The sequence below is a fragment of the Methylovirgula ligni genome (assembly GCF_004135935.1).
Classification (GTDB): Bacteria; Pseudomonadota; Alphaproteobacteria; order Rhizobiales; family Beijerinckiaceae; genus Methylovirgula; species Methylovirgula ligni.
The window spans coordinates 2,000,554-2,914,102 of the sequence record NZ_CP025086.1 but is presented as its reverse complement, the minus strand read 5'-3'; the positions used below and the strand labels follow the sequence as shown (position 1 = coordinate 2,914,102).

At 61.9% G+C, this 913,549-nt stretch carries 881 protein-coding genes, 13 tRNA genes, 9 pseudogenes and 2 riboswitches (1 of these 905 cut by a window edge); of the genes and pseudogenes, 343 read left to right on the top strand and 560 right to left on the bottom strand.

Annotation, left to right across the window (positions count from 1 at the left end):
• Positions 1-91 precede the first annotated feature (91 nt).
• Entirely contained in the window at positions 92-799 is a 708-nt protein-coding gene (locus tag CWB41_RS14060; RefSeq protein ID WP_245411358.1) for an SOS response-associated peptidase, read from the top strand.
• 193 nt (positions 800-992) lie between these two features.
• Positions 993-1,229: a hypothetical protein gene (locus tag CWB41_RS14055; RefSeq protein ID WP_115837730.1), complete on the top strand. Its 237-nt coding sequence runs from the start codon at positions 993-995 to the stop codon at positions 1,227-1,229.
• A 6-nt stretch (positions 1,230-1,235) separates the two neighbouring features.
• On the opposite strand, the gene CWB41_RS14050 is transcribed toward CWB41_RS14055, so the two are convergent.
• Positions 1,236-1,496 carry a hypothetical protein gene (locus tag CWB41_RS14050; protein WP_115837732.1) on the bottom strand — a complete coding sequence of 87 codons (261 nt, stop codon included), beginning with the start codon at positions 1,494-1,496 and terminating at the stop codon, positions 1,236-1,238.
• 153 nt (positions 1,497-1,649) lie between these two features.
• Here CWB41_RS14050 and CWB41_RS14045 point away from each other — a divergent pair, with 153 nt between their 5' ends.
• Positions 1,650-2,021, top strand: a complete 372-nt coding sequence (locus tag CWB41_RS14045; RefSeq protein WP_129396508.1) for a hypothetical protein — start codon at positions 1,650-1,652, stop codon at positions 2,019-2,021.
• The gene (locus CWB41_RS14040; protein ID WP_115837736.1) at positions 2,008-2,211 is read left to right on the top strand and encodes a hypothetical protein; all 204 of its coding nucleotides are present in this window, start codon (positions 2,008-2,010) and stop codon (positions 2,209-2,211) included. Before CWB41_RS14045 ends, CWB41_RS14040 begins: the two co-directional genes overlap by 14 nt.
• 84 nt (positions 2,212-2,295) lie before the next feature.
• Here the strand turns inward: CWB41_RS14040 and CWB41_RS14035 are convergent, their stop codons facing one another.
• From CWB41_RS14035 to CWB41_RS16420, 42 genes are all read right to left on the bottom strand, one after another.
• The gene (locus tag CWB41_RS14035; protein WP_115837738.1) at positions 2,296-2,817 is read right to left on the bottom strand and encodes an aspartyl protease family protein; all 522 of its coding nucleotides are present in this window, start codon (positions 2,815-2,817) and stop codon (positions 2,296-2,298) included.
• Complete coding sequence (locus CWB41_RS14030; protein WP_115837740.1) at positions 2,818-3,078, bottom strand: hypothetical protein; 261 nt, start codon at positions 3,076-3,078, stop codon at positions 2,818-2,820. It abuts the gene before it with no gap.
• A gap of 309 nt (positions 3,079-3,387) precedes the next feature.
• Positions 3,388-3,999 carry a hypothetical protein gene (locus CWB41_RS14025; RefSeq protein WP_115837741.1) on the bottom strand — a complete coding sequence of 204 codons (612 nt, stop codon included), beginning with the start codon at positions 3,997-3,999 and terminating at the stop codon, positions 3,388-3,390.
• Between the two features lie 11 nt (positions 4,000-4,010).
• Entirely contained in the window at positions 4,011-4,196 is a 186-nt protein-coding gene (locus CWB41_RS14020; RefSeq protein ID WP_115837743.1) for a hypothetical protein, read from the bottom strand.
• A gap of 9 nt (positions 4,197-4,205) precedes the next feature.
• Positions 4,206-4,517, bottom strand: coding sequence for a hypothetical protein (locus tag CWB41_RS14015; protein ID WP_115837745.1), 312 nt, complete (start codon positions 4,515-4,517; stop codon positions 4,206-4,208).
• Positions 4,517-4,921 (bottom strand): hypothetical protein, encoded by a 405-nt coding sequence (locus tag CWB41_RS14010; protein WP_115837747.1) that lies wholly within the window; start codon positions 4,919-4,921, stop codon positions 4,517-4,519. The genes CWB41_RS14015 and CWB41_RS14010 overlap by 1 nt, the downstream gene beginning before the upstream one ends.
• 71 nt (positions 4,922-4,992) lie before the next feature.
• Entirely contained in the window at positions 4,993-5,721 is a 729-nt protein-coding gene (locus CWB41_RS16425) for an Acb2/Tad1 domain-containing protein (protein WP_245411359.1), read from the bottom strand.
• 115 nt (positions 5,722-5,836) lie between these two features.
• Entirely contained in the window at positions 5,837-6,130 is a 294-nt protein-coding gene (locus CWB41_RS14000; protein ID WP_115837749.1) for a hypothetical protein, read from the bottom strand.
• Complete coding sequence (locus tag CWB41_RS13995; RefSeq protein ID WP_115837948.1) at positions 6,127-6,678, bottom strand: lysozyme family protein; 552 nt, start codon at positions 6,676-6,678, stop codon at positions 6,127-6,129. The genes CWB41_RS14000 and CWB41_RS13995 overlap by 4 nt, the downstream gene beginning before the upstream one ends.
• Positions 6,678-7,514: a transglycosylase SLT domain-containing protein gene (locus CWB41_RS13990; RefSeq protein WP_115837751.1), complete on the bottom strand. Its 837-nt coding sequence runs from the start codon at positions 7,512-7,514 to the stop codon at positions 6,678-6,680. Before CWB41_RS13990 ends, CWB41_RS13995 begins: the two co-directional genes overlap by 1 nt.
• A 66-nt stretch (positions 7,515-7,580) precedes the next feature.
• Positions 7,581-8,057, bottom strand: a complete 477-nt coding sequence (locus tag CWB41_RS13985) for a hyaluronate lyase N-terminal domain-containing protein (RefSeq protein ID WP_115837753.1) — start codon at positions 8,055-8,057, stop codon at positions 7,581-7,583.
• 11 nt (positions 8,058-8,068) lie between these two features.
• Entirely contained in the window at positions 8,069-9,583 is a 1,515-nt protein-coding gene (locus tag CWB41_RS13980) for a hypothetical protein (protein ID WP_115837755.1), read from the bottom strand.
• Between the two features lie 3 nt (positions 9,584-9,586).
• A complete protein-coding gene (locus tag CWB41_RS13975; RefSeq protein WP_115837757.1) occupies positions 9,587-11,263 on the bottom strand; it encodes a hypothetical protein in 1,677 nt (558 codons plus the stop codon).
• A 12-nt stretch (positions 11,264-11,275) separates the two neighbouring features.
• Complete coding sequence (locus CWB41_RS13970) at positions 11,276-11,899, bottom strand: hypothetical protein (protein WP_129396507.1); 624 nt, start codon at positions 11,897-11,899, stop codon at positions 11,276-11,278.
• A 117-nt stretch (positions 11,900-12,016) separates the two neighbouring features.
• A complete protein-coding gene (locus tag CWB41_RS13965; protein ID WP_115837759.1) occupies positions 12,017-13,147 on the bottom strand; it encodes a hypothetical protein in 1,131 nt (376 codons plus the stop codon).
• Positions 13,148-13,193: 46 nt separating this feature from the next.
• The gene (locus CWB41_RS13960) at positions 13,194-13,880 is read right to left on the bottom strand and encodes a hypothetical protein (protein ID WP_115837761.1); all 687 of its coding nucleotides are present in this window, start codon (positions 13,878-13,880) and stop codon (positions 13,194-13,196) included.
• 41 nt (positions 13,881-13,921) lie between these two features.
• The gene (locus tag CWB41_RS13955) at positions 13,922-14,353 is read right to left on the bottom strand and encodes a hypothetical protein (RefSeq protein WP_115837763.1); all 432 of its coding nucleotides are present in this window, start codon (positions 14,351-14,353) and stop codon (positions 13,922-13,924) included.
• Between the two features lie 11 nt (positions 14,354-14,364).
• Positions 14,365-16,956, bottom strand: a complete 2,592-nt coding sequence (locus tag CWB41_RS13950) for a phage tail protein (RefSeq protein ID WP_115837765.1) — start codon at positions 16,954-16,956, stop codon at positions 14,365-14,367.
• A gap of 1 nt (position 16,957) precedes the next feature.
• A complete protein-coding gene (locus CWB41_RS13945) occupies positions 16,958-17,401 on the bottom strand; it encodes a C40 family peptidase (protein WP_115837767.1) in 444 nt (147 codons plus the stop codon).
• 2 nt (positions 17,402-17,403) lie between these two features.
• The gene (locus CWB41_RS13940) at positions 17,404-18,294 is read right to left on the bottom strand and encodes a DUF2163 domain-containing protein (RefSeq protein WP_115837769.1); all 891 of its coding nucleotides are present in this window, start codon (positions 18,292-18,294) and stop codon (positions 17,404-17,406) included.
• Complete coding sequence (locus CWB41_RS13935; RefSeq protein ID WP_115837771.1) at positions 18,291-18,905, bottom strand: DUF2460 domain-containing protein; 615 nt, start codon at positions 18,903-18,905, stop codon at positions 18,291-18,293. Before CWB41_RS13935 ends, CWB41_RS13940 begins: the two co-directional genes overlap by 4 nt.
• Positions 18,906-18,922: 17 nt before the next feature.
• Positions 18,923-21,427 carry a hypothetical protein gene (locus tag CWB41_RS13930; protein WP_129396506.1) on the bottom strand — a complete coding sequence of 835 codons (2,505 nt, stop codon included), beginning with the start codon at positions 21,425-21,427 and terminating at the stop codon, positions 18,923-18,925.
• Positions 21,428-21,681: 254 nt separating this feature from the next.
• Positions 21,682-22,068: a hypothetical protein gene (locus tag CWB41_RS13925; protein WP_115837777.1), complete on the bottom strand. Its 387-nt coding sequence runs from the start codon at positions 22,066-22,068 to the stop codon at positions 21,682-21,684.
• Positions 22,068-22,829, bottom strand: a complete 762-nt coding sequence (locus CWB41_RS13920) for a hypothetical protein (protein ID WP_129396505.1) — start codon at positions 22,827-22,829, stop codon at positions 22,068-22,070. The genes CWB41_RS13925 and CWB41_RS13920 overlap by 1 nt, the downstream gene beginning before the upstream one ends.
• Positions 22,830-22,853: 24 nt before the next feature.
• On the bottom strand, positions 22,854-23,300 hold the full coding sequence (locus tag CWB41_RS13915) for a hypothetical protein (RefSeq protein ID WP_115837781.1): 447 nt from the start codon (positions 23,298-23,300) through the stop codon (positions 22,854-22,856).
• On the bottom strand, positions 23,300-23,785 hold the full coding sequence (locus tag CWB41_RS13910) for a hypothetical protein (RefSeq protein WP_115837783.1): 486 nt from the start codon (positions 23,783-23,785) through the stop codon (positions 23,300-23,302). Before CWB41_RS13910 ends, CWB41_RS13915 begins: the two co-directional genes overlap by 1 nt.
• Positions 23,782-24,177: a hypothetical protein gene (locus CWB41_RS13905; protein ID WP_115837785.1), complete on the bottom strand. Its 396-nt coding sequence runs from the start codon at positions 24,175-24,177 to the stop codon at positions 23,782-23,784. The genes CWB41_RS13910 and CWB41_RS13905 overlap by 4 nt, the downstream gene beginning before the upstream one ends.
• Positions 24,174-24,593, bottom strand: coding sequence for a hypothetical protein (locus CWB41_RS13900; RefSeq protein ID WP_115837787.1), 420 nt, complete (start codon positions 24,591-24,593; stop codon positions 24,174-24,176). Before CWB41_RS13900 ends, CWB41_RS13905 begins: the two co-directional genes overlap by 4 nt.
• 9 nt (positions 24,594-24,602) lie before the next feature.
• Positions 24,603-25,643, bottom strand: coding sequence for a hypothetical protein (locus tag CWB41_RS13895; protein ID WP_115837789.1), 1,041 nt, complete (start codon positions 25,641-25,643; stop codon positions 24,603-24,605).
• Positions 25,644-25,649: 6 nt separating this feature from the next.
• Positions 25,650-26,681, bottom strand: coding sequence for a phage major capsid protein (locus CWB41_RS13890; protein ID WP_115837791.1), 1,032 nt, complete (start codon positions 26,679-26,681; stop codon positions 25,650-25,652).
• Positions 26,682-26,714: 33 nt separating this feature from the next.
• A complete protein-coding gene (locus CWB41_RS13885) occupies positions 26,715-27,203 on the bottom strand; it encodes a hypothetical protein (protein ID WP_115837793.1) in 489 nt (162 codons plus the stop codon).
• Between the two features lie 109 nt (positions 27,204-27,312).
• Complete coding sequence (locus CWB41_RS13880; RefSeq protein WP_115837795.1) at positions 27,313-28,752, bottom strand: phage major capsid protein; 1,440 nt, start codon at positions 28,750-28,752, stop codon at positions 27,313-27,315.
• A 90-nt stretch (positions 28,753-28,842) separates the two neighbouring features.
• Positions 28,843-30,408 (bottom strand): HK97 family phage prohead protease, encoded by a 1,566-nt coding sequence (locus CWB41_RS13875; RefSeq protein ID WP_115837797.1) that lies wholly within the window; start codon positions 30,406-30,408, stop codon positions 28,843-28,845.
• Positions 30,408-31,679, bottom strand: a complete 1,272-nt coding sequence (locus CWB41_RS13870; RefSeq protein WP_115837799.1) for a phage portal protein — start codon at positions 31,677-31,679, stop codon at positions 30,408-30,410. The genes CWB41_RS13875 and CWB41_RS13870 overlap by 1 nt, the downstream gene beginning before the upstream one ends.
• Before the next feature lie 6 nt (positions 31,680-31,685).
• Positions 31,686-31,913: a hypothetical protein gene (locus CWB41_RS13865; RefSeq protein ID WP_115837801.1), complete on the bottom strand. Its 228-nt coding sequence runs from the start codon at positions 31,911-31,913 to the stop codon at positions 31,686-31,688.
• A gap of 7 nt (positions 31,914-31,920) precedes the next feature.
• Complete coding sequence (locus CWB41_RS13860) at positions 31,921-33,621, bottom strand: terminase large subunit (RefSeq protein WP_115837803.1); 1,701 nt, start codon at positions 33,619-33,621, stop codon at positions 31,921-31,923.
• Positions 33,618-34,184 (bottom strand): helix-turn-helix domain-containing protein, encoded by a 567-nt coding sequence (locus CWB41_RS13855; RefSeq protein ID WP_129396504.1) that lies wholly within the window; start codon positions 34,182-34,184, stop codon positions 33,618-33,620. Before CWB41_RS13855 ends, CWB41_RS13860 begins: the two co-directional genes overlap by 4 nt.
• Positions 34,185-34,310: 126 nt before the next feature.
• Positions 34,311-34,640, bottom strand: coding sequence for an HNH endonuclease (locus tag CWB41_RS13850; RefSeq protein WP_115837807.1), 330 nt, complete (start codon positions 34,638-34,640; stop codon positions 34,311-34,313).
• Between the two features lie 124 nt (positions 34,641-34,764).
• Positions 34,765-35,427 carry a transcription termination/antitermination protein NusG gene (gene nusG / locus CWB41_RS13845; protein WP_115837809.1) on the bottom strand — a complete coding sequence of 221 codons (663 nt, stop codon included), beginning with the start codon at positions 35,425-35,427 and terminating at the stop codon, positions 34,765-34,767.
• Between the two features lie 29 nt (positions 35,428-35,456).
• A complete protein-coding gene (locus CWB41_RS13840) occupies positions 35,457-36,506 on the bottom strand; it encodes a helix-turn-helix domain-containing protein (protein WP_115837811.1) in 1,050 nt (349 codons plus the stop codon).
• The gene (locus tag CWB41_RS13835) at positions 36,503-36,802 is read right to left on the bottom strand and encodes a hypothetical protein (RefSeq protein WP_129396502.1); all 300 of its coding nucleotides are present in this window, start codon (positions 36,800-36,802) and stop codon (positions 36,503-36,505) included. The genes CWB41_RS13840 and CWB41_RS13835 overlap by 4 nt, the downstream gene beginning before the upstream one ends.
• Complete coding sequence (locus tag CWB41_RS16420; protein ID WP_245411360.1) at positions 36,799-37,119, bottom strand: hypothetical protein; 321 nt, start codon at positions 37,117-37,119, stop codon at positions 36,799-36,801. Before CWB41_RS16420 ends, CWB41_RS13835 begins: the two co-directional genes overlap by 4 nt.
• A gap of 115 nt (positions 37,120-37,234) precedes the next feature.
• On the opposite strand from CWB41_RS16420, the gene CWB41_RS16415 reads away from it, so the two are divergent.
• Positions 37,235-37,375, top strand: coding sequence for a hypothetical protein (locus tag CWB41_RS16415; protein WP_245411361.1), 141 nt, complete (start codon positions 37,235-37,237; stop codon positions 37,373-37,375).
• Here CWB41_RS16415 and CWB41_RS16585 read toward each other — a convergent pair.
• The 10 genes and pseudogenes from CWB41_RS16585 to CWB41_RS16230 all read right to left on the bottom strand — a co-directional run.
• Positions 37,316-37,750, bottom strand: a pseudogene (locus CWB41_RS16585) (AAA family ATPase); the annotation flags it as partial. The gene CWB41_RS16415 and the pseudogene CWB41_RS16585 overlap by 60 nt on opposite strands.
• Positions 37,751-37,753: 3 nt before the next feature.
• Positions 37,754-38,416, bottom strand: a complete 663-nt coding sequence (locus tag CWB41_RS13825; RefSeq protein WP_115837950.1) for a DUF2312 domain-containing protein — start codon at positions 38,414-38,416, stop codon at positions 37,754-37,756.
• Positions 38,417-38,529: 113 nt separating this feature from the next.
• Positions 38,530-38,850, bottom strand: coding sequence for a hypothetical protein (locus tag CWB41_RS13820; protein ID WP_115837817.1), 321 nt, complete (start codon positions 38,848-38,850; stop codon positions 38,530-38,532).
• Positions 38,847-39,203 carry a hypothetical protein gene (locus CWB41_RS13815; protein WP_115837819.1) on the bottom strand — a complete coding sequence of 119 codons (357 nt, stop codon included), beginning with the start codon at positions 39,201-39,203 and terminating at the stop codon, positions 38,847-38,849. Before CWB41_RS13815 ends, CWB41_RS13820 begins: the two co-directional genes overlap by 4 nt.
• Before the next feature lie 10 nt (positions 39,204-39,213).
• Positions 39,214-39,870 (bottom strand): DUF7146 domain-containing protein, encoded by a 657-nt coding sequence (locus tag CWB41_RS13810; RefSeq protein WP_115837821.1) that lies wholly within the window; start codon positions 39,868-39,870, stop codon positions 39,214-39,216.
• Complete coding sequence (locus tag CWB41_RS13805; RefSeq protein WP_129396501.1) at positions 39,867-40,904, bottom strand: mTERF domain-containing protein; 1,038 nt, start codon at positions 40,902-40,904, stop codon at positions 39,867-39,869. The genes CWB41_RS13810 and CWB41_RS13805 overlap by 4 nt, the downstream gene beginning before the upstream one ends.
• Positions 40,901-41,242: a hypothetical protein gene (locus CWB41_RS13800; protein WP_115837825.1), complete on the bottom strand. Its 342-nt coding sequence runs from the start codon at positions 41,240-41,242 to the stop codon at positions 40,901-40,903. Before CWB41_RS13800 ends, CWB41_RS13805 begins: the two co-directional genes overlap by 4 nt.
• Positions 41,239-42,447, bottom strand: coding sequence for an MT-A70 family methyltransferase (locus CWB41_RS13795; RefSeq protein WP_115837827.1), 1,209 nt, complete (start codon positions 42,445-42,447; stop codon positions 41,239-41,241). The genes CWB41_RS13800 and CWB41_RS13795 overlap by 4 nt, the downstream gene beginning before the upstream one ends.
• Entirely contained in the window at positions 42,444-43,298 is an 855-nt protein-coding gene (locus tag CWB41_RS13790; RefSeq protein WP_165204374.1) for a ParB N-terminal domain-containing protein, read from the bottom strand. Before CWB41_RS13790 ends, CWB41_RS13795 begins: the two co-directional genes overlap by 4 nt.
• On the bottom strand, positions 43,291-43,776 hold the full coding sequence (locus CWB41_RS16230; RefSeq protein ID WP_165204371.1) for a hypothetical protein: 486 nt from the start codon (positions 43,774-43,776) through the stop codon (positions 43,291-43,293). The genes CWB41_RS13790 and CWB41_RS16230 overlap by 8 nt, the downstream gene beginning before the upstream one ends.
• A 293-nt stretch (positions 43,777-44,069) precedes the next feature.
• On the opposite strand from CWB41_RS16230, the gene CWB41_RS13785 reads away from it, so the two are divergent.
• Positions 44,070-44,321: a hypothetical protein gene (locus CWB41_RS13785; protein ID WP_115837831.1), complete on the top strand. Its 252-nt coding sequence runs from the start codon at positions 44,070-44,072 to the stop codon at positions 44,319-44,321.
• 9 nt (positions 44,322-44,330) lie between these two features.
• Here the strand turns inward: CWB41_RS13785 and CWB41_RS13780 are convergent, their stop codons facing one another.
• Entirely contained in the window at positions 44,331-44,711 is a 381-nt protein-coding gene (locus CWB41_RS13780; protein ID WP_115837833.1) for a helix-turn-helix domain-containing protein, read from the bottom strand.
• Between the two features lie 258 nt (positions 44,712-44,969).
• Positions 44,970-45,221 (bottom strand): transcriptional regulator, encoded by a 252-nt coding sequence (locus tag CWB41_RS13775; RefSeq protein ID WP_115837835.1) that lies wholly within the window; start codon positions 45,219-45,221, stop codon positions 44,970-44,972.
• 95 nt (positions 45,222-45,316) lie between these two features.
• Here CWB41_RS13775 and CWB41_RS13770 point away from each other — a divergent pair, with 95 nt between their 5' ends.
• Positions 45,317-45,661: a helix-turn-helix domain-containing protein gene (locus CWB41_RS13770; RefSeq protein ID WP_115837837.1), complete on the top strand. Its 345-nt coding sequence runs from the start codon at positions 45,317-45,319 to the stop codon at positions 45,659-45,661.
• A gap of 20 nt (positions 45,662-45,681) precedes the next feature.
• Here the strand turns inward: CWB41_RS13770 and CWB41_RS13765 are convergent, their stop codons facing one another.
• Positions 45,682-46,146 carry a hypothetical protein gene (locus tag CWB41_RS13765; protein WP_115837839.1) on the bottom strand — a complete coding sequence of 155 codons (465 nt, stop codon included), beginning with the start codon at positions 46,144-46,146 and terminating at the stop codon, positions 45,682-45,684.
• A gap of 252 nt (positions 46,147-46,398) precedes the next feature.
• On the opposite strand from CWB41_RS13765, the gene CWB41_RS13760 reads away from it, so the two are divergent.
• The 13 genes from CWB41_RS13760 (at position 46,399) to CWB41_RS13700 (ending at position 54,255) form a co-directional block, all read left to right on the top strand.
• Positions 46,399-46,596 carry a hypothetical protein gene (locus CWB41_RS13760; RefSeq protein WP_115837841.1) on the top strand — a complete coding sequence of 66 codons (198 nt, stop codon included), beginning with the start codon at positions 46,399-46,401 and terminating at the stop codon, positions 46,594-46,596.
• Positions 46,587-46,772, top strand: a complete 186-nt coding sequence (locus tag CWB41_RS13755) for a hypothetical protein (RefSeq protein ID WP_115837843.1) — start codon at positions 46,587-46,589, stop codon at positions 46,770-46,772. Before CWB41_RS13760 ends, CWB41_RS13755 begins: the two co-directional genes overlap by 10 nt.
• Positions 46,769-47,080, top strand: a complete 312-nt coding sequence (locus CWB41_RS13750; protein ID WP_115837845.1) for a hypothetical protein — start codon at positions 46,769-46,771, stop codon at positions 47,078-47,080. Before CWB41_RS13755 ends, CWB41_RS13750 begins: the two co-directional genes overlap by 4 nt.
• Positions 47,081-47,131: 51 nt before the next feature.
• Positions 47,132-49,057, top strand: a complete 1,926-nt coding sequence (locus CWB41_RS13745) for a ParB/RepB/Spo0J family partition protein (RefSeq protein ID WP_115837847.1) — start codon at positions 47,132-47,134, stop codon at positions 49,055-49,057.
• Positions 49,058-49,552: 495 nt separating this feature from the next.
• Complete coding sequence (locus CWB41_RS13740; protein WP_165204368.1) at positions 49,553-49,921, top strand: HNH endonuclease; 369 nt, start codon at positions 49,553-49,555, stop codon at positions 49,919-49,921.
• A complete protein-coding gene (locus tag CWB41_RS13735) occupies positions 49,914-51,080 on the top strand; it encodes a DUF5131 family protein (RefSeq protein WP_115837851.1) in 1,167 nt (388 codons plus the stop codon). Before CWB41_RS13740 ends, CWB41_RS13735 begins: the two co-directional genes overlap by 8 nt.
• Positions 51,073-51,363: a hypothetical protein gene (locus CWB41_RS13730; RefSeq protein WP_115837853.1), complete on the top strand. Its 291-nt coding sequence runs from the start codon at positions 51,073-51,075 to the stop codon at positions 51,361-51,363. The genes CWB41_RS13735 and CWB41_RS13730 overlap by 8 nt, the downstream gene beginning before the upstream one ends.
• On the top strand, positions 51,360-51,590 hold the full coding sequence (locus CWB41_RS13725; RefSeq protein ID WP_115837855.1) for a hypothetical protein: 231 nt from the start codon (positions 51,360-51,362) through the stop codon (positions 51,588-51,590). Before CWB41_RS13730 ends, CWB41_RS13725 begins: the two co-directional genes overlap by 4 nt.
• Before the next feature lie 7 nt (positions 51,591-51,597).
• Positions 51,598-51,834, top strand: a complete 237-nt coding sequence (locus CWB41_RS13720; protein WP_115837857.1) for a hypothetical protein — start codon at positions 51,598-51,600, stop codon at positions 51,832-51,834.
• Positions 51,835-52,054: 220 nt separating this feature from the next.
• A complete protein-coding gene (locus CWB41_RS13715) occupies positions 52,055-52,366 on the top strand; it encodes a DUF4326 domain-containing protein (RefSeq protein WP_115837859.1) in 312 nt (103 codons plus the stop codon).
• The gene (locus tag CWB41_RS13710) at positions 52,363-52,794 is read left to right on the top strand and encodes a hypothetical protein (protein ID WP_181902991.1); all 432 of its coding nucleotides are present in this window, start codon (positions 52,363-52,365) and stop codon (positions 52,792-52,794) included. The genes CWB41_RS13715 and CWB41_RS13710 overlap by 4 nt, the downstream gene beginning before the upstream one ends.
• A complete protein-coding gene (locus tag CWB41_RS13705; RefSeq protein WP_115837860.1) occupies positions 52,769-53,797 on the top strand; it encodes a site-specific integrase in 1,029 nt (342 codons plus the stop codon). Before CWB41_RS13710 ends, CWB41_RS13705 begins: the two co-directional genes overlap by 26 nt.
• Complete coding sequence (locus CWB41_RS13700; protein WP_115837862.1) at positions 53,797-54,255, top strand: hypothetical protein; 459 nt, start codon at positions 53,797-53,799, stop codon at positions 54,253-54,255. Before CWB41_RS13705 ends, CWB41_RS13700 begins: the two co-directional genes overlap by 1 nt.
• A gap of 64 nt (positions 54,256-54,319) precedes the next feature.
• On the opposite strand, the gene CWB41_RS13695 is transcribed toward CWB41_RS13700, so the two are convergent.
• The 4 genes from CWB41_RS13695 to CWB41_RS13680 form a co-directional block, all read right to left on the bottom strand.
• A tRNA-Pro gene (locus CWB41_RS13695) sits at positions 54,320-54,396 on the bottom strand.
• 88 nt (positions 54,397-54,484) lie between these two features.
• Positions 54,485-54,898 carry a DUF192 domain-containing protein gene (locus tag CWB41_RS13690; protein ID WP_245411362.1) on the bottom strand — a complete coding sequence of 138 codons (414 nt, stop codon included), beginning with the start codon at positions 54,896-54,898 and terminating at the stop codon, positions 54,485-54,487.
• Positions 54,899-55,008: 110 nt separating this feature from the next.
• A complete protein-coding gene (locus CWB41_RS13685) occupies positions 55,009-55,566 on the bottom strand; it encodes a cold-shock protein (RefSeq protein ID WP_115837952.1) in 558 nt (185 codons plus the stop codon).
• A 326-nt stretch (positions 55,567-55,892) separates the two neighbouring features.
• Positions 55,893-55,968 (bottom strand) — tRNA-Asn (locus tag CWB41_RS13680).
• Between the two features lie 151 nt (positions 55,969-56,119).
• Here CWB41_RS13680 and CWB41_RS13675 point away from each other — a divergent pair.
• A tRNA-Cys gene (locus CWB41_RS13675) sits at positions 56,120-56,193 on the top strand.
• A 72-nt stretch (positions 56,194-56,265) separates the two neighbouring features.
• Here the strand turns inward: CWB41_RS13675 and CWB41_RS13670 are convergent.
• Complete coding sequence (locus CWB41_RS13670) at positions 56,266-57,057, bottom strand: SDR family NAD(P)-dependent oxidoreductase (protein ID WP_115837866.1); 792 nt, start codon at positions 57,055-57,057, stop codon at positions 56,266-56,268.
• A 104-nt stretch (positions 57,058-57,161) separates the two neighbouring features.
• Here CWB41_RS13670 and CWB41_RS13665 point away from each other — a divergent pair, with 104 nt between their 5' ends.
• The 5 genes from CWB41_RS13665 to glnA all read left to right on the top strand — a co-directional run bounded on the left by CWB41_RS13665 (position 57,162) and on the right by glnA (position 61,888).
• Entirely contained in the window at positions 57,162-58,193 is a 1,032-nt protein-coding gene (locus tag CWB41_RS13665) for a cysteine synthase A (protein ID WP_115837868.1), read from the top strand.
• A 16-nt stretch (positions 58,194-58,209) separates the two neighbouring features.
• Complete coding sequence (sseA, locus tag CWB41_RS13660; protein ID WP_115837870.1) at positions 58,210-59,049, top strand: 3-mercaptopyruvate sulfurtransferase; 840 nt, start codon at positions 58,210-58,212, stop codon at positions 59,047-59,049.
• Between the two features lie 430 nt (positions 59,050-59,479).
• Positions 59,480-59,866, top strand: coding sequence for a hypothetical protein (locus CWB41_RS13655; protein ID WP_115837872.1), 387 nt, complete (start codon positions 59,480-59,482; stop codon positions 59,864-59,866).
• 208 nt (positions 59,867-60,074) lie between these two features.
• Positions 60,075-60,413 (top strand): P-II family nitrogen regulator, encoded by a 339-nt coding sequence (locus CWB41_RS13650; protein ID WP_115837874.1) that lies wholly within the window; start codon positions 60,075-60,077, stop codon positions 60,411-60,413.
• A gap of 65 nt (positions 60,414-60,478) precedes the next feature.
• Positions 60,479-61,888: a type I glutamate--ammonia ligase gene (gene glnA / locus CWB41_RS13645; protein ID WP_115837876.1), complete on the top strand. Its 1,410-nt coding sequence runs from the start codon at positions 60,479-60,481 to the stop codon at positions 61,886-61,888.
• Between the two features lie 190 nt (positions 61,889-62,078).
• Here the strand turns inward: glnA and CWB41_RS13640 are convergent, their stop codons facing one another.
• A complete protein-coding gene (locus tag CWB41_RS13640) occupies positions 62,079-62,843 on the bottom strand; it encodes a class I SAM-dependent methyltransferase (protein ID WP_245411363.1) in 765 nt (254 codons plus the stop codon).
• 272 nt (positions 62,844-63,115) lie between these two features.
• On the opposite strand from CWB41_RS13640, the gene CWB41_RS13635 reads away from it, so the two are divergent.
• The 6 genes from CWB41_RS13635 to CWB41_RS13610 all read left to right on the top strand — a co-directional run bounded on the left by CWB41_RS13635 (position 63,116) and on the right by CWB41_RS13610 (position 68,259).
• Positions 63,116-63,349, top strand: a complete 234-nt coding sequence (locus tag CWB41_RS13635) for a hypothetical protein (protein ID WP_129396499.1) — start codon at positions 63,116-63,118, stop codon at positions 63,347-63,349.
• 93 nt (positions 63,350-63,442) lie between these two features.
• Positions 63,443-64,282 carry a class I SAM-dependent methyltransferase gene (locus CWB41_RS13630; RefSeq protein WP_115837882.1) on the top strand — a complete coding sequence of 280 codons (840 nt, stop codon included), beginning with the start codon at positions 63,443-63,445 and terminating at the stop codon, positions 64,280-64,282.
• Positions 64,283-64,312: 30 nt separating this feature from the next.
• The gene (locus tag CWB41_RS13625) at positions 64,313-65,197 is read left to right on the top strand and encodes a phosphotransferase family protein (protein WP_115837884.1); all 885 of its coding nucleotides are present in this window, start codon (positions 64,313-64,315) and stop codon (positions 65,195-65,197) included.
• 137 nt (positions 65,198-65,334) lie between these two features.
• The gene (gene parE, locus CWB41_RS13620; RefSeq protein ID WP_115837886.1) at positions 65,335-67,365 is read left to right on the top strand and encodes a DNA topoisomerase IV subunit B; all 2,031 of its coding nucleotides are present in this window, start codon (positions 65,335-65,337) and stop codon (positions 67,363-67,365) included.
• Positions 67,366-67,461: 96 nt separating this feature from the next.
• On the top strand, positions 67,462-67,749 hold the full coding sequence (locus tag CWB41_RS13615; RefSeq protein ID WP_115837888.1) for a hypothetical protein: 288 nt from the start codon (positions 67,462-67,464) through the stop codon (positions 67,747-67,749).
• Between the two features lie 102 nt (positions 67,750-67,851).
• Positions 67,852-68,259: a GFA family protein gene (locus CWB41_RS13610; RefSeq protein WP_115837890.1), complete on the top strand. Its 408-nt coding sequence runs from the start codon at positions 67,852-67,854 to the stop codon at positions 68,257-68,259.
• 26 nt (positions 68,260-68,285) lie between these two features.
• On the opposite strand, the gene CWB41_RS13605 is transcribed toward CWB41_RS13610, so the two are convergent.
• The gene (locus CWB41_RS13605) at positions 68,286-71,702 is read right to left on the bottom strand and encodes a trifunctional glycoside hydrolase family 18/polysaccharide deacetylase/glycosyltransferase family 2 protein (RefSeq protein ID WP_115837892.1); all 3,417 of its coding nucleotides are present in this window, start codon (positions 71,700-71,702) and stop codon (positions 68,286-68,288) included.
• Positions 71,703-71,952: 250 nt separating this feature from the next.
• Here CWB41_RS13605 and CWB41_RS13600 point away from each other — a divergent pair, with 250 nt between their 5' ends.
• The 5 genes from CWB41_RS13600 (at position 71,953) to CWB41_RS13580 (ending at position 76,199) form a co-directional block, all read left to right on the top strand.
• The gene (locus CWB41_RS13600; RefSeq protein WP_165204365.1) at positions 71,953-72,753 is read left to right on the top strand and encodes a DsbA family protein; all 801 of its coding nucleotides are present in this window, start codon (positions 71,953-71,955) and stop codon (positions 72,751-72,753) included.
• Positions 72,754-72,879: 126 nt separating this feature from the next.
• Complete coding sequence (gene aroQ / locus CWB41_RS13595) at positions 72,880-73,326, top strand: type II 3-dehydroquinate dehydratase (protein ID WP_115837954.1); 447 nt, start codon at positions 72,880-72,882, stop codon at positions 73,324-73,326.
• Positions 73,327-73,329: 3 nt separating this feature from the next.
• Complete coding sequence (gene accB / locus CWB41_RS13590) at positions 73,330-73,821, top strand: acetyl-CoA carboxylase biotin carboxyl carrier protein (RefSeq protein WP_115837897.1); 492 nt, start codon at positions 73,330-73,332, stop codon at positions 73,819-73,821.
• Positions 73,822-73,840: 19 nt separating this feature from the next.
• Positions 73,841-75,193 (top strand): acetyl-CoA carboxylase biotin carboxylase subunit, encoded by a 1,353-nt coding sequence (accC, locus tag CWB41_RS13585; RefSeq protein WP_115837899.1) that lies wholly within the window; start codon positions 73,841-73,843, stop codon positions 75,191-75,193.
• Between the two features lie 25 nt (positions 75,194-75,218).
• The gene (locus CWB41_RS13580) at positions 75,219-76,199 is read left to right on the top strand and encodes a 2-hydroxyacid dehydrogenase (protein WP_115837901.1); all 981 of its coding nucleotides are present in this window, start codon (positions 75,219-75,221) and stop codon (positions 76,197-76,199) included.
• A gap of 35 nt (positions 76,200-76,234) precedes the next feature.
• Here the strand turns inward: CWB41_RS13580 and CWB41_RS13575 are convergent, their stop codons facing one another.
• From CWB41_RS13575 to CWB41_RS13565, 3 genes are read right to left on the bottom strand one after another with little or no spacing between them, the layout of a single operon-like run.
• The gene (locus CWB41_RS13575) at positions 76,235-79,396 is read right to left on the bottom strand and encodes an efflux RND transporter permease subunit (RefSeq protein WP_115837903.1); all 3,162 of its coding nucleotides are present in this window, start codon (positions 79,394-79,396) and stop codon (positions 76,235-76,237) included.
• Positions 79,396-80,439, bottom strand: coding sequence for an efflux RND transporter periplasmic adaptor subunit (locus CWB41_RS13570; protein ID WP_115837905.1), 1,044 nt, complete (start codon positions 80,437-80,439; stop codon positions 79,396-79,398). Before CWB41_RS13570 ends, CWB41_RS13575 begins: the two co-directional genes overlap by 1 nt.
• On the bottom strand, positions 80,436-81,857 hold the full coding sequence (locus CWB41_RS13565; protein WP_165204362.1) for a TolC family protein: 1,422 nt from the start codon (positions 81,855-81,857) through the stop codon (positions 80,436-80,438). The genes CWB41_RS13570 and CWB41_RS13565 overlap by 4 nt, the downstream gene beginning before the upstream one ends.
• Positions 81,858-82,122: 265 nt before the next feature.
• Here CWB41_RS13565 and aat point away from each other — a divergent pair, with 265 nt between their 5' ends.
• Positions 82,123-82,806 (top strand): leucyl/phenylalanyl-tRNA--protein transferase, encoded by a 684-nt coding sequence (gene aat / locus CWB41_RS13560; RefSeq protein ID WP_115837909.1) that lies wholly within the window; start codon positions 82,123-82,125, stop codon positions 82,804-82,806.
• Between the two features lie 17 nt (positions 82,807-82,823).
• Here aat and CWB41_RS13555 read toward each other — a convergent pair whose 3' ends face one another.
• The 3 genes from CWB41_RS13555 to CWB41_RS13545 form a co-directional block, all read right to left on the bottom strand.
• A complete protein-coding gene (locus CWB41_RS13555; RefSeq protein WP_115837911.1) occupies positions 82,824-83,498 on the bottom strand; it encodes a DUF2155 domain-containing protein in 675 nt (224 codons plus the stop codon).
• A gap of 101 nt (positions 83,499-83,599) precedes the next feature.
• Positions 83,600-84,022: a nucleoside-diphosphate kinase gene (gene ndk / locus CWB41_RS13550; RefSeq protein WP_115837913.1), complete on the bottom strand. Its 423-nt coding sequence runs from the start codon at positions 84,020-84,022 to the stop codon at positions 83,600-83,602.
• Between the two features lie 69 nt (positions 84,023-84,091).
• Positions 84,092-84,700, bottom strand: coding sequence for a Pr6Pr family membrane protein (locus CWB41_RS13545; protein ID WP_115837956.1), 609 nt, complete (start codon positions 84,698-84,700; stop codon positions 84,092-84,094).
• 191 nt (positions 84,701-84,891) lie between these two features.
• Between CWB41_RS13545 and CWB41_RS13540 the strand changes: the two genes are divergently transcribed.
• Positions 84,892-84,967, top strand: a tRNA-Phe gene (locus CWB41_RS13540).
• 45 nt (positions 84,968-85,012) lie between these two features.
• Entirely contained in the window at positions 85,013-85,834 is an 822-nt protein-coding gene (locus CWB41_RS13535; RefSeq protein WP_165204359.1) for a VOC family protein, read from the top strand.
• A gap of 10 nt (positions 85,835-85,844) precedes the next feature.
• Here the strand turns inward: CWB41_RS13535 and CWB41_RS13530 are convergent, their stop codons facing one another.
• The 3 genes from CWB41_RS13530 to CWB41_RS13520 form a co-directional block, all read right to left on the bottom strand.
• Entirely contained in the window at positions 85,845-87,281 is a 1,437-nt protein-coding gene (locus CWB41_RS13530; protein WP_245411365.1) for a SagB/ThcOx family dehydrogenase, read from the bottom strand.
• 35 nt (positions 87,282-87,316) lie between these two features.
• The gene (locus tag CWB41_RS13525) at positions 87,317-89,575 is read right to left on the bottom strand and encodes a TOMM precursor leader peptide-binding protein (RefSeq protein WP_115837917.1); all 2,259 of its coding nucleotides are present in this window, start codon (positions 89,573-89,575) and stop codon (positions 87,317-87,319) included.
• A 1,044-nt stretch (positions 89,576-90,619) separates the two neighbouring features.
• A complete protein-coding gene (locus CWB41_RS13520) occupies positions 90,620-90,823 on the bottom strand; it encodes a hypothetical protein (protein WP_129396498.1) in 204 nt (67 codons plus the stop codon).
• Positions 90,824-91,145: 322 nt separating this feature from the next.
• Here CWB41_RS13520 and CWB41_RS13515 point away from each other — a divergent pair, with 322 nt between their 5' ends.
• Positions 91,146-91,619 (top strand): invasion associated locus B family protein, encoded by a 474-nt coding sequence (locus CWB41_RS13515; RefSeq protein WP_165204356.1) that lies wholly within the window; start codon positions 91,146-91,148, stop codon positions 91,617-91,619.
• 137 nt (positions 91,620-91,756) lie between these two features.
• Positions 91,757-91,979: riboswitch (cobalamin riboswitch) on the top strand.
• A 177-nt stretch (positions 91,980-92,156) separates the two neighbouring features.
• Positions 92,157-93,209 carry an aromatic ring-hydroxylating oxygenase subunit alpha gene (locus CWB41_RS13510; protein ID WP_115837925.1) on the top strand — a complete coding sequence of 351 codons (1,053 nt, stop codon included), beginning with the start codon at positions 92,157-92,159 and terminating at the stop codon, positions 93,207-93,209.
• A 46-nt stretch (positions 93,210-93,255) separates the two neighbouring features.
• Here the strand turns inward: CWB41_RS13510 and CWB41_RS13505 are convergent, their stop codons facing one another.
• The 3 genes from CWB41_RS13505 to CWB41_RS16225 all read right to left on the bottom strand — a co-directional run bounded on the left by CWB41_RS13505 (position 93,256) and on the right by CWB41_RS16225 (position 97,134).
• A complete protein-coding gene (locus CWB41_RS13505) occupies positions 93,256-93,501 on the bottom strand; it encodes a hypothetical protein (protein WP_115837927.1) in 246 nt (81 codons plus the stop codon).
• Between the two features lie 229 nt (positions 93,502-93,730).
• Positions 93,731-96,181, bottom strand: a complete 2,451-nt coding sequence (locus CWB41_RS13500) for a TonB-dependent receptor (RefSeq protein WP_115837929.1) — start codon at positions 96,179-96,181, stop codon at positions 93,731-93,733.
• A gap of 398 nt (positions 96,182-96,579) precedes the next feature.
• Positions 96,580-97,134: a hypothetical protein gene (locus tag CWB41_RS16225; RefSeq protein ID WP_165203871.1), complete on the bottom strand. Its 555-nt coding sequence runs from the start codon at positions 97,132-97,134 to the stop codon at positions 96,580-96,582.
• A 299-nt stretch (positions 97,135-97,433) separates the two neighbouring features.
• Between CWB41_RS16225 and CWB41_RS13490 the strand changes: the two genes are divergently transcribed.
• Positions 97,434-97,625, top strand: a complete 192-nt coding sequence (locus CWB41_RS13490) for a hypothetical protein (protein WP_115837931.1) — start codon at positions 97,434-97,436, stop codon at positions 97,623-97,625.
• A 1-nt stretch (position 97,626) separates the two neighbouring features.
• Here CWB41_RS13490 and CWB41_RS13485 read toward each other — a convergent pair whose 3' ends face one another.
• Entirely contained in the window at positions 97,627-97,932 is a 306-nt protein-coding gene (locus tag CWB41_RS13485; protein ID WP_115837933.1) for a hypothetical protein, read from the bottom strand.
• 108 nt (positions 97,933-98,040) lie between these two features.
• Positions 98,041-98,763, bottom strand: a complete 723-nt coding sequence (locus CWB41_RS13480; protein ID WP_342633320.1) for a metallophosphoesterase family protein — start codon at positions 98,761-98,763, stop codon at positions 98,041-98,043.
• A gap of 367 nt (positions 98,764-99,130) precedes the next feature.
• Between CWB41_RS13480 and CWB41_RS13475 the strand changes: the two genes are divergently transcribed.
• Together CWB41_RS13475 and CWB41_RS13470 are read left to right on the top strand one after the other, a co-directional pair.
• Positions 99,131-100,705 (top strand): 2-isopropylmalate synthase, encoded by a 1,575-nt coding sequence (locus tag CWB41_RS13475; protein WP_115837937.1) that lies wholly within the window; start codon positions 99,131-99,133, stop codon positions 100,703-100,705.
• Between the two features lie 131 nt (positions 100,706-100,836).
• A tRNA-Lys gene (locus CWB41_RS13470) sits at positions 100,837-100,912 on the top strand.
• Positions 100,913-101,403: 491 nt separating this feature from the next.
• Here the strand turns inward: CWB41_RS13470 and msuE are convergent.
• The 12 genes from msuE to CWB41_RS13410 form a co-directional block, all read right to left on the bottom strand.
• Complete coding sequence (msuE, locus tag CWB41_RS13465) at positions 101,404-101,970, bottom strand: FMN reductase (RefSeq protein WP_115837939.1); 567 nt, start codon at positions 101,968-101,970, stop codon at positions 101,404-101,406.
• A gap of 69 nt (positions 101,971-102,039) precedes the next feature.
• Positions 102,040-102,780, bottom strand: coding sequence for a MotA/TolQ/ExbB proton channel family protein (locus CWB41_RS13460; RefSeq protein ID WP_129396450.1), 741 nt, complete (start codon positions 102,778-102,780; stop codon positions 102,040-102,042).
• A gap of 62 nt (positions 102,781-102,842) precedes the next feature.
• Positions 102,843-103,865 carry an ABC transporter substrate-binding protein gene (locus CWB41_RS13455; protein WP_115837430.1) on the bottom strand — a complete coding sequence of 341 codons (1,023 nt, stop codon included), beginning with the start codon at positions 103,863-103,865 and terminating at the stop codon, positions 102,843-102,845.
• Positions 103,852-105,333 (bottom strand): FAD/NAD(P)-binding protein, encoded by a 1,482-nt coding sequence (locus CWB41_RS13450; protein ID WP_165204353.1) that lies wholly within the window; start codon positions 105,331-105,333, stop codon positions 103,852-103,854. Before CWB41_RS13450 ends, CWB41_RS13455 begins: the two co-directional genes overlap by 14 nt.
• A gap of 18 nt (positions 105,334-105,351) precedes the next feature.
• Complete coding sequence (locus CWB41_RS13445; RefSeq protein WP_115837432.1) at positions 105,352-106,353, bottom strand: ABC transporter permease; 1,002 nt, start codon at positions 106,351-106,353, stop codon at positions 105,352-105,354.
• Positions 106,350-107,948 carry an ABC transporter substrate-binding protein gene (locus CWB41_RS13440; RefSeq protein WP_115837433.1) on the bottom strand — a complete coding sequence of 533 codons (1,599 nt, stop codon included), beginning with the start codon at positions 107,946-107,948 and terminating at the stop codon, positions 106,350-106,352. Before CWB41_RS13440 ends, CWB41_RS13445 begins: the two co-directional genes overlap by 4 nt.
• 2 nt (positions 107,949-107,950) lie before the next feature.
• Positions 107,951-109,312 carry an LLM class flavin-dependent oxidoreductase gene (locus CWB41_RS13435; RefSeq protein WP_115837604.1) on the bottom strand — a complete coding sequence of 454 codons (1,362 nt, stop codon included), beginning with the start codon at positions 109,310-109,312 and terminating at the stop codon, positions 107,951-107,953.
• A 10-nt stretch (positions 109,313-109,322) separates the two neighbouring features.
• Positions 109,323-110,690 (bottom strand): LLM class flavin-dependent oxidoreductase, encoded by a 1,368-nt coding sequence (locus tag CWB41_RS13430; RefSeq protein ID WP_115837434.1) that lies wholly within the window; start codon positions 110,688-110,690, stop codon positions 109,323-109,325.
• A 9-nt stretch (positions 110,691-110,699) separates the two neighbouring features.
• A complete protein-coding gene (locus CWB41_RS13425) occupies positions 110,700-111,668 on the bottom strand; it encodes an oligopeptide/dipeptide ABC transporter ATP-binding protein (protein WP_115837435.1) in 969 nt (322 codons plus the stop codon).
• Positions 111,649-112,653 carry an ABC transporter ATP-binding protein gene (locus CWB41_RS13420; RefSeq protein WP_115837436.1) on the bottom strand — a complete coding sequence of 335 codons (1,005 nt, stop codon included), beginning with the start codon at positions 112,651-112,653 and terminating at the stop codon, positions 111,649-111,651. Before CWB41_RS13420 ends, CWB41_RS13425 begins: the two co-directional genes overlap by 20 nt.
• Positions 112,653-113,516: an ABC transporter permease gene (locus CWB41_RS13415; RefSeq protein WP_115837437.1), complete on the bottom strand. Its 864-nt coding sequence runs from the start codon at positions 113,514-113,516 to the stop codon at positions 112,653-112,655. Before CWB41_RS13415 ends, CWB41_RS13420 begins: the two co-directional genes overlap by 1 nt.
• Positions 113,517-113,529: 13 nt before the next feature.
• Positions 113,530-115,839 (bottom strand): TonB-dependent receptor, encoded by a 2,310-nt coding sequence (locus CWB41_RS13410; RefSeq protein WP_115837438.1) that lies wholly within the window; start codon positions 115,837-115,839, stop codon positions 113,530-113,532.
• A gap of 170 nt (positions 115,840-116,009) precedes the next feature.
• Between CWB41_RS13410 and CWB41_RS13405 the strand changes: the two genes are divergently transcribed.
• Together CWB41_RS13405 and CWB41_RS13400 are read left to right on the top strand one after the other, a co-directional pair.
• Positions 116,010-117,014, top strand: coding sequence for a LysR substrate-binding domain-containing protein (locus CWB41_RS13405; RefSeq protein ID WP_115837439.1), 1,005 nt, complete (start codon positions 116,010-116,012; stop codon positions 117,012-117,014).
• A 733-nt stretch (positions 117,015-117,747) separates the two neighbouring features.
• The gene (locus tag CWB41_RS13400; RefSeq protein ID WP_165204350.1) at positions 117,748-118,554 is read left to right on the top strand and encodes a lytic transglycosylase domain-containing protein; all 807 of its coding nucleotides are present in this window, start codon (positions 117,748-117,750) and stop codon (positions 118,552-118,554) included.
• 115 nt (positions 118,555-118,669) lie between these two features.
• On the opposite strand, the gene CWB41_RS13395 is transcribed toward CWB41_RS13400, so the two are convergent.
• Complete coding sequence (locus CWB41_RS13395) at positions 118,670-119,710, bottom strand: linear amide C-N hydrolase (RefSeq protein ID WP_115837442.1); 1,041 nt, start codon at positions 119,708-119,710, stop codon at positions 118,670-118,672.
• Between the two features lie 388 nt (positions 119,711-120,098).
• Here CWB41_RS13395 and CWB41_RS13390 point away from each other — a divergent pair, with 388 nt between their 5' ends.
• Positions 120,099-120,290 (top strand): hypothetical protein, encoded by a 192-nt coding sequence (locus tag CWB41_RS13390; RefSeq protein WP_425373903.1) that lies wholly within the window; start codon positions 120,099-120,101, stop codon positions 120,288-120,290.
• A 659-nt stretch (positions 120,291-120,949) separates the two neighbouring features.
• On the opposite strand, the gene CWB41_RS13385 is transcribed toward CWB41_RS13390, so the two are convergent.
• Positions 120,950-121,612: a hypothetical protein gene (locus CWB41_RS13385; protein WP_129396497.1), complete on the bottom strand. Its 663-nt coding sequence runs from the start codon at positions 121,610-121,612 to the stop codon at positions 120,950-120,952.
• A gap of 500 nt (positions 121,613-122,112) precedes the next feature.
• Complete coding sequence (locus tag CWB41_RS16220) at positions 122,113-122,355, bottom strand: hypothetical protein (RefSeq protein ID WP_165203866.1); 243 nt, start codon at positions 122,353-122,355, stop codon at positions 122,113-122,115.
• 116 nt (positions 122,356-122,471) lie between these two features.
• Between CWB41_RS16220 and CWB41_RS13380 the strand changes: the two genes are divergently transcribed.
• A complete protein-coding gene (locus tag CWB41_RS13380) occupies positions 122,472-122,816 on the top strand; it encodes a hypothetical protein (RefSeq protein WP_115837447.1) in 345 nt (114 codons plus the stop codon).
• 270 nt (positions 122,817-123,086) lie between these two features.
• Positions 123,087-124,214, top strand: a complete 1,128-nt coding sequence (locus CWB41_RS13375) for a sensor histidine kinase (RefSeq protein ID WP_115837448.1) — start codon at positions 123,087-123,089, stop codon at positions 124,212-124,214.
• On the opposite strand, the gene CWB41_RS13370 is transcribed toward CWB41_RS13375, so the two are convergent.
• The gene (locus CWB41_RS13370; protein WP_245411338.1) at positions 124,144-124,533 is read right to left on the bottom strand and encodes a response regulator; all 390 of its coding nucleotides are present in this window, start codon (positions 124,531-124,533) and stop codon (positions 124,144-124,146) included. The genes CWB41_RS13375 and CWB41_RS13370 overlap by 71 nt on opposite strands.
• Before the next feature lie 311 nt (positions 124,534-124,844).
• Here CWB41_RS13370 and CWB41_RS13365 point away from each other — a divergent pair, with 311 nt between their 5' ends.
• Both CWB41_RS13365 and CWB41_RS13355 read left to right on the top strand, forming a co-directional pair.
• Positions 124,845-127,037 (top strand): amylo-alpha-1,6-glucosidase, encoded by a 2,193-nt coding sequence (locus CWB41_RS13365; protein WP_115837449.1) that lies wholly within the window; start codon positions 124,845-124,847, stop codon positions 127,035-127,037.
• Between the two features lie 392 nt (positions 127,038-127,429).
• A complete protein-coding gene (locus tag CWB41_RS13355) occupies positions 127,430-127,600 on the top strand; it encodes a DUF3309 family protein (protein WP_115837451.1) in 171 nt (56 codons plus the stop codon).
• Between the two features lie 49 nt (positions 127,601-127,649).
• Here CWB41_RS13355 and CWB41_RS13350 read toward each other — a convergent pair whose 3' ends face one another.
• Positions 127,650-128,768, bottom strand: coding sequence for an AI-2E family transporter (locus CWB41_RS13350; protein ID WP_115837608.1), 1,119 nt, complete (start codon positions 128,766-128,768; stop codon positions 127,650-127,652).
• A 152-nt stretch (positions 128,769-128,920) separates the two neighbouring features.
• On the bottom strand, positions 128,921-131,215 hold the full coding sequence (locus CWB41_RS13345; RefSeq protein ID WP_245441095.1) for an HAD-IC family P-type ATPase: 2,295 nt from the start codon (positions 131,213-131,215) through the stop codon (positions 128,921-128,923).
• Here CWB41_RS13345 and CWB41_RS16410 point away from each other — a divergent pair.
• From CWB41_RS16410 to CWB41_RS13315, 7 genes are all read left to right on the top strand, one after another.
• Positions 131,144-131,509, top strand: coding sequence for a hypothetical protein (locus tag CWB41_RS16410; protein ID WP_245411354.1), 366 nt, complete (start codon positions 131,144-131,146; stop codon positions 131,507-131,509). The two genes, CWB41_RS13345 and CWB41_RS16410, sit on opposite strands and share 72 nt — an antisense overlap.
• Positions 131,506-132,387, top strand: coding sequence for a transglutaminase family protein (locus CWB41_RS13335; RefSeq protein WP_115837453.1), 882 nt, complete (start codon positions 131,506-131,508; stop codon positions 132,385-132,387). Before CWB41_RS16410 ends, CWB41_RS13335 begins: the two co-directional genes overlap by 4 nt.
• Positions 132,388-132,654: 267 nt before the next feature.
• On the top strand, positions 132,655-132,906 hold the full coding sequence (locus CWB41_RS13330; protein WP_115837454.1) for a hypothetical protein: 252 nt from the start codon (positions 132,655-132,657) through the stop codon (positions 132,904-132,906).
• A 77-nt stretch (positions 132,907-132,983) separates the two neighbouring features.
• Positions 132,984-133,118 (top strand): hypothetical protein, encoded by a 135-nt coding sequence (locus CWB41_RS16485; protein ID WP_281024157.1) that lies wholly within the window; start codon positions 132,984-132,986, stop codon positions 133,116-133,118.
• Between the two features lie 203 nt (positions 133,119-133,321).
• Positions 133,322-133,555 (top strand): hypothetical protein, encoded by a 234-nt coding sequence (locus tag CWB41_RS13325; RefSeq protein ID WP_115837455.1) that lies wholly within the window; start codon positions 133,322-133,324, stop codon positions 133,553-133,555.
• Positions 133,556-134,305: 750 nt separating this feature from the next.
• Positions 134,306-135,139 (top strand): hypothetical protein, encoded by an 834-nt coding sequence (locus CWB41_RS13320; protein ID WP_245411339.1) that lies wholly within the window; start codon positions 134,306-134,308, stop codon positions 135,137-135,139.
• A 534-nt stretch (positions 135,140-135,673) separates the two neighbouring features.
• Positions 135,674-140,629 (top strand): beta strand repeat-containing protein, encoded by a 4,956-nt coding sequence (locus tag CWB41_RS13315; protein ID WP_129396495.1) that lies wholly within the window; start codon positions 135,674-135,676, stop codon positions 140,627-140,629.
• A 71-nt stretch (positions 140,630-140,700) separates the two neighbouring features.
• Here the strand turns inward: CWB41_RS13315 and CWB41_RS13310 are convergent, their stop codons facing one another.
• Positions 140,701-141,423, bottom strand: a complete 723-nt coding sequence (locus CWB41_RS13310) for a dienelactone hydrolase family protein (RefSeq protein WP_245441052.1) — start codon at positions 141,421-141,423, stop codon at positions 140,701-140,703.
• Positions 141,424-141,657: 234 nt separating this feature from the next.
• Complete coding sequence (locus CWB41_RS13305) at positions 141,658-142,446, bottom strand: SphA family protein (protein WP_342633315.1); 789 nt, start codon at positions 142,444-142,446, stop codon at positions 141,658-141,660.
• Between CWB41_RS13305 and CWB41_RS16520 the strand changes: the two genes are divergently transcribed.
• On the top strand, positions 142,429-142,716 hold the full coding sequence (locus CWB41_RS16520) for a hypothetical protein (protein WP_342633316.1): 288 nt from the start codon (positions 142,429-142,431) through the stop codon (positions 142,714-142,716). The two genes, CWB41_RS13305 and CWB41_RS16520, sit on opposite strands and share 18 nt — an antisense overlap.
• A 231-nt stretch (positions 142,717-142,947) precedes the next feature.
• On the opposite strand, the gene der is transcribed toward CWB41_RS16520, so the two are convergent.
• Positions 142,948-144,348, bottom strand: coding sequence for a ribosome biogenesis GTPase Der (gene der, locus CWB41_RS13300; protein ID WP_115837460.1), 1,401 nt, complete (start codon positions 144,346-144,348; stop codon positions 142,948-142,950).
• Positions 144,349-144,350: 2 nt separating this feature from the next.
• A complete protein-coding gene (locus CWB41_RS13295; protein WP_115837461.1) occupies positions 144,351-145,010 on the bottom strand; it encodes a tetratricopeptide repeat protein in 660 nt (219 codons plus the stop codon).
• 142 nt (positions 145,011-145,152) lie between these two features.
• On the opposite strand from CWB41_RS13295, the gene CWB41_RS13290 reads away from it, so the two are divergent.
• A complete protein-coding gene (locus tag CWB41_RS13290) occupies positions 145,153-145,953 on the top strand; it encodes a DUF72 domain-containing protein (protein ID WP_115837462.1) in 801 nt (266 codons plus the stop codon).
• Between the two features lie 50 nt (positions 145,954-146,003).
• A complete protein-coding gene (gene ada / locus CWB41_RS13285; protein WP_115837463.1) occupies positions 146,004-147,065 on the top strand; it encodes a bifunctional DNA-binding transcriptional regulator/O6-methylguanine-DNA methyltransferase Ada in 1,062 nt (353 codons plus the stop codon).
• 18 nt (positions 147,066-147,083) lie between these two features.
• Here ada and cynS read toward each other — a convergent pair whose 3' ends face one another.
• From cynS to CWB41_RS13270, 3 genes are all read right to left on the bottom strand, one after another.
• Complete coding sequence (cynS, locus tag CWB41_RS13280) at positions 147,084-147,566, bottom strand: cyanase (RefSeq protein WP_115837464.1); 483 nt, start codon at positions 147,564-147,566, stop codon at positions 147,084-147,086.
• Positions 147,563-148,174 carry a TetR/AcrR family transcriptional regulator gene (locus tag CWB41_RS13275; RefSeq protein WP_115837465.1) on the bottom strand — a complete coding sequence of 204 codons (612 nt, stop codon included), beginning with the start codon at positions 148,172-148,174 and terminating at the stop codon, positions 147,563-147,565. Before CWB41_RS13275 ends, cynS begins: the two co-directional genes overlap by 4 nt.
• Before the next feature lie 67 nt (positions 148,175-148,241).
• Positions 148,242-148,991, bottom strand: a complete 750-nt coding sequence (locus CWB41_RS13270) for an SDR family NAD(P)-dependent oxidoreductase (RefSeq protein ID WP_115837466.1) — start codon at positions 148,989-148,991, stop codon at positions 148,242-148,244.
• A 95-nt stretch (positions 148,992-149,086) separates the two neighbouring features.
• Here CWB41_RS13270 and CWB41_RS13265 point away from each other — a divergent pair, with 95 nt between their 5' ends.
• Positions 149,087-150,001 (top strand): LysR family transcriptional regulator, encoded by a 915-nt coding sequence (locus CWB41_RS13265; protein WP_115837467.1) that lies wholly within the window; start codon positions 149,087-149,089, stop codon positions 149,999-150,001.
• Positions 150,002-150,022: 21 nt separating this feature from the next.
• On the opposite strand, the gene CWB41_RS13260 is transcribed toward CWB41_RS13265, so the two are convergent.
• Positions 150,023-150,223, bottom strand: coding sequence for a hypothetical protein (locus CWB41_RS13260; protein WP_115837468.1), 201 nt, complete (start codon positions 150,221-150,223; stop codon positions 150,023-150,025).
• Between the two features lie 94 nt (positions 150,224-150,317).
• Here CWB41_RS13260 and CWB41_RS13255 point away from each other — a divergent pair, with 94 nt between their 5' ends.
• Positions 150,318-151,307, top strand: coding sequence for a helix-turn-helix transcriptional regulator (locus tag CWB41_RS13255; RefSeq protein ID WP_115837613.1), 990 nt, complete (start codon positions 150,318-150,320; stop codon positions 151,305-151,307).
• Here the strand turns inward: CWB41_RS13255 and CWB41_RS13250 are convergent.
• Both CWB41_RS13250 and CWB41_RS13245 read right to left on the bottom strand, forming a co-directional pair.
• Positions 151,302-151,796 (bottom strand): DUF302 domain-containing protein, encoded by a 495-nt coding sequence (locus CWB41_RS13250; RefSeq protein ID WP_115837469.1) that lies wholly within the window; start codon positions 151,794-151,796, stop codon positions 151,302-151,304. The genes CWB41_RS13255 and CWB41_RS13250 overlap by 6 nt on opposite strands.
• A gap of 62 nt (positions 151,797-151,858) precedes the next feature.
• A complete protein-coding gene (locus CWB41_RS13245; RefSeq protein WP_115837470.1) occupies positions 151,859-152,215 on the bottom strand; it encodes an ArsC family reductase in 357 nt (118 codons plus the stop codon).
• A gap of 62 nt (positions 152,216-152,277) precedes the next feature.
• On the opposite strand from CWB41_RS13245, the gene CWB41_RS13240 reads away from it, so the two are divergent.
• Positions 152,278-152,652, top strand: coding sequence for a DUF427 domain-containing protein (locus CWB41_RS13240; RefSeq protein WP_115837471.1), 375 nt, complete (start codon positions 152,278-152,280; stop codon positions 152,650-152,652).
• A gap of 12 nt (positions 152,653-152,664) precedes the next feature.
• Here CWB41_RS13240 and CWB41_RS13235 read toward each other — a convergent pair whose 3' ends face one another.
• Complete coding sequence (locus CWB41_RS13235) at positions 152,665-154,263, bottom strand: oleate hydratase (RefSeq protein ID WP_115837615.1); 1,599 nt, start codon at positions 154,261-154,263, stop codon at positions 152,665-152,667.
• A gap of 195 nt (positions 154,264-154,458) precedes the next feature.
• Here CWB41_RS13235 and CWB41_RS13230 point away from each other — a divergent pair, with 195 nt between their 5' ends.
• Positions 154,459-156,084 (top strand): FAD-dependent oxidoreductase, encoded by a 1,626-nt coding sequence (locus CWB41_RS13230; RefSeq protein ID WP_115837472.1) that lies wholly within the window; start codon positions 154,459-154,461, stop codon positions 156,082-156,084.
• A gap of 9 nt (positions 156,085-156,093) precedes the next feature.
• On the opposite strand, the gene CWB41_RS13225 is transcribed toward CWB41_RS13230, so the two are convergent.
• Positions 156,094-157,137, bottom strand: a complete 1,044-nt coding sequence (locus tag CWB41_RS13225; RefSeq protein WP_165204347.1) for an NAD-dependent epimerase/dehydratase family protein — start codon at positions 157,135-157,137, stop codon at positions 156,094-156,096.
• A 121-nt stretch (positions 157,138-157,258) separates the two neighbouring features.
• Positions 157,259-158,170, bottom strand: coding sequence for a LysR family transcriptional regulator (locus CWB41_RS13220; RefSeq protein WP_115837474.1), 912 nt, complete (start codon positions 158,168-158,170; stop codon positions 157,259-157,261).
• Positions 158,171-158,313: 143 nt separating this feature from the next.
• Here CWB41_RS13220 and CWB41_RS13215 point away from each other — a divergent pair, with 143 nt between their 5' ends.
• Together CWB41_RS13215 and CWB41_RS13210 are read left to right on the top strand one after the other, a co-directional pair.
• Positions 158,314-159,060, top strand: a complete 747-nt coding sequence (locus tag CWB41_RS13215; RefSeq protein ID WP_115837475.1) for an SDR family NAD(P)-dependent oxidoreductase — start codon at positions 158,314-158,316, stop codon at positions 159,058-159,060.
• Positions 159,061-159,094: 34 nt separating this feature from the next.
• Entirely contained in the window at positions 159,095-159,838 is a 744-nt protein-coding gene (locus CWB41_RS13210) for an SDR family NAD(P)-dependent oxidoreductase (protein WP_115837476.1), read from the top strand.
• A 21-nt stretch (positions 159,839-159,859) separates the two neighbouring features.
• On the opposite strand, the gene CWB41_RS13205 is transcribed toward CWB41_RS13210, so the two are convergent.
• A complete protein-coding gene (locus tag CWB41_RS13205) occupies positions 159,860-160,900 on the bottom strand; it encodes an SDR family oxidoreductase (protein WP_115837477.1) in 1,041 nt (346 codons plus the stop codon).
• Between the two features lie 73 nt (positions 160,901-160,973).
• Here CWB41_RS13205 and CWB41_RS13200 point away from each other — a divergent pair, with 73 nt between their 5' ends.
• Positions 160,974-161,351 (top strand): MerR family transcriptional regulator, encoded by a 378-nt coding sequence (locus CWB41_RS13200; RefSeq protein ID WP_115837478.1) that lies wholly within the window; start codon positions 160,974-160,976, stop codon positions 161,349-161,351.
• An 18-nt stretch (positions 161,352-161,369) separates the two neighbouring features.
• On the opposite strand, the gene CWB41_RS13195 is transcribed toward CWB41_RS13200, so the two are convergent.
• The 4 genes from CWB41_RS13195 to CWB41_RS13180 all read right to left on the bottom strand — a co-directional run bounded on the left by CWB41_RS13195 (position 161,370) and on the right by CWB41_RS13180 (position 166,599).
• Positions 161,370-162,761, bottom strand: a complete 1,392-nt coding sequence (locus CWB41_RS13195) for an NAD-dependent succinate-semialdehyde dehydrogenase (RefSeq protein WP_115837617.1) — start codon at positions 162,759-162,761, stop codon at positions 161,370-161,372.
• Positions 162,762-162,964: 203 nt separating this feature from the next.
• Complete coding sequence (locus CWB41_RS13190; RefSeq protein WP_115837479.1) at positions 162,965-163,735, bottom strand: alpha/beta fold hydrolase; 771 nt, start codon at positions 163,733-163,735, stop codon at positions 162,965-162,967.
• 117 nt (positions 163,736-163,852) lie between these two features.
• Entirely contained in the window at positions 163,853-164,761 is a 909-nt protein-coding gene (locus CWB41_RS13185; RefSeq protein ID WP_115837480.1) for an AEC family transporter, read from the bottom strand.
• A 26-nt stretch (positions 164,762-164,787) separates the two neighbouring features.
• Entirely contained in the window at positions 164,788-166,599 is a 1,812-nt protein-coding gene (locus CWB41_RS13180) for an alpha-keto acid decarboxylase family protein (RefSeq protein ID WP_245411351.1), read from the bottom strand.
• Between the two features lie 168 nt (positions 166,600-166,767).
• On the opposite strand from CWB41_RS13180, the gene CWB41_RS13175 reads away from it, so the two are divergent.
• Positions 166,768-167,469, top strand: coding sequence for a glutathione S-transferase (locus CWB41_RS13175; protein WP_115837481.1), 702 nt, complete (start codon positions 166,768-166,770; stop codon positions 167,467-167,469).
• A 19-nt stretch (positions 167,470-167,488) separates the two neighbouring features.
• Entirely contained in the window at positions 167,489-168,292 is an 804-nt protein-coding gene (locus tag CWB41_RS13170; RefSeq protein WP_115837482.1) for a lytic murein transglycosylase, read from the top strand.
• A gap of 369 nt (positions 168,293-168,661) precedes the next feature.
• Here the strand turns inward: CWB41_RS13170 and dgt are convergent, their stop codons facing one another.
• Both dgt and guaA read right to left on the bottom strand, forming a co-directional pair.
• Positions 168,662-170,035, bottom strand: coding sequence for a dGTP triphosphohydrolase (dgt, locus tag CWB41_RS13165; RefSeq protein ID WP_115837483.1), 1,374 nt, complete (start codon positions 170,033-170,035; stop codon positions 168,662-168,664).
• Positions 170,036-170,367: 332 nt separating this feature from the next.
• A complete protein-coding gene (gene guaA / locus CWB41_RS13160; RefSeq protein WP_115837484.1) occupies positions 170,368-171,963 on the bottom strand; it encodes a glutamine-hydrolyzing GMP synthase in 1,596 nt (531 codons plus the stop codon).
• A 170-nt stretch (positions 171,964-172,133) separates the two neighbouring features.
• Between guaA and CWB41_RS13155 the strand changes: the two genes are divergently transcribed.
• On the top strand, positions 172,134-172,328 hold the full coding sequence (locus tag CWB41_RS13155; RefSeq protein ID WP_115837485.1) for a hypothetical protein: 195 nt from the start codon (positions 172,134-172,136) through the stop codon (positions 172,326-172,328).
• Here the strand turns inward: CWB41_RS13155 and CWB41_RS13150 are convergent.
• Entirely contained in the window at positions 172,303-173,595 is a 1,293-nt protein-coding gene (locus tag CWB41_RS13150) for an RsmB/NOP family class I SAM-dependent RNA methyltransferase (protein WP_115837486.1), read from the bottom strand. The genes CWB41_RS13155 and CWB41_RS13150 overlap by 26 nt on opposite strands.
• The gene (gene guaB / locus CWB41_RS13145; protein WP_115837487.1) at positions 173,592-175,082 is read right to left on the bottom strand and encodes an IMP dehydrogenase; all 1,491 of its coding nucleotides are present in this window, start codon (positions 175,080-175,082) and stop codon (positions 173,592-173,594) included. The genes CWB41_RS13150 and guaB overlap by 4 nt, the downstream gene beginning before the upstream one ends.
• A gap of 297 nt (positions 175,083-175,379) precedes the next feature.
• On the opposite strand from guaB, the gene CWB41_RS13140 reads away from it, so the two are divergent.
• A complete protein-coding gene (locus CWB41_RS13140; RefSeq protein ID WP_245411341.1) occupies positions 175,380-176,795 on the top strand; it encodes an MFS transporter in 1,416 nt (471 codons plus the stop codon).
• On the opposite strand, the gene CWB41_RS13135 is transcribed toward CWB41_RS13140, so the two are convergent.
• The 5 genes from CWB41_RS13135 to CWB41_RS13115 form a co-directional block, all read right to left on the bottom strand.
• Complete coding sequence (locus CWB41_RS13135; RefSeq protein WP_181902987.1) at positions 176,792-177,586, bottom strand: hypothetical protein; 795 nt, start codon at positions 177,584-177,586, stop codon at positions 176,792-176,794. The genes CWB41_RS13140 and CWB41_RS13135 overlap by 4 nt on opposite strands.
• Positions 177,583-178,152: a hypothetical protein gene (locus CWB41_RS13130; RefSeq protein ID WP_129396494.1), complete on the bottom strand. Its 570-nt coding sequence runs from the start codon at positions 178,150-178,152 to the stop codon at positions 177,583-177,585. The genes CWB41_RS13135 and CWB41_RS13130 overlap by 4 nt, the downstream gene beginning before the upstream one ends.
• Positions 178,153-178,373: 221 nt before the next feature.
• On the bottom strand, positions 178,374-179,072 hold the full coding sequence (locus CWB41_RS13125; RefSeq protein WP_115837490.1) for an RlmE family RNA methyltransferase: 699 nt from the start codon (positions 179,070-179,072) through the stop codon (positions 178,374-178,376).
• Positions 179,069-180,088 (bottom strand): Ppx/GppA phosphatase family protein, encoded by a 1,020-nt coding sequence (locus tag CWB41_RS13120; protein WP_245411353.1) that lies wholly within the window; start codon positions 180,086-180,088, stop codon positions 179,069-179,071. The genes CWB41_RS13125 and CWB41_RS13120 overlap by 4 nt, the downstream gene beginning before the upstream one ends.
• Before the next feature lie 307 nt (positions 180,089-180,395).
• Complete coding sequence (locus CWB41_RS13115) at positions 180,396-182,051, bottom strand: caspase family protein (RefSeq protein WP_115837491.1); 1,656 nt, start codon at positions 182,049-182,051, stop codon at positions 180,396-180,398.
• 185 nt (positions 182,052-182,236) lie between these two features.
• Here CWB41_RS13115 and CWB41_RS13110 point away from each other — a divergent pair, with 185 nt between their 5' ends.
• The gene (locus tag CWB41_RS13110) at positions 182,237-183,970 is read left to right on the top strand and encodes an ABC transporter permease (RefSeq protein WP_115837492.1); all 1,734 of its coding nucleotides are present in this window, start codon (positions 182,237-182,239) and stop codon (positions 183,968-183,970) included.
• Positions 183,971-183,977: 7 nt separating this feature from the next.
• Positions 183,978-185,291 carry an ABC transporter ATP-binding protein gene (locus CWB41_RS13105; protein WP_115837493.1) on the top strand — a complete coding sequence of 438 codons (1,314 nt, stop codon included), beginning with the start codon at positions 183,978-183,980 and terminating at the stop codon, positions 185,289-185,291.
• Positions 185,292-185,294: 3 nt separating this feature from the next.
• Here CWB41_RS13105 and mgtE read toward each other — a convergent pair whose 3' ends face one another.
• Positions 185,295-186,713 carry a magnesium transporter gene (mgtE, locus tag CWB41_RS13100; protein WP_115837494.1) on the bottom strand — a complete coding sequence of 473 codons (1,419 nt, stop codon included), beginning with the start codon at positions 186,711-186,713 and terminating at the stop codon, positions 185,295-185,297.
• Between the two features lie 184 nt (positions 186,714-186,897).
• Between mgtE and CWB41_RS13095 the strand changes: the two genes are divergently transcribed.
• A complete protein-coding gene (locus CWB41_RS13095; protein ID WP_115837495.1) occupies positions 186,898-187,833 on the top strand; it encodes a polysaccharide deacetylase family protein in 936 nt (311 codons plus the stop codon).
• 137 nt (positions 187,834-187,970) lie between these two features.
• Complete coding sequence (locus tag CWB41_RS13090; RefSeq protein ID WP_115837496.1) at positions 187,971-188,267, top strand: hypothetical protein; 297 nt, start codon at positions 187,971-187,973, stop codon at positions 188,265-188,267.
• A 70-nt stretch (positions 188,268-188,337) separates the two neighbouring features.
• On the opposite strand, the gene CWB41_RS13085 is transcribed toward CWB41_RS13090, so the two are convergent.
• Positions 188,338-188,422: transfer RNA gene (locus tag CWB41_RS13085), tRNA-Leu, on the bottom strand.
• A gap of 87 nt (positions 188,423-188,509) precedes the next feature.
• Between CWB41_RS13085 and CWB41_RS13080 the strand changes: the two genes are divergently transcribed.
• Both CWB41_RS13080 and lipB read left to right on the top strand, forming a co-directional pair.
• A complete protein-coding gene (locus CWB41_RS13080; RefSeq protein WP_115837497.1) occupies positions 188,510-189,151 on the top strand; it encodes a glutathione S-transferase family protein in 642 nt (213 codons plus the stop codon).
• Positions 189,139-189,858 carry a lipoyl(octanoyl) transferase LipB gene (lipB, locus tag CWB41_RS13075; RefSeq protein WP_425373467.1) on the top strand — a complete coding sequence of 240 codons (720 nt, stop codon included), beginning with the start codon at positions 189,139-189,141 and terminating at the stop codon, positions 189,856-189,858. The genes CWB41_RS13080 and lipB overlap by 13 nt, the downstream gene beginning before the upstream one ends.
• Before the next feature lies 1 nt (position 189,859).
• Here the strand turns inward: lipB and CWB41_RS13070 are convergent, their stop codons facing one another.
• Complete coding sequence (locus CWB41_RS13070; RefSeq protein ID WP_115837498.1) at positions 189,860-190,483, bottom strand: FMN-dependent NADH-azoreductase; 624 nt, start codon at positions 190,481-190,483, stop codon at positions 189,860-189,862.
• 90 nt (positions 190,484-190,573) lie between these two features.
• Between CWB41_RS13070 and CWB41_RS13065 the strand changes: the two genes are divergently transcribed.
• Positions 190,574-190,957, top strand: coding sequence for a winged helix-turn-helix transcriptional regulator (locus CWB41_RS13065; protein ID WP_115837499.1), 384 nt, complete (start codon positions 190,574-190,576; stop codon positions 190,955-190,957).
• Between the two features lie 2 nt (positions 190,958-190,959).
• Here CWB41_RS13065 and CWB41_RS13060 read toward each other — a convergent pair whose 3' ends face one another.
• The 3 genes from CWB41_RS13060 to mntR form a co-directional block, all read right to left on the bottom strand.
• On the bottom strand, positions 190,960-191,262 hold the full coding sequence (locus tag CWB41_RS13060; protein ID WP_115837500.1) for an acylphosphatase: 303 nt from the start codon (positions 191,260-191,262) through the stop codon (positions 190,960-190,962).
• Positions 191,263-191,596: 334 nt separating this feature from the next.
• Complete coding sequence (locus CWB41_RS13055) at positions 191,597-192,544, bottom strand: tetratricopeptide repeat protein (protein WP_245411342.1); 948 nt, start codon at positions 192,542-192,544, stop codon at positions 191,597-191,599.
• Between the two features lie 354 nt (positions 192,545-192,898).
• Positions 192,899-193,384, bottom strand: coding sequence for a manganese-binding transcriptional regulator MntR (gene mntR, locus CWB41_RS13050; protein ID WP_115837501.1), 486 nt, complete (start codon positions 193,382-193,384; stop codon positions 192,899-192,901).
• Positions 193,385-193,950: 566 nt separating this feature from the next.
• On the opposite strand from mntR, the gene CWB41_RS13045 reads away from it, so the two are divergent.
• Positions 193,951-194,292 (top strand): PilZ domain-containing protein, encoded by a 342-nt coding sequence (locus tag CWB41_RS13045; protein ID WP_245411343.1) that lies wholly within the window; start codon positions 193,951-193,953, stop codon positions 194,290-194,292.
• A 40-nt stretch (positions 194,293-194,332) separates the two neighbouring features.
• On the opposite strand, the gene CWB41_RS13040 is transcribed toward CWB41_RS13045, so the two are convergent.
• From CWB41_RS13040 to CWB41_RS13025, 4 genes are all read right to left on the bottom strand, one after another.
• On the bottom strand, positions 194,333-195,016 hold the full coding sequence (locus CWB41_RS13040) for an ABC transporter ATP-binding protein (RefSeq protein ID WP_115837503.1): 684 nt from the start codon (positions 195,014-195,016) through the stop codon (positions 194,333-194,335).
• 1 nt (position 195,017) lies between these two features.
• A complete protein-coding gene (locus CWB41_RS13035) occupies positions 195,018-196,274 on the bottom strand; it encodes a lipoprotein-releasing ABC transporter permease subunit (protein ID WP_115837504.1) in 1,257 nt (418 codons plus the stop codon).
• A 19-nt stretch (positions 196,275-196,293) separates the two neighbouring features.
• Positions 196,294-197,613, bottom strand: a complete 1,320-nt coding sequence (proS, locus tag CWB41_RS13030) for a proline--tRNA ligase (RefSeq protein WP_115837505.1) — start codon at positions 197,611-197,613, stop codon at positions 196,294-196,296.
• 113 nt (positions 197,614-197,726) lie between these two features.
• Positions 197,727-198,623, bottom strand: a complete 897-nt coding sequence (locus CWB41_RS13025) for a LysR substrate-binding domain-containing protein (RefSeq protein ID WP_115837506.1) — start codon at positions 198,621-198,623, stop codon at positions 197,727-197,729.
• Between the two features lie 131 nt (positions 198,624-198,754).
• Between CWB41_RS13025 and CWB41_RS13020 the strand changes: the two genes are divergently transcribed.
• Positions 198,755-199,177, top strand: coding sequence for a hypothetical protein (locus tag CWB41_RS13020; RefSeq protein ID WP_115837507.1), 423 nt, complete (start codon positions 198,755-198,757; stop codon positions 199,175-199,177).
• Positions 199,178-199,249: 72 nt separating this feature from the next.
• Here the strand turns inward: CWB41_RS13020 and CWB41_RS13015 are convergent, their stop codons facing one another.
• Complete coding sequence (locus tag CWB41_RS13015) at positions 199,250-201,340, bottom strand: TonB-dependent receptor plug domain-containing protein (protein WP_115837508.1); 2,091 nt, start codon at positions 201,338-201,340, stop codon at positions 199,250-199,252.
• 353 nt (positions 201,341-201,693) lie between these two features.
• On the opposite strand from CWB41_RS13015, the gene CWB41_RS13010 reads away from it, so the two are divergent.
• Together CWB41_RS13010 and CWB41_RS13005 are read left to right on the top strand one after the other, a co-directional pair.
• Positions 201,694-202,113 (top strand): homogentisate 1,2-dioxygenase, encoded by a 420-nt coding sequence (locus CWB41_RS13010; RefSeq protein ID WP_129396493.1) that lies wholly within the window; start codon positions 201,694-201,696, stop codon positions 202,111-202,113.
• Entirely contained in the window at positions 202,110-203,120 is a 1,011-nt protein-coding gene (locus CWB41_RS13005) for a cytochrome-c peroxidase (RefSeq protein ID WP_245411344.1), read from the top strand. The genes CWB41_RS13010 and CWB41_RS13005 overlap by 4 nt, the downstream gene beginning before the upstream one ends.
• A 131-nt stretch (positions 203,121-203,251) precedes the next feature.
• Here CWB41_RS13005 and glmS read toward each other — a convergent pair whose 3' ends face one another.
• On the bottom strand, positions 203,252-205,087 hold the full coding sequence (glmS, locus tag CWB41_RS13000; protein ID WP_115837510.1) for a glutamine--fructose-6-phosphate transaminase (isomerizing): 1,836 nt from the start codon (positions 205,085-205,087) through the stop codon (positions 203,252-203,254).
• 124 nt (positions 205,088-205,211) lie between these two features.
• On the opposite strand from glmS, the gene CWB41_RS12995 reads away from it, so the two are divergent.
• A complete protein-coding gene (locus CWB41_RS12995; RefSeq protein ID WP_165204341.1) occupies positions 205,212-206,420 on the top strand; it encodes a glycosyltransferase family 87 protein in 1,209 nt (402 codons plus the stop codon).
• Positions 206,421-206,423: 3 nt separating this feature from the next.
• Here CWB41_RS12995 and glmU read toward each other — a convergent pair whose 3' ends face one another.
• Positions 206,424-207,779: a bifunctional UDP-N-acetylglucosamine diphosphorylase/glucosamine-1-phosphate N-acetyltransferase GlmU gene (gene glmU, locus CWB41_RS12990; RefSeq protein ID WP_115837512.1), complete on the bottom strand. Its 1,356-nt coding sequence runs from the start codon at positions 207,777-207,779 to the stop codon at positions 206,424-206,426.
• 316 nt (positions 207,780-208,095) lie between these two features.
• Here glmU and CWB41_RS12985 point away from each other — a divergent pair, with 316 nt between their 5' ends.
• Positions 208,096-208,929, top strand: a complete 834-nt coding sequence (locus CWB41_RS12985) for an FTR1 family iron permease (protein WP_115837513.1) — start codon at positions 208,096-208,098, stop codon at positions 208,927-208,929.
• 268 nt (positions 208,930-209,197) lie between these two features.
• Positions 209,198-210,763, top strand: coding sequence for a DEAD/DEAH box helicase (locus CWB41_RS12980; RefSeq protein ID WP_115837514.1), 1,566 nt, complete (start codon positions 209,198-209,200; stop codon positions 210,761-210,763).
• A gap of 102 nt (positions 210,764-210,865) precedes the next feature.
• Here CWB41_RS12980 and CWB41_RS12975 read toward each other — a convergent pair whose 3' ends face one another.
• The 7 genes from CWB41_RS12975 to CWB41_RS12945 are packed head-to-tail and all read right to left on the bottom strand — an operon-like array spanning position 210,866 to position 217,781.
• The gene (locus CWB41_RS12975; protein WP_181902988.1) at positions 210,866-211,243 is read right to left on the bottom strand and encodes a HesB/IscA family protein; all 378 of its coding nucleotides are present in this window, start codon (positions 211,241-211,243) and stop codon (positions 210,866-210,868) included.
• Positions 211,244-211,294: 51 nt separating this feature from the next.
• Positions 211,295-211,711 carry a DUF59 domain-containing protein gene (locus CWB41_RS12970; RefSeq protein WP_115837515.1) on the bottom strand — a complete coding sequence of 139 codons (417 nt, stop codon included), beginning with the start codon at positions 211,709-211,711 and terminating at the stop codon, positions 211,295-211,297.
• Positions 211,712-211,715: 4 nt separating this feature from the next.
• Entirely contained in the window at positions 211,716-212,954 is a 1,239-nt protein-coding gene (locus CWB41_RS12965; protein ID WP_115837516.1) for a cysteine desulfurase, read from the bottom strand.
• Positions 212,951-214,279, bottom strand: coding sequence for a SufB/SufD family protein (locus CWB41_RS12960; protein WP_115837517.1), 1,329 nt, complete (start codon positions 214,277-214,279; stop codon positions 212,951-212,953). Before CWB41_RS12960 ends, CWB41_RS12965 begins: the two co-directional genes overlap by 4 nt.
• Before the next feature lie 3 nt (positions 214,280-214,282).
• Positions 214,283-215,035 carry a Fe-S cluster assembly ATPase SufC gene (gene sufC, locus CWB41_RS12955; protein ID WP_115837518.1) on the bottom strand — a complete coding sequence of 251 codons (753 nt, stop codon included), beginning with the start codon at positions 215,033-215,035 and terminating at the stop codon, positions 214,283-214,285.
• A gap of 32 nt (positions 215,036-215,067) precedes the next feature.
• Positions 215,068-216,552: a Fe-S cluster assembly protein SufB gene (gene sufB, locus CWB41_RS12950; RefSeq protein WP_115837519.1), complete on the bottom strand. Its 1,485-nt coding sequence runs from the start codon at positions 216,550-216,552 to the stop codon at positions 215,068-215,070.
• 53 nt (positions 216,553-216,605) lie between these two features.
• Positions 216,606-217,781 (bottom strand): cysteine desulfurase family protein, encoded by a 1,176-nt coding sequence (locus tag CWB41_RS12945; protein WP_115837520.1) that lies wholly within the window; start codon positions 217,779-217,781, stop codon positions 216,606-216,608.
• Between the two features lie 275 nt (positions 217,782-218,056).
• Between CWB41_RS12945 and CWB41_RS12940 the strand changes: the two genes are divergently transcribed.
• A complete protein-coding gene (locus CWB41_RS12940; RefSeq protein WP_115837521.1) occupies positions 218,057-218,749 on the top strand; it encodes an alpha/beta hydrolase in 693 nt (230 codons plus the stop codon).
• Here CWB41_RS12940 and CWB41_RS12935 read toward each other — a convergent pair.
• Positions 218,746-219,747 (bottom strand): sensor histidine kinase, encoded by a 1,002-nt coding sequence (locus tag CWB41_RS12935; protein ID WP_165204338.1) that lies wholly within the window; start codon positions 219,745-219,747, stop codon positions 218,746-218,748. The genes CWB41_RS12940 and CWB41_RS12935 overlap by 4 nt on opposite strands.
• Positions 219,748-219,952: 205 nt before the next feature.
• Between CWB41_RS12935 and CWB41_RS12930 the strand changes: the two genes are divergently transcribed.
• Positions 219,953-220,651: a Crp/Fnr family transcriptional regulator gene (locus tag CWB41_RS12930; protein WP_165204336.1), complete on the top strand. Its 699-nt coding sequence runs from the start codon at positions 219,953-219,955 to the stop codon at positions 220,649-220,651.
• Between the two features lie 15 nt (positions 220,652-220,666).
• Here the strand turns inward: CWB41_RS12930 and CWB41_RS12925 are convergent, their stop codons facing one another.
• The gene (locus CWB41_RS12925; RefSeq protein WP_115837524.1) at positions 220,667-221,233 is read right to left on the bottom strand and encodes a carboxymuconolactone decarboxylase family protein; all 567 of its coding nucleotides are present in this window, start codon (positions 221,231-221,233) and stop codon (positions 220,667-220,669) included.
• Positions 221,234-221,323: 90 nt separating this feature from the next.
• A complete protein-coding gene (locus CWB41_RS12920) occupies positions 221,324-222,433 on the bottom strand; it encodes an anhydro-N-acetylmuramic acid kinase (RefSeq protein WP_342633317.1) in 1,110 nt (369 codons plus the stop codon).
• A 174-nt stretch (positions 222,434-222,607) separates the two neighbouring features.
• On the opposite strand from CWB41_RS12920, the gene CWB41_RS12915 reads away from it, so the two are divergent.
• Complete coding sequence (locus CWB41_RS12915) at positions 222,608-223,246, top strand: ParA family protein (protein ID WP_115837526.1); 639 nt, start codon at positions 222,608-222,610, stop codon at positions 223,244-223,246.
• On the opposite strand, the gene CWB41_RS12910 is transcribed toward CWB41_RS12915, so the two are convergent.
• Together CWB41_RS12910 and CWB41_RS12905 are read right to left on the bottom strand one after the other, a co-directional pair.
• The gene (locus CWB41_RS12910) at positions 223,243-223,995 is read right to left on the bottom strand and encodes a hypothetical protein (protein WP_115837527.1); all 753 of its coding nucleotides are present in this window, start codon (positions 223,993-223,995) and stop codon (positions 223,243-223,245) included. The genes CWB41_RS12915 and CWB41_RS12910 overlap by 4 nt on opposite strands.
• 145 nt (positions 223,996-224,140) lie before the next feature.
• Entirely contained in the window at positions 224,141-224,962 is an 822-nt protein-coding gene (locus CWB41_RS12905; protein WP_165204333.1) for an indole-3-glycerol phosphate synthase TrpC, read from the bottom strand.
• A 353-nt stretch (positions 224,963-225,315) separates the two neighbouring features.
• Between CWB41_RS12905 and tyrS the strand changes: the two genes are divergently transcribed.
• Positions 225,316-226,578, top strand: coding sequence for a tyrosine--tRNA ligase (tyrS, locus tag CWB41_RS12900; RefSeq protein WP_115837529.1), 1,263 nt, complete (start codon positions 225,316-225,318; stop codon positions 226,576-226,578).
• A 42-nt stretch (positions 226,579-226,620) separates the two neighbouring features.
• On the opposite strand, the gene CWB41_RS12895 is transcribed toward tyrS, so the two are convergent.
• Positions 226,621-230,250 carry a YhdP family protein gene (locus tag CWB41_RS12895; protein WP_115837530.1) on the bottom strand — a complete coding sequence of 1,210 codons (3,630 nt, stop codon included), beginning with the start codon at positions 230,248-230,250 and terminating at the stop codon, positions 226,621-226,623.
• 143 nt (positions 230,251-230,393) lie between these two features.
• Between CWB41_RS12895 and bcp the strand changes: the two genes are divergently transcribed.
• The 3 genes from bcp (at position 230,394) to CWB41_RS16480 (ending at position 233,198) form a co-directional block, all read left to right on the top strand.
• Positions 230,394-230,867 (top strand): thioredoxin-dependent thiol peroxidase, encoded by a 474-nt coding sequence (gene bcp / locus CWB41_RS12890; protein WP_115837531.1) that lies wholly within the window; start codon positions 230,394-230,396, stop codon positions 230,865-230,867.
• An 81-nt stretch (positions 230,868-230,948) separates the two neighbouring features.
• Entirely contained in the window at positions 230,949-232,325 is a 1,377-nt protein-coding gene (locus CWB41_RS12885; protein WP_115837532.1) for a peptidoglycan DD-metalloendopeptidase family protein, read from the top strand.
• Between the two features lie 750 nt (positions 232,326-233,075).
• Positions 233,076-233,198 (top strand): hypothetical protein, encoded by a 123-nt coding sequence (locus CWB41_RS16480; protein WP_281024159.1) that lies wholly within the window; start codon positions 233,076-233,078, stop codon positions 233,196-233,198.
• Here the strand turns inward: CWB41_RS16480 and dprA are convergent.
• The 8 genes from dprA to CWB41_RS12845 all read right to left on the bottom strand — a co-directional run bounded on the left by dprA (position 233,190) and on the right by CWB41_RS12845 (position 243,102).
• Positions 233,190-234,419, bottom strand: coding sequence for a DNA-processing protein DprA (gene dprA, locus CWB41_RS12880; protein ID WP_115837534.1), 1,230 nt, complete (start codon positions 234,417-234,419; stop codon positions 233,190-233,192). The two genes, CWB41_RS16480 and dprA, sit on opposite strands and share 9 nt — an antisense overlap.
• Positions 234,416-235,018 carry a glycerol-3-phosphate 1-O-acyltransferase PlsY gene (plsY, locus tag CWB41_RS12875; RefSeq protein WP_115837535.1) on the bottom strand — a complete coding sequence of 201 codons (603 nt, stop codon included), beginning with the start codon at positions 235,016-235,018 and terminating at the stop codon, positions 234,416-234,418. The genes dprA and plsY overlap by 4 nt, the downstream gene beginning before the upstream one ends.
• A gap of 76 nt (positions 235,019-235,094) precedes the next feature.
• The gene (gene dnaE / locus CWB41_RS12870) at positions 235,095-238,625 is read right to left on the bottom strand and encodes a DNA polymerase III subunit alpha (protein ID WP_115837536.1); all 3,531 of its coding nucleotides are present in this window, start codon (positions 238,623-238,625) and stop codon (positions 235,095-235,097) included.
• A gap of 133 nt (positions 238,626-238,758) precedes the next feature.
• Positions 238,759-238,968: a hypothetical protein gene (locus tag CWB41_RS12865; protein ID WP_129396492.1), complete on the bottom strand. Its 210-nt coding sequence runs from the start codon at positions 238,966-238,968 to the stop codon at positions 238,759-238,761.
• A 168-nt stretch (positions 238,969-239,136) separates the two neighbouring features.
• Positions 239,137-239,874 (bottom strand): amino acid ABC transporter ATP-binding protein, encoded by a 738-nt coding sequence (locus CWB41_RS12860; RefSeq protein WP_115837537.1) that lies wholly within the window; start codon positions 239,872-239,874, stop codon positions 239,137-239,139.
• A 73-nt stretch (positions 239,875-239,947) separates the two neighbouring features.
• Complete coding sequence (locus CWB41_RS12855) at positions 239,948-241,078, bottom strand: amino acid ABC transporter permease (protein WP_115837538.1); 1,131 nt, start codon at positions 241,076-241,078, stop codon at positions 239,948-239,950.
• Entirely contained in the window at positions 241,075-242,067 is a 993-nt protein-coding gene (locus CWB41_RS12850) for an amino acid ABC transporter permease (RefSeq protein WP_245411346.1), read from the bottom strand. Before CWB41_RS12850 ends, CWB41_RS12855 begins: the two co-directional genes overlap by 4 nt.
• Positions 242,068-242,073: 6 nt before the next feature.
• The gene (locus CWB41_RS12845; protein WP_115837539.1) at positions 242,074-243,102 is read right to left on the bottom strand and encodes an amino acid ABC transporter substrate-binding protein; all 1,029 of its coding nucleotides are present in this window, start codon (positions 243,100-243,102) and stop codon (positions 242,074-242,076) included.
• A 207-nt stretch (positions 243,103-243,309) separates the two neighbouring features.
• On the opposite strand from CWB41_RS12845, the gene metC reads away from it, so the two are divergent.
• The 3 genes from metC to CWB41_RS12830 all read left to right on the top strand — a co-directional run bounded on the left by metC (position 243,310) and on the right by CWB41_RS12830 (position 245,765).
• Positions 243,310-244,491, top strand: coding sequence for a cystathionine beta-lyase (metC, locus tag CWB41_RS12840; RefSeq protein WP_115837634.1), 1,182 nt, complete (start codon positions 243,310-243,312; stop codon positions 244,489-244,491).
• A gap of 104 nt (positions 244,492-244,595) precedes the next feature.
• Positions 244,596-245,480: a hypothetical protein gene (locus CWB41_RS12835; RefSeq protein WP_115837540.1), complete on the top strand. Its 885-nt coding sequence runs from the start codon at positions 244,596-244,598 to the stop codon at positions 245,478-245,480.
• 66 nt (positions 245,481-245,546) lie between these two features.
• Entirely contained in the window at positions 245,547-245,765 is a 219-nt protein-coding gene (locus tag CWB41_RS12830; RefSeq protein WP_115837541.1) for a hypothetical protein, read from the top strand.
• Between the two features lie 77 nt (positions 245,766-245,842).
• Here CWB41_RS12830 and CWB41_RS12825 read toward each other — a convergent pair whose 3' ends face one another.
• Positions 245,843-246,655, bottom strand: a complete 813-nt coding sequence (locus CWB41_RS12825; protein ID WP_115837542.1) for an SDR family NAD(P)-dependent oxidoreductase — start codon at positions 246,653-246,655, stop codon at positions 245,843-245,845.
• 119 nt (positions 246,656-246,774) lie between these two features.
• On the opposite strand from CWB41_RS12825, the gene CWB41_RS12820 reads away from it, so the two are divergent.
• On the top strand, positions 246,775-247,752 hold the full coding sequence (locus CWB41_RS12820; RefSeq protein ID WP_115837543.1) for a GlxA family transcriptional regulator: 978 nt from the start codon (positions 246,775-246,777) through the stop codon (positions 247,750-247,752).
• A 25-nt stretch (positions 247,753-247,777) separates the two neighbouring features.
• On the opposite strand, the gene CWB41_RS12815 is transcribed toward CWB41_RS12820, so the two are convergent.
• Positions 247,778-248,236 carry a DNA polymerase III subunit chi gene (locus tag CWB41_RS12815; RefSeq protein WP_115837544.1) on the bottom strand — a complete coding sequence of 153 codons (459 nt, stop codon included), beginning with the start codon at positions 248,234-248,236 and terminating at the stop codon, positions 247,778-247,780.
• A 26-nt stretch (positions 248,237-248,262) separates the two neighbouring features.
• A complete protein-coding gene (locus CWB41_RS12810; RefSeq protein WP_115837545.1) occupies positions 248,263-249,855 on the bottom strand; it encodes a leucyl aminopeptidase in 1,593 nt (530 codons plus the stop codon).
• A 603-nt stretch (positions 249,856-250,458) separates the two neighbouring features.
• Here CWB41_RS12810 and lptG point away from each other — a divergent pair.
• The 5 genes from lptG (at position 250,459) to rsmA (ending at position 257,067) form a co-directional block, all read left to right on the top strand.
• A complete protein-coding gene (lptG, locus tag CWB41_RS12805; protein ID WP_181902989.1) occupies positions 250,459-251,550 on the top strand; it encodes an LPS export ABC transporter permease LptG in 1,092 nt (363 codons plus the stop codon).
• Between the two features lie 65 nt (positions 251,551-251,615).
• Positions 251,616-254,165 carry an LPS-assembly protein LptD gene (locus tag CWB41_RS12800; protein WP_165204330.1) on the top strand — a complete coding sequence of 850 codons (2,550 nt, stop codon included), beginning with the start codon at positions 251,616-251,618 and terminating at the stop codon, positions 254,163-254,165.
• A gap of 75 nt (positions 254,166-254,240) precedes the next feature.
• Entirely contained in the window at positions 254,241-255,188 is a 948-nt protein-coding gene (locus tag CWB41_RS12795) for a SurA N-terminal domain-containing protein (RefSeq protein ID WP_115837547.1), read from the top strand.
• Positions 255,188-256,204, top strand: a complete 1,017-nt coding sequence (pdxA, locus tag CWB41_RS12790) for a 4-hydroxythreonine-4-phosphate dehydrogenase PdxA (RefSeq protein ID WP_115837548.1) — start codon at positions 255,188-255,190, stop codon at positions 256,202-256,204. The genes CWB41_RS12795 and pdxA overlap by 1 nt, the downstream gene beginning before the upstream one ends.
• Entirely contained in the window at positions 256,201-257,067 is an 867-nt protein-coding gene (gene rsmA, locus CWB41_RS12785) for a 16S rRNA (adenine(1518)-N(6)/adenine(1519)-N(6))-dimethyltransferase RsmA (RefSeq protein ID WP_115837549.1), read from the top strand. The genes pdxA and rsmA overlap by 4 nt, the downstream gene beginning before the upstream one ends.
• Here the strand turns inward: rsmA and gmk are convergent.
• The 7 genes from gmk to fabD all read right to left on the bottom strand — a co-directional run bounded on the left by gmk (position 257,054) and on the right by fabD (position 264,231).
• Complete coding sequence (gene gmk, locus CWB41_RS12780; RefSeq protein WP_115837638.1) at positions 257,054-257,665, bottom strand: guanylate kinase; 612 nt, start codon at positions 257,663-257,665, stop codon at positions 257,054-257,056. The genes rsmA and gmk overlap by 14 nt on opposite strands.
• 65 nt (positions 257,666-257,730) lie before the next feature.
• Positions 257,731-258,615 (bottom strand): YicC/YloC family endoribonuclease, encoded by an 885-nt coding sequence (locus CWB41_RS12775; protein ID WP_115837550.1) that lies wholly within the window; start codon positions 258,613-258,615, stop codon positions 257,731-257,733.
• A gap of 21 nt (positions 258,616-258,636) precedes the next feature.
• On the bottom strand, positions 258,637-260,403 hold the full coding sequence (mltG, locus tag CWB41_RS12770) for an endolytic transglycosylase MltG (protein WP_245411347.1): 1,767 nt from the start codon (positions 260,401-260,403) through the stop codon (positions 258,637-258,639).
• A gap of 169 nt (positions 260,404-260,572) precedes the next feature.
• Positions 260,573-261,841 carry a beta-ketoacyl-ACP synthase II gene (fabF, locus tag CWB41_RS12765; RefSeq protein WP_115837551.1) on the bottom strand — a complete coding sequence of 423 codons (1,269 nt, stop codon included), beginning with the start codon at positions 261,839-261,841 and terminating at the stop codon, positions 260,573-260,575.
• Between the two features lie 171 nt (positions 261,842-262,012).
• Entirely contained in the window at positions 262,013-262,255 is a 243-nt protein-coding gene (locus tag CWB41_RS12760; protein WP_115837552.1) for an acyl carrier protein, read from the bottom strand.
• A gap of 269 nt (positions 262,256-262,524) precedes the next feature.
• Positions 262,525-263,262, bottom strand: coding sequence for a 3-oxoacyl-[acyl-carrier-protein] reductase (gene fabG, locus CWB41_RS12755; protein ID WP_115837553.1), 738 nt, complete (start codon positions 263,260-263,262; stop codon positions 262,525-262,527).
• Between the two features lie 9 nt (positions 263,263-263,271).
• Positions 263,272-264,231 (bottom strand): ACP S-malonyltransferase, encoded by a 960-nt coding sequence (gene fabD / locus CWB41_RS12750; RefSeq protein ID WP_115837642.1) that lies wholly within the window; start codon positions 264,229-264,231, stop codon positions 263,272-263,274.
• A 168-nt stretch (positions 264,232-264,399) separates the two neighbouring features.
• Here fabD and CWB41_RS12745 point away from each other — a divergent pair, with 168 nt between their 5' ends.
• Both CWB41_RS12745 and CWB41_RS12740 read left to right on the top strand, forming a co-directional pair.
• Positions 264,400-264,813: a hypothetical protein gene (locus tag CWB41_RS12745; protein WP_115837644.1), complete on the top strand. Its 414-nt coding sequence runs from the start codon at positions 264,400-264,402 to the stop codon at positions 264,811-264,813.
• A 132-nt stretch (positions 264,814-264,945) separates the two neighbouring features.
• Positions 264,946-265,170, top strand: coding sequence for a PsiF family protein (locus tag CWB41_RS12740; protein ID WP_115837645.1), 225 nt, complete (start codon positions 264,946-264,948; stop codon positions 265,168-265,170).
• Between the two features lie 38 nt (positions 265,171-265,208).
• On the opposite strand, the gene CWB41_RS12735 is transcribed toward CWB41_RS12740, so the two are convergent.
• Positions 265,209-265,496 (bottom strand): hypothetical protein, encoded by a 288-nt coding sequence (locus CWB41_RS12735; protein ID WP_115837554.1) that lies wholly within the window; start codon positions 265,494-265,496, stop codon positions 265,209-265,211.
• A 330-nt stretch (positions 265,497-265,826) separates the two neighbouring features.
• Here CWB41_RS12735 and rpsF point away from each other — a divergent pair, with 330 nt between their 5' ends.
• The 9 genes from rpsF to CWB41_RS12690 all read left to right on the top strand — a co-directional run bounded on the left by rpsF (position 265,827) and on the right by CWB41_RS12690 (position 274,692).
• Entirely contained in the window at positions 265,827-266,261 is a 435-nt protein-coding gene (gene rpsF, locus CWB41_RS12730) for a 30S ribosomal protein S6 (RefSeq protein WP_115837647.1), read from the top strand.
• Positions 266,261-266,509: a 30S ribosomal protein S18 gene (gene rpsR, locus CWB41_RS12725; protein WP_115837555.1), complete on the top strand. Its 249-nt coding sequence runs from the start codon at positions 266,261-266,263 to the stop codon at positions 266,507-266,509. Before rpsF ends, rpsR begins: the two co-directional genes overlap by 1 nt.
• 128 nt (positions 266,510-266,637) lie before the next feature.
• Entirely contained in the window at positions 266,638-267,699 is a 1,062-nt protein-coding gene (locus CWB41_RS12720) for a DUF2232 domain-containing protein (RefSeq protein ID WP_115837556.1), read from the top strand.
• A 12-nt stretch (positions 267,700-267,711) separates the two neighbouring features.
• The gene (gene rplI / locus CWB41_RS12715) at positions 267,712-268,275 is read left to right on the top strand and encodes a 50S ribosomal protein L9 (protein WP_115837557.1); all 564 of its coding nucleotides are present in this window, start codon (positions 267,712-267,714) and stop codon (positions 268,273-268,275) included.
• Between the two features lie 243 nt (positions 268,276-268,518).
• Positions 268,519-270,012, top strand: a complete 1,494-nt coding sequence (locus CWB41_RS12710; RefSeq protein WP_115837558.1) for a replicative DNA helicase — start codon at positions 268,519-268,521, stop codon at positions 270,010-270,012.
• Between the two features lie 38 nt (positions 270,013-270,050).
• Entirely contained in the window at positions 270,051-271,451 is a 1,401-nt protein-coding gene (gene radA, locus CWB41_RS12705; protein ID WP_115837649.1) for a DNA repair protein RadA, read from the top strand.
• 55 nt (positions 271,452-271,506) lie between these two features.
• Complete coding sequence (locus CWB41_RS12700; RefSeq protein ID WP_115837559.1) at positions 271,507-272,187, top strand: CvpA family protein; 681 nt, start codon at positions 271,507-271,509, stop codon at positions 272,185-272,187.
• Positions 272,188-272,400: 213 nt separating this feature from the next.
• Positions 272,401-273,900 carry an amidophosphoribosyltransferase gene (gene purF / locus CWB41_RS12695; RefSeq protein ID WP_115837560.1) on the top strand — a complete coding sequence of 500 codons (1,500 nt, stop codon included), beginning with the start codon at positions 272,401-272,403 and terminating at the stop codon, positions 273,898-273,900.
• 21 nt (positions 273,901-273,921) lie between these two features.
• Positions 273,922-274,692, top strand: coding sequence for an SDR family NAD(P)-dependent oxidoreductase (locus tag CWB41_RS12690; protein WP_115837561.1), 771 nt, complete (start codon positions 273,922-273,924; stop codon positions 274,690-274,692).
• A gap of 1 nt (position 274,693) precedes the next feature.
• On the opposite strand, the gene CWB41_RS12685 is transcribed toward CWB41_RS12690, so the two are convergent.
• On the bottom strand, positions 274,694-275,065 hold the full coding sequence (locus CWB41_RS12685) for a hypothetical protein (RefSeq protein ID WP_115837562.1): 372 nt from the start codon (positions 275,063-275,065) through the stop codon (positions 274,694-274,696).
• Positions 275,066-275,326: 261 nt separating this feature from the next.
• On the opposite strand from CWB41_RS12685, the gene CWB41_RS12680 reads away from it, so the two are divergent.
• Positions 275,327-277,240 (top strand): PHA/PHB synthase family protein, encoded by a 1,914-nt coding sequence (locus CWB41_RS12680; RefSeq protein ID WP_245411348.1) that lies wholly within the window; start codon positions 275,327-275,329, stop codon positions 277,238-277,240.
• A 39-nt stretch (positions 277,241-277,279) separates the two neighbouring features.
• Here CWB41_RS12680 and CWB41_RS12675 read toward each other — a convergent pair whose 3' ends face one another.
• The gene (locus CWB41_RS12675) at positions 277,280-278,104 is read right to left on the bottom strand and encodes an alpha/beta fold hydrolase (RefSeq protein WP_115837651.1); all 825 of its coding nucleotides are present in this window, start codon (positions 278,102-278,104) and stop codon (positions 277,280-277,282) included.
• A gap of 191 nt (positions 278,105-278,295) precedes the next feature.
• Between CWB41_RS12675 and CWB41_RS12670 the strand changes: the two genes are divergently transcribed.
• Positions 278,296-279,153, top strand: coding sequence for a fumarylacetoacetate hydrolase family protein (locus CWB41_RS12670; protein ID WP_115837564.1), 858 nt, complete (start codon positions 278,296-278,298; stop codon positions 279,151-279,153).
• Positions 279,154-279,181: 28 nt separating this feature from the next.
• On the opposite strand, the gene CWB41_RS12665 is transcribed toward CWB41_RS12670, so the two are convergent.
• Positions 279,182-279,757: a YbhB/YbcL family Raf kinase inhibitor-like protein gene (locus CWB41_RS12665; RefSeq protein ID WP_115837565.1), complete on the bottom strand. Its 576-nt coding sequence runs from the start codon at positions 279,755-279,757 to the stop codon at positions 279,182-279,184.
• On the bottom strand, positions 279,741-280,859 hold the full coding sequence (locus tag CWB41_RS12660; RefSeq protein ID WP_115837566.1) for an AbrB family transcriptional regulator: 1,119 nt from the start codon (positions 280,857-280,859) through the stop codon (positions 279,741-279,743). The genes CWB41_RS12665 and CWB41_RS12660 overlap by 17 nt, the downstream gene beginning before the upstream one ends.
• 127 nt (positions 280,860-280,986) lie before the next feature.
• Here CWB41_RS12660 and CWB41_RS12655 point away from each other — a divergent pair, with 127 nt between their 5' ends.
• On the top strand, positions 280,987-281,310 hold the full coding sequence (locus CWB41_RS12655) for an ArsR/SmtB family transcription factor (RefSeq protein WP_115837567.1): 324 nt from the start codon (positions 280,987-280,989) through the stop codon (positions 281,308-281,310).
• Positions 281,307-281,705, top strand: coding sequence for an SRPBCC family protein (locus CWB41_RS12650; protein WP_115837568.1), 399 nt, complete (start codon positions 281,307-281,309; stop codon positions 281,703-281,705). Before CWB41_RS12655 ends, CWB41_RS12650 begins: the two co-directional genes overlap by 4 nt.
• Before the next feature lie 30 nt (positions 281,706-281,735).
• On the opposite strand, the gene argC is transcribed toward CWB41_RS12650, so the two are convergent.
• The 3 genes from argC to rplM form a co-directional block, all read right to left on the bottom strand.
• Positions 281,736-282,656 carry an N-acetyl-gamma-glutamyl-phosphate reductase gene (argC, locus tag CWB41_RS12645; protein ID WP_115837569.1) on the bottom strand — a complete coding sequence of 307 codons (921 nt, stop codon included), beginning with the start codon at positions 282,654-282,656 and terminating at the stop codon, positions 281,736-281,738.
• An 87-nt stretch (positions 282,657-282,743) separates the two neighbouring features.
• Positions 282,744-283,223 carry a 30S ribosomal protein S9 gene (gene rpsI, locus CWB41_RS12640; RefSeq protein ID WP_115837570.1) on the bottom strand — a complete coding sequence of 160 codons (480 nt, stop codon included), beginning with the start codon at positions 283,221-283,223 and terminating at the stop codon, positions 282,744-282,746.
• 2 nt (positions 283,224-283,225) lie between these two features.
• Positions 283,226-283,696 (bottom strand): 50S ribosomal protein L13, encoded by a 471-nt coding sequence (gene rplM / locus CWB41_RS12635; RefSeq protein ID WP_115837571.1) that lies wholly within the window; start codon positions 283,694-283,696, stop codon positions 283,226-283,228.
• 119 nt (positions 283,697-283,815) lie between these two features.
• Between rplM and CWB41_RS12630 the strand changes: the two genes are divergently transcribed.
• The gene (locus tag CWB41_RS12630; RefSeq protein ID WP_115837572.1) at positions 283,816-284,259 is read left to right on the top strand and encodes a CoA-binding protein; all 444 of its coding nucleotides are present in this window, start codon (positions 283,816-283,818) and stop codon (positions 284,257-284,259) included.
• Here the strand turns inward: CWB41_RS12630 and CWB41_RS12625 are convergent.
• Positions 284,256-285,335: a COX15/CtaA family protein gene (locus CWB41_RS12625; protein ID WP_115837573.1), complete on the bottom strand. Its 1,080-nt coding sequence runs from the start codon at positions 285,333-285,335 to the stop codon at positions 284,256-284,258. The genes CWB41_RS12630 and CWB41_RS12625 overlap by 4 nt on opposite strands.
• A 30-nt stretch (positions 285,336-285,365) precedes the next feature.
• On the opposite strand from CWB41_RS12625, the gene CWB41_RS12620 reads away from it, so the two are divergent.
• Positions 285,366-285,569 (top strand): DUF2842 domain-containing protein, encoded by a 204-nt coding sequence (locus tag CWB41_RS12620; RefSeq protein WP_115837653.1) that lies wholly within the window; start codon positions 285,366-285,368, stop codon positions 285,567-285,569.
• Here the strand turns inward: CWB41_RS12620 and CWB41_RS12615 are convergent.
• Complete coding sequence (locus CWB41_RS12615) at positions 285,566-286,609, bottom strand: polysaccharide deacetylase family protein (protein ID WP_181902990.1); 1,044 nt, start codon at positions 286,607-286,609, stop codon at positions 285,566-285,568. The two genes, CWB41_RS12620 and CWB41_RS12615, sit on opposite strands and share 4 nt — an antisense overlap.
• Positions 286,610-286,706: 97 nt before the next feature.
• On the opposite strand from CWB41_RS12615, the gene CWB41_RS12610 reads away from it, so the two are divergent.
• The 3 genes from CWB41_RS12610 to CWB41_RS16215 all read left to right on the top strand — a co-directional run bounded on the left by CWB41_RS12610 (position 286,707) and on the right by CWB41_RS16215 (position 289,056).
• The gene (locus CWB41_RS12610; protein ID WP_165204327.1) at positions 286,707-287,978 is read left to right on the top strand and encodes a GNAT family N-acetyltransferase; all 1,272 of its coding nucleotides are present in this window, start codon (positions 286,707-286,709) and stop codon (positions 287,976-287,978) included.
• A 152-nt stretch (positions 287,979-288,130) separates the two neighbouring features.
• Positions 288,131-288,379, top strand: coding sequence for a hypothetical protein (locus tag CWB41_RS12605; RefSeq protein WP_115837576.1), 249 nt, complete (start codon positions 288,131-288,133; stop codon positions 288,377-288,379).
• 119 nt (positions 288,380-288,498) lie between these two features.
• A complete protein-coding gene (locus tag CWB41_RS16215; RefSeq protein WP_165204325.1) occupies positions 288,499-289,056 on the top strand; it encodes a hypothetical protein in 558 nt (185 codons plus the stop codon).
• A 62-nt stretch (positions 289,057-289,118) separates the two neighbouring features.
• Here the strand turns inward: CWB41_RS16215 and CWB41_RS12595 are convergent, their stop codons facing one another.
• Positions 289,119-290,090: a quinone oxidoreductase family protein gene (locus tag CWB41_RS12595; RefSeq protein ID WP_115837577.1), complete on the bottom strand. Its 972-nt coding sequence runs from the start codon at positions 290,088-290,090 to the stop codon at positions 289,119-289,121.
• 200 nt (positions 290,091-290,290) lie between these two features.
• Here CWB41_RS12595 and CWB41_RS12590 point away from each other — a divergent pair, with 200 nt between their 5' ends.
• Positions 290,291-290,914, top strand: a complete 624-nt coding sequence (locus CWB41_RS12590) for a transglutaminase-like cysteine peptidase (RefSeq protein WP_115837578.1) — start codon at positions 290,291-290,293, stop codon at positions 290,912-290,914.
• Between the two features lie 33 nt (positions 290,915-290,947).
• Here the strand turns inward: CWB41_RS12590 and fabZ are convergent, their stop codons facing one another.
• The 9 genes from fabZ to pyrH all read right to left on the bottom strand — a co-directional run bounded on the left by fabZ (position 290,948) and on the right by pyrH (position 301,363).
• Entirely contained in the window at positions 290,948-291,424 is a 477-nt protein-coding gene (gene fabZ / locus CWB41_RS12585) for a 3-hydroxyacyl-ACP dehydratase FabZ (protein ID WP_115837579.1), read from the bottom strand.
• A complete protein-coding gene (lpxD, locus tag CWB41_RS12580; protein WP_115837580.1) occupies positions 291,417-292,490 on the bottom strand; it encodes a UDP-3-O-(3-hydroxymyristoyl)glucosamine N-acyltransferase in 1,074 nt (357 codons plus the stop codon). Before lpxD ends, fabZ begins: the two co-directional genes overlap by 8 nt.
• A 213-nt stretch (positions 292,491-292,703) precedes the next feature.
• Positions 292,704-295,166, bottom strand: coding sequence for an outer membrane protein assembly factor BamA (gene bamA / locus CWB41_RS12575; protein WP_115837581.1), 2,463 nt, complete (start codon positions 295,164-295,166; stop codon positions 292,704-292,706).
• Positions 295,167-295,602: 436 nt separating this feature from the next.
• Positions 295,603-296,730: an RIP metalloprotease RseP gene (gene rseP, locus CWB41_RS12570; protein ID WP_115837582.1), complete on the bottom strand. Its 1,128-nt coding sequence runs from the start codon at positions 296,728-296,730 to the stop codon at positions 295,603-295,605.
• A gap of 85 nt (positions 296,731-296,815) precedes the next feature.
• The gene (dxr, locus tag CWB41_RS12565; protein WP_115837584.1) at positions 296,816-298,063 is read right to left on the bottom strand and encodes a 1-deoxy-D-xylulose-5-phosphate reductoisomerase; all 1,248 of its coding nucleotides are present in this window, start codon (positions 298,061-298,063) and stop codon (positions 296,816-296,818) included.
• Positions 298,064-298,068: 5 nt separating this feature from the next.
• On the bottom strand, positions 298,069-298,944 hold the full coding sequence (locus CWB41_RS12560) for a phosphatidate cytidylyltransferase (protein WP_115837586.1): 876 nt from the start codon (positions 298,942-298,944) through the stop codon (positions 298,069-298,071).
• Entirely contained in the window at positions 298,941-299,756 is an 816-nt protein-coding gene (locus tag CWB41_RS12555) for an isoprenyl transferase (protein ID WP_115837655.1), read from the bottom strand. The genes CWB41_RS12560 and CWB41_RS12555 overlap by 4 nt, the downstream gene beginning before the upstream one ends.
• Positions 299,757-299,880: 124 nt before the next feature.
• A complete protein-coding gene (gene frr / locus CWB41_RS12550; protein WP_115837588.1) occupies positions 299,881-300,441 on the bottom strand; it encodes a ribosome recycling factor in 561 nt (186 codons plus the stop codon).
• Between the two features lie 199 nt (positions 300,442-300,640).
• Positions 300,641-301,363, bottom strand: coding sequence for a UMP kinase (pyrH, locus tag CWB41_RS12545; RefSeq protein WP_115837590.1), 723 nt, complete (start codon positions 301,361-301,363; stop codon positions 300,641-300,643).
• Between the two features lie 215 nt (positions 301,364-301,578).
• Between pyrH and CWB41_RS12540 the strand changes: the two genes are divergently transcribed.
• Both CWB41_RS12540 and CWB41_RS12535 read left to right on the top strand, forming a co-directional pair.
• Positions 301,579-302,220 (top strand): response regulator, encoded by a 642-nt coding sequence (locus CWB41_RS12540; protein WP_115837657.1) that lies wholly within the window; start codon positions 301,579-301,581, stop codon positions 302,218-302,220.
• A 90-nt stretch (positions 302,221-302,310) separates the two neighbouring features.
• On the top strand, positions 302,311-302,961 hold the full coding sequence (locus CWB41_RS12535) for a metallophosphoesterase family protein (protein ID WP_342633319.1): 651 nt from the start codon (positions 302,311-302,313) through the stop codon (positions 302,959-302,961).
• 23 nt (positions 302,962-302,984) lie between these two features.
• Here CWB41_RS12535 and tsf read toward each other — a convergent pair whose 3' ends face one another.
• The 3 genes from tsf to katG all read right to left on the bottom strand — a co-directional run bounded on the left by tsf (position 302,985) and on the right by katG (position 307,559).
• Entirely contained in the window at positions 302,985-303,914 is a 930-nt protein-coding gene (tsf, locus tag CWB41_RS12530) for a translation elongation factor Ts (RefSeq protein WP_115837592.1), read from the bottom strand.
• 116 nt (positions 303,915-304,030) lie between these two features.
• Complete coding sequence (locus CWB41_RS12525; RefSeq protein WP_115837594.1) at positions 304,031-305,050, bottom strand: 30S ribosomal protein S2; 1,020 nt, start codon at positions 305,048-305,050, stop codon at positions 304,031-304,033.
• Positions 305,051-305,372: 322 nt separating this feature from the next.
• Complete coding sequence (gene katG / locus CWB41_RS12520; protein WP_115837596.1) at positions 305,373-307,559, bottom strand: catalase/peroxidase HPI; 2,187 nt, start codon at positions 307,557-307,559, stop codon at positions 305,373-305,375.
• Between the two features lie 141 nt (positions 307,560-307,700).
• On the opposite strand from katG, the gene CWB41_RS12515 reads away from it, so the two are divergent.
• The 3 genes from CWB41_RS12515 to CWB41_RS12505 all read left to right on the top strand — a co-directional run bounded on the left by CWB41_RS12515 (position 307,701) and on the right by CWB41_RS12505 (position 310,224).
• Positions 307,701-308,636 (top strand): LysR substrate-binding domain-containing protein, encoded by a 936-nt coding sequence (locus CWB41_RS12515; protein WP_115837598.1) that lies wholly within the window; start codon positions 307,701-307,703, stop codon positions 308,634-308,636.
• A gap of 79 nt (positions 308,637-308,715) precedes the next feature.
• Positions 308,716-309,156, top strand: a complete 441-nt coding sequence (locus tag CWB41_RS12510; protein ID WP_115837600.1) for a DUF2214 family protein — start codon at positions 308,716-308,718, stop codon at positions 309,154-309,156.
• Between the two features lie 75 nt (positions 309,157-309,231).
• Entirely contained in the window at positions 309,232-310,224 is a 993-nt protein-coding gene (locus CWB41_RS12505; RefSeq protein WP_115837602.1) for an aldo/keto reductase, read from the top strand.
• A gap of 19 nt (positions 310,225-310,243) precedes the next feature.
• Here the strand turns inward: CWB41_RS12505 and CWB41_RS12500 are convergent, their stop codons facing one another.
• The 6 genes from CWB41_RS12500 to CWB41_RS12475 form a co-directional block, all read right to left on the bottom strand.
• The gene (locus CWB41_RS12500; protein WP_129396491.1) at positions 310,244-311,578 is read right to left on the bottom strand and encodes an FMN-binding glutamate synthase family protein; all 1,335 of its coding nucleotides are present in this window, start codon (positions 311,576-311,578) and stop codon (positions 310,244-310,246) included.
• A complete protein-coding gene (locus CWB41_RS12495) occupies positions 311,578-312,330 on the bottom strand; it encodes a GltB/FmdC/FwdC-like GXGXG domain-containing protein (protein ID WP_115837960.1) in 753 nt (250 codons plus the stop codon). Before CWB41_RS12495 ends, CWB41_RS12500 begins: the two co-directional genes overlap by 1 nt.
• Entirely contained in the window at positions 312,327-313,217 is an 891-nt protein-coding gene (locus CWB41_RS12490; protein ID WP_115837962.1) for a class II glutamine amidotransferase, read from the bottom strand. The genes CWB41_RS12495 and CWB41_RS12490 overlap by 4 nt, the downstream gene beginning before the upstream one ends.
• 221 nt (positions 313,218-313,438) lie before the next feature.
• Positions 313,439-314,758: a dihydroorotase gene (locus tag CWB41_RS12485; protein WP_115836417.1), complete on the bottom strand. Its 1,320-nt coding sequence runs from the start codon at positions 314,756-314,758 to the stop codon at positions 313,439-313,441.
• Positions 314,759-314,764: 6 nt separating this feature from the next.
• Positions 314,765-315,715 carry an aspartate carbamoyltransferase catalytic subunit gene (locus CWB41_RS12480; protein WP_115836418.1) on the bottom strand — a complete coding sequence of 317 codons (951 nt, stop codon included), beginning with the start codon at positions 315,713-315,715 and terminating at the stop codon, positions 314,765-314,767.
• A gap of 10 nt (positions 315,716-315,725) precedes the next feature.
• The gene (locus tag CWB41_RS12475) at positions 315,726-316,853 is read right to left on the bottom strand and encodes an acyltransferase family protein (protein WP_115836419.1); all 1,128 of its coding nucleotides are present in this window, start codon (positions 316,851-316,853) and stop codon (positions 315,726-315,728) included.
• A gap of 204 nt (positions 316,854-317,057) precedes the next feature.
• Here CWB41_RS12475 and topA point away from each other — a divergent pair, with 204 nt between their 5' ends.
• The 6 genes from topA to rpmG all read left to right on the top strand — a co-directional run bounded on the left by topA (position 317,058) and on the right by rpmG (position 324,858).
• Complete coding sequence (gene topA / locus CWB41_RS12470; protein WP_115836420.1) at positions 317,058-319,892, top strand: type I DNA topoisomerase; 2,835 nt, start codon at positions 317,058-317,060, stop codon at positions 319,890-319,892.
• Positions 319,889-322,240 carry a ribonuclease R gene (gene rnr, locus CWB41_RS12465; RefSeq protein WP_425373456.1) on the top strand — a complete coding sequence of 784 codons (2,352 nt, stop codon included), beginning with the start codon at positions 319,889-319,891 and terminating at the stop codon, positions 322,238-322,240. Before topA ends, rnr begins: the two co-directional genes overlap by 4 nt.
• Positions 322,241-322,263: 23 nt before the next feature.
• Positions 322,264-322,743 (top strand): DUF983 domain-containing protein, encoded by a 480-nt coding sequence (locus tag CWB41_RS12460; protein WP_115836421.1) that lies wholly within the window; start codon positions 322,264-322,266, stop codon positions 322,741-322,743.
• On the top strand, positions 322,688-323,440 hold the full coding sequence (locus CWB41_RS16405; RefSeq protein WP_245411254.1) for an NUDIX hydrolase: 753 nt from the start codon (positions 322,688-322,690) through the stop codon (positions 323,438-323,440). Before CWB41_RS12460 ends, CWB41_RS16405 begins: the two co-directional genes overlap by 56 nt.
• Positions 323,437-324,582 (top strand): MFS transporter, encoded by a 1,146-nt coding sequence (locus tag CWB41_RS12455; protein ID WP_245411255.1) that lies wholly within the window; start codon positions 323,437-323,439, stop codon positions 324,580-324,582. The genes CWB41_RS16405 and CWB41_RS12455 overlap by 4 nt, the downstream gene beginning before the upstream one ends.
• Positions 324,583-324,690: 108 nt before the next feature.
• Entirely contained in the window at positions 324,691-324,858 is a 168-nt protein-coding gene (gene rpmG, locus CWB41_RS12450) for a 50S ribosomal protein L33 (RefSeq protein WP_115836423.1), read from the top strand.
• 405 nt (positions 324,859-325,263) lie between these two features.
• Here rpmG and CWB41_RS12445 read toward each other — a convergent pair whose 3' ends face one another.
• The 3 genes from CWB41_RS12445 to CWB41_RS12435 form a co-directional block, all read right to left on the bottom strand.
• Positions 325,264-326,634: a PleD family two-component system response regulator gene (locus CWB41_RS12445; RefSeq protein ID WP_115836424.1), complete on the bottom strand. Its 1,371-nt coding sequence runs from the start codon at positions 326,632-326,634 to the stop codon at positions 325,264-325,266.
• 32 nt (positions 326,635-326,666) lie between these two features.
• The gene (locus tag CWB41_RS12440; RefSeq protein ID WP_115836425.1) at positions 326,667-327,035 is read right to left on the bottom strand and encodes a response regulator; all 369 of its coding nucleotides are present in this window, start codon (positions 327,033-327,035) and stop codon (positions 326,667-326,669) included.
• Positions 327,036-327,241: 206 nt separating this feature from the next.
• Entirely contained in the window at positions 327,242-328,096 is an 855-nt protein-coding gene (locus CWB41_RS12435; RefSeq protein WP_245411256.1) for a cell envelope integrity EipB family protein, read from the bottom strand.
• Positions 328,097-328,321: 225 nt separating this feature from the next.
• On the opposite strand from CWB41_RS12435, the gene CWB41_RS12430 reads away from it, so the two are divergent.
• Positions 328,322-328,795 carry a RidA family protein gene (locus tag CWB41_RS12430; protein ID WP_115836427.1) on the top strand — a complete coding sequence of 158 codons (474 nt, stop codon included), beginning with the start codon at positions 328,322-328,324 and terminating at the stop codon, positions 328,793-328,795.
• Positions 328,796-328,888: 93 nt separating this feature from the next.
• Positions 328,889-329,179, top strand: a complete 291-nt coding sequence (locus CWB41_RS12425; RefSeq protein WP_129396490.1) for a hypothetical protein — start codon at positions 328,889-328,891, stop codon at positions 329,177-329,179.
• Here the strand turns inward: CWB41_RS12425 and CWB41_RS12420 are convergent.
• On the bottom strand, positions 329,173-330,012 hold the full coding sequence (locus tag CWB41_RS12420) for a sterol desaturase family protein (protein WP_115836429.1): 840 nt from the start codon (positions 330,010-330,012) through the stop codon (positions 329,173-329,175). The two genes, CWB41_RS12425 and CWB41_RS12420, sit on opposite strands and share 7 nt — an antisense overlap.
• A 289-nt stretch (positions 330,013-330,301) precedes the next feature.
• On the opposite strand from CWB41_RS12420, the gene CWB41_RS12415 reads away from it, so the two are divergent.
• Positions 330,302-330,997, top strand: a complete 696-nt coding sequence (locus CWB41_RS12415; RefSeq protein ID WP_115836430.1) for an orotate phosphoribosyltransferase — start codon at positions 330,302-330,304, stop codon at positions 330,995-330,997.
• 140 nt (positions 330,998-331,137) lie between these two features.
• Positions 331,138-331,782: a hypothetical protein gene (locus CWB41_RS12410; RefSeq protein ID WP_115836431.1), complete on the top strand. Its 645-nt coding sequence runs from the start codon at positions 331,138-331,140 to the stop codon at positions 331,780-331,782.
• An 18-nt stretch (positions 331,783-331,800) separates the two neighbouring features.
• On the opposite strand, the gene CWB41_RS12405 is transcribed toward CWB41_RS12410, so the two are convergent.
• Entirely contained in the window at positions 331,801-332,433 is a 633-nt protein-coding gene (locus tag CWB41_RS12405) for a CGNR zinc finger domain-containing protein (protein ID WP_115836432.1), read from the bottom strand.
• A 98-nt stretch (positions 332,434-332,531) separates the two neighbouring features.
• Here CWB41_RS12405 and CWB41_RS12400 point away from each other — a divergent pair, with 98 nt between their 5' ends.
• The 3 genes from CWB41_RS12400 (at position 332,532) to CWB41_RS12390 (ending at position 334,285) form a co-directional block, all read left to right on the top strand.
• Positions 332,532-333,398 (top strand): alpha/beta fold hydrolase, encoded by an 867-nt coding sequence (locus tag CWB41_RS12400; protein WP_115836433.1) that lies wholly within the window; start codon positions 332,532-332,534, stop codon positions 333,396-333,398.
• Positions 333,399-333,474: 76 nt separating this feature from the next.
• Positions 333,475-333,804 carry a hypothetical protein gene (locus CWB41_RS12395; RefSeq protein ID WP_115836434.1) on the top strand — a complete coding sequence of 110 codons (330 nt, stop codon included), beginning with the start codon at positions 333,475-333,477 and terminating at the stop codon, positions 333,802-333,804.
• Positions 333,805-333,898: 94 nt separating this feature from the next.
• Positions 333,899-334,285: a hypothetical protein gene (locus CWB41_RS12390; RefSeq protein WP_129396489.1), complete on the top strand. Its 387-nt coding sequence runs from the start codon at positions 333,899-333,901 to the stop codon at positions 334,283-334,285.
• A gap of 294 nt (positions 334,286-334,579) precedes the next feature.
• Here CWB41_RS12390 and CWB41_RS12385 read toward each other — a convergent pair whose 3' ends face one another.
• Positions 334,580-334,879, bottom strand: a complete 300-nt coding sequence (locus tag CWB41_RS12385) for a hypothetical protein (RefSeq protein ID WP_115836436.1) — start codon at positions 334,877-334,879, stop codon at positions 334,580-334,582.
• Between the two features lie 550 nt (positions 334,880-335,429).
• Here CWB41_RS12385 and CWB41_RS12380 point away from each other — a divergent pair.
• Positions 335,430-336,731, top strand: coding sequence for a tyrosine-type recombinase/integrase (locus CWB41_RS12380; RefSeq protein WP_115836437.1), 1,302 nt, complete (start codon positions 335,430-335,432; stop codon positions 336,729-336,731).
• 253 nt (positions 336,732-336,984) lie between these two features.
• On the opposite strand, the gene CWB41_RS12375 is transcribed toward CWB41_RS12380, so the two are convergent.
• Together CWB41_RS12375 and CWB41_RS12370 are read right to left on the bottom strand one after the other, a co-directional pair.
• Positions 336,985-337,638, bottom strand: a complete 654-nt coding sequence (locus tag CWB41_RS12375) for a response regulator transcription factor (RefSeq protein WP_115836438.1) — start codon at positions 337,636-337,638, stop codon at positions 336,985-336,987.
• Positions 337,639-337,669: 31 nt separating this feature from the next.
• The gene (locus CWB41_RS12370) at positions 337,670-339,049 is read right to left on the bottom strand and encodes an ATP-binding protein (RefSeq protein ID WP_115836439.1); all 1,380 of its coding nucleotides are present in this window, start codon (positions 339,047-339,049) and stop codon (positions 337,670-337,672) included.
• 373 nt (positions 339,050-339,422) lie between these two features.
• Here CWB41_RS12370 and CWB41_RS12365 point away from each other — a divergent pair, with 373 nt between their 5' ends.
• Positions 339,423-339,992 (top strand): SRPBCC family protein, encoded by a 570-nt coding sequence (locus CWB41_RS12365; RefSeq protein ID WP_115836440.1) that lies wholly within the window; start codon positions 339,423-339,425, stop codon positions 339,990-339,992.
• Positions 339,989-340,942, top strand: coding sequence for a YncE family protein (locus CWB41_RS12360; RefSeq protein WP_115836441.1), 954 nt, complete (start codon positions 339,989-339,991; stop codon positions 340,940-340,942). Before CWB41_RS12365 ends, CWB41_RS12360 begins: the two co-directional genes overlap by 4 nt.
• A 39-nt stretch (positions 340,943-340,981) precedes the next feature.
• On the opposite strand, the gene CWB41_RS12355 is transcribed toward CWB41_RS12360, so the two are convergent.
• From CWB41_RS12355 to CWB41_RS12300, 12 genes are all read right to left on the bottom strand, one after another.
• Positions 340,982-341,437 carry a toxin-antitoxin system YwqK family antitoxin gene (locus CWB41_RS12355; RefSeq protein ID WP_115836442.1) on the bottom strand — a complete coding sequence of 152 codons (456 nt, stop codon included), beginning with the start codon at positions 341,435-341,437 and terminating at the stop codon, positions 340,982-340,984.
• 159 nt (positions 341,438-341,596) lie between these two features.
• Entirely contained in the window at positions 341,597-342,076 is a 480-nt protein-coding gene (locus CWB41_RS12350; protein WP_245411258.1) for a c-type cytochrome, read from the bottom strand.
• A 9-nt stretch (positions 342,077-342,085) separates the two neighbouring features.
• On the bottom strand, positions 342,086-343,090 hold the full coding sequence (locus tag CWB41_RS12345; RefSeq protein ID WP_245411259.1) for a VWA domain-containing protein: 1,005 nt from the start codon (positions 343,088-343,090) through the stop codon (positions 342,086-342,088).
• On the bottom strand, positions 343,087-343,698 hold the full coding sequence (locus CWB41_RS12340; protein ID WP_115836445.1) for an MxaK protein: 612 nt from the start codon (positions 343,696-343,698) through the stop codon (positions 343,087-343,089). The genes CWB41_RS12345 and CWB41_RS12340 overlap by 4 nt, the downstream gene beginning before the upstream one ends.
• Entirely contained in the window at positions 343,695-344,729 is a 1,035-nt protein-coding gene (locus tag CWB41_RS12335) for a vWA domain-containing protein (protein WP_115836446.1), read from the bottom strand. Before CWB41_RS12335 ends, CWB41_RS12340 begins: the two co-directional genes overlap by 4 nt.
• The gene (locus tag CWB41_RS12330; protein ID WP_115836447.1) at positions 344,726-345,640 is read right to left on the bottom strand and encodes a nonribosomal peptide synthetase MxaA; all 915 of its coding nucleotides are present in this window, start codon (positions 345,638-345,640) and stop codon (positions 344,726-344,728) included. The genes CWB41_RS12335 and CWB41_RS12330 overlap by 4 nt, the downstream gene beginning before the upstream one ends.
• A 7-nt stretch (positions 345,641-345,647) precedes the next feature.
• Positions 345,648-346,496 carry a DUF58 domain-containing protein gene (locus CWB41_RS12325; RefSeq protein ID WP_115837067.1) on the bottom strand — a complete coding sequence of 283 codons (849 nt, stop codon included), beginning with the start codon at positions 346,494-346,496 and terminating at the stop codon, positions 345,648-345,650.
• On the bottom strand, positions 346,493-347,530 hold the full coding sequence (locus CWB41_RS12320; RefSeq protein WP_115837066.1) for an AAA family ATPase: 1,038 nt from the start codon (positions 347,528-347,530) through the stop codon (positions 346,493-346,495). The genes CWB41_RS12325 and CWB41_RS12320 overlap by 4 nt, the downstream gene beginning before the upstream one ends.
• Before the next feature lie 119 nt (positions 347,531-347,649).
• Entirely contained in the window at positions 347,650-347,967 is a 318-nt protein-coding gene (locus CWB41_RS12315) for a methanol dehydrogenase (protein ID WP_115836448.1), read from the bottom strand.
• Positions 347,968-348,033: 66 nt separating this feature from the next.
• Entirely contained in the window at positions 348,034-348,687 is a 654-nt protein-coding gene (gene moxG / locus CWB41_RS12310; RefSeq protein ID WP_115836449.1) for a cytochrome c(L), periplasmic, read from the bottom strand.
• A 64-nt stretch (positions 348,688-348,751) separates the two neighbouring features.
• Positions 348,752-349,588, bottom strand: a complete 837-nt coding sequence (gene moxJ, locus CWB41_RS12305; RefSeq protein ID WP_425373459.1) for a methanol oxidation system protein MoxJ — start codon at positions 349,586-349,588, stop codon at positions 348,752-348,754.
• 167 nt (positions 349,589-349,755) lie between these two features.
• Positions 349,756-351,666, bottom strand: a complete 1,911-nt coding sequence (locus CWB41_RS12300; protein WP_115836451.1) for a methanol/ethanol family PQQ-dependent dehydrogenase — start codon at positions 351,664-351,666, stop codon at positions 349,756-349,758.
• A 452-nt stretch (positions 351,667-352,118) separates the two neighbouring features.
• Here CWB41_RS12300 and CWB41_RS12295 point away from each other — a divergent pair, with 452 nt between their 5' ends.
• The 7 genes from CWB41_RS12295 (at position 352,119) to CWB41_RS12265 (ending at position 360,264) form a co-directional block, all read left to right on the top strand.
• Positions 352,119-352,490, top strand: coding sequence for a hypothetical protein (locus tag CWB41_RS12295; RefSeq protein WP_129396488.1), 372 nt, complete (start codon positions 352,119-352,121; stop codon positions 352,488-352,490).
• Between the two features lie 349 nt (positions 352,491-352,839).
• A complete protein-coding gene (locus CWB41_RS12290) occupies positions 352,840-353,421 on the top strand; it encodes a hypothetical protein (RefSeq protein ID WP_129396487.1) in 582 nt (193 codons plus the stop codon).
• Positions 353,422-353,504: 83 nt separating this feature from the next.
• Positions 353,505-353,948 (top strand): hypothetical protein, encoded by a 444-nt coding sequence (locus CWB41_RS12285; RefSeq protein WP_115836454.1) that lies wholly within the window; start codon positions 353,505-353,507, stop codon positions 353,946-353,948.
• On the top strand, positions 353,924-355,471 hold the full coding sequence (locus CWB41_RS12280; protein WP_129396486.1) for a hypothetical protein: 1,548 nt from the start codon (positions 353,924-353,926) through the stop codon (positions 355,469-355,471). Before CWB41_RS12285 ends, CWB41_RS12280 begins: the two co-directional genes overlap by 25 nt.
• A gap of 638 nt (positions 355,472-356,109) precedes the next feature.
• Positions 356,110-357,045, top strand: a complete 936-nt coding sequence (locus CWB41_RS12275) for a hypothetical protein (protein WP_129396485.1) — start codon at positions 356,110-356,112, stop codon at positions 357,043-357,045.
• Between the two features lie 374 nt (positions 357,046-357,419).
• On the top strand, positions 357,420-358,361 hold the full coding sequence (locus CWB41_RS12270; RefSeq protein WP_115836459.1) for a hypothetical protein: 942 nt from the start codon (positions 357,420-357,422) through the stop codon (positions 358,359-358,361).
• Between the two features lie 151 nt (positions 358,362-358,512).
• Entirely contained in the window at positions 358,513-360,264 is a 1,752-nt protein-coding gene (locus tag CWB41_RS12265) for a DUF927 domain-containing protein (RefSeq protein ID WP_115836460.1), read from the top strand.
• A 379-nt stretch (positions 360,265-360,643) separates the two neighbouring features.
• Here CWB41_RS12265 and CWB41_RS12260 read toward each other — a convergent pair whose 3' ends face one another.
• From CWB41_RS12260 to CWB41_RS12250, 3 genes are read right to left on the bottom strand one after another with little or no spacing between them, the layout of a single operon-like run.
• Positions 360,644-361,681 (bottom strand): CBASS cGAMP-activated phospholipase, encoded by a 1,038-nt coding sequence (locus CWB41_RS12260; RefSeq protein ID WP_115836461.1) that lies wholly within the window; start codon positions 361,679-361,681, stop codon positions 360,644-360,646.
• Positions 361,671-362,171: a type II CBASS E2 protein gene (locus CWB41_RS12255; protein WP_115836462.1), complete on the bottom strand. Its 501-nt coding sequence runs from the start codon at positions 362,169-362,171 to the stop codon at positions 361,671-361,673. The genes CWB41_RS12260 and CWB41_RS12255 overlap by 11 nt, the downstream gene beginning before the upstream one ends.
• The gene (locus CWB41_RS12250) at positions 362,161-363,450 is read right to left on the bottom strand and encodes a nucleotidyltransferase domain-containing protein (RefSeq protein WP_115836463.1); all 1,290 of its coding nucleotides are present in this window, start codon (positions 363,448-363,450) and stop codon (positions 362,161-362,163) included. The genes CWB41_RS12255 and CWB41_RS12250 overlap by 11 nt, the downstream gene beginning before the upstream one ends.
• A gap of 143 nt (positions 363,451-363,593) precedes the next feature.
• Here CWB41_RS12250 and CWB41_RS12245 point away from each other — a divergent pair, with 143 nt between their 5' ends.
• Positions 363,594-363,950: a helix-turn-helix domain-containing protein gene (locus CWB41_RS12245; RefSeq protein ID WP_115836464.1), complete on the top strand. Its 357-nt coding sequence runs from the start codon at positions 363,594-363,596 to the stop codon at positions 363,948-363,950.
• Complete coding sequence (locus CWB41_RS12240) at positions 363,947-364,825, top strand: ImmA/IrrE family metallo-endopeptidase (protein ID WP_115836465.1); 879 nt, start codon at positions 363,947-363,949, stop codon at positions 364,823-364,825. Before CWB41_RS12245 ends, CWB41_RS12240 begins: the two co-directional genes overlap by 4 nt.
• 439 nt (positions 364,826-365,264) lie before the next feature.
• Here CWB41_RS12240 and CWB41_RS12235 read toward each other — a convergent pair whose 3' ends face one another.
• On the bottom strand, positions 365,265-366,146 hold the full coding sequence (locus CWB41_RS12235) for a GGDEF domain-containing protein (protein WP_129396484.1): 882 nt from the start codon (positions 366,144-366,146) through the stop codon (positions 365,265-365,267).
• 574 nt (positions 366,147-366,720) lie between these two features.
• Between CWB41_RS12235 and CWB41_RS16580 the strand changes: the two are divergent.
• From CWB41_RS16580 to CWB41_RS12220, 3 genes and pseudogenes are all read left to right on the top strand, one after another.
• Positions 366,721-366,852: pseudogene (locus tag CWB41_RS16580) on the top strand (DUF3363 domain-containing protein); the annotation flags it as partial.
• A pseudogene (locus tag CWB41_RS12225) lies at positions 366,849-368,878 on the top strand (conjugal transfer protein TraG). The pseudogenes CWB41_RS16580 and CWB41_RS12225, both read left to right, overlap by 4 nt.
• Positions 368,879-368,885: 7 nt before the next feature.
• The gene (locus tag CWB41_RS12220) at positions 368,886-369,320 is read left to right on the top strand and encodes a CopG family transcriptional regulator (protein WP_115836467.1); all 435 of its coding nucleotides are present in this window, start codon (positions 368,886-368,888) and stop codon (positions 369,318-369,320) included.
• Positions 369,321-369,473: 153 nt separating this feature from the next.
• On the opposite strand, the gene CWB41_RS12215 is transcribed toward CWB41_RS12220, so the two are convergent.
• From CWB41_RS12215 to CWB41_RS12200, 4 genes are all read right to left on the bottom strand, one after another.
• On the bottom strand, positions 369,474-370,937 hold the full coding sequence (locus CWB41_RS12215) for a DUF1254 domain-containing protein (protein ID WP_207206611.1): 1,464 nt from the start codon (positions 370,935-370,937) through the stop codon (positions 369,474-369,476).
• A 50-nt stretch (positions 370,938-370,987) separates the two neighbouring features.
• On the bottom strand, positions 370,988-372,520 hold the full coding sequence (locus tag CWB41_RS12210; protein ID WP_115836468.1) for a DUF1254 domain-containing protein: 1,533 nt from the start codon (positions 372,518-372,520) through the stop codon (positions 370,988-370,990).
• A 32-nt stretch (positions 372,521-372,552) separates the two neighbouring features.
• Positions 372,553-373,980, bottom strand: coding sequence for a DUF1254 domain-containing protein (locus tag CWB41_RS12205; protein ID WP_115836469.1), 1,428 nt, complete (start codon positions 373,978-373,980; stop codon positions 372,553-372,555).
• Between the two features lie 468 nt (positions 373,981-374,448).
• Positions 374,449-374,793, bottom strand: coding sequence for a hypothetical protein (locus CWB41_RS12200; RefSeq protein WP_129396483.1), 345 nt, complete (start codon positions 374,791-374,793; stop codon positions 374,449-374,451).
• 353 nt (positions 374,794-375,146) lie between these two features.
• On the opposite strand from CWB41_RS12200, the gene CWB41_RS12195 reads away from it, so the two are divergent.
• From CWB41_RS12195 to CWB41_RS12185, 3 genes are all read left to right on the top strand, one after another.
• Positions 375,147-376,292 (top strand): SphA family protein, encoded by a 1,146-nt coding sequence (locus tag CWB41_RS12195; protein ID WP_245411261.1) that lies wholly within the window; start codon positions 375,147-375,149, stop codon positions 376,290-376,292.
• Positions 376,293-376,331: 39 nt separating this feature from the next.
• A complete protein-coding gene (locus CWB41_RS12190) occupies positions 376,332-377,114 on the top strand; it encodes a hypothetical protein (RefSeq protein WP_115836473.1) in 783 nt (260 codons plus the stop codon).
• A 133-nt stretch (positions 377,115-377,247) separates the two neighbouring features.
• Positions 377,248-378,012, top strand: coding sequence for a transporter (locus tag CWB41_RS12185; protein WP_129396482.1), 765 nt, complete (start codon positions 377,248-377,250; stop codon positions 378,010-378,012).
• 238 nt (positions 378,013-378,250) lie between these two features.
• Here CWB41_RS12185 and CWB41_RS12180 read toward each other — a convergent pair whose 3' ends face one another.
• The 5 genes from CWB41_RS12180 to CWB41_RS12160 all read right to left on the bottom strand — a co-directional run bounded on the left by CWB41_RS12180 (position 378,251) and on the right by CWB41_RS12160 (position 382,398).
• Positions 378,251-379,045: a metal ABC transporter permease gene (locus tag CWB41_RS12180; RefSeq protein ID WP_115836475.1), complete on the bottom strand. Its 795-nt coding sequence runs from the start codon at positions 379,043-379,045 to the stop codon at positions 378,251-378,253.
• Between the two features lie 9 nt (positions 379,046-379,054).
• Complete coding sequence (locus tag CWB41_RS12175; protein ID WP_115837069.1) at positions 379,055-379,960, bottom strand: metal ABC transporter permease; 906 nt, start codon at positions 379,958-379,960, stop codon at positions 379,055-379,057.
• A 5-nt stretch (positions 379,961-379,965) separates the two neighbouring features.
• Positions 379,966-380,799, bottom strand: coding sequence for a metal ABC transporter ATP-binding protein (locus tag CWB41_RS12170; protein ID WP_207206609.1), 834 nt, complete (start codon positions 380,797-380,799; stop codon positions 379,966-379,968).
• The gene (locus tag CWB41_RS12165; protein WP_207206608.1) at positions 380,796-381,710 is read right to left on the bottom strand and encodes a metal ABC transporter solute-binding protein, Zn/Mn family; all 915 of its coding nucleotides are present in this window, start codon (positions 381,708-381,710) and stop codon (positions 380,796-380,798) included. The genes CWB41_RS12170 and CWB41_RS12165 overlap by 4 nt, the downstream gene beginning before the upstream one ends.
• A gap of 271 nt (positions 381,711-381,981) precedes the next feature.
• On the bottom strand, positions 381,982-382,398 hold the full coding sequence (locus CWB41_RS12160; protein ID WP_115836477.1) for a MerR family transcriptional regulator: 417 nt from the start codon (positions 382,396-382,398) through the stop codon (positions 381,982-381,984).
• A 65-nt stretch (positions 382,399-382,463) separates the two neighbouring features.
• Here CWB41_RS12160 and CWB41_RS12155 point away from each other — a divergent pair, with 65 nt between their 5' ends.
• The gene (locus tag CWB41_RS12155; protein ID WP_115836478.1) at positions 382,464-383,099 is read left to right on the top strand and encodes a cation efflux transmembrane domain-containing protein; all 636 of its coding nucleotides are present in this window, start codon (positions 382,464-382,466) and stop codon (positions 383,097-383,099) included.
• A 37-nt stretch (positions 383,100-383,136) separates the two neighbouring features.
• Complete coding sequence (locus CWB41_RS12150; protein ID WP_129396481.1) at positions 383,137-383,994, top strand: tetratricopeptide repeat protein; 858 nt, start codon at positions 383,137-383,139, stop codon at positions 383,992-383,994.
• A gap of 197 nt (positions 383,995-384,191) precedes the next feature.
• Here CWB41_RS12150 and CWB41_RS12145 read toward each other — a convergent pair whose 3' ends face one another.
• From CWB41_RS12145 to CWB41_RS16210, 3 genes are read right to left on the bottom strand one after another with little or no spacing between them, the layout of a single operon-like run.
• Complete coding sequence (locus tag CWB41_RS12145; RefSeq protein ID WP_115836480.1) at positions 384,192-384,977, bottom strand: J domain-containing protein; 786 nt, start codon at positions 384,975-384,977, stop codon at positions 384,192-384,194.
• Between the two features lie 11 nt (positions 384,978-384,988).
• Entirely contained in the window at positions 384,989-385,258 is a 270-nt protein-coding gene (locus tag CWB41_RS12140; RefSeq protein WP_115836481.1) for a hypothetical protein, read from the bottom strand.
• Between the two features lie 2 nt (positions 385,259-385,260).
• Complete coding sequence (locus tag CWB41_RS16210) at positions 385,261-385,416, bottom strand: hypothetical protein (protein ID WP_165204321.1); 156 nt, start codon at positions 385,414-385,416, stop codon at positions 385,261-385,263.
• 381 nt (positions 385,417-385,797) lie between these two features.
• Here CWB41_RS16210 and CWB41_RS12135 point away from each other — a divergent pair, with 381 nt between their 5' ends.
• The 4 genes from CWB41_RS12135 to CWB41_RS12120 all read left to right on the top strand — a co-directional run bounded on the left by CWB41_RS12135 (position 385,798) and on the right by CWB41_RS12120 (position 388,152).
• The gene (locus CWB41_RS12135; protein ID WP_115836482.1) at positions 385,798-386,175 is read left to right on the top strand and encodes a helix-turn-helix domain-containing protein; all 378 of its coding nucleotides are present in this window, start codon (positions 385,798-385,800) and stop codon (positions 386,173-386,175) included.
• Positions 386,176-386,426: 251 nt separating this feature from the next.
• Positions 386,427-387,068: a hypothetical protein gene (locus tag CWB41_RS12130; RefSeq protein ID WP_129396480.1), complete on the top strand. Its 642-nt coding sequence runs from the start codon at positions 386,427-386,429 to the stop codon at positions 387,066-387,068.
• 73 nt (positions 387,069-387,141) lie between these two features.
• Complete coding sequence (locus tag CWB41_RS12125; RefSeq protein WP_115836484.1) at positions 387,142-387,489, top strand: DUF3768 domain-containing protein; 348 nt, start codon at positions 387,142-387,144, stop codon at positions 387,487-387,489.
• A gap of 87 nt (positions 387,490-387,576) precedes the next feature.
• Positions 387,577-388,152, top strand: coding sequence for a tyrosine-type recombinase/integrase (locus tag CWB41_RS12120; RefSeq protein ID WP_115836485.1), 576 nt, complete (start codon positions 387,577-387,579; stop codon positions 388,150-388,152).
• Positions 388,153-388,985: 833 nt separating this feature from the next.
• Here the strand turns inward: CWB41_RS12120 and CWB41_RS12115 are convergent.
• Complete coding sequence (locus tag CWB41_RS12115; RefSeq protein WP_245411262.1) at positions 388,986-390,086, bottom strand: HlyD family type I secretion periplasmic adaptor subunit; 1,101 nt, start codon at positions 390,084-390,086, stop codon at positions 388,986-388,988.
• Between the two features lie 112 nt (positions 390,087-390,198).
• Positions 390,199-390,584, bottom strand: a pseudogene (locus CWB41_RS16395) (ATP-binding cassette domain-containing protein); the annotation flags it as partial.
• A 284-nt stretch (positions 390,585-390,868) separates the two neighbouring features.
• Between CWB41_RS16395 and CWB41_RS12105 the strand changes: the two are divergent.
• The 12 genes from CWB41_RS12105 (at position 390,869) to CWB41_RS16205 (ending at position 401,506) form a co-directional block, all read left to right on the top strand.
• Positions 390,869-391,711 (top strand): cytochrome c oxidase assembly protein, encoded by an 843-nt coding sequence (locus CWB41_RS12105; RefSeq protein WP_115836489.1) that lies wholly within the window; start codon positions 390,869-390,871, stop codon positions 391,709-391,711.
• Positions 391,708-392,664, top strand: a complete 957-nt coding sequence (coxB, locus tag CWB41_RS12100) for a cytochrome c oxidase subunit II (protein ID WP_115836490.1) — start codon at positions 391,708-391,710, stop codon at positions 392,662-392,664. The genes CWB41_RS12105 and coxB (CWB41_RS12100) overlap by 4 nt, the downstream gene beginning before the upstream one ends.
• 9 nt (positions 392,665-392,673) lie before the next feature.
• Positions 392,674-394,629, top strand: coding sequence for a cytochrome c oxidase subunit I (gene ctaD / locus CWB41_RS12095; protein WP_115836491.1), 1,956 nt, complete (start codon positions 392,674-392,676; stop codon positions 394,627-394,629).
• On the top strand, positions 394,626-395,225 hold the full coding sequence (locus CWB41_RS12090) for a cytochrome c oxidase subunit 3 (RefSeq protein WP_115836492.1): 600 nt from the start codon (positions 394,626-394,628) through the stop codon (positions 395,223-395,225). Before ctaD (CWB41_RS12095) ends, CWB41_RS12090 begins: the two co-directional genes overlap by 4 nt.
• An 83-nt stretch (positions 395,226-395,308) precedes the next feature.
• Complete coding sequence (locus CWB41_RS12085) at positions 395,309-395,674, top strand: hypothetical protein (RefSeq protein ID WP_129396479.1); 366 nt, start codon at positions 395,309-395,311, stop codon at positions 395,672-395,674.
• Positions 395,671-396,036 (top strand): c-type cytochrome, encoded by a 366-nt coding sequence (locus tag CWB41_RS12080; protein ID WP_115836494.1) that lies wholly within the window; start codon positions 395,671-395,673, stop codon positions 396,034-396,036. The genes CWB41_RS12085 and CWB41_RS12080 overlap by 4 nt, the downstream gene beginning before the upstream one ends.
• Entirely contained in the window at positions 395,993-397,867 is a 1,875-nt protein-coding gene (locus CWB41_RS12075) for a methanol/ethanol family PQQ-dependent dehydrogenase (protein WP_115836495.1), read from the top strand. Before CWB41_RS12080 ends, CWB41_RS12075 begins: the two co-directional genes overlap by 44 nt.
• Positions 397,842-398,402 (top strand): c-type cytochrome, encoded by a 561-nt coding sequence (locus tag CWB41_RS12070; protein WP_115836496.1) that lies wholly within the window; start codon positions 397,842-397,844, stop codon positions 398,400-398,402. The genes CWB41_RS12075 and CWB41_RS12070 overlap by 26 nt, the downstream gene beginning before the upstream one ends.
• A 23-nt stretch (positions 398,403-398,425) precedes the next feature.
• Positions 398,426-399,238, top strand: a complete 813-nt coding sequence (locus CWB41_RS12065; protein ID WP_245411263.1) for a substrate-binding domain-containing protein — start codon at positions 398,426-398,428, stop codon at positions 399,236-399,238.
• Positions 399,239-399,477: 239 nt separating this feature from the next.
• Positions 399,478-400,389: an SDR family oxidoreductase gene (locus tag CWB41_RS12060; protein ID WP_115836498.1), complete on the top strand. Its 912-nt coding sequence runs from the start codon at positions 399,478-399,480 to the stop codon at positions 400,387-400,389.
• Positions 400,390-400,537: 148 nt separating this feature from the next.
• Positions 400,538-401,080, top strand: coding sequence for a DUF4142 domain-containing protein (locus CWB41_RS12055; RefSeq protein ID WP_115836499.1), 543 nt, complete (start codon positions 400,538-400,540; stop codon positions 401,078-401,080).
• A 264-nt stretch (positions 401,081-401,344) separates the two neighbouring features.
• Complete coding sequence (locus CWB41_RS16205) at positions 401,345-401,506, top strand: hypothetical protein (protein ID WP_165204314.1); 162 nt, start codon at positions 401,345-401,347, stop codon at positions 401,504-401,506.
• 35 nt (positions 401,507-401,541) lie between these two features.
• On the opposite strand, the gene CWB41_RS12050 is transcribed toward CWB41_RS16205, so the two are convergent.
• Entirely contained in the window at positions 401,542-402,336 is a 795-nt protein-coding gene (locus CWB41_RS12050) for a bestrophin-like domain (RefSeq protein WP_115836500.1), read from the bottom strand.
• Positions 402,337-402,484: 148 nt separating this feature from the next.
• Complete coding sequence (locus CWB41_RS12045) at positions 402,485-402,925, bottom strand: hypothetical protein (RefSeq protein WP_129396478.1); 441 nt, start codon at positions 402,923-402,925, stop codon at positions 402,485-402,487.
• A 655-nt stretch (positions 402,926-403,580) separates the two neighbouring features.
• Between CWB41_RS12045 and CWB41_RS12040 the strand changes: the two genes are divergently transcribed.
• Both CWB41_RS12040 and CWB41_RS12035 read left to right on the top strand, forming a co-directional pair.
• The gene (locus CWB41_RS12040; protein ID WP_165204311.1) at positions 403,581-405,122 is read left to right on the top strand and encodes a tetratricopeptide repeat protein; all 1,542 of its coding nucleotides are present in this window, start codon (positions 403,581-403,583) and stop codon (positions 405,120-405,122) included.
• A 273-nt stretch (positions 405,123-405,395) separates the two neighbouring features.
• Complete coding sequence (locus CWB41_RS12035; RefSeq protein WP_115836503.1) at positions 405,396-406,046, top strand: hypothetical protein; 651 nt, start codon at positions 405,396-405,398, stop codon at positions 406,044-406,046.
• A 42-nt stretch (positions 406,047-406,088) separates the two neighbouring features.
• Here CWB41_RS12035 and CWB41_RS12030 read toward each other — a convergent pair whose 3' ends face one another.
• The gene (locus CWB41_RS12030; RefSeq protein WP_129396477.1) at positions 406,089-406,292 is read right to left on the bottom strand and encodes a hypothetical protein; all 204 of its coding nucleotides are present in this window, start codon (positions 406,290-406,292) and stop codon (positions 406,089-406,091) included.
• Positions 406,293-406,379: 87 nt separating this feature from the next.
• On the opposite strand from CWB41_RS12030, the gene CWB41_RS12025 reads away from it, so the two are divergent.
• A complete protein-coding gene (locus CWB41_RS12025; RefSeq protein ID WP_115836504.1) occupies positions 406,380-406,646 on the top strand; it encodes a hypothetical protein in 267 nt (88 codons plus the stop codon).
• Between the two features lie 274 nt (positions 406,647-406,920).
• Here the strand turns inward: CWB41_RS12025 and CWB41_RS12020 are convergent, their stop codons facing one another.
• The 4 genes from CWB41_RS12020 to CWB41_RS12005 form a co-directional block, all read right to left on the bottom strand.
• The gene (locus CWB41_RS12020; protein WP_129396476.1) at positions 406,921-407,148 is read right to left on the bottom strand and encodes a hypothetical protein; all 228 of its coding nucleotides are present in this window, start codon (positions 407,146-407,148) and stop codon (positions 406,921-406,923) included.
• A gap of 1,776 nt (positions 407,149-408,924) precedes the next feature.
• A tRNA-Lys gene (locus CWB41_RS12015) sits at positions 408,925-409,000 on the bottom strand.
• Positions 409,001-409,073: 73 nt separating this feature from the next.
• A complete protein-coding gene (locus CWB41_RS12010) occupies positions 409,074-409,319 on the bottom strand; it encodes a DUF1467 family protein (RefSeq protein WP_115836506.1) in 246 nt (81 codons plus the stop codon).
• Positions 409,320-409,396: 77 nt separating this feature from the next.
• Entirely contained in the window at positions 409,397-409,795 is a 399-nt protein-coding gene (locus tag CWB41_RS12005; RefSeq protein ID WP_115836507.1) for a gamma-butyrobetaine hydroxylase family protein, read from the bottom strand.
• 59 nt (positions 409,796-409,854) lie between these two features.
• Between CWB41_RS12005 and moaA the strand changes: the two genes are divergently transcribed.
• Entirely contained in the window at positions 409,855-410,913 is a 1,059-nt protein-coding gene (gene moaA, locus CWB41_RS12000) for a GTP 3',8-cyclase MoaA (protein ID WP_115836508.1), read from the top strand.
• 3 nt (positions 410,914-410,916) lie between these two features.
• Here the strand turns inward: moaA and CWB41_RS11995 are convergent, their stop codons facing one another.
• The 3 genes from CWB41_RS11995 to CWB41_RS11985 all read right to left on the bottom strand — a co-directional run bounded on the left by CWB41_RS11995 (position 410,917) and on the right by CWB41_RS11985 (position 413,917).
• Complete coding sequence (locus tag CWB41_RS11995) at positions 410,917-411,594, bottom strand: FkbM family methyltransferase (protein ID WP_165204306.1); 678 nt, start codon at positions 411,592-411,594, stop codon at positions 410,917-410,919.
• A 137-nt stretch (positions 411,595-411,731) separates the two neighbouring features.
• Positions 411,732-412,832 carry an Mrp/NBP35 family ATP-binding protein gene (locus CWB41_RS11990; RefSeq protein ID WP_115836510.1) on the bottom strand — a complete coding sequence of 367 codons (1,101 nt, stop codon included), beginning with the start codon at positions 412,830-412,832 and terminating at the stop codon, positions 411,732-411,734.
• Positions 412,833-412,903: 71 nt separating this feature from the next.
• On the bottom strand, positions 412,904-413,917 hold the full coding sequence (locus tag CWB41_RS11985) for an ABC transporter substrate-binding protein (RefSeq protein ID WP_115836511.1): 1,014 nt from the start codon (positions 413,915-413,917) through the stop codon (positions 412,904-412,906).
• Between the two features lie 123 nt (positions 413,918-414,040).
• Here CWB41_RS11985 and CWB41_RS11980 point away from each other — a divergent pair, with 123 nt between their 5' ends.
• The 3 genes from CWB41_RS11980 to CWB41_RS11970 are packed head-to-tail and all read left to right on the top strand — an operon-like array spanning position 414,041 to position 417,914.
• A complete protein-coding gene (locus tag CWB41_RS11980; protein ID WP_245411264.1) occupies positions 414,041-416,392 on the top strand; it encodes a DUF3604 domain-containing protein in 2,352 nt (783 codons plus the stop codon).
• Positions 416,389-417,147 carry an ABC transporter permease gene (locus CWB41_RS11975; RefSeq protein ID WP_165204303.1) on the top strand — a complete coding sequence of 253 codons (759 nt, stop codon included), beginning with the start codon at positions 416,389-416,391 and terminating at the stop codon, positions 417,145-417,147. The genes CWB41_RS11980 and CWB41_RS11975 overlap by 4 nt, the downstream gene beginning before the upstream one ends.
• Complete coding sequence (locus tag CWB41_RS11970) at positions 417,144-417,914, top strand: ABC transporter ATP-binding protein (RefSeq protein WP_115836513.1); 771 nt, start codon at positions 417,144-417,146, stop codon at positions 417,912-417,914. Before CWB41_RS11975 ends, CWB41_RS11970 begins: the two co-directional genes overlap by 4 nt.
• Before the next feature lie 3 nt (positions 417,915-417,917).
• Here CWB41_RS11970 and CWB41_RS11965 read toward each other — a convergent pair whose 3' ends face one another.
• From CWB41_RS11965 to CWB41_RS11950, 4 genes are all read right to left on the bottom strand, one after another.
• On the bottom strand, positions 417,918-420,737 hold the full coding sequence (locus CWB41_RS11965) for a valine--tRNA ligase (protein ID WP_115836514.1): 2,820 nt from the start codon (positions 420,735-420,737) through the stop codon (positions 417,918-417,920).
• A gap of 202 nt (positions 420,738-420,939) precedes the next feature.
• Positions 420,940-421,125, bottom strand: a complete 186-nt coding sequence (locus CWB41_RS16575; protein WP_425373910.1) for a PopZ family protein — start codon at positions 421,123-421,125, stop codon at positions 420,940-420,942.
• A 726-nt stretch (positions 421,126-421,851) separates the two neighbouring features.
• The gene (locus tag CWB41_RS11955) at positions 421,852-423,288 is read right to left on the bottom strand and encodes a TolC family outer membrane protein (RefSeq protein ID WP_425373902.1); all 1,437 of its coding nucleotides are present in this window, start codon (positions 423,286-423,288) and stop codon (positions 421,852-421,854) included.
• 248 nt (positions 423,289-423,536) lie between these two features.
• Positions 423,537-424,247, bottom strand: a complete 711-nt coding sequence (locus tag CWB41_RS11950; protein WP_115836515.1) for a protein-L-isoaspartate O-methyltransferase family protein — start codon at positions 424,245-424,247, stop codon at positions 423,537-423,539.
• Between the two features lie 197 nt (positions 424,248-424,444).
• Between CWB41_RS11950 and CWB41_RS11945 the strand changes: the two genes are divergently transcribed.
• Complete coding sequence (locus CWB41_RS11945; RefSeq protein ID WP_115836516.1) at positions 424,445-425,017, top strand: DUF4337 family protein; 573 nt, start codon at positions 424,445-424,447, stop codon at positions 425,015-425,017.
• Positions 425,018-425,035: 18 nt separating this feature from the next.
• Here the strand turns inward: CWB41_RS11945 and CWB41_RS11940 are convergent, their stop codons facing one another.
• Positions 425,036-425,659, bottom strand: a complete 624-nt coding sequence (locus CWB41_RS11940; protein ID WP_115836517.1) for a transglutaminase-like cysteine peptidase — start codon at positions 425,657-425,659, stop codon at positions 425,036-425,038.
• A gap of 280 nt (positions 425,660-425,939) precedes the next feature.
• Here CWB41_RS11940 and CWB41_RS11935 point away from each other — a divergent pair, with 280 nt between their 5' ends.
• Positions 425,940-426,803: an EcsC family protein gene (locus CWB41_RS11935; protein ID WP_115836518.1), complete on the top strand. Its 864-nt coding sequence runs from the start codon at positions 425,940-425,942 to the stop codon at positions 426,801-426,803.
• Positions 426,804-426,813: 10 nt separating this feature from the next.
• On the opposite strand, the gene CWB41_RS11930 is transcribed toward CWB41_RS11935, so the two are convergent.
• From CWB41_RS11930 to CWB41_RS11895, 8 genes are all read right to left on the bottom strand, one after another.
• Entirely contained in the window at positions 426,814-427,716 is a 903-nt protein-coding gene (locus tag CWB41_RS11930; RefSeq protein WP_115836519.1) for an ROK family protein, read from the bottom strand.
• 142 nt (positions 427,717-427,858) lie between these two features.
• Positions 427,859-428,704 (bottom strand): pantoate--beta-alanine ligase, encoded by an 846-nt coding sequence (gene panC / locus CWB41_RS11925; protein ID WP_115836520.1) that lies wholly within the window; start codon positions 428,702-428,704, stop codon positions 427,859-427,861.
• 14 nt (positions 428,705-428,718) lie between these two features.
• Positions 428,719-429,192: a gamma-glutamylcyclotransferase family protein gene (locus tag CWB41_RS11920; RefSeq protein ID WP_115836521.1), complete on the bottom strand. Its 474-nt coding sequence runs from the start codon at positions 429,190-429,192 to the stop codon at positions 428,719-428,721.
• A gap of 55 nt (positions 429,193-429,247) precedes the next feature.
• Entirely contained in the window at positions 429,248-431,398 is a 2,151-nt protein-coding gene (locus CWB41_RS11915) for a TonB-dependent receptor (RefSeq protein ID WP_245411266.1), read from the bottom strand.
• Positions 431,399-431,553: 155 nt separating this feature from the next.
• Positions 431,554-432,117, bottom strand: coding sequence for an invasion associated locus B family protein (locus tag CWB41_RS11910; protein WP_165204300.1), 564 nt, complete (start codon positions 432,115-432,117; stop codon positions 431,554-431,556).
• Between the two features lie 94 nt (positions 432,118-432,211).
• On the bottom strand, positions 432,212-432,922 hold the full coding sequence (locus CWB41_RS11905) for a P-loop NTPase family protein (RefSeq protein ID WP_115836524.1): 711 nt from the start codon (positions 432,920-432,922) through the stop codon (positions 432,212-432,214).
• 1 nt (position 432,923) lies between these two features.
• Positions 432,924-434,066, bottom strand: coding sequence for an AI-2E family transporter (locus tag CWB41_RS11900; protein WP_115836525.1), 1,143 nt, complete (start codon positions 434,064-434,066; stop codon positions 432,924-432,926).
• Positions 434,067-434,106: 40 nt separating this feature from the next.
• Positions 434,107-434,649 (bottom strand): CDP-alcohol phosphatidyltransferase family protein, encoded by a 543-nt coding sequence (locus CWB41_RS11895; RefSeq protein ID WP_115836526.1) that lies wholly within the window; start codon positions 434,647-434,649, stop codon positions 434,107-434,109.
• 199 nt (positions 434,650-434,848) lie between these two features.
• Here CWB41_RS11895 and purM point away from each other — a divergent pair, with 199 nt between their 5' ends.
• Positions 434,849-435,934 carry a phosphoribosylformylglycinamidine cyclo-ligase gene (purM, locus tag CWB41_RS11890; protein WP_115836527.1) on the top strand — a complete coding sequence of 362 codons (1,086 nt, stop codon included), beginning with the start codon at positions 434,849-434,851 and terminating at the stop codon, positions 435,932-435,934.
• Positions 435,931-436,584, top strand: a complete 654-nt coding sequence (gene purN / locus CWB41_RS11885) for a phosphoribosylglycinamide formyltransferase (protein WP_115836528.1) — start codon at positions 435,931-435,933, stop codon at positions 436,582-436,584. Before purM ends, purN begins: the two co-directional genes overlap by 4 nt.
• 32 nt (positions 436,585-436,616) lie before the next feature.
• On the opposite strand, the gene CWB41_RS11880 is transcribed toward purN, so the two are convergent.
• The gene (locus CWB41_RS11880; protein WP_115836529.1) at positions 436,617-437,018 is read right to left on the bottom strand and encodes an NADH:ubiquinone oxidoreductase subunit NDUFA12; all 402 of its coding nucleotides are present in this window, start codon (positions 437,016-437,018) and stop codon (positions 436,617-436,619) included.
• 426 nt (positions 437,019-437,444) lie between these two features.
• Here CWB41_RS11880 and CWB41_RS11875 point away from each other — a divergent pair, with 426 nt between their 5' ends.
• Together CWB41_RS11875 and CWB41_RS11870 are read left to right on the top strand one after the other, a co-directional pair.
• Positions 437,445-441,095: a vitamin B12-dependent ribonucleotide reductase gene (locus CWB41_RS11875; RefSeq protein WP_115836530.1), complete on the top strand. Its 3,651-nt coding sequence runs from the start codon at positions 437,445-437,447 to the stop codon at positions 441,093-441,095.
• A gap of 72 nt (positions 441,096-441,167) precedes the next feature.
• Positions 441,168-441,926 carry an ImmA/IrrE family metallo-endopeptidase gene (locus CWB41_RS11870; protein WP_115836531.1) on the top strand — a complete coding sequence of 253 codons (759 nt, stop codon included), beginning with the start codon at positions 441,168-441,170 and terminating at the stop codon, positions 441,924-441,926.
• 244 nt (positions 441,927-442,170) lie between these two features.
• Here CWB41_RS11870 and CWB41_RS11865 read toward each other — a convergent pair whose 3' ends face one another.
• Entirely contained in the window at positions 442,171-443,808 is a 1,638-nt protein-coding gene (locus tag CWB41_RS11865) for an isocitrate lyase (protein ID WP_115837074.1), read from the bottom strand.
• Positions 443,809-443,951: 143 nt separating this feature from the next.
• Here CWB41_RS11865 and CWB41_RS11860 point away from each other — a divergent pair, with 143 nt between their 5' ends.
• Entirely contained in the window at positions 443,952-445,391 is a 1,440-nt protein-coding gene (locus CWB41_RS11860; protein ID WP_115836532.1) for a helix-turn-helix domain-containing protein, read from the top strand.
• Between the two features lie 117 nt (positions 445,392-445,508).
• On the opposite strand, the gene CWB41_RS11855 is transcribed toward CWB41_RS11860, so the two are convergent.
• Positions 445,509-446,504, bottom strand: coding sequence for a phenylacetaldoxime dehydratase family protein (locus CWB41_RS11855; protein WP_245441050.1), 996 nt, complete (start codon positions 446,502-446,504; stop codon positions 445,509-445,511).
• 227 nt (positions 446,505-446,731) lie between these two features.
• Between CWB41_RS11855 and CWB41_RS11850 the strand changes: the two genes are divergently transcribed.
• The 9 genes from CWB41_RS11850 to CWB41_RS11810 all read left to right on the top strand — a co-directional run bounded on the left by CWB41_RS11850 (position 446,732) and on the right by CWB41_RS11810 (position 456,596).
• On the top strand, positions 446,732-448,420 hold the full coding sequence (locus tag CWB41_RS11850; protein WP_207206606.1) for a bifunctional protein-serine/threonine kinase/phosphatase: 1,689 nt from the start codon (positions 446,732-446,734) through the stop codon (positions 448,418-448,420).
• A 133-nt stretch (positions 448,421-448,553) separates the two neighbouring features.
• Positions 448,554-448,859 carry an EthD family reductase gene (locus CWB41_RS11845; protein ID WP_115836534.1) on the top strand — a complete coding sequence of 102 codons (306 nt, stop codon included), beginning with the start codon at positions 448,554-448,556 and terminating at the stop codon, positions 448,857-448,859.
• A gap of 250 nt (positions 448,860-449,109) precedes the next feature.
• Positions 449,110-450,150 (top strand): DNA polymerase IV, encoded by a 1,041-nt coding sequence (gene dinB / locus CWB41_RS11840; RefSeq protein ID WP_245411309.1) that lies wholly within the window; start codon positions 449,110-449,112, stop codon positions 450,148-450,150.
• 736 nt (positions 450,151-450,886) lie between these two features.
• Positions 450,887-451,585, top strand: a complete 699-nt coding sequence (locus tag CWB41_RS11835) for a Crp/Fnr family transcriptional regulator (protein WP_165204297.1) — start codon at positions 450,887-450,889, stop codon at positions 451,583-451,585.
• A gap of 22 nt (positions 451,586-451,607) precedes the next feature.
• Complete coding sequence (locus CWB41_RS11830; RefSeq protein WP_207206605.1) at positions 451,608-452,729, top strand: ABC transporter substrate-binding protein; 1,122 nt, start codon at positions 451,608-451,610, stop codon at positions 452,727-452,729.
• Between the two features lie 10 nt (positions 452,730-452,739).
• Positions 452,740-454,011 (top strand): ABC transporter permease subunit, encoded by a 1,272-nt coding sequence (locus tag CWB41_RS11825; RefSeq protein WP_115836538.1) that lies wholly within the window; start codon positions 452,740-452,742, stop codon positions 454,009-454,011.
• On the top strand, positions 454,008-454,853 hold the full coding sequence (locus CWB41_RS11820; protein ID WP_115836539.1) for an ABC transporter ATP-binding protein: 846 nt from the start codon (positions 454,008-454,010) through the stop codon (positions 454,851-454,853). Before CWB41_RS11825 ends, CWB41_RS11820 begins: the two co-directional genes overlap by 4 nt.
• On the top strand, positions 454,853-455,737 hold the full coding sequence (locus tag CWB41_RS11815; RefSeq protein ID WP_115836540.1) for an ABC transporter permease: 885 nt from the start codon (positions 454,853-454,855) through the stop codon (positions 455,735-455,737). Before CWB41_RS11820 ends, CWB41_RS11815 begins: the two co-directional genes overlap by 1 nt.
• 1 nt (position 455,738) lies before the next feature.
• Positions 455,739-456,596, top strand: a complete 858-nt coding sequence (locus CWB41_RS11810; protein WP_115836541.1) for an ABC transporter ATP-binding protein — start codon at positions 455,739-455,741, stop codon at positions 456,594-456,596.
• On the opposite strand, the gene CWB41_RS11805 is transcribed toward CWB41_RS11810, so the two are convergent.
• The 4 genes from CWB41_RS11805 to CWB41_RS11790 form a co-directional block, all read right to left on the bottom strand.
• Entirely contained in the window at positions 456,593-457,552 is a 960-nt protein-coding gene (locus tag CWB41_RS11805; RefSeq protein ID WP_115836542.1) for a HEAT repeat domain-containing protein, read from the bottom strand. The two genes, CWB41_RS11810 and CWB41_RS11805, sit on opposite strands and share 4 nt — an antisense overlap.
• A gap of 5 nt (positions 457,553-457,557) precedes the next feature.
• Positions 457,558-457,791, bottom strand: a complete 234-nt coding sequence (locus CWB41_RS11800; RefSeq protein WP_115836543.1) for a 4Fe-4S dicluster domain-containing protein — start codon at positions 457,789-457,791, stop codon at positions 457,558-457,560.
• A gap of 9 nt (positions 457,792-457,800) precedes the next feature.
• Entirely contained in the window at positions 457,801-459,534 is a 1,734-nt protein-coding gene (locus CWB41_RS11795; protein ID WP_115836544.1) for a fumarate reductase/succinate dehydrogenase flavoprotein subunit, read from the bottom strand.
• Between the two features lie 69 nt (positions 459,535-459,603).
• Positions 459,604-460,995: an FAD/NAD(P)-binding protein gene (locus tag CWB41_RS11790; protein WP_115836545.1), complete on the bottom strand. Its 1,392-nt coding sequence runs from the start codon at positions 460,993-460,995 to the stop codon at positions 459,604-459,606.
• 123 nt (positions 460,996-461,118) lie between these two features.
• On the opposite strand from CWB41_RS11790, the gene ssuD reads away from it, so the two are divergent.
• The gene (gene ssuD / locus CWB41_RS11785; RefSeq protein ID WP_115836546.1) at positions 461,119-462,312 is read left to right on the top strand and encodes an FMNH2-dependent alkanesulfonate monooxygenase; all 1,194 of its coding nucleotides are present in this window, start codon (positions 461,119-461,121) and stop codon (positions 462,310-462,312) included.
• Positions 462,313-462,348: 36 nt separating this feature from the next.
• Here the strand turns inward: ssuD and CWB41_RS11780 are convergent, their stop codons facing one another.
• The 7 genes from CWB41_RS11780 to CWB41_RS11750 all read right to left on the bottom strand — a co-directional run bounded on the left by CWB41_RS11780 (position 462,349) and on the right by CWB41_RS11750 (position 468,288).
• Positions 462,349-462,630, bottom strand: a complete 282-nt coding sequence (locus CWB41_RS11780) for a hypothetical protein (protein WP_115836547.1) — start codon at positions 462,628-462,630, stop codon at positions 462,349-462,351.
• A gap of 1 nt (position 462,631) precedes the next feature.
• Positions 462,632-463,318: a hypothetical protein gene (locus CWB41_RS11775; RefSeq protein ID WP_115836548.1), complete on the bottom strand. Its 687-nt coding sequence runs from the start codon at positions 463,316-463,318 to the stop codon at positions 462,632-462,634.
• Between the two features lie 88 nt (positions 463,319-463,406).
• Positions 463,407-464,801, bottom strand: coding sequence for an APC family permease (locus tag CWB41_RS11770; protein WP_115836549.1), 1,395 nt, complete (start codon positions 464,799-464,801; stop codon positions 463,407-463,409).
• 3 nt (positions 464,802-464,804) lie between these two features.
• Entirely contained in the window at positions 464,805-464,984 is a 180-nt protein-coding gene (locus CWB41_RS11765) for a hypothetical protein (protein ID WP_115836550.1), read from the bottom strand.
• 34 nt (positions 464,985-465,018) lie between these two features.
• The gene (locus CWB41_RS11760; RefSeq protein ID WP_115836551.1) at positions 465,019-465,438 is read right to left on the bottom strand and encodes a hypothetical protein; all 420 of its coding nucleotides are present in this window, start codon (positions 465,436-465,438) and stop codon (positions 465,019-465,021) included.
• Positions 465,439-465,459: 21 nt separating this feature from the next.
• Positions 465,460-465,783, bottom strand: coding sequence for a hypothetical protein (locus CWB41_RS11755; RefSeq protein WP_129396475.1), 324 nt, complete (start codon positions 465,781-465,783; stop codon positions 465,460-465,462).
• Positions 465,784-466,155: 372 nt separating this feature from the next.
• Positions 466,156-468,288, bottom strand: a complete 2,133-nt coding sequence (locus CWB41_RS11750) for a GumC family protein (RefSeq protein ID WP_129396474.1) — start codon at positions 468,286-468,288, stop codon at positions 466,156-466,158.
• 207 nt (positions 468,289-468,495) lie between these two features.
• On the opposite strand from CWB41_RS11750, the gene CWB41_RS11745 reads away from it, so the two are divergent.
• The 9 genes from CWB41_RS11745 (at position 468,496) to CWB41_RS11705 (ending at position 477,777) form a co-directional block, all read left to right on the top strand.
• The gene (locus CWB41_RS11745) at positions 468,496-469,056 is read left to right on the top strand and encodes a polysaccharide biosynthesis/export family protein (protein ID WP_115836554.1); all 561 of its coding nucleotides are present in this window, start codon (positions 468,496-468,498) and stop codon (positions 469,054-469,056) included.
• A gap of 46 nt (positions 469,057-469,102) precedes the next feature.
• Positions 469,103-470,269, top strand: a complete 1,167-nt coding sequence (locus tag CWB41_RS11740) for a glycosyltransferase family 4 protein (RefSeq protein ID WP_245441049.1) — start codon at positions 469,103-469,105, stop codon at positions 470,267-470,269.
• 12 nt (positions 470,270-470,281) lie between these two features.
• A complete protein-coding gene (locus tag CWB41_RS11735) occupies positions 470,282-471,826 on the top strand; it encodes an undecaprenyl-phosphate glucose phosphotransferase (protein WP_115836556.1) in 1,545 nt (514 codons plus the stop codon).
• Positions 471,816-472,991 (top strand): hypothetical protein, encoded by a 1,176-nt coding sequence (locus tag CWB41_RS11730; protein ID WP_115836557.1) that lies wholly within the window; start codon positions 471,816-471,818, stop codon positions 472,989-472,991. The genes CWB41_RS11735 and CWB41_RS11730 overlap by 11 nt, the downstream gene beginning before the upstream one ends.
• A 4-nt stretch (positions 472,992-472,995) precedes the next feature.
• On the top strand, positions 472,996-474,294 hold the full coding sequence (locus CWB41_RS11725) for an O-antigen ligase family protein (RefSeq protein WP_115836558.1): 1,299 nt from the start codon (positions 472,996-472,998) through the stop codon (positions 474,292-474,294).
• Positions 474,295-474,400: 106 nt separating this feature from the next.
• Positions 474,401-474,781: a DUF423 domain-containing protein gene (locus CWB41_RS11720; RefSeq protein ID WP_115836559.1), complete on the top strand. Its 381-nt coding sequence runs from the start codon at positions 474,401-474,403 to the stop codon at positions 474,779-474,781.
• A gap of 16 nt (positions 474,782-474,797) precedes the next feature.
• On the top strand, positions 474,798-476,027 hold the full coding sequence (locus tag CWB41_RS11715; RefSeq protein WP_115836560.1) for a glycosyltransferase family 4 protein: 1,230 nt from the start codon (positions 474,798-474,800) through the stop codon (positions 476,025-476,027).
• A 58-nt stretch (positions 476,028-476,085) separates the two neighbouring features.
• The gene (locus CWB41_RS11710) at positions 476,086-477,339 is read left to right on the top strand and encodes a glycosyltransferase family 4 protein (protein ID WP_115836561.1); all 1,254 of its coding nucleotides are present in this window, start codon (positions 476,086-476,088) and stop codon (positions 477,337-477,339) included.
• Positions 477,340-477,375: 36 nt separating this feature from the next.
• Entirely contained in the window at positions 477,376-477,777 is a 402-nt protein-coding gene (locus CWB41_RS11705; RefSeq protein ID WP_245411268.1) for a response regulator, read from the top strand.
• A 14-nt stretch (positions 477,778-477,791) separates the two neighbouring features.
• Here the strand turns inward: CWB41_RS11705 and CWB41_RS11700 are convergent, their stop codons facing one another.
• Together CWB41_RS11700 and CWB41_RS11695 are read right to left on the bottom strand one after the other, a co-directional pair.
• Positions 477,792-478,637 (bottom strand): FecR family protein, encoded by an 846-nt coding sequence (locus CWB41_RS11700; RefSeq protein WP_115836562.1) that lies wholly within the window; start codon positions 478,635-478,637, stop codon positions 477,792-477,794.
• An 18-nt stretch (positions 478,638-478,655) separates the two neighbouring features.
• The gene (locus CWB41_RS11695; protein WP_115836563.1) at positions 478,656-480,032 is read right to left on the bottom strand and encodes a tetratricopeptide repeat protein; all 1,377 of its coding nucleotides are present in this window, start codon (positions 480,030-480,032) and stop codon (positions 478,656-478,658) included.
• A gap of 370 nt (positions 480,033-480,402) precedes the next feature.
• On the opposite strand from CWB41_RS11695, the gene CWB41_RS11690 reads away from it, so the two are divergent.
• Entirely contained in the window at positions 480,403-482,286 is a 1,884-nt protein-coding gene (locus CWB41_RS11690) for an AsmA family protein (RefSeq protein ID WP_115836564.1), read from the top strand.
• A 6-nt stretch (positions 482,287-482,292) separates the two neighbouring features.
• On the opposite strand, the gene CWB41_RS11685 is transcribed toward CWB41_RS11690, so the two are convergent.
• Genes CWB41_RS11685 through CWB41_RS11675 form a run of 3 tightly spaced genes read right to left on the bottom strand, consistent with a single transcriptional unit; the run spans position 482,293 to position 484,043 of the window.
• Positions 482,293-482,982 carry a Crp/Fnr family transcriptional regulator gene (locus CWB41_RS11685; RefSeq protein ID WP_115836565.1) on the bottom strand — a complete coding sequence of 230 codons (690 nt, stop codon included), beginning with the start codon at positions 482,980-482,982 and terminating at the stop codon, positions 482,293-482,295.
• 45 nt (positions 482,983-483,027) lie between these two features.
• Entirely contained in the window at positions 483,028-483,195 is a 168-nt protein-coding gene (locus CWB41_RS16390) for a hypothetical protein (RefSeq protein WP_425373901.1), read from the bottom strand.
• 41 nt (positions 483,196-483,236) lie between these two features.
• A complete protein-coding gene (locus CWB41_RS11675; RefSeq protein WP_245411269.1) occupies positions 483,237-484,043 on the bottom strand; it encodes an aldose epimerase family protein in 807 nt (268 codons plus the stop codon).
• A gap of 233 nt (positions 484,044-484,276) precedes the next feature.
• Here CWB41_RS11675 and CWB41_RS11670 point away from each other — a divergent pair, with 233 nt between their 5' ends.
• The 4 genes from CWB41_RS11670 to CWB41_RS11655 all read left to right on the top strand — a co-directional run bounded on the left by CWB41_RS11670 (position 484,277) and on the right by CWB41_RS11655 (position 488,752).
• On the top strand, positions 484,277-484,654 hold the full coding sequence (locus CWB41_RS11670) for a DUF2147 domain-containing protein (RefSeq protein ID WP_115836568.1): 378 nt from the start codon (positions 484,277-484,279) through the stop codon (positions 484,652-484,654).
• Positions 484,655-484,778: 124 nt separating this feature from the next.
• Complete coding sequence (locus tag CWB41_RS11665) at positions 484,779-487,139, top strand: ATP-binding protein (protein ID WP_245411270.1); 2,361 nt, start codon at positions 484,779-484,781, stop codon at positions 487,137-487,139.
• Entirely contained in the window at positions 487,136-487,501 is a 366-nt protein-coding gene (locus CWB41_RS11660) for a response regulator (RefSeq protein WP_115836569.1), read from the top strand. Before CWB41_RS11665 ends, CWB41_RS11660 begins: the two co-directional genes overlap by 4 nt.
• A gap of 102 nt (positions 487,502-487,603) precedes the next feature.
• Positions 487,604-488,752, top strand: a complete 1,149-nt coding sequence (locus CWB41_RS11655; protein ID WP_115836570.1) for an adenylate/guanylate cyclase domain-containing protein — start codon at positions 487,604-487,606, stop codon at positions 488,750-488,752.
• On the opposite strand, the gene CWB41_RS11650 is transcribed toward CWB41_RS11655, so the two are convergent.
• Together CWB41_RS11650 and CWB41_RS11645 are read right to left on the bottom strand one after the other, a co-directional pair.
• Entirely contained in the window at positions 488,749-489,729 is a 981-nt protein-coding gene (locus CWB41_RS11650; protein WP_115836571.1) for a phosphotransferase family protein, read from the bottom strand. The two genes, CWB41_RS11655 and CWB41_RS11650, sit on opposite strands and share 4 nt — an antisense overlap.
• 22 nt (positions 489,730-489,751) lie before the next feature.
• Positions 489,752-492,865: an efflux RND transporter permease subunit gene (locus CWB41_RS11645; RefSeq protein ID WP_245441048.1), complete on the bottom strand. Its 3,114-nt coding sequence runs from the start codon at positions 492,863-492,865 to the stop codon at positions 489,752-489,754.
• 401 nt (positions 492,866-493,266) lie between these two features.
• On the opposite strand from CWB41_RS11645, the gene CWB41_RS11640 reads away from it, so the two are divergent.
• The gene (locus tag CWB41_RS11640; protein WP_115836572.1) at positions 493,267-494,922 is read left to right on the top strand and encodes a B12-binding domain-containing radical SAM protein; all 1,656 of its coding nucleotides are present in this window, start codon (positions 493,267-493,269) and stop codon (positions 494,920-494,922) included.
• On the opposite strand, the gene scpB is transcribed toward CWB41_RS11640, so the two are convergent.
• The 6 genes from scpB to CWB41_RS11610 all read right to left on the bottom strand — a co-directional run bounded on the left by scpB (position 494,923) and on the right by CWB41_RS11610 (position 502,347).
• Positions 494,923-495,741 carry an SMC-Scp complex subunit ScpB gene (scpB, locus tag CWB41_RS11635; protein WP_115836573.1) on the bottom strand — a complete coding sequence of 273 codons (819 nt, stop codon included), beginning with the start codon at positions 495,739-495,741 and terminating at the stop codon, positions 494,923-494,925.
• Positions 495,742-495,785: 44 nt separating this feature from the next.
• The gene (locus CWB41_RS11630; protein WP_115836574.1) at positions 495,786-496,598 is read right to left on the bottom strand and encodes a segregation and condensation protein A; all 813 of its coding nucleotides are present in this window, start codon (positions 496,596-496,598) and stop codon (positions 495,786-495,788) included.
• 72 nt (positions 496,599-496,670) lie between these two features.
• The gene (gene nagZ, locus CWB41_RS11625; RefSeq protein ID WP_115836575.1) at positions 496,671-497,678 is read right to left on the bottom strand and encodes a beta-N-acetylhexosaminidase; all 1,008 of its coding nucleotides are present in this window, start codon (positions 497,676-497,678) and stop codon (positions 496,671-496,673) included.
• Between the two features lie 24 nt (positions 497,679-497,702).
• Positions 497,703-499,211, bottom strand: a complete 1,509-nt coding sequence (locus CWB41_RS11620; protein WP_115836576.1) for an SPOR domain-containing protein — start codon at positions 499,209-499,211, stop codon at positions 497,703-497,705.
• A gap of 138 nt (positions 499,212-499,349) precedes the next feature.
• Positions 499,350-501,116 (bottom strand): arginine--tRNA ligase, encoded by a 1,767-nt coding sequence (gene argS, locus CWB41_RS11615; protein WP_115836577.1) that lies wholly within the window; start codon positions 501,114-501,116, stop codon positions 499,350-499,352.
• A 28-nt stretch (positions 501,117-501,144) separates the two neighbouring features.
• A complete protein-coding gene (locus tag CWB41_RS11610; protein ID WP_115837080.1) occupies positions 501,145-502,347 on the bottom strand; it encodes a deoxyguanosinetriphosphate triphosphohydrolase in 1,203 nt (400 codons plus the stop codon).
• A gap of 178 nt (positions 502,348-502,525) precedes the next feature.
• Between CWB41_RS11610 and CWB41_RS11605 the strand changes: the two genes are divergently transcribed.
• Entirely contained in the window at positions 502,526-502,873 is a 348-nt protein-coding gene (locus tag CWB41_RS11605) for a HesB/IscA family protein (RefSeq protein ID WP_115836578.1), read from the top strand.
• A 59-nt stretch (positions 502,874-502,932) separates the two neighbouring features.
• Entirely contained in the window at positions 502,933-503,820 is an 888-nt protein-coding gene (locus CWB41_RS11600; protein ID WP_115836579.1) for a PfkB family carbohydrate kinase, read from the top strand.
• Here CWB41_RS11600 and CWB41_RS11595 read toward each other — a convergent pair.
• Positions 503,817-504,755 (bottom strand): glycine--tRNA ligase subunit alpha, encoded by a 939-nt coding sequence (locus CWB41_RS11595; protein WP_115837081.1) that lies wholly within the window; start codon positions 504,753-504,755, stop codon positions 503,817-503,819. The two genes, CWB41_RS11600 and CWB41_RS11595, sit on opposite strands and share 4 nt — an antisense overlap.
• Positions 504,756-504,975: 220 nt before the next feature.
• Between CWB41_RS11595 and CWB41_RS11590 the strand changes: the two genes are divergently transcribed.
• Positions 504,976-505,203 carry a hypothetical protein gene (locus tag CWB41_RS11590; protein WP_129396472.1) on the top strand — a complete coding sequence of 76 codons (228 nt, stop codon included), beginning with the start codon at positions 504,976-504,978 and terminating at the stop codon, positions 505,201-505,203.
• A 7-nt stretch (positions 505,204-505,210) separates the two neighbouring features.
• Here CWB41_RS11590 and CWB41_RS11585 read toward each other — a convergent pair whose 3' ends face one another.
• Both CWB41_RS11585 and CWB41_RS11580 read right to left on the bottom strand, forming a co-directional pair.
• Entirely contained in the window at positions 505,211-505,969 is a 759-nt protein-coding gene (locus CWB41_RS11585; RefSeq protein ID WP_115836581.1) for a tRNA1(Val) (adenine(37)-N6)-methyltransferase, read from the bottom strand.
• On the bottom strand, positions 505,962-506,186 hold the full coding sequence (locus CWB41_RS11580; protein ID WP_115836582.1) for a putative signal transducing protein: 225 nt from the start codon (positions 506,184-506,186) through the stop codon (positions 505,962-505,964). Before CWB41_RS11580 ends, CWB41_RS11585 begins: the two co-directional genes overlap by 8 nt.
• Before the next feature lie 180 nt (positions 506,187-506,366).
• Between CWB41_RS11580 and CWB41_RS11575 the strand changes: the two genes are divergently transcribed.
• On the top strand, positions 506,367-507,380 hold the full coding sequence (locus CWB41_RS11575) for a polyprenyl synthetase family protein (RefSeq protein ID WP_245411271.1): 1,014 nt from the start codon (positions 506,367-506,369) through the stop codon (positions 507,378-507,380).
• Between the two features lie 134 nt (positions 507,381-507,514).
• On the opposite strand, the gene CWB41_RS11570 is transcribed toward CWB41_RS11575, so the two are convergent.
• The 5 genes from CWB41_RS11570 to CWB41_RS11550 all read right to left on the bottom strand — a co-directional run bounded on the left by CWB41_RS11570 (position 507,515) and on the right by CWB41_RS11550 (position 515,383).
• A complete protein-coding gene (locus CWB41_RS11570; protein WP_115836583.1) occupies positions 507,515-508,390 on the bottom strand; it encodes a 4-(cytidine 5'-diphospho)-2-C-methyl-D-erythritol kinase in 876 nt (291 codons plus the stop codon).
• Between the two features lie 131 nt (positions 508,391-508,521).
• Complete coding sequence (locus CWB41_RS11565) at positions 508,522-510,315, bottom strand: tetratricopeptide repeat protein (protein ID WP_245411272.1); 1,794 nt, start codon at positions 510,313-510,315, stop codon at positions 508,522-508,524.
• Between the two features lie 298 nt (positions 510,316-510,613).
• Positions 510,614-511,822 carry a cell wall hydrolase gene (locus tag CWB41_RS11560; RefSeq protein ID WP_115836585.1) on the bottom strand — a complete coding sequence of 403 codons (1,209 nt, stop codon included), beginning with the start codon at positions 511,820-511,822 and terminating at the stop codon, positions 510,614-510,616.
• A 142-nt stretch (positions 511,823-511,964) separates the two neighbouring features.
• Positions 511,965-514,646, bottom strand: coding sequence for a pyruvate, phosphate dikinase (gene ppdK, locus CWB41_RS11555; RefSeq protein ID WP_115837083.1), 2,682 nt, complete (start codon positions 514,644-514,646; stop codon positions 511,965-511,967).
• A gap of 131 nt (positions 514,647-514,777) precedes the next feature.
• Positions 514,778-515,383 carry an HdeD family acid-resistance protein gene (locus CWB41_RS11550; protein WP_115836586.1) on the bottom strand — a complete coding sequence of 202 codons (606 nt, stop codon included), beginning with the start codon at positions 515,381-515,383 and terminating at the stop codon, positions 514,778-514,780.
• Positions 515,384-515,696: 313 nt separating this feature from the next.
• Between CWB41_RS11550 and dxs the strand changes: the two genes are divergently transcribed.
• Positions 515,697-517,628, top strand: a complete 1,932-nt coding sequence (gene dxs, locus CWB41_RS11545) for a 1-deoxy-D-xylulose-5-phosphate synthase (RefSeq protein WP_115836587.1) — start codon at positions 515,697-515,699, stop codon at positions 517,626-517,628.
• A 107-nt stretch (positions 517,629-517,735) separates the two neighbouring features.
• On the top strand, positions 517,736-518,707 hold the full coding sequence (locus CWB41_RS11540; RefSeq protein WP_115836588.1) for a hypothetical protein: 972 nt from the start codon (positions 517,736-517,738) through the stop codon (positions 518,705-518,707).
• Between the two features lie 33 nt (positions 518,708-518,740).
• On the opposite strand, the gene CWB41_RS11535 is transcribed toward CWB41_RS11540, so the two are convergent.
• Together CWB41_RS11535 and CWB41_RS11530 are read right to left on the bottom strand one after the other, a co-directional pair.
• Positions 518,741-519,067: a putative quinol monooxygenase gene (locus CWB41_RS11535; protein WP_115836589.1), complete on the bottom strand. Its 327-nt coding sequence runs from the start codon at positions 519,065-519,067 to the stop codon at positions 518,741-518,743.
• Between the two features lie 93 nt (positions 519,068-519,160).
• Positions 519,161-519,610 (bottom strand): MarR family winged helix-turn-helix transcriptional regulator, encoded by a 450-nt coding sequence (locus tag CWB41_RS11530; RefSeq protein ID WP_115836590.1) that lies wholly within the window; start codon positions 519,608-519,610, stop codon positions 519,161-519,163.
• Between the two features lie 329 nt (positions 519,611-519,939).
• On the opposite strand from CWB41_RS11530, the gene CWB41_RS11525 reads away from it, so the two are divergent.
• From CWB41_RS11525 to CWB41_RS11505, 5 genes are all read left to right on the top strand, one after another.
• A complete protein-coding gene (locus tag CWB41_RS11525; protein WP_115836591.1) occupies positions 519,940-520,494 on the top strand; it encodes a permease in 555 nt (184 codons plus the stop codon).
• Positions 520,495-520,523: 29 nt separating this feature from the next.
• Positions 520,524-521,876, top strand: a complete 1,353-nt coding sequence (locus tag CWB41_RS11520; protein ID WP_115836592.1) for an SCP2 sterol-binding domain-containing protein — start codon at positions 520,524-520,526, stop codon at positions 521,874-521,876.
• Positions 521,877-521,915: 39 nt separating this feature from the next.
• Positions 521,916-522,644, top strand: a complete 729-nt coding sequence (locus CWB41_RS11515) for a TlyA family RNA methyltransferase (protein WP_115836593.1) — start codon at positions 521,916-521,918, stop codon at positions 522,642-522,644.
• On the top strand, positions 522,644-523,921 hold the full coding sequence (locus CWB41_RS11510; RefSeq protein ID WP_115836594.1) for a class I SAM-dependent RNA methyltransferase: 1,278 nt from the start codon (positions 522,644-522,646) through the stop codon (positions 523,919-523,921). The genes CWB41_RS11515 and CWB41_RS11510 overlap by 1 nt, the downstream gene beginning before the upstream one ends.
• A 114-nt stretch (positions 523,922-524,035) precedes the next feature.
• Entirely contained in the window at positions 524,036-525,469 is a 1,434-nt protein-coding gene (locus CWB41_RS11505; RefSeq protein ID WP_115836595.1) for an FAD-binding oxidoreductase, read from the top strand.
• Here the strand turns inward: CWB41_RS11505 and CWB41_RS11500 are convergent.
• On the bottom strand, positions 525,466-526,398 hold the full coding sequence (locus CWB41_RS11500; RefSeq protein ID WP_115836596.1) for an L-threonylcarbamoyladenylate synthase: 933 nt from the start codon (positions 526,396-526,398) through the stop codon (positions 525,466-525,468). The two genes, CWB41_RS11505 and CWB41_RS11500, sit on opposite strands and share 4 nt — an antisense overlap.
• Positions 526,399-526,480: 82 nt before the next feature.
• Positions 526,481-527,038, bottom strand: a complete 558-nt coding sequence (locus CWB41_RS11495) for a hypothetical protein (protein ID WP_245411273.1) — start codon at positions 527,036-527,038, stop codon at positions 526,481-526,483.
• Between the two features lie 182 nt (positions 527,039-527,220).
• Here CWB41_RS11495 and CWB41_RS11490 point away from each other — a divergent pair, with 182 nt between their 5' ends.
• Positions 527,221-528,120 (top strand): YihY/virulence factor BrkB family protein, encoded by a 900-nt coding sequence (locus CWB41_RS11490; RefSeq protein WP_115836597.1) that lies wholly within the window; start codon positions 527,221-527,223, stop codon positions 528,118-528,120.
• A 173-nt stretch (positions 528,121-528,293) separates the two neighbouring features.
• A tRNA-Thr gene (locus CWB41_RS11485) sits at positions 528,294-528,368 on the top strand.
• Positions 528,369-528,546: 178 nt separating this feature from the next.
• On the opposite strand, the gene CWB41_RS11480 is transcribed toward CWB41_RS11485, so the two are convergent.
• The 10 genes from CWB41_RS11480 to CWB41_RS11435 form a co-directional block, all read right to left on the bottom strand.
• Positions 528,547-528,747 carry a hypothetical protein gene (locus CWB41_RS11480; protein WP_115836598.1) on the bottom strand — a complete coding sequence of 67 codons (201 nt, stop codon included), beginning with the start codon at positions 528,745-528,747 and terminating at the stop codon, positions 528,547-528,549.
• 125 nt (positions 528,748-528,872) lie between these two features.
• A complete protein-coding gene (locus CWB41_RS11475; RefSeq protein WP_115836599.1) occupies positions 528,873-529,085 on the bottom strand; it encodes a cold-shock protein in 213 nt (70 codons plus the stop codon).
• Between the two features lie 227 nt (positions 529,086-529,312).
• Complete coding sequence (locus tag CWB41_RS11470) at positions 529,313-529,594, bottom strand: hypothetical protein (protein WP_115836600.1); 282 nt, start codon at positions 529,592-529,594, stop codon at positions 529,313-529,315.
• Positions 529,595-529,829: 235 nt separating this feature from the next.
• Positions 529,830-530,558 (bottom strand): ABC transporter ATP-binding protein, encoded by a 729-nt coding sequence (locus tag CWB41_RS11465; RefSeq protein WP_115837085.1) that lies wholly within the window; start codon positions 530,556-530,558, stop codon positions 529,830-529,832.
• The gene (locus CWB41_RS11460) at positions 530,555-531,430 is read right to left on the bottom strand and encodes an ABC transporter permease (protein WP_245441047.1); all 876 of its coding nucleotides are present in this window, start codon (positions 531,428-531,430) and stop codon (positions 530,555-530,557) included. Before CWB41_RS11460 ends, CWB41_RS11465 begins: the two co-directional genes overlap by 4 nt.
• Before the next feature lie 120 nt (positions 531,431-531,550).
• The gene (locus CWB41_RS11455; protein ID WP_245441038.1) at positions 531,551-532,867 is read right to left on the bottom strand and encodes an LLM class flavin-dependent oxidoreductase; all 1,317 of its coding nucleotides are present in this window, start codon (positions 532,865-532,867) and stop codon (positions 531,551-531,553) included.
• A gap of 98 nt (positions 532,868-532,965) precedes the next feature.
• The gene (locus tag CWB41_RS11450; protein ID WP_165204294.1) at positions 532,966-535,374 is read right to left on the bottom strand and encodes a TonB-dependent receptor; all 2,409 of its coding nucleotides are present in this window, start codon (positions 535,372-535,374) and stop codon (positions 532,966-532,968) included.
• A gap of 654 nt (positions 535,375-536,028) precedes the next feature.
• Positions 536,029-536,934, bottom strand: a complete 906-nt coding sequence (locus CWB41_RS11445) for an aliphatic sulfonate ABC transporter substrate-binding protein (protein ID WP_245441034.1) — start codon at positions 536,932-536,934, stop codon at positions 536,029-536,031.
• 87 nt (positions 536,935-537,021) lie between these two features.
• Positions 537,022-539,400, bottom strand: a complete 2,379-nt coding sequence (locus CWB41_RS11440) for an arylsulfatase (protein WP_115836605.1) — start codon at positions 539,398-539,400, stop codon at positions 537,022-537,024.
• A 109-nt stretch (positions 539,401-539,509) separates the two neighbouring features.
• Positions 539,510-540,898 carry a DUF1254 domain-containing protein gene (locus CWB41_RS11435; protein WP_115836606.1) on the bottom strand — a complete coding sequence of 463 codons (1,389 nt, stop codon included), beginning with the start codon at positions 540,896-540,898 and terminating at the stop codon, positions 539,510-539,512.
• Between the two features lie 184 nt (positions 540,899-541,082).
• Here CWB41_RS11435 and CWB41_RS11430 point away from each other — a divergent pair, with 184 nt between their 5' ends.
• Positions 541,083-543,224: a tetratricopeptide repeat protein gene (locus CWB41_RS11430; protein ID WP_165204291.1), complete on the top strand. Its 2,142-nt coding sequence runs from the start codon at positions 541,083-541,085 to the stop codon at positions 543,222-543,224.
• Positions 543,225-543,308: 84 nt separating this feature from the next.
• Here CWB41_RS11430 and CWB41_RS11425 read toward each other — a convergent pair whose 3' ends face one another.
• Complete coding sequence (locus CWB41_RS11425) at positions 543,309-544,244, bottom strand: TauD/TfdA dioxygenase family protein (RefSeq protein WP_115836608.1); 936 nt, start codon at positions 544,242-544,244, stop codon at positions 543,309-543,311.
• A gap of 346 nt (positions 544,245-544,590) precedes the next feature.
• On the opposite strand from CWB41_RS11425, the gene CWB41_RS11420 reads away from it, so the two are divergent.
• The 3 genes from CWB41_RS11420 (at position 544,591) to CWB41_RS11410 (ending at position 545,718) form a co-directional block, all read left to right on the top strand.
• Positions 544,591-544,779 (top strand): hypothetical protein, encoded by a 189-nt coding sequence (locus CWB41_RS11420; RefSeq protein ID WP_129396470.1) that lies wholly within the window; start codon positions 544,591-544,593, stop codon positions 544,777-544,779.
• A 100-nt stretch (positions 544,780-544,879) separates the two neighbouring features.
• Positions 544,880-545,125: a hypothetical protein gene (locus tag CWB41_RS11415; RefSeq protein ID WP_115836609.1), complete on the top strand. Its 246-nt coding sequence runs from the start codon at positions 544,880-544,882 to the stop codon at positions 545,123-545,125.
• Between the two features lie 41 nt (positions 545,126-545,166).
• Positions 545,167-545,718, top strand: coding sequence for a hypothetical protein (locus CWB41_RS11410; RefSeq protein WP_115836610.1), 552 nt, complete (start codon positions 545,167-545,169; stop codon positions 545,716-545,718).
• A gap of 13 nt (positions 545,719-545,731) precedes the next feature.
• Here the strand turns inward: CWB41_RS11410 and CWB41_RS11405 are convergent, their stop codons facing one another.
• Positions 545,732-546,172, bottom strand: coding sequence for a hypothetical protein (locus CWB41_RS11405; protein ID WP_115836611.1), 441 nt, complete (start codon positions 546,170-546,172; stop codon positions 545,732-545,734).
• Between the two features lie 143 nt (positions 546,173-546,315).
• Between CWB41_RS11405 and CWB41_RS11400 the strand changes: the two are divergent.
• Positions 546,316-546,875: pseudogene (locus CWB41_RS11400) on the top strand (transposase).
• 44 nt (positions 546,876-546,919) lie between these two features.
• Here the strand turns inward: CWB41_RS11400 and CWB41_RS11395 are convergent.
• Both CWB41_RS11395 and CWB41_RS11390 read right to left on the bottom strand, forming a co-directional pair.
• A complete protein-coding gene (locus CWB41_RS11395) occupies positions 546,920-547,852 on the bottom strand; it encodes an LAPAL motif-containing putative phage structural protein (RefSeq protein ID WP_115836612.1) in 933 nt (310 codons plus the stop codon).
• Positions 547,852-548,613 carry a TIGR02594 family protein gene (locus tag CWB41_RS11390; protein ID WP_115836613.1) on the bottom strand — a complete coding sequence of 254 codons (762 nt, stop codon included), beginning with the start codon at positions 548,611-548,613 and terminating at the stop codon, positions 547,852-547,854. The genes CWB41_RS11395 and CWB41_RS11390 overlap by 1 nt, the downstream gene beginning before the upstream one ends.
• 177 nt (positions 548,614-548,790) lie before the next feature.
• Here CWB41_RS11390 and lexA point away from each other — a divergent pair, with 177 nt between their 5' ends.
• Entirely contained in the window at positions 548,791-549,501 is a 711-nt protein-coding gene (gene lexA, locus CWB41_RS11385; RefSeq protein ID WP_115837086.1) for a transcriptional repressor LexA, read from the top strand.
• A 124-nt stretch (positions 549,502-549,625) separates the two neighbouring features.
• Here the strand turns inward: lexA and CWB41_RS11380 are convergent, their stop codons facing one another.
• On the bottom strand, positions 549,626-551,875 hold the full coding sequence (locus tag CWB41_RS11380; RefSeq protein WP_115836614.1) for a ComEC/Rec2 family competence protein: 2,250 nt from the start codon (positions 551,873-551,875) through the stop codon (positions 549,626-549,628).
• Positions 551,876-552,057: 182 nt separating this feature from the next.
• On the opposite strand from CWB41_RS11380, the gene gltX reads away from it, so the two are divergent.
• The 11 genes from gltX to CWB41_RS11325 all read left to right on the top strand — a co-directional run bounded on the left by gltX (position 552,058) and on the right by CWB41_RS11325 (position 566,407).
• Positions 552,058-553,476, top strand: a complete 1,419-nt coding sequence (gltX, locus tag CWB41_RS11375) for a glutamate--tRNA ligase (protein WP_115836615.1) — start codon at positions 552,058-552,060, stop codon at positions 553,474-553,476.
• 160 nt (positions 553,477-553,636) lie between these two features.
• The gene (gltA, locus tag CWB41_RS11370; RefSeq protein ID WP_115836616.1) at positions 553,637-554,950 is read left to right on the top strand and encodes a citrate synthase; all 1,314 of its coding nucleotides are present in this window, start codon (positions 553,637-553,639) and stop codon (positions 554,948-554,950) included.
• 8 nt (positions 554,951-554,958) lie between these two features.
• Entirely contained in the window at positions 554,959-556,191 is a 1,233-nt protein-coding gene (locus CWB41_RS11365) for an FAD-dependent monooxygenase (RefSeq protein WP_165204288.1), read from the top strand.
• An 86-nt stretch (positions 556,192-556,277) separates the two neighbouring features.
• Positions 556,278-557,054, top strand: a complete 777-nt coding sequence (xth, locus tag CWB41_RS11360) for an exodeoxyribonuclease III (RefSeq protein WP_115836618.1) — start codon at positions 556,278-556,280, stop codon at positions 557,052-557,054.
• Complete coding sequence (locus tag CWB41_RS11355; protein ID WP_115836619.1) at positions 557,048-559,264, top strand: CHASE2 domain-containing protein; 2,217 nt, start codon at positions 557,048-557,050, stop codon at positions 559,262-559,264. Before xth ends, CWB41_RS11355 begins: the two co-directional genes overlap by 7 nt.
• 90 nt (positions 559,265-559,354) lie before the next feature.
• A complete protein-coding gene (locus tag CWB41_RS11350) occupies positions 559,355-560,248 on the top strand; it encodes a LysR family transcriptional regulator (protein WP_115836620.1) in 894 nt (297 codons plus the stop codon).
• Positions 560,249-560,419: 171 nt separating this feature from the next.
• Positions 560,420-560,890 carry a formate dehydrogenase subunit gamma gene (locus tag CWB41_RS11345; protein ID WP_115836621.1) on the top strand — a complete coding sequence of 157 codons (471 nt, stop codon included), beginning with the start codon at positions 560,420-560,422 and terminating at the stop codon, positions 560,888-560,890.
• Complete coding sequence (locus tag CWB41_RS11340) at positions 560,887-562,437, top strand: formate dehydrogenase beta subunit (RefSeq protein WP_115836622.1); 1,551 nt, start codon at positions 560,887-560,889, stop codon at positions 562,435-562,437. Before CWB41_RS11345 ends, CWB41_RS11340 begins: the two co-directional genes overlap by 4 nt.
• Before the next feature lie 10 nt (positions 562,438-562,447).
• A complete protein-coding gene (fdhF, locus tag CWB41_RS11335) occupies positions 562,448-565,294 on the top strand; it encodes a formate dehydrogenase subunit alpha (protein ID WP_115836623.1) in 2,847 nt (948 codons plus the stop codon).
• Positions 565,291-566,148 (top strand): formate dehydrogenase accessory sulfurtransferase FdhD, encoded by an 858-nt coding sequence (fdhD, locus tag CWB41_RS11330; RefSeq protein WP_115836624.1) that lies wholly within the window; start codon positions 565,291-565,293, stop codon positions 566,146-566,148. Before fdhF ends, fdhD begins: the two co-directional genes overlap by 4 nt.
• Positions 566,138-566,407: a formate dehydrogenase subunit delta gene (locus CWB41_RS11325; protein WP_115836625.1), complete on the top strand. Its 270-nt coding sequence runs from the start codon at positions 566,138-566,140 to the stop codon at positions 566,405-566,407. Before fdhD ends, CWB41_RS11325 begins: the two co-directional genes overlap by 11 nt.
• Positions 566,408-566,418: 11 nt before the next feature.
• Here the strand turns inward: CWB41_RS11325 and CWB41_RS11320 are convergent, their stop codons facing one another.
• Complete coding sequence (locus tag CWB41_RS11320) at positions 566,419-567,303, bottom strand: helix-turn-helix domain-containing protein (protein ID WP_115836626.1); 885 nt, start codon at positions 567,301-567,303, stop codon at positions 566,419-566,421.
• A 337-nt stretch (positions 567,304-567,640) separates the two neighbouring features.
• Here CWB41_RS11320 and CWB41_RS11315 point away from each other — a divergent pair, with 337 nt between their 5' ends.
• Together CWB41_RS11315 and CWB41_RS11310 are read left to right on the top strand one after the other, a co-directional pair.
• Positions 567,641-570,811: an efflux RND transporter permease subunit gene (locus CWB41_RS11315; RefSeq protein WP_115836627.1), complete on the top strand. Its 3,171-nt coding sequence runs from the start codon at positions 567,641-567,643 to the stop codon at positions 570,809-570,811.
• A 67-nt stretch (positions 570,812-570,878) separates the two neighbouring features.
• Complete coding sequence (locus CWB41_RS11310) at positions 570,879-572,138, top strand: efflux RND transporter periplasmic adaptor subunit (RefSeq protein ID WP_115836628.1); 1,260 nt, start codon at positions 570,879-570,881, stop codon at positions 572,136-572,138.
• 108 nt (positions 572,139-572,246) lie between these two features.
• Here CWB41_RS11310 and CWB41_RS11305 read toward each other — a convergent pair whose 3' ends face one another.
• A complete protein-coding gene (locus CWB41_RS11305; RefSeq protein ID WP_115836629.1) occupies positions 572,247-575,582 on the bottom strand; it encodes a transglutaminase family protein in 3,336 nt (1,111 codons plus the stop codon).
• A gap of 285 nt (positions 575,583-575,867) precedes the next feature.
• Between CWB41_RS11305 and CWB41_RS11300 the strand changes: the two genes are divergently transcribed.
• The 4 genes from CWB41_RS11300 to CWB41_RS11285 are packed head-to-tail and all read left to right on the top strand — an operon-like array spanning position 575,868 to position 579,533.
• On the top strand, positions 575,868-576,359 hold the full coding sequence (locus tag CWB41_RS11300) for a MarR family winged helix-turn-helix transcriptional regulator (RefSeq protein WP_245411276.1): 492 nt from the start codon (positions 575,868-575,870) through the stop codon (positions 576,357-576,359).
• Complete coding sequence (locus tag CWB41_RS11295) at positions 576,356-578,407, top strand: FUSC family protein (protein WP_115836631.1); 2,052 nt, start codon at positions 576,356-576,358, stop codon at positions 578,405-578,407. Before CWB41_RS11300 ends, CWB41_RS11295 begins: the two co-directional genes overlap by 4 nt.
• On the top strand, positions 578,404-578,613 hold the full coding sequence (locus CWB41_RS11290; RefSeq protein ID WP_115836632.1) for a DUF1656 domain-containing protein: 210 nt from the start codon (positions 578,404-578,406) through the stop codon (positions 578,611-578,613). Before CWB41_RS11295 ends, CWB41_RS11290 begins: the two co-directional genes overlap by 4 nt.
• Positions 578,610-579,533: an efflux RND transporter periplasmic adaptor subunit gene (locus CWB41_RS11285; RefSeq protein WP_115836633.1), complete on the top strand. Its 924-nt coding sequence runs from the start codon at positions 578,610-578,612 to the stop codon at positions 579,531-579,533. Before CWB41_RS11290 ends, CWB41_RS11285 begins: the two co-directional genes overlap by 4 nt.
• On the opposite strand, the gene CWB41_RS11280 is transcribed toward CWB41_RS11285, so the two are convergent.
• Positions 579,534-580,712, bottom strand: coding sequence for a lytic murein transglycosylase (locus CWB41_RS11280; RefSeq protein ID WP_245411277.1), 1,179 nt, complete (start codon positions 580,710-580,712; stop codon positions 579,534-579,536).
• A gap of 340 nt (positions 580,713-581,052) precedes the next feature.
• Between CWB41_RS11280 and CWB41_RS11275 the strand changes: the two genes are divergently transcribed.
• Entirely contained in the window at positions 581,053-582,132 is a 1,080-nt protein-coding gene (locus CWB41_RS11275; protein ID WP_245411278.1) for a helix-turn-helix domain-containing protein, read from the top strand.
• 53 nt (positions 582,133-582,185) lie between these two features.
• Here the strand turns inward: CWB41_RS11275 and CWB41_RS11270 are convergent, their stop codons facing one another.
• Together CWB41_RS11270 and CWB41_RS11265 are read right to left on the bottom strand one after the other, a co-directional pair.
• Positions 582,186-583,322 (bottom strand): aminomethyl transferase family protein, encoded by a 1,137-nt coding sequence (locus tag CWB41_RS11270; protein WP_115836636.1) that lies wholly within the window; start codon positions 583,320-583,322, stop codon positions 582,186-582,188.
• A 28-nt stretch (positions 583,323-583,350) separates the two neighbouring features.
• Positions 583,351-585,069, bottom strand: a complete 1,719-nt coding sequence (locus CWB41_RS11265; protein WP_115837087.1) for a trimethylamine N-oxide permease — start codon at positions 585,067-585,069, stop codon at positions 583,351-583,353.
• Between the two features lie 244 nt (positions 585,070-585,313).
• On the opposite strand from CWB41_RS11265, the gene CWB41_RS11260 reads away from it, so the two are divergent.
• Genes CWB41_RS11260 through CWB41_RS11250 form a run of 3 tightly spaced genes read left to right on the top strand, consistent with a single transcriptional unit; the run spans position 585,314 to position 587,949 of the window.
• Positions 585,314-585,898: a dimethylamine monooxygenase subunit DmmA family protein gene (locus tag CWB41_RS11260; protein ID WP_129396469.1), complete on the top strand. Its 585-nt coding sequence runs from the start codon at positions 585,314-585,316 to the stop codon at positions 585,896-585,898.
• Positions 585,895-586,848, top strand: coding sequence for a PDR/VanB family oxidoreductase (locus tag CWB41_RS11255; protein WP_115836638.1), 954 nt, complete (start codon positions 585,895-585,897; stop codon positions 586,846-586,848). Before CWB41_RS11260 ends, CWB41_RS11255 begins: the two co-directional genes overlap by 4 nt.
• A gap of 45 nt (positions 586,849-586,893) precedes the next feature.
• The gene (locus CWB41_RS11250; protein WP_115837088.1) at positions 586,894-587,949 is read left to right on the top strand and encodes a heme-dependent oxidative N-demethylase family protein; all 1,056 of its coding nucleotides are present in this window, start codon (positions 586,894-586,896) and stop codon (positions 587,947-587,949) included.
• Here CWB41_RS11250 and CWB41_RS11245 read toward each other — a convergent pair.
• From CWB41_RS11245 to CWB41_RS16515, 7 genes and pseudogenes are all read right to left on the bottom strand, one after another.
• Entirely contained in the window at positions 587,934-588,170 is a 237-nt protein-coding gene (locus tag CWB41_RS11245; protein WP_115836639.1) for a hypothetical protein, read from the bottom strand. The genes CWB41_RS11250 and CWB41_RS11245 overlap by 16 nt on opposite strands.
• A 214-nt stretch (positions 588,171-588,384) precedes the next feature.
• Complete coding sequence (locus tag CWB41_RS11240; protein ID WP_115836640.1) at positions 588,385-588,588, bottom strand: hypothetical protein; 204 nt, start codon at positions 588,586-588,588, stop codon at positions 588,385-588,387.
• A gap of 153 nt (positions 588,589-588,741) precedes the next feature.
• The gene (locus CWB41_RS11235) at positions 588,742-590,091 is read right to left on the bottom strand and encodes a glycosyltransferase family 2 protein (RefSeq protein WP_165204285.1); all 1,350 of its coding nucleotides are present in this window, start codon (positions 590,089-590,091) and stop codon (positions 588,742-588,744) included.
• A 218-nt stretch (positions 590,092-590,309) separates the two neighbouring features.
• Positions 590,310-590,708, bottom strand: coding sequence for a hypothetical protein (locus tag CWB41_RS11230; RefSeq protein ID WP_115836642.1), 399 nt, complete (start codon positions 590,706-590,708; stop codon positions 590,310-590,312).
• A gap of 164 nt (positions 590,709-590,872) precedes the next feature.
• A complete protein-coding gene (locus CWB41_RS11225) occupies positions 590,873-591,271 on the bottom strand; it encodes an Ohr family peroxiredoxin (protein WP_115836643.1) in 399 nt (132 codons plus the stop codon).
• Positions 591,272-591,378: 107 nt separating this feature from the next.
• Positions 591,379-591,498 (bottom strand): annotated as a pseudogene (locus CWB41_RS16385) (rhodanese-like domain-containing protein); the annotation flags it as partial.
• 64 nt (positions 591,499-591,562) lie between these two features.
• Positions 591,563-591,928 carry a lysozyme inhibitor LprI family protein gene (locus CWB41_RS16515; protein WP_342633723.1) on the bottom strand — a complete coding sequence of 122 codons (366 nt, stop codon included), beginning with the start codon at positions 591,926-591,928 and terminating at the stop codon, positions 591,563-591,565.
• Between the two features lie 227 nt (positions 591,929-592,155).
• Between CWB41_RS16515 and CWB41_RS11210 the strand changes: the two genes are divergently transcribed.
• Both CWB41_RS11210 and CWB41_RS11205 read left to right on the top strand, forming a co-directional pair.
• Positions 592,156-592,566: a cupin domain-containing protein gene (locus CWB41_RS11210; protein WP_245411279.1), complete on the top strand. Its 411-nt coding sequence runs from the start codon at positions 592,156-592,158 to the stop codon at positions 592,564-592,566.
• Between the two features lie 245 nt (positions 592,567-592,811).
• Positions 592,812-594,251, top strand: a complete 1,440-nt coding sequence (locus tag CWB41_RS11205) for a DUF1254 domain-containing protein (RefSeq protein ID WP_115837089.1) — start codon at positions 592,812-592,814, stop codon at positions 594,249-594,251.
• 184 nt (positions 594,252-594,435) lie between these two features.
• Here CWB41_RS11205 and CWB41_RS11200 read toward each other — a convergent pair.
• Positions 594,436-594,511: transfer RNA gene (locus tag CWB41_RS11200), tRNA-Glu, on the bottom strand.
• A 79-nt stretch (positions 594,512-594,590) separates the two neighbouring features.
• Positions 594,591-596,366: a single-stranded-DNA-specific exonuclease RecJ gene (gene recJ, locus CWB41_RS11195; protein ID WP_245411310.1), complete on the bottom strand. Its 1,776-nt coding sequence runs from the start codon at positions 596,364-596,366 to the stop codon at positions 594,591-594,593.
• 193 nt (positions 596,367-596,559) lie between these two features.
• Between recJ and CWB41_RS16200 the strand changes: the two genes are divergently transcribed.
• The 5 genes from CWB41_RS16200 (at position 596,560) to CWB41_RS11165 (ending at position 601,983) form a co-directional block, all read left to right on the top strand.
• Positions 596,560-596,802 carry a hypothetical protein gene (locus tag CWB41_RS16200; protein ID WP_165204282.1) on the top strand — a complete coding sequence of 81 codons (243 nt, stop codon included), beginning with the start codon at positions 596,560-596,562 and terminating at the stop codon, positions 596,800-596,802.
• Between the two features lie 548 nt (positions 596,803-597,350).
• Complete coding sequence (gene murA, locus CWB41_RS11180; protein ID WP_115836648.1) at positions 597,351-598,646, top strand: UDP-N-acetylglucosamine 1-carboxyvinyltransferase; 1,296 nt, start codon at positions 597,351-597,353, stop codon at positions 598,644-598,646.
• Positions 598,647-598,728: 82 nt separating this feature from the next.
• Positions 598,729-599,184 carry a DUF2948 family protein gene (locus tag CWB41_RS11175; RefSeq protein ID WP_115836649.1) on the top strand — a complete coding sequence of 152 codons (456 nt, stop codon included), beginning with the start codon at positions 598,729-598,731 and terminating at the stop codon, positions 599,182-599,184.
• A gap of 71 nt (positions 599,185-599,255) precedes the next feature.
• On the top strand, positions 599,256-601,130 hold the full coding sequence (locus CWB41_RS11170) for an aminopeptidase P family protein (protein ID WP_115836650.1): 1,875 nt from the start codon (positions 599,256-599,258) through the stop codon (positions 601,128-601,130).
• Entirely contained in the window at positions 601,117-601,983 is an 867-nt protein-coding gene (locus CWB41_RS11165; protein WP_115836651.1) for a class I SAM-dependent methyltransferase, read from the top strand. The genes CWB41_RS11170 and CWB41_RS11165 overlap by 14 nt, the downstream gene beginning before the upstream one ends.
• Before the next feature lie 2 nt (positions 601,984-601,985).
• Here the strand turns inward: CWB41_RS11165 and ligA are convergent, their stop codons facing one another.
• The 10 genes from ligA to modA form a co-directional block, all read right to left on the bottom strand.
• On the bottom strand, positions 601,986-604,073 hold the full coding sequence (ligA, locus tag CWB41_RS11160) for an NAD-dependent DNA ligase LigA (RefSeq protein WP_115836652.1): 2,088 nt from the start codon (positions 604,071-604,073) through the stop codon (positions 601,986-601,988).
• A 97-nt stretch (positions 604,074-604,170) separates the two neighbouring features.
• Positions 604,171-605,070, bottom strand: coding sequence for an outer membrane protein (locus CWB41_RS11155; protein ID WP_115836653.1), 900 nt, complete (start codon positions 605,068-605,070; stop codon positions 604,171-604,173).
• Between the two features lie 183 nt (positions 605,071-605,253).
• Positions 605,254-606,072, bottom strand: coding sequence for an outer membrane protein (locus CWB41_RS11150; protein WP_165204279.1), 819 nt, complete (start codon positions 606,070-606,072; stop codon positions 605,254-605,256).
• A 123-nt stretch (positions 606,073-606,195) separates the two neighbouring features.
• Positions 606,196-607,866: a DNA repair protein RecN gene (recN, locus tag CWB41_RS11145; RefSeq protein WP_115836655.1), complete on the bottom strand. Its 1,671-nt coding sequence runs from the start codon at positions 607,864-607,866 to the stop codon at positions 606,196-606,198.
• A 160-nt stretch (positions 607,867-608,026) separates the two neighbouring features.
• Complete coding sequence (locus tag CWB41_RS11140) at positions 608,027-608,941, bottom strand: outer membrane protein assembly factor BamD (protein WP_115836656.1); 915 nt, start codon at positions 608,939-608,941, stop codon at positions 608,027-608,029.
• 317 nt (positions 608,942-609,258) lie between these two features.
• Complete coding sequence (gene ftsZ / locus CWB41_RS11135; protein WP_115836657.1) at positions 609,259-610,962, bottom strand: cell division protein FtsZ; 1,704 nt, start codon at positions 610,960-610,962, stop codon at positions 609,259-609,261.
• 105 nt (positions 610,963-611,067) lie between these two features.
• Entirely contained in the window at positions 611,068-612,378 is a 1,311-nt protein-coding gene (gene ftsA, locus CWB41_RS11130) for a cell division protein FtsA (protein ID WP_115836658.1), read from the bottom strand.
• Positions 612,375-613,355, bottom strand: coding sequence for a cell division protein FtsQ/DivIB (locus CWB41_RS11125; RefSeq protein ID WP_115836659.1), 981 nt, complete (start codon positions 613,353-613,355; stop codon positions 612,375-612,377). The genes ftsA and CWB41_RS11125 overlap by 4 nt, the downstream gene beginning before the upstream one ends.
• Positions 613,322-614,245, bottom strand: a complete 924-nt coding sequence (locus CWB41_RS11120; RefSeq protein WP_115836660.1) for a D-alanine--D-alanine ligase — start codon at positions 614,243-614,245, stop codon at positions 613,322-613,324. The genes CWB41_RS11125 and CWB41_RS11120 overlap by 34 nt, the downstream gene beginning before the upstream one ends.
• Before the next feature lie 96 nt (positions 614,246-614,341).
• Entirely contained in the window at positions 614,342-615,142 is an 801-nt protein-coding gene (gene modA, locus CWB41_RS11115) for a molybdate ABC transporter substrate-binding protein (RefSeq protein WP_115836661.1), read from the bottom strand.
• Between the two features lie 165 nt (positions 615,143-615,307).
• On the opposite strand from modA, the gene CWB41_RS11110 reads away from it, so the two are divergent.
• On the top strand, positions 615,308-615,739 hold the full coding sequence (locus CWB41_RS11110; RefSeq protein WP_115836662.1) for a hypothetical protein: 432 nt from the start codon (positions 615,308-615,310) through the stop codon (positions 615,737-615,739).
• Between the two features lie 9 nt (positions 615,740-615,748).
• On the opposite strand, the gene CWB41_RS11105 is transcribed toward CWB41_RS11110, so the two are convergent.
• The 41 genes from CWB41_RS11105 to motA all read right to left on the bottom strand — a co-directional run bounded on the left by CWB41_RS11105 (position 615,749) and on the right by motA (position 649,590).
• The gene (locus tag CWB41_RS11105) at positions 615,749-616,324 is read right to left on the bottom strand and encodes a hypothetical protein (RefSeq protein ID WP_115836663.1); all 576 of its coding nucleotides are present in this window, start codon (positions 616,322-616,324) and stop codon (positions 615,749-615,751) included.
• Positions 616,325-616,356: 32 nt separating this feature from the next.
• Complete coding sequence (locus CWB41_RS11100; protein WP_115836664.1) at positions 616,357-616,782, bottom strand: hypothetical protein; 426 nt, start codon at positions 616,780-616,782, stop codon at positions 616,357-616,359.
• Positions 616,783-616,839: 57 nt separating this feature from the next.
• Complete coding sequence (locus CWB41_RS11095; protein ID WP_115836665.1) at positions 616,840-617,292, bottom strand: hypothetical protein; 453 nt, start codon at positions 617,290-617,292, stop codon at positions 616,840-616,842.
• Positions 617,289-617,720: a hypothetical protein gene (locus CWB41_RS11090; RefSeq protein ID WP_115836666.1), complete on the bottom strand. Its 432-nt coding sequence runs from the start codon at positions 617,718-617,720 to the stop codon at positions 617,289-617,291. Before CWB41_RS11090 ends, CWB41_RS11095 begins: the two co-directional genes overlap by 4 nt.
• Positions 617,721-617,732: 12 nt before the next feature.
• On the bottom strand, positions 617,733-618,233 hold the full coding sequence (locus tag CWB41_RS11085; protein WP_115836667.1) for a rod-binding protein: 501 nt from the start codon (positions 618,231-618,233) through the stop codon (positions 617,733-617,735).
• Between the two features lie 59 nt (positions 618,234-618,292).
• A complete protein-coding gene (locus CWB41_RS11080; protein ID WP_115836668.1) occupies positions 618,293-618,691 on the bottom strand; it encodes a hypothetical protein in 399 nt (132 codons plus the stop codon).
• A 1-nt stretch (position 618,692) separates the two neighbouring features.
• Positions 618,693-619,421, bottom strand: coding sequence for a flagellar biosynthetic protein FliR (fliR, locus tag CWB41_RS11075; RefSeq protein ID WP_245411280.1), 729 nt, complete (start codon positions 619,419-619,421; stop codon positions 618,693-618,695).
• A 23-nt stretch (positions 619,422-619,444) separates the two neighbouring features.
• Complete coding sequence (gene flhA, locus CWB41_RS11070; RefSeq protein WP_245441032.1) at positions 619,445-621,511, bottom strand: flagellar biosynthesis protein FlhA; 2,067 nt, start codon at positions 621,509-621,511, stop codon at positions 619,445-619,447.
• 52 nt (positions 621,512-621,563) lie between these two features.
• On the bottom strand, positions 621,564-621,830 hold the full coding sequence (gene fliQ, locus CWB41_RS11065; protein WP_115836671.1) for a flagellar biosynthesis protein FliQ: 267 nt from the start codon (positions 621,828-621,830) through the stop codon (positions 621,564-621,566).
• Positions 621,831-621,832: 2 nt separating this feature from the next.
• On the bottom strand, positions 621,833-622,312 hold the full coding sequence (gene flgD, locus CWB41_RS11060; RefSeq protein WP_115836672.1) for a flagellar hook assembly protein FlgD: 480 nt from the start codon (positions 622,310-622,312) through the stop codon (positions 621,833-621,835).
• A gap of 11 nt (positions 622,313-622,323) precedes the next feature.
• Positions 622,324-622,734 (bottom strand): flagellar biosynthesis repressor FlbT, encoded by a 411-nt coding sequence (gene flbT, locus CWB41_RS11055; RefSeq protein ID WP_115836673.1) that lies wholly within the window; start codon positions 622,732-622,734, stop codon positions 622,324-622,326.
• Between the two features lie 9 nt (positions 622,735-622,743).
• Entirely contained in the window at positions 622,744-623,091 is a 348-nt protein-coding gene (flaF, locus tag CWB41_RS11050) for a flagellar biosynthesis regulator FlaF (RefSeq protein WP_115836674.1), read from the bottom strand.
• Positions 623,092-623,121: 30 nt separating this feature from the next.
• Positions 623,122-624,165 (bottom strand): flagellar hook-associated family protein, encoded by a 1,044-nt coding sequence (locus tag CWB41_RS11045; protein ID WP_115836675.1) that lies wholly within the window; start codon positions 624,163-624,165, stop codon positions 623,122-623,124.
• Complete coding sequence (gene flgK / locus CWB41_RS11040) at positions 624,162-625,628, bottom strand: flagellar hook-associated protein FlgK (protein WP_115836676.1); 1,467 nt, start codon at positions 625,626-625,628, stop codon at positions 624,162-624,164. The genes CWB41_RS11045 and flgK overlap by 4 nt, the downstream gene beginning before the upstream one ends.
• 33 nt (positions 625,629-625,661) lie before the next feature.
• Entirely contained in the window at positions 625,662-626,915 is a 1,254-nt protein-coding gene (locus CWB41_RS11035; RefSeq protein ID WP_115836677.1) for a flagellar hook protein FlgE, read from the bottom strand.
• A gap of 211 nt (positions 626,916-627,126) precedes the next feature.
• Positions 627,127-627,801 (bottom strand): response regulator transcription factor, encoded by a 675-nt coding sequence (locus CWB41_RS11030; RefSeq protein ID WP_115836678.1) that lies wholly within the window; start codon positions 627,799-627,801, stop codon positions 627,127-627,129.
• 182 nt (positions 627,802-627,983) lie between these two features.
• The gene (locus CWB41_RS11025) at positions 627,984-628,550 is read right to left on the bottom strand and encodes a transglycosylase SLT domain-containing protein (RefSeq protein ID WP_245411311.1); all 567 of its coding nucleotides are present in this window, start codon (positions 628,548-628,550) and stop codon (positions 627,984-627,986) included.
• Positions 628,495-630,117, bottom strand: a complete 1,623-nt coding sequence (locus CWB41_RS11020; RefSeq protein ID WP_165204276.1) for a flagellar hook-length control protein FliK — start codon at positions 630,115-630,117, stop codon at positions 628,495-628,497. Before CWB41_RS11020 ends, CWB41_RS11025 begins: the two co-directional genes overlap by 56 nt.
• On the bottom strand, positions 630,114-631,295 hold the full coding sequence (locus CWB41_RS16195) for a chemotaxis protein MotC (RefSeq protein WP_165204273.1): 1,182 nt from the start codon (positions 631,293-631,295) through the stop codon (positions 630,114-630,116). Before CWB41_RS16195 ends, CWB41_RS11020 begins: the two co-directional genes overlap by 4 nt.
• On the bottom strand, positions 631,292-632,512 hold the full coding sequence (locus CWB41_RS11015; RefSeq protein ID WP_245411281.1) for a flagellar motor protein MotB: 1,221 nt from the start codon (positions 632,510-632,512) through the stop codon (positions 631,292-631,294). Before CWB41_RS11015 ends, CWB41_RS16195 begins: the two co-directional genes overlap by 4 nt.
• A 5-nt stretch (positions 632,513-632,517) precedes the next feature.
• Positions 632,518-633,144: a FliH/SctL family protein gene (locus CWB41_RS11010; protein WP_115836681.1), complete on the bottom strand. Its 627-nt coding sequence runs from the start codon at positions 633,142-633,144 to the stop codon at positions 632,518-632,520.
• Positions 633,144-634,796 carry a flagellar basal-body MS-ring/collar protein FliF gene (gene fliF / locus CWB41_RS11005; protein ID WP_115836682.1) on the bottom strand — a complete coding sequence of 551 codons (1,653 nt, stop codon included), beginning with the start codon at positions 634,794-634,796 and terminating at the stop codon, positions 633,144-633,146. Before fliF ends, CWB41_RS11010 begins: the two co-directional genes overlap by 1 nt.
• Before the next feature lie 125 nt (positions 634,797-634,921).
• A complete protein-coding gene (locus CWB41_RS11000) occupies positions 634,922-635,803 on the bottom strand; it encodes a flagellin N-terminal helical domain-containing protein (RefSeq protein ID WP_245411282.1) in 882 nt (293 codons plus the stop codon).
• Between the two features lie 197 nt (positions 635,804-636,000).
• Positions 636,001-636,804, bottom strand: coding sequence for a glycosyltransferase family protein (locus CWB41_RS10995; RefSeq protein ID WP_115836684.1), 804 nt, complete (start codon positions 636,802-636,804; stop codon positions 636,001-636,003).
• Positions 636,788-638,491 carry a hypothetical protein gene (locus CWB41_RS10990; protein WP_115836685.1) on the bottom strand — a complete coding sequence of 568 codons (1,704 nt, stop codon included), beginning with the start codon at positions 638,489-638,491 and terminating at the stop codon, positions 636,788-636,790. Before CWB41_RS10990 ends, CWB41_RS10995 begins: the two co-directional genes overlap by 17 nt.
• 31 nt (positions 638,492-638,522) lie before the next feature.
• The gene (fliP, locus tag CWB41_RS10985) at positions 638,523-639,269 is read right to left on the bottom strand and encodes a flagellar type III secretion system pore protein FliP (protein ID WP_425373457.1); all 747 of its coding nucleotides are present in this window, start codon (positions 639,267-639,269) and stop codon (positions 638,523-638,525) included.
• Positions 639,266-639,757: a flagellar basal body-associated FliL family protein gene (locus tag CWB41_RS10980; RefSeq protein ID WP_115836686.1), complete on the bottom strand. Its 492-nt coding sequence runs from the start codon at positions 639,755-639,757 to the stop codon at positions 639,266-639,268. Before CWB41_RS10980 ends, fliP begins: the two co-directional genes overlap by 4 nt.
• A gap of 23 nt (positions 639,758-639,780) precedes the next feature.
• Positions 639,781-640,482: a flagellar basal body L-ring protein FlgH gene (flgH, locus tag CWB41_RS10975; protein WP_115836687.1), complete on the bottom strand. Its 702-nt coding sequence runs from the start codon at positions 640,480-640,482 to the stop codon at positions 639,781-639,783.
• Positions 640,482-641,096: a MotE family protein gene (locus tag CWB41_RS10970; RefSeq protein WP_115837091.1), complete on the bottom strand. Its 615-nt coding sequence runs from the start codon at positions 641,094-641,096 to the stop codon at positions 640,482-640,484. The genes flgH and CWB41_RS10970 overlap by 1 nt, the downstream gene beginning before the upstream one ends.
• A 76-nt stretch (positions 641,097-641,172) precedes the next feature.
• Positions 641,173-642,270, bottom strand: a complete 1,098-nt coding sequence (flgI, locus tag CWB41_RS10965) for a flagellar basal body P-ring protein FlgI (protein ID WP_115836688.1) — start codon at positions 642,268-642,270, stop codon at positions 641,173-641,175.
• Positions 642,270-642,755, bottom strand: a complete 486-nt coding sequence (gene flgA / locus CWB41_RS10960) for a flagellar basal body P-ring formation chaperone FlgA (protein WP_115836689.1) — start codon at positions 642,753-642,755, stop codon at positions 642,270-642,272. Before flgA ends, flgI begins: the two co-directional genes overlap by 1 nt.
• Positions 642,756-642,758: 3 nt before the next feature.
• Entirely contained in the window at positions 642,759-643,553 is a 795-nt protein-coding gene (flgG, locus tag CWB41_RS10955) for a flagellar basal-body rod protein FlgG (protein WP_115836690.1), read from the bottom strand.
• Between the two features lie 10 nt (positions 643,554-643,563).
• Complete coding sequence (fliE, locus tag CWB41_RS10950; RefSeq protein ID WP_115836691.1) at positions 643,564-643,890, bottom strand: flagellar hook-basal body complex protein FliE; 327 nt, start codon at positions 643,888-643,890, stop codon at positions 643,564-643,566.
• Positions 643,890-644,309: a flagellar basal body rod protein FlgC gene (gene flgC, locus CWB41_RS10945; RefSeq protein ID WP_115837092.1), complete on the bottom strand. Its 420-nt coding sequence runs from the start codon at positions 644,307-644,309 to the stop codon at positions 643,890-643,892. Before flgC ends, fliE begins: the two co-directional genes overlap by 1 nt.
• Positions 644,309-644,689, bottom strand: coding sequence for a flagellar basal body rod protein FlgB (gene flgB / locus CWB41_RS10940; protein WP_115836692.1), 381 nt, complete (start codon positions 644,687-644,689; stop codon positions 644,309-644,311). Before flgB ends, flgC begins: the two co-directional genes overlap by 1 nt.
• 72 nt (positions 644,690-644,761) lie before the next feature.
• A complete protein-coding gene (locus CWB41_RS10935; RefSeq protein WP_245411283.1) occupies positions 644,762-645,133 on the bottom strand; it encodes a hypothetical protein in 372 nt (123 codons plus the stop codon).
• A gap of 73 nt (positions 645,134-645,206) precedes the next feature.
• Positions 645,207-646,289 carry an EscU/YscU/HrcU family type III secretion system export apparatus switch protein gene (locus CWB41_RS10930; RefSeq protein WP_115836694.1) on the bottom strand — a complete coding sequence of 361 codons (1,083 nt, stop codon included), beginning with the start codon at positions 646,287-646,289 and terminating at the stop codon, positions 645,207-645,209.
• Positions 646,290-646,306: 17 nt separating this feature from the next.
• Positions 646,307-647,338: a flagellar motor switch protein FliG gene (locus CWB41_RS10925; protein ID WP_115836695.1), complete on the bottom strand. Its 1,032-nt coding sequence runs from the start codon at positions 647,336-647,338 to the stop codon at positions 646,307-646,309.
• A 3-nt stretch (positions 647,339-647,341) separates the two neighbouring features.
• On the bottom strand, positions 647,342-647,689 hold the full coding sequence (gene fliN / locus CWB41_RS10920) for a flagellar motor switch protein FliN (protein WP_115836696.1): 348 nt from the start codon (positions 647,687-647,689) through the stop codon (positions 647,342-647,344).
• Positions 647,690-647,767: 78 nt separating this feature from the next.
• Positions 647,768-648,718 (bottom strand): flagellar motor switch protein FliM, encoded by a 951-nt coding sequence (locus CWB41_RS10915; RefSeq protein WP_245411284.1) that lies wholly within the window; start codon positions 648,716-648,718, stop codon positions 647,768-647,770.
• Positions 648,715-649,590 carry a flagellar motor stator protein MotA gene (motA, locus tag CWB41_RS10910; RefSeq protein WP_115837094.1) on the bottom strand — a complete coding sequence of 292 codons (876 nt, stop codon included), beginning with the start codon at positions 649,588-649,590 and terminating at the stop codon, positions 648,715-648,717. The genes CWB41_RS10915 and motA overlap by 4 nt, the downstream gene beginning before the upstream one ends.
• Before the next feature lie 165 nt (positions 649,591-649,755).
• On the opposite strand from motA, the gene CWB41_RS10905 reads away from it, so the two are divergent.
• The 3 genes from CWB41_RS10905 to fliI are packed head-to-tail and all read left to right on the top strand — an operon-like array spanning position 649,756 to position 652,612.
• On the top strand, positions 649,756-650,535 hold the full coding sequence (locus CWB41_RS10905; protein WP_115836697.1) for a DUF1217 domain-containing protein: 780 nt from the start codon (positions 649,756-649,758) through the stop codon (positions 650,533-650,535).
• Between the two features lie 3 nt (positions 650,536-650,538).
• On the top strand, positions 650,539-651,264 hold the full coding sequence (flgF, locus tag CWB41_RS10900) for a flagellar basal-body rod protein FlgF (RefSeq protein WP_115836698.1): 726 nt from the start codon (positions 650,539-650,541) through the stop codon (positions 651,262-651,264).
• 22 nt (positions 651,265-651,286) lie between these two features.
• A complete protein-coding gene (gene fliI, locus CWB41_RS10895) occupies positions 651,287-652,612 on the top strand; it encodes a flagellar protein export ATPase FliI (protein WP_115836699.1) in 1,326 nt (441 codons plus the stop codon).
• 18 nt (positions 652,613-652,630) lie between these two features.
• Here the strand turns inward: fliI and CWB41_RS10890 are convergent, their stop codons facing one another.
• Genes CWB41_RS10890 through CWB41_RS10880 form a run of 3 tightly spaced genes read right to left on the bottom strand, consistent with a single transcriptional unit; the run spans position 652,631 to position 657,356 of the window.
• Entirely contained in the window at positions 652,631-655,423 is a 2,793-nt protein-coding gene (locus CWB41_RS10890; RefSeq protein ID WP_115836700.1) for a DUF4159 domain-containing protein, read from the bottom strand.
• Positions 655,423-656,352 (bottom strand): DUF58 domain-containing protein, encoded by a 930-nt coding sequence (locus tag CWB41_RS10885; protein ID WP_115836701.1) that lies wholly within the window; start codon positions 656,350-656,352, stop codon positions 655,423-655,425. The genes CWB41_RS10890 and CWB41_RS10885 overlap by 1 nt, the downstream gene beginning before the upstream one ends.
• A gap of 2 nt (positions 656,353-656,354) precedes the next feature.
• Positions 656,355-657,356 carry an AAA family ATPase gene (locus tag CWB41_RS10880; protein ID WP_115836702.1) on the bottom strand — a complete coding sequence of 334 codons (1,002 nt, stop codon included), beginning with the start codon at positions 657,354-657,356 and terminating at the stop codon, positions 656,355-656,357.
• A 208-nt stretch (positions 657,357-657,564) separates the two neighbouring features.
• Between CWB41_RS10880 and CWB41_RS10875 the strand changes: the two genes are divergently transcribed.
• Positions 657,565-658,041: a PH domain-containing protein gene (locus CWB41_RS10875; protein ID WP_165204270.1), complete on the top strand. Its 477-nt coding sequence runs from the start codon at positions 657,565-657,567 to the stop codon at positions 658,039-658,041.
• 28 nt (positions 658,042-658,069) lie between these two features.
• Here the strand turns inward: CWB41_RS10875 and CWB41_RS10870 are convergent, their stop codons facing one another.
• From CWB41_RS10870 to recA, 4 genes are all read right to left on the bottom strand, one after another.
• Positions 658,070-658,609 (bottom strand): phasin family protein, encoded by a 540-nt coding sequence (locus CWB41_RS10870; protein ID WP_115836704.1) that lies wholly within the window; start codon positions 658,607-658,609, stop codon positions 658,070-658,072.
• 100 nt (positions 658,610-658,709) lie between these two features.
• Positions 658,710-658,871 (bottom strand): DUF1328 family protein, encoded by a 162-nt coding sequence (locus CWB41_RS10865; RefSeq protein WP_115837095.1) that lies wholly within the window; start codon positions 658,869-658,871, stop codon positions 658,710-658,712.
• A gap of 89 nt (positions 658,872-658,960) precedes the next feature.
• A complete protein-coding gene (gene alaS, locus CWB41_RS10860) occupies positions 658,961-661,639 on the bottom strand; it encodes an alanine--tRNA ligase (protein WP_115837096.1) in 2,679 nt (892 codons plus the stop codon).
• Positions 661,640-661,761: 122 nt separating this feature from the next.
• The gene (gene recA, locus CWB41_RS10855; RefSeq protein ID WP_115836705.1) at positions 661,762-662,835 is read right to left on the bottom strand and encodes a recombinase RecA; all 1,074 of its coding nucleotides are present in this window, start codon (positions 662,833-662,835) and stop codon (positions 661,762-661,764) included.
• 245 nt (positions 662,836-663,080) lie between these two features.
• Here recA and CWB41_RS10850 point away from each other — a divergent pair, with 245 nt between their 5' ends.
• From CWB41_RS10850 to CWB41_RS10840, 3 genes are all read left to right on the top strand, one after another.
• Positions 663,081-663,677, top strand: a complete 597-nt coding sequence (locus CWB41_RS10850; RefSeq protein WP_181902966.1) for a hypothetical protein — start codon at positions 663,081-663,083, stop codon at positions 663,675-663,677.
• A gap of 94 nt (positions 663,678-663,771) precedes the next feature.
• The gene (locus CWB41_RS10845; RefSeq protein ID WP_115836706.1) at positions 663,772-664,698 is read left to right on the top strand and encodes an ABC transporter ATP-binding protein; all 927 of its coding nucleotides are present in this window, start codon (positions 663,772-663,774) and stop codon (positions 664,696-664,698) included.
• Positions 664,695-665,456 (top strand): ABC transporter permease, encoded by a 762-nt coding sequence (locus CWB41_RS10840; RefSeq protein ID WP_115836707.1) that lies wholly within the window; start codon positions 664,695-664,697, stop codon positions 665,454-665,456. The genes CWB41_RS10845 and CWB41_RS10840 overlap by 4 nt, the downstream gene beginning before the upstream one ends.
• 24 nt (positions 665,457-665,480) lie before the next feature.
• Here CWB41_RS10840 and CWB41_RS10835 read toward each other — a convergent pair whose 3' ends face one another.
• The 6 genes from CWB41_RS10835 to cckA all read right to left on the bottom strand — a co-directional run bounded on the left by CWB41_RS10835 (position 665,481) and on the right by cckA (position 671,030).
• Positions 665,481-666,110 (bottom strand): flagellar basal body-associated protein FliL, encoded by a 630-nt coding sequence (locus tag CWB41_RS10835; protein WP_245411285.1) that lies wholly within the window; start codon positions 666,108-666,110, stop codon positions 665,481-665,483.
• A 15-nt stretch (positions 666,111-666,125) separates the two neighbouring features.
• Positions 666,126-666,488: a VOC family protein gene (locus CWB41_RS10830; protein WP_115836708.1), complete on the bottom strand. Its 363-nt coding sequence runs from the start codon at positions 666,486-666,488 to the stop codon at positions 666,126-666,128.
• A gap of 31 nt (positions 666,489-666,519) precedes the next feature.
• On the bottom strand, positions 666,520-666,870 hold the full coding sequence (locus CWB41_RS10825; protein WP_425373900.1) for a DUF1398 family protein: 351 nt from the start codon (positions 666,868-666,870) through the stop codon (positions 666,520-666,522).
• Positions 666,871-666,964: 94 nt separating this feature from the next.
• Positions 666,965-667,420 carry a MarR family winged helix-turn-helix transcriptional regulator gene (locus CWB41_RS10820; protein WP_115836710.1) on the bottom strand — a complete coding sequence of 152 codons (456 nt, stop codon included), beginning with the start codon at positions 667,418-667,420 and terminating at the stop codon, positions 666,965-666,967.
• A gap of 558 nt (positions 667,421-667,978) precedes the next feature.
• Positions 667,979-668,515: a hypothetical protein gene (locus tag CWB41_RS10810; protein ID WP_129396466.1), complete on the bottom strand. Its 537-nt coding sequence runs from the start codon at positions 668,513-668,515 to the stop codon at positions 667,979-667,981.
• A gap of 7 nt (positions 668,516-668,522) precedes the next feature.
• Positions 668,523-671,030, bottom strand: coding sequence for a cell cycle histidine kinase CckA (cckA, locus tag CWB41_RS10805; protein ID WP_245411286.1), 2,508 nt, complete (start codon positions 671,028-671,030; stop codon positions 668,523-668,525).
• Between the two features lie 413 nt (positions 671,031-671,443).
• Here cckA and CWB41_RS10800 point away from each other — a divergent pair, with 413 nt between their 5' ends.
• Complete coding sequence (locus tag CWB41_RS10800; RefSeq protein ID WP_115836713.1) at positions 671,444-672,427, top strand: flagellar biosynthetic protein FliO; 984 nt, start codon at positions 671,444-671,446, stop codon at positions 672,425-672,427.
• Between the two features lie 84 nt (positions 672,428-672,511).
• Here CWB41_RS10800 and CWB41_RS10795 read toward each other — a convergent pair whose 3' ends face one another.
• From CWB41_RS10795 to yajC, 8 genes are all read right to left on the bottom strand, one after another.
• Positions 672,512-673,234, bottom strand: a complete 723-nt coding sequence (locus tag CWB41_RS10795) for a hypothetical protein (RefSeq protein ID WP_129396465.1) — start codon at positions 673,232-673,234, stop codon at positions 672,512-672,514.
• A 71-nt stretch (positions 673,235-673,305) separates the two neighbouring features.
• Positions 673,306-673,851 (bottom strand): signal peptidase II, encoded by a 546-nt coding sequence (gene lspA, locus CWB41_RS10790; protein WP_115836715.1) that lies wholly within the window; start codon positions 673,849-673,851, stop codon positions 673,306-673,308.
• Positions 673,848-676,895 carry an isoleucine--tRNA ligase gene (gene ileS / locus CWB41_RS10785; RefSeq protein ID WP_115836716.1) on the bottom strand — a complete coding sequence of 1,016 codons (3,048 nt, stop codon included), beginning with the start codon at positions 676,893-676,895 and terminating at the stop codon, positions 673,848-673,850. Before ileS ends, lspA begins: the two co-directional genes overlap by 4 nt.
• 165 nt (positions 676,896-677,060) lie before the next feature.
• Entirely contained in the window at positions 677,061-677,876 is an 816-nt protein-coding gene (locus tag CWB41_RS10780) for a phytoene/squalene synthase family protein (protein WP_115836717.1), read from the bottom strand.
• A gap of 12 nt (positions 677,877-677,888) precedes the next feature.
• Entirely contained in the window at positions 677,889-678,275 is a 387-nt protein-coding gene (locus CWB41_RS10775; protein ID WP_115836718.1) for an Mth938-like domain-containing protein, read from the bottom strand.
• A gap of 97 nt (positions 678,276-678,372) precedes the next feature.
• The gene (gene secF, locus CWB41_RS10770; RefSeq protein ID WP_115836719.1) at positions 678,373-679,341 is read right to left on the bottom strand and encodes a protein translocase subunit SecF; all 969 of its coding nucleotides are present in this window, start codon (positions 679,339-679,341) and stop codon (positions 678,373-678,375) included.
• 9 nt (positions 679,342-679,350) lie between these two features.
• Positions 679,351-680,946: a protein translocase subunit SecD gene (secD, locus tag CWB41_RS10765; RefSeq protein WP_115836720.1), complete on the bottom strand. Its 1,596-nt coding sequence runs from the start codon at positions 680,944-680,946 to the stop codon at positions 679,351-679,353.
• Positions 680,947-680,988: 42 nt separating this feature from the next.
• A complete protein-coding gene (yajC, locus tag CWB41_RS10760) occupies positions 680,989-681,330 on the bottom strand; it encodes a preprotein translocase subunit YajC (RefSeq protein ID WP_115837098.1) in 342 nt (113 codons plus the stop codon).
• Positions 681,331-681,482: 152 nt separating this feature from the next.
• Between yajC and CWB41_RS10755 the strand changes: the two genes are divergently transcribed.
• Positions 681,483-682,385: an ATP-binding protein gene (locus CWB41_RS10755; protein ID WP_115836721.1), complete on the top strand. Its 903-nt coding sequence runs from the start codon at positions 681,483-681,485 to the stop codon at positions 682,383-682,385.
• A 51-nt stretch (positions 682,386-682,436) separates the two neighbouring features.
• On the opposite strand, the gene CWB41_RS10750 is transcribed toward CWB41_RS10755, so the two are convergent.
• Positions 682,437-683,876 (bottom strand): APC family permease, encoded by a 1,440-nt coding sequence (locus CWB41_RS10750; RefSeq protein WP_115836722.1) that lies wholly within the window; start codon positions 683,874-683,876, stop codon positions 682,437-682,439.
• Between the two features lie 423 nt (positions 683,877-684,299).
• Between CWB41_RS10750 and pdxR the strand changes: the two genes are divergently transcribed.
• Entirely contained in the window at positions 684,300-685,757 is a 1,458-nt protein-coding gene (gene pdxR / locus CWB41_RS10745) for a MocR-like pyridoxine biosynthesis transcription factor PdxR (RefSeq protein ID WP_115836723.1), read from the top strand.
• Between the two features lie 24 nt (positions 685,758-685,781).
• Here pdxR and CWB41_RS10740 read toward each other — a convergent pair whose 3' ends face one another.
• Complete coding sequence (locus tag CWB41_RS10740) at positions 685,782-686,180, bottom strand: hypothetical protein (RefSeq protein ID WP_115836724.1); 399 nt, start codon at positions 686,178-686,180, stop codon at positions 685,782-685,784.
• A 170-nt stretch (positions 686,181-686,350) separates the two neighbouring features.
• On the opposite strand from CWB41_RS10740, the gene CWB41_RS10735 reads away from it, so the two are divergent.
• A complete protein-coding gene (locus tag CWB41_RS10735) occupies positions 686,351-687,448 on the top strand; it encodes a calcium:cation antiporter (protein ID WP_115837099.1) in 1,098 nt (365 codons plus the stop codon).
• A gap of 22 nt (positions 687,449-687,470) precedes the next feature.
• On the opposite strand, the gene CWB41_RS10730 is transcribed toward CWB41_RS10735, so the two are convergent.
• The gene (locus CWB41_RS10730; protein WP_115836725.1) at positions 687,471-688,247 is read right to left on the bottom strand and encodes a COG4705 family protein; all 777 of its coding nucleotides are present in this window, start codon (positions 688,245-688,247) and stop codon (positions 687,471-687,473) included.
• On the bottom strand, positions 688,244-689,251 hold the full coding sequence (gene dusA / locus CWB41_RS10725; RefSeq protein WP_115836726.1) for a tRNA dihydrouridine(20/20a) synthase DusA: 1,008 nt from the start codon (positions 689,249-689,251) through the stop codon (positions 688,244-688,246). The genes CWB41_RS10730 and dusA overlap by 4 nt, the downstream gene beginning before the upstream one ends.
• Before the next feature lie 371 nt (positions 689,252-689,622).
• Between dusA and CWB41_RS10720 the strand changes: the two genes are divergently transcribed.
• The 3 genes from CWB41_RS10720 to CWB41_RS10710 all read left to right on the top strand — a co-directional run bounded on the left by CWB41_RS10720 (position 689,623) and on the right by CWB41_RS10710 (position 692,334).
• Positions 689,623-690,609 carry a D-2-hydroxyacid dehydrogenase family protein gene (locus CWB41_RS10720; protein WP_115836727.1) on the top strand — a complete coding sequence of 329 codons (987 nt, stop codon included), beginning with the start codon at positions 689,623-689,625 and terminating at the stop codon, positions 690,607-690,609.
• A 404-nt stretch (positions 690,610-691,013) separates the two neighbouring features.
• Complete coding sequence (locus CWB41_RS10715) at positions 691,014-691,622, top strand: PAS domain-containing protein (RefSeq protein ID WP_115836728.1); 609 nt, start codon at positions 691,014-691,016, stop codon at positions 691,620-691,622.
• A 106-nt stretch (positions 691,623-691,728) separates the two neighbouring features.
• Entirely contained in the window at positions 691,729-692,334 is a 606-nt protein-coding gene (locus CWB41_RS10710) for a PilZ domain-containing protein (RefSeq protein ID WP_115836729.1), read from the top strand.
• On the opposite strand, the gene CWB41_RS10705 is transcribed toward CWB41_RS10710, so the two are convergent.
• From CWB41_RS10705 to CWB41_RS10690, 4 genes are all read right to left on the bottom strand, one after another.
• Complete coding sequence (locus CWB41_RS10705; protein ID WP_115836730.1) at positions 692,324-692,872, bottom strand: gamma carbonic anhydrase family protein; 549 nt, start codon at positions 692,870-692,872, stop codon at positions 692,324-692,326. The two genes, CWB41_RS10710 and CWB41_RS10705, sit on opposite strands and share 11 nt — an antisense overlap.
• 40 nt (positions 692,873-692,912) lie before the next feature.
• Positions 692,913-693,308, bottom strand: coding sequence for a DUF3126 family protein (locus CWB41_RS10700; protein ID WP_115836731.1), 396 nt, complete (start codon positions 693,306-693,308; stop codon positions 692,913-692,915).
• An 89-nt stretch (positions 693,309-693,397) separates the two neighbouring features.
• Positions 693,398-694,219 carry a serine O-acetyltransferase gene (cysE, locus tag CWB41_RS10695; RefSeq protein ID WP_115836732.1) on the bottom strand — a complete coding sequence of 274 codons (822 nt, stop codon included), beginning with the start codon at positions 694,217-694,219 and terminating at the stop codon, positions 693,398-693,400.
• 132 nt (positions 694,220-694,351) lie between these two features.
• The gene (locus CWB41_RS10690) at positions 694,352-695,119 is read right to left on the bottom strand and encodes an alpha/beta fold hydrolase (RefSeq protein ID WP_115836733.1); all 768 of its coding nucleotides are present in this window, start codon (positions 695,117-695,119) and stop codon (positions 694,352-694,354) included.
• Positions 695,120-695,285: 166 nt separating this feature from the next.
• On the opposite strand from CWB41_RS10690, the gene CWB41_RS10685 reads away from it, so the two are divergent.
• The 4 genes from CWB41_RS10685 (at position 695,286) to CWB41_RS10670 (ending at position 698,472) form a co-directional block, all read left to right on the top strand.
• Complete coding sequence (locus CWB41_RS10685) at positions 695,286-695,540, top strand: zinc-finger domain-containing protein (RefSeq protein ID WP_115836734.1); 255 nt, start codon at positions 695,286-695,288, stop codon at positions 695,538-695,540.
• A 5-nt stretch (positions 695,541-695,545) separates the two neighbouring features.
• Positions 695,546-696,790, top strand: coding sequence for an FAD-dependent monooxygenase (locus tag CWB41_RS10680; RefSeq protein ID WP_245411288.1), 1,245 nt, complete (start codon positions 695,546-695,548; stop codon positions 696,788-696,790).
• A gap of 111 nt (positions 696,791-696,901) precedes the next feature.
• Positions 696,902-697,831, top strand: a complete 930-nt coding sequence (locus tag CWB41_RS10675; RefSeq protein ID WP_115836736.1) for a division plane positioning ATPase MipZ — start codon at positions 696,902-696,904, stop codon at positions 697,829-697,831.
• 152 nt (positions 697,832-697,983) lie between these two features.
• Positions 697,984-698,472 (top strand): copper chaperone PCu(A)C, encoded by a 489-nt coding sequence (locus tag CWB41_RS10670; protein ID WP_165204263.1) that lies wholly within the window; start codon positions 697,984-697,986, stop codon positions 698,470-698,472.
• Between the two features lie 17 nt (positions 698,473-698,489).
• Here CWB41_RS10670 and CWB41_RS10665 read toward each other — a convergent pair.
• From CWB41_RS10665 to CWB41_RS10555, 23 genes are all read right to left on the bottom strand, one after another.
• Positions 698,490-698,578: transfer RNA gene (locus CWB41_RS10665), tRNA-Leu, on the bottom strand.
• Positions 698,579-698,617: 39 nt separating this feature from the next.
• Entirely contained in the window at positions 698,618-699,112 is a 495-nt protein-coding gene (gpt, locus tag CWB41_RS10660; protein ID WP_115836738.1) for a xanthine phosphoribosyltransferase, read from the bottom strand.
• Positions 699,109-699,879 carry a competence/damage-inducible protein A gene (locus CWB41_RS10655; protein WP_115837100.1) on the bottom strand — a complete coding sequence of 257 codons (771 nt, stop codon included), beginning with the start codon at positions 699,877-699,879 and terminating at the stop codon, positions 699,109-699,111. Before CWB41_RS10655 ends, gpt begins: the two co-directional genes overlap by 4 nt.
• A gap of 43 nt (positions 699,880-699,922) precedes the next feature.
• Positions 699,923-701,002, bottom strand: a complete 1,080-nt coding sequence (modC, locus tag CWB41_RS10650; protein WP_115836739.1) for a molybdenum ABC transporter ATP-binding protein — start codon at positions 701,000-701,002, stop codon at positions 699,923-699,925.
• Positions 700,999-701,697, bottom strand: coding sequence for a molybdate ABC transporter permease subunit (gene modB / locus CWB41_RS10645; protein WP_115836740.1), 699 nt, complete (start codon positions 701,695-701,697; stop codon positions 700,999-701,001). Before modB ends, modC begins: the two co-directional genes overlap by 4 nt.
• A gap of 80 nt (positions 701,698-701,777) precedes the next feature.
• Positions 701,778-702,539, bottom strand: a complete 762-nt coding sequence (locus tag CWB41_RS10640) for a sulfite exporter TauE/SafE family protein (RefSeq protein WP_115836741.1) — start codon at positions 702,537-702,539, stop codon at positions 701,778-701,780.
• 111 nt (positions 702,540-702,650) lie between these two features.
• The gene (gene murB, locus CWB41_RS10635; protein WP_115836742.1) at positions 702,651-703,577 is read right to left on the bottom strand and encodes a UDP-N-acetylmuramate dehydrogenase; all 927 of its coding nucleotides are present in this window, start codon (positions 703,575-703,577) and stop codon (positions 702,651-702,653) included.
• Complete coding sequence (murC, locus tag CWB41_RS10630; protein ID WP_115836743.1) at positions 703,574-704,983, bottom strand: UDP-N-acetylmuramate--L-alanine ligase; 1,410 nt, start codon at positions 704,981-704,983, stop codon at positions 703,574-703,576. The genes murB and murC overlap by 4 nt, the downstream gene beginning before the upstream one ends.
• Positions 704,980-706,086 (bottom strand): undecaprenyldiphospho-muramoylpentapeptide beta-N-acetylglucosaminyltransferase, encoded by a 1,107-nt coding sequence (murG, locus tag CWB41_RS10625; RefSeq protein ID WP_115836744.1) that lies wholly within the window; start codon positions 706,084-706,086, stop codon positions 704,980-704,982. Before murG ends, murC begins: the two co-directional genes overlap by 4 nt.
• Entirely contained in the window at positions 706,083-707,222 is a 1,140-nt protein-coding gene (locus tag CWB41_RS10620) for an FtsW/RodA/SpoVE family cell cycle protein (RefSeq protein WP_115836745.1), read from the bottom strand. The genes murG and CWB41_RS10620 overlap by 4 nt, the downstream gene beginning before the upstream one ends.
• A gap of 12 nt (positions 707,223-707,234) precedes the next feature.
• Positions 707,235-708,629 carry a UDP-N-acetylmuramoyl-L-alanine--D-glutamate ligase gene (gene murD, locus CWB41_RS10615; protein ID WP_115836746.1) on the bottom strand — a complete coding sequence of 465 codons (1,395 nt, stop codon included), beginning with the start codon at positions 708,627-708,629 and terminating at the stop codon, positions 707,235-707,237.
• Positions 708,629-709,708: a phospho-N-acetylmuramoyl-pentapeptide-transferase gene (gene mraY / locus CWB41_RS10610; RefSeq protein ID WP_115836747.1), complete on the bottom strand. Its 1,080-nt coding sequence runs from the start codon at positions 709,706-709,708 to the stop codon at positions 708,629-708,631. The genes murD and mraY overlap by 1 nt, the downstream gene beginning before the upstream one ends.
• Positions 709,709-709,717: 9 nt before the next feature.
• Entirely contained in the window at positions 709,718-711,115 is a 1,398-nt protein-coding gene (locus CWB41_RS10605) for a UDP-N-acetylmuramoylalanyl-D-glutamyl-2,6-diaminopimelate--D-alanyl-D-alanine ligase (protein ID WP_115837101.1), read from the bottom strand.
• Positions 711,116-711,186: 71 nt separating this feature from the next.
• Positions 711,187-712,644 carry a UDP-N-acetylmuramoyl-L-alanyl-D-glutamate--2,6-diaminopimelate ligase gene (locus CWB41_RS10600; protein ID WP_115836748.1) on the bottom strand — a complete coding sequence of 486 codons (1,458 nt, stop codon included), beginning with the start codon at positions 712,642-712,644 and terminating at the stop codon, positions 711,187-711,189.
• Positions 712,644-714,374: a peptidoglycan D,D-transpeptidase FtsI family protein gene (locus CWB41_RS10595; RefSeq protein WP_115836749.1), complete on the bottom strand. Its 1,731-nt coding sequence runs from the start codon at positions 714,372-714,374 to the stop codon at positions 712,644-712,646. The genes CWB41_RS10600 and CWB41_RS10595 overlap by 1 nt, the downstream gene beginning before the upstream one ends.
• 61 nt (positions 714,375-714,435) lie before the next feature.
• On the bottom strand, positions 714,436-714,840 hold the full coding sequence (ftsL, locus tag CWB41_RS10590; protein ID WP_115836750.1) for a cell division protein FtsL: 405 nt from the start codon (positions 714,838-714,840) through the stop codon (positions 714,436-714,438).
• Positions 714,837-715,880 carry a 16S rRNA (cytosine(1402)-N(4))-methyltransferase RsmH gene (gene rsmH, locus CWB41_RS10585; RefSeq protein WP_115836751.1) on the bottom strand — a complete coding sequence of 348 codons (1,044 nt, stop codon included), beginning with the start codon at positions 715,878-715,880 and terminating at the stop codon, positions 714,837-714,839. Before rsmH ends, ftsL begins: the two co-directional genes overlap by 4 nt.
• Complete coding sequence (locus tag CWB41_RS10580; protein ID WP_115836752.1) at positions 715,877-716,365, bottom strand: division/cell wall cluster transcriptional repressor MraZ; 489 nt, start codon at positions 716,363-716,365, stop codon at positions 715,877-715,879. Before CWB41_RS10580 ends, rsmH begins: the two co-directional genes overlap by 4 nt.
• 316 nt (positions 716,366-716,681) lie before the next feature.
• Positions 716,682-717,278, bottom strand: a complete 597-nt coding sequence (locus tag CWB41_RS10575) for a hypothetical protein (protein ID WP_115836753.1) — start codon at positions 717,276-717,278, stop codon at positions 716,682-716,684.
• 19 nt (positions 717,279-717,297) lie between these two features.
• Positions 717,298-718,626, bottom strand: a complete 1,329-nt coding sequence (glcF, locus tag CWB41_RS10570) for a glycolate oxidase subunit GlcF (protein WP_115836754.1) — start codon at positions 718,624-718,626, stop codon at positions 717,298-717,300.
• Positions 718,627-718,628: 2 nt separating this feature from the next.
• On the bottom strand, positions 718,629-719,831 hold the full coding sequence (glcE, locus tag CWB41_RS10565; protein WP_115836755.1) for a glycolate oxidase subunit GlcE: 1,203 nt from the start codon (positions 719,829-719,831) through the stop codon (positions 718,629-718,631).
• Positions 719,832-719,989: 158 nt separating this feature from the next.
• Entirely contained in the window at positions 719,990-721,426 is a 1,437-nt protein-coding gene (locus CWB41_RS10560; RefSeq protein ID WP_115836756.1) for an FAD-linked oxidase C-terminal domain-containing protein, read from the bottom strand.
• A 60-nt stretch (positions 721,427-721,486) separates the two neighbouring features.
• On the bottom strand, positions 721,487-721,951 hold the full coding sequence (locus CWB41_RS10555; RefSeq protein WP_115836757.1) for a CYTH domain-containing protein: 465 nt from the start codon (positions 721,949-721,951) through the stop codon (positions 721,487-721,489).
• Between the two features lie 48 nt (positions 721,952-721,999).
• Between CWB41_RS10555 and CWB41_RS10550 the strand changes: the two genes are divergently transcribed.
• The 3 genes from CWB41_RS10550 to CWB41_RS10540 are packed head-to-tail and all read left to right on the top strand — an operon-like array spanning position 722,000 to position 724,853.
• Positions 722,000-722,767 carry a (Fe-S)-binding protein gene (locus tag CWB41_RS10550; protein WP_115836758.1) on the top strand — a complete coding sequence of 256 codons (768 nt, stop codon included), beginning with the start codon at positions 722,000-722,002 and terminating at the stop codon, positions 722,765-722,767.
• Complete coding sequence (locus CWB41_RS10545) at positions 722,764-724,185, top strand: LutB/LldF family L-lactate oxidation iron-sulfur protein (protein WP_115836759.1); 1,422 nt, start codon at positions 722,764-722,766, stop codon at positions 724,183-724,185. Before CWB41_RS10550 ends, CWB41_RS10545 begins: the two co-directional genes overlap by 4 nt.
• Entirely contained in the window at positions 724,182-724,853 is a 672-nt protein-coding gene (locus tag CWB41_RS10540) for a LutC/YkgG family protein (protein WP_115836760.1), read from the top strand. The genes CWB41_RS10545 and CWB41_RS10540 overlap by 4 nt, the downstream gene beginning before the upstream one ends.
• Before the next feature lie 15 nt (positions 724,854-724,868).
• On the opposite strand, the gene CWB41_RS10535 is transcribed toward CWB41_RS10540, so the two are convergent.
• Positions 724,869-725,384 (bottom strand): cytochrome b, encoded by a 516-nt coding sequence (locus CWB41_RS10535; protein WP_115836761.1) that lies wholly within the window; start codon positions 725,382-725,384, stop codon positions 724,869-724,871.
• Positions 725,385-725,559: 175 nt separating this feature from the next.
• Entirely contained in the window at positions 725,560-728,199 is a 2,640-nt protein-coding gene (locus tag CWB41_RS10530; protein WP_115836762.1) for a sensor histidine kinase, read from the bottom strand.
• A gap of 258 nt (positions 728,200-728,457) precedes the next feature.
• Between CWB41_RS10530 and CWB41_RS10525 the strand changes: the two genes are divergently transcribed.
• From CWB41_RS10525 to CWB41_RS10515, 3 genes are all read left to right on the top strand, one after another.
• Positions 728,458-728,534 (top strand) — tRNA-His (locus CWB41_RS10525).
• Between the two features lie 15 nt (positions 728,535-728,549).
• The gene (locus CWB41_RS10520; RefSeq protein ID WP_115836763.1) at positions 728,550-729,761 is read left to right on the top strand and encodes an MFS transporter; all 1,212 of its coding nucleotides are present in this window, start codon (positions 728,550-728,552) and stop codon (positions 729,759-729,761) included.
• A 114-nt stretch (positions 729,762-729,875) separates the two neighbouring features.
• Positions 729,876-730,301 (top strand): hypothetical protein, encoded by a 426-nt coding sequence (locus CWB41_RS10515; RefSeq protein ID WP_115836764.1) that lies wholly within the window; start codon positions 729,876-729,878, stop codon positions 730,299-730,301.
• Positions 730,302-730,357: 56 nt separating this feature from the next.
• On the opposite strand, the gene oxlT is transcribed toward CWB41_RS10515, so the two are convergent.
• Entirely contained in the window at positions 730,358-731,650 is a 1,293-nt protein-coding gene (oxlT, locus tag CWB41_RS10510) for an oxalate/formate MFS antiporter (RefSeq protein WP_115837102.1), read from the bottom strand.
• Positions 731,651-731,953: 303 nt separating this feature from the next.
• Here oxlT and CWB41_RS10505 point away from each other — a divergent pair, with 303 nt between their 5' ends.
• Positions 731,954-732,955: a 2-dehydropantoate 2-reductase gene (locus CWB41_RS10505; RefSeq protein ID WP_115836765.1), complete on the top strand. Its 1,002-nt coding sequence runs from the start codon at positions 731,954-731,956 to the stop codon at positions 732,953-732,955.
• Between the two features lie 26 nt (positions 732,956-732,981).
• Complete coding sequence (locus tag CWB41_RS10500; protein WP_115836766.1) at positions 732,982-734,499, top strand: acyl--CoA ligase; 1,518 nt, start codon at positions 732,982-732,984, stop codon at positions 734,497-734,499.
• Between the two features lie 63 nt (positions 734,500-734,562).
• Here CWB41_RS10500 and CWB41_RS10495 read toward each other — a convergent pair whose 3' ends face one another.
• The 6 genes from CWB41_RS10495 to CWB41_RS10470 form a co-directional block, all read right to left on the bottom strand.
• Entirely contained in the window at positions 734,563-734,832 is a 270-nt protein-coding gene (locus CWB41_RS10495; RefSeq protein ID WP_129396464.1) for a hypothetical protein, read from the bottom strand.
• 103 nt (positions 734,833-734,935) lie between these two features.
• Entirely contained in the window at positions 734,936-735,091 is a 156-nt protein-coding gene (locus CWB41_RS10490; RefSeq protein ID WP_115837103.1) for a DUF3309 family protein, read from the bottom strand.
• 186 nt (positions 735,092-735,277) lie between these two features.
• Complete coding sequence (locus tag CWB41_RS10485; RefSeq protein ID WP_165204260.1) at positions 735,278-735,796, bottom strand: hypothetical protein; 519 nt, start codon at positions 735,794-735,796, stop codon at positions 735,278-735,280.
• A gap of 282 nt (positions 735,797-736,078) precedes the next feature.
• Positions 736,079-737,011, bottom strand: coding sequence for a hypothetical protein (locus CWB41_RS10480; RefSeq protein WP_115836769.1), 933 nt, complete (start codon positions 737,009-737,011; stop codon positions 736,079-736,081).
• A gap of 31 nt (positions 737,012-737,042) precedes the next feature.
• Positions 737,043-738,857: an aspartate--tRNA ligase gene (aspS, locus tag CWB41_RS10475; RefSeq protein ID WP_115836770.1), complete on the bottom strand. Its 1,815-nt coding sequence runs from the start codon at positions 738,855-738,857 to the stop codon at positions 737,043-737,045.
• Between the two features lie 45 nt (positions 738,858-738,902).
• On the bottom strand, positions 738,903-739,472 hold the full coding sequence (locus CWB41_RS10470; protein ID WP_165204256.1) for an invasion associated locus B family protein: 570 nt from the start codon (positions 739,470-739,472) through the stop codon (positions 738,903-738,905).
• Positions 739,473-739,584: 112 nt separating this feature from the next.
• Between CWB41_RS10470 and rnd the strand changes: the two genes are divergently transcribed.
• Positions 739,585-740,763 carry a ribonuclease D gene (rnd, locus tag CWB41_RS10465; RefSeq protein ID WP_115836772.1) on the top strand — a complete coding sequence of 393 codons (1,179 nt, stop codon included), beginning with the start codon at positions 739,585-739,587 and terminating at the stop codon, positions 740,761-740,763.
• Positions 740,764-740,769: 6 nt separating this feature from the next.
• Here rnd and ppx read toward each other — a convergent pair whose 3' ends face one another.
• The 6 genes from ppx to CWB41_RS10435 all read right to left on the bottom strand — a co-directional run bounded on the left by ppx (position 740,770) and on the right by CWB41_RS10435 (position 746,541).
• A complete protein-coding gene (gene ppx / locus CWB41_RS10460; protein ID WP_115836773.1) occupies positions 740,770-742,323 on the bottom strand; it encodes an exopolyphosphatase in 1,554 nt (517 codons plus the stop codon).
• Positions 742,324-742,331: 8 nt separating this feature from the next.
• Positions 742,332-744,491 carry an RNA degradosome polyphosphate kinase gene (locus CWB41_RS10455; protein ID WP_115836774.1) on the bottom strand — a complete coding sequence of 720 codons (2,160 nt, stop codon included), beginning with the start codon at positions 744,489-744,491 and terminating at the stop codon, positions 742,332-742,334.
• Positions 744,492-744,787: 296 nt separating this feature from the next.
• The gene (locus tag CWB41_RS10450; RefSeq protein ID WP_115836775.1) at positions 744,788-745,009 is read right to left on the bottom strand and encodes a hypothetical protein; all 222 of its coding nucleotides are present in this window, start codon (positions 745,007-745,009) and stop codon (positions 744,788-744,790) included.
• A gap of 24 nt (positions 745,010-745,033) precedes the next feature.
• On the bottom strand, positions 745,034-745,633 hold the full coding sequence (locus CWB41_RS10445) for a nitroreductase family protein (RefSeq protein WP_115837104.1): 600 nt from the start codon (positions 745,631-745,633) through the stop codon (positions 745,034-745,036).
• Between the two features lie 124 nt (positions 745,634-745,757).
• Positions 745,758-746,099, bottom strand: coding sequence for a membrane protein insertion efficiency factor YidD (gene yidD / locus CWB41_RS10440; RefSeq protein WP_115836776.1), 342 nt, complete (start codon positions 746,097-746,099; stop codon positions 745,758-745,760).
• Entirely contained in the window at positions 746,089-746,541 is a 453-nt protein-coding gene (locus CWB41_RS10435) for an iron-sulfur cluster assembly scaffold protein (protein WP_115836777.1), read from the bottom strand. Before CWB41_RS10435 ends, yidD begins: the two co-directional genes overlap by 11 nt.
• Positions 746,542-746,744: 203 nt before the next feature.
• Between CWB41_RS10435 and folE the strand changes: the two genes are divergently transcribed.
• Both folE and hisI read left to right on the top strand, forming a co-directional pair.
• A complete protein-coding gene (folE, locus tag CWB41_RS10430; RefSeq protein WP_115836778.1) occupies positions 746,745-747,380 on the top strand; it encodes a GTP cyclohydrolase I FolE in 636 nt (211 codons plus the stop codon).
• A 10-nt stretch (positions 747,381-747,390) separates the two neighbouring features.
• Positions 747,391-747,816, top strand: coding sequence for a phosphoribosyl-AMP cyclohydrolase (hisI, locus tag CWB41_RS10425; RefSeq protein ID WP_115836779.1), 426 nt, complete (start codon positions 747,391-747,393; stop codon positions 747,814-747,816).
• Positions 747,817-747,835: 19 nt separating this feature from the next.
• Here hisI and CWB41_RS10420 read toward each other — a convergent pair whose 3' ends face one another.
• The 5 genes from CWB41_RS10420 to CWB41_RS10400 all read right to left on the bottom strand — a co-directional run bounded on the left by CWB41_RS10420 (position 747,836) and on the right by CWB41_RS10400 (position 754,705).
• Positions 747,836-748,267, bottom strand: a complete 432-nt coding sequence (locus CWB41_RS10420) for a CBS domain-containing protein (RefSeq protein ID WP_115837105.1) — start codon at positions 748,265-748,267, stop codon at positions 747,836-747,838.
• A 211-nt stretch (positions 748,268-748,478) separates the two neighbouring features.
• A complete protein-coding gene (locus CWB41_RS10415; protein ID WP_245411289.1) occupies positions 748,479-749,306 on the bottom strand; it encodes a rhomboid family intramembrane serine protease in 828 nt (275 codons plus the stop codon).
• Positions 749,307-749,340: 34 nt separating this feature from the next.
• Positions 749,341-750,472, bottom strand: a protein-coding gene (prfB, locus tag CWB41_RS10410) for a peptide chain release factor 2 (RefSeq protein WP_115836781.1) whose coding sequence is annotated in 2 segments (ribosomal slippage) — positions 749,341-750,402 and positions 750,404-750,472 — 1,131 coding nt in all. Because the reading frame shifts where the segments join, the coding sequence is not laid out codon by codon here.
• A gap of 236 nt (positions 750,473-750,708) precedes the next feature.
• Positions 750,709-753,117 (bottom strand): penicillin-binding protein 1A, encoded by a 2,409-nt coding sequence (locus CWB41_RS10405; RefSeq protein WP_115836782.1) that lies wholly within the window; start codon positions 753,115-753,117, stop codon positions 750,709-750,711.
• A gap of 205 nt (positions 753,118-753,322) precedes the next feature.
• On the bottom strand, positions 753,323-754,705 hold the full coding sequence (locus tag CWB41_RS10400; protein WP_115836783.1) for an N-acetylmuramoyl-L-alanine amidase: 1,383 nt from the start codon (positions 754,703-754,705) through the stop codon (positions 753,323-753,325).
• 639 nt (positions 754,706-755,344) lie between these two features.
• On the opposite strand from CWB41_RS10400, the gene CWB41_RS10395 reads away from it, so the two are divergent.
• On the top strand, positions 755,345-758,143 hold the full coding sequence (locus CWB41_RS10395) for an Rne/Rng family ribonuclease (protein ID WP_115836784.1): 2,799 nt from the start codon (positions 755,345-755,347) through the stop codon (positions 758,141-758,143).
• A gap of 97 nt (positions 758,144-758,240) precedes the next feature.
• On the opposite strand, the gene CWB41_RS10390 is transcribed toward CWB41_RS10395, so the two are convergent.
• From CWB41_RS10390 to thrS, 3 genes are all read right to left on the bottom strand, one after another.
• Complete coding sequence (locus CWB41_RS10390) at positions 758,241-758,978, bottom strand: DODA-type extradiol aromatic ring-opening family dioxygenase (protein ID WP_245441029.1); 738 nt, start codon at positions 758,976-758,978, stop codon at positions 758,241-758,243.
• A 123-nt stretch (positions 758,979-759,101) separates the two neighbouring features.
• Positions 759,102-759,860, bottom strand: a complete 759-nt coding sequence (locus CWB41_RS10385) for a glycoside hydrolase family 25 protein (protein WP_245411290.1) — start codon at positions 759,858-759,860, stop codon at positions 759,102-759,104.
• 212 nt (positions 759,861-760,072) lie between these two features.
• Positions 760,073-762,010, bottom strand: coding sequence for a threonine--tRNA ligase (gene thrS, locus CWB41_RS10380; RefSeq protein ID WP_115836786.1), 1,938 nt, complete (start codon positions 762,008-762,010; stop codon positions 760,073-760,075).
• A gap of 225 nt (positions 762,011-762,235) precedes the next feature.
• Here thrS and CWB41_RS10375 point away from each other — a divergent pair, with 225 nt between their 5' ends.
• Positions 762,236-762,430, top strand: coding sequence for a hypothetical protein (locus CWB41_RS10375; RefSeq protein WP_115836787.1), 195 nt, complete (start codon positions 762,236-762,238; stop codon positions 762,428-762,430).
• A gap of 20 nt (positions 762,431-762,450) precedes the next feature.
• Here CWB41_RS10375 and CWB41_RS10370 read toward each other — a convergent pair whose 3' ends face one another.
• From CWB41_RS10370 to CWB41_RS10325, 10 genes are all read right to left on the bottom strand, one after another.
• Complete coding sequence (locus tag CWB41_RS10370; RefSeq protein WP_115836788.1) at positions 762,451-763,587, bottom strand: DegT/DnrJ/EryC1/StrS family aminotransferase; 1,137 nt, start codon at positions 763,585-763,587, stop codon at positions 762,451-762,453.
• Positions 763,584-764,240, bottom strand: a complete 657-nt coding sequence (locus CWB41_RS10365; RefSeq protein WP_115836789.1) for an acetyltransferase — start codon at positions 764,238-764,240, stop codon at positions 763,584-763,586. The genes CWB41_RS10370 and CWB41_RS10365 overlap by 4 nt, the downstream gene beginning before the upstream one ends.
• Positions 764,237-765,133, bottom strand: coding sequence for a glycosyltransferase (locus tag CWB41_RS10360; RefSeq protein ID WP_115836790.1), 897 nt, complete (start codon positions 765,131-765,133; stop codon positions 764,237-764,239). Before CWB41_RS10360 ends, CWB41_RS10365 begins: the two co-directional genes overlap by 4 nt.
• Positions 765,134-765,428: 295 nt before the next feature.
• A tRNA-Pro gene (locus CWB41_RS10355) sits at positions 765,429-765,506 on the bottom strand.
• A 107-nt stretch (positions 765,507-765,613) separates the two neighbouring features.
• A complete protein-coding gene (locus CWB41_RS10350; protein ID WP_115836791.1) occupies positions 765,614-766,162 on the bottom strand; it encodes a MerR family transcriptional regulator in 549 nt (182 codons plus the stop codon).
• A 201-nt stretch (positions 766,163-766,363) separates the two neighbouring features.
• Complete coding sequence (locus CWB41_RS10345) at positions 766,364-766,756, bottom strand: integration host factor subunit alpha (RefSeq protein WP_115836792.1); 393 nt, start codon at positions 766,754-766,756, stop codon at positions 766,364-766,366.
• A gap of 310 nt (positions 766,757-767,066) precedes the next feature.
• Positions 767,067-768,059, bottom strand: a complete 993-nt coding sequence (locus CWB41_RS10340; RefSeq protein WP_115836793.1) for a beta-ketoacyl-ACP synthase III — start codon at positions 768,057-768,059, stop codon at positions 767,067-767,069.
• Between the two features lie 213 nt (positions 768,060-768,272).
• On the bottom strand, positions 768,273-769,343 hold the full coding sequence (plsX, locus tag CWB41_RS10335) for a phosphate acyltransferase PlsX (protein WP_115836794.1): 1,071 nt from the start codon (positions 769,341-769,343) through the stop codon (positions 768,273-768,275).
• An 82-nt stretch (positions 769,344-769,425) separates the two neighbouring features.
• Entirely contained in the window at positions 769,426-769,983 is a 558-nt protein-coding gene (locus CWB41_RS10330; protein ID WP_115836795.1) for a YceD family protein, read from the bottom strand.
• A 115-nt stretch (positions 769,984-770,098) separates the two neighbouring features.
• A complete protein-coding gene (locus CWB41_RS10325) occupies positions 770,099-770,629 on the bottom strand; it encodes a ubiquinol-cytochrome C chaperone family protein (protein WP_115836796.1) in 531 nt (176 codons plus the stop codon).
• Positions 770,630-770,862: 233 nt separating this feature from the next.
• Here CWB41_RS10325 and CWB41_RS10320 point away from each other — a divergent pair, with 233 nt between their 5' ends.
• Positions 770,863-771,363, top strand: coding sequence for an outer membrane protein assembly factor BamE (locus CWB41_RS10320; RefSeq protein ID WP_115836797.1), 501 nt, complete (start codon positions 770,863-770,865; stop codon positions 771,361-771,363).
• An 86-nt stretch (positions 771,364-771,449) separates the two neighbouring features.
• On the opposite strand, the gene CWB41_RS10315 is transcribed toward CWB41_RS10320, so the two are convergent.
• From CWB41_RS10315 to CWB41_RS10245, 15 genes are all read right to left on the bottom strand, one after another.
• Positions 771,450-773,582 (bottom strand): sodium-translocating pyrophosphatase, encoded by a 2,133-nt coding sequence (locus CWB41_RS10315; RefSeq protein ID WP_115836798.1) that lies wholly within the window; start codon positions 773,580-773,582, stop codon positions 771,450-771,452.
• A gap of 221 nt (positions 773,583-773,803) precedes the next feature.
• Positions 773,804-774,787: a thiamine-phosphate kinase gene (gene thiL, locus CWB41_RS10310; RefSeq protein WP_115836799.1), complete on the bottom strand. Its 984-nt coding sequence runs from the start codon at positions 774,785-774,787 to the stop codon at positions 773,804-773,806.
• A gap of 332 nt (positions 774,788-775,119) precedes the next feature.
• Positions 775,120-776,361: a hypothetical protein gene (locus CWB41_RS10305; RefSeq protein ID WP_129396462.1), complete on the bottom strand. Its 1,242-nt coding sequence runs from the start codon at positions 776,359-776,361 to the stop codon at positions 775,120-775,122.
• Positions 776,362-776,460: 99 nt separating this feature from the next.
• On the bottom strand, positions 776,461-777,000 hold the full coding sequence (locus tag CWB41_RS10300) for a hypothetical protein (protein WP_115836801.1): 540 nt from the start codon (positions 776,998-777,000) through the stop codon (positions 776,461-776,463).
• 188 nt (positions 777,001-777,188) lie between these two features.
• Complete coding sequence (gene nusB / locus CWB41_RS10295; protein ID WP_115836802.1) at positions 777,189-777,653, bottom strand: transcription antitermination factor NusB; 465 nt, start codon at positions 777,651-777,653, stop codon at positions 777,189-777,191.
• On the bottom strand, positions 777,653-778,144 hold the full coding sequence (ribH, locus tag CWB41_RS10290; RefSeq protein WP_115836803.1) for a 6,7-dimethyl-8-ribityllumazine synthase: 492 nt from the start codon (positions 778,142-778,144) through the stop codon (positions 777,653-777,655). The genes nusB and ribH overlap by 1 nt, the downstream gene beginning before the upstream one ends.
• 8 nt (positions 778,145-778,152) lie before the next feature.
• Positions 778,153-778,674: a DinB family protein gene (locus tag CWB41_RS10285; RefSeq protein WP_115836804.1), complete on the bottom strand. Its 522-nt coding sequence runs from the start codon at positions 778,672-778,674 to the stop codon at positions 778,153-778,155.
• A 10-nt stretch (positions 778,675-778,684) separates the two neighbouring features.
• Positions 778,685-779,287 (bottom strand): riboflavin synthase, encoded by a 603-nt coding sequence (locus tag CWB41_RS10280; RefSeq protein ID WP_115836805.1) that lies wholly within the window; start codon positions 779,285-779,287, stop codon positions 778,685-778,687.
• Entirely contained in the window at positions 779,288-780,391 is a 1,104-nt protein-coding gene (ribD, locus tag CWB41_RS10275; protein ID WP_115837107.1) for a bifunctional diaminohydroxyphosphoribosylaminopyrimidine deaminase/5-amino-6-(5-phosphoribosylamino)uracil reductase RibD, read from the bottom strand.
• A 25-nt stretch (positions 780,392-780,416) separates the two neighbouring features.
• Complete coding sequence (gene nrdR, locus CWB41_RS10270; RefSeq protein ID WP_115836806.1) at positions 780,417-780,917, bottom strand: transcriptional regulator NrdR; 501 nt, start codon at positions 780,915-780,917, stop codon at positions 780,417-780,419.
• Positions 780,918-780,973: 56 nt separating this feature from the next.
• Positions 780,974-782,275, bottom strand: coding sequence for a serine hydroxymethyltransferase (gene glyA / locus CWB41_RS10265; protein ID WP_115836807.1), 1,302 nt, complete (start codon positions 782,273-782,275; stop codon positions 780,974-780,976).
• Positions 782,276-782,442: 167 nt separating this feature from the next.
• Positions 782,443-783,810 (bottom strand): L,D-transpeptidase family protein, encoded by a 1,368-nt coding sequence (locus CWB41_RS10260; RefSeq protein WP_245411291.1) that lies wholly within the window; start codon positions 783,808-783,810, stop codon positions 782,443-782,445.
• Between the two features lie 386 nt (positions 783,811-784,196).
• Entirely contained in the window at positions 784,197-784,709 is a 513-nt protein-coding gene (ldtR, locus tag CWB41_RS10255) for a transcriptional regulator LdtR (RefSeq protein WP_115836809.1), read from the bottom strand.
• 455 nt (positions 784,710-785,164) lie between these two features.
• Positions 785,165-785,629, bottom strand: a complete 465-nt coding sequence (locus CWB41_RS10250) for a DUF6163 family protein (RefSeq protein ID WP_115836810.1) — start codon at positions 785,627-785,629, stop codon at positions 785,165-785,167.
• Complete coding sequence (locus CWB41_RS10245; protein WP_245411292.1) at positions 785,626-786,687, bottom strand: enoyl-CoA hydratase/isomerase family protein; 1,062 nt, start codon at positions 786,685-786,687, stop codon at positions 785,626-785,628. Before CWB41_RS10245 ends, CWB41_RS10250 begins: the two co-directional genes overlap by 4 nt.
• A gap of 150 nt (positions 786,688-786,837) precedes the next feature.
• On the opposite strand from CWB41_RS10245, the gene hemB reads away from it, so the two are divergent.
• Positions 786,838-787,875, top strand: a complete 1,038-nt coding sequence (gene hemB / locus CWB41_RS10240) for a porphobilinogen synthase (RefSeq protein ID WP_115836812.1) — start codon at positions 786,838-786,840, stop codon at positions 787,873-787,875.
• A gap of 1 nt (position 787,876) precedes the next feature.
• On the opposite strand, the gene CWB41_RS10235 is transcribed toward hemB, so the two are convergent.
• Positions 787,877-788,503 (bottom strand): M15 family metallopeptidase, encoded by a 627-nt coding sequence (locus tag CWB41_RS10235; RefSeq protein WP_115836813.1) that lies wholly within the window; start codon positions 788,501-788,503, stop codon positions 787,877-787,879.
• Between the two features lie 115 nt (positions 788,504-788,618).
• Between CWB41_RS10235 and CWB41_RS10230 the strand changes: the two genes are divergently transcribed.
• Together CWB41_RS10230 and CWB41_RS10225 are read left to right on the top strand one after the other, a co-directional pair.
• Positions 788,619-789,086 carry an RDD family protein gene (locus CWB41_RS10230; protein WP_115837108.1) on the top strand — a complete coding sequence of 156 codons (468 nt, stop codon included), beginning with the start codon at positions 788,619-788,621 and terminating at the stop codon, positions 789,084-789,086.
• Between the two features lie 102 nt (positions 789,087-789,188).
• Positions 789,189-789,917, top strand: a complete 729-nt coding sequence (locus CWB41_RS10225) for an arginyltransferase (RefSeq protein ID WP_115836814.1) — start codon at positions 789,189-789,191, stop codon at positions 789,915-789,917.
• On the opposite strand, the gene CWB41_RS10220 is transcribed toward CWB41_RS10225, so the two are convergent.
• Positions 789,914-791,401 (bottom strand): methyltransferase domain-containing protein, encoded by a 1,488-nt coding sequence (locus CWB41_RS10220; protein ID WP_115836815.1) that lies wholly within the window; start codon positions 791,399-791,401, stop codon positions 789,914-789,916. The two genes, CWB41_RS10225 and CWB41_RS10220, sit on opposite strands and share 4 nt — an antisense overlap.
• An 80-nt stretch (positions 791,402-791,481) precedes the next feature.
• Positions 791,482-793,725, bottom strand: a complete 2,244-nt coding sequence (parC, locus tag CWB41_RS10215; protein ID WP_115836816.1) for a DNA topoisomerase IV subunit A — start codon at positions 793,723-793,725, stop codon at positions 791,482-791,484.
• Positions 793,726-793,997: 272 nt separating this feature from the next.
• On the opposite strand from parC, the gene CWB41_RS10210 reads away from it, so the two are divergent.
• The 3 genes and pseudogenes from CWB41_RS10210 to CWB41_RS10205 all read left to right on the top strand — a co-directional run bounded on the left by CWB41_RS10210 (position 793,998) and on the right by CWB41_RS10205 (position 795,496).
• The gene (locus tag CWB41_RS10210; protein ID WP_129396461.1) at positions 793,998-794,198 is read left to right on the top strand and encodes a hypothetical protein; all 201 of its coding nucleotides are present in this window, start codon (positions 793,998-794,000) and stop codon (positions 794,196-794,198) included.
• A 107-nt stretch (positions 794,199-794,305) separates the two neighbouring features.
• Positions 794,306-794,599 (top strand): annotated as a pseudogene (locus tag CWB41_RS16570) (glycosyltransferase family 2 protein); the annotation flags it as partial.
• Between the two features lie 66 nt (positions 794,600-794,665).
• A complete protein-coding gene (locus tag CWB41_RS10205; protein ID WP_245441026.1) occupies positions 794,666-795,496 on the top strand; it encodes a hypothetical protein in 831 nt (276 codons plus the stop codon).
• On the opposite strand, the gene recO is transcribed toward CWB41_RS10205, so the two are convergent.
• From recO to CWB41_RS10190, 3 genes are read right to left on the bottom strand one after another with little or no spacing between them, the layout of a single operon-like run.
• Entirely contained in the window at positions 795,493-796,245 is a 753-nt protein-coding gene (gene recO / locus CWB41_RS10200; RefSeq protein WP_115836819.1) for a DNA repair protein RecO, read from the bottom strand. The two genes, CWB41_RS10205 and recO, sit on opposite strands and share 4 nt — an antisense overlap.
• A 22-nt stretch (positions 796,246-796,267) precedes the next feature.
• A complete protein-coding gene (locus CWB41_RS10195) occupies positions 796,268-796,966 on the bottom strand; it encodes a response regulator transcription factor (protein ID WP_115836820.1) in 699 nt (232 codons plus the stop codon).
• The gene (locus CWB41_RS10190; RefSeq protein WP_115836821.1) at positions 796,954-798,522 is read right to left on the bottom strand and encodes a sensor histidine kinase; all 1,569 of its coding nucleotides are present in this window, start codon (positions 798,520-798,522) and stop codon (positions 796,954-796,956) included. The genes CWB41_RS10195 and CWB41_RS10190 overlap by 13 nt, the downstream gene beginning before the upstream one ends.
• A 210-nt stretch (positions 798,523-798,732) precedes the next feature.
• Between CWB41_RS10190 and pqqA the strand changes: the two genes are divergently transcribed.
• Positions 798,733-798,810: a pyrroloquinoline quinone precursor peptide PqqA gene (gene pqqA, locus CWB41_RS16565; RefSeq protein WP_115837109.1), complete on the top strand. Its 78-nt coding sequence runs from the start codon at positions 798,733-798,735 to the stop codon at positions 798,808-798,810.
• A gap of 89 nt (positions 798,811-798,899) precedes the next feature.
• On the opposite strand, the gene era is transcribed toward pqqA, so the two are convergent.
• From era to rpoZ, 7 genes are all read right to left on the bottom strand, one after another.
• Positions 798,900-799,814 (bottom strand): GTPase Era, encoded by a 915-nt coding sequence (gene era / locus CWB41_RS10180; protein ID WP_115836822.1) that lies wholly within the window; start codon positions 799,812-799,814, stop codon positions 798,900-798,902.
• On the bottom strand, positions 799,801-800,502 hold the full coding sequence (gene rnc, locus CWB41_RS10175; RefSeq protein WP_425373458.1) for a ribonuclease III: 702 nt from the start codon (positions 800,500-800,502) through the stop codon (positions 799,801-799,803). The genes era and rnc overlap by 14 nt, the downstream gene beginning before the upstream one ends.
• On the bottom strand, positions 800,499-801,287 hold the full coding sequence (lepB, locus tag CWB41_RS10170) for a signal peptidase I (protein WP_181902968.1): 789 nt from the start codon (positions 801,285-801,287) through the stop codon (positions 800,499-800,501). Before lepB ends, rnc begins: the two co-directional genes overlap by 4 nt.
• A gap of 151 nt (positions 801,288-801,438) precedes the next feature.
• A complete protein-coding gene (gene acpS, locus CWB41_RS10165) occupies positions 801,439-801,861 on the bottom strand; it encodes a holo-ACP synthase (protein WP_115836824.1) in 423 nt (140 codons plus the stop codon).
• Positions 801,858-802,619, bottom strand: coding sequence for a pyridoxine 5'-phosphate synthase (locus CWB41_RS10160; protein ID WP_115836825.1), 762 nt, complete (start codon positions 802,617-802,619; stop codon positions 801,858-801,860). The genes acpS and CWB41_RS10160 overlap by 4 nt, the downstream gene beginning before the upstream one ends.
• Positions 802,616-804,829, bottom strand: a complete 2,214-nt coding sequence (locus CWB41_RS10155) for a RelA/SpoT family protein (protein WP_115836826.1) — start codon at positions 804,827-804,829, stop codon at positions 802,616-802,618. Before CWB41_RS10155 ends, CWB41_RS10160 begins: the two co-directional genes overlap by 4 nt.
• Positions 804,830-804,990: 161 nt before the next feature.
• Positions 804,991-805,386: a DNA-directed RNA polymerase subunit omega gene (gene rpoZ / locus CWB41_RS10150; protein WP_115836827.1), complete on the bottom strand. Its 396-nt coding sequence runs from the start codon at positions 805,384-805,386 to the stop codon at positions 804,991-804,993.
• Positions 805,387-805,717: 331 nt separating this feature from the next.
• Here rpoZ and CWB41_RS10145 point away from each other — a divergent pair, with 331 nt between their 5' ends.
• Positions 805,718-806,335, top strand: coding sequence for a LabA-like NYN domain-containing protein (locus CWB41_RS10145; RefSeq protein ID WP_115836828.1), 618 nt, complete (start codon positions 805,718-805,720; stop codon positions 806,333-806,335).
• A gap of 12 nt (positions 806,336-806,347) precedes the next feature.
• Positions 806,348-807,046, top strand: a complete 699-nt coding sequence (locus CWB41_RS10140) for a uracil-DNA glycosylase (protein WP_115836829.1) — start codon at positions 806,348-806,350, stop codon at positions 807,044-807,046.
• Positions 807,047-807,061: 15 nt separating this feature from the next.
• On the opposite strand, the gene CWB41_RS10135 is transcribed toward CWB41_RS10140, so the two are convergent.
• From CWB41_RS10135 to dapA, 3 genes are all read right to left on the bottom strand, one after another.
• The gene (locus tag CWB41_RS10135; protein WP_115836830.1) at positions 807,062-807,451 is read right to left on the bottom strand and encodes a VOC family protein; all 390 of its coding nucleotides are present in this window, start codon (positions 807,449-807,451) and stop codon (positions 807,062-807,064) included.
• Between the two features lie 104 nt (positions 807,452-807,555).
• On the bottom strand, positions 807,556-808,032 hold the full coding sequence (gene smpB, locus CWB41_RS10130; protein ID WP_115836831.1) for an SsrA-binding protein SmpB: 477 nt from the start codon (positions 808,030-808,032) through the stop codon (positions 807,556-807,558).
• A gap of 12 nt (positions 808,033-808,044) precedes the next feature.
• A complete protein-coding gene (dapA, locus tag CWB41_RS10125) occupies positions 808,045-808,938 on the bottom strand; it encodes a 4-hydroxy-tetrahydrodipicolinate synthase (protein ID WP_115836832.1) in 894 nt (297 codons plus the stop codon).
• 297 nt (positions 808,939-809,235) lie between these two features.
• On the opposite strand from dapA, the gene CWB41_RS10120 reads away from it, so the two are divergent.
• The 3 genes from CWB41_RS10120 (at position 809,236) to CWB41_RS10110 (ending at position 812,628) form a co-directional block, all read left to right on the top strand.
• On the top strand, positions 809,236-811,467 hold the full coding sequence (locus tag CWB41_RS10120) for a lytic transglycosylase domain-containing protein (protein WP_165204248.1): 2,232 nt from the start codon (positions 809,236-809,238) through the stop codon (positions 811,465-811,467).
• 96 nt (positions 811,468-811,563) lie between these two features.
• Positions 811,564-812,457, top strand: a complete 894-nt coding sequence (locus tag CWB41_RS10115) for an alpha/beta fold hydrolase (RefSeq protein ID WP_115836834.1) — start codon at positions 811,564-811,566, stop codon at positions 812,455-812,457.
• 77 nt (positions 812,458-812,534) lie between these two features.
• Positions 812,535-812,628: transfer RNA gene (locus tag CWB41_RS10110), tRNA-Ser, on the top strand.
• A gap of 173 nt (positions 812,629-812,801) precedes the next feature.
• On the opposite strand, the gene CWB41_RS10105 is transcribed toward CWB41_RS10110, so the two are convergent.
• The 6 genes from CWB41_RS10105 to CWB41_RS10080 all read right to left on the bottom strand — a co-directional run bounded on the left by CWB41_RS10105 (position 812,802) and on the right by CWB41_RS10080 (position 818,818).
• Positions 812,802-813,773 (bottom strand): PDR/VanB family oxidoreductase, encoded by a 972-nt coding sequence (locus tag CWB41_RS10105; RefSeq protein ID WP_245411293.1) that lies wholly within the window; start codon positions 813,771-813,773, stop codon positions 812,802-812,804.
• Positions 813,774-813,851: 78 nt separating this feature from the next.
• Positions 813,852-815,123, bottom strand: coding sequence for a Rieske 2Fe-2S domain-containing protein (locus tag CWB41_RS10100; protein ID WP_115836835.1), 1,272 nt, complete (start codon positions 815,121-815,123; stop codon positions 813,852-813,854).
• Positions 815,124-815,258: 135 nt separating this feature from the next.
• Positions 815,259-816,059: an ABC transporter ATP-binding protein gene (locus CWB41_RS10095; RefSeq protein WP_207206604.1), complete on the bottom strand. Its 801-nt coding sequence runs from the start codon at positions 816,057-816,059 to the stop codon at positions 815,259-815,261.
• Positions 816,049-816,891: an ABC transporter permease gene (locus CWB41_RS10090; RefSeq protein WP_207206603.1), complete on the bottom strand. Its 843-nt coding sequence runs from the start codon at positions 816,889-816,891 to the stop codon at positions 816,049-816,051. Before CWB41_RS10090 ends, CWB41_RS10095 begins: the two co-directional genes overlap by 11 nt.
• Positions 816,888-817,679 carry an ABC transporter permease gene (locus tag CWB41_RS10085; RefSeq protein WP_181902969.1) on the bottom strand — a complete coding sequence of 264 codons (792 nt, stop codon included), beginning with the start codon at positions 817,677-817,679 and terminating at the stop codon, positions 816,888-816,890. Before CWB41_RS10085 ends, CWB41_RS10090 begins: the two co-directional genes overlap by 4 nt.
• Positions 817,680-817,825: 146 nt before the next feature.
• Positions 817,826-818,818, bottom strand: coding sequence for an ABC transporter substrate-binding protein (locus CWB41_RS10080; RefSeq protein WP_115836837.1), 993 nt, complete (start codon positions 818,816-818,818; stop codon positions 817,826-817,828).
• Between the two features lie 1,165 nt (positions 818,819-819,983).
• Here CWB41_RS10080 and CWB41_RS10075 point away from each other — a divergent pair.
• The gene (locus tag CWB41_RS10075) at positions 819,984-820,703 is read left to right on the top strand and encodes a GntR family transcriptional regulator (RefSeq protein ID WP_165204245.1); all 720 of its coding nucleotides are present in this window, start codon (positions 819,984-819,986) and stop codon (positions 820,701-820,703) included.
• A 79-nt stretch (positions 820,704-820,782) separates the two neighbouring features.
• Here CWB41_RS10075 and CWB41_RS10070 read toward each other — a convergent pair whose 3' ends face one another.
• The 11 genes from CWB41_RS10070 to CWB41_RS10020 form a co-directional block, all read right to left on the bottom strand.
• Positions 820,783-822,270, bottom strand: coding sequence for an NAD-dependent succinate-semialdehyde dehydrogenase (locus tag CWB41_RS10070; protein WP_115836839.1), 1,488 nt, complete (start codon positions 822,268-822,270; stop codon positions 820,783-820,785).
• 491 nt (positions 822,271-822,761) lie between these two features.
• The gene (locus CWB41_RS10065; protein ID WP_165204242.1) at positions 822,762-824,273 is read right to left on the bottom strand and encodes a carbohydrate porin; all 1,512 of its coding nucleotides are present in this window, start codon (positions 824,271-824,273) and stop codon (positions 822,762-822,764) included.
• Between the two features lie 311 nt (positions 824,274-824,584).
• Positions 824,585-825,385 carry a GntR family transcriptional regulator gene (locus CWB41_RS10060; RefSeq protein WP_129396460.1) on the bottom strand — a complete coding sequence of 267 codons (801 nt, stop codon included), beginning with the start codon at positions 825,383-825,385 and terminating at the stop codon, positions 824,585-824,587.
• A gap of 210 nt (positions 825,386-825,595) precedes the next feature.
• Positions 825,596-826,450 carry an ABC transporter permease gene (locus CWB41_RS10055; RefSeq protein ID WP_115836842.1) on the bottom strand — a complete coding sequence of 285 codons (855 nt, stop codon included), beginning with the start codon at positions 826,448-826,450 and terminating at the stop codon, positions 825,596-825,598.
• A 20-nt stretch (positions 826,451-826,470) separates the two neighbouring features.
• Complete coding sequence (locus CWB41_RS10050) at positions 826,471-827,268, bottom strand: ABC transporter ATP-binding protein (RefSeq protein ID WP_115836843.1); 798 nt, start codon at positions 827,266-827,268, stop codon at positions 826,471-826,473.
• A gap of 3 nt (positions 827,269-827,271) precedes the next feature.
• On the bottom strand, positions 827,272-828,207 hold the full coding sequence (locus tag CWB41_RS10045) for an ABC transporter substrate-binding protein (RefSeq protein ID WP_165204238.1): 936 nt from the start codon (positions 828,205-828,207) through the stop codon (positions 827,272-827,274).
• Between the two features lie 137 nt (positions 828,208-828,344).
• A complete protein-coding gene (locus CWB41_RS10040; RefSeq protein WP_115836845.1) occupies positions 828,345-829,343 on the bottom strand; it encodes a substrate-binding domain-containing protein in 999 nt (332 codons plus the stop codon).
• 68 nt (positions 829,344-829,411) lie between these two features.
• Complete coding sequence (locus CWB41_RS10035; protein WP_115836846.1) at positions 829,412-829,870, bottom strand: YbhB/YbcL family Raf kinase inhibitor-like protein; 459 nt, start codon at positions 829,868-829,870, stop codon at positions 829,412-829,414.
• Between the two features lie 40 nt (positions 829,871-829,910).
• Positions 829,911-830,504 (bottom strand): amino acid synthesis family protein, encoded by a 594-nt coding sequence (locus CWB41_RS10030; protein WP_115836847.1) that lies wholly within the window; start codon positions 830,502-830,504, stop codon positions 829,911-829,913.
• A 51-nt stretch (positions 830,505-830,555) separates the two neighbouring features.
• The gene (locus tag CWB41_RS10025) at positions 830,556-831,683 is read right to left on the bottom strand and encodes an FAD-dependent oxidoreductase (protein WP_165204235.1); all 1,128 of its coding nucleotides are present in this window, start codon (positions 831,681-831,683) and stop codon (positions 830,556-830,558) included.
• A 59-nt stretch (positions 831,684-831,742) separates the two neighbouring features.
• Positions 831,743-832,555, bottom strand: coding sequence for an alpha/beta fold hydrolase (locus CWB41_RS10020; protein WP_115836848.1), 813 nt, complete (start codon positions 832,553-832,555; stop codon positions 831,743-831,745).
• Between the two features lie 682 nt (positions 832,556-833,237).
• Here CWB41_RS10020 and CWB41_RS10015 point away from each other — a divergent pair.
• Together CWB41_RS10015 and CWB41_RS10010 are read left to right on the top strand one after the other, a co-directional pair.
• A complete protein-coding gene (locus CWB41_RS10015) occupies positions 833,238-834,917 on the top strand; it encodes an arylsulfatase (protein ID WP_115836850.1) in 1,680 nt (559 codons plus the stop codon).
• Positions 834,918-835,143: 226 nt separating this feature from the next.
• The gene (locus CWB41_RS10010; protein ID WP_115836851.1) at positions 835,144-835,539 is read left to right on the top strand and encodes a (R)-mandelonitrile lyase; all 396 of its coding nucleotides are present in this window, start codon (positions 835,144-835,146) and stop codon (positions 835,537-835,539) included.
• A gap of 68 nt (positions 835,540-835,607) precedes the next feature.
• Here the strand turns inward: CWB41_RS10010 and CWB41_RS10005 are convergent, their stop codons facing one another.
• The 3 genes from CWB41_RS10005 to CWB41_RS09995 form a co-directional block, all read right to left on the bottom strand.
• Positions 835,608-836,624 carry a DUF1254 domain-containing protein gene (locus CWB41_RS10005; RefSeq protein WP_115836852.1) on the bottom strand — a complete coding sequence of 339 codons (1,017 nt, stop codon included), beginning with the start codon at positions 836,622-836,624 and terminating at the stop codon, positions 835,608-835,610.
• A 357-nt stretch (positions 836,625-836,981) separates the two neighbouring features.
• Complete coding sequence (locus CWB41_RS10000; protein ID WP_245441024.1) at positions 836,982-838,838, bottom strand: PQQ-dependent dehydrogenase, methanol/ethanol family; 1,857 nt, start codon at positions 838,836-838,838, stop codon at positions 836,982-836,984.
• A 337-nt stretch (positions 838,839-839,175) separates the two neighbouring features.
• Positions 839,176-840,213, bottom strand: coding sequence for a zinc-dependent alcohol dehydrogenase family protein (locus tag CWB41_RS09995; protein WP_115836854.1), 1,038 nt, complete (start codon positions 840,211-840,213; stop codon positions 839,176-839,178).
• A 222-nt stretch (positions 840,214-840,435) separates the two neighbouring features.
• On the opposite strand from CWB41_RS09995, the gene CWB41_RS09990 reads away from it, so the two are divergent.
• The 4 genes from CWB41_RS09990 to CWB41_RS09975 all read left to right on the top strand — a co-directional run bounded on the left by CWB41_RS09990 (position 840,436) and on the right by CWB41_RS09975 (position 843,075).
• On the top strand, positions 840,436-841,104 hold the full coding sequence (locus CWB41_RS09990; RefSeq protein WP_115836855.1) for a phosphoribosyltransferase: 669 nt from the start codon (positions 840,436-840,438) through the stop codon (positions 841,102-841,104).
• Positions 841,105-841,142: 38 nt separating this feature from the next.
• A complete protein-coding gene (locus CWB41_RS09985) occupies positions 841,143-841,697 on the top strand; it encodes an HPF/RaiA family ribosome-associated protein (RefSeq protein ID WP_115836856.1) in 555 nt (184 codons plus the stop codon).
• Positions 841,698-841,742: 45 nt separating this feature from the next.
• On the top strand, positions 841,743-842,156 hold the full coding sequence (locus CWB41_RS09980; protein WP_115836857.1) for a DUF3775 domain-containing protein: 414 nt from the start codon (positions 841,743-841,745) through the stop codon (positions 842,154-842,156).
• Positions 842,157-842,238: 82 nt separating this feature from the next.
• On the top strand, positions 842,239-843,075 hold the full coding sequence (locus CWB41_RS09975; RefSeq protein WP_115836858.1) for a universal stress protein: 837 nt from the start codon (positions 842,239-842,241) through the stop codon (positions 843,073-843,075).
• A gap of 15 nt (positions 843,076-843,090) precedes the next feature.
• Here the strand turns inward: CWB41_RS09975 and CWB41_RS09970 are convergent, their stop codons facing one another.
• Positions 843,091-843,573, bottom strand: a complete 483-nt coding sequence (locus tag CWB41_RS09970) for a flavodoxin family protein (protein ID WP_115836859.1) — start codon at positions 843,571-843,573, stop codon at positions 843,091-843,093.
• Positions 843,574-843,794: 221 nt separating this feature from the next.
• Between CWB41_RS09970 and CWB41_RS09965 the strand changes: the two genes are divergently transcribed.
• Positions 843,795-844,883: a pyridoxal phosphate-dependent aminotransferase gene (locus CWB41_RS09965; protein ID WP_115836860.1), complete on the top strand. Its 1,089-nt coding sequence runs from the start codon at positions 843,795-843,797 to the stop codon at positions 844,881-844,883.
• A gap of 5 nt (positions 844,884-844,888) precedes the next feature.
• Here the strand turns inward: CWB41_RS09965 and CWB41_RS09960 are convergent, their stop codons facing one another.
• The 4 genes from CWB41_RS09960 to CWB41_RS16475 all read right to left on the bottom strand — a co-directional run bounded on the left by CWB41_RS09960 (position 844,889) and on the right by CWB41_RS16475 (position 851,120).
• The gene (locus tag CWB41_RS09960; protein ID WP_115836861.1) at positions 844,889-846,388 is read right to left on the bottom strand and encodes an efflux transporter outer membrane subunit; all 1,500 of its coding nucleotides are present in this window, start codon (positions 846,386-846,388) and stop codon (positions 844,889-844,891) included.
• Positions 846,388-847,608: an efflux RND transporter periplasmic adaptor subunit gene (locus CWB41_RS09955; protein WP_115836862.1), complete on the bottom strand. Its 1,221-nt coding sequence runs from the start codon at positions 847,606-847,608 to the stop codon at positions 846,388-846,390. Before CWB41_RS09955 ends, CWB41_RS09960 begins: the two co-directional genes overlap by 1 nt.
• Positions 847,608-850,805 (bottom strand): efflux RND transporter permease subunit, encoded by a 3,198-nt coding sequence (locus CWB41_RS09950; RefSeq protein WP_115836863.1) that lies wholly within the window; start codon positions 850,803-850,805, stop codon positions 847,608-847,610. Before CWB41_RS09950 ends, CWB41_RS09955 begins: the two co-directional genes overlap by 1 nt.
• Positions 850,806-850,997: 192 nt before the next feature.
• Positions 850,998-851,120 (bottom strand): hypothetical protein, encoded by a 123-nt coding sequence (locus CWB41_RS16475; protein ID WP_281024151.1) that lies wholly within the window; start codon positions 851,118-851,120, stop codon positions 850,998-851,000.
• 182 nt (positions 851,121-851,302) lie between these two features.
• On the opposite strand from CWB41_RS16475, the gene CWB41_RS09945 reads away from it, so the two are divergent.
• Complete coding sequence (locus CWB41_RS09945; RefSeq protein WP_115836864.1) at positions 851,303-851,725, top strand: hypothetical protein; 423 nt, start codon at positions 851,303-851,305, stop codon at positions 851,723-851,725.
• A gap of 197 nt (positions 851,726-851,922) precedes the next feature.
• Here CWB41_RS09945 and CWB41_RS16190 read toward each other — a convergent pair whose 3' ends face one another.
• The 6 genes from CWB41_RS16190 to CWB41_RS09915 form a co-directional block, all read right to left on the bottom strand.
• A complete protein-coding gene (locus CWB41_RS16190; RefSeq protein WP_165204232.1) occupies positions 851,923-852,198 on the bottom strand; it encodes a histone-like protein 2 in 276 nt (91 codons plus the stop codon).
• 640 nt (positions 852,199-852,838) lie between these two features.
• Positions 852,839-854,326: an Asp-tRNA(Asn)/Glu-tRNA(Gln) amidotransferase subunit GatB gene (gene gatB, locus CWB41_RS09935; protein WP_115836867.1), complete on the bottom strand. Its 1,488-nt coding sequence runs from the start codon at positions 854,324-854,326 to the stop codon at positions 852,839-852,841.
• A 33-nt stretch (positions 854,327-854,359) separates the two neighbouring features.
• Positions 854,360-854,878 (bottom strand): lysozyme inhibitor LprI family protein, encoded by a 519-nt coding sequence (locus CWB41_RS09930; RefSeq protein WP_165204229.1) that lies wholly within the window; start codon positions 854,876-854,878, stop codon positions 854,360-854,362.
• A 2-nt stretch (positions 854,879-854,880) separates the two neighbouring features.
• Positions 854,881-856,362, bottom strand: a complete 1,482-nt coding sequence (gene gatA / locus CWB41_RS09925; RefSeq protein ID WP_115836869.1) for an Asp-tRNA(Asn)/Glu-tRNA(Gln) amidotransferase subunit GatA — start codon at positions 856,360-856,362, stop codon at positions 854,881-854,883.
• A 38-nt stretch (positions 856,363-856,400) separates the two neighbouring features.
• Positions 856,401-856,688, bottom strand: a complete 288-nt coding sequence (gatC, locus tag CWB41_RS09920) for an Asp-tRNA(Asn)/Glu-tRNA(Gln) amidotransferase subunit GatC (protein WP_115836870.1) — start codon at positions 856,686-856,688, stop codon at positions 856,401-856,403.
• A gap of 74 nt (positions 856,689-856,762) precedes the next feature.
• Positions 856,763-857,458 carry a metal-dependent hydrolase gene (locus tag CWB41_RS09915; protein WP_115836871.1) on the bottom strand — a complete coding sequence of 232 codons (696 nt, stop codon included), beginning with the start codon at positions 857,456-857,458 and terminating at the stop codon, positions 856,763-856,765.
• Positions 857,459-857,572: 114 nt separating this feature from the next.
• Here CWB41_RS09915 and ruvX point away from each other — a divergent pair, with 114 nt between their 5' ends.
• The gene (gene ruvX, locus CWB41_RS09910) at positions 857,573-858,052 is read left to right on the top strand and encodes a Holliday junction resolvase RuvX (RefSeq protein WP_115836872.1); all 480 of its coding nucleotides are present in this window, start codon (positions 857,573-857,575) and stop codon (positions 858,050-858,052) included.
• An 8-nt stretch (positions 858,053-858,060) separates the two neighbouring features.
• Here ruvX and CWB41_RS09905 read toward each other — a convergent pair whose 3' ends face one another.
• A complete protein-coding gene (locus CWB41_RS09905) occupies positions 858,061-859,434 on the bottom strand; it encodes a sensor histidine kinase (RefSeq protein WP_115836873.1) in 1,374 nt (457 codons plus the stop codon).
• 231 nt (positions 859,435-859,665) lie between these two features.
• Here CWB41_RS09905 and CWB41_RS09900 point away from each other — a divergent pair, with 231 nt between their 5' ends.
• Complete coding sequence (locus CWB41_RS09900) at positions 859,666-860,283, top strand: response regulator transcription factor (RefSeq protein ID WP_115837115.1); 618 nt, start codon at positions 859,666-859,668, stop codon at positions 860,281-860,283.
• A 47-nt stretch (positions 860,284-860,330) separates the two neighbouring features.
• Here CWB41_RS09900 and CWB41_RS09895 read toward each other — a convergent pair whose 3' ends face one another.
• The 3 genes from CWB41_RS09895 to CWB41_RS09885 form a co-directional block, all read right to left on the bottom strand.
• Positions 860,331-861,284, bottom strand: coding sequence for a D-2-hydroxyacid dehydrogenase (locus CWB41_RS09895; protein ID WP_115836874.1), 954 nt, complete (start codon positions 861,282-861,284; stop codon positions 860,331-860,333).
• 98 nt (positions 861,285-861,382) lie between these two features.
• A complete protein-coding gene (locus CWB41_RS09890; protein ID WP_165204225.1) occupies positions 861,383-862,057 on the bottom strand; it encodes an extensin-like domain-containing protein in 675 nt (224 codons plus the stop codon).
• A gap of 90 nt (positions 862,058-862,147) precedes the next feature.
• On the bottom strand, positions 862,148-862,633 hold the full coding sequence (locus CWB41_RS09885; protein ID WP_115836876.1) for a peroxiredoxin: 486 nt from the start codon (positions 862,631-862,633) through the stop codon (positions 862,148-862,150).
• A gap of 221 nt (positions 862,634-862,854) precedes the next feature.
• Between CWB41_RS09885 and CWB41_RS16560 the strand changes: the two are divergent.
• Together CWB41_RS16560 and CWB41_RS16555 are read left to right on the top strand one after the other, a co-directional pair.
• Positions 862,855-863,097 (top strand): annotated as a pseudogene (locus CWB41_RS16560) (con-10 family general stress protein); the annotation flags it as partial.
• 27 nt (positions 863,098-863,124) lie between these two features.
• A pseudogene (locus CWB41_RS16555) lies at positions 863,125-863,178 on the top strand (hypothetical protein); the annotation flags it as partial.
• A 52-nt stretch (positions 863,179-863,230) separates the two neighbouring features.
• Here the strand turns inward: CWB41_RS16555 and CWB41_RS09875 are convergent.
• Genes CWB41_RS09875 through CWB41_RS09865 form a run of 3 tightly spaced genes read right to left on the bottom strand, consistent with a single transcriptional unit; the run spans position 863,231 to position 865,641 of the window.
• Positions 863,231-863,857, bottom strand: a complete 627-nt coding sequence (locus tag CWB41_RS09875; protein ID WP_115836878.1) for a UdgX family uracil-DNA binding protein — start codon at positions 863,855-863,857, stop codon at positions 863,231-863,233.
• Complete coding sequence (locus tag CWB41_RS09870; RefSeq protein WP_115836879.1) at positions 863,854-864,753, bottom strand: DUF72 domain-containing protein; 900 nt, start codon at positions 864,751-864,753, stop codon at positions 863,854-863,856. The genes CWB41_RS09875 and CWB41_RS09870 overlap by 4 nt, the downstream gene beginning before the upstream one ends.
• A 51-nt stretch (positions 864,754-864,804) precedes the next feature.
• On the bottom strand, positions 864,805-865,641 hold the full coding sequence (locus CWB41_RS09865; protein ID WP_165204222.1) for a protein-disulfide reductase DsbD domain-containing protein: 837 nt from the start codon (positions 865,639-865,641) through the stop codon (positions 864,805-864,807).
• A gap of 234 nt (positions 865,642-865,875) precedes the next feature.
• Here CWB41_RS09865 and CWB41_RS09860 point away from each other — a divergent pair, with 234 nt between their 5' ends.
• Positions 865,876-866,484, top strand: coding sequence for a YqgE/AlgH family protein (locus tag CWB41_RS09860; protein ID WP_115837116.1), 609 nt, complete (start codon positions 865,876-865,878; stop codon positions 866,482-866,484).
• 23 nt (positions 866,485-866,507) lie between these two features.
• On the opposite strand, the gene CWB41_RS09855 is transcribed toward CWB41_RS09860, so the two are convergent.
• The 12 genes from CWB41_RS09855 to coxB (CWB41_RS09805) all read right to left on the bottom strand — a co-directional run bounded on the left by CWB41_RS09855 (position 866,508) and on the right by coxB (CWB41_RS09805) (position 879,399).
• Positions 866,508-869,408: an EAL domain-containing protein gene (locus CWB41_RS09855; RefSeq protein ID WP_115836881.1), complete on the bottom strand. Its 2,901-nt coding sequence runs from the start codon at positions 869,406-869,408 to the stop codon at positions 866,508-866,510.
• Between the two features lie 10 nt (positions 869,409-869,418).
• Complete coding sequence (locus CWB41_RS09850; protein ID WP_115836882.1) at positions 869,419-870,033, bottom strand: GNAT family N-acetyltransferase; 615 nt, start codon at positions 870,031-870,033, stop codon at positions 869,419-869,421.
• A 14-nt stretch (positions 870,034-870,047) separates the two neighbouring features.
• Complete coding sequence (locus tag CWB41_RS09845; protein ID WP_115836883.1) at positions 870,048-871,310, bottom strand: M16 family metallopeptidase; 1,263 nt, start codon at positions 871,308-871,310, stop codon at positions 870,048-870,050.
• The gene (gene thrC, locus CWB41_RS09840) at positions 871,307-872,734 is read right to left on the bottom strand and encodes a threonine synthase (RefSeq protein WP_115836884.1); all 1,428 of its coding nucleotides are present in this window, start codon (positions 872,732-872,734) and stop codon (positions 871,307-871,309) included. Before thrC ends, CWB41_RS09845 begins: the two co-directional genes overlap by 4 nt.
• A gap of 104 nt (positions 872,735-872,838) precedes the next feature.
• A complete protein-coding gene (locus CWB41_RS09835; RefSeq protein ID WP_115836885.1) occupies positions 872,839-873,612 on the bottom strand; it encodes an SURF1 family protein in 774 nt (257 codons plus the stop codon).
• Entirely contained in the window at positions 873,605-874,015 is a 411-nt protein-coding gene (locus CWB41_RS09830; protein ID WP_115837117.1) for a DUF983 domain-containing protein, read from the bottom strand. The genes CWB41_RS09835 and CWB41_RS09830 overlap by 8 nt, the downstream gene beginning before the upstream one ends.
• 53 nt (positions 874,016-874,068) lie before the next feature.
• Complete coding sequence (locus CWB41_RS09825) at positions 874,069-874,932, bottom strand: cytochrome c oxidase subunit 3 (protein WP_115836886.1); 864 nt, start codon at positions 874,930-874,932, stop codon at positions 874,069-874,071.
• Positions 874,933-875,017: 85 nt separating this feature from the next.
• Positions 875,018-875,632 carry a cytochrome c oxidase assembly protein gene (locus CWB41_RS09820; protein ID WP_115836887.1) on the bottom strand — a complete coding sequence of 205 codons (615 nt, stop codon included), beginning with the start codon at positions 875,630-875,632 and terminating at the stop codon, positions 875,018-875,020.
• Between the two features lie 9 nt (positions 875,633-875,641).
• Positions 875,642-875,812: a hypothetical protein gene (locus CWB41_RS16185; RefSeq protein ID WP_165204219.1), complete on the bottom strand. Its 171-nt coding sequence runs from the start codon at positions 875,810-875,812 to the stop codon at positions 875,642-875,644.
• Positions 875,809-876,750 (bottom strand): heme o synthase, encoded by a 942-nt coding sequence (locus CWB41_RS09815; protein ID WP_115836888.1) that lies wholly within the window; start codon positions 876,748-876,750, stop codon positions 875,809-875,811. The genes CWB41_RS16185 and CWB41_RS09815 overlap by 4 nt, the downstream gene beginning before the upstream one ends.
• A 55-nt stretch (positions 876,751-876,805) precedes the next feature.
• Complete coding sequence (gene ctaD / locus CWB41_RS09810) at positions 876,806-878,470, bottom strand: cytochrome c oxidase subunit I (protein WP_115836889.1); 1,665 nt, start codon at positions 878,468-878,470, stop codon at positions 876,806-876,808.
• Positions 878,471-878,523: 53 nt separating this feature from the next.
• Positions 878,524-879,399: a cytochrome c oxidase subunit II gene (gene coxB / locus CWB41_RS09805; RefSeq protein ID WP_115836890.1), complete on the bottom strand. Its 876-nt coding sequence runs from the start codon at positions 879,397-879,399 to the stop codon at positions 878,524-878,526.
• Positions 879,400-879,827: 428 nt separating this feature from the next.
• On the opposite strand from coxB (CWB41_RS09805), the gene CWB41_RS09800 reads away from it, so the two are divergent.
• From CWB41_RS09800 to CWB41_RS09785, 4 genes are all read left to right on the top strand, one after another.
• Entirely contained in the window at positions 879,828-880,358 is a 531-nt protein-coding gene (locus CWB41_RS09800; protein WP_115836891.1) for an invasion associated locus B family protein, read from the top strand.
• Between the two features lie 88 nt (positions 880,359-880,446).
• A complete protein-coding gene (locus tag CWB41_RS09795; protein WP_115836892.1) occupies positions 880,447-881,121 on the top strand; it encodes a hypothetical protein in 675 nt (224 codons plus the stop codon).
• Between the two features lie 7 nt (positions 881,122-881,128).
• Positions 881,129-882,112 carry an N-acetyl-D-Glu racemase DgcA gene (dgcA, locus tag CWB41_RS09790; RefSeq protein ID WP_115836893.1) on the top strand — a complete coding sequence of 328 codons (984 nt, stop codon included), beginning with the start codon at positions 881,129-881,131 and terminating at the stop codon, positions 882,110-882,112.
• A 52-nt stretch (positions 882,113-882,164) separates the two neighbouring features.
• Positions 882,165-883,037: an ion transporter gene (locus CWB41_RS09785; RefSeq protein WP_165204216.1), complete on the top strand. Its 873-nt coding sequence runs from the start codon at positions 882,165-882,167 to the stop codon at positions 883,035-883,037.
• 141 nt (positions 883,038-883,178) lie between these two features.
• Here CWB41_RS09785 and CWB41_RS09780 read toward each other — a convergent pair whose 3' ends face one another.
• From CWB41_RS09780 to CWB41_RS09770, 3 genes are all read right to left on the bottom strand, one after another.
• Positions 883,179-883,796, bottom strand: coding sequence for a helix-turn-helix domain-containing protein (locus CWB41_RS09780; protein WP_115837118.1), 618 nt, complete (start codon positions 883,794-883,796; stop codon positions 883,179-883,181).
• An 81-nt stretch (positions 883,797-883,877) separates the two neighbouring features.
• On the bottom strand, positions 883,878-884,063 hold the full coding sequence (locus tag CWB41_RS09775; protein ID WP_115836895.1) for a hypothetical protein: 186 nt from the start codon (positions 884,061-884,063) through the stop codon (positions 883,878-883,880).
• Positions 884,064-884,144: 81 nt separating this feature from the next.
• Positions 884,145-884,735 carry a hypothetical protein gene (locus CWB41_RS09770; RefSeq protein ID WP_115836896.1) on the bottom strand — a complete coding sequence of 197 codons (591 nt, stop codon included), beginning with the start codon at positions 884,733-884,735 and terminating at the stop codon, positions 884,145-884,147.
• Between the two features lie 136 nt (positions 884,736-884,871).
• On the opposite strand from CWB41_RS09770, the gene CWB41_RS09765 reads away from it, so the two are divergent.
• Positions 884,872-885,888, top strand: a complete 1,017-nt coding sequence (locus CWB41_RS09765) for a S1C family serine protease (RefSeq protein ID WP_115836897.1) — start codon at positions 884,872-884,874, stop codon at positions 885,886-885,888.
• A gap of 47 nt (positions 885,889-885,935) precedes the next feature.
• Here CWB41_RS09765 and CWB41_RS09760 read toward each other — a convergent pair whose 3' ends face one another.
• On the bottom strand, positions 885,936-886,298 hold the full coding sequence (locus CWB41_RS09760) for a rhodanese-like domain-containing protein (protein ID WP_115836898.1): 363 nt from the start codon (positions 886,296-886,298) through the stop codon (positions 885,936-885,938).
• Positions 886,299-886,576: 278 nt separating this feature from the next.
• Here CWB41_RS09760 and CWB41_RS09755 point away from each other — a divergent pair, with 278 nt between their 5' ends.
• Both CWB41_RS09755 and CWB41_RS09750 read left to right on the top strand, forming a co-directional pair.
• Positions 886,577-887,488, top strand: a complete 912-nt coding sequence (locus tag CWB41_RS09755) for a PhzF family phenazine biosynthesis protein (protein WP_342633310.1) — start codon at positions 886,577-886,579, stop codon at positions 887,486-887,488.
• The gene (locus tag CWB41_RS09750) at positions 887,485-888,198 is read left to right on the top strand and encodes an NUDIX hydrolase (RefSeq protein ID WP_115836900.1); all 714 of its coding nucleotides are present in this window, start codon (positions 887,485-887,487) and stop codon (positions 888,196-888,198) included. Before CWB41_RS09755 ends, CWB41_RS09750 begins: the two co-directional genes overlap by 4 nt.
• 17 nt (positions 888,199-888,215) lie before the next feature.
• On the opposite strand, the gene CWB41_RS09745 is transcribed toward CWB41_RS09750, so the two are convergent.
• On the bottom strand, positions 888,216-888,488 hold the full coding sequence (locus tag CWB41_RS09745) for a hypothetical protein (RefSeq protein ID WP_129396458.1): 273 nt from the start codon (positions 888,486-888,488) through the stop codon (positions 888,216-888,218).
• A 151-nt stretch (positions 888,489-888,639) separates the two neighbouring features.
• Positions 888,640-888,702: riboswitch (Fluoride riboswitch) on the top strand.
• Between the two features lie 119 nt (positions 888,703-888,821).
• On the opposite strand from CWB41_RS09745, the gene crcB reads away from it, so the two are divergent.
• From crcB to CWB41_RS09730, 3 genes are all read left to right on the top strand, one after another.
• Positions 888,822-889,196, top strand: a complete 375-nt coding sequence (crcB, locus tag CWB41_RS09740) for a fluoride efflux transporter CrcB (protein ID WP_115836902.1) — start codon at positions 888,822-888,824, stop codon at positions 889,194-889,196.
• Between the two features lie 10 nt (positions 889,197-889,206).
• On the top strand, positions 889,207-889,521 hold the full coding sequence (locus CWB41_RS09735; RefSeq protein WP_115836903.1) for a DUF190 domain-containing protein: 315 nt from the start codon (positions 889,207-889,209) through the stop codon (positions 889,519-889,521).
• A 74-nt stretch (positions 889,522-889,595) separates the two neighbouring features.
• The gene (locus CWB41_RS09730; RefSeq protein WP_115836904.1) at positions 889,596-889,868 is read left to right on the top strand and encodes a helix-turn-helix domain-containing protein; all 273 of its coding nucleotides are present in this window, start codon (positions 889,596-889,598) and stop codon (positions 889,866-889,868) included.
• Between the two features lie 78 nt (positions 889,869-889,946).
• Here the strand turns inward: CWB41_RS09730 and CWB41_RS09725 are convergent, their stop codons facing one another.
• Entirely contained in the window at positions 889,947-890,330 is a 384-nt protein-coding gene (locus tag CWB41_RS09725) for a DUF302 domain-containing protein (protein WP_245441022.1), read from the bottom strand.
• 23 nt (positions 890,331-890,353) lie between these two features.
• Positions 890,354-891,268 (bottom strand): LysR family transcriptional regulator, encoded by a 915-nt coding sequence (locus tag CWB41_RS09720; RefSeq protein ID WP_115836905.1) that lies wholly within the window; start codon positions 891,266-891,268, stop codon positions 890,354-890,356.
• 107 nt (positions 891,269-891,375) lie between these two features.
• Between CWB41_RS09720 and CWB41_RS09715 the strand changes: the two genes are divergently transcribed.
• The 4 genes from CWB41_RS09715 to CWB41_RS09700 all read left to right on the top strand — a co-directional run bounded on the left by CWB41_RS09715 (position 891,376) and on the right by CWB41_RS09700 (position 894,026).
• On the top strand, positions 891,376-892,074 hold the full coding sequence (locus CWB41_RS09715) for a pirin family protein (RefSeq protein WP_115836906.1): 699 nt from the start codon (positions 891,376-891,378) through the stop codon (positions 892,072-892,074).
• A 68-nt stretch (positions 892,075-892,142) separates the two neighbouring features.
• On the top strand, positions 892,143-892,742 hold the full coding sequence (gene wrbA / locus CWB41_RS09710) for an NAD(P)H:quinone oxidoreductase (RefSeq protein WP_115836907.1): 600 nt from the start codon (positions 892,143-892,145) through the stop codon (positions 892,740-892,742).
• Between the two features lie 102 nt (positions 892,743-892,844).
• Positions 892,845-893,267 (top strand): hypothetical protein, encoded by a 423-nt coding sequence (locus CWB41_RS09705; protein WP_129396457.1) that lies wholly within the window; start codon positions 892,845-892,847, stop codon positions 893,265-893,267.
• Between the two features lie 165 nt (positions 893,268-893,432).
• Positions 893,433-894,026, top strand: a complete 594-nt coding sequence (locus CWB41_RS09700) for a phosphatase PAP2 family protein (RefSeq protein WP_115836909.1) — start codon at positions 893,433-893,435, stop codon at positions 894,024-894,026.
• Between the two features lies 1 nt (position 894,027).
• Here the strand turns inward: CWB41_RS09700 and CWB41_RS09695 are convergent, their stop codons facing one another.
• The 6 genes from CWB41_RS09695 to CWB41_RS09670 all read right to left on the bottom strand — a co-directional run bounded on the left by CWB41_RS09695 (position 894,028) and on the right by CWB41_RS09670 (position 899,670).
• A complete protein-coding gene (locus CWB41_RS09695) occupies positions 894,028-895,410 on the bottom strand; it encodes an AtzE family amidohydrolase (RefSeq protein WP_115836910.1) in 1,383 nt (460 codons plus the stop codon).
• Between the two features lie 8 nt (positions 895,411-895,418).
• On the bottom strand, positions 895,419-895,601 hold the full coding sequence (locus CWB41_RS09690; protein ID WP_115836911.1) for a DUF4089 domain-containing protein: 183 nt from the start codon (positions 895,599-895,601) through the stop codon (positions 895,419-895,421).
• Positions 895,602-895,633: 32 nt separating this feature from the next.
• Entirely contained in the window at positions 895,634-896,431 is a 798-nt protein-coding gene (locus tag CWB41_RS09685; RefSeq protein WP_129396456.1) for a histidine phosphatase family protein, read from the bottom strand.
• 54 nt (positions 896,432-896,485) lie between these two features.
• On the bottom strand, positions 896,486-897,700 hold the full coding sequence (locus CWB41_RS09680) for a site-specific DNA-methyltransferase (protein ID WP_115836913.1): 1,215 nt from the start codon (positions 897,698-897,700) through the stop codon (positions 896,486-896,488).
• A 128-nt stretch (positions 897,701-897,828) separates the two neighbouring features.
• Positions 897,829-898,458, bottom strand: coding sequence for a ribonuclease HII (locus CWB41_RS09675; protein ID WP_115836914.1), 630 nt, complete (start codon positions 898,456-898,458; stop codon positions 897,829-897,831).
• 150 nt (positions 898,459-898,608) lie between these two features.
• Complete coding sequence (locus tag CWB41_RS09670) at positions 898,609-899,670, bottom strand: PA0069 family radical SAM protein (RefSeq protein ID WP_115836915.1); 1,062 nt, start codon at positions 899,668-899,670, stop codon at positions 898,609-898,611.
• Positions 899,671-899,962: 292 nt separating this feature from the next.
• Here CWB41_RS09670 and CWB41_RS09665 point away from each other — a divergent pair, with 292 nt between their 5' ends.
• The gene (locus tag CWB41_RS09665) at positions 899,963-900,496 is read left to right on the top strand and encodes a hypothetical protein (RefSeq protein WP_115836916.1); all 534 of its coding nucleotides are present in this window, start codon (positions 899,963-899,965) and stop codon (positions 900,494-900,496) included.
• A 151-nt stretch (positions 900,497-900,647) separates the two neighbouring features.
• On the opposite strand, the gene ypfJ is transcribed toward CWB41_RS09665, so the two are convergent.
• The 4 genes from ypfJ to CWB41_RS09645 form a co-directional block, all read right to left on the bottom strand.
• A complete protein-coding gene (ypfJ, locus tag CWB41_RS09660) occupies positions 900,648-901,574 on the bottom strand; it encodes a KPN_02809 family neutral zinc metallopeptidase (protein WP_115836917.1) in 927 nt (308 codons plus the stop codon).
• Between the two features lie 91 nt (positions 901,575-901,665).
• Positions 901,666-903,093, bottom strand: a complete 1,428-nt coding sequence (locus CWB41_RS09655; RefSeq protein WP_115836918.1) for a glycosyltransferase family 4 protein — start codon at positions 903,091-903,093, stop codon at positions 901,666-901,668.
• A gap of 98 nt (positions 903,094-903,191) precedes the next feature.
• The gene (locus CWB41_RS09650) at positions 903,192-904,010 is read right to left on the bottom strand and encodes a uracil-DNA glycosylase (RefSeq protein ID WP_115836919.1); all 819 of its coding nucleotides are present in this window, start codon (positions 904,008-904,010) and stop codon (positions 903,192-903,194) included.
• Entirely contained in the window at positions 904,003-904,665 is a 663-nt protein-coding gene (locus CWB41_RS09645; RefSeq protein WP_165204211.1) for a TetR/AcrR family transcriptional regulator, read from the bottom strand. Before CWB41_RS09645 ends, CWB41_RS09650 begins: the two co-directional genes overlap by 8 nt.
• 167 nt (positions 904,666-904,832) lie before the next feature.
• On the opposite strand from CWB41_RS09645, the gene CWB41_RS09640 reads away from it, so the two are divergent.
• From CWB41_RS09640 to CWB41_RS09630, 3 genes are all read left to right on the top strand, one after another.
• Positions 904,833-905,984, top strand: a complete 1,152-nt coding sequence (locus tag CWB41_RS09640) for an HlyD family secretion protein (RefSeq protein WP_115836921.1) — start codon at positions 904,833-904,835, stop codon at positions 905,982-905,984.
• On the top strand, positions 905,981-907,651 hold the full coding sequence (locus tag CWB41_RS09635; protein ID WP_115836922.1) for a DHA2 family efflux MFS transporter permease subunit: 1,671 nt from the start codon (positions 905,981-905,983) through the stop codon (positions 907,649-907,651). The genes CWB41_RS09640 and CWB41_RS09635 overlap by 4 nt, the downstream gene beginning before the upstream one ends.
• Before the next feature lie 111 nt (positions 907,652-907,762).
• Entirely contained in the window at positions 907,763-909,259 is a 1,497-nt protein-coding gene (locus CWB41_RS09630; RefSeq protein WP_115836923.1) for an efflux transporter outer membrane subunit, read from the top strand.
• On the opposite strand, the gene CWB41_RS09625 is transcribed toward CWB41_RS09630, so the two are convergent.
• Together CWB41_RS09625 and mutY are read right to left on the bottom strand one after the other, a co-directional pair.
• Positions 909,260-909,505 carry an Imm74 family immunity protein gene (locus CWB41_RS09625; protein ID WP_245411295.1) on the bottom strand — a complete coding sequence of 82 codons (246 nt, stop codon included), beginning with the start codon at positions 909,503-909,505 and terminating at the stop codon, positions 909,260-909,262. It lies immediately after the preceding gene.
• 40 nt (positions 909,506-909,545) lie between these two features.
• Positions 909,546-910,634, bottom strand: coding sequence for an A/G-specific adenine glycosylase (mutY, locus tag CWB41_RS09620; protein ID WP_115836925.1), 1,089 nt, complete (start codon positions 910,632-910,634; stop codon positions 909,546-909,548).
• Between the two features lie 58 nt (positions 910,635-910,692).
• On the opposite strand from mutY, the gene recG reads away from it, so the two are divergent.
• Both recG and CWB41_RS09610 read left to right on the top strand, forming a co-directional pair.
• The gene (recG, locus tag CWB41_RS09615) at positions 910,693-912,789 is read left to right on the top strand and encodes an ATP-dependent DNA helicase RecG (protein WP_115837120.1); all 2,097 of its coding nucleotides are present in this window, start codon (positions 910,693-910,695) and stop codon (positions 912,787-912,789) included.
• A 77-nt stretch (positions 912,790-912,866) separates the two neighbouring features.
• Positions 912,867-913,549 carry the 5' portion of a serine hydrolase domain-containing protein gene (locus CWB41_RS09610; RefSeq protein WP_115836926.1) on the top strand. 619 nt of this gene lie beyond the right edge of the window, so the window shows 683 of its 1,302 coding nt (coding positions 1-683); its start codon is at positions 912,867-912,869; its stop codon lies beyond the right edge, outside the window.

Here is a 913,549-nt window from a genome sequence, read left to right as displayed (position 1 = left end):
GGATTCGAAACTACCTCAAGGTGTTGATTTTGCTGGAGGTCGTTCTGATGAAGCGCCTAGCCCGGTCCGCATCTCTTTGAATAAACGAGCAGTGGCGCTAAGACAACTGCCCATGTGCGGCCGCTTCACCCAGCATTATACTTGGGCACAGATCCACGAATTCTTGAGCGTCACCGGCGCGCCGCAGAACCTGCGGCCGCGCTACAATATCGCGCCGACGACGCGGGTCGATATGGTGCGCCATGACGCCGAGGGGCGCCGTGAGCTGGTGCGCGGCGTGCGCTGGGGCCTAGTGCCAGCCTGGTGGGAAAAGCCCCTCAAAGACGTCCCGGCGACCTTCAACGCCCGCGTCGAGACGGTCGCGACCAAGCCGATGTTCCGGGACGCCTATCGCAAGCGTCGATGCGTCGTGCCGGCATCGGGCTTTTACGAATGGACGGGCCAGAAAGGCGATAAACAGCCGCACATCTTCGTCGACTCGGACGGCCGGCCGGTCCTCGCCCTCGCCGGCCTATGGGATCGCTGGGGCGACCCGGAGAGCGGCGAAGAGCTGCTGTCCTGCACCATCATCGTCACTGGCGCGACGGAATGGATGACGCCCTATCACGATCGGATGCCAGTACTTTTGCAGCAGGCCGAGATCGATCGCTGGCTGGCGGGCGATATGGCGGCCGAGGAGCTTCACCCGGCTGCGGAATCGGCGCTGCGCGAATGGCCGATCGACCGGCGCATCAACCGAACGGGTGCAGGCGACGACGATCCGACGCTGCTGGAGCCGCTTGAGGCGGACTTGCTTTAATCAAGCATTATGGGTCAGTTTGAGTTTATGCGCAATTTCGTAAGTCGTTGAACAATTTGCCCGCGATGCACATTTCGGCTGAAAACTTAAAGCCCTCTGTCAAGCATCCGATTCAGTTTAACGGCTGGCGTTAAGTCGCCAATTCGAAAGATTTTTAATCGCTTTTCCTCTTAGCGAAGGTTCAATTTTCGGGGTGCCTTGGTCCGATCCTCTCTCTGCCCCGATCACCCTCCACGACGGCCGTGTCCTCAAGACGCTGAATGACGCGGCGCAGCTCTTCCTCCGTCTCAGCGAGACGATCCAGCGCCACGACTGGAATCAATATGCGGCCGAGCTGCTGATCGATGCCGCGAAGTCCGGGAAGGCCGGCGATATCCGCGCGGCCACTATGCAGGTGCAGCGCGCGCTCGGCCGCGAAGGGATGCTGTAGCGGCCGCTAGAACTCTTGCACCGAGGAGATGACCATCGCGCCGCTTTTCTCGCCCGCATCGAGAAGCTGCAGCTCCGCGTCCGGGTAGCCCTCGATCGTCGTCCAGTCGACGATGAAAAGCAGCGGCTCATCGGGCCGCTCGCGCTGCACAGCTTCGATCAGCCGTTGCAGGCTTTCACAATCGAAGGGCTCATCGAAATCGGGAGCAACCTCGGCAAGCCAGTGGCCGTCCGAATAGGCGACGTCGATCTTGCGCGGTTCGGGCATATCGTAACCTCCAGCGGAGCGGTCGGCCGGGCGCGCACCGCGGGGGAATATTATTAGGGCGCCCGCCGCGATAAGCGATCGACCGAGCCCGCGCCGTTGACTCCCCAAACCGCATGTGAACAAAATAAGAACATGCGGACCTATAAGAAGCCCATGTGGCCCGAAGCAGAAGAGATTTATGCGCTGGCGCAGCGGTTCCAGCACGCCGGCGGGACGCGGATTCTGGTGTCCGAAGCGACCGCCGCGCTCGTCGCCCATGCGCTGCGCCGTTTCGCCGACGAGAAGAGCAAGCCGGCCGAGTTCGAATACGGCCTTTTCCGCGTCGAGGTGATCGGACCCTATCCGGTCGACAAAATTCAGGTCGTCACGCGCGACAGGCAGATCGGCGACGCCGCTTTCGACATCCTCGTCAGCAAAAATCCGGGTGCGAAAGTGTCTCTTTTACACAGCAGCAGCGTGCTCCGGTCAAACGAATCGCCGACGATCACTACAGCCCAGCCAGGAAAGACCGATGGCGCAACCTGACGAACAGCCCCTCCCCGTCCCTGACCCGGCCCTGGCGGCCGCCGTCGATGCGACGATCGCCGAGCATGGCGGCGATGCGCGCGCGGCCGTCGCCACGCTCCTCGAGGCCGTCGCGGATCTCGAGGCGGCAAAGGAGAGCGCGCTCGGCCTGGTCTCGAAGGGCTTTGCGCGCGGCCGACTGCCCGGCTGATGCGCAAAGAAAAAGCCCCGCCTGGCGCGAGGCCAGACGGGGCGATATCAAATGGCGCCCGACGGGGCCGCGTCCGAAACGTATTTAAACGGCCAAGTGCGCCGCTCCGGTTCTTCCGTCGTAAATAAGAATCATCGTTGAGAGCTGGGCCCTCCCGATGAGAGTCTGATGAGGCTGGCCGCCCGCCTTCAGTTTTGCCCCGGTAAACCGGCCGTACCGTAATTGACCAAGGGTGGGGATGCGGATATGGCCGAGATAAACATTCAGCGTGTGTTCGCCGCCGACGCCGGAGCATTTGGCTTGATCAATCAGAGGAAGATTTAACTCTTGAGCTAAGTCTTCGTCGATGCAGCTGTCGCCGGCGCCAGTGTCTACCAGCGCTTCGACGAGCTTGAACGTCGGATGAGTGTCGGGCGCCGCTGCAAGCACGCGCGCCGCCTCCGCCACTTGGCTAGGATCTGGCTGGAACAATCCAGGCTCGAACCCCACCTCCACCATGATCGTGGGACCCTTCATCTGCAACACCTGGGCGCCGCTTTGAAAGATCGTCCGACCGCCGGCAATGGACGGCACAAACCCTGGAAATCCACACTCGGCGATCGGCATTCAAGCTGGCTCGATCGCGCGAAACATCACGGATGCGGGAAGCTTGGTGGTGCCACCGCCAACTTGACGAATAAGATATGGCCCGCGCCCGTACTTCTGGATCGCGGCCTTGGCAGCGTTGTCAAAGGTGTCCCAAGCGCCGAGCAATTCGTCGTCCTTTATGACAACGAACTTGCCCATATGATTTTGTTCGAGGTTTGGCTTTAGCCGCTCAAACGACTGGAGTTCAGCCGAAAGCGGGCCTTCACGTTTGTCGGTCATGACCCTCTCCCGCTCTTCTGCAGGGACTATAGAACTGGCCAGCCGCATCTTCGTTGCACACCACGCTTTCCAGAGGCTTACGCCATATGCTTAACAACGCATAAGGCGTCATGAAGCGTCCGGGATGAACGGCGCCTGAACCAGGTGGCCCCGCGCCTATTCCGCCCGCTCCGCCCGTCCTCTGGGATCCTTTCGCCAAGTTGTGGCTGGCGACGGTTGTAACAGTCAAGGGGAAAAAGAGCCCAGGAAGCGATTCTGACGTCCTTCCGCTGCTGGAACCACTGTCTCCGCCATCAATGGATGTCAAACTCATTTCCCCGGCGTCGCCACGCGATCGCGCAGCGAGTCGAGCTGGCCATAGAGGCCCTTGATCTGATCGGACACCGAGGCGCGATAATCGTGCTCGTCGTCCCGGTCGACGGCACGGTCGCGCAGCTTGTCGACCTGGTCGTCGAGCCGGTCGAGGCGCTTTTCGCCGTAGCCGACGATCTCCGCCAGCGTGTCCCGCGTGACATAGGCGCGATCGATCTCGCGCTCCAGCATATCGACGCGGTCGAGATCCCGGTTGATCGGCGCGAGCGCCAGGCCGCCGACCGCGATGATGGCCGTGAGCACCATGCCGCCGACAATGCCGATGACGCCCCAGTCCGTGCGCTGCGAGCGCGCCGCGGCCTTCAGTTGCTCGTCAATTTTCTTGCCGAGCGCATCGGCGACATTGGTGAGGGCGTTCGAGAGATTGCCGATCTGCGACGACATATCCTGACGCACGCTGATAATCTGCTCGCGTGTCTCGACGGCGAGTTCCTTGACCGCTTTCTCGGTCCGTTCATTCGTCTTTTCCGCGCCATCAAGACGCGCAAGGATCGCGGGGTAGCTAAGCGTCGTGGACGCGCGCGCGCCCTTCGTCGTGGCTGCGGTCAATTCCCAACCCCCTATTTCTTCTTCGAAGGCACCAGAGCGAACAGCGCGACGACGATCGCGAGGATGATGAAGATCTCCGGGCCGGTGAGGTCCGGATAGATCAGGCCGGCATCGCCGACGCCGGAATCGTGCGGCCATGCGGTTTGCTGTTGCGCATGGCCGGCCGGAATGCCGGCGAAGGCGAGCTCAGCTACCATCGACGTCTATCAGTTCGTCGGCGGCGCCGTCGCCGCGGTGGCGGTTCCAGTGGTGGCCGCCGCAGCCTCGAAAGCGGCATCGATTTGCGCTTCATAGGCCTGCAGTTGCGTGACCTGTGCCTCGGTGACCGCCGAATTCTGCTGCAGCAACGTGATGATGTTCTGCAGCGGTGTCAGCAGGCTCGCGAAGCCAGATACGATCGTCGGAACGAGCGTCTCAAGCTCCGTGATGACGGCCGTGACCGCAGACGAGTTACCGTCGATCGACGGCAAGAGCACATTCAGAAGGGTGAGAATCGTGGTGATCAGAGCTTCGGCCATTAGTTTGAACCTCCAACTGCGGCCTGGATCGCCGGCGTGACAGCGCTCAAGGTCTGGAAAAGAGAAATCGGGACGACAGTGTCGCCCGACACGATGTCCGCCTCGATCTGCTTGCGAGCCGCAATTCCGGCGGTGAGATCCTTCACGACCGTCGCTGAAACGGTCGCGTCGCGATGAACCGAGCCGGTGAGCGGAAGCTCCAAATACGTCGTGCCAGCGACTTCCGCCGCATCGAAGGCATTCACAGCGACGAGCGCCGCCTTCGCCGAGACAACATCGCCGGTAGCGACGCCGAAGAATTCGGAAACGCCCGTCCCGAACTCTTGCAATGTGACGCAGCCACCGAGCGTGGCTGCGCAGAACAGCGCAAGCGCAATCGCGCCCGCGCGAAACAGGTTTCTCATGTCTACAGTCCTTTCAGATGAAGCCGCTTAGTCGCCCGCGGCGGAGGAAATTGCTGTGACGGCAGAGGCGCTTACTTTGCCACCGCCTTCGGAGGGTCTGCCGACGTCGCAGTTGCAGCGCCTCCCAAAAGAGCCTTCTGCAAATCGCCGATGACCCAGAGGACGAATTCCTGCGCCGCCGCCTGATTCAATCCCAGATTTGTCGCCACCGGACCGAGATCATCGATCACCGCCTCGGCAAGCGCGGCGACCGTCGTATTGCTGGCGGTGAATTTCGCAGTGGCGATCTGTGGCTCTATGCCAGCCCACCAGCTTCCCACGATCTTTTGCGCCGAGCGAATGACCGTCGAATATTGATCGGTCGTCAGGCTGAAATGCAGCTTTGCCAGATAGGCGCTCAGGATCTGAAACAGCAGTCGCAGCAGCGCACCAACCAAGGTGACAAGCACAGCCCCAATGATCGGCCCAAGATAGGTGAGGAGCGGCGTGAGCGAAATTGACGCGGGAGCAGCCGCATTAGCGGCGTGAGCGCCCGAAACGCCAACGGCAATCAGCACAAAGCCGACGATCAGCACCGCCGTAATGTGTTTGACGCCCCACATCACCGCTTCCTCGATCTTGGTCTTGGCAAGCGAAAGTTCCCGGCTGTTGCCGAGTCCCGTCAGAAGCTCGAAAAACTCGAGCCCCTTGTCTTTGATGGCCGCCATATTGGCTTTCTCGGCCTCACTCAAAACGCGGTACTGATGGCGCATCGTGTTGTTGACGGTGCGCTCATCCGACGTGCTATCGACGGATGCCATCTTGGCTCATCCTTCTTGAAGTGCCGCGGAGCCGCCGCGGCGCGGGATCAGAAACCGACTGAGTACCGATAGACGGCCGCGACGAAGAAAATCGCGACGAGCACGAGCAGGAATTTCATTGCGCGCAGGCGCGTGCGACGCGGGCGATCGCGAGATGCAGACGCCGAAAGCGAATGGCCGCAGGCGGCAACGGATCATCGGCCACGGTGCGCGGCCGCGCGGCGTCATACTCATCCGCGAGCCGCACCAGATCGAGCTTCGCAACGGTGCAGGCGTCGGCCGCCGGATCGCCGCTGATCGGCGCCCATTCTGGGCAGACCGTTGTCGCCACGACTTGCGAGCCACAGGCCAGCGCCGGCGCTGCGGCACCGATCAACACGGCAGCGGCGAGCGCGCGCGACGCGCTCATAGCGCCTTTACCAGCGCTGTGTTGAAGTCGATGCCATAGCCAGCGATGAGTTCCGCGCGATCCTCGCCATTGATGATCCGGCGAGCCCCAACCCAATCGTCGATAACGGGGCTGAAAAAGTCGGACAGACGTTTGCCGGTGAACCAGCCATTGATCATGCCTAGGATCATGATCGGGGCGGCGATCTCAGGGATGAGTGCGGCGTCCGGCTGGTTCAAGAGGCTGACTGTGATGCCGACATTTGCGAGTTCAGCTTGCGCCTTGGCGTAATTGGCTGACCAGGTGAGCTGCACATAGCCGCGGCCGTAATAGACTTCCCCGTAGGGCTTGCCCCTGCCCTCGCCGATCTCCCGAACCGGCTGCATGGTGAAGGCGGTTTCATGAAACACGGTCGCCAGCATGTAGGCTTTCCAGCGCCGATCCTTGATCAGTGCCTGGAACTTGTCGAAGGCCGCGAGAATGGCATTGAGGCCGTCGACTTGACTTTGCGACAGGGCTCCGCGAAACGGCTGCACGCGGACAGCATCGAAGAATGCGGCTTCGTTCATCACGCCCTCCAATGCCAGCGTCGCGCGTGCCAGCCGTGCGGCCGCCAATCGGCCTGCAGGACCAGCGCTTCGAAATCGGGAATGGCTTCAAGCTTCCGGGCGCGGGCGAGCACCTGGCGGCCGTAGCGGGTGCAGCCGCCGCGGCGGTCCACATAGCCTTCGCTGCCGTTGTAGAGAGAGATCGCTCGGCAAGTGACGCCACCTTCGGCATCGAGAAGATGCTTCATCTCGGTAAGACCGGCGACCGCGCCATAATCGCAGTCAAAGAGCTTACGAGGATCAAACCCGTCTTTGCGCGCGGTGCCGGGCTCGACCTGCAACACGCCGCGGCCATCAGGCGGCCCGTGCGCATGGCAATTGCCGCCTGATTCCTGCACCGTGAGCGACATGGCGAGCGGCAGCGGCACGCCGATGTCACGGGCCCGCCGCGCAACGATAACGTAGCCCGCAGATGCAAAGCGGGCTGCGCCCTCGATGGCGCGAACCGCAGGCCGGATCACTTCGTGATCGAAGACAAGGGCGGCCGGCGCCGGTGCCCTGAAAAGCGAACCGGCCAGAAAGCTGAAAGGATCGCGAACCGGCTCAACCGCGCCTGTTTTGACGTCGATGGCGATGGCAGCCCGGTGACGATGATGCGCCACGCCGGCATGGCGATGGTGATGGTGACGCGCATGATGGTGACGCGCATGATGGTGATGCCAATGATGATGCCAATGGTGGTGGCGGCTGGCCGCATGGGCGTGCGGGGCGAGGATGAGAAGCGTGACGAGGGCCAACAGCGCCGCCATGACATAGGCGCGCGCCGTCGCGCCGTGGCGAGACGGTTCAAAGATCATTATTTGCTCAGGGTTGCGGCCGTCGCACTCGACCTGGGAAACCGCGCGAGCGCGGTTAGATGCCTGTCAGTTCAGCGTGCCGCCGCGCCAGATCCCGGTCGCGGGCGAGAAATAAATACCGATCTTTCCCGCTGCAAGCGCAACGCCGGTTGCCGCCGCCGCGCCGTTGATCGTGTCCGATCCGGTCCCGTAGACCTGTGCAGAATTTGTGCCGTCATTGATAACTATTTGCACTACGTTCGTCGGCCCGCTCGGGGCGAGCTTTACGCTATCGTTTGCCGCCGCGACCGTCGTAATGCGATTGATCGTCGCGACAAGTTCAACGGCGCTTGCCTGACCGCCGCCGGAATGAGCCGTGATGTTTGTGGCGGTGCTGTTCAGTACAACCTCGATCAACTTCGCCGCAGGGAAGCCGCCGGTCGTAGAGCCATCTTGCACAACGGCGCGATTGTTCGTCGTATCGACGACGACTTCGCCTTGCGCCCCGAGAAAGGCGAGGATTTCCGCGTTTGTGCCGCGACGGAGCTGAAGCTGTTCGGCCAAGACATTCCCCGTTAGTATTCGTTCGCGACGCCTGTGATGCCGGAAAGCGAGAAGCCGGTGCCGGAACCGTTGTAAGCAATGTCAAACCAATATGCGGTGCCGACCGTCATGTTGATGTCGCACACAAGAGACATCGAGCCGTTGTACGACGGCCCCGCAACAGCAAGGCCGCATATGGTTCCGTTGGTGCTGCTAATAGCGGTCCCCGCAGACGGCGCGCCGCCCGTCCCGGTATAGATTGCCACGCTCGTAAGACCGCCGGACGAAAATCCAACTGAGAACGCAAAGGTTATTTGGACATTGCCGGTGCGCAGCGGGGTTATCGCGCCAAGAGTTCCCGCGGCGCGGTTTCCTGTATTGCTCGGATTCGCGCTGCTCTTTGTGACTTGCACGAAAGCGCCCGCGCCGCTGGATGTACCCCAAAATGGGCAGCCGCCGGACGATCCTTCCTGCAAGCTGGCGACGTTGCCGGTCGTGTTAGAGCCAATTTTAATCCACGCGGTGCCATTCCAGCACGCCCCAAGATCGCCATTGCTGGACGGCGACACGCCGATCATGCCGCCGTTGCCGTTGAGCGGTTGCGCGAGCGCGCTGGAAACGCCGGTGCCGAGAGAAAGCGACGTGCCGCCAATGCCGAGCAGATCGAATTGCGTTCCGTCATACCAAACATCGACGGGAACGCCGCCAGCCGGAATATCGTTCGCCGCGAGCGCGACAAGCCCGCTGCTGCTGGCTTTCTTGATGGCGATGGCGCTGCCGCCGGGCGGCGTCAGAGTCACCGCTCCCGTGTTGGCCGCGCTGGAAAGAAATGTGATTCGCACGCCGGGCGAAAGCGCGAAGCCGGACGGCACAGTCGCCGACAAGGTGATCGCGTTCGCCGTTCCGCCGCCAATGCCGCCATAATAGACGCGCGGAACGGCCGCGTTCGTAATGTCCATCAAGCGCCAAGCCGAGCCGGTGTATTCGGCCCAAGCCGTAGTGCCGTTATCGGCCGTGATGCTCTTGCCGGTCGGTGTGACGATCGCGGAGGCATTGTATGTGATCGGCGTCGCGGAGCCGAAAATCAGCCGCTTCCATTGGCCGGTCTGGCAACTCGATCCGAAGGACGTGATCGTCGTCGTGCCGGTGATCGAGATCGTGTCTTGCGGGATCGAGCACAGATCGGTCGTCGCTCCAGCGGTCAGCGAGCCGAGGCCGCCGCCTTCAATCGGCAGCCAGAGGTGATTGGTCTTGTCGAGGCCGCCGATCGATAGGAAATTCGTCGCGTCGAAAATCTGCAGCAGCGGGATACTTGTTCCCGTGTTCTCCCAAAACTCGCCTTCAACGGGCGCTCCGGAGCAATCCACATTCGGCGGCGTCGCACCGCGCGAGTTGTTGATCCGATCCGCGAGCGCAGCGTTGATGTTCAATTGCTCTGTCAAGCCGCCGAAGGTGCTGGTCGTTGGCAAGCATCCAACCGAAGCGGCAGCCGCCGGGAGCGCAAGCGCGAAGAGCAAGGCGCTCGCAATAAACAGGCGCTTGATCATCTATCAGAACCCCGAAGCGATGACGGTGACGCCGGTCCGCGCGACCGCAGATCCGCCGTTAAAGAAAGTGAGCGTGACGCCGGAGAGCGACAGCCCGGTATATTGATAGGTATCGCCCGGCTGCTGGCTCCAGACCGGCGGATAGAGCGTCGGGAGAGCCGAGCCGTTCAGGCCCGAGTTGAAGGCCGCCGGCTGACTCACGCCGTCCGGCGCGAAATCAATGGTCAGACCGCCGGTGCCGACGGACAGGTTCTGATAATGATCGACGCGATCCTCGACCGAGCATTGCGCCTTGGCGGCCGTCAGATTGCCTTCGATCTGCGTGTTCGGAGCCTCGAACCACCAGCGCCATTTTGCGGCGCGGCCGGGATAGGTGCCCGGCACATATTTCTGCCAGGCCGCATCCCAGACGATGTTGCCGCTTCCGTCATCATGGCCGATCAGCACTTCCGCCCAGGATTGAATGGCCGCGCTGGCCGCGTAGCCGAGGAAATCGCTGATGCCGAGAAAATCCGACGTCCCGAGAAAATCACCCGAGGCCGGTGAGCCGCTTGCCAGCCAGGTCAGCCCGAGCGCCAGAACGCCCTCATAACCAAGGTCGATGATGTCCGGGCTTTGATAGCTGCCGATGACCGGGGCATTGCCGGCCAGCGCGGCGGCGATTTGCAGCGCGATCGGCGTGCTTGGACCGGAGACGGCGGTGAGCGCGAGGAGCCCGACCGCGACGGTCGCTGCGGTTCCGGCGACGCCAAGCGCTGCGATCGCGCCGATGGAACCGACGCCACTGGTTGCAAGGACGCCGGCGGTGGCGAGCAGCACCTCGGCGACCAGCGGCCCTACGGCCGCCGTGGCCACAACGCTGTCAAGTGGCAACCCGAGAGAGAAGAGCCCCGCCGCCGTCGTGCCGGCGACGCCGAGCAGCGTGACGTTGCTGCTTGATGTGAGGGTGACGGCGGCAGCCGCCGTGATACCGGGCACGCCGGACAGGGCAACCGCAATATTCGTGGCCAGCAATCCGGCGGCGCTTGTGGCGGCGACGCCGATGAGAGTGCCGTTCTGGGCGACAGCGACGTCTCCCGCCGCAGCGGCGGCCGCTGCCCCGGCAAGAACCGATCCGAGGCTAATCGCCAGCGGTGCGACGGCAGCGGCGCCAGCGGCGCCCGCAAGAGCGGCAGCGGCTTGTGGCGTGATCGCGCCGGCTGTGCTTGTCGACGGTGCCGCGCCGAGACCGATCTGCTGGCTGAGCGTGATGCCGAGCGTGCCGATGACGCCGGTCGTCGGGACGCCAGTGAGCGCGAAGACGGCGCCGGAGGTCGCCGCCAGAAGACCCGCAATACCGTTTGCGGCGCCGCCGGCGAGAGCAAGACCCAGGGACGGCACGGGCGCGCCGGCCGTGCCCGTTGCTGCGACGCCGGTCAGCGCCGCCGATTCCGCCGGACTGAAAGCCCCTGCCCCGCTGGTCGCGGGCGCGGCGGGAAGCGGCACATCCACGCCGACGAAAATTCCCGCGGTCCCCGCGACTGATGTCGCCGGGACGCCGATGATGAGGACGCTTGCCGAGACGCCTATGGACGCCGCTGCTGTCGTGCCGGCAACGCCGGGCAGCGAGTAGTCAATCGGATTGCCGGCGATCCCGAGCGTGCCGAGCGGCTGTGAGCCAAGCGGTGCATCACCAAGCATCGGAAACTTCCTTTAGAACGACACTGCGGCGAGTGCTGCGCGACTAGCAGTAAGAGCGGCAGTTGTCGTGCCAATCGCGTTGCTTGTGGTTGTCGGACTGACATGCCCCGCAATCCATCCGTCATTAGTTGCACCGGTATAATTTCCCGTTGAGTCGACCGTAAAGCCGGACGCGGTGGCCGAGTAGGTTCCGCTCGAAACCGTCGAGCCGCCCATAACTACCGCCACACCGCCAGAATTTCCGGTTAGAGTAAAGGACAGCGTTGCTGAATTCGTAGCACTTTGGCTAGAGATTTTCGTGATGCTACTTCTTTGCATCGTCCAAACGACGATTGTTGAGCGCGAAATAGTTCCGGCGTAAGTAACGACGATGTTTGCCGTTGTTCCGGTCGCGAGTGCTATGGCGGCAATTCCCGAAACCTCCGTTTGCGTGCTGCCGCCGAGCGCTTGAACGATCAAGGTTGCGGACGAACCGCCGACCGTGACCGTATTGATGTTGTGCTCGTTCGTGCTTCCGTAGCCGCCCTCGATGCCGATCAAGACAATGCGATTGGAATAAGCGTGGCCTAAGTTCACGCCGCTAAAAGTGAACGTTCCGCCAGCAGTCGTGCTTGTTGTCGCGCCGATATAGGCCAAGCCTATAGTTTGTGGATACATGCGCCCGCTGGAAGGCCATCCAGCTAGCGAAAATGAACAACAAGCGAGCAGGAGTAAGGCCGCGCCTAAACAGCGTGATCGAAGCCAATAAAACATTTAATTGATGCTCCATTGTGAGCCGGTATAAGTCACCGCTGCGGATTGACCATTGGTGCTCATAACAAAAGTTGCCGCTCCGTCGATGTTGCCGCTGGCAGGAGTAATGGTGATATTATTCGTACCGGCAGCGACAGAGCAGTCCTTGATTAGATACGTGTCGCCAGTGGACGGGCTTGCGGGCAGATTTTCCGTTGCCGCAGCCGACGCATTGTCGGCACATACCAAATAATCAGCCGTAGTGATCGTGTCGCTTGTCGAAGACGCGGTACGCACCTTGACGTTAAGCTGCGCGAAGCTGTTTTTGCCGCTATAGGTCTTATTCCCGGAAATAGTTTGCGTGCCAGAGAGCGTTGCGACGTTCGCGGCAGCGACGCCAGAATCCGCCTGAGATTTGTTAGCGCCAGCGGATTCGATAAGATTGCCCGCCCCCGCCGCGTTGGAGGCCATTGTCGCAAGGTTCGCGGTCGCAATTGCGGAATCTTGAACCGTCTTGTTCGCGCCAGCCGACGAAAGGACATTGCCAGAGGCGGCGGCATTGCTCGCCATAGTTGGCACATTAGTCGCGAGGATCGACGCAGCGGCAAGCGTCTTGTTCGCGCCGTTGGACGTAATGAGATCGCCGGTAGCGCCAGCATTAGAAGCCATCGTAGGCACGTTGCCGATGGCTATGCCTGTATCTTTGACGCTGCCAGAGCCAGCGCCTTCGACAATGTTTCCGTTTGTCAGCGATCCGCTTAGAGCCGCATAGCCACTCTCGATGGACGCGATATCGGACAACAACGCATTAATGTCTTCCGCGCCAATCGTAATGCCAACGGTCGCCGTCGCGGTCAGAGTTACGGCTGTGCCGGGACCGCTCGACCCATAATACGGATTGCGCGTGATCGTATGCGCGGACGAGTTATAGGTGCCGTAGCCAAATTCCCAAATGCCGCCGGTCGGATCATAGGCGTAATAGGCGTAGGTTGCGCCGTTGGTCATCCCGGCGTTCGTGTCGCTTTGATAGCCGGTGGTCGCCGAGCCGAGCGTGATCGTGCCGGTGCCCGGCGTGCCGGAGACCGTCATCCGCACAACATCGGCGAAGGCTGTCGCTTGCGCATGCGCTACAGCCGGGGCGAGCAGCAGCAAGGCGATGCAAAATGCCCTTAAGTGCTTCCGCATTGTGGCAGACCTATCAGGCGATGCGCAGGATGGCGGAGGACGAATTGTTCGTCGGCATCAGCAGCGTGAAGGTGCCCGCCGTGACGGACTGATTGCCGCCGAAGTCATGCACGGAGATCGAACGGCCGGCGATGCCGCCCAGGCGCTTGGCGGTGTTATAGATGAGCGCGGCCGAGGCCGTGAACGTCGCCGAGGTCCACGACGGATTAACCGAGAAGCTCGTCGTCGCCGTGGTCGAAGACAAGGCGGGCGCGATATTGGTCAGCGCGAAGCCGCCGGATGTATAGCCGGTGCCGGATGCCGAAACCTCGTCGGTGCCGACATTCGCCGTTCCCGGCGTGCCGCTGCCCGGCGTGCCGACGTTCGTTTGCGTATGGTCGAACGTATGCGCGGGCGAGCCGTTGATAAGCAAGATGCTGAACGGATCGCCGCCGAAGCTCGCGGCCGTCACGGTGCCTGTGTGCGCCTTGGAGAGCGTCACCTGCGTTGACGAGTCGATGGAAGCGATGACGGCGCCAGAGGCGACATTCGTCCCCGAAACAGCCATGCCGACGACCAGCGCGGCCGTGCTGGCGAGCGAAGTCAGCGTGAACTGTGTGCTCGTGCCTGAGCATGAAACAGCGGATTGGGAGGCTTCAAAACTATGCGCGCCGGCGAGAAACTCCACCTTGGCGCTATCGCACATGCCGGTCGTTGCCATGGTGGCACGCTCCTATGATTGAGACTTTCGGGGAAAAGGGATCAGGCCGCCGGCGCAGGATTGCGGTCGCGATGCCAGGAGCGCTCGATATGAATCGAGGTCGCGAAATGGCTGGCCAGCACCTCGCGGACATGCCGCTTGACCGTGTCGCTGGCGAAATGCGCCTCGAACGGCGTGCCGCGGGCGAGCGTCGCGATTGCCTCGACCTTCGTGTCGAGATCGTGGCCTTCAGGGTCGATCGCAGTTTCCAGCCGGGCAGCCGGATCGTCCTTCAGCGCGTCGCGCTCGGCCGTCTGCACCGCCGCATGATGGTCCTCTAGCAGATCGATGATCTTGAGTTCAAGCTTGCGGCCCTCGAGCGCCTCGACGCCCTTGGCCTCGGCACCGATCTGGATGATCTGCGCGGCCGAGGCGGCAGCCCATTTCTCCGCGCTGTGCGGGCCGCCATTGGTGATGAGCAAACCGACTTGCATGGGTTTTCCTTTCAGACGAGCGTTCCAAGATCGAGCGGCACGACGATGACATCGGTCAGGCCGCCGAAATCATCGATGAGCGAGAGCGTCGTGTCGGCAACGGAGCCAAAATCGACATTGCAGACCGGATTGAGCTGCAGGATTTCGTCAGGCGACGTCCCGGCAATGCTGCAGTTCTGCAGTAGGCCGCCCCAGTTTCCGGTCTGCTCATCGAAGACATCGAGCTCGTTGGTGACGAGCATGTTGGCGGCGAGCGTGATGCCGGACGAGATCGGGCTTTTGACCGTCAGTCCCGGAACCGGCACGATGTACGATTGCACCCAATAGGTATCGGGCGAGATCAGCGTCACCGGCGGATGCGCCACATCTACCAATTGCTGTGCGGTCTGCGCGGACGGCCCGCGCAGGACGTAATATTTCACCTGCCCGCGCGGGTCGGAGACTTCATCGAAGGTGAGATCGCAGAATTGCGCTTTGAAGTTGAGCCGGAGATTTTGCGGCGTGGCGAGAGGGCCGCCGAGCGCGGACCCCTGGACGATGTAGGGATAGGCGCCGCAGTCGGAGAGATCTGGGACGCCGCCGCCGAGCACATTGAACGGCTGAAACTTGAAGTAGACCGTCTGCCCGATCTGCGATGGCTGGAACGGGTATTTGAAGATATTTCCGTCGAGGAGCGCGAACGGAGTTCCTGTGGCATGGACGACAGGAGACGAGCCGAAAAGTCCGCGGTTCAGAGGCTGCAGCGCATAGATGTCGGCGCTGGTCAGCGTCGCATTCTGATAGGCGATGATCTCGCCGCCGACATAGCAGGCGGAATTGCCGGACGACATATCCGAGGCGCTGGCCGGGTTGATTGCGCCGCCCATGTCCGACAGATCGACGGAAAGCGTGTTGACGTTGTCGATGCCCGTAGCAGCCGCGGCCAGCCGCGCTGTCGTGACGCCCTGTGTCGCAGCGCCAAAGACGGTTTCGGCTTGGGTATAGGTCTGGCCATCCGTCGAGACCCAGACATTGTAACCGCCGAATGTCAGCGGATCATTGCCCGAGACGGCGCAGTAAACCTGCAACGGCGACTGCGCCCCGGCAAGCTGATACGGCGGCTCGAAAATGATCGGCGCGTTCAGCGCGCTGGCAGGGACATTGCTACCGAAGGTCGAGCTGGACTTGGTCTGCACCGGATAGGCCACGGAGGTGGCCGTTCCGCCCGGGAATTCCTCCGCCGTGATCGCAAGGAGGCCATCGTCGTCTTCGTCGATCTCGGCGATACGAACCGGAAAATTGACGAGGCCGATCGCCACATCGGTGATCAGCACCACATCCATGGGCTCGAGCAGGCAAAAGCCCCAATCGAGCGTGAACTTGTAGGTGTTGCGGATATAGAGCTGGCGTTGGAGGATCAGCTGCCCGACGGTTTGCCCGACCGTCTCATCGCAGATCTCATGCGCCGTAACCGTATCGCCGACGCGCAGGCCATAGGTCTCGATGAAATATTCGTCGAAGACCGGGATTGGTGTGGCGTCGTAATAATTCGTACGCTGATAGATCTCGATGAAGGTGTAATTGCCGAGCTCATAGGGATCGGTGCGCAAAACCTGCACCGGATCGTCGCTGACCTGCTTCGCGCCGCCACCGGAATTTGAACTGGCATCGCCGACCACGAAATCGTCATCGTTGAGCGAATAGACCGGCTCGATGTTCGGGTTGAACGTCCGTGTGCCGATCTGCGTCTTCGCGGCAACATTGAACGAATATTGGTTCGTGTCGCTCTGATAAGGGAAGGTGACATCGCCACCTGAATAAAGCGCGCCGGTGATCGACGTGTCGCCATACGGAATGAATTTCAACTGATCGCCAGACCAGATGACCTCGCAGTTCGTCAGCTGCAGCAGACGCGTCAGAATCGAGGATGCCGATTCCTGGTCGATCAGAACCGGCGACAGGCAGATGCCCGCCGCGAAGCAATAGGTCTGCAGCGAGGCGTCGCCGTCGCTGCCGAACAGCGTCGAGGAGTCGATGCTGGCCAAGGGAAAACCAACCCCGTATTGAGGGTTGGTCAGAAAATCATTGAAGATGAAGGCCGGATCGGCATCCTGCCCGTTTGCGCCAGTCGACCAAGACGAGAAAATGACCTCGAAGGATATAGCGGGTGGCTCGGCCGCAGTTCCCATGTTCATGTCTGGATGCGCGACATAAGCAAGGCCGGGATAGTTTAATATCTGGTCTGGATGATGCGCCGCCAAATATGACCATGGTTCCTGATTCAGCTCTCCGTCGAACAGAACGCTATTAGGGAATGCGCCGGACAGGTGGACATGGACGGTCTGATTTTTCCAGACCGCGCGCAGGTCCTGTATCGGTCCCTCGCACATGCCGCAAATGACCGCGCACGTATAGCCCGTCGTGCCGCCGCTGGTCGCGCCACCCTTACCGCCGCCACTTGCCTGATAGGTTCCTAAATCTCCGCACCACGCAAAATTCGGCGCCACCTTCATGATGCCCCATCCGATCGTGATGGGGACGGCGCTGCTCGAGGACTGAACCTGCAGCCCGGAATAGATCGTCGGCTGCGCGCCCTGGTTGGCATTGGCTCTGAGGAACGACATCTCAAGCCCAATATGAGAAGAATTTCACCGCGCGCTCCGGATTCGCCAGCGCCTTGTTACGCGACAGGCGCTCCTCGAGGACGCAGCGCGCCGGCCAGAACGCGTGCAGCAGGGTCAGAGGATCCGCGACGGTCACGAGGCCGCCATGGCTGTAGCAACGGCCATAGCGGAAGACCACAACATCGCCGGGCTGGGGCGCCTGAACCTCGCGCATATGCGTGTCGACGAAGCCGAGATAGCGTTCCTCACTGCGGTGCAGATGCCAGTCCGGCGGATAGGGCCGAGGATCGAACGGCGCACATAGTCCCGTGTCGACAAAGATCCGCACGAGCAGCATCCCGCAATCGACGCCGACGCCGCGGATGTCGGCGCAGTTGCGATAGGGCGTCGCGATCCATTTGCGCGCCTCAGCAACGACACGAGCACGCTCCTCTTTTTCCGGCATAATCACACCGAGAAGGTTGGCGGCGGCACGTAGGGGAAGCCGAGGAAGTTCGCGAGATTGTTGAACCGACTCTGGCAGGTCGTCTTGGTTCGGTCGCAGCCGAAGCTGGCCGCGAACGTATCGCCGGGCGCCGGCGACGCCGGCAGCGGATAGATCGGGACAAACCCGGGCGCGGCACCGCCCGCCACGGACTTGATCGTGGCGCTGATGCCGTTGAGGACGCCGCTTGTGAAGATCAGCGTGCCTTGCGCATAATTGGCGGTTGCGCCCGACCAGGGAATAAACCGCTGCGTCGGGCCGCCGCCGACCGTCCCGGCGCTCGTAAAATCCGCCTTGCTCAGGCCGCAACCGAAGCCGTATAGCGCCCACATGCAGCCCGGCGCATAGATCTTGCGCGGCATGTTGATGTCGAGCAGGACGAGGTCCGAATGAACCGTGATGTCCGCCGTGGTGCGGCCGACGCCGTCCACGGTCGCGACGCGGCCATGGAAGAGCACCACGCTGTCGATCGGCGCCGCCCTATCGGCCTCCGACCAGGAATTGCAGAAGGCGCGCTCGCGCCGGACCGTCGCGCCATCGAGCACGCCCGCCGCGATCGCCGCGAGGATAGGTACGCCACCGATCGTCTCGCCCGACGGCAACGCGATGATTGTGATCTTCTGCTCGTCCGCCTCGGTGCCGCGCTTGCAATTGTATTTGAGGCCGTCGATACGCACCGAATTAGCGAGGAAGACATTGGCGCCGAGCGTGATGGGCAGATCGAAATTCGTGTAGTAGAGCGCCGTCCCGTCGAGCAGCGTGACCGTGTAGCAATCGGCCATGTAGAGCTGCGCGTCGGTGCCGCGCAAGCTGTTGAGATAGGCCGGAAGCGTGCCATTCGCCGTCGATCTCATGGCTTCACGCTCCTGAATTTCAAACTGTCAACCGACCAGAGGCCCGACATGAAATTCTCGAAATCTTCCTGATCGTCGATGAAGCGACAGATGAAGCCGTAAGTGAAGCTGGCTTCGATAAGCTGCCCGGTCGTCGGCGGTGATGTGAAGCTGAGAGTATTTGGCGCAACCAGGCTGTAGGCCGATGGGCTGACCGAGACGCCATTCAGGAAGACGGCGCTGATCGCGCCGCACCAGCTGATGATCTCGCTCGTGCCGCCGAGCGTCCGCACCAGGGTGAAATCTGTCGTCGAACCATCGCCCTGCCCGACCGGCTGGCTTTCGACGCTGTTGTCGGTCGGGTCGGTATAGATGAAGGTTCCGAACTGGCCCTGCACCGCGAGATAGAGACCCATCAGGGCCTGAAGCGAATTGGCCTGGAGGCCATTGTCGGCGCCGGCGGAATCGAGCCCCGAATAGGTCAGCTCGAACTCATATAGCGCCTGAGCATAGAGCGCGGCGCGCACCTCGCGCCCCGAGACATGCGCCGCCACGCGGGTCGAAAATGTCGGCCGTTTGTGGACCGACCAGGTCTGCCCCGGGAGCGCGGGAAATGACGGAGGTGTGGTCATCGATCCTCACGGCGGCGTCACGTCGCCTTGGGGCGCCAGCGCGACGACGCCATATGCCTGGACAGCTGCTTCGCGACCTCTCCGCGATTGGCGCGGAAATCGGACATGAAATCGTTGCTGTTCTTCACGTTCGGCAAATGAACGTGCAAGGCGTTATGGTTGGTGTCACCGCCGCCCGTCATGCCTGCCCTTGTCTTCCCGGCGCTCGAGGCCAGACTTTGCATCCACGGCGTCTGCGCGGCCGGCACGATCATCTCGCCCTGGTGCACCATGGCGAGCTGGTCCATCGGAACGGACCAGGAGCCGATATCGAATGAGCCGATACCGGCTGCGGCCACTGATCCGGCGGATGCTGTCGCGGGCCCGACGGCAGCTGGCCCCATGAAAGGCGCCAGAAATGCGAAGACGCCGCCGTACACGGCCGCCGCATCCGCCTTGAGCTGCGTGAGGACGCCGGCGAGCGCCGATGTGGTCGCGGAAGCCGCGGACGCCGCCTGTGACGCGCCCTTGGCGACATCGCTCGCTTCCTGCGCGGTCGTCACACGGCCTATGCCGGCCAGCTGCATCAATTCCGTTTCAGTCGCCTGAAGGCCCCAATTGATGAAGAATTTGGCGAGATCGACGGTGAGCTGCGTAATGACATTCTTGAAGGCTTGCGACCAGGTCGTCGTTCCGCGGATGAGACCGGAGATCTGCGAGTCGAACGCGCTGTTGATCTCGTTAAACGCCTGTCGCCATTGCTGAACGGTTTGCTCAGCCGACTTGATCTGCGCATCTTGGACGGCCTTTGCGTTCTCCTCCTGAAACTTGGCGGCTTGCAGTTGGATTTCACGCAGCTTCTGCTGGTTACCTTGCGCAAGAGCCTCCTCTCGCGAGTAGACCTCTCCGACATCCTGCTGCTCGTCCTGCAGCGCGTCGAGTACGGCCTGCAGTCCCTGCTGCGCCGAAAGCTGCTTGGTTTTGACCTGCTCTTGGATCAAGCCGTCCTGCAGCGTGTAGGCAGACTTATAGGCGTCGACCTCCTGATTAAGCGATGTCAGCTGAGCCTCGAGCGCCTGGTCGGCATCCTTGTTGCCGCCGATCTGCATCTGCGGCACCGCGGGCAGTCCAGTGAAGAGCTCGCGCATTTTCTGCGCGTTCAGGGCCGCGCCCCCGGCGGCATCCCCGACCGACTTCAGCGCCGTCGCGGCGCGCGTCGCCGTTTCCGGGACGGCGCCCATTTCCGTACGCAGCCGTTGCGTGGCGGTCGCCATCGCCGCCGATTCCGGCGTGGTGGTCCACATTGTCTCGACCGATTTGAAGCCGTTTTCGACAATCGCTTTTTGATCCGAGGCGAATTGCTCCAGATCTGTCTTCATGCTGCTCAAGCCAGCCTTGGCATCGACCGGAATTTCTGTCCAGTTCCTCTGCCAAGCATCGCGTATCACAGCGCCCGCAGTGCCGACGGCATCGACGACCTCGCGCACAGCAAGTTCGACGAGCGACAGCGTGCTCGTGAAAATGCTGCCGAGCCCGATAAAGCCGGTCGCGACGGTCTTTCCAGCGTCCGCCAGGAGCTGCATCTCTGCGCGTGACGCCTGGCTATGGGCGGAAGCCTGATCAAGATCGCCGCGGAAGTCGACAAAGGCGTTAATGGCACCGTTGATGGAAGGCGCCAGAGCGGAGAACATGGAAATGGAGAGACCCTGAGCCGCCGCCTGCACCCGGTGGAAATTCTCCTCGACTTGCATGAACGCCGCGGCCTGATCATTGCTCAGGCTGGCGCCGAGCCGCTGAACCTCCGCCGTGAGCTCCTCGAAGCCCTCGCGGCCGCGATCGAGGAAGGGCAACATTTCGGCGCCGGAACGGCCCAGGAGCGCCATGGCCGCCGCAGTCTTCGTCGGGCCGTCGGCGAAGCCCGAGAACGCGTCCGCGAGCTTCAGGACTTGCTGGTCGACTGAAAGGCCGGAGAATTCGCGCGCGTTCAGCCCGAGGACGCGCAGCCCCTGAGCCACGCGGTTCGTGCTGTTCTGCGCGCCGGCAAGCCCGAGCTGGAACCGTTGAAGATCATTTTCGAGGCTTTGAAAATCCGTGCCGGTGAGCGCCGCCTCGGCCGACAATTGGCTCGCCTGCGCCGCGGAGATGCCGAGCTGGTGGCCGGCCTTTTCCGCCGCCTCGCCCGCCTCCGCCATTCCGGCGACCCATTCCTTGACGGCGTCGATGGAGAAGGCGATCCCCATCGCGGCTGCAATCTCGGGCAGCATTTCCGCGATCGAGCTGAAGGCTTGTTCGCCGCCCTGCCCGGCTTCACGGATCTTGTCGCGGAACTCACTGGCATGCGCCTGGGCGTCGGCCAGCTCGGCGCCGACCGCGCGCATTTTTTGGCCGAGATCGGAATCGGCGCTTGCGCCGGTCCGCTGCATCTCGGCGGCAAGCTTTCGCAGTTCCGACGAGTAGGAGCTGACCTGCGCTTTGGCTTCGGCCAATGCGGCCTCGAGGCCGCTGATATCGCCGCCAAACGCATAGTAGACGTCATCGGCCATGACATACTCCGGCGGTCAGCACCAATTCAGGAAGCGCTCCGGCTTCTTGAACCAGTCGGCGTGCTCCTCGGCGGCGATCGTATAATTGGTATCGAGTTCAATACTCGGCGCGTTATAGCCAACGAAGGCGGCGAGCAGCCTGTCTATCGGCGGGCATTGAATCCAGCGTTCACCACGCAGCCGCGTCAGAAAGCGAAGGGGGGTCTCGAGGACTTCCTTGCGGGTCCATCCCGTGGAGGCGCAAATATCGACGATCAGTGCATCCCAGTCGACGCGGGCGCGTTTGGGAGCTCCCCCGCCGGTGCCTCGGCCTCCGCCTTTTTGCGCGCGACGTCGAAACCGGCCTGCTCCATGATGATCCACCAGGCGTTCATTGCATCGCGCGGCGGAATCGGGCGACCGAAGAATTCTTCGCGCGTCAGGCTGGGCGTACCGGCTGAGACGCCGAGGAAGACCACGTCATAGAAGACGTCGAGATCTTTGCGGGTCATCGTGCGAAGATCATAATTCTCGATCTTCAGCATGAGCAGCTCGATCTCGATCGCGTGCTCGGTGGTAAGCTCGGGCACCGGGAACTCCCGTTTGCCGAGTTTGACGCGCGGCGACCGCGCCAGTTGAGCGTCCTTAAGAGCGTTGGACATCAGCTGTCATCTCCAAATGACCAGGTGGCGATCGTGCCGGTGCCGTCGTCCATGGCACCGATATCGAAGGACGGAATCGCCCAATCGTTTTGCTTCAGCGCCATTGAGAGTTTGGTGCTGCTGCACTTATTGGCCACGACCGTGTTAAAAAGGCCCGTGTCCGGATCGCGGCCACGGACGATAACGCTGAAGGTCGGCGTCGTGCCTTGCTCCTCATTGGTGATGGCGATCTTTTGGCCTGTGCTCGACGTCGTATAGAGGTAAGTGATTGCGACGGCCGCAGACGCGTCTGCGGCAGCGAAGGTATAAACGCCGGTCCCGACATTGACGGTATATTCGCCGGCGGTCGGGCTGCTCGCGACGGGGGTGAGCGCCTGGCCAACATTCGCGCCCGCCGCATAGATGACGCCCTGGTCTGCGTCGAACGTGCCGGACCCCGGCGGTGTCGCCGTAACCGTGTAGGTGGTTTCCGCCGGGACGCTATGTGCCTCTGACGCCTGCAGCGCCAATTGGCCTGCCACCGGACTGATACCAAAGTAGAGCTCGCCAAACAGTTTTGCCGATATCTTTGCGACCTCGGCCGAAAAAGTGAATTTCGCCGTTCCGCGCGCGCCGAAAATTCGGTGCTGATTGGTGCCGTAGAGATCCTTTTCGGTAAAGGAATGGTCGATTTTCACACCCTGAAGGAGGCCGAATTCGACCGGCGTGCCATCGCTGGCCTTCGCATACATGCGGCCAGCGCCAAACGGAGGTAGAGACATGTCTGCGTTCTCCTGTAATTGCCGCTATGGCAGCATGAGGATGATCGGAAGGATTGCGATCGCCTGTCCGGTGAAATCACCGGGCGCTTCCTGGACCTTGCCTTCGGAATAGACGGCATCCACGATGCCGCCGAGCGTCTCTTGGCCAAGGCCGTAAGGCTGCGGCTTTAAAGCCGCATCGATCGCATCCAGGGCGTTGTTGATCGGCGTCTCGGGCAACGAATTCTGGTCGTTGGGATCGATGACGTTGTAGAGGATGGCATAGACAGTCAGGCGCCGCGTGGGCGGCAGGTTGACCGACTTGCGCTCATAATCCTGACCCGCCTGAGCGAGGACAAGGGCGGGGGTGTTTTTCACGTTCCAATAATTGCCGGGGCGCTTGCGGCGCGTCACTTCCTTGAAGCCGGTCAGCTTTTGAAGCTTTTCCAGGAGGGCTTCATAGATTTCTTCGCGCGCGCCTGTCGCGGCCATCAGGTTTCGCTCACAGCATCACCCACCGCGTCGCGGAGGGCATCGGCGATTTGTGCGGCATGTTCCTCGAAGGCCGGCGCGAGCGCCGGATAGGCCGGAATTGTCGCGCCGGGAGAATGCACGGCCCTGGCATAGACGCGGCCGGCATCGCCTTCGAAGGCGAGGACTGTTGCGGACTTCGGCAGGATATCGTGCGCCGGTGTTTGCGCGCCGTCTTCGAGAAGATGCACCAAGGGCGAGCCGGATCGCAGATAGCCGATGACGCTTCCGCTCTTTTCCGACATGCCCCCATGGATGCTTTCCAGATAAGCGCCGGGATTAAGGCCCTGCGTATGGATATGCGCGAGCGCCAGCGCCTGCGCGTCGCTGACCAGCGGTCCGATAAGGGCGGCGACCGCCGCGGCAAGCGAACCCGCCACGGCCGGCGACACCTTCTCGAGGCGCACGAAGATGCGTGAATCATCTATTTCGAGAGTCGGGATCATGGCGCCCCGGTCGCAGCGATATCGATCGCGCCGGCCATGGCGCGAAGCTGGGCATCGGCGGAATCGACGGTCAGAAGCGCATCGCTTCCGGAGACATAGATCTGATCGCTCTTGACGACGGGAAGCGGAAAGCGTTTGGCCTTGAGATCCGCGGCCATCACGATGATCTGCCGCTTGCCCTGGGTGATGCCGCCAATGACCGATGGCCCGAGCCCGTCACGCTGCCCTGCACCGCCGTCATCGGTATAGTCTCGGACGATCGCGGTCACGTCAGCAGAAAATGAGACGGTATTTGGCGCGGCGCCGCTAACGCGTTTGAACGTGACGGAGACACCGGCTTTCTCGATCGCCCGGCGATATGCAGCCTCGGCGGAAGGATTGACGCCAGTCACCGCGCGACGCCGGTGAGATTGAGGAGGGTCGAACCCATGTATTCTCCGACAACGACGACTTTAGCTCGCACGCGATCGCCGAGGATGCCGTTGACGATATCGCCCGCGGTCAAAGTGCCATCGGTCGGGGTGATTGCGGCATTCAGCGCAGCGGTATCGAGGTTGACCGCCAGTGTGCCGGGCGTGGTCGTGAATTGAAGTGCCCAGATATCGATCGGGGTCTGGCCCTGGTCGAGCGATGTCTGAAAATAGACCGTGACGCTTGTGCCGCCGGACCCAGGCTTGAAGGACGCCTGCAACGAGAGCGACTTGAGGCCGTCGAGATCCGAAACCCAGTCGCTAACATACGTCCCCGCCTCCGCAACCGCGAGGGCGCTGCCACCAAATGGAATCTGGAAGGCACCGGGATTGTTCATGGCGACCCCTCAGGCGATGACTGGCACGCGATAGCGATCAAGCCTATCGGCAACGAAAGAAGGCATGTCAGCGGGGCCGCCCGGGCCCGTCCCAAGCCAATAATCCGCCTGGTATATGCCCTCGACATTTTCAGACTTCACTCCGGGGTCGCGCTTGCGGGCGAACCACCTGAACTTCACAAGCTCGACGGTCGCCATACGAACCGGATGCGGCACTTCATCAAATCCGCCGCGATATTGGATAATGAGCGGCCAGCTGGACCAAGACCGCGCGTGGCGCGAAAGCGGATGAAGCCGAATGATCTGGCCTTCTTCCGCATTGACGGTGAAATCGACGCCTTCCGCAAGCGGACGGGCGCTAATGGTTCCGTCGGGCGCCTTGATGCCCTCCTCGACCACCAGCACATAATCGGGGAGCGCATGGCCTGGCACAAGCTCAGCCGCCGGCAGCGTTAAATCCTGCCCGATCGAGATTGGCGACGCATTCTGGAGCGTGCCTTTATTCGGGCTCGTACCGATGTAACAATTCCAGCCGATCGCCCTATCGCCAACATCTTGCACCGGGGACGCGACCTGAAGCAGCTGGCCTGGCCCCACAGCAAGTCCACTCTCGAGCGAAGCCGCCGTCTCACCCGTCGACGTCACATAGGAAATGCGCACGAAGAAGACTGTCGCGACGGGCGCGCTTCCCGCGACGGCCGAGAGCGACGGGCGGCGCGGTGGCGCTATGCCAGCGTGCGAAGTGCCGCAGGCGATCGGCCAACGCGCGAGCTGTAGGGGCAGAAGATCAGCTTCAAATTTGCGCGGAACCGAATCACGAAACGGCCAGAAATGGTCTTGATAGTATTGCGCCCGGAAGATGCGGTTGCAAAATGTCTCCACCGTCTCGGATTCGTTCGTGATCTGTTTTTGGAGCCAACGATCCGCGCGGCGATCGCCAAGGTCGAGTTCTTCGCGAACCTCCTCCAAAGAGCAAAGATCGCGAGACTTCCCGCCGGCGAACTCCGGCGTTGCTGCGCTCAGCACGGTCGTGACGACGTTGGGCGTCATTCGGGCTTATGACCGTGCCGCGAGGGCAACGAAAGGCGATCGCGCGGAACCATCGCTTCCGGTGATCTGCGCGGAGACCAGCGGCCGCGCATCGACGCGCCACGTGATGCGAAACACCGTCTGGTCACTAATGAAGAGCACGTCGGCGCTCATCGCCCAGTCGATCGGCTTTGACGCAACCGCGTACCAGGCCGGGTCGATCAGAAGGATATCGCCGGGCGTGCCGACGATCGGCAAAGCGTCAGTCTCGATCGCGGGTCGCCCTTTGATGCGGGGAACGTCGTCGGGATTGGTACTGCCGGAAAACGGGTAAATGCCCAAGGTTGTGGCGCCATCGGCTTGAGCCGCGGCAGTCTCACTGACGGCCCAAATGGCGCGCTTGCGCGATGCGGCTGGCAATGCCGTCCACATTGCTTCGAGATTGGCGCCCACGATGGTGCCCGCGGATTGCCCGGACTGCTTGGCTACGCTCACAAGCGCCGGCGAATTCAAAATTCCGAGCGGCTTTCCGGCGCCCGTGCCAGCAGCGGAAAGCGAGTACTGCTCGAGCTTATACCGCAGCTCGTCGGAAAACGCGCGCTGAAGAAAATTGCCGAGGTTCTCAGCATCCGCCAGCAGTTCATCGGTGACGACAGCAAAGCCGATAATCTTGTTTGCGGAGAATTCTGTCTGCTTGAGCCGCGGCAGCGATTCAACCTGGGTGTCACCTTCATCCTCGAAATCAGCCACGACGCCGCCCCAGCGATAGCCGTTGGCACGGCTCGTCTCATCGGCGCCCGGCACCTTCGTGGAATTGGCGCCGTCAGGTATGTTCCATTTGAAGAAATACGGGAGGACCGAATTCCGGTCCTCATAGATGGTTCCGAGGATAAAGTCGGCCGCTGCCGTGGGCACAAGAAAGCCGCCGGCGGTGGCGACCGTCTCACCCGCCCCTGTCGGTGCGCGGTTCAAAATCGCGTCGACGCCGAGGCCCTGCTCCGCCCGCAGGAGAGCCAAAGCCCACTCGCCCAACTGCCGGGCGACGGATTTTTCTGTCATGAGACGGGCCTCCGCCGCGCCGGCGCGGGATTATTAGTTGAAGGTCGAGGGCTGAGAAGCGCCCAGCGCTTGGATATTCGCGAGATAGACGAGCTCGGCGCGCGTGATGTTCGCAGCGTTCGAAGCGCCGGTTTCCACGGCAATCGTCTTGAAGCCATTGGCGATATCCAACGCCGCCTCGGGCAGAAGCTCGAAGATGATCAGCTTGTCCTTCAAAGTGGCATCTGTTGTGAAGCTCGCCGCGGGCGTCTGAGCAACGAAGGCGTCCGACGTAGACGTATCGTCAACGAGCCAGATCGGCGAAGCGTTGATCGCCTTTGATCCGGTATCGGACGTATCCTTTGCCTGCAGCGGCGTGATTGTGACCGTCGCCGCGTTGCCCTGGTTGACCTCGACGATGAGATAGGCTTTGACCGCATTGCTCAGATCGGCATAGCGGCTGGTGCGGCCGGCAGCATCGGTGGCAGCCGGCAAAAGGACGGACGGCGGCAGTTGCGCCGGAAGCGAGAATTGGACGCCCATTGGGCTACTCCTCTGGTGAAGTGTGAGATTCCGGCTCGAAAATTGGCCTTACATAAAAAGGGCCGGAGAATCTTCTCCGGCCCTTTCTACTTTGTCAGAGCGCGATCGCCTACGAACGCGTCGCGAGGGCCACAAACGGCGATTTCGTGTTTGTGCCCTTGAAAGGCGTCAGATCCTTCGTCCACATCGGCTTGCCGTCGACGCGATACGTTATGCGGAACACCATTTCGTCGGTCAGGAAGGCGACGTGCATCGACGTCGCGGCCTGGACGCCGCCCTTATCGACGAGCGTGTATTGCGACAGATCGGCCAGGACGATGTCTCCGACGGTGCCCACCGTGGAGCAATATTCAACCGGAATCACCGGGCGCCCATAGAGAGCCGCATAGGGCGCCGCGCTCATGCCGCCCGGTGGCATATAGACCAACGTACCGCCGACGCCGCCCGTGGCCGCGGTGCCTTGCGTCGAGACCGGCTGATTGAGATTGAGGAGTTGAGGTTCGACATCCTGATTGATGAACCAGACCGCGTTTTTGCGAGACCGATTCCACATCCGCGACCACATCTTGTCGATATTGGCCTTGATGACTGTCGCCGCGGTCTGGCTGCTCTCTTCTGCGACAGTAATCAGCGAGGGGTGATTCAGAATGCCCCACGGCATGCCCGATCCAGTACCTTCGAAGATACTGTCTTCGGTCATGAACATCACTTCTTCCGAGAACGCCTGCGAGGCGATCGAATTGAGCGCGTTCTGGTCCTGCAGAAGCTCGTCCGTGGTATACATCAGCGAGAAAAGCTTGTGCAGGTTGAAGTCGATCATGCGGAACTTCGGGCGCGAAGCGGTCGCTTGCGTGCCCTCACCGAGCCAATAGGACCGAACACCGCCCCAGCGGCTGCCGGTCGTGCGAGCCGTTTCGTCGACGCCGGGGATCTTGATGCCGTTGAACTTCTCGCCGATCGGCAGTTTGTTGACGCGGCTCAAGAGCTCGCCCATGTCGTGCGCAAGCATGAAGATCGCCTGCGCGAAATCGACCTGCACCAGGAAGCCGCCGCCCGTGGGATCGACTTCGCCGGCGCCGGTTGGCGCACGCTGCAGGCGGGGGTCGGTATTGGTCTTGTTGACCGCATAATTGTAAGTCGCGATCAATTGCTCGCCGAGGCTACGGAAATGCTTCGATGGATCAATGGAAGTCATTCCTAGGTTGCGGCGGGCGGTCGCAAGCGCACGGTCAAATTTTCTGCTCCAGGCCACACCTTCAGAGGAATGGGCCTGCAAGGGATTCGCGAAGCCGCGATATCCGGCGCGCGACCAGGCGATATCTTCGATATCCTGGGCGGGGACGACAGGCGCGCCGGCCTCCGTAGCTACCGCCGGGCGGGCCGTCGCCGCGGCGCGGTCCAGTGCCTTCTGAGCGCGGTCGATCTCGCCTTCAAGACGATCGGCCTCAGCTTCCGTTTCGGCATAGACCTTCTTGTCGGCAATGACCTCGGGCGTATTCAATTTGTCGACCGCGCGCTGATACGCCTCGCGGAGCTCAAGCAGTGTCATGATGACAACTCCTGGGTTAATTGCGCGTGAGCGCGGTGGTCCACGGCTTGCGCCGAGGCGTTCAGAAAATCAGTGAGATAAAGTTGCCAGTCAGGCCGTCAGAAGCTTCTGCTTTTTCTGGCGAGCCCTGGCTTTGCGGGCGCGCTCATCGACGGCAGAATCGTCATCGGCGTCCGGCTGTTGGTCGCTAGGATCGGCCGTTTTGCGAGCGTCAATGTAACTACGGATCATGCACCGCGTCTGTTCCGCATGATCACACGCGGCTTCCATCGAATCCGACACTGCTTCGCGCGCATCGGCGTCCGAAAGATCGGCGCCGCTGTAGGCGTCCGTCGCGGCGCGGACGAGGCGGCGAGACCGACGTGCGTGATCGTGAATGTCCTCGAGCTCCTGGCCATCGGCTTTGGAAAGGCGACGTCCGGCGCGGTCGCTGAGCTTCGTTATGCGCTTCATCTGCGCGCGCAGTCCTCGGGCCACCGCGTGCTCGACGGTCGCACCATCCTCGTCGTCAATCTCGATCGGTCCAAAGGAAGCGATCAGTTCGCCTACCTCTTCCTCCGTCATCTCGGTCAGCGTCGTGCCAAGCGCGTTGATGACGGCCATCAAATTCGCGGGCCCTGTGCTGTTCACATCGTTTTCGGCGGCCTCTTCCTGGTCGATCCAACTCTTGATCCAGCCGACAGTCGCGAGGATCTCGCAGAGCCACGCGACCTCGTAGAGCCCGCGCTTCGTGATGATGATCTTTGCATCACGATCTCCGGCATCGGAATATTTCGACTTGTAATCGTCGATCACTTCCTGCGCCGACGTCTTGACGTCATCGGGGACGTTGGTTCCGGAGAGGCGCTGGGCCGCCGCGCTGAGGCCGGACTTCACTGCGGTCATGCGGCCATCGACCATCTTGGCGAACGGGAGCTTGTAGGATTCTTTCTTCTTCGGGTTTGCCGAATCGTAGGCGAGAAACGCCTTGCGGGCTTTCGTGGTGTCCGGATCGTCGCCATCAAATCCGCAAGCGGCAAAGACGCTGTCAGCAGCAGCCGGTCCATCCCAATCCGAGGCCTCGTCGATGGGAAGGTTGCGCGACGCGCCGCACTTCCATTCTGCGTCCGTGCTATCCCGACGAATCGTCCGCGCCATCGTAATCACTCCCGTAAGATCGATGCCGCGCGCCCGCGCTGCGGCCAGAGCCGAGGAATCCGCCGGCAGCGGCACCGCGGAAATTTCCCAAAGCTTCACGCGTGTGAAATCGAGGGCACCGGCGGCACGGTTCGGGCCGTTTGCATAGTCCCATTCGATTGGCTCGAAAGAGACGCTTGCGCCACGCTGAAAGCCACCGCGATAGAGTTGGTAGATTGTCTCCGCGAAATCGTGTTCAGCGAATTGAACGCTGCCGCGCAGGGTGCCATCTTTGTCAGCGACGAGCGTCGTCACCTTGCCGATCGCTGGCTGATTGGCGTCATGAGCCCAGAGGAAGACCGGGTTGGTGCGGAACATCGCCAATCCGTCATATCCCCGGCTTTGCCAGGCGCCCGGCAGAATGCGGTGCATGTCGGATGCGACGTTTGACGTCGAGAAAACGAAATCGATCGTCCGGTCGTCGGCCTGCTCCTCAAGCTGAGCTTCGGACAGCGCGAGCCTTTGGAGGATCTTCGGCATCAGTCTTCGTCCCCTCCGACATCATCCTCCGAGGGTCGCCCTGCGCCCTCGGGTGCCGTGCCGCCGACGTCGCTGCCGGCATAGGCGATATTGGTCGGCTTCCAGAGCTTGTCGCCATCCGGCATAGGATTCTTGCCGTCGTCGATTCGCGCCTCGTTCGGAGTCCCGAAGCCGCCAGCGATCATCTTCTGGTAGTTCTGATATCGCGTGGCCTGGTCGGCACGGGTCAGGATCGAATAATCCCAATCGAGGAACATACCCATGCCGGAAATGTTAAACGCAAGGTCGGCCTTGTCGCTGAAGCGCTGCGTGTGGCCGGTCAACGTGAAATTGAGATATTCGGCGGCCTGCTGATCGACAACACCGGCCGCGCTGCGACCTTGGACGATGCCAATCATGTGCGGCGGGATTCTGAAGAGCAGCGCGATGTCTTGCCGCTGATAGTTGCGGCCGTTGATGAAGTCCATGTCGGCAGCCGACATACCGAGCTTATTGAACTTGAGCCCCTGTTCCAGGACTGCGACTTTGCCGGAATTGCTCATGCCCGAATGCAGCGTGCGCCAATCTTTGGCAATGCGTTCCGCAGTACCGGGACCCAAACGCGCATTGGTCGTCAGAATGCCGCCAGGATTGCTATCCGCCTGCATCCAGCGGGATTGCTGCTGCTCCTGCGCTATCGCGAGTCCGACCGCATCCTTGTGCAAAACGATCCGAGAAGAGCCAAGAAGTCCGTTGATGGAAAGCCCGCGGAGATGGAAAACGTCTTCTGCGGGAATCAAGAACGGCTGATCGCGCAACTCGGCCATTTCATGGAGGCCAAGCGGTGTAACGCGGTAAAAGAGCTCGCCGCTCGGTGCTTCCCAGATCGCGACACGATCCGAATTTACTGGAATGAGCTTGTAAGGACGGCCGCCTTTCGTTCGGCAGATGACGGCATAAGCGTTCTCCCGCAGGAGAAGCTGGACCATCATCATCTGGCGAAATTCGAAGCCCGATTGCCAGTCATTCGGCTTACGGAGTAGATCGACGAGCCAATGCTTGGTTACGAGATTGCGGCCGCCGTCGTCGCGCGGCTGGAAAAGCAAGGGTTTAAGCTTGGCGACGTCCTCCGAGAGCATCATCACGCAAGCGTAAAATGTCGTCGCCGAGAGCGCGTTGGTCTGGTTGATAGCCACTCCTGTCGCCGAATGCGACGTGAATTGCGAGCCGGCCCAGAGCTGCTCGTCCTCGCTCCAGTCAACCTGGCGATGAAACTTGCGCAAGAAGCCCATGCATCGTCACTCGCCTGTCTCTGGAGGCGTTTGGCGCCCGGGGAAAGGCGCAACGCCGAAGATCGCCACGCTGATCAAGACGACCCCTGGAACGATCAGAGCCGCTGGACGATAGACTTGCCATAGGCCGCCCGCGAGGATGCCAAGGCCCGTGAGGAGCATAAGTTCGCGGCTTGTATCGTCGAGCCACCGAAACAGACGGCGCAGGCGTGACGGCTTCGAGGAATCGCGCATGGCACAATCAGAAAATGTAAAGGCCGTGATCGGCCGAATAGGCTGACACGGGCTGGGGATTGGCACGCAGCACGCCGGCGGCGTTGAAGAGCGCCATGAGCGGATCAATCTTGGCGGTGCCCGAGGCCTGCTTCGTCACGATGTATCCGTTCTGTGTCACTTGGATTTTGGCGTTGCCGGCGCACCAGGTCATGAGTGGCTGGGCCGCGTGAATCAGTTCGCCATCGGCGAGCTTCGTCTCGACGTCCTTGACAGGGCCAGCCAGCGAGTAACCCTGACGCACACCGAAGATGCGCTCATCACCCTCGATGCCGCGTTCCGCGAGAGCCTTTACAACTCCCGAGGCGCCGGCTGGATCGAAGCCGATGAGGCCGATAAGCCCAGCAGCGTCGATCTGTGCGATCAGATCCGCGCATTCGTCGTAAGCGGTCTTCATCTGTGTGACGAAGGTTAGATCGCCGTCTTTCTCGAAGTCCTCGAGCTGCGAGACGATCGACTTGCGCCGTTCCTTGACGATCTCGTGCGCCCAGGCGTGAGCCCATGAAAGCCAGCGTCCGGTGCCTTTTTCGATGCCGATGCAATTCAGCCCGAGCAAGTCGTCGAGGCCACCGCCATCGACGCCGGGAACGATGAGTTCGCAGTGGGCGATGAGAGTTTCGAGCGAGATGCTGGGATCTTCGTTGAGGTCCCAATATTCGACGCCAGGCCACGAGTCGGACGCCTGCTTCGAGCCGATCTGGATATTCAGATGCTGCGAGGCCCAGCGTGCGACTTCCTGCTTGCCGGCGAATTCCGCTTCGCGCAACCCGCTGGCGAGATCCTCGATCTGCACCGATCGCCGAAGGTTAGGCAGCACACAATGCCAGATCGATTGATCCAGCCAGCGGCTATCGTCTTCCTGAATCGCGGTCGGGAACTCGTAAAGAAACGGCAGCAAATCGCCCTTGATCCGGCCGTCGCGGATGGCGCGGGCGCGGGAGAGCTCGGTTTTGAACACGCCCACGGGGGGCTCATCGCTCTGCGAGGTGATGTAAAGGCAGAAGCTCTCCAGGATCGGTAACATGCCGCCGATGAGCTGGCCTATCACGCGCGCCGCGTTCGGATCTCGCGCGATTAGATGCAGCTCATCGATGAGGATGCCCGCCGGGATAATTCCGTTCGTGACGTTCAAATCGAACGCCCGGATTTTCCAGACTGCGTCCATGAGCAGATCGTCGATCTGCTTGAGATGGTCGCGGGGACGAAACCTTTTCTGCAGGTAACCTTCAGGATCGCTATCAATCATGCCGACCGCCTGCTCATAGGCGATCTCAGCGAGGAGCTTGGTCGGCGCCACATTGATGAAGTCAGCTCGCGGGCGCTTATTCATCAGCAGCCCGGTGAGCATCAAGGCCGCGGAGTTCGTGGTCTTGGATTGCTTCTTCGGAACGAGGCCCAACGCCTTCTTGACGCGGCGGCGGCCGTTTCTGTCGAGGGAGCCAAAGAACGCTCTGATGAAGTCGCGGAACCAATCGCCGCCGACTTCGCCCAGGCTCGGGTTTCCGGTGACGTCCGGAAGGCAAAACTTATTGTAAATCCCGACAGCGCGATCGGCCTCGATCTTATCCAGCGGCAAGCTCGGCAGCAGCGAGCGGCCTTGCTGGAGACGCTCCCACCAGTCGGGACAAGCGAACGACCATTCATCCTCGATCGGCGCCGGAACGTTCAATTCGGTCGTTCCGCCGGAGTAAGAAGGTCATGCCAGCTCGTGCCCTGCGCGCCGGTCGCGGCCTCTGCGATCGCCTGCTCCTTCTTGCCAGGCGTCATCGGCTTGCGCACCGTCGAGGATTGGATCGGCTGCGGCGACGTGTCGACCTTGCGCAGGAATTCTTTGATCGCCGCGGAGTTCGGTGCCGCGTTGGTGCCGACGCCTTTTTGATAGAGCGCGATGACCGCATCTTGACGGCGCAGATCATAGCCGTTGGATATTTCATCCGCGCAATAGAGCTGCAGTGTATCGACCGAAATTCCAAAGCGCCGGGCGATGGAATCCTGTTTGAATCCCGCACAAATGAGGATCGTCACGGTCTCGCGGTCTGCGACGGTTGGTTCCCAGCGCGGACGCCCTTCGGGTCGCTCGCATGACTTCAACTCATTTGGGAAGTAACGCTGCAAAGTTGACTTCGCTATATTTAGCGACTCTGCGATCTTTACTTGAGAAACACCCTCAAGCACCAAGCGTTTGATGACGTCCCGCTGAACGTCCGTCGGCTCAAACTTCTTGAAACGCATGGGACTTGTCCTGAAACTCCAGAAATGCCGGAAAACGGACTCACATCAACAACTTAGCAAGAAAAAAAATCCGCGCGTGCGGTGGATGCCGGTTGCCGTGGGCGAGCCCTGGCAAACGTAAACCCCCTACCCCTTCGGAGCAAAGAGGCGTTCCCACTCTTCAGAGTTGCGACGCGCGCCGCTCGGCAGTTCTTTGAAGCGGTTGTCGTGGTCCCGGCAGAGCGAGGCGAGGTTCGCCATGTCGTCAGTGCCGCCCTTGCGACGGCTGCAGATGTGTTCGCAGACGATGGCGCGCTGCCGGCATCCGGGGACGACGCAAGTCCAGTGATCGCGATCGAAGACAGCTTTTCGCAGTGCCTTCCAGTTTGTCGTCAGGTAATGCGGATCGGCGCGCTTCGCTGGCGTGCGCGCGATCGACGTGTCGGCCGTCTTGATGAGTGGTCGAGCAAGTTTCATGAGAGCGGCGCGAGGCACAAGCCTACTTTGGTGACGATCGCTTGTCGCGTCGTCTGGGTTGCGGGTCGCGATGTCGCGGAAGCGCCGCAGTGGCCGTCACGAACGTCTAGCTGATTCGGCTCCATCACGACAACGGCTCCAAAGCATCGAGCGGCATATCGGTTTGGTTTTCCCGCCCAAAGATGGACATCAGCACTTTCACATGATCGCGCTTCGGCGCCATCACGATCTGCGCCTGATGACCTTGAAATGGTCCTTCGATGACTTTCACCCATTCGCCGACACGAAAGCGCTCGAAGGCAGCCGCCGGCGTGCCCGGCCTCACACGTTTCACCCAGCCGGTTCTATAATCCATAACGAAGCAACGCAGCTCCACCGCTAACATGAGATCGCCAACGATGGTCTCTGGAATAGCGACGGGCACACCAGCGATCCGCACCGTCTCTAGGACGCCTTTACAGCCCTCAATCTCGGCAAAGCTCTGACCCGTCACGCCGACGAAGACGTAATTGCGGTAGAGCGGCACATGGCGCTCTACCTCCTTTTTACGTAGCCGTCGCTTGAATATCCATGTCGGGATGAAGACCTCGCAGCCGATGCGCCGCAGATATTCCTCGGCCAATCGTTCCGCCTGCGGCACACTGTAGATCAGATGCCACGATATTGGCGCCCGTTCGGCGGCAATGATTTCGCGACGGCGCACTTCTGCCAGTGTGGCGCGCTCATAGAGCGCGTAAATGTCAGCGTGCTCGGCGCGATCAATCTGCTTCACCGGCTCTGGTTTCATCTCGTCTTTCCGCCTCAAAGCTGCTGCAGCTAGAATTCGACGCCTTCGTATTCGCGGGCGTCGCTGGGCCCGGCGCGCGCGTTCGGCGGAAAGGCTGTCGGCTTCCAAAGGCCGACGGATTTCGATCCGTCAGGCAGACGCCGCGGAAAAAAGAACAACGGGCGCCCGGTCGCGGCGCGGTGATGCGCGGACCAGGCGTCGCCTTCGAGCGTGCCTGCGACGATCCACACCTGCCCCGACGGTTCGGCGCTGGTTGTTCGCGTCCCGAAGCCTTCCCAGGCGCGATCTCGCAGAAAGGCGCGCGCAGAGCCTCGACCACGGTTCTTGCGCTGGCGAAAAGCGAGAAAGTTTCCAATTCCCCGGATGGCCAGCGATCTGTCCGTCGCCGCGAGCTTGCAGAACGCCCGCCGTGCCGGTTCGCGAGGCTCACCTTCGGTCCAGGGCCACGTTCGCTCGAATTCTTCGAACTCTGGCGCTGGCTCGCTTTCGTCATGGAGGGGGGATTTAGGGGGGTTAGACTCTATAATCGATTCATCTGTGCCCTTGCAGCAGTGCGAGGGCTGCCCTTGCAGGTTGGTAGGGCTAATTGGCGCAGCTTCGTCATTTAGCCCTTGCAGGTTGGTAGGGCTAAATGTTCCGGCTTCGTCGTTTTGCCCTTGCAGATTGCCAAGGCTAACCTCGTCGTCGATATCGCCGTCACCCGTCTCCTCGCCTGACGCGTCTATGTCTTTCGGCCAGCGCAAATTGAGTTCTTTGGCGCGACGGTCGAGATCGGCCTGGGTGACGTCCGGCTGCAGGCGGATTTCGTCGTTGATGCGCCGCCCGCGGCGGTTCGCGTTCACCTTGCCGTTTTCGTCGACATAGCGGGCAATCCGATTGATGATGCCGAGCGCCTCGAGTTCGTGCAGACGACGGCGCGCGCTCGCTTCGGATTGGTCCGTGTCTCTTGCTAAGGTCGCGTTTTTGGCAAAGACACGCATCTCGTCATCGGCATAATTCGCACAGGCCTGCAGGATGGCCTTCCGCGAAACACCGCCCACATAGAGCGCGCCGAACAGGTTTTGTGCTTGGTAGCTCAAAGGCCGCACCCGAGCTCTTGCGCTGCCGCTAGCCCGGCGCGCGTGCAGCGATAGCCAGATCCCGCCGGCTCACCGTCTCGCGTCCACAAGCCCTTGCCGTATTCAGCCAAGCCCCTGCGCGCGAGGAAGCGCACTGTCCGTCGCACGGCGATGCGCGGCATGTCAGCCTCCGCCGCAATTGTTGCGAACGAGACGAAACCGAACTCATCGTCATAGAACCGCGCCAAAGCGCCCAGACATTTGAGCACGGGCCTGCTGAGCTTCGGCGGCGCAGTGACCTTGGTCGCGCTATTCACTTCTTTCCCCGTTTTCCGGCCAGAGACACGACCCGCGCCGCTGGCGCCGCATCAGCATGGTCTTCACAGTTAGCAACCTCCGCGCTCTGGCTCAGCGGCCAGGGCAATTGCGAGACCGCGTGATCGTTGCCGCCGAGGCTCCAAAGCCGCGGCTTGCCGGCGTCGGTATGGGGCTGAATTGTCGTGATCAGCCGGTCGACGACGGCTTCGCGGCGCATGTCGAGATTGAGCTTGGGCCCAATGACGATCTGGCGTTTTAGCCCCTCGCAGAATTTCCGGATCAGCGCCGGCGACGCCGTTTCCGTCGCCTCGGCCAAAGCGGTCAGAACGCGCGCGCCGACGACGAACGGCGCGAGATAGCGCGCGAAAATTCGTTCGCGCTCTTTTTGCCCGGGCAGTTCGAGAGTGATCTGGATATCGAAGCGGCGCCAGATGGCCTGGTCGATTATGTTTCGCGAAATTCGTCGCCGCGATCAGATAGCCTTTATGCTGCTCCAGGCGCTGCAGCAGCGTATTCACCTCTTCATTGCGGCCGTCGTCACTCGCCTGCTCGGCCTGGCGCCTTTGGCGTGACAGCGCGTCGAATTCGTCGAGAAAGAGCAGGATCGGATTATCCGGATCGGCGGCCAAACTAAACAGCTTGCCGATATTCTCGCCCGTGTCGCCAACCCATTTCGAGATGACGAGTTCCGGCCGCACCGCGAGCATCGGCAGCCCGAGCCGAGCGGCGAGATGATGCGCCAGTGTCGTCTTGCCGACGCCGGGCGGTCCGTCGAAAATCGCCCGCAGCCGTGGCCCAATTCCGACGGCCGAGAGTTCCTCTTGCGCCCAGATCTCGGTCAGCCATTCCGTCAGCGCGCCGCGCACGCGCGGCCCGAGAATCAGCTCCTGGGCTTCGTCAGGCTCGAACACCTCGCCGAATTGCGTCAGATCGTTGCTGCGCGCCATCAATCACCAGGCCCCATGCCGTCGTTGCCCGATTGCTTGCGCCATCCCAGATCCCAGCGCGGCCGCCGCGGATCGCCGAACGGGAACCGGATTCCTGATGATCGGCACATCCGCACGCGCGGCGTCGCGGCCAAGCTCCTCGGCTGCATCGGGGTCGCAATCGGGCACGTCGGCTGGCGGCTTCGCCGGCTTGGTTTTTGAAGTATTGCCCCCCCCGTCGCGCTTCGGCTTTTCGACTTCGGCGACGAGCACCTCGCCATCTTCGCCGCGCGTCAACCGCAGCGGCTTGCCGCCGGCCTCGATGACGATCGCGCCCGCCGATGGCACGAATTTCTTCAATGCCTCGACCACCTGCTCCTTTGCCGTCACGTCGACATCCATGAGATCGACGGTGCGGAACAGCGGCAATTCCTTTTGCATGCCGAGCGCGGACAGATAGAGGTCAGCGAGCGCCTTTGCCTCTTCGACCTCGGACGGCTTCTTGCTGCGCACCTTGACGACATAGCCGATGGTGCGTGTGTCGAAGCCGGCGGCGCGCGCTTCGGCCATCACGAGCTTTTCGTCTTCCGAGAGTTCTTTCTTCTCGGCACGGATGGATTCGATCCGTTCGATATAGCCGCGCAGTTCCTCGCCGGCGACGCCGTTGCGGCGATGCGATTCAGACATTTTATTGTCTCCAAAGTTCGCGATATCACCGCGCCACATCATGCTTAGCGCGGCCTTCATGACCTCAAATCCAATCTCGATGGAAACGCCGCTCAAGGTGTGATGGCGGGTGACTACAGCAGGCCGCCGCTGCCGTCAGCGATGACATTGGCTTCGCCCGCTTCCCATTCGCGCGCTGGCGCATGCTCCCAATGGCAGAACTTTCGATGCACATACCCAAGGTCAGGATCTGTTCGAATGTTGAGGACGACGTAGGGCGGTGCTGATTCATTTGGCCGCGCCTCGGGGAGGGAATTCCCTTCGAGCAGAAGCTCCGCTACCTGTTCAAACGGGTCGAATCTAATCCACGTTATCCTCACACCGGGCTCGAGCCCGAGAGCCTGCGCCAACACCTCGGGAGGAACCTTCAGAATTCCTCTGTTCTCATCGCTCATTCGCCCAATCCTCCGCCTTGCAGCCCGAAATCGGCCGCAACTTTCTTCGCCTCGCTGGCGACGAGATCGAGCGCCGCGCCGATGATCGTGGTCGGCTTGCCGTCGTCCTCGCGCGTTATCGACTTCGCCATCTCTTCGATGGAGTCGCCGTGCTGCAGGCAGCGCGAGGCGAGAATGGCGCCGTCTCGCGCGCAGGCCTCGATGTCGGACGCCGAGCGCGTCGACGAAATGAAGATCTCCGCGACGCGGCCGCGCGGCCAGGTGATGCCGAATTGAACATCCCAGGGCCGGCCGCCGAAGATCAGGCGACGCAACAGTCCGGGTCGGCGCGTTGGCAGTTTTTCGCGCGTCATGCCGATGCCCTCACAGCGCCAATCCCTCCAGCTCGTCGACAACCTTGATCCGCACCTCGAAGCCGCGGTCGCGCAAAGCCTCGGCCGCTTCGACGCGCTGCTTTAGTTTGAGCGGCGTTTCGTCGTGCAGCGAAAAGGCGAGGAAGATGCGCTTCGGCTTGAGTTCCTCAATCGCCAGCGCCTGGGCGATATTGTCCATCCGCAGTCCAGCGACGACATTGCGCGGCACGCCGGCGAAGGCGGCGCGGCAGCCGGTTTCGATCGAGCGCGCGATCCATAATTCCTCGCTGCTCTGGAAATCGGTCGAAATCCGAACCGTCGCGCCACCGAGCGGCGTGCCGAGCAGCAGCTTCGGCTCCTTGACGCGGGCGAGATCGCCGTCGGGCGTCAGGAACGTCGCCTCGATCGCATTGGCCTCGCCACAATGCGCATGCGCGATCAGCGCCGGGAAATAGCTGCCGCCACAGGCCCAATTCTGGATGAAGTCGACGGCATAGAGATCGCCATGTGCGAGATCGATCGCGCCGGCGCAATCGAGCTTTTGCAGATAGCGCGCTGCGGGCGTTGCGCCCGTTACATCCGCAAGCTGTGTCGCGCGGCGCAGGATGTCCTTGATCCGCATGCGCGCACGCGTGGATGGCGGGAGGCCGTGGAGCGTCTGGTTCATAAGCCGATCCTTTGTGCCGTCCGCAGGTTCTTTCTGAGCGCGAGAACGTCTCGCCAGCAGCATGGCGATTGCGCCGCAAGTGCTTCCAGAAGCGAGCGTGGTAGACCGGTCAGCCGCGCGAGCTGGGCGTCGGAACGGTCCTCAAGCCCGGCCACGATCCGGCAACAAAGCGCCAGCCGTTCCCGGGAATAGCCGAGGATCACCGGCGAGCTGGTGATCATCTTCACCGGGTCGGTAAAGCCGGCCGCGCGCAGGTCGGAAATCTTGCCGCGGATGTTGTCGATCGCGTAGCCGAGGATCGCCGGCGAGCTGGTGATCATCTTCACCGGGTCGGTAAAGCCGGCCGCGCGCAGGTCGGAAATCTTGCCGCGGATGTTGTCGATCGACAGGCCGAGGATCGCCGGCGAGCTGGTGATCATCTTCACCGGGTCGGTAAAGCCGGCCGCGCGCAGGTCGGAAATCTTGCCGCGGATGTTGTCGATCGCGTAGCCGAGGATCGCCGGCAAGCTGGTGATCATCTTCACCGGGTCGGTAAAGCCGGCCGCGCGCAGGTCGGAAATCTTGCCGCGGATGTTGTCGATCGCGTAGCCGAGGATCGCCGGCAAGCTGGTGATCATCTTCACCGGGTCGGTAAAGCCGGCCGCGCGCAGGTCGGAAATCTTGCCGCGGATGTTGTCGATCGCGTAGCCGAGGATCGCCGGCGAGCTGGTGATCATCTTCACCGGGTCGGTAAAGCCGGCCGCGCGCAGGTCGGAAATCTTGCCGCGGATGTTGTCGATCGCGTAGCCGAGGATCGCCGGCGAGCTGGTGATCATCTTCACCGGGTCGGTAAAGCCGGCCGCGCGCAGGTCGGAAATCCTCGCGTCGATCTTCTCCGGCGTGGGCAGATCGATTGCCTCGAAGACCTTGTCCGCATCCTCTCGCGAAAATCCGAGAGCGCGCAAATGCGAAAGCCGCCGTTCCGCCTCATCGGCGGTGAAGACGATTGATCTGTGTGAAGGCGCGCGAGGAAGCGCGACGTGAACGAGGCTCATGTCTCGCCCCGTTCGCGGGCTGCCGCTCGATCAAACCGCTCGATCTCAGCGATGATAAGTGCGCCGGCCTTGACGAGATTGCGACGTCGATCCTTCGGCTTCCACCAATGATGTGCCCAAGGCCAAAGCATCTCGATCGTCTTTTTGATGACGGCACGAAGACCAGGCGCGTGGACGAGAAGATTTTCCATAATGTAGCAGGCGGCCGCCCCGGCTATCTCTCCACCCTCGTGACGGTCATCGTGCTCTGGCGTCCAGCCCTTGACCTCGACTTGACGGCGACGCTCCTGGACGATGTCGAGTTCCGCCTGTGTAAGCTGTTTTGCAAAGTCAATCATGCCGCTTGCTCCGCTTCATTGCCCCAGGCCACCCAGCCGGGCCGCGCTTTGCCGCGGCAGTTGAGCTCTGCCTTCGGTAGGTTCGGGAAATAGGCTTCGATCAGCTCGTGGAAGCCGTCCGGCTTCGCGGAATGCGCACCGACCGAGGCATGGATCAGCGAGTCCCATTGCGTACCTGGCGCCGGCGCCGGCGGACGGCCCTTGATGCCGATCAGGAGATGCTCGTGCCGGTTGCGATTCCAGTAACCGGTGCCGACCCGATCCTTGGCCCAAACGAAATTCGAGCGATAATCGAAACCCCAGGCGCCCATGACGACGAAGGCCTGCGGCAGCATGGGCGCGGTCGCCCAGAGGAACAGCACGCAATCGTCGGCGGCGATCGCAGCGACATCGCGCGAAGCGATGACCTCGGTGCAGGACGTCGGATAATGATTGTCGGCGGCGCGATCCATGCCGGTCGCGCGCGACCAGGGCTCAAAGCGCCATTCCGGATCCGCAAGGATGACACCGAATTTCTGCTGCGGCAGGTCGCGCTGTTTCGCCGCCAAGGCAACTTCGCGATCATCGCGCGTTTCGCGCTTGATCGCCGTCCGCACCACATTGGCTTTTCCGGCTTCGGCAGCAGCAGCTATTTCGGTCTGCTTCTCCGCGCCGAGCTTGGCCGCCTTGGCGGCTTCGGACACGGCGATCTTTCCGGTCTCAACCGCGTGCTGAAGTTCTGGCGTGCCTTTGTCTCGCACCACGGCCGCGGATCGAACCGATCGCTCAGATATGTTGAGAAGCTGCGCGGCATCCCGTTGCTTAACCGGCAAATTTGCCTGTTTTTCTGAACCCGGCCTGCCCTGCGTCAAGTTCGCGATTTTGGCCGCCACGAAAGCCCGCTGGCTTTCGTTCAGATGACGCCGCGCCAGATTCTTGGAAATAACAAAGGCGAGCGCGTCGCCATCTCGGTCGGGCAGATAGCGTGAAAAATGCTGGGTAAAGGGCGCGCTGCCACGTGCCGGAATTTCGGCGGCGATGAGGTCCGCAGCTACGGCCGCGCGAAAGCGATTGCGGCCGTCGAGGATCAGTCCCTCGTGAACGACGATATGCTCGCGCAGACCATTGGCGCGCACGTCGGCGACAAGAGCTTCAAAATCCGCGCCTTCGATCAGCGGAAACAAATTCGCGAGCGGGTGGAAGAGCGAGAACGGCGGATCCGTCATGCCGTCACCTCGTCCACGCCTTCGAGCGCAATGAAAATGGCCGCTTCCGCCAATGCGCGCCCGCTCAGCGCCGGATTCTCCGCACGGGCGGCGCGGATATCGGCTTCGCGCTCGGCGAGATCGATCTTGCCCAGGCGCGCCGAGATCAGCGCGCGATCGTGCCACTCGGGATGTTCGGCGAGCACGGCGACGGTGGCCTCGATCCATTGCGCCGTGAGGAAGCTGCGCTTTGCCCTGGTGCGCGTCGACCGCAAAGCGAAGAGCGCCAGCCCCGCGATCTTTTCGTTATACCGCCGGACCGCGCGGACAATGGCGTTGAGCGCGCAGGTCTGCGCCGGCTCCATCGCCAGGGTCGAGAGATTGTGCCAGACGAGTGAAACGCCCTCGGCGGTCGCGATCCTATCCAAAGCGGCAGCCTCCGGATGACCGGCGGCGCGACGCGCCTTCCAGAGGTTTTGCGTCCGGATGGCGATGACCTGGCCGTTGATGGCGGCGAAGCAGTCCGCCTGCTCTTCCGGCGCGGCGGCGATCACATAACAGGGCACCGAGCGGATATTGCACAGGGCCGCTGCATGGGCTCGATGCTGCCCGTCCACTATCGCGTAAAGCCCCCCCCCAATGTCGGCGACGATCACCGGCGCGAATTTGCGCCAGTCGAACGTCTCCGCGATCAGCGCGATCTGCGCCCGGCCCTGCTTGTCGATCGGACGCTGGTAGGTTTCGTCGACGCGCAGCAGCACGATGTCGATCCAGACGCACTCCGGCTTTAGCCCGAAGCTCTTCGCCGGGCGAACGTCCCGCGCGTCGATGCGCGTGATGGTGCGAAGTTTCGGGCCGGAAGTCTCAGACACGCCGCGCCTCCGGGTCGAGGCAGCGCAGATAGGGAAGCGTGATCGTGATGCCGCCGCGACGTCGCCGCGTGACGCGAAGCCCGGCGACGAGATCGGACGGCGTCTTTGCCGAGGCTTCGGGCGCTGCCGCGACGTCGAAGCCGCGATGGCGTGCGAGATATTTCGCGTGGCTGACCCAGGAACTGTCCTTGCCGAGCCGCCGCATGATCTCGTTATGCGGCGTTTTGTCGGCGACGAGCGTCGCGACGAGCTGCACGAGTTCGTCCGTGAAGGTTGATGCCGCGCCGCGGCCGCCGGCACGCGGGAAAACGGCAAATCCCATGTTCCTGGCTTCGTCGAGGCGCCTGTCGAGCCAGCCGACGGAATAGCCGTATCGCTCGGCGATCGCCTGCTTGGTGTTGTTCGGGTCGGCCCACAGCCGCGCGATCTCTTCGAGTGTTTCGCGGTCCGTCGCCGCGGCTGGCTTAGGAAAAGGCACGCAAATCTCCGTGGCGCGAAACGCGCAGAAAAGGGCCCGTCGCCGGAGCGACGGGCGAGTTCAAGGGGAGGTGCCCGCGGCCAAACGCCGGCCGCAGACGGGACGAAGACGCTACACGCTACGAACTGCGGCGCCGGGCGATAACCGGGTCACGAGGGCAACCCGGGAGCGGCACACCCGGCGCCGCACACGTCTCACCGAAGCCAGAGGCCCTGAACCCGGTGCAGACGTAATCAGAAGATGACGGCCTCACGCTCGGCGTGCTTTCATGCCGACAGCTGAGGGAGGCGGTCATGGAGTGGGAAACGAACGAAGGGGGCGATATCATTCTGGCCCCCGTGCAGAGTTTTCACGTCGTTCCGGCGCTCGGAATGTCCGTGCTGGTAAAAATCGGGTATCTACCTGATCCGGCTTTATCCGATAGATTGGCAGGAACTCACCAGTTTGCCCTGACTCCGCAGATTGCCAGGCAACTGGCAGCGGATCTCCTGCGAGGCGTCGAAGCTGCTGAGCAGCCGCCTCCAGCCGCAACGCCAAGAAATTAAGGATAGCGCTCACCGAGCGCCCCCTTCCCGGCTCTCAGACCGGATCAAGGCGAGTTCCTGCCGCGCTTCGCCCACCAGAAGTGCAGCCTTGCGCGCGTGGTTTTGACGAAGACGCAGACGGCGCTGATGAGCCGTGGCCATTTCATGTTGAAGGGTCCTGATGCCTTGCGCGGCCGAGACCTCAAGCGCAGCGCAGAGACGATCATAAATGTCGGCGGTGATCGTCTTCGGCGGCCGATGGCGGAGCGCGTAAAAGATGCGTGCCGCAATTCCGAAGCGAGCCGCGAGGTTGCGCCGCGCCTGCGCGAGACTACCGGCGAGCCTGGCTTCGCGCTCTTCGAGCGCTGCGGCCATCTCCCGGGCATCATCGACATAGGTGGCGGCGGACATCGGTTGTAGCTCCGATTGCGAAGCGGTTTGACAGACCATGCCAATTCCCTCGTGCTCATCTGATTGAGACGCGGGAATGAGGGAGTCGGTCATTACGGGGACGCAAACGGTAAGCAGGACAACGAAAGCTACGAGACCAGGCATTTTCCGCCCTTGCCGCAGATGGAAGCTGCGGCGCGGCGTGGAGAGACAAGCATTTGGACGCACACGATCTGGATAAAACTTAGGATCAACAGAGGAGCACTGCTCCTCCGCCTCTTACGTCGCAGGCTCTTCTGAGAGAGCACCACAATAAGGAGCGGCACCTTCCAACTCAGAGGGCGGGTAAAGATCGGGACGAATTTTCGACCGATGAATTCCGGTCGCCCTCTCAACTTCAAGAACGCGTTCCGCAGGAACGCGCCGCTCAATCCATCGACTCACGATAGATCGATCGACATTAAGGGCCTCTGCCAGCTTTGCTTTCTGGCCGCGGCCGCGCAACAGATCGTGGAAGGTTGCATCCTGCATAGATTAGATAGTTGCACAACTCGCAACCATTAGCAAGCCTCTGCCCTGAAAATTGCAGCGAAGACAACTTGCGGCAGCGCAAATAAGATTGGTTCATGGGACCAGCCGCATCGATTCATCGTTTCAAACAACCCAGCCGGCCACATTTCATAAAGGAGTGGGCTTCGAAGAAGGGCTTTGAGACTCCGACTGCACTGGCGAAAGTAATCGGCGCAGACAAAAGCACCGTATCCCGCTGGTTTAAGGGAGAGAGTTCGCCAGCGGAGGATATGCAGGAACGCCTAGCGGTTCTTTTCGATTGCGATAGAGAATCGCTTTTTCGACACCCGGACGAAGCGTGGCTCGTTAATTTTTTTGCCGGCAGAGATCAAGAAGAGATAGACCGAATGAAAGCCATGCTCGAGGCGGCCTTCCCGCTGAAAAAGACGGTCCGGGGATAGAGGCCGCTTTGTCGAGCGCCTCATTTGAGCTGACAAATAGAGAGCGCTTTAGCTATCGCGCCTGACGCGCCCTCAAGGGAGAGGACGATCGGGCCGCTTCCATCGTCAAAAACCAATCTCGTCCGCGCGGCCTCAACGCGTTTGGCAAGCTTCGTGGCCTCGTCACCCTTTAGACCAACACCCCCACTTTTCAAGTTTTGCCACGTCATCGCTTCCGGCGGCGAGCTGTCAACACGCAGTCGGACGGATCTCGCTGGTTCAAACTGAAGATCAAATTTGGAGGAAGTTAACAGCCACGCAGCTTTATGGGGCGCGGGGCAGCCAAATATCGCGCTGACCCCCGCATCACCTTCCGTCATTGCCAAAGCTTCCGGCGCATCGGTCATTGGGTCGGAGTCCGAATGGAGCATCCAGGCCGTATTGTCGGCGCGCGCCGCAGTGGCGGCCAAGGTGGCTCCGATCAGCAACATCGCCCTAAGCTTCATTTTTGCGTTTCCAGCGGATGCATCCCGAGGCTACACCTCTGCAATACACATAGGTGTGACATCGCCTCCGGCGGAAGACAAGGTGCGACAAGTCGCCACCGCGATGTTGCAAGTTGCGCACTATGCGCTTGCATGAAGTTGCGAGTTGTGCAACTATCTCTCATGGTTAACGCTCGCCCTTCCGCCTTTCCAGCCTGCCGCGCGCGGCCGGCACATTCCAACCGTTCCTCATCTTTTTGCACGGGTTTCCGCATGATCAGGCAGCCTTTCGAGGCCGCCACGGGCGGCTTACCTAATACCAACGCTGGTGATCGCGCCTCCGTGGCGACGCAAGAGCTTGACACAGCCTTCGCCGCCTTCCGCGAGACGCTTGCCGAATTCGACGCGGCACTTGCGAATCTCGAGGTCTACCTCAACCGGCCGTTTCCGGAGGCGCCACCGTGCCTCTGATCTCGCTCATGCTGGGCGGTTCGATCCTTTTCGCGCTCGGCGTGCTCGTCGGCCTTCGCTTCGGCCTCGCCGTCGCGGCGACGCGGCCCTCCACCTTTGAAGACATCCTTTACCGCTATCGTCCGCGCCCCGATGGGCATACGCGCGATTTACGTTTTTCCGGGAGGCATAGATGACACCTGAACAAGCCCGCGAATTCCGCCGCCTCCACGAAAGGGCGGCCGACGCGATCTCCGAAACTCTGGCCGCGCTCGCCGTTGAAGCTCGGCGCCTCGGCGTGCCGCCAGCGACGCTTGCCACCCTCATCACATCGCACGGCTTTCATATCGCCAGCGCGGCGATCGAGAGCTTCATCGAGTCGAATGGCCACACGGCGACGCCGGAGCATTTCACCCGGCTCGCCAAGCTCTATTCCGAAAAAGGCGTCTCCGAGAGCGTCGAATGCGTCATCGCTTCGCACGTGGCAGCTCCCTCTCGGCATTAAGCGTATCTGCGTCCGCGTTGCCCTGCGTCGATCGTTCAGCACGGCTCCATCATGCTCCAGGTTCTGAGTGACAAGATTCCGCTGGCGAAGATCGCCGGCCTGTCGCGATTCAATCCGCGCCATCATCACCCGAAGGCCGGCATCGCCGAGCTTTCGTCGTCCCTGCATGAGATCGGCCTGATCGACGAGCTCGGCGTGCATGAGGAGAACGGCAAATTTCACGTCCTCTCCGGTGGGCGCCGGTTCAAGGCGCTGAAGCTGCTCGCCAAGGAGGGCAAAGCCTGGGGCGGCGACAGCAGCGACGTCCGCGTCAATATCTTTGCTGGCAGCGACGCCGAATTGAGCGCCCTGGCGCTGACGGCGAACCTGTTCCGCGAGCAGATGCATCCGGTCGAGGAATACGAGGCCTTCGTCGCCCTGGGCGAATCTATGGATGTCGCGGCGATCGCCCGCGCCTTCGTCCGATCGGAGCACGAGGTCCGCAAGAGTCTCGCGCTCGGGCGTCTCGCGCCGGAGATCCGCGCCGCGTGGAAGAGCGGCAAGCTCGATGCCGATACGGCACGCGCCTTTGCCGTGAGCGAGAGCCCGGAGCAGCAGGCGGCCGTCTACGCCGAATTGTCGAAGGCTGGAAAGCATCATCTCACGCCCTACGAGATCAAGCGCAGGCTGCGCGTCGATACGCTGAAGCCGACGTACGGCGAGGCCGTGTTCGTTGGCGAGGCGGCCTATCGCGCCGCCGGCGGCCGCATTGGCGAGGATCTCTTCGAGGAGCAGGTCGTCTGGCGCGACGCGGCGATCTGCCGGCAGTTAGCGGAGGAGAAATTGCGCGCCGAGGCCGAAGCCATCAAAGCCGCCGACGGCTGGGGATTCTATACGATCGATTGCGACGCCGACGACGATGATAACCTCGTCTGCGATTGGCAATTTGAGCCCGACTATATCGACGGCGAAGAGGAGCGCGCCGAAGCTATCGTGCAAAAGGAGGGCCCAGCCCTCCACAAGCTGATTGCCGATCCGAAAACGGCCGCCGCGGACCGCACAGTGGCTGTTGCCAAGCGCTCGGCACTCGTCGCGGAATATTTGGCGATCGTGCGCCGCGCTGCGGCGCGCGCGGTGCCGCAGGTCGAGCGTGGCAAATGGGGCTTTTCGATCGGCGTGGGTTTCGACGGCGATATTGATCTGACCTTCGGCTATCGCAAGCGCGCGGCGAAGGACGGGCCGGACGCTGAAGACGAGGACGGCGAATTCGCCGATGAACCGGAATCACCGCGCGCCTCCTCCCCGCGTGGTCGCAAGGAGGCGGCGGCAGCCCAAAGCACGGCGGACCCTGCCGCCGCCTCCGAAAGCGATGACAAGCCCTCCGCGGGCGTGCGCGCGATCCTCGATCGCACCATCAATCTCGCCTTCGCCAATGCGATCGTCTCGCGTCCCGATCTTGCTCTGGCCGTCGCCGTCATCGCGTCAGGGCATTTCACCAGCCGCGTGTTCGGCGTCACGATCCAGAAGCAATTGCACGATGAGGCCTTCGATCGCGAGCATCCGCTGACCCAGGCTTTGGTGCGCCTCGGCGCCGACAAGGCCCTCGCGCTGGTCAACGAAGCGCCGCTTGCGGATCTGACCAGCGCCTTCTGCCACGCGATTGCGCGAAGCGTTCGCGCCGGAACCAATCCCTTTTCGGCGATCGCCGATTTCGCCGGCACTATCATCGCCCGCGGCAGCGATCTTCGGGGCCAGTTCCTGACCGCCTTCGACTATGACGGCTATTTCGCCGCCGCGACGAAAGATGCGGCCGTCCGCACGATCGAATCTCTCGACGGGCCGGCCGCCGGCGCCGAGGTAAAAAAGCTGAAGAAAGACTCGGCCGCCGCCCGAGCCGCGACCTTGGCAAAGGCGCGCGCCTGGCTGCCGCATCCACTCAGCGATTGGGCCGCCGCGCAGCCCGTGCTGGATGTGCCGGAGCAGGAGGCCGCAGAGTGATGACGCCCGGGTCGATTGACGAAGCACTGCTTCACGGCTTCCGCTCATGCCTGCAGAGTTACGCCCGGCTGCTGAAAGATCGTGGGCCCCTCACTTCGTTGTCAGAGGGCGAACTTGTCGCCGTCGATCTATTGACGCGCGTGCAGGATCTAGAGTGTCGACGCGATGAATTGCTTGAGGAGGGCAGCAAGCTGCTTGAACGCGCTCGGCGCGCAGAGGCTTCAGCAAGCCGCGTCGAATCAGACTCTGTGAAGCCAGGATGGGTACACGTCTCACAGGTCCGCGAAGGCACGCTTCTGATCGCTGATGGTGAATTCTCACCTTTGCCGGAAGGAACAGTGCGGATCGTCCTCAAGCGAGGCTCCGGATGGTATGTGGCCGGCCTCCAAGGGGGCACGCGGCACTATCTGAGAGATCAAACGGACGTCGATGGACTTATCGTCGGCTTTCGCTTAGCGCCTCTAGGATCGAACCCAACGGATGCTGGGGACGCCAATGGATAGGCGCTGCAATTTCTCCCTCAGCACCATCAAGCGGCGGCTCGAATATTGTGGCTGGCGCTGTGAAGGAAAGCTACCGGATGGACGTCGCTGTCCCACGATCGTCACCAAGGGACGGTTCCGCTGCGATCATGTCATCCCCGATCGCCTGGGCGGCAAGCCGACCTTCGAGAATGCGCAGATCCTTTGCCTGCAATGCGACGGGGTGAAGACACCGCGCGATCTGGCGCAGATCGGCAAAGCCCGGCGCCAGGAGGTTGCTGACTATCGCGTCAAGCCGCGGTCGTCTCGGCCACTCCCCTGCGGGAAACGCTCACCCTTCAAAAAGAAAATCGACGGCCGCGTGGTGATGCGCCATGGCTGATCGCTCCAAGATCGAATGGACAGACGCGAGCTGGAATCCGGTGCGGGCGGCGTGGCGCGTCCTCGGCCAGAAGACGCAAGGCGCGGGCGGCGATCGGCCGATCGGCTGGCATTGCGAGCATGTCTCGGAAGGCTGCCGCAACTGCTATGCAGAGGGATTTAATCTGCGTCTCGGAACGCGGCTTGATTACAAACCCGGCAATCGAGACGTCATCGATATCTTCCTCGACGAAAAGCTGCTGTTGCAACCCCTGCGCTGGAAGCGCCCGCGCAAGATCTTCGTCGGCTCGATGACGGATCTCTTCGCCGATTTCGTCAGCGACGACATGCTCGACAAGATTTTCGCCGTCGTCGCGCTCAGCCCGCAGCACACGTTCCAGTTTCTGACGAAGCGTCCGGCGCGGATGCGGGAGTATCTCACGCGGGGTCAATGTGGATTCTATGAATTTTATGCGGGCGATGCGTGCAATCGCGTCGGCGATCTTGTCGAGAAGATGCGCCGAAGCGGGCTAGGCATGCCACCGAACGGCGTGGGGCCGGTTGGCCATCTTCAGCCAGGCGCGCGTTGGTGGCCCCCCTCCAACGTCTGGCTTGGCGTGAGCTGCGAAGATCAGGCGACGACGCTCGAGAGGTGCGAGCAGTTGAAAGCGACGCCGGCAGCAGTTCGCTTCGTGTCGTGCGAGCCGCTCTTGGAAGACATCGGCGAGGCGCTCAACGAATTTATGGGCACATGCACCATCCGCATCCCAAAGAACGTCTCGCCAATTCGGCCGTTTGATCCAGATACGACCACGATCGGTGGTGCAGTCTCGGGTCTTGGTGGCATGATCGTCGACAATAACGATCGCGCGATCGATTGGGTCATCGTGAGCGGCGAGAGCGGGCCCCACGCCCGACCAATGCACGCGGACTGGGCTCGATCAATCCGTAACCTTTGCGCCTGTGTCGGCGTTCCCTTCTTCTTCAAGCAGTGGGGTGAATGGGCTCCGGATTCGATGTGCGGCGAGCACGTCAGGTTCTCGGCCCGCAATCCAGGTCCAGAGCTTCACGGTTGGCCTTACGATGAGGCTACAGATACCTGGCGCATCGGCAAGCGCCGCGCCGGGCGCCTTCTCGACGGCATCGAGCACAACGCATTTCCGGAGGTGGCAAATGGGTGAGCAGAAGCGGCGACATGAACGTCTGGGCGACGCGCCGATCGAGGAGAAATACCAGCGGCAGATGGCGGCGATCGCGCAGACGCTGGACGAATTCCTGAACCGCTCCGCCAAGGGCGCCGATAGGAAGACGGGCTTTGTGCTCCTGGTCTACCCCTTCGACGGTCCCGAAGGCGCGCGTTGCAACTTCATTTCCAACGGCGCCGATCGACGTGATCTCTGCACCCTCTTCCGCGAGATGATCGCGCGCTTCGAAGGGCAGCCGGAAATGAAAGGCAGGGCATGAAACTCACGCTCGAACCGACCGACCGCTTCCAGAGGATCGATGGCGCATACTGCCGCATTTGGACCGAGGCGACCGACACTGGCGTTCCCGTTCACGCCTATATCCGCTGCGTCTCGCCGCAGACGCATGACGCGGAGGCGAACGCGCTCTTCGATCGGGAGCTGCGGTCGCTGCCGGTCCCGCGCTGCGAAGCCGTGACTTACGATCTCCGTTTTCTTGTCGATTGAGGCACCCGTGAAGCTCAGCGAACTCATTGCAAGTGTCGGCGACGATAAAGTCGAGATGCAAAACCTCGACGAGGTTATGATCTCGGCCGACTACAGCATGCGCCGCGGCAGCCATATCACCTTCGGCACGCCGCGCCTGGTCGGCCTCGACGGCAACACCGACAAACTCGGCCTCGTGGTTTGGCTTGATCGCGACGCCGTCAAGGCCGCGATCGCCGCCGAAAAGAAAGGCGGTCAGCGGTGACCTTAGAAGACGCCTGCCGCTCAATTCTCGGCCGCGCCGCCGCCGCCGCAATCATAAGCGACCAAGGCCTCAATTGGGCGGCCGTCGCAGCGATGGCCGCGGCAAGAAATTCGCACGATCCCGGGGCGCTCAGGAGGCTCGACGAACACCTAGCCGAGTGCCGTAGGGCCAACGCCACAGCCTTCGCAGTGGGCAGCACTAAGCGAAAGGGCGTTGCATTATGACCGTCTACGTCGACGATGCGCGCAATCCCTTCGGCCGCTATCTGATGTGCCACATGCATGTCGGGCGAACGGAAGCGGTCACCTTTCACGCTGACCATTTTTGCAATGATCCACACTTCGTATGGCGCTCGCTGCGGGATCAGATTGGCGAGCTTCGCGGTCGCAACCTCGCCTGCTGGTGCCGTCTCTGCCCGCGCCACGCGGCCACCGGCAAGCCGCTCGACGAGCCCTGCCCCGATTGCGTCCCCTGCCATACCGACGTCCTCGGCGCCCGCGCCAACGGCTTCGTCTGTGAGGCCATCGGATGAGCAGAGCCGCCCTGCGCGAAGCGCCTGACGCGCTTTATCTCACCGACGATGAATTGTGGCAGCGGATCTCGCCGCACTTGACGCGCGTGGCCTTTACAAAGCTTGTGCTTGAGCTTGAGACGCGAGGTTTTCCGCGGAAAGATGCGCTCTTTGGCGGCCGGTATTACCCGGCGGTGCGCGCCTGGCTGGACCGGCGCGCCGGCATCGGCAAGGATATCCCTGCGGTTGTGGACGGCCAGGAGACGTGGGGCGATGGTGAAAAAGAGCAGATTCCCGGGGCTCATTCGCCGGCGGCGCGCGGGCTGGACGGCGCTTTATTGGAGCGCGGCGAACGTATCGACCAAGGCCGCGAAATATCCCGAGCCCTTGATCCCTTTACCACCCGACGCAACCGAGGCCGAGTTGCTGGATCTCTGCGCGACCTATAACGCGCGGCTGGCCACGTGGCTCGATGCCGGCGATCGGCCGCGCGTCTTCTATGACGGCACCATCGGCAGCCTTTGCGATCTCTTCGAGGCGCATTCCGAAAGCCCGATCCACGAGGTCAAGGGCAACACGGCCGAATCCTACATTGACAGTCTGAAGGTCATCCGCGCCACGGTGGCCAGGCGCGCCGTGCGGGCGCTGGTTCCCGTCGACGTCAAGGGCTGGTATCGCAGGTGGCGCATGCCGGCCAAGCCCGGCAGTAAACCGCGCATTAAGCGGGCGCATGATGCTGTTGCCGCCGTTCGTATGGTTCTGCGTTTCGGAGCCTCGCTCGGATATAAGGACTGCGGCGAGCTCGCTGAAGGTCTGAAAGCGATTCGTTTTGAGCGCGCTCCGCCGCGCGAATCGGAGATGACCTTCGAACAGGCCAAGGCTTTCGTAGAGACGGCTCTCGCCCGTGGCGACAAGCGCGGCCTCTACATGGCGATCGGCACCGCCGCACAGTTCGAGACCATGCTGCGTCAAAAAGACGTGATCGGCGAATGGGGCGCGGACGAAGCCGGCCGCGAGATTTGGGATGGCCGGTTCACCTGGGAAAATATCCCAGGCGGCATTCTACGGCTTAAGACCTCGAAACGGAGCAAAAAAGGCGAATTCGACCTCACCACCTATGAGTTGCTCTGGCCGCTGATGCAGATGGTCCCGCAGGCCGAGCGCGTCGGCGCGATCGTCAAGGGCGAGCATGATCTGCCGATCCGCGAGCGCAGCTATCGCACCTGGTTCCGCGCGATCGCCCGCGACGCGGGTATTCCAGACGAGGTCTGGAACATGGATTCGCGCGCCGGCGCCGTCACTGAGGCGCTGGAATCGGGCGCCGACGAGACGGATGTTTCCAGGGCGGCAACCCATTCAGGTGTCGTCATCACCCGGCGCTATGATCGGCAGATGCGCACGGCCGTTGCCAACGTCGCCGAGGCGCGCAAGCGCGGGCGGGGCGAAAACTGATGTTCCGCTGGATTACCTACCGTCTTAAGCTGGCGAAAGAACTGCGCGACCTGGCGCGCGTCGAGCGGAGCTATGAGAAGGACAGGAAAGCTCTGCTGGGTGCGCCAAACGCGGCGGTCGAAACGGCAAAGCTTAGCACCCAATACGATGTAGATTTTGATCTTTCCCACGAAACCATCGCGCTTTTACAGACGCGATATTTTCGCGCAGTCGCTGCCGAGCGCCGGATTCCCCTCCCAGGTCGTGAGGGCCGCTTTTGGCAAGAATCTAAGCTTGTACCGGATGACATCCTGACGGCGGAGGGCCTGGGGGTAATGCAGCAGGCCGTCTGGCGACATCGAACGGAATGGCTCGACAGCTGGGCGCCCGGCGCCTCGGTCGCGTTCGCCGGCTTGGCGCTTGTGCTCTCTTTTGTTTCGTTGCTGGTGTCGATTTTCCACCACGGAAGCTGTCAGTGAACAGCATCAGAACGAAACATCAGAACGACATCAGAACGGGTGCTATTAAAATCAACACGTTAGGTGGTCGGGGCAGCAGGATTCGAACCTGCGACCTGAAGTACCCAAAACTTCCGCGCTACCAGGCTGCGCCATACCCCGAAGAGCCCTGCCCCACCCTTAGCCAGCTAACATGACGACCGGAGCCGGACAAGGCGGCGATCTTGGCGATCGATCCTGGCGATCAATCCTAGGGGCTGAAAATCGGGTCGCGGACGATGTCCCCGACCTTGACGCCGATCCGCGCCGCCGCGCCGCCCTGCAGTTCGAGCACAGCGTCGGTCGGCACCGGAATCGTCAATATCTTTTCCGACATCGGCTGCGCGTTGGCGATGATGCCCACCACTTTGCCGGTCTTGTCCATGAACAGCATGTCGAGGGGGATGTAGGTGTTCTTCATCCACATCATGATCGTCTGTTCGCGCCGAAAGTCGAACAACATGCCGTAATCGGCCGGGATCGACTTGCGAAACATCAGGCCCTTTTCGAGATCGGCCTGCGAGCGCATCACGTCGACATCGAATTGATGCGCGCCGCCGGCGGTGACGACGGTGAGCTTGCCGTGTTCCGCCTCGGCGAACCCCGGCGCGGGCGCCAGAGCCATCAGCGCAGCTAAGACTGCAGCGCGCGAAAGCCAGCGGTGAAAAGCGAAGCGAGGCATCATAGGGGCGGTCCGGATGCACGGCCAGAACTGGCCGTGCCTCTCTTGCCGGATCAGTGCGAGGAAGGCAAGGCCGCTTCGAGCGGCCTGACCTCGGCTGCCATCAGGCCCTTTGGGCCGTCGCCGAAACGCACCAGCAGGCTGTCGCCGGGCTTCAACTCGGCAATGCCATAGCGGCGCAAGGTCTCCATATGGATGAAGATGTCTTCCGTCCCGTCGCCGCGGGAGACGAAGCCGAAGCCGCGCACCCGGTTGAACCATTTGACGACGCAGATTTCGTAGCCGCTGGTGGGCGCCACCTGCACATGCGTACGCATTTGCAATTGCGCGGGATGCACGGCGGTCGATTCATCCATCGACACCACGCGCAGCACCTGAAGGCCCTTGGTCCGTGTCGCCGCCTCGCAAACGATGCGGGTGCCTTCATGCGCGGTCTGAAATCCGTCGCGCCGTAGCGTCGTCACGTGCAGAAGCACATCTGGCATGCCGTTGTCGGGAACGATGAAGCCGTAGCCTTTCGAAGCGTCGAACCATTTAATCCGGCCGGCTATTTCGACGAGGCCGAGAGAGGCAGTGCCGGAATCGTCGGCGCCCTCAACTTCGCTGTGAATGCCCGCACGCGCCGATTGAAAATCGCTGCTGCCCAACGGACCAGCTCCCCACACCCGTAAGCCGTTCGCGGCTCAACCACGAAACGCAATCACTACGAATCAATCTCTTCTTTCTGAAGGATAGCATCGAGCGGGTACGGCAAAAGCCGGAAATTGGGCGAGCCTGTGGATGACTGTCATGACAACGTGCGCTGGCGCACGAGTACGTGCCGGGGGATGTAAATTGGCAACGATTTTGGATGAGGCGGCAAAGTCCAACGAAAAGAAGGGGTATTCCCTGCGCCACGCCTGATGCGCGGCGTGGAATGGACTGTCTGCCGAAAGGCTGGCTCCCTGAGCAGGACTCGAACCTGCGACCGATCGATTAACAGTCGATTGCTCTACCAGCTGAGCTATCAGGGATCAGGGAGCCGCGCATATAACAAGCTCGGCGGTGCTTTGCAAAGCTGGAATGAGCCTTGGCGGCTTATCTTTTTGCACCGGGCCGTGAGTTGCCGCGGCGCCCGCGCCTTGCTATAGCGGCGGCCGCAGGCGGGGAAACCCTTGCTGCGAGGGCCTCGTGGCGGAGTGGTTACGCAGAGGACTGCAAATCCTTCAATCCCGGTTCGATTCCGGGCGAGGCCTCCATTTTCTCATCGCTGGCTGCGCTTTCCGCGCAGGCGCGAGCGGGATCTGCCAAAACGCTGCTTTCCGAAGCGCCTAGCGCAGCTTCGCGCGGTTCAGCGCCCGTTCCATGAACGGGAATTTCAGCGCATAGGGCAGCGCGCGGATGAATTTCGACAAAGCGGCGAGCTGCCAGGGAAAGGCGATCTCGAATCCGCCGCGCGCGAGGCCGTCGCAGATGAGCTGCGCTGCCGCCTCGGGTTCGATCTTGTAGGGTTGCGCGAAGTCCTGTTCGTCGTCGGTCATCGCCGTGCGGACGAAGCCATGATTGACCACTTGAATATTGAGACCCTTCGGCCCGTAGGCGAGGCGCAGCGCTTCCGCCATGTAGATCAGCGCGGCCTTTGACGAACCATAGATGGCCGAGCCCGGTAGGCCATTATAACCGGCAAGCGAGGCGTTGATCGCGATCTGCCCGCGCCCGCGTTGGGACATCGCCGCCAGCAAGGGTTCGAGGCAATTGGCGACACCGTCGATATTGACGCCATAGGTCTTGGCGAGAAGCGCGACGGTAAAGCCATCCCGCTCTGCATGCAGCGAAAGGCCGGCGTTGAGGAAGGCGAGCGCGATCGGGCCGTGCTCACTCTCGATCCTGGCGATCAATGCCGCCACGTCCGCGGCCTGAGTCACGTCGGCGGGATAGGCAAAAATCTGCTCCGGCCGAGTCGCAGCGAGATGATTTAATTCTTCGGCGCGGCGGGCCGTCACCGCCACTTTGAATCCGCGCCGCGCGAGTTCAAGCGCGGTCGCGCGGCCGATGCCGGCGCTGGCGCCGGTGACGAAAGCCAGGCCATCGCCCGGTCTCGCCCGGTATATGGTGTTGCTCATTCTTCTCTCGATTTAAGCAAGGACTGTCGCTCGCCTAACACGCGGCTCGACAGGCCGCACCCTCCCCTTTTATATAGCCCACGAATTTTGTCAGGAATGGAAACATGCCGGTCCGAAAGAATGTCATCGATGCCATCGGGTATACGCCGCTGATCCGCTTGCAGCATGCCTCGAAGGCGACGGGCTGCGAGATCTACGGCAAGGCTGAATTCCTGAATCCGGGCGGCTCGATCAAGGACCGCGCGGCCTTGGCGATCGTCCGCGACGCCGAGGCGCGCGGAGTCTTGAAGCCGGGCGGCATCATCGTCGAGGGCACTGCCGGCAATACTGGCATCGGCCTCGCGCTGGTCGCGGACGCGCTCGGCTATCGGACGGTGATCGTCATTCCCGAGACGCAGAGCCAGGAAAAAAAGGATATGCTGCGCCTGCAGGGTGCCCAGCTCCTCGAAGTTCCGGCGGTGCCTTACTCCGATCCCAATAATTACGTGAAGCTCTCCGGCCGGCTCGCCGGGAAGCTCGCGCGTGAGCACATTCAAGGCGCGATCTGGGCCAATCAATTCGATAATGTCGCCAACCGGCAGGGCCATATCGACACCACCGGGCCGGAGATCTGGGCCGACACCGAGGGTAAGGTCGACGGCTTCGTCGCCTCGGTCGGCACCGGCGGCACGCTCGCAGGCGTGGCGCTCGCACTGAAGGCGAAAAATCCGAAGATCAAGATCGCGCTCGCCGATCCGCTGGGTGCCTCGCTCTATGAATATTACACCAACGGCGTCCTCAAGGCGGAAGGCTCGTCGATTACCGAGGGCATCGGTCAGGGCCGTATCACCGCCAATCTCGAAGACGCGCCGATCGACATCGCTTATCGGGTCACCGACGAAGAGGCCCTGCCCGTCCTCTTCGATCTCGCCGCGCATGAAGGATTGCTGCTCGGTGGTTCGTCGGGCATCAATGTCGTCGGTACGCTGCGCCTCGCGAAAGAGCTCGGGCCCGGCCATACGATCGTGACCATTCTCGCCGATTCCGGCGCGCGCTATCTCTCCAAGCTCTACAATCCGGGCTTTTTGCGCACGAAGAATCTGCCAGTGCCGCCCTGGCTCGAACAGCCGGTGACGATCAAGCCGCCTTACGTATAAAGGACCACCCAGCGTTATGACCGGCTCTCTTTTCGTTTCGACGCAATGGCTCGCGGACAATCTCGGCGCGCCCGATTTGGCGATCATCGACGGCACGTTTCATGTGCCCGGTGAAGGCCGCAATGCGCACGAGGAGTATGTCGCCAGCCACATTCCCGGCGCTGTCTTCTTCGATATCGACAAGATTGCCGATCACAGCACCGACCTGCCGCATATGCTGCCCTCGCCGGAGGAATTCGCGACAGCCGCCGGTGCGCTCGGCCTCAGCGAGACGACGCGGATCGTCGTGTATGATGCGACCGACTTCCAGGGCGGCGCGCGGGTCTGGTGGACGCTGCGCCTCTTTGGCGCCAAGAACGTGAAGCTTCTTGCCGGCGGCCTAGCGCGCTGGAAAGCCGAGGGCCGGCCGCTTGAAAGTGGCGAGGTGAAACGCGCACCGCAAACTTTCGTCGCTGCATTCGACAAGACGGGCGTCGCTTCGCTCGAAGACGTGCGCAAGGCGGCCCGTGACGGCGCGCCGCAGATTGTCGATGCGCGCGCGGCAACGCGCTTTCGTGGCGAAGCGCCGGAGCCCCGGCCCGGCGTGCGCAGCGGCCATATTCCGGGCAGCTTCAGCCTGCCCTGGCGCGAAATTGTGGAAAACGGTGAAATCAAATCGCCGCAAGCCGTGTCCGCGGCGTTTGCCAAGGCCGGAATCGATCTCGGCCGCCCCGTGCTTACGACATGCGGATCGGGTGTCACCGCCGCGATCCTTCTGCTCGGCCTTGAGACGGTCGGCAAGGATAATGTCGTGCTCTACGACGGCTCGTGGAGCGAATGGGGCGCGCGTCCCGACACGCCGGTCGAAAAGGGCTGATGCCTATGCCGCCGCGAGCCTTGCGACCGCCTTTTTCTCTACAACCGCAAATTGGAAAAATTTGATTCCGGCACGCTTCCGGCCCCTGCCGCATATTGACAATCGTGCTGCGCAAATTCGTGAGCGAGTCGCAAAGAGCTTGACGTGTCTCGCAACCGCGCTACCATATCCCTACTTGAGCGATTCACTTGAAACCATTGATGGTTTTCGATGTTTCGCGATTGGGAACGCGCGGCGGTCGCCGGGCGTTGTTTCGGTCCTTCGAGCGGCGCAACGCCGCGTGATCTCCTGAGGAACCGAACCGGTTTAGCCGTCCCCCCACTCCCTGCTTGGGGAGTTTTCGATAGCACATTCCAACGAAATTCTCGCCGTCGCATGCGGCCGGCTTCGCTTGGAAAGACCAACCTTCGAGAGCTCAGGAGTGATAAACATGTGTGACTATTCGCTTGAAATGTATGCCTCCCGGCCTGCCCGGGAAGGCGAGAGATATGTCACGACGCGTTTCCCGTCCGGCAGCGTTGGCCTCGCTGGGCCGGGCGATTGCACGACGGCGGTTTGCGTTCAATATGACACGCATCTGCGGCTCGAGAATATTTCGAGCGATCTGCAGACGCGCTTGGGCATCAAGGCGGAGGAAGATGTCGTCTTCGCGCGCCTTGAACATGGCGCTTATCGCGACGGCATACGTTTCGCGAACGGCAAGGAAATCTCGTTGCAACTGCTCGGCTCCGGCGTCGGTGCGTCACTGACGGTGCTCGAAAAGCCGGTCCCGGTGCCAGCGCCGGTCCGTACGGACGTGCTGGAACACATCGACTAACGAGGTTGCGATATAGGCTGATGAAACCGGCAGGATATTCCTGCCGGTTTTTCTTTGTGCCGGGCCCTCTCGCCGGCTCGGCCGCGGCCCGTAGGGACCGGCCTGCCCTAGACGTTTTTTACATGGCGGCACGGCTTTTCCGGTGGTAATGAGGCCGAAGCGTATCCGGCGGGGTGGATTTTCCCAGTTCGCAGACCAACAGGCGTCAATGAAAAAAATCGAAGCGATCATAAAGCCGTTCAAACTGGACGATGTGAAAGAGGCGCTGCACGCTGCGGGCGTTTCCGGCATCACGGTTACTGAAGCCAAGGGCTTCGGCCGGCAGAAGGGTCATACCGAGCTCTACCGCGGCGCTGAATATTTCGTCGATTTTCTGCCCAAGGTGAAAGTCGAAGTGGTGCTGCCGGACCCCATCGTCGAGCAGGCTGTCGAGGCGATCCGCAAGGCGGCGCTGACCGGGCGCATCGGCGACGGCAAGATTTTCGTCTCCAATATCGAGAGTGCGGTCCGCATCCGCACCGGCGAAAAGGGGCTGGACGCGATCTGATCGCATCGGCTCCATCTCGAAATCTGATTCCTCGTGTTTATCTGCGCATCTTGTGAGGGCGTGACATGACCACAGCCAATGACGTGCTGAAGTTAATCAAGGACAGGGACATCAAATACGTGGATTTCCGTTTCACGGATCCGCGCGGCAAGTGGCAGCATGTGACGTTTGATATTTCCCTCATCGGGCCTGAGACCTTTACGGAAGGCCAGATGTTCGATGGCTCCTCGATTGCCGGCTGGAAAGCGATCAACGAGTCGGACATGAACCTGCTGCCGGACCCGAATTCGGCGGCGGTCGATCCCTTCTTCGCCGCCCCGACCTTATCGATCGTCTGCGACGTTCTGGAGCCGACGACGGGCCAGCCCTATAACCGCGATCCGCGCGGCATTGCCAAGAAGGCGGAAGCCTATCTCGGCGCGAGCGGCGTTGGCGATACCGTCTATTTCGGACCGGAGGCGGAATTCTTCGTTTTCGACGACGTGCGCTATTCGGTTGATCCCTACAAGACCGGCTTCGAACTCGATTCGATCGAGTTCCCGACGAATTCGGACACGCCCTATGAGGGCGGCAACCTCGGCCACCGCGTCCGCACCAAGGGCGGCTATTTCCCGGTACCGCCGCAGGACTCGGCGCAGGACATGCGCAGCGAGATGCTGTCGGCGATGGCCGCGATGGGCGCCAAGGTCGAGAAGCATCACCACGAAGTCGCCTCGGCGCAGCATGAGCTGGGCCTCAAGTTCGGCCCGCTGACGCAGATGGCCGACCACCTGCAAATCTATAAGTACTGTATTCATCAGGTCGCGCAGAGCTACGGCAAGACCGCGACCTTCATGCCCAAGCCCATCTACGGCGACAACGGCTCGGGCATGCATGTGCATCAATCGATCTGGAAGGGCGGCAAGCCGCTGTTCGCCGGCAACAAATATTCCGATCTGTCGGAGGATTGCCTCTATTACATCGGCGGCATCATCCGCCATGCGCGGGCCTTGAACGCCTTCACCAATCCGTCGACGAATTCCTACAAGCGTCTGGTGCCGGGCTTCGAGGCGCCGGTTCTGCTCGCCTATTCGGCGCGTAACCGCTCGGCCTCGTGCCGCATTCCCTATACGTCGAATCCGAAGGCCAAGCGTGTCGAGACGCGGTTCCCTGACCCGACCGCAAACCCCTATCTCGCTTTCTCGGCCTTGCTGCTGGCGGGTCTCGACGGCATCGCCAACAAGATCGATCCGGGCCCGGCGATGGACAAGGATCTCTATGATCTGCCGCCGCGGGAATTGAAGAAAATCCCGACGGTGTGCGGCAGCCTGCGCGAAGCTCTGCAGAACCTCGACAAGGATCGCACCTTCCTCAAGGCCGGCGGCGTCTTCGATGACGATTTCATCGATTCCTATATCGAGCTGAAGACGGCCGAAGTGCAGCGTTTCGAGATGACGCCCCACCCTGTTGAGTTTGAAATGTACTATTCGCTCTAGATCGCGATGCCTTGAGGTTGAAACAACCTCAAGGCACGAAACGCGATCGACTCTAATAGTTTAGAGCGGGCCTCATGCGAAAAACCTGCATCCACTTTTTCGCATCCCGCTCTTGAGCCCGGAAAATCGGTTGCAAAACAAAAGGCGCTTCGCAGGAAGCGCCTTTTTTGTGCTCTCGCCAATCGCGGCGCTATTTTCTCACGATCACATAAGCGAAGCTTGACACGGCGCGCCAATCGCGCGCCTGCGCCAAGCGGGTGAAGGCCGCGTCGACCTGCTTCAGGATCGGAAATTTCCAAAAATAGCTATAGCCCCAGAACGGCAAGATGGTGATATCCGAAAAGCCTGCGGTCCGGAGCATCGGCGTGAGCTTCGCTTCATCGCTGAAACAATGATCGTAATAAGCGGGAAACTTTGGATTGTCGCCATCAGGCACGCGATCGGGATCGATGAATTCGAGCAGCGGACGCGACAGATTTTCCGGGATCATGCGGTTGAGCGCGAAGGGCGGCGCATAGAGCGTCGGAAAGAAGCTGAGGGCCATGCCACCCGGCGCCAGCACCGCATGGATATTGCGCCACATCCGGGCGACGTCCGAAACATGCTCCATCACCATGCGGCAATAGACGAGATCGTAACGCTCTTTGCCGAGAATCTCCGGCGCATCGGCAGCGGCGATATCGCATTGAACCTTGGCGTAGCCAGATGGCGCGAGCGCGAGTTCCTTCGCTGAAATGTCGTTGAGCGTCACGTCAAAGCCCAATGCTTCGACCTCGTCCGGCATGAACAGCGGATCGCGCCCTCCGCCGATTTCAAGATGGCGCTTCAGCCCGTATTCGCGCGTCAATGCGATGATCGTCGGCTTGTAATTGTCCCAGGCCCAGTTCCAATCCGCCGGATAGCCGAGATCGGCGATAAGGCAGCGAATGTCCCGTTGTGCGTTGATCTCAGCCATCGGCATGTCCCTGCTCGTCCTTCGCGGTGACGGCAATGTGTCGTCGGCAATTTAATCCAAATCGCGCGTTTATCTGCGATTACGACGGGAAAATTTGTCGGAAGGTTAAGATTTGTCTGTCCGGCGGATCAAGTCGCAGCAATTGCGCTTTCCAATCGAGCGCACGTTTTTCGTGAATACGACAGACCACCAACGGTAATGGTATTGGCATTTACTGTGAGACGAGCACAGGCATCAACGGCGGACACAACGCCAGCGGCGACAATGTGAATATGAATGCCAATCTCGTTTTGAATTCGCCGGTCGGTATTGGTTACAACACGGCGGCAGGTGCCGGCCAATGCGTCATCTCCGGCAACCAGGGCGCAACGTCCGGCGCGATCATTTCGGTCACATGGAATGACACCACCGGGAGTGTCGCTGTCACGCCCGGGGCGACCGATTACGGCAATCAATATGACGCGCAGGAAGGCGTTGCCTTCGTCGGTAACAATCGGTCCTATTAGGCTTCGGCTAACGTCTTTGCGTGAAACTCATGTCGCAGCGCTTCCCCAGGAGCGCTGCGAGCACATCAATCCCTTAACCATGGCGCGTCGCCCATGTCGAAAATTGGCACTCGCGTTCTTCCGCAGAATCTTCTCAACAAGGTCAAACAGGCGCGCCCTGTTTACACTGTGGCGCGGCGAGTCCGCTTTGCTATTGGTGAACGGCTTGGGGCGCGGCCGGTCGCGGGCCTCACCGGCCGCGTCCACTACAACGATTTCATGCTGGCGTCGGCCGATCCGCAAACGGTCGCGAGCTATCGTGACGGCGCCAACAGGTTCGTTGACGTTCTTCAGCGCTCCGTTGTCGAAGCCGGCCGCACATGGGACTCGCTTGAGGCGGTGCTCGAAGTCGGCTGCGGCTATGGCCGTATTATCCGGGAACTCGTGAAGCGCCTGCCCGCGTCCCGCATCTCAGTTTCGGATGTAATCGACGGCGGAGCGCGTTTCACGGCGGCGGAATTCGGAGTTCACAAACTTCTGCCCATCGAACTGGCCGGCCGCCAGTTGAGCGGTCGCTTCGATCTCATCTATTTGCTTTCGGTCTATACACATCTGCCCCGCGAACTGGTCGAGGCAAACCTGCGCGGCGTCGCCGAGGCGCTGAAACCCGGCGGCATCGCTGTTGTGACCATTCACGGACAAGCCTCGGCCGAAACAGCCGAGCGCTACGATCAATATTGGCTCGACAAGGCGCGCGTGCTTCAGGCGTTGGCGCGCGATGGCTATTATTACGAGCGTTATCCTTATTATTATGACGAATATGGGCTAACTTGGTTCACCGAGGCGGCTTTCGCTAAGCTCGCCGCCGAAGCTGCGCCCCAACTCGTCCGGATCGCCTATCACCCCGCGGACCTTGACGCGCATCAGGATGTAGTCGTTTTCCGTAAGATCTGAAAAAATGCGGTACGATTGGGTACCGCTCCTATGACCAAATCAAAGCTCGAAAAACTCCGTGCCGCGATCCTGCGCGCCTTTCCCCACCTCGTGACGGGCACATTCAAGCTCATTACGGACGGTTGGGATTCGGCCGCCGTCGATGTCGATGGCAAGCTGATCTTCAAGTTTCCGCGCAGCAAGGCCGCGCGCAAGGCGCTGCGCCGCGAGGCCGCGATTCTTGCGATCGCACGCCCTGCCCTTTCGCTCGCCGTCCCGGATTTGCAGCTTCACAAGGGTCCGCCGCTCTTTTCGAGCCATTTGAAGCTCAAAGGCCGGCAGATCGAGGCGGAGGATTACGCCAGGCTGCCGGAGGCCGCGCGTCAGCGCCTTGGCGAAGACCTCGCCCGTTTTTATGCCGAGTTGCACGGTCTCGACCCGGTTCTCATGAAAGCCGCCGGCGCCGAGCCTGTCTCGGATTGGCATGAGGCAGAGACTATCCGCGAGAATGCCCTGCCGCTTCTGTCCCACAAGCTTCGACGCGTTGCGCGACATGTCATCGAGGCGCACGAAAGGCTCCCGCCCGATCCCCATGGCCTGATCTTCGGCTTCTTCGATGGCCACGGCTGGAACATGGCTTTTGATCGCAAGAGGGAACGGCTGAGAGGCGTCTATGATTTTGCCGATTCCGGCTTCGGCCCCCTGCATGAGGATTTCACCTATTCGAACGCCATTTCGTCGGACCTCACTAGCAAGATCGTTTCGGCCTATGAAAAGCTGACCGGCCGGACGCTCGACCGCCGGCGGATCGACATCCTGACTGGCTATCACCATCTTTCAGAACTGGCTGATTTTGCTGAAGACATCGGCCGGGCGAAGGATATGCGGCGCAATTTCAAAGCCTGGGCAAAGGAACATGCTGATTTTTCAGCATAAATCGTCGCGCATTTTAGATGCGAAACTCCTCAAGATTGCCCCAAACTTGGCCTTTGCCTGGACGGGTAAAAGGCCCGCCCTGCCCGCCTTTGCGGTAAACTCGCGGGCGAATCACCGAATGAAAGCATGAGACTCTGATGGCCCATAACGGCGACTTGTTCGGCGCGACACCCCGCAAGCAGACTTCCGGTAAGCCGGCGGCTTCGCGCACCGGCGGCACGCCCGGCGAGGCCGGCTACACCGCTGCCTCAATCGAGGTTCTCGAAGGGCTGGAGCCCGTCCGCCGCCGGCCGGGCATGTACATCGGCGGCACGGACGAGGCGGCGCTCCACCACCTCTTCGCCGAGGTGCTGGACAATTCGATGGATGAGGCGGTCGCGGGCCACGCGACCTTCATCGACGTGACGGTTGAGGCGGACGGCACTCTCGCGGTTGCGGACAACGGCCGCGGCATCCCCGTCGATCCGCATCCGAAATTCCCGAAGAAGTCGGCGCTCGAAGTCATCATGACGACGCTGCACGCGGGCGGTAAATTCGATTCCGGCGCCTATCAGACCTCCGGCGGCCTGCACGGCGTCGGCGTTTCGGTCGTCAATGCCTTATCCGAGCGGCTGGAAGTCGAGGTCGCGCGCGGCCAGATGCTCTATCGTCAGGTCTTTGAGCGCGGCGCGCCCAAGGGCAAGCTCGAACAGCTCGGCAAGATCGCCAACCGGCGCGGCACGAAAGTGCGCTTCAAGCCGGATGAGCAGATTTTCGGCAAGGGCGCGAAGTTCAAACCAGCGCGGCTCTTCCGCATGGCACGGGCGAAAGCCTATCTCTTCGGCGGCGTCGAAATCCGCTGGCATTGCGCACCGCAATTGCTTGATGCCGCGAGCGATATCCCGGCCGAGGCGGTGTTTCACTTTCCCGGCGGTCTCAAGGACTATCTCGCGCAGGACATCAAGGACAAGGAAACCGTCGCCGACCTGGCCTTCACCGGCAGGGTTGAAAAGCCCGGCGGCCACGGTTCGCTCGAATGGGCGGTCACCTGGCTCACCGAGGATGACGGCTTCATCCATTCCTATTGCAACACGATCCCGACCCCCGACGGCGGCACGCATGAGGCGGGCCTGCGCAGCGCGCTTCTGCGCGGCCTGAAGGACCATGCCGAGCGCATCGGCCAAGCCAAGCGCGCGGCGGTGCTGACCGGCGAGGATGTGATGGTCTCCTGTGCCGCGCTCATCTCGGTCTTTCTGCGTGAGCCGGAGTTTCAGGGCCAGAACAAGGGCCGGCTGATGACGGCGGAGGCGACCCGCATCGTCGATGCGACGCTGCGCGACGCCTTCGACCATTGGCTGGCCGCGTCGCCGTCGGTGGCGACGAAGCTGCTCGACTTCACCATCGAGCGCGCCGAGGAGCGGCTGCGCCGCCGCGCCGAGCGCGATGTCGCCCGCAAGAGCGCCGGGCGCAAACTGCGGCTCCCGGGAAAGCTCGCAGATTGCTCGAACAATGCCACGCAAGGCTCTGAACTCTTTATCGTTGAGGGCGATTCGGCGGGGGGATCGGCGAAGCAGGCGCGCGACCGCATCAATCAGGCCATCCTCCCCCTGCGCGGCAAGATTCTCAACGTCGCCAGCGCGACAAAGGACAAGCTCACCGCCAATCAGCAATTGAGCGATCTGGTGCAGGCGCTCGGCTGCGGAACCGGCGCGCACTACCGCGAAGACGAGCTGCGCTACGACAAGATCATCATCATGACCGACGCCGACGTGGACGGCGCCCATATCGCCTCGCTGCTCATCACCTTCTTCTACCGGCAGACGCCCAAACTGATCGAGGAAGGTCATCTGTTCCTCAGCGTGCCGCCGCTCTATCGGCTGACGCAGGGCACGACCCATGTCTATGCCCGCGACGACGCCCACCGCGACGAACTCGTCAAGAACGTGCTGACCGGCAGGGCCAAGATCGAAGTCAGCCGCTTCAAGGGCCTCGGCGAAATGCCGGCGGCGCAGTTGAAGGAAACGACGATGGATCCGAAGAGCCGCACGCTGCTGCGCGTCATCATCATGCCGGACGATCAGGAAGAGACAGCGGATTCGGTCGAACGGCTGATGGGCAACAAGCCCGAGGCGCGCTTCGCCTTTATCCAGGAACGGGCCGCCTTCGCCACCGATCTCGTCGTCGTCTGAGCGCTACGAAACTTGGCCTTTTACCTCATTCGTCAACCTTCTCTTAACTCCGCCCCCGCATTTTGAAGAGGCGGCGGATAGAAGGTTTTCGAGGCCATGAATTTGCGTTTCTTCTTGCGCGACGAGCGCGCGTCCAGCTTTGAAAGCATGGCTTTGGCTTTGTCGGTGATCGCGGTTCTCTCGGTCGCCGCGGCTGATTTTCTGCACTATGCCGCGCGCAAGGACGGCGAATTGGCGCAGATTCTGACGGCCGGCCATAACGAAATGGCTCGTGTCCTGGGCACGGACGAGCCTTTGCGCGGCGGCATCGATTATACCGCGACCGGAAGCATCGGCGCGCTGCGCAATCCGCCCGCGCTCAATCCCTGCACCGATCAGAAATAACCCGTTCCTAGCGCCGTGAATCCCATAATCGGGATTGACGGAGATTGGAGGGAAACCGACCGGCCGCTATCAGGCGGACGGGGCTCCTGATATGACATTGGGATGCTGAAACTCTTCTGTCTCTGCGGCCAGGTCCGCATCCAAGTCCCAAAGCGACCGGATTTCATCAACGAGTGCAACTGCACCTTCTGCAGCAAGTCGGGCGCTCGCTGGGCCTATTTTCATCCCTCGGAAGTCGCCATTGAAGGAACGACGAAGGGATATAGTCGGGAAGACAAGGACGACCCGGCCGCAGAAATCCAGTTCTGTGCAAATTGTGGTTCAACGACGCACTTTATTCTGACCGCAAGCGCCATATCGAAGTTCGGGAACGTCCAAATGGGCGTTAATATGCGTCTGGCGGACGATAAGGATCTCGCCGGAATAGAATTGCGCTATCCTGACGGACGAGCTTGGCCCGGCAAGGGCGGCTTCGGCTACGTGCAGGAGGCTCGTATCATTGGCCAATGAGTGATCTATGGCCTGATTAACGCGCCCTACTCCGCCGGCATGGAGACGGTCGCCTTGCGGTCGAGCTTGTTCCAGCCGACGAGCGGTCCCAGCAGCGCGGTGATGACCGATTTCACTACGACATAATAGAGGATCTGCCGGTAGCCGATCCGCTGCAGGCCGAGCCACAGCATCAGCCGCCAGTTCTCCTTGCCCTCGATGACGAAGGCCAGCGCGACGGCCAGGAAGTCCGTCGCCATGAAGATCCCGAAATAGACAAGCGTGATGAGCAGATTGTCGGGATTGAACTGATTGCGATGCTGCAGATAGTCGAGCCCCGTGTGCAGTATCTGCCAGACGAGCATGAAATCGACGAGCGGCGCCATCACCGTCAGCAGAACCTGGAACAGCCACACCTGCGGCATGGCAATGAGGCCGAGCGTGCCGAAGCGCGGACGGAAGGTCACGTCGCGGTGCTTCCACAGGCATTGCAGCGTGCCATAGGCCCAACGGAAGCGCTGGCGGATCAAGCCCTGGAACGTGTCCGGTGCCTCGGTCCAGGCGACGGCCTCGCTGTCGAAGACGACGCTATAACCCGCCTTCTGCACGGAGATCGTCAAATCCTGATCTTCGGCGAGCGTATTGGTCGGGAAGCGCCCGAGCTTCTCCAGCGCCTCGCGCCGCCAGGCGCCGACCGCGCCGGGCACGACCGTCATGCAGCCCAGAGTGACGAGCGCGCGGCGCTCCAGATTCTGCGCGCTGATATATTCGAGCGCCTGCCACTTGGTGATCGTGTTGATGCGGTTGCCGACCTTGGCGTTGCCGGCGACCGCGCCGACGGCCGGATCGACGAACCAGCGGGTCAGGTTCGCGATCGTATCCTTCTCGAACAAGGTGTCGGCGTCGAGCGCGACGATGATCGAGCCCCTGGCCTGCGCGAGGCCCTGGTTGATCGCATTGGCCTTGCCGCCGTTGGGAACCGTCAGGAGCTTGACCGCCGGGTTATGGCCGAAGTCGCGCTGAACGATTGCAGATGTCCCATCGGTCGAGCCGTCGTCGATGATGATCACTTCAAGACCAGGATAGGTGCTGCTCAGAATGCGTTCGACCGATTGGGCGATGACCGCAGCTTCGTTATGCGCCGGGATGATGACGCTGACCTGAGGCAGCGCGCCTTCAAAGAACGGCTTGGGCCGCCGTGCCTCGCGGATGCGATGAATAAGGCCAAGACCGGAGAGAAACAGCACGCGCGCAAAGCCGAGCCAGATCGCGCCGATGAACATGCCCTGCAGCAGATGCTGCGACCAGCCGAGCGTATAAAACACCGAGCGGTTGATCAGCGGCTCGAACATGCCTGGCGGCAGCGCCGGCATCGCCTGTTCGCGCGTCAGCCCGGCGAGTTGGGAGGCCGTGACAAACTGAAAGCCGCGCGCCCGCAAGGCGTCGATCAGTTCCGGCAGAGCCTTGATGGTTTCGCTCCGGTCGCCGCCGGCATCATGCAGCAGGATGACATTACCGACATTGTCCGGATCGGGATCGGAGACCTGCTTCAGGATGCGGTCGACGATCGTCTGCGCCGGCGGCCGCAGCCAATCGTCCGGATCGATACGCAAGCCGACGCTGACGAAGCCCATGCTTTGCGCAAGTGCAACTGGTACGAGCTCGTCCATCGTCGTCGGGTCGGAATCGCCCATGAAGGGCGCCCGGAACAGCCGCATCGAATGGCCGGTGATCGCCTCGAACAGCCGCCGCGTGGCATTGATCTCGAGCTTGGCCATGCTGAGCGGCAGTTCAATGACGTTCGGATGCGTGAACGTGTGGTTGCCGACGTCGTGGCCTTCCTCGTATTCGCGCTCGACAATATCCGGCGAGGCACCGGCATTTTCACCGATGATGAAAAAGGTGGCTTCGACGTGCTTTGCCTTCAGGATGTCGAGAATCTGCGGCGTCCAGGTGGGGTCTGGCCCGTCGTCGAAGGTCAGCGCAATTTTTTTTGGCTGGGAACCGAAGCGCTGGATGACGAACGAGGACGGCAGAGTTTCATAGTTCTCATCGACGATGTCGCCCGTCTCGGGGTCCAACTCGTAGACACGCTGGCCGCTCGAGGGCTGTGCCGCAACGTGCAGGATTTCGCCTTGATTCTGGAAATAGACTTCCTGGGTGGCGGGAATTGCTTTCAACGCCTCGGGAGCGGCCGAATCGTAAGGCCGGCCGAGCACCGTCCAGATGGAAGGATCTTCCGCGCCCAGGCGCCACACCGCATAGCCCGCGGGCCGGTAGATGTCGGCGGCGTGAACCTCGTTGAAAGCGGAGACGGCGTCGAGGAACCAGACGTTATGCGCCTGCCCCGCATTGTCCTTGTAAGTGAAATGCGGGTTCTCGGCGTCGGCGTCGAAATCGATGCTGCTCGCCTGCATCCGCGCGATTCGCGCCACGTCCGGGAAGGTCACATCCTCGGCCTGCACGCCGGGCTTGCTCCAATCATAGCCGTAATTGCCGATCGCCACGATCGTATGATCGGGATCGAGATCCTTCATCCGCTGGTCGAGCAGTTTCTCGTACCAGCCCTGGCTGGCGACAGGACCGGGAGTGCCTGTTTCCCAATGCTCGTCGTAGGCCATCAGGATCAGGTAATCGGTGATTTTCGAATAGGCGGCATAGTCCCAGGAATCGTCGTCGAACGGCACCGAAAGCAAAATCTTCCAGCCGCGCGGTTTGAAGGCGGCGGACATTTCCTTGAGAAAAGTCTGCAGGTCGGCCTGGGCGCTGTCCGGCATTTCTTCGAAGTCGACCGTCAGCCCCTGGCACTGGTTGAAGTCGAGAAAGTCGATAATCTCCTTCAGCCGCGCGGCGCGTTTGACCGGATCGGCGAGCCATTTGGCCAAGCCGACGCTATCCCACTTCCCGTCGACGGAATTCTGCAGCAGCGGAAAGATCGGCTTGTCCGGGTCCTGGTCGCGAATCGCTTCGAGGCCGCGATGATCGAGATCGTTACGGATGCCGATATCGTCGCCCTTCACGCTGAGCCATGTCGGGATGACCCAGTCGAGGTGCGGCAAATCCTTCTCGAGCGCCGAGAAGGAGGTCTGGTCCCAATTGGCGTAAAAGCCGATCGAAAGGCTGCGCCCCGGCACCGGCCCCGAGGCCTCCTGCGGCCGCGATTGGGTCTGACCCTTGAGGTAGTTGAGTCGCGCCACGTCGCGCTCTTTGCCGCGCAATTCGGCGGCGACGCGGGTGGCGGACTTCTGCAGCGAATGGCGGCTGACGGTTGCGGCCACCGGCGGCCGGAACAGGGTCTCCGCCGAGCCTTCGAGACTGGTGCTGAGCGGCGCATTATTTGCGAAAAGCAAAACGACAAATGCAACGCCGATCACCAAGACTGTCGTCAGGGCGATGCGAAGTGACCAGGACAGGCGCACCGCGCGCTTGCCGGTAGGATCGAAAAAGACTGGTTTGGACCGCATGATAACACAGGGTAAAATTCGCTGCTTCAGGCGTGGGCGAATCTCAATGAACGCAGGCTGAATATGGAACGCTTCTCACCTAATACCGCATCTCCAATTCGTAAGTGTGATACGCAAGGCACAGTGGGCGATTGAAAGCCGCGCCGCCTTGGGCGATAAGCGATGAAAATAATCTCTCAGGTCATTTCGAGGCTTGATCCGCCGCAAGATCGGCGCAGGTCCTGAGACCGAATTCGCAAGGAGAATGAAAATGCTTGGTTTTCTCGCATTGGGACGAGGCTTGGCGGGCAGCCTGGCCGCTTGCCTGGCGATCGCGATGGCGGCCGCCCTCGCCGGCGGCGCCCCGGTCAACGCCGCGGAATTCTCCGACGCGCAAAAGGGCGAGATCGAATCGATCGTGAAAGCCTACATCCTAAAGAATCCGGAGATCGTTCAACAGGCTTTCGAGGAACTTACGAATCGCGAAAAAGCGTCCGAGGCCGCGGCGCGCGCCAAAAGCCTGAGCGATGTGCAGGGACCGCTCTACAGTTCGCCGAACGAAGCCATCGTCGGCAATCCCCAGGGCAAAATCACGCTGGTAGAATTTTTTGATTATAACTGCGGCTATTGCAAAAAAATGTTGCCGGACCTTGCCCGCCTCATAAAAGAAAATCCTGATCTGCGCGTCATCCTGCGTGATTTCCCGGTTCTCTCGGATGCCTCCATCGATGCGGCGACGATCGCCGCGAGCGTGCGCGACCAGTTCAAGGGCGAAAAGTTCTGGGAATATCACCAGCGGCTTTTGGGCCTGCACGGTCTCGTCGGCAAGGAGCAGGCGGTCGATCTGGCGCAGGAAATGGGTGCTGACATGCCCCGGCTCGCCCGCGACGCGCAGGCGCCGTCGGCCAAGGCCGGCCTCGAGGAATCGTTCAAATTCGGCCGCCTGCTGCAGATCCAGGGTACGCCGTCCTATGTCGTCGGCGATGCGGTCGTGGATGGCGCGGTCGGATTCGAGGATCTCCAGGGCAAGGTCAACAATGTCCGCAAGTGCGGCAAGACGGTTTGTTCCTGACCTGTTCGCCTCATATAAAATTCCCCGGGTAAGCCGGCCACCGGCGGGCTTGCGTGGGCTTCCTTTGCCGCGGGAAGCCGGTTAAGGAAGCTCGAAACGCAAGCCCCTCACATCAAAAGCCGGATGATCAAGGCCGTTCACGTCCTCAATGGACCCAATCTCAATCTGTTGGGCACGCGCGAGCCGGAAGTCTACGGCCGCGAGACGCTCGCCGATATCGAGACGCGCCTCGTCGCGGCGGCGGGCAAGTTCAATGTGCGCGTCACCTTCCGCCAGTCGAATCAGGAAGGCGATCTCGTCACCTGGATTCAGGAGGCGGGCCGCGCCGGGGAGCCGGTCATTCTCAACGCCGGCGCCTACAGCCACACCTCCATTGCCATTCTCGATGCCATCAAGGGGTCGAACGCCCATGTCATCGAGGTGCATCTGTCGAATATCCACGCCCGTGAACAGTTCCGCCATCATTCCCGCCTGTCGGCGGCGGCGCGCGGCGTGATTGTCGGATTTGGTTCGAGGTCTTACGACCTGGCGCTGCAAGCCCTTTTATTCGCCCCTGTGACTGGCGAGAGTTAACGAATGACAGAGAAAAAACCGGCGCCGCCAGCCGCGCCCACCCCCATCGATCCGCATCTCGTCGAGACGCTGGGCGAAATCGCCAACCGGCTCGATCTCAGCGAGATCGAGGTCGCGCAGGGCGAACTGAAGATCAAGGTCAAGCGCCAGAGCGCCAATGCGGTGACGCCGGCCAGCGTCGCGATTCCGCCCCTGCCCGTCCAGCAGCAGGCCGCCGCGGCCGCGCCGGCGAATGAGGGCGTGCGGCAGGCGCTCGTTGCGGCGAGTGCCGTCAAATCGCCGATGGTCGGCACCGCCTATCTGCGCCCTTCGCCAGAAACGCCGCCTTTCGTCACGATCGGCGCGCATGTGAAGGTCGGCGACAAGCTGCTCCTCATCGAGGCGATGAAGACCTTCAACGAGATCGTCGCGCCGCAGGCTGGCATCGTGACGTCGATCCTGGTCGAAGATGGCCAGCCCGTCGAGTTCGGCCAGCCCCTCATCGTCGTCGAGTGAGGGCTGCAGATGAGCGCGCATGTTTGACAAGATTCTGATTGCTAATCGCGGCGAGATCGCGCTGCGCATTCTCCGCGCGGCGAAGGAACTCGGCATCGCCACTGTCGCGGTTCATTCGACTGCGGATTCCGAGGCGATGCACGTCAAGCTCGCGGACGAATCCGTCTGCATCGGGCCGCCGCAGGCGCGCGAATCCTATCTGAATATCCCGGCCCTGCTCTCGGCTTGCGAGATCACCGGCGCCGAGGCGGTGCATCCGGGCTACGGCTTTCTCGCCGAGAACGCGCGCTTTGCCGAGATCCTCGCCGAGCATCAAATCGAATTCATCGGTCCGAGCGCCGAGCACATCCGGCTGATGGGCGACAAGATCGAAGCCAAGCGCACCGCCAGGAAGCTCGGCATCCCCTGCGTGCCCGGGTCCGATGGCGCTGTCGATGCCGACGAGGCGCTGCGGATCGCCAAGGAGATCGGCTATCCCGTCATCGTCAAGGCTTCGGCCGGCGGCGGCGGCCGGGGCATGAAGGTAGCACGCTCGGCGGAGGAACTTGCTGCCGCGCTCGGCATGGCGCGCAGCGAGGCCAAGGCCGCCTTCGGCGACGATGCCGTCTATCTTGAAAAATTTCTCGACAATCCGCGCCATATCGAAGTGCAGGTGCTCGGCGACGGCCAGGGCCACGCGATCCATCTCGGCGAGCGCGATTGCTCGTTGCAGCGCCGCCATCAGAAAGTGTTCGAGGAAAGCCCCTCGCCCGCGCTCAATCTGGCGCAGCGCCTTGAGATCGGCGAGGTCTGCGCCAATGCCATGCGCGAGATGAACTACAAGAGCGCCGGCACCATCGAGTTTCTCTACGACGACGGCAAATTCTATTTCATCGAGATGAATACCCGCATCCAGGTCGAGCATCCGGTGACCGAGATGGTGACCGGCCTCGATCTCGTCAATGAGCAGATCAAAATCGCCGCCGGGTCGGCGCTCGGCATTTTGCAGAGCGATGTCGTGCTCTCGGGCCATGCGATCGAATGCCGGATCAATGCCGAAGATCCGAAGACCTTTCGGCCCTCGCCCGGCAAGATCGCCTATTATCATCCGCCGGGCGGCCTTGGCGTGCGCGTCGATTCAGCCGCTTATGCCGGCTATACGATTCCGCCCTATTACGATTCGCTCATCGGCAAACTGATCGTGCACGGCCGCACTCGCGACGAGGCGCTGTTGCGGCTGCGGCGTGCGCTGGACGAGTTCATCGTCGATGGGATCGAGACGACGATTCCCCTATTCCGCGATCTTGTGCGCAATCCCGATATCCAGAATGGTGTCTACGACATCCACTGGCTCGAACATTATCTTGAGAAGGGCGCCAAGGACGGGGCATGATCCGGGAATTCCTCGGGGGCAGAAGATGATTTCCGGCCATGTCCTGCTGCTCAGTGAGCCCTCCACGCTGCAGTTGTTCGAGGAGATCGAAGCCGCCTTGAAGCTGCGCGTCGCGGGGGTGACACATTTTCGGCACGCCAGCGATCTCGACGTCAAAAGCGAGCCGTGGCGATCGTCCGATGTGTTCCTGACCTACGGCGGTTTTCCCTGCACGCGCGATCTGCTGGCTTCGTCCCCGCGGCTGCGTGCGATCGCCTGTCCCTGGACGGGAACGGAAGGCTTCGACGAAGCGGCGGCGACACAGCTCGGCATTGTTGTGGCGAACGGACACGCGGAGGAGAACACGTTCAGCGTGGCCGAGGCGACAGTCCTTTTCATGCTCGCCGCTCTCTACGATCTGCACGGGGCCGAGAAGGTCCTGCGCGAAAATCGCCGGCGGCCGCAGCTTCCGATCGCCCATATGTTGTACGGAAAAAGAATCGGCCTCGTCGGCTTCGGCGGCATCGGCAGCCGCGTTGCGCATCTGCTGGCGCCCTGGGGTGGCGAGATCGTCGCCTATGATCGCGCCGCGATCACTGACCCGCATGTCCAGGCCGTCGATCTTGCGACGCTGCTTTCGACGAGCGACGTTATCTCGCTGCATGTTGGGCTGAGCCATGAGACTTATCACCTGCTCAACCACGAAAACCTGAAGCTGGTGAAGCGCGGGGCGATCCTCGTCAACACCGCGCGCGGCGGCGTTATCGACGAGACGGCGCTCTACGAGGCCGCGCGGGATGGCCGCTTCGCCAGGATCGCTTTGGATGTCTTCGACAAGGAGCCGCTGTCGCCGACAAGCCCGCTGCGTGATTTGCCGAACGCCATCCTGACGCCGCACATGATCGCGCAGACGGTGGAGGCGCGCGCCGCTTTCATCCCTCTCGCGGTCGAGAACGTCACGCGGCTGCTTGAAGGCGAGCTGCCGGAGGCGGAATATTTCCGCAATCCTGAAGTCGCCGCGCGCTAGCTGGCGAAATGGGGTAACCGGAGCGGCACCTGAGATTACGGGGCTGTGGGCGCTGGCTCGGTCCGAGCTGGTGCATCCGCCAATTCATCCGTCGGCGTGCCGACGAAGCGGCCGTAGCGCAGCGACAGCGGCGGCAGGATGAAAAGGTTGAGCGCCGTCGAGGTGAAAAGGCCGCCGAGGATGACGAGCGCCATCGGCCCTTCGATTTCGCGGCCCGGCGTGTTCATGCCGATCGCCAGAGGCAGAAGTCCGAGTCCCGTCACCAGCGACGTCATCAGCACGGCGGCAAGCCGGTCGCCGGCGCCGCGGATCGCGGTCTCCTTGTCCCAGGTCTGCGCATCGACCGAGACCAGATGCTCGTAATGCGAGATCATCATCATCGAATTGCGCAGCGTAATGCCGAACAGGGTGACGAAGCCGACCAGCGAGCCGAGCGAAAGCACCGCGCCCGAGAAAAACACCGCCACTACGCCGCCGACGAGCGCGAACGGCAGGTTCGCCAGGGTGACGAGCAGATTTCGCCAGTTGCGGGTGACGATTGACAGAAGCAGGACGATGCCGATGCCAGCGAAGGCCGATTTAAGCGTCAAATCCTGCTGTGCCTGGGCTTGACCCTCCGCCGCGCCGGTGAAGACGACATAAGTATCCGGCGGCAGTTTGATCTTGGCGGCAAGCATGGCGCGGGCATCGTTCACGAACGACGCCGGGTCACGGCCCTGCACATCCAGAGTTATGGATTGCAGACGCCGGGCGTCATGATGCTCGATCAGATAGAGGCCCGAAGTCGGCACGATGTCCGCCACTTGCGAAAGCCGCACGTAAGTTCCATCCGGCGCGCGGAGCGGCAGATTGCCAATGCCCATGACATCGCCTTCGCGCTGCTCGGCAAGCCGTACGACAACATCGAAGACGCGGTCGGCCTCATAAGTCTGGCCGACGAGATCGCCCTGATAGGCGGTCCGCACAACATCGAGAACATTCGCCGGCGGGATGCCGAAGCGGCGGAGATCTTCCGAACGCAGCCGGATCGAGACCTGCGGCAGGCCGAGCGGCGCTTCCATTTCAACTGAAGCCGCACCGGGCACTGTGCGCAGCACGGCGGCGACACGCTCGGCCGTGTCGTTGATGATGCCGAGATCGCTGCCGTAGACATTTACCGCCACTGGCGTCGAATAGCCGGAAAACGTCTCGTTGACGCGCTCGGTCAAGAAGGTATTGGCGGAGATGTTGACGCCGGGGAAGTCGAGCAGAGGGGCCAGCAAGGCCTCTTTGGCGTTCATTGCCGCTTTTCCGGAGATCGGGTTGAGCTCGACCTCGAATTCGCTCTGGTGCGTGCCGTGCGTGTCGCCAGCGGCCGCCTGCTCGACGCGGCCGACGCGCTGCGCGACGGTCTTCACGATCGGCAGTTTCATCATCGCCTCGGCGATCCGCGCGCCCATGCGCAAACCCTCCGCCGTGGACGTGCCGGGCATCGAGGTCATGTGAACGATGAAATGGCCTTCCTGCAGATCAGGCAGGAAAGTCTCGCCGAAGAGCGGCAGCAGAGCGATGCCGCCAGCTGTCAGCAAGGCTGCGATGAGGATTGCGAACCGCGGCGCGCCGACGATGAGACGCAACACGCTTTCGTAACGCCCCCGAGTCCATTTGACGACCGGCGGCACATGCGCTTTGGCGTGGCGCGGCAGGAACAGCAGCGAGAGCGCCGGCGTCACGGTGAGCGCCACGATCAGCGAGGCGAGAACCGCGTAGATATAGGTGAGACCCAGCGGCGCGAAGAGACGCCCGGCAACGCCTGAAAGCGTGACGACCGGCAGGAAGACGAGCAGCACCGCGAAGGTCGCATAGACGACGGCGCTGCGCACCTCAAAGGTCGCTTCGAGCACCACCCGCGCGGCAGGCCGTGGCTTTGGCAGAAGCTGGTTCTCGCGTAGTCGCCGGGTGATGTTCTCGATGCCGATCACCGCATCGTCAACGACCTCGCCGAGCGCGATGGCGAGCCCGCCGAGCGTCATCGTATTGAGCGTGATGCCCGATTGCTGCAGCACGATGATCGCAGCGAGCAGCGAGATCGGAATCGCAGAACAGCAGATCGCCGCTGCGCGCAGATCGAACAGGAACAGGATCAGCACGACGACCACAAGCACACCGCCGACGAGCAGCGAGGAGCGCAGATTGTTGGTCGCGGCGGTGATGAAGTTCGCCGGCCGGAACAAGCCGCCGTGGAGCGTCACGCCCTGCGCCTTGAGACTTGGGTCCAGATCCGCGAGCGCCGCCTCGATCGCTTTCGTTACTTCGAGCGTGTTGGCGCCGTATTGTTCATCGATATTCATCACGACGCCGGGCTGGCCCATGATGGCGGCAGCGCCAATCGAAGGTTCCGGCGCCTCGATGACGTCGGCGACATCACCCAGCGCGACGCGACCGCCGTTGGGCGTGAGGACGGTCGTGCGGGCGATATCGTCCGCCGTGAGCCGCTGCGTATCGGTCTGCAAGGTAATGCGCTGGTTCGGCGTGGTGATGAAGCCGGCGCCGCCGACGCCGGTCGCGCGCCGCGCCGCCGCCAGCACATCGTCCAAGCCGAGGCCGTAGCGGATCAGCCGATCGGGATGAACGAGGATTTGCGTCGATTTTTCCTCGCCGCCAAATACTTCTGCGCCGGCCACGCCCGGCACCGACAGCAAGCTCGGCCGGATCGTCCATTTGGCGATCGTGCGCAGCTTCATCAGCGATTGCTTATCGGAGGTGATGCCGATGACAAGGATCGTCGCGCCTGACGACGTCAACGGGATCATGGTCGGTGCCTGGACGCCGACCGGCAATTGGCTGGCAAGCGTCGCGAGCCGCTCAGCGACCTGCTGGCGGTCGCGATAGAGGTCGGTGTTGAGTGCGAAATAGACCTTGATGTCCGAGAGGCCCTGGATCGAGCTGGATTCCGTCCGTTGCAGATTGGCGATGCCGTCGATTGCAGTCTCGATTGGCCGCGTCACCAGCGTCTCGACCTGTTCGGCAGCAAAGCCTGGTGCCTCGGTCTGGATATCAACCTGCGGCGGAGCGAATTCTGGAAAAGCGTCGTAGCTCGCGTGGTCGAGGACGTAGATGCCATAGGCGACGAGCAGGCAGGCAAGCACGACGATGATGCCGCGAAAGCGCAGCGCAAAGCGAATGATCGAGGCCTGCAAGCCGGCAATATGCATCATCAATCCTCGACCGGCACCGAGGCGCGGAATTCCTCCGACAGCAGCATTTGTGTGCCGCGGATAACGACCCGCGCGTCGGGCGCGAGGCCGCTGACGACATAGCCATTGCGCGGCGCGGCGCGGGTAGGATCGATCTGCTTGCGGATGAAGATCGTCGGCTGCGTGCGGATATAGATCCAGGGCTTGCCCTCAAGCCAGACGACGGCCGAATCCGGGACGATCGAGCCTGCCTGCTCCGGTTTCACTGCAAGCGCGACATCGAGCGTCAGACCGGGCAACAGGTTTTGCGCGGGTGTCCGGTAGAGATAGCTCATGCCTTGCAGCTTCGGATCTACGGCGGTCGCAAGCGAGACGTACGTGAGCCGCACATCGGCCGGTCCGTAGAGCGCGCTGGCGATGGCCGGCGGCGTCGTGATGATGGTGCCCGGGGGCAAGGTGACGCGCACGAGAAACGCGTGTCGTTCAATCAGGTCCGCAATGGCGCTGTCGCCGCGCGCCAGTGCCGTTGCGATCGCCCCGCCCCAGGTCTGACGCACATTGATGACGACCGCGGCGGCATGGGTCTGTGCGGCGGTAAGCGTGTTGGTGTCGACGTCGTAAGTACTCTTGGCGCTCTGCAATTGCGCGGTCGAGATGTTCTGCTGATCCTTGTGCAATATCTGCGCCCGCTGGTAGGCGCCCTCAGAGGCGGCAAGTCGCGCCTTGGCGACATCGACCTGCGCCTCGGCGTCGCGATATTGATTGTTGAGATCGGCAAGCCCGGCGGGATCGAGCACCGTCGCGAAGCCATGAATATCGATCTGCGGCGGTGCCGGTTCGAGCCTGGCGGCGATGATCCCGGCATTCTCCTGTTCTTCGCTGGTCAGGGTGAGCGTCGGCACGCCGTTGCGGATCGTCAATCGGACGGGCGGATTGGGATTGTCGTCGTTGCCGCTGTCGTCGTCGGCGTGTGTCGGAACGAGGTAGAACGCGCCGAGGATACCGCCCACGGCGAAGGCCAGCAGCACGATGGCAAGGAAACGAAAGCGTTTGGCGGCGCTCATGAGGCAGATCTCGGTTGCGGCGGCAGCGGCGCCTGTGGCAACGCCAGCAAAATTTCCGGCCCGTAAAGCGGACGCTCCAGCGCATCTTCGAGCGAGCCCAAAGCCTCGCGCTGTTGCAGCAACGCATCGAAATTCGCGAGCGCGGTGACCGCCGCTTCCATCTGGGTCGAGACCAAGGTCGGCCGGTCCGCCTGCCCCGCGGCGAAGGACTTTTCCATCGCCTCGGCGCGGTGCCGCTCATCGGCCTGCAAGGCATTGGCGCTGGCCAGAGTCTGGGTCGATTTGCGGTAGGCGACTGTCGCCTGGTCGATCTCGCCGATCACCTGTGCCTGCAGGCCAATGAAGCTCGCCGCGGCTTCCTGCCGCCTGGCGACGGCTTCCGCGATAGCACCCTGGTTCTGGTTGAAGATCGGCAGCGTCGAGAGGACGTTGAGCTGATATTGATTGACGCCGTACTGGTAGCTGTAGCCGGGGCTGAGCGCCAAATCCGGATATTGGCCGGCGACAGCCAAGTTGAGCGTTGCTTCGCTCGCGGCATAGGCGGCAAGGCTCGCCTGAATATCGGGGCGCCGCGTCAGGGCCTCGCGCCGCCAGAGGTCGGAATCAGCACGCGCGCCAAGCCCTGGCGGATAATCGAAAACGCCCGTCACGAGGCCGATGCCGTCCAGGGTATGATCCGGGACGCCGATGGCGATCGCGAGCCGCACGTGCGCTTCGGCGACGGCGAGGTCGAGATCGTGCTGCGCCAGAATGATCTGCGCGCGGTTGACACGCTCGCGCGAGACGTCGAGCGAGGAAACTTCGCCGGCGGCCTGACGGTGTTCCAGGAGTTCGACAAGCTGGTTTTGCAGCGCCAGACGCTGCCGGGTCAGCGCCATGCGTCTTTCCGCCGCCCAGAGAGCGAGAAGCGCCGCCCGCACGCGGCTGCGGACCTGCCAGGCTGCCGTGGCGAGATCCCAGCGCGCCGCCTGTTCCAGCCGTTCCGCTTCGGCCGTGCGGGCCTCTTTGCGGCCGAACGTGTCGATCACGAGGTCGATCGCCGGGCCGATGGTGAGCGGGGCCGCCCCTGCCGGAATTCCACCCGGAACGACGCTCTGGCCGACGATATTCGTGAGGTTCAAGACAGGATTGGGCGTCTGTTTGGCGGTGATAACCGCCGCCCGGGCGGCGGCCAGCTTGGCCTCTGCCAGAGCAATATCCGGGTGATAATAGAGTGCCGCCGCCGTCAGGCTGGCCAGATCCCAACGGATCGGCGCATCATCGGGCGCGTCCGGTCGTGTTGCCGCGAGCACGAATTGGCGCAGGCGCGGATCGCTCAAGCTGCGGCTTTCGAGCGCCGCGGCGCTGACCGCGGGCGAAAGCGGCACCGGCTGATCGCGCACGCAGCTACTGGCAAGAATGCCGGCCAGTATAGCCATCGATAGCCTGCGCACGCATATCATCCCGGTTCCCTGCCGCGCGGGCCGCCTTTGCCGGCGATGGAGCGTGGCTGCTGCGGATTGTTATAGTCTGACGGGATTCCGGGAAATATTCTATGGTGCTTGGCCAAAATTTTCCCGACGATTGTGCTAAATATGAAACGGTCGTCCGCTGCCGGTGGATGACGCGATCCCGGATTGTGGTTTCCGTGGATGGCGCCGGCATCGGCTTGACGCCACTGCGCCCGAAAACGCATCCTGAACCATGACCCGGCCGCGTCATGATTTCGAAATCACGCCCGACATTTTGCTGCGGGCCTATTCGATCGGCCTTTTCCCCATGGCCGAAAGCGCCGAGGACCAGAACCTGTTCTGGATCGATCCCGAGGCGCGTGGGGTTTTTCCGCTCGATGGCTTGATCATCTCCCGGAAACTGGCGCGGATCGTCCGCTCGGACCGGTTCGAGATCAGGATCGATCATGATTTCGAGGCGGTGATCGATGCCTGCGCCCAAGTCGGCGCGGGGCGCGAGAAAACCTGGATCAATTACCGCATCAAGAAGCTCTACGCCCAGCTTTTCGATCTCGGCCGGGTTCATACGGTCGAGGCCTGGCGTGACGGGGTTCTCGTTGGCGGACTCTATGGCGTCGCGCTGGGCGCCGCCTTTTTCGGCGAGAGCATGTTCCACCGTGAGACGGATGCCTCGAAAGTCGCTTTGATCCACCTTGCCGGGCGGCTCGTCGCGGGCGGCTTCAAACTTCTCGACACGCAGTTCGTGACGCCGCATCTGCAATCGCTCGGCGCGATCGAGGTTTCCAAGGAAGGCTATCGGCTCATGCTGGCCGAGGCCGTCGCGGAGAAAGCCGAGTTCCTCGTCTGGCCGAAGGAAAGAGCGGTGTCCGGGAGCACGGTTTTGGAATCGCTTGCCACGGCGGCCGAGCGCCAGTAGCCGGAAACCTGAAGCCGCTATCGATCGGGGTTTGAATTGTCCGGCGGGGGCGGCTGATCGCTATCGCCGTCGTCGCCATTGTCAGGCGGTGGCTGGAAGCCGGGCGGCGGCCCGACTTCGACCGGGCCGTTGTCCTGTGCCGGAGCAGCGTCAGGGTGGCGGGCGTGGTGTGTCTTCGCTGTCTTGTCGGACGCCGGCGGCGGCGCTGGTGCAGGATTCCCCGGGCCGGCGGGCGCGCCAGCCTCCGGCTCTTCCGGCTCCGGTGTCGACTGCGTCGCGGAGGGCGATGGGATCAACTGCTCGGTGCCTTTACAATTGGTCAGCCAGATATCGTAGACGGGCTGATCGAGCGCGTTGAGGCCGGGGCTCGCCGCAAACATCCAGCCGGAGAAAATACGCTTTGTCGTCTTATCGGCGTCGACCTGATCGACCTGAACGAACGTATCGGTTTGCGGTGCCTCGGTCGGCGGCCGCGTGTAGCAGACACGATCGGTGATCAGCAGCGAGCCGAATTGCACCGTCTCGTTCATGGCAACTTCGAAGGAAATGATCCGGCCGGTGATCTTGTCGAGACCGGAAAAGACGGCGATCGAATGCTTGATCTTGTCCGCCTCCGCCGCGCCTGTGGCAGCGGAAGAGAAAGCGATCGCCAAGACGGTAAGAATAAGGGCGCGCGGAACTGTTCTTTGCATAAGAATCGGTATCCGCGGCGCGGTCAGGCTTCGGAAGAAACGCAGGCCATCACGAAACTCCGGCTGGAATAGGGCCGTCGCAGCGGCCTGCCGGTTGCACGTCAGCCGACGATCTCGTTGCCGGAGAAGAATTGCGCAATCTCGATGGCCGCATTCTCAGGCGAGTCCGACCCATGCGCGGAATTTTCGCCGACGGACAGTGCGAACTGCTTACGCACCGTCCCTTCGGCCGCTTTCGAGGGGTCGGTCGCGCCGAGCACTTCACGGTATTTCTTGATCGCGTCCTCGCCCTCGAGGACTTGCACGACGATGGGCCCGGCGATCATCGATTCAACCAGCTCGCCGAAGAACGGGCGCGCCTTGTGGACCGCATAGAAAGTCTCGGCCTGTGCGCGGCTCAAGAGCACGCGTTTCTGCGCGACGATGCGCAAGCCGGCTGCCTCGATCAAGGCGTTGACGGCGCCGGTCAGATTGCGCCGGGTTGCGTCGGGTTTCAGGATGGAAAACGTGCGTTCAATCGCCATTGTTTTTGCATATCTCGAGGTTCACGCCGCGCGCTTATAGCGGCGCCTGCGGCCGGCGGCAAGCTTGCCTCAGCGCCGTTTCTGCCCGCTCAGCAGCCGGTCCAGAAGGAAAAGCGCATAGCCTCCGACCACAAAGCCAAGGCCGATCGCGCCGGCATTGGCCAGCGTGCGATGCAGGCCGATCCTGGCGATATTGAGAAAAGGATAGGGATAGCGCCCCTCGGCTTCGCCGCGGGCGAGAGCATAGGCCAGATAGACGAGCGGAAACGCGGCGAAGACGAAGGGATCGGTTGGCCGCAAAGCCCCTTTCGGGACGTGTACGAGCCAGAACAGCGACACCAAAACCGGCATGACCATATGCATGATGATATTCGCGGCGCGAGCCAGACCGTGAGGATGATCGCTGGCGCGGAGCAGCAGCGCATAGACGATTCCGACGAGCAGAATGGCGAGCGTGAGACCGGCAAGGAGCCGCGAACGGTCCCAGTCGTCGCGTCCAAGCGCGATGCCGGTGAAGACCACCGCGACGGCAAAATTGGTGAGGATCGTAAAATAATCCGCCAGTTGCCAAAGAGCGGTCGCAGCGGAGCCGACATGCGAAGATGTCGCGCAAAATTGCAGCGTGAGACCGGCCCAGGCGGCAGCCGCGACCAGTGCTGCGGCCAAACGTGGTGCCACGCCGCCGATCCTCATGCCGAAAGCCTCCAATGATTCGATCGGCAGGATCGCCCAAGCGGCAAGCTCTCACCAGATGATGTTTTGAAGCGCTTAGGAAAACTCCGCGCACTTATGCCCTGCCCCGCACGGATGCTGGACAAGGCAACCGCCGCTTCCTATAAAGCGCCCCTCCGGTGCCTATGCGCCGGCCTGCCCAGGTAGCTCAGTTGGTAGAGCATGCGACTGAAAATCGCAGTGTCGGTGGTTCGATTCCGCCCCTGGGCACCATTAAAATCAATAACTTAGAAATCTTTGCAGGCCCAATGGATGGCCATGGCCAAACCTCGTAGCAACCGATTTGTCTGGTACGAGTTGCTGACGACGGACGTGAAAGCCGCGAAGGGATTCTACACCCATGTCGTGGGCTGGGGAGTCCGCGATCTCGCGATGCCAGGTTCGGCCTATAGCCTTTTCACCGCCGCAGACACTCCGGTCATCGGGCTGATGAATATGCCCGAGGGCGCGCGGCGTGCGGGGGCGGTGCCGCACTGGATGGGATATGTCGGTGTCCCCGATCTGGACTCCGCTGTTGGCCGGGTCACAGAGCTTGGCGGCGCCATCCGTGTCCCGCCAGTGGACATCCCCAACATCAGCCGTTTCTCGATCATCGCCGATCCGCAAAAAGCGACGCTTGCTTTGGTCAAGGGAATGAAACCCGGCGAGGCTCCGGCTGTCGAACTCGGGACGCCGGGGCATGTCGGCTGGCACGAGTTGTTTGCCGCAGACTGGCAGAAAGCCTTCGCTTTTTACAGCAAGCTGTTCGGCTGGCAGAAAACCCGTGCCGACGCCGGTCCGACAGGCACATATCAGCAGTTCTCCGTCGACGGCGAGACGATCGGTGCAATGTCCGCCAAGCCTGAGACGTTGCCGCTTCCCTTCTGGCTTTATTATTTCAACGTTGGAGACGTCGAGGCGGCATCGAAGCGCGTTGAAGACGGCGGCGGTGAAATTCTCTATGGCCCGATCGCCGTACCCGGCGGCGCCTGGATCGTTCACTGCAAAGACCCGCAAGGCGTACTTTTCGGACTGCTGGACCGGCGCAGCCGCAAAGTGATCGAAACTTTTGTTTCGAGCCGGAAGCGCGGAGCAAAATAACCGCCGAGCGTCAGCCGGACGCTCTGGATCTCGCGATGCGGCCGATCGCAAATTGGCCGACCGGACCTTCAGCGCAGAAGTCGATGCCCGTCATCTTCGCGAACAAATCGATATTGACGATGCCGATGGCGCAGCCGCCGAGGCCCATGTCGGTCGCCGCCAGATAGAATGTCTGCGTCAGGACGCCCACGTCCTTCAATATGAGCGCGTAGGCGATGGAACTGTACTTCCAGGAAATCCGACCGAAGCGCGCAGCGATCGTGATCAGGATTTGCGGCGAGGCGGATGTGCCCATTGCCGATTTGGCTTCCGCCAGCAGCATTTCGAGGTCGTGTGACGAAGCGCCGATCGGGACCAGAGCGTTCGCGCCCGCGTCGTAATGATAGAAGCCGCGGGCAAGCCCCTCGCACGCGTTGACGGCCAGATAAAGTTCGAGTTCATAGCTCGCGCCCGCCGATGGATATGGCCTGACAGTGACGCCGCCATCATCGAAGTCAGGTTTGCTCTTTAAGCTCGATATGACGCGAGCGGTCTTTTCAAGAAACCGCGAAAGCTCGGAGAGCGTGATCGGCTGCGAGTCGTCGAAGCTGCGCGTCGAATGACGTTTATCCAGGAGCTGCGCGAACGACGAGATGGCTTCCGGAACCTCTGCCGAGAACTTGCGCAAATCGATCTTCTTTCCGGGCCAGCGAGGTCGCACCGCCGGAAGCGGAGAAACCGCGCCGACATGCGGATAAACCGAGCCCATCGGGTTGGTGTGCCGCCCTGCGGTGCTGCGCGTATGGAAGAGAAGATCGTGGAACTCCCAGAGGACAAGGTCGTGGTCGCTATCCGCCTTGCGAAGATCATTTTCACTGGCGCCGTCGATCTTGAGGACTATTTCGCAGTCCACCAGCAACGCGAGAAAGGCGAGTCCCGGAAAAGTATCCATTTGCCGGAGCTGCTTGACCCGCTGTGGAGTGGCGAGCGTGGCGATGAGGGACGCCAGCCCTGGATCAAGGATTTTGAACAAGGCGCCGGCGCGCGGCGATTCCAGCACCATCTCGGTGCCGCGCCGTCGCATATACGCGAAGCGCGACAGGACAAGCGTGTCGGCGTTTTGGAGCTGTGGGATTTGCGGCCGATAATCGCGAAGCAGAGGTTCGATGACGATCAAGTCGCCGCCGGTTTGCGGGTTTTCGAGCCGGTACTCCAACAAACCAAGCCCTGCCAGACGGCTGGCTAAGAGATCAATCTCCTTGTTCGCCTTGCGCCCCTCTGACGCGAGCGCGCCGAGCGGCACTCCGGTGCGCAGTTTTTGCAGCCAATTCGCCGCGCCGGCTCCGAACACACCGACGCCAAGAGAGTAATTCTCGAATCGCGCGACGATTTCACCGTTCGCATAGGCATCGATCGCCGCGCGATCGGTCAACCGGGCGAAGACGCCTGCCGGTGCGGCCCGACGCACCCTCTTGGATTCGGGAGCGCGCAAGTGAAGGACTCTCAGGTATATGGATGAAGCGGATTGAGCGCGTCTTCCGCGAGTGGCCGCTTGGCCCATCCGAGCTTTACCGGAACATCGTAGAGCCGGCCGGGCGCGAAACGGCGATAGAAATGTCGCAATCCCGGAACGACGACCCGAACGACCGGAGTCTCGATGTCAGGCCGCGTCTGGTCGAGAACGAGGAAATCGAGACCCTGACGCTCGGCGATGCTCACGCACGCCCTCACTTGCTCGTCGGTGTCGAGAAAGCCGAACTTGATATCGAGATCGGGTTGCAGCAGCGGCGCGTCGCTCGGCGACAGATAGGAATGGTCTTCGATACGCAACGGCGTAATCCCGTCGTGGCTCATTTTTTCAAGGGGCCTGCCGCGCATCACCCCGATCGAGAGGAATTGGTTCAGCTCGGTGAGCGTCCGCAATAGAGCGATCCGCGCATCGAAGTGAGAGCCGGAACCGAACTCGATATTTTCCCGGCCATCCTGCATCCATTGCGTCACCGCGACAAAGCTCGGAATGCCGAGATCGCTGGTGATGTCGAGCACCGAAAGGCGGTGTCCGGCGCTCGCCAGGCGCATGCGGAACTCCCGCACGAAAGGATCATCAAAATGGGAAATGTCGACGCCAGGACGCTGCTGGCGATTGTACCACCAGATTGCATAAGCGTCCCGTTCGACGAGTTCGAGAAAGCCTTGCACGATCGCTTCTTCGCGCGTGTTGCCCGCCGCGCAACCGTTGGAATCCGCCAGAAACGCAACCGAGCCCTGATAGAAAAAATAGAGCATGCTGGTCGGCAAATATTTGAAACGTTTGTCGCGCAGCGACCAGACCGGCGACCATTCGATTTTCGCCGATGGATCGAAAAGCACCGGGCTTAACGCCACGTCCCCCGCGTTGACCGCCGGACCCGTGCCGCGCTGGTATTGCAGGTCGCTGTACAGCAGCACCTCATTCGGAGGTATGGCCTCGCCGGGCGCAAAATCCGTGAATCTCTTTGCCGCTCGGATTTCGTCGCCCTGAAAAATCCCGGAATAGCGTTCGATCGCTTCCATAAGCGCGCTCGCCTCGCCTTGCTCGGCGGTGCTGCCTTTGCCGAAGCTGCAGCCGTTCAATCCCCCTCTCAGCTCATAAATCGACTTCGCGGGCGCCGAGAAATTATGCCGCGCGATAAAATTGGTGCTGAGCGGCAAATCCCCTTCGATGCGCTCGAGGCGCGACACGACGCCGGTTAGGGGACTCACATGTTTGCGGAAACGCGCGACCGTGTCGCGCGGCGAGACGGTTCTAAAGCCGCCGCTTGTCATGACCGGCCGCGCGCCCGTCCCCAGAGAGACCGGCGCCGCCGCTCGCCGCGGATCGCGCGCCTTCCGCCGTCCGCAGGCCGGACATTGCGGGCGGCGCGCCACGTGATGCCTGACGACGGTCGAACCGAGGAGATCGAGGCTGATGACATTGTTGTTCAGGTCGGTACGAAAATCGCTGGCAAATGCCTTGGCGATTTCGAGCGCGGCGAGCTCTATGGCGCTCTGGCCAACCGTATGCCGGGCGAGCGGCGAAACCGCGAGGCACCGCGCTTCGCCGCGCTCGAGCATGGCCTTGACCTCCCGGTTTCGGATCATCCGATCGGCAAGACATCTCCAGCATGCGCCATCGCCGGGGGTGAACACCGGGCCAACCAGAGGAAAGATTCCGGACGGCTGCGCCAGCACCCAAGGCGTGCCGTCCGCCAAATGCTCTTGGTTCAATTTGAGCAGGCGCGTATCGAAATAATCGTTTACGAGCGTGACGGTAATGTCGGGTGAGCGCTTGACGACGCGCGCGCTGAGCGCGCCCAACGCGGTCTCGAGTTCCGGTCCGCCCTCGACGTCGAGCGCCTGTATCCGCACACGACGCTTCTGAAGATTTTTCTTCGCGGCTTCCGGCTGTATGCCCAGGCTTGCCCAATAGGCGGCGGCAATGTCGTGCGAAGAATTCGTCGCGGTGATTACATAACCGCGTTCAACAAGCCTCTCCAGGGCTTCTCGAATTTGGGGTGCTGCAAAATCACGCTCCAGCTTGCGAATGAGACCCCGAACGCTTAACCCGCCCTCCGTTATCGCGGCGGCGAGTGCGCAATAGAGTTCACCATAGAGAAGGAACTTCCGGTCCTCCGAATAGAGGCACACCGTGTCGGCGGCCACCAGATAGACGGAGAAATGCGGCGCGAATTGCAGAACCGCGGTGTCGCGCAGGGCAAGACTGTTTGGGTTACCGCCGGTCATGGATCAGTATGCGCACCCCAGCCGAAACTCGCAATGCCGCGGCAAGCAGAGATTTTTCCATTGTCAGGCTGTCGGGGGTCTTTGCGCAAGTCGCGCTTGTTCGGTGCTGTCTGAAGCAGCAAGCGACCTTATCCCCTTAATCGGAACGCGGCCGCTTGAAGTCGGCCGCGTCCGATCCTTGTGCAGACCGCTAGCAGGTCGGCCAGCAACCACCCCACGACAGGCAGCAACCGCCGCCGCCGGCGCAGCCACAGCCGCCGATGCCGCAACCACAGCCGCCGCAGCCTCTCCAGCCACCGCAACCGCCGTGTCCGCATCCACCGCAGCCGCCATGTCCACAGCCGCCGTGCCCGCATCCACCGTGGCCACAGCCGCCGTGTCCACAGCCGCCGTGTCCGCAGCCACCATGTCCACCGCCGCCATGTCCGCAGCCGCAGCCACCGCGGGCAAGCTGGATGCCCAACTGGGGTGTTTCGGGGCTTTCCGGGTTGAAGACGTGGAAGGTCGCCAGACTGACGTCGGAGATCTCCTCATCGTAGAAAGTCGGCGGGTTAAAGGCTCCCACAAATTGCGCGGGTAGCGCGGCTGCCGATCCGCCAGCCGTTGCGGTCAAAGACACGCCGGCGATTCCCAGCACGGACGCGGTCTTGTTCGATCGTTTCGTCTTGGAAATGTGCTTCGTTTGCGGCATAGCGACGGCCTTTTCGCTTCGCGTCGCACAATAAGCGACGGGCACAACCTTGTAGCAGCTTTTGTTCGCTTTTGATAGCCGTGAGAAAAAAATTGCCTAATTTTGAGGGTGCCACGGGATCAATCGACTTCGTCAAAAGACGGCAATGATCTTGGGCATCCCGTCCGGCGCGAGGACGTCACTCTGATTGGCGTCCCAGCGCCGCGACTGTGAGCGGAAAACGAAAGCCCCTTCCCTCCTCGGCCGACCGCACACGTTTCGAAGGTCAGACAAAACTTCCCGATCGCAAGGGACAATCTTGGCTCTTTAGATATTTTTTCTCATTACGAGAGCACGTTTTCTAAAGGTTAGTTTCAGATCGAAGCGCACGCCTTTGGCAGCGGTCCCGGCGGCTTCAATTTTGCGCCGCCGCCGACACTCTGCGAATAGAGCGCCACGCTGTTGTCGCCGTTGATGACGATCGAGCCGGAATTCGTGACGTTGACCGTGCCGCCCGAGCCTGTCGCGCCGTTCTGGCCGCCCGCCCGCCGGTACGCAACCCTTACTGCGCGGCTCAAATCGCCCGCCACACGGCTCGGTCATTTCAACTTGCCGCCACGTGACAAGGCGAGCAGCAAAGGCCGGGTGTTCTTCTTTCGATCTTCCGTTACGTAATGTTTCTCGCGGGGTGTATACAAATGACCATAGTCGAAATAAGAGCAGGCGGATGTAATGATAATGTCATAATTGATTTGCTGATAAAGATATTGGTCTGATCCGGAGGCTTTGTTTATGAGACAAGTGCAGAATTTGATTTTGGGAATTTTATTCCTCGCGTTGCTCGGGCCGGCCTCCGCCCAGACTGCCTTGCATCCAAGACATCATGTAAAGGCGCCCAGAGTGGCGGCCGGGCCCGAGTCGGCCTCGGCAGGAGATGCCGCCGCGGCAAAGCCCGGCACAGCCGGGACCGCCAATTGGGCGACCCGTTGTTCGAGCGCGACGCGCGGGGCGCCGCTCGATTGCTCCATCGAGCAATCCGCGGTGTTGACGAAGACCGGGCAGCTCATCGTGCTCGTCAGCATTCGTATTCCCGCCCAGCCGCGCTCGCCGGTCATTCTCGTTCAAATTCCGCTCGGCGTGTTTCTTCCCGGCGGCGTGCGGTTGCAGGTGGACAACGGCAGTGTCGAGACGTTTGCCCTGCAGACGTGCGAACAGCGTGGCTGTTTCGCCGGCGGCGCCATTTCGGCCGATCTTCTGCGGGCGCTGATCAACGGGCACAATCTAAAGGTCTCGTTCCAGGATCTGCAGCGGCAGGCGCTGAACATTTCGCTGCCGCTCGGCGATTTCGGCCCGGCCTACGAGAAGATCAAATAGCCGGCCGATTCGATTCCATCTCCTCTGCGCAGGCGCCGGCTATCGCCCTACTCCAGCGCAGCGCGCCGGCGTTCCGATATCCGAGGTAAGGCACCCGTGCCGGACCACCGATAAGCTTGACTCATCAATCCAATCACCCATATTCGAAGCGTCGTGGTCTTCGGCGAATTTATTCGCGCGAAGCTAAGAGGGAAGCCGGTGCACGATCGGACGGGAATCGTTCGAGAGCCAAGCCGGCGCTGCCCCCGCAACTGTGAGTGGCGAGCAAAGTCCATCGGTGTCACTGGGATATGATCCTGGGAAGACGGACTCAAGCAGCGACCCGCGAGTCAGGAGACCTGCCGCGACAAGATATCGTCCACGGGCGGGGTGTCCCAGTGGCGCGCTCGACTTCGGCGGCACGCCGCGAAGTTCCAGCCGCGTCGCTTGTTCATCGTCGCCCGTATTTGAGGGTGACGCGATGCTTCCAGGTTCCCAATTTCGGTTTTTGCAGAGTTTTGCCGAGCGCCCCGCTTTATATCAAGCCGGGGAACGCTGATGCTTGAACGCACAGATGCGGCAGCGCCGACGTCCAGCGTCGATCTTCGTAAGGTTGGTGCACATCCCGATCATTGGTATCCGCTTGCGTGGTCGCGCGAGGTTAAGGTCGAGCGGCCTTTCGCCGCGAGTTTTGCGGGGGAACCGATTGTACTCGTCCGTCCCAAAAGCGGGGCGGTTTTCGCGCTGGAAGACCGCTGCGCGCATCGGCAAGTGCCGTTATCGAAAGGCGTCGTGAATGGAGACTCCGTGCGATGCTGTTATCATGGCTGGAGTTACGACGCGTCCGGCCGCTGCGTCGACGTTCCTTATCTCGGCAAAGGCAAGCTGCCGAATGGCGTCAAGGCTTATCCGTGCCACGAGGTCGATGGCCTGATATTCGTGTGGCCCGGATCAAAGCCTCCGGTGGCACCTCCGAAGGCGATCGGTGCGGCGGGCGATAAATCCTACAAGACGCGCCTCTTCGGCAAGATTGTCGCCTGCCATTACACGTTCATGCATGAAAACCTGATGGACATGAATCATCAGTTCTTGCATCGCCGCACGACGGGCAAGGTTTTTCCCCGCTATCTCGACCGGCGTCTGGGCGACGATTGGATGGAGGTTGATTACGCCTTCATGCGTCCCGATCAAAAACCACCGCTCGGTGAGGCGGTCATCGTCGGGAGCCTGCGCGGAGAGTCCAAATCCTCTCAGGACTTGATGACCATCCGCACCAGCTATCCGCATCAGTCTCTCAAATTCTGGATCGCCGACGGAAGCCCGGCGCTTGATGTCTGGCTCGGCTACACGCCCGTCGATAAAGCGCAGCGGCAAAATCGAACCTTTATCGTCCTCTCGGTGCGCCGACCGAAAATATCAAAGCTGCTCGATGTGGTCTGGCCGGTGCTGGCCTGGTTCACCAACCGCGTCTTCGCCGAGGATTGTTCGATCGTCGAGATGGAACAGGTCGCTCATGACGACCAGGGCGCCGATTGGAATCAGGAAGTGTTTCCGCCCATCCAGGATCTGCGGAAATTGCTTGCCGAGAATGGCGACTTGGAATGTTATTGATCGGGTCGGTTCTCGCGGAGCCTATTCGTGTTGCCGGGTGGGCGCCTTAGGGCGCCGCCTCTTCGCTCAAAAAGCGAGCGATGTCGCGCGCAACATCCGCCTGCATACGAGCGCGCTCTGATGCGCCCTCGCTCGGCTTGTCATCGCCGTCCGGGTCAAGCGCGGCTTTATCCAGACTGATGGCGGCCTGATCGCGAAGCGCGGCATAGGCCAGTACGCGCTCGATGCAACGCTGACGCTCAGTTGAAATGGCTTTTTCGATCGCGGACCCCGGCGCGGATATATCGGTCATCCTCGTGCCCTCCTTTGCCAGCGCGTCACTCTCGCGATGGTGCGCTCGAATAGTGCGCTCTCAGCGGCTGGAGCCATCTATCCGGCCTGGATAACTCCAAGGAAGGCTATTGCGCCTTTTCGCCCAATCTGTGTCCGCGACAGGACCGGTTGCGAAGCTTTTTCATGCAAGCAGCGCAAAGAAAAACCGGCGAAAAATCCGCCGGTTTTGAAGTTGGAGGGAGAGGAGTTCAATATTTGGCCGTCACCAGCGGCGGGGCCGGCGGCGGCGCATCGTCCAGCGTCGCCTTGACGCCGACGAAGGCTTCGAAGGGCGGTGCGAGCGTGACCGCACGCGGATTGTCCGAGCAGAACAGACCCGTGGTGCATTCGCCGGTTAGCTGGTTCGTCGTCGAGTCGGTCTCGTAGAGCGTGCCGTAGGTCGCACCGCGATAGTTGAGCGCGTTGTTGATCAGACCGTAGAGCTGGATGTTTTTGGTGATCTGATAGGACGTGCGCAGGTTGAGCGTGGCGAAGCCCGAGAGCGGTCCCAGCGCATTGTTCTCGTCGCCAAAATAATACTGGCTTGAGCGATAGACGAGGCTGGCGCCAATTTTCCAGCCCTGCAGAACTTCGTAATCTCCGCCGATCTTGAACTTGTGGTTCGGGATGCCCGGCAGATTGTCACCGGGCTCGACCTGGATATCGCCGAAGTTCGGTGAATCCGGATCTTGGACGGAAGATGGATTGTTGGGCGACGAAAGGAGGATCGCCGACTGGAACGTCGCCTTGATGTAGGAATAGCTGGCGTAAGCGTCCCATCTGTCGGTGGTATAGGTAGCGCCGATATCGACACCCTCGCGCAGCGTATTGCCCGCGTTGGTGTAGTAGCCGAATCCGGTGACTTCGCTCGGTACGCTGTAGATGTCGTTCGAGTTGACGGTGTGATAGCCGCTGATGCTCCAGTCGAGGCGGCCGGGCGCCGCCGCCCAGGCGATCTGATTGCTGCCCTTGAAGCCGGCTTCGAACGTCCGGGCGACGATCTGCTTCAGCGGCGGATCGGCGACGAGGAAATTGTCGATCATGCACGGTGCATCGGGGCTCGAGCAGCCGAGTTCGAGCGGCGTCGGTGCGCGGTTGGCTTCCGAATAGCTGCCGTAGACGGAGATCTCGGGCGTGATCAGATAGCTCAGGCCGACGACCGGATTGATGCGGTTGAAATTGTGCGAGCCGTTGAGATCAGGGTTCTGCCCGGTCTGGTCGGCGAGTGTGATCTGCGCGTCGTTGAAGCGCGCGCCGACATGCAGGCCCAATCTGTCGGTGATGTCGAAATTGTCGAGCACATAGACGCCGAGATAGGTGTTCTGCGTCCGGACATCGCTAGGCGAGACATCGTACCCGGGCTCGTTGATATATTCGCTGCTCCACGGAACGGCGAAATTCGCCGGCAAGGTGGACAATGTGCTGCTGCCGGTGAAATGCGTCCAGCCGTTGTCGATGCTGACGCCGCCGGTGATGGTGTTGTTGTGGCCGAAAATCTTGTCGGTATCGGTCAATTGCGCCGTCGCGCCGGTGCTCAGCGTGCGTGTCCAGTTGCTGTCGATCTCACCCAAGGGTGTGCCGGGATCCGCCGTCCCGCCAAGCGGATCGCGCAGACCGGCAATCGGCGTCGGCGTATCATCATTGCTGTTACACACATCCACGTTGCCGCAGGAGAAGAAGTCGCTGATGTTGCCGTCGTGGTGCGCTTGGGCATAGCTGCGGAAATAGGCGTTGCCGTTGAACGTCAATGTCGGGGTGATGTGCGATTCGTCCGTCAGCGTGACCATCTCGGCGGTCGTGTCGGTCGTCTGCGGCGTGGTGAAAACGGCCCACGGATTTTCGCTGGCGAGTTCCGCCGGTGTCGTGCCGGCGACACCGAGGCCGTCCGCGCCACCCGTCATGGTCAAATGAACTTCATTGCCTTCGGCCCGGTAGCCGATGTCGCCATAGGCGCGCTCGGCGTCCGATTGGCCGAAATAGCGATAGCCGTTGGTGCGAATGCCGTCGATGTCGACGTAATAGGCCCAATTGCCCTTGTTGACGCCGTATTGCGCCGAGCCCTGGGCAGTGAAATCGCTGCCGCCTTGGAGATCGACTTCCGTACCCTGCCAGTTGAAACCGTTCTTCATTTGAATGACCACCGCGCCCGCGAGCGCGTTAAGGCCGAAGACCGGATTGCCGGTGACGATCTGCGCCTGACTGATGGCGGATGGCGGGATCAGATCCCAGTTGACGACATCGCCGTAGGATTCGTTGATGCGCACGCCGTTCATATAGACGGCAAGGCCCTCGGGTGTGCCGGGCACCGGTGTCGCCGTCTCACCGCGGAAGTCGACCGATTGCGCCAGCGGACTGCCGATTGAATCGGTGACGGACACGCCCGGGGTGCGGATCGCCAAAGCATCCTGGAGCGTTTGCTGGTTGAGCTGGCCGATTTGCTGGCCGCTCAGCGTCTGGGTTTCGCTTGGCACGTCCAATGTGCTGGTGTCGCCGCCGAGCGGCGTTGTGGCGACAACATCGACCTCCGGTAACTCGCCGCCTGCCTGAGTGGCGGCGCCTGACGTTGTCGCGCTTTGTGCGAAGGATGGTACAGGCAGCGCAAAAAGCGCAGCAGAGGCCAATGCCGTGGTTAGATAGAAGCTTGCCCGACTCGACAGCATTTTTCCCCCCTGGAAAGCAGTGTTCGAGAAATACGTTTATTCCAAAACCGTATGGGAGAGCTTCTTTCCGCACTAGTGCAAACCAGCAACAGCGACGGCTAACCCGTTATAATTGCTGTAGAAACTTTTCCGCTAGCGATGGGAGCTTATGCCAGTACGGCTGGGGAAATTTTCCCGATGGCATCGGCGGACGGAGATGCAAAATCTGGAAAAAAGCCAGCAATTACGCGAGCCTATCAAAAATCGTCGCGAGGCTCAGAAGCTCATTTAACGCCGGGATTCGGCGCACTTTTCCCGCGTATCGTCTAGACGAAAGGTGACAATAATGGACGCTGAAGGCCCCGAAGGGCGCTCCAGCTCTATTCCCGGCGCACAGACGATGCCGACGGCGAATCACCTCAGGGGCAAACGTCCCAGAAGCCCTGGGTCCGCGATGGGTCGGTATAATACCAGCAATAGCCGTCGCCGGGCGGCGAGCCGGCCCAGGACGCCGCAGCCGCCGCACCGACGAAGCCGAGGGCCGCGCCTGCTGCGATCGCGCCGCCGACGCCCCAATAGGCACCGACCGGCCGATACCAGCCGCCACTCCAGTGATAGCCGCCGCCATGCCAGCCACCGGCTCCGTGCCAGGTTCTCCCATGATAACCGCCGCCATGATGGCCACCGCCGCCGGGACGTCCCCCACCTGGACGCCCGCCAGGCCGGCCGCCGCCATGATGGCCGCCTCCTGGGCGCCCTCCGCCGGGCCGACCACCGTGATGGCCACCGCCGGGACGACCGCCGCCATGCCAGCCGCCTCCGCCACGATGCCCACCGCCGCCTCTATGGCCGCCTCCGTGGAAGCCTCGTCCGCCACCGCCGCCCCGGCCGCCGCGCGCCTGCGACATGTCGGGGGCGATCATCATCACCGCCGCAAATAAACTAAGGGCAACAGCGAAGACATTCGGCTTCATCTTTACCTCCCTCTGGGCATCGAAGATCGACGTTCGGCATCGTTCGATTCAAACCATACTGCGTTTCAGAGCAATATCCACGGGCTCTTGAGCTTATCGTTTACGTCGGTCGTTCGGGCGCGGCTGGGGGCGCCTTGACGGTGGCGACAATAATCGCCGAAAAGCCTGGGCGCCCGCTCGATCGCCGCCCGGCGATCGCGGCACGACTTTGAGACGATCAAATAGCTGGCAGGTTTGATTCCATCGCGCCGCAAAGCGCGCTAGCCTCCGGCCGACAAACCGGGATTTAAGGAGTTGCAATGCCTAACGCCGCCGCCCTCGCCGCGCTCGAAAAAGAGATCGCCGACGTTCGCGAAAACATCCGCGACCTGACCGAGCAGGCCGCCGCCTATTCCGGTGCGGAAGACGATGCCCTCTCCGCCGATCGTATCGCCGAGCAGGAGGCCCTGCTCGCCCGGCTGCAAAAAGAACGCGACGCGCTGGCGCGCTGAATTACGCCTTGCCGGCGACCTTCAGCCAGCGCAGATCGGTCGGCGGCCATGCGGCCGCCGCGATTGCCGTCTGCAACGCCTCGACGTCGTTGTCCGCGCGCGGCTCCCAGCCGCAGGGGCATGTGTCGGCATGGCGATGGACGGTTGCCACCTCTTTGTAAATCGCCCCGACAGCCATGGCGGCAAGACCGAGGACCGTCATGGGCCTCAGCCGCGTCGTCTGCATGATATTGCAGAAGGCGCAAAGCACCGCTTGACGCATTTTCTCACGCGCCGTTTCTTCTTCGCTCTTGCCGTCGTCCCGCATTGGTGTGCTCCGTCGCCGCATATGTACTGCGAGCGAGCGTAGAGGCCTCGGGATATATCCGCAAGCATATGATTTTATTTGATAAATGGAATAATTCGAAACTAAGTTTCAAGCCGCGCGCAGGGCCGCCGTGGCGGTATCGATGAGGCGCAGATCGTTGCCTTCGATGACAAGCGCCGTGAGCTTGCCGGTGGCATAGGCCGCCGTATCGATGCCGATGCGGTTGCGGCGGCGTTCCACATCGCGGACGGGCGTGTGGCCATGCACGATAACCTTGCCGAAATCGCCGTCGTGACGCAGGAAGTCCTGACGAATCCAGAGCAGATCCTTTTCCGACTGGCGATCGAGATCGATGCCCGGCCGCACGCCGGCATGGGCGAAAAAGAAATCGCCGCAGGAAAATGATAACTTGAGCCCGCGGAAGAATTCGAGATGCTCGGCAGGTAAGGCCGCCGCGAAGGCGCGGCCGAGATCGCTGAGCTTGCTGCCCGCGCCATCGGCCGAGGTGAGGCCATAGGACGCCAAGGTCTCGACCCCGTGCATCAGCAGCCAATCGCCTATGGACGTGGGCTCATCCAGCGCCTGAAGCAGCAAGGCATCGTGATTGCCTTTCAGCGCCACGAGTTCGCGGCATTTCGCCCGCGCGAGAATGGCGTCGATCACCGCGCGGGAGGCCGGCCCGCGATCGACATAGTCGCCGAGCATGACATGCAACGCGCGTGGCGTAGGCCGGCGGGCAAGATCGGCGTCGATCAGGCCGAACAGCCGTTCCAGCAGGTCGGCACGGCCATGCACGTCGCCGATCGCATAGATGCGCAGCCCGTCAGGCAAGCGCGGCTGGCGCTGGTGAGATCGGAGCTTGGAACCTGAGCGCATCGGCAAAGCCTCCCTGATCCCTGCCGCCATAATAGTGCGATTTTAGGTGATTCGAGGGTCGGTTGCTTCCCCCTTTTCGGCCAGCTTGCCTCTCTTCGGCGCTTGCATTACATAGGAAAGACCATTCGTTTTTCGCGAGGCTCGCGTGCGTCTGTGCGCCGATCATCAGCAGCTTGAGGGCTTGGCAGCTTTGCCGGCTTCGCTGTCGCTCGGCCTGCTTCTGCTTACCAGCCCCTGAGCGCCGGCCGGGCCTTGCCCGGGCACTCAGGGGAGCGTCGCACCAATCAAGCAGCCAGTTCCAATTTCAGATTCGAGCACTCCAATGAACGATTCCGTGCAAGCCAACGGCGCCAAGCCGGCCGATAAAGACCGCGTTTTGATCTTCGACACCACGTTGCGCGACGGCGAGCAATGCCCCGGCGCGACCATGACCTTCGAGGCCAAACTCGAAGTCGCACATCTGCTCGACACGATGGGCGTCGATATTATCGAAGCGGGCTTCCCCATCGCCTCGGAGGGTGATTTCGAGGCCGTTTCCGAAATCGCCAAGCGCACCAAGCGGGCGCGCGTCGCGGGGCTTGCCCGCGCCATCGAGCGCGATATTGCCCGCGCCGGCGAGGCGGTGCGCCATGCCGTGCTGCCCCGCATCCATACGTTCGTTTCAACCTCGCCGATCCATCTCGAACACCAGATGAACAAGAGCGCCGAGGACGTGCTCGAAATCATCGCCCGGACGGTGACGCAGGCCCGCAACCTTGTCGACGATGTCGAATGGTCGGCGATGGACGCGACGCGCACGCCGATCGACTATCTCTGCCGCTGCGTCGAGGCGGCGATCAAGGCTGGCGCCACGACGATCAACCTGCCCGATACGGTGGGCTATGCCATTCCGAGCGAATATGCCGCCATGTTCGCGACGGTGCGCGACCGCGTGCCGAACGCCGACAAGGCCATTTTCTCGGTCCATTGCCACGACGATCTCGGCCTCGCCGTCGCCAACACTTTGGCGGGCATCGGCGCAGGCGCGCGGCAGGTCGAATGCACGATCAACGGGCTCGGCGAGCGCGCCGGTAATGCCGCGCTGGAAGAAGTCGTAATGGCTCTGAAGACGCGCGCCGACAAGCTGCCCTATTACAGCAACGTCGATTCGACGATGCTCACCCGCGCCTCGAAGCTCGTCTCGGCCGTCAGCTCGTTTCCGGTGCAATACAACAAGGCGATCATCGGCCGCAACGCCTTCGCGCATGAGAGCGGCATCCATCAGGATGGCATTTTGAAGAATGCCCAGACCTACGAGATCATGACGCCGGAGAGCGTCGGCGTCAGCAAGAGCTCGCTCGTCATGGGCAAGCATTCGGGCCGCCACGCCTTCCGCGAGAAGCTGCGCGAATTGGGCTACGAGCTCGGCGAGAACGCGCTGCAGGATGCCTTCACCCGCTTCAAGAATCTCGCCGACCGCAAGAAGACGGTCTACGACGAGGATCTGATCGCGCTGGTCGATGACGAACTGGTCAGCGCGCATGAGCGGATCAAGCTGGTCTCGCTCGCCGTGATGGCCGGCACGGGCGGCCCGCAATCGGCGGCGCTGACGCTCGATGTCGAGGGCACGCAGAAGACCTTCCAGGCGACAGGCAACGGGCCGGTCGATGCGATCTTCAACGCCATCCGCGCGCTGGTGCCGCACGAGGCCGTGCTGGAGCTCTATCAGGTCCATGCCGTCACGCAGGGCACCGATGCGCAGGCGGAAGTCACGGTCAAACTGGCCGAGGGCGGCCGCTCCGTGACCGCGCGCGGCGCCGATCCGGACACGCTCGTCGCCTCGGCGCGGGCCTATATCGCGGCGCTCAACAAGCTCGCCGCGCTGCACCGGCGCAGCCAGGAGAGCAAGGCGGGCTGATCCCTGCCCGCCTCCGTCAAACGGATTTTTCCCCAAGCGCCGCGAATGGCTTGCGCGGCGCGCAATGTTCGCTTACATGCTGCCGGCGCGCCGCGTTCCGGCAGCGCAGGTGGTTCGCCTCACGAACGTGAGGGCGCATAGCTCAGTTGGTAGAGCAGCTGACTCTTAATCAGCGGGTCCAAGGTTCGAGCCCTTGTGCGCCCACCATTTAAATCAAAGGCTTAGCCGAAATATTTAAGGTGTGTTAGACACTTTTGTTCGGGCTTTGGTTCCAAGCGAGTTGAGCTTGTCGAGCGCCTCGCGCGTTTTCGAAGAGATGCCGGCGGTCAAGGAGTAATGGACGGCCAATGTCAGCGTTTGGGGCGCGTTGACCAATAGGTAAGTCCGCCAAGTCAGCGAATCTCGGAGAGGTCACAATACGTCTTGACGAGCCTGCCAAGCGTACCGGCAATGCTTCTTTTCAGCCACCCGCCCGTTCGAGCCTGCTAATTCCGTGAAGAACTCTCCGGTCCCATGGTCGCGTAGCGGAATGGGGATAGAGCGAACCTCTCTCATCTCCCCGCTGTACGACGAGTTTGCCGGAAACCTATTACGCATCGTATCGCAGCCGTCAGGTTGCCTGCCAAAGCGTTTCATTATTTCGAGTAACAATAGCGGGCACGCAGAGAAGGATTGCTCGAAAGCGATCAACCGGTATTCTAGAAAGTATGAGCCAACTCGTCAGCGGTCTGACTTTTTCGTGCGCCTAACGAAGCGGCAAATTGCGATGCGGCCTGACGGATGCGCTCTTGCAGAACCGGCTCGACAGCCACGCCATCGACGAAGTCACCGTCATTGGCATAGACCGCGGTCGGAATCGTCAGCGCCGAAAAGAACCCGAAGAGCGGACGCAATTGGTGCTCGACAACCAGCGCATGCCGCAGCCCGCCGCCTGTCGCCGCCAACAGAACCGGCTTATCGGCGAGAGCCAGCGGGTCGACAAAATCGATGAGATGTTTGAACAGGCCCGGATAGGAGCCCTTATAAACTGGGACCGAAACGATGAGCGCCTCGGCGCTCTCTATCGCCTCGACGATTTCCTGCGCCCCTGAAGGCAAATTGGCGCGGGCGAATGCACCCACGCCCTGCCCCGCATCAACGAGGTCGAAAGTTTGCGCGTCGAGCGCAATCTGCGCCGCGGCCGCTTCGAGCACGGATTGCGCAAGCGATCTCGATTTGGACGGGCGATGGGTATTCCCACTGAAGACGACAACTTTGGCCGGCACCGCTGACACTCCCGATATGCTAAACAGTTTCACGTGTGGCAAGGCGCGGCTTCGAAGTCGCTATCGTGTTTACGCAGCGCGAAGGCCATTGCGATCTCCCTTTCGTGAAAGCTGGCGCGACAGTTCGACTTCGAGCACGCCGATAAACGTGTGCAGCTTCTTGCCGTAGGCGCCGATGTCGGTGGTGATGCGGTTGTAGAAAATGACCGCCGGGATCGCCGCCGCAAGGCCCAGCGCCGTGGCGAACAAAGCCTCGGCGATGCCCGGCGCGACCACCGCCAGGCTGGTGTTGTTCGAATTGGCGATGCCCTGGAACGAATTCATGATGCCCCACACCGTGCCGAACAGGCCGACGAAGGGCGCCACCGCGCCGATCGTCGCAAGATTGGGCAGGCGTTTTTGCAGATGCTCGAGCGCGGCGCCGCTGGCAAGCTGCGCCACCCGATGCACCCGGTCCTGCAGATTGTCCGACTGCGCCTCGGTGTGGACGATGTCGGCGGAGCGGTTGTTCTCCTCGACCACCGCCTGATAGACGGAGACGAACGGATCGCTCGCCGGCGCATCGGCGAAGCCTTCCGCGATCGTCGCCACCGGCAGACCTGACTTGACGCTGGCGATGAGCTTGCCCGCGCGCCGGTTCAGCACCGCCAGACGCAGCAGCTTGTCGATGATGATCGTCCAGCCCCAGGCCGAGGCGAGCAGCAGCAGGATGATGACGCTTTTGACGATCGGATCGGCATGCAGAAACAGATCGACCGGCGAAAGACTGGCCGCGACAGTGGCGCTCGCCGCGCTGACGGGATCGGACATTACGGGTTCTTCCTCTTAGGGGACTAATGAAAATCAAATTCGCCTTTGTCTTCGTCCAGCAACTATCCCGCACGTGCTAATGCCTGTTGAAGCGGTTCCCGATCGATCCACGCATCGATATCGATATCGAACGGGATAAATCCGTTTTCCAACAGAAACGTTTGACGCCGCTTCAGGTCAGCCACGAGATTCTCTTCGAGCGACAAATCGAGAGATTGGCTGCGGGACTCTGCAGCCTCATCATACCAATACTCCGCTGTACCCATTTCGGCGGCGAAAATACGTTTAGCCTCTTCGGGATTGGCGTTACCCCATCGCGCCGCGCGAACGATCCGCTCAACATAACGCACAACAATATCCGGACGGCTCCGTAGCAGCGGCGTACTCACAACCAACGTCAGTGGCTCGCTGAAGTGCCGGCCGATGACTTCCGCCGCCGAAAATTGCTCGCGCAACGCAATTCCGTTCGCCCCGTGGGCCACGATCGCGTCGACCTCCCCCCGCAGCAAGGCCAGCAGTTCCGGTGTGTGCAATCGGTTAAGACGTGGCGTATTCTTTGAGTGATCGGGATCTCCCACGTAGCTGGTCGCAACCGGGACATCGACAAGTTCAACGTCCGTCCGTCGAAGGCCGCCTTCTGCGAGCAACCCGTCAACGCTTTCGAGCGTCGAGGCTCGCCAATAATCGATCTTGTTCAAAGCCCAATTGGCGACACCGATGCGCCTTCCGCGCAAATCGTCCAATTTTCGTATGCCGGAGCCAGGGAGCGCGATGATCGAGCGGTAACTTTGCAAGGCCTGCAAGCCGATTAGCGAGATGTCCTGCCCCTGAGATCGGGCATAAAGCGCCGGGATGCTGCCCCCCTGGCGGAAAGAATTGGCGAGACTATGCGTGAAATGCGACTCGCGTACATTCTTATCACTGGCACCGCGAATGGAGCGAACGGCGATGCCGTCCGGGCGGAACTCGTCTTCAAACCATCCATGTCTAATGGCCAGCCCGGAAGCCGTCGGAACAGAGCACCGCGTAAACCAAATCTCTTCGACTCGGATCTTGGGGAATGTAGCTACATCAGCGGTCGTCATAAATCGCCTCCATATGACTAGGGGTAGCAGAACGCGTCACTTCCAACAGCGGCAACAGCCGGTCAGCGAGCACGGTCGATTGTTCTCGCAACGCGGAACTCGCGCTCGACTCGTAAAATGCGCTTCCGTTCAGCGGATGTCCGATCGCCGAGAAGGATTTTGATAGAGTCCCGTCCGCAGCTATGATTGCACCATTCTCGTCGGCATCGATTCCAGAATTCAGGGGCCCTGGGCGCACCAATCCACGCCGCAGCAGATTTTGCACGAGCCTGTCGTCGATACGTGACCAGTCATATTCGAACCCGATGCAGCGAATAACCCTGTCGGTCTGGTGATAAATGGCTGACGTCGCACCGCGCGGCCTGAGATGGATGCCCAGACGCTCTCCGCAGATATCGATCCGCGCCACCCGCCCCGCGATCGACGTAAGGCGGCCTTCACGTACTGCGCGTTCGACCAACGCTATCGCAGATGGCGGCGCCGAATGACCTAAGGTACGACTCTGAAGATGACGCAAGAAGCGCCGTTTTTCCGCAAGCGACGCCGTTCGCCACAGCGCCCCGATATGCGGACGGATGGACGCAGCCACGGCCTGCCAATTGAAGCCAGCGGCAGTCGCCGAAGCTATTTCCGTCCGAAGCAATTTTAGGAGAGAAAGTGCTGTTGTCGGTGGTTCACGATCGGCTAGGAAGTCGTGCCAGGGTTCGCCCGTATAGGCGGGGTTTGGCATAAGCCCCAATCTCGAGACCACTGTATAACTGCCGCGATATCCACGCCGCTCCAGCGATGCGACGCAGTCGATCATCGTCAAGTGACTGCCAATGATCGCGACATCGTGTGCCTTCAGTAAGGACTCGAAAATCCCCTCCTTCCAGGGATTGGATAGATAGCGTGAGTCGTCTTCTAAGGCAGTTGCGACCTCCATGCCGCCGGATGATGTGAACACGCCATTGGCCAGAATGACGTGATCCGCTTTCAGCCATTCCCCGTCAGCAAGTCCGACAGCCAGCCCATCACCATCCTTCTTAATATCGACGGCCGCCTGCTGGATATGTTTGAACACCACATCGGTGTGAGCGCCACGAACCGCCGCCTTTAATTCCGACTGGATATAGCTTCCGAAAAGCCAGCGCGGCGAGAATGCCTCGACGAAATTTCCGTCTTCAGGACCGGGCCATCCCTCCGCTATCGCGTTGTTACTAAGCCAGCGCGGAAAATGATCTGGCTCTCCTGGCCGAATGATATGACGTCGCGCGGGGGCGTTCAGCCGATGTTCGAGGTCGCGTGTTGAATAAGCTACGCCGCGTCCAGGCTCCTCATGTGGATCAATTAAAAATATTTGAAGTGGAAATGCCGTGCGCCAAAGCAGCTTGAGCGCTGCACTCACGCCGGATAATCCGCCTCCCACGATGACAACGCTGGATGAGCGCTTTTGACCCGGTTTTGATTCTGTTTTGTCGCGCAACATAGCCATCTCTTCGTTTAGTCAATATTCGATGCGTGGATCGATCCACGCGTGAACGAGGTCCACGACGATGTTCGCGATAACGGCAAACATGGCTGACAGCACCAGTATGGCGAGCAGAACCGTGAAGTCGCGCTTCATGACCGCTTCAAACGCAAGACGTCCCAGGCCCGGCCAATTGAAAACCGTTTCCACGGTGACAGCACCGCCGAGCATTGCGCCAATGTGATTGCCGGCCACGGCCGTGATTGGCAGCAGCGCATTTCTGAGCATGTGCTTCCAGACGACCGTGCGGCTGTGCAAGCCTTTGGCGACGGCAGTCTTTATATAATCTTGGTGCCGTACCTCGAGCATCGAGGCGCGCACCAGTCGACCGTAAATCGCGGTATAGAAAAGCGATAGAGTCGCGGCCGGCAGAACGAGGTGACGAAGGCGATCGCCTATTAAGGCGGCGCCAGAAAGATCAATCCCCAGAGTCTGAGCGTCGCCGAGTGGAAGCCAGCCCAACCGCACGACGAAGATCTCAATCAAAGTCAACCCGACACAGAATGCGGGTACTGAGTACAGAAACAGAAGTGCCAATGAGATGAGCTTATCTGTGATCCCACCCCGCGAATAGGCAGAGGCCACTCCGGCAAGAATGCCCGTGCTTAGTGCGATGACGAACGAGGTAACCGCCAGCAGAACAGTGGCAGGCAGGCGCTGTGCTATCAGGTTCGCGACCGGCGTGTTGTAAATATACGAGTAGCCGAAATTGAACCGCGCAAGATTCACGATATAATTAAGAAGCTGCCGCCCGGTGCTTTGATCAAGTCCCAGATCATGGCGCCATTTTGCGATTTCCGTCGTGTCCGTCGTACCCATCTGTGACGCCATGACATCAACGGCATCGCCATGAAGAGATTTAAGAAGCACGAAGCTGACAATGATGACTCCAGCCAATGTCGGAATCGCGCGGGTTAGAACCCGTACGAGGAAACGCAATGGGGGAGAGAGATCGCGATGGAACTCCGCAACCGTCATGTCGCCCTCGGATCGATATAGACATCTGCAAAATTGCCGGCCAAACCCTCCACTGTGACGGTGTGATTGCGGACCTTACGGTGATAGATCGTATAATTCGTCAGAGACAGAAGATTGATGTGAGGAAGGTCTTGACTAACGATGAGCTGGAACTCGCGGTATTGCGCGACGCGCTTATTGATATCGATTTCGGTTGACGCGGCCTCCAAAAGTTCATCGACGCGCGGATTGGTGTAATGGGCGCCGTTGGAGAACGGTATTCCAGGTCGGAACATTTTTGACCAGAATAATTTCTGCACGCCGACGGTCGGATCGTAGTCATTGGCGACGGTAATATGCGCAAAATCAAAATCGCGCTCCGTATAGATTCGTCGGACGTAGGCTCCGAAGTCCTGCGAGCGGATCGAGACCTCGATACCGACCCTGGAGAGCGACGCGCGAATATATTGCGCGAGTTGCCGGTATTCGTCGCCATAGGGGAGATAATCGAAAGCGAGTCGAAAGCGAATTCCGTCCCCGCCTCGCGGCAGACCCGCACTGTCAAGTAAGGCATTAGCCCGCATGAGATCATAAGGGTGTGCAGGGACGTCGACGTGGAAAGGCTTCAAGTCCGGCACGATCGGACTATTCGAAACAACACCGCGCCCGTACCAGATAATGTTCAACATCCTCGGAACGTCTATCGCATGGGCGATCGCCTGACGTACGGCGAGGATATTGAACGGGTGCCGGTCGAGATTGAATAACAGTTGGGTCAGGAAACCGAGCCACGCGTACCCGCGCGCATCCGAGCGTAACTCCGGCAATTGCAAAACCCGATCGAATTCGTTTGGCGGTACGGGATTGCCGCCCCCAATATCGACATCGCCGGTTTCGAAGGCGGCAACCCGCGCACTACCGTCGCCAATAAACTTGATGATGAGGCGGTCGATGTAAGGTTTCGGATGATCCCAATAATCCGGATTGCGGATCAGCGTGACATGGCTTCCACGCTCCCAATCAAGAAATTTGAATGGGCCAGTACCGATCGGCGCGTTGTTGACCGGATTCGTCCTGGGATCCGTACCCTCGTAAAGATGCCTTGGAAAGATCGGCGAGAATTCGGCACGCAGCGCGCCAAGGAGAGCCGGCGCGGGCGCAGATAATCTTATGATCGCCGTAAGCTCATCCGGCGTATCGACCCCCACCACGTTGACCAACGTCGCCGAACCGTAAGGATGCACCTTTCTTAGTGACGATATAGAGTAAGCAACATCGCTCGACGTCAGCGGCTTACCGTCGTGCCAGCGCAGGTTTGGTCTCAGCTTGAATTCGTAGGTCTTGCGATCGTCACTGATCCTCCAGCTTGTGGCGAGCTGCGGCTTGGGGTTTCCCGCGAGATCAAACGCAATCAAACCTTCAAGAATTTTCGGACTGATTAACCTGCTCGGACCCGAGAATGCGACGGCGCTGAGCGCGATTGGTTCACTCGGAATGACCATTTTGAGAACGCCGCCGGAGATTGGCGTTGGCAATGCAACTTGGGGCCACAACAGGCCAGATGCGCCGGCGGCTGCGCCACCAAATCCAAACGTACGACGCGTGATTTCGGCCATTCTCAGGCGCCCTGTGATGCGGAGATATGCGTCGAATCCGCATAACGCGACTCCGGGCGCTCCAGCCCAAGGTTCTCTCGCAGCGTCCGGCCCTCGTATTCGCGCCGGAGAATTCCACGCCGCTGCAACTCCGGCACGACAAGGTCGACAAAGTCGTTCAGGCCCCCGTCGAGCCACGGCGGCATGAAGTTGAAGCCGTCGAAAGCATAACTCTCGAACCATTCCTGAATGTAGTCGGCGACTCTCTCCACCGAACCGATGGCGAATCCGTGGCCGCGCGAGGTGACCATTTTGCTATAAAGATCGCGAATCGTCAGATTCTCTCGACGTGCCATCGCGGCGATCAAAGCTTGCCGTGCTTTTCCGCCATTCGTCGGCGGTAACACATCGGGCAATGGCCCATCGACCGAATATCCGGATAGATCGATATCAAGCATACTCGAAAGCATGCGCGCGCCGACCTCAGGCGGTGTCAACGACTGCAATAGACCGAGCTTGTCTGCAGCCTGCTGCTCTGTCCTGCCGACGATGATGGATAGGCCCGGCAGGATCTTAAGCTGGTCTGGAGACCGACCGAATTTGGTCATTCGACCTTTGACGTCAGCGTAGAAGTCTTGCGCCTCGCCAATTTCGTTTTGCGCCGTAAATATAACCTCCGCCGTCCGCGCCGCGAGTTCCTTACCGGGCTCGGATGACCCCGCCTGCACGATCACCGGCCTGCCTTGAGGTGGGCGGGCAATATTGAGCGGACCACGCACGGAAAAGTGCTGGCCTCTATGATCCAAGACGTGGACCTTCTCCGGTTCATAATAGCGGCCTGATACTTTGTCGCGGACAAAGGCATCATCATCCCAGCTATCCCAAAGCCCGAACACAACGTCCACGAATTCTTCAGCCCTTTGATAGCGGTCAGCGTGGGCGAAGTGCGCATTCCGATTAAAGTTCTGTGCCTCCGCGCCGTTTACGGTAGTCACCAAATTCCAACCCGCACGGCCACTGCTGATATGGTCGAGCGAGGCAAATTTCCGCGCCACATGAAATGGCTCGTTGTAGCTCGTCGTTGCCGTCCCAACGAGGCCTATATGTGTCGTCGCGGCCGACAACGCCGACAGCAACGTCAATGGCTCCAGATAAGCGGCCCAGGTCATCTTGCTACGGACGGGATCGCTGGCTGCATCTGCCGCGAGGAAATCCGCGAGAAAGAGCAGGTCAAACTTACCCCGCTCGGCCTTTTGGACCAGCCTCGCGCAGTCGGCGAAGCTGATATCCGTATTCGCATTCGCGTCGGGGTGACGCCAACCGCCTGAGTGATGACCACCGTTTAGAAAGAGACCGAGTTTGAGTTGATCAGGGCGCGCGCCCATGGCTTTCTCCCTACGCCTGCGCGCGCGCATCCGCGCGCACCTTATTGACATTCGCAGGACGCGCGAGCCCGAGATGATCACGCAACGTGCTGCCTTGATATTCGGTGCGGAACAATCCGCGCCGTTGGAGCTCGGGCACGACGAGATCAACAAAATCCTCTAGGCCGCCCGGCAGGTAAGGTGGCATGAGATTGAAGCCGTCCGCCGCTTCGCCCTTGAAGCGCTCTTCAAGCTCATCGGCGATGCGCTCGGGCGTTCCGATGAGAACATGATGTCCACGAGCGCCCGCGATCGCGAGTATGGTCTGCCAAATCGTCAAGTGCTCGCGTTCGGCCAACGCATCGATGAGCTCCGGGCGTGCCTGCTGGACATTGTTGCCGCCAAAGCGTGGTAATGGCGCATCCAATGGATAGGCACTGAGATCGATGCCCGTGGTGCGCGATAACATAGCGACGCCAACCTTGGGGTCGACCAGTTCTTGCAAATGCCCATACTTATCGTCAGCCTCCTCCTGCGTGCGGCCGACGACGGTGAACACACCCGGCATGATTTTCAGCTCGTCTGGCGCGCGGCCATATTTGCTCATGCGATCTTTGAGTGAGCGATAAAAGGCTTGGCCTTCCTTGAGCGTCCGCTGCGCGGTGAAAACGACTTCCGCCGTACGCGCAGCCAAATCCTTACCCGCGTCAGACGAGCCTGCCTGAACTATGACCGGGTGACCTTGCGGTGGCCGCGAGAGATTGAGAGGGCCCTTAACATTGAAATGCGCGCCGCGGTGATTGATCTCGAAGACCTTGTCTTCGTCGAAATAGATTCCCTCCGCTTTATCGGCAACGAAGGCGTCATCGTCCCACGAGTCCCAAAGCCCAACGACGACGTCGACGAATTCGTTGGCCCGGACATAGCGCTCCGCATGCCCCAGGTGCTCCTCGCGGTTGAAATTATTTGCCTCCGCCAGGGAGGTCGATGTCACGACATTCCAGCCAGCACGCCCATCGCTGATATGATCGAGCGAAGCGAATTTGCGCGCCACATGGTAAGGCTCGTTGTATGTGGTTGACGCTGTCCCCACGAGACCTACGTGCGTTGTCGCTGTCGAGAGCGCCGAAAGAAGCGTCAACGGCTCGAAATGAACGAGATGGCCGAGGCGTTGAAGTATCTCGCGCTTCACTCCCTCCGGTCTCTCGCGTACACACACGCTATCTCCGAGAAACACCATGTCGAATTTCCCACGCTCCGCCGTCCGCGCGAGATGCCGATAGTGCGTGAATGATATTTCCGAGCCGGAAGTAACGAGAGGCGAACGCCACGATGCCAAATGATGGCCGACCCCGCGCAGAAACACGCCAAGATGCAACTGACTTTCATGCGAACTCATATGTTCCTCCTATTCCGCCGCTTCTCTGATGAGAGCGGCGGGCGTTTCGACGGATGCTGCGTGATGACAGGCGACGCTATGGTTCACGCCGATTGAGATCAGCTCTGGTTCAGCGCGGTGGCATAGCTCGCTCGCCAGCGGGCAGCGCTGACGAAAGCGACAGCCAGCATCGCTGATAGCTTCAACGGACGGGTCAGAGACGGATAGCGCGGCCTGGGCGCGCCCCTGCCCAGGCACGAAAGCGAACAATGTGCGCGTATACGGATGGCGAGCACCGGAACGAAATTCCGCCTGACGTAGAATTTCGACGATCCGGCCACGGTACATGACGGCAACGCGATCGGACAAATAATTTATGGCACGAAGATCATGCGATATGAAGAGATACGCCAACCCATAGGTACGTTGCAGATCGGTTAGCAAGTTCAGAATTTGCGCCTGGATTGGAATATCGAGAGAAGAGATCGGCTCATCGCAAATGATGAGATCAGGTCTTAAGAGAATTGCACGCGCAATGCCAACACGTTGCCTTTGTCCCCCCGAAAGCGCATGCGGATGACGGTAGAGAACATCTGCCGGCAACCTCACCTGATCGAGAACTTCAGCGATGCGCGTGCGACGTACTGCACGCTGGACACCGCGAACCGCCAAGGGAGTTTCGAGCGCACTCAAAATCGTCTGACGCGGATTGAGTGCCGAACCCGTATCTTGGAAGACCATCTGCATGCGCGCGGCAATATCTCGCGTAAACCGCTTTGAATGCGTAACATCGGTGCCTTGAAAGCGAATTGTGCCGCTAGATGCGGGAATAAGGCCTAAGGCGGTCTTGGCCAGCGTCGATTTCCCGCAACCTGACTCACCGACAAGTCCCAAGGTCTCGCCGGACTCGATCGAAAAGGTAACGCGGTCAAGAATGCGGACTCTCCTCCGCGCCGCCACCCGCTCTACCCCAACGTCTTCAAACGACAACAGCGGCATCGGGCTCACTCTTCTGGAACTGTTGTGGTTCGAAGCAAGCGAACAGATGCTGCTTAACTCCGACTGAAACGAGACGCGGGCGGTGCGTGAGACATTCACTTTCGACTGACTCGCACCGTTTGGCGAAGCGGCACCCGCGAGTTGACCCTGTCGAAGTGTCAATGCCGGAAATTTCGGGAAGACGGCCATTTCGGTAATTAGCATACGCGTCAAGCGATGGAACGGCCCCGAGCAGACGCCGCGTATAGGGGTGGCGCGCCGAGGAGAACAGCACTTGCACGGGCGCGCTTTCGATGATTACTCCGGCGTACATGACCATCACGCGATCTGCCCAATCCGAGACGATACTCAAATCGTGCGTGATCAACAGGACGCTCATGGAAAGCTCGCGCCGCAACCTATCAAGCAGTTGCAGAATCTGCGTCTGTGTCGTGACATCCAGAGCCGTTGTCGGCTCATCGGCAATCAGCAAATACGGCCCGCAAGCCAGCGCCATCGCGATCATGACGCGTTGACGCATTCCACCCGAAAACTGATGCGGGAAATCGTCAATGCGCCGGTGCGCCTGCGGAATCGCGACGAGGTCGAGCAACTCGATCGCGCGCCGGCGCGCTGCCGTTTGTGACAGTTTGAGATGACGGCGTAGCGTCTCGATGATTTGTTCTCCGACGCTCCACACTGGATTAAGCGATGCCAGCGGATCCTGGAATATGATCGAGATGCGTTTCCCGCGTATCTCGTTAAGCTCTGCCTCGGGTACGGCGAGAAGATTACGCCCTTCGAACATAACTTCCCCGGATACTGCGGTCCTTTCGTGCGGGAGCAAGCGAAGCAGCGCCAGGGCTACGGTTGATTTTCCGCAGCCCGATTCACCGACGAGCGCCACCATCTCATTTGCGTGGATGGAGAAGTCGACGCCGCCGATTACCTCGCGTGTACCGAAGCCCACGGTCAGCCCGCGAATGTCTATGAGCTCTCCGTTCATTACCGCGATCTCGGATTGAGTGCGCGATTTAAGCCGTCGCCGATCAGATTAAAGCCAATAACCGTAAAGGCGATGGCGGAGGCCGGAATGGCGACCAGATACCAATCTGAGCGCAGATAATCGCGTCCTTCGCCGATCATGCTTCCCCAACTCACGACGTTCGGGTCGCCCATGCCGAGAAAGGAAAGTCCTGATTCGGTTAAAATCGCGCCCGCAACCATAATTGATACATTGGCGCTAATCGGCGCGATGGCATTCGGCAATATTTCAACAAACACAATTCGTGATGAGCTGTAGCCCAGTGTTCGTGCCGCCAGCACAAAATCTCGCTCGCGCAGCGTGCGAAATTCAGCCCTGGCTATGCGCGCAACGGAGACCCAAGATGTCGTGGCGATGGCGAAGATAATGACGGATATGGACGGGCTGAAGATACCGACAAGAGCCAAGACGAAAAGGAATGACGGAATCGTCTGGAACAGTTCCGTTATCCGGCTGAGAAATTGATCAAGGTATCCGCCGAAATACCCCCCGGCCCCGCCGCCGACGATACCGATCAAAAGTCCGATCGTGGTTGCACCAATCCCGACCAGTAGAGAAGCGCTGGCACCATGCACAACTTCAGCCGCAAGATCACGACCCAGATCATCAGTGCCGAAGATGTAGCGAGCGCTTTCGCCCGGACGCATAAGTGCCGGGGCGACCATATTCAGCGGGTCGCCGGGATATAGAACCGGCGCCAGAATGACCGCGGTGAGCAAGACCGCGAGAATTCCGGCTCCGGCCACGAGCGAGCCGTTCCTGCCAATGCTGCGAAGCAAGGCAGGTTTGGCGGATTTTGTGCCGGCTGCGATAACATCGCTCATGCGTATCTAACTCTCAGAATACATATCTTACGCTGCCGACGACCAGGCGAGGTTCGTTGTAGAACACACCGTAGTAGAGAAGCGTCCCGGTCTTTGGCTGCACCGTGTAGGCGAGCCACTGCGGATAGCGATCATCGAGGATGTTTTCGGCGTCGACCCGGAAGATCCAACGTTTGTCAGGCGTCGTGTAGCTCACAAAGCCGTTGAACGTAGTCTGGTCCGGAATTCGATTGACCGTATTGTTCAATGCGTCGTTGTAAGTGAAAGACTTGTACTGAGCGTTTCCACCGATGAGATATTGGCCCGGGGCGTTAACCGGAATCGCGTATGTTGCGCCCAGATAGCCCTGCCAGGTCGGGGAGTTCGGCAAACGCGCGCCATTGAAAGGCGTGGTATTCAGGACAAGACCATTCGCATAAGTGGTCTGCGCTGCGACACCGTCGAAATGGTTGAGTCTGGCGTCAAGATAGGTGCCGCTGAGGCTGACGTTAAGATTTGGAACGATGTTAACGGATGACTCAAGTTCAATTCCCTTCGAGCGGCCAGTACCCGCGTTGAACCGGTGACTGATGAGCGTAACCGGGTCCGTGGTTGTCAGTTGCACGCCGCTAACGTCATCGTAGAAGGCATCACCGTTCAGCGTTACCCTCTCGCTCAAAAACGAGCTGCGGAAGCCGACCTCATAGTTGGTGACAACCTCGGGACCGAAGGCAAGGCTGTCCTGAAGCTGCGACGAGCCGGTCGGCGAATAGCCGCGATAGTCGAACCCGCCATCCTTCTCCCCCTTCGAGAAGGTCGCGTAAGTCGCCAGATCTGGAGTCCACTGGTAGTCCACATTCACTTTCGGCGTGAACCGCGTCCAGGCCTGAGAGCCATTGTCTATCCAGTTGAGCGTTGTCCCTCCCGGGACCGAGCCGATCGTGTAATCCTGATAGGCGTAGAGCAGCTCCTGGTCCGGAATATAGCCCGTCACCTTGTAAGCGGAGGTCGGGCCTAGCGAATAGTTCTGCATGTTGGAATATTGATAATTGTAATTCCAACGTCCGCCGAAAGTCAGAGACAGCTTGTCTGTCGCCTTAAACGTCCCCTGCCCGAAGAACGCGAACTCTTTGTCTTCCTGATTGGCGAGGGTATAAACCGGCAGGAAGGTCGAGAGATTTGGATTCGGATTGAGCGTTGACGAACCGTTGTTCGTACCTTGGCGAATCCAGTCTTCGTTCGACGCCCAATTCCCGATAGAGAAGTTGAAACGTTGGAAGTCGCCCGCCAAGCGCGTCTCCTGGCTGACGAAAACATCGCTGTACCCGAGCAGGCCGATACCCTGTGCATAAGGATCGCCGGTATTGTCGAACGCCGCGTAGTCGTCGAAGGATCGATAGGCAGTGATCGACTTCAATTTCAACTGATCGGTGAACGCATAGGTCCCAACCGTCGACACCCCAAGTTCGTGATATTTGTTCCAAGGATCGATATTGCTGAAGGCGATGTTGGGATTCGTTGAACGGGACAGGTCACCCCATAATACCGCATCGCCATCGTCCAATGTGGCGTCAAACGTCGTCGTGATATCGAGCTTTTCCGTCGGCGTGAAACGCAACTTCGCGCGGAAATCCGTTGTATCCAGATTGTTTCCGTGATGGCCGTTCGTCACGTCGTAGGTATATCCGTCGCGCTGGTGGTGCTCGATGGCAAGACTTCCGTAGACCTCGTCCTTGATGATTGGACCACTGACGATTGCGGCAGATCTCACTTCATTGTAGCTGCCATAGCCGACGAGTGCCGTTTCGGTCAGTGTATCTGTCGGCTGTTTAGTATGGACGTTTATGGTTCCGGCTTCAGCGCTGTGACCATAGGCAAAGCCTTGCGGCCCGCGCGCGATGTCGATCGTATCGATATCGAGAAGGTCTAGATTCGCTCCCAACGTGCGCGGCAGATAGACGTCGTCCAAATAAAGAGCGACCGATGGGTGACCCTGCTGATCGAGTTCGCCCATGCCGCGCATAAAAATTGTGACGTGCGAAGGTGTGATGCCGGTCTGGGGCATGAACACACCGGGGGTGACTGAGATAATGTCGTTGAGCTTAGTGGCGCCCAGGGCATCCAACGTCTTGGACGTCAGCCTGGTGACCGTCGTTGATTTATCTGGGGGCGGCTGCTGAGTCGTTGTCGCCACGACAACCACGTCTCCCACATCTCCACCGTTAACGGCTTGAGCCAAAGCTGAGCCGACGTCGCCGGCATCTCCCACCGCGGCGATAGATGTAATCAACGTTAAGCCTCTAATACTAAAATGAAATATCGACTTTTGCCCAAGCTCGGCCATTCCAACCCCCGCCCATACTTAGCTTGACAAAAGTCTTAGTCCACTATTTTTATAGATTTAAGGGATTTTTCGGACTTAGCTTATTCGCAGGGGGCATTTGTGATGGCGATGACGCTCCGAACCCTCGTTCTCAGTGACGAAAGCGGCGCCTCAGCGTCTTGGAGAAAGGTATGAACTTGCAGCAGTTGCGCTCTGTTTTGGCGGCGCATCGGCATCGTCTAAATTTAACGAAAGCCGCATCTGATATTTTCGCTTCGCAATCCAGCGTGAGTAAGCAAATCCGCGAACTTGAGACGGAGCTCGGCTTCGATATTTTTATTCGCAAGGGGAAGCGTTTAATCAGTCTGACGGAATCGGGCGAACAGGTCATTTCGCTCATCGAGCAGGCCGTGCTCGCGACGGACAACGTCAAACGCTTTGCCGATCAATACAGCAGCGACGATGGCGGACGTCTCGTCGTGGCGATGGCGAACAATTTGGCGCTTCATTTTCTGCCGCCGATTCTCCAGAGATTCAACCGCCTTTATCCGCGGGTAACGATCGACTTGCTGAACACCGATTCACGCCAACATTTTCAATCGGTCATGGACGGCGCCGCCGACATCGCACTGGGTTCAGGAGAAATCGAAACGTCTTCGGAGATGATCACCTTTCCAGCTTTCACCTGGCGCTATGTTGCAATCGTTCCGCAGAATCACGAGTTGGCGAACGCTGAAGCATTGTACTTTGGGGACATCGCGCAATACCCCATCATCACTTACGATCCTCGTATGGAGGGAGGGCGGCAGGCCCGAGACGCGTTTTTGTCTGCAGGCCTGCAGCCTAATATCCGAATTACCGCGTCAGATGCCGCCATTATAAAAGAATATGTGAAACTGGGCTTGGGCGTCGGGATCGTTTCCGAAATCGCGATCAACGAAAGCGATCGCCAAACATTAACAGTGCTGCCGACGCAACAATCGTTCGGAATCCGCTTGGCGAAGATTGCCATCCGGCGGAACAAATTACTCCAATCCTTCGCCTACCGCTTCATCGAAGCCTTGGCGCCTCATTTGCCTCAAGAGAGGATCGATCGCGCACTTCGCCAAGGCGATATCTACACGCCGTCCGAAATTCCGTCTTGGCCAATTTGGACACAGGGCTTGAACGGCACGTTCGACGTTATAGACCGCTGACTATATTAGTCGGATGCATGTTTGAACGATGTGCAAGTAGGCGAGACGAGCAAAATTCTCGGCGGGGCGGGAATACCGATCGAATGGTGGCCGATAGTGTAGATGACGAAAAGTGCACTAAACCAATCCGCAAGCACCGCAATTTGCGTGCCCAAGGGGAATCGCGCCCCCGTTTTTGGCGTGAAAGATTCAAAAACAAGAATCCCGGACGGCACCCGATTGCTCCTCGCTCGCCCCTTCGATTGTTAGACAAAGCGTTGCGATCAGCTTGATCTTTCATCGGATGTTAGACACATTCAGCGGCGGTAAAAATATTGTTTTTTTTTAGATGTAACTTCAGACTCTTAATCAGCGGGTTCAAGGTTCGAGCCCTTGTGCGCCCACCATCCAAATCAATCGGTTAGCGGTAAAGCGGCTGGAACACCGCATGAACATGCGACCATCTCAAAGCGTCGGAGCGTCGGATGTCCGACTTTCGTTCTTTTGGGCCTCGGAATCAGCGGCCTGTGAATCCGAAGCCGCGAATTTAAGTAGCGTCCCATCGGCGGGATCGAGCCGTTTCATTCCCTCGTCGCGACATATGATGAGCGGCGGCGCATCGCGGAAAGCAAAAGTCACACAATCGCCGCCTGCGCCGGGGAACGCCGGGATATAAACCTCGCTGGCCTTTCGGCTTCTCATCAAAGGAGATCGTTGGAGGGATAATCTGACCGCAATCGTCCGCGCGATTTTTTTGACTTTGGCGTTCGCGCTTGCTGGGCGCGCGTACGCTGCTGCGGGCGACTTCTGCCCTGTCATAGAGCAGGAGGCTCGAAAGAACGGTTTGCCAGTCGGATTTTTTATCCATCTGATCTGGAAAGAAAGTCGTTTTGACTCCGATGCGATCAGCCCGGCCGGCGCGCAAGGGGTCGCTCAGTTTATGCCGGGCACGGCCTCTTCGCGTGGATTACTGAATCCATTTGAGCCGACCGAGGCGCTGCGCGAGTCGGCGAGCTATCTTCATGAGCTGCTGCAAAGCTTTGGCAACCTGGGGCTCGCCGCTGCCGCTTACAACGCCGGGCCGGGCCGCTTGGCGCGTTGGCTGAGGGGACAAGATGAATTGCCTTCAGAAACCGTCGACTATGTTCTGGCCGTCACAGGTCATACCCTTACAGAATGGATGACGAAACCAATTCCGAATTTGTCCGACGATCGCTCTTGCGGCGATGTGGTCGCAAATCTGAAGATGAACACTCGGCCAGCGTCGGCGTCATTTGAATCACCGCTGGAAAATCCGGAGTGGAAGCCTTGGGGCATTCAATTGGCCGGCAACTGGCATCTGGGTCTTTTGCTCGCAAGCTTCGAGCGAATTCGGCGTCATTATCCGTCGGTCATCGGAGAGACCAAGCCCTACATTTTTCGCACCCATCTGCCCGGAGTGCGGGTGGCGAGTTTTGCGGTACGTATCGTGACGGATTCGCGCCAGGAGGCGAACCGATTTTGCGCTCGACTGGAAGCTGTTGGCGGCGCTTGCGCAGTGCTCCGCAATCCGCGCCCGTAGTCAGTCCTTTCGACGTGTCCGTCGCGCTAGATTAGTCGATTCAGTCCATGCGTGAGTCGGCATTGCGTGACTGGCCGATAGATCGGCGGATATTGAGTCGGGCCTTCTCTGAAGTCTAGTGGGCCAAAAACTTGAAGGGCTCCGCCCGGACAAACTTATTCGACACCTCGCCCCAAAGAATTGGGTCGCCTTTAAGATCGAGCTTGGAAGGCGCTGCGCCAGCCGCGAGATTCAGCTTCGCAAGGTCCACCCAAAAGATCGTTGGACTATAGGACGATTCGAAATAATAGCGCCTGGCACCGGTGTCCGAGACAGTCCGCCAGATCGTTGCAGCGATGTTGGGTTTGTTGGGGTCTGATAGCCCGAGCGGAACCGAGATAGCGCGGATCAACGAGAAGGCCGTTGCCACCGCAAGCCGCGGGTCTTTTTCCTTCGGAGCCGCGTTCAAGCTCCAATTCATGCGGACGAACCGATCGGCGGAGCTGATCGTGCCGGGCTGGAAGTTTAGACCGTTGATGCCCTTCCAATAGGCGTCGATTGCGAGTTGCTGATCAAAGGTCGGCGAGTTCGTCATCACCGTGTACTTGTGGTTATGGTGGATGATGAGCTTGCCGCCAAGATATTCAAAAATTGCACTGTCGCCGGATGCATCTGCGAGAGAAAGGTGACCACCAGCCTTCCTGCCATTGGGCAGATCGGGGGCCACAACAGCGAATGGATCCTTGCTCAGCGCGTCAACGGCTTCTGCCACCGTGGAATAATTGTCGAGCACATATTGAGTCCAGGCGCCAACGGAGATCAGAGGCTTTCCCGAAGCCTTCGCATCGCCATAGTCGGCCTCGACGAGATAGAGCGCATTTGCCACCAGGCCCGCCTCGTTCATTCCATCGACCGTGGCGATATTATAAAACGAGGCGATTACCGAGCCGTATTTCGCCGTCCATTTGATAGAGCCGGTACCCGCACCGCCATCGCGGCTGAGACCTCTGGGGAACGCCCAAAGATCGGTGCCCGGATTTTCAGCCCAATCCATCGACCGTCCGACGATATAATTGTGCGTGCCGGTTTCATAAATGAACCGGGTGCATGCTTGTGCTTGAATACTGATCAGAGCGATCGCGGTGGACATAGCCAAGCCGATAAAGCGCGTTTTCATCAAAAGTCTTTCTCTCCGAGCGAGTATTCGTTTTGGTGTAGAGTATTTCAACACGCGGAAGAATATGTGACGCCTCGCACAGACAGCGGCGTAAATTAGGGTCGCCGCACACCGACCTCTATGATTATACTTAATGCGCAGAATCATGCATCTCGGCCACCTGTGCAGTTGCGGCTCAATAGCACCCGTCGATTTGACGATCGCCTTTTTGGCGGCGCCGTGAATATGAATATCGGCGCGGATACTGCCCTGCGGCGCAGCAGGCCGGCCGCCTGAGGTCGCCGAGTCTGCGCCTTCGCGCTTTGCCCGCGCGACGACGCCGGAACTTTACGGCAGCGCGGCAATTGGTGTTCGCTAATCCTCCAGTCCAGTGAGACAGATGTCTTCCGTGAAACCCGTATCCGCTATTGAGCGGGCTTTTGAGATAGCTCGTTCTGGCCGGGCTCGCGATATCGCACAAATCAGAAAAATACTCGCCGGTGAGGGGCTCGATCAAATCCAAATCTATGGAAAATCGCTGTCTCGGCAATTAGCAGAGCTTATCCGTCAGTCCGGCGCGCTTGAAAAGCCGAAGACATGACGAGGAGAACACCACGGTGAACTTATGTTTGCGGTAAAATGGGTAACCCATCGGCGCGAAACCCAGCCGGTGGAGATGGAAAACATCGCCCTGGAAGACCTCGATATGGTGGTTTCGTCGTGCTTGGAGAGGCTGCCCGCTCTTAAACGGAAACATCCCCTGACTCCCCCAGATGGCTTTCTCATATTCGACGGCGCCGGCAATGAGGTGCGGCGTTGGTTTGAATCGACGCGGCCTCATGTCCGTGGGGCCTAAAAGTCTCTAACGCTCCGCTGACCCCGCTGCCTTACGCCATGCTAGCCACAAATTTGCAATCGACATGAACGTCCGTCCAGAGACGGCGGTTCGATGCTCTTGCATCGTCGCGCTCGATCGCATCGCCGCGCACAAAAACGCCCCGCTGGCAGATCAGCCAAACGGGGCGCTATCGCGGTCGACGAAGGGGGGCCAAGCGTCGGCCGCATAGGTCCAATGTCTCGGTGCGCTGATTGTTCCGCGCCTAAGCCCAGTCCAGCATCACGAGCCACTGATGCAACCGCGCCTCGATAGCACCCGTCGATTTCACTACGGCTTTGTGAGCGTTGCCGTGAACACGAATGTCAGCGCGAATGTGCCCCTGCGTCGCCATAGACTGTTGCCGGCGGCGCTGACAGAAGCCGTCAATATCCACCGGCGCCGAGAGGACGAGGAGTCCCCGGGGCGGTAGGATCTCTGGAAGGATCGAACGCATCATGTAGGTGAACGTGCTTGCGCGACGCTTGAATTCGCGACGCTAAAACTAAGTGCGACGCCGAGATTTGCTGTTGAATGCTCGAAAGCTGTTCGTCGACTTTTTCAATTCGGGTCGTAAATTCAGACTCCAGTTTGTCTACCCGACCGATAAGATCGTTGATGGTGGCGCCTGATGTGGTCGGCGCTGAATCCGGATGATCCTGGCTGGCTTGGCCTATGCCCTGCGCCCCGCCGACGGTACTGGCTTTAAGAGCATGGATTTCTTCGGCCATTTGTCGAATCGCGCTCGCGACCTCGTCATGCGTTGGGCCTTCCTGCGCTTGAGGGCCTTGGCTGGAGCTCATGAAATCAATTGGCAAATGGCCGTGAGAGTAATAAGCGCCGGCCGCCCAAGCCAATGCGCATAGCAATGCGACTGTCGAGATACCCGCGCCATATCGCCAAAGCCGCCTCGCCTTCCGCGTTGAACCTCTCTCAGTATCTTTCGGCGGTGCAGACCCGAAGATGGCATCACCCGGCTGTACTTTCAGGTCCAAAGCAGTCGACTCCGGCGGCGGAGGCGTATTGGCATCAGATACAACTTCAAGCATGGGCGTGTGCTCAAAAGAGAACCAAAGTATCCGGCAAAGAGGACGAGGATCACATACAGGGACGAAAGGGCAATGTTGGAGCCGAAATGTGGCATTGTGCGGCCGGTGGCGGCGTTCGAATGGAACATCTTCGCGGGTCCAGCGTTAGCCCTGCGGAGGCAGAGATGAATACCAAGACAGCCACGACCTTCGCCGTAACCGCATTGTCCGCCGCCAGGCGTGCGCCCTCCAGCGGCTTCGCAGTCAGACCCAATCCGGGCGTTGTCAGCGTCGACTATCGCCGTTCGCGGCCGGCTAAAAGGCGCCCCGCGGTGGTTGCCGTTGATAAAGCGGCAGCTGACTCCGCGACTGTAAACTGATCGGTTGGAAACAGAAAAAGCCCGCGATTGCCGGGCTTTTTGTCAGCTTGGTCGCTCGTTCCGAACTCAGCCTCGATCCACGGCAATTTCTTGCCGTGGCCAAGAGCCTTTTTCTGAGCGATTAGATTGCGACCGTTTATCTCAAAGCCAAGGTTCTCTGCGCACAGAAAAGCACCAGACGCCGTAGCGCCTGATGCCTGATCTTTTGCGCTTCCAAATATTATTTGTGGCCACCACCGCCATGACCGCCGCCGCCATGTCCACCACCGCCATGTCCGCCGCCTCCATGACCACCGCCACCGACATGTCCACCACCGCCGCCGGGACGACCGCCATGCATTCCGCCGCCATGCGCCCCATGCCCACCGCCATGATGTCCGCCACCGCTGCGGCTCCATCCATGGAAGCCCGCGCCACCTCCGAAGCCTAATCCGCGACGGCCCGCATAACCGCACCAATACCAGCCCGGACCACTCCAAGCGGAATCATACCAACAATAATTGTGGCCGCCGAAGATAAACTGCGCCAGCTCGATATTCTGTTCAGGCGCAGCGACGCGGCTGAAGGAATTCGATCCGAGAATTGGCGCCGCCATTGCTGAGCCTGCAAAAAGTCCCGCAACCAAAATAGAAGTGTTTGCAGCTTTCAGAATATTTTTCATCTACGTTCTCCTGCTCGCGATTTTAGAAACGATCGGTGACGGGCGCGAGTTTCTGTTCCTCGGCGATGCGTTTCTAATCATTTCAATTGAAAGAGGCCGCCTGCGCTGGCGGCCTCTTTGCTCCCGACGGACTTTGAGGGAGGTGTCGAGAGACCGTGACGAAGCGTCCGTGCCGGGGCACTGAGATGCACGTTCGCGGCGGCTCACTCTGCTGCGCAAACAGTCCGGAGACTGTTCGGAATTGAACACTTTCGGAAAATTACCTTCGGTATTCCGCAAAAGCCAATCTGACCATTCCGTTTTGAAGGTAGCCATGGATTTCGCGCGAGGCCACCATTTGCAGATCATGGAACCTTCGCTGTAGCTGCCCATTGACGAGGAGTGGGACTGCCCACTCGGATCGAGGCGCAAGTATCGTCGCGACGAACATTGCGACACGCTGCGAGAGGTCCTTATGCGCGATAGTCAGCCTTTTATCGAAAACAGTGATGCTCGAACACTTGCGCAGGCGATCGTCGACACCGTCCGTGAGCCTCTTCTCGTACTCGACAAGGACCTTCGCGTACTCGCTGCCAGCCGCTCCTTCTACCGGACGTTCAAGGTTGCTTCGGGCAACACACAGGGTCAACTCGTTTACGAGCTGGGAGACGGGCAATGGGATATTCCCGAACTCAGATTATTGCTTGAAAGGATCGTTCCAGAGCACGGCGTGATGGACGACTACGAAGTTGAACGTCACTTTCCCGAGCTTGGACAGCGTACGATGCTGTTGAATGCCCGCAAGGTGTTCTACGAAGGCAATTCCCATACGACCCTTCTGTTGGGCATCGAAGATGTGACCGCGCGACGCGCCTTGGAGCGCGAAAGAGAGGAACTGCTGCGGAAGCAGCAGGCGCTCTTGCAAGAGAAGGATATGCTGCTCGAAGAATTGGAGCACCGGGTCGGCAATAGCTTGCAAATTATCGCCGCCATCATTCTGATGAAGTCGCGAATGGTGACCTCGGAGGAAACCAGACTTCAACTGCAGGACGCCCACAAACGCGTTTTGTCGGTGGCTGCGGTTCAAAAGCACCTCCATGCCACCGGGGCCACGGGCCCGGTTGAAATGGCGCCCTACCTGACCCAACTTTGCGACAGCCTCAAAACATCGATGATCGGTGATTACCGCCCGGCGACGCTGAAGGTGATCAGCGACGCAGGCACCGTGACCTCACGCGAGGCCGTAAGTCTCGGCTTGATCGTTACCGAACTCATTCTGAATGCACTCAAGCACGCCTTCACCGACGACAGAACTAATCGGCAAATAACGGTTGGATTCGCCATCGCTGGGACGAATTGGAAGCTCTCGGTCGCGGACAACGGGGTCGGCGCGCCGGTTGGTGTTTTTGCACAGCCAAAATCCGGCCTGGGCACCACCATCGTCAACGCGCTCGCCCAACAGCTCGAAGCCCGGGTTGACGTTGTGAGCGGCCGCGAGGGAACCTCAGTACTGGTTACCCACGCCACATTTGCTAAAATGCCAGATGAAGCGTCCCAGGAGCGGGGCCTCTCCAGCCCGACGTCAATTCCCGGGCATGCCTGACGATCGCGGCGGGGCTGTATGGCTTCTGCTCAAATCGATAGCCGGCGGGTAGCTTTTCATTCTGCGGCACCTGCTTTCCGGAAGCGATCATGATGCCGATCTGCGGCCAGCGGTCTCGCACCTGTCGGGCCAGCGCGAAACCGTTGATCGTTCCCGGCGTGTTTACGTCAGTGAAGAGTAACTGGACGTCGGAATCCGCCGCGAGCAATTCGAGCGCTTCGTCACTGTTCGCAGCTTCGATCATGCGGAACCCGGCATCTTCGAGCATGCCAACTGCCGCGAAGCGAACCAAAGCCTCGTCTTCGACGACAAGAATCACGGGAACAAGTCTCTTGAATGTCATGCTCGGCAACATTCTCTGCTGGGATAACGTTCCACGATCCAAAAGGCTTTGATAGATTAAGGGAGTGCTGTTGCTCGCTGGCCAGCCCCCGCTTTAGCCAGACAAAAAGCGCCCCACCCGCGAGGCGGCAGAACGAGGCGGCCGCGAGAAATAAGCTTTTCTACAATCGGGCGAACTATGCCATTAAACCCCGGGCCATCAAATGTCCGTCTTCGCCTTAACATTATCGCGAAACCACCGATCCACTTTCGGCCACAGACAACTCCCATAAAGGGGAGAGATCAATCATGGAACGGGTTTTCGCCAGCGAGGACGATATCGGGACTTCATTCGAGCCCATCTCCGATTACTATATCGAACCGAAGACGTCACTCGTTGAGTCCTCTCTGCGGGTGCTCAAGCACAATGATATATTCGCTGTGCTCGACAGCTACGGCGATATCGGCGTCGGTCCCGAAGGCCCGGAAGGGCTATTTTTGCGGGATACAAGGCATCTGTCCAAGTTCGATCTGAGATTTGAAGGCAGGCGACCGCTTTTTCTCGGATCTGCCGTCGAAGCCGATAACGCCTCGCTATCCGCGGATTCGACCAATCCAGACATCCACCTCGGCGCCGGTATTTTCATCCCACGCGACGCGATCGCGATGGAGCGAACCAAGCTCCTTTTCGAAGCGGGATGTTATGAGCGCGTCGGCTTTTTTAATTACGATCATCAAAAAAGAAGATTTCGCATTGCGATCCACTTTGACGCGGATTTTCGTGACTTGTTCGAAGTGCGTGGAATGCACCGGAAGGCAAGAGGAACGCGCGCCGCTTGCGTCGTTGGCCATGAGCGCGTCGAACTTCGATATGAGGGTTTGGACAAGATAAACCGCTATACGATTCTCGATTTCTCCCCTGCTCCGCAATACCTCGACACCAAGAAAGCAGAATTCGATTTCGCTCTGCAGCCCGGCGAGAAATGCTCAATTCTTGTGAGCGTCGCCTGCGGGAACGGCGAGGCGTCAGAACCCCTGCGTTTTCTGACGGCCTATCGTGGCGCAAGACGCAGTCTGAAGGCACTTACGCGCAACATCGCCACCGTGGAGAGTTCGAACGTTGTCTTCAACGAGATTGCGTGTCGTGCGACATCCGACGTCTATACGCTTGTCAGCCAGACCGAAGCCGGCCTGTATCCATATGCCGGGATTCCGTGGTTCAGCACGATTTTTGGCCGCGACGGCATTATCACGGCGATGATGATGCTTTGGATCGATCCGATGATCGCCAAAGGTGTGCTTCTCTATCTTGCAGGCACGCAGGCCCGACATGTCGATCTCGAAGCCGGAGCCGAGCCTGGCAAAATTCTGCATGAGGTCCGTCACGGTGAAATGGCGAATCTCAAGGAAGTGCCGTTCGGTCGTTGCTACACGACGGTCGACGCCACCCCGCTTTTTGTCATGCTGGCAGGGCTTTATTTCGAGCGAACCGGCGACAGGACGACCATCGAGACGATCTGGCCGAACATCGAGGCGGCCCTTCTATGGTGCGACACGTCCGGCGATAAGGACAAGGATGGTTTCGTCGAATATTTCCGAGAGAGCGAGGCCGGCCTGGTTAACCAAGGTTGGAAAGACAGCGACGATTCCATCTTTCATGCGGATGGATCGAAGGCGCAGGGCCCGATCGCGCTCTGCGAGGTGCAAGGCTATGTTTATGCCGCCAAGCGTGCAGCTTCCACTTTGGCAAGAACGCTCGGCCGCGCAGCCCTGGCGGAAAATCTGGACGCACAGTCCGAAACGTTGCGGCAGCGGTTCCATGACGCCTTCTGGTGTGAAGAAATCGGCACCTATGCCCTGGCTTTGGACGGCGCCAAGAGACAGTGCCGTGTACGATCATCCAACGCCGGCCACGCGCTCTTTACGGGCATCGCCGATCTCGCCTACGCAGCCCGGGTTGCCGATAGTCTAACCAGCCCGGAGGCCTTCAGCGGCTGGGGCATCCGCACGATTTTCCAAGGCGAGAGTCGCTACAATCCGATTTCTTATCACAATGGTTCGATCTGGCCGCACGACAATGCCCTCATAGCGGCCGGCTTCGACCGCTACGGCCTGAAGGCGCAAGCCGCCAAGGTCTTTTCCGCCATGTTCGATGCCGCAAGCAATCAGGATTTACGGCGCCTGCCCGAGCTTTTCTGCGGCTTTGGACGCAGACCCCGACGCGGCCCGACGGATTATCCGGTCGCCTGCGCACCGCAAGCTTGGGCCTCGGCAGCCCCCTTCACGATGCTGTCAGCTTGTATCGGATTGAGCCTGCGGCACGACAGCAATGAAATTCACTTCACGGATCCGCGGCTGCCTGACTTTCTCGATGACTTGACGATACGCAACTTACAGCTCGGTGAGACGCGCGCGGATATCCGCTTGTGCCGGGATGGTGCTGATGTGACCGTCAGCGTGTTGTCTCGCAACGGCCCTGCCCGCATCGTTCAGGTCAAATGAACGTCAGGCTGCGGGCATTTTGAGGTCGAGGTGACCACTCTCTGATAATCTTTACTGGTGCAGGCATCGACCTCGCATAAAGAAATATTCCCCTTATCGCGCCAGAATTCTTCACATGTGAACGGCGGGCTCATCGCGACGCCCGGCCGCCTGCTCGATTTCTCCGAGCGCGGCAAGCTGCTCCTGACCAGCATCAAGATCCTCGCCTGCAGCGCCGAGACTTGCACGGCTTCGGCAGCTCTATCTTTTGGGAACCAGCCGCTGTCCGGGAACGAAGCTCTCTCTTGGCCGTTACCGATATGTACTTTTAGTAATCTTATTATGTGCGCGGGTTTCGGCGACGCAAAGTTCGCTGCGGCGACCGCGAGACGAAATAAAGAGAGGCGCATGCAATGGGAACGATTCTGATTATCGTAGTGCTTATCCTGATCTTCGGTGGCGGCGGCGGATACTACGGCTACAACCGCTATGGCGGAAGAGGCTTGGGCGGCATCCTCGGTCTCATCATCGTCGTGCTCATTGTTCTGTGGATCGTTGGTGCGTTCCACGGCGGAAGCGTGTAACCCAGGCTCGGTCGGCTTTCTTCCAAAAGTGCGCGGCGCGGCCCCGGTTTTAGGTCGCGTCGCCTTCCAGGAAATGGCCGATGGAATTGAGCGGCCTGATTTCGTCGCAGATGATTTTCGTGATCGCGAGCATTGGAACCGACAGAATGGCGCCCGGAACGCCCCACATCCAAAACCAGAAAATCAGGGAAATGACGACGAGAACCGGGTTGAGTGTGAACCGGCGCGCCAGAAGCAACGGCGTTATCGTCTCGCCTTCGAGGATGTGAATCGCGAAATAGAGTCCGGCGGGCAAGAGTGCCTGCCATAAAGTTGGAATCGCCAACAGACCCGCGAAAAGAAACAGCGCGATCCCAACGATCGGGCCTATGATCGGCACGAAGTTGAGGAGGAATGCAACTACACCCCAGAGAACGGGATCGCCTACGCCGCATCCCCACATGACGACCGCCGTTGCCACGCCCACCAGGGCGTTCATAAAGGTGATCGTCAGAAGATATGCGGAGATATTGCCTTCCACCTGCTGCGAAATATCCACGACCTGCCGCTTATCCTTGAAGCGGGGCATGATTTCGACGAGACGTCGCAAAAACATGTCGCCGGAAATAAGCAAAAAAAACAGGACGAGAATTGTCTCGAACAAGCCGCTGGCGAAATGCTGGGTTCCTCGGAATAAGGTCTCAGTCAGTCCGAGGTTTGATCCACCACCGGCGGCCGGCTGTCCCATATTATCCGCCTTAGCGAGCAGCCGGTGCATTTTCTCGATCGGCTCGCTCACAAAGCGCAGTCTTTCCTCGATACGAGGAAGCGAGTCCGGCAGGCGCTCCCCCCAACTTTTAGCCGCGCTCGACACCGCGGTGCCGATACCGGCGATAATGGCAAACACCGCGAGGATGAGAAAGAGCGCGGCCAGCGACCGAGGAATATGCAGGCGTCCGAGAAATCTCATTCCAGGCTGAAGCAGGAGCTTTAGCATGACCGCGAGGACGACCGGGAGAATGACCTCGGCAGCGATATAAGCCGCGGTGAGTGCCGAAAACAGAACCAGTATCGCCAGGAACACCGTATTCAGATCGGACGGCAGAAGAACGTCGTCACGAGTCGGACCGGGCAATTCCTTGGCCACGGTTTCTGTCGTTTGGATTGTCACTTCGGTCAAAGACGTCATCACCATCCGCCGTGAAACCGACGAAAGCGGATGAAAACCGCCGGGTTCGCCTCGAGAAACTAGATAAGCCCAAGATTGGTTCCCGATCTTTGGTGATGGTACTGGCCTCCGTCGAACGATCGGACTCTTCCCTTCCGTTGCGAACCGCGATCTCAGGCAATCCCAAGGCGACGGAAGACCGGGACTTTCACCAGATCCAAGGCGACAGCAAAGACAATGGCAGCGGCAAGAACACCAATTACTGTCAGGGCCGGCAACGCGACCATCGCGATTCCTCCGATGGCCAAAGTCGCGGCGATCAAGAGGTCGGAAACGGAGGAAAGGATCAGCCAGATGCTCGGGCGCGAGGACCACAGATGTCGGCGCTCGCGGTTGGTATAAGTCGTCGCCTGGTTACCGAACACGATGACGACAAAAGCCAGCGTTTGCAGCCCTTCGATACCGAGCTTCATCCGGTAGGCTCCGAAGGCCAGGACGGATACACAAAAAACCAGTTCGCCCAGTCCCATGATGACCCCGGCGATAGTGAGGTTGCCGATGCACCACGCATTTGGGGCGGACGACGGCCGCACATTATCGGCCGTCAGCGACATGCCGAGAAAGTCGCCGGTGATCATGATGATGACCATCAACAGGGGCGTGAGGATCGCATGGCCGGTCATCATCAGGCCGATCACCAGGAAGGGCGCCTGAAAGCTCTTCTTGGTGATAGAGTTCAACGTATAACTAAGGATGCGCTGGAAGGTCAGGCGCCCTTCCCTGACCGCGGCGACGATCCCGGAAAGACCGGGCTGGGTCAGCACCATGCCGGCGGCGGATTTGGCGACGTCTGTTGCCGTTGAGACGGCGATCCCCATCTGCGCCTGACGCAGCGCCGGCGCGTCATTGGCGCCATCGCCGCACATCCCGATCGTATGGCCGCCTTTCTGGAACGCCTTGACCAGCTTATACTTATCCTCCGGTAGCACACCCGCGTAGACGGCAAATTGCTCCGGGCGGACACTGTCGGGGATGGCCCCGGGTGGACAGACGGCGCCATCGAGTCCCACCGCCTTCGCTACTATGGCGGCGGTTGCCGGCGCGTCACCCGTAACCATGACGGTGCGAACACCCAAATTGCGCAATTCGGTGATGAGCGCCGCCGAGTCTGCTCGTGGCGGGTCACTCAGAGCGATCAGCCCCGTGAGCTTCATCGCGCTCCGTGGTCCGGCAGCCACCGCCAGCACCCTGAAGCCCTTATCTTCGAGCTCCTTCGCCGCCGCTGCCGCGGGCGCCGATGGCGGCGCCAGACCGGTGACGGCGGCAAACGCCCCCTTCACGATTCGTAGCTGACCTCCGGTCGCATCGGTTGCGGTCGCCTCGGACGTTTTCGTCGCCGGGTCGAACGGTGTGAAGGTGATGAGAGTCGGTGCGGCGGAAACCACTTTGCCCCTAGCGGCGGCGCGGATCGCTTCGTCGACCGGATCCTGGCCGCCGTCCGAACTGGCGAGCGCCGCCAAAGTCAGGACATGCGCCTCATCGAAATCAGGCATTGCGCGAACACTGGCGACCGCCAGCGCATTCTGGGTCAGCGTACCTGTCTTGTCGGCGCACAACACAGTCATCGTGGCCGCCTCATCCACTGCGGAAAGGCGGGTCGGGAGGACGTTGAGCTTTGCCAACGCCCGCGCGCCGATCGCCGAAGCGAGGGTGAAGGTCGCCGGCAGCGCCACCGGGATCGATGCGAGGACTGCCGTCAGCACGAGGGGAATGATCTCGGCGATCGGCATCTTGAGGGACCACGCATAGGCCACCAGGATCAAGATGACGATGCCGTTGAACGCCGCGAGGTTGCGCACGACGCGCAGGACTGTTTTCTGCTGAGAGCTGACCACGTGGGCAGTCTGGACAAGTTCCGCGGTGCGGCCGAATTTGGTGTGAGCGCCGGTCGCGATGACCTCCGCCTCCGCCTCGCCACGCCGGACAAGTGCCCCTGCATAGGTCTCAACGCCCGCTGCGGCTTCGACAGGAACCGATTCTCCGGTGAGCATGGATTGGTCGAGGAGGATTTCCCCGCCGGTAAGCTTCACATCCGCTGCGACCACGCCGCCGAGTGAAAGCTTGACCAGATCGCCGGGCACCAGCTCGGTGGCGGACACGGTCTTCCACGCGCCGTCGCGGCGGACGGACGCGTTCAGCGCCAGCCGTGACTTCAGTGCGGCGAGAGTCGCCTGGGCGCGGCTCTCCTGGAACAGTCCGAGCGCGGCATTGAAAACCAGAAGAAGGGCGATGATCGCGGCCTCGACATATTTGCCGAGCGCCAATTCAAGAACGATCGCCGCCTCAAGCATCCACGGGACCGGCGCCCAGAATTTCTCGATCGCCATGCGCAATGGATGCAGGCTCGTATCCGGCATCGCATTCGGGCCGAATTTCTGCAATCGGCGGCGCGCTTCGTCGCTCGTCAAGCCGCCGTTGACGTTAGGTGGAGCGCTTTCGTCGGCCAACCCCTTTGTCATGGTCCAGCCTCTCCTTTATTCGGCGCGGCGGCATCTTCCACTTTCAGACCGGGCGCTGATATGGAGAAACGCATCATTGCCGCCATCATCCGGCGTGCTAAAATTATAATCTCTATCGTCGTCAAACCTTTTCACGCTCCCCATAATCAAGGAGCAGCACGGCTGCTGATCCTCGGCAATCATCCGACCGTCAATCGACTTTATTGGGTAGTGTATACCCGGCTCTCATTGGAGCTTCTTTGATTACGCTCAGAATTCGTCATAAAACCACTTATCGCTATTGGCGGCAGGTAAGCCTCGGCCCGCACCGATTGATGCTCCGTCCACGCGAAAGCCGTGATCTGCGCCTGATTTCGAGCGATATTGTAATGACACCTGCTGCCAAGATGACGTGGGCGCAGGATGTCTTCGGCAATGTCGTCGCCTCTGCGAGCTTTCAAACCATGACCGACACGCTCGTGATCGAGAGCGTTGCGGACCTAGAACTCGATACGATCGCTTGGCCCGTCTTTGATATTGCCGCCTCGGCCATTTCCTACCCCTTCCGCTATTCCGACAGCGATTGGGTCGACCTCGGCGCCTTGGCGATCCAGCAATATGCCGATCCGACAGGCCGATTGCAGAAATGGACGCAGGCATTCGTCCGCAGCAATCCAACCGATACGCTTTCGCTGCTGAAGGATCTCAATGCCAATATCTCATCGTGGATCTCCTATCAGAGCCGTGACGATGAAGGCACCCAGACGCCTCTGCAGACTCTGGACAGGGGATGGGGTTCCTGCCGTGACTTCGCGATTCTTTTTGCCGAGGCCACGCGCAGTCTCGGCTTCGGTGCGCGGATCGTCTCAGGTTATCTCTACAATCCGGATCAGTATATGAAGGGGTCGAGCGATCTGGGCTCGACCCATGCCTGGGTGGAAGTCTACGTGCCGGGTGCTGGCTGGATTACTTTCGATCCGACGAACCGCGGTGTTGGCGGCTTCAATCTGATCCCCGTTGCTGTCGCGCGCGACATTCGTCAAGCCGTGCCCGTGGCCGGCAGTTTTGTCGGAATGACCGACGCCTTTCGGGATATGTCGGTGGAAGTCAGCGTGACATCCCAGACGAGTGCCGGAGCGTAGAGTCTGACCCCCTCCCCGTTTTCACCGCGTGCGCGGCGACGTCCCCTTGGCACCGCGCAAGCACGCCACCAGCTATCAGTGAAAACTTCTTCTCATCTTTAGCTAAACCACGAACATGTGTATCTGTTGTGTAAAATACTAGACGCGATGGGACTTTTATTTTCACGTGAAGATTAAAAGAGCAGATAAAAGTTCGCGTGCATAGCAATCGTCGTGGTATGAGGTGTCATCCGCGATGGCGGAGCAGAATCATGGCCAGGAAAAATAATGAAATTGAATCTCATCGGCGTTGTCGGATTGATCGGCCTTTTGTCTCTGTCTGTCGGGGCGCGAGCTCAGGGCTTGGTCGGAGGCGCTGAGGAAGGCGCGCATAGAGGCAACCGCGCCGCGGGTCCTGTGGGGGCTGTCGTTGGCGGCGCGATCGGCGCAGGGGTCGGCACCGTGAATGGGGCGCTGGGGCTCGGGTATCACCATCATCGTTGCTATTGGCGGCACGGCTACCGCCATTGCCGTTACTGACGGGCGATGTGCCGCATCGGAACTTGGCCTCGGCATTAGCGTTCACAACAGCGAAGTCTGACCCCAGGGGAAACCGCATGTTCGAAGTCATCTCGGCTAATTCCATCATCGTCTGGTTTGTATGGGGATTCTTCATGGCTTTGGGTTGGGCCCTCGGCACCTGGGTGATGACCTGGATTCTCGGCTATGTCCCCCTTTCACGGCGACGCTGAATGCGACCGCGACACGCGAGAGGTCAATGTCGAAGTTCAATGACTATGATGACCTTCTCCGAAGGCCGCAAAGCGCGTGCCTTGAACCGCGGATCAATTCGAACTGACTAAGGCCGGAACTGGCAACGCGGCAACGTCGTGCGTCGTCACACATCGCTATCCCTGAATTGAGGGGAGACCGCAAAACCGAGGAATAACTCAATATGTCTAGAGAACACGTCCAAGTTTGGAAGCGGCCGGCGACGGCGCGTTACGTCGTGTCGATCGATAATCAAGCAAAGAAAAGCTTCGATACGCGCGAAATTGCTGATCAGGAAGCGCGGAAAATCGCAGAGGGATTCCCAAAAGTCGTGGTTAAGGTCATTGATACGGAACCCGACGCGAGAACTTCCGAGGATCCGGAAATTGCGGATAACACTGGCATAGATCAAGCTTGATAGGTGTCCAAGCGATGATCGACTAGCGCGAGCCGTCGGCTATCGCCTTGTCGATTATGCCTTCGTTGTGTCGGATAAAATCATCCCGCGTCATGGCCGATGCATGCCATAAGGCTTGCAAGTCTTTGTCCCGATCAAGCCACTGGTCTCGCGTTTGATGGTCGATCTTATGGCGTCGGGCGTCCTGGGATCCGTGTGAGGCTTTGTCATGGTCTTTGGACATGGCGTGTCTCTCTCTCGGTTTGGCACCTAGCGAAGAATCGCTACGCACGGCACTTGCCAACTAACGGGAAGTTTCGGATCGACGCGTCGTACCTATCAGAGGCAGCGGGTAATTTCGAGGTAAAACGATCCCCTCGCCAAAAACTACCGGCTTAAGCGGGGGCCGATTGCGGACTGGCGGCTTCCAGGTTCTCAGGCCGTCCGGCCGCAGTTCAGGTCTGCCGATGTGGCTTTCGACCGATCCAGTGACCGCCCCCGCCTCTGTCGAATCGTCAGGGAGGCGAGAGAAGGCAGCGTCAAGGTCGAGCCGGAGATGACGAGAATGGAGCCATCGCCGTATCGGCGTCCGCCTCCGTGGATATGGACGGATCAATACCTGCGCAGTATGGATGGGGGTCTGCCGGGGCACTCGCATTTCGCCGCGTCGCCTAGGCAGGCGATGAAGACGTTCGTTCAATGACGCCGCGCCGGGGGTGGCCTTTCGATTTGCCGCCGCTCGCCAAAGTGTCAATATCGAGAGACCTGATCATGACCAACAAGCGGGCCTCAGACGTTACCAGGGATTGGCAAGCAACGCAGGATCAGAAGTCCTCCGCGACGCGCCTCCGCCTTTTCGCCGTGCTCTGCTGGATCGTTGCCATTGGCGGCGAGATCGCCGCGATCTACTTGTTCTACCAGCACAAGTTCGACCATGGGAACATGCCGCTGCTGATCGGCCTTCTGGTCGGGATCGCGGTCTTCGCAATCGCCGGCAACTTGCTGTGGAAGGCGGCCAACAAGCACGATCCGGCCAGCACGTCCGATCCGGCCAGGTTCTTCTTCCAAAACCAGCTCGGCGCGATCATCACGCTGATCGCCTTCCTGCCGCTGCTTTTCCTGATCTTGAACGACAAGAACATGGATCCGCAGACCAAGAAGGTCGCCGGGGGCGTTGGCGTTGTGCTGGCCGTGCTCGCGACGCTGATCGGGGTCAGCTATCACCCCCCGTCGGTCGAGCAGTACACCCAGGACATGAACGCCTGCGCGACCCAGATTAAGACGGGGCAGCCGACCACAGCCTGTTCGCCTGATGTCGCCGCCCAGGCGAAGGACATCGCTACGGACTCCGCCACGGTGGCCGCGGCGACGAAGGACACGGCACACCCCGCCGGTCAGGACGTCGTCTACTGGATCGCGCCGGAGGATGGCGCCAAGAAGTCCAAGACGCCGCATGTTTTCCACCTCTGCGCGGGCGTCAGTCCGCTGAAAGACAAGCCCGTGAACAGCGGCTCCGTGACCGAGGCCTACGCACAGAACGCCATCCGCATCACGAAGCAGATCGGGATGGAACAGAAGCAGTGCGGGTTCACGGTTTCGCAATAAACCTGCCCGCGTTCTAACGCGCCATTATCGGTGACGCGGCCGCGGAGATCCTGCGCCATGTCTCGTGCGATCTCGACCGCGGCGCGCCGGTGGCGGCACAGAACCGGCACGTCGTCGGCATTCGGCGCAAGGCGGAGTGAGTAATCCGGATATCGAAGCCGGCCGGGGAGCAATTCGCATTCCCTGGCTCCATGATCAGGCGGTCCACTCACTCTCGCCTTGGCTCGCCCCGCACCACAACCCACAGTTGTGTTATTAGCGCAACAGGAGTGGGAATTCCGACACGCCTGGTTTCCCAGCCAAAAACACTTTTTGGCGCTGAGCGGCCTTCGGATGTCTCCGGCAACATCTTGACTGATTTGATATAATTCTTGCGATGGCGAGCGCGGAAGCGCCCGTTAAGTGCGATTTTTGTGGCCGCAGACAGATGCAACTGCTGAGTTTACGAATCTAAAATTTCTCCTATAGGCTGTGCTTAGAACCGCATTTTTAGATCTCATTGCATCACGAAATACAACTTATGGGGGAAGTACGATGATTGCTCGTCAGGCTCCAAAGGCCGCTATTGATTCAGGCGCGCTGACGCCGCGTAACATCCGCCGCCGCGCCGCCCTGCTCGCCAGCACGACGCTGACCAGCGCGATCTTGGCCGCCGCGGCATTACTCCCGAGCGAGGCGCTGGCAGCGACGAATTGCGGCACTGCCATTCCAGCTGGTGCACCTGCCAATTACACAGTTGCCTGCGGCCAGGGACCTTTCAACTCTGGCATCACTTACAACACCAACACCGCTACTAGCAGCGTGATATTCGTCTTTACGAATACACAATCCACCGGAACCGGAGGCGCCCCGGGCGCCAACCTCACAAGCAGCAGCGCAAATCATTCTATTCAAGCCCAGATCAATCAACTGACAGGCGGACCCGCGCCGAGCATCACCGGCGCGGCGGGCGCGGACGGCTTCTCCATCTCGACCAGCGGCGCCACTTCGCCGATTATCTACGACCAGAATGCCGGCACCGTCAGCGGCGGCGGCTCATCCGCATTAAGTGGTGGGGCGAACGGCGTACAGCTTTCGACCACCGGTGCAAACTCGCCTGTCATCTTCGATCTCAACGGCGGCACGATCAACGGCGGGGGGCCAACCTCGTTGATTATCCTCCCCACGAATTCCGACGGCGTCCTGATCACGACGACGAAGGCGGGCTCGGACATTAATTTCGACACGGCGACAGGTACGACCATCTCGGCGGCCAACGGCAATGGCGCCGAGCTTCACGCCGGCGCGGGGTCGAGCATCGGTTCCGATCCGACCAACAATACGATCGACGGGTCCATCACCAGCACGCAGACTCTCTTGGGCGCTGGCGTTGGCACCGGCTGGCTCGGCACCGCGACAGGTACTGGTAACGTAACGGAGAACATCGGCTCAACCGGCGACGTCAGCGGCTCGGGCGCGGGCCTCGTCGGTACCACCCAGAATGGCAATGTCACCTTCGATGTTTCCGGTCAGGTCAATCAGACCGGCGCGACCGGCGGCACTGCCGACAGCTTCGCGCTTCTTCCGGTAGGCATCAGCGGCGTCGCATCCGGCAACGGCAATGTCAGCATCACAACCGAAACCAGCAGCAGCGTGTCCGAAGTCGGCGCCCAATCGATCACCGGCATCCTTGGCGCCGGCATCCTCGGCGTCGCCGAGGGCACCGGCACGGCCGCTGTCACCGCTGATGGCAGTGTTACGGCGGCCGGCGTCGGAGTCGCCGCCATCAATACCGGCACAGGCGCCGCGACCACTACGATCGGCGGCAACGTCACCATCACCGGCGCTTCGGGCAGCGTAACGGCCTTCGTTCTTCCCTTGACCGTCGGCGGCTACGCCCTTTCGACAAGCAGCGCGGCGACGACCGATGTCTATGGCGGGAATATCGGCAGCGCCGTCGCCGGAACGTCGCCGGACCTTGGGGCCGCAGCGGTCGTTCTGGGCGGCACTTCAGATGCGACGGTCAATATCGGAGATGGCACTCACTCGGCTTCCACAATCTACGCCAATGAAGTCGGCGTCGTTGCCTTCAATTCCGGCACCGGCAATGCCATCATCAACAACACGCTGGACCCCAACAACGGCCAGAACACGATCAACTCTGGCGGCCTCGGATTCGCCAGTGTCGCGCTCGACGGCGGCAACGCCACCGTTAACGGCGGCAACATCAACTCCAATCTCAATGGCGCCGGCGGGTTTGGGAGCAGCGGCGCGATCGCCCTGGCGCTCGGCAGCACCGGCGACGCGACCGTCAATCTGCAGGGCAATGTCTACACGGACAACACCACGGCCGGCACCGCCGGGACGTTCGGCGGCCTCGCGGTTTCGGAAGGCGGCAACGCGACGGTGACGTCCACAGCTGGCACGACCATCGATCCGGCCATCGGCCTGGCGGCGGTTGTCCTCAGCGGCAACGGGCTGGCATCGGTGCCGAATAACGCGACCGTCGATAGCACGGTTATCGGCCTTCTTGGCGTCAACACCGGCACCGGCTCCGTGCTCATCACCAACAGCACCACCGGCGATGTCGAGGCTTCGACGGGCGCGGGCGTGATCGCATTCAAGCTCGGGGAAAATACCGCTCCGGTCGCCGGATACACAGATCCGATCACCGGAAACGCAGACTACTCCGTCGTCGTCGACAATACCGGCATCGTGAACGCTCCCGCCGGTCCCGGCGTCGGCGTCATCGCCTTCGACCCGAGCGCGACGGCCGTCAACAATGTTCTCGTCAGTAATGACGGCAGCGCCGGCAGCGGCACGGGCAGCATCACCGGCGAAGGCGACAATCCGCTCGACGCCGCCATCGGGGTCGCGGCCGATGGCAATGTCGTGATCGTCAACGATCACCGCGCGACGGTCACCAACACCACCGGCGACGCGGGTCAGGCGATCATCGCGCTTGCCGGAGACAGCGTCTCTGTCACCAACGACCGCCGGTCGTCGATCACCGGCAATGTGGATGTTGGCAGCCTGACTGGCAATGCGACGCTGACCAACGATCGCGGCTCCAACTGGACCTTCGACGGTACCAGTATCGTCGGCGCCGCCGATGAGGCGACGATTACCAACTCGCGTGGTGCGACGATCGACGAGGAAGGCACCAGCGCGCTGGTCGCACTCGGCGGCGACGGCGCGACGATCACCAACGAAACCGGTGCGCGTATCAACGGCGATGGGACGGTCAACGCCCTCGCGGCGGTCGCGCTCAGCGGCGACGCGACGATCACCAATGAGACGGGGGCCCGTATCGATCTGACGGGTGCCAATGCGCTCGCGGCGGTCGCGCTCGATGGCGATGCGACGATCAACAACGAGACGCGCGGCCGGATCGACCTGATCGGGCTCAATGCCAACGTCGTCTTCGCCAGTGGCGATGCGGCGATCAATAACTTCGACGGCGCCCGCTTCAGGCTTAACGGAGCGAACGCCAGCTTCGTGGTCGGCGGCACGAGCGCGACGATCAACAACTACAACGGCGCGCACTTCAGCCTCAACGGGCTCAACGCCAATGTCATCGTGGCGGATACTGGCAATGCCGAGATCAACAATTACAATGGAGCCCGTTTCAGCCTCAACGGCCTCACCGGCGATCTTCTGCTCGCCGAGGATGGAGCCACCGAGATCAACAATTACAACGGCGCGCACCTGAACCTGGCCGGTGTCAGCGGCAGCCTGGTCGCCGGCAGCACGGACGCCATTATCGACAACTACAATGGCGCGCACCTCAACCTCCTCGGCGGTAATGCCATCGAAGTGGCGGCAGGAAGCGGCGATGCGACGGTCGACAATTACAATGGCGGCCGGATCAACATGATCGGCCTGAATTCGATCACGCTCAGCGCGCCGAACGGTGTCGAAGAGTTCGATAACGAGGCCAATAGTACCATCTTCAACGATGGCTTCGGGACGATTGCGGGCGCCGACAACCTGCAGTTCTACAACAGCGGCCTGATCACCCAGGTCGACGGCCATGTCGGCGATCTGCTCGTCATCGATCCGGCGACCTATACGGCATCCGGCGACAGCACCTATGCCGCCGACGCCCAGCTCGGCGGCCCCGGCTCGACGGCCGACCTGCTCTATATTGACGGCGCGGCTTCAGGCCAGACGACGATCGAGGTGAACGATGTCGGCACCGGCCCCGGCGCCTACAACCAGCAAGGCATCGCGCTGGTGCAGGTGACGAGCGCCGATGGCACGTCGGTGCCCGATAATTGGGTGCTGGACGGCAACGGCACCATCGGCAGCACGCCGGTCATCAACAAAGGCCTGTTCGCCTATTATCTCGCGACCGACCCGACCGGCACGTCCGCAGTCGACCCGACGACGGCATCAATCGTCGGCGCGACGGCGGGCCCGGACGAGCGCGTCGCGCTGTATAGCGTGCCGGGCTATGTCGGCCAGGAACTCCCGGTCGCCATCACCGCGGCGCAGGACCTCTGGCAGGAATCGGCGCTGCTGTGGGAAGACCGGCAGAGTGAGATCCGCGACTGGGTGGCGGCGGGCGGCAACGTGCCGAGCGCCGGGGCCGATCTGCCGACCCGCAAGGGCCCGCCCCCGGCCTATGTGCCGCCGGCGCCGAGCTTCAATGTCTGGGCCAAGGGCATTGGAAGCTGGACCAACAGCTCCGATCAACACACGATTTATCCGGTCGGCGGTCCGCTCACCTACGACCTCAGCTACCACCAGAGTTCCTATGGCGTGATCGGTGGCCTCGACTACGGGCGCGACAATATCTTCGCACCGGGCGATGCGCTGATCTTCGGCCCGCTGGGCGGCTATCTCGAGTCGCATTTGAACTTCAATCATAGCGGCGACTCATTCGTCTATAAGGGCGGCACGGTCGGTGGTTCGGTGACCTATCTGCGCGGCGGGTTCTTCGTCGACGGTTTGGCCAAAGCCGACCTGCTCAACCTGCAGATCAACTCGTCGCTCGGCGGATTGAACAGCGCCTACTCCGGCCCGTCGATCGGCCTCGACACAGTCGGCGGTATCGGTGAGTTCGGTTACCGCTTCGGCTTCGGCCCGGGCTTCTTCGAGCCGATTGGCACGCTGACCTATTCGCAGACCCATATCGACACGCTCAACGCGCTGAGCCAATGGGGTGCGAACGTCAACTTCGGCAATGGCGAAGACTTCCGCGGCGCGGCCGGCGGCCGTCTGGGTGTGACGCTGCCGGGTGTCTTCGGCGGCCACGTGGTCGAAGCCTGGGTCCTCGGCCGGGTGTGGGACGAGTTCCTGAACAACGGCAACGTCGTCGATCTGTTGAACGAAGGCCCCGACGCCTACGTCTTCGACAACATCGGCCATGTCTATGGCGAGGCGAAGGGCGGTATCACGCTCGTCTCCATCGGCCGCGGCTGGTCGGGCTTCGTCGATGGTGGGGTGAAGTTCAACAATCAGTGGAACACGATCACGGCCAAGGGTGGCGTCAACTACCAGTTCTAAGCGCCCGGGATGAAAAACGTGAAGGACTGGCCTGAGGCCAGTCCTTTGCTTTTTTGGAGGCACGCCTCTTCTTACGGGGTGCGCGCAAGAAAGCTTTCGACTTGCGTGCTCCATGCAGCGGCACTCTCCGGATATTCGACAAAGAAATGTCCCTCATCGCGCTGCGGAGGCAGCAGGTCATATTCGGCCTTACCACCTGCCGCGCGCCAGGCATCGGCCATCTGCCGCGAGAGCGCCGGGCTGAAATAACTGTCGTTACCGGCATAAAGCCACAGGCTCGGCACGCGCGCGCTGGCGCCGAAATGCGCCGCAGCCGCGACCAGCTTCTCCGACGCGCAGTTGACACCCGGGCGATTGCCGGCATGGCCGCCACGGCCACCAGAGAAATTGACGATCGCGCGCACGCCCGGCGGATTCTCGCTGGCGAGCGCCAGGGCTCCCCAACCTCCGGCGGATTGGCCGACGATGACCGCCCCCTCCTTCCGCACGAAAGACTGCGCCCACATATAGCTCAGCGCCGCATCGAGCGCCTCCGCCGTCGCCAGGCCCGATTCGATATAGACCGGATTGACGCAGCCGAACTGATCCTCGCGATAAGGCCCGCCGGTTGGCGCTTGGCCGGGGCGCACGGGTAGGACAACGGCATAGCCGTGCCGCACGAACCATAAAGCGAGCTGCCGGTATTTCGGCGCTGGATCGTCGTTCCGCGCGGCCGCATCCTGCGACGATGCATGGGCGATGACAGCAAGCGGGAATGGCCCGGCGCCATCGGGCCTCCAAAGCGTCGCCGCCATTGTCACGCCGGCGGCAGGATCGGGAATGAGCCAACGCTGCTCATGCGCTGGCCCTTGGGGGGCGCCTTGCGCGCCGGGCTTCGGCTCGGGCCATGACGGATCGAGGGCGGGTGACGCGCAGCCAGCGGCGAGGAAACAGACGGCAAATATAACGCAGCGGCAGGTATCAGGCCGGAGAGATCCCATGCACAAGTTGTAGCTCTCCGGCAGGCTCGCGTCAGCCAATTCACGAGCCTAATCCTTCGTCGCCTGTCTTGGCGGTGCGGGCGTGAGCGCGAAGGTCAGCCAGACATTGGCGCCCGAGGGGCGGTTCTCCGCACCGAATTCCCCATACGCTTTGAGGTTCACGTAGCCCAGCAAGCTTTCCGAGACCGGAAAACTGTATCCGATTTGCGGCCCGGCGCTGAAGACCTGCGACTGGAAACAGCCGACGCGATCGCCGGAACCGCCGTCGCAGCCGATTTCGCGATAGACATAGCCGACGACGCCGACCAGCAATTGCTTGGTAAGGAACTGCGAGGCGGCCCAATCGAGATGGAAATCGACGCCATTTTGATATTGCGTATAGCGATTCAGGAAATTGTAGGTGAAGCCCGCGACCGCGGAAAACTCGTGTCCGGTTTCGGGGTTCAAATAAGTATAGCCGGCACCGGAATCGATCGCTCCGTGGCCGGTCCCGAGATTCGCCAGATCGCGGGAATTATAGGTTCCGACAGGAATGTCGCCTGTCGCATAGGTCATGAAATTGTTGACGCCCTGGTTCCAGCGTATCGCCGCCTGCGGATATAAATCGCCAAATCCCACGGTCGATTGGTTCAAGCTCACGGACCGCGAAAACGGCAACGAACCGATGGGCGGCGGCAATGTCACGACGCCATCCACGCGTCCGTTCAAGGACGTGTCGTTGTAGCCGGGAAATGCCAACAAGCCGACTGATGCCAGACCGCCAAAGATGGGCGTGCCAAAGGTATATGTCGCGTTGATCAGGCCGAGGTCGACGGTCGCGTGAACATTGGCGCTCACATTGCCTTTAAAGCTTACCGGGACGTCGCCGATGCTGAATTCTCGCGCCCGAGCGACGGAAGCGCCGGCCGACAGCGTATCGAAGTAATTGATCGTCGCGAGCGAAAATCCGGGCTGCTGCGGCACGGCAGCAAGGCTACCAAAAAGGCCAGGAAGCCAAAAGCTTATGCCGTTTTCGTCGGCATGCGCGACATTCGGGGCAATGGCGCTGACGAGCAGCGCTGCGATCGTGAATTTACGGTGCGCTCTTCTTTCGCGCGCTGGAAATAACTTCGCCTGGATAGCCTGATGATTCCCGATCATTGGCACCCCCGGTTATTTTTATTTATTGCTCAAAATGGCTGGATCGAAACGCTCCGCGAACTCATTCCCGACACGACAGGCTAGCACCAAATCGGAATCGCAAGGACTGACGGCGGCAACGATTCCTCCAATGTGTCACCGGGGACACAAAGCGACCGTAACACTCCAGATATCAGGAGTGTGCGCAAGGCGCCGAAGCTATTTCCGGCGTTTGCCGTCGTAAGGGTTTTCGTTGGTGCGGGTCGAGAGCCGGATCGGCACGCCCTTAAGATCGAAGGTCTCGCGGATGCCATTCGTGAGGAAGCGCTTGTAGCTCTCCGGCAGGCTCGCGAGCTGATTGCCAAAGATGATGAAGTAAGGCGGCCGGGCGCGCTGCTGGGTAATGTAGCGGATCTTAATGCGCCGGCCGGAGACCGCCGGTGGCGGGTTGGCCTCAAGCGCGGCAGCAAGCCAGCGGTTGAGCCGGCCGGTCGAAACGCGCTTGTTCCAGGTCACATGCACGGCGAAGACCGCCGCCATCAGCGCATCGATCCCCTCGCCCGTCGCGCCCGAGACCGGCACGACCGCGGTGCCTTTCAATTGCGGCAGCAGCCGCGAGGCCTCCTCACGCAATTCCTTCAGGCGTCCAGCGCGATCCTGCACCAGATCCCATTTGCTGACGCCGATGACCAGCGCGCGGCCCTCGCGGGCGATAAGGTCCGCGAGCGTCAAATCTTGCTTTTCGAGTGGCGCGGCGGCGTCGATCAGCAACACGACGACTTCGGCGAATTTGGCAGCGCGCAAGGCGTCGGCACCCGCGAGCTTCTCCAGTTTCTCATCGACGCGCGCGCGCTTGCGCAGCCCGGCGGTGTCGAACATCTTCAGCTTGCGGTTGCGCCATTCGAGATCGACGCCGATGGAATCGCGTGTGATCCCCGCCTCCGGGCCGGTGAGCAGGCGTTCCTCGCCCAATATGCGATTGAGCAGAGTCGATTTGCCGGCGTTTGGTCGGCCGATAATGGCAACGCGCAGCGGCTTTGTCGGATCAAGTTCGGAGCCGTCTTCTTCGTCGTCGAGCGCCAGCGTGACGGCGGTTTCTTCTGCTTCTTCCTCAACTAGCTCCGTTGCTTCCGGCAAAGCTTCGCGCAGGGCTGAATAGAGATCGCTCAGGCCATCGCCATGTTCCGCGGATAGTCCGACCGGGTCGCCGAAACCGAGATCGAAGGCCTCCTGCGCGCCGGCGGTCCCTGCCCGGCCTTCCGCCTTGTTGGCGATGAGGATCAGCGGCTTGTCGGCGCGGCGCAGCAGGCTGGCAAAGGCGCGGTCGTCGGGCATGATTCCGGCGCGGGCGTCGATCATGAAGAATATGGCGTCGGCCTCGGCGATGGCGGCCTCGGTCTGTGCCCGCATCCGCCCCGCGAGCGTCGCCGGCGCGCCGGTTTCGAGTCCAGCGGTGTCGATGATCGTGAAGGTGAGATCGCCGAGATGCGCCGTCCCGGCGCGGCGGTCGCGCGTCACGCCCGGCAGATCATCGACCAAGGCGAGCTTCTTGCCGACAAGCCGGTTGAACAGGGTCGATTTGCCGACGTTCGGCCGGCCGACGATGGCGATTTTGAACATCGCTATTTGGCCGGCACAGCGCCCGCTTGGACGATGGTGAGAAAGGCATCGGCGCGGGCGCGTAAGGCTGCCGGCGAGGCGGGATCGGCGGCGGCCTGTTCAAACCAATGCGCCGCACCATTGAAATCGCCGTCCCGCGTATCGGCAAGAGCGATCAACTCGCGGAAGGCATTGCGATAAGGCGAATCCGGTCCCGCATAGGCAGCGTAGTGCTGCGCGAATTGCTTGGGCGTCTCAAGGTCGACATTGAGATAGGCGCCGCGCAGACGGGCCACATCCTGATAAGCGGGGTCGATTGCCGGATCGGCGGCGATCCGCTCGTAGGCTGCGGCGGCCGCCTTCGGGTCCTTGGCGGATTGCGCATCCGCCGCCGCGAGGCGGGCCAGTGTCGCATAGCCCTTGGGGGCATCGTTCGCGACGGCGCTGAAGGCCGCCGCGGCCTCGGCATTCTTGTCTGCCTTGGCGAGATCGAGCGCGGCCTGATAACGCGCGCCAGCAGCTTCCGCAGCCGAGAGCTGGAAATGATCGTAGATCCGCCAGCCGGCCGTCCCGGCAACGATCAGCACGGCGGCTCCGATGATCCAGTTCTGGTATTGTTTCCAGATCTGGACGAGCTGGTCGCGGCGGACGTCTTCATTAACTTCGCGGAAAAAATCAGCCATTTATCGTCTCTTGTAGGCTTGCGGCCCCGTGAGCTAGCACGGCTTCGCCCGAAAGGCGACCCTCGCCGGACTTTGGCGCGGCGAAGCCCCTGCCCTATCTTCTACAGGGCGCGCGGCATCCCGCGAAACGCACGGAGGCGACATGGCCGGAAAATCCCGCATTTTCATCGGCGTCGGCGGCTGGACCTATGAGCCCTGGCGCGGCGGCTTTTACCCCGCCGGCCTGCCGCAGAAGCGCGAACTGGAATATATGAGCCGGGCGCTGACTTCGATCGAAATCAACGGCACTTATTACGGCTCACAGAAGCCGGAGAGCTTCCGCAAATGGTACGAAGAAACGCCGCCGGATTTCGTTTTTTCGCTGAAGGGGCCGCGTTTCACCACCAATCGCCGCGTCCTGGCCGAGGCCGGGGAGTCGATCGCGCGGTTCTTCGCCAGCGGCGTCGCCGAACTCAAAGAGAAGCTCGGCCCGATCAACTGGCAATTCATGGCGACGAAGAAATTCGACGCTGCGGACTTCGGCAAATTTCTCGCCTTACTACCGAAGGAGATCGGCGGCCGCCACATTCGCCATGCCGTCGAAGTGCGGCATGAGAGCTTCCGCACGCCGGACTTCGTGGCGCTGGCACGGGAGCATGACGTCGCCATCGTCGTCGCCGGCGACTCGGAATTTCCCCAGATCGCCGATGTCACTGCGGATTTCGTCTATCTGCGGATCATGGGGACGCAGGAAAAGCCGAAGGCCGGATATGCGGCCAAGGCCCTCGATGCCTGGGCCGAGCGTGCCCGGCTTTTCGCGGCCGGCGGCATCCCCAAGGATTTGGAGACGCTCGCGCCGCTGCCGGCGAAAGCGCCGCGCGATGTCTTTCTCTATGTCATCAGCGGCTTCAAGGAGAACAATCCGCGCGCGGCGCAGGCGCTGATCGAGCGGATCGGAGTTTGAAAGCAAGAGCCGGAGCGCGCTTCTGCGCGTCGCCGTGGTAAGTTGTGAATATGGACACGATCACACAAACTCTTTCATCCAACGATCCGCGCTGGGCCGCCGTTGTTGCGCGCGACAACGCGCACGATGGAAGCTTCGTCTTCGCAGTGACGACCACCGGCATCTATTGCCGCCCCTCATGCCCCGCGCGGCGGCCGCTGGCGCAAAATGTGCGCTTCTTCGCGAGCTGTGCCGAGGCCGAAAAAGCGGGCTTTCGCGCCTGCCTGCGCTGCCGCCCGCGCGACGTCTCGCCCGGCGCACGGCAGAACGAGATGATCGCCGCGGCCTGCCGCACGCTGGAGGCCGACACACCGCCTCCGCTCGAAGCTCTTGCTGCGAAGGCGGGCCTTAGCCGCTTTCACTTCCATCGTCTTTTCAAGGCCGTCACGGGTGTCACGCCTATGGCCTATGCGAAAGAGCGGCGCGCCGCCCGGTTGCGACAGGAACTCGCTGGCGCTTCAAGCGTGACAGACGCCATCTATGCCGCCGGCTTCGGCTCGAATTCGCGCTTCTATGAAAGGTCCGACACCATGCTCGGTATGAAACCGGCGGCGTTCCGCGACGGCGGCAACGCGGCCGATATCGTCTATGCGATCGGCGCTTGTTCTCTGGGTCTCGTTCTCGTCGCGCGCAGTGAGAAAGGCATTTGCGCGATCATGCTCGGCGACGATGCGTCAGTCCTTGCGCAAGAGATCAAGACGCGATTTTCCAAGGCGCGGTCGATCGAGGCCAATGCCGAACTTTCCGATGTGCTGGCAAAGGTCGTCGCACTTGTCGAAGCGCCCGCGCGTGATTTCGATTTGCCGCTTGATATTCGCGGCACACTCTTTCAGCAGAAGGTCTGGGCGGCGCTGCGAGCTATTCCGCCCGGCGAGACCGCGACTTATACCGAGATCGCCCGGCGCATTGGCGCGCCGAGCGCGACGCGCGCCGTTGCAGGGGCCTGCGCCGCCAACAAGATCGCGGTCGCAATCCCATGCCATCGCGTCTTACGCAGCGACGGCAACCTCTCCGGCTATCGCTGGGGTCCGGCCCGCAAGCGTGCCCTGCTCGACAAGGAGCGCAAGAGCTGATTACGCGGCGATGCGAAACTATTCTTCCTTGTAGCCTAGCGCCTGGTTGTTGCCGGTCGCGCCGTAATATTTGTAGGGCAGGAACTTGCCGGACATCGTGAACTTGACGCGGTCGCCCTTCGGGTCGGGCAGCCGCTCGATCTCAAGATCGAAATCGATCGCCGACATAATGCCGTCGCCGAACTCCTCCTCAATCAGCGCTTTCCATGCCGGGCCGTTGACCATGACGAGCTCATAGAAGCGATAGATCAAGGGATCGGTTGGCGGCATGGGCGTTCCGCGCAACGGCACTTCGTTGAGCAGGCGCTTTTCGCTTTCGCTGAGGCCGAAGAGCGCCGCCGCCTTTTCGCATTGCGGCTTCGTCAGTTTCATCTGACCGAGCAGCGCGCCGACAATCAGTACGTCGGACATGCCGCCGATCTCGCCGATAATATATTTCCAGTTCCAGCCTTTCTCGCGCTTGATATCGAGGATTTTCTCGGTGAGATCGCTGCGTTTCATGAGGCGCCTTTCTTACGGGTACGTGACGAGTTGCGCTTGGGAACAGAAAGATCGGGGACAGAAAGATCACGCGCGAGTCGTGTCAAGGCGCGGGCGAAGACCTTCTCGTCATTCAAGGCCCGAGCCAAGACCAGCGCGCCCTGGATGCCGAGGACGGCAGCCTCCGCCTCAGCCGCGGCCTTATCCGGTACGACTCCGGCGCTCCGCAGCGCACCGGCTAAGGCAGAAACCCAACGGGCGAAATAGACGCGGATGGCGGCCGCGAATTTGTCGCGCGTCGCGTCGAGCGCGAAGGCGCCGACAAGGCAGATGCGGCGGCCGGAGCGAAAGTAAGTGCCGACCTCCTCCCACATTTTGGCGATCGCCGCGCGCGGCTCGCCGCTTTCGAGCGGCGCATAGACATTGCGCACAAACCAATCATCGACCTCGGCGAGGATCGCCGCCGCCATCTCCTCTTTGCCGCCGGGAAAGAAGTGATAGAGGCTGCCCTTGCCGAGGCCGGTGCGTTCGGTGATGCGGCTGAGCGTTGCGCCCTCATAGCCAAGCTCGCGGAAAACCTCCGCAAGCAACGGCACCACATCCGCCCTTTCGAAAACCGTTCGCGTCATCGCCCGACTGCGCTTCTGTACCGATTGGTATGTACCAGCCTGCAACTATCCGCGCAATCGGACGGGATCAGCGCAGGCCGCCGGAGGCCGTGATAATGTCGCCGGTGATCCAGCCCGATTGCTCAGAGGCCAGGAAGACTGCGACCTTGGCGATGTCGTCCGGTGTAGCGACGCGGCCGAGCGGCGTCTGCGAAAGGGCATAGGCTTCAAAGCCCTTCGAGACGTCGCCCATCGCCTCGAAACCTTCCGTCACCGTCACGCCGGGCGCGATCGCATTGACCCGGATCTTCTTCGGACCGAGTTCGGCGGCGAGAACGCGGGTGATCGAGTCGATGGCGGCCTTGGTCGCGGAATAGACGACGGAGGTGGGAATGGCGTTCCTGCCGGCAACCGAGGTGATGTTGATGACGCTGCCGCCATCCGCGCCGAAGTGCTTCACCGCCGCCTGCGTGGCGAGGATGATGCCGAGAACGTTGATATCGAACTCGCGATGAAATTCCTCTTCGGTCACATCTTCCAGCGGCGCGAAACGAAATACGCCGGCATTATTGACCAGAATATCGAGCCGGCCGAAGCTGGCGAGCGTTGCATCGACAAGCTTCTTGACGTCAGCCTTTTTCGCGACATCGCCGTGGACGGCGATGGCCTTGCCGCCCTTGGCTGTTATCTCGGCGACGACCTTGTCCGCGCCTTCGCGGCTCGAAGCATAATTCACCGCGACCGCCGCCCCCGCAGCCGCAAGATGTTTGGCAATGCCCGCGCCGATGCCCTTCGAGGCGCCCGTGACGATCGCGACTTTGCCCGTGAGTTCGCTCATTTACCCCATCTCCTGTTTCTAAGGTGGGTTGAACGTGGCTATTCGCTAGAACGGGGGTAGCGCGGCGCGATAACTAGGATATATTTGTTTTTCAAATGAGTGATCGACTTTTCGCCCTACGCCTTTTCACCCGCGTCGCGCGGAGCGGCAGCTTTTCCCGCGCCGGGCGGGAGTTCCAACTGTCGCAACCCTCCGCCTCGCGCATCGTCGCCAATCTCGAACGCGAGGTCGGCGCTGCGCTTTTCATTCGCACCACGCGCGCCGTGACATTGACGGAAGCGGGCGGCGAATATTTGGCGCGGATCGAGCCCCTCCTCGCGGAGCTGGAAGAGGCGGACCATGCGGCCCGCGGCACCGGCGAAATTCGTGGCGTTTTGCGCGTCGGTCTCTCATCGAGCTTCGCGGTTCGCGAGGTGATTCCGCGTCTGCTGGCCTTTCTGGCCTGCCATAAGGCTTTGCGCATCGATCTCCTGATGAACGATCAGCGTCAGGATTTGCTCGGCGAGGGCGTGGATGTGGCGCTGCGCTTCGGCCCGCTTCCCGACACCAGCGCGACCGCGCGGAAGATCGGCGTGGTTGAACGCCTGCTCGCCGCCTCGCCCGCCTATCTCGAAAAGGCGGGTGCGCCGAAGCTGCCCGCCGATCTTGCCGATCATGCGATCATCCTTGGGCCCGCCGGGCTCGATCCCAGTGCCTGGACGTTTCGCCGCGACAATCATGTCATCACCGCCCGCGTCGAAGGCCGGCTGACGATCTCCGCCAACGAGGGCGCGATCGCCGCCGCTGTCGCCGGGCTTGGCATCGTCTCGACCGGCCGCTGGGGTTGCCTTGCGGAGATGAGAAGCGGTGCTCTCGTGCAAGTCCTGCCCGACTGGCAGATGGAGAAGGCGGAAGTTCATGCCGTCTTCCCCGCCGGCCGCGCCGCGAAGCCTGCGGCGCGCGCCTTCGCCGATTATCTTGGCCGTGAGATGGGCAAGTATCCCGCCGCAGACACGGCCTGCAGCATGTAGAGCCGTGACGGCTCGTCCCGGCTAGTGTGCCGTCAGCGAGAGGTTGCGGATCGACAGCCCAAATCGTTCTGCCGTCGCTTTTGCCTCCATGATGGCGATATCGATGGAAGTTTTCAGTCTCATTTCCCTGATTTCGGCCGCCACGGCGCGTGCATCCTCCAGCGAATAAAGAACATCGATAATCTTGTCGTTACTCCCGATTTCATTCTGTCTCTGGTCCATTGCCCCTCACATTACTCAACACGTAGGTCATCGCCCAGATGACCGGCAGGACGGAACTTGCTAGGCTGCTACGTCAAAATCGGACGTGATGAAAATGCGATACGACAAGACGCGGCAAATTCTCGAACTCGCCCGCGCGCTCGCGGGCAGCGCCGAAGGTCTGACTCTCGACGAGATGTGCGAGGTCAGCGGTCTCGAGCGCCGGACGGTCGAACGCATGCGCGATACGATCCGCGACGTCTTTCCGCAGATGGAAGAAATTCCCGATCATCCGAAGAAGCGCTTCCGGATTCCGCATGGGCTGGACGGGTTCTTCCAGGACCCGACGACCGGCGAATTGAGCGATCTTGGCATCGCCGTCGCGGAACTGCGCGAGAGCGGCGCTACGGCGCGCGCGGAATCCCTGGCCTCGCTCGGGCACAAAGTCCGCGCCGCCATGCGCCGCGGGCGGCGGCGCATCACCGAAACCGATGTCGAAGCCCTGCTCCGCGCCGAACGCATCGCGGTTCAGGCGGGGCCGAGGCCTGCCGAAGATCCGGCGCTGCTTGAAATCTTGCGCAAGGCGCTGCTTGAGATGAAGATGCTGCGCTTCGTCTACAAGGGCGGTTCAAAACGCCGGATCGCGCGGGAGATCGTGCCTTACGGAATTATCTTTGGCCGGATGAACTATCTCATCGGCGCGGAAGCCGGAACGACGAAGCCGAAAAGCTGGCGCCTCGATCGTATCGAGGACCTCGAATGTCTCGAAAAGGGGGCGCCGCCGCCGGATGATTTCGACCTGGCGAAGTTCGCCAATACGCCGTTCGGCTTTTTTGAAGGCGAACCGGAAAATGTCGTGCTGCGTATTCTGCCGGACGGCATGGACGAATTTAAAAATTATCGCTTCCATTCGAGCCAGACCGTTGAGCCTTTACCCGACGGCGGCGCGCTCGTCCGCTTCCGCGCCAGCGGCATGTTGGAACTTGCTTGGCATCTCTTTTCGTGGGGCGACAAAATCGAAATCATCGAACCGACGACGCTTCGTGATACTCTCATGGACGAACTCAAGCAGACGCTCGCGCATCACAAGTCGCACGCCTCATAATTTCGTTACGTGCTGCACCAGCGCCGCAAGCTTCGTATCGAGCTTTTCCGCGGCGGCCGTAACCCCGGCATTGTGCAACTGGCTCATGAGCGAGGACGGCAGATCGTAGCCGAGCCGCACCTCTCCCGCTTTCGTCTCGTAGATGATGAGCCGAACGGGCACGTTGAGCCCGGCGCGGATATCATGCCTGAGCATCGTCTCCGCAATCAGCGGGTTGCCGAGGATGTAGAGCCGGCATTTCGCGTGAATTCCATAAAGACCGAGCCAGCCGCCGTGATCGAAGAGCTGAAAGCGCATGAACCCGGAGGTGCTTTCATAGGCGTGAATGCGCTTCGCAAAATCCTTCGCATCGACGGACGCGCTCGCCTCCTTTGCAAAGGTGGCGCCATCAAGGTAGCCCGTCGCCGCCTCGAATCTTTCAATTGTCGCGGCAAAAGGATGCGCGGAAATGGAGTCTACGTGCTGGGTGGTGAAGCTTTCGCTGGTCATGATGCGCCTCGCGGTTCTTGAAGCGCATTATATGTGCATATACGTCTAAATCATGAACCCGTTCAGCTTTTGGCGATCCCTGCCCCTTCATAAATCTCGGGCTGGAAGCCGATCAGTATCTTGCCGCCGAATTCGAGCACGGGACGTTTGATCGATGAAGGATGCGCGAGCATCAACGTGATCGCCTTTTGCGCATCAAGCCCCGTCTTGTCGGCGTCGGGCAATTTGCGGAACGTCGTACCGGCCCGGTTGAGCACCGTTTCCCAGCCTGCCGTCTTGATCCATTTTTCGAGATGCGCGCGATCGATGCCCGCACTCTTGTAATCATGGAAGACATAGGCGATGCCGTGCGCGTCCAGCCACGCACGCGCCTTCTTCATTGTGTCGCAGTTCTTGATACCGTAGATCGTGATGCTCATCTTTCGTCCATTCGCCTCGCAGCGGGACAATCCTACCCGCCAATCGACCCGGAAGTGAAGCCATGACGAAACCGTTCCTTACCCCCGGCCCCGATCACCCGATCACGATCGTCAAGCATCCGCGTCGCGTTGTGGTCTCGTTCGGCGGCGAGATCATTGCGGACACGCGCGAAGCCTTGAGCCTGAAGGAGGCATCCTATCCCGTCGTGTTTTACGTTCCGCGTAAAGATACCAAAATGACCTTGCTGCATCGGACTGAGCACACGAGCCATTGCCCCTATAAGGGCGAGGCTGCTTATTTCACGATCGCCGCCGGCGATCGCCGGTCGACAAATGCCGTCTGGACCTACGAGCGTCCGCACGCCGCTGTGGCCGAGATCGCCGGCTATCTCGCCTTTTATGCCGACAGGGTGGATGAAATCGAAGAGCGCGCCTAGGTCGGTCGGGAGCTATTGAAACGCCGCTTCCAGCGCCTTGAGGCCGACCTTCGGGTCCATCAAGCCATGATAAATTGGCGGGATTGCCTTGTCGACGCCGAACAGATGATAGGCCGCGTGCATGGCGCAATGGACGGAATATTCCACCGTGAAAACCGTATCCTCCGGCAGTTCCACGAATTGCCCGAGGAAGGCAAAATTCGCGCTGCCCGTCGGGAGCACCAGCGGCCGGTCCTCCGGAACGCGCCGGCTGAACAGCGCGGAGGCATAGGGCATCATCACGCTCGTCACATCGCTCGAGGCAAGGACCGCATCGCGTATATCATCGAAGCCGAGCTGGCCAAGCAGTTCGGTCAGGATCTCCTTGCCCGTCGCTTTCGCCATGGGCTTTTTGACGTAATCGCCGACCTCGTCGATGAAAAGACCGTACCCCCAGAGCGTGTACGTGTCCGCCGGCATAACGGGAAAATGCGGCTGATGCGGCACGACAATCGACATCAGCCAGCCGGAATCGACGAAGGTCATCAACCCGCCGGTGCCGGGCTCATTACCCGAATAGGCGATGATCCGCTTCAGCAGCAGATCGCCGTGCATGGTGAGCGTGAAGGACTCCCATTTGTTCTCGTCGATATTGCCGTCGAATGTGTTGGGACGGCCGAAATCCTTCGCCTTCTTTGCAAGCGTCTCCCACAAAGCCCAGCCGCCGTCGCGGCGGTCGCGGGTCAGTTCGGGCACTGTGTCATTGCCGCCATAAGTCGCATCGGCGGTGATCGAGCCGAGGGTCAGCATCGCAACATCGCCCGGCGCAAGCTCGATCGTCGCGGGGCCGGATTTATCGGAGATATAGAGCCGCGTCAGCAGGCGCCGCGACGGATCGGCCTCGTCGAAATCGGCATCAACGACCCTGACGCCGAAACGGACATCGACGCCCCTGTCGAGCAGCCATTTCTCTATCGGCCGGACGATGGAGTCATATTGATTGTACTTCGTGCGGCGCACGCCGGAGAGGGTATGGATGCGCGAGGATTCCTGGATGAAGCGCAGGAAATAGCGTTTCAGCTCGATAGCGCTGTGCCAGTTCTGGAAGGCGAACGTCGTTCGCCACATCTGCCAGAAATTGGTCTCGAAGAAATGATCGGAGAACAGATCGTCGATCCGCCGCGCGCCGAGGACATGCTCGGGCGTTGCGAGGATACGCAACAATTCCAGCCTGTCCTGCGTATTGAAGCCATAGACGCTGGCATCGATAATCTTGTGGTCGCGGCCGATCAGCCGCGCTTTCGAATAGGGCTTGATCCTGGTGTTGAAGTCGCGGATCTCCTGCCGCACGCTGACGTTTGCGTCTTCGAGGGACGGAATGGTTTCGAGCAGGTTCCATAGCGTTTGATAGGCTTCATCCTCCAGCATCCGGCCGCCGCGCGTGACATAGCCCTTCTGCGCCGGGGAGGGCGCGCCGTCGAGAGCGCCACCGGGGATGTGAAGTTCCTCGAGGATGTGGATATTGGGGCCAGGAACGCCTGCGTCGCGGATCAGGAACACGGCCGCAGCCATGGAGGCGATCCCACCGCCCACCAGCCAGACCTTGCTGGCCTTGGGGTCTCGTTCAGGCATGAAGCTTTTCCCTTTATTGAAATTGAGCGCGATCCATTCGGTTTGCTGATATCGACGCCCTGCCCGGCGCGCCTTGCGCTGTGTCAAACTTTACAACGTCCATTTAAGCGCTCTTTAAAAAGACATTGATTAAATTGACCGCCCGAGGCCCAAAGCGCGATCCTCGCGTGCAGCACACTGAGGCGGACTTTCCCGATGGCCGACACGCCCGGATTTGACGAGAAGAACTACGATGTCTGCATCGTCGGCGCCGGGCCTGTCGGCATTACGGCGGCGCTCGAATGTGCCGGACGCGGCCTGACTGTTGCACTCATCGACGCTGGTGACGATTCATCCGATCCGCCGGCAAGCGAGGCCTCTGCAGCCGAAATCGTCGAGCCCCACCGGCATGTTCCAATGGACATTGCTGTTCGTCGCGGATTTGGCGGGACGTCCTGGCTCTGGGGCGGTCGCTGCGTGCCCTTTGACGACATCGATTTCGAAAAGCGCGATTACATTCCCGACTCCGGCTGGCCTCTTACCCACGCGGACGTTTCGGGCTGGTATACGAGCGCCGCCGATTATCTCGACTGTGGCGCTCCAGACCTGCGCGAAAGCACCGCCGCAAGTTCCGAGCGGCGCGAATATTTTGCCCGGCAGCCCAAACGCGGCCTGGATCTGCGCGACCGCGTCGAAGCCCACCCGCTGATTGATCTCATCCTCAAGGCGCCCGTCACGGAGATCGAGATCGGGGCGGATGGCGCCGTCGTCGCGCTTCTTCTCGACGCCGATGATGCGCAGCGGCTGCGCGCGCGGTCTTATGTGCTCGCCTGCGGTGGTCTGGAGACGACGCGCCTGCTGCTCGCGACGCAACGCCGCCAGCCAAAGCTCTTTGGTGGCCCAGAGGGCGCGCTTGGACGTTATTATGCCGGACATTTCGAAGGCACGATCGCCGATGTGCTTTTCAACGATCCGGCGACGATCAAGACGTTCGACTATACTCTCGCAGATACGGGCGCCTATATGCGCCGGGTCTTGACCATTCCCGCGCCCGATCAGCGCGCCCTAAAAGTCCAGAACATCGTCTTCTGGCCCGACAACAAACCCTATCACGATCCAGCTCACCGCAGCGGCATCAAATCATTCATTTTCCTAATGGCGAGCGCGCCATTTCTCGGACCGCGGTTAATGTCCGAAGGTATCCGTCTCGGCATCGTCGGCACCGGCCCGCGGCATTATCTCGGGCATGCCCTCAATCTCCTGCGGCGCCCGCACCGCGCGGCGTTGGACATTATCGAGGTCGCACGCGATCGCTATTCATCCAAGCCGCGCCGGCCCGGCTGGCTGCCCGCAACATCCGATAACCGCTATGTGCTGCATTTCCGCAGCGAGCAACGGCCGAACCGCGACAGCACAGTCCGCCTCACAGAGGCCGAGGATGCCTATGGGATGCCGCGGCTTCGCGTCGATCTGCGCTACACCGAAGCCGACGCGCTTTCCGCACTTCGCGCGCACGAGAAGCTTGATGAATATCTCCGTGCAACGGGCATCGGCCGCGTCGAATATCAGTTCCCAAAGGAGGAACGGATCGCGCGCATATTGGGGCAGGCGAGCGACGGCTATCATCAGACCGGAACGACCCGCATGGGGCGCGACCCGGCAAAAAGCGTCGTCGGGCCGGACTGCGCGGTGCATGATGTGCGCAATCTCTATGTCGCATCCTGCAGCGTGTTTCCGACGAGCGGCCACGCCAACCCGACGCTTCTCGCAACCACCCTCGCCGCACGGCTTGCGGAACATCTCGCGCATATTCGCGCGAAGGCGGTTATCGCGGCTTCCTAGATTTCGATTTCATATCAGCTTTTCGTCACACGCCCATTGCGCCGTAAGGGCCATGCCGCGCTCCAGATCGAATGCCGGCGCGTAACCGAGTCTCTGCCGCGCCTTGTCGATCCGCGCGGCGGTCCTCGCCGCATAAAGCGCGCGCGTTCCGGGATCGGGAAGATAAAGCCCACCGCCCTCTGCCGGGCTCCTGCCCGCGAGCAGACGTTCGAGCCCGCGACGATAGCGCTGAAGCGCGGGGATGGTGCCATAACGCCTGCGCCATTCGCGATCGAATTCTGCATCGTCGAGCGCGACAACGGCCTCCTGCTCCCGTGCCATCTGTGCATAGGCGCCGTAGAAATCGCCCCATGTGACCGGCGTGGCATAGGAAACGAGGAACGCCTGACCGATCGCGGCCTCATGCTCGGACGCGAGCAAGGCGGCGCTTACCACATCGTCGACGAACACGGCGTTGCAGAGCCCCTGCCCAGAAGCCGGCAGACCGACGCGAGAGGATTTCACCTGATCGAGCAGGCGCGTCGTCCAGGCTTCGCCGCGCGGGCCGTAAACGATCGTTGGCTGCAAGATCGCGACGGGCAAGCTCTGCGCCCTGTACATCTCAAGCAGCATTTGATCGATGTGATGCTTGATCTCGGCGTATATGTCGTTCGGTCTTGCTGGTGCTTGCTCGTCGAGATCGCCGTCAGGCTGCGGCCCATAAGCCGCGATGCTGCTGAAATGGACGAAACGGCGCACCTTGTTCCGCACAGCCACCTGCGCGAGAGCGCGTGTTCCCTCGACATTGGAACGCCACTGCTCCTCGCGCCGGCCGCCGAACTGATAGGCGACGTGGAAAACAAGATCACAATCCTCGCTTGCGCGGACGAGCGACTCGGGGCTTTTAAGATCGGCCTGAACGATATCGGTGTACGATGGTGCCCAGCGGATTCGTTCCGGGGCGCCCGAAGTTGCGATCCGAACCCCGATGCCGCGCTGGAGCAGCGCCTCGACCAGACGCCGGCCGATAAAGCCGCTGCCGCCCGTCACCAGTGCCCGCTGTCCCGTTGACATGGTTCTCACCCTCATCTCGATCCGGCGGCCGCGGACGATAAAGGCGCCGGCTTAGCGCTTTATGAAACGGCGGCGGATAAACAGGTAAACGGCAGCCTCGCCATATCGTCTTCTGTCGCGCCTATTTCGCGCCGCGCAATTTCTTCGACACCCGCGCAACGAGATCGTCGCTGTGTGACAAAAAGAGCTTGAGAACCGGCGACCTGTTGGCCTTGTGATAGCCGATCACGAGGTCAATGGTCGGCGGCGTGCCCGCGAGCGGCCGGGCGGTCACCGACCAGGGCAGGAAATTCTGCGCATAGGCCGGCAGCAGCGTGATGCCGCGTGTCGAGGCGACGAGCGACATTGCCATGCCGAGATTATCGATCTCATGCGCTGCCTCAACCTCGACTCCCGCGTGTTTGAAATAGTCCGCGATGACGGCTTGCAGGACCGGCGCCGTCTTCGACATGCCCAGAAACGTCTCTTTCGCGATGTCCTCGACGGCGATTGCCTTGCGCGCGGCGAGCTTGTGGTCGCTCGGCAGCGCAACGATGAGCGGCTCGGTCGTGACGACCTTATAGACAAGGTCGGGCATGTTAGGCTCCGGCCGCAGGAAGGCGAGGTCGAGCTTGCCGCGCATCAGCGCATCGGCGAGCAGTGGCGAATATTGGCTCGACACGGTGACGTCGATGTTCGGGAGTTCGTCGCGCAGAATGTGCATGGCCTCGGAAAGCCAATCCATCTCCTGTCCGGTGAGGAAGCCGAGCGCGAAGCTCGCCTTGGCGGGCTCTGCAGCCCGCCGCGCCGCCGCCGCCGCCGCTTCGACCTGCGCCAGCGCCAGCCGCGCATGGTCGAGGAAGGCACGCCCTGCGGGCGTCAGCTCGATGCCTTTGGCGCTGCGGATCATGAGCTGCGCGCCGACCTCGTATTCGAGGTCGCGCATCTGCCGGCTGAGCGAAGGCTGCGCCGTATGCAGGCGCTTCTCCGCCGCCGTCGTCAGGCTTCCCTCCTCGGCCACAGCGATGAAGAATTTCAGATGGCGCAATTCCATTGTCATACCTCTGAGGCATGACGTGCATCTTATAAAGTCTTTTTCCGGCGCGCCATCCGAGAGTATCTAACTCATAGGCAAGCGCCATCGCGCCGGAGGCCATGCCCGGCCAGTAGGCCGGGTCGAATTAAAGGAAGGAAGCCATGAGCACGCTTTCCGGCAAGACCGCCCTCGTCACCGGCGCCTCACGCGGCATCGGCCGCGCCAGCGCGCTAGCGCTGGCTGGGGCCGGCGCGCAAGTCCTCGTCCACTATGGCCGCGCGGCGAATGAAGCCGAGGCCGTCGTCAGCGAAATCCGCAAGGCCGGTGGCCGCGCCGAGGCTCTCGCGGCCGATCTCGCCGCGCCGGACGCGCCGCATAAGCTCGCCAGGGATGTACGCGCCATCGTCGGCGAAAGACTCGATATCCTCGTCGCCAACGCCGGCATATCGAAAGCCGCGAAGATCGAGGATACGACACTCGAGGATTTTGACCGACTCTTTGCTGTCAATGTTCGCGCGCCCTTCTTTCTCGTACAGCAATTGCTGCCCATCCTCGGCCAGGGTGGCAGCGTGATCTTTGTGTCCTCGGTGGTGGCGCGTGCCGTTGTCGGCCAGCTTTACGCATACGCCGCGACCAAGGGCGCGATCGATACATTGGTCAAATATTTCGCCGCGGCGCTCGGCGAGCGCGGCATCCGCATCAACGCCGTCGCGCCTGGCGTTGTCGATACGGATATGTCGAATTTCACCAAGACCGAGGCCGGCCGCAATGCCGCGCTTGGCATGCAGGCGCTGAAGCGTATTGCCGGGCCGAACGATATTGCCGGCGTGGTGGCCTTCCTCGCCTCCGACGAGGCCCGCTGGATCACCGGCGACACGATAAGGGTGGATGGCGGATCGAAACTATGAACAGGTATCAACCAATCGAAACGGGAGATATGCAATGACGAAGAAGCTCGAAGGCAAGGTTGCGCTGGTGACCGGCGGCTCCCGCGGGATCGGCGCCGCGATCGCCAAGCATCTGGCCGCTGATGGCGCGAAGGTCGCCATCACTTACACAAAAGGTGCCGATGCAGCGGCGTCCGTCGTCGCTGAGATCGAGCGCGCCGGCGGAAAAGCGCTCGCCGTTCAGGCGGACGCGGTCGATCCCGCCGCGGTCAAAGCCGCCGTCGAAAAGACTGTCGCAACCTTCGGAGGGCTCGATGTACTGGTGAACAACGCCGGCACGGCGATTCCGAACAAGTTCGAGGACGCCACGCTTGAAGAACTCGACCGCGTCGTCGACCTCAACATCCGCGGCCTCTTCTTCGCGACCCATGCCGCGCTCAAACACCTGAATAAAAATGGCCGGATCATCAACATCGGCTCCTGCGTCGGCGAGCGCAATCTGACTCCCGGACTAGCGGCTTATGCGGCCACGAAGGGCGCCGTCAAAATGTTCACCCAGAGCCTCGCCCGGGAAGTGGGCGACCGCGCCATCACGGTCAATAACGTTCAGCCGGGCCCGATCGATACGGATTTGAATCCTGCCTCGGGGGATTGGGCGACTCCGCAAAAGGCCATTACCGCGCTCAATCGTTACGGCACCGTGGATGAAGTCGCGGCGCTCGTGGCCTTCGTCGCGAGCCCCGAGGCGGCCTACATCACCGGCGCTAATCTCACCGTCGATGGCGGCACCAACGCGTAAGGCGGCCGCGACAAGAAGTCGTCATCCGGCCGCCTTCGGTTTCACGACGCCGAGCCGCAGCAAAGCCTCGCCGGTCGCAGCGATGGCCTCTTCGTTCGAGCGCGGCGACCAGCCGAGCACATTGCGGGCTTTCGCATTTGAAGCACGGCGCAGGATGCCGAGCTGCGGTGCGATCTGACGCAGCATTGGGACGAAAGGCGCGAGCAGCCTGACGATCCAATTCGGGATCTCGCGTCTCGGCGCCGCCGCGGCGGCGGGGCCAAATTTCTCGCGCAGCACGCGCGCCACATCGATCATCCACATCGGCTCGCCCGCCACGGCGATGAAACGCTCGCCCTTCGCCTTGGGATCGGTCATCGCGCGCAAATGCAGATCGGCAACATCGCGCACGTCGACGAGGCCGAAGCCCATGTGCGGCGCGAAGCGCATATGGCCATCGAGCATCATGCGGATAATCCGCACCGAACTCTTCGCGCCCGGCCCGAGCACGGGTCCGAAGACGGCAACGGGATTGACGACGCTCAATTCCGGCGCGCCGCCCTCGTTCTGGATAAAATCCCAGGCCGCGCGTTCGGCGATTGTCTTGGATTTTGGGTAAGCCCCGACTTCGGGGCTTTCGAGATTTGTCCAGTCGGCCTCGGTGAACGGCTTCGCCCGGTTGCCGTGGCCATAGCCAACCGCCGCGAAGGACGAGGTCAGCACGACGCGCTTCACGCCCGCATCGCGCGCGGCCCTGAGCACGCGGAGCGTGCCGTCCCGCGCGGGTCGGATCAGCTCATCCTCATTCTCCGGCCCCTCAAACGGCAGGGGTGACGCGACATGCTGGACATAATCGCAGCCCTGCGCCGCTGCATCCCAGCCAGCGTCGCCATTGAGATCGGCTTCGACAAAGGAAAGGCCGTGCTCGGGATCGGCGCCGCCGGCGCGGACATTGGCTTTCACTTCGTCGGCGCGCGAGAGATTGCGCAAGCTCGCGCGCACCTCATGGCCGGCCTGTAGAAGCACGACGATCACATGACCTGCAATGAAGCCCGATCCGCCCGTCACCAAAACCTTGCTCACGATCCGCGCTCCGTTTGCTTCTTCACATCCGATGCTGGTATCCTAAACCTTCAACCTTGATTGAAGGTCAATCATGAAGATCGGCGAAATCGCGCAGCGCGCGGGCGTGAGCACTTCGCGGCTGCGTTTCTACGAAGCAAAAGGCCTTCTACGCGCGAGCCGAAGCGCCAACGGCTATCGTTCCTACGAAGCCAAAACCGTGAAAATCGTCGGGATCATCGAACGGGCGCAGCATCTCGGCTTCTCGCTCAGGGAAATCGCCGCCTTGCTGGCCATGCCGCCCGAGCAGCGAAAGCGGCCGGAGGCTTTCATTCCGTATGTTGAGGCGAAGCTGCGCGAGATCGACGCGCATCTCCGCGAGGTGCAAAAGCGCCGGCGCGAGCTGCGGAATCTTCTGGAGCAGCTCGTCGCCGAGAGCAAAAGTGGAAAAACCCTGAAACGCTACCGATGAACCTTGATAAGCCGGGAGTCAGAACGGCGCGTCGATATCGACCACGTCGATCAGCTTGTGGTTGACGAACTCCTTGATGCCGAGGCCGAGCAATTCGCGCCCATAACCGGAGTGGCGGATGCCGCCAAAGGGCAAGTCGGCCTTCACCATCGTCGGATGATTGACGAAGACCATGCCAGTCGAGATTCTCTTGGCGACTTTCGCGCCATGTCTCGGGTTGGACGTGAACACCGAACCGCCCAACCCGAAAGGGGAATCGTTGGCGATCCGCACGGCGTCATCCTCGTCCTCGGCACGGAACAGCATCGACACCGGACCGAAAAATTCCCAGTAGCGCGCCGGATTATCCGCGGCGACATTTGTCAAAATGGTCGGCTGCACGAAGGCGCCGCGATTGGGAACTTTGGGGCCGACTTCCGTCGCCGTCGCGCCTTGCGCCACCGCCTGGCGAATCTTGTCCTTCAGTTCGTCGGCGGCGCTCTGTGAGGACAAGGGCGCCAACGTCGTCGCGGGGTCGAAGGGATCGCCCGCGCGCAAACCCGCGACGCCGGCCGTATAAAGATCATGGAACTGATCGTAGATGCTTTTGTCGATAATCATTCGTTTGGACGACACGCAGACCTGTCCGCCATTCCAGTGCCGGCCGAAGACCGCCCATTTGACTGTCTTTTCCAGTTCGGCGTCGGCGAGCACGACGAAAGCATCGGCGCCGCCAAGCTCCAGTGTCGATTTCTTCATCGCCTGCCCGGCCGCCGCGGCGATCATGGCGCCCGCGCCCTCCGAGCCCGTGAGCGCAACGCCGCGGACAAGCGGATGGTTGAGAATAAGCTCGATCTGCGAATGCGCGGCATAAAGGTTGATGAAAGCGCCATCCGGCAGGCCCGCTTCGCGCATGAGCTTTTCACACGCGGCTGCGCTTTGCGGGACGATCCCGGCATGTTTGAGCAAGATCGTATTGCCGGCGGAGAGTTGCGGGGCGATGATGCGCGCGACCTGATAATACGGAAAATTCCACGGCTCGACCGCCAGCAGAACGCCGAGCGGATCGTGGACGAGGACGGCCTCCCCTTCGGCAAGATTGGCGACAGGCAGTTTTTCCGGCGCGAGCAAGACGCGCGCATTCAAGGCATAATATTCGAAGATTTCCGCCGAGAGTTCGACTTCGGCTTTGGCCTCGGAAATCAGCTTGCCCATTTCGAGCGTCAGAAGCTTGGCGTAAGCGTCACTATTTTTACGCATGAGATCCGCGGCCTTTTGCATGATCTTCGCGCGCTCGACGAAGGATGTCTTTCTCCAGGCGAGGAACGCCGCATGTGCCTTCTCGATGGCCTGGATCACTTCCGCGTCGGTGGCATCGGGAAATGTCTTCGCCACCTCGCCGGTGTAGGGATTGGTGCTCGCATAGGCCATCATTCATCTCCATCGCGGAACTAAGGTGAGATTGGCCGTGCTGATCCCGTTCGCGACCGCGCGCCAATTCGTTTCTACAAGGCACAAAGATTTCCGCGCCGCTTTAATCTGCATCAAAGTGCGCCTGTCGATCCCGGCGGGAAAAGCGCAATTCCAGTCAGCGCAGAAAACCGCTCGCGATATCTTGATGCATTCGCCGCTGTCTAGCCGCGCTGCCCCGCCGCCTCGAGGATGAGATTCGTGATCTCATCGGGGTGCGAGATCAGCGACAGATGGCTCGACTTCACTTCGATCGTCCTGGCACCCATGCGTTTGGCCATGAAACGCTCGAGATCGGGGTTGATCGTCCGGTCTTCCGTTGAAACGGCATAGAAGCTCGGCTTCGAGCGCCAGGCCGCATGTGTGGTCCTGCCGGCGAGCAGCGCCTTATGAAACGGCTCTTGCACCGCATAGAGAACCTTGGCCTTGGCTTCCGGCAGGTCGCCGGCGAAATCGCGCAGGAACGCAGCTTCGCTGAGCCGCCCCTCGTCGCCGTCGAAGATAATGCCGGCCGACGCTGGCGGGGTCGGAAATTTCTTGGCCAGCGCCGTATAATCCTCGCCCGCGTCCGGCGCGCGCGCCGCCACATAGACCAGCGCCGAGACATTGGGATGCACGCCAGCGTCGGTGACGATCATCCCGGAAAAGGAATGCCCAACCAGAACCGTCGGGCCATCCTGCCGCGCGAGTACGCGCTGCGCTGAGGCCACTGCTTCAGGCAGTGTCGTCAGCGGGTTTTGCACGGCCGTGGCATTGAGCCCCGCGGCTTGGAGGCGCGCGATCACCTCGGACCAGCATGACCCGTCGGCGAATAGCCCGTGCACGAGAACCACGTTGCGCGCCTTGGGCGGAGCCGCAGCCATGCCGCGGGTGGACGTCAGCGAAGCCGCGGTTATCGCCGCAAGACCGGCCGAAAAACGACGCCTGTTCAACATGGTGTGCTCCTTATCGAACCCTGAAGGGGTTCGCCGGCAACACCGAGGGCGACATAGCCCCGAATGTGGTGCGCACTCTACCCTAGTGTGCGGTCTTCCGCCTAATCACAGTCAGTATCACCACGACGCGATGAACGACCACCAGCCCCAGGCTGTCAGCATCGACAGCGGAACGCCGACGCCGATGAGCAATGCGACGAGATCAGGTTCGAGATCGTGATCCATGGCGATGATACTCGCCCCGAGCATGGGCGGCATCGCCATTTCCAGAATCGCGACCTTGGATTCGGGATCGCCGACGTGGCCGAGGCCGACATACATGAGAAAAATCGCCAGAGGCGCGACGAACAGCCGGCAGACGAGCCCGACACCGAGCGGCAGAAGGAGGTGGCCCGCAAGGCGGTCGAAACGCAACGCGAAGCCGACCGCCGCGAGCGCGAGCGGCGTCAGCGTATCGGCGAGAGCATCGATGGTCTGGCTCAGCCATTCGGGCCGCCCGAGATGATTGGTCGCGAACGCGATCAGGATCGCGATGAAAGGCGGAAAAGTCGCAATCCGTTTCACGATCGTACGCAAATGGAGATGGCCCGCATCCGCAATGGTCGCGATGGCGAGGCCCAGAGTAGACAGGGCGAGATAGGAACCGAACAAATCGATGACAATGCCGAGGCCGAGCCATTGGCTGCCGGCAAAAGCGGTAATCATCGGCAGGCCGACAAAGGAAGTGTTGCCCCAGCCCGCGACCAGCAACAGCGCGCCGGTCCGATGCCGCGACCATCCGAGAGCCCGGCAAAGCGGAACGAGGATCAGGATCGCAAGGATCACGCCGATCCACGGTGTCGCCGCCGCGAGCCACCAGGCGGGCTGCAGTGTAAGGTCATGTACGCTGCGCAAGGCGGCGGCCGGCAGGGCGACATTGATCACCCAGCCGCCCATGACCTTTGACGCCGTGTCCGGCAGCCGCTTCGTCCAGCGCAGCACGAGGCCGATCACCAGACAGATGCATATCAAGAGAACCTGCTGCAACTTCGCCCCCCGGTCGCCGCGCGCTGTTAACGCGCCACCCGTTCCGCCAGCTTTGCCGTCAGACGCGAGAGGGCGGCCGAATGGTCGTTGCGGTCGAGCATGACCTGGATGAGCGTATAGCCTTGCGTGTTGGCCCTCGCCTGCTCCAAAGCGGCGGCCATCTCGCGCTCGGTCGTCACTTTGATGCCCAGTCCGCTGGCAAGCACCTCCGGTATGCGCGCAAAATTCCAGCGATGGACGTCGTTGAAGGCGCCGTCGAGCATCGGCCGCTCGGTGCCATAGCCATCGTTGTCGAGAACGATGACGATCGGGTTCATGCCGTAGCGGGCAATCGTCGAAAGCTCCATGCCGGTCATCTGAAAAGCGCCGTCGCCGACAAGGACCAGCGGCCGCAGATGCGGCGCAGCGGCGGCCACGCCGATGGCGGCAGGCACCGCGAAGCCAAGCGAACAATAATAGGCGGGCGCAAGAAAATGCGCGCCGTCGTGAATGTAAAGATCTCCCGCCCCGAACAAAGCGTCACCCGGATCGGCAATCACGATCATGTCGTCGGCGAGGAAAGCGTTGATCTGGTGAAACAGCGCCGCGACCGTCATCTCCCGATCGCTTGCGGCGAATGGGCCGGGGTGCCCGGGATGCACGAACGCCGGAAGAGCGCGCTTCGTCCACGGCCGCTCGGCAAGGCCGCGGATGAAATCATCCATATACACACCATCGTAGCTGCGAAAACCCACAGTCACCCGGTCCCTGCCCGCGTAGATGGATGCGCTGCGATCAATGTGCGCCGTATAGATGCCGAGATTGATATCGGTCAGCATGGCGCCGAGGAGAATGACGCAGTCGCTCTGCTCGATAATGTCGCGCGCGCTGTCGGAGCCCATGGCGCCTTCGTAGACGCCGACATAGGCGGGATCGGATTCCGGGAACACCGACTTTCCGCCGATAGTTGACGCCACGGGAATCCCCGTCGCATGCGCGAACTTGACCAGCGCCTCTTGCAGGCGAAAGCGGTGAATCTCCAATCCCGCCAGAATGACGGGCCGCGCCGCCGCCGCGATCTTCTCCGCCGCTTCAGTCAAAGCAAAGCCGAGCACGTCGGCATCGCTGGCTTCGGCTGGCAGCGCGTGCCCGCGCCCCGGCAGCAAGGTGGCGGAAACCATGTCGCGCGGAAGCTCGATATAGACAGGGCGGCTGTGCCGGCGGGCGAGTTCAAGCGCCCGGTCGATCTCGTCCGCCGCGCTGCCCGGATCATCGAGGATCGCTGTGGCGACCGTGATCTCTTCGAAGATCTTCTGCTGGCTGTCGAAATTTCTCACCTTGTGGTGGATGAGCCCGTTGCGCGCCCGCTCGCCGAGGCCCGGCGCCCCGCTGATCACGACCACCGGCGAGCGCTCCGCGAACGCCTGCGCGACAGCATTGACGATCTTGAGACCGCCCACCGCATAGGTGATGCAAACGACACCAAGGCTGTGCAGACGCGCATAGGCATCAGCGGCGAATCCGGCGCCCTGCTCGTCGCAGGTGTTCACGACCTTCAGCGGGCTGTCCTCCAGTTTCTTGAACAGCGCGAGGACGAAATCACCGGGCACACCGAAGATGTGGCCAATTCCCTCGTCTCCGAGGCGCCGAATCAGATAGTCGCCGATGGTCTCCCCGGCGCTGGCGGCGGGGGTCGAACTGGTCGTGCAGGTGGTCCTTGTCGATGGGAGTGACGGGCCGTGAGAAAAGGATGGGTTGGGACGGGCGTGGAAGCCGGCGATTTCGCGCCGGATACAGATATAACCGGGCGCCAGCTTCTTCGGAACAGCGTTCCGCAGCGGCGCGGCGATCCCGGCCACGACATTCAACCAGAACCAGCGTACTCAATCGCGGATTTCGTGCCGCTCGGCGCCAGGGAAGATCGTCGGGATCATCGAACCGGCACAACGCCCTGGCTATTCGCTGAAAGAAATTGACGCTCGGGAGCGTCATTGGCAAATATCGCTCGCATGACCTAGAGTTCTCAGATGACCGATTACGAACTCTACTACTGGTCCGTGCCGTTCCGCGGTCAGTTCGTACGCGCCGTCCTGGCCTATGCCGGAAAAACCTGGACCGAGGGCGGCGACGCCGCAATCTCAAGGTTAATGGACGAGCCGGTGAGGCACATGCCGGTCCCTTTCATGGGACCGCCGCTGCTGATCGATAAAAAGGCGGACTTCGCCATCGCTCAAATGCCGGCCATTATCCTTTATCTGGGCGAGACGCTGGAGCTCTTGCCCGCCACCCCGGCCCTGCGCGCGCTAACCATGAAGATCGTCAACGACGCCAACGACGTGATCGACGAGATCACACTGGATGGCGGCCGCCAGATGTGGACGGAAAAACGCTGGCAGGATTTCGTCCCCCGCCTGAAGAAGTGGATGTCGTTTTGGGAAGAGACCGGCCGCCGGCACGGTCTGAAGGCCGCATCCGGCTTCCTGCTCGGCGGCAAGACGCCGGGTATCGCCGACGTCGTGACAGCTACTCTCTGGTCGACTATGACCGACCGTTTCCACAAGATCGAGGCGATTCTTGGAGAAACCGCGCCCATGACGGCGGCGTTGACACAGCGGGTTGCCGATCTGCCGCCGCTGGCTGAACTGGCCGCCAAGGCGCGGCGAGATTATGGTGACACCTATTGCGGTGGCCAGATCGAGGCTTCGCTGCGCAAGGTGCTCGGCGCTTGAGCGTCAAAAGGGAGGTTCAATGATTCACTGCGGCCGGCTCACGACAGCCTTGATTGCGGCCTTCGCCGCTCTTCCCTTGATGGTCCGCGCGGCGGACGCGGCCCAGTGCGGGACGGGCCCCGGCGGCTTCGAGGCGTGGAAGAGCGCCTTCGCCGACGAGGCCAAAGCGAAAGGCATTGGCGGCGCTGGCATCAGCGCCCTGATGGAGACGCATTACAACTACCCGACCATCGCCGCCGACCGTGGCCTCAAAAGCTTTCGTCTGTCGCTCCCGGCCTTCATGGCCAAGCGCGGCGCCTCGATCATCGCGTCGCGCGGCCGCAGGATGAAGCAAGCGCACGCCGAGCTTTTCGACTCGATCGAGCAGCGCTATGGCGTCCCGGCCGGGCCGCTGATCGCCATCTGGGGCATGGAATCGGGCTTCGGCACTCAGCACGGCAATCAGCAATCGCTCTCGGCCATCGCGACGCTCGCCTATGATTGCCGGCGGCCGGACTTTTTCACCGATCAGCTTTATGCGGCGCTGAAACTGGTGGATGACGGACGCCTGTCGGCCGAGACGCGCGGCTCTATGCATGGCGAAATCGGCCAGACGCAATTTTTGCCGAAGACGGTGCTGGAATATGGCGTCGGCGATCTCGACACCGCCGAAGGGGCCCTGGCCTCCACGGCAAATTATCTCAAGGCGCATGGCTGGCAGCGCGGCGCCGGGTACCAACCGGGCGAGCCCAATTTCGCGGCGATCCAGGCCTGGAACGCGGCGACGGTCTATGAACAGACAATCGCGATTGTCGGCAAAGAGATCGACGGCGGGGATGATTGAGGCGCCGCTTGTTTTGAGGAGCGCCTAGCCAAATCGGGGCTGCTCGATTTGGCCATCAAAAATGCCGATGTCGGCAACAGCCGAGATCGGGAGAACTTCATCGAGACAGCCGCGCTGGCCGCCAGCCACGCGAATCTATTTATATAACGATCCAGCCAAGCCTAGAACGCAGCGACCGCCTATGAAGAGACGGTTGTGATAGTCGACGAGCGGAGCAAAGGTGAGGGACGACGGCCGAGAGCTTACAGCTCATTACGCAAAGTACCAGAAGGCAACCTGAGAACGGCAGGCCAGCCAATGATGGTATTTAGCAAACCTTATCTTCAACACCCAAACGCCACTAATGTTGGCAACGGCTCGGCTTCTGCGTTATCGCTTTCCAAGCATATCGGCGACCTTGACTGCATATCTATCGGTCATCCCGGAAACGAAATCAGTCAACGAATGTAGAGCATTATACGAATTAGACATGGACTCGGTTGGAAATCTTAGCGCCCTTACAACCTGCTCATGATAAGGGCTCAGCTTGCTTGATTCCCAGCCAACGGAACTAAATTCGTCTACCAGAGGTAAGAGTCCGTCTAGGGCGCGATAGACAACATTGCGACCATAAATCTCTAATTCCGTTTTTCGCGCAGCTTTAAAAATTCGGTTCTTCGCAATTTTCTTTATTTCTTCGAATTCCTTCGCCTTGGTCGACGCCTCCACCAAAGAAATCGGGAAATTTCCGGCCATAATAGCGGTGTAATTGTCTTTGAACGCTTCCACACACGAGGAGATCGCTCCTCGAATAGCCAACGCCCTGTATCTCGATACGATTTGTGCCTCGCCCTGATCAGGATAAGCCTTGTTGGACTTTCCTACGAGTGTTTCAAGTAAACTTATGACCCGATCGAAAACAACGTCCCCGGCCGTATAAGCGTCTTCGAGATCCATAATATTGTAACAGATATCATCGGCGGCCTCCATGAGAAAAGCCAAAGGATGCCGTCGCCACCAATAGCCTACAAGCTCACCGTAGAGGCCCTTTACTTCATTCTTTGGAAGTCCAAGTTCATTGCCGATTTGCTCGAAGGTTGAAACGTCATTCTGGAAGAAGCCATATTTTTTGAGACCGATATATTGGGTACCGTTGACAATACCTTCATCGCCCACCTTCTTTCTGATGAAAGCGGAGACAGGATATTTGGTGAAAGCTCCAAGGGACCCAAAGGCCAAACGCAAGCCTCCTTCATCCCTATACATTTCGGTTCGCGTCAGTATCCGAAAGCCTTGGGCGTTCCCTTCGAAAGACTCAAATTCGTGCCGTTGCTCATTAGAAATATCCTGTAGGATGCCCGTGGGGTGCGTAAATTTCTCGCGGAACCAAGACGCAATGGCCTCCTCGCCGGAATGCCCGAACGGAGGATTTCCAATGTCGTGAGCCATGCTGGCTGTTTGAACAAGGCCTGCTAAGACTTCGACTTGTTCGCTCGAAATTTCGCCGCGTTCATCTACCAACCACGCTCCCACTTCGATCCCAAGAGAACGCCCGACGGTGGCAACTTCAATGCTGTGAATCAGGCGATGATGGATATGGTCGTTGTCATAAAGAGGGTGTACTTGGGTTTTGTTCGCTAGCCTACGAAATGGCGGTGAAAATAGGATTCTATCTATATCCTGCATGTAAATTGGGCGATGCTTTTGCTGAACGTAGCTGGGATCATTTAATCGCTCGAGTTTTAGAAGCTTTTCCCATTCCATCCGAAACCCACCTGTCCTTGGACACATTTCTGTTATTCGAGCCGCCGAGCATAGTTCAGAGGCAGCCATCAAAAACGTTCGGCCCTAAACTCTGCTCAATCTGCTCACAAATCTCAATGCTGCACGTCTGCGCTACGCAGCCTATTTTTGCACTAATAAATCAATAGCACCGTGCCAGCCGTTTCCGCGCTATCTTGAAGAGTAATAGGAGATCATTTGATGACGAGCGCACTTAGCTTCCGAGCTAGTGGCTAAGGTGAGAAAGCGACGGAAAAATAAGATGACACGACGATGAAAATCGTCACTGAATATCCTATAGCCGCCTATGCTCCTCACTCCCACTCGATCGTGCCCGGCGGCTTTGACGTAACGTCATAGACCACCCGGTTGATGCCGCGCACTTCGTTGATGATGCGCGTCGCGGCGCGGCCGAGGAAATTCATGTCGAAGTGGAAAAAGTCCGCCGTCATGCCGTCGGTCGAGGTGACGGCGCGTAGCGCGCAGACGAAATCGTAGGTGCGGCCGTCGCCCATGACGCCGACGCTCTTCACCGGCAGCAACACCGCGAAGGCCTGCCAGATCTTGTCATAGAGTCCGGCCTTGCGGATTTCATCGAGATAGATCGCGTCGGCCTTGCGCAATATGGCGAGCTTTTCCGCCGTCACGCCGCCCGGCAGGCGGATGGCGAGGCCCGGCCCCGGGAAGGGATGGCGGCCGACGAAAATCTCCGGCAGGCCGAGTTCGCGGCCGAGCGCGCGCACTTCGTCCTTGAAGAGTTCGCGCAACGGCTCGACGAGCTTCATCTTCATCCGCGCCGGCAGGCCGCCGACATTGTGATGCGACTTGATGGTGACGCTCGGCCCGCCCTGGAAGGAGACGCTTTCGATGACGTCGGGATAGAGCGTGCCCTGCGCCAGAAATTCCGGCGCGCCGCGGCCGTCCGCGGCGATCTTCTTCGCTTCCGCGTCGAAGACATCGATGAACAGCTTGCCGATGATCTTGCGCTTCTCTTCCGGCTCCTGCACGCCGTCGAGCGCTTTCAGGAACGTCTCGCTCGCGTCGACGTGGACGAGCGGAATGTTGTAATGGCCGCGAAACAGCGAGACGACCTGTTCCGCCTCGCCCTGCCGCAACATACCGTGATCGACGAAGACGCAGGTGAGCCGGTCGCCGATCGCCTCGTGGATCAAGAGCGCCGCGACGGACGAGTCGACGCCGCCCGAGAGCGCGCACAACACGCGGCCCTGCCCGACCTGCGCGCGGATCGCCTTCACCGCCTCGGCGCGGAAGGCGTGCATCGTCCAATCGCTTTTGAGCCCGGCGATCTTGTGGACGAAATTGGAGATGAGCTGCGGCCCCTCGGGCGTATGGTGGACCTCGGGATGGAATTGCAGGCCGTAGAAGCGCCGCGCCTCGTCGGCGATGACGCAGACCGGCGCATTGGGCGAATGGCCGATGCTCTGGAAGCCCGGCGGCAGTTTCGTCACGCGATCGCCGTGGCTCATCCAGACGGTATGACGGCCCTGCTCCCAGACTCCGTCGAAGAGCGGCGATTCCGCGATCGCTTCGACCTCGGCGCGGCCATATTCGCCGTCATGGCCGCCCTGCACCTCGCCGCCGAGCTGCGCCGCCAGCAATTGCTCCCCGTAGCAGATGCCGAGGATCGGCACGCCGGCCTCGAAGATCGATTGCGGGGCGCGGGGCGAGCCTTCCTCCAGCACCGAGGCCGGCCCGCCGGAGAAGATCACCGCCTTGGGTTTCAGCGCGGCGAAGGCTGCTTCCGCCTTCTGATAGGGTGCGATCTCGCAATAGACGCCGGCCTCACGGACGCGGCGGGCGATCAATTGCGTCACCTGCGAGCCGAAATCGACGATCAGCACCTTGTCGTGGTGGGCGGCAATGTCGTGGTGGAGGGGGTCTTCGGCCATAAGCTCCTGCCGGCAAAAATTCGACTTAAGAGATCGCGCCCGGCGGCGCAAGAAGAGCAAAACTTACCTCAAAGCTTTCCAGAGCATTTGAGCAAACGGGTTGAAGGGCGGGCAAGCCTTCCCGGCTAGTCTCGAAGCTACGAAGTGCATAAGCGTAGCAAGAGGCCAAGATGGAACGTCATGTCCCGGTCTATACCCCTGGGCGAAAAAACCCGGTCGCGGTCCGGCTCGCCGATGTTCCGAGCCTGTTTTCGGAAGGCCCGGAACCGGAGCAGCTGACGCGGCATGAGCCTTTCTGGCGCTTCAGCGCCGAAATGCTGCTGCGGCGGTTCTTCCAAATCAGGCGCGGCGCAGCCCGGCAATAAAGAACCCGTCCGTCCCGCTCGTCAGCGGCGACAGCCGTAGGCCCGTGCCGTGCGGCCCGGCGAAGCGCGCCAGCTCCGGCAGTCCAGCAGCCGCGAGCAGCGCCTCCGCGCCAATGGCGGAAAAATCCGTATAGCGGGCGAGGAAGGCCGCGATCCGCTCCTCATTCTCCGCCGGCAGCAGCGAGCAGGTGATGTAGATGAGCCGCCCGCCCGGCTTCACATAAAGCGCCGCGCTCTCCAGAACCTCGTCCTGCTCTTTCAGCCGCTGTTCCAGCGCGCCGGGGCGGATGCGCCATTTGGCGTCCGGGTTGCGCCGCCAGGTGCCGGTCCCGGTGCAAGGTGCATCGACCAGAACGAGATCGCAATGACCTTCGAGATCGGCGAGGACGTTTTGGCCGCGGCGCGGGTTACGGACCTGGACATTGCGCGTAGTCGCGCGCTCCAGCCGCGCATACAGCGGTCCGAGCCGCCGCGCTTCACGATCCGTGGCGTAGATCTGACCGCGATTGTCCATCGCCGCCGCCAGCGCCAGCGTCTTGCCGCCGCCGCCGGCGCAGAGATCGAGCACCTGTTCGCCCGGTACGGGGGCGGCAAGGAGCGCGGCAAGCTGCGAGCCTTCGTCCTGAATTTCGACGAGACCCTTGAGATAGGCCGGCTCGCCCGCCAGCGAGGCGCTGCGCCCGTCCTCGCTCAGCGGCACGCGCAAGCCGAGTGGCGAGAGCGGCGTCGGTTCGGCGCCGAGATGCGCCAGCGCCTTCTGCGCCTTCTCCCGCGTCGCTTTCAGCGTATTGACGCGCAGATCGAGCGGCGCGCGGGCGGCAAGCGCCCGGCCCTCCGCGACCGCGCTTTCGCCGAACGCCGCCGCGAAAGCAGGCGCCAGCCATTCGGGATAATCGCCGCGCACAGGGTCCGGTGCGTCGTCGAGCGCGCCCTCGGTGAGCCGCGCGCGCTCGACTTCGGACAAGGGCGGCGGCGCATGACCCTCGCCCGTGCAGAGCGCGCCGATTTCGTCGGCGGACAGGCCGCGCATCTCACGCAAACTCCCGAGCACGATCGCGCGTGGTGTTTCCTCGCCGACGATCCACGCGGCCGAGGCGCGGCAGCGCAAGGCGTCGAAAACCAGCGTCGCCAGCGCGGCGCGATCCTTCGACCCGGCGAAACGGTGCGCGAGGCCCCAATCCTTCAGCGCATCCGCCGCCGGGCGGTGGCGCGTTTCGATATCGGCGAGGATTTCGATCGCCGCGGCGATCCTTGCACCTGGGGTCATACGCCCGTCGGATAGTTCGGGCTTTCGCGCGTGATCGTCACGTCATGGACGTGGCTTTCGCGCAGACCCGCGGCGGAGATTTTGACGAAAGTCGCGCGCTTCTGGAAATCCGGGATGCTCCCCGCCCCGACATAGCCCATCGCCGCGCGCAGACCGCCTGCCAATTGATGCAGGATGGCGGCGGCCGGGCCGCGATAAGGCACCTGACCCTCGATGCCCTCCGGCACCAGCTTCAGGGAATCCTTGATGTCCTGCTGGAAATAACGGTCGGCCGAGCCGCGCGCCATCGCGCCGACGGAGCCCATGCCGCGATAGGATTTGAACGAGCGGCCTTGCAGCAGATAGACCTCGCCGGGGCTCTCGTCGGTGCCGGCGAGCAGCGAACCGATCATCACGCATTCGGCGCCCGCGGCGATCGCCTTGGCGAGATCGCCGGAATATTTGATGCCGCCGTCGCCGATGATGGGAATGTCGCGCGCCCGCGCGACTTCGACGGAATCGAGGATGGCGGTGAGTTGCGGCACGCCGACGCCGGCGACAACGCGGGTCGTGCAGATCGAGCCGGGGCCGATGCCGATCTTCACCGCGTCGGCGCCCGCGTCGATGAGCGCCTTGGTCCCGTCGGCGGTCGCAACATTGCCGGCGATGATCGCCACCTTGTTGGAGACACGCTTGATCCGGGTCACCTGGTCGAGCACGGATTGCGAATGACCGTGCGCGGTATCGACGACGATGGCGTCCGCGCCCGCGTCGATCAGAGCGAGCGCGCGATCATAGCCCTTGTCGCCCACCGTCGAGGCCGCTGCGACGCGCAGACGGCCTTCCGCATCCTTGCTGGCATCAGGATGCTGCGTCGCCTTCTCCATGTCCTTGACGGTCAGGAGGCCGACGCAGCGGCCGTCCTCATCAACAACGACAAGCTTTTCCAGCCGGTGCTGGTGCAGCAGGCGGCGCGCCTCGTCTTGGCTGACGCCCTCGCGGACAGTGACGACCTCCTTGGTCATCAGTTCAGCGATCGGCTGGTTCGGATTGTCGGCGAAGCGCACGTCGCGGTTGGTGAGAATGCCGCGGAGCCGCGCCGGCTTGCCGGGCGGACCATGTTCGACCACCGGAATGCCGGAAATGCCGTGCTGGCGCATCAGCGCGAGCGCGTCGGCCAGCGTCGCGTCCGGGACGATGGTGATCGGGTTGACCACCATGCCGCTCTCATAGCGCTTGACCTTGCGGACCTCTTCGGCCTGCGCGTCAGGCTCCATATTGCGGTGGATGACGCCGATGCCGCCCGCCTGAGCGAGCGCGATGGCGAGCCGCGCCTCGGTGACCGTATCCATGGCGGCGGAGATGATCGGAAGGCTGAGCGTGATCTCGCGGGTGAGCCGCGTCCGGAGATCGGCGCTGCTCGGCAGGACTTCGGAATGCCCCGGCAGAAGCAGGACGTCGTCGAACGTCAGGGCTTCCTTGATTGGTGCGCGTTCCGATGCCGCCATAGCCAACTCCTTGCCGCGCCGCTTGGCGCCAAGATGAAAAAAGAGCCGCGACTCGGTTGAGCGATGCGCGGCGGACCAAAGTTGGCAGCGGCTCTTAGCACGCCCGCGCCGCTGCGCAAATAAAAGTCGTGCTCGCCTGCCCGGCGCGGCGGGATCAGCCCCTGAGATGGGGTCAAGATGTGGAAAACCCAAGTCTTCGCCAAGCCTTCGCGCGTCGCGCTCTGCCCGGCCCGGGCTATTAAAACGGCCCGGCAGCGTTTAGATGACACACCCCGCTGCTCGATCGGAAGAAGCCCCTTGCCGCGCTACGGCCTCACCGCCCTTATCGTCGCTTGCGCCCTGTTCATGGAAAGCCTTGACGGCACGGTGATTTCGACCTCCCTGCCGGCGATCGCGGCTGATCTGCACCGCGACCCCATCTCGCTCAAGCTGGCGCTGACCGCCTATCTGCTGTCGCTCGCCATCTTCATTCCCGCCAGCGGCTGGGCGGCGGACAAGTTCGGCGCGCGGACGATCTTCCGCTCGGCCATCATCGTCTTCACACTCGGCTCGATCCTTTGCGGCTTTTCCAGCACGCTATGGGAGTTCGTCGGCGCGCGGGTCATCCAGGGGATCGGCGGCGCGATGATGGTGCCCGTCGGCCGCCTCGTCCTGCTGCGCACCGTGCCGAAGGCCGAGGTCATCAATGCGCTCTCCTATCTGACCATCCCCGCCCTGCTCGGCCCACTTTTCGGCCCGCTCGTCGGCGGCTTCATCACCACCTATTTCCACTGGCGCTGGATCTTCTTCGTCAACGTGCCGATCGGAATTCTCGGTGTCGGCCTTGTCAGCCGCTTTATCCAGAACGTGCATGGCGAAGCCTGGCCGCTCGACGTGCGCGGCTTTCTGCTCTCCGGCGCCGGGCTGGGGCTCCTCATCTTCGGCATGACGCTCGCCGGGCACGGGATCGTCAGCGGGAGCATCGTGCTTGTCCTCGTCATCACCGGCGTGGTGTTTCTTGGCCTCTATTACCTCCATGCGCGCACCGCGAAATTCCCGATCCTCGATCTGAAACTGCTCAAGGTGCAGACCTTTCGCGCCGCCGTGACCGGCGGCTCGCTGTTCCGCGTCGGCGTCGGCGCGACACCGCTGCTGCTGCCGTTGATGCTGCAAGTCGGCTTCGGACTGAATTCGTTTCAATCCGGCAGCATCACCTTCATCACTTCGCTCGGCGCCATGGCGATGAAGGCCACGGCTGCGCCGATCTTGCGCACCTTCGGCTTCCGCCATGTGCTGCTTTTCAATTCGGTGCTGAGCTCGACGATTCTCGGCTGTTACGGCTTCTTCACGCCGACGACGCCACATCTCCTGATGATGGGGCTTCTGCTCTGCGGCGGATTTTTCCGCTCGCTCGAATTCACCAGCGTCAATGCCATCACCTACGCCGACATCGATCAGGCGATGCTGAGCCGGGCGACGAGCTTTTCCTCTGTCGCGCAGCAATTGTCGCTGAGCCTTGGCATCACCATCGGCGCGCTTCTTCTGGAATCGTCACAGGCGATCCATGGCACGGCGCAGATCACGCGGGCGGATTTCCCCTGGGCGTTCCTCGGTGTCGCAGTGATCTCGGTGAGTTCAGTGCTGGTGTTCAGGACCTTGCCGGCAAACGCCGGAATTCATCTCTCCGGCGGGGCGCGCAAGAAAGCCGCGGAGGCGGAACAGACGGAGGGCTAGGCTCCCCCGCTATCGATAAAAGCACTGATCGACGAGACTTGGGTCTTGAGAAGAATCTTGGTTTCAACTCGTCTGATGCCGAGCGGCGAGATTCGAACTATTTTTGCTTTTTCGTCATATTCAATGAGGCGATCGGCGTGCGCGCGGCGAAGTACATCGCGGCGGTAGACCGACGGGTTTGAGTGCTCCAGGCTGGCAATCAATTCGGCTTCACTGAGCGGCTGCGCCGAACCAAATAAGAGGACGAGCGTTTTTTCGAGCATCGACAGACTATTGTCTAACACACGGCGAACACTTCCCGCGTCCCAGATTAGCGAGACTTCTCGTTCCGATAACGCCTCTACCATCGCGCTGGCTTGGGCCAGCGTGACGCCGTAGAAGATACGCACAAGCTCTGCCACAACCCACTTGGCCATGTGCAGCACGCAGACAGCGTCCATGTGGTTGGGATCAACGTCGCTACCGACGTGGCCGACGTTGCGGTTGTTACGGATTTCATAGAGCGCGATAAGCATTCGCGGCAACTGTATGCGGATGGAGCGGCCAAAGGATGCCGGCTCTTTTTCCATCTTCAAGCATGCGTCGTAAAAGTTCGGTGGCTTATACGATTTGGTTGGGAATCTGCCGTCGATATGGCCGCGTAGAATGCAATAGGCAACTTCGCAGAGCTTGCCACCGTTGAGTTCGGCTGGCTCCCATCTACCTTCGCGGAAGTTGCGCTCGATCTCGCGAAATTTCTCAAATAGCTCGTCCTCGAGCGTCTGGGGGACAGCTCCAAGAAAGCGGTTCACTTTGCCTTTGCCTTGGGCGGCAGATCGTGCTCGACAAGATTCTCGCCCATGGATGTCAGCTTGATATCCTGGCTGTCGGCAGTATCGAGCCATCCAGCGGTACCTGCCTGCTGCAAGGTGTTCTTTAGGTCGGCCGGAACCGGCCAATTAAGATGCTTAAAGAACGTGAAAACGGCTTGCGTGGTTACCTTCTCCATCTCAATGGTGTCGCGAAGATAGTACGCCGCGACGACGCACTTCTGCATAACGTTGGTCGGCGATTTCTCGGAGGCAAATTGCGATGCGGACGTTTTGCCCGCCGGGCTTAGGTTCAGGGTCTTATCCATCGAAATAATAGTCTTCGCCTTCTTCGACGCCTTAACTTTCGTCGTATTGGGCGACGTATTTGCAGGTGGGTACGCGGCCGGTGGCGGGGGTTGCGCCGGAGTCGGTTGAGGCGTCGTTGTATTGATCTGCGCCGGAACGCCGTATTTTAATTGCGCCCAAGCTAGGACGCGGGCGCGCTCATCCGCGTCGAGCGCGCCTAGCGCGTTGTCGACCGCCTCGATGGCTTTCACCTCGCTCATTCGGACTCCCTCAAAGAAGCTCTCAAGCTCTAACATAGGCAATCTTTGGACAGCTTCAAGATCGTCTTAAAGAGCTTCTGTGGGAAAATCAAAGATTCTAGAAACTAGAACAAGATAATGTTCTTCAATGAAGGACTAGCAATCCGCCGAGGGTATGAAAGGCAAGCTCCCATCCTTTACTGCCCTGGGGGCAAGCAAGCCTATGGATTGGTGATCAAAAACTATTCGGGGCGCCCGCGAAAGCCCATCGCCAGCAGATAGAGCTCGGAGGAATCCGCCCGGCTCGCCTTCGGCTTGACGTGCCTGATCTCGGCGAACTGGCGCTTGAGCATCGCGAGCAGATTGGTTTCAGTTCCGCCCTGCAGAACCTTGGCGAGGAAAATGCCGCCGGGCGCCAGCACCTGCACGGCGAAGTCGGCGGCGAGTTCGACGAGATCGATGATGCGCAATTGATCGGTCTTCTTGTGGCCGGTCGCATTAGCCGCCATGTCCGAGAGCACGACATCGGCCGGGCCGCCGAGCCATTCGGTCAGGATCTGCGGCGCTTCCGGCGCGAGGAAGTCGAGCTGGCGGAAATCGACACCGGGGATCGTCGCGACCGGCAGAAGATCGATGCCGAAGACCTTTCCCGCGCCTTCTGTCGCACCGACCTTCGCGGCGGCGACCTGCGACCAGCCGCCGGGCGCGGCTCCGAGATCGATGACCTTCTGGCCGCGCTTGAGGATGTGATAGCGCGTGTCGATTTCGAGGAGCTTATAGGCGGCGCGGGAGCGATAGCCATCGCGCTTGGCCTGCGCGACATAAGGATCGTTGAGCTGGCGCTCGAGCCAAAGCGTCGAGGCGAGCGTGCGCTTGCGCGCGGTCTTCACCCGCGTCTTCAGCGCCCGATTGGTGTTGGGCGTCGACTTTTTTTCGGTCATCTACGCGCCCGCTCGGCGTCCATCAATTGCAGGAGAATGCCTTCCCGTAGTCCCCGGTCGGCAATCCGCACCCGCTTGGCTGGGAAGGCGCGGCGGATCGCCTCAAGAATGGCGCAGCCCGCGAGCACGAGGTCGGCCCGCTCAATGCCGATGCAGCCATTGGCAACGCGCGCGTCATAGGGCATCCGCCGCAGCCGCGCGACCGTCGCATCGATTTCCGCCTCCGACATCCATAGACCATCGACGCGGCGGCGATCGTACCGCGCGAGGTTGAGGAAAATGCCGCCGATCGTCGTGACCGTTCCCGACGTGCCGAGCAGATGAAAATTCTCGCAGCGCTGGTATTGCTGCGCTTGGGTGATGAAACCGCCGAGTTCGGCCGCGACATACGCCACCATGGCCTCGAATGTCGCCTCGGAGACTTCGACGCCGCCGAAGCGTTCGGCCAGCGACACCACGCCGATCTTGAGTGACACCCAGAAACGGATGCGTTCATGCCCGAAATCCGCATCGCGCGCGGGGCGGCCGAGCCAAATGACCTCGGACGAGCCGCCGCCGATGTCGAAGAGGATCACCGATTCCGCCGCGGGATCGGCGAGGCTGGCGCAACCGGTCGCCGCGAGATGCGCCTCCGTCTGGCGATCGACGATTTCAAGTTCGAGACCGAGCGTGTCGCGCACGCGGGCGACGAATTCCGCTCCGTTCTCGGCACCCCGGCAGGCCTCGGTCGCAATCAGGCGGGCGTGGCTGACGTTCCGCGCGCGCATCTTCGTCCGGCAGATTTCAAGCGCCTCAAGCGTGCGCCGGATCGCCGATTCCGCCAGCCGCCCGGTTTGCGACAGACCTTCGCCGAGGCGCACGATGCGGGAAAAGGAATCGACGATCTTGAAGCCGGGGACGTCGGTACCGCGATAGGCCGGCCGGGCAACGAGCAGGCGGCAATTGTTGGTGCCGAGATCAAGCGCCGCGAAAGTCGGCCCCGCCGCCCCGCCGTCTTCGAGTCTCGGCTGCGGCATCTCCGCCGGGTCGAGAACGGCGGCATTGGAAATGCCGTCCATCTCGGCTTGGGGCGCCAAACCCGCTGTATCTTGAAAATCGTTCAGGCTCGGCATTTCGCCCCAGACTCGAAATTCGCGCGGCGCGGCTCCGGTCGCTGCCGGTCGCGCGAGTGGCGCCGCGCCCGAGTCCGGCTCTCGAGGCTCTGTCGAACCGAGAGCCGAAACGCCCTCTCCTCAAGCGGTTAGCGCCATTCGGCTAATACCATAAGCAAAGCGCATGGGGCGGTCCACCGTCAATCGTCGGAATGGCAAAGATTACGCCGTCTCAGCGACGGTGCTTCTTCTTGTGCGGCTTCGCCTTGGGGTGCTGCGCATGCTTGGCAGGCTTCGACTTGCCGTGTTTCGCCCGCTTGGCGTCGGTCTTGCCCTTGCTCTTGCCGTGCCTGGGCTGTGAGGCCTCAGCGACCTCCGGCCGCTTGGGCGGCAGCGGCACTGCGGCTGGCGCGGCCTCGCTTGACGCGGATTCGGCCGGTTCGGGCGGCGCAACGGCCACCGGTGCGGGTCCCGGCGGCGTGCCGATTGCCGCTTCCGGCGCCGGCGGGGCCGGCGGCAGGGTCTGGACCGCCGCCGCCACCGCGGGCGGCACTTTGGCGAGCGCCGCCGGAAGGTTAGGTTTCGAAAACGGCAGCCCGAGCGCCGCGGGGACCGGCAGAAGGCCCGCTGCCGCCGGCGCTGGCGGCAAAAGATGTTCAAACGTCACCGGCCGCTCGGGCAGCAGACCGTCAGCGGATGGCGGCGGCGGAAAGGCCGGATCTTCAAAGCTCAGGACCGGGCGGTCGAGAATTTCGAGCTCGGTTTCGTTCGGCCCCGGTAGGCCCTTGAAGTCGTAAGGATCGAAGCGCGGCGGCGGGGCCAGCGGCGCGGCGAGCGCGGCAAGCACGCGGCGCGTATCGGGAAAATGCGGGCCGCGCGGATAACGCCGCATATAGGTCCAGATCGCCTGCGGCGTCCCGGCATCGAGTGCGGCGCTCCAGGTCAGCGCCTCGCGCCGCGCGGCAAGCAAGGTGCGCACCCGCAACGTCAGCGGCTCGTTCGGGAACGTGGCGCAAAAATCCGCATAAGCGTCGAGCGTATCGCGCGCAATCGTGGCAAGATAGACTTGCGCGACGGGCGCACCGCTCTGCGGAACGCTGTCGCTCTCTAGCGGCAGCACCGACGCATTCTTGTCGCGCGTGAACAAAGCGAAAGGCGTGGCGACCGCGCCGGTATTCCACGGCACGATGATCCCGTCGCTGAGGCCATTGGCGCGCAGCCGCACCGCGGTAAAGGCCTGCGGGATGGGAAAGCCCTGGCGCAGCATTTCCACCAGCGAGAGCGCATAAAGGCCATAGGGGCCGGGCTCGTCCGGGGACACCGCCCCCGGCGCCTCGTTGAAAGCATAAACCGTATTCGCCGGGGCATCCTTGATGCCGAAGCCGCTGGCGAAGGGCGCCCCTTCCGTCGCGAAATGCAAGGTTCGCGCGCCATCGAATACAAAGATGCGCGCCTTTGCCGGGAGGGCCGTCAGCCGGTCGAAATAGTCCGCGAGCCGCAGCGTGGCGACCGGGACGTCCGCCTCGCGTTCCACCCGCGCGTCGATGGGCACGAAATAATTCTGCCCGGCAAACTGCAAGCCGCGGCCGGAAAGGTAGACAAAGACAATGGCGTTGGGACCGGCCGCCTCTGTCCTTATGACGAAGTCATGGAGCGCCTTGCGCAGATCGGCGCCGTCGAGATCGGCGCCCTCGGTCACGGCGAAGCCGGCCTCCTTGAGGGTCGCGGCGACGAGGCCGGCATCGTTCAGCGGAGTCGCCAGCGGCGCGACTTTGTAATTCGCCTCGCCAATGACAAGCGCCAGCCGCGCTTCGGGCGCCTCGGCCGCTGCCAGGCGAGGCAGCAGTGCGGCGAGCAGCACGCAGAGAACGGCGCCGAATCTATGCATCCGGAGAACCCCGAACAGAACCCGTGAATAGCCTATCCTTTTATGGCTGAAGCGAGGCCAGCCTTGCCGCCTCGCCCGTTCCACTATGGGCGGCTTCAAAGTCGCGTGCGTCACTTGAATGTCATCGGGCTTGATGACAAGACAGCAGCAGTCGCCCTCAGTCCAAATCTCCAGCGCAATTTCCCATGTCGCGATTTGTCGCCCTCGCCACGCGCAGCCGCAGCGCGTTGCCCAACCTGTTCGACCTGATCGCTTTCGCGCTGATTTTCGGCGCGTTGGTTGCGATCGTCCATGGCTCGCACGGCATGACCCTGCCGCTGCAGGCGCCGCAAGCGACCGCCATATCGCTCGATTACAGCAACCTGCCTTATTATGCCCTGCGCACGACGCTGCGGATGTTCGCGGCGATGTTTGCCTCGCTCGTCTTCACTTTCACCTATGCGACCTGGGCGGCCAAGAGCCGGCGGGCGGAGCGCTTTCTGGTTCCCTTGCTCGATGTGCTGCAATCGGTGCCGATTCTCGGCTTCCTGTCGTTCACGGTGACCTTCTTCCTCGGCCTTTTCCCCGGCTCGATGCTGGGCGCCGAATGCGCCGCGATCTTCGCGATCTTCACCAGCCAGGCCTGGAACATGGCCTTTTCGTTCTACCAGTCGCTGCGGACCGTGCCGAAGGAATTGAACGAGGTCGCCGACAGCTTCCGGCTCTCGCCGTGGCAGAAGTTCTGGCAGCTCGAAACACCCTATGCCATGCCCGGACTCATCTGGAACACGATGGTCTCGATGTCCGGTGGCTGGTTCTTCGTCGTCGCGTCGGAGGCGATCTCGGTCGGCAATACGACGGTCAACCTGCCCGGCGTCGGCTCCTATCTCGCGCGGGCGATCAGCGAGAAGCGTATCGACGCCGTCGTTGCCGCGATCATCACCATGCTCGCGGTCATCATCGCCTATGACCAATTGCTGTTCCGCCCGCTTGTCACGTTCGGTTCGCGCTTCCGGTTTGAGCTGTCCGCCTCGCAGGAGGAAGAGCGCTCCTGGGTCGTCCTGCTTTTCCGCCGCACGAAATGGCTTCGGGCGCTGACCCGCCTGCCGGCGCATGCCTTCGGCGCCATGGCGCTCTGGCGGCTCGATCTACCGATTCGGGGCAAACTGAGCCCCGCGGGAGCGGCGTGGAAGGAGCGGATCCTCGATCTCGTTTCGATCGTCATTGGCCTGGCGGCCGGAATCTATACGCTCTGGCTGTTCAGCCATTTTATCATGACCAGCCTGAAACTCGCCGATATCGAGCAGGCATTGTGGCTCACCTTCCTGACCATGCTGCGCGTTCTGGCGCTGATCCTGCTCGCCTCGCTCGTCTGGGTACCGGTCGGCATTCTCGTCGGTCTCAACACCCGCCTTGCCGAGCGCGTGCAGCCTTTGACCCAATTCCTTGCCGCGTTCCCGGCCAACGTGCTGTTTCCGATCGTGGTCGTGGTGATCGTGCGCTATTCGCTCAACCCGGACATCTGGCTGAGCTTCCTCATCATTTTCGGCACGCAATGGTACATTCTGTTCAATGTCGTCGGTGGCGCGAGCACGTTTCCCAACGATCTGCGCGAGGCAGCGGCGACCTTCCACGTCCGCGGCTGGGACTGGTGGACCAAAGTGATGCTCCCCGCCGTCTTCCCCTATTATGTCACCGGCGCCTTGACCGCCTCGGGAGGGTCATGGAACGCCGCCATCGTCGCGGAATATGTCAAATGGGGTAACGTGACGGTGTCCGCGCATGGCATCGGCGCGTATATTGCCAAGGCGACCGAGGCCGGTGATTACCCGCGTATTGTTCTCGGCGTTGCCACGATGTCGATCTTTGTCATCGTTCTGAACCGCTTTTTCTGGCGGCCACTGTCGCGCTTCGCCGAGCGCCGGCTCCAGCTTTCGTGAGGCTCTGATGCTCGACGCAAGACTCAAGCCCATTCTCGAGGTCAAGAACGTTAGCCAGAGCTACCGCACAGGGGCCGGCGAGGCCGGCGCGCAAGTGCTCGACAATGTCTCGCTGACGCTGACCGAGGGAGAGATCGTTGGCTTGCTCGGCCGCTCCGGCTCGGGCAAGTCCTCGCTTCTGCGCATCATCTCCGGGCTGACGCGGCCGACCGACGGCGAAGTGCTTTTCCGGCAGGAGCCGGTGACCGGACCGTATGATTCGATCTCCATGGTCTTCCAGAGCGCCGCGCTGTTTCCCTGGTTGTCGGTGCTCGCCAATGTGGAACTTGGCCTGCGCGCCAAGAAAGTGCCCGAGGCGGAAGCGCGCCCACGGGCGCTGAAGGCGATCGACGTCATCGGCCTCGACGGCTTTGAATCCGCTTTCCCGAAGGAGCTTTCGGGCGGCATGCGCCAGCGTGTCGGCTTCGCCCGCGCGCTCGTGGTCGATCCGACGATCCTTTTGATGGACGAGCCCTTCTCGGCGCTCGACGTGCTCACGGCGGAAACGCTGCGCACCGACCTGCTCGATCTCTGGGTCGAAGGCCGCGTGCCGATCAAGTCGATCCTGATGGTGACGCACAACATCGAGGAGGCGGTGCTGATGTGCAATCGCATCCTCGTTCTCTCATCGAACCCCGGCCGCATCGCCGAGGAAATCCACGTCACGCTCCCCTATCCGCGCAATCGCCTGGCACCGGAATTCCGCCAATTGGTCGACCGCATTTATGCGCTCATGACGCGCCGTGCCGCCGCGCCGGCGCCCGGCCGCGAAGGCGCGTTCCCCGGCCTCGGCCTCGGCATGTCGCTGCCGGAAGTCTCGACCAATACGATGGCGGGCCTCATGGAGACTCTGGCGGGGGCGCCCTATCACGGCCACGCCGACCTGCCGCCGCTCGCCGACAGCTTGCAAATGGCGATCGACGATCTGTTCCCCGTCGGCGAAACCCTGCAGCTTCTGCGCTTCGCCGAATTCGCCGAAGGCGACATCAAGCTGACGCCGGCCGGCATGCGCTTCGCCGAAATGGATGTCGACGCGCGCAAGAAACTCTTCGGCGATCATCTCGTCGCCTACGTACCACTGGCGACGCGGATCAAGACCGTGCTCGACGAGCGCCCGACGCACTCGGCGCGCGAAACGCGCTTCCTCGAAGAACTTGAGGATTATATGTCGGAGGAATATGCCGAGCGGACCTTGAAGAGCGTCATCACCTGGGGCCGCTATGGCGAGGTCTTCGCCTATGACGAAAGCTCGGAGACGTTCTCGCTCGAAAATCCGACTTAGGCTTTATCTCAGCCCGAACCACAGCGTCGCGAAGGTCAAAAACGAGCCATAGCCGACGCAATCGGTGACCGTCGTGACGAAGGCGCCGGAGGAGACGGCCGGGTCGATCCTCAATCTGTGCAAGGCCAGCGGAATCAAAATCCCGCCCAGCGCGCCGGCGAGGAGGTTCGTCACCATCGCGAAAGCGATAACGATGCCGAGGCCCGGCAAGCCGAACCAGAACAGCGCGCCCACGCCCGTGATAATTCCAAATATAGCGCCGTTCAAGCCGCCGACGAAAACCTCGCGGCCGATGACGCGCCAGGTGTTGAGCTTTGTAAGCTGCCGCGTCGCCAAGGCGCGCACGACGACGGTCATGGTCTGTGTCGCCGCATTGCCGCCCTGGCTCGCGACGATCGGTGCAAGAACCGCGAGCGCCACCATCTTCTGCAATTGATTCTGGAAGATGCCGAGGACCGACGAAGCGATGAAAGCGGTGATGAGATTGACGAAGAGCCAGAGGAAGCGGCTTTTTGCCGTCCACCAGATCGAGTCCGAGAGTTCCTCGCTGGGCGAGACGCCACCGAGCGCCTTGATCTCCTCGTCCGCCTCCTCGCGGATAACATCGACGACATCGTCGATGGTGACGACGCCGACGAGCCGCTCGGCTCTATCGACAACCGGCGCCGAAATCAGATTGTAGCGCTGGAACAGCCGCGCGACATCCTCGCGGTCTTCATCGACATCAATGCGTCGCCGGTCCGTGTCGAGAATGTTGCCGAGTTCCGCCTGAGCGTTGACGCGCAGCAATTGGTCGAGAAACACAGTGCCGAGCAGCCGGTGCGCCGGATCGACGACGAAAATCTCGAAGAAGGATTCGGGCAGATCCTCCTCCGGCGCGTCGCGCAGAAAATCAATCATCTGCCCGGCGGTCCAGAACGGCGGCGCCGTCACCAGCGTCGTCTGCATCAGGCGGCCGGCGGAATTCTCCGGATATTCGAGACTGCGCTGGAGCGCGACGCGCTCGATAGCCGGCATCGCCTCGAGGATTTCGCTTTGTTCTTTCCTGTTGAAATCCTCGAGCAGTACGAGCGCGTCGTCGGGCTCGAGTTCCGACATGCCCTCGGCGACCGTCCGGGTCTGCAATTCCTCAAAAATCTGGTCGCGGATGTTGGAATCGACTTCCGTGAGCGCGGCGAAGTCGAAGTCGCGGCCCATGAGTTCGATGAGCTTCGGGCGCGAGTCGCTGGGCAGATTCTCGATGAGCGTCGCAAGATCGGCCTCGTGCAACTCGCCCGCCAGACGCCGCACTTCGTCCGGGTCTTCGGCCGCAACCGCATCGGCGACATCGGCAACGAATTCCGGCCGGATCACGCCCTCTTCGCCGTCTTCCGGCGCGAGTTCGGCGACATCACCCTGAGACTCGGGGTCGAAATGGGTCATTTGCTAATCCTGACTCACGCTAGAGCGGGATGCGAAAAAGCGATGCCGGCGTCTTATGTAAGTTTCGTTTTAAGTCTTCAGAATCGGCCACGTTCCTGATTTTGGACCAGTTCGGTGCAAAATCATCGTGATCTTGACGGCTTGCCGGTTCATAAGGAGGCCGTTTCAGGAAGGCAAACCCTCAATGCTGCAAATTCTGGCGCGGCGATTTGGCGCCGGCGCCCTGCTTTTTATGTTTCTCACCGGTGCCTGCACCGCAGCGCCGGCCTGCGGCCCGGACAAGCTCGGCACCGAGCGCACGCTCACACTGTCGACGGCCGGCGGTTTCGCGATCGGATTGCAGACTTATCCGCAGACGCTGGCGCTCGCGGATCACGAAGTGGTGCTGACCTTCGACGATGGCCCCTGGCCGGCGACAACGCCGAAGGTGCTCGATGCGCTGGCGCAAGAATGCGTCAAGGCGACATTCTTCCTTATCGGCCGCAATGCCGAGGCGCATCCCGCGCTGGCGCGGCGCGAAGTGGCCGAGGGCCATTCGATCGGCAACCACACCTTCTCGCATCCGGCGCGGACGCTGCGGCTGATGACCAATGCCGCCGCACGCGTGGATATTCTGCGTGGCTTTACCGCCGACGAGACGGCGGCCTACGGCCATTCCAATGGCCAGATCACCTTTTTCCGCTTCCCCGGCTTTGCCGATACCCCGGCGCTCGTCTCCTGGCTCGAGAGCCGCAATGTCGGAGTCTTCGGCTCGGACCTTTGGGCATCGGACTGGCTGCTGCTGACGCCGCAAGCCGAACTCGATCTCGTTCTCAAGCGGCTCGATCGCGCCCGGCGCGGCATTCTGCTGCTGCACGATAGCCGCGTCTCGACGGCGGAGATGCTGCCGCAGCTTCTGCGTGCCCTCAAACAGCGCGGCTACAAGATCGTCCATATCGCGCCCGGTCCGGACAGGCCGCCGCTGCGCCCGGCACCTCCCGGCTGGAAATCCGAGACAGAGGAAATCCTGGCCAAGATCATTCCGCGGCTCGCCGGCCATAAGGCCCCGGCAAACAAAGGACAAAATCTTCCACAGACTTTACCTGAGCCGCAAATGGCGCGGGGCAAGTCAGCTTTCTGAGCGAGCTTTCTGTGTGCAGAACACGGCCCGGTAGCGTAATGGCTTGACCGCAACTGATATGCTTACTCAAATCGGCTAAACTACAGCGCGCGGCCGTCAAAGCTTGATCGCGGCGGCTCGCCAATAGGGAGATTCAGATGTCCGCCATCGGTCTTGTCGTAGAGCTCGTTGCTGGCGCGTTAGGCGGTAACGGCATAGCGTCCACCGTCAAAAACCTCGATCTCGGAACGCTGGGCAATTCGCTTGTCGGCGCCATAGGCGGCGCCGCAGGGACTTCATTCCTCAGTATCGTTATTCCGGCGCTGGAAAACGTCGGCCATGTCGATATCGCCGCGCTCGCCGGACAAGCAGTCGGCGGCGGCGTTTTCGGCGCGGTGCTGACCGCCATTGTCGCAGCGATTCGCAACGTCAGCGCCGGCAAGCCGGCATTATAGGCGGGTCACCTGCCGCGCGCCGAGACGGGGCACGGCAGGTGCGCCTTGAGAACGAAGCACAAAAAGGGCTTGGTGCGGCCAAGAGGACTCGAACCTCCACTGGTCTCCCAACTAGCACCTCAAGCTAGCGCGTCTACCAATTCCGCCATGGCCGCGAAGGTCGTGTCGTCTAACAAAAACCCCCTGCCCTGACAAGGCTCGGGGCCCACGATATGCGCCTCTTTGCCGAAAGAGCCCGGACAATGCGGCTTTACGATTATCCCGTCGCCCCGAATTGCCGCCGCGTCCGCATTTTTCTGGCGGAAAAAGGGATTTCCGTTCCAAGTCAGACAATCGATCTCACCGCGCAGGAGCAGCTCTCCCCCGGCTATCGCGCGGTCAATCCACGCTGCACCGTCCCGGCGCTCCAACTCGATAACGGCACGCTGATCACCGAAGTCCTGGCCATCTGGCGCTATTTCGAGGAGGCCGAACCGCAGCGGCCGCTGCTTGGGCGCGACCCGCAGGGCAAGGCGCTGGTGACGATGTGGGAACGGCGAATGGAGCTTGACGGCTTCCTTCCCGGCATGGAGGCGGTGGGGAATTTCCTCCGGGGTTTGCGGTCGCGGGCGCTCACCGGTCCGCGCGACTACGAACAGATCCCGGCGCTCGTCGAGCGCGGCAAATTGCGGCTCGCCGATTTTTTCTTCGATCTCGACGAGCACCTGTCGCGCTCGCTCTTTGTGGCCGGCGCCGAATTCACCGCCGCCGACATCACTGGCTTCGTGACGCTTGATTTTATCGCCGGGCGGCTCAAATTGCCGGTCATGGACAATCATATCCATTTGCGCCGCTGGTTCGAGAGTGTCGCGGCGCGGCCGAGCGTTCAATTGTGCGCAGCCTGATCCAGCGTGAGCAAATCGCCCGCGCCTTGCACGCGCAGGACGCCGCGCCGGTCGAATGGCGCAGGCTCGACGGACTGACGCCCTACGCCGAAGCGCTGGACCTGATGGAGACTCGCGTCGCCGCGATCGCGGCAGGCGCGGCGGCCGAAGAAGTGCTGCTTCTCGAACATCCAGCGCTCTATACCGCCGGCACATCCGCGGCGGAGTTCGACGCAGGGGCCTTGCGCTTCCCGCTGCACCAGACGGGCCGCGGCGGGCAGATCACCTATCATGGACCCAGCCAAAGGGTCGGCTATGTCATGCTCGATTTGAGCCGGCGCGGGCAGGATGTCCGGGCCTTTGTCGCCGCGCTGGAGGATTGGATCATCGCCACGCTCGCGCAATTTGGCGTGCGTGGCGAGCGCCGCGAAGATCGCGTCGGCGTCTGGGTCGCCCGGCCGGACAAGCCAAGCGGCCCGGACGGCGAACCAGCCGAAGACAAGATCGCCGCCATCGGCATCAGGGTGCGGCGCTGGGTGTCCTTCCACGGCATTTCGCTCAACGTCGCGCCGGACCTGTCGCATTATGCCGGCATCACGCCCTGCGGCATCGCCGCCCCGCATCTCGGCCTCACCAGCCTTGCCGATCTCGGCGGCACGGCGAGCCTGGTGGAGGTCGATCGCGCCCTCCGCCAGACGTTCGAGTCGATCTTCGGCCGAACCGTCTGAGCTAGGCGGCGTTCAGTCCCGCGGTCTGCTGCAAGGCTTTATCGAGCGCGGTCTGGCGCGCGTCCGGCCCGAGCTGCACGCCTTCGGCAATGATGACTTCCGGGTTGGGGATACCGACAAAGGCGAAGACCGAGCGCAGGTAGGTCTCGACATGCTCGAAGGAGGCCGTCGGCTGGCCGGGGCCATAAAAATTGCCGCGCGTAACGGCGATGATGACGCGCTTGCCGGCCGCAAGGCCCTTCAAGCCCTCTGCGCCGTAGGAGAAGGTCTTGCCCGGCACGAGAATGCGGTCGATCCAGGCCTTCAACTGGCTGGGGATGGAAAAATTATACATGGGCGCGCCGATGACGACGATATCGGCGCCGAGAAACTCGTCGAGGATCGCATCGCTCGCGGCGCGGCCTGCGGCAAATTCCGGAGCGTCGCCCGCCGCCGCAGAAATCGGATGGGCCGAGGGGAAATTCGCCGGAGTCACATGCGCGGGCGCCGCCGCAGCAAGGTCGTGATGGATCACCCGAAGGCCTGGATTGGCCTCGCGCAGCTTTTCCACGATGGCGGTTGTGAGCGTCCGGCTCACCGAATTCGGCCCGGTAATGCTGGAATCGATTTGCAGCAGAGTCGTCATAGGTCCACCTTGGTATTGGTTTGTAACCTAGACTAATTACGGCACTGCTGTTAGAAGCCGCAAGAAGGCACATTTTTGGGCGCGACGAACATGGACGTAACTATCGACAAGCCGCGGGTCGAACATGCCGACTGCCGCAAGGTGAGCCAGGTTCTCGCCCGTGTCGGCGACAAGTGGAGCGTGCTTATCGTCATGCAGCTCGCCGAAGGTGAGCTGCGCTTCAGCGAGATCAAGCGGCGCGTCAACGGCATTTCGCAGCGGATGTTGACCTTGACCCTGCGCGGACTCGAGCGCGACGGCTTGGTAACGCGGACGATCTACCCCACCGTTCCGCCGCGCGTCGATTATGCCTTGAGCGAGCTTGGCCATTCGCTCTGCCGTCCGGTGATGGCGCTCGGGCAATGGGCGCTTGCGCATGTCGATCAGATCGATACGGCGCGCGAGCGTTTCGATCGCGCCAGCGCGGCCCGCTAGGATCACAGGCTCGGCAAAAGGACGAAGCCGCGGAGCGGCAATTCAGCCAGCACGGCGGCATCTGGTTCGTACAAGGCAAGATGGGCGACACGCGCGCCCGCCGGGCCGCTGCGGCAAGCCCCGACGAGCGCATCGACGGCTTCGATCGTTCCAGCGAAAAGCGCCTCGACATCGCCATTGATCCGATTGCGCACGAAGCCGTTCACGCCGTGGCGCTCCGCCGTGCGCTGCACGAAGACGCGAAAGCCGACGCCCTGCACCGCGCCGCTGATCCATACAGCAACGATCTTTTCCTTATCCGCCATAGCCGATCCGTCGCGCTTCAAAACGAAACAAAAAACTTAATCCTGATGGCCGCGCGCGCCAGTCTTGCGCCATCAATTTACGGAAAATAGTGGCCGGTATCGCCGCGGACGCAAGATCTCGCCGGGAACAAAGCGCTAATCGCGCCCGATCAGTGATTCGTCACTGCTCCGTTCGTGCTTTCGTCGGGAAGTTAACGGCACACCGACGCCGCGCATCGTAACGTCGTCACGCCGCGATAATCAGAACGACAATCGACGCGGCAATCCTGCCAGGATTGCCACGTCTCACGCGCTTCGATGATCGGTGAAGAAATGCGATGCCGCGACGCGGCGCTCAGTGCCGCTTCTTAAAATCGGACAGATAAAGCGCGGCGATCTGCTTGTCGGTGTCGCTCGCGGCGGCATTCGCCTTTTGGTAAAGATCGGCGATCCACTGATTCTTCTTGTCCTGCCCGGACGATTGCTGGGCGAGCGACAGCCACATCAGGCCGAGACCGCGCTGGCGCGCGACGCCCTCGCGTCCGGTGAATAGCAATTGCCCGAGCAGCGCCTGGGCCTCGGCATGGTTCTTCTCGGCCGCAAGATGCAGCCAGCGCGCCGCCTGCCCCGCGTCCTTGTTGACGCCAACGCCGTCGAGATACATGCGGGCGAGATCATATTGCGCATCGGCATTGCCGAAATTCGTCGCGGCATACTGGAACATCTCAAGCGCGCGCATCGGATCGGCGGCAACCTTGCTGTTCGCTATGCCTGTGAGGCTATAAGCACCGACCGCGACGAAGGCGCTGGACACAACCGCTTCTTCACGCGCGCTGGAATTATCCTCGTCGTAATTGTCGACGATCTGCTCGAAGTAATCGTAGGCCTTTTCGTCGTCCTGGGGAACGCCGTCGCCATCGGCATACATTTTGGCCAGTTTCCAGCGCGCGAGCGACTCGCCGCCCGCCGCCGCGTATTTCAACGCCTGAAGGCCCGAGCGGGAATCGCCGCTCCTGAAATCCTCCAGCCCGGCGCGTAGCGCGGCTTCGGGATTCTTGAAAATCTGCAGCGGGGTCTTGTCGGCGTTTTCGGCCGATTGCGGTGTGCCGTCGAAGGCAATCGTGGGGCCCGGCGCAAGCATTGTGGCGGCCAGCAACGCTGCCGCGCCGATAAGGGCGAGGCGAGGCTGAACTATCTGCATAGCGCCGAATCTCGCCTGCCACCAGGCGGCGTCACGGCGCTCCGCCCCTTCCGTCACATGGCGGCTGGGAAAGTTCTGCTTATCGACGACGCGCGCTTGCAACTCTCATGACCCCGCTTGGTTCGAAAAGTGAGCGACAGCCCCAATGAGGGACACCCAATGCCACGCGGGGGGCGCGGGCGATGACTCCTGATGACGAACTCCGCCTACAACTGTTTCTGCAAATGAGACTGTTGTAGGTGAGGCTCGACACCACTTCGCTTCCTTCGAGTGATTTCAGACTAGCCGTTGGTTTATGGCTGAAAAGCGGCCTTCTTCTTCGGTGCATCGCATCTGTAGAAGATGCTCCCGAGCTGTTGCCCTAATGTCACGACCCTTGAAACGCACTTAAGGGCCTACGTGCAAATGCACGGGCCCCCCGCAATTCAAGACTTATGGTAACTGAACTTCGGCCGATTATTCCGGCTTGCTCCGTCGGCCGCCGGCTCCGCTGCGTTCCAGAAACCGGGCGAAAGCAGCGAGCGCAACATCCGACACATGGTGTTCAATGCCCTCGGCATCAAGCTCCGCGCAGTGCTGTGGCACACCAATCGCGACCAGGAGGTCAACCACGAGCCGGTGCCGGGCCCGCACTTTGGCGGCCAGCGCCGCGCCCTCCGGCGTCAGGAAGACGCCGCGATAGAGTTTGGACGTGGCGAAGCCTTCGCGCTTCAGCCGGGCGATGCTCTTGATGGCCGTGGCGTGCGAGACACCCAGCCGGCGGGCGATGTCGGTCGGCCGGGCTTCGCCTTCGGACTTCAGCAGGTCGTCGATCAATTCGACATAGTCCTCGAGCACGGCCGTCGCCTGAGCCGAGCGCGCCTTGCCAAAGCGCTCGGCCTGATCCGCTTCCGAAGGCAGACCAGCCTGGTCTTGCGGTGCATTAACGGTCTTCGCAGCCATCTCGTCCCTTTTGCGTTGGCCAGACGCGCGCAAGACTGCCTCGTTCGGGCGCGAACATCAATCCAAGTTCGATTTAAAGCTGATTGAGTATTCTGTTGCCGAGGCTACAGTGGCGACCGAGCGCCTGCCCGGCTGGCGCGTCACGGTATCGATCCGTTTCAGCGAGCAGATTAATTCGGCGCGGTATCCGCATGGCATAATTTCGGGAGCGTCGGCGACTGGAACTGGTCCAGCTTGCCGCAAGACGTGCAGCCGCTCGTGGCGAGCGAAAACGCCAGAATTCCGAGCAAACCGATTACACGAAAAAGCACGTTAAATACCCCCGAAGTATCGCAACGTTAGCATAGGCCGGCACCCTTTGCACCTGCGCGAGGCTCTTCAAATCCCCTTGAGGTTACGTGCGTTTCTCCGGCTAAGTTGAGCAAGTATTAACCCAAGACAACTACACTAATTGCAGATTTGATGAGATGCGCGGCAGTGCTAGGAGGCCTCGTATGCAGCACGAGCTGAGATCGACGGAGCGCATACGAAGTTTTCTGCGCGCGCAGATAACATACAACAATCGTATGACCACCATTGATTGTATCATCAAGAATTATTCGGTGGGCGGCGCCAGAATTGCGTTGAGCGACACGCTGGCCGTGCCGTCCGAATTCGATGTGTTCGTTCCGGCCAAGCAGCGCAGCCATCATGCGCGATTGGTGTGGCGGGATAAGGATTCGATCGGCGTCAGCTTTATCGACGCGGCGCAGCAGTCCGCCGAAAAGCCTATTGCATCCCACGCCGGCGCCGAAGCCGCCGCGCGTCTGCGCGACCTTGAAGCCCAGAATGTCGAACTCAAACGGCGCGTTCAGGAACTGAGCAAACGCCTGGAAGACCTCGGTCAGGACCCCACGATCGCGGCCTGAACCCCGTCGGGCACGCAAGCCGGAATACCCGCCTCAACGCTTAGCCCGTCTCCCGTACATTTCCTTCATCAAGGGTCACCCGCCGAGTCATCCGTGCGGCGAGCGCTTGGCTATGCGTTGCAACCAATGTTGCAAGGCCCGTCGCCTCGACCAGCGTTTCCAGCGCCGAGAAGACATGATCGGCGGTATGGGGGTCGAGATTTCCCGTCGGTTCATCGGCGAGCAGAATACCCGGAGCATTGGCGACGGCACGGGCGATGGCGACGCGCTGCTGCTCGCCGCCGGAAAGCTCGGCCGGTCGGTGCTTCGCCCGCGCGGCGAGGCCGAGATAGTCAAGCAATTCGAGCGCCCGCGCCCGAGCCCGCTGGCGCGAAAGCCCGGCGATCATCTGCGGCAGCATGACATTCTCGACCGCCGTGAATTCCGGCAGCAGATGATGGAACTGATAGACGAAGCCGACCGTATTGCGCCGGAGCGCCGTGCGGGCGTCGTCCGAGAGCTGCGACGTCGCCACGCCATTGATGAAGACTTCGCCGCCATCGGGCCGCTCAAGCAGGCCGGCGACATGCAGAAGCGTCGATTTACCGGCGCCCGACGGCGCTACCAACGCCACCGACTGGCCGGGGAACAGGGTGAATTCGGCGTCGTTCAGCACGGCGAGCGCCGCGCCTCCCTGCTTGTAGACGCGCGTGATGCCCTGAAGCTGAAGGACGGGTTCGCTCATGTCACTCGTAGCGCAAGGCTTCGACGGGATCGAGCTTGGCCGCCCGCCAGGACGGATAGAGCGTCGCCAGGATCGACAGAGCAAGCGTCATGATAACGACGGTCGCGACATCGCGCGGATCGACCACCGAGGGGAGCCGCGAAAGGAAGTAAAGCTCCGCCGGAAACAGATTGGCGTGCAGCATCTGGTTGAGAAATTGCCGGATCGTCTCGACATTTTCCGCGATCAGCAGCCCAAGCAGAAAGCCTGCGAGAGTCCCGGCGATGCCGATCGAGGCCCCGGTGATCAGGAAGATGCGCATGACGGCGCCGCGCGTCGCGCCCATCGTGCGCAGGATCGCGACATCGTGGCTCTTGTCCTTCACCAGCATGATCAGGCCGGAGATGATGTTGAGCGCGGCGACCAGCACGATCAGGGTCAGGATGATGAACATGACGTTGCGCTCGACATTGAGCGCATCGAAGAAGGTCTTATTGCGCTCGCGCCAATCGGTCATGATGATCGGCCGCGTTATGATCTGCTCGATCTTTCCGCGCACGGCGTCGATATTTTCCGGATCGTGCAGAAAGAGTTCGACGACGCTCGCCTGCTTGTCGAGATTGAAAAAGGCCTGCGCTTCCGGCAGCGGCATATAGACGAAAATGCCGTCGAATTCGGCCATGCCGATCTCGAAGATCGCCACGACCTTGTAAGCCTTGACGCGTGGCGCGACGCCAAACGGCGTTTGGGCGCCATTGGCGGTCATGACCTTGATCTTGTCGCCGACGCGCAGATTGAGATTTTCGGCGAGACGCTGGCCGATGGCGACGCCGCCCGCCGTATCGAACCCGTCGAGCGTCCCGGCGCGGACATTGTTGGCAATGCCCGGCAGGCGCCGGATGTCGGTCTCCTGGATGCCGCGGACGAGAACGCCGCTGCCGTTCTGGGCGAAGTTCGACGACGCGAAGGCGGAGCCTTCGACCATCGGGATGGCGAGATCGACGCCCTGCACTTTCTCGACCTGCTTGGCCACGGTGTTGTAATCGGTGAGCGGCGTATCCGCCGCTTGCAGGAAAATATGGCCGTTGATGCCGACGATCTTGTTGAGCAGGTCTTTATGAAAGCCGTTCATGACCGACATCACGACGATCAGCGTCGCAACGCCCAGCATGATGCCGAAGAAGGAAAAGCCGGCGATCACCGAGACAAAGCCGCTGGAGCGCCGCGCCCTCAGATAGCGCGTCGCGATCGTCCATTCGAACGGCGCGAATATGGCCATCGCTCACCTCCCGAACGGCTTAGCCGGCGAAACGGTTGACGACCGCATCGAGGGAAATGTTCTCGCGGGCACCGGTGCTGCGGGTCTTCACTTCGACTTGTCCTTCGGCAAGGCCTTTCGGCCCGATGATGATCTGATACGGCAGGCCGATCAGGTCGAGGCGCGCGAATTTAGCCCCCGGCCGCTCGTCCATATCGTCATAAAGAACGTCAATCCCGGCTTTTTGGAGGGCGCCGTAGAGTTTCTCGGACGCCGCGTCGGTCGCGGCGTCGCCGACCTTGAGATTGGCGATCCCGATTCGGAACGGCGCGACGGCCTCCGGCCAGATGATGCCGGCCTCGTCGTGCCCCGCCTCAATCAGCGCGCCGGCGAGGCGCGAGACGCCGACGCCATAGGAGCCGCCGAGGACAGGCCGCTCGACGCCGTCGGGCCCGGTGACGACCGCCTTCATGGGCTTGGAATATTTATCGCCGAAATAGAACACCTGGCCGACTTCGATTCCGCGCTTGTGGAGCTGCTTCTCAGGCGGCGTCTCCTTGGCGAAGCGGGCGGCATCGTGGACATCGTCCGTTGCCGCGTAAAGCGTGGTCCATTGCGCGATGATCGACGACAGGTCCGAGTCGTAGTCGACATCGGCCGGCGGGATCGGCAGGTCGAGCACATCGGAATTGATGTAGACGCCGGATTCGCCGGTATCGGCGAGGATGATGAATTCGTGGCTCTGGTCGCCGCCGATCGGCCCGGTCTCGGCCCGCATCGGAATCGCCTTCAATCCCATGCGGGCGAAGATGCGCAGATAGGCGACGAACATGCGCTGATAGGAGCGCCGCGCCGCCGCCTCGTCGATATCGAAGGAATAGGCATCCTTCATCAGGAATTCACGGCCGCGCATGACGCCAAAACGTGGCCGCTGCTCGTCACGGAACTTCCACTGGATATGGTAGAGGTTCTTCGGCAGGTCGCGATAAGAGCGGACCGAGGCACGGAATATCTCCGTGATCATGTCCTCGTTGGTCGGGCCGTAGAGCAATTCGCGCTCGTGCCGATCCTTGATGCGCAACATCTCTGGACCATAGGCATCGTAACGCCCGGTCTCGCGCCAGAGATCTGCGAGTTGCAGCGTCGGCATCAGCAGTTCGATCGCCCCCGCCCGGTCCATCTCCTCGCGGACGATCTGCGTGATCTTCTGCAGCACGCGGAAGCCGAGCGGCAGCCAGGCGTAGATGCCTGCGGCTTCCTGCCGGATCATGCCGGCACGCAGCATCAGCCGGTGCGAGACGATCTCGGCCTCTTTGGGATTTTCGCGGAGAATAGGCAGGAAATAACGGGAAAGACGCATAAAGGCGGCACATGTGAGCTAGAGAAACTGATGCGCCGCAATAGCTTGCGACGGCGGCCGAAACAATCGCAAAGGGCTGCAAAAGGCAACTTTGCCGGCCGGGCGCGCCTGGCTCAGGAGTGAATGAGGCGCCCAGCCTGTTTTTCCGGTGCCTTGCGCAGCGCCGCCGAGAGCTGGAAGAAGCTGGCGATCATCTCGGCCAGATGATCGACCGCGACACTGCGGGTCTGGCTCCGGCGCAGCACGAATTCAAAGTCCGGCAAGGCCGGAAGCACCTCGGCGCTGCCCAGCGGACGCAGCGTCTCCGGCAGGCTGCTTTCCGGAAAGATGGTGATCGCCAGACCGGCGTCGAGCGCGGCGAGAATGCCAGCGATGCCGGAGCTTTGCGCCACAATCGTCCACGGCCGCCCGGCGCGGTCAAGCTGCTCCAGAACGACCTGGCGCCACCGGCAATTCGCCGGATAGAGGGCAAGCGGCGCTGGCTGGTCGGGGCCGAGGCGCATCGCCCGGCCTGCCGCCCAGATGCGCCGCTCACGCGAAAGCGCGATGCCGTCGCCCTCGCCGATCTCCCGGCTGAGGATCGCAAGGTCGAGGTCACCGGCTTCGAGCATGGCCGCAATGTCGGGGCCGATGCCCAATTCGATCTGCAGGCGCAGAGCCGGATTTTGCGCGGAAAACTGCCGGATCAGGACCGAAAGCTGGTTGAGATCGAAATATTCCGGCGCGCCGATGCGGATAAGCCCGTCGCCCTTGCCGCCGAGACGCCGCTCGGCCTCCTTGTTCAGGGCGAGAATGCGCCGCGCATAGGAGAGCAGAACCTCGCCCTGCTCCGTCGCCCCAACGCCTTCCGCGCCGCGCCGCAGCAGGCGCGCGCCGATCTGCTCTTCGAGCCGCTTGATATGGAGGCTGACCGCGGATTGCGTGAGGTTCACCATCCGCGCGGCCTTGGTGAAGCTGCCGGTATCGCAGACAGCGGCGAAGGTCCGCAGAAGGATCGTATCGTACAGCATCGGTTCTCGCCATTAATACGGCTCATGGCGTGGATAAGACATCTCAATGCCCGTTCCGCGTGGCGGGAGCTTACAATCCCCCGCATGGGCGCGCCATCTCGAACGCGCTTGCGACAAGGGAGGCCCTTTGGATGACGAAAACTGGCGCGCGGTTCTTCGCCTTGCTGGCTCTGTTGATGATCGCGCTCGTCGCGGCGCGCGCGCAGGACGTCAAGCCCGCGGCGACGCCGGAGGACCCCGAGGCAGATTCCGCGGCCGCGATGAAATTCACCGTGCATGAGTCCAGGAAAGGCGGCGATTGGGACATGTGGGACATCGGCCGGCCGCATCCGATGCAGGGCAAGGGCGAATTCGGCGACAATGACGCCATTGGCGTCGCCGCGGGCAAGCGCATCCCGACCGATTGCTCGCTTTACTGGAACGATCCCGACACGCACAAAATCCTCTGCTTCTCGTCGCAAGCCTCGCTGGTCTATTTCCTCGATGCGCCGCAAGCGAACGCCGCGCGCGCGGCAAAACGCTGGCGCGAGATGCAGAAGAAGCCGGCGAGCTGATTTGGAATTCGCCGAGCGCAGCGGAGAAATAGCGTGGCTCTACCGACCCACGCTATATCTCGGTCGCTGCCGTCAGAAGACCAGCCGGCCCTTGAGGAAGAATGTCCGTCCCGCCTCGGGATAGCCATCGGAGAGAGCGTAGTTCTGATCGAGCAGGTTCTTGACGCCGGCTTGCAAGGTGAAATGATTATCGAACTGATAGCTGCCTATGAAGTTTACGAGATGATAGGCGCCGGTCTGATAATAATAATAGGTTGGACCAGTTTCGTTTTCCGTCCAGCGGCTATCGGCGATTTGGACACTGGGAGTCAAATTGAGATTGTGCAATGGCGACCAGGTCACATACAGGAATCCCTCAGCGAAAGGGACGCCCGTAGGCTCGTAGGTCGGGAGCGTCGCGCCAGTTCCCTGCGGATCGTCGACATGGCGGCGGATGAAGGATACATTCCCGCCGATAGAAAGATCGTCACGCAGTTGATAGGAGCCCGAGGCTTCGGCACCAACAAAATAACCGGTCCCGACATTCTGATTCTGAACTAAACTGGGGCTGAGCTCGACCCCTTCGATAAGATTTTGGACGTCGCTGTAGAAAACAGCGGCGCTGACATCACCTGTGCTGCCGAACTTCCTGCTCCAGGTAATCTGATAATTGGTTGCGCGCTCAGGCTGAAGAGTGGGATTTGGAAGCGCATTGCCGAATTCTGCGCTATAGAGTTCCCACATCGTCGGAAATCTCTCTCGTGACGAGATATTTGCGGACAATGTGTCACTATCCGAGTAGCGCCAGATCAAAGCCCCCTGGCCGTCCGGTGCACCAAGCTTGTTCGTCGCATAATAGGCGATATTGCCGGGAGCCGTAGAGCTGTAATATTGCGCCTCGGGCGTGTCTCGCCAGTTGTAGGCCGTCCCCAGAACGAAATCCAACTGCCTGTTTATGTGCACCGTATTTTCGAGCGCAACCGTATAAGTGTCCGTAAGGTCAACGGTCTGCGGTTGGACTCCGGTAGTGGGTGCCCATTCATACGCTTGATGATCATCGCGGCGATACTGAAGCGTTCCCTTGAGCGTGTCGAACTTACCGAAATTGGTGCCGGCTTCGACACTGCCGCCGATGCCGTAATCGTGGTAAAAGCTTTGGAAAGCTCCTTTGAACGTTTGCAGGTCAAACAGACCGTCAGGATTGTAAGCATACAGCGCATTGTCGAACCGGCTGTAATAAAGGCGTGTCTTCACATAAGAAGAATCACCGATCGCGGTATTGGACAGAAAATAGATATTTTGAACGTTCCAATAAGGCCAAGTCCAGTTTTTCTGAGAAGTCACCGGGAGATCGGTCTGGAACGGCGCGTCTTTTTGGCCGACTTGTTTGACGAAGTTGATTGAATACTCATCTGTCGCATTCGGCGTGAATCCGAAATGGGCGCTCCCGCTGGCGTTGAGCGTTTCAGAATGGTCGCGAAGGCCCGGACCTTGGGAATCTGTCGGCGTGAAGGACTCGGACAGCGGGAAACCATTGAGCTGAACCAAATTGGCGCTTCCCGACAGATACCAATTCGGTTGTCGGGTCCCGAGATATAGATTCGTAGAAGCACCGAGAAACTGGCCGTCGCCGAATTCCGTCCCCTCTCGTATTTCGCCCTCGATCGCCTTTTGCGGTTTGCGGCTGACGAGATTGATCGCACCACCAATGGCACCCGGGCCGTCGAGGACCGAGACGTAGCCCTTGGCGATCTGAACCTCGGAAATATCAGCGGTAAGAAATTGTGCGAAATCGAGATTATCATCATAGGGCAGATAGATGCGCACGCCATCGATTGAAAGCGGCACCTGATAACGGTTGAAACCGCGGACAAACAGCACCGACTCGTTACGCGCATTTCCCGAGCTCGATTGGACAACGCTCGGGGCGAGCGTTGCCGCTTGATCGAGCGTATTAAGATCGAATTCGTACATCTGCTGATTGGTGATCGTCGTGGCGCCGAGGGCGGCTCCATTGTCGGTGGTCTGATTTTGGGAATCGTTCGGCGCCGTGACGTCGATCTCGCCGAGATTGAAAACCGCCGGATCCTGGGCCCGTGCCACCGTCGTTGCCAGCGCCAGGGCAATGCCGGCACCGATGCCGTTGCGGCCGAAGCGCAAAATACGCGTATTTATATTGCTCATGATTTAGTACCCCCGTACCCATTCAGTCGTTTGCCGGAGTGAACTCGTTGGCGGCGTGGAGAGCCCGATCAACGCGCCGTTCATCACCCAAAGCTATATATTTTTGTATATTGCACGAAGAAATCCATTAATGTTAAGCTATAACTCTGTCAATACAGCTTGGCCCTTCAATCCCCGGCAATGCCGGGGTTGCTTTAGGACCGTGAGCGCGCTTTGAGGAAAGTTGAATGAAGCAACGGGAAATGCTTGCAAGATGCGCTGTGCTTTCGTTTGTGCTCGCGCTGCCGTGTCCTGCCGCGTTGGCGCAGGAGATGCCCGGCTCCCAGAAACCATGCGCCGCCCTGGATACGTCTTTGCCGCAAGCCTTAAGCGGTTGGACGTCGAAGACGCCGCTGCAAAGCGCGACCAAGGAGGCAGATTCGGCAGCAGCTACGCTCAAATCCGGTCAGGCAGTCCAGGCAACGCTGCATCACACGCGTGAGGTCGCTTACGTCGTCGAGCCTGACAAGCCGGGAGGCTCAGTGGCTTATGGCGGAATTCTGGCGGTGCAGATCAGCAAAGCTGGCACGTATCAATTCAGTCTCGGCTCCGGCGCCTGGATTGATGTCGTCTCGGGGGCAAGCAAGATCGCTTCGACAGCTCACGGCCACGGGCCAGAGTGTTCCAGCATCCGCAAGGCCGTCGCCTTTCCGCTCAAGCCGGGCCACTACATCGTACAGATCTCGGCCAATGCGGCGCCGACGCTCGATATCATGATCTCGCCCAAACTGTGATCGCGCGGCTGACTTTGATAATCGCCTTTGTCTGGGTGGCCTGGCGTGGCGTGCCTGCAGCGGCTTACGACTGGCATTTGCCGGCCGGCGTAACGCCGCCGAAGGTGCCGGCGGACAATCCTATGTCGGCTGCCAAGGTCGCGCTCGGCCGAAGGCTATTCTACGATGCCGATTTGTCGCTCGATGGAACAACAGCCTGCGCCACTTGCCATGAGCAAGGTCGGGGTTTCACGGATGGCAATGCCACCCACCCCGGCATCGGCGACGTACAGGGACTGCGCAATGTGATGGGTCTCGCCAATGTCGCTTATTTCGATCCGCTGACATGGGCCGATTCCACCCGCCACCGCTTGGAGCAACAAGCCGTCATGCCTTTGACCAACACCCATCCGGTGGAGATGGGTATGCATGGCAAAATGACGGTGCTGGTCGGGCGACTGCAATCCGACACCTGCTACCGGCAAATGTTCGCCGCGGCCTTTCCGAAAGACGCGATCACGGTAGCGAACACGGTCAAGGCCATCGCCAGCTTCGAACGCACAATGCTTTCCTTCGATTCGCCCTTTGACCGTTACCAGCGCGGCGATGCCAACGCGATTACACCCTTCGCAAAAGCCGGCATGGTTAGCTTCTTCGGCAAGGCCGGTTGCGCAGCCTGTCACTCCGGTGTCAATTTCACCGACCTCGATTATCACAACATCGGGACAGGCAATCCCCACGACGAAGGTCTAGAGACCGTAACAGGCCGCACTATGGATAAGAATCGCTTCCGCACGCCGAGCCTGCGCAACGTAGCGATCACCGCACCCTATCTGCACAATGGTTCGGCCAAGACTCTGGAAGCGGCGATCCGCGCGCATGTTGGCGGCGACTCGAACATGGCGCAGATCATACCACGTGGCGATGTTGCCGAGCTAATTGCCTTCCTCGAAACGATAACCGATCGGACATTCGTCACGAATCCCTCCTTGTCCTTGCCGCAAACGGCCTGCGGCAAGCCATTCTGATAGGGCCGGGCTCGCTGCGCTTGCGCTTGGCCGCGGAACCAGCTTTCCGTCTCAGTTTACATCTACGAAGATATCAGGCGTCATACCGGCAGAACGCGGCTTTAACGCAGGCAGCACTCGTGTTCGAGCTCCTATTCCACCGTCACGCTCTTGGCGAGATTGCGCGGCTGGTCGGCGTCTTTGCCCATGAAGACAGCCGTGTGATAGGCGAGCAATTGCACCGGCACGGCGTAGACGAGCGCGGAAAAGTCCGGCGCCATCTTCGGCAAAGCGATCACCTCCGCCGGCACGCCAAGCTCATGTGCAGCTTCGGGCTCGGAGATGAGAATGATCCGCCCGTTGCGCGCCGCGACCTCCTGCACGTTCGATAGCGTTTTCTCGAACACGTGGTCGCGCGGCGCGAGGACGATGACGGGCAGATCGGAATCGACCAGCGCAATCGGCCCGTGCTTCAACTCGCCGGCGGCATAGCCCTCGGCATGGATGTAGGAGATTTCCTTCAGCTTCAGCGCGCCTTCGAGCGCCAGCGGATAGGAGGTGCCGCGGCCAAGATAGAGCACGTCGCGCGCCTTGCTGAGATCGCGCGCCAGGAGTTCGACCTGCGGCTCGCGCTTCAGCGCCTCGGCAATGAGGCCGGGTACGGCGGTGAGTTCGGCGACGAGCCGCGCTTCCTCCTTCGCGTCGATCGTGCCGCGCGCCTTGGCGAAGGCGAGCGCCAGACAGGCGAGCAGCGCCAATTGGCAGGTAAAGGCCTTGGTCGAGGCGACGCCGATCTCCGGCCCCGCCAAAGTGAGCGCCGCGACATCGCTCTCGCGCGCCATCGTCGAGGTCGGGACGTTGACGATCGAGAGGATTTTCTGCCCTTGCGCCTTGGCGTAGCGCAGGCTCGCGAGCGTATCGGCCGTCTCGCCCGATTGCGAGATGAGCAGCATCAGCCCGCCCTTCTCCATCGGCGGTTCGCGATAGCGGAATTCCGAGGCGACTTCGATCTCGACCGGCAATCTCGCGATGCGCTCGAACCAATAGGACGCGACGAGCCCGGCCATAAAGGCCGTACCGCAGGCCGAGATCGTCAGCCGCGGCAGCGTCGCCGCATCGACCGGCAATTCGAATGGCAGCGACACGGTGCCTGTGGACAGATCGAGGAAATGCGACAGGGTGCGGCCGACGACCTCGGGCTGCTCATGGATTTCCTTGGCCATGAAGTGCCGGTAATTGCCCTTGTCGAAAAGGAAGGCCGAAACCGGCGCGCTGACCCGCTTACGCTCGACCGGCAGATTGGCGGCATCGAAAATTTTGGCGCCCTGGCGCGTCAGGACGGCATAATCGCCCTCTTCGAGATAGGCGAGCTGATCGGTCAGCGGCGCGAGCGCGATAGCGTCCGAGCCGAGATAGATCTCGCCGTCGCGCGCCCCGATGCCGAAGCCGATGGCGAGCGGTGCGCCGGCCCGCGCGCCGATCAAGAGATCGTCCTCACCCTCGAAGAGAAAGGCGAGCGCGAAGGCGCCTTTCAGCTTCGGCAGGCTTTCGGCCACCGCCTCGAGCGGCGAAAGGCCCTGGGCCAAAGCCTCGCCGACAAGATGCGCGACGACCTCGGTATCCGTCTCTGACTCGAAGGCATGGCCTCTGGCCTTCAACTCCTCACGCAAGGCGCGGAAATTCTCGATGATGCCGTTATGGACGACAGCGACTTTGCCGTTGCGATGCGGATGGGCGTTCTCGGCCGTCGGCTTGCCATGCGTCGCCCAGCGCGTGTGGCCGACGCCGGAATGGCCGTAAAGCGGCTCGGCGGCGAGCAGCGCTTCGAGATTCTTCAGCTTGCCCGCGGCGCGTCGGCGCACGAGCTTGCCGCCCTCCAGCGTAGCGATCCCGGCGGAATCATAACCGCGATATTCAAGCCGGCCCAAGGCTTCAACGAGCAGTCCCGCGACCGGGCCATTTCCAAGAATACCAACGATTCCGCACATTTGATCTTCCCTTTTGCCGTCACTCGGCACTGGGGACTTATGAGCCCCGGGCCTCGTTAGCAAATCAGAGAGCAATAGGCTCCATAAAGTGAACGCTTGCCCAATGCGTCCGCCGGGGAGCCGAATGACCCTTCTCGCCAAAGGCCAATTGGCCCGGACCGGGCCGCCGCTGAGCCGCGGCCTGCCGCTTGTGGCGCTGCGGACGCTCGCCGGCATCTATGCAGCTTTGGCGCTCGGCCTTTGTCTTGTGCCTGCCGCTGGCGGAATGCGCAATGGCGCCGGATCGGTCGTGGGGAATGATTTCCTAACATTCTACGCCGCCTCGATCCTCGTCCACGCAGGCGACGCTATCGCGGTTTTCGATCAGCCGCGCTTTTTTGCGCTTCAGGATTCCATTTCCGGGCTTGCCCAGCACTTTCCCTGGGCCTATCCGCCGACTTTTCTGCTCTTCGTGGCGCCTTTGTCGCGCCTGCCCTATCTAATCGCGCTGACGGCCTGGGTCGGCGCGGGCGCGCTCGGCTTGGGGCTCCTTGTCCGGCGTCTCTCCGGGCTCGCTTTGCCTCTCGTCCTGATCGCGCCGCCGCTCATCCAGAACGCGGCGGACGGACAGAACGGCGCCTTGACCGCGGCGCTGATCGCCGGCGGCCTTCTGGCGCTCGCCGATCGCCGCGCGTGGCTCGCAGGATTTCTCTTCGGCCTGCTGATCTACAAGCCGCAAGTCTTCATCCTGGCGCCGGTCTGCCTGCTGGCCGCGCGGGAGTATCGCGCGCTGCTGGTGCTTGCCGCGACAAGCGCCGCGCTTGTCCTGCTCAGCTTCGCCTGTTTCGGCGCCGACATCTGGTGGAAATTCCTGGCGCATCTGCCGGACCACGCGGCCATGATCCTCGGCAATCCGGTACAGAGCAATCGCGTGCCGACCGTCTTCGCCGCCGTCTACAAGCTGACGCTGAGCCACCGCGCAGCGGAAATCGCCCAGGCGATGGCGACGCTCGGCGCTTTCGCGCTGGTCTTCTGGGTCTGGCGGCGCGCGCAGGGTCTTTTCGCCCGCGCGCTCGCCTTCTGCATCGCGATGCCTTTGGCGACGCCGATCATGCTCGAATATGATCTCGCGATCTGGGCGCTGCCGATGGCGATGCTGGCCGCGCATCTCTGGCGTCAGGGCGGCGACTGGCGGGACTGGGCGGCGCTTCTGCCGCTCGCTTTTCTGCCGTCCCTCATCTGGATCACGGCGAGTGGGGGCTTCGATCCCTGGGCCTTCGTGATTCTCGCGTTCGTGCCCTATGTGATCTTCGCCACGCGCCGCGCGGACGGGACGCTGCCGCAGGCCGCCTGAGCGCTATTTCTTCTGCTTGTCGCGGAATGCCTTCGCCCAGCCGGGCTTTTGAACCTGGTGGCTGCGGGCGAGCGCCAGCGCGTCCGGTTCGACAGTCTCGGTGATGACGGAGCCGGTCCCGATATAGGCGCCATCGCCGATCTTCACCGGCGCGACAAGCGCCGAATTGACGCCGACGAAGACGCCGTCCCCGATCTCGGTGCGGAATTTGGCGAAGCCGTCGTAATTGCAGGTGATGACGCCGGCGCCGACATTCGTCTTCGCGCCGATCGATGCGTCGCCGATATAGGCGAGGTGATTGGCCTTGACGCCCGCGGCGAGCACTGAAGCCTTCACCTCGACGAAATTGCCGATGTGCACATCCTCCGCGAGCACCGTGCCGGGCCGCAGCCGCGCAAACGGCCCGATAATGCAGCGCGGGCCGATCTCCGCCCCCGTGAGATGGGAAAAAGAACGAATCGTCACACCGTCGCCAACTTTCACGCCCGGTCCGAAAAACACATCCGGCTCGATGAGCACGTCGCGACCGAAGGTCGTGTCGTAGGAAAGCTGCACACGGCTCGGATCGACGAAGGTAACGCCCCCGCGCATCGCATAGGCCTTGAGCCGATCCTGCAAGACCGCCTCCGCCACGGCGAGCTGCTGACGATCGTTGATGCCGAGCACTTCTTCCTCCGGCGCATCGATCGCGACGGCGCTCAGGCCGTCACGGCGTGCCGCAGCGACAATATCGGTCAGGTAAAATTCGCCCTGCGCATTGGCGGCGCCGATCGATTCAAGCAGTGGCAACGCCGTCGCGCCGGAGATCGCCATCAGACCGGCATTGCAGAAGAGGATCTCGCCCTCGTCATTGCGCAGATCGCGGTCCTCGCGGATCGCGATCAGCGTATCGCCCTCCTGAATCAGCCGGCCATAGCCGCGCGGATCGCTGGCGAGAAAGCCGAGCGCCGCGACGGCGCGGCCCGGCGCGGAAAGCCCCGTGCGCAGCCGTGCAAAGGTTTCCGGCTGCACCAGCGGCGTATCGCCAAAGGCGACGAGGATATCGTCATAGCCCTCGGCAATCGCCGCTTTGGCCGCGAGCACGGCGTGGGCGGTGCCGAGCGCTGGCGATTGCACGAAGACATCGATATCGGGCGCGATACTCTTGGCTTCTTTGACCACGTCATCGTGGCTCGGGCCGACGACGAGCGCCACACGCTCCGCCCCCGCCGCACCCACCGACGCCAGCACATGCGCGAGCAGCGAGCGGCCCGCGAGTTCGTGCAGAACCTTCGGCCGATCCGAGCGCATGCGCTTGCTTTGGCCAGCCGCGAGGACGATCGCGAGACAGGTTCGTTTTTGCGCGTCTTTAGAAGTCATCTTTTATTTATCCAAGCCCGTCAGGCGGCCATCCCGACTCGGCGGAAATCATTCCACACCCCGCGCTCAGCGCTATACACGAGAGTTTGTCGCCCTTCCAAATCAGGGCGGTGACCGGACCCAACTGCAGATTTCTCGCTTCGGCCAAATAAATCCCAGGCGAATTCACGCTCGTTTTTGAAGCATTCTAAATGCAGGCGCCGATCCTTGCAGTCATGTGCCGCGCTCATATAGTAGAGCGCAAAGCAAGGCTGGCTCAAAAGCCTGCGTTTCTCCCTTCTCGGGCGACCCCTGAAATCGCTGAAAGTGGATCATCGTGATCGCGGCCCTCATCATTGTCTTTCGTGAAGTTGTCGAAGCCGGCCTTGTCGTGGGTGTTGTCCTCGCCGTCACGCAGACCGTGCCGCACCGGTTGCGCTATGTCCTGGGCGGTGTCGCGGCGGGCGTTCTCGGGGCCAGCATTGTCGCGCTATTCACCGGCCTGATCGCCGAGGCTCTCGCCGGCACGGGCCAGGAAGTCCTGAACGCCTCCGTGCTCTCGCTGGCCGTCGTCATGCTCACCTGGCACAATGTCTGGATGGCGCGGCACGGCCGCGAAATGACGCAGGAACTCAGCTCCTTCGGGCGGGAGGTGAGCAGCGGTTCGAAGTCGCTGTTTGCGCTCGCCATCGTCGTCGCCGTCGCAGTGCTGCGCGAAGGCTCGGAAATCGTGCTGTTTCTCTATGGCGTGCTGGCCAACGGCGGCACGACAGTGGCCAATATTTTCATCGGCGGCGTGCTCGGGCTTCTGGGCGGCGTGGCCGTCGCCTATCTCACCTTCCGCGGCCTCATCACCATCCCGATGCGCTATCTCTTCCGCGTGACGACGGCGCTCATCTCCTTCATCGCGGCAGGCATGGCGGCCCAGGCGGTCGGCTTCCTCGATCAGGGCGACATCGTTACCGTGCTCGACCGCACGGTCTGGGACACGTCCTGGCTGCTCGCCGACGATTCCTGGGTCGGCCGCATTGCCCACACCCTGCTCGGCTATACCGACCAGCCGACGCAATTGCAGCTCATCGTTTATGTGGCGGTTCTGGCGACGATCTTCGTCCTGATGCGGATTTTCTCGCCCCGGCAGCAGCCGGCGGCGCGATTGGCAACGAATTAATCATTTTATTCCAGAGATTTGCGCCTCATGCACCGGCGTGAGCTTGTAATCCGTTTGCATCCTGCCGATATCAGCGTTAAAGAGCGGTTCGGACCGGCAGATTCGCCCAAAACTGGGGCGTGTCCGATTTCCCTTAAGGCGCCAAGTTTGCCGCTCGGTCCATTCCGGGTACCGGAAGCGCCTTTGAGCTTTAGCGCGCAATGTCCGTGTCGTAATTCGCAAAGTCGCGATCCGCAGCCGGACCGCATGCGCTGTTTTCAGGACGAATATGACTTTTAGAGAACTTGGTCTCAGCGAGAAGGTTCTACAGGCGGTAGAAGCTTCCGGTTACACCACACCTACTCCCATTCAAGCCCAGGCCATCCCCGAAGTCCTCGCCGGGCGCGACGTGCTCGGGATTGCCCAGACCGGCACCGGCAAGACCGCAGCCTTCACGCTGCCGATGCTCTCGCGCCTCGAACAAGGCCGCGCCCGCGCGCGAATGCCGCGCACCCTCATCCTTGAGCCGACGCGGGAATTGGCAGCCCAGGTCGAGGAAAGCTTTGGCCGCTACGGCATCAATCACAAACTCAACGTCGCTCTCCTGATCGGCGGCGTCTCCTTCGGCGATCAGGAAACCAAGATCATGCGCGGCGCCGACGTGCTGATTGCGACGCCCGGCCGCCTGCTCGATTTCGCCGAGCGCGGCAAGCTGCTCCTGACCGGCATCGAGATCCTAGTGATCGACGAAGCCGACCGGATGCTCGACATGGGTTTCATTCCCGACATCGAACGCATTTGCAAGCTTGTCCCCTTCACTCGGCAGACGCTCTTCTTCTCGGCGACAATGCCGACCGAAATCGTTCGCCTCACCGAGGCTTTCCTCCACAATCCCGTCCGTATCGAAGTCGCCCCGGCTGCCTCTACCTCCGCGACCATCGCCCAGGTGCTCGTCGCCTCCCCGTCCGGCCCGGCCAAGCGCGAGACTTTGCGCCACCTCATCCGCTCGGTCGATAATTTCAAGAACGCCATCATCTTCTGCAATCGCAAGCGCGATGTGGCGATCCTGCACAAATCGCTGCAGAAGCATGGCTTCCGCGCCGGCGCGCTGCATGGCGACATGGACCAGCGCTCGCGCATGGCCTCGCTCGACGCGTTCAAGAACGGCGAAGTCGATCTCATCGTCTGCTCGGATGTCGCGGCGCGCGGCCTCGATATTCCCGATGTCAGCCATGTCTTCAATTTCGACGTGCCCGTCCATGCCGAGGATTATGTCCATCGCATCGGCCGCACCGGCCGCGCCGGCAAACTGGGCACGGCGATCTCGATCGTCACCCGCGCTGACCAGAAGCATCTTGCAGAAATCGAGAAGCTGATCGGCCGCGTTGTCGAATGGCAGCAAGGCGCGACGCTCGACACGCTCACGCAGGACGACGAGGAGGAAGCCTCCCCGCGCCAGCGCGGCGGCCGCCGGACCAGCGGCGAGCGCACCCGTGCCCCGCGCGAACACAGCGCGCGCGAGCCGCGCGAACAGAGCAAACGGACGCGCGAGGCTCCTCACGACGCCCCAAAGAGCAATGGCCCTGCGGCCGCCAAAGCACACGACCCAAGGCCACAAGAGGCAAGGTCACAAGAGCCGAGACAACACGAGCCACGGCAACACGCCCCTAGGGCGCCAGAGCAAAAAGTGCCGGATCACAGGGAGCGCAGCCATCAACGCCCCGATCGCGCCAGATCGCGCGACAATGGCCATGACGATCAACCCGTCGTCGGCATGGGAGATCATGTCCCGAGCTTTTTGCTGCGCCCGGTGAAGCTGAAGCCGAGTGTCGTGGAAGAGGCGGAGGAAGCCTAAAACTCACGGCGGTGGACGTGTTCTCCGCCGCGCGACGTCAAGTTCTTTTCATCGCATCGGATTGATCCGAAAACCGCTTCGCGTACTTTTCGGTCCGATGCTTTAGCCGCGTGCTTCCGCGATCTGGGCTTCGCTGGCTGGCGTGATGGCGACGGATTCGCCGCAACCGCAGGCCCCCGTCTGATTCGGGTTGTTGAAGGTGAACCCCGAGCCGAGCTTGTCCGTACGGAAATCCATCTCGGTGCCGAGAAGGAACATCAGCGCCTTCGGATCGACGATGACCTTCACGTCCTTGTCCTCGACAACCTCATCGTAAGGGCCGATCGCCTCGGCATAATCCAGCGTATAGGACATGCCGGCGCAGCCGCCGTTCTTGACCCCGACGCGCAGCCCGGCGATGGCGCGGTCGGCCATCAGCGTGCGAACGCGATCGGCTGCCGCCTGCGTCAAAGTCATGATCGGGAACTTGGCTTTCGCCATCATCTATCTCCTCGCGTGACCCTTATATAGGTACGCCGGCGTTCGTTCACATCAATAAAAGTCGAGCGCGATCCGCGCCTCGGTCGACATCCGGCTTTGATCCCACGGCGGATCGAAGACCATGTTGACCTCGACCGCCGACACGCCGCCCACGGTGCCGACCGCGTTCTCGACCGATTGGACGATATCCCCGGCGACCGGGCAGCCTGGCGCCGTCAGCGTCATGTCGATCAGCACTTTACGGCTGTCGTCGATGACGACGCAATAGATCAGCCCAAGCTCGTAAATGTCGCAGGGGATTTCCGGATCGAAGACGGTCTTCAGCGCCGCAATCGCCTCCTCGGTCAGCCGCGCGCGTTCGTCCGGCGTGACGCCGGGCGCAAAGAACCATTGCGGCGAATTGGGCGATGCCGGTTCGACGGCCGGTGCGGCCCCGCCCGCTGGTGTCTGCGCCGTCTCGGTGATCATGTCCTCAGCCAAAGAGACCCTCCGCCCGCTGCAAAGCCTCGATGAGCTTATCGACTTCCTCGAACGTATTGTACATCGCGAACGAGGCACGGCATGTCGAGGTCACGCCGAACCGCGCCAGCAACGGCTGGGTGCAATGCGTACCGGCGCGGACTGCCACGCCTTCGCGATCAATGATCGTCGCCACATCGTGGGGGTGTGCGCCCTTGAGATTGAAGGCGAGAATCGCGCCCTTGCCCTTGGCGCGGCCGAAGATGTGCACCGAATTGAGCTGCGACATGCGTTCATGCGCATATTGGCCGAGCGCCGTCTCATGCGCATGGATCTTCGCCCGGCCGACCTCGCGCATATAATCGAGCGCGGCGCCGAGGCCCACGGCCTGGACGATCGGCGGCGTGCCGGCCTCGAAGCGATGCGGCGGATCGTTATAGGTCACGTGGTCCTTCGTGACTTCGTTGATCATCTCGCCGCCACCAAGGAATGGCGGCAGTTTCTCCAGCCATTCCGCCTTGCCATAAAGCGCGCCGACGCCGGTCGGCCCGTAAAGCTTGTGGCCGGTGATCGCGTAGAAATCGACATCGAGGTCTTGCACATCGACATCGAGATGCACGGCGCCCTGCGCCCCATCGACCAGCACCGGGATGCCGCGGGCGTGGGCGATCTTCACGATCTCCTTGATCGGCGTAACCGTGCCGAGGACGTTCGAGAGATGCGTGATGGCGACGATCTTGGTCTTGTCCGTCAGCGCGGCTTCGAAGGCTTCGAGCGAGAAATTGCCCTCGTCATCGACATCCACCCATTTCAGCACCGCGCCTTTGCGCTCGCGCAGGAAATGCCAGGGCACGATATTGGCGTGATGCTCCATGATCGAGAGGACGATCTCATCGCCCTCGTTGATGAAGCGCTGGCCGAACGAGGATGCGACGAGATTGATCGCTTCCGTCGCCGATTTGGTGAAGATGATTTCGTCGATACTGCCGGCGTTGAGAAACCCTCGCACGCTTTCGCGCGCGGCTTCATAGGCTTCGGTCGCGGCATTGGCGAGATAATGCAGCCCACGGTGGACGTTCGAATATTCGTTATAGGTCGCGTGGACCATGCGATCGACGACCTGCCGCGGCTTCTGCGCCGAAGCAGCATTGTCGAGATAAACCAGCGTCTTGCCATAGGGCTTCAACCCCAGGATCGGAAAATCCTGCCGGATCTTGGCCACATCGAGCGGCGCGGCGACATGCTCATTCATGCCTTCGCCCTCCCTGCGAGCCAGGCCGCGATCTCGGCGCGGTAGGCGGCGACGAGCGCGTCATCGCCGATCGCGTCGGCAGGCTCGGCTGCGAAAGCTTCGAGCAACAAGGCTTCCGCCTCCTTCGCCGGCAGGCCGCGCGCCTGGAGATAGAAGAGCTGATCGGCATCGAGGCCGCCGACGGTCGCGCCGTGACCGCAGGCCACGTCATCCGCGAAGATTTCCAACTCCGGCCGGCTGTTCATGGTCGCGTCGTCGTTGAGCACCAGAGCCTTGGCGAGCATCCGCCCATCGGTCTTCTGGGCGAGGCGATCGACGACGATCTTGCCCTGAAAGATACCCGTCGCCTCATCATCGAGGATATAGCGAAAATTCTGGCGGCCCTCGCAGCCCGTCGCCGCATGGCGCACGAAGAGCGTCGTGTCCGCATGTTCGCGCCCGCGCAGCAGGGACACGCCGCGCAGCGCGGCCTTCGCGTCGGCCCCGGCGAAGAGCTTGTAGATTTGCCGGCGCACCAGTCCCGCGCCGGTGATCAGCGCGAAACTGTCGAACTTCGCCTTCGCCCCGAGCTTCACCAGGAAGGTTTCGAGCCGCAGGCTGCCCGGTTCCGTCCCGGTGAGCGAGAGCGTATGCGCCACATCGGCGCCATCGCCGACGTCGAGGATCAGCACATTATTGGTCTGGCCCGTGCGGCCGCCCTGCCCCAGGCTCAATTCGTTGAAGCGGAATGTGGCACCCGCGCCGACGCGCACCAGCGAGCGCGAGAAACGCGCCGCCGGCTCCGACGCCACGGTCGCATAGACGATATGGAGCGGCGCTTCGAGCTTGGCGCCCGGCGCCACATCGATGACGAGGCCATCCTGCATCAAAGCCGCATTGAGCGAGATGATCGCATCGTCGGCTTCCGCCCAGACAGCGCCGAGGGCCTCAGTCAGTGCCGGTTCGCCCTTGGCGAGGGCGGCGGCAAGCGACGTCACCGTCACGCCCGCAGGCACCGGGCTGGACAGTTCCGGCGCGAAGACACCATCGACGAGGACAAGCCGCGGCGACGGCAAGCGCGCCGCCTCCGTGGCGAGCTTTGCAATGTCCCGCGCATTGGGCACCGGCGCGAGCGGCAGCGCCTGGCGCATCAGATTGCGCAGATCGGTATAGTGCCAGGCTTCGAGGCGGCGGTTCGGCAGGCCGGCACGGGCGAAAGCCTCGAAGGCGTGGGCGCGCTGTTCGGCCACCGCGGTATTGCCCGGCAGAGTCGCTTTGGCGGCTCTGAATGTCTCCGCCAGCGCGTTTTCCGCCGCTGTTGCCGTGGGAATGATCTGAATGCTCATGGCCTATGCCACTTCCGCTTCGACGTAATCCTTGTAGCCGCGCTTTTCGAGTTCATGCGCCAGCTCCCTGCCGCCGCTGCGCACGATCCGGCCGCCCGCCATCACATGCACTTTGTCCGGCACGATATATTCGAGCAGGCGCTGATAATGCGTGATGACGAGGAAGCTGCGATCCTTCGTGCGCAAGGCGTTGACGCCATCGGCGACGACCCGCAACGCATCGATATCGAGGCCGGAATCCGTCTCGTCGAGAATGGCGAAGCGCGGTTCCAGAAAGGCCAATTGGAAAATATCCATGCGCTTCTTCTCGCCGCCCGAGAAGCCGACATTGACCGCGCGCTTCAGGAGATCGGGCTTGATGTCGAGCTTGGCTGCCGCCTTGTTCACGCGCTTCACGAAATCCGGGATCGAAAGCTCCGGTTCGCCCCGCTGCCGGCGGATGGCGTTGAGCGTCGCTTTCAGAAAGGTCATCGTCGTGACGCCCGGAATCTCGACCGGATATTGAAAGGCGAGGAACACGCCCTTGGCGGCGCGCTCGTCCGGCGACAATTCGAGAATGTTCTCGCCATCGAGCAGCACTTCGCCCGACGTGACCTCATAGTCCGGCTTGCCGGCGATAACGTAGGAGAGCGTCGATTTGCCGGAGCCGTTCGGCCCCATGATCGCCGCGACCTCGCCGTCCGCGACCTGGAGGTTGAAGTCCTTCAGGATTTCGCGGTCGCCGATCGACACGCTCAGGTTCTTGACTTCCAACATGGCTTTAATCCTTGTGGGCGAAGGCGCGGGCGTCAGCCAACGCTGCCTTCGAGCGAAACGGCGATCAGCTTCTGCGCCTCGACGGCGAATTCCATCGGCAATTGCTGCAACACGTCGCGGACGAAGCCGTTGACGATGAGCGCCGTCGCCTCCTCCGCATTGAGCCCGCGCTGCATACAATAGAAGAGCTGATCCTCTGAAATTTTCGAGGTTGTCGCCTCATGCTCGAATTGCGTCGAGCGGTTATGCGCCTCGATATAGGGCACGGTATGCGCGCCGCAGTCGTTGCCGATGAGCAGCGAGTCGCAATTGGTGAAATTGCGCGCGCCCGTCGCCTTGCGATGCGCGGAGATCTGACCGCGATAGGTGTTCTGCGAATGGCCGGCGGCAATGCCCTTCGAGATCACCCGGCTCGTCGTGTTCTTACCGAGGTGGATCATCTTGGTGCCGGAATCGACCTGCTGATGGCCATTCGAAATCGCGATCGAATAGAATTCGCCGCGCGAATTGTCGCCGCGCAGGATGCAGGACGGATATTTCCAGGTGATGGCCGAGCCGGTCTCGACCTGCGTCCAGGAGATTTTCGAGCGCGCGCCGCGGCAATCGCCGCGCTTGGTGACGAAATTATAGACGCCGCCCTTGCCTTCGGAATCGCCCGGATACCAGTTCTGCACCGTCGAATATTTGATCTCGGCGTCTTCGAGCGCGATCAGCTCGACGACCGCGGCATGGAGCTGGTTCTCGTCGCGCTTCGGCGCCGTGCAGCCTTCGAGATAGGAGACGTAGGCGCCCTTGTCGGCGATGATCAAAGTGCGTTCGAACTGGCCGGTATTCTTCTCGTTGATGCGGAAATAGGTCGAAAGCTCCATCGGGCAGCGCACGCCCGGCGGCACATAAACGAACGAGCCGTCCGAGAACACGGCGCTGTTCAGCGTCGCGAAGAAATTGTCGGTGGGCGGCACAACCGAGCCAAGATATTTGCGCACGAGTTCGGGATGGTTCTTCACCGCCTCTGAGATGGCGCAGAAGATGACGCCGGCCTTGGCAAGCTCTTCCTTGAAGGTCGTGACCACCGAGACGGAATCGAACACCGCATCGACGGCGATGCGGCCGCTTGTTTCGCCCGCGCCTTCGACGCCGGCGAGGATCGCCCGCTCGTTCAACGGGATGCCGAGCTTCTCGTAGACCTTCAGAAGTTCCGGATCGACCTCGTCAAGCGACTTCGGCCCCGCAGCCGTCTTCGGCGCAGCGTAATAATAGAGATCCTGATAATTGATCGGGCCGTAGGAAACGCGCGCCCAGCGCGGTTCCGTCATCGTCAGCCAACGGCGATAGGCTTCAAGCCGCCATTCGGTCAGCCATTCCGGCTCGTTCTTCTTCGCCGAAATAAAACGGACGATATCTTCGTTGAGACCCTTGGGCGCCTTGTCCGACTCGATATCGGTCGAGAACCCGTACTTGTATTCGCTCACGTCGATCGCTTTGACGCGATCGATCGTTTCCTGCACCGCAGCCATTCTTCTCTCCTCACCTCGGCGGTTTCAAGGACCGCTGGTTCAGACTTCAATTCCTACGCGGCGGGCTTCACCCGCTTTGCCTTGAGCGTCTCGACCGCCCTGACGAAGGCGATCCGAAACCGCTCCACATCGTCCTCCTCGCTATTCCAGCCGAGGCTGACCCGGATCGCGCCTTCCGCTAATGCAGGCGGCACGCCCATCGCCTCGAGAACATGCGAGCGCTTGACCTTGCCCGAAGAGCAGGCGGACCCTGACGAGACCGCGACGCCTTCGAGATCGAGCGCCATCAACAAAACCTCCGCCCCCACACCCGGCACGGCGAAATTCGCCGTATTGGGCAAACGTGGCGCTCCCGCGCCAAAAATCACGGCCTCCGGCGCGAGGGCCTTAACCGCCCGCTCCAGCCGGTCACGCAGACCGGCGAGCCGGGCCATTTCGGCCACCCCCGCCTGAGCCAAAGCCTCGGCCGCGGCCGCAAAGCCCACGATCGCGGCGACATTCTGGGTTCCGGCGCGGAGCCCACGCTCCTGACCTCCCCCTCGAATTAGACCATTTAAAATATGATGGCGACTCTTTGCAAAACAAAGGGCCCCCGTCCCCTGTGGACCACCTATTTTATGGGCCGAAAGCACCAGAACATCCGCGTCCAGGGCGGAAAAGTCACTGGGTGCCTTGCCCGCCGCCTGGACACCGTCGCAAACCAAGGCTCCGCCGGCGGCGTGAACCCGGGCCGCGGCCGCGGCAACCGGCTGGATGACGCCCGTCTCGTTATTGGCCGCCTGGAGCGCCAGCAGCACCCGGCGCCCCGCGTGGCGGGCCAGAGCCGCGTCGAGAGCGGCGAGGTCGAGGACGCCGTCTGCCGTCAGCGGCAGTTTCTCCACGGCGGTCGCGGGGAATCTATGCCCTGCGAGAACGCAGGCGTGTTCCCCGGCCGCGACCAAAAGCATCTCGAACGGGGCTTTGTTACCGTCAAGCTCAAGTTCTGGCGTGAGAGCGAGGTTCAGTGCCTCGGTCGCGCCCGAGGTGAAATAAACATTCTTGGGCTGGGTTTTGACGAAGCCAGCCAAAGCCTCGCGCGCCGATTCGAGCCGCGCCCGCGCCGCCCGGCCTTCATGATGCACGGACGAGGCATTGCCCTCCTGCGTCAAGGCTACAAGCATGGCCTCGCGCGCCACGGGCCGCAGCGGCGTCGTCGCATTATGATCGAGATAGGCGCGCGAACGCTGCACTGATCACCCTTCCCTGGCGCAAGGCGAAATGAAAAAGCCCTTCGCCGTGCCAAAATAATTGCAATTCGGATGGCCGGGCGTGTAGAGGAAGACCCCTGATTTGCCGGCATGCCGTTTGGACTGGCGCTATAACGCGCCGAAACGGTTAGAACAATTCTAACGCCAGATTATGTGGGCCAGTGGCCTATGCGTCAAGCAAACCCGCGGGATAGCAGGCCTGCGGCGCGGCATACCGCGGCTAGTGCGGAGCACACCGCAAGCTTTTAGGAGATCGAATGCCCGAGGTCATTTTCAACGGTCCAGCCGGTCGTCTCGAGGGGCGCTTCCACCCCTCGGCGCAGCGTGGGGCGCCGATCGCCATCATCCTGCATCCGCACCCGCAGTTCGGCGGGACGATGAACAACCAAATTGTCTACAATCTCTATTATGCTTTCGCCGAGCGCGGCTTTTCGGTGCTGCGCTTCAATTTCCGCGGTGTCGGTCGCAGTCAGGGCGCGTTCGACCACGGCCAGGGCGAACTCTCGGATGCGGCGGCCGCGCTCGATTGGGCGCAGGCAATCAACCCCGAAGCGCGCGCCTGCTGGATCGCCGGCGTCTCCTTCGGCTCCTGGATCGGCATGCAGCTTCTGATGCGCCGGCCGGAGGTCGAGGGCTTCATTTCGGTCGCGCCGCCGGCCAACCGCTTCGACTTCTCTTTCCTCGCGCCCTGCCCGTCCTCGGGCCTCTTCGTCCACGGCGATCAGGACCGCGTCGCGCCGCTGAAGGAGGTCACCGGATTGATCGAGAAGCTGAAGACGCAGAAGGGCATCGCGATCGAGCACGCGGTCATTCCCGGCGCCAACCATTTCTTCGAAAATTGCGTCGAGCCGCTCATCGAAGAAGTCGGCATTTATCTCGACCGCCGCCTCGGCAATCCGCCGAAGCTGCCGACGCCGACGCGCGCGGAACCCGCCGAGCGGACAAGCTAGGCGTCGAAACGCACGCTCAGCGTCGTGCCCAATGACGACGGCAAAGTTTCAAGTTTGCCGCCGATCTGAACCGCCATCGCCTGCATGATGAGAAAGCCGCTTGTGGCCGGGTCCGCGAGGTCGATGTGCTGCGGCAAGCCGCAACCGTCGTCTTGAACGATCAAGCGGCAAGAAGTCGGGGTGATGCGCTTGAGCGCGACGGAAATCGTTCCGACGTGCTTGTCAGGAAATGCGTGTTTCAACGCATTGCCGATGGCTTCGCCAATCAGCACGGACAAGGCCATCAGCTTTTCCGGGTCCTTGATATCGACATCGTCCGAAACGACGCTGACGATTTCGTGCGAAGCGGCGGCCGATTGAAAATCCGCGCAGAGCAATTGCAGATAGTCCTTGATCTCTAGTCCTTCCACGACCCGCTCGTTCAGCCGGCGGCTGATCCGGCTCATATCGACGACTCTCTGCCGGGCGTCATCGAGGACGCGAACCGCGCCGGGGTCCCATCGCAGCTTCATTTTCTCCAATGTCAGCAAGCTCGCCACGGCCTGCATGTTGCTGGTCATGCGATGCTGGAGCGCGCGCAACTTCCCATCGAGCGAATTGAGCTCTGCCGCCGCCTCGACGTGCTGCCGCCGCATCTCGGCGAACCTCGTCCGGAGCGCGCTGATTATGAATACATATCCAGCTATTACAGTAGCATAAACAATATAAGGCAGGATCAGCGTCCATCCCTGCACGCCGACGTGGGGCCCGGGCCATGCAAAATGGAAAACACCGAGCGCCGACAGGACAGCTGCCAAAGCGCCGGGGCCCGCGCCGCCATAGAGCGTCGCCAGGCCGATGGCGGGCACATAGAACAAAAGCGGGAAAGGGAACGTCGCAGCAGTCAAAGTGTTCTGCAACACGGCTGCCAGCGCCGTAGCAGCCAAGGCGAAGAGATAGCTACGGGCGCCGTGCGCGTCCGTCCGCTCGATACGATCCATAAAATCGAAAATGCGCATCGCACCTCCAGCCGTGCGGTGCGTAGACCCTTCTGGCGTGCGGGTCATTTAACTTTGACATAAGCGAGTCGCCGGGAGGAAGGCTTGCTTGTGATTGATCTCACGGCCTCTTATGAGGCGCAGATTTTTCACAGCATTTATCGGATCTGATTTTATGGCGAGCACAGCAAGTCAGAACATCGCCACGCCTTGTGCGAAGTGTCCCTTGCGCGAGCTTCCCGTCTTTGGCGGGCGGCTTATCGATGTAAACGTCATTCAGGCTTTTAAAATCGGTGAGCTGACCGTCGCGCCGGGTGGAACCATATTGCTTGAGCAAGCCCGTGCGAGCCACCTGTTTACAGTTTTGTCCGGCTGGGCGTTCCGTTATAAGACCCTCGAGGATGGCCGTCGCCAGATCATAAACTATGCGTTGCCTGGCGATTTTCTCGGCTTGCAATCTTCCATGTCGGAAACCTTGGGACATGGCATCGAGGCGCTAACCGATTCCGTGCTCTGCGTTTTCCCACGCGACAAGCTTTGGACGTTCTTCGCGAGCGACACGCAACTCGCCTATGACGTCACTTGGCTCGCGGCGAACCAGGAGCGCAGTCTGGACGAGCAAATCCTCTCACTCGGGCGCAGAACCGCGATCGAGCGCATTGCCTATCTGCTTTGGTATCTTTTCGACAAGGCGCGCGGACTGGGGATGACGAAGCGCAACCAGCTCGATATGCCCATGCGACAAAGCCATCTCGCCGATACGCTCGGACTCTCCCTCGTCCACACCAACAAGACCTTGCAAAGACTGCGCAAGGAACGATCGATCGAGCTCGATGACCGGACCTTGAGGATCATCAATGAAGATGCCTTGAAGAAATTGGCGCGCGTAGACGATGTCGAAAACGCCACGCGCCCGCTCATCTAGGGTCTGTCTGGCCGCCTACACTTCCGGCACCGGAATGTCGAACGTGTTGAGCGTGATCGACACGAGCGCATACAGCCCAACGAGATAGGAAAGCTCCGCCGCGCCATGCGGCGTGAAGAGTTGCACCGCACTCCGGTAGGTCAGCTCCGGCAAGGTGCCGCCGCTGATGAGGGCGCTGGCGAAATCATAGGCGACGGCCTCTTCGCGAGTCAGATCGACAGGCCGCTGACCGGCAACGATCGTTGAAATCTTTTCATCCGAGAGACCGCGCAACTCGCTGACCAACACATGCGCATAAAGCTCATAGGCCGATTTGAAATGCGCGCCGGTGACGAGAATGGCGACCTCGCGCACATTGCGCGGCAACGCAGGCTTGTCGGCGAGTGCACGGACGAGATGCCAGCTCGCTTCCCCGAACTTCGGCTCGGTGAGCCACGCCGTCCAGGGCCCGATCAGCGCACCGTCGCTGCGGATGGCGGTGAAACCCTTAAAATTCGTCTCAATCCCTTCCTTCATGTCGTTATAGAGCACGCGCTGCTCGGGGCTGAGTTCAGCAGGCGGAATGGGCGTCAGGCGGGGCATGGCAGCTCCTTGCGGCTCGCAGCGGAATTGGATCGCCGGCACCCTAGCCCGCAATCCGCATGCTAGTGTGACGATGGTTCCGCGCGTAGGTCAATTCGCGCCAGCGATCAAACCGCCCGGCATAGGCTCCGCGACTCCTGTCGTTGTCGGGAACGTGATCGGCAGATTCTTCAGCCGCCGCACGGCGAGATAAGCGAAGGCTTGCGCCTCCAGCGCGTCACCCGACCAACCGAGAGCCTCGGCCACCACCAGCCCGCAAGGCAGGAGCTGCATCAATTGCCAACGCAACGTCAGATTATGCGCGCCACCGCCGACAAGTACGACGAGCTTGGGCTGCTTCGGCAGGTGGTCGAGCGCGCGGACAATGCTGTGCGCGGTGAAGGCGGTGAGCGTCGCGACGGCATCTTCGAGCGGCAGAGCGGCGACGGCGGCGCTTGAAAATGCATTGCGGTCGAGCGATTTCGGCGGCGGCAGTGCGAAAAAAGGATGCGCCAGCAGTTCGGCGAGCGCGACGGGATTGACCTTGCCGGCTGCGGCGGTCAACCCGCCGCCGTCCATCTTCTCGCCGGCGCGCGAAAACATCGTGTCGTCGATCAGCGCATTGCCCGGCCCGGTATCGAAGGCGACCGGCGCGCCGCCATCGACATAGGTGAGATTGGCGACGCCGCCGATATTGACGACGACGATCGGCTCCGCGAATCCGGCCGCCTCGACCAGTGCGCGGTGATAGATGGGCACGAGCGGCGCGCCCTGCCCGCCTGCCGCCACATCGGCAGCGCGAAAATCATAAGCGACAGGCCGGCCGACCGACCGCGCGAGTTGGACGCCGTCGCCGATCTGCACCGTGAAACGCTCGGCCGGGCGATGAATCACGGTCTGGCCGTGAAAGCCGACGATATCGACGGAAGCCGGATCGATCATTTCCGCGATCAGAAAGTCGCGCACGGCCTCGGCATGGCGGGTTGTGACGCGGCGCTCCGCTTCGGCGAGGACGCCCGGACGCGCCATGCGCGCAGCAGGGTCGGCTGGCAGGTCTTGCGCTGCGGCCAAGGCAGCGCGCAGAAGCGCGCGGTCCTCGTCGTCGTAAGCGAAAGACCGCGCCGGTCCCTGCGTGACGTCCGCAGCGCCATCTGTCTCGATGATGGCGACATCGATACCGTCGAGAGATGTTCCGCTCATCAAGCCAAGCGCGCGCGTCACCGATATTCCCTCCAGAGCAGCGCCTATTATGACAATCCACCGTAAAAAAAGCGATTGCGCGATCAGCCCTCTGGAAAAAACTTGCGCCCGCCTGGCGATGTCCCCTTGTATTTCAGTGCGGCAAGTGACCGCTGGGTTCGGCTCTTACAGAGCAAAGGGTGTGAGGCGCTTGGCATGAAGAAAGAACTCAGCCTCGTTGCCTTCGTCGGGCAGAAGGGCGGCGTCGGCAAAAGCAGCCTCGCGCGCCTTCTCGCCGTCGCGGCGGCGCGCGCGGGCCACAAGGTTCTGCTCGCCGATTTCGACCTTGAGCAATTGACTTGCGTCGAATGGAATGCCGCGCGTCTGCGCCGCAATATTGAGCCCGAAATCGATACGCGCGCGTTCAAAAGCCTGAAAAAGCTGCGCAAGACCGAAGAGAATTTCGATCTCATCGTCGCCGATACACGCGGCCTCGCCGACGATCTGACGAAAGAGGTCGCGGAGGAAAGCTCCGTCGTCTTTCTGCCGACCGGCACGTCGGAGGACGATCTGCGCCCCACCCTCGCCCTTGCCCGCCGCCTCGCCCGTCAGGGCGCCGAGGGCAAGATTGCCCTGATCCTGTCGAAGACCGGCCGCTCCGAACGCCAGATCGCGCAGGCGCAGCAGAAGATCGAGACGGAGGGCTTCCCGCTCCTGCCCGCCGCCTGGGGCCTGCGCGATGGCCTGCAATCCGAATTCGACCACGGCGGCACCGGGCTCGAAGCCGCGAACCATTACCTACGCGAGATTGCCGAGAGCGCCAGCGGCGCCATGCTCAAACGGGTGTTCGGCTAGTTCCGCCGTGCCAGCGAGCGCAGGAAGCCTTCGTACTCCTCGGTCAATTCCATATCGACCGCCGGGGCGAGCCGAAGCAGCGCATTGGCGATGAAGGGCTGGTCGTTGCGGGCATCTTCCAGCACGTCGCGCAGAACGGGCACGCTATCCTCGATATGCGCGAGGAAGGCGACGCCTTTCTCCAAAGTCTCGTTCCAGCGCTCGCGCGTCCATTTCGCGAGCGGATACATGATCTCGTGATTGAAGTTGGACTTGCGCGCCTTTTCGAAGAAACGCAGGCCGTTGCTCCAGTTTTCCTTGGCGCGCAAAGGCGGCGGCGGAATGTCACCGAGAAGCATTTTCTTGCCCGCCTGACCGACGAAATCCTCAAGCGTCACCGGCGCGTCGATCTGGCCGCGGAAATACCAAAGCGCCGACGCGCCGGGAAAATCCTTGCCCATGCTTTCAAGCAGCGCCGCCTCGACCTTGTCGATCGCCGGCTTGTCACCCTTGAGCGCCGCCGTCATGCAGAAGGCAAAGAGGGCATCATTGCCGATCTCATGCACATTGCCCTTGCGCAGGTCTTCGGGCGTCAGCTTCGGCGTCAGTCCATCAGCCGGCACTTGCGCCTCGCCAAGCCGCTGCGCCGAGATGAAATTGGTAATCTCCAGCCAGCCCACGATGTTGGCGATGAAAGAATCGGGATCGACATAGACGATCGCCAGATTGAGCGGTTCCTTGCGTTTCCTCAGTTCCGCCATATCCGTCATCGGCCCGACGCGCTCCTTTGTAACCTTTCGCGCAAAACATGACGCATCTCCGACACAGCAAAGTGTCTGAGAAGGTTCACGCTTCGATCATCGCAAGGTCAGCAATATGGGTGCCAGCCCTCAGATCGCGATAAGGCGCGGAGGATCAGTCCTCCAATGTCTCAACGCCAAGCGCGCGTTCGAGCACGCCGGCGGGATCGCGGTTCTTCATCAATCTGATGCCCATGAGCACGGCCTTGGCGCCGGCCGCGCCCATAGCGGCGATATCCTCGGCTGTGCCGAGATCGCCTTCCGCGACCGCGAGTGCCTTACCTGCCGAGATCTTCGGTAGCAATTCCGCGCAGGTGCCGGGCTTGAGTTCAAAGGTGTGAATGTCGCGGTTCGTCACGGCGATGAGTTTGGCGCCCGCGGCAAGGGCACGATCGAGTTCGTCCACTGTATGGACCTCGACGAAGGCATCGAGCGCCACCGCCGTCGCGCGTTGAATGAATTCCGGCAATTCGTCACCGAGCAGCGCAACGGAGAGAGTGATCGCGTCGGCGCCGACGTGACGCGCCTCAAGCACCTGATAAAGATCGATCACGATGTCGCGCGCCAGGATCGGAATATGCACAGCCTGACTGACGGTCGCCAGATCGGCGATGGACCCGGCAAAGGCTTTTCTCTCGATCGCGACGGAAAGGCATACCGCACCGACAGCTTCGAAATCCTCACCGAAATCGCGGTAATTGACCGGCCGGCGGAAATTCGTTTCGAAAGGCGACGCTCCCTTGATCTCGGCGATGACGCCGGGCTCGCCCTTCGCAACGAAATGCGCCGCCAAGACACTGGCAAAGCCGCGCGTGATCGGCATTTCGCCGATCTTGCCTTGCAACTGGCCGATGGAGCGCTTGGCTTTCGCCTTTTTCAGGTCTTCGAGACGTTGCGCGACGAAGGGCTGCAGCAGGCTCCCTTCAGGAAGATTCATGTTCGCGCTCCGGATTCTGACGCTGTCTGGACGGCATTCTTTTTGCTGAACCGAATGTGCAGAATCCGGGCCAGGAGCGGCCATGTTTACCCGCGTGTGCAAAGCCGACACCGTTGCCGAGGGCGGGATGCGGCTCGTCATCGCCGACAAGCATCTCAGGAAAGCGCGCTCGCCGAATATCCGCTGTGGGTCGAAGAAGGGATTGTCTATATCGATACGCTCGGCATCACACCGCTTTTCGCGCCGCCTTAGGCCGCCCCCGCTGGCAGGAACATGGTTAGGGCGCGCCTGCTCTTGACGCGGCGCCGCCGGGGGTTAGTTTCGCGGCGCATTTCCCAATCGCGCAGGTGCCCGTGTCCGAAGCCTTCCGCCCCACGTCCGATTTTCTTCGCGTGCTCTCAACGCGGGGCTTCCTGCACCAGTGCTCGGACCTTGCGGGGCTCGACGCGAAGGCGAAGAGCGGCGATCTTGTCGCCTATATCGGCTTCGATTGCACAGCGTCCTCGCTGCATGTGGGCTCGCTCGTCCAGATCATGATGCTGCGCTGGTTGCAGAAGACCGGCGGCAAGCCGATCGCATTGATGGGCGGCGGCACGACGCGCGTCGGCGACCCCTCGGGCAAGGACGAGAGCCGCAAACTGCTGACGGACGAGACCATCGAGGCCAATAAAGCCGGGATCAAACAGGTCTTCTCAAAATTCCTGACCTTCGGCGCGGCCAAACACGACGCGATCATGGCCGACAATGCCGATTGGTTGCTCGGGCTCAACTACATCGACTTTTTGCGCGACATCGGCCGGCATTTCTCGGTCAACCGCATGCTGGCGATGGATTCGGTCAAGCTGCGGCTCGATCGCGAGCACGAGCTCTCTTTCCTCGAATTCAATTACATGTGCCTGCAGGCTTATGATTTCGTCGAGCTCAGCCGGCGTCATGGCGTCACGCTGCAGATGGGCGGCTCCGATCAATGGGGCAATATCATCACCGGCATCGACCTTGGCCGCCGGCTCGGCACGCCGCAGCTTTATGCGTTGACGTCGCCGCTGCTCGCGACCGCCTCCGGCGCCAAGATGGGTAAGACGGCGCAGGGCGCGGTCTGGCTCGATGCCGACATGCTCTCCGTCTATGACTATTGGCAATATTGGCGCAATTGCGAGGATGGCGACATCGCGCGCTTCCTGAAGCTTTTCACCGAACTGCCGCTGGACGAAATTGACCGGCTCGCCGCGCTGCGCGACGCCGAGATCAACGAGGCCAAGAAGATCCTCGCGACGGAAGCAACGGCTATGGTGCATGGCCGCACCGCAGCCGAGCAAGCGGCCGAGACGGCGCGGCAGGCCTTTGAAGAAGGTATTGCCGCGGCGAGCCTGCCGAGCGTCGGCATCGCACGGCCAGAGCTTGAGGCCGGCCTTGGCGTTCTCTCGGCTTTCGTCAAAGCGGGACTGGTCGGTTCGACCGGCGAAGCGCGGCGGCAAATCAAGGGCGGCGGCCTGAAGGTCAACGATGCGACGGTGGCGGATGAGCGCGCGAATCTTGGATTGGACGACCTGATCGACGGCGCGATAAAACTCTCGCTGGGCAAGAAGAAGCACGTGCTGCTGAAGCCGGTGAATTAAGTCCCCTCTCCCATGAGCGAACGCGGAATGGGAGATTGGATTCTACTGTCTCCCGTCCGCGCCCGGTGGCGGAGGCGCCTCAGATTCGCTGTCGGGATTGGTCAGATCGATCGAGCCGAAGATTTTGCGCAGGATGCCGGGCGCGATTGAGAAAGGGTTGATGTTCAGCGTCGGTTGCCGCGGCGAACCCACGATATGATAATTGATGGCGAAGAGTCCTTCGTTCGAACCTCCGGCGAGCAAGCCGAAAAACGGAATTTTCGTGAAGAAATTGTTCACGTCATAGGCCGGGACGAATGTGCCCTGAAGATCAACGCGGCTTGCTGCGAAATCGAGCCAGCCATTGGCGGTGACGCCGATTTGCGAGCCGTAAATCACGCCGTCGCTGATATCGAGGCGGCCCTCGGCGCGCTGAAAGTTCACCTGCAATTTGCGGAAGGAAACAGCGTCCGGGTCGAAGGCCGGCTCGCCGGTCCGGGTGTTGCGCGGCACGCCTTCGGAGACGAGGCGGCGCAAGGCCGGCTCGTCCGCAAGAACGAAGTTTTTGACGATCAGCGAGCCTGCCATCGCGTCGTGGCCGAGACGCATCTCGACATTCAAAACCCCGCCCTTCATGTGTTTATAGAGATCGATAAAGGCCAGCAGGCCGCCGGCGTTGTCGGTCGTCAGGTCGAGCTGGGGTGCCGGTGAATCGGCGTGATCGAGATGGCCGACGATCGTCGATTGACGGCCCATGCGGGCGGTGAGCGCGAACTGTTTCAGCGTGTCACTATTTTTGACGAGATGCAGGTCGACATTGCTCATCGCGACCTTGTTGAAGCCGACGAGGCTTTCCGCCTTCATCGCGACATCGATGTTGAGATCCGTCGTCGTCTTTGCGAGCAGCCGCGCGGCCTGTTTGCCTTTCGCCGCGTGAGATGGGGCTTCGTCGGCCCCTTTGTCTTCGGCGTGAGTCAGCGTCAGGGTTTTCAGAAACGGCCGCCCATCGAAGGAGACGGCGTGGATGACGACCTTGACCGTGTCCGCAGCTTTGCTGAGATCCACTCTCGCATCATCACCCGGCGAGAGTTTGACCTGCGTCAGATGCGCGGAAAACTGCGAAGGATCGTCGGGCGTGCCAATCTTGACCGATCCCTTAATCGATGCGCCGCCCGCATCGACGACGAGCTGATCGAGTGTCGTCGTGTGATCGTCGTTGGCGGATAATTCGAAGCTGGCTTTTCCAGGCCGGCCGGCGGGCTTGACGATGCCGAGGCCGTCGATTTCGGCGCGAGCCAGATCGAGATCGATCTGCGCTTTAACGGGGCCGGGCGCGCCGAGCGGCGCGGTAATGCGCATGCCGATGGGGCCGGAAAGGCCGGGCAGCACGGCTAGGCCCTGCTTGGCGCGGGCGGCGTCGTCCATCTCCATGGAGACGACTGCCTTGCCGTAGGGCGCGCCGACCGGCCGGGTGACATCGATGTCGGCGAGGCCGCCAAGGCAATGGCCTTTGCCCCAGGCGTGCAGACCGTCGTTATTGACGCTCACCCTGAGCGTGGCGTCGGTGAGGTCCTGGTTGCCGAGCAGCTTCTGGGCCGAGAATTGCGTCGTTGTGGAATCGACGCTGAGCTTGAAGTCTCTCTTCGGATCGGCGCCGGGACCGAGCCGCAGGAGAATGCCAAGCTGTCCGTCGATCTGGCCGCTGATCTGGGTAGTATCGACCGGCAGCGAGACGAAGGGCTTCAAGGCGTCGAGGTTAAGCAGCGCCCCGACGGCGCGAATATCGCCTGTCACACGGGCGGAAAACTCCGCCGGGGTTGGCCTTATCTCGGCGTGGTCGATGTGGAACCCGCCCTCGGACAAGGTCAGCACACCGACGGAACCGACCTGCATATGCCCGCTCGTCGCGGTGAAGGTCGAGGTGCGGCCGGTGATATGGCCGGAGCCTTCGACGCCGTCGAGCGGCGGCACGCCCTTGAGGAAGGTGAGCGAGCCGTTGGAGACGGCGAAGTCGATCGCGAGGGCCGGATTCGGTGGCGGATATTGATGATGCATGTGATCGATCATCGCCGCGTCGAAATTCATCCGCAGCGTGCCGTGCGTGATGATCCCGCCTTTGACATGCTCCAGGAACCACATGCGAATGTCGGCTGCCATGAAGGCGGGCCAGAGCCGCATCACGATTTTCGCCGGTGTCGGCGAAAGCGAAGCACCCATGCTCATATGCGGCCCGTTCTTCCAATCGACCGCGCCCGCCATGGCGAAACCGTTGTTGGGTCCGCTGAAGGCCAGACGATCGATATGGAACGTCTTGTTGTCGAGGGCGAGACGGCCCTGGAAATCGATATGGTCGAAGAAGATCTGGTCTTCGCCCGGCCGCTCTGCACCATAGACGCCGCGCTTCGAATTGGTGAGGCCGATCAGCCAGTCATCGCCCTCGCGCACTGGCGGCGTGATAGCGCCGTGCAGGGTGAGGTCGGTTCCCCCGGTCCGAACCTGCGCATTGTCGACGACCATCTGGCGGGCCGCACCGTCCCAGTGAAAGGCGGTATCGATTGAATCGATCAGCCGCGGTTCATCGTTGGGATCGTCGAAACGCAAATAGCCGGGATCGAAATGCAGGCTGCCGCTGGCGTCGGTCAGTTGATTCTTCGGATCGATCGCGACGGTCAGGTGGCTCGACACCGGCATATCGAAATCCGCGCCAATATTGCGGGCGCCGCTGACAAGTGAAATCTCGTCGATGGAGATATTCTTGAAATTGAAATCGAGCCGTCTTGCCGCGCCGGGCTTGCCAGCGGCGCGCGCGGAAACCGACCAGGGACCATTCGGGCCCTGCGCCGAAAGATCGAGATTGGTGCCTCCTCCGGTCTTGGCGAGCGAAAGCTGGAGGCCCTCGTAGAGCTTCGTTTCGTTGTTGAGTTCGTCTTCGATGACGAAGCGGCCCTGCGAAATCGCGACGCGATCGATTTTCGCCAGTGGACCCGTCGGCCGCGTCGCAATGTCGATCAAGAGCCGCAGCGCGGCGGCGATGCGCTTCATCGCCAGCGAGCGCGGCCGCGCCGCGCCGGCAAGCGGCGGCAGTTCGGGCGCCACTGGTGCCGAGGCGCCTGGCGTCGCCATCGCCGCCGTCAGCGAGCTGACGAGCAGGCTTTGCTGCTTGCCATTGCCCGCCGAGACGGCCAGCGAGCCATCCGGCCGCAAGGCGAGGCGTACCTCTACGCCGAAGATTTCGAGCCGGGTCGGCACCACCTTGCCATAGATGAGCGAAATGAGATCGACGGAGATCTCGGCATGCGGCGCCGAAAGGATCGTCGCGCCTTCACGGTTTTCAAGGATCAGATTGTCGATCGCGAGCGTCGGGCCGAGCCCATGCGTCGTGACCGACAAGCCGCCGAGTTTGAACGCATAATCGGGGGCGACCTTCTCGTTGAGCGCCTGCGTGATGCGCGGCCCGAGGCCCGCCAGGGCGATCGGGCCCTTGGCCAGATAAAGCCCCAGAAGGGTGGCGGCAATCACGCTGATCAGGACGAGGCTGCCGCGCGAACCGACAAGCCGGCGCGTCAGCCAGATGAGAAGCGTGAATTGCGGTCGCAGGGGGCTGCGCAGTACAGCGGGAGCATGCATTTCGCGCCGGACGAGGGCATCCCTGGTCTCGCGCACGCCGCCAATATCGTCGCTGTGATCGACCAAACCGGAAGTGGCCCTTCGGCAACAGACTGAACTGGAAAGCCGATTCGTACCCGAATATAGGTGGCTTGTCGAAACTCCACGCGCTCGACTGGCCCCGGCTCGCGTAAGCGTTTGCCGTTTAATGAGACGAAAGGAAGGCGGAAATGAGCGGCAGCCCTGGCCCCGGCGACAAGGCCCCGGATTTTAAACTTCCGGACGATTCCGGCACCGTCCGAACGCTCAAATCCTTCGCCGGAAAAAAGCTCGTGCTTTATTTCTATCCGAAGGACAATACGACCGGCTGCACCCGCGAGGCCATCGATTTCAGCGGGCTCAAAAGCGGCTTCGCCAAAGCCGGGGCTACGGTCGTCGGCGTGTCTCCGGACTCGGTCGCGAGCCACGCCAAATTCAAGACCAAGCACGCACTCGATCTTGAACTGATCTCCGATGAATCGAGAGCCATGCTGGAAGCCTACGGCGTCTGGGCGGAGAAGAGTCTCTACGGGCGCAAATACATGGGCGTCGAGCGCACAACCTTTCTGATCGCGGCCGATGGAAAAATCGCCCAGGTCTGGCGCAAGGTGAAAGTACCGGACCACGCAGCGGCCGTGCTCGCGGCGGCGCAGACCCTCGCCTGAGACCAGATATCTTTAAGGAATATTAACCTTAACACAGTCCTATCAGGAGTGTTTTTCCCTCGAAATTGGTTGGGTCTGGTGATGCACGCCCGTCACGCTCAAGCTGGCCATAAGCCTCACCACCGTCTCCTTCTGACATTTGCCTATCGCGCCCATGCCCGCACATTGACGATCCCGCGCTTTGCCGCCTTTGTCGTGTTTCTGCTGATCCCGGTTGCCGCGGTGATTTATCTTGCAGCGACCTGCTATCTGATTTTCCACGACGACGTGCTGGCGGGGCTGATGCAGCATCAGGCCGACATGCAATACGCCTATGAAGACCGCATCGCGGCACTGAAGCGCGACGTCGAGAACATCAATCAGCGATCCGCAAGCGACGCCGCCGATTTCGCCGAGCGCCTGCGCGACTTCTCGCGGCGCCAGGATCAGGTTGAGAGCCGCACCGCTCTGCTGGCCACTTTCGCCGCCGAAGCGAAGCAAATGCACTTTCCCGCCGACGCGGACACGCCTGGTGCGGTCGATCCTGCTCCGACGGCGGCCATTTCGCCCTCCTCCGCGCCACCCGCCACGGCGGCCGGCTTTGCCGCGCCGGACCCGCCGCTTGATGGCAAGCCGCACCCGGCGGGCTTCGACCTGAGGCTCCAGGATGGCGCCCATCCGGCAACTTTGCCCTTCAGCACCAGCGACGCGGCCCCGGCCGACGAGAATGCGACGCAATCACCCAACAGCCTCGCGCATGATCTTGCTGCCCGCTACCAGCGCACGGAGGCGACCGATCTCGCCCTCCTCGCGACGCTTGAGCGTCCGGCCGACCGGCTGAAACGCCGCGTCCACGATACGCTCGCCGCTGTCGGACTCTCCGCCAGCCGCTTCCATGTCGGCGATCACGCGCCATACGGCAATACTGCGGGCGGCGTGGGCGGACCTTTCGTGCCGCTGCCGGTTCTCTCCGACGGCTCCGCTTTTGCGGGCGCCGCAGCGCATCTGCAAAACGCTCTTGCGACGGCGCAAGATCTTGAAGCCGTTCTGCCGCATATTCCGTTGAAAGCACCACTGCCCGGCGAGCTTGAGGTGACTTCACCCTTCGGCCCGCGCATCGATCCCTTCTTCGGCCGCCCGGCTTTGCACACGGGCGTCGATCTGCATGGCGCCTATGGCGATTCGGTTCGCGCCACCGCGCCGGGGCGCGTCAGCTTCGCAGGCTCCATGGGCGGCTACGGCAATCTTGTCGAGATCGACAACGGCAACGGTCTGGCGACGCGCTATGCGCATCTCTCCAGCATCGACGTCACGGTGGGAGAAAGCGTCGCGGCTGGCAGCGTTGTCGGTCATATCGGCGATACCGGCCGCGCCACAGGCCCGCATCTGCATTATGAAGTACGAATCGATGGCGAGCCCGTCGATCCCGAGCGATTCCTGCACGCAGGGCAAACCCTCGCCGCCAACCTCGCGCTTTGAGCGGTGCACATTTCCGGCGCGCCTGAATGCCGGCGCTTGCAGCTCATCGCAACGCTTTGAAAAATCACAGATCATCGCCGCAACGCGGCAATGATTTCGGCGGAACTCCTTTTGTTGCTGGCAATTGTCCCGCGCATCCAACAGAAGGAGATGTGCTATGAAATTCCTTGTGCTTGCAGCAGCTCTCTCGCTTGCATCGCCTGGCTTGTGTTTGGCGCAGACCAGCATGCCGAGCACCAATCCAGACGCGCATTCCAAGCCTTCCACCTCACCGCAACAGCCGGTCGGCTCGAACATGACTGAACAGGGACAGGCAAAGCCCTGCTCCGACCAGGCGAGCGGCACGAGCGATCGCACCGGCGGTAGCGGCCACACTTCGACTGCATCCGGGGGCGCCGACAGCAACCCTAGCGGGAAAGTCGGCTCTGGTAGCTGCTAAAACCGCTATCGCATAAAGAAATATATTTTCCCTTGCCGGGCTCTTTGCCCGGCAAGTACTTATTTGCCCGAACAGTCCCTAAGTATTTATCCTTATGTAAAATAAGGACGTTGACACGCTTAGTCATTATGTACAACTAATGCGTGTATACAGAGCTTACTCAGCTTCCCGGAGCCAATATGTGTAGCGACAGGCCTTCGCGGTTGCGCAGACCCGTGCCGAAAGTGCGTCAAAAGAAAACAGAGGGTTCTTCAGTTTCCGGCCAGCATTCACCCGAAACCGTTGCGGGCGTCGCTGACTACATTGCTAACATGTCCGCGGAGCTTGCGACCCTCGCCGGCGGCGCGGACCTCGAGACCTTGTCCTATCTCCTGAACCTGGCGCGGCTCGAAGCCGAATCGCATGTGCCCAAGCTCAACGAACCGTCAAACTGAGCCCGTCAGACTGACCAGATCGCCGCCGCTGCGGACGAGTTTTCCTGACAATTCCAGTTCAAGAAGAATCGCACGTGTTTCGCCCGTCGATAGATTTGCGCTGCGCGCGAGTTCGTCGACCGAGACCGGCGATGGGCCGAGCAAAGTAACGAGTCGCGCCTGTGGCGACTGTCCGCCGGCTGTATCAGTCGCGTCGCCTTCCGGCGGCGAATCAAGCGACTGGGCGCCCTCGCCCTGAGCGCGCGGCATGGCCACACCCTCCAGCAGATCAAGTTCATCCCATAAAAGCGCGTCGAACGGTCCGCCGCTCACGCCTTCTGACAAACCAGGGGTTGGCACCTCAACAATTTGCCGCGCCAGCCCCTCAATCACGTCCACGACCGATGTGCAGAGCGTTGCTCCGTCGCGAATCAATTGATTTGTGCCTTCGGCGCGCGGATCGAGCGGCGACCCCGGAACGGCGAAGACCTCGCGCCCCTGCTCGCTGGCGAATCGCGCGGTGATGAGCGAACCGGAGCGGTGCGCCGCCTCGACAATCACGACTCCATCCGCAAGCCCCGAAATGATGCGGTTGCGGCGCGGGAAATCGCGGCCGCGCGCCTCCCAGCCGAACGGCATTTCGCTGATCGCCGCGCCATGCTCCAGCAGCGATTCAAGCAGCGGCGCGTGTTCGGCCGGATAGATTTTATCGAGGCCGCCGGCCAGAACCGCGATCGAGCCGTTCGCGCAACTCGTCCTGTGCGCGCGCTGATCGATGCCGCGGGCGAGACCAGAGACGATGACAAAGCCAGCCTCGGCCAGCCCGCGCACCAGTCGCTCGGTGAAGGCGAGCCCCGCCGCCGAGGCATTGCGCGAACCGACGACCGCGACCGCCGGACGCTGAAACGCCGGCAGATGGCCGCGCAGGGCGACGAGGGGCGGCGCCGCGTCGATCCTGAAGAGGCGTGCAGGATAATCGGCTTCGCCGAAAGCCGCGAAGGTCGTGCCATAGCGGGCGGCGGCGTCAAATTCGCGCGCGATATCCTCGACTTTTGCAATCTTCACCGCGCGGCCACGCGGCATCAGCCGGGGTAGCGCCTCCAGCGCCCCGCGCGCGCCGCCATAGCGATGGACGAGCGCATGAAAAGTGCGCGGGCCGATGTTCTCGCTCCGCCAGAGCCGCAGCCAATCGAAACGCTGCGCGTCAGAAAGTTTGACACTCCCCGCCGCGCCGCCGCTCATGCCTCTTCCGCCGCCGCCTTCGCGCCGATCTTCGATTCCGTCCCGGCAAGCAGCCGCGCGATATTGGCGCGATGCAGCCACCACACCAGCGCGGTCAGCAGGCCATAGAGAATGGCAATGTCGCGACGCCCGTCAACGACCAGCGCGAGCGGCGTCGCCGCGCTCGCGACCAGCGCAGCGGCCGAGGAATAGCGTGTCACCGCCGCCACCGCGAGCCAGACAACGACAAAGACCAGCGCCACGTGCCAATCGAGCCCGAAGAGACAGCCGAGAAAAACCGCGACCCCCTTGCCGCCGCGAAAGCCAAGCCAGACCGGAAAAACGTGGCCGAGAAAGGCCCCCGCCGCAGCGAAGAGCGGCGGCACGCCGGGCGCGAGCGCTGCGACGATCAGTACCGCCGCGAGGCCCTTGAGCGCGTCAAGGAGCAGCGTCGCCGCCGCGAGATCCTTGCGACCCGTACGCAACACATTGGTCGCGCCGATATTGCCGGAGCCGATGCTGCGCAGATCGGCCGTGCCGGCAAAACGCGTCAACACGAGGCCAAAGGGAATTGACCCGCACAAATATCCGAAGACAAGCGCCAACAAAGAATTCAGCACGGCCGCGCCCCCAAAAACGGCGCCAAACTAGCCGGACGATGATGTCGCGGCAACCGGCGCGGCGACAATCGCAGGCTCACACATATTCGACGTTGAGGATGCCCGGAATCGTCTTCAGCGACGAGGCGACATTGGCGTTGGCGGGATATCTGCCAGGCAATTTCACCTCGACTTCGCCGCCGCCCGTCATCAGGACGAGCGAAACCTCGCCATCGCCCCGCCCGGCGAGGCCGCGGACGATCGAGGGCAGCGGCGCGGGATCACGGAGGAAGACACGCAGCCCCTTTTGCCGGCGGCTCGCCGCCTGATCGAGCGGCTCAACGGAGATGATGCGCGCGCGCACATCCTCGCCTTCGACACTTGCCTGCAACGCGACGAGAACCGCCGCACCTTTCTCCAAAAACTCGCGGTATTGATTGAGCCCTTCCTGAAACAGGATAGCTTCATATTGGCCGGATTGATCCGACAATTGCACGATGCCCATCTTGCTGCCGGAACGGGTGCGCCGCTCCTGCCGGTCGAGAACGACGGCGGCGAGACGATCGGCGGAAGCCCCCTGCTTCACCGCCCGGGCAAAATCGCTCCAGCGCCGCACGCGCAGCCGTTGAAGCACGGCGCCGTAAGCATCGAGCGGATGGCCGGAGAGGAAGAAGCCGACGGATTCGAACTCGTGCTGCAGCCGCTCCGCCAACGACCAGCTCTCAACCTTGACGCCGGCGAGCGGGTTGACGCGCTCGGCATCAAAAAGCCCGGATTGGCCGGCGCAACGCTCGTCCTCGCGCCGATGCGCCAAAGCCAGGATCGCCTCGATCGCGCCGGCGGCGCGCGCCCGATCGGCCTCGAGCGCGTCGAAGGCGCCCGCCGCGGCGAGACATTCCAGCATGCGCTTGTTGACATCGCGGGCCGAAATCCGCTCGGCGAAATCGCCAAGATCGGCAAACGGGCGCCCGCCCCGCGCCGCGACCAGCGCAGCGGACTGGCCTTCGCCGACACCCTTGATCGCCGAGAGCGCATAAACGACGGACAAGTCGCCATCGGCATTGGCGGCGACTTCGAAATCGGCGCCGGAGCGGTTGACCGACGGCGGCTCGATCTTGACTCCGAGGCGGCGCGCCTCGTTGGCGAATTCCGATAATTTATCGGTGGCGCCTTTGTCGAGCGTCATCGACGCGGCGAGGAATTCGACGGGATAATTGGCCTTCAAATAGGCGGTCTGATAGGTCAACAGCGCATAAGGCGCCGAATGCGATTTGTTGAATCCATATTCGGCGAATTTCGCGCAGGCATCGAAGATCTTGTCCGCTTCCGCCTTTGAAAGACCGCGCTCAACCGCCCCGGAGACGAAGCGGCCGCGCTGCGCATCCATCTCGGCCTTGATCTTCTTACCCATCGCACGGCGCAGAATGTCGGCCTGCCCGAGGCTATAGCCGGCGAGGTCGCGGGCGATCTGCTGCACCTGCTCCTGATAGGTGATAACGCCGAATGTTTCCTTCAGGATCGGCTCAAGCCCGGGGTGCAGATATTCCACCGGTTCGTCACCCAGCTTGCGGGCGCAATAGACCGGAATATTCGCCATCGGCCCGGGCCGGTAGAGCGCGACAAGCGCGATCAAATCCTCGAAACGGTCGGCGCGCATATCGACAAGCGCCTTGCGCATGCCCGCGCTTTCCACCTGGAACACGCCGACCACCTCGCCGCGCCCCATCATCTCGTAGGTCTTGCGGTCGTCGAGCGGAATTTCGGCGAGATCGACGACAATGCCGCGCTGCGCCAGGAGCCGCACCGTCTTGTCGAGCACCGTCAGCGTCTTCAGGCCGAGGAAGTCGAATTTGACGAGCCCCGCGGGCTCGACCCATTTCATGTTGAACTGGGTCGCCGGCATATCCGACTTCGGATCGCGATAGAGCGGCACAAGCTCTTCGAGCGGCCGGTCGCCGATGACGATACCCGCCGCATGGGTCGAGGCATTGGAATAAAGCCCTTCGAGCGTCTCGGCGATTTTCAACATGCGCGCGACGCGCGGCTCGGCCTCCGCCGCCTCGCGCAGCCGCGGCTCGGATTCGATCGCCTGTTTCAGCGAGACCGGCGCTGCCGGATTTTGCGGCACCAGCTTGGCGAGCTTGTCGACCTGGCCGAGCGGCATTTCGAGGACGCGGCCCACGTTGCGCATGACGCCGCGCGCGAGAAAAGAGCCGAAGGTGATGATCTGCGCGACGCGATCCGCGCCGTAACGCTCGCGCACATAACGAATAACCTCGTCGCGACGGTCCTGACAGAAGTCGATGTCGAAGTCCGGCATCGATACGCGCTCGGGATTGAGGAAGCGCTCGAACAGAAGGCCGAACCGTAGCGGATCGAGATCGGTGATCGTCAACGCATAAGCCACGAGCGAACCCGCGCCGGAACCGCGTCCCGGCCCGACCGGAATGCCGTTGCGTTTGGCGTATTTGATAAAATCCGCGACGATGAGGAAATAACCGGGGAATTTCATCTTGACGATAACGTCGAGCTCGAAGGCGAGCCGCGCGCTATAGTCCGCTTCGGCGAGGCCCGGCGCCAAACCGCGCTTGGCAAGCCGGGCGGCAAGCCCCGCCTCCGCCTGACGCACGAGTTCGGCCGCCTCGGCCGCCTCATCATCCCCCGTGGCGCGGGAAAAGCGCGGCAGGATCGGTTTGCGGGTCAACGGGCGATAGGCGCAACGCAAGGCCGCTTCGACGCTATTGGCCAGGGCCTCTGGCAGATCGGCGAAAATCTCGCGCATCTCTGCCCGCGTCTTGAAACGATGTTCGGGGGTGAGCTGCCGGCGTGTCTGATCGCCAACGACAGTTCCGTCGGCGATACACAGCAAAGCATCATGCGCTTCATAATCTTCAGCGCTGGCGAAGAAGGGCTCGTTGCTGGCGATCAGCGGCAGCGAATGGCGGTAAGCGAGATCGATCAGATGCGGCTCGACGTCCCGCTCTTGCGTCAGACCGTGCCGCTGCAGCTCGACATAGAGAGTGCCGCCAAAACAGCCTTGCAGGAATTCGAGCCGCCGCGCCGCAACCTCCGGCCGCGCCAGCGCAAAACAACGGTCGAGCGGACCCTTCGGGCCGCCGGTAAGCGCAATGAGGCCGCTGCTCCGCGCCGCGAGCCGGGCAAGATGCAGATGCGGCGGGTCTCCGGGCTCCGGGTCGAGCCAGGCGCAGGAGGCCAGATGCATGAGGTTGCGATAGCCCTCATCGTCCTTCGCCAGAAGAACGACCGTGGCCCGGCCGGCCTCCGTCTCAGCCCCGCGCGGCGCAAGCTGTCCGCCATCGCCAAAATCGAGCGTGAGTGCCGCGCCGATGATCGGCTGGATGCCTTCCTTGGCGAGCTTTTCGGAAAATTCCAGCGCGCCGAAAAGATTGTTGCTGTCGGTGATCGCCAGCGCCGGCATCGCGTCGGCCATCGCCAGCTTCACCAGCCTGCCGATCGAAAGCGCGCCCTCACGCAAGGAAAACGAGCTATGGACATGGAGATGGACAAAACCGACCGCCGCCGTCACGGCGACGCCGGGCCCGGCAAGTGCGGGATCGAACCCGCCCAGGCTAGCGCCAGCACCATTTTCGGCAATCGGAAGGTCCATTACGCGCCCCGCAGCGACATGATCGGCGCGACGTTCTCGCGCGCCCACAACTTATCATCCGGGGGACGGCTCGCGCGGCGGATCGCAACCTCTCAACAGAATTCCGAACCCCGGGGAATCCGGCCGAAAAGTTTCACGCCAGGCCGCTGCCACGGGCGACGATGGCAATAAGGGCGAGAAAACAACTCAACGATGCCAGCTCCGCCGCATCTTCCAGAAAGGATAGCATCCCGCACCTCCCAAACACATGTAATGTTCTTTCTTTATTCCGTATTTGTTCCTTCGTCAAGTGATCAAAAAAACCTTCAGTCCCGCCTGATACGCAATATTGCTGCGAGATCATCGGCTTGTGCGCCTAACGAGACTCTGTTCCTGTTCTATCCCCTTGTTAATTATGGGGAAATCATGAAAACTTTAAGGAACTTTTCACAAAGTGTCATTTCTTATGGGCATAGGTTCAGGTCCGCCGTCCGGTCGAACGGCCCCGCAAGCCAGCCCGTTCCTATCATCGTCAGCGCAAGATCTGGCTCAGGAATAGCTTCGTGCGCGCATGTTGCGGCGCACTGAAAAACGCTTCCGGCGCGTTGATTTCGACGATTTCGCCCCCGGCCATAAAGATCACCCGGTCGGCCACCTGGCGCGCAAAGCCCATTTCGTGCGTCACGCAGAGCATGGTCATCTTTTCCTCGACCGTGAGCGCCATGATGAGGTCGAGTACGTCTTTCACCGCCTCGGGATCGAGCGCCGATGTCGGCTCGTCGAACAGCATGATCCTGGGGCTCATGCAGAGCGCGCGGGCGATAGCGACGCGCTGCTGCTCCCCGCCCGAGAGCTGCGCCGGATATTTGTCGGCGTGATCGGCAATTTTCACGCGCGTCAGATAATGCCGGGCGAGATCTTCCGCGGCGCGCCGGTCCATCTTGCGCACCTCGATCGGCGCCAGCGTGCAATTCTGCAATACAGTGAGATGACCGAAGAGATTGAAGTGCTGGAAGACCATGCCGACATCGCGCCGCACGGCGGCGATTGAGGCGGGTGTCAGTTCAATCCCGTCGACGGCGAGCCTGCCCTCCTGGAAGCCTTCGAGTCCATTAACGCAGCGGATCAGCGTCGATTTTCCCGAGCCTGAGGGCCCGCAGATGACGATGCGCTCGCCCTGCGCGACCGTCAGATTGATGTCGCGCAAGGCATGAAAGCGGCCATACCATTTGTTGAGATGCTCGATCTCGACGGCGGGCGTCTGGGTCATCCTGTCTCTCAACCTGCCTAGAGCGGGATGCGAAAAAGTGTTTAGCGGTTTTTCGCACAAATCCCGCTCTAATTTATTGGAATCGATCGCGGCCGTAGCCCGCCGCGAGCCGCCGCTCAAGTCCTTGCGCATAGCGCGACAGGCTGAAGCAGCAGACGAAATAGACGAGCGCCGCGAAAGCATAGGCCGTCGGCGTGATCGTCGGGCCGGACCAATTGGGATCGAGCCGCGCCGAATCTACGGTCCGCAGAAAATCGAAAATGCCGACGGTGGCGACGAGCGTCGTGTCCTTGAAGAGGCCGATGAAAGTATTGGTGATCGCCGGGATCGTCAGCCGCAGCACCTGCGGCAGGATGACGAGACGCTGGATCGCCCAGAATCGCAAGCCGAGCGCCTGCCCGGCCTCGTTCTGTCCTCTGGCGATAGCCTGAAGGCCGCCGCGCACGACTTCCGCCATATAGGCCGACGCAAAGAGCGCGACGCCGACGAGCGGCCGCACCAGCCTGTCGGGCTCGACGCCCTCGGGCAGGAACAAAGGCAGCATCGTATTGGCCATGAACAGCACCGCGATCATCGGTACGCCGCGCATGAATTCGATGAAGGCAACCGAGGTCAGCCGCACGGCCAGGGGGCCGAAGCGCCGCCCGAACGCGAGCAGAATCCCGAGCGGCAGCGAGACGACGATGCCGACGGCGGAGACGATCAAGGTGACGAGCATCCCGCCCCAGAGATCGCTGGCAACGCGCGGCAGGCCGAGTGCCGGCCAGCCGTAGAGCAGTACGAAGGCGAGGACGGGATAGACGAGAAAGGCGAGCCACAGGCCGAGTCGCCGCGCCGGCGCACGCGGCGCCAACAGCCAAACGATTAAAAGCCCGCCAACGGCGAAGACAAGATCGACCCGCCAGCGCTGATCGAGCGGATAGGAGCCATAGACGAAATAAGGCAGCTTCTCGGCGATGAACGGCCAGCACGCGCCATCCGTGGCGCGGCAAGTGACGGCATCGCCATGCCAGACGGCGCCGAAGATAAAATAGCGCAGGAGATCGGGCACCGCCCATATGACGAGCACCAAAGCGCCGAACGTGAGTGCGAGCGATTTCGGCGAACCGAGGAGATTGCGCGACAATGCCGCCACGCGCCCATCGGCCTGCTTCGGCGGCGGCAGTTGGGGCGCGGGCGCGGCGCGGACGAAAGCCTGTGTCAATGCACGGCTCCCGCAATCCGGCGGTTGAAGAGATTCATCGCCAGCGAGCCGAGCAGCGAAACGAAGAGGTAGACGGCCATGGTCACGGTGATGACGGGCACAGCCGCACCGGTCTGATTGAGGACCGTCCCAGCGAAGACCTGCACGAGGTCCGGATAGCCGATGAACACGGCCAGCGACGAATTCTTGAAGAGATTCAGATATTGGCTCGTCAGCGGGGGCACGATGAGCCGCAGGGCTTGCGGCACGATGACGAATTTGCGCGCTTGTACGGCGTTGAGACCGAGCGCGGCGGCGGCCTCGCCCTGCCCTTTCGGCACGCCGGCGATGCCGGCACGGACGATCTCAGCGATGAAGGTCGCGGTATAAAGAACGAGCGAGAGCGTCAGCGCGACGAATTCCGGTGAGAGCTTCATGCCGCCGATGAAATTGAAGCCGTGAAACACCGGCAGCGAAAGGCCCAGCGGCGACAACGTCGGCGCCGGCATGAACAGGCCGCGATCGTTGAGAAAAATATGGCCGGGAAAGGCCAGTGACGCGCGCGGTGCCGGCAAGGCTTTCAGCACGCCATTGTACCAGAACAGGATCTGCAGCAGCAGCGGCACATTGCGGAACGCTTCGATATAGAAGCCTGCAAATTTTGCGATGACGAGATTGGTCGAGAGGCGCGCCGCGCCGATCGCGAAGCCGAGAAGGCTCGCAAAAACAACGCCGACCGCACTGACGACGAGCGTGTTGATGAGCCCGACGAAAAACGCGCGCCCATAGGTCGAGGTGAAGGAATAGGCGATCAGATGCGGATCGATGTCGAATCCGGCGCGCTCGTTCCAGAAGCCGAAATCGGTCGGGATATGATGCTCGCGCATATGCGCGAGCGCGAGCGTGGCGGCTTCATAGACGAGGAAGCCAAGGCCAAGGACGAAAGCGATTTGTACGAGCGCACTATGCGCCGCGTTGCCGCGCCGGAACGCGCCGCTCAGCGTCGCCACTGCGGGTCAGCGCACCGGCGGCGCATATTGGATGCCGCCGTGTGTCCACAGCGCATTGATGCCGCGCTTTATGCCAAGTTTGGAATCGACGCCGAGGTTGCGGTCGAAGCTCTCGCCGTAATTGCCGACCGCCTTGATGAAGCGATAGGCCCAATCCTTCGTCAGCCCCAGCGATTGACCGAAATCGCCCTCGACACCGAGCAGGCGCCGCGCGGTCGGATCATCGGAATTTATCTTTTCGTCGACGTTCTTCGAGGTGATGCCCGCCTCTTCGGCGTCGAACATGGCGAAGCCCACCCATTTGACGATATTGAACCATTGGTCATCGCCCTGGCGTACCGCCGGGCTGAACGGTTCCTTCGAGATGATCTCGGGCAGGATGATATTCTGGCTGGGATTGGCGAGTTTCAGCCGCTCGATGTAGAGCGCCGAAGAATCGGTGGTAAAGGCATCGCAGCGGCCCGTGTCGTAGGCTTTCAGCGCCTCATCGGACGTAGCGAAGGCGACCGATTCATACTGCATCTGATGCGAATGGAAGAAATCGGCGAGATTCAATTCGCTGGTCGTGCCCTGCTGCACACAGATCGATGCGCCGGACAGCTCGAGCGCCGAGGATATGTTCAGCCTGTTGTGAATCATGAAGCCCTGGCCGTCGTAATAGTTGATGCCAGTAAACAGCAGGCCCTGCCCCGCCTCGCGCGAAACCGTCCAGGTCGTGTTATGCGCGAGCACATCGACCTCGCCCGATTGCAGGGCAGTGAAGCGATCCTTGGCCGTCAACGGAATGAATTTCACTTTGTTTGGATCATCAAAGATCGCCGAGGCGATGGCGCGGCAGAAATCGACGTCCAGCCCGGTCCAATTGCCGTTGGAATCGGGCAGACCGAAACCGGCGAGGCCCGGATTGGAACCGCAATTGAGATAACCGCGCTGCTTGACCTGGTCGAGCGTACCGGCCGAAGCCGCCCCGGCTGCAAAGACGGCGGCAAGGCCGAGCGAAAGGAGAAAGGCCAGTCTAAGCAATGCGGTTTTCATTTCGTCTCTCGGCTGAAGCGCAACGTGGCGCCGCGACGGGCGCGACTATCAGAACTTTATCGCACCGCGGTCAAGCGCCGCGACAAATTGCCAAAAGCCCAAAATTGCAGCGAATCTGCGATTTGCCGTAAAGCCTCGGGCATAATGGCGACGATTCAGCGCCGCGGACGGAAATTCCGTCCCGGTCCGCGCATCCAGGACAGGACGATGACGAAATCGGACGAGAGCAGGCCTTTGAAGGACCGCACCAAACTGGTGCATGCGGGCCGCCACCCGTTCGAGCAGCATGGTTTCATCAATACGCCGGTCTATCGCGGCTCGACCGTGCTTTACCGCTCCTATGCCGATCTCGTCGCCCGCAATGCCAAATATACTTACGGCACGCACGGCACGCCGACGACCGACGCGCTGGAAACGGCGTGGACCGAGATCACCGGCGCCGCTGGCACTGTGCTCGCCCCCTCGGGCCTTTCCGCCGTCGCGCTCGCGCTGCTCACTGTGGTGAAAGCAGGCGATCACATCCTCGTCAGCGATTCCGTCTATCAGCCGACGCGCAGTTTCTGCGAGCGATTCCTAACCCGGATCGGCGTCGAAACGACCTTCTACGATCCCTGGCTGGGCGAAGACATCGCGTCTCTCATCCGGCCCAATACCAGCGTCATTTTTCTTGAAACGCCCGGCTCGCAGACATTCGAGATTCAGGACGTGCCGGCGATCGTCGCGGTCGCCGCCGCGAAGGGACTCTGCACCATTCTCGATAATACCTGGGCGACACCGCTGTTCTTCCAGGCGCATGGCTTCGGCGTCGATCTCGTCGTCGAGGCGGGCACCAAATATCTTTCCGGCCACGCCGATCTCCTGCTCGGGCTCGTCTCGGCCAATGCGCGCTGGTTCCCGCGTCTGCATGCGACTTTCGATCTCTTCGCCAATTGCCCCGGTCCCGAAGATGTCTTCCTCGCCTTGCGCGGGCTGCGCAGCCTTGAGTTGCGCCTGCGCGAGGCGGAGCGACAGGGTTTGGCCCTCGCCACTTGGCTCGTCGAACGGCCGGAGGTCGCCCGCGTCCTGCATCCGGCTTTGCCCGATTGCCCCGGACATGCGATCTGGAAGCGCGATTTCCGCGGCTCATCGGGGCTGTTTTCGGCGTTCCTCAAACCTACGTCGCAAAAAGCGCTCGCCGCCTTTCTCGACGGGTTGAAGCTCTTCGGCATGGGCTATTCCTGGGGCGGCTATGAGAGCCTCGTCATTCCCTTCGACTGCAGCTCCTACCGGTCGGCGACCAAATTCGCGCCTGAGGGGCCGGCGCTGCGCTTTTCCATCGGCCTCGAAGATCCCGACGACCTCAAGGCCGATCTCGCGGCCGGTTTTGAGCGGCTCAAGGCGGCAGGCTGACGAAACTGCGCGCCGCGCCCTAGTCAGCGTCATGCGATCATGCTCTAAATCAAAGCCTTAGTAGACGACACCGGCGTGTGCTGCCGGGCTGGAGTAACCCTGAATTGTCCGACGCGTATCACGGCGAAGAAGGTCCAGTTCTCGCGCGCGGGCCCGCTGGCCAGGACGTTCTGCGTCTGGCGCTTCTAAGCTTTGCGGCGGTGATCGCTGTCGCGCTGGCGGTCGCGTTTTTCCTCGATGCCGGACGCCAGGCAGCGGAAACGCAGAGCGCCGAGGCGCCGAACGTCACCGCGCCCGAGCCGCCCGCTGCCGAGCCTCTCGCTCTCGCCCGCGGGACCATCGAAAAAGAGATCGCCCACGACGCGCCGGATTACGCCGTCTTTTTCGCCCGGCTCCAATCGGCGCTGCCGAGCCAGTACGACGCGATCCTCGACGATTTCGCCAAGGAATCGCTCGACGGCAAGGATGTGCGGAACGTCGATTCCCTGCTCTCGCAGGCCGTGCGCGAAGTGCGTGTCTCGAACGGCATTCTCGCCGCCAAGGCCGACGGGCCGGCGCTCGCCCGCATTTTCGATGTCCAGCTCGCGATGATGCAGGCGCTGGCAGCGACCGACGCCAAGCTCTGCGTCGATTTCCTTTACGGCGGCGCAAGCGAAGCCTTCTTCACTTTCTCCGCCACGCACCGTCCGCTTGTCGCGGACATGGCCATCGCCGGTCTCGATGCGATCGTCAGCGGCCGCACCAACGGCATCCAGCGCGACCCGCCGGGCGACGCCGACTTCAGCCAGCTTTCGAGCGCGATGAAGGCTCAGGGCGTGAACGATGCCGAAGTCGCCGCAATCCTCGACGGCAAGCAGCCCAATCCGCCGATCCCCGACGCGCGCATGTGCGCCGTTGGCCAGATCTATCTCAAGACGCTCGCAAGCCTGCCGGAGCAAGCACGGCTACGTATCTACGCGCTGGCCGTGTCGCTGATGGCAAGGTCGTAAATTCGCCTACTGCGCCGCCCTGGTTTCATGGTATCAAACGCGGGCACACGTCATGGGGAGTGACCGATGCCAAACGTCTATATCGAGCCTCGCCCGAAGGGCCACCGCGAAGGAAGCCCGATCGAGGATTACGTGATCGAAGATCACGCCGGCCATGCGCTGCATAAGACCAAGACGCAGCACGAAGCGATCGAATGGGCGAAGGCCCAAGGCCATCACCCGCTCGTCGCGCGCGTCCGCCACGAGAACGATAAGAAAACGCCGGGTCATTGGCGCTCCGCGTAGCGATCATGATCGGCGGGGAACGCGAGAGGGCCGCGCTGCGTCCCCCTCGTTGATGCCCGTTGGATCGGTCACGCGGATCAGGCGGCGCTGACGCGATGTGTTTCCACCTCGTAGCGCGGTGCGGGTTTGGCGTTGCCAAACTGTGTTGAAAGTTCGCGGCGGCCCGCTTCCCACCGTGTCCACGCGTCGCCGTCGTAAAGCCCCGGAATGGTGACCAATTCTCCGGCATCGAGTCCAGCGAGCGCTGCATCGACGCAATCTTCCGCGGACATGGTGATCGACGCCGCCTTCTGCGCCGCATAGCCGGCAACGTCCCAGAACTCGGTCGCCGTCGAACCAGGCAGGACGGTCTGTATCCGAATCCCCTTATCCGCCAAGTCCTTTTGCAACGAGTGACCGAAGCTGAGGACATAGGATTTCGACGCGCTATAGACGCCGTTCAACATCTCGACCGCGATACCGACGATAGAGGCGATGTTGATGATCGTGCCGCTGCCGCGCGCCACGAAGGCCGGCGCCACAGCGTAGGTAAGACGTGTCAGCGCGGTGACGTTGAGCTCGATCATCGCCTCCATGTCATCGACATCCGCCTGGAGAATCGACGTAACGGCCCCAAAGCCCGCGTTGTTGACGAGCACACTGATGCTCGGATCGTCCCGCAGCACCGCCTCGACTTTCGCGAGGCCGGCCTTATCGGCGAGATCGGCCGGAAAGACTTTGACCGCGCGGCCAGTCTCCGCCCGCAGCCTGTTTGCGACGGCGTTCAGCCGCTCCGCGTTGCGGGCCACCAAAATCAAGTCATACCCGCGCTTGGCAAGCCGGTCCGCATAGACGGCACCGATGCCCGAAGACGCGCCTGTAACGAGGGCCGTGCCCTTGGCATTGCTCATGGGTTCTATTCCTTTCCGTAATCGCTCAGATTCTGAGCCGCGGGCGGAAAGACAATAGGGTTGCGCGCCGAAGTCTCAAATGTCATATATACGGCTATTTAGGACATAAGGTGTAAGTCATGCGGGACGTCGCATTCCTGGTTTATCCCGGCTATTCGGTGATGGCGCTGGCCGTCGTGACGGTCTTCGAAATTGCCAATCTGCTGGCGGAAGAGCCTGCCTATGAGCTTCATTTTATTTCGGAAACCGGCGGCGCGGTCAAAACCTCTTCTGGCGTGAAACTCGATAGCGAAGCTTTCAGCGATGCCAGGTTCGATACGCTGATCATTGGCGGCGCGACGATCCCCGAGGCGCCGACGCCAGGGTTGATCGCCTTCGTCAAAGCCTCCCCCCAACGTTACAGACGTATCGCTGCGACGTGCACGGGCGCGTTCGTGCTCGCCGAGGCTGGTCTGCTCGATGGCCGCCGCGTCACCACCCACTGGCTTCATGCCCGCGAATTGCAGAAGAAATTTCTCAAGGTGAAAGTCGACGAGGACCGGATTTTCATCAATGACGGCCCGATCTGGACGTCAGCGGGGATGACCGCCGGGATCGACCTCGGCCTCGCATTGATCGAAAGCGATCTCGGGCCGGAAATTGCGAAGTCGGTCGCGCGCAAGCTTGTCATCTACCATCGGCGCGCCGGCGGCCAATCGCAATTCTCCACGCTCCTTGAACTGGAACCCAAATCCGACCGGATTCAGACCGCCCTCGCCTACGCCCGCGAACATCTTCATAAGCCGCTGACCGTGCCCGAGCTTGCTGAGGTGGCGCATCTTAGCCCGCGGCAATTCAGCCGTGCTTTTCATGCCGAGACTGGCCAGTCGCCCGCCAAAGCGATCGAGAACATGCGAACGGAAGCTGCGCGCGCGCTCATGGAGCATACCCGCCATCCGATCGACGTCGTTGCGCGTCAGACCGGGTTTAGCGACCGGGATCATATGCGCCGCGCTTTTTTGCGAGCCTTCGGGCAGCCGCCTCAGACCCTTCGGCGCAACGCCCGCCTTGAAGCCATCGATTGGCAGCTTGAGGTGGGTTCGGACGCAGCGGCGTGAAAGCGGCAAGCGCGAGAAGGGATTTTTATCCCCTCTTCTCCCACCCGCCGCGCTCGTTCTGCTGCCAATAGGTGAGCGGAAAGCCGCTCGACTTCAGCGCTTTCCACTGCGAACGCGCACCGTCGAGCTGGTCGGGATCGTTGCCGTCGAACAGCAGGATTGCGCGCTCATAGGCGGCATCGGCGGCGAGATTTCCGGCGACATCGGCGCCGTCGACGAAGAGCCGCAGCCGCGCCGCGTTGGGATTTTCGCCGCCGCAGGTCAGATAGACCGGCTGCATCTCCGCATCGCCATCGCGGGCGCGTCCGTGCGCGAGAAAGCTGGCATCGGCGTAGGTCCAGAGAACCTCGTCAAGCGCGTCGAGACGTTCCTCGCTCGCGGCCTGGACGACGGCGCGCCAGCCTTGTGCAAGCGCGCGCTCGAGCAGCGCCGGCAAGGCGCGCTCAAGCGGCTGACTTTGCAGATGATAGAACCAGATCTCCATGCGGCCTCGCCGGTCAGGGCGGGGACTTACCCTTCATAATGATCGCTGACGAGCCGCTCCAGAAGCCGCACGCCGAATCCCGAGCCCCAGCTCTGGTTGATATCGTTCGCCGGCGCATTCATGCCGGTGCCGGCAATGTCGAGATGCGCCCAGGGCGTGCCATTGACGAAGCGCTGGATGAATTGCGCCGCGGTGATCGAACCGCCGTGGCGTCCGCCCGTGTTCTTCATATCGGCGAATTTGGAATCGATGAGCTTGTCATAGCTCGGCCCGAGCGGCAGCCGCCAGAGCTTCTCGTTCGTCTCCTTGCCGGCCTCGGTCAACCGCTCGCTCAGCGTATCGTCGTTGGAGAACAGGCCCGCATATTCCTGGCCGAGCGCGACCATCACCGCGCCGGTCAGCGTTGCGAGATCGACCATGAACTGCGGCTTGTACTTGTCCTGCACGTACCAGAGCACATCGGCCAGCACGAGGCGGCCTTCGGCATCGGTATTGATGACCTCGATCGTCTGGCCGGAGAGCGATTTGACGATGTCGCCCGGCCGCTGCGCATTGGAGCCTGGCATGTTCTCGACAATGCCGATGGCGCCGATCGCATCGACTTTGGCTTTACGCGCGGCGAGCGCATGGATGAGCCCGACGACACACGCGGCGCCCGCCATATCGCCCTTCATGTCTTCCATGCCGGCGGCGCCCTTGATCGAAATACCGCCGGTATCGAAGGTCACGCCCTTGCCGATGAAGGCGACTGGCTTCGACTTGTCTTTGCCCTTGTCGCCGCGCCAACGCATGATGACGACGCGGCTTTCGCGCGCCGACCCCTGGCCGACGCCGAGGAGCGCCCCCATGCCGATCTTGGCCAGCGCCGCCTTGTCGAGAATCTCGACCTCGACGCCGAGCTTTTCGAGTTCCTTGGCGCGATTGGCGAATTCTTCCGGATAGAGGATGTTGGCCGGCTCGTTGACGAGGCTGCGGGCGAGGATGACGCCCTCGGCCACCGCCTCGCGGCCTTTGGCGGCGCGCTTGGCCGCGGCGGGATCTTCCACAGCGACAGAAATCGCCGCGGCCTCGCCCGCGTCATCATCCTTTTTCTTCGTCTTGTAGAGATCGAACTTGTAGCTGCGCAGCGTGATGCCTTCGGCGAATTCCGCCGCCGCGGCAGCCGCATCCTTGGGATTGTGCGGCAAGTCGAAAACAACGGTCACTGCCGAAGCGTGGCCAGCCTTGCTGGCGACGATTCCGCCGAGGCTCAGAAAATCCTGTGGCCGCTTGCCCTTGCCGTGATCCTTCCCATGATCCTTGCCCTTGGCGGATTTTTCGCTCTCGTCGCCGCCAACGCCGATGACGAGCAGGCGCTCGGCCGTGAGCCCGGCCGGGGCGAGAATGTCGAGCGTCGAAGACGTTTTGCCCTTGAACTTGGCGGCTCCGGCTGCCTTTTTGACGAGCGCGACGCCATCCTCGCCGATCAGGCCGCGCGTTGCCTTGCCCAGGTTCAAATCTTCGCCAGCGAAGATGATGAGCGTCGATACTTGCTTGACTTTGCCGCTGGCCTTCGCCGGGGGCGTGGCAACCGACAGGGACGCGAGCGGAACGAAATCAACTTTTGCGGCGTGGGGCATCTGGCTCTCTTCTCGTTGCATGGCCTCGAAAACGCGGGACGATTCGAGAGACCGTGCTGCAAAACAGAAACTTAGGGCTCGCCCGGCGTCCGCTGACGGAGGGCGACGGGTGCGGACGCCAAGCCCTAGCACTGCTCGGCATTTCCTCGCCAGTTTTTTCGCCAGAGTCGCCGGCGCCCCGGCGGCCGTGGCCCCGGCGCAACGGGGTTTGCGCATCGCAACGCAATTGCCCTCAAAATGCCCCGAGCAGCTTGCACCAATGGCATCGACTATGTAGCCAAAGAGAGTGAGTTTTCACGGGTCTATCCGCGATTCCGGCGGCCGGACAGGCCGGGCGTCGCGGGAAGCGACCCGGCCGCTGATAGGGAGACGATGCGCGAAGATCTGGGCCCTTTTGGGCGGCCCGTCTGATGTTAGCCATTCTCGCAGTTCCGAACCTGCTTTGGTGGCCGGTCGGCCTATTCTCCACGGAAGCGCCCGCGTTATGTCGTTCGTTGCCAGTTTGACCCGCTCAGCCGACCTGACCGCTGCGCCTGAAGGCGCGGTGCCTCGGGCTGGGGTGGTTTTGGCCGCAGGCGGCGCCGCAAACAAGCGGGCGGCGCTATGAACATCCTCGGAACGACCCTCGGCCGCTACCTGACCTGGCGCTTCCTCAAGACGATCGCGGCGGTCTTCGCCGCCATCGTCGGCACCGTGTACGTCTTCGACCTCGTTGAATTGCTGCGCCGCTCCAACGGCATGGAGGGGGCCAGTCCCGGCTATATCGCCTATCTGGCGCTCCTGCGGACGCCGACTGTGGCGGAGCAGATCCTGCCGTTCTGCGTCCTGTTCGGCACGATGGCGGCCTTCATCGACCTGACCCGCAAGCTGGAGCTGATCGTCGCCCGCTCCGCCGGCATATCGGTCTGGCAATTCCTGCTGCCGCCCGTCGCCATCGCCCTGACGGTCGGCATCCTGTCGGTCACGGCGTTCAACCCGCTCTCGGCGGCGATGAAGCAGCGCGCCGACGTGATCGAGGCGAAGCTTTTCGGCCGAGCCGGCAGCGCGCTTGGCGACGGCAGCCTGTGGATCCGCGAGAGCGGCATCGACGGCGAAGCCATTCTGCGCGCCGAAAGCGCGCTCGATGCCGGCACCCACCTCAAATCGGTTATCGCCTATGTCTACGAGCCGGACGGCAAGTTCGAGGAGCGGATACAGGCGGCCAGCGCGACGTTGCTGCAAGGTGTGTGGAAGCTGCAGGATGCCGAGGTCAGCGCGCCCGGCGAGGACCCGCACAAGGTCGGCATCTACCTGCTGGCGACGGATATTTCTTCGAGCGACCTGTCCGAGAGCTTTCTGACTCCGGATTCCGTCCCGTTCTGGGCGTTGCGGCGGATGCGCGACGAGGCCGCCGTGGCAGGGCTCGATCCGAACGGTCTCGACCTTCAATTCCAGACACTTCTGGCGCGGCCGCTGATGCTCGTGGCGATGGTTTTGATCGCCGCAGCCTTTTCATTAAGATTTTTCCGATTTGGTGGCATCGGCAGGATGGTCGGAGGTGGCATCGCCGCAGGCTTCGTGCTTTATCTCCTGACCAAGATGGTGTCCGATTTCGGCGAAGCCGGCATTTTGAGCGCGTCCGTTGCGGCATGGTCACCGGCGGTGGTCGGCAGCATGCTCGGAGGCCTGGCTCTCCTCAACCAGGAGGATGGTTAATGGGGCGGCGTATTTGCCCCACTGACTTTGGCCCGGGCCGGTCCCCGCTTCGGCCGGCGCTGCGCATGCGCGGCGTCGTGCTCGCGCTTTGCGCGCTATTCCTGTTCGGCTTCGTTCCGGCTAGGCCCGCCCTGGCGCAGACCAGCGGCGGCGCGACGCAGGCCGCCACGCAGCCCGATAAAATGTTCGTCGAGGCCGACCAACTTGTCTACGACAGGGACAAGAACACGGTTTCCGCCGTCGGCAACGCCCGGATCTATTATCAGGGCCGCACGCTTCAGGCTGACCGGGTCATCTACAACCGCAATACCGGTCGCGTCTTTGCCGAGGGCCACGCCAAGCTGATCAACAAGGACGGCAACATCGTCTATGGCGACAGCTTCGACATGACGAAGGATTTCCGCGAGGGTTTTGTCGAAAGCCTGCGCTCGACCTCGACGGAAAAGACCTATTTCAGCGCCCCGCACGCCGAGATCACGCAGGGCGCGATCTCGGTTTACGACAAAGGCACCTATACCGCCTGCGCGACCTGCGCCGACAATCCGACGAAGCCGCCGTTGTGGCGGGTGCGCGCCAAGCGCATCGTCCACAACAACGACGAGCACATGATCTATTACACCGACGCCTGGCTGGAGTTCCTGGGCGTCCCGGTTGCCTATGTGCCGGTCTTCTCCTCGCCGGACCCAACCGTGAAGCGCAAATCGGGCATCCTGTCGCCACAGACGATCAGCAGTTCGATCCTCGGTTTCGGCGTGCAGGTGCCGGTCTTCTGGGCCATCGCGCCGAACTATGATCTGACCTGGACGCCGACCTATTTTGTGAACGAAGGCTTCTACAACGATTTCGAATGGCGCCACCGCCTCGCCAGCGGCAGTTACTTCATTCGCGCCAACGGCATCTTTCAGACCAATCCGAACCTGTTTCCGGAATCGCCCTGGGGCGCGGCAGGCCATTCGTTCCGCGGTTCGCTCGAGACCCGCGGCGAGTTCCTGATCGACAAGTATTGGAAATACGGCTGGAACATCACCGCGCTCAGCGACAAATGGTATTTCTGGGATTACGCCTTCGCCAACCAGTCGAGCGCCTCGCAGTACTATACGGAAACGGTGTCCGACGCCTACCTGACCGGTCAGGGCAATGACAGCTATTTCGATCTGCGCGGCTTTCACTTCGAGGGGCTGACCTCGCGCGACATCCAGCAAACGCAGCCCAACGCGCTGGTGCTCGACTACAACCATCTTTTCGGGCTTGATCCGAAAAAGACCGCCGGCATCGGCGGCGAGGTCGTGGCCGATTTCAATCTCACCTCGGTCTCCCAGCAAATCGCGAGCTATTCGCCCGTCGCCGGAGAGGGGTTTGACCCGGCGACGCAATTGTTCGATCCGGCGGTCGGGCTCTATGAAGCCTGCACGCTGAACAATATGCCCCATTATGTCCCGGGCACGAAGGCAGGCGACTGCCTCCTGCGCGGCATCGGCGGCACGCAGACGCGCACCACGGCCGACCTTTCCTGGCAGCGCAAATTCGTCGATCCGATCGGCGAAGTCTGGACGCCGTTCGTCTTCGCGCGCCTCAATGGCGAATGGCTCGACCTCAATACGAACGACAATTATGAGGTCAGCAATCCGGGCAATGGCGCGAACTATACGTATTTCAACAGCGACCAGACGAATTTCGTCGGCCAGGTCAGCGGCGTCCAGGGTTATGTCATGCCCGGCGCCGGCCTCGAATATCGCTATCCGATCTTCGTCAATACGAGCTTCGGCTCCGCCGTGGTCGAGCCGATCGGGCAGATCATCGTCCGGCCGAACAATCTGGTCGGATCGAATTCGCTTGTGAACATGGACTCCCAGAGTCTCGTGTTCGATGAAACCAATCTGTTCGCCTGGAACAAATATTCCGGTTACGACCAGTTCGAGACCGGCACACGCGCCAATTACGGCGGCCAGGCGACGTTCAATTTGAAGAACGGCGGCTATGTCAATTTCATCGCCGGCCAGTCTTACCAGGTCGCCGGCACGAACGGCTTCGATCAGCCAAGCGCGGTCAACAACGGTCTCGCCTCAGGGCTCGAGACGCGCGCCTCGGACTATGTCGGCGCTCTGACCGTCGCGCCGCTTCCGTTCATGGATTTCACCGCCAAGGGGCTCTTCAATACCCAGACCTTCCAGCCCGACCGGCTCGATATCGCCTCGGACTTCAACCTCGGCGCGTGGACGGGCGGCGTCGACTTCGCCAATTACGCCGTTCAGCCGGTCCTCGGCTATTACGTGCCGCGCGAGGGGCTGAGCCTCAATTCACGCTATCAGATCACGCCGCACTATTTCGTCCAGGGCAATATCACCTTCGACATGAGCCGGCAGTATTATCCCCCTTCGTTGACGGGCAACAACAATGTCGGGCCCTGGGCCGTGGCCTCCGAAGGCATCGGCGCCGGCTACCACGACGAATGTACCTCCCTGCTCGTCAACTACAGCTCGGTCTATCAAGACATCGGCACCGGAACGATCGTCCATAACCAGACCTTCCTGGTCCAGTTGCAATTGCGCTCGCTTGGCGATGCGCGCTACAGCCAGACCTCCTACGCCAATGGTGCCCAGTCGCTCGACAGATAATTGCCGTTTTGCATTGCTCTAGATACGATTCGTGGAATTTTCGACGGGGATCGAAGAATTGGGAGAAAGGCCCCGATGTTGGGTTGCTTCAGCTTGAACAAACATGGACTGAACGTATCGCTCACCGCAGCCGCCGCTTTTTGGCTGCTTGTCGCGGGAACGTTTCTCTTCGCGCCGCAGCGCGCGCATGCGCAGGAAATCATCGCAACGGTCAATGGCGCGCCGATCACCAGTTGGGATGTCGCGGAACGCGAGAAGCTGCTGCGCGTAATGCACAAGCCCGCAACTTACGACGACGCTCTCAACAGCATGATCGACGATGCGCTCAAGCTTGGAGAGACCTCGAAATTCAAGATCTCGGTCTCGGATTCCGAAATCGGCCAGCAGATCGCCGTGGAAGCCAATCAACTCGGAACCTCGGCCGCAGCGCTGCTGGGCGCAACGCAGCGGGCCGGCATTTCGGAACAGCATATCAAGGATCATTTCAGCGCCGACTTCGAGTTCAACCTGCTTGTGCAGGCCTATAACAAGGGCGTCGACGCGAGCGAGGGCGCCATCCGCGCCGAACTCGCCAAGGACGGCGGCAAATCCGCGGCCGGGATCGATTACAAGCTGCGGCAGGTCATCTTCACCCTGCATGGCGGCAATATCTTCGCCGAGACGCAAGCCCGCGTCAAAGCCGCCGAACAATTGCGCACGCGCTTTACCAACTGCGCCGACGGCGTGCCACTGGCACGCGGGATGGACGATGTCGCGGTGAAGGACGAAATGACGCGCAATTCGCTCCAAATCGGCGATGCGCTCAAACAATTGCTGGACAAGACCCCGACCGGACATCTCACGCCGCCCGAACGCACCGCCGAAGGCATCGAGATGATCGCCGTCTGCAGCAAGGGCATATCGACCGACGACACCGCCGTGCGCAAGGCGATTTCCGAACGGCTGCTGGGCGCGCAAATGCGCGCGGACGCCGACCGCCGGCTTGCCGAACTGCGCTCCTACGCCGTCATCGTCAAGCACTGATGTCGGCGCCGCGCGGCCTTGTGGCGCTGACGCGCGGCGATCCGTCCGGCATCGGCCCGGAACTGGCGCTGAAGGCCTGGGCGGCCTTGCACGCGGACGCCACGGCGCCCGCCTTTTTCATCATCGCTGAGGCCGATCATCTCGCGGACGTTGCGCGGCGCTTCGGCTTGAATGTCCCCGTCGAGGTGGCAGACCCCGCCGAGGCGCTGGCGCTTTTTCCACGCGCCCTGCCTGTTATCGGGCTGCGGGGCAAAGTCGCAGGAGCCCTCGGCGCGCCCGATACCGCCGATGCCGCGGCGACCGTCGCATCGATCGAAATGGCAGTCGAGCTGGTCCACAGCGGCGCGGCCGACGCGCTCGTCACCAATCCCATCGCCAAGGAAGTCTTGCAGCGGGCGGGCTTCGCCCACCCCGGCCACACCGAATTCCTCGGCGAATTGGCGGCGCGCTTCTATGGCCAAAAGGCGCGGCCGGTGATGCTGCTCTGGTCGCCGACGCTGGCAGTCGTGCCGGCGACGATCCATGTGCCGCTGGCGCAAGTCCCGCGCCTCATCACCCGCGAACTGCTGATCGCGACCGGCGAAATCGTCAATGCCGATTTCAAGCGCCGCTTCGGCCTCGCGGCGCCGCGGATCGTCTTCAGCGGGCTCAATCCGCACGCGGGCGAAGCCGGGCATATGGGACGCGAGGAAATCGAGATCATCGCTCCGGCGGTCGCGGCGCTGCGCGAGGCCGGCATCGACGCGCGCGGCCCCTACCCGGCCGACACCTTGTTCCATGCCTCCGCGCGCGAAAAATACGATGTCGCGATCTGCATGTACCACGATCAGGCGCTGATCCCGATCAAGACGCTCGCCTTCGACAGTGCGGTCAATGTGACGCTCGGCCTGCCGTTCGTGCGCACCTCGCCCGATCACGGCACGGCCTTCGACATTGCCGCCGCGGGCACGGCCGATCCGGCGAGTCTCATCGCCGCGCTGCGCCTTTCCGCCAAACTCGCGAAGGCGCAAGCGTGAAAGACGCTCTGCCGCCGCTGCGCGAGGTGGTCACCGCGCACGGGCTCGCTGCCCAGAAAAGCCTCGGCCAGAACTTTCTCTTCGATCTCAATCTTACCGCGCGCATCGCCCGCGCGGCGGGGCCATTGGAAGAAGCCACGATCGTCGAGATCGGCCCCGGCCCCGGCGGCCTCACGCGGGCGCTGCTGGCGGAAGGCGCGCGCCGCGTCATCGCCGTCGAGCGCGACCCGCGCTGCCTGCCGGCGCTCGCCGAAATCGCCGCGTATTATCCGGACCGTCTTGAGGTTATCGAAGCCGACGCGCTCGCGACCGATCTCGCCGCGCTCGTCGGCGCGAACCGCCCGGCGCGCATTTGCGCCAACCTGCCCTATAATATCGCGACGGCGCTGCTGACGGGCTGGCTCGAAGCTCCAGCCTGGCCGCCGGTCTTCGACCGCTTCGTGCTGATGTTCCAGAAGGAAGTCGCCGAGCGTATCGTCGCGACGCCGAAGGAGCGCGCCGATTACGGCCGGCTTGCCGTGCTCGCCAATTGGCGCTGCACGACGCGCATCCTCTTCGACGTTTCTCCTGCCGCCTTCACGCCGCCGCCGAAAGTGACATCCTCCGTCATCGAGCTTGTGCCGCGCGCCGCGCCGCTTGCCTGCGATGTCCGATTGCTCGCGGCGGTGACGCAGGCCGCCTTCGGCCAGAGGCGCAAGATGTTGCGGCAGAGCCTGAAGAGCCTTGGCGTCGATCCGCTCGCTTTGCTTGCAGCCACCGGAATCGAACCGACCCGGCGCGCGGAGGAAATCGAGGTTGCAGGGTTCGTGGCGCTTGCGAATGCGCTGAAGGCCGAGCGGAGCGGCGGCGTTATTTCTCGCTGAGCAGCGTCTCGACGAAGGCCTCGATCCCCGGCGTCTGCCGCACGGCACGGCTACGCTCGGCGGTCAGGATCGCGACAAGTTCCCTGAATGTCTTCTGCAGATCGTCATTGATGAGCACGTAATCATAGAGCCTCCAGCGGCGGATTTCATTGGCGGCATTGGCAAGCCGCGACGCGATGGCCTCGCCGGAATCCTCGGCGCGGCGTTCGAGCCGCGACTTCAGCTCCTTCATCGAGGGCGGCAGGATGAAGATGGTGACGACATCCTCGCCCGCTTTGGCCTTCACCTGCTGCGTGCCCTGATAATCGATGTCGAAGAGAACGTCGCGGCCTTGCGCTAGAGCGCGCTCGACCGGCTCGCGCGGCGTGCCGTAGCAATTGCCGTGGACCTCCGCCCATTCCAGCAACTCGCCCTCGTCGCGCAGCTGCTCGAACCTTTTGTGGGTGATGAACTCGTAATGGATGCCCTCGACCTCGCTCGACCGGCGCGGACGCGTCGTGACCGAGATCGACAGAGTCAGATCAAGCTCGGGTCTTTGCAGCAGCATCCGCGTCAAGCTCGTCTTGCCCGCGCCGGAGGGCGACGACAGGATAAGCATGAGGCCGCGCCGCTTCAGGCCGCCGCCGTCCGTATCATTATGCGCTGCAAGGGCCACGCAAACCCCTATTCGATGTTTTGAACCTGCTCGCGGAATTGCTCGATCTCGACGCGCAATTCAAGTCCGATCGCCGTCAGGCTCGCATCATTCGATTTCGCGCAGAGCGTATTTGCCTCGCGCCCCAGCTCCTGGGCGAGAAAATCGAGCCGCCGGCCGATCGGGCCGCCCTTCTGCAAAAGCTCATTGGCCGCCGCGATATGGGTTTCGAGCCGGTCGAGTTCTTCGCGCACGTCGGCTTTGGCGGCAAGCAGCAGCGCCTCCTGATAGAGCCGCGTCTCGTCAAATTTATTCTGCCCGGCCAGCAGCGCGACCGATTCGGCGAGCTTGGCACGAACCGCCTCGGGCTTGCGCGCTGGACAATCCTCCGCTGCCTGGCGCAGCGTCGTGAGCCGGTCGAGGCGCTGCGTCAGGATCAGCGCCAGGGCGGCGCCCTCCTGCTCGCGCATCGCGGCGAGCGCGGTAACCGTCTCACCGAGACCTTCGAGCGCAGCCCGCTGTACCGCCAGCAAATCGGATTCCTCATCGCCCGCGTCGCGGATTTCGATGACGCCCCGCACGCCGAGCAGGCCGTCAATAGAGGCCGGGCGCAAGGTGTCGTTAGTGCCGACATGCGAGATCGCTTCGGCCAGCCGGCGCAGCAGCCCCTCGTTGAGATAGACCTCGGGAGTCACGGCTTCGCGCTGTGCCGACAAGGTCGCGTAGCAGGTGCCGCGCGTAAGCTTCTTGCCCAGGCTAGCGCGCGCCTCCGCTTCGATCGCATCAAACCCTGACGGGAGCCGCAGGCGCAGGTCGAGCCCTTTGGCGTTGACCGATTTCACTTCCCAGGCCCAGCGGAAATTCGCCGTGGCGCCGGAGACCCGCGCGAAGCCGGTCATGCTGGCGATAGTCAATTGAGCCTTATTGTCCCGAGATCACTTGAAGTCCGAAGGCGGCGGCACCGTCTTCGCGTAATTCAGATCGTAAGTCGTATTACGCAAAGGGTCGAGCGGCGTGCCCTCCGAAGCATCGATGATCTTCGGATGCGCCGGAGGTTGGCGCCCGTTCGGCGCCGCGGCGCCAAGCGCAGCGGCGGCGGCGAAAGCCTTCGGATCGGCGGGCGCGACGGAGGCCGAGCTATCGACCGGCCCGTCCAGCAGCTTGCGGGTCGAGGTCGGCTGATCGATGCCGCGGACGGTTATGCCGAGATCGTCGAGGCTGGGGCCCCCGTAGGACGATGCGGCGGTTTGGACGCGGGCGCCAGCTGGCGCGGATTGTGCCGGCGCGGGCGGAGCAGATGCATCGGCGATCTCGGCCGCGGGGTCCGTCACGGCCGGTTGGGCCCGAACCACCTGCGGCATGGCCGGCTCGACCTGCGCGATCGCCGCCGCTGCTGCGCCGACCCCGAGGCTCGGCGCGTAGGAGCTTACGCCGCCACCCGCCGCGCTGAAGCTCGCCGGCAAAGCGCCGAAGACCGAGGAATCATTGTCGCTGTGCTGATCATGCCCGGCGGGTCCCTGCGGGACATATTTGTCGATCTCCGAACCCGCCTTGTCCTTGGCGTCTTTCTCGATTTGGCGCCAGTGCGCGACATTGCGCTGATGCTCTTCAAGCGTCCCGGAAAAGACATGCCCGCCCGTGCCATCGGCAACGAAATAAAGATCGGACGTGCGCGACGGATTGGCGACGGCTTCGAGAGCGGCGCGGCCCGGATTGGCGATCGGCCCCGGCGGCAGGCCCTCGATGACATAGGTGTTATAGGGCGAAGGCTTCTCGACATCGGCGCGGGTCAACGGCCGGCCGAGTGAGCCCCTGCCCTCCATGATGCCGTAGACGATCGTGGGATCGGATTGCAGGCGCATATGCTTGCGCAGCCGGTTGAGGAAGACCGAAGCGACATGCGGCCGCTCATCCGCCTTGCCGGTTTCTTTCTCGACGATCGAGGCGAGCGTCACGAGTTCATAGGGCGAGTTCAGCAGAAGATCGGGCGCGCGATGCGCCCAGATCTGCGCGACCAAGCGGTGGTCGTCCTCCTGCATCCGGCGAATGAGATCGGCGCGCGGCATGCCGCGTGGAACCTTGTAAGTCTCGGGCAGAAGGCTTCCCTCGGGCGGCGTTTCGCGAATGTCACCCATCAGGACATCATTGCCGCGCAGACGGCTGACAACCTGATCGCTGGTCAGCCCCTCCGGAATCGTCACCGAATGAAGAATCTGACGGCCGGAGACGAGCGTGTCCATGACTTCGCTCATGCTGGCGTTTTGATGGATCAGATATTCGCCGGCCTTCACCCGCGAGCGATCGCCTTCGACAAGCAGCGCGATATTGAAGATCAGCGGACTGTCGATGATCCCTTCGTCCTGGAGCTGGCCGACGATATCGGCGACCTCCGTGCCCGGCGCGATGTAGAATATTTTGTCGGCCTGCAGCGGCCCCGGCTGCTGGAGACGGTGTGCACCCCAAACGACGCCGAAAAGGCCGGCAAAAGCGACGAGCAGGAGGAACGACAGGAAACCCGACAGCGCGGACAGAGTCGGCCGGCGCTTGTGCGGAGTCGGCGGCGGCGGCGGCATATCCGGCTGTAAAGCCTCGTTCGGGCTCTGCAACTTCGGGCGGCGGCCAAAGAAACGCGCCGGCTGCCCGCCGTCATCGGCGCGCTGCCGCGCCAAAACGCTTTCATCCTTTGGTGGCGAGCTTGCCATGTACCTGTCCATCCAGCCGACAGACGTGTCTTACACGAAATCCGCGCACCGCACCAAACCGGCGCCGCCGCAGCCAAGGTCACGAGAATGTTACAAATAAGAGCAGCTATTTGCGGAGGAAATACGGCTTGGCCTTAGCGCGTTTTCCAGCCGGATAAAGCCGTCGCGCCTAGGCGACGGCCTTGAGAATCAGGCTCGCGTTGGTGCCACCGAAGCCGAAGGAATTCGACAAGGCGAATTCGACCTCGCGCTTGCGTGCCTTGTGCGGCACGAGATCGATCGTCGTCGTCACCGACGGATTGTCGAGGTTCAACGTCGGCGGAACGATCTGGTCGCGAATCGCCAGGACGCAGAAAATCGCCTCGACCGCGCCCGCCGCGCCGAGCAGATGCCCGATCGCTGATTTGGTCGATGACATCGACAGGGCGTTGGTGCCGTTGGTCGTATCCAGCAAGCCATGAACGGCGGTGAGTTCCGCTTCGTCGCCCAGCGGCGTCGAGGTGCCGTGCGCGTTGATGTAATCGATGTCATGCGCTGTGATCCCCGCGCGCTTCACCGCGGCGCGCATTGAGCGCAGCGCGCCGTTGCCGGTCGGATCTGGCGCGGTGATATGATAGGCGTCGCCGGAAAGACCATAGCCAACGACCTCGGCGTAGATTTTGGCGCCGCGCGCCTTGGCGCCATCGTAGCTTTCGAGCACGACGCAGCCGGCGCCGTCGCCCATGACGAAGCCGTCGCGATCGCGGTCATAGGGGCGCGAGGCCTGCTTCGGCCGGTCGTTGAAATTCGTCGAGAGCGCCTTGCATGCGGCAAAGCCGGCGATGCCGATCCGATTGATCGCCGATTCCGCGCCGCCCGCGACCATGACGTCGGCATCGCCAAGCGCGATGAGCCGTGCCGCATCGCCAATTGCATGTGCGCCCGTCGAACAGGCGGTCACGACTGCATGGTTCGGCCCCTTCAGGCCGTGCATGATCGAGACATAGCCACTGACGAGATTGATCAGACGGCCGGAGATGAAGAACGGGGAGACGCGGCGCGGGCCCTTCTGAAGCAGGGTGATGGCCGTCTCGGCGATACCGCCGAGGCCGCCGATACCGGAGCCGATGAGCACGCCGGTGCGCTCACGATCTTCCTCGGTCTCCGGCTTCCAGCCCGCGTCCGCCAGCGCCTGCGTGGCGGCGGCGACGCCGTAGATGATGTAATCGTCGACCTTGCGCTGATCCTTCGGGTCCATCCACTGGTCGGGATTGAAGGTCGCATCGCTGCCATCGCCGCGCGGCACCTGCATGGCGATCTTGCAGGCGAGATCGGAGGTTTCAAACCCCTGGATCAGGCCGGCGCCACTCTGGCTGGCGATAAGACGCTGCCACGTCGCCTCGACACCGCAGGCAAGCGGCGAAACCACGCCGAGACCGGTAATCACCACCCTGCGCATCGCAGATCGTCCACTCCTGACGGGCTTCGCAACCCGCGTGGTTTCTATTTCATTGCCGCGCCGTGTTTGCAAACCGCAAAATCGACGCGAGAAAACTGGGGAAAGTTGATGCTGTATGAAGGCGCCGGGCGGCAGCGCGAAAATCCGCCGCAGCCGGCACCGGAGAGCGGATCAGCTTGCCGCCGTGGCCTTGTCCAGGAAGCGGACCGCATCGCCCACAGTGACGATCGACTCGGCCGCATCGTCCGGGATCTCGACGCCAAACTCTTCTTCGAAGGCCATCACGAGTTCAACCGTATCGAGCGAGTCAGCCCCGAGGTCTTCGATAAAGTTCGCGTCGTCAGTGACCTTGTCGGCGTCGACGCCGAGATGCTCGATAACAATTTTCTTCACGCGCTCGGCGACATCACTCATGTTTGATCCTTCGTCCTTATTTTTAAAACTGGTGCCAGCCGTTATCAAAAGTACGTCCGAAATCAAGCCCCCCGAAAGCTAATGCCTTCGTCGCCTGACTACATTCCTTGGGAAATCCCCCGGCGGACTCCACGCATTCAAACGCGAATGAGCTCTCCGGGGTCCGGCGCAGGAAGCGGCTTAACGACCTGCGAGTAAGAAGTTGGTAACATACTTCATCTGGGTTGGCGAGAGCCGTCCGGCAAAGCCATCCGAGCGCTTTAACACCCTCAATTCATTGCCATTCCGCCGTTCACATGAAGGGTTTCTCCGGTGACATAGGCGGCCTCGGAACTGGCCAGATAGACGACCGCCGCGGCGATTTCCGAGGCCGCGCCGAGACGGCCCATTGGCACGCCGGACAGAATCGCGGCCTTCTGCGCCTCGGTCAGCACATCGGTCATCGGGCTTTCGATAAACCCCGGCGCGACACAGTTGACGGTGATATTGCGGGCCGCGACCTCGCGGGCGAGGCTCTTCGAGAGGCCGATGATCCCGGCCTTCGAGGCGGCATAATTCGACTGGCCGGGATTGCCCGTCACGCCGACGACCGACGTGATGCTGATGACGCGGCCGAAACGGCGCTTCACCATCGATTTCAGCGCGGCGCGGGCAAGGCGGAACGATGCGGTGAGATTGACCGCCAGAACAAGGTCCCAATCGGCGTCCTTCATGCGCAAGATCAGCCCGTCGCGGGTCAGACCGGCATTGTTGATGAGAATGTCCAGATGCCCCATCGCCGCCTCGGCTGCCGGCACCAGTTTCTCGACGGCTTCGGGATCGGAAAGGTCGCTCGACTCGACGTGAACGCGCTCCTTGAGTTCGGCGGCCAGGGCATCGAGCGCCTCCTTGCGGGTGCCGGAAAGCGTCACGGTTGCGCCCTGCTGGTGCAGCGCACGCGCGATCGCCGAGCCGAGGCCGCCGCTGGCGCCGGTCACGAGAGCCGTGCGGCCGGAAAGATCAAACATGGGCGGTCCTCAAACTTTCTGCGCCAAAATGGATTGGTAGGCGGAAATCTCGTCCGGCGTACCGACGGCAATTCCTTCCGCCTCGGCGACAATGCGCTTCAGCAGCCCGGTCAACACCTTGCCGGACCCGAGTTCGACGAAGATCGTCGCCCCATGCTGCGCCATATAGATGACGCTCTCGCGCCAGCGCACGGTGCCCGTCACCTGTTCGACAAGCCGGCAGCGGATCTCCTGCGGCTCCACGACCGGCGCGGCAAGCACATTGGCGACAAGCGGCACTTTCGGCCGCTTGATCTCAACCTCCGCCAGCGCCGCCGCCATCGCCTCCGCGGCGGGCTGCATCAAAGGGCAATGAAACGGCGCGGAGACGGCGAGCGGCACAGCCCGGCGCACGCCTTTGGTCTTGGCGATCTCGATCGCCGCATCGACCGCGGCTTTCGCGCCGGAAATCACGACCTGGCCGCCGCCATTGTCATTGGCGACGGCGCAAACCTCGCCCGATTGGCGCTGCGCCTCATCCGCCACGGCGCGGGCGCCTTCGAGATCGAGCCCGATCAGCGCCGCCATCGCCCCGGCTCCGACCGGCACAGCCTGCTGCATCGCCGTGCCGCGTTTGCGCAGCAGCCTGGCTGCATCCGCAATCGAGAAGGCTCCGGCCGCAGCGAGCGCCGAATATTCGCCGAGCGAATGACCGGCAACGAAGGCCGCATCCCGGGAAAGATCAAGACCCGCTTCCGCTTCCAGCACCCGGACGACTGCGAGGCTCGTCGCCATGAGTGCCGGCTGCGCATTGGCGGTCAAAGTCAGTTCCGCTTCCGGCCCCTCGAACATCAGCGTCGAGAGCTTCTGGTGCAGCGCGTCGTCGACTTCGGCAAAGACCGCGCGAGCCGGCGCGAAAGCCTCGGCCAGAGCTTTGCCCATGCCGACGGCCTGAGACCCCTGCCCCGGAAATACAAATGCTTTCGCCATGCTACCTGTCCGCGCCTTATCCGGCGTGCGACTGGCACCGACGCTCCGCCGTGTCAAGTTTTCCTGGTGATGGCGGCCTTCCGCGCGGAATTTCATTTGCCTCGCCGCTGCGGCGCGGCAAGATGCGAAAGCTTGCAAATCCCGCGGCAAGCGGAGCAAAAACTGAATATGGACATACCCGGTAAAGCCTGCGGCGCCTGCAATATGTGCTGCAAAGTGCTCGATATAGAAGAACTGAATAAACCGGCTGGACCTTTGTGCCCGAACTGCGTCGCCGGTTCCGGCTGTGCCATCTACAATTCGCGGCCGGATGTCTGCCGCGATTACATCTGCTTGTGGAAGAGCGACCGCGGCCTGAGCCCGCAATTGCGGCCGGACCGCGTCGGGACGATTCTCATGGAAGATGACGACACCGACGAATATCGCGCCGTCTGCGATCCGGATAAGCCCTTCGCCTGGCGCAATCCGCTCGTCTTCAAGCATCTCGTCGCTATCGCCAAGACCGGACGCACGGTCGTCGCCAAGGCAGGATTGAAATCCTGGCGCATTCGCGAAACCGGCGAATGGGGGCCGTGCCTTTGAGCACAGGCGTTGCGGCCTCCTGAAAGTATTGCCGCGCAGGGGTGGAAATTTCACCAGACGTTCATCTGGCGGGGAAGAATGTCCGCCTCCTGGTTTCGTGGCGGGAATTCGCCACTCTTTGAGGAGGTCTTGATGAAAAAACTTTCGACGTTCGCGCTTGTCGCTGCCCTCGCCGGCTTCGGCGTGTCGCCGGTTCTGGCGCAGAGCACCACGACGGCGCCCGCAGCCAAGCCTGCCGTCACCCATTCGGCCAAGTCGATCGAATGTTCCAAGGAAGCCGATGCCAAGGGTCTGCACGGCAAGGCGCGCAAGAAATTCCGCTCGGCCTGCAAGCACAACAAAGCCAGCGCCATGTAAGAATCGGCGCTTTGGGCAGGCGGCGCCCGCGCCGTCTGCTACCGCCCGATTCGGCTATTGACAAAAGCGCCGCCGAACATGTGCAGGCTGACGATCGGGGCGCTGCCCGGCGGCGGTTTATCCCGGGAAGCGGCGGTCGCGGCGGAACTCGGTGCTTTGGACGCTTGCGCGGGCGCGTCCAGCGTCCCGGCGTACGGCTTGAGATCGTTCAAGCCATAGCCATTCTGGCTCTGCGCCCATGCCGGGCCTCCCGTCAGGCTGCCAAAGGCGACGACCATCGCCAGGCCCGGGAGCGCGCCGCGGATTCGGTCAATCGAAATTGCCATGCGCTGATGATACCGCCGGCGCGGGTGAGAACCTAGGCTCCCGGGGCAACAGGGGCGCAACTTTCCTTGATTTCGCCGCCGATATGCGTATAAAGCGCCCTTCCCGCGAGCCGAGGGCTCGCGGCCAGCGGCTTCGGCCGGGGGCTGTACGGAAGGCGTATCGCGCATCGTCCCAGAAAGCTGCAAGGCTTTTTGGACCAAGAAGATGCGAAAAAACGATACGCGGAATTTTCCAAAATTCATCTTCCCGTGTCTCCGCCTTCGTTCATTCGAGCCTTTCCGGGGCTCGAAGGGCTCTGCGCCGGCCGCGCAAACAGGAAAGGCAAGATCATGGCTCTCTACGAGCATGTTTTTCTTGCTCGCCAGGACGTCTCCGCCCAGCAGGTGGAGGCTCTCGCCGAGCAATTCAAAGGCGTCATCGAGACGCTGGGCGGCAAGGTCGAGAAGACCGAATATTGGGGCGTCAAGTCCGTCGCCTATCGCATCAAGAAGAACCGCAAGGCGCATTTCACCCTGCTCAACATCGATGCGCCTTCCGCCGCGCTGAACGAGCTTGAGCGGCAGGAAGGTCTCAATGAGGACATCCTGCGCTTCCTGACCGTCCGCGTCGAGGAACTGGAAGCTGGCCCCTCGGCCATGCTGCGCAAGCGCGACGACGATGATCGTGGCGATCGTGGTGACCGCGGCGGCCGTGGCGGCCCCCGTCCCGACCGTGGCCCGCGCCGCCCGCGCGATGACGCCGCCGTCGAAGAAGGAGGTTTGTGATGTCGACAACCGCTGCAACGCCCGCCCGGCGCCCCTTCTTCCGCCGCCGCAAGACCTGCCCTTTCTCCGGCCCGAACGCGCCGAAGATCGATTACAAGGATACGCGGCTGCTCTCGCGCTACATTTCCGAGCGCGGCAAGATCGTGCCCTCGCGCATCACCGCCGTCTCGGCCAAAAAGCAGCGTGAGCTGGCGAAGGCGATCAAGCGGTCCCGCTTCCTTGGATTGCTGCCTTACGTGATCCGCTAGGATCTTCATTTTGACGTGTTTTCTTCGCTCGAAAACACTCTGATACTCGACGCATAAAGCCGCCGGCCCAGCCCGGCGGCTCGGCTGGGACGAAAATCCCTAACCGCGCAAGGCGGGACAGCTCGACGATGGCAAAGAAGCAGGCACAGACCTCCGACAATCGCGGTGCGGTCGCTTTCGGTAGCGGCCTCGCCGCGACGTTGCTTTTGCTGGCGGCCTTCCAGGGGTCGGTGCCGGCGCTGATGCTTGCCTATCTTTCGCCGCTGCCGCTGATGATCGCGACCATCGGCTTCGGCCATATCACCGGGCTCGGCGCGGTGCTCGCGGCGTTCATTACGCTCGTGGCTTTGCTGGTCGCCGCCAGCCCGCAGGATTTGAGCCCCGCCGCCTTCCTGAACGCCGCCTTCAACGGCGGCGTCTTCGTGCTCTGCGAGGGCCTGCCCTCCTGGTGGCTGGCGCGGCTTGCGAGCCTCTCACCCAGCGTGCCGATTCTGCCCTTTGCCGCTTTCGCGCCGGCCAAAAGCGACAAGGACGGCTCGCGCCTCAGCCTTGTCATCGTCACCACCGCCATCTTCGCCTTTCTCATCGTCGCGGGCGTGCTTGCGACGCTCGTACTCGAGCATGAGAATTTTGCCGCGCTGATCGACAAGATCGCCACCAACATCACGCCGGTGATGAAACAGGAGGCCGGCGCCGATCTGCTGCGCCGCAACGAGATCGACGCCATCGCGCGCTTCATGGCCAAGGCGTTGCCCGCCGTTGCCGCCGGCGTCATCTTTGTCGTCTTTCTCATCGACCTGTGGCTGGCCGGGCGCATCGTCCAGATTTCGCAGCGCCTGCAAGTGCCCTGGCCGAACATCGCCCGCGAGTTCCGCGTGCCGCGCCTGCTCGCGCTGGTCTTTTTCGCCGCCGTCGGCCTCATCTTCCTTGGCGGCCCGGCCGGTCTTCTCGCCAGCCTGGCGGCGAGCGTGCTCGGCGCCGCTTTCGCGCTGCAAGGGCTCGCCGTCATCCATGTCGTGACGCAGGGCCTGCGGCTGCGCAACAATCTGCTTTTCGTCGTCTATCTCGTCATGGTGCCGCTGCTGCCCTGGTCGCTGGCGCCCTTCACCCTGCTCGGCTTGATCGAAGCTGGCTTTTCCCTGCGCGACCGCAAAGAAGCGGCCGCCGTTCCCCGCAATGAACTGAACTGAAGGAACGATCTCATGGACGTCATTCTCCTCCAACGCGTCGTCAAGCTCGGCCAGATGGGCGACACGGTTCGTGTCAAGAACGGCTACGCGCGCAATTTCCTGCTGCCGACTGGCAAAGCCCTGCGCGCGACCGAAGCCAACAAGAAGCGCTTCCAGGACCAGAAGGTCGAGCTCGAAGCCCACAACCTGCAGCTCAAGAGCGAGGCGAGCGCCGTCGCCGAGAAGCTCGAGGGTCAGAGCTTCGTCATCATCCGGCAGGCGGGCGAAACCGGCCAGCTCTACGGCTCGGTCTCGGCGCGTGACATTGCCGAGGCGGTGAGCGCCGGCGGCTTCAAGGTCGCCCGCGACCAGATCGTGCTCCTGGCGCCGATCAAGACGCTCGGCCTGCACGACATTGCAGTGCACCTGCATCCGGAAATCGAGACGAAGATCGTGATCAACGTCGCGCGTTCGCCCCAGGAGGCCGAGCGTCAGGCCAAGGGCGAGGCGGTCAACGTCGTCGAGGAGGCCACGATCCAGGAACTCGGCCTCGAAGTCGGCGCGGCGCTTGCCGAGGCCAACGGCGAAGAAGGCTAAGCCCCCTATCATTGCGAGCCGCGTCGCGGCTCGCAATGTCGCCTAACCGACGGCCGCCCGGAGGGCGGATCGACAAGATTGCGACTGTCCAGAGCTAGGCAGCACACAGCGCAAAAATCTTTTCGCTTTGTGGATTGCGGTACGGGTCCGGCGCCCCGGCGAATTTGATTCCAATCCGACGAAACCGCGTGCGAGAACGAGCGTCCTCCGGTTTTCTCGGGCAAGTGATTCGCCGCAGACGTCATGGCCGCCACGACCTTTCCAGTCACCGTTCGCACCGCGCAGCCCAGCGAGCCCGCCTATCGCGTGCCGCCGCACAATATCGAGGCGGAGCAGGCGCTGCTCGGCGCGATCCTGGTCAACAACGACGCCTTCGACCGGGTGTCGGACTTCCTCAAGGTCGAGGATTTTTCCGACGAATTGCACCGGCGCATCTACGATGTCGCCAGCCGCCTCATCCGCGAGGGCAAGCTGGCGACGCCGATCACGCTGAAGACCTTCCTCGGCGAGCACAGTCTCGGCGAAATCACCATCTCGCAATATCTGGCGCGGCTCGCGGCCGAGGCGACGACGATCATCAACGCCGCCGATTACGGCCGGATGATCCACGATCTCGCAGTGCGGCGCGAGCTCATCGTCATCGGCGAGGATATGGTCAATGGCGCCTTCGACGCGCCGGTCAGCAGTTCGCCACGCACGCAGATCGAGGACGCCGAACGCAAGCTCTATTCGATCGCCGAGGCCGGCCGCTACGACGGCGGCTTCCAGCGGTTTTCCGACACTTTGGCGATCGCCGTGGATATGGCCGCCAAAGCCTGGGAGCGCGACGGGCGGCTCTCGGGCCTCGCCAGCGGCTTCTACGAGCTCGACAACAAGCTTGGCGGCCTGCAGGCCTCGGACCTCGTGATTATCGCCGGTCGTCCGGGCATGGGCAAAACCGCCTTCGCCACCAATATCGGCTTCAATGTCGCGAAAGCCTATGAATTCGAGGTGCGGCCGGACGGCACGCATGCGGCGAAGAACGGCGGCATCGTCGGCTTCTTCTCGCTCGAAATGTCGGCCGAGCAATTGGCGACACGTATCATCGCCGAGCAGGCGGCCGTGCCCTCGCACAAGATCCGCCGCGGCGACATTTCCGAGTCCGAGTTCCACCGCGTCGCGCAGGCCGCACGCGATATGCAGTCCGTGCCCTTCTTCATCGATCAGACCGGCGGCATTTCCATCGCGCAGCTCGCCGCCCGCGCGCGGCGGCTGAAGCGCCAGCGTGGACTCGACCTGCTCATCGTCGACTATATCCAATTGCTCTCGGCCTCGAAGACGCGCAGCGACAGCCGGGTGCAGGAGGTGACCGAGATCACGACGGGGCTCAAGGCGCTCGCCAAGGAATTGAACGTGCCGATCCTGGCTTTGTCGCAGCTTTCGCGTCAGGTCGAGTCGCGCGACGACAAGCGGCCGCAACTCTCGGACCTGCGCGAATCGGGTTCGATCGAACAAGACGCCGACGTGGTGATGTTCGTCTATCGCGAGGAATATTATCTCAAGAATAAACAGCCGCGCGAAGGCACGGAAGAATTCTTGACTTGGCAGGCGCAGATGGAGGAAGCCTTCGGCAAGGCCGAGATCATCATCGGCAAGCAGCGCCACGGGCCGACCGGCACCGTCGAACTCGCCTTCGAGGCGGAGATGACGCGCTTCGGCAACCTCGCGCACGAAGAGGATTTGCCGGCGCGGATTTGAGTTCGCTGACATCAAGTGCCGGCGTCATCGGAGCAAAATTGGCAAAAGCAAAAACCAATTTCGTCTGTCAAAGCTGCGGCGCCATTGCGCCGCGCTGGCAGGGCCGCTGCGATTCCTGCGGCGCCTGGAATTCGATGATCGAGGAAGCACCGAACGCCGGCGCGCCGCCCGCGCTCACCGGCGGCAAGGGCCGCGTCTTCGCCCTCCTCCCCCTCGGCGGGGCGAGCGAACCGGCGCCCCGCGTCGCGACCGGCATCAGCGAATTCGATCGCGTGACCGGCGGTGGCTTCGTCCCCGGCTCCGTGCTGCTGCTGGGCGGCGAGCCGGGCATCGGCAAATCGACCCTGCTCATCCAGGTCTGCGGCGCGCTGGCGCAGCAGGGCCTGGGCGTCGTCTACATCTCCGGCGAGGAGGCTCTCGATCAGGTGCGGCTACGCGCCGAGCGGCTCGGCCTCGCGCAGGCGCCGATCGCCTTCGCCGCCGAAACGAAAGTCGAGGACATTGTCGTCACGCTGCGTCACAGCCGCCCGCCCGCTCTGCTCGTCATCGATTCGATTCAGACCATGTGGACCGATGTCGTCGATTCCGTCCCCGGCACGGTGACGCAGGTCCGCGGCGCGGCGCAGGCGCTGATCCGCTACGCCAAGACGACAGGCGCCGCCGTCATTCTCGTCGGCCATGTCACCAAGGACGGGCAGATCGCCGGGCCTCGCGTCGTCGAGCATATGGTCGACGCGGTCATCTCCTTCGAGGGCGAAGGCGCACGCGATTTCCGCATCCTGCGCGCGCTCAAGAACAGATTCGGCGCGGCGCATGAGATCGGCGTCTTCGAGATGACCGGACGCGGTCTCGCCGAAGTCATCAATCCTTCGGCCTTGTTTATTTCGGGCCACGCCGAGGCTTCGCCGGGCAATGCCGTCTTCGCCGGGCTCGAAGGCACGCGGCCGTTGCTCACCGAGATTCAGGCGCTGGTCGCACCGAGTCCCTTGGGCATGCCGCGCCGCGCCGTCGTCGGCTGGGATCCAAACCGGCTCGCCATGATTATCGCCGTGCTCGAAGCCCGCGCGGGGCTTCGGCTCAGCCAGCACGATGTCTATCTCAATGTCGCCGGCGGCCTGCGCATCGCCGAACCCGCAGCCGACCTCGCCGCCGCGGCGGCGCTTGTTTCCTCGCTCACCGGGCAGAGCCTGCCGCCGCATTGCGTCTTCTTCGGCGAGATTGGCCTCTCAGGCGCGATTCGCCCGGTCGCTCACGTTGCGACGCGCCTGAAGGAGGCGGCGAAGCTTGGCTTTACCCATGCCGTGGTGCCGCCCGCACAAGAGACCGGCGCGATCGACAATATGCTGTTGAAAACCTGCGCCGATGTCGCCGACCTCGTCGCCTTGATCGCAGCGCCAAAAGCGCAAAATGCGCGGCGCAAGGAACCGACCGCAGGGTGACTGGGGACCAGCGCTTCGCTATAAGCGGGGCCAACCCGACGCGCATGAGGCCATAATGCCCTCCTATCTCGATCTCGGCGTCATCGCCATTGTTCTGATCTCAGCGGCTCTCGCCATGGTCCGAGGGTTCACGCGCGAGGTTCTGGCGATCGCCTCCTGGGGCGCGGCGGCCGTCGCGGCGATCTATTTTCATCCCTTGGTGCTGCCTTTCGTAAAGCCCTACATCAGCAAGGACACGGTGGCGCTCGCGGCAGCGGCGGCAATCGTCTTCTTCGCTACGCTGATCGTCGTCTCGATCATCACCGTCAAAGTCTCCGACGCCATTCTCGATTCGAAAGTCGGGCCGCTCGACCGCTCGCTCGGCTTCGTTTTCGGCGCGGCGCGCGGGCTTTTGCTTTGTGTCATCGCCTTCGCCTTCTTCAACTGGCTGGTGCCGGAGAAGGCGCAACCGGGCTGGGTGCGGGACGCCAAGACGAAGCCGCTGCTGGTTTCGACCGGCGACCAGCTCATGGCGCTTCTGCCCGACGATCCGGAAGGCCTGCTGAACAAGCTCAAGAAAGCCAAGCCGACCGCCGGCGATGAAGCCGTGCCGGACAGCGATTCGGACGGGAAACTGACGCCAACCGCGCCCACCGCCGCTCCGGCAGCCCCCGGCGCGGCGCCAGCGCCCGCACCCAATACAACGCCGCCGGCTCCGGCCCCTGCTGCCCCGGCTCCGGCGCAAGCGCCCAATTGATCGCAACGGCCGCGTTAAGGCTTGTTCCGGCAAGCCTTTCGGTCCAGTTCAGGATCGGATGGCCGTTTCTAAACTATTGAGGATATCCGGGGTTAGCCGAAATCTGTTGATCAAAGTCGTTGGTATTTGGCGCTGCACATATTATGTGACTGCCATGACGGTCCGATGAATCGTCTGCGACGGACTGGCGGCTGCGAAGGCGGGACAGATCCCATGGATGCGGCAAACGATGTTCTGACCGAGTCGGGTGAGGTCGAAACGGATTGTTTCCCACTCGATCTCGAAGCCGACCGACTGCGCGAGGAATGCGGCGTCTTCGGCATATTCGGTCACCCGGCCGCCGCCGCGATTACAGCCCTCGGCCTCCACGCCCTGCAACATCGCGGACAAGAAGCGGCAGGCATCGTCAGCTTCGACGGCCACAGGTTCAATTCCGAACGCCGACTCGGCCTCGTCGGCGAACATTTCTCCAAAGCCTCGACCATAGAACGCCTGCCCGGCCGCCGCGCCATCGGCCATGTGCGCTATTCGACCACCGGCGAAACCATTTTGCGGAACGTCCAGCCGCTGTTCAGCGAAATCAGCTCCGGCGGCTTCGCCGTCGCCCACAACGGCAATCTGACCAACGGCCTCACGCTGCGCCATAATCTCGTCAGCGACGGCGCGATCTTTCAATCGACCTCCGACACCGAAGCCATCCTGCACCTCGTCTCGCGCAGCCGCCGCCCGCGCATCATCGAGCGCTTCATCGAAGCGTTGCGGCAGATCGAGGGCGCCTATTCGCTGGTCTGCCTCACCAACAAGAAGCTGATCGGCGCGCGCGATCCTCTGGGCATCCGCCCGCTCGTCCTTGGCGAACTCGACGGCTGCTACATCCTCGCATCCGAAACCTGCGCGCTCGATATCATCGGCGCACGTTTCATTCGCGACATCGAGAATGGCGAGGTCGTGGTGATCTCGGAAAGCGGGATCGAAAGCCTGCATCCCTTCCCCAAACGGCCGGCGCGCCCCTGCATCTTCGAATATATCTATTTCGCCCGGCCGGATTCGGTCGTCCACGGCCGTTCTGTTTACGAAGTGCGCAAGGCGATGGGCAAACAGCTCGCACGCGAGACGGCGCTTGAGGCCGATGTCATCGTCCCGGTGCCGGATTCGGGCGTTCCGGCCGCGCTCGGCTTCTCGCAGGAATCGGGCATCCCCTTCGAGCTCGGCATCATCCGCAATCACTACATCGGCCGCACCTTCATTCAGCCGACGCAATCGATCCGTGAGCATGGCGTACGCCTGAAGCACAGCGCCAACCGGGCGGCAGTCGCCGGCAAAAGGATCGTGCTGATCGACGATTCCATCGTTCGCGGCACGACATCGGTGAAGATCGTCCAGATGATGCGCGAGGCCGGGGCGCGCGAAGTCCACTTCCGCATCTCCTCGCCGCCGATCACGCATCCCGATTATTACGGCATCGACACGCCGGAACGTGACAAGCTGCTCGCCGCCACCCATTCGCTCGCCGAGATGCGCGATTATATCGGTTGCGATTCGCTCGCCTTCCTCTCGGTCGACGGTCTCTACCGCGCGATGGGCGAGCCGGGCCGCGACGCGGCGCGGCCGCAATTCACCGACCATTGCTTCACCGGCGATTATCCCACCAATCTCACCGACGTTGCGGGCGAGACGAAATCGCAGCTCTCGCTGCTTGCCGAAGCCGGCTAGCCTTCAATCACGGGACTCCTCATGAGCGAGCAGGATCACGCGCGGCCCTTGCTCGGCCGCGTCGCGCTGGTTACGGGCGCTTCGCGCGGCATCGGCCGTGCCGTCGCACTGGAACTCGCCCGCGCCGGCGCACATGTCATCGCGCTCGCGCGCACGCAGGGCGCCCTCGAAGAGCTTGACGACGCCATTCGCGCCGAAGGCAACGAGGCGACGCTCGTGCCGTGCGATGTAACCGATTTCGAGGCGCTCGACCGGCTCGGCGCGACCGTCTACGAGCGCTGGAAGCGGCTCGATATTTTTATCGGAAACGCCGGCGAACTCGGCGCCATCACGCCGCTGCCGCATATCGACCCCGCCACCTGGGAGAAGGTTCTCGCCGTCAATCTCACCGCGAACTGGCGGCTTCTGCGCGCGCTCGACCTGCCGCTGCGTGTGGCGGATGCCGGCCGCGTCGTGCTGATCACATCGGGCGTCGCGCATCACGCCGAATTCAAACCCTATTGGGGCGCCTATGCCGTCTCGAAGGCGGCGCTCGACGCGCTGGCGCGCACCTATGCAGCCGAAACCGCGACGACTTCCAATGTGAAGGTGATGCTTGCCAATCCGGGGCCGCTGCGCACGGTGATGCTGGCCAAGGCCATGCCCGGCATCGATCCGGCAACACTGAAGACGCCGGAAGATTTCGCGCCGAAACTGCTGCCCCTCGTGCTGCCGTCCTGGACGCAGACCGGCAAGCTCTACGATTTTCCGACCGACAGGGTTTTGCGCTTTGGCGTGCCGGAAGCTGCCTGAATTAACGGGCGCTGACGGTCTTGGTCTTGGCGGGGGGCGCGGGCTTTTTCTTTGCCGCTGATACCGCCTGGAAATGCCGCGTCCGGACGCCCGCGGCGGTCTCGTTGCGGACGCCGGCGTTCTCGAGTTCGTCCTCCATCTGCTGGAGCTGGGCGGAACTGCGCAGCGGCGGCCGTTTCGGTTCGGTGCCTATGGCGGTCGGAATGTAATCGAGGGATTTCTCGGGAGGCCGCGCGGCCTTCACGAAATCACGCATTTCCGGCACGTCGGTCCAGAGCTTGGTATGCATGACCACATCGAGCGGCGTGCCGCCGCCATAGGGGTGCTTGGGCGCAGGCTGAGCCTGCTGTGCCGCGGCGGGGGCAAGCGTCAACGTCGCGGAGCATGCTATTCCGCAAAGTATTTGAAATGTCGCACGCGAAGTCCACATATCTCTATCGATCCGACCTAAGATGCAGTTGCTCCCCCTGCCCGACTCAGACCTATTCCCTAACCGTGGAATAAAGCTCTATCATGGCGTGGTGCGGGCGTGGTTAAAGCAGCGGCGGCCAAAGGGCAGCGGGTACGCAACCCGAGCCGGAAACGAGCCCGGGCCGCAGGTACGGTGCAGCCGGCCGCCGGGAGGCAAGCGTCGTTGAGTGAGGCAGTGTTACCGCCGGAACCACCCAAGCCGGACCTTGAGCCCGCCCTTGAGGCGGCCCCCAAGCCGCGCCTCAAGGTAGTCCCTGCCCCCGCGGCGGCGGCTCAAAAGCCGCCGGAGGGCGCCGCGCCGCAGACCAATGGCGCCGGTATCGACTTCGCCCGGCTTTCCAAGAATCTTGCCGCCCTGATCGAGCAAGGCGGATTGGCGCTGGGCGCCATCCTGCAGCCGCAGACGGACCAATCCCCCTCCAGCTTTTCGGCGAGCGTCGTCGATGCGGTGCAGTCCTTCGGTCGTATCGCCGAATATTGGCTCGCCGATCCGCTGCGCACATTCGAGGCGCGCAACGCTCTCTCGGAAGACTTCCTCGCCTTGTGGGCGCAGACGCTGCGCCGCATGTCCGGCGAAACCGTCGCGCCGATCGTGCCGGTCGCGGCCGGGGACAAGCGTTTCGCCGCGCCGCAATGGCACGAAAGCCCGCTCTTCGATTTCCTTCGTCAGGCCCACGCCATCGCCACGCGCTGGGTCGAGGATCTCGTCGCACGCGCCGAAACCGATCCGACGACGCAGCTCAAGGCGCAATTCTATCTGCGCCAGATCGCCAGCGCTTTGTCGCCGGCAAATTTCGTCCCCACCAATCCCGAATTGCTACACGAGACTCTCGCCTCCAGCGGCGACAATCTCGTCCGCGGCATCGCCAATCTCACAGCCGACATCAAGGCTGGCAACGGATCGCTCAGGATCAGCCAAAGCGATTCCTCGAAATTCGTGCTCGGCGTCAACATGGCCACGACGCCGGGCAAGGTGATCATCCGCAACGATCTGATGGAATTGATCCAGTACGCGCCGGCGACCGAGACCGTGTTCAAGCGACCGCTGCTGATCGTCCCGCCGTGGATCAATAAATATTACATCCTCGATCTCAATCAGCAGAAGAGTTTTGTCCGCTACGCGGTCGAGCAAGGCCACACGGTCTTTCTGATCTCCTGGGTCAACCCGGACGCGCGCCATCGCGACAAGGATTTCGAGGCCTATATCGACGAAAGCATCATGACCGTTCTCGACGTCATCGCCGAAGTGACAGGCGAGAGAGAAGTGAACGCGCTCGGCTATTGCGTCGGCGGCACGCTGCTCTCGATCGCCCTCGCCTATATGGCGCGCCGCAAGGACACCCGCATCGCCAGCGCGACTTTCCTGACGACGCAGACGGATTTCGCCGATGCCGGCGATCTGCGTGTCTTCATCGACGAGTCGCAGATCAGCGCGCTCGAAGAGAGCATGGCCGAGAAAGGCTATCTCGACGGCGCGAAAATGGCGAATGTGTTCAATATGCTGCGGCCGAACGACCTGATCTGGTCCTTCGTTGTCAACAATTACATCCGCGGCCAGTCGCCGATGCCGTTCGATCTCCTGACCTGGAATTCCGACGCGACGCGGATGACACCCGCCTGCCATTCCTTCTATCTGCGCAATTGCTATCTCGAAAACAAATTGAGCCGCGGCAAGATGAAAATCCGCGGCGCACCGGTCTATTTGTGGGATATCAAAGTCCCCGTCTACAGCCTCGCGACGCGCGAGGACCATATCGCGCCGGCAAGCTCCGTCTTCACCGGCATGAAGCTGTTCGGCAGCGACGTGCGCTTCGTCGTCGCCGGCTCCGGCCATATCGCCGGCGTCATCAACCCGCCGGCGAAACCGAAATATCAATATTGGACGGGCGGCTCGCTCTCGGAAACCTATACCGACTGGCTGAAGGCCGCGACCGAGACACCGGGAAGCTGGTGGCCCGATTGGGCCGCATGGATCGCCGCGCAAGCACCTGAAAAAGTCGCCGCACGCGAGCCCGGCGGCGACAAGCTGATGCCGCTTTGCGATGCGCCCGGTACTTATGTGCGGGCGAAGGCCTGACGCCCGCTCGCACTTCCAGGCTTTCTCGCGGACGTGTTGCTACGCCTTCAGGAAGGCCAGCAGATCGGCGTTGATCGTCGCCGCTTCCGTGGTCGGCATTCCGTGCGGAAAATCCTTGTAGGTCTTCAACGTCCCGTTTTTCAGTAATTTCGCGGACAGCGGACCGGCGTCGGCATAGGGGACGATCTGGTCGTCTTCACTGTGCATCACCAGAACTGGCACCGTGATCTTCTTGAGGTCTTCGGTGAAATCGGTCTGCGAGAAGGCGACGATGCCGTCGTAATGCGCCTTGGCTCCGCCCATCATGCCCTGGCGCCACCAGTTCGCGATGACGGCCTCCGAAGATTTGGCGCCGGGCCGGTTATAGCCGTAGAACGGCCCTTCCGGGAGATCGCGGTAGAATTTCGAACGGTTCGCCGCGAGCTGCGCCTGCAATCCGTCGAAGACCTCTTTCGGAAGACCGCCGGGATTGGCCGCCGTCTTCACCATCAGCGGCGGCACTGCGCTGATCAGCGCGGCTTTCGCGACCCGGCTCTCGCCATGACGCGCGAGATAGCGCGTCACCTCCCCGCCGCCCGTGGAATGGCCGACGTGAATCGCGTTTTCCAGATCGAGATAATGGGTCAGCGCCGCGAGATCGTCGGCATAATGGTCCATATCGTGGCCGTCGCCGGTTTGCGTCGAACGGCCGTGGCCGCGACGATCATGCGCGATGACCCGGTAACCGTGGTCGAGAAAAAACAGCAATTGCGCATCCCAATCATCGGACGACAGCGGCCAGCCATGACTGAACACGATCGGCTGGCCTTTTCCCCAATCCTTGTAGAAAATTCCGACGCCGTCCCTGGTCGTTATGGTGCCCATGTGACGTACTCCAGCTTTGCCGTACAAATTTGGCCTCTGACGGTGACTATCGCCGCGGTTCTTGTCGAATGAAAGAACGGCCGGCAGACCGCCGAAGCCGATGAATCCGCGATTGACGCGACGCGAGCGCTCGACGGCCACGCAACATCGGTCTATGGGAGATTTGACATTCATCGATCGGGGGTAAGGACATGAAACTCGTACGTTACGGACAGCCGGGCAAGGAAAAGCCGGGGCTCATCGATGCCGAGGGCAAGATCCGTGACGTCAGCGCCATCGTCCCCGATTTCGCCGGCGAATATCTCGGCGACAAGTTTCTGCAAAAGCTCGCCCGGACGCGCCTCTCGCGCCTGCCGCTTGTGCGCGGCCGCCCCCGCCTCGGCGCACCGATCGCCCAGCCGGTGAATTACATCGGCATCGGGCTCAACTATGCCGACCACGCCGCCGAAGCCGGCGCGGCGATTCCAAGCGAGCCGATCGTCTTCTTCAAGGCGGCGAATTCGATCAGCGGCCCGCACGATCCGATCATCCAGCCGAAGGGTAGCGAAAAGCTCGACTGGGAGGTTGAGCTGGCGATCATCATCGGCGCGCGCGCGCATTACATCAGTGAGCGCGTCGCGCTCGATCATGTGGCGGGCTATGCGCTCGCCAATGACGTTTCGGAGCGCGGCTTCCAGATCGATCGCGGCGGCGGCCAATGGGGCAAGGGCAAGGGCGCACCGACCTTCGGCCCTCTCGGCCCCTGGCTGGCGACGCGCGACGAAATTCCCAATCCGCAGCGCATCGGCCTCTGGCTCGACGTCAACGGCGAGCGCCGCCAGACGGGCAATACGAAGACGATGATCTTCAACGTGCGCAAGATCGTCTCTTACCTTTCGCATTTCCTTGTGCTGGAGCCCGGCGATGTCATCGTCACCGGCACGCCCCCCGGGGTCGGCATGGGCATGAAGCCGCAGGTCTGGCTGAAGCCCGGCGATGTCGTCACCCTCGGTGGTGAGGGCCTCGGCGAGCAGCGCGCCGAAATCATCGCCTGGCGGCGGGGGCTCTAGCTGTCATCGCGCGTCGCGCCGTGAGGATTCAAGCCCGCTCATAGGTCCCGATCAGAACGCCGCGCGCCAGAATCGTTTCAGCGATTCCGGCAAGCACCAGATCGAGCTTCGGCTGCGGCGGCAGCACCAGCTTTCGCGACAGCGCGAAAATCTGGAACACATACCGATGCCGGCCGTGGCCAAGCACCGGCCGCGGCCCGGAATAGCCAATGCGCCCGAAGCTGCCGCGCGCGAACGCCAGCGGCGGCCCCGCATTCGGTGCCAGCGCGCCCTCCGCGAGTCCTGCCCAGCCGATCGGAATACCGGTCACCGCGACATGCGTCACCGGCCGCGGCAGCGGCGCATCGGGATCCTGCACGATGAGTGCGAGTTCGCGCGTCGTGGCGGGCAGATCGCCCCAGCCGAGCGGCGGCGAGATATTGTCGCCGACCCCCGGCCCGGCATAGCGCTTGGGAATCGCACCACCGTTGACGAAAGCCGAACTCGTCAGGCTGAGGCTGGGCGGCGCGACAGCGAAGCGCGGATCGTTGAAGGCGAGATATTTTTCGTCGGCGCGCACTCCGCGCAGCAAGGTTCCGAGCGCGTGCTCAACCTTTGGATTCATGGCCCGCCTCCGTGAATCTGCTCAGCCCGGCAACAAACCGCGCCAGGCGCGGCCCGATCAGCAGAACGATAACGAAGCGCGCCATCTGAAGTGCCATCACAAACGGGACATCGACTTTGGTCGATGCAGCGATAATCGCGACCGAATCCGCTCCGCCCGGGCTTGTCGCGAGGTAAGCGGTCAACATGTCGACATGCGCCAGCTTCGCCAGCACGACGCCGAACAGGGCGCAGGTCGCGATGAGCGCTGAAATGGCAAGGATGAGACGCGGCAGCGCCCGCATCGCATAGACGAGGATCGGCCGGGTGAAGCGCAGGCCGATGCTCCAGCCGACCAAAGCATAGCTCGCGGCAAGCAGCCAGGGCGGCAGCTCGATCGTCATCACGCCAAAGTCGCTCAGCGTTGCGCCGATCACGAGCGGCACCAGCAGCGAACCGGCGGGAATACGCAGCTTCGGCGCGATCAACGCGCCGCCGAAGGCCAGCAGCAGGGTTTCGGCGAAGGGCAGCGGCGCGACTGGCGCAAGCCAATCGACTGGCGGCGGCGCGTGGGCGCCCGGAGCCCATATTGCCGCGATGATCGATGCCGTCGTCGCGACGAGAACGACGCGCAGATATTGCATGATCGCAACAAGACGGATGTCGGCGCCATAGGCCTCGGCCATCAGCGCCATCACCGTCGCCGCGCCGGGGAACGATCCCCAGAGCGCGGTCGAGCCCGGCAGAACGCGCCAGCGCGCCAGCAGCCAGCCGAGAAAGGTCGCGGCAAAAAGGACCGACGCGACCGCGACGATGAACAGCGGCCAGTCGGCGCGGATCTCGGCGAAGATCGACGGCTTCAGCGCGCGGGCGACAAGGCAGCCGACAAGACCCTGCGCGAGAATGAAGGCGAGGTTCGGCACGCGGATGCGAGCATCCTGCGCGGCGACGAAAATCGCCCCGACCATCGACCCGAGCAGCAGCGCTGCGGGCAGATGGAAATGCGACAAAGCCGCGACGATGACGGCCGTCGCGCTCGCAAGCACGACCCATTGAACTGGCAGCGGCCAGGTGCTGAGGGCGACGCCGCGGGCGAGGTCAGGTTCAACGCGTTTTTCCATCATGCGCCGAGCCTAGCATCTATGAAGGTAAACTGTAAAGTTTATCTTCATAGATGGATATCTTTCGTCTTGACGAACACATAGCTCAACAGTTATGGATTATTCATAACTATCAGGTTATCGATTTAAAGTGTCAAACGCGCACGACCTGCTCTTCAGAACGCTCGCGGATCCCACACGTCGGGCTCTCTTCGAACGGCTTTGCCGCGAAGGGGAACAAACCGTAGCGGCGCTGACGGCGCAGTCAGGAGTCTCTCAGCCAGCCGTTTCAAAGCATTTGGGCATTCTGAAGCAAGCCGGCTTCGTAAGCGACCGCCATGTCGGACGCCAGACACATTATAGCGCGCAACTCGGCGCTTTAGCCCCACTGATCGATTGGACAAACCAAATGGCCGGCTTCTGGGAGAGCCGGTTCGACGATCTTGAGAACCTGCTGAAAAGGATGGACCAATGAACGAAACACTCGCCGTTGTCGTCGAACGGGAAATGCCTTTTCCGCCGGAAAAAATCTGGCGCGCCCTCACGCAGCCGCGCTTGATCGAAGAATGGCTTATGAAAAACGATTTCAAGCCTGCCGTGGACCATCGTTTCGTCCTGCGCGGCGATTGGGGCTCGGTCGATTGCAAGGTATTGGAAATCGAGCCGAACAAAACGTTGTCTTATACGTGGGCGGCGATGGGGCTTGAGAGTGTCGTGACATGGACTCTCTCACCGACAAACACCGGCACGAATCTGCGCATGGAACAAATTGGCTTCCGGCCCGATCAGCAGCAAGCTTATCAAGGCGCAAAATTCGGATGGCAGAAGTTTTTTGCGAACCTGGAGCAAATCCTGGCGCGGCCAGATTAAAGCCGCCGATCCATGATCGAAACGTCCCGCCTAATCGACCAGGCCGAGCATCAGCCGCAGGTTCTGCACCGCGGCGCCGGAGGCGCCTTTGCCGAGATTGTCGAGTTTGGCCACAAGCACAGCCTGACGCTGATCCGGACTGGCGAAGACGCGCAATTCGAGATCGTTGCTGTCGTTGAGCGATTCCGGCTCGATCCGGGTTTCGTTATCCGGCCGCAGCACGCGGATATAGGCGGTCTCGGCATAATGCGCGGCGAGTGCCGCGTGCAGCGCCGCCGCCTGCGGCTTTTCCGGCAGGTCGTCGAGGAAGAGCGGGATCGAAACAAGCATGCCTTGCGCGAAATTGCCGACGCTCGGCACGAAGATCGGCCGCCGCGTCAGCCCGCCGTAGGCCACGATCTCGGGAATGTGCTTGTGTTCGAGATCGAGCGCATAAAGCTCGAAATTCGGCCCGTGCCCCGACTCGAAATCCACGATCATCGTCTTGCCGCCGCCGGAATAGCCGGAGACGGCATTGATCGTGATCGGGAAATCCGGGGGAATCAGCCGCGCGTCGACGAGCGGGCGCAGCAGCGCCACGGCGCCGGTCGCATAGCAGCCGGGGTTGGCGACGCGCGGCGCCGTCCTGATCTCGTCTTCCTGCCCGGCCGCAAGCTCCGGAAAGCCATAGACCCAGCCGGGCGCAACGCGATGCGCGGTCGAGGCATCGAGAACCCGCGGCGCGGCGTCACCGAGGCTGGCGATCAGCGCGACGCTCTCCTCCGCCGCCGCGTTCGGCAGGCAGAGAATGGCGAGATCGACGCTGCGCAGGATTTCGGCCTTGGCGGCCGGGTTCTTGCGCTCGGCCGGCGGCAATTCGGCAAGAGTGATCTGCGGAATCGCTTCGAGACGGGCCTGGATACCCAGCCCCGTCGTTCCCGATTGTCCGTCGATGAAGACGCGTGCCGTCATGCTGGCAGCCTCGAAAGATATCCCACAACATCGTCATGCGGCTGCCAGATGAAACGCCGATGGCAACCGCATGAAGCCGTAAGATAATCAGCGCTTCGAGAACTGGAAGCTGCGGCGGGCTTTCTTCTTGCCGTATTTCTTGCGCTCGACGACGCGGGAGTCGCGCGTCAGGAAGCCATCGTGCTTGAGCACCGGCCGCAGATCCGGCTCGTAATGACTCAACGCCTTGGCAAGGCCGTGGCGCACCGCGCCCGCCTGGCCGGAGAGACCACCGCCGGCGACGGTGACCGTGATGTCATACTGGCCCGTGCGCTTGGCGACGCCGAGCGGCTGCTGCAGAATCATCCGCAGCACCGGCCGGGCGAAATAGACTTCGAGCGCACGATCATTGACCGTCACCTTGCCGGAGCCGGGCTTGATCCAGACGCGGGCGACCGCGTCCTTCCGCTTGCCGGTGGCATAGGCGCGGCCGAGCTTGTCGAGCTTCTGCACATAGACGGGAGCCGCCGGCTGCGCCTCAACATTCGCCGCCTTCAAATCCTGCAGCGAGGATAGAGATTCCGCCATATTCAGGCGCTCCTTGCATTCTTGCGATTGAGGCTGGCGACGTCGAGCGTCACCGGGGTCTGCGCCACATGCGGATGGTCCGCACCCTTGTAGACGCGCAGATTACCGAGCTGCTTGCGGCCGAGCGGCCCGCGCGGCAGCATGCGCTCCACGGCCTTTTCGATGATCCGCTCCGGGAAGCGGCCCTCGAGAATGAACCGTGCCGTGCGCTCTTTGATGCCGCCCTGATAGCCGGAATAATGATAATAGACCTTGTCGTCGTACTTGCGGCCGGTGAGAACCACCTGATCCGCGTTGATGACGATGATGTTATCGCCGTCGTCGATATGCGGCGTGAAGGTCGCCTTGTGCTTGCCGCGCAGACGCAGCGCGATGAGCGAGGCGAGCCGGCCGACGACGAGGCCCTTGGCGTCGATCAATATCCAGTTTTTCTGGACATCGGCCGTCTTGGTCGAATGTGTCTTGCCGTACATAGGAAACTCGTGGAAATGGGCTTGCGCCGAAGGCCGTGCTTCTACGCGGCCATGTGCGGTTCGTCAACCGCATATCCGGAAAATACGCGGAAAAACAGTCAGGTTTGCGGTATGGTATTATGATACCTCAAAATATCTCCCCCTCGAACGACAAGCTGCGGGAAATCCTGCAAAGTGTGCGCACGATCGCCCTTGTCGGCCTTTCCGCCAATCCCCTGCGCCCCTCCAACGGCGTCTTCGGCTTCCTGCTGCGGCACGGCTATCGCGCGGTCGGCGTTAATCCGGGTCTCGCGGGGCAGATGATCCATGGCGCGCCGATCTATGGACGCCTCGCCGATGTGCCCTTCCCCATCGACATGGTCGACATCTTCCGCAATTCGGAGGCGGCGGCCGATGTCGTCGATAAAGCGCTGTCGCTTTCGCCGCTGCCGAAAGTCATCTGGATGCAGCTCGACGTCATCAATGAAGCCGCGGCGGCGAAAGCCCGCGCCCGTGGCCTCGATGTGGTGATGGACCATTGCCCGGCGATCGAGATCGGACGGCTTGCGATTCCGCAGGTTTAAGGCCGCGCCAGCGCATTCTGCTTGCCCGCCTCCAGCCCCTGCAGATAGCGCACGCTCGCAAGCAGCACGAGCATGGCGAACGCCTGATGCACGAGCCCGGCCCAGAGCGGCACGGCGAGCACCAGCGTGACGATGCCGAGCACGGCTTGCAGAGTCACAAGCCCGGCGAAATGCAGCGAACGGCGCGCCGCGCGGCTTCCGGGCACCGCACGCCACGTCGCGATCGCCTGAGCGATGGCGAGCGCGAGCAGCGTATAGGCGACCATCCGGTGCTGGAACTGGACCGTGGCGATATTGTCGACGAAATTGCGCCACCAGGGCTGAAGCAGTAGCAACACATCCGGCACGAAATGCCCGTCCATCAGCGGCCAGGTGTTATAGGCGCGGCCGGCGCGCAGGCCCGCTACGAGCGCACCGAGAAAAATCTGCAGCAGCGTCGCGAGCACGATCACCCCGGCGAAGAGCCGCTGCCAGCGCTCCGAGCGCACCGCATTGCCCGGCGAGAGCGAGGAGGCGATCCAGACCGTTACGGCAAAGGTGATCGAGGCGAGGAGCAGATGGATCGCAAGCCGTTCCTGGGCGACCTCGATCCGATTGACGAGGCCGGAGGACACCATCCACCAGCCCACAAAGCCCTGTAGTCCGCCCAGCGCCAGAAGGCCGACGAGCTTGAACTTCAAGTCCTGCGTGAGCGCGCCGCGCGCCCAGAAGAAGACCAGCGGCAGCGCGACCACGAGGCCAATAACGCGGCCAAGCAGCCGATGGCTCCATTCCCAGAAGAAAATGAACTTGAAGCCGTTTAAATCCAAGTCTGAGAAAATAGCCTTATATTGCGGAATTTGCTTGAACTTATCGAATTCCGCGGCCCAGGATTCCTGGCTCAGCGGCGGAATGACGCCGGAGATGGGATGCCATTCGGTAATCGACAGGCCGGATTCGGTCAGCCGCGTCGCACCGCCGACGACGACCATGGCGAAGATCAGCGCCGCGACGATCCAAAGCCAGATTTGAATGGCGCGGCGATAAGACGGGACAGCTTTCGCTGCGGCGGGATTTATGGAAGTGAGTACGCTCATCGGACTTCGAACTCGCTCGCGGAGGTGTCCTTGCGCAAGAGCCAGCGCAAATTTCTTGGCAGCGTCGTAATGCTGGCCTTCGTGCTTGTCTATGCGCTAATTGCCATGGTCATCGCGCAGGCGCCGGCCATCCAGCACGCGCCGGGCTTCGCGCAATTCATTGCCTATGCCGTGCTCGGCCTTGCCTGGGTACTGCCGCTGATGCCGCTCATCAAATGGATGGAGCGCGATTAGGCGACCAGACGGCCCTTGTTCCACAACGCGAACGGCGCGCCGGAAAGAAGGATTTCGACAAAATCGAGCGATTGCCAATTGCCGTTGATCGAGAGCCGCGGCAACGCCGTGCGGCGCGTATCATGTGCGGGAAAGATCATGCCCGGCCGTGTCGTGACTGCACTCTTGAAGCCGAGTTCGCGCGCCGCCTGAAACTCGCGCTCTCCCGCTGCGACGGGATTTCCAACCGGGTAAGCGAGATGCGGTGCCGGCCTGCCGATATGCGCCTCGATGATCGCGCGGCTTGCGGCGAGTTCCTCGCGCATCGCGCACTCGTCCAGCTTGCCGAGCCGCGGATGCGTCAGCGTATGAACGCCGATAGTGCAAAGCGGATTTCTCGCCATCGCCTCGATCCCCGCCCAATCGAGGCAAAGCTCGCGCGGAATTGATTGCGGATCGACGCCCGCCTCGCGCGCAAGACCCGCGATCACGGCGAGCAAATCCGACTCCGAGCCCGCATTCAGAATTTGATAGAGGGTCGCGAAAGCGGCGCTCTTCTCCGCCGCGCTCGACGCCGGCAGATTGAGATCGCGTCCCGCTATCGAAACCTTGACGCGCGGCAAGCGCGCAATCGCCTCTTCAAGCTCAACCCACCACAGGCGCGCGGTGCGTTCGGCAAAGCCGGTCGTGACATACATGGTAAACGGCGCGGCGTGCTTCTCGAGGATCGGCAATGCAAAGTCGCGCGTATCCTTATAGCCATCGTCGAATGTCAGCACGGCGAAGGGTTGCTCGGCACGGTTTGCGATCATGGTTAACGCACGGTCGAGATCGACGACGGCAAAGCCCAACTCCTTGAGCCGCGTGAGAACCGCATCGAGAAAATCGGGTGTGATTTCCAACAGCCGGTTGGGCGCGAAATCACGCGCAACCCACGGCCGCACCTGATGAAACATCAGGATCGCGCCTGATCCGCGCGTGAAGGCGGCGGCGAGCTGATGCAATCGCGTCCGGCGAAAGAAACCAAACCCGGAAGAAATTATGCGATTTCTTTTTGCCATCACATGCGGCCTCGGATAAGTTTTGCTATCATTACAAGATGTCGTTGACCTTTCGTTGCTAGGTGTTGGTAACAGCTTAACGTTCGGGGCAGCGTATTTGTCTAGCGTAATCGAGTATATTCCATCCTCGCGTCTTGCGCGCCTTTCGGCGGCGGAGGAAGCGCCGGGTCGGGCCTTTGCCAAGGTCGAAGTCCATCGCGCTTCTGCCGCGATCGAGTCCGACTGGGCAGAGCTGGAGGCGCTTGCGCCAGTTTCCGTCTACCAGACTCGCGCATTCTTGCTGCCCTGGATCGAAACGCTCGGCGTGGTCCGCAAGATCACACCGTTCTTCATCGCCGCCAGGGACCGGCAGGACCGGACGGTCGCCCTGCTCTGTCTCGGCCTTCAACGCTATCGCGGGTTTCGTGTCGCATCCTTTCTCGGCGGCAAGGAAACGAATTTCAATTTCGGCCTGTTTCGTCCCGGCACTCATTTTTCTGTCGCGGATGTGCGCGCGCTGCTCAACGACGCCGCGGCGGCGCTGGGACCTGAGGCGCCGGATATTTTCGTTCTCAAGAACCAGCCCTTTGAATGGGCCGGAATTCTCAATCCGCTCGCACTGCTGCCGCATCGCGCGAGCCCGAGTTTTGCCTATGCCACCAAGCTGGCAGCCGATGGCGATGCCTTCCTCGCCACGAAGCTCTCCAAGGATACGCGCAAGAAATTGCGCAAGAAAGAGAGCCGCCTCGCCGAGATGGATCAGCTCGCTCTGATCTCAGGCGAGGAGCCTCGGTTCGCACGCAAAATTCTCGATGCCTTCTTCGCCGAAAAGATTCGGCGCTGCGCCGAAAAGTCCATTGCCACGGATTTTGCCGCCGCCACGATGCGCGCCTTTTTTGACCGCTTGAGCCGCGAGCGCGCGGCCTCCGGCAAGCCCTGGCTCGAACTCTACGGCTTGAGCCTCGGCGATCGCATCATCGCGACCTACGTTGGCGCGACGCACCACGGCCGTTTCAGCGCCATGGTCAATTCGTTCGATAGCGACCCTTCAATCGCCAAGTCCAGCCCCGGCGATCTTCTGCTCATGAAGCTCGTCGCCGCGCAATGCGCCAAGGGCCGAGCGAGTTTCGATCTCGGCATCGGCGAAGCACGCTACAAGGAGACCTATTGCGACACGGCTGTGCCGCTCTTCGACATCGTGCTGCCGCTCAATGCCAAGGGACGGATTCTTGCGGTGAAGCAGGCGCTGGGCTGGCGGATCAAAACGACGCTCAAGAAACATCCGCGCGCCTTCGCCATGCTGCGCCGGATCAGGCATTTCGTCGAGCATAAGGAAAGCAACGCCTTCGTGCCGCCGGCGCCAAAAGTCAGCCCGGTTGCCTCGCGCTAGATCGCGAGCGTTATCGCGCGATCGACTGCGCAGACCAAGGCTCAATCGGGTGCGGCACGGCACACGCCGCAAGCTGCGCCAATTGACCGGCAAAGCCGGCGGCGCATAACTTTTCCTGTCCGAATCGAAAGTCTTTCCGTGGTGAGGAAAAAATGACGAAAATTCTTCCCTTCGCTCTGATGCTGTCACTCATCGCCGGAACGGCTTCGGCGCAAACGGCGAGCTGTCATTCGCGTTCCGCCGAGAAGAATCTGCATGGCGCCGCGGAAACGAGCTTCCTGAAAAAATGCGACAGGGACGCGCACGCGAGCTGCGATAGCGCCGCTGCCGACAAGAAGCTGCATGGAGCCGCGAAAACGAGTTTCACCAAGAAATGCGTCCGTGACGCGATCGGCACTTAAGGTCAGCACCGCCGCTCTACGTTCAGCGCCAGTTCATCGGCACGACTTACTTTCCGCACACAAGTATTCGGCTATTGCTGCCGGCGCGAGCAACTCGCGCCCATCTTAAGGAGGAATTGATGTTGAAGTCCGTGTGGCGCCCGGCCGTCTCGGTTGCCGGTCTCGCCGTTATTGCCGGTTTTGCCTTCGGCGGTGCGGCACAAGCCGAATCGATCCAGAAGCAGTGCAGCGTAAAATACCAATCCGCGAAGGCAGCGAATTCGCTCAACGGCGAAACCTGGAACCAGTTCTACAAGCAATGCTCGGCCGAACTGAAGGGCGGCGGCGCAGCGACCTCGGCTCCGGCGACGACCTCCGCGCCCCCGCCGGCCGCGTCAACCTCTGCCCCGCCCCCGGCCGCGACCACCGAGACTTCATCGAAGAAGAAGCATTGGTGGCAGCATCAGAATGAGACCGCCACGCCTGGCGCCCCGCCGCCTGTTGCGAGCGGAAATGTGGTGTTCCCTAACGCGATCTCATCCCAATATTCGAGCCTCTCCGCCGGGCGGGCGCGGTTCAAGACCTGCGACGACCAGTATCGCGCCAACAAGGCGACCGGCGGCAACGGCGGCCTCAAATGGATCCAGAAGGGCGGCGGCTATTACAGCGAGTGCAACAAGCACCTGAAGGGCATGTAATACCCCGCGATATCATCGTCAGGACATAAACAGATGGCCGGGGCTTTCCCCGGCCATTTTGCTTAGGGGATCAGCACAGTCGCGCCGGTCGTCGCGCGCGATTCAAGCGCCTCATGCACGGCGACAATGTCGGCGAGCGGGCGCGTGACATAGGGAATTTTCACCTTTCCGTCCGCGACCACACGGATGAGATCGCGCGCCATCTTGTGCAGATCCTCATCCTTGGCGGCGTAAGTGTTGAGCGTCGGCCGCGTGATATAGAGCGAGCCTTTCTGCGCCAGGATGCCGAGATTGAAGTTTTCGATCTGCCCGGACGCGGCACCGAAACTGGCCAGCAGGCCGAGGGGGCGCAGACAGTCGAGCGAGGCCGGAAACGTGTCCTTGCCGATGCCGTCGTAGACGACATCGCAGAGCTTGCCCTTGGTGATCTTCTTGACCGCCTCGGCGAAATTTTCCTCGCGATAAAGGATCACGTGTCTGGCACCCGCCTTCTTGGCGAGCTTGGCCTTCTCCGGTGAGCCGGCCGTGCCGATCACATCGGCGCCGAGCGCCTTGCCCCATTGGCAGAGTATGAGGCCGACACCGCCCGCCGCCGCATGGACGAGGATCGTGTCCCCCTTCTTCACCCTATGGGTGCGGCGCAGGAGATATTGCGCGGTGAGACCCTTGAGCACCATCGCCGCGCCGGTTTCGTAGGAGATCGCCTTCGGCAATTTGATCAGCCGGCTCGCCTTGACCGCACACGCCTCGGCATAGCCGCCAAGATGGCTGAGATAGGCGACGCGATCACCGACCTTGACCTCTTTCACCCCCTTGCCGATCTCGATCACCTCGCCCGCCCCTTCGTTGCCGGGAATGAACGGCAAATGCGGCGGCGCATAAGCGCCGGAGCGGAAATAGGTGTCGATAAAATTGAGCCCGATCGCGTGATTGCGTACCAGCGCCTCGCCGGGTCCCGGCTTCGGCATTTCGACCTCTTCGATATGCATGACGCCCGGTCCGCCGACCTCATGCACGACGACTGCCTTAATCATTTCTTCCCTTCCGCTGACGAACGCACCGACTCGGCGGGCGTTTTCGCTCTTCGTTTACCACGGTGGCTGCGCGCCCGAAAAAACCGGCCGATCGATAAAATTCTAGCTTTTCGATTGCGGCCCCGGCAAAGGGCCCCCCGGCACATTGCCCCCATGACGAGCGCGGGAACCGTCCCGCTCTGGGCTTGGGGTAAGCAGCCATGGGTTTCAATGGCATCTTTCGGGTTCTCTGGATCGCCTTGGGCATTGTGGGCTTTTCGCTCGCTTACGCGCAGAGCGGCGGCACCAAGGAGCTGCGGGCGAGCGATGCGGTTCTGACCGGGCCGACTTCCGTCCCCTATGGCTGGGTAGATTTCTGCGGCCGCGAACCGCAGGAATGCAGCCAGCCGGTCCTGCCCGCCACCGAGATCACGCTTACGCCAGCCGTATGGCGTCTGTTAAACACTGTTAACCACCAGGCCAACCGCACCATCCAGCCGATCTCCAATTTCGACCATTGGGGCACGCTGCTCGACCATTGGGATTATCCCAAGGACGGCAAGGGCGATTGCAAGATCTACGCTTTATGGAAGCGCAAGCTGCTCATGGACGCCGGCCTGCCGCGTCAGGCGCTGCTGATGACCATCGTTCGCGATCTTGATGGCGAGGGCCATACCATCCTGACCGTCAAAACCAGCCGCGGCGAGTTCGTGCTCGACAATCTGCGCAACGACATCCGCTCCTGGGACGAAACCGGCTATCACTTCCTCAAGCGTCAGTCGCAAGAAAACCCGAATATCTGGGTTGGCATCGCGCAGAACGCGCGGGTGTCGAGCTTGAACTAATTCGCTGGCGAGCGCGCGCCGCGCCTGCTGCGCCTACTTGCCCGGCTCTTCGAGAACCAGCATGGCGGAGATTTCCGCCTCGCAGACGAGATTGCCGTCAACCAGCGCCCGGCCGCTGTACCACCAGATCGTGCGGCGCTGGTTAAGCTTCTTCATATGATATTCGATGCGATCGCCCGGCAGAACCGGCTTGCGGAACTTCGCCTTTTCGATCGTCATGAAATAGACGAGCGGCGGCTTGATCCCGCCCGCAACTGCATTGATGCAGAGCGCCCCCGCCGTCTGCGCCATGCCCTCGATCATCAACACGCCGGGCATGACCGGCCGCTCGGGAAAATGGCCTTGAAACTGCGGCTCGTTCACGCTGACATTCTTGATGCCGATGCAGGACTCATCGCCATTGGCTTCGATGATCCGATCGACGAGCAGAAACGGATAGCGATGCGGCAGCGATTTCAGCAGCCGCTCGATGTCATAGGCTTCAAGAACGCTCGCCACCTTCTCATCCATCGGCTGGCTTTATCCCGGATTTGTTGTGCATGGGCCGGCCTGCGGCGCGCGCGAGCCAGGCTTCGCCGCGCAGCCACGCCCGGAAGGCCCGCGCCGGCGTGCCGCCGACCCGCGCCTTCGCCGGCAAATCATCGATGACGCCCGATTGCGCAGCGATCTGCGCGCCATTGCCGATCTCGAGATGGCCGGCAAAACCCGCCTGCCCGCCCACCCCAACGAAATCGCCCAGTTCCGTCGCGCCGGAAATGCCAGTCTGGGCAACGATCAGACAATGCCGGCCGATATGCACATTATGGCCGATCTGGACCAGATTATCGATCTTGGTGCCTTCGCCGATGACGGTGTCGCGCGTCGAACCGCGATCGATCGTCGTATTGGCGCCGATCTCCACATCGTCCTGGATGATGACCCGGCCGATCTGCGGGATTTTGACATGGCCGCCCGGCCCGCCGATATAGCCGAAACCGTCCTGGCCGATCCTGACGCCGGTATGGATGATGACCCTGTTGCCGATGAGCGCATTGGCGACCGAGGCGCCGGGGCCGATGGCGCAGCCGCGCCCGATCCGCACATTGGGGCCGATGACCGCATTGGCGCCGACCATCGTGCCGGAGCCGATCTCGGCATGGGGACCGATGACGGCGCCGGGATCGACGATGACATCCGGTTCGAGCCGCGCCTCGGGATGGATATCGGCGCCGGGGCTTTCGCCCTTCGAATCGAACACCGCGCCGGGCGTCAGCGCATCGGGATAAAGCTGCGCCAGAACGCGGGCGAAGTCACGCGCCGGGGTCGGCGTCACCAAGGCCAAAGTCGCCGGCGGCACGCGGGCGGCATAGCGGGGCGTGACGAAACACGCCATCGCCTGGGTGACGGCGAGATCGTCGAGATATTTGACGTTGTCGAAAAAGGCGAGCGAATGCGGCCCGGCTTCGTCCAGAGTCGCGACATTCTCGACGAAAAGATCGCCGAGGTCGGCGGCGCGGGTCGGGGCGGCGCCGGTCCAGTCGACCACCTCGGCAAGGCTGGGGCGAATCGCGGGGCGGAAGAAGGTCGGATCGTTCATGCGGCTCGCATGTCAGGATAGCAGCCCCGCGTGGCGGGAGCGGACGGCGGGCACACTAGCGCGCTTTCCAGCCGGATGGAATCCATCCGGCCGATCAGAAATCGCGCCAATTCGTGATGTCTGAAGCGTATTCCGATTGGAAAAGCCATGCGGCTTTTCCACAACACGCCCCAGCGGCCTTTCCGGCCGCGTTCCCGCAACGTCACGCGGCGATCAGAAAGTCGTGCCGCCGGTGAAGTTGAAGATCTGCGTCTGATCCCACTGGTTCTTCTTGACCGCCTTGGCAAAGTCGAAGCGAATCGGACCCATCGGCGAGGCCCAGATGAGCGAGACGCCGACCGAACCTCTGATGGAAGACGTATCGCCGCCGACCGTGATCTTATCGCCCTGATAAGAGCAGCCCGGTCCGCATCCACCAACAACCGCCGGGTTGGAGGCAAATTGCGGGAAATAGGTCGGCCCTTGGTAACCCCAGAGCGCGCCCCAATCGGTGAACACGGCGCCGCGCAGGCCGACCTCCTTGGGCAGGCCCCAGATCGGGAAGTCCGCCTCCGCCGAGGCGCCCCAATATTTGGTGCCGCCGAGCGGATTGCCTTGCGGGTCGACAGACACGTCGCGCGGGCCGAGACCGTCAGGCTGGAAGCCGCGTATCAGCTCCGGCCCCATGTTGAAATTGTCGACGATCCTTTCATCGCCCGAGCCGTAATGATTCAGGATACCGCCCTGGAAATGCAGCAGCCCGACGATATCCCATTGATCATAGATCGAGTGATAATAGCGCAGATCCGCGGTCGAACGGACGTATCGCTCGTTGCCGCCGGCGCCGGCGAAATCCTCACGCCATTCGGCATGGATGCCGTCGGTCGGCATGCGATTGTTGTCGAGCGAATTATACGACAGAGTGAAGCCCGGCATCGAGGTAAGCGTCGTGCCCTGCGCCTGCTTCAGCGCCAGCGAGGCCTCGCCGTTGGTCAAGCAGTTGTAGGTGTTCGTCGCCTGGACGCCGGAGCTTCCGTTCCAGGTCGGGGTGATCCCGTAGATCGGGTTCGTACAATCGTTGTACGGATACCAGGAATTGTTCGGGATGGAGATATAGGACGAATAGATCGAGTAACGCGGCGCGAAGGTGATCTCGTCCGTCACCGGAATACCGCCGCGTAATGTGCCACCGACCATGAAGTCGTTATAGAAGGCATATTGCGACACCGTGCTGTTCTTGGCGAACAGATCGAAGCCCGCGGCGATACGATGGCCGAGGAAATAGGGTTCGGTGAAGGAGAAGGTCGCGCCTTCCGCATATTGGCCGAGCTGGACCGACAGGCGCACGAACTGGCCGCGGCCCATGAAATTGGTTTCCTGCACCGAAACTTCGCCGATGACACCTTCGGCCGTCGAATAGCCGCCGGAGACCGAGAACGAGCCGGTCGGCTGGTCCTCGACCGTGACGACGACGACCACGCGGTCGGGCGCCGAGCCCGGCTCGTTGGTGATCGTCACCTTCTTGAAGTAGCCGAGATTGTTCAGCCGGCGTTCGGCACGATCGACGATCGCCTTGTTATAGGCGTCGCCCTCGCCGATATCGAACTCGCGGCGGATGACATAGTCACGGGTGCGCGTGTTGCCGCGAATGTCGATTCGCTCGACGTAGACGCGCGGGCCTTCGTCGATGACGAAAGCGATGCGGACGGTGCGCGTCACTGGATCGCGATCGCCGCGCGGATGCACCTGGGAAAAGGCATAACCACGCCGCATGACCTGCGTCGTCAGGGCGTCCGTCGTCTTCTGCACCTGATCGCCGTTGTAAATCTCGCCGGCCGAGATGCGCAGATACGTGCGCAGCGCATCGCCGTTGATCGCCGCGATGTGCGATTCGATATCGACCGCCGCGACGTGATATTGCGGGCCTTCCTCGACGGTGATCGTGACGACGTAACCCTTCAACGACGGGTCGTAACGCGCATCGGAGCCGACGATGTGGAAATCGGCATAGCCGTTCTTGAGATAGAAGCGCCGGATCGCGTCGAGATCGGACGCAATCTTGTCCGGATCGTAGACGTCGGAGGACTTGAAGAACGACAGCCAGTCCATCTCGGTCGTCTGCATCAAGTCGCGCAGTTTGCCCGACGAATAGACGTGATTCCCGACGAAAACGATGTCCTTCACGCCGGTTTTCGGACCTTCGTCGATCTTGAAGACGACATCGACGCGGCCATTCGGCAGATTGACGATTCGATAGGTGACGCTCGCGGCCGCCTCGCCCGCGCGGCGATAGAGGTCCTTGATGCGCTCGACGTCGGCATCCACGATCGTCTTGTTGAAGGGACCGTGGTCCTTCGACTGGATCGAGCCCTCAAGCTGATCGCTCTTGACCTTGCTGTTGCCTTCGAAGGCAACGCGATTGATCAGGTTGTTTTCGACGACCCGGACGACGACGCCACCGCGGGAGTGCGATATCTCAATGTCCGAGAAAAGGCCGGTGGCATAGAGCGCCTTGACGCCCGTGTTGACCGAGGCGGGATCGGTTCCCGAGAAGTAGGAAGCGATCGTCTCGCTGTCGACGCGATGGTTGCCTTCGACGATCACGTTGGCAGCCAAAGCAGGAACCGACGCCAGGAATGGCATCACGATAAGCACGGCGAGAAACCACCGGAACAATTGACCCCGAATAAATTGCATCTACGCCCGGTCCCCGCTTATCGATCCAACTTTGCCACCCGGCCGGACCCTTTCGGCGCCCAACCTTGCCGCACCCCACCAAGTCAGTTCTTTCGGACGACCTCCCGGCGTTCGCCAGAGGTTGCCAGTTCAAGTCTCGGCGCGATACGCCGCTCAGCTTGTTTTAGCGGCTTTTTCGCCGCCTACCTGCCAACCCCAGGTTCTGCTTCTACAAGGTTTGCCATACCCTGCAAATTGCCGTTTGCCCCCTCCGCGTCGTTTTCGGAACTGCGTGGCGAGTAAGACACGCTTAATCCCTGAGCTTCGCGTTAAGGCCGATGGTTAACCGCGCTTTTCGGGCGCGGCGCGGCCTACGGACCCTTCAGCCCGGCAAGAATCCTGATGAAAGCCCCCTGCTCGCGCGCCACCGTGCGCGGCGCGCCCTCACGGCCTAGAATCACTTCGTCAGCCGCAAAATATCGTTGTACGTCGCCAAGATCATTAGTCCCAGCACGAAGGTCAGGCCGATCCTGAAGCCAACCTGCTGGATTCTATCGTTCAATGCTTTTCCTCGCACCGCCTCGATCGCGTAATAAAACAGGTGTCCGCCATCGAGGAGCGGAATCGGTAGCAGGTTAAGGATTCCAATTGAAATTGACAAAACCGCGGCAAGATTGAGGAGAGCTGCGAATCCGACCTTGGCCATTTCCCCGGAAACCTCGGCGATCCGAATCGGCCCCGACAATTGATCAGTCGATTCGCGGCCAAGAAACAGCCCGCGCACATAGGTCGCCGTCTGATCGATAACGTACCAGGTCTCGCCCGTGGCGAGCTGGAAGGATTTGACGAGACCGTAGCGCTGAATGTGCCAGTTGGCTTCCACCGCCTTGGCCTCGACGCCGAGGACGCCGACATCCGCCAAACCCGTCGCCGTCGTCTGGCTGCGCCGGCGCGGCGTCGCCACCAAAGTGACGTCCTTGCCCAGCCGGGCGACGACGAAAGTCAGCGGGACATCGCTCGAAACCTGAACGATGCGCTGAACGTCCTCGAAGCTGTCGACCTTGCGCCCATCGATCGAGAGAATCACGTCGTTGGGCTTGAAGCCGGCCGCCTCGGCGGCGCCGTTATGGGAAATCTTGTCGACCTGCGGAATAAGGACGCCACGACCGTGGATCGCGAAAATTCCGGTAAAGATCACAATCGCCAGGACGAAATTGGCCAGCGGCCCGGCAACCACGATAGCGGCGCGCTTCCACACGCTTTGGCCGAAGAATGTCACCTTTCTCTCGGCCTCGGGCATGCTCGCGGCAGCCTCCTCGTCGGTCATCGAGGCGCCATTGGCATCGCCGTGAAATTTCACATAGCCGCCAAGCGGAAGAAGCCCGAGCCGCCAGCGCGTGCCCCAGCGATCCACAAAGCCCGTGATCTCCGGCCCGAAACCGAGCGAGAAGGCATCAACCTTAACGCCGCAGAGCCGGCCGATGAGGAAGTGACCCAACTCATGAAAGAAGACGACGATACCGAGAACGAAGAGAAAAGGCAGGATGTTGCCAGCAACGGCGGCGAGATGAGCCGAAATCGACATTTCATTCCTCTGCGCGCCGGAGGCTGGCCAGACCGTCGACCCGCCGGCGCAACCTGGGCGGGTATCTGATGGCTAACCGAGTTGGTTAGCAAGTCGTTAACTTGCCGAAACCTTCGCCCCTCGCCAAGAGGGTCCTGGCACTTTCTCTTGCAATATGGTCAACGGCCAGGGCTTCCTCAATGGAGGCGGGCTCGGCCGCGGTGCCGTCGCGCAGCGCCGCCTCGCAGCAGGCTTCGACCAAACGGGCGATATCATGGAAGGAAATACGCCGGTTAAGGAAGGCCTCGACCGCTACCTCATTGGCCGCGTTGAGCACGGTCGGCAGCCCCTGGCCCGTGCGCAAGGCATCAAGCGCTACGCGCAGCGCCGGAAAGCGGTCGAAATCCGGCCGCTCGAAGGTCAATTGCCCCACGGCGGCAAGGTCCAGCCGGCGCGCCCGCGTCGTCAGCCGCTCGGGATAGGACAGGCAGTGGGCGATCGGTACGCGCATGTCGGGCGCGGCGAGACCAGCAGTCACCGAGCCGTCGCGGAAGGCGACAAGGCCGTGGACGACCGACTGGGCATGGACCAGAACGTCCAAACGCTCGGCCTCGATACCAAAAATATGATGCGCCTCAATAACTTCCAGACCTTTGTTCATAAGGCCGGCAGAGTCGATCGTTACTTTCGAGCCCATTGCCCAATTGGGGTGTTTCAGGGCCTGTTCCGGCGTCGCCTTGGCGATGGCCTCGGCCGTCCAGGAACGGAAGGGGCCGCCGGACGCCGTCAGGGTCATCATCTCGATCGTATCGGAATCGGCGTCGCCGAGCGCCTGGAAGATCGCATTGTGCTCGCTGTCGACCGGCAGGAGCCGTGTTCCCATTGCCTTGGCCTGATGGATGAAGACGGCACCGGCACAGACGAGACATTCCTTGTTGGCGAGCGCGACGGTGCGCCCGGCCGACAGCGCCGCATAGGTTGGCTCGACTCCGGCCGTTCCGGCGATGGCGCCGACGACAATATCGGCGGGTTGCAATGCCGCCTCGATGACTGCCTCGCGCCCCGCGGCGGCTTTGATGCCCGTGCCCTGGAGGGCCTCTTTCAGCGCATCATAGCCGGAAGGATCGGCGAGCGCGGCAAAGCGCGCGCCAAGCTCACGCGCAACCTTGGCGAGCGCTATCGGATCGCGGCCGCCGGCGACCGCGACGACGTCGAACGCCCCGTTGGAATTCAGGATGACGTCGGCGGTCGACGTGCCGATCGAGCCCGTCGCGCCGAGAATGACGACACTGCGCCGCGCGCCCGGCTTGCGCCGCGGCACGGTTTTATCTTGTACATCAAATCCCAGGGTCATGCGTTTTACATCCAGTGAAACAGGCCCTCGGCCGGCGTGGGAAACGCCCGCAGCATACCGAGGAACGCCGCAAAGACGACCGCGGCGACAAAGCCGTCGACGCGATCCATAAGGCCGCCGTGGCCGGGAATGAAAGTCCCCGAATCCTTAGCCCCGAAACGCCGTTTCATCCAGGATTCGAAGAGATCGCCGGTCTGCGATACCGCCGCGAGGACAAGGCCGAGGAAGAACAAGGCGGGATCGGGCCGCAGCGCCTCAAGCTGGCTGATTTGCGCCGCGACGGCGAGAAAGCCAAGGCCGATCAGGGCGCCGGCGATGATGCCGACGCCGGTGCCCGACCAAGTCTTCGAGGGCGAGATGTGCGGCAGGAATTTGGGTCCGCCGATCAGCCGCCCGGCGAAATAAGCGCAGGCATCGGTGCCCCAGACGATGGCGAAGAGCCAGCCGATAGCCCAACGGCCGAAGGGAAAGGAACTGCGCAGCGTCAGCACGGCGAGAATCAGCGCGCCGGCATAGGCAACGCCCAGTCCCGACCAGAGGCGCCGCCCGGGACCAGCCTGCAACCCGCTGACGATCGCCGCAGCGATGATAATCAGGACGGCGAACCCGGCCGCCTGCGAGCGAACCGCTATGGCGGCCGCGATCAGGGAGAGCGTGCCGATGGCGAGCCGCGCGTCCAGATTGGCGCCGCCGACGATCCGCTCCCACTCGAAATGCACGACGAGCGCGGCAATAAGCCAGACGACGAAAAAGCTGATGCTGCCAACCCACCACGACACGGTCGCAACCGCAATAAGTACCGCAGCGGAGCCGAGGCGCGGGCCGAGATCGGCAAGCCGTATCCGCAGCGCGCGCGCCGCCGCCTCATTCGGATTGGTCATCGACCGGATTTAGCACTGGCCGGCGGCAAGGTCACGCCGCCGAAACGGCGCTCGCGGGCGGAAAATTCCTCGATCGCCGCAGCCAGGGCGGCGCGGTCGAAGTCCGGCCAGTGAATCGGCAGGAAGACGAATTCGCTATAGGCCGCCTGCCACATAAGGAAGTTCGAAAGCCGCTGCTCGCCCGAGGTGCGGATGATGAGATCAGGGTCCGGAATGCCGGCGGTGTCGAGATGGCTGGCGATCACGTCGGCGTCAATGCTGGCGGGATCGAGCGTGCCCTCGGCAACCTTCTGGGCAATGAGGCGCATTGCCGCCGCGATCTCCTGACGGCTGCCATAATTGAAGGCGACAACGAGATTGAGACCGCTGTTGGCGGCGGTGGCGCTCTCCGCCTCCTCGAGCAAGGCCAGAATATCGGGTTTGAGATTGCTGCGCGTCCCGATCATCTTGATCCTGACCCCGGCGCGCGCAAGCTCGGCAAGGTCGTTGCGGATGAAGAATTTCAGCAGCCCCATGAGGTCACTGATCTCTTCAACCGGGCGGCTCCAGTTCTCCGACGAGAAACTGTAGACGGTGAGATAATCGAGCCCGAGATCGATCGCGGCACGCACCGTCGCCCGCAGCGCCTCGACCCCGCGCCGATGGCCTTCGATACGCGGCAGACCGCGGCTCGACGCCCAGCGGCCATTGCCATCCATGATCACGCCGACATGCCGGGGAACGCGACCCTGAAGCGGCGGAACATCGCGCGTTTTCGCCGGCGCTGGCGTCGCGGGCTGGGAGCTCGCGGCCTTTACTGGCTTGACTTGCATTGCCGCCTCGGCGCCGGTCATCTCAACATCTTCCCTGAAAGCCATCTCTCGCAATTGGCATCGAAGTGAGGCCGGAACGCGACATCTTTACCTGGAAGGCCGCCCACGCCGTCCGCGCGCGCGGTCAGATCTGCATAATTTCCTTTTCCTTGGTCGCCAGCGCGGTGTCGATCTCGCCGATATGCTGGTCGGTAACCTTCTGCACCTCTCCAACGTGGCGCTTCTCGTCGTCTTCGCTGATCAGCTTGTCTTTCAGCAGACGCTTCAGATCGTCGATGCCGTCGCGGCGTACATGCCGCACGGCAACCCGCGCCTCCTCAGCATAACGGTGCGCGACCTTCACCATCTCTTTACGGCGCTGCTCGTTGAGCTCCGGAATCCGGATGCGCAGGATCTGGCCTTCGGTAACCGGCGAAAGCCCAAGGTTCGAATCGCGGATCGCGCGCTCGACAGCCCCGACCATGCCTTTGTCCCAGACCTGAACCGACAGCATCCGCGGCTCGGGAACGCTGACCGTGGCGAGCTGGTTGATCGACATCGATTGGCCATAGGCATCGACATGGACCGGCTCGATCAGGCTCGCCGAGGCGCGGCCGGTTCGTAACCCGCCAAGTTCATGCTTCAGCGAAGCGATAGTCCCCTGCATCCGGCGCTTCAAATCAGAAAGATCAAACCCGTCACTCATCCTTCAACCTTGCCAAAGGGATTTCCGCCTGCCGTACGGCGGTCGGGCCAATTTGCACGCGCTGCGCCTTGGGACAGCGTCGCTCCGCGGACGTATTTCCGCGAAAACTTGGCGATTGCGGGCGGATATGACCACAGAATCTCTCGCTTTGCTATGCCATTTCCCCCGCCCCGCCAAGCCGTGCGCCCAGCGTGCCGCATCAGGGCGTAACGAGGGTCGCTCGGCCCTTGCCTTGCAGCACGGCACAAATGGCGCCCGGCTCCTTGATCGAGAATACGAGAATCGGAATTTTGGTCTCGCGCGCGAGCGCGAAGGCGGCGGTATCCATGATCGCGAGATTCCTGGCGATCGCTTCATCATGCGTCAGCGTTTCGTAGCGCCGCGCCGCGGGGTCACGCTTCGGATCGGCGGAATAGACGCCATCGACCTGCGTCGCCTTAAGGATAACGTCGGCAGAGAGTTCGGCGGCGCGCAACGCCGCGCCCGTGTCGGTCGTGAAAAACGGATTGCCCGTGCCGCCGGCGAGCACGACCACGCGGCCCTTGCCGAGATGGTGCAGCGCCGCCTGGCGCGAATAGGGCTCGCAGAGCGAGGGCATGGCGACGGCGGAGAGTGCGCGCGCGGCCTGCCCCTGTTTCTCGATGGCATACTCCATGGCGAGCGCGTTCATGACCGTCGCCAGCATGCCGATCGAATCCGCGCGGGCGCGCTCGATGCCCGTCTCAGCTCCCGCAATTCCGCGGAAGAAATTACCCCCGCCGACGACGACGGCCGTCTCGACCCCCAGCCGCGCCGCACTCGCGAGATCGGCGGCAATGGCCTCGACCGTGCTGGCATCGAGCCCGTGGCTGGCCTTGCCCATCAAGGCCTCGCCGGAGAGTTTGACGACGATTCGCCGCCACCTCGGTTTTTTGTCGCTCATAAGGTATCCATCGCCTCCAGCGGCGTCTTTCTAGCCGATCACCCGCCGGTTCCGAAGCTGAAAACCGCGAATTTCACCGAAGTTTCACGATGCGCGCCCGCGCCGTGCCCTCGCGGTCCCACCTGTCGACAAGTTCTATTGCGCTCCGGCAGCCGCCGGGCCACAAGGTGTGGACCGCCGCGCAACGCGCGCCAAAGAGCCGGATAAGGGGCGAGATGGACGAAAAGGTCAAAGTCCTGATGATCGAAGACCATCCGATCGTCCGTGACGGCGCGCGCCTGATTTTCCACCGCCGGCCCGATCTCGAGGTCGTCGAGGCCAGCACCGTCGCCGACGGCTTCACTGCCAATCGCGACTTCCATCCGGACGTCATCATCCTCGACATCGGCCTTGGCGAAGGCTCGGGCTTCGACATGATCCCCGGTCTGAACGCCGATAATGCCGCCGCGCAGATCATCGTCTTCAGCATGCACGAGACGGCACCCTTCGTAACGCGGGCGCTCGATATGGGCGCGCGCGGCTATATCACCAAGAGTGACGAGCCAACGACGATCCTCGCCGCGATCGATTCGGTGCGCGCCGGTTCGGTCTATCTCGGCCGCTCGGTGGCGCAGGCCCTGGCGCTCGCCAATCTGGAACCGAGCAAAGATCCGTTGCGCGAGCTGAGCGGCCGCGAGCGGCAAGTCGTCGCCCTGCTCGGCCAGGGCAAGAGCCTGACGGAGATCGCCGCAGCGCTCGACATCGGCTACAAGACTGTCGCCAATACGGTCGCGCTCATCAAGCAGAAGCTGAAGATCGGCACCAGCGTGGCGCTGGTCAAATTCGCTGTCGAGATGAGCACGCGCGGGCGCCGCTGAAGACTTGGTCTGCGGAGCTAATTAGAATCAGCGTTTTGTGTTAGAAATTCGGTTTCGCCTTCGGGCAAAGCCAGATTGCACACGAGACCAATGGCTGTTTTCTTCACCAGCGACACGCATTTCGGCGATGCCCGACGCATCCGGATCGACAAGCGTCCCTTTGCCAATATTGCCGAGCATGATGCCGGACTGATCGCCCGCTGGAACGCGGTCGTCGCCCCGGACGACGATGTTTATCACCTCGGCGATTTCGCCCGCATCGACGACGAAGCCGCCGTCACCAAATGGCTGAGGGCGCTGAACGGCCGCAAACATCTCATCGTCGGCAACAACGATTCGCCGACGGTGATCGAGAATGAAACATGGGCGAGCGTGTCGACTTACGCCGAAATCGCACTCGACGGACACCTGCTGATCCTGTGCCATTATCCTTTCCGCAGTTGGCACAACAGCACCAAGGGCGCGATCGACATTCACGGCCATTCGCACGGCAAGATGAAAGAGTTGCCGCGCCAATATGACGTCGGAGTCGATGTCTTCGATTATCGGCCAGTCACGCTCGCGGAAATTCTTGCCAGTCGCCGGCGCGGGAAAAAGGCGAAGATCGCCAAAGTCGCCGCAAAACCAGCGAAGGCGCGGGCCAAGCCGGCGAAGAAGCGCGCCAAGACAACAAAAAAGACAATAAAAAAGCCGGCCAAATCGGCAAAGAAGCCAATCAAGCCGGCTAAAAAACGCAAGTGAGAGGCCGCTGAAGCGGCCTCGTCTTAGCCTTGCCCCGAAGCAGCCGCGACCTCGGCGGCGAAGTCGGTTTCCTGCTTCTCGATGCCTTCGCCGAGCGCATAGCGCACGAAGGCCTTCAGCGTCACTGGCGCGCCGGCGGCCCCTTCGGCCTCTTTCAACACCTGACCGATGGTCTTGTTACCGTGCTCCGCATGGATCGAGGGCTGTTCGAGCAGCGTGACCTCTTTGTAATAGGTCTTGAGGCCCGACTCGACGATCTTCTCGAGGACATGCGGCGGCTTGCCGGCGTTCTTCTCGGCCAGCACTTTCTTCTCGCGCGCGACGACCTCGGGATCGAGACCCGAGGGATCGACCGCGAGCGGACTGGCCGCTGCGGCATGCAGGGCGATGAGCCGCGCGAGCGGCGTCAGCACGTCGGTCTTGCCGGTCGATTCGAGCGCGACGAGCACGCCGATCTTGCCGAGGCCCTCGCCAACCGAATTGTGGACGTAATGACCGACCACACCGTTCTCGACGTGAACCGACGCGGCGCGGCGCAGGTTGAGATTCTCGCCGATCGTCGCGATGCCGTTGGCGATCGCATCCGCGACTGTGCCGCCGCCCGGATAATGAGTGCCCTTCAACGCCTCGATGTCGCTGAGGCCCTTCTCCAGAGCGACGAGCGCGATCGTATGCGCGAGCGCCTGGAACTCCTCGTTGCGGGCAACGAAATCCGTCTCCGAATTGACCTCGATCGCAACGCCGTCGCGCGGACCGACCGCGAGCGCGATCAGGCCCTCAGCCGCGACACGGCCGGATTTCTTCGCCGCCTTGGAGAGGCCCTTCTTGCGCAGCCAATCGACCGCCGCTTCGATATTGGCGTCGCTCTCGGCGAGCGCCGTCTTGCAATCCATCATACCGGCGCCGGTCTTTTCGCGCAGTTCTTTTACCAGTGCCGCCGTGACAATCGCCATTGCGTTCATCCTTCAATCATTCGACATGAGCAAAGCAGATGCGGAACGGCGCATCTGCATACGCGCAGCGGATGCGATGCGGGCACCGCAGCCGCCCGGAGCCAAAGGGCCGCCGTTTATTCCGCAGCGATCAGGCTCTTCGCCTGCTCCGTCCAGCCATCGCGCTCGATGCGGCCGCCAAGCTTCAAATCCTGATCGAGCTTTTTGGCTTCCTCAGACGTCAGCGCCGCGACCTGCCAATAATGGAAGACGCCGGCATCGTTGAGCTTCTTCACGACCTGCGGGCCAACGCCATGCAGCTTGGCGAGATCGTCAGGCGCGCCGCGCGGAGCCGTCAGCAGTTCGAAATGCTCAACCGGCGTGCCGGCTTCCGGCGCGGCGGCGATCTCCGGCAGATCCTCCGCGAGCGGTGTCTCGTCGGCGCCGAAATCGATTGCGGCTTCGCCGCGGCTGCGGGAAATGCCATCGAGCGCCGCGCGGGCGAACAGATCGCAATAGAAGCTGATGGCGCGCCCCGCGTCGTCATTGGCGGGAATCGGATAGGTGATTCCGTCCGGGTTGCAATTGGTATCGAGAATGGCCGCGACAGGAATGTGAAGCCGCGCCGCTTCCTTGATCGCCAACTGTTCCTTGTTGGTGTCGATGACGAAGATGAGGTCCGGCGTGCCGCCCATCTCCTTGATGCCGCCGAGCGCCTTCTCCAGCTTGTCGCGCTCGCGCGACAGCATCAGGCGCTCTTTCTTGGTCAGGCCGGGGCCGCCCGTCTCGAGGGTCTCGTTCACCTTGCGCAGGCGCTGGATGGAAGCCGAGATGGTCTTCCAGTTCGTCAGCATGCCGCCGAGCCAGCGGGAATTGATGTAATATTGCGCCGAGCGCTTCGCGGCGTCCGCGATCGCATCCTGCGCCTGGCGCTTGGTGCCGACGAAGAGTACGCGCCCGCCACGCGCCACCGTATCGGAGACGACCTTCAGCGCCTGATGCAGCAGCGGCACCGTCTGGGCGAGGTCGATGATATGGATATTATTGCGGGTGCCGAAAATATACGGCGCCATTTTCGGGTTCCAGCGGTGCGATTGATGGCCGAAATGGGCGCCGGCCTCGAGGAGGCCACGCATAGAAAAATCAGGCAGTGACATGGGTCAGTCTTCTCCGGTTAAGCCGCCGCGGAAAGTCAGGCTGGCCGGCGTTGCCGCCGGAAGCCACCGGTGCGGGCCTTGAAGCAGGACCGCGAATTCCGCGTGTGGAATGTGGTGCTTATAGAGGCGTGGATATGGGAAGGCAAGGCGGGAAAAGCAACAGCCGCGGGGGGACGACCCGCGGCTGCTCGCCGCCTAGGCTGGCGGCATACGCCCGGAGACTTTCGGCTGACCGCCGGGCGCAGGGGGCTCTAAACCATCGCGCGAAGGCACGGCGGAATGTCATTGAGACCCTTATGGAAACAGCCGAGCTGACGCTCGCTTATCTCCTGACAAGGTCGAAGCGATCGGCATTCATCACCTTGGTCCAGGCGGCGACGAAGTCATGCGCGAACTTCTTCTGCGCGTCGGCGCTGGCATAGACCTCCGCAATGGCTCTGAGCTGCGAGTGCGAACCGAAGACGAGGTCGGCGCGCGTGCCAGTCCATTTCAGTTCGCCGGTCGCACGGTCACGGCCCTCGAACACGTCTTGAGCCGGCGAGGTCGCCTTCCACGCGGTACGCATATCGAGCAAGTTGACGAAGAAATCGTTCGTCAGCTTTTCCGGGCGGTCCGTGAAGACGCCATGCAGAGAGTCATCAGCATTGGCACCAAGCACACGCAGGCCGCCGACAAGCACGGTCATTTCCGGCGCTGTCAGGGTCAGCAATTGCGCCCGATCCACCAGCGCTTCCTCCGGCGTCATAAATTGCCGGCCAGCAAGATAATTGCGAAAACCGTCGGCGCGCGGTTCGAGTGGCGCAAACGAATGGACTTCGGTCTGCTCCTGCGAAGCGTCGGTGCGTCCCGGCGTGAACGGTACTTCTACATCGGTCCCGGCGTCCTTCGCGGCCTTTTCGACCGCGGCACAACCGCCGAGAACGATGAGATCGGCGAGCGAAACCTTTTTGCCGCCTGACTGCGCCGCATTGAAGTCCTTCTGAATCCCTTCAAGGGTTTTGAGCACCTTCGCGAGTTGGGCAGGCCGATTGACCTCCCAATCCTTCTGCGGTTCCAGACGGATGCGCGCACCGTTCGCCCCGCCGCGCTTGTCGCCGCCGCGGAAGGTGGAGGCAGAGGCCCAGGCCGTGCCGACCAGTTCGGACACGGTCAGACCCGTCGCAAGCACCTCGGCCTTGAGTGCGGCGATGTCCGCCTCGTCAATCAACGGATGATCGACGGCAGGCACCGGATCCTGCCAGATCAGTTCTTCCTTGGGCACTTCCGGACCGAGATAGCGCGCGCGCGGACCCATATCGCGATGGGTCAGTTTGAACCAAGCGCGGGCGAAAGCCTCGGCGAAGGCCTGCGGATTCTCCAGGAAGCGACGCGAGATCTTCTCGTAGATTGGGTCGAAGCGCAGCGACAGGTCGGTCGTCAGCATGGTCGGCTTGCGCTTTTTCGATGGATCGTGCGGGTCGGGGATGCTGGCCTCGGCGTCCTTGGCCTCCCACTGGATGGCGCCGGCAGGGCTGCGCGTCTGTACCCACTCGAACCTGAACAGGTTATCGAAGAAGTGGTTGCTCCACTGCGCCGGCGTCTGGGTCCAGATGACTTCCAGACCGCTGCCGATGGCGTCGTTACCGCTGCCGGAGCCATAGTCGCTGATCCAGCCGAGACCCTGCGCTTCCAGCCCGGCGGCTTCCGGAGCCAGCCCCTTGTGGGATTCGGGCGCGGCACCGTGGGTCTTGCCAAATGTGTGACCGCCGCCGATCAGCGCGACGGTTTCCTCGTCGTTCATCGCCATGCGGGCGAAAGTCTCGCGGATAAATTTGGCGGCGGACAGCGGGTCGCCGTTTGCGTTCGGACCTTCGGGATTGACGTAGATCAGGCCCATCTCGGTCGCGCCGAGCGGATTTTCGAACTTCTCGAGCGGGCGATGCTCGAGCCATGCGGTCTCCGAGCCCCAGTTTACGTCCTGGTCGGGTTCCCAGGTGTCTTCCCGTCCACCGGCAAAGCCAAAGGTGCGAAAACCCATCGTCTCCAGCGCCACATTGCCTGTAAGGATCAGCAGATCCGCCCAAGAAATCTTCTGCCCGTACTTCTGCTTGATCGGCCACAGCAGCCGGCGATACCTGTCGATGAGCACGTTGTCCGGCCAGGAGTTGAGCGGCGCGAAGCGCTGCTGGCCGCGGCCGGCGCCGCCGCGGCCATCGCTCAGACGGTAAGTACCAGCGGAGTGCCACGCCATACGAATAAAAGCCGGACCATAATTGCCAAAGTCTGCCGGCCACCAATCTTGCGAGTCGGTCATCAGCTTGCGCAGATCGTTTTTCAACGCTTCGTAGTCGAGCTTCTTGAATTCCTCACGGTAGTCGAACGTTTCGTCCAAGGGATCGGACGATGGCGAGTTCTGGTGGAGGATATTGAGGTTGAGCTGATCCGGCCACCAATCGCGATTGGACCTCTGCCGAGGCGTCGCATGCGCGTACGGGCACTCGCCCGCGCTGTTTTGAACTTTGTCGTCCATCTATCCCTCCGGCCTCGTTCGATAACTATGGCGTAGCGCCAAACTAGGCGCTCGGACGATATTGATCAAATCGATAGTTCCATTTAATTTGATAGGCAGCGCCAATGGCGGTCAAAATAACTTCAAACTTCGTGGCGACACATGAATCTTCGCGATCTCCGTTACATCGTTGCCGTTGCCGACTTTGGCCATTTCGGCCGCGCGGCCGAGGCGTGCAATGTCAGTCAACCGACGCTTTCGGGACAAATCCGCAAACTCGAGGAAGAACTTGGCCTCGCCGTCTTCGAGCGTGTCGGCCATACGGTGCGGCCGACCTTGTCGGGCGGACACATTCTCGCCCATGCGCGCCGCGCGCTTGCCGCCGCCGAGGATATTGTCGCGGTCGCCGCGGCGGGGCGCGATCCGCTGGCGGGTCCGCTGCATCTCGGCGTCATCCCGACACTCGGGCCTTATCTCATGCCCTATGCCCTGCCCGCCGTGCAGCGCGGACTGCGGTCCATGAGACTCGTTTTGGTCGAGGATTTGACGGTGCGGCTCATCGAGTTGGTCACAGTCGGCAAGCTCGATGCGGCGATCATCGCCTCGGACCCGGAGACGCTGGCGCTCACCGCCGAGACGCTCTTCGACGAGGATTTCTGGCTCGTCCTCGGCACCGATAATCCGCTCGCCAAAAAGAACAAAATCACGATTGCCGACATCGACCCGCAATCGCTGCTGCTCTTGACCGATGGCCATTGCCTGCGCGACCAGGCGCTTGAACTCTGCGGGGCGCCGAAGAATGCCGAAGAGGCGATCGCCGATATGCGCGCGACAAGCCTGAAGACGTTGCTGCATATGGCGGCAGCCGGCTATGGCATGACGCTGATCCCGGCGCTGGCGCTGAAGCAGGAGCAGCCCCTGCCCGGCCCGCTCGTGGCGCGCCGTCTCAGCGGCACCAAGGCGCGCCGCCGGGTCCGGCTCATCTTCCGGCCGAGCCATCCGCGCCGCGCCGCCCTTGCCGCGCTCAGCAAGCTCATCCGCGCCAGCGTCAAGGATGTGCTGGAAGACGCGCGTGCACCGGAATTGACGCAGGCTTAAGATGTCTCGCGAGAGCACGCTTGGATTTCGCGCGAGGCGCGGATAAAACCGCTGCGCCCGCGCCAATGGGGACGCTGCGATGCTCGATCTTGTTCTCGCTATCGCTCACCACATTTTCGTATTCGTGCTCTTCGGCATCGTCTTCGCCGAATTCTTCGCGCTGCGGCCCGGTCTTGGACGCGACGCCGTCGCGCGGCTGGCGCGGCTCGATCTCGTCTACGGCATTGATGCGGGTCTGGTTCTCATCGCCGGATTCAGCCGCGTCGTCTTCGCCGCCAAGGGCTGGCATTATTACGAGCACAACGCTTTCTTCTGGGCGAAGCTTGCGACTTTCGCGGTGATCGGCATGCTGTCGGTGCCGCCGACGCTGGCCTATCTGCGCTGGCAGAACGCGAGCGCGGCGCCGGACGATCGCGATGTGAAGACGGTACGCTTCTATCTCCATCTGGAGCTGGCGCTCTTTCCGCTGCTGCTCGCCTTCGCCGCCGCGATGGCGCGCGGCTACGGCGAATTCGCCTAATCCGATGGCGGCGACGTGATTTTGTAGCCCACCCCAAAGGGTCTATCGGTTCCGCAGCAAAATGCGGAGATCATCATGAAAAAGCGCACTCTCGGAAACAGCGGCCTCGAAGTCTCGGCCCTCGGCCTCGGCTGCATGGGGATGACCTGGGCCTATGGCGCGCCCGGCGACCACGCGGAGATGGTCGCGCTGATCCGCCACGCGGTCGATCTCGGTGTCACCTTCTTCGATACGGCCGAAGTCTACGGCCCGCTGACCAACGAGGAGCTCGTCGGCGAAGCTTTGGCGCCGCTGCGCGAGAAAGTGGTGATCGCGACGAAATTCGGTTTTGCGCTCGACTCACACGGCGGCCGAGGTCCCATCGGCCTCAACAGCCAGCCGGCGCATATCAAGGCGGTCGCCGACGCATCGCTGAAGCGGCTGCGCACCGATCATATCGATCTCTTCTACCAGCATCGCGTCGATCCGGCCGTGCCGATCGAAGAGGTCGCGGGCGCCGTCGCCGATCTCGTGAAGGCCGGCAAGGTCAAGCACTTCGGTCTTTCCGAGGCGAGCGCCGCGACGATCCGCCGGGCGCATGCCGTGCATCCGGTCGCGGCGGTGCAAAGCGAATATTCGCTCTGGACGCGCGGGCCGGAAGCCGAAGTTCTACCGACGCTTCAAGAGCTCGGCATCGGCTTCGTACCCTATAGCCCGCTCGGCCGTGGCTTTCTCACCGGCACCTTCTCCGCCGATACGGAGCTCGCCGACAACGATTGGCGCAAGACCAATCCGCGCTTTCAGGCCGAGGCGATGCGCAAGAACGCGCCGCTCGTCGACAGCTTGAAATCCATCGCGGACGCAAAGGGCGCGACGCCGGCGCAGATCGCCCTCGCCTGGCTGCTGGCGCAAAAGCCCTGGATCGTGCCGATCCCCGGCACGACGAAGCGCGCGCGGCTTGAGGAGAATATCAAGTCGGCCGACATTGTGCTGACGTCGGCCGACTTGAAGGCGATTGAAGCGGCCGCGTCCCACGCCATCGCCGGCGATCGCTACGACGCGCGCGGCATGGCGCTGGTGAATTTGTAAGGCGTCGCGGGCGCCCGGCTCAGCGCCCGCCTGCGCCCGGAATCCAATTCGTCCCGGCTAACGGCACACCGGCCATGGCGGCGGCCTCGACGGTGAGGGCGACGAGGTCTTCGGGCTCGAGATTGTGCACATGGCTTTTGCCGGCGGCCCGGGCGATCGTCTGGGTTTCGAGCGTCAGCACCGAGAGGAAGTTGGCGAGGCGGCGCCCGGCGCCGATCGGATCGAGCCGTTTGGCGAGATCGGGGTCCTGCGTGGTGATGCCGGCGGGATCGCGGCCCTCGTGCCAGTCGTCATAGGCGCCGGCGACCGTGCCCAGCATCTCGTAATCGGATTCCCAATGCGGATCGTTGTCGCCGAGCGCGACCAGCGCGGCGGTGCCGATCGAGACCGCGTCGGCCCCGAGCGCGAGCGCCTTGGCGACGTCGGCGCCGTTGCGGATGCCGCCGGAGACGATGAGCTGCACCTTGCGGTGCATGCCGAGGTCCTGCAGCGCCTGCACCGCCGGGCGGATCGCCGCCAGCGTCGGGATGCCGACATGCTCGATGAATACTTCCTGCGTCGCCGCCGTGCCGCCCTGCATGCCGTCGAGGACGATGACATCCGCCCCCGCCTTCACCGCCAGCGCGATATCGTAATAGGGCCGCGAGGCGCCGACCTTCACATAGATCGGCTTCTCCCAATCGGTGATCTCGCGCAGTTCCTCGATCTTGATCTCGAGATCGTCGGGACCCGTCCAGTCGGGGTGCCGGCAGGACGAGCGCTGGTCGATCCCCTCCGGCAGCGTGCGCATCTGCGCAACCCGCGGCGAGATCTTCTGGCCGAGCAGCATGCCGCCGCCGCCGGGCTTGGCGCCCTGTCCGACCACCACCTCGATCGCATCCGCCTTGCGCAGATCGTCCGGGTTCATGCCATAGCGCGAGGGCAGATATTGATAGACGAGGATATTGGAATGGCCGCGCTCTTCCTGCGTCATGCCGCCGTCGCCGGTCGTCGTCGAGGTGCCGACGAGCGAGGCGCCGCGCCCCAGCGCTTCCTTGGCCTGCGCCGACAGCGAGCCGAAGCTCATGCCGGCGATGGTGATCGGGATCTTCAGTTCGATCGGCTTCTTGGCGAAGCGGGTGCCGAGCGTCACCGAGGTGCCGCACTTCTCCCGGTAGCCCTCAAGCGGATAGCGCGACATAGAAGCGCCGAGAAACAGCAGGTCATCGAAATGCGGCAGGTGCCGCTTCGAGCCGCCGCCGCGGATATCGTAGATGCCGGTCGCCGCGGCGCGGCGGATCTCCGACAGGGTATGGGGATCGAAGGTCGCCGAAAAACGCGGCGTGGTGCGCGGGATCTTGACTTGCTCGTTCATCAATAAGCCCCCGCATTGTCGACATGGAAGTGATAGAGCGTGCGGGCCGAGCCGTAGCGCCGGAACGTGCCGACATCGACCTCGCCGGCGAGGCCCTGCTGCGCGAGCTTGGCGTAAAGCGCCGCGCGGTGCGCCTCCTCCATCGGCTTCTCGATACAATCGGCGCCAAGGCTGGCGACGCTGCCGCGCACATAGAGCTGGGCCTCGTAGAGCGAATCGCCGAAGGCTTCGCCGACATCGCCGAACACCGCCAGCGTCCCGGCCTGCGCCATGAAGGCCGACATCGGCCCGATCGAGCCCTTGACGATGATATCGACGCCCTTCATCGAAATGCCGCAGCGCCCCGAGGCATTGCCGTCGACGATGATGGTGCCGCCATGCGCCGTCGCCCCGAGCGAATCGCTGGCATTGCCGCGCACATGGATGAGGCCCGACATCATGTTCTCGCCGAGGCCGATGCCGGCGCTGCCGTCGATCAGGATCGTGGCGTGCTGGTTCATGCCGCCGCAATAATAGCCGACGTCGCCGGCGATCTCGATGGTCACATCGGCATCGACCCCCGCCGCCACCGCATGCACGCCGCGCGGATTGAGCACCCGCAGCGCCGTCGCATTGCTGCCCGGCGGCAGAGCGCGTGGCAAGTCGTGCAGAAACTGGTTCAGCTCGCGCACCGAACTCGTGTCGAGATCGATGGTCCGGGCGAAGGCCGTGTCGGCCGTGTCCTTGGTCTGTGTCTGGGATCGGATGTTCATGCCGCGCGGTTCCAGAAATAGACGGTGGCGGGATTGGGCTCGAAAATGTTCGCGCTCTCGATGCCGGGCAAAGCGCTCAAGGCCCGGTACTCGGTGCCGAAGGCCACATACTGGTCCGTCTCGGCCATCACCGCGTGCTTGCAGGCGATCGGATCGCGCAGCACGCCGAAGCCGGTGTCGGTGCCGACGACGAAAGTGTAGAAACCGTCGAGGTCCTTCAGCGAGGATTCGAGCGCCTCGCCGAGGCTGTCGCCCTCCGCCAGCCGCCAGGACAGATAGCCCGCCGCAACCTCGGTGTCGTTCTCGGTCGCAAACGGGATCCCCTCGCGGATCAGCCGGCGGCGCACCTGATTGTGGTTCGACAGCGAGCCGTTGTGGACGAGGCATTGATCCTTGCCAGTCGAGAACGGATGCGCCCCCGCCGTGGTCACCGCCGATTCCGTCGCCATGCGCGTATGGCCGATGCCATGCGTGCCGGCCATCTCGGAGAGCTTGAACTGGCTCGCCACATCCGCCGGCAGGCCGACCTCCTTATAAAGCTCCATATGCGCGCCGACGGAACTCACCGCCAGCGCCGGCGCCGCCGTCTTGATCTTCTGCAGGATGACATCGAGCTGGTTCGTCGGCACGCTCACGACGATATGGCTGCCGCGCCGCGTCAGCCGCGCCCCCGCCCCCAGTGCCGTCTCCAAAGCCGCGAAATCGTCGAACCCGGCCGGCGCCCGCAGCGTCACCTTGGTCCGCCCCGCCTCGCCGCCGCCGTACACCGCAAACCCGGCACTGTCAGGTCCGCGCGCCGTCATCGTCTCCAGCATCACCGACAGATGATGCCCCAGCTCAGACTCAAGCGAGGCATCCTTCAAAAATAACCCAACAATGCCACACATCGATTTCCTCGCTTTTCTCATCCTGCCGGAGTTTCTTATAGAGAAAATAGCAGTCTTCTCAGGAAACGAAAGGGGGAATTTTCGATTTTTGACGAAAAAATCGGCAGGGACAGACTTTGCACAGCCGCAAAGCAAACACCGAGCCGTCGCGGATGAAGGGAGCGGGAAATTTGTGATGGAAGCAACAAGGGAGCGAAGCACCTTTGCGCTTGGCGTGTGCCCTATTCCTCGCGCCAGACGAGTTCGCCGGCGACCATCGTCAGCTTCACCCGGCCCTGCATCCGGGCTTCGTCGAAGGGCGTGTTCTTGCACCGCGAATGGAGCGTCGCCGGGTCGAGCACATAGGGCTCGTCAGGATCGAAGCGTATGAGATCGGCCGGCGCGCCGATCTCCATTTTGCCTTGCGGCAGGCCGAGGATTTCCGCCGGGCGCGACGACATCGCCGCGAGCAGGCGCGGCAGCGTGATCTCGCCGGCATGGACGAGCCGCAGTCCCGCCGAAAGCATGGTCTCAAGGCCGATCGCGCCCGGCTCGGCTTCCGCGAAGGGCAGCCGTTTCGTCTCGACATCCTGCGGGTTGTGGTCGGAAACGATGACGTCGATCAGCCCTTCCGCCAAAGCTTCGACGAGCGCCCGCCTCTCTTCCTCGCGCCGCAGCGGCGGTGTCAGCTTCAGGAAGGTGCGGTAATCGCCGATGTCGTTTTCGTTCAGGGCGAGATGATTGATCGACGTGCCGCAGGTGATCGGCAGGCCCGCCGCCTTGGCGGCGCGAATGGCATCGAGCGACAGAGTCGTTGAGATCAGCGTAGCGTGATAGCGCGCCCGTGTCAGGGCGACGAGGCGGATGTCGCGATCGAGCATGATGACTTCCGCCTCGCGCGGCACACCCGGCAGGCCGAGGCGTGCCGCGAGTTCGCCCTCGTTCATCACGCCGTCGGTGGTGAGATCGCAATCCTGCGCGAAATGCATGATCAGCGCGTCGAAGTCCCTGGCGTAGGCCATGATCCGGCGCATCACCCGCGTGTTGCGCAGCGATTGCGGCCCGTCGCTGAAGGCGACCGCGCCGGCTTCTTTCAGCAGGCCGATCTCGGCGATCTCCTCGCCGTGGAGGCCGCGCGTCAGAGCCGCCACGGGAAGCACGCGGACAAGGCCGTTGTCGCGCGCCCGGCGCAGCAGGAAATCGACCACCGCCGGCTCGTCGATCGGCGGATTGGTATCCGGCCGCGCCAGAATCGTTGTGACGCCACCCGCCGCGGCCGCGGCAGTGGCGGTCGCGATCGTCTCGCGATGCTCCGCTCCCGGCTCGCCGACGAAGGCGCACATGTCGATGAGGCCGGGCGCCACTACGTCGCCGCCGCAGTCGATAATATGCGCATGCGGCGGCAGCGCCGCGGCAGCGACCTGCGGCCCGAAGTCGCGAATGGTCCCGTCGATGACGAGCACGCCGCCGCGCTCCTCCGTCTCGCGCACCGGATCGACCAGCCGCGCGTTGACAAGGGCCAGCGGCTGATGCGCGATCGCGCCGGTCGCGGCGTGTTTCATCGTGCCTCACTCATTGGGCAGATGCTCCGCCAGCGCCGCGAGCACGGCCATGCGCACCGCGACGCCCATTTCCACCTGTTCGCGGATCAGGCTCCGCGGCCCGTCGGCGATGTTGGAATCGATCTCGACGCCGCGGTTCATCGGACCCGGATGCATGACGAGCGCATCCTTCCTGGCGTAGCCCAGCTTTTCCGCGTCGAGCCCGAAGAAGCGGAAATATTCACGCGATGACGGCACGAAACCGCCGTTCATCCGCTCGCGCTGAAGTCGCAGCATCATCACGATGTCAGCACCGGCAAGACCGCTCTTCATGTCGCGAAAGCTCTCGACGCCCATGCGCTCGATGCCGGCGGGCATCAGGGTCGAAGGACCGACGACGCGCACGCGCGCACCGAGCGTCGACAGCAGGATGATGTTCGAGCGGGCGACACGCGAATGGAGGATGTCGCCGCAGATCGCGACCGTCAGTCCCTCGATGCGGCCCTTGTTGCGGCGAATGGTCAGTGCATCGAGCAGCGCCTGTGTCGGATGCTCATGGGCGCCGTCACCGGCATTGACCACCGAGCAATCCACTTTGCGGGCGAGAAGATGCGCGGCGCCGGCCTGAGCATGGCGGACGACGATAATGTCCGGCCGCATCGCATTGAGCGTGGCGGCGGTATCGATCAGCGTCTCGCCTTTTTTGACGCTTGAGGTCTGCACCGACATGTTCATCACATCGGCGCCAAGCCTCTTGCCGGCAAGCTCGAAAGACGATTGCGTCCGGGTGGAGGATTCGAAGAAGAGATTGATGAGCGTGCGCCCGCGCAGGGTCGTACGCTTCTTTTCGATCTGGCGGGAAACTTCGACCGCGCCCTCGGCCCGGTCCAGAAGAATCAGAATGTCCTCGGCGGAAAGGCCCTCGATCCCGAGCAAGTGCCGGTGCCGGAATTTCTGGATGGGCCGAAGATCGGACATTAAAGCGGTTCTATAGGGGCGAAGATGCACGCTCCGCAAGGGCCGAAACCGGATTTTCCTCGCTCTTCGTTAAAGCGGCGGACGGCGGCGTTGCCCGGCGCGAGTGCCGCCGCAGCCAGGCCCGGACCGGCGTATCCCAGAAACGCGCCGCGAGATAGGCCAGAAGGACGGCCAGCGCCAGGAAGCCCAGCCCGGCGCTAAGACCGATGGAATCCGCCGTGGCGGCGCGCAGAAGCTGCGCCAGAGGCCAGTGCAGGACGTAAAGCGGATAGGAGATCAGACCTGCGAGGTTGAAGAGCCGGACCGGCAGTTCGCCGCGCGGTTCGTTCGCCAGCGCAACGACGATCAGGCCGGGATAGAGCAGACCGACAAGCGCGAGGTCGTAGAGCGGCGTTTCGACCGGCACGAAAAAGCTGCCGAAGACGATCGCCGCCACCAGCCAGGCGGATACTTTCGGTCTCGGCAGACGGCCCGCTATGTGCCAGCGATGCAGGAGCAGCCCCAGCGGAAAGCTGAAGGCGGCGCGAAGGATGCCGCCCGGCCAGTCCGTCGCCTCGGCACCGCCGACCGCCGCGAAACTTCCGGCAAAGAATGTCGCAACGCAGAGAGCGAAAAACGCCGCGCCGAGCGCAATTTTAAGGCGGCGCGCATTGAGCATCGGCGCGACAAAGCCGAAGACCGCATTGATGACGAATTCGTCGAACAGCGACCAGCTCGGCGCGTTGAGCGGGTAAATCGGCCCGGCGCTGAAGAGCAGCGGCGCAAAACTCAGCGCCAGCAGGAGTTTCAGCCCGACGTGGCTTTGGCCGACGCCGTACCAGGCGAGTATAAAAGCACAGGCCCCGCCCCAGAGCGCACCCAGAAGATAAAGCGGCGCGAGGCGTCGCACACGCGCAGCGAGGAACTGCATAGGGCGCCAGCCGGCGACAAGCCGCTCTTCATAAGCATGGCCGAGAACGACGCCGGAGATGAGGAAGAAGAGATCGACCGCCAGATAGCCGTGGCAGACGATATGGCGCCAGGAGAGGCCGAGATGGGTAAGGGCGACCGCGATGGCAGCTAGGCCGCGCAACCCTTCCAGGCTATGAAAACGCCTATCCGTAATCAGTCCCGCCTCCGCCGGCCAGAGCCGCGGCATACTCGCGCGAGAGCCTTAAGAGATCGTCAGACGGACCGCGAAGTTGGTACGGTAATTTTACCCAGATTTGACACTTTCACGCCCCTACCCCATGTTCCGCCCCAACGAGCGGCGGCCCAGAGATGCGCCGGGAGCTCCTGACGGCCCTGCCGGTTTCCGCAAAAACGCAGCGTCTTCAGCCGTTTAGCACGGAGCAGCGAATTTATGAATCTGGTCATCGTCGAATCGCCGTCCAAGGCCAAGACGATCAACAAGTACCTTGGGCGCGACTATGAGGTGATTGCCTCCTTCGGCCATGTCCGCGATTTGCCGGCCAAGGACGGTTCGGTCGATCCGGAGCAGGATTTCACCATGCTCTGGCAGGTCGATGCCAAGGCCGCCAAGCGCCTGAGCGACATCGCCGCCGCCGCCAAGACCGCCACGAAGCTGATTCTCGCCACCGACCCCGACCGCGAGGGCGAGGCGATCTCCTGGCATGTCCTCGAAGTGCTCAAGAGCAAGAAGGTCTTGAAGGGCATACCGGTCGAGCGTGTTGTCTTCAACGCGATCACCAAATCTGCCGTGCTCGAAGCGATGAAGCATCCGCGCCAGATCGACGAGGCGCTGGTCGATTCCTACCTCGCCCGCCGCGCCCTCGATTATCTCGTCGGTTTCAATCTCTCGCCGGTGCTGTGGCGCAAATTGCCAGGCGCGCGCTCGGCCGGGCGCGTGCAATCGGTTGCGCTGCGCCTCGTCTGCGACCGCGAACTCGAAATCGAGCAATTTATTACCCAGGAATACTGGACGCTGCTCGCGCATTTGAAGACCAAGGCGGACGCGCCCTTCGTTGCGCGGCTCACCGGCGTCGATGGCCGCAAGATCGGCCGGCTCGACATCGCCACGGCCGATGAGGCGCAGGACTTAAAGAACGCGCTGGAAAGCGCCAAATTCTCGGTGACGAGCGTCGACTCGCGCCCCGCCAAGCGCCATCCGTGGGCGCCGTTCACGACCTCGACCTTGCAGCAGGAGGCTTCGCGCAAACTGGGCTTTGCCCCGGCGCGGACCATGCAGATCGCGCAGAAGCTATATGAGGGCATCGATATCGACGGCGATACGGTCGGCCTCATTACTTATATGCGTACCGATGGCGTCGATGTGGCGCCGGAGGCCATTGCCGCCGCGCGCAAGGTGATCGGCAAGGAATTCGGCGAGCGTTACGTGCCGAAAGTGCCGCGCAAATATACGGTGAAGGCCAAGAACGCGCAGGAAGCGCACGAGGCCATCCGGCCGACCGATATGTCGCTTCTGCCCGCGCGGATTTCGCGCTCGCTTAATCACGACGAGGCGCGGCTTTATGACTTGATCTGGACGCGCGCGGTCGCGAGCCAGATGGAATCTGCCGATCTCGAACGCACCACGGTCGAGATTGCCGCAACCTCGGGCGCGAAAAAACTCGACCTGCGCGCGACGGGCCAGGTGGTCCGCTTCGACGGCTTCCTGAAACTCTATCAGGAAGGCCGCGACGACGACGAAGACGATGAATCGGGCCGCCTCCCCCCGATGTCAGCGGGCGATCCGCTTGCCAAGGACAAGATCGAGTCGAGCCAGCATCGTACCGAGCCGCCGCCGCGTTTCACCGAGGCGAGCCTCGTCAAGCGCATGGAAGAGCTCGGCATTGGCCGGCCCTCGACTTATGCCTCGACGCTCGGAGTGTTGCGGGATCGCGACTATGTGCGACTCGAAAAGAAAAGGCTCTATCCCGAGGACAAGGGCCGTGTCGTTACCGCCTTCCTCGAAAGCTTCTTCACCCGCTACGTCGGCTATGATTTTACTGCCGGTCTCGAAGAGAAGCTCGACCTTGTCTCTAATCACGAGATTGATTGGAAACAGGTGCTGCGTGATTTCTGGGCGGATTTCTCCAATGCGCTCGCGGCGACCAAGGATTTGCGCACGACGCAGGTTCTCGACTCGCTGAACGAATTGCTCGGCCCCCACATCTTCCCGGCGAAGGAAGATGGGTCGAACCCCCGCGCCTGCCCGTCGTGCGGCACCGGCCAATTGTCGCTGAAGCTCGGCAAGTTCGGCGCCTTTATCGGCTGCTCGAACTATCCCGAATGCAAGTTCACCCGCACGCTCGCCGACACCAATGCCGAGAGCCTTGGCGACAGCGACCGTCCGGGCGTGAAAGTCTTGGGCCAGGATCCCGAGACGGGCGACGAGATCACTTTGCGCGACGGCCGCTTCGGCACGTATGTGCAGCAGGGCGAAGGCGAAAAGCCCAAGCGCTCGTCGCTGCCGAAGAACATCAGCGCCGCCGACGTCACTCTGGAACAGGCGCTTGCGCTTTTGAGCCTGCCGCGCGAGGTCGCGCTCCATCCCGAGACCAAGGCGCCGATCGTCGCTGGCATCGGCCGCTACGGACCCTATGTCCAGCATGGCAAGACCTACGCCAATATCGGCAAGGATGACGACATTCTGGCGATCGGCGGCAATCGCGCCATCGATCTCATCGTCGCCAAGGAAAGCGGCCTCTCGGGCCGGCGTTTCGGCGCCGAGGCCTCGAGCGCCAGCCGCGCTCTGGGCGAACATCCTCAAGGCGGCGCCGTGGTCATCAAGGCCGGCCGCTTCGGCCCCTATGTCAATTGGGGCAAGATCAACGCGACGCTGCCGCGCGATGCCGACCCGACGAGCCTCACGCTCGAAGACGCTGTCACGCTGCTCGCCGCGAAGGCGCAGGGCGGTGGCGGCGGCACGCAGGGCCGCGTCCTCGGCCAGCATCCTTCAGGCGGGGACATTGTTCTGCGCGAAGGCCGCTTCGGGCCTTACGTCAGCCTCGGCAAAATCAATGCGACCCTGAAAAGTGGCCTGACCGCGGAGACGATCGCACTCGAAGACGCGATCGCCTTGATCGACGCCAAGGGCGGCGTGCCGACGAAAAAGAAAGCTACGGCGAAAGCCAAGCCAGTCGCGAAAGCAGCTACCAAGAAGCCAGCGGCAAAAAAAGCCGTGGCCAAGAAAACCGCAACCAAGGCGCCGGTACGAAAGGCCAAGAGCGCGTGATCAAGAAAGCCGGCTCGAGAAAAGCCGGCGCGCCCGGCACGAGCGACGTAAATAAAAAACCCGCTTTGCCGACCCGCGCGGATATCCTCGCCTTCATCGGCCGCGAACAGCCGCAGAGCCCGACCAAGATCGGCAAGCGCGAGATCGCGCGCGCCTTTTCCATCACCGGCGCCGACCGCATAGGATTAAAGAAGATACTCAAAGAACTTGAAGCGGAAGGCGCCGTTGAGCGCAGCCGCAAACAATTGCACAAGCCCGGCCAATTGCCGGCCGTTGTTCTTGCCGAAATTGTAAAGCGCGACGCGGACGGCGAATTGATCGCCCAGCCTGTCGAATGGGACAACGCCCAGGGGCCAATCCCGAAAATTCTGATCCACCTCGGCCGCCGCCGTCCCGGCATGGCAGCTCCAGGGATTGGCGATCGCGGCCTTATCCGCACGGAACTCGCGCGCGAGGCGGGGCCGAACGAGCCGGCCTATACCGGCCGTGTCGTAAAACTTTTCGAGCGCGCCAAGACGCAAGTGCTCGGCATTTTCCGCACCGACCCCGCCGGTGGCGGCCGCGTCGTGCCGATCGACAAGCGTAACGCGCGGGCGGGCGAATTCGTCGTCGCCGAGGGCGGCGCGGGCGAAGCGCTTGACGGCGATCTCGTCGCCGTCGATGTGCTGCGCGCGGGACGCCTCGGCCTGCCTGCCGTGCGGGTGCGCGAAAGACTCGGTAGTCTCGCCACCGAACGGGCAATGAGCCTCATCGCCGTTCATGCGCACAAGATCCCGAATGTGTTCGGCGCTGACGCGCTGGCGGAAGCGGCGCGGGCAAAACCCGCGACGCTGTCCGGACGCGAGGACTGGCGCGAGATTCCGCTCATCACCATCGATCCGGCGGATGCGAAGGATCATGACGACGCGGTCTTCGCCCATCCCGACCACGATCCGGAGAATCAGGGCGGCCATATCATCTGCGTCGCCATCGCCGATGTGGCCGCCTATGTGCGGCCCGGCTCCGCGCTCGACCGCGAAGCGTTCCAACGCGGCAATTCGGTCTATTTCCCCGACCGCGTCGTGCCGATGCTGCCGGAGCGCATCTCCAACGACCTCTGCTCGCTGCGGCCGAACGAGGACCGTGCGGCACTCGCCTTCCGCATCATCATCGCCAGGGACGGACGGGTGCTTTCGCAAAAGCCGCATCGGGTGCTGATGCGCTCCGCCGCCAAGCTCACCTATGCGCAGGTTCAGGCCGCCTGGGACGGACTGCCCGGGCAGGAGACGCAGGCGCTGCTGGCGCCGGTGCTCAAGCCGCTCTTCGCAGCTTACGAGTCACTGAAGACCGCACGCGAAAAACGTGCGCCGCTCGATCTCGATTTGCCCGAACGCAAGATATTGTTGAAGAGCGATGGCACGGTGGACCGCGTGGTGGTGCCGCCGCGGCTCGAAGCGCACCGGCTGATCGAGGAATTCATGATCCTCGCCAATGTCGCGGCGGCCGAGACGCTCGAAAAAGCGCATCAGCCGCTCATCTATCGCGGACATGGCGAGCCGACCTTCGAAAAGCTCAACGCGCTGGCGGAATTTCTCGCCTCGGTCGGCATCAAGCTGGCCAAAGGCCAGGTGCTCACGCCGCGCCAGTTCAACGGCATCCTCGCCCAGGTGAAAGGCACGGAGCACGAGAACATCGTCAGCGAAGTCGTGCTGCGGACCCAGGCGCAAGCGGAATATGTGGCGGAGAACTACGGCCACTTCGGCCTCCACCTGCGCCGTTACGCGCATTTCACCTCGCCGATCCGCCGCTATGCCGATCTCATCGTTCATCGCGCTCTGATCCGCGCGCAGCATCTCGGCAGCGACGGCCTGCCGGAGACCGACACCGCGCAATTGGCGGAGATCGCCGCGCAGATTTCCGCGACCGAGCGGCGCGCCATGGCGGCCGAACGCGAAACCGTCGACCGCCTCATCGCCCAATTCCTGAGCGAGCAGATCGGCGCCACTTTCGAGGGCCGCATTTCCGGCGTCACCGGCGCCGGGCTTTTCGTGAAACTGGCCGAGACCGGCGCCGACGGCTTCATTCCGATCACGACGCTGGGCGACGAATATTTCGTCTATGACGACAGCCAGCATGCGCTGATCGGCCGGCGCAGCGGCATAACACATCGTCTGGGCGACGAAATTTCGGTTCGGCTGGTCGAGGCGGCGCCCTTCGCGGGCGCCCTGCGCTTCGAGCTGGTCTCCGGCGGCAAGGAGACGGGCCGCCAAGGCAAGGCCAAAGGCGCGCGGGCCGGACACCGCGACAAGAGGTCTAATGGCGCACCCGCGCCGGGTCGCTTAAAAAAACTGAGGAAGTCCAAAATTTAATCTAAAGCCTCTGGATCTTCGCCATGGCTATTGATGCAGTGAACCTTCCGATTTCCTCCCTCACGGGGGGTAAGGCCTATGCCGAGGACGATCTGGGACGACCCAAACGGAATACCTGGCTTGCCATCCGGCGCGGGTTTTCCGGCCATTGCCCTGCCTGCGGCAAGGGCGCTCTCTACGGCAAGTATCTGAAAGTCAACGATCGCTGCGCGGTCTGTGAGGCTGAGCTGTTTCACCAGCGGGCAGACGATGCCCCGCCCTATCTGACCATTCTGGTGGTTGGCCATATCGTGGGCTCGCTGATGCTGACCACGGACACCCTTTTCCCGAACTTCCCGCTGCTCTATCAAACCATCCTCTGGTCGGCGCTGACGATCGGCCTCTCTCTGGCGCTGCTGCCGGCCTTCAAGGGCGGGCTCATCGGCTATCAATGGGCCTTGAGGATGCATGGTTTCGATTCCGCCCCCGACGCCTCTTCCGCCGGCGCAGATTCGCGCGGCTGACGACGCGCCGGCGTCGATTACTCCCGTCAAGCCGAAAGCCGCATCCAGCCTCGTTCTCCTCGACATGCGCGAGGCCGTGCCGCGCGTCCTGATGGGACGGCGCAATGCCAATTTGCGCTTCATGCCGGGCAAATTCGTCTTCCCCGGCGGCCGCGTCGAGGCTTCGGACGCGGAGATCGCGGCCGCGGATTCGCTACCCCCCTCCGTCGCGACGCAGCTCGCCAAACGAAACCGCCGCGACGCCCCGACGCCGGACGCGCTGGCGCTCGCCGCCATCCGCGAAACTTTCGAGGAAACCGGCCTGCTCATCGGCACAAAGGCCACGCCGCCATCACAACCCATACCGCAAGGCTGGAAGGACTTCGTCAGTCTCGGCTTCCTGCCGCGGATCGGCCATCTCAGCTTTCTGGCGCGCGCGATCACGCCGCCGCATCTGCCGCGCCGGTTCGATACGCGCTTCTTCGTTGCCGACGCGGCGGCGGTGGCCTATCGGGTCGAAGGCGTCGCCCATGCCGACGCCGAGCTTGTCGAACTCGTATGGCTGCCGGTCACCGAGGCGGAACAACTCGATCTCGGCAACATCACCGGCGCGATCTTGCGCGAAGCCGCGCGACGCTTTACCGCCGGTCTCGCGGCCGAAAGCCCGGTGCCCTTCTTCCACTACAGGAATCGCCGCTTCCTTCGCGACGAATTGTGACCAGACCCACCGCAAAGCTCTCTCTCGCCATCGCCGCCGCCATCACGACGGTGACGATTGCCGGTATCGGCCTGTCGCTTTCGGTGACGTTGATCTCCCTGCGGCTGGCCCAGCTTGGCTATTCCGCCCGCGCCATCGGCTTCCACACGGCTGGGAGCGGCCTTCTTGCCCTCGCGACGGCGCCCTATGTGCCTTGGCTGGCGCGCAAGATCGGCGTCCGCCGATTGCTGATCGCGGCGCTGCCGCTCGGCGCGGCCTGCCTCGCCGCCTTCGATCTCACGCACGGCTATTGGCCATGGCTCGCCGTACGCAGCATCTACGGCATCGCGCTGACGATCATGTTCATCCTCGGCGAATTCTGGATCAGCGCCGTCGTCTGGCCGCATCGGCGGGGGCTGGTGATGGGCATTTATGCGACCGCGATCGCGGCGGGCTTCGCCGCCGGACCGTTTCTGCTCGCCGCCGTCGGACCGGGCGGCGCAGCACCGTTCCTGGTCGCCGCCCTGCTGTCCCTTGCCGCGATGCTGCCGATCGGCCTCGCGGGCACCGATGCCCCGGTGCTGCAAAAAACAGAGCCGCTGCCTTTTCTCGGTATTCTGCGCGATGCCCCCGCGGCGACGACGGCTGCCCTCCTCTACGGCGCGATCGAGGCGACCGCCTTCGGTCTATTCCCGGTCTTCGCGCTGCGTCAGGGCTGGGGTGCCGGCGCCGCTGCCGTCGCCTCCGCCGTTTTTGCGCTCGGCAACGCGCTCTTGCAGATTCCGACAGGTCTGGCGGCCGACAGGTTCGGCCGCGCCCGGCTGCTGATCCTCATCGGCGGCCTTGGCGCGCTCGGCGCGCTGATTCTGCCGCTCGCCGCGCAGACAGCCTATGTCGCCTATGTCATTCTGCTTTTCGTCTGGAGTGGCATTGTCGGCGGCCTTTACGCCGTCGGGCTTACCAGTCTCGCCAGCCGCTATTCCGGCGCGCCGCTGGCCCGGGCCAATGCAGCCTATATCCTGCTTTACTCGGCTGGCGCGCTGATTGGACCGCCGCTCTTCGGCTTCAGCCTCGATCTCGCGCCGGCCGGATTGTTCATCGCGCTGGCTCTTGCGCTGGCCGGCTTTTTCGCCCTCGCGCTGAAGCGCGACGCCAATCCTTGACAAGCGGACGTCGATCCTTAAGGTGCGCGCACTTTCGCGCATTATTAGCGTTTTTCGCGTCGCGCCAATCGGCACGCGTAACGATCAGGTTTGAAGGAAGCAGTCGCCATGGCCAAGGCCGCGATGATCAAGATCAAGCTCCAGTCCTCGGCGGACACGGGCTATTTCTACGTGACCAAGAAGAACGCCCGCACCAAGACCGAGAAGCTGTCGTTCAAGAAGTACGACCCGGTGGCGCGCAAGCACGTCGAGTTCAAGGAAACCAAGATCAAGTAAGTTCTTAGCTTTATCAGCGAGATAAAGCGGTTCCCCAAAGCAAATTCTAAAGCGATGCGTGGCGTCGGCCCGCTGATCTCTATGCCCGATTGTGCTTGAGGCGAGAGGTGGCCGGCGCCAAGTGGATCTCGAGGAGGCCACTCCTAACCACTCATGCGCCGGCCGACCCTACGGACCCAGGAGATGCGGCGGACCTGAGCACTCCGCAGGGTATCTTGCTGATTACACTCGCATTGTCGCGGCGATCCGCCCGAGGCTCTGCCGCGCCGCTTTCCACCACCGCAATCAGGTTAGCGCGCGAACCGCGAAAAGAAAACTGCTTAATTGTAGAGGCGTGGCGCCTCCTTTTATTTACCTAAACAACGATTCTTTTTGCCGCCGGCACTGCCGGCAGATTCCGCGACCTCACGCGGCATCCGCCGAGACGCGGTTGCGGCCGCTGGCCTTGGATCGGTAGAGCGCGCGATCCGCACGGCGGAACAGGCCATCCGGCAGATTGTCCCTTCCACGCTCGGCAAGGCCGATCGATACCGTGATTTTGACGGGATCGCTCGCGTCACCGATGGCGAAGCGCTCCCGCTCGATCTCGCCGCGAACCCGCTCGGCGATACGCGCCGCGACATCGAGACTGGTGTCGGGCATGACGACGACGAATTCCTCGCCGCCGAGCCGGCAGATCATATCCGGAATGCGGATGACCTTGCGCACCCGTTTGGAAAAGCCCTTCAACACCCGGTCGCCAGCCTCGTGGCCGTGGGAATCGTTGATGGCCTTGAAATGATCGATGTCGAGGATCATCAGCGACAACGGCCGGCCGCACTCGGCCGCTTGCGCCACCAGCGTTGAGAGATGAGTCTCGAAATAACGCCGGTTGTTGAGGCCAGTGAGCGGATCGACCACGGAAAGTTCGATCGAGGTCTGCAGAGTGTCGCGCAGCTTGTCGCCATAGCGCTTGCGCCGCAGATTGGTTTTGACCCGCGCGACAAGTTCGTTGCTGTCGAGAGGCCGCATCAGAAAATCGTTGACGCCGATATCGAGCGCGCGCAGCACCCGCGCCCTGTCTTCCATCTCCGCAAGGCACAAGATCGGCAATTGCCGCGTGCGTTCATGCGAACGCATCTGTCCGCAGAGGCGCAATGCGTCGAAGCCCTGCAGACCGAGGCTGACGATCACCATGTCATGTGCGCCGCTGAGAGCCCTCGCGGCGCCCTGGGTCGGATCGCAAACGACCTCGACAAGATATCTATCGCGCAGCGCGAAGACTATTTGCGAGGCCGACGCCGACCGGTCGTCGACCAGCAGGGCGCGCCCGCCCAAACCATCCTCGGCCAGAGCCGAGGTGAAAGGGTCTGGCATGCCGAGCGTCACCGCCGTCGAAGCGCGGCTGCGCAGATCATCGAGAATCATCTTGAGCCGCACCAGCGAGCGAACCCGCGCGATGAGGGCGATCTCATCGATCGGCTTGGTCAGAAAATCGTCGGCACCGGCCTCGAGACCGCGGACACGATCGCTCGGCTGATCGAGCGCCGTCACCATAATTACCGGCAGATGCGTCGTGGCAGGATTCTTCCGCAATTGCCGGCAGACGTCGAAGCCGTCCATGCCCGGCATCATCACGTCGAGAATGACCAGATCGTATTCGCCGCGCTCGCAGATCGCCAACGCTTCGGCGCCGTTCGTCGCCGTCACCACGTCGAAATACTCGGCGGTCAGCCGGGCTTCGAGCAACTTGCGATTTGCAAGGATGTCATCGACAACGAGAATTCTGGCCGTCATTCCGAACGCGTCCTCAAGAACCGCCGACTGGCTCAGTCGGCGATATAATTCCGTACAGTCTCAAGAAATTTGACGACCGAAATTGGCTTGGAGAGATAGGCCTCGCAGCCACCCTGGCGGATTTTCTCTTCATCGCCCTTCATCGCGAAAGCGGTGATGGCGATGACCGGGATGTGGCGAAGATTCTCGTCGTCCTTGAGCCATTGCGTGACTTGAAGCCCGGAGACTTCCGGCAACTGAATATCCATCAAGATCAGATCGGGACGATGCGTCCGCGCCAGTTCCACCGCCTCTACGCCGCTTCTCGTCTGCACTGTTCTATATCCGTGGGCTTCGAGAAGGTCGTTGAACAGCTTCATGTTGAGTTCGTTGTCTTCGACGATCAGAACACTCTTTTGCATCGCGTGGACCTGTTGGCCGAATGGCGTGGCGCATCCTGGCCACGTGGCCCGAACATAGTTTGGATGGCTAGCAGATAGAAATTTACGAAAGGAAAACTGGATCGTAGAAACAGCGCCTTTGGGCGAGTTTCCGCGTTGATTACATTGGAATAACTCTCCCGGCCCTGGAGAGGCCGCAGATTTCCCCAATTAAATTGAAGGCGCGGTTATTTACTGCAGGGAGGCGTCGGCAGCAGCTTCAGACTCGTCATCTCCCCGGCGAGCACAAAGTCGCCATAATCGAGCCGCAGGGCGCGGGAAATGCCGTTCTCGTAGAGATCGAACGAGAGCGTATAGTTGGGCGCCTCATCTTTGCGGCCGTCGTCGAAATAGCTGATCGTCACCGGCCAGCGGCGCATGTGTTCGAGCTCGGGAATTTGCAGCGCCGCCTCGGCCGCCGGCGTATCTACCGCCCGACCGATGAACGTCGTCGTATCGTAGATTTTGTCGCCGCTGTCGGAGCCGTCGTACACCCTCACTTCGAGCGTATTCTCGCCCCCTTCCGCGGCGGCAAGAATGTATTTGATATGCTCGGTCGGAAACAGAATGTCGTGGCCGAGCGCCAGTTGCTCGGATTTTGGCTTGACGAGATTGACGTCGACAATGCCACGGCCCTTGCGTTCGGCCCGTCCGTCGACCTGATCCGTCGGATCATCGTCGACCGTGGTTTCCATCTTGAACGCGAAACTCTTGCCGTTGCCATCCTCGAAGGTGGCGGAATGCATGTCGGAAATCCGTGTCGGCCCTTCGGCCGGCTGTAGCTCCGTCAACTGACGGAAATTCTGCACATAGCCGTCGCAAGACGATCCCGAGAAGTCGAAGGCAATGCGGCCGCGCGCGCCGGTCGGACTCTTGGTGCCGACCGCCTTGAGCAGGCTGAGATCGTAGACGGCGCGGTGCGAGGCCAGCGGAATCGTGTCGACGACGCCTTGCAGCGAGGCCGGGGCCGCCTGGAGAACGCCGACCGGACCGCCGACGGCCGGCCCCGGCGCGGTCGCGAGCCCGAGGGCCGCCCCTAGCAACGCCAAAACCCCGGTTCGCGGCAGAAACATTCGAGAGGACGCGGACATACGAGAGAACGCGGCACAAAGACGATAGTCAGCCATAAATCCACGCTCCTTGCGCCGCGGCGCCGGTCATCGAAGTGTTAGAATGCGCGGGCGCGGCTGGCAATGACAAAAGCTGGCGGTCCGGCCGCCGCCGACATATGAAGGCAATCCTTGGAACTTTGGCATCGGAGTCTGGACGTGGGTGTGATCGAGGACCGTTTGAAAAGCTTGAATATTCATCTGCCGGCCGCCGCTGCGCCGGTCGCGAATTACGTTCCCTATGTCATCTCCGGCACGTTGCTGACGATCTCCGGCCAGCTTGCGCTCGGCGAGGATGGCAAAATCGATCCGGGCCATATCGGCAAAGTCGGCGGCAATGTTTCGGCCGAGGCCGGGCGTGCGGCGGCCCGCCGCTGCGCGATCAATCTTCTCGCCCAGGCCAAGGCCGCGCTCGGCGATCTTGACCGCATCCGCCGCTGCGTCCGGCTTGGCGGCTTCATCAATGCCGCGCCCGGCTATTCGCAGATGCCGCCGATCATGAACGGCGCCTCCGATCTCATCGTCGAGGTTCTGGGCGAAGCCGGTCGCCATGCCCGCTCGACCATTGGCGTTGCCGAACTGCCGCTCGACAGCGCGGTCGAGGTCGAGGCCCTGTTCGAAATCTTACCTTAACCAAAGTCGCAAACCACGATTTGAGCCGCGGCTTGTGATCGGCGCAGCGCGCGCGCATGTATCTTTCAACGATCCATGCGCGAGGCTCTCGCTATGCTCAGGAAGCTCATTCTCGCTCTCGCCGCTGCCGCCGCGCTGGTGACTCCGGCCGCGGCGACCACGCGCGATTATTACGGCCAGTACCATACCTATTGGCGGCACTGGCACCCCTATCCGAATTATACGGCCTACCTGCCCTACGGCTGGCCGATGATCGCCTATACGCGCAGCGCGGCCTATGTGCCGGGCTATCCCTATGGGCCGGTGCCGGTGAACGTCTATTACATCCGCCGGAGCACGCCGGTCTATAACGTGCCGCCCTATACGGTCATCGCGCCTTATTGAGGGGCATGCTCCTGGGGGGCGCTCTCCTGGGCGCGCTGCGGCCGGGTGCGTTGCGGCTGGCGTTCCTTGACCTTGTCCCAGCGCGTCGCAAAGACCGTGTCGCAGAGTCCGGGGCTGCCGAAGCCGTCGCTGAAGCTCACCATGCCGCGCGTATGATGCTGGCCATGCGCCTTGCTCGTCGTCAGCGTTTCGACCACCGCACCAAGCCAGGGCACCGACTTGTAAAAGTTCGACCTGCGCAAAGGCTCGGCGAAATCATAGCCTGAATGTTCGTAAAGGCCGCCGAAGGCGCCAAGCCCGGCGACAAGCAGGTGGAACAGAATATCGCCGCCGCCACCGCCGAGAACCACGAGCGGCAGAAGATAGGGCAATACGATCTCGAGAAAGAAATCCGCCGGCGCCATATAAAGCGCGCTGATGGCTTTGCTCGCGCCGGTCGTATGATGCACGGAATGGCCGAGGATGCGCATCAGCCGCGGATCGTGCAGCAGATAGCGGTGTGTGACGTACTGCACGATGTCATGCCCGATCGCCATGCCGGCGAGCAGAGCGATGAAGCGCCAGATACCGAGATGCGCCGTGCCGGTGAACGCCCAGCCGAGCCATTGCACGAGCACCATCGCCGGCAGAAGCACGAAGACCTGATTGAAGAGGGCACGCGGCAGAAGCTGCGCGTAGGTGAGCGTATCGCTGCGGCGGACTTTGCTGCTCTTGAAGAGACCGGCACGGTCGCAGATTTCGAACACGTAGCCGAACCCGTGGAACACCACCATAACCACGATCCAGGTGAGGACCGAGAGCGGCAACCACGCCGGCAATGAAGGGTTCGTCATGAATTTCCCCGTTCGCGGTTTTGCCGCGCTTGATTCCCCTATGGCGGCTTGGCGCGCCCGGCGCAAGACATCGCATGCTCGATCCGCACCCGCCGCCGATCACGAATGATTTTTGAATTGAAACAATCGCAACATCATGATTACGCGCAAGTTTTGTCAAGTTTTCAGCGCGCCGTTTTGTCCCGGCCGGCGCGTGGCATTTCGATAGGTCTGGAAATCCTCATTTCGGGGTTGACGCTTCGTCCGGCAAAAGCGAGGGAAACGCGATTGTTTTGGAACGGATCCAGCCATGTCGCACGCCTTGACCGGAAAGCAGAAGATCGCCCACCAGGCCGCGCGCGGCCTGCTTGAAGTCGGGGCGATTTCCGTGAACACGGAAAAGCCGTTCATCTTCACATCGGGCTGGGCGAGCCCGGTCTATACCGACATGCGGAAGATCATCGCCTATCCGCGCTTGCGGCGCGCCCTGACCGATTTCGCCGCCGAAACGATCGCGACCGAAATCGGCTATGAGAGCCTCGACATTATCGCGGGCGGCGAGACGGCGGGCATTCCCTTCGCCGCGTGGCTGTCCGACCGGCTGCTGCTGCCGATGCAATATGTCCGCAAGAAACCCAAGGGTTTTGGCCGCCAGGCGCAGATCGAGGGCAATGTGGTGGATGGCGCCCGCGCCCTGCTCGTCGAGGATCTCGCCACCGACGGCCGCAGCAAGGTGAATTTCTGCGAGGCGCTGCGCAATGCCGGGCAGCGCTGCGATCATGCCTTCGTGTTCTTCTTCTATGACATTTTTCCGCAAGCGCGCGAGCTGATGAGGGAGATCAACGTCTCCCTGCACTACCTCGTGACCTGGTGGGATGTGCTCGAAGTCGTCCGTGCCGATGGCTATTTCCCCGCCTCGGTGCTGAACGAGGTCGAGAGCTTCCTGCATGCGCCCGCCGCCTGGTCAGCGGCGCATGGCGGCGTCTCCGAGTTCAAGCCGGGTTGAAGGGACGCCGGGTTGAAGTGATTGGGCAACAGGTCGCGCGAATTTGTGCGCCGCCCTCTTTTGGTATCGGTCTTGCCTAGGTCTTGACGTAATATTTGCCTTCACTTCTCGCATTGGCGTGGGAAATTGGCGGGTCCGTCATGGCGGAATCTTCGAAAATTGGCTGGTTGAACGGCCCTGGCTTGACGCAGCGTGGCGTGGCCCTTTCCGGCGGTCTTGCCCTGGTGGCCTCGCTGTTTGCTTTCGCGCCGATTCTGCCTTTGCCGGCCTTCTGGCAGATGCTCAAGACACAGGCCGCCGCGCCGAATTCAACCTGGGCGGGTCATCTCGAGGCCCCGGGCGCCGATGGCGCCGCGGGCGGCCGGCCGCTGACCTCCGCCTCATATACAACGGGCTTCAACAATTCCGCCGCCCTGCCCTTGCCCGCCGCCGCACCGGCGAAAATCGCGGTCGAGGATCCGAACGCCTGCCCGCCCGATCTGAACTGCACATTTCGGCCCCGGCTGAACGCCGTGCTGCCGCCGCCACGCCCGCCGATGGTGGCTTCGCGCGCCCCGGGCGCGCAAACGCCGGCGCATCGTGTTGCGGCGCTCCAACAGCCGGCATCTCAGCCGCCGGAAAAGCTGCAGACTCCCAACAAGCCGCAGCCTACGCCCATGCAGCAGGCCGAGAATAAACCGAAGGGCCTCGCCCGCTGGCTGCCGCATCTGCCTCCGGCACGCACGCTGCTGAGACCCTTCACCTTCGTCGCCAATGCGGTCGGCGGCCTGATCCCGAAGCTCTGAAGCAACGCTGAACCGCGCTCAGCCATGCCTGGCGCGATGCATTGCCTGTTTTGCGCGATTGCCGCAAACCGCCATGCTGCACCAGCGGCGCGCGCCGCTGCGCGTCTGATCCAAAAAGAGGATCGTACAATGCGATCCCTCGCAGGGTTTGACGCGGGAAAAATCCGCGGTGCAGACGAATTCGCCCATCGCTTCCGCAATGGGGAGCAGCAAGGACTCAGGGCCACGCCAGCGCCGTTTGAGCTCCCAAGAGAGCGGCCCGCTCTCGCCGCGCGCACGCGCTGAACCGCGCTGCGGCACGATCTCATGAAACTGCCAATCGTCGGCAAGGACCCGGTTGAGAGATTCGAGTTCCCCCGCCGCCTTCGATGGCAGCGGACGGCCCATATGCGCGACGACAAAGTCACGGAACCAATCGCGCAGCGACCGGGCCTTGCGCGCGACCGCGTCGATTTCCGCAGGCGGCGTTTCGGCGCGCAGCCCTGCGATCACCTCCGGCGGGACGAGCTTTGCCTGATCCAGCCAGGCAAGAAAATCCTCCCCGCCTTGCAGCCAGTCAACGACTTCGCCGGTGGGCATCGCGCGTGAATTGACGAAATCGAGCGCCGGTGCGTCGGCCACGAAAAGCGCCGGCGGGAGCTTGTTGTTCATCCCGAATTGGTAACCTCTAAGATGCGATTTGACAAGTTACGCCACGGGACATAACCATACCAACTTAATTTAAGCAGTTACATCTGAGGGAGGTTTTCATGACGGCGATCGCCTATCGCACGGCCGACGTTGACGGCGTCGAAGTCTTCTATCGCGAGGCAGGCTCTGTTTCCGCGCCTGCGCTTTTGCTCCTCCATGGCTTTCCCAGCTCGAGCCATATGTTTCGCGACCTGATTCCGCTGCTTGCCGATCGCTTCCATCTCATTGCGCCGGATCTTCCCGGCTTCGGCCGGTCCGGGGCGCCGTCGCGGGATACATTCGCCTACAGCTTCGATCATCTGGCGCAGGTGATCGACCGTTTCACCGAAGTAATCGGACTCAAGCGTTTCGCGATCTATGTCTTCGACTATGGCGCGCCTGTCGGGTGGAGGATCGCCAGCAAGAATCCGCAGCGCATCAGCGCCATCATCACGCAGAACGGCAATGCCTATGAGGAAGGACTGAGCGAAGGCTGGACTCCGATTCAAAAATATTGGCAGGAACCGACGCAAGCCAACCGCGACGCGCTGCGGGCGCTCCTCAAGCCGGATTTCACCCGCCTTCAATACGAACATGGCGTTGCCGATCCCACGCGCGTCTCGCCCGACGGATGGTCGCTCGACGATTATTATTTGAGCCGGCCCGGCAACGACGAGATCCAGCTCGACCTCTTCCTCGATTACGCGAACAACGTGGCGCGTTATCCGCAATTCCAAGCCTATTTTCGCGCTCATCAGCCGCCGCTGCTCGCGATCTGGGGCAAGAACGATCCATTTTTCCTCCCTGCGGGGGCCGAAGCTTTCCGCCGCGACATTCCAGCCGCGGATATCCGCTTCCTCGATACCGGCCACTTTGCGCTCGAAACGCACGCGCAGGAAATCGGCACGGCGATCCATGCGTTCTTGGATGCGCGCGGCGCGCCCTGATCGACACTGCCGCCGCCCTCGCCATCCCCGCGTCGAGCGACTATATAGCTTGCCAGATCGAAGACAGGAGATGGCAATGAAGCGGCAAGGGATCGCGATGCTTGTCGGTGTCGCGCTGTTGGCGGCGACAGCAACCCAGGCGCCGGCCGAGCCCCTCGCCCTCGCCTCCTGCGCCAAATTCACCTCGGCCAAAGACGTCAAGGAAGCCCTGTACGGGGGCTATATCTACGGATTTTTGGCGGCGCGCATCGGCTATAGGGACGCCAAGCGGCTTACGGATACCGCGCTGAAAGTAAAGGCTGCGGCGTTGAACTTTTGTCGCCGCAATCAGGATGCTACATTTGTGACGGTCGTGGAGGCTTTGACGGCCGAGGCCGCGAAGAAGTCGCGGCTCCCGGCATTGTAGCGCCGAAGCCTCCAGCCCAGTCTCGCACATGTGAGAAAAGTGCGAAGACAAGGGATGTTAGATTGAAACTATGCAGCTTTCCGAGGTGACGAAAATGGCTCGGCTCTCTGTTGGTCTCACCGCATGTGTTCTTTTCGGCCTCGCATCCGCGGCCTTGGCGCAGGACAGCCAACCCGTCGTGCATACACCGCATAAGACGCATACCAAAAAGGTCGAGGCGCATGCCAAGACGGCCGCCACACACACGACGGCCGCGACGCACACCAAGAAAGTCCAGGATCCAAACGATTATTCCGAAGACTGGACGCTCGCCGCGCCGAAATCCAGCTCCTCGCACGCGAATGTCGACGAGGACCCCAATGTCTCCGAGGGGCGCAAGAAATTCTTCAACCAATCGACGACGATGGAGAACGGCGGGCCGGCCGGCGCGGACACCGGCAGGAGCAGCGGGTTCACTCCATCCATGGGGATGAGCTTTTAGCGCTCAGTGGTGTTCGATTCGCGGACGCCAGGAGAGATCGTCCGACCAAACATAAATCCCGATCGCCGCCACAAACAGCAGAACACCGACCCAGAACAGCGGCGAATGATGAATACGCCAGTCGCGCCGAGGCGCCCCGTTACGCCGTGGGCGTCTGAGGTGATTGCCTTCATTCACGGACGATCATTCCCCCCAAAACTGTCGATCAGCGAGCCACCGCTGGATTGGCAGCGATCTTATAAGCCGTTCACGGGGGTTGGTCACCAGTCGCGCAGAGGACGGCGTAAGCCTTTTTCACATTTGCAGGGCTTTGCGCTTTCGCTTGGGCATTGGCTTGAACGCTTGTAGCGCCAGCTCAGACAAATCCAGATAACGATTGCCCACATCCTCCAGCAGCTCGACAAGCAGCGGGGAAGGTCGAGGTGCGGCGATCAAAACGCGGCTAAGCATCCGGTTATGAAGCGCGAGACTATGCCGAAGGCTCTGAACCAGCGAAGCACTGGGCGAATCAAGCGATTTCTCGCGCGGATCAGCGGCTGATGATTTTTTGCGCCCGAGCTGAGGATTCGGCGTATTCGCCAGACTGATCGACAAAAACTCAGAGCCAAGAGTGAGTGGCCTTGTCGGGGATCGCGTCGTCATCGGACACCTCAAAACGCTTTAATCAACATTTGCATTATTTTTATGTCGCTTACTTAAGCTAGAGTTATCCGACATTTTGGCGTGATTAAGGAATTGCCGCGGTAAGGGTGATCCAGTCTACAAGTTGATTTTATTGAAGAAAATCGTTTTACTAACTTAAGCTATACAGGTCTGGCGCAAAAAAGGCGTCCGAGCGTGCCTTATTCGAGCGTCAGTTCCTGAAGGCTCGGGCTCGCGCGCCAACGAGCCCCGGTGCGGCCAAGCTGCCGACGCGTTGAAAACCGAATGTCAGTCCAGCCGTTGATTTGATTGGTGAGCGCGTCGGGGATCGAACCCGAGACCTCCTGATTAAAAGATTGAATTTCAGCGATCACGATAAGTCATGGCAGGTCCCGATATTTCCGTATTTGTATTTATTGTCAATAACTTACAAATTTAACTAGTCCCGCAGCTTCGATGAGTTTACTTATAATCTGCTTACCGCGCTCTTACCGAGATTTTCATGCCGAAGGGACGAATTTCCAAAAGATCGGTCGACGCCCTCGCCTGTCCGGTCCACAAAGATCGCGAGTTTCTTTGGGACATTGGCCTAGGCGGCTTCGGCGTCTGCGCGTTCGGCTCAGGCAAAAAGGTCTATGTCGCTCAGTTTCGAAAAGACGGTCGCTCACGACGGATTGCGCTCGGCGATCACGGTCGTTTGACGGCCGACGAAGCCAGATCGCAAGCAAAGACCGTTCTCGGGCTCGTTGAGCAAGGCGTGGATCCTTTAGCCGAACGCCGTAAAGCTCGCGCCGTTCGTACTTTCCGTGAGGTCGCGGCCGACTTCATGAGAACCCATGTTAAGTCCAAACGGAAACGAGGCACTCAAATCGATTACGAGAGCTTGCTACGGCGATTTGTAAATCCCGCTATCGGGAATATTCGTATCGTCGATCTGCGCCGCGCAGACGTCGCGCGGCTTCACTCAAGGCTAACGTCCGCGCCCTATTCCGCCAATCGTACTTTGGCTTTAATTTCGAGCATTTGGAATTGGGCGGCAAAACGCGACGAAGTTCCGTTCGCTAATAATCCCGCAAAAGGAATCGAGCGCTATCCCGAGCGTCGCCGCGAACGGTTTCTCACAAGCGAAGAGATCGGACGTCTCGGCGATACGCTGCGCGAAGCCGAGACTTCGGGCCTGCCTTGGCTCGTGGATGAGACAAAGCCGAAGGCCAAACATCTAGCCTCGCCCGCAAACCGCCGCACCCTTGTTGATCCCTTTGCTGTAGCTGCAATCCGTCTATTGATTTTGACTGGTGCGCGTCTGCGAGAGATATTGCATGCCAAGTGGGAACACGTCGATTTTGAGCGCGGCATAATTCATCTGCCCGATTCTAAGACCGGTGCGAAGCCGATATACATCTCTGCAGCCGCTCGAACTGTGCTGACCTCGCTCGCCCGCATCAACGATAATCCGTACATTATACCCGGCTCAAACAAGCAAGCTCCGCGCGCTGATTTGAAGAAACCATGGGAAGCCGTCACGCGTGCAGCCGGCCTGAAAGGCGTTCGTATTCACGATCTGAGGCATTCGTTTGCAAGTGTGGGTGCGGGCGCGTCGCTCGGGCTTCCAATCATTGGGAAGCTTCTTGGCCATAGCCAGCCTTCAACAACCGCGAGGTATAGCCATCTCGACGTTGATGTCGTGCGGCGCGCCGCCGAGACGATCAGCGCGACGATCTCTGCAGCGATGGATAAAAAGGTGCAAGTCGGCGAGTGCAATCAGCCGGAAGCTCTCATTATTACGACGAAGGTTGAGGTCTGAAGGCGCGTTGCGATCGAAATATCGCCGATAGGGTAGATGACGAAAATTGCACTGAATGCGTTCAAGATCCACCCGGGGGGATGACCGCTAAGCGCCCATATAGGCCGTTTACTTCGGAGTAATTAATTCTCTAAAGCGGACGCTATGCAAGCGGAGCGCTCTTCAGATTGCCAGGTATTTGGGGGATGAAACTCCTCTATTCAAGTTTGACGTTCCCAAAAGCGGTCCTCGCCGCGCGCGCCTCGGAAATTTCTCACCCTGGGCTCATCGTCTTAAGATTATGTTCGACGGCGAATTTGACCAATGCTGTCGTGGTCCCGATGTTGAGCTTCTGCTTGATTAGGGTCACGCCATTCGCCACGGTCTTGTATCCGAGATTAAGCTCGACGGAGATTTCGGTCAGGCTCCGACCCTCGCCAAGCAAGGCAATGATCTGACCCTCCCGCGGGCTCAGCCCGCGCAATGGATCGCTCGACGGCGCGAGATTGTTCATGGCCAATGTCTGCGCCACCGCCTGTCCGAGATAGATTTCGCCGTTCCTGACCCTTTCAATTGCCTGCAGCAGCGAATTCGGCTCGTCGTTTTTGGTAATGAAGCCGACCGCGCCTTTTTCAAGCGCGGAGGTCACGAAGCTTTGTGTTCCGTACATGCTAAGCACGATGATCGCCGCCTTGTTATTTTCGGCGATGAGCTTCGGCAATATGTCAAAACCGCTCGCGTCGGGCAGCCCGATGTCGAGTACGATGACGTCCGGCCTGAAAGATTTGTTGAGCGCCAATCCGTCGGTAGCGGAACTTGCCTCGATCATCTCGATATCGGTGCGCCGATTGAAGATACGCTGGCAGCCATCGCGGACGATCGGGTGATCCTCGATAACCAATATTTTGAGCTGTTCAACCTCTTCCATTTTCGTTTCCTTCAATTTCCCGGCCTCTCGTTCAGCTTGCCTGGGCCATAGGGGTTCGGGGCAGAGGAATCGCGACCTCGACGATTGTTCCACCGCCCCGTCTGCTTGAAACTTTGAGATTGCCGTTCAGATTGCGGGCGCGCTCGCTCATGCCAAGAAGCCCGAAGCCAAAACGAAAGCCCGCCGGCAAACCAACGCCGTTGTCGGCAATGTGGATGATCATCTGCTGGCTTGGCAGAGTGTCGACGATGATGTCGACATGGCTTGCCCTGGAATGTCGCGCGACGTTGGTCAAGCATTCCTGAACGATCCGATAGATCGTCAGGCTCGCGTCCGGGCTCAGGTCAGGCTCGGTTTCCGGCGTTACGATATCGCAGGCGAAGCCGCGCTGGGCGGCTCCCCACCCATCGGCCAGATGGCGCAGCGCGTTGAACAGGCCCATCTCGTTGAGAACGATCGGCTGGATGCGTTCGAGAATACGATAGTTATGTTTCTGGATAACATCGGCAAGCGACGAGATCGCCTTGGCGCGATCGATGATTTCCATGAAACGCGGACCGACCGCGCCTTCCGTCGCCGCAGCTTCGACCACACACGAGGCCGCAGCCCGAATGCCGAAGAGCGACGCGCCGAATTCATCATGCAATTCGCGGGCGAGCTCCTTGCGCTCGGATTCCTGGATGGACATGAGCCGGTCGATGAGCAGCCGATTGTCCGCCTCTGTCCGCGCCAGCGATTTCGCCAATTGATTGAATTGCTCGCCGACCCGCTGCAGCTCGGCGACGCGAATATTTCCGACTCCGTCGAATTGACCGCGCTCCAATCGATTGAGCCCGGCGACCAGATCGCGCAGCGGGCGCAAGGTATAATTCACGGCAAGCCATGTCAGAACGATAATGCCGGTCGAAATCGCCGAGAGCAGACCAATGAGAAAAATTAGCTCGTCCCAGACTTCGCCGACTTCGTCGCCCGGTTCCGCCGTCATGACGATTTCGCCGTGTCGCGCACCCTGGAAGATGACGGGAAAAGTCTCCGCGATCCGGCGCGGTTCGAACAGATTGACGAACCAGCCCGGCGCGCTCTTTGCCAAAGCAGGCGTCAGCGGATGCGCCGCTCGCACCCCAGGCGAAGCGAGATAAGAAACGCGAATATGCCGGACGTGGGAAAGTTCCTCCAGCAAACGGTTCAGCGCCGTGTCGGGATCGGCAGAGAAGCGAACATCGTCGAGCGCGTAGGTGATAAGATGACCGCCGATCGTCAGGCCGGACGCGGTTTCTGCCGTCACACGCTGCGGCGCGTCGATCAGCGTGGCGCTGATGGCGACGATGATTCCGAGCAGCAGAAAGACCGCCGGGATGAGAATGAGACGTGTGCGCAGCGATGCGGACGCCTCGGTAAATCGAAACATCATCAATTTGTGCCCGCTACCGCGCGCACTCGCGCCATGTTACGCTCAGGGAAAGGCTTCGCCCTGCATCGTTTAACGACGCGTCTTTGTGCCGGCATGCCCATATTCGAGCGGTCTTATCCGCAGGCAGCTACGCTTGCCTAGACTTTGTTGGCGCCGGCTCGGGAATGCTCCATTCTTTCTCATGCGCTCCAAGAGTTTTTGAAGTCACGCCGTGATAATTTCCATCAAGCACTGACATAATCCGAGTCACTTCGTATTCGTCCTGTTTGCTTTGGATTGTTTGCAATATACTTCGACGTCACGACTAATTTATTGCGCATCTCTTCGTCATTGAGCATAGAAGCGCGGCTCTTTAAGCAATGACGGAGAAATCATGAAGATGCGGAGTGGTCGCGAGCGCACGAAAACTTTGGCGTCGCGCGGGCTGGGTTTCTGCGTGGCGTTATGCGTCGTGCAGCCGTCGATCTCGTCGGCGCACGGCGCGGCACCGAAGAAGATCGAAGAGAAAATCGATATCGCGGCCAAGCCCGAGGTCGTTTGGGGTCTCATTCATGATTTCGCGAAAATATCGACGTGGAATCCGGCGGTCGCCAGCAGTGTACCGGCATCAGATCCCGATCAAGGCCAGGAACGCATTCTGACTCTCGCGAAGGGCGGAAAGATCACCGACGCCCAGACAGACTATGACGCGAAGCAGATGACCTATTCCTATCGCCGTGTCGACGACGACGTCAAAGTCTTCCCCGTCAGTTTCTACTCCGCGACCATCACGGTCACGCCCACGGCGACCGGCTCGGGGGTCGATTGGATCGGCCGTTTCTACCGCGGCGATACGAGCAACGAACCGCCGCCCGGCCTCGACGATCCAGACGCGATCAAAGCGATGACGGATTTCTTCGATGCCGGCTTGAAGAACCTCAAGACACTCGCCGAGAAGAAATGATTTTTGCGCGGGCTCTCGGGCTCGGCTTGACTCTCGTCGCGAGCGCATCCGCCCTCGCACTTGCCCGCGCAGCGGAGCGTGTCTACGCCGCGAGCCAGGATGGTAACGAGATTACCGAGATCGGGGCCGGCCCCGGACGGTCTATATCGTTCGCGAGCCGGGCCGGCCCGGTGGTCATTGCTGCCGCCCCGGATGGCCGGCGATTATTCCTGACGCATCCCGAGCATGGCGAGATTAGCGTCGTCGATCCGGTACGCCAGACGACGCTGGCGCACTTCCCCTACCCCGGCATGCCTTTCGGCCTCGCCTTCGACGCTGCGCAAAATCGCCTGTTCGTCACCGACTGGACGCGCAATCTTCTTTCGGGCCTCGACGCGGCCACCGGCAAGGTTCTGCGTGAAACGCACATCGGTCACGCACCCGCACATATCGCGCTCGATGGCCGCGACAACCGACTCTTCGTCTGCGAACGCGAGGACAACATCGTGGGCGTCTATGATGCCCAGACGCTCGCGGCGATTATCCGTATTCCGGTCGGCACCGCGCCTTTCGCGATCGCTTATTCCCCGGTAACCGGGCGTGTCTACATCGCCAATGTCCGCAGCAATGATGTGAGCGTGATCGACGCTGGAAGTCTGCACGTCGTCGCGACCGTTCATGTCGGCCCGATGCCTTATGGTGTCGCCGTGACGCCCAATGGGAGGACTCTGCTCGTCACCATCCAGGCGAAAAATTCGCTTTTGGAGCTCGACGCCGCAACCTTGAAAAAGATCGCGGAGATCAAAGTCGGCCTTTATCCGGAAGATGTCGTCACGAGTCTGGACGGCGCGACCGCTTATGTTGCGGACTGGTTTTCCGACGCGATTTCGATCGTCGATCTCACCCACGAAAAAGAAGTGCGCGAGATCGCTGTCGCCGCCGGCCCGCGCGATCTTGTTGTCGTGCCTTAAGACGGCGGTCGGCGCCTCCGCGCGAGCGAAGCGTCAGTCTTATGCAACGGCCGTCGAGGGTTGCGGCGCTTGCGCTTCCAGAAGCGCCTTGAAGTCGGCGATGCCCAGCGTCGCGACTGTTGCGAGATTGTCGTCGAGAATCTCATAGACGGCGTCCACGACATTGCGGTTGCTGAAGTACGCGATCACATCCTGATCCCCGCCGCCCTCGGTATGGGGTTCGCCGTTCGCCTTGCCCTCGACATAGCTGCCGACCGGGCGGATCTCCTTGAGCTGGCCGTTGGGACGGTAGATACGCAGTTCGCCTTGAAGGACAAGCGTGACGTAGTCCGCCTTATGCCGGTGCAAAACAATCTTCGCATTCGCGTCGAACTTGAAGAGGATGTCGACGATGCGCTTCTCCTCATCCACCGCGTAGATATGATACGCGATGTGGGGAAGATTTTCGAGCGTGTACCAGATGACATTGCGAATATCGAAAGGAAGTGTGCTCATCGGACGTTTTTCCAAAATGTCTCTTGTGCCACGGCGTGTTCTTTGCGTTTTCGCGACGAAGGACAGCCGTTCGAGATGAAGCTAACTTGCCTGAAGTCTGCCCACTTGCCATTTTGCGCCACGCAATCCGCGGCATAAATTTTGTCGCTATGAACCCGACTACTTTTTTTCGGGAGGCAGCGGCGGCGGAACGCGATTGCTGATCGGCGGCAAAGACTTCAGATAGGCCGCGACCGCCAGAGCATCCGAATCGGTCAAACCGGAAAACTGCGTCCGCCAGGGCATCGCGCTGGAAAGAATGCGTCCGTCCGGGGTTTGGCCGGTCTTGATCGCCCTGCCGATGTCGGCCGCCGTCCAGGCGCCCAGGCCGGTCGCCTGATCCGGCGTGATGTTAGGCGGGAAGAAGCGCCCGAGATTGCCGGCTATCGGATGATCGCCGCCGGACAAAAGCCGGGCCTCGAGCACGCCGTCCCGCGTGCGTGGCGTATGGCAGCCGATGCAGCCGGTGATCCGGGCGAGATAGGTGCCGCGGGCCACATCACCCGATGGCGTGCTCCGGGCCGGCGAAACGGCGGCGACAAGCGCCATTAGCGCCAGCCAAAGCGGACGCCGCCAGAACCCCGTTCGCAAACCGCCCATGCGATCCATTCACCTCACCATAATCGATAACGGCGGCAACCGTCTCCGCCACCAGCTCTGCCTCTGTAGCCAGAGCAGGACCGGCAGGAACACATAAACGCACGCCAGGCAGAAAAGACCCAGAGCCGCCATGACGGGGCCGCGGGACACCATTACGTTTACCGGATGCGGCGTCGCGTGAATCCGCAAAGCGTCGATGAAGTCCGGCGCGTCCGTAAGATGCGTGTAGGCCATCCCCGTCTTCTGTGCCAAGCCTTTGAGATAAGGCTCGCGCACCGATGACAATTGTTCGTTATTGTTGACATGCACGTCGCCGAATGGCGCATTGCGCGGATTGTAGCCGGGGCGGTTGACGGCATCCGGCGGCGGGATTCCGAAGCGGCTCTCCTGCAGCACATCGTTTTCGCCGTAAAAGCCAGCCGGGCGGCCGTTCTCGTCATATTTGGGGATCGGCGACAGCGTGTAGCCGCCAACGCCGACGATCAGCCCCTTCACCGCGCCGGGCTTGCCATCGAAAGCTGGCCCGCCACTCCAAGGCAGCGGCGGGGCTTCCTGCCCATCGGTCATGAAAACGAGATCGGAATGGAGATCGTCGGCCAAGGCGATGGCGCGATAAAGTCCGTCGGCGATATGGCTGTCGCCCTCCCAACCCTCGCGCCAATCCATGGCCGAGATCGAGTCCATGATCGGCGAAAAATTGGCGCAGACTTCGATCGGGTTGAAGAGCAGGAAAATCCGTCTTTCGGCGAAGAGCGCAACACCGACATGCGACTGACAGGGCAAATCGATGAGTGTCTGCCGCAGCACCTCCTTGATATGATCGAGGCGGCTGATCGGACGGCCATTCTCGGTGTAATCGCGGGTGTTCATGCTGCCCGTGATATCAACCGTGAACAGCACGTCGATGCCATCCTTTCGTTCCTTCGCGGCCGGCACGATCAGCGCCGCGAGAAAGCAAAGCAAAGCCGTGAGGAGAAGCCAGAAGCGAATATCGCGAAAGCAGGGGCGCCTCACGGCTCGCCTCGCGGCACATTGGGGAGCTCTGTCCATATCGGACGCGGCCCCTGCCGGCGTGGGTCCGGCGTGTTCACGAAGCTCGGGTATTGGCGCACCAGCCGCGCGGCGACGTCGAAATTATAGCGTGCATCCCAGTCATCGGGGTTGAGCCGCATCGCCTCGATATAGTCCTCCTGCGCCAGGCCGACGAGCGCGCCGGCCGCATCGAAATCGGCGAGATCAATCTTGTCGAATGCCGCGAGCAGGCGGCCATTGCCGAGGTCGTAGTGCAGATCAGCCCGCGCTTTATCGCTGCCGCGCAGGTCGAAGAGACTGACGAGAGCCTGCGCCTCATCGAGGCGGCCGTGGGTTATCAGGAAATAGGCACGTGCGAAAAGCAGCTTCGGCGCAGCGTCCTGCGCCACGGCAACATCATGATTGTGCGTCAGCGCCGCAATGGTGCGATTGCGCGCGGCGTCCCTCGGCCATAAGGCGAATGACGCGATCGCAGCGAGGGCGAGAACGATCACAAGCGTCGCGAGCACGAAGGTTTTGATGCGCGCCCAGAACGCGCCTATCTGCAGAAATGCCGAGCGCACCGGATGCGCAAGTGCAAAGCTCGTCATGTCGCGCTTGCCTCCCTGACGAAGGCAGACGGACGACGAAATCCCGTCTCCGCAAATTTCGCTAGAACCAGCAGAAGAGACGCGAAAGCGGCAAGGCCGTAAAAGAACGGAGTCACGTCCTGGCGCGGGATTTCCTCGTAATACGTCACGGGCCGCGTTTCGAGCCGGTCGATCTCCGCCACCGCGTCCTGGATCGCATGCGGGCTATCTGCCCAGAAGACGCGATAGGTCACGCCGAGCGTCTTGAAAAACAGGTCCATATGGCGCTCGGGCTTTGTATGCGGCGAATCTTCGGCGCCCTTGGGCGGCGGCGAAAAGACATCTTCATTGCCCTTATGGGGGCGCAGAAAGAGCCAATAGAGATGTGCGTGCTCTTTCTGGAACGTCTTGCGCAAGGCGTCCTGGAGCTCGAGCTGAAAAAAGCCGGCACCGCCATATTCGCCGTCCGAGACGAGAAGAACAACCGGTGAAGTCGCCTCGGGATCATGGCCGATCATAGCGAGCGCAAGCTGCATTCCGAGACCGACATTGGTGCCTTCGATTCCCGGTCGCCGCAAGGCCGTGATCGCCGCCTTCACCGCATCGCGATGACCGCTGATGGGCAGGACGAAGACCGGCGCGCTCGAAAAGGCGACGACGCCGAACTGATCGTGCGGACTTCGATTGACGAAATCCATCAAAAGCCGGGTCGCCGTATCTGTTTTTGATTCCTGATTGCCTTGGACCTCGTCGTCGCCGAGCGTGAAGTCCATGCTGAGACTGCGGTCCATGAGGATGACGACATGCGCGCCGGTCGCGAGAAGCTTGACGTTTTCCGCGAGGCGGTAAGGCCGGGCGAGCGCGAACACTCCAGCAAAAATGGCGAGAGCCGCGGCCGCCTTGATGATGAAGCTGACAAGGGATGACGCCGTATCGCGCGGCACCCCATCGAGCGATGGAAACGGCGCCTGCCGCAAAGCCGAGACAAGGAAAGGCAGCGGCGTCAGAAGCAGCAGCCATAAGAAGCCGGGCTGTGCGACCATATAGTTCATGATGCCGACCTCTCCGCTGCGGCGAGGTTATCGCTGAAGCGACGCAGATCCACGCTGCTGAAGGACGCGAGGGCGGCGACAAGATTGTCGCCGAAGAAGAGACTCTGCGAACTCGCGAAGAAGCGCGTAAACTCCTCTTGCATCCGCGCGAAGGCCGGATGCTTGGCGAAGAAACCCGGCATGTCCTCCGGGAGAACCGCATGTCCGGCGGTTTGATCCACCGCGCGGTGCAGAGCGATGATCGCGTCGCGATAGCCGCGCCGCGCATCCTCATTTGCGAGATCCTTGCGGATCACGCGCGCCGCCTGCGCAAACGGACGGTGCGCGCGAGCGGCAAAAGGCCACCACGCCAGGTGATAGGCCAGCAGAGCCAGCGCCAGCAGGCCCGCTCCGGCGAGGCCCAGCGCACGACAGGCGTCCCATCGCGTGTCATAGAAGGCCGGAGGGACGCTCGGCTGCATATAGGCGCCGCCGGATTCCCTCGCGGGCGGCAGCACTTCGCGCAGCGGCGAAATGCCGAATGACCAGGTCGGCACTTGCGCCGGATATATGTGATCGCCGGATTTGAACGACAAAGTGAAGCCCGGAATGTCCAATTGCCGGGCATCGAGCGCCGGGTAGAATGTCTGGTAAGAGAGATAGAATCGATAAAGCGTGGCGCCGTGATCGCTCCCGCTCTCGACCTGGCTGCTCGAAAGTTCGAGCCATTGATTGAGCGAGCCGGGCTGCGGCACGGAGGCCGGCACCAGTTCAACGCCGTCGTCGACGCGAACATCGACCTCGACCTTGAGAATATCACCGATGAAATGGCCGAACAGGCGCGGCGTTATCAGCTTGACAGATTGGACTTGCGCCTGCGCTGCGAACGAAGCCGCCAGAAATGCCAAAACTGCGATCGAGACCCTTCGCATCGTTCACTCATATTTCGAGAAGATGACGCGAAAGCGCATCGGCATCGAATTTATCCTTCAACTCGAATGCCGGCCGGCCATAGCGCAGAAAAAGGAAGTCGAGCGCTTGCCGCCGCGCTGCTGCTTCCGCTTCCCAGCGCCGGCGCAACGCCGGACGCATGAATACAACCTTGCCGGCGCCGCTTTCGAGATCACGGACATCGATCAGGCCGAACGACGGCAGCTCCGTGTCTTCGGCGGAATCCGAAACGAGAATCGGCACGATGTCGTGGCGGGCGAGCGATTCCAGAATTCTTTCGATCTGAGGCAACGGCATCCGAAAATCCGAAATCAGAAAGACGAGCTTGCGTTTGCCAGCGACATAAATGGCGGCCTGTGTCAAACCGGCGGCGCTTCGGCGTTCGGGTATAAAGTTCGAGAAGCGCTGCGCGATCGCAGGCTCGACGCCCCTGTTGCGCGTGGCCGGAAAGAGGAAGTCCTCGCGCACGGTGCTGTCGCAACCTATGACGCCGAAGGCATCGCCCAATTCGTGCGCCGAGTGCGAGAGAGAAGTACAGAGCTCCGCGACGAGTTCCATCTTCCGCGCCGTGCCTTCAAAGCTCATCGAGCGGGACAGATCGACGATCGCATAAAGCGCGATCGCCAGCCGCTGCTCGAAGCGGCGGACATAGATGTTCTCGAACGGATCGCGCAACGTGAGCCGCAGATCAATGCGGCGCGGGTCCGGCTGGCGGAGATAAGTGACCTGATCGAGAAAGACGCCCTGCCCCCCGGAGCTGCGGCCGCGATGCGCGCCAATGACGATCCCCTCGGCACGCTCGCGCGGCCGATAGGAAATCGTGGCCGCCTCCGTCATGGCGCCGGCACCGCCGCAAAGATCGCGGCGCAAAGATCGCGCGTCAGGCCCTCCTGCCGCAATTCATAGACCGGATCGAGAAATATGCGATGCGCGATGATTTCCTGAAACAGCGAGCGAATATCCTCCGGCAGGACGATGTCTCTGCCCTGCAGCCAGGCGTTGACGCGGGCACCGCGGACCAGATAGCTAAGCCCGCGCGGACTGCCGCCGCCGCGGATCAGCCGCGCCATATCGATCCCCGGAAAAGAGATGCCAACGGAAGCCGGTGCCTGCATCGCCGACCAGAGATCGAGCACATATTTCTGTAATGTCTGGCTTGCATGGACATATTTTTGGATGGTCGCTGCGATCACCGGCAATTGCCGAAAGTCGATAACGCCCTCCTTCACCGTCGCGACCAAAGCATCGACGTCATGAAAGCGCTGATTGAAAATAAGCTCCTGCCGGGTCTCCTGGTCACTCGGCGTCTTGACGCCGACTTCCATGAAGAAGCGATCGCGCGCTGCCGCCGGAAGCTCGAAGGTCTCTTCCTTTTCGATCCTGTTGCGATCGGCAAAGACCTGAAGATATGGGAATCTATATTCCCGATCGAAGGCGTTGGCGCTGCGCTCGGCCATGAGACGCAACAGCAGCGAATGGACCTGCGGCCGCGCACGGTTGATTTCATTGAAAAAGAAGATCGAAAGATTTTCGCCGTGGCGCAATGCCGGACCCGGATCGACTTTCGGCCGGCCGTCCTCGCTCAGATAAGTATAATAAAGAAGATCGCTCGGCATCAGGTCGACAGAACCTTCGACCCGTTCGTAATCGCCGCCGATCGCGCGCGCTGCCGCACGCAGCAGGGTTGTCTTGCCAACGCCGACGTCGCCCTCAAGCAGGACGTGTCCGCGCGCGAAGACGGCGATCGTCAAAAGGCGGATGACTCGCTCCTGCCCGATGACCGCCTTGGCAACTTCTCTTTCGAAATCCAGCGCCTGCTGCCGCCAAGCGACGAGGCTTCCGTCGGCATTGCGTGTCGGAACCGCCGTCATTGCGATCGCCATAACTGAGTTTTATTGCGAATCCAGACGCATGTGCTGCCGCGGCGCGAGGCATGGACTCGACGCCGCGGAAAGCAACTGCTGCGCATCAATCGGTCAATATCCCGGCATTATTCCGGAATTTGATCGACGTCGTAGACCCACTTGCCGCTCTTGTGGAAATAAGCCGTGCGCTTGGCGTTGCGCTCTTCCATGGCGCGCTCGGAATTGGCCTGCTTGGCAACTTCGTGCGGCTCTTCGAGGCCCTTCACATCATATTTCGAGCCGGCGAGCTTCTCCGGATAACCGGGCTGCGGCTCCCAGCACACTCCAGCTTCCTTGCAATGCTGCCCGTCGTAAGCAAGAGCGCCGAGGCTGGCGCCGAGCGACAAAACGGCAGCTCCACCCAGCAGAGCCACGAAGCGATTAAGCGACCGATACGTTTTCATGCGTCTTCCTCCACTTTCCCCGCTTTCACGCGAGTAAACCAATTGGCGCCGCAGGGCTTGAAAAGCTCACTGCGCCTCTTTGTCTTCTTCGTCTTGTAGTTTCTTTTCTTTCAGTGCGGTTGCCTGGCACTGACCAGGAGTCGAAATCGGAAGAGCTGCGATGCGCTTGCCTTCCGCCTCGGTATAAGGCTTGTAATTTTTCTTCTGCTCGGCGTTGAGCCAGTACGCCTTATCGACCGGATCCTTATAGAAGTGCCGCACCCAGGCGATCACCTGCATGAACTGATCAAGGGTCAGATCGCCGTTGTGCGGCCCCATCATCGCGCGCGCACCGCCGTAGACCGTCTCGAAAACGCCCTGGTCATGCTCGTTCTTGGGATAGGTCCAGTAATCGTCGTTCAGGCCGGGGCCGATCTTGCCCTCACCCACTTCACCGTGGCACCCGGAGCAATCCGACAGAAAAAGACTCTGTCCGAGTCGCAGGCAGCTGGGGTCGTCGATGTAAGGATCGACACCCGTCTGCAAGAATTTCAAAACGCCAGGCGTGTCGCGTTCGGTCGGCAGCGAGGTGCTGAGATCGATTGGCGAACCATCCACCGTCGTCCGCAGATCGAGACTTGTCGGCGGCACCGGTTCCGGCTTCGGCTCGGCCGCATAGGCCGCGCTGCCGACACCGATCACCAAGCCACCGTAAATCGCGATCATTTTCTTGATATTCATGTCTGAGGCACTCGTTGTTTCGAAGGAAGCTGGGCGTCGATGAGACTTTCGACGCCCCGTTTGATCAGGAATGCGGCTTCAGCAACGGGATTCCCTCATCCTTGAGGATGGCCTCAATGTCGGGTGCGGCTTTCACCAGCGCTGCGTTAAGCTGCGCGGCCAACGCTGAATCGTCTTTGCGAACGCCCATCGACTGGTCGAATGTCTGCGGCACTTTTTGGCCGTCCGCATTGACGGTGTTGTCGTCGACCGGCGTCATTGTAAGCGGCACTGAAGATTCCCGGACCTGGCGGGCAACTTCCGGAGAAAATGCCGCCGCGATCGGCGCGTTACCGCTGGCGACTTCGCTCACCATCCGGGCCGGGTCGACCTGAATATATTCGTTACGCGCGGAGCGGAAATTCACCAGCGACTTCTCGTAATTGAAGTCATCGTCATATTTGCCGATCTTTTTCAGCATTTCTTCGCCCGGCGTGTAGAAGCCGACGGCGATATGATCGAACTTCAGGAGACGCGGATCGCTCCACGAATGAATGTCGAGATGATCGGCGGTGCGCGTTATGAAGACATAGCCCGCGCGATAATAGGGCTTCGTTGTCAGCACGCGCGGATCATTCGTATCGAGGCCGATGACCACATCGCAAAGATTCTTGTTGAGGTATTCCTGCACGAGATAAATCGCCGGTCGGCTCGACCATACGAACTGGACCTGCCGCCCCATGGCCTCACCGACCACGACCGCGATCTTGTTCTCAAAACCCCCGCCGCCCTTGATCGAATAAGGAGGCTGATTGGCCGCGCATACGCGCAGGATGTCATTGCTCTCCACAACGGGAGCGGGCGATGCGGGCGCCGCAAGAGTCATCAAGCTAGATGAACACAAGGCAAGACCGACCAGCATCGGGAGGCGAAGCCATTTGGCCGAGGACGCAAAGAATGCACGTGTCATGATATGCCACTTTGTCGGGTTTCGATTCCACGGGGCCGCATCGTGTCATGCGGCAACTCAGGAAAAGCTCCCGCTCCACCGCGAAGCTGCGTGCTGGTGGAGCGGGAGTGAGAGATGGCTCAGTCGCCGCCTTGCTTGACGGTGCTGTATTCGTCGAGATTGACGTCCTGGGTGTAGGGGCTCTGGCCGTTCAACGAGAAGACCATCACACCGCCGCCCTGCTGCGTCCAATGCTGCAGGTTCTTGAACGCGCCGACCGCGCCGAGACCCGCCGTCGGATCCTGCAGGTCGAACACCATGCCGACCGCCGGCCATCCGCCTACGCCGTAATAGATGGCGACGTATTGGACGCCCTTGTGCTCGTAGGTCATCGGATAACCAATGACACCGGACGGAAGCTTGAACTTCCACAGCAGTTCGCCGGTATCGGCGTTACGCGCTTTGATATAGCCGTCGAGCGTTCCGTAGAAGACCAAATTGCCGGCCGTCGAAAGCGAGCCGCCCCAGGCGGCAAAACGCTCCTGAACCTGCCATTTGAACGACTTGTGAACCGCGTCGTAGGCCTTGACCTGGCCAAGACCAAGTGCGTTCTGACGATCGCCCTTCGGACCCGGATACATGTGCAGCGTCGCGCCGACGAAGAACTGACCGGCACGATAGGGAAGCATGAAGGGCTCCCAATCCATGCAGATATGGTTCGCGTTGACGTAGAAGAGCTGCTTCGTCGGGTCGTAGGAATCATGCGCCTGGTCATGATAACCCATCGCCGACGGGCAGACGTCATGGGCCTCGTGGTCCATATAGGTCGCGTATTCCGGATCGCGGATCGGCTGACCGTTCTTGAAGTTAACGTCCTTGAACTCATTCATCGTGGCGTCGATCTTGCCGACGGTGAAGAGATCACCATTGGTGCGATCGAGCGAGTAGATGAAACCATTACGATCCGGGTGGAACAGCAGCTTGTGGATGTTGCCGTTGTCATCCTTTTCGTCGCTCAGGATCATCACATCGACGCCGGCATAGTCCCATTCGTCGTGCGGTGTCTTCTGATAACCGAACTTGGCTTCGCCGGTGTCGACGTCGCGACCAAAAATCGTCATCGTCCATTTGTTGTCACCCGGGCGCATCGTAGCGTTCCACGGCGAAGGATTGCCGCTGCCGTAATAGACAAGGTTCGTGCCGGGATCATAAGCGTACCAGCCCCAATTGGTGCCGCCGCCGATCTTCCAGGTGTTTTCCTGCCAGGTCTTCGAGGTACCAAGGCCAAAACGGCCATATTGCGGGTTGTGGCTGTTGAAATCGGCGCCGAGCTTCATCTCGTCGTCCGGACCGGTCTCATAGGCGCGCCACTTCTGCGTGCCATCATGCACGTCATAAGCGGTGACATAACCACGCACGCCGAGCTCGGCGCCCGAGGAGCCGACGAGAACCTCGTCCTTGATAACATACGGCGCGATCGTCAGAGTCGAACCGACGTGAATATCGGAGTTCTCGACTTTCCAGTAGAGATCGCCGGTCTCGGCGTTCAGCGCGACGACATTGCCGTCAAGCTGGTTGGACAGGATGAGAGCCGGTGTCTTATCATCGCCAGGCCAGTAAGCCAGGCCACGATTGACAAGGTCGCAACACGCGACCGAGCGCGCCGCCGGGTTCTGCTTGGGATGATACTGCCAAAGAATCTTGCCCGGGTTATCGAGATCGAGGGCAAAGACAGCGTTCGGGAACGGCGTGTTGATATACATCTTGCCGTTGACGACGATCGGCGCGCCTTCGTGGCCATTCAACACGCCGGTCGAGAACGACCAAGCGACCCGCAGATCCTTGACGTTAGCGGTGCTGATCTGTGTGTCCGGGCTGTAATTGTCGGCATTGTAATCGCGGCCGGGCATCACCCAGTTTTCGTTGCTCTTCGAAAGTTCGATGAGCTTGTCGTTGGCGCTCGCCAGCGGCGCGCAAAACTGCAGCGCCGTAAGCGCCGCTGCCAGCGACACCGACGTCAATACCCTACGCTTCACTAAGCTGTTATGCATGAGCCTCTCCTCACCTTCCCACTTTATTGTCCTCAACCGCGCGCCCGGCCATGACGACCGGAGAAACATTCACGCAGAAGTATAGAAGGATTATAGTGTCGTATTATTATTATTTAATACTTTCGATCCGTTGAGAACGGTCGAAGTAATTTGTTACGGCGATGTATACATGGCTCTTACAACGGATATCAAGAACAATTAGTCTTGATATTGCTGGAGTTATAGCAAATCAATTTCCGCTATTTCATATCCCGTAAGGAATTAGTCTCACGCTTTTACCGAAGCGTCCCAACCCAGAGCGCGGCGGAACCGAAGGAGGAAAACGGGGCAAATTTGCCCGAAAATGCGATGAAGACACTTTCATGATGCCAGGAACTGGCACAGACTATGCTCGGTAGGGCGAACATATCCGCATCCTATGGGATAAACTCCCGCGTTAGCTGGAGAAGAGCATGGTCGCGACCCTAATCGTCACGTCTGTCTTGATGACATTTCCTGTTGCCGCTCAGCAGGAGCGCGATGCGGATTCTTTTCCGGTGAATGCCTATCTTTGCGAGACAGCCGATTATGCAATGGATTTCGCTGCAGCGGTCGCGAACGATGCCGAGGAGGAATACGCCAAGGACATTGTCGGTAAAATAGCGCAGCGCGAGGTCTGCGGCCGCTACACCGGCGTCGCCGCCGTCGAGCAGCAGAAGGTCGTCGTCAGCGGTGGCATTATGTACCGGGTGACCGCAGTCCGCTTCCGCGAGGATCATAAACTCGCCTGGTTTGCCGAGCGCATTTTTGCGGTCGAACAACATTCGTCCGTATGGCATCTGTGAGCATAGCAGATTAGCCGCGGTTGCGCTCGGCTTCTATCGTCCTCCCGGAGTCCCTGCCGAATGGAACCGGGCACGCAGCGCAGTGGACGAAGCTTCTCTTCGTGATCGCTCGGGTTACCGTGCCCTTCCAGCAATTGCAGCGCTGACTCTCGCGCACCAAACCTTCCTGCACTCGCAACGATAACCTTCGGCGCGGCGTCAATTTCAAAAGCTAGAAAAGTTCCTGTTCCGTCGCGACTTTCTACCTGCGCCTGATCGCTATTTTCTCGAAGAAAACAAGTGACTGAATAATAATTCTCTGCATTCTACCGCCGCAACGAACGATCAACAAAAGATAGAGGAAATGTCGTTGACCCGATCATCCTGGCCAAAGGAGGCCGCGACTTGCCTGCTCTTAACGGCAGCAACCTTCGCACTCTCCAATTCTTTCGCGCGGGCTGACGCATCGTGTGATGGACTCTCATCCGCGATGCTCGCAAACACGAAAGTACCCTTTCATAGCCTCAGCATCATTACCTACCTTGCTGGCGAGGACTCCAAATCGCGCGTCACGCAGACTTCGGAAACGATCTCCACCCAGACTGCTGTCTTCGCGCGGTTCGGTTCCGGAAAATGGAAACAAATGCACATTCCGCTCGATAAACTCGCAGCGGCTGTTCGCCACAACGCTGAAAGTTATTCAGGCTGCAAACGTCTCGCCGACGACACCGTCAACGGTACATCCCTAGCCGTCTACACAGGCCACAGCGTCACGCCCGGCTCGACCGTTGAAACAAAGGTATGGGTCGAGCCAAAACGTGGTGTCATGATTCAATTGGAATCTGACGCGGTCCCAACTTCGCCTTCGGCGACGAAGGATTCCGTCAAGGAACGCCACGTGGCCATCCGATACACTTACGACAATATTGCCGCGCCTCCGAATGCGGAATGAGATCGAATTTCGCAGTGCGAATCCCGGCTAAGCGCCGTCATTTTATGCCGACGCAATCAACAGTGTGAGCTGCGGAATTGAAAATGGAACATGATCTCGTCGGGCGGGAAGACCGTGCTTTGAAAGCGGCCTTTGTCCAAATTTCGCTCGCTGTCCTCAATGTTTGTCGCCCGGTTGTGTCCGGCGCGCGGAAATGTGCGGCTCTTTTACTTTATGGCCTGCTGGCATACCCGGCGTGGTCGGGAGAGGCGCCTAAACACAAACCCGTCGAGATGAATGTCATGCTTTGCGACACGCCGGAACACGCGGTCGCGTTCGTCGTAGCCATCAATCAAGGCGATGTCGATGATGAAGCGAAAGACAAGGTCGGCAAGGCCGCCGGGCGCGAGGTCTGCGATAAATTTATGGGGCTCGCTTCTACCGGCGAAGAGCAGACGCTCCTGAAAGAAGGCATCACCTACAAGGTGACGGCCTATCAATTCCCCGGCGTCGGAAAAATGCGATGGTCGGCGATTCCGCAGAATTAGATCCACGATTGATCGCGACGATTCGAAAAGAAGATTTCGGATTTCAAGCTATGGACAGCGGGCGAAAGACGCGCGGATGCCTCAAACGCCACCGCAAAAGGCAAATATGGATCCGGCTTTTGTTATTGGTGAGTGCTTGCTGGAGCGCTTCTTTTTCCTTTGCTCCAGCCCAAACGGCCGGGGTGTCGGACGCTGATCAATCCGCGACCATTCTTGCCTGCTTTCATGCCGGGCAGACGGCTGTTGGCGATCTCCATGCCTGCGCAAGGGTCTGGCTGACCCCAGAAGCGCTCGTGCTCTGCGCGTTGCGAAACACGTCAGGCAGACAGGCTGAACACATCATCTGCCCATTCATACGTGACACCGCCGACGGGCGCGCAGCACTCGACGTTCTTTTGGCGCAGCAGGGTCTCACGCCCGCCAGCAATCTGTCGATTGATGCGCGCAATCTCCCAAATCTTCCACCGCCATCGGCGATCGACAGCTGCAACACATCCGGCACGACGCAACAAGGCTTTATAGGCTGCATCAAGAACGCGATGGGCGCCCCGCGCGAGAAACTTCTGGACTGCGTCAGAAATAGCCGATCTGACGAAGATCGCGCTTTATGCGCGGCCGAAAGCGCGCCAACCGACGCCAATCTGACCACTGCCGTCAAATGCCTCGGTGGACAAAGCGCGAGGCTCGACTCTTTTGTCGCCTGTCTCGTTCCCGAAAGGCAATCCGAGGCAAAGAAGGCGATAGGATGCGTCGGGCGATATGGCGGGTCGCCGGCGGCATTGGCGGACTGCCTCGCGCCGAACGCCAGTGCTGCGAGCAAAGTGCTCGCAGCCTGTCTGGCACAGTCTCAAAATGATAACAGGAATGTCGTCGACTGCTTTAGCCACTTCTCGCCCGCGTTTGGAAGAGCGAATCAGGCATCTGCCTGCTTATCCGACCCAGGAAACAGCCGCGCGAAATGTGCGACGGAATTCGTCGGTGCGGCCGCCGTTGGGAAGGCGCTTGCAGCCTGCGCGAACACGCCGCGACCGAGTCTCGTATCGTGCCTCTTCGACCAGGTGCCGGATCTACGCCCCGAGGCGGCGTCCTTTCAATGCATGCGCTATGGCGGTGAAGGCCGCTCGCTCGTTTCGAATTGCGCTGCGGGTCTGGTGAAGGACGACAAAATGCGCCGGACGCTCGCCTGCATCACCGGGGCTAATAATGATCCCGGCGCGCTCGCGCTTTGCGCGGCAGATTCGGTCCTGTCGCCTCGCGATGCCCATGCCGTTAACTGCTCGGCGACGACACAAGGTGACCCGGTTGCCTTTGCGCTTTGCGCGGCTGCCCCGGCAACAAGCGATGATTGGCGTATTTCGGCGACGTGCGCCTTGCGGGCCGCGGGGGATCCTAAAATTTACGCGGATTGTACCGCCGCTCCCCTCGAGCTCTCTGAGCTCAGCAAGTGCTTCAAGGGGCATTTTGGCAAAGATTGCTTCGGTGCGGAAAACACGATTGCCAAGCTGCTGAACGGCGGTCAGTGAGCATCATGTTGGAGACGCTCCTGCTTGGAAGTGCCGGCCCCGCGTATTGTCCGTTTATCTGGCTCTCAACCCGATCGAGATTCCTGATCTTGGAAGCGTTGGCGCCGAGATACGCCTGTTTTTGCGCAAGCTGTCCGATCGCGCTCGGCCAGACCTCCTTCGGCCGCTGTTCGACGTGATCGGCGATCTGGCGGACGCAAAGTCTATCAGAACGGCGGCGCGCTGAGCTGGGATTAGGATCGCTGTCAATTGCGCTTTATACTTGGAGCCGTGCGCGATAGCGGCCCAGGCGGCCTCGCGGCAGTAATGTCCGTTTCTGCGCATAACTCGCCAAAAGCCGATTGTCTACTTTCGGCCCAAAACGGTTGTTTCAGTTCGTTGGGCCTATCCCGTGCCTGACCGACACGACAACACGCCTTCTCGAGATCGAAGGCAGCGGTATCGGCGTCATCGTCCGCAGTCGACAATGAAAGAGTGCATTATTCTGGATCTACACTAACGAACGCTAGCGACTCAAATCGAACACTTTGCAACTCATTAAATGGGGAAGACCGTATCTAATTATCAACATGAAGCTATACGTACGAACGCTCATATGCGTAATATCGACAACTATTCCCTCACGTTGATACGCACTTATGGCTACTGAATCAGACCGCAGCCCTACGATCAATAATCAGAATCGAATCAAGCAAATAATCGATCATCTTCTCGACCCGGAAGATGATACTCATCCATTCATCGCAGCGTTTCATTTGCACGAATTTAAGGCGTGGGCTTGCTTCCCCGATAGACGCGGTCGCGTCGCGGTCGACGCCGGCCGCTCCGCCACTATCGCTTATCTCGAGCAGATCGAACGCGAATATTCAAAAAAACGGAACATTCTGAGAGGCCAAAAAGACAGCGCTCAACGCGTCATCTCGCTCTTGAAGCTTGATGTATTCGAAGAGCTCTTCGACTTGGGAGTTCAGCCTAACGGCGGCTGGAAAGCCCTGTTGAACTGCCAACGACCAGATGCCTTGCGCGAGGCGGCCAAAGAGCGATTGATTCAGGCTCAGACGGCGGCGGACCTAATTGAGCTCCGCATTCGGTGTTTGATACACCACCCCGAACACGCAAAATTAGCGAATCTGATGCACGCGTATGTACTGCGCTGGTATGCTAGGTCCCTTCCCCTATTGTCTCCGGCAACCATCAGGAAGCACTGGAGGCAAAATAAGCAAAGCGCGGTTTTCATTTACGCGGCTAGAAGCGTAGGGTTCGAGTTAATTCCGCGCGACGCGAGCGCGGCAGACTTTGTTGAGTCTAGCGTAACTGACTCTCAAAACGTAAGCCATCTGCAGACGTTTTTCGGTGTGTCGGCATACGTTGCTGAACAATTCGATGATGAGTTTGCGTGGATACGACGTTGTTTCCCTGACGAAACGAGTCTCGGTCGAATTCAACCAAAGATACTCCCCTTGAGCGGCGAGGAGTTGTTGGTCCTACAGGCCGTCAAGTTGCACGATTTAGATTTGGCGTTCAAAGAAGGCGGCCACCGTCCCCCCATTTTAGAAATCGGTGCTACGCGATAGCTTGACACTGGTGACACTATAAGCCCGAGCACTGCCTTCCCTACCCCAGTCTGCCATCTATTGATCCTCGGCACGCCGATTTTCGGCGACCGACGACTCAAAGGTGGCAATGATGAAGCCGATTGATAGAAGCCCGAGACTGCGGGGGGACGGCGAGACTTTCGTCCCGGCGACTGACATCCTCCTGACCGAGCATGAGCTCGCCGCCCGCCACGGCCGCAGCGTTAAGACAATCCGCAATCTCCGGGTCACGGGCGGCTATGTGCCCTTCCTCAAGATCGGGCGACATGTCCGATATCGGCTAATCGACGTTCTTGCATACGAAGAACGGAGCCTGCGCCAGTCAACCTCCGACAAAGGAGGCCCTGACACCAATGAATAAAAAGAAGCTCGACAAACTCCTGTCCGAAATCCTGACATCACCGTGGGCCTCTGAACTCTACGAAGATGGATGGCCATATTGGATTCAGGGTCAACAGCATGCCAAACCGAGCAAATGGTCTCACGAAGCGGAAAGGGATCGCAACGAGCTCGTTAGAAGGCTGCGCCGTCCCGCCATCCGTTGTGACGAAACGGAGAAACTCGCCGCCAAACTAGAAGCTTGTAGCTCTATTGACAGATGCCTAAGCGGCGCGTGCCCAGTTTGTGGACGTGCAGCCCAGAAGCTGTTTGTCAAGCTGACTCACGCACTGCTGAGATCGGACCAGAGGATCTACTCCACGATTTCCATAGTGCCTCGCAAGGGGCGCTTCACGCTCCCGTCGACCAAGCAAGATCTCTTTAGGCGTATCCGTAAAGCCATAGAGTTCGCGTGCGACGATGCCGGCATTGATGTTCTAATTGGCGGCTTTGACCCAGGCGTCAACGAGCACATCAACGGTGCCTTTGCACCCCATGGCCAGACCCAGCTCTGGGCACTCGGACCTCAATTGCAGATGATCTCTGCTGAGAAGATTCTGCGAAAAGCCTTTCCTGCCAAAGGAGCCAACCGTAGGACGGTCCGGATCGAAGAGTTCGATGGCCAGCTCAATGGTATCGCCTACGCACTGAAGTCCGATTTCTTCAGACGTGTGAGCATTCCCAAAGCACGTGACGACGACGGCAACGTCCTAAGGCGACGCGATACGCGAAATAGAGATCTTCGCGTCTCGCAGCAGTGCGACCTTGCTCTTGCTCTAGACCGCGCTGGCCTGGGCTCTAGGCTCTTCTTGCGCGGTGCCGAAATCCAGATGGAAGACGCTGAGCCTCGGTTGACGTTGGTCACGCGGGCACGCACGGCACGCATGACGAAGGCCCGCGATCGTCCGCCTTCCTGATCGAGGCATCGCATCGGCTTATCCACCGCCGGCCAGCCTAATTCGAAAAATTGTGAACTGCATTCGCTTCGCAGGCAACTGCGGCGAGCAATGGCCGCTCGCGTGCCTTCCGTGCCCGCGTGCCCATCACTAGTACAAAAGGATAATTACCATGGAAAAGACTAGAAAATCCGCACGCACGGAACACCACAGTCAAAGAGGCCATTCACGTGCCAAAGGTGCCCGCGTTCCCCAGGAACCGCTGTCGCCATTTGTGCGTAAAATCGCTAACCTTGAGCATGAGGAGACAGGTGACGGCTTCGATGTATTTCAATTCGTCAAGGTAAACGGCCGCGACGGTGAATGCGCGGTTCCGCGCGAAGACGCTTTAGATAGTAAAAAGGTCAAATCCCATCTTGAAAAGAAGAACGCACATCTGCCGAACAGTTCCGAAGATGCTTTGTCCTTGATTGCAGCCGCGATCCAAAGGCCGCCTACAGAATTTCAACTTCAGGCAGCTACGGCGGGTTGGCGGCGTGAGGAACGAGCGTTCATCTGCCTGGATCGCGTCATCAAGTTCGGCACTGCGCCGATCGCGGTCTGCCCGCCGGCGAAATCGCGCGAGCGATTTTCTAGTCGGAGCCTCGGAACGCTCGAGAGCTGGCAACAGGACGTCGCTGATGTCGCGCAGTTTTCGACGGTCGCCACATTGATGATGAGTGCGGCTTTCGCCGCTCCGCTGCTGTCCATGCTCAATTTTTCGCCTTTCATCTTCAATCTTTACGGTGCGTCGAAGTCGGGCAAGACCACGGCAATTCTGCTCGCGGCAGCGATCACTGGGCTCGCGGAGGAAAACGCCTTGCCGAATTGGAATTCAACCGATTCAGGACTTCTTCAGCTCTTCCGCGCGTTTAACGATTCGGTGGTGCCGGTAAATGAGCTTGGTCTCTTGAGGGGAAAGAAAGCCGATCGCAGTGAACGCGTGCGAGAAATGATCTATGCATTTGGCGAGGGACGTGATCGACTGCGACATTCCGAATCGTCATTCGGCACGCAGGGCAAGAGCTCGACGTTTAGGGGCATTCTTCTTTCGACATCTGAAACATCTTTCAGAGAGCTTCGAGGCGCCGACCGTGACGACGGTGAGCTGGCTCGTGCCCATGACATCCCCGCTCTTATGAATGGATCGAAAACAATTTTTGATCGACTACCCGCGAACCAGTCCGCTAGTAAAAGCCGGGCTAAGCTCAACGAATTCCGGCAAGCGATTACTCAGAATTCCGCTGTCGCGTTCGATAAATACATAAAATGGCTGGCCAAGAACGAAGACGCAGAGGATAAAGCATACGCCTATATCGACGACCTTATGGGCGGGCTCCATCTTCCGACCGGTGATGGCGCACTTCAGCATGCTGCTAGAAACTTCGCGGTTTGTTTTGCCGGCGCGGCTCTGGCCATCGAGTCTGAGGTTTTGCCGTGGAAGGTTGACTCAACGCGATCAGTTATCGTCGAGGCTTTCGAACAGTTCAGAAAGGTCAATGGGCGCCCGTTAGATGCGCGTCGTAAAGCCAAATCTGTTCTGAAATCGAAGCTGAAAGAGCTCGACCTGCCCACGGTGAGTAAGATAAAGAAACGTCCTGATGATGGTGTCATTCTAAAAGCTGGATTGCAAAGGCGGTACGTTATTCCGTCGAGCCGCTTCGACGAGCTTTTTGAAACTGAGCTACTCGCGCGCGAGGCTCTGATGGCTCTTGAAGAAGTTGGTCACTTGGAAAAAACAAAGGGCGCTGGACCAGCGACGACTGCGAATAAAAAGTGGGCGGAGATCTACGTTAAGTTACCGGACGGGACTAACTTCCGCGCCATCAAATTCAAACCGTTTGCTAAGAAGAAGAAAAAGACTCTTCCTTCGACCGTCTCATAAACGTAGAGGGGGCGCTCAGCCGAGAGCGCCCCCTCGATCATGCTTCGGGACCGACGGCGGAAGCGTCGGCTTCGACGAGTTCGCTCGCAGTATTATTATTCGCTGTCCGCGCTCACAGTGTAGATCATGAAAATCACACTTTGGCTTTCAGCCCCCTCATCGGTTAGCTACGACTGGTTTGGGCCGGCAGCGGATTGTCCGCTCTTGGTGCGCTCAGCTTGAAATAGGACATCCGACGTTCGACCGGCGATGTCCGTTGAAGCGGCCTCCCGAGTCTGGCACCTTGTAGCAGACAATGATGCAGACGCGATGGATGATGCCAAAATCGCCCTAGGTCCGCTCTTCTGGCTGATGTTGATCCATCACTGCAGGGGCCGCTTCAATCCCTGCACGGCAGGTTGGTGTAGTGTCGTTCGCGCGGCGGAGCCGCCTGGGCAAAGAACGGCGCGATAGCCGCCTCGTGGATAGAAAAATCCACCGCCGCCAACACCGGAAGGCGGGCAAAAGCGTCGTCGTAGTCGTCCATCTCGACGGCGGCGTCATCGCCTGCTGGTTCGATCCGCAGGCAGCGTTCGGGACCGAGCAGGAGCTTGACCTGTGCGGTGGCGTTGTCAGTGGTCAGGAACATCGCGGCCTTGATGGCTTCGCGCCAGGCGACAAGGCCGCTCATGACTTTGTCCCTGCTGAGGGAGAACGGCGCGTTGCCGGTGCCGATGCTCAACATCTGCACCTGGTCGGGCGTGATGTCGTAGGCGGTCAGCGCATCCACCAGCGCGACCATGGCCGGGTTATTCGCCCACACGCCGCCGTCGATGAAGATGCGGCCGCTTTCCTCGTGCTCCAGCCCCTTGAGATAGGTCGGCGCCGCCGATGTCGCCCGGGCCACCTTCCACATCGGCGTCTTGTGGTCGTTGCGGAAATCCTCGTGATGGTCGGTCTTGAAGACGGCGATCTCGGTCTTCGGCATCATGAAGGCGGGGATCACGAGGCGGCATGTCGACTCGCCGAGAAGATGATCCTCGAACCGCCGCTTCAGGGCGCGCTCCAACTCTTCGTGGTTCAGCTTCGGGCCGTGCAGAGCGCACCAGAGCTTCCACCACCGCATCAGACTGCGCCGCGGCAGCGGCGGAAAGATATGCCGCCCGTCGTCGCGGTAGAAGGCGGCGATTTCGGCGGCGGATTTGCCGAGGCCAAGGCCGATGGCGATGATGCCGCCGGTCGAGGTGCCGGCAATCATGTCGAACACCGACGCCACCGGCCTGCCGAAATGCTCTTCGCACAGCCGCATCAGTTCGGCCGTGTAGATGCCCTTGATGCCGCCTCCGTCGAGCGCCAGGATTCTGAACGGCCGGTCCGCGGGCCAGGGCTGCTTGCGCCGGCGCGTTCCCCGGCTGTTTGCGCGGCGGTCAGTGAACATCGTCCAACACCGCTTTCACGGCCTCCGCATCGGTTCGCATCATTCGCGCGACGCTCTCGTAACCCACGCCCGGCGCGAGCCATTCGCCGGTCATGTGCCACAGCTCATAGTAGGTCAGCCATTCGGCGGTCCACAGCACCGTGGTGTCGGCGATCAGGTCGGCCGGCGACCATTCACGGCCCTCGGGATCGAAAAGGCACAGGCCCGACTGTTCCGGCTTGTCAGCATAGAAGATGAGGTGCGGGATTTCCGCGAAGGCGCCGCCCAGGCGCGGCCGCAATGGCGGATCGTCCACGATGACGTAAGGCAGGGACATCGTGACGGGATGCCAGCAGATGAAGACCGTATAGAGCTGCGCTTTTGGCCGCAGCGGTCCCTGCCAGACGAGCGTACCGTCGCCCAGCCGCCGCCCCTCAAAGTCCGGCCACTGACGGCGCATCGCCGCCAGCTGCGCGTCGGGCGAACGCCTGAGGGCAGGCTCAGCCTTCATCCTCACCACCGAGGATCATGGGGTGGAAGTTGTGGCGCGGAACCTCGCGGTAGGTCTGCGGCGCAGGCATGATGGCCGGGGCGGCGATAGCGCCGCTGCGCGGCGCAGCGAAGAGCCGGCCCGGCTCCTGGCGGCGGTCGTAGCGGGCGGCCATCGCCTCGCGCTGCGCCTTGCCGACCCGCTCGCCGAACAGTTCGTCGATGGCTTTGGCAATGTCATCGAGCGGGGCGATCGCCATCTGCTCAAGGCGGACGGCGAGATATTCAAGCTGCTCGGCGAACATCTTCATGTCCTTAACGCCCGCCCCGCCCTCGGCCGGCCAGCGGTCGTTGATGCGGTCGGGATGATAAGAGGGATTGAGTTCCCGCGGGCGCGTGCCGGACGCAATGTGGTTCCGCATGATCTTCGCCGTCGAGTCGGCAAGCGCGAAGAGCTGTGCCGTGAGGCCCTGCGGGACATAGCCCGCGTCGCCGGCCCGCTTAGTCAGGTAGATTGAGGGCGGCCGCTTCAACGGCAGGCCCTCGTAGCGCAAGTTGAGGAAACGCTTCAGAAGCTTCAGCGCCACGGCCTCCTGCGCGTCGATGGCGCTCGGGATCATCGGCGGCAGATCGACCTGGTCGGCCTTGGCGACGACGAGCCGCTCGTGCTCGTTGAGGAGCGGCAGCCGTTCTCGCCCGGCAGTGCCGCGGTGACGGCGCAGGATTTCCTTGAACGCCTCCTGCCCGATGCCGACCGTGCGACGGAACCACGACGTGAAGCCCCAGGGATTAGACGGGACGCGGGACGATTCGCCCTTGTCGGGGGAGTGAAAAATCTCCCCCGCCCGCTCAACCGCGAGGCGGGTGCTGCGGTCCATGATGGTCACGTCCATATGCATGAAGGCGAACTGAAGCTGCACGCAGCGCGTGCAGCGTACGATCTTCACGACGCCGGGAAAGCCCTGCAACGATTCCTCAAGAAGATCGAGCGCCCGGTCATTGTCCCAATGCGCCGGTACGTCGATCTCGACGATGGCGTCAACGTCGAAGCGGTCGTCCTCGGTGCCGCTGACGATTGTCGTGCTCGTGGCGATCGAACCTTGCGCGTAGATCAGGCTGACGCCGTCCACGAGGTAGGGCGCGAGCGGGCTGCCCCTGCGCTCGAGGTGCTCCTTGAGGAGGCGGTAGCGATTATCCGCGACGCGGCGGTCGCGGGGGCTCAGTTCGATCAGCGCCGCGACGTCGAGAAGCACTTCGTCGACGGCATCGGTCTGTCGGAAGGGATTCACATGCTTGTTCATGGCGTCGCTCCTTGGCGCTGCCGCGGCCGGTCGCCCGGCCGGCGAGGGTTTTGCTTGCACATGTCGGGGACGACATGAGAAACTTGACTCACATTATATGGGACGGGCGAAAAACCCGTCAAGTCAAACTTGCCGGAGACGACATGAACGAAGAGCCGTCCCCCTCGGACATTTTCCGTAAGCGCCTGCGAGAGGCGCGCGAAATGAGGGACTACAAACAGGAGCAATTGGCGGACCTGGCAAAGATGCCCGCGACTACCATTGCCCATTTCGAAGCCGGCACGCGCAAGCCGTCCTTCGACTCACTGCGCAAGCTCGCCATCGCGCTGGAGATTACCACGGACTACCTGCTGGGCCGCGTCGATGATCCCGAACTCGCCGAGGCCGGCGATCCCTTGTTCCGCGACGTGGCCAAGCTGAGCGGAAGCGACCGGGAGATCGCGAAAGACTTCCTGAAGATGCTCGCGAAGCGCAGCAGCAAGAAGGACAAGGCTTCTTGAGCCGGCCGTTCCGCCTCATGATCGCGCGGCGCAGCGCCGAAGCCCTGCTCAAAGACGAGGGCATCACGACCTTGCCAGTCGATCCCTTCGCCCTCGCCGCCAGCCGCGACATCACCATCGAGGGCAAGCCCGAAACGCATGACGGCGTCTCGGGCATGCTGCTCCGCCACGGCAACAGCTTCGGCATCATCTATGCGACGCATATTGCCAGCGAAGGCTTTCAGCGTTTCAGCGTGAGCCACGAACTCGGGCACTACTTTCTCGAAGGTCATATCGATCAGCTGTTGCAAACGGGCGTGCATGTCTCGCACGCTGGGTTCGTCACGGCGGACCCTTACGAGCTGGAGGCAGATCATTTCGCCGCCGGGCTGCTCATGCCCGAAACACCGTTCCGCAAGGAATTGGAGAATCACGAGCCGGGGCTCGCGACCGTGGACGCTCTTGCCGCCCGCTGCATCACATCGCGCACCGCGACCGCGATCCGCTATGCCGAACTGAGCCGCGCCGCCATTGCGGTCGTCGTCAGCACCGGCGGGGTCATCGACTATTGCTTCATGTCGGATGCAATGAAGACACTGCCGAAGCTTTTATGGCTAAGGAAAGGCACGAGGCTCCCTGCGGGCACCGCCACCGCGCGGCTCGCGGATGCCCCGGATCAAGTGCGCGCTGGCGCGGCAGTGGCCGAGGAGGCCGACGTGCGCGACTGGCTCGGCGGAACGACGAAGGCGGCCGTCTCCGAAGAGTCGGTCGGCCTCGGAGGATACGGCAAGATCCTGACCGTTCTTTCGTCCGACGTGATCGGGCGCGAAGAAGAAGACGAGGCTGAGGCAGACGAGGACGATCTCATCGAGCGATGGACCCTGCGGTTCCGCTAGCGTGCGCTTTTGGTGCAATGAGCTGCGTCACTTGACTGCACAGATGTCCGCTTATGGGATGTGCCTAGATTCTGCTGGATGACGCAAATGGGCGCGAAACGGTCATTGGATGAAAACCATCGCCCTGCCCTAACAGATCTCATAGTGAACATTGAGACAAACGCACTGAGCTGCTTTCCTGCCCTCCCTAGCATTCTAACGACTGCTAAGCGCCCATCTCAGCCGTTTGACGTCTGTCCTCCGTCTCTCCGAAGCAGACATCGGCATAGGCATCACTCTAACAGCTCTTGCAATTGATCTTTCCTGCCTCGACGCGGATTTTGTTAGGGCTATAAATCAGTATTGAAGTGAGCCGCACCTAGGCATGCTTTTTAAACTTCCCAATATTCCGGAAGGAATCCCATTCAAGGCAGATTCTCGCTGAAACGGATCAATGATTTTAGTTGACGGCCTGATTCAATGCATCGGCCCGATTTCTGGTGTGCTGCTCCTTCGACGACAATTCACATTCTTCTGGATGACCGCGAACAGCGACACGATTTTTCCCGGTGCGTTTTGCCATATAAAGGGCCTCGTCGGCACGATGGAGCAACACCTCAAGATTATCGCTCTTGCCTTCGACGCACGATATCCCCCCGCTTACAGTGCTGCAGAACTCGCCAGAAGCTGAATCAAATTGGCGCTGAGAAAAATAGGTACAAATGCGCTCGGCAACATTGATCGCGGTAGCCATCGTGGAACGAGGCAAGGCGAGCGCGAACTCCTCACCGCCGAGTCTAACGGCTAAATCCTCCGCGCGAGAGCATTCCTTTAGGATCTGTCCAAAGGCGCGCAGCACTTCATCGCCCTTGAGGTGACCGTGAAGATCGTTGATTTCTTTAAAGCAATCTATGTCGAAGATGATGAAGGCCGCGGATGAATTGAGGATCGCGGTTGCGCGCACAAATAGGGCGCGGCGATTGAACAGTCCTGTCAACACGTCCGTTTCAGCATCAATCTTATGGCCACGCGCGACACGGACTTGATTGAGCATCAGCGAAATAGCGCCAATCCCGACGAGGCCGGCTAGCGATACGCCGATGTTAAGGTCCTCTGCCCAGTTTGAAGGCGCATGTCCCAAATGCCAATCTCTGCTTTGCAGCAGCATGACGGCGCACGGTATGAAAGAAGCGGCTATCAGAATATAGAAGGACGACAGCACCCCTATCGACAGGGGCGCCTCCGCGCGGCTGAGCCAGTAGTCCCGCGCCGTCGACAGAAGGATCGCAAGGGCGACAAAGTTGAGAAAGATATAGGAAATTCCGTCAAAACCGATCAGCATCGGCAGCCCCACGGCGACCGAAGCGTATGAAGCGATGGTAAACACAGCCCGATGCGGAAGCGTGCCGCACCTGAATTCACGGCTAACGCCCCATACTAAGGACAGGCCAAATACGAGAATTGTATAGGCGACGGCCCCGATAAGCGGGGACGGGAACTCTGTATAGAACCCATATATTAGGGCCCCGATTGTCAGAAGCGTAACGGTAATTCCCCAATTTATCAGGAATTTCTCGGACCTGGTGACCAGCCAGTTCGAGAAGAAGGTAATTCCGAGGCCCACCCCTGATATGGTGAATGCCGTAAGCAATGAGCCATAATCGAAGGCAAAGTGAACATCGCCGTCGTGCAGAACTTCCCGGCCAGCAATTTGAAGATAGCCGATTGCGAAAGTCTTAAGCGGATTCGTAGAGTGCGACGCTCACGGCGATCTTCGCTGCATAATGCGCCAGCTGCATCGCTTTCGATCAGATTATTGGCACCTTCATGTCATTCTGATCTGAGGCCAATTTAAACGGTCCCGGCTGCCCTTCTGATCACCAATATCGCAATGGCCAGAGCCTTCTTGAACAGCAGGGCTCGGCTTTCAGCTCGTACCCTGGTCGCCCTCTCTCGAAAAGCAACTCGGCCGCCACGTTTCTGGAATCGCTCGCGGCGACGGCGGCATCGACTGGAGTTTTGGCCGGCGGCGAGGACTGGGCCTATGACGCATTCTCTTCCCTCCCCGGCGCCCTTGGGCAAGAGCGCGTCGGTCGCCAAAATCCTCTGGGGTCAGATCGTCATCGTTTGTCTGATCGTAGTGATGATGACCTGGGCGGCAACAGAGTGGACGGCTTGGCGCCTGGGTTTTCAGCCCGAACTTGGGCGGCCCTGGTTTGCGATCTTCGGCTTTGCCTTTTATCTACCGCCGGCTTTCTTTTGGTGGTGGTTTTCCTTCGACGCCTATGCGCCGCGCATTTTCGTTGAAGGTGGCGCGATCGCTGCCTCCGGCGGACTGATCTCGATCGTCGTCGCGATCGCTCTATCGGTCTGGCGCGCGCGCGAAGCCCGGACCGTTTCAACCTATGGATCTGCCCGTTGGGCGCGCCCGAACGAAGTCAAAGCCGCCGGGTTGCTTGGTCCCGATGGCGTGGTGCTCGGCCGATACGAACATAGCTATCTCCGCCACGACGGCCCCGAGCATGTGCTTTGCTTCGCGCCGACGCGGAGCGGCAAAGGCGTCGGCCTCGTCGTCCCGACCCTGCTCACCTGGCCGGGCTCGGCCATAGTCCACGATATCAAGGGTGAGAACTGGCAGCTCACCGCTGGTTTCCGTGCAAAGCACGGCCGCGTCCTGCTCTTCGATCCAACCAATCCGGAGTCCGCGGCCTACAATCCGCTACTCGAAGTCCGGCGCGGCGAATGGGAGGTCCGCGACGTCCAGAACATCGCCGACATATTGGTCGATCCGGGAGGCTCGCTCGAACGCCGCAACCATTGGGAAAAGACGAGCCATGCTCTGCTCGTCGGCGTGATCCTGCACGCCCTCTATGCCGAAGCCGACAAGACGCTCGCAGGCGTCGCGGCCTTCCTTTCCGATCCTAAGCGGCCGATCGAGGCAACGCTCTCAGCCATGATGCAGACGGCGCATCTCGGCGACGCCGGCCCCCATCCTGTCATCGCGAGCGCTGCGCGCGAACTCCTCAACAAATCGCCGAATGAAAGATCGGGCGTGCTCTCGACGGCCATGAGCTTTCTCGGGCTCTATCGAGATCCCGTCGTCGCCGCGGTCACGCGGCGTTGCGACTGGCGCATCAGCGACATCGTCGGAGACAGACGACCGACGACTCTCTATCTCGTCGTGCCGCCCTCAGATATCAGCCGGACGAAGCCGCTCATCCGCCTCATCCTCAATCAGGTCGGCCGCCGGCTCACAGAAGACCTCAACACCAAGGCCACGCGGCAGCGGCTGTTCTCATGCTGGATGAGTTTCCAGCGTTGGGGAGGCTCGATTTTTTCGAGAGCGCCCTCGCCTTCATGGCGGGCTATGGCTTGAAGAGCTTCCTGATCGCCCAGAGCCTGAACCAGATCGAGAAGGCCTATGGCCCGAACAATGCGATCCTGGATAATTGCCATGTCCGTGTCTCATTCGCGACCAACGACGAGCGAACCGCCAAGCGCGTCTCCGATTCGCTCGGCACCGCGACGGAATTGCGCGCCATGCGCAATTACGCGGGCCACCGCCTCTCGCCCTGGCTCGGCCATCTGATGGTTTCGCGCACCGAGACCTCGCGGCCGCTTTTGACGCCCGGCGAGATCATGCAGCTGCCATCCGCTGATGAAATCGTCATGATCTCCGGGTCGCCGTCCATCCGCGCCAAGAAGGCGCGGTACTATGAAGACGAACGTTTCCGAGAACGAATCCTTTCGCCGCCAAATCTGACTCGACCTGAACCGGAACGGTCCGACGACTGGACGAACCGATCATTGCCACCGCGGCCCAATGTTGAAGCGCTGCTCGAAATCGCCACCGATTTCGATCATGGCGATCCAACCGAGTCCGGGTATCGGCATCAGGCCGAACTCTCCCAAGCGAAGCCTGTCGAAAAGAAAGAACCGCTCGATAACGAATTTAATCCGGACGTCGACGACGCCGCCGTTAACGATCCAGCCCGGTTCAACCGCATGAACGCAATCATGCAGGGCGTTGCACGCCAGGCTTCGCTCGATCACGGCGACGATCTCGGCATGTGAGGCACTGATGACCACTCGCATGAAGAAATCGCAGATATCTGTCTATCTCGATCCAAATGTCATGAAGACACTTGCTGCCTACGCCGCCCGGCGCGAGCTGCCGATCTCAGCCATTGCAGAAGCCGCCATCGGCTCGTTCCTATCGCCGGATGCTGATGAGCAACGCGAAGCGGCCATCGCCAAACGGCTCGACCAGCAAGATCGCAGACTCGCGCGGCTCGAACGTGATGTCGGGATCAATGTTGAGACCCTGGCGCTGTTCATTCGCTTCTGGCTCACCACGACGCCCCCGCTTCCGCAACCTGCCGCCCAGGCCGCACGCGCAAAAGCCGGCGAACGATGGGATAATTTCATGGTGGCACTCGGTCGCCGGCTCAGCGAAGGGCCAAAACTAAGACAGGAGATTCCGGAAGACGTTGAGCAAAAGCCGTCAGCGAACTAGCAGCTGGGTGAGTGTGGGCAGCGGGCTCGCCGGCGGCCACGTTAGGCGCCGACCAGCGCGAGGCTCGTGCCCTAGCCTGATCGGAAGAACGGCGCGAAACAGGCTTTGCGAAAACCGCGAGACGATCTCGTCTCGCGGTATCGCTGCATGAGCCTAGTCGGCCACGATATCCGGAAGCTTCCAGGAGCGATTGAAATACGTTTCCGTGGGCCCGTAGAATCGGAACAGCGCGAACCATGCCTTGCCGGGAATGGTCGGAATCCAGTTGCTTTCCATCCCTGCCGGTATGCTGGGGCTCATGATGAGGTCGACCGAACCGTCCGCGTTCTTCTTCAGATCGGCGCGCGACGAGCGATCGACGATACCATCCGGCGTGTTGTCGAGAAATGCCCGCGTCTCGGTATCGTAGACCGTAAGCGACCAGAACAGCTTCGCGGGCGCATTGGCAGGAACGTGCAGCTTGTAGGTCTTGCTGCCATCGAGCCAAGCACCGTCCTTTTCATGCGCCGTACCGAGATAGGCTTGGCCGACTCCCGGCGTCTTTGTTACCATACCCCGGCTGGTCGTGACCGCCTGGTAGAAATAGCCTGTGCGCTCATCGAGCGGCGCATAGCTGCCGATGTCTTGGCCTGGATCGAAGGTGAAGAGATATTCCCAGCGCGCGTCAGCCCGATAACGTGCATTCGGATCGCGATTGTCGAAGGCAAGGGATTGCGCCATCAACTCGCCAACCTTGGCCCCTTCTTCAAGAAGCTTCCTCTGCTGGGCATCCGGGTTAAACGCCTTGCCTTTCTCGATACCGAGCGGCTTTAGCATCGCCATGTAGAAGCGATCCCGCTCCATCACCGGCTCGCGCTGGAGAATGTCGTTCAGACGCTCCCAGAATGTGATGCCCTTCGGCGGGACCTGCGTCCAAGCCCGGCCCTCGGGACGTAAAATGCGGGTCTGGCTAGGCGTCGCCCGCTCGGCATAGGGATAGATGCGCACGCGGGAGATCAGGTCCTTGGCCTTGCCCGGATCGGGATCAAGCACACGGAAGGCGAAGAAAATGTTGACCGTCGGCGATCGGACGATGCGGTAGTTCTTATCCTTCGGTTCGGTCTGTCCCGGCCCGACAATCAGATACTTGCCGCCCTTACCCTTATCCGGGCCGGTCTCGCCCATATCGGTCACGGGGCGTTGCCAGAAATCGCCGACGCCACCGGCCGTCGCACCAGCGGGGTAGTCAATCACGAGAGGGCCGGTCCTCGAGAGATCCGGCATCCCGACGATGTAGGGCGTCGTCGCGTTGGCCGTGAGGATGCCGAGCTTATCCTTGACGCTCTCGTAGACAACCATGTCGATGTCGCGCGCACCGAAAACACTTCGCTGGGCATCCTGCCAGCCTGCGAAGCCGACGATGGGGAGCGCCCAGAGATAAGCCTGGCTCGCCCGCTGGAAATCCATCTCGTCATAGAGCCTGCCGACGGTTGCGGCATCGGCGGGCAGACCGAACTTCAGCGGAATAGAGCCAATCCGCGTATCTACGGTCGGGGCTTGAGCACGCGCCGGCATGGCGGCGCCGAGCGCCGCGACGAGCGCTGCGATCGAAACGGCTCTGCAAAGGCTGAGTATCATCGTGTCCTTCTCCGTTTCCTGTCCTGCGGCCGTCCCCGCCGACCTCTGTCTCATTGGGCTGTGGCAGTGATATCGTCGGGTGTCCATGTGCGGTCGAACCATGGCTGCAGTGGCCCATAGAGGCGGAACATCGCGAACCAGCCCTTGCCGGGGATCGTCCTGATCCAGTTGCTTTCCTTGCCCGGCGGCGGGTTCGGACCGAAATAGATATCGATGGAGCTGTCGGCATTGGTTTGAATGGCCGTGTCGTAGGAGTTCTTGCCAGCGACCTTCTGGCCGTTCGCCAGGATCGAGCGGGTCCAGTTGTCGTAGGCCAGTACCGACCAGAAATCCTTGGCGGGCGGATGCGGCGAGATGTGGAATCGGTAGCTCTTCTCGCCGAGCAGCCACTCTCCTGCCGCGTCATAATAGGTCCAGGCATATTGCGAACCGGTTCCTGGCTTGGGCGCTCCCATCGCCTTGGCCGCGCCGGTCGCGAACCATGACATGTAGATCATTTCGTCGAGGAGTGTGCTGCGCCCGTCGGCGAAAGTGGGGTAGCCGGCAATCCCTGCCATCCAGTGCGAGCCGGGGCGGACGCGTTCGGGCTCACGCGGGGCATAACTGATGGCCTGTGCCATGAAGCTTCCGACCCGAGCAGCCTCCGCAAGGATAGACCTCAAGCGGCTGTCCGGTACGAAGGGCTTGCCCTTCTCGATGCCGATGGCGCGCATCATCCCGGCGACTTCCGGATCGACCGCATGCGCGTCCTCGCGCGCGATCAAATCGGCCAGCATCTCGAAATAGCGGATGTCGTTTGGCGGCATGGAGTCGAATGGTTTGCCGCTTGCCTCGACGAACGTCATCTGCGGCGACGCGTCTTTCTTGGAAAGCGGATAGATGCGCATCTGCTTCAGCAGCGCCTCGGCGGGAGCAGCGTTGCCGCTCGGATCGAGCAGTGCGCGGATGAAGACCCACCCGCCATAAGTCTGCATGCGGACGATGAAATAGCCTGTCTTCGGCAGGATGCCGGCATAGCCGGGCGGGACGAAGAGGTACTTGCCGCCCTTACCCTGATCCGGTCCGCCTGCTCCGATGTCCCCGACCGGCCGCATCCACATGTCGTTGACGAGGCCAAGCACACTGGGCGGCGCCTCGACGATAGTCGGTCCGTCGGTGTCGAGGGCGAGGAATGTCGTGCCGTACAAAGTCTCCGAATTGGGCGTCAGCATGAGCGAGTTGGCGTCAGCCCGGAAGATCGCGAACTTGGATACACTGTCCACGCCGAGATCGCGCGCTAGACCAAGGCGAAGCCCGTACATGCTGAGCGCAGGCAGGTTCCTCAGGAAGACCTGTGTGCCACGCTGGAAGTCGAGTTCGTCATAAAGACGCTGTACCGTCTCGGTCGTCGGATAGCCATCCTTGAAGGAAAGTCCACCGAGAAAGCGCGAGTCCACATTGGGCGGCGGCGGAGCCGGGGCGGTGACGGTCGGGACAGACGTCGGGCCATCCAGCGGTGCCGTTGACGTTTGTGCGTGAATCGGCGCCGCAAGGCCAAACATCAGCGCTGCGAGAGCGATCGTTCGTCTATGAACGTGGGTCATCGGACATCCTTCGGGCGTATCACCTGCCTCGCTTACTGGATCGGATTGAGTGGGGGCACATGCCACGCTCCCGATATGCCCTCCGGCTTGGGCTGGTAGAGTCTTAGCACAAGGAAGAATGGCCCGGCCGGCGCAGGCAGCCAGTTGCTTTCCTCGGCCGCAGCCGGCTTGTCGTGCTGGATGTAGAGCGTCAGGCCGCCATCCGCATCGGTCTTCAACTGCGGCAGCATCGGCGAATTGATAAGGTAGCGATTCAGCGGATTGTCGACGAGAAGCTGCGTCTTGCCGTCGTACATGGTCATCGACCAGAAGGCCTCGGCCGGGGGCAGCTTGTCCTTCTCGAACTTCAGCACATAGCGCTTCTGCGCGGCGTTCAGCGGCGCGCCGCGGCTATCGACGAAATAGCCGTGATAGATAGCTTCCTCGCCCGAGTTGCCATAGATACCGAGCTTGGCGGCAGCGTAGCGATAGAGATAATTGTTCTTCAAATGCTCGCGGGTACCGAACATGTCGGCCGTGCTGACCTTGCGCGTATCGACCTCGTCGCGCTTGAACGCCGCGAACTCCGCGACTCCGTCAGCGATCCCATCTTCCAGCGCCTTGCGCATCTCGGGCGACAGGGCGCTCACGTCGAACGGCTTGCCCGCGCCGAGGCCGATCCTGGCGAAGCGCGCCATCAGATCGGTCTCACTCGGATGGGTGGGGGCGAAGGTCAGCAGGAAATTCAGATAGCGGAAGATTTCCGGGGTCGTCGTCATGGTCTTGAGGTCGGGTACCGGCCAGTCCACGGCGGAAGCCGGCGGCGGTGCGGTCCGGCCCTCGAAAGCGCTCAGGGGCTGCACCTTGTAGCCAGCCTGGATGGCCTTGACATTGGCGATGTCGTCGGGACCGAAAAGCTGGGTGCGATAGATTGCATATGCGATCTCGGTCTCGCTGCGCACGACCTGATCGATGCCGGCCGGTTTTTCGCCTTTCCAGCTCGGCCCGGCGATCAGGAAGCTGCCGCCCTTGCTGCCGGTCGTCCGCTTGCCGAGATAAGCGAAATTATGCGTGTAAAGGTCGATCAACTGCACATGATAAAACCGCTTCGAATCGATCTCGGGAAGCGTCAGCACAATCGGCTCGGCGCGTAAATCCATCCAGACGAAAGAATAGGGCGTATCGGAATTCGGCGTGACGATCGCCGTGTCCTTCGGCGTGAACGCCTGCGCCGTGTTGCCGATGCTGTTGAACGGCGCCTTGTAATTCGGGCCGCCCTTATCCACCGCCTGCGCGTACAGCGTTTTATAGCCCTCCACCATCGGGAAGGCATAGATATACGCTTCCTTGGCGATCGCGCGGGCCTCGCTCGGAGACGCTGTCTGCGCCGCGGCTGGATGCGAGCTCCCAAGGATTATCACGCCCAGCGTTGCGGCAACCACCAGCAAGGCAAAGCCGATTTTTCTCGGGCTCATACTCATCACGCACCCCTCTGACTTCAGTCTCAGCGCCTGTCCTGTCTATACACCACGTCACATCCAACATAGGCAGCCTCGGACACTTAGACAATTCGACCAACAAGAAAACGACATTCGTCAATTACTCATGATGACCTAGAGAATTTAGTTTAGATTGCTGATATTATTCGTGCGTTCTCAGCATACGCACGACAAAGTTGGAATCTCGATAACGCGGTACGCGACAGGTGACGGCAGCAAGCGTCGCTGGTCGCTGATGCCTGCGACACTGACTATGTTGTGACAGAAGCCCGTGTGCGAGTCATCGATGCATTTGTTGATCAGCTCGACTTTGTCAGCCTCGGGTTTTGCAGTATCCTCAACAAGGGCGAGGCATGCATACGTCCGCCCGCGGTGATCTTCGTAGATCAACTGACAAGGGGCTACTTGTTCTTCTTTTAAATCGCTATATTACCGTGTGCAAAGCGCGCCTCAGCAAACCCGCACCCACTGCACGACGTATTGATAGCCGTTCCAGACGTTCTGTTGCTGATAGCAGGTATCGCCATATGCCGCGGCAGCGCCGACCGCTGCTGCACCGGCTGCGGCCGCTCCTACGCCCCAACCGCCTCCATACCAGCGACCGCCGCGCCAATATCCGCCATACCAACGACTACCGCCGCCGTGCCAATGGCTACCACCATGCCAATGACCGCCGCCCGCAAAATGCCGTCCGCCACCGTGGAATCCGCCACGGAATGCTTGAGCGGTATCGGGAACGATCAGCATTGAAGCGGCGCATAACCCGAGAGATACTGCGATAGCATTGGGTTTCATGTTAAGCTCCTCCGAAAAATCGAGGCGTCAACATTCAATGGCCGCACGAAGCGTAGCCCGGCTCAGCATTGCGCGGCAGATGTTTCATTCCGCTTCTCAGTTGCGCTGAAATCGTTCCTACCCAAGACGCGAACTATTTCAGCTAAATTTGCCAAACCTATTCGCTGTAGTGAACGAGCGGGGTCGGCCAAATCGTCCCGCGCGATTCCTGTCTGCTAAATCCATAACTCTTGGCGCTTTGCACGGCACGACAATTCAGAGCGCCTACCGATGACGCATGTGTGACACGCGCGGCACGCGCGTCGACAAAATGAGGAACTTCATTGGAATCGGCGGCGCGACGATAGGAGCTCTTGCAAAACCATCGTATTGATTTCTTCCCGATCATGCAGTGGGCAGGGCTCGGAGGGGGCATGCGATCCGCCCAATGCAGGCCAATTGCGATCGACGGGGAACGCCGCGGCATCTTTCGTGGCGCATATGAAAAGTCATTCGCATTTACATTTATGCTCACGCTTACGCTGTTCGCGCCAAATCTCGCGCATGCCGACGAGACCGGGATCAGCATGTGGGTTCCGGGCTTCTTTGGAAGCCTTTCTGCCACGCCGCAAACGCCCGGGTTCGCCTTCGCGAATATCTTCTATGCGCCATCAGTCGGCGCGGGCGGAAGCGTCGTCTTTGCGCGGCAGGTGACGCGGGGCGATATCACAGCCAACTTCAACGGCAATCTCAACGCTAGGCTCGACGGTCGTGCGGACCTCTATCTCGCAATACCGAGTTACACGTTCTCGACCCCCGTTTTAGGCGCCCAGGCCGTCATCGCGATGGCCATTCCCTACGGCGGCAGTTTCGCGGGCGTCAACGCAACATTGAATGGCGTCGTTGGTCCCAGGGAATTTACCGTCTCGCGAGGCACGAGCGATAATGTTCTGGGGTTTGGTGACTTCTTGCCCATGTTCTCGCTGCGTTGGAATGCCGGTGTAAACAATTACATGGCTTACGTGACGACCAATATTCCGATCGGCGTCTACAATCCCAACAATCTCGTGAATCTCGGCATTGGCCACGCTGCGACCGATGCTGGCGGTGGCTACACTTATTTCAATCCACAGACGGGCAATGAATTGTCCGGCACCCTCGGCTTCACTTACAATTATAAGAACCCGCAGACGCAATATCAAAACGGCGTCGACATGCATTTTGACTGGGGCGCGTCACACTTCCTGACGAAGCAATGGCAGATCGGCGCCGTCGGCTATGCCTATCAAGAACTTTCCTGCGACAGCGGTGCCGGCGACCGAGTTGGATGTTTTGAATCTCGCGTCTTCGGCGCAGGCGGCCAAGTGGGCTACATCATCCCGATGAGGAAGCTGCAGGGTTATCTGAATGTGAAAGCCTACAAGGAATTCGATGGCGAAAACCGCCCTTACGGTTGGAACGCCTGGCTGACATTTGCGATCTCGCAGGCCGCGCCGGCACCGCTGCCGGCGGCACAGTGAAAAGACGATTTTGGCATCATCGTTTCAAGAAGGACTGCCATGATCCATCGAGGTTTGATCTCTATCTTCTTCATCGTCAGCCTAGGCGCGACGTCGGTTCGCGCTCAAGAGGCAACCTCGGCCGATAACGGCGCGAACACGGCGAACAATCCGCTGACGCCGGAAGTCACGCTTAATCTGCAGGACTATTTTGTTCCGACAATGTCTGGGATTCGAGGTTCGTCAAATCAGTTTCTTCTACGCGGGCTCGTGCCGGAGAAAATCGGCGGCGTTCCCCAGCTGCTTCGCTTCACCGTCCCCGTCGCCACGGCGCCACCCTTGCCGACGGGCAGCGAGACCGCCGTCGGGGATGTGACGCTGACGGATTTCTTTGTGCTACCCGGCAAAGTCACCTTCGCCGGCGGCCCTTTGCTTGTGCTGCCAAGCGGCACCGCTTTGAGTCAAGGTCGCTGGCAGACTGGCGCGGCCGGTGCCGCCGTCGCGCCGCAATCCTGGGGTGTGCTCGGCGCGCTGGCCATATACCAGCATTCCTTCGCCGCTGCCCTCGGGCATGATGACGTAAGCCTGCTGACGTTCCAGCCCATCGTCACCTATAATTTGGCCCAAGGCTTCTACATTCGCTCATCCGGCATCTGGACCTTCGACCTCGTCCACAATCTCTCTTATGTCCCGATCGGGTTGGGGCTGGGACAAGTCGTGCAGTTCGGCAAGACCACGATGAATTATTTCATCGAGCCGCAATATTCCGTGGCGCGTGAAGGCACGGGTGCGCCGCGTTGGCAGATTTTCGGTGGCGTCAATTTTCAGTTCGCTATGCACTAACACGCGGCGATTATCCCTGAGTCCCCCAATGTGTCGTGGGATATGGATTCGAACGTTCATAGGCTCGCCCGTCGCAGCGGTGATGAGCCTCGCTTGTTCCGCGTTTCCGGCGCGCTCGGATCCTATGGGAGTCGTGAGCCAAACGGGTACAGCGGATAGCGCCAGCTACAATGACGGCGACTTCACGCGTCCGGAAACAAGCGTCACGACGCGATTCGAATTCAGAAGCTCATCGAGCTCGTCGAGTTCCACGAAACGCGAAAGAGAGATTCTCCAATATAATTCAAAACTTGATCTCGGCTCCGGTTGGAAACTCGGAACACAAATCCAGATTCCATTTGTCGAGAAGGCCACGACGACCTTTGGTCAGGCTAATTCGGAAAGTGGAGCTGGTCTCGCCAACGCTGTATTCCAAACGGCCCTCATCCACACCATCGATACGCGCTGGGCGTATGGCTTTGGCGCACGCCTTGTTGCACCGACGGCGGATGCATCTCTCGGCACTGATCCGTGGCAAATTATGCCGGCGATCGGCATTCGCTATTCGTTTCTGGGGATCGCCCCCGACACCTATTTCGTGCCGGTCGTCCGTTATGCGATCAGTTTTGGTGGCAATCCTTTCGCACGTATCATCCGCGAACCCCAGATCGCGCCGACGCTCAACATTGGCTTGCCCGGACGTTGGTTTGTGACCTTCTATCCGAGCAACGACATTCGCATCAATTACGGGACGCCGATTTCTGGACAGACGGGGCGGCTTTTCCTACCGCTCGACGTTGCTGTCGGTAAGAAGATTCTCAATAATCTTGTCGTCTCGCTAGAGGGCAGCGTGCCGATCATCAGAGACTATCCCGTCTATGACTTCAAGACCGAGCTAAAGGTCACCTGGCAGTTCTAAAGGGGTTCTTGGACAGCTGTGGCGTCGAGCACCGACATTTGGAACGGCTGAAAAGGGCCGCGGCAGTCGAAGCGCGCCCCGTCGACGCCATGTCAACTTTAACGTGCCGCGTATCCGAGACCTGCTATTCCGCTTCCGGTTAGCTTAGGTCGCCCCGGAATGCTTGGTCGTAGGTCAGCTCTTGGTAACATAGAATGTCCGGACGCAACGCCGATCCATTCCCATACCATCGTCATATTCAATACCGCGATCGCTTCGCCCGCGTCCATGTCCGCCCGGAAGCATAGGCGCATGCACTCAGACCACCGACGAAGAATCCGATCGGCCAATCGAATGCGAAGGAGAGAGCAATCGACATCCAAACCGTCACGACAGATAAAGCGGCCGAAAGCAGGATCGCCGTCAGTGGCTGATCCGTCAGTGTGCGAGCAGCGGAGGCAGGCCCCACCATCAGACTGAATACCAGCAACGCGCCGACGACTGGCAGCGCCGTCGCCGTGGCCAGCGCCACGACCGCCAGGAACATGACCTCCATCACGCGAGCCGACACGCCTCGCGCTTGACCCAATTCAGGCGAGACCGAGTTCAGGAGCAGCGGCCGGAACAATACCGCGATGAGGGCGACCGAGACCGCGCTAAGTGCGACGACGGGCTCGAGGTCGGCAGAGCCGACGCCAAGCACCTCGCCGAAGAGCAGCGCGTAGACGGCCTGGAAATACTCAGTGGTTCGGCTCAAGAACAAGGCGCCAAGCCCCAGCAGCATGACGAGTGACAGGGCAGTCGCCACATCGCGCGGTCCGCGTCGCGCAAGCTGGCTGATGCCGAGCACGCCGAGTCCGGAGAAAGCGAGCAACCCAATGAGCGGGTTGATACCGAGCAGATTGGCCGCGGCAGCACCGGGAAACGCGCTGAGCGGCAGCGCGTGGGCGGCGAAGGACGCGCCCCGGATTACAACAAAGAACCCGATGACCCCCGCGACGCTGGCGACGAGGGTGGCGGCGATCCAGGTGTTGATCATGAAGTCATCAAACATCGCCCAGCCTCACCCTGCGCGCTGTGTGCGGGCCGAGACCACGCGTGGTAGCAGGCGCCAGTGGCGAAGCCCTGTTTGCGCAACAACGACATATGCCAGGAAGATGAGAGCCACGATGCAGAAGCTGACGGGCCAGCCGTGCCCGCCGGTCCATTCGTAGCTGTCGTAGGCGATGAGGATTCCACCCCAGGTGGCGGCGATGCCGATTGCAGCAGCCAACAGGATCGCCAGTCCAGGCCGCTTGGCGAGGTGCAGCGCAATCGCCGCAGGACCGATGAGCAGCCCCGTGGACAAGATGGCGCCTACTGTTATGGCCGAGAGTGCAACGGCCATCGCCACGACGATGAGATGCAATAGTCCTATGAGACGCACGGGCACGCCGCGCACTGCCGCAAGGTCCGGATCGAGCGAGGACAGCAGCAACGGCCGATAGAGCAGACCGACCGCGAGAAGGGCACTGATCCCTACCGTCAGGGCAAGCGGGACGATCGAAGCCGGAATGGCGAACATCGATCCGAACATGATGGTGACCGCGGCCCCCGTGGTGCTGCTGGTCGTCATATCCAGATAAAGGAATAGCGCGGCAACGCCGAGCCCCGCGCCGGTGACGACACCCGTTACCAGGTCACGCTCGCTCGCGTGATCTGCGCGCACAAGTTCCATGCTCATCGCCGCGAGGACACCCATGCCGAGGAAACCAAGGAGCGGGTTAATCCCGAACAGGAACGCGGCGGAACCACCAGCACTGCTGACATCCGCCAAGGAATGACCGGCGAAGGACTGTCCGCGAATCACGGTGAATACGCCGACCACCCCGGAGACAATTGCGGCGGCGGCGCCGATCACCGCCGCCGTGCGCACCGGCTCGCTGGTGAAGAACCCCGGCTCGACTATGATGGAGAACAATGTCGGCATAAAGGTCACGGAACCTGAGCCACGTGAACCGGCTCACGCGCGATCGCGGCCTGAGCGTCATCTTCGGCGTCAGCCGCGACCACGATGACACGGCCATGAACGCGGATGACGTCAATATGATAACCGTAGAGTTGGCTCAGCACCTCGGTCCGCACGACGGCGCCGGTGCTGCCGCTCGCCGCCCGACCATTGGCGAGATAAACGATACGGTCCATTGCCGACAGCAGCGGGTTCATATCATGTGCCGACAGCAGCACCGCGGTCTGGAACTCCCGCGACATGCGGCGCAGTAGGGCAACGATACCGGCAACGCTGCGTATGTCCAGATTGGCGAGTGGTTCGTCGAGCAGCAGGAGGCGCGGGCGCCGGATCATGGCGTGCGCGATCAGGATCCGCTGCTGCTGGCCTCCAGAAAGACTGCCGATCCGTTGATCGGCGAATGGCGTCGCCTCCAATGCTTCGAGCATCTCGTCGACCTTCTGACGGCGCTCCTTCGACGGCAACGGTATGCCCCACCTGTTACCATCGAGACCGAGCGCCACGAGATCTCGCGCGCACATCGGCATGAAAGGATCGAGCATGAATTTTTGCGGTACGTAGCCGACCGAGGTTCGTCCTCCGCCTTCAATGCTGATGTTGCCGCTTTGGGGTGCGAGGAAGCCGAGAATGGTGCGCAGCAACGTCGTTTTCCCCGACCCGTTTGCGCCGATCAGGCCGCAGAGCTCGCCCGCCTCCAGTGTGAAGTCGATATTCTTGAGGATGCAGCAGCCAGAGAGCGAGACGCTCGCCTGACGGACCGCGAGAACTTCGCCCCTTGCCAGCACGGCGCTCAGCGTCACTTTTGCAGCGTCTCGGTCGACACCTTGTTCGTGAGCGCTTTCTCAAGTGCAGCGACCTCAGCCAGCATCCACGATTGATAAGTGTAGCCCGGTGTCGGCATGGTTTCGTAGACGCCGACCACCGGAATACCCGCCTTCCGCGATTCATCCAAGAAGGATTTGGTCAAGGTATCCGTCACCTGCTGGTTGTAGGCGAAAACCTTCACTCTGTTGGTAGCAAATAGGTCGTTCTGGGTCGTGACGTCCTGCGGAGCCGGGTCAGTGCCATCCATGATTGCTTTTTGTAGGCTGAAGGGCGTCAATATGTTAAAACCCATGGCTTCCAGCATGTAATCGGCAACCGGTTCAGTGACGGCAATCGGGGTCTGGCCGTATTTCACCTTGAAGGCGGCGATTGCCGCGTTCCAGGGTTCGAGCGACGCGATAAATTTATCTGCATTGGCGTGGAAATAGGCTGCCTGCGCTGGCTGCAATGCGGCGAGATCGGCGGCGATCGCCTTGGCGACAGCCGGCATCGTCTTCGGGTCATACCAGAGATGCGGGTTCGCCGTGTTGTCTGGCAATCCCAGCAAAGTCTGGACGTTGATCACCTTGCGATTGGGCCTGGCCGAAGCAGACATGATCTTGTCTGCCCACGCATCATAACCCACGCCGTTTTCGACGATCAGTTGAGCTGCGGCGATCTCCCTTGCGACCTTCGGACTGGCCTCGAAGGTGTGCGGGTCAGTATTCGGATCCGTCTCGACGGCCTGAACGCGTACGTATTGTCCGCCGACTTGCGAAATCACATCAGCGTATTCGTTTTCGACACCGATTGCATTGATCGGCACCGATGATGCGGCAAAGGCAGTTGTGACAGGCCCGGCGGTAAGCATTGCCGCAAAAACCACCGAAATAGAGAGCTTCCTCACGTGTTTCCCACCCGAAAGTTGCAGCCAAAAACTAATGCTGCTCGCCTGATGCTCGCCTTCACCACGTGGGCTGCGCATAGCAATGGGTAGCGCAGGCACGGACGACAGACGCGTCTGTTCACTGGGCCGACAGTCCCTCAGCGAAAGAGAGACGTAATGATATAATATATCATTGTCCAGCAGATAATTCAGCTTGAGGCGACATCGCTGCCAGAAAATTTGTATGAGCGACGGGGCGACGCATAGCGCCGGAAAGGCATGCGCCACCGTCTCAGGCTGTGCCCTGCGCAGAGGCTGGCGCCAGGGTTTCGATAATGCGGCATTCGGCGATCGTGCCGCGACGACACCGGCCGATAAGATCGGTGAGTTCGTCCCGAAGCGAGGCCAGATCCGCGATCTTTCGTTCGACCTCCACCAGATGTTGCCGCGCGATGAGGTCCACGGCCTCGCAGGAACGATCCCGTTTGTCCGCCAGGCCCAGCAACTCGCGCACCTGATCTAGGGAAAAGCCCAGATCACGAGCGCGTCGAATGAAGCTGAGGCGGCTAAGGTGCGCTTCAGCGTAGGAACGGTAGTTGCCTTCGGTACGTCCCGGAATGGGTAAAAGGCCGATCCGCTCGTAGTACCGGATGGTCTCCACCTTCGTCGTCGTCCGCTTCGCAAGATTGCCGATTGTCAGCCGTGCCATGCCCTTGACCCTGTAGTGACTACAGGGTGCATATGGGGTGCGTACCGCATTCTACGAGGTCACGCATGGCTGGGTGCTGCCACGACGATCATTGCCATTCCGAGACGCTGCCCAATAGCCGGCAATGGCGCCGGGCCCTTTGGATCGCGCTGGCCGTCAACACTGCCATGTTCCTGGCCGAGATCGCCCTCGGTATCGCAGCAGTTTCAGCGTCTCTTCAGGCGGATGCGATCGACTTCCTGGGCGACGCCGCCAATTATACGATTAGCCTCGGCGTCGCCGGCATGGCGGTGAGCTGGCGCGCATGGGCCGCGCTGGTGAAAGGTTGGTCGCTTGGCCTTCTAGGCGCCGCTGTACTCCTTTCGACGGCATGGCATGCCTATGCCGGTACCTTGCCCAAGGCCGAGACGATGGGCGTGGTCGGCGTCTTGGCGCTTCTCGCCAATGGCGGTATCGCGCTGATGCTCTATCGCTTCCGCGCCAGCGAAGCGAACATGCGCTCGGTGTGGATTTGTTCGCGCAATGATGCGATCGGCAATCTTGCCGTGCTTGCAGCGGCAGCCGGCGTCTTCGGCAGTGGAGCTGCATGGCCAGACCTGATCGTCGCCACGATAATGGCTACGCTTGGCGTCAGAGGCGGATGGCAGATCGTGCGGCAAGCGCGATCAGAACTTCTGACAACTGCCCATGATGACACATGATGCTACCCTTGATCACACGGACAAATATCAGTTTGGCGTGTTCATCCAAGAAATGCTCGAGCAGATGCTGTGGACGAACGGCGCCGATCTCTTTTCGGCAATAATGCTGCAAGCCGCCGCCGACGCCATGCACAGCGACACCCAGCTGAGCGAGGACAAGCCGCACAACATCAATTACGTCATTGACGCGCTTGTCGGGCAATCCTGGTATATGAAGGGCTTCTATGACAACGCGCTCAAAAAATATCAGGAAGCGCTGACAGATTCCGCTTCAGCGCGTTTTCCAAACGAGGAAGAGAAAGACGTTGCGCTGGCGAATATCTATGAAGCGACGGCGCAGGTTTATGAGCGGCTGAACCAATATGCCGATCTCGCGGCCTATGAAAAGGCCGCCATCGCCCTGCGCCGTCGCACGCCGGACCAATACTACGTCTGCTATGGCTATTATCAGCTCAAGGATTTTGGCAGCGCGATCCGGGAGTGTACGGAGGCGCTACAGGACCAGCCGGCCAACCTGAAGGCGCGGTATTGGCGCGCCCGCGCCCATCAGGACGCGGGTGACAAAGGAGCCGCGCTGAAGGATTTCGAGATGGTGGCCAACTCCGAAGACAGTTTCCGTGCTTCTGCCGCCATTGAAATGTCGATGATCTATTTTGGCCGTGGTGACAACCGCGGCGCGCTGAGTATCTTGAACGAATACAAATACCTTTACGACCCGAACTTCACGATCAAAAGCGATGTTGCGGTTGCCTATAACAATCGCTGCTATGCCCTCATGCAATTGGACAAATTGCGCGAAGCTCTGGCCGACTGCACGGCTTCCCTGAAATACGGCAATATTCCCGATTCCTATCGAAAGGAGCGGGAATTGTTGAAGCGGCTCGGGGCAATTTGAGCCTGACGATCCTCGTTACCGCTGAGGCAAATATCTGCCCTCTTCGCTACGACGGATCACGTTCCTCTACGACAAGGCATTGTAGCTTAAAATTAGACTATTCGAGCCGAAGGAAATTGAAGGCCTAAAGCCGCCTTTGGCTCCAGGATACCTTTAGGAGAGTTGCTGACCAGGGGTGAGTTTCATGGTGTTGGGTGCTAATCGCCGTTGCCGGTCAGCGCTTGTTGATAGGCGGCATTTAGTTCTTTGGTTTTCCGCTCGGCAAGCTCTCTCAGTTCGGGACCGAGGCGAGTCACATAGTCAGGGTGGTATTGCTTGATCGCATTTCGATAGGCGGCTTTAATCTCGTCATGAGACGCGCCTTGTTGCAATCCGAGAATTTGGAAGCAATCATGAGAGGTCGGGCTTTTCTCTTCGTCCTCCTCCGTCTTTGAGCATGTATCCTCAGTCCGATCAGATGCCTTCTTGGTGATTGTCGGCATGTAGCTGCCCAGTTCTTCCGCCTTCACTCTCATCACCACCCAACTTATCGCGAGTGCCAGAAGCGATACTAGCACCGCGTATGTAGGCTCAATCACCAACATGACGAGGTAGCCAATAAGCGAGGCTAAGAATGTCATTCGCCCCGTTCGATTGGCGTTCCAAGAATTCAAGCGCTTCTGTGCAAACTCCTTGATCTCTTGCTCGCCCCCGAGAGCGAGCTCAAGCAATTCGTTGGCTTCTTCAAGTTGCTTATTTAGCCGACGCCCGAGACGGCTTCGTGCGTCATACAATCCGTCGGCGCGCAATTCCAGTTTGGCTCCCTCTTCCTTAATTTCGGCGATGTCGCTTCTTGCCTGCGCGATAGCAGAAAGCATTTCCTCCATTTGTTGGAGTTTCTCGCCGCGAAAAAGGTAGGCTTGGGAGAGCTTCTTGGGTTTATAGGCGCATTGAACTACAAAATGGATAAACGCCGCAAATAACAAGATGGGATAATATGACATGTCATTGCACTTCAGTGGTGGCTCATTCCCATCATCACGAATAGCCACACTATCATCGCGATAGAAAAATAGATGCTGAGTGTGGTGATGACGGTGACAATCTTATTTTGTGCCTGTCGGCCGCTCATCCAGACTTGGCCGCGCTGCGGGTACATGTAGTTGATCCAGAGCGCTATTGAGCCGGGCATGTAGAAGACAAGCCAAACCACCCAGCCGAAGAAGGTCTTCGGCCAGGGATCGTTCGAGCCTTCATACTGATTTCGATAGGGAACGCGCCACACGATCAGCCTCGTGTGGCGATGAAGGGAACCAGCAAGACCAACAGCGCTATCGTGTTGGCCGCGGTCAGTGCTTGATGAAAGCTTTCGTGTTTGGCGATCACGCCATAGCCGACGAACGCGACCCAAAAGCCTCCCGCGAAGAGGAAGAGCCTGAGCATCTCTTCCTCACTTCTTGCGCGGCTTTCGGTTGATTCTGTTGGTGTGCGCTTTGACAGAGACGCGTTTGGTTAAGCCGGTCTTCTTGCTCGTGACTTTCCGAGATGATGCCCGTGTATGCGAGAGGATTTTCTTGAACTTGATGATTGCCATGTCATGTCCCCGTCTTCGTCTCGACTTTGCGTAGATGCCTCTTGGTTGCCAGCTTTCTAATCCTTACAGGCCGCACCCCCGCATCGCGCGACTTAGCGAACTGAGTCGCCGTGTTGCTGCATAGATAGCATGCAGTCGTAGTTATAATACGTTAAATAAGCCAAATAAATGGCAAATATCGTATTTTGACGCGATGGAAGACTTTTTGTGCGGCGGCCAAAGTCGGGCACATGACCTCTTCTCGCTCACGGTCGACCGGGCTCAGAACTAAAGATCAAATCCAGCTGGCTTTTGGGCGGCGATTGAAAACATTACGGCATGCTCAAGGATGGAATCAGGAGGATTTTGCCTCGAAAATCGAAATGAGCGTCGACGCGGTTTCGAGCATGGAGAGAGGCAAGACCTTCGCGTCTCTAGAAACCCTGAGCAGAATCGCAGCTACTCTGAAGACGGAAATATCGACACTGTTTGAATTTGATGTGGACCGCCGTGGCACGCATCTACGGGCTATCGAAGCCCTATTAAAGAACCAGCCCTCCGAAGTGGCCGAAGCTGCCGAGAAGCAGATCAGGTTGCTCGTTGATTTCGTGACGCAATTGAAACGCTGAAAGCCCTTATCGACCCTGTTTTCGCACGTATTTTTCCTTAGGCTGAGGCAGCGGGTCGAGAAATACAGGCAATAAAGATTAAGTATATTTAACTGTAATGATTGAATAGATATTGTATTGTTATGTATTAATGTCTATTTGACAGTCAGTTTATTTTGTTATATATTATGAACGCGGCTAAATCAGCTTATTTCATTCGCCGCAACGCGATCAATACTCCGGCATCGCCTCTCTCTTCTCCAAATATACTTATGACCAATCCGCGGAGCCGGGGCCACCGCCTATGGAGATTCTCTATGTCTGAACGACGAAAAACAGCCTCACGTCAGTCCAATACGCCAGCGCTCATTGTCGCCAACAATCTCGATTTTCCGGTCCGGTATGCCGCCTGGTTCACAAGCAGAGGCGTCAAAGCGGCAAAGACGGCGGCCAACGACGCACAGTTCCACGTCGTGACGATCGAGACAGCCGAAGCACAAGAGCTTGCGGCGCGCCTCACGGAAGGATCTATCGAAAGTGGAAGTCTTCAACTCGCACAAATCGATGAAGCGCTCGCGCATGAACTCGATACGCTGATTTTGGCAGCGCAAACTATCGAAGCCGAGGCCGCGGCAACTCAGATGACCCAGGCCACACCTGAAGGCGGCGACAGTTCGGCCAGTGAGGCTGCGCCGGCTGAAGCGGTTCTGGACGCCTGGGAAGCTCTCAAGCCCGGCATGCTCGTGCTCGCGGCCGATCTCGATCGTCAAGGCAAGCCGGAAGCCTGGTATGAAGCGCAGATCATGAGCCTTGAAGGCCCAGAAATCCGGCTCCTCTGGCGCGACTTCCCGCGCGAAGGCCTTCTCTTACGAACACGACGACATATCGCAATCCTTCCTCCGGCCAACAACTGACCGGATCCTTCGAAAGGGCGCCCACGAGGCGCCCTTTCGATTCTTGGCCCTATCAAATCGAAGGAACCCAGCCATGACGAATACCGACTCTCATCAAAACGCCACTGCCGAAATCCGCCGCCTGAACGACCAGCTGAGAACGACCTTTGTCGGCGGCGCGATCCTCATAACGCCCGGTGTCGAGTCTCTAACCATCAGCCAGCGCTCCGCCCTGCTCGCTCTGATCCGAAGCTTTGAGGCTTTCACGGCCGGCGATGATCCCTATGGCGAGCACGACTTCGGCGCCGTCGATTTCGAAGGCAGCAAGTTCTTCTTCAAGATCGATTACTACGACCTCGTGATGGAAGCCGGTTCGCCCGATCCGGCCGACCCGAGCTGCACGCGGCGCGTCATGACGATCATGCGCGCCGACGAATATTGAGCTCCGAATGAGCTTCGATGGGCCCTGCCCGCCGGCCCTATCGACCAACAGACCTCTTCCGTTCAACCAATCCTACAGGAATTCACTATGCCGGGACGTCAAGCGAAGGCGATCACGCCGGCCATGCTGCGCCGCATGCTGGCTTATGTCGGCGGCACGGATTTTACCGTCCGTGACCGCGTCATCATTCTACTTTCCGTCAAAGCTGGCCTGCGCGCCTGCGAAATCGCCCGTCTCGACTGGTCGATGGTTCTCGATGCCCGCGGCCAGCTCAGCGGCTTTATCGAAGTCAGAGACGAAATTGCCAAAAAGCGCGGCGGCCGCCGCATTCCGATGCATAGCGACTTGAAGTGTGCACTCGTCAAGCTGAAAGGCCGACGCGTCGCGATCGGCCCTGTTATCCGTTCGGCTCGCGGCGGCGCGATGCAGCCGAACAGTATCGTCAACTGGTTCGTCACACTGTTCAAAGCGCTCGAGTTCGGCGGCTGCTCGTCCCACTCTGGCCGCCGCACGTTCATCACGAATGCCGCACGCAACGCGCATCGCACTGGCTGCAGCTTACGAGATGTTCAGCTTCTTGCCGGCCACAAGTCGATTGAAGTGACGCAGGCCTATATCGATGGCCATACAAACGGGCAACGCCGACTCGTAGCGTTGAGCTGAACGAGAGCGAACTGATCATCAAGCATTCTACATGGCTCGCGCCGCCTTGAGAGCTGCCCAACGAAGGAGACATTCTTATGCGTCTATTTGCGATTCGAGATTGGCGCTTTCACCTTGAACTCGATTTGAATCTTTGGCTGCTTGGCGTGACTTGGCACATCGAACCGAGCGATCTCAGAGACGTCAGCGTATACTTTGGCCCCGTAAACCTGCAGATCGAAAAGTATGACCGCGGCGTCTGTTCCGATCCGAAACTCTCAAGCGACCAATCTGAGAGCCCGCGCTAGGCAAATAACTGTGCCTCACATTCTGATCAGCGGCGCAGCGCTGATAGTGCTGATGATATCGAAGTGCGTAGAGTGCACATTCATACAAATGCACTCAGTGTCGAAAGTTCCCGCACGATGCCTCATCGTAACAGAAAGAATCACGCTTTGATCGGATAGCGATGGAGATGCTCGCTCTTGCTCAATCGGAAAAGCTCAATCGAAGGCTGATCCGTCAAAGAGCCTAATATAAGAAGCGAGAAACTGCTTTAGTTTGTCTGTACATCCGGCCCGGTCATGCCGACGCCGACAAAGAAAATAGCTGCTCATCCTCTTTTGATCACCTTTCCTTCATTGCATTGGATGCGAGTTCGACCAGTGGAGAAAACACATATTCGAGAATACGCCGACTACCAGTTTTAATTTCGACGGTTACGGACATCCCCGAGGACAGAGGGATATCCCCTTCGTCCGCGGATACATAAAGTTGCCTTGGCGACAAAGTAACAGGAAAGACAAGATTTTGCGTGTGTTCAGCACCCGTGCTGTCAAAGAGGCTTTCTCCCTTTATTGGGTCGCCTTCACCGGCTTGGGCTTCAGGCTCTGGATCGTATCGCTCGCAACATTCGTGACACGAGCGCTGATGGTCCCATAACGTGTAAACGGAAAAGACTCGACTTTGACCTGTGCTATCTGCCCAGCATGGACAAACCCTATATCTCTGTTCTGAAGGTAGCACTCGATTTCAAGATGAGAGTCATCGGGTACAATACGCATGACCTCCTGACCGGTCGTGATCACTTGGCCCAACGTGGTTATCGACAAGGCCGTTATAGTACCGGAGACCGGGCTCGCGAGAATCATGTGCTGCCGCCTGATGCGAGTCTTGATGAGCTTTTGTTCGTAATCGTCTCTTTCTTGCGCCGCTTGAGCATATCTCTGGCTGTTGTCAGAAATGAACGTGCTAATCGTCTTCTGACGCTCGAGTACGAGGACACGCATATTGGCGACGGCCTCCGCAAGCTGCTCTTTCAAGGTCATCAGACTCGTTCTGTGGTATTCCATTGTCTCCAGCGCGTCGATAACCGACGATCGTGCCTCTGCGCCGCGATCCAGCAAGGTTTGGCGCATGCTTACGCGCTCTTGCATTGTGGCAACGAGCGCGGCCTGAGATTCAATTGTTGCCTCAAGTCCTACTTTCTCTGCCTGCTTTTCCGCGAGTTGCGCGTCAAGGCTTCGCAGCTGCGCGGCGAGTTGCGCTAAATCATCATTCAGCACTTCCTGCTCGCGGCTGCGCACCGACGACGAAACATCCTCTGGCCAGACAATTGCAGATGGGCTTGAGAGTTCTGCTGATTTTGCTGCTCCGATGGCCGCGTTCCGTCGTAATGCCTCGGCTTTGTAGCTTTCGTAAGCCGATGCCATGTCAGCTTCATCAGCAATTGCTTCGGCCGGCTCTACTTCGACGAGGATCGAGCCAGCTTTGACGTGCATACCGTTTTTCGCCTCGAGAATGATGACCTTACCTGTCTCCAGAGGCTGAATGACTTTCACAAGACTGGACGGGCGGATCTTTCCCGGCGCTACAGCTAAGATATCGATGCGCCCAAAGTAGCTCCAGCCGAGAGCGACCACCACGAAGCTGCAGATGACGGTTATAAGCGCCATATTGATCGGTGAAGCGGGCGTTTCGAGAATTTCGAGGGCAGCGGGGAGGAATTCCTGATCCGGATGCGGGGCTTGGCCTGACGCTCGCTGATCGCGTTTGTTTCGCCAGACATCAGACTAAGCTCTGCTCGTTTTGAAGCGCCCAAAGCCGCGCATAAAGGCCCTTCCTTTGAAGCAACGAATCATGCGTTCCGGCTTCTACAATTCTGCCGTCGACCATTCCTATAAGGAATGTGCAGTGACATACGGCCGCCAGACGACGAGCGATGATGATGACGGTGCGGTTTCTGACGATTTGGCGCATATTGGCTTGGATCACCCTTTCGCTCTCATAATCGAGAGCGCTTGTCGCTTCGTCAAAGATCAGGATCGGTGGGTCCGTCGCCAAGGCGCGTGCAATCGCAATGCGCTGCCGCTGCCCCCCAGATAAATTGCCCCCCGCTCCTCTATCATCGTATCGTAGCCCAGCGGCATTTTACTGATGAACTCATCCGCGCCGCCGAATGTGCGACGATCTTGCAGGAAACTTTTGAGGAAGGGCGCGAGACAGATCACAAGCTGACGGCATGGACTGAAAGCGAGATCAACAGCGCGGCGTAAGCTGAAGCGAAGAATAACCAGAGCCGGGGCCTCGCCTGGGCTCTTGCTTTGCGGAGACATGCCAGCCGCGCTCACGAAAATGAGAAAACTTTTCATGTGAGAGAGCGAAACCTTCCCGGTCCCGCTGGAGTTCGTCTGGAGTTCCGGAAGCTGGTCCATGGTCAGAGCGTTGGGAGTCAATCATGGCCACTGAGGGTATCCTTGGCGCTTACTCTGCGGCGTCCGCCCCTTATTGCGGGCTTCCCCCTACTCCAGACGGCCTCTGGTCGCGGTGGAATTTGGATCCCGCACTCATCGCTTTTCTTATCATCTGTGCGGTTGCGTATGCGCTAGCAGTCGGCTCCGACCGCGCCGGGCCATCTGTTCCGCGATGGCGGCAAGCGCTCTTCTACCTCGGTTGGACGATTACAGCCGCGGCGCTGATTTCGCCACTCTGTCCGCTCTCCGTGTCGCTATTTTCGGCTCGCGTCAGTCAGCACATGGTCCTCGCCCTGATTGCGGCCCCGCTCGTCGCCGCCGGGCGTCCACTGGCGCTGATCGGCCTCTTATGGCGCCGCTCTTTTCAGCCGAACTCCGCCGCGGCACCGCTCTGCGCCGCGGGCCTGTTCGCGATATCGATCTGGTTCTGGCATTCGCCGGCGCCTTATGCCGAAACGTTCCGGAGCACATTTGCTTATTGGACCATGCACCTGACGATCTTTGGCGCCGCCGTCTGGCTTTGGTCGAGTCTGTTGGATTCACCGCCGGAGTCCGCCGTATCGGTTGTCTTCGCGGGTATTGTCTCATCCATTCAAATGGGCTTCCTCGGTGCGCTGATCACCTTCGCGTCACGGCCGTTCTATGCGCCGCACCTCTTGACCACAGCCGCCTGGGGCCTGACGCCATTGCAGGATCAGCAACTCGGCGGCGCCATTATGTGGGTGCCGGGCTGCATCGTCTTTCTCGTTATTTCCACGCTCATTCTCTGGAATGACATCGTGCGGGTCGCAATCGAGCCGCAGGCGGCGCGGGCCGGTACACGGTGACGCCGCTCTCCTATCTCAGCGGCTTCGGCGCCAAAGCCTATCCTGTCACCGCGCTGACCTGGGGGCTACTGATCATCTCCATTTTGGTCGTCGTCATCGTGACCGCGCTTGTTTTTTTCGGTGTTCTCGTCCGCCGCGCGCCGCGAGACGCAACGGTCCGCGCCGTCGCGGTGCAGCGCAGTGGCGAGGGCTTGGGCTGGCTTGGATTCGGGGTCGGCGTCTCGACCATCGTGCTCGTCATTTCCGCCATCTGGACGATGGAGGTTCTGGCGAAGATCAACGCGCCGCCCAGCGGTGCCATGCCGCTCGCAATCGAGATCACCGGACAGCAATGGTGGTGGAAGGCGCGCTATCTCAACGGCGACCCGAGCAAAATCCTCACGACCGCGGACGAGTTCCATATTCCTGTCGGCCGACCCGTTCGAATCCAGTTGATCGGCGCGGACGTCATTCATTCGTTCTGGGTCCCGGCGCTGACCGGCAAGACCGAAACGATCCCCGGCCAAACCAATGTCACCTGGCTCGAGGCCGACAAGCCTGGGCGCTATCGCGGCCAATGCACCGAATATTGCGGCCAGCAGCACGCTCATATGGCCTTCTTCGTCATCGCCGAACCGCCATCGGACTTCCAGAGATGGCTGGACGCGCAGTTGAAACCCGCCGCGACACCATCGTCGCCGGTTCTGGTGAACGACCAGAACATATTCGTTCAGCGCTGCGGTGAATGTCACACGGTGCGTGGGAGCATGGCGGGTGGATCGGTCGCGCCGGACCTCACACATCTCATGAGCCGCGAAACCCTGGCCGCCGACACGTTGCCGAACACACCCGGCGCGCTCGCGGGATGGATCGCCGATCCACAGGCGCAGAAACCCGGAACAAACATGCCGGATCTCTACTTGTCAGGCCCGGAACTCACCGCCGTCACTACCTATCTGCGCACGCTGCAATGAGGCTGTGCCATGACCTTTGAACGTATTCCTGTTACGGGCACGGCCTCGCCAGACTATCGTCAGAGGCTCGCGACGATATGGGAAACTGAGTCCGGCATTCTCGGCTGGTTCTCGAGCGTCGATCATAAAGAGATCGGCATCCGCTACATTGTTACGGCTTTCGTGTTCCTCGTGCTCGGCGGCATCGAGGCGCTGATCATGCGCGCGCAGCTCGCGCGGCCGAACGAGACTCTGCTGACGCCCGAGCAATACGACCAGCTCTTCTCGATGCATGGCATGACGATGATCTTCCTCTACGCCATGCCGATCCTGTCGGGATTTTCCAATTATTTATGGCCGCTTCTGCTCGGCGCGCGCGACATGGCGTTTCCACGCGTCAATGCCCTATCCTATTGGCTCTATGTTGCAGCCGGCATCTTTATGTACACCGGCTTTGCGATGGGCGCCGGACCGAACGACGGCTGGTTCAACTACGTTCCCTACGCGAACAAGGAGTTCAATCCCGGCCTCAATATGGACTTCTACGCGCTGGGAATGATCTTTCTCGGCATTTCGACAACGGTCGGCTCGATCAATTTCGTCGTCACCTTTCTGCGGCTTCGTGCGCCGGGCATGTCGATCAACCGCGTGCCGATCATGATCTGGGGAACGCTCACGGCCTCGGCTGCCAACATCCTCGTCGTGCCGAGCGTCAGCCTCGCCTTCTTCATGCTTTGGCTCGACCGCAATTTCGGTACGCATTTCTTTGACGTCGCCGCCGGGGGCCAGCCGTTGCTTTGGCAGCATCTCTTCTGGATTTTCGCGCATCCCTGGGTCTACGCAATCGTCTTGCCGGCAATGGGCATGGTATCCGACGCGCTGCCGGTTTTTTGCCGCCGGCCGCTCGTCGGCTATACGGCGGTCGTGCTCTCGACCCTCGCGACGATGACACTCGGCTTCGGCGTCTGGGTGCATCATATGTTCGCGACGGGCCTCCCGACGCTGGCGCTCTCGTTCTTCAGCGGCGTCTCGATCATCATTGCGATTCCGAGTGCGGTCGCGGTTTTCGCCTGGACCTTGACGATCTGGCTTGGCCGGCCGGTCATCACCACCGCCTTTCTGTTCTTCGCGAGCATGATCGTCCTGTTCGTCATCGGTGGCGTGAGCGGCTTCATGACCGGGTCCGTTCCGGTCGATTGGCAACTGACCGACACGTATTTCGTCGTAGCGCATATTCATTACGTGCTGATCGGCATCAATCTCTTTCCGGTGATGGGCGCCCTCTATTTCTGGTTTCCGAAATTCACCGGAAAGATGCTGGGCGAAAAGCTCGGCATGGCGAGCTTCTGGACGATGTTCATCGGCTTCAACGTGGCGTTCCTGCCGATGCACTTGACCGGCCTGCTTGGGATGCCCCGCCGCGTCTACACCTATCCGGCGCATATGGGCTGGGATACGCTCAACATGATCACCACCATCGGCGCCTTCGTCTTGGCGATCGGCGTGCTGCTGACTTTCGTCAATGTCTTGGTGAGTCTGCGTCAGGGCCGCGCGGCCGGAGCCAATCCATGGGATGCGCCGACGCTCGAATGGTCAGTGCCGTCGCCGCCGCCGCCCTATAATTTCGCTGTCCTGCCGACGGTCGCGAGCCGGCATCCGCTGTGGGAACAGCGTCTCGGGGAAGGCCATGGCACGTCCTCGCTCGAAGAGGGACTCATCCTCGATCACGCGCGTGAAACGATCGGCACGACCGCGCTCGACAGCGAACCGGATGTCATCCTGAAAATGCCCTTCGACAGTCCGGCGCCCTTCGTTCTCACACTCGGCATATCGGCGGTCTTCGCGGGCCTTTTGATCCCGTCGCGTCTGTGGCCGTTGACGGCCGTCGGCTGCCTTGTGACGGTCGCTGCGATCCTCATCTGGCTTTGGCCCGAGCGCGGGCTCGGCCAAACCGTGCAGCCTCCCTCGGAGGAGCCTGCGTCATGAGCGAGACGGCAAGCGTCGAACAAGCGCTGCCCGTCGGTAGCGTCGATCACCGCGCCTCGGGCTGGTACGGCATTCTCTGCGTCATCGCGACGGAAGGCGCGCTCTTCGGCTATCTGCTGTTCAGCTATTTCTACTATGCGGCGCAACTTCCGGCCTCATGGAGTCCCGAGCCGCATCCCAGTTTTGCCTATGCGCTGCCGGCAACGATCGTCATGCTTCTCAGCAGCGGCGCGCTGTGGTTTGCGCAGCAAGGCCTCCAGCGGGGCATCGAGATGCAGCATCGGCTCGGCCTCGCCATCGGCATCGGGCTAGGCCTCGCCTTCATCGCGCTTGAGCTTTTCGAATGGCAAAGCAAGCCGTTTTCGCTCACGAGTGGTCTTTACAGTTCGATTTATTTCACCGCCGCCGGCCTTGATCTGCTCCATCTTGGATTTGGCATCGTGGGCGTCGCGGCAGTCCTAGTGTGGTCACTGCTCGGCTATGTCGATGCGCGGCGCGATGCGCCGACCGTGATCATGGCCGCCTACTGGCATTTTGTGACCGCGGTCTGGCTCGCGGTATTCGTCACGTTCTACATATCTCCATACCTCAGGTGAACGCGATGCAGGACGGCAATCCACCTTCAACGATCGCGCACCCGGCTCCGCATCGCGACAATGTGTCGGCCACGATGCTTTTTTTGGGGCTTTTCACGGGCCCGGTCGTTTGGGGACTTCAGTTCGTCGTTAATTTCGCCCTCGCGTCTCACACCTGTTATCCCGGCGCGACACCGCTGAACGTGCCCGCGTGGCATTCCGCTTGGGCCGTCATTCTGCTGCTCAACCTTTTGGCGGCCGTTCTCGCACTCGCCGCCGCAACGCTCTCCTATCGGCACTGGCAGGTGACGCGGACGGAGCATCAGGGCGATGCGGGCCACGCGATCGAAGCCGGGGAGGGCCGCACACGCTTTCTGGCGCTTTGGGGCGTGATGACCGGCCTCGGTTTCTTCGTCGCCATTCTTTTCAACACGCTCGCGCTTTTCATGGTGCCGGAATGCGCAGGATGAGGTTCTTTCTCATAGTCTTGGCGGCGTTGCCTTGTCTCGCCGGCTGCGATGTCTGGCAAAGCGCCGCCGCGCCCGGCCCCTCCGGTGACGTGCAACAGGGCGCGCAGCTGATCGTCAAGTCCGGCTGTGGAACGTGCCACGAAATTCCGGGCATCTCCGGCGCCGATGGCCATGTCGGGCCTCCGCTCGATCACATGGCCGAGCGTACCATTATCGCGGGCTTTCTGCCGAACACCCCGGACAATATGCGCGCGTGGATCGAGAACCCGCAAGCGATCGTACCGGGCAACGCAATGCCGAATATGGAGTTGAAGGACGATGAGGCTAAAGACATCACAGCCTATCTCTATACGCTGCGCTGAGCTCGCGCGCCTGAGCGGTACGAGGGCGCTCCTTGGCATCGCCGTCTTGCTGAGCCTTTCGAGCGCAACCTTCGCGCAGAGCCCGGCGCCGGCGGCGGCGGATCTGCCGAAGCCACCGGCGTCCGCCGCACCCCCCGATGATGGCCAATGGACAATGCCGGCCAAGAACGACGCGGCGACGCGCTACTCGGCCCTCAACCAGATCAATGGCGACAACGCTAAAAACCTGCGCGTCGAGTTCACCTTCTCGACTGGCACGACGCATGGCGAGGAAGCCGCGCCAATTGTCGCGGACAATACAATGTACATCGTCACGCCGTGGCCAAATTGGGTCTATGCACTCGATCTGACCAAGCCTGGCGCGCCGATGAAGTGGAAATACGAACCGCCGCCAATCGCGGCTTCGCAAGGTGTCGCCTGTTGCGACACCGTCAATCGCGGCGGCGTCTTCTGGCAGAACAAATTCTATTTCAATACGCTCGATGGCCGCACGATCGCGCTCGACGTGAACACGGGCAAACCTGTCTGGATCACCCAGCTCGGCGATATCAGCAAGGGCGAGAGCATCACCATGGCGCCCTTCCTGGTGAAGGACAAGGTATTGGTTGGAGTCTCGGGCGGCGAATTCGGCGTGCGCGGCTGGACGACGGCGCTCGATGCCAATACGGGGAAAATCGTCTGGAAAGCTTTCCATACCGGCCCTGACAAGGATGTGCTGATCGGCCCGGATTTTCATCCGTTCTATACGCAGGATCGCGGCAAGGATCTCGGCGTCAGCACGTGGCCGCCGGAAGCCTGGAAGATAGGCGGCGGCTCCAATTGGGGCTGGATGGCCTACGATCCCGACCTCAATCTGCTTTACGAGGAAGCTGCTAATCCCGGCCCATGGAATGCCGAACAAAGACCCGGCGACAATCTCTGGACTGACGGCATCTTCGCGCGTGATCCGGATACCGGTGCGGCCAAATGGTATTATCAATATAACCCGCACGACGAGCACGATTACGACGGCATCAACGAGATCATTCTGCTCGATGTGCCGATCGACGGCAAAATTCGCAAAGTGCTGATGCACCCGGATCGCAACGGGTATCTCTACATGCTCGATCGCACCACGGGCGAGATCGTCTCGGCGCATCCCTACGGCTATGTGAATTCGATCAAAACGATCGACAAGAAAACCGGGCGCCCGGTGGTCAATCCCGACAAGAACACCAAACTTGGCACGATCGTGCATGATATCTGCCCGACCGCATCCGGGGCGAAGGACTGGGAACCCTCCTCCTTTTCGCCGCGTACCGGCTATCTCTACATCCCGCATGAAAATCTCTGCATGGATTGGGAGAATGTGCAGGCGAATTATATCGCCGGCACGCCTTACGTCGGCGCCAATGTGGTGATGAAGCCGGGCCCTGGCGGCTTCCGCGGCGAGGTCAGCGCCTGGAACGTCGAAACCGGCAAGCCGGTCTGGCAAATCAGGGAAGACTTGCCGGCCTGGAGCGGCACGCTCGCCACCGCCGGGGATCTCGTCTTCTACGGAACGATGGATGGCTGGTTTAAAGCAGTCGATGCGAAGACCGGCGCGCTTAAGTGGCAGTTCAAGACAGGCTCGGGGATCATCGGCCAACCGATCGCTTATCGCGGACCGGACGGGCGCGAATATATCGCCATCCTCTCCGGTGTCGGGGGCTGGTCCGGCGCTATTGTCCCTGGCGCTCTTGACCCGCGCGATCCGACCGGCGCGCTGGGCTTTGTCGGCGCAATGGCTGACCTGAAGCTGAAAACCGCAGCAGGAGGAACGCTCTATGTCTTTGCCTTGCCGCCATCTTAAAGGCGCGGCCGCTGCGGCGGTGGTGTTCGCTGCGCCCATCGCCGTCTGCCAGAGTGCAACGGCCGATCCCAACCAGCCGGCCGCGCAGGCGCGCCCGCAAGGCAGCGTGCTGGATGTGCCGGTGACGGGGCTTTTTGCCAATGGCCAGAAGGCACCGCCGCCCGATCCACTCGACAACCAATACGAAAATAATCCGCAGGCGATCGCCATCGGTGCAAAATTGTTCGATTGGTACAATTGCTCCGGTTGCCATTTTCATGGCGCTGGCGGCATCGGCCCAGCCTTCGATGATTCCGTCTGGCTCTACGGCGGCCAAATCGACCAGATCTACGCCTCGATCTATCAGGGGCGCCCGAATGGCATGCCCACATGGGGCCGTATTTTGCCGAGTTCGGCGATCTGGCAGCTTGCCGCTTATGTGAAATCGCTGGAGACGAATGCCGCAAAAGTGCCCATTCCGACCAAGCCCGTCGCGGCGGCGCCGGGACCGGCCTCGCTCGAGACGAACCCGCAGGAAGGCGCCCCATCGCCATGAGGGATTTCGTGCGATTTCGCATCATGCTTATTTTTCTCGGCCTCATATTTGGCGCCACAACGGCGGCGCAGGCAACGGATTTGCGTGTCTGCGCCGATCCCAACAATCTGCCTTTCTCAAACGACAAAGGCGAAGGCTTCGAGAACAAAATCGTCACTCTCGTCGCCAAGGATATGAACGAGAGAGTGGTCTACACGTGGTGGGCGCAGCGCCGCGGCTATGTGCGCAATACGTTGAAGGCCGGTCTGTGCGATCTCTGGCCCGGAGTGGCCTCGGCGGTCGATATGCTGGCGACGTCACGGCCCTATTATCGGTCGAGCTACGTCTTCGTCACCCGCGCCGACCGGAATTTGAAGATCACATCCTACGACGATCCGCAGCTTCGCAAATTGAAGATCGGCGTTCAGATGGTCGGCAATGACGCGATGAACACGCCGCCTGCACACGCGCTGGCGCGACGAGGCATCATCGATAATATTCGGGGCTATATGCTCTACGGCGATTATCAGAAGCCCAATCCGCCGGCCGCCATCATGGATGCGGTCGCCGACGGCGATGTCGATGTCGCGGTTGTCTGGGGGCCGCTCGCCGGCTATTTCGCGAGGAAGGAGCCGAAGCCGTTGGTGCTTGCACTCGTCGAGCCGGCAGTCGACGGCGCTCAATGGCCGATGCAATTCGATATTTCGATGGGCATGCGCCGCCACGAGCCGGACTTCAAAGAGAGGATAGAGGCCATTCTGGAAAGCGAGCGGCCGAAGATAGATGCTATCCTTGCCGCCTATCACGTTCCGCGAACGGATGTCGGCGAGCATTTCTCCGTAAATGAGCTTCGCTAGGCGCCACGTCGGTCAGTCGGGGAGCCTCGCTGGCGCTGAAGCAACGGGCGTCAGGCGTCAGCGAGGACCTTTCTAAGCCGCGCAAAGCGCACCTATTGCCGCCGACTATCGTCTAACCACGGCCATTCCCTCTTTGAGGTCAACGCGAGCGGGGCTTGCACGCTGCGACGAACCAGGACCGTTCCTGCAACCCATGCCGGGGGCCGGCGTTCCTTGTCCGAACGCGGAGAACCTCAGACATGAACGAACACTCAAAAAATGCCGTGATACAGGCCCAGCGTAATCCAACCAGCAAATATCCAAGGCCACCTTATCGGAAACAGACGCAAACTTGGCCGGGGCTCGCCTGCGAAATGAATCCGCCGCCAGATCATGGCGAGACAAGTTATTGCGGCTCGGGACGTTTGCTCGGCCGCAGGGCCCTTATCACCGGCGGCGATTCCGGCATGGGCCGCGCAGCGGCAATTGCCTATGCCCGCGAGGGGGCGGACGTCGCAATTAATTATTTTCCAGACGAGGAGAAAGACGCAGAGGACGTCATAAAGCTCATCAAGCAGGCCGGACGGAAAGGCGTAGCTCTCCCTGGCGATTTACGTGATGAATCGTTCTGCAGGAAGCTGGTCGAAGACGCGGTGCGTGAACTTGGCGGTCTAGACATACTTGTCAGCAACGCTGGTCGTCAGCAGGCCCGCGAATCGATCCTCGACCTTTCGTCGGAGGATTTCGACGCGACAATGAAGACGAATATCTATGCACCTTTCTGGCTCATCAAGGCTGTGCTGCCCCACTTGCCACCGGGCGCCGCGATCATCGCGACGACATCGGAACAGGCCTATGATCCCTCCCCCCAGCTTTACGACTATGCTCAGACCAAGGCAGCAACAATGAATTATGTGAAGTCGCTAGCAAAGCAGCTTGGGCCGAAGGGCATTCGCGTCAACGGTGTCGCCCCAGGCCCTATCTGGACCCCGTTGCAGGTATCGGGCGGCACAACGATGGATCGTCTTCAGCAGTTTGGCGCCAAAACGCCGCTCGGCCGCGCCGGGCAGCCTGCAGAATTAGCTTCGATCTACGTGCAGCTCGCGGCCGAGGATGCCAGCTTCGCGACAGGACAAGTCTACGGCGCGGCGGGCGGAAGCGGCCAACCCTAATATGGTCTTGGTCGGATTTCCCCCTGGGACACGTGCTATCACTCAAGTTTCACGCGCAAGCAGACATCGCCCGCAAACGCCGCGATCCCAAACCGGAACTTTCTCATGAGAGCGAGGTTCACGGTCCTCCTAACGCGAGGAGCCTCTCATGCGAACGACCGCCGCCGCCATTTGCTTTGCCTTATTTGTTCCGGCCTTAACGCTCCCTGCCGTAGCCGAATCCTTGACTGAAAAGACGGGAGTCAATTCGCTCATCGGCGTCAGCCCCTCGACGCAAGATTTCGTCACCGAGGCTGCCGTCAGCGATATGTTCGAAATCCAGTCGAGCCGCCTCGCCCTGCAAAAGGCAGGCGATCAAGGCACCAAGGACTTCGCCCAGACCATGATCGCGGATCACGGCAAAACATCAGCCGAACTCGAAGCGCTCGTCGCGAGCGGTGCAACCAAAGCCAATCTGCCGACGGCTCTGGACAGTCCACATCAATCGATGCTGGACAAGCTGAAGTCGCTGAACGGCGGCGATTTCACAAAGCAATATCACGATGATCAGGCGCAGGGACACGAGGACGCCGTCGACCTTTTCAAGCGCTATGCAAAGGGCGGCAAGGACCAAAAGCTGAAAGATTGGGCGCGGAAGACGCTTCCGACCTTGCAGCATCATCTCCAGATGGCTCAAGCGTTGGATAAGTGAGAGCTAACACGCCCGTGAGCAACGGAACTTCGCGGTCGCGCTTTCCGATTAATGGCATTGGCTTTCCGATACGTTTCAAGCACGCAAGGAAGCGGACATTGGGCGTCGGAGACTGCGGAAAAGAAACTGGACCGGTGAGGTTGGCGTCAGCCCTGGCGCGAGGTTGCGCCGCAACCGCGAATATTTTCCGCTGGCCCCTTGAAGGCTGCAACCATTTACGGCACCTTCACGTTTAGTTGATCGGTATGGGCCGGAGGAACCGCCATGTCCGCGATTTCGCATCAGAGTTCGTCGTGGCACCGTTTGCGCGAACACTTCCTGCCGGACGATCTCGCCGTCGATGATTTCGCTACCACCGCCGTGGTTATCGTTATTGCGATGGCAATTGCGGCTGCTTGGTATCTCCCGCCTGCGCTGATGAAATGATGGCTGCCACTTTGCGTTAGCTATGGCTTTCGCAGCTACGGAGATGTGGTCGCGCCTACCTTAGCGTGATCCGCTATCACATCCGCGATTGCATCCGGCCCTACTTTCACCGTTCCGGAAAATGGCCGATCTAAAACCACAATAATCAGAAGCTCTGAGAAGATGAGCACAGAGAGCAGCGCGGTCATGAGCATCTGCGCTCTCAAATTTCTCGTTCCGAAGAAGAATGTGAAGCTGATGGTCACCACCGCTCCCACGAAAAGAACCACCCAGAGTATTCCCGGCACCGTCCCCTCGGCGGCGAGGATCCTGGCGCGCCGCGCCTGCGTGACGGCGTCAAGCTGACTAAATATTTCCGAGATCAGGGGCGTCCCACTCTGTGACTTCGCCGTCGCGAGAACGGCTTTGTAGAGACCATCGAGAGACTGATGCGTGATCTTGCTTTCCTTGCCGGATTCCATGGCCGGCCACTCGTTGGAAATCGCTGATTGGAGATATGCTGTCAAAGCGGTGTGAAGCGCGGAAGCTTGGGGTTCGTCTAGGCCCGACGAAAGATGATACATCGCAGCGGCGGCGCCCGCCTCCTTCTCGACCGTTCCATCGGCGTCCGAATATTTCTGCCAAACGAGAATAATCGCGAAAGCAAGAAGCACCGCATAAAGAACGCCAACCGTTGCGAACTTGAAGCCGGCGACTTCATTGTTCGTCGTCAACTTCTCAAGCGCGACGAAACGCCGAACAAGGCGCGGGCCAAAACAAGCGAGGAGACTCGTCAAGCCGACCAGCAAGAGGCCCAAAAGCCAAAGAGGTTCGCGGGTGAGAAGCAGCATCGGTCGATCATTTGAGATAAATCGGCGTTGTGGTGTGTACCCGACACTCCTTAACAACGGTTTAGCTGACGTCGACGGCCGGCGAGCATGTAAAGTACGGTAGGCGGCGAATACCGAACGAGTACGGTATTCGCTCCAAATGTCTGCGCTATATTGCTGGCTTGCCAGTCAATGACTGCCACTTCTTTTCAGCCGCCGTCAAATACGTATGCGGCACGTCCATGAAGTAAATCAGCGAGGTCGCTGAGGTGAAGCAGTACAGTTTGTGACTGTCTGGGTCAGTCCAGTTCAGAGAACAATCGGCCGGAATTAGCTTTCCCGATATAACCCCGATGGGATCGTGGTCATCGAAGCCGCCTGCCATTTTCACCGGAGGAACGACCCATTTCCACGTTCCGTGGTGACCGGATAGCGCATTCCCAATGCGAGGATCGTTAGTTGTTAGCTTCATCGCAGCGTTGGAATCCGCCTCAGCATCTGGCGGTGTGTCCGGTTTGACGCTCTGCGCATTGGCAACTGCAGTACTGAACCCCAACCCGATCAGCACGCAGAGTATGCACTGCATTGAAGATTGCAGCCGCCTCGTCATTTTCTTTCTCCTTGAACCAAAATGGACGACGTTTCCCTTCGACATTATATGTAGGGAGGCGCTCAGCCAATTCCACTAAAACCTATCTTCGCCGCCAGCCCGGCAGCAAAGTCCGCAACGACAAGAAGGCCGGCAACAACCAGGCGCCAGTCATAGCGCGCGCCAGGGCAGCCGCTTCGAGGCCCCGCGCTCGGCGGCATCTAGGTTGTTTTGAGAGCGGTAGCCCATCGATGTACCTTACACTTCCAGCCTAGCGGCGTCCACGATCCCGTTAACAAGCAAGATGACGTCTCGGCCAACCCTGAGAGCCGAGCGTGCCTATTCGGGCGCGCAATGCCAAACCAGCCCAAACGCGGTCGAGCGCCAGCCATCGCCTCGTGCGCAACGCCCCGCCTTGGCCGAACTCGCATCACGCGACGGGAAAGCGGCATGTTTCAGGATCGCCACCGGTCCCGCAACGCGAGGCTGATTGCAGTGGCGCGGTCCGAGGGCTGCACACCCGCCGCTCGGTTCCTGCTATTTACCGCAAGGCGGGGGGCGCATATCCTTTTCCAGAAACATCATCCAATGTTGACCTCGTCCAAACTTGCCGGAAAACGCGAGTACGCCAATGGAGAATTCGTCCTTGACGGTTCGATGGATACTTTCGATCGCGTTGCTCACGCCGGCTGCCGAAGCGGCGAGCGGCGCCTCGATATCCTACACCGACACTTCGTGGAACGGGCCGCGAGATCGGCCGGCGCTCATTGAGCTCGCGCAGGACGAATCCTCACCGGGCTCGGCCTCTTCGCAATGCCACTTGGAGGCAACCGCTGGAAACTATGCGGCGGCGGCGGTGACTTGCCGTGCCGCCGCCAAAGCGGGAAATGCGGAAGCGATGGACGATCTTGGTGTCTTCTACGAGAAAGGGTCGGGCGTTTCCCAGAATTACCACCGCGCGGCCGAATGGTATAGCAAGGCCGCGCGCGCCGGAGACATTGCAGCCTTGGACAATCTCGGTTGGCTGATCGAGAATGGCTTGGGAGTTTCCCAAGACTATCGAGTGGCGCTGCAGTTGTTTCGCCACGGCGCGGACGCCGGGGACGGGGCTGCGATGAACAATATCGGCTGGCTTTATCATAATGGCTGGGGCGTTCCCAAGGACTATGCGCAGGCGTTCCAGTGGTTTCACATGGGCACCGATGCCGGCAATGTGCTGGCGATGGCCAATCTCGGTGTTGCTTACGAGAATGGTTTAGGCGTTCAACAAGATCTTCAACAAGCGATGAATTGGTTTCGCGACGCGGCGCAGCGCGGCGACGTCTCCTCGGCCGACGAGTTGGACCGGCTTGTGAAGAGCCAGTCGGTGCAGGGTCAGCCTGCGCAACCTCAGACCACGCCAAATCCGCCGCCGCAGGATTTCTCTTCTTCACAACCAAATCCTGTTGGTTCGCAATGCGAGGCCGATTGGAACGTGAGCCATTATCCGGCCGCCATCGCCTCGTGTGGCGCGGCCGCGGAGGCCGGCGATGCGGAGGCGATGGAGCATCTCGGCGCCCTCTATAAAGATGGGCTGGGAGTGGCGGAAGACGACGCCCAAGCATTGCAATGGTTCCGCAGGGCGGCGGACGCCGGCGACGTCAAAGCAATCAACAATATCGGCGTCTTCTACGAGAAGGGCTGGAGCGTTCCTCGCGATTACGGGCAGGCCCTGCAGTGGTATCGCAAGGCCGCAGAACTAGGCAACGCGGGAGCGATGAACGCTATAGGCTATTTATACCAGTACGGGCTCGGCGTTCCCAAGGACAATCAACAAGCGCTGCAATGGTACCAAAAAGGCGCCGACGGCGGCAATGCTCTTGCGATGGGCCATCTTGGCGATTTCTATTTTTACGGATGGGGAGTGGCCGAAGACAACGGGCAGGCGCTGCAATGGTATCGCAAGGGCGCCGCCGGCGGCGACGCAAACTCGATGGACGGCCTTGGCTATTTTTATGAAAATGCGCTGACCGTTCCGAAAGACTTGGCACAGGCGCTGCAATGGTATCGCAAGGCGGCGGATGCCGGTAATGAAACCGCGATGGGCGCTCTTGGCCATCTCTATGAAAATGGGATGGGCGTTCCAAGGGACGCGGAACAGGCGCGGCAATGGTATCAAAAAGGGGCTGAAGCAGGAGATGCGTTTTCCAAATCGGCCCTGGCAAGATTGGGTCATTAATTGAGGTCGCTGTGCGGTGTTTTTCAGAGCCGCATAGTCGTACTGTCGAAGAGGCTATTGATCGGCGTACATACCATGTGGCCCTACCTTTCGAGCGCGCTGACGATGTCGCATTAATAGCGGGAATTGCCCTTGAGTGCGGCGATGCTGTTTTTTAGAGAGAACATTACGCGCCATTGACTGTCTTTGCTGCGGAGAAGCTCGCTCTAGCAAACTGCGGCAGACCGTGCATTAATTTGCAAACACTAGAACCGTCGTGAGGTTGTCCGAGTCGTGACCGACGATCAGCAACCAGAAAAGAAGCACTCGCTATTGCGCGACCTGCTAATGGGCATGATCGCGGCGGCTATAGTCGAGGCTTTCCTGTTTGTATTGTCCCTTCTAGGTCTGCAAGAAGCCAGCAACACAGTTTTTGAGCAGGCGAAACAGGGACTCGAAAAGCTCACACCTTTAAGCTTTGCCGAGCATTATCTGCAATATGCCGCCACCTGGATCAATTCCAACGATTATGGCAACTTCATCAAGGATGTGTTCCTAGGTTTTCTGGCCTTCGTGTTTTTTCCATTCCATCTAATGTTCACGGAGCCACCGCCAGCTGCTGTTCTTGACCTGATTCAATTTGCATTCGGGGTTGCTGTGACTTGGTACGTGCTGAGGAAGAAATGGCCTAAACTGTTCGACGACACTGCTGTCTTCGGTTTCGTGATTATCGTTTTTACCTCGTTGTTCGCGACGACAGTGTTCGCATCTATCATGCTGGCTTTAGTCTTCGTCGTAGCGGGCCTTACCTCGATCGTAATTCCAGCAGACCACGCGCTTCCGATGACATACGCAGGTGTGTTTTGCGGAGGTACGAGCTTCGTCTTCCACCAAGGCATGGAGGGCGTTGTGCACAAGGGTCTCGGAGAAGTGGCCAAAGAATAGCGGCGCAGTCGGCGGCCTGAGCCGACATTCGCATCGCGCGCGTCATTCAAGTTGCCCACACGCATATCCTCGCGACACCAAATCCAGCGCGCGGTTGCGCGCCAATTTTAGATACGAGATCTGCTCCAGCAGCGCCCGGATAGCCGCGCGCGCGTCGCCGCCATGCTCGGCGATGATCTCTTCGACGCCCGCAGCGAGCAAATCATCATCGTTCGCAGGAGGCTGGTTAGCCAGATGCGCTTGCATATTTCCTCTCGTAGGTTCACTGTCCGTTCTACTCAGAAAATTGCCCGGCCGTCCTGTGGAGTCGAGTCCTTTTTTGAGGGGAGTGTCATGGACACGATCACATATTTTGTGGCGTTGCCGTTCTATCGAACGGAAGACGGCGAACTGGTGCCGGGCGATGCAATCGAATGTGCGGACGCGGGACGCGCCGTGAGAGAAGCCGAGCGGCTATCGCGCCTCAACGCGGGGGCGATCGCCTTCTCCAGGACTGGCGATCCGAGCCTAGGTGAGTTCAACGACGCGACAGTCATCCGATACTTCGGCGCAGTGCCAGAGGAATTACTCGCCGATCAAGGTGACTCCGGCAACGCATGATTAGCATATGGCTATCAGGCGACATGACGAAAGACGAATTACATCCGGCCTCCGAAGGGGCGTTGCGCGAGCGGCCAATCGACCGGCGCATAAACACGAGCGACGCGGGCGACGAGGATCCGATGACAATTGGCCGATAGAAAGCGGGTTGCTTTAGACGGACGACAAACACGGTCGAAGCGGATCGGGTCCGAATTACTCTGACAATCCACACGCTAGAGCGAACATGCCTCAGAATCGGCCCGCACAAATCGCAAACCGGACGATGTAAAAATCAGGGCAAAAGCGAGGATTGCTGAGAAGAATCCGATTGGAGCGCACTTTGGCCTTTGACCACATCTAATTTGCTGAACTCTTCCGCAACGCGCCTTCCGATTTCGTTCGGTTCATCTGCGCCAGTGAAAAAGAGATCCATAACGCGCCTGGCCATCAATTCGGCGACAGCGCTGGTTCGATCCGTAACACCAGCGAGAGCTAACGCCTCTTCGTGCGCTGCGGTCATGATCTCAATTTCTTTGGGGCCGTAAGGGCTACCGCGCAAAAGTCTTAGAATAGGCACTGCCAGATCCCTCCGGGCTTAGGTGCGTGCATGCTCCTGGCATGCATGAGGTAGACTGCCTCGGGAGCGAAATGCCGTCCATTAATTTTTACATAGGAGTGACTTCAAAGGTTCGCGATGGGCCGCTTGGGGGGCGCCGCTCGGGTTCGAGGCTCAAAAGACAGCTTAAACAGCGCCTTTCTTCGCCCGAATGATCGTTGGCGACAATCAGGCTAATCTGGGTTCGCGCTGAGCGCAGGCCGGCCGCGAACCAATGATCGTTTGGCGCGTTGAGCGCAGCTGGCCGAGTGACAACCGGCCGAAATGGAGACGACGGACGCGGCCTATTTTGCCGGTTTCAGGCTGCGACAGCAACGTATTGGTACGTGCTAACGCCTAATCCGTTCTCGGCCAGCATCATCGCATCAATTTGAAGGAGCGGAAAATGCGATTTATCGCGACGGTCGCCGCTGTCGGAATATCATTGCTTGGCGTGAATGATGCTGTAGCCCAAAGCAATGGCTGGACCTCCGGCGGTACGTACGGCCACCGCGCGCCAATCAAAACGCCTCATCTGAATAGGGCAAAAGAAGCATCAAGGGTGAACGGCGCGAAGGTCAGGCCGGGAACGCCATCTGGCGCGAGTTCGGGAAACGCCGAGACGGGCAGCGGCGCACATGCTTCGGGATCGCATAGCCATCCCCTACATGGCGCAGGAGCGGACCAGTGGCACTAATTCCCGCTAAACAGCTTCTTCGATCTGCGGGCATCAGTGTTGCCGCCCGGCGCGGCCAAGCGGAACTTCCGCCACTCCGAGACATTCGCCTTCAATTGACAACACGGACGACTCTCGATGTCGGAGCCACAGCCATCGCCTATTGAGCCGGACCCGCCGAAGCCGGGACCAAAGGAACCGTCCCCGCAGCCGGTTCCGCCGCGGCCCGATCCGCCGGTGCCTCGCCCTGATCCGGGGCCGCTGATCGATCCACTGCCCGTGCCGCCGATGCTGTAGAACAGCCCTACGTCGGCGAATCGCCGCTCCAATCTGGCCGATCTGAATTCGCGCCGGCGTTAGGGCCGAAGCCCGTGCGCCCTAAGCGTAATCTTCCATCCGCGGCCACCTCTGCAGCTTCGCCAGTATTGCGCCCCTCGTCTTCACGATCGCCTTATGGGGCGCCGCAGCATGGCCAGAGCAGTCCGTGCACTCAAATCCACCGAACGAAGCCGCGCGCTTCGCCCTGAACCGCGTCAGAGCGTGCCGTCGCTCTACCGAAACGCTGCCCGTGGCATCGACCTCGGCCAGCAACGCCCAAGCGCTCAGCCTCCGTCCACTTCCGGCGCCGCTCGACGCGCGGCATCACCTCGATCTCGGTCACTCCGATCCCTCCTTCCGGACGAAAGGAGGCTCCAGAGCGCCCAAGCTCAAATCGATCGAAATATTCAGCCGTCAAAAAATTTTAGCGGAAAAATCGCGCCCGGGATTGTGGAGCGCGGCGCCGCCCGCCCGTTTTTGGCCCCCACCGACGTTTTTAGCTTCCAAGAAATGTGTGGGGATGGGGGCTGCCCAATCGCGTCGCTCAGCGCGCGCGGCCCGACGCGACCAAGGTTGTTGGGGGCGTCTGTCACTAAGCCAGACCATCTGAGCGACCCGGAATTCTAATCCTGCTTACCGAGCGCTTACCGACCGGCGTAGCAATTCACCACAACTGCGAATTGTCACTTATAAGCCGTTGATTTTATTGGTGAGCGCGTCGGGGATCGAACCCGAGACCTCCTGATTAAAAGTCAGATGCTCTACCAGCTGAGCTACGCGCTCTCTCAAAGAAGGTTGCTGCACGTAACTGTATCGGCCGGGCGGGTCAATAGAGCCGGCCGTCATTGCCGAGCCTTCAGGCGCCTCCCCAACCGTAAAAATGCAGCACGAGCATGAGGACGCCGAAGATGACCGCCGAGACAAGAGTTGTCAGCACAGCCTTTTTCAAAAGCTGCGGATGGACCGGCGCGCCAGGGTCCGTGCCCTCGACATAGCCGCCCGATTCGCGCTGCGAGCGTATGCCGATCGGCAGGATCGCAAACAGCGCGATAAACCAGATGGTCAGAAAAAGCGGCACGGCAAGCGATACGGATATTGGCATCTTGCTGTCTCCCTGGAACCATATCGACAGTAAAGAGCTATATCGTTCTATGTATAGCTTTCACTGTTCCGGCTGTTTTATTTTTCGCCGGGCCGGTCGCGGTTGAGGCTCTTGGCCTTGAGTTCGGCGAGATATTGCGACCATTTTTCGGTCTGCCGCGCGCCGAGTTCATAGAGATAATCCCAGGTGTAGATGCCTGTGGTGTGCAGATCGTCGAAGCTCAGCCGCACCGCATAGCTGCCCACCGGCTCGACCTGGGTAACGGCGACATTCCGCTTGCCGCCCAAGGTCTTGCGCTCCTGCGGGACATGCCCCTGCACTTCCGCACTCGGGCTCATCACCCGCAGATATTCAGCCGGCAGATCGAAGCTCCGGCCGCTCTCGAACGCGACTTTTAGCAGCTTGCCGCCGGTGCCCAGGCGAAGCTCGCGCGGCCATTGCTGTGCCTTTGGCGTATGGCAAGGCGGGTATGTCATTGCACTGCGCTTTCTTTGGTCCTATTCAGCCTTTTACTTTCGTGCACTATATCAGGTCGATGAACCAGCCCTGCAGCGATTTACGGCCATCCGAGCCGGCGACGGAACGCCAATCGCGAGCTTGGCCGCTCGTCGATCCCTTCGGCCGCGCGATCTCCTATCTACGGGTTTCGGTGACCGACCGCTGCGACTTCCGCTGTGTCTATTGCATGTCCGAAGACATGAGCTTTCTGCCGAAAGGCGATCTGCTCACACTCGAGGAATTGGACCGGCTCTGCAGCGCCTTCATCGCCCGCGGCACGCGCAAGCTGCGGCTCACCGGCGGCGAGCCGCTGGTCCGGCGCAATATCATGCGGCTGTTCGAGGGCCTCGCCCGGCATCTCGATTCCGGCGCGCTGGATGAGTTGACGCTGACGACCAATGGTTCGCGCCTCGCCTTTTTCGCGCCGGAGCTGGCGGCCTGCGGCGTGCGCCGCGTCAATGTCTCGCTCGACAGCCGCGACCCGGAGAAATTCCGCACGATCACCCGCCGCGGCGATCTCGGCCGGGTTCTCGCCGGTATCGATGCGGCGCAGGCGGCCGGCCTCGACGTCAAGATCAACATGGTCGCACTGAAGGGCGTCAACGAGGACGAGATCGTGCCGATGATCGGCTGGGCGCATGCGCGCGGCATGGATCTCACCTTGATCGAGGTCATGCCGATGGGCGCCGTCGAGCCGGACCGGCTCGACCAGTATCTGCCGCTGCCGCAGGTGCGCGCCGAGATCGCCAAGCACTATACTTTGCGTGACCTTGCCTATGGCACCGGAGGCCCGGCGCGCTACGTCGAAGTTGCCGAAACCGGTGGACGGCTGGGCTTCATTACGCCGCTGACGCATAATTTCTGCGAGAGCTGCAACCGCGTCCGCGTCACCTGCACCGGCACGCTCTATATGTGCCTCGGTCAGGAAGATGCGGCGGACCTGCGCGCGCCATTGCGTGCCTCGTCAGAGAACACGCTTTTGAACACGGCGATCGAGGAAGCCATCACCCGCAAGCCCAAGGGGCACGATTTCAGGATCGACCGCGCCCATAAAGCTCCCGCCGTCCCGCGCCACATGAGCGTGACGGGCGGCTGATATTCATCGGGTGAATGCCTCATTGTAGTGACCGGCGAATCCGAGGCCGAGGCGCGGCTTGTAGCCCTTTTCGTGCATGAAAGCGTAAATCTCCTGCGGCGTCGCGCTGAAGCGCGCCTGTTGACCGGCGTTGACTTCGACGATCACCGTCTCGATCAGGTTCGCGCCGAGCAGATCGCCGATTGACCGGATGACATCGAGTTCCGCGCCTTCGACGTCGATCTTGATCATCGTCTTGCGATCTTCGATGAGGCTTGCCAGCAACGCAGACAGAGGCGGGCCGCCGAGCTGGACCACGCGCGTATCGCCGTGCGCATCCAGGTAGGCGCCGCCGGTGTGTTTCTCGTCCGTTTGAAACCGTCCAACGCCGGTTGAAGGTCCCACGGCGCCCATGAATGGAAAGAAATTGCGAAGCTGATTGATCGATGCGTTTGCGATCAGCTTTTTGAAGACCGCGAGCGAGGGCTCGAAAGCGACGATCACGCCATCGGCGCCAATGCGCTGGCCGGCAATCATGGAAAAGACGCCGGCGTTGGCCCCGATATCGATGAACGCCATTCCCGGCCGCAGGCTTTTGACGACCTCATAGACGTCGTCATAATCGCCGAGAAGCGAGTAGATGTTCGTCTCATCTTTGCCGTCGGAATAGAGCCACACCCCATAACGCGAGCGGATGGGCATACTCGGAAGGATTCTGAGCGCCGTCGAGACGATTTTCCGTTTGCCCGGATGCCGCGGAACCGCGCGGATATACGTAGATATGATCGAGCGGAGCATGCCGGAGTGACGCTATACTCTGCCGTTCGGCGCGCAAAGACTCACTCGATCACGATCTTTGGCGCGGCGCGGGCCTGCGTGCCTTCAAGCTGCGCCTGCACCTTCGCGGCGATGTCGCGATAGGCCGCGGCATAGACGCTCTCCGGCGCCGCCACGACAATCGGCTCGCCATCGTCGGAGTGTTCACGGATCGCCAGCGCCAGCGGCACCTCGCCAAGAAACGGCACGCCGAGTTTCTCCGCCTCGTGGCGCGCCCCGCCATGCGCGAAAATATCCGAGCGCTCGCCGCAATGGGGGCACACGAAATAGCTCATGTTCTCGACGACGCCGAGCACCGGCACTTTGACCTTGTTGAACATGGCGATGCCACGCCGCGCGTCGATCAGTGCCAGATCCTGCGGCGTCGAGACGATCACCGCCCCGGCCAGCGCTACATTCTGCGCCAGCGTCAATTGCGCATCGCCGGTGCCGGGCGGCATATCGACGACAAGGCAATCGAGTTCGCCCCAGGCGACATCGCGCAGCATCTGTTGCACGGCGCCCATCACCATCGGTCCGCGCCAGATGACCGGCTCTTCCTCGTCGAGCATGAAGCCGATCGACATGGCCTTCACGCCGAAGGCTTCGAGGGGTTGGATGCGCCGCTCTACCACCTCGGGCTGCGCCTTGATGTGCAGCAGCCGCGGCAGCGATGGCCCATAAATATCGAGATCGAGAATACCGACGCGCCAGCCGAGCCCGGCGAGCCCAAGCGCGAGATTAACGGCTGTCGTCGATTTGCCGACGCCACCCTTGCCGGAAGCGACGGCGATGATGCGGGCGATTCCCGGCACCGCAAGGCTGCGCGGCGGGGTTGAGGGCACCGGCCGCTGTGGCGGTGGTCTATCGCCGCCTGCTGGCTTCTGCGCCGTGAGGCTGACGAGCACCGCGCCGACGCCCGCCACGCGCCGCACGGCCTGTTCGGCGGCAAGGCGCATGCCTTCGAGGGAAGCAGCCTGCTCCGGCGGAACGGAAAGCGAGAGATAGACCTTATCGCCGCGGATTGTTACACCCGCGACGGCGCCCGTCTCCGGCAGCGGCGTCTTGCCGTCCGGCCCCGCGACGGCGCGCAATGCCGCGTAAATATCCTGCTCGCTGACCATTGCTCCGCCCTCGTGCCATTCGGCATCAATCTAATGCGGCGGATAGCAGGTTCAATCAATAACGTCAGGCTCTATTGCGCGACAGCCTTATCATAATATTGCTCGTCGAAGAGGCCGCTGAGGCTCGGCGCGGATTTAAGAACCCCGAGCTTGACCTGATAGGCAAGGAACGCCTCGGTCGCCTTTTCGATCGCCTTCGGATCGGCGACGAAATTCACCGCCGGCGAAGCGAGCGATTTGCGGATCGTCGCGGCGGGGATGATGCCCTTCGACAAAGCCGCATCGACTGCCGGCGCGGCGCGGTCCGGGTCCGTCTTGAGTTCGGCGACGGCTTTGACGATGCCGTTGACGATCGCCTGCACGGCCTCGGGATGGGCTTTCGCGAACGGCCCGGAGACCGCGACGATTGTGCCCGGCTGACCCGGGAACAGGTCCTCGCCCTTGGCGAGGATGCTGATCGTCGGATCACGCTCCTCGATCACCGTCAGCGTCGGCTCGCGCACCGTCGCGGCGTCGACCGCCTTGGCAAGCAGAGCCTGCTGCGTCGCGTCGATACCGACGGCGACGATCTCGACATCGGCAAAATCAACCTTGGCGGTCTCGCGCAGCCAATATTGCAGATTGGTCTGCGGCACCGAGCCCGGCGGCTGCGTCGCGATCTTTACCGGATGGCCGGTCGCCTTATGGAAGGCCGCGAAGGCGGCGGCCGCCGAAACACCCGGCTTGAAATAGGATTTCAGATTGGCGCCGGCGACGAGCACGTTCTCGTCCACGGCGGAAGCGGTCACCACCCGCAGGTCGATATTCTTGGCGCGGCCGACAGCAACCGGTGCGACGCCCGCGACATAAAGATCGATGTCGCCGCTCGCCGCCGCCTGCACCAGATTGGGGCCGGACTGGAAAACCTTGATCGAGAGATCGAGGCCGGCCTTTTTCAGCCAGCCTTCCTTGTCGGCGACGAAGAGCGGCGCGGCGCCGACGACAGGAATGACCCCGACGCGCACCTGCAGCCCGTCAGCCTCGGCCGCGCCGCCCGCACCGAGAAAAACCAGTGCCGCCGCCGCAAAAATCCGCTTTAAAGACATCGATGCCCCCCGATTGGGAAAATACACGGTTTATCTGTGTGTATTTCATAAACATACAAACTAGATAAGCTATATGCGATAGTCCCGGCCGCGTCACCCCGGCAATTTGTCTCCGAAGAATCCGTGTCCCAACCAAAACTCATCCCTGTGGCGCCCGCTGGCCTCTACGAGCGGCTGAAGCGCCTGCCCTTCGCCGGCCAGCTCGTCTGCAGCCATTCCGCGCTCGAAGCCGGCGCTATCGAGGAAATTCTGCTCGATTACGAGGTCGGCTCGGGCGGCATCGCCGACGGCGCGACCTTCAAGCTGACATTCAAATTCTATTCGGATTGGGCGCCGTTCCAGACCCACGATCCACAAGGCGCGAATTATCTGACAGCCGAATATGTCGCCGGCCCGCTGGCGGACGGCCAGTCGGCGGCGACGGTGCAGCATCTCGCCGTGCGCTTTGAGCAGAAGGGCCACGAGCGGCCGTTCCAGAAGGCGATCATCATCGACATCATCGACGGCTATCTCAATGCCGGCGACCGCATCCTGATCCGCCTCGGCGACCGCCGCTTCGGCGGACCGGGCACGCGAGTCCAGACCTTTATCGAGGATGATTTTCGCTTCCGCGCCTATGTCGATCCGCTCGGCACCTCGCGCTTCGTCGCGGTGCCCGGCGATGTTTCATTGCGGATCTTCGCTGGGCCACCGGCGCATGTCGCGTTGAACGGCCCTCGCTTCGCGCGCCCCGGCGCGGAGGCGCCCTTCCACGTCGCCTTGCACGACCGCTGGGGCAATGCCGTCAGCGATGCGGGCGGCGCGATCGCACTCACCGCGCAGGCTGACGACGCTACCGTTCTCGCAAGCGACATTCCCCTGCCCGCGCAAGGTTGGGCGGCGGCGCGTTTCGACGTGCCAACCGACCGCGATCTGCGCGTGAGCGCGGCCTTCCCCGGACTGTCCGCCGCCAATGCCGATCTCACCATCATTCCAGATGCGCCGGCGCCACGCGGCTTCTATGGCGATCTTCATGTCCATGCGCATGACACGGTCGGCACCAACAGCCCCGCTTACAATGCCGCGTATGCGCGCGACATCGCGGGCGTCGATGTCTTCGGCTACACCGCCAACGATTTCCAGATCACCGACGCCAATTGGCAAGCTGGCGTCGCGGCGGTGAATGCAATCAACGCTCCCGGCAGCTTCGTCGCCTATCCGGTGCAGGAATGGTGCGGCAGCTCGACCGCTGGCGGCGATCACAAGGTCATCTTCCTCGGCGACGAGCCGCCCGGCTTTCCTTATGACGCCGAAGGCAACCACAATCGCACGCTCGTCTGGAACGAGGACATGCGCGGCACGGCGGCGACGCTCGGTCGCTGGCCGATCGAGGAATTATGGGACGCCTATGCCGCCAAGCTCGAGAGCCATCTCATCATCCCGCATGTGGGCGGGCGCCGCTATATCGCCGACTGGCACCATCCCGAGCTTGAACGGCTGGTCGAGATCGTCTCCGCCTGGGGGCATTTCCCCTGGCTCTATCAGGAGGTCATCGCGCGCGGCTATCAGCTCGGCGTCACCGCGAATGGCGACGAACATCGCGGCCGTCCCGGTGGCGGTGCGCCCGGCGTCAATGTCTTTGGCGTGCGCGGCGGCCTCACCGGCATATTGGCCGAAAGGCTCGACCGCGCCACGATCGGCGCCGCGCTGCGCGCCCGCCATACCTTCGCGACAACCGGCGAACGCACCGCGCTCCTTGTCCACAGCGGCGCTTATATTCAGGGCGATGCTTTTATGAGCGACGGACCCGCGACGATCTCTTATCGCTTTCTCGGCGATGAAGGCTTCGAGGAGATCGCCGCGTTCGATCACACGGGGGTGCTGTGGCGGCGCAATCTGCATCAGGAATTGGGTTTTTCTCAAAATCGCCTGCGCCTGCGCTGGGGCGGCGCGCGGATCAAGGACCGTTATCGCTGGGCCGTCTGGAACGGCACACTGCGCCTCGACGGCGCGGCGCTGGGACGTTTCTCCGCCAGCGGCTTCGAGCACAACGAAGAGACGGCCTGGCGCATCGGTGCTGACGCGATCGGCTTTCATTCCGAAACCTATGGCGATGCCGATGCGATCGAGCTTGAGATCGATGATCTCGCAAACGCGCGCTTCGTCGTCGAAGGCACGATCGGCGCCTTCGCCAAATCCGCCAACGCGCCGCCGCACAAGCCACGCGACTACGCACCGGACTTCCGCTGGGAGGTGAGCGGGGCCGAACTCATCGCGCAAGGCGAATTACGCCGCGAGCTGGGCGGCGTCGGACTCTTCCTTGCCTTCGAGCGTGTAACCGAAGCCGAGCTGCCGCGCGATCTTTCCGGCAGTTTCACGCTCGCGCCGCAGAACGCGCCTTTCGGTTTCCGGCCCGTCTATCTCTACGGCCGCCAGCGCGACGATTCGAAGGTCTGGTCCTCGGCGCAATTCATCACCTTCACGGCCGGCGCATGAGCACATCTTTGCAACGCATCATCCTGTCCGCCGCCGGCCTCATCGGCTTTCTGCTGATCTGGCAATTCGTTCCGACGCTGACACCCGAGGCGCGCGCGCTGCTGCCGCTGCCGAGCCAATTGCCCGGCGCCTTCGTCAGCGAAGTGCAAAGTGGCGTCTGGCTGACCTGCGTCGGGGAAAGCCTCTCGCATTACGTCATCGGTCTTTCAATTGGTGTCTTCTGCGGCGTTGTCGTCGGCATCGCGACCGGCATGTTCCGCCGGCTCGAATGGACGCTCGCCTGGGTGACGCGCGTGCTGCGGCCGATTCCGGGGCTTGCCTGGATTCCCTTCGCCATCCTCTGGTTCGGCGTCGAGCAGAAGGCCGCCGTCTTCATCATCGCCATCGGTGTCTTCTGGATCGTCTTTTTTGCCGCTCATGCGGCGATCCGCAATGTCGATCGCGATTTGATCGAAGTGGCGGACGCCTTCGGCTTCACCTCGAACCGCGAAAAACTGGTCAAGGTCCTGTTTCCAGCGAGCCTGCCGGGCATATTCGTCGGCGTACGCACCGCGCTCGGCCAAGCCTGGATGGCGGTCGTCGCGGCTGAGCTCTTCGGCGTCGCCGGGCTCGGCCAGCGCATGAACGAGGCCTCGAGCCTGCTCGCGACCGATATCGTCGTCGTCTACATGCTGACCATCGCCGCGCTTTACGGGCTTATGGATGTGCTGTTCCTGCTGGCGCAGAACCGCATCCTGGGGTGGAAGGCGCAATGACCGCGGCGATTGAAATCTCCGGTCTCTCGCTCGCCTACGCGCAAGACGGCGCCATCACCAAAATCCTCGACCGGCTCGATCTGACGGTCGAGCACGGCGAATTCGTCGCCATCGTCGGCCCTTCCGGCGTCGGAAAATCGACTCTGCTGCGTGTGCTCATGGGCCTCGCCAAGCCGTCCTCCGGGGTCGTGAAAGTGGCCGACGACAAGACCGCGGACCGCGCCATGGCGCTCGTCTTTCAGGATGCGCGGCTGCTGCCTTGGAGGCGCGTGCTCGCCAATGTCGCCTTCGGTCTCGAAAAGCTCGGTCTCAAACGGCGCGAGAGGCAGGAGCGCGCGCTGGCGGCGCTGCGCAGCGTCGGCCTCGACGGCCTCGCCCGGCGCTTCCCCTCGCAACTCTCGGGTGGCCAGCGCCAGCGCGTCGCGCTCGCCCGCGCGCTCGCGGTGCGACCCGCCATTCTGCTCATGGATGAGCCCTTTTCCGCGCTCGACGCGCTGACGCGCCAGGCCTTGCAGGACGAACTCGTGCGCGTCTGGCAGCAGTTCGACAAAACGGTCCTGTTCGTCACGCACGATATCGACGAAGCCGTCTATCTCGCCGATCGCGTCGTCGCGCTCGGCGGCAAGCCCGGCGAAGTCAAGGCATCGCTCGTCATCGACATTCCGCGCCCGCGCTCCCGTTCCGATCAGGCGCTGCAAGCCTATGTCGGGAAGGTGAAGGCCGAACTCGTCGCCGACGCCGTGGCGCGGGAAGACTGGGTGATTTAACTCCTACCCCAGCCTTTTCAGCGCCGCGCCGAGTTTCGTCGCGCGGGAGTGAGCATCCGCCAGACGCTCGCGATTTTCTTCCACCACATCTTCGGGCGCGCGGGCGACGAAATCGGCATTGCCGAGCTTGGCCTCGATCTTCTTCGCCTCGCCTTGCAGCTTCTCGATCTCTTTGGCGAGCCGCACCTTTTCCGCCGCGAAATCGATGATGCCTTCGAGCGGCAGCGCGCCAAGCGTGCCGCGCGCGATCAACTGGGCGGATTGCCCCGGCGCCTCTACGGCGAAGGAAATGTCGGAAAGCCGCGCCAGTCGCTTGATGATCTCGGCCCAGGTCTCGACGCGCGCCTGCACGGACGAATCCGCGCCGACTAGCACGAGCGGCACCTGCGCGCCGGCCGGCACGTTCATCTCCGAACGGACGGAGCGGATTTCCGAAATCAGCTCGACGACGAAGCCGATCTCGGCCTCGGCTGCCGGAAAGCCGATGCCTTCGAGCACCGGCCAGGGCGCCAGCGCCAGCACGCTCTCGCGCGGCGCGTTCGCCCACAATTCCTCGGTGATGAACGGCATGAAGGGATGCAGCAGCTTCACCGCCTGGTCGAGCACGAAGGCGGTCGTCGCCTGCGTCTCGGCTTTCGCGGTTTCGTCCGCGCCCTGCAGCAAAGGCTTGGCAAGCTCCAGATACCAGTCGCAGAAAATATTCCAGACGAAACGATAGGCGGCATTCGCTGCATCGTTGAAACGATAGGCTTCGATCGCCACGGTCACTTCGGAAATTGCCTTCGCCGCCTCGCTGACGATCCACTGGTTGAGCGTGATCCGTGTGTCGCGCGGATCGAAAGCCGCATCGCGCGCACAGCCGTTGATCTCGGCGAAGCGGGCCGCGTTCCAGAGCTTGGTCGCGAAATTGCGATAGCCTTCGACGCGCTGCGTCGAGAGCTTGATGTCGCGGCCCTGCGCCGCCATCGCCGCGAGCGTGAAGCGCAGAGCATCGGCGCCATATTCGTCGATGAGGCCCAGCGGGTCGATGACGTTGCCCTTCGACTTCGACATCTTGGCGCCCTTCTCGTCGCGGACGAGGGCGTGGATATAGACATCGGCGAACGGCACATCCTGCATGAAGTGCAGGCCCATCATCATCATCCGCGCGACCCAGAAGAAGATGATGTCGAAGCCGGTGACAAGCGCATTGGTCGGATAAAAGCGTTTCAGTTCCGGCGTCTCGTCCGGCCAGCCGAGCGTCGAGAACGGCCAGAGCGCGGAGGAGAACCAGGTGTCGAGAACGTCCTCGTCGCGACGGATCATCATCTCCGTTATCTGACTATTATCGTAAGCGTCCTCCGGCCCGAGCGCCGCAAGATCGCCACTGACGACCAGCTCCAAATTTGGAAAGCCGGGCGTGCCATCCGGCAATTCCGACACACGATAAAATTCACGCGCCTGCTGACAGGCCTCTTCCTTGGAAGTGGCGACGAAGATCGCGCCGTCAGGCCCATACCACGCCGGGATTTGATGACCCCACCAAAGCTGACGCGAGATGCACCAGGGCTGGATATTGTCGAGCCATTGGAAATAGGTCTTCGACCAATTTTCGGGAATGAATTTGGTCTTGCCCTCACGAACGGCGGCAAGCGCCGGCTCAGCCAGCACTTTCGCATCGACATACCATTGATCGGTCAAGCGCGGCTCAAGCACCGCGCCGGAGCGGTCGCCGTGCGGCACGGCATGTTGCGTCGGCTCGATCTTATCGAGCAGGCCTCGCGCGTCCATCAGTTCGACGACGATTTTACGGGCCGCTTCACGAGATTTCTTGTCCAGTTGAATGATCGTGCCGACAAGCTCGTCTGATTCAGGCACATCGGCAAGAAACGCAGAATTATCCCTCAACCAGATATTCGCTTCTGCATCGAGCACGTTGATAAGCCGTAGCCCGTGCCGCTTGCCGACCTCGAAATCGTTGAAGTCATGCGCCGAGGTGATCTTCACCGCGCCGGTGCCTTTTTCAGGATCGGAATACGTGTCCGCGACAATGGGGATCAGCCGGCCGACAAGCGGCAGCCGCACGTTCTTACCAACCAGATGCGTGTAGCGTTCGTCATCGGGATGCACGGCAACGGCGGTGTCACCCAGCATCGTCTCCGGCCTTGTCGTCGCGACGACGATGTACGTCGACGGATCGTCGGGATTGAAGTCCTTGTCCGCGAGCGGATAGCGCAAATGCCAGAGGCTGCCCTTCTCCTCCTTCTGCACGACTTCGAGGTCGGAGATGGCGGTGAGGAGTTTCGGGTCCCAATTGACGAGCCGCTTGTCCTTGTAGATCAGCCCTTCGCGATAAAGCTGCACGAAGACCTTCACCACCGCCTTCGACAGGCCCTCGTCCATCGTGAAGCGCTCGCGCGACCAGTCGCAGGAGGCGCCAAGGCGCTTTAGCTGATTGACGATGGCGCCCCCGGATTCCTCTTTCCAGCGCCAGACCTCCTCGAGGAATTTCTCGCGGCCGAGTTCGCGCCGCCCCGGTTGCTGGCGCTCCAGCAATTGCCGCTCGACGACCATCTGCGTCGCGATGCCGGCATGATCCGTCCCCGGCTGCCAGAGCACGTCCTTGCCGCGCATACGCTCGAAGCGGCAGAGAATGTCCTGCAGCGTGTTGTTGAGCGCATGGCCCATGTGCAGCGAGCCGGTGACATTCGGCGGCGGAATGACGATGCTGAACGTCTCGGCGCCGGCACGTTCCGGCCGGCCGGCGCGGAACGCCCCCGCCTCGTCCCACAGCGCCGAAATCCGCTGTTCCACCTGTTGCGGGTCGAATGTCTTGTCCATCATCCACAAACCAAATCTCTCGGCGCCAGACGCCGAAACGCGCCGCTTGCGCCCGGAGGCGATTCTCCGAACGTAAGAAGCTCCAATTCAATAAGTTAGGGCACTTTCCGCGGAAAAGCCGTGCAGCTTTCCCGGAACATGCGCCTCGGTCGCCTAAAAGCCCAAGCGGCGCCGTGAAGTCAACGCGGGTGAAGAAAGCCTCGGCTCAGCGGCCGCCGCGCGCGACGCGCTCGATCTCGGCGCGTACGAGGCGTTCGACCAGGATCGGCAGATTGTCATCCAGCCAAGCCTTGAGCATGGGCCGCAGCATGTCGCGCACCATTTCGCCCATCGCGTCGTTCGATTGGAGGAATCGGCTCGCGATCAACGTGTTGAAAGCATGTGAAACCATTGCATCCGTCGCCGGCGAAACGAGGGCCTCCTCCGCGGCGGCGGGGACTGGCTGTTGCGGACGGGGCGCGGTCGTGATCCGGCGCGCCGCCTCGCGCCGCAGATCGGCGGGCGGTTCCTGCGCCGGACGCGCCGCGGCGGGCTCACGGACAAAAGCCGGTCTTTCCGGCGCCGGGGCGCGTGGCGGCAGCGGCCGGAAATCTCGCCCGGGGACGAAATCGAAGCCGCTGCGCGACGGCGCGGCGACAGGCTCCGCCTGCGCCAGCCGGCTCGGCCGTGGCGGAATGGCCGCCGGAACGTCTGTCCAGCCGTCGACTTCAGCGTCGTCGCCTTCAGGCGACTGTAAGGCAACCGGCTCGGCGATTGCCTCAGCCGGTTCTACGGCTGACGCAGGTACGACCGGGGCCGCAGGCGCCAGTTCCGGCGCTGAATGCGGCAAAACCTGATCGTCCGCAATGATCCGCCGGATCGAAGCGAGAATTTCCTCCATCGATGGCTCGTAGGCCTTTCGCTCGGCGCTGGTCTTGTCTTGCGAAAGGGCGTTGGGCGCATTCATTCGGGTGACGCTCTCTGCTCCGGATGGGGCAAGCCCCGAAGGCAATCGCCGATGCCTTACGCGCGGGCTGCGCCCCAAATCAATTTCGACTCAATTAGACCGCAAGTCGCTGATTTTCGATAGGGGCTATTTGGAGAGCGCCGCATATTCCGCGGCACGGGCGCACAGAATTCAGCGCCCGTCCGGCGTCCGCAAGCCGATCCACTTGTCTTTCACCTGATCGAAGTGAACCGTCGGATCGTAACGGACGACATCAAGCCCGAGCGTGTCGGCGGACAATTCACCGACTGCCGCCAAGGTCGCGTAAGAGGCGACGACCCGATCGCGCTGCGCCGAGACGAGACTCACCCGCGCATTCAGCAAGGTTTGCTGCGCGTTGAGGACGTCGAGCGTGGTGCGCTGGCCGACGCGCGCTTCCTCGCGCACGCCTTCAAGCGCAATCTCGGCCGCTTTCACCGCCGCCTGATCCGAGACGATCACCGCCTTCGCTGTATCGAGCAGGCCCCAGTTGGAGACCACCGAAGCGCGCACCTCCGTGCGCTGCAGATCGGCCTGCAGCTCCGCCTGCGCAAGCAATTCCTTTTCCTGGCGGACGTGGGCATCGACTTCGCCACCGGTATAGATCGGCACCGAAACCTCGCCGAGGATAGTGCCATTGAACAGCCTGAAGCCCGTCTCGCCCGAATAATTGTAATTCTGCGCGACCTGGCCGACGACCGACACCGTCGGCATCAACTCGCCCTCGACGAGTTTCACCTGCAATTCCGCGGCATCGACCTGATGCAGCGCCGCCTGCACTTCCGGATGCTGGGCAATCGCGACACTGATCGCCTGCCCCAGCGTGTACGGCAGCAGGCTTTCGACCGAACGCGCCGGCTCAAGATGAGCCGGATCGACACCGATCACCTGATGATAATTGGCGATGCTCGTTTCAAGATTGGCCTGCGCAGTGAAATAGTCCGAGCGCGCGGAGGCGAGGCTCGAAGCCGCCTGCGCGACGTCGGTACGAGTCACTTCGCCGACATTGAAGCGGTCGCGGGTCTGGCGCAATTGCTCTTCGAGAACGATGATGTTGTTCTTGCGCAGATCGAGAATGGCCGTATCGCGCAGCACGTCCATATAGGCGGTCGCACCATTCTGCAGCACGTTCTGTTCCGTGTTGCGCAGCGTTTCGCGCGCCCCGAGCACGTTGGTTTCGGCCTGACGCACGCTGTTGAAGTTGCGGTTGCCGTTGAAGATCGTCTCGGTCGCCGTTATGCCGAGAACGCCCTCATCGGTCGCGGCTTTATACCCGAACCCGCCGGAGATACCGAGCGCCGAGCCCGGCTCTCGTGAATTGAGGTAGCTGAAGCCATATTGACCCGTCGCCGAGACGGTCGGCCGATAAGCCGAGGCGGCACGCGGAACACCCTCGTCCTGCGCGCGCACACCGGCGCGCTGCTGATTGAGATCGGGATTGCCGCCATAGGCGCGCACCAGCGCGCCCGACATGGATTCGGCGCGCGCGCTGTCGAAGCCCGGAAAGGCGGTCATTGCGACAGAAGCAAGCGCAAACGCCGGCACGAGCGCGCCCGCGCGAAGAGCGAGGCCGCGCGCTTGAAGATTCAAGACACGCCTGCCGATCCGACACCCGCTATTGTTCAAACCTGGAAACTCCACATTGCATCGGTGCAACAGCGTGGCGCCAGTTTGGTGACTGGCGTCAGACCGCGCACGACTCCAAAGTCCGAAGCCCGCAATGTATTGGTATTAAGCCCCTCCCCAGCCCAGCGCCAAGCCTGCGACGGCAGAAAGTGAGGGGGTGCCGCAAAAATGCGACACATTCGGGTACGGTTAGTGAAGGCGGAACGCGGCCCTCAAAAAATGAAGGCCGGGTCCTTGCGGAAGTCTGGGAGAAGCGGCGCCGAAGCATCGAACAGCGGGCGCGTACTGATCTCGCCGGAATTCTTCTCGAAGGCGGTCGCGCGGCATGCGAGCCTGTCCACAGAATTCTCAACTCGCGAAAGCGTGAGGAGCCGGCCGCCATCGCTCAATTGCGCGAACAATGTGTCGAGATGGTCCTCGACCGCGCCATTGACGAAGATGATGTCGAAAGGCGCGGCGGACGCTACCCCTTCGCGCAGCGGACCGCCGAACACCGCAATTGCGCCGAGGTCCGCGGCGGCGAGATTGGCTTTTGCGGCAGCTTGCAGGCCGGGATCGGATTCGAGCGCGGTGACGCTCTGCGCCAAACCCGCCAGGATCGCCGTGGAATAGCCGGTGCCGGGCGCGACATCGAGAACACGATCACCCGGCTTGATTTCGGCCGCTTGGATGAGCCGGGCGAGGATCAAAGGCGGCAGCAGCCGGCGCTCGGGCTCGCCCGCGTGGTCGTCGGCGATCTTGAGCGCGGTATCCGAATAGGCAAGATCGCGAACCGCCGCCGGGACGAATTTTTCGCGCGGCACGGCAAGAAACTGAGCGATGACGGCGCGGTCGGTGACGGCGAAAGTCCGGATCTGGCATTCCACCATGGTGAGGCGCAGGGCCGTGAAAGCCGCCTCCGACCCGTCAGCTTCAAGTGCCATCTGTCGCAATCCCGAGCTTTGCCGCCGCGCAGCATCGGCGCGGCTTATAGGACCGCCTGCGCGCCTTGTCCATGCTGCTTGCGGCACGGCGCGGCGAGGCCGGTCGGGGCGTTGCAAAGCCAGGGCCAAGATGCAACACGTTGACGATTCCGTCAGCACCGCCGCTTCGCCGGCGAACAAATTATGGTGGGGGACGAATGTCCGACGTTGAGCCGACTGAACATTTTGAGCAGGCCGAACATGCCGAACATGCCGCTCATTCGGGCAACCCGTTTTTGGCGCTCGTCGCCGTCACAATCGCGATTTTGGCGGTGATTGCCGCATTCATCGGCAGCCTTGAGACTATCGAGACCGCCGCCACCATCGACGCGAAGAGCCAGGCCACGCTGTTCCAGGACAAGGCGACGGACAGTTGGGGCTTTTACCAGGCCAAAAGCCTCAAGAAGAACCTCTACGACGTCGCCGCGGTTCTCGCCGGTCCGGGTGCCAATGCGGATAATTTCAAGGCGCAGGCCAAACGCAACGAAGAAGACCAGGAATCGATCAGCCTGGCGGCCAAGACGCAGGAAGACCTGACGGAGCAGAGCCTGCGCTCCAGCGAAAAGCACGAACGCCGCCACAAGATCTTGACGGTCGCGGTGACCCTGCTCCACATTTCCATCGCGATCGCGACACTCTCGATCATCCGCCAGGGCGCGCGCTGGCCGTGGTATGTGGCGCTCGGCCTCGGCGTATTGGGCTCGTTCAGCGCGGCCTTTGCGTATATCTAAGCGCCGGTCTTCAAAAGCTCAGCGCGAGACGATAGCCGGTTCGGTGGTCGGCGGACCAATCTGCAGCCAGACATTCTCGTCCGTCTGCGACTGCCGTTTGACGAAATGATAGGGCGTCGCGTTCCACGGCTTGATCTGATCGCTGAGATTGTCGAGCACGAATTCTCCGTGGTCGGTCTTCACCGTCAGGATCGCATGACCTTCGTCGCGCGTATCCTTCACCACGGTCATCAGCAGCGCCTGGCGGGGAAAGCCGAGTTCGATCAGAAGCCGGCGCTTGAACAGGGCGAAATCCTCGCAATCCCCCTTCCCGTCCAGCGGATAATCCCATTGGTCGACGACCTGCCAGTGATCCCAGTCGGTGATCGGCACAATCGTCTTGTTGACCCATTTATTGATGCGATCGATCGCCTTGAAAGCCGCGGCCGAAAGCGTGATCTCACGCGGCGGCAATTGGCCGTGGTCGCACTCGCCGGCATACCGGCGGCAGAAATCGACCCAGCCATAGGGCACGCTGCTGACAACGCCGGTGGCCGCATAGCTCGCCTTGAGCACCGGCGCCTCGGCCGCCCGCGCGGTGAAAACGCCCGCCAGAACCATAAGCGCCAGCGCGCCGGCGCGCCCCGCCAAAACACCGAACATGCTGAAATCCCCCGCCTTTCGTCACGAAACGATGAGCGCGGGCGTTTGCGGGCGGCGTAAGCAATTCATTCGAATTTTATCGAAACGGCTTTTTCGTATTCTAATAAAATCTAGCGAAACCAGTTAGTTAGAGAATTACATTCAATTTTATCGATCATTTCGAGAGAGGGAAAACACACACGCGGGCGGTCACCGGCCTTGGCGGACCCCGCTGCCGGCCTCATATTCCTTTCATGCTTCGTGCGCGCTGAATCTGCGCCTCCCTCTTCCCGGATCATTCATGTCCCTGTCCGAACACCCCAGAGACCCGGCCGCGAACCCGCTGCCGCCCGTGATCGTAACCGGGTCGCTTTCCCCGGAGGATGCCGCAGCCCTCGCCCGTGCAGTGGACCAGCTCGAGCACAAGAGCTTCGCCGTGCGCATCGCCAACGCCTTTGGCAGCGAGATTGAACGGTTTGGCAGAATGCTCCCGCATAATGTCACGACCATCGTGGACAGGGCGGTCGAGGGCGCGATCCGCACGGCCTTTACCGCGACCTTGCGAACCCTGCGGCCCTCTGCGCTGACCGATCAGCGCGGCCTCCACAAAGCCGCCGTAACCCTTTCAGGCACGCTTGGTGGCGCCTTCGGCATTGCGACGCTGCCGGTCGAACTGCCTTTTTCGATCATGGTGATGCTGCGCTCGATCGCCGCCATCGCCCGCGCCTCCGGCGAAGACCTTTCACAGCCGGAAGCGGCGCTCGCCTGCCTTCAGGTCTTCGCCCTCGGCGCCGCCAGAGACGATCAACTCGCCATGGAGAGCAGCTATTTTTCGGTTCGCAGCATACTCGCCAAATCGGTGAGCGAGGCGGCGCGCTTCGTGATCAACCGCGGCGTCACCGACGAGGGCGCGCCGGTCGTCGCCCGGCTGATCGGGCAGATCGCCGCGCGGTTCGGCGTCGTCGTCTCCGACAAGCTCGCAGCGCAGGCGGTGCCCCTGATCGGCGCGGCCGGCGGCGGCGCAATCAACTTCGCCTTCATCGATCATTTCCAATCGGTCGCACAAGGCCACTTCACGGTCCGCAGACTCGAGCGGATCTACGGCCAGACGCTCGTCCGCGCCGAATATGACCGGCTCCTCGCGCAGAAGAACGCCAAGAACTAATCCTGAAGAACTAATCCTTCGGCCAGAGCCACGCGGCGCCGCGCACGCCGCTCGAATCGCCGTGTTTGGCTTGCAGCACGCGCGTCATCATCACATCGGAGAAGGCATAGCGCCCGAGCAGCGGCGGCAGCATGTCGTAAAGCTGCGGGATTTTCGAGAGGCCGCCGCCGAAGACGATCGCCTCCGGATCGACAATGTTGATGACCACCGCCAGCGCCCGCGCCAGCCGGTCCACATAAATGTCGAGCGTCGCCTGCGCGGCCGCATCGCCTCTCGCCGCGGCTTCGGCAATGTCGGTTGCGTTCAATTCTTTCCCGGTGCGCTGGCGATATTCCGCCGAAAAGGCGCCACCGCAGAGATAGGTCTCGACGCAATCCTGCTGACCGCAGAAGCAGGCGCGCGGCGGCAGCCGCCGCTCGATCTCGTTGAGCGGCAGCGGGATATGGCCCCATTCGCCAGCGATCATATTGCGGCCCGAGACGAGCTTGCGGTCGATGACGAGACCGCCGCCGACGCCGGTGCCGAGGATCACGGCGAAGACGCTCGCAGCCCCCGCCGCCGCGCCATCGATGGCCTCCGACAGCGCGAGGCAATTGGCGTCGTTCTCCGTGCGGATCTCCCGGCCGAGCAGCTTGCCGATGTCGGCAACGAAGGGCTTGCCGTTCATCACCAGCGTATTGGAATTACGCAACAGGCCGGTCTTCGGAGAGATCGAGCCGGGCGTCGCGATGCCGAGACTCGCCGTCTCGCCGAGGTCCGCTTCGACGCTGAGAACGAGATCGCGGATCGCCGCGAGGATCGCCTGATAATCGCCCGCAGGCGTCGGTTTGCGGCGGCGTTCGCGAACGCTGCCGTCATCGGCGAGCGCGATCGCCTCGATTTTCGTGCCGCCGAGATCGACGCCGATCCGCATTTTTCCTCCCTGAATTCCAAATTTTGTTTGCTTTATATGGCGCTAAGCTACGTCCGGAAAAGTGTGAAGCGGCCTTCGCGCGGAGGCAAGCTTGGCCGTCGTTGCGGGGACGTATTACTGCGCGCTTGTGCGCCTTTTGACGCTACACGCCGATATTGTCGATAAGCCGCGTCGTGCCGATCCGCGCTGCAACAAGCAGACGGATCGGGCTTTCGCCGCGCGCGGCGACCGGCGCCAGCGTCTCGGCGTGCCGCGCCGCGACATAATCCACGGCAAAGCCGGCTTCGGTCAGAGCGTCCCGCGCACTGTCAACGGCTGACGCAACCGGAACACCCCGCAGGATCGCCGCGCGGCAACGCTCAAGTGCAGCGTGAAGCAGCGGCGCCGCGCCGCGCTCGTTCAATCCGAGATAGACATTCCGGGAAGACAGCGCGAGGCCGTCCGCGGCACGGATGGTCGGCGCGCCGACAATCTCGGCTTCAAGGTTGAGATCGCGCGCCATCCGGCGGATCACGGCGAGCTGCTGATAATCCTTCTCGCCGAAAATCGCGACGTCGGGCGCGGCCATGATGAGCAGTTTGGCGACGATCGTCGCGACGCCGGCAAAATGATCCGGCCGGAATTTATCTTCGAGCCCTGCTGTCGCAGGTCCGCCAAGGCTCACCTTGGTGACGAAGCCCGGCGGATAGACCTCCGCAACCTCCGGGGCGAAAACCAGATCGCCTCCCGCCGCAGCGAAGGCCGCAACATCCTTGTCGAAGCTGCGCGGATAGGCGGCGAAGTCCTCGGTCGGCGCGAATTGCGTCGGGTTGACGAAGATCGACATGATGATGCGATCGGCGCGCGCCCCGGCCTCCTGCACCAGCGACAGATGGCCCTCGTGCAGGGCGCCCATCGTCGGCACGAGAGCGATCCGTGCGCCTTCCGCGCGCCAGCGCGCGACGGTTCTCCGCAAAGCCGCGACATCGCGCGCGATCTCGATACCCAATTCAGATGCCCTTCTCAGATACCTTTGGCCCGAATGGCGCGCCAGCGCGTGCCGTGCCCCGTCTCCGCGCCACCGAACGACGCCAGAAAGGCAATATAATCTTCGCGCAGACCTTCGCCCTTTGCTCCCGCGAGAATGCTCTCAAGATAAGCGGCGGTCGGCTTACCCTCGGCCGCCTCGGCGCCGATATAGACGAGCGCACGCACCGGCTGCGCACCCTCACGCAGGACGGGCTGGACGGCCTTGGTATAAAGGCCGCGGCCAACCTCCTCGAAGCGATCGAGCGCCGGCACATCCGAGAGCGCGAGATCAAAGAGCACGCCTTCGACATTCGCATGCGGATCGCGCCGCACCGAGGCGTAGCCCGACTTCATGATGAAGAACTTGTGCCGCGCCAGCCGCGCCCGGCCGAGCGCCCGCGAATTGGGCGCCCGCAGGCGCATGGCGGCGCTGTCCATGTTCGCGCCATAGGCGAAGTAGAGCGGCATGTTGGACCTGGGTCAGAACTGCGTCCCGACCCTATAATCAGTGTCGCCGCTCTTGTCAGAATTTTTGCGTGAGGGCACCGAAGAATCCGCGCCGCGGCCCATATTGAGGCGCGAAGACGCCGATGCCGGAGCCGTCCCTGATCTCGTAGATGTTGTCGAGCAGATTGACGACATCGAAGCGCAGTTCCAGCGGCCCCAAGCCTGAATTGCCCGGCAATCGGAACTCATGCGAGATGCCGAGATTGACCTGCGTATAGGGCGCCACCGTCCCGGTATTGGCGAAGCCGTTGCGCAGGCCGCTGCCATAGATGAGATCGGCGCTGAATTTTGTCGCCTGCCAGAGGTAGGAGATGCCGGCCGAGCCGGTCAGCGTCTGGGCGTGATCCGTATAGATGTAGTGATCCGAGATATAGGCGAGTTCGTCAGGATCGAACAGATATTGGTTCGACGACACCTGCGTCGCGCGCTGCCGCGCCCAGGCGAAATTGGCATAGGCTGAGAGATCGCCCATCTGGTAATCCGCCTTCAACTCGACACCGGTATTGTAGGCTTTCGCGTAATTAAAGGCGGTCAGCACCAGAGCCTGGCCGAACTGCCCGTCGTCGAGCAGATTGGTCGCGCGCTTGTAATAAGCATCGACTCCGGCGCTGAGACCGGGCAGCAGCTTCTGATCGACGCCCGCATCGAAATAATCCGAGCGCTCCGGCCGCACCGGGCTCGATTCATTCACGCCCGGCGCCGCTGACGTGTTGGCATAGAGCGCCAGATTGGTCGGCGCAGCGAGCGCCTGCTCGGGCGGCGTGAAATAGCGCGCATAGCCGGCATGGAACGTCGTCCCGGCAAAAGGCTTGTACGTGAGGCTGACGCGCGGGCTCAACTGATTGGTCGTGACATAAGCAGCCATCTGATCGAAGCGCAGGCCGGCGTTGAGAGTCAGTTGGTCGGTGATGCGCCATTCGTCCTGCGCGTAGATTGAGCCGAGCCAGCCGAGCTTGCTGCTAGCATCATATTTGCCGACGAGCGTGCTCTCCGGATTGCCGCCGGTATCGAGCGGCAGAACCAGATCATTATTGATCGAATCCGTCGATTCGCCGCTCACTTCGAAGCCGAAACGGATGGTGTGCGGGCCGAGATGATAGCCCGCATCGCCCTGAAATCCGTTGAGCAGGCTATTCCGCTGCACATCCGAGGCGACACCGTTGAAGATAATGTCTCCGAGCGAATCGGGCACGAAATGCAACGTCGAATAGCGCGAGAAAAAAGCGATCTGAGCGTCGATCGGACCGGCTGACTTCTGCCAAGCGGCGACATTGTAGAAATTCCGTTCCACCTGATTTTCATTGAGCAGCGATGAGTTGAAATCACTGATGCCATTGACCGTGTTGACCGGTGCCTGCCCCGGCGAATTGGGAATTTCATACGAGCTGACCGACGTGCCACTGATGATGCTGAACCGTCCGCCGTCACCGAGAAGGGTCGATACATAGCCGAAGAACTTGCCCTGTGCGGTCAAATCGTGGATCGCGTCGTAATCGGGCGTCGGATTTTCGATGCCGACATTGTCGGTCAGCAATTGGCCGGCAACATAGAATTGCGTGTTGCCGATCGTGCCGCCATCATCAAAGCTCGGCGTGAGCGTCGCATGGCTGCCGCCATAAACGCTCAGGCTGCCGCCCGGCTGATACGTGCCGCTGCGCGTCTGGATATCGACGACGCCCGCGGTGTGCAGGCCATACTGGGCAGGCAGCGCACCATCGAGCAGCGTCAGCGAACTGATGAAACGTGTCTCGAGCATCAGCCCGAAGCCGGAAACACCATCGGGCAGCAAAATGTCATTGATCCGGTATTGCACATTTGCATGCTCGTTGCGGACGTGCAGATCGCCGCTCGCCGCCGAATCCTGCGAGACGCCCGGCGCCTGAAGCAGAACTTTTTCGAGTGGCGTGTCCTGCCCCTGCGGCAGGTTGTTGATCGTCGTCTCGTCGATCTCATAGGCATTGGCGCCAACAGGCGCGAAAATATTCGCCCGTGCAGCGTCGAGCGCCTGGGTCTCGACCAGCACCTCATGGCTCGGCGCCAGCGGCGATTGGTTTTCCCCCGCTGCTGTCACGTTGACTTGCGGCAGAGCCTGCTGGGCCTTGACCCCATTCGCGGCGATAAGGGCCGCAGCCCCGGCCGCGACCCGAAACAAAGACGATAGACGCACGAGACCCCCGATCCCAGAAATGTATATGTTATATTATTACATTTCTACGGCGCAGACTGTCAATCGGGGGACACGCATTGCTCCTGGAGATCACAATGAAAAAAGCGCGGCGTTGCCACCGCGCTTGAAAACCGTACTTGTCTTGAGCCGATCTCTTACGACTTCGCTTTTTCCAGCGCTTCGAGCGCCTGGGCGAAGCCACGGAGCGAGAACTGGATCGCGAGATTGCGTCCGGCAGCCTCGGTAAAGGTCAGCCTGCCGGTATCAGCTTCGATCGCGCGCCAGCTCTTCAGCGCCTCGGGCGCAACGCTCGTATCGGCAAAGCAGCCGCCGGGGAAGCAGCGCTTCCAGGCGAGCGCGATGGCCGGATCGCCGTCCTTGGCTTTGATCGCGGGCGCAACCGGAATGTAGACATTCGGCGGGAAGATCGCGGTGATCCGATATTGCCTCTTGTCGGTGCCGATCGGATGACCGATGCCGATGCGGGCGATCGGACTTTGCTGATTCTGCGGGATGACCGATTCCTCGATCTCGCAGATCTTCTCGCCTTTGGCGACGTCGGCACGGCGCTCGCATTGCAAGGTCCAGGCCCCGTAAGTCGCCGTCGTCGTCTCCGGCTGCGAACCGACCGGCGGCGGCTTCTTGTCCTGGGCGAACCCGGCGCCCGCGACGAATTGCACAAGTGCAAAAGAAATCAGGAAAGTTCCGAAGCGACGCACGATCCTACTCCTCAACTCATGGCATGGCTTTAGGCGCAGCCCCCCGCCGGGTCAACATGACCCAGCGAGAATATTTGCCATGCCGCCCGGTTAGTTAATCCGCCTCGTCGCCGGCGTCGGCCAGCAGCTCCCGCGCGAGCGCCCGCGTTACGGCGCCGCCGCGCGCCAAAGCCATCCGGTCGAGGGCCTCCACAACGGCCCGGGCGACACCGAGCGAGCGTTCGATGTGCAAAGCGATATAGTCGACGACCGACCCATCGACGAGCAATTGGCGATCGCGAAACAGCTTTTGCAGGACCGCGCGCAGCAACTCGTCATCCGGCGCGCCGAGTTCGGCGACAGGCGCGAGCCGCAGGCGCGAGACAAGGTCGGGTATGGCCAAGCCCCAAAGGTCCGGCGGCCGCCTTGCCGTCAACAGCACGCTTTGCTTTTCCTGCCGGGCGAGATTGAAAAGATGAAACAGCGCCGCCTCGGCGCCGCCGAGGGCATCGGCATCATCGACCACCAATGCCGGCTTGGCGGTCAGGGCCGCAAGGCTCGCCACATCAGACTCGGCAAGGCGCGCGCCGGAGAAAATCTCCGCCCCTGCCCGCGCCGCCCAGATCGCCGCCAGATGGCTCTTGCCGCTCCCCGGCCCCCCGACAAGCAGCAATATGTTGCCCGGCCAATGCGGCCATGCCTCGATCATCTGCAATGCCGCGGCGTTCGACTGCGAGACGAGGAAATCGGCGCGGGAGAAATGCGGCTCGATCGGCAATTCGAGGCCGAGTTGCTGCCAGCGCGGAACGCGCGGTCCGAATTTCATCTCACCGCTCGTCCGGCGCCTTTATAGCCTTGGGCAGGATCAGCGCGTGCGATTCCGGAAAGTTCGTATAGAGCTCGCTGGCGCGATATTGCTGAACCGCGAAACGCAGAAGCACGCCCACCGCCGCGGCGACCGGCACCGCGATGATGAGGCCGGTGAAGCCGAGCAAACTGCCGAAGGCGAGCAGCGCGAACATCAGCCAGACGGGATGCAGACCGACCTTGTCGCCGACGAGCTTCGGGGAGATCACATTGCCCTCGAGAAACTGGCCGACGACAACCACGCCCACCGCCGAAGCGAATAACGTCCAGTGCGGCCAGCCCTGCACGAGCGAGATGATCGCCGCCGCGATCAATGCCGTCATCGAGCCGACATAGGGGATGAAACTCAGGAAGCCGCCGGTTATGCCGATCAGCAGGCCGAAATTGACGCCGACGATCGTCAGGCCAAGACCATACCAGAGACCCAGGAAAAGGCAGACCAGCGATTGTCCGCGCAGAAAACCCGACATGGTCGTGTCGATCTGATGCGCGAGCTGATGCACGACGCCGCGATAGCGCGGCGGGATGAGGCTGTCGGCCGCCGCGATCATGCGGTGATAGTCGAGCAGCATGTAGAAAGCGACGACCGGCGTCACCACCAGTAGCGACGCCAGGCTGATGAGCGCCGCTCCGTGGCTGACGACCGAGTTGAGCGCCCCCCCGAACCAACCCGCCGCCTGACCGGCGATGTCGTTGAGGCTCGTCTTGATGTCCGGCATGCTGGTGCTGCGCAATCCCAGCTTGCGCAGCAGCGGCGTGGCAAAATCCGTGTTGAGTTTGGTAGCGGCGCCAGCGATCAGGCCCTGCAATTTGTTGAGCAGCGCGGGCAGCGCCTGGATGAAGGCCGCGAACTGGTGCGTCAACGCCGGCACGATGAGAACCAGAATGAGCGCCAGGACGAAAACGAAGCCGAAAAGAATGACGAGCGTCGCCGCAAGCCGGTTGAGCCCCAGGCGTTGCAAATGCACAGCCAGCGGATCGAGCAGATAGGCGATGACGAAAGCCGCGGCGAAGGGCAGGATCACCCCGTTGAACAGCCAGAGCAGCATGACGAGGCAAGCCAGAGCCGCGAACCAGAAAATGATCTGCCACTCGATCCGCATGAGAACGACCTCACCACGTCTTAAAACCTGTAACGATGCCTCACAGGCTCATGTGTCTCGCCCACCCAGCCAGATAGGCTGCCAGAGAGGCCAGCGTCAATGCCGCGACGGCAAGGGTGCAGACCAGAAACAGCGGCCCCAAGGTAAACTGGAATGCCTTGGCGCCAAGCACCGCCGCCGCGAAGCCGATCTGCGCCGTCGTATTCGCTTTGGAAATCCAAAGCGGGTGGATCGCTACCGGCTTGTTCATCAGCCACGAAATCATGAACGCGCCGATGATCATGACGTCGCGCGCGACGACGAGAATCGTGAGCCACGACGGGACGGCGCCGAAGACCGCCAGCGCGACATAGATGGAAATGAGCAGCGCCTTGTCGGCGAGCGGATCGAGATAGGCGCCAAGTTCCGTCTGCAGGTTGAAGGTTTTGGCCAGCCAGCCATCGATGGCGTCGGAAATGCCCGCGGCGATGAAAATCAGGCAGGCTTCGGTCCAGCGGCCGGCGGAAATCATCGCGATGACGATGGGCACGAGACAAAGCCGCGCCAGCGTGATGAGATTAGGCAGACTGGTGTAAGTGGTCATGATCCTCCGAAAAAGCGTGCGACTCGTATTGGCGCAACTTAATGTCATTATCCGGTGCGGGATAAGGCGGTAAAATCTACGCAATTTGCAAGGCGAGCGGGCGGGAAACCACCTCACGCTTTCGCCCGGCATGTGTTGCTTCCAAGTGCTTGATATGTCCGGGGCGACAGGTTAGGGCTGCCATCAGGACGGGGCAGAGATGGCATCGAAAAAGGACAATTGGATCGGGCGGCGGCCGCTGACTTATGCCGATGCAGGCGTCGATATCGATGCCGGCAATGCGATGGTCGAAAAAATCAAGCCTCTGGTGCGGGGGACGCGGCGTCCCGGCGCCGACGCCGAAATCGGCGGCTTCGGCGGTCTGTTCGATCTCAAGGCAGCGGGTTTCAGCGATCCCATCCTCGTCGCGGCGAATGACGGCGTCGGCTCGAAGGTCAAGCTCGCGGTCGAGAGCAACATCCACCATTCGATCGGCATCGATCTCGTCGCGATGTGCGTCAACGATCTGATCGTCCAGGGCGCCGAGCCGCTGTTCTTCCTCGATTATTACGCGACCGGCCATCTCGACGCCGACGTCGGGGCCGAGATCGTCGCCGGCATCGCGCAGGGCTGCCGCGAGGCGGGCGCTGCGCTGATCGGCGGCGAGACCGCGGAAATGCCGGGTCTTTATGCCGGCCGGGATTATGATCTGGCGGGCTTTGCGGTCGGCGCCGCCGAGCGCGGGCGGCTGCTGCCGCGGCCGGACGTCGCCGCCGGCGACATCGTCCTCGGGCTCAGTTCCTCCGGCCTGCATTCGAATGGATTTTCACTGGTGCGGCGGATCGTGGCCGACGCCGGGCTGGCGCTTGATGGACCCGCCCCTTTCGCCTCGCAGATCTCGCTCGCCGAAGCCCTGCTGACGCCGACCCGGATCTATGTCCGCCAGATTCTTCAGGCGCTGCGTGCCGGCGCGCCGATCAAGGCGCTGGCGCATATCACCGGCGGCGGCTTTCCCGACAACCTGCCGCGCATACTGCCGAATGGGCTCGGAATCCGGCTCGATCTGCCGGCCATACCGGTGCCGCCGGTTTTCCGCTGGCTCGCCGCGGAAGGGCCGGTGGCTGAAGCCGAGATGTTGCGCACCTTCAATTGCGGAATCGGCATGGCGGTGATTGCCGCAGCCGATTCGGCGGACGCCGTGGCCGCGGCCTTGCGCGCGGCGGGCGAAGAGCCGGTGCGAATCGGCGAAGTCGTCACGGCCGCGACTGGTCTGCGCGTCATCACGACCGGGCGGCTGGCGCTGTGAGCCGCCGGCGCGCGGCGATCTTTATTTCAGGTCGCGGCTCGAACATGCGCAGCCTGGTCGAAGCGGCGCGGGCGCCGGATTATCCGGCTGAAATCGCCCTTGTCCTCTCCAACCGGCCCGAGGCGGAAGGGCTTGCCTACGCGCGGGCGCTCGGTGTTCAGACTGCCGCCGTCGACCACAAGATCTACGCCGGCCGCATGGAATTCGAAAAGTCGGTGCAAATTCTGCTCGATCTGCACCGAATCGAATTGATCTGCCTTGCCGGCTTCATGCGGCTGCTGACGCCGGGTTTCGTCCGCGCCTGGGACGGCAGGCTGCTCAACATCCACCCGGCCCTGCTGCCCGCCTATCGCGGCCTGCATACCCATGAGCGGGCGCTCGCCGACGGCGTGAAAATCCACGGCTGTACCGTGCATTTCGTCGTGCCGGAAATGGATGAAGGCCCGATCATCGCCCAGGCCGCTGTCGCCGTGCTGAACGACGATACACCGGATACGCTCGCCGCGCGGGTGCTCGCGCAGGAGCATGTCATCTATCCGGCCGCGCTGGCCGCCGTTGCAACCGGGCGCGTGCATGTCGCCGGCAACCGGACAAGGCTCGACGATTCACATCAGGATTTCGCGCCGCTGCAGGTGCCGAAGATCGGTTAAGCCAGCCTGCCCCGGTCATCTATAGCCGGGCGTTATGGCGTCCAGGCTTCGTAATCGCCCGTCGCGGCGGGGCGTACGCCTGTTGCCAGCGTCGAGCCTTGCGGCCGCCAGGCCTGCGGCGTCCCTGTAAGATTCGGCTCGTAGGGCAACTGCCAGTCGCGCGGCTTATAATTGTCGTCGGGCGGCGCGATATCGGTCGTATGGTGCAGCCAGCCATACCAGCCCGTCGGCGTCGCCGAGCCTTCCGCGTAGCCGTTGTAGATCACCCAGCGGCGCTGGAAGCCCAGCGTCGGATCGATCGCCCCGCCCCGCGCCCGATAATAGCGGTTGCCGAATTCGTCCTGGCCGACCAGCTCACCCTTGCGCCAGGTATAGAAGAGCGTGTTGAGCGTGGCGCCTTGCCACCAGGTGAAGATACGCGTGAGCCACACCATGAGGTCGGTCCCATAAGCCGTGCTGCGCCGCAAATATGCCGATCGCGCAGCAATTGTCCACACGCAAGCAATTCTAATACGCGCAAGCTTCGCCCACGTTTGGCGGCTGATTCTCGTATTTCGAGGCCCGAGTCTGTGGATGAGTCCGGCCCCCGCCTGTTGATGGTGGGGATAGCGCGGATGGGCGGCGGAAAAGCGCCGCTGACGGTTGCGGCGCACCCCTCTCGGGGTCAAGATCAGCCTGCCGTCGCGGTCTTGAATTTTAACGCTTTGCACAACATTTTGTATCTAGGCTTCGCCCGCCTACTAGGCTTAGGCTTATTCAGAAGCGCGCGAGTCGGACGGCTCCCGCGTTACGATCTAAAGGGCGCGGGACGGGAAACCTCCTGCGTGGGGCACTATCTTCATCATTCGGGGCCAGAAAACATGCGAATCGAGCGTCGTTATACGACTGAGAACCAATCGCCCTACGCAGCGATCGAATTTCGCACGACCCGCAGCGAGATCCGCAATCCGGACGGCTCGACCGTCTTCGCCCTCGACGGCATCGACGTGCCGGCGGCCTGGAGCCAGGTTGCGGCCGATGTGCTGGCGCAGAAATATTTCCGCAAGGCCGGCGTCCCGGCGAAGCTGAAGCCGGTCGAAGAACCCAACATTCCCGAATTCCTCTGGCGCCATGCCGCCGACGAGGAGGCGCTGGAAGAGCTGCCAAAGGCCGAGCGATTCGGTTCCGAAATCTCCGCCCGCCAGGTCTTCGACCGGCTCGCCGGCGCCTGGACCTATTGGGGCTGGAAGGGCAAATATTTCGACACCGAAGCCGATGCCCGCGCCTTCTATGACGAATTGCGCTTCATGCTGGCCAAGCAGATCGCCGCGCCCAATTCGCCGCAATGGTTCAACACCGGCCTGCATTGGGCCTATGGCATCAACGGCCCGAGCCAGGGCCATTATTACGTCGATTTCGAAACCGCCAAGCTCGTGAAGTCGAAGTCGGCTTACGAGCATCCGCAGCCGCATGCCTGCTTCATCCAGTCCGTCGCCGATGATCTCGTCAACGAGGGCGGCATCATGGATCTATGGGTGCGCGAGGCGCGGCTGTTCAAATACGGCTCCGGCACCGGCTCGAATTTCTCCAAGCTGCGCGGCGAGAGCGAGAAGCTTTCGGGCGGCGGCAAATCCTCCGGCCTCATGTCCTTCCTCAAGATCGGCGACCGCGCCGCCGGCGCGATCAAGTCGGGCGGCACGACGCGCCGCGCCGCCAAGATGGTGGTCGTCGATGTCGATCACCCCGATATCGAGGCCTATATCGACTGGAAAGTGAAGGAAGAAGAGAAGGTCGCCGCGCTCGTCGCCGGCTCCAAGATCGTCAAGAAGGCGCTGAAGGCGATCCTGCGCGCCTGCGTCAATTGCGAAGGCCCGAACGGCGATTGCTTCGAGCCGGAGAAGAACCCGGCGCTGAAGCGCGAGATCAAGCTCGCGCGCAAGGCGTCCGTGCCGGACAGCATGATCAAGAAGATCATCCAGTTCGCCCGCCAGGGTTATAAGGACATCGCCTTCGACACCTATACGACCGATTGGGATTCGGAAGCCTATCTCACCGTCTCCGGCCAGAACTCGAACAATTCGGTGCGCGTCACCGATGACTTCCTGCGCTCGGTCGAGGCTGGCGGCGACTGGACGCTGATCCGCCGCACCGACGGCAAGGTTCACAAGACGCTGAAGGCGCGCGATCTGTGGGAGAAGATCGGCTATGCCGCCTGGGCCTCCGCCGATCCCGGCCTGCAATATCACACGACGATCAACGACTGGCACACTTGCCCGGCCGCGGGCCCGATCGTCGCGTCGAATCCCTGCTCCGAATATATGTTCCTCGACGATACGGCCTGCAATCTCGCCTCGCTGAACCTGTTGCCGTTCCGCGATCCGCAGACCAAGCAGTTCGACATCGAATCCTACGAGCATGCGGTGCGGCTGTGGACCATCGTGCTCGAAATCTCGGTGCTGATGGCGCAATTCCCGTCGAAGGAGATCGCCCGCCTCTCTTATGAATACCGCACGCTGGGCCTCGGCTACGCCAACATCGGCGGCCTGCTGATGTCCTCGGGCCTCGCCTATGATTCGGACGAAGGCCGCGCCATCGGCGCCGCGCTCTCCGCGATCATGACCGGCGTCGCCTATGCGACCTCGGCCGAGATCGCGCGGGAACGGGGGCCTTTCGCCAATTATGCGGAGAACAAGGACGCCATGCTGCGCGTCATGCGCAACCATCGCCGCGCCGCGCTAGGCGAGGCTGCCGGCTATGAGAAGCTCGCGACCGCGCCGGTTCCGCTCGATCACGCAGCTTTGCCGCAGCCCGCGCTGGGCGAACATGCCGTCGCCGCCTGGAACAAGGCGGTGACGCTGGGCGAGCAATCGGGCTATCGCAATGCGCAGGTCTCGGTCGTCGCGCCGACCGGCACGATCGGCCTCGTGATGGATTGCGACACCACCGGCATCGAGCCCGATTTCGCGCTGGTGAAGTTCAAGAAGCTCGCCGGCGGCGGCTATTTCAAGATCATCAACCGCGCCGTGCCGGAGGGCCTGCGCGCGCTCGGGTATCGCGAATCCGAGATCGCCGAAATCGAGGTCTATGCGGTCGGCCACGCCTCGCTGCGCCAGGCGCCGGCGATCAACCCGCCCAGCCTCAAGGCCAAGGGCTTCACCGACGCCAAGATCGATGAGCTTGAGAAGACGCTGGCCTCGGCCTTCGACATCAAGTTCGTCTTCAACAAATGGACGCTCGGTGCCGACTTTCTCGTCAACACCCTCAAGGTGCCGGAAGACAAGCTCGACGATCCGGCGTTCGACCTGCTCGCCTTCCTCGGCTTCTCCAAGGCCGATGTCGAAGCCGCGAATATTCATGTCTGCGGCGCGATGACAGTAGAAGGCGCGCCGCATCTGAAGCCCGAGCATTATGCCGTCTTCGATTGCGCCAATCCCTGCGGGCGGATCGGCAAGCGCTATCTCTCGGTCGAAAGCCACATCCGCATGATGGCGGCGGCGCAGCCCTTCATCTCCGGCGCGATCTCGAAGACGATCAACATGCCGAACGATGCGACGGTGGAGGATTGCAAGGAGGCTTACACGCTCTCCTGGCGCCTCGCGCTGAAGGCCAACGCCCTCTATCGCGACGGCTCCAAGCTTTCGCAACCGCTCAACAGCCAGTTGATCGAGGATGAGGACGAGGAAGACGATAATGTCGAGGCTCTCGTCGCCGCCAATGCTCCGGCGCGGGCGACGGTCGTTGCCGAAAAGATCGTCGAGCGCATCGTCGAGAAGATCGTGCATGACCGCGAGCGCGAGCGTCTGCCCGACCGGCGCAAGGGCTATACGCAGAAGGCTGTCGTCGGCGGCCACAAGGTCTATCTGCGCACCGGCGAATATCAGGACGGGCGGCTCGGCGAAATCTTCATCGACATGCACAAGGAGGGCGCCGCCTTCCGCTCGCTGATGAACAATTTCGCCATCGCCATCTCGGTCGGCCTGCAATATGGCGTGCCGCTCGACGAATATGTCGATGCCTTCACCTTCACCCGGTTCGAACCGGCGGGCCTCGTGCAAGGCAATGACGCGATCAAGAACGCGACCTCGATCATCGACTATGTGTTCCGCGAACTCGCGATCTCCTACCTCGGCCGCACCGATCTCGCCCATATCGACCCGAGCGACATCGGCCATGACGTGCTGGGCGGCGGCGAGGCACAGAGCCGCGCACCGCAAGGCGCGTCCGCGACGTCGAATTTCGTCTCGAAAGGTTTTGTGCGCAACAAGGCCGACAAGCTGATGCTGGTGCAGAGCGCGGCGGGCGGCCAGACGACGGCGCTGAAGAAGAATCTCGAAAACGAGATCGAGGCCGAACTCGGCGCGCTCGACTGGTCGGTATCTTCCGAGCAGACCACCGTCGCGGATCGCCGCAACGAAGCGCGGATGAAGGGCTATACCGGCGAAGCCTGCCCCGAGTGCAATAACTTCACTTTGGTCAGGAACGGCACGTGCCTGAAGTGCGACACCTGCGGCGCGACGACGGGGTGCTCGTGAGTTTCGAGTCTTTAAATTCCTCGAGGAGAACGCCATCGGCCTGGGGCGCCGGTGGCCGCATCAGGCCAGTCTATGAGCACCAACTTTTCGGGTGATCCGCTATCAAACGACGAGATTGCGCGTTACGCAATCGAGTTACGTCGATCGCAAGGGCTAAACGACCTTGATATACCTAACTTAATGGCAATCCTTGAATGCGACACTCTTCTCACTCGTTTCGGCACAAAAAGGCTTGAGCGAGTTGTAGTTCCGGATGAAGAACTCGGTGGCGACGAGGCTCACACGCTTATAACGGAGTCGTGCGTTCGACTGCGCTTCTCTCGCACGACGAACAACCGTATTGAACAACTTGATCGCCGCGCCCGCTTCACTGCGGCGCACGAACTCGGGCATGGTGTCTTACATCGAAACAGCGCACCCCTCGCGCGCGCGCGTCAACAGAACGTCCGGCGAATGGTGGACTCCTTTGTCTCCGTCGAACGGCAGGCCAACTTTTTCGCATCAATCTACCTCGTTACAGATGCGATGGCGGCCTGTGTAGAATGCGCAGACGATCTTTCGCGTTATCTCCTCAGTGGCGAAGCCGCCGATGTTCGTTGGGAGCGCGAGTCAAAGCGACGAAGCCGCCCAAAAATTGCAGCCGCTTTCCGTTCGCTCGCCGATGAGCTTAGAAATGTTGGCCGGCCGCCAAGCACCTCAAAGCTAGAGCCACTTGTCTGTCCGAAATGCTTCGCAAAGACGCTTGTTTTCGTCGGCGACCGTTACGAATGCCAAGGACCGTGCATGGGGGTTAACGGCGAATTTCCGGACGGTGACGGTCCAATCTTTTAGCTATATCTGCCGCGGCACTTTCTGCAACTTCCGGCCGATAGCTGTATTCTGTCCTCGCACGGCGCGTAATGGTATTTACAAATCGAGAGAAGTATCGCGTTTTGCTAACGCGTATCGTGAGAACGGAGATGATTGGCGCATCGAGGGCGCGAATCTTCCAGGCAACATCATATGAAGAAAAGCGCCCCGAAACATTTGGTTTCGGGGCGCTTCCTGTTTTAGCGATTTCGCGGTGAACCGGCCCTTAGCCGAACTGGTTCATCGTGTTGTGGGCGCCACCGGCCTTCAGGGCCGCCTCGCCGGCGAAGTATTCCTTGTGATCGTCGCCGATGTCGGACCCGGCCATGTTCTGATGCCTGACGCAGGCGATACCCTGACGAATCTCCGCACGCTGAACGTTCTTCACATATCCAAGCATGCCCTGCTCGCCAAAATATTCCTTCGCGAGATTATCGGTCGACAGAGCCGCCGTGTGATAGGTCGGCAGCGTGATCAGATGGTGGAAGATGCCGGCGCGCTTGGCTGAATCGGCCTGGAAGGTCCGGATACGCTCGTCGGCCTCGATCGCCAGCGGCGTGTTGTCGTATTCCGCCTTCATCAGCTCGGCGCGGTTGTACTGGCTCACATCCTTGCCGGCCTTCTTCATCGCGTCGTAGACTTGCCAACGGAAGTTCAGCGTCCAGTTGAAGGACGGCGAGTTGTTGTAGGTCAGCTTCGCGTTCGGGACCACTTCGCGGATGCGATCGACCATCTCGGCGATCTGCTCGATATGCGGCTTCTCGGTCTCGATCCACAGCAGGTCGGCGCCGTTCTGCAGCGAGGTGATGCAGTCGAGCACGCAGCGATCCACACCGGTGCCGGGACGGAACTGGTAGAGGTTGCTGGCCAGCCGCTTCGGACGCAGCAGCTTGCCGTTGCGGTTGATGATGACGTCGCCGTTGCGGGCATCGGCGGCCGACACTTCCTCGCAATCCAGGAAGCTGTTGTACTGATCCCCGAGGTCGCCAGGCGTGTGGCTCACGGCAATCTGCTGCGTGAGGCCAGCGCCGAGCGAATCGGTGCGGGTCACGATGATGCCGTCTTCGACGCCGAGTTCGAGGAAGGCGTGACGGCAGGCACGGATCTTCGCCAGGAAGACCTCGTGCGGCACAGTCACCTTCCCGTCCTGGTGGCCGCACTGCTTTTCATCGGAAACCTGGTTTTCGATCTGCAGGGCGCACGCGCCTGCCTCGATCATCTTCTTGGCAAGAAGATATGTCGCCTCGGCATTGCCGAAGCCGGCATCGATATCGGCGATGATCGGCACGACATGCGTCTGGAAATTGTCGATCTTCTCGATCAGCGCCTTTTCCTTCGCCTTGTCGCCGTCCTTGCGGGCGGCGTCGAGGCTGCGGAAGATATCATTCAGTTCGCGGGAGTCCGCCTGACGCAGGAAGGTGTAGAGTTCCGCGATCAAGGCCGGCACCGAGGTCTTCTCGTGCATCGACTGATCGGGCAGCGGTCCGAACTCGGAGCGGAGCGCGGCGATCATCCAGCCGGAGAGGTACAGATAGCGGCGCTCGGTCGAGCCGAAATGCTTCTTGATCGAAATCATCTTCTGCTGGGCGATGAAGCCATGCCAGACGCCGAGCGACTGGGTATACTTCGAGCTGTCCGCGTCATAGGCGGCCATGTCCGCCCGCATCAGCGCCGCGGTGTAGCGGGCGATATCCAGGCCGGTCTTGAAGCGGTTCTGCAAGCGCATGCGGGCCACAGCTTCGGCGCTCACGCCGTTCCAGGTCTCCTTGGTCTTGAGGAGCGCCTCAGCCGCCTCAACCTCGCTCTTATAGGACGCCGGTCCCTCAATAGCCCGGTCGCTGATCCCGTGGGGTTGGAAGTTCATGCCCATGATCCCTTTAGTGAAAAATTCTGCGGCGTTTGTACGCGAAATAGCGGCAGTCACAAGCCATTTAGCAGAAAACTTGTCACACTTTACAAGAATATCGTGTATATGTGTAAGAACATTACACAACGCAAGGACTGGACATGACAACCTCCAGCGCCCGCTCGATCTTCATGGGACCGCGACTGCGACGGCTTCGGCGCGAGCTGGGGCTGACCCAGGCGGACATGGCGGCCGATCTCGAGATTTCCGCCCCCTACGTCGCGCTTTTGGAGCGCAACCAGCGGCCGGTGACGGCGGACATGCTGCTTCGTCTGGCCCGCACTTACAAGATCGACCTTACCGACCTCGCCGGCGATGGCGGCGCCGATCACACGGCGCGGATGCAGTCCATCCTGAAGGATCCGATGTTTTCCGACATCGATATCCCGGCGCTCGAAATCAGCGACCTCGCCGTCAGCTATCCGGGAATGACCGAGGCCTTCCTTCGGCTCTACACGGCCTATCGCGAAGAACAGCTTGCGCTGGCGGAGCAAAGAGCGCCGGCGGTGAAGGGCGTCGTGCCAGCCTGGGGTCGGGGCAAGCCTGACGCAAACGACCCCGTCGCCGACGTCAGACGATTTCTTGCAGCACGCCGCAACAACTTTGCCAATCTCGACGATGCGGCTGAGCGTCTTGTCCAGGTCCCGTCCGGGCCGGCGGGGTTCATCGAACGGCTTCGCCTTCGCCACAACCTTCAGGTCCGTTATCTGCCGCCCAGCGTCATGCTCGGGTCCGTGAGGCGTCTGGACCTGCATCACAAACAGCTCCTGCTCGAGGACTCGCTCGATACCGCAAGCCTCAACTTCGAGCTGGCCAAGCAGCTCGCCTATCTTGAAATGGAAGATGAGATCGATGCGGCGCTGGAAGCCGGCAAGTTCGCGAGCAAGAGCGCCGAGTTGCTGGCCCGCCGCGCCCTCGCAGCTTACGCCGCCGCCGCGATCATCATGCCATATTCCGCCTTTGCGAAGGCCGTCGACACGCGCCGTTACGATCTCGAAGCGCTCGCGCGTCAATTCGGCACCAGCTTCGAGCAGACCGCCCATCGCGTCACGACCTTGCAGAGGCCGGGTCTGGAGAAGGTCCCGTTCTTTCTGATCCGTGTCGATCCGGCCGGCAACATTTCCAAGCTGCTCGACGGCGCCGGCTTCCCGTTTGCCAAACACGGAGGCGCCTGCCCGCTGTGGTCGGTTTATGGAATCTTCAAGACGCCGCGCCAGATCGTCACGCAATGGCTGGAAATGCCCGATGGCCAGCGATTCTTTTCGATCGCGCGCACTGTGACCGCGGGCGGCGGTTCGTTCGGCGCGACTCGCGTAGAGCGGGCCATTGCGATCGGTTGCGCGGCCGAGCACGCAGGACAGTTGATCTATACCGGCTCTGGGCAAGGGCTGCGTGCCGATGAGCCCACACCGATCGGCGTCGCATGCCGTGTCTGTCACCGTCCTAAATGCGCGGCGCGGTCGGCGCCTCCGATCGGGCGCGAGATTCTTCCCGACGACTTCAGGACCTCAAGCGTCCCGTTTGGATTCTCCGCGGATTGACGGTTTTTCGTCTTGGCCTGGTCTGCGCTCGTTGCGCCGACAGCACCGCTAAGAACGGGCGCGTTCCGGGAACGCGCCCGAAATATTCAGGTCTATGCAAATCAGTGACAAGATCGGCTACGCAGCAAAGGCGCGCATCACCCCGGTCTTCGGATGACAGTTGATGTATTCGAAATATTGCGCCGACGCATCGAACACCGACACCTCGTGATAGAGCACGAGTTCCTTGAACTTCTTGGCAAGTCGGTTGAACGTCACGAAAATCTGCAGATGCGTGGGGTGCGATTCCGCCCAGGATTCGAGATTGGACAACGACCGCCACAGGCTGACGCCAAATCCCTTTTCCTCAACCTTGCCGTCTTTGTCCATGTGGTAGCAATAGCGGTTGCAATAGCAGCCGACCTCAAGGCCGTCGTCGCGCAAATAGTTCATTCCATCCAGAAGCACGGGTTGAATGTCCTCGAACCAGGTGCGGCGCTCTTCGCCGTCCGTCCGGCTCCAATCCTCGCCGGAGCGGATGAGCGTCAGATTCTGATGGCCGGCCACGATCACGCGGCCGCCCTTGGCCGGTGTTCCCTGCTTCAGCGCCAGTTCACCCGATGGATCCATCGTGTCGGTTTGCGAGAGCGGAAGGCGGTCCCGCATCGATCCCCAGTAGCCGTGCTCGATAATCGGTTCAGTCAGGCCCCCGAGCAGGATGCTGACGCCTTCGAGCGGCCCCGGCGCCGTGAAGATCGTCTCGAACTGTTCCATGCGTGGCGAGAAAATCTCGCGGAAATAGCCGACACCGTCGTTGAGCCGGTCATCGGAAGACCACCAGCTCTTGACCGCCGGTTTATCGTTCCACTTGTGATATTTCTCGGGCTCTTCCCAATAGGCGACGGCGATCAAGTTGAGATGACCCTGGCCATCGACGAATTGCACCAGATCGTGCCGCGCCGGGCCATCGTCCACGTTGAAGCTCTGCAAGATAGTGCGGAAGGCGGCGCAAGCCTGCCCTTTCGTTTCATCGCTCTTTATCTGCACGCCGAAGTAAGCCATCACCAACTGCTTGATCGACTGCGGACCCAGCGCGGAATAGGCCGGGACGGCCGGTTTCCATGTGTCGCTCACCCGGCGGGTGCGCGTGCGTGGGCATCTAAGATGGCTCGGAATCGAAGAATCCAGACTCATCAGGTCGTCACTCCCTTTTTTCGCCGGCCCTCAAAGAAGCCGGATCGTTATTTACCCGTCAGGTTGAATAATAAGTGAGAGCGTTTGTCACGGGTTTTTCGGGGCGTTGGCTTACCCTCGGCTTCACTGCCTTGCTGCCGCTTCCGACCCATGCTTGAATGTGCGGCGTGAGCGCGCGGGGCCAGCTTGAGATCGCAGCGGGATTTGCCACCCGCGCCGGCAAGCGCACGAACAATCAGGACTTTGGCACTGTCGATATCGGCACGGCGTCTCAGCGGGCCGTGCAAGGCATTGTCGCCGCCGTCGCTGATGGGTTCGGCAATGCCCAGGGCGGCCGCGTCGCATCCGAACTTGCCGTCAGGGCCTTCATAGACGGCTATCGCTCGCAAAGAGAGCCCGTCGGCGTCGGCGCCGCCGCGATGAAATCGCTCGATGCCTATAATCTTTGGCTTCATGGCCAGTCGCGATCCGACCCGGTGCTGCGCGGCGCCTCGACGACGTTCACCGCGGCGGTGCTTCTCGGCCGGATCGCCACCATCCTCCACGTCGGCGACAGCCGTGCGTGGCATCTGCGCGCCGGCAATCTCACCCTGCTGACCGACGATCATTCCGCGCCGCAGGCGCATGGCGGGCGGGCGCTCCTGCGCGCCGCCGGGCTTGAACCCGCGCTTCGGCTGGACATCAAGACGCAAAGCCTCGAAGCGCAGGACCGCCTTTTACTGACGACGCGCGGCGTTCACGAGTTTCTTTCCGCGAATAATCTTCTGCAACTCCTCGCCCGGCGCGAAGAAGTCGCGCAGACCGATGCCGATGCGATTGTCGACGCCGCAATCGCGGCTGGCAGCGATGACGACACAACGGCGCTCGTGATCGACATCATCACCGTGCCATCGCCCGCCTACAGTTCAGTCGTCGCGGGCATGGAGGCCCTGCCGATCCGGCCAATCCCGGCCCTCGGCGAGACGATCGATGGCTTCAAGCTCGTCCGCATCCTCGCCGAGAGCAAGACTGGGCGCCTCTTTCTGGCAAAGAGGGATGACGAATGGGCGGTGCTGAAACTCCCCGATCCCGCGACGACGACTCCAATCGAGCGCACGCGATTCATGCGTGAAGTTTTTCTTGGCCAACGGATCGCGCATCCAAACGTCGGCGCCTCGCTCTTGTTGCCCGAAGGCCGCCAGAGCCGGCTTTATGTCGCCATGCCCTATTACAAGGGCGAGACTTTGGAAGACCGGCTGCGACGCGACGGCCCGATGAAGGTCGATGAGGCCGTCGCGATTGCCATTAAGGCGGCGCGCGGCCTTGCCGCGCTCCACAAGGCCAGCGTGACGCATCGCGACATCAAGCCCGGAAATATCATGCTGCTGGAAAACGGCGACGTGAAGCTCATCGATCTTGGCGTCGCGCACCTCCCCCGGCTGGAGGATGTCGATGAAGTCGAGACACCCGGCACGCTCGACTATATGGCGCCGGAGCTGTTTCGCGAGAACAGAGGCGATGCCTTGTCGGACCAATATGCGTTGGGCGTCACGCTCTATCGCATGCTCTCGGGCAAATATCCCTTCGGCGAGACTCCTCCCGGCGAGCGTCCGCTGTTCGGCCCGGTGCCGCCGCTATCAGCCTATCGCGACGACATACCAGCCTGGCTCAACGCCGTGATCCTGCGCACCATCTCGCTGCGCCGGGACGATCGTTTTGGCGATCTCGATGAATTTATCTTCGCGCTGGAACACGGAAATCTTCGCCCGGCGCCGCTTCATCGTGGGCCACTCATCGAACGAAATCCCCTGCTCTTCTGGCAAGTCCTTTGCGCCGTTTTGATTATTCTTCTCGTTCTGAGCATCGTCAGGAGATGAAAGGCCCTGCCTTCAACCGACATTGATACAAAGCCTCGCGATGGGCCTCGATATGCGGCGGCATGATGTGTAGAAGGAGCCTGTCCACGGCGCGCCCGCACAGGCGGGGCGCCGTTTCGAGGGAGTCAACAGCGTGAGCAAACTCATCGTCCTTTACAAAAAGCCTGCCGACCCGGCGCAGTTCGACAAGCATTTCCGCGCGGTTCATGTGCCGCTCGTGCAGAAACTGCCGGGTCTTCGCGGATTTTCCTTCGGCCCCGCGAGCACGCTCGATGGCGGCGAAGGCGCGTTTTTCTGGACGTTCATCGGTACGTTCGACAGCCTGAAAGCGATCAACGAGGCTTTGGCTTCGCCGGCGGGGCAAGATGTCGTCGCCGACATTCCGAATTATTATGCCGAGACGCCGACGATCCTTTATCTGGATTCGACCGAAGGCTGACAAGCATCCCTCGCCCTTCGCGCGATTTGAACATCCAGATGCCAATTTCGGGCAAGCCCGGAATTGGTCCGGCTCCTTGGGAAGCGAAGAATTGGCGGCTTGCCCCGGCGCCGCTATAATCGCGGACGCATTGATCCGGGGACAGCACGGCGCCATGCACGTCGCCGATTCAAAGACACACCATCCGGCTTCGGAACCGTCTACGCAAGGCGGGCCCGCCGCCGAGCCACGCAAGATCATCCATATCGACATGGATGCGTTCTATGCGTCGGTCGAGCAGCGCGATAATTCCGATCTGCGCGGCAAGCCGGTCGCCGTAGGCGGCGCAAGCCGGCGTGGCGTCGTCGCGGCCGCAAGCTACGAAGCGCGGAAATTCGGCGTCCGCTCGGCGATGCCATCCGTGACTGCCCTGCGCAAATGCCCGGAGCTTGTTTTCGTCAAGCCGCGCTTCGACGTCTATCGCGCTGTCTCGCTGCAAATCCGGGCCATTTTCGCGCTTTACACCGAGGAGATCGAGCCGCTGTCGCTTGATGAAGCCTACCTTGATGTGACCGAAAACAAGATGGCCATTCCGCTAGCGACACAGATCGCCGAGGAAATCCGCGCCAGGATCAGAGCCGAGACGGGTCTCACGGCGTCCGCCGGCGTCTCCTACAACAAGTTCCTGGCCAAGCTCGCCTCGGACCATCGCAAGCCCGACGGGCTCTTCGTCATCACCCCGAAAATGGGGCCGGCTTTCGTCGAGACGCTGCCTGTCGCAAGATTTCACGGCGTCGGCCCGGCGACGACGGCGAAGATGAAAAGCCTCGGCATTGAAACAGGCGTCGATCTGAAGGCCCAGCCGCTGCCGTTCCTGCAGCGGCATTTCGGCAAAGCGGGTTCCTATTATTACTGGATCGCGCGCGGCGTCGACGAGCGCCCGGTGCGCGCCAATCGCGCACGCAAGTCGATCGGCGCGGAGAATACATTCTTCGATGATCTCACCGAGTTTGAGGCGATGCGGGCGGCGCTCCAACCCATCCTCGACAAGCTCTGGCGTCATTGCGAAAGCTCGGGCCTTCGCGGCCGCACCGTGACCCTGAAGGTGAAATTCGCGGATTTCCAGATTCTCACGCGCAGCCGCTCCAATGCCGAAGCTGTCGGCGAGCGTGGTGCGCTGGAAACAATCAGCCTCGATTTGCTTCGACCCTTGTTGCCAACGGCGAAAGGCGTTCGTCTGCTCGGCGTTTCGCTGTCAAATCTGCTCGCGGACGACGATGAAGTGAGCGGAAGCCAGTTGACCCTACTCTGATGCAGCTCGCGGCGGCTGGTATGCGATCCCCGCCGGTGGCAGCCTCATTGCGTTCGCCCTGCACCTCAAGCAATATGAACGGCCGGCTCGAAGCGCCTGAAGCGCCTGAAGCGCAAGGAGCTACGGCCATCTTCATTTCGCTGTCATCCGTGCGTCAGAGCGCAGACGGCAGCGAGATATCGTTCAAGCCAAACGGAATGGAATCATTTGATGCGGTCAAAGCAAACCAAAGCCTTCCGGAACTTGCGTCTCAAGAATGGCGTGTTGGCCGTGTTGGCCCTGACGGCGGTCCTGGTGCTTCCGGGCGAGGTCTCCGCGCAACAACAGGGCACAGCTGAGCAGCGCCATGCCTGTACGCCGGACGTCTTCCGTCTCTGCAGGGCCTACATACCCAACCGTAAGCGGATCACCGCCTGTCTGGAGCATCACCGGCGGTTGCTGAGCCCCGAGTGCCAGCTCGTCTTCGCTCACTAAAATTTTGCCACGCTGAAGTGCGTCCTCGCCGTTTGGCCGGCGCACTTCTTTCGTTGCATCGACTTCCGCATCGCTGAAGTCCGCGCCATTCGCTATCCTATATTTCTATAATTTCGATTGACTTTATATTCTTAGAATGTTTTTTTCGCCCAAAGCGACTTGAGTGGCGCCAAGGCACAGAATGCTATTGCATTCAATTTCAAGAGAAATTTCCAGCGACCCCGTCGCGGGCCGGGATGCCCGGCCGCAACAGGACGGCTCGTTGCTGCTGTTTGAGACCCTGCCAAATCTGGCGGGCGTCCCGGATGTCTTCGCGACATTGACGGCGCGCGAATCTGCGCGGGTCGCCGCCGCTGGCGAGCGCATCGACTTCGACGCGGGCGATCACCTCTTCCGCCAAGGTGACGCGCACAGCGGCATCTTTATCCTGCGCGAAGGCATCGTCCGCAGCTTCTATGTCGCGCCGAACGGGCGCGAGATCACGCTCGCGAATTGGACGCCCGGCAATTTCGTCGGCGGCCCGGATATTTTCAGCGAAGCGCCGCATGTCTGGTCAGGCATCGGCATAAAGGCGGGCCATGCGATCCGCCTGCCCGGCCCGGCCGTGCGCCGGCTGATGTCGGATATTCCCAACTTCGCACTCGGCCTCGTGCAGGGTCTTGCCTACAAAGGCAAATGCTATTCCTCGCTGCTGCAGATGCTCGGCACCCGTTCGGTCGTCGAGCGGCTGGCGCACCTTCTGCTCAATCTCATCGACCTCAAGGGCGTCGAGTCCGAAGGCACGATCGTCATCGCCGAAATGCCCTCGCATGAAGAGCTTGCCGCGATGGTCGGCGCGACGCGGCAATGGATTTCGATGACCATCGAAAAATTTCGCAAGCGCGGCCTCGTCGACATCAATGGCCGGCGCCTCGTCGTTCTCCGTCGCGAGGCGCTGCGCGCCATCGCCGATGGCTGCTGACTTTTCACAACAGGAGATAATTGTGCGTCACCTCGTAAAGCGCGTAGCTATTTGGGCTCTTGCCGGTCTTGGCCTGGCGAGCGCCAATAATGTGCAGGCGGCAGACCTCGACTATGGCAAGCCGGGCGATCCGATCCATCTCGTCGTGGGCTATCAGCCCTACTACAGCGAAGCCTGGTCGGGCGCCGTCATCAACGGCCTGCAATTGTGGAAGAAATATCTGCCCGCCGGCTCGACCGTCGAATTCCACGTCGGCTTGCAAGGCTCGATCGTCGTCAATTCCATGCTCGCCGGCAAAGCAAGCCTCGGCTATCTCGGCGACATGCCGGCGATCGTCGCGACGACGAAGCGGAGCGTCGCCGACCTGCGCATCATCGCGAACATCGGCCTTGGCCATGACCAGTGCAACGTCTTCTTCGTCCGTAAGGACGCGCCGCAGTTCACCGATGCGAAGGCGGCCGTGACATGGCTCAACGGCAAGACCGTCGCGAGTCCGAAGGGGAGCTGCGCCGATCGTTTCGCGCAAGCCGTCTTCCAGAAGACCAAAACGGCGCCCAGCGCCTATCTCAACCAGAGCATCGAGGTCATCACCAGCGGCTTCCGCGTCGGCAAGATCGACGGCGCCGTACTGTGGGAGCCGACAGCCTCACGGCTTGTCGCGGAGGGCCTCGCCCGGCGGGTCGCCAGCGGCTATAATTTCGACGAACCGGATGGGGCCTTCCTCGACGCGCGCGCCGATCTGATCAAACAGCGGCCCGACATCATCAAGGCGTGGCTCGAAACCGAGCTTGATGCAGAGCTCTTCCTCGCCAATCCGGCCAATGCCGTCAAAGTCGCCGAACTGCTGAAGGCGCAGACCACCGGCTTCACCCAGAAGGAATTGTGGCAGGCTGAATTCGGCGCTTATCCGGCGTCGAGCGGCGGCGGCCCAGTCCGGCTGACGGTGCCCTTCGGGTTTTCGCAGAATGCACTGGCGCTCATCGCCAAGGATACCGCCTTCCTCCACTCGATCAAAAGCATCGATGCCGAGAAGCTGGCGGACGACGCGGTGCTTCCCGGCTATACGACTGAAATCTTGAAGACGCGCGGGCTCGCGATTCCGGTTGGCGAGATCAAGGCCGCGCCCGAAACCGCCTTCCGATAGAGAGCGCGGCATGAGCGACGTAGAAGCGCTGATCGCCAAAGCCCTGCCCTTCGAAGCTCTGTCTCCGGCCGCGCTCCAAGAGATCGCGGCCGCGGCTCAGACCGTTGAAGCGCTGCAAGGCGATCTCATCTACGCCTCGGGCGCGCCGGCAAATGCGCTTTACATCGTCCGCGAGGGCACCGTTCTGCTCGAACCGACAAGCGGCGGTCTGCCGCCGCAGTCGGTCCAGGCGGGCGAGGCCTTCGGCTGGACGGCGCTCGGCGGCAAAGCCGGGCGGCGCTATCGCGCTGTTGCCGCCAGCCCCGTGAGCCTTCTGCGGATTCCCGGCGACCGCGTTCTCGATCTTGTCGCAAGCAGTTCGAGCGATGGCACGGAACTGCGCCAACATGTCGAAGACGCACTTGAGGACATCCATGCCCCGGCCGGGCACAGCGCGGTCTCGCGGACGCTCGAACTTTCGTTTTATCGCTTTGCCTATTGGCTGCGCTCGCCGACGCCCTACCTCGGCCTGATCGGCTACGCTTTGCTGCTCGGCTTCTGGTATCTGTCGGTCGAGGTGCTGAAACTGCCGCGCTTCGCCGAAATGCCGGGCCTCACGCAGGTTCTGCATGAATGGCTGAGCCGCAATCCGACCTATGGCGTCTCGATCTATACGCCGGTCTACTACCAGCACATTTTCGTCAGCTTGCAGCGCATTGCCATCGCTTTCGCGCTGGCGACGACGCTCGGCGTCCCCTTCGGCCTGCTGCTCGGCTGGTCGCGCAGTTTCAAGGATTATCTCTTTCCACTGTTCGAAATCATCCGGCCGATCCCGATCCTCGCCTGGGTGCCGCTCGCAATCATCATGCTGCCCGGCTCGGAACTGCCGGTGATCTTTCTGACGTTTCTGGCCTCGTTTTACGCCACGGCGCTCAACACGATGCTCGGCGTCAAATCGATCGACAAAACCTACGTGCTCGCTGCGAGTTGCCTCGGCGCCTCGCAATTGCAGATCTTCCGGCATGTGATCGTGCCCGGCGCCCTGCCCTATATTTTCACCGGCTTGCAGATATCGGTCGGCGTCGCCTGGTTCTCGCTCGTCGCGGCGGAGATGGTCTCCGGCCAGTTCGGACTCGGCTACCTCATCAATACGTCCTACACGACCGTCCAATATCCGACGATCGTCATCGCCATGCTGACCCTCGGCATCCTCGGCTACGCGACGAGCGCGCTGGTGCGCGCCGCCGGCGATTGGGCGATGCAATGGCGCGCGCGCCAGTTCGCGATGGAGGGCCAGGCATGAGCCTCGCGGCCGAAAGCGTCGCGACGCGTGGCGCGCTCACGATCGACAATGCGGTCAAGCTCTACGATCCCGATGGCGCGCGCGTGCTCGCCGTCGATCATTGCAGCTTCGATGTCGCGCCCGGCGAGATTTGCATGATCGTCGGGCCGTCCGGCTGCGGCAAGACCACCTTGCTCAATGCCATCGCTGGCTTTCACGGCCTCGACGGGGGCGCCATCTATCTCGACGGCCAATTGCTCTGCGGCCCCGGCCGGCCGAAAGCGGAGGTGGGCTCCGACCGCATCGTCGTGTTCCAGAACGGCGCTTTGTTTCCTTGGAAGACCAATCTCGAAAACATCGCCTTTGGCCCGCTGGTGCAAAAAAAGCTCAGCCGCTCCGAGGCTTTCGAGAAGGCGCGTCATCTGATGGCGGAAGCCGGGCTTGAGGGCGTGGAAAATGAATATCCGGGCGAGATTTCCTCCGGCCTGCGCCGCCGTGTCGAGATCGTCCGCGCGCTCATCAACGATCCGACCGTGCTGCTGCTCGACGAACCCTACCGTGCGCTCGATGCACTCACCAAATCGGTGATGCACGAAGCTTTGCTGGAGACGCACCGGCGCACCGGCATCACCATCTTCTTCATCACCCACGATCTTGAGGAGGCGATCTTCCTCGGCCATCGCGTGATCGTCATGACGGCGCGGCCCTGCCGGCCGAAGCGGATCGTCGAGATCGATATCCCCTACCCGCGCGATTATACCGTCCTAACCAGCCCCCGCTTCCGCGAGCTTGCCGCCGACATTTCGGCGGCCGTCGACGAGGAAGCAGCGAAGTCCTTCGAGCGCGGCGAGAAGGAGGGCTGATGGGCGCCGATGTCGCCAGCACCGCGCCGCCCAAGGACCGCACGCGCGGCCGGAAGGCGCTCGGCTGGCGCAATCCCTTCCTCGCGCTTGGCACGCGGCGCGCGCTCACTTCCATCGCGATCGCGCTCCTCATTTGGGAGATCGGTTCCACAAGTGGCACCTGGCTCGGCCATCCATTGCCGATCCTCGGCGTCGTTCCCTCGCCGGTCTCCGTGGCGGTCGCCTGGTCGCATCTGATCGGCGACCCCGGTTATTGGCAGAGCTGGTATCTCAGCTTCCTGCGTGTGCTGCTCGGCTTCTCCGCCGCGGTCGTCGTCGGCATCCCGTTCGGGCTTTTGCTCGCGATCAACAAAACGTTTCGCGGCATCGCCTTCCCGGTTTTCGAGCTTCTGCGGCCGATCCCGCCGCTCGCCTGGGTGCCGGCCTCGGTCATCTTCTGGCCGACACAAGAGCTTTCGATCGATTTCGTCATTTTCCTCGGCGCCTTTTACACGATTGTGCTCAATGTCGTCGGCGGCGCGCGCGCGATCGACATCCGCCTCATCCAGGTGGCGCGTTCGATGGGCGCGTCGCGCGGGAACATCTTCCGCAGGATCATCCTGCCCGCCGTGCTGCCCTCGATCTGCACGGGCATGGAAGTCGGCATCGGCATCACCTGGGAAGTCGTTATCGCGGCCGAGATGATCTCCGGCGGCGGCGGCGCGTCCGGCGGAGATTCCTCCGCTGGCGGCGGCCTCGGCTTCTTCATCTGGAATTCCTATATCGGCGGCTCCTACCCCGATATTATCGTCGGCATGTTCTCGATCGGCATTGCCGGCTATCTGTCGAGCGCCGCCGTGCGTCTCATCGAGGACCGGATCACGCCGTGGCGGAGGCTGCGCTAGAATGACGGAGGCCAAACCGAGGGGCGAGATCATCGTCCGCAATGTGAGCAAGGCCTATGGCTACGGCCCGTTCGCGACGCCGGTCGTGGAAGATTGCTCCTTCACGGTCGAGCCGAACAAGTTCACGGTGATGATCGGCCCGTCGGGCGTCGGCAAGAGCACGCTGATCCGCCTCATCGCCGGGTTCGAAAAACCGACGCGGGGCGAGATCATCGCCTCGGGCAAGCCTGTCACCGGGCCGGACAAGAACCGGCTTGTGGTGTTTCAGGAGACGGCTCTCTTTCCCTGGATGACGACGGCAAAGAACGTGCTCTACGGGCCGCAGGCGCGCGGCGAGGCCAATGCGGCGACGAAAATCCTTGCCGATTTCCTGCTCGACAAGGTCGGCCTGCGGCCCTTTCGCGATCGTTATCCGGCGCAATTGTCGGGCGGCATGCAGCGCCGCGCCGAACTTGCCCGCGCGCTCATAAACAATCCGGACGTGATGATCCTCGACGAGCCGTTCCGCGGCCTCGACGCGATGACCAAGAAGCTGATGCTCGAATATTTCGCCAAGCTCTGCGAGGATGAAAAGCGCACCAATTTCTTTGTGACGACCGATATCGACGAGGCGATCTTCCTCGCCGACCGGCTCATCGTCATGAGCGCTCGCCCGACCAAGGTGCGCACGGTGATCGAGGTCGATCTGCCGCGTCCGCGTGATTACGCGAGCATTTTCCGCGACGATCGCGCCAACGCCATCAAGCTCGAAGCTTTGTCGCTGCTGCACGAAGAAGCGATGAAGGCTTTTGCCGGCGGCAGCAAGGCGGCAGCCGATTTCATCGAGGCTTATCGGCGCAGAAGCGCGGGCGTGAGCTAAGCGCCGCTTGCCTTCGCCGTCGCCCAGCGATTGAGTTTGCGCACGTCGGGGTCGGGATCGTCCGCGTGGGCGGTAAGATAGGGCAGCGCGTCTGCATGGCCGATTTCGCCCAGCGCCGCTGTCGCCTCCTTGCGCAGATTGCTGATCGGATGATCGAGCGCCGCGCCGAGCGCGGGGATCGCCGCCGGATCGCGCAATTTTCCAAGGCTCGCCGCCGCCTTCACACGTATCTGCCAGATCTCGTCCGCCATCGCATCGATCAAAGCGGCAACGCCTTGGCCGCCGCCGAATTTGCCAAGCACGTTGGCGGCGCTCTCACGCACCTGCCAATCCGCATCGCCCAGTGCGCTGACCAAAGCGGCGTGAGCGTCAGCGTCGGCATTGTCGTAACCGAGCGCCGCGACCGCGACGCGGCGCACATCGGGATCGGGATCACGTACAGCAACCACGAGGCCGCGCGTCGCCTCTTGCGCACGCAGCCAGCCGAGCACGCTCGCCGCGTTCTTGCGCACCTCGGCGGCAGGATCGGCAAGCGCCGCCAGCGTCGGTGCAAGCGCGGCGGGTTCGCGCAGTCCAACCAGGCCCCTCAGCGCCGCCGCGCGGACGCTCGCATCCGGATGCACGATGAGCGTGACCAGCACAGGCGCGGACGCCGGATCGTTCTTGTCGGCCAGCACTTCCGCAGCAGCATGGCGCACCGGCTCGTCCGGATCGGACAGCGCATCCGCGAGGGCCTGCGCCACCGCGTCGCCCTCGAAGGCATCGAGCGCCCGCACCGCCGCCGCGCGCACGCCCGCGTCGGGGTCCGTCAGCGCCGCGATGACAGCGGGCACGGCCGTCACATCGCCGAGGTCGGCGAGGTCCGCGAGGGCGATGCGGCGGCTTTCGGCATCGCCCGCGCTAAGCCGATCCAGCACATCATCAAGATCGCCGATCCGATCCTCGAACAGACCCATAAAACTCACCGCAAAAGATAGGGAATATCGACCGTGATGGCGCCTGTCGGGCAATCCACCTCGCACGGCAGGCAATACCAGCATTCGTCGTAGCGCATATAGGCCGTGTTCTTCGCCTCATCGATGCGCAGCACGTCGAGCGGGCAGACATCGACGCAGACGGTACAGCCCTTCCCGGCGATGCATTTATCGGCGTTGACCTTGACGGGAACGCTGGTGCTATGGGTGCCAATCGGCAATGGGAACTCCTATTCGGCGGCGGGTCTCAGCCGGATGTTGTTGTAAGACCCGCGCTCCGCCTCGGGAACCGGGACGACATAAGGCGCGACCGGCAGTTTGCGCGACGCCGTGGTGCCGTCAGGCTGCTTTTCCAGAAGCGTGTGGCAGAACCAGTTTTCGTTGTCGGTCGCGGGATGATCGACACAATAATGATAGAGACCCCAGCGGCTCTCGGTGCGGAACAGCGAGGCGCGCGCCGCCATTTCAGCGCAATCGAGGATCGAATGCACCTCCATCGCCCGCATCAATTCGTGCGGATCGCGGGCGACGAGGGACGACAGATCCTCGCGGATTTCACCGAAGCGCGCGAGGCCGATCTCCATCTTGCGCGTCACCTTCGGCGGCTGGAGATAATCATTGACCATCCGCCGCGTCTTGTATTCGACCTCCTCCGGCGTCAGGCCGTCGGTCCGCTGCGTCGGCGCCAGAACGCGCGCCTGTTCCTGTGCGATGAAATCGGCATCGATCGCGCCGAGATCATGTTCGGCGCAGAAGTCGGCGGCATCCTCACCCGCATAGGCGCCGTTGACGAAAGCGCCGAGCATGTAATTGTGCGGCACGCTCGCCATATCGCCAGCGGCGTAAAGGCCCGGCACGGTCGTGCGCGCATGTTCGTCGACCCACACGCCGGATGCGCTATGGCCGGAGCAAAGGCCGATCTCGGAGATGTGCATCTCGACCATGCTCTCGCGATAATTCGTCCCGCGCTGCGCGTGGAAGCGGCCACGGCTCGGCCGCTCGTTGGTGTGAAGGATCTGCTCGATCTGGCCGATCGTTTCTTCGGCAAGGTGATCGAGCTTGAGAAACACAGGGCCGTTACCGCCTTCGAGCTCGCGATAGAATTCGAGCATCATCTGGCCGCTCCAGTAATCGCATTCGATGAAGCGGTTGCCCTTGGCATTGGCGGTATAGCCGCCGAGCGGGCCGGTGACATAGGCGCAGGCCGGGCCGTTGTAATCCTTGATGAGCGGATTGATCTGAAAACATTCGAGATTGGCCAGCGCGGCCCCGGCATGGAAGGCCATCGCATAACCATCGCCGCAATTGGCCGGGTTTTCATAAGTGCCGAAGAGATATCCCGAGGCCGGCAGACCGAGCCGGCCGGCCGCGCCACACGCGAGCACGACGGCCTTGGCGCGGATGACCAGGAATTCGGCGGTCCGTGTATTGACGCCAATCACTCCCGCGATGCGGCCGTCCGGCGCGGTCAGCAGCCGCGTCGCCATAAAGCGATTGGTGATATCGACGCGCAGCCGCCGCAATTGCCGATAGAGCGCTTTCTTGACGTTATGCCCCTCCGGCATGGGCAGAACATAGGTGCCCATGTGATGCACCTTGCGGACATTGTAATCGCCGGTGCCGTCCTTCTCGAATTTTACGCCGAGCTTGTCGAGATATTGGATCATCGGGAAGCTGCGCTGCGCATAGGCCATTACCGCGGGCTGATGGATGATGCCATCGTTCGCGATCGTGATTTCCTTTACATATTGCTCGGGCGTCGCGTGGCCGGGGATGACAGCGTTGTTCAGCCCGTCCATGCCCATGCTGATGGCGCCGCTGCGCTTGACGTTGGCCTTTTCCATCAGCACGACGCGCAGATCTGGGTTCTTCTCCTTGGCCTTGATGGCGGCCATCGGGCCGCCGGTGCCGCCGCCGATGACGAGAATATCGGTCTCAACCTGATGGGTGATCGGTTCGCTCATTCGGGAGTCCGCGCGAGGAATTTCGACCACTCTGCCGGGTTGGCCCGCGATGCGGGAGCAATAAATTGCCTAAACCGCGGCCTTTTCCTCGGTCAGCGCGCTGGCGAGCTGGCCCGCGAGCCGCTCGGCATGGAGCTGGATTTCCGGCGCGCCATAGGTGTCGCCGAAGCGCTCGCGCGTCAGCGGGCCGATCGCATAGACGTCCGGCGCACCGCCGATAGCCCTGAAATTGCGATCGACGGCGAGACCGAGGCCAAACGGATCGACCTGCACAACGCCGGCGGCGATGAGCGCCCCGAGAAAAGTCGCGGGGTCGGCGCCGAGCCTTTGCTTCGGCCCGGTGCAATTGACGATCGCCTCGACCTTGAGCTGCTCGTCGACTGGCGCGCCGCGGCGGCGGATGATGGCCTCGAAGCCGGTGGCCGTCGCTTCGGCCCGGACGAGATGCGCGGCGAAAATCTCGACCTGCCCGCGCGCCTCGGCCGCTTCGATGAGTTCATAAGTTTCCGGCGGCATCCGATAGCGATGTACATCATAGAACGCCTTGAGATGGCGCAGGAAGCGCCGCTGGTCGGCAGGCGTAAGACGCGACCAGAGATGTTCGCTCTGGACGCGCAAGGCCGTGAAGACGCCGCGCCAGGGAAGGCCCTGTGCCTCGGCCTGGGCGATTTCGGCGCGGATCAGCTTCACATATCGCGCGAGCGAGGCCGCCGGCCACGCCGCAAGGTCGAGCCCGGGCGGCACATTCCCGGGCCCTGCCTTGCGCGCTTGCAGGCCGTGGCGCGAAAACGCAAGGATACGGCCGCGATGGCCGCGCGCGACAAGCGAGGCGATAATATCGGCCATGGTCAAACCCGTGCCGATGATGAGCACCGTGCCCTCGGACGGAATCTCCGCCAGACGGTCGATGTTCCAAGGGTTTTCCAGAAGGCCGCGCTTCCCGGCCAGCGTCGGCGGAATGCTATGCGGCAGAGCCGGCAGGCCGTGGCTGACGGCAATCACGACATGCCGCGCGCGCAGCGGCGTCTCGCCTCCGGACAATTGGATTTCGGTGCCGCCGGCGATCGCGCGCGCCGACACGGCCCGCGCTTCGATATGGCGTAAACCGACATGCGAATTGCGCAGCGCCTCCGCGAGCCTGTCGCGGACGAAAACGCCAAACCAGCGCCGCGAGACATACGTGTGCTCCGGGTCGCCGTCCCCGATCAATTCCGGGTGATGCTTTTTCAGCCAGACATCGAAGCGGTCCGGCGCCTCGACGCCGACGCCCATCCTCTCCGCCGGCACATTGATGTGGTGCTCATCGGCAAGGGTGTCGTAAGCGAGACCGGAGCCAAGCTCCGCGCGCGGCTCGACGATGGCGATCTGTGTGCCGGGTGGCGCATTACGGACGAGATGCAGGGCGAGAACAGCGCCGGTATAGCCGCCGCCGATAATCGCAATGTCAAAAAAATCGCTCATCGCCGCTGCCCTTGATCCTGCGCAAGGCTCTTACCACCGACGAGATATAGTCTATAATTTATATTGACTGACAAGCCGGGGCCATGATGAGTTCCGCTCCAGTCACTCAGCAGGATGATACGAATGACCGAGACCACGCTGCAACCGCCTCCCCCCGCAGAAGCTGCCGATATCCTTTGGTTTGTCCCAACGCACGGCGACGGACGCTATCTCGGCACGCAGGAAGGCGCACGTGGGGTCTCTCTTTCCTACATGAGGCAAATCGCACAGGCCGCGGACGACAATGGTTATTTTGGCGTCCTGCTGCCGACCGGCCGGTCCTGCGAAGATTCGTGGATTGCTGCGTCCGCGCTGGTGCCGCAAACTCAACGGCTCCGCTTCCTCGTTGCCGTCCGGCCGGGACTGATCGCGCCGGCCGCGGCCGCACGCATGGCCGCGACGCTCGACCGGATTTCCAACGGCCGTCTGCTGGTCAATGTCGTTTCTGGCGGCGACCCGGTGGAACTGCATGGCGATGGTCTCTTTCTCGGTCATGACGAGCGCTACGAATTGACCGACGAATTCCTGCATATCTGGCGGCGGCTGATGGCCGGCGAGACCGTCGATTTCACGGGTAAATATCTCACGATCGAAGGGGGCAAGCTCCTCTACCCGCCGGTGCAGCACCCCTATCCGCCGCTCTATTTCGGCGGTTCGTCGGACGCCGGGCATCGCATCGCCGCCGAGCATGTGGATACCTATCTGACCTGGGGCGAGCCGCCCGCCGAGGTTGCCAAGAAGCTGGCCGAGGTGCGTGCCATAGCGGCAACCAGAGGGCGTGTATTTTCTTACGGCGTGCGCCTCCACGTCATCGTCCGTGACACCGAATCCGAGGCCTGGGCGGCGGCGGACAAATTGATCGAGAAGGTCGACGACGACACCATCGCCTCGGCGCAAAAAATCTTCGCGCGCTTCGACTCGGTCGGGCAGCAGCGCATGGCGCAACTGCATGGCGGCAAGCGCGACAATCTCGAGATCAGCCCCAATCTCTGGGCCGGTGTCGGCCTGGTACGCGGCGGTGCCGGCACGGCGCTCGTCGGCGATCCCCGGACGGTCGCGGAGCGGCTCAAGGAATATATGGCGGTTGGTGTCGATCGCTTCATTCTCTCAGGCTATCCGCACCTTGAGGAATGTTATCGTTTCGCCGAGCAGGTGTTTCCCTTGCTGCCCCTGCGCGGGACGACCGGCACCGAACGCGCGGCCGTCCGCAACGCGGGGCCGTTTGGCGAAATCATCGCCAATGTGGTGCCGCCGGCAAAGCTCGCGTCGCAATCTTGAGCGTGCGCGGTGCGTGGGGCGTTGGTCTGCGCGCCATCAGTGCGCGCTGTGATAAGTCACCCAGCGCAGGCGCGCGATGCGATAGGCATCGATCACTGAAACCGCGTAAATAAACAGGCCGCCCGCAAGCCTGCCGATGAAGCTCTGCTGCGGCGTCGTCAGATGCCAGGTGATCCAGCCGAGCGCGATCATGAAAAGCTGCATGACCAAGCCCCGCTGCGGCACCCCCGACAGAACCTGTCCGGCGCCGGGCAGCAGAATGGCCGCAAGCAAAATCCAATAGGGATGCGGCGGCGGCCGTGGCGACGTTTGGCTCATGTCATCCTTTGACCAGCGCGGGAATGGAATGAGGCGTTCGCGCCAAGGATCGATAAATGGCGCACAATTCATCGACAAGCTGACGTGCGCCGTCCGCGTCGAGTGTGGAGGCGCCGAATTTGGCATGGCGCAGCACGGAATATTCCGCCCGCTCGGCCTGCGCCGCTTGGTAGATGAGCCGCACGCCTCCCGGCCCTATCAAAAGCTCTTTGCATTTCGGGTCATGCAGCAGCTCGTGAAAGCGATCGAGGAGCGATAGCGGCGGCGCGTCTTCCGGATCGCTGCAACGGATGAGGACATCCTTCGGCCATCCCGCCGGCGCTTCGACGTCGGACACGAGATCGAATGCCGGGGAGTAGAACTCCGTTCCGCGGGGCCTCATCAGGACGGCGAGAGCGCCCGAATAGGGAACCGGCGCACTCAACCACAGCTTGAGCCAAAGCGAAGGCAGTTTGCGGACCGACATATCGTCGATGATGGGCTCGATTTTTATGTCGAAGCCCTCGTAGCCCCCGCTCAGAACCGGGAAATGCGCCCCGTTTTCGTGCACGCTCGGCTTTTCAAACAGGCCAAGACACGCATCGAAGAACGCGGCGCGGCTTTTCCGCAGCCGAGCTTTATCGCGGCGGTAGACGGCAACAATACAAATCAGCGCAAGGCTGACGACTATCAAAACATCGTAACGCAAGATGGCTCTCCGAAAAAAGCGCTGGTCACGGATACCGTGCCCAGCGCCAGGTGGGGAGGTCCGCCCTTATGCCATCGTCCCCCCAATTTCAGTAGCCGGCTGGCCTCGGCCAAGGCATCGTGAACTGATCGCCGCGCTTGACATAACGATAGCGATAGAACGCGAACCAGCAGGATGCCGCGATGTAAAACGCCATCATCGCCAGCAATTGCCGCCCATATCCCAGGTAGACCGCAAAGAACGTAATGCTGCACAGCGTGAAAAGGACGATGGACGGAAACGGGTGGAACGGATGTTCGAACCCACGCTGGATGGAACCCAAAGGCCACATACGGCGGAACTTCACCATGTTGATGGGCATGAACGTATAGTTCAGCAATCCCGACAGAATCGAGAAGGTGATGACCTGCGCCAGCGGAATAAAGAGCGCAAAGATGATCGCCACCGGCATAAGAAAGATGATCGATCGGAATGGCGTGCGGTAGCCCGGATGGACCGCGCCGAACCAGATCGGCAAATAGCGGTCGCGTCCCATCGAAAACCACGCTCTGGCTGCGTCGTTGATGCAGCCGTTCGCGGAGGCGATCGCCGAGAACAGTGTACCGACGAAAAGTATGACAGTGAGCGTCGGGCTGCCGGTCACATGCGCAGCGTCGTAGAGCGGCGCGAGTTCGTTATCCCAACCCAAATATTCCCAGGGCAGCAGACCGCAACAGACATACCAGGTGAGCGCGGCGGCGATGAGCAATGTGATAATGCCCAGCATCGTCCCCATCGGCAACGCGCGGCCGGGAGATCTGACCTCCTCGGCGGCTTGGCAGGTTCCCTCGATTCCGAGGTAATACCAGATGCCGAAATGAAGCGAGGCAAGAACGCCGATCCACCCATATGGCAGGCCCGTCAGCAATTCCTTATGAAGCAGAACGGCGCCCGGGTGCCACGGCTGCGTCCCGATCACCAGGATGATGATCGACGCAAAGGCGGCCGCGGTTATCACGAGGTTCACTGTCAGCGTCGCCAGAACGCCACGATAGTTCATGTAGGCGAGAAGGACGAGCGAGAGGACGGTGAAAGGTTGCCAGGGAATATTGTAGCCGAGATTTCCGGCGCCGATCTGGATCAACTGCCCGGCGACCTGAACGTCGCCCGCCTCCAGCATCGTGTAGGCAAGAACGAGATAAAGCCCCACATTGAAGGCCATCAGCGGGCCAATCATATGTTTGGCTTGGGTGTATTGGCCGCCCGCCGCAGCGACCGTCGAGGTTATTTCCGAATCGATCATCGCGACGCAGGTATAAAGCAGGCCGATGACCCAGCAGGCGATCAAGGCGCCGATTGCGCCGCCCTTGCCGACGGCATAGTTCCACCCCATGAACTCGCCGACAAGAACGATGCCGACGCCAAGCGCCCAAATGTGCGCGGGCCCCAGCACTTTTAAAAGTTGAAGCTGTTTGGGTTGCGGTGCTTGCATCTGTAGGGTCATGGCTCAGCTCCCCGAGGCGGCGTTAGTCGTATTGCTGTCGCCGAACAGATCGTCCACGCCCTCACGCGAACTGATGAGCGTGTCTTCGCCATATTTCAGATTGATCTTCGCGAAATCCCAAAGCATCCATGCGAACACCGCTGCGGACACTATCCATGCGGCCCATACTATCGCGTCCAGCATTCTGTCCTCCCACCAGTTCTTTCTTATGTCGTGTTCAGTCGAACTTTTCGGCGATGACTTCGCGATATTCTTTTTCCGACATCACGAGCATGAAAACGAAATAGCCAATGACGACGATCGCGGTGATCCCGACGCCGAGGACGTCGATATCGTATTTGAACGGCTGGGTGATGATGTCTGCCGCCTGCTCCTTCGAGTAGCCCAGCTTCTCCCATTGCTGTTGCATCGTCGGATTCTGCCGGAGCTTCTCCCAGGTCAGCCCGCTCCACTTCTTCGAGCCATCCGTCTGCAATTGATAACTCACGCCCGGCGGCAGCTCCTCAACGCGCGACGGAACCGCGATCTTCAGCCAGATCGGCAGGAAGAGCGCACCGAACACGAGCGCGAGCAAGGACGCGACGTCGAACAATTGGCTTGCAACGCCCTGCTTCGGCGGAATGTATTTCTTCGCCATGATCCACCCTCCAAGAATTTGCTAGCGACCCGCATCCTGATGACGGATGTCGACCGAATAGATGTGATACTTGTCGCGTGAATAGTGTCGGATCATCGCTGTGATGGACGTGCTGTTGAACAGCACCAGCAAGAAAGCAGCGACCCAGCAAACGAGTTCGGCGGCTCTGTTGTCGATGTAGGAATGGACGCCGAGCAGAACGAAGAAAATCACGAACCAAAGCGCAAGCACGAAGCCGATCGCAGTTATGCGATCGCGCGAGAATGTCGACTCGATCCGGCCCAGCAACCGCTGATTATCGGCTGCCGCCGTCTGCGTATGATTTGATGCTGCCTCAAAAGACATTTTCATCTTCCTCCCATGACGAATTTGCCCGATCGCCGCGGTTCTTATCCGCGCACGTCATCGCCAAGCCTGTCTTGAGAGGCTTGCGTGGCTGAAATTCCGATGTGGAAAGGATCGCTCGGGTCGAGTCTCAATGGTGATCGCGTGGCGAATCCCATCGGGCAATCAAGCGATCCAGTGAGAGCGGCGCGCTTGGCGCTACAATCGCGTAACCCGGCTAAGCATGATCGGCATTTCCCTCTCCTTTGGATTTATACGTTCCCATGTTGTTTTATATGCGGGAACTTTATTTTCTTAATGAGAAAGTAAACCGGAACCTTTTATTCCTGTCAAGGCGGATTCGCGTTGTGCGAACAGGCTCAAGAGTCCCGATCAGGCTGCTTCCTTCGTGCCGCCCACAAGCAGCACTTCAGCCGCGCCGGCGGCGCTGAGTTCCGCGCGCGCGGCGCGCGTGTCGGCCGCATCGCCGCCCTCGGGCGTCGCGAGCACGACGAAATCGGCGAAGGGCGCGAGCGCCTTGGTCATCGGGTTGCCGCGGAACGGCGGTGCCGCGAGCACGACGAAATCATAGGTCCGCGACAGCGCATCGAGGATCATGTCGAGATCGTCGGGGTTGAATTCCTCTTTCGAGCCGAAGGGCACGAAATGCAGGCGCGACCCCGCGTCGCGATGAATCACGTCGGCGAAGCTCGCATCGCCATCGAGAAGATCGGTGAGCCCCTTCATCTTTTCGTCGGTCTCTTGCGGCCCGGCGAGCTTGGCGAACTGGCTGTCTCGGGAATCGAGATCGATGATGACGGGGCGCCCCTCGCGCGCCAGCGTGCGGGCGAATCCAATCAACGCATCGCTCGCCTCCTCGCTCTTGTCGAGCCGCGTCGCGACGATGTTGACGCCCTGCGGGGCGCTGGATTTGGCGGCGAACTTCTCGCCCGCCTCTTCCTCGCCCTCGGCTTCGGAGATTGTTTCCGCATCCCCCTCCGTCTCGCTGCTGCGCGCCCGGGCGAAACGCCTAAGCCGCTCGACGGTTGAGAGCGGCGCGGGCCGACGGCCTCCGGCCACGACCTGCACTGGCACAGAGTCGTGCTCGGGAACCTGCGCCGGGGCCTCCAGCAAGATCTCGCGGCCGGCAAGAGCGCCGAGGGAAAAGACAAAGGCGCCGAGCGTGGCAAAGCCGAGAACCAGCGGCTTCTTCGGGAACGAGGGTTGATCGGGCGCAACCGCCACAGCGATCACACGCGCATCCGCCGGCGTCGCGGCGGACTGGCGGGCAATCGCCTCCTGATATTTCGAGGTGACGCTGTCGAGCTGATCGCGATAGGCCTGAGCGATTCGCTCAAGTTCCCGCAAATGCACTTCGTCGGCGTTGGCCGTTGTCACCGCCTGCTTCTGCTGATCGAGGGCCGTCTCGATATTGGCGATTCTTGAGGCGGCGATCTTGGAATTGTTCTCCTCGGCGATCGCGATATTGTCGGCGGCGAGCCGCAATTGCGCGTCGAGATTGATGATCTCCGAACGCAATTCGCGGATACGCGGATGGCCCGGCAGCAGCGTGCCGGATTCGAGCGCAAGCTGGGCGTTGGCCGTCACCCGCTGTTCGGCAATCCGGCGGATCAAATCATTGTTGGCGACATCCGGGACTTCGGAAACCCGGCCTTGCCGCAACAATTGACGGATCAAGGTCGCTTTGGCCTGGCTATCCGCCGCCTCGGTTCGCGCATGGGACAGATCGGTGTTGAGATCGGCAAGCTGCTGTCCGGTGATCGTCATATTGTTGCTGCCCGCGAGCAGCCCCGACTCGGCGCGGTAGCGCTCGACCTCATCGGCGGCGCTCAGCACTTTGGTCTTGAGATCGGTGATCTGGGCGGCGAGCGCATCGCCGGCGCTCTTGGCAATATAGCGTTTGGCACCCGCCTGGTGCTCGAGATAAACGGCGGCGACTTCGTTCGCGACTTTCGCTGCGAGAGCTGGATCGTGCGCCCAGAAGTCGATCATCACGATTTGCGTTTTGGGCGGCGAGTAGACGGTGAGTCTCTCTTCGAACGTATCGATTGCGCGCTCCTCCGGCGCAACACGCATCGGATTGTGCGCAAGGCCGAAGAGCACAAGCGTCCGCTGCAGCGCGCCAAGCCCTTTCGCCAGCGGATCGAGTTCGGGATTGCCGACAAGGCCGAGCTTTTCGATGACCTCGCGCGCAACGTCGCGGGACGTGATGAGCGCCACCTGGCTGCCGACCCAATTGTCGTCGATGGTGGGCGGCATCTCGATCCCCTGCTCGTTGCGCTGCGCGCGCGTCAGGTAGCTTTCCTGATTCTCCAGCAGGATCTGCGTATCGGCGGTATAGCGCGGCCGCGCCACCGTGACGTAGAGAGCGGCGAGCAGAAAAGCCAGCAGCGTGGGAATGATGACCCAGTTTCGCTTGGCATAGATCGCCGACCCGAGCGCCTTGACGTCCACATCGTTCGCCGACTCGTCGATCGTCATGTCCGGCTTGAACGTCCTGCCCATCCGCTGCTCCAAGGGTCACACTCGTGGCGCACGCTTCGCCGTCGCAAAGCCTTCCGCCCTCTCGCTATCAAGCCGCTTTATGGTTGAAACGAGGTTAATTTCGGCGCCGCCATCGCTGCCGAGAGTTAAGCTTTGTTAACCATGACAACCTATAAACGGCTGCGGACCTGAGCTTCTCATCGAAATCTTCATCTGGTGGCAGTCGACATGTTGCGCGGTTTGGTTTCGGCAGGCTTGATCATTCTCTCGCTCGCGCTTGGCGCCTGCGCGACGACGTCTTATTCGGCCTATTTCGACACCAATCCGGATGCCCCCTATACGCTGGCAAGCGGCGACCGCCTGCGCATCATCGTGTTTGGGCAAGATAGTTTGAGCAATTCCTATGCCGTCGACGGAAGCGGACATATCTCGATGCCCCTGATCGGGTCGGTCGTCGCGGAAGGCGATACGACCGCGTCACTTGCGCGAAAAATTGAAGCACGGCTGCGCGCGGGCTACATTCGCGACCCGCGTGTTTCGATCGAGGTCGAAGCTTTCCGGCCCTTCTTCATTCTGGGCGAGGTGACGACGCCGGGCCAATATCCTTATGTCAACGGCATGACGGCACAGACCGCGGTTGCGATCGCTGGCGGCTTTACGCCGAGAGCCTACAAGGACTCCGTCGATCTCACGCGAACCATCGACGGGCACCCCTACACGGGTGCGGTCCCCATCCTTCAGCAGGTCAAGCCCGGCGACACGATTGTCGTGCGTGAACGCTATTTCTAAAGAGGGACAAACCCTCATGACACAGCCCGCGTCCGCGAGTCGAAAATTGCGAATCTTGCATGTCTTGCGCGCGCCTTTGGGCGGCCTGTTCCGTCACGTCGTCGACCTGACGCGCGAGCAGATCGAGCGAGGGCACGCGGTCGGTCTTGTGACCGATTCCCGAACCGGCGGTCGCCGTGCCGATGAGACGCTCGACGCTCTCACGCCGTCCCTCGAACTCGGCCTTCTGCGTATCCCGATGCAGCGGCCGGCGCATATCCTCGACATTCCCGCGGCGTTGCGGGTCGCCGCGCACGCCAACGCCCTCAATGTCGATGTCGTTCATGGCCACGGCTCCAAGGGCGGCGCCTATGCGCGGCTCCCCGCCGTTCTTTCGCGCGCTGACAAGCCGGTTCGTGCCTATACGCCGCATGGCGGCAGTTTCAATTATCGCTCCGGGCCGCTGATCGAGCGCACCTATATGGCGATCGAACGGCTGCTGGTCGCCGGTACCGACGTCTATTTGTTCGAGAGCGGCTATATCGCGCAGCAGTTCCGCCGCCGCGTCGGGCCGACAACGAAACTCACGCGGATCGTCTATAACGGCTTGAGCCCGAACGAATTTGTGCCCGTCGCGCCGAATGCCGATGCGGCGGACTTTCTCTATGTCGGCGAATTGCGCGCCGCCAAGGGCATCGACACGCTCATCGACGCGATCGCGCTGATCTCACAAGGGCCGATAAAGCCGCGGCTCGTCCTGGTGGGCAGCGGGCCGGACGACGCCAAGCTTATCGAGCATGCGGTACAGCGCGGCATCGGGGAACAGGTTACTTTCGCAGGCGTCATGCCGGCTCACGAGGCTTTCCGCCTCGGCCGCGTTCTCGTCGTCCCGAGCCGGGCCGAATCATTGCCCTATATCGTGCTGGAGGCTGCCGCCGCGGAAGTCCCGCTCGTCGCGACGGATGTCGGCGGCATCAATGAAATCTTCGGACCTTACCGCGACCGCCTCATCGTTCCCGACGATCCGCAATTGCTCGCCGCGACGTTGAAGAAGACGCTGACGCGGCCGGCGGATCAGGTGCGCGCCGAAAGCCGTGCGCTCGCCGATTTCGTCAAGACGAAATTTAAGATCAGCGATATGGCCGACGCCGTTATCGCTGGCTATGCCGAGGCCCTTGCGGCGCGTCGTAGCCGCCGCAGCCCCGCCAATTCGTCCGTCGTTCCTTCTTCGTGAGTTGCAGCCAGGATGAAAAAGATCTCGCTCTCCGATCTGCAACAGGTTGCTCCCGATGATGCGACGAGCGCGCCACGGCCTGACGCCGAGGTAACGGCGGAGAAGCTTGCCAGCGCCGCGCGCGCAATGCAGAGCGGCGCCAATGTGCCGGCGATCTCGCGCGTCGTTCTCGAAGGTCTCGTGCGCTTCGCGGAATTTCTGCTGATCACCGCCGTCGGCTTCGCGGTTCACTTCGTCTATCTCGCGCACAGCGAAGGCTATGGATCGCAATATCTGATCGTCATGCCGCTCATCGGCGCCCTGTCCGTCCTCGCGATTCAGAGTTCGGAACTTTACAAGATCAGCGCCTTCCGGAAATTTCCGGCCGACGGCCTGCAAATCGCCGGCGCCGTGACCATCGTCTACGGCAGCGCGCTGGTGTTCATCTTCTTTCTCAAGCTCGATGCGGTCTATTCGCGGGTTTTCATGCTCGCCTGGTATCTCGGCAGCCTCGCGATTCTCACCGGCGAGCGCGCCCTGCTGGCGCTGATCGTCGACCGGCTGATCAGCTCCGGGCGCCTGGCCCGGCGCACCATTCTCGTCGGCGGCGGCGGCGCGGCGGACATCCTGCTCAACCAATTGGCGGCGCAACCGTTAGCCGATCTTCAAATCCTCGGCATTTTCGACGACCGGACGGACGCGCGCTCCCCCGCCGTCGTCGCAGGCTTTCCCAAGCTCGGGACGGTGGACGATCTCATCGCCTTCAGCCGCCGCACACGTATCGATCTGATCATCTTCACGCTGCCGATTACCGCCGAGGCGCGCATTCTGCAAATGCTGCGCAAGCTGTGGGTGCTGCCGATCGACATCCGCCTCGCGGCGCATATGAACAAGCTGCATTTCCGGCCGCACTCCTATTCCTACATCGGCAGCGTCCCGCTGATCGATATTTTCGACAAGCCGATCGCCGGATGGGACGTCGTCCTCAAATATGCCTTCGACAAGATCGTGGGCAGCCTTTGTCTTGTTTTGCTGGCACCGGTGATGGCGCTCGTCGCCTTGGCAGTGAAGCTCGACTCGAAAGGACCTGTGCTCTTCCGCCAGAAGCGTTACGGCTTCAACAACGAGATCGTCGAGGTCTTCAAATTCCGCTCGATGCGGACCGATCTGCTGGACTTCGGCGCCACGAAGCTTGTCACCAAAGACGATCCCCGCGTCACCCGGGTCGGCCGTTTCATCCGCAAGACGTCTCTTGATGAATTGCCGCAGCTGTTCAACGTCGTCTTCAAGGGCAACCTTTCGCTCGTCGGGCCACGGCCGCACGCTCTGCACGCCAAGGCGGCGGAGCGGCAATATGATGAAGTCGTCGATGGCTATTTCGCGCGCCACCGGGTGAGCCCGGGCATCACCGGTTGGGCGCAAATCCACGGCTGGCGCGGCGAGACGGATACGCCGGAGAAAATCCAGGGCCGCGTCGAGTGCGACCTTTATTATATCGAGAACTGGTCGATCGTACTCGACATCTATATCCTGCTCGCGACGCCCTGGGCGCTTTTCAAGAACAGAAATGTCTATTGAGCGCACGAGCCGCCACGCCGCTTGCGCGGCCTTTGCGCTCGCTCTCGCGACGCCTGCGGCCGATGCGGCAAGCCTCCCACAGCTCAATGTTTCTCTCGCCGGAAATCCGCAAGTCGTCTTCGACATGATGCGTGAGGATTGCGATCCGCCGGACGTGATGCCCGACGTCAATGCCCGCGCTTTTCGCGACAGCTCCGGCAAGATCGTCTTTTTCGGCCTGCATTCGATCAATCGCACCTTGCGCGGCCCCGACTTGTCGCATCTCAAGCTCGATTGCCATATCGTGCTGGACAGCGGCAACGATCCAAACCCGGCCCATTACAACGATCGCAATTTCATTACCGCGACATGGACGCCAAACGGCAAGGATGTCGCCGCGCTGGTCCACCACGAATATCATGCCGATAATTTCGGCCGATGCAGCGTCAAGGACTCGCTCGGCTGCTGGTACAATACAGTCGTCGCCTATCGCTCCGCCGACGGGGGCCAGAATTTCATCAAGGCGGCGCCGCTGGTCGTCGCCGCAGCGCCTTTCACGCAGGACGCGGGACAAGGACGCCATCGCGGCTTCTTCAATCCGTCGAATATATTTTCAGACGGGCACTATGAATATTTCTTCGCCGCCACGACCGGATGGGACGGGCAACCTTACGGCGCCTGCCTTTTTCGTTCGTCTACGCCGCTCGATTCGGCCTCCTGGCGCGCCTACGATGGACGTGCCTATAGCATCCGCTATACCGACCCTTACCGGCAGCCTGACCCTGGCGTGAAGGCTTGCGCGCAGATCGGCCCTTTCACCTTTCCTGTCGGGGCGGTGGTGCGTCTGCGTCGGAGCGGCGATTGGCTCGCCGTCTTCGATGCGCAACATAACGACACGCTCTTCCCGGTCGACGGCATCTATTATGCGACGGGTCATGATCCGCTGCATTGGAGCCTGCCCAAGCTTCTGCGCGCCGGCCCGAACCTCTCGTCTGATTCCTGCGCGACGAATGTCGCCGTTTCCTATCCGTCCATCCTGGCCGAGGATTCCACCGGGCGGAATTTCGATAATGCAGGCGAGGACGATGCTTTCCTCTATTTCATCGCCATTACCATGAAGGACTGTCAGGCCGGCCCGCGTCTATTGCTGCGGCAGAAGCTTAAAATCACGCCGGAGGCGGGTTAAGCTCATGACGATGACATCGATTCCCCTTGCCCGGCACGGCGGCCGCAACCGGCAGATCTCCTATCAGACTCTGCTCGATATCGTGTTCGCCGTTTGGGTCTTCGCCGGGCTCATGTCCGTCATCGAGCCTTCGCCCTACGACTTCGTCGCGCTTGTGGCGATCCCGATGTGGTTCGTGGGCGGCTTCAAGATTCATCGCGTCCAGGCATTGATCCTGATTCTCTGGACGATTTTTCTGGCCTGCGGCTTCATCGCCCTGATGCCGTATTGGGATAGCTCCGAATCCCGCATCTACCAGTTGCAGAGCCTTTATCTTGTCCTTTCGGTCTTCTGCTTCACGCTCTATTTCGGCGAACGGACAATTCACCGCGCCGAGCTTTGCATGAAGGCTTATACATTTGGCGCCTTCGTCTCCGCTTCGGTCGGCGTTCTCGCCTATTTCCACCTGATCCCGAAGCCCGAAATGTTCGTCTTCGAAGGGGGCCGCGCGGCCGGTACATTCAAGGACCCGAACGTCTTCGGCTCCTATCTCATTCCCGCGATCGTGTTCACGTTCCAGGATCTTCTGATCGGCACCGGCGTCTCGCGGCTCATCTCCTTCGCCGCAGCGGGCATGCTGATCCTTGGCGTTCTGCTGTCCTATTCGCGCGGCTCGTGGGGAACGGCCATCATTGCCTTGCTGCTTTTGATCTTCAGTTCCTTCGTGACAGCGGATAGTGCAGCCAAGCGGCGTCGGATCGTCATCATGACGCTGTTCGGCCTCGGCGCCGCGATTCTGTTTCTGATCGTGATCTTGTCGCAAGATAACATTCGCGAATTCTTCTTAGAACGCGCCGCGGCGCACAAATACGACGAGGGTTCGACCGGCCGCTTTGGCAATCAGCTTCATTCGATTCCGATGCTTCTCGAGCGGCCCTGGGGCTTCGGGCCCCTGCGTTTTCGCGTCATCTTCGAATTTGAGCCGCACAATAGCTACATCGGCGGCTTCGCCAACGACGGATGGCTTGGCGGAATGGCCTGGATTCTGATCGTTCTGATGACCTGTTTCGTCGGTTTTCGCCTGATGTTCGTCACCTCGCCGTTCCGGCGGGTTGCTCAGGGCGTCTTTCCCGGCCTCTTCGCGCTTTTCCTGCAGGCCTTCCAGATCGATGTCGATCATTGGCGGCAGCTTTATCTCTTCTGCGGCATGATCTGGGGATTGGAGGCCGCGCGCCAGCGCTGGCGCTTCCGGAGCACGAAAGCCGCCGCTCCACCCGCCGACACGGCGCCAATGGCGGCAGCGGCCCGGGAAGGCTACGGCTGACGACGATGCGGCTCCGGCAATTCGGATCGACCTCGGTTCGCGGCCTCGGTTATATGTATCATCCAGCCGTGAGGCTTCGCATCGCGCATCCAAGACGAATGAGGACATGACCAAAGCCCCACAGATTTTTGCCGGCTTCGCCGCGCTTCTCGCCGCCGCGGGCGTCGCGGAGGCCGCGGCCGCCGCCCACGCTCTCCCCAGCCCGCTGCTGAAAACATCGTCCGAATTCCTGCTCGCCAACGCGGTCGGAATCGTCGCGCTCAGCGCCTTTGCGCAAACGGCTATACCTGCCAGCCGCCTGCTCTATTTCGGCATCGCCGCCCTCCTTCTCGGCACGCTGCTCTTCAGCGGCGAACTGACGAGCCATGCCATCTTTCCGCAGAGTCCGCTTGTTATGATCGCGCCAATCGGCGGCTCGCTGACTATCCTCGGCTGGCTGATAGCCGCTGCCGGACTTTTCGGCGGCGCCTGGCGGAGGCGAGATTGAGAGAACGGCGTCCTTTATGCACGCGATCATCGTCGCAGATTTCGCGGAACTGACAGGCGGCGCCCAGCGCGTCGCAGTGGAATCGGCGCGCGCGCTTGCCGAGACCGGAGCGCGTGTGACCTATATTCACGCAACGGAAGCCGTCGATTCCCAACTCACACACCCGGCGATCGAGACCATCTGCCTGCATCAGCCCGACGTCTGGACGCTTGGCGCGGCACGCGGCGCCGCCGCGGGAATCTGGAACACCGCCGCGGCACGGAAGCTGTGCGCGGTTTTGGCGCCCTTCGCAGGCGCGCCAGAAACGGTGATCCATCTGCATCAATGGACACGGGCATTCTCGCCGGCGATTTTTCCGGTCTTGATGCAGGCGAAGCTGCCGCTCTTCATCACGGCGCACGATTACTTCCTCGCCTGCCCGAACGGCGTCCTGTTTCGCTTCGATCGCACTGCGCCCTGCGAATTGCAGCCGATGTCGCTGGCCTGCATCAGCGCCAATTGCGATCCGAAAAGCTATCTGCATAAGGCGGTACGTGTACTGCGCACGGCGGCGACGCGGCAAAGCTTCGGCACAAACGACGTCAATATGATTCATGTCTCCGATCGCGGCCGCGATACGCTCACTCCCTTATTGCCGGAAAATTGGCATCACGATCGCATCGACAATCCGATCTCCATCGCCAAGGCACCACCGATCGATGCGGCAATGAGCGGACGAAGCTTTGCTTTCATCGGCCGGTTGACGCCGGAGAAAGGCGCCCTTGTCGCCGCGCGCGCCGCTGCGGCTGCCAGCGCGCCCATCCTGTTTGTCGGCGATGGCCCGGCGGCGGCAGATATCAAAGCCGCATGCCCGCACGCGGAGATCACCGGCTGGCTCGCTCCGGCGGCGGTTGAGACGCTGCTGCGCACGCGCGTGCGGGCCGTCGTCGCGCCTTCCCTTTGGATGGAAACCGGCCCCATGACCGTCTACGAGGCGCAGGCTTTCGGCCTCGCAACCATCGCGTCGGATCGTTGCGGCGCGGCCGAGCGCGTGACGGCGCAAACCGGTTTCGTGGTCGCGCCCGCGACGGAGGCCCTTGCCGAAGCCTTTATACGTCTCAAGGACGATAATCTGGCGCAGGACATGGGCCGCGCAGCTTACCAGACCTACTGGGCCGACCCGCCGACGCCGGCGGCGCATGCCCGGCGGCTTCTCGCGCTCTATGCGCTAAGATGCGCGCCGGATCGCAAGGCTCAAGGTTATTGATTGGCAAAGCTTTTCGGTTAGACAGAAACCGCCCTACGGCAGTTTTGGAACCAGGCTGTTGAAAATCGTCATTGTTGCCGACCATGCCCATGTTAACGGCGGGCAAGCGAAAGTCTCGATCGAGAGCGCAAAAGGCCTGGCGCTGCTCGGCCATGACGTCGTCTATTTCGCCGCTGTCGGTCCGGTCGATCCCGGCCTCGCGGCGGCCCATGTCAAGACCGTGGTGCTCGACCAGCCCGACGTGACATCGGCCGGGTCGCTCACACGCTTCGGCGTCCAATGGTTGTGGAATGTTGCGGCGGCACGAAAACTTGCCGAAGTGCTCGATGCCTGCGATCCGCGCCAGACGATTGTACACGTTCATGCCTGGGCCAAGGCGCTTTCGCCCTCCATCGGCCCGGTTTTGAAACGCACGAAAGTGCCGCGCGTCTTCACGATGCACGAATATTATCTCGCCTGCCCCAATGGCGGCTTCTACGATTATCCGGTCGCGCGGCCCTGCCTGCGCCGGCCCATGTCGCTGGCCTGCGTCACGCATAATTGCGACTCGCGCAACTACGCGCGCAAGCTGATGCGCGTCGGCCGCCATGAATTGCTCAAAACCGGGATGCTGGACAGTCTCAGCGACGTCATCACCATCAGCCGCCTGCAACGCGAGATTTTGCAACCCTATCTGCCAGCCGGCGTGCGCTATCACGATATTGCCAATCCGATCGATGTCGCGCCGATGGGCCAGAAGCCGGAGGCGCCGCTTCGAGATTTCGTTTTCGTCGGACGCCTCTCGGCGGAAAAAGGCGCAAAAATATTCGCCGAGGCCGCGCGGCGCGCCGGCCGACAGGCGATCTTCGTCGGCGACGGACCGGCGGCCGATGAATTGAAAGCCCTCTATCCAAAGGCGAGGATTCTCGGCTGGAAATCTCCTGCCGAGGTCAAGCAATTGATGCGCGCCGCGCGGGCGCTCGTCTTTCCTTCGGTCTGGTATGAGGGCCAGCCGCTGACCGTGCTCGAATCGCTTGGTCTTGGCACGCCGGTCATCGTCAGCGACGTCTGCGCCGGGCGCGAAGCCGTGCAGGATGGCGTCAACGGTCTCTGGTTCAAATCCGCCGACCCGGATTCGCTCGCCGGTGCACTGCAACGGCTCTCGGACGACGACACCGCGCGGCAGATGTCGCGCGCTGCCTATGATCTCTATTGGACGAAGCCGCTCACGCTCGAACGCCATCTCGATGCGCTGGTCGCACTCTACCGGGCCGTGCTGGGGGAAACACCACAACCCGCCGCCGCATTTGACGCCTCGCATCAGAGTCCCTAAGCATCGGCCAGTGGACATTCTGAAGCGGCGGGTGGCGTGGCAAGTGAACGAGCCGATGACCCTCGTGAAGGCGCGCACCCGGCGCGCATTCTCGTGGTGGAAGACGAGCCGCTCATCGCGATGATGCTCACCGATATGCTGGAAGAGCTCGGCTTCACGATTGCTGCCTCTTTCGCCCACGTCGCACCGGCGCTCGAATATCTCGCCCAGAGCGATGTCGATGTCGCCTTGCTCGACGTCAACCTCGGCAACGAGAAGATCGATCCGATCGCCGATTTTCTCGCCGAGCGCGGCTGTCCTTTCATCTTTACCACGGGATACGGGCGGACCGGAATCCCCGCCTCGCATGCCGGCCGGGCAGTACTACAAAAGCCTTTTCAGATCAGTAATCTGGAGACAACGCTGCGCGAGGAACTCAATTTATCTGGCGAGCTTTGAGGCACCGTTCGCTTTTATTGCAAGCCGGATGAATTCCAGCGCGGCGGCGGGATTCTGGCGCCGTTGAACTGCTGCTGCTGCGAGCGGTTGCCGACGAAGGTCTGACCAAGATTGACCATGCCGATCGTGTCAGGCCCGGGCATGGAATCCGGATCGTTCGGCAGCGGTGCACCGGCGACGCTAAACCGCGTGCCGGCATCCCCCAGGCCACCGCCGACGCCTTTTCCGGCCGATAGAGCCGCGTATTCCGCGTCAAGCGCTTGCAGGGATGTCTGACCGGGCGTTGCTATGGAGTCGTGACGGCTGCCCACATGCACGGTGAAGCCGGAGCGCAGGATGAGCTGATGGCCCACATCGTTGGCGACGTCGATATGGCCGTAGTGCGACATCACATTCACGCCGTCCGGGCCGACACTGACCGTCATCATGCCGCCGCGCACGCCGATGGTCGCAACCGGCGTCAGCACCTTAACGCCCGTCGTATGGCTGATCTGGCCGCCGATGAAGCGCATGACGCCCTGCGCCATCGTCGCCGTCATCACGCCCTTTCCGGTCGCCGGATCGTAAACATATTTGTCGATGACCAATGTCGAGTTGCGGCCGATGGACAGAGTCGTGCGATCGAGGAAGACGACATTCAGCATCCCCTCACCGCTCGTCTGAATGAGCTCATTGGCGATGACGCGCGCGCCGATCACCATGTGGCGAGTCTTTTCGCCGGGCGGCGTGCCGAGCGAAAGCGGCGTGACCGCACCGACATTGCCGACGGCTTGAGCCGCGGCCTGTCCTGGCGACATCGCCAGAGCAGCGAGCGCAAGCGCGAGCATTGGCGTCCTTGATCCCGCGCGGCTGATCGGCATAGGCTTTTCTCCTCCGCTTCAGAATCGCGCCGTCGGTCCAAACAGGACCGTCACGTCATCATTGGTGAAATTCGGCAAGTTCGAGTTTGTCCGCGCATATTGCAGCATGCCGGACAGGCCGAGAGTCGCAGTAATCGGCATATCGAGCAGAACGCCGCCATAATAGGCGAAATCGCACCGACGAACGTAAGGATTGACCGCGACGTCCGGCGCGTCGAACGCATCCCACAGCGCGCTGAAATAGGGCGTGACGCTCCATTGCAACGGCATCCAGGGAAACGGCGGCGCGAATTCGTCGTGGAAGGAGACCTGGAAGCCGCCCTGATTGAAGCTCTGCCACGGGTTGACGGCGCTGGCGCGCGCATAGATCGGCCGCACATCGATCGACATAAGCTCGGTAAACCGATAAATCCCGTCCGCCGAGACGGAGATATAATCGCCATCGCCGAGGGCGGTAATCTGATAGCGGCCGGGATTGTTGACGGAAATGTGCCGCCATTCGACATCCGGCGCGATGGACCAATCCCGCGCCGTATCGAAGCCGAGCGTGACGCCGGCGCCGCCGGAATTGAGATAGGACTCGCCGCCGATCCAGGAGAGATTGCCGACGAGATAGGGCTTGATCGTCACGCCCGGCCAATTGGCGGGATCGAGCGCAAGCCGCGGCCCGATATTGGCCTCGACATAGCCAAGATCGAATTGCGAGAGCGAAAACTGGCTCGTCCCATAGCCAATGAAATTCGTCTCGATCCGGTCGCCGCGCTGATTTTCGAAGTCATAAACGTTGCTGATCTTGGCGAGGCCGAAGACCTCGCCATCGGATTGCTGCGGAACATTCGAGCCCTGCGGCACATCATGCGCGAAGAGGCTGAGAAATCCGGCGTCGGGCAGCGCCGCGACATTCGATTGATACCCGATGCCGGTTTGCAGAAAGCCGCTCCACCGGATCGGCTGGAGCTGCTTTTCCGCCTCCGGCAGATAGGCCGTCAGCCGCGCCCGCAAGGTCACTGGAAGATCGGGCGCCGCCCCGGCCACCTTAAAATAATGCACGGCGTTGTCATAGGAGCCGAGGCGAAAATAAAGCGTCGCGAGTTCGAAATTGGCGCGGGCGAGACGCGGCGCGAAGGCCAATACGCGTTCGAGCGCCGAAATCGCCGCCTCGTAGTCGCCAAGCGCCTCGGACACCTGCACATATTGGAAGACGAGATCGAAATTCCTCGGCGTCTCCAAAGTCTCCGCAAGCAGCCTCGCCTGCGTGGCGGCGAGGGCCTGACGATCCGTGCGATTATCCGCCTGCGCGGTGAAAACCGCGCAAACGCAAAACCCCAGTCCAGCAAGTAAAAGCTGGAACCTTCGCACGATAGCGCCCCCACGCTGGACCGCCGCGTCGTCCATCTGCGGTCTGTACAATCGGGGCAACTCTAGAGATCAATCGAATTCCAGCAAGGGGCCGCTCGCGCGAAAGTCGAATCTCGTCGCGGGTGTGGCGCATTGGCACTTATGCGCGATCCACGATCCGCCAAAGACTTAGCTAAAGCGGGGCTTGATTTTGCCTCACAAGGTGGCCACACAGTCCGGCGGCACCGCCCTGCGGGATTGCAAACTCTACCGCGCCAGAAAAAGTAAAGATGATCGATTCTCGTGGGTTAGAGCTGAATGCCGCGGTCCTTCGGGGGCCAAGGCTAGGCACCGCCCGTCCCCGGCTCTAGTTTATGGCAAAGCGCGGCGTGACGCCGATCCGCCGACCTACGGGCTTTGAACGCCAATGATCGAAATTGCCTCCGGCGCAAGGACGGAGCCCTCGACCCGCAAGAACCGGGCGAGAGCCGCCGCTGGCGTTGCGCTGGCCCTTATCCTCGCGCTCGTCGCTCTCTGGTCGGCGCAGCGGCTCTTGTCGACCGATCTTTTGAGCCAGGAAGTCGCCGCGCAAATTCAGCGCGCTACCGGGCTTTCGACCAAAATCGAGGGGCGGACAGAATTTCGCTTTCTGCTGCGTCCGCGTCTGATCATCCGCGATGTTCGCGTTGCCGACGCTTCGGGCGCCATACGGGTCGATGCGCCCGAGGTTATCGGCTATCTGCGTCTTCTCCCCCTCCTTGTCGGCCGCTTCGAAATCGGCCAGGCGGTCCTTTACCACCCGAAATTCTACGCCAGGCTCGACCGGGCGCCGGCGGGCCCGGGCGGCGACATTCAGCAGGCCGCAAACGCCGCGACGGATGATTTTCGGCGCCTTCAGGCGCCGCTCGGGACGATGGACATTGTCGACGGCCAGCTCCGGCTCGCAACAAAGAAGCTCGCCTCGGACATTGCCATCGACGCGATCGATATGCGCGCGAGCTGGCCGCGCCTCGGCGCTTCGGCGAATTTTGCCGGACGCCTGACCTATCGCGATGCGGCCGTGCGTTTTCAAGGCTGGCTGGAACAGCCGCTCGAGATTTTGCGCGGCGGCGATTCCGCCAGCGTTTTCCAACTCCGATCGGACCTCCTCACCTTCTGGACCTCCGGCCATCTCTCCGGCGGTCCGAAGGTGGAATACAGCGGCTCGATTTCGGCGACCGCGCCGTCTCTGCGCACATTTGCCGAAACGATCGGCTATTCATTCTCCAAGCACGGCACGTTCGCCGATCTCGCCCTGTCCTGCGATGTCGATGTCGCCGCCGGCAACGCCACCTTCACCAATCTGACCCTGCGCCTCGACGGCAACGACTATCAGGGCAATCTCGAAATCCAGAATGTCACGCACAGCCCGCAGATTTCGGGCACGCTGGCGAGCGATTTTCTCGATGTCACGCCGTTTTTGACCGGCGTACGTGAGCCCGCAGTCTCCGGCGGCCTGTGGAGCCGCAAGCCGCTGGATCTGCCGCAGCTAGACCTCGCCAACCTCGACCTGCGCGTCTCCGCGACCCGGCTGCGGCTCTATGATCTGGAGGTCCACGACGCTGCTTTGTCGCTTTTGGCCAAGCCAGGGATGATCGACCTGTCCCTGGCCGAGGCGACCGCGAACAACGGCGCGATTCGAGGCCGCTTCGCTCTGACCGAAAAGGATCACGTCTTCGATCTGCGCGTCAGCGGCAGCGGCGGCGGAATCGACCTTCAGCCGATGGTGTTCGAGGGCGAGCGCCCGCTGACGGGTTCTCTCGACGCCTCGATCCGGCTCGAAAGCTCGGGCCAGGACGTTTACGCTCTGATGCAGGGACTGAGCGGCGTAGCCGCGTTTTCCGCGAGCAACGGCTCCTTCAATGGCGTCGATCTGATCCAGACCCTCGCACACGCCAATGGCCGCAAGGCTGGCGAGAAGCTCGACACGGTGCCGGGCGCGACGAGCTACGATCATCTGACGCTCAACCTGGCGCTCGCGCAGGGGGTCGCCGCAATCTCGGACAGCCAGATCAGCGGCCCGAATTTGCAGCTTGGGCTCGCTGGCACGATCGATATGGGGCGCCGTCAGCTCGATATTCTGTCGCTCGCCGAGATCGGCGAATCGGCCGGCAAGACAACCCATACGACGCCGGCGCGCTTTGAGCTGAAAGGGCCCTGGTCGGCGCCACGCTTCTTTGTCGGGCCGGCCAATCTCGTCCTGCCCAAGTCCACGCCGCAAAAGGACACCCTGCCCGCGACAACGATGTCACCGCCGCCAGCGCAGGAATAAGCCAAATCAGCGGTCGTCGCGCAGGGCCTCGGCGAGCCGCGCTTCCAGAACCTGCGGCTTGGAGAGAACCAGCGCGCCGCGCGTCTTTTCCAGCAGACCCTCCTGCGCCATGGCGGAAAGTTCGCGCGTCACCTGCTCGCGCCGGCAGCCGATCCGCGCCGCAAGCACATGATGGAACGGCGGCGGCGTGACCGAGCGTTCTCCAGGGCGGCCCGGCCGCGGGCCGGCCATTCGCAGCAGTTCGGAATAAAGCCGGTGCTTGAGATCGAAGATGGAATGTTCGGTGAGGCGCGCGTTGAGCTCGCGCACCCGCGCGGTCAGCAGATGCAGCACCCGATCACCCACCGTCGGCGAGGCGAAGATCACTTCCCGGAAGACATTGGCCGGCATGATGCAGAGTTCGGCCTTGGTCAACGCAGTGACATTTGCCGAGCGCTTCGTGCTGTCGATGGCCGAAAGCTCGCCAAAGAACTGCCCGGCGCGCATTTCGGCAAGGATCACTTCCTTGCCGGCCTGCGTGCGAATCAGGATTCGCACCTCGCCGGCGATGATGAAATAGACGTCGGAGGTCTCGTCTTCATAATCGATGACGACCTCGCCTTCATCGAACCGGCGCCAGGTACAGCGACGGTCGAACAGGTTGAAATCAAGGTCGGTGACGTCCTTGAAAAAAGGAACACGCGCAAGGGTCTGCATGATTTCTTGCCCCCGACGCCGGAACAATTCCCCGGCGCGATTATTCTACTGACCGACGACCTTGAGCAACACGTCGTCTACGCGCGGGCAACCCATAAGCAGCCGAGTCCGGGTGCTTGCCAACTTCGCCGCTCGCAAGGCATTAGCCATTAGCATAACAATTGCCATTGGCCCAACGCCCGGCACCGGAGTGATGGCGCGGGCGCGCGACAAGGCCGTTTTGAATGCGACGTCACCGCCGAGTCGCGCGGCTCTCAGGATGCGGCCGTATAGCGATAGCGCGCCGCGTGGCGGCCCGTCGCGCCGGGGGGCAGCACACGCATCGACGGCTTGCCGAACAGGTCGCCGGCGAAATCCTCCGGGTCGCTGAAGCCTGTCCACTGCTCGATGCAGAGGTAGCCATTGCCCGGCCGGCACCAAACGCCCCAATGGGCGAAATCCTCACCTTCGACCGTGATCGCCGCGCCGCCGGGCGCCTCGAAGCGCAGGCCCGGGCTCGCCGCATTCAGGAAACAGAGCGCGTCATTATCGAAGAGGCTTGGCGCGAGGGGCAGCACCGCACCTTCGAGCGGCAGCCTGCGGGTAGCGCGCGCGATCAGTCCGCCCGGCGCGATTCTCGGAACCACCGGGTTTTCCGGCGCAGCAAAATGAAGCCGGTAGTCCGTCGCTGCACCCCCGGCGAAGGGCCAGCGAAAGCCGGGGTGGAGGCCGCAGGCATAGGGCATCGGCCGGTCGCCCGTATTCGCCACCATGAGCACCGTCGAGACAGCCCCCTCCTCCACCGCGTATTCGACAGTGAAAGTAAAATCAAAGGGATAGAGCCGCCGTGTCGCCGCATCGCTGGCGAGTGTGAAGCGCGCGCGGTCAGCGTGCTGCGTGACGAGGCGAAATTCCCGTTGGCGGGCAAAACCATGCAAGGCCAGAGGATAGGTCTTTCCTTCCACGCGGACTTCGCCGTTGCGGGTCCAGCCGACAACCGGAAACAACAGCGGCGCCGTCTCCGGCCAGACGTCCAGGCGTGGTTCCCAGAGCAAGGGACGGCCGCCAACCTCCCACGTCATAATCTCGGCGCCTTGTCGCGCGACGCTGACCGACGTTGCACCACTCCTGATGACGATCATTATCGTAAATCCGTTAAATTCAGCGGGTTACGTGATTAATGGGGGAACTGTCCGAGTGCGTTAGCGCACATTGAGGGCATTCCGCGGGCGCTAAGAGGTCGCATTACGGAAGCTTTATTGCAAAGTCGCCGTAATCTGCCCTTTAACTCCTCGGTCACATGAAGGGGTTCCGTATGAGAACTTGGTTGCTGACGGGGGCGACGACAGTTCTAGCGACAGCGGCCGCGCTGGCCATGGTATCGACCACACCCGGTCCGATCGGCGAATGGAAAATTGCTGACGGGACGGCCAATGTAGAGATTCAGCCCTGCGGCACGAATCTCTGCGGTTTCGTTTCCTGGGCCAAGGAAAGCTCGACCACCATGGGCCGCAAGGTTCTTATCGACATGAAGCCTAACGGCCATTCCTGGTTCGGCACGGCCGTCAATGTCGTCGACGGCGAGCAATATTCCGCCCGCATGTCGCTGCAAGGCCCCACCAGCCTCAAGGTCGAGGGTTGCATCATCGGTGGCATAATCTGTGGCGGCCAGATCTGGTCACGGGTCAAGTAACCACAAAATCGACCGGCCTCCCGGAAAGCCCGCCGCCCCGCCCGCGGGTCTTCATTCCGCTCATCCTTTATGTCACAGTTGCATCCGCACGAGCTCTCGCGCGTCCGGGTGAACGGGTGAAAGAGTGAAACTGCCGTCTCGTCTAGGGTGGTTTGGCCGAAGAAGCCTCTTCGGCAAATATGTCGTCACCTTCGTCGCTTTGGTCATTTCCATCCTGGCGCTCAGCGGCGCCACCGAGATGTGGTTCACCTATGGCGACCGCAAGGCCGAGCTGCTGCACACGCAGATGGAAAAAGCGGATGACGCCGCCCAGCGTGTCGAACAATTTATGGCCGAGATCGAGCGCCAGATTAACTGGACAACGCGCGCAAGCTCTATATCGCTGGCGCAGCGCCGCGACGATTACGCGCTGATCCTCCAGCACACGCCGGCTCTCGCGCAGATTTCCGAGCTTGACCCCAAGGGCCGCGAAATCCTGCGGATGGGCCGTGCCGGCCTCACCGCGGACCCGCAAGAGGACTTTTCGACTTCGGCCGCCTTTCTCCACGCCAATACGTCGGCGGCCTGGTTCGGCCCGGTGACCTTCACCCATCGTGGACCGACCATGGAGATCGCCATGGCCCTCGCCGGCAAACCGGCGGGCGTGACCGTTGCCACGGTCGAGCTGAAATTTCTGGCCGATATATTGAACGGCATTCAGGCCGGCGCCGGCATGTATGCCTATATCGTCGACGCCGAGGGCAATCTCATCGCCCATACCGATTCCTCGATGCTTGTGCATCGGCCGCATTTGCAACGCCTGCCGCAGGTCGCGGCACTGGCCAAGGCTCCCGAGGGCACGGTTTCCGTCGGCCGCAGCCTCGACGGGCAGTCCGTTCTCGCCGCCTCGGCGCCGATCCCTTCGATGCAATGGTGGCTGTTCGTCGAGCAGCCCCTCGCCGACGCCTATGCCCCGGTCACCGACCTGCTCGGCCGGCTGTTTATCATCCTGCTGGCGGCGCTCGTGCTCTGCATCGGCGCCGGGCTCATTCTGGCGCGCTGGATGACCGTGCCGATCCAGGCGGTTCGAGACGGCGCGGCGCATCTGGCGGAAGGCAATTTCAGCCACAAGATCGAAGTGCGGACTGGCGACGAGATCGAAGACCTCGCCGACGATTTCAACCTCATGGCCTCCCAGCTCCAGGATTCCTACGCCAAGCTGGAGCAGAAAGTCGAGGAGCGCACGCGCGATCTCGAACGCTCCGTCAGCGAGCTGCGCGCGCTCGAGGAAGTGGGCCTCGCGCTCGCGGCTTCCCTCAATCTCAACGAGGTGCTGGCGACGATCGTCGTGCGTTCCGTCGAAGTGACCGGCGCGCATGGCGGCGCGATCTACAGCTTCGATCCCGAGCGGCGCGCTTTCAATCTCGCCGAAGCCTATGGCCTCGACCCGGATTTCGTCGCCGCGATCCGCGAAGTCAGGATCCGGCGCTCGCACGGGTTGCTGAGCGAGGTCGCGGAACGCAAGATTCCGATCCAGATTCCGCATATCGCGGCGGCGCGCGACTTTCCGCTGCGCGGCGCGACTTTGGCCGCCGGCTTCCAATCGGCGCTGATCGCGCCGCTGATCGGCTCGGCGGAGCTCCTCGGCGTCCTCGTCATCGAGCGGCGGGAAGCCGGCTATTTCCCCGACAACACGGTCGCGCTGATCAAGACGCTGGCGAACCAGTCCGTGCTCGCCATGAGCAACGCCAAGCTCTTCGAGCAGGTGCAGGAGAAGAACAAGCAGCTCGCCATCGCCAACGAGCACAAGTCGCTCTTCTTCGCCAATATGAGCCACGAATTGCGCACGCCACTCAATGCCGTGCTCGGCTATACCGAGCTTATGCAGGATGGCATTTATGGCGACATTCCGGAGCGTGCCAAGCAGGTGCTCGCGCGCGTCCAGACCAACGGCGCACATCTCCTCAGCCTCATCAACGACGTGCTCGATATTTCCAAAATCGAGGCGGGTGAACTTTCCCTGTCGCTCGGCGATTATTCGCTGCGCGCCGTCATCGAGACGGTTGTGAATGCCACGGGCTCATTGGCACAGGCCAAGGGCCTGCGCATCTCGACCGATATCACGCCGGACCTGCCCGTCGGCCACGGCGACGAGCGCCGGCTGACGCAAGTGCTCTTGAACATCATCAGCAACGCCATCAAATTCACCGACAAGGGGGGCGTGATGATCCGTGCCAGGGCCTCGGGCGGTGATTTCAAAATGGCTGTCGAAGATACGGGGCCCGGAATCGCGCCGGAGGATCAGGCACGGATCTTCGAGGCTTTCCACCAGGTCGACAGCACCATCACGAAGCAAAAGGGCGGCACCGGCCTCGGACTTTCGATCAGCAAGCGCTTCGTCGAAATGCACGGCGGCACGATCAGCTTGACCTCGGCCTTGGGCGAGGGTTCGACCTTCCGGGTACAAATTCCGGTGCGCGTCGACCGGCAGATGGAGGCGGCATGACCAAGCGCATCCTCGTTGTCGAAGATACCGAGGACAACCGGCAGATTTTGCGCGACGTGCTGAACGACGCCGGCTTCGATCTCATCGAGGCGGGCGACGGCGAAGAAGGCGTGCGCATGGCCGCGGAGTTTCTTCCCGATCTCGTTCTGATGGATATTCAGCTTCCGGTCGTCGATGGCTATGAGGCAACGCGGCGGATCAAGGCCGACCCTGCCCTGCGCCATATCCCCGTCATCGCGGTGACGTCTTATGCCTTGTCGCAAGACGAGAAGAAGGCGCTCGCCGTCGGCTGCAGCGGCTATGTGGCCAAACCTTTCAGCCCGCGCGCTCTGCTCGCCAAGATTCGCGAGTTCCTGCCCTAGCGGGCATTGAAAGAGCGATATTGAAAGAGATTGTGGTATTCTCCGAGAAGCGCCGAAAGCGCATCTCGATGAAGCCTCAGGCAATTCTCAAGAGAGCTATTCTTGCGCGAACGCCCCTCAATCCTCGCCGTCGACGATGTGTTCGAGAATCTCGAAATCGTCTGCCTGCGGCTTGAAGCCAGCGGCTACAACGTCATCACCGCGACCGACGGCATCGAGGCGCTCGAACAGGCCCGCACCCACAAGCCCGATCTCATCCTTCTCGACATTATGATGCCGAAACTCGACGGCATCTCCGTGCTGAAAGAGTTGAAGGCCGACCCGAGCCTCGGTTTCATTCCGATCCTGCTTCTCACCGCCAAGGCCGACCGCAGCGATGTTGTCGCCGGGCTCGAAGCGGGCGCCGACGATTATCTGACGAAACCGCTCGACCAATCGGCGCTCGTCGCGCGGGTGCGCTCCATGCTGCGGATCAAGGCGCTGCACGACAAGGTGCAGGACCAGGCAAGGCAGCTCGCGACGCAGGCCGAGCAGCTCGCCGAATGGAATCGCGTGCTCGAAGCGCGTGTCGCCGAGCAGGTCACGCAGATCGAACGCATCAGCCGGCTCAAGCGCTTTCTGGCGCCACAGGTCGTGGATGTGATCGCGCTCTCCGGCGATACGGATGCGATGCTTGCAAGCCATAGCGCGGAAGTCACGGTGCTTTTCTGCGACCTGCGCGGGTTCACCGCCTTCACCGAGGCGGCCGAGCCCGTACAGGTGATGAAAGTGCTGAGCGAATTCCACGCCGCGCTCGGCGATCTCATCCATCGCTACGAGGGGACGCTGGAGCGTTTCGCGGGCGACGGCCTGTTGACGCTGTTTAACGACCCCATCCCCTGTGCCGACCATACCGAGCGCGCGGTTAGGCTCGCGATCGATATGCGCACGGGGCTCGAGACCCTGTCGCAAGCCTGGCGCGAGCGAGGCCACGATCTCGGCTTCGGCATCGGCATCGCGCGCGGCACAGCGACATTGGGCAAAATCGGCTTCGACCGCCGTTTCGATTATGCCGCCATCGGCAGCGTCACCAATCTCGCGTCGCGTTTGTGCGACGAAGCGAAATCCGGCCAAATCCTCATCGACCGCAACGCCTTCCTCATCGCCGAGCGGTTTTTCAAAGCCGAGCGCTTGCCGCCGCTCACGTTGAAGGGCTTCAACCGCCCGATTGAAGCCTTTGCGATTATCGGACCGCAGCCCGATTCGGCCTAGGAAGTGGGAGCTTCGAGAAGCCCGGCAACGATACGGCGCGCATCGGCGACGACCACGCCGGCGGCCTGCGGGCGGTTCAAAATGTCCGCAAACGAAAAGATATCGGCAAGCCGCGCAATGCGGCGCCAGTCGCGCGGCAGAAAACCACCCGCCTCGACATAGGCACGCGCGAGCGCCTCCGCGAAGGTGGTATCGGCGTCAAAGGGCGGCCGCAGCAGATTGCCGAAATCGATCGCCGGCGAGGCGGAGAGCGCATATTCCCAATCGATGATCGCCGCGATTTCGTCGCCGGCCTCGGGACGAATGAGAATGTTCGCGGCGTTGAAATCGCCATGCACGAGACTCGGTTGTTGCAGCCAGTCGCTGAGAATGTTGCCATGCTCGGCGGCATAGGCAAGAAGCCGCTGGGTCAGCTCCGGTCCGAGCCGTTCACCGCCCCGGCCCTGGATCAGGCTCTGGTCGAGATAGGCGAGGAGGCCGGCGCGGTCGAAATCGATCGGCCCCTTGATCTTGAGGTCATCCTCGAAGAAGCCGAACACCTCGAAGCGAAAACCGTGGATCGCGGCAAGCGTTCTGCCGATTTTCGGCGCCAAAGCGAGCCGCCGCTCCTGCGTCATATAGGCGAGACTCTGCTGGAGATCGGGGGCCTCGATCCAGTCGAGCACCGCATAGGGATGGCCGGTGACCGGATTGGCCTCGCCAAGATGGAAGAAATGCAGCACCGGCACGCGGCGCGCGATCAGAGTGTCGATCGCCCTTTCCTTGCGGGCCGGCGCGATGCCGCGCTGGTAGAGCCGCAGCAGCAGCGGCGCCCTATGCTCCACGAGCTGAACTTTGTAATTGGTATTGGTGAGGCCGCCGCTGACCGGGGCGAAGCTGCGCAGACGATCGCCGGGGAAAAGCGGGAGCACCAAACGCGCGACGCCCGCGGCGTCGAGTTCGACGGCCGGCACTTGCCGGGGCCAATTTTCCTTCATGCCCAGACACACCCTGCCCGGTTTATTCCGCCGGTTCGTTGGCCGAGCTGGGCTTGCGTGTAAAGACAAATCGCAATTCTTGCAATTTCGGCAATTTGCGCGGCAACGCGATCACCGCCCGGAGACCCGCCAGGCCGGCGCGGCGCATGTCGTCCGTAACGGCGAAGACCGCGGGCACGAAGAGCAGCGACAGGAAGGTCGAAGCGATCAGGCCGCCGATGACGGCGATCGCCATGGGCGAGCGGAATTCGCCGCCAGCGCCGAGGCCGAGCGCGCTCGGCACCATGCCCGCGACCATAGCGATCGTCGTCATGACGATCGGCCGCGCCCGCTTCGTCCCCGCCTCGGCAATTGCCGCCGTGCGCGGCACACCGCGCGCAATCGCGCGGTTGGCGAAATCGACGAGCATGATGGCGTTTTTGGTGACGATGCCCATGAGCATCAGGATGCCGATGATGACCGGCAAGGACAGCGGCCGGCCGGTGATGAGCAACGCGATAATGGCGCCGCCGATCGACAGCGGCAGCGAGAAGAGAATAGTGATCGGCTGCAGCACCCGCGCGAACAGCAGGACGAGGACGATATAGACAAGGATGAGCCCGTTGCGCATCGCCTCGGCAAAGCCGCTGCTCAGTTCTTCCATCGATTCCGCCATCGCGGATTTGCGCGATTCGACGCCGGGCGGCATGTGCTTCATCAACGGCAGGGCGTCGATGGCTTTTTCGACATCGCCGAGCGCCGCGCCATTGGCCAGATCGGCCTCGACCGACACGGAGCGCGCGCCGTCGAACCGGGTCAGCGTCGCCGGGCCCTTCAGAGATTCGAGGCTCGCCACGGCGCCGAACGGCACGGCGTTGTTCTTCCCCGGCAGTTGCAATTGCGCCAGCGCCTCCGTACCAGTCGCCCCGCTACCCCCGCCGAGCGTCACGCGCACCGGCAGCGAGCGGCCATCCGGCGCGGTCACATGCGAGAGGCTGTCGCCAATGGTCGCCAGCGTGATCGTGCGCGTCAAAGCATCCTGCGAGACGCCGAGCTTGTCCGCGTCCGCATCCTTCGGCGCGATGTGGAATTCCTTGCGATCGGCCTCTGACGAGATGAGAATGTTCGATACGAGCTTGATGCCCTTCATCTCGCGGGCGAGTTCGGCAGCGAATTTAGCCAGCGTCGAACCATCCGGTCCGGTGAAGATGCGGGCCACCGGCCGCGCGCCGTAATCGTCCACGAACCAGGCGCGCAGGCCAGGAATCGCCGCGAGATCGGCGGTAATCGATCCCTCCAATTGCGCGACGGAGAGCTTGCGCTCGGTCTTCGGCACGTAATTGACGATGAGCTGCGCCTTGCGCACTTCCGGCGTGCCGGGCGATATCCGACCGCCGTCGATGAAGACGCTTGTGACTTCGGGGCGCTTGCGCAGCCGCGCGGAGATCGTGTCCGCCATCGCCTGCGTATCCTTCAGCGCGGCGCTGGGCGCGAGCGCGATCGCCAGATGCGACCGGCCGGAATCCTGCACGGGCTGGAAGTCACGCGAGACGAGATTGCTGGTGATGCTGAGGATCGAAAGGCCGAAGAAAACAAGCCCGATCACCAGAGTCGTGAACCGGTGCTCGACGGACCAGGTGACGACCTTGCCGTAATGCTGCGCCCAGGCGGGTGTTTTCTCCTCACGCTTTTCAGTGCGTGGCTTCAGGAAATACGCCGCGAGCGTCGGTGTCACGAAACGCGCCGCGAGCAGCGAGAAAATAACCTCGGCGGAGATTGTCAGGCCGAATTGCTCAAAATATTGCCCGGCGACGGAGCCGATAAAGCTCACCGGCGCGAAGACCGCGACGATCGTCAGGCTGATCGCGATGACGGCGAGGCCGATCTCGTCGGCGGCATCGATCGCCGCCTGCATCGCCGTTTTGCCCATATTCATATGGCGCACGATGTTCTCGATCTCGACGATCGCATCGTCGACGAGAATGCCCGTCGCCAGCGTGATCGCCAACAGGCTGATGAGGTTGAGCGAAAAGCCGAGCGTCTTCATCACGAAGAACGCCGGGACGATCGACAGCGGCAGCGCAATGGCGGCGATGATCGTCGCGCGGAAATCGCGCAGGAACAGGAACACAACGAGGATCGCCAGACCCGCGCCCTCGAACAGCGTGTGCAGCGCCGCGTCGTAATTGCCCTGCGTATAGCGCACCGATGTGTCGATCAGCCTGAAGGCGACCTCCGGATGCGCCGCGCCGGCCTTATGCACGAATTTCTCGACCTCGTCGGCGACGGTGACGTCGCTCGCGCCTTTCGCGCGCAAAACGCCGAAGGCGACGATCGGCTGGCCGTTGAGCCGGGCGAAGGTGCGGGGCGTTTCGGTCGTGTCCGTGACATGCGCGAGAGCATCGAGCCGCAGGCTGCCGCCGCGCGGCAGATGGATAGGCGTCGCCGCAAGCTCGGACAAAGTCTGTGGGGCGCCAGCGTCTTTCTGCGCCGCCTTCAGCTGCGCGTCCGCCTCCGCGGCGGTAAGACCATGCATCGCCAGCGCAACGGGATCGAGCTTGACGGAGATCTCGCGTGTCACGCCGCCGATACGCTCGACGCTGCCGACGCCCGGGAGCGCCTTCAGACCGCCGATGACATCATCATCGATCAGGGCGGATAGTTTCTCCGGCGTGAGATTTGACGATTCGGCGGCATAAGTGACGATGTTGAGGCCGACCGCATTGATGCGCTTGACGATCGGCGCGTCGATGCCACGCGGCAAGTCCGGCGTGATCTGGGCGACGGCGGCTTTGACCGCGCGGGTCGCCTTGTCGGTATCGACGCTGAGGTTGAAGCTGATGGCCGTCGCCGAAATGCCATCGCTGATCGACGACGTCACATGATGCACCCCGGCGATGCCGGAGACCGCCGCCTCGACCTTGCGGGTGACCTGGTCTTCAAGCTCGGTCGGCGTCGCTCCGAAATCAGTGACAACGACCGAGACGATTGGCGGCTCGATGCTCGGCAGCAGCGTGATCGGCAATTGCCGGAAGCTGACGATGCCCGCCGCAAGCGCGATGAGCGCGAGCAGGATCACCGGTATGGGGTTGCGGATCGCGAGCGCCGAGACATTGAGCGAGACGCCACGGTTTGCCATGAGCTTGAAACGGTTCATCCAATAGCTTTCAGCGCAAAATCAACGATGCGACTCGAGGCCGCCGGTAATGACCAGAACCCAACACCAGAACGCAGACGGAATACCGACACTCAAGCAAAATCCATGCTTCGAGGATGATCCGCATGCGGGGCCCCGGCCAGCGTGACCCGCCTTAGAGCGGAAACCTTAAGAAGCTCCAGCGGTCTGTCTCGTCCCCCAACGGGTCCGACCGCTCGGCCTAGCCCAAAACCGGCTTGGGATTAGCCTGATAAATGGGCCAAAATTATGTAGTGCCGCCGCGCACGCTCTGCAAGCTTTTGACTTGTAAAGAAAACCCGCGAAATCAGTAAGCATCTATGCAGACAGCCATTTATCGGATTTTATGGCCCGCCACAGAAAACTGAAAGAATAGGCTGCAGATGAAGGCCCGTTTGCAAAATGTCTTTGCGTTGAATGCCGCCCCGCGCGCCATCACGCCGCAGCAACCGGACCTTCGCCGAATTCTCTGCGTCTTTCCGCGCTATTCGCCTTCATTCGGAACCTTCGAATATTCCTATGGGCTGACCATGGGAACCCGCGCGTTCATGCCGCCGCAGGGCATTCTGCTGATCGCCGCCGCCTTGCCGAAACATTGGCAGGTGCGCTTCATCGACGAGAATATGGAGCCGGCGACGGATCGCGATTTCGCCTGGGCGGATGCTGTTTTCGTCAGCGGCATGCACATTCAGCGGCATCAGATCGACGATATCTGCCGCCGCGCACATCGCTTCGGCAAGGTCACGGTACTCGGCGGCCCCTCAGTTTCCTCCTGCCCCGACTATTATCCGAGCTTCGATTATCTGCATGTCGGCGAGGCCGGCGATGCGACCGACGATCTGATCGCGATCCTCACGCACGACGTCGCGCGGCCGGCGCAACAGGTCGTGCTCAGGACGAAAGTGCGGCGCGAGCTTTCCGACCTGCCGGCGCCCGCCTATGAGCTGGCGAAAGTCGATCGCTACCTGCTCGGTTCGATCCAGTTTTCAAGCGGCTGCCCCTATAAATGCGAGTTCTGCGACATTCCCGGCCTTTATGGCCGGGTGCCGCGGCTGAAGACGCCCGAGCAGGTCATCGCCGAGCTCGACAAGCTGGTCGATGCGGGCGTTGCGGGCTCGGTCTACTTTGTCGATGACAATTTCATCGCCAACCGCAAGGCAGTCGCGGAACTGCTGCCGCACCTCATTGCCTGGCAGAAGAAGCGCGGCTACCCGATCGGCCTCTCCTGCGAGGCGACGCTCAATATCGCCCGCACGCCGGACATCCTCGCGATGATGCGCGAGGCCGGCTTCGAGACGATCTTCTGCGGCATCGAGACGCCGGAGGCCGACGCGCTGAAGGAGATCGACAAGAAGCAAAATCTCACCATGCCGATCCTCGACTCGGTGCGGGCGATCAACCAACACGGGATGCAGGTCGTCTCCGGCATCATTCTCGGCCTCGACAGCGATACGCCCAACACGGGCCAGCGACTGATCGACTTCATCGCCCAGTCGCAAATCCCCATGCTGACGATCAATCTGCTGCAGGCGCTGCCGCAGACGCCGCTCTGGGACCGGCTGACGAAGGCGGACAGGCTTATCGAAGACGAGGGCCGCGAGTCGAATGTGCGATTCCTCCTGCCCTACGACGATGTCGTGCGGATGTGGAAGCATTGCATGAAGGAAGCCTATCAGCCGGAGACGCTCTACAGCCGTTATCAATATCAGATCGAGAACACCTGGCCGAACCGGCTGAAACGTCCGAACAGCAGAGCCCGCTTCGCGCCGAAGAACGTCCTGCGCGGCCTCGTCATGCTAACGAAAATTTTCTGGACGCTGGGCGTGCGCGCCGATTATCGCCGCACCTTCTGGAAATACACTTTGCGGTGGTTCAGGCCGGGCCAAATCGAGTTCGTCATCGCGACGTCTATCTGTGTCCACCATCTCGTGATGTTTGCACGCGACGCCTGCGCCGGCCGCACCAATGCGTCGCATTATGCGCATACACAGCGGAGTCAGGGCGAAGAGGCCGCGCCGCAGATCGCCGCGGCGGAATAATCAGTCCTCTTCCTCGCGATCGGTCTCGTCTTCAAGCGGCTCGTCTTCGATGGACGCCGCCACGATAAACTCCTCCTCGACGAGTAATACTTCCTCGCCGTCTTCGGCAGTTTCGGTCTCGGCATCCGCATCCGCTTGCACCTCTTCTGAGAGGTCCGGGAATTCCTCCCGCGCGTCGCTTTCGAGCGGGTCCTCATCCTCCATCAGCGCCGCATCGTCGCGCGGCAGCGGCACCGCGAAGCCCTGCGGCAGCGCCCCCTCGAACAGACCCGCGCCCTTCAGTTCCTCGAGGCCCGGAAGATCGCCAATCACTTCGAGGCCGAAGTGCAGCAGGAAGGCTTCACTGGTCCCATAGGTCAGCGGCCGGCCAGGCGTGCGGCGGCGGCCGCGCAATCGGACCCAGCCGGTTTCAAGCAGCACGTCGAGCGTGCCCTTGGAGATGGCAACGCCGCGAATATCCTCGATCTCGGCGCGCGTGACCGGCTGGTGATAGGCAATGATGGCAAGCGTTTCGAGCGCGGCCTTGGAGAGCTTCTTCGGTTCGACGGAATCAACGGACAGCAGCCAGCCGAGATCCGCCGCCGTGCGGAACAGCCATTTCTTGCCGACGCGGACGAGATTGACGCCGCGCGAGGCATAATCCTGCTTCAGCCGCGCCAGCACCTCACCGACAGCGATCCCTTCCGGCATGCGGCGGGCAATCTCGCCCTCCTCCAGCGGCTCGGCGGCAGCGAACAGCATGGCTTCCGCAATCCGCATCGCCTCGCCGGTCAGGGCCTCTTCGGCAGACACGGGCTCACTCTCGGCTTCAATGGCCATCGCCTCCACATACAGACGTGCGACTTCGGCCAAGTTCAACTCCCTTATTGCAGCGACGGCGTGGCGCTCGCGGCCTCGTCCCGTTTCTTGATCCAGAGCGGCGCGAAAGCCCGATCCTGACGCAGGCTGATGACGCCTTGACGGACCATTTCCAGCGCCGCGGCCAATGACGAGGCTTTGACGGCGCGGCGCGCTTCCGGCGTCGTGAAATAGGTCATCAAATACGAATCGAGCACCGTCCAGTCGAGCGCCTGACCGGCAAGCTTTTCGAGCGCCGCGCGCGCCTCGATCAGCGACCAGGTGAAACGCTGCCGCAATTGCAGCTTCGTCACCACGTGCTTCTGCCGCTGACGCGCATAGGCGGCAAGAAGATCATGCAGGCTTGCCTGCCATTGCGGCCGCCGCAAAATCTCGACGCCTTCCGGCTGCCCGCGGGGGAAGATATCCCGGCCAAGCCGGGGCCGATTGACCAGCGCATCGGCCGCGGCGCGGATCGCCTCAAGCCGTTGCAGGCGGAAAGCCAGCGCGGCGGCGAGGTCCTCGGCCAGCGGCTCCTCGTCTTTCTCTTGCTTCGGCAGCAGCAATCGCGACTTGAGATAGGCGAGCCAGGCCGCCATCACGAGATAATCGGCGGCAAGCTCGAAGCGCAGATTGCGCGCCGCCTCGATGAAGGCGAGATATTGCTCGGCCAGCGCCAGGACGGAAATCTTCGCCAGATCAACCTTCTGCCGGCGCGCGAGCTCAAGCAGGAGATCGAGCGGGCCCTCGAAACCGTCGACATCGACGAGAAAGGCGGCCTCGCTCTGCGGCGCGTTCTGCTCGAAGGCAGAATTCTCTTTCTGACCAGTTGGTTGCATTACGCTTCTAAAGTCTATTCTTAGCCGCTGGAGGCCGCGATTCGGGCCATGTCGGTGAAGACCTTGGGCTGTTCAGGCGCCGATCGCAAGCAAGGCTTCGATTTCCGCCCAGGCTTCCACAGGATCGAACGGCGCCACGGGCTCGCCGCGCCAACTTGCCGCTCGAGCGGCGCGTGTCAAGGCATCGCCCTCGAGCAAGGGGGCCGCCTCCGCGACCGCCTCGGCCTCGGCCAGATTGCCATTGCAATGGAGCGCCAGGTCGATGCCGGCGGCGAAGGCGGCATCCGCCCGTTCCCGCAGCGTGCCGCTCAGGGCTTGCATGGAAAGATCGTCGCTGAACAGCAGGCCCCTGAAGCCGATGTCCTCGCGAATATAGCGGATCACGACCGGCGAAAGCGTGCCCGGCCGCTCCGGATCGAGCGCGCGATAGACGACATGCGCGCTCATGGCCGCCGGCAGGTCGGCATTGGCCTTGAATGGATAAAAATCGGTCTCGCGCAGCAGATCGAGCGGCGCATCGACGCCCGGCAGTTGCAGATGGCTGTCGACGCCCGCCCGGCCATGACCCGGAATGTGCTTCATGATCGGCAGGATGCCAGCATCGGCGAGTCCCAGAGCGGCGGCACGGCCCAGCCGTGCGACGCTCTCCGGGTCCCGCGAATAGGCCCTGTCGCCGATGACGTCGTGCGCACCGCGGACGGGGACATCGAGCACCGGGGCGCAATCCACGGTGAAACCCAGCGCGCGCAAATCCTGCCCGAGCAGCGTCGCGGCCCGCCGCACCAGTGCTTCCCGCTCCGGCAACGGCAGATCGAGCGCGCCAAAGCGCGCGGCGGCGGGATAAGCGCGCCAATGCGGCGGCCCAAGCCGCTGCACGCGCCCGCCTTCCTGATCGACGAGCACGGCGGCGTCACGGCCCACGCAGGCCCGAAAATCCGCGATCAGCGCGCGCACCTGCGCCGGTGTCTCGACATTGCGCTTGAACAGGATGAGCCCGAACGGATCGCTGGCGCGGAGGAAGTCGCGTTCCTCTTGCGTCAGCTCCGTACCTTGGCAACCGCAAATGAAGGCGCGGCTCATGGGCTCCACTTACCGCGCGCTGGATCAGCCATGCGCCACGAAGCAACTGCCACCCTTGGCCTTCAGCTTCTCGCACAGCGAGATCGCCGACGCATGCGAGAGGCCGCCGACGCGGACGCGGTACACCGTCTTATTGGCGACCTTCGCCTCGTGGAATTTCAGGTGATAGCCGCGCAGCTCCGCGCCGTAGGTGCGGGTCAGCCGGTTCAGCGCGCTACGAGCTTCGGCCTCGCTCCCCGGTGCCGCAAGCTGGACGGAGAAGCCGCCTGCCCCGCCCCCGGCATCCACGGCTGCGGTTTCATCGGCGCCAATATCGGCGCGGGCGACTCGCACCGGTTTACGCGAACGGTGCGGCTCCGCCGCTGGCGGCGGTGAAGACTGCGGCGCGGAGGTCGCCGGCTGGTTGCTCCACGGCAGATCGTCGGCCCTCCCGGCCATACGAGGCGGCGGCGCGTCGGGCGGCGGCGATGCGGCCTGTCCTGCGCCCGACGTATCCATGGAGGCCGCGCCCGGCGGGCTTATGGTTCCAACGGGCAGCGATTGCGCGGACCCCGGCGCGGACGATGAATTCATCAGGCTGCCATCGGGACGCACGGCGATCGTCTTAACCTTCCGCGGTTCCATCATATCCGCAAGGCCGGCGCCTCCGCCGCCATCGGCTCCGGGCGGCGGCGGCACGGGAACTGCGGCAGCCGGGGCCGTCGCCGCGACTTGCGCGGCCGGCGGAGCCGTTTCAGCCGTCGCCGGATTCGGCGCCCCCGCTGGAGACGCGGGCGGCGGCACGACACTGCTTACGTCCACGGGTTGTTCGGTGTGGCTGACAACCCCGGTCGGCGCGGGCTGCGGCGTCTTGTCGAGGATCGAAGCGTCCTGGCTCGTATCGGTATCCGTGGCGCCGACAGCGGCGACCTTGACCGGTGCCGTCGGGGCTTTGATGAGCGCAATCTCCTGCGGCGCCGGCGGGGTGCGCTTGATCGCGAAGGTCGCGCCGATCCCGGCGATGCCGGCGACGATAATGGCCGCCGTCGCATAAAGCGGCAGCCGCGACCGCGGCGCTTCGATTATATGCGGGGCTTCGGTGGCGAGCGGCGTGTCGAACCAATCCTCGCCCTGCTGATCGGCATACGCGTCCGTATCGGCGAAATTCTGATACTCCGGCGGCAGCGAGCCGCGCAGCCCAGCTTCGATCGCGGCGAAATCGACCGGAGGCAGCGGGAACTGATGCGCGCGAGGCTGCTGCGCATGAGGCTGGTTTGAGTAGGGCTGATGAGAATGCGTATGCGCTTCCTCGACCAGCCAATCGGGAACATGCGGTGCCGGCGGCTGCGGCGTATGCAGCGGCTCGGGAGCGCGGGCGTGCGCCGGGCGGCCCTGAAACAGATCCTCGAAGCGGTCTTCACCGCCGCCGACGAGCCGGGCGAGTTCGGCCAGCGGATCGTCGCCACCGCGCGCCGGCGCGGGAGAACGACTGAGCCGCCGCTCGAATTCATCAAGATCGATCATCTGCCGTTGTTTGGCTGCGGGCTCACTCATTCACTTCACCTCAGTATTCGCCCCCCGCGCCCCCGCTGAATAGCCTGATAAATCGGGCTTTTTAGCGCCTTTAGCTTGCCCGAAGCGGTTCACTTGCGCAGCCGCGCAATCCGCCGGGCAAAATCTCCGGCTGCTCCGTCAGCGCATTTCGTCAGGAGCGCTCACGCCGAGGATGGCAAGACCGCTCCCCAGAACGACGGTCAGCGCCGAAACCAAGGCCAGCCGGGCAATGCTTAAATCTCTATGTTCTTCATTAACAAAACGTAATTGTGGCTGATCTTTGCCGCGTGTCCAGTGAGCGTGCAGCCCCGACGCCAGGTCATGCAGATAAAAAGCGACCCGGTGCGGCTCATGCGCGTGGGCTGCCGCATCGACCAGCCGCGGATATTGCGCGAGCAGCTTGATGAGGCCGAGTTCGCCGGCATCGTCCAGCAGGCCGAAATCGGCCTTGGCGAGCGCCGCGGGTGAAAGATCGAGACCCGGAAAAGCTGCCTGCCCTTGCCGCAGCGCCGACTTTCCGCGCGCATGCGCGTATTGAACGTAAAAGACCGGGTTATCCTTCGATTGCTCGATGACCTTGGCGAGGTCGAATTCGAGCGGCGCGTCATTCTTGCGAAACAGCATCATGAAGCGGGCGGCATCGACGCCGACCTCATCGACGACTTCGCGCAAGGTGACGAAATCGCCGGCGCGCTTCGACATTTTCACCGGCTCGCCATTGCGCATCAGCTTGACGAGCTGGCAGAGCTTGACGTCGAGCACGGCCTTGCCGCCGGAGAGCGCCGTGACCGCCGCCTGCAGACGTTTGACATAGCCGCCGTGATCGGCACCCCAGACATCGATCAGAGTGCGAAAGCCGCGATCGATCTTGACCTTGTGATAGGCGATGTCGGCGGCGAAATAGGTGTAGCCGCCATCCGACTTCTTCAGCGGCCGGTCGACATCGTCGCCGAAAGCGGTCGACTTGAAGAGTTCCTGCTCGCGGTCTTCCCAATCCTCGGAGGGCTGGCCCTTCGGCGGCGGCAGGCGCCCGACATAGACAAGATCTGCGCCGCGAAGCTGATCGATCGCGGCGGCGATCCGATCGCTGCCGCCTTGCGTCAGTGTCCGCTCGGAGAAGAAGACCTCATGCGTGATGGCGAGCGCGGCGAGATCGGCGCGGATCATCTCCATCATGCCGGCGATCGCAGCGTCGCGCACCTCGCCGAGCCACGCGCTTTCCGGCTGATCGAGCAGCATACGGCCATACTTTTGCGCCAGCGCGGCGCCGACGGGTTTCAGATAATCGCCGGGGTAGAGCCCTTCGGGAATCGCGATCGCCTCGCCGAGCGCCTCGCGATAGCGAAGGTAAGCCGAGCGCGCGAGCACATCGACCTGCGCACCGGCGTCGTTGATGTAATATTCGCGCGTCACATCGTGCCCGGCGAAGGCGAGGAGATTGGCGAGGCCGTCGCCGAACACAGCGCCGCGGCCGTGACCGACGTGCATCGGCCCGGTCGGATTGGCGGAGACATATTCGACGTTGATCTTTTCCGCCGCGCCAGTCGTGCCTGCGCCGAAGCGCGCGCCCTCACGCAGAACCGCCTGTAAAATTCTGGCGAAGACGGCGGGCTTCAGCCGGATGTTGAGGAAGCCGGGACCGGCGACCTCGGCCTGATCGACATCGGGATCGTCGGCCAGAGCCACCGCGAGTTCGGTCGCGAGCTGGCGCGGATTGGCGAAATGCGTTTTCGCCTCCTTCGCATAGACCATGGCCGCATTGACGGAGAGATCACCATGCGCGGGATCGCGCGGCGGCTCGACGACGAAACGGGCGAGATCGAGATCGGCCGGCAATCGCCCGCTGGCGATGATGGTCTTGAGCAGCGCCGCGACGCGGGCCTGGAAATCAGCATAAATGTTCATGTTTATTTCGCTTTGGTCTGGCGGCGCCCTAGCGCAATTCGGGCGTCTCGTCAAAAAGCCGCTGATGTTCGGCGAGGGCATAGCGGTCGGTCATGCCGGCGATATAGTCGCAGACAACGCGCGCCATTTTTGCTTCGTCTTCGACGCCCCGGGTGATCGCGAGCGAAGCCCATTCCGCCGGCATCAGCTCCGGCTCCTTGAAAAAAATCTCGAACAGGTCGCGGACCACGCCCGCCGCCTCGACCCTGATGCGTTTGATGTCCGGATGGCGATACATGTTGGCGAAGAGGAATTTCTTGATCGCGCCCTGCGTCTGCGCCATGGGCGCGGAAAAGCCGAGCAAAGTCCTGCCCGCGAGCCGCACGTCATCGGCGCTGGAAACGCGGCTCGCGGCGAGGCGCGCGCCGCTCTCGGCAATCGCATCCTCGATGAAATCGGTGATGACGCGGCGGACCAGCTCGTGAATCCGGCGCTGGCGCTCAAGCCCCAGGTAGCGCGCATCGATTTCCTCGATGCGCCGGCGTAGATAATCGACCTCGTCCATCTGCGCGAAATCGAATAGCCCGGCGCGCAAGCCATCGTCGATGTCATGCGCATTATAGGCGATATCGTCGGCGAGCGCCGCCGCCTGCGCCTCCGGTCCGGCGAAAAGATCGAGCCGCAAATCGTGGAGCGCGGCATATTCGGCGATCGCCTGCGGCAGGCCCCGCCCGGCATAATGGCCGGTCGGCGTCCCGTCCGGCCCGAGCAGCGGGCCGTTATGTTTGACGAGGCCCTCCAGCGTCTCCCAGGTCAGGTTGAGGCCGTCGAATTCGGCGTAGCGATGTTCGAGCTTGGTGACGATCCGCAGCGCCTGCGCATTGTGATCGAAGCCGCCATAAGGCTGCATGGCCGCGTCGAGCGCATCCTCGCCGGTATGGCCGAAAGGCGTGTGGCCGAGGTCGTGCGCCAGCGCCAATGCCTCGGCAAGATCGTCATCGAGGCCGAGCGCGCGGGCCAAGGCGCGGGCGATCTGGCCGACCTCGATCGAATGGGTCAGCCGGGTCCGGTAATGATCGCCCTCGTGTGGGATGAAGACCTGCGTCTTGTGCGCAAGGCGGCGGAAGGCCGTGGAATGGAGGATACGGTCACGGTCGCGCTGAAATTCGCTGCGCGTCGGCGAACCGGGCTCCGGGAACAGCCGCCCGCGGCTGTGGCTCGCGTCCGAGGCATAGGCGGCACGCCAAGGCATGAAGACGGCGCGTCCGTCCGCGATGCGTTCGGGATATGCGGGCAAAGCCCAGCTCCTTATCGGGACCGCCGGCGGCATTTTTCCGCGACTCGTTGCAGCCAGGGCGAGGGCGACATATGTTCCGTAACTGGGCCATGTGCAAGCGGCGCGACAGCCGGCCGCTCTATCCGAGGTTGCAATGAACGATATTTCCGTCGCGATGCCGGTCGATCTGACCGCCAGTGCCGTCCGTCACATCGCCGAAATCCTGAAAAGCGAGCCTGCGGGCGCGGCCCTGCGCATCGCCGTCGAAGGCGGTGGCTGCTCCGGCTTCCAGTACACTTATGCGATTGTGCCGGAGACGGCCGCGGACGACCTCGTGCTCGCGGAAGCCGGCGCCAAGGTTGCCATTGACCAGGTTTCGCTCGGCTATCTGCTTGGCAGCAAGGTCGATTTCGTCGACGACCTGATGGGCCGCGCCTTCAAAATCCAGAATCCCGCGGCGACGGCCTCCTGCGGCTGCGGGACGAGCTTTTCGCTCGATTGAACACACTCCGCTGAACCCAAGCGCCCCTTGCGCCGTTTCCGCTGAAATGGGAGACCGGCGTGCAGGCGCTTTTCATCGGCCAGACTTATATCGACGTCACCCTGCTTTGCGGCGATATCCCGCGCGGCGACGACAAGACGGTGGCGCACGATTATGCCGTTTCCTTCGGCGGCAATGCGGTGACGGCCGCCTTCGCCTGCGCCAAGCTGGGCTTTGTCCCCGATCTTATCGCCACGGTTGCCGAGGATTGGCTCGGCCGCATGTTTCTCGACATGGCGCGAGCCTACGCGATCAAAGTGCATCCGCGCAGCGTCACGCGTTCTTCGCTCTCCTTCGTCATGCCGAATGATGGACGGCGCGCCATCATCCGCGCCCGCGACGACAAATTCCTGCACCCTTTTCCGGATCTCGATCTCACGGGCTGCCGCGCCCTGCATCTCGACGGGCACCAGGGGGATGCGGCGCTTCATTATGCAAAGGCGTGCCGCGCGCGCGGCATCCTCACCTCGCTCGACGGCGGCGGCCTGCGCGGCAACCTCGACGCGCTGCTCGACTATATCGATGTCGCCATCGTCGCAGAGCGGCTCTGTGAGCAGATGAATCTCTCGCCGCAGCAGATGCTCGAATATCTCAAGGGCAAGGGCTGCCGGATCGGCGGCGTGACGCAAGGCGCGCACGGTCTCTTCTGGTACGGCGCGGACGGCATCGTCTCGCACCTGCCCGCCTTGCCTGTTCCGAAGGACAAGATCATCGACACGTCTGGCGCCGGCGATGTGTTCCACGGCGCCTATATCGCGTCCTATCTCGCAGCGCCCGACGAGGACTTCGCCCAACACTTCCGTTTCGCTCGCGCTGCGGCGGCCTACAAGATCACGCATCTCGGCAACGAGGCCGGCTTGCCGACACAGGCCGATGTCACGGCGGTCCGGCACGCGTTCAATGGTTAGGCCGCCGCCGCGCCGCCCCCTGCCGTCTTGAGCCAGGCCTTGCCGCAGGCCTTCGCGAGTTCGCGCACACGCAAAATATAGCTCTGCCGCTCCGTCACCGAGATGACGCCGCGCGCATCGAGCAGATTGAAGACATGCGAGGCCTTGATGCACTGATCATAGGCTGGCAGCGCGAGCAGATGGCGCTCGCCACGATCGCCCTTTTCGAGCAGCGCCTTGCACGCGGCCTCGGCATCGTCGAAATGCCGGAACAGCGCCGCCGTATCGGCATATTCGAAATTGTAGCGCGAATATTCCTGCTCGGCCTGTTTGAACACGTCGCCGTAGGTCAATTTCTCGGCGCCGCTCCGGCCGTTGAAATTGAGATCGTAGACGTTCTCGACACCCTGCACATACATTGCGAGCCGCTCGAGCCCATAGGTCAGTTCGCCCGCGACCGGCGCGCATTCGATACCCGCGACCTGCTGGAAATAGGTGAATTGCGAGACTTCCATGCCGTCGCACCAGCACTCCCAGCCCAGTCCCCAGGCGCCCAGCGTCGGGCTCTCCCAATCGTCCTCGACGAAGCGGATGTCATGCAGCTTGAGATCGATGCCGATGGCCGCGAGCGAGGCGAGATAAAGCTCCTGCAGATTTTCCGGCGAGGGCTTCAGGATGACCTGGAATTGATAATAGTGCTGCAGCCGGTTGGGGTTTTCACCATAGCGGCCGTCCTTAGGCCGCCGAGAGGGCTGCACATAGGCCGCCCGCCAGGGCAGCGGGCCGAGCGCGCGGAGCACCGTCGCCGGATGAAACGTCCCGGCGCCGACTTCCATGTCATAAGGCTGGAGAATGGCGCAGCCCTGCCCGGCCCAGAAGGTTTGCAGGCGTAGAATGAGGCCCTGAAACGAATGGGCGGGATCGAGGCTTTCGTCCAAATTGGCGAGATCGGTCATGAACATATTTCGCAATGACGGGGGGCCTCCTTAGCATCAAAGCTCTTTTAGAGAAATTCCTCCGTTCCCGCTGCATTGCGATTTAACGAAGATCGGAAACGGGCGGATCATTATGGCGTCACGCGCGTTAGACTGCGCGGTTCGGCCCGCGACGACGCTTCGGCCGGGCGTTTGCCCGGTTGAAGCCCGGGTGCGCGGATCGGTCAACAGGAGGATGCTGATGCGAACCATACATAAATTGGCGTTGCCCGTTTACCTGTTCGGATTCACGTTTGGCGTAGTAAATTTTGCTGCGGCAGTGCCCGCAGGTGTCATCCAGGCAGCGCCGGGCGTGACCGCCAGCGAAACTGCGCCGCAGGCCGCGCCGCTGATCCAGAAAGCCTGGTGGCACCATTGGTATCACTGGCACCATTGGCATCATTGGCACCACTGGCATCACTGGTATTGAGGCTCGTTTACCAGTCGATCAGCGCCGTCCCGCGATGGATGGCGTCGGCGTAAGCCGTGAACCGCTCGCCTTCGTGCAGCACGAGCGGCGGCGCGATCGTCAAAGGCCCACGGCTGCCCTTCTGAGCGCGCAGGAGAATGCGCGTCGCGGCGCGGTCGACGCGCGGCTGGACGGATATAAGCACTTGTGCCCCGGCGCGGCCTTCGAGCGCCGCGAGAATCGCGGGCAACGCGTCCGGCCGGTGGATCAGCACCAGCGTGCCGCCGTCCCGCAGCAGCGCGAGACAGGCCGCGAGCCAATCGGCGAGCGCTTGCGGCCCCGCCACCGTCATCGCATGGGCGGCGCGCTTGCCGGCATCGGGCGAAAGCCGCGCCCGCGCCGGATCGAGAAAAGGCGGATTGGTGATGACGAGCGCGGCGGCCCCGTCCGCGAGCCCGATGGCGCGGCGCTCCGGGGCGTCGAGCACATCGGTTTCATAGACCGTGCCACGCTGGTCGAATTGATTGAGAGCCAGATTCTCGCGCGCCAAGGCCGCCGTCGCGGCATCGTTCTCGACAAGGCCGAAGGCGATCCCCGGCCGCAGCCGTGCCAATGCGAGGCCCGCCGCCCCGACTCCGGCGCCGACATCAAGCGCGAGGCCGTCGATTTGGGCCGGCGCGGCAGCAGCGAGCAGCACTGCGTCCGTTCCGGCACGATGACCGTGCGCCAATTGGCGCAGGCGCAATTGCCGCCCCAGGAAGAAGTCGGCCTCGGCCAACTCAGCCATCGGAGAGTTCCTGCGCCAGACCGGCCTCGCGCAGAAGCCGCCGCGCCCGATCGGCTTCGTCCTCCTGCACGAGGACACGGCGCGGCAGAAAGCCGAGCGAACCATCGACCGCGCTGGCGAACTGATCGGCGACGAAGACCTCGATGCCCTCCGCCGCCAACATGGCTTCGACCGCCGAGATCAGCACCAGATCGTTCGTTCGGATAAGCTCGATCATAAATCTCCGGCGTGGCTGGACGCGAGGACGCGCAAACTAGCCTTTCCGGCGCCTTTAGGCCAGTTTGCGTGGCGCGCGCATCCATGCTCTAGCTCCCCGATTACAAGGTTGCGGGCGGCGCGAGGGCGGCCTAATTTGGCGCTCTTATCAGTCCGGGGCGGCCTCCGGTTGGAGAGTGAATTGGGCGTTGTCATTCCACTTGAGGAAGCTGCCGGCGAAGGCCGTATCGAGGCGCTGAATCGCCTGGCCGCGCCCGATATGGAGCGGGTCAATCAGGTCATCCTGTCGCACGCCGCCTCGCATGTGTCGATGATCCCAGAGATTGCCAATCATTTGATCGCCTCCGGCGGCAAAAGGCTGCGGCCGATGCTGACGCTGGCAACAGCCGGCCTCTGCGGCTATCCGGGCGCCGGCCATATCAAACTCGCGGCGGCGGTCGAATTCATGCACACCGCGACGCTGCTGCATGACGATGTCGTCGACGAGAGCAATATGCGGCGCGGCAAGCTCGCGGCCCGGATGCTCTGGGGCAACGAGGCGACAGTCCTTGTCGGCGATTTCCTGCTCGGCCAGGCGTTCAAGATGATGGTCGAGGTCGGCTCGCTCGCCGCGCTGGAAGTGCTCTCCTCCGCCGCGGCCGTGATCGCCGAAGGCGAAGTGATGCAGCTTGCGGCGGCGAAGGATACGCAGACGAGCGAGGACGATTATCTCGCGGTGATCCGCGCCAAGACGGCGGCCCTCTTCGGCGCCGCCTCCGAGGTCGGGCCGATCCTCGCCGGGCGGTCGAAGGCGGAGATGGCCGCCTGCCGCGGCTATGGCCTCAATCTCGGCATCGCTTTCCAGCTCATCGACGACGCGCTCGATTACGGCGGCAAGTCGGCCAAGCTCGGCAAGAATGTCGGCGACGATTTCCGCGAGGGCAAGATTACTCTGCCCGTCGTCCTGTCATTCCGCCGGGGAACGGAATCCGAGCGCGCCTTCTGGCGCCGCACGCTCGAAGACGGCGAAATCAACGAGGGCGATCTCGAAGCCGCGATCACCATCATGCACAAGCATCGCGGACTCGAGGATACGGTCGAGCGCGCGCGCCATTATGGTGCGATGGCGCATGACGCGCTGGAACTGTTCCCCGCCTCGCCGTGGAAGGCAGCGCTGAAGGATGTGGTCGATTTCTGCATCGAGCGCGCGCATTGAGGCGGGTCCCCGCTCGAGCGCATACGTCATTGCGAGCGCAAGCGAAGCAATCCAGATAGCTGACCACCGCCTGGACTTTTGCTGGATTGCTTTGTCGCTGCGCTCCTCGCAATGACGATCTCAATTGTTTCCAGCTAATTCAATAGCGTCGCCTTCACCCACCAATCGGGATGAGCTTCGGCAATCGCCTTGCGCGCCTTGCCGACGGCGCGGCAATTGTCAAAGAGAGCAAAGCAGGTCGCCCCCGACCCCGACATGCGCGCGAGCTTGCAGCCCGGCGCGGCTGCGAGGATGGCGAGTACCTTGCCGATAATCGGCGCGAGAACGGAGGCTGCGTCCTCCATATCGTTGCGGCCCTTGCGCAAGGCGGCGATCAAGGCATCGAACGAGATATTGGAGCCGATCTGCGGATGCGGTCCGAAATGCGTCTCGCCGCCGACGGGGATCTTCATAAAGTCGAAGACCGGCTTGGTTTCGAGCGGCTGGCGCGGGTTGACGATCAGCGCCGGCAGCGGCGGCAGATCGAGCACCGGCCCGAGCTTCTCGCCGATGCCGCTCATCATCCGCGCCCGCGCGGCGACGCAGACCGGCACATCGGCGCCCGTCGCCCGCGCCGCCTCAAGCAGGCGCGGATCGTCGAGCGCGAGATTATTGGCGCGGGCGAGCAGCCGCAGCGCCGCGGCGGCATCGGACGAGCCGCCGCCGATGCCGGCCGCCACCGGCAAGGTCTTGACCAAAGTGAACGCGCCGAGGCGTAAGCCTTCGACCCTGTCGGCCAGTTGGCGTGCCGCCTTGATGACAAGGTTCTTTTCCGGATCGCCCGCGGAGGTCGCTGTTGGACCGCCGACCTGAAGCCGCAGGGATTCACCCGGCGTCAGCGTCAACCGGTCGCCGCTGCGCGAGAAAGCGACGAGACTCTCAAGCTCGTGGTAGCCGTCCGCCCGACGTCCGACGACATGCAGCGTCAGATTGATCTTGGCAGGGGCGCGGTCGGTGAAATGCTGAGACAAGGGCAGGATCGGGTCGGGGCTTGATCGACGAAATTCTCGTCATCGCAAGGAGCGCGGCGGCGAAGCAACCCGGAGCCTATGGCCGGACTGCTTCGTTTTTCCCGCAATGACGGAGACGGCCTGTGAAACGCTCAGCCGCCGCCATTCTGCTTGTGATCGGCATCGGCCGCGGCGGGCTTGTCATTCGTCACGGGCTTTGGGTCCGCGCTTGCAGCCGTATCGAGGCCGAATTTGATCTTGTGCAGAATACGCGGCAGATCGGTTGAATCCGCGCCCATGTCGCGGGCGTGGTTCCATTGGAAATGGGCATCAAGCTTGCGCCCGACCCGCCAATAGGCATCGCCAAGGTGGTCGTTGATGACCGGGTCCGCCGGCTTCAGATCGATCGCTTTCTCAAGATCGGTCACCGCCTCCTTGTAATGGCCGAGCTTGTATTCCGCCCAGCCAAGACTGTCGACGACATAGCCGTCTGTCGGGCGCAACTCGACCGCACGGCGTAGCATCGGAAAAGCCTGGTCGAGATGCATTCCCTTATCCACCCAGCTATAGCCGAGGTAATTCAGCACCAGCGGCTGGTCCGGGAAAAGCTGCAGCGCGTGTTTGAAATCGGCTTCCGCCTTCGGCCATTGCTTGCTGCGCTCATAGGCGATGCCGCGGAAATAATAGAGCGGCCAATTGGCGGCCTCGGGCTTTTTCGAAGCCGCGAGCGCCCGCGTATAGGTGGTGATGGCTTCGTCGTAATGATCGTGCGCGCGCTCCAGATTGCCGAGCGCCGAGAGAGCCTCCTCGTCATTGGGGTGCTCATCGGCGACATTGCGCAAATAGCTCAACGCCTGATCGCCGCGGCCGAGATTTTCCAGCGCCTGGCTGATTTCGATATCGGCGGTCTCGCGCTGCGGATCGCTCTGCGGAACGTCCTGGAAGATGTCGAGCGCCTGCTCGTTCTGATTGATGCGCTGATAAAGATCGCCCAGCGTCAGCAGGGCCAGCGCATTGTCCGGATCGAGATAAAGCGAGAGCCGCAGGTAGATCAGCCCGGCGAGATCATCGCCCTGCCGGTCGCCGGCGGCGCCGAGGCCATAAAGAACTTCCGCCGCTCCCTGATCGACATTCCCGATGAGCGGCTGCAGGCTCTTGCCGCCCTTGAGACTGGCGAGCGCAGCGCGGACGATGGGATGGTCCGGCACGATCTGATCGAAAGCCGTGTAGAGCGCGATGGCCTGATCGTCCTTGCCGGTCTGGCTCAGAAACCGGGCATAGGCATCCACGAGGCGCAGAGTGTTCTTGTCGCTGTCGTAGGCCGCCTTGAACGCGTCCGCCGCCTGCTCCCGGCGGCCGGCCACATCGGCAATCAAAGCCTTGTGATAGCTGCGGAAGACCGAGAAATTCTGGTCATCGAGCCGATCGACCGTCTCGAGCGCCCGGCGCGTCTGACCCGAGCCCTGATAGGCCCAGGCGGTCAGCAGAGTCGCGGTCAGGTCGCCGCCTTCGGCGCCACCGCCACGGGCGAATTGACCGCGCGCGGCGGCATATTGATGCTCCTTCAGCGCGCGCACCCCGACTGCAAGCCGCGCCAGCCCATTATCGGGCTCGTAGATCAGCAGCTTGTCAGCCAAGGTGAAGGCTTCCGGCATACTGCCGTTGGAGAGCGCCGCGACGAAAGCGCGCTCGATCAATTCCTTGTTGCGCGGATCAAAGCGCAGCGCCTCGCGGAAAAAGGTCGCCGCCGCCACCGTGTCGCGATCCGCACCAGCGATGACCGCGGCGAGATAATTGCCTGCCGGACTCTCGCCGACTTCGAACGGGGTGGCGACGGAGAGCGATTCATTGACCTTGGCCGCCGCAGCCGTGAGGCCGAACGATCCGGCCAGGACCACCGAGACAGAGGACAAGATCACGCGCGAGGCGAGACGGTGCAACGGCAAGCTTCAATCCTCCGGGAACGAACCGATTTGGGCGCGGAAATTACGTTGGGCGAAAGCTGCTGCATCCTGCTCCGGCCGGCGCAGGAATGCCAGCGCCAGCTATACGCCGAAACAATACGCTTGGAAATGCAGAGCCCGCACCCCCGGCAGGGGCGCATCTCCCCGGCCGGACCCCGGAGATCATCGTGCCGAACATGGCCGTTTTAGGTTTTCGGCGTCCCAGGCCGCAAAAATCACAAAAATCACATTCCGCGCGGCCGCGCTGGCGTATCCCCGGTTTCGGGGCAAAATACCCGCATCAGTCACGCATTTTGTAAAAGACGTGGTGGCCGATCCTGTCCGTCCGTTCCAGCCGCCGCGCCCAATAGGGATGTACATAAAGCGCGTGATAATGCGTCGCGTCGCCAACATCCGCGACATAGGTTTTTCCGGTGGTCACGGCGGCAGCAATATGTTCGGCGCGCTGCCAGGCATCGGACTCGGTGATCCGCAGCGACCGCCCCTCGCAGGCGAAGGAGAATTGGCAGGCGTGATAGTGCTGCCGGTTCTGGAAGACGACGCCGCAGATCGTCGAGGGATAGAGCCCGCTTGAGACGCGGTTCAGCACGACTTGCGCCACCGCCGCCTGCCCCTTGTCGCTCTCGCCGCGGGCTTCGAAATAGATCGCTTGCGCGAGGCAGCGCTGCTCGTGGTGCCACTGGTCCTCATCGATCAGCGAGGCGTAATCCGGCCGGTCGGCAGGCACGCTCGAGAAATCGGCAGTTTCTTCATGCGGCAGGGTCGACAGCGAAACGACTTCGACAGGCGTCGCGTCGTCCGTCGCCGGCGTCATCGAGGCGAGCGCTTCCGCGCGCCCTACTTCGGGTGTCGCGCCCTGCATCATTTGCTCGGCGATATTCGCCGGCCGCACGGTCTCGGTCGAGCCGGGCTGCGCCGGCGACGCATCGGCGCGGCTCGGCGCTGTCGTCGGGTTTTCGCCGCTCGGCCAGGGCGTAAAGCTATCCGGGCTTGCCGGAGCTTCGTTGAGCGCGAAGGCGTCGCTCTGCAATGTCTCGGCTTCGGCAAAGATCATCTGCCGCGCCCGCAAAGCCGCGAGATCGCCCGTGTGCTGCAATTGGGAGCTGAAGGTCGGCCGCAGACCGACGGCCGGATCACCGCGGTGGCTGCGATCGATGACCGGGAAGCTATGAGCAGCGCGCGGCTTCAATGCCGCCCGCGGCGCCATCTCGTCGGGCACCAGTACGAAATCCGCCGGATCGCCGAGGCGCAAGCGGGCCTCGGCGGCACGGGCCGCGGTCTGCATTAGATCGAGGCCAAATCCCGGGCCGCCCACGACGACGGGAATGAGATTGCCGGGCTGAGTCGCGGCAAGGATGCCAGCCGGCGCGAGCGAGGCGCCGATCGTCGCATCCTGACCGGCGTCGGCGGCCATCGAGACGACGAGCCCGATACCCAGACACCAGGGCGCCACCACGCCCATCGCCCACCAGACTTGAAGCCGACTCATACGCCGCGCTCGCCACGAAACCCGGCGTGTCCCGCCGGCCACAACCGACGGAAATTCCGTCGCTGCCTATGGTTATCGCGGTTTAAGCTTGAAGAGGTGTTTAGCGGCGGGTGAATCGCGGCGTTTCAATTTGAGCCAAATTTTACGGATTTTCCTCGGCGTCGAGAGCGCCGATTGTGGCCTGTGCCGCGGCCAATCGTGCAATCGGCACCCGGAACGGCGAGCACGAAATATAATCGAGGCCGGCCTTCTCGAAAAAGCCGATCGAGGCCGGATCGCCGCCATGTTCGCCGCAAATGCCGAGCTTGAGCGAGGGCCGTGTCTTGCGGCCGCGCTCGGTGGCGATCTCGACGAGTTCGCCAACGCCCTGCTGGTCGATCGTCGTGAACGGATCGCGCGCGACGAGCCCCTTGGCGATATAGACGCCAAGGAAAGTCCCGGCATCGTCGCGCGAAATGCCGAGCGCCGTCTGCGTCAGATCGTTGGTGCCGAACGAGAAGAATTCCGCGCTCTCGGCAATCTCTCCCGCCGCCAGCGCCGCGCGCGGCAGCTCGATCATGGTTCCGACCGTGTAAGCGATCGTCTCGCCGGTTGCCGCCGTCACCGCCTCCGCGCAGCGGTCGATGATCGCCTTGACAGCGTCGAATTCGGCTTTCATCGCGACCAGCGGAACCATGATCTCCGGCTCCGGCGCCACGCCGGTCTTGCGCTTGGCCTCGATCGCGCCTTCGAAGATCGCCCGAGCCTGCATGTCCGCGATTTCAGGAAAGGCGATGGCGAGCCGGCAGCCGCGAAATCCGAGCATGGGATTATATTCGCGCAATTCCTCGGCGCGATGCTGCAGATGTTCCGCCGTCACATTCATCGCGGCGGCGACTTCGGCGATCTCCTCCGCCGTATGCGGCAGGAATTCGTGCAGCGGCGGATCGAGCAGCCGGATCGTCACCGGCAAACCGGACATGATCGTGAACAGCTTGGCGAAATCGTCGCGCTGATAAGGAAGCAGTTTGGCGAGCGCGGCGCGGCGCCCCCTTTCGTCATCGGCGAGGATCATCTCGCGCATGGCGCGGATGCGGCTCGCCTCGAAGAACATATGCTCGGTGCGGCAAAGGCCGATTCCCTCGGCGCCGAAGCGCCGCGCCGCTTCCGCATCCGCTTCCGTCTCGGCATTGGCGCGCACGCTCATGCGGCGCAGTTTGTCGGCCCATTGCATGATGACGCCGAACTCGCCCGAAAGCTCGGGCTGCTGCTTCTCGATCGCGCCGGCCATCACGCGCCCGGTGCCACCATCGATCGTCAGAATATCGCCTCGCCGCAACGTCGCGCTCCCGGCGGAGAGGATGCCGCGTTCGGAATCGATGCGGATCGCGCCCGCGCCGGTGACGCAGGGCTTGCCCATGCCGCGCGCCACGACCGCGGCATGCGAGGTCATGCCGCCGCGTGACGTGAGAATCCCCTCGGACGCATGCATCCCATGGATGTCCTCAGGGCTGGTCTCGACGCGCACCAGGATCACCTTGCGCCCGGCGCTGCGCAATTGCTCGGCCTCGTCGGCATTGAAGACGATCTCGCCGGTGGCCGCACCCGGCGAGGCCGGCAGGCCGGTGGCGATGACATCACGCTCCGCTTCCGGCGCGACGGTCGGGTGCAGCAATTGATCGAGCGAGCCCGGATCGATGCGGCGCACGGCCTCCGCCTCGCTGATCAAGCCTTCGCGCGCCATCTCGACGGCAGCGCGCAGGGCCGCCCTGGCGGTGCGCTTGCCGGCGCGCGTCTGCAACATCCAGAGCTTGCCGCGCTCGACCGTGAATTCGACATCCTGGATGTCGCGATAGTGCCGCTCGAGCCGCGCTGCCACCGCGACGAACTGGGAGAAGACCTCAGGGAGCACCGTCTCCATCGACGGCTGGGAAGAGCCCGCCCCGATGCGCGCGGCCTCGGTGATATTCTGCGGCGTCCGCACCCCGGCGACGACATCCTCACCCTGCGCGTTGATCAGGAACTCGCCATAGAGCTCCTTTGCGCCGGTCGAGGGATTGCGGGTGAAGGCAACGCCCGTCGCGGAGGTCTCGCCCATATTGCCGAAGACCATCGCCTGGACGGTGACGGCCGTGCCCCAGCTCTCGGGAATATTGTGCAACTGCCTGTATATTTTCGCGCGCGGATTGTTCCAGGAGCCGAAGACGGCGCCGATGGCGCCCCAAAGCTGTTCGCGCGGCGCCTGCGGAAAGGCATGGCCATGCACCTCGGCGATCTTCGCCTTGAAGGCGCGGATGACCTCTTGCCAATCCTCGGCCGAGAGATCGGTGTCGAGCGTCAGTTCCCTGGCCTCTTTGAAATCCTCGATCAGTTCCTCGAAATGATGATGCCCGATACCAAGCACGATGCTCGAATACATCTGGATGAAGCGGCGATAGGAATCATAGGCAAAGCGCGCGTCTTCAGCGTCGGCCGCGAGCGCATCCACGGTCGCATCGTTGAGCCCGATGTTCAGCACCGTATCCATCATGCCAGGCATCGAAGCGCGGGAGCCTGAGCGGACGGAAACGAGCAGCGGCCGCTGTGCGTCGCCAAAGGCGCGGCCGGCGATCTCCTCGACATGCTTCAGCGCCGCCTCGACCTCGACGGCGAGTTCCGGCGGATAGCTCTGGGCGTGGGCGTAAAAATAGGCGCAGACCTCGGTCGTGATGGTGAAGCCGGGCGGCACGGGAAGCCCAAGGCTGGCCATTTCCGCGAGATTAGCGCCCTTGCCGCCGAGCAGCGCGCTCATCCGGCTGCCGCCCTCGGCGGCGCCGTTGCCGAACGTATAGACCCACTTTGCCATAACGGTCCCCGAATTGACCCGGCCGCGCGGCCACGTCGAATGATCCATAGATCACCGCAAGCGCCGCCGGAACGTGCATTTTCGTCTTGGTTAGAGCGAGATTAAAAATGCGGCCTTAGCGGCTCCAGCCTCTAGGCGTGGCGTGGCAGAGCCAGCAAACGCGCCTTCATGCGCAGGCCAAGGGTGATCCAGCTCCCGCCCCAGAACAGCAGATCGAGCCCGAGAAGCACGCCGAGAATGACGAAACTATTGGCCGGCCAGCCGATTAGAACGACGAGACCGACCACGGACGTGACGATGCCGGCCAGGATCACAATGCCGCGGACGTCTTTATTGAGCTGCGTGCCGACATAGATACGGATGATCCCGGTGACGAACAACGCGATGCCGAGCAGCAAAGTGAACACCGCCGCCGCCATGATGGGCTGGGCCAGCGCGAAGGCGGCAACGACGATATAGGCGAGCCCGGCGATGACCCAGAGGAAGAACCGGGTCCAGGACCGGGCGCCGAAAGCGAAAGCGATCTCCCCGCCGCCGGCGATGACCATGAAAAACGCGATGATATAGACGGAGGCGATAGTGGCGGAAACGACCAGGGCCAGAGCGGCAACACCCATTGCCGCGACGAGAACGCCCAAAGCGACGAACCAAGGCCAACGATGGCGCAGCCGCTCGACGCAGCCGCTGGCTGCGGCCGGCAGACTGGAAATCGGTGCGGTTTCTGTCGGAAGACTCATGTCCGGCTCCGATACGCAAATTAAGCCTCGACGCGGACTTTTCCAGAGCGCGGCCGCCAAAGCCATTCCTTCGACGCCTAAAGGTTTTGAATCCGTAACCTGAAAGACACACTTGTTAAGGAAGAAGCTTGGATCACCTGCCCTGGCGTATTTCACGCATGGCCTGTGCGTCGTCGCCTGCGTTAATCCTGTTATCGACGGAGGATTGCTTCTTTTTCGGCAAAATTGCTGGGTCCGCCCCTTTTGATATATGTTCAGGCTGACCGCGAATAGCTACGCCTAAGCTAATGACAATTCTCGAAATGAGGTAACTGTGACGACACCCACGAAGACTCCGCTGCTGGACGCGATCCAGTCGCCGGCCGATTTGCGGCGACTTCCCGAATCCGACCTTGCCCAGGTTGCGCAGGAATTACGCACCGAGACGATCGACGCCGTTTCCGTGACCGGCGGCCACCTCGGCGCCGGCCTCGGCGTCATCGAGCTGACCGTCGCCCTGCACTATGTCTTCAATACGCCGGACGACCGGATCATCTGGGATGTCGGCCATCAGGCCTATCCGCACAAGATCCTGACCGAGCGCCGCGATCGCATCCGCACCCTGCGCAAGGGCGAGGGCCTGTCCGGCTTCACCAAGCGCGCGGAAAGCCCCTACGATCCGTTCGGCGCAGGCCATTCCTCGACCTCGATTTCGGCCGGCCTCGGCATGGCCGTCGCCGCGACGCTCGCCGACAAGCCGACGAATGTCGTGGCCGTCATCGGCGATGGCGCCATGTCGGCCGGCATGGCCTATGAGGCGATGAACAATGCCGGCGCGATGCATTCGCGCCTCATCATCATCCTCAACGACAACGAGATGTCGATTGCCCCGCCCGCCGGCGCGCTCTCGTCCTATCTCGCCCGGCTCGTCTCCGGCGGCACCTATCGCACCGTGCGCGAGGCGGCCAAGCAGCTCGGCCGTCATCTGCCCAAGTTCATCTACGACCGCGCCCGCAAGACCGAGGAATTCGCACGGAATTTCTGGGCGGGCGGGACGATGTTCGAGGAACTCGGCATCTATTATGTCGGGCCGATCGACGGCCATAACCTCGATCAGCTTTTGCCGATCCTGAAGAACGTCCGCGACATGGAAGGCCGTGGCCCGGTTCTCGTTCATGTCGTGACGCAGAAGGGCAAGGGCTATGGCCCGGCCGAGGCCGCCAAGGACAAGCACCACGCCGTCAATACGTTCGACGTGCTGACCGGCACGCAGGTGAAGCCCAAGGCCAATGCGCCGACCTATACCCGCGTCTTCGCCGACGCGCTGGTGAAGGAGGCGCAGCAGGACGACAAGATCGTCGCCATCACCGCCGCCATGCCGTCCGGTACCGGCCTTGACGTGTTCGAGAAGGCTTTCCCTGACCGGACTTTCGATGTCGGCATCGCCGAGCAACATGCGGTGACCTTCGCCGCGGGCCTCGCGAGCGAAGGGTTTAAGCCATTCTGCGCGATCTATTCGACCTTCCTGCAGCGCGCCTATGACCAGGTCGTCCATGACGTCGCGATCCAGAAGCTGCCGGTGCGCTTCGCCGTCGACCGCGCCGGTCTGGTCGGCGCCGATGGCGCGACCCATGCCGGCTCCTTTGATGTCTCCTATCTCGGCATCCTGCCGGGCATGGTGGTCATGGCAGCCGCCGACGAGGCCGAACTCGTGCATATGGTGCACACGGCAGTCGCCTATAGCGAGGGGCCGATCGCCTTCCGCTTTCCGCGCGGCGAAGGCGTCGGCATCGAACTGCCCGAGCACCCCGAAGTTCTGACCTTGGGCAAAGGCCGTATCCTGCGCGAGGGCAACAAGGTGGCGATCCTATCGCTCGGCACCCGGCTCGCGGAGGCGCTGAAAGCGGCCGAAGACCTCGCCGCCTACGGCATCTCGACCACGGTGGCCGATGCGCGTTTCGCCAAACCGCTCGATGTCGATCTCGTCAGCCGCCTCGCCCGCAACCATGAGGTTCTCATCACGGTTGAGGAAGGCTCGGTCGGCGGCTTCGGCTCGTTCGTGACGCAGGCGCTGCTGGAAAAAGGTCTGCTTGACGGCCGCCGGCCGCTCAAGCTGCGCTCGATGGTGCTGCCGGATATCTTCCTCGACCACGACAAGCCCGAGAAGCTGTATGCCGAGTCACATCTCGACGCGAAGGGCATTGTCGCCAAGGTGCTCGAGACGCTCGGTCGCGAGGACGAGGCCGCACGGGCGCTGATCGCCTGATCCACGCGATACGTCCCCTCGCATCACGGCCGCGCCCAGCGCGGCCGTAACGGCCTGTAGCTTTGGCGGCGCATCGTCGCTGAAGCGTCAGGAAAGGAAGACCGAAGATGACGGGTCGGAGGGTCGCGTTATATTACGCTTGGAGCAGACCGGCAGAAACCAGCGCGCCGCTTTCCGTCATTGAAAACCGCTTTCCGGCTCTCTTCGAGCTGCGGCGGATGCTCTATCCCCGGTTCGAAGAAGAGACCGGGTTCGATCAAGGCATCGCGGGTTTTCTCGATCATGTCATGAAGCTGAACTTCGCGGCTTTTGTCGAGCAGACCGCCGCACAGACAGGGCATCGCCCGGTCGAGATCGAGCGCGTCGGCGACGACGGAGCGGAAAAGCCGCTCGACGATATTCTGCTGAGCGAGATCGATACGCTCATCGTCATCAGCTTCGATTCATTGCGAACCGGACAGCAAGCGAGCGCCGCCGAAATCGGCGCGGTGAAATCATTCCTCGACGACCCCGACCATCTCGTCTTCATCTGCCCGCATCACGACATCGGCCATGCTGAGCACGCATCCCATGCCGAGACTGTGCGGCTTCAGGAAGAAGATTTTTATCACCACGGCGATCCGACCATTCCGCCCGAGCAGCGCTTTGGCGGACTCGCCCGCTCGCTTCTGGCGGGGCTCGGAGTACCCGTCGAAAATCAGTTCGGTTTGCGCCCGGCCAAAAATCCGGACGGGTCGCCGGCGCCAATCGAGATCGAACCGGACCGCGACCGGCTGAACATCCTGGAGGGCGTCCCGACGTTCAATCTGCATCCGCACCTGCCGCATCTGGAACGGCTCGGGGACGCGGTTTCCAAGCTGGACGTGCTGGCGCGGCAGCCGATCGATCTGTCCGCGCCACCGCATGCCTTTGTCCAAAGCGGACATTCGAAATTCGACGCGCTTCTCCAGTCGCGGCCGGGCGTCTTCGCGGGCACTCTTTTCGTCAGCGACACGACGCTCTGGAGCTCCACGGCGGGCGGAGTCGAAAGTCTTCGCCGTCTTTGGACGAACGTCGTTCAGCGCCCCACGCGATCCTGACGCCGCGCGTACGTCCAACCACACGAATAAATATCAGGCAATCTTGACCTGCGCGCGCAGCGGAATCGCCTGCGGCTCGCCAACCTCATAAATCGACAGTTTGCGTTCAAAGATACCGAGGTTCTTCCACGCGCCGCACCATTCGGCGATGTGGCCGGAGACGAAATGGTCGTCGAAGGCCGCCTGGCTCGCCCATCGCTCGGTGATGTGAATGAGGCCGGGGTCCTGAATGTCCTCGGCATAGGCATATTCGAGGCACCCTGCCTCTTTCCGGCTCGCCGCGATCACTTTCCGCATGGCGGGTCTTGCCTCGGCCAGACGCTCGGGCGCAATTCGTATTGTACCGACGATCAGGAGCATGGGTCTTCCATACCGGGTGAATTGGGTGGCGCAGCAAGCCGCAAAAGTGCGGCCACGTCAACGCTGCGATTACGCCGCCGGCGTGTCAAATTATCATGTCGTGTCTGTTAATTTGCCCAGCGAACGATCGAGTGCCTTATTGAGCCGGGCAGTCTCACTCTCGCCGAGTAGACGCGCCAGATGGGTTTGTGCCTTGCGCCACAAGGGGTAAGCAACGGGCAATAAGGCTCTCCCCGTCGCCGTGAGCACAATTGCGCGGCGGCGCCGATCGTCTTCGTCCTGGTTGACACTCACAAGCTGACGTTCGATCAGCGGTTTCAGGTTACGCGTCAGGGTCGTGGGATCCGTGTCCAACGCCTCCGCCAAATCGCCGACCGAGAGTTCATCCCCCGCGTAGAGATGCGCGAGAAGGCTGAATTGCGTGAGAGTCAGCCCCGCCGGCTCCAGCATTCGGTCATATATTTGCGTGACGCGGCGCGCCGTCTTGCGCAAGCGCAAGCAGGTACAATTGGCGATTTCTCGGGCGGCCAGTGATTTACTCATGATCCATTCCGATCTTACCATTTTTCTTTAAGCTCGAACATATCACTGCATATGCAGCAATTGCAGCAAAGCTAACGCGACACCGCGCATAGGCCCTCGCGCTTGACTCCGGATATATTAGCTGTATATACAGTTAATATCGTTCCTTGAGATGCGCAGTGACGGCTTTCATAGAAAGCGGGCGCTGTTGAAGTCGCCTTAGTCTGAGGCCGCCCTGCATTTCGATATCTGTAGTTACAGATAAATGGAGGTGAATCATGAATCAGGAACTTGAAGTTCGCAAGCGCCGCGGGACGCGTGTCTTGCTTGTAGTGCTCGGCATCTGAGGCTTGGCCGTCGCCATTGCGGCCGAGACGGGAGTCTATCGTGCCCTGCCCCCGCTGTTGCTCGCTCCCATTATTGCTCTGGGCATCGTGGTGCCCATTATTGTCTACGCGATATCCGATGGTTTCCGCGCGTACATCGAAGCCATCGGGCTGCGGCCGTTAACGGCGTTTCATATCTGGCGCATTGGAGCCGCGCTGCTTTTTTTCTGGTACGGGGCGCATAACCTCCTGCCGGAAACCTTTGTTCAGAATGCCGGCTGGGGGGACTTTATCGCGGGGTTTCTGGCCCTAGGCGTTTTGCTGCTGCCCGAGAGTCGCAACCGGTACTTAGCCTTCCACATCTTTGGGTTCGCTGATTTTGTCCTGGCGGTGGGCACGGGACTGACCTTCTTCCTTCTCAACGATCCCCGCATGTCCGCCATCCAAACGCTGCCCATGGCACTGATAGTGCTCTACGGCGTCGGCATTTCCGGCGCGAGCCACATCATGGCGTTCGACCTGCTACGTCGTGGCTCGGGGATCGAACGCAAAACGAAGCGTGTCACGGCCAGGGCGTAACGAAGACAACTTCATTCCGGAGGCGCACTATGACGACGTTCGCCGAACATCCGACCGTGCAGACGATGCGCGCCCGTGCCGCCGCCGGCACCTCGCCCGAGGCGCCCAGCGTTATCGATGCTGACTGGCTGCGGAACCTCTGCCTCGAAGCGGGCGCAGACGATGTCGGCTTTGTCGCGATCGAAAGCCCGGACATCGCCGCGCAGAAAGCCGAAATCATCGGCGCCTTCGCGGCAACAAAAGCCATGATCAGCTTCGTCTGCCGGATGAACCGCGAGAATATCCGGACGCCTGCACGCTCCATCGCCAATGTTGAGTTTCACCGCAGCGGCGATGAGATCAATGATACCGCGCGTCACATCGTTTCGGTGCTTCAGGATTTGGGTATCGTCGCCCGCAACGGCGCTCCGGTCGGCTTTCCAATGGAGGCAGACCGCTGGGGTAGCGACAAGATGTGGGTCGTCTCGCACAAGCCCGTTGCCGTCGCGGCGGGGCTCGGCCGGATGGGTATCCATCGCAATGTCATTCATCCCAAATTCGGCAATTTCATCCTGCTCGGCACCATTCTCGTCGGCACCGAGATTTCGGCTTACGGCCAGCCGCTCGATTACAATCCGTGCCTGTCCTGCAAGCTCTGCGTCGCGGCCTGCCCGACCGGCGCCATCAGCCCCGACGGCGCCTTCAATTTCCAGGCTTGTTACACGCATAATTATCGCGAGTTCATGGGCGGCTTCGGCGATTGGGTCGAGACAATGGCCGATGCGCACAGCGCCAAGGATTATCGCCGCAAGGTCTCGGATTCCGAAACCATCTCGATGTGGCAGAGCCTTTCCTTCGGTGCCAATTATAAGGCGGCCTATTGCCTTTCCGTCTGCCCGGCAGGCGAGGATGTCATCGGACCTTTCCTCGCTGACCGCATCGGCTTCAATAAGGCGATTGTCGAGCCGCTGCGCGCCAAACAGGAGACTGTCTATGTGGCGCAAAATTCTGACGCCGAGGCTTATGTTCCGCGCCATTTCCCGCACAAGACGGTCAAACGCGTCGCGAGCGGTCTGCCGCGCCAGACATCAATCCGCGGCTTTCTGAGTGGTATGCCACTCGTCTTCCAACGCGGGCGCGCCAAGGATTTGAACGCGACCTACCATTTCACCTTTACGGGGCGCGAAGAGGTGAAGGCGACCGTCGTAATCGCCGACAAAAAGTTGCGGGTTATCCAAGGCCACGAGGGCGACGCCGATCTCAGCGTGACGGCAGATAGCGAGACCTGGCTCCGCTTTCTGCGCAAGGAGGCGGGGCTCCCATTTGCCCTGCTGATGCGTCGCATCCGCATGAAAGGTTCACCGCGGCTGCTCATCGCTTTCGGCCGCTGCTTTCCGGCCTGACGGCTGGATAGGTGGGGCGGCGGGTGCTAGGAACCCTCCATGCCCAACCAACGTGCCGATCTCGCCCTCGTCGCTCGCGGCCTGTTCCCGAGCCGCGCCAAGGCGCAGGAGGCGATTGCCGCCGGCTGCGTCACGATCGACGGCCGGATTTTGCGCAAAGCTTCGGAACCCGTCACGGAAACCGCCGAGATCGCGGCGACGCCGCTTTATCCCTGGGTCTCGCGCGGCGGCGTCAAGCTCGAAGCCGCGCTCGAGGCTTTCGGCTTCGAGCCCAAAGGCGCCGTCTGTCTCGATCTCGGCGCCTCGACCGGCGGCTTTACCGAGGTGCTGCTGACGCGCGGCGCGGCAAAGGTCTATGCCGTCGATGTCGGCCACGGCCAATTGCATGACCGGTTGCGCGCCGATTCGCGCGTCGCCGCGCGGGAAGGACTTGATGCCCGAAAGCTGACTTGCGCCGATTTCCGTGAGCCGCCGAATTTCATCACCTGCGATCTGAGCTTCATCTCGTTGAAGCTTGTTCTGCCGCATGTTTTTAGTGTCGTTGCACGCGCTGCAAAGCTCGTCTGCCTCATCAAGCCGCAATTCGAGGCCGGCCCGGCTTTCGTCGTCAAAGGCCTCGTCAAGGACGAAGCCGCGCGGGCGCGCGCCTGCGACGAGATCGCGGACTTATGTCGCACGGCCGGCTGGCAAGTCTCCGGCGTGATCCCCTCGCCGATCGCTGGCGGCGACGGCAATCGCGAATTTCTCCTCGGCGCGGCGCGGTCCTGATGGAAGAGCTTCGCATCGAACGTCTCGGCCAGCGCGGCGAAGGCATCGCCCGCACCGCGAAAGGGCCGGTTTACGTGCCCCATGCGCTGGCGGGCGAAATCGTTCTGGCGGAGGTCGCGGGCGAGCGCGGCCTGCTCGTGGAAATCCTTCAGCCAAGCTCTGACCGCATCGCGCCCTTCTGCCCCTATTACGGCATTTGCGGCGGCTGCGCCGTGCAGACCCTAGCGCCCGCCACCTATGCCGATTGGAAGCGCGGGCTTCTGCTCGATGCCTTGCGCCACGCTGGGCTTTCGCCGCTCGATTCAGATCCCGCTCTGGTCGGTCCGCTTGTCGACGCGCACGGCCTTGGGCGCCGTCGCGCGACCTTTCACGCGCGTTTCGCGGCCAGCGGCCCGGCCAAAGTCGGTTTCATGCAGGCGCGGGCGCATGAGGTGATCGACCTCGACGCTTGCCCCATCCTCGCGCCGGCGATGCAGGGCGCGCCCGCGATCGCCCATAAACTCGCAGCCGCGCTCGGCGCCGCGCGCAAGCCACTCGACATCGCCGTCACCGCGACGCTCACCGGCCTCGACATCGATCTGCGCGGTCACGGCCCGCTCGACCCGCGGGAGACGCGGGCGTTGACCCGCGTCGCGGAGAGCGAAGACCTTGCTCGCATCGCGAACCACGGCGCCCGCGTCATCGAGCGTCGCGCGCCATTGCTGCGGATCGGCCGGGCGGAGGTCGCGCCGCCCCCCGGTGCCTTTCTGCAGGCGACCCAGGCGGGCGAGGAGGCGCTGGCAGATAAGGTCTGTGCTGCGCTTGCCGGAGCACGCCGCATCGCCGATCTCTTCGCCGGTCTCGGCACCTTCAGCCTGCGTCTGGCCGAAAAGGCGCGTGTCCATGCCGTGGACAGCGAGGGCGCGGAGCTCGAGGCGCTGGCCAAAGCCGCGCGTTCGACGCCCGGCTTGCTGGATGTGACGGTCGAGACGCGCGATCTCTTCGTCCGCCCGCTCGCCATTGCGGAATTGAACGCCTTCGATGCCGTCGTCTTCGATCCGCCGCGTGCCGGAGCGGAGGCGCAAGCCCGTACCCTCGCCGCCTCCGCCGTGCCGCTGGTCGCGGCCGTCTCCTGCAACATCCAGAGCTTCTGCCGCGACGCGGCGCTGCTGACTGCCGGCGGCTATGCGCTGGAGAGCGTCACGCCCATCGACCAGTTCCGCTATTCGCCGCATCTCGAAATCGTCGGCATCTTCCGCCGCACTAAGGCCCGCCGCCCGCGCCGCCTGCTGGGCTAAGAGCATCGGACCGAAAAGTGCGAAGCGGTTTTCGGACCAATCCGAACAGCATCGGATCGGTAGCCGGGCTAATTGTCCAGTCGCGCGCGGCGTCAGTCTGCTTTAAAAGATCGCATGAGCCGCGCCACGCCCTCCATACCGGCTGCGACGGACGACCTGCTGGCACATTTCGCGAGCATCGTCGGCGCCGAGCATGTGATTACAGATCCCGGCCTCATGGCCAGTTATCTGAGCGAGCCGCGCAACCTTTATCATGGACGCGCGCGCAGCATCGTCCTGCCCGGATCGACGGCGGAAGTCGCGGACATCGTGACCCTCTGCAACGCCGCCGGCATCAAGATCGTGCCACAGGGCGGCAATACCGGACTTGTTGGCGGCCAGACTCCGTCCGAGGGCGGCGACGAGATCGTTCTCTCGCTTACGCGCATGAACCGGCTGCGCGAGATCGATATTCTGTCGAACACGCTTACCGTCGAAGCCGGCATGACCCTTAAGGACGTGCGCGCCGCGGCCGAGGCGGCTGGCCGCTACTTTCCGCTCGCGCTCAACGCCGCGCCCGCCTGCACCATCGGCGGCAATCTCGCCACCAATGCGGGCGGCTCGGCTGCCATTGCGTTTGGCGTCGCGCGCGATCTGGTGCTGGGCATCGAAGTCGTGCTCGCCGACGGGCGAGTGCTCAACGATCTTTCGAAGCTCAAGAAGAACAACACGGGCTATGACCTGAAGAACCTTTTCATCGGCTCCGAGGGCACCCTCGGCGTCATCACCGCCGCGGTGCTGAAGCTGTTCCCCAAGCCGCACGCGACCGTCACCGCCTTGGTCGGCCTCGCCGATCTCGACAGGGCTTTGCAGCTCCTGAGCCTGGCACAGGACAAGGTCAGCGCGGAACTCAAGACCTTCGAGCTGCTGCCGCGCATCGCCTTCGATTTTGTCCTGAAGAATGATGCGGCTGCCGTCGATCCCCTCCCCGCGCCGTATCCCTATTACGCGCTGCTCGAATTCACCAGCCAGGGCATCGGCCTTGCCGAGCGCGTCGATGAATTGCTCGACGCCGCGCGGGCGCGAGAGATCATCGCCGAGGCGCGGACCGCGACTGCGCCGGCATCGCGCAAAGTTCTCTGGCATATCAGGCTGAAGATTCCCGACGTGCAGGTGAACGAGGGCGGCTCGATCAAGCACGACATTTCGGTGCCGATCGCGGCGGTGCCTGCCTTTTTGCGCGAGGTCGAAGCGGCAGTGACGGCGCGCATCCCCGGCGCGCGGCTCGTCGCCTTCGGCCATCTCGGCGACGGCAACATTCATTGCAATGTCTCGCAGCCTGTCGGCGCGGACAAAGCCACATTTCTGGCGCGTTGGGACGAGATCAATGCCCTCGTCCATGGCATTGTCGCGAAATATCACGGCTCGATCTCTGCCGAGCATGGCATCGGCCAGATGAAACGTGGCCTCCTGCCCGGCGTCAAAGACCCGGTCGCGCTCGATCTGATGCGGACCCTGAAGAAGACGCTCGACCCGAAGGATATTTTGAATCCCGGCAAGGTCGTCTAGCGCACAGCCGCGCGGCGCAGGCGGTCGTTGATCGCCTCGCCCAGCCCTTCCTCCGGGATCGGAGCGACAGCAATCGCAGCATGATGCGCGTCGAGAACGCGCAAATAGCCAAAGAGATGCGCCGCCGCTTCGGCGAGGTCGCCTGCGGGCGAAAGATCGAGGACATGTGCGCCCGCCGGAAAGCGGCCGCCGAAATCGAGCCCCGCTTCGCCCGGCTCCAATCGCATCGCATCGCGCCGCAGCCGGGCACGCGGCGCATAATGCGCAGCGAGCATGCCGGGAGCGCGGATCGCCCCGCCGCTTCCCGCCTCGGCGAGTTTTTCGCCGAGCACAGCCTCGATCGCCGCGCGCAGCACGCCGCCCGGCCGCAGCAGCGCCGGCTGCTCCGCAAGACAGGAGACAATCGTCGATTCAAGGCCCACCTCGACCGCGCCGTCGATGATCGCGTCGATCCGCCCGTCGAAATCCTCGCGCACATGCGCCGCCGTGACGGCGCTGACGCGGCCGGAGGGATTGGCCGAAGGCGCCGCGAGCGGAATACCCGCCGCCGCCAGAAGCTGCCGCGCGAGCGGATGTGAGGGCACCCGCAGCGCGACGGAGTCGAGCCCCGCGCGGGCAAGATCGCAGACCGTCGCAGACGGTGCGAGCGGCAGGACGAGGGTCAACGGCCCCGGCCAGAAGGCTGCTGCCAGCTTCGCGGCCTTGGCCGAAAAAAGACCCTGCTTTTCCGCCGCGGCGCGGTTCGGCACATGGGCGATCAGCGGATTGAAGGACGGGCGCCCCTTGGCGGCATAGATTTTCGCGACGGCCTCATTCGAGGTCGCGTCGGCGCCAAGGCCGAAGACCGTTTCCGTCGGAAATGCCACAAGGCCGCCGGCGCGGAGAATTTGCGCTGCCGCGGCAATGCCAGCCGCATCGGCGTCGAGCATAAGGGTGGAAGCCAAGGTGACGGTCCAATCTATGGCGCTGGATCGGACAGGTAAGGAACTGCCGGCTCCCGTCAAGCCGGGGCTAGGCGGTGCGGCGGTGCGCGCCGTAGATCAGGCGGTCAGCGCGTTCCTGCTCCGTCTCCCGCTGGGTGCGGCGGCCATGATTGACGAGGTCGCTTGCCGTCAACAGTATCTCGCGCAGGGCTTGGCCGACGCGCTCGCAAAGCTCGGACATCACCGGCGAAGACGTGTCAGTATCCTTCTTGTACTGACGCCGGATCGCAACAGCAGCACCGACGGCACGGCGATCCAGATCGGCAACGACGGATTCAAAATCCTTACGGAAAGTAAGGTCGAGCTTCTCATAGGCTTCCAGCGCAGAAACCCGCCCGGGCAGGATCGATTTGGAGAAATAGGACTGATAGGTGACCGGGCGCCACTTCAAGATATCCTCGATCAATTCCGGCATCGCCGGCAATTGCTCGATCAGCATGACTATCTCGTTGAAAAGATTTAGATAATCATTCGCGAGACCAGAAGCCGGATTGACGATGGCTTCGGCCCGGCGCTGAATATCCTCCAGCGGCCCCTCGGCGGCTAAAGCGGGAGCTTCCATTTTTTTGAGCATATGATCGGTCATTACTGACGCTCAACTCAGGTTCCTGCCCAATCTAACGGCCAGAAGGATAACAATCGGTTTCCGCGCGTCCTGTAACGCAAAGTATTTTCGTCACGCGAGAGAGCGGATGCCGAGGTCCAGACGTTTGCGCACGCGACACTCATACGAATACCAGAGCCGAAGTAGGATATTTCTCCCCTCCCATGACAAAACTGGATCACATCGGAGATGACACCCGGCGCGCCGCCGGCCTGCCGGCGCGAATCGCGGACGCTTTCGATCTGGTGCGCCGGGTCATACTTTCGGTCAGCCGCAACCGACTGGTCGCCAATTCCGGCAGCGTGGCCTTCTTCGGGCTGATGGCCATTTTTCCGGCCATCGCAACGATCGTCTCGCTCTACGGAATGTTTGCCGACCCGCATGTGATCACGAGCCACCTCAATCTCCTGAAGGACGTCTTCCCGCAAAGCGTGATCGGGCTCATCCGCGATCAGATCATGCGCGTGGCGGGCCGCAGCAACAGCGTGCAGAGCCTCACCTTCTTCATCAGCGTCGCGATTGCGCTGTGGAGCGCCAATTCCGGCATGTCAGCGCTCTTCGACGCGCTCAATGTCGTCTATGGCGAAAAGGAAAAGCGCAGCCTGCCGCTCTTCTATGCGACAACCCTGACGGCGACCTTCGCCGCCCTTGTCTTCGTGGTCTTCGCCATCGCCGGCGTCGTCGTTCTGCCGATCATATGGAACTTCGTCGGCTTTCATACCTCGCTCGACAAACTGCTCGGCTGGCTGCGCTGGCCGATTCTCTTCGTCGTCGACACGCTCGCCCTCGACGTCATCTACCGCGTCGGACCCAGCCGCTATGGCGCGAAATGGCGCTGGTTCACCTGGGGGAGCGTGATGGCGACTTTCGCCTGGCTCGGTGCCTCGCTGCTCTTCTCGTGGTATGTCTCGGCCTTCGACAGCTACGACCGGGTCTATGGCTCGCTTGGCGCCGTCATCGGCTTCATGACCTGGATCTGGGTATCGGTCCTGATCATCCTCGTTGGCGCGGCTCTCAATGTCGAACTTGCCCGCTCGGCTGAGGACGGAAAAACCGTGGCCTGATCGACCGTCTTGCCTATCGCCGCCGCCTGTGCGACATAGCCCGCGCTTCGACCGTCAGACCGGCCGTCAGCGTATCCGGCGCAATCGGCCCGACGGATGTGATCCTGCGCGAACCTTCTCGTTCGCCGCATGATTCCTTTTCGGAAAATCCGCGATTTTCCGGATCGTGCTTAGCTGCAGTAGCTCAGTGGTAGAGCACTCCCTTGGTAAGGGAGAGGTCGAGAGTTCAATCCTCTCTTGCAGCACCATTATTTTCAAATGCTTGCGAAGAGATTCCGCGACGGTCCGCGAATGGCTTACGCCAACGACCGGATTTTGAACTTCAGCCAAATGCGCCATCGCTTGGGGGCGATCGAGCCGCCAGCATTTGGGCAGGCGCATCAATCAGGCGCCAGTGCATGCAAGGTGGATATTCGGGCAAAGTAGCTAACCGCTTTTGGCCGCGCTCCAACGCGCCGGCTCATATCGTCCCTGCCAATCCAGTTTATCGGCCGAAACCTTTTCTTCGGTTTCCGGGATGATCACGCCCCGACGCGCCTTTATTGCGTCGGCGGTTGCCTTGAATTTTGGGAAATCGTACTCGGCCTTCTGATGATTCCATCGTTTGAAGGCATGAACAATGATCATAAGGTATGAAGCCTCCGTGGTTGCCTCGACGCAGAGCAGACCGCCAGTACATCCGTGGTCGATCTAATTCTGCGAAGAGACATTCGGAACGCTTCGAAGATTCTCCGAAGCGTCCGAGGCCGAAATTAGGCCAAAACCTTCAGATTGCTGGCGGACAGTTTGCCGCTCTTCTGATCGGAAGTCAGGTCGAATCCGACCTTCTGGCCTTCACGCAAACTGTTGATGCCGGCGCGCTCAAGGGCGCTGATATGGACAAAAGCATCCTTGCCGCCATCATCCGGCGCAATGAAACCATAGCCCTTATCGGCATTGAACCACTTCACGGTTCCCGTCGTCATGGGAAACCCTTTCGTAAACATAGATTAAGCACATCCGCGGGAAACCCGCAGAGCGTCGAATTCGCATTTTTCGGGAGAGAAGAATTCAGCACAGCACGCAATAGGGTGCGAGGCCAAGTCATCAGGCCGTCTATCGACTTTTTTAACATAGGTTATTTGATTGGCATATGCAAGCGAAGGAAACTCAATCACAGATTTTCCCGCAACGGCTTCGCTACAGCCGCATTCTATTTCGTCAGCGGTTCGAGGGCATCTCGCAGCGCAACCACGGCCGGCCCGTCGAAGTCCGCAAAAACCGCCAGAAATTCATCGAGCGATTTCTTCAACTTCGCGGCCGGGTTTCTGACCTTCCACATGGAGGCCACCCATTCTTGCGCCGTCTCCTGGCCGACGAGCTCTTCCGGATTCGCCTCTACAAATCGCAGCAGCAGATTTGAGAGCGTCACGATATCCTGAGTGTCATTTGTCGCGGTTTCGTACTTCCCCCGCTGCGCCTCAGACATGGTCATAGGCTTCATTTCCTCTCAGGTGAGCGCTGCCGGAAGATTGCCGAAAGATTTGCCAAACATGGCACGCTCCCCTTCAGATCGGCGGGAGCACTCTCTTCTGTCGCCCGGCTGCATAGCTCTCGGCGATGCTCAAGCCTGCGCCCTTTAGCGGCAAAAGTCTAATCATTTGTATGCTTTAGTTAAATGCGCAGATGGCTCCGGAGTCGCGGACCATTGAGCGAAAAACTGCGAAGGTTCATACGCCAAGGGCGTCGAGGAGCGTGGCGCGCAATTGTTCAAATCGCGGATCGGAATGCCGGCGCGGGCGTTCGAGCGGAATCTCGAGGTCGGTGCGGATACGCCCCCGCTCCAGAACGACGGCGCGATCGGCGAGGAGCAGAGCCTCATCGACATCATGCGTAACGAGAAGAACCGAACAATGATGCCGCGCCCAAAGCTCGGAGACGAGACGCTGCATCTTGAGGCGTGTCAGCGCATCGAGCGAGGCGAACGGCTCGTCGAGGATCAGAAAATCAGGCTCGCGAATTAGAGCACGTGCGAGCGCCGCGCGCTGCGACTCGCCGCCCGAAAGCGTGAGCGGCCAGGCATCCGGCCGATGACTCAGTCCGACCTCTTGAAGAACCGCGAGCGCCCGAGCATGCGCATCCCGCGGATTCTGCCCAAGCACGACGTTCTCCCAAACGCGCTTCCACGGCAGCAACCGGCTTTCCTGGAAGACCACCGAGACATTGGACGGCTGTTCCACACGCCCCTCGACCACGGGATCGAGCTTCGCCAGAGTGCGGACGAGAGTCGATTTGCCCGAACCGCTGTGGCCCAGCAAAGCGACAAACTCCCCCTTGCCGATAGCAAGATCGAGCCGGTCGAGCACCGCAGGCGTTTCGCCGAAGCGCTTTGTCAATCCGGCGATGACGACGGCGGCATTCTCGCCTGCCGCGGACCCGGCCCAGCGCGGGGCGCTCATCTGGAACGGCTCGGCCGGTTGGACGGGCGCCACGAAAGCAGCGCGCTTTCGAGCTGGCGTACGATCTGGTCGGAGACGAGCCCGAGCAGTCCATAGACGAGAAGGCCGACGAGGATGATATCCGTGCGCATGAAATCCTCGGCATCGATCATCATGTGGCCGATGCCGCTGTCGGCATTCACCTGTTCGGCCACGACGAGCATGAGCCAGGAGATGCCGACGGCAAAGCGCAGGCCGACGAGAAAATCCGGCAGCGCGCCGGGCAGAATGACTTCGCGGATGGTTTGCACGCGCGTCAGGCCGAGCGTGCACGCCATTTCCAGCAGTTTCGGATCGATCGACCGGATGCCTTTGTGAAGATTAAGGTAGATCGGAAAGGTCGAACCGAGCGCCACCATGATGATTTTCGGAGCCTCGCCGATTCCGAACCAAAGGATGAAGAGCGGCACCAGCGCCAGCGCCGGCAGCGTCCGCATAATCTGTAACGGCGCATCTATGACATCCTCACCGATCCGCGACAGGCCGGCGATAAGCGCGAGACTGACTCCTGCAAGAATGGCGATGGCCAGCCCCGCGCCGGCACGGCCGAGCGAGACGCCCAGATTGGAGGGCAGCGTGCCGTCCAGCGTCAGCGACCAGGCCTCGGCGATGATTTGCACCGGCGAGGCCATGAGGCGCGTGGAAAGCAATCCTGTGCTGCAGGCGACCTGCCACACGACGATCAGCAACACGGGCGAGAGATAACGTGTCAGCACACCCAGGCTGAGGAAACGCGGCCGCCGCCGTGCGCTCGGCACAGTGGCCGCGGGTTTGACCGCGGCAATCGCACTCGCCGGAATCGGCCTCTGGTCCTCTTTGGTCAACGCATTCACGTCGCTATCGCCCTGCTCTGCCTTAGAGTCACGACCGGCAATCATGCGTCACGAGCAGTGAAGCAATCGAAAGATAGAATTGCTTCGCCTCAGGAACTCGCAATGACGTCGTTACCGGATTCAAGCGGCGACCGTACCGTCCGCATTCTTCGTATAAGAGTTGAGCGGGCGCGTCAGACCGAGATTTTCGCGCAACGTCTTTCCTTCATACTCCGTGCGGAACAGACCGCGACGGCGCAATTCGGGAATTACCAGATCGGTGAATTCCCCAAGTCCGAACGGGAATACGGGCGGGAGAATATTGAATCCGTCCGCCGCGCCTTGCGTGAACCATTCCTCGAGCGTGTCGGCGATCGATTGCGGCGTCCCGATCAGAGTTTTGTGGCCGCGACCGCCGGCAATCCTGAGCGCCAGTTGGCGAATGCTGAGGTTCTCACGCCGCGCGAGATCGACGAAGAGCTGCTGCCGGCTCTGCCAACCTTCCGTCGAAAGCAGGTTGGGCAACGGGCCGTCGATCGGATAAGTCGACAGATCCCGGTTTAGAAAAGCAGACAAGAGGCCAATGCTGAGCACCGGATCGAGAAGTGACTGCAACTGACCTAACTTGTCTTCCGCCTCTTGCTGCGTCCGTCCGATGATCGGCTGAATGCCGGGGAAGACGAGAATGCTGCCCGGGGCGCGGCCATAGCGGGCAGCGCGTTCCTTCAAGCCTTTGTAGAACGCCTGGGCGTCCGCCAGTGTCTGCTGCGCAGTGAACACGACCTCCGCCGTGGCGGCGGCAAGCTCCTGCCCGTCGTCGGAGGAACCTGCCTGCACGAGTACGGGATAGCCTTGCGGCGGACGCCCAACGGCCAGCGGGCCGCGAACCGAATAATGTTCGCCCTTGTGATCGGCGACGTGGAGCTTGGCGGGGTCGAAATATTTGCCGGCCGCCTGATCGAAGATGAACGCGTCGTCTTCGAAGCTGTCCCAAAGTTTGCGCACGACATCGACATATTCACGCGCCCGCGCATAACGCTCATGGTGTCCGACCTGCTCGGGGAGGCCGAAATTGGCAGCCTCGAAATCCGTGCCGGAGGTGACGAGGTTCCACGCGGCGCGCCCGTTCGATAGATGATCCAGCGCCGCGAATTTCCGCGCCAGATGAAACGGCGGCAGATAGCTCGTAGAAACCGTCGCCGCGAGACCGATCCTCTCCGTCACGGTCGAGAGTACCGCCTGTAGCAGCAAGGGATCGAAATAATGGATGGGCGCGCCTTTGGCGAGGAGCGCCGCCGGGGCTGGCGGCAAACCAAGGCCGTCGGCGAAGAAGATCGCGTCGAACTTGCCGCGCTCGGCTATGCGCGCAAGGTTCTTGAAATGATCGAGGCTGATGGCATTGCGCGGATCGACATCCGGATGACGCCAGGCGGCAAGATGGTGTCCGACGCTTTGCAAGAAGGCGCCAAGGCGGATTTGTCTAGGTGCAGCACTCGTCACATCAACCTCCATAAAATGTCTGGCCGCCGCGACAATGTCGCGGCGGCCAGCAGGTGTTAGAATACGGTTTTCAGGGTCAACCCGAAGGTCCGCGGGTCGCCGAGATAGGCTTGGTAGGGCGAGAGCACCGTCCCCGGGGCGTATGCCACCACGTAACGGTAATCGAGCAGATTGCGCGCCCAAAGCTGCGCCGAGAAGATATTGTCGTCGGTGTGGAAGCCAATGCCGAGATTGGTCAAAGCAAAGCCGTGTTGCCAAGTATAGACCGAATAGTTGGCAACATTGACTGTGCTGCGCCAATTTTCGTTGACCCAGGCGAACCCGGTGATGCCTTGGCGGTAGCCGAGCGTGCTAAAGGCCGGCCCAAGGGGATGCTCGTAATAGAGGCCGCCTTGCACACTGTAACGTGGCGCCCCAATGATCTGCTTTCCGGAGAGGTCGATGGACGATAGACCGGTCTCTATCGGCGCTGGCGCGTTTGAATACGAGACGTAACGCGCGTCGTTGAAGTCGCCGCTATAGGTGATCCACAGATTCTCGATCGGGCTCGCCCGGCCTTCGACCTCGACACCGCGCTCGCGCACGAGCGGGATATTGGTCAAAGCGGCAGTCGCGGTCGCTCCCGTACTGATCAAGGCAGTACCTTGAAAATCCCTGATCTCGCTCCAGTAGAGATTGACGTTGAACTGGACCCGATTATCGAACCAGTTTGTCTTGGTACCAAGCTCGAAATCGGTCGCGTGCTCGGGCCCGACGAACAGCGGGATGGTTTTCCCGTTTGCCGCGGTATTGATCGCGCCCGATTTCTCGCCCTGCGCGACCGAGAAGTAGGTCAGGATATGTTCGTTGAATTTGTAAGACGGGTTGAAGAGCCAACCGATGGCATTATTCGCCTGCGATCCGCTAACATATCCGAGGCCACCAAGAGCGCCGGCAAGTGGCACACCAAGCGTACCGGTGCCATTATAGGCCAACGCATCCGAGCCGTCCTTCCACTCCTGTGTATCCCGGAAGCCGCCGGTGATGTCGAACTTGTCGGTCACATGATAAGTGGCCTGGCCGAAGCCCGCGAGGCTTGTCGTGAAGGCCTTACCAGCTTGAGTATATGAACCGTTCAGGGTGTATAATCCGGGATGCGTTTCATACGCCGGCACTCCCACGAGCGCGGGGCCGAAGAACTCCGCCGCGTCTTGATAAAAATCTTCGTTGTTGGTGCTCCAGACCTGCTCGCGCAAGCCATAGAAGCCGAGCGTATATTGGAGCTTCTGGTTCGTCGGCGAGGCGAGCCTGATCTCCTGCGAATATTGATTGACGCCCACGTCAAAGGCCGGACCAGACCAGATGGGAAACGGCGATGCGTCGCCATCGTTCTGCGGCACGAAATGGAGTTGCCGCCAGGCGGAAATCGCCGTCAGCTCATGATCGCCGAGAACCTGCCAGTTGATGGTGTTGGAAATGCCCTCGATTCTTTGATTCGCGGCACCGAGCGTATCCTGGTCGGCGGGACCCCAGATGTTGAAGCTGGGCGTATAGTGGAAGACGCCTTCAAGAAGCTTGGTCCAGTTCCCAGCAGGATCGACCGCGGGCGGACTGTAGTTGTTGATCTCGTGCGTTTGATAATGTTCGACGATCAGGCGGTCGCTGAATTGCGCGGTGGGCGTCCATAGCAACTGGCCGCGCACGCCAAAGCGGTTGCTGTTGAGTATCCCCTCGCCATTGTACAGGTTTTCCGTGTAGCCGTTCGTCCTGTCGCCATAGAACGTCACGCGATAGGCGAGCGTATCGCTGATCGGCCCGGTCGTATTGATCTTGACCTGCGCATGGCCGTAATTGCCGACCGTCGTCTCGATGCTCGTCTGGCGCGCGAAGCTCGGCAATTGTGTATTGACGATGACTGCGCCGACGGTCGTGTTCTTGCCGAGCAGCGTGCCTTGCGGGCCGCGGACGACCTCAACGTCCTGGAGATCGACGTAATCGAGCCAGACGAAGCCGATGTGGGTGAGGAAAACGCCATCAACGATCACGCCGACGCCCGATTCGGCGCCGTCGGTGCTCGGCGTGCCGCCGACGCCACGGATGGTGACTAGCGATACACGCGGATTCTCGGCGAAGACCAGGAAGTTTGGCACCTTCTCAGTGAAATCCTGGAGGCGATCGATATGCTCGCGATCGGCCGTCTTGCCACCCACGACGGAAATCGGCAGCGGAACGTTCTGCGCCTTCTCCGCACGGTCGCGTGCCACGACGACGACATCGGAAACCTGCGTGGAGGAAGCCGCGGTTGGCGCCGGAGCGGTCGCCCGAAAAGCGGAAGTAGGCGTCTTACGACTCGCCGTCGCCGCAGGATGCTTTCCGGCATGGTGCTTCGTCGAAGCCGCACCGGGCGTGGCGGCGCCAGTCGCCCCTTGCGCCAATACTGGCCCCGAAGCGAGAAGTGCAAGCGAGCTCGCCAACGCACTGCCCATCAACGTTTGACTCCATTGCGCGCGACGCTGCGCATGGCCGCGCGGCCACAAAAGAACTTTCATCCTGTCCCCCATCACCCAGTAATTTTTGAAAGCCGCTGCGAAGGCCCGAAACCGGACGCTCCGCCCCACCGCGGCTTCTGAAATCCATAAACACTATGAGTTTACTGGATTTATGGTTTGGTAGCAGCAATGTTAAATAGTGTCTATTGCTGAATCAGCTTAAACGCTGGCCTATACGGTCAATAACAGCGCGAAAAGGAAGTATTATTCTGAAATAAATAGATTATTGGTTTTTTATACTTTCATGCATCTGATTTTTAGGAATTATTTCTAGGCTACAATCGCAAGCTTTACCGCAGTGTGACATCGGCGCAACGAAGTTGTCGTAGTATCGCTCGCGGGAGACAGCACTGCCTCCAAGGAAAAGCCGGCGCGAGCGCCGGCTTCATTCCCGAAATTTCTTTATTCAGAATCAATATTTGGCGACAACCGGCGCAGGCTGCGGCGAAGCGTCAAATTTGTGGGTGAAGCCGATGTCGGCCATTTGCTCGGTATCGCGTGAAGGGGGAGCCTTCAACCTCTTCGAAATAGGCGCCGTAACGGCCATAGTCCGTGTAGCGATATTGCCGCCACACAGTACTTCCGCAGGTTCTATTTCGCCGCGGCAAAACCCGGATTCTTCCAGACGATGTCGCTGATCTTGATCGGCCGCGGAATAAGTCCAAGCTTATAGAACCGATCCGCCGTCGCTTGTTGCTCGGCGATGATCTGGTCCGTCAGCGGTGAAACGGAGAACCGCGCCCGGCGCACCGAAGTAAATATCGCAGCCCGGTCGGCGCCGGTTTCCTCGGCGACAATCTCGGCGACCACATCGGGATGTTTCGCCGCCCAGTCGGATTTCTTTCTGAACTCATCGAGAACCGCGAGGACGAGATCGGCGTGGTTCGTGGCGAAGTCGCGGTTGGCAAGGAAAAAGCCGTTCGACTGCAACACGTCTCCGGAATGCACGAGAATACGCGCCGCAAAACGTTTCTGGATGATCGCGAGGTAGGGATCCCAGATAACCCAGGCGTCGATCGCCTTCTGCGCGAAGGCAACCGCACCGTCGGCGGGCGAAACATTGACGGCGGTGATGTCCTTGAAGGAGAGCCCGGCCTTTTCGAGCGCCGCGACAATGACGTTGTTGGACGACGATCCCCTGACGAAGCCGACTTTCTTCCCCTTGAGATCAGAAAGCGATTTGATGGGCGAGTCCGGCAAGACGATAATCGCCTCGTTCTGCCCGTTAGTCGGTTCGGCCGCGACATAGACGAGATTGGCCTGCGCCGCCTGCGCGAAGATCGGCGGCGTGTCGCCGGTTTCGCCGAAATCGAGGTGCCCGACGTTGAGGGCCTGGAGCAGCGGCGGCCCCGAGGCGAACTCGACCCAAGAGATATTGATATTCTGCGGTTTGAATCTCTGCTCCAGAGTGCGGTCGCGCTTCAGCAAAGCCAAGACGCCCGTGCGCTGATAGCCGACGCTGATTTCGGCCGGCGCCTGGCCCGCGCGCGCGGTCAAAGCCAGCCCCGGCGTTAGGAGGGCTGTTCCTAACAGCTTCGAAAACATCCGACGATTCATGCCAATGATCCTTTGATTGCTGGCGAATTATTCAAGATCGATCGTGACGCGCTCGACCTTGCCGTTGAACGGAAACGGCGAGCCATAGACGGAGCTGACCGGTGAGCCGGTGTCTTGGCCGACATCGAAGGTTTCTGTGATCGCGCTGTGGAAGCCGCCGGTTTTGGCGAAGTGGGTCTCGCCGACTTTTTTATCGCCGATGAAGAGACGGCCTGTTCCGGACGTCACCTTCGGCGCGAGCAAAGCGGCAATGCCGGTCAGCTTGCTGGGATCAGCCTCATATTCATAGACGACCTGAGTCTTTCCCTTCGGCAGCGGGCCCGACGCAACCAGCGTCTGGTGGATCGTGCCATAGACGTTGCTCTCATAGATGAGCTTGCCGTCTTTGACGTAGAGGCTGAAGCCGCCGTAGCGACCGCCTTCAGCCACGATGACTCCTTGCGGCGCATTATCGGGAAAATCGACGATGGCCGTCAGCTTGTGCGAAACACTGAGCTCCGGCACCGTGGCGAGCGGCAACCGATCGACACCCGAGAGATAGACGAAATGCGTCTTGTCGCCGGTGACGGTCGGAATATCGACGAGCGGAATCGGCACCAGCGGATAGACGCCGTTGCGGACCGCCTCCGCGTCGAAGACGGCTTTCAGCTCTTTCAGCTTGTCCGGGTCTTTCGCCGCGAGATCGTTGGCTTCGCTGAAATCCTCGTCGACGTGATAAAGCTCCCAACGGTCCTTGTCGAAATTGCCGCGGAACAAAGTGGCGAGATTGCTGAAAATCTCCCACGGCTTATAGCGCCGCGCGGCGGCGACCCAGCCATCCTTGTAGATCGCGCGGTTGCCGAAAATCTCGAAATATTGAACCGTGTGCTGGCTCTTGACCTGCGGGTCGGTGAAGCTCGGAACCAGGCTTTTGCCTTCGAGCGGAATTTGCTTCACGCCGTCGACAACATCCGGGAAGGTGACCCCGGCCGCTTGATAGATGGTCGGCGCGATGTCGTTGACATGGCCGAACTGGCTTCGGACGATCTCCGAATGGGTTGTATGGTCGGGCCAGGAGACGATGAGAGGATCGCGCGTCGCGCCGAAATGCGAAGCGATCTGCTTCATCCACTGGAAGGGTGTCGAAGTCGCCCAGGACCATCCGGCGGCGTAATGGTTGTCGTAATCGGGGCTGCCGAGATCGGAGAAATGCTCGAGCATTTCGGGGACTGTGCGATGCGAGCCCTCGATAGTCGCGACATTGGTGTCGGAGCCCTCGAGACCGCCTTCGGCGCTGCCGCCGTTGTCGCCGACGATGTAGAACACCAGCGTATGTTGCGCGTCGCCGCTGTCCTGCAAATCTTTCAAAAGCCGGCCGACCTCATAATCCGTCACCGAAAGATAGCCGGCATAGACTTCCATCTGATGCGCATAGAGCTTCTTCTGATCCGGCGTCAGCGAATCCCACGCCGGCAGGCCATCGGGCCGCGGCGTCAGCAGCGCGTTGGCGGGGATGACGCCAAGCTTCTTCTGCCGGGCAAAAACTTCCTCGCGCAGTTTGTCCCAGCCCTGATCGAACTTGCCCTTGTATTTGTCGATCCATTCATGCGGCACGTGATGCGGCGCATGCGTCGCGCCGGTGGCGAAATAGACGAAATAGGGCTTTTTCGGCGCGACGGCATCGTGCTGATGAATCCAATGGATCGCATCATCGGCGAGATCGGTGGTCAGATAATATTTCGGATCGGGCGCGTGCTCGACCGGCGCCGTGTCGCGATAGAGCCGCGGGTCCCATTCGCTGGTTTCACCGGCCAGGAAGCCGTAGAAATATTCAAAGCCGAGGCTTGTCGGCCAATGATCGAACGGCCCGACCGGCGATATCTCCCAGGTCGGTGTATTGTGCCACTTGCCGAAAGCCGCGGTGCTGTAGCCGTTGAGCCGCAAGACCTCGGCAATCGAGGCTGTGTTCTTCTTCCAGACCGAGTTATAGGCCGGAAAACCCGCCGCGACATCGGGGAGATTGCCGAAGCCGACTTGATGATGGTTGCGCCCGGTGAGCAGCGCCGCGCGGGTCGGCGCGCAGATGCCGACCACATTGAAATTATTATAGCGCAGACCTTGCGCCGCAAGCTTGTCGAGCTCGGGCGTTGTCGCCGCGCCGCCGAAGGTGCTCGACGCGCCGAACCCGACATCGTCGAGTAGGATCAGGACGATGTTCGGCGCGCCATGCTTGGCGCGTAACGGCGACGGCCATGCGGCACTCGATTCCTCGCGCGTTTTGCCGATCGTGCCTTGAAACGGCTCCTCCGGTTTCGGCAGAACCTCCTCCGCGCGCGCGGCGAAGCTGATGCACAAAAGCGGGAGTAACAGGAATTGCGTGAAGCGGCGCCCAGTCAAAACCGGACGCAGGAAATTACCAGGGTGCATGGACCAACTCGTTTTTCTGTTGGGCCCTATCTTTTCGGAAAGCCATTGGCGGCTTTTTCCGGATCAGGCTCTTAATCTTCAGGCGTGTTGCTTCGATCGATCGCAGGCCTCAGGCGACGGGCTCGACGCTCGGATATTTGAAGCGGCCGTCGAGAAGCTCGGGGCGCGGGAGATAGGCGCGCGCGACGAGCCGGAAATCCCCTTCCGGCGCCGGCAGCCAGTTCGATTCCTTGTCACCGCCCGGCGAGGCGCGCTGGATGAAAATATCGAGGCTGCCGTCGGCGTTCTTCTTCAGGCCTTGCGTGCGGTCGCTGATGGCATAGCGATGCAGCGGATTGTCGGTGAAGAAGAGCCGTCCGTCGGGCTCAACCTCGTAGATCGAAAGCGACCAGAAAGAATCGGTCGGCGGCGCTCCGGCCGGCAGACGCAGCCGGTAATTCTTCGAGCCGACGAGCTTCTCTCCCTTGCTGTCCAGCCCGGCGAATGTATAGACGGCCTCGGCTGGAATATTGACCCAGAGGCCGGTGATGGCGATCGCCGCACGGGTCGCGTAATCGGTGCCGAAGTTGCCGACATCGCTCGGCAAATAGGTCCAGCCGTCGTGCGTCGCACCGAACCCGTGGATCTCGGCCAGAAGCGCCTTCTGCGCTTCGTCGAAATATTTGGCCCACAGGGCCTTTTGCGATGCGGTCAAGGCGCCGCTCTCGGCACCTACGCCGACTGCCGCCAGGCGCTTGAGCGCGGCCTGGTCTGCGGCCGGCGGCGGGTTGATGCGCAGAACCTGATTGACGAGCGCCACGAAATTTTCGGGATCGCGGGGATCCGGCGCGATCAGCGAGGGTGCCGGCGGCGTGTTGGCCTGTGTAAGTTTCAGGCCATTTTGCAGATCGTGCACGTCGTCGTAATCGTCCGGCCCATCGATCAGGATACGGACCAGAAGAGTGGTATGCGGCGTATTGGCGTGAAGCCGCTTTGCTCCGTCCGGCAGCGCCTTGTCGTAACCCGGCGGCACGATGACATAGGTCGCCGCCTGCCCTCCGGTCGCGCGCGAGCCGACATAATCGGAATTGTTGGTGAAGGCGTCGATCAGCGCGATCGAATAGTAGCGTTTGCCGAATTCCGGCACTTTCAGCAAAACCGGACCGGCCGTGAGGTCGACGATGGCGACGGAATACAGCGTATCCGTATTGGGCGTCGTGACGAGACGCGAGTGATAGTCGGCCAATTTGCGGCCGTGCAGAAAGAAGTTGGGCGCAACGCGCAAGGGATTGAGAGGACTCTGCGAGACGAGATATGTGACACGCGCGTTGTCGTAGAGGGGCAGCCCGTAGCGATAAGCGAGATGAAGGGTCGCGAGATCATCGTCCGCAGCGATCGCGAATGACGATTTCGTCAGCATCGCGAGACTCGCTGCGGCGGGCAGCGCGAAGCCCTGTCGCAGAATGTCGCGCCGGCTCGCGCCGCGCGAAAATATCGTTCCGTTTGTCCCTGAAGTCATTGCATAGCCTCGCCGGAGGCTGCGAACCCCCCGCAGCTTCGACCTAGCTCTACCAAATAAAACTATTTAGTCTATAAGATTAATATACTTAGTATAAGCTATCGGTATGAAAGGAAAATCCGCTTTAAGCGGAGCCATGAAGGAAAATATTTTTCTCTGTTTATCGGGCGCAATTGCGCTCTGCATGATGGCCGGTGCGATCCACGCGGTCGAAGCGCGGCATCCGCCGGAATACGTCGGCGAGAGCACATGCGAATCCTGTCATCCAGCAGAAGCCGCGGATTGGCGCCGCTCGCATCATGCGCAGGCGATGATGCTGCCGACACGGCAAAACATTCGCGGCGCTTTCGATGGGCGTAGCCTTTCCGCGGACGGCAAGACGGCGACCTTTCTCACACAGGGCGAGCGCTTCGTCGTTCGCGTCGAAGAGAATGGCCAATCCGCGCACGACTATGATGTCGCCTATACGTTCGGCGTCTTTCCCCTGCAGCAATATCTGCTCGCGATCGACCGCGGCCGCCTGCAAGCTTTCGATTTCGCCTGGGACGCACGGACGGCCGCGCAAGGCGGCCAGCGATGGTTTGCGTTGCAGCCGGGGAAGACACTGAAACCCGGCGATCCGCTGCATTGGACCGGACGTGACTACAACTGGAATTCCATCTGCGCGCCCTGTCACTCGACGGGTTTGCGCAAGAATTACGATGCGAGTCAGGACAGCTATCATACGACCTTCTCCGACATCGATGTCGCTTGTGAATCGTGTCACGGGCCGGGGACCGTGCATGTCGCCTGGGCGCGCAGCGCCAAGAAAACAGCGGAAAATACATCCGACCCGGTGAAAGGTCTGCTCGTAGTCCTCGGTCACGCATCCGGCGGCTGGAGCGATTACAGCCCGCAAACCGGCATCCGTCATTGGGTCGGACCGCGGCGCACGAGCCAGACTCTCGAAATCTGCGCGCCCTGCCATGTCCGCGCCGAGGCTCTGTCCGACCCCCTGCCCGGCGCACCGCTGCTCGACAGCCGCGTGCCGACCTCGTTCGATCAGGACATCTTCCAGGCCGACGGACAGATCGAAGCCGAGGACTTCGAATATACGTCGTTCCTGCAGAGCAAGATGTTTCGCGCCGGTGTCATCTGCGCCGACTGCCACGAACCGCATAGTCTATCGCTGCGAAAGGCAGGCAATGCCCTCTGCGGACAATGTCACGCGCCGGCGCGGTTCGATACGGCCGCCCATTATCATCACCCGCAGGGCTCTCCCGGCAGTCAATGCAGCGCCTGTCATATGCCGACCCGCGTCTACATGGGCGTGCATGTCCGCCACGATCACAGCTTTCGCATTCCGCGGCCGGATCTGACGGAGAATATTGGCGTTACCAATGCCTGTGCTGCCTGCCATGCGGATAAAAGCGCGGCCTTTCTGGCACAGAAGATTCGCGAATGGACCGGCGCCAGCCCGATGCCACATTACGGCGACGTCTTCGCCGCCGCACGTGCCGGCGCGCCCGGCGCGGAACACTCTCTGGAATCACTTGCCGCCGACCCCGCCTTCGCGCCCATCGTCCGCGCCAACGCCCTGACGCACATCAACGACGACGCCACGACGCTGAAACTGATCGAGACGAGTTTGCACGACCCGGACGGCCTCGTTCGGCTCGCCGCGCTTCGGGCGCTTCAGCCTTACGACGCCGCGACGAAGCAGCGGCTCGCGTGGCCGCTGCTCGACGATCCGCTGAAGGCCGTCCGTGTCGGCACGGCGCGGCTGCTCGGCTTTCTCGCCCCGCAGCTCGGCGGTGAGGACGCGGCGCATTTGACCGCCCGCGTCGACGAATGGATCGCGACGCAGCGCGACGCGGCCGAGCGGCCGGAAAGCCATTTGAATATCGGCGCACTGAAATCCGAACAGGGCCGCACTGAAGAAGCGGCCGAAGAATATCGCGCGGCGTTAAAGCTCGACGCGCATTACCTTCCGGCCACCCTCAATCTCGCCGACCTCGACCACGCCGCCGGCCGGGAGGACGAGAGCTTCGCGCTGTTGCAGGAAGCCTACAGGCTCGCGCCCGACGAGCCCGATGCCGTCTACGCCTTCGCACTGGCCCAGGTGCGCCGTGGCGACAAGGGCGCGGCGGAGACGACCCTGCGCGCGGGCCTGCGGCGCCACCCAAATGATGCGCGGCTTACCATTGTTCTTGCGCTGGTCCTCAAGGCCGAAGGAAATGCGGCGGCCGCCGGCGAAGTCCTGAAAGCCGCGCTGCAAGCCAACCCGAACGACGCGCAAATCCAGGACACGCTGCAAAACCTGCAGCCATCCTCAAGCGAACCGTGAGACGAAAAGAAAAATGGGGGAGATGCGATCTCCCCCAGAACACGGGTTTCAAATGAATTGGTATTAAAAATTTCTCTACAGCCCTCAGGCCGCGATCTGTTCCTTCGTAATGACGCGGGTCACGCTGGTGCGGCCATCGACCGAAATGTTGGGAATGCCCGCGAGCGTCGTGCGATGCACGATACGCGGCAGGTCGTCATAATCGTCGACGGCGCGATGCAGCGTGGCGCGATTGTCCCAGATCACCACGTCGCCTTGCGACCAACGCCAGCGGAACGTGTTTTCCGGCCGCGTGGCGTGCTCGTGGAAGATGTGCAGAAGCAGCCGGGAATCCGATGGCGAGAAGCCGATCAGCTCCTTGACGAAATGCCCGATGACGAGCGAACGCTCGCCGGTTTCCGGGTGGATATGCACGAGCGGATGCTCGGTTTCGAAGACCGTTGAGGTGAAGATGTCGCGATATTGCTTCAGGATTTCTGGATTTATCTTTTTCAGGGCTGCGCTGCCCGCCGCCGCGGCGTAATCGTACCGGTTGGTGTGGAGAGCCCAGACCTTGTCGGCGAAATCGCGGAGCGCATCCGGAAGCTCGGCGTAGGCTGCGGCGGTATTCGCCCAGACCGTGTCGCCGCCGCGCTCGGGCGCGACCACGCTGCGCAGGATCGAGATCTTCGGATAGGCATCGCGGAACGTGACATCCGTATGCCACGAGCTCGCCCGGATCCCGTGTGCGCCGTCGAGCTCGAGAACCGCCTCGGTGCCCGCGACGGACGGGACCGTCGGATGCGGAACGAGATCGCCCAAGAGCCGCCCGAACGCTTCCTGCTTGGCGTCGTCAAGATGTGCTTGCGCGCGGAATACGATCACCTTGTGTTTGAGCAGCGCGGCATTGATGCCGGCGACGACGGTGGCCGACAACTCGCCGGACAATTTCACGCCCTCGATCTCGGCGCCGATGCGCCCGCCTATGGGTTTGACCTTGATCGCCGAAATATCTTGCTGATGAAGATTCGCTACGCTCATTGCGACTGTCCCCGCTGGATAATCCGATAAAGGCTTTCCAAGCCTGGGCATAAGTGTCCAATGTCCACCACTCGACTTCAATGAACGGATTTTGCTTTTTTCGGCGCGTTTGTGCGAAGAAACTCCACCGTCGAACGGCATATCGAAATTTTACGGTTTTGCGGCCGCAAGGCGCCGGTGCTTCCGCTGCCAATCGACGGCCGCATCGCGCGGCACCCCCGCCGATGCCGGCGGTGCGATTCGGCCCGCGGCATGCGGGGACTTGCCCTGCTCTATTGCCCCGCCCTTGTGATGTCCGCACAAGGGCCTATGATGGCTGCCTCATAAGGCCCGGAACCAGAGCGGCATGCCCCACTTCGATTTGACCCCCTCCCGCGACGACAAGGTCGAGTTTCCCCCGACGGCTGAGGGATATCTGCGCCGCGTCGTCTTCTTTGCGGGTGCGGCGGTGGCGGCTCTCTGCGGTCTGGCAATTGCCGCCTCTCTGGTCGTAGCCCTCGTCTCGGTGGGCGCCAAATTGCTGCATCTGCGCTAGCCGCCTCCGGCGGACCCCGCAGCCTTGGGCATAAGACGTTTTCAGCATTTACAATGTTTGGCGGCGCGCTAGCATCGGCTCGTTCACAGGAGCGTGAGCCATGCCAACGCCTTCCAGCCCCCTAACCTCGGAAAAAAGCCTCGCCATCGTCGGCAGCGCCGTCCTTTTCGCCCTACTCGACAAGCTCGCGGCGAAAGGCGTGCTCGAACGCAGCGAAATCCAGGACGTCCTCAAGACCGCGAAAGGCTGCGTCAACGCCCGCTCTAATTCCTTTTGCGGGCCGGAAGCGATCGAACTGATGAAATCGCTTTGCCAGCGTTTCGGCAAAGTGCCGGAGGAATGTTGACGCGCGGCGCGCGGTGATTGCTTCGACGCAGGGAGGAACTCGTGATCGAGCAAGCCACGCCGGCCCACCACGACCTGATCGGCTGGGCAAAGCAGGAGACAAAGCGCCTCCTCGTCATCGTGCTTTATCTCTGGGTGATCTTCGGGCTTTACGTGCTCAGCGAAACCATCGTGCTCTCAAAAGAGCACATCAATTTCGCCTCGCATGGCTTCGCGCTGATCAACGCCCTCGTCCTCGCGAAAGTGCTCCTGGTCGCGGAAGATCTCAATTTCGCCGACGGATTCAGGAACAAGCCGCTGATTTATCCGATCCTCTACAAGGCCTTTGCCTTCGCCATTCTCTTCGTCGCGGCGCATATTGCCGAGAGCGAGCTGCTCGGCCTGTGGCACGGCAAAGGTGCGCTCGCGAGCTTCCCGCCGATCGGCGGCGGCACGGTGAAGGGCTTTGTATGCGTCGTTGCCCTCATGTTCGTCGCGCTCGTCCCGTTCTTCGCCTTCCGCGAAATCGGCCGTGTCATCGGCGAAGACAGGCTGTGGGACATGCTCTTCAAGCGCGGCGCGATCAGCTTCGCGCCTTTGCCGGTGGAGGGCTAAGGCGCCCCGGCGGCTATCTCAGCCCGATAACGAGGCCGCTCAGGTCGAGGTTCGCCATCAGGCCGACCTGAAAACCTTCCAACTGCAAAATGGCGCCCTTGTCATTGGCGAGCTGAATGACACGCGCGCCGACGCCAACCGCCGCGCCCGCGCCGGCCGCGCCATAGACACCCGCAATGTCGGACGGCCGGGAGATATGGAGCACCCGCCCGTGCAAGGTCGTATGCGACAGGCCGAAGACGAGCCCGGCATCGACGCCGCCGACCGACAGCGCATAACGGCGCCCGTGAAAATACAATGTGCCGCCGCCCGCATTCGCGCCGATGAACCAGCCGCCCTTCACGATGGAAAGACGCACACTCCCGCTGTCGGCAAAAACGCTGGACGGCAAGCTCGCGGCGAAAAGGGCAAGCAGACCGACGAGGCCCGCGCGAAGCCTGTAAGACAAATGCATGATGGTTCCCCCTGAAGCCCCCTCGGGCGCATCCCTGTATCCGCGAAATCCGACCCGCAGCCAAGCGCGACTATTGGCGAGACGCTTGGAACACTCAAATTATCCCTTATAGACAAGTAATCGGTATCTGTTAGATTTTCTTCGTGAGCACGAAGAAGCCACCTACCCTCAAAGAATTCCAGAAGCGGTTCCCGAATGATGACGTGTGCCTGGAGCATTTGATGCGCGCTCGATATGGCAAGCGGTTCATCTGCCAGGGCTGCCATCGCGCCGCCAATTATTATCGCGTTGAGAGCCGCCGCTGCTATTCGTGCGAGCATTGCGCCCATCAAATCTATCCAACTGCCGAGACGCCTTTTGAGCAGACCCGCACCCCACTCACCGATTGGTTTTTCGTGATGTTGCTTTTCGCGGCTTCACGCGATGGGGTTACGGCAAAGGAAGTTCAGCGTCAGATTGGCGTCACGTACAAAACCGCATGGCGCATGTGTCAGCACATCCGGCCGCATATCGCGGCGACGCGCACATAAACATGATTAAAAGCTTTTGGGCGATGCTAAATCGCGGCATCAACGGGACGTATATTCACGTCTCTAAGAATCGCAACCTTCGTCACGCTCCGCATCTGATGTTTGATCTTCTTCTGATTGTGTTTGCGCGTCCTGCGTTACCGGCTTTGCCATCTCCTGCAAAAGCCGATTGAACCGATCTTCGGTATCGGGGTGCGGATTTTCTGGTAACTGACGCTTAGGAGCCATTGCCGTGATCTTCAAAGAGATTTTCCTGCCGATAGGCGTTCACGAGAACGTCGATGACATGAACAATCGTGTAGTTTTCCGCGAGTAGCTCATTATCGTGCCCGTAAAGATGCTCAATCTGCACTTCACAACGGAGTGCATCGCCGGGGCGTACGTCCACATTCCTATTTTGAAATCTCCTCAGCCATTCTGCATCTTCGATTTTCGCGGAAATGGAACGCTTACCGTGTCTCAACTCCCATTTGCTGTTCCCCAAATAGTCTGGTTTTTTAACAGCCAAAATCATAGGAGCTACTGGGAAGCGAACCACTTCCTTTATAGCCAATTCTTCTATCCGATCTAAATCCCAACGAATGGATAAATTGAAGTCTGTTGACTGACCGTCAGCCCCGATGAAGGTTGCGCGGTCATCCGGAAGCAACCGACTCTTAACTTCCTCAAAGTCTTTGACTGCGCCCAACAATGCAGTGACAGATGGCGCTCGATAATCGGGCAAATGTTTCACATCAGTTTCCGCAGCAATCGATTGTATCTCTCTTGCAAGAGCCGGAAGGCTTTTGGGGTCCGTATCGTCATCCACCCATTTGATGACCGCATATTTTGCCTTGACCAGATATCTTCCTACGGCCGGTTTCCAATCGACTTGTTTTAGTGCGTCGTCATCAACTGCGCTTAATAGGTTGCGAAGCCAGACCTTAATTGAACCAGCCTCTATGTCCTCTAGAACCATTACCGTTTCGATGTTCGAATCGATTGTGCCGACAAGTTCGGCATCGAGACGTTCGCATCCTTTTATAAAGTCATTTATCGCAAGGAAAACGCGAGAGGCCGAACCTTCACCTCTCTTGAAATCAATTTCAAAAGCGAAATCAGCCGATGGAGGCTCGGGACGGCGGGTCGTCAGCGTAACGTCGGCTGGCATCAAAAATCAGTCCCTAATTTAGCGGCAGGACGCCTATAACCAAGCACATCCGATTTTTGATAATGATACGCGCGCACGGCGTCGTTTTCGTCGCCACCCAGAACTCGGACACGGTCCCCATCGTCCTCTAACCAAAATCCGACATGCGGAATGCGTCGGTCTACTTTCAAAATGACCAGATCACCGATCTGCGGGGCGGATACCGTCCTCCCCCAGTTGAGCCACGCTAGGGGATAGATGCCCTTGACGCCTTCTATTCCCGCTTGTTTCAAAGCCCAATACACAAACGGCGACGACCAATCCGTTGTATCTTCCCGATAGAGATGGCCATCGTCCATAGCGCTAAAATATTTTTGAACTCGCGGATTGGACCCCGGATAACTGCACTCGGCCGTCCCGTATTCCTGCGCAGCGACCTTCAACCAAACTGGCGCATCCGGGACCAAGCTCCATGGCTCTGGCGGTTCTGTTTGACAGAGGCCGCTAACGCTTATGCGTGCCGCCGCCGCTTCGCGCTTATAACCCGCGACATATAAGGCAGCCGCACAGGCGCCAATAATTGCGATCACCCCAAAAAAGGAAAGTTTCGGATGTTGCTGGCGAGTTCGTTGCCAAAAACCGCCGTCAACGGCCGTATAAAGCGCAAGTCCAGAAAAAATGATTATTCCGAGCCACCATTGCGGTGTCCACGGCTCAAGCGCGAGGGTCACAAGACCCACCACGGCGCTGACCGCCAATGTGCATAAGGCTTCCCGTCCCATGCCTCATTTCTTAGCACGGATCAGCCTACGTGTCCAAAGGGGATAACTCGGCACACCCCCTTGACGGAACACAGCAAGAACGGTTAGGGTCTGTTCACTCTTTGTTTAGCGGCTTCTATTTACCTGATCCGGCATGTGATTCGGCCCGGAGCCGCCCCGAGAGCGAAAGAGCGCCTGATGTTAACCCGCAAACAAAGCGAACTGCTGCGCTTCATCAATGAACGCCTGAAGGAGACCGGCGTGCCGCCTTCCTTCGACGAGATGAAGGAAGCGCTCGATCTGCGCTCCAAGTCGGGCATCCACCGGCTGATCCTCGCGCTGGAGGAGCGCGGCTTCATCCGCCGCCTGCCCAACCGCGCCCGTGCGCTGGAGGTGCTCCGCCTGCCGGAATCGACGACGCCGGCGACGCATGGGCGCGGCCGCAAATTCTCGCCCGAGGTGATCGAGGGCAACCTCGGCAAGGTGCGCCCCGTGCTCCCGGCGGACGAGGAGGACGAACGCATCAGCATGGTCGCCATTCCGGTGATGGGCCGCATCGCCGCCGGCACCCCGATCACTGCGCTGCAGACCCGCAGCCATACGATCAGCCTGCCGCCCGACATGCTCTCGACAGGCGAGCATTATGCGCTTGAAGTGCGCGGCGATTCGATGATCGAGGCCGGCATTTTCGATGCCGATACGGTGGTCATCCGCCGGCAGGAGACCGCCGAGACCGGCGATATCGTCGTCGCCCTCATCGACGACGAGGAAGCGACGTTGAAGCGGTTGCGCAAGCGCGGCGCTTCCGTCGCGCTCGAAGCTGCCAATCCCGCCTACGAGACGCGCATCTTCGGTCCCGACCGCGTGCGCATCCAGGGCAAGCTGGTGAGTTTGATCCGCAAATATTGAGGGGCTGATCGTCATTGCGAGCGAAGCGAAGCAATCCAGCCTTCCACTCCTGGATTGCTTCATCGCAGGCGCTCCTCGCAATGACGCGCCGGGTTGATCGCTGACGCTCCTCGCAATGACACGCCTATTCCAGCGGCGCGCCGGGATCGTCATCCGCCTTCGGCGCAGCGATGGGCGCGGGCTTGCCCCAGCGATGCGGCGGCGCCGGCGACCACGGCCTGTCCTTGCCAACGGCGCGCGCCGTCTCGATCGCCCAGCCCTTGCCTTGCGCGTGTAAGAGCATCGCGCCCGTATCGCGCAGCCGGTCGCGGTCAACGACGAGGCTCGCGGCGCAGCCCGGCGGCGCATAAAGCGGCGTGACGATAATGTCGGCGCGTAGACAATCCTCGGCGAAGGCCGCTTCGTTCAACACCAGCGCGACGCTGCGCCCATCCGGCAATATGCCGACGCAGCCGATCCGGTCGCAGGCGCTGGCATCGACCGCCGCCTGCGGGTCGCGTGCATCGCCATCGGCGCTCAGCCATTGCGCGACGGTGAAGAGGCTGGGCCGCTTGCCGATAATCGTCAGCGCGCCATCGCCGCCGCGCACCGCGACGGCATCGCCTGTTGCCGCGATGGCCATGTCGAACGTTCCGCCGTGCGTGGCGCCGTAGAACCCGATCAGCGCCAGCGGCACCGCCGTCAACCGCAGCAGCATCGAGCGCCAGATAACAGCCGAGAGAACGGCGAACGTAAGAAAGACGATCGCCCAGGGCGCGAAAGCGTTAAGGGGCAGCGCCGCGCCGGGCAGCGTGCCGATGCCGCGCGCGACCCAGAGAACGAAACTTATCCCCAGCCCGAGAATGTGCCAGACGAAGGCATCGCAGCCGAGCGGATAGAGCAAGGTGCCGATGAGCGCGCCCGGCACGGCGCAAAGCTCGATCAGCGTCAGGGTCAGCGGATTGCCGATGAGGACGTAAGGATTCAATTCATGGAAATCGTAGGCCATGAACGAGGCCGTCGCCGTCGAAGCGCAGAGCGTGGCGAACAGCAGCGCCGCCGGCCCGCGGGCGAAGAGCCGCCCGAGTCCGGTCCTCCGTTCACGCGGCGCGGGCGCGAGGCCGGCGCGCTCGTCGGCAAGCCGCGCGGTACGATCGAAGCGCGCTTCGTAGACCGCGACGAGCGCCGCCACGGCCGCGAAGGAGAGCTGGAAGCTCGCGCCGAGGATCGCCTCCGGCGCGATAAGCATGACGAGCGCGGCGGCGAGCGCGAGGTTGCGCATACTGAGCGATTGCCGCCCGGCGATGACGGCGCCGAGCATGATGAGCGTCATGAACAAAGCCCGCTCGGTGCCGACGCGCGAGCCGGTCGCGATATCGTAGAGCACCGCGCCGCAGATCGCCGCCGCGGCGGCCCATGTCTTGATCGGATAGCGCAGCGCCAGCGCCGGCGAGAGCGCCAGCAGGCGTCGCAGCCCGACGAAGAAAATCCCCGCCATCAAGGTCATCTGCACGCCGGAGATCGTGATGATGTGGAAGATTCCCGCCTTGCGGATCACCTCCCTGGTATCATCGGTCAGAAGATCGCGCTTGCCGGTCACCATCGCCGCGGCGACCGCACCGGCCTCACCACCGACGATCGTGTCGATCCGCAGCGCCAGCGCATTGCGGCCGCGATCGAGCGCCATCAGCGCCGCGTCGAGAAGGCCGGGCGGACGCGGCGGCGCGATCATCTCGATCCGGCCGAGAACATTGCCGACCGCGCCGATGCGCGCAAACCAGGCGTCACGCCCGAAGTCGTAACCGCCCGGCAGGCTCTCCTGCGCCGGCGGCAACAGCCGCGCCTTCAGCCGCACATAAGTGCCGGCCTCGAAAGGCGGCGTGCGGCGTAGAGTGAGCCGCACGCGATACGGCGTCTCCTGCGGCGTGAAGCCCTCGGCCTTGTCGACGCGCAGCAGAAAACGCGCGCCGGTTTGGCGGAAATCCATTTCCTCGATCATGCCTTCGAGGCTCGCAACGCGGATATGATCGAGTACTGGCGCGGCAACGCGCGCGCTCCGCCAGCTCGCGGACAGAATTCCGAGACAGAAGCAGCAGAGAACGAGCAGAACGCTTTGCGCGATACGATGCCGGCGCAGCGCTATCGCAAATATGCCGAAGACGGCGGCGGCAAAGCCCGCATACCAGAGCGAAGGCTCGCGGTCGGCGACGAGATAGACGACGACACCGGCGCCCGCAGCGACCGGCAGCCAGAGAAAAAATCGTCTCTCGGCAATCTCGATTTCGATCGCGTTTTGAAAGCTGCGCCGCGCCGCCGCGGCGAACCCGGCGAGGCGCAGGCCGAAGCGCGCGGGCGCCATGCCTTTCGCAACCGCCGTCCCCGCCCTGTCGCTCATCGCCGCCCCGTTCCTTCGCATGCATGATCGACCGGGTTTTGGCTCCGGGCAAGGGACTGAGGAAGGGGCCGGGCTTTCCTTTCACCTTTTCCGTGTTAAACCGCGCGCGGTCGCAAACCGGGCCGCGACGGTTGGCCCGCCCGGATGCCGGCAGAAGGTAAGAAAAGGATCAGGCGCCGCTCATGCCTCAAGTGGTCACACGATTTGCGCCATCGCCGACGGGATTCCTGCATATCGGCGGGGCGCGGACCGCGCTGTTCAACTGGCTCTACGCGCGCCGCCTCGGCGGCAAGATGCTGCTGCGCATCGAGGATACGGATCGCGAGCGCTCCACCGATGCCGCGATCACCGCCATCCTCGACGGATTGAAATGGCTCGGCCTCGATTGGGACGGCGAGGCCGTGCATCAATTCCAGCGCGCCGCACGCCATCGCGAGGTTGCCGAACAATTGCTGGCAGCGGGCCGCGCCTATTATTGCTATGCGACGCCGCAGGAACTCGACGATATGCGCGCCAAGGCGCGCGCCGAGGGCAAGCCGCCGCGTTACGACGGACGCTGGCGCGACCGGCCGGCCTCAGACGCACCGCCCGGCGTCAAGCCAGTGATCCGGCTCAAGGCGCCGCAGACGGGCGAAACCGTGCTCGAAGATCTCGTGCAAGGCCGGGTCGCCTGGGCAAATGAAAATCTCGACGACTTCGTGCTGCTGCGCTCCGACGGCACGCCGACCTATATGCTCGCCGTCGTCGTCGACGATCACGACATGGACATCACGCACATCATCCGCGGCGACGATCATCTCACCAACGCCGCGCGGCAGATGCAAATCTACCAGGCGCTCGGCTGGGATGTGCCGCGCATGGCGCATATTCCGCTCATCCATGGCGCCGACGGCGCGAAACTGTCGAAGCGGCACGGCGCACTCGGCGTCGACGCCTATCGCGCGATGGGTTATCTGCCGGCGGCGCTGCGCAATTATCTCGTCCGTCTCGGCTGGAGCCACGGCGATCAGGAATTCTTTTCGACCGACGAGATGATCGCGGCGTTCGATCTCGCCCATGTCGGACGCTCGCCGGCCCGATTCGACTTCGCCAAGCTCGAAAACATGAACGGGCATTATATCCGCACGACGAGCGATGCGGCGCTGACCGATCTCCTGATCGATACCCTGCCCCATCTGCCGGAGAACAGCGCCTTTCCGCAACAGTTCGACACCGCAATGCGGCAGAAGCTCCTCGCCGCCATGCCCGGCCTGAAAGAGCGCGCGAAAACGCTGATCGAATTGCGCGACGGCGCGCAGTTTTTGTTCGCCCAGCGGCCTTTACCGCTCGACGCGGCGGCTTCTGGCATCCTCGATGCATCGTCACGCCAGCATCTGGCGGAGCTTTTGCCGCGGCTGACGGCGCTTGTGGCCTGGAGCCCAGCGGCAACAGAGGAGGTTGTGCGAAAATACGCCGAGGAGAAGCACCTCAAACTCGGTCAGGTTGCCCAACCTTTGCGCGCGGCGCTGACCGGACGGGCAACTTCGCCCGGAATTTTCGACGTCTTCAGTGTGCTGGGGCGCGACGAAAGCCTTGGCCGATTGGCCGACCAAATCCGCTGACAATTTGCATTATAGCGCGACGGCAAACCGCCCGAAGCAACTTGAACCCAACCCAACTATGCGATAGGTGATATTGCATTGCACCACGTCCGTCCTCCGGACACCGGCTGTCCGGCAGTTTGAGCGCGGTCGAACGTTCCAAATAAGAAGGCAGGCTTCCATGCTCGATGCACCCAGCAAGACGTCCACGCCCGCAGCGGCAAAGTTCACTGTTGGCGAGACGTCGATCGATTTGCCGGTCAAGGATGGACACATCGGGCCCTCCGTCGTCGACATCAGCAAGCTTTATGCGCAGACGGGGATGTTCACCTACGATCCCGGCTTCACCTCGACGGCGAGCTGCGAATCCGAGATCACCTATATCGACGGCGACAAGGGCGTTCTGCTGTATCGGGGTTATCCGATCGAACAACTCGCCGAACAGGGCGACTTCCTCGAAACCTCCTATCTTCTGCTTTACGGCGAATTGCCGACCCCGGCGCAGCGCGCCGACTGGGTGCATCGCATCACCCGCCACACGATGGTGCATGAGCAGCTTGCGCGGTTCTTCCAGGGCTTCCGCCGCGACGCGCATCCGATGGCCGTTCTCGTCGCCTCCGTCGGCGCGCTTTCGGCCTTTTATCACGACTCCACCAACATCTCGGAGCCGAAGCAGCGGATGGTCGCTTCCATGCGGCTGATCGCGAAACTGCCGACCCTCGCCGCGATGGCGTACAAATATTCGATCGGCCAGCCCTTCGTCTATCCGAAGAACGAGCTCGACTACACCTCGAACTTCCTGCGCATGTGCTTCGCCGTGCCGTGCGAGGATTACAAGGTCAATCCGGTTCTGGCGCGCGCGCTCGACCAGATCTTCATCCTCCACGCCGATCACGAGCAGAACGCCTCGACCTCGACGGTGCGTCTCGCCGGCTCCTCCGGCGCCAATCCCTTCGCCTGTATCGCCGCGGGTGTCGCCTGTCTCTGGGGCCCCGCACATGGCGGCGCGAATGAAGCCGCCCTCAAAATGCTCGAAGAGATAGGTTCGGTCGACAACATTCCGAAATATATCGCCCGCGCCAAGGACAAGAACGACTCGTTCCGCCTCATGGGCTTCGGCCACCGCGTCTATAAAAACTACGACCCGCGCGCCAAGCTCATGCAGAAGACCTGTCACGCCGTGCTTGAAGCGGTGGGCAAGAAGGACGATCCGCTGCTCGATGTGGCGATGGAGCTTGAGCATATCGCGCTCCACGACGAATATTTTATCGAAAAGAAGCTCTACCCGAACATCGACTTCTATTCCGGTATCACGCTGAAGGCGATGGGCTTCCCGACTTCCATGTTCACGGTGCTCTTCGCCGTCGCTCGCACCGCCGGCTGGGTCGCCCAGTGGAAGGAAATGATCGAGGATCCGAGCCAGAAGATCGGCCGCCCGCGTCAGCTCTACACCGGCGCGGCGGAACGCCTGTACGTGCCGATCGACCAGCGCTGAGCGAGGCCGTGGCCGAGCCGGATATCACTGTCGATATCCTTGTCGTCGGCTCAGGCGCGGCGGGCCTTTCCGCGGCGCTGGCGCTGGCGAACTCAGGCTATAAAGTCGCTGCGGTCGGCGCGCTCGAAGCCGCCGGCAACGGCCGCACCGTCGCTTTGTTCGAGGGCTCGCTGCGCTTCCTGCGGTCGCAAAAGCTCTGGCCGCATCTGAGTGACATCGCCGCGAAGATCGTGGCCATCGAGCTGATCGATGCCACCAATGCGCCGGTGCCGATCCAGAACCTCACCTTCGCGGCCGAGGAGATCGGTCTTCAGGCACTCGGCGCCAATATCGAGAACAGCAAGCTCGTTCCGCGTCTAGCGGATCTGGCACTTCAGAATCCGAACATTCACCTCACCGAGGAATGGCTCGACGATATCGTTTATGGCGAAGACGACGTCAGCGCGCATTTCACCTCGGGCCGGCGGATCACCGCCAAACTCATCGTCGCTGCCGACGGCCAGCGCTCGACGGTCCGTCAGAAGGCCGGAATCGGCACGCGGCGCTGGACCTATCCGCAAGTCGCGCTGACCGCGTTGCTGGCGCATGAACTGCCACATCACGACCGATCTATCGAGTTCCACACCCGCAGCGGGCCCTGCACGCTCGTGCCATTGCTGCCGAAAGCGGATGCGCCGCATCGCTCCAGCCTTGTCTGGCTGATTTCGGCAGCGGAAGCCCAGCGCCGCAAGGCGCTCGCGGCCGCCGACCTTGCCGCCGAGATCACCGGCGAAGTCGAGGAGATTTTCGGCGCCATGCGGCTCGACAGCGAGGCCGGCTTCTTCCCGATGGCCGGGATGCGCGTCGCACATCTCACCGGCCGCCGGATCGCTTTGCTCGGCGAAGCTGCGCATGCCTTTCCCCCGCTCGCCGCGCAGGGACTCAATCTCAGCCTGCGCGATATCTCGGCTTTGGTCTCTTGCGTCGATGCCGCCCGCGCCGCCGGACAAGATATCGGCGGCGCGGCGCCCCTTCGGCGTTATGCTGCGGCGCGCGAGCCGGACATCGACATCCGCATCCGCGGTGTCGATGTGCTGAACCGCTCGATGCTCACGGATTTTCTACCAGTCGATCTCGCGCGCGGCCTCGGCTCCTTCGCCATATCGGCCATCGGCCCGCTGCGTCGCGCCGCCCTGCTCGAAGGCATCCTGCCGGAGCGTTCGCGCCCCCGGCTGCACCGCGCCCCGACGCACCTTTCCTGAGCCTGAGGCGCAACGGTTTGCGCCAGGCTCCGGCGTGCTAGACTGCGGCCGAGACAACCCGCAGCCTGGATACCAGCCCCATCGCCATGCAAATCGCCACCTGGAACGTCAATTCGATCCGCCAGAGGACCGAGCACCTGCTGCGCTATCTGCGCGAGATCGGGCCGGATGTGATTTGCCTGCAGGAATTGAAATGTGTCGACGCGGCTTTTCCTTATGCCGAGGTCGAATCCTGCGGCTACAATATCGCCGTGCATGGACAGAAGGGCTTCAACGGCGTCGCGATCCTCTCGAAGCAGCCGCTTGAAGTCACCCGCGGCCTGCCCGGCGACGAGAGCGATGAACACGCCCGCTATATCGAGGCGGAGGTTATCGACGGCGACAGTATTGTCCGCATCGCCTCGCTTTATCTGCCGAACGGCAATCCGCCGGAGACGGACAAATATACCTACAAGCTTGCCTGGATGGACCGGCTTGCCGCACATGCGCGCAATCTGCTCGCGCTCGAAGAACCTCTCGTGCTCGCCGGCGATTTCAATGTCATACCCGCCGCGCGCGATTGCTTCGATCCCGCCGCCTGGGCGGGCGATGCGCTCTATCTGCCGCAGACGCGCGCGCGCTTTCATACGCTGCTCAATCTCGGCTTCACCGATGCCTTGCGGGCGACGACCGATGCCGGCGGCCTTTATACATTCTGGGATTATCAAGCCGGCGCCTGGCAGCGCGATCGCGGCATCCGTATCGATCACGTCCTGCTCTCGCCACGCGCCGCCGACCGGCTGACCGAAGTCGTCATCGACAAGGAGCGGCGTGGTAAGGACAAGCCGTCCGATCATGTCCCGATCAGGGTGACGCTTTGCTAGCGGCCTCGCCGGGCAAAACGATCGCGGCGTGGATTTCCCCGCTTGTCCGGTCTCTGCCGGGCGCACTGGTCTGGGCTTTGCCGATCGGCCTGGGCCTGCTGCTCTGCCTCGAGAGTCCGCCGCTCGTCGAGCGTCTGCGCAATCTCGTCTTCGATTATGACCAGCAGGTCGAGCCGCGCCGCTATCTGCCGGATCTTCCGGTCCGCGTGGTCGATATCGATGATTCCTCTCTGGCGCGGCTCGGCCAATGGCCCTGGCCGCGCCACCGCCTCGCCGATCTTGCCCGCCATCTTTTTGCGCAAGGCGCGGCAGTCGTCGCTTTCGACATCCTTTTTTCCGAGCAGGATCGCGCGGCGCCGCAAAATCTCATCGCGCAATTGCCGGACGTCCCCGAGCGCAAGGCGCTCGGCGATGCGCTTGCGGCGCGCGGCCTGATGCAGGACAACAGCCTGACGCAGGTCCTTGCCAGCGGCCCCAGCGTCCTCACGCTCGTCCTGACCAACGGCAACAGCGACGAAGTTTCGGTAAAATCCGGCTTCGCCACCTTGGGCGATGATCCGCGGCCGTTCCTGCTCAACTTCCGCGGCGCCATTCTGCCCCTGCCGGATTTGCAAAACGCGGCCGCCGGGCTCGGCAGCATCAACTGGGCGCCGGATCGCGATCTCATCGTCCGCAAAGTGCCGCTGGTCTTCACCCAGGGCGCCAATGCCGCGCTGGTGCCCTCGCTCGATGCGGAAATTCTCCGCGTCGCCCAGCATGCCTCGACGATCCTGATCAAATCCTCGAACGCCTCGGACACAGGCGGCTTTGGCGCGCGAACTGGCGTCGTTAGCGTCAAGATTGGCGCGCTTGAGATCGCCACCGAATCCGACGGGGCCGTGCGCGTGCATTACGCCGGCACCAAGGCCGCACGGCACATCTCCGCCTGGCGCGTCCTCGCCGGCAAGGTCGCCAACGACGATATCGCCGGACGCATTGTCCTGATCGGGTCCAGCGCCAGTGCGCTCGCCGATATTCGCTCGACGCCGCTCGAAGCCGCGGTGCCGGGCGTCGACATCCATGCCGAACTGCTGGAGCATGTTCTTTCAGGCACGCGCCTGGCGCGGCCTGATTATGCGCCCGGCCTTGAAGCGCTGCTGGTTGTGCTGGGCGGCGCCATCATGTCGCTGCTGGCGCGTTTCACCAAGCCGGTCGCCGCCGTCACCGTGCTGCTGCTCTCGCTTGAGGGGCTCGCGTTCGCGAGCTTCTATGCCTTCTCGCGCACCGGCCTTCTCTTCGATGCGCTGATGCCCGGCGCGACCTGGGTCCTTGCCTATGCGGCGATGACGATTGCCGTTTATCGCCGCAGCGAGCGCCAGCGTGAATTCGTCCGCAAAGCCTTCTCGCGCTATCTCGCCCCGGCGCTTGTCGAGCGGCTCGCCAAAGACCCGAGCAGGCTCGAACTCGGCGGCGAGGCGCGAGATGTCTCCGTGCTCTTCGCCGACGTGCGCGACTTCACCCGCCGTTCGGAAGGTCTCTCGGCCGTCGAGGTCGTACAATTCCTGAACGGCGTCCTGACGCCGCTGACGCAATCCGTCCTCGTTGAAGCCGGCACCATCGACAAATATTTCGGCGACGGCCTGATGGCCTTCTGGAATGCTCCGATCGATGTGCCGAACCATGCCGAGCACGCCTGCGCCGCGGCTCTGGCGATGCGCGCCGCCCTGCCCGCGCTCAACGCGCATCTTGTGCAAACCGGCATCGAGACGCGCCCGATCGAACTCGGCATCGGCATCAACACCGGCGAGGCTTTTGTCGGCAATATGGGCTCGGACATGCGATTCGATTATTCGATCGTCGGCGACACGGTGAATGTTGCCTCGCGTCTCGAAGAAGCGACCAAGCATCTCGGTGTTCCGATCGTCGTCGCGGAAACGACCATGCGGGCCGCCCCCGGCTTTCGTTTCGTGCCGCTCGGCGAAACGCTGCTGCGCGGGCGCAGCCAGCCGACGCCGATCTATGCCCTGCATGGGCGCGCCGATGTCGAAGACCTGGACTTTTCCGCCTTCCTGCAGCTTCACGAAGCCGCGCTTGCGGCCGCCGCAATGGCCGCGCCGGATGCCGCAGCGAAAATCCGCGCGGCGCGCGAGCATCCCTATGGCGAGGCTTACGTGCTTTTCTATTCCAGGCTTGGGCTGGACATCCCGGCCTTTCTACCTCGCGCGGTCTGAATTCCGGCTTGCGCCCGCGCCCGCAAAGGAGCAAGCCTTGGCGCCACCGCCCGCCGGCCAAGGCGCGGTTTGTTTTGGTTAAGTCGAGCCTTGATCGATAAACTGGAATTTTTCATCGCCGTCGCCCGCGAGCAGAGCTTCAGTCGTGCGGCCGAAGCCTGCGGTGTGACACAGCCGACGCTTTCCGCCGGCATCAAACAACTCGAAGAGACGCTCGGCGTCCTGCTCGTCAATCGCAGTTCGCGCTTCCACGGCCTGACCTCCGAAGGCGAGCGGGTGCTCGAATGGGCCAAGCGCATCGTCGGCGACTCCCGCGCCATGCGTCAGGAGGTTCGTGCACTCAAGAGCGGCCTCACCGGTCTTATGCGCATCGCCGTCATTCCCACAGCCCTCAGCATGGTCGCGGCGCTGACGACGCCCTTTCGCGCCAAACATCCGGGCGTGCGCTTCAGCGTCACCTCGGCCAATTCGCACGAAATCCTGCAAGGCATCAGCAATCTCGAGATCGATGCCGGCATCACCTATCTCGACAACGAGCCGCTCGGCACGGTGCGCAGCCTGCCGCTCTATATCGAGCAATATCGCCTGCTGACCAGCGCAGGCAGCCCCTTCGCCGACAACAAGAGTGTCACCTGGGCGGAGGTCGGGCGTATTCCGCTTTGTCTGCTCACGCCCGACATGCAGAACCGCCGCATCGTCGATCAATTGCTCGCGAGTACCGGCGGCGCGCGTCCGGAGCCGACGCTGGAATCAAATTCGGTCATCGCGCTCTATGCCCATGTGAAGACCGGCCAGTGGGCCAGCATCATGGCGGAAAAACTGGTCGAAACCCTCTCGATCGCCGAGCCGATCCGCTCGATCCCCATCATCGAGCCGCAGGCCGTCCACCAGATCGGCTTGGTCGTGCCACGGCGCGAACCCATGACGCCGCTGACGGCGACCCTGTTCGCGGAAGCCAAAAAATTGATCGCACCGCGACTTTAATAGATATCTTCTATAGCCCAACGGAGACGCTTTATTGATTGGGGCGTTGGGCGGGACCATGCTTTTTTTGACTTAATCTAAGGTCGGCGCGCCAAGGCAAAGTTCAAGCTATGGCGTGACACGGCTTGCGTCGGCGGCACGAAGGATCGCCGGGCAGATTTAGGTGGAAACATGCCAGCCGTCCTAGACGCGCAACGGGCCCAGGAGATTATCGACGCGCATCTCGCGCTCGAGGGGCCGCTGCTGCCTATCCTTCATGCTTTCGTTGAGGAATTCGGCTTCGTCGACGATACTGCCGTGCCGCTGATCGCGAACGCGCTCAACCTGTCGCGCGCCGAAGTGCATGGCGTCCTCACCTTCTATCATGACTTTCGCCGCGAACCCGCTGGCAAGCACGTGCTGAAGATTTGCCGCGCCGAGGCGTGCCAGGCGCGGGGAAGCGAATCGGTCGCCCGCCATTGCCTCGCCGATCTCGGCGTCGATTGGCATGGCACGACGCAGGACGGCGCCATTACGGTCGAGCCGGTTTATTGTCTCGGCCTCTGCGCCAACGGCCCTTCGGCGCTCTTCGATGACGAGCCGATCGCGGCGCTCACCGCCGACAAACTGGTGAGCGTGATCGAGGAGGCGGAGAGCGTATGACCCGCGTTTTCGTCCCTCGCGACGTCGTTGCCCTGGCGCTCGGCGCCGACAAGATTGCCGCCGCTATCGTCGCGACCGCCAAGGCCCGTGGCGCGGATGTATCGATCGTCCGCAACGGCTCGCGCGGCATGTTCTTCCTGGAGCCGCTGATTGAGGTCGAAACGCCCGCGGGGCGCATCGCCTATGGCCCGGTCACACTCAAGGATGTCGCCGCATTGTTCGACGCCGGCTTCCTTGATGGCGGCACGCACGCACTGCGGATCGGCAAGCCGGAAGATCACCCCTTTCTCAAGCGCCAGACGCGCCTGACGTTTGCCCGCAGCGGCATCACCGATCCGGTGTCGCTGGAGGATTACGCCGCGCATGAAGGCTGGCTCGGCCTGAAGCGCGCCATCGAGATTGGCAGCGCAGCCATCGTCGACGAAATCACCAAATCCGGCCTGCGCGGCCGCGGCGGCGCCGGCTTCCCGACGGGCGTCAAATGGAAGACGGTCGCGGACACCAAGGCCGACCGCAAATATGTCGTCTGCAATTGCGACGAGGGCGACAGCGGCACCTTCGCCGACCGTATGGTGCTCGAAGACGATCCCTACATGCTGATCGAAGGCATGACCATCTGCGGTCTCGCCGTTGGTGCGACCAAGGGCTACGTCTATTGCCGTTCCGAATATCCGCACGGCATCAAGGCTTTTAACGAGGCGCTCCAGCGCGCCCGCGCCGCCGGTTATCTCGGCAAGGATGTGCTCGGCTCCGGCCATGCCTTCGACATCGAGCTGCGCGTCGGCGCCGGTGCTTATGTTTGCGGCGAGGAAACCGCCCTGCTCGAAAGCCTCGAAGGCCGCCGCGGCATGGTGCGCGCCAAGCCGCCGCTGCCGGCGATCAACGGCCTCTTCCAGAAGCCGACTGTCATCAACAACGTGCTCTCGCTCGCGACCGCGCCCTTCATTCTCGCGCACGGCGCTAAAGCCTATGCCGACTTCGGCATGGGCCGCTCGCGCGGGACGATGCCGCTGCAACTCGCCGGCAATATCCGCTACGGCGGCCTGTTCGAAACCGCCTTCGGCCTGACGCTCGGCGAGATCGTCGAGGACATTGGCGGCGGCACCGCGTCCGGCCGTCCGGTCCGCGCCGTGCAATGCGGCGGCCCGCTCGGCGCCTATTTCCCGCCCGCCCTCTTTGACACGCCCTTCGATTATGAGGCCTTCGCGGCCAAGGACGGCCTGATCGGCCACGGCGGCATCGTCGTTTTCGATGATACGGTCGACATGCTCACGATGGCGCGGTTCGCGATGGAATTCTGCGCGATCGAGAGCTGCGGCAAGTGCACGCCCTGCCGGATAGGCTCGACGCGCGGCCAGGAAGTGATCGACAAGATCCTGGCAGGTATCCATGTCGAAGCCAATCTAAGGCTTTTGGAAGATCTTTGTCAGACGATGAAGTTCGGATCGCTTTGCGCGCTGGGAGGCTTTGCCCCCTATCCCGTCCTGAGTGCAATGCGTCACTACCCTGAGGATTTCAAACCCCACGCGGCGATCGCGGCGGAATGAGGAGAACATAATGTCTCTCATCCATGAGATCGATTACGGCACGCCCGCCTCGAAATCGGCCGAGACCGTCGAGCTGACGATCGACGGCGCGAAAGTGACGGTGCCGGCCGGAACCTCGATCATGCGCGCGGCGATGGAGATCGGCAACCAGATCCCCAAGCTCTGCGCCACCGACAGCATCAATGCCTTCGGCTCCTGCCGTCTCTGTCTCGTCGAGATCGAAGGCCGCAACGGAACGCCGGCCTCCTGCACCACGCCCGTGGGGCCGGGCATGGTCGTCCACACGCAGACGCCACGACTGAAGAATCTACGCAACGGCGTGATGGAGCTTTATATCTCCGACCACCCGCTCGATTGCCTCACCTGCGCCGCTAACGGCAATTGCGAATTGCAGACACAGGCCGGCGTCGTCGGCCTGCGCGAAGTCCGCTACGGCTACGAAGGTGAGAATCACCTCAAGAGCCAGAAAGACACTTCCAATCCTTACTTCACCTACGACGCGTCGAAGTGCATCGTCTGCAACCGCTGCGTCCGCGCTTGCGAGGAAACACAAGGCACGTTCGCCCTGACGGTCGACGGCCGCGGCTTCGAGAGCCGCATCTCGCCCGGCCAGATGGAGAATTTCTTCGATTCCGAATGCGTTTCCTGCGGCGCCTGCGTGCAGGCCTGCCCGACCGCGACGCTGTCCGAGAAATCGCTCTACGATATCGGCCAGCCGGAACATTCGGTCGTCACGACCTGTGCATACTGCGGCGTCGGCTGCACCTTTAAGGCGGAGATGCGCGGCGACGAACTGGTTCGCATGGTCCCCTATAAGGACGGCAAGGCCAACCACGGCCATTCCTGCGTCAAGGGCCGTTTCGCCTGGGGTTATGCGACCCACAAGGATCGCGTCCTCAAGCCGATGATCCGCGAAAAGATTTCCGATCCCTGGCGTGAAGTCTCCTGGGACGAGGCGATCAATTATGCGGCCTCTGAGATCAAGCGTATCCAGGCGAAATACGGCCGCGCCTCCGTCGGCGGCATCACCTCCTCGCGTTGCACCAACGAGGAAACCTATCTCGTGCAGGAGCTGGTCCGCGCCGGCTTCGGCAACAACAATGTCGACACTTGCGCGCGCGTCTGCCACTCACCGACCGGCTACGGCCTCGGTCAGGCCTTTGGCACGTCGGCAGGCACGCAGGAATTCGACTCCATCGAATATACCGATGTCGTTCTGGTGATCGGCGCCAACCCGACCGATGCGCATCCCGTCTTCGGCTCGCATATGAAGAAGCGCCTGCGTGCCGGCGCCAAGCTCATCGTCATCGATCCGCGCCAAATCGATCTGGTGAAGTCGCCGCATATCAAGGCAGATTATCATCTGCCGCTGCGGCCCGGCACTAATGTCGCGATGCTCGACGCCCTCGCGCATGTCATCGTGACGGAGGGCCTCGTCAACGAAGCCTTCGTGCAGGAACGTTGCGACCCGGCCGAATTCTCTACCTGGGCGAAATTCGTCTCCGAGGAGCGCAACAGCCCCGAGGTCGTCGCGAAGATCACCGGCGTGCCGGCCGAGACGATCCGCGCCGCGGCCCGGCTCTATGCGACGGGAGGCAATGCCGCGATCTATTACGGCCTCGGCGTCACCGAGCACAGCCAGGGCTCGACCACCGTCATGGCCATCGCCAACATCGCCATGGCGACCGGCAATATCGGCCGCGAGGGCGTCGGCGTGAACCCGCTGCGCGGGCAGAACAATGTCCAGGGCTCCTGCGACATGGGCTCCTTCCCGCATGAATTTCCGGGCTACCGGCACGTCTCCAACGACGCGGTGCGCGAGCTCTTCGAGTCGATCTGGGGCGTGAAGCTGGACAACGACCCCGGCCTGCGCATTCCGAACATGATGGACGCGGCGATCGACGGCACGTTCAAGGCGCTGTACGTCCAGGGCGAGGACATTCTGCAATCCGACCCCGACACGCATCACATGTCGGCCGGTCTCGGCGCGATGGAATGCGTCATTGTTCAGGATCTCTTCCTCAACGAGACGGCGAATTACGCGCATGTCTTCTTGCCCGGCTCGACCTTCCTCGAAAAGGACGGCACCTTCACCAATGCCGAGCGCCGCATCCAGCGTGTGCGCCGGGTGATGGCGCCGCGCAATGGCTACGAGGATTGGCAGATCACCATGATGCTCGCCAAGGCGCTTGGCTACGAGATGCGCTACAAGGATCCCGGCCATATCATGGACGAGATCGCCAAGGTGACGCCGACCTTCGCCAATGTCTCCTACAAACTGCTCGACGAAGTCGGCTCGGTGCAATGGCCGTGCAATGGCGATGCGCCGCTCGGCACGCCGACCATGCACATCGATCATTTCGTGCGCGGCAAAGGCCAGTTCCTGCTGACCGAATATATTCCCACGGACGAAAAGATCGGCCCGCGCTTCCCGCTGCTGCTGACGACCGGCCGCATCCTGTCGCAATACAATGTTGGCGCGCAGACCCGGCGCACCGCCAATTCGTCCTGGCATCCCGAGGATGTGCTCGAAATCCATCCGCACGACGCCGAGGATCGCGGCATCCGCGACGGCGACTGGGTGAGGGTGAAGAGCCGCGCCGGCGAGACCACCTTGCATGCGAAAATCAGCGAGCGCGTAGCGCCCGGCGTCGTCTACACGACCTTCCACCACCCGCTCACCCAGGCCAATGTCGTCACCACCGATTTCTCGGACTGGGCGACGAATTGCCCCGAGTACAAGGTCACCGCCGTTCAGGTCGCGACCTCCAACGGGCCGAGCGAGTGGCAGGAAGAATATCAGGAAATGTCCGAGCAGAATTCGCGGATCGCGCATCCGCTCGATGCGGCGGAATGAGCGACGAGACGGACGCCCCGGAACCCCTGCCCGCCCCGGCGGTCAGTGTTCCCTGCCTCGCGCAGCGCGGCGGCGTCTCCTTCGCGACGGCCCGCATCGTCCCGGATGAGCAGGCGATTGCCTTCACCTATAATGGCTCGACCCATGCGGTGATGATGGCGACGCCCGCCGATCTTGAGGATTTCGCGGTTGGCTTCGCGCTGACTGAAGAACTGATCGAAGACCGCAGCGAGATCGAAAATCTTGAGATCGTCCCGACGCCGCTGGGCATCGAACTGCGTGTCTGGCTGAAGGGCGACCGCGCCGAGACCTATGCCAAGCGCCGGCGCAGCATGGCGGGGCCGACCGGCTGCGGCCTCTGCGGCATTGAAAGCCTGGAGGCGGCCATGCGGCCGCTGCCGCAGGTGACGGCGGCGACGAAATTCTCGTCGCAGGCGATCATCGCGGCGATGGCCTCCCTCGACCCTGCGCAGGTGCTGAACGCGGAAACGCACGCGGTCCACGGTGCCGGCTTCTGGACCGAACGCGAGGGCCTTATCGCCCTGCGCGAGGACGTCGGGCGCCACAATGCGCTCGACAAGCTTGTCGGCGCCCTCGTTCGCGCCGGCCGCACCGCCGCGGACGGCCTCGTGCTCATGACCAGCCGCGTTTCCATCGAACTGATCCAGAAGGCCGCGCGGCTCAACGCGCCCGTGCTTGTCGCCGTCTCCGCCCCGACTGCGGCGGCGATCCGCCTCGCCGACGAAGCGGGGATGACGCTTATCGCCGTCGCCCGGCGGCAGGACTTTGAAGTATTCACTCACCCCGAGAGATTGACTGAAACCTCCCGCCAGGCCGCATCAAATGTCGCATGATACGCATTCCACGTCGCACACGCTCGAACGGCTGATCTATATGGCCAACCAGATCGGCAGCTTCTTCGCCACACAGGGGCACGATAAGGAGGTCGCCGGCGTCGCGGACCATATTGCGAAATTCTGGAATTCGCGGATGCAAAAGCAGGTCTTCGTTCATCTCGCCGGCGGCGGCGAGGGCCTAATGCCCAACGTGAGGGAAGCCTTCCAGGTGCTCGAACGCCAGCAGCAACAGCAGGCCGCCGCGCAACAGCAGTAAAGCCTATCCTCTCAGCCCGCGATCCGCCGATAAGCGCTGGGGCTCACGCCCGTCATGCGGCGGAAGCCGGCGCTGAGCGAACTCGCCTCGCTGAAGCCGAGCCGCAGCGCGATTTCCGTCATCGGCGTTTTCGTCGTGTTGAGCAGCGCCTTGGCCGCCTCCACGCGACGCATCATGTGATAGCGGTGCGGCGGCATGCCGAAGGATTGTTTGAAGGCACGCGAAAAATGGAACGGGCTGAGATGCACGCACGCCGCCATATCGGCGATCGTCAGCCGCCCGTCGAGCCGTGCCTCGATATAGTCGGCGACCCGTTTCTCCTGCCAGGGCGCAAGGCCAGTCTGGCGGCCCGCGCGCGGCGGCACCTTCGTGCCGTTGAGGCGGATCAGTTCATGGCACAGAACCTCGCCGAGCGCCTCGACATAGGGGCTTGAGACGGCACTGGGCGCGGTGATCTGCGCCTTGAGCTTGAGCGCCGTCGCCCAGAGATCCGGGTCGAAGAAGAACAGCCGCGGCTGGAATTCGGTACGATCAAAGCCGAGCTCGGGATCGAGGCAGGGACCGCGTGGATCAATGTAAAAGAGATTCACGCGGGTCATCACGCGCGGCTTCTGCCAGCCGCGAAAACAATGGCCCGCGGGCACGAAGGTCATCCGCCGTGACAATTCCCGCAATCGCGATCGCGGCAAGCCTTCGAGGCACGTCTCGCCATCGGAGCGCTCGGAGCGCTCGGCCATGATCAACAGGTGGACAGGCGCTTGAAATGCATATTCATAGGGCTGGGATTCGAGGAGCTCGATGGCCTCGGCGCGCAACCCGCACCACGCGGCGGGTCGGCGCTGGATAATATGTGCAGGCGTATAACCAAGCTGCGGCAAGCCGAAGTCAGAAATCATGGACACGTCCAGAGCAACGGGGGGGTCTCATTGCCCTCTCGAACCGTTTCCCGCCAAGCTTGTTGTAATCGTAATATGGCGGCATATACCGCAAGTTCAATGATATTCACGATGAGGTGAGCGGGCCAGGTTCTCAATTTTATTGAGATTTTGCTTTATTGAGATTTTGCCGTGGCCTCTGGTTCCGATGGAGCAAGAACGAACAAGCAGAACCGCTGCGATGCAATTACATTGCGGCCCCGTGGCTGCCGCGGGCTCGGCGGTCCGGCTTCTTGCGCCCTGCGCCGAAGCGCCCTTCTACACCCTCTGACCAGAGCCTAATCCGAACGGAGCAGGAATGGGTATCGTTCGCTTCGCCTTGCGATTTCCGCACACGTTCTACGTGATGGCGCTGGCGATTCTGTTTCTCGGCATCAGCGCGATCTTCTCCACCCCCAAGGACATATTTCCGGTCATCAACATCCCGGTCGTCACGATCATCTGGCAATATACCGGCCTGACGCCGCAGGAGATGGAAGCCCGCGTCACGACCTATAGCGAATATGCGATCAGCGCCAACGTCAACAACATCCGCGATATGGAATCGCAGACGCTGTCGGGCATCGCCGTCCAGAAGATCTTCTTCCAGCCCGGCGTCAGCATCGATCTCGCCATTGCGCAGATCGTCTCGGCCACGAACGCCATCCGCGCCCTGATGCCGCCGGGCATCAACCCGCCGATCATCGTGCAATTCAACGCCTCGAGCGTGCCCGTCCTGCAATTGAGCCTCAGCTCCGACCGGATGAACGAGCAGCAGCTCTATGATTATGGCATCTACAGCCTGCGTCAGGCGCTGGCGCCGATTCAGGGCATCACCCTGCCCACCCCCTACGGCGGCAAATACCGCCAGATCATGGTCGATCTCAACCCGGATGCGCTGCGGGCCAACGGGCTGACGCCGAGCGATGTTCTTACCGCCGTCAACGCGCAGAGCCTCACCCTGCCCTCCGGCGACGCCAAGATCGGCAACAAGCAATATATCGTCAGCCTCAACGCCATGGCCGAGAGCATCAGCGCGCTCAACCGGCTGCCGCTGCGCCAGATCGGCGGGACGACCATACGGCTCGGCGATGTCGCGCATGTTCGCGACGGCTGGGCGGTGCAGCAGAACATCGTCCGCGCCAATGGACGGCGCTCGGTGCTGCTGACGATCATCAAGAACGGCGATGCCTCGACTCTCGATGTCGTCAATGCGGTGAAGGCGGCGATTCCAAATCTCCTCAAGGCCGCGCCGCCCGGCATGGAGATGCATGTCCTGTTCGATCAGTCGGTCTTCGTCAGCGAGGCCATCGCCAGCGTGTTGCGCGAGGGCGCCATTGCCGCCGGCCTCACGGCATTGATGATCCTCATCTTCCTCGGCTCGTGGCGCTCGACCCTGATCGTGATGATCTCGATCCCTCTCTCGATTCTCTCCTCGATCGCCATTTTCTCGGCACTCGGCCAGACGATCAACACGATGACGCTCGGCGGCCTCGCGCTCGCCGTCGGCATCCTCGTCGACGATTCGACCGTGGCGATCGAGAACACGCATCGTCTTTTCGAAGAGCATATGGAATTCGACGATGCGGTGCTGCACGGCTCCGCCGGCATCGCCCTGCCAACACTCGTTTCGACTCTGGCAATCTGCTCGGTCTTCGTCTCGGTGTTCTTCTTGCAAGGCGCGGCGCGATTCCTGTTTACTCCGCTGGGCATGGCTGTCGCCTTCGCCATGCTGGCGTCTTATGTCCTGTCACGGACGCTGACGCCGATCATCATCCGCACCCTGCTGCGGACGGAACAGGCGCAGCATGACGCCGGCCAGAGCTCCTGGCTCAGCCGGTTCCACGACAGGTTCAACGCCGGCTTCGATCGCTTTCGTGAAGGCTACACCTACGTTCTTGAGCATGTGCTGCACAGCCGCATCGTCGTGCCGCTCATCGCGCTTGGCGTCATCGGCGGCGCGGCTTTCCTGATGACGCAGGTCGGCGCCGACTTCTTTCCGCAGGTCGATACCGGCCTCATCCAATTGCACGTCCGCGCCCCGGCGCGCACGCGGATCGAGGCAACGGAAGCGATTTTCCAGGAGATCGAGGACCGTGTCCGCAAGGATGTTCCGCCGCAATATCTCGACCTTATCCTCGACAATATCGGCCTGCCGGCCCGCGTCTATAATCTCGCCTTCACCGACGGCTCGGCCATCGGCGTCAATGACGGCACGATCCAGATCGCCTTGAAGGAAGGTCACCCGCCGACGGCCGGTATCGTGAAGACGCTGCGCCGCGATCTGACCAAGGCTTTTCCGAACGTCCTGTTCTACTCGCAGCCCGCGGATATGGTGACGCAAATCCTTAATTTCGGCATCCCTTCGCAGATCGACGTCGCGCTGCAGGGCCCCGACCGCGCCGGCAATCAGGAGGTCGCCAAAGCGCTCCAGCAGCGCATGGCCAAAGTGCCGGGCCTCGTCGATGTGCATATCCAGCAGGAGCTCGATGCGCCGGAGCTCTATTATTCTGTCGACCGTATCCGCGCCCAGGAGATCGGGCTCAACGTCAACAGCATCGCCAACAATCTCAACATCAGCCTGAGTTCATCCGAACAGGTGTCGCCGAATTTCTGGACCGATCCGAAGAATGGCATCCCCTATTATTTCGCCGTGCAGACGCCGGAATATCGCATCTCGAGCCTCAACGACCTCAACAATACGCCCGTCGTCAGCATGGCCTCGACCGCGGTGCCGGTGCCGAACATCCTCGGCAATGTCGCTTCCGTCCAGCGGCGCTACATCCAGTCGGTGTTCAACCACGCCAACATCCAACCGCTCTACGACATCTATGCCAGCGTGCAGGACAGCGATCTCGGCGGCGTCGCCAAGAGCATCGACAAAATCCTTGCCGATCTCGGGCCGCAATTGAAACCCGGCAACACATTCGTCGTTCGCGGCCAGATCGACAGCATGAACTCGGCGTTTCACAATCTGACGCTCGGACTGCTGTTTGCCGCCGTCTTCGTTTATCTGCTGATGGTGGTGAACTACCAGAGCTTCCTCGATCCGCTGGCGATCATCCTTGCGCTGCCCGGCGCCGGCGCCGGTATTCTGCTCTTGCTTTATGTGACGGGGACGACGATCAGTGTACCGTCGCTGATGGGCGCGATCATGTCGATCGGTGTCGCCTCGGCCAATTCGATCCTGCTCGTCACCTTCGCGCGCGAGCAGCGCCGCGAGGGATTGAGCGCGCTGGACGCCGCCCGCGCCGCAGGGCGCACCCGTATCCGCCCGGTGCTGATGACGGCGGCAGCGATGATCGTCGGCATGATCCCGATGGCCATCGGCGCGGCGGGCGAGGAGCAAAACGCGGTGTTGGCGCGCGCCGTGATCGGCGGCGTGATGATCGGCACGCTCACGACCCTTTTGTTCGTGCCGTGGTTATATTCTATTATCGGCCGGTTCGAGCAGACGGCGCCGCATGAGCCGGACGGGGAGCCTGCCTGATGCGCACCGCTTCCGCTCATATGATTTTCGCAGATCAAGCAATTTTCGCAGATAAGGATCTCGCCTGATGCGCGATGAAGTCCAGAAGACCAGCACGCCGGCTCCGGACGCGAGCGATCCGCCGCATGGGGCGCGGCCGCGCCGTCTCGGTCTGATTGTCCTCGCCGCCCTGCTCGTTTTGGCCGGTCTTGTCGCCTATGGCGCTTTCAACCATGCGCAGCGGCGTGAAGCCGCGCTCGATACGGAGAAGCAGCAGGAAGATAGCGTGCCCGTGGTGCGCATCGCCACGGTTGGCGTCAATTCCGCGCCGCGCGTGCTCGATCTGCCCGGCAGCACCGAAGCGTTTGACGCCGCCACCGTCTATGCCCGCGCCACCGGCTATATCGCCAAGCGCAATGTCGATATCGGCAGCGAAGTGAAGGTGGGCGACGTGCTCGCCGTCATCGCGGCGCCGGACCTCGACCAGCAGCTTTTGCAGGCCGAGGCCCAGGTCGCGCAATTGCAGGCGGCGATAGCTCAGGCACAATCGAATTCGCAGCTTGCCAATGTCACCAACCAGCGGACGCAGACCCTCGTCGTCCAGGGCTGGCAGACCAAGCAGCAGGGCGATACCGACCGGCTGACCTATCAGGGTCAAGCCGCCGCGGTGCAGGTCGCGCAGGCCAATCTCAAGGCGGGCGAGGCACAGGTCTCGCGGCTGAAGGAATTGACCGGCTTCGAAAAGGTCGTGGCGCCCTTCGGCGGCTTCATCACCCAGCGCCACGTCGATGTCGGCAGTCTCGTCACCGCCGACCAATCGACCGGCACGGCCTTGTTCGACATCGCCCACAGCGAGGTGCTGCGCACGCAGATCTACGTGCCGCAGGACGCCGTCTTCAGCTTGAAGGATGGGGCATCGGCGGAAATCCGCGTTCCAGAGATTCCGGGGCGCGTCTTCCACGGCACCGTGGCGCGCAATGCCAATGCGCTAACCCCCGGCACGCGCACGCGGCTGACCGAGGTTGATGTCGACAATTCCGACGGAACCTTGTTCCCCGGCCTCTACTGCACGGTCCGGCTTTTCATTCCGCGCGCACAGCCGGTGATCTCGATCCCCGCGCAGGCGTTGATCTTCAACAAGAACGGACTCACCGCCGCGGTTTACGACGACGGCATCGTCCGCATCCGCCAGCTCAACCTGCTCGCCGACAACGGCGCGGAGGTCGATGTCCTCACCGGCCTCAAGCCGGAGGACAAGATCATCCTCAACCCACCGATCAACATCCGCGACGGGATGCACGTGACGGCCGCAGGCTCAAGCGGCAATGTGAATGTCGGCCAGCGCTGAGAACGGCGGCGCAAACAAGAAGGATCAAAGCTCGTCATTGCGAGGAGCAAAGCGACGAAGCAATCCAGAAACGGAGTCTAGATTGCTTCGCTTCGCTTGCAATGACAGCTAGTGCCTCCGCAAATCCAGAGTCAGCGGAAATTCGCCTGAGCGCTCCGGGCGCGGAACTTCGATGGCGCCGGGCGTATGCCCATGCCCCTGGAAACGCGCCAGGCGACGCGCCTCGGCCTCGTAGCTGTTGATCGGAAACGTATCGTAATTGCGCCCGCCCGGATGGGCGACATGATAGACGCAGCCGCCGAGCGAGCGGCCGGTCCACGTGTCGATGACATCGAAGGTCAGCGGCGCATCGACCGGCAGCGTCGGATGCAGGCCGTGCGCCGGCTTCCATGCCTTGTAGCGCACACCCGCGACCGCCTCGCCGAACGTGCCGGTGGGAGTCATCGGCAGTTGGCGGCCGTTGCAGGCGATGACATGACGGCCGTCGATAAGACCATTGCACTTGACCTGCAGGCGCTCGACGGAGGAATCGACATAGCGCACCGTGCCGCCGACCGCCCCCTCCTCGCCCAACACATGCCAGGGCTCCAGCGCCTGGCGCAGTTCGAGCCGCACGCCGCCCGCCTCGACAACGCCATAAACCGGAAAGCGGAATTCGCGCTGCGCCTCGAACCACAGCGGGTCGAAATCGTAGCCGGCGCGCTTCAGATCACCAAGCACTTCGAGGAAATTCTGCCAGACGAAATGCGGCAGCATGAAACGGTCGTGCAACGCCGTGCCCCAGCGGACGAATTCGCCGTTCTGCGGTGCCTGCCAGAACCAGGCGAGCAGGCCGCGCAGCAATAATTGCTGTGAGAGGCTCATGCGCGCGTCCGGCGGCATTTCAAACGAGCGGAATTCGACGAGGCCGAGACGGCCTGTCGGCCCATCCGGCGAATAGAGCTTGTCGATACAGATCTCGGTGCGATGCGTATTGCCGGTCGAGTCGACAAGCAGATTGCGAAACAGCCGGTCGACGATCCACAGCGGCGCATGATCCTCGCGCTTCGGCACGCTCGCCAGCGCGATCTCCAGTTCATAGAGCTGGTCGTGCCGTGCCTCGTCGAAGCGCGGCGCCTGACTTGTCGGACCGATGAACAGGCCGGAGAAAAGATAGGAGAGCGCGGGGTGGCGTTGCCAATAGAGCACGACGCTCTTCAGCATGTCGGGCCGGCGCAGGAACGGCGAATCCCCCGGCGTAGGCCCGCCGAAGACGATATGATTGCCGCCGCCGGTGCCGGTATGGCGGCCGTCGGTCATGAATTTCTCGGCGCCGAGCCGCGACTGGCGCGCGTCTTCATAAAGCCCGCGTGTCGTCGCGACCGCCGCCTCCCAGCTTTTGGCGGGATGGACGTTGACCTCGATGACGCCGGGATCGGGCGTGACCTTGATGACATCGAGACGCGGGTCGAAGGGCGGCGGATAGCCCTCGATGTGGACCGGCGTCTTGAGCGCGGCTGCGCTCGCCTCGGTGGCGGCGAGGAGTTCGAGATAGTCGGCGAGCTTTTCGACCGGCGGCATGAATACGCAGAGAATGCCGTCGCGCGGCTCAACCGAGAGAGCGGTGCGCACCGCGCCCTCTACAATGTGCTGCTCGACGCGTTCCTGCTGCCCGCCGCTTTCGGCGACGCGCTCGAATTGCTGGCCGAGTTCGACCGGATCGGGCAGCGAGTCACGATCCTCCAGCGGGTCCTGCGCGACGATGAACGGATAGGAGGCCGGCGGCACCCAGGGCAACGAGGACAAGGGCAACCGATAGCCGACGGGCGAGTCGCCGGGCACGAGGAACAGCCGTCCGCGCCGCAGCTTCCAACGCTCGCTCGCCCAGCGCGACTGCGTGGATGCCTGCGCGTTCCAGCGCTGCACCGGAAGCACGAAGCCCGTCGCCGTCGTCAGCCCGCGCGCGAACGTGCGGATCATCCGGTTGCGCTCCTCGGCATCTTCCATCTTCGGATCGAGCGGGTCGGTGTTCTCGGGCAGATTGCCTTCCTTCACGAGCCAGGTCGTCGGATCCTCATAGGCGGCAAGGACGCAATCCTTGTCGACGCCGAGCCGCTCGGCGATCCCCGCCGTGAGCTTCTCGGCCTTTCCGCGCAGCACCTCCTCCGCCGCTTCGTCGCGCGGGGACGTCTGAATCTCTTCCGCCGTGCGCGTTACCGGCACGGGGGCGATCAACGAAGGGTCTTTCCAGATCGGCCTGCCGTCCTTGCGCCAATAAAGGGCAAACGCCCAGCGCGGCAATGTCTCGCCGGGATACCATTTGCCCTGCCCGTAATGCAGCATGCCGCCCGGCGCGAAGCGCGCCCGCAGGCGGCGGATCAGGTCATCGGCGCGGCTGCGCTTCGTCGGTCCGACGGCGGCGGTGTTCCACTCGGCCGCCTCGAAATCATCGACCGATACGAACGTCGGCTCGCCGCCCATCGTCAGCCTCGCATCCTGCGCGACGAGATCGGCATCGATCTGCTTGCCGAGCGCATCGAGCCTGTCCCATGCCTCTTCCGAGAAGGGCAAGGTGATGCGCGGCGCCTCGGCGACACGGGTGACATTCATCTCGAAGGCAAAATCGACATGCGCCGGTTCGACGGCGCCGGAGATCGGCGCCGCGGAGCGATAATGCGGCGTGGCGCAGAGCGGAATGTGGCCCTCGCCGCAGAAAAGCCCGGAGGTCACGTCCATGCCGACCCAGCCCGCGCCGGGAATATAGACCTCGGCCCAGGCATGGAGATCGGTGAAATCGTGCTGGGTGCCCTTCGGCCCTTCGAGCGGATCGATATCGGCGCGCAACTGGATGAGATAGCCGGAGACGAAGCGCGCCGCGAGGCCGAGATTGCGCAAAATCTGCACGAGCAGCCAGGCCGAGTCGCGGCAGGACCCGGAGGCGAGCGCCAGCGTCTCCTCCGGCGGCTGCACGCCGGGCTCCATGCGGATCACATAGCGGGTCGCCTGCTGCAGATCGGCATTGAGATCGACGAGAAAGGGGATCGTCCGGACCGGACCCTTCGGCAGCCCCGCAACATATTCGGCAAGGCGCGGCCCAACGGGCTCAGCTTCGAGGTAGGGCGTCAGCTCCTTTTTCAGGTCCGGCTCGTAAGCGAAGGGAAATTGCTCGGCATAAGGTTCGATGAAAAAGTCGAACGGGTTGATGATGGCAAGCTCAGCCGTCAGATCGACCTCGATCTTCAATTCCTCGGTCTTTTCGGGAAAGACGAGCCGCGCCAGCCAATTGCCATGCGGATCCTGCTGCCAGTTGATGAAGTGATCCGGCGGCGAAACCTTCAGCGAATAGCTCGTGATCTTGGTGCGGCAATGTGGAGCCGGACGCAGCCGGATCGTCTGCGGCCCGAGGCCGATCGGACGGTCATAGCGGTAATGCGTGACGTGATGAATTGCAGCGGAGATGGTCAACAGCGGGTTCCGGTGATGGGCGCGTGGTTCGCGCGGAGTGGCGCTCTCTAGCTTAGGAATGTGGCAGACACCAAGCAATCGCCGCGCCGCACAAAACTCGCTCTTACTGCTCGCATCCTGCCCTTATGCTAGGCGACGTGCCCTGACGCGGGCTCCCCCCACAACGGCACGGCCTGCTTCTTCCCCCAACGGTCAAGCCCGTGGCGACCGCCTGCGCAAACCTTGACACATCGTTTGCTAATTATTAGCTTGCTAACTAATTTAATGCCTGTTGGAGGAGCGCTGGTGGCGGCCTCGAAGGAATTGTGCCGGTTACGCCTGGCGTTCACCCATGAAATGCTTTTGAAGAGCCGGCTCTGGCGGCGCCTCGCCGATGGCGTTTCCAAGGTGCATGGCCTCTCGGATGCCGTGGCTATTCCCCTCATCCTTATTGGTCGCCTCGGGACGCTCACGCAGACAGCACTGGCCGACGCCATCGGTGTCGAGGGGCCGACGCTCGTGCGCCATCTCGACCATCTCAGTGCGATGGGATTGATCGAGCGCCGCGAAGATCCGAGCGACCGCCGCGCCAAACTCCTGAATCTCACGGCCTCCGGCAAACTTCTGCTCGCCAGGATCGAAGGCGATCTCGGACATCTGCGCGACGAAGCCTTTGCTCATATCACCGCCGAGGATTTTGAAGCCTGCCTCCGCGTCTTCCGCGCCATCGAGGATCATGCCAAAAATGGCGCCGAGACGGAGCGCGCTGCGCCTCCGCGCAGGGCCCGAGCCGGATGACGAGTCCCTTCCCCATCTTCGCTGCGCGCGACTGGCTCTTCGCGCTCAGAACTTTCGCCGCCGGGCTGCTCGCGCTTTATATTGCGATGTGGATCGATCTGCCGCGTCCCTATTGGGCACTAACCACGGTCTACATCACCAGCCAGATCTTCGCCGGTGCGACCCGCTCCAAGGCGATCTTCCGTGTCGGCGGCACAGCGCTAGGCGCAGTTGGTGCCGTTGCTCTGGTGCCGAACTTCGTCAACGCGCCGGTGCTTCTGACCTTGGTCATGGCGCTCTGGATCGCTACCTGCCTTTACGTTTCCCTCCTCGACCGGACGCCTGCCTCCTACATGCCGATGCTGGCCGGCTATACCGCCGCCATTATCGGTTTTCCCGTGGTCGATGATCCCGGAACCGTCTTCGATACGGCCGTCTCGCGCGTGGAAGAAATCACGCTCGGCATCCTTTGCGCGACCCTCGCCTCGTCTCTTGTCTTTCCGCAATCCGTCCGGCCTGTCCTCGTTAATCGCTTCAATAGCTGGGCCACGGATGCCCGCGCCTGGATCGTCGGCGCATTGGGCGGCGAGGTCGACGAAACGCAGGCCCATGAAGATCGCGTTCATCTCGCCGCCGAAACGATCGCGCTCGATGCGCTCGCCATTCCGCTGAGCCACGAGTCTGAAGCCCAAAGCGACACAAGCCGGACGCTCAGTTTGCTGCGCCAGCATATGTTGATGTATCTGCCGATTGTCGCATCTCTTGTGGACCGCATCACGCTTCTCGAACGCGTCAAGGCGATGCCGGAACCGATGCGCCGCGTGATCGACGATACGCGGAGATGGATTGCAAGCGGGCGGCATGACGCGGACGAAATTGCCGCTTTGCGCCGGGACATCGACGCCGCCGACCCGCCGCTCGGCAAAGCGCCCGGCGGACGCGAACTTGCGGTGACAACGCTTGCGGCACGGCTGCGCGATTTCGTCGATCTGCGTGAGGATTTCCGGCAGCTCCGCGACGCACTCGAAAACGCAGCTCCGGCGCCGGAACGGCTTGAATATCGCTATACTGCGCAGGTGCGCGAAATTCGCCATCGCGACTATCTGACGGCACTTCTTTCCGCGGCCGGCGTCTTCGTTACCGTCGTCGTCATCTGCGTCATCTGGATTGCGACAGCATGGCCGGACGGTGCAACCGCCGTGATGATGGCGGCGGTCGCCTTCAGCTTTTTCTCGAGCCTCGACGATCCGGCGCCGCAGATCATGAAATTCACCAATGCCGGCATCATCGGCGTCATGGGCGCGGCCATCTATCTTTTCGCTCTGCTTCCCCGGGCGACCAATTTTGAAATGCTGGCTCTGGCGCTCGCGCCGGGACTGATTGCCTGCGGTCTTGCGATGACGCAACCAAAATGGGCGCTCCAGGGCGTCAGCGCCGCCATTTTCGGTGCCTCGACGATCGCGATCCAGGATAATTATGCGGGCGATTTCGCCAGCTTTGCCAATGGCGCCTTTGCGATTATCGCCGGCATGTGGATCGCCGCAATCGTGACGCTGCTGATGCGTTCGGTCGAAGCCACGTTTACCGCCCGCCGGCTGCATCGCCTCAACCGCCGCGAACTCGCAAAGGCCGCGCTATCGGATCGCGCGCAGGACAGTCTTGAACTTGCCGCGCTGATGCTCGACCGCGTCGGCCTCATCGCGATGCGGATCACATCGCTGCCGCCGGAAGAAACCGAGTGGACGGTCTCGCTCATCGGCGAGGTGCGCGTCGGCATGAATCTCACCGAGTTGAGGCGCGTGGAACCGCGGCTTCCAGGCGTCATCCACGAAGCTGTCCTGCGCGTCCTGCGCGGGGTGGCTGCGCACTTTTCTACGGCCGATGAAAATCCGCCCGAAAAACTAAAGGTCGATATTGATTCTGCCCTCGAAATGACTGCTGCCTACAGCAATTCGGCCGACATTCATGCCGCATTGATTGGCCTCTACGGGCTACGGCGTGCTCTTTTCCCCGACGCCCTGCCCTATCATCCGCCTGTATCGACAGCCCAGCCGGAGATGGCGGCATGAGCGGCGAATTCGACATCATTGGCGTTTTCATTCCGACGCTCGGAATCTGGATGCTGATCGCTTTCGCGCTCACGGCGATGCTGCGCAGGATTCTCGCCGCCTGCCACTTCTACAATCTGGTCTGGCATCGCGCCCTGTTCGACCTGGCGCTCTATGTCGTGACCCTCGGTCTTGTCGTATTCATCGCTCAAGAGTTCACCACATGAGGAAATTTGCCTGGCCCTTGCGCGCACTGACGACGCTGGTTGCCGTCGTGGCGGCCATTTTCGTCGGCATCGGCCTTTGGGATTATTACATCGACGCGCCCTGGACGCGCGACGGCCGGATACGCACGGATGTCGCGATCATCGCACCAGATGTCTCCGGCCTCGTGTCCGAAGTGCTCGTGCGCGACAATCAGCATGTGAAGAAGGGAGATGTCCTTTTCCGCATAGACCCGGAGCGCTTCAAGATCGCGCTGCGCGAGGCCGAAGCGCAGGTCGCGGCGAAAGATGCCGCAAACATACAGGCCGCCTCCGATTATGCCCGCTACAGCAAGCTCACGGACCTCTCTGTGACCCAGCAACAGCTCGAACTCTCCAGGGCGAGCGCGGAATCCGCGAGAGCTGGATACGATCAGGCTGTCGCCGCGCGCGATCTCGCCAAGCTCAATCTCGCCCGCTCGGAGGTGCGCGCCTCCGTCAATGGAATGATCACTAATATGGGCCTGCGCCCTGGCACCTATATTTCCACCGGTCAAGGTGCGATGGCCCTGATCGACGAAGACACGCTGCGCGTCGAAGGCTATTTCGAGGAAACGAAATTGCCGCGTATCCATGTCGGCAGCCGCGCCACGATCCGGCTGATGGGCGATACGCGCGATCTCACCGGCCATGTTGAGAGTATCTCCGGCGGCATCGTCGATCGTGAGCGCAGCGAAGGCTCCAATCTTCTGGCCAACATCAATCCCACATTCTCCTGGGTGCGCTTGGCGCAGCGCGTCCCCGTGCGCATCAAGCTCGATGCCGTGCCAACCGGCGAGAGCCTCGTCTCCGGCCGCACAGCAACCGTCTCGATCACGCCGGACGGCGAGACGCCGAAACACGGGCTCGCACATCTCTGGCAGATGATCGCCGCGCGGTTTTGATTATCGCGCCGCCGCGTGCAGGCGCGTGAGCAGATCGGCGCGCGCCGCGCCGTCTGCGGGCGCGTCGCCTGCCTCGATCTGAAAGGCATGGATCGCGTCGCGTGAGGCCTGGCCGAATTTACCGTCGAACGTGCCGCGATAAAGATTGAGCTTCGCCAGCAGCTTCTGGATTTCGAGCTTTTCGGAACGGCTGAAGAGCGTCTGATTTTTCGGCCACGCTCTGTGCAGCCCGCTTCGCCCTTCGATGCGGTCGCCGAGACAGGCGAGAGACAGCGCGTAAGAGTCGGAATTGTTATAGGCCTTCAGAACCCAATAATTGTCGCTGAGCAAAAAGGCCGGGCCGCTGGCGCCGGCGGGGAGGAACAAAGTCGCCCTGCCCTGTGGCAGTGCCCGCCCGTTCGCCGCTTTGACTCCCGCCGCGGCGAAGTCGCGAAAATCAGCATGCAGGGTCTTGAAGGCGAAATTCTCCGGCAGGACAACTTCGACACCCCACGGCAAAGCCGGATTCCAGCCGGAGGCACGCAAAAAATGCCCGATCGAGGCAAGCGTATCGGCGGGATTGTTCCAGATATCCGGCGCGCCCGTTTCGCGATAGCTCACGGCATATTTGAGATAGGCCGAGGGCATGAATTGCGGATCGCCCATGGCGCCCGCCCAGGAACCGATAAGACGGCCGCGCGGCAGACGCCCCTGCTCCAGAATGACGAGCGCGCTGACGAACTCGTTGACGAAAATGTCGGTATCGCGGGGATGAAAGGCGAGTGTGGCCAGGGAGCGCACGACATCCTTGTTGCCGCGGTCGCGGCCGAAATCGCTCTCCATCCCCCACGCCGCAAGCAGAATGCCCGAAGGAACGCCATAGCGGCGCACGACAGTCTCAAGTTCGCTACGATAGGTACCAGCCAGGGCGCGGCCGCGCGCGATCCGCGTCGGCGAGACAGCCTCTTTGAAATAGGCGGACAGAAGCCGCTCGAATTCCGGCTGCTTGCCGACCGCCACCGGCACTGACGGATCCTCGGTGATGTCGGCAATTGTCTGCGTGAACGTCGCACGGCTGACGCCTCGCGCCGCCGCCCGCGGCCAGAGCGACTCAAGAAAAGCATGAAAAGCGCTTTCTGCCGCCCCTGCGGGCATTGGCGCCGCCGCAGGCATCAGCGCCGCGAGCACGACCAGGGCCATGAGAATCCCCCCCCTGCCCCTAAAACGCCCAGCACTGCAGTCCGACGTCGCCGAGATCATTGGCGCTCCTTTCCAAGAACCCATGCTTTATCCGATTGAGATAGCAACATAATTGCGGCAGCGCCTCAGCCATGCGGCAGCCGGTATAGGAGAATTCTTGCGCGTGTCGCGGCGCCCGCGCGCTCCAATTATTCGACGATCATCGGGCATTTGGCACCCAATTTGCTCCCCGCTCGACAGAATTCGGCCGCCGGCAATGCCCTTTACGCAAGTTGCCATTGAAAAAGCCGCCGAGCTGTCCTTTTCTCTTGGAATAAATTCCAATTCCAGGATTGGAGCCATGTCGCAAACGACAGGTATGACGGGAAACGCCGATAAGCCGCTGCTGCGTCTCAACGACAGGGAGTGGTTCAACAGGCTCGGACAGGTGGCGAAGTCGATCGGCTCGCGGGAATTCCATCACGAGCTCGTCGATCTCTTCGGCGCCAGCATCCGACATGAGTCGTGCTGGATCATTCGCTTCTCGCGCGCCACGACGCCGCAAGTGCTGTTCACGCACAATGTCGCCGAAGAAGTCGTCAGCACGTATAGCCACAGCTATTCGGAGATCGACCCCTTCTCGGATTTTTGGCAGGACCAGGGCCGCGCCGGCGTCATCATGCTCGCCGAAGCCAAAGCGTCCTCGATGCGGACGGAGGCTTACAGCCGTATCTTCCTGCCCAACGCCAATATTTCCGACGAGATGAGCGTTTTCCTGCCGACGGTGGGGAATGATTGCTACGGCCTTTTTCTCGAGCGCGAACAGGGACAATTCTCGCGCTCTGACGTTGAACGCGCTCGGCTGGTCTTCCCGGCCCTCGAAGGCTGCCACCGCGCGCATATGAGCTGGATGCTCGCCAATCTACACAATGGCAGCGATCTGGAATTGAGCGGACTGGCCAACAAGCCGCTGCTGATTCAGGATCGCTTCGGGATCGATGTCTATGCGAACGATGCCTGGGCCGACGCGGTCGCGGCGGATGGCGCCCTCACCAGCTTGCTCGGCGAATTCTCCGCTTGCGAACACGGCCAGACGCGGTCGCTGGATGGCTGCGTTCTGAAATTCGAGGCTTTGCGCGGTGATTTTCCGCTGGCGCCGCACGGGCGCCTGTTTGTGCTCGAACCGCACAATTCCTCGCTGCGGGTTGCCGCAGAGGATTTCGCCGCCCCGGTCGAACTCACGCCCCGCGAACGCGATATTTTCGGGCTTATCATGAACGGCCGCACGACCGGCCAGATCGCCCAGACGCTGAAAATCAGCAAAGGCGTAATCAAGAATTACAAGCAGCGCATCTATCGCAAGGTGAATGTCGATTCCGAGCGCGCCCTGGTGCGGAAGTTCGCGCCGTCGTTTCGCGGGGTCGAAGCCGGCGCCTGGTAAAAAGGGGCGACCATCGACTGGCCGCCCCTCTCATATCCTCCGAAAGAATATTGTCAGCGCGGGGAGCGTTCTTCCAGCGGATGAGTCCGTAGTCGCAGCGGATCGTAGAACGGCACTTTGACGACACGCGCTTTGAACACGCCCGCCTCGCTGTGAACGTCAAGCTCCGCGCCGAAGGGCGCGTAAGCGGGTTTGACATGTACGAGCGCGAGCGAGCGCATCAGATGCTGGCTGTAGGTCGTGCTGTTGACGACGCCGACTTCAACGCCATCCTTGAACAGCTTCGCGCCCGGCTCGATGGCATCGCCATGATCGACCTCGATGCCGACCTGCGCGACACGCTCCTGCCCGCGCCGGCGGATGAGCGCGTCCTTGCCGCGGAAAGATGGCTTGTCGAGATGCACAGTCCAGGGCACACCCGCCTCCCACGGCGTCGTGTCGCCCTCCGGCATATCGAAGGGGAAAAAAAGCAACGCCGACTCGACCCGCACGATATCGAGGCAGGCCCAGGAAACCGGGATCGCGCCGAAGGGTTTCCCCGCCTCGACGATGGAATCCCAGATGAAGCCCGCATCGGCGGCGGTGCAGAAGACTTCGTAGCCGCGCTCGCCTGAATAGCCGCCGCGCGCCAGCGTCACCGGGCGGCCGAACAGAATCGTCGGCGCATGTTCGAAATAGCGGAGACTGGCGAGATCGAACGGCGTGTGCGGCGCCAGAATGTCGAGCGCCTTCGGCCCTTGCAGCGACAGGATATGCGTGTCGTTGTCTTTGCGGAATTGCACGTCGCGCCCTTTCGCCACGAGCGGCAGAACATCTTCGAGCGTGCCGCCGCCATGTGACAGCCGGTAGGTGTCTGGCGCAATGGCGTAGACAAGAACGTCGTCGATAAGCGACCCATTCTCATCGACAATATTGCTGATGGCGGATTTGCCCGGCCCGAGCTTCGAAATGTTCGAAGTCAGCAGCTCCTCCAGCGCGGCAAGCGCGTCCTTGCCGGTGACATTGATCAGACGCAGGGATGTCACGTCGAAGAGCCCGGCACGACAGCGGACGGCCTCCGTCTCGAAATACGGGTCCGTCGCGTAGCGCTGCGGAATCGGCATATCGTTCCAGGAGGATTCGAACTGCGTTCCGAGCGCGCGGTGCCGATCGTTGAGGACCGACTGCCGGGAATAGACATGCGTGTTCATGCGGGACTCCGTTGTCTTTTCTTGTTTGTCAGAGCTTGAAGAACCAGTTGGCGACGAGCAGCGTCACCACACCGGCAGCCAGCGTGACATAGGGAAGAATCCCCGCCTTCTTCTGCGTCAGCGCGGCGGTGCCGCCGACTTGCAGATCCTCAAGCATCTCGTGCGGGAACTTGCCGCCGTCCTGAACGTAATGCCGGAAGGCGAAGACGGGGATGATGAGCGCCGCCGCGATCAGGCCCGCCCACAGTGCCGCCGGGTTCCAGACTTTGGCGCCCGCGCCCATGAAGATGACATTGACGAAGGACAGCGCCGCGCCGATGCCGATGATCCACGCCGGCGCCTTGTAGGGACGCGGCACATGGCCGGAATCGATCCGGTGCAGCCAGCCGGAGTTCAGGTTGAGGAAGTTGAAGATGATGTAGCCGCAGTTCGACACCGCGAGCACGAAGAAGAAGCTCGTCGCGTCGGCGCAGGCAATCGACAACAGGACGAGGTTGAACGTCAGATCGGTCCACATCGCGCGGGTGGGAGCGCCATGCGAATTGACGTGGTTCAGATAGCGCGGCAGCCAGCCATCGACCGAGCCTTGGTAAAGCGTGCGCGACGAGCCGGCCATCGCCGTCATGATCGACAGAATCAGGGCAAGGATCATCAGCATGACGAGCAGGCTCTCGATGATCTTGCCGCCGCCGACCATATGCGCCATGGCCTGCGCCACGCCGGAGCCGTCCACGACGGACGGATCGAGCATGCCCGTCAGGCCCAGCGCGCCCTGGAAGGTGAACGGCACCAGCACGAAGAGCGCGATGCAAAGCAGTCCGGAATAAAAGATCGCCTTGAACGTGTCTTTAGCGGGATCGCGGAATTCGCTCGTGTAGCAGATCGCCGTCTCGAACGCATAGGTCGACCAGGCGGCGATAAACATGCTGCCGAGTACCAGCGTCCAGCCGGTGATATTCCAGCTTCCGAGTTGCGGCGCGGAGGCCGCGGCGAGCGGCGTGAGCGGCGAGAAATTGTTCCAATGCACCGCGCCGTTGAACAGCGGCACGACGCCGACGATCGCCATCGGAATGATGACCGCCAGGCCGATCCATTTCTGCACGTTCGCCGTGCCGAGAATGCCGCGATGCTGAATCGCGAAGACGACCAGCATCAGCACAACGCCGACGAAGAAAGCGGCGTTCAACGAGAAACTGACCGGACCGATCGTGTGCGAGAAAGCGGTCCAATTGCGGATGCCCGGCGTCAGCGCCGCGACAGCCGCAGCCGTCTGGTCGGCGGCGCTGCCGTGCAAGGTGGCCGCATGCGCCGCGATCCATTGTGCGACCTCCGGGCTCTGTGCCGAAGGAACCGGCGCCAGCGCGTTCAGGACGTAGGCCGCTGCAATGGAACAGCCGAGCGAGAGCACGGGGCTCCAGGCGATCCAGTTACACCATACGGAGAGCGGTGCGACAAACTTGACGTAACGCACCCACGCCGCCGCGCCGTAGATCGAGGCGCCGCCCGATTTGTTGGGAAAGAGGCCGGCGATTTCCGCGTAGGTGAACGATTGAACGAAGCCCAGCGCGATCGATGCCGCCCAGATGAGAAAGGCGAGATTGCCCGCCGTGCCGGCGATGCCGCCGATAGAGAACAGCACGAGCGCCGGCACGCCGCTCGCAACCCAGAACGCGCCGACCCAGGAAATCGATCTATGCAGTTTGCCCTTTTCGGGAATGGCATCCAATTCGTTTGCAAGGCTGGTCATCGCGCGCTCCTTCGGCCGCAGGCGGCACCGGCACGCCTGGCTCAAAGGCGCTTCGTCCAGAGTCCCGCTTTGCGGCATTAATTGGTTTTGCGATGAACATTAATTTTCTCAGGAGGAAAACTGTCAATGATGCCAGTTGGCATCATGGACTTGCGCTGCCGGCCAGACTTAACTTCCGCTACCAAACGAAAACACTTGCTCACGCAAGGGGTTGTGCCGCGAGGACGCGGCGGAGAATGTCGAAATGCCGAGTCCGACTATCCCCAGCCGACCAACATACAAGCCTTTCGAACTCGTGCCGGTCGCGCGCGCCCACTTGATCATCGCCGAACATCTGGAGGCGCTGCCGAACTTGTCGCCCCCCGCATGGCCGGACGCGCCGATCGAATTCTGGGCCATCGTCCCCGACAGCCGCTCGCTTGGCCTGCAGCGGGTGAATCACGGCATCCCGACCTATCATTACCGCGCCGCGCCGCATCTTCTCGACCATCTCGCCTATCGGCTGGAGCGTGAATTTGTCGGACTGCACCTTTATGCGATCGGCAGGGAGTCCTTCATCTGGGATGTTGCCGGGTTGGCGCGCGGCAAAGGCATGGACCGCGACGAATACCATCTGACGCAGCAAGGATCGGAGCGCCGGCGCGTCTATTGCGTCCATTGCCGGACCTTCACCGAAAATGTGAGCACCAATATCGCGGTGTGCAGCGGCTGCGGGGCGCAATTGCAGGTCCGCGATCACTTCTCGCAGCGTCTCGCCGCTTTCATGGGCGTCCAGGTCGATGCCGAGCTTCCCGGCGCGCTTCCCCCGATTGAAGAGGCCTATCCATGAGCGGTACAGCCACGCTGACGTTGCGCGTGCGCGAAGCGGAGATGATTGCGCCGCTCCTGAAGCGCTTCGTCCTCGAATCGGCCGACCGTGCGCCGCTGCCCTCAATCGGCGCCGGCGCGCATCTGCGCCTGCTGCTGAAAGAGGGCCAGAAGAAATTCCGCAACGCCTATTCCATCGCCGCGACGGCACCGGACAACAGCGCCTACGAGATCATCGTGCGCCGCGTGGCGCATTCGCGCGGCGGCTCGGCCTTTCTCCACGATCACGTCGATGCCGGAGCGATCGTCGAGGCCGACTTCCCCGGCAATCTGTTTCCGATTTCGCACGTCGCGCGCAAACATCTGCTGATCAGCGGCGGCATCGGAATCACGCCATTTCTCGGCTATCTCGCCTATTTGAAAACGACGCCCGCGCCTTTCGAACTGCACCATTTCTGCCGGGTTGAAGAAACCGAGACGTTCGAACGGGCGCTGCGTGGATACGATGCCGGGAAAATCCATCTTCACCCCGAGCTCGCGCAGTTCGATCTCATCGATATGCTGCGGAAGCAGCCGCTGGGCACGCATCTTTACGTCTGCGGTCCGGAAGGGCTCATGAATATGGTGCTGGCGGCCGCGCGCTCGCACGGCTGGCCGGGCTCAAAGCTCCATTCCGAGTCCTTTGGCGGCGCCCATGCGGGCGGCGCGCCCTTTGTCGCGATCCTCGAGCGCAGTGGCCTTGAAATCCATGTGCCCGAAGATCAGACCCTGCTCGAAGCAATCGAGGCCGCGGGTCTTGAGCCGCCCTGCCTTTGCCGTGGGGGCGCCTGCGGCCAATGCCAGACGGACGTTATCGAAGGCGAGCCGGAACACCGCGACCATTATCTCAATGCCGCCGAGCATGCGGAAAACCGCTCCATGATCATCTGCGTCTCGCGCGCGAAGGGAGATCGCATCGTCCTCGATCTCTGACCCGGCCTCATCGGCAGGCCGCCAAACCCGATGCACGAGGAATCAATGACGATAGTCTTCAAACCCACCGAAACGTTCCACGACGACTTCACCTATCGCAACAGCGACGCGGCCATTCTGCGCTTCCCGTTTCCCTTCGGCGAAGACGCCTACATGTATTCGGTCAATATCGAGCCGCATGTTCCCGTCGGCCCCTCGCCGGTCTATCTGCATGCGTTCGACGTCGACGAACATTATGTCGCGGAATGCCGCGAGCGGGCGCGCGTGCTGGCGCTCGATCCCGGCCGCTGCAAAGTGCTGCCGCATATGATGACGGCGCAATGGGACACGCTCGAACTCATCATGGAGAGCTTCGCGCGGGATTACCCGGAGCATTTTTCGCTCTCCAAGAACGGTTCCACCTGGACATGGCAAAACCGGCTGCTCGGCATCGAGGACAAGTTCACGTTCGGCGACGCCGCGACGCTTCCCTACCCGCCGTTTGAATATATCACCCGCCAGGCGCAAGGCGATTTCACGCTCCAGGACCAGCGCAACGATAACCTCTTCGTAGATGGCGGCATGGTGACGACGCAGGCTGACTGGTCGCTCGAATTCGATGTCGGCATGAGCTTCCACGAGTGGCACGGTCCGGTGCCGCTGGCGCATCAGATCGGCGTCTTCGACAGGGCGCTCAAGTTCCTTCTGCGTCTGCAGCAGGCGCAGCCGGTCCGCCGGCTGAACTGGACGATGACGATCAATCCACGGCTCGACACGAGCCCCGAGAACTATCCCGTCTGGGGGCCGGATCGTCTCACCGTCACCCCCGAGAATGTCGCGCAGAAGGTGCATTTGCGCGTCGAATTGCAGACGCTGTTCCGTCTGCCGCGCTCCAATGCGATCCTGTTCGGGATTCGTTGCTACCTCGCGAGCGTAGACGAACTCGCACGGGTTGAGAAATGGCGCAAGCGCCTGCATCGCGTGCTGCGCGACCTGCCGCCGGAACTCGAAACCTACAAGGGCCTGACCCGCTTCCGGCAGATGGTTATCGATTATCTCGCGCCCTTCGACGACGGCGCTCCACTCGCAAAAGGCTGCCAGCCGGATCAGACATCCCTGTAAGTCTGCGCCTCGGCCGTCTTGCCGTTTGGCGGCCATTTTGCGCCTTGCCAATATCGCCAATGACTCGGATGCACGGGAACGGATTCGTGCGTCAGCACATTCGCCCATCCGCTCCCGGCGCGGCGGCACGGGAAAGCCAGGGCATAAGCCTCCCCGGCCTCGATCACGCCGACCTCGAGGTCCTGATCGAAAGGCGCTTTATCGATAGGTTGCCAATCCATTGGATCGAAACTTCCCCTGCGTGGCGCAGATGCCTGCCCAAACGGCAGGCTGCAATCCACCTATTGTTCTTGGCGTGAGGCGAAACGCTTTTGTGCGCCGGCCTTCGACGCCACTCAATGAAGGTAAATTTGGCGGGATCGCCGCAACCGGGCGTTGATCGAAGTCAATTTTTGAGGATTTCCAACGCCAAACCGGCAGGCGGGCTGGAGACGCTCAGGACTTATCTGCGGGGATACTCGGACCTTCAGCCGCCGGATGTTTCGGGTCGGGGAGGCCCGCCAGCCTGGCTTTTTCTTCCGCGAGAAGTCTTTCCACGGTTTGCCGAGTCTGGTCGTCGAGCGGTGTCTGTAGAAGACGGCTGAAATGCTCGATGTTGAGTTCAGCGATCTCGCGCGGCGTTGTGAACTCGTCTCCCATATCCATCTCTTCGCCACTGGGGCACGGTTATGGTCGCTTGCGCGCAGCCGCCCAAGGACGGCCTAGGAATTCGATCGCTGTCAAATTCCCATTCGACTACCGGGCGAGCATCCTAGCCGAGAAACAAATATGAGTCACGGCAGATGCCCGGGATCATTTCTTGACCACCTCAAATCCCCGCGCCGGATTGAGCAGTGCCCAGAGAACCCCCAGCCCTTCCATGGCTGCGAAGACTGGCAACAGGAGAAGCACCTTTGCCGTCAGGAAGACGCGCCGCGACCAGCTTGTGATGCCGTGCTCGTCCATGTTGGCGGCGAGGCCGGTAATGTAAAGCGTTGCGAAGGTGGCGAAGGAATAACTCGCGAGAACCCGCACCACGGGGCTGATCGAGACGTGATGCGCGAGATTGCCAAGCGTATAGAACATGGCGAAAGGCGCGAGGCCCCAAAGCACGGTGTTGAGCGCCAGGCATAAGCGCCAGCGGATTGCGACCGGCGCATGGAGCGCCACCTGCACCAGCCCCTGGAACCATCGGCGCCGCTGACGCAGAAAGTCCGAAAAGGACATGCAGGACTGCTCTTCCAGATAGCCCTCGACCCAGGCGCAGCGGACGCCGAGTTGCATCGCCTTCATCGCCCAGAAGGCATCCTCGGTAATATCCCCGCGCGGGCCGAAATCGAAACCGCCGGTCGCCTTTTCGATGTCGTTGCGCACGACGATATAGGAGCCATGCAGGCCGAACAGCGTGATGCCCAGCCGGTTCTGGAAGTGAAAGCGCGCGAAATCATCACCCGTGCGTCCGATATCGGCGAGGGTAAGGAATGGATGGCGTTCCCATTCGCGATGATAAAGCAGACTCCCCTGCCCGATTTTCAGCCGGCCCGTCGATTCCGCCTCGCCGATGAATTTGCAGATGCCCTTGATGCCCGAGGAAGTCGGCTGGGTCTCCTCGTCGAGATGCACGATCCAGGTTTGGTCGGAGATCGGCGAGTTCAGCAGAGCGTAATGCAGTGCGCGCGCCTTGAAGCGCGAGCCGCTCGGCGTGCGATAATCGTCCGGAACGGTAATGACGCGCACATCGGGATCGCGCTGCGGCAGAAGCGCGACATTGGGGCATGTGTCGATGACGACTTCGATGACATAAGGCGCGAGCGGCGTGCGCTTCATCTCCGCCTGGCAACGGCGGATCGTCCGCAGGACGATCTCGATGTTTTTCCCCGAGGTGATGATGCGCCAGCAGATTTGCTGCCTGATCGGCTGCGCATCATCCAATGAGGTCGGATGGCGATAGGCGAAGGCGCCCAGCAGACCCACCGTGCCGGGGATCATCCCGCTTAGCCAGATCAGGCTCGCCCAGGCCCAGGCCTTCTGGGCCGAGGTCGCCGGCAGTTCGCCTACTGGATAGAGGATGTACCAAACCGAGGAACAGAAAACGATGAGGAAAAGACTTGTCAGGAGCCTTAGCCGATGCCCGGTGACCACGCCCCAGGCCCAATCTCTCACAGGTTCTTTCGGAATTGAGACAGGTTCATCAAATTCGACGGGCTTCAAAAGCGGGCGCAAGGACATTCCCCAAAAAGTCGCCTCGGCGGGCCGAAGCCGACGCAAAACACTGAAATCATATGCTTGGTAACAAACCCCGCGCGTTTAGGAAACGGCGGCATGCGGACGCGGCGAAGGCGAATTACGGCAGGAAAAGACGGGCGGAACACAGCCGTCGGTCAGCACCGATGGAAATGGGCGAAAATGTCCGGGGCGTGCATCCAGATGAATTGCGGCGTCAGACCGCCGTGCCGGGTGATCCAGGCGCGGATATCGGGCGGGTAAGCATTCCAGAGGATCGCCGTCGCGCTCGGCAGATGCGCCTGATGAAAGCCGAAGGAGGCGCGCGGTGTGACGCAGATCCGCTCGCGCGGGATATGGCCGAGGAGCACGGTGCAGGCCGATTGGCACGGGCCGACTATCCGCACATTGACGCCCTGCGCCGCCAGTGCCGCCCAGTGCGCGTCATAAGCAACGACGCTGCCGCCGTGGTTGTCGAAGACATCGATCGTTTCCGCCGATGCCGCGCCGCCAAGCGCACAAAGAATTGCCAGCGCCAATAATCGTGGGATTCGCATAGCCGTTCTCCGGAGATGAGAAGCAGGGTACGCAGTGGACCGTCCGCCGCTTTAAGCGGGCGGGAGATGTCTCGCCACCATGAGACTAGACCAATTCGGCCCGGGCCGTACAGACGGCCTACCCATTGAGCCCCGACGCAGCCGCGCCAGAGCCCCGGCGTCTCTCACACCAGGTTGGTCTCGACGGCGATGTTGCCGTGCGTGGCCTTGGAATACGGGCAGATTCCGTGCGCCGCGTGGATCAGTTCCTCCGCGACCCGGCGGTCGAGGCCCGGCAGGCTGACATCGAGGCGCGCGGTCAGAAAGAAGCCGCTGCTGGCATCATGGTTCAGGTTGATCTCGGCGTCGATCGCCACTTCGGGCGGGAGCTTGACCTTCTTTTGCGTGGCTGCCAGTTCGAGCGCGCCCATATAGCAAGCGGACCAGGCCGCGCCGAAGAGGTTCTCAGCCTCCGGGTGGGGCGCCGGCAGCTTGAGATCCAGAAAGCCGTCGCTGCTATGCGCCGCGGCATTTTTGCCATTGGTATTGTGGGTCTTGCCGGTGAAGAGAACCTTGGCGGTCATGGGATGTCCTTTCAGTTGGGGGCTAATTTACATCGCTTTAATCGGATGACGGCGGCACGCCCTTCTACGAAAGACGCGCGGCGATACCTTCGTCGACATCGCAGTTTCTATTGCAACGGCCTGTTGGCCTTCTTCCAGGCGTCGAAACCACCCTCGATGTGGGAGGCGGATTCGATGCCCGCATCCCGCGCGGCCTGGACTGCCATTGCCGAGCGCTCGCCAAATGCTATTGAAGAACTGTCGGAAAATCATCGCAAGATCCTCGTGCGCGGGTTCGCGATGTCTGCCAGCCTAGAATGGACCTCGCTTGGCCAGCGCGTCGAACTGCTTTGTGAGGTCCCCGATGCGCGCTTTGTATGATTGGGCCAGGCATTGGACATCAGTTCCACAGGCATTTCGGCTGGCAATCCAATGCTGCTGCGCATCCATGACGTCGCCGCGTTGTCCCATCGCGACGAGCGAGGTCAGAAGACCGTAAAGCGTCGCGAGGCGTGATTCATCCTGCCCCAGAGCGTAATTTCCGCAGATCGTCTTCTCGGCCGGCGCTGACGCCTTCGCACATTCGATTGGCGCATAGGCCGCCGTCTGGCCCAGACAAGATGCGGATGCGAAGACAGATGCGAGAACAACGCTAGGCACAATGAGGTGTCGGCGCATCATGAAAGGCTCCGCGGTTCGCAATCGTCCGGCAATGTTCGCCGAAGGCTTGCCGTATGATGTCCCTGAAAGCGACCATCGCCATGTCGCCTAATTACTTGTAGCAAACTATTGTCTCGCTGAAAAAAATAGACCCCGATTAATTGGCCCGCAGGCCGGCCTCTTCGTCTCTCCGGGTGATCCAAAGGTGATCCGCCATGAAAATTGTCTTAAGGCGAGCAACGCACATGACGGGCGCGCTCCTCGTCGTGCTGTCGTCACCCTCTCATCTGAGGGCGGCCGATAAGCCCCCGGCCGTCGTCGTGACACCCCTCCTCACAACCGTCACGACGGCCAGTGGCCAACCAATCATTCTGCCTCGAGGGCGCGCCCGCCTGATAGTCTCGACATACGTTATCGCACCGGGCGCCAGATTGCCGGTTCACCGCCATCTCTATCCAAGATACGCTTATGTCCTGGATGGCCAGCTTCGCGTAACCGAGATCAAAACGCATCGGAAATTCGATTACAAGAAGGGTGATTTCGTCGCCGAGATGATCGGCGCGGAGCATTTCGGCGAGAACACCGGCGACATACCTCTTCGTCTTCTCGTCATTGACCTCGTTCCGAAGAATGTCAGCAACAACAGTCGGCCTTGAGCGTAACGGCTGCCATCGGTCTTGCGTGGCTATTGTCCAGCGCACCAGTCTCGGCCGCGATACTTCAGCGACAGGCCAAGGGGCTGCTGCGGTGCACATTTAGCCCGCGGATATATTGCTTGGCGACGCTCATCGCGTGAGCCTAGGATCACCGCCGATTGCTGGTCGTCATGATACTTTTCAAATTTGGTGCGATCATCTTGGTTGCGCATCAACGGGCCGATGTCTTTGCGGAGGAACACGTGATGCTTACCACTCGCCGCTCTATAATTGCATCTTCCGGCTTGCTTGCGTTGACGGCGTTAGACCGGAGCTTGCCTGCAATTGCGCAAAGCGGCTCGGCCGCGACAAACTCGGGAATTGCGCCCACTGCGGAAGAAGCGCGCGCCATCGCAGCCAATGCGTATCTATATTTCTATCCGCTCCTTTCGATGGACGTGACGCGCAAGCAATCGACCAACATCGAGCCCGGAAAGGAAATCGGCAAGGGCCCGATGAACATGTTCGTCAATGTGCCGGCGTATCCCCCCGCTGACCTCAAGACTGTGGTGCGGCCCAACTTCGACACGCTTTATTCGCTTGCGTGGCTCGACCTGACTAAAGAGCCGATGATCGTCTCGGCGCCCGACACTGGCGGCCGCTATTATCTCTTGCCGATGCTCGACATGTGGTCCGATGTGTTTGCCTCGCCCGGCTGGCGCACCACCGGCACTCAGGCCGCAAACTTTCTCATCGCTACCCCGGGGTGGAATGGAGCTGTGCCCTCAGGTGTGACACGAATCGACGCGCCAACACCAATCGTTTGGATCATCGGCCGCACCAAAACCGACGGCCCGGCGGATTATGCTGCCGTTCACAAAATCCAGGCGGGATACCAGATTACGCCGCTCTCGCGATGGGGCAAACCGCCGGTGCTGCCCGAGGCGACAATTGACCCATCTGTGGACTTGAAGACGCCGCCGAAGGTTCAAGTCGACTCCATGTCCGGCGACAAATTCTTCGCCTACGCAGCCGAGCTTCTCAAAGTCATCCCGCCGCATGTCACCGATCAGCCGATGATCGCGCAACTGAAGAAGATCGGCATCGAGCCCGGCAAGAGCTATGACGTTCAAAGACTAAGTCCCACCATTCGCGACGCCTTGGCGAACGCGCCGCATGATGCGCAGCAGCTGATGGCGTGGAAAGTTGCGTCTCTCGCGCAGGTAGTGAACGGGTGGTCGATGAATACCGACACGATGGGAGTTTACGGCAATTACTACTTGAAGCGCGCTATCGTTGCCCAGCTCGGCCTTGGCGCCAACCTGCCGGAAGATGCGATTTATCCGCTCAACCTAAGCGACCAGACGGGCAAGCCCCTCGATGGCAGCAACAAGTATACGATTCATTTCGACAAAGGCGCCACGCCGCCTGTAAACGCCTTCTGGTCGATCACGCTTTATGACAACGACGGTTTTCAGGTCGCGAATGCGCTCAATCGGTTTGCGGTCAGCAGTTGGATGCCGTTTAAGCGCAACGCCGACGGATCGCTCGATCTGTATTTTCAGAATGACAATCCTGGCTCGGACAAGGAACCTAATTGGCTTCCGGCGCCAAAAGGGCCATTCAATCTAACCATGCGCCTTTACGCGCCAACACCAGACGCGTTGACGGGGAAGTGGAGTCCGCCGCCGGTGACACGCACCTAATCCAGCAATGGCAACCCCGGAGAGTCTCATAGCGCCGTGAGGGCGTGGCGCAGCGGTTCGCTTGATATTTTTATGAGACCGGCAACGCAAACGCAGGCGAAGACCAAGGCGGTCGTGACCAAAGCGCCCATGCTTCCATCCTTGAGGCCAAGCGAAGGCAGCTAATCTATTGAAATGAAATCATTGGCGCGCCCAAGGGGAATCGAACCCCTGTTTTCGCCGTGAAAGGGCGACGTCCTGGACCGCTAGACGATGGGCGCACGCGGGTCGCTTCGGGACGGGCGAGGTATAGAGAGCAGAGTCCGCGCTGGCAAGCCGGGTCGGCCCGCCTTCCCGGCTTTATGCCGTCCCAGTCCCCGTTTCAGCCAGCGCGAGGTCGAGAAGCCGCAGTTGGATACGCTCGCGCCCGTTCCAGCGGTCGAGGACGAGGCTGCCCGCGAGATGCACCGCCTGCCCCCGCGCCGATACCAAGGCCCGGCCCAGCGGCTCCTCTGCGGCCCGGAAGAGAATGCCCTCCAGGCTCGCGCCATCGGCCGATTGGGCGCGCCAGCGCAAATGCCCCTGCCCGACCGGCATCACGTCAACAAGCCGGTGCGCGGGAAAGACGAAAACGGGCTCCGGATTGCCGGAGCCGAAAGGCCCCGCCTTTTCCAATATCGCATGGAGCGCAAGATTGGCCCCGGCGGCGGTGAGCATCGCATCGACCAGCAGGGCCTCGGCGGCCCGCGCTGCGGCGACGTTTTCCGCGATCGCCGATTCGAGAAACGCCGCGAATTCGGCGAGCCGTTCGCGGCGAAGCGTCACGCCGGCCGCCATTGCGTGACCGCCGCCTTTGACGAGCAGTCCGGCCTCCACCGCCTGACGCACGACCTTGCCGATATCGACACCGGCAATGGATCGCCCCGAGCCGGTGCCGATATCGCCCTCGAACGTAATGGCGAAGGCCGGGCGGCGAAACTTCTCCTTCAGGCGCGCGGCAACGAGACCGACGACGCCCGAATGCCAGCCCTCGCCGGCAACGAGAACGGCTGCACCCTCGCCGGCGCGATCGGCCGCCGCCAAAGCCTCTGCCGTGGCGATTTCGAGCGTCGCGATCTCCACCGTCTGGCGCTCGCGATTGAGCCGGTTCAATTCCTCCGCGATCTGCCGCGCCGCCAGCGGATCGCGATGGCCCAGCAGTTTGGCGCCGAGCGCCGCATCGCCGATTCGCCCCCCGGCATTGATGCGCGGGCCGATCAGGAAGCCGAGATGCTGCGCGGTCGGCGGGCCGCCCGCCCCGGCGACATCGAAGAGCGCGGCGAGGCCGGGGCGGCCACGTGCGCGCATCAGCGCGAGGCCCTTGACGACCAGAGCGCGGTTGAGCCCGGTCAGCGGCGCGACATCGGCGACGGTGGCGAGCGCGACGAGATCGAGCCCCAGCAAAAGATCCGGCTCGGGCCGCGCATCGTCCCAGAAGTTTTGCGCGCGCAGAAGGCGGTTGACCGCGATGAGCGTGAGGAACACGACGCCCGCCGCGCACAATTGGCCGAGGCCGGAAAGATCGTCCTGCCGGTTGGGATTGACGACGATGGCGGGCGGAAGCTGCTCCGGCGCCTGATGATGATCGAGCACGATCACATCGAGGCCGCGCCGGCGCGCCTCTTCGAGCGGCGCATGGCTTGTCGTGCCGCAATCGACGCAGACGAGCAGCTTGGCGCCAGCGTCCGCCAGCATGGCGATGGCCTGGACGTTGGGCCCGTAGCCCTCGAAAATCCGGTCAGGAATATGGATCTGATACGGCGTCCCGGCGGCCTTGAGGAAATCGCCGAGCAGTGCCGCCGAGGCCGCGCCATCGACATCGTAATCGCCGAAAATGGCGATCTTCTCCCCGGCCCGGACAGCGGCGGCGAGACGCGCGGCTGCAGCGTCCATATCGGCGAGGCGCGAAGGGTCTGGCAGCAGGCGGCGCAGCGTCGGATCGAGATAGAGCGCCGCCTCGTCCATCGGGACGCCGCGCCCGGCGAGAACTCGCGCCAACAGCTCCGGATGGCCGTGGACCTGCGTCATCGCCAGCGCCCGCGCCATCCCGCCGGCATCGAGCCGCTCGCGCCACGGACGGTCAAGAGCCGAGCGCATGACCCCAAGCAAAGGCCGTCCCGGTGCAGGCGTGAGATTTTGGGTCGAAAGCAGGGGCTGGTTCACGCCCCTTCTTATCATAAGGCCAGGCCGCAAATCAGCGTGGTACGGCAACCGTCAACAGACAGTGCGGGGGCCATGGAGCCGGCTGGTTCGATGACGGCTCCATGGCACCTTAATTTCAGGCGTGCGAATGGGCTTCGGTATGATGCTTGGCGGCTTCACCAGCATGATGATCGGCCTGCAGACCGTGGCCATGCGCGACATGGGCATGGTGTCCGGAGAGATGATGCTCGCCCTCGTCGTGGTGCTTGGCGGCCTCGCGATGGTGCTGGGCGGCCTTCTCGTGATGTTCGGCAGCGGCTTGATGGTGCTCGGCTTTGTTCAAAGTGGTCATTATCATTCTCCCCAGAAATGCGGCTTTGCCGCAGGGTGAGTGTGCCGGGTCCAGGTGCAGGCGCGGTGACATACACGCGACAGATCGATGAACTTCGCGAGCAGTTTCAAAACACAGACGCGCCACGTTCAATTTCCACGTGAACCGTAAGCTGCACGTTGGCTTTGCGCGGCTAAGCTGCACTTTGGCGTTGTGCCGGCGCAACAGCGCGCCGCGAATTCCGGCCGAGGGGCATGCCGATATGGCGCTGCGGGCGTGGACGCACTAGCGTCGCCAATCGCCCTTTGGACGATGGAATCGCGTCGGCGCGCAACTAGTCCCGCGAACGCAATCCTTTTGAAATCTTTTCGGATTTACGATTTTGCGAGACCTCCGCGCAACAGGCACTGGGAAAACCCTTTGATGAGTGACGCGGAAAACGGGCAGAAGGCGCCGCGCCCTGAAAAAGCCGCAGAGCGGGTGCGGCTTGCGGAGGCACTACGGGAAAATTTGCGCCGCCGGAAAACACAGAGCCGGGAGCGCGCCGCCGAGGCGAAGGCCAGTTCGGGACCTAAGCCGCCGCCGGCACATTCAAACGAGGGGGGCTGATGGATCGCATCCGGATCGTCGGCGGACATGCGCTCGAGGGGTCGATCGCCATTTCCGGCGCCAAGAATGCGGCGCTGCCGCTCATGATCGCGTCCCTGCTGACACCAGACACGCTGACGCTCGAGAACATCCCGCGCGTCGCCGATGTCGGCATGCTGCTACAGATTCTCAGCCACCACGGCGTCGATTACAGCGTCGATGGGCGCCGCCCCGGCGAAGAGCCGCATGCCAGCCGCACGCTGCATCTCTCCGCGCGCAATATCGTCGATACGAGCGCGCCTTATGACCTTGTCGCCAAGATGCGGGCGAGCTTCTGGGTCATCGCCCCGCTCGTCGCGCGCATGGGCGAAGCCCGCGTCTCCCTGCCCGGCGGCTGTGCCATCGGCACGCGGCCGGTCGATCTGCTCATCATGGTGCTGGAAAAGCTCGGCGCGAACGTCGAGATCGAATCGGGCTACGTCCGCGCCACGGCGAAGAACGGCCTTATTGGCGGCGAGATCCATTTCCCCAAGGTCACGGTCGGCGGCACGCATACGGCCCTGATGGCGGCCGCGCTCGCCAAGGGTCATACGCTCATCACCAATGCGGCCTGCGAGCCCGAGGTGGCCGATGTCGCCGACTGCCTCGTCAAGATGGGCGCCAGGATCAAGGGCATCGGCCAGCCGACCCTCGAAATCGAGGGCGTGGGCTCGCTACACGGCGCGTCGCATTCCGTCGTGCCGGACCGGATCGAGGCTGGAACTTACGCGATGGCCGTTGCCATGGCGGGCGGCGACGTGGTGCTGGAGCGCGCGGTGCCGGACCATCTCGAAAGCGCGCTTGATGCGATCAGCCAGGCGGGCGCGACGATCACCGTCACCAACCAGGGCATCCGCGTGCGCCGCAACGGCGCCGGTATTTCGCCGGTCGATATTTCGACGGCGCCCTACCCCGGCTTCCCGACCGATCTGCAAGCCCAGTTCATGGCGTTGATGACCAAGGCCAAGGGCAAATCGCGGATCACCGAGACGATTTTCGAGAACCGCTTCATGCACGTGCAGGAGCTGGCGCGGTTCGGGGCGCAGATCAAGCTCGACGGCGACATCGCCCATGTCAAAGGCGTTGCGGAATTGCAGGGCGCGCCGGTGATGGCGACCGATCTGCGTGCGTCCGTCTCCCTCGTCATCGCGGCGCTTGCGGCACGTGGCGAGACGATGGTGAACCGCGTCTATCATCTCGACCGTGGCTTCGAGCGGCTGGAGCAAAAGCTCAGCGGCTGCGGCGCGGTGGTCGAGCGGATCTCCGGCGCGAGTTGATCCTGCGCAATTCCAAAGCCTTGATCTTTGCGACCACGCCCCACACATGCCCTGATAACGGCTTTGTGAAGGAGATTGCGCCATGACGGCCCCGCTGCGCCTGATTGCGCTCGATACTGAAGACCTCGCGGTCCTATCCGCGCATTTGCAGGATTCGCTCGTTAAGGTCGGTGACATGACCTATTTGCCGCGCTCCAAACGCTTCGCGGCTGTCGGCGCGCGCTTCGATTGGATCGCCGAGGCAGAGGGCAAGAAGGAACGCTGCGAAACCGGCTTCCATTTCGAGCGCGTCCTCAAAGTAACCCGCAGCGGCTTTTCGCAGGACGATCCCGAGCAAAAGCTGATGCTGCTCAGCGTCACTTTCGCGGAGACGGACAGTCCGGCGGGGAAAGTCACTCTCATCTTTTCTGGCGGCGCCGCGATCCGCCTCGACGTCGAGTGCCTTGAGGCACAAGTGCAGGATCTCGGCCCGCGGTGGGCGTGCACGGCCTGCCCGGCGCATGACCTTGAAGAGGTCGCGCAAAAGCAGGCGAGCTGAAAGGCTGTCGCGCGGCGGTTTGCCGAAAACCGCTTCGCACTTTGCGGCGCGATGCTTTAGGCTGACGGCGCATGTTCGAAAGCCTCTACCAATCCTTCACTGATCAGGCTGATCGCGCGCAATCGGCGGCACGCTTCAAGGCTTTGCGCGAAGAACTCGCGCGGCAGGGTCTTGATGGCTTCATCGTGCCGCGCGCCGACCGCCACCAGAACGAATATGTGCCGCCGTCGGATGAACGGCTCGCTTGGCTGACCGGGTTCACCGGCTCGGCCGGCCTTGCCATCGTGCTGAAGGACCGCGCCGTGCTCTTCGTCGATGCGCGCTATACGATCCAGGCGCGCGATCAGGTCGATCTCGCCGTCGTCGAGCCGGTGCCGCTGGCGACGACAAGCCCGGAAAAATGGCTGGAAGCCAATCTGCCAGCCGGCGCCAAACTTGGCTATGACCCCTGGCTGCATACGCCAGGGCAGATCGAGCGCTACGAAAAGGCAGCGGCCAACGCGGAGGCAACGCTCGTCGCTGTCGACCTCAATCCGATCGATGCTATCTGGACGGACAGGCCGCCGCCGCCGCAAGGCGCAGTCAAACGGCATCCACCGCGGCTCGCGGGCGAGTCGGCGAAAAAGAAGCTGGCGCGGATCATCAAGGCGCTCGGCAAGGCTGATGCTCTCGTCGTCAGCGATCCGCATGCCGTCGCCTGGGCGTTCAATATCCGCGGCGCCGATGTCTCGCACACGCCGCTGCCGCTGGCCTTCGCCTTGATCCCGCGCGAGGGCAAACCGCGGCTTTATATCGAGGCTGCCAAGCTCAACGCGGCGACGCGCGCCTATCTCGAAGATTATGCCAAGGTCGAAGAGCCTGCGGGCCTCGAAGATGACCTTAAGCGTCTCGGGCAGAAGCATAGGCGCGTGCTCTTCGATACCGCGACCGTGCCGGTGAAATTGACGCGCCTGCTCAAAGAGGCGGGCGGCACCCCGGAGATCGGACAAGACCCGACCGCGCTGATGAAGGCGCGCAAGAACGAGGCGGAGTTGGAAGGTTCCCGCGCGGCGCACCTGCGCGACGGCGCCGCGATCGTACGCTTCCTGCACTGGTTCGACACCGAGGCGCCGAAGGGCAAGCTCACCGAGATCGACGCAGCGCGTGCGCTCGAAACCTTCCGCCGCGAGACGGGCAAGCTCAAGGATCTCTCCTTCCCGACGATCTCCGCCGCCGGGCCGCATTCGGCGATTCCGCATTACCGCGTGACCGAGGCCTCCAATCGCAAGATTTCGCGCGGCATCTATCTCGTCGATTCCGGCGGCCAATATGAGGACGGCACGACTGACATCACACGGACGCTGGCGGTCGGCGCGCCGACGCAGGAAATGCGCGATCGCTTCACGCGCGTGCTGAAGGGGCATATCGCCATCGCCCGCGCCTTGTTCCCGAAGGGGACCTCAGGCGGCCAGATTGACGCGCTGGCGCGTCTCGCGCTCTGGCAGGCCGGGGTCGATTTCGATCACGGCACGGGCCACGGCGTTGGCTCCTATCTCTCGGTACATGAGGGGCCGCAGCGCATCTCGAAAATCGGCGGCGTCGCGCTTGAGCCGGGCATGATCCTCTCCAACGAACCGGGCTATTACAAAGCCGACCATTTCGGCATCCGCATCGAAAATCTCATCGTCGTCACGCCTCGCAAGATCAAGGGCGCCGAACGCGAGACACTTGGTTTCGAGACGATCACCTTCGCGCCGATCGACCTAACCCTTGTCGAACCCAAACTGCTCGATCCGGAGGAAATCGCCTGGCTCGACGCCTATCATGCCGAGGTGCGCAAGCGCCTCTCGCCCTATCTCGACCGCGGCGACCGGCAATGGCTTGCACAGGCAACACAGCCGCTCGGCGGCGCGAACGCCAAGACGCGTCACAAGGCACGCCATAAGGTAAAACATGGCCGCCGTTGAAAACGTCTCCGATACGGCCTTCTGGGTCGCGCATTACCGCGCCCGCGAAAGCGCGCGGCCGGATGCGCTGTTTCACGACCCGCTCGCCGAACGCCTCTCGGGCACGCATGGCGATGCAATAGCTCGCGCCATCCCCGGCGGCGTAATGACCGGTTGGATCGTCTCGCTCCGCACCATCATCATCGACGATTTTCTGCGCTATGCGATTGGCCAAGGCGTCGATCTCATTCTGAATCTCGGCGCCGGGCTCGACACCCGTCCCTATCGGCTCGATGCCCTCGACCAGAAGGTGACCTGGGTCGAAGTCGATTATCCCGCCATGATCGCCTACAAGGAAAAGCAGCTCGCGAGCGAGACGCCGCGCTGCCGCCTCGAGCGCGTCAAGCTCGATCTCGCCGATCCTGTTGCGCGGCGCAGCTTTCTGGCCGGGATGAATGCGCGCAGCAAGAATATTCTCGTGCTGACCGAAGGCGTGCTGCCCTATCTCAGCAACGAGGCTGTCGGCGCGCTGGCGGACGATCTGCACCGTCAATCCAACGTCCGCTTCTGGATCGCCGACTACATGTCATCGCAGGCTTTGCGCTTCCGGCGCCGGTTTTCGCGGCGGCATTTGCGCAACGCCGCGTTCAAATTCGCGCCGGACGATTGGTTCGCCTTCTTCGACAGTCGCGGCTGGCAATGCAGCGACATGCATTATTATCTCGAGGAAGCGACAAAGGTGCACCGGCCGCTGCATCTGCCGCTGCCGTTTCGGATCATGATGTTCCTGCGCTGGCTGGCCTCGACGCCCGCGCAAAGAAAGCAAGCCGGCAAGTTCGCGGGCTTTGCCCTGCTCGTCCCGAAGGTGGCCTAGCTTCACTCCCGTGCCTCGGCCGCGAGCTTCAGCCAATCCTCCTCATCGATCGTCTCGATGCCCAGCTCCTTGGCTTTCGCGAGCTTCGTGCCCGCGCCGGGGCCGGCGACGATGAGATCGGTGTTTTTCGAGACGGACGAAGCGACCTTGGCGCCCAGCCGTTCGGCCTGCGCCTTCGCTTCATCGCGCGTCATACGTTCGAGCGCGCCGGTGAAGACCACTGTCTTGCCCGCCACAGGGCTTGACGAAGCGACCGCCTCCATCGGCACGACGGTGACATATTTCAGCAGCGCGTCGAGTTCATCCTCATTGTGCTTTTCGGCGAAGAAATCCGCGACCGCTTCCGCCACGACCCCGCCGAGCCCTTCGATATTGTCGATCTCGGCGCGCGCTTCCGAGCCCTCGTCCGCCACCCGCGCGGTCGTGCGCAAAGCCTCGAATGTGCCGAAGTGGCGCGCCAGCCGGCGCGCATTGGTCTCGCCGACATGGCGGATACCCAAAGCGAAAATGAAGCGATTGAGCGGGATCTCGCGCCGCGCCTCGATCGCGGCGAACAGGTTGCGCACCGACGTCTCGCCATAGCCTTCGCGCTCGACAAGCCTTGTTTTGGCGTGAGCGTCGCGCGCGGCGAGCGTGAAAATATCGTCCGGCTTGGTGATCAGGCCATCGGCATAGAATTGCGCGATCTGCTTCTCCCCGAGCCCTTCGATGTCGAAGGCGAGACGCGAGACGAAGTGCCTCAGCCGCTCCTGCGCCTGCGCCTTGCAGATAAGGCCGCCCGTGCAGCGGCGCACAACATCGGCGCTGCCATCATCTTTCTTCTCACGGATCGCAGCCGAGCCGCAGACCGGACAGACATGCGGAAATTTGTAGGGCTCGGCATTCTTGGGCCGTTGTTCCAGCACGACGCCGAGGATTTGCGGAATGACATCGCCCGCGCGTTGCAGCCGCACCGTATCGCCGATGCGGATGTCCTTGCGGGCGATCTCGTCTTCGTTATGCAGCGTCGCATTGGAGACGACGACGCCGCCGACGGTAACGGGTTCAAGCCGCGCCACCGGCGTCAGCGCACCGGTGCGGCCAACCTGGATCTCGATGTCCCGCAGCACCGTCGTTGCCTGATGGGCCGGGAACTTGTGCGCCACCGCCCAGCGCGGGGCGCGCGAAACGAAACCAAGCCTCTGCTGGAGGGCGAGATCATCGACCTTGTAGACGACGCCATCGATATCGTAGTCGAGCGCAGCGCGGCGGCTTTCGATGTCATGATAGCGCCGCAGCAATTCCTCCGCCGAATGGCAGAGCGCGGTGAGCTTGTTGACCGGCAGACCATAGCTCTTGAACTTTTCGAGCATGCCCATCTGCGTCGCGGCCGGCATCTGACTCACCTCGCCCCAGGCATAAGCGAAAAAATGCAACGGCCGCGACGCGGTGATCGCCGGATCAAGCTGGCGCAAAGAGCCCGCGGCGGAGTTGCGCGGATTGGCGAACAACGGCTTGCCTGCCTCCGCCTGCCGCACATTGAGCGCGGCGAAATCCGCGCGAGTCATGTAGACTTCACCCCGAACTTCGAGAACCGCCGGCGGCGCGTGTTTCAGCACATGCGGGATTTCCCCGATGGTCTTTACGTTCGCGGTGACGTCTTCACCCTCGTAGCCGTCGCCGCGGGTCGCCGCCTGCACAAGCTCTCCATGCTCATAGCGCAATGAACAGGAGAGTCCGTCGATCTTCGGCTCCGCCGTCATCGCCACGGGCGCATCGGCCGAGAGACCGAGGAAACGGCGCACGCGGGCAACGAAATCCTCCACCTCCGCATCGGCGAAGACGTTGCCGAGCGAGAGCATCGGGACCTTGTGCCGGACCTTGGCAAACTTCTCCGAGGGCGCGGCGCCGACACGCTTGCTGAGCGATTTCTCAGTGGCGAATTCGGGATGCGCCTTTTCGAGCGCCTCGTAGCGGCGGCGTAAATCATCATATTCCGCGTCCGAGACGACCGGCGCATCTTCGCGGTAATAGAGCTCGTCATGGTGCGCGATCTCAGCGCCGAGGCGGCCATATTCCGCCCGCGCCGCAGCCAGATCGCCGGCTGTCATCTTTGGCTTTTTCACAGCGCAAATTTAGCGCGGAACTGCGCCCGGGAGAAGCCCGTCGCGGCGTCTTCGCGCGGCGCTCGGGTTGCGCCGCGATGGCTCAGTATTTTGCGACCACCGGGGTCGGCGAGCCGAAAAGATCGAAGTGATAATCGATCCCGACCCGCGCCGAGTGGAACGAGGTACGCGATAAATATCCGAAGCTGACGCCCGGCGCTGGATCGAATTCCACCCATTTGGCGGCAACGTAACTGTAAAGATAGTCGAATCGCACGGACCAATTATCGGCAAAGGCATATTCGACACCGGCGCCGACAATATTCTGCTTGCCGATCTGGAAGCGCGCGACCGTGCTCGAACCGTTGTACGACCCGACGCTGTAGTAGGATTTCGTTACGCCGTAGGGGATGCCGCCTTCGAGATAGATCAGCAACCGGTCAAAGGCATAGCCTACGCGGCTGATAATGCCGCCGTAGCTCTCGATACGTGTGCCGAAAGTCGCCGGCCCAAGGACGCTCGGAGCCGTCCCTGAGCCGTTGATCCCCGACCACTCGCCGAAAATTTCCGTGCCGACGACGATATGATCGCCGACGAACGGCAGGCCGCTCAATTGATAATTGTAACCGGCCTGCGCGCCGAGGACGGGGCCGGATTGGGTTAGGCCGTCGCGGTCCTGAACGAAGGTATCTCCCTCGAGGAGGGTATAGGGATAGGACGCATGATCGATGCCATAGCCGGCATTGCCGCCGACATAAAAACCGGTCCAGCTAAATGCCGGCGGCGCGGGTGGCGCATACACCGGCGCCGATCTGGTATCCGGCAGGTCGGCAGCAAAGGCGGACGCAACGCCCGCCATGCAGCCCAAGACAAGTACAGCAATGGCAGCCGGATATTTGGTTGCAGCCTTATGGAAGACAGCAGTCTGGGACGATTTTTCTTCAGAACCCGGCGCCGCCGGGCCGCCGAAGGACCCGAAGCCCGAAGAAGAGAAAATTGACATGAAGGCCCCCTCGCCAACCTTCCTATAAGGAAGATTGTTCTGATTGATTCCACAAGCACCCGGCGCGCAAAAGGTGCAAAATAGCGAAGCTGTTGCATTGCCGCAGCAGTCGTCGACTTTGCTTTATAACCCTCTGATTACGCCCTGAAAATTTCCGGCCAGACCCCGCTGATTGCCGGAAAGTCAGTATTTCGCGACGACCGGAGCGCCGCCGAAGGAGTCGAACTTATAATTCAGGCCGACACGGGCGATGTGGTACATGGAGCGCGTACCGAAGCCGATCGTGCTCGTCGGTGTTTGATACAAATCCGCGTAATGCGCACCGGTGAAATTGTAAAAATACTCGGCTCTCACCGTGAAATGATCTGTCAGCGCATATTCCGCGCCGATGCCGATAATGCCGACAGAGGGAAAGAGGCCGGAGCGAAATTGCGTCCGCGAGCCGCTCAACGCGCCGGCAGTGTAATAATTCTTGGTCACGGAATAGGCGAAGCCGCCGGTGAAATAAAACAGCAGCCGGTCGAAGTTGTAGCCCACGCGGCTGCGCAAGGAGCCGTAATTCTCAAGTTGCGTCCCGATGTGGAATATCCCGTTGGAAACGGGAATATCAACAGCGCCGTGGAAATCCGTCCACTGCTCGTCCGCTTCGATGCCGATGATGGCATGGTCGATGATCGGCAAATTCGTGAGCTCGTAATTATAGCCGATCTGGCCGCCGATGAGCGGCCCGCTTGACGTGATGCCGCTCTTCGCGCCCTGGCCCGCAACGCCCGGCGGGAAATAGCTGTAGGTGAACGCATAATGATCGAGGCCGAAGCCGCCGTTGACGCCAGCGTAAAAGCCAGTCCAGCTAAACGGTGCGGGCGGTAGCGGCGCGGGTGCGAGGGCCGGTTCCTTGTCGCTCGGCAGATCGGCCGCCTGCGCCGGCGCGCAAAAGCCGAACGCTCCGATCTGCAAAAGAACGCAGGAGAAAAGCCAAATCTTCGAAAGAGATTTTTGCAAAAAAGACACCAATTCATCAAAATAAGTGTCAGCATGCTCAATTGCCGCGTTCACACAAGCTCGGGCGCACAAGTTTGACGGGAATTTCGTGCCGCGTTGCGCAAACGCCGCACAATGCTGGCGTCAGCCACGGCTGTTCATCAAGCGCCCCGCGGCGGCGCGCGCTTCGGCGGTGATCGTCGCGCCGGCGAGCATACGGGCGATCTCCTCGCGGCGGGCCGCCTTCGTCAAAGTCAAAACCCGGGTCGCGACCCGTGCATCCGGCGCACTTGAGTGTTTGACGATGCGCAAATGTCCGGCTGCCTGCGCCGCCACCTGCGGCGCATGGGTGACGGCGAGCACTTGAACGCCGCCGGCGAGGCGCGCGAGTCTCTGGCCGATGGCATCGGCCACCGCGCCGCCGGCCCCGGTATCGATCTCATCGAAAACCAATGTCGGTGCGGAACCGCGATCCGCCAGAACGACTTTGAGCGCCAGCATGAAACGCGCCAGCTCGCCGCCGGAGGCAACCTTCATCAACGGACCCGGCCGCGTCCCCGGATTGGTCTTCACCCAGAATTCGATTTGATCGATGCCCTCAGGGCTGATCGTCGCGGGATCGGACTGATGTTTGACGATGAATTGCGCCGCTTCCAATTTCAGCGGCGGCAGTTCGACATTGACGGCGCGCTCAAGATCGGCGGCGGCGCGCTGCCGCGCTGCCGACAGGCGCTTTGCCGTCTTGTCGTAATCGGCCGCAGCAGCCGTCGCCGCTTTGCGAAGCTGCGCCAGGCGCGTTTCGCCGGCTTCGAGTTGCGCGAGATCGTCGCCGAATTTTTCGCAAAGCGTCGGCAAGGCATCGACCGCGACGCCATATTTGCGGCTCGCGGCGCGCAAGGCGAACAGACGCTCCTCGACGCGCTCCAACTCGCCCGGATCATCGCCGGCGGCGCGTAGAGCCTCCTCAAGCGCATCGCGCGCGGCATCGAAGGCGACCAGGGCCGCATCGAGCGCCGTGACGACCGACGCCAGCAGCTCCGGCGCCTGCGCCTGACGCCGCCCCAACCGCCGCAAGGCGGACGACAGCGCCGCGGCCGAACTGCCCTCCCCGGTGAGCACGGCGGCCGCATCGCGCAATTCGCCGCCGACCTTCTCGTTCTGCATCAAGGTCTGGCGCCGTTGCGCGAGGAGCGCTTCCTCACCGGGCTGAGCCGCCAGCTTCGTCAGCTCGGCGTGCGCATGGGTCAGATAATCGGCCTCGCGCCGCGCCTGTTCGATCCGCCCCTCTTCAGCGGCAAGCTCGGCTTCGACGGCGCGCCGCGCCCGGTAAGCCGCGCGCACGGCCTCCTGCTCCTCCCCAAGCCCGGCAAAGACGTCGAGCAATTGGCGATGCGCCTCCGCCTGGACCAGGGCCCGATCGTCGTGCTGACCGTGGATTTCAACGAGTTCGCGGGCGATCGTCCGCAAAGCCTGCGCGCTAACCGGTTGATCGTTGACGAAGGCGCGGGTGCGCCCGTCTTCCATCTGGATGCGGCGCAGGATCAAGGCCCCGTCGAGGTCAATGCCCTGGCTCTCCGCCGCAGCCAGCGCCGGATGGCCGGGCGGCAGTTCGAACACCGCCGTCACCTGGCCTTGCGCCGCCCCCTGACGCACCAGGGCGCCGTCGCCGCGCCCGCCAAGGCTGAGCGAAAAGGCATCAAGCAGAATGGATTTTCCGGCGCCGGTCTCGCCCGTCAACACGGTCAGCCCGCGATCGAATTCGAGATCGAGCCGTTCGATCAGCACGATGTCACGAATAGCGAGCTGAACGAGCATACAAAGACCCTTCGCTGCCGGAAGCCTGCGAAAGCCAGAAGTGAGAGTCAACGCGCCTGGGCCGAAGGCGCACAGGAATAAAGCATGAACAGCGTGAGTCGGGCAAGATGGCGTCAGCCGCCAATTGGTTCAGGCTAGCGGCCGAATATGGCCGCCAGTTTCAACCAACGCTATGAAAGATCTTGGAAATCCAGGAATTCGTATCTTCCTGCGGATGATAGCCGCCCTGCTGCAATTTCGCATAGGCGTCCTTGTACCAGGGTGAATCCGGGAAGTTGTGGCCAAGCACCGCCGCCGCGGTCTGCGCTTCGCTGACGATGCCAAGGGCGAGATAGGCTTCCTCGAGCCGCAGCAGCGCCTCCTCGGCGTGACGGGTATTCTGATATTTCGCCAGAACGTCGCGGAAGCGATTGATCGCACCAGTATAATTATGCTGCTGCAGATAATACCGGCCGACCATCATGTCCTGCCCGGCCAATTGATCGCGCGTCACCTGCAATTTGTAGCGCGCATCGTCGGCATATTGCGACTTCGGGAACTTGTCGAGGATCTGCTGGAAGACGACAGAGGCTTTCTGCGCCCGGTCCTGATCCCGCGTCACGTCCGGAATCTGATTATAATAAGACATCGCTTCGAGGTAATAGACGTAATCGAGATCCGATGCCTGCGCGTAGCGGCCGATGTAGCGCTGTGCCGAGCCGATCGCGTCGTCGTAATTGCCTGCCTGATATTGCGAAAACGTCTCCATCAGCAGCGCTTTGCGCTCCCATTGCGAGAACGTGTATTGCTTCTCCAAGGCCGAATATTTCTTCGTCGCCTTGTCGTAGTCTTTGCTGCTGAGGTCGACGAGGCCTTGATTGTAGAGCGTCTCCGGCGGCGTGTCCGGGATCACCTTGGTCTGATATTTCTCGCCGCTGAACATATTCATCGGGTTGAGAGAGCCGAGTGAATCGAGCGAGTTCGAGCAGGCCGCGATTGGCAGCGTCACCGCCAACAGTCCGAAAACCTGCCCGCTGCGGAGCAGACGGCTGCGGCGGGCGGCGACACGGCGCTTAAGAACCAAGGCAAATGGCATAAGGGACTACTCAACCTTTGGTTCGACAATCGACAGCAGTTCAGGATGCGCGACCTTGAGCACAGGAGCGTGATCGCAGCTAAGTCCTCGGACCGATAAGAGGCATTTCTGTGGCAAGACCCCCGTCCGGCTTCCGACTTCCACCAGCGGCGGCGCAATATCCGTCCCGCGTGGGCGAATGGTAACGCCCCGCGACGAAGATAAAGCTACGACCCGAAAGAAGTCCAGCGCCCAGCCCGGATCAGGCGTGCACGCAAAAAATTAGGGCGTACCGGCACGCCGATACGCCCTATATTTCACGATATTCCGCGATGACGTCAGTTAGACTGGCGGCGCAAGAACGCGGGAATTTCCAACTGCTCTTCCTCGATTGAACGCGCCGGCGCGGTGGCGCGCGCCTGATGCGCATCGATCGCTGCCTGCACCTGGCGGGGCGAAGGCTGCGGCACGCGCTTGCCATATTCGGCATGAACCGGGCTCGGCTGTGCCAGCCGGGGCGCCGGCGCGGCAATGCGGGGCGCCGGCTCGCGCGCGGGCGGCGCAACATGGCGCTGCGGCTCCTCGTGCCGGCTGACGCCGAAAGCGGCGAGGCGCTCCAGCAAGCTCTTGCGGCGATCATGCGCCGGGATTGGCTCGGCGGGCTCGCCGCGCTGGGCCCGGATCTGCTTCTGCGCGGGAACCGGCAAGTCCTCGATCTGGGGCAGGCGCTGCGGCCGGACGATCGGCGACTCCGCTGCCGGCGGAATGAACGGGCCGGCGTCGAAATGGTCAGGCTCCGGCTCTGGAGCCGGTTCGGCATATTGCTGCTGCACCGGCGGGCGCGCCGGCTGAAGATGAACGCCGCGCACCGATGCGGGCGCGAAGGTCTGCGGCTGCGCCACCGGCTCGGCATAGCTGATCTGCGACTCGACGATCGCGATCGGCTCCATGACAGGCTCCGGAGCGACAGCGCGTTGTTCCTTCATCGTTTCGGCGGCGCGGGCCTCCGCGCGGGCGCGCAGCCGCCCGGCTGCTTCGGCGATCCGCGCCTCGCCACCCTCGAAGGCGCGCATTTCGGCGCCGTCGATGCCGGTCGCGACGACCGATACGCGCACCATGCCGTCGAGGTTCTGGTCGAAGGTCGCGCCGAGGATGATGTTGGCGTCTTCGTCGACTTCCTGGCGGATGCGGCTCGCCGCCTCGTCGACCTCGTACAGCGTCAGATCGTTGCCACCGGTGATCGAGATGAGCAGGCCCTTGGCGCCCCTCATCGAAACTTCATCGAGCAGCGGATTGGCGATCGCAGCTTCAGCGGCGAGGATGGCGCGCTTCTCGCCCGTCGCCTCGCCGGTGCCCATCATCGCCTTGCCCATTTCGCGCATCACGGCGCGCACGTCAGCGAAGTCGAGATTGATGAGGCCCTCTTTGACCATCAGGTCGGTGATGCAGGCAACGCCCGAATAGAGAACCTGATCGGCCATCGCGAAGGCGTCGGCGAAGGTGGTCTTCTCGTTCGCGATGCGGAACAGGTTCTGGTTGGGAATGACGATCAGCGTATCGACCGACTTCTGCAATTCGAGAATGCCGCTGTCGGCGACGCGCATCCGGCGCACGCCCTCGAACTGGAACGGCTTGGTCACGACGCCGACGGTAAGAATGCCGAGTTCGCGCGCCACCCGGGCAATGACCGGCGCCGCGCCGGTGCCGGTGCCGCCGCCCATGCCGGCAGTGACGAACACCATATGCGCGCCCGAGAGATGATCGCGGATTTCCTCGATGACCTCTTCGGCCGCCGCGCGGCCCACCTCGGGCTGCGAGCCAGCGCCCAGACCCTCGGTCACCTGGAGGCCCATCTGGATGATGCGTTCGGCACGGGATGAGGTGAGCGCCTGAGCATCGGTATTCGCGACGATGAAATCAACGCCGATAAGACCGGAGACGATCATATTGTTGACGGCGTTGCCGCCGGCTCCGCCGATGCCGCACACCATAATGCGTGGCTTTAGTTCCCGCAGTTCGGGTGCTTTGAGATCGATCGACATGTCTGGCCTCTTGACGTTGGAGCGCTTTGAGGGCGCCCGCTTTTGTTGTCCCTTTACGCCGAAGAACGAATCAGCCGCCGCGCTTATCCCTTCTTCTATTACCAACTAAAAACTTTCTCTCAACCACTGTCCGACACGCGCGAAATAACCGTGAGTGCCGTTTGCATCGCCCGCCACGCGCCGCCGCGGGCGGAAATACTCGATCTTCGCCGCCTGCGGATAAATCAGAAGCCCGACCGACGCAGAGAAGCTCGGACTCTTGGCCGATTCGGGAAGTCCTTGAATTCCCAAGGGGCGGCCGAGTCGCACCTGCCCCGACAGGATGCGCTTGGCAGACTCGGCCATGCCAGTCATCTGACTCGCACCCCCGGTCAGGATGATTCGCGACGAAGAGTTGGAAGCAAAGCCCGCGGTCTTCAGGCGATCGCGAACAAGTTCCAAAATTTCTTCGACGCGCGGGCGGATTATTCGCACCAGTTGCGATTTTGGCACATGGGTCGGATGGTCTCCGTCCTCGCCGGCCAACGTCACCGCGACGGTTTCGCGCTCGTCGGAGACAGAGGTGATACAGGCGCCGTAAAGTGTCTTCAGACGCTCGGCATCGGCAAGCCGCGTATTGAAGCCGCGGGCGATATCCATCGTGACATGATTGCCGCCGACCGCGACCGCATCGACATGGACGAGGCTGCCGCCGGCAAAGACCGCGAATGATGTTGTGCCGCCGCCCATATCGACGACTGTCGTACCAAGTTCGACCTCGTCATCGACCAAAGCCGCAAGGCCGGCCGCGTAAGGCGTTGCGACAACTCCCTCGACCGCCAGATGGCAGCGCTCGACCGCCAGCATCAGATTGCGCACTGCGGTCGCGTCGCCGCTGACCACATGCATGTCGGCCCCGAGTTCGTCGCACATCATGCCTTTCGGGTCGCGGACATTGCGCATGTCGCCAATTGAAAAGCCGGTGGGCAGCGAATGCAGAACTGCCTTGCCCTGCCCCTGCGTGCGCGCGGCACAGGCTTCGAGCACGCGATGCACATCGGATTCCGCGACGGCCCGCTCGCCGCCGATCCGCACCGCCGCGTTATAATGCTGGGAACCGATCCGACCGCCGGTGATATTGACGATGACGCTCTCGACCTGCACACCGGCCATGCGCTCGGCCGCATCGACAGCTCGGCGGATCGCTCCTTCCGCGGCTTCGAGATCGACGATCACGCCGCCCTTCAGACCGGCCGAGCGCTGATGGCCGATGCCGAGAATGCGGCAGCGATGGGTGCGCCCGCGCAAGGCTTCCGGCGTCTCGACCGGATCGAGTTTGGCGATTAGGCAGACAATTTTCGACGTCCCGACATCAAGCGCCGACAGGACAGCCGTCTTACGCGCCGGCAGAGCACGCATACGCGGCGGTTGGCTCATGTGCGGGCGCCTTTCGTTTTCGATTTTGGCGCCAGTGCCGCCGCGCGCGCCGCGGCAGCATTTTCAGTCAGACGGACGAACATGCGACCGGGAACCCGCAGATCGATCGATAAAATGTCCTTGTCGATGACATGATCTTCGCGCTGGAACTGCGCCAGCCGCGCGAGCGCCGCCGCAGCGTCAACCTCCGGCAAGGCGACTTCGACCTGATTGTCCATCTGCAAGGTCCAGCGGCGCTGGGCGACGAGAATGCCCGCTTTTATCCGCGGGCGCAGATCGCCGGCCGCATCGAGCAGCGCTGTATATTCACCGAGTTGCGCATTGGCGCCGGTCCCGACGACGAGCGGCAAGGCGGCAAAGCGCTGATCGGCATAAGTGTCGATCGGGGTGCCATCCACGGCAACGATCTTTACGACGCCGTCCCGCTGCCACAGGGCGAAGGGCTTGCGCTCCTCGATATCGATCACGACACGGCCGGGATAGAGCTTGCTGATGCTCGCGTCCTTGACCAGCGGCAGCGCCTTCAACCGCGCGCGCACCTTCTGCACGTCGAGAAAGGGCAGCGAATTCTTCGGGCCGATTCCAGTGACCGCGATGATCTCCTGCTGGGTCAGCGCATGGGCACCGGAGATCGTTACCGTGCGGATGCCGACGCCCGCCACGCGCGCGAAATAATCCGGCACGCTGCCTTCGACGGCAACGAAGGCTGAATATTCACCCCCAAGCCAGGAGCCATAGAGGCCGACGCCAGCGAAAAGCGCCGCGGCCGCAAAAAGGCCGACCCCCTGCGCCGCGAAAATACGCGAGAGACGGTCGCCCGGCGTGGTGGCGCGCCGCACGGAACCGCGGCGGCCGTAATCGGCGAGGAACGCCGGCGCAGGCGCGATTTGGGCAATCCCCGCATAAACCGGCGCCTGGTTCTGGAAGCCGTCAAAGGCCTCCTTTACCGGTCGCAGGAGGCGTCTTCCACCATCCATTTGACTAGCTCACCGAACGTCAGGCCGGCATGTGCGGCGATTTCGGGCACAAGTGAAGTGGCGGTCATGCCGGGCTGCGTGTTGACCTCCAAAATCACGAGGTCGCCCGTACCTCCGGGGCGATCGTCGTAACGGAAGTCAGCACGGCTGACGCCGCGGCATCCGAGCGCCTTGTGCGCCTTGAGGGTCAACTCTTGGACAAAGTGGTAAATATTTTGTTTAAGATTCGCCGGAAGTTCATGTGACGACCCGCCTGCGGCATATTTGGCGTTGTAATCGTACCAACCGCCGTCCGCGGCTTTAATTTCAATAACATCGTAGGCCTTGTCGCCAATGACGGCGCAGGTCAATTCGCGACCTGCGACATAGCGCTCGACGAGCACCTCATCGCCATAGGCCCAATCCTCCCGCGTTAACTCCTGGGGCGGATGGACGTGGTCTTGATGGACGATGAGAACCCCGAAGGATGAGCCTTCGGCGAGCGGCTTGACGACATAGGGCGGCGGCAGGACATGCGCCCTGGCGGCGGTGAGCCGATCGACCGACACGCCCTCCGCGACCGGAACGCCAGCCGCCTTCAGAACGTCCCGAGCGCGATCCTTACGCATCGCCAGCGCCGAGGCGAGCACGCCGGAATGCGTGTAGGGAATCCGCAGCATTTCGAGAACGCCCTGGATGACCCCGTCTTCGCCATAGGGCCCATGCAGGGCGTTGAAGGCGACGTCGGGCTTGAGTTCGGCGAGAACCTGCCCGACGTTGCGATCGACATCGACCGGCGTAACCCGAAACCCCTGCTCGGCCAGCGCCTTGGCGCAGGCCGCCCCCGACCGCAACGACACGTCTCTCTCGGCGGAAAACCCGCCCAGCAAGACGGCAACGTGCTTTTTCATTTTTATATCCGCAACTTACCGAGTGATCTTTCGTTGCAGATCGAGCCGCCAACTTTCCCCGTATAAAGCGAAGAAAATATACCTTTTACCAGAGCCTTACTCGCCCTTCTTCAACAAGAATTCGAAGCCTTGGTCGGTCAGGATTTTCGTCGCCGCCTGAGAGGTCAGAAAAGCTTCGAAGACCGCCGCATTGGCATTCTTCGAACTCGCTACAACCACCACAGGATAGACGATCGGGCTATGACTGTCGGCGGGAAAAATCGCGACAACCCGAACTTTCGGTTCGGCCTTTGCGTCGGTCCCGTAGACGACGCCGTATTTGGCCTCTCCCCGGGCGACCAGCGCCAGGGCATCGCGCACGTTGTTCGCCTGCGCCAGCTTGGGTTCGACCGCACTCCAGACGCCGAGCTTGGTGAAAGCCTCCTTCGCATAGATGCCAGCCGGGCATGAAGCGACGGTGCAGACGGCAATCTTGCCGTCGCCGGTGAGCTTGGCGAGATCGAAGCCCGGCTTGATGTCGAGCTTCGTCTTGCCGTCCGCGGGCTCGACCAGCACGAGATCGTTGCCCAGGAGATTGCGGCGGGTATGCGGGGCGAGAAGATTCTTCTTCTGCAGATAATCGACCCATTTGGTATCAGCGGAGATGAAGACATCCGCCGGCGCGCCCTGCTCGATCTGCTTGGCGAGCACGCCCGAGGAGCCGTAGGAAATCACCGTCGCCTGGCCTTTTTCCTTCACGAAGATCGGCTGGATCGCATTGAGCGCGGTCGCCAGGCTCGCGGCGGCAAAAACCACCAGCTTGCCGGACGTCTGTGCGCCTGCCCCATCCGCGGGCGTCAGGGCCAAAAATGTCAAAGCAGAAATTGCGGCAAGCCGCCGAACGGAAATGAACATCATAACTCCCAAAATCGCTTGAGATTGCATTGGATCACGGCCCGAGATCCGAAGGCTTTATGCAATGATTAACGAGAGATGCGCAATAATAATCCGTACACAAATTTATACAGCTTTGTGCTAACCGCCGGCATTGAGCACGCCGGCTACAGCCGCTCCGGAACCCCGATGCCTTCGCCCGATCCGCCTCATTCCGCAGCCCCGCTCATCGACGCGATCAAAGTCGGCAGCGCGGAGACGAAACCCGGCGAAGTGACCTATCGCGTTCTCGATCCGGTGCGGGAGAATGGCGACAAGCGCACTGAACCCCGCAAGCGCACCCGGCTGCGTTCGGGCAAAATCCTCGACGGGACCAACAAATTCCTGATCGACTGCCAGATCAACAATCGCTCCGAGCGCGGTGCCCGGCTGATCCTGTTTGCGAGGATCAAGTTACCTCGCCGGATTCGACTCTTCAGTGATCTGGACGGCGAACTTTTGGAAGGCGCCATCGCCTGGCAGCGCGGACAAAATGTCGGCGTGACCTTTCCCCCGCAGACCAGGGTGAATCTGACACCGGCGCAAATCACGGCGCTGCGCAAAAATATCTACGTGGTTTAGGCGCCGGCTTCAGCGCGCGACGATCAGGCCGCGGGTGGTGACGACCACCCATTGGCCGTGGCGCTCCTCGATGGCAAGGACGCGCCCGCCTCCCGGCACTTCGGTCCCCAGCACGACGCGATAGACCGCATCGTCCTTGCCGACGATCAGAGCCTCGCCGTCCTGCACATAATGCAACACATAGGCTGTAATGATCGGCTCACTGAAACGGGTTTGCGCCGGTGCATCCGGCGGCTCGGTGTTGGGATGGATCGTGCCCGTCGCCGAATAGTCGATCGCGCGATGATCTCCCGACGGATCGGCCTGTGCGACCGGCGGATCGTCGCGATAGCTCGGCTGCGCGAAGATCATCAGATGTTCGAGACCGTTGAACGCGGGCCGCGGATGCGCACTCATATAGATCGCGAAACCCGCGCAGGCGATGGCTGCGGCCGTGCCGGTTCCCGCCAGCGCCCCGTCGGCGAGAGATGTCTGGCTCAGGCGCTCTTGCAACCGCCGCCAGATCGGCACGTTGCCGGACGCGCGCAGGAGCTCGCGCACCTGCGTGTCCGTCGGCTCCCATTCCCGTTTCGCTTTCCCGCTCATCTTCAGCCGCCCTCAGTCCTTTGCCAGCTCTCTCAGCCGACGAATTCGCGCGCCTCCTTGAACGAGGTGAAGCGCCGCAATCCGAGCAGAGTCTCGACCTCGATCGTCCCGTCGCCGAAGAGCACATAGGGCCGGTCTTTCAGCCGGCCGCGCTGGACGACATTGGCGGCCGGTTTTTTCCGCACGGCGGGAGCGGGCGTCTCGCTGGGACGTGCGGTGCGCTCCAATACTCGGTCGAAGAAAGAGTTCAGAGCGCCGAAACCAGTCTGCAAGGCGCCGAGAACCGCCAGCCCGAAGCCGGTGAAGATGGTCGCCTGCGAAATCGCCGTCATGTCGAATGGCAGTTTATGCCCAAACGCCGTGGCATAGAGCGCGAGCGCCGGCGCGCCCGACAACAGAAGCGCCCATCCCAGCGCCACGACCATGAAGCCGATCCAGGTCAGTCGATCAAAGACCATTGCATTACCCCTATTTCAAAACCAAACCGTGGCGGCCCCGCGCATTGCCACGCGCACTCATCGCAAAATGTCGCTTTTCGGAAAGAAATTAAGCTCCTGAACGAGGACATCCTTGACGACCTCGGCCTGAAGCCGCTGGTTGACCTTCTGCGCCAGCTCCTTGGTCAGCGCGTTGACGTCGTATTTTTCGAGATGGCGGAAATCGAGGGTTGTGTCGGAATAGATTTTCCGGAACGTTTCATCGAGCAGATAGACGTCCGGCAGCAGCGCCTCTTTCACCAAACTCTGGTTGTAGGTGTAGCCGAGCTCCGCGACGACATAACCCTGCACGGCTCCGTCGGCGATCATCGGAACATTAATCACCGGGAGCTTCTTGTATTCGAGCGTTTGGCCGGAAGAATCCGTCGCCGGCGGCGCCGTCTGATGGTCGAACTTCATCGAAACCATGGCGAAGCTCGCCCCGGCGGTAAGCAGGCAAATCCAGGCACAGCTCGCGATCAGCTTGATCATGATTGCTCGTATCTGCGGTAGATCGAAGACGAGTAGGTGCCGTCCGATTCCTCTGTCTCGATCGCGCGCGTAATGAGCGAGCAGACCTGCCGCACGGCTTTGAGGTGAATCTCCAGCGTCGCAAGGTTACGCTGGAGTTTGGCGCGCAAGCGATCAAGCTCGCCGCGCATACGCGCATCGCGCGCCTGCGCTCCCAGCGCGCGCATGGCGCGATCGAGTTCAAGCAGCGCGTGGGTCTTGCGATGATTGAATTCGGAAAAATCGACGGGCCGGTATTGCTCGAGCGTCGCCGTTTCGAGATCGACGAGGCGCTCGATACGCTCGACGGTCTGGGAAAAGGTTTCGCGCAGAGCGGCCTGGCGCGCCTCGTCAGCCCCGTGCGCCTCGCCGATCCGTCTCGGCACTTTATTCGTTGAGGAATCCGGCATTGCCATGGGTCGTCACGAATGTTTGGCCGCAGACAGGGGAATGAACGCCGTGTGCAGCTCCCCGACCGGATGCGTTGCGTGGTGCGCGTGCTTGCCGTGCTTCGGTCCGATGCCAAGGTCGAGATTCTTCGACAGACTCGTGCCGAGCTCCTGCGCCAGCATTGAACGCCACATGCCGGCGCCGGCCTCCTGGCCGAAAAATTCGTCGCTCTCCGGCAACATGTTTTCGACAAGGCTTCCCAGCAGGAGAGCGCCAATGCCCTGATAGGCTTTGGTCTCCGCGATATCCTTGGCCTTTTCCGGTGCCTCGTTTGCAAAACGCGGGCTGGCAATGGCCGCCAACGGCGCCTGACCTGGCGCTTTGGTGTCGCTGAAAACATCAGCGAACTGCGTATCGGCGGCACCACGATCGGCGCTAAGGCGCGAGAGCCTCTCCGTCGCCGTCGCGGATTTCGCCGGATCGGCCGCGCGGGCGACGTCAAGCAGAATGTCTGAAGGCGGATTGATCGACACGCAACCACTCCCTCTGCGCGTAATGCGACAGATCGCATGCTGAAGATGGGCCACCTGGCTTACGGGAGGCTTGCGCCTTTGCGGTTCATCTCCGCTTCGATAACGGCGTCGAGATCGCGGCGCTCCTCGGCGCGGCGCTGCTGTTCCGCCGCCGTCTCAAGCGCGCGCTCCACCTGCCCCGCCCTGCGGCGGTATTCCAGCAGAACCTTCGCCTGCTCTTCGGCCTGCTCGGCAAAGCGCCGCTTGGCGCGCCCAACCGCCTGCAGTTTGTCGGCGAGCGTCTTCATATAGCCCGGCGTGTAGATATGATTCTCGTCGAGATAAGAGACGAGCCGCGTTTCGGTCGCCTCGGCGCTCGCCCGCTGGCGCTGGAGGGCGGCGAGTTTCAGCTCGCCGATTCGGCGAATGTCGTTCTGCACATTCAGCATCCGGCGCAGCGTAGCCACTCGCTTCTGCATCCTAGCCGCCCGCCAGCCAATTCGAGAACCCTGCCATGAATATCTCGATGATCTGCTTGAAGGTGAAATAGAAAAGCACGATGCCGCCGGCGATCGCGAAAGGCGTCGTGATAAAATAAACTTGGATCTGCGGCGTCAGCTTGTTGGCGAGCCCGACGGCAAGGTTGAAGACGAGGCCGAACAGAATGAAGGGGCTGGCGACCCGCAGCCCCAGGAAAAACGCCTTCGACAGCGTGTCAGCGACCTGGATGAGCCCGAATTGCGGGCCGAATCCCGATGCGACCGGCAAGGTGCGATAGGACGCCACGATACCGCGTATGACTTCGAGGTGCAGATCGGTGACGAAAAGCAATGTCGTCGCCAGGAAGGTCAGAAACTCGGTGACGGCAGGCAATGGTTCGGCTTCGTCCATCGGCACGCCAAGCGCGTTGGTAAGGCCGATCTGCATGGCGACCGCCGTCCCCAGCGTCTCCAGCGCCGCGAAGAAAATGCGCCCCATCAGCCCGATGAGGCCGCCGATAAGCAACTCCGAAACGACGAGCCGCAAGAGAGACACCGCGGAGACGTCGCCGATGAGTTTTTCGATCTCGCCGCCGAGAAACGGCACAAGCGCGAGCGTGATGGCGAAGCAAAGGAACAGCCGCACCACCATCGGAACCCGCGGGCTGGAAAAGCCGGGCATCAGCATCAGACAGCCGCCGATCCGGCAGAACAGGATGAACGCGGTCAAAACCGCGTTCGCCCCGATCCCGTTCACGAGATCGTACCCAGCGACTTGATCTCGACGCCGCGGGCAATTTCGAGATGCGAGAGGACCGGCAGCGTCGCGAACAGACGCTCGATCACCATGCGCACATAGGGCCGCGCCTCTGGCGTCGTGACCAGCACGAAAGCATGGCCCTTGTCCATGCGCTCGCGAATCGCCACCGAGGCCTCGTTGCCGAACTGCTCGACCATGCCGGGATCGAGGTCGAACTCGATGACATCGCCCTTGGCGTCGCGTTTCAAGCTTTGATGGAATGCGAGATCCCACTTGTTGCCGAGCCGCAGCACCTTCAGGACGCCGTGATCGAGCAGGTCGCCGCAGATCTGCTGGGCGATCCGCATGCGCACGTGTTCGGTCACCTGCTCCGCCCGGCGCACATGCGGCGCGATTTCCGCAACGGCTTCGAGGATCAATTGCAGATTGCGGATCGAAACACGTTCGGCAAGCAGCAGCTTCAAGACCGCCTGCAGGCCGGAATAGGAAATGTGCGAGGGACAGATGTCGTCGAGCAGCCGCTTGTATTCGGGGCCAAGCCGGTCGAACAAGGCGCGCATGTCCTTGTAGGACAGCAGTTGCGAGAGATTGTTACGGATGACTTCGCTCAGATGGGTGAGCACCACCGACATATTGTCGATCGCCTCGAACCCCTGCCGCTTCAGCTCACCGGCATAGGCCTCGGACACCCACATCGCCTTCATGCCGAAGGCCGGCTCGCGCACCTCCTCGCCGGGCAGATCGGGCTTACGGCCATCGCCGACGACGACCAGAAGATAGCCGATCATCATCGTGAAAGACGCGACGACCGTACCGTGAATCTTGATCTGATACGTCTTTGCCGGGATAGTCAGGCTGTCAGAAACTTTGATCTCCGGGACGACGAAGCCATATTGCTGGGCGAACTTGCGTCGCGTCTTGGTGACGCGGTGCACAAGCTCGCTTTGCGCCACCAGCAGACGGGTCGCGAGTTGCTTGCCGAGGCAGAGCTCGATTTCCACCGATTTCAGCGATTCCTTGACGGATTCGCGGATCTCCTTCTGCGCCCTTTGCTCGGCCGCAGCAGCCGAAGCGCTGTCTGCCGCTTGCCGGCGCGCGAGCTGCGCCGGAATCGCATAGCCAGCGAAAGCCATCAGGCCACCCAGCAGAGCGAAGGGAAAGAACGGCAATCCGGGGATTATGCCCAGAACGAACATCAGACCGGCGGCGACGAACAGCGCCTTCGGATATTTCACCAACTGGCCGAGGACCGCCTGCTCCGCCGAGCCGCGCGTGCCACCCTTGGAGACCAGCAGACCGGCCGCCATTGAAACGATCAGCGCTGGAATTTGCGTGACGAGGCCGTCGCCAACCGACAATTTGGTGAAGACGTCCGCAGCCTCCGAAAGCGGCATGTCGTGGCGCGTCGCGCCGATGATGATACCGCCGAAAATGTTGACGGCCAGGATGATGAGGCCTGCGATCGCGTCGCCACGGACGAATTTCGAGGCGCCGTCCATCGAGCCGAAGAAGGCGCTCTCTTCCTCAAGCTCGCGGCGGCGGAGTTGCGCTTCCTTCTCGTCGATCGTGCCGGAGGAAAGATCGGCGTCGATCGCCATCTGCTTGCCGGGGATGGCATCGAGCGTAAAACGCGCCCCGACTTCCGCGATACGCGTCGCACCCTTGGTGATGACGATGAAGTTGACCGTGATGATGATGGCGAAGACGATCAGGCCGATGACGAAATCGCCGCTCATGACGAGGCGCGAGAATCCGCCGATCACATAGCCCGCCGCGGCCGTACCTTCCGCGCCGTTGGAGAGAATCAGCCGCGTCGTCGCGATATTCAGCGACAGCCGCAGCAGGGTCGCGACGAGCAGAATGGTCGGGAAGGACGAGAAATCGAGCGGCCGCTGAATCCACAGAGCGACCATGAGGATGAGGACCGCGAGCGCGATGGAGAACGCAAGCCCTATATCGATCATGAACGGCGGAATCGGCAGGAAGAAGACCGACAGGATGGCGAGAATGCCGGTCGCAAAGCCAATATCCCGCGAGTTGCCTCTTTGCTCAGGCGCCAAATGCGCTTCGGCCGCTACCCCCGCCATAATTCACCTGTCGCTCGAACGCCGCTCAATAGCCTTTTTCGATGCGCGAATACACGTGCTCGGTGAACACATATATCTGGCCACCGATGAAAGAGGCCGTCACCGTCAACGCCGCGAGAACGACGATGATCTTCGGCACGAAGGTCAGCGTCGCCTCCTGAATTTGTGTCAATGCCTGAAAGAGCGCGATGCCGATGCCGACGATCATCGCCGCGCCGACCGCGGGGCCGGACACGAGCATGATTGTCCAGATCGCCTGACGGGCCAGTTCGAGCGCATCCGCCTCGTTCATCGTCAGTTGACCGTCAGGTCGGACGGCAGCGTGAATGACGTGCCATCGCTCAACGTCGTCGACGTCGCGGCGCTGCTGCCAGTCGTCAGCGGAACGGTGCTGCCATCGGCGAGTGTCGCTGTCGTGCCGCCGTTCGATCCCAGATTGACCGATTCAACGACGCCGGTCGCCCCGCTCGACGAGGTCACGGTTTGGCCGATCATCTGTTCGGCTTGCGTCAACGCGTTCGACGTCAGCATCGTGTCGAGCTTGGAGTTCGTTTGGATCTGCTGCTCGACTTGCGAAAACGACGCCAGCTGACTCATATATTGCGTCGGGTCGGTCGGGTTGGTCGGGTCCTGGTTCTGCAACTCCGCCACCAGCAATTGCAGAAATTGATTATAGTTGACGGTGGCTGCCGCCGCCGCGCTTTGCGAGTTGGAAGAATTCGACGTGTTTTGCGACGTCGCGGAGCTCGTCGGGTTGGTTGCATCGACAGTCATGAGAATCTCCCTTAGGCAGCAGCGCCCGCAACCGGCTCTTTGATTTCGCAAAGAACCTCAGCTTCGATCGGCAATAAAGTGCGGATGGTCTTCAACGCATCGAACTTCCGGTTTTCCGTGACGAGTTGCTCGGCCGTTTTGAGCCCGGCCAATATGCGGGGATCGAGGAATATCCTTCGGCTATTCTCGAGCGCTTTATCGAACGTCTCCGCCGCAGCCGGCGTGTCCGCAGGGTTCATGAGCATGATCTGCACGATGAAATAGAGCTGGCGCAGCGGCGTCGTGACGTCGCCGACGTTCATCACATGCGCTTCAAGCAGGAAGGTCGCATCGTTGAGCAACTCGAAGGAGACCTTTCGATCCACCCGCAGAACCGCGCCGTTAATGTAGAACTTCTCCCCGGCGCGCAGCGAAATCCGCATCTGATCGCCTCACTTCAATCCGCTGTGGATGATCGCGCAGATTTCGATCAAGCCGCCAAAGTTATCGCTCTTGCCGAGCCTCATGCGATTGATCTCGTTGGTGATCCAGATGCCAATCGAAATCAGCTCGGCGCGCAGGGCGTCGGGCAGATCGTTTTCCGGCCTGGCGAGATCATCGATGAAAAGATGCCAGAGTTTGTTGAGGTAGTTGAGAGCCTCGGCCGCCTCCATCGACTTGACGCCGCGCTGCTGCGCAAGCTCAAGCAATTCGATCGCGCGCTGCATGGCGAGCCGCTCGCGCGCACGCGCGTCCTGTGCGCAGTCGTCCAGAATCTCTTTGTAAGAGAATTGGTACATATTCGTAGATCACCCTCAAAATGCACGCGGTTAGAGATATTTCACCAGGCTAAGCTGCGACAGCTGCGAGGTCAGCGAATAGGCCGTCTCGATCTGCGTCTGCAGATTTGTGACTTCCGTCGACGCCTCATATGGATTGACGTTTTCGAGATTCCCGACCTGCGTCGAAAGCACGCTCATCTCGACCGACATCTGGTTATTGGCGGACGTGATGTCGGTCTGAACGCTGCCGACGGACGTTTGGATGCCGGTGACACCAGCGATCCCGGCGTTGAGAAGATTCTCGGCATTGGTCTCAAGGGTCTGAAGCGCCGAGCTGCTCAGATTTTGCGTCCCGAGATCGGCCAGCATCGTATAGCCCTGCGCCAGATCCTGGAACGCCGACTGGTTCGCGCTGACCGATGTCGAGACCGTCAACGACGGCGAAATCTCGCTGCTCGTCGTTGTGTCGGAAGCCGAGGACCAGTTCGACGTCCAGTTCGTACCCTGGAACAGCGGCGCGAACTCTGTATCGAGGAAGCCCTGCATCTGACTGGCGGTTATATCCGCAACACTTGAGCTTGTTTGCGAAAAACCGAAGTAAGACGAAAATGCCGAATCAACGGCCGATTTATTTGCTGCCCCGGTGCTGTAGTAATCCGTAATCGGCGCGACGGACGTATTGGTTCCAGAAAAAAGGTAATTGCCGCCTTCGGTCGTGTTCAGCCCCGAGATCAGGGATTGCAACGCGCTCTGCGCCTGCTGCTGCAGAGACGTCGAGACGCCGTCCTGATTGGCCGAGCCGATCACCGATTGCAGCAAGTTCTGCGCGGTCGTTTGGAAACTGCTGAGCACGCCCTGCGTCGTGCTGAGACTTGTCGCGGTGAGATTGTTCGTCGTGGTCAGGGTCTGCAGCAAAGATTCCTGGGAGCGCAGGCTGATGTCCTGCGACGTCTGCGCACCGAGCGCCAAACCGACATCTGCGTATGTGCCGGTCGAGACCTCCTGCTGCGCCTGAGCAAGATTGCTCTGCGCCGTCAGAACGGACTGCCGCAGGGCGGTCGAAATCGAATAGGCAGAAATAAACGAGCTCATGCCGCCGTCGCCTGGTCTATCGCGGTCGCCAAATCGGAAAACATGTTGTTGATCGTCGTCAGCAGCTTCGCTGTCGCCGAGTAGGAGTTTTCAAGATCGAGCATCTGGGACATCTCGTCATCGAGATTGACCCCGGTCGAATTTGACAGCGCGGTCGTCGATGTCGACAGCAACGTGCTCTGATAGGCACTTTCCGACTGCACGTTCTGTTGCTCGGCATCGAGCCAACTGACTGATGCCGCGGCATAGCCCGAAAGCGTATTGCTGGTTCCAATACCACCGGCGCTGGAAAAACTCTGAGCCGCCGAAAGCTTTGTCAGATATTGCTGCAGCTGTGTGTCGTAGCTGGCCTGGTTCGATGTGTTGTAGTTGAAGTTGATCCCATCGGATAACAACGCGGCGGTGCCGCCCTGGCTCGGATCGACCGCGGCATTGACGGTGATGCTGCCGGCAAGACCCGTCACTTGCGCCGCTGTCGGCAGCGCCGTGCTCGAGCCATTGGTGAAAAGCCCCGCGAGGGATGAGCCCGAATTGCTCGGATCGGTCTCGGCGAAGGCGCTGATCAAGCCATTTGCGGTTTGGTCGAGCTGCGACTGGTAAGTGACGGTGACATTGTCGCGCAGATTTGCGAGCCCCGCGAGCGCGCCGGTCTGGATAGGCATTGTCGCGGAGCTTCCGGTAACCGGGACGCCGTCGATATAGACAGCATTCCCGGTTGTCCCTGCGGTGTAGGTCTGCGTCGGCTGAAAGTTCACCGTGCTGGCGGTGCCGTTTTGAAACAGCGTCACGCCGCTGTCGGTGTAGATCGACATGTCGTTATTGGCGCCCGCGCTCGTCGTGATGCCAATTTGTTGCGAGAGCTGGGTGAGGATCGAATTGCGCGTATCGAGCAAATCGGTGACGTCGGCGCCGGTCGCGGTACCGGTGACGATCTGCTGATTGACGCTCTTGAACTGCGTCAGAAGCGAGTTGATGCTTGAAACCGAGGAGGCCATCTGCGAGTCGGCGTCCTCGCGGACCTGCTGCACGGTCGCCGTCGCGTTGTTGAGCGTGCTCGCCAGATTCTGCCCCGCTGTGACGGCCGCACTGGCGAGGCTGCTGTCGGACGGCGACGCCTCATATTGCTGAAGCGCGTTGGTCAGATCACTGAGCTTTTCCGCCGGAGACGTATCCGACCCCGGCTCGCCGACGATTGTCGCCAGCGTCGTAAGCCCATCGGAAAGGGCCGATTGCGTCGCAGATGCCGCCGTTGCGCTCAGCACGTTCGCAAAGACCGCCTGACTCTGCGCATTGGTGACCGAGGCGACCTCGACGCCGCCATCGGCCGTTGTGACGACATTGGCGGTTTTTTCCGAGAACCCGGGACTATTGACCCCGCCGATATTGCGCGACACCAGCGCCGATTCCGCCGAAACCGTGGCGAGAGCGGACTGGGTAACGTGCGTGGCGGTCGTGAGATTCATGACACGGACTCAGGAGATGAGAAATGCCCGCAATTACTTCAGCAGGTTGACGAGCTCGCTGAGCATATCCGAGCCGACCTGGAAGGCTTTTGAATTGGCTTGATAGGCGTTCTGCGTCACGACCATATTGGTGAGCTGCGTCGCAAGATCGACGGTCGAGGATTCGAGTTCCGAACCATTGATTGAGCCGAACCCTTCCGAATTGCCGGCCCCCAGCGTGATCGCACCCGAATTCGAATTGGGCGCGAACACATCACCGGCCAGAGACGTCATGCTGTTGACGCTTGGGACGGTGCCGAGCGGAATCTGATAGATTGGCGTGGTCACTCCGTTGGAATAGTTCTCGGAGAGCACGCCGCTCGCCGACACCGAAACGCTCTCGAACGTCCCGGGCGGATTGCCGTTCACCGTCGATTGGACCGAAGTCGAGGAAGAAACTTGCGTCAGGCCGGAAACGTCGAGACTCAGTGACGACCCGCCCGGCACCGCGACCGAGAGGGATGTCGGCGTGCTGCTCAGAGCGCCCGACGTCGGATCGAACGTCAAGGCCTGCGTCGCAAGCGGGCCGGCGCTGTAAGGGAAGCCACCGCCGGAGGCCGCATCCGCGGCGTTATAGACGTCCACCTCCCAGGTATTGGCGCCCGTCTTCGTCGCATAAACGTTGAGCGTCACCGAATTACCGAGGTCGTCATAAGCGGTCACCGGCGTCATCGACGTATAGGTGGAGCTGGCGCTATTGGCCGCCGGCAGCGTTCCGGAATCTACCGACGCGCCCGAATCGAGATTGCCCGTCAGCGTTGCGGAGGTCGAGGCCACAGGCGGCGAAAGGCCGGAAATCGGCACCTGCACGGGCTGAAGCTGATCCAGCGAATAGCTCACCGGCTGCGACGAACCGGAACTGATCGGATAGCCCATCAGCGTGTAGCCGGAAGCGTTGACGAGATTGCCATTCGCATCGGGCGCGAACGAGCCGGCGCGGGTCAGGTAGGTCTCGCCGCTGGCATTTTCGACGACGAAGAAGCCATTGCCCTCGATCGCCATATTAGTGCTCGTCGTGGTCGAGGTCGGATCGCCCTGCTGCGCGATATTGTAGTTGACGACCGTCCCGACGCCGCCGGCGTCATATTCGCTCGTGCTGAATTCGTTCAGCATGTCCTCGAATTGCGTCGAGGCCTGCTTGTAGCCCGTCGTATCCGCGTTGGCGATGTTATCGGAGATCGTTGAGAGCGCATTTGCTTGCGCCGACATGCCCGACACGCTGGCCATCAATGCACTATAGAGACTCATCGCCGATTCTCCTGATTTCTCTGACAGGATTTAACGGCAACCAACTTGTGCGGAGCTTGCGCTCGCCGCAGTACGGCGCGAGTCGAAAATCGCGCACGCCTCCACCGCGCGGAGCCGACCCAAGGCCCCTCGCACACCGTTCATGCCATACTGGAAAAACATCGCGTCGGACGACGCGGAACATGCAGCGCCGCGCATGGGCGGCGCGAAACTAGTGAGCTTCCGCCAGGCGATAACCCAGATAGCGCACTGAATTTATCGGATCGTAGCCGAGATGACGCCGCAGCTTCTTGCGCAACTTGCTGATGTGGCTCTCGACGACGTTCTCCTCGACGTTATCGTCGAAGATTCCATAGATCGAGTTGAAGATTTGCGACTTGCTGACCCGCCGCCCGCGATTGGCAACGAGATATTCGAGAATGCGCCGCTCGCGTCGCGGCAACGGCAGAACATTGCCCCTTATTTCGGGATCGCGGCCGTCGAAGAAGACCCGCATCTCGCCGACGACCGCGTGATCCTGCTCAACCTCGAGCCGGCGGCGGATGGCCCCCACGCGCGCAAGAATCTCGCGGACATGAATCGGCTTGCGCACCACATCATCGACACCTGCCGCGAAAAGACTCAGGGTCTGTTCCAGAGACGGCGCCTCGTTCATCGCGATCACGGGAGCGCGCGAACGCTCCCGAATCATTCTCGGCAAGATCTCGCGATCACGGCAATCGCCAAGCAGAAAAGCCTCGACCGCGTAAAGATCGGCATCCGCGACTGTCTTGACCCATTCGCGAAATTCGTCGCTACAGAAACGAGCGGCAGATACACCCTCACTGCCGAAGCGACATGCGTAACCAGCGGTCACTATATCCCGCTCATCCACAATCACCAGCACGGAATAGCCCCCCCGAATCAGTTGTTTAGCCCCTTTCAACTGTTAGCTAAGTCTTAACTGCCGTCAAACGGTACTGTTGCGTTTCAGGACAAATGACAGGGCCAGATTCACTTTGGATGTATATGTGGTTGAAATGACTCAACGCCGTTGCGTGCAAGGCGTCGTCACAACTCGCCATCACATCAGCGGCAGAAGGCGCGCGCCGAATCTGTCCATTGACCGAAACCGCTGGCGACCATGTTGCTGATGACTTCGCAGACATATTGCTTCTGCGCCGGGTTATTGTCCGGGCCGGCGTGATAGCGCGCCGCCGCGAGAGTCCAGCTTCCCTCCTGCGCTTTCAGATCGCGCAAAAATCGCGCGGCGTAATCGACATTGGCGTGTGGATCGAACATTTCTGCAACCGAGCTGAAATGGCTGCCGTGGTAATAATGGTTGATCTGCATACAGCCGATGTCGATGAGCCTGGCGCCGCGCTGCTGCGCTTCGTAGAATCGCTGAAGTGCTTCCTCCGACGTCTGCGGGAATACGGACGGCCCCTCGATGTTGAGCGCATAGGGACTAAGCGTCCCGCGACGGCCGGTCTCTGTCAGGCCGACAGCATAAAGCACGCCGAGCGGCACCCCATATTTGGCCGCGGCGCGGGTCATTTCGCGCTCACACACGAGCGGCTGGGGTGCGCCTTGGGCGCCGCTATATATAAAGGCCAGCGCCAGCAGGGCGCCGAGGTGCAGACCGTGCCGTCTCATAGGTTTCATTGCCGCTCTGCCGTTGCGACTGACGTTGGGGAGAATTGTTGGCGCCGCCGTCTTGAGCCTGCGACCCGCCATAACCTTGGCTACCGCCTTCGGAGGTCTGGCCGGATAAATTCTGGCCGGCGGCGCCCTGATCGGCAAAACTGTTGGCCGTGCTTGACGATGCCGCGAGGCTGATGTCGACGCTGGTAACGGTGTAGCCGGTATCGGCCAGCCGATCGGTGAGTTCCTGCTTGTCTTTTTCAAGGAGATCGCGGGTCGTGCTCTGGCTCGCCTGAACTTCGACCTGAAGGCCGCCGTCGGACAGACTGATCTTCACATTCACCGTGCCAAGATCCGGCGGCTCGATTTGCAAATCCAGGGTTTTGACCGCCGACAAGGATGGCTGCGCTGCCGCAAGCATCGCGCCGATGTCCGTGACCGGCGTGGCGGCTCGGACTGACGACGTGGTGGATGAATCCTGCGTGGCCGCGTCCGACGATGTCACAAGCGGCGCCACCGCATTGGCGATTTGCTGCGCCGGCGAGAGCGACGCTACCGGCGCAAAATATGTCGCTTGCGAAACGACATCGACCTTGATGGGCGTGCTGTCCTCGGTCGAATCCGATTTGCTTGTCGCGCCGTGCGAGGTGAGCGCGATCTTGGTGACGGCCGTTTCGTCCGTGAGCGAAGATGCGCCGCCGCCAGGAACGTCATTGTCGCCTGTGTCCGAAAGCGATCCCGAATCGGCTGTTACGGCCTGTTGCACGCTGGCGGGCGGGACATTCGCCGTCGCAGCGAGGAGAGCGCCGGCGGTCACATTCGTCGCCGGTTGCGGCTGAGTCTGCGACGAAGCGTGCTCCGCGCTGTGCCGGCGCTCCCGCGTGCTGGAGGATTGCCCGCTCTCCGGAGATTTTTGCGACACCGATGTCGCGGCTGCGGACGACGCAACTTCAACGGATGCAGTACTCGCAGCATCGTTCGCCGCAGATATTGGTTGCGACGCGCTTACGTTGATCGAAGCGGTATTCGACGGCTGCCTTTGGGCGCTGGTGGATTGCGTTTGTGCAGTGGAGGATTGCGACCTGGATGCCGGCGTCACGTCGCGTGTAATACTCGCGGCCTTCTGCTCCGGCGCACGGTCGCTCGTCGGCGTTGACGCGGTGGTGTCCCGCGACGGCGCACCGCGCCCCGCCGTACCTGGAACCGTCGTAGCAGCAGCGACCGGGGACTCCGCGGACATATTCGTGCTGAGGACTGCGGCCTGGTTTTGCCCCGTGGCCTTCCCCGAGGCTTGCGCGCCAGCCGTCGTCCGCGATGTCGGGGGTGTAACGGCCTGCGTCAGGAGTGTGAGCGCATTCGAATGAAGCGAGGGACTGCGTGCCCCACCCTGCCCGGTGAGCGCATCCACGCTCGAAGGCGAATTCGCCGGCGTTTCGCTCTGCTGGCTCAGCCCTGTCAGCAATGTCTCGAAGGACTGTCCCTTCGGCTTGGCCGATGAATCGCCGCCCGTCTTCGGCTCGGAGGCAGCAAGAGGATTGGAAGTGACGAGAGCGCCGGAGAACCCGCTGACGTTGTTCATGGCGTCTCCGTTTTGTCGATATCGTCGGCGTCGGCGAGCGCCTTCTGCGCCGCATCGATCGTCGAGGCGCCTTCGCTTATCGCCGTCTCGAGCGCCTGCGGCGCGGATTCCGCCGCAAGGCTCGGCACGGACGGGGCAGCGGCCCGCGGCCATTCATGAATCTGGCGGGAAACAGACAGCGCAGCGTCGCGCAGCGTGCCCTCCTCGCGCGAGAGGTGGCTGGCATCCACGGAATTGAGCAAGCTTTCGCCACGCCTATAATCGGGCGTGAAGACTTCGGCAGCGCCTTCGTAGAGCTTCGCGCGACAAATTTCCGCCGAATCGGACGCCGCGAAACTTTCGGCTCTGGTTGCTGCGAACTGCGCCACCGCAATTCTCCCGGCAAGAACCGAGGCCCGCGCGATCATCAGATAGATACCCAATTGATCGGCGGAATCGAGGCCGCTCAGAACATCGTCGATCTGCTGCAATTGCACCGAGTCGCCCGATATATTGATCCGTGCCACGGCATAGGAGAAATGTTCGCGGAAATTATCGGCGTAAGTCGATTTATTGAACCGCCGGATATATTCGCCCGAGAGGCTCATGAAACGCTCGAAATCCCCGGTCGCGTTGACGAGGAAGATTTCACGCCGCAGGGCGGCCTCCTCGACCAGGGTCCCCGGCGCGAGGATGCGGGCGAGATCGAGGAGCGCCACGGCCTTCTGCGGGCTTTTTTCAGCCGCGAGCCCCGCCTGCACCAGGGCGATGTGGGCGCCGACGATCGGATCGAGTGCGCGCGGATCGATGTCCCCGAGCAAATCCCGCGCACGCGCTTCGTGCCCTTCGGAATAGGCCAACGCGCCTTCGAGAAGATTCTTGTCCTCGGGCGGGCAATTGCCGCTGGCGAGAACCTTCTGCGCCACGCGCGGCGCGCCGCCGCTGAGCACGTAAGTGACGACCGCGTTGACATTGCGCGGTTCGCGCCAGACGGAAGGATTGTAGGAGAGCAGACGCCCCGCCAGCTCCGCCGACAGGCCGGGAATGGCAGCACGCGCCGCGCTATTGCCCAGAACAATCTGATCCTGCAGCGCATGCAGGGAGCGCACGAGTTGATAAGGTGGCTTCGTGGCCGCCGAAGCCAGCCCGGAGGCGATAGCCAGTGCCGACAACGCGAGGGCGAAGGCGCGCAGTCTCATGACTTCTTCGCTTTCAGGAAGATCTCGATGCGCCGGTTTTCGTCGGCGAGCGGCCGGCTCGGAACCTTCGGCCGCCGGTCGGCATAGCCCTCGATCCGCAGGATACGCTTTCCATCCACGCCGCCGCGCGTGAGCATGTAATAGGCCATCTGCGCGCGGTCCGTCGAAAGCCGCCAATTGTCGTAGGTGCCGGAATGATAGGGGCGCGCATCGGTGTACCCGCCGATGATGATGTCGCCCGGCTGCTTCTTGAGAACTTCGGCGATCTTCTCCATCACGTGCACGGTCTTGCGCTGCGGTTCGGCTGAGCCGATGGCGAACATGGCGAAATTGCTTTTGTCGGTCAGGCTGATCAAAATCCCTTCGTCGGTGGCCTTCACCTCGATCGCCGGCGCCGCTGCATCCTTTCCAGAGGCCGCGACGAGGTCGGCAATCTGTTTCTGCAAAGTCTGCGCGAGGGTTTGCGCGTTGTCGGTCGGCTGCACTTGCTGCGTCTGCGCTTTATCGCGTGCCGGCGCGGGCTGCGGCGGCACAACGGGCTGCGGGGCGCCGGCCGGCTGAGAAGCGGCTAAACTGGCCGCGGATGGGTTGGCCGCGGGCGGATTGGCCGGCGCAGGCTCATCGGCCTTGCCGCCGTCCGCTTTGAACGGATCGCTATAGACGTCCGCCGCCGTGCCGCTGCCATCGTTGTCGGGAGATGGGGCGAGATGCTCATCCGTCGCGGCCTGCGCGCTCGAGCCGCTGCCCGCCGCTATTTCAGCGAGTACGGCATAGGGGTCGCGAAACAGCGCCTCCTCGGAATGGGTCGGCGGCGGCTCGGCCGTCTGGGGCCCGTGGTCCTCCGACTGCACGTCGCGCGGCCCTGCGGCGCCATCGGACGTCCCGGCCAGGCTGCCGTTCTTCCTGACCGCATCCTTGACCGATTTCGGGAAGGCCGCGCCATTGGCGATGCCATCCGTCCCCGGACCCATCGTCGGATCGTGGACACCGCGCTTGAGCGTCGACATATCGACGAGATCGACCGGATTGAAGTAACGCGCCAGCGAGGCCTTGGTTTTTTGATTTGTTGCGTTGACGAGCCAAAGAACGAGAAACAGCGCCATCATGGCGGTCATGAAATCGGCGAAGGCGATCTTCCAGGCGCCGCCATGCGGCTCATGCGAGCTCTCACGCGTGCGCTTGATGATGAGGATTTCATGTTTTTCGGATTCAGCCACGCACCTTATTCCTCGTTGCCGATCAAATCCGTCCAGGCCTTGAGCTGCGTCTCGATCGACGTCGGCTCGGCGGAGACGCTGACGTCCAAGCCAGCCTGCACGACATATTCAATCGCCGCCGGAACGGTCTGAAGCTCATCGCGCAAAGCCGCGACGATATCCTCGGAACCGGCGATCCTGATTTTCATCTTGTCGGCGCTGCCGACGATCGTGCGGACGTTCTCGACCAGTTTTTCGGTCATCCGGCGACGGAGCGCGGCGAGGATGAATGGCCGCAGGACTCGCGCGACGCTTTCGGAGAGCCGCTCTTCCATCGCGGCGAGACCGGCCACGAGCTGTTCGCGCAGGCGCTCGCCCTCCGCATTTGCCCATTGTTGCCGCGCCTCTTTGAGCTCTGTCGCGAAGCCCTCGCGCGCCTGCGCCAGTTCCGCGGCGAAGTTTGCTTGCGCATCCGCAAGCCCTTCGGCGCGTCCCTCTTCGCGGGCAGCGTCAATTGCAACCTGCGGATTTTCTTCCGGCTCTTCCGGCCATATCGGCGTGATCTCGGTCTCCGGCAGGAAGAGCGCAAGCGGCGGCGCAATATCCCCGAGCGGACCTATTTCGACGAGATAATCCGCGACCGGCCGCGCCATCAGACCGGGCTCCTCTGGCGCATCCAGAGCTTCAGGATATTGACCGCCTGCTGCTCATCGAACTCGACGATTTGTTCAAGCCGCTTCATCGGCGTGCGCTTGGCGCTGTCGGCGACATCCCCGATCAGATTCGGCTCATTCGACAGCGTTGGGAAGGCCGCCATGCCTTCCGGCATCGACAGGCTGGGTTCGGACAGATCGATACTGTCCGCTCCAAGATAGCCCGCCGGGTCCGCGAGGGCGAGTTGCGGCGGAGCCGAGAAAGCCCTGATCGCCGGCCGCACGCCGAACCAGATCGTCAGCAAGGCGACGAGGAGAATCACGCCGGCGTTGATGGCCGTGCCGGACTGGCGCGCCAGCAATTCCTGCCAGCCGGGCGGCGGCACCGGGGCGAGATCGCGGCCGGTGTCGACAAATTCGACCGCCGATACCTTGATCATATCGCCGCGCGATTGGTTCGCGCCCGCTGCGGAGGCGATGATTTGCTGCAAATCGGCGAGTTGCCTGGCGATCGCCTCCGGTGTCGGCGTGCCGCCGATCGCGGCGGCGAGGCTCGCGCGATTGACCAGAACCGCTACGGAAATGTGCTCGACCTCGAAGCCGCCGCTGATCGTCTGAATCGTCTTGGACGAGACTTCGTAGTTGGTCGTCTCCTCGCGCTTCTGATTCTCCTCGGCCGACTGCTTGCCGCCGTCGGCTTCCGTTTTTGCCGGCGGCAGGTTTTGCGTCACCGTGGTCGGCGACTGGTTGGTCGAATTCTGCGAGGTTTCGTTCGACCTGACGACGCGAACCGACCGCTCGACCCGCGATTCCGGATCGTAGACCGTCTCCTGCGTTTCCTTCTTGTCGGTATTGATTCGGGTGGAGACACTGATCTGAAAATTGTTGAGGCCGAAGAAGGGAATTAAAGTCCGGCTGATATTGTCTTGAATTTCCTTGGAGAATGTCTTTTCGAGCGAGAGCATCTGGCCCGCCCCGGTCTCGCCGGAATCATCGCCCGAGGCGAGCAGCATTCCATCTGTGTCGAGTACGGTCACTTCATTCGGCTTCATGCCCGGAACGGCTGCGGCGACGAGATGGCGAATGGCTTTGGCAACCGAAACGTCGTCCGGGATCTCGGTGCGCACGACGACCGAAGCCGACGGCGGCTCGCTTTCGCGGCGGAAAGACCCATCGTCGGGCAGAACCAGATGAACCCGCGCGGCCTTGACCGCGCTCATCAATTGAATCGTGCGCGCGAGTTCGCCCTCCAGCGCGCGAGCCCGCGTCACCTCCTGCATGAAGGAGGTAAGCCCGAGCGAACCTAGCTTATCGAAGAGTTCGTTGCCGGCATTGGGGCTGTTAGGCAGGCCCTTTTCCGCCAGCAGCATGCGCGCCTGTGCCGTCTGCCCGAAGCGTACATAGACCGCGGTGCTGTCGGCGCTGACATCGAAATCGATATTGGCTTCCTTCAGCGCCGAAGCGATGCGGCTCACGTCATCGCGATCAAGACCGCTGTAGAGCAGCTCCTGCGTCGGGCGGCTGAGATAATAGCCGGCAAGACCCGTGACCAGAAAAATAGCCAAGCCAGTCACGCCAAGGCCGATGAGCCGCCGCGTCCCGAGCTTAAGAAGATTTTCCCAGACGCGCTTCGCCTGATCGAGCGCCGCCATCCCCGCCTCCGCTCCCGCTTCAACGCAATGTGCGGTGCCAAGCTTGCGCGGAGATTGCCCGGAACGAAAAAGGCCGCGCCATCGAAATGGCGCGGCCGATATCGCGAAAGAAGTCTACGAGACGATTATTGGCCGAAGAGCTTCAGGATGAGCTGGGTGTTGGAATTGGCAATCGCCAACGCCTGGACACCGAGCTGCTGCTGAACCTGCAGAGCCGAAATCTTCGTCGAGGCCTGGTTCATGTCCGCGTCGACCAGAGAACCGACCGCAGCCGACAGCGAATCCGTGAGGTTCGAGATGAAGGTCTGCTGAGCGGTGACATTGTTCTGGTCCGCGCCAACATTGCTGGCCGCGGCGGTGATCTTGCTCAGAGCCGTCTGCACGTCCGTGAGCATGTTGCCGATGTCGCCGGAGGTGACGCCGGCGGCGGTGACATCCAGGGTCAGGATCGAAGAGGCTGTATAAGCGGCACCCTTGGCGCCGAGAATACCCGTCGTCGCTCCGGTAGAAGCGGTATTGAAAAGAGCAGTCGTCGTACCCGTATCGATCGTGATGAAGCTCGCGCCCGCCTTGGTGTCATAGGACGAGAGCAATTGAACCGTCGCGCCGGCGGTGGCTTCGAGGAAGTTGACGCCGTTGACGTTCGACGAGCTGCCGATGCTGAGAAGCAATTGCTGCTGTTGAGCGATGTCGTCCTGGGTTTTTGCCAGATCGGTCGTATCGCCCTTCGCAACGAGATCCTGAGCGGTCAGAAGATCGTTCTGGAGGTTATCCACGATCGAGATTGTCTGGTTCAGCGCCGCGGTCATCGTCGACAGCATCGAGGCGCTTTCCGAAAGCGAGCTCGAGACAGCGCCGAGAGCGCCGACCTGCGTGTTCATCGTCGTGGCGATGGACCAATAAGCGGCATTGTCCTTGGCGCCAGAGATCGCCAAGCCGGTCGAAACCTGATTTTCGTAGGTATTGAGGGTCTGCTGAGTCTGATTGAGCGCGAGAAGCGCCGTCATAGCAGACGTGTTTGTAAGAAGATCACTTGACATTGATGTATGTCCCTTGTGTTGGCCAAATCTTGCGGGACATACCGGATTTACCGGTACGACAGGGCGGCCTGATGCCTTTGGGTTGCAACTCCCAACCTGCCGTGGGGGCAAAACTAACGAGAAAACCTTTCCCGAAACTTAAGCAGCGCACCTTCGTGACGACGCTACCAGGGAATTCGCCCATAGCGGGCAATCAGCTGACGATACTCGCTCTGACTTTCCGCCGCCGCCAGCGGATTGCATGCGATTTGATGCATGCCCGAGCCTTGATGCACGGTGCGGCGCACCAGGGGCCGGGAGGACAGATGCCGCCGGACCGTACTCGTCGGGCCACCCTGCGTGAGGACATTGGCGATCCAGGGACGAACCTGCGCGCAGCTCGGCAGATTTATCGGCGCCGTCGCTTCGACGAGATGGACCCTTCGCGCGCCGCTCAAAGCGAGCCGGCCAAGCCAATCATTGTCCACGTGCCAGCGCAGCGATTCGTCGAATGGCCCCACCTTGCGCCAGAGATCTGCCGCCATGATCCAGCCCGAAGGGGTCGGAAAATCATTGACCCGGACGCAGCGCTCCTCGGCGTCGACCTCAAGCTGATTCGATGAGACGAAATCGCAGGTCTCAAGACAGCCAAGCGCCCAGGCGAGAAAGTTCGGCTCCCATTGATCATCGTCTTCGAGCAAGGCGATGAAATCGTGATTTTGCGCTGCCGCTGCATTTGCGGCGGCGTTGATGGCGGCCGCCTGACCGCGCCCGGTGCTACGTGCGAAGGTCACATCCGGACGCGCGCCAAGCGAGGATGGAATCTGCGCGTCGAGATCGATGCCGATGAAAAAAGCGAGACGGATGCCGCGTGGAATCGCCTGCTCGCTCGCCGCCCCGATCGCCTGTTCGACGAAAAGCTTGCGCGCCGTGCCCGCGAGGCGCGAGGGGATGACGACGGCGATGCCGCGATCAGCCGGCCTTGGCATGATATTCCCTCACCGGAACAGGCGTCTGCTTCGTAAACTTCATTTCCGGCAACGCGCCGACGAATTCCTGAAAGACTTCCGCGAGTCGCTGCGGAACGAACAGGATATCGAGATAATAGAACCGCGGCCGGCCGGCGCTCACTTCGTGCGCCTTGTAACGCGCGCCAATGGAGATCAGCTCGAGGACGGTGTTCCATTTGTCGATCATCGTGCCGGCGCAGAGGCAGAAACCGAAATTGTCGAAAGCGGCGACATAGGGAAAATCCTCGGACAGCGCGAGCAGATTGCCGCTCCAGGCGGAAATGTCGACGCCGTCCTCGATCTGCGCTTCGACCCAGAGCATCGGCTTCCAACGCTTGAGCCAGGCGAGATTCTGGCGGATCACCACATGATCGTAGCCGTCGACATCGGTCTTGACGAGATCGACGCCATCCGGCGCGAGATCGGCAAACGTCACGCGGCGCGGCTCCAGCAAAGCCTGCAACTGCCCGCGATGCCGCAGCTCCCGCACATTGCCGGTGCCGTTAACGGCGGCGATATTGCCGCGATCCTCCTCGGCGCCGACAAAGCCCCAGACAATCTCGCTGGTCGCGCCGAGGGCGGGATTTCGCGCCGCATTGAACTCGGCATATTTATAGAATTCGAGCGCGGCGTCGACGGAAATGGATTTCGTCAGTTGGACGCCGCTGAGCCGCATCAAGGCGATCGTGTCGAGAATGTTGGCGCCGATATCGAGGACGGTGGCCGCACCGACGACCTGATTGAAAACGGTCAGAAGCAGAGGCAGACGCCGGTCGTAAAGCGGATAGCTGCTCAAATACTGATCGAGCTGATGCGATTGCGGTGCGATCAATTCCATTTGCAGCGGGCCATTACCGAGCCGAATGGTTTTCTGCGCGCGGCCGTTGAGGCAATGCTGCCAGGGCGTGCTGTTTCTCAGCCGCGGAAAAATGTGGAGCTGGCCGCCGCGCTGCCGGATATCGGCATTGAAGCTCACGTGCTCGCAGGTTTCCTCGCCATCGGAATCGAGGCCGAGATAGCTCGCCTCCAGGGCATAGGCGAGCCGGTAAAGCCCCAGGCCGCCGAAAGCCGAATCGACCGCGATCGGCGCCGCGGTCTTCGCGATCGGCACCTGCCGGTCGCAGATAAGGCTTTGGAAGACTTCGGCCCTGCGCTCCTCGGGCGCGGCGCGAACCGCTTTCCAGCAATCGCCGGGACTCCAGTGCTCGTGCCGCAGCGCGTAGATGTCGTAATAGATTGGGTCGGAAACGGCGAAGACGCCGGCGTTCTCCGGCGCGGAAAGCAGAAATTCCACCGCCGCCCTGAAACCTTCGGGTGAGATGACGCCGACATTCACCTCGTCGAAGTCCAATATGCACAAGGCGTCATAGTCCGTGAGGCCCTGCTCCCGGATGGAGTCCAATATCTGATTGCGAAGAAAGGCGATGCGCTCCGTGCGCTTGGGAAGACGCGCGTGAAGCCCGTCGAAGCACAGGATACGCGCATTGACGCGCCCTTCGCACCAATTTGCGAGGATCGCCTTGGTGACATCAACCGAATCGTTTTCCGCGAACAGGAAAAAGGCTTTCTCGGTCGTCGTCGCGAGGCGGGCGCAATTCGCCAGCACCTGCTGCAGATGCGGCGCGCAATCCCTCACACAGCCCGCGAAAATGATCGATCCTGCCATAGTCTTCACCTTTGTCTGCAATGGCACGCCGCTAGCTGTAGGATCGCACCAGACTGCCGATCAGCATGTTCCAGCCGTCGATGAGAACGAAGAAGAGGACCTTGATCGGCAGCGAGATGACCGAGGGCGGCAGCATCATCATGCCCATCGACATCGTCAGCGTCGAAACGACCACGTCGATAACGAGGAACGGCAGAGCGATCAGAAATCCCATCTCGAAGCCGCGCCGCAGTTCCGAGATCATGAAGGCGGGAATGAGAATGCGGATTTCGACCTCGGACGCCGGCTTGGCGTCCGGCGCCGGCTTGATATCCGGCGGCGCGAGGTCTTCAAACAGCTTCAGATCCTTGTCGCGCACCTGCCGCATCATGAATACGCGGAATGGCTCTATAATTTTTGGAAACGCAACCTGCTCGGTGATCTTGTTGTCCATCAACGGCTGGACGCCGTCCTGCCAGGCGCGATCGAACGTCGGCGCCATAACATAAAAGGTCATGAACAGCGCCAGACTGATCAAAACCAGATTCGCCGGGGTACTCTGCAGGCCCAGACCCGAGCGAAGGAAGGATAGCGCGACAATGAAGCGCGTGAAGCTCGTGACCATGATCAGCAGGCCCGGCGCAACCGAGAGCACCGTCAGCAGCGCGACGAGCTGGATGATCCGCGCGGCGGCGCTGCCGCCGCCCTGCGGGAGCAGCGCGTTGAGGTCCGGCGTTTGAGCCATTGCGGCGGCTGTCGAGACGAGCAGCAGGGCCAGAGCAAACAGCAAGCGCTTCACTGCACCACCAGGGTTTGAATGATCAGCTCCCGAACATGCCCTTGCGAGCGGATCACCGCGCGCTCGGTCAAATCCTCGCGCAAATGCTGAAGGCCGCTCGCGCCGCCGATCTGGGCAAGCGATTCGGTCTTCATGAATCCGAGAAGGTCGTCCGAGATTTCGGCGGCGAGCACGTCCGGCTTCACATCCGGGTTTGCATCGACGACGATCGCGGTCTGCAGGCGCACCCAGGTATTGGACGGATCGGCGAGATTGGTGACGATGGGCGGCAAATCGATGAGCTTCGTAGCAGGAGCAACCGCCGGATCCGCTGCGTTGCGTGCGCTGCTGCGCACAGTCGAGACCATGACGAAGCCAAGCATTCCACCGACGAGTATGGCAAAGAGACTTAGCCCTGCCATGGTCGCGAGCCACGGAATCAGGGCCGGAAACGTCTGCAGCTTTATCGCCGCAGATGCCTCTCCGCCAAATTCGTCGGCCTCAGCCATCGATCATGCCCAAATATCCCGTGTCAGAGCGGCCGAAACCGATCGAAAATCTGCTGCCCGAACCCGGGCTGCTGCACTTCCATGATACGGCCACGGCCGCCGTAGGAAATGCGCGCTTCGGCGATCTTGTTATACGCGATCGTGTTTTCCTTCGAGATGTCGCGCGGCCGGACGATCCCGGCGATATTCAACACGCGCAGCTCATAATTGACGCGCACTTCCTGCGAACCACTGACGATCAAATTGCCATTCGGCAGAACGTCGGTGACGACGGCGCCGACCGACATTTGAATCTTCTCCGAGCGGTCGATCGAGCCTTGACCCTGCGCGTTGGACTGAGAGGTCACGTCATATTGCGGATACCACTGGGTCTGGCCGTTGCTGGTCTGAACCTGGTAGTTCAGGCCACCCTTGACCTCGCCATTCATGCTGCGATCGGTCGAATTGCCGAAGACCGCGCTGTCGTTGATCGCAATGTTCACGGTGATGACATCGCCGATTTTCGAGGCGCGCGGATCGCTGAAAATGTCGGCATGGCTACCGTCCCAGATCGCCCCCCGCGTATTGCGCGCGTCTGCGGCAAAGATGGACGTCGGCATCGGCGCAACATCCGCCGAGAGCCCCGTACCGACGGCGCTCATCGACGGCTCGCGCCCGACTTCCTTGATATCGCCGGCACAACCGGCCAGCGGCAACAGTGCGATCAGGAGCAGCAGCAATCGCATCAGGATTTCTTTCCGTCACCGAGATTGGCGCCGACCATTTCGTCGGTCAGGTGCGCGGCGCGCGTCGGGTCCATCTCTCCGAGAATCGCACTCGCGCTGCGGGTATTGAGCTTGCTGAGCACAGCGGCCGCCGTCTCATCGTCCATTTGCGCGAGCTCATTGGCCGCAGCCTCGGGCTCCATCTTTGAATAGATGGCGACAACCTCATCGCGCGCTTTCTTCAGCGCCTCGTCGCGCTTGTGCAGCCAGTCTTCATATTCCGCGCGTTTGGCTTCGAGCTCGGCGATTCGCTGCTGCAAACGCGCGTCGAGATCCTCAAGCTTCGCAGCCTCCCAGGCGACCCGCGCCGCGCCGGCGGTCGAAACGTTATTCGTGCAAAACATTCGCACTTCCGGCAGCGCCCGCGCCGCGCGTGCGCGCGTTTCCGCCCGCATCCGGGCTTCGGCCTGACGCTTTTGCGTATCGACGTGCAGATCGACGGGCTTCTGCGCAACGGCCGGAGCGGCAGCGGCTTGCAGCGTGGACGAGTCGCTTTCGTCCGTAGCCCGCGTTTGCCCGAACGCGGCCGCGATCCCGATGCACCAGAAAAGAAGGGCGAATGAAACGTGCCGCATGTTCCAGATCCGCAAGACTGTCTTACGCGCCGGGCGAGAGTGCGCGAAGAAGCTTGTGCCGGGCTGGCTGGAAAACTTATTCGACGACGAGATCGGCCTGCAGCGCGCCCGCTGCCTTGATCGCCTGGAGAATGGCGATGATGCCACTCGGCTTGAGACCGATCTGGTTGAGGCCGGCGACCAAAGTACGCAGGCTGGGGCCATGGACGATGGCAATCGTCGCGTTCGGCTGATCGACATTGATCTGCGTATTCGGCACGACGACCGTACGGCCATGCGAGAAGGGCGCCGGCTGGGAAACCTGCGGCGTCTCTGTCACGCGCACGGTGATATTGCCGTAAGTGACCGCGACCGTCGAAATCTGCACATCCTGGCTGATAACCACGGCGCCGCTACGCGCGTCCATCACCACACGCGCCGGCATATCCGGTTCCACATCGAGCTCGCCAATCTCGCCGATGAAGCGGGCCTTGTTGACTTGCGGCGGCGGTTCGACATCGATCGAACGCTGATCGCGCTGCCTGGCGACGGCGCGGCCATAACGGCCCTGCGAAAACGCATTGATCGCGTCCGCCACCCGCGCCGCCGTCGCGAAGTCCGGATTCTTCAGTTCAAAAGTGAGCGGGCCGAGGTCCGCCAGATCGCCAGGCACGGGTCGCTCCATGAGCGCGCCATTGGCGATTCGGCCCGCAGTCGGTACATTTTCGGTGACGCTTTCGGCCTGCCCCTCGGCCGAATAACCGGCAACAGCGACCTGGCCTTGGGCGATCGCAAAGGTCTGACCATCGACGCCGTTAAGCGAGGTCAGGACCAAGGTGCCGCCCATCAACGATGTCGCATCGCCCAAAGAGGAAACCGTGACGTCAATGCGTGTGCCCGGCGTGACATAGGGCGGCACGTCGGCGGTGACGAGCACGGCTGCGACATTGCGCGTGCGCATTGCTGTGCCGCGGACATTGATGCCCATGCGATCGAGCATGGATTGTAACGCCTGCTGGGTGAAAGTCGAATTGAGCAGCGTATCGCCGGTGTTCTGCAAGCCGACGACAAGGCCATAGCCCAGAAGCTGGTTATCGCGCACGCCCTCGATCGATGAAATATCCTTGATGCGCACCGCGGCCTGGGCGCCGAAGACCGCCAGACAAATAGCCAGAACAAGGCCGAGACGAACCATCAGCCGCCCACCCGCACCGATCCATCCGCCTGCACGGTTCCTGATATCGTCAGTCCGCTATCGAGATTACGGACGGAGATGACGTCGCCGTCCCCGCCCGCCTGCAAAGCGGCCGCATAGGTTTCGATCACCAGGCCGTCCTGCTCGAAGACAACCCTGACCTTCTGGCCGTCGGCGACAAGCCGGGGCTCGCCGATGGCATTGAACGAAATCGCCAGGCCCGGGAGCAAAGTATGCCGCGCGACCTTGCCGATCAGCGCGGCGCGCGAGTCGATCGCAGCCCCGCGCATCGGGCCGCCGTCGCCGAAATCGTGATCGACGATCGCATTTTCCTTGATGATATCGCCAGGGTAAATCGTCACCGCAGGAACCGGCAGCACATTGCCGGCGCAGGCCGGCACCGCGAAAAGCGCAAGAAGCCCGGCCAGCGCCACATGACGCCCGACCCCGCCCAGCCTGGAAAACCGCCCCGGTTGCCTGCTCATACGTCACCCCATGTTCTTGGTGAGCGTCTGCTCCATCTGATCGGCGGCCTGCACGACCTTCGAATTCATTTCATAGGCGCGCTGGGCGCTGATGAGATTGGTGATCTCTTTCACGGGATCGACATTCGAGGCTTCGAGAAAGCCCTGATTGATCGTGCCGAAACCCGGGTCGCCCGGAATGCCGGCGACCGCCTGGCCGGAGGCCCCCGTCTGCTCGAAGTTATTGTTGCCGACCGGCAGAAGGCCGCCCTCGTTGGCGAAATTCGCGACCGACAACTGACCGATCTGCTGCGGCTGCGTCTGCCCGGAAAGCGTGACGCTGACGACGCCCGTCTGATTGATGTTCACGCTCAGCGCATTTGTCGGTACGACCATCGCCGGGCTCACGATATAGCCGTCCTGCGTAACGATCTGCCCGTTCTGATTGGTCGAAAAATCGCCGGCGCGGGTATAAAGCAGGGTTCCATCCGGCGCCGTCACCTGAAACCAGCCACGCCCGCTGATCGCGAGATCGAGCGGATTTCCCGTGCTGTTCATTGTGCCCTGGATTTGCAGATTGCGTACGGCGGCGGTGCGGACGCCGAGGCCGACCATCGCGCCTTCCGGCACCGCCGAATCCTGCCCGCGGCTCGAAACGCCCGGCAGCCGCTCGGGCTGATAGATCAGATCGGTGAATTCCGCACGCGAGCCGCGAAAGCCGACCGTGTTGATGTTGGCAATATTGTTGGCGATGACCTCGACATTGAGGCTCTGCGCCGCCATGCCCGTCGCCGCGATGGATAATACCGTCGATGACATTTCATACCCCTCAAATCGACATGCGGCTGACTTCTTGATAGGCCGAGACGACCTTGTCGCGGATCGCGACTGCCGTTTGCAGGGACTGCTGCGCATCCATCACAGCCTTCGTCACATCCTGCACGGAGGACTTTCCCTGCAGACCGGAAATCGCCGTCGCCTCGCCAACCTTCAGCTTATCGACGGCGTCACCCGTGACCTGGGCGAGCACGGAGCCGAAATCCGTCGGCGCCGGAGCGGATGCAGAACCGGAACCGGCAACCCCCGGCACGAGCGAAGAGACGCTATCCGCGGCGCCGGCCGCGACGGACCCCAGAAGCGAAAGCGCGGGAATCATCAGTTATTCCTCATGAGATCGACGGTCATCGTGTAGAGCTCACGCGCCTGCTTGACGACCTGAATGTTGGCGGAATAGGACCGGTTTGCCTCACGCATATCCGCCATTTCGGTGATGAGGTTGACGTTCGGCAGCTTGACGAATCCACTCGCATCGGCGGCGGGATTGCCAGGGTCGTATTCGACCCGGAACGGCTCCTTGTCGAGGCCGACGGTCTTGACCTTGACGAGATCGACGCCGCTCGCCTGATCCATCTCATCCTCGAACGTGACGAGCTTGCGCGTATAGGGATTGCCGCCGGGCACCGAAGCGGTCGACTCGGCGTTGGCCAAGTTTTCGGAGATGACGCGCATCCGCGTCGAATGCGCCTCAAGGCCGGAAGTCGCGACCTCTATCGCGGCGTCGATCGGATCTATCATCACGAGCCTTTCACGCTGACGGTGTACATCTGGGCGAAAGCCTTAACGATCGCAGTGTTCATCGAATATTCGCGACTGACCTCGTTCGCCTTCAGCATCTCGCGCTCCATGCTGACGGAATTGCCCGATGGAACCACTTCCCAAGGCGAAGCATCCTTCGTCGCATCGTCCGCGTTGAGCGGGTCGAGAGCCATGTGGCCGGGACTGGTCGAAACAAGGTCAAGCTGCGTCTGGTCGTAGACGTTCTTGAACGGCGCTACTTCCTTGGCGACATAGCCCGGCGTATTCGCGTTCGCGATATTCTGCGCCACGACCGCTTGCCGTGTCGCAAGCCAGTTCTGCTGCGTCGATGCGAGGTCAAAGAGGTAGATCGGTTCCAAGATGGCGCCCGCTTATCAAGTCCTGCAAGAATCCTAGGCGGGAAATCTTGCCCCAGGCTGGCGGCAGCCCGCTCAGCAGGGCCGTGTGGGCAGCCTGGCGTCGGCAATCGCCGCGACGAGACGGCGCGTGACATCCGCCTCATCCTGCGCCCCCGAGGCGAAGGAAATATCGCAGATTTCCACGCTCGCGTGGGCGGCCTTCAGGACAAGGTTGAACCGCACCGATATCTCATGATGGCGAAACTCGAGATCGAGGAGGATCGAAGGCGGGCGATCCCATTCAAGCTCGTAATCGGCGGAGCATCCGTAAGACAGGGTGCCGTGCTTGAAATAAAGCTCCATCGAGGAATTGACGATGTCGCGGATGTTGTTGAACTGCTCAAGATGAATGAAGGAAATGTAATCGGCGGCGTTCATCAGCCGCAATTCAGCTGCCACGTCCATGATCCCGTCCGCAATGGCCTTCGCCCGCAGAAAGGAGTGATCGCTGCATGAATCAGCCTGCATCGCGAAACTCTCAATGTACTGGCGCCTTGCGGCGCTCGTGCCGTTGAAGCAAATGGATCAATTCCGCCACGGCTCGATAGAATTCCGACGGTATCATCCGGTCAACTTCGACACTTTCGTACATGGACCTTGCGAGAGCCTTGTCTTCGATGACGGGAATATCATTTTCCTCGGCCATGGCGCGGATTCGCAGGGCGATATGATCCTTGCCCTTCGCCAGCACGACGGGAGCGCCGCCCTCCTCGCGCACATAGCGCAACGCGATGGCATAGTGCGTCGGGTTGGCGACGACCATCGTCGCGCGTGACACGGCCTCGATCATGTTACGCCGCCGCCGGTCAAGGGCCAGCGAGCGCATGCGCGCCTTGACCAGCGGATCGCCTTCGATCTGCCGGGCCTCGTCCTTCACCTCCTGACGGCTCATCCGAAGTTCGCGGCGCCAATTGATTCGCGACCAGACGATGTCGGCAGTCACCAGCAGCAGGGTTGCGACGGTGATGCCCGCCACGAACCGCATCGCCATCTGATTGATGAGGTCCGGTATGGCGTTCGGATCGACAAACACGGCGTTGACGAACTGCAGCCGGTCTGCCTGAAGCATGGCGGTGACCACCAGAGCGATGGCGACGAACTTGACGACGCTTTTCAGAAATTCCGTGGCGCCACGGGCGCTGAACAGCCGATGCCAGCCCTCCGAGGGCGAAATGCGCGAAAAATCCGGCTGGATACGCCGGAGGACGAATCGCGGTGCATTTTGCGAGAAGGACGCGCCCAGACCCGCGACGATGAAGATGATGAAGGCGGGAACGAGCAGGCCCCCGGCTTGCTTCGCGATGAGGCCGCACAGGGCGACAGCATCATAACCCGTCGATAAGCGCCAATCGTTGGTATTGTCGAGCAGCCGCTCAAGGATGAGGACGAGATCGGCCGCGCCGGTCTTGAGGAAGAAAGCCATGACGACGAGTAGCCCCGCCGCGAAAGCAAAGATCGAGACTTCACGCGAGACGGGCACGTTGCCGCGTTCAATCTCGTCGCGGACTTTCTTTTCGGTGGCTTCTTCTGTGCGACTGTCTCTGTCGGGCTTTTCCGCCATTTCAGCGCATCATCCCGTCAGTAGATTTCTTCGTCGTCTTCTTCAGAATTGAGTTCGAGGTCGCCGCGCTCGGCCATTTCCAGGGCAAGATCGGCGATCATCCGGCGCGCCTTGACGACTTCGCGGTGCGGCGCCGGGCTGCCATTGGCGAGTTCCGTTTCGACCATCCGGCGCGCGCGGGTCGAGAGCGTCGACAGGATAGCATTGCGGAAGCCCGCGTCCGTTCCCTTCAATGCGAGAACCACGCGCTCTGTCGGAATCTGATCGAACAGCACGAGCCGCGATTTGGCCGGAAGCTTGATGATGTCGTCGAAGGTGAAGAGCAGGCCGCGCAAAACCTCGGCCACCTTCGGCCGCGCTTCGGCGAGGCTGGACAGAACGTCCTCCATCTGCTCGCGTTCCATCTTGTTGATGATGTCCGCCATGCGGCCGTTGTGCGCGTTGCGATTGTTGCGCGCCACATTGACGAGCAGGTCTTCCTGCAAGGTGCTTTCGATGATGCGCATCGCCGGCTCCGACACCAGCGCGATGCCGACCATCCGGCGCATGACCTCGTTACGCAATTCGCGCGGCAATTGCCCCATGACCTTCGCTGCGCAAACCGGCGTGACCTTCGACAGGATGGCCGCGCCCGTCTGCGGATGCTCCTTGACGAGATAGCCGGCGAAAATGACTTCCGAAACGCTTGAAAGCCGCTGCCAGATGGACTGGTTTGAATTGCCCGTGACATCCGACATGATATCGGAAATCTCCTCGGGCGAGAGCAGGCCCGAGAGAAGATGTTCCGCGTCGCCCGGGGAGATCATGAGCCCCGTGCCCTTGACGAAATTGCCCGCGAATTCCTCAATCGTCTCTTCGATGACCGGCATCGACACGACGCCAAGCTCCGCAACCGAACGGGTTATCTCGCGCAGCTCATCCTGATCGAAATGCTTGAGCAGCCGGCTCGCCAGCGGTTTGCCCATTGCGAGCAGCAACGCCGCGACTTTCGCGGGCCCATTGAGCTGGGCACTCGGCGGCAGCGCGGTCGGAATAGGCTCCGTGGACATCAATCAGCGCTCGCCTGCGGCGTTCGGGCCGATGACCTCGGTGAGCGAGACACCGAAGCGGGACGTATCGTCCTCGACCACGACCACCTCTCCCCGCGCCACGACGCGGCCGTTGACGACGACATCGACCGGCTCGCCGACACGATGATCGAGCGGAACGACGGCACCGCGCCCGAGCTTCAACAGATTTGCGACGGGCATGCTGGCCGAGCCGAGCACGACTTGAAGCGTGATCGGGATGCGCAGGATCGCCTCGATGTTGCGCCCGCCCTCCGCCGCCCCGGCCGGCGCCGCGGCGGCATCATCGCCGAGATCGGAAATGCTGAATTGGGAGGCCTCATTCTCAGTCATGACACAGCGCCTTTGTTTCCCGGCCACGAGTCTGCCTCGGGGAAGGTTAACCTTCCCTGCCGCCCCAGCCCCAAAACTTTAGTGGTTGACCAGCCCATCCAGGAATTCCTGCTCGGCATCGACGATGTCGTCGACCCTTAGAGTATATTTGCCTTCGGCCTGGCCAAGCTGGCACCAGAACAGCGGTTCGGAATTGCATTCGAGTTTCACCCGGCTCTTCGGCGTGGCCTTCAACTGCAGCACATTGCCGACCTTCAGGGCGGCGATATCGCCAAGCGTAAAGCCGTCTTCCTCGATGATCGCCTGAACCATCACCTCGGCCTTGCCGACCTCGGTCTTGATCTGCTTGCTCCAGCGCGGGTCGGGCGTCGCGGCGTCGTTGCTGCGATCGGCCGTCAAGCTCTGCCGGATCGGGTTGAGGGCCGCCTGCGGAATGGCGACGAAGAACTCGCCGGCGCGGCCGAGAATACGCAAATTGAGCTTGGCCAGGACGGCGAAATTGTTGCGCGGCGCGACGACCGCGAAGTCCATGCGCGTCTCGACCCGCTCGAACTTGAAATGCGTCTCCTCGATCACCGAGAAAGCCTTGTGCAGCGCCCGGGTGATGAGATCGAACGCCTTCTGCGCGACGCGCATCTCGATATTCGTCAGAGCGCGATTCTCGATATAGGGCGATTCGCTGCCGTCGCCGCCGAATAGGGCCTCGACGAGCGCAAAGATGAGCTTGTTGTCGAGCCCGACCATGATACGCGCGTCCCAGGCCTGGACATGCAATACGGCGACGACCGCCTTGCCTTCGGCCGCCTCGAGAATTTTTCCGATACGTTCGGTCTTGATCGAATGGACGCTGAAATAGGCAGGCGCCGTCGAGAGCTGGCGCGCGTTCTCCGAGCATTGCATCGCCAGACGGTCGAAAATGACGCGCAGCATAGGCATGCGATCGAGCGAGACACCCGCCGAGTCGAACAGGCGCTCCGGCGCGCTCATATGCGCATCGGCTTCAGTCGAGGCTTTGCCACGGTGCGTCATGCCGCCTGCCTGGAAACGCCGCCCCCGGAAATGGTCTCATTCTCGACCATGTCGATCGTCGGCCGGTCGTGGGAGGAAATCGTCTTGCGTCCGTGCTCAAGGGCGATCTGCGGCATGGCCCCATTCATGAAGGCGAGCAGCGTCTGTTTGACGATGAAGTAAAAGCGCAGGCGCTTCTCGCGCGTCACCCTGATCTTATGCGCCAGCGGTGAAGTGACCCCGTAAGACAGCAGAATGCCGCCGAAGGTTCCGACAAGCGCCGAACCGATCAGACCGCCCAGAAGCTCTGGAGATTGGTTGAGCGCCCCCATCGCCTTGATAACACCCAGCACCGCCGCGACGATACCGAGCGCCGGCATCGCGTCGCTCACCGCGATCAAGGAGTAGTACGGCTTCAGCCGGTCATGGGTGATCGTCTCGATCTCCTCGTCCATCAGCGCTTCGATTTCATGGGTGCGTGCATTGCCGACGATCAGCAGCCGGACGTAATCGCAGATGAAATGCGTCAGTTCGCTGTCCTTGAGGACATTGGGAAAGTTGCGGAAGATTTCGGATTCGTCGGGATTATCGACATGCGCCTCGACTTCGTTGCGCGCCTTGCCGCGCAACTCGCGCATCAGCGCATAGAGGACACCCAGAACGTCGAGATAATCACGCTGGGTCGGCGCCTTGCCCAAGACGCCATCCATCACGGCGCGGCCAGTGTCCTTGATCGTCGAGAGCGAGTTGGCGATGATGAACGTGCCGACCGCGGCACCGGCGATCATGAGATATTCCATTGGCTGCCAAATGACCGACAAATGGCCGCCCTCGCTGGCATAGCCGCCGACGATACAGCCCATCGCGATCACCAAGCCGATGACAAAGTTCAAGGCCGCCCCTCCGCCTTTGAGCACGCTTTGTCGTAAGCCCGCAGGCTTGCCCGAAGCTGAAATCGCGACGGGCTGGAAGGCTCAGCGGAGACCGCCCGCTACATTGGTCAGGCCCGGACAAGCCAGCGGCGCCAGTAAGGAAGGCGATTTGCGAAGGAGCGATCTGTGCTCACTGCCACCCAACTCTACAATGCCGTCACGCGCACGGGATCGAATTTCGCTTCGTCTGTCGCGACGGAGCCTGCGGTCAAACAGCAGACGAACTATTTTCTGGCGAATATCGGCAGCGTGACCAGCGCCAAGCAACTCGTCAACAATTCCAAGCTCTACAATTATGTGATGAATGCCTTCGGCCTCGGCGACGAATTGAACGCGAAGGCGCTGATCACCAAGGTTCTCGAGGGCGGCACAGGATCTGGCAGTTTCGCCGCCAGTCTCAACGATCCGCGCTATTCCGCGCTCGCCGCTGCCTTCAATTTCAACGAAAATGGAACCGCCACGACCCAGTCAGAGACGACGCAGCAGACCACGGTCAGCAATTTTTATGAGCAGACAGTGGAAAACAACGTCGGCCAGCAGAACCAGGGCGCGCAGATGGCGCTCTATTTCAAGCGCATGGCGTCGCAGATCACCAGCCCCTACAGCATCCTCGGCGATCAGACGCTTTTGAAAGTCTTTGAGACGGCGTTCAACCTTCCCACGACCTTTTCATTGGGGAATGTCGATACCGAAGCCAAAACAGTTGGCCAATTGCTCGATATCAGCAAGCTGCAGGATCCGACTTATCTGCAGAAATTCATCGAGCGCTTTACCGCTTCCTATGACGCGCAGAATCCAATGGGTGGCAACAGCAGCCCTCCCACGGTCGCGATGCTCGTATCGCAACCAAGCATCAGCCAAAGCCTTCTTCTGAGCATAGCCAACCTCAAATTAGGAGGATCGTGACGCATGCAATCCGGCCCCTATGTTTCGCTGTCGGCGCAATTGACGCTGGAAAAGCGGCTCGATTCCCTGGCGCTGAACGTCGCCAACATGAACACGATCGGTTATCGCGCGGCCGGCGTCAGCTTCCACACCTATGTCTCACGCTCCGGCGACGAGCCTGTCGCCTACGCGAGTTCGGGCCGTGATTATATCACCCGCACCGAGGGGCCGCTCATCGCGACCGGCAACCCGCTCGATATCGCCATCCAGGGCGAAGGCTGGCTCGCGATCCAGACCCCCGGCGGCACTGTCTATACGCGCGACGGCCGCATGCGCATGCGTCAGACGGGCGAGCTTGAATCGCTCGCCGGCCATCCCATTCTCGATGCGGGCGCCACGCCGATCATTCTCGATCCGACCGCCGGACAACCCGTGATCTCCGGCGACGGCATGATTACCCAAAACGGACGGCAGGTCGGCGCGATCGGCCTGTTCCAGATCGACTCGAGCGCCAAGTTCAGTCGCTATGAAAATTCCGGCGTCATCCCCGACAAGCCGGCAACGCCAGTGCTTGACTTCGATATCAATGGCATCGTCCAGGGCCACGTCGAAGGCTCGAACGTCAATCCCATCCTCGAAATGGCGAAGCTCATCACCATCTCCCGCGCCTTCGAAAGCATCACCGGTGGCGCCGAGAAGAACGAAAGCACCTTGAAGGACGCACTGCCGATTCTCGGCGGCACCGCGTGAGCCTTCACGCGGAGGTTGGCTGATGTCGGCGCTCGCGCGCCTCGAGGAGGCCGTCAATTACGGCGTCGAGGAAATTGGCGATCTTCGCGTCAGCGGCGTCGTCAGCGAGGTCGCGCCCTCGCATTACCGCATCAGCGGCCTGTCGCACTTCCTCAAGCTTGGCGAATGTGTCGGCCTCCAACACGATAGCCAGATGCAGCTTGGCGAGGTCGTGCGCATCGATCCCACAGGTTCGACGGTCAAGAGTTTCGACGCGACCGTCGCGGCTGGCATCGGCGATCGCGCCTTTCGCATCGGCCCGCTTCACCTCTCGCCGGACGAGAGCTGGAAGGGCCGCGTCATCGACGCGCTCGGCCGGCCGATCGACGGTCAAGGCGCGCTGCTGCGCGGCGAACATGCGCGCTCGATCGAATCGCCACCGCCGCTGGCGCTGAACCGGGCGCGTGTGAAAACGCCGCTGCGCACCGGCGTGCGCGCCATCGATCTTTTCATGCCGCTCTGCGCCGGCCAGCGCATCGGCGTCTTTGCCGGCTCCGGCGTCGGCAAATCGACCTTGCTGGGCATGCTTGCCGGAGCCAAGGGCTTCAGCGCCGTGGTTGTCGGGCTGGTCGGTGAGCGCGGCCGCGAGGTGCGCGAATTCCTCGACGATTCGCTCGGCCAGAATCGCCGGCTCGCGGTCACGGTCGTTTCGACCGGCGACGAGAGCCCGATGATGCGCCGGCTTGCTCCGAAGACCGCCATGACCATCGCCGAGTATTTCCGCGACCGCGGCGAGAACGTGCTGCTGATCATCGATTCGGTGACGCGCTTTGCCCATGCGGCGCGCGATGTCGCGCTCGCGGCGGGGGAGCCGGCGGTCGCGCGCGGCTATGCGCCGAGCGTCTTCAGCGATCTGCCGAAATTGCTGGAGCGCGCCGGCCCCGGCGCCGAGGGCAGCGGCTCGATCACGGGAGTTTTCTCGGTTCTCGTCGATGGCGACGATCATAATGATCCGGTCGCGGACAATATTCGCGGCACGCTCGACGGGCATATCGTGCTCGACCGCGCCATCGCCGATCTCGGCCGCTTTCCGGCCGTCAATGTGCTCTCCTCGATCTCGCGCCTGGCGCAGCACGTCTGGACCAAGGAGCAGCAAACGCTGGTGCTGAAGCTGAAATCCATGATCGCGCGTTACGAGGATACGCGCGACCTGCGGCTGATGGGCGGCTATCAGCAAGGCCAGGACACCGAGCTCGATCAGATCGTGACGCTGGTGCCGAAGCTTTACGACGCCTTGCAGCAGTCGCCCGCATCGCCGCTCTCGCGCGACGCCTTCCGCGAACTTTCCGAAACGCTGCAGGCGAAGTGACTGGACTGTACGAAGCGCCTAATGCGCCAGCCGCTCCAGAAGATCGCGGACGTGCACCTGGTCGCTCTTGTAATTTCCGGTCAGCGTGTACATCACGAGATTGACGCCGCCGCGCAGCGCCAATTCATGCTGGCGCGCTCCGCCCGGCATCAGCGCGTAGAGGCTATCGCCATTCTCGTCCGCAGCCCAGCCAGCGGCAAGATCGTTCGAGGTGATGAGGATGGGCGAAACGCTGTCGCTGGCGCGCGCCGGCCGCGCCCCATCGGCCGGATTCGGCGGCGGCAGGGACTCGATCCAGGTTTGGCCGTTCTCGTAACGGCCGACGAATCCGTCGATAAGATAGAAGGTCTTTGTCACGACATGATCGGGCGGGATCGGCTCGAGCGGCGGCACATCGACGCCGTGGAGGAGCTGGCGCAGCCAGAGCGCCTCGGGCGTCGGCGGCCCCTCCGGATGCGCGGTCAAGGCGTCGCGCGTATCGAAGACGATCGTGCCGCCCTGCCTCATATAAGCGGCGATCCTGGCGATCGCCGCCGGCGAGGGCTGCGGCTGTCCGGCGACAATCGGCCAATAGATCATGGGATAGAAAGCGAGTTCGTCGCGGGCCGGATCGACGCCGACGGGCGCGCCGGGAATCAGCGACGTGCGTTGCGCCAGCACTTGTGAAAGCGTCGTCAGGCCGCCCTTGCTCTCCGCATCAACGTCCGGATCGCCGCTGATGATATAGGCAAGTCGCGTATTCAGAGCCGATTGCAGATCGCTTTGCGACAGCGGCGCATCGCTCCGCGGCGCGGCCTTTACGTGGCCGGGGGTGAAACTTGCGGCGAGGCCGATGAGCGCCAGCGCCGCCGCGGCGCGACCGAAACGGCGCGGAAAACCGCCGGAGAGCCACAGCGAGGCCAAGGCATCGACGATGAAGAGGAGAAAGGCCACCGCAAGAAGCGCCGGCCGCAAGTCAGTCGGCACCGGCCGCCGCAAAGCCTCCTGCGCAAAGCCGAGGCCTGAGAAGTCCGCCGCGCGCAAATCGTCATTGGGGCCGAGCGCATTGACCGAGAGAAGCTGATCGGGCGGACCATAAAAGCCCGGCGGATGTTCAGCGGTGCCCGCACCCACGAAATTGACGGGAACGGGCTTGGCGGTCGGCGGCGGCGCGCCGAGCACGCCGAAGCCATCGAGAATGCTGGTCGGTGGCACCACGGCGCTCTTTTGTGCTTCGCCGCCGGACCCGCCCGTGGGCTTGGCCAGAGCCGTGGAAAGATCGACGATCTTGTGCAGCATATCGACGAAAAGACCCGAGAGCGGCAGGTTCGACCAGGTCGTGTCCGCCGTAACATGGAAGAGGACGATCATGCCCTTGCCGTCGGGCGCTGCGGTCACGAGCGGCGTGCCATCGACAAGATGCGCCCAGGTCTTTCCCGGCACGTCGGCATCGGGCTCGGCCAGGACCTGACGGCGTACCGTCACTTCGCCCGGCACCTTGAGACCGACGAAGGGGCTCTGTGCATCGAAAGGCGCGAGGCGCTTTGGTGTCTCCCACGACAGCGCGCTGCCAAGCACACGGCCGCCGCGCCGTAGCCGTACGGGCACAAGATCGTCGGAGGCCGCCGCGAGCCGCGCCCCGGCGAAGCGCAGCAGCAGGCCGCCCTCCTCGACGAATTGCGTGAGCAGCGCATGGTCGGCGTCCGATACGGTGCCGACGTCGGCGAGGATCAGGACTGCGGGATGTTGATCGAGCAGCACGGCGATGGGATCGGGCGTTCCGGGCCGTGCCTCGCGCACGTCGGCGAAGGGCGCCAGCGCCTTATGCAGATAATAGTTCGGCGCCAGCAGGGGCAGCGAGACATCGGCGGTTTCATCACTGACGATGCCGACGGTACGCCGCTTCCAGCGCGCATCGAGCAGCGAGACGGCGCCGGTCGAGTGCTGATCGAGAATCTCGAGCCGGGCGATGTCGTTGCGTAGATCGACCGGCAGATCGAAACTCGCTTTGGTTTCCAGCGCGCCCTTGGAAAATTCAAAACGCGTCTCGCCGATCGCAAGGCTCTTGAGGTCGAGCGCCCGGACAATGCCCTGCACCGGCCCGTCCGCCGTGGCGCGCAGCACGCGAACCTGCAGTCGATCGCTCCGATTCTCCGGCCCGGCGAGCCCGCGCACCGAAGGCGCGCCCGTCACCAGCGCGATATGCGGCGCGAGCGCGGCGAGCTTTTCGGCAAATTCCCGCGCGTGACCACGTGAGAGGCCGTCGGCGATCCAGACGATGTCCGTCTTCGGCGCGGCGCCGAGCAGCTTGGCGATCGGCGCGACCAGCGCCACGCGATCCGAAATATAAGGCAGAGGCTTGATCGCCCGCAGCCGCTCGAGCGCATGCGTCGCATCGGTGAGGCTGATCTCGCGCCCGCCGTCCGAGGCCGCGACAAGGCCGACAAGCTGGCTGCGCCGCGCCGCGGCTTCGATGCGCTCTTCGGCCGCCGCCTGGCGGACCTCCCAATTCGGCGCGGCGGCCCAGCCGTCATCGAGCACGATGAGCAGCGGCGCCTTGCCGCCCGCCCCGGCGGGCAACGGATTGAGCACCGGCCCCGCCATGGCGAGGATGATCGCGGCGGCAATCGCCAGCCGCAGCGCCAGCAGCCACCAGGGCGTGCGCGCGGCAGTCTCGTCCTGCGGGCGCAGATCGAGAATGAGACGCAGCGGCGGAAACGGCACGCGCTGTGGATGCGGCGGCGTTACCCGCAGCAAGTAATAGAGCACCGGCAAGCCGGCGAGCGCGGCAAGAACCAGCGGAAAGGCGAAGGCGAGCGGCAGGCCCAGCATCAGCGCGCTATCCCCGGATTATCCGTCTCAAGCCGCATCCGCAGCGCCAGCAGCGCTTCGGAGGCCGGACGGTCCGTCCGATGCGGCAGGAAACTCCAGCCGCTCTGCCGCGCTGCCTGCTTCACCGCCTCGCGATGCGCGGTGAGCCGGGCAATATAGTCGCGGCGAAAACTCTCCGCCTGCCCCACCCGCAGACGCGCGTTGGAATCGACGTCGAGAAATTCCGTATGTCCGGTGAAGGGAAAGGTCTCCTCGGCGGGATCGGCGATCTGCACGAGATGCCCGTGCGCGCCGCGCGCCGCGAGCAGCCTGATCCGTTCCGCCAATGCCGCCGGATCGGTCAGGAAATCCGAAATGAGCACGGCATGGGAGCGCGGCGGCAGAACGATATTGGCGGGCAATTCCGCCGGCGCATAGCCTGGCGTGCGCTCCTCGATCAACATGGCCTCGACGAAATGCGGGATGATGCCGCGCGTCGCCAGCGGCCGCGTCAGGCCGAGCAGACTCACTCGCTCGCCGCCTCGCACGAGAAGATCGGCGGCAGCGAGACCCAGCATAAGCGCGCGGTCGATCTTCGACTGGCGTGCAAGCGAGGAGATAAAGCCCATCGACGGCGAGCGGTCGATCCAGATCGCGACCGTATGAGCGGTTTCCCATTCGCGCTCGCGGATATACAGGCGATCGTCGCGGGCCGAGCGGCGCCAATCGATGCCCGCTGCCGATTCACCCGGCACGAACGGACGGAACTGCCAGAAGGTTTCGCCGATGCCCGCCCGGCGGCGGCCATGCACGCCATGCACCACACTCGAGGCGACCTCCTTTGCCGCAACGACGAGGTCCGGCAGTTTCGCAGCGAGAGAAAGCGCACTGCCTTCGGTCGCGGCGGAAACCTGCTGCTCCGAACGATCAAGCAGGCGGACATCGCTCATCGTCAGCCGAGCTTCTGCGTCAGCTTGGCGATGATGCCGGGTATGGTCTCTCCCTCCGCGCGGGCGGCGAAGGTCAGCGCCATGCGATGTTTCAGCACCGGCTCGGCCAGCGCCGCGACATCGCTGATCGACGGCGACAGACGCCCATCAACAAGCGCGCGCGCCCGGGTGGCCAGCATGAGGGATTGCGCCGCGCGCGGTCCCGGTCCCCAGGCGATGTGCTGGGTGATCGCGGTGTTGCCCTCGCCCGGACGGGCGGAACGGACCAGATCGAGGATCGCCTCGACAACCTGTTCGCCAACCGGCAGGCGCCGCACGAGACGCTGGGTCGTCAGCAGATCCTCCGTCGTCATCGCTTGCCGGGCCTCTTGATCCTTGTCGCCGGTGGTTTCGATCAGGATCTGCTTTTCCGCCGCGCGGTCGGGATAAGGCACATCGATCTGCATCAGAAAGCGGTCAAGCTGCGCTTCCGGCAAAGGATAGGTGCCCTCCTGCTCAAGCGGGTTCTGCGTCGCAAGAACATGGAAGGGCTCGGGCAGATCATACCGCTCGCCGGCGATGGAGACATGATGCTCCTGCATCGCCTGAAGCAGCGCCGACTGCGTGCGCGGGCTGGCGCGGTTGATCTCGTCCGCCATCAGCAATTGCGCGAAGATCGGCCCCGGCACGAAACGAAAGCTGCGGCGGCGGTCGGCCGTCTCCTCCAGCACTTCGGAGCCGAGAATATCGGCCGGCATGAGATCGGGCGTGAACTGCACGCGCCGCGCATTGAGGCCGAGAACCTTGCCGAGGGTTTCGACCAGTTTGGTCTTGGCGAGGCCCGGCACGCCGACAAGCAGCCCGTGACCGCCGGCCAGCAAAGTGACCAGTGCCTCCTCGATGACCGTCTGCTGGCCGAAAATAACCGTGCCGAGCGCCGCGCGCGCCGCGGCGATACGGTCAAGCGCTGCCTCGGCCGCGCGGGTTACGGCCGCTTCGAGAGATGTCGTATTCGCTTCCGCCATTGCGATTTTGCCTCTCCTCACGGGGACAGTCATCTTGGACCAGTTTACATCGCAAGGCCACAAGGACGATCTGTAACCGTCAACGTGCGTCTCGCAGCAAATCGTCACAAAAATTTGTGGCAGCACAATGCCGTGTCGCCAGTGTTTCATCCGATTGATGAAGCCGTTCCCGGTGGACAATCCTTGGCCAAACACCGGCGGCGGGTTAATGTCGCCTATGAGTTATCTGACGCAAATTCTGCAGCCCGACGAAAAAGTCCTGTTCGACGGCCATTTGCATTGGATCATCTATCGGCGGGCGATCCTGCTCCTTATCCTTGCCGGACTCGCTGCCGCAGCATTGCGTTTTACCGGCGACCAGAACGGGCTGAAATTTGCGGTCTTGAGCCTCGCCTTCATCTTCGGCGCGCTCGGGCTTGCGGTCGGTTTCCTCACCTGGCTTCGCAGCTTCAGCACCGAGATCGCGGTCACGACGACGCGCGTGATCTACAAGACCGGCTTCGTCCGGCGCCATACGGTCGAGATGAACATGGACAAGGTCGAATCGGTCGATGTCGATCAATCGCTCGCCGGCCGCCTCCTCGGCTATGGGTCGGTCCGCATCCGCGGCACCGGCGCGAGTCTCGAGAAGCTCGATCACATCGCCGACGCCATTGCGCTGCGCAACGCCATCACCTCGCGTTAAGCGCCGACACCGGCCATCGTAGACTCTCTCAGCTCCCGCTGCCTGTCGAAGCCGGCGGCAGGACATCATTGGGGAACGCGCTACGCGCCGCGCTGTTGATCGTCTCGGCCGCTTTTTCAGCCGCCTCGAAAGCCGAGCGGGTGATTTCCTGGCTTGCCCTGAGGCTGGCCAAGGTCGCCACATTAGTCGCGGCGATCGCCTGCTCCAGGCCCGTCGCGAGTGGCGGGCTTGCTGCCTCGGCTGGCGCCGGGGCTTCAGCCGGCGCGCTCTGGACACCCTCAACAATGCCGGTGCGAAGATCGGCGAGACGCGAGCCCATCAATCGGACATTTTCGTTGAAGGCTTCGAACATGGCGGCCATGAATTTGGTCTGGATCGAGACCAGATCCTCGACAGTGCGCGCGCCGCGCAAATCCTCGACGAGCCTGGCGTTGCGCTCGAAATTCACCGCCGAAATATTGCTGATGTCCTCGGCGAGCCGTTGCAGGGTCTTCGCCGCCACCGAATAACCGCCGGCCGACCAGTCCAACGGCAGGGACGTCTTCGATTTGCGTTCGTGAATCTCCATGGCGTCCTCCGTTTCGCGGTTACGGAAACTCTTCCATCCGCCTTTTCAGGAGAACCTAGCGCATCGGGCCGTCGAGATCGACAATTAGTTCCAAGGATCGCTAACGCCGCAGCAAGCCGAGGACCAGGGAGACGACCAGCAGGATGATCGCGATCCAGAACAGCACATGCGCGATCTGGCCCGCAGCGCCGGCGAGACCGCCGAAACCCAGCACGCCCGCGACGATCGCAACCACGAGAAAAATCAGGGCCCAATACAGCAAATTGCCGAAGTTCATGGCGCTCTCCCTTGCCGAAGCGTCAACGGCAGCGGGGCGTCGCGAGTTCCATGACCCGGCAAAGATCGGCTTCCTCAGGCGGCGTCCGGCGTTTGCTGCAATGCCGCAGCGATGGCGCCCAGCGCCGCCCCCGCACTGCCGCCATCCGGACCCCCAGCCTGGGCGAGATCACGCCGGCCGCCGCCACCCTTGCCGCCGAGTTGCACCGCCGCGACGCGCACCAGCGTCACAGCGTCGAAGCGCGAGGTGAGATCGTCGGTCACGCCGACGACGACACCCGCTTTGCCCTCCGTATCGACCCCGACGATACCGACGATGCCGGACCCGAGACTCTGCTTCGCTTCGTCGGCCAGCGACCTCAGATCCTTCATCTCGACGCCGGCGACCTCCTTGCGGAAGAATTTGACGCCGCCGATCTCCTCGACCGCCGCTTGCGCCGCGCCGCCGCCCATCGCCAGACGCTTGCGCGCCTCGCTCAATTCGCGATCGAGTTTGCGGCGCTCATCGAGCACATGGGCAAGGCGCGTGGCCGCCTCATCCTCCGGCGCCTTGAGCAGATGCGCGAGCTCCTGGAAGCCGTGCGCCTGCGCGTTCAGATGCCGGCGCGCGGCAAGGCCCGTCTTCGCCTCGATGCGGCGCACGCCCGCCGCGACGGGGGATTCCGCCACGATCGAAATGAGGCCGATATCGCCCGTACGGCGCACATGCGTGCCGCCGCAGAGCTCGATGGAGAACGCGGCATTGGCGCGCGCGCCCTCCGCCGTCTCCAACGCATCGCCCATCGAGACGACGCGAACCTGATCGCCATATTTCTCGCCGAACAGGGCGCGGGCGCCCGACTCGATCGCCGCATTCACATCCATCAGCCGCGTCTCGACCGGCGCATTCTGCAGCACGACACGATTGGCGATGTCCTCGACCTCGGCCAGTTCTTCCGGCGAAATAGGCTTGGGATGGGCGAAATCGAACCGCAGCCGATCCGGCGCGACAAGCGAGCCCTTCTGCGCGACGTGATCACCCAGGACCCGGCGCAACGACTCATGCAACAGATGCGTGGCCGAATGATTGGCTCTGATCGCGCCCCGGCGGCCATGATCGACGTCGAGCTCGACCGGCAGGCCGACCGTGACGAGGCCGCTCTCGACCACGCCGTCGTGGACGAAAAGATCGCCCAGCTTCTTCTGCGTATTGGTCACGCGAAAGCCGAGGTTCTGCGCGCGGATGAAGCCGGTGTCGCCCACCTGACCGCCCGATTCGCCATAGAACGGCGTCTGGTTGAGGACTACCTGGCCTGTCTCGCCGGCGGCGAGCCGCTCGACCTCGCGGCCGTCCTTGAGCAGAGCGACGACGACGCCTTCCGCCGTCTCTGTCGCATAGCCAAGAAAGTCCGTCGCGCCGACCCGCTCCTTGAGGCCGAACCAGATCGATTCGGTCGCTGCCTCGCCGGACCCGGCCCAGGCCTTGCGCGCCTCGGCGCGCTGCTGCGCCATCGAGGTGTTGAACCCCTCGACATCGACGTCGATGCCCCGGCCGCGCAGCGCATCCTGCGTCAGATCGAGCGGAAAGCCGTAGGTGTCGTAGAGCTTGAACGCGGTCGCGCCGGCGAGAATTCCGCCCGCGGGCAGAGTGCGCGTCTCCTCCTCGAGGATCGCAAGACCGCGCGACAAAGTATTGAGAAACCGCGTCTCCTCAAGCCGCAAGGTCTCGACGATCAGCGCCTGCGCCCGCACCAGCTCCGGATAGGCCTGCCCCATCTCACGCACCAGGACCGGCACGAGCTGCCACATCAGCGGCTGGCGGGCGCCGAGAAGCTGCGCGTGGCGCATGGCGCGGCGCATGATCCGCCGCAGCACATAGCCGCGTCCCTCGTTCGAGGGCAGAACGCCATCGGCGACAAGAAAAGCGGAGGAGCGTAGATGATCGGCGATGACGCGATGGCTCGCCTTCTGCGGACCGTCCGGATCGACGCCGGTGGCGCTTGCGACGGCCGACACCAAAGCGCGCATCAGATCGATATCGAAAATCGACGGCACGCCTTGCAGCAAGGTCGAAATACGTTCGAGCCCCATGCCGGTGTCGATCGACGGGCGCGGCAGCCCTACCCGCTCGCCCGGCGCGATCTGCTCATATTGCATGAAGACGAGGTTCCAGAATTCCAGAAACCGATCGCCGTCCTCGTCCGGACTGCCGGGCGGCCCGCCCGCAAATTTCTCGCCCCGGTCGAAGAAAATCTCCGAGCACGGGCCGCATGGGCCGGTGTCGCCCATCTGCCAGAAATTATCTGAACCCGCGATGCGAATGATCTTTGAATCCGCAAAGCCGGCGATCTTCTTCCATAGCGCGAAAGCTTCGTCGTCGTCGTAATAGACGGTGACGAGTAGCTTTTCCTTGGGAAGCTCCAGAACTTGCGTGATGAAGGTCCAGGCAAACTCGATCGCCTCGGTCTTGAAATAATCGCCGAAGGAAAAATTGCCGAGCATCTCGAAGAACGTGGCGTGGCGCGCCGTGTAGCCGACATTATCGAGATCGTTATGCTTGCCGCCGGCGCGGACGCATTTCTGCGCCGTCGCCGCGCGCGTATAGGGCCGCTTCTCGACGCCGGTAAAGACGTTCTTGAACTGCACCATCCCCGCATTGGTGAACATCAACGTCGGATCGTTGCGCGGGACGAGCGGCGAGGACGCGACGATTTCATGCCCCCGACGGCCGAAATAGTCGAGAAACGCGGTCCTGATCTCGTTGACGCCGTTCATATTCTGCATCCATGCGCGCGCCAGTAAACGGGCCGCGACCATCCAGCGGGAAGGGAAAGCCGTCTTCTAGCTTTCCACCCTTCCTCTGTCGAGCCGCCCGAACGCCAAACGCGCGGTGCAACTCAGCCGTCGAGTTCGCCGTCCTCGGCCTCGCCGGGATCGAGAATGCGCTCGGCGATCAGGCCGGAATTTTCGCGGATCGCCTGCTCGATCCGGTCGGCGACGTCCGGATTGTTCTTCAGATAGGTTTTGGCGTTTTCACGGCCTTGGCCGAGTCTCTGGCTGTCATAGGAGAACCAGGCGCCGGATTTTTCAACGATGCCAGCCTTGACGCCAAGATCGACCAATTCGCCGGTCTTCGAAATGCCGGCCCCATACATGATGTCGAACTCGACCTGTTTGAAGGGCGGCGCGACCTTGTTCTTGACGACTTTTACGCGGGTCTGATTGCCGACGACCTCCTCGCGATCCTTGATCGAGCCGATGCGGCGGATATCGAGCCGGACCGAGGCATAGAATTTCAACGCGTTGCCGCCGGTCGTCGTCTCGGGGCTTCCATACATGACGCCGATCTTCATCCGGATCTGATTGATGAAGATCACCATCGTATGGGACTTGGAGATGGAGGCGGTGAGCTTGCGCAGCGCCTGGCTCATCAGCCGCGCTTGCAGGCCCGGCTGGCTGTCACCCATTTCGCCATCGATTTCGGCGCGCGGCGTCAGCGCCGCGACGGAATCGATGACGAGCACGTCGACCGAACCGGAGCGGACCAAAGTATCGGTGATTTCAAGCGCCTGCTCACCCGTATCCGGCTGGGAGATCAACAGCTCGTCGAGATTGACGCCAAGCTTGCGGGCATAGACGGCATCGAGCGCATGTTCGGCGTCGATGAAAGCACAGACACCACCCAACTTCTGCGCTTCGGCGATGACATGCAGCGTCAGCGTCGTCTTGCCGGAGGATTCCGGGCCATAAATCTCCACCACCCGGCCACGCGGCAGACCGCCGACGCCAAGCGCGATGTCGAGCCCGAGAGAACCCGTCGATACGGTCTCGATTTCAACCGTCGGGCTCTTGCCGAGTCGCATGATCGAGCCCTTGCCGAAGGCGCGCTCGATCTGGGATACGGCGGCGTCGAGCGCCTTGGTCTTGTCCACGGATGTTCCTTCCACAAGGCGGAGATTCGCTTGGCTCATCGGATATTTCCTTCTGACATGGGCGCGCGGACAAGTGCAATGCCGATCGCGGAACATGCAGCGCTGCTGCCACGACAACGCTAATGTACGCTATTTGTTCTCTCATGCAAGTTCTTTTTTTGTTCTTTCTGCGCCTCCTGCCGTTTTCCGTTTTAGCGCGGCGGAATCGCGCCTGGCGCTGGCGACACGATGGACTGTTACAGGAACTTGCCCGGCAGGTTGAAACTAATGATCTGCGGCGTTGATTGCATGACAACAACGACATAGGGATTCCAGATCGATTCACCGCCCCGCTGAACCCCAACAAGAGCTGGAAAATGCATAGTGCCTTTCACGCCGCCTGGGCCCTCGACTGGATTTGGAGCCTGCCTTTGGTCGTCGTGTGCGTCATCGTTCACGTCGTCGGCCTCGTGCTCATCTTCAGCGGAATGATTTACGTCATGAACCGGTCGGTTGGCCGCCGGCGCTTCGCCCCGATGTTCGTCATGTCGATGGGACTCGTGATTCTGCTCGTCACGATTCTGCACGGGGTCGAAGGGATGATCTGGGCCGCCGCCTATCGATTCCTCGACGCCTTGCCCGACGGCCGGTCGGCCATGCTCTATTCTCTCAGCGCGATGACCACGTATGGCCATGAGAATCTGTATCTGAAAGCGCAATGGCAGTTGATGGGCGCGTTCGAATCTCTAAATGGTACACTCTTGTTTGGATTGACCACTGCGTTCCTATTCGCCGTGATCCGTGAAGTCTGGGACAATGAGAGCGCGCGGCGGCGCAAAGACGATCGAGGCAATAGCGAGGACAGCGCGAAGCGTGAACTTTCCCTGTTCTCCGATCCGTGAGACGCCCGCGCTTTAGCCGATTGGCCAAACGCCATGCAGATGGGCTAAAAGCCTGCTTCGTTTCGACCCTTACCGCCCTCAAAGCGTCTTGCACATGCCCCCTGTCATTTCCGTCAGTCATCTGTCGAAAACCTATGCCGGCGGCCGCGCGGCGCTGAAGGACGTGAGCCTTGAGATCAACAAGGGCGAGATTTTCGCTCTGCTCGGCCCCAACGGCGCCGGCAAGACAACGCTGATCAGCATCATCTGCGGCATCGTCACGCCGACTGCGGGCAAGATCACCGCCGATGGCCACGATATCATCCGCGACTATCGCGGCGCGCGGTCGCTGATCGGCCTCGTGCCGCAGGAATTGACCATCGATTTCTTCGAGAACGTCTGGGCCACGGTCAAGCTCAGCCGTGGCCTTTTCGGCAAGAAGCCGGATGATGCCTATCTCGAAAGCCTGCTGCGCGATCTCGCACTCTGGGATCGCAAGGACAGCCAGGCACGCACGCTCTCAGGCGGGATGAAGCGACGCCTGATGATCGCCAAGGCGCTGTCGCACCAGCCCGAGATTCTCTTTCTCGACGAGCCGACCGCCGGTGTCGATGTCGAATTGCGCCATAGTATGTGGCAGCTCGTGCGTAAATTGCGCACGGCGGGCACGACGATCATCCTCACCACGCATTATCTCGAAGAGGCCGAGGAGATGGCCGACCGCGTCGGCGTCATCCGCCAGGGCGAACTGATCCTTGTCGAAGACAAGAAACGGCTGATGCAAAAGCTCGGCAAAAAGCGACTGACGCTGACGCTCGCCACGCCACTCGCGCAAGTGCCTGTTGCTCTGGCAATCCATCCGCTGACCTTGGCCGAAGGCGGCCGCGAACTCGTCTATACCTATGGCGAGAATGGCGCCGAGACGCAGATCGCCCAATTGCTCAATGACCTCAACGCGGCGGGGATCGCGATCAGCGACCTGCGCACGGAGGAAAGCTCGCTCGAGGATATTTTCGTCAGCCTGATCCGGAAGGCATCATGAATTTCCAAGCGATCCGCGCGATCTACATCTATGAGATGGCACGCACACGGCGCACGCTTCTGCAGAGCATCATCTCGCCCGTGCTGTCCACCTCGCTCTATTTCGTCGTCTTCGGTTCGGCGATCGGTTCGCGCATCTCGCATGTCGGCGGGGTGAGCTACGGCGCCTTCATCGTGCCCGGCCTCATCATGCTGGGCCTGCTGACGCAGAGCATCAGCAACGCCTCGTTCGGTATCTATTTTCCGCGCTTTGTCGGCACGATCTATGAAATCCTGTCGGCACCCATCTCGGCGTTTGAAATCGTCATCGCCTATGTCGGCGCGGCGGCAACGAAGGCGGCCGGCCTCGGCCTGCTGACGCTGGCGACCGCCGCGCTCTTCGTCGATCTCCACATCCTGCATCCCTTCTGGATGCTGGCCTTTCTCGTTCTGACGAGCGTCACCTTCAGCCTTTTCGGTTTCATCATCGGCATCTGGGCGGATAATTTCGAGAAGCTGCAATTGATCCCGCTTTTGATCGTGACGCCGCTCACCTTCCTCGGCGGCAGCTTCTATTCGATCGACATGCTGCCGCCGTTCTGGCGCGGCGTCACACTGTTCAATCCCGTCGTCTATCTCATCAGCGGTTTCCGCTGGAGCTTTTACGGTCTGTCGGATGTCAATGTCGGCATCAGCCTCGGTATGACCTTGCTGTTTCTCGTGCTGTGCCTTGGCATTGTCGCCTGGATCTTCAAGACGGGTTACCGGCTGAAGAGCTGAGGCCGGAAAGCATTCGCCCTGCCCTCAATCGGCAAACGCGGGCTCGATGATTCTCTTGGATTCCGAAAGCTGCCCGTCGTCATCGTAGCGCAGCAGGATCACCCAGTCGTAGGTGTCTTCCGGCCAATAGCCGTCGGGCAAGAGTTCGTCGGGGTTCGCGCCAAGCTGGTTCAGAAGTTTCGGCATCTTGCCGTGATGCCAGGCGATGAGGACGGTGCGGTGGGGTTCGCCTGCCGCGAGCCAATGCGCCAGAGCCTTCACTTCCTTGTCGGGAAAGGGCTGCTCGATCTTGAGCCCGCTTGCTTGCGCGAAGGGCGTGACCGTCAGGCGCGGGCGGTCGCTGTCTTGCGAATCCGCAGTCGCGATAATCGCGTCGATTTTCACCGGCGCGCCGTCGATCCGCAAATGCTGGAGATAATCCACATAGGCTTTGGCGCGCGCGACTCCCGCCGGCGCGAGGCCTGGGCCGCTGTTATCGCCCGCGGGCTTTTCCGCATGGCGAATAATGAGCAGCGTATCGCCGGCGAGGCCGGAGGCCGCGGCATCTTCATCGTAATGATGGTGGTGATGATGATGGCGCGCGAGAACCGGCGAAGCGCCAGTCAGCAGGAATGCGACAAGAATGAACCCAAGAAGCAGCTTCAATTTCGGCATCGAAGGTCTCCGCGTTCACGCTGGCTGGTGATAGACGGCTTCAATATTGTTGCCGTCCGGATCGAGGACGAAAGCGGCGTAATAGCCCGGGCTGTAATCGGGCCGCAGGCCGGGCGGTCCGTTGTCTTTGCCGCCGCCCGCAAGTGCCGCCGCATAAAAGGCGTCGACCGCCGCGCTGCCCGGAGCCGCCAACGCGATGTGAATGGGCGTCGGCTTGGCCTGCGCCGTACCGATCCATAGTTCGGGCTTGTCGCTGCCAAAGCCGGCGGCGTCCTCGTAGCTCGCGAGCTTCGAATATCCGAGCGGCGCCAGCACCGACTCATAAAAATGGGTGAGCCTGTCGAACTGGTTGGTATGGATGCCGATGTGGTCGAGCATTGCTGTGCCTTTCAACGATGCTTCAAAGGATTCAAAACTGCGCGGATGGAAAGTGCTCGATGTGGGTTTCGCCCGTGCGGCCAAAATAGAGCGCGCGCCGCCCGGAGAATGAGACAAGATAACCAGCGCAGCCGGCCGCCGCGACTTTGGCGCAAAACCCCTTGTAGGTATAGCCCGGCGCTAAAGCCTGGGCCTCGCGAATGGCAGCCGTAACCGAATCGGAATCGAACCCCGCGGCAACCTTTGCCGTGGCGGCACCCATCGGAAGATCGAGGGCCTCGCCATCCGGCAAATAATAGGTACGCGCCGCACGGCGTAGGTCCACCAGATAGCCATCGAAACCGGCTTCGATCAGCTTCGCGACGCTTTGCGGGAAAGTCATGCGATCCGTCTCTGCACCCTCAAGACAGTCCTGAGCCACAGCTCTCTTATGCGCGTCCATGTGCGTACCTCTTTTTAATGACAATCCTGCGGGCTCAATCCATCGGCACGGATTTCAAACCTCGCCTTTCGACGACATCGCGCAGAAAGCGCTCGATCCCGGCCCGCTCTTCGGCGGAGAGATGCGAGAAAAACTCGGCGTCGTTCTGATCGGCGAGCGCCGCCAGTTTCGGCACGAGCGCCCGCCCCTGTCCCGTGAGCGTCAGGCTCTGCGCCCGGCGGTCCGAAGGATCGGCGTGGCGGACGACGAGCGCCTTGTTAATCAGACGCTCGGCGAGTTTGCTGATCGCGCCGCGGCTCAGCCCCAGCTTTTCCGCCAGTCCGCTCGGCGAAAGCGCCTCTACCCCGTAGAGCTCGCGCAGCAGTGCCCATTCCGCGACAGTGACGTCCCGATCTTCCAGCTTCCGGGCGAAGGCCTGCGAGACGTGATTGGAGACGTAGCGCAGCCAATACCCCAGATGCGATGCCAAATCCGAAACGGCGCGTGCCATCCGGGAACCTCCATTTAATTTCCTAGGAAACTAAATAGCCGCAGAAAGTTTCCTAGTCAACTATAATTCCGGGCGATGCGCCGAAGGTAAAGCCCGGCTTTTTGAAACGGCTTCGGAATGTTGCGCGCAAGTCGCACAGGCCCGGCGAATGCGTCAGAAGCCTGTGAATTGATTAATGTAATGGACCCAAGTCCAATTTTGCATGTTAGCTTTTCCAAATGTCGCTGACGAGGACGGGGGTTTTCATATGCGCGGGTTATTCAATACACAGGCGGCCGCAATCGCACTTGCGGGCAGTCTCGCTTTAAGTTTCGGTTGCAGCGCCCAGCAAGTCACGGATGCGCAACGCGACGCCTGTATGCCGGACGCGTTTCGTCTTTGCTCGGCGGAGATACCGGATTCCGGCCGCGTCGCGGCGTGCATGGACGCTCATGTCAGCAGTCTCAGCCCGGCCTGCCGCGCAGCGTTCCAATGGCGGGGGGCCAGCGCCGAGGTGACGCACCACCGCCATCGCCATTACGCGCGCAGGCTGTCCGGCGACGAAGCCCTGGTGCGTAACTAATCCTGGGCATCCGGCGCGATGAGCTGGTCGTAATATTTGACGACCAGCGCGACATTCCCGGCGAATTTGACCGGCGCCGCGCTCAGCATCTGCGCGTGGTAGGCCTCGAGCTGCCGCTTCTTGTCCTCGGGCGGCAGGTCTTTGCCGGCGAGAAGCGCGGTGACTTCGGCGCGCGTAACCGCCTGAACGCCGATATATTTTTTGCTGAGCGGATCGATGCCCGTCAAAATCCAGACGATATTGACCGCGACTGATTCGTAGCTCGCATAATCGGCGAATCCGAAATCGCGTGCCGTCGCGTTGAGCGATGCCATCAGCCGCGGTTCAGGCACGGCGCCAGGACCGGCCGGGACTTTGGCGAGAATCGCGTCGAGCGCCGGCGCGGCGGCCAGATATTGGGTAACCTTGTCCTCGCTGAGGACGATCTGTTTCACCGGCTCGGCGCTCCGCGCGAACGGCTTCGCCTGCAGGACTGGCGCTGACGCCAGAGCTAGGACGAGCCCCACACTTAGATAGATCGGCCTGCAACGCATCTTTGCCTCAAGCCGGCGGCGCCGCGCCTTTCACCGCCTCGACCAATTGCTTCAACGTGAAAGGTTTTGCCAGGAAGCCGAAATCCTCGCCCTCGGGGAGATTTTTCTGGAACGCATCTTCGGCGTAGCCGGAGACGAAGATCACTTTCGCGAGCACGCCGCGCTTGCGCATTTCGCCGAACATGGTCGGGCCGTCCATTTCCGGCATCACGACGTCGGAAACGATCAGATCGATCTTGGGATTCTTTTCGGCAACCTCCAGCGCCTCAACGCCGTTCGCCGCTTCGAGCACGGTGTAACCGCGCGCCGAGAGCGCGCGCGCGCCGAAGGCACGCACCGCCTCCTCGTCCTCGACGAGCAGAATGGTGCCGTGGCCGGTAAGGTCCGCCGCCGGTTTCTTCGCCGCTTCCTTGCGGACCTCCTCCTCGCCCGCAACCGGAACATAGCGCGGCAGCAGGATACGGAAGGTCGTGCCGACGCCAACGGTCGAATCGCAGAACACATAGCCGCCGGTCTGCTTGACGATGCCATAGACCATCGCGAGCCCGAGGCCGGTCCCCTTGCCGACTTCCTTCGTCGTGAAGAAGGGCTCGAATATCTTGTCCCGCACATCCTCCGGGATGCCTGTGCCGGCGTCGGCGACCTCGATCATCACGTAATCGGCGGCCGGCAGGGATTTCTCGTTGAGCTTGGCGCAATCGGCCGCCGCAAGATTTTTGATGAGCAATTCAATCTTGCCGCCCTTCGGCATGGCGTCGCGCGCATTGACGACGAGATTGATGACGACCTGCTCGAACTGGTTGAGATCGGCCTTCACCAGCCAGAGATCGCGGCCATGCCGCAATTCGAGGCTGATCTTCTCGCCGACGAGGCGGCGCATCAGCAATTGCAGTTCCGAGAGAACGTCGCCGAGCTGCAGAACTTCCGGCCGCAGCGTCTGGCGGCGCGAGAAAGCGAGCAATTGCCGCACCAGCCCCGCCGCGCGATTCGCGTTCTGCTTGATCTGCATAATGTCCTGGAAGGACGGATCGGTTGGCCGGTGGTTGGCAAGCAGCAGATCGGAATAGCCGATGATAGCGGTGAGCACATTGTTGAAATCATGCGCGACGCCGCCGGCGAGCTGACCGATGGCCTGCATTTTCTGCGATTGCGCGAAATTCTCCTTCAGCGTGCGCAGCTCCGTCGTATCGAGCGCATAGATGGTGGCGCCGGGGCCGTCCGCTTCGTCGGACGGGGAAAAGAGCAGGCGCGCCGACCGATCGCCCGAAAGCTGCACGTCGGCGGGCGCGATATCCGTCTTCAACTCCGCCGCCGCAACAACCGCGGCTTCCACCGCGCCGCGATTGGGTTCGGCGATGCCGCCATAGATCGTGCGTTGCGCCGGATCGGCGCCCTTCAGCGCCTCGGGCATCAGCTTGGCGAAGGCGGTGTTGGAGCGTTTGATCCGGCCACCGCGATCGACGATCGCCATCGCCATCGGCGCCGCGAGGAAGACGCGGGCGAAACGAACTTCGGCCGCGCGCAAATCCTCCGCCGGTTCTTCGCCCGGCGCACGATTGAAGACAAGCGTACGCGAGGCGCCCGCCAGGCCATCCTGACCGAAGGCGACCCGGTGCAGGAGCCGCACCGGCAGGCTGCGCCCGTTGCGGCGCTTCAAATCGAGATCGAGTTGCTCGGTGATGACGTCGCCCGGACCGCCAGCAATGCTCGAGAGCAGAACGGCGCCGCCGCCGGCGATGAAATCGTTGAGTTCGAGACCGCCGGAGCCGACCTGCGCGAGATCGTAATCGAGCCAGCCGGCCAGCGTCGCGTTCATATAGGACACGGCACCCGCAGCATCGCAGGAGAAGAAACCCGCCGGCGCATGGTCGAGGAAATCGATCGCATGCTGCAATTCCTGGAAGACATTCTCATGCCGCTCGCGCTCGCGCGTCACGTCAGCGACCGTCCAGAGCGTTGCGCGCTTGGAGCCGGAGAAATTGAGCGGTCGCACCCGCACGCGATACCAGCCGACGCCCGAGTCTCCCGCCAACGGCGGCGAGAGACGCAATTCCTCGGTATTGCGTTTGCCGTCGCGCGCCGCCTGCGCCAGCCGATAGATCGATTCGGAGACATCCGAGGAGCCGGAGAAAAGCCGCTCGACGACTTTCAACTGACTCGGATCGCGGGCGCCGGAAATGCGCATATAGGCATCGTTCGCGTAAAGGATCTTGCCGTCGCCGTCGCTGACGACAGCGCCCTCCGGCTCGCTGTCGCAGATGAGCCGGGTCAGATCACTGCGCGCCGCCTGACCGGAGAATTGGAAAAACCCAACGGCGTAGCCGAACAGCGCGAAAATGCCGATCACGGCCAGCACGGTCAAAAGGCCAATCACCAGCGTGCCGGCCTGATCCTTGGGCAGAACCGAGAAGGCGGCAATCGGCGCCACGAGACAGGTGGCGAAAAGCAGGACCAGACCCGGGCTGCCGGCACGCTCCGTACGATCGAAAGCGGCGGTCGTTGGCTGATCTGTCAAAACATCACCCTCTTCTGCGTCCCGGCTGCGTCGCTGCCACGGCCTCGTCAACGGGCTGCGATTCGGCAGAATGGAACCGGCGTCCGGGCATTGCAATGCGAGCATTGGGCTTTTCCGCCCCGGACAACGCGCGGAAGCGGCAGACGCCATCCGGGGCGACACTTGCGCAAAAGTTGCGTGACGCTAAGGTCGTTCCGGCTCCGCGTGTGGATGATCGAACATGGCGATTCCCATGCGATGGCGTTAACCATTTATTAACCTCTGCCGGGCGTGCTCGCACCCGGCGTGCTAGGGTACGACAATTCAAGGCGATTTCGGGCCGCCGGGTAAGGCTGGCAGAGGCCCGAAAAATCACCTAAAGCGGCAGGACGGCACGCAGCGGGCGTGCCGCGGATGAGGGATTTCAGGAGCTTATGCAAGCCTTTAGCTGGCTCAGTGGAAACAAGGCCTTAGCCTATGGCGCCGCCGCGCTGGCGCTGGTTGTTGCGGCCCTTTTGATCCTTCTCGTCTTCCGTTTGGCTTTCGGCCGCCGGTTGCGGATGTCCGGACGCGGCCGGCAATTGCGGCTCGGCATCGTCGATGCCTTCGATCTCGACCGTCAGCGTCAGCTCGTCATCGTCCGCCGCGATAATACCGAGCATCTCATCATGATCGGCGGCCCGAATGACATTCTCATCGAGTCGCAGATCATCCGCGCCGAAGCGCGTGAAGGCCGTCAGCGCGAGAAGGAGCGTGACCGCGACCACCGCGAGAAAGACTTCGCCGAACCCGTGCAACTGCCGCCGGCACAGCCGCTGAAACCCGCACCCGAGCCGCAATTGCCTTTCGTCCCCGAGGCGCCGGCCCCCGTCGCATCGCCTGCCGTGCAGCCCGCGGCGCGTACTCCGCTTCCGCCGATCACGCCGCGCCGGGCGCCGCCACGCCCGGAGCCAAAGCCGGCGACACCGGCTCCGCCGGTCGAAAAGCTGCCCGAGCCGCCTGCCCCTGCGCCGGAGCCCATCACGCCGCCGGCCGCCGAGGTCGTATTCCCGCCCGCCGCTGAGGTGCCGCCCCCGCCGCCGGCGAAACCGGCAGCCGCCACGCCCGCGCCGGGCTTCATGCGCTGGCGTCCGGGTCAATCTCCCGCGGGGCAACCACGGCCGGCAGGCCCGGGCTTTACCCAGCCGATCCGGCCACCGAACGAGCCGAGCCTGCCGCCTGCGCCGCCATTTGGGCCGATCACGAGCAAGCCGTCCGAACCGCCGCTTGCAGAGTTGCCGCCCGCGCCGCCTAGCCCGGCCCCCGCAACGCCGGAACCCGAGACGCCAGCCGTGACACAACCGGCCGCAGAGGACCTGATGGTTTCTCTCGAAGAAGAAATGGCAAAGCTCTTGGGACGCGCGTCAGACAAGCCGTGAGGGCAAATCTTGAGGGCAAAGCATGGGGGTCCGTCTTAACCCTTCCACGCGCGGCGCCCTCAGCTTTCTCAGCATAAAGACGGATCAGTTGGTCGAGGAGCTGGTATCGGTGCTCGAATGATGGTGGTGGCGCGGCGCGCCAACATCCACGGCGTCCGATGAATCCGTCGCGCCAGTGCCGCTGTCGGCGTCGCTGTCATCCTCATCCTTCACCTTCGGCATTTGATAACCGGGCGGCGGCTGAGTCAGATATTTGCGCGGCGGCTCGCTGCCGATTCTGAGTTTCGACGTATCTTCGGAATGTCCCTGGAAGATATTGCCCCACCCTTTGGTGAAACCGATCAGATCGGACGGTCCGTAAAAGCAGATCGGCTTGCCGGCCTGATTGCTGCAGGTCTCGCTTTCGCCGGACGGCGAAGGTTTGGTCTTGTCGGCATCGGCGACGAAATCGCCGGGACTTTGATCCGAACTCGAATCGCTGGAAGGCGCCGGGCGGCGTGAATCGGCTTCCGCTCGGACGCGCGCCGCTGCGTCGGGATCGTGCGGCCAATTGGCCGGGGTACCCAGCGATGCCTGCGGCGGCGGCAGATCCATTTTCGGCGGGACGACAAGCGACGGACGCGGCGCGTAATCGATCGTGCCGTCATCCGGCGATTGCTGCTGCTTATGGCCGAGGCCGACCCAGCCCAGCATGGAATTCCACATATCGCCATCGGCACGGGCGGGGCTTGCCGCCAGCAGTGCCGCAAGCGCGACGCCGCTCAAGGCTGCGGCGCGGCGGCGGGATTTGATTGAAGTGAAGGGCACGGAACTCTCCCTCGGCGCTTTCGCGCGATATTGCATCATGGCACATTTCACGGCGATTTGTGGGCAAGCCCTCATTCTGCCCCATCGGCTGTGCGGCGCGGCTTTTCACCCAACCCTTCGATAAGCAGCAGCCCTACCCCAATGCAGATCGCGACATCGGCCAGGTTGAACACGTACCAGGAAAAGCCGCCGACGTGAAAGTGATAAAAATCAGCCACATAGCCGTAGGCGAGCCGGTCGGCGGCATTGCCGAGCGCGCCGCCGATGATGAGCCCGAGGGCAAAACCGGTCAGCATGAGCCGCGTGCGCCAAAGCCAAAGCATCAGACAGGCGGTCGCCACCGCCGCGATCAGCAACAGAGCCCAACGGCCGAAATTCGACTGCGCGGTGAACAGCGAATAGGAAATCCCCGTATTTTTCAGGAACACCACATCGAAAAACGGCGTCAACCGGACCGGCTGTCGCGCCGCGATGCCGTAGTCGAAGATCAGCCAGAGCTTGTTGACTTGGTCGAGCGCGAGCGTGGCGAGCGCGGCCAGCAGGCCGACGATCCGCGCGCGGCCCGAAAAATTCTGCGCCTTGCGCGCGGGCACGGAGCGCTCCGCCTGGGCGCTCATGGCCAACGCCCCAAAGCCGCCAATTCGCGCAGGGCCTGCGCATCGCGCGGTGTCACGTCCGGAAATTCCACATCGCTGCCGACAAGCGGCGAGATTTTCCAGGAGCGCGCGCATTTGCGCCCCTCGGCCCGTGCCGGGACCACGGCGACGCCCGAAACGTCGGCGAGGCGGAAGGCGTCGGCAGGCCCCTCCCCCGCCTCGACCGTGATGTCGGAGGTGATGCAGACCTCGGCGAAATCGACTCCATCCAGCGCGCCGCGCAAATCCGCGTCCGCGACATAAACGAGCGGCGCGGCTTCGAGCGAGGAGCCGATACGCTTCTGGCCGCGCTCGATCTCAAGCGCACCTGTGACCACGGAGCGCGCGCGGCGCACCTTCTCCCATTTTTCCGCGAGCGCTTCATCGCGCCAATCCGCGGGGATCTGCGGAAAGCCTTCGAGATGCACCGAGACCGCGCCCGGATACCGCGACAACCACGCTTCCTCGCTGGTGAAGGCGAGGATCGGCGCGAGCCAGAGAGTCACGGCGCGGAAAATCTGCTCGATGGTTTCGAGCGCCGCGCGGCGCTTGCGGCTCGACGGCGGATCGCAATAGAGCGTGTCCTTGCGGATGTCGAAATAGAAGGCCGAAAGATCGGTGTTGAGAAAGGCCGTGAGACGCGCGACGACGCGCTTGTAATCGAAGCGCGTATAGGCCTCGCGAATATCCGCATCAAGCTCCGCGAGACGATGCAGCATCAGTCGTTCAAGCTCGGGAAATTCGGCGAAGCCAATCTTCTCCGCGCCCGCGTCGTAGTGCCCCAGCGAGCCGAGCATCCAGCGGATCGTGTTGCGCAGCTTGCGATAGGTCTCGACGAAGGTTTTGAGAATCTCCGGGCCGATGCGCAGATCGTCGGAATAATCCGACGCCGCGACCCAGAAACGCAGAATATCGGCGCCCGATTGCGCGATGACCGTCTGCGGCGCCACGACATTGCCGAGCGACTTCGACATTTTGCGGCCGTTCTCATCGAGCGTGAAGCCATGCGTCAACACGATGTCGAAGGGCGCGCGCCCGCGCGTGCCGCTGCTTTCCAGCAGCGATGACTGGAACCAGCCGCGATGCTGGTCGGAGCCTTCAAGATACATCACCGCGTCGCGGCCGCCGTCGCGAATGCGCCTAATGCCGGAAAGGCCGGGAAAATCCGTCGCGTCTTCCAGCGTGAAGGCGTGAGTCGAGCCGGAATCGAACCAGACATCGAGCACGTCGTCGATCTTGTCGAAATCCTCCGGCTTGTAATCCGGCGCGAGGAAGCGGGCGGCGACATCCGGCGCAAACCACGCATCCGCGCCCTCTTGCTCGAAGGCTTCGGCAATGCGCGCATTCACCTTCGCATCGACGAGAATGTCGCTTGTGCCCTTGCGGACGAAGATCGCGATGGGTACGCCCCAGGCGCGCTGACGCGAGACGACCCAATCCGGGCGCCCCGCCACCATGCTGGTGATGCGATTCTCGCCCTGCGCCGGAAACCATTGCGTGCGGGCGATTTCGTCGAGGGCGATTTCGCGGAGGGTGGGGCCGCCATTGCTGCCCCGCGCACCTGCACTCTCGGTGAGAGACGCGATCGGTTTGTCCAGCGCGATGAACCATTGCGGCGTGTTGCGGAAGATCAGCGGCTTCTTCGAGCGCCAGCTATGCGGATATTGGTGCTTGAGGCGCCCGCGCGCGATGAGCGCGCCAGCGTCGATGAGCGCCTTGATGACCCCCTCATTGGCATCGCCCTTGTTGCCCTTGTCGTCGAGCACGCGCTTCCCAGTGAAGCCCGGCGCTTCCTTGGTGAGAAAGCCGTCCGCATCGACCGTGTAAGGGATGCGGGTATCGATGCCACGCGCGGCTAGCTCACGACCATGCGCCATCCAGATGTCGAAGTCGTCGCGGCCGTGGCCCGGTGCGGTATGGACGAAGCCCGTACCGGTATCCTCCGTCACATGCTCGCCGTCGAATAGCGGCACATCGAAGTCGTAGCCGAGAAGCGTGCGCGCCAGCGGATGCGCTGCCGTCAAGGTTTGCAAATCCTCGGCATAGACGGGCGCGACCTTCTCATAAGCCTCGACCTTGGCAGCCTTGAAAACGCTGTCGACAAGCGCGTCCGCGAGGATGAATGTCGCACCGACCTTGGCCCAATTGTTCTCGGGCGCGGCGGTGACGCGATAAAGGCTGTAAGCGATCTTGTTCGAATAACTGATGGCGCGATTAGCCGGGAGGGTCCAGGGCGTTGTCGTCCAGATAACGATCTTCGTCTCTTCGAGCAGCGCGCGCTTTTGCCCAACGCTAAGGCCCTCGCCCACGACACGCACATTGCCGACCGACTTGACCGGAAACGCCACCCACACCGTATCGCTGACATGGTCCTCGTATTCGACTTCCGCTTCGGCCAGCGCGGTCTTCTCGACGACGCTCCACATCACCGGCTTGGAGCCGCGATAGAGCGCGCCGTTCGCGGCGAATTTCATAATCTCGCGGGCGATCTGCGCTTCGGCCGGAAAGGTCATCGTCTCATAGGGATGATCCCAATCGCCGATGACGCCGAGGCGCTTGAACTCCTCCCGCTGCACATCGACCCAATGCGCGGCAAAGGCGCGGCACTGGCGGCGGAATTCGATGATCGGCACTTCGTCCTTGTTCTTGCCCTTGGCGCGATATTCTTCCTCGATCTTCCATTCGATCGGCAAGCCGTGACAATCCCAGCCCGGCACATAGTTCGAGTCCTTGCCTGCCATCTGCTGCGAGCGGGTGACGAGGTCCTTCAGGATTTTGTTGAGCGCATGGCCGATATGGATGTTGCCGTTGGCATAAGGGGGCCCATCGTGGAGGACGAATTTCGCCCGTCCCTGCCCGGCTTCGCGCTGGCGCTGATAAAGCCCGATCTCGCGCCAGCGGGCGAGCAATTCCGGCTCCTTCTGCGGCAGCCCTGCGCGCATCGGAAAATCCGTCTGCGGCAGATAGAGGCTTTTCGAATAATCCGGGCCTTCGGCCTTCTTGGCCGCCCGCGTCTGTTCATTCATCTGTGCAATGGCCTGATCGGGTGCGGCAAAGCCGCGAAAACATGAGCATCGCCCCGGCGGCGCACTGGCTTAGGCGCCGGCCGGGCTGATAATTCGGGCCGCGGATGAAGTTTTCCTGAACATGGGGCCTTCTAGACCATTCCCGGCGGCGTGCAAACCGCTCCCTCAGCCAATCCGTCCCGCGGCGCGCCAGAGCCGCCATTGCCGCCGCCATTGCGGCACCTCGACCAGCGTCGTGAGTGGATCGTAGCCCGGCTTTTCCATCTGCCGCAGATAAAGCTCGCAGAGCGCGGCGGGCAGAAAGGCCGGCGCAGCCTGCCCCGCGCAGGTGACGGGCTCGGCGGCAAGCGCCGCCAGATTCTGCCGGGCGAGCGCCCGCAGCCTAGTCAAGGCCGCGTCGAGCGCCGGCCCGTCGGCGCGCAGGTCAGACGCGGGGTAAAGCTCGCGCGGCACATAGGTTTGCCCGGCCGCGACCTGCCAGGGCAGACCGCGCAGCAGCCCGGTGATGGCATAGGCCAACCCCGCATGCGCCGCCGCCCCGGCCGCCTCAGCTTGTGGATCGAGGATCGTAGCCGCGAGCTGGAACAGGCTGCCCGCTGTCGCTTTCGCATAGGCTTCGAGCGCCGCGACGCTCGGCATAGGTTCGTCGTAGAGATCGAAGAGCCGGGCGTCGATCAGACTGATGAGTTTTTGGCCCGGCAGGCCGAAGCGTTCGACCGTATCGAGAAGCGCGGACGCGATGGGCGCCTCGTCCGCGCCGCGCTCGCCCGTCAAAATATCGCGCCAATATTGAAAACGGATTTCACCCAGCAGCGACTCAGATACGCGCTGGCGGACGCTGGCGATCTCGTGGCTGAAGGCATAGAGAGCGACGACATGCGGGCGCAGAGCCGCCGGCAGAAACAGGCAGGCAAGCCAGCGATCCTTGTCCTCACGGCGCAGAAGCTGGTCGCAAAAGGCATAATCGGCCGCGTGGTCCATCGCGGTCCTTTATCACGCCACGGCGATGAGCGCCGCCGCGACCCGGCGGTTTTCGCCGAGCAAGACCGAATAGGTGCGCGCGGCGGCGGCGCTCGCCATCGGCTCGGCGCGGATGCCGGCTTTATGCAGCGCCTCACGCAGATCTCTGGCAAGCGGGCGCAGCTCTTCGCCGGTGCCGATCAGCAGGTGTTCAACGGCGCCCCGCGGCTCGGCAAAGACCTGCGCAAGCGCGACGGCGGACAATTCTTCCGGCCCTGTCACGTCCCAGGCGTAGATGCCGGAGGGCAGCGCGAGAATCGAACCACGATGCGACATGCCGCCGAAGCGGAAGCCGTAACCGCCATAGCCCTCGATGACATGTTTGCCGGGAAGAAAGCCGGAATATTTTTGGCCGGACATCGCGCTCTCATCGAAGCTTCGTCATTGGGAGAAGCGAAAGCGACGAAGCAATCCACACATCTGGATTGCTTCGCTTGGCTCGCAATGACGGGCCGAACTACGCCGTCTTCACCGCGCCCGTTTTTTTGGCCTTCGCATCCTTCGCCTCGGGCGCCGGGGCGGACTCGGCGCTGGTGTTGCGCAGGCCGAGATAGATCAGCATTGGCGAGCAGATGAAGACCGAGGAATAGGTCGCGACGCAAATGCCCCAGATCATCGCCAGCGAGAACGAGCGGATGACCTCGCCGCCGAAGATGACGAGCGACAGCAGCGCCAGGAAAACGGTCGTCGCCGTCATGATCGTGCGCGGCAGGACCGCGTTGACCGAAACGTCGATCAACTGATCCGTCGGCATCTTGCGGTATTTCTTCAGCATCTCGCGGATACGGTCGAGCACGACGACGGTTTCGTTCAACGAATAGCCGACGATGGTCAGGATCGCCGCGATCGACGTCGTGTTGAATTCGAGCCGCGTGATCGAGAAGAACCCGACCGTCAGCAAGAGATCGTGCATGGTGGCGATAATGGCGCCAACCGCGAACTGCCACTCGAAGCGGAACCAGAGATAGCAGAGCACCGCGATGATCGAGATGACGACACCGAGCGTGCCGGACTGAACCAGCTCGCCGGAGACGCGCGGGCCGACGACCTCGACGCGGCGGAAATCATATTGGCTGCCAAGCGCGTCCTTGACCGCGGCGACGGTCTGTTCCTGCGCGACCGCGCCCTCCTTGGGCACACCGAAGCGCAGCAGCGCGTCGGATGGGCTGCCGAAGCCCTGCACCTCGATATCGCCACTCGTAAGCTTGCGCATTTCGCTGCGGATGGCGCTGATATCGGCGGTCCCGGACTTGGCCCGCAGCTCCATCAAGGTGCCGCCGGAAAAGTCGATGCCGAAATTCATGCCGAGCGTAAGGAACAGCACGACCGAGATGATCGAGAGAGCCGCAGAGAACGGATAGCTCACGCGGCGGAACCGCATGAACGGGAATTTGGTATTCTCCGGGGCGAGGCGCAGAAGCTTCATCAAAGGACCCTAGATCGGCAGCTTCGTTGGCCGCTTATGTTGATACCACAGCGCGATCATCATGCGCGTCATCGTCACCGCCGTCACGATGGTGGTGAGAATGCCGAGCGCGAGCGAGACCGCAAAGCCGCGCACCGGACCCGTGCCGAGGAAATAGAGGATCGCCGCGGCAACGAACATGGTGACGTTCGAGTCGACGATGGTAGCGAAGGCGCGCTTGAAGCCCGCATCCAGCGAAGAGATGACCGAACGGCCGGCGTGATTCTCCTCGCGGATACGCTCATAGATCAGCACGTTCGAGTCCACCGCCATACCGATCGTCAGCACGATGCCGGCGATGCCGGGCAGCGTCAGCGTCGCGCCGAGCAGGATCAGGCCCGCGAAGATGAAGGCGATATGCACCATCAGCGCGATATTGGCGAAAATGCCAAACGTGCCGTAGGTGATGAGCATATAGACAAGCACCAGCCCGGCGCCGACGAAGGCGGCACGCTTGCCGGCATCAATCGAATCCTGGCCAAGGCCCGGGCCGACCGTGCGCTCCTCAACGATCGTGAGCTTGGCCGGCAGCGCGCCGGCCCGCAGCAGGATGGCGAGATTGTTGGCCGATTCGACGGTGTAGCGGCCGGAGATCTGACCGGAGCCGCCGGTAATCGGACCCAAAATACGGGGCGCCGAGATTACCTTGCCGTCGAGCACGATGGCGAAGGGCCGGCCCACATTGGCGGAGGTCACCTCGCCGAAACGCTGGCCGCCGCGGATATTGAAGCGGAATTCCACCACAGGCTCGCCGGTGTGCTGATCGAAGGCTGGCTGGGCGTCGGTCAAATCCTCGCCCTGCACCATCACCTGCTTCTCGACCGGCAGCTTGCCGGGCTCCTCGACCTGGTCGAGCATGTCGTAATCGTTGGCGTCTTCGCCCGGCTGAGCGACGAGGCGGAATTCGAGCTTCGCCGTAGTCCCGAGGATCTGCTTCAGCTTTTCGGGGTTCTGCAGGCCCGGCACTTCAACGAGAATGCGGTCGTCGCCCTGGCGCTGGATGTTGGGCTCGGTCGTGCCGAGCGCGTCGACGCGGCGGCGCAGGACTTCGATCGATTGGTCGACCGCGTGGCGAATCTTGTCCTGGATGGCGGCATCGGTCACCAGAAGCTGGATCGTGCCATTATCCAATTGCTTGACATCGACACGTGGCGGCACCGGGCCGCCGAGCAGCGCGCCGCCGATGGGCTGAGCGAGCTTGGCGAGCTCCGGCGTGATCTTCTGCGCATCGGCCGGATCGAGCAGATGGAATTGCACGCCCTGCGGGAGCATGGCGACGCCGCCCGAGATCGGCACCTTCTGCTCGCGCAACAGCCGGCGCGTGTCGTCGCGCAGGTTCTGCACCTCGGTCTTCAATACCGACGCGGCGTCGACTTCGAGCAGAACATGCGAGCCGCCCTGCAAATCGAGGCCGAGCACGATAGTGCGCACCGGGAACCAGCTCGGCAGATGATTGGTGAGCGACGCGCGCGCGCCGGGCGACAGCAGGCTCGGCGCGATCACCAAAAGGGCGAGCACCGTCGCCGACAAGATCGAGACAACTTTCCAGGTCGCAAAGCGCAGCATTGGCGAAAGATCGTCTTTTCAGGTTGCGGAGCCGCAAGGCCCTCAGGCGGAATCCTTGACGGGCTCGCCCTTGGAGCGAACCTCGGAAATGAGCGCGCGCGCGACGCGCACCTTGATATTCGGCGCGATCTCCAGCTCGAGCTCATTGTCGTCGACAACGCGCGCGACTTTTCCGATCAGGCCGCCGTTCATCACGATCGTATCGCCGCGGCGGACATTCTTGATGATATCGGCATGTGTGCGCGCGTTCTTCTGCTGCGGTCGAATCACCAGAAAATACATGATGATAACGATGAGCGCGAAAGGCGCGATAAAGCCGAATATATCCGAAGCGCCGCCGGGCGCACCGCCAAAGACCTGAGCGAAAGCCGGGGTAAACAACATCTTCTCCTTCAGGGGCTTGGAGCCCGCGCGGGATATTTCGTCCCTGTTTTGCGCCGGGACTATAGCCAGCGCGGGCACGAAAGCAATGGCGCCAAGCTGGACGCGGACGCCCGCCTTCATTACATCGCGTTCATCCCGGACCTGTGAGTGATATGACAAGCCATCGTGAAGCCGGCGCCGCACTCGGCGCATCCGATCTTGAACCGACCCTGAAGCGCATCGCGGAGGCGCTGGAGCGTCTGGCGCCGCCCCTTCCGCCCGCAGCCGATTTCGCCCGCGCCGATGCCTTCGTCTGGCAGGCCAAGGGGGGCTTGCTGCATCCGGTCGTGAAGGTCAATCGGGTCGAGATGGCGCTGCTGCACGGCATCGATCAGGTGCGCGACATCCTCGTCGAGAACACCGAGCGCTTCGCCAGGGGCTATGCCGCCAACAACGCCCTCCTCTGGGGCGCCCGCGGCATGGGCAAATCCTCCCTCGTCAAGGCCGTCCACGCCGACATCAACCAGCGGCTGGCGGCGGCGCCGGGCTACCGGCCGATGAAGCTCATCGAAATCCATCGCGAGGATATCGAGAATCTGCCCGACCTCATGGCGATCCTGCGCGAGCAGCCCTATCGCTTCCTGATCTTCTGCGACGATCTCTCGTTCGATGCGGAGGACACGAGCTACAAATCGCTGAAGAGCGTTCTCGAAGGTGGCATCGAGGGACGCCCGGGCAATGTCATCCTCTACGCGACCTCCAATCGGCGGCACCTGCTCGCCCGCGAGATGATCGAGAACGAGCGCTCGACCGCGCTCAACCCCGGCGAGACGGTCGAGGAAAAGGTCTCGCTCTCCGACCGCTTCGGTCTCTGGCTCGGCTTCCACAAATGCAGCCAGGACGAATATCTCGCCATGATCTATGGCTATCTGGAGCATTACAAACTCGACGCCGACCGGACGAAAACGACGGCCGAGGCGCTCGAATGGGCGACGACGCGCGGCGCACGCTCCGGCCGCACCGCCTGGCAATTCATCCAGGACCTTGTCGGCCGCGCCGGCAAGACGACGGGGTGAGCAAAAAAGCGCGCCGTGAAGGCGCGCTTCTTTTTTCGATGATCGCCCGGCTTATTCCCCGGCGACCACACCCATGTCGCCCATGTTTTTGAACCGCGCATGGGCCTGGTCGAGGTCTTCCTTGATCGCGTCGGGTGCCGTCGGCGTGCGGCGGTAGAAGGCGATGATCCACACCGCGCCGATCGCGAGATAGACGAGGAAGGCATAGGGGAAGTAGTTCACCGGTGGCGACGGCACCGGATAGACGCTGCCGATGGCGGGAACCGCGAGCAGCAGCAGCGAGGCGGCACACCCCGCCATGTCGATCGGCTTAAGCTCGCCGATCTTCTTGAGATAGACCGGTGCCGCGACCGTGATCAGCGCATAGACGGTCACGAAGCCGAAGGCCGCACAGGTGCCGGCATCGTTGAAGATGTCCAGCAACTCCTGCTTGCCGAGCAATGCGATCGTCGGAACGGTGAACGACAACAGCGCCATGATGGTGACCGCAATGTGCGGTGTCTCGTTGGTGCCATGCGACGAAGCCGTCGCCGGCGGCAGGATGCCGTGACGTCCCAGCGCATAAATGATGCGGCCGCCCGCGCTGACGCAGGAGAGGTTCAGCGCGAAGAAGCTGAGCATCGCGCCAAGCGACAGCGGAATCTGCAGCAGCGGGATGTGGACAAGCTGCGCCAGGATGTTCAGCGGCTGGTCGATCTTGTCGAGCGTCGTCGAATAGCCGCGCGTGCCTTGTATTTCGAAATAGGTGACGAAGACGAAGAATACGCCGGAGATGATGAGGCTCCAATAGACCGAGCTCGGGACGGTCTTAAGTGGGTTTTTCGCTTCGTCGCCGAAGGCTGTCGCCGCCTCGAAGCCGACAAGCGAGAAGACCGCGACTACGACGCCGAGACCGAGGCTCGACCACGGTATTGTCTTGGTATCGAACTGCGCTTTGTCGATCACGAAGCCGTGGTGGCCCATCACGATCAAACCGAGGATGATGATGAGCGCCATCGAAATGCCTTCGCAGATCAGCATCGCGCGGGCGGACAGGTTGACGTTCTTCCAGGCGCAGAACCAGGAAATCACTATGCAGACCACGAAGAGTAGAAGAGGCGGCGCATTGATGCCCATCATCGACAAAAGTTTGCCGGAGAAGATGGTAAAACCGGTGATGCCTGCTATCGAGATGCCCAGATAGGACCAGATCAGCGCCCAGCCGCCGATCGCGCCCGCGGTGAGGCCGAGGCCGCGGCAAATGTAAGCGTACATAGAGCCGGCGGAGGTGGAGCGTTTGGCGAACTGGTTGAGATTGAAGGCCACGAACAGCAGCATGATCGTGCCGAGCGTGTAGGAGAGCCAGCTCCAATCGGCCGTGTTCGAATACATGACGGGGACGATGAGCGCCGCCGTCATCGTCGGCGAGATCAGCGCGATGTTTTGCGCGAGCAATTCAGGGAAGCCCAAACAATTGGCCTTCAGCTTTCCGGAGGTTGTGGTAGTTGCCATTGCCACATGCTTTCGAAAGAGGGGTTGAGCCTCTTGCGGCCAAAGATCACAAGCCTCCCACTCTCGTGACGTTGGGTCGCAATTGCAGTTGAGGCTAGGAGCGGGTTGGCCCGCCCTGAACATCCAGTTCTTAACTGCACGCTGGTCCAGATCGCCTTAGACGACGACCAATATTGCATTGCACGCCCGCGCCCGCAGGCGATCGCCCCATAAGGGCGGGAAACGGCACTTTCTTTAGGCTTTCGCCGCCCGAATCCGAGGCACGATGGAACTTCTTTTTGCAATGGTTCTAAATTTTCGGACGCAAAGGGGATTGCGGGCCAGCATCGTTTCATCGCATGGGCCACAAGCATAATTTTTGCTTTTGAGGAAAAAACCTGGCCTATCTGGCTAGGAATTTGAACCGCCATACTAGGGGCCAGAATGCTGCGTCCGTGGAATCCCAATCTCATCGTCCGTGCCGAAGGGCGCGGCAGTCTCAGTGTCCGCATCGCCCAGGCGATCATCGAGGAAATTCAGCGCGGCCGGCTCACTGCCGGCGACAGCCTGCCCGGCACGCGCGACCTCGCCAAGGATCTCGAAGTCAACCGCAAGACCGTCGTCCAGGCCTACGACGAACTGGCTGCGCAAGGCTGGGTGACGACCGACCAGCGGCGCGGCACGTTCATCGCCCGCAACATCCGCGACGGCGCCCCGCATAAGCCGGAGCCCGAACCGGCCCAGACTTTCGGCGAACTACGCGGCAGCGCCGTGAAACCACCCCTGCTCTGGCCGCGCCAGGGCAAGGTCAGCTTCGACGACGGCGTGCCCGACCAGCGCCTCATCCCGACGATGGCGATCGCACAGGCTTACGCAGGCGCAGCGCGCGCGGCTTCGCGGCAGCGGCTCCTCGGCTATGGCGATCCGCGCGGCACAGAGGCGCTGCGCCAGTCGATCTCGAAAATGCTCAACATGACACGCGGCCTCAACACGACGCCGGACAATATCTGCGTTACCCGCGGCAGCCAGATGGCGCTTTATGTCATCGCCCACAGCATCGTCGCCAAGGACGATACGGTGATCTTCGAGGAACTGACCTATCCGCCGGCGGTCCAGGCCTTCACCCTCGCCGGCGCCAAAGTGCAGGCGGCCAAGCTCGGCCCCGAAGGCATCGACCTCAACCATCTCGAAGCGATCTGCCGCCGCACCCGCGTGCGCGCCGTCTATCTCACGCCCGGCCATCAATTTCCGACGACCGTGGTGCTGCGCCCGAGCGCGCGGCTGCGGCTGCGCGCGCTCGCCGCGCAATTCGGCTTCATCGTCGTCGAGGACGATTACGATCACGAGTTCCAGTTCGACCACCAGCCGATGTTTCCGCTGGCGAGCAACGATCAATCGGGGCAGATCGTCTATGTCGGCTCGTTTTCCAAAGTGCTGTCGCCCAGCCTGCGCGTCGGCTATGTCGCCGCCCCGACCCACCTCATCCAGCAGATCGGCAATTGGATCGGCGCCATCGATCGGCAAGGCGATCCGATCACCGAGCTCGCCATCGTCGAACTGATCGAATCCGGCCAGCTTCGCCGCCACATCAAGCGGGTCCACGCGATTTTCGACAAGCGTCGCACGACCTTCGCCGAAGCCTTGCAGGATGAACTCGGCGATCTCGCCAGTTTCGATATTCCGACCGGGGGCCTCGCCTTCTGGGTGCGCTTCGCCGAAGATTTCGATCTCGGCAAGCTGGAGCAGCGCCGCCCGCAGGGCGCGCCGCAATTCCTGACGAGCGCGCAATGCGCGGTCGGCGCGAAGGCCAAACCCGCCGCCCGCCTCGGTTTCGCGAGCCTCGATGCGCACGAGATGCAGACGATGATCGAGAGGCTAAGGGATGCTGTGGAGGGCGGCTAGCAGAGCAGACTATGCCCCGTCACTTCATTTCGCTGCGGCGCGCGCGGAATCGGCAAAAAAATCACGTTGGAAAACCAGCCAGCCAAACAATAGCATGGCCGCGAGCACGATCAACGAACCGGCCGCCGCGAGCGGATTGCCTAACGCAATCCCGCTCGTCAACAATGCAACACCGAGCGTCAGAATGACCGTTCCCGCGATCCAAACGCAGACCTGAATCAGCGCGATCCGGCTTTGATCGAGAGCCGGATGCAGGTGATAGAATATGCCGATCAGGAACAAGGATACCCACCCAAGGAGATTCAAATGGGCATGTGCCGGCATTGTCGCGTGATTCTCCGAAATGCCCATGATGAGGCCCCAGACCATGCCAGCTGCCGCGGCGATGACGGCGGCGAGAAAACTCAGCGATGACGCTTTCATATCCCCTCCCTCGGCAATGAATTTATTGAATGATGGCAACCTACCCCGAAGCGTGATTTACGCAAGGGCCTCGGCAGGGCCAAAGCACGCGGACTTTCGCTGTTGGAAATCCCTTCCCTGCGTTCATGGCCGCTTCCTTATCGTGCGGCGAATCGCGGAATAATCTCCAAATGAGAACTCTCAACCTCCTTCGCCGCGAATGGCTCCTCCTCGTCAGCGTGGCGACGGTGGCGATCTTCTGGCGTTGGGGCAACGTGCTCTTTGCCGGGCTGTCGAATCCGTTCTGGCTGGTTTTCATCTTTCTCTGGCTGTTCGCGGTCATCCTCGCCTCGGCGCTCGCCGTCGTGCGCCACGCCGATGCGCTGGCCGGGCGGCTGGGCGAGCCCTACGGGACGCTGATCCTCACCCTCTCCGTCACCGCGGTCGAGGTGATGAGCATTTCGGCGGTCATGCTGCATGGCGCCAACAATCCGACGCTGGTGCGCGACACGCTGTTCGCGGTCGTGATGATCATCCTCAACGGCATGGTCGGCCTGTCGCTTCTCGTCGGCGGCCTGCGCCACTCCGAGCAGCATTACAATCTGCAAGGGGCGAACGCTTTTCTCGGCGTCATCATTCCGCTGGCGGTTTTCAGCCTCATCATGCCCGATTTCACCCAGACCACGCCGGGGCCCCGGTTTTCGGCGCATCAGCAGATTTTCCTGATCGTCATGTCGGCAGGGCTTTATTGCGCGTTCCTTGTGATTCAGACCGGACGGCATCGCGGTTTCTTCACCCTCGGCGACGAACCGATCGAACATTTCGCCAAAGTGCGAGAGCCGATCTTTCCGCACGCGGTGCTGCTTCTCGCCTATATGGTCCCGGTCGTGTCGCTCGCCGAAAAGCTCGCGCATCCGATCGATTATCTCGTCGAGACCTTGCACTTCCCCGACCAGCTCGGCGGACTTCTCATCGCGCTGCTCGTTGCAACGCCCGAAGGCATCGGCGCGGCGAAGGCGGCGCTGCGCAATCAACTGCAAAGATCTATGAATATCTTTCTCGGCTCGGTGCTGGCGACCATCGGCCTGACCGTGCCGGCGATGATCGCGGTGAGCCATATCACCGGCCGCAGCATCGACCTTGGCATCGAGCATACGGACTATGTGTTGCTGCTGCTGACGCTCGCCGTGAGCGTCGTCACCTTCGCCAGCGGCCGCACCAACATCTTGCAGGGCATCGTACACCTGCTCTTGTTTGCATCTTATGTGCTGCTGCTGATCGAGGGATGAGACTGCAGCTTTCGCAGCCAGGCTATGCCGCGTCCGGCTGCCCCGGATGCGTCCCCGCACGCTGCGGCAGGATGAGGATGCAGGCGATGATGAAGATCGCCAGAATCGCCGAGGCGAGCGGACGGCTGAAGGCGAGGCCACCAGCGTTCTGCGGCTTATCGAGAAAATCGCCGACCGTCGCGCCGAGCGGCCGTGTCAGGATGAAGGCGGCCCAGAACAGAAATACGTGCGAGACCTTCGTCCAGAAATAAAGTCCGACGAGCACAGCGAGCGCCGCGGCGAAGACAAGCGCCCCGCCGGCATAGCCAAGGCCCGAGGTGTCGGCCATCCAGTCGCCAAGCGCCGTGCCAAGTGTTTGCGAGACGGTGATGGCCGCCCAATAGAAGGCCTCGATCTTCGGCGTGTTCACTGTTTCGACGGAGATGGAGCCTTGCGTCCGATACCAGAGGCCGAGAACAGCGAGCAGCCCAGCAAACAAAAGCGTCGCGCCGCCGGCATAGCCGATGCCCAAAGAGCGATCGGCGAAATCGGCCATTGTCGTACCGGCTGTCGTCGAGGCGATGATCGTCGCCCAATAAAGCCACGGATGAAATTTTTTCGCCGCGATCTGGAGAGCGACGAGCACGAGCAAAGCGGAGAGAAACAGCAGCGTGCCGGCGAGATAGCCCCAATTGAGCGTCATCGTCACGGTGTCGCCGCCGGTTTCGCCCAGCGTCGTCGCGGCGATCTTGATGATCCAGAAAACGAGTGTGACGGCGGGCACCTTGCTCGCCACGTCGCGCAATTCGCGGCTATTCACGCGGCGGCCTCCGCGGCCGCGCCCTCGACGACGAGGTTCATCGCCTCGCGCAGCACGGCGATGCCCGCACCCGGCTTGACGGCCTCGGTCGCGAGATGGCGGCGGAAGGCGCGCGCCCCCGGCAGCGTATTGAACAGCCCGAGCACATGCCGGGTCATCGCGCCAAGCGGCACGCCTTCGGCCAGGCGCGCCTCGATATAGGGGATGAAGGCTTCGAGCGCCGCGTGGCGGCTCGCGGCCGGCGCTTCGGCGCCGAAGAAGACTGGATCGACATCAAGCAGCAGCGCCGGGTCTTGATAGGCCGCGCGGCCGACCATCACGCCGTCGAGATGCGCGAGTTCCGCCTGCATCTGCCCAATATCGGTGAGGCCGCCGTTGAGCACGATCGGCACATTGGGAAATTCGCGTTTCAGCGCACGCACGCGCGCATAATCGAGCGGCGGAACACTTCTGTTCTCGCGCGGCGACAGGCCCTTGAGCCACGCCTTGCGGGCATGGACGATGAGTGCATCGGCGCCAGCGGCGACCACGCGCGCGGCGAAGATCGACAAGGTCTCGGGCGGCTGATCGTCGACGCCGATCCGGCACTTCACAGTCACGGGCAGGTCCACCCGCGCTTTCATCGCCGCGACGCAATCGGCGACAAGCTCCGGCTCGCGCATCAGGCAGGCGCCGAAAGCGCCGCTCTGAACGCGCTCGGACGGGCAACCGATGTTGAGATTGATCTCGTCATAGCCGAAATCGGCCGCGATCGCCGCCGCCTCGGCTAGATCGGCGGGCTCCGAGCCGCCGAGCTGCACCGCGACCGGATGTTCCGATGCCTCGAAGCCGAGCAGACGCTTGCGATCACCGTGCAGGATCGCCGCGGCGGTGACCATTTCAGTATAGAGCCGCGCGTGGCGCGAGAGCTGACGGTGAAAGACGCGGCAATGCCGGTCCGTCCAATCCATCATCGGCGCCACGCTGAAGCGCAGGCTTTGGCTATCGTTTAATTTTTCTTTCATATCAATTCGTTGCGTCAACCATTCTGCTGCTCGTTCATGGCCTGTCTGTTGGTGCTCGCGACAAGCCCGGTCGTATCTTTAAGGCCTCGTTATTCTACGGCGGCACCTTATAGGGAGATCATCGAACAGGGAACGCATGACGAGCTTGTCGTGCATAACGGCCTTTACGCCAACCTCTACAAGCGTAATTTTTCATCCTTCGACGAAATCTCCGCTTAAAGCGAGAACGTGAACGTCGCCGACGCCGACGTCACCCCTCGGCGCTGGCTGCCGCCCACGGTAATATCTATAATCGCGACGGTCACCGCGCCCGAGACAGGCATTTCGCACGCGTCCAGCCGATCAGTGTCATTGAACCAACGCGAGGCTACATGCCCAAAGTAGCGATACTCGACGACTACGCACGCGTCGCCCTCGACCTCGCCGACTGGTCGCCCGTGCGAAGCAGGGCGGAAGTTACGGCTTTCGACCGTCACCTCTCCGAGGACGAAGCCGTTGAGGCGCTGGAATCGTTTGATGTGGTTTGCACACTCCGCGAGCGCATGGCTTTTCCGCGCACGCTGATCGAACGGCTGCCGAATCTGAAACTGATCACGATCGTCGGCATGAGCCTGCCGAACCTCGACATGGCCGCTGCCAGCGAACGCGGCATCCTCGTGACGCATCCGAACTTCGCCGACCCGAGATTCGCCGCTGCTGGCAACGGCACGCCGGAATTGGCATGGGGGCTGCTGATCGCGACGGTGCGCAACCTGGCCGAAGAACACCGGCACATGCGTGAGGGCGGCTGGCAGACCACTACCGGTCTGACCCTTTCCGGCAAGACGCTCGGCCTTCTCGGTCTCGGCAAGATCGGCAAGCGCATGAACGAATATGCGAAGGTGTTCGGGATGGAGGTTATCGCCTGGAGTCAGAATCTTACCGACGAGGCCGCGGCGGCGGTCGGCGCGCGCCGGGTCGAGAAAGAGACTCTCTTTGCAGAAGCCGACGTGGTCTCCATCCACCTTGTGCTGTCGGAGCGCACGCGAGGTCTCGTCACTGGAGCCGAACTCGGCTTGATGAAGCCAAGCGCCTATTTGATCAACACCTCCAGAGGTCCAATCGTCGATGAGGCTGCTCTTATCGCTACTCTTGGAGCTGGACGGATCGCCGGAGCAGGGCTGGACGTCTATGACATCGAGCCGCTGCCGCACGACCATCCGTTGCGGTTTCTGCCGAACGTGACGCTGTCTCCCCACCTTGGGTACGTCACTCGCGAACTGCTCAACGCGGTTTACTCGGACACCGTAGAAGCCGTGGCGGCCTGGCTGGATGGAAAGCCCGTTCGCATCGTGAACCAGGAGGCTCTACGGCGCTAATGGAAACGGGGAATAGTATGCTCCCCGCAATTGCGTCCAAACCGTTCCGTCAATCTCTCCTAGCCACTCTGAAGACTTTCGCGATTACGCTGCAGACCCAACTCATATCATCCGCAAGCGCAGGCTCGGCTTGATTTCGGTGTGCACTACTACGGCTCGTCCACAGGGAGAGTGCCTTCAGCCTATATGAGACGGGCCTTTTATCCGCCAGAATATCGGCTCAGCGATGGGGAGCGACGGCAGAAGCCGCCTCTCAAATCGGTGATAACGGCGCGCCGGAAAACAGCGGCGATGGCACAGCGCCTGCTGCCATCACTGCGGGAGCGGGGCGACCGTGTAATCGCGTGCCATTTCAGGACAAAGGCACATCATAAGCACTCGGGCCCGGGGTGGCGGGGACGAAAATGAGACAGCAAGCAACGCGCGAGCTTCTTGCCTATTGGAGCAGGTTGCGCGGCACGCGTCCGGCGCCGGATCGCGCCGAGATAGATCTGGCGGCAATCCGTGGCTCGCTCGCGGATTTGTTCGTGCTCGACCTCGATGCGGCGCGTCAATTTCCGTTCCTGATGGCGGGCACGCGACTCAATGCTTTCTTTTGTGCCGAATTGCTGGGCCGGTCTTTTCTCAGCCTCTGGGGACCGCAGGACGCGCGCTCGATCGCCGCCGGTCTGCTGACCGTGGTCGATTCCGCCTGCCCCATTATCGCCGCGAGCGCCGCGCATCCGGAAGGCTACCGCGACGCTGATATAGAGATTCTTCTTCTTCCGTTACGGCATGCCGGCCTTTCGCAAGCGCGCATTCTCGGCTTGGCGACGCCGGCCGTGCAGCCGCCCTGGGCTGGCCTGCTGCCGGTTCCTCACCTTGCGTTACGTGCCATGCGCACCGTCGAGGTCGAAACCGGATGGGCGCGTTCGGCCGACACGTCACTCTTCCCGGACGCGCCGCATGTATGGAGCGCACACAGGCCCGCGGATATTCGCGGCCACCTACGCATCTTTGATGGAGGAAAGTAGCGATTTCCCCTGTTACCCCAGTTTTCTTGGTTTGAAGATAAGGCGACGTTAACCCGCTGCCCCCGATGCTGAACTGCCTCTCGTACCCCGGGAGCGAGGTTTAGAGATGGCAGCCAAGCTCAAGTTACAGCTTAAATCTGTCGAACGGCGACGCCACATGCGCGTCGATGTGAAGTTGCTTGGCCGTTACATGCTCGCCGACCGGCGCGAATTCCCCTGCCAGACCGTTAACATGTCGCCGGGCGGTCTTGCGATCGATGCGCCGGTCCGCGGCGACATCGGCGAACGAGTCGTCATCTATCTCGATCAGCTCGGCCGCGTCGAAGGCAGAATCGCCCGCCACACGGAGCGCGGCTTCGCGATCCAGATGACGATGCCGCTCTCCAAGCGGGAAAAGATCGCCAATCAGCTTACCTGGCTTCTCAACCGGGATGCGCTGGGCGGCGCGGAAAATCGCAGCCATGAGCGCATCATTCCGCTGCGCCTGCGTTCGATTCTGCGGATCGATGGCGATCATGAGCATATCGTGCAATTGATCGACGTTTCGATTTCTGGCGCTGCGGTTGCGACCACGGCAAAACCCGCCCTAGGCACCAAACTCAAGCTCGGCCAGACGGACAGCGAGGTCGTACGCCATTTCGAGGGTGGCCTTGCCGTGCGTTTCGACAAGTTGATTCCCATCGAAAGATTCGACGAGAACATCAAGCTTTGATGGACTGCCGCTCTTCGCGAGCCGGCACCAGGCTGCGTCCGTAGCGCCGCGCATTGGCGATATAGCCCGCGGCGCTTTCGCGCAATTTGCCGATCTCGGACTCCGTCAGTTCGCGCACCACACGCGCCGGCGCGCCGACGATCAGCGAATTGTCGGGGTAGGCTTTGCCTTCGGACAACAGGGAATTGGCGCCGACGAGGCAATTGCGGCCGACATTGGCGCCGTTGAGAACGGTCGCGCCCATACCGATCAGGGTATTGGCGCCGATGAGGCAACCGTGCAGAATCGCCCGATGGCCGATGGTGCAGCCCTCCCCCACTTCGAGCGGATAGCCAAGATCGGTGTGGAGGATGGCGCCATCCTGAATATTCGTGCGGGCGCCGATGCTGATCTTCTCATTGTCGCCACGCAGCACGGCGCCAAACCAGATCGAGGTGTCGATGCCGATCAGGACATGGCCGATTACTTGCGCATCGGGCGCGATCCAGACGCCAGCAGCAAGCCGCGGCGATACTTCGTCGAGCGCATAGAGCGGCATTATCTATTCCTCGCCAACCAGGCGAATTGGAGATGCTGCGTCAGAAATCTTCCAGATCGAAATCCAGAATCGCGACCTGCAGCGTGAAGCTGCTGCCCTTGGGATTGTCCTGGGAGATGACGCCGAGGTAATCGTCGCCGGAGTTAAGCTCGACGGAGTCGTTTTTCTTTGGCCGCGGCAGGATGCGCAATTTGTCGTTCTCGAACAAGCGGCGCAGATAGTCTTGCAAAACAGGGCGTTCGACCGGGATTTTCAACTCTAGTGCAAAGGAGCGATCGCCGTCCTCGTCGTCGACGGAGATCGTGGCGATGCTGCGCTCGCCAAGATAAACTTCGGCGTCGTCAGGATTGCGCTTCGCCGGGACGACCTTGAGGCTTTGATTGCCAAAAGCCTGGCGCAGAAAGCCCTGCAACTTATGCAGTTCGACCTTATCCAAAAATCAATTCTCCGGGTCCGCGCGTTTGGTGCGCCGCAGCGCAACCTGCGAGCCAATTGCCAGAAATTGGAAATCACCGCAAGCCCGGCTCATCCGCGCGCCATTTTCGCAGCCAGAATCTGATCCATCGAGCGCGCCGGTTCGGCGCAGCCGGCATCGCCGACGACTTGCGCGGGCACGCCCGCCACCGTCGTTTTTGGCGGCACAGGATGGAGAACCACGGAGCCGGTCGCGATCCGCGCGCAATGGCCGACCTCGATATTGCCGAGGACCTTGGCGCCGGCGCCGATCAGCACACCATGGCGGATTTTCGGATGCCTGTCGCCGGCTTCCTTGCCGGTGCCGCCCAAAGTGACGTCTTGAAGCAACGATACGTCATCTTCGATCACCGCCGTGGAGCCGACCACAAGGCCCGTCGCGTGATCGAGGAAAATACCCTTGCCGATTTTCGCGGCGGGATGAATGTCGGTCTGGAAGACTTCGGACGAACGGCTTTGGAGATAGAGGCCGAAATCGTAACGGCCCTGATTCCACAGCGCATGTGCGAGCCGATGCGTGGCGAGCGCCTGAAAGCCCTTGAAATAGAGCAGCGGCTCGATCAGCCGCTTGCAGCTTGGATCGCGATCGAGGAAAGCCAGAATATCGGCCTCGAACGCGGCACCAATCGAAGCATCGTCGGCGACGATATCGGTATAGGTCCGGCGGATTTGCTCGATTGAGATCGTGGTATCGCCGAGCCGCGAGGCGACGCGGTAAATGACCGCGGCCTCCAGGCTTGGTTGCTCAAGCACGGCCGGCGTAACGAGCGCGGCGATGCTCAGGTCGTGGCTGATCAGGTTCTCCGCCTCTTGGCGGATGCGGGTGAAGACCGGTCTCCCGCGACTCGCGCTGGCCAAGGACGTTTTTGCCAAGCTCACCCAAACCTCCAAGAAAAATTTATCCCTTCTATCACGCTTTTGCGAGGGTTTGCAGCCGCTTCCCGCGCCGCAACCCCGCTCCGGGCCGGCTTTTCGTCCAAGATCGCGTTAGAGCGGGGTTTGCGTCTAGGACCAGCGATCGAGGAAGGCTACGGCGGCCTTCTTGAACGCGGCATCGCCGACACTACGGTTGTGGTCGCGGTCGGGGATCGCCAACGCCTCCCCCGCGGGCAAAATCGCGGCGAGCGGCTGCGGATCGCCGGCAATATCGTCTTTGGTGCCGGCGGCGACGAGGACCGGGTCGACAATCGCGGCGAGTTCGGCGCGGGTGAATTTCCGGCGCGCCCCGCGGGCGCAGGCCGCAAGGGCTTTCAGATCGCCTTTGGTCGTTTCGGCGAAAAGCCGGAAGGTCTTGCCGAGCCCCTCACTCAAGTCAGCGGCGGAGGGAGCCTCAAGCGCCTCGGCTATGGGCTCGCCGAGCCCCGCCGTCTCGAAGAGCTTGCTGCCCAGGCCGCCGAAGACGAAAGCGTTCGCCCGCTCGGGATAAGCGAGCGCGAAGGCCGTGGCAATCCGCGCGCCGAGTGAATAGCCGATGATGTCGGCCGAGGGAATGGCGAGGTGATCGAGCAGATTGCGGGCGTCCGCCGCCATCAGGTCGAGCGCGTAGTCACCTGGCCGGTAGAGCTTCTGGCTGCGGCCATGGCCGCGGTTGTCGAACGCCACAACACGCCGGCCGGCGCCGTTCAGCGTCTTCAGCCACTGGGGAAAAACCCAGTTGACGGCATGGTTTGAGGCAAAACCGTGGATGAGCAGAACCGGGCGGCCACTCTCGCCGCCTCCCGGCAGCGCGTCGATATAGGCGATCCGCACGCCCTGGGACGAAAATTCCTGCATCTGCCGCAAAGATAGAGTGCCGGGACGGCCAGTCCGGCCGGCCGCCCTGTAGACCTCGCACCTCTATTCGAATAAATCAGGGCGAGCTAGGGCGCGTTCCGGAAAAGTTGCATGTCTTTCCGGTCACAACGCACCGATTCAAGCATGGGCGAATTGGAATTTTCCGATGGCGAACCACGGCACCCCGCATTTTCACAACCAGCCCGGCGTGGCACGTATCCGCATCGGCGCCAGGGAATTCATGTGCACCGGCGCGCTGCCGCCCTTTGATCATCCGCATGTTTTCATCGATATGGGCGATGCCTCCGACGCGATCTGCCCCTATTGCTCGACCCATTATGTCCATGACGCGAGCCTTGCACCCGGCGCCTGCGAGCCGCCGGAATGCGCCTTCCCCGTCGAGAAGGCGGCAGCAGCCTGACGCCATTGTCTGAACCGCCGCATGCCCTCATCGCCGGGGCGGGGATCGGCGGCCTGACGGCTGCACTGGCTCTGGCGCGGCGCGGCTGGCGCATTACGCTCATCGAGCGCCGCGACGGCCACGAGGACATCGGCGCGGGATTGCAGATCTCTCCCAACGCAAGTGCGATCCTGCGCGATCTCGGTCTGTTGCCGAAACTGATCGAAGCCAGCCTCGCGCCCGAGGCGGTTCACATCCACCGTGCGCGCGACGGCGCGACGCTCGCACGGCTGCCCTTGATCGATGCTGAAAGCCGCTGGGGGGCACCGTATCTCTACGCGCATCGCGCCGACCTCATCCGTGTCTTGCGCGAGGCGGCGCTTGCCGAGCCGGGCGTCGCCTTTCATCCGCAGACCGCTCTCGCCGGCTTCGATCAGACATCGCACGGCGTAACAGTCGCTGCCTTACGCGACGCGATGCGCGTCAGCTTCTCGGCCGACTGCCTGATCGGCGCCGATGGCGTGCGCTCCTTCGTGCGCGCGCGCAACGCGGCTTTGCAGGGCAAGGCGGATGATCTGCCGAAGCTGGCGCATTATGTCGCCTGGCGCGCTCTGGTCCCGGCAGACCGCGTCGCCGCCGCCTTGCGCGCGCCGGAGAGCGCCTTATGGCTCGGCGCGGGCGCACATCTCGTGCATTACCCGCTGCGCGGCGGCTCGGTCATCAATGTCGTTGCGGTCATCGATGCGGTATGGCCGCTCGACGACAAGGCCGATCTCTGGTCGCAGCCGGGCGATCCCGCTTTCATTGCGACGCGATTTGCACGCTGGGCGGCGCCGGTGCGCGATCTCGTCGCCGCCGCTGGCGATTGGCGCCTTTGGCCCCTGGTCGAGCGGCGGACACCGGCTCATTGGAACAACGGTCGCATCGCGCTGCTCGGAGATGCCGCGCATGCCATGGTGCCCTTTCTCGCACAGGGCGCCGCTCAAGCTATCGAGGACGCGGCCGCCCTTGCCGCTCAGCTCGTGCCCGGCCGCGATGTTCCCGCTGCGCTTGCCGCTTACAGCGCGGCACGAACGGCCCGCGCCGGGAGAGTACAAAGCGAATCGCGCCTGCAGGCGCGCCGCTATCATCTGCGCTGGCCAGCCTCGCGCGTGCGCGACGCCGCGCTGCGTGCACTCGGACCGGCGCGGCTCCTCGGGCGCTATGACTGGCTCTATGGCGCAAAGACGGCGTGGAACACCGGAATGGCAGAGGCGAATCCGCCCATATGAGCCGAGACAAACACGCCCCGCCATGCCATTCTTCCCCGCATTGCGACCTTCGCCGCCATTGCACAACACCAAGAAGATCGGACATGTCCGTTACGTCATGCGGATTGGGAAATGACTGCGCGAGCCGCGATGCCCGAGATTGATCCGCCGGATTTGCGCAGCGCGCATGTCATCGTCGTCGCTAACGAAAAAGGCGGCACCGGCAAGTCGACCCTGTCGATCCATATCAGCGTGGCTTTGTTGAAGGCCGGCTTTCGCGTCGCCACCATCGATCTCGATACGCGCCAGCAGACATTGACACGCTTCTTTGAAAATCGCGCCTCCTGGGCGGTGAATGCGCCGTGGAATGTCGAACTGCCGCGACACCACGCGCTCGACCGCGGCAATTCGGACAATGTACGCGACAACGAAACCTGGGAGTTCGGCGCTTTCGCAACGGCGATTTCCGAAGTCGAACACGAATACGAATTCGTAGTCATCGATACTCCGGCGAGCGATTCCTATCTGATGCGTCTGGCGCATTCTCTCGCCGACACGCTCGTCTCGCCGGTCAATGATTCTTTCATCGACGTCGATGTGTTCTCGCGTGTGCATCATGATCGCACGCAACGCGGTCAGGTCGCGCAATATGCCGACCTCGTGCTCGAAGCGCGGCGCAAGCGCAAAATGGTTGATCAAGGTATTATCGACTGGATCATCGTGCGCAACCGCATGTCCTCGACCCAATCGAACAATGCCAAGCAGATCGCCGCGAGCCTGTCGCGCCTCGCCTCGCAGTTGAAGTTCCGCCCGGCCAACGGGCTTCACGACCGTGTGATTTTCCGGGAGCTTTTCCCCATCGGGCTCACGGCGCTCGATCCGATCGAGGAAGCGATGCGCAGCAACAGCCTCTCCACCTCGCAGCTTGCCGCCCGCCGCGAGGTCGAAGAGTTGATCGCGACCCTGCAATTGCCCGAGCGAAGCCGCGGCATGGCGCACCTGCAAGCACGGCACGATTGGTTTGAGCGGATTTCGCGCTATTATCGCGAACTTCAGGACTAGAGCATCGGTTTGCGAACCGGTCCAATGCGACTAAAATAGACCGTGACGTTTCAATTCAAAGGGCCGCTATTTCGAGTACACCCGGTCCGCCACGAGAAAAACGCAAAACCTTCGTTCCTACGAAGAGCAAGACCAAACAAACGGAGCGACACTTGAAAATTTCCCTCGCCGGCTCTGCCCTTCTGGCCCTCTTCACCGCCACACTCGTGCTGCCCAAGGCGGTTGCCGCTGAGGACTCCCCCAATGTCAGCATCGGCACCTTGTTCATCGAAGGCGCCTTCACCCGGCCGACGGTGCCGGGCGCGAAAAATGCCGCAGGTTATCTCTCGATCATCAACGAAGGCAGCGTGCCGGACCGGCTCATCTCGGTCAATTCGGATATTTCTGACAAGAGCGAACTGCACGAAACGAAGACGGTGAACGGCGCGCAGCGGACGGAAGTCCTGGAGAATGGAATCGAAATTCCCGCCGGCGCCACGGTGAACCTCTCTCCCGGCGGCGATCACGCGGCGTTCCTGAATATCCACCATCCGGTCAAGGATGGGGACATCATCCACGCGACGCTCGGCTTTGAGAACGCAGGGCAGATCGACATCGGCTTTCACACCGAGCAAGGCCTGAGCAAAGATACGGATCAGTAAGCGGGAAAATCAAACTTTGGTGCGGGCGGCCGGGGTCGAACCGGCACGGCTCCTTCGAGCCGAAGGATTTTAAGTCCTTTGCGTCTACCAATTCCGCCACGCCCGCGTGACACCCGGCATAAAGCCGCGCCGCGTGATAGACAAGCTATCCCTTGGTAGCCGCGATCGGCGCCTGGAAGGCGAGGCCCAGATCCCAGGGGAAATGAATCCAGGTGTCCTGTGAAACCTCGGTCATGAATGTATCGACATGCGGACGCCCGAGCGGCTTGGCATAGACCGTCGCGAAATGCGCCTTGGGTAACAGCTCGCGCACGACGCGGACGGTGGCGCCGGTATCGACAAGATCATCGACAACGAGCACGCCCACGCCCCGCCCCACTGCGATTTCGGGCACGATGGGCTTGACGATCTTCGGCGGTCCCTGTTGCGCCGTATGCTCGTAGCTGACGACCGAGATCGACTCGACAATCCGCAGATTGAGCTCGCGCGCGACGATCGCGGCCGGCACCAGGCCGCCCCGCGCGATGCCGACCACGGCTGAAAACGGCGCCATCTCCGCGAGCCGCCACGCCAGCGCGCGGGCATCCCGATGGAACTGATCCCAGGAGACGTGAAAGGCTCTTTCCGGGCTATCGGTCATGTGATCGTATATTTGTCGCGGCCCGTCGCGCGCAATTCGGCGATGACCTCTTCGATCGCCGCGACGGCGGCGGCGACCCCTTCGGCATCCTTGCCGCGCACGACGATCTCGTTGTTGAACTTACCATCGACGACTGATGGATAGGAGCCGATCGAGAGCGCCGGATTATGCTCCGCGATGGTGCCGAGCGCGGCAGCATAGGCGCCTTCCGGAATATTGCCGGCGGCGATGCTCACGGCGAGCGTGCGCGGCCCCGTCTCGAGGCTCGGCGCGACGGCGGTGAGCATGGCCTGCATGATGACCGGCACACCGGCCATGACGATGACATTGCCTATTCTGAAACCCGGCGCGGTGGAGACGGAATTCTCGACAAGTTCGGCGCCGGCGGGCACGCGCGCCATACGCCGGCGCGCCGCATTGAGGTCCTCGCGCTTGATTCTTTGCAGCAGCAATTCGATGGCGCGCGGATCTTCCGCGACAGGCACGCCGAAGGCAACGCCGATCGCATCGGCCGTCACGTCATCGTGCGTCGGACCGATGCCGCCAGTGGTGAAGACATAGGAATAGCGGTGCCGCAGGGTGTTGAGCGCAGCGACGATCTCATCGATCACATCGGGCACGACGCGCACCTCACGCAGATCGATGCCGCGCTCGGTCAGAAAATCGGCAGCGAAGCCGATATTCTTGTCCTTGGTCCGGCCGCTCAGAATTTCGTCGCCGATGACGAGAAGCGCTGCGGTAACCGGCTTCGGTGGCATTACAGACATCTCCGCATTCAAAGGCTGACAGCGACAGCTAAACCCGGCGCTATCATGCCCCGCCGACGAACCTTTCGTCGAGCGCGGCGGTCTTGACCAGCGCAAAAATCGGCTGGCCGGGCGTCACACCGAGCTGGTCTAGCGCCCGCCGCGTTGTCATGGCCAGCAATGTACCGTCTCCGTCAAGCGAAATATGCGCGACCGCGAGCGGGCCGAGGACCTCGATCTTGGCCAAACGGCCCTTGAGAGCACCCTGAATGCTGAGACCCAGCGGCGGCACGGTGGATAAAGTAACATCCGTCGCCCTGATGACGACGCGCAAGCTTGTGCCCGGCGCGCCATGCGCGCCGGCGAGCCAGATCGTACCGGCGGGATGCACCAGCTCCGTCAAGCCATAGGCCTCGTCCCGCGCCCCGACGCGCATGGCAAGCACGCTTGCACGCTCGGTGCGTGCGTCCTCCGCGAAGGACGGCAGAACGTCCGCCGGATCGCCGATCGCGACAACGTGGCCGCGCTCCAGAACAACGACGCGGCTCGCAAGACGCGCGACCTCTTCGATATCGTGCGAGACATAGACGATCGGAATTTGGAATTCGTCGCGCAGCCGCTCGATCAATGGCAGGATTTCGCTGCGCCGCTGCGTATCCAGCGCGGCAAGCGGCTCATCCATCAGCAGAAGCTTCGGGCACGACAGCAAGGCGCGGCCGATGGCGACGCGCTGCCGCTCGCCGCCGGAAAGTTTCCCCGGTCCACGGCCGAGAAGATGCCCGATCCCGAGAGTTTCGACGACGGCGTCAACGCCGATGGCGCGCGCGGCGCGCGGCGCGAACCAGCGGCCGAAGAGAAGATTCTGCCGCACGCCCAGATGCGGAAAGAGACGCGAGTCCTGAAAGACGATGCCGATGCGTCGGCGATAGGCGGGAACGAAAATTCGTTTCTGCGTATCGACCAAAGTGCGGTCATCAAGAATGACATGACCCCGATCCGGGCGGTCGAGCCCGCCGACGAGGCCGATGGTCAGCGACTTGCCCGAGCCCGAGCGGCCGAAAAGCGCGGTGATGCCGTCGGCGTTGCTGAAGGCGACTTTGAGATCGAAGCTGCCGACGTGGCGGGCGACATCGACGTCGATCATCCGCCACCCGCCAGACGTTTTTCGCCACGCGCCTGGATGATCTCCGATGCCACGATGGCGATGATCGCAATAGCGAGCGAAACGAGCGTCAGATGTAACGCATTCTCATCGCCGCCCGGCTCCTGCGTATAGGTGTAGATCAGTGTCGGGATCGTCTGCGTCTCGCCGGGAATATTGGAGACGAAAGTGATCGTCGCACCGAATTCGCCGAGCGCACGGGCGAAGGACAGAGTCGCCCCGACGACGACGCCCGGCAGCGCAAGAGGCAGGCTGACGAGAAGGAAACGGAAGAAGGGATTGGCGCCCAGTGTGCTCGCCGCTTTTTCGAGATTGGGATCGATGGCCTCGAACGAAAGCCGGATCGCCCGCACCATGAGCGGAAAGCCCATGATCGCGCAGGCCAGCGCCGCGCCCGTCCAGCGGAACGACAGCACAATGCCAATATCCGCCAGCGCCTGACCGAAAATCCCCCGCCGCCCGAAGCCGATGAGCAGCATATAGCCGGTGACGACGGGCGGCAGAACCAGCGGCAGATAAATGAGCGCCGTGATCAGCGTTTTGCCGGGAAAGTGCCAGCGCGCCAGAGCATAGGCGATGAGAATGCCGAACGGCAGGCTGCCCGCCAGCGCGACAAAGGCAATGCGCAGCGAGAGAAAAACGGCAGTCCAATCGTCCGGAGTAAGCCAGTTCTGCAAAGCTATATTCCATAGAATATGGCAATAAACGGCTTCTCGACCGATCCCCCGCGCCTGTCAAGAACGGCGCGCCGCTAACTTTAATGATGCCAATAGGTTTTGGCGAAAAAGGCGCAAGTGATCGCGACGGTGATGCAAAGCGTCACGACGCGGGCGATATGCGCCGGGGTGACGCGCCCAAGCCGCGCGCCACCGAAGCCGCCAATCAGCGAGCCGGCGAGCATGGCAAGCGTCTGCGGCCAGATGACTGCACGCGCGAACAGGAAGACGATGATCGCGACCGTGTTTGCGGCGGTGATCAGCAGCGTTCTTGGCCCGTGCAGGGATTTGATGTCGGTCTCGCCGAAGAGACACCAGACCGCCAGCATCATGATGCTCGCGGCACCGCCGAAATAGCCGCCATAGGTGCCGAGGAGAAATTGTACCACGAGCACCCAGCGCGAGCCGTGGAAGCGGCCTTCGAGCGCGACAGCAATCCGCTGGCCGAAGATGAGCGCGAGCGTGGCGATCAGCAGCAGCCAGGGCAGCATGACATCGAAGGATTTGGACGGCGTGAACAGCAGAAGCAGGCTGCCGATGAGGCCGCCGATGAGCGTCACGATCATCAGCGGCCATCTGCCGATGCCGCAGACGGACCGGAAGGCGTTGGGATAGATCATGGCGCTCACGACGGTGCCCGGCCACAGCGCCATGGTGCTCGACGTGTTGGAGAGCACGGAGGGCATGCCCGTCGCAATCATCGCCGGAACCGAAATGAACGAGCCACCGCCGGCGAGCGCGTTCATGACGCCGGCAAGGAATCCGGCGAGGAAAAGGAATGGCAAAGCGAGATGAAGGGACATGCGCTACCGGAATCGAGCTTCGGACCTAAGGCTTCGGACTTGAGGCTTCGACCCCTACAGGATTTTGCGCCGCACCGACAACCTTCCGCGCGCATCACGGAAACGTGCAGATCATCCCGCGTGGGTGCTTTCGCCGACCCGCTCGATCTCCCATTCAAGCCTGACGCCGCTGGTCTCGAAGACGCGGCGACGGACTTCCTCACCCAGGGACTCGATGTCTGCCGCGCTGGCCGCGCCGCGATTGATCAGAAAATTGCAATGCAGCTCTGACACTTGCGCATCGCCGACGACAAGGCCGCGACAGCCGGCCGCATCGATCAATTGCCACGCTTTATGGTCAGGCGGGTTCTTGAAGGTCGAGCCGCCGGTGCGCGTATTGACCGGCTGGCTCTCCTGCCGCGACCGCGTGATTTCGGCCATTTCGGCTTCGATTGCGGCGCGCTCACCCACCCTGCCTTCGAAGAGCGCCGACGTGAAGATTACATCATGCGGCACGCCGGAATGGCGATAGGTGAAGCCCATGTCAGCGTTGCTGAAGATGTGCAGCGTCCCGCTGCGATCGATGCCGCGGCAGGAGACGAGCACGTCCTTCGTCTCCGCGCTATAGGCGCCGGCGTTCATCCGCAAGGCGCCGCCGACGGCGCCGGGAATGCCGCGATAGAAGGCGAGACCGGCGATGTTCGCCTCGGCTGCCGTCGTCGCCAGTTTGACGTCGAGGATTCGCGCGCCCGCTTCGACGCGCAGACCATCGACACGCAGATTATGAAAGCCCTTGCCGAGCCGGATAACTACGCCCTTGATGCCGCCGTCGCGCACGAGAAGGTTGGAGCCGACGCCGACTGTCGTGACCGCGATGCCCGGATCAAGCCGCGCGAGAAAATAGGCGAGATCGTCCTCGTCCGCGGGCGTGAACAGCGCCTGAGCCGGGCCGCCGGTGCGAAACCAGCAGAGATCCGCCATACGCACATTCGCTTCGAGCCGCCCGCGCAACTCCGGCGCGGCCTTTTGCAGGGCGGGCGCGAGATCGGGAAAGTTCATGCGCCGTCGCCGGCCGCCAATTGCCCCGGCAGTGCGTAAGCCCATTGAGTGATGTTGCCGGCGCCGAGGAAGATTACATAATCGCCCGGCTTGGCCTGCGCTCGCACAATCTCCGCGATCTGTGCAGGCTGGCCGAGGGCAAGCGCCTGGCGATGGCCGTGCGCCTTCAGCGCCGCAACGAGGTGGTCGCGATCGGCGCCCTCGATCGGCGCCTCACCGGCAGCATAGACATCCGCGACGATGACCGTATCGGCATCGTTGAAGCAGGTCGCGAATTCATTGAACAGCGAATTGAGCCGCGTATAGCGATGCGGCTGCACGATGGCGATCACCTGCCCTTTTGTGGAGGCACGCGCGGCGCGCAGCACCGCGGCGATCTCGACCGGATGATGGCCGTAGTCATCGAAGATGCGCACGCCGTGCCACTCGCCGGTTGGCGTGAAACGGCGCTTGACGCCGCCGAAGCCCGCGAGCGCGCTGCGGATCGTCTCGGCACTCATGCCGAGCTGATGCGCCACAGCGATCGCCGCCGTGGCATTGAGCGCATTATGATGGCCGGGCATCGGCAGGCCGAGATTCTCGAGTCTCACCTCGCCGCCCGTCTTGCGGTCGTGGATGATGACGTTGAAGCGCGACTTGCCACCCGTGAGATCGACATCGACCAGCCGCGCGTCGGCTTGCGGATTCTCGCCGTAGGTGATGACACGCCGATCCTCGATCTGGCCGACGAGTTCCTGCACCGTCGGATGATCGAGGCACATGACGGCGAAGCCATAGAACGGCAAATTCTCGATGAAGGAGCGGAACGCGCCCTTGATCGCATCGAACGTCTCGAAATGATCGAGATGCTCGGGATCGATATTGGTGACGATGGCAATATCGGCCGGCAGCTTCAGGAACGTGCCGTCGCTCTCATCGGCCTCGACGACCATCCAGTCGCCCGCGCCGAGACGCGCGTTGGTGCCATAAGCATTGATGATGCCGCCATTGATGACAGTGGGGTCGAACTTGCCAGCGTCGAGAAGCGTCGCGACGAGCGAGGTGGTCGTTGTCTTGCCATGCGTGCCGGCAATCGCCACGCATTGCTTCAGCCGCATCAACTCCGCCAGCATTTCGGCACGGCGCACGACCGGCAGGCGCCGCTCCCGCGCCACCACAAGCTCGGGATTGTCGCGCTTGATCGCCGTCGAGACCACGACGACTTCGGCATTGCCCAGATTCGCTGCGTCGTGGCCGATATGGACCGTCGCGCCCTTCTCGCGCAGGCGCAGGACATTGGCGTTCTCGCTCGTATCGGAACCCTGCACCTTATAGCCGAGATTGATCAGCACCTCGGCGATACCGGACATGCCGATGCCGCCGATGCCGACGAAATGGATGGGGCCGAGTTCGCGCGGAAGCTTCATTCTTTTTTGTTCCCGAGAGCGATGTTGGTCACGAGATCGGCGAGTCTTTTCGCCGCATCATCGATCCCTGCTTTCTGGGCCGCCGCCGCGCGCGAGGCAAGCCCTTGCGGAGTCTGCCGCGCCGCACGCAGCGCCGCCGCGAGCCATTGCGGCGTGAATTCGCTCTCCCGCACCACCTGTGCGGCACCGGTCGCGGCCAGTTCCTCGGCATTGGCCGCCTGATCCTGATCCAGCGCATGCGGAAACGGCACCAGGATCGACGGCCGCCCGATGACGGCGAGTTCCGACACCGTCGAGGCGCCGGCGCGCGCGATCACCAGCGAGGCCGCGGCGACACGGGTTGGAAGATCGGAAAAAAACGGCAGGACTTCGGCAGCGACCGCAAGCTCCTGATAGGCCTTGGTGACCCGCGCCTGATCCTCGCCGCGCGCCTGCTGCACGATGCGCAGGCCGACGCGCTCCTGCGGCGTCAGAAGCGCGATAGCGGGCGGGACGATATCGGCCATCACGCGCGCGCCCTGCGAGCCGCCGGTGACAAGCAGATCGAACGTGCCGTCATCCGGCACGCGATAGGGCACCTTCGCCGCGGCAAGCACGCTCGGCCGCACCGGATTGCCGGTGTGATAGGTGTGCGCCTTGATTCCGCTGCCGAGCCCCTTGAGCGTCGGAAAGCCATGCGCGACGGCATCGACGCGGGCGGCGAGAAAGCGATTGGCGCGGCCCATCACCGCATTCTGCTCATGCAGGATGGTCGGCACCCGCAGCAGCGTCGCGGCGAAGACCGGCGGCACGCTCGGATAGCCGCCGAAGCCGACGACGGCGGCCGGCCGTTTGCTGCCGATCAGCCAAAGCGCAGCAACAGTTCCCCCGAGCAGCGTGAGCACGGCCTTTGCACGCGCCAAGAGCGAGCCGCCACTCGGCGTGGCTGAGGGAATCTGATGCACTGCTTGCGCCGGAAAATCGCCGTCGTACTTTTTGCCGCGCGGATCGGTAACGAGTTCGACCGCGACGCCTCGCGTGGAGAGTTCCTTCGTCAGCGCCTCGGCGGGAAAGAGATGGCCGCCGGTGCCGCCCGCCGCGACCAGAACCGGGCCCAAAGTCATGCCGGCTCCGCCTCAAGCTGGCGGAAGGCGACTTCCGACCGCGGCCGTTTGCGCATGACGGCGATCATGAAGCCCATGCCGAGCGCCAGGGAGATGAGCGACGAGCCGCCGTAGGAGATGAAAGGCAGGGTCATGCCCTTGGCCGGCATCAGATGCAGATTAACCGCCATATTGATCGCGCTCTGGATGCCGAACAGCATGACGAGGCCGGTGCCGGCGAGCCTGCAGAAATGATCTTCGTTGCGCGCGGCGACCGCAAGGCCGCGCACGACGATGAACATGAAGACCGAAACGATGACGAGACACGCGATGATGCCGAATTCCTCCGCGGTGACGGCGAAGATGAAATCGGTATGCGCGTCGGGCAGAACGCGCTTGAGCGTGCCTTCGCCCGGCCCCCTGCCCGTCCAGCCGCCGGAATAAAAGCTCTGCAGGGCGGTATCGACCTGAAACGTGTCGGCAACGCCGCCCGTGGCGCTGGGATCGATGAATTTCAGGATGCGGGCGCGCACATGCGGCACGAATTTATAGGCGAGCATAACGCCGCCCATGCCGATGCCGCCGACGCCGAAGACCCAGATCCAGCGCAATCCGGCGATGAAGAAAAGGCCGACCCAGACCAGCGAAACAAGCATGGTCTGACCGAAATCGGGCTCCAGGATGAGCGGAATGATCGTCGCCGGCAAAAGCAGCAGCGCGATCAGATTGCCAGGCAGCCGGTCGCGGCCGCCTTCGGCGAAAGCCCAGGCCGCAATAACGACGAAGCAGGGCTTCATGAATTCCGACGGCTGGATGCCGAAAATCCAGCGCCGCGCGCCCTTGACCTCGGTGCCGAAGAGCAGCGCCGCGAAGATCAGCGCCATCGAGACGAGGAAGAGGATAAGCGCGGTGCGGCGCACATGCCGGGGCGAGAGCAGCGAAGCGCCAAAGAAGACCGCCAGCGAGGGGACGAGGAACATCACCTGCTTGTTGACGAAATGGAACGTCGGCAGGCCAAGCCGCTCGGCGACCGGCGGGCTGGCCGCCATCGTCAGGACAAGGCCGAAGATGACGAGCGCGCCGAGCGCGGCAAGCAGCCAGCGATCGACAGTCCACCACCAGTTCGCCAGGGTCGAGCGTTCGACGCGCGAGACCATGATCCAACCCCCTCAGGTTTTCGGCGGCTCCGCGAGCTTGGCCAGAACAACCTCCCGAAACTTGTCGCCGCGCTTCTCGAAATTCGGGAATTGATCGAACGAGGCGCAGGCGGGCGAGAGCAGGACGATGGGGGAAGGCGTCGTGCTGGCCTCCGCATCCCGAGTCGCACTGTCGACCGCACGTTCGATCGTGCCGCAAAATTCATAAGGAATCGCTTCGCCGATGACTTTGGCGAAGGGTTCAGCCGCCTCGCCAATCAGATAGGCCTTGGCCACCTTGGGGAAGAGCGGCTCCAGCGGCCCGATGCCGCCCTCCTTGGCCCGGCCGCCGAGAATCCAGTAGATGTCGTCGAGGCTCTGCAGGGCCTTTTCGGCGGCGTCGGCATTGGTCGCCTTGGAATCGTTGATATAGAGCACTTTTCCGCGCCGCCCGATCTCCTCCATTCGGTGCGCGAGCCCGGGGAAACTCCGCAGACCCTCCTGGACAAGCTCAAGCTCGAATCCATGCGGGCCCAACGCCGCCACCGCGGCCGCGGCATTCTGGCCGTTGTGGGTGCCGCGCAGTGACGGGATGCCGGCGAGATCGGCGATCGTACTGGCTTGGCCTCCACTTTTACGGACAAGCCGCGTCCCTTCCAGCACGATGCCGTCGGGAATGGCGGGATGGAGGATAGAGATCGGCACGATTGCGCGGCCCTGCCCCCGCAGCCTTTGAGCAATGCCGGCGCAGATGTCATCGTCAACACCGATGATGGCGACATCGGCCTTGGCGACGAGCCGCTCCTTGATCTCGGCATAATGCTCCATCGTCCCGTGGCGATCGAGATGATCGACGGTGATGTTGAGCAGAAGACCGAAGGACGGGTTCAGCGAGGGCGCGAGATCGATCTGAAACGACGAGCATTCGATCACATGGACGCGGCCTTTGGCCGGTGGGTTGAGCGCGAGGATCGGCGTGCCGATATTGCCGCCGACTTCGACCTCATAGCCGAACGTCTGGTAAAGATGCGCGACGAGCGCCGTCGTTGTCGATTTGCCGTTGGTGCCGGTGATGGCGATGAGCGGCGCATCCGGCGCGATATGGGCGCGCTCGCGGACGAAAAGCTCGATATCGCCGATGATTTCGACGCCGGCAGCCTGCGCCTTGACGACGACCCAATGCGGATAGGGATGCGTCAGCGGCACGCCGGGCGAGAGGATGAGAGAATCATAGCCGGTGAGATCGGCCGTCACGAGATCTTCGAGCTTGAGGCCAAGCGCGGCGGCTTTCTCGCGCCCTGGGCGATGATCGTCCCAGACCGCAACATCGGCGCCACCGGCGACGAGCGCCTGCGCGCTCACAAGGCCGGAGGCCCCGAGACCGAAGACGGCGACACGTTTGCCAGCGAAAGAAGTAACAGGCGTCATTATCTCAGCTTCAGGGTGGAGAGGCCGACGAGCGCGAGCACGAAGGCGATGATCCAGAACCGCACCACGACCTGCGGCTCGGACCAGCCGAGCTGCTCGAAGTGATGATGGATCGGCGCCATTTTGAACACGCGCTTGCCGGTCAATTTAAACGATATGACCTGGACGATAACCGACAAAGCCTCAACCACAAAAAGGCCGCCGACGATAGCGAGAACGATCTCGTGTTTCACCGCGACGGCAACGGTGCCGAGCAGGCCGCCGAGCGCGAGCGAGCCGGTATCGCCCATGAAGATCTGCGCCGGCGGCGCGTTGAACCACAGAAAGCCGAGGCCCGCGCCGATCAGCGCGCCGCAGACGACGGCAAGCTCGCCAGTGCCCGGCACATAATTGACGTGCAGGTATTCCGAATAGATCGCATTGCCGACGACATAGGCGATGATGCCGAACGCGGCCGCCGCGATCATCACCGGCACGATGGCGAGGCCGTCGAGTCCATCGGTGAGATTTACCGCATTGCCCGCGCCGACGATGATCAGCGGCGCGAAAATCAGAAAGAACCAGCCGAGATCGATGACATAGCCCTTGATCGCCGGAAGTGCGAGCTCGGTCGTATGCGCGGCGCCCACCTTCATCATCGCAAAACAGGCAACGATAGCGATGGCGCCTTCGAGCGCGAGCCGCAGCCTGCCGGAAAAGCCCTTGTGCGTCTGCTTGGTGACCTTGAGATAATCGTCATAAAAGCCGATGAGGCCGAAGCCGACCGTGACAAGCAGGACGATCCAGACGTAGCGGCTCTCGAGATTGGCCCAGAGCAAGGTCGAGACGATGAGGCCGGAGAGGATCATCAGGCCGCCCATCGTCGGCGTGCCCTTTTTGCTCAGATGCGATTGCGGGCCGTCCTCGCGGATCGGCTGGCCCTTGCCCTGCTTGAGCCGCAGCGCCGCGATCGTGCTTGGCCCGAAGAAGAAGACGAAGAACAAGGCCGTCGCTGTCGCGCCCGCAGTGCGGAACGTGATGTAGCGGAACAGATTCAGCGGGCTGAAAATGTGGGTGAAATTGGCGAGCCAAAACAGCATTCTGAAATCCTATTGGTCGCCGGTCTCGGCGGAATAGCGGGCTTTGAGCGCCGCGACGATGGCGCTCATGCGGCTGGCGTTCGAGCCCTTGACGATGACGAGATCGCCGGCGCGGACAGCGGCGAGAACAAAAGCTTCAAGCTCCGCCGCACTATCACGCCAGGCGCCTTTGCGCTCCTGCGGCAGCGCGTCGAAAAGATGCTTCATCAGCGGGCCCGCGGCAAAAACGAGATCAATGTTGTTGTTGGCAATATCGCGCGCGAGCGCGGCGTGCAGTTCCGCACCCTGCGAGCCGAGTTCCAGCATATCGCCGAGGACAGCAATGCGCCGCGCGGCCGGCAGGCTACCGACGAGCGCCAAAGCCGCGCCCGTCGAGGCGGGATTGGCATTATAGCTTTCGTCGAGCAAGGTGAAGGGGCCATCTTCGGCCTCGAGGCCGAAACGCCGGCCGCGCCCCGCGGGAACCTCGAAGCTCGCCAAAGATTCGGCCGCCTGCCCGAGGTCGAGGCCGAAGGCTTGCGCCGCGAGCAGGACGGCGAGCGAATCGAGTGCCACATGCCGCCCCGGCGCGCCAAGGCGATAGGTCAGATCGCGCCCGGCAATCCGCGCGGTGACGATGGCATAGGTCTCGTGCGTCTCGATGTCGACCAGACGCGCGTCGACCTGCGGCGCGGCGCCAAAGGTCGCGATATGTCCGGCCCCCGCCGCGCGCGCGGCGGCATCTAGCCGCTCATAGTGCGCGATATCGGCATTGATGATCGCGACGCCGCCGGGCACAAGGCCCGAAAAAATCTCAGCCTTGGCATCGGCGATGGCCTCGACCGAATCGAAGAATTCGAGATGCACCGGCGCGACCGTTGTGATGATCGCAACATGCGGCCGCGCGAGCGCCGTCAACGGCAGAATTTCGCCCGCATGGTTCATGCCGATCTCGATGACGCCGAAGCGGGTCTCGCGCGGCATCCGCGCCAAGGTCAGCGGCACACCCCAATGATTGTTGTAGGAGGCGACGGAAGCGTGCGTCGCGCCCGCTTGCGAGAGCACATGACGCAAGGCTTCCTTCGTCGTCGTCTTGCCGACCGAGCCCGTGACGGCGACGATCCGCGCCGGCGTGCGCGCACGCGCGGCCGCGGCAAGCCCTTCGAGCCCATGCAGCACATCATGAACCACATAAAGCGGTCCGACACCCTTCAGCGAATCCGCATGATCCTCATCGACCACGGCGGCCGCCGCGCCTTTGGCGAAGGCAGCGGCGACATGGTCATGTCCATCGCTGCGCTCACCCTTGATCGCGAAAAAGAGATCGCCCGGCACCAGCGTGCGCGTATCGATCGAAATGCCGAAGACGGGTTGCGGCATCGGCCCGCTGAGCCGCGCGCGCAGCGGCGCGAACAGCGCCAGCGGCATCCACAAGGGCTCGACATAAGGCTCCGTCGCAAGCGGATTTTCTTGTGGATTTTCCTGCGACACGTCCAGATTCATGCCGCGGAAACTCCCAACGCTGTGCGTACGCTCTGTTGATCGGAAAACGGCAGTATTCTGTCACCGACGATCTGGCCGGTTTCATGGCCTTTGCCGGCGACGAGCAGCACGTCACCCTCTCCGAGCCTGGCGACACCGGCGGCGATCGCCTGTGCCCGATCGCCGATCTCCTCGACTCTGGCGCCGGGCACCGCGCGGGTGCCCGCGAGGATTTCGGCCCGTATTTGTGCCGGAGCCTCAGTGCGCGGATTGTCGTCAGTGACAATCACCTCGTCAGCCAGCCGCGCCGCCAGTTCGCCCATGATCGGCCGCTTGCCCTTGTCGCGGTCGCCGCCGCAACCGAAAACGACAATGAGCCTGTGCCGCGCCAGCGGCCGCAGCGTGCGCAATACGTTGTCGAGCGCGTCGGGCTTGTGCGCATAGTCGACGAAGATCGGCGCGCCGCCGCGACGGCCGATGAGTTCGAGCCGCCCGGAAGCGCCCTGCAAATTTTCCAGTGCGGCGAAGACGCGCTCGGGCGCGCCGCCGGTCGCCAAAGCCAGCCCCGCGGCGACGAGCGCATTCTGAACCTGAAAGTCGCCGGCGAGCGGCAGATGCACGGAATAGGTTTTGCCCGCATGTTCCAGCGTAAGCGCAGTGGCGAAATTCTCGGGCGCTGCGTGCACTAGTTTGATGGCTTCGCCTTTTCTTCCGACGGTGAAGAGACGCAGGCCGCGCGCGGCGCAGGCCGCGATCACTTTATCCGCGACATCGCTGTCAGCTTCGATCACCGCCGCCTGCCCTGGTGCGAGCAGCGTGTCGAATAGGCGCAGCTTCGCCGCGAGATAGGAGTCCATGTCCGGATGATAATCGAGATGATCGCGCGACAGATTGGTGAAAGCGCCGGCCGCGAGCCGGACGCCGTCGAGCCGGCGCTGATCGAGCCCATGTGAGGAAGCCTCGAAGGCGAGATGGGTGACGCCGTCCCGCGCCAGTTCGTCGAGCGTTTTGTGCAGCGAGATCGGGTCCGGCGTCGTCAGCGAGCCATAGACTTCACCGGATGGCGCGACGAGACCAATCGTGCCGAGCGAGGCGGCGCGATGGCCGAGCGCAAGCCAGATTTGCCGGGTAAAGGCTGCGACCGAGCTTTTGCCGCTGGTGCCGGTGATCGCGACAATCATTTCCGGCTGTCGGGAATAGAAGCGCGCCGCGGCGAGTGCCAGAGCCCGGCGCGCGTCCGGCACTTCGATGAAGGCTGCTGACGCAACGTCAATGGCGTGCTGGCTAATGACCGCGACAGCGCCGCGCGCCACGGCTTGCGCCGCGAAACCGGCGCCATCGGCCTTGCTGCCGGGCAGAGCGAAAAAGGCGAAGTTGGCGCCCACGGTGCGGCTGTCGGCGCTGAGACCGGCAATCTCCCGCGCGGCCAAGGCTTCGGCCAGCCCCGCCTCAGGCAGGAGATCGCCGAGGCGCATCAATGGCTCCCGAGGACGACGGCGGAATTGGCGGCGCTGTAGCCAAGCTGGGCGAGCAACGGGAAAGGCTGGGCCGGCGGCGTGAAACGCGGCTCGATCCCCAGCAGCGGGCCGACGCGCGCGACGATCTTGCCGGCGATGGCGCCGGAGTTCCACGCCGCGGTGTGAAATCCGTAAGTTCCGGGAATGGCTTGGGGCTCGTCCAGCATCACGAAGAAAAGATACTTTGGCTTGTCGGCGGGGACAATCGCCATGAAGGTCGTCAGAACTTTGTCGTTCGAATAATGACCGTGAATGATCTTGTCCGCGGTGCCGGTTTTGCCGCCGACGAAATAGCCGTCGATATTGGCGTTCTTGGCGGTGCCGATCTCGGCGTTGAGGCGCATCAGATAGCGCAGGCTCTCGGATGTCTCGGGCTTGACCACGCGAACGGCATTCGCCATCGCATCGGCTTCGCTGCGTTTCAGGAACGTCGGCTTGATCATATAGCCGCCATTGACGAGTGCGCCGACCGCCATCAGCGCCTGCAGCGGCGCGACGTTCAAGCCCTGGCCGAAGGCGATCGTCATCGTGTTGAGCTCGCTCCACTTCTTCGGCACGAGCGGCTCGGCGGACTCGGGAAGCTCCGTGCGCAGGCGGGTCAATTGACCCATCTTGCCGAGGAAGGCTTTATGCCCGTCGACACCTACCATCATGGCCATGCGCGCGGTGCCGATGTTCGACGAATAAGTGAAGACTTCGGGCAATGCCAAGAAGCGGTGCTGCGGCTCGAAATCGTGGATGGTGAAACGCCCGTAGCGCAGGGATTCGCGCGCATCGAGCTTGCTGTTCAGCGTCACCTTGCCGGAATCGAGCGCCATGGCGATGGTCAGCGCCTTGAAGGTCGAGCCCATCTCATAAACGCCGACCGTCAGCCGGTCGATACGATGCGGATCGAGCGCATCGACAGGATTGTTGGGGTCGAAGTCCGGCAGCGAGGCCATGGCGATCACTTCGCCGGTGCTGACGTCGAGAATGGCGGCGCCGCCGGCCTTGGCCTTGAATTTCTCGATGCCCTTGGCGAGTTCATCACGAATGGCATAGGTCGCGTTGAGATCGAGCGAGGAGACAATCGGCTTCAGGTTCGAAGGCGTGAGATTGAACCCGGCGCTTTGCAGCGCCGACAGTCCCTGCCCGTCGATATACTTTTCGAGGCCGGAAATGCCGACGCCATCGAGGTTGGCAAAACCCAGAACATGCGCGGCGATGGGGCCATTGGGATAGACGCGCTTGTTCTCCTGCATGAAGCCAACGCCCGGCAGGCCGAGGTGGTAGACAGCCTGCTGCTGCGCCGGGGTGACGGCGCGCTTGACCCAGATGAAGCCCTTGTGCGAGCTGAGTCTCTCGGTCAGCTCGCGGATGCTGAGATCGGGAAAGATCGTGGAAAGCTGGTCGATCGCCTCGTCGCGGTCGATAATCCGGCGGGGCTCGGCGAAGACCGACGTCACCTTGATGTCGGTCGCGAGCACGGCACCGTTGCGGTCGAGAATGTCCGGACGCGCCGCGGCGACCGTATCGGAGGCAGCCTCATGCGTCTGCCGCAATTCCGGATGCATCGCGAAATAGACGAGCTTGCCGCCGATGATGCAATAGACGAGCGTGAAGCCGAGGGCGATGAGCCGGATGCGCCGCGTGCTCTTGTCGAGTTTCGTCGTCAGCAGGATCGAAAGCAGCCCGCGGCGGCGCTTCATGGTCGCGGGCACTCGGGCCGGAATTTGCTCGGGGAGTTGGTCGTCGGCGTTCATCATGGCGTCAGTGACTTCCCGGGGTGGCCGGGCTTGCCGGCGTGATCTGCCCCGTCGCCATCGGATCGATCGGGGTATTGGTCGGGTTCTGAACGCCCAGTGCGTCGAGTTTCTGGCCGATCTCGTCTTGTCGCGGTCCCTTGTCCGGCAATCCGGTGACCGGCACGATCTGCGTCAGCGCGGGCGATTGCAGCGTGAGGAATTGATCGGCCAACGCCCCAATGCGTTCCGGGCGCGAGACATGCTCCCATTCGGCCCGCAACGTGCCGATCGCGTCGGTCTCGGCCTGAAGCTGGTCGCGCAATTGCACGATCTTCTCGGCGCGGAACATGGTCTCGTATTTCACCGAATAGGCGAAGATCGCCGTGCCGACGAGACAAGCGATGGCGAGCACGTTGAGCAGCCGGATCATCCGCCCCTCCGTGTTTGTTTTTGCGGCAGGCGCGCGAGCGAGACGAGCGCCGGGTCGAGCGGCTGCGCCGGCGCCTCGGTGCGGATAGCGAAACGCAGCTTGGCCGAACGCGCGCGCGGATTTTCCGCGACTTCGGCCGGCGTGGCTTCGATCGGCTGCTTGCCGGTGAGCGAGAAGCTCGGCGCCGGCTTCCGCGGCTCACCGGGCAAGGGCCGCGACTTCGCCTCCCCGCGCCCCGAGCGCGCGGCGAAGAATTGCTTGACGATGCGATCTTCGAGCGAATGAAAAGCGACGACCACGAGCCGGCCACCCGGCTTCAGCAAGTGTTCCGCCGCGGAAAGGCCCGCGACCAATTCGCCCAGCTCATCGTTGACCGCGATGCGCAGGGCTTGAAAGCTGCGTGTTGCCGGATGAATGGCGCCGGGCCGCACGGGCAGCACACGCGCGATGAGCGTGGCGAGCTGCGCCGTCGTGGTGATCGGGGCTTCGGCCCGCGCGGCGATGATCGCCTTGGCAATGCGGCGCGCGGCGCGCTCCTCGCCGAAATAATAGAAGATGTCGGCAAGCACCGCTTCGTCGGCTTCATTGACGAGATCAGCGGCGCTCTGGCCCTGACCGCTCATGCGCATGTCGAGCGGCCCCTCCTGCCGGAAAGAGAAGCCGCGCTCGGCTTCATCGATTTGCATGGAGGAAACGCCAATATCGAAGACGATGCCGTCGAAGCTTGCGATGCCTTGCGCGCGCGCGGCGCTTTCAAGCTCGGAAAAGCGCGCCTCGACCAGCGTCAGCCGGCCGCCCGCTGCATCGACAAGATCGAAGCCCGCCGCGACCGCGCGTGGATCGCGATCGAGCGCAAGAACCTTCGTATCGGGAGTCGCGAGAATGGCGGCGGAATAGCCGCCGGCGCCGAAAGTCGCATCGAGATAGATGCCGCCGGCTTCAGGCGCCAGGGCTTTGAGGACCTCCACACGAAGCACGGGAATGTGGCGGGCCAGTCCGCCAGCGGCGACGTGCTGAAGATCGCCGCGGCCCGAATTCATTCCCGTGCTCCACGTGGCGGCGGCCCCTCTGGCGCCGTAGATTGGGAACCGAACTGCTTCCGCAAGATGCGCGATCGAGCTTTGGCCTCCTCGAAATGCGCCTGAAAACGGCTTGGCTCCCAGATCTGAAACCTGTCTCCTTTTCCGAGGAAGGTAACTTCCTGCGTGATGTGCGCGATGGCCTTGATCGTCTCCGACAAAACGACGCGGCCCTCCGCATCCACTTTCAAAATCTCGCTGGCTCCAAACAAAGCCGTCGAGAGATAATCCCGTTCTTCCGAATAGGGCGCATGACGCGCCAAAAGCTGATCGATCTCCCGCAACAGGGCGTTGCCGCCACAATCGACAGCCTCGCCTTCCAGTGCCGGATGCGCGAAGAGCCCGTCGAATCCATCGCGTGCCAGAACCGCCCTGAATGGCGCCGGGATCGACACGCGTCCCTTCGCATCCAGCCGGTTGGTGAAACACGAGACGAACCGGTCCAAGCCCCCGCCTCCGCCACCCAAAACGCAACGCTGCGAAACCATCCCAGGCTGGCTCGCCGCCCCTGGCCGCCCAAACGCCGGGCGGCGGGGCGAACCTCATCCGTGGGATAGCTTGGGATAACATGGGATATAAGTCCGGTCAATCTGGGTTATGGCGCCACGCTATGGGCGCGCGAGAGCGACGCACAGTTCGAACAGATTAGAAAGTGTTAGGGTTAACAGCGCGTTGAAGGCGCAAATTTGCCCGGTGGGTCCGCGAGCGAGCGCCGCTACGGCAAGCAAAAAAATTCGGAAAGCGAGGTGATGGTCCCCGCGATTACGCGGTGGGACGGCGTCCCATTTCCTCGGCGAAGAGTTTTTCGACGAGATCCGGCGTGATGACCACCCGGCCGCCTTCCAGCGTCGCCTCAAGCATCAGCCATTGCCAGATGCGCACGAAGGCCGCCTCCGGGGTCAGCCCGTCGATCTCCGCCAGGACATTTTCCCTCTGCGCCAGCCAGAGTTCCACATAAGGCGACGCGAGCCGCAGCTTCTGCCGCAGCACGATCTCGGTGCAGGCCGGAATTTCAAACAATGCCCTGCCCGCCTTCCGGGACTTGGACCGGCTGTGCGCCGTCGCGCGGGATACCACCCGAGCCCCGCTGCGCGCCGCCTTCAACGGCGAAGTCGGCGGCGGCGGCAAGGGCGGCAGCAGCGCGCGCTTGCTGACCCGCGCGGTCTTGATCGGCACGGATTTGCGCGCCGTGATGTTCTTCGCGACGGTCGGCTTTGCAGCGGACTTCTTGGCGGAGGATTTGGCTGCGGCCTTCTTCGCGGCAGGCTTTTTGGCGGTCTTGGCGGGCGCGGCGCGCTTCTTCGCGCCCGCACGGGATGCCGGCGCTTTGCTTCCGTGCTTTTGCTTATCTTTCGCCATCTCGCTCCTCAGCAAGCCATCATGCGCTGGCGCGTTCGATTTGCAAGGGCATCGGGCCGCCGTTCGCCCAATCGAGCAATTCAACCGTATGGACGACCGGGATGTCCGTTCCGCTCGCAAGCTGCGTCATGCAGCCTATGTTGCCGAGCGCGATAATGTCCGGCCGCAACGCTTCGATATTGGCGAGCTTGCGCGTTCGCAGCCGCTCGGCAAAGAACGGCTGCATGATATTGTAAGTCCCGGCCGAGCCGCAGCAGATATGCCCTTCCGGCACGTCGCGCACACGAAAGCCGGCGGCCTTCAACAGGCGCTTCGGCTGATCGGTGATTTTCTGCCCATGCTGCAGCGAGCAGGCGGCATGATAGGCGACGACCTTGTCCTGCACTTGTCCCGGCGCGAGGTCGAGTTCCGCGACATATTCGCAAATGTCCTTCGCGAGCCGCGAAACCTCCGCCGCTTTTTCGGCATAGACAGGATCCTCGCGCAGCATGAAGCCATAATCCTTCAGCGTCGTGCCGCAGCCGGAGGCGGTGACGAGGATCGCATCGAGCCCGCCATCGGCGGCGATCTTCGTCCAGGCGTCGACATTGGCGCGGGCGAGATCGAGCGCCTGCGGTGTCTTGCCCATATGATGCACCAGCGCGCCGCAACAGCCCTCGTCCGGCGCTTCGATAACCTCGATGCCGTTGCGCGTCAGGAGCCGGATCGCCGCCGCATTGATGCGCGGATCGAGTACCTGCTGCGCGCAGCCTTTCAGCAGCGCGACGCGGCCGCGTTTTTTTCCCTGAGCGCGCGAGACAGAAGGCGTGCTAGCCGCAGCAGGAAGATGTCGCGGCGTCAAGGCGAGCAAGGCGGCGAGCCGGTCCACCAGACGCGGCGTCTTCCGCGGCGCACCGATGCCGCGCTTCAACAGGCCCGCGAGGGGCCGCGCCAGCGCCGCCGCCCGCAACGCCAGTGCAAACCGGCGCGGATAGGGCAGGATCGCCGCAAGCAGGCTGCGCATCGCCCGGTCCGTCCAGGGACGCCGATACGTCTCCTCGATATGCGCGCGCGCGTGATCGACGAGATGCATGTAATGCACACCCGAGGGGCATGTCGTCATGCAGGAGAGACAGGACAGACAACGATCGAGATGCGTGACGACATCGGCCGGTGCCGCCCGCCCCTGCTCGAACATCTCCTTGATGAGATAGATGCGGCCGCGCGGACTATCGAGTTCGTCGCCTTCGAGCACATAGGTCGGGCACGTGGCGGTGCAGAAGCCGCAATGGACGCAGGAGCGCAGAATCTTTTCCGAAATCGCCATATGGCTGTCGGTGAGCTGCGCCTCGGTGAAGACCGTTTGCATGATCAGATACCCGCATACATGCGGCCGGGATTGAGAATACCGTCCGGATCGAAACTCGCCTTGATATCCTTCGTCAGTTTCAACAAAGGCGCGGCGAGCGGCTCGAAGACATCAACCGTGCGGCGCACATCGTCCGGCGCGCGCACGAGCGTCGCATGGCCGATCGTCTGGCCGTTGCCCGCTTGCACGAGCGCGGCGCGGACCGCCGCCGCGCCCGCATCGCCCGTCGCCGCGATCGAAAGCCAGACGAGGCCGCCGCCCCAATCGTAGTAATAGCGCGCCGCGACCTGCTTCAAGAGCAGATCGACAAATTTGGGCGCGCGTGTCGGCTGCACGGAAATGCGCCAGATGGCGGCGTCGGGCGGCGATACCAGCGGTACGATATTGCGGATCGCGCGCCAGAGCGCTCCGGCATAATCGGGCGCCAACGCCTCGCCGGATTCGAACGGCGCCAATGTGCGCCGCAGAGCCGACAGGCGCTCATCGACCGAGGCCTGTGGGCCTTCGAGACGGAATAATGTGAGCGGCTCTGGCGTCGCGAGCCCAGCGGGCAGATGCGCTGCGGCGCTGACGAAGAGCGGTGAGCCGAGCGCCGCGCAGAGCGCCGCGACCGCTTTGCCGTCGGCGAGACCGTAAAGCGCCAAGGTCGCGGCGGACGCCGGATGCGGCAGGACCTTGAACGTCGCCTCGGTGATGACCCCGAGCGTGCCGTGACTGCCGCAGAGGAGTTTCACGAGGTCGAGGCCGGTGACATTTTTCATCACCCGCCCGCCGGTCTTGATGATCTCGCCGCGACCATTGACGAAACGCAGGCCAATCAGAAAATCCCGCGCCGCGCCGGCCGAGATGCGGCGCGGGCCGGAGATGTTGCCGGCCGCGATGCCACCGAGCGTCGGCTCGCCCTGCGTGCCGTAGAGCGCGCGATGATCCATCGGCTCGAAGGCAAGCGCCTGGTTCTTGTCCTTCAGCGCCGCCTCGATCTCGTTGAGCGGCGTGCCCGCCCGCGCGGAGATCACAAGTTCGCTCGGCTCATAAAGCGTAATGCCGGTGAGGCCGCGCGTTGAAAGCCGCGTCTGCGCCGCGACGGGCCGGCCGAGACCCGCGCGCGTCCCGCCGCCTTCGATCCCGAGCGGCCTGCGCGCCGCCCGCGCCGTGTTCACGGCCTCGGCGGCTTCTGCCTCGGTTTTTGGGGTGACGGAATTCATGGCGGGTGAGCTAGCATGGATGTATTTGTATGTCGCCCTCGCCCTTCGAGGCTCACTTCGCTCGCCCCTCGGGGTGAGGGCAAAGGTGCAGGAACCCCTCATCCTGAGGAGCGCCGAAAGCGCGTCTCGAAGGATGAGGACGAATAAAGCAACGACGGCTAGGCGGCCACCCTACCCTCAAGCGGAAAGACCTTGGCCGGGTTCAGCCGCCAGCCGGGATCGAAGGCGGCGCGCACGCGCATCTGCTGCTGGAGATCGACCGGGTTGAACTGGAACGGCATCAGATCGCGCTTCTCGATGCCGACGCCGTGCTCGCCGGTCAGGCAGCCGCCGGCCTCGACGCAGAGCTTGAGGATTTCCTCGCCGGCCTTTTCCGCCTTCGCCTGCTCGGCCGGGTCGTTGATATTGTAGAGCACCAGCGGATGCAGATTGCCGTCGCCAGCATGAAAGACATTGGCGACACGCAAACCCAATTCCGCGACGATCTCGTTCAGCCGGTGCAGCACTTGCGGCAGCTTGCCGGTCGGGATGACGCCATCCATGCAGATATAATCGGCGACGCGCCCCGTCGCGCCGAAGGCGGACTTGCGACCCTTCCAGATCGCCGCCGTCTCGATTGCCGATTTCGATTCCTTGATGGTGGTGACGCTGTAATCCTTGGCGATAGCAACGATCCTGGCGAGTTCGGCGTCGATCTCGGCGGGCGAGCCTTCGGATTCGATGATCAGCAGCGCGCCGACATCCAGCGGATAGCCGGCGTGAGCGAAATCCTCACAGATTTCGATGGCGAGCTTGTCCATGAATTCGATCGCAACCGGGACGATGCCCGCGCCGATGATCGCCGCGACGCAGCCGCCCGCCGCCTCGCTCGTCGGGAAGCCGAAAAGCACCGGCCGCGCATCCTCGGGCATGGGCAGGATGCGCAAGGTCGCCTCCGCGACAATGCCAAGCTGCCCTTCTGAGCCCACGACGAGGCCGAGCAGATCGAGGCCCGCGCTGTCGAGATAAGGTCCGCCGATCTCGACCACGGTGCCATCGACCAGCACCATCTTGACGCCCAGCACGTTGTTGGTCGTCACGCCATATTTGAGGCAATGCGCGCCGCCCGAATTCATGCCGATATTGCCGGCGATCGTACAGGCAAGCTGCGAGGACGGGTCCGGTGCATAGAAGAAGCGCTCGGCCGCTACCGCGCCCGAGATCGACAGATTGGTGACGCCCGACTGCACGCGGATCGTGCGATTGGCGTAATCGATATCGAGCACGCGCGCCATTTTGGCGACGCCGACAACGACCGCATCTTCCTGCGGGATCGCGCCGCCCGCGAGCGAGGTTCCGGCGCCGCGCGCGACGACATTGACGCCTTCCTTGTGCAGAAAGGCCAAGACCGCGGAAAGCTCCTCCGTCGTGCGCGGCAATACGACGGCGAGCGGTATCCGCCGATAGGCCGTCAGCGCGTCGGTCTCGAAGGCGCGGCGCTCATCCTCGGCTGTAATCAGCGAGTCCGGCGCGACCAGCGCGGCGAGGCCAGCGATGATCGTTTCACGCCGGGCGATAATAGACGGATCGGGCTTGGGAAATTGAATACCGGACATGTTCAACCTTTTTCCCGTCGGACCATGCGCCGAAGCCCCGCCTGCGGCAAGTCCCTGACGTCAGGCCCAGCTCTTGAACGGTTTCTGCGACAGCGCGGCGTTGAAGTAGCGCGCGTCGTTCGAAACCTCGCGCAACGCCCAGTCGGGATGCTCAAAGGCCTCATCGTCGCCCCGAAGCTCGACCTCGGCCAGAACCAGGCCGTCGTTCTCGCCGTGGAAGACATCGATCTCCCAGATGTGCGCGCCGACCGGCTGCCGGTAGCGCGTCTTCTCGATCACGCCCGGCAGACACAGATGATCGAGCATGAAACTCGCGTCCGCGAAGGGGATTTCATATTCGAATTCCGCCCGGCTGATATGCCCCGGGCCCTTGATCGTGAGATAGGCTTTCGGGCCGGCTGTCCGCACGCGGACGACGCGCTCCTTGTCCGTCGAAAGATAGCCCTGGCGAAGTACGACGCCCGGCCCATCCGGGCGCCAGAGCGACGTATCGACCAGAAACTTGTGTTCGATCTCGCGGCCCATCTGTCCCCCGAATGTTGACGCGGCAGGCTTAGAGCCGATAGTTGCCGCATGGAAGCCCCGCAAGGGCCGCGTGTCGGCCTCTACGTCACCTGCCTTGTCGATCTCTTCCGGCCGTCGATCGGCTGGGCGGCCGTCAAGCTGCTCGAGGACGCTGGCTGTACGGTCGAAGTTCCGCCGCAGACCTGTTGCGGCCAGCCCGCTTACAATTCCGGCGACCGCGCACTCGCCAAAGAACTCGCGCGGCCGGTGATCGAAGCCTTCGCGCCCTATGATTATGTCGTCGTCCCTTCCGGCTCCTGCGCTGGGATGCTAGCCAAACATTATCCGGCGCTTTTGGCGGATGATCCCGGCTTCGCCGCAGAGGCCCGCGCCTTCGGCGCCAAGGTCTATGAACTTTCAGATTTTCTTGTCACCATTCTGAAGGTCACTCACATCGACGCCGAATTTCCACATCGCGTGACCTATCACGATGCCTGCTCCGGCCTCCGCGAACTGGGCATCGCCGCGCAGCCGCGCAAGCTGCTCGGTTCGGTGCGCGGGCTGGACCTCGTCGAGATGCAGGATCATACGCGCTGTTGCGGCTTTGGCGGCACATTCGCGGTCAAATATGGCGAGGTCTCCGCCGCCATTGTCGAGGAGAAGGCGGAGGCGGCAGAGGCAAGCGGCGCGCCGGTCCTGCTGGCAGGCGATCTTGGGTGCCTGATGAATATCGCCGGCCGCCTGGCGCGGCGCGGCAGCACCATCGAGGTGCGCCATTTCGCCGAGGTTCTCGCCGGCATGACCGGTACGCCGGCGATTTGTGCGAGCAAGACATGAGCGCGCCGCAAAGCCATCTGCATTTCGCCGAGAAGGCGCATCGCGCGCTCGCTGACGCGCATTTGCAGAAGGCACTGCATATCTCCCGCGACGGCTTTATCGGCAAGCGCGCCAAGGCCGTCGCGCGCCTGCCGGAATTTGAAGCCTTGCGCGACGCGGCGCGGGACATCAAAGCGCATACGCTCGCCCATCTCGATCTCTACCTCGAAGCCTATGAGGCGAAAGTCGCGGCCAGCGGCGGCACGGTGCATTACGCCTGCACAGCCGAGGACGCCAATGCCATCGTGCTCGACATCTGCCGCAGGCGCGGCGCGAGGAGTGTCGCCAAAGGCAAGTCGATGATCGGCGAGGAAATGGGCGTCAACGCCGCGCTCGAAGCCGCGGGCATTACGCCGGTCGAGACCGATCTCGGCGAATATATCATCCAGCTCCGCCGCGAAATGCCCTCGCACATCATCGCGCCTGCCGTGCATCTGACAAGGGATCAGATCGCCGCGGATTTCCACCGCCTGCACACGGGCCTGCCGCCGGAGCGCGACCTCAGCGAGCCTGTTTCGCTGCTGACGGAGGCGCGGAAAATCCTGCGCGAAAAATTCCTCGCCGCCGACGTCGGCATCACCGGCGCAAATTTTCTCGTCGCCGAGACCGGCACCTCGATCATCGTCACCAACGAAGGCAATGGCGATCTCTCGCAGAGCCTGCCGAAAGTCCACATCGTCCTCGCCTCGATCGAGAAGCTGGTGCCGACGCTCGAAGACGCGGGCACTTTGCTGCGCGTGCTGGCGCGCTCGGCGACCGGGCAGGACATGTCGGTCTATACGACGCTTTCGACCGGCCCGCGCCGGCCCGGCGATCCGGACGGCCCGGAGGACTATCATGTCGTCATCCTCGACAACGGCCGCACCAAAATGCTCGGCAGCGATTTCGCCGAAATGCTCCGCTGCATCCGCTGCGGCGCCTGCATGAACCATTGCCCGGTCTATCAATCCGTCGGCGGCCATGCCTATGGCTCGGTCTATCCAGGGCCGATGGGCTCGGTGCTGACGCCGGGCCTTTTCGGCCTCGCCCATTCGGCCGACCTGCCCAATGCCTCGACATTCTGCGGCGCCTGCGAGAGCGTCTGCCCTGTGCGCATCCCGCTGCCGAAATTGCTGCGCCAATGGCGCGAGCGCGCCTTCGCGCATTATCTTGGCCCGCAGAGCCAGCGTCTCGGCCTCGCCGTCTGGGGGTTTTTCGCCCGACGCCCGCAAATCTATGGTCCTGCGGCGCGGATCGCGATGCGCGGCCTCGCGCTCCTTGGCCGGAGCGGCAAGTTTCGCAGCCTGCCCTTCGCCAGCGGCTGGACGGCACAGCGCGACTTCCCGGCGCCGCAAGGCGGCACATTCCAGGCGCAATTCGCGGCGCGGAAAAAACCATGAGCGACCGCGCCAAAATATTCGCCGGCATCCGCCGCGCGCTTGGCGTCACCGGCGCGGAAGACTCCCGGCGCCACACGGTCAATGCGCGCTTGGCCGAAGCGCCGGAGAGCGTGATCCCCGCACGGGGGCGCGTGGCCGCTGACAAAGTGGCGCTCTTTCGCGCCGAGGCCGAGCGGGTTTTTGCGACAGTGGAGGACGTCGCCAGCGCCGAGGAGATTCCGGCGCGGATCGCGGATTTCCTACGCGCGAAAAACCTGCCGCTGCAATTGCGCAAGGGCGCCGATCCCTATCTCGCCGCCCTGCCCTGGGAATCGGCGGCGCTCCGTCTTGATGAAGGCCGTGCGCAGCCGGAGGACCGCGTTGGGCTCTCGCACGCCTTCGCCGGGATTGCCGAGACAGGCACGCTCGCGCTCGTCTCCGGCCCGGACAATCCGACGACGCTGAACTTTCTGCCGGAGACGCATATCGTCGTCGTCGAAGCGTGGGCCATCGTCGGCGATTACGAGGCGTTCTGGGCGAAGCTGCGCGCCGCCTATGGCGAAGGCACGATGCCGCGCACGGTGAATTTCATCACCGGCCCCTCGCGGTCGGCCGATATCGAGCAGACGTTGCTGCTCGGCGCGCATGGCCCCCGCGCGCTGCATATTCTCATCGTCGGCGGCAGTTGAAGCGGCGCGGCGAACTCAGGACGCGCGCTCCGGCAGCATTCTCTCGAGCACCTTGTCGCGCCAAAGATAGTGATGCGCGAGCGCCGCAGCGGCATGAAAGGCCGCCAAGGCAAGTACGCTGTTTGCTGCAAGCTCGTGCAGGTCGCCGATCGATTCTGCCCGCGCATGGTCGGCGAGCTTTGGCAGATTGATGATGCCAAAGATCGAGACACCATGCGCGAAGGCATTGGCGAGGCCGAGCGCCGCGACAATCACCAAAAGCGCGTAGAGCAGATAATGCGTCGTCTTGGAAATGACTTGCAGAGCGCCGCTGTCTGCCGGCGGCAGGCGTTTCCCGCCGCTACTGCGCCAAAGGATTCGCGTCAGAAGGACAGCGACGAAGATGAAGCCCAAAAGGAAATGCGCCGACCAATAGGCACCGCGGAACGGGCCGCGAGGAATGAAATCAGCAGTCTGGCCAATGGTCCAGAGAATGAGAACCAAGCCCGCTGTTGTCCAATGCAGCGCGATCGTGCGCGAATCGTAATGCATCAAGATTCCCCTAATCTAGAATTATTCTAGACTCGTTAGGGAATTTCGTCGCAGCACTACGACAAAACAAGTTACAAAGAATTCATGCTGCGGTTCAGCCTTGCGGTTTGCGAAAGATCAAAGCCGGAACCCGCGCGAATGATCCGGGCCTGCGCAGAGCGCATGATAAATCTGGTTATTCCGCCAGGACTCTCGCCGGCGGGAAGGCGACCTCGACGAAGGTGCCCTCGTCCTTCTTGCTCTTGATGGTGAAGAAGGCGCGGTTGGCCTCGACCAGCGCCTTGGTCAGCGGCAGCCCGAGGCCAGTGCCGCTGGTCTGGCGAGAGGTCGCGAGCTGACGGAAGGGTTCGAGCGCAGTCTCGATATCCTTGTCCGACATGCCGATCCCGGTATCGCGAATACGGATCACCGCCGTGCCGGTATCAGTCAGCGCCGAAGAGATAATGACCTGCCCGCCCGGCTCGTTGAACTTGACCGCGTTGGAGAGAAGGTTGAGCAGGATCTGGCGCAGCGAACGCTCGTCGGCGACGATCTTCGGCAGGTGCGGCGCGAGCGAGAGGCGCATGATGATCCGCGCCTGGTTCGCCTGCGGCTGCATGATGCCGACCGCCTCCGAAATCGCGCGGTTGACATCGACCGAAACGAATTGCAGGTCCATCTTGCCCGCCTCGATCTTGGAGAGATCGAGCAGGTCGTTGACGAGGCTCATCACATGCGCGCCGGAGGTATGGATGTCGCGCAGATAATCGCGATAGCGCTCGTTGCCGATGGGGCCGAACCGCTCCTCCATGATGACTTCAGCAAAGCCCATGATGGCATTGAGCGGCGTGCGGATTTCGTGACTCACCTTGGCGAGGAAATCCGACTTCAGCGCGCTCGTGCGCTCGGCCTCCTGCCGCGCCTGTTTAAGTTCTTCCTCAACTTTCTTCCAATGCGTCATGTCCCTGAAAAGCGCGCAGAATTTCTGTTGCGCGGGATCGCTCTGGGCAGGACCGACACGGCTGAGAGTCATGAAGATCGGAATGAGGCCGCCCTGTTTCGCCCGGCCGGTGATCTCGCGGCCGTCGTTGAGCAGGCTGGCGACGCCGTCGGTCTTGAGGCCCTCGAAATAATCGAGAACCCTACCCTGGCTCTCGGAGGCGGCAAGCACGGTGATCGGTTGGCCGACGACCTCGCTCTCGTCGTAGCCGAAGAGCGCCTCGCCCGAACGGTTGAGCGTGACGATGCGCCCGTTGGGATCGAGGATGACGAGGCCGTCCGTCGCCGTGTCGAGAATGGCGGAAAGCTCCCGTGCCTCGCCCTTCTGCGTGCGTAAATCGGCTTCGAGCTGCTCGGTCTGTCCGCGCGCCTTTTCATCCTCAGGGCGCAGGGTCAGCAGGGTCGCGGGCAGATGATCCCACTCGATCGCCTGGATCCGCGCCCGTGCCGGCAGGATGGCGCCCGCCGCGGTTCGCACGCCGATCGCATCGCTGCCATTCGGCGCCAGATTGAACATCCGCGCCATGCCGCCGGCGGCATGGAAAGCGTCTTCGTCGGCAAAGCCCAAAAGATCGAGCAAGGTACGATTGGCGTAGATCGCGATATTGTCCCGGCTGACCAATATGCCGAGCGACAAACGGTCGAGAAGCGCGGCCGCATTGGCATCGAGGATCGGCGGCGCGGCCGCCGGTTCGGCGCCCGCAGCCTCGGGCGGAGGCGGTACCTCGTCCGCCAGCACATCGCCGATCGCCCGGAAAGCCGTCGCCTCATCCTGCGACAGCAGGCCCTCGTCGTCGTCCTCGACAGGTTCGGACACGATGGCGACCGGCTCGGGAGCCGGCGGTGGAGGCGGTGCTTCGCTCGCGGGCGCTGGCGCGGCCACTTCGGGCGCAGGCGCGGCGGTCGCTCCAGGCAAAGAAGCCAAAGGCTCCGGCGCAGCGGGCGGCGCCAGTTCCGGCGCGGTCTCGATCTCGGGCAACAGAAATTCGCGCGGCTCGCTCGCGGCCAGCCGGTCCACATGAATGACGCCAAAGCCACGATAGCCGTCGAAATTTCGCGCGCGATCAAAGGCCGGCAGGCCGCCCAGCCCGACCGGCACGGCGGCGGCGGCCCCGGCGATCGGCCAGAGAACCTCGACGCCGCTGAAGGTCTCGCGCCGGGCGAAGGCACGGGCCAGCGGCCCGTCCGGCTCCCGGTCCAGATATTTGGCCACGTCGCCGAAATCGCGGCCGAGTATGTCCGCGGCTTCCGTCCCGACGACATCGGCGAGTGGTGGCGTGATCTCGGTGACGGTGTCCCGCGCATCCGTGCGCCAGAGAAAACGCACATTGGTCCGCGCGCCGATTCGCGCGCCGAGAAGCTGGCGCACCTCGTCGAGCTGCAGAGCCGGGATGGGCGGTGATTCGGGCACGGGCGCGGATTCGGCCTGCCGGCGCGCCAGCAGCGCCCCGACGCCGAGCATCGCCGCGACATACAAGGATCCATGCGCGGCGTCAGCGATCCGCCGGGAAAGAACGGTGATCGTCTCCGCCTCCGGCTGGAGCGCGAAGCTCAGACGCTCAAGCCGTGGCGCGCTATCGAGCGCAAGGCCGCGTGCCTGCTCCGCGACCCGCTCGGCGCCGGTGTCCGTGCTGGCAAAAAGCCGCGCCGTCAGCGCCGCAAGATCGGCGGCCGCGAACAGGGTCAGCATCGTCTGGCTGGCAGCAACGATCTTGTCGGTCGCGCCATCGGGCGCGGCGACCAAAAACGGGATCGCCTCGTCGCGAAGCGACAGGGCGCGAAGCGCCGTCTCTATCGCCTCGTGGCTTACGCCGGGCTCGCAGATATAGGCCATCATCGCGGCAGAGGCTCTCTTCCGGTCGCATCCTCGGCCCCCTCCGCCGCCACGGATAGCCTTAAAGAAGTCCTAACGGCTGCCCCGGCGGGGGTCCATAAGCCCTTAGCATTTCTGCCCAAGTTGATCGATTCATGCTTAATGCCGCGACCGGCGGCAAAGCGCATTTTCCCGTCGATCTGTTGTGAGATCGGCCCTGTCCTGCGGCGCCAAGCCTTGCAATCGCTACGCTATCCCAATAGGTTCCGGCGCGAACTCCACGCCGCCATAGCTCAGTTGGTTAGAGCGCTAGATTGTGGATCTAGAGGTCCCCCGTTCGAGCCGGGGTGGCGGTACCATTTACCACAAAGATCATGTCCCTGGATTCAAAGGCTCAGACGCCTCATCGCTATGGAGCGGCGACGGGCGAATCTACGCTTATCGCTCTCTTGCTGACGCTCAGCGTCGCCCACATGCTGAACGATACCGTTCAGTCGCTGCTCCCGGCCGTCTATCCGATCCTGAAGCAGACCTTCCAGTTGAGCTTCAGCCAGATCGGACTGATCACGCTCGCCTTCCAGCTCACGGCCTCGCTGCTGCAGCCGTTCATCGGTCTTTATACAGACAAGAATCCCAAGCCCTATTCGCTGCCGATCGGCATGGGCGTGACGCTTTGCGGTCTGCTCCTGCTCGCCTTCGCGAATCACTTTTTCGTGGTCCTGATCGCGGCCGCTCTGATCGGCGTCGGCTCATCGGTTTTCCACCCGGAATCCTCGCGCGTCGCGCGCATGGCCTCGGGTGGCCAGCACGGGCTGGCGCAATCCCTGTTCCAGGTCGGCGGCAACACCGGCGCGGCGATCGGGCCGTTGCTCGTCGCCTTTTTCGTCGTGCCGCATGGACTGAGAGCCATAGCCTGGCTCGCCCTGCTGCCGCTCGCCGGCATCTTTCTTCTTTACAGAATCAGCGGCTGGTATGCGGCGCGCGTGGCGGCGATGCCGCGCCGGACGAAGCGGGCCGCGCCAAGCCACGGCCTGACCCGCAAACACGTCGCGGCCTCGGTTGCGGTGCTGCTCGCGCTCGTCTTTTCGAAGTTCGTCTATCTCGCGAGCCTCGGCAGCTATTACACTTTCTATCTGATCGAGAAATTCCATCTGCCGGTGGCGACGGCGCAGATCTGCCTGTTCGTGTTCCTCTTTGCCTCGGCGCTCGGCACGTTCTTCGGCGGCCCGATCGGCGACCGCTTCGGACGCCGCTATGTGATCTGGGGCTCGATCCTCGGCGTGCTGCCGTTCACCCTGGCGCTGCCCTACGTGAACCTGCCGGCGACGATCGTGCTGACCTTCATCATCGGCTTCGTGCTCTCCTCGGCCTTTTCGGCGATTATCGTCTATGCGCAGGAGCTTCTGCCAGAGCGGGTGGGCGCCGTCGCGGGCCTGTTCTTCGGCTTCGCCTTCGGCATGGCGGGCCTCGGCGCCGCCGTCCTCGGCGCGGTGGCGGATGCCTCGAGCATAACTTTCGTCTATCATCTGACGGCCTTCCTGCCGCTGATCGGGCTGCTCGCCTATTTCCTGCCGCGCGATCTCTAGATCACACGATCTCTAGATCACAATGGACTGAGCGGCCGGCGCGGCGGATAGACAGACGAAGGGCGAGGCGCGAAGGTCGAACGGCAATTTCTTTGCGGCGTATCGGAGATCAAAATGGCAGCGGCGGCTTTTCTGGCTCTGGCCCTACACGCGTCTCAGCCTGCGCTCATATCCGCGCACTACCGGCCGTACCACCCGCCGCTGGCGAGTCTCGACCTCGTCGTCGATGCCTCAAGCATCCGCGTGGTCGACGCACGCAATGTCGGGGTGACGCTACGCAATTCCGAATATGCCGATCTCGATATTACGCACACGTTCCATGTCGCCTGCACCCTGCCCCCGAATTACGGATTGTGGCGGGTGCGCGCCTTCGCCGATTATCGCTACAACCTGATCCCGGCGACGATCGTCGAATATAAATATTACAATCCGACCTATGTGGAGCTTGAGATCGACCCCTCGACCTTCACCGACACGATCGACGCGGACGCGACAAGCCCGCACCGTGTGCATATCGAGTTCTACGCGCGCGATTATTGAAGCGCGCTTGATCGCGATAGCTTGCGGCCGAACAACCTCAAGCCATGTGACGCGATCTATTCCAGCAAGTCGGTCTCGGAATGTGCGGCCCCGGCGTATTGGCGCCGCAGCGGCCGCAGCACGAAGATCGCCAGCAGCGCCGTCAGAATGTTGAGCGCGGCGGCGATCAGGAACACGAGATGCCAACTGCCGCTAAGCTCGGTGAGCTTGCTGGAGAACGGCACGAGCAGCGCCGCCGTACCCTTGGCGGTATAAAGAAGACCGGCATTCGTCGTGGCGAATTTCGTCCCGAAACTGTCGGTGCAGGTCGCGGGAAAGAGCGAGTAGATTTCGCCCCAGCCGAAAAAGACAAGACCGCTGAGCAGCACGAAAAGCCCAGGCGTGTGTCCGTACTTGCTGAGCGCAAGAATGGCGAGGCCCTCGACGCCGAAGGCGAGGAACATGGTGCTCTCGCGGCCGATCCGATCCGACACCCAGCCGAAGAACGGCCGCGTCAGGCCGTTGAGCGTGCGGTCGAGCGCAAGGGCGAAGGTCAATGCCGGAAGCGTGAAGCCGATAAAGCTGACCGGCACTTTGGCGACGCCGAAGTCCTTGGCGATCGGGGCAAGCTGCGCGGTCGCCATCAGGCCGCCGGCGGCCATCATCACGAACATTGCATAGAGCAGCCAGAACAGCGGCGTGCGCAACATTTCGCGCGGTGAGAACTGACGGTACGCGGCATCAGCCGGCGGCGCGGCATCGGCCGGCGCCTTGGACGGCGAGCGAAACAGCAGCGCGCAAATACAGACGACGATGCCCTGCACGAGACCGAAATAAAGGAACGCACTCTGATAGCCATGCGCCACGATGACGTTGGAGATCGGCACGATGGTCAGCGCCGAGCCAATGCCGAAGCCGGCAGCCGTAAGGCCCGCGGCAAGCCCGCGGTGGTCCGGGAACCATTTCACGGCATTGCCGACGCACGTGCCATAGATCGCGCCGGCACCGATGCCGCCGATCGCCTGTGCGATATAGAGACCGGAAAGGCCGGTGACCTGCGAGTTGAGAACCCAGGCGACCGCGACGAGAACGCCACCGAAGGCGATCAGCGGCTTCGGCCCGAACAGATCCTCGAAATAGCCCTCGAACGGAACGAGCCAGGTCTCGCAGACGACGAAGATGGTGAAAGCAACCTGGATCGAGGTCAGTTTCCAGCCGAAGGCCGCATGCAGCGGACCGACGAACAACGTCCAGCCATACTGGAGATTGGCGATCATCGTCATGCAGACGATGCCGACGAGAAGTTGAACCCAACGATAGTTGCTACGGCTTTCCGAAACGACGACCTCTTTCCCCACAGCAACAGTCATCTTTACGCGTTCCTCTTTTCGGTGGCGGGGGAATTTGCCGAGATAAACGCAATTCGGCAAGAAATTTTTCTGGAATTAAGTTAGAAAAGGTGATTATTTGCAACGTGTTGCGTTGCAGCAAGGCCAGCTAACCGATGCTGCTTGTGCGAAGCGACCACATGCATGCCGCGCTTAAACTTGCGCGCTGCGATGTATGACATGAGGGTGGACAAGACCAGTCGAGATGCGGCATGGACACGCCGACATCGCCTTGGCGCAGCCGCCAATCTCCGCGACAATTTGACCTGAGGGACTGAGGAACTGATGAGAATATGCGTAATCGGCGCAGGCGCGATTGGCGGTCTGCTCGCGGCGAAGCTTGCCGATGCCGGTGAAGACGTCAGCGTCATTGCGCGCGGTCCGCATCTTGCGGCCATCAGTGCGAACGGTCTGAAGCTGATCGAGGGCGACAAGGAAACGATCGCCAAGGTCAAAGCCTCCAACCGCATCGCCGACGTCGGCGAGCAGGATCTCATCATTCTCGGCATGAAGGCGCATCAGGTCGCCGCCATTGTGCGCGATCTGCCGGCGATCTACGGCCCGCGGACGAGCGTGCTGACGGCGCAGAACGGGATTCCGTGGTGGTATTTCTTCAAGCATGGCGGTCCGCATGAGGGCGCACGGCTTGAAAGCGTCGATCCCGGCGGCGTGATCGCCGACAATCTGCCGATTGAGCGCGTCATCGCCAGCGTCGTCTATCCGGCGGCGGAGATCGAGCGCCCAGGCGTCATTCGCCATATCGAAGGCTATCGCTTCTCGCTGGCGGAAATCGATGAGAGCCCGACGGAGCGGCTCGAGCAGATCGCCGCGACTTTCACCCGCGCCGGTTTCAAAGCGCCGGTCGTCACCGATATCCGCGCCGAACTCTGGACCAAGCTCTGGGGCAATGCGACCTTCAACCCGATCAGCGCGCTGACCCACGCCACGCTGGAAGACATCTGCCGCTTCAGGCTCACCCGCACGCTGGCGGAAGAGGTGATGCGCGAGATGAAGGCGATTGGCGAGGCGCTGGGCATCCGCTTCCGCATTCCGCTCGAAAAGCGCATCGCCGGCGCCGAGGCGGTCGGCCCGCACAAGACCTCGATGCTGCAGGATGTCGAAACCGGCCGTGCGCTCGAAGCCGATGCGCTCATCGGCTCGGTGCTCGAACTCGGCCGGATCGTCGATGTCGCCTCGCCGCATCTCGATTCGCTCTATGCGGTCGTCAAGCTTCTTGGAGAAACGCTGGCTCGCGAAAAGGGCCGCCTTGTCGTCGAACCGGCCTGAGCCGGCATATCATTTGGGAAATAGACATGAGTGAAATCCGAACTCTCAAGGAACTGCTCGCCGCGGGGCGTAGCGATGCCGCTGCGATCACCGCGCCGGGGGCGCGGGACCTGACCTTTGATGCCTTTCGCAAGCTCGTCGCCGATACGATCGCGGCGTTGAACGGTTTCGGTGTCGGCCGCAACGACCGCGTCGCCATCGTCCTGCCCAACGGCCCGGAAATGGCGACGGCCTTCGTCGCCATCGCGTCGGGCGCGACCGCCGCGCCGCTGAACCCGGCCTATAAGGCCGACGAGTTCGAGTTTTACATGAGCGACCTCAACTCCAAGGCGCTCGTCGTCGAGGCTGGCAGCAAATCGCCTGCGGTCGCGGTCGCGCAGAAGCTCGGCATCTCGATCCTCACCCTGACGCTCGATGCGAACGCCGGCGCCGGGGCGTTCACACTCTCGGGCGGCGAGAAAAAGCCGGCCGCCAACCCCGGCTACGCCGAGAGCGAGGACGTCGCCCTCATCCTGCACACATCGGGCACGACCTCGCGGCCAAAGATCGTGCCGCTGAGCCAGCGCAATGTCACCGCCTCGGCGGGGAACATCGCGACCAGCCTCGAATTCACCGACACGGATCGCGGCCTCAACATCATGCCGCTCTTCCATATCCACGGGCTGATCGCCGGCATTCTCGCGCCGCTGTCGCGCGGCGGACAGATTTTCTGCACGCCCGGCTTCAACGCGTTGAAGTTTTTCGGCTGGATGGATGATTGCAAGCCGACCTGGTACACGGCGGTGCCGACGATGCATCAGGCGATCCTCGCCCGCTCCAGCCAAAACAAGGATGTGATCGCGCGTCACCCGCTGCGCTTCCTGCGCTCGTCCTCGGCATCCATGCCGCCGCAATTGATCGGCGAACTGGAGGCGGCCTTTCACGCGCCGCTCATCGAAGCCTACGGCATGACCGAGGCCTCGCATCAGATGGCCTCGAACCCGTTGCGCGGCAAGCGCAAGCCCGGCGCCGTTGGCCTGCCGGCCGGTCCCGAGATCGGCATTATGGATGAGGACGGCAATCTGCTCGGCATCGGGGAGATCGGCGAAGTCGTCATCCGCGGCGACAACGTCACGACAGGCTACGAGAACAATCCCTCGGCCAACGCCAGCGCCTTCACCAATGGCTGGTTCCGCACCGGCGATCAGGGCATGATCGACGCCGATGGGCATTTGAGCCTTACCGGGCGGCTTAAGGAAATCATCAATCGCGCCGGCGAAAAAATTTCGCCGCGCGAAGTCGACGAAGCCCTGCTCGATCATCCGGCGGTCGCGCAGGTCGTGACCTTCGCATTGCCGCATGACAAGCTTGGCGAAGAAGTCGCCGCCGCCGTCGTCCTGCGCGAGGGGCACACGGTGACCGAGGCGGAATTGCGCAATTTTCTCTCCGAACGGCTGGCAGCGTTCAAGACGCCGCGCAAGATCGTTTTCCTGGAAGAGATTCCGAAGGGCGCGACCGGCAAATTGCAGCGCATCGGCCTCGCGCAGAAGCTGGGCCTCGCCTGATCGATCGTTGATCCGGCTTCGGGGGAATGAGACGGGACGCCATTGCGGCGTCCCGTTCTGCTTTTAGCAGTGCGTAACAGTGTGGGTGTGGGACTCGCCCGTGTCCTCGTCCTGGACGGTCTTGCTGTGGGTTTCACAGCCGGTGCCCGGGCCGCCCGGCCCGACGTGAACACCAACGACACCCGGCACGCCGACGTAAGCACCACCCGGATGCGAATCGTAATGCTCGGTGTGCGTCGTCGTCGTTCTCGTATCGTCGTCGTCCTGCGCCATAGCCGCGGACATCCACAGGATCGCGCTCGCGGCAAGCGCGAACTTACCTATCGTTTTCATCGTCCTCTCCCTCGTTGAGAGACCGCTTGGGCGGCCCCTGCGGCAACGGCGCTTGCGGAATTCGGTTCCGATGGCAAATGACCCCGCCGCGTCCGCTGCGGCGCTAGATTCGTCCGAGCGCAACCAGGACGATGATGATGATGAGAATGAGCCCAAGTCCGCCGGAGGGATAATAGCCCCAGCCAGAGGAATACGGCCAGGTCGGCAAGCCGCCGATCAAAAGCAATATCAGAATGATGATGAGAATTGTCGAAAGCATTTTTACCTCCACCCGAACCGTCTCTTGCTCGGGCGAGGCTAACTGCGAATCTTGTCCCAAGGTTCCCCGCCAATTGCGACGCGCTGGATTCGCACAAAGGCTAGCTGTCTCGCTGCGCGGGAAATGAATGCCGAATCCAGCTCAAAACTTTGCAGCACCCCTAAAACCATACGAGAGGAAATCTCGTCAGCTGAAAGCATTACGGTACACCTGCTGCCGCTCTACCCGAAAATATTTCATCGTCTGATGACACTCGACAAGCGCGCCGAAATAGGAGTTTCGATCAGGAAGCCGCGTCTTATCGAATTTCTCGCGGCGGCCCATTTCGTTCCAGAGGTGCAGTGCATGGGACGATCGCGTCGCCGCGCAGATTTCCTCCTTGGCGTCGGGCGCGAAGACTTTCGCCCATTCGCCATAGTGAATTGGGTAGAAGGCGGGCCTTGCGAGCACATCCGCGGAAAGATTGTTGCTGCGCACGATCTGCGTCATGAGCTCCGGGCCGGCCTGCCCCCATTTCAAGTCGGTGCCCATTGCCGCGGCCAGATCGCGTGCTTCCGCCGCAAGACTCGGCACCATCCGCAGAACCGCATTGCCGACTCGTTCGCTGTCCTCCCAGGCGGCGCAGATCGGCGTTCGCAAATCTGGCCAGTCTTTACTGAGACAGATCACGTCGCTATCGACCCAGCAAACGTCAGCGACGGCCATCAGCGCATAGCGAAAGCGATTGGTGAAACCAGCAACGCTGCCGCGTCCGGGACCTGATTTATAATAAAACAGGTTCCGCCTTTTCAGAATTCGCGCCGCATCGATAACTTTGAAATGCGAAGGCGCGCCGCAATTATCATAAGCGAAAATTTCGATGTCGTGACCGTGATCCAAAAACGATTGGATACAAGTGATCTCGACGCCCGTCATTTTGCCTTGAAAGAATGTAGCAAACGCAACCATTCGCCACCCCGTCAAAAACAAGTGCTAAAATCATATAAACTAAAGCGATGCGGCGATCTGTTTTTGGAGGTTTCTTACCAAAGAAGCAGGTTCCCGCACCTTACGCAGCACGGTGCGATATTGAGAGGCTAGAAGCTGCATGCCGTCAAGATCGCTTGCAAGGGCATGAACAATTTCCCACGTGGTGCCGCGCCAGGTCAGAAAGCAGTTCTTCACATCGGCCGCCAGTGATTTTGGTGGCAGTCCGATCGGCACAGATCCAGCGTACGCACATTCAAGATATTTGGCGAGCTCGCTCTCATAGCGCGTCGGGCACAAAAAGAAATGCGTGTATGCGGCGGCGTAACCGACAAACTTCTCGCGCACAACAGAATGTTTCAATCGTGCGCCTGAATCTGGGTAGCCTGGATGATGCAGATCATGAGTGGCAATCCGCAGCAACGGATTATGCCGACATTTGCGCCGCAACAACTGGCGCAACGGATAGAGCTGCTCATCGCTTGCGCCAGAGAGAAAAACACGGCGGCGGCGCTGCGTAAGATCGATCTCGACCTCGCGCGCGGTCTCATAAGGATAAGGCAGATTCACTATCCGTGAGTGCTTCAGGCCTGCAACATAATCCTTGAATGGACCTTCCGGATCATAGGTCGTGGCGAAATGCACGCCATCGCGATCCCCGCATGCGAAAATGAATTTGACGCCCGGCTTTTTTGACACCGGCATATCCGGATCGCTGATGCGAAAGAAAATCGGAAAGCGGCTGCGTGGGGGTAGCGCAAGAAAGCTCTCGAGCGCAATGACATCGAGCGGTTCGAGGCGATTATCGATGATGCCGACATCGCACAAGCAAGATGCAATGCCGCGGATTGACTGAACTTCCCAACCGTATGCAGCGCCGAATTTTGGCCCGACTCCGAAATAGATCGCTTCGTCGTATCGATGAGTGCTCGAGACGAAATAGACAATTCTCATAGCCTACTCGCCCCCAAGATTTGCTTTCTGCTCAGCCTTTCGATTCCGGCAAATTCAGCCGGATATGCAGCTCGCGCAATTGCTTGGCCGTGACCTGCGAGGGTGCGCCCATCAGCAGGTCTTCCGCCCGCTGGTTCATCGGGAAAGGCACGATCTCGCGCAGGTTCTCCTCGCCCGCAAGCAGCATGACGATGCGATCGACGCCCGGTGCGATGCCGCCATGCGGCGGCGCGCCATATTGGAACGCGCGGTACATGCCGCCGAATTTCTGCTCCAGCACATCCTCGCCATAACCGGCGAGCGCGAAGGCCTTTTTCATAATGTCGGGGCGGTGATTACGGATCGCGCCGGAGGACAATTCGATGCCGTTGCAGACGATGTCGTACTGGAATGCCTTGATCCCGAGGATCGTCGCCTGGTCCGCCGGATCGAGCGCGACGAACGCATCGTGCTCGAAGTTCGGCATCGAGAAGGGATTGTGCGAGAAATCGATCTTCTTGTCCTCGTCGTTCCACTCGTACATGGGAAAATCGACGATCCAGCAGAACTCGAAAACATCCTTCTTCGACAGATCGAGTTCGTTGCCGATCTTCAGCCGCGCGGCGCCGGCGAGCTTGGCCGCCTTTGCCTCCTGATCGCAGACGAAGAACACCGCATCGCCCGCGCTGATTCCGGCCTTGGCGGCGATCGCCTGCTGCACTTCGGCCGGCAGGAACTTCGCGATCGGCCCCTTGCCCGAGAGCGTGCCCTCTGCTCCCTCAAAGACGACATAGCCGAGGCCCGGCGCGCCTTCACCGCGCGCCCAGTCATTGAGCTTGTCGAAGAACGAGCGTGGCTGCGCGCCCGCCCCCGGTGCGGGAATCGCGCGCACGATGCCGCCGGCCTTGATGACATTCTTGAACGCGTTGAATGTCACGTCGTCGCGGGCAAATTCCGCCGTCACATCGACGATAACGAGCGGATTGCGCAGATCCGGCTTGTCCGAGCCGTATTTCAGCAACGCCTCGGCATAGGGGATCAGCGGGAATTTCTGCGTGACCGGCTTGCCCTCGCCGAATTCCTCGAAAATGCCGCGCAGCACCGGCTCGACAGACGTGAAGACATCTTCCTGCGTGACGAAGCTCATCTCGATATCGAGCTGATAGAATTCGCCGGGGCTGCGGTCGGCACGTGCATCTTCATCGCGAAAACAGGGCGCGATCTGGAAGTAGCGGTCGAAGCCCGCAACCATGAGCAATTGCTTGAACTGCTGCGGCGCCTGCGGCAACGCGTAGAACTTGCCGGGATGCAGCCGCGAGGGCACGAGGAAGTCGCGCGCGCCCTCGGGACTCGAGGCGGTGAGAATCGGCGTCTGGAATTCGAAAAAGCCCTGCGCCTTCATCCGCGCGCGCAGGCTGTCGATGATCCGTCCGCGCAGCATGATGTTCTTGTGAAGCTTGTCGCGGCGCAGATCGAGGAAGCGATATTTGAGCCGCATGTCCTCGGGGTATTGCTGATCGCCGAAGACCGGCAGCGGCAGTTCCGCGGCCGCGCCCAGAACCTCGATGGCCGTCACATAGACTTCGATGAAGCCCGTCGGCATTTCCGGATTCTCGGTCCCCGCCGGGCGCTTGCGCACGATGCCGTCGATGCGTACCACCCATTCCGAGCGCAGGGTTTCGGCCAGCGAAAAGGCCGGGGAATCAGGATCGACGACGCATTGCGTGATCCCGTAATGATCGCGCAGATCAATGAAGAGAACGCCGCCGTGGTCGCGGATGCGGTGGCACCAGCCGGCGAGTCTGATTTCGGCATTGGCCTGCGCCTCGCGCAGGTCGCCGCACGTGTGGGTACGATAACGATGCATGTCCTGCCACGTCGAAAGCGCCACGCTCAGCGTCGCGCTAAACCTCTATTTGTTGAACGCTTCATAGGCATTGCCGAAGCCACGCAGGCTCATCGGCAAGCCGACCTCATCACCTGCCGCGTCACGGAAGACGATTTTTCCGGCGGTGTCGAGATTGCTCCAATGCGCGACCGTGGCGGGGCTCAAATCGGCCGAAGCGATGCAGGCGCCCGGAATGCAGCGCTGCCATTCGAGCTCCAGGCCCCATTTGTCGTCATTGTCCGTCCGGATATGCACGGTGCTCGGAAAGGACACATTGGTCGGCAGGATCACAATAATGCTCAAGGGATCGCTCGGATTGTGACGGCCGACCGAAATCTTGGCGACGGGCTTGCCGCTTTCCGTCTCAACTGTCTCGGAAACCTCGCAGGTCCGCGCCGCTCCCTCCGTGTGCCCGGCCTCGCAACGCAAGGACCAGGAGCCATAGCCCTTCGAGGTCACGCCAGGACGTAATTCTAATTTCTCGTGCTTTTCCGGCTTGGCCGCGTCGGGCGGCGGATTTGCCGTTTCCGCCCAGACAGGCGCGGTCAGGCCGGCGATCAGGAGGCAAGCGGGAAAGAGAACTCTGACGGACATGGGAACCGGGCGCTCCGAGGGTTGGGCGGCGCCTTCCATATACGAGAAAATGGCGGATCGATAGCCCGCCCAAAGGCTGGAAGCCGGCGCGCCTTTCCAGTATCAGACTGAAATGAGCTTGATTACGACGAATCGCGACCTGGCGGACGCCTCCCGCCGCCTGGCATCCCACCCTTTCATCACAGTCGACACGGAATTCCTGCGGGAAACGACGTTCTGGCCCCAGCTCTGCGTCGTGCAGCTGGCCTCGCCCGAAGAAGCGATCGCCGTCGACGCCCTTGCCGAAGGCATTGATCTTTCTCCGGTTTTTGCCTTGATGGCAGACCCGAAGATCGTCAAGGTCTTTCATGCCGCCCGGCAAGACATTGAGATCATTTGGAATCTCGCCCGCCTGATCCCGGCGCCGCTGTTCGACACGCAGGTCGCCGCGATGGTCTGCGGCTACGGCGACCAGATCGCCTATGGCGAACTCGTCCAGGCGGTCTGCAAGGTGGCGCTCGACAAATCCTCGCGCTTTACCGACTGGTCGCGGCGCCCCTTGTCGGAGGCGCAGGTCACTTACGCCATCGCTGACGTGACCTATCTGCGCGATATCTACCTGGCGCTGCACAAGCGGCTCGAATCGACCGGACGGCTGTCCTGGCTCGACGACGAAATGGCACAGCTCACGTCTCCCGACGTCTATGAGCAGCATCCGGAGCGGGCCTGGGAGCGGTTTCGCGGCCGGGCGCGGCGCCCGCGCGACCTCGCCGTGCTGATGGAGCTTGCCGCCTGGCGCGAGGCGGAAGCCCAGAGCCGTGACGTGCCGCGCGGCCGCGTGCTGAAGGACGATATATTGATCGAGGTCGCCGCTGCGGCGCCGCGGACGGCGGACGAGCTCAGCAATCTGCGCGCCTTCCCGCGCGGTATGGAGCGCTCGCGTGCCGGCACCGATATTCTCGCCGCTATCCAGCGCGGCCTCGCCCGCGACCCGAAAACCTTGCCGAAGATCGAACGCGAGCGGCGCAACGGCAATGGCGCGACGGTCGAGCTCTTGAAAGTCCTGCTGCGTCAGGTCAGCGAGGCGCATGACGTCGCCGCGAAAATGATCGCCACAGTCGAAGACCTTGAAACTCTGGCCGCCACGCCGCGCGCTAAAATTCCGGCGCTGACAGGCTGGCGCTACGAGATTTTCGGCGCAAAGGCGCTCGAACTGATCGACGGCCGCCTGGCGCTGACGCTCGAAAAAGGCAAGGTCGTCACGCTCGAATGGCAGGACACGCCGGAGAGCGCGGCCGCGGCGGCGCGGTAATTCAGTCTAGGCCGACTCGGCCGTGCCATTGCCCGCCTTGGCATTGGCGCCGATCTGGATCGCCGGCTCGCGGCCGACAAGTTTCGTGAGCTGCTTGAGGCGATTGCTCAGCCGCTCGCTGACGAGATCGGCGAGGTCGGGCGGCAAGGTGAGGACGAGCTTGCCCTTGGCTGCGAGAAGCGGCGTGCGCGGCAGGACATCCGCGATTCCGGCCGAGATGACATAGGCGATGCGCATCGCGCCGGCGAGCAGACGCGCGCGGTCGAGCAGACGCGGCGAGAGATGCGCGCGAATCTGCGGATTCACATCGGCATCGAGCCCGAGATAGCGATAGGACATGGTAAGCGCGAGGAAGCAGCGGCCGGGATGGTCAATGCCGGTGAACGCGCCGTTGACGACAATGTTGAGGCTCTGCTCGCTGCGATAGTCCGGATGGGCGCGCCAGTTGACGTCGGCGAGCAGGCAGGCCGCGTGACGGAGCCGTTTGTCCTCCGGGCTTTCCTCAAGCCGCAACGAATCCATGAAGCCGTCCGTCCAGTGCCGCAGATCCTCGGCATGACGCGGCGAGCGCGAATAGGCATCGTTGAACATCTGCGCGCTGAAGATGAGCGGATCGAGTCGCTGCTCGGCGCTCGACAATTGCTCATAGAGAAGCCCCTCGCGCACACCCGAGGCGGAAATGGTCACCTGCTTCGGCATTGCCTTGCGGATGATCTCGTCAAGGACGATGGCACCATAGGCGAGCAGCGGACGCCGGGCGGGCGTCACCGCCTCGACAGCGACCAGCGCCTCGGCATTGACGCGCTCGACAAGGCCGCCAAAGTCCGCAGCCTCCCGTGCGGGAATATTGTAGCCATGCATGATGCTCAGCAGATAATTGCGCTGGCGCATATGCAGCTTGGCGAGCGCGCGCCAGGTGCCGCCGACGGCATAAAGCGTGCGGCCGCGCAGGCGCGTCAGCAGCTTGGCCGCCTCCAGCTGTTCCTGCGCGATCTTTGCCGCATTGCGCAGCGACTGGTTGGACGCATCCATGAGCGAAAGGCCGCCGAGCGGCAGCGTGACGCCCTTGCCGATTTTGGTGCCCTTGATCTCGATGAGTTCGAGCGAACCGCCGCCGAGGTCGGCGACGATGCCGTCCGGCTCGTGAAAGCCGGAGATGACGCCCAAAGCCGAAAGCTCTGCTTCGCGGCGGCCGGAGAGCAAGCTGACCGGCGCGCCGACGGCAGCACTCGCCTCGGCGACGAAGGCAGGCCCGTTCGTGGCGTCGCGCGCGGCGGCGGTCGCGAAAGCATAGACCTGCTGCACATCCATGATCTTGATAAGCGTCCGGTAGCGCCGCAGGGCGGCGAGCGCCTTGGCCACGCTGGCGGGCGAAAGTTCGCCCGTCTTGGCAACACCGTTGCCCAGGCCGCACAGGGCCTTCTCGTTGAAGATCGGCGTCGGCGCCCGCGTCAGCCCATCATAGGCGACGAGGCGCACCGAATTCGAGCCGATATCGACAACGGCGACCGGCCCTTTCACCTCCGGGCGCAGCGGTGTCGGCGTAAATAATTTGGGCATCAACAGGTTCACCGGCCCTCCAACCGCTTCAGCAGAGTCTTCGGTGCCGATTCCTGCAACGACCGGCCACGGCCCGAAAGGCTCGGATTGGTCATGAAATAGGAATGCGCGTTGAAGGGCTCGTTCTTGCCCGCGTTGATGCGCGAACTGGAGCCGTCCGGCAACACCCGATAGCTCTGCTGGTTGTCGAGGAGATTGGCGATCATGATCTGATCGAGCACCTGACTGTGGCAGGTGGGATTGGTGATTGGCACCAGCGCCTCGACGCGGCGGTCGAGATTGCGCGGCATGAGATCGGCGGAGGAAATATAAACCGCCGCCTTGGCATGCGGCAGGCCGTGGCCGCAGCCGAAGGCGTAGACGCGCGCATGTTCGAGAAAGCGGCCGATGATCGACTTGACGCGAATGTTCTCGGACAGGCCCGGCACGCCCGGCCGCAGGCAGCAGATGCCACGGACGATGCAATCGATCTGCACACCCGCCTGGCTCGCCGCATAGAGCGCGTCGATGATCTCGGGATCGACGAGGGCGTTGCACTTGGCCCAGATCGCCGCCGGTTTGCCCGCGCGGGCGAGGTCGGCTTCCTTAGCGATATGGTCGAGCAGCCGCTTCTTCAAATTGATCGGCGAGATCGACATGCGCTCCAACTGCGCCGGTTCGGCATAGCCGGTGATGTAATTGAAGATACGCGAGACATCGCTGGCGATCGCGGGGTCGGCCGTGAAGAAGGAAATGTCCGTGTAAATCCGCGCCGTCACCGGATGATAATTGCCGGTGCCGAGATGGCAATACGTGACGAGCCCGGCGCCCTCGCGCCGCACGACCATCGAGAGCTTGGCATGCGTCTTGAGCGCAATGAAGCCGAAGACGACCTGCGCGCCCGCGCGCTCGAGATCGAGCGCCCAGCGGATATTGGCCTCCTCGTCAAAGCGCGCCTTCAATTCGACCAGCGCGGTGACGGATTTGCCGGCCTCCGCCGCTTCGATCAGGGCGCGGACGATCGGACTGTCCGCCGAGGTGCGATAGAGCGTTTGCTTGATCGCAACGACCGAGGGGTCCGCCGCCGCCTGCTTCAGGAATTGCACAACGACGTCGAAGGATTCGTAGGGGTGATGGACGACGAGGTCCTTCTGCTTGATGGCGACAAAGCAATCGCCGCCATTGTCGCGCACGCGTTCGGGAAACCGCGCGTTGTAAGGCTTGAACTTCAGGTCCGGCCGATCGACACCGATCAGCACCGAAAGGTCGTTCTGCGCCAGCATACCGTCGAGGACGAAAATCTCATCGCCCGCGACATCGAGCTCCTCAGAGACGAAATTGCGCAATTGCTCGGGCATATGCGCGTCGACTTCGAGCCGGATGACAGAGCCGCGGCGGCGGCGCTTCAAAGCGGACTGGAACAGGAGCACCAGATCCTCGGCCTCTTCCTCGATCTCGATATCGCTGTCGCGAATGACACGGAACACGCCGGACCCGCGCACAAGATAGCCGGGGAACAGCGACTGGGTGAACATGCTCACCAGTGTTTCGATCGCGATGAAACGCTGGGCGCTGCCGTCCGGCGGCAGTTGCACGAAGCGGTCCGCCTTGATCGGCAGACGGATCAGCGCCTTGAGATGGCGGTTTTCGCGCGGCTCGACGAGTTCCAGCGCGATCGTGAATCCGAGATTGGGAATGAACGGAAACGGATGCGCCGGATCGACCGCCAGCGGCGTCAGCAGCGGGAAGATGTGCTGCAGGAAATATTGCTCGAGCCAGGCAACATCCGTCGCGTCGACATCCTGCGCATCGAGCAGGATGACGGCATTCGTCTTCAGCTCCTTGCGCAATTCGCCCCAGCGGCGCTGCTGCTCGGCGGCGAGCAGGCCAACCCGCTCGCGGATTTTTACCAATTGCTCGGCTGGCGTCAGCCCATCCTCGGACGGCGTCGAGACACCGGCACGCACCTGGCCGCGCAGGCCCGCGACCCGGACCATGAAGAATTCATCGAGGTTGTTGGCCGAGATCGAGAGGAACCGCAATTGCTCCAGCAAGGGATGGTTGCGGTTGGAGGCCTCCTGCAAAACGCGGCGGTTGAATTCGAGCCACGACAATTCGCGGTTGATGAAGCGCTCGGGCGAATGGATGAGGTCCGGATGCGGGCCGGAGACCTTGGAGAGATCGTCCATGATCGGGATCGAGGCGGCTGGGGATGATTCCCCGGCAAGAGCCGGATCGACGGGCGGCGGAACTTCCACCGGCGGCTCGTTTTCGGCAGATCTCAGTTCATCGCCCTTGGACGGCACGGTATTCTCCTTTGCTTGGCCCGGCGACGCTGCCTCCCCCTGATGACGTTACCATGACTTCGGCACGGCTTTCGAGTTCGCGCCGAAATGGTTCACAAGTTTTCAAGGCCGCATAAGACCTTGTGAATCAATATATTTTCTGACAGAGCCCGGACGTTGAAGCAGCCCGGCCCACGCCGTCATTCGTCGCCGTGGGCGCGCTCGTCGATCGTAATCGTGTTGATATGGGTGAAATCGACCGAGACCGGCTGCTTCTCCCGCGCCGCCGCGAGCTGGAACGTCTTGATGACATGCTCCAGCCGGCGGAACGCCTCCTTATAGGCTTCGCTCTTCTCGGAAATGCCTAAGGGCGCCAAACAGAATTCGATGATTTCGCGCGGCCGGTTCAATTTGGTGGACATGGGATTCTCCTGGAATGGGACTGATTACGCCGAGGGGAAGCCCCCCTGAAACGTGAATTCGCTCTGCGGGTTGCGTCCGCTCGGGGCTTCGCGCTTGCGCTGGCTTTCCGTCAATACGCTTGGATCGCCCTGCCGCCCGATGGCGATGGCCGCCTCCGGCCGATAGTCCGCCGGCAGGTTTAGCACCGGCGTCGTGCGCTCGACATCAAAGCCGCCCATGGCATGAGCCGCCCATCCGCGCTGATGCGCCGCGAGTGCAAGATAAGCCCAGGCTGCGCCGCTATCGAACGAATGCGTGCGGGTCGTCACCGGCTTGTCGCTGCCGGGATAGAGCGCCGTCGTCTTCGACGCGAGAATGACGAGCGCGCCCGCATTCTTCGCCCAGGATTGATTGGCTTCGATCAGCAAACCGAGGAAGGTGTCGAACTCCGGCGTGCCGCGCAAGGCATAGAAAAAACGCCACGGCTGGAGATTGAACGAGGACGGCGCCCAGCGGGCGGCCTCGAACAGGCTGCGCAATTCCGATTCCGGAATTTTTTCGCCGGTGAAGGCGCGGGGCGACCACCGGGCCAGAAATTGCGGATCGACCGGATAGTCGGCAACGCGTGAATTGGTATTGCTCACGTTATTCCCTTTATCGAATTTCTGCCGGCTGACAGGCGCGGACACGGCCGCCTTTTAGCGGATTTGTTGCACCCGCGACAGGCGTTTGCGCTGCAATCCAGACACATAATTGGCCACACGCAAACTAGCGCCGCTTTTGCGACGGCGCACCCGCCGGTTCGCACTGGAAACGAGCCTCCACGAGAGCCCTGAGCCGCTTGCCTGGTGGCAGGATCGTTTCCGGCACCGGATCATAACCGGACGTGCCCCACGGGTGGCAACGGCAGAGACGCGCCGCTCCTAGTGCCCCGCCCGACCAGAGGCCGTGCCGGGCGATCGCCTCGTCCATATAGGCCGAGCACGTCGGTTCATGCCGGCAATAGCGGCCGATGAAGGCCGACAGACTCAATTGATAAGCCCGGATGAGCAAATGCGCCACGCGACGGGGCGCCAGACGCAACGTCTCTCCGGCAATCTCAGGCCGCATCGGAGGATGCCTTTTCGCGCGCCTCGATCTGTTCGAGGGCATCGACCGTCGCCTCGAAGGTCAGCAAGGTCGAGGCGTGCCGGGCCTTATAATCGCGCACCGGCTCCAGCACCGCGAACTCTGCCCATTTGCCGCTTGGCGGCGGCCCGTTTTCCTTCAGCATGGCTCGCATGGCATCGCGCAATTGCCGCAGCTCCGCGCCGCTGGCGCCGATGACATGCCGGGCCAGAAGCGAGGACGAAGCCTGGCCGAGGGCGCAGGCTTTCACGTCATGGGCGAAATCCGTAACCTCGCCTTTCTCCATCTTGAGATCGACGATCACGGTCGAGCCGCAGAGCTTGGAATGTGCGCGCGCCGTCGCATCCGGCGCGTCAAGGCGTCCCAGGCGCGGGATGTTGGCCGCCAGCTCAAGAATTTTCGTATTGTAGACGTCGTCGAGCATGTTCTGTCGTCGGCCGGGGCTAGATGACGGGCCGTCCCAAACACTATATAGGTATACCCGAAACCGGGGTGCTATAGAGGAAATCAGGCTCGACACCGAAGATTTGGCGACTTTCTGGCCACACAGCCTCAGGAATGCCGAATACGACCTTGTTTACCTGAGGTTCAACCCTAAGTCAGAAATTCTGCCATTGGAGGCACCACATGGATGACGTGGTTAAGTCCTTGTTCGAACGCCAGCCGCCGAAAATCATCACTCCTGCTCCGGACCGACCCACCCGCGAGGAAGCCGAGGCCGCGGTGCGGACGCTGCTGCTCTGGGCTGGCGATGACCCGGAGCGCGAAGGGCTGCGCGACACACCGACGCGGGTCGTCAAAGCCTACGAAGAATTATTCTCCGGCTACAAGAACGATGCGAATGATGTTCTCTCGCGCGTCTTCGAGGAAGTCCAGGGTTACGACGACCTGATCCTCGTCCGCGACATCCCCTTCTTTTCGCATTGCGAGCACCACATGGTGCCGTTCATCGGCAAGGCGCATATCGCCTATTACGTCGGTGAGGAAGGCGTCGTCGGTCTGTCGAAACTGGCGCGGCTCGTCGATATCTATGCCCGCCGTCTGCAGACGCAGGAGGCGCTCACGGCGCAGATCATCGGCGCCATCGACAAGCATCTGCGTCCGCGCGGCGCGGCGGTGATGCTCGAAGCCGAGCATCTCTGCATGTCCATGCGCGGCGTTCAGAAGCAGGGCGCCTCGACGATCACCAATCAGTTCACCGGCGTCTTCCGCGACGATCCGGCCGAACAGGTCCGCTTCCTGACGCTGGTTCGCGGCAGATAAGGCTTCCTCAATGTCAGGCCCCTTCCCGTCTCCGGGCGGCAAGGCCGAACTCGAAGAAGGCGGCGTGTTCACGCCGCGCTTCGACGCGGACGGCCTTATCGGCTGCATCACGCTCGACGCGGCGGACGGCGCGGTGCTGATGTTCGCGCATATGAACGCAGAAGCGCTGCGGCTGACGCTCGAAACCGGCATCGCCCATTATTGGTCGCGCTCGCGCCAGAGCCTCTGGCGCAAGGGCGACACCTCCGGCCAACAGCAGACGGTCGTCGAGATCCGCACCGATTGCGATCAGGACGTCTTGTTGATGAAGGTTGTGCCGGGCGGCGACGGCGGCGCCTGCCATACCGGGCGGCGCTCGTGCTTCTATCGCAAGGTGGCGCTCGGCGCCGGCGCGACGAAACTGACGTTCGACGCACCGGACGCCGGCAAGGTCTGACGTTGCCCGAACGGCAAAGCTAGACCGCCGCGATATATTCGCGCAGCGCCGACTGCTCGCGCTCCATTTCCGCAAGCCGGTACTTGACCACATCGCCGATCGAGATGAGGCCATTCAGCCGGCCGTCCTTCAAAACCGGAACGTGCCGGAAGCGGCCGAGGCTCATCCGTTCGATCGTCGCGAGCAAAGTCTCCTCCTCGGCGATGGTGACGACCTCGCTCGTCATGTGTGACGAGGCCGGATCGTCCAGAGCCTGGGCGCCACGCTGGCCGATCGCGCGCACGATGTCGCGCTCCGACAAAATTCCCAGCAGCTTGCCTTGCGCGTCGACAATCACCAAAGCGCCGATGCGCCGGCTCGCGAGTATCTCGCTAATTTCCAACAACGTCCTGTGCGGCTGTGCGGTAATGACCTCACGGCCCTTCGTCGTCAGGATTCGTGCGATTGTCATCTCGACCTCCTCCGGGTCGCATTTGCATCCCTGAAACATCGCTCTTCGTGGCGATCGATTTCGATAAGGATGCACACTTCCGAGCATCGATGCAAGAATTCTGCGCGCGAGAATAATTACAACGCTCGTTTGAAACGGCGGAGCTTCCTCAAAAGAAAATCGCTTTCATTGATTTAGCGGTTGCGTTTGCGATGCCACATGAATCGCGGCGCTAATCCTTTGCAGCCGCAGCAATATCGTTGTGCGGCGCGGCCTGCGGCGGATCGAACAGAGAGAAAGCGAGAAGGCCGAAAAGAAATCCGCCGACATGCGCCTGCCACGCGACGCTGCCGCCGCCAACATTTGCTGGCCCGGACACAAGGCCGAAAATAAAATTCGTCGCAAACCAGAAAATCAGGAATGTCATTGCCCGGCTGTCGGTGAAGACCGCCCATAGCGGCAGCGCAGGCTGCGCATGCGGCGCCCTTTCCTGCCGCGGATCACCCCAGCCAAGGCTGGCGCCGAGCGGCGCGCCTGGCTGAAAGATGAAGCGGATCGCCGCCGCCATCGTCGCCGAGTCGATCGCCGAAGCACCGATGACCGGCTGTAGATCGTTGAGATGCGTGAGCAAATGCGCCAGGGCGCCGGCGATCGCGCCGCCGATGCAAAACGCGATGAAGCGCTGATTGCCGAAACGCCGCGCGACCGGTGCCCCGAAAGCCGCGAGCCAGAGGGCATTGAAGCCGACATGCGCCCAATTGGCGTGAAGCAAGGCATAAGTGATCGGCGTCCACCACAGCGGCGTGCCGCCGTTGAGAAAAGCGCGGTCGATCTCCGCCTGCATCGGATCGGCGTTTTGCGTCGCCGCGATGACTTTCGCGATCCGGCCCGGATCGAAGGCGTAAGTGAATCGTCCCGGGACGAAGCTGAAGTGGATGAGCGTCCAGATATTCTGCTCAAGCGGCAGAATCTGCCGCAGCAGATGCACGCCGAGCAGCAGCCCGACGAGCGCGACGATCACCGCGGGGACGTTGAAAATTCTTTGCCGCTCTGGCTGCACCTGCGTCCCCGTGCCTTGTCGCGTGCCTTGCGGCCTATTCCACGTCCTCGACTTCGGCCGGACCGCCGCCGTAAACCTTTTGCGCCAGCGCCGCTTCCATGAAGGGCTCAAGGTCGCCATCGAGCACGTCGGACGGCGTGCCGGATGTGATCCCCGTGCGCAAATCCTTCACGAGCTGATAGGGTTGCAGCACATAAGAGCGAATTTGGTGGCCCCAGCCGATATCGGTCTTGGTCGCCTCCGTCGCATTCGCCGCCGCCTCGCGAATTTCCATCTCGCGCTCATAGAGCCGCGCGCGCAGCATGTTCCAGGCCGTCGCACGATTCTTGTGCTGCGAACGCTCGCCCTGGCAGGCGACGACGATGCCGGTCGGAATATGCGTGATGCGCACCGCCGAATCCGTCGTGTTGACGTGCTGGCCGCCAGCGCCCGACGAACGATAGGTGTCGATGCGGCAATCGGATTCCTTCACGTCGATATTGATCCTGTCGTCGATGACGGGATAGACCCAGACCGAAGCGAAGCTGGTGTGACGGCGCGCGTTGGAATCGAAGGGCGAGATTCGCACCAGGCGGTGGACGCCCGATTCCGTTTTGGCCCAGCCGTGCGCGTTGTGGCCCTTGACGAGCAGCGTGGCGGATTTGATGCCCGCCTCATCGCCGGCCGTCTCTTCGATGATCTCCACCTTAAACTTGTGCCGCTCGGCCCAGCGCGCATACATGCGAAACAGCATCCGCGCCCAGTCGCAGCTTTCCGTGCCGCCGGCGCCGGAATGAACTTCGATATAGGTGTCGTTCTGGTCGACCTCGCCGGACAGCAGCGCCTCGATCTGCCTGCGCTCGACGTCCTGCTTCAGACTCTTGAGCTGGGCAATGCCTTCCTTCTCGGCCTCGGCATCGTTCTCGGCCTCGGCCAGTTCAACGAGCGTCACCGCATCATCGAGATTGGCATCGAACTGCGCGACGGCGCTGAGCCTGTCCTCAAGCTCGGTGCGCTCGCGCATGATTTTCTGCGCGGCTTCGGCATCGTTCCAGAAATTAGGATTTTCGACTTTGGCGTTTAGTTCCGCAAGCCGGCGCGTGGCGGCATCGACGTCAAAGATGCCTCCTCAGCAACCCCATGGATTGCTTGATCGATTGAGTGAGCGTTTCGGCTTCGGCACGCATTATCCGGAAATTCCCCACGGAATGGCAGCAATTCACCCCGTCACATAAGTGCTTGCGACCTCCGTGTAAACAGTTTGCGCTTGGTCAAAGAGGCGAAGGCGCACATGCTCGACTGTCCTGTGATGGGACTGAGCCCGCCGCATCTCGTCAGCAAGCATCTCAATCTCAATGCTGCGACGATGGCGAAACTGCGCAAGGACAAACCGCTGATCGTCAAGTAAACGAGGCCGGGCGGCTCAATAAAGGCCGCCCGTGCCCTGCCCCAGATTCTGATCGGCATTGGGATCGACGGTCATCACGGTCGGCGTCTGCGTGCCGTAGGTGAATGTCGTCGGCGGCGCGGTCCCGGGCTTGAAAGCCTCGAGGATCGTTCCCGGCCCCGTCGAACGCAGGCCGGTCTTCGGATCGACCGAAATGAGCTTGATGCCCGGCGGCACGCGGAAGGGCACGTCGGGCTTGTCGCTCAGCGCAACCTTCATAAAGTCGCGGAAGATCGGCGCGGTATAGAGCGCCGCCTGAGCGGAATCGCCGAGCGAGCGTGGCCGGTCGTAGCCCATGAAGACACCGACGGTCAGGTCCGGCGAATAGCCGACGAACCAGAGGTCTTTGGCATCGTTGGTCGTGCCGGTCTTGCCCGCAAGATGCTTGCCGACGGCACGGATCGCCTGGCCGGTGCCGCGCTCGATGACGCCCTCCATGATCGAGGTGATCTGATAGGCGGTCATCGGATCGATCACCTGCTCGCGCTTGTCGATGATCGTCGGCTCGTCCTGGTTGTTCCAAGCCGTAGTGTTACAATTCTGGCAGATGCGCTCGTCGTGACGGTAGATCGTATGGCCCCAGCGGTCCTGGATGCGGTCGATCAGCGTCGCCTTGATCCGTTTGCCGCCGTTGCAGAGCATCGCATAGGCAGTCGTCATCCGCATCAGCGTCGTCTCGCCGGCGCCCAGCGAATTCGAGAGATAAGGCGCCAGGTTGTCATAGATGCCGAAGCGGCGCGCATAGTCGGCGATCAGCGGCATGCCGATATCGCGCGCGAGCCGCACCGTCATCTGGTTGATCGAATGTTCGATGGCGTAGCGCAGCGTATGCGGGCCGCTCGACTTGCCCTCGAAATTTTCCGGCGTCCAGACGCCAAGGCCGGGGCCCTGATCGATCGAGACCGGCTCGTCAAGCTCGATCGAGGACGGCGTGTAGCCGTTGTCGATCGCCGCAGCGTAGACGATGGGCTTGAACGAAGAGCCGGGCTGACGCAGCGCTTGCGTGGCGCGGTTGAACTCCGATTGATCGAAGGAGAAGCCGCCGACCATGGCGAGCACGCGGCCAGTCACCGGATCCATCACGACGATGGCGCCTTCGACCTCCGGAATTTGCCGCAGCCGATATTGCCCGGGCTGGCCAGGGATCGGCTCGACATAGACGACATCGCCATTGGTGAGCGCGGGACGGGCGCGCCGGTGTGCCCATTTCAACCCGACAGGCAAGAGCAGACCGGTGTCGCGCTTGGCTTCAATGTCGCCGGACGGCAGTTTTTTCGGCTGCAGGCCGATGCGCAGCGTCTTGTCGTCGCCGTCGAGGACGACCGCGAGCCGCCAGGGGGCGACATCGCCGAGCGCCGGGATGGCAGCAAGCGGCGGCCCCCAATCGAGGCCGAGTTCGATATGGCGCAGCGGGCCGTGGAAGCCACGCGCCTCGTCGTAGCGCACAAGCCCATCCGCGAGAGCATGGCGGGCGATCATCTGCGTCTGCGGATCGAGTGTGGCGCGGACAGAGAGGCCGCCCTCGTAGAGCTTCTTTTCGCCATAGCGTTCGAGAAGCTCGCGGCGCACCTCCTCGGCAAAGAAGCCGGCGGCATAGGTGTTCGGCGAAAGCACGCGCTGTTTGGCGCCGATCGGCTCGGCCTTCGCCTTGGCGCCATCGGCTGGCGTGACGTAGCCGTTCTCGACCATGCGATCGATGACCCAGTTGCGGCGCTCGATGGCGCGCTCGCGCTGGGTGTAGGGATTGTAATTGTTGGGGCCCTTCGGCAAGGCCGCGAGATAGGCGACCTGCGCGACCGTCAATTCATTGACCGAACTGTCGAAATAATTGAGCGCCGCGGCGGCGACGCCGTAATTTCCGAGGCCGAGATAGATCTCGTTCAGATAGAGTTCGAGGATCTTCTCTTTGGAGTAGGTCGCCTCGATCCGGAACGAGAGCAGCGCCTCCCTGATCTTGCGCGTGAACGAACGTTCGCTCGACAGGAAGAAGTTCTTGGCGACCTGCTGGGTGATGGTGGAGGCGCCCTGAACATGCCGGTTGCCCTGCACGAAGACGAGCGCGGCGCGCAGCATGCCTTCGAAATCGACGCCGCCGTGATGATAGAAATTCTTGTCCTCAGCCGAGATGAAGGCTTCTTTGACGAGCGGCGGAATGGCCGAACTCGGCAGATAGAGCCGGCGCTGCTTGGAATATTCGGCGAGCACCGAACCATCGCCGGCGTGGACGCGCGTCGTCACCGGCGGCTCGTAATTCTGAAGCTGAGTGTAATCCGGCAGATCCTGCTCGAACTTCCAGGCCGTCAAGCCCGCCCCTGCCGCTGCAACGACGAAAATGATCGCGAAGGTCGTAAACGCAAAACCGAGAAGTCGGGCGATATAGCGCATACTGTAATTCAGCCCTCTGGGGCCGCCAGGGAAGCGGTCTGCTCTTGCCTCGCGGCGCGAATTTCCGCGGCGAAGCCAGCCGATACGAGCCGGAGCACAGTCCGGCATGTGGTGCGGTGCTTTTGTGTTGATAGTTGGGCGCGGCCGCCGGAAGCCGTGCGGGCGGACTATAGCGAAGCGAAGCGATCCCGGCCAGAGCGGACGATCATTTCACCAGCCCTGTCGGCGTGGCATCGAGCGCTTCGGCTGTCGGCGACTCGGTGGTCGCCTTGGCCGGCAGACTGCCCTTGGCGGTGAAAAAGGCGTCGATCGCCGCCGCGACCCGGCCTGTGGTGGCGTCCCGCCAGCTCGGAGAGGTGAGCGCGGCGCCGTCGGCGGCGTTCGACAAATAGCCGAGTTCGATCAGAACCGAGGGCACGTCCGCTGCCTTCAACACGCGGAAGCCGGCGGAGCGCTCGGGATTTTTGTTCAGCCGCGCCGCCACCTGCCAATAATTGACCAGCGTGCGGGCAAAGACATGGCTGTAGGTGCGCGTCTCCTGGCGCGTCAGATCGAATAGAATATTGGAGACACCATCGTCTTCATCCTTGCTCTCGACGCCGGCCACGGCATCCGACTGGTTCTCTTTTTCGGCGGTGCGGGCGGCCTCCGCGTCCGAGGCATGTTCGGAGCAGGTGTAGACCGTGGCGCCGGAAACGCCGGCGGCGTCGGAAATCGTATCGGCGTGGATGGAGACGAAAAGCGAGGCTCCGGCCTCGCGGGCGATTTTCACCCTGTCGCCGAGGGCGATGAAAACATCGCTGTCGCGGGTCATGACCACCTTGTAATGGCCGCTGGCGCGGAGCTTATTGGCCAACTCTCTGGCGAAATCGAAGACGATGTTCTTCTCGACCAGCCCGTGAACCATGGCGCCGCTGTCGATGCCGCCGTGGCCGGGGTCGATGATGATGACCGGCAGATCGCTCGTCGCTACGGCGCCCGCAGCAGGCGCGGGGGAATCAGCGGCGGCCTGTTGGGCCGCCAGGGCGCTGCGCGCGGCAGCGAGGAAGGCAGCGCGGTCGGCCCTGGCGAGAGAAACCACCAGCCGCATGCCGGTAGGGCCGGAGACCGCGATGGCGCGCAGGACGCGGGCCGGCGTCGACAGATCGATGACGATGCGGGATTTTCCCGGCGCGAAAAGGCCGAAACGATAAGAGGCGACAAGGCCGCCCGGTATCTGCGCCGCAGCGTGCCGGTGGCGGCCCGTATGGGCGCTTTCCGATGGCGCGGCCTCGAATTCGACTTGCGGCAGTTCGACGACGATCCGGTCCGGCGCGGCGAGGACGAAAGAGCTGGCGGTGACCGGCGCCGAGAGATCGAAGCTGATCTCGGCCCGCTCCGAACCGTTGACGAGACGGGCGTTCGCGGCAAAGACCGGCCCGGCTGGCGTGCGCGCCGCCGGCCCGGCATCGGCGAGCGCCACCTGGCGCAGGCCGGTGATCCCCCGGTTCCGCGCGGCCAGAGGTTGGAGCGCGAGCAGCGCCAACAGCGCGCCGAGCGCCGCCTGCCTTCCGCAGCGTCCGAAAACTCCGGCCGAAATCAGTCTCATGGCAAAGGTTAACCTTGGATCGAACGGCCCCCTGCCGTCTCCATCGCGTGAGACTCAGAATGAAACCCCGCGGTTAACGATGCCTCACCATGCCAGAACTATGACTTGGCGGTAGTTGCTCACAGGCAACAGGATCGAGAAAACTTGCCAAATGGCAACACAACCCGATACAAGGGGGTGTTCGTGTTCGGTGCATCGTGAATCGCTTCGAACATGCGGTTCCCGCTTTGCCGCCCAAGTCGCGGCGGCGGTGTGCGCGTCGAATGGCGCAGTTTCCACCGCCTCCCGCAATACGAACCAAGTCTTTCAATGGCCGCGGCAGCGCGGCCGATGCGCAGGTAACGAGAAACATGGTCTGCCCTTCCAGGGGAGTTAATCGGACCACCAAGATGACATCTTGCAGCGAGCGCCCCGGAGTTTGGGCGCTGGCTGGTGTTCGCGTTCCGGCGCCGCGCCGGGAATGGCCTTCGGGCCGCCCCCGCCGCGTTGATACGCCACGGCCCAAAGACCGGGCCTCATTTTTCCAATCTCAACCTTCGCGTTCGGCGCTGTCCGCGCCGCCCCACCGCCCTTCGAGCGCGCTTGCGCGAGCTTTTGGCGGCAGCGGCGCGCTGAGTGTCACGCCCTTACGAGTTCCACATGCCCAACAAAATGCTCATCGATGCCTCGCACCCCGAGGAGACCCGGGTTGTTGTCACTCGCGGCAACCGTGTCGAGGAATTTGACTTCGAATCGGCCGATAAGAAACAGCTTCGCGGCAATATCTATCTGGCCAAAGTCACCCGTGTAGAACCGTCGCTGCAGGCGGCCTTTGTCGATTACGGCGGCAACCGGCACGGTTTTCTCGCCTTTTCCGAAATCCACCCGGATTATTATCAAATTCCCGTCTCCGACCGGCAGGAGCTTCTCGAAGAGGATGCCCATGCCCATCGCGAGGAGGAAGAAAATCATCGTCCGCGGCGCAGCCGCCGCCATCAGCGCGCCGAAAAGCGCCGTGGCGACGACGAAAGGCTCACCGACAAGGCGCCCGCCGAGATCGAAGAGACTGCCGAGGCGCTGACGGAAGGCGCGGAAACCGCCGAGTCGGGCGAAGGCCACGCTGAAGGTTTCGAGGCGGCGGTCGTCATCGAGATCGAGGCGGCTTCTGCGGAGTCCGAGGCGCTCCATGCGCCGGCGGCAGCTTCGGACGAAGCCCCGGCCATATCGATATCGGCCGAAGCCGAGGAACCCGCGCCGCATGTGCTCGCCGCCGATCCAGCCGGCTTTGCCATCGTCGATGATTCCGCGCCCATCGCGGAGCGGACGGTCGAAGACGAGGCCGAGGCGCGCGGACGCGGCCTCCCTGCCCCGGCCGAATCCGAAGAGGACGACGAGGAAGAAGACGAGGAACACGTCGAGCAGCTCGGCGGCGACGCGATGGAAGAAATGCCGGTGCGGGTCCACCGCTCGCGCCGTCAGTACAAGATTCAAGAAGTCATCAAGCGCCGTCAGGTTCTGCTCGTTCAGGTCGTGAAGGAGGAGCGGGGCAACAAGGGCGCCGCGCTGACGACCTATCTGTCTCTCGCAGGCCGCTATTCCGTGCTGATGCCGAATACGGCGCGCGGCGGCGGCATCTCCCGCAAGATCACCGATTCCGGCGACCGTCAGCGGCTGAAGACGATCGCCCAGGACCTCGAAGTGCCGGAAGGCATGGGCGTGATCCTGCGCACCGCCGGCGCTTCGCGCACCAAGGCGGAGGTCAAGCGCGACTTTGAATATCTCCTGCGCATGTGGGAACAGGTGCGCGAGATGACGCTGAAGTCGAGCGCGCCGACACTTGTTTACGAGGAAGGCTCACTCATCAAGCGTTCTATCCGCGATCTCTACAACAAGGACATCGACGAGGTGACCGTCGCGGGCGAGAACGGCTATCGCGAGGCGAAGGAGTTCATGCGCCTGCTCATGCCGAGCCACGCCAAGAACGTCCACCTCTATCGCGACCCGCAGCCGGTGTTCGCCAAGTCCGGCGTCGAGGCACAGCTCGACGCGATGTTCACCAATCACGTGACGCTGAAGTCCGGCGGCTATCTTGTCATCAACCAGACTGAGGCGCTCGTCGCCATCGACGTGAACTCCGGGCGCTCCACGCGCGAGCACGATATCGAGGACACGGCGCTCCGCACCAATCTCGAAGCCGCCGACGAAATCGCCCGGCAGCTTCGCCTGCGCGACCTCGCGGGCCTCATCGTCGTCGATTTCATAGACATGGAGGAGAGCCGTAACAATCGCTCCGTCGAGCGGCGGATGAAAGAGGCGCTGAAGAACGATCGCGCGCGCATCCAGATCGGCCGCATCTCGCATTTCGGCCTGCTCGAAATGTCGCGCCAGCGCATCCGCACCGGCGTGCTCGAAGGCTCGACGGTCATCTGCGCGCATTGTGCCGGCGTCGGCACGGTCCGCTCGACCTCCTCGATCGCGCTGCATGTGCTGCGCCTGCTGGAAGATGCGCTGATCAAAAGCGCCTCGCATAACATCACGGTGCGCACCCGTACCGAGGTGGCGCTCTACATCCTCAACCAGAAGCGCGCCAATCTGCGCGATCTCGAACGCCGCTTCGGCGTCGCGATCACCATCGCCGCCGACGATACGCTGACGGGCATGGCCTACCACGCGATGGAGCGCGGCGAACCGGCTGTCGGCGTGCCAGAGCTGCCATCGGCGCTGCCCGTGCCGGCACTCGAAGCACCGGAGATCGAAGCCGAAGCCGAGATCGAGGAACCGGAGGGCGAGGAAGACACCGCCGATCAGACCGAGGCGCAGGACGGTGCGCCCGGCAATGACGAAGAAGGCGGCGCACGCCGCAAGCGGCGCCGCCGGCGCCGCCGCGGTGGCCGTAACGGCGATCGTGAAGCCTCGGGCATTCAAGCGAATGCGCCGCAGCCGTCGGATGACGCCCTGGGTTATGTCGCCGGATTCGGCGGGGCCGTACAAGCCGAGCCGGTCGAGGGCGAGAGCGAAGGCGAGGACGTTGAAGGCGAAACCGCCGAACACGATGTCCTGCCACCGCGCGAGGACCGTCCGCGGCGCCGGCGCCCGCGGCGCAAAGGCCGTGGCGGCGGCGAGCGGCCAGAGGCCAACGCCGACCACTCAGAGAATGCCGCGTCTGCTGCCGAAGTGTTCGAGGCTGAGGAAAAGGCGGATATTTTCAGCGAAGAACCGCGCGAGCCTGCGTCGCGCGCGGAAGAAGCGCCGGAGCCGGTCGCGCATCACCCTGAGCCGATTGCGCCCACCGCACCCTCCTTCGCTCATGCAGAGCCGAGCACCGTCCCGGTGTCGGTCCATGCGGCCCAACCTCTCGAGCCCAAATCGGAACCCGAGTCAGAACCCGAATCCACCGACCCCGACCGGCCGAAACGGACCGGCTGGTGGCGGCGTGCAAAAGCGAGCCTTGGCAACTAGTTAAGGCGCGCGGCTCAACCGGCATCGCGGCGAACCAAAACGGCGAAGCAATCCAGAAACGAAACCTGGATGGCTTCGCTTTTTCCGCAATCACGGGCTAGCCGAACTGGAAGGCGGAGATCGCCTTGCCGAGAATATTGTCGTGAAACGTGCGCCGCGCGGCCTCCTCGCCGGCGGCCCCGGCCACGACATGCAGCGGCAACAGGTGCTCGGCCTCCGGATGGCTGGCGATGGCGCCCGGCGCCGCTTCCCAAGCAATCAATCGGCGCGTGCGCTCGGCGGCGGGAGCGCTCAGGGTCTCGTCGAGCCAGGTATCGAATGCCGCGGCCTCTTCATTGCCGCGGCCCGAGAAGAAATTCCGCAGATTGTGATAGCTCATGCCGCTGCCGACGATCAGCACGTCCTCGTGCCGCAGCGGCGCGAGCGCGCGGCCGATCGCCAGATGCGTCGCCGGATCGAGATTCTTCTGCAACGAGAGTTGCACGACCGGCACGTCGGCATCGGGCCAGATCATCTTGAAGGGCACGAAGACGCCGTGGTCCCAGCCGCGCTCGGTTTCGCTCGCCGGCTGAAAGCCGGCCGCGTCGAGAAGTTCGCCGACACGCGCGGCAAGCGCCGGTGCGCCCGGCGCGGGCCATGTCAGCCGGTACGTCTCCGCGGGAAAATTATAATAATCGAACAGAAGACCGGGGTGCGCGCCGGCGTGAACGGTCGGCGTAGCTTCAAGCCAATGGGCGGAGATGACGAGAATCGCCTTCGGCCGCCGGCCGAGCGTCGCGGGAATGTCGCGCAGGAAGGCGCCCATCTTCGTCCACAGTCGCTGCGGATCGTCCATGAAGAAGCACGGGCCGCCGCCATGCGGAACGAATAAAGCGGGCCAGGGAGCGGATGAAGACGTGGAAGAGAGTGTCATCGGCTCAATATGGGAGCGGCGCGCGACAGCGCAAAGCCGCCGCGATCAGTTCTCCTCGATCGCCTCGGCGACGAGCCACTGATGCCAATCATGCGACGAGCCGTAAAAGGCGTTGCGGTCGACATAGCCCCGGATGCCGGGCACATGGCCCTGGGCGGTGTGCTGCCAGAAGTTCCAATGCCGCCCGGCATATTTGACGTCGGGATAGGTCTTCACGCTACGCACCCACATCGCATAGTCGGAGAAGGAGCCGTCCGCCAGAACGTCGCGATAGAAATCGACCGACGTGTAGATGATCGGCTTCTTGCCATAGGCATGCTGCATGGCATCGAGAATGGTCTTCATCGTCGCCAGCGCCTCGTCGCGCGGGATGCGTCGCGGGCACGTGTGCGAAACGGGATTCCACTCGACGTCGAGGACCGGCGGCAACGCCTGCGGGTCGTTCGGGACATGCTGGAGGAACCAGGCCGCCTGCTCCTCGCCCGAGCGACACCAATAGGCGAAATGATAAGCGCCGCGCGGGACGCCGGCGGCTTTGGCCGCTACCCAGTTCGCGTCGAATTTCTCGTCGACGCGGTCGCCGCCTTCCGTCGCCTTGATCCAGGCGAAGCGCACGCCGGACGCGCGCACCGAATTCCAGTCGATGTCGCCCTGATATCGCGACACATCGATGCCGTGGATCTCGAAATCGGCGGCTGTGGGATAGACCTCGGTGTCCGGCACCGCGCCGGAGCAGCCCGCCAGCAGAAGACTGGCGCAAAGGCACAAGGCGGCACCGAGGATCGGCAGGCCTGAGCCTGCCACCCCCCGCCGGCGGGACGCCGGAGCTCCACCCATCGGCATAGCACTTCGGATCATCAGATCGCTTTATCCGATGCCAGGTAACGAGCCGTTAACACGCTGCAAGGCCCGACGCGGTGCTCCGGGCTTTGCCCCTCTGGCGTCCTTTGTCGCGCGATCTTGCGGCAAGGAAAAGGCAAGCCAAGGTTAAGAACCGGATAATTTCAACCTTGAGCTTAGCCGTTACTGCGCAAATCCGGCGGCGTCGCCTCGCCGGAAAGGGCCGCAAGCGCCTCATCAAGCTTGAGGCTCACCTGATCGGCCGAGCCGAGCCGGCGCACAGAGACGGTGCGCTCCTGCGCCTCGCGCTTGCCGACAACGAGCAGCACCGGGATTTTGGCGAGCGAGTGCTCGCGCACCTTGTAGGTGATCTTCTCGTTGCGCAGGTCGTATTCAGCCCGCAGCCCCAGCTTCCGCGCCGCGGTCACGACGTCATAAGCGTAATCGTCGGCATCCTGCGTGATCGTCGCGACGACGATCTGCACCGGCGAAAGCCACAACGGCAGATGGCCGGCATAATGCTCGATCAGGATACCGGTAAAACGCTCGAGCGAGCCGAAGCTGGCGCGGTGGATCATCACCGGCGTCTTCTTCTCGCTGTCGGCGCCGATATAGAACGCGCCAAAACGGCCGGGCAGATTGAAATCGACCTGCGTCGTACCGCATTGCCATTCGCGACCGATCGCATCGCGCAGCGTATATTCGAGCTTCGGCCCGTAGAACGCGCCCTCGCCCGGGCTTACGGCGGTCTTCAACCCCTGCGCGGTGAGCACGTCCAGCACCTGCTGTAAGGCGGCCTCGGCCTTGTCCCACGCCTCGTCCGAGCCGACGCGCTTTTCCGGCCGCGTCGAAAGCTTGACGACGACGTCCTTGAAACCGAAGTCCTCGTAGATCGTCAGGATGAGGTCGTTGATCTTCAACGCCTCTTCCATGATCTGATCCTCGGTGCAGAAGATATGCGCATCGTCCTGCGTGAAGGCGCGCACGCGCATGATGCCGTGGATCGCGCCAGACGGCTCGTAGCGATGCACCAGGCCGAATTCGGCAATCTTCAACGGCAGGTCGCGATACGACTTGAGACCGTTCTTGAAGATCTGGATATGGCCGGGACAGTTCATCGGCTTCAACGCGAAGACGCGCTCGTCCTCGGTCATCGTCGTGAACATGTTCTCGCGATAGGTCTGCCAATGGCCGGAGGTTTCCCACAGCGCCCGGTCGAGCACCTGCGGCGTGTTCACTTCGACATAGCCCGCCGCCTGCTGGCGCCGCCGCATGTAGGAGATCAGCGTCTGGAACAGAGTCCAGCCTTTCGGATGCCAGAAGACCGTGCCAGGCCCTTCCTCCTGGAAGTGGAACAGGTCCATCTCGCGGCCAAGACGGCGATGGTCGCGTTTCTCCGCCTCCTCGATCTGCTTCAAGTAAGCATCGAGTTCGGCCTGTTTGGCGAAAGCCGTCGCATAGATGCGCTGGAGCATCGGCTTGTTGGAATCGCCGCGCCAATAGGCGCCGGCGACCTTCATCAGCTTGAACGCATTGCCGATCTTGCCGGTCGAAGTCATGTGCGGGCCGCGGCAGAGATCGAGCCACTCGCCCTGCTTGTAGATTTTCAGATCCTGATCCGCCGGGATCGCATCGACGAGTTCGACCTTGAACGCCTCGCCGTGCTCCTCGAACCAGTCTTTCGCCTGATCGCGCGACCAGATTTCCTTGGTGAAGGGTTTGTCCCGCGCGATGATCTCCGCCATCTTCTTTTCGATGGCGGGGAAATCCTCCGGCGTGAACGGCGCGTTGCGGAAGAAATCGTAATAGAAGCCGTTCTCGATCACCGGGCCGATCGTCACCTGCGTGCCGGGATAGAGCGACTGCACCGCCTCGGCCAGCACATGCGCGGCATCGTGGCGGATCAATTCCAGCGCGCGCGGGTCCTCGCGGTCGATGAATTCGATCTTCGCGTCATGCTCGATCGGGTCGGCAAGATCGGTGAGCTTGCCGTCGAGTGCCATCGCGACGGTGCGCTTGGCGAGCGAGGGCGAAATGCCCTTGGCGATCTCGCTGCCGCGGATGCCGGCCGGAAACTGGCGCGCGGCGCCATCGGGAAATGTCAGGGAAATCATCGTCTTTCCTTCCGCTCACTCGCCGAAACCAATCGGCGTAAGCATAAGGGCCGCCCTCAGACGGGAGGTACAGCCAGTGAAGGCCGTGCCATAGCATGGTTTGGCGTGGCGTCAACCGGTCGACGCGGAGCCAAAGCGCATGATTTCAAATGCGATGATGCGCCACGCGGGAACACCGGGGACTTTTGGGGCGCCCGCGCGTTGGGGCATCAATGGAGGATAGCGATGACCGTAAGCAAGAAAGATCAGGCTGCGAAGTCCGGCTCCGACGCCAAAAAGTCGGCCAAATCCGCCGCCGATGCGGCGCTCGACGAAGCACTTGAAGACTCCTTCCCGGCGAGCGATCCGCCGTCCCTCACCCAGCCCGAAACCGAGATCGGCTCGCCCCACGACCATAAGCCTCAGCCGAAGAAACGCTGAGCCTGGGCGAAGGAGCTTCGTCAGCCCAACTCCAACGCTTCCTCCGGGCGAAGACGCAAATAATCGCGCAGACGCGTGGCGACGGCGGACATTTGCGCACGCCTCATGTCGACCCAGAATGGCAACGCGACGACAGTTTCCACGAGACGATCGGTCACCGATAGGTCGTCTCGCTTGCTATCAGCAAAAGCCGGGTGCCGATGGCAGCCTTCGGACCACCACCTGCGCGCTTCCATGCCGCCTTCGCTCATCCGGGCGATGAGCTCGCCGGCTTTGTGACGTCTCAAGACGACGTTGAAAGTCGCCGATGCATGTCTGTCGTTACGAAGGAAAATATCGCCGTCTTCCTCCGATTTGATCAGTTCGCTGCGGTATAAGGCTGCCTTCCGCAGAAACGCCGCGCGGGTCTGAGGCCATCGGCGAAATGCCGCGAGCCCGACCGCAGCGGCATATTCACTCAATTTCGCGTTTGCGCCCGGGTAGATGCTGCGACGGGCGGCATCGAGACCAAAATTGCTCATCCGCCGAAGCTGCTCGGCACGCTCCTTGTTCCCGCAAAGGATGAAGCCGCCCTCGCCGACCCCAAGTACCTTCGTGGCATGAAGGCTGATCACGGAGACGATCTCCGGATGCGAGCGCGCGGTATCGAACCCCGCGGCGGCATCGATGATGACCGGAATTCCCGTTTGTTTGTAAAATTCCGCCCACGCGGCCGTCTCGACCGGTGCGCCGAACGGCGCGACAACGACAACGGCCGAGATACGCTGCCGGACTTTTCCGAGCGCACGATGAACACTATCGACCGTCAACTGCCAGGACTGCGGATCAACGTCCAGAAAATACGGCTGAAGGCCCGCATTGACCGCCGCAACCGGCGTGGCGACGAAAGTCCACGCCGGCATCATACACAGGCCGCCCGTCTCGGCGCTCGCAGCGCGCAACGCGAGTGACAGACCAGCCGTAGCGCTTGAGACTGTGACGACGCTCCCGGGAGGCGCCTCAAAATGCCCGGCAAGCTCCTGCTCAAACCTCTCGTTCAAAGGACCGAAATTGCTGTACCAGCGGCGCCGGTCTATCTCCCGCAAAAAAGGCCCGATGGCATCTGCGCCTGGCAGCCGCGGACGCAAGGTCGGCAATATAACGCCGGCGCGCGTCATTTCGAGCGCTCGCGGGCGGGGTTGCCGAGCAATTTGGAATCCGGAGCGGAATCACGGACGACGACTGAACCCGCGGCAACAAATGACCGGGCGCCGATATTGATTCGGTCGATAATTGTTGCGCCGATCCCGATTTCGCTCTCTTCCTCGATGAGGCCGTGACCGCCCACGCGTGCGCCCGCTTGAATACTGGTGAAAGGCTCTACACGGGTGTGATGACCGATCAACACACCACGATTGAGAAAGACATGTCTGCGGATGCAGGCGCCCGCCGCGACGATACAGCCCGCGCCGATGACACATCCCGGCTCGACTAAAGCGCTCGGAAAGATCTGCGCGGAAGGATCGATCAGGGTGCGAAATACAAAACCTGCCTTCTCCGCTTCCTCGATAAAGGCGCGGCGCGTCGGCCTCCCCATCGCGTTGACAGATAAAAATTCATCGGCGCGCGGGCGAATCTCGCTCCAGAGAAAGATGGGAGGCGCGTCCGGCGCCCGCGTTTCTTGCGGCGGTTCGCGGTTCACGACGAATCCCGCGACGGGAAGATTCCAGGCACGCGCCACGATGTCCACGACATCGGCCGCAAGGCCCCCCGCACCGAACACCAGCACTGGTTTGGAAAGCTCCCTGGCGTCCGGAGCGGTGGGAATCATTGCGAGGGACTGACCATTTTCTGCCGGCGCAACTGGCTGCGCCGCTTTTCCAGCGCGGAACGCTGAATTCGCTGTTTCAGTTTCATCCCAAACGCCAAAATCCAGTGGCGCGGACTCACGAATTTACGGCGCGCGAGAAAAAACAGATCGTTTTCCTGCGCATCACCAACCGGAATCTCGTATGTGAGATAGCGCTCTTCCGAGGCAAGCTTGCTTTGCAGCTTGTCGCGGAAGGCATTGCTCATATTGTTGCGGTGAATGCGATAATAGAGAAGGTCCTCCGCGACGAAGTAAAGACCGTCCATCGCGGCCGCCCGCAACGGCAAAAGAAGGTCAAGGCCGAGGGGCAGCCGCTTCTTGGTCAATCTCGGGAAGGACGTGAGAATCGCCGGATCGAAAGCCAGCGTTGCGCCAAGCATCTCCGGCCGCCAACCGTGCAGGATGATTCGTTCGGGAGAAATGAAACGTGTTTTGCCGGTCTTCGGCGCTTCGCCATCAAGACCCAGCCAGATTGCACGGCTTGAAATCATCGACGCCCCGGTGCGCTGGTGCGCCTCCACCAGAACTTCCGTACGGTTGGGCATCGCCACGTCGTCGCCGTGGGCCATGACGATGAACGCGTCATCGCCAATCATCTCTACAACTTTGGCGAGATGCTCGACCGATCCTAAACGCGCCGAATTGCGATTGAGCCGAACAGGATGTGGCCCCGAATATTTCGCCACCTCGACTTCGATGATATCGAACGTTAAATCTTCGGAAGCATCGTCACTTATAAATATTTCAAGATCAGAATAGGTTTGCGACAGTGCAGACAACACCGCCTTGGATATGAATGCTTCCTGATTACAAGACATCAGCAGATAGACGACGCGGCTTTCAACGCTGTCCACCAAATCGCCCTCTTAGTAACTAAAAAAAGCCATAACATCATTATAATTATAATTGCCAAACTTAAGTTACGCAAGAACGTCCTTCAATTCCAATCATGGGAAGAAAAATCGTGGAAAAATTCCCTAAATTCCAGAAGGATTGCCGGACAAAAGGGGTGCGGGCGTAAGAAATTTGCTGGCGATGACGCCGCCGGTCGAGGTGAGCGGCGGTTGTGCGGCAGTCGAAGCACAGAAACCGGGAGCCCAAGCGACTTGTCCGCGGGCGATAGTTCTGGACGAGGACCGGTGATTTGCTTGGTCGGAGTGGCGGGATTCGAACCCACGACCCCTTGTCTCCCAGACAAGTGCGCTAACCGGGCTGCGCTACACTCCGACTGCGGCCCTTATAGAGAAAGGCCATGGCCCCCGCAACGCGCATTGGCGCGGAAAATGGCCGCCTCCGCTGGACAAATTCGACGCGCGAACAAAAGGATGAAACCGCTAGCGAGAGTTGGCTGGCCGCCGCGCATTATCGAGCAGACGTTCGCATTCGCTCAGTTCGGCCAAAAGTTCTTCGAGGATTTTGTAATCCGCCGGTCCGAGCGAAGCGGATTCGCCACCATAGCCTGACGCCGCAACTGCATTGTGCAGTTCTCCGAACGCAAAATCGTGCGGCTCATCCGCATCCCGAACCGGAGTTTCACGCGACGGCTCGCTCCGCGCCGCGAGGTCCAGCTTGACCTCCACCGGCAGTTCGTCCATCGGCACCAGATCGGCGTCGCCGCGCCAGGCTATGATGACACCCCGCGCGCCCTGCTCCTTGAGGATTTTCTGCACGCCCTTGATCGTATAGCCCTCGCTATAGAGCAGGCGTCGGATGGCACGCAGAAGATCGACGTCCTCAGGCCGGTAATAGCGTCGGCCGCCGCCACGCTTCAGCGGCCTGATCTGCGTGAAGCGCGTTTCCCAAAATCGCAAGACATGCTGCGGAAGATCGAGGTCTTCGGCGACCTCGCTGATGGTTCGAAAAGCGTCCGCTGTTTTTTCCATCGCCAAACCCGGTTGCTCCCGTTCCGGCAAAGCTCGCTCGTTCGCGGCCACCGCAACCATGCAAGTTCATACGACGCATGCGCTGATTTTCAGAACCGCCAGCAGTCGCACATGGAATATCGGCTGTCATGCGATGACGGCGACGCGATCGCTTTGCCGGCGCAGGCAAGCCGGATTCAACGCACTGTAATGCGAATCACTTTACTCGGATTCTGGCTTGGCGGGAACGCCATTGATCCGCGCTTTAAGCAGATTCGAGGATTTAAACACAAGCACCCGGCGTTCCTTGATCGGCACTTCAACACCGGTCTTCGGATTGCGTCCGACGCGCTGGCCTTTATGGCGCACGCTGAACGAGCCGAAAGAGGAAAGCCGCACGGCTTCGCCCGTGATCAGTCGCTCCGTGATTTCGTCGAGAACCTGTTCCACAAGCGCCGCGGATTCCTTTCGCGAGAGGCCGACCTGCTGATAAACGACTTCGGCAAGATTGACCCGCGTCACCGTTTGCGATCCCTCGCCGTTTTTGGCGCTCGCGAGAACTCCTGCGAAATTCTCGGGCTGAGGAATCGTTGTCGACAATTCACTTTTGACCATTTTCAGACTCGATGATTTTTGAGCGTGACGATTTTGCTCTCAATAATGATAACCCGTCAGATTATTCAACAACGATCCAAGTCATTGCGGGCGACGGCGGCATAATTTGAACCGTCTCCCGAGGAGAAAATCCTTCTGACATTTGATCGGCCCCGCATCCCCGTCCCGCAATCATGGCGCTAGTGCCCGTTATTGCTCAAACTCTGACGCAAAAGGCACGTTAAAGCAATAGACTGAAAGTCTTACGCGAAATGCGATATGACACAACGTTGTCAATGCGTCGGAGGCCTCTACTTGCCGACGCTCGTATCTACCAGCGAATGAGTGCCGCGCCCCAGGTAAAGCCGCCGCCCATAGCCTCGACCATGACAAGGTCACCCCGCTTGATGCGCCCGTCGTCGCGCGCGGCGCTCAGCGCCAAGGGTACCGAAGCCGCCGATGTGTTGCCATGAAAGCTGACTGTCTTCACGACCTTGTGGGGAGCGATTCCGAGCTTTTCCGCAGAGGCGTCGATGATACGGGCATTGGCCTGATGCGGCACGAACCAGTCGAGTTCTTCCGCTGTCGTGCCGGTCGCGGCGAAGGCGGCATCCACCACATCAGTAACCATAGTTACGGCTAGCCTAAAGACTTCACGGCCTTCCATACGGACATGCCCCGCAGTTCCCGTCGAGGATGGACCTCCGTCGGTGTAAAGCTTCGACAGATGCCGGCCGTCGGAGCGCAGATGCGCGGTCAAAACCCCGCGGTCGGCGCTCGTCCCCTCGCCCGGCTGCGCTTCGACTACAACGGCCGCCGCGCCGTCGCCGAAAAGCACGCAGGTTCCGCGATCCTGCCAATCGAGAATCCGCGAAAACGTCTCGGCGCCGATGACGAGGGCCCGCTTGTGCGATCCCGAGGTCAGATATTTGTCCGCCGTCGTCAGCGCGAAGACGAAGCCCGAACAGACCGCCTGAAGGTCGAAGGCAACACCACCCGTCATTCCGATCGCGGCCTGCACCTGCGTTGCGACGGCGGGGAAAGTAAAGTCCGGCGTCGCCGTGGCGACGATCAGCAGATCGATGTCCTCGCCCTTGAGGCCGGCGTCGGCGAGCGCTGCCTCGGCGGCGTACGTCGCCAGCGTCGAGGTCCGTTCGTCCTCGGCAGCGATATGGCGCAGCTTGATGCCGGTGCGCTGGGTGATCCAGGCATCGCTCGTGTCGAGCATCTTCTCGAGATCGGCGTTGCTCAAAATCCGCTTTGGCAAATACGACCCAAGGCCGGTGACGACGGAGCGGAGGACAGCATTCTGCGATCGGGTCAAAGAGATGTTCCTAATGCCAAGCGGTGTGACGCGGGCCGAGATCGCGCGGCGTTGAGGTTGGTTCGAGCTAAGCCTGGGTAATGCGGCCAATCCTGATGGGTTGGGCCGGGATGTGCGCGAAAGGCCGGTCTCCGCTTTTTTCGCCCCACGCTCTAGAGCATTTTTGGTCCCGGCAGAAGCCCGAACTTGAGCGCGTCCGAACGCGCCGCGGCCTCACGGGCGCACGGCATCGTCCTCCGAGGCCGCGATGCGCGCCGCATCGGCCTCGCCACGGTCGGAGAGCGAATTCTGGATTTTGCGCAGAAGTTGGTCGCGGACCATTTCGTAGCCGATTTCCAGCGCGCGCGCCGTCCCGACTGCGTCGGAACCTCCGTGGCTTTTGACGACGACGCCTTCAAGGCCGAGCAGAATGCCGCCGTTGACGCGGCGCGGGTCCATCTTGTCCCCGAGCGCCTGAAACGCCTGCCGCGCGAAGAAATAGCCAACCTTCGAGGCAAAGCTGCCACGCACCGCCTCGCGCAAATAGGCGCTGATCTGCTTGGCCGTCCCCTCGGCGGTCTTCAGCGCGATATTGCCGGAGAAGCCCTCGGTCACGACGACGTCGACCGTCCCCTTGCCGATGTCGTCGCCCTCGACGAAGCCGCGATAATCGAAATCTGCTGAGGGCGTTTCGCGCAGAATGCGCGAGGCGGCCTTCACCTCCTCGATGCCCTTCACTTCCTCGACGCCGATGTTGAGAAGGCCGACCGTCGGCCGCGCCAATGAAAGGACGATGCGGGCCATCGCGGACCCCATGATCGCCAGATCGACAAGATGCTGCGCGTCGGCGCCGATCGAGGCCCCAACGTCAAGCACGATCGACTCGCCGCGCAGCGTCGGCCACAAAACCGCGATAGCCGGCCGGTCAATGGCCGGAATCATGTGCAGGCAGACTTTCGCCATCGCCATCAGCGCGCCGGTGTTGCCGGCGGAAAAAGCCGCATCGGCCTCATCTTTTTTGACCGCTTCGAGCGCCTGCCACATGGAGGAGGTACGCCGGCCGTTGCGCAACGCCTGGCTCGGCTTGTCGTCCATGCGGATTTCAACATCCGTGTGCCGGAAACTCGATACAGCCGCGAGGCGCGGATTGGCCGCGAGCAGCGGCTTGATCCGTGCTTCATCGCCAAAAAAGATGAATTCGAGATCGGCGTGCTGGGCGAGCGCGAGCGCGGCGCCCGGCAAAATCACCTCTGGGCCGTGATCGCCCCCCATGGCGTCGATCGCGATCCGCACCGATTTGGTCATAAACGCTCCTCAGTCCGGCCGTGGCGCCGGCTGCGGCCTGATCCGCTAAGCCAAAGCGCGCCACGCCGCAAGCGCGGCCGGATCACGACTGGCCGGTCAGCTTCTTGAGCACGTCGAAGGGCCGTTCCGCAACGTCGTGCGGATCGGCGACGGCAGCGAATTCGGCGCCGGGCTTGCGCGGATAAGGATCAAGACCCAGCGCGAGGAATTCGGCCGCCAGCGCGCCGAGGTCGATCGCGCCATCCTCGATCGGATCGGGCGGATCGCGGTCGGCCGGATGGGCGGTTCCCGACAGGGCATCGGCCTCCGCCGCGGCACGCTCTGCCTCGGAGGGTTCGGCGAAATCGACATCGACTTCCTCGACGACATCGCTATCGAACGGCTCGAGGGTCAGCACACAGATTTGGGTGATCTTCGCCTGCACCGTTCCCGTGACATTGAACTGCGAAAGCCCCTGCCGCGCGACATGGAAATCCGCATCGAGCGCGGCGATGCCGACGAGCCGGTCGGCCTTGGCGAGCGCCTCCCGCGTCGGCGCGTCGGCGCTGAGGCTGACGTCGATTCCCTGCTCCGGGATTTCATCGACTCGAACGGGATGCGAAAAGATCTTCTGCGGTACGTCGGGGTGTTCTTTACTCATCGCAGCACCTCTTCCGGCGTGTTCCGGAAAGTTGATAACTTTCGCGGCCGAAACACATTCTATCTTCAGTTGGCGATTTCTTGGCGGAGGAATTCCCTCCGATCCCGAAAGCGCGCTAGGCAGCCTTTGCGCGGAATATAGGGCCTTCGAGAATTTCTGCGAGCGACATTTGCGCAAGGCCGGCCTCGCGATCCCTGACAAAAGCCGCCAGCCGGGCGCCATCGGCCGCGCCGCCGAAGACATTGCGCGACAGTGCCGCGGCGAGCGCCGCCTGCCCTGCCGGACCGCTCTGGTCGAGCGCCGCATTGTAGGTGCTGGCGCGGCCGAAAAAAGCCTCGGCCAGATCGCGCATGCGCCGCGGTACGGCGACGTCGCTGACGCCCGCCTCCCGCAAGCCGAGATCGAAATGGCGGAAAATCGCGTCGGCGAGATCCTGCGCAATCTCCGGCCCGGGCGGCGGCAAGTGCTTCAGCCGCCGTAGCAGCAGGATGGCATGCAGGGCGATCGATTCGAAACGTCCGTCAAGATTGTCGGCGATGCCGTAAGCCGTGAACAAAACCGGGTCGCGCGCGGCGGCGATGATCTCGCCGTGCAGCCGCTCGATGATACGGGTATTGCCTCTGCCCCGGAAAAGTCCAAAAATCATGACTTTAAAGACTCATGTCGCGACTTGGGCGGGGCGAGCCGCGGCCTTGATTTCCGCTGTTGCGGGGGATAGGCAGCACCAAGCCCGGCATAATGAAGAATTGCCAAGCAACGCGCATTTGGCAACAGGAGCGGGTGCGAAAAGTGAGTATTGGTTTTTCGCGAAAATCCCCACTCCAAGATATTAGAAGTCGGTCGCGTTATACGCGATCTGAGGCCCCGGAGTTTCAACGAATGATTTTGCAAAGTGCGGCCGAAGTGCAGGGACGGACGGCCGCGCGCAAGCGCCGCGTGAAGGCAATCGGTCACATATTCCGTCTCGGCCTCTGTCTCGGTCTTGCCACCACATTGTCCGGCTGCCTTGGCTACGATGGCGACGTCGTTCACGGCTATCAGCTCGACCCCAGCCTGCTCGCCCAGGTCAAGATCGGCTCTTCGGCGGAGCAGGTTCTGGTCGTGCTCGGCACCCCTTCGACGACTTCGACAGTCGGCGGCAGCGCCTGGTATTACATTACCCAGAAAACCGAGCGCCAATACGCCTTCATGGACCCGAAGATCACCAGCCAGCACGTTCTGGCTGTCTATTTCGACAAAGACAAGAAGGTCACGCGGCTCGCCGATTACGGCTTGAAGGACGGCAAGGTCTTCGATTTCGTCACCCGCACGACCCCGACCGGCGGCGCCGATTCTGCGATCCTGACAGGCATGTTCAAGAATCTGCTGAACTTCCAGTAGACCGCGCGCGCTTCCCTCGATGTTCAAAAATCCCCTCTCCCGCGTGCGGGAGAGGTTTGCGTGTCGCTGACGGCGCGATGCGCCCGTCAATGCGCCAGAACGGCGAGCAGCAGCAGCGCGACGATATTGGTGATCTTGATCGCCGGGTTTACCGCCGGTCCCGCGGTATCCTTGTAAGGATCGCCGACCGTGTCGCCGGTGACTGCAGCCTTGTGCGCCTCCGAACCCTTGACCCACGTGACGCCGTTCTTGTCGACGAAGCCGTCCTCGAAGCTCTTCTTGGCATTGTCCCAGGCGCCGCCGCCCGAGGTCATGGCGATGGCCACGAACAGGCCGTTGACAATGACGCCAAGCAGCGAGGCGCCGAGCGCCGCGAAAGCCGATGCCTTCGAGCCGGAGATGAACAGCACGCCGAAATAGACGACGAGCGGCGCCAGCACCGGCAGCAGCGACGGCACGATCATTTCCTTGATCGCCGCCTTGGTCAACATATCGACGGCGCGGCCGTAGTCGGGCCGGTCGGTGCCGGCCATGATGCCGGGCTTCTCGCGGAACTGCCGGCGCACTTCCTCGACCACCGCGCCCGCCGCGCGGCCCACCGCTGTCATGGCGATGCCGCCAAAGAGATAGGGGATGATGCCGCCGAAGATCAGCCCGGCCACGACATAGGGGTTGGAAAGGTCGAAATTGACCGTCCCGACATCCTTGAAGTAGGCCACGCCGCTCTCGGTGAAATGCTTGATGTCGTTGGTGTAGGCGGCAAAAAGCACCAGAGCGCCGAGGCCGGCCGAGCCGATCGCGTAACCCTTGGTGACGGCCTTGGTCGTATTGCCGACCGCGTCGAGCGCGTCCGTCGAATGGCGCACCTCTTTCGGCAGGCCCGCCATTTCTGCGATGCCGCCGGCATTGTCGGTCACCGGACCGAAAGCATCGAGCGCGACGATCATGCCGGCAAGGCCGATCATGGTCGTCACCGCGATGGCGATGCCGAACAGGCCCGCGAGCTGCGAGGCGAAGATAATGCCGCCGACGATCACCAGCGCCGGCAGCGCCGTCGCCTCAAGCGAAACCGCCAACCCTTGAATGACATTGGTGCCGTGGCCCGTCACCGACGCCTGCGCGATGGAGATCACCGGCCGTTTTCCGGTGCCGGTGTAATATTCGGTGATAACGACGATGAGCCCCGTCACGGCGAGGCCCAACAGACCGGAGAGGAAGAGATGCAGCCCGGTGATCGTATGGCCCTCAACGACGCCGATCTCGCCCCAGCCGACTGAGAACTGGGTCGCGACCGCGAGGCCGACAATAGATAGAACGCCTGTGGCGATGAGGCCTTTGTACAACGCGCCCATGATCGAATTGGTCTCGCCGAGCTTGACGAAGAACGTGCCGGCGATCGAGGTCACGATACACGCCGCGCAGATCGCGAGCGGGTAGAGCATCGTCCGCGTCAGCGTGACTTCGCCGGCGAAGAAAATCGCCGCCAGCACCATGGTCGCGACGACCGTCACGACATAGGTCTCAAAGAGATCGGCGGCCATGCCGGCGCAATCGCCAACATTGTCGCCGACATTGTCGGCGATCGTCGCAGGATTGCGCGGATCGTCTTCCGGAATGCCGGCCTCGACCTTGCCGACGAGATCGGCGCCGACATCGGCGCCCTTGGTGAAGATGCCGCCGCCGAGACGGGCGAAGATCGAGATGAGCGAAGCGCCGAAGCCGAGCGCGACGAGCGCATCGACAACCTCGCGGTCATTCGGCGCAAGCTTGAGCGGGCCCGTCAGAACCCAGAAATAGACCGACACGCCGAGCAGCGCGAGACCGGCAACCAGCATGCCGGTGACAGCGCCCGCCTTGAACGAAATGTCGAGGCCGGCGCCGAGCGATTTCGAGGCGGCCTGCGCGGTGCGGACATTGGCGCGCACCGAGACGTTCATGCCGATGAAACCTGCCGCGCCGGAGAGGACCGCGCCGATCAGGAAGCCGATGGCAACCGTCCAGGAGAGCAGAAGGCCAAGAACGATGAAGATCACGACGCCGACGATGGCGATGGTCGTATATTGGCGCTTGAGATAGGCTTGCGCGCCTTCCGCGATCGCTGCCGCGATTTCTTGCATCCGCGGTGAGCCGGCGTCCGCTTTCAAAAGCTCCGTCGCGGTCCAAATTCCATAGGCGACGGCCAAGACCCCCGCGGCGATAATAATCCAAATTGCAAGCATCGATTTCCGCCCTTCATTACGAATGCGCTGCCGGATTTTTACCCGGCTTGTTTCTCGCGCGTGTGATCGGGAACAAGTCAAAAAGGCAAGGCCGCGGGACGGCCGCCAATTTCCAATCGCCCCCTTCAACGGTCGGCACGCCGCCCGTGCGCGGCAGCATGATCGAAAGCGCGATCTAGTGCAATCCTACGGACGAAGGAGGAGCCAGCACCAGACGGTGCCTAAAAGTGGCCGTAAGACAAGGACTTGAGCTGGATGGCGCGGCCCGCGGTATCATGGAAGACGGGTGGAGTTGTGCCCCGCCGCGCGACGCCGATGCGGCGAACCGGAACTTGCGCCGCCGCCGCGGCCCGTTCGAAGCTGGCGGCCATGTCCGGCGGGACGGCCGCGAGAATCTCGTAATCGTCGCCACCGGTGAGCAACGCCGCGATCAGCCCGTCCTCGGCCCTGAGGGCTTCCTGCGCCGCCGCGGAAAATGGAACTTCCCCGATCTCGGCCGTCAGCCCGCTCAGGCGCAGCATTTTGGCGAGATCGCCCGCCAGTCCGTCCGATATGTCCATCGCGGCATGTGCCGAGGCCCGTAAAGCCGCGCGGAGCGTGAGCCGCGGCTGCGGCAGAAGATAGCGCTCGCGCAGGAACACCTGCGATTCGGCGCTCAGCTCCAGCCCCCAAGCCGGTGGCGGCAGGCCGCGCAGGCCCAAACCCAAAACCGCGTCGCCGATGGTCCCGGAGACGTAAAGAATATCGTTCTCCGCCACGCGGCTCCGCGTGAGCCGCAGGCCAGCCGGCACGCTGCCGAGCGCCGTGATCGAGAGCGTCAGGGCGCCAGGGCTTTTCACCGTATCGCCGCCAATGAGCGGGCAGCGATAGGCCGCCGCGTCCTCCCCCAATCCGGCGGCGAAGGCGGCCAGCCAATCGGGCGTCCAATCGTCCGGCAGCGCGAGACCGAGCAGGAAGCCAAGCGGCTCCGCGCCCTTCGCGGCAAGATCGGAAAGATTGACACGCAAAGCCTTGCGGGCGATCGCGCCGGGCGGATCGTCGGCGAAGAAATGCACGCCGGCGCAGAGCATATCCTTGGTGACGACGAGATCCTGACCCGGAGGCGGCGCGAAAGCAGCGGCATCGTCGGCGAGACCGAGACCGGCCGGCCCGGAGAGCGGCGCGAAATATTTTTCAATGATCTCGTCTTCACCGGGACGGGTCATGACATGCGCCTTTCGCTCATCGCACCCTTTGTATTCAGGAAAATATCCGCTTCGGGCCGAAACCTGTCGGTCTGGTCTGGAACTTCCTATTAAGTTCTCACGCCCATGCAGGGAACGATTGGGGCCTTCCATACGAGACCGTCCGCCTGAGTGGCGCCATGTACAACCGCCGAGGCCGCGACAGACGCGCGAACCTTATTGCGCGGATACGGCGCGCATATCGGTTATCTGAATTGCTTGTGACGCTTGCAGGCATGCGCGCAGCGGCAAACATGGTCGCCAACGTTGCACCGTGTGGGGCTTATTATTGTCCTTCTCTTGGTACTTTACCGTTAGATGGAAAGCTTATCCAGCTCAGTAAATCTCAAAGCTTGAAACATGAAGCTATTAAAAGCAGCGGCCGAGTCGATGACCGGCGTTTCGCTGTTCCCGTCATCCTTGCGACGCTTTTCTATAACGCCGAGATTATACATCTCCCCTAACTCGGAGCATTGCATTCTGAATTGCATATAAAGCGTATCAACGTACCGCGATATGATCATATCTTGGCAATGTCTTGCTATCATATATTTTAGTGTGGCAATTGCCTTATCGCAAAATTGGCCGCTTGTGGTGCTCATCCGAAATCCGGCATGCACTATCTTATTTCTGATGGTATAAATGAATTCCATATTTTCGGTCACAACTTCGCCCGCTAGAGACCCGTCATTCACGTATTCCGTCAAAATGCGACGAAATGAGTTAGACGTCTTCGACTTGAATCCAAGCAATCGTAGGATTTTTCGAAACAACGTCTTCGGCGACGTGCGGGTCTTCCAACCTCGTACCTCAAAAAGGTTTTCTGCCGAGGTCACTAAACGCCGTATACAATCGTCAAAATCTGACGTGAAATATGCATTTATAGAATCGACAAATTCGTAAACGTAAGTGGCGCGAACATTGTTTGCCAAGGCTGCACTAGGTGGAAAAGGCAGAAAACTAATCGGCCAGCTCAATGGTAGGTGCCGGCCCTGTACGCTCACACTCACGCGGACCGCTTCAAACATCGCAAAGGTCCGAGACAACAGGTGTCCTTCATAGTGTCTGTTATCAATTAGACGTCTGTTGATAGCTGGCATGTATGAGGCCAGATATCCGATCAAAAATTTTTCCTTGAATGGAATTTGTAGCCTCACATCGTCCCATAGCTGCTGTGATATGCGCTTGTGAATCTGAACGTGCAGAATGTGTCCGTGCTGGACCGCCATGACGCGCGCGCCATAGAGCCAAAAATCGACAGGTTCGATATAGGCGGGGAAGACAAAATTTGCGCTGATTATGCACGCGACCTTGTGCTCATCCTCTATATATGGCTCGCCAATATAAAAAGATTCCGGCGGCGGTCGATTGATGTGAAGCTCCGCCAGTCGGTTCAATAATGTTGCAAATATTTTCTTCCTAGATTCAAGCAAGGCATGGTCCTCGCCCGCAGTCGAACCCGATGCATAAATTGTTATCGTGCGGTTTCGAATTACTGCTAAAGCTGATTCCGTAACCGTTGGCATATCGCGGACTCCATTCGCGCGCAGCGCCATTTTTGCTTAAGCTTTCTTCCGAAACCCCCACAACGTTTCCGGCCGATCGCGGCAACTCCGCAAACACGTCGGCATCGATTCAGTACTATGCGGAGACCATCACGACTTTTGCTTTTCCGATCGTGCGAGACGCGATGAGAGTTCCGTGAAGCGTGAAGATAACTGCTTCGTCAGGACGGCCAGCCGAGAACCTTCAAGGCCCAAATCCTCACGAACCATTAGGCGCAAATCGAGGGTTGCCATGGAAATAGAGTAACTGTCCTCATCAAGCATCTTAAACCAATCGTTTCTCTCAATTGAGAGGCGCTTGAAGAGATCTTCAAGCCTTTGTGAGGCAACTTCTGGAAGGAGCCAGGTCTCAGAAGCGATTCGTCTTTTGAGCTTTTCCTTCGCGGCCATGTAGGCTTTCGATAGTTCGCTTTTCTTATCTTCCGATAACTCGCGACCGCTTATTTCTGCATCGAAATGCTCATCGTACCATCGAGCCATGTCGTACAACGCGTCGAAGATTGCGGTGTATGCTTCGGCCTTTCGCTCCCAAACCCTCTGACTACGGAATATCCGCAACGAGAATATTGCGGCAAGCCAGCCGCCGAAGATCGACGCTGCGACTTGGAGAAGGATTTGGGCGACTGACATTATCTTACGGCGATCATTCAATAATCTTACTTGTTATCTTAGCGATATCTCGATTGCACACCGTTCGCCAGACCGAATCGAGTCCGCTCCGCGTCGCGTTAGCTTAGAGCTTATCTGAAACTATGAACAAATGACCCGGATGGGCGCAAAACGGCCGCACGTTAAAAAACTGAGGCCCGGACAACCGCCTAAGCCCGCTCCTGAAACTCTTCCGTCCGATATTCCCGCGCCAGTGCATCGAGCACCGCATTGATCATGCCCGCCTCGTCGCGCTCGAAAAACGCGCCGGCGACATCGACATATTCCTTGATGACGACACGCGCCGGCACATCCTTGCGCTTCAGCAATTCATAGCTGCCGGCGCGCAGGATCGCGCGCATGACCGCATCGACGCGCACCAGCGGCCAGCCCTTGGCGAGCGTTCTGTCGACGGCGCGATCGATCGGCCCCTGCTCCGCCAGCACGCCGGAGAGAATGTCGCGGAAAAAGGCGATCTCCGCCTCGTTATATTGCGCGCCTTCGATCTCGTTGCCGATCCAGAAGGATTCGAACTCGGACTGTGTTTCAGCCAAGCCCTTGCCCGAGACTTCCATCTGATAGAGCGCTTGCACGGTGGCAAGCCGCGCGGCGGCGCGTTGCGGAGCGCGCGCCATCAGAGCGATCCCTGCCCGGCTTGAAGACGATGCAGCGCCAGCGCGGCACGCGCCGCATCGCCGCCCTTGTCGCCCTGCTTCGGATCGGCCCGCACCAAAGCCTGTTCCATGTTCTCGACCGTGAGAATGCCGTTGCCGAGCGGCAATTTTTCCGCGAGCGCGAGGTCCATCAGCGCACGCGCGCTTTCGCCCGCGACAATCTCGAAATGTGCCGTCTCGCCGCGCACGACGCAGCCGAGCGCAATGGCACCCTGAAACGGCGCGCCGGCCGTGCGCGCCATGTCGAGTGCGATCTTCGTCGCGATCGGAATTTCGAGAGCGCCCGGCACCTGCCAGCAGACGTAACGCGCCTCCGCCGCCTTGAGCGCCGCAATCGCACCGTCGAGCAGATGCGCCGCAATCTCCTCGTAATAACGCGCCTCGACGATCAGGAAGCGCGCGCCATCGACACTGTGCTCGGGAGACTTTTCGTCGCGTTGGGGCTTGGCCATGACAGCTCTTACGCCACGCTGCGGCTTTGGGCGAGGCCCGCCTGCCGCTGATAGGCGACAAGATCGAGGACAGGCCCTTCACCCGTAAGATTTGTCAGAAGGCCGTGAACCTGGCCGCGATGATGCGTCTGATGATTGAAGAAATGCGCCAAAGCCGTTTCCAATTCCTGTTCGATCCGGGCGGGTTTCGAAATGGACTCATAGCGCAAAGGCGCTTTGAGGCGCGCCGCGTCAAGCCCCGCGACGAAAGCCATGATGCGCTCGTCTTCGCGGATTCGCGCGGCGTGCAAATCCGCGAGCGATTCATGCAAAATGGCGTCGAGCTGCGACACCATCTCTCCCTCGCCGGTGAAGCGGCGCATCCACATGCGGTCGGTGACCAGCAGATGGTTGAGCGTGCCATGCACCGATTTGAAGAAAGCCCCGCGATCGGCGCGATAATCGGCATCGCTGAGGCCGGCGGCGCGCTCATAAACAAGCGCGTTCGCCCAGGCATTGTAACCGGCGAACATCCGCCAATACGCCGACATGCGATGACCCCTACTTCGTCTCCGCGAGGCGAGCGGCATAGCGCGCCATGAGATCGACTTCAAGGTTGACCCCGTCGCCCGCCTTGCGCGCGCCCCAGGTGGTCACCGCCAGCGTATGCGGAATGAGCAGAACCGAGAATTCGTTGCCGTCGACGCTGTTGACCGTCAGCGACGTGCCGTCGAGCGCAACCGAGCCCTTTTCGGCGATGAAACGGGCGAGTGGCGCGGGCGCGGCCAAGACAAAGCGCGACATGCCGTCGAACGGTGCGACCGAAACGATTTTCGCCACGCCGTCGATATGGCCGGTGACGATATGGCCACCGAGCTCATCGCCGATCTTCAAGGAGCGTTCAATATTGAGCCTGGTGCCGGGCTCCCAGGCGCCCGCATTCGTGCGTTCCAGCGTCTCGGCTCCTACATCGACATCGTACCAGGTGCGACCGCCTGCTTCGCCCCGCGCCACGACCGTAAGACACGGGCCACCCGTCGCGATCGAGGCACCGATGTCGATCGACTTCGCCGGATAGGCGCAAGAAATACGCACCCGTTTCAACGCGCCTTCGGCAACGACGGATTCGACCGTGCCAACATCGGTGATGATCCCCGTGAACATTCAGATGATCCGTTCGTATTCGCGAATAATGTCCTCGCCCGCGCTGGCCTGCCCCACGGGCCGGTAGAGCGCGGAATCGACGAGCGCCGCGCGGCTTGGCGCGTCGAGCGCCGGCAGGCCCGCCTGGCCGAGGCGCGCCGGACTTTGGAATATAATCACCTCGTCCGCCAGTCCGCAGGCGATCAGGGCCGCGGCGAGACGCGGGCCGCCCTCGCAGAAAATCCGTGTCAGCCCGCGCGCGCCGAGCAAGGTCAGCGCGGCATTGAGATCAATCCGCCCACTGGAATCGGCCTTCGCCCATGCGACTTCGACGCCGTGATCGGCGAGCCGCGCGGCGGCCTCCTGCGAGGCACCTTCCGCCGCGATGATCAGAGTCGGATGGCTGCGCGCCGTTTGCACGAGCCGCGACGACACTGGCAAACGAAGATGCGAGTCGAGCACGATCCGCAAAGGCTTGCGCTCCTCGAGGCCCGGCAGCCGCACGGTCAATTGCGGATCGTCGGCCCGCGCCGTTCCCGCGCCGACCATCACCGCATCATGCAACGCGCGGAGCATATGCACGCGGCTATTTGCGACCGCGCCGGTGATCTTGAGCCGCGGCGCGTCCGCTGGCCCGGCGGCGAAGCCGTCCGCCGTCTCGGCCAGTTTCAGCGTCACCATCGGCCGCCCGGCGGTGACGCGCAGGATATGGCCGAGATTGGCCCGCCGCGCTTCCTCCGCCAGAAGCCCGGTCTCGACGGCGATGCCCGCGGCGCGCAGGCGCCGATGGCCCAGCCCGGCAACGCGCGGATCGGGGTCCTCCAGCGCCGAGACGACCCGCGCCACGCCAGCCGCGATGATCGCGTCGGCGCAGGGCGGCGTATGGCCGTGATGGCTGCAGGGTTCGAGCGTCACATAAAGCGTGGCGTCGGCTGCGGCGGGGCCCGCCTCTTTCAGCGCCAGCACTTCCGCGTGCGGGCGGCCGCCGGGCGCGGTCGCGCCGCGGCCGATAACGACGCCATCCCTGACGATCAGCGCGCCGACGGCGGGATTGGGCGCGACACGACCCAAGCCGCGCCGCGCGAAATTGAGCGCGGCGGCCATGAAGCGGGCATCGTCCGTCATGCCAATATGCACCGAACCCGCGACATCAGGCGCGCGTCGATAATTTTGGTTTCGGCGGCGGCGGCTCGTCCGGATCGGCCTGCGAGAGTTCGTCGATCAATGTGTGGAAGTCTCGCGCCTCGCGGAAATTGCGATAGACGGAGGCAAAGCGCACATAGGCCACGCTGTCGAGCGAGCGCAGGCCTTCCATGACCAGCTCGCCGATGCGCTCGCTCTGCACTTCGGGCTCGCCCTGGTTTTCGAGCTGGCGGACGATGCCGGAGACCATGCGCTCGACCCGCTCGGCATCCACGGGCCGCTTGCGCAGCGCGACCTCGATCGAGCGCATCAGCTTGTCACGGTCGAACGGGACGCGGCGCCCGGTTTTCTTCACGACGGTGAGTTCGCGCAATTGCACGCGCTCGAACGTGGTGAAGCGGCCGCCGCAGTCCGGGCAGACGCGCCGGCGGCGGATGGACGAGGCGTCCTCCGTCGGCCGCGAATCTTTGACCTGGGTTTCGAGACTGCCGCAATATGGGCAACGCATCGGGGCTCCTCAGATCACGAGGCGTCCAGCCAGAATGGCCGGACGCCCACGATGCTCTAGTAGATCGGGAACCGGTGCGTCAGCTCCTCGACTTGCGCTTTCACCGCAGCTTCAACGGCGCCGTTCTCAGCTTCGCCGTTCTTGGCCAGGCCATCAAGCGTCTCGATGATCAATTCGCCGATCTTCTTGAACTCCGCGACGCCGAAGCCGCGCGAGGTGCCGGCCGGCGTGCCGAGACGGATGCCGGAGGTGACCATCGGGCTGGCCGTGTCGAAGGGCACGCCGTTCTTGTTGCAGGTGATGTGGGCGCGGCCCAAAGCCTGCTCGGCGGCCTTGCCGGTGAGGCTCTTCGGCCGCAGATCGACCAGCATGAGATGGTTGTCGGTGCCGCCAGAGGTGATCGCATAGCCGCCACCGACGAGCGTCGCGGCGAGTGCCTTGGCATTCTCGACGACTTGGCGCGCATAGACCTTGAAGCCGGGCTTCAGGGCTTCGCCGAAGGCGACGGCCTTGCCGGCGATGACATGCATCAGCGGGCCGCCCTGCAAGCCGGGGAACACCGCCGAATTGATCTTCTTGGCGATGTCCGGGTCATTGGTGAGGACGAGACCGCCGCGCGGGCCGCGCAAGGTCTTGTGCGTCGTCGAGGTGACGACATGGGCGTGCGGGAACGGCGACGGATGCACACCGCCCGCCACGAGGCCGGCGAAATGCGCCATATCGACGAAGAAATAAGCGCCGACCGAGTCGGCAATCTGGCGGAACTTCTCGAAATCCCAGAAGCGCGGATAGCCCGAGCCGCCGGCGATGATGAGCTTCGGCTTGTGCTCCTGCGCGAGACGGGCAACCTGCTCGAGATCGATGCGGTTGTCGTCCTTGCGCACGCCATAGGCGACCGGCTTGAACCAGCGGCCGGAAAGGTTGACTGGCGAACCGTGCGTCAGATGGCCGCCCGCGGCAAGATCGAGGCCGAGGAACGTGTCGCCCGGCTGCAGCAGCGCCAGGAACACCGCTTGATTGGCCTGGCTGCCGGAATTCGGCTGCACATTGGCGAACTTGCAATCGAACAGGCGCGTCACGCGCTCGATCGCCAGCGTCTCGACGATATCGACGAACTGGCAGCCGCCATAATAGCGACGGCCCGGATAGCCCTCCGCATATTTGTTGGTGAGGACCGACCCCTGCGCGTCGAGCACCGCCTTGGAGACAATGTTCTCCGAAGCGATCAGCTCGATCTCGTTACGCTGGCGGCCAAGCTCCTTGTCGATTGCGGCGGAGACCTCAGGATCGGCCTCGCTGATAGGCGCGGAGAAGAACGCGTTGGAAGCGGACTGGGCACTGGCATCGGATAGGGTCATGAGCGCGGATCCTGACAGACGGCGGAGAAAAAGGCCGCGCAGACGCGGCTTGGCCGATGGCCTTAACACGTCATTTTCAAAGCGTGAAGACAGCGTGCCTGCGACGAAGAGGCCTGTGGTTACAGGCCCTTATTGTTGCAGCGCACGCAAAATCGCCGTCAGGCGGTCTATTGCTCGTCCATCGCCGGCAAGGCTTGCGGCGGCAGAGCAGTGCGGTTGACGCCCGGCTGCGCCTGCGGATGCGGCGAAGACAGGGCTTGCTCCTCCTTGAGAAGCTGCGACGGCTCCATAGCATCCGATGCGACCGAGCCAAGACCGTCACGCTGGTAGATGTCGTCACGGAACTGGATGGTGCCGTCGGGCGTCGCCCAGGCTGTAATATAGACCCAATAGACCGGAACCGGCGGGGTCAGCTCCACCTTGACCTGTTGCCCGGAATTAATGACATCGTTGATGTGCTGGCGGTCCCAGCCGGGCGTGTCCTTCAGAAGCCAGGCCACATAGTCACGCACGTCCTGCACACGGATACAGCCCGAGGAGATATAGCGGAAGTCGTCGCCGAAGAGACCCCGCTCCGCCGTATCGTGCATATAGACGCCATAGGGGTTGGGAATATTGATCCGCACCACGCCGAGGGCGTTGACGTCAGAGCCAGGGTCCTGACGGAACATGTAATTGACCGCCTGATCCGTGTTCCAGTCGATCTGGTTCGGCTGCACCTCGTTCCCCGCCTTGTCGAAGATGCGGATCTTGTGCTCGGTCAGATAATTCGGATCGGCCTGCATCCTTGGGATCAGGTCTTTTTTGGTGATCGAGGCCGGGACGGTCCAGAACGGGTTGAAATCGATATCGGTCGCTTTGGTCATCATGACCGGCGACTGGCGGTCGAAGCGGCCGACGCCGGCGACATGATGCGTGGCGACGACGCCATTTTCCACCGTCTCGACGGCCGCCGCAGGGATGTTCGCCATCACGAACCGGTCGCCGAGATTGCCCGAATAGGTCTTCAGCCGCACCAGGTTGATCTGCAGCTGGCTGAGCCGCACATTGGCCGGCACGTTCAGGGCCGAAAGTGTGTCCTTGTCGACGATGCCCGTTTGCTGGAGCCCGTGGCGAGCCTGGAAATGCTTGACGGCGGCAAAGACGAATGAGTCGAAAACCGGCGAATCGCCCGCGCTTGCGTCGAGATCGCCGGACGCGGCCAGACGGCGGCGCAGGATCGCGACGACATCGCCCTGGGAGCCCAGCCGCAGTACACGCTGCGCCAGCACATTGGGCCAGCCGCCGGCCGAAACGATCGCCTGGTAGCGGCTGATCGCGAGCGCCGTGGCGTCGAAGGTTGCCTGGGAAAGAACCGGCGTGGTGGAGCGATGAACGGCCAGATGCTCGTCGTCATCGTATTGCTGCGCCCATTCGGCCTGGCCGAACCCGTCATCGCCCGCCGCGGCGAGACGCGGGGCACCCAGCGCCAGAATCAGACTGGCGGCCGCCAGGGACAGGCCGGAGGGCGAAAATCGAACGGAAAACCTTGCCAATGCACTCTCCAGCCATCTGCCCGCCAGCCATCTACCCGTCAGCGGAGCATGCGCGATGCGGGCGCGCCTGACAGTCATAATCTGTGCCCCTCGAGACCCGTCGCAAGAGGTTGCCGCGAAAACCACTGATGGAACGCTCGGGCAAATCAAGCCAAATCACTTTTGCAAATGGCACCAAATGGGCGGCGTTTTTGTGGCGCGGCGCAAACGGCGCGGTGGCAAGGCGAAACTGGACCCAGGCGCATAATTTTAGGGCACTTATCGCGCGACTTGCCCGGCGGATGTACAGCCTGAAAACAAAAGCGGCGCCCCCAACCCCGAAGGTGGGAGCGCCACTTGAACATTGGCGGAAAGGGCGTCCCGCCGGCGCGGCGTAGGCGAAGGCGTCAGAGGCGGAAACGAATCTGATCGGTCCAGAACCGCTCAAGCCGGTTGAGCGAATTGTTGAGCCGGCTGAACTCGTCGACCGAAATGCCCCCGATCTGCTCGACCGTCTGCACGTGCTTGTCGTAAAGCGAGGTGACGATGTCGTGCACTTCCTTGCCCTTCGGCGTGAGGCTGATGCGCACCGAGCGGCGATCAAGCCGCGAACGCGCATGATGCAGATAGCCCATCTCGACAAGCTTCTTGACGTTGTAAGAAACGTTCGAGCCGAGATAATAGCCGCGTGTGCGCAATTCGCCGGCGGTCAATTCCTTGTCGCCGATGTTGTAGAGCAGCAGCGCCTGCACCGAATTTACGTCGCAGCGGCCGCGCCGATCGAACTCATCCTTGATGACATCGAGCAAGCGGCGATGCAGCCGCTCCACAAGAGTCAGAGCCTCGATATAGACCGGCTTCACTTCAACACGATTGGTGCTGCGCGCCGGCATCACCTCAGATTTCAAAATGCTGTTCATGACCCATCCCTTCTGACAACGAGCCTCCTCTACGCCGCGGGCTCAATGAGCAATGAGCTATAAGTAGCGCCAATGAAAACGAGTTTAAGTAACAAACTGAATCAGAGGTTTAGCGAATGCAGTGAATCAATCTTGAAATAAATTCGATTTTTACTCTGCCGCTCGGCAGGCGGCGGTTTTCTTAACTTTAGAATGTGTTACGCGGAAACCAAGAATGTGAAGCACCCCGAGAGGGACGCATGTAATCGCCGCGCCAGAGCTTAACATTTGCCGCGCCATTTCAGAGCCTGTTAAGCCTGCTTGTTATGTCGCGCGATGGCACACTCGCGAAAGCGCGGGCGGCGCGGCGCGAAAGTTGGAAAGAATGCGATAACGATGAATGCGCGTGATCGCGAAATAGCGGAAATTTTCTTTGCCCGCTTTGCGGCTCCGGCGCCACGCGGGCGCGCCGGACTTCACTCCGCGTATTGCGCGCCGGCGCGCCCGGCGTTGAACGTCAGAACGAAATAGAACGCGATCAGGATCACGTCGATCGCCACCCATGCCATCGAGATCGAGTTCCGGATCGCGATGGCGATGAAGATTTGCGAACTTGCCGCGAACAGCCACAGCGCGCCGCCCCAGGGTGTCGCGAGCCAGAGGCCAACCGCAGCGACAAGATCGGCGATGGCGAAAAAAATCACCGCCGCGGCCATCGCCGCGGGCAAAGCTTCAAGCACCGATCTCTGCGGCACCAGAACCAGCGCCCATTCCGCCAGACCCTGGAAAATCCAGAGCGCCGCCAGCACGCGCATGAAGATGACGAGGATCAATCCCCATTGCATCTGCGCGGCGGCCTCGGCCGGCTTGGCGCCGAGTTTGATCGCCGCGCCGGGCTCCGCGGCGCGCTCCTCACGCTCCCGGCGCGCAAAAAACTTCATGCTGCACCCGCAGGAAGCATCAAATCCTCATTACCCGGAGACGCGAAATAAGCGTCGATATCTGTCTCGCTCACGTCCTCGATCAACGGCGGCTGCCAGGATGGCGTGTCACCCTTATCGACCAGCGTCACACGGACGCCCTCGTAGAAATCATGACTGCGCAAAATCTTGGCAGCAATGCGGTATTCGACGTTCAAGGCAGCGCCGAAACCGAGATCGGCACCGATTTGCACCTGCCGCAACGCCACCGCGACACTCGACGGCGAACGCGCACGCAAGATTAATAAGGCGTCTTCTGCGAAAGTAGAGCCCCGATGCGCCAAATCGGCAAGCGCGGTGAAAATCCGCTTCGGATTGGAAAAGGCGAAAGCCCGCGAGATCACCTCACGTTCTTTCAGCAGGTCGGATGGCGGCGGTGCGACGCTCTCGGCCGCGATCGCCGCGCCAGCCTCTTGGCCAGCGGCGAATTGCTCGATCAGCGCATCGAAGCGCGCGGACGGCACATGCGTCGTCGCAAGGCCAAGCGCCAGAACATCGCCGAGATTGATGCGCCCGGCGCTCATCGCGAGATAGGCGCCGATCCTGTGCGGCAAGCGCGACAGAAAATAGGTCGCGCCGACATCCGGGAAAAAGCCGATCGCTGTTTCCGGCATCGCGAAGGTGATGCTGTCGCCCGCGACGCGGTGCGCACCATTGACCGAGATACCGGCGCCGCCACCCATCACAATGCCGTCGAGCAGCGCGACATAGGGCTTTGGATAGGACTTGATACGATAGCAGTTGCGATATTCATCGCGCAGGAAACCGAGCTGTTCGTCGTGGCGTCCGGCGTTACCCAGTTCATACACGCGCCGGATGTCGGCGCCGGCGCAGAAGGCCCGCGCGCTGGAGCTGCGCACCGCCACGGTGCGGATCGCGGGATCTTGCGCGAAATCATCGAGCGCCGCGCCCATCGCCGTGACCATCTCATGCGTCAGCGCATTGAGCGCGCGCGGCCGGTCGAGCGTGATGAGGCCGCAATGGCCGATCCTGACGCTGGTGATCTCGATATCGCTCATAATGCCCGATTAACCGCGCGGGCACGGCGGCGTCAATGCGCAGGGCAGCAATGCGCCGCGCGCGGCGAAGAAATTCGCTGCGCCCTGCGCCGGCGTGCTAAAAGGGCGGCGCAAATCTGCCCAAATCTGGAATTTGGCAAGGAGCCGAATATGTCCGCGCCGCTGCGCCCGAAGCCCGAAACGAATGCCCTCGCGAACCGGCTCGATCTGCCGGTGCGGCTGCGGCGCAACCGCAAGGCGGACTGGTCGCGCCGTCTGGTGCGCGAACACGAGTTGACTGTCAACGATCTCATCTGGCCGATCTTCATCATCGAAGGCGACAACCAGATGCAAGCGATCGGCTCGCTGCCGGGAGTCGAACGCTTTTCGATCGATGTCGCGGTGCGCGAGGCCGAAGCGGCCGCCAAACTCGGCATTCCGGCGCTCGCGCTTTTCCCCAACACCGACCCGGCCCTGCGCGATCCCGAAGGCCACGAGGCCCTGAACGAAAATAATCTCGTCTGCCGCGCGACCCGCGCGATCAAGCGCGCGGTGCCGGAGATCGGCATCATCACCGATGTCGCGCTCGACCCTTATACGAGCCACGGCCATGACGGCATCCTGCGCGGCAACGAGATCGTCAACGACGAAACCGTCGCGGTGCTCGTCGCGCAGGCGCTGAACCAGGCTGAGGCGGGCGCGGACATCATCGCCCCCTCCGACATGATGGACGGGCGCATCGGTGCCATCCGCGCGGGGCTTGACGCGCATGGCTTCGAGAATGTGCAGATCATGTCCTATGCGGCGAAATATGCCTCCGCCTTTTACGGACCGTTCCGCGAGGCGGTCGGCACCAACGTCACGCTGGCAGGAGACAAGCGCACCTATCAGATGGACCCGGCCAATTCCGACGAGGCCTTGCGTGAAGTCGCGATCGATCTCGAGGAAGGCGCGGATTCGCTCATCGTCAAGCCGGGCCTGCCCTACCTCGATGTGCTAGCGCGAGTGAAGGAGCATTTCGGCGTGCCGACCTTCGCCTATCAAGTCTCGGGCGAATACGCGATGATCATGGCGGCTGCCGCCAATGGCTGGCTCGATGGCGAGCGGGCGATTCTGGAAAGCCTCATCGCTTTCAAGCGCGCCGGCGCCGATGGTGTGCTCACCTATTTTGCGCCGCGCGTGGCGAAGCACCTGAGGCAAACGGTCTAATTTACGCCACCTCGAAATCGACCGGCACCGGATCACTGACACCTTTGTAGGTGAAGTGCCACCATTCGTGCGGCAGGTTCTCGAAGCCGTACTTCGTCATCAGCGCGACGAGGCGGTCGCGGTTCTGCCGCGCCGCGCCGGCGACGCGCGGATCGGCGGTGTTGGATTTGTCGTCGAACAGATCGAAGGGCGTGCCGAAGTCGAAGCCTTCGAAGGCGAGATCGACGGCAAGGCCCGTCGTATGTGTCGATTGCCGGGCGATATAGCCGAGCTCGAACAGGTCTTTCTTGTCGAGTTGTGGATAATATTCGGCCTTCATCTTCTGGTCGGCCGGGTCTTGCGACCAGGCGATGAAGGCCGCCGTCGCCGCCGGCGGGCGATAGCAATCGTAGACGACGAGGCGCAGGCCCTCGGCCGCGGCTTCCTCATGCGCGGCCTTGAGCGCGGCGGCCGCCTCCTGCCGCAGCCAGCAGCAGGGCGCGCGATAGCCCGGCACCGGCCGGCCGAGAAAATTCTCGACCCCGGCATAGCGCATGTCCTGCACGATCCCCGGCGCGATATCGGCGAGGCGGACGTAGCCCGCTGGCGGCTGCTTGGCGCAAGGACTGGAATCTTTCTGAATATTCATGAATCACCCGGACAGCGGGGCGGGAATCCGCATCACCACCCTTGTCTTGCCATGTAACGGGGGCCACATTCTGGCGGCAACCTTGCCCGCAGCCGAATTGAAAATGGAGCAAGCCATGAGCCAGACCAGCCAGTTCCAAAGCGTCTCAGAGCCGATCTTCCGCAGCGTCGCGCTGCCTCGGGAGGCGCTGGCCGGTGTCCGGACGCGTCGTATTCTGGCAGTCGCGATTGATTTCGCCGTCGTCTCGGTCCTCGCCTCCGTTCTGTGGCTGGCGCTGCTGGTCGCGACGCTCGGCCTGTCGCTGGTCGTCCTGCCGCCGCTGTTTCCGCTGGTCGCCTTTTTCTACAATGGCCTGACCGTCTCCGGCCGGCGCATGGCGACGCCGGGCATGCGGCTGATGGATCTCGAAATTCGCCGCACAGACGGTACGCGCGTCCCCTTCCTCTACGCCGCGGTGCACGCCGTGCTCTTCTATGTGAGCTGGATGTTTCCGCCGATCCTGCTCGTTTCGCTGCTGGCCGAAGACAAGCGCTGCCTGCATGACATGCTGGCCGGCGTGGTGGTCACACGCCGGGTCCCGTAACCTTCCCTGACGATTCTTCTAGGCGCGCGGCACGGGACGCGTTAGCTTTGCAACATGCGGGCTGCTTCGGCCCGCGCCGCAGAAAGTCCTAACGAGGCAGGCTTGACGCGAGAACTGCGCGACGCGCCGCAATTTTATCTGACTTCGCCTTCGCCCTGCCCCTATCTGCCGCAGCGGGAAGAGCGAAAAGTCTTCACCCATCTTGTCGGGCGCCGCGCCACGGCGCTGAACGATACACTGACGCAATCCGGCTTCCGCCGCTCGCAGACCATCGCCTATCGGCCTGCCTGCGAGAACTGCCGGGCCTGCGTCTCCGTCCGCGTCAAGGTCGCGGAATTCACGCCATCGCGGAATCTGCGCCGCGTCCTCAGCGCCAACAGCGACCTCCTTGCCTCGGTCGTGCGCACCGAGCCGACGAGCGAGCAATATTCGCTGTTCCGCGGCTATCTCGACGCCCGCCACGGCGACGGCGGCATGGCTGACATGACCGTGCTCGATTATTCGATGATGATCGAAGACAGCCATGTGGAAAGCCGGCTCATCGAATACCGGCTTTCGAACCCGGCCGAGAACAACCCGCTCATCGGCGTCTGCCTCACCGACTTCCTCGCCGACGGCCTGTCGATGGTCTACTCGTTCTATGAGCCGGACGCAGAGAGCCGCTCGCTCGGCACGTTCATCATCCTCGACCATATCGAGCGCGCGCGCCGACTCGGCCTGCCGCATGTCTATCTCGGCTATTGGGTCGAGGGCTCGAAGAAGATGGCCTACAAGGCGCGCTTCCTGCCGCAGGAGCGGCTCGGCATGGACGGCTGGCAGCGGGTGGATTAGCGCCGCTGCAGAACGACGAGCGCTCCTTCGACGGGTTGTGCCGCCTCCAGCCTGATCGTCGTCATCTGCAATTCCACGGTTGTAAAATACGGGGCGGCGACGGCCTCGATATAATCGAGCGCCTGCGCGAAACGGCCCGAGGGCAGCACACGATAGCCTGCCTCCACCGTCTCGGCGTTGAAGGCAAAGAGGCCGCCGGGCTCCATCACCCGCGCGATCCGTGCGAAAAGCGGAGCGAGATCGCCGAAATAGATCACGACATCGGCAGCGACGACGAGATCGAACTTCTCGTCAGCCTGATCCAGAAAATCTCCGGCCTCGGCCTCGACGAGATCGTCATACAGCCGCCGCGCATCGGCCTTCTCCAGCATTCGGCGGGAAAGATCGACGCCGGTGAGGCGCCGCACCATCGGGCGCAGCAGCGGTGAGGAGAGCCCGGTTCCGCAGCCGAGATCGAGCCCATTGGCGAAGCGCCGGCCGGTCTTGGCCAGCAGAGCGTGCAGCTTCTCGGGCACGCGATAGCCGAGCGCATCAACGAGCTTGGCTTCAAACGTCTCGGCGAAACCGTCGAAATAGGCGACGAGATAATCGTCAGGCGCGCGCGCAATGGCCTCGTTGCGCAAGGCGGCAAGCAAATAGCGCTGCACCGCATCTTGCGGATTGCGGCCAAGCCGCCATTCACCGAGCCGGATCGCCGCCGCGCGATAGCCGAAGCCGCTGAGAAAATGAAACGCCGTCGCGGTGACGCGATCGATGTCGCTCGCGTGCGGCCCGGCGATTTGACCATAGGCTTCGACAGCCGCCGCGGCGTCCGCGCGCACACAGGTTTCAATCAGCTTCAGTTGCGCCAGTTTCTCGACCACCGTCGCGTCGCAAGACGGAAAGCGCGCCGCGCTTTCAAGCGCCGAGACCGCAGCGGCGAAATCGCCCAGCAGAAACAGGGCCTGCCCGAGGCAAACATAAAGCCCCATGTGATGGCCGCCGCTGGCGATGGACTGGCGCAACCATTTGACGGCTTCAGTAAACTGACGCCGCCCAAAACACAGGATGCCGAGGCCGAAGGCCGCCTCGGAGAGATATGGATCGAGCTTGAGAGCGGCGAGGTAGCCCACTTCCGCCGCGGCCGCATCGCCAAGTGCGCTGTCGATGGAGGCGAGTAGAAGCCAACCCTGCGGTTGCGCCGGATCGCAAGCGAGCGACCGGCGCTGTGCCGCGCCAGCCTCCGCATATTGGCCGGCGCGGTAAAAGGCGCTCGCGAGATCGTTCCAGAGATCGGCTTCTTCCGGCGCGAGCGCCAGTGCCGCCTTGAGGATGCCGAGTGCCGGCTCGGTCTGGCCTTGCGCCGAAAGCGCGAGCCCGAAGCGGTGGAGCGCCTCTTGTGGCTGCGGATATTCGAAGCTCAGCCGCGCGAGAATCGGATTGGTGAGGCGCCAGGCCGGAAACGCTTGGCTGACTTCCGCCGCGCGCGGCAGTTCGATCTGCATACGGACTCCCTTGCACCCCTACGCGCATTGGAAAGTCCTAAAACCCCGAGCTTGCCCTGGCCTGTCGGGCGTCCGGACAATCAGCCGAACTTGTTGTTCTTCGGGAAGCCCTTGGGCGGCAGCCGGCCAGCCTCGGCACGATTGCCAACCCATTCGCGCAGATCGCGCATCGCCAATGTGAACGTGCGGCCGGCCGAATCCTTCCAGCTCAGGCCCTCAGCCTTGCTGAACACTTTGGCGTCGGAAATGCCGCCCTCGCGATAGCGCTGCAGCCGCACGCCCTTGCCGCGTGTCATCTCCGGCATCTGATCGATCGGGAAGATGAGCAGTTTGCGGTTCTGGCCGATGACCGCGACATGGTCGCCAGCCGCCGGCGTGACGATCGAGGCTTCCGCCGGCAGATCGCGATTGAGCAGAATCTTGCCCTTGCGCGTGCCGCCGATCATCTCGTCCGTGGGTGCGATGAAGCCGCGCCCGTCGCTCGTGGCGACGAGCAGCTTCTCGCCCGCGATATAGGGAAAGACCGAGACGATGTCCTCGCCCTCGCCGATATCGACCATCAGCCGCAGCGGCTCGCCCTGCCCGCGCCCGCCCGGCAGTTTCGAGGCTTCGAGCGTGAAAATCCGCCCGTCCGTCGCCAGGACCAGGATTTTCTGCGTCGTTTCGGTGAGGAAGCTCAGCTTCAGCCGGTCGTCGCCCTTGAACTGCAGGCTGGACAGATCCTCGACGTGCCCCTTGAGCGCGCGGATCCAGCCCTTCTCGGAGACGACCACCGTAATCGGCTCACGCTCGATCATTGCGGTCGCGAGATCGAAATCGGCAACCTCCGGCGCCTCGGCAAATTGCGTCCGGCGCTTGCCGAGCGCGGTGTCCTGGCCGAACTTCTTTTTCAGATCACGCAGCTCGACGCCGATGACCTTCCATTGCTTGGCATCGTCGGCCAGCAATTTGTCGATGTCGCTCTTTTCCTTGGTGAGTTCGTCGAACTCGCGGCGCAACCCCATTTCCTCGAGCCGCCGCAGGCTGCGCAGGCGCGTATCGAGAACATAATTGGTCTGGACTTCCGTAAGCTCGAAGGTCGCCTTCAGCACCTCTTTCGGCTCGTCCTCCTCGCGGATGATGCGGATCACCTCATCGAGATTGAGGAAGACGATCAACATACCGGCGACGACTTCGAGCCGGTGGGCGATTTCCTCGAGCCGGAAGCGCGAGCGCCGCTGCAACACGACGCGGCGATGATCGAGCCATTGCCGCAACGCCTCCTTGAGGGAGACCACGCGGGGGACCACACCATCGACGAGCACATTCATGTTCATCGGGAAGCGGCTCTCAAGTTCCGTCGTCTTGAAGAGCTGTTCCATCATCAATTCGGGATCGACGGTGCGGGTGCGCGGCTCGATGACGATGCGGACGTCCTCGGCCGATTCGTCGCGAATGTCGGCGACGAGCGGCAATTTCTTTTCGGCCAGAAGCTCGGCGATCTTTTCGATGAGGCGCGACTTCTGCACCATGTAGGGGATTTCGGTGACGACGACGTTGTAGGTGCCGCGCGCGCCCTCTTCCCGCTCCCATTTCGCCCGCACGCGGAAGGCGCCGCGCCCGGTGCGATAGGTTTCGGCGATCTGCTCCTGCGAATCGACGATGATGCCGCCAGTCGGAAAATCCGGCCCCGGCACGAATTTTAGCAAATCCTCGTCGCTCGCATTCTTATGCGCGATGAAATGCAGGCAGGCGTCGCAAAGCTCAGCGACATTGTGCGGCGGGATGGATGTCGCCATGCCGACGGCGATGCCCTGCGAGCCATTGGCCAGCAGATTGGGAAAAGCCGCGGGCAGAACGACAGGCTCGGTCTGGTCACCCGAATAATTGTCGCGGAAATCGACGGCATTCTCGTTGATGCCCTCGAGCAGCAGGCGCGCGACCTCTGTCATCCGCGCTTCGGTATAGCGATAGGCGGCGGCGCCATCGCCGTCGATATTGCCGAAATTGCCCTGCCCGTCGACGAGCGGATAGCGTGAGGAGAAATCCTGCGCGAGGCGGACGAGCGCCTCATAGATCGCCTGGTCGCCATGCGGATGGAACGAGCCCATCACATCACCAACGATTTTCGCACATTTCTTGAACGCGGTGCCGGGATCGAGCCGCAGGATGCTCATGCCATAGAGGATACGCCGGTGCACGGGCTTCAGACCGTCGCGCGCGTCCGGCAGCGCCCGGCCCATAATGGTCGAGAGCGCGTAGGCGAGATAACGCTCTTCGAGCGCCTCCCGCAGATTGACGGGTTCTGGCTCGCGCGGCGTCGCCGGAACGACGTTTTTGCCCATGAAATTGCCTTTTTCGGGGTTCGCCCGGCCGCTACGAGGCGGGCAGCGAATGTTTAGAGGATCGCGTGAGTCGCGGCAAATTGATTTGGCTGCGAAAGGCGCTTCACGCGGTGCACAAAGGCGGCACGCTGTTGCCCCGCTGCACTAGTCGCACAGGCGTCCGCAGCCGTAAAAGACGCCGCGCTTTGCGGCGCAAGGTGCGGCAACGCACCGATTCCTTTGCCAGGCTCGGCATAGTCGGGACATTCGCCAGTACAAGCGGCAAGAGCATCATGGGCAAGATCGTTCTGTTCTTTGGATTGGTTACCGGCGCGGCAATTTTCATGGTTGCCCTGATCGGCGCTCCGGCCGGCAGCGAAGTCGCGGCACATGAAGCCCAGCCAGCGACGGGCTGCCATGTCGAGCAATTCGCGCTCGATGAAGGCTATGGCGTCAGCCGCCAGATCGCGCGCCACGTCTGCCCCGGCACGTAATAGAGCATCTGCGAGCTTCGGTTCGCTAATAAGCTTTTGAACTCCTTTCCACGCCTAGTTTTGCGCGCATTTGGCCTGGTGTACAAATATGCGTCCGCAAAACGGCTATGGAGAACGGAGGAATTATGGCCGAGGCCCGCGAGTTACTTTCGCTGCCCTTGGTAAGCGTCGTTATCGATAATTATAATCTAGGCCGCTACTTGAAAGACGCGGCTGATTCCGTTTTTGCGCAAACCTATCCCAATATCGAATGCATCATTGTCGATGATGCCTCGACGGATGACAGCACTCGTGTGCTGGACGAGATCGCTGCCGCGCGCTCGTCCGTGAAGGTCATTCGGCGGCAGATCAACGGCGACCAAATCGCGGCCTGTCTTGATGGCCTTGCTGCGAGCAGGGGCGACTATATCGTCTTCCTCGATGCCGACGACGTGCTGCTGAAACATTGCATCGCGACGCATGTCTTCGTGCATCTCTCGCTACGTATACCCGTAGGATTTACCTGTAGCGACATGCTGCAAATTGTCAGCGGCAATATCGTCCTCGGCGGCAACAGCGTGATGTCGCGCTATATCCTCGGCGCCAAGCCGCCGAAAGCGCCGGCGCGGACCGCCGCCAATTCCGCGACCGATGGCTTGATGCAATACGTAGATCCGTCCGTACTTGACCGCATCTATAAGGTGGACATGAAATGCCGCGCGTGGCCGTGGACGGCCACGTCCGGCTTTTTCTTTCGACGCGACGCTTTGAATCTGTGGGCGAACGCGCCGGGGCTGGCGGAGCTGCGCCGCTCGACTGACGGCTTCTTTGGCCTTGCCATTAACGCGATCACCGGGAGCGTTCTGATCGACGAATCGCTTGCCGGATTGCGCATTCACGCGACCAACAATTTTACCCGACACCCGCAACTGAACAACATACGCAACTACGACATAGCGACGTCAGAACGGGAGGTGCGATATCGGCACATAATTCTTGAAGAAATAACGCGCGACCCCGGCAGGTTTCGATTCCATCACACGGGCCTGCTGAAAAGATCGCTCTTCGCCGCTGACACGCGGGAGACGAGCGATACCGCGCCCGCTTGGGCGCGAAAGTCGCGCCTGTCGCATCTCTTTGTCACACGATATGCGTCGCTGGCGAGCGTTGTCGGCGAGAGCAAGATCGCATGTTGGATGTTTGAAAAAGGCGTTCCCGCCCGGGTTATGAAAGAGGCGGGAATTCGTTATGCGTTCGCCGACAGGATAAAGGGAACCTTGGCCCGTGCGTGGCGATACACGCGCAGAGACGGAAATTAAATCTCCCGCGCGAGATCGCCCTCGTGCGCAGCCGCCCGCCGGCGGTATTCCGCCAGAAAGGCGCTCCGCGCGTCCGGCATTTTAAGCCCGCGCGGCGCAAAGACGTCGCGCTCCAGAAAATAGCCGGTGAGCCGGAAGCCTTCCACAATGTCATTGGCCTGAGCCGCGCCGTCCTCGCGCAAGAACGCCGGCAATTGCAAAAGCCGCTCATGATAGGGCGCGCCGGACTGCCGCGAAACCGCGCGGCCGCTTTTCGGCGACACGTAGATCAAATCTTCAATCACGCCGCTCGCCGCGCAACGGCTAAGGTCGAGGCCGAAACCGAGTTCCGTGAGGATGGCAAGTTCGAAGCGCACCAGCGCGGCAGGCGCTGCGCGCGCATCGCCGAGATATTCGGCAATGCGCAACGCCGTTTCGTAGAGCGCCGGGTGCGACTCACGCTCGGCAAGGAGCCGCAGCAGCGCGCCGAGGTGACTGAAGCCGTGCAGCGCGAGCGCACTGGCCATCAGATTGGCGGCGCGCGGGCGCGTCACCTCGACGGCATAGAGGCCCAGATGCTCGTCGAGCCGCGCGCGCCAGACGAGTTCGACGCTATTGCCAGGCTGCAAGAGCGGCTGCCAGCGCTTGGATCTGCCGCCGCGCACGAGGCCGAGATGACGCCCGTGCGCGCGCGTCATCGCTTCGAGAATGAGGCTCGTCTCGCCGTGCTTTTTAAGGCCGATAATAAGGCCGTCGTCGTGCCATTCCATGAAGCTACTTCGACTCTGCGGCTCAGCCCGCGTCCACGTCGTGGCGATAGCCGACACCATGCACCGTGCGGATGATGCGCGGCGCCGCCGGATCAATCTCGATCTTCTTGCGCAGCGCCGAGACATATTGATCGAGCGCGCGGCTGTTCGGCATGTAGTCGCGCCCCCAGGCGAGATCGAAGAGTTCATCGCGCGAAACCGCCTGGCCGCGCCGCGCGTAGAGCGTGGCGAGAATCGCAACTTCGCGATTGGTGAGGTCAATCTTCTGGTCGCCGCGAAAGGCCCGCATCGCCTTTTGATCTACGACGATGTCGCCCATATGGATGCGGCTCTCGGCATCGGGCTGAGCCGGCCCTTGCGCCTTGACCCGCCGCAGCGCGGCCTTGATGCGCGCGACCAGCTCGCGCGCGCTGAACGGCTTGGCGATATAGTCGTCGGCACCGATCTCAAGCCCCTTGACGCGATCGCCCTCCTCGCCGCGCGCCGACAGCAGGAGGATCGGCACCGCGGGATCGAGCTTGCGCACCTCGGCCAGAAGGCTGAGCCCATCCATCACCGGCATCATGACATCGAAGACGCAGATCTCCGGCTTCTCCTGGCGGAACAGCGCCAGGGCCTTGGCGCCGTCATCGGCGACGCGGCAGGTGAACCCTTCAAGCGAAAGAAGATCGACAATGCCGTCCCGCAGATGCTGATCGTCCTCGGCGATCAAGATGGACATTTGGCCTCCTCTTTCGCCGCACCTTTGATTTTCATCGCGGCCGTCACGCGCAGGCCAGGATCGGCATTTTCAATTGTTACCCTCCCGCCATTGGCTTCGGCAAGCTCGCGGACGACGACGAGACCGAGACCGAAACCGTCCTTGGCGCTGCCGCCCGGCTGGACCAGAGCCAGCAGCTTGGCTTGTGACGACGGATCGAGACCACGGCCGAAATCGCGCACGCTCAGGGTGAGCGTACCCTCCGCTTCGCCGGTGGCGACGATGATGCGGCCCGGCGCATATTTGTTGGCATTGTCGATGAGGTTGATGAGAATGCGCTCGAAGCTCACACGATCGAAGAGGCCGGGGCGCGGCGCATCATGCACAACCTCCACCGTAGAGCCGCGCGCAGCGATCAGGTTCTCGTAGCGCGCGATCGTCGCATCGACCACCGCATCGGGCACTGCCTCTTCGAGCCGCACCGGCGCCGGCGCGGCGGTACGCCCGTAGACGATGGTGTTGTCGGCGAGCAGAGCGAGGCGCTCGACCTCGGCGCGCATCACCGCGCCATAGCGATTGACGGCAGCCTCGTCGCCGCTGCGGCGCAGGAGCAGATCGGTATAAAGCCGCAGATTGGCAATGGGCGTGCGCAGATCGTGCGAAAGCTTTGCCGTCATTTCGCTGCGGAAAGTGCTTTCCTGAAGCCGCACCTGCTGGTTGCGATACATGTACCAGATGAGCAGCAGCCAGCTGCCGATCAAGGGCACGGTGATGGCGATCAGCGGCAAGAGGCTATGATGCGCCACTGGCGGCGTCGAGGTTTCCATGCGCCAGCCGCGCATCGATCCGGAGAGGTCGGAGATCGTCGACGTGCTGAGGTTGGGCGGCCCGTGGCTCCATAGTGCGCGGCCGAGAGGATCGCGCAATATGAGGAGCCGGTCATTGAGCTTGGCGCTCGCCTTGTCGAGCGCTTCCTCCAGCACCGGATCCAGAGTGATCTCATCGAACATCACGCAGATGTCGCGGCTCTCGGTCACGCGCTGGCATTGCACGAAGGACACCAGGGTCTCGCCGACCGTCCAGATGCCGGCTTTCGCGGCGGCGCCGCCTTCACCTACCATCTGATCGCGCAGGTTGGCGAAGAGACCGCCGAACCGTTGCAAAAGCTCGCTCTCGGATTCGACCGTGCCAGTCGCGACCGGAATCACGTGGCCGTCGCTATCGTGCACGAGCAGGAAGCGCACCTCGTTGACGAAGCTCGCGACGCGCATGTTGCGCAGCATTTGGGGGCCGCCGGCATCCAGCGCGGCAGTGATTTGATTGATGGCCCGGCCGGCTTTGTCGTCGAGCGCCGTGCCGGCAACATCGCCAAGCTCGGCCGCCTGCCGCGCCGCCTGGGCCGCCTCGCGCGTCCGCGTCACGGCATAATCGGCATTGAAGAGATAGAAGGCGAAAATGCCGAAAATGACGAGCGGCAGCGCCAGCAAAAGCGCAAACCATGCGACCGTGCGCCAGATGTCGGGCCGCTGCAGCCGCCCCTGACTGAAGGCGCGCCGGCGGGAAATATCGAGGCTCATGCCCGAATCTCTAGCATTTTCTGTGGTGGCGGCGGGAAGCTTCGCGATCGACCATTTTATGCTGCGCTGCAAAAGGCGAAACCGGATGCCTTACAAAATTCTTACATCGATCTTGCCAATGTCTGACCAAATCCGAAGGCAGAAGACTATTTTCGACGGTGGTAGTTTCGAAGCTGCCTTCGGCGGCTTGAGAAGTAACAGGAGAGAACCATGGCTTGGACAACCCCCACGATTTGCGAAGTCTGCGTCGGCATGGAAGTCACTGCTTACGAGTCGAGCGAGTTCTAATTCGGTTTACCGCTCAGGCGGACCAGCCGCGGCGACCCTCCCTCGCCCTGCGGCGCATGTAAAAAGCCGGCCCAGTAGGCCGGCTTTTTTTATCCCTTCGGAAATTCCAGCCCCATCGCGCGGTAGCGCTCCGGGTCGTCGATCCAGTGCTCGCGGACCTTGACGAAGAGAAAGAGGTGGATCGGCTGCTCGGCCGCCTCGGCAATATCCTTGCGCGCCGCCGTCCCGATCGCCTTGATCGTCCGGCCGCCTTCGCCGAGCACGATTTTCCGGTGCGCCTCGCGCGTGACATAGATCGTCTGCTCGACCCGCGCCGAACCATCCGGCCGCTCCTCCCACGACTGCGTCTCGACCGTCGATTGATAGGGCAATTCATCGTGCAGACGCTCGAAGATTTTCTCGCGGGTGATCTCGGCAGCGAGCGCGCGGACCGGTGCCTCGGAAATCTGATCCTCGGGGTAGAGCCAGGGGCCCGGCGGCATCAGCGCCCCAAGATGCTCCTTCAGCAGCGCCAAGCCATCGCCCGTCGTGGCCGAAACCATAAAGGTCTCGGCAAAAGCGAGCCGCGCGTTCGCTGACGCGGTCAGTTCCAGAAGGTGCGGCCGCGCGACGAGATCGATCTTGTTCAGGATCAGAACCCGCTTCGCCTTGACGTTTTCGAGCGCACGCAGAATTTCCGCGACCTCGTCATCGAGGCCCTTGCGCGCGTCGACGAGCAGAGCCACGACGTCTGCATCGGCAGCCCCGCCCCAGGCCGAAGCGACCATGGCGCGGTCGAGCCGCCGGCGCGGCGCAAAAATACCCGGCGTATCGACGAAAATGATCTGCGCCTCGCCTTGCAGCGCGATCCCGCGCACGAGCGTGCGCGTCGTCTGCACCTTGCGCGAGACGATCGAGATCTTGGCGCCGACGAGTGCGTTGAGCAGTGTCGATTTGCCGGCATTCGGCGCGCCGATCAGTGCGACAAAGCCACAGCGGTGTTGCGCGCCTTCAGCCTCGCTCATTGTCGATCCCTTCACGCGCGAGAAAAGCCTGCGCTGCCGCCTGTTCGGCGGTACGCTTGGAACTGCCCTTGGCGTTCGCCGGCGCGAAACCCGTCACCACAACCGCCACGGTGAATTCCGGCGCGTGGTGCGGCCCTGTGCGGGCGGTCTCGCGATAGGCCGGCGTTTCGAGACCACGGGCTTGCGCCCATTCCTGCAATGCGGTTTTCGGGTCGCGCAGCGGCCGGCGTGGCGCCCGCATCCGCGGTTCGAAGACCGGAACAATGACGGCCTTCGCCGCCGCATAGCCGGCGTCGAGAAACACCGCGCCGATCAAAGATTCGCACACATCGGCGAGGATGGCCTCCTTGGCGCTCGTGCCGGCCTGTCGCTCGCCTTCGCCGAGCCGCACATGCGCCTCGACACCCCATTCGCGGGCGACTTCGGCACAGCTCTCGCGCCGCACGAGGTCCGCCAGCCGGCGCGACAATTCCCCCTCCTCCGCGGCGGCGAAATTCTCATAGAGCATTTCCGCGACGACGAGGCCGAGGACGCGATCGCCGAGGAATTCGAGCCGCTGATAGGTTTCGCTGCGCGCTGGCGCGGCGCTGATATGTGTGAGCGCCGCCTGAGCGAGATCGAGGTTCGAGAACGTATGCCCGATGCTGGCTTCGAGCACCCCGAGATCGCCCGGCTTCGGCGCCATCATCTTACGGGTTTGAACAGCCGGTCCCAACGCACTGTCCAGGGCCACTCCCAGACCGCCCAGACCGGCGCGTCAGGCCGAACGGAGAAGAAAATCATCTCGGCGCGGCCAACAAGATCTTCGGACGGGACATAGCCGACGCCGCCCTGATCCGGCGGGACACGGCTGTCGGTCGAATTATCGCGGTTGTCGCCCATCATGAAATAATTGTCGGGCGGCACCTTGTAGACGCCGGTGTTGTCGTAGAATCCGGTGTCGCCTTCGATCTCGATGATCGTGTGCGAGACGCCGCCAGGCAACGTCTCCTTGTAGGTTGCGACATCGCGCAGATGGCCGAAGAGATCCTCGCTCCGCACCTTGTCAATCGCCTCGCGCGGCACTTCCTGGTCATTGATGTAAAGACGGCCGTCCTTCATCTGGATCGTGTCGCCCGGAAGACCGATCACGCGCTTGATGTAGTCGGTCTGCCCGTCGCGCGGCAGCTTGAAGACGACGACATCGCCGCGCTTCGGCGGCGAGGAGAAGACGCGGCCATGAAACAGCGGCGGGCTGAACGGCAGCGAATGGTTTGAATAGCCATAGGCATATTTGGAGACGAAGAGGAAATCACCGATCAGCAAGGTCGGGATCATCGAGCCCGATGGAATGTTGAAAGGCTGAAACAGCAGCGTACGCACCACCAGCGCGATCAAACCGGCCTGGATGATGACCTTGAAAAACTCGCCGAACGTTCCGCCCTTCTTGCCTTGCTCCATCGCTCCGTAGCCTTTTTGATCCGTCGTCGTCATTGGGCGGTTTCTCTCATCTACGCGCGCTCGCCGATGCCGAACCCGCGAAAGGTTCGGCTCCTTAGCATGCGCCCGGAAGGGGGTGAAGTGTCGGTTTCGTTATGATTACGCGCGGGCACGCCTCATCCTGCGCGCGAGGGCTGGCAGGCAATCAGGGCGGTTCCGTGTTCGCACCCGAGTTTTTCACCGCCTCGATGATTACCTGGGCTTGGGCAAAGGGATATTCATCGGTCAAAGTCAAATGGATAACAGCTTCGTGACCCGCCGGGACCAGAAGCGCCAGCCGTGTCGCTGCGGCACCCGAGAGCATCAGGCTGGGCTTGCCCGAGGGCAGGTTAACGACGCCCATATCGCGCCAGAAGACGCCCCGCGCGAGCCCCGTCCCCAGCGCCTTGGCGCAAGCCTCCTTGGCGGCGAACCGCTTCGCATAGGAGGCAGCCCTGGCTGCGCGCCCATCCGATTTGTCGCGCTCGATCTCGGTGAAGCAGCGCAGCACGAAACGTTCGCCGTGTTTCGTCAAAATCTCCTCGATGCGGCGGATGTCGCAGAGGTCAATGCCGAAACCGAGAATCATAATGCACGCGCCTCGGCGCGGCCGATCGTCATGGCGGCGCGCATCTTGCCAATCGCCGCGGCGAGGCCGATGAAAACCGCCTCGGCGATCAGGAAGTGGCCGATATTCAGCTCGACCACCTGCGGCAAAGCCGAGATTTGCCGCGCCGTATCATAGTCAAGCCCATGCCCGGCGTGGCACTCGATGCCGAGCGCGGCGGCCTTTTCGGCGGCGCGTTTCAGCCGTGCAAATTCGGCCGCGGCCTTTTCGCTGGCGCCATCGGCCACGGCATTGCACCAGGCCCCGGTATGGAGCTCGACCACCGGCGCGCCGATGGAGCGCGCCGCTTCGATCGCCTCCACCTCAGGCTCGACGAACAGAGAGACGACGATCCCGGCACGGCTCAATTCGCTGGTGAAGGGACGCAGATGATTGTGGCCGCCGATAACATCGAGCCCGCCTTCGGTCGTGCGCTCCTCGCGCCGCTCGGGTACCAGGCACGCGGCGTGCGGCTGGATCCCCAGGGCAAAATTGAGCATCTCGACCGTGGCAGCCATCTCGAAATTCAGCGGCTTCGAAATATTGGCCTTGAGCCGCTCAATGTCGTCATCGCGAATATGACGCCGGTCTTCGCGCAGATGCGCGGTGATGCCGTCGGCACCCGCGTCAATCGCGACAAGGGCCGCGTGCAACGGATCCGGCACCGCGCCGCCGCGCGCGTTCCGCAACGTCGCCACGTGATCGATATTGACGCCTAGCCGCAGATGCGAAGCACTCATCCGTTCACCCGTTCGACCTTGCTCACGACCGGCTTGGTACGCAATTCCGTGATGAGGCCATTCAAATGTTTCAGGTCGGGAACTTCAACGTCGATGATGATTTCGCGAAAGTCAGGCGAGATCGCGTTGAAGGAAATCGTGTCGATATTGGCCCCCATGTCACCGAGCGCGGTCGCGATAATGCCGAGGGTCCCTGGCTCGTTGATGGCGGTGACGAGGATGCGCGCCGGAAACAGATTGCGCTTACCGGCGTCGAGGTCCCAGCGCACATCGAGCCAGCGCTCCGGCTGGTCGTCGAAGGCGGTCAGATCCGGCGACTGGATCGGATAGATGGTAATGTGTTCGCCCGGCGTGAGGATCGCGACGATGCGGTCGCCCGGCACCGCGCCGCCGTTCGGCGCGAAGCGAACCGGCAAATCGCCGCGCAAGCCATAGATCGGTATCGGCCCGGTTTTGTTTTCACCGCTCTCGGGAAACTTGAAGACGAGGCTCGATCCCTTCGGCAAGCCGAACCAGCCGGATTCGCTCGGCGGCGGGAGAGGCGGCTGCGGCCCGAGTTTCCGCTCCTCCGAAAAATCCGGATAGACCGCCTTGACCACATCGCCGGAAAAGATCTCGCCGCGCCCGACGGCGGCAAGAACATCATCAATGCTGGCGCGCGCCAGCCGCGGCAGAGCGGCTTTCAACTTGTCTTCGGCGAAGGGCTTGCCGGCGCGCTCGAAGGCCCGCACCACGATCTGCCGCCCGAGCCCCGTATATTGGGCGCGCACGGCATCGCGGGTGGCGCGGCGGATGGCGGCGCGCGCCTTGCCGGTCATCACCAGACTCTCCCAGACCGGCGGCGGCACCTGCCCTTCGGCGCGGATGATTTCGACCTCGTCGCCATTCACCAGCGGCGCGGCGAGCGGCGCGGCGCGGCCGTTGATCTTGGCGCCGACACAGGAATTGCCGATCTTCGTGTGAACCGCGTAAGCGAAATCGATCGGCGTCGCCCCGCGCGGCAGCGCGATGATCTGTCCTTTCGGCGTGAAGCAGAAGACCTGATCGTGAAACAGCTCGAGCTTGGTATGCTCGAGAAATTCCTCCGGCGAATCGCCTTCGGCCAGCATGTCGATCGTGCGCTGCAGCCATTGATAGGCGCGGCTCTCGTGCGCCAGCACCTCGCGGTCGTCAACGCCGCCGTCTTTATAAAGCGCGTGCGCGGCGATGCCGTAGCGGGCGATCTCATGCATGTCGTGCGTGCGCACCTGCAGTTCGACGCGCTGGCGTCCCGGCCCGACGACCGTCGTGTGAATCGAACGGTAATCGTTCTCCTTCGGCGTCGAAATGTAATCCTTGAAGCGGCCCGGAACGGCCGGCCACTTGGTATGGATGACGCCAACAGCGCGATAGCATTCCTCGACCGTGTTCACATAAACGCGGAAGCCGAAAATATCGGACAATTGTTCGAAGGCGACGGATTTGCGTTCCATCTTCCGCCATACGGAATAGGGCTGCTTCTGACGGCCTTCGACGCTCGCCTCGATGCCCTGGGCGGACAAGAGGTCGCTGAGTTCCTGCTCGACCTTGGCGATGATCTTGCCGTTCTTGCGCTTGAGATCGTTGAGCCTCTTACCAATCGAGGCGCTGGCGTCCGGCATCAGATGGCGGAACGCCAGGTCCTCCAGCTCGTTGCGCATGCTCTGCATGCCCATGCGTCCGGCGAGCGGCGCGTAGATATCGAGCGTCTCCTGCGCGATCCGCTCGCGCTTTTCCGGCGGCACGAAATGCAGGGTGCGCATGTTGTGCAGCCTGTCGGCGAGCTTGACGAGCAGGACGCGCACATCGTCGGCGATGGCGAGCAGCAGCTTGCGGAAATTCTCCGCCTGCACGGCGCGCTTGGAAACGAGATCCAGCCGCTTGAGCTTAGTCAGGCCTTCGACCAGCCGGCCGATCTCCGGCCCGAACAGTTTATCGATTTCTTCCTGGGTGGAATCGGTATCTTCTATCGTGTCGTGCAGAACCGCCGCGACGATCGTCGCATCATCAAGCTTAAGCTCGGTGAGAATGGCCGCGACTTCGAGCGGATGCGAAAAATACGGATCGCCGGAGGCCCGTTTCTGGACCCCATGCGCCTTCATCGCGTAGACATAGGCGCGGTCCAGCAGCTCCTCATCAGCGTGCGGATTATAGCGCCGGACGCGATCGACGAGCTCATATTGCCGCATCATGGTTCGGGTCGATCCCATGAAGTCACGCGCGCGGCTACGTCATTCGCGGCGCCGCGCTCCTTGCAAAAGCCGGCTGTAGCGCCTCACGGCCAGCACGGCGATCCTCTCAGGCTTCTCGGGGCGGCAAATGCCTGCCCCGTTGATCTCGCCACCGAGGCGACTTAGTCGCCGTCGTCCTCGGTCTCGGCCGGAGGCACCAGGCCTTCCAGGCCGCGCAGGAGATCCTCTTCCGTCATGCGGTCGAACTGCACATCGCCGGGCGCATCGGATGGGACCTTGTCGACGGCCGGGGTCAGCGCAGGAACAGCTTCCGCTTCCGGCTCATCGACCTCCACATGCTTCTGGAGCGAGTGGATGAAATCCTCTCTGAGGTCCTCGGGCGTGAGCGTCGCATCGGCGATTTCGCGCAATGACACGACCGCATTCTTGTCGTTGTCGCGATCAATCGTGATCGCAGCACCGGAGGCGATCATCCGCGCGCGATGCGCAGCAATCAAAACGAGATCAAATCGATTTTCGACCTTATCAATACAATCTTCAACTGTGACGCGAGCCATAGATCAACTCTCCTTGAATTCCGTTCATAAGGGTTCTGCTTTTTCACAAAAGACGTAAAGTTCATCAACCTGCGGTGCGGGCTGAGTTTTTAGCGCTTCGTTACGCTACTAAGCGGAAGGTTGCTGGCACCGTTTATATTGTAATTCCAATGTAAATATCAATGGGATGGGGTTGACGGGGAGAATCCTTGGAACCACATCTGGAAATTATATGCCTAACGCAGGCTAACCGTACTGAACACTCACAAACTTCCCTGTTGACTGGCGCCCATCTCGACGGTTTGAGACCGCGGCCAGAGCCAGAAGAACCAAAAAGTAAGAGACAACTTAAATGGCAGACCAGGAACGCATTGCGCTATTCATCGACGGCGCAAATCTTTACGCGACCGCTAAATCCCTAGGCTTCGATATCGACTACAAACGACTGTTGAAAGAATTCCAGAGCCGCGGGAAGCTCGTCCGCGCCTTCTATTATACGGCGCTGGTCGAGGATCAAGAATATTCCTCCATCCGGCCGTTGATTGATTGGCTCGATTACAACGGCTATTCCGTCGTCACGAAGCCGACGAAGGAATTCGTCGATTCGCTCGGCCGCCGCAAGGTGAAAGGCAATATGGACATCGAGCTCGCGGTCGATGCCATGGAGATGGCCGAACATCTCGACCACATCGTGCTCTTTTCCGGCGACGGCGATTTCCGTTCGCTGGTCGAGGCCGTGCAACGCAAGGGTGTCCGTGTTTCTGTGGTTTCGACCAATGCGACGCAGCCTGCCATGGTCGCCGACGAATTGCGCCGCCAGGCCGACGAATTCGTCGATCTCGTCAGTCTCTCCTCAAAGATCGGGCGTGACCCCAACGAGCGTCAGGAACGTACGCAGAAATTCCATCCAGAGCGCCGGCCGGCTAATGCTGTTTCCGCGGGCTATGAAGAGGATGTGCTCGACGATTGAGCCGGGGCGGATGTGAGTGGCGCGGGGCCAGAAATCCACCGTGCAGCGGGACCAGTCGCGCCGGAGCGCGATTGTCCGCTTTGTCCGCGGCTCGCAGCTTTCCGCGAAGGGAACCGGGCTGAACATCCAGATTGGTTCAACGCCCCGGTTCCTACTTTTGGCGCGCTTGATGTGCGGCTTCTGATCGTCGGACTCGCGCCCGGCTTGCGCGGGGCCAACCGCACCGGCCGCCCCTTCACCGGGGATTATGCCGGCGATCTGCTCTACGCGACCTTGCTGAGCCTTGGCTTCGCCCAGGGCACCTATGGGCAGAGCCGCGACGACGGGCTCAAGCTCGTCGATTGCGCCATATCCAATGCGGTGCGCTGCGTGCCGCCGCAGAACAAACCGCTGCCGGAGGAAATCACCCGTTGCCGCAGCTTTCTCGCGGCGACGATCGCCGCCATGCCCAATCTCGTCGCGATCCTGGCGCTCGGCCGCATCGCGCATGATTCGGTCGTGCGCACGCTCGGCGGCAAGCTCTCGGCCCACCCATTCGCGCACGGCCGGCACCATCGGCTCATCACCGGCGCGCATAGCCTCAGCCTCTTCGACAGCTATCATTGCTCGCGCTACAACACGAACACCGGCGTATTGACGACTGAGATGTTCACCGCGCTCTTTGGCGAGGTCCGCGCCTATCTCGATGCGGCGGCGCCCGTCCCGGCCTAACGCCAGATCCGCGACCTACTGATCCTTGGAATAGGACATGAATTCCAAAAGCGAGCCGTCGGGGTCGCGAAAATAGACGCTGTTTGCCTCGCCTTTGACGCCGCGCGTCGCAATCGGGCCAAGCTCGATCGCAACGCCCTGCTCCCGCAAATGCGCGATCGCTTCCGCCAACGGCCCCGGCCATTCGAAGCAGAGATCGCTGCTGCCGGGCGCTACCGGCACCCGTGCCACCGCCTTGGGCGTGATACCCGGACCGTGGCAGTTCAAAAGGAAATCCCCGAACTTGTAGGAAAAGCCGCCCTGCCGCGGCACGACCTCGGCGCCGAGAACGTCGCGATAAAACCGGTTCGAGCGTTCCCAGTCGGAAACGTGGATGACGCAATGATCGATCTTGAGAGCAAGCATTCGAACTCCGTACGACAAACCACCGTCATTGCGAGCAAAGCGAAGCAATCCAGGGCAAAAGCTGGATTGCTTCGTCGCTGACGCTTCTCGCAATGACGCCCGCTTTAATTTCGCTCACGCAGAAGGCGGCTCTTCTCGCGATTCCAGTCGCGCTGCTTCTCCGTCTCGCGCTTGTCATGCAGTTTCTTGCCGCGTCCCAGCGCGAGTTCGATCTTGGCGCGGCCGCGAGCGTTAAAGTAGATCTTTAACGGCACAAGGGTCATGCCTTCGCGTTCAAGCCCTTTCGCAACACGGATGATTTCGCGTGAGTTCAGAAGCAGTTTGCGCTGCCGCTTCGGTGCGTGGTTGAAGCGATTGGCCTGCAGATATTCGGGGATCGTCGCGTTGACGAGATAGAGTTCGCCCGCCTTGTCGAGGCTCGCATAGCTCTCGCCGATGGTGGCCTTGCCGGTGCGCAGCGATTTGACCTCCGTCCCGGTCAAGATCATGCCGGCCTCGAAGGTCTCGCCGATCTCATAATCGAACCGGGCGCGGCGGTTGTCCGCCACGACCTTGAAATTGGTCTCTTTCTTCTCAGCCAATGAGGGCGCCCGTCATTTCGGCAGCAGGCCGGCGTGCTGCATCGCCGCCCGCACCGCTATCTGCGCCGGCGGCGTTGCCGGCAGCATCGGCAGGCGCAACTCGTCGGCGATCTTGCCGAACAGCGAGAGCGCATATTTCGGCCCCGCAGGGTTGGGATCGACAAACAAAGCCGCATGCAGCGGCGTCAGCCGGTCCTGGATCGCCAAAGCGGCTTTGAAGTCGCCGCTGAGGCCGGCTTCCTGAAAATCGGCACATAGCCGCGGCGCGACATTCGAGGTGACCGAAATACAGCCATCGCCGCCATGCGCCAGAACGGCGAGCGCCGTTATGTCCTCACCCGAGAGCTGGATGAAATCCGGCCCCAGAGCATCGCGCTGCAACGCGGTGCGCGCCAGATTGCCCGTCGCATCCTTGACGCCCGCGACATTCTTCAACTCGAACAGGCGCTTCATCGTGTCGATCGAAATATCGACCACCGAGCGCGGCGGGATATTGTAGAGAATGATCGGAATGCCGATCGCGTCGTTGATCGCCTTGAAGTGGCGGTAAAGCCCCTCCTGCGATGGCTTGTTGTAATAAGGCGAGACGACGAGGACGCCATCCGCACCGGTCTTCTCAGCGTGGCGGGCGAGATCAATCGCCTCTTCCGTATTATTGGAGCCCGCGCCGGCGAGGATCGGCACCCGGCCGCGCGCCTCCGCGACGCAGACCTCGACCACGCGCTTGTGCTCCTCATGAGAGAGCGTCGGGCTTTCGCCCGTCGTACCGACCGGCGAAAGGCCATGCGTGCCGCTGGTGATCTGCCAATCGACCAGGGCGCGATACGCCCCCTCGTCGAATTGCCCCGCGGCGAACGGCGTCACCAATGCCGTGATCGAGCCCTTGAAAGCGGCCTTCTTGGCCATTTTGGCCATTCCTTCTGTATTGACTGCCTTAGTTTTGCACCTGTCTCTACCGACAATTGCGTAGTCAAGTCCATGTGCGTGTTGCCGCCGCTGCGCGCAAGGGCCGGAACGGCCTTTGGAGAAAGTTGGCAAGTTATTGATTTGAAATGCGCTGAGACTTCCGGGTCGGGGGGCGCATCGATTTTCCGCCAAGGCGGAAAGGTTGACGTTTGTTAACGAATCGACCGGCAGAATGGAAGAATCGCCATGGTTTTTCTGTCTCCGGGGTTCGGCAAACGCAAGGTTCGAGAGGCTTACATGGCTGCTCGGCGCCAAGCGCTTCGTTTTCCATGGGTGATCTGCGGACTGGGCCTCGGCCTTGCCGCGATCAGCTTCACCTGGCTTGTCCTGCCGGAGCCTGACTTCGACGGCACCGCGCCGGCCCGCGCCCATATGGTCTCCTGGTTCGGCACCTTGCTAAACGAGGCGATGGCCGGGCTCGAACAATTTGTCGAATCCGGCCGTGCGCATGGGCCGGAAACAGCCCGGCAAGAAAGCCCGCCTCTACCGCCTATCGATATCGGCCAGCAGCTTGGCCTGGACCTCACCGGCCTGCGCGAGGCGCTCCCCTATTATAAAGCCGGCGATCTGACGCAGGGCGACGCCCAGGCGAGGCGCGCGACCGATCCGATCGTCCGCACCGCGCTCGAATGGGTCGCGCTGCGCAATTCGCGCGATGCCGGGCAAGACCGTTTCCACGCCTTTCTGATCGCGCATCCCGATTGGCCGGCGCGCGATTTCCTCGTCCGCCGGATCGAAACCGGGTTTTACCAGAACCATTCCGACCCGGTCTTGATCGACAATTTCTTCGCCACACACCAGCCGCAGACCGCGCTCGGCAAACTGGCGGAGGCGCGCGCCCTGCGCGAGCAGGGCAAAGACGCCGAGGCGCAGGCGCTGGTGCGCGATGTCTGGCGGCATTCCGACCTTCTCGCCTCGCTCGAAGCGCATGTGCGCAGCGAATTCGGCGCCTATCTCAGCGCCGCCGATTACAAGGCCCGTGCGGACCGCCTGCTCTATGAAGAAGACAACGCCGGCGGCCTGCGCAATGCCGCGCTCGCGGGGCCGGACGAAGTCGTGCTGGCACGCCTGCTCGCCGCCACCAACGATGATACGACAAGTGACGCGATGTTCGATGCCGTGCCGCCGGACTTGCGGCACGATCCGGCTTTCCTCTACGCCCGCATTCACAAGCTGCGGCATGAGGACAAGATCGCTCAGGCGGCCGCGCTCATGCTGGCCGCGCCACGCGATCCTGCCGTGCTGATCGACGGTGACGCCTGGTGGATCGAGCGGCGGCTTCTAGCCCGCAAGCTGCTCGATGCCGGCGATCCGGCGACGGCCTATGAAATCTGCAACGAACATGCGGCGGAATCGAACGAGACAAAAATCGACGCCGAATTCCATACCGGCTGGATCGCTCTGCGTTTCCTCAACGATCCGGTGCGGGCCGCGCATCATTTCGACGTCGCCGCTGGTCTTGCGCAAACGCCGATCTCCATCGCCCGGATTTCCTACTGGCAGGGCCGCGCGGCTGAAATCTCCCAGACCGACGATGCCGATCTCCGAGCCAAAGCCTTCTACGAGAAGGCGGCGGAAAGGGCTGCGACCTATTATGGCCAGCTCGCCCGGGCGAGACTCGGCCTGCGCACGATCGCCTTGCGCAGCCTCGCGGCGCCGGTGCCGCCACGCCCGCAACGCGACGAAGCGGTGCGCATCGTCGAGCTTTTCTTCGCCATCGGCGAGAAGGACCTCGCAATGGCGCTGGCGAGCAGTACAGCAGACCATTTGACGAGCGAGGCCCAGGTTGCCGCGCTCGCCGAGGTCGTCACCGCCCAGCACAACGCGCATGATTCCCTCATCATCGGCAAAGTGCTGGCGCAGCGCGGCATATCAATCGATGCCCTCGCCTACCCGACCTACGGCATCCCCGCCTATACGCCGGTGGAGAATTCGGCGCCGCCGGCGATCGTCTATGCCATCGCGCGGCAGGAAAGCGCCTTCGACGCGCACGCCATCTCTTCCGCCGGCGCGCGCGGGCTGATGCAGATGATCCTCTCGACCGCCAAACGCACCGCCGAGCGGGTGAAGATGGATTTCGATGCCGGGCGGCTGCTGAGCGATGCCGCCTTCAGCGCCAAGCTCGGCGCGGCGCATCTGGGCCAGCTCTTCGAGGAGCAGCGCGGCTCTCCCATCCTCGTCTTTGCCGCCTATAATGCCGGCGGCCGGCACGTGAAGGAATGGATCGATGCCTATGGCGATCCGCGCACGCCTGGCGTCGATCCGATCGATTGGGTCGAACGCATCCCCTTCACCGAGACACGCAATTACGTGCAGCGCGTGATGGAGAACTGGGCGATGTACCGGGCGAGCTTCGCGGCGCTCGACGAGGCCAAGGCCGAGACGGCGAAGAGCGCCACGGCGAAAGCCGATGCCGCCAAGGCCGCGCCCCAAACCGATGTCGCCCTCAGCGACCCGGCGAAGTTCTGACGCGGCGCCCACGGCAAAAAACCGCGCTTAAGTTCCCTGCGCCGAAGACTGTGGTAGAAGAGGCTCTTGGCCTTGACCCATCTGGCTTCTCCGTAGATGACCCGCACGCAATCCGCCTATGTCGATTGGTTCGTCAGCGCGCAGGACGGGCTGCGGCTGCATCTTCGCGATTACGGCAGCCCGCTTGACCCCGGCCTGCCGGTCGTCTGCCTGCCGGGCCTTGCCCGCAATGGCGCGGATTTCGGCCCGCTCGCGGAAGCGCTCGCTGCCGGCGCGGCAGGACAGAAGCGCCGCGTCATCGCCGTGGATTATCGCGGCCGCGGCGAATCCGATTACGATGCCGACTGGCGCCATTACGATCTTGCCTTCGAGAACGCCGACATTCAGGCGCAACTCGCGGCGGTCGAAATTCACGAGGCAATCTTCATCGGCACCTCGCGCGGCGGCCTGCATGCGATGCTGCTCGCGGCCGCACGGCTGGCTTTGGTGCGCGGCGTGGTGCTCAACGATGTCGGCCCGGTGATCGAATTGCAGGGCCTCTCCCGTATCCGCCAATATCTGCGTTATCCGGCCGCGCCGAATTCGCTCGCCGACGCGATAGACTACGTCCGCAAGACGATGAGCGCGCATTTTCCCGCGCTGAGCGAAGCCGAGATCGAGGCTTATGCCCGCGCGTCGTTCCAGAAGCCGGGCGGGACGTTCGGCGCGACCTTCGACCCCAAGCTGGTGAAGCCGCTCGAAGCCCTGCGGCTCGACGAACCGCCGCCGGACTGCTGGAGACTTTTCGAGGCGCTGGCGGACGTGCCTTTGCTCGCCATCCGTGGCGGCAATTCCGATCTCCTCTCACCGGAGACTTTCGTCGAAATGACCCGGCGCCACAGGAACTGCGCGACCTACGTGGTGGAGGGACAAGGCCACCCGCCGCTGCTGATGGACGATGCGGCGATCGCCCGCATCTGCACCTTCGTGGCCGAGGCGGAAATGGCCTAGACGGGAAAACACCGCCTCCGAGCCGTGCTTGCGCCTTGCCATCGGGCCGGGCCTCGGGCATATGGTCCCCACCCGCTGGAGACGTGGCCGAGAGGCTGAAGGCGGCGGTTTGCTAAACCGTTATAGGGTTGTAAAGCCCTATCGAGGGTTCGAATCCCTCCGTCTCCGCCAGCGCGTTATTTATCCCCGTCCACTATCATTTACCGTCGTTATGCAAGCCGCTGATTTTGCAGCTTTATATGGGTCTGCGCTCGGCTAACTGCTCAACTTATCGACGCACGGCCGGGAAACCTCTTCCGCGCCAAGAACCTTCTAGGTCACGCATTGGGGCGCCGCTGGCGCCCTTACAAGTCTATTGTGATCAGACGCGAATGGCTGCGCGAGCAGCAAAGCGCAATGCTCTGCCTCGGTGCTGCTTTCTCGGCATCGCTTTGCACGCTGTCGCGGTGATCCACGATGCCGTCGACGACTGGGGTCAGGCACATGCCGCAGATGCCGATCTCGCAGGACAACGGCACGTCGATGCCAGCCTCGACCAGAACCGATGCGATGCTGCGATCGGCCGGGATGTCGAAGACGCGCCCGCTCGACGCCAATTTGACCTGGAACGCGGCGTCGCCTGCCGTCGGCGCGGTAACCTCCGGTGCAGCGAATGCTTCGCGATGGATATGGTCTTCGCGCCAACCCGCCGTCGTGGCCTGATCGGCTACGTGCAGCATAAAGCCTTCGGGGCCGCACAAATATAGCCGCGCCGCGTGCAGCGGTGCCTGAATACTGGCGGGCAACCCTTTTCTACTGCCATCGCCAGCCTCGCTGGTATGCAGATGGACTTCGCCGTGGCGGAACCCGGCAGCCAGGCGCCTGGCGAACGCCGCATCCCTGCGGGATGTCACGTAGTAATGAAGTTCGAAACGCGCTTTCGATTGATCCAGCGCCTCCGCCATCGACAACAATGGCGTAATGCCAATACCTCCGGCCATCAGGATGTAATGATCTGCGGGCTCCAGCGCGAACAAGTTGCGCGGCTGCGAGATCTGGAGCGGATCTCCGACTCGCAAACGGTCATGCACGTAGGCGGAGCCGCCCCGGGACGCCTGCATTCGCCGAATGCATAGCAGATAATGATCCCGGTCTCGCGGTGAACTGGCGATGGAATATTGACGGACCAAGCCATCGCCAAAATGCAGATCGACATGCGCGCCCGCCTCGAACGCGGGCAAGTGCTGCTCGTCCTGCGCGACCAGGCGAACGGCCAGGTTGCCCCGCCCCTCCGCCATGATCGCATCAACAACGACGGAAATTTTCGGCCCGCTCAACTCACCGCTCCTCTACGCCGGTGAACGACATCGGAAACCAGGGCGCGGACCGAAAATGCAGAACAAGAACATTTGGCGTTACAACGCATAGACGGGGGCGTCCATCGCGTCGACCAGATGCTCTTCCGCCCAAGGCTGAGGCTTGGACTCGCGTGGCAGCAACACCGCGGCGGCGCGCACGCGCTGGCACTCGGCCGAAAGGGCCGGCGCCGGCTCTCCGCGCTGAACCGCATCGGCCGCGTCCAGAAGCGCGCGACGAACCATCGCGATGGCACGATCCGTCGGCAAAAGCTTTTCGTTTTCCCGATTCTGGATCGGGCCCATGCTTTCCTGGAGCGAAGCGTCCTGCATCGCGAAACCGCGAATGCCGCTGTAAGTGGTGAGATCCTTCTGCGACTGGCGGTCTATCAGATAGTCGTTATCGCGATTGGTCTTCGTCTTGAAAGTACCAGGGATCAAGTCGAAGTGGATGCCCGCGCCGCGACGCATTTCTGCGCGCTCGATTTCGGTCAGCGGCTTGTCCGGCCGGAAGCTGATGCTCCACGTCCAGCAATGGCAGTCATCGATGGGCACCCAAATGTGCCCCGTCAGCGGGTGATCGCCGGAGGGCGGAATGAGCGTGAACCAGGGAAACAGCCATTGGGTCACGCGCCAATAATAGGAATCGATCTCGCCGTTTCGACGCCCATAAATCGAAAGGCCAAATTCGGTGTCGTCGATCTCGAAGACAACATTGCCATCGGCTTTCATATAATCATTCGACTTTGAGCCACGGTAGGCCGGGTCCTCGTCGATCTCATAGCGGTGCACATACGAGACATGCGCCGTGTCGATGCCGCCCTCCATCGCCTGCAAATAATTGCATTCCTGAATGCGCTTCGAAAAAAATACATGCGAGGGATCGAGCTCACACCATTCGAGCGCGGGAGGCACCGGCTGGAGTTCCTTCGGCCCCATATAGGCCCAAATGAGGCCGCCACGTTCGACGCAGGGATAGCCTTTTATTCCCATCTGCTTGCACGCCTGCGGCGCTGAGGGAACATCAACACATTCGCCAAGAACGTTGAATTTCAATCCGTGATACGAGCAACGGATGCCGTTTTCCTCGTTGCGACCAAAGAAGAGCGAAGCGCCTCTGTGAGAGCAGAATTCGTCGACGAGGCCGGGACGCCCGGTGCTGTCGCGGAATGCGAGGAGATTCTCCGAGAGGATCTGCACACGCAACGGCGCACAATCGGGCTCCGGAAGTTCGCTCGACATCAGGATCGGCACCCAATAGCGGCGCATGAGTTCGCCCATGGGTGTGCCTTTACCGGTCCGGACCAATTTTTCAGCAATTTCGGCTTTCATCTAGCGACCTCTTAGTGGTTCAGTGAATGCACGTGCGCGGAACGCGCCCTCGTATTCGTTGAGATGGACTGCAGGTTTCTCGGTCGAACCCCGTTCGGCCGGATTTCCGTTGCGCCCTATCCGTTCGCGTGGCGGCTAGGCCACGCGGCGATGGCCCTGCTTGGCCTTCTGGATGAGTCTGTAAACATGGGTGCGAAGTTCGGCGAAGTTCGGCGCATTGCGCGTCGTCAACTGATCCCGCTCCGCTGGAAGATCGATGCGAATATCCTCTAGGACCTCCGTCGGGCGCCCGGACAGGACCACGACACGCTGCCCGAGATAGATGGCCTCCTCGATATCGTGGGTAACGAACAAGACTGTGGTATTCAGTTGTTTCCACAGCTTCAAAACGAGGTCTTCTAGGTCGGCCCGCGTCTGCGCATCGACTGCGGCGAATGGCTCATCCATCAGAAGAACCTTCGGCTCGTAAGCAATCGCTCGGGCAATCGCCACCCGCTGTTGCATACCGCCGGATAATTGCCACGGATGTGATTGGGCGAAATCGTCCAACCCGACGGCATCGAGCGCTTTAAGCGTCATTTCGCGACGTTGCGCTTTGCCGATTCCCTTTTCCCGCAAGGGCAGTTCCACGTTCTGGAAGACCGTGAACCACGGATAGAGCGACCGCGCATATTCCTGGAAGACGACCGCCATGCCCATCGGCGGGCCCGAAACGCGGCTCCCCGCAAGAAACAGCTCCCCGCCCGAACGCGAGAGAAGCCCCGCAATACACCGCAGCAATGTCGTCTTGCCAGCGCCCGATGGGCCGACGATGCAGACCAGCTCACCCGGCATGACTTCCAAAGTGATGTTGCGAATAGCTTCAGTACCCGACGGATAGGTTTTCGCCAGCCCTCTGATACTGAGTGCAGCGCCAGGTATGTTATCAGATGCCACGGCCACCTCCTCGCTGCGTCTTATGCATATTGTCGTACCAGTTGAGCACGCGCGCCTCGACGAAGCGGAACATCGCGGACAACACCATGCCCAGCACGCCGAGAAGCAGAATACCCGTCCACATTTCGGGAATCGCAAAGCTTCGTTGGAATTGAACGACCGTGAAACCGAGACCGTTATTGGCGGCGAACATCTCCGATATCACCATGAGAATGACGGCAAGAGACAGTGCTTGCCGCGCGCCGGCCATGATCTGCGGGCTTGCGCCGCGCAGCACGACCGCAGTGAGGAAGGTTCCGCGCCGGAAATGATACGTCTGCGCGACGTCGCGCAAGGCGCTGTCCAGCGCGCGCACGCCCTCGGTGGTGTTCAGCAACACTGGCCAGAATGAACCGAATGCAATGACGAACACCTTCATGGTCGTGCCGATACCAAGAAGCAGCATGAGCACCGGCACGAGCACCGGGGCCGGAACGGCACGGAAGAATTCGGACACCGGCTCAATGAACGCCCGGAGCTTCGGCGAAAGGCCGATGGCCATGCCAAAGGCGATACCGAATATGACCGCGGCTCCATAACCCGCCAGCAGCCGACCGATCGACGGCAATGCGTCGGTCATCAGCCGTCCCTGCATCCAGGTCGGACCAAAGTCGGCCAGGATGTCGCTCAGCGGCGGAAATAACATGCTGCTCGAATCGCGCGATGAAATCCACCAAGCCGCGAGGAGAACGGCTGGAAGGCCCACGAAGTAGAGCACATGCATAATTACAGGACGCCAGGTGCGCCCGATGCGCGACGGTCTCGGTGACAAGGTTTGCGTTATCGCGCTCATGCAAGCTCCGATCGAACTGATACGTGCCACCTCAGCGCCCAGCGCTCGAACCGGCGGACCACGAGATTCACGAGCAATCCAAGAATACCTGTGACGAAGATCAGCGCATACATGGTCGGAACGTCGCCACCGCTCTCCGCCAGTACGATCGATCGGCCGAGGCCATCCGTGCCGATCAACAACTCGCCCGTTATTGTCAGCATCAGCGCGACCGCCGCCGCGAGCCGAAAGCCTGTCATCGCGTAAGGCAATACGGTCGGCCAGATCAGATCCCGGACGATCCTGCCCGTGCCGAAGTGGTAGACTGCCGCCGTATCGCGCGCCACGGGGTCCACCTCGTGTACGCCATAGATGACCTGGATATAGATCTGCCAAAACGAGGCATAGACAACCAGCAACAGCGTCGCGGCGCGACCCGTGCCCAACAACAGAATCACGACGGGAACCAGCGCGACGGAAGGTATCGGCCGCAGAAATTCAACAGTCGAATTGGTCACATTGCGCAGAAGCGGGACCGAGCCGACCAAGGTACCGAGCACACCTCCAGAGACAGTCACGATCGCTAAACCGGCACCCCAGGTCAGCAGGGTATTCCCCAGCGCCGACCAAAACACTTCCCCGTGAACAAGCGACCACAGCGAGCTGAAGATCACGGACGTTGGTGGCAGATACTCCGGATCAATAACATGCCTATCCGGGATGAACTCCAGCAAAGCGAGAAATGTGGCGACGCCCGCACTCCCCAGAACGAAACTCCGCCATGAACGATTTACAGATACCCTGCTCACGAAACGATAGACTCCGCAAAATTCCGGCCGTTTTTGGCTCGCGGTAAGCAAGCATCAAACAGGCCAATTTTCCACGCTGCGACACTCATGAATATGTCTCTCTCTCTCGAGAGTAAAAATGGGCTTCAAACATACCCCGCACCGGTTCATGGCGCCGGTGCGTAGAAAGATTTGGTGTCCGGAGCCTTGTCCAGCACTCCAAGCTTGACCATGGTTTGGCCGACGCGCGTCAATGTTTCTCGATTCACCTCTGGCAGATAAACCGGCAAATGAATTTTTGCCGCGATGGCGGGCTTGATGCCGGCAATTTTCACGAGCGCCGCCCGATACTCGTCGGGATGGGCCATGACATATTCCGCCGTGTGCTGATGCGCCCGCTGGAAAGCCGCGACCGCTTTCGGATTCGAAGCAAGGAAGCTTTCGGTCGTCAGGGAAATGCCAATCTGCGTGTGCGGGCCATACTCCGCGGCCAGATAGAGGACCGCATGAAAACCCGCGGCCTTTGCTATGCTGAGGAAAGGTTCGACAACGTAACCCGCTGCGATCTGTCCGCTTTGAAGAGCCGCCATGACATCGGGCAGCGGCATTTCTGCCCAATGGGTTTGCGATGGCGCGACGCCATATTTTTCCAAGGCAGCGAGCGACAAGACCATGCCGATGTTGTTCAGTTCGTTCGTGCTGATCAATTTGCCGGCGAGGTCCTGCGGTTTCTTCACCGGCGAATTCGGCGGGACGATCAGAGCGGCATAATCATCATGAATATCGGTGCTTCCGGCCGTGCCAGGAGAGACGATCACAACAGGGACGTGGTGGCTGCGAAAAATCGTGAAAGCCACGACATCCCCGCCGGTGAATTGCACATCCCCTGAAAGAGCCGCTGCGACCTCCTGCGCCCCGCCGGGCATGCTCATCACTTGCGCATCGAGGCCTTCGTCTTTGAAGAAGCCCTTTTGAATGCCGAACTTGATAAAGGCGGTTGGAAGGCCCGGTGTCTCGGCAACCCGAATTTTCGTGAGCGCTGCTGGAGCTTGGGCGGACGCAACCGGGGCGGAAGCAAGCTGTACGATACTCGCCGCAACGAAGAGCAGCCCGCGCCAATTGAGTGACCTGCGGTCGACCATGCTTTCTTTTCCTGACATTGGATTATCTCAAGGGGCCGCCGGTCAACCGGCGGGATGTAAGGTTCACATCATCGCTGCGCACAGTTCATCTACACTGCCGTTTCGCGTGCTGAACGCGCCTGGCTCGCTACAAGCGTCCGACCGCGACCGAACACAGCCGACCCTCGGCGCATTTGCTTCGCGTAATATGTATGACGGTATACCATTAGTTTACTCACGATAATGTGTTAAGCGACGCCAGAATCACCGCCTGCCGTCTTCCTGTCACTTGGAACAGAGTGGCGCGTCACGCCTCGCAAGAATTGGACCGCTCCACGTTGCGCAAATAAGAAATTTTGCGACGTGGTATGAAGAGCGAATGCAAAGATGGGCTGCGGCGAGTCGCTGCCTGCCATGGCTGTGATAAACGTGATTGATCGGACCCGCGTCGAGATGTCTTCCAGTGCGAAGCCTTCGCAAATATTTGCGACTGCGTTTATACCTCCTGGAGTGATTGCCGCTTTCTTTCGCAACTTGATTTAATAGCGATCACGATCTCGCCGCAGGACGCGGCATGTCATCAGCGACGTCCGACTTTCTCGAACTCAAGCACCTGGCGGCGCTCAGCTCGCCGGCGCCGCGCTTTTTTAAATGAGCAGACGAATGCTCAAGACGTTTTACGCGAATTGATAGCGCTCAAGTAAAAGTGAGAAGCGTTCTCGCCCCGGGACCTACATCAAAATATGTCCGGCAAACGAGCGTGAGAGCGCGGACCTGTGCAACTATTTTCCGCTCTCGTATCATAGTCGGCAGCGCAGGCCGGCGGTGTAAATCTACGAAAATGCCAAATGCTCAAAAGTCGCTTATTCTTCGCAACGGCCGCACTTTAGCGCAAACCATATCTCAAAATTCAAGTTGCCATCCAAAGGATAATTACTCATATATATGATGGAATTCCATCATATTATAGCTTGCAAGCCTGTTGTTTCCATCAGGGTATGCCGCGAAAGAATTTTCGCGGTTTTATCCGGTTAGCCCATCCATATCGCTGTTCTGACATCGGCGTAGCGTAATCGGACCGCCCGCTATTTCTCAATAACGTGTGGGCTTTCTTTCCGTTATACTTGACGGAGAACGAATCTTCGAGGGATCGTATATTGAATTAGGTGCCCAGCCTTGAGACTACTGATGAAGCGGAGGGATTGTGTCAGATAGTGAATCACTAAAGGTGGAACGCATATCATCGACGTTGCGTGAACGAACGCTCGAAAAAATGCGCGACGCCTTCGCCACCTTGCATTTCAAGCCCGGCCAGAGACTTGTCGAGCGCGATCTCTGCGAACAATTAGCCGTCAGTCGAACAGTCGTCCGGGAGGTCCTCAGGCAACTTGAGGCCGAAGGGCTCGTCGAAAATGCGCCCAACCGCGGCCCAGTTGTGGCTCACGTCTCTCCCGACCAGGCCGGCCAAATTTACGAGATTCGAGGCCAACTCGAAGGTTCAGCCGCGAGAGTCTGTGCGTTGACCGCGACGCCTGATTTAATAAAGAGGCTGAAAGCCACCCTGAAGACGATACGCGACAGTTATGCGCTTCAATCACCTGTAAAGGTTCTCGCCGCAACGACGACCTTCTATCAGATTCTCTTCAGACATTCGAAGCACGACATTGCCGGGCGAATTGTTTCGTCTCTGCACGGTCGCATTAATTTTCTGCGCGCGGTGACGATCGCTACGCCGCGGCGCGACAGGGACGCTCCAAAGGAGATGGCCCTGATCATTGATGCCATTGAGCGGCGCGACCCGGACGCCGCAGTCCAGGCATGTGTCGCTCATGTAAATAACGCCGCGGCCCTCGCCCAGGCGGCACTGGTCGAATATTACCGGGAAGCGGAAAAAGAACTTCCCCGGCCCTCCTTAAGAAAATGATCCCTCGCGGGTATGGCTTTCCAGTTGAAGGCGCATAAGCGCTGTATCTGATTCCCCATAGCTAAGGCCCGCGAACATCCTATTCGGATTTTAATCCGCCAATGCAGGCGTACTTGATCTCTAAAAATTCGTCGATGCCATATTTCGAGCCTTCTCGGCCGATCCCGCTCTCTTTGATTCCACCGAATGGTGCCACTGTGGTCGAAATCAGGCTTTCGTTCACGCCGACCATTCCAAACTCGAGCGCCGCCAACACTCGCCATGTCCGGTTCAGGTTCTGACTATAGAAATAAGATGCGAGCCCGTAACGGGTATCGTTTGCCATCTCGATGGCTTCGGCTTCCGTTTTGAATCTGAAGAGAGCCGCAACCGGTCCAAACGTCTCTTCCTGGGCGATCAGCATTTCTGAGGTTGCACCGGAAATGATCGTCGGCTCGAAAAAGGATCCGCCAGCCGAATGTCTGTGACCGCCGCGAACAACTTTCGCGCCTTTGGCGACAGCATCGGCGATATGCGCTTCGACTTTTTCGACAGCGGCAATATTGATCAGTGGTCCAAGATCCACCTGTTCATTTTCAATGCCGGCCCCGACACGGAGCTGACCCACCGCTATAGAAAGCTCCGAAAGAAATCGCTCATAAATGCCGTCTTGGACGAGAATCCGATTTGTGCAGACGCACGTCTGACCACAGTTACGGAACTTCGAATTGATCGTACCCCGCACCGCATCTTCGACATCCGCATCATCGAAAACGATAAACGGCGCGTTGCCTCCCAATTCCAGCGATAGCTTTTTCATCGTTCCGGCCGACTGCGCCATCAGCTTCTTTCCGACGGCCGTTGATCCCGTGAAGCTCAGCTTTCGGACGAGATGGTTTCCGGTCAGTTCTTTCCCTATTTCGGCCGGTGCCCCGGTCACGACGGAAAACACTCCGGGAGGGATGCCGGCGCGTTCGGCCAAAACCGCAAGCGCCAAGGCTGAGTAAGGCGTCGCTTCCGCGGGCTTTAAAACCAACGTACAACCGGAGGCCAGCGCCGGTGCGGCCTTTCGGGTGATCATGGCACATGGAAAGTTCCACGGCGTGATTGCCGCGGTGACGCCGATCGGCTCCTTGATCGCGAGAATAACGCGCCCATCGATATCCGTTGGAATTACATCTCCGTAGACGCGCTTTGCCTCTTCCGCGAACCACTCAATGAAGGAAGCTGCATAACGGACCTCCGCGCGACTTTCGGAACGCGACTTCCCCTGCTCTCCGGTTATGATACGCGCCAAATCCTCCTGGTTCTCCAGTATCAGATCGTGCCAACGCTGCAGGATGGCTGCGCGCTCGTGCGCCGTGCGCCTGCGCCAGGCTGGTAAAGCGCGATTTGCCGCGAGAATTGCCCGTTCCGTTTCGCCTGCCCCCATATTTGGCACGGAACCCAGTAACGCACCGGTCGCCGGGTTATCGACGCCGAAGCTGCCTCCCCCGTCTGCTTTCAGCCATCGCCCATCGATAAAGGCTTCGCTTCTTAAGAGTGTCGCGTCCCGCAATCCAAGTTCGCTTGCCGCACGTTCGCTCATCTCTCTCAAAACTCCCTCATCAACATAAAGGCAGGTAAGGAGCATCGGCACCGCTCCGCCAATGTCACTGGCCGGGAACCTCCCGGCCATGGCATCATCTAACATTATATATTATGGTATTCCATCTCTTACATTCGTACTTGAGCGAGATGGCGCCCTCGAAATGCAGGCCGGAATTCTGCTGAACCAGAAGGCAAATTGACGAAAAATATTTCGTACCGTGACGAATATATGGTCAGGGATCGTTTCGATATTCGCGGCATCCGGGGCGTAGCCCAATTGCGTGCCACATCAAAATCTGGAAATGGATCGCGGCTGGGTTCATCGCGCGGCGCCGCTGGAAAGCAAACTCTGTATCCGCTTCCACGCCTCAATTTTTTCGAGACGGCGCGCGTTGGCGATGAGGTGCTTCCTACGCAAAAGCGCCGGTTACGGAACCCGTAACCGGCGCTCGCCGTTGCACAACCCCTCGCCTACGGAGCCGTTATATTTTAATTCCTGACCCGCTCGAGAACCGGAAGATCGAGGGCGTCGTTGAGTTCGGCGGTCAACCGCAATCCCACCTGCACGGCACTGTTGATTCCGGCGACCGGCGTGGAATCTCCCATCAGATCCGGGTTCCAGATATATTCGAAATAAGGAATGAGGGTGATACCTGGTCCGATCTTGGCGCCGTAATTAAGCTCCAACATCGTCTCGGTCGGGGAAACGCTGCCGCTTGGCCCGATCAGATTGTCGACGGCCTGTGTGTATCTGTTGTTGAACCAGAAATTCTGGACGACAAGGCCGACGAAGTCTTTCGGTCGAGACTCAAATGGACCGCGATCGAACAGGCCCGCGACCAGACTGTCCCGCATCGGCGCCTCACCCGTTGTGCGTACATTGAGCGCGCCGAAGACCGTCAGGCCACGGGTATCATCGAGATCAGGCCGCCAGACCATCTGCTGCGCCTGGAAGAAGACCTCGCTCCTACCCTTGTGCGATTCAGAGGACCCGTAGAGCGGATCCGTGTATCGGGACGAATCGTATGTGAAACCGACATCGTAATGACGTGGATACTTGTCGTCGGCGAATGTCGTTTTGTAGCCCATCTCAGCGGGCACAAAGAGGCCGACGCCTTTGTTGAAGTCCCAATCTTCACCCGGAAAACCGCCATGCCCCACTGTATGCAGCAGCGGTTCGTCTTCCCAGACGCCGGCTTTCGCATAGGTGTCTTTTGTCGGCTTGATCAGCATGCGGAAACCCCAGCTCGACGTCACGAAGGACGGCGGTGCGCCGGTCGCGCCATACATGGTCGGCGTAGAGCACATGAACGTATCGAAGAGGCAATAGAGCTCCGACCCGTCGAATTCGCCACTCTTGGGTACTGTGCGACCCATGAGAATGTACATGTGATTATTGAAGAGGCTTTGATCCCAGCTGAACTCGCGGAGCTGGAACCCATCATGGTTTCCCCAGTTCTCGAGGTATGCCCAATCCGCGCCGTTGTACTTCCAGCTATGCCCATCGCCGGCGACGTTGTCCGCAGCGATATGCATTTGCGCGCCGTTGATCCCCGCGATCCGTGCCATGTCGAGATTGACGCCCAGCACGGCCCAGTTCGTAAAGAACGAGCCATGCATGATGCCGCCGGCCGGGACGTTATTATACATCCCGTCTTCAAAACCGCTGAGATAGATACCCTGGCTGGCAAGCGTTCTGCCGAAGTCCGCGACGGGCTTGGTCCGCAGATCGATCCAGTATGGTTGCGGGGTGGGCTGTACCGCGCCGGCCCAGGCGGGTGAACTGGCGTCTTTATCGCTCGGTAAATCCGCCGCTTCCGCCGCCCCATAGAAGCTTACAGCCGCTGCGATCGCTGCAGCGCTCAAGGTGGAAAGCTTCCCCGCCAATTTAACGCCCGCCTCACACGCCGACGCTTGCCGGGAGGCAGGATCGGTCGCGCTCGTTACCCCGAACAGGGCATGAGAACAAGTCAGCTTCAGCCGGCACGCAAGCCTTTCCATCACCACCCCCCAAGTCATCTTATTATAATATGTCTGATGGTATACCATAATCCCACCCGCGATAATGTGTCAAGCGACACAGAATCTCACTCTTCGGCGAGATGCCTGCGTTGCTTAGACAGGTTGACGTCCAAACTCTCGCAAGAATTAGGCCGAACCGCGAATTATAGTGGAATTTCAGACCAAGGCCGCCATACTCAAAAACGGTCTGGAAGCGACACCCGCAAGGTTACGCGCGGACGTGGCCATATGCGTGCCATCCCGATGGCGCGACGGCTGCGTTCGTTCTGAAACAAGAGCGTGGGCGACCATCACCCCTTCCGGAGCCTTTTCGGCGCCGGCTCAAGTATGCCGCCGCGATACGGGTGAACGCCACCGCTGACACCTTCAGAAGGGCTCTCTTGCTTTTCCAATATTTTGAGAGCCGCGGCTCTAGCGTGCCGGATATGGCTGCGCGCGGCCTGTGCAGCTTCCGCCGGAGACTTCGCTTTGATCGCTGTCAGCATCGCCCGCATCTCCTTCGCGCTCTCATTTGCCCGCGATGGAGATGACATCGATCTATATCTGAGAAAGTTCACGCGCGCGTGCAGTCCTTCCAGCAACTCCATAATCATCCTGTTGCCGCATCCGCGCAGAATGACATCATAAAATTCGTCGGTGCAGGCAATTCGCTCAAGGGCGTTGCCCGCTTTGTCCGCCGCCTCAAATTTCTCGAGGGCCTGTTGCATATTTTCAACGTCGTGCTGCGTGGCGCGATCTGCGAAAAGTTTGGCTGCATGGCCCTCTAATAATGCGCGCGCCTCATAGATTTGCTTCGCGTCATCGACGGTCATAATTGCGACCGCTGGTCCCTTGAAGGGCTTAATCGTGATGAGCCGCTCGGCTTCGAGTTGCCTCAACGCCTCGCGTAAAGATGTCCGACTGACCTGAAGCATTTCGCACAACAATGCTTCGATCAATCTCTCTCCTGGTGCGAAACGGCCGCTTAAAATAGCGCTGCGAAGATTCGCTACGACTTGCGCGCGGACCGGCGCGGCGATCGGCGTAACATGGAGGGATTCGTCATTAGAACGCGGCGTCGGCATATCCTTCATTGTCGCATAAATCGTCACGATGCCTTATCGCCGTGCAGGTTGAGTAAGAAACGTCTTGGAACTCCGGGTCCACTACCGCATCATCTAAAGCGATCTGAAAAGGACGCGGTCGACTCATGACACCGAAGCCACCGACAACGCCCTTTGCGAGGCAATGACAGCCAGTGTGTCAGCGCCCGACTCCAGCCCACTTACAAGGCAGATACTTTTTTTCAAGACGCTTCTAACTCATGCCGGACGCGTCGCATGCGGTGTCCGATTGTGCGGAGCCCAAGGTATGACAAGCCGCTCTATCAAAGAGACCAGTCCAACGAGCGGGACGCTTAGGATACCGAGCCAAATGATAACGACGAACGCGCGATCCATTTGCAATTGGCCGGTGGCCGACAGGAGGATACCTCCGAGGCCATTATTTGCCCCCATTAGCTCCCCCACGATTGCACCGATGATCGCGAGCGACATCGCGACCTTACAGCCTGCGAAAATTTGCGGGAGCGCCAAAGGCAGAAAAATCTTCAGGTAGATAGAGCGCCGGCTCCCCTGCATCGAGCGTCCAAGATTCTCGTAGGAGGGATTTATCGAGCGAATGCCCGCGAGGGTGTCAATCATGACCGGAAAGAAGGCAAGCAAAAGCGCAAGCAATATCTTCGGTGTGTAGCCGAAGCCAAACCAGACGATGAAAATAGGTGCCAGCGCGACCTTGGGAATGCCCTGAAAGCCCACGATAAAGGGGTACATGCTCCGTTCGAACGGGCGAAACGCCGCGACCAGGATTCCAAGCGGAACGCCGACCAAAACCGCAAGCACGAAGCCGCAGATAATCTCGAACAAAGTCGGCACGGTCTGGACGATCATCATCGGTCCGATTTCGATGGCCGCCTTAATGACGTCAATGGGACCAGGGAAAACATAACTTGCGATCCCGGAAATCGAAACGAACGCCTGCCATGCGATCAAAAGCGCGGCGAAGGTCACAAGGGGATAGAGAATTTTGCTGATATATCCACGCCCCCATATTTTCGGGTGACTCCGATCTTCCGTCTTAGACGGGTCCCTTAGCACCATGCCCTCGGCAGCCTCCATTTGAATTTCTCCCGCTCAGATCAATGCCGGTACATCGCCTGATTTCCAAGCACGCCCTCAGCTTCGAAGAGAGCGTACAGCTGCCGCTCGTACGACGCGAAAGCAGCGCTCCCACGGACGTCGAGCGATGTCCGGTCATCAAGTGTAACGCGGATATCCTCGACCACTTTCCCAGGACGTGGAGTCATGACCAATATCCGGTCGGAAAGAAAAATAGCTTCGGGTACGCTGTGCGTCACAAGCACAACTGTCTTGCCGGCGCTCCGCGCCAACCGTGAAATGTCGAGATTAAGCTGGTCACGCGTAAAGACATCGAGCGCGCCGAAAGGTTCGTCAAGCAGCAATACCGCTGGATCGTGAACCATCGCTCGACAGAGAGCGACGCGTTGTTTCATACCGCCCGATAGCTGCCATGGATAAGCATTTTCGAAAGCAGAGAGCCCAACGGATGCAAGAAGTCGCCGAGCTTCGGCCTTTTGCTCCGGCGTGGTCTTTCCCCGCATCTCGAGTTGCAACATCACATTGTCGAGCGATGTTCGCCAATCCATAAGAAGCGGTTCTTGAAAGGCCACGCCGAGAGATTTCGACGGTGATTTTACGCGCTCGCCCGCGACTTCGACATAGCCCTGCGTCGGTGCCACAAGCCCGGCGATGCAGTTGAGCACCGTGCTTTTACCGCACCCCGAAGGACCGAGCAGCGAAATGAACTCGCCGGGCACGACATCAAAATTCACCTCCGTAACGGCGAGAGCGTCCTCCCGAGCCGCGCGGGAATATTTTTTGGTCAGGTCGCTGACTCTTATAATCGCCGCGCTCACGGCTCACTCCAGGACGTTGAGATAAAAGCTAGATGTCGGCGCGGTCGATTTCATGCTTCGATATTTGCGGAGAAATCCCAAGGTCTGCACCCAATCTGAATCTGCCATGTAGCCCGGTGGCTTACCCGCCGTTGCGGCAGTGTGCAAATAAGGGACCACGGCGCCAAGCTGCTTTCTGAGCAAGTTCACATTGGCGAGCGGGAACATAGCCACGCCGGCCTCCGCTGCCGCGGCGGGATCCTTTAAGGCGTCCGCCCATCCGCGGTTTGTCGCCTGCACGAATTTCTTCAGAAGCTGCGGATCGCTGGCAATGAGGCTGTCGCTCGCGATGAGACTTTCGCCAAGCGCAGTGACGCCGAAATTGCCCATCGGTAGACAGGAGACGGCTTCCTTCGCCAGCATCTGCGCTTGAATACATTCGGCTGTCGCAAAGCCCGTCACCGCCTGCACCTGTCCCTGGAGAAGGGCGGGAACTTTCGCCGCCGAGGCGATGGCCTTGGTTTGAATTTCGTCCAGCGGGACGTTGGACAGCGCCAGCATTGCCAGAAGCAACGACGCCGACGATGAGCCGTTCGTCAACGCAACAGTTTTACCTTTGAGATCCGATGGCTTCTTGATTCCCAAGGCGGCGTACGAAATGACGACGCCTTGGGTCTTCTGCAGATAACTGGCTATGATTTTGACTTTGGCGCCCTTGCTGATCGCGAGAGCTGCCTGCCCCGCGTCGGCAAACCCGATATCGGCGTGGCCGCCATCGACAGCACCGATTGTCGACGTGGAATCAGAACCTTCATTTATGTCGACCTGGAGTCCGACGTCGCGATAATAGCCTTTGCTCTCGGCTACGATGATGGGAAGCATAAATCCCCAAATGGGCGTGTAATCAAGCTTGACGGTCAGTTGACGCAAGGGTTTGCCAGCGTCGTCCGATGCCGCCATAGCTGCATCGTCCGGAGGGGTACAGGTCACAGTCATCAAAGCAGCAAAAGCCGCGATTGTCCTCAGTCGCATAAACATATCGACGCCCCTTCTCTGGAGTTATGCAATTGCCCTGTTTGACCGTGGCCTGTCCCTAATTAGTTTCGATACGAATCGAGTGTTTCCGGCGCAAACATATCCTCGAGACGCAGGTCGTTCTTCACGAGGCCCTGCTCTTTCTGATTGCGGACCAGAGTCTCAAGCGTTTTGCGGTTCGGTTCGAAACCGTATTTCCACATTTCGATGCCGCCGAACTTCGTCTGCAGCTCCTCGATCCAGGCCGGAAGGAAGGGCAGCGAATAGCGCAGATGTCCGTCGAACATCTTGAGCGGATCGCAGAGCGTCAGCGTTTCCTGGAACGCCTCGAACAGACTCATGGCCATCCAGCGATTGGCTTCGTAGAGCTTGCGCTTGATGACGACGGTGTGCATCGGCGGGAAAATCTTCGTGCGCAGGTAATATTCCGCCTCGACCTCGCGGTGATTGCGGATAAGGCGGCGGACACGGTTCGTGCCGTCGAGGAATGAGCTCGGCGGACGCGCCGTAACCAGCGCATCGATCTTGCCATCAAGAAGCTGCTGGTTAAGCGTTTCTTCGGCCGGAATGTAGCTAATACGGATGTCGGCAGGCAGATCGAGCTTCAGCTTTTCGATACGGCCAGGCTGGTCGAGGCCGCCATTGCGCCAGATGATATCGCGCGGGTGCACGCCATATTCGTCGAGAAGGATGGCCTTGGCCCAGACCGCAGCGGTCATCTGATATTCGGGGACGCCCACGGTCGCGCCGATCAATTGCTTCGGATCTTCGAGCTTCGAGTCTTCGCGGACGAAAATGCAGGAATGACGGAAAACACGCGACAGAAAGACGGGAATGGCGATCAAATCGTCCTGGCCCCGATCGCGCATCATCAGATAGGACGACAGCGACATTTCCGATGCGTCGAATTCCTGGTGCATCAGCATGCGCCAGAAGACTTGCTCGACGCCGCCCAGGAGCAACACGTTAAGGTCAATCCCCCGCGGCTTGACCGTCCCATCCGCAAGCGGCGTGGTGCGGTCATATCGATTGCAGGCGAACGTCACATTCAGCAGACTCATTCTGAAAAATCCCCATCATGGTATTGGCCGGAGCCATATGATTTGTGATCGGGCCCTTCGGGCTCGTATTATTGTTCGTAAGTCCCGATAATCCGGTTCTGTTCGACGATGTGATTGGCATATGTGGCAAGGAACTCCGCTCGCGTCGGCGTACCCGAAACCGGCGTATCAAGGGCGTAGACCCAGAAATAATAATGGTGCAGCCCATGGCCCGGAGGCGGCTGGGGACCATCGTAGTGATAATTGCCGTTGCTATTGGGACCGGGGCGGAAGCGCTTGTCGGCATCGCTGGCCAACTCGCTCACCGTCGGCGGGACGCCGTAGAGCACCCAGTGAGTGTAGCCATTGGGAAGCGGCGCATCGGGATCGTGGCAAATGACAGCGAGTTCCACGGCCTCGCGCGGCACGCCGGTTATCACCAAGGGCGGCGCGACATTGCCTTTGTCCATCGAATATTTGTCGGCGAGCGCCCCGCCGTTCTTGAAAAACGGACTCGAAACCCGCAAGTCTTTTATGTTGAGACCCATAAAACTTCCCCTCGGAATGATGACAGATGCTCTGTCGCGCTCAGGACTGGAGCACCTCGGCCTTTGTTTTTCCGCCGACACGCTGATGGATGCGGCCGCCCGTCGCCACACCGACACAGATCAGCAGTTCGTTGGGACGCGGCGCATCCGGCGCCACAAGCGAGATCGCGTCGTAGTGCGAACGCACGTAGAGTTCGTCCTTGTAGGCAAGCGGTATGTCGATCATCGTGCCGGCCGCGCCTGTCTTGCTGACCGATGAGATCCACGCCTTGCCGCCGCCGACCGCCGCCCGGAACGCATCGCCGAAAATCGTAGTGATGCAGGCAACGACATGCTCTTGTTCGCCAGCAGTTCCGGCGATGCCGCCTTTTCCATAGCTTTCGACAGGCCTGCCCTTGAGGAGTCCTGCAGCGCGCCGGCCGAGTTCGCGGCCGAGCTCCGCGCTCGGCCCGATCAGCTTCGAAAGATCCGCAACATAATGATCGGCGAAGGGATTGCGAATGACGACCGCGGTCGCTGCTTTGATCAGCGAGGCATTCCCAGGCGCCCCGCCTTCATGTTCGATCTCCTGGACGAAATCGTACCAGGCTCGAATTTCATAACCCTCAATCGCCGTCTTATAGGTCGTTGTCATTGGTGCCCCATTGAATCGTTTCTCATACGTGCTGACGTCACGCTCGGCCGCTCACCCACGTGATCCCGTCACGTCGTACATCGCCGTTTCCAGCATCGTCGGCGTAAATTGATTGCCCTTCGACATGCTCCTGCTTGCCGCGAAATAAGCGGAGCGTTCCTGGCACCGATCCGTGGTCGGCCTTTCCCGCTCCTGCCAATCCCGCAGGGCTTTCTCGAGATCTTGCGCGCCGCTGACAGCTACGGCCAAACTATAGGCGTTCATCATGCCGCAGCCGGCACCTTGCGCGAGCGCGGGACACATCGCGTTGGCGGCATCGCCGATCAAGGCCACTTTTCCGGTCGTCCATTTTTCAAGGACAGTCGTTTCATAGCCATCGTAACGGCCGGCCAGCTTCGCCGCTTCCTCGATGACGGGCCTTAACTCGGGGAAATTCTCGGCCCAAAGATCGCCGTCGAGCGGAACGCGCGAACCTTGCGTGTCCTCACGCGGTGCCATGAACGCGACGTAGAGATTCTTCTCGTCGCACGGCACGTAAAGTATGCGCAGAACACGCGGCTCCAAGTTCCAGAAATCGATGACGTTGTCCCACTCGCCGGGGCCGAGTTCGGCCTTTTTGCGCGGCACGAGCAAACGCGTAATGCCATCGCGCGATTTTGTGCGAGTCTGCTTGAACCCGAGGGAATCCCTGACCTTCGACCCCACGCCATCGGCACCAAGGACGAGATCCGCTTTCAGTACCTCACCCGAAGCAAGCTGGATCGCGCCTTCCGGATCGGCCGAAACGACTTCCGAATTGACAACGATCTCAACACCGGCGCGCCTGGCGGCTTCGAGAACAGCGCTATATAGATTTTGCCGCGTCATGGTCCGCCAACGAATGGGCCCGAACGTCTCCTTGGATACCGTCTTGTGCTGGAATCTCGTCTCGTAGACGGGCGGCTGAACGGAGTTCGCGAAGACGTCGGCCGCCGCACCCGTTTTCTCGAGGACTCTCAAACCATTTTCCCAGAGGAAAATGCCCGCGCCGAATTGACGGAGCTCGGGGCTCTTTTCGTGCACGCGAACCGTCCAACCCCGTTGCCGGAGCGCCGTCGCCGCAGTGAGGCCGACATAGCCGGCGCCAGCGATTTCCGCGTGAGGCGCCTTGGCCTTGGTGCTGGACTGAACTTGCGGCATCTATTTTCCTTTCCAAACCTTGGAGGCCTCGCGGCCCGGCTTAATGACTGAGCCCCGGCTCAAATAGTCTGCGCAAATTCGCGAATGGCTTTTGCCATTGTCGCGGGTGCTTCCTCGGGGACGTAGTGATCGGTATCCGGCACGATCAGGCTTTTGAAGTCGGGCCGCAGATGCTGCGTACGCTCGAAGGCCATCTGCGAGACGAGCTTGCTCTCCTTCCCCCGGACGAGCAGTATGGGCCGGTCAACAACCCGGACCGCCGGCTCGAAATCTTCGCGCAATCCGGCGGCCGTCGCCGCCATGCCGCTTGGATCGGCCAGCGGATGAAACACTCCGTTACGCTCGACGTAGCCGTAGGTCGAGCGCCGTTCGATAGCATCGGGCGGCATGAGCGGATAGCGTTCCGACAGATAGCTGACGATCTCGTCCTTCGATGCAAAGGTACGATTCCCGCCGATCACGCGCTTTTTGAGCGTGTCGAGAACGATAGGCTCGATGAAAGGCGTGAATTCGACAGCAACGACGCCAGCAACCAACTCTTTTTGCATCGCCGCGGCGACGACTCCATTCCGCGCGCCGAGCGAATGGCCGACGATGATCGCCGGACCGCTGGAGGTCGCTTCTATGAGACGAAGAATATCGGAAGCAAAATCCTGACCCTGATAGCCTTTGCTCGGCTTGTCACTGAGACCGTGACCGCGCTGATCAACCGCGATCACATGGTACGACTCCTGCAAGGAATACAGGATCGGATCCCAGACCGATGCATTGGCGGAGATGCCATGCAGGAAAACCATGAGCTGTCCTTGGCCTGCCTCGCGTAGATTGAGCGTAACCCCTCCCGCCTTTTTCTTATGCGTTTTCAACGACATATTTACTCCAAAGAAGGCTTTTGCCGTACGTCCGCGTCTCATACGGTATTCAATATTCGGTATGACCGTAATACAATCATGCGCCATAGCTCCGCGTCAACTTCTCTTTCTCGGTTTCTCGGGCAGGCGCCGTGGCGGCTCCCGAATTTGTGAACAACGGGGGTAGAGTCCCGCCGCACGGGCGAAATTTCAGGGGCTCTGGGGACGTAACTTACGTGCAAAGAGCCCGCTCGAAGTTTTTTGGGCCAGTTGCGGGCGGCCAAAGCGCATCAATAGTCGGGGCTGTTCAGCCGCCCTGCCCTGCGCCGCCGATCAGGCTGGTTCCGGCGCGCTACCAAAATCGCAATGCAACAATGCGGTTTCCTATTTTTAAGAACGCGCGTGGCGATCGCGTTACACAGCAAGCGAATTAAGCTCGCCCAATAGAGAACGGGCTGATTGCCCCCGAGCTTCTGCGTGGCAATATCCAGCTTCATTAACGAAACTAAATCCCCGAACAAAATGGTCGCGAAGCCTCTGTTGGCATATGCTCGACGCATTGTTCGGTCTTTGGCAACGCAAAATCAAAAACAGTCAGCAACGTTGTCATAGCTTGATGGAACGTTAGGCGCGCTCAATTAGGCGCGCGATGTGTCAACGACATCTCGGACTCTTGTATGCTGAAGAAAACGGGAGCCATGCCATGAATTCCAACGACGATAATTTTGATAAAAAGCACGAACACAAGCGCGGAATGAGCCGAAGAAGAATTCTGCTTTCCGGTACCGTATTAGCTGCCACGTCTGCGATCGCGCCGCAATTTGTGCGGGCGGAAGATGAGAAGTCGACATCGCCTGCGTCCGGCAAAAAGTCCAACATACTCGTCATCTTCGGTGATGACATCGGCCAGTCCGACATCAGCGCCTATACGTTCGGATTGATGGGCTATCGGACGCCCAACATCGATCGGATCGCCAAAGAAGGCTTGATGTTCACGGACTATTACGCCGAGCAAAGCTGCACCGCCGGTCGCTCGTCCTTCATCACCGGACAATCGGTGATCCGCACGGGACTATCCAAGGTCGGGATTCCTGGCGCGACGGTCGGGCTGCAGCCCGAAGACATCACCATCGCCGAAGCGTTGAAGCCGCTTGGCTACGCCACTGGCCAATACGGCAAGAATCATCTCGGCGATCGCAACGAATTTCTACCGACGGTGCACGGCTTCGATGAATTCTTCGGCAATCTCTATCACCTGAACGCGGAGGAAGATCCTGAGGATCCAGACTATCCAAAGGATCCGGCTTTTCGCGCCAAATTCGGGCCACGCGGCGTTTTGAGGTGCAAAGCCAGCGAAACCGACGACCCAACTGTCGATTCGCGCTTCGGCCGCGTCGGCAAGCAGACGATCGAGGACACTGGTCCGCTCACGAAAAAGCGCATGGAAACGATCGACGATGAAACAACGAGTGCAGCGATTGACTTCATCCAACGACAGGTCAAAGCTGGCAAACCGTTCTTCTGCTGGATGAACACGACGCGTATGCATCTTTACACGCATGTTCGTGCATCAATGCGTGGCCAGAGCGGCATGCCTGACAATGAATATGCCGATGGGATGATCGAGCACGATGGCGATGTTGGAAAGTTACTCAAGGTGCTTGATGACCTCGGCATCACCGACGATACAATCGTCCTCTATACGACTGACAATGGTCCCCACATGAACTCGTGGCCGGATGGTGCGATGACGCCGTTCCGCAGCGAGAAGAACACCAATTGGGAAGGCGCGTATCGTGTGCCAGCGATGGTGCGTTGGCCAGGACATATAAAACCCGGAAGTATTGCGAACGATATTTTCGGCAGTCACGACTGGTTCCCGACCTTACTCGCGCTCGCCGGGGATACGAGCGTAAAAGACAGGCTGCTAAGCGGATGGACGATCGGTGATCGGACGTACAAGGTTCATCTCGACGGTTATAATCAACTTGCTTATCTCACCGGGCAGCAACCGAATTCCGAACGGAAAGCCTTCATTTACTTCAACGATGACGGGCAACTCGTTGCGATTCGGTTCAATAATTGGAAACTCGTGTTCTTCGAGCAAAAGACTCCTGGCACCCTCGATGTATGGGGCGAGCCTTTCACGGCGCGGCGGTTCCCGTTGTTTTTCAATCTACGCATGGATCCTTATGAGCGAGCCGAGATCACGTCGAATTCCTATTACGCCTGGACGATCCACAAGGCGTATCTACTGTACGGTGGCCAGGCCATAGCCGGCGCATTTGCTCAATCGCTTCAAGACTATCCGCCGCGACAGAAGCCGCAGAGCTTCAATCTCGATCAGATCATGGATAATCTCAAACAACCGACCGACGACTGACAGTTGATCACAAAGTCAGCCGGCTCTGCCGGCTGACCACTTTGCGATGATCGCCGTCACCTACCGGCTGTCGGCGGTCCAACGCGTCCAATAGCCGACGAGCCACGTGAGAGACATTCTTCGGCCACCATAGTCGGCGATGACATCACACGACACTACGGCAATGGCCGGATTGGACCAATGGTGTCGCGAACGACAACAACCGGCGAACTCATCGGGGAAGACAGTGGAAATCACCCAACATGGATCGCGCGCGCTCACCAAGGGCTCTGCCGACTATTTTACCGGCTCTGTGAGTATCGAGCCGCTTGTTCAGGCGCCGGCGCCGGCAGCGGTCCGCGCCGCCAGCGTGACGTTCGAGCCGGGCGCGCGCACGGCATGGCACACGCATCCACTCGGCCAGACATTGATCGTGACCGCCGGGCTGGGATGGGCGCAGCGTGAGGGCGGCCCAATCGAGGAGATTCGTCCCGGCGATGTCGTGTGGTTCGCGCCCGGCGAAAAACACTGGCACGGCGCGGCGCCGGCCGGCGCGATGACCCACATCGCCATCCAGGAAGCGCTTAACGGCGAAGTCGTCACCTGGATGGAACAGGTGAGCGAAACGCAATACAGAAGGTGAATCGCCCACGCCTCTTCTGCCCGCAATCGTCCGGCAGCGGCACGATATATCTGCTGCGCCGGTCCTACCTATTGCACCGGCTGCGGCTGCGGAAACTTCCAGCTTCCGTCCAGAATTTCTGAGCGCGGACGATAGAGCCGCACGATGTAATTCCAGCCTTTCGTTATCGGCAGACAATTCGGAATTTTGCCGTCGCATCCGCCGAATTGCACCAGAACTGATCCGTCGGAGTCTTTCGTCGCGGTGATGTCATTCAGCGAATAAGCGTTAAATGGATTCTTCTCAAAATAGCCCGCGGCGTTGTAGACGCTTATCGACCAGAAGCCATCGACCGGAACACCTTTCTTCACCTCAAGTCTATAGATGGTCGTGCCGTCATTTCTGTCCGGGCTGCCGCCGACATAGACCGCGTTCTTGTCAGGATTTCCGCCCCACCCCGCAGCCGCGCCAATCAATCGATGAACAGGATCGACTTCTCCTTTTGCTCCGAAAGCCCCGTTGAGGCTTTTCGTCGTCGAAGCCAGAATAAGCAGCGCTTCGCGAACTTTGGCCTGGCTGGCCTTGTCCCAGTCCGGCACCTCGAATTTGCCGGGACTCTTTTGGCTTGCGTGGAGTTTGTCCTGAAGCGAATGAACCGCCTCTATGTCTTTGGGGCTGTTTGGATCGACCAGCGTGCGCACCAAAAACCCTACATAGCGCGTGCCAATCCCCTTGCGATCGAATGTGTAGCTTCCCGGTCTATATATGACCCCGTGTGTATACTGGTCTTCGTCGAGCACTTGCAACGACATGAAACGCTTCCCGGCGTCAGGAAAAATTATGGTCACCGGTCCGGCATCGAGATCGAAGACAGCGGAGGAATAAAGCGTATCACGATTCAGCCGGATGATGGCCTGGTTGTCTATTGAGGCTGGCTCGCGGATATGATCGAACTTTCCAAACGAGCCATCCCGCACGAGATTGGCAAAATACATATCGGTTTCGGCGCGGACGAAATTATCCGGCGTGACGGGGATCGCGTTTTGCGCCTGCGCGCAACACGCGGCAAAGCCGTATGAGACGACTGCGAGAATTATGCGCTTCATCGTTGCACTCCACACCGTTGTATAGCCGGGCAAACGATGGGATTATAATCTGTCTGCGCCTTATTGTAAGGTACGCTGAATTTTGCCGTAGGTTTACGGGGCGCGCTTCGAGGAAGATGCCATCGTCTTTTTCAGCAATCGCAATGTCGAAAGCCCCCTCTACGAATTCCTCGACGAGAACCAGCAGCCGATCGTGACGCTCGGCTTCGACGACTTCAAGACGCAGTTCGAAGAACAGGGCAGACCCAAGTGGTCGTCCGCCGCCTAAGCGGCTCGGTTGAGCGCGCCTGACACCTGAAACGCAAATGGCGCCCGGTCCTCTCGGTCCGGGCGCCATCTGTGTTTATACCTGACCGCTTATTGATAGATGCGGAAGGTCGAGAGCATACCGCCCTGCGGGATCATGGCAAGGCCAGTGGCCTTGGTCATGGCCGTCGCGCCGATCGCACCGAACTTGTCGCTCAGGTCGAGGCCGGCGGTGACGGGCAGACCAATCCAGCCGCCGATACCCGAGAGCACGGACACATATTGCTTGCCCTTGACCTCGTAGGTGATCGGGTTGCCGATGATGCCCGAGCCGAGCTTGCGCTGCCACAGGATCGCGCCCGTGTTGCGATCGACGGCGCGGAAGTCACCGCCAAGGCTGCCGTAGAACATAAGACCTCCCGCGGTGTTCAGCGTGCCACCCCAGTTCGGATACGGATCCGGGATGTCCCAATCGGCCTTACCCGTCAGAACGTCGAACTTCTTGATACGACCGGTCACGCCGGGCTTCTCAGGATACATATAGACGTTGGAGAACACATAGACCGTGCCCTGCTGCTGATAGGCCCGAACCTGCGGGTTATCTTCCATGCACCAGTTGTTGGTCGGCACATAGAACTTGGTCGGATCGCTCGGATCGACCGAAGCCGGCTGCTGATCCTTGCCGCCCATCGCCGACGGGCAAGCCTGGGTATTGCGGCCGACTTCGAGCGGCGAATGCTCCGGCACCTTGATCGGACGGCCCGTCTTCAGGTCGTACTTCTCGGCCCAGTTCGCCGTCACATACTTGTGGGCGCGCAGCAGCGTGCCGTCGGTACGGTCAAGGACGAAAGCAAAGCCGTTACGATCGAAGTGGACGAGAGCCTTGCGCGGCTTGCCGTCGACGTTCGGAATATCGACGAGAATCATCTCGTTGATGCCGTCATAGTCCCACTGGTCGAAGGGCGTCATCTGGTAGGCCCAGACCGCTTCGCCGGTGTCCGCCTTGCGGGCGAAAATGGTCAGCGACCACTTATTGTCCCACTTGCCGGAGTTGCAGCCTGCCTGGGTCAAAGGCTTCTCGCCGCAGCGATAGCCAGGGCTCCACAGGCCGGGGTTGCCGGTGCCATAATAGACATAGTGCAGTTCCGGGTCGTAGCTGTACCAGCCCCAGGCCGCACCGCCGCCGATCTTGTAGTTATTGTCTTCGGGGAAGGTGTGGACGCCGAGGTCGCCGGTCCGGCCGTATTCCGGATGCGCCTTGTTGGTGTCCGCGGTGATGCCGACGTCGGCGTCCGTGCCGGTGCTGTACTTCTTCCACAGCAGCTTGCCGGTCTTCAGATCATAGGCCGAGAAGGCGCCGCGAGCGGCGAATTCGTCACCGCCGAAGCCGACGAAGACCTTGCCATCGGCAATGAGCGGAGCCGGCGTGCCGTCTTCACCCTTGTCCGGATAGTTGTTCTTGACGACCCAGGCCTCTTTGCCGGTCTTCGCGTCGAGCGCGATCAGCCAGCCGTCGAGGGTCAGGTAGACGACCTTGCCATCGCCGTAAGAGCCACCGCGGTTGACGGTGTCGCAGCAGGCGCGTGGAACGGCCGATTCATCACGGTCGGTCTTCTTGACGTAGTTCCAGATCTCCTTCGGATAATCCGGATCGGAGAGGTCGAGCGCCTGAACGATGTTCGGCCACGCGCTGAAGAGGAACAGTGTCGGTGTGCCATCGACATCGACCACGATCGGCTGGCCTTCGTGGCCGCGCAGAGCGCCGGTCGATTGATCCCAGGCGAGCTGCAGATGCTTAACGTTAAGCGTGTTGATCTGCTTCAGTTCGCTATGGCGGGTGAGCGCCAGATCGTGCCCAGGGGCCGGCCAGAGTGAAGGATTCTTCGCGAGCGTCAGCGCATCTTCTGCATTGGCCGCCCCGGCATATAACCAAGCACCGCATAGTCCGGCACAGATGGATAACGCCATTCCAAATTTCATTCCAATTCTCCATACGAACGATATGCGCCTTGACAACAAACACGCTTCCTATTCGCGGCACCTTTTGGGGATGCGCGAGGAAGCATGGCCAAGAATCGGAGAAGGTGAGTCGCGAAAGCCAGCCGGCTTTCTAAACCCTTTTGCGAAAGCTAATTTTGTCAGCGACCCAGGGCCTGAGTCGGCCCGGATCGAAGCGGCATCGCTTTGTCCTTATCCCGGAATATGATTGGAACGATCCGGAAATCTACAGGAATAATTCCCGTTCAGGCCGGGATATCGCTCGCTCCGGGAACAAAATCGCGAGGAGTCTGAAGTTCTTGCGGCCTCACGCCGCGATAATGACCTTCAGCGCCTGGGTGCTCGCGGCCTTGCCGAAGGTCTCATAGGCATCGAGGATGTGATCGAGCGTGAAATGATGCGTAATGAGCTTCTTCGCGTCGAGTTTTCCGGACGCCACGGTCTTCAGCAACATGGGCGTCGTGACGGTATCGACGAGCCGCGTCGTGATGCTGATATTCTGCGACCACAGCCGCTCGAGATGCAGATCGACCTTGACGCCATGTACGCCGATATTTGCGATCGTGCCGCCCGGCGCGATAATATCCTCGCAGGTGATGAACGAGGCTGGCACGCCAACCGCCTCGATGGCCGTATCGACGCCCCGGTTTTCGGTGATCTTCATGACCGCGGCGACTGCATCGCCTTCTGACGCATTGACGGTCGCGGTGGCGCCAAATCTCTTGGCCACGTCCAGACGATTGCGATCCAGATCGATCACGATGATGTCGGCGGGAGAATAGAATTGCGCGGTCAGGAGCGCTGCGAGCCCGATCGGTCCCGCGCCGACGATGGCGATCGAGCTTCCCGGCGCGACTTTCCCGTTCAGAACGCCACATTCAAACCCCGTCGGAAGAATGTCGCTCAACATCACGAGCGCCTCTTCGTCGAGATTTTCCGGCAGCCGATAAAGGCTCGTATCGGCATGGGGGATGCGCACATATTCCGCCTGCGTGCCATCGATCACATTGCCGAGTATCCAGCCGCCGGTGGTGCAATGCGAATACATGCCCCGGCGGCAATATTCGCAGCGTCCGCAGGCCGTGATACACGAAATCAGGACGCGATCGCCCTTCTGGAATGTCGTCACGCCCGCGCCGACTTCGACGACGACGCCGGTTCCTTCATGGCCGAGAATCCGCCCCGGCGTGCAGGTCGGCACGTCGCCCTTGAGAATGTGCAAGTCGGTCCCGCAGATCGTCGTTTTTACGATCTTTACGATCGCGTCGGTCGCGGACCTGATCTCCGGCTTCGGCCGCTCTTCCAGTGCCTTCCGGCCCGGGCCTTCATAAACGAGCGCTTTCACGGTTCGATCTCCTCAAAGGGAATATCCAAAGTGGACCGTTAACCGCCGGCGGGTTGTCACGCCTTGATTTGCGTCAGTTTGGATCGTGCAGCCGCATTTTCGAGGGGTGTGATCCAAATCAATGAAAGTTGCGGCTCGGGCGGTAACCCTCGTACTCGAACTGAATTTCGTATTTACAATTCAGCGCGGCGATTCTTGAAGCTTGAGCTTGGGAGATGGCCGATGCCGTTCCGCGATCGCACTGAGGCCGGCCATCGGCTCGCGCAGGCGCTATTGCTCCACCGAGGGGATGAGCCTGTCGTTCTGGCGCTCCCGCGCGGCGGCGTCTCCATCGCGGCTGAAGTCGCGCGGGCACTGAACGCGCCGCTCGACCTCATCCTCGTCCGCAAGATCGGCGTACCGCAGCATCCCGAACTGGCGATGGGCGCAATCGTCGATGGCGCCGATCCGCTGGTCGTACGCAACGAAGACGTCATCGCCACGGCGCAAGTCTCGGACAGCACCTTCAATGCAGCCTGCAAGCAGGAACTTGCCGAGATCAAGCGCCGGCGTACCCGTTATGTTGGCAGCCGCGCACATCCGAAATTGCAGGGCCGCACCGTGATCGTGGTCGACGACGGAATCGCGACCGGTGCAACCACCCGCGCCGCTCTGCGTTCCATTCGTAAGCAGAAGCCAGGCCGGTTGATCCTGGCCGTGCCAGTCGCTCCAACAGATTCGCTTGTAGAACTTCGGAGCGAGGCCGACGAGATCGTCTGCCTTGAGAATTATGAGTCTTTTGGCGCGGTTGGATTTTATTATTCCGATTTCCATGAGGTTTCGGACGAGGAGGTTCGCAGCCTGCTCGCCGCCGCGGATGCGCAAGTGCCGAAGCCTGCTGGCGCCCTGTAAAACAGCTGACCTAGCCGACCCCTACCGAGGAACTAAACATGCAAGTGCCGCTTCAAATCAGCTTCCGCAACTGCGAGCCCTCAGAAGAAATCCGCGCCGAGATCGAGAAGGAGGCACAACGCCTGGAGAAATTCTACGATCGGATCACGTTCTGCAACGTCGCCGTGACTGCGCCGAATCTTCTGCATCATCGCCAGGGCGGCCTATTCAAAATCGATCTGCACATCGCCCTGCCCGAGCATAAGGACGTCATCGTCAACAAGACGCACGGCAACGTCCATCAGCACGAGCATATTTCCGTCGCCATTCGCGATGCCTTCGCGGCCGCGCAGCGGCAGATTGAGGATGCCGCGCGCCGGATGCGCGGTGACGTGAAACAGGATGAGGACCCGGACCGTGGCCGCGTGACCAAGCTAATCGCCGGCGAGGACTACGGCTTCATCGAAACTTCCGACGGCCGCGAAATCTATTTCCATCGCAACAGCGTATTGAACGACGCCTTCGAACGCCTGAAGGTCGGCGCGGAGGTTCGTTTCGTCGAGGAAGCCGGCGAGAAGGGCCCGCAGGCGAGCACCGTCAGCCTGGCAGCGTGAGACCGGGCGGAGCTCAAACGAAAACATTCAAAGTGAGGATCGCGCATGATCAGGGAAGAACAGGAACCGGTCGAGCTTGAAATCAACGTCGACACAGTGCGCTGGATCATCGAAAAGGCGCGCGAGTTCGACGAGAAGGTCGCCCCCGCCGAGCCGCACTCCGGCTCGAACCCGTCCGATGACAACGAAAGCGAAATCCTCGAAGACTATTCGGACGACGCGACAGGGCAGGAATTGCGTGCGGCGATCAACCGGCTCGACGAAGACGAGAGCGTCGATTTGATCGCCTTGACCTGGGTCGGACGCGGCGATTTCGACCGTACCACCTGGCAGGAGGCGCGCGATCTGGCCCGTGAACGTCACCGGCCCCAGTCGGCGCGCTATCTGATGGGCATACCAAACCTTGGCGATTGTCTCGAGGAGGGCTTGGACGCGCTCGGCTACGAGGCTGAGGAGTAGAGCACCGGCACTTGAGAAGGATCAATGCACCGGCGTCCGAACCGGCCTCCCCTTACCTGCGGCAGGGTCGAGGGAGAGGGAAATGCTCAAAGAGATTATGGTGCATTTCGATGGAGGCGTTGAAGACGACATAAGGCTTGCTCATGCCGCGAAGCTCGCATCCTTTCTTTGCGGCCCTCATATCGTCGGCCTCTATACAAATCCGCTTCCCGAATATGCCTACGTATTGGCCGTACAGTCCGGCCTCGCGCCCATCGAGCCCATCATCGAGGCGGAGGAACAATTGCGGAAGGCCGGCGACGCCACCATTCACGAACTCACGCAAAAGCTGGCGAAAATAACTGTTCCCGGCACGATGCTGCGGCTCGACGTCGGCGCGAGCCAGATGGTTGGGCGCAGCGTCGCAGAGGCGCATTGGGCGGATATCTTTATGGCGAGCGTGCCTTATCAACGCCAGCCGGTTCTTTATTGGGACTCGCTGGTTGAGGCCGTGATGTTCGAATCCGGACACGGAATTTATCTCATCCCCGCCGCGAGCCGGACGCCGCCGGAACTCGACAACATTCTGATCGCCTGGAAGCCAACGCGTGAGGCCGCGCGCGCAATTTCCGAAGCGCTGCCGCTGCTGAAGGCCGCCCGCAATATCCGGCTGGTCGCGATCGACCCCGATGCGGACGCGCCGGAGACGCCGCGCATCCTCGAATATTTCAGGCATCACGGCGTGGATGTCGAAGTCCTCGCGCTCGGCTCGGAGCAGAAATCCGTCCCCGAAATCCTGCTGCGCGAAGCCCATGCCATCAACGCGGGCCTCATCGTGATGGGTGCTTATGGCCATTCGCGCTGGCGCGAGTGGATTTTAGGCGGCGCGACGCGAGAAATTATCGAGAAGTCGGATATTCCATTGCTTCTGGCGCATTGAGCCGCGAGCGCGCGCTTAGAAATGCGCGCGAATGTCCCGCGCCAATACATCGAGCTTGTCGCCGGCCGTGCCTTCGAGAACCTCGCGCCGGCCAAAGCTTGAGGTCGTAAGCGGCACGCGGTCCGTCAGCTCCTCGATCTCAAGCGCGAGCCCGGGATAGGCGCGACCGCTGCCCGACACCCAAAACGCCGCGATCGGGCCTATGTGATCCGCAAAGCGTGCGAGATAGGCGCGAACTGGAGCCGACAGGCGCCCCGCCCAGACCGGCGATCCAACGACCAGAAACGCATAGCCGACCGGATCGCGTTCGCAGGCAATGTCCGGCAGATGATGGCGCAAGGCGTGCCAGATGCCGCGCCAAAATCCGGCAAGGCCCGCATAAACCGGCGAAGGCAGCCTGATTGTATCGATCTCGGCGCCAAGTCGCGCCGCGAGCTGGCGCGCCAGCTCCTCGGTTGTGCCCAACCGCGAGTAATAGGCCACGAGAACTTTTGTCACGAGTTCCTCCGAGCCAATTTGACGTGATCCCGCACGTCCGGGGCCTGACCCCGCGCGAGCGCCGCGTTTCGCACACTAGAGCCGCCAGCCCTGCAGCGCTATCTCGAATCCGGAAAATTCGGTCCCCTCGGCTTCGGGAGAATTTTCTGCTTCACGCTCGCGGAATTTGAAATGCAATGCCGCCTTGAAGCGCATTGAGGCTAAAGGCAGAATGCGCGCCGATGATGGATCTCAATCGCCGCGAATGGCTTTCGATCGCCACCGCCGCCAGCGGCGCGCTCTTGCCTTCGACGGCGGCCGGCAAGCCGAGCGACCGCATTCGCCTGTCGCTGAACGAAAACCCCTATGGCCCCTCGCCGCAGGCGCTCGCGGCGGTCAAGGCGGATCTCTCCGGGCTCTGCCGCTATTCCGGCGATGAGATCGGACAATTCAAGCAGGCGATCGTCGCGCGCGAAAATATCGCGCCGCAGCAGATCGTGCTTGGCGAAATCCTCGACGTGCTCGGCCTCTATCTTTCGGCCGCGGGCGGTCCCGGCGGCGAATTCATCTATTCCGAGCCGGGCTATGGCGCTCTGGTGGACGCCGTCGCGCCAACAGGCGGGAAAGTCGTCGGCGTGCCGCTCGATCACCGGCTGCAAAACGATCTCGACGCCATCGCACGCCGCGTCAATGCCAACACCCGCGTCATCTATCTCGTCAATCCGCACAATCCGAGCGGCACGGTCAGCGACCCCGCGGAATTTATCGCGCGCGTTCACGATCTCTCACGCCGTACGCTGGTTATCGTCGATGAAGCCTATCTTGAATTCACGCCGGACTTTGCCGCGCGCACTGTCGTCGGCTTGACGCGGGCCGGCGCGAATGTCGCGGTGTTCCGCACCTTTTCAAAATTCTACGGGCTGGCGAGTCTCGCCATCGGCTATACGCTGGCGCCCGCGCCTCTCGCCGCATCCTTACAGAAGCTCGGCATCGGCGCTTTCTATGATCTCAATCGGCTCAGCCTCGTCGCGGCGCGCGCCAGCCTGAACGATACCGATTACGCCGCAACAGTGCGAACAAAGGTCGCTGCCGAGCGCGAGGCGTGGCACGACTTCTTCCGCGCGCGGGGTCTGCGCTTCGCCGATTCACACGGAAATTTCGTGTTCTTCGATGCCGGCCGGCCACATCAGGCGGTCGCCGCGGCGCTGTCCGCCCGGGGCATCGACATCGGCCGCGCCTATCCGCCGCTCGACACCTGGGTGCGCATCTCAATCGGTCTGCCCGAGGAAAATGCCGCCGCGCGCGCGGCCGTCGCCGCGCTGCTTCGCTAGATTTTCTACTGCTGCCCGACGGGCACGAAGGCGCCGCGCGGCAGGCCGCTCGAAGCGAGGACCGGCAGCAGCCCCGTATCCCAGCCGCCGCCGAGCGCCTTGACGAGCCGCACATTCGCCTCGAGGCGTCGACGCTCGATATCGACCTGGTTGACCTCGTTGGACAGAGCCGCCGTCTGCGCGGTGATGACCTGAAGATAGGCCACCTCGCCGCCTGTATAGGCTTTGGTGAATGTGTCGAGCGCCCTGTTGGCGGCGATCACGGCGTCGCGCTGCTGCTTGGCCTCCTTGCCGAGGATGCGCAGGGCCGACAGATTGTCTTCGACATCCTGGAAGGCGGAAAGCGTCGTCTGCCGGTAGGTGGCGACATCGCCCGCATAGGCGGCGCGAACTGCGTCAGATTGCGCGCGGATGGCGCCGCCGTCGAAGATCGGTTGCGACAGGGTCGTGCCGACCGACCAGAGCAGGCTCGGCCACAAGAACCAGTTTGCCGGCGTCGTGCCCTGGAAACCGGCCAGCGCCGCGAGGTTCACGTTTGGATAAAAAGCCGCATCCGCGATGCCGATTTGCTGATTGGCCTCGGCAACACGCCGCTCCGCGGCGGCAATGTCCGGCCGGCGCTGCAAAAGCTCGGACGGCAGAACGGCGGGGATCAGCCGCGGCTTGAGCTGGCCGAAAGAGGCCGCGGGAATCGTGAGCGCCGCCGGCGGCTCGCCGATCAGCACAGCGATGGCATGCTCATATTGCGCGCGCGCGACACCCACATCGGTGTCCTGCACCTTGGTCGTGGCGAGCTGGGTCTGCGCCTGTTCGACATCGGATTCCGGCGCAAGACCGCCGACATGCCGGTTGGTCGTCAGTTGAAGCGCGTGCGCGTAGGCTTTCACCGTCTCGTCGAGCAGCCGCTGCTGGGCATCCTGGGCGCGCAGGGCAATATAGTCGAGTGCAAGCTCGGCATGGAGGCTCAGGCTCGCCGTCGAGAGATCGGCCGCGGTCGCCTGCGCCTCCTCCCGCGCTGCCTCAACCGAGCGGTGCACGCTGCCCCAGAAATCGATCTCGTAATTGAGATCAACGGGCATTTGGAAATCGCCCAGCGCCGGCGGGTTCGGAAACGTAACATAGGGCTGATGCGCGGACTCGCGGATGTATGCGGCGCTGCTCCCGGCCGAAACGCTCGGGAATTCGGCGGCGCGTGCCACGCGGATCAAGGCGCGCGACTGTGCGAAACGCGCTTCGGCTTCTTTCAGGCTCTGGTTGGCATCGCCCAGTTGCGCCTCAAGCCGGTTGAGCTCGGGATCGCCGAAGACTTCCCACCACTTGCCGCGCGCGAGCGCATCGCTCGGCGTCGCGCGTATCCATATGCCAGCCGTCTTGGGATCGGCCGGTGTTCTCGCTTCCTTGAACTTCGGCGTGACTGGAACCGCCGGAATTATGTAATCCGGCCCCACCATGCAGCCCGTCAGTAGCAACCCAAATGATGCGACGACCCCCCACGCATATCGCATTAGCTGGCTCCGGCCGGCTTGCTGGCGTTGACGCGCACTGTCACACCGCTGATCAGGGAATCCGATGGATTGACGATGACCTGATCCGTGCTTTTGAGCCCCGAGAGGACTTCGACGCGATCGCCATAGTCGCGCCCGATGGAGATAGGAACCAGTTCCACCTTGCCGTCGCGGACGATGCCGACGCGCAAACCTTCGCTGCGGAACAGCAGCGTATTGGCGGGGATCGTCACGCTGCCGGCGTGCGGACGCAGCGCGAAATGCACGAATGTATAGGCGCCGGGCAGGATTTTGTCCGTGGCATTGTCGACATCAACCTCGGCCAGAAGCGTGCGCGACAATTGGTTGATCGCCTTGTCGGTCCGCACCAATGTTCCCTCGAACGACTGGCCCGGATATTCGTCCAGCGTGACGCTGGGCTTGGCGCCGACATGAATCTGCGGCGCATAAATCTCGGGGATCGCCACATAGATGCGCAGCGTCCCGGTCGCCTGCATGTGGAAAAGCTCGCTGTTGCGCGTCCCGGCACCGGCCGTGATCAGGTCGCCGAGATCGGTATTGCGGGCGGTGATAACACCGTCGAACGGCGCATAGATTTTCTCATAGGATTGCAGCTCCTCGAGCCGCGCCACATCGGCCTGGCGCGAGGTGACGATCGCCTTATCGGCGGCAGAGGCGCCGGCCGCATTATCGCGCTCCTGCGTCGAAACCGAGTTTGACTTCAAGAGATCCTCGGTGCGGTTCGCGGTGATGCTCGCCAATTTGGCGTTGGCCTCCGCGGTCACCAGATCGGCGCGCGCCTGGCGCAATTGTGCGTCGAGTTCGGGGGTCTCGATCTCGGCCAGCAATTCGCCTTTCTTCACCTGCGCGCCGATATCGACATACCATTTCTTCAGATAGCCGTTGGCGCGGGCATAGATCGGCGTGTCGGTGAATGCCGTCGTCTGCCCTGGCAAAACCAGCGCCTGATCTGGGGCATCGGCCTTCGGCTGCACGACTTCGACGATCGGCACGGCCGCTTCGACCGTCTCCTGCGAGAGCGCGGCCTCAGCCGTCGTGCGCGCACGGATGCCAAAATAAATGCCCCCGAGGAGCACCGCCAAAGCCAGGAGGATCAGCAGCTTGCCGCCGGACCCGCGCTGCAGCGGTGCTGACGGCTCGGTTTCCGGCGCGGTGTGCGGCGCCGCATCGGGCTTCACGTTGTCGGTTTTCTCGAGCATCAGGCCACTAAGCTCCCGTGCCCTGCATGTTCATCCGCCGGCGGCGGCGGCGATTTCGCCGGACCGCCCTTGCGGTAATGCAGCAGGGAAAAAACAGTCGGAACGAAAAGCAAGGTCGCGACGGTCGCGAGCAACAGGCCACCGATGACCGCACGGCCAAGCGGCGCGTTCTGCTCGCCGCCCTCGCCAGCGCCGAGCGCCATCGGTACCATGCCGATGATCATCGCCAGCGCCGTCATCAGAACCGGCCGGAACCGGGTGAACCCCGCATCGATCGCCGCCTGAACCGCGTCGCCATGCTCCGCCAGCTTCTCGCGGGCGAAGGCGATGACGAGAATGCTGTTGGCCGTGGCGACACCCATGCACATGATGGCTCCCATCAGTGCCGGCACGCTCAGTGTCGTTCCCGTAAAGAACAGGAAGAGAACGATGCCTGCCAACGCCGCCGGCAGGGCGGTGATGACGATAAGGGCATCCGACCAAGACTGGAAGTTGACGACGATCAGCAGGTAGACGAACAAAATCGAGAAGGCGAGACCCTCGAAAAGATCGATGTAGGAGGCCTTCATGGTCTCCAATTGCCCACGGATGGCGACGAAGCTGCCACGTGGGAGCAGACGCTTGTCCTCGCCGACGATTTTCTCGATGTCACGGCCGACAGCGCCGAGGTCGCGGCCGTGAACATTGGCATAGATGTCGACCACGCGGCGGATATTATAATGATCCACCGCCGCCATTTCCTGCGAGCGGGTTATGGTCGCGACATCGGCCAGGATTGCCGGCGCCCGCTGGGTCGGCCCGGTAATGGGCAGGTTCTGCAAATCCTGCAGGGACTGGATGTCATATTGCGGCGCCATCGTCGCAAGGTTGTAGTTGACCCCGTTGGTGCGGTTCAAAAAGAACAATGGCGAGGTCTGGAAACTGCCGCTCAGCGTATCGAGGATGCTGCTCGCCACATCATTCTCCGCGAGCCCGTTCTGTTGCGCCTTGGTCCGATCGACGGCGATCTGGAACGTCGGATAATCGAACTTTTGCTGGATGCGCGCATCGACGACGCCGCTCACATTCCGGATGCGTTCAAGCATGCGGTCAGCGACAACGTGGTCCTTGTTGATATCCGAGCCGCTGATCTGAATATCGATAGGCGACGGCAGACCGAAATTGAGGATCTGCGTGATCATGTCAGCGGGCAGCGTATAGAAGGTGACGCCGGGGAAATCCTTTGCCATCGCCAGCCGGATCTTCTGCACATAATGGTCGGTCGGCTGATGATTCTCGTTGAGCTGGACCATGATGTCGGCATCGGCGGCGCCGATCACGCCCGACGTCGTGTGCGTGAGATTTATGCCGCTGTATGGCAGACCGATATTGTCGATGATGGCGCCCATCTCGCGCGCCGGAATGATCACGCGAATCCGGTCCTCGACGAGATCGACAAGCCGCGCCGTCTCCTCGATGCGGGTGCCGGTCTTGCCCCGCACATGAAGGATGAACTGGCCGCTATCGGTATTGGGGAAGAAGTCCTGGCCAAGCCAGGGCGCCAGCGCGAAAACCGCCAGACAGCAGCCCAGAAACACCGGCACGAAGACCTTGCGGTTTTGCACCAGGGACGCCAGCACGCCGTGATAGCGCAGGCGTAGCCGCTCGAACCGCGCCTCGAACCCCTGCTGGAACAATTTCAACGGATTGCTTGAACGGCGGCCGCCATTCTCGTGCTTCTCCGTCGTCAGCAGATACATGGCCATCGTCGGCACCAGGGTGCGCGACAATATATAAGAGGCGAGCATGGCGAAGACGACGGCCTCGGCCAGGGGCACGAAAAGATAGCGCGCGACGCCGCTGAGCAGGAACATCGGCACGAAGACGATGCAGATAGAGAGCGTCGAAACCAGCGCCGGCACGGCGATCTGCGCGGCGCCGTGGAGGATGGCATCGCGCTGGGCGTACCCCTCTTCCATATAGCGCTCGATATTTTCGATCGTCACCGTCGCATCGTCGACGAGGATGCCGACCGCCAGGGCCAGTCCGCCGAGGGTCATGATGTTGATCGTCTCGCCGAGGAAGCTCAAAACCATCAGCGAGGTCAGGATCGATAGCGGGATCGAGACGGCAATGATGAGGGTCGAGCGCCAACTGCCGAGGAACAGCAGGATCATGAGGGCGGTGAGCCCGGCGGCGATGACCGCCTCGCGGATCACGCTGGCGATCGAGGCTTTGACGAAAATCGACTGATCGGCGAGCGACTCGATATGCAGCTGCGGCGGCAGGGTTTGTTCAACCCGCGGTAAAATGGCGTGGATGCCGTCCACGACGCTGATCGTCGAGGCGTTGCCGGCCTTGATGATGCTCATCAACACACCGCGCCGGCCGTTCTGCCTGACGATATTGGTCTGTGGCGCAAAGGCCAGACTGACGGTCGCCACGTCGCGCAGATAGATCGTCGCATTGCCGATGGTCTTGATCGGCAGATTGTTCAGCTCGTCGACCGTCTGCGTCGTGCCGTTGAGGTGGACGTCATATTCGAATTGCGAAAGCTTCACCGTACCCGAGGGCAAGACCAGATATTGCCGTTCGACCGAGCTCAGGACGTCGGACGGCGCAAGTCCCTTGGCCTGAAGCTGCTGCGGATTGAGATTGATCATAATCTCGCGCTGCTTGCCGCCATAAGGATAAGGAACCACGGCGCCCGGCACGGTGATGAGCTGGGGACGCAGGAAGTTCAGGGCGAGATCGTTGAGATCCTGTTCCGATAGTCCGGAGCCGGACAGACCGAGCTGCAGGATCGGCACGCTGGAAGCGCTGAAATTGAGAATGATCGGCGGCTGCGTCCCCGGCGGCATCTGCCGAAGAATGAATTGCGAGCAGGCGGTCACCTGGGCATTGGCCGTATCGAGGCTGGCGCCCGGCTGCAGGAAGATCTTGACCACCGCCAAGCCATTATAGCTCGTCGACTCGATGTGCTGGATATTGTCGACGACCGTCGTCAGAACGCGCTCATAAGAGGTCGTCAGCCGGCCTTCCATCTCCTCCGGATTGAGGCCCGTATAGGTCCATACGACCGAGACGACCGGAATATTGATATTGGGAAAAATGTCCGTCGGCGTCCCGAGGATCACCACCGGGCTCAGAATGAGGATCAGCAGCGCCAGAACGATGAAGGTATAAGGCCGATCGAGCGCGAGGCGGACGATCCACATTCAATGGCACTCCTTTCGGGCGCGCTCGCCCGATTTTCCGCCGGGCACGGGATGAAGCAACTCGCGAGACCAAGAAGCGCGATAGGATTGCACGCACACTCCTCTCGGGTTGCAATGCGCTCCGGCGCGCCTTAACGACGTCTTCGGATCGGCTAACCAACCCGTGGCCGTCTTATTGCGGAGCTTTCAGGGTCATTCAAGGCGGATAGCCGCAAACGCCATCGCAAGCGCGTGATCGAGCCCAAAAGTTTTGTTGAACGGGCCGTTTTGGCCAGCAGAATTGCGTTGTTCCGGCTCGATGCGGGCCGTCGCCACAGGTCTTTCCTATCAGGGCCATGATCCCGCCCTAGATTTTTTGGTTTCTGGAACCGAGCCGCCACAATGCCTTCGATGACCCTTGGCGCCGACAAGGAATGAACCTCATCCAACCCCGCTCCGCCCTACCCGGCCCGACGGATCGCGCGATACGTCCCCGGCTGTCTCCGCAAGGGGCGAGATTGACCCGCGGCCTGGGGCTCGCGCTGGCCCTGACCGGGATGACAACGATCGCCGCCTCGGCCGACGGGGTTCAGGTGGGACAGGAGATCGTGCAGGGAGCACCGCAAGATCCCGGCGTTTCCTCAGCGCCCATGCCGCCGAAGCGGCCCGCCGCACTGGAGGCGACGCAGCCCTCGCCCGCATCTATCGCACCGCAACCTGAAGATACTCAGGCCAATACGGCGCCGGCACCGCAGAAAGAACCGGACGAACCGATCGACAACACCAGATTCAATGACGGCCCGGGAACGATGCTGAAATTGCCGCCGGCCTCTCACGCACGCATGCACCAATGCGCGGTGGAATGGCAAAACATGAAGCTGGCCGGGACGGCGGAGGAAAAGATCTGGTTCAACTTCGCCCGCAAATGCCTGACGCGTTGAACCAAAAAACCGCGCCCACGGGCCTGTGACGGCCGGGACGCGAGGTCTTACTCACACAGATTGACTTCACACAGATTGGCGAAGACGGAACGGCCAGCCGCGCATGAGCACCTGTTTCGGAGCTCAATGCGCTCCCTCACGCGATAACCGCAGGTCGAGGGAAATCTGGCCGCTTCCGTCCTCTTGCCTTGACGAGTCTAGACCGACTCCGGAGCCGCTGGCGCAGGGGCCTTTGGCTTGCGGGGCGCAGACTTGCGCGCCTTTTTGGGGGCGCTCTTCTTGCTCGGCGACTTGCGGGCCGAAGTACGGGCTTTCTTCGCCGCAGTCTTCGTAACGCGCTTAGCAACCTTCTTGGAGGCCTTCTTGGTGGCCTTCTTCACGCTCTTCTTGACGGCCGTTTTCCGCACGGCCTTCTTGACAGTCTTCTTCGCCGCTTTCTTGGCGGGTTTACGCTTGGTGGTAGCCTTCACCATGATCAAGTTCCCTCTGCTAATCTGCCGGCATGCGTTTCTTTGCCGACAAGAGGCCTAAATAGCGTAGCGCGGTTAATCAGTGGTGCAAGAGGGGCTTGCGCGTTAAGGGCCGAATCGCGCTTCGATTCTGCGCCGCTAGTCTTAGCAAGACGTTGCCGCGCGGGACTTGCATCAGGCGTTTGCAGCATCAACGAACGGGTTTCGCACGCGTCATGTCGCTCGACGGAATCCGCGTTCAGCAACATTCGTCAACACCGCTGCAACATACAATGTCGGCCTGCGATCGCGCCCCGCTACATGCGCGCACGCATATGCAAAGTTGTTGTTTTTCTTGATTCAATTTGCGTCTCTCGACATCGAACGCACGCTTGCGCATCAACGCCTGCGCACAGCTTCGCATGTGCTTGCGCGCCAGCACTGCAGCGCCGCGCACGCCTACGAGAGACGCCTTCACGGCGACAAACGCGCGCGCATGAGTGCCTGTCGAAGACAGTCCTCGCACCCGGCCCAGCAGGCCAAACACAGCTCAAAAATTTTTTTGTGGGAGTCGAAAAAAAAATGCGTCTGGACGCTTCACGCGGCGCTTCGCAACGCCTGAAAACGCGATTCACACGATTCGCCGGCTGATTCGGAGCGTGCTTCAGATGCCGAGTTTGGCCTTCAACAGCTCATTGACGGCCTGCGGATTGGCCTTGCCGCCGGTCTGCTTCATCACCTGACCGACGAACCATCCAAGCATTGTCGGCTTGGCCAGAGCTTGCGCGACCTTGTCCGGATTGGCCGCGATGATCGCATCGACCGCGGTTTCGATGGCGCCGAGATCGGTCACCTGCTTCATGCCCCGCGCCTCGACGATGGCGCGCGGATCGCCATCCTTCTCCTCCTCGATGAGGATCAGCAGCAGGTCCTTACCGATCTTTCCGGAGATCGTGCCGTCGGCGATGAGATCGACAAGACCGGCGATCTGCGCCGGCTTCAGATGCGTCTGCGGCACAGTGAGGCCCGCCGAATTCGCATAGGCCGACACATCGCCCATGATCCAATTGGCGACCGCCTTCGGATCACGTTTGGCGCCGCCATAGGCAATCGCCGCCTCATAATAATCGGCCGTTTCCTTATCGGCGACGAGCACGCCGGCATCGTAGGGCGGCAGACCATATTCAGCGATGAAGCGGGCGCGCTTGGCATCCGGCAATTCCGGTAGATGCACGGCCAGCCCGTCGACATAGGCCTGATCGAATTCGAGCGGCAAAAGATCGGGATCGGGGAAATAGCGATAGTCGTGCGCTTCTTCCTTCGAGCGCATGGACCGTGTCTCACCCTTGCCGGGGTCGAACAGCCGCGTCTCCTGATCGATCTTGCCGCCGTCCTCGATGATACCGATCTGGCGGCGCGCCTCGGTCTCGATCGCCTGGCCGATGAAGCGGATCGAATTGACGTTCTTGATTTCGCAGCGCGTGCCGAGGCCCTCACCGGGCCGGCGCACCGAGACGTTGACGTCGGCGCGCAGCGAGCCCTGCTCCATATTGCCGTCACAGGTGCCGAGATAGCGCAGGATCGTCCTGAGCTTGGTGACGTATGCCTTGGCTTCATCGGCCGAGCGCATGTCGGGCTTGGAGACGATCTCCATCAGCGCGACGCCCGAGCGGTTAAGATCGACGAAGGAGTCCGTCGGGGACTGGTCATGCAAAGATTTGCCGGCGTCCTGTTCCAGATGCAGCCGCTCGATGCCGACCTCGATCTGCTCCGTCGGCGTCACATCCACGGTCACGACGCCTTCGCCGACGATCGGACTTTTATATTGGGAAATCTGATAGCCCTGCGGCAGATCGGGATAGAAATAATTCTTCCTATCGAAGCTCGAACGCAGGTTGATCTTGGCCTTGAGGCCGAGACCGCTGCGGATCGCCTGGGCGACGCATTCCTCGTTGATGACCGGCAGCATGCCCGGCATGGCCGCATCGACCAGCGAGACGTGGCTGTTCGGCTCGCCGCCGAATTCGGTCGAGGCGCCGGAAAAGAGCTTGGACTTGGAGACGACCTGAGCATGAACCTCCAGGCCGATCACGACCTCCCAGTCGCCGGTGGCGCCCTTGATGAGTTTGGCGGGGGATGTGTGGGTGCTCATGGCCTGCTCTTCCGTCTACCGTCGAGATAATTCTCAGGGCGTGTCCACCAGCGAATTGAGCCAGATGGCCTGGTGCGCCGTTTCATAAAGATAACAATCGTCGATGAGGACGCCCGCGCCGCTGCCGCCCGCCATCTGCAAGCCCGCGACCCGGCATTTCTTCTCGCGAGACGCGAGCCATGCGCGCTCCGCATCGCGGATCAGGTCGGCGCCCTTGAGCTTCTTGCCGCTATCGCCGTCGGCATCGGCATCGCCGTATTCTTTGAGGACAGCTTTATAGCCCTTGTTCAATTGCTCATCCCAAATGGCGGCTTCGCGATTTGCGCAATCCCTCATGCCGACAGTCGATTGGCCTTCCGGTTTATCGAGGCAGGGCCCTTGCACGGCGCTGATACAGCTTTCGGGCGCAGCCTTGGTCGTTTTGGCCTTGGCCAGACATTGGGCGATCGCCGCACGGTCCTGCTCGGTCGGCTTTTGCTGCGCGTAAGCAGCGCCGATGCCCCCCATACAAACCAGCAATAGAGAGAGTGCCAGCCGGCCGCCTGATCGCATGGTCACACCCACCATTTCGGCGGCAGTTCGATCTTCGGCGCGGCCTGCTCGATGGCCGAAGCGACCGCGAACAAGGTCTCCTCCTCGAAGGCGCGGCCGATCAATTGCAGAGCCAGCGGCAATCCTTCGGACGACAGCCCCGCCGGCACCGCGATGCCCGGCAGGCCGGCCATATTCACCGTCACCGTGAACACGTCGTTGAGATACATTTCCACCGGATCGGCGCTGCCCTTTTCGCCGATGCCGAAGGCGGCGGAAGGCGTCGCCGGGGTCAGGATCGCATCGACGCCAGCGGCGAAGGCGGTCTCGAAATCGCGCTTGATGAGCGTGCGGATCTTCTGCGCCCGCACATAATAGGCGTCGTAATAGCCTGCCGAAAGCACATAGGTGCCGATCATGATGCGGCGGCGCACTTCCTTGCCGAAACCGGCGGCGCGGGTGTTCTCGTAAAGCTCGACAATGTCCTTGCCCGGCACGCGCAATCCGTAGCGCACGCCGTCGTAGCGCGCGAGATTGGACGACGCCTCGGCCGGCGCGACAATATAATAAGCGGGCAGCGCATAGCGCGTGTGCGGCAGCGAAATCTCGACGATCCTGGCGCCGGCCGCTTTCAGCCAGGCGACGCCATCGTCCCAGAGTTTGGCGATCTCGGCCGGCATGCCGTCGAGCCGATATTCCTTCGGAATGCCTATCACCTTGCCGCGGATTGAGGTGCCGACGGCCGCCTCGTAATCCGGCACCGGCCGGTTGACCGAGGTCGAATCCTTCGGATCGTAGCCCGCCATCGAGCGCAGCATGATCGCCGCGTCGCGGACATCGCGGGTGATCGGGCCGGCCTGATCGAGCGACGAGGCGAAAGCGACAATGCCCCAGCGCGAACAGCGCCCATAGGTCGGCTTGATGCCGACGGTGCCGGTGAACGCGGCGGGCTGGCGGATCGAGCCGCCGGTATCCGTCGCCGTCGCGCCGTAGCAGAGCCGCGCTGCGACCGCCGCCGCCGAGCCACCGGACGAGCCGCCGGGCACGATCTTCACATTGGAGCCCGGCCGCCGCCACGGCGAGGTGACGGACCCGAAATAGGATGTCTCGTTCGACGAACCCATGGCGAATTCGTCGAGGTTGAGCTTGCCGAGCATCACCGCGCCGTCGCGCCAGAGATTGGCCGAGACGGTCGATTCATAGGTCGGTACAAAACCTTCGAGAATGTGGCTTGCCGCGGTCGTCTGCACGCCCTTGGTGCAATAGAGATCCTTGATGCCAAGCGGGATGCCTTCGAGCGGCCTCGCCTCGCCAGCGGCGAGCCTTTTGTCGGAGTCCGCCGCCATCGCCAGCGCCTTTTCCGGCGTCTCGACGATGAAGCAATTGAGCGCCCGGCCCTGTTCGACGGCGGCGATCTGCGCCTTGGCGAGATCGACGGCGGAAACCTCTTTCTTCACCAGCGCATCGCGCGCCGCGGCGAGGCTCAATTCGGTCAATTCGGTCAAATGCTGCTCTCTAATATGTAAAGGTGGGCCGCGCTGGCCTATTCCACGACCTTCGGCACGACGAAGAAATGATCCTCGGTTGCCGGTGCATTGGCGACGATCGCGTCGGGGATGTTGCCGTCGTTGACGACATCCGGCCGCTCATAAAGATGCATCGGCATCACCGAGGTCATCGGCTCGACGCCCGTGACATCGACGCTGCTCAATTCCTCGACGAAGGCGAGAATGGAATTCAGCTCGTCCGCCAGATGCGGTACATCTGCCTCGGCGAGCTTGATCCGCGCCAGATGCGCAATGCGGCGGACGGTCGCCTGATCAACAGCCATTTTGTCTCCTCTGCCTCGCCTCGGAAGCAAGGGCCGAGCCTATAGCATCCGCCCGCCAGCCTGGGCAATCAAAGTCAAACCTCAAGCGTCTCGCCGATGGCCGGCACATACACCCTGGGCTTGCCGCCGAGGGCCACGACGAATTCGTCCGGCGTCTGTGCCAGCAGATCGAAGGTCCCGTAATGGCAGGGGATGACGGATTCGAAGGCGAAATAGCGATGCACGGCCTCGGCCGCAATCTTGCCGCCCATGGTGAAACGATCACCGACCGGGATGAGGCCGATTTTCGGATGGTAGAGTTCATGGACGAGCGCCATATCCGAGAAGATCGCCGTATCGCCCATGTGGTAAATGGTGGGTCCGTCCGTCGGGGTGACGACAATGCCCATCGGATTGCCGAGATAGACGGGCTTGCCGTCAACGATCGTACTGGAGGAATGGAACGCCGGCGTGAAACTCGCCTTGAAGTCGCCCAGGGTGATCGTGCCTCCCGTATTGCCGGGATTGATGTTAGACGCGCCCTGACCGGCGAGATTGACACAGACCTCGAAGCTCGAGACGATTTGCGCGCCGCTCGCCTTGGCGATCTCGACGGTGTCGCCAACATGGTCGTCGTGGCCATGTGTCAACAGGATATGGGTCGCCCCGGCGGTGACAGCGTTAAAATCGAGCTGGAATTTCGGATTGCCGCGCAGAAACGGATCAATGAGAATGACCGAGGATCGGGTTTCGATCCGGAAAGCGGAATGGCCGAGCCAGGTGATTTTCATGGGCTGCTCCAGAACCAAACGGATGCCGCACGGCGGCACGGCACATCGCGGAGGACATAGCCCAATCCCGGCCGCGCGGCCACTTCCTGCGCCGCGCAAACGCGCATTTCACGCATGAGCGGACCGGAAATTCCGATCACGGACCTGGCCGCGCGCCTCGGCCGCGGCCAACGGTTGATGGGCCTCGATCTCGGCACCAAGACCATCGGCCTTGCCCTCTCGGATGTTGAGCGCCGGCTCGCCAGCCCGCTGGAAACCTTGAAGCGCGACAAATTTTCCGCCGACGCCGCCGCTTTGCTGGCGCGGGCCGAAAAATTCGGCGTCGCCGGTTTCGTTGTGGGCCTGCCGCTCAACATGGACGGCAGCGAGGGGCCGCGCGCCCAGGCAACCCGCGCCTTCGTCCGCAATCTCGCCAAGCTGACGCCGGCGCCCATCGTCTTCTGGGACGAGCGCCTTTCGACCGCCGCTGTCCTCCGCACGCTGATCGAACAGGACGCCTCGCGGGCGAAGCGCGCCGCAGTCGTCGACCGGATGGCCGCCGCCTATATTCTGCAAGGCGCGCTCGACCGGCTGAACGCCGCGGCTCTGGGATAATTGACGACCTAGGCGACCCCCAAGGCCAGATCGCTCATCTGCGCGAGGGGGAAGATCGCTTCGACACACGTGCCACCGCCCGCGCGCCGCGTGATCCGCAGCGTGCCGCCGCAACCCTGAACGCGCTCGTTCATGCCGGTGAGACCGAGCCCGCGTACGGTCGCTTCACCGATGCCGATTCCATCGTCTTCCACCACGACGCGCAGCGCCTCCCCCATGCCGCTCTCGTCGAGCGAGACATAGTCGATGCTGACACGCGCCTTGCGCGCCCGCGCGTGGCGGAAAATATTGGTCAGGCTTTCCTGCACTACGCGATAGGCGGCAAGCTCGACGGCTTCTCCGACGAGGTCGAAATCGTCGCTGAACTGGAGGGATATTTCGAGTTCCGGATGCGCAGCGCGCCAGGAGCCGACGAGGGTGCGCAACGCTTCGGCGAGGCCCAATTCGTCGAGCCCGGGCGGCCGCAGCCGCTGCAACAGGCGGCGCAGCAAGGTCTGGATCGCCTCGGCCTGTTCGCCGATCGACGCGACATTCTGCTTGATTACGGCTGGAGCCGGCGTGCCTTCGCTCAGCGCGCTGACATTGGCGCGGATGCAAAACAGGGGCGGCCCCATTTCATCATGCAGATCGCGCGCGATCTGGCCCCGCTCCTCCTCCTGCACCCGCATCATCTGATGGATGAGCCGATGATTCTCGGCGTTGATCTTCGCGAGGTCGGCGGCGAGCCCGTTGATCTTTGTGCCGATATCGACGAATTCCGGCGGCCCGCGCGGTGTCAGCTTTATGTCCGTATCGCCGCGGGCAAGCTTCGAGATCGCATTGCTCACATCGGCGATCGGCGCGATGGCGCGTCCGACGAGGATCAGGATCAGGATGAAGAGAAACACGCCGAAGGCGAGAGTTGTCGCCGCGACTGAAACCACTTCCGTCCAGATTTCCGCGACCTCGCTCGTCGGATTGGCGATGATGACGATGTCGCCGTAACTGCGGCCGTGGATGGTCGCCGGAACGACGGTGATGTTCGGGCGCGGCTGAAACAGGCGGATAAACCAATAGGGCGCGCTGCCCACCTGACTCTTCGTGGAGATCAACGGCAGGTTATGAACTTCGGTCATGTCCCGCGCGATCACGATGCGCACATGCCGCAAATTCTTGAGCTCGGCGAGGAGACGCTGCAGCAGCGGTTCCGGATCCGTTGCGTCCTGCAGGCTTGCCATCACCGTTTCGATCATCTCACGCGCCAGCGTTTGATCGCTCTCGCCTTCGGCCTGCACGCGCGGTCCGGCGTTCCAGCCGATCAAGGCGAAATTGACCAGCAGGGAGAGAAAGAGCACCGCGCCGAGGAGAAGGTTCAAGCGCCAGCGCAAAGACAGACTTCGCATCACCACGCCTCATAAGCTGCGCGACGCAAGGTTGCGCCTGAGTCCCGCTTGCAGGTTCAAAGAATCTCATGCCGCCGGGATGTTATCTATACATGCCATGACTTTTTCTACAGTACCCAGTCCTTATACCCATATTCCCTGTTAAGCGTCTATGATCTAAGGGAAATCGTTGACACGAGCGCATCGCCAGCCGAAACATCGCCGGGTTATTTCGCTGGCGGGTTGGAGAAGATGCAAGTTCTGATCGTCGATGATCACCCGGTCATTATTTCTGGGTGCCGGGCGATGCTGTCACCCTACGAGGATATTACGGTTATCGATGCGCTGAATTCCGCGCAAGCCTACGACAAATACGTCGAAGCACGGCCAGACGTCGTGGTGATCGACATCAATCTGCCTGGCATGTCCGGCTTCGCGCTGACGCGGCAGATTCTCGAATACGACCCGCAGGCGAAGATCATCATCTTCACGATGAATGACGATCCGATTTTCGCCGCGCGCGCGATTGAGAACGGCGCGAAGGGCTATATCGGCAAGTGCGAAGATCCGGCGCGCTTCGTCGCCGCGATCCGCGCCGTCGCGGCGGGGCAGACCTTCCTGTTGCCGGAGATGGCGCAGAAGCTGGCTTTTCTCGATCCGGGCCGGCGCGATTTCCTGACCGGGCTGAATGCGCGCGAACTGGAGATTTTGCGGCTCCTGCGCGCCGGCAAGAGCATGGCCGAGATCGCCGGGGTCATCAACGTGTCTTACAAGACGGTTGCCAATTCCTGCGCGGTGCTCAAGCGCAAGCTCGGTGCGCGCACGCCGCTCGACCTCGTCCGCATCGCCGTCGAAAACAAGCTGGCCTGACCCTTTCCTCTATCGAGAGGGGCCGGCCCGCCTGCTACCAATATCCGCTATTCGAGCACGAGGTTGCGCGGCTTTCCGGCAACCCAGGCCTCGACATTGTCGATGAGCTGGTTGGACAGCCCCGTCATCGCCTCGACGCTTGCCCAGGCGACATGCGGCGTGATCAGCAAATTGGGCAGATCTGCATCGAGCAAGACATTGCCGTTCTTGGGCGGCTCGACCGTGAGCACATCGAAACCCGCACCGGCGATCTCGCCGGATTTCAACGCCTCGACGAGCGCCTTCTCATCGACAAGGCCGCCGCGCGCAGTGTTGATGAGAACGGCATCGTTCTTCATCTTCTTCAGTTCGGCAGCGCCGATGACGTTGCGCGTCTGCTCTGTCAGCGGGCAATGCAGCGAGATGACATCGCTCTCTTTCAGGACGGTGTCGAGATCGACCTTGCCGGGAAAATCATAGAGGTCCGTCGCGATCACCTTCATGCCCAAAGCCTCGGCGCGGGCGCCGACCGACTTGCCAAGTGCGCCATAGCCGATGAGGCCCAGCGTCGAACCGGCGATGTCGTGGATCGGATGATCGAAATAGCAAAATTGGTTGATCGTCTGCCATTTGCCGCGGCGCACGTCGAGCACATAGGGAACGAGGCTACGGCGCAGCGCGAAGATCAGCGCCAGCGTATGCTCCGGGACCGTATTGTCGGCATAATTGCGGATGTTCGACACGGCGATGCCATGCGCCTTGCAATAGGCCTTATCCACGCAATCGGTGCCGGTCGCGGCGACGGCGATCAATTTCAACTTGGGCAGTTTCTCAAGGCTCGGGGCGCGCACCTGCACCTTGTTGATGATGGCGATGTCGGCATCCGCGAGGCGCTCGACCACCTCGTCGGCGACCGTCTCCTGATATTCCGTGTAGCTATGCGGGAAATTCGGCTGCCGCACGGGGACGCCGATCGTCGCGCGGTCGAGGAAAACGATATTGTAATGCGGGGTCTCAGCCACGGGCGCCTCTCCTTTTTCGCCCTCTCCTTATGGGGACGGGCCTGGAAGGTCAATCGGGTCGGAAAAGCGCCGCAGCTAAGCGGTTCTCCGCGGACACGCTAGTTCACATTCCATTCGCAGATGCGAAAATTATTGCGGCGCTGTTCCAGATCGACGTGGAGGTGAAGCGCATGCGCGGGGTCCGACCCCGGCCCAAGGACCGTCCTGAACCGCGCGCAGGCACTGGCTTTTAGACGCGCCAGAAACGCGGGTTTTTCGGCTTGCGTCTGGATGAGAATCTGCCGCCCGTCGCGCAGCACGACGCCGCGAAGGTCGACCGCATTGCCCTTGGCGTGCTCGCTGAGCTTTTCCGTCGCGAGATGATTGCGGTTGCGGCACTCATAGCCGACGGAGCCGAGAATCTTGGCGAGCCCGCCCTCCGGCTGGACGGCCGGGGCCACGTCGTCATGAACCCAATCGCCAAGCGCCTCGGCGAGATCGCAGCGAATGAGCGAAGGCGGCTCGAATGGAACTGTCGTTCCATCGGCGAGCACGACGGCCTTCAAGGTAACCGGCGCGGCGATGCCGCAGCCGTTCGGGCCGCTCACCGGGGGGGCGGCGGCGACGATAAGCCGCTTGCTGGCAAAGACACGCGCACAGGCCGGATCCGGCGTGGCGACTGGCGAAACCGCCAGCGCTGCTGGTTTGGCCGCCGGCGCGGACAGGCCTGCGGGGCGCGGGGGCGGCAGCGGTGCCGAAGAGTCAGACTTTGCTGCGCTGCAAGACAAGGCCATGGAAAGGAGCGCGAATAAAATGGCTGAACGGATATCCATTCAGCTCAAACGCGGCCGACGCGCTAAAGCTCCTTCACAAAGCCGTCTTCATCAGAACTGTTCGAGCAGAGTCTCGGCGCTGGAGACCTCCGCCTTGCCCGACGAGGGCTCGATATTGAGTTCCGTCACGATGCCGTCATCGACGAGCGCGGCGTAGCGTTGGGAGCGAAGGCCGAGGCCGCGCTCGGTGAGGTCGAGCGTCAGACCCGTGGCTTTGGCAAACGCGCCGCTGCCGTCGGCCAGGAAGACGAAACCATCGTCAACGCCGAGCGACTTCGCCCAAGCGGCCATCACGAAGACGTCGTTGACGGCGGTCACGGCGATCAATTGGACGCCCTTGGCGCGCAGCTCCGCCTCCTTCTCGATATAGCCGGGGACGTGATTGAGCGAGCACGTGGGCGTGAAGGCGCCAGGCACGCCCACGAGCGCGACGCGCCGTCCCTTGAAAATATCATCCGTCGTCCGCGGCTGCGGACCATCGTCCGTCATGACCGTGAACGTGACTTGCGGTAGCGGATCACCAATTTTGAGCGTCATATCAGCCCCTCATATTCGTCGCGGCTAAAGTTAGCGACTCTCACGCCAATCTCAAGTCGGCTGCTCACGTCACTGCCGGAAGCGACCCTGAAGCGCGACGATGCATTTGAAAATTAAGCTTCGTTCACTTTCGGAACAACCCGCGCCGATGGGCATTTCGAGGCAAGCCGGTTCTCACTGGCGGTTACTACACCCCTCGAACAGCAATCGGGAGAAAACTTATGGCGAATTCGACCTCGAACCGTGGCTTTGCTTCGATGGACGAAGAGAAACAACGCGACATCGCGCGCAAGGGCGGCGCAAGCGTGCCTGCGGAAGAGCGCAGTTTCTCGCGCGATCACGAATTAGCTTCGGAGGCCGGCCGCAAGGGCGGCGCCAGCGTGCCGGACGAAAAGCGCAGCTTTTCGCAGGATCACGAGCTGGCAGCCGAGGCGGGCCGCAAGGGCGGACACGTCTCCGGCGGAAACTTCGCGAACGACCGCGAACGCGCCGCCGAAGCCGGCCGTAAGGGCGGTGAAAGCTCTCACGGCGCCAAGCACAACTAAACGCACGCCAACGACCGCGTCAGCCGAGGCCCAGCGCCTCGGCTGACGTGCTTTAATCGCTCGCGGTCTTGCCCGCGATTTTGGCGGCAAACCGCAGATCCTCGCACAATCCCCGGAAAGCGGCGTCCTTTTCCGCCTCGTCTCGCATCCGCAAAATCGCGGACGGGTGAAGGGTGACGATGGCGCGGTAGCCCTCGAATTCCAGAACCTGACCGCGCAAGCGCGAGAGGACCACGGGCTTTTCGAGTAACGCGCGGGCTGCTGTCACGCCCAGCGCGACGACAAGTTTCGGCTGCACGAGCGTGAGTTCCTGCTCCAGCCACCAACGACACGCCTGCACCTCGCCGCGCGTCGGCTGCTTATGCAATCGAAATTTGCCGCGCTGCTCATGTTTGAAATGCTTGACCGCATTGGTGACATAGGTAGAGGCGCGGTCGAGACCAGCTTCCGCAAGGGCCGCGTCCAGAACTCGGCCAGCGGGGCCAACAAAAGGCTTGCCGGCAAGGTCTTCCTTGTCGCCCGGTTGTTCGCCGACCAGCATCAGCGGCGCGCCAACCGGTCCTTCGCCAAACACAACTTGCGTCGCATCGCGATAGAGCGAACAGCGCGTGCAATGTGCCGCCTCCGCCGCGGCTTCGTGCAGCTCTCGGGAGTGACGCGCCAGTTCGACGCGTGTCATGCCGCGTGCTCCCCCTGCTCCGGCGCGAGCCCGAGCTTCTTTATCAAGGCAAGCGCATCCTGCGGGGCGCGTAGCTTGTCCGTATTGTCGAAGAAGACGAAGACATCGCGGCGCTTCAGCGGCCCCGAGGACGGCGCGGCGAAGTCGCCATCATGCATTGGGTTTCCATCGGCCCAGGCGCGTATGCGCGCCGCCCATTCGTCGAGCGCCGCCGCGTCATAGCCGCTGCGATAGAGTTCCGTCGAACCGTGCAGGCGGCAATAGACGAAGTCCGAGGTCAGGTCCATGAGCCGCGGCCATGCGACCGTATCGGCACAGACGAGCGCGACATCATGCGCCCGCAGCAGATCGACGAAAGCCTGATCGACGAAGCTCTGGTGGCGGATTTCGACCGCATGGCGGATCGGCCGCACGGCGTCGGTCTTGAGCCAGGCTCGCGCCCGCAAATGATCGTCGTGCCGGCGCGCGAGCGCCGAGGCTGCGCCTGTGTCATGTGGCAGAAGCGCGAGGAATTCCTCCATCAGGCTTCGATCGAAATGAAAACTCGGCGGGAACTGCCAAAGCACCGGGCCGAGCCTGGCGCCGAGAGCCAGCACGCCGGAGGCGAAGAAATTGGCAACCGGTACCGCAATATCCCTTGCACGCTTGATATGGGTAATGAAGCGCGGCGCCTTGACCGCAAAGACGAAATCCTCCGGCACCTGCTCCGCCCAGGAGCGGTAGGCCGATGGCGTCTGCAGGCCGTAGAATGTTCCGTTGATCTCGATGGAACGGAAGAACGTGCTCGCATAGGCGAGTTCACGGTTTCGCGGCAGGCCTTTTGGAAAGAACTGCCCGCGCCAGGGCGCATAGGTCCAGCCGGATATGCCGATCCTGATCTCTGCCTTTTGCGCCATGTTTCCCTCACGGAGGCGACTGCGCTCCGCTACAAGAACGAAAAGCGCCGCCTATTTGGTTCCGAGCGTTGACGCTTGCGCCGGCAAATCAAGGCCGAGCGTGAACACATACGATTTTCGCGGGCCGGTCAGCGTGAATTGCACCGGCACGCGAGGCGGCAGAGCTTTCAAAGGCTGCTGCACGGCCACCAGTGCAAACCGGCCATCGGCCAGGCGATGCGTTTCGATATCCCAGCCCTCCGGCGCCTCAGCGAAGAGATCGCCGGCCGGCCCGTCTCCCTTCCAGATCAAAACCCAACGCAGTGACGTCGCCCCCGGATCGGCCGTGATCACAATTTCTTTCGCGACGTCATCTTTCGCGAGCGGAATCGGCACGCGTGCCTCGGCCTCCGTGATGATATTGTCGTTCGTGCTCGCGCCGCTTTGCGGCAAAACAAGCTCCGCGGCGCTGCGGGCCGGCAGACAAATATTGTCGCAGACCGCATAATCGAGCGTCAGTCGCAGGCGCACGGGCTTCGCCGGATCGTCCGCCTTCACGGCGATGGGAAAGGTGACGCCGCTACGATAGCCGAAAGCCTGCAGCCCCTGCTCGTCGATCCGCTGCGGCGCCGGATAGGCAACCTGCGCGGAATCAAGATTTTCCGACCCCCGGAACGAGAATGTCGGCGGCACGCCGGCGTCGCCGGGACTACGCCAATAGGTAATCGCCTGCCCGGCAAGCTTTATCTGCGCAGCGGCAACATAGCCGCCCGGCATGTGCGGCGTCCCCGCGACGAGCCGCATTTGTGCCTTATCACTGGCGGACCCTGACCACGGGCTTGCGAAGGAATCGGCTTTCACCGGACCGGACGCGATGCCGAGTGCCGCAAGGCAGAAGACGAGTTTCAAGCCGGGATGGCGCCAAAAAAGAGGATGGCCAAAGTCGCGTGCCTGCGCCAACATGGACGTGGCAAAATGGGAACGAAGATTGCGTGTGATCGCGGCGGACATGTATGCGCCTACCTTTTGGTCGGTTTTCTCACCGGCGCAAGATGAAATTGTGGCCTTTGGAACCTATTTGTTCCCTGCAACGGGATGCGAAAAAGCGACTGCTGGTTTTTCGCTATCGGTAAGGGTCTGGTGATGGCATCGGTCGAGCGGAAGAGCAAAAACAGCGAATATTTTGACGGGCAGTTCCTGCTGGCCATGCCCGGCATGACGGATGACCGCTTTGCCCGCAGCGTCGTCTATCTTTGCGCCCATTCCGATGAGGGTGCGATGGGCATCGTCATCAATCGCCGCGCGCCGAGCCTGAACTTTTCCGAACTCCTCGTTCAACTCGAAGTGATCGCGCCGGACGAAGCGATCCGCCTGCCGGAGCAGGCGGGCGCCGTGCCGGTTCTGCGTGGCGGCCCGGTCGAAGCGGGGCGCGGCTTCGTGTTGCATTCGAACGATTTCTATATCGACAATTCGACCCTGCCGATCGACGGCGGTGTGTCGCTCACCGCGACCATCGACATTCTGCGGGCTATCGCTCATGGCTCGGGCCCGGATCGCGCCATTCTCGCGCTCGGTTATGCCGGCTGGTCTCCCGGCCAGCTTGAGGACGAGGTGCAGAACAACGGCTGGCTCACCTGCCCGGCCGATGCGGGGCTCATCTTCGATACGCCGCTTGACGCCCGCTATGACATGGCGATGCGCAAGATTGGCATCGATCCGGGCTTCCTCTCCGCCCAGTCCGGCCGCGCCTGAAAAACGCATCAATGTAAGAGAGTCTACGCTGCCGCCTGCGCCGCGCCGACGAGCTTGCGCGCCTCGTTCGCGCTCATCGGATGGCCGAAGACATAGCCCTGCGCATATTCGCAGCCGAGTTGCGAGAGTTCGATCGCGTCGGATTCCGTCTCCGCGCCTTCCGCGACGATATCCATGCCGAGATCATGCGCCAGCGTCACGATGGAGCGCAGGATGATCGGCCGCGCGCCCTTGCCGTTATGATGCACGAAGGAGCGGTCGATCTTGATCGTATCGAAGGGGAAGCGCTGCAGATAGGCGAGCGAAGAATAGCCGGTGCCGAAATCATCGAGGCAGAGTCCTGCGCCGAATTCATGGATGCGGGTCAGAATCTGCGCCGCATATTCCGGGTTTTCCATGACCAGGCCTTCGGTCAATTCGAGCTTCAGCGTGCCGCGCGCGATCTTCCAGCGCGAGAGCACGGCGCGCACGTCCTGCAACAGATCGTGACGCAGCAATTGCCGCGATGAGATGTTGACGCTGGCAAAGAGCGGCGGATCGAGATCGAGCGCCGCCTGCCAGGCCGAAAGCTCGCGCGCCGTCCGTTCCATCGCAAAAAGGCCGAGATCGACAATGGCGCCGGTCTCCTCCGCGACGGGAATGAACTCGGCCGGGCTCAGGCGGCCGAGGCGCGGATGATCCCAGCGCATCAGCGCCTCGAAACCGGCGACGGTGCGATCCTCGAGCCGGATAATCGGCTGAAACAGAATGTGCATCTCGCCGCGATCGAGCGCCCGGCGCAGATCCGTTTCGAGCGTCAGCCGGTCGGAGCGCACGGTGCGCATCGACGGCCGGAAGACCTCGATACGATTGCCGCCGATACGCTTGCCGTGCCGCACCGCGATCTCGGCATCGTTCAGCATGTCCTCACGATTAGCGTGCAATTGCGGATCGAAAAGCGCCAGCCCGATCGAGGCCGTGAGCGGCACTTCGTTCTGGCCGAAGGTCACCGGCGTCGAGACGGCGCGGCGGATGACATTGGCAATGGCGATGATGTGGTCCGTTTCGCTCTCCGAAATCACCACCGCGGCGAACTGGTCGCTGCTCAGCCGCGCCAGCGTATCCTGCGGCTTGAGGATACGGCCGAGCCGCCGCGCAATGGTCAGCAGGATCGAATCCCCGGCTGAAAAGCCGACCGTCTCGTTGATATGTTTGAAACGGTCGATGTCGATGCAGATGACGGTCGGGCGGATTTGCGCATCGGTGTGCGAGAGTTTGAGCGCCGCATCGAGCCGGTCGAAGAACAATTCGCGGTTCGGCAGGCCGGTGAGATTGTCGTGAACCGCATCGTGCAGCAGGCGCGTCTGCGCCGTCTTCTGCTCGGTGACATCGGCCAGCGTGCCGATCACGCGGATCACTTCGCCTTCCGGGCCAATGACGGGACGGGCCTTGAGCAGGAACCAGAAATAGTGCCCATCCGCGGCGCGCAGGCGGAATTCCTGATTGATGCGCCCGCGCCTTTGCTCGAGCATCGTGTCAAGGCTGGCGCGATAGCGGTCGCGCTCGAACGGATGCAGGATATCGAGCCATTTCGAGGCCGGCCCTTCGAGCTCGCCACGATAGAGGCCGAGCTGGGTTTCGACCTCGGGGCTGACATAGACCCGGTCCGACTCCACATCCCAGTCGAAGATAATGTCGCCGCAGCCCGTCAGCGCCAGCGCCTTGCGCTCGGAATCGCTGATCGCGCCGTTGCCGAGGCCACCGCCGGCGAAGGCGTTCTGCATCACCGTGAAACCGATCAGCATGACGATCAGCACCAGGCCGCCGATCAGCGCCGGCGAGACGAGATCGTTGGTCAGCGAACCGGTGACGGTGAAGCCCGCCGCGATGACCCAGACGAGCAGCAGGAACCATGTCGGGATCAGCATCACCGCGCGGTCATAGCCGTGGGTCGAAAGATAAAGAACGAGGATAAAGCCGACCGCGGCAACGGTGGCGAGCGAAATCCGCGCGACACCGGCAGCGATCGGCGCATCGAAGACTGCGAGCCCGATCAGCGCGACGAGAAAAACCAGCCAGCCGATCGCGACGCGCGAGGCGCGCACATGCCAGCGATTGAGATTGAGATAGGCGAACAGAAAGACGAGCAGCGTCGCCGCGAGTGAAGTCTCCGCGCCGGCGCGCCAGACACGGTCGGCCTGCGCCGACGTATCGAAAATCTTGTCCCAGAAACCGAAGTCGATGCAGACATAGGCGAGCACCGCCCAAGCCAGCGCCGCCGCAGCGGGAAAGATCACCGCGCCTTTGACGACGAAGACAATGGTGAGGAAAAGCGCCAGCAGGCCGGCGACACCGATCACGATGCCCTTGTAGAGCGACAGGCTGATGAGCTTGTCCTTGTAGGCGTCCGGCTGCCAGAGATAGAGCTGCGGCAGGGTGGCGGAGCGCAATTCGGCGACATAGGTCACCGTCGTTCCGGGGTCGATGGTCAGGCGGAAGACATCGGCATCGGGGCTGTCCACGCGCTCCGGCGGAAAGCTCTGGCTCGCGGTGATCGCCGAAATGCGCGAGGCGCCGAGATCGGGCCAGATAACGCCAGAGCCAACCAAACGGAAATGCGGCGCGACGACAAGCCGCTCGATCTGCTCGTCGGTATCGTTGGTGAGTGCGAAGACGATCCAGTTGGGGTGCGAGCCGGGTTCGAGCGCCCGCACCTCGATACGGCGGACGATGCCGTCAGACCCCGGCGCGGTCGAGACGAGCAACCGGTCGCCCTGCGCGCCATAGTTCTCCACCGCCTTGGTAAGATCGATCGCCGTCGCGTCGAGGGGAATGCGGACGGATTGAATGGCCTGTGCCGGCGCCACCGCAAGCAGCAGAAACGCGAAGACGAGCCAGACCTGGCATCGACGCAGCCCATTCCATACGCGTAAAGCCGACGACATCTCTCTCCACTCAGCCGCGATCGCGCCGCGCGACCCGCAGGGGCAGCGGGTCAGTTTCCAAAAGCGCATAGAGAAGATGGTCCTGCCAGAGCCCATTGATCCGCAAATAGGCCCGCGCAAGTCCTTCCCTCTTGAAGCCGACGCGTTCCAGCAGCCGGATCGACGCTGCGTTATGCGGCAGACAGGCCGCCTCGATTCGATGCAGACGCAGGGAGGTGAAGGCATAGCCCGTCATCGCCCTGACCGCCCGCGACATCAATCCCTGGCCCGCGTGAGGCATCCCCATCCAATAGCCGAGCGTCGCCGATTGGGCGACGCCGCGCTTGACTTGCCCGAGCGTCAGACCGCCGACGAGCCTCTCGTCCTCATCGCGAAAGATGAGAAAGGGATAGGCCTCATCATTCGTCATTTCCTGCAGATTGCGGCGCAGCCTGCGGCGGAACGAGGTACGGGTCAAGTCATCGCCCGGCCATGTCGGCTCCCACGGGGTGAGAAAGGCGCGGCTCTTTTCGCGCAGATCCGACCAGGCCTCATAGTCGCGCGCTTCGGGCGGGCGCAGATACACACCCTCACCGCGAACCAGATTGCTGATCTCACTCGGCACACCGAGCCGAAACAGAGCCAAGCCGATGCCTCCCCTCAGGTCCGTCCGAGGAATGCGCGCACACGATCGGGCGTGGGAACCTTGCTGACCGGCCCGACCGCGGCAACGGTCGGCGCCGAGCGCAAGGCCGCGGCACCCGCGTCGCGAACTTCCGCGACAGTGAGATTATCGACCTTTTGCAGGATTTCGTCACGTGTCAGGACGCGGCCAAATGCAAGAATCTGCCGGGCGATCTGCTCCGAGCGGGCAATCGAGGATTCCAGCGCCGTGAGCAGCGAGACCTTCATCTGGGCCTTGGCGCGCTCGACTTCGGCCTCGCTCAGGTCCACGACCGCGTTGGCGATGCACTCGAGCGCCACCGGCATCAGCTCGCGCACCTGCTCCTTGCTGGTGGCGGCATAGAAGCCGAAAAGGCCGGTGTCCGCATAGCCCCAATGGAAGGAATAGACGGAATAGGCGAGCCCGCGCTTTTCGCGCACCTCTTGAAAGAGCCGCGAGGACATGCCGCCGCCGACCGCATTGGCGAAGACTTGCGCCGCGTAATAGGCGGGCGTCGCATAGGACAGACTCTCGAAGCCGATGACGACATGGACCTGTTCGAGCCGCCGGCTGACGCGCAGCTCGCCGCCGGCATAGCGGGCCAGAGGCGCCGCCTCCGCGGCTTGCACCGGCAGCGCAGCGAAACGCGCCGCAGCGGCCTCGACGATCCGGGCATGTTCGAGCGCGCCGGCGGCGCCGACGATCGTCACGCCGCTGCAATAGCGATTGGCGAGATAATCCGCGATCATCGAACGGTCGAAGGCGCGCACATGCTCGCGCGTGCCGAGGATGGGCGAGCCAATCGGCTGCTCCGGAAAGGCGGCGGCGTTGAAGAGGTCGAAAACGAGATCGTCGGGCGTATCCTCCGCTGCGCCGATCTCCTGAATGATGACTTCCTTCTCGCGCTCCAGCTCTTCCTTGTCGAAGACGCTGTCGGTCAGGATGTCGGAAAGAATGTCGATGGCAAGCCCGGCATCGCCCGCGAGCACATGCGCGTAATAAGCGGTCTGCTCGACGCCGGTCGCTGCATTGAGATCACCGCCGGCATTTTCGATTTCTTCGGCGATGTCGCGCGCCGAGCGGCGCCGCGTGCCCTTGAAGGCCATATGTTCGAGGAGATGCGACAGGCCGCGCTCGCGCGGACGCTCGTGCCGCGATCCCGCCGCCACCCAGACCCCGAGCGAGACGGTTTCGAGATGCGGCATACGGTCGGTGACGACACGCAGGCCAGATGGCAGGGTCGTGATCTCGACACTCATGAGGCCGCCCTCTTCGCGCCCGCGTGCGGTGCGTGCAAAGTCTCGCGGATATAGGCCGCGACTTTGCTCTGATCGTTGGGCAGCACGTCGAAATATTCCGGCCGCGTCGCGAGGTCGGCGAGGTGCGGCGGCAACGGCGGATGCTGGCCGGTCGCGCGCTCGATCGCGGCGGGGAACTTAGCCGGATGCGCCGTGCCGAGCACGATTGTCGGAACATTCTGCCGCGCCGCCAAAGCGGCCCGCGCGGCGCCGACACCGACGGCGGTATGTGGATCGATCAATCTCTGCGTCTCGCGCCACACACGCGCGATCTCCTCACTTGTTTCGGTTTCGCCGACGCGCACGGCGTCGAATTCGTCGCGGATCGCCGCAAGCGGTCCGGCATCGAGCGAAAAGCTGCCCGATTGCTGCAGGGAATTCATCAGCCGGCGCACGGCCGCGGCATCCCGCCCATAGGCTTCGAACAAAAGCCGCTCGAAATTCGAGGACACTTGTATGTCCATTGAGGGCGATTGTGTGGCCTCGACCTTGCCGGTCTCGTAGCGGCCGGTCTCCAGCGTGCGCACGAGAATGTCATTGGCGTTGGTGGCGATGACGAGCCGCTCGATCGGCAGCCCCATTTGCTTGGCCACCCAGCCCGCAAGAATATCGCCGAAATTGCCTGTCGGCACGGCGAATGAGACCCGCCGGTGCGGCGCGCCAAGCGCCACCGCGCTCGTGAAATAATAGACGACCTGCGCCGCCACGCGCGCCCAATTGATCGAATTGACGCCGGCGAGCGAGAATTCGTCGCGGAATTTTTTATCGCCGAACAGGCCCTTCACCATGTTCTGCGCGTCATCGAACGTGCCTTCGAGCGCGATCGTGTGGACATTGTCCGCCGCGACTGTCGTCATCTGCCGGCGCTGCACGTCGGAGACTCGCCCGTGCGGATACAGGATGAAAACATCGACTTCCGGCAGGCCCTGAAAGGCGGCGATGGCGGCGGCGCCCGTATCGCCCGAGGTCGCGCCGACGATGGTCGCGCGCTGGCCGCGCCCGGCAAGGACGTGCTGCATCAGCCGGCCGAGGAGCTGCATGGCCAGATCCTTGAAGGCGAGGGTCGGCCCGTGGAACAGTTCGAGCAGAAAGAGATTGTCGCCAAGCTGCGAGAGCGGCGCGACGGCGACATGGTCGAAAGAGCCGTAGGCGGCCTCGATCATCGCCCGCAAGGCCGCGCGATCGATCGTCCCGGCGACGAAGGGCCAGAGGACGGCCTCCGCCACGGCGGCATAAGGCCGGCCGGCGAAGCCGGCGATCTCGGCCGGCGTCAGCCGCGGATAGGAATGCGGCAGATAAAGCCCGCCGTCCTCGCCGAGGCCCGCGATCAGCGCATCGGTAAAGGACAGCGAAGGCGCCGTGCCGCGGGTGGAAATATATTTCACGCTCAAAGCCTGGGTTTTGACCGATTCCGCGCTGGTTTAACACAAAACCGTGGCGGCGGGGATTTTTGCCCGCCCTGCCCCGTCGGGGTGGCCAAGAATTAGGCTTAAGGCTTTGCAGGCTGGTGCTCTGACCGCCGCCCCTGCCGCCACTCCCGCCAGACCCGGAAAAGATGGGTGCCGAAGACGACCCACAGGCCGATGGCGCCGCCGAACCAGGTCAGCGCATATTCCATATGGTTATTGGGGATGTTGCCGATGGTCGCGCCGCCCTCCGGCCAGCCGCCGGGGATCGCGATCTTGTCCTGATCGATGACGAAGGGCGCCGCACGGGTGAGCCCGAAATGCGCCGCGATCGCCGCCGGATCGCGGGTGAAATAGAGGCCGTGGGCCGGGTCGTCGGCGGGGGTGAAGAAATTGCGGTCCTGCGGCGATCGCATCAGGCCGGTGACCGTCACCTCGCCCTCGATCTCGCTCTGCGGGCGGGACGATTTGGCGGCGAGATCGGTCGGGATGAAGCCGCGGTCGACGATGACTTCATCCCCGGAAGCCAGGATCAGCGGCGTCAGCACCAGATAGCCGGCACCGAGATCGCGCGGGCCCTGCGTGCGGAAGACCAGAACTTCCTTGGCATTGTCGAAATGGCCCTGCGCCGAGACATGCAGATATTCATAGTCGTCGGGTTTGAGCCCCGGCCAGGCGGCGGGCATGGGCAGCGGCTGCGGCGCGGCAGTGCTGCGCGCCGCGATCCTGGCGATCAGCGCGTCTTTCCAGGTGAGGCGGTGCAATTGCCAGAGGCCGAGCCAGACGAGAATGCCCGTCCCGGCGAGAACGAAGAGCAAAGGCACAAGAAGCCCCTTGCGCGCCGGTGCGTCAGTCATCTGTCGTCAAATTCTCGATGCGGCCCTGCTCGGCCTTGTTGCGATATTGCAGCGTGAGCAGGATGCCTTTCAACGGCCGCAGAAGCCCGAGGCAGACAAGGATCGTCAGCGGCGGAAAGACGACGAAATAAACCCAATAGGGCGGCTCGTAGGTCACTTCGAGGAAAAGCGCCAGTCCGACGATCAGAAAGCCGGCGAAGAGCATCACGAAAACGGCCGGGCCGTCGCCGGGATCGGCGAAACCATAGCTCAGCCCGCAGGCGGTGCAGCCCGGCGCGACCGTCAGCAATCTGGAGAACAATTTGCCGTGACCGCACCGCGGACACCGGCCGGCGACACCGCGCCAGATTGCCGTAGGCAAGTCCACGGACTTGCCGGCGCCGCTGCTTTCAACATCGCTCATGATGGCGGCCTTCTTGCGCCCGGCAGCCGCCGGACGCAAGCCTTAACCGCGGCTCAATGCTCGAATGGGCCGCCCCACGATCCCCAGACATAGATGCAGGAGAAAAGGAACAGCCAGACGACGTCGACGAAATGCCAATACCAGGCTGCGAATTCGAAGCCGAGGTGGTGCTGCGGTGTGAATTGCCCGGCCAGCGCGCGCAGCAGGCAGACGGTCAGGAAGATCGTGCCGATGATGACGTGGAAGCCGTGGAAGCCCGTCGCCATGAAGAAGGTCGCGCCATAGATCGAGCCCTTAAACGCGAAGGGCGCGTGGGCGTATTCATAGGCCTGCACGCAGGTGAAGCAGATGCCGAGCAGCACCGTCAGGATGAGCCCGTTCACCAGACCCTTGCGATCATTGTTGAGCAGCGCGTGATGCGCCCAGGTGACCGTCGTGCCGGAGGTCAACAGAATGAGCGTGTTGAGCAGCGGGAAATGCCACGGGTCGATCGACTCGATGCCCTTCGGCGGCCAGTGACCGCCGGTGAATGCGGTGCGCGCATATTCGATCGGCGCGCCCGGAAACAAAGCCGCGTCGAAAAAGGCCCAGAACCAGGCGACGAAGAACATGACTTCCGAGGCGATGAAGAGAATCATGCCGTAGCGCAGGCCGAGCGAGACGATCGGCGAGTGAACGCCGGGGGTCTGCGCCTCCTTGATCACGTCCAGCCACCAGGCGGCCATGACAAAGAGAACGGCGATGAGGCCAACACCGAAAATATAGCTGCCGGGTTTCAACCCGTCGACGGGGATCGCCTTCATCCACATGATCGCGCCGAGCGCCATGAGGAAGGCGCCGATGGCGCCAAGAATCGGCCACGGGCTCGGATCGACGAGATGATATGAATGATTGGGCTTGGCATGCACGTCAGACATTTCGTTCCCTCTCGTCTCTTCGGAGCTTCTGCCCCCCACGGCCGTTTTCATCCGAGCCGCTGCTTCCTGCTCTCGAGTCACTCGTTCAAAGTCGCGGCGGCTCCTTGCCATTTGCCTGAGCCGCCGTCACCGGCCGCGCATCGCGCGACGGATAGAAAGTGTAAGACAGCGAAACCTCGTCGATGCCGCTCATCGTCTCATCCTTCTCAAGCGCCGGATCGAGAAAGAAGACGACCGGCATTTCGACCGTCTGATGCGGACCGAAATGCTGCTCGCTGAAGCAGAAGCAGGCGATCTTGTCGAAGTAGGCGCCGGTCTGTCCGGGCGTCACATTATAGACGGCGCGGGCGCTTTGCTCGTGGTCGGAGAGATTGGTGACCTTGAAAAACACCGTCGCCGTCTGCCCGGTGCGCACGGAGACTTCGGACACTTCCGGCGCGAAGGCGAGCGCGAGGCCCGGCGCCACATTGGCGTCGAGGTGAACCATGACGACGCGCTTGCCCTCTTGTGCCGGAGCGGCGCGGCGCACCTGAGTCGTGCCAGCGAAACCCGTCGCGGAGCAGAAAGCGCGATAAAGCGGAATCGCGGCGAACGACATGCCGAGCATTCCGATCACCACGGCGACAACGCCGAAAGCAACCAGCCCCTGGCGCGGGCCTTTCGCGCGGCGCGGATATTGATGTTGTTCGGGAGCCGCCATCTTTTGCCTCTATATCGGCGGCTTGAGGACGCCGGGGCCGAGCTTCACGATCGTCACCGCATAGAACAGGATGACGAGAGCGCCGACGACGAGAGCGATCGCGATATTGCGCAGGCGGCGGCTGCGCACCTGCTCGGGTGTCAGCGTCACGCCTTTCGGATCGATCTCGTAAGACATCATCGTAGAACCTCGATGACGTAGATGACCCGCTCGACCAGCAATTCGGCGAAGAGCACATAGAGATAGACGATCGAGAACCAGAAGAGCCCCATCGCCGTCTTGTTCGCACCGTCGCCCTCGCGCACGCGGAAGACGAGAATGGCGCGGCGGATGAATTCCACGCCGAGCACCAAAGCGAAAGCGCCATAAACATAAGAGGCGAAGCCGAGCGCCGTGGGCAGCACACCGATCGCAGCGAGAATCAGGCTGTAGATGAGGATCTCGAGACGCGTGTGATCGGCGCCCTTGACGTTCGGCATCATCGGCACGCCGGCGGCGCCATAGTCAGTGGTGCGCGCCAGCGCCAACGCCCAGAAATGCGGCGGCGTCCAGGCGAAAATCAAACCGAAGAGAACGAGAGGCGCCACGGCGATATGCCCTGTCGCGGCCGCATAGCCGACGATCGGCGGAAGCGCCCCGGCGGCGCCCCCGATAACGATGTTCTGCGGCGTCGCGCGCTTCAGCCACATCGTATAGATCACGATATAAAAGAAGATCGTGAAGGCGAGCAGCGCCGCGGCGAGCGCATTGGCGACGAGATAGAGCGTCAGCACCGCGAAGCCCGACAGGATAAGGCCGAAAGCCAGAACCTCCGGCCGCGTGATCCGCCCGGTGGGAATCGGCCGCTTGGCGGTACGCCGCATGACGGCATCGATATCGGAATCGTACCACATATTCAGCGCGCCGGAGGCGCCCGCGCCGACGGCGATGCAAAGCAGCGAACTGAGTCCGATGATGAAATTTACCGGATGCGGCGCAAGCAGAATGCCGGCGAGCGCGGTGACGACGACAAGCTGCATCACCCGCGGCTTGACCAGCGCGAGATAATCGCGCGGCTCGGCGGTCGAAATCGCCGTCAATCCGGAACCGCCGGCGCTGTTATCGTCGATCACACTCATTTCAGTCCGACATCGCCTTGCTGTGAGAAGAGCGGCTCATCGGAGCCGCTCGATCTCAGTGATCCGTGCCGACGATCCGCGGCAGAACCTCATAGGTATGGAATGGCGGCGGTGAGCTGACAGTCCATTCCAGCGTCGTCGCACCCACGCCCCACGGGTTGTTGCCGGCGATGCGCTTCTTCGAAAAAGCCTCGAAGAGGATATAGAGGAAGAGGAGGACGCTGACCCCCGATAGATAGGCGCCGTAGGAGGAAACCTCGTTCCACAGCCGGTACGCATCCGGATAGTCGATATAGCGGCGCGGCATGCCGGCGAGGCCGAGGAAATGCTGCGGGAAGAAGGTGACGTTCACGCCGATGAACATCATCCAGAAGTGAATCTTCCCCAGCGTCTCATTGTACATGTAGCCGCTCATCTTCGGGAACCAATAATAGAAGCCCGCGAAGATCGCGAAGATAGCGCCGAGCGACAGCACGTAATGGAAGTGCGCGACGACGTAGTAGGTCTCGTGCAGGTAGCGGTCGACGCCCGCATTGGCCAGCACGACGCCGGTGACGCCGCCGACCGTGAACAGGAAGATGAAGCCCGTCGCCCACAGCATCGGGACGCGGAACGAGATCGAACCGCCCCACATGGTCGCGATCCACGAGAAGACCTTGATGCCGGTCGGCACGGCGATCACCATCGTCGCGAAGACGAAATAGCGCTGCGTGTCGAGCGACAGGCCGACCGTATACATATGATGCGCCCAGACGAGGAAGCCGACGACGCCGATCGCGACCATGGCGTAGGCCATGCCGAGATAGCCGAAGATGGGCTTCTTCGAGAAGGTCGAGATCACGTGGCTGACGATGCCGAAGCCCGGCAGGATCAGAATGTAGACCTCGGGGTGGCCGAAGAACCAGAACAGATGCTGGAACAGCAGCGGGTCGCCGCCGCCTTCCGGCTTGAAGAAAGTCGTGCCGAAGTTGCGATCGGTCAACAGCATCGTGATCGCGCCGGCGAGAACCGGGAGCGAGAGCACAAGCAGGAAGGCCGTCACCAGAACCGACCAGGCAAATAGCGGCATCCGGTGCAAGGTCATGCCCGGCGCGCGCATGTTGAAGATCGTGGTGATGAAGTTGATCGCACCGAGGATCGACGAGGCGCCGGCGAGATGGATCGACAGGATGATGAAATCCATCGCCGGGCCGGGATGTCCTTGCTCCGACAGCGGCGGATACAGCACCCAGCCGCCGCCAAAACCCTTCATGCCCGGCGCGCCGTCCATGAACAGCGAAATGAGGAAGAGCGAGAACGAAGCGGGCAGCAGCCAGAACGAGATGTTGTTCATGCGCGGGAAGGCCATGTCCGGCGCGCCGATCATCAGCGGCACGAACCAGTTGCCGAAGCCGCCGATCAGCGCCGGCATGACGACGAAGAAGATCATCGTCAGACCGTGCGCGGTGATGACCACATTATAGAGATTCTTGGCGTAATCCGTCGCCAGATCCGGCGGCGCGCCGTCGAAAATCCGCGCCAGCAGCGGGAAGACCTGCAGGCCAGGCTCCTGCAATTCGGCGCGCATCGCGACCGACAAAGCGGCGCCGAAGACGCCGGCGATGATCGCGAAAATGATATAAAGCGTGCCGATGTCTTTATGGTTGGTCGAATAAAGATAGCGCCTCCATCCGGTCGGATGGCCATGCGCATCGTCATGTGTCGTGGCGGTCGTGCTCATCTCATCTCTTCCCCGGAATTCCTCTTATATTATCGCTGGTTCGACGCCAAAGCCTAATTCTTGACTGCCGCCAGCCCCGCCTCCGCATAGCGCGGCAAGGGGTTGGACGAGAACTTCTTTTTGGCGTCCACCAACCAAGCGGCATATTCGGCGTCGCTCACGACACGGAAGGCGATCGGCATATAGGCGTGATCCTCGCCGCAAAGCTTCGAGCACTGCCCGTAATAGATCCCCTCCTTGGTGGCGCGGAACCACGTCTGGTTGAGCCGGCCGGGGACCGCGTCGATGCGGACGCCAAAGGACGGCACAGTGAAGGAGTGGATGACGTCGGTGGCCGTCACCTGAACCAGCACGGTCTTGTTGACCGGCACCACCGCCTCATTGTCGACGGCGAGCTGGCGCAGCTGACCCGGCTTCAGATCCTTGTCCGCCACAATGTAGGAATCGAAATCGAAGCCGCCGCCCGGATAAGCATAAGTCCAGTACCATTGATGGCCGGTGACCTTAACCGTCAGATCCGTCTTTGGAATCACCAATTCATGATCGAGCAGCCGGAATGACGGAATGGCGATGAAGACGAGAATCAGCACTGGCAGGATGGTCCAGGCGACTTCGAGCAAGGTGTTATGGGTGAGCGTCGAAGGAGTCGGGTTGGCCTTTTCGTTGAAGCGGAAAATCACGATCAACAGCAGAGCGCCGACGAAGACGCTGACCACGACGATGATCGGGGTCAGGATGTCATTATAGAAGGTGTGGATTTCATCGGCGATCGGGGTCACAGGAGTCTGGAGGCCGATCTGCCCCGGTGCGGCATGGCCGAGCTGGGCCAGCGCGGGTGTTGCCGCGGCGGCACAAAGGAGCAGCGCCGCCGACAAAGCCAAGGCGCCACGATGCTTCAGCCGACGGCCGAGAATGTGCGGAGATTTCATGAACTTTCGTCGCTCCCCTTCACCACTTGTCGCGTTTCGCTGCCGATCCGAAGCGGCACGAGCGTGTGGCCGGTTGGTTCCAACCACATGAACTTATTTAGATCAAGTAGACATTTCGCAAGTTAAAACGCAAGCTCTGCCCGGGTATCGGCGCTGCGATTGGGGATGCCGAGATGTCGCGGGCAGGTGATCATTTGTTTGCGCCGCGATGGCTCAAAATTTGCGTGAACGGCGCCGATCCGATCTCCCCCATCAGCCTCCGGCGGACAGCTTCGCGTCCCAGATTTGCCTTCCACCCGTGATCGGTTAATGAAAATGCTCCGGTTTGCACCCGCGGCCACGATTCGCGCGCGGGGCAAGCGGCGCATTTGCCGGTTTCGCTGGTGTGAAGACGGCACTGGAGGCCGCGAACCGCACGAGAACAGAGCATGACCGATTTGACCGGACTACGCCGTTTCGCCGCCGGGCTGCCTTTTCTCCTGATCTTCTTTTCGTTCTTCGCCGGCGTTGCGCCGCAAACGGCCCTGGCTCAGGGCGTCATCAAATCCAAGCACGGCGATTGGGAAATCCGCTGCGAGACGCCGCCCGGCGCCCAGCGCGAGCAATGCGCCCTGTTGCAAAGTGTCGCCGCCGATGATCGGCCGAACATCAATCTTGTCGTCATCGTCCTCAAAACGGCGGACGGCAAGAGCAGGCTCTTGCGCGTCATCGCGCCGCTCGGCGTGCTGCTGCCGTCCGGGCTCGGGCTCAAGATCGACAGCATCGATGTCGGCCGCGCCGGCTTCGTGCGCTGCCTGCCGACCGGCTGCGTGGCGGAGGTCGTCATGGACGACAAACTGATCGGCGAGTTGCGTAACGGCCATAATGCCACCTTCATCATCTTCCAGACCCCGGAAGAAGGGATTGGCATTCCGCTGGCGCTCAACGGCTTTGGCGAAGGGTTTGATGCACTGCCGTAAAGCGCGTCTGCCGAAAAGATTGCTGACCGCTCGGAAAAGTTTATGCCGTAAATAGTCTGGCGTTGGGTAAAATCGGAGTGAGGGGGACATGCAGAAGCGTGCGCAGGTAAGTTCGGCGGTAGCGCTTTTTCTAGCCGGCGCGGCGGCGCTTGGCGGCTGCGGCCGGAATCCCGGAAGTTTCGATGTCGACGACAGCAGCCAAGCCAAGTGGAGCAATCTCTGGTCGATGGTGCGATTCAAGCCACTCCCATCACAGCCTGAGCCCTTCGCGCCGATCAAATGTCCGGAAATTGGCATCCAGGACGGGACGGCGGACGATCGCGTTTATGGGCCGGGCGACGATCGCTCCAACGCCAATGTGCGTTATCAATTCTCGATCATCAATTTCGCGCGCGACTGCCAAGTCTTCAATAATCAATATCAAATGAAGGTCGGCGTCGAAGGCCGCGTCCTGCTCGGCCCCGCCGGCACGCCCGGTACATATCCCGCGCCCATCCGCGTCGTCGTCGTCAATCGCGCCGATGGGTCCGCCACCATCAGCAAGCTCTATCAGGTTCCCGCCGCCGTTCCGGCCGGAGGAACGGAAGGACCGTTCACGATCGTGACCGACCCGCTCAGCGTGCCGGTGACGAGCAAATTTCCGGATCAGGACTACATGATCAAGATCGGCTTCGATTCTGAAGCCAACAGCAAGGTCGGGGGCGGCCGGCCCGCGCACCACCGCCATCACCCCGCCGCTGGCGCCGCAGCCGGCGCTGACTGATGGCGCTGTGACCGCGCGACACCTCAACATCGCGGTCGAACGCTTTCCCATCGCCGGCGCCTTCGTCATCTCGCGCGGCGCCAAGACCGAAGCCGTCACCGTCGTCGCGACGATCGAAGCCGGTGGCCATCGCGGCCGGGGCGAATGCGTGCCCTACGCGCGCTATGGCGAGAGCATCGAGAGTGTCGTCGCGCAGATCGAAAGTCTACGCCACGACATCGAAACCGGAACAGGCCGCGACGCCTTGCAGCGTCTTCTGCCGCACGGCGCGGCGCGCAACGCGCTCGATTGCGCGCTTTGGGATCTCGAAGCCAAGATACAGGGCCTGTCCGCCTTCGAACTCGCCGGGCTCGCGCCGCCAGAGCCGGTCGTCACCGCCTATACGCTCTCGCTCGGCACGCCCGAGGCGATGGCGGCGGCCGCCAGAGCCGCGAACCGGCCCTTGCTGAAGCTCAAACTCGCCGGCGACGGCGACGCCGAACGGCTTGCCGCGGTCCGCGCCGCCGTACCCGCCGCCACCTTGATCGTCGATGCCAACGAAGCCTGGTCGGCGGCGAACCTCGACGCCAACCTCGCCGCCTGCGTGGCGCAGGGCGTCGCTCTGATCGAACAGCCGTTGCCCGCCGGCGAGGACGCGATTTTGGCGGAAATCGCCCATCCCGTCCCGCTCTGCGCCGATGAAAGCCTGCACGACCGCGCCGACCTCGCCCATCTGCGCGGGCGTTATGAGGCGATCAACATCAAGCTCGACAAGACCGGCGGCCTGACCGAGGCGCTGGCGCTGGCGACAGCGGCCGAGGCGCTCGGCTTGCAACTCATGATCGGCTGTATGGTGGCAAGCTCGCTCGCTATGGCCCCCGCCCTGCTCCTCGCCGGGCGGGCGCGCTATGTCGATCTCGACGGCCCGCTGCTGCTGGCGCGCGACCGGCCCGACGGCCTGCTTTACGAGGGCGCGCGCGTCTTTCCGGCCGCGCCGGCACTTTGGGGCTAGGCTGGTCCGGCAGCTTCAAAAATGCTTCATGCTGCTGCGCCACCGATTAGTCATGACGTCAGAGCCAACCGAGATGTTGCAACGCCGGGAAATTCCGTTTCGCGCCCGCTTGAGCGGGCTGTTCGACGACAACGCGCCGCGCACGCTGGCCGTTCGCATCTTCAACACCGCGCTCGCCGCCCTCATCATCTTCAATGTCCTGGCGGTGGTGCTCGAATCCGTCGGCTGGCTCAACAGCCGTTACGCCACCACCTTCGTGACGATCGAGCGCGTCGCGACCGCGATCTTCGCGCTCGAATATGTCCTGCGGGTCTGGACGGCGGTCGATTATCGGAGCGGCAAGTTCCGCAACCCGGTCTGGGGCCGGCTGCACTATATGCGCGGCTTCTTCCCGCTCATCGATCTCGTCGCGGTGCTGCCCGCCCTGCTCGGCTTCTTCGGCGCCGTCGATCTGCGCGTGCTGCGGCTGCTGCGGCTGCTGCGGATGATCAAGCTCACCCGTCATTCGCACGTCTTCAGCCTGCTCTGGGCGGTTTTGCGCGAAGAAGCGCGCGCCATCGCCGCGATCATCTTCGTGCTCTTCTTGACGCTGACGATCAGTGCCGCGCTGATGTACATGATCGAGGGCGACGTGCAGCCGGCTGTCTTTTCCTCGATCCCCGCCGCGATGTGGTGGGCGATCGAGACCGTCACCACCGTCGGCTACGGCGATATGGTGCCAATGACGACGTTAGGACGCATCCTCGGCGGCATCGTCTCGATCGTCGGCATCGGCACGCTGGCGCTGTTTTCCGGCCTTATCACCGCCGGTTATCTCAACCAGCTCCGGCTGCGCCGCGCTCCGCTCCATGAGGACGACGAATTCATCTGCCCGCATTGCGGCGGCGCTCTGCGCCCGCGCGGCAAAGGCCGTCCCGCCGCGTGATCTCGTCTGAAAGTCTGCAACTTTTCGGGATCAGCTTTTCTGAGCCGCATGATCTTCTCCGAAAAGTCTGCAACTTTTCGGGATCAGCTTTTCTGAGCCGCATGATCTTCTCCGAAAAGTCTGCAACTTTTCGGGATCATGCTATTCCATCGCCGCGGCTTTTAGGATGCAGACCATCATCGCCGCGGCCGGCCTGTCGCCATGGTTGCGGATGACGTGCGGCCGGTCGCATCTGTAGCGCAGAGTTTCGCCCGCTTTGGCGTGCTCGATGCTGCCCGCGACCTCGACCTCCAGCTCGCCCTCGGTCACCGAAAGACATTCGACCGAACCGCGCTGGTGCGGATCCGACGAGAGCACGCCGCCGGGCTCGGCATGAAAGCCGTACCATTGCAGCCATTCGACGGTCTTGATCCAGCCGAAGATCTCAAGCCGGCACTTGCCGTCATCGGAGACGAGGATCGGCGTGTCGCCTCTGGTCGATTTTTCGAGGAAGGGCTCGTCCTCGCTGACCTGCAACACGCCCTCGATCGACACATCGAGCGCCTGCGCCAGCCGCCAGATGGTGGCGAGCGTCGGATTGGTTTCGTTGCGCTCGATCTGGCTGATGATCGACTTGGCGACGCCGGACTGTTCGGAAAGTTCGGAAAGCGAAAGGCTGTACGACTTGCGCAGACGCTGAACAGTCTTGCCGAGCTGGCCGGAAACCGCGAGCGCGCCCGCTTCCAGCGCCTTCGCCTTATCGCGACCCTCGATACCCACATGCGCCTCCGGAAACCCAACCATCCCGGATACTAGACGATTCCGTTTGGAATATCGAACGAAAGCGTGGTCTGCACAAGGCTAGCGACGGCCGCCCAAGCCGAATTCATCCCTCAGGTGCTCGTAGCGATCACGCGCCTCGTCCCAGTTGACGATCGGACAGCCGGCGCCAGCCGGACAGACCGGGGCGCGGCCGGAGTCGGCCCAAAGCGCCGCGCTGACGGTCACCAGGATTCCAACAAGGACTCCCATAACGAACTGCATCATGGCTCTCTCCTTTCCGACAAGCCAAATCCTGACGTTTCCGGCAGGAAACCTTCCGCCAAATTTCCTACTCAAAATCCCGCGCTAGTTGAAAAGCGCGACCTTCTCGGCCGTCGAAAGCCGGTCGAGCCGGGTAAGCGCCGCACCTTGATCGACGCCGGGCGGCACTGGCCTGGAGTGAGCCAGCGCGGCGGAGCGCGCCGGCTCGGGCATGGTTTGCGCGATGGGTGCGGGAGGCGGCGGCAAAGGTTCCGGCGGCGCGGGTCGGACATCGGCTACCTTGGGCGCATCGAGCTTGGGCGTATCGAGCCTGACCTGCGGCGGGCTGCGCAAAAGTCCGGAAACCGCACGCGCCTGCGCTTCGATATCGGCGCAATAATGCGCCTCGACGCCATCGGCGCGCATCTCGCCGGCGACAGCCTCGAGCCTTTGCGAAACATCTTTCAGCCGCTGGACCAGAAGGCGGATCGACGGATCGGCCGGAAGCTGCTGCTGCTCGCGCATCGTCAGCTCGAGCCGGGCAAGACCGTCGAGCATCTGCCGCAACTCGTCGACGCGGCTGCGGCGCGTATATTCGGCGAGGAACCAGCGCCCGCGCACCGTCTCGACCACCGCGGCCTCGATGGCATCGTAATCCTCCGCACTCAAACCCTCGGGCGGCGGGATCATCGCCATCGCCTGCTCCTTCCGCGAATCGCTGCGGCGAAGTTTGCGCCCGCAGAGGGCAGAAGCCAACCGCGCAGAAGGCGAGTTCGCAGACCTTTTATCGGACAAAGGCGTACCTACATCTATGTCCAACGAAAGGACTTCAATGTTCGACAACCCAACCACATTTCTGCTGGATGAAACGCACGAAAATGCGGACGTGACCGCGAGCGCCCCTGAGGCGCCGGCGCTGGACGACGCGCGGCTTCTCGATGCCTATTCGCAGACGGTCGCGGGCGTCGTGGAGCGCGTCGGCGCTGCCGTCGTGCGGATCGACATCCGCCGCGGCGACGGCAAGCATGGCGGCTCGGGCTCCGGCGTCATCGTTTCGCCCGACGGGCTGATCCTGACCAACAGCCATGTCGTGCAAGGCGGCAAGCGCGCCGAGATCACCACGCTCGACGGACGCAATCTGTCCGCGCGTGTCCTCGGCGATGACCCCGATACCGACCTCGCGCTCGTGCGCGTCGATGCCGACACCACTCTGCCCTTCGCGGCGCTCGGCGATTCAAAGGCGCTAAAGCGCGGCGAGATCGCCATTGCCATCGGCAATCCGCTCGGCTTCGACGCCACGGTGACGGCCGGCATCGTCTCGGCGCTCGGCCGCTCGCTGCGGTCGAAATCCGGCCGGCTCATCGACGACGTGATCCAGACCGACGCGGCGTTGAATCCCGGCAATTCCGGTGGCCCGCTCGTCTCGTCCAACGGCGAGGTCATCGGCATCAATACGGCGATGATCGCCGGCGCACAGGGCATTTGTTTCGCCGTCGCGGCCAACACCGCCCGCTTTGTGCTCGGGGAGATCATCCGCCACGGCCGCGTGCGCCGCGCCGCGCTCGGCATTGGCGGCGGCACGATCCCGCTGCCGCGCCGGATCGCGCTGCGGCTCGGTCTTGAACAGGCGACGGGTGCCGTCATCACCGCCGTCGAACAGGGCGGTCCGGCCGACCACGCCGGTTTGCTGACGGGCGATATCGTGCTTGCGGTCTCCGGCCAGCCGGTGACAGGCGTTGACGATCTCGTGCGCCTGCTCGACGCCGACAAGATCGGCTCGACCGTGCCGCTCGACGTGCTGCGCCGTTCGGACAAGCGGCGCTATTGGGTGGCGCTGAAAGAGAGATAAGAAAAAGGGGCGCTGCGGCGCCCCTTTTTATCGACCCGGGAATTTATTTACCGGCCAAATTCCGACTCGACATTTTCCACCGGCTCGCCGGCGCCTTCCCAACCGAGGATGCCGCCGGGATAATGCGCGCGAATGTCGTTACGGCCCGCCGCCTGGGCGAAGCCAAGCGCGGTGATCGAGCGGCGGCCCGAACGACACGAGAAGACGATGCGCTTGCCGGGCTCCGGCGGCGGCAACGCCTCCGTATTGAAGCTCTGCAGCGGGTTCAGCGTCGAACCGGGTATGCGGCCGGCGGCATATTCGTGCGGCTCGCGCACATCGACGAGAACGATGGAGCCATCGGCGAGCCCCTCTTTCAAATCCTTGAGGCTCACATCCTCGACGATCGGTTTGGTCAGCGTCTCAGCCATATCGAATATCCAGTCTCCGAACGCGCCCGGCGCGCTCTCTCTGTTTATTTACGCTAATATAACGTAGATTATTTCAATCTACGCATGTGAAGCGATAATAATATGCTCCTCACTCCGCTCAAGCAAGCGGCATGATCGATTTTTGAGCGCGCGCCTGAATTTCAATGGCTTGACGCGTGCGGAACCGCCCCTCATGGACGTGGCCCGTTCGATAAGTAGAAGCGTGTTCTCACCGAACAAAGTCGTACACCTTTTTCGGAACATGCACGGGAGCGATCTTGCGCCGCCAGTATTATCTGCTCGACGTCTTCACCGATCGGCCGCTTGCCGGCAATCCGCTCGCGGTCGTCATCGAAAGCGGCGGGCTCGACACGACGGCGATGCAGAAGATCGCCGCCGAATTCAATCTCTCGGAAACGGTCTTCGTCCTGCCGCCGCGCGATCCAATCAACACCGCGCGGCTGCGCATCTTCACGCCGAAAGCGGAACTGCCGTTCGCCGGACATCCGACGATCGGCACCGCCGTGCTCATCGGCGAATTGCGCGCTGCGGGCCTGATGCGCAGCCAGGACGTGCGCATCGTGCTGGAGGAAGCGGTCGGCGATGTCTCATGCCTCGCGCGCCATCGCTCCGGCCAGGCGCGGCAGGCGGAATTTACGTTGCCGAAACTGCCCGTCCAGATCGCCGAAGCGCGCCCGCGCGAAAAGATCGCTACTGCGCTTGGCCTCACGCCGTCGGACATCGGCTTCGGGCGGCATCAGCCCGCCGTCTTTTCCGCCGGCACGCCGTTCACCACCGTCCCCATCGCCAGTCTGGCGGCGCTCGCGGCGGCGCGGCCACGGCTCGATCTCTTCGATGATGCCTTCGTGCCGCCAGGACCGGCGCATGCCTACCTTTACGCGGCGGCCGATGACGAGGCTTCACACGATTTCGAGACGCGCATGTTCGCGCCGACGCTCGGCGTCTACGAAGATCCCGCGACCGGCGCAGCGGCGGCGGCCTTCGCCGGTGTGGTCATGCAGTTCGAGGATGTGCCCGACGGCCATCATGCGCTGACACTTTTGCAGGGTGTCGCCCTTGGCCGGCCGAGCCGGATCGTGCTGTCGCTCGATGTCGAGAACGGCGCGCTCGTCGAAGCTGCGGTCGGCGGCTCGGCCGTGATCGTCGCCGAAGGAAAGCTCGATCTGTGAGCACGGCGCGCATCGCCGAGATCGCCACGATCGACATTCGCCTGAGCACCGCGCCGTGGAATTTCACGACCGAGCGCGCCGCGGAGATCGAGGCCAATTGGCAAAGCCGGCTGCGTGATAATCCCGCGCTCTACAACGGCAAGATCCTGCTGACGGACAAGATCGCGCTCAGCACCGCACCAGCAACCGCGCGGCTCGAAGGCGCCTGCTTCGTCGCCGAATACAAGGCCTTTCAGGCCTGGCGCGATTTCGGCTGGCCGGGCGAAGTTAAAAATCTCTTCGCCATGGCGGCGCTCCGCTCGGCTGACGGCGCCTATCTGCTCGGCGAAATGGCGCCCTGGACTGCCAATGCCGGGCAGATCTATTTCCCTTGCGGCACGCCCGACCTCGACGACCTCGCCGGCGAGAGGCTTGATCTCGAAGGCAGCATGTGGCGCGAGTTGCGTGAGGAGACGGGCTTCACCGATACGGATTTTGCTGAAGCGCCGGGCTGGAGCGTCGTCTTCGACGGCGCGCTCATTGCCTGCATGAAACGGCTGCAATCGCCCCTGCCCGCCGCCGATCTTCTGGCACGGGCGAGTGCCTTTCTGGCACGCGACAAAAACCCGGAACTCGTGCGGCTTGTCCCCGTCTTCGGCGCCGCCGACATCGGCGCGGGCGTGCCGGATTTGATGCGCGCCTGGCTCAAAAACGCCTTCGATAGCGTCTAGAGCACATCTCGCGTGCTCTAGGTGTGATAGCCGTGCCGTTCCTCCGATTGGCGGATGAGGCTCAGCCCCTCGCCGGCGTGGCCCGCGGCACAGGCCTCCGCCGCGCGCGACAACTCGTGCTGGATCTGCGCATAGACCGATTCATTGACGTTGCCGGTGCGATGGTCCGCATTGACGACCGCTTGATAGTGATCGAGCCGCGCCGTGCAGGCGTTCTGGGCCGCCGCCGGATGAAGCCCGCTGCCCGACGCCAAAGCCGCCAATGCCGCGCACATCCGCCAAGCCCGCATTTCGCTCTCCAGAATTGGCAACCGACCCGTGCCAATTGGAGCGATTCGGCGCCCGCCGGTCAAGCGGCCCAGTTGACAAGCGGCGCGCGGCTTTTCATTTTGCGGATCGAGCTGGGTGAGGAAAAGTGCAGCGGTTTTCCGCCCGCGCCCGCTCAAAAATGGCGATGGAGTTCGCCATGTAACCGCCCCTGGGGCTGATGACTCCTGCAATTAACGTCCCGCGCGACGGCAGGAGATTTATGTGCAGAGCCCCGTTTCCCGCTTCCTTTTCCGCTTCTTTCCGGGCGCAGTCTTTTGCTGCGCTCTTTCTCCCGACATAAAGGCAGGCCGCGCATGTGGGCTTATGTGACGATCGCGATCGGCGGCATCTTCGGCTGCTGGGCGCGCTATGCGATGACGAATACGGTCCAGGGGTTTTTCGGGCGCGCCTTTCCCTACGCAACCTTGTCGGTCAACATCCTCGCCTGCCTGCTGATCGGCTTTCTCTTCACCGTAACGGTGGAGCGCATGGTCGTTCCGCCCGCCATCCGGCTCGGTATCCTCACCGGCTTCATCGGCGGCTTTTCGACGTTCTCCACTTTTGCAATGGAGACCTTTCTGCTCGCCGAACAGGACCAATGGGGCAAAGGCGCGCTCTATATCTTTCTTTCCGTGCTGCTTGGACTCGCGGCCACCGCCGCGGGCGTTGTCGCCGCACGTGCAATTTAGAGGCAATGCCATGGCAAACGAAATCACCGTCGTGCGCATCTACCTGCGCGAGGCCGACAAAGGCCATCACGAAACCTTGATGCGGGAAATCCTGAAGATTTTGCACGACCAGCACCGCGTGAAAGGCGTCACCGTTTTCCGCGGCGTCGCCGGATTCGGCGACACCAGCGAGGTGCATGGGACCGATCCGCTCTACGTGCTGGCAAGCCTCCCGCTCGTCATCGAATTCTTCGACGCACCCGAGAAAATCGAGGCGGCCATCGGCGCCTTGAACGGGCTGTTGCCGGCGGGGCATATTGTCACCTGGCCGGCGACGTCACGCTGACGGACGGCGTCCAACGCAACTTTGGCCCGGCTGTTGCGTTAACTCGCAACGGTTTCGTTGCACGGGAGGGTGGGTTGGACGAAATATCGGCTGCACAATTGCGGGCGGCGCGCGGCCTGCTCGGCTGGGTGCCGGAAGAGCTTGCCGAAAAGGCGCACCTCCCGCTCGCGGCGCTGCTCGATTACGAATGCGGCGCCCGCCCCATGCTCGCGGAGGCGGCGAGCCGGTTGAAATACGTGCTCGAACAGGCGGGCGTCGTGTTCGCCGACGATGAAACCGGCGTCAGCCTGTTGCCGGCGCCGAAGGTTGTGCCGCTCGAAAAACTCAATTCGAGCAACGACGAATAGAGCGTTTTCGAGCGAAGTGGACGCCGGTTCGCGTGAAGAAAACGCGCCAAAAATAAATCCTGGAGCCCAGGCTCCGGGTCAACTTGCCGCTTCGGCCGTGAATTTGGCGAGGAGTTTCGCCAAGGCCTCGCGCGCGGGCGCCGTCAAAGCGCCGAGGCCATAGCGCACGGCGAGCCAATCCACGTCCGTATAGGTGAGGTTGGCATTGCCAGCCTCGTCCTCCCACGCCAGAACCCGCAACGGCAAGTCGAGGCCGATCCTCTGGTCGGCCTGCATCAGCGGCGTGCCGCCTTTCGGATTGCCGAAGATCAGCACTTGCGTCGGTCGCAAAGCCAGACCGGCCGAGGCCGCGCCGGCGGCATGATCGATGCGCGCGAAGATCGTGATACCGGCGGCGCGCAATGCCGCTTCCAGCCGCTCGAGCGTCTGGCGCGCGGAATAATTGCTGGGAATCGTAATCAAGCCATCATCCGGCATCGCGACCCTCACGACTGAGCCCAGGGCGCCTGGGCGAAATGCTTGGCCAGAAAGTCCATCAGAACCGAGACGCGCGCGGGACGCATCGCGCTCGGCGGCGTGACGAGGTGAAGCGCCCCCGGCGCCGTCGTCCAGTCTTGTAGCATGGCCTCGAGGCGCCCTTCGGCAATATCGCGCCAGACCAGAAATTCCGGCTGCAAGGCGATGCCAAGTCCATCGAGGAGCGCGGGCTGGAGTACGTCGGCATTGTTGGCGCGGATCGGCCCGGAGACCGCGACGCTATATTCGCCCTGTTTGGGATGGCTGAAATGCCAGACGTCGCGGCTGCGTTGATAGGTGTAGAGGAGCGCCGTATGCGCGGCGAGATCCTTGGGATGCGCCGGGCGGCCACGGCTGGCGAAATAGGCGGGCGCGCCGACGAGCAGGATGCGCACGCGGCAAAGCCTGCGGGCCAGCAAGCTCGAATCCGGCAGGCTGGAAATGCGCAGCGCCAGATCGAAGCCGTCACTGACGAGATCGATGATGCGGTCATCGAGGCTGAGTTCGATCGAGACGTCCGGATAGAGCTTGAGAAAAGCCGGCAGCAGCGGCGCAAGATGAACGATGCCGAACGTCATCGGCGCGGCAACCCGTACCAGCCCGCGCGGCGCGGTGGATTGCGCCGTCGCTTCGGCCTCAACGGCCTCGCCTTCCGCGAGGATGCGGCTGGCCCGCTCGAGCGTCGCCCGCCCCGCCTCGCTCAGCGACAGGCGCCGCGAGGTGCGGTGAAACAGAGCGTTGCCGAGGCGCAGTTCAAGCCTGCCCACCGCCTTGGAGACGGTCGCCTTGGACAGGCCGAGTTCGGCCGCCGCACGGGCGAAGGAGCCCAGCTCCGCAACTTTGGCGAAGACCGCCCAGGCCTCGAAATCCGGAAGCTTCGACATATCAACATTGGAAACAGTTTGTTTCTATCATTTCTATTTCAGATTTAATCGGCGAGATCAATATTCCTCCCAACAGAGCGGTCAAGACCGCAGGAGAGGATCAAGCCATGATCGAACGCAGACCCTTTGAAACGCTCGGCGGCGCCAACCACGGCTGGCTCGATGCCAAGCATCACTTTTCCTTTGCCGACTATGACGACGACAAGCGCATGGGCTGGGGTGCCCTGCGCGTGTGGAATGACGACACCATCGCGCCGCAGTCGGGCTTTCCGCCCCATCCCCACCGCGACATGGAAATCATCACCTATGTCCGCGAAGGTGCGATCACGCATCAGGACAGCCTTGGCAACAAGGGCCGCACCGAGGCGGGCGACGTGCAGGTGATGAGCGCCGGCACCGGCATCCGCCACGCTGAATACAATCTCGAACCCGGCACGACACGGATCTTCCAGATCTGGATTCTGCCGCGCGAGCAAGGTCACGGGCCGTCGTGGGGCGCCAAGCCTTTCCCGAAGGGTGACCGCACCGGCCATTTCGTGGCTTTGGCGAGCGGTTATGCCGAGGATAACGACGCTTTGCCGATCCGCGCCGACGCGCGCGTTGTCGGCGTGACGCTCAAGGCCGGGCAGACGGCGGATTATCCGCTGGGCGAAACGCGGCACGGCTATCTCGTTCCCGCCAAGGGCGCGGTCGAGGTCAACGACGTCAAGCTCAACACCCGTGACGGCGCCGCCGTCTTCGGCGAGAAAGTCCTGCGTGTCAAAGCGCTGGAGGATGCCGAAGTCGTGCTCGTCGACGCGGCGTAACGAATAAAGCGGCGGTGCCATCGGCATCGCCGCTTTTCTTTCCGTAAAAGCCAATCAGCGAGGCAAACATGGCAAAGGTTCTGGTGCTCTATTATTCCGCCTATGGGCATATCGAGAAAATGGCCGAGGCGGTCGCCGAAGGCGCCCGCGAGACCGGCGCCACGGTCGATATCAGGCGCGTGCCCGAGCTTGTACCCCCCGAGGTCGCGAAGGCTTCGCACTTCAAGCTCGATCAGGCGGCGCCTGTCGCCTCGATCGCCGAACTGGCCGATTACGACGCCATCATCGTCGGCACCGGCACGCGCTTCGGCCGCATCTCGTCGCAGATGGCGAGCTTCCTCGATCAGGCGGGCGGCCTGTGGGCGCGCGGCGCGCTGAACGGCAAGGTCGGTGCGGCTTTCAGCTCGACCGCCACTCAGCATGGCGGCCAGGAAACGACGCTCTTCTCCCTCATCACCAATCTCCTGCACTTCGGCCTCATCATTGTCGGCCTGCCCTACAGCTTTCAGGGCCAGATGCGGCTCGACGAAATCACTGGCGGCGCGCCCTATGGCGCAACGACCATCGCCGGCGGCGACGGCTCGCGCCAGCCGAGCGAGAACGAACTCGCCGGGGCGCGTTTCCAGGGCCGGCATGTTGCGGAAATCGCGACGAAACTCTTCGGCTGAGCGGGTCTTTTCGGTCGGCCGGGAAAGATCGGCCGAATGGGTTCGTACAGACGTAAAAAATTCAGCTATGATCCGGGGCATGGCACGGCCCCGGAGATCCGCATGAAAATGCCACTCCTTGCGACTTTGTTCGTTCACGCCGAATCCACTTTCACCGACGGCGAGCCGCCACGCCTGCGCGAACTCATCTTCGGCCTCCTGTCCGGGAATATCCCGGCGGCCTCCGTTCTCGACCGGCTCGACCCGGCCTTTGCCGATGAAATTCGCGCCTATGTCGCGTATCGCGGGTTGAGCGCTGAAAATTTCATCGCGCAGGCCCTGCTCGCCTTCGCCCTCGATATCGCCGACAAATCCTGGGGTCAGGCCACAAGGAGCCGCAGGGCGCAGGGCGACGATCCGGAGGCCGGTGTCATCTCCGATGTTCTGGCGGAAATCATGCGCCAGCGACGCGATCGGGAGATTTTTCTTGCGTGGCCGGAGTCGGCCCGCGAATCGCATGCGACGTTGGGACGCCGCCGCGGCTGAACAGAATTTCGGCTGCCTGTGACTTTTTGGCCCAAAGTGCAGGCGCGATGCGTGCGACAGGTTGTGAGTTCGACCACATGGCGGTCGCCAGCGTCACATAGCGGTCACTGTCTTCCCTTCTGGTGGTGGAGATGATCGCGTTGATTGGATTCGTCGGAGTGGAATATGGATCTTCGGACACCTGAGCCGATCGATCAGCATCCGATGACGCAAATGCCGTTTCGGCTGATGTGGGCTGAGCGATTGCGCCATGCCGATCTCGCCGCCGTTCACCTGATCTCGCGCTCCGCGCGGCCGGCGATAGGACGCATTTCGGCCGTCGCGATCAGCAAGCTTGGCAATAGCTGGCTTTACCTCATCATCGTTCCGATCATCTTCAGCGGCCTCGGCCGCGAGGGCTTTCGCGTCGTTTTCCTCGGCGCGCTGAATGCAGCGCTGCTGCACCTGATGTTTCCGATCATCAAGCGCAAGATCGGCCGGCGGCGGCCATTTCAGGCCGATCCACGCCTGCGCTCATTGCTCGCGGTGCTCGACGAACATTCCTTCCCCAGCGGCCATACGATGACCTTGTCCGGCGTGCTGACGCCGGTCGTGCTCGTCTGGCCGGGCGCGATTCTCTCGGCGCTGGTTCTGCTGCTGCTGATGGCCTGGTCGCGCATCGCCACGGCGCATCATTATCCGAGCGATATTTTCGGCGGCGCCATTCTCGGCATCGTGCTCGCCTATCCGCTCTCGATCCTCGTCCTCGCCATCTGGTAGTTCAGGCAAGGGGCGCGCGAGCGATTCCCTTTTTTTCAAGATCACGTGCGACGCGCAGGACAAGATCTTCGCGCCAGGGCGCGCCAATCACCTGAACGCCAATCGGCAACGTCTCGCCCTCAGTCCAGAGCGGCACCGTCACGGCCGGCAGGCCGATGAAGGAAATCGGCTGCGTATAAATTCCGAGATTGGCGCGCACCGTAACCTCCGTGCCTTCGATCTCGATCGTCTTCTGCCCCGAAAGCGGCGCCCGGCACGGCGTTGCCGGGGTGAGAATGATATCGACCTCCTCGAACAGCGCGGCGACACGGCGATGAAACCATGCGCGCAATTTCTGCGCCCGTAGCAGGCTTTCAGCCGGGATCATCGCGCCGGCAAAAAGGCGGTCGCGCACCGCCGCGTCGAAATCCTGCGGTCTCCCGCGCAATCGTGGAAGGTGGAAGGTGGCGCCTTCTGCCGCGGTGATAACGAAAGCCGCCGCCCGCGCCGCGGCCGCCGCGGGCAATACAACCTCGCGCGTTGCGCCGAGCGCAGCGGCGACCGCATCGACGGCGGCGAAACATTCAGGCCGGCCGCCGCGGCGAAAATAATCGCCGGCCACGGCGATGCGCAGGCCCGCGCCGCTGTCTTCAATCAAAGGCAGAACCGGCTCGACAGCACGCGGCGCTTGCGCCGGATCGGCGTCATCGCGCCCTTGCATGACGTCATAGACGAGCGCGAGATCGCGCGCCGAGCGCGCCAGTGCGCCGACATGATCGAGACTGGCGACGAACGGAAAGACGCCACGCCGCGACAGACGGCCATACGTCGGCTTTAGGCCGAAGAGGCCGCAGAGCGAGGCCGGAACGCGGATCGAGCCATTGGTGTCCGAGCCAAGCGCGAAGGCCGCCATGCCGGACGCCACCGCCGCCGCCGAACCGCCGGAGGAGCCGCCGGTCATATGGCGCGGATCGTGCGGGTTCAGCGAATTGCCGTCATGCACATTCTCGCCGGTGAAGCCATAGGCATATTCATCCATATCGAGCGCGCCGAGCAGGACCGCGCCCGCGCCATCGAGCTTTTCAACGACAAAGGCATCGGCCGCAGCCGGCGGATTGTCGCGATTAATCTTCGAGCCGGCGCGGGTGACGAGACCTTCGATGTCGTAAAGGTTCTTCACCGCATAGGGCACACCGGCGAGCGAGCGCGGCGTGTTCTCCGCGTCGAGCGTCTTCGCTTTGGCAAGCGCGCGGTCACGCGTCACGTTGGTGAAAGCATTGAGTTCTTTATTTCGCGCCGCGATCTCGGCGAGCGCCGCCTCGGTCACGGCCTGCGCGGACAATTTGCCGGCGGAGACGGCAGCGGCGATCTCTTCCGCGGTGGCACGCGAAATCTCTTGCGTCATGTCGCGCCTCAGGCCCGGAAGACCGGCGCCGGCTCGGCGAGATCGTCGAGTGGAACCTGCGCGACGATTTCGATTTGCCGCGCGATGAGCCGCAGATTGGCGATGATCTCGGCGCGGTCGCCTTTGTCGATCGGCAATTTGAGCAAGGCCGCTAGGGCATCGCACCAGGCGTTGATAGCTTGATCTTCCATGACCTGATTTCGAAATGTCCGTGGGCGTGATGTCAATAGAGCTTTTTATTGTAGAATTTCAGTTCGAGCTTCCCGTCGTTGCCGGCAGACGGATTCCCTTCGTAATGCGTGATGCCGCAATTGACCGGCTCTTCCTCCGCATCCAGCCGAATGAATTCCGCCGGAGTCAATCGCTCGATATTTGCCCGCCAGGACAATATCATCAGATGATGCGTTATCATAAGAACGCGCTGCCCCGCGCATTCGCGGATAAGCATCGTAATCACGGCACGCGCCCGATCCCGCACCTGTGAAACGGATTCGCCCTGGGGCTGCTGATACCAGTAAGGACCGAGCAAATCGCGCAGCTCCTTCTGCTCAGGATGGAGCACATGCATCACACGGCGATCATTATAAAGTAGCGCGAGTCCATGCTCCTGCTCGCGGATGCGGTCTTCCTCGATCATTCTGACGTTCTTCAACCCCGGCCATTCGCCGCAGATCTCCGTGAGCGTGTCGCATGTCCGACGGTATGGCGAATAGAAGATCACGTCGGGTGGCGAAATCACCTCGTGAAGATGTTTGCCCGTTATGCGCGCCTGATTGCGCCCGGCCTCTGTCAGCGGCATTTCGAAGTCGCTGAAGTCGAGCGTGTATCTGTCTTTGACTTCAAGCGCCAGGCGGCGTGCTTCCGGCGACCGATGATCCAGCTCGAATGCCTTCAGGAACGCGTCATAGAGCGAATCTTCCCGCTTCTTCTGCCTAAGCTCATTGTAGGCGGATTCGGCATGCCGGACGAGCGTAACACTTGTGGGCCACTTCATGCCTTGTTCCACCAACCCGAACGACAAGGCAAATTAGAGGAGCGATGACACCAGGTCAAAGCGACAGCGCGTGAACGCCGATTATTCGGCCGCAACCTTCAAAGCACCGCGGATCGTCGTGCGCAGATCGTCGATGGGCGCGAGTTTGCCGTTGCGCTCGACATGCCAGAAGGTCCAGCCGTTGCAGGCCGGAAGCCCTTGCGCCAGGGCGCCCACCTTATGGATGGAGCCGACAATGGAGAGTTCCGCGCCGGCGCTGGCGAGCATCAGGGTTCCGTCGGCGCGCACCAGAGCGCGGTGGCGCTTTTTCTCGTCGCAAAGCATCGCGCCCGGTGCAATCAAACCCGCTTCAACGACGGAGGCGAAGGCTACGCGCGGTTGTGCGCGTTTGCTCGGCGCGGCGCTGACCGCTTCGTCCGGATAAGGTTCGGCGGCGGCGATACGCGCCCGCGCCGCTTTGGCATAAGTTTCGTCACGTTCGATGCCGATGAAAGAGCGGCCGAGTTTCTTGGCGACGGCGCCGGTCGTGCCGGTCCCAAAAAACGGATCGAGCACCAGATCGCCCGGCTGCGAGGCCGCGAGCAGCACGCGCGCCAGCAGCGCCTCGGGCTTTTGCGTCGGATGCGTCTTGGAGCCTGTCTCGTTCTTCAGCCGCTCGGTGCCCGTGCAGATCGGCAGGAACCAATCCGAGCGCGCCTGGCAATCCTCATTGCCCGCCTTCAGCGCCTCATAATTGAATGTGTAGTTCTTGGCCGCGGCACTCTTCCCCGCCCAGATGAGAGTCTCATGTGCATTGGTGAAGCGCCGGCCGCGAAAATTCGGCATCGGATTGGCCTTGCGCCAGACGATGTCGTTCAAAATCCAGAAACCGAGATCCTGCAGGATCGTGCCGACGCGGAAAATGTTGTGATAGGAGCCGATGACGAAGATCGTCGCATTGTCCTTCATCACCCGCCGCACACCGGAAAGCCAGGCGCGGGTGAATTCATCGTAATCGGCGAAGCTGGCGAATTTGTCCCAATCGTCATCGACGGCATCGACGAGACTCTGGTCCGGCCGCGACAGGGTCTGCTCAAGCTGCAGATTGTAAGGCGGATCGGCGAAGACGAGATCGATACTCGCCGGCGGCAGACTCGCAAGCTTCTCGAGGCAATCGCCGACAAGAATCTCGTTGACGGGAAGAACGCTTTGGACTGCCGGAGAAGCAACGGCCGGGACAAGCCTGTGCGAATGCTCAGTACGCAAGACCTTTAGCTGAGACTTCGTGACGGCCGTCCCGGCACGTGCAATACGCATGAACACTCACCGGATACGCGACGAACACGAGTCAATTTGCGCGAAGCCGGTAAAATCCGCGTTTAGATTGATGCCGGGAACCTGTCCCTTTTCTGAACGATATGATTAAAAGAAACTTGCAGTCTGGCTTAAGCGACGTCGGCCGCTCTGAACGGCGAGAAGCTCATGCGATGATAGGGGCATGGCCCGTGCTGCGCGATTGCGGCGAGATGTTCGGGCGTCGCATAGCCGACATGACGGCTGAAGCCGTAAACGGGATAGAGCCTGCAAAGCCGCGCCATCAACCTGTCGCGCGTCACCTTGGCGACGATCGAGGCTGCGGCGATGGAAAGCGAGCGCGCGTCGCCGCCGACGATTGTTTCGCCCGCGCAGCACAGCGCCGTCGGCAGATCGTTGCCATCGACGAGCGCATAGCGCGGCGCGAGTGCGAGCGCGGCGAGCGCCCGCCGCATGGCCGTCAGACTCGCTTGCCGGATGTTGATCGCATCGATCTCCGCGGCGCTCGCGAAGGCGACCGAAACGGCGAGAGCATGGCGCATGATCTCGTCATAGGCCGCAAGCCGCGCCTCCGCCGTCAGCGCCTTCGAATCATTGACGCCCTTCGGCAAACGCTTGGGATCGAGGATAACCGCCGCCGCCGCGACCGGCCCGGCGAGCGGCCCGCGCCCGACTTCGTCCGTCCCCGCCACCGGCCAGACGGCGTCTTTCGCCAAAAGCCGCTCGTAGCGGAAATGCGGCAGAGAAGGTTTTTTCGCCATGCCAGAGCCTTTACGGCAGCTCTTATCCAAATAATGAGACCGCTTTCGGACGGAAAACCGGTTTCCACTTTTCCTGAAAGCAGTCTAGCCGCCTGAGCCAAGCTCTTAAACCCCGGATGAGACGCCGCGCAATCCGCGCCAGGCCCATGCTCACAGCAATTCAAGCTGTAATTGCTCGTCCTTCCGCCGCGGCGGCGTAAAGAGATCGTGACGCAGCTTGACCCTCGTCCTAGCAAAACCGAGCTTCGTCACCGCCGCCTCGAACCGCCGGCCGACCATCCAGGCATAGGGCCCCGAGCCGACCATCCGCTTGCCGAATTGCGAATCGTAGATCTTGCCGTCGCGCGTCGACCTGATGAGCGAAAGAACGTGGCGCGCCTTGCTCGGATAATGGGCGAGCAGCCATTCGCTGAAGAGATCGCTCAATTCGAGCGGCAGACGCAGCATCACATAGCCCGCCTCGCGCGCGCCGGCAGCCCGGGCGCGTTCGAGGATGGTTTCGATCTCCGGATCGTTCAATGCCGGAATGACCGGCGCGACCATGACGCAGGCGGGCACGCCCGCCTCGGCCAGCGCCTTCAGCGTCGCGAGCCTTTTCTCCGGCGTCGCGGCGCGCGGCTCCATCCGCCGGGCAAGGACCGGATCGAGGCTCGTCACCGAGATGGCGACCTTGACGAGGCCCTTCTGTGCCATCGGCGCGAGAAGATCGAGGTCGCGCAGCACGAGCGCGGATTTGGTGACGATGCCGACCGGATGATTGGTGCGCGCCAGAACTTCGAGCACCTGCCGCATCACCCGATATTCGCGCTCGATCGGCTGATAAGGATCGGTATTGGTGCCGATGGCGATGGTGCGCGGCTGATAATTCTTCGCCGCCAGCTCGCGCTCGAGCAGCGCAGCCGCATCGGCCTTGGCGAAGAGGCGCGTCTCGAAATCGAGCCCCGGCGACAGGCCCATATAGGCGTGGGTGGGCCGGGCGAAACAATAAACGCAGCCATGCTCGCAGCCGCGATAGGGGTTGATCGAGCGGTCGAAGGAAATGTCCGGCGAATCGTTGCGGGTGATGATCGTCTTCGCCCGCTCGAGCGTCACCGTCGTCTTGAGCGGCGGCGGCTCATCCTCGGCCGCCCAGCCATCATCCGCAGGGGCATAGGCGAGCGGCTCGAAACGGCCGCCGACATTCGATTGCGCCCCACGCCCACGTCGCGGCATAAGAGGCCGCGCATCTTCGACCCTGGGGGCCGGATCGAAGACGCGCGGCGGCCGAAGCGAAGGCGGCGCCGCTTGGGCTACACGGCGGCCAGCTTCGCCAGGAGTGGAAACTGGGGTTGAAACCTTGCCCGAAACCTCGGTACGAGACCTTGGCTGCGTTCTCGGTTGCGGAAGAACTTTAGCTGCCATTTGCGACGGCTCAATAAAGGAACAGGATGAGAACAATAACGGAACAAACAGAGAGCTGTCAATCGCGCTCGCGCCAAATCCTGTCGGGGCTTGAGCGTCGGCGATGATTTCCCTGATCGTTCTCTGCCCGATGGCCACCGGCCCCAGCGCCACGGAAGGGCAAACCGCCGAAGCCGTGGTGCGAACCCTCTCGGCCTTCGTCGGCGCGGCGGTGCGCGGCCTGGTGCGCGAAGCCATTCTCGTCGGCCCGCCGCACATGAAGCTTGGCTATATCGCAGACCACGCCGGCAGCGCCTTTTTCGAGGCCAAGACGGAGGCCGATGGCATCGCCCACGCCCTCGCCGCCAGCCGCGCGGCGCATGTCCTCATCGTCCGCGCCGGCTATGTGCCGGAGACCGGATTTGCCGAGGCGATCGAGGATCTGCTGCGGTTCGGCAAGGCCGAGAACCAAGGCTGGCTGATGCGCGGCAGCGCGAGACGGCCAATCGAAAAAATCCTGACGCATCTCGTGCGACCCGCCGCGCTGCTTGCGCCGCGGCGGCTCTGCCTCAACGTGAAAGCGCCGGACTTCGCCAGCCTCGTCAAGGCGACGCGGGCGCGGCCCGCAAGCCAGATCAGGCTGCGCGCGGTGATCTGAGCCCTCCGAGAAATCTCTTAGCTTTTGAAGGCTCGGCTCTTAAAGCGGCGCATGAGCCTTGCCGAAAAGTCTCACAACTTTTAGGGGCTCACCTTCTTAACGCGGCGCATGAGCCTTGCCGAAAAGTCTGCAACTTTTAGGGGCTCATGCGCTATTGCGCGAACGTGTTGCAGGAATCGATCTGGCCGGATTTCAACCCGGTCTCGAGCCATTGCACGCGCTGGGCCGCCGAGCCGTGCGTGAAGGAATCCGGCACGGCATAGCCCTGCGCCGCCTTTTGCAGACGGTCGTCGCCGATCGCTTGCGCGGTCGCGACCGCCTTCTCGACATCGCCCTGGTCGATGACATGATATTTGGTCTGCGCGTTATTGGCCCAGACCCCGGCAAGACAATCGGCCATCAATTCGGTGCGCACGGAGAGCGCATTGGCCTGCTCCTGGCTGTCGGCGTTCTGCTCCGCCGCCTGGATTTTCGTCAGCATACCGAGCTGATCCTGGATGTGATGGCCGATCTCATGCGCGATCACATAGGCATAGGCGAAATCGCCACCGCCGCCATACTTCGTCTGCATGTCGCGGAAAAACGACGTGTCGAGATAGACCTTCTTGTCGACCGGGCAATAGAACGGCCCCATCGACGCGGCGGCGCCGCCACAGCCGGACCGCGTGAAGCCATTGTACAGAACGAGATGCGGCGGCACGTATTGGATGCCCTTTTGCGCCGGCAGAACCTGCGACCAGACATCCTCCGTTTCCGCCAGAATTGCCGAAACGAATTGGCCGATCTGGTCTTTTGGCACGCCGGTCTCGGTCGAAGCCTGTTGCGCCGGCTGTGCCGGCGAGCTCTGCGTGGCGCTTTGGCCACCGCCCTGGATCATTTCGGCGCCGCCGATGAGGACGCGCGGATCAATGCCGAGCGCCCAGCCGATCAAGCCGAGAATGATGATCGCACCAAGACCGAGATGGCCGGCGCCAATCCCGCCCGGCGCGCCCAAGCCGCCGCCGATAGACGGGTCGCTGGAATCATCGCCGCGCCGGTCCTCGACATTGTCCGACCGGCGGAAATTCTGCCATTCCATGCGCGCGGCTCCCTCTTTTTCAGCGGCACTTTATCACGTTCCGCAAACGCGCAAACCTTGCTGTGCGCTGGAGCGCATACCCCGCAACGATCTAGCTAGCCAGGGACGCCGGCGATGACACGTGCGGGGGAAGCGCGAGTTGATAATTCTCGCTTCGCAGAAGCGCAAACAGGTCCTGCGCTGATTCATGCCAGGTCCGAACCGGAAATAACGGCGGAATTCTCTTGCCGGCAAGGCTCTCACGCAGGCGCGCGGCGAGAGAGTCCACGTCAAGCGCTTCAAAATAGCTGGCGGCGTCGCCGGCGATCTCGCGGAAAACCGCGATATCGCTGGCGATAATCGGCAGCCCGAACTTTGCCGCTTCGACCAGCGGCAAACCGAACCCTTCCGACAGGCTCGCGAAAATCAGGCTCGTGGCATGACGATAGGCATAGGCGACATCAGCGTCGCTGGCCTCATCAAACCAGAACAGGCGGCGCCCGAACTCAGGGTGCGTGCGGATTTCCTCGCCGATCGAGCGCGCGTTCCAATACATCCCCCCGACGATGAGATAGCGGACCTCGGCGCCGTCGCGCCAGAGCCTGTCGAACGCGGCGAGGGCGGTGCGATGGCCCTTGCGCGGCTCCACCGTGCCGACCATCAGGAAAACCGGCGCGGATTGAAAAACGCCGGCAAGCTTCGGATCGACCCCGCCGGCAGGCTCTCCATCTTGAAAATCGGCGCCCAAATGATTCCAGCCGATGCCCAACCCCGGCCGATACGGGAGGCCAGCTTCAACGATATAGGCGCGGATATCTTCGGCGGCGCTCCCGGACACAGTCACAATCCCGTCCGCCAGCGAAACGCCCCGATCGACCAAAGTGCGCAAGGCCGGCCCGGTGTCCGCCGGGAAAAGACCCGGATACATGAACGGAAGAATATCATGCAGCCCAAGGACGACATGGGCGCCTTTCCGGACAGCGGCTTCCATCAAGCGAATGAAAGTGGCCGGATCGTTCCCCATCCAATCGAAGAGAAAGAGAATATCGCCCGTCTCGATCGTCAGCTTCCGCCCTGGCATCTGTTGCGGATAGGCCGGCGTCAGATCGAGGGATTTCGACACGATCATGGGAACGCCGCAGCCTGTTTCGGCGCCCCCTTTCGCATATTCGCGGATGACGCGCGCAATTCCCGTCGCGCCATGATGCGCGGAAAGAGTGACGTCGAACAAAATCCGCGGCCGTTGCAAAGGCGCGAATTGCACCGGCGCGAGAAGCTTGACGGGCAGCGGCGCCGGTTCATGCCATTTCGCCTCTCGGGGCTTGTGCAATGAGCCGTCATGCAGGTAGCCCAATCCGACGAGCCGCGTCACCGTCCAATAGAAATTCTGCAGATGTTGCGTCACGAAGCGGAACCATGAGCTTCTATAAATCCGCTCGGCAAGCGGATTGGCGCTGGCCGGCGAACGCGCGCCGGCAACCGCAACCTCCGCCTGCAAATGATCGATCTGCCATCGAACAAATTTATCCGGTTCAATCATTCGCGCGCTCGCAACTTGCGACAATTATCTTCGCCGATTTCAATCAAGATTATTACGGCTGTTGCAAGGGCCGCAAAGTCTGATCTCATTCGGCGCGGTCAGATCTTATCGATCTTTTTGGCCAGTTCGCGCAGGTCCTGCCAGGCGAATTTCTTGTGCGAGGGCTGGCGCAGCAGATAGGCCGGATGCAGCATGGCCATGGCCGGGATGATCGTGCCGCCGCGATCATAATCCACCCAGCGGCCGCGGCTGCGCATGATCCCTTCCTTGATGCCGAGCAGCGTCTGCATCGAAGGCGCCCCGAGGCAGATGAGGATTTTCGGCGCGACCAGCTCGATCTGGCGGCGCGTGAACGGCAGGCAGACACCCGTCTCCAGCGGCGTCGGCGTCCGGTTGCCCGGAGGCCGCCAGGGCACGACATTGGCAATGTAGACCTTGGTGCGGTCGAGGCCGATGGCGGCGAGCATCTTGTCGAGCAATTGCCCGGCGCGGCCGACGAAAGGCCGGCCAATGCGATCCTCGTCCGCGCCCGGCGCCTCGCCGACGAACATGATGTCGGCTTCCGGATTGCCGTCGGCGAAAACAAGCTGCGTCGCCGTCGCCTTCAGGCCGCAGCCCTCGAAGGCGAGAAGCTCCGCCCGCAAATCCTCCAGGGTCTGGGCCTTCACCGCTTCCGCGACGCCGGCGAACGGCGGTGACAATGGCGGCGCACTCATCGGTACGCGCGCCGGGACCGTCGCCGGGCGGCGAGGCATGGGCGCGGGCATGGGCGCGGGCTGGACGCTCGGCGGCCGTTCAAGATTTTGTGACTCGGCGAAGCGATCATGCGGCATGTCGTCGACGGCGAGATCGACGCCCATATCTGCGTACCAGCGCAACAGCCGCGTCAGTGCCGCCGGCGATGCCTCGTCAGGCATGGCTGGGCTCAAGCGCCGCCGGGACGGCGTGCTGCTGCGCGGCCCTCGGCCCATAGGCGGCGAGGAACATCGACACCGCCGCATCGACATGATGGCGGATCACCTCCTCGGTGATCTCTTCGAAATCCGGTACCAGCAGCTTGATGATATGGCGGTTGGCCACAACGGACCCCAGGAACAGCCTGGCTGCGAGGGCCGGCTCCGAACAGTTCAGTAAGCCCTCCCCGGTCGCATATTCGAGATAGGCGGCAACATCCTTCATAAGCTGGTGGGGGCCCTGTTCGAAGAAGATGCGGCCGAGTTCCGGCGTGCGCTGGACCTCGGCGATGACGATGCGGAAAAAACACAGGGGGTCTTCATTCAGCAGCATATTCAACAAATTAAATCCAAGCTGCCGCAAAACCTCGCGCGGATCGTTGCGCTGGCCGATCTCGCGCTCTACGCTACGATAGATGCGTTCGCTGCGGCCGCGCACGACTTCCGAGAACAACCCCTCCTTGCTGCCGAAATGCCGGTAAAGCGTCTCCTTCGAGGCGCCGGCCCGCGAGGCGACGATCTGCATGGTGGCGTCATTGAAGCCAAGCTCCAGAAAAACGCTTTCGGCAACTGCTGCAATTTCATCACGCCGCTTCTCGCCGCGCGGAACTCGCCTCATCCTCAACATGATTCTTCGGAGCCCTTTGGTTGACAATGCGTAAAGCCCACCATATACGAACTCTTCAGTTCGGTTAAGCCCCGAATTTCAACAATTGTTCAACGGATGCGCTGCGGCAAATCCGGCTCGAATAGACATCTTCCGACCGAACGCTGCGGTGCATCGTCATGGCCAAATCGCGCTCCGACACCGATCTTCCCGTCGCCGAGGACGGCTCCACCCAGGGTGCGCCGCCGCAAGCCGCGCCCGTCCCCGAGACAAAGCCCGCGCCGCCCCCGAAGAAGAAGCGACGCACGACGATGTGGATCGTCCTCCTTCTCCTGTTCGGAGGCCTCGCCTTCACGGGTTACGAATACTGGCTGGCCAACCGTGACTTTGAATCCACGGACGATGCCTTCATCGACGGCCGCGCGGTCACGATCGCCCCGCAGGTTTCGGGCAATGTCGTCTCGCTGGACGTGACCGATAACGAGTTCGTGAAAAAGGGTCAGCCGCTGATCCACATCGACAATCGCCAGTATGTGATCGATGTCGAGAACGCCAAGGCCAATCTGGCGACGGCGGAAGGCCAATATAGCGGCTTCCAATATGCCGCCGAGGTGGCGAAGAAAAACTTCCCGGCGCAGCTCGACGCGGCGAAGGCCCAACTGGACTCGGCCCAGGCGCTGCTCGTGCGTGCACAGGCCGATTATGATCGGCAGAAGTCGCTGCCGTCGCGTGCGACGACGCAGCAGGAGGTCGACGCCGCCACGGCCGGCCTGCGGCAGGCGCAGGCGCAGGTTGCCAGCGCGCAGGCGCAGGTCGAGCAGGCAGCGCCAGTGCCGGAGCGCATCGCCCAGGCCGTTTCGCAGGTCGCACAATTCCACGGCCAGATCGATCAGGCGAAAGCCCGGCTCGATCAGGCTCTGCTCAATCTGTCCTATACGATCGTCACCGCGCCGCAGGATGGCTGGATCACCAAGCGCAATGTCGAGGTCGGCACCTACGTGACACCGGGGCAGCAGATTTTCTCGCTGGTCTCGCCGCAGATCTGGGTGACGGCGAATTACAAGGAAAGCCAGCTCACCAAAATGCGTGCTGGCCAGCCGGTGACGATCACCGTCGACGCCTACCCCGATCTCAAGCTCAAGGGCCATGTCGACTCGATCCAGCTCGGCTCAGGATCGCGCTTCAGCGCTTTCCCGCCTGAGAACGCAACGGGCAATTTCGTCAAGATCGTCCAGCGCGTTCCGGTGAAGATCGACATCGACACCGCTCTCGATCCGAAGCTGCCCCTGTCGCTCGGCCTTTCCGTGGTCCCGAGCGTGAAGGTGCAATGAGCTCGGAGGGGACTCTCAGATTGCCAGGTGGCGGCGGTGGCGCAGCCCCGCCGTCGGCGCCTGTCGCGCCGCAGGCATTACCGCCGAAGCGCGCCGCGCAGGATCCGTTCAGCCTTGGATGGGAACCGCGGCACAATCCCTGGGCGGTCGCGGTCGTCGTCACGCTCGCGGCCTTCATGGAGATTCTCGATACGACGATCGTCAATGTCGCGTTGCCGCACATCGCCGGCAGCCTGTCGTCGAGCAACGACGAAGCGACCTGGGCGCTGACCTCCTATCTCGTCGCCAACGGCATCGTGCTGACGATCTCCGGCTGGCTCGGCAGCCTGCTCGGCCGCAAGCGCTATTTCCTGATCTGCCTTGCGATGTTCACGGTCTGCTCGTTCCTGTGCGGTATCGCGACGAGCCTGCCGCAGCTTATCCTGTTCCGTCTGCTGCAAGGCTTCTTCGGCGGCGGGCTGCAACCGAACCAGCAATCGATCATCCTCGATTATTTTCCGCCGGCCAGACGCAGCGCCGCCTTCGGCCTCACCGCCATCGCGACCATCGTCGGCCCGGTGCTTGGCCCGACGCTCGGCGGCCTCATCACCGATTCGACGTCCTGGCGCTGGATTTTCTTCGTCAACGTGCCGGTGGGCATCGGCGCCGTGATCCTCGTCTACATTCTGGTTCAGGACCCGCCCTGGGTGAAGCGCGAGCCACGGCCGATCGATGGCATCGGCCTCGGCCTCATTGCGCTTGGTCTTGGCTGTCTCGAAGTGATGATGGATCGCGGCGAGGACGCCGACTGGTTCAACTCGAGCTTCATCGTCATCATGGCGATGCTGTCGGTCACCGGCCTCGTCGGCTCGGCGGTGTGGCTCTCCGTTGCCAAGAAGCCGATCATCAGTCTTGCCATCTTCAGGGACAAGAATTTTACCGGCGGCTGCATCATGATCGGCTGCGTCGGCGCCATTCTCTATGCCTCGTCGGTCATCATCCCGCAATTCGCCCAGCAGGTGCTCGGCTACACCGCGACCTGGGCGGGCATGATCCTGTCGCCCGGCGGCATCATCATCATCATGCTGATCCCGCTCGTGGGGCGGCTCATGACGGTGATGCAGACGCGCTATATCGTGGCGATCGGCTTCTTCCTGCTCGGCGTCGCCTTCATCTTCTCCTCCAAGCTGGTGCTCGACATCACCTATCTGCGGCTCGTCATGATCCGCTCGTCGCAGACCATCGGCCTCGCCTTTCTCTTCGTGCCGATCAGCACCATCACCTATTCGACCTTGCCGCGCGAGTTGAACGGCGACGCCACCGCCCTGTTCTCGATGTTCCGCAATGTCGCGGGCTCGATCGGCATCGCAGCGTCAACAGCGATGATCCAGCAGCGCTCGCAGTTGCATCAGACCTATCTCTCGCAATGGGCAAATCCGTTCTGGGAGCCTTTCAAGCAGTTGGTCGCCCGTTATCAGGCCTCGCTCGAAGCCATCGGCCATCCGGCGGCGCAGGCGTATCAACTGGCGCTCGGACACGTCTATCAGGACTTCCTGCAACAGGTTGCGGTGATGGCCTATTCCGACGTGTTCAAGGGCTGCGCCGTCGTCGCATTCGCATTGGTGCCGCTCTGCTTCATGCTCTCGCCCATCAAAGGCGGCCGCGGCGGCGGAGGGGGTGGCCATTGAGCGTGTCTGCGGCGCGGGGGACACACAGAACGACAAAGTCTGCGGATCGCGCAAAACGCCATTTGGCTTGGCGTCGATTCGGTTAAATAAAGGTTGTGCGGGGGTAGGTTCGTGAAAAGTTCACGGTTGATAGCTGGCATTTCGCTGGCGTCGCTCTTGGCCGGCTGCGGCGTCGGGCCGAATTTCGTGCCGCCCGATCCGTCGCTGCCGCAGAACTCGTTTTTTGCCGCTGCCACGCATAAGCCGGTCGTCTCCACCCGCTCCAACGAGGCGCCGGTCGATCCTGATTGGTGGGCTTTTTTCCGTGATCGCGAGTTGACCTCGCTCGAGCAGCGCGTCGCCGCCACCAATCTCGACGTACGCACGGCGACGATCCGCCTCGCTGAAAGCCGCTATCAGCGCGGCGCCACGGCCTCGTCACTGTTCCCCACGCTCGACGACAACGGCTCCTATAAGCGCTACCAGATCAGCAACAGCGTCATCGAGGGCGTTGCCGGCGATCAACTCCCGCCCAGCGCGCTGGCGCCCTTCAACCTATTCCAGCAGGGCTTTGATGCGTCATGGGAGCTTGATATCTGGGGCCACGTGCGGCGTCAGATTGAAGCGGCCGATGCCGATATCGATGTCGCGGCCGACCAGCGCCGTGGCGCGCTCGTCTCGGCGCTGGCGGAAGTGGCGCGGGATTATGTTCAGCTCCGCGGCATCCAGGAGCAGATTCGCATCGCTCGGACCAATGTGAAGACCGAGACCGACATTCTCGATATCACCAAAGACCGCGAGAAGACCGGCGTCGTCACCGGCCTCGACGTCGAGAACGCGGCGGCGCAGGTCGACTCGCTGCGCGCGACCATCCCCGATCTCGAACGCCAGGAATCCGAGGCGATCAACGCCCTGAGCCTCCTGCTCGACGCGCCGCCCGGCGGCCTTGCCGCCGAACTCGCCGCGCGCGGCGTTATTCCGCCGCCACCGCCGCGCATCCCCGTCGGCATTCCCTCGGACCTCGCCCGCCGGCGGCCGGATATCCGCCAGGCCGAGGCGCAATTGCACGAAGCGACGGCCGACATCGGCGTCGCGGAGGCGGCCTTCTATCCGACCGTCACGCTTAACGGCACCGTTGGATTCCAGGCGCTCGATCTGAAGAGCCTCTGGAAGGGCTCGTCGCTGGAATATAATTTTGGTCCGGGCGTGACCATGCCGCTGTTCGAAGGCGGCAAGTTGACCTCGACGCTCAATCTGCGCACCGCGCAACAGCAGGAAGCCTGGATCAATTACCACGAGACAGTGCTGAAGGCCTGGCACGACGTGGTCAACGCCCTCGTCGCCTACCGCACGGAAGCCGCGCGTCATCGCGAACTGCTGCAACAGGTCGATCACGCCAGCAAGGCGCTCGACCTCGCCCGCAGCCGCTATCGCGACGGCGTCGAGCAATTCGTCACCGTGCTCGATGCCGAGCGCACGCTTCTTTCCGCGCAACAGCAGGCGGCGCAGAGCGCGACCAATGTCTCGACCTATATCGTCGCGCTCTACAAGGCGCTTGGCGGTGGCTGGGAGAACAACTTCCCGCCCGAGCCGCACGCACCGCTCACGGCGGCGCTGCCGGGACTGTAGCTATTCAAACGCGACGCTGAGCCCGCGCCGCTCGCATTCCGCAGTGATTCCGGCGGCGATCCTCTGCAGATCCTCGACGGCGATCTCTTCGTCCTCGTGCGGCGGATCCCAGGTGAGAATCTCGTCGAGCCGGATGACGAAGTCCGCCGGCTCCTCGATATCCGGCAGATCCTTGACGGTATAGATCGTCAGGCGCTTCTCGCCGCTCGACACGCGAAACGCGCCCTCGGTGAGCTCGACGGCCAATCGTGCCCGGGCGCTCAAAAGCGCGCCCCGGCGTGGCCCGTTATGCCCGCTCCCACCATCCGCTGCTCCTCACTGCGGCGACGACCTTGCGCATCACGCTCGGCAAAGCCTCGGCCTCAATATCGCTGACCCAGCGGCAGCCTTGCGGCGGCTTTGTGCCGCGACGGCCATCCGCGACGAAAATATCGAGAGTTAGAATAAAATGCGTGAACTGGTGCATGACCGTGACATCAAGGCGATGATAATCGGCGATCAGCGGGGCGTCACGCAAGGCGTTCGTTGGGTCGTAATCCGCGCTCCACTCCGTCCCCGGAAATTCGCTCATGCCGCCGAGCAGGCCCTGTGGCGGACGGGTGCGCAGCAATAGCTCTGCGCCGCGGCGCAGAAAGAACGCCGCCCCGCGCCGCGCCGGACGCGCGGCTTTTGCCGCCTTGCGCGGCCAATCCTCCGGCGACAGGCGCGCTGCCGCCAGGCAGAACGTATTGAGCGGGCACAGGCCGCAGAGCGGCCGGCGCGGCGTGCAGATTGTCGCGCCGAGGTCCATCATGGCCTGCGCAAAATCGCCCGGCCGCTCTGGATCGAGCAGGCTTCGCGCGTGCGCCGCGATCAGCGGCTTGGCCGCGGGCAGCGGCGTGTCGATCGCATAGAGCCGCGCGATGACACGCTCGACATTGCCATCGACCGCGACGGCCTGCCGCCCGAAGGCGATGGCGGCGACCGCACCCGCCGTATAGGGGCCGATGCCGGGCAATTGCCGCAGCTCCGCTTCCGTTGCCGGAAATTGACCGCCATACCACACCACGACGGCCTTGGCGCAGGCGTGGAGATTGCGCGCCCGCGCGTAATAGCCGAGCCCCGCCCATTGCTGCATCACGGCTTCGACCGGCGCAGCCGCCAGAGCCGCGACATCCGGCCAGCGGCGACGGAAGGCGTCGAAATACGGCTTCACCGCCGTGACCGTCGTCTGCTGCAGCATGATCTCGGAGAGCCAGACGAGATAGGGATCGGCCGTCTCGCCCGGCTTGGCGCGCCACGGCAGATCGCGGCGCTGGCGATCATACCAGGCGAGCAGCGCCGCGGCCGGGCTGCAGCGCTCCCCTTTGGGCGTCTGGCGCAGGGGCTGATCCATGCTCAGCCTCTATCAGCGCCCCATTCTGTCCGCCACCCCAATCGTATATGACGGCGGTATGCGCCCCTCGATCCTCGATCCCCTGTTCGCGCCGGCGACCGGTCTCGCCGGGGTTGGGCCGAAGATCGCCAAGTTGCTCGACAAATTGCTCGGCACGAGCGAGGGCGCGCGCGTCGTCGATCTCCTCTTTCACCTGCCGGTGAATACGATCGACCGCCGTCACCGCGCCAGGATCGCCGAGGCTCCGCGCGATCAGATCGTGTTGATCGAGGCGCAAGTGGTCGAGCATCGGGCGCCGCCGCCCCGCTCGCGCGCGCCCTACAAGGTATTGGTCGAGGACGGGACTGGCGACGTTCTGCTGGTCTTCTTCCTTGCCAATCATGCCTGGATCGAAAAGGCCCTGCCTATCGGCACGCAGCGCTTCATCTCCGGCAAGCTGGAACTCTGGGAGGGCCACCTCCAGATGGTGCATCCCGACCGCGTGGTCGATGCCGAGGGCCTCGCGCAAATGCTGCTCGTCGAGCCTGTCTACGGGCTGACCGAAGGCCTCGCGCCCCGCGTGCTGGCGAAGATCATCGGCGCCGCCCTCGCGCGGCTGCCGAAATTACCAGACTGGCTGGCGGAAAGCCGCGCCAAACCGCCGAATCTGCCGGGCTTCACCGAGGCGCTCGCGATAGTGCATCATCCGCCGGAGCCGGAGGCGATCTCGCCCAATGCGCCGGCGCGGCTGCGGCTCGCCTATGATGAATTGCTGGCGCATCAACTGGCGCTCGCTCTGACCCGCGCGCATCTGCGCCGCACGGCCGGCCACAGCCATAAAGGCGACGGCACCCGCAGCGGCGCGATCCGTGCCGCCCTGCCCTTCACGCTGACCGGCGCGCAAGAGGCTACACTCGCCGAAATCCGCACCGACCTCGCCGCGCCGGAACGCATGTTGCGGCTGCTGCAGGGCGATGTCGGCTCGGGCAAGACAATCGTCGCGCTGCTGGCGATGGCCGAAGTTGTAGAGGCCGGCCGCCAGGCGGCCTTGATGGTGCCGACCGAAGTGCTCGCCCGCCAGCACTTCGAGTCGATTGCGAAATATGCCGAACCTTCCGGTCTGCGCGTCGCTTTGCTCACCGGCCGCGACAAAAGCGCAGAGCGCACGCGCACGCTCGCGGCGCTGGCCGAAGGCGCGATCGATATCGTCATCGGCACCCACGCCTTGTTTCAGGAGAGCGTCGCTTTCCACGACCTCGGCCTCGCCGTCGTCGATGAGCAGCATCGCTTCGGCGTGCATCAGCGTCTGGCGCTCGGCGCCAAGGGGGCCGGCGCCGATATCCTGGTGATGACCGCGACGCCCATTCCGCGCACGCTCGTCCTGACCTATTTCGGTGACATGGATGTCTCGACGCTGCGCGAGAAGCCACCCGGCCGCCAGCGGATCGAGACACGCGCGCTGCCGCTCGACCGCATCGGCGATGTCATAGCGCGCCTGCAAAGCGCGATTGCGAGCGGCGCCCGCGCCTACTGGATCTGCCCGCTGGTCGCGGAGAGCGAGGCGCTCGACGTCGCGGCGGTCGAGGAGCGTTTTGCCGCGCTGAAGGAGATTTTCGGCCCGCGCGTTGGCCTCGTCCACGGCAAGATGAAGGGCGCCGACCGCGACAAGGCCATGGCCGCCTTCGCCAAGGGCGAGACGCAGGTTCTTGTCGCGACGACGGTGATCGAGGTCGGCGTCGATGTGCCCGAAGCCTCGATCATCGTCATCGAACATGCCGAGCGCTTCGGCCTCGCGCAATTGCATCAATTGCGCGGACGCGTCGGACGCGGGCGCGCGCAATCGACCTGTCTCCTGCTCTACAAACCGCCGCTTGGCGAAACTGCCAAGGCGCGGATCGAGATCATGCGCGAGAGCGACGACGGCTTCCGCATCGCGGAGGAGGATTTGCGCCTGCGCGGCGGCGGCGACGTGCTCGGCACGCAGCAGTCCGGCCTCCCCGGCTTCAGACTGGCGGAGCTCGATGTTCATGCCGACCTGCTGAAACTCGCGCGCGCCGAAGCGCAAAACATTATCGCCACCAATCCCCGTCTCGAAGGCGCACGCGGCAAGGCGCTGCTCGCCCTGCTGCATCTCTTCGAGCGCGAGACGGCGGTGAAATTGCTGCAGGCGGGGTAACCGACGTCGTCATTGCGAGCGAAGCGAAGCAATCCAGCCTTTGACTTCTGGATTGCTTCGTCGCTACGCTCCTCGCAATGACGACGGGATTTACAACCACGCACTTCGCTCCTTATGCCGAAGCCGCCGCGCGCATCGTCGCGCCTTTCGTTGCGGCCGATCTCTTCGCCGGCTGCATTCTCGTCGCGGAGAAAGGCGTACCCCTCTTACGTCAGGGCTTCGGTCTCGCCGACCGCGAATGGAACATCGCGCATCGCCCGAGCGGCAAATTCCGCCTCGGCTCGCTGACCAAGCAATTCACCGCCACGGCAATTTTGCAACTGGCGGAGCGCGGCCACCTCGCGCTCGACGACAGGGTCGCGCGCCATTTTCCCGAAGCGCCGGCTTCCTGGGCCGATGTCACCCTCTTCCATCTGCTGACGCACACATCGGGGATACCGAGCTATACGTCGCTGCCGCATTTCTTTGCGCAGGAAGCGCGGCGCGACCGCACGCCACGCGAGATCATCGCGCTCACCGAAAACATGCCACTCGATTTTCCGCCCGGCAGCGCCTTCAAATACAACAATGGCGCCTATGTCATCCTCGGTCACATCATCGAACTTCTGACCGGGCAGAGCTACGAAACCTATCTGCGCGAGAACATTCTCGATCCGCTCGGCTTGAACGATACGGGCTATGAGCATGTCGCGGCGATCCTGCCCGAGCACGTGCGCGGCTACCGCTTCAAGACCGGCAAGATCGAGAACGCCGGTTTCCT

Bases quoted from the DNA above. Each gene is read 5' to 3' on its own strand.
- CWB41_RS14050 (WP_115837732.1), bottom strand. From the start codon at position 1,496: ATGCCCGAACCGCGCAAGATCGACGTCGCCTATTCGGACGGCCACTGG.
- CWB41_RS14045 (WP_129396508.1), top strand. From the start codon at position 1,650: ATGTGGCCCGAAGCAGAAGAGATTTATGCGCTGGCGCAGCGGTTCCAG.
- CWB41_RS14040 (WP_115837736.1), top strand. From the start codon at position 2,008: ATGGCGCAACCTGACGAACAGCCCCTCCCCGTCCCTGACCCGGCCCTG.
- CWB41_RS14035 (WP_115837738.1), bottom strand. From the start codon at position 2,817: ATGCCGATCGCCGAGTGTGGATTTCCAGGGTTTGTGCCGTCCATTGCC.
- CWB41_RS14030 (WP_115837740.1), bottom strand. From the start codon at position 3,078: ATGACCGACAAACGTGAAGGCCCGCTTTCGGCTGAACTCCAGTCGTTT.
- CWB41_RS14020 (WP_115837743.1), bottom strand. From the start codon at position 4,196: ATGGTAGCTGAGCTCGCCTTCGCCGGCATTCCGGCCGGCCATGCGCAA.
- CWB41_RS14015 (WP_115837745.1), bottom strand. From the start codon at position 4,517: ATGGCCGAAGCTCTGATCACCACGATTCTCACCCTTCTGAATGTGCTC.
- CWB41_RS14010 (WP_115837747.1), bottom strand. From the start codon at position 4,921: ATGAGAAACCTGTTTCGCGCGGGCGCGATTGCGCTTGCGCTGTTCTGC.
- CWB41_RS16425 (WP_245411359.1), bottom strand. From the start codon at position 5,721: ATGGCATCCGTCGATAGCACGTCGGATGAGCGCACCGTCAACAACACG.
- CWB41_RS14000 (WP_115837749.1), bottom strand. From the start codon at position 6,130: ATGAGCGCGTCGCGCGCGCTCGCCGCTGCCGTGTTGATCGGTGCCGCA.
- CWB41_RS13995 (WP_115837948.1), bottom strand. From the start codon at position 6,678: ATGAACGAAGCCGCATTCTTCGATGCTGTCCGCGTGCAGCCGTTTCGC.
- CWB41_RS13990 (WP_115837751.1), bottom strand. From the start codon at position 7,514: ATGATCTTTGAACCGTCTCGCCACGGCGCGACGGCGCGCGCCTATGTC.
- CWB41_RS13980 (WP_115837755.1), bottom strand. From the start codon at position 9,583: ATGATCAAGCGCCTGTTTATTGCGAGCGCCTTGCTCTTCGCGCTTGCG.
- CWB41_RS13975 (WP_115837757.1), bottom strand. From the start codon at position 11,263: ATGCTTGGTGATGCACCGCTTGGCTCACAGCCGCTCGGCACGCTCGGG.
- CWB41_RS13960 (WP_115837761.1), bottom strand. From the start codon at position 13,880: ATGGCAACGACCGGCATGTGCGATAGCGCCAAGGTGGAGTTTCTCGCC.
- CWB41_RS13955 (WP_115837763.1), bottom strand. From the start codon at position 14,353: ATGCAAGTCGGTTTGCTCATCACCAATGGCGGCCCGCACAGCGCGGAG.
- CWB41_RS13950 (WP_115837765.1), bottom strand. From the start codon at position 16,956: ATGTCGTTCCTCAGAGCCAATGCCAACCAGGGCGCGCAGCCGACGATC.
- CWB41_RS13945 (WP_115837767.1), bottom strand. From the start codon at position 17,401: ATGCCGGAAAAAGAGGAGCGTGCTCGTGTCGTTGCTGAGGCGCGCAAA.
- CWB41_RS13940 (WP_115837769.1), bottom strand. From the start codon at position 18,294: ATGAGATCGACGGCGAATGGCACGCTTCCGGCCTATCTCAACAGCTTG.
- CWB41_RS13935 (WP_115837771.1), bottom strand. From the start codon at position 18,905: ATGACCACACCTCCGTCATTTCCCGCGCTCCCGGGGCAGACCTGGTCG.
- CWB41_RS13930 (WP_129396506.1), bottom strand. From the start codon at position 21,427: ATGGCCGATGACGTCTACTATGCGTTTGGCGGCGATATCAGCGGCCTC.
- CWB41_RS13925 (WP_115837777.1), bottom strand. From the start codon at position 22,068: ATGTCCAACGCTCTTAAGGACGCTCAACTGGCGCGGTCGCCGCGCGTC.
- CWB41_RS13920 (WP_129396505.1), bottom strand. From the start codon at position 22,829: ATGTCTCTACCTCCGTTTGGCGCTGGCCGCATGTATGCGAAGGCCAGC.
- CWB41_RS13915 (WP_115837781.1), bottom strand. From the start codon at position 23,300: ATGGCCGCGACAGGCGCGCGCGAAGAAATCTATGAAGCCCTCCTGGAA.
- CWB41_RS13910 (WP_115837783.1), bottom strand. From the start codon at position 23,785: ATGATCCCGACTCTCGAAATAGATGATTCACGCATCTTCGTGCGCCTC.
- CWB41_RS13900 (WP_115837787.1), bottom strand. From the start codon at position 24,593: ATGAACAATCCCGGTGCCTTCCAGATTCCATTTGGTGGCAGCGCCCTC.
- CWB41_RS13895 (WP_115837789.1), bottom strand. From the start codon at position 25,643: ATGACGCCCAACGTCGTCACGACCGTGCTGAGCGCAGCAACGCCGGAG.
- CWB41_RS13890 (WP_115837791.1), bottom strand. From the start codon at position 26,681: ATGACAGAAAAATCCGTCGCCCGGCAGTTGGGCGAGTGGGCTTTGGCT.
- CWB41_RS13885 (WP_115837793.1), bottom strand. From the start codon at position 27,203: ATGGGCGTCCAATTCTCGCTTCCGGCGCAACTGCCGCCGTCCGTCCTT.
- CWB41_RS13880 (WP_115837795.1), bottom strand. From the start codon at position 28,752: ATGACACTGCTTGAGCTCCGCGAGGCGTATCAGCGCGCGGTCGACAAA.
- CWB41_RS13875 (WP_115837797.1), bottom strand. From the start codon at position 30,408: ATGCCGAAGATCCTCCAAAGGCTCGCGCTGTCCGAAGCTCAGCTTGAG.
- CWB41_RS13870 (WP_115837799.1), bottom strand. From the start codon at position 31,679: ATGGGCTTCTTGCGCAAGTTTCATCGCCAGGTTGACTGGAGCGAGGAC.
- CWB41_RS13865 (WP_115837801.1), bottom strand. From the start codon at position 31,913: ATGCGCGATTCCTCGAAGCCGTCACGCCTGCGCCGTCTGTTTCGGTGG.
- CWB41_RS13855 (WP_129396504.1), bottom strand. From the start codon at position 34,184: ATGCGTTTCAAGAAGTTTGAGCCGACGGACGTTCAGCGGGACGTCATC.
- CWB41_RS13850 (WP_115837807.1), bottom strand. From the start codon at position 34,640: ATGAAACTTGCTCGACCACTCATCAAGACGGCCGACACGTCGATCGCG.
- nusG (WP_115837809.1), bottom strand. From the start codon at position 35,427: ATGAAACCAGAGCCGGTGAAGCAGATTGATCGCGCCGAGCACGCTGAC.
- CWB41_RS16415 (WP_245411361.1), top strand. From the start codon at position 37,235: ATGGCCTGGTCGATTATGTTTCGCGAAATTCGTCGCCGCGATCAGATA.
- CWB41_RS13825 (WP_115837950.1), bottom strand. From the start codon at position 38,416: ATGTCTGAATCGCATCGCCGCAACGGCGTCGCCGGCGAGGAACTGCGC.
- CWB41_RS13820 (WP_115837817.1), bottom strand. From the start codon at position 38,850: ATGAGCGATGAGAACAGAGGAATTCTGAAGGTTCCTCCCGAGGTGTTG.
- CWB41_RS13815 (WP_115837819.1), bottom strand. From the start codon at position 39,203: ATGACGCGCGAAAAACTGCCAACGCGCCGACCCGGACTGTTGCGTCGC.
- CWB41_RS13810 (WP_115837821.1), bottom strand. From the start codon at position 39,870: ATGAACCAGACGCTCCACGGCCTCCCGCCATCCACGCGTGCGCGCATG.
- CWB41_RS13805 (WP_129396501.1), bottom strand. From the start codon at position 40,904: ATGAGCCTCGTTCACGTCGCGCTTCCTCGCGCGCCTTCACACAGATCA.
- CWB41_RS13800 (WP_115837825.1), bottom strand. From the start codon at position 41,242: ATGATTGACTTTGCAAAACAGCTTACACAGGCGGAACTCGACATCGTC.
- CWB41_RS13795 (WP_115837827.1), bottom strand. From the start codon at position 42,447: ATGACGGATCCGCCGTTCTCGCTCTTCCACCCGCTCGCGAATTTGTTT.
- CWB41_RS13785 (WP_115837831.1), top strand. From the start codon at position 44,070: ATGGAGTGGGAAACGAACGAAGGGGGCGATATCATTCTGGCCCCCGTG.
- CWB41_RS13780 (WP_115837833.1), bottom strand. From the start codon at position 44,711: ATGTCCGCCGCCACCTATGTCGATGATGCCCGGGAGATGGCCGCAGCG.
- CWB41_RS13775 (WP_115837835.1), bottom strand. From the start codon at position 45,221: ATGCAGGATGCAACCTTCCACGATCTGTTGCGCGGCCGCGGCCAGAAA.
- CWB41_RS13770 (WP_115837837.1), top strand. From the start codon at position 45,317: ATGGGACCAGCCGCATCGATTCATCGTTTCAAACAACCCAGCCGGCCA.
- CWB41_RS13765 (WP_115837839.1), bottom strand. From the start codon at position 46,146: ATGAAGCTTAGGGCGATGTTGCTGATCGGAGCCACCTTGGCCGCCACT.
- CWB41_RS13760 (WP_115837841.1), top strand. From the start codon at position 46,399: ATGATCAGGCAGCCTTTCGAGGCCGCCACGGGCGGCTTACCTAATACC.
- CWB41_RS13750 (WP_115837845.1), top strand. From the start codon at position 46,769: ATGACACCTGAACAAGCCCGCGAATTCCGCCGCCTCCACGAAAGGGCG.
- CWB41_RS13745 (WP_115837847.1), top strand. From the start codon at position 47,132: ATGCTCCAGGTTCTGAGTGACAAGATTCCGCTGGCGAAGATCGCCGGC.
- CWB41_RS13740 (WP_165204368.1), top strand. From the start codon at position 49,553: ATGGATAGGCGCTGCAATTTCTCCCTCAGCACCATCAAGCGGCGGCTC.
- CWB41_RS13735 (WP_115837851.1), top strand. From the start codon at position 49,914: ATGGCTGATCGCTCCAAGATCGAATGGACAGACGCGAGCTGGAATCCG.
- CWB41_RS13730 (WP_115837853.1), top strand. From the start codon at position 51,073: ATGGGTGAGCAGAAGCGGCGACATGAACGTCTGGGCGACGCGCCGATC.
- CWB41_RS13725 (WP_115837855.1), top strand. From the start codon at position 51,360: ATGAAACTCACGCTCGAACCGACCGACCGCTTCCAGAGGATCGATGGC.
- CWB41_RS13715 (WP_115837859.1), top strand. From the start codon at position 52,055: ATGACCGTCTACGTCGACGATGCGCGCAATCCCTTCGGCCGCTATCTG.
- CWB41_RS13710 (WP_181902991.1), top strand. From the start codon at position 52,363: ATGAGCAGAGCCGCCCTGCGCGAAGCGCCTGACGCGCTTTATCTCACC.
- CWB41_RS13700 (WP_115837862.1), top strand. From the start codon at position 53,797: ATGTTCCGCTGGATTACCTACCGTCTTAAGCTGGCGAAAGAACTGCGC.
- CWB41_RS13690 (WP_245411362.1), bottom strand. From the start codon at position 54,898: ATGGCTCTGGCGCCCGCGCCGGGGTTCGCCGAGGCGGAACACGGCAAG.
- CWB41_RS13670 (WP_115837866.1), bottom strand. From the start codon at position 57,057: ATGAGCAACACCATATACCGGGCGAGACCGGGCGATGGCCTGGCTTTC.
- CWB41_RS13665 (WP_115837868.1), top strand. From the start codon at position 57,162: ATGCCGGTCCGAAAGAATGTCATCGATGCCATCGGGTATACGCCGCTG.
- sseA (WP_115837870.1), top strand. From the start codon at position 58,210: ATGACCGGCTCTCTTTTCGTTTCGACGCAATGGCTCGCGGACAATCTC.
- CWB41_RS13655 (WP_115837872.1), top strand. From the start codon at position 59,480: ATGTGTGACTATTCGCTTGAAATGTATGCCTCCCGGCCTGCCCGGGAA.
- CWB41_RS13650 (WP_115837874.1), top strand. From the start codon at position 60,075: ATGAAAAAAATCGAAGCGATCATAAAGCCGTTCAAACTGGACGATGTG.
- glnA (WP_115837876.1), top strand. From the start codon at position 60,479: ATGACCACAGCCAATGACGTGCTGAAGTTAATCAAGGACAGGGACATC.
- CWB41_RS13640 (WP_245411363.1), bottom strand. From the start codon at position 62,843: ATGGCTGAGATCAACGCACAACGGGACATTCGCTGCCTTATCGCCGAT.
- CWB41_RS13635 (WP_129396499.1), top strand. From the start codon at position 63,116: ATGAATGCCAATCTCGTTTTGAATTCGCCGGTCGGTATTGGTTACAAC.
- CWB41_RS13630 (WP_115837882.1), top strand. From the start codon at position 63,443: ATGTCGAAAATTGGCACTCGCGTTCTTCCGCAGAATCTTCTCAACAAG.
- CWB41_RS13625 (WP_115837884.1), top strand. From the start codon at position 64,313: ATGACCAAATCAAAGCTCGAAAAACTCCGTGCCGCGATCCTGCGCGCC.
- parE (WP_115837886.1), top strand. From the start codon at position 65,335: ATGGCCCATAACGGCGACTTGTTCGGCGCGACACCCCGCAAGCAGACT.
- CWB41_RS13615 (WP_115837888.1), top strand. From the start codon at position 67,462: ATGAATTTGCGTTTCTTCTTGCGCGACGAGCGCGCGTCCAGCTTTGAA.
- CWB41_RS13610 (WP_115837890.1), top strand. From the start codon at position 67,852: ATGCTGAAACTCTTCTGTCTCTGCGGCCAGGTCCGCATCCAAGTCCCA.
- CWB41_RS13605 (WP_115837892.1), bottom strand. From the start codon at position 71,702: ATGCGGTCCAAACCAGTCTTTTTCGATCCTACCGGCAAGCGCGCGGTG.
- CWB41_RS13600 (WP_165204365.1), top strand. From the start codon at position 71,953: ATGCTTGGTTTTCTCGCATTGGGACGAGGCTTGGCGGGCAGCCTGGCC.
- accB (WP_115837897.1), top strand. From the start codon at position 73,330: ATGACAGAGAAAAAACCGGCGCCGCCAGCCGCGCCCACCCCCATCGAT.
- accC (WP_115837899.1), top strand. From the start codon at position 73,841: ATGTTTGACAAGATTCTGATTGCTAATCGCGGCGAGATCGCGCTGCGC.
- CWB41_RS13580 (WP_115837901.1), top strand. From the start codon at position 75,219: ATGATTTCCGGCCATGTCCTGCTGCTCAGTGAGCCCTCCACGCTGCAG.
- CWB41_RS13575 (WP_115837903.1), bottom strand. From the start codon at position 79,396: ATGATGCATATTGCCGGCTTGCAGGCCTCGATCATTCGCTTTGCGCTG.
- CWB41_RS13570 (WP_115837905.1), bottom strand. From the start codon at position 80,439: ATGAGCGCCGCCAAACGCTTTCGTTTCCTTGCCATCGTGCTGCTGGCC.
- CWB41_RS13565 (WP_165204362.1), bottom strand. From the start codon at position 81,857: ATGGCTATACTGGCCGGCATTCTTGCCAGTAGCTGCGTGCGCGATCAG.
- aat (WP_115837909.1), top strand. From the start codon at position 82,123: ATGACCCGGCCGCGTCATGATTTCGAAATCACGCCCGACATTTTGCTG.
- CWB41_RS13555 (WP_115837911.1), bottom strand. From the start codon at position 83,498: ATGCAAAGAACAGTTCCGCGCGCCCTTATTCTTACCGTCTTGGCGATC.
- ndk (WP_115837913.1), bottom strand. From the start codon at position 84,022: ATGGCGATTGAACGCACGTTTTCCATCCTGAAACCCGACGCAACCCGG.
- CWB41_RS13535 (WP_165204359.1), top strand. From the start codon at position 85,013: ATGGCCAAACCTCGTAGCAACCGATTTGTCTGGTACGAGTTGCTGACG.
- CWB41_RS13525 (WP_115837917.1), bottom strand. From the start codon at position 89,575: ATGACCGGCGGTAACCCAAACAGTCTTGCCCTGCGCGACACCGCGGTT.
- CWB41_RS13510 (WP_115837925.1), top strand. From the start codon at position 92,157: ATGCTTGAACGCACAGATGCGGCAGCGCCGACGTCCAGCGTCGATCTT.
- CWB41_RS13505 (WP_115837927.1), bottom strand. From the start codon at position 93,501: ATGACCGATATATCCGCGCCGGGGTCCGCGATCGAAAAAGCCATTTCA.
- CWB41_RS13500 (WP_115837929.1), bottom strand. From the start codon at position 96,181: ATGCTGTCGAGTCGGGCAAGCTTCTATCTAACCACGGCATTGGCCTCT.
- CWB41_RS16225 (WP_165203871.1), bottom strand. From the start codon at position 97,134: ATGAAGCCGAATGTCTTCGCTGTTGCCCTTAGTTTATTTGCGGCGGTG.
- CWB41_RS13490 (WP_115837931.1), top strand. From the start codon at position 97,434: ATGCCTAACGCCGCCGCCCTCGCCGCGCTCGAAAAAGAGATCGCCGAC.
- CWB41_RS13485 (WP_115837933.1), bottom strand. From the start codon at position 97,932: ATGCGGGACGACGGCAAGAGCGAAGAAGAAACGGCGCGTGAGAAAATG.
- CWB41_RS13475 (WP_115837937.1), top strand. From the start codon at position 99,131: ATGAACGATTCCGTGCAAGCCAACGGCGCCAAGCCGGCCGATAAAGAC.
- CWB41_RS13460 (WP_129396450.1), bottom strand. From the start codon at position 102,780: ATGTCCGATCCCGTCAGCGCGGCGAGCGCCACTGTCGCGGCCAGTCTT.
- CWB41_RS13455 (WP_115837430.1), bottom strand. From the start codon at position 103,865: ATGACGACCGCTGATGTAGCTACATTCCCCAAGATCCGAGTCGAAGAG.
- CWB41_RS13450 (WP_165204353.1), bottom strand. From the start codon at position 105,333: ATGTTGCGCGACAAAACAGAATCAAAACCGGGTCAAAAGCGCTCATCC.
- CWB41_RS13445 (WP_115837432.1), bottom strand. From the start codon at position 106,353: ATGACGGTTGCGGAGTTCCATCGCGATCTCTCTCCCCCATTGCGTTTC.
- CWB41_RS13440 (WP_115837433.1), bottom strand. From the start codon at position 107,948: ATGGCCGAAATCACGCGTCGTACGTTTGGATTTGGTGGCGCAGCCGCC.
- CWB41_RS13435 (WP_115837604.1), bottom strand. From the start codon at position 109,312: ATGGGCGCGCGCCCTGATCAACTCAAACTCGGTCTCTTTCTAAACGGT.
- CWB41_RS13430 (WP_115837434.1), bottom strand. From the start codon at position 110,690: ATGAGTTCGCATGAAAGTCAGTTGCATCTTGGCGTGTTTCTGCGCGGG.
- CWB41_RS13425 (WP_115837435.1), bottom strand. From the start codon at position 111,668: ATGCCGCTGTTGTCGTTTGAAGACGTTGGGGTAGAGCGGGTGGCGGCG.
- CWB41_RS13420 (WP_115837436.1), bottom strand. From the start codon at position 112,653: ATGAACGGAGAGCTCATAGACATTCGCGGGCTGACCGTGGGCTTCGGT.
- CWB41_RS13415 (WP_115837437.1), bottom strand. From the start codon at position 113,516: ATGAGCGATGTTATCGCAGCCGGCACAAAATCCGCCAAACCTGCCTTG.
- CWB41_RS13410 (WP_115837438.1), bottom strand. From the start codon at position 115,839: ATGGCCGAGCTTGGGCAAAAGTCGATATTTCATTTTAGTATTAGAGGC.
- CWB41_RS13405 (WP_115837439.1), top strand. From the start codon at position 116,010: ATGAACTTGCAGCAGTTGCGCTCTGTTTTGGCGGCGCATCGGCATCGT.
- CWB41_RS13395 (WP_115837442.1), bottom strand. From the start codon at position 119,710: ATGAAAACGCGCTTTATCGGCTTGGCTATGTCCACCGCGATCGCTCTG.
- CWB41_RS13385 (WP_129396497.1), bottom strand. From the start codon at position 121,612: ATGCTTGAAGTTGTATCTGATGCCAATACGCCTCCGCCGCCGGAGTCG.
- CWB41_RS13375 (WP_115837448.1), top strand. From the start codon at position 123,087: ATGCGCGATAGTCAGCCTTTTATCGAAAACAGTGATGCTCGAACACTT.
- CWB41_RS13365 (WP_115837449.1), top strand. From the start codon at position 124,845: ATGGAACGGGTTTTCGCCAGCGAGGACGATATCGGGACTTCATTCGAG.
- CWB41_RS13355 (WP_115837451.1), top strand. From the start codon at position 127,430: ATGGGAACGATTCTGATTATCGTAGTGCTTATCCTGATCTTCGGTGGC.
- CWB41_RS13350 (WP_115837608.1), bottom strand. From the start codon at position 128,768: ATGACGTCTTTGACCGAAGTGACAATCCAAACGACAGAAACCGTGGCC.
- CWB41_RS16410 (WP_245411354.1), top strand. From the start codon at position 131,144: ATGCAGGCTCGTATCCGGCATCGCATTCGGGCCGAATTTCTGCAATCG.
- CWB41_RS13330 (WP_115837454.1), top strand. From the start codon at position 132,655: ATGAAATTGAATCTCATCGGCGTTGTCGGATTGATCGGCCTTTTGTCT.
- CWB41_RS16485 (WP_281024157.1), top strand. From the start codon at position 132,984: ATGTTCGAAGTCATCTCGGCTAATTCCATCATCGTCTGGTTTGTATGG.
- CWB41_RS13325 (WP_115837455.1), top strand. From the start codon at position 133,322: ATGTCTAGAGAACACGTCCAAGTTTGGAAGCGGCCGGCGACGGCGCGT.
- CWB41_RS13320 (WP_245411339.1), top strand. From the start codon at position 134,306: ATGACCAACAAGCGGGCCTCAGACGTTACCAGGGATTGGCAAGCAACG.
- CWB41_RS13315 (WP_129396495.1), top strand. From the start codon at position 135,674: ATGATTGCTCGTCAGGCTCCAAAGGCCGCTATTGATTCAGGCGCGCTG.
- CWB41_RS13310 (WP_245441052.1), bottom strand. From the start codon at position 141,423: ATGGCGGCGACGCTTTGGAGGCCCGATGGCGCCGGGCCATTCCCGCTT.
- der (WP_115837460.1), bottom strand. From the start codon at position 144,348: ATGTTCAAAATCGCCATCGTCGGCCGGCCGAACGTCGGCAAATCGACC.
- CWB41_RS13295 (WP_115837461.1), bottom strand. From the start codon at position 145,010: ATGGCTGATTTTTTCCGCGAAGTTAATGAAGACGTCCGCCGCGACCAG.
- CWB41_RS13290 (WP_115837462.1), top strand. From the start codon at position 145,153: ATGGCCGGAAAATCCCGCATTTTCATCGGCGTCGGCGGCTGGACCTAT.
- ada (WP_115837463.1), top strand. From the start codon at position 146,004: ATGGACACGATCACACAAACTCTTTCATCCAACGATCCGCGCTGGGCC.
- cynS (WP_115837464.1), bottom strand. From the start codon at position 147,566: ATGAAACGCAGCGATCTCACCGAGAAAATCCTCGATATCAAGCGCGAG.
- CWB41_RS13275 (WP_115837465.1), bottom strand. From the start codon at position 148,174: ATGACGCGAACGGTTTTCGAAAGGGCGGATGTGGTGCCGTTGCTTGCG.
- CWB41_RS13270 (WP_115837466.1), bottom strand. From the start codon at position 148,991: ATGAGCGAACTCACGGGCAAAGTCGCGATCGTCACGGGCGCCTCGAAG.
- CWB41_RS13265 (WP_115837467.1), top strand. From the start codon at position 149,087: ATGAGTGATCGACTTTTCGCCCTACGCCTTTTCACCCGCGTCGCGCGG.
- CWB41_RS13260 (WP_115837468.1), bottom strand. From the start codon at position 150,223: ATGGACCAGAGACAGAATGAAATCGGGAGTAACGACAAGATTATCGAT.
- CWB41_RS13255 (WP_115837613.1), top strand. From the start codon at position 150,318: ATGCGATACGACAAGACGCGGCAAATTCTCGAACTCGCCCGCGCGCTC.
- CWB41_RS13250 (WP_115837469.1), bottom strand. From the start codon at position 151,796: ATGACCAGCGAAAGCTTCACCACCCAGCACGTAGACTCCATTTCCGCG.
- CWB41_RS13245 (WP_115837470.1), bottom strand. From the start codon at position 152,215: ATGAGCATCACGATCTACGGTATCAAGAACTGCGACACAATGAAGAAG.
- CWB41_RS13240 (WP_115837471.1), top strand. From the start codon at position 152,278: ATGACGAAACCGTTCCTTACCCCCGGCCCCGATCACCCGATCACGATC.
- CWB41_RS13235 (WP_115837615.1), bottom strand. From the start codon at position 154,263: ATGCCTGAACGAGACCCCAAGGCCAGCAAGGTCTGGCTGGTGGGCGGT.
- CWB41_RS13230 (WP_115837472.1), top strand. From the start codon at position 154,459: ATGGCCGACACGCCCGGATTTGACGAGAAGAACTACGATGTCTGCATC.
- CWB41_RS13225 (WP_165204347.1), bottom strand. From the start codon at position 157,137: ATGTCAACGGGACAGCGGGCACTGGTGACGGGCGGCAGCGGCTTTATC.
- CWB41_RS13220 (WP_115837474.1), bottom strand. From the start codon at position 158,170: ATGGAATTGCGCCATCTGAAATTCTTCATCGCTGTGGCCGAGGAGGGA.
- CWB41_RS13215 (WP_115837475.1), top strand. From the start codon at position 158,314: ATGAGCACGCTTTCCGGCAAGACCGCCCTCGTCACCGGCGCCTCACGC.
- CWB41_RS13210 (WP_115837476.1), top strand. From the start codon at position 159,095: ATGACGAAGAAGCTCGAAGGCAAGGTTGCGCTGGTGACCGGCGGCTCC.
- CWB41_RS13200 (WP_115837478.1), top strand. From the start codon at position 160,974: ATGAAGATCGGCGAAATCGCGCAGCGCGCGGGCGTGAGCACTTCGCGG.
- CWB41_RS13195 (WP_115837617.1), bottom strand. From the start codon at position 162,761: ATGGCCTATGCGAGCACCAATCCCTACACCGGCGAGGTGGCGAAGACA.
- CWB41_RS13190 (WP_115837479.1), bottom strand. From the start codon at position 163,735: ATGTTGAACAGGCGTCGTTTTTCGGCCGGTCTTGCGGCGATAACCGCG.
- CWB41_RS13175 (WP_115837481.1), top strand. From the start codon at position 166,768: ATGACCGATTACGAACTCTACTACTGGTCCGTGCCGTTCCGCGGTCAG.
- CWB41_RS13170 (WP_115837482.1), top strand. From the start codon at position 167,489: ATGATTCACTGCGGCCGGCTCACGACAGCCTTGATTGCGGCCTTCGCC.
- dgt (WP_115837483.1), bottom strand. From the start codon at position 170,035: ATGGAATGGGAAAAGCTTCTAAAACTCGAGCGATTAAATGATCCCAGC.
- guaA (WP_115837484.1), bottom strand. From the start codon at position 171,963: ATGGCCGAAGACCCCCTCCACCACGACATTGCCGCCCACCACGACAAG.
- CWB41_RS13155 (WP_115837485.1), top strand. From the start codon at position 172,134: ATGGAACGTCATGTCCCGGTCTATACCCCTGGGCGAAAAAACCCGGTC.
- CWB41_RS13150 (WP_115837486.1), bottom strand. From the start codon at position 173,595: ATGACCCCAGGTGCAAGGATCGCCGCGGCGATCGAAATCCTCGCCGAT.
- guaB (WP_115837487.1), bottom strand. From the start codon at position 175,082: ATGGCGGCATCGGAACGCGCACCAATCAAGGAAGCCCTGACGTTCGAC.
- CWB41_RS13130 (WP_129396494.1), bottom strand. From the start codon at position 178,152: ATGAGCGAGGTGAAAGCCATCGAGGCGGTCGACAACGCGCTAGGCGCG.
- CWB41_RS13125 (WP_115837490.1), bottom strand. From the start codon at position 179,072: ATGACCGAAAAAAAGTCGACGCCCAACACCAATCGGGCGCTGAAGACG.
- CWB41_RS13120 (WP_245411353.1), bottom strand. From the start codon at position 180,088: ATGCCGCAGCCGAGACTCGAAGACGGCGGGGCGGCGGGGCCGACTTTC.
- CWB41_RS13115 (WP_115837491.1), bottom strand. From the start codon at position 182,051: ATGCATAGATTCGGCGCCGTTCTCTGCGTGCTGCTCGCCGCACTGCTG.
- CWB41_RS13110 (WP_115837492.1), top strand. From the start codon at position 182,237: ATGTCGCGATTTGTCGCCCTCGCCACGCGCAGCCGCAGCGCGTTGCCC.
- CWB41_RS13105 (WP_115837493.1), top strand. From the start codon at position 183,978: ATGCTCGACGCAAGACTCAAGCCCATTCTCGAGGTCAAGAACGTTAGC.
- mgtE (WP_115837494.1), bottom strand. From the start codon at position 186,713: ATGACCCATTTCGACCCCGAGTCTCAGGGTGATGTCGCCGAACTCGCG.
- CWB41_RS13095 (WP_115837495.1), top strand. From the start codon at position 186,898: ATGCTGCAAATTCTGGCGCGGCGATTTGGCGCCGGCGCCCTGCTTTTT.
- CWB41_RS13090 (WP_115837496.1), top strand. From the start codon at position 187,971: ATGTCCGCCATCGGTCTTGTCGTAGAGCTCGTTGCTGGCGCGTTAGGC.
- CWB41_RS13080 (WP_115837497.1), top strand. From the start codon at position 188,510: ATGCGGCTTTACGATTATCCCGTCGCCCCGAATTGCCGCCGCGTCCGC.
- CWB41_RS13070 (WP_115837498.1), bottom strand. From the start codon at position 190,483: ATGACGACTCTGCTGCAAATCGATTCCAGCATTACCGGGCCGAATTCG.
- CWB41_RS13065 (WP_115837499.1), top strand. From the start codon at position 190,574: ATGGACGTAACTATCGACAAGCCGCGGGTCGAACATGCCGACTGCCGC.
- CWB41_RS13060 (WP_115837500.1), bottom strand. From the start codon at position 191,262: ATGGCGGATAAGGAAAAGATCGTTGCTGTATGGATCAGCGGCGCGGTG.
- mntR (WP_115837501.1), bottom strand. From the start codon at position 193,384: ATGGCTGCGAAGACCGTTAATGCACCGCAAGACCAGGCTGGTCTGCCT.
- CWB41_RS13045 (WP_245411343.1), top strand. From the start codon at position 193,951: ATGACCACCATTGATTGTATCATCAAGAATTATTCGGTGGGCGGCGCC.
- CWB41_RS13040 (WP_115837503.1), bottom strand. From the start codon at position 195,016: ATGAGCGAACCCGTCCTTCAGCTTCAGGGCATCACGCGCGTCTACAAG.
- CWB41_RS13035 (WP_115837504.1), bottom strand. From the start codon at position 196,274: ATGGCCATATTCGCGCCGTTCGAATGGACGATCGCGACGCGCTATCTG.
- proS (WP_115837505.1), bottom strand. From the start codon at position 197,613: ATGCGTCTTTCCCGTTATTTCCTGCCTATTCTCCGCGAAAATCCCAAA.
- CWB41_RS13025 (WP_115837506.1), bottom strand. From the start codon at position 198,623: ATGCTGTACGATACGATCCTTCTGCGGACCTTCGCCGCTGTCTGCGAT.
- CWB41_RS13020 (WP_115837507.1), top strand. From the start codon at position 198,755: ATGACGAAAACTGGCGCGCGGTTCTTCGCCTTGCTGGCTCTGTTGATG.
- CWB41_RS13015 (WP_115837508.1), bottom strand. From the start codon at position 201,340: ATGAGCAATATAAATACGCGTATTTTGCGCTTCGGCCGCAACGGCATC.
- glmS (WP_115837510.1), bottom strand. From the start codon at position 205,087: ATGTGCGGAATCGTTGGTATTCTTGGAAATGGCCCGGTCGCGGGACTG.
- CWB41_RS12995 (WP_165204341.1), top strand. From the start codon at position 205,212: ATGACCCTTCTCGCCAAAGGCCAATTGGCCCGGACCGGGCCGCCGCTG.
- glmU (WP_115837512.1), bottom strand. From the start codon at position 207,779: ATGACTTCTAAAGACGCGCAAAAACGAACCTGTCTCGCGATCGTCCTC.
- CWB41_RS12980 (WP_115837514.1), top strand. From the start codon at position 209,198: ATGACTTTTAGAGAACTTGGTCTCAGCGAGAAGGTTCTACAGGCGGTA.
- CWB41_RS12975 (WP_181902988.1), bottom strand. From the start codon at position 211,243: ATGGCGAAAGCCAAGTTCCCGATCATGACTTTGACGCAGGCGGCAGCC.
- CWB41_RS12970 (WP_115837515.1), bottom strand. From the start codon at position 211,711: ATGATCACCGAGACGGCGCAGACACCAGCGGGCGGGGCCGCACCGGCC.
- CWB41_RS12965 (WP_115837516.1), bottom strand. From the start codon at position 212,954: ATGAATGAGCATGTCGCCGCGCCGCTCGATGTGGCCAAGATCCGGCAG.
- CWB41_RS12960 (WP_115837517.1), bottom strand. From the start codon at position 214,279: ATGAGCATTCAGATCATTCCCACGGCAACAGCGGCGGAAAACGCGCTG.
- sufC (WP_115837518.1), bottom strand. From the start codon at position 215,035: ATGTTGGAAGTCAAGAACCTGAGCGTGTCGATCGGCGACCGCGAAATC.
- sufB (WP_115837519.1), bottom strand. From the start codon at position 216,552: ATGGCTGCGGTGCAGGAAACGATCGATCGCGTCAAAGCGATCGACGTG.
- CWB41_RS12940 (WP_115837521.1), top strand. From the start codon at position 218,057: ATGCCCGAGGTCATTTTCAACGGTCCAGCCGGTCGTCTCGAGGGGCGC.
- CWB41_RS12935 (WP_165204338.1), bottom strand. From the start codon at position 219,747: ATGCGCATTTTCGATTTTATGGATCGTATCGAGCGGACGGACGCGCAC.
- CWB41_RS12925 (WP_115837524.1), bottom strand. From the start codon at position 221,233: ATGCCCCGCCTGACGCCCATTCCGCCTGCTGAACTCAGCCCCGAGCAG.
- CWB41_RS12915 (WP_115837526.1), top strand. From the start codon at position 222,608: ATGAAGAAAGAACTCAGCCTCGTTGCCTTCGTCGGGCAGAAGGGCGGC.
- CWB41_RS12910 (WP_115837527.1), bottom strand. From the start codon at position 223,995: ATGACGGATATGGCGGAACTGAGGAAACGCAAGGAACCGCTCAATCTG.
- CWB41_RS12905 (WP_165204333.1), bottom strand. From the start codon at position 224,962: ATGAATCTTCCTGAAGGGAGCCTGCTGCAGCCCTTCGTCGCGCAACGT.
- bcp (WP_115837531.1), top strand. From the start codon at position 230,394: ATGAGCGGCAGCCCTGGCCCCGGCGACAAGGCCCCGGATTTTAAACTT.
- CWB41_RS12885 (WP_115837532.1), top strand. From the start codon at position 230,949: ATGCACGCCCGTCACGCTCAAGCTGGCCATAAGCCTCACCACCGTCTC.
- CWB41_RS16480 (WP_281024159.1), top strand. From the start codon at position 233,076: ATGTCCGCGGAGCTTGCGACCCTCGCCGGCGGCGCGGACCTCGAGACC.
- dprA (WP_115837534.1), bottom strand. From the start codon at position 234,419: ATGAGCGGCGGCGCGGCGGGGAGTGTCAAACTTTCTGACGCGCAGCGT.
- dnaE (WP_115837536.1), bottom strand. From the start codon at position 238,625: ATGGACCTTCCGATTGCCGAAAATGGTGCTGGCGCTAGCCTGGGCGGG.
- CWB41_RS12865 (WP_129396492.1), bottom strand. From the start codon at position 238,968: ATGATCTCGCAGCAATATTGCGTATCAGGCGGGACTGAAGGTTTTTTT.
- CWB41_RS12860 (WP_115837537.1), bottom strand. From the start codon at position 239,874: ATGACCCAGACGCCCGCCGTCGAGATCGAGCATCTCAACAAATGGTAT.
- CWB41_RS12845 (WP_115837539.1), bottom strand. From the start codon at position 243,102: ATGAAAACCGCATTGCTTAGACTGGCCTTTCTCCTTTCGCTCGGCCTT.
- metC (WP_115837634.1), top strand. From the start codon at position 243,310: ATGACGAAATCGGACGAGAGCAGGCCTTTGAAGGACCGCACCAAACTG.
- CWB41_RS12830 (WP_115837541.1), top strand. From the start codon at position 245,547: ATGCCAAACGTCTATATCGAGCCTCGCCCGAAGGGCCACCGCGAAGGA.
- CWB41_RS12825 (WP_115837542.1), bottom strand. From the start codon at position 246,655: ATGAGCAATGCCAAGGGCACGGCCCTCGTTACAGGCGCGTCTTCGGGC.
- CWB41_RS12820 (WP_115837543.1), top strand. From the start codon at position 246,775: ATGCGGGACGTCGCATTCCTGGTTTATCCCGGCTATTCGGTGATGGCG.
- CWB41_RS12815 (WP_115837544.1), bottom strand. From the start codon at position 248,236: ATGGAGATCTGGTTCTATCATCTGCAAAGTCAGCCGCTTGAGCGCGCC.
- CWB41_RS12810 (WP_115837545.1), bottom strand. From the start codon at position 249,855: ATGCCCCACGCCGCAAAAGTTGATTTCGTTCCGCTCGCGTCCCTGTCG.
- lptG (WP_181902989.1), top strand. From the start codon at position 250,459: ATGAACATCCTCGGAACGACCCTCGGCCGCTACCTGACCTGGCGCTTC.
- CWB41_RS12800 (WP_165204330.1), top strand. From the start codon at position 251,616: ATGCGCGGCGTCGTGCTCGCGCTTTGCGCGCTATTCCTGTTCGGCTTC.
- CWB41_RS12795 (WP_115837547.1), top strand. From the start codon at position 254,241: ATGTTGGGTTGCTTCAGCTTGAACAAACATGGACTGAACGTATCGCTC.
- pdxA (WP_115837548.1), top strand. From the start codon at position 255,188: ATGTCGGCGCCGCGCGGCCTTGTGGCGCTGACGCGCGGCGATCCGTCC.
- gmk (WP_115837638.1), bottom strand. From the start codon at position 257,665: ATGCTTATCCTGTCGTCGCCCTCCGGCGCGGGCAAGACGAGCTTGACG.
- mltG (WP_245411347.1), bottom strand. From the start codon at position 260,403: ATGGCAAGCTCGCCACCAAAGGATGAAAGCGTTTTGGCGCGGCAGCGC.
- fabF (WP_115837551.1), bottom strand. From the start codon at position 261,841: ATGCGCAGGGTGGTGATTACCGGTCTCGGCGTGGTTTCGCCGCTTGCC.
- CWB41_RS12760 (WP_115837552.1), bottom strand. From the start codon at position 262,255: ATGAGTGATGTCGCCGAGCGCGTGAAGAAAATTGTTATCGAGCATCTC.
- fabG (WP_115837553.1), bottom strand. From the start codon at position 263,262: ATGTTTGATCTTTCCGGCCGCACGGCTCTCGTGACCGGCGCCAGCGGC.
- fabD (WP_115837642.1), bottom strand. From the start codon at position 264,231: ATGGCGAAAGCATTTGTATTTCCGGGGCAGGGGTCTCAGGCCGTCGGC.
- CWB41_RS12745 (WP_115837644.1), top strand. From the start codon at position 264,400: ATGGACATACCCGGTAAAGCCTGCGGCGCCTGCAATATGTGCTGCAAA.
- CWB41_RS12740 (WP_115837645.1), top strand. From the start codon at position 264,946: ATGAAAAAACTTTCGACGTTCGCGCTTGTCGCTGCCCTCGCCGGCTTC.
- CWB41_RS12735 (WP_115837554.1), bottom strand. From the start codon at position 265,496: ATGGCAATTTCGATTGACCGAATCCGCGGCGCGCTCCCGGGCCTGGCG.
- rpsF (WP_115837647.1), top strand. From the start codon at position 265,827: ATGGCTCTCTACGAGCATGTTTTTCTTGCTCGCCAGGACGTCTCCGCC.
- rpsR (WP_115837555.1), top strand. From the start codon at position 266,261: ATGTCGACAACCGCTGCAACGCCCGCCCGGCGCCCCTTCTTCCGCCGC.
- CWB41_RS12720 (WP_115837556.1), top strand. From the start codon at position 266,638: ATGGCAAAGAAGCAGGCACAGACCTCCGACAATCGCGGTGCGGTCGCT.
- rplI (WP_115837557.1), top strand. From the start codon at position 267,712: ATGGACGTCATTCTCCTCCAACGCGTCGTCAAGCTCGGCCAGATGGGC.
- CWB41_RS12710 (WP_115837558.1), top strand. From the start codon at position 268,519: ATGGCCGCCACGACCTTTCCAGTCACCGTTCGCACCGCGCAGCCCAGC.
- CWB41_RS12700 (WP_115837559.1), top strand. From the start codon at position 271,507: ATGCCCTCCTATCTCGATCTCGGCGTCATCGCCATTGTTCTGATCTCA.
- purF (WP_115837560.1), top strand. From the start codon at position 272,401: ATGGATGCGGCAAACGATGTTCTGACCGAGTCGGGTGAGGTCGAAACG.
- CWB41_RS12690 (WP_115837561.1), top strand. From the start codon at position 273,922: ATGAGCGAGCAGGATCACGCGCGGCCCTTGCTCGGCCGCGTCGCGCTG.
- CWB41_RS12675 (WP_115837651.1), bottom strand. From the start codon at position 278,104: ATGGGCACCATAACGACCAGGGACGGCGTCGGAATTTTCTACAAGGAT.
- CWB41_RS12670 (WP_115837564.1), top strand. From the start codon at position 278,296: ATGAAACTCGTACGTTACGGACAGCCGGGCAAGGAAAAGCCGGGGCTC.
- CWB41_RS12665 (WP_115837565.1), bottom strand. From the start codon at position 279,757: ATGAATCCAAAGGTTGAGCACGCGCTCGGAACCTTGCTGCGCGGAGTG.
- CWB41_RS12660 (WP_115837566.1), bottom strand. From the start codon at position 280,859: ATGATGGAAAAACGCGTTGAACCTGACCTCGCCCGCGGCGTCGCCCTC.
- CWB41_RS12650 (WP_115837568.1), top strand. From the start codon at position 281,307: ATGAACGAAACACTCGCCGTTGTCGTCGAACGGGAAATGCCTTTTCCG.
- argC (WP_115837569.1), bottom strand. From the start codon at position 282,656: ATGACGGCACGCGTCTTCATCGACGGACAATCGGGAACGACGGGGCTG.
- rpsI (WP_115837570.1), bottom strand. From the start codon at position 283,223: ATGGCGGAATCTCTATCCTCGCTGCAGGATTTGAAGGCGGCGAATGTT.
- rplM (WP_115837571.1), bottom strand. From the start codon at position 283,696: ATGTACGGCAAGACACATTCGACCAAGACGGCCGATGTCCAGAAAAAC.
- CWB41_RS12630 (WP_115837572.1), top strand. From the start codon at position 283,816: ATGATACCTCAAAATATCTCCCCCTCGAACGACAAGCTGCGGGAAATC.
- CWB41_RS12625 (WP_115837573.1), bottom strand. From the start codon at position 285,335: ATGAGCGTACTCACTTCCATAAATCCCGCCGCAGCGAAAGCTGTCCCG.
- CWB41_RS12615 (WP_181902990.1), bottom strand. From the start codon at position 286,609: ATGGCAAAAAGAAATCGCATAATTTCTTCCGGGTTTGGTTTCTTTCGC.
- CWB41_RS12605 (WP_115837576.1), top strand. From the start codon at position 288,131: ATGACGAAAATTCTTCCCTTCGCTCTGATGCTGTCACTCATCGCCGGA.
- CWB41_RS16215 (WP_165204325.1), top strand. From the start codon at position 288,499: ATGTTGAAGTCCGTGTGGCGCCCGGCCGTCTCGGTTGCCGGTCTCGCC.
- CWB41_RS12595 (WP_115837577.1), bottom strand. From the start codon at position 290,090: ATGATTAAGGCAGTCGTCGTGCATGAGGTCGGCGGACCGGGCGTCATG.
- CWB41_RS12590 (WP_115837578.1), top strand. From the start codon at position 290,291: ATGGGTTTCAATGGCATCTTTCGGGTTCTCTGGATCGCCTTGGGCATT.
- fabZ (WP_115837579.1), bottom strand. From the start codon at position 291,424: ATGGATGAGAAGGTGGCGAGCGTTCTTGAAGCCTATGACATCGAGCGG.
- lpxD (WP_115837580.1), bottom strand. From the start codon at position 292,490: ATGAACGATCCGACCTTCTTCCGCCCCGCGATTCGCCCCAGCCTTGCC.
- bamA (WP_115837581.1), bottom strand. From the start codon at position 295,166: ATGCAATTTATTCGGGGTCAATTGTTCCGGTGGTTTCTCGCCGTGCTT.
- rseP (WP_115837582.1), bottom strand. From the start codon at position 296,730: ATGTCGATTTCGGCTCATCTCGCCGCCGTTGCTGGCAACATCCTGCCT.
- dxr (WP_115837584.1), bottom strand. From the start codon at position 298,063: ATGACCCTGGGATTTGATGTACAAGATAAAACCGTGCCGCGGCGCAAG.
- CWB41_RS12560 (WP_115837586.1), bottom strand. From the start codon at position 298,944: ATGACCAATCCGAATGAGGCGGCGGCGCGCGCGCTGCGGATACGGCTT.
- CWB41_RS12555 (WP_115837655.1), bottom strand. From the start codon at position 299,756: ATGCAAGTCAAGCCAGTAAAGGCCGCGAGCTCCCAGCCCGCGACGCCA.
- frr (WP_115837588.1), bottom strand. From the start codon at position 300,441: ATGAGTGACGGGTTTGATCTTTCTGATTTGAAGCGCCGGATGCAGGGG.
- pyrH (WP_115837590.1), bottom strand. From the start codon at position 301,363: ATGAGCGACAAAAAACCGAGGTGGCGGCGAATCGTCGTCAAACTCTCC.
- CWB41_RS12540 (WP_115837657.1), top strand. From the start codon at position 301,579: ATGGACGAAAAGGTCAAAGTCCTGATGATCGAAGACCATCCGATCGTC.
- CWB41_RS12535 (WP_342633319.1), top strand. From the start codon at position 302,311: ATGGCTGTTTTCTTCACCAGCGACACGCATTTCGGCGATGCCCGACGC.
- tsf (WP_115837592.1), bottom strand. From the start codon at position 303,914: ATGGCGATTGTCACGGCGGCACTGGTAAAAGAACTGCGCGAAAAGACC.
- CWB41_RS12525 (WP_115837594.1), bottom strand. From the start codon at position 305,050: ATGTCACTGCCTGATTTTTCTATGCGTGGCCTCCTCGAGGCCGGCGCC.
- katG (WP_115837596.1), bottom strand. From the start codon at position 307,559: ATGGACGACAAAGTTCAAAACAGCGCGGGCGAGTGCCCGTACGCGCAT.
- CWB41_RS12515 (WP_115837598.1), top strand. From the start codon at position 307,701: ATGAATCTTCGCGATCTCCGTTACATCGTTGCCGTTGCCGACTTTGGC.
- CWB41_RS12510 (WP_115837600.1), top strand. From the start codon at position 308,716: ATGCTCGATCTTGTTCTCGCTATCGCTCACCACATTTTCGTATTCGTG.
- CWB41_RS12505 (WP_115837602.1), top strand. From the start codon at position 309,232: ATGAAAAAGCGCACTCTCGGAAACAGCGGCCTCGAAGTCTCGGCCCTC.
- CWB41_RS12500 (WP_129396491.1), bottom strand. From the start codon at position 311,578: ATGAACGAGCAAGTCAAGATCCCGCGCACCACGCCGCGTTTTTCGGCG.
- CWB41_RS12495 (WP_115837960.1), bottom strand. From the start codon at position 312,330: ATGAACATCCGATCCCAGACACAGACCAAGGACACGGCCGACACGGCC.
- CWB41_RS12490 (WP_115837962.1), bottom strand. From the start codon at position 313,217: ATGTGTGGCATTGTTGGGTTATTTTTGAAGGATGCCTCGCTTGAGTCT.
- CWB41_RS12485 (WP_115836417.1), bottom strand. From the start codon at position 314,758: ATGAAACACGCCGCGACCGGCGCGATCGCGCATCAGCCGCTGGCCCTT.
- CWB41_RS12480 (WP_115836418.1), bottom strand. From the start codon at position 315,715: ATGTCCGATCTTCGGCCCATCCAGAAATTCCGGCACCGGCACTTGCTC.
- CWB41_RS12475 (WP_115836419.1), bottom strand. From the start codon at position 316,853: ATGCCGCGGCTCTGGCCGGCGGAGGCGGGACTGATTACGGATAGGCGT.
- topA (WP_115836420.1), top strand. From the start codon at position 317,058: ATGAATCTGGTCATCGTCGAATCGCCGTCCAAGGCCAAGACGATCAAC.
- CWB41_RS12460 (WP_115836421.1), top strand. From the start codon at position 322,264: ATGGCTATTGATGCAGTGAACCTTCCGATTTCCTCCCTCACGGGGGGT.
- CWB41_RS16405 (WP_245411254.1), top strand. From the start codon at position 322,688: ATGGTTTCGATTCCGCCCCCGACGCCTCTTCCGCCGGCGCAGATTCGC.
- rpmG (WP_115836423.1), top strand. From the start codon at position 324,691: ATGGCCAAGGCCGCGATGATCAAGATCAAGCTCCAGTCCTCGGCGGAC.
- CWB41_RS12445 (WP_115836424.1), bottom strand. From the start codon at position 326,634: ATGACGGCCAGAATTCTCGTTGTCGATGACATCCTTGCAAATCGCAAG.
- CWB41_RS12440 (WP_115836425.1), bottom strand. From the start codon at position 327,035: ATGCAAAAGAGTGTTCTGATCGTCGAAGACAACGAACTCAACATGAAG.
- CWB41_RS12425 (WP_129396490.1), top strand. From the start codon at position 328,889: ATGCTCAGGAAGCTCATTCTCGCTCTCGCCGCTGCCGCCGCGCTGGTG.
- CWB41_RS12420 (WP_115836429.1), bottom strand. From the start codon at position 330,012: ATGACGAACCCTTCATTGCCGGCGTGGTTGCCGCTCTCGGTCCTCACC.
- CWB41_RS12415 (WP_115836430.1), top strand. From the start codon at position 330,302: ATGTCGCACGCCTTGACCGGAAAGCAGAAGATCGCCCACCAGGCCGCG.
- CWB41_RS12410 (WP_115836431.1), top strand. From the start codon at position 331,138: ATGGCGGAATCTTCGAAAATTGGCTGGTTGAACGGCCCTGGCTTGACG.
- CWB41_RS12405 (WP_115836432.1), bottom strand. From the start codon at position 332,433: ATGAACAACAAGCTCCCGCCGGCGCTTTTCGTGGCCGACGCACCGGCG.
- CWB41_RS12400 (WP_115836433.1), top strand. From the start codon at position 332,532: ATGACGGCGATCGCCTATCGCACGGCCGACGTTGACGGCGTCGAAGTC.
- CWB41_RS12395 (WP_115836434.1), top strand. From the start codon at position 333,475: ATGAAGCGGCAAGGGATCGCGATGCTTGTCGGTGTCGCGCTGTTGGCG.
- CWB41_RS12390 (WP_129396489.1), top strand. From the start codon at position 333,899: ATGGCTCGGCTCTCTGTTGGTCTCACCGCATGTGTTCTTTTCGGCCTC.
- CWB41_RS12380 (WP_115836437.1), top strand. From the start codon at position 335,430: ATGCCGAAGGGACGAATTTCCAAAAGATCGGTCGACGCCCTCGCCTGT.
- CWB41_RS12375 (WP_115836438.1), bottom strand. From the start codon at position 337,638: ATGGAAGAGGTTGAACAGCTCAAAATATTGGTTATCGAGGATCACCCG.
- CWB41_RS12370 (WP_115836439.1), bottom strand. From the start codon at position 339,049: ATGATGTTTCGATTTACCGAGGCGTCCGCATCGCTGCGCACACGTCTC.
- CWB41_RS12365 (WP_115836440.1), top strand. From the start codon at position 339,423: ATGAAGATGCGGAGTGGTCGCGAGCGCACGAAAACTTTGGCGTCGCGC.
- CWB41_RS12360 (WP_115836441.1), top strand. From the start codon at position 339,989: ATGATTTTTGCGCGGGCTCTCGGGCTCGGCTTGACTCTCGTCGCGAGC.
- CWB41_RS12355 (WP_115836442.1), bottom strand. From the start codon at position 341,437: ATGAGCACACTTCCTTTCGATATTCGCAATGTCATCTGGTACACGCTC.
- CWB41_RS12350 (WP_245411258.1), bottom strand. From the start codon at position 342,076: ATGGGCGGTTTGCGAACGGGGTTCTGGCGGCGTCCGCTTTGGCTGGCG.
- CWB41_RS12340 (WP_115836445.1), bottom strand. From the start codon at position 343,698: ATGACGAGCTTTGCACTTGCGCATCCGGTGCGCTCGGCATTTCTGCAG.
- CWB41_RS12335 (WP_115836446.1), bottom strand. From the start codon at position 344,729: ATGAACTATATGGTCGCACAGCCCGGCTTCTTATGGCTGCTGCTTCTG.
- CWB41_RS12330 (WP_115836447.1), bottom strand. From the start codon at position 345,640: ATGCGAAGGGTCTCGATCGCAGTTTTGGCATTTCTGGCGGCTTCGTTC.
- CWB41_RS12325 (WP_115837067.1), bottom strand. From the start codon at position 346,496: ATGACGGAGGCGGCCACGATTTCCTATCGGCCGCGCGAGCGTGCCGAG.
- CWB41_RS12320 (WP_115837066.1), bottom strand. From the start codon at position 347,530: ATGACGGCGGTTCCGACACGCAATGCCGACGGAAGCCTCGTCGCTTGG.
- CWB41_RS12315 (WP_115836448.1), bottom strand. From the start codon at position 347,967: ATGAAAACGTATCGGTCGCTTAATCGCTTCGTGGCTCTGCTGGGTGGA.
- moxG (WP_115836449.1), bottom strand. From the start codon at position 348,687: ATGAATATCAAGAAAATGATCGCGATTTACGGTGGCTTGGTGATCGGT.
- moxJ (WP_425373459.1), bottom strand. From the start codon at position 349,588: ATGCTGGTCGGTCTTGCCTTGTGTTCATCTAGCTTGATGACTCTTGCG.
- CWB41_RS12300 (WP_115836451.1), bottom strand. From the start codon at position 351,666: ATGCATAACAGCTTAGTGAAGCGTAGGGTATTGACGTCGGTGTCGCTG.
- CWB41_RS12295 (WP_129396488.1), top strand. From the start codon at position 352,119: ATGGTCGCGACCCTAATCGTCACGTCTGTCTTGATGACATTTCCTGTT.
- CWB41_RS12285 (WP_115836454.1), top strand. From the start codon at position 353,505: ATGGAACATGATCTCGTCGGGCGGGAAGACCGTGCTTTGAAAGCGGCC.
- CWB41_RS12280 (WP_129396486.1), top strand. From the start codon at position 353,924: ATGGTCGGCGATTCCGCAGAATTAGATCCACGATTGATCGCGACGATT.
- CWB41_RS12275 (WP_129396485.1), top strand. From the start codon at position 356,110: ATGGCTACTGAATCAGACCGCAGCCCTACGATCAATAATCAGAATCGA.
- CWB41_RS12270 (WP_115836459.1), top strand. From the start codon at position 357,420: ATGAATAAAAAGAAGCTCGACAAACTCCTGTCCGAAATCCTGACATCA.
- CWB41_RS12265 (WP_115836460.1), top strand. From the start codon at position 358,513: ATGGAAAAGACTAGAAAATCCGCACGCACGGAACACCACAGTCAAAGA.
- CWB41_RS12260 (WP_115836461.1), bottom strand. From the start codon at position 361,681: ATGTTCACTGACCGCCGCGCAAACAGCCGGGGAACGCGCCGGCGCAAG.
- CWB41_RS12255 (WP_115836462.1), bottom strand. From the start codon at position 362,171: ATGAAGGCTGAGCCTGCCCTCAGGCGTTCGCCCGACGCGCAGCTGGCG.
- CWB41_RS12250 (WP_115836463.1), bottom strand. From the start codon at position 363,450: ATGAACAAGCATGTGAATCCCTTCCGACAGACCGATGCCGTCGACGAA.
- CWB41_RS12245 (WP_115836464.1), top strand. From the start codon at position 363,594: ATGAACGAAGAGCCGTCCCCCTCGGACATTTTCCGTAAGCGCCTGCGA.
- CWB41_RS12235 (WP_129396484.1), bottom strand. From the start codon at position 366,146: ATGCTGATCGGTTTTGACGGAATTTCCTATATCTTTCTCAACTTTGTC.
- CWB41_RS12220 (WP_115836467.1), top strand. From the start codon at position 368,886: ATGACCACTCGCATGAAGAAATCGCAGATATCTGTCTATCTCGATCCA.
- CWB41_RS12215 (WP_207206611.1), bottom strand. From the start codon at position 370,937: ATGATACTCAGCCTTTGCAGAGCCGTTTCGATCGCAGCGCTCGTCGCG.
- CWB41_RS12210 (WP_115836468.1), bottom strand. From the start codon at position 372,520: ATGACCCACGTTCATAGACGAACGATCGCTCTCGCAGCGCTGATGTTT.
- CWB41_RS12205 (WP_115836469.1), bottom strand. From the start codon at position 373,980: ATGAGTATGAGCCCGAGAAAAATCGGCTTTGCCTTGCTGGTGGTTGCC.
- CWB41_RS12200 (WP_129396483.1), bottom strand. From the start codon at position 374,793: ATGAAACCCAATGCTATCGCAGTATCTCTCGGGTTATGCGCCGCTTCA.
- CWB41_RS12190 (WP_115836473.1), top strand. From the start codon at position 376,332: ATGATCCATCGAGGTTTGATCTCTATCTTCTTCATCGTCAGCCTAGGC.
- CWB41_RS12180 (WP_115836475.1), bottom strand. From the start codon at position 379,045: ATGTTTGATGACTTCATGATCAACACCTGGATCGCCGCCACCCTCGTC.
- CWB41_RS12175 (WP_115837069.1), bottom strand. From the start codon at position 379,960: ATGCCGACATTGTTCTCCATCATAGTCGAGCCGGGGTTCTTCACCAGC.
- CWB41_RS12160 (WP_115836477.1), bottom strand. From the start codon at position 382,398: ATGGCACGGCTGACAATCGGCAATCTTGCGAAGCGGACGACGACGAAG.
- CWB41_RS12155 (WP_115836478.1), top strand. From the start codon at position 382,464: ATGGCTGGGTGCTGCCACGACGATCATTGCCATTCCGAGACGCTGCCC.
- CWB41_RS12145 (WP_115836480.1), bottom strand. From the start codon at position 384,977: ATGTCATATTATCCCATCTTGTTATTTGCGGCGTTTATCCATTTTGTA.
- CWB41_RS16210 (WP_165204321.1), bottom strand. From the start codon at position 385,416: ATGCTCAGGCTCTTCCTCTTCGCGGGAGGCTTTTGGGTCGCGTTCGTC.
- CWB41_RS12135 (WP_115836482.1), top strand. From the start codon at position 385,798: ATGACCTCTTCTCGCTCACGGTCGACCGGGCTCAGAACTAAAGATCAA.
- CWB41_RS12130 (WP_129396480.1), top strand. From the start codon at position 386,427: ATGACCAATCCGCGGAGCCGGGGCCACCGCCTATGGAGATTCTCTATG.
- CWB41_RS12125 (WP_115836484.1), top strand. From the start codon at position 387,142: ATGACGAATACCGACTCTCATCAAAACGCCACTGCCGAAATCCGCCGC.
- CWB41_RS12120 (WP_115836485.1), top strand. From the start codon at position 387,577: ATGCCGGGACGTCAAGCGAAGGCGATCACGCCGGCCATGCTGCGCCGC.
- CWB41_RS12115 (WP_245411262.1), bottom strand. From the start codon at position 390,086: ATGGCGCTTATAACCGTCATCTGCAGCTTCGTGGTGGTCGCTCTCGGC.
- CWB41_RS12105 (WP_115836489.1), top strand. From the start codon at position 390,869: ATGGCCACTGAGGGTATCCTTGGCGCTTACTCTGCGGCGTCCGCCCCT.
- ctaD (WP_115836491.1), top strand. From the start codon at position 392,674: ATGACCTTTGAACGTATTCCTGTTACGGGCACGGCCTCGCCAGACTAT.
- CWB41_RS12090 (WP_115836492.1), top strand. From the start codon at position 394,626: ATGAGCGAGACGGCAAGCGTCGAACAAGCGCTGCCCGTCGGTAGCGTC.
- CWB41_RS12080 (WP_115836494.1), top strand. From the start codon at position 395,671: ATGAGGTTCTTTCTCATAGTCTTGGCGGCGTTGCCTTGTCTCGCCGGC.
- CWB41_RS12075 (WP_115836495.1), top strand. From the start codon at position 395,993: ATGAGGCTAAAGACATCACAGCCTATCTCTATACGCTGCGCTGAGCTC.
- CWB41_RS12070 (WP_115836496.1), top strand. From the start codon at position 397,842: ATGTCTTTGCCTTGCCGCCATCTTAAAGGCGCGGCCGCTGCGGCGGTG.
- CWB41_RS12065 (WP_245411263.1), top strand. From the start codon at position 398,426: ATGCTTATTTTTCTCGGCCTCATATTTGGCGCCACAACGGCGGCGCAG.
- CWB41_RS12060 (WP_115836498.1), top strand. From the start codon at position 399,478: ATGAACGAACACTCAAAAAATGCCGTGATACAGGCCCAGCGTAATCCA.
- CWB41_RS12055 (WP_115836499.1), top strand. From the start codon at position 400,538: ATGCGAACGACCGCCGCCGCCATTTGCTTTGCCTTATTTGTTCCGGCC.
- CWB41_RS16205 (WP_165204314.1), top strand. From the start codon at position 401,345: ATGTCCGCGATTTCGCATCAGAGTTCGTCGTGGCACCGTTTGCGCGAA.
- CWB41_RS12050 (WP_115836500.1), bottom strand. From the start codon at position 402,336: ATGCTGCTTCTCACCCGCGAACCTCTTTGGCTTTTGGGCCTCTTGCTG.
- CWB41_RS12045 (WP_129396478.1), bottom strand. From the start codon at position 402,925: ATGACGAGGCGGCTGCAATCTTCAATGCAGTGCATACTCTGCGTGCTG.
- CWB41_RS12030 (WP_129396477.1), bottom strand. From the start codon at position 406,292: ATGCAAGCGCATCTGGCTAACCAGCCTCCTGCGAACGATGATGATTTG.
- CWB41_RS12025 (WP_115836504.1), top strand. From the start codon at position 406,380: ATGGACACGATCACATATTTTGTGGCGTTGCCGTTCTATCGAACGGAA.
- CWB41_RS12020 (WP_129396476.1), bottom strand. From the start codon at position 407,148: ATGACCGCAGCGCACGAAGAGGCGTTAGCTCTCGCTGGTGTTACGGAT.
- CWB41_RS12010 (WP_115836506.1), bottom strand. From the start codon at position 409,319: ATGCCAATATCCGTATCGCTTGCCGTGCCGCTTTTTCTGACCATCTGG.
- CWB41_RS12005 (WP_115836507.1), bottom strand. From the start codon at position 409,795: ATGACATACCCGCCTTGCCATACGCCAAAGGCACAGCAATGGCCGCGC.
- moaA (WP_115836508.1), top strand. From the start codon at position 409,855: ATGAACCAGCCCTGCAGCGATTTACGGCCATCCGAGCCGGCGACGGAA.
- CWB41_RS11995 (WP_165204306.1), bottom strand. From the start codon at position 411,594: ATGCCCATCCGCTCGCGTTATGGGGTGTGGCTCTATTCCGACGGCAAA.
- CWB41_RS11990 (WP_115836510.1), bottom strand. From the start codon at position 412,832: ATGGTCAGCGAGCAGGATATTTACGCGGCATTGCGCGCCGTCGCGGGG.
- CWB41_RS11985 (WP_115836511.1), bottom strand. From the start codon at position 413,917: ATGTCTTTAAAGCGGATTTTTGCGGCGGCGGCACTGGTTTTTCTCGGT.
- CWB41_RS11975 (WP_165204303.1), top strand. From the start codon at position 416,389: ATGAGCACATCTTTGCAACGCATCATCCTGTCCGCCGCCGGCCTCATC.
- CWB41_RS11970 (WP_115836513.1), top strand. From the start codon at position 417,144: ATGACCGCGGCGATTGAAATCTCCGGTCTCTCGCTCGCCTACGCGCAA.
- CWB41_RS11965 (WP_115836514.1), bottom strand. From the start codon at position 420,737: ATGATGGACAAGACATTCGACCCGCAACAGGTGGAACAGCGGATTTCG.
- CWB41_RS16575 (WP_425373910.1), bottom strand. From the start codon at position 421,125: ATGGTTTCACATGCTTTCAACACGTTGATCGCGAGCCGATTCCTCCAA.
- CWB41_RS11950 (WP_115836515.1), bottom strand. From the start codon at position 424,247: ATGGCACTTGAAGCTGACGGGTCGGAGGCGGCTTTCACGGCCCTGCGC.
- CWB41_RS11945 (WP_115836516.1), top strand. From the start codon at position 424,445: ATGTCCGACGTTGAGCCGACTGAACATTTTGAGCAGGCCGAACATGCC.
- CWB41_RS11940 (WP_115836517.1), bottom strand. From the start codon at position 425,659: ATGTTCGGTGTTTTGGCGGGGCGCGCCGGCGCGCTGGCGCTTATGGTT.
- CWB41_RS11935 (WP_115836518.1), top strand. From the start codon at position 425,940: ATGTCCCTGTCCGAACACCCCAGAGACCCGGCCGCGAACCCGCTGCCG.
- CWB41_RS11930 (WP_115836519.1), bottom strand. From the start codon at position 427,716: ATGCGGATCGGCGTCGATCTCGGCGGCACGAAAATCGAGGCGATCGCG.
- CWB41_RS11920 (WP_115836521.1), bottom strand. From the start codon at position 429,192: ATGCCGCTCTACTTCGCCTATGGCGCGAACATGGACAGCGCCGCCATG.
- CWB41_RS11905 (WP_115836524.1), bottom strand. From the start codon at position 432,922: ATGAAATTCGGACCGCGCGTTCCGCGCTGGCAGCAACTCGGCCTCGAA.
- CWB41_RS11900 (WP_115836525.1), bottom strand. From the start codon at position 434,066: ATGCGGATCGAGTGGCAGATCATTTTCTGGTTCGCGGCTCTGGCTTGC.
- CWB41_RS11895 (WP_115836526.1), bottom strand. From the start codon at position 434,649: ATGACCACTTACACCAGTCTGCCTAATCTCATCACGCTGGCGCGGCTT.
- purM (WP_115836527.1), top strand. From the start codon at position 434,849: ATGGCATCGAAAAAGGACAATTGGATCGGGCGGCGGCCGCTGACTTAT.
- CWB41_RS11880 (WP_115836529.1), bottom strand. From the start codon at position 437,018: ATGGTGTGGCTCACGCGTATCTTCACCTGGTGGCAAGGCGCCACGCTC.
- CWB41_RS11875 (WP_115836530.1), top strand. From the start codon at position 437,445: ATGCGAATCGAGCGTCGTTATACGACTGAGAACCAATCGCCCTACGCA.
- CWB41_RS11870 (WP_115836531.1), top strand. From the start codon at position 441,168: ATGAGCACCAACTTTTCGGGTGATCCGCTATCAAACGACGAGATTGCG.
- CWB41_RS11865 (WP_115837074.1), bottom strand. From the start codon at position 443,808: ATGAACTTCCAACCCCACGGGATCAGCGACCGGGCTATTGAGGGACCG.
- CWB41_RS11860 (WP_115836532.1), top strand. From the start codon at position 443,952: ATGACAACCTCCAGCGCCCGCTCGATCTTCATGGGACCGCGACTGCGA.
- dinB (WP_245411309.1), top strand. From the start codon at position 449,110: ATGGATGCGTTCTATGCGTCGGTCGAGCAGCGCGATAATTCCGATCTG.
- CWB41_RS11825 (WP_115836538.1), top strand. From the start codon at position 452,740: ATGAGCGACGTAGAAGCGCTGATCGCCAAAGCCCTGCCCTTCGAAGCT.
- CWB41_RS11820 (WP_115836539.1), top strand. From the start codon at position 454,008: ATGAGCCTCGCGGCCGAAAGCGTCGCGACGCGTGGCGCGCTCACGATC.
- CWB41_RS11815 (WP_115836540.1), top strand. From the start codon at position 454,853: ATGGGCGCCGATGTCGCCAGCACCGCGCCGCCCAAGGACCGCACGCGC.
- CWB41_RS11810 (WP_115836541.1), top strand. From the start codon at position 455,739: ATGACGGAGGCCAAACCGAGGGGCGAGATCATCGTCCGCAATGTGAGC.
- CWB41_RS11805 (WP_115836542.1), bottom strand. From the start codon at position 457,552: ATGGGTCTGTTCGAGGATCGGATCGGCGATCTTGATGATGTGCTGGAT.
- CWB41_RS11795 (WP_115836544.1), bottom strand. From the start codon at position 459,534: ATGAGCGAACCGATCACCCATCAGGTTGAGACCGATATTCTCGTCATC.
- CWB41_RS11790 (WP_115836545.1), bottom strand. From the start codon at position 460,995: ATGAGCGATTTTTTTGACATTGCGATTATCGGCGGCGGCTATACCGGC.
- ssuD (WP_115836546.1), top strand. From the start codon at position 461,119: ATGACCGAGACCACGCTGCAACCGCCTCCCCCCGCAGAAGCTGCCGAT.
- CWB41_RS11780 (WP_115836547.1), bottom strand. From the start codon at position 462,630: ATGAGCCAAACGTCGCCACGGCCGCCGCCGCATCCCTATTGGATTTTG.
- CWB41_RS11770 (WP_115836549.1), bottom strand. From the start codon at position 464,801: ATGACCCTACAGATGCAAGCACCGCAACCCAAACAGCTTCAACTTTTA.
- CWB41_RS11765 (WP_115836550.1), bottom strand. From the start codon at position 464,984: ATGCTGGACGCGATAGTATGGGCCGCATGGATAGTGTCCGCAGCGGTG.
- CWB41_RS11760 (WP_115836551.1), bottom strand. From the start codon at position 465,438: ATGGCGAAGAAATACATTCCGCCGAAGCAGGGCGTTGCAAGCCAATTG.
- CWB41_RS11755 (WP_129396475.1), bottom strand. From the start codon at position 465,783: ATGTCTTTTGAGGCAGCATCAAATCATACGCAGACGGCGGCAGCCGAT.
- CWB41_RS11750 (WP_129396474.1), bottom strand. From the start codon at position 468,288: ATGGGCAGGACGTTCAAGCCGGACATGACGATCGACGAGTCGGCGAAC.
- CWB41_RS11745 (WP_115836554.1), top strand. From the start codon at position 468,496: ATGTTGCGCGGTTTGGTTTCGGCAGGCTTGATCATTCTCTCGCTCGCG.
- CWB41_RS11735 (WP_115836556.1), top strand. From the start codon at position 470,282: ATGAAAAAGATCTCGCTCTCCGATCTGCAACAGGTTGCTCCCGATGAT.
- CWB41_RS11730 (WP_115836557.1), top strand. From the start codon at position 471,816: ATGTCTATTGAGCGCACGAGCCGCCACGCCGCTTGCGCGGCCTTTGCG.
- CWB41_RS11725 (WP_115836558.1), top strand. From the start codon at position 472,996: ATGACGATGACATCGATTCCCCTTGCCCGGCACGGCGGCCGCAACCGG.
- CWB41_RS11720 (WP_115836559.1), top strand. From the start codon at position 474,401: ATGACCAAAGCCCCACAGATTTTTGCCGGCTTCGCCGCGCTTCTCGCC.
- CWB41_RS11715 (WP_115836560.1), top strand. From the start codon at position 474,798: ATGCACGCGATCATCGTCGCAGATTTCGCGGAACTGACAGGCGGCGCC.
- CWB41_RS11700 (WP_115836562.1), bottom strand. From the start codon at position 478,637: ATGCCGATCAGCCGCGCGGGATCAAGGACGCCAATGCTCGCGCTTGCG.
- CWB41_RS11695 (WP_115836563.1), bottom strand. From the start codon at position 480,032: ATGGACGACGCGGCGGTCCAGCGTGGGGGCGCTATCGTGCGAAGGTTC.
- CWB41_RS11690 (WP_115836564.1), top strand. From the start codon at position 480,403: ATGATCGAAATTGCCTCCGGCGCAAGGACGGAGCCCTCGACCCGCAAG.
- CWB41_RS11685 (WP_115836565.1), bottom strand. From the start codon at position 482,982: ATGCAGACCCTTGCGCGTGTTCCTTTTTTCAAGGACGTCACCGACCTT.
- CWB41_RS11675 (WP_245411269.1), bottom strand. From the start codon at position 484,043: ATGACGTGGGAGGTTGGCGGCCGTCCCTTGCTCTGGGAACCACGCCTG.
- CWB41_RS11670 (WP_115836568.1), top strand. From the start codon at position 484,277: ATGAGAACTTGGTTGCTGACGGGGGCGACGACAGTTCTAGCGACAGCG.
- CWB41_RS11660 (WP_115836569.1), top strand. From the start codon at position 487,136: ATGACCAAGCGCATCCTCGTTGTCGAAGATACCGAGGACAACCGGCAG.
- CWB41_RS11650 (WP_115836571.1), bottom strand. From the start codon at position 489,729: ATGAAGGAAAATTGGCCCCGGCAAGTGCCGGCCGTCGAACTCGACGCC.
- CWB41_RS11645 (WP_245441048.1), bottom strand. From the start codon at position 492,865: ATGAACCGTTTCAAGCTCATGGCAAACCGTGGCGTCTCGCTCAATGTC.
- CWB41_RS11640 (WP_115836572.1), top strand. From the start codon at position 493,267: ATGAAGGCCCGTTTGCAAAATGTCTTTGCGTTGAATGCCGCCCCGCGC.
- scpB (WP_115836573.1), bottom strand. From the start codon at position 495,741: ATGGCCATTGAAGCCGAGAGTGAGCCCGTGTCTGCCGAAGAGGCCCTG.
- CWB41_RS11630 (WP_115836574.1), bottom strand. From the start codon at position 496,598: ATGCAACCAACTGGTCAGAAAGAGAATTCTGCCTTCGAGCAGAACGCG.
- nagZ (WP_115836575.1), bottom strand. From the start codon at position 497,678: ATGAGCCGCGCCTTCATTTGCGGTTGCCAAGGTACGGAGCTGACGCAA.
- CWB41_RS11620 (WP_115836576.1), bottom strand. From the start codon at position 499,211: ATGAGTGAGCCCGCAGCCAAACAACGGCAGATGATCGATCTTGATGAA.
- argS (WP_115836577.1), bottom strand. From the start codon at position 501,116: ATGAACATTTATGCTGATTTCCAGGCCCGCGTCGCGGCGCTGCTCAAG.
- CWB41_RS11610 (WP_115837080.1), bottom strand. From the start codon at position 502,347: ATGCCTTGGCGTGCCGCCTATGCCTCGGACGCGAGCCACAGCCGCGGG.
- CWB41_RS11605 (WP_115836578.1), top strand. From the start codon at position 502,526: ATGAACGATATTTCCGTCGCGATGCCGGTCGATCTGACCGCCAGTGCC.
- CWB41_RS11595 (WP_115837081.1), bottom strand. From the start codon at position 504,755: ATGACCGATCTCGCCAATTTGGACGAAAGCCTCGATCCCGCCCATTCG.
- CWB41_RS11590 (WP_129396472.1), top strand. From the start codon at position 504,976: ATGCGAACCATACATAAATTGGCGTTGCCCGTTTACCTGTTCGGATTC.
- CWB41_RS11585 (WP_115836581.1), bottom strand. From the start codon at position 505,969: ATGGCTGAGTTGGCCGAGGCCGACTTCTTCCTGGGGCGGCAATTGCGC.
- CWB41_RS11580 (WP_115836582.1), bottom strand. From the start codon at position 506,186: ATGATCGAGCTTATCCGAACGAACGATCTGGTGCTGATCTCGGCGGTC.
- CWB41_RS11560 (WP_115836585.1), bottom strand. From the start codon at position 511,822: ATGAGTCGGCTTCAAGTCTGGTGGGCGATGGGCGTGGTGGCGCCCTGG.
- ppdK (WP_115837083.1), bottom strand. From the start codon at position 514,646: ATGGCAAAGTGGGTCTATACGTTCGGCAACGGCGCCGCCGAGGGCGGC.
- CWB41_RS11550 (WP_115836586.1), bottom strand. From the start codon at position 515,383: ATGAGTCTTCCGACAGAAACCGCACCGATTTCCAGTCTGCCGGCCGCA.
- CWB41_RS11540 (WP_115836588.1), top strand. From the start codon at position 517,736: ATGACGGGTCGGAGGGTCGCGTTATATTACGCTTGGAGCAGACCGGCA.
- CWB41_RS11535 (WP_115836589.1), bottom strand. From the start codon at position 519,067: ATGCTCCTGATCGTCGGTACAATACGAATTGCGCCCGAGCGTCTGGCC.
- CWB41_RS11530 (WP_115836590.1), bottom strand. From the start codon at position 519,610: ATGAGTAAATCACTGGCCGCCCGAGAAATCGCCAATTGTACCTGCTTG.
- CWB41_RS11520 (WP_115836592.1), top strand. From the start codon at position 520,524: ATGACGACGTTCGCCGAACATCCGACCGTGCAGACGATGCGCGCCCGT.
- CWB41_RS11515 (WP_115836593.1), top strand. From the start codon at position 521,916: ATGCCCAACCAACGTGCCGATCTCGCCCTCGTCGCTCGCGGCCTGTTC.
- CWB41_RS11510 (WP_115836594.1), top strand. From the start codon at position 522,644: ATGGAAGAGCTTCGCATCGAACGTCTCGGCCAGCGCGGCGAAGGCATC.
- CWB41_RS11505 (WP_115836595.1), top strand. From the start codon at position 524,036: ATGAGCCGCGCCACGCCCTCCATACCGGCTGCGACGGACGACCTGCTG.
- CWB41_RS11500 (WP_115836596.1), bottom strand. From the start codon at position 526,398: ATGCTCGACGCCGATGCGGCTGGCATTGCCGCGGCAGCGCAAATTCTC.
- CWB41_RS11495 (WP_245411273.1), bottom strand. From the start codon at position 527,038: ATGACCGATCATATGCTCAAAAAAATGGAAGCTCCCGCTTTAGCCGCC.
- CWB41_RS11490 (WP_115836597.1), top strand. From the start codon at position 527,221: ATGACAAAACTGGATCACATCGGAGATGACACCCGGCGCGCCGCCGGC.
- CWB41_RS11480 (WP_115836598.1), bottom strand. From the start codon at position 528,747: ATGATCATTGTTCATGCCTTCAAACGATGGAATCATCAGAAGGCCGAG.
- CWB41_RS11475 (WP_115836599.1), bottom strand. From the start codon at position 529,085: ATGACGACGGGAACCGTGAAGTGGTTCAATGCCGATAAGGGCTATGGT.
- CWB41_RS11470 (WP_115836600.1), bottom strand. From the start codon at position 529,594: ATGACCATGTCTGAGGCGCAGCGGGGGAAGTACGAAACCGCGACAAAT.
- CWB41_RS11465 (WP_115837085.1), bottom strand. From the start codon at position 530,558: ATGAGCGCCCCGCGCTGGGCCGGGTCCGCGGCAGGCGAGAATGCCGCC.
- CWB41_RS11450 (WP_165204294.1), bottom strand. From the start codon at position 535,374: ATGGGCAGTGCGTTGGCGAGCTCGCTTGCACTTCTCGCTTCGGGGCCA.
- CWB41_RS11440 (WP_115836605.1), bottom strand. From the start codon at position 539,400: ATGCACCCTGGTAATTTCCTGCGTCCGGTTTTGACTGGGCGCCGCTTC.
- CWB41_RS11435 (WP_115836606.1), bottom strand. From the start codon at position 540,898: ATGACTTCAGGGACAAACGGAACGATATTTTCGCGCGGCGCGAGCCGG.
- CWB41_RS11430 (WP_165204291.1), top strand. From the start codon at position 541,083: ATGATGGCCGGTGCGATCCACGCGGTCGAAGCGCGGCATCCGCCGGAA.
- CWB41_RS11425 (WP_115836608.1), bottom strand. From the start codon at position 544,244: ATGAGCGTAGCGAATCTTCATCAGCAAGATATTTCGGCGATCAAGGTC.
- CWB41_RS11420 (WP_129396470.1), top strand. From the start codon at position 544,591: ATGCCCCACTTCGATTTGACCCCCTCCCGCGACGACAAGGTCGAGTTT.
- CWB41_RS11415 (WP_115836609.1), top strand. From the start codon at position 544,880: ATGCCAACGCCTTCCAGCCCCCTAACCTCGGAAAAAAGCCTCGCCATC.
- CWB41_RS11405 (WP_115836611.1), bottom strand. From the start codon at position 546,172: ATGCATTTGTCTTACAGGCTTCGCGCGGGCCTCGTCGGTCTGCTTGCC.
- CWB41_RS11395 (WP_115836612.1), bottom strand. From the start codon at position 547,852: ATGCCAGCCGACGTTACGCTGACGACCCGCCGTCCCGAGCCTCCATCG.
- CWB41_RS11390 (WP_115836613.1), bottom strand. From the start codon at position 548,613: ATGGGACGGGAAGCCTTATGCACATTGGCGGTCAGCGCCGTGGTGGGT.
- lexA (WP_115837086.1), top strand. From the start codon at position 548,791: ATGTTAACCCGCAAACAAAGCGAACTGCTGCGCTTCATCAATGAACGC.
- CWB41_RS11380 (WP_115836614.1), bottom strand. From the start codon at position 551,875: ATGAGCGACAGGGCGGGGACGGCGGTTGCGAAAGGCATGGCGCCCGCG.
- gltX (WP_115836615.1), top strand. From the start codon at position 552,058: ATGCCTCAAGTGGTCACACGATTTGCGCCATCGCCGACGGGATTCCTG.
- gltA (WP_115836616.1), top strand. From the start codon at position 553,637: ATGCTCGATGCACCCAGCAAGACGTCCACGCCCGCAGCGGCAAAGTTC.
- xth (WP_115836618.1), top strand. From the start codon at position 556,278: ATGCAAATCGCCACCTGGAACGTCAATTCGATCCGCCAGAGGACCGAG.
- CWB41_RS11345 (WP_115836621.1), top strand. From the start codon at position 560,420: ATGCCAGCCGTCCTAGACGCGCAACGGGCCCAGGAGATTATCGACGCG.
- CWB41_RS11340 (WP_115836622.1), top strand. From the start codon at position 560,887: ATGACCCGCGTTTTCGTCCCTCGCGACGTCGTTGCCCTGGCGCTCGGC.
- fdhF (WP_115836623.1), top strand. From the start codon at position 562,448: ATGTCTCTCATCCATGAGATCGATTACGGCACGCCCGCCTCGAAATCG.
- fdhD (WP_115836624.1), top strand. From the start codon at position 565,291: ATGAGCGACGAGACGGACGCCCCGGAACCCCTGCCCGCCCCGGCGGTC.
- CWB41_RS11325 (WP_115836625.1), top strand. From the start codon at position 566,138: ATGTCGCATGATACGCATTCCACGTCGCACACGCTCGAACGGCTGATC.
- CWB41_RS11320 (WP_115836626.1), bottom strand. From the start codon at position 567,303: ATGATTTCTGACTTCGGCTTGCCGCAGCTTGGTTATACGCCTGCACAT.
- CWB41_RS11315 (WP_115836627.1), top strand. From the start codon at position 567,641: ATGGGTATCGTTCGCTTCGCCTTGCGATTTCCGCACACGTTCTACGTG.
- CWB41_RS11310 (WP_115836628.1), top strand. From the start codon at position 570,879: ATGCGCGATGAAGTCCAGAAGACCAGCACGCCGGCTCCGGACGCGAGC.
- CWB41_RS11295 (WP_115836631.1), top strand. From the start codon at position 576,356: ATGACGAGTCCCTTCCCCATCTTCGCTGCGCGCGACTGGCTCTTCGCG.
- CWB41_RS11290 (WP_115836632.1), top strand. From the start codon at position 578,404: ATGAGCGGCGAATTCGACATCATTGGCGTTTTCATTCCGACGCTCGGA.
- CWB41_RS11285 (WP_115836633.1), top strand. From the start codon at position 578,610: ATGAGGAAATTTGCCTGGCCCTTGCGCGCACTGACGACGCTGGTTGCC.
- CWB41_RS11280 (WP_245411277.1), bottom strand. From the start codon at position 580,712: ATGGCCCTGGTCGTGCTCGCGGCGCTGATGCCTGCGGCGGCGCCAATG.
- CWB41_RS11275 (WP_245411278.1), top strand. From the start codon at position 581,053: ATGTCGCAAACGACAGGTATGACGGGAAACGCCGATAAGCCGCTGCTG.
- CWB41_RS11270 (WP_115836636.1), bottom strand. From the start codon at position 583,322: ATGAACACGCATGTCTATTCCCGGCAGTCGGTCCTCAACGATCGGCAC.
- CWB41_RS11265 (WP_115837087.1), bottom strand. From the start codon at position 585,069: ATGACCAGCCTTGCAAACGAATTGGATGCCATTCCCGAAAAGGGCAAA.
- CWB41_RS11260 (WP_129396469.1), top strand. From the start codon at position 585,314: ATGCCGAGTCCGACTATCCCCAGCCGACCAACATACAAGCCTTTCGAA.
- CWB41_RS11255 (WP_115836638.1), top strand. From the start codon at position 585,895: ATGAGCGGTACAGCCACGCTGACGTTGCGCGTGCGCGAAGCGGAGATG.
- CWB41_RS11250 (WP_115837088.1), top strand. From the start codon at position 586,894: ATGACGATAGTCTTCAAACCCACCGAAACGTTCCACGACGACTTCACC.
- CWB41_RS11245 (WP_115836639.1), bottom strand. From the start codon at position 588,170: ATGGATTGGCAACCTATCGATAAAGCGCCTTTCGATCAGGACCTCGAG.
- CWB41_RS11240 (WP_115836640.1), bottom strand. From the start codon at position 588,588: ATGGGAGACGAGTTCACAACGCCGCGCGAGATCGCTGAACTCAACATC.
- CWB41_RS11230 (WP_115836642.1), bottom strand. From the start codon at position 590,708: ATGCGAATCCCACGATTATTGGCGCTGGCAATTCTTTGTGCGCTTGGC.
- CWB41_RS11225 (WP_115836643.1), bottom strand. From the start codon at position 591,271: ATGACCGCCAAGGTTCTCTTCACCGGCAAGACCCACAATACCAATGGC.
- CWB41_RS16515 (WP_342633723.1), bottom strand. From the start codon at position 591,928: ATGCGCCGACACCTCATTGTGCCTAGCGTTGTTCTCGCATCTGTCTTC.
- CWB41_RS11210 (WP_245411279.1), top strand. From the start codon at position 592,156: ATGACGGGCGCGCTCCTCGTCGTGCTGTCGTCACCCTCTCATCTGAGG.
- CWB41_RS11205 (WP_115837089.1), top strand. From the start codon at position 592,812: ATGCTTACCACTCGCCGCTCTATAATTGCATCTTCCGGCTTGCTTGCG.
- recJ (WP_245411310.1), bottom strand. From the start codon at position 596,366: ATGCGCTCGGCTCTTGACCGTCCGTGGCGCGAGCGGCTCGATGCCGGC.
- CWB41_RS16200 (WP_165204282.1), top strand. From the start codon at position 596,560: ATGGGCTTCGGTATGATGCTTGGCGGCTTCACCAGCATGATGATCGGC.
- murA (WP_115836648.1), top strand. From the start codon at position 597,351: ATGGATCGCATCCGGATCGTCGGCGGACATGCGCTCGAGGGGTCGATC.
- CWB41_RS11175 (WP_115836649.1), top strand. From the start codon at position 598,729: ATGACGGCCCCGCTGCGCCTGATTGCGCTCGATACTGAAGACCTCGCG.
- CWB41_RS11170 (WP_115836650.1), top strand. From the start codon at position 599,256: ATGTTCGAAAGCCTCTACCAATCCTTCACTGATCAGGCTGATCGCGCG.
- CWB41_RS11165 (WP_115836651.1), top strand. From the start codon at position 601,117: ATGGCCGCCGTTGAAAACGTCTCCGATACGGCCTTCTGGGTCGCGCAT.
- ligA (WP_115836652.1), bottom strand. From the start codon at position 604,073: ATGACAGCCGGCGATCTGGCTGCGGCGCGGGCGGAATATGGCCGCCTC.
- CWB41_RS11155 (WP_115836653.1), bottom strand. From the start codon at position 605,070: ATGTCAATTTTCTCTTCTTCGGGCTTCGGGTCCTTCGGCGGCCCGGCG.
- recN (WP_115836655.1), bottom strand. From the start codon at position 607,866: ATGCTCGTTCAGCTCGCTATTCGTGACATCGTGCTGATCGAACGGCTC.
- CWB41_RS11140 (WP_115836656.1), bottom strand. From the start codon at position 608,941: ATGCCATTTGCCTTGGTTCTTAAGCGCCGTGTCGCCGCCCGCCGCAGC.
- ftsZ (WP_115836657.1), bottom strand. From the start codon at position 610,962: ATGTCGATCGATCTCAAAGCACCCGAACTGCGGGAACTAAAGCCACGC.
- ftsA (WP_115836658.1), bottom strand. From the start codon at position 612,378: ATGAGCCAACCGCCGCGTATGCGTGCTCTGCCGGCGCGTAAGACGGCT.
- CWB41_RS11125 (WP_115836659.1), bottom strand. From the start codon at position 613,355: ATGGATGGTGGAAGACGCCTCCTGCGACCGGTAAAGGAGGCCTTTGAC.
- CWB41_RS11120 (WP_115836660.1), bottom strand. From the start codon at position 614,245: ATGAAAAAGCACGTTGCCGTCTTGCTGGGCGGGTTTTCCGCCGAGAGA.
- modA (WP_115836661.1), bottom strand. From the start codon at position 615,142: ATGATGTTCATTTCCGTTCGGCGGCTTGCCGCAATTTCTGCTTTGACA.
- CWB41_RS11110 (WP_115836662.1), top strand. From the start codon at position 615,308: ATGCCTTCGCCCGATCCGCCTCATTCCGCAGCCCCGCTCATCGACGCG.
- CWB41_RS11105 (WP_115836663.1), bottom strand. From the start codon at position 616,324: ATGAGCGGGAAAGCGAAACGGGAATGGGAGCCGACGGACACGCAGGTG.
- CWB41_RS11100 (WP_115836664.1), bottom strand. From the start codon at position 616,782: ATGGTCTTTGATCGACTGACCTGGATCGGCTTCATGGTCGTGGCGCTG.
- CWB41_RS11095 (WP_115836665.1), bottom strand. From the start codon at position 617,292: ATGATCAAGCTGATCGCGAGCTGTGCCTGGATTTGCCTGCTTACCGCC.
- CWB41_RS11090 (WP_115836666.1), bottom strand. From the start codon at position 617,720: ATGCCGGATTCCTCAACGAATAAAGTGCCGAGACGGATCGGCGAGGCG.
- CWB41_RS11080 (WP_115836668.1), bottom strand. From the start codon at position 618,691: ATGCAGAAGCGAGTGGCTACGCTGCGCCGGATGCTGAATGTGCAGAAC.
- fliQ (WP_115836671.1), bottom strand. From the start codon at position 621,830: ATGAACGAGGCGGATGCGCTCGAACTGGCCCGTCAGGCGATCTGGACA.
- flgD (WP_115836672.1), bottom strand. From the start codon at position 622,312: ATGACTGTCGATGCAACCAACCCGACGAGCTCCGCGACGTCGCAAAAC.
- flbT (WP_115836673.1), bottom strand. From the start codon at position 622,734: ATGCGGATTTCGCTGCGCGCCGGGGAGAAGTTCTACATTAACGGCGCG.
- flaF (WP_115836674.1), bottom strand. From the start codon at position 623,091: ATGTACCAATTCTCTTACAAAGAGATTCTGGACGACTGCGCACAGGAC.
- CWB41_RS11045 (WP_115836675.1), bottom strand. From the start codon at position 624,165: ATGAGCTCGTTTATTTCTGCCTATTCGATTTCGACCGCCCTGCGGCAG.
- flgK (WP_115836676.1), bottom strand. From the start codon at position 625,628: ATGAATCTCACGACCGCCACGCACGTTACCCAGTCCGCTCTCGCCACG.
- CWB41_RS11035 (WP_115836677.1), bottom strand. From the start codon at position 626,915: ATGAGTCTCTATAGTGCATTGATGGCCAGCGTGTCGGGCATGTCGGCG.
- CWB41_RS11025 (WP_245411311.1), bottom strand. From the start codon at position 628,550: ATGAGACGGCACGGTCTGCACCTCGGCGCCCTGCTGGCGCTGGCCTTT.
- CWB41_RS11020 (WP_165204276.1), bottom strand. From the start codon at position 630,117: ATGAACAACGTCAGCGGGTTCTCCGGCGCTCTCGTCACTTCCAATCCT.
- CWB41_RS16195 (WP_165204273.1), bottom strand. From the start codon at position 631,295: ATGAGACTGCGCGCCTTCGCCCTCGCGTTGTCGGCACTGGCTATCGCC.
- CWB41_RS11010 (WP_115836681.1), bottom strand. From the start codon at position 633,144: ATGGCGCGGCCGGTCGCGGATTATCTCGTCGAAATAGGTCCGCTCGGG.
- fliF (WP_115836682.1), bottom strand. From the start codon at position 634,796: ATGGCGGCGCTCGATCAGGCGAAGCGCGTCTGGGAAAATCTTCTTAAG.
- CWB41_RS11000 (WP_245411282.1), bottom strand. From the start codon at position 635,803: ATGACGGCGCTTCTCGCGCTCAATCAGACTCAGCAGACCCTCAATACC.
- CWB41_RS10995 (WP_115836684.1), bottom strand. From the start codon at position 636,804: ATGCCAAGGCCGGCTGATCGCGGCATCGCCGTCGTCATCCCCTCGCGC.
- CWB41_RS10990 (WP_115836685.1), bottom strand. From the start codon at position 638,491: ATGGCAGGATCGATCATTTTCGCGGGCTGTGTGAGGGATTGCGCGCCG.
- CWB41_RS10980 (WP_115836686.1), bottom strand. From the start codon at position 639,757: ATGGCTGAGGCCGACGAATTTGGCGGAGAGGCATCTGCGGCGATAAAG.
- flgH (WP_115836687.1), bottom strand. From the start codon at position 640,482: ATGCGATTGCTGCTGCTCCTGATCGCACTGTTGCCGCTGGCCGGTTGT.
- CWB41_RS10970 (WP_115837091.1), bottom strand. From the start codon at position 641,096: ATGCGGCACGTTTCATTCGCCCTTCTTTTCTGGTGCATCGGGATCGCG.
- flgI (WP_115836688.1), bottom strand. From the start codon at position 642,270: ATGGTTCGTCTCGGCCTTGTTCTGGCTATTTGTCTGGCGGTCTTCGGC.
- flgA (WP_115836689.1), bottom strand. From the start codon at position 642,755: ATGAGCAGGCAACCGGGGCGGTTTTCCAGGCTGGGCGGGGTCGGGCGT.
- flgG (WP_115836690.1), bottom strand. From the start codon at position 643,553: ATGTCATCGACGGTATTATCCATCGCGGCGACGGGCATGGCGGCGCAG.
- fliE (WP_115836691.1), bottom strand. From the start codon at position 643,890: ATGATTCCCGCGCTTTCGCTTCTGGGGTCCGTCGCGGCCGGCGCCGCG.
- flgC (WP_115837092.1), bottom strand. From the start codon at position 644,309: ATGATAGATCCGATCGACGCCGCGATAGAGGTCGCGACTTCCGGCCTT.
- CWB41_RS10935 (WP_245411283.1), bottom strand. From the start codon at position 645,133: ATGGACGTGGCAGCTGAATTGCGGCTGATGAACGCCGCCGATTACATT.
- CWB41_RS10930 (WP_115836694.1), bottom strand. From the start codon at position 646,289: ATGGCGGAAAAGCCCGACAGAGACAGTCGCACAGAAGAAGCCACCGAA.
- CWB41_RS10925 (WP_115836695.1), bottom strand. From the start codon at position 647,338: ATGTCCACGGAGCCTATTCCGACCGCGCTGCCGCCGAGTGCCCAGCTC.
- fliN (WP_115836696.1), bottom strand. From the start codon at position 647,689: ATGACTGAGAATGAGGCCTCCCAATTCAGCATTTCCGATCTCGGCGAT.
- CWB41_RS10915 (WP_245411284.1), bottom strand. From the start codon at position 648,718: ATGACGCACCGTGGCAAAGCCTCGACTGAAGCCGATGCGCATATGAGC.
- flgF (WP_115836698.1), top strand. From the start codon at position 650,539: ATGCAATCCGGCCCCTATGTTTCGCTGTCGGCGCAATTGACGCTGGAA.
- fliI (WP_115836699.1), top strand. From the start codon at position 651,287: ATGTCGGCGCTCGCGCGCCTCGAGGAGGCCGTCAATTACGGCGTCGAG.
- CWB41_RS10890 (WP_115836700.1), bottom strand. From the start codon at position 655,423: ATGCTGGGCCTGCCGCTCGCCTTCGCCTTTCCGCTGGTTCTTGCCGCG.
- CWB41_RS10885 (WP_115836701.1), bottom strand. From the start codon at position 656,352: ATGAGCGATGTCCGCCTGCTTGATCGTTCGGAGCAGCAGGTTTCCGCC.
- CWB41_RS10880 (WP_115836702.1), bottom strand. From the start codon at position 657,356: ATGGCGGAAGCGAATACGACATCTCTCGAAGCGGCCGTAACCCGCGCG.
- CWB41_RS10875 (WP_165204270.1), top strand. From the start codon at position 657,565: ATGTCGCCTATGAGTTATCTGACGCAAATTCTGCAGCCCGACGAAAAA.
- CWB41_RS10870 (WP_115836704.1), bottom strand. From the start codon at position 658,609: ATGGAGATTCACGAACGCAAATCGAAGACGTCCCTGCCGTTGGACTGG.
- alaS (WP_115837096.1), bottom strand. From the start codon at position 661,639: ATGAACGGCGTCAACGAGATCAGGACCGCGTTTCTCGACTATTTCGGC.
- recA (WP_115836705.1), bottom strand. From the start codon at position 662,835: ATGAGCCAAGCGAATCTCCGCCTTGTGGAAGGAACATCCGTGGACAAG.
- CWB41_RS10845 (WP_115836706.1), top strand. From the start codon at position 663,772: ATGCCCCCTGTCATTTCCGTCAGTCATCTGTCGAAAACCTATGCCGGC.
- CWB41_RS10840 (WP_115836707.1), top strand. From the start codon at position 664,695: ATGAATTTCCAAGCGATCCGCGCGATCTACATCTATGAGATGGCACGC.
- CWB41_RS10835 (WP_245411285.1), bottom strand. From the start codon at position 666,110: ATGCCGAAATTGAAGCTGCTTCTTGGGTTCATTCTTGTCGCATTCCTG.
- CWB41_RS10830 (WP_115836708.1), bottom strand. From the start codon at position 666,488: ATGCTCGACCACATCGGCATCCATACCAACCAGTTCGACAGGCTCACC.
- CWB41_RS10825 (WP_425373900.1), bottom strand. From the start codon at position 666,870: ATGACTTTCCCGCAAAGCGTCGCGAAGCTGATCGAAGCCGGTTTCGAT.
- CWB41_RS10820 (WP_115836710.1), bottom strand. From the start codon at position 667,420: ATGGCACGCGCCGTTTCGGATTTGGCATCGCATCTGGGGTATTGGCTG.
- CWB41_RS10810 (WP_129396466.1), bottom strand. From the start codon at position 668,515: ATGCGTTGCAGGCCGATCTATCTAAGTGTGGGGCTCGTCCTAGCTCTG.
- CWB41_RS10800 (WP_115836713.1), top strand. From the start codon at position 671,444: ATGCAAGCCTTTAGCTGGCTCAGTGGAAACAAGGCCTTAGCCTATGGC.
- lspA (WP_115836715.1), bottom strand. From the start codon at position 673,851: ATGAGCGCCCAGGCGGAGCGCTCCGTGCCCGCGCGCAAGGCGCAGAAT.
- ileS (WP_115836716.1), bottom strand. From the start codon at position 676,895: ATGAATGAACAGACGCGGGCGGCCAAGAAGGCCGAAGGCCCGGATTAT.
- CWB41_RS10780 (WP_115836717.1), bottom strand. From the start codon at position 677,876: ATGGACCACGCGGCCGATTATGCCTTTTGCGACCAGCTTCTGCGCCGT.
- CWB41_RS10775 (WP_115836718.1), bottom strand. From the start codon at position 678,275: ATGTCCGGCCAAAAATATTCCGGCTTTCTTCCCGGCAAACATGTCATC.
- secF (WP_115836719.1), bottom strand. From the start codon at position 679,341: ATGAAGCTTCTGCGCCTCGCCCCGGAGAATACCAAATTCCCGTTCATG.
- secD (WP_115836720.1), bottom strand. From the start codon at position 680,946: ATGCTGCGCTTTGCGACCTGGAAAGTTGTCTCGATCTTGTCGGCGACG.
- yajC (WP_115837098.1), bottom strand. From the start codon at position 681,330: ATGTTGTTTACCCCGGCTTTCGCTCAGGTCTTTGGCGGTGCGCCCGGC.
- CWB41_RS10755 (WP_115836721.1), top strand. From the start codon at position 681,483: ATGACAAGCCATCGTGAAGCCGGCGCCGCACTCGGCGCATCCGATCTT.
- CWB41_RS10750 (WP_115836722.1), bottom strand. From the start codon at position 683,876: ATGGCAACTACCACAACCTCCGGAAAGCTGAAGGCCAATTGTTTGGGC.
- pdxR (WP_115836723.1), top strand. From the start codon at position 684,300: ATGCTGCGTCCGTGGAATCCCAATCTCATCGTCCGTGCCGAAGGGCGC.
- CWB41_RS10740 (WP_115836724.1), bottom strand. From the start codon at position 686,180: ATGAAAGCGTCATCGCTGAGTTTTCTCGCCGCCGTCATCGCCGCGGCA.
- CWB41_RS10735 (WP_115837099.1), top strand. From the start codon at position 686,351: ATGAGAACTCTCAACCTCCTTCGCCGCGAATGGCTCCTCCTCGTCAGC.
- dusA (WP_115836726.1), bottom strand. From the start codon at position 689,251: ATGAAAGAAAAATTAAACGATAGCCAAAGCCTGCGCTTCAGCGTGGCG.
- CWB41_RS10720 (WP_115836727.1), top strand. From the start codon at position 689,623: ATGCCCAAAGTAGCGATACTCGACGACTACGCACGCGTCGCCCTCGAC.
- CWB41_RS10715 (WP_115836728.1), top strand. From the start codon at position 691,014: ATGAGACAGCAAGCAACGCGCGAGCTTCTTGCCTATTGGAGCAGGTTG.
- CWB41_RS10710 (WP_115836729.1), top strand. From the start codon at position 691,729: ATGGCAGCCAAGCTCAAGTTACAGCTTAAATCTGTCGAACGGCGACGC.
- CWB41_RS10705 (WP_115836730.1), bottom strand. From the start codon at position 692,872: ATGCCGCTCTATGCGCTCGACGAAGTATCGCCGCGGCTTGCTGCTGGC.
- CWB41_RS10690 (WP_115836733.1), bottom strand. From the start codon at position 695,119: ATGCAGGAATTTTCGTCCCAGGGCGTGCGGATCGCCTATATCGACGCG.
- CWB41_RS10685 (WP_115836734.1), top strand. From the start codon at position 695,286: ATGGCGAACCACGGCACCCCGCATTTTCACAACCAGCCCGGCGTGGCA.
- CWB41_RS10675 (WP_115836736.1), top strand. From the start codon at position 696,902: ATGACTGCGCGAGCCGCGATGCCCGAGATTGATCCGCCGGATTTGCGC.
- gpt (WP_115836738.1), bottom strand. From the start codon at position 699,112: ATGACCGATAGCCCGGAAAGAGCCTTTCACGTCTCCTGGGATCAGTTC.
- CWB41_RS10655 (WP_115837100.1), bottom strand. From the start codon at position 699,879: ATGTCTGTAATGCCACCGAAGCCGGTTACCGCAGCGCTTCTCGTCATC.
- modC (WP_115836739.1), bottom strand. From the start codon at position 701,002: ATGATCGACGTCGATGTCGCCCGCCACGTCGGCAGCTTCGATCTCAAA.
- CWB41_RS10640 (WP_115836741.1), bottom strand. From the start codon at position 702,539: ATGTCCCTTCATCTCGCTTTGCCATTCCTTTTCCTCGCCGGATTCCTT.
- murB (WP_115836742.1), bottom strand. From the start codon at position 703,577: ATGAACTTTCCCGATCTCGCGCCCGCCCTGCAAAAGGCCGCGCCGGAG.
- murC (WP_115836743.1), bottom strand. From the start codon at position 704,983: ATGAAGCTTCCGCGCGAACTCGGCCCCATCCATTTCGTCGGCATCGGC.
- murG (WP_115836744.1), bottom strand. From the start codon at position 706,086: ATGACTTTGGGCCCGGTTCTGGTCGCGGCGGGCGGCACCGGCGGCCAT.
- CWB41_RS10620 (WP_115836745.1), bottom strand. From the start codon at position 707,222: ATGGTCTCGCGCGTCGAACGCTCGACCCTGGCGAACTGGTGGTGGACT.
- murD (WP_115836746.1), bottom strand. From the start codon at position 708,629: ATGACGCCTGTTACTTCTTTCGCTGGCAAACGTGTCGCCGTCTTCGGT.
- mraY (WP_115836747.1), bottom strand. From the start codon at position 709,708: ATGCTGTTTTGGCTCGCCAATTTCACCCACATTTTCAGCCCGCTGAAT.
- CWB41_RS10605 (WP_115837101.1), bottom strand. From the start codon at position 711,115: ATGCCGCTGGCGCTGTTCGCGCCGCTGCGCGCGCGGCTCAGCGGGCCG.
- CWB41_RS10600 (WP_115836748.1), bottom strand. From the start codon at position 712,644: ATGCGCCTCGGCGATCTCCTGCCTGAGGCGGGGCTGGCCGAAGCCTTG.
- CWB41_RS10595 (WP_115836749.1), bottom strand. From the start codon at position 714,374: ATGAAGCGCCGCCGCGGGCTGCTTTCGATCCTGCTGACGACGAAACTC.
- ftsL (WP_115836750.1), bottom strand. From the start codon at position 714,840: ATGATCCGGCTGCTCAACGTGCTCGCCATCGCTTGTCTCGTCGGCACG.
- rsmH (WP_115836751.1), bottom strand. From the start codon at position 715,880: ATGAATTCGGGCCGCGGCGATCTTCAGCACGTCGCCGCTGGCGGACTG.
- CWB41_RS10575 (WP_115836753.1), bottom strand. From the start codon at position 717,278: ATGGCGAAAGATAAGCAAAAGCACGGAAGCAAAGCGCCGGCATCCCGT.
- glcF (WP_115836754.1), bottom strand. From the start codon at position 718,626: ATGCAAACGGTCTTCACCGAGGCGCAGCTCACCGACAGCCATATGGCG.
- glcE (WP_115836755.1), bottom strand. From the start codon at position 719,831: ATGAATTCCGTCACCCCAAAAACCGAGGCAGAAGCCGCCGAGGCCGTG.
- CWB41_RS10560 (WP_115836756.1), bottom strand. From the start codon at position 721,426: ATGTCCGGTATTCAATTTCCCAAGCCCGATCCGTCTATTATCGCCCGG.
- CWB41_RS10555 (WP_115836757.1), bottom strand. From the start codon at position 721,951: ATGGGCCGCGAGATCGAACACAAGTTTCTGGTCGATACGTCGCTCTGG.
- CWB41_RS10550 (WP_115836758.1), top strand. From the start codon at position 722,000: ATGGAAGCCCCGCAAGGGCCGCGTGTCGGCCTCTACGTCACCTGCCTT.
- CWB41_RS10545 (WP_115836759.1), top strand. From the start codon at position 722,764: ATGAGCGCGCCGCAAAGCCATCTGCATTTCGCCGAGAAGGCGCATCGC.
- CWB41_RS10540 (WP_115836760.1), top strand. From the start codon at position 724,182: ATGAGCGACCGCGCCAAAATATTCGCCGGCATCCGCCGCGCGCTTGGC.
- CWB41_RS10535 (WP_115836761.1), bottom strand. From the start codon at position 725,384: ATGCATTACGATTCGCGCACGATCGCGCTGCATTGGACAACAGCGGGC.
- CWB41_RS10530 (WP_115836762.1), bottom strand. From the start codon at position 728,199: ATGATGGCCTATATCTGCGAGCCCGGCGTAAGCCACGAGGCGATAGAG.
- CWB41_RS10520 (WP_115836763.1), top strand. From the start codon at position 728,550: ATGTCCCTGGATTCAAAGGCTCAGACGCCTCATCGCTATGGAGCGGCG.
- CWB41_RS10515 (WP_115836764.1), top strand. From the start codon at position 729,876: ATGGCAGCGGCGGCTTTTCTGGCTCTGGCCCTACACGCGTCTCAGCCT.
- oxlT (WP_115837102.1), bottom strand. From the start codon at position 731,650: ATGACTGTTGCTGTGGGGAAAGAGGTCGTCGTTTCGGAAAGCCGTAGC.
- CWB41_RS10505 (WP_115836765.1), top strand. From the start codon at position 731,954: ATGAGAATATGCGTAATCGGCGCAGGCGCGATTGGCGGTCTGCTCGCG.
- CWB41_RS10500 (WP_115836766.1), top strand. From the start codon at position 732,982: ATGAGTGAAATCCGAACTCTCAAGGAACTGCTCGCCGCGGGGCGTAGC.
- CWB41_RS10495 (WP_129396464.1), bottom strand. From the start codon at position 734,832: ATGAAAACGATAGGTAAGTTCGCGCTTGCCGCGAGCGCGATCCTGTGG.
- CWB41_RS10490 (WP_115837103.1), bottom strand. From the start codon at position 735,091: ATGCTTTCGACAATTCTCATCATCATTCTGATATTGCTTTTGATCGGC.
- CWB41_RS10485 (WP_165204260.1), bottom strand. From the start codon at position 735,796: ATGGCCGTCGCTGACGTTTGCTGGGTCGATAGCGACGTGATCTGTCTC.
- CWB41_RS10480 (WP_115836769.1), bottom strand. From the start codon at position 737,011: ATGAGAATTGTCTATTTCGTCTCGAGCACTCATCGATACGACGAAGCG.
- aspS (WP_115836770.1), bottom strand. From the start codon at position 738,857: ATGCATCGTTATCGTACCCACACGTGCGGCGACCTGCGCGAGGCGCAG.
- CWB41_RS10470 (WP_165204256.1), bottom strand. From the start codon at position 739,472: ATGTCCGTCAGAGTTCTCTTTCCCGCTTGCCTCCTGATCGCCGGCCTG.
- rnd (WP_115836772.1), top strand. From the start codon at position 739,585: ATGAGCTTGATTACGACGAATCGCGACCTGGCGGACGCCTCCCGCCGC.
- ppx (WP_115836773.1), bottom strand. From the start codon at position 742,323: ATGCCCAAATTATTTACGCCGACACCGCTGCGCCCGGAGGTGAAAGGG.
- CWB41_RS10455 (WP_115836774.1), bottom strand. From the start codon at position 744,491: ATGGACGATCTCTCCAAGGTCTCCGGCCCGCATCCGGACCTCATCCAT.
- CWB41_RS10450 (WP_115836775.1), bottom strand. From the start codon at position 745,009: ATGTCCACCAAATTGAACCGGCCGCGCGAAATCATCGAATTCTGTTTG.
- yidD (WP_115836776.1), bottom strand. From the start codon at position 746,099: ATGCGGCCTGAGATTGCCGGAGAGACGTTGCGTCTGGCGCCCCGTCGC.
- CWB41_RS10435 (WP_115836777.1), bottom strand. From the start codon at position 746,541: ATGCTCGACGACGTCTACAATACGAAAATTCTTGAGCTGGCGGCCAAC.
- folE (WP_115836778.1), top strand. From the start codon at position 746,745: ATGGATGACGTGGTTAAGTCCTTGTTCGAACGCCAGCCGCCGAAAATC.
- hisI (WP_115836779.1), top strand. From the start codon at position 747,391: ATGTCAGGCCCCTTCCCGTCTCCGGGCGGCAAGGCCGAACTCGAAGAA.
- CWB41_RS10420 (WP_115837105.1), bottom strand. From the start codon at position 748,267: ATGACAATCGCACGAATCCTGACGACGAAGGGCCGTGAGGTCATTACC.
- CWB41_RS10405 (WP_115836782.1), bottom strand. From the start codon at position 753,117: ATGCGCTATATCGCCCGACTTCTCGGTTTTGCGTTTACGACCTTCGCG.
- CWB41_RS10400 (WP_115836783.1), bottom strand. From the start codon at position 754,705: ATGAGACTGATTTCGGCCGGAGTTTTCGGACGCTGCGGAAGGCAGGCG.
- CWB41_RS10395 (WP_115836784.1), top strand. From the start codon at position 755,345: ATGCCCAACAAAATGCTCATCGATGCCTCGCACCCCGAGGAGACCCGG.
- CWB41_RS10390 (WP_245441029.1), bottom strand. From the start codon at position 758,978: ATGGACGATCCGCAGCGACTGTGGACGAAGATGGGCGCCTTCCTGCGC.
- thrS (WP_115836786.1), bottom strand. From the start codon at position 762,010: ATGATTTCCCTGACATTTCCCGATGGCGCCGCGCGCCAGTTTCCGGCC.
- CWB41_RS10375 (WP_115836787.1), top strand. From the start codon at position 762,236: ATGACCGTAAGCAAGAAAGATCAGGCTGCGAAGTCCGGCTCCGACGCC.
- CWB41_RS10370 (WP_115836788.1), bottom strand. From the start codon at position 763,587: ATGACGCGCGCCGGCGTTATATTGCCGACCTTGCGTCCGCGGCTGCCA.
- CWB41_RS10365 (WP_115836789.1), bottom strand. From the start codon at position 764,240: ATGATTCCCACCGCTCCGGACGCCAGGGAGCTTTCCAAACCAGTGCTG.
- CWB41_RS10350 (WP_115836791.1), bottom strand. From the start codon at position 766,162: ATGGAAAAAACAGCGGACGCTTTTCGAACCATCAGCGAGGTCGCCGAA.
- CWB41_RS10345 (WP_115836792.1), bottom strand. From the start codon at position 766,756: ATGGTCAAAAGTGAATTGTCGACAACGATTCCTCAGCCCGAGAATTTC.
- plsX (WP_115836794.1), bottom strand. From the start codon at position 769,343: ATGACCAAATCGGTGCGGATCGCGATCGACGCCATGGGGGGCGATCAC.
- CWB41_RS10330 (WP_115836795.1), bottom strand. From the start codon at position 769,983: ATGAGTAAAGAACACCCCGACGTACCGCAGAAGATCTTTTCGCATCCC.
- CWB41_RS10325 (WP_115836796.1), bottom strand. From the start codon at position 770,629: ATGATTTTTGGACTTTTCCGGGGCAGAGGCAATACCCGTATCATCGAG.
- CWB41_RS10320 (WP_115836797.1), top strand. From the start codon at position 770,863: ATGATTTTGCAAAGTGCGGCCGAAGTGCAGGGACGGACGGCCGCGCGC.
- CWB41_RS10315 (WP_115836798.1), bottom strand. From the start codon at position 773,582: ATGCTTGCAATTTGGATTATTATCGCCGCGGGGGTCTTGGCCGTCGCC.
- thiL (WP_115836799.1), bottom strand. From the start codon at position 774,787: ATGACCCGTCCCGGTGAAGACGAGATCATTGAAAAATATTTCGCGCCG.
- CWB41_RS10305 (WP_129396462.1), bottom strand. From the start codon at position 776,361: ATGGCGCTGCGCGCGAATGGAGTCCGCGATATGCCAACGGTTACGGAA.
- CWB41_RS10300 (WP_115836801.1), bottom strand. From the start codon at position 777,000: ATGTCAGTCGCCCAAATCCTTCTCCAAGTCGCAGCGTCGATCTTCGGC.
- nusB (WP_115836802.1), bottom strand. From the start codon at position 777,653: ATGGCGCGCGCTCCGCAACGCGCCGCCGCGCGGCTTGCCACCGTGCAA.
- ribH (WP_115836803.1), bottom strand. From the start codon at position 778,144: ATGGCCAAGCCCCAACGCGACGAAAAGTCTCCCGAGCACAGTGTCGAT.
- CWB41_RS10285 (WP_115836804.1), bottom strand. From the start codon at position 778,674: ATGTCGGCGTATTGGCGGATGTTCGCCGGTTACAATGCCTGGGCGAAC.
- CWB41_RS10280 (WP_115836805.1), bottom strand. From the start codon at position 779,287: ATGTTCACGGGGATCATCACCGATGTTGGCACGGTCGAATCCGTCGTT.
- ribD (WP_115837107.1), bottom strand. From the start codon at position 780,391: ATGACGGACGATGCCCGCTTCATGGCCGCCGCGCTCAATTTCGCGCGG.
- nrdR (WP_115836806.1), bottom strand. From the start codon at position 780,917: ATGCGTTGCCCATATTGCGGCAGTCTCGAAACCCAGGTCAAAGATTCG.
- glyA (WP_115836807.1), bottom strand. From the start codon at position 782,275: ATGACCCTATCCGATGCCAGTGCCCAGTCCGCTTCCAACGCGTTCTTC.
- ldtR (WP_115836809.1), bottom strand. From the start codon at position 784,709: ATGAACAGCATTTTGAAATCTGAGGTGATGCCGGCGCGCAGCACCAAT.
- CWB41_RS10250 (WP_115836810.1), bottom strand. From the start codon at position 785,629: ATGAAGTTTTTTGCGCGCCGGGAGCGTGAGGAGCGCGCCGCGGAGCCC.
- CWB41_RS10245 (WP_245411292.1), bottom strand. From the start codon at position 786,687: ATGAGCGATATCGAGATCACCAGCGTCAGGATCGGCCATTGCGGCCTC.
- hemB (WP_115836812.1), top strand. From the start codon at position 786,838: ATGTCCGCGCCGCTGCGCCCGAAGCCCGAAACGAATGCCCTCGCGAAC.
- CWB41_RS10235 (WP_115836813.1), bottom strand. From the start codon at position 788,503: ATGAATATTCAGAAAGATTCCAGTCCTTGCGCCAAGCAGCCGCCAGCG.
- CWB41_RS10230 (WP_115837108.1), top strand. From the start codon at position 788,619: ATGAGCCAGACCAGCCAGTTCCAAAGCGTCTCAGAGCCGATCTTCCGC.
- CWB41_RS10220 (WP_115836815.1), bottom strand. From the start codon at position 791,401: ATGCAGATCGAACTGCCGCGCGCGGCGGAAGTCAGCCAAGCGTTTCCG.
- parC (WP_115836816.1), bottom strand. From the start codon at position 793,725: ATGGGCAAAAACGTCGTTCCGGCGACGCCGCGCGAGCCAGAACCCGTC.
- CWB41_RS10210 (WP_129396461.1), top strand. From the start codon at position 793,998: ATGGGCAAGATCGTTCTGTTCTTTGGATTGGTTACCGGCGCGGCAATT.
- recO (WP_115836819.1), bottom strand. From the start codon at position 796,245: ATGGAATGGCACGACGACGGCCTTATTATCGGCCTTAAAAAGCACGGC.
- CWB41_RS10195 (WP_115836820.1), bottom strand. From the start codon at position 796,966: ATGTCCATCTTGATCGCCGAGGACGATCAGCATCTGCGGGACGGCATT.
- CWB41_RS10190 (WP_115836821.1), bottom strand. From the start codon at position 798,522: ATGAGCCTCGATATTTCCCGCCGGCGCGCCTTCAGTCAGGGGCGGCTG.
- pqqA (WP_115837109.1), top strand. From the start codon at position 798,733: ATGGCTTGGACAACCCCCACGATTTGCGAAGTCTGCGTCGGCATGGAA.
- era (WP_115836822.1), bottom strand. From the start codon at position 799,814: ATGAGCGAGGCTGAAGGCGCGCAACACCGCTGTGGCTTTGTCGCACTG.
- rnc (WP_425373458.1), bottom strand. From the start codon at position 800,502: ATGATGGCGCCGAAGCCGGGCGATCTCGGGGTGCTCGAAGCCAGCATC.
- lepB (WP_181902968.1), bottom strand. From the start codon at position 801,287: ATGACGACGACGGATCAAAAAGGCTACGGAGCGATGGAGCAAGGCAAG.
- acpS (WP_115836824.1), bottom strand. From the start codon at position 801,861: ATGATTCTCGGTTTCGGCATTGACCTCTGCGACATCCGCCGCATCGAG.
- CWB41_RS10160 (WP_115836825.1), bottom strand. From the start codon at position 802,619: ATGAGTGCTTCGCATCTGCGGCTAGGCGTCAATATCGATCACGTGGCG.
- CWB41_RS10155 (WP_115836826.1), bottom strand. From the start codon at position 804,829: ATGATGCGGCAATATGAGCTCGTCGATCGCGTCCGGCGCTATAATCCG.
- rpoZ (WP_115836827.1), bottom strand. From the start codon at position 805,386: ATGGCTCGCGTCACAGTTGAAGATTGTATTGATAAGGTCGAAAATCGA.
- CWB41_RS10145 (WP_115836828.1), top strand. From the start codon at position 805,718: ATGGCAGACCAGGAACGCATTGCGCTATTCATCGACGGCGCAAATCTT.
- CWB41_RS10135 (WP_115836830.1), bottom strand. From the start codon at position 807,451: ATGCTTGCTCTCAAGATCGATCATTGCGTCATCCACGTTTCCGACTGG.
- dapA (WP_115836832.1), bottom strand. From the start codon at position 808,938: ATGGCCAAGAAGGCCGCTTTCAAGGGCTCGATCACGGCATTGGTGACG.
- CWB41_RS10120 (WP_165204248.1), top strand. From the start codon at position 809,236: ATGGCTGCTCGGCGCCAAGCGCTTCGTTTTCCATGGGTGATCTGCGGA.
- CWB41_RS10115 (WP_115836834.1), top strand. From the start codon at position 811,564: ATGACCCGCACGCAATCCGCCTATGTCGATTGGTTCGTCAGCGCGCAG.
- CWB41_RS10100 (WP_115836835.1), bottom strand. From the start codon at position 815,123: ATGAAAGCCGAAATTGCTGAAAAATTGGTCCGGACCGGTAAAGGCACA.
- CWB41_RS10090 (WP_207206603.1), bottom strand. From the start codon at position 816,891: ATGAGCGCGATAACGCAAACCTTGTCACCGAGACCGTCGCGCATCGGG.
- CWB41_RS10080 (WP_115836837.1), bottom strand. From the start codon at position 818,818: ATGTCAGGAAAAGAAAGCATGGTCGACCGCAGGTCACTCAATTGGCGC.
- CWB41_RS10070 (WP_115836839.1), bottom strand. From the start codon at position 822,270: ATGAGCGAACGTGCGGCAAGCGAACTTGGATTGCGGGACGCGACACTC.
- CWB41_RS10065 (WP_165204242.1), bottom strand. From the start codon at position 824,273: ATGGAAAGGCTTGCGTGCCGGCTGAAGCTGACTTGTTCTCATGCCCTG.
- CWB41_RS10055 (WP_115836842.1), bottom strand. From the start codon at position 826,450: ATGGAGGCTGCCGAGGGCATGGTGCTAAGGGACCCGTCTAAGACGGAA.
- CWB41_RS10045 (WP_165204238.1), bottom strand. From the start codon at position 828,207: ATGGCGGCATCGGACGACGCTGGCAAACCCTTGCGTCAACTGACCGTC.
- CWB41_RS10040 (WP_115836845.1), bottom strand. From the start codon at position 829,343: ATGAGTCTGCTGAATGTGACGTTCGCCTGCAATCGATATGACCGCACC.
- CWB41_RS10035 (WP_115836846.1), bottom strand. From the start codon at position 829,870: ATGGGTCTCAACATAAAAGACTTGCGGGTTTCGAGTCCGTTTTTCAAG.
- CWB41_RS10030 (WP_115836847.1), bottom strand. From the start codon at position 830,504: ATGACAACGACCTATAAGACGGCGATTGAGGGTTATGAAATTCGAGCC.
- CWB41_RS10025 (WP_165204235.1), bottom strand. From the start codon at position 831,683: ATGCCGCAAGTTCAGTCCAGCACCAAGGCCAAGGCGCCTCACGCGGAA.
- CWB41_RS10020 (WP_115836848.1), bottom strand. From the start codon at position 832,555: ATGTCGTTGAAAACGCATAAGAAAAAGGCGGGAGGGGTTACGCTCAAT.
- CWB41_RS10015 (WP_115836850.1), top strand. From the start codon at position 833,238: ATGAATTCCAACGACGATAATTTTGATAAAAAGCACGAACACAAGCGC.
- CWB41_RS10005 (WP_115836852.1), bottom strand. From the start codon at position 836,624: ATGAAGCGCATAATTCTCGCAGTCGTCTCATACGGCTTTGCCGCGTGT.
- CWB41_RS10000 (WP_245441024.1), bottom strand. From the start codon at position 838,838: ATGGCGTTATCCATCTGTGCCGGACTATGCGGTGCTTGGTTATATGCC.
- CWB41_RS09990 (WP_115836855.1), top strand. From the start codon at position 840,436: ATGCCGTTCCGCGATCGCACTGAGGCCGGCCATCGGCTCGCGCAGGCG.
- CWB41_RS09985 (WP_115836856.1), top strand. From the start codon at position 841,143: ATGCAAGTGCCGCTTCAAATCAGCTTCCGCAACTGCGAGCCCTCAGAA.
- CWB41_RS09980 (WP_115836857.1), top strand. From the start codon at position 841,743: ATGATCAGGGAAGAACAGGAACCGGTCGAGCTTGAAATCAACGTCGAC.
- CWB41_RS09975 (WP_115836858.1), top strand. From the start codon at position 842,239: ATGCTCAAAGAGATTATGGTGCATTTCGATGGAGGCGTTGAAGACGAC.
- CWB41_RS09965 (WP_115836860.1), top strand. From the start codon at position 843,795: ATGATGGATCTCAATCGCCGCGAATGGCTTTCGATCGCCACCGCCGCC.
- CWB41_RS09960 (WP_115836861.1), bottom strand. From the start codon at position 846,388: ATGCGATATGCGTGGGGGGTCGTCGCATCATTTGGGTTGCTACTGACG.
- CWB41_RS09955 (WP_115836862.1), bottom strand. From the start codon at position 847,608: ATGCTCGAGAAAACCGACAACGTGAAGCCCGATGCGGCGCCGCACACC.
- CWB41_RS09950 (WP_115836863.1), bottom strand. From the start codon at position 850,805: ATGTGGATCGTCCGCCTCGCGCTCGATCGGCCTTATACCTTCATCGTT.
- CWB41_RS16190 (WP_165204232.1), bottom strand. From the start codon at position 852,198: ATGGTGAAGGCTACCACCAAGCGTAAACCCGCCAAGAAAGCGGCGAAG.
- gatB (WP_115836867.1), bottom strand. From the start codon at position 854,326: ATGAGCACCCACACATCCCCCGCCAAACTCATCAAGGGCGCCACCGGC.
- CWB41_RS09930 (WP_165204229.1), bottom strand. From the start codon at position 854,878: ATGCGATCAGGCGGCCGGCTGGCACTCTCTCTATTGCTGGTTTGTATG.
- gatC (WP_115836870.1), bottom strand. From the start codon at position 856,688: ATGGCTGTTGATCAGGCGACCGTCCGCCGCATTGCGCATCTGGCGCGG.
- CWB41_RS09915 (WP_115836871.1), bottom strand. From the start codon at position 857,458: ATGAAAATCACCTGGCTCGGCCATTCCGCTTTCCGGATCGAAACCCGA.
- ruvX (WP_115836872.1), top strand. From the start codon at position 857,573: ATGAGCGGACCGGAAATTCCGATCACGGACCTGGCCGCGCGCCTCGGC.
- CWB41_RS09905 (WP_115836873.1), bottom strand. From the start codon at position 859,434: ATGCGAAGTCTGTCTTTGCGCTGGCGCTTGAACCTTCTCCTCGGCGCG.
- CWB41_RS09900 (WP_115837115.1), top strand. From the start codon at position 859,666: ATGCAAGTTCTGATCGTCGATGATCACCCGGTCATTATTTCTGGGTGC.
- CWB41_RS09890 (WP_165204225.1), bottom strand. From the start codon at position 862,057: ATGGCCTTGTCTTGCAGCGCAGCAAAGTCTGACTCTTCGGCACCGCTG.
- CWB41_RS09885 (WP_115836876.1), bottom strand. From the start codon at position 862,633: ATGACGCTCAAAATTGGTGATCCGCTACCGCAAGTCACGTTCACGGTC.
- CWB41_RS09875 (WP_115836878.1), bottom strand. From the start codon at position 863,857: ATGACACGCGTCGAACTGGCGCGTCACTCCCGAGAGCTGCACGAAGCC.
- CWB41_RS09870 (WP_115836879.1), bottom strand. From the start codon at position 864,753: ATGGCGCAAAAGGCAGAGATCAGGATCGGCATATCCGGCTGGACCTAT.
- CWB41_RS09860 (WP_115837116.1), top strand. From the start codon at position 865,876: ATGGCATCGGTCGAGCGGAAGAGCAAAAACAGCGAATATTTTGACGGG.
- CWB41_RS09855 (WP_115836881.1), bottom strand. From the start codon at position 869,408: ATGTCGTCGGCTTTACGCGTATGGAATGGGCTGCGTCGATGCCAGGTC.
- CWB41_RS09845 (WP_115836883.1), bottom strand. From the start codon at position 871,310: ATGAGTGTCGAGATCACGACCCTGCCATCTGGCCTGCGTGTCGTCACC.
- CWB41_RS09835 (WP_115836885.1), bottom strand. From the start codon at position 873,612: ATGACTGACGCACCGGCGCGCAAGGGGCTTCTTGTGCCTTTGCTCTTC.
- CWB41_RS09830 (WP_115837117.1), bottom strand. From the start codon at position 874,015: ATGAGCGATGTTGAAAGCAGCGGCGCCGGCAAGTCCGTGGACTTGCCT.
- CWB41_RS09825 (WP_115836886.1), bottom strand. From the start codon at position 874,932: ATGTCTGACGTGCATGCCAAGCCCAATCATTCATATCATCTCGTCGAT.
- CWB41_RS09820 (WP_115836887.1), bottom strand. From the start codon at position 875,632: ATGGCGGCTCCCGAACAACATCAATATCCGCGCCGCGCGAAAGGCCCG.
- CWB41_RS16185 (WP_165204219.1), bottom strand. From the start codon at position 875,812: ATGATGTCTTACGAGATCGATCCGAAAGGCGTGACGCTGACACCCGAG.
- CWB41_RS09815 (WP_115836888.1), bottom strand. From the start codon at position 876,750: ATGAGTGTGATCGACGATAACAGCGCCGGCGGTTCCGGATTGACGGCG.
- ctaD (WP_115836889.1), bottom strand. From the start codon at position 878,470: ATGAGCACGACCGCCACGACACATGACGATGCGCATGGCCATCCGACC.
- coxB (WP_115836890.1), bottom strand. From the start codon at position 879,399: ATGAAATCTCCGCACATTCTCGGCCGTCGGCTGAAGCATCGTGGCGCC.
- CWB41_RS09800 (WP_115836891.1), top strand. From the start codon at position 879,828: ATGACCGATTTGACCGGACTACGCCGTTTCGCCGCCGGGCTGCCTTTT.
- CWB41_RS09795 (WP_115836892.1), top strand. From the start codon at position 880,447: ATGCAGAAGCGTGCGCAGGTAAGTTCGGCGGTAGCGCTTTTTCTAGCC.
- CWB41_RS09785 (WP_165204216.1), top strand. From the start codon at position 882,165: ATGACGTCAGAGCCAACCGAGATGTTGCAACGCCGGGAAATTCCGTTT.
- CWB41_RS09775 (WP_115836895.1), bottom strand. From the start codon at position 884,063: ATGATGCAGTTCGTTATGGGAGTCCTTGTTGGAATCCTGGTGACCGTC.
- CWB41_RS09770 (WP_115836896.1), bottom strand. From the start codon at position 884,735: ATGGCGATGATCCCGCCGCCCGAGGGTTTGAGTGCGGAGGATTACGAT.
- CWB41_RS09765 (WP_115836897.1), top strand. From the start codon at position 884,872: ATGTTCGACAACCCAACCACATTTCTGCTGGATGAAACGCACGAAAAT.
- CWB41_RS09760 (WP_115836898.1), bottom strand. From the start codon at position 886,298: ATGGCTGAGACGCTGACCAAACCGATCGTCGAGGATGTGAGCCTCAAG.
- CWB41_RS09745 (WP_129396458.1), bottom strand. From the start codon at position 888,488: ATGCGGGCTTGGCGGATGTGCGCGGCATTGGCGGCTTTGGCGTCGGGC.
- crcB (WP_115836902.1), top strand. From the start codon at position 888,822: ATGTGGGCTTATGTGACGATCGCGATCGGCGGCATCTTCGGCTGCTGG.
- CWB41_RS09735 (WP_115836903.1), top strand. From the start codon at position 889,207: ATGGCAAACGAAATCACCGTCGTGCGCATCTACCTGCGCGAGGCCGAC.
- CWB41_RS09720 (WP_115836905.1), bottom strand. From the start codon at position 891,268: ATGTCGAAGCTTCCGGATTTCGAGGCCTGGGCGGTCTTCGCCAAAGTT.
- CWB41_RS09715 (WP_115836906.1), top strand. From the start codon at position 891,376: ATGATCGAACGCAGACCCTTTGAAACGCTCGGCGGCGCCAACCACGGC.
- wrbA (WP_115836907.1), top strand. From the start codon at position 892,143: ATGGCAAAGGTTCTGGTGCTCTATTATTCCGCCTATGGGCATATCGAG.
- CWB41_RS09705 (WP_129396457.1), top strand. From the start codon at position 892,845: ATGAAAATGCCACTCCTTGCGACTTTGTTCGTTCACGCCGAATCCACT.
- CWB41_RS09700 (WP_115836909.1), top strand. From the start codon at position 893,433: ATGGATCTTCGGACACCTGAGCCGATCGATCAGCATCCGATGACGCAA.
- CWB41_RS09695 (WP_115836910.1), bottom strand. From the start codon at position 895,410: ATGACGCAAGAGATTTCGCGTGCCACCGCGGAAGAGATCGCCGCTGCC.
- CWB41_RS09690 (WP_115836911.1), bottom strand. From the start codon at position 895,601: ATGGAAGATCAAGCTATCAACGCCTGGTGCGATGCCCTAGCGGCCTTG.
- CWB41_RS09680 (WP_115836913.1), bottom strand. From the start codon at position 897,700: ATGCGTATTGCACGTGCCGGGACGGCCGTCACGAAGTCTCAGCTAAAG.
- CWB41_RS09675 (WP_115836914.1), bottom strand. From the start codon at position 898,458: ATGGCGAAAAAACCTTCTCTGCCGCATTTCCGCTACGAGCGGCTTTTG.
- CWB41_RS09670 (WP_115836915.1), bottom strand. From the start codon at position 899,670: ATGCCGCGACGTGGGCGTGGGGCGCAATCGAATGTCGGCGGCCGTTTC.
- CWB41_RS09665 (WP_115836916.1), top strand. From the start codon at position 899,963: ATGATTTCCCTGATCGTTCTCTGCCCGATGGCCACCGGCCCCAGCGCC.
- ypfJ (WP_115836917.1), bottom strand. From the start codon at position 901,574: ATGGAATGGCAGAATTTCCGCCGGTCGGACAATGTCGAGGACCGGCGC.
- CWB41_RS09655 (WP_115836918.1), bottom strand. From the start codon at position 903,093: ATGATTGAACCGGATAAATTTGTTCGATGGCAGATCGATCATTTGCAG.
- CWB41_RS09650 (WP_115836919.1), bottom strand. From the start codon at position 904,010: ATGCCTGACGAGGCATCGCCGGCGGCACTGACGCGGCTGTTGCGCTGG.
- CWB41_RS09645 (WP_165204211.1), bottom strand. From the start codon at position 904,665: ATGAGGCGAGTTCCGCGCGGCGAGAAGCGGCGTGATGAAATTGCAGCA.
- CWB41_RS09640 (WP_115836921.1), top strand. From the start codon at position 904,833: ATGGCCAAATCGCGCTCCGACACCGATCTTCCCGTCGCCGAGGACGGC.
- CWB41_RS09635 (WP_115836922.1), top strand. From the start codon at position 905,981: ATGAGCTCGGAGGGGACTCTCAGATTGCCAGGTGGCGGCGGTGGCGCA.
- mutY (WP_115836925.1), bottom strand. From the start codon at position 910,634: ATGGATCAGCCCCTGCGCCAGACGCCCAAAGGGGAGCGCTGCAGCCCG.
- recG (WP_115837120.1), top strand. From the start codon at position 910,693: ATGCGCCCCTCGATCCTCGATCCCCTGTTCGCGCCGGCGACCGGTCTC.